The sequence below is a fragment of the Planctomicrobium stercoris genome (genome assembly GCF_051465655.1).
Lineage (GTDB): Bacteria > Planctomycetota > Planctomycetia > Planctomycetales > Planctomycetaceae > Planctomicrobium.
Window position 1 is genome coordinate 2,076,178 of sequence record NZ_CP195791.1, and the last position, 922,746, is coordinate 2,998,923.

741 protein-coding genes, 4 tRNA genes, 2 other RNA genes, 6 pseudogenes and 1 riboswitch (1 of these 754 only partly in view) are annotated in these 922,746 nt (G+C 57.3%); of the genes and pseudogenes, 373 read left to right on the forward strand and 380 right to left on the reverse strand.

Annotated elements, in window-relative coordinates:
• Positions 1 to 593: 593 nt before the first annotated feature.
• Both SH661x_RS08575 and SH661x_RS08580 read right to left on the reverse strand, forming a co-directional pair.
• On the reverse strand, positions 594 to 965 hold the full coding sequence (locus SH661x_RS08575; protein WP_437229970.1) for a hypothetical protein: 372 nt from the start codon (positions 963 to 965) through the stop codon (positions 594 to 596).
• 61 nt (positions 966 to 1,026) lie between these two features.
• Positions 1,027 to 2,217, reverse strand: a complete 1,191-nt coding sequence (locus SH661x_RS08580; protein WP_437229972.1) for a molybdopterin-binding protein — start codon at positions 2,215 to 2,217, stop codon at positions 1,027 to 1,029.
• 522 nt (positions 2,218 to 2,739) lie between these two features.
• On the opposite strand from SH661x_RS08580, the gene SH661x_RS08585 reads away from it, so the two are divergent.
• Both SH661x_RS08585 and SH661x_RS08590 read left to right on the forward strand, forming a co-directional pair.
• On the forward strand, positions 2,740 to 3,792 hold the full coding sequence (locus SH661x_RS08585) for an FAD-dependent oxidoreductase (protein WP_437229974.1): 1,053 nt from the start codon (positions 2,740 to 2,742) through the stop codon (positions 3,790 to 3,792).
• A gap of 258 nt (positions 3,793 to 4,050) precedes the next feature.
• Complete coding sequence (locus tag SH661x_RS08590) at positions 4,051 to 4,875, forward strand: inositol monophosphatase family protein (RefSeq protein ID WP_437229976.1); 825 nt, start codon at positions 4,051 to 4,053, stop codon at positions 4,873 to 4,875.
• 28 nt (positions 4,876 to 4,903) lie between these two features.
• On the opposite strand, the gene SH661x_RS08595 is transcribed toward SH661x_RS08590, so the two are convergent.
• A complete protein-coding gene (locus tag SH661x_RS08595; protein ID WP_437229978.1) occupies positions 4,904 to 5,311 on the reverse strand; it encodes an acyl-CoA thioesterase in 408 nt (135 codons plus the stop codon).
• A 122-nt stretch (positions 5,312 to 5,433) separates the two neighbouring features.
• Here SH661x_RS08595 and SH661x_RS08600 point away from each other — a divergent pair, with 122 nt between their 5' ends.
• From SH661x_RS08600 to hisB, 3 genes are all read left to right on the forward strand, one after another.
• Entirely contained in the window at positions 5,434 to 6,483 is a 1,050-nt protein-coding gene (locus SH661x_RS08600) for a leucine-rich repeat domain-containing protein (RefSeq protein ID WP_437229980.1), read from the forward strand.
• Positions 6,484 to 6,563: 80 nt separating this feature from the next.
• The gene (gene hisC / locus SH661x_RS08605) at positions 6,564 to 7,652 is read left to right on the forward strand and encodes a histidinol-phosphate transaminase (protein ID WP_437229982.1); all 1,089 of its coding nucleotides are present in this window, start codon (positions 6,564 to 6,566) and stop codon (positions 7,650 to 7,652) included.
• Between the two features lie 60 nt (positions 7,653 to 7,712).
• Positions 7,713 to 8,300: an imidazoleglycerol-phosphate dehydratase HisB gene (hisB, locus tag SH661x_RS08610; RefSeq protein WP_437229984.1), complete on the forward strand. Its 588-nt coding sequence runs from the start codon at positions 7,713 to 7,715 to the stop codon at positions 8,298 to 8,300.
• Between the two features lie 110 nt (positions 8,301 to 8,410).
• On the opposite strand, the gene SH661x_RS08615 is transcribed toward hisB, so the two are convergent.
• On the reverse strand, positions 8,411 to 9,343 hold the full coding sequence (locus SH661x_RS08615) for a DUF1559 family PulG-like putative transporter (protein ID WP_437229986.1): 933 nt from the start codon (positions 9,341 to 9,343) through the stop codon (positions 8,411 to 8,413).
• A 508-nt stretch (positions 9,344 to 9,851) separates the two neighbouring features.
• Here SH661x_RS08615 and dnaE point away from each other — a divergent pair.
• The 6 genes from dnaE (at position 9,852) to SH661x_RS08645 (ending at position 20,756) form a co-directional block, all read left to right on the forward strand.
• Positions 9,852 to 13,568: a DNA polymerase III subunit alpha gene (dnaE, locus tag SH661x_RS08620; protein WP_437229988.1), complete on the forward strand. Its 3,717-nt coding sequence runs from the start codon at positions 9,852 to 9,854 to the stop codon at positions 13,566 to 13,568.
• A 384-nt stretch (positions 13,569 to 13,952) separates the two neighbouring features.
• Positions 13,953 to 15,533 (forward strand): glucan biosynthesis protein G, encoded by a 1,581-nt coding sequence (locus SH661x_RS08625; RefSeq protein WP_437229990.1) that lies wholly within the window; start codon positions 13,953 to 13,955, stop codon positions 15,531 to 15,533.
• Entirely contained in the window at positions 15,530 to 16,093 is a 564-nt protein-coding gene (locus SH661x_RS08630) for a hypothetical protein (protein ID WP_437229992.1), read from the forward strand. Before SH661x_RS08625 ends, SH661x_RS08630 begins: the two co-directional genes overlap by 4 nt.
• 1 nt (position 16,094) lies before the next feature.
• Positions 16,095 to 18,155 (forward strand): glucans biosynthesis glucosyltransferase MdoH, encoded by a 2,061-nt coding sequence (gene mdoH, locus SH661x_RS08635; protein ID WP_437229994.1) that lies wholly within the window; start codon positions 16,095 to 16,097, stop codon positions 18,153 to 18,155.
• A 226-nt stretch (positions 18,156 to 18,381) separates the two neighbouring features.
• Positions 18,382 to 19,383: a sugar phosphate isomerase/epimerase family protein gene (locus SH661x_RS08640; RefSeq protein WP_437229996.1), complete on the forward strand. Its 1,002-nt coding sequence runs from the start codon at positions 18,382 to 18,384 to the stop codon at positions 19,381 to 19,383.
• 302 nt (positions 19,384 to 19,685) lie between these two features.
• Positions 19,686 to 20,756 (forward strand): alanine racemase, encoded by a 1,071-nt coding sequence (locus SH661x_RS08645; RefSeq protein WP_437229998.1) that lies wholly within the window; start codon positions 19,686 to 19,688, stop codon positions 20,754 to 20,756.
• Between the two features lie 76 nt (positions 20,757 to 20,832).
• Here SH661x_RS08645 and SH661x_RS08650 read toward each other — a convergent pair whose 3' ends face one another.
• The 8 genes from SH661x_RS08650 to SH661x_RS08685 form a co-directional block, all read right to left on the reverse strand.
• On the reverse strand, positions 20,833 to 22,134 hold the full coding sequence (locus tag SH661x_RS08650) for a hypothetical protein (protein ID WP_437230000.1): 1,302 nt from the start codon (positions 22,132 to 22,134) through the stop codon (positions 20,833 to 20,835).
• Between the two features lie 170 nt (positions 22,135 to 22,304).
• The gene (locus SH661x_RS08655; protein ID WP_437230002.1) at positions 22,305 to 24,896 is read right to left on the reverse strand and encodes a vWA domain-containing protein; all 2,592 of its coding nucleotides are present in this window, start codon (positions 24,894 to 24,896) and stop codon (positions 22,305 to 22,307) included.
• A gap of 352 nt (positions 24,897 to 25,248) precedes the next feature.
• Positions 25,249 to 25,788: a hypothetical protein gene (locus tag SH661x_RS08660; protein ID WP_437230004.1), complete on the reverse strand. Its 540-nt coding sequence runs from the start codon at positions 25,786 to 25,788 to the stop codon at positions 25,249 to 25,251.
• 18 nt (positions 25,789 to 25,806) lie between these two features.
• The gene (locus tag SH661x_RS08665) at positions 25,807 to 26,004 is read right to left on the reverse strand and encodes a hypothetical protein (RefSeq protein ID WP_437230006.1); all 198 of its coding nucleotides are present in this window, start codon (positions 26,002 to 26,004) and stop codon (positions 25,807 to 25,809) included.
• A 532-nt stretch (positions 26,005 to 26,536) separates the two neighbouring features.
• Positions 26,537 to 26,634: signal recognition particle sRNA small type (gene ffs / locus SH661x_RS08670), an RNA gene on the reverse strand.
• Between the two features lie 187 nt (positions 26,635 to 26,821).
• Entirely contained in the window at positions 26,822 to 27,571 is a 750-nt protein-coding gene (locus SH661x_RS08675; RefSeq protein ID WP_437230008.1) for a LysM peptidoglycan-binding domain-containing protein, read from the reverse strand.
• 262 nt (positions 27,572 to 27,833) lie between these two features.
• Positions 27,834 to 28,775, reverse strand: coding sequence for a cobalamin-binding protein (locus tag SH661x_RS08680; protein ID WP_437230010.1), 942 nt, complete (start codon positions 28,773 to 28,775; stop codon positions 27,834 to 27,836).
• A gap of 207 nt (positions 28,776 to 28,982) precedes the next feature.
• Positions 28,983 to 30,029: a Gfo/Idh/MocA family protein gene (locus SH661x_RS08685; RefSeq protein ID WP_437230012.1), complete on the reverse strand. Its 1,047-nt coding sequence runs from the start codon at positions 30,027 to 30,029 to the stop codon at positions 28,983 to 28,985.
• Between the two features lie 257 nt (positions 30,030 to 30,286).
• On the opposite strand from SH661x_RS08685, the gene SH661x_RS08690 reads away from it, so the two are divergent.
• The 3 genes from SH661x_RS08690 (at position 30,287) to SH661x_RS08700 (ending at position 34,043) form a co-directional block, all read left to right on the forward strand.
• A complete protein-coding gene (locus tag SH661x_RS08690) occupies positions 30,287 to 31,714 on the forward strand; it encodes a UTP--glucose-1-phosphate uridylyltransferase (RefSeq protein ID WP_437230014.1) in 1,428 nt (475 codons plus the stop codon).
• A gap of 829 nt (positions 31,715 to 32,543) precedes the next feature.
• A complete protein-coding gene (locus tag SH661x_RS08695; RefSeq protein ID WP_437230016.1) occupies positions 32,544 to 33,548 on the forward strand; it encodes a DUF1559 family PulG-like putative transporter in 1,005 nt (334 codons plus the stop codon).
• 54 nt (positions 33,549 to 33,602) lie between these two features.
• Entirely contained in the window at positions 33,603 to 34,043 is a 441-nt protein-coding gene (locus tag SH661x_RS08700) for a hypothetical protein (protein ID WP_437230018.1), read from the forward strand.
• Positions 34,044 to 34,747: 704 nt separating this feature from the next.
• Here the strand turns inward: SH661x_RS08700 and SH661x_RS08705 are convergent.
• Positions 34,748 to 37,192, reverse strand: coding sequence for a BatA domain-containing protein (locus SH661x_RS08705; protein WP_437230020.1), 2,445 nt, complete (start codon positions 37,190 to 37,192; stop codon positions 34,748 to 34,750).
• 171 nt (positions 37,193 to 37,363) lie between these two features.
• Positions 37,364 to 38,173 (reverse strand): tetratricopeptide repeat protein, encoded by an 810-nt coding sequence (locus tag SH661x_RS08710; protein ID WP_437230022.1) that lies wholly within the window; start codon positions 38,171 to 38,173, stop codon positions 37,364 to 37,366.
• 457 nt (positions 38,174 to 38,630) lie between these two features.
• Between SH661x_RS08710 and SH661x_RS08715 the strand changes: the two genes are divergently transcribed.
• The 6 genes and pseudogenes from SH661x_RS08715 (at position 38,631) to SH661x_RS08740 (ending at position 47,110) form a co-directional block, all read left to right on the forward strand.
• The gene (locus tag SH661x_RS08715; protein WP_437230024.1) at positions 38,631 to 41,744 is read left to right on the forward strand and encodes an insulinase family protein; all 3,114 of its coding nucleotides are present in this window, start codon (positions 38,631 to 38,633) and stop codon (positions 41,742 to 41,744) included.
• A 282-nt stretch (positions 41,745 to 42,026) separates the two neighbouring features.
• Positions 42,027 to 42,350: pseudogene (locus SH661x_RS08720) on the forward strand (FKBP-type peptidyl-prolyl cis-trans isomerase); the annotation flags it as partial.
• A gap of 161 nt (positions 42,351 to 42,511) precedes the next feature.
• Entirely contained in the window at positions 42,512 to 43,501 is a 990-nt protein-coding gene (locus SH661x_RS08725; RefSeq protein WP_437230026.1) for a GTPase, read from the forward strand.
• A gap of 167 nt (positions 43,502 to 43,668) precedes the next feature.
• Positions 43,669 to 44,493, forward strand: a complete 825-nt coding sequence (locus SH661x_RS08730; RefSeq protein ID WP_437230028.1) for a rhomboid family intramembrane serine protease — start codon at positions 43,669 to 43,671, stop codon at positions 44,491 to 44,493.
• Between the two features lie 330 nt (positions 44,494 to 44,823).
• Entirely contained in the window at positions 44,824 to 46,194 is a 1,371-nt protein-coding gene (locus SH661x_RS08735; protein WP_437230030.1) for a BBP7 family outer membrane beta-barrel protein, read from the forward strand.
• Positions 46,195 to 46,324: 130 nt separating this feature from the next.
• The gene (locus SH661x_RS08740; RefSeq protein WP_437230032.1) at positions 46,325 to 47,110 is read left to right on the forward strand and encodes a ferritin-like domain-containing protein; all 786 of its coding nucleotides are present in this window, start codon (positions 46,325 to 46,327) and stop codon (positions 47,108 to 47,110) included.
• A 220-nt stretch (positions 47,111 to 47,330) separates the two neighbouring features.
• On the opposite strand, the gene SH661x_RS08745 is transcribed toward SH661x_RS08740, so the two are convergent.
• Complete coding sequence (locus tag SH661x_RS08745; RefSeq protein ID WP_437230034.1) at positions 47,331 to 49,313, reverse strand: hypothetical protein; 1,983 nt, start codon at positions 49,311 to 49,313, stop codon at positions 47,331 to 47,333.
• Positions 49,310 to 50,236, reverse strand: a complete 927-nt coding sequence (gene fhcD / locus SH661x_RS08750; RefSeq protein ID WP_437230036.1) for a formylmethanofuran--tetrahydromethanopterin N-formyltransferase — start codon at positions 50,234 to 50,236, stop codon at positions 49,310 to 49,312. Before fhcD ends, SH661x_RS08745 begins: the two co-directional genes overlap by 4 nt.
• 506 nt (positions 50,237 to 50,742) lie before the next feature.
• On the opposite strand from fhcD, the gene SH661x_RS08755 reads away from it, so the two are divergent.
• Together SH661x_RS08755 and SH661x_RS08760 are read left to right on the forward strand one after the other, a co-directional pair.
• Positions 50,743 to 51,780 (forward strand): hypothetical protein, encoded by a 1,038-nt coding sequence (locus SH661x_RS08755; protein WP_437230038.1) that lies wholly within the window; start codon positions 50,743 to 50,745, stop codon positions 51,778 to 51,780.
• Positions 51,781 to 51,934: 154 nt separating this feature from the next.
• Positions 51,935 to 53,359: a hypothetical protein gene (locus tag SH661x_RS08760; RefSeq protein WP_437230040.1), complete on the forward strand. Its 1,425-nt coding sequence runs from the start codon at positions 51,935 to 51,937 to the stop codon at positions 53,357 to 53,359.
• A gap of 268 nt (positions 53,360 to 53,627) precedes the next feature.
• Here the strand turns inward: SH661x_RS08760 and SH661x_RS08765 are convergent, their stop codons facing one another.
• The gene (locus SH661x_RS08765) at positions 53,628 to 54,869 is read right to left on the reverse strand and encodes a homocitrate synthase/isopropylmalate synthase family protein (protein ID WP_437230042.1); all 1,242 of its coding nucleotides are present in this window, start codon (positions 54,867 to 54,869) and stop codon (positions 53,628 to 53,630) included.
• A gap of 180 nt (positions 54,870 to 55,049) precedes the next feature.
• Entirely contained in the window at positions 55,050 to 56,006 is a 957-nt protein-coding gene (locus SH661x_RS08770) for a tetratricopeptide repeat protein (RefSeq protein WP_437230044.1), read from the reverse strand.
• A gap of 234 nt (positions 56,007 to 56,240) precedes the next feature.
• Here SH661x_RS08770 and SH661x_RS08775 point away from each other — a divergent pair, with 234 nt between their 5' ends.
• Positions 56,241 to 57,098, forward strand: coding sequence for an alpha/beta hydrolase (locus SH661x_RS08775; protein ID WP_437230046.1), 858 nt, complete (start codon positions 56,241 to 56,243; stop codon positions 57,096 to 57,098).
• 96 nt (positions 57,099 to 57,194) lie between these two features.
• Here SH661x_RS08775 and rnc read toward each other — a convergent pair whose 3' ends face one another.
• The 3 genes from rnc to SH661x_RS08790 form a co-directional block, all read right to left on the reverse strand.
• Positions 57,195 to 58,055 carry a ribonuclease III gene (rnc, locus tag SH661x_RS08780; RefSeq protein WP_437230048.1) on the reverse strand — a complete coding sequence of 287 codons (861 nt, stop codon included), beginning with the start codon at positions 58,053 to 58,055 and terminating at the stop codon, positions 57,195 to 57,197.
• A 4-nt stretch (positions 58,056 to 58,059) separates the two neighbouring features.
• Positions 58,060 to 58,506, reverse strand: a complete 447-nt coding sequence (locus SH661x_RS08785) for a response regulator (protein ID WP_437230050.1) — start codon at positions 58,504 to 58,506, stop codon at positions 58,060 to 58,062.
• 80 nt (positions 58,507 to 58,586) lie between these two features.
• Entirely contained in the window at positions 58,587 to 59,840 is a 1,254-nt protein-coding gene (locus SH661x_RS08790; RefSeq protein WP_437230052.1) for a DEAD/DEAH box helicase, read from the reverse strand.
• A gap of 358 nt (positions 59,841 to 60,198) precedes the next feature.
• On the opposite strand from SH661x_RS08790, the gene SH661x_RS08795 reads away from it, so the two are divergent.
• Complete coding sequence (locus SH661x_RS08795; RefSeq protein WP_437230054.1) at positions 60,199 to 61,614, forward strand: hypothetical protein; 1,416 nt, start codon at positions 60,199 to 60,201, stop codon at positions 61,612 to 61,614.
• Positions 61,615 to 61,780: 166 nt separating this feature from the next.
• Here the strand turns inward: SH661x_RS08795 and SH661x_RS08800 are convergent, their stop codons facing one another.
• Positions 61,781 to 67,387: a beta strand repeat-containing protein gene (locus SH661x_RS08800; protein ID WP_437230056.1), complete on the reverse strand. Its 5,607-nt coding sequence runs from the start codon at positions 67,385 to 67,387 to the stop codon at positions 61,781 to 61,783.
• A gap of 449 nt (positions 67,388 to 67,836) precedes the next feature.
• On the opposite strand from SH661x_RS08800, the gene SH661x_RS08805 reads away from it, so the two are divergent.
• Positions 67,837 to 68,058, forward strand: a complete 222-nt coding sequence (locus SH661x_RS08805; protein WP_437230058.1) for a hypothetical protein — start codon at positions 67,837 to 67,839, stop codon at positions 68,056 to 68,058.
• Positions 68,059 to 68,210: 152 nt separating this feature from the next.
• Here the strand turns inward: SH661x_RS08805 and SH661x_RS08810 are convergent, their stop codons facing one another.
• The 6 genes from SH661x_RS08810 to polA form a co-directional block, all read right to left on the reverse strand.
• Positions 68,211 to 69,593, reverse strand: coding sequence for a lactate utilization protein B (locus SH661x_RS08810; RefSeq protein ID WP_437230060.1), 1,383 nt, complete (start codon positions 69,591 to 69,593; stop codon positions 68,211 to 68,213).
• Positions 69,594 to 69,704: 111 nt separating this feature from the next.
• Positions 69,705 to 70,382, reverse strand: a complete 678-nt coding sequence (locus tag SH661x_RS08815; protein WP_437230062.1) for a peptidylprolyl isomerase — start codon at positions 70,380 to 70,382, stop codon at positions 69,705 to 69,707.
• 136 nt (positions 70,383 to 70,518) lie between these two features.
• Positions 70,519 to 70,821, reverse strand: a complete 303-nt coding sequence (locus SH661x_RS08820) for a metal-sulfur cluster assembly factor (RefSeq protein ID WP_437230064.1) — start codon at positions 70,819 to 70,821, stop codon at positions 70,519 to 70,521.
• 203 nt (positions 70,822 to 71,024) lie between these two features.
• The gene (locus tag SH661x_RS08825) at positions 71,025 to 72,617 is read right to left on the reverse strand and encodes a serine/threonine protein kinase (protein ID WP_437230066.1); all 1,593 of its coding nucleotides are present in this window, start codon (positions 72,615 to 72,617) and stop codon (positions 71,025 to 71,027) included.
• Positions 72,589 to 73,161 (reverse strand): RNA polymerase sigma factor, encoded by a 573-nt coding sequence (locus SH661x_RS08830; RefSeq protein WP_437230068.1) that lies wholly within the window; start codon positions 73,159 to 73,161, stop codon positions 72,589 to 72,591. The genes SH661x_RS08825 and SH661x_RS08830 overlap by 29 nt, the downstream gene beginning before the upstream one ends.
• Positions 73,162 to 73,481: 320 nt before the next feature.
• Entirely contained in the window at positions 73,482 to 76,190 is a 2,709-nt protein-coding gene (polA, locus tag SH661x_RS08835; protein WP_437230070.1) for a DNA polymerase I, read from the reverse strand.
• A gap of 421 nt (positions 76,191 to 76,611) precedes the next feature.
• Here polA and SH661x_RS08840 point away from each other — a divergent pair, with 421 nt between their 5' ends.
• Positions 76,612 to 77,991, forward strand: coding sequence for a phage portal protein (locus SH661x_RS08840; protein ID WP_437230072.1), 1,380 nt, complete (start codon positions 76,612 to 76,614; stop codon positions 77,989 to 77,991).
• A 126-nt stretch (positions 77,992 to 78,117) separates the two neighbouring features.
• Here SH661x_RS08840 and SH661x_RS08845 read toward each other — a convergent pair whose 3' ends face one another.
• The 3 genes from SH661x_RS08845 to SH661x_RS08855 all read right to left on the reverse strand — a co-directional run bounded on the left by SH661x_RS08845 (position 78,118) and on the right by SH661x_RS08855 (position 81,107).
• Positions 78,118 to 79,095, reverse strand: coding sequence for a GNAT family N-acetyltransferase (locus SH661x_RS08845; RefSeq protein WP_437230074.1), 978 nt, complete (start codon positions 79,093 to 79,095; stop codon positions 78,118 to 78,120).
• Positions 79,096 to 79,200: 105 nt separating this feature from the next.
• Entirely contained in the window at positions 79,201 to 80,166 is a 966-nt protein-coding gene (locus SH661x_RS08850; RefSeq protein WP_437230076.1) for a transketolase family protein, read from the reverse strand.
• 110 nt (positions 80,167 to 80,276) lie between these two features.
• On the reverse strand, positions 80,277 to 81,107 hold the full coding sequence (locus SH661x_RS08855) for a transketolase (protein ID WP_437230078.1): 831 nt from the start codon (positions 81,105 to 81,107) through the stop codon (positions 80,277 to 80,279).
• Between the two features lie 282 nt (positions 81,108 to 81,389).
• Between SH661x_RS08855 and SH661x_RS08860 the strand changes: the two genes are divergently transcribed.
• The 3 genes from SH661x_RS08860 (at position 81,390) to SH661x_RS08870 (ending at position 83,961) form a co-directional block, all read left to right on the forward strand.
• Positions 81,390 to 81,809 (forward strand): hypothetical protein, encoded by a 420-nt coding sequence (locus SH661x_RS08860; RefSeq protein WP_437230080.1) that lies wholly within the window; start codon positions 81,390 to 81,392, stop codon positions 81,807 to 81,809.
• Positions 81,810 to 81,878: 69 nt separating this feature from the next.
• Positions 81,879 to 82,463: an anthranilate synthase component II gene (locus tag SH661x_RS08865; protein ID WP_437230082.1), complete on the forward strand. Its 585-nt coding sequence runs from the start codon at positions 81,879 to 81,881 to the stop codon at positions 82,461 to 82,463.
• A gap of 178 nt (positions 82,464 to 82,641) precedes the next feature.
• Positions 82,642 to 83,961, forward strand: coding sequence for an HD domain-containing protein (locus SH661x_RS08870; protein ID WP_437230084.1), 1,320 nt, complete (start codon positions 82,642 to 82,644; stop codon positions 83,959 to 83,961).
• Positions 83,962 to 84,223: 262 nt separating this feature from the next.
• Here SH661x_RS08870 and SH661x_RS08875 read toward each other — a convergent pair whose 3' ends face one another.
• Positions 84,224 to 84,820, reverse strand: a complete 597-nt coding sequence (locus SH661x_RS08875) for an NfeD family protein (RefSeq protein WP_437230086.1) — start codon at positions 84,818 to 84,820, stop codon at positions 84,224 to 84,226.
• A 214-nt stretch (positions 84,821 to 85,034) separates the two neighbouring features.
• Here SH661x_RS08875 and SH661x_RS08880 point away from each other — a divergent pair.
• Positions 85,035 to 85,187, forward strand: a pseudogene (locus SH661x_RS08880) (addiction module toxin RelE); the annotation flags it as partial.
• Between the two features lie 314 nt (positions 85,188 to 85,501).
• Here the strand turns inward: SH661x_RS08880 and SH661x_RS08885 are convergent.
• From SH661x_RS08885 to SH661x_RS08900, 4 genes are all read right to left on the reverse strand, one after another.
• Complete coding sequence (locus SH661x_RS08885) at positions 85,502 to 86,929, reverse strand: phytoene desaturase family protein (RefSeq protein WP_437230088.1); 1,428 nt, start codon at positions 86,927 to 86,929, stop codon at positions 85,502 to 85,504.
• A 147-nt stretch (positions 86,930 to 87,076) separates the two neighbouring features.
• Complete coding sequence (locus SH661x_RS08890; protein WP_437230090.1) at positions 87,077 to 87,454, reverse strand: hypothetical protein; 378 nt, start codon at positions 87,452 to 87,454, stop codon at positions 87,077 to 87,079.
• 181 nt (positions 87,455 to 87,635) lie between these two features.
• The gene (locus SH661x_RS08895) at positions 87,636 to 88,490 is read right to left on the reverse strand and encodes a 3-hydroxyacyl-CoA dehydrogenase family protein (protein WP_437230092.1); all 855 of its coding nucleotides are present in this window, start codon (positions 88,488 to 88,490) and stop codon (positions 87,636 to 87,638) included.
• Between the two features lie 29 nt (positions 88,491 to 88,519).
• Positions 88,520 to 89,080, reverse strand: a complete 561-nt coding sequence (locus SH661x_RS08900) for a helix-turn-helix domain-containing protein (RefSeq protein WP_437230094.1) — start codon at positions 89,078 to 89,080, stop codon at positions 88,520 to 88,522.
• A gap of 173 nt (positions 89,081 to 89,253) precedes the next feature.
• Between SH661x_RS08900 and SH661x_RS08905 the strand changes: the two genes are divergently transcribed.
• The 3 genes from SH661x_RS08905 to SH661x_RS08915 all read left to right on the forward strand — a co-directional run bounded on the left by SH661x_RS08905 (position 89,254) and on the right by SH661x_RS08915 (position 93,074).
• Positions 89,254 to 90,381 carry a thiolase family protein gene (locus SH661x_RS08905; RefSeq protein ID WP_437230096.1) on the forward strand — a complete coding sequence of 376 codons (1,128 nt, stop codon included), beginning with the start codon at positions 89,254 to 89,256 and terminating at the stop codon, positions 90,379 to 90,381.
• A 66-nt stretch (positions 90,382 to 90,447) separates the two neighbouring features.
• Positions 90,448 to 92,304: an AMP-binding protein gene (locus SH661x_RS08910; RefSeq protein ID WP_437230098.1), complete on the forward strand. Its 1,857-nt coding sequence runs from the start codon at positions 90,448 to 90,450 to the stop codon at positions 92,302 to 92,304.
• On the forward strand, positions 92,301 to 93,074 hold the full coding sequence (locus tag SH661x_RS08915; RefSeq protein WP_437230100.1) for a 3-hydroxybutyrate dehydrogenase: 774 nt from the start codon (positions 92,301 to 92,303) through the stop codon (positions 93,072 to 93,074). The genes SH661x_RS08910 and SH661x_RS08915 overlap by 4 nt, the downstream gene beginning before the upstream one ends.
• A 78-nt stretch (positions 93,075 to 93,152) precedes the next feature.
• On the opposite strand, the gene SH661x_RS08920 is transcribed toward SH661x_RS08915, so the two are convergent.
• From SH661x_RS08920 to SH661x_RS09040, 25 genes are all read right to left on the reverse strand, one after another.
• Positions 93,153 to 94,226 carry a metallophosphoesterase gene (locus tag SH661x_RS08920; protein WP_437230102.1) on the reverse strand — a complete coding sequence of 358 codons (1,074 nt, stop codon included), beginning with the start codon at positions 94,224 to 94,226 and terminating at the stop codon, positions 93,153 to 93,155.
• A gap of 506 nt (positions 94,227 to 94,732) precedes the next feature.
• Positions 94,733 to 95,140 (reverse strand): hypothetical protein, encoded by a 408-nt coding sequence (locus SH661x_RS08925; protein ID WP_437230104.1) that lies wholly within the window; start codon positions 95,138 to 95,140, stop codon positions 94,733 to 94,735.
• Between the two features lie 12 nt (positions 95,141 to 95,152).
• Positions 95,153 to 96,322, reverse strand: coding sequence for a DNA polymerase Y family protein (locus SH661x_RS08930; protein ID WP_437230106.1), 1,170 nt, complete (start codon positions 96,320 to 96,322; stop codon positions 95,153 to 95,155).
• Between the two features lie 74 nt (positions 96,323 to 96,396).
• Positions 96,397 to 96,999 carry a Fic family protein gene (locus SH661x_RS08935; protein ID WP_437230108.1) on the reverse strand — a complete coding sequence of 201 codons (603 nt, stop codon included), beginning with the start codon at positions 96,997 to 96,999 and terminating at the stop codon, positions 96,397 to 96,399.
• A complete protein-coding gene (locus tag SH661x_RS08940) occupies positions 96,996 to 97,223 on the reverse strand; it encodes a hypothetical protein (protein ID WP_437230110.1) in 228 nt (75 codons plus the stop codon). The genes SH661x_RS08935 and SH661x_RS08940 overlap by 4 nt, the downstream gene beginning before the upstream one ends.
• 386 nt (positions 97,224 to 97,609) lie before the next feature.
• Entirely contained in the window at positions 97,610 to 97,780 is a 171-nt protein-coding gene (locus SH661x_RS08945) for a hypothetical protein (protein WP_437230112.1), read from the reverse strand.
• Positions 97,777 to 97,938, reverse strand: a complete 162-nt coding sequence (locus SH661x_RS08950) for a hypothetical protein (protein ID WP_437230114.1) — start codon at positions 97,936 to 97,938, stop codon at positions 97,777 to 97,779. Before SH661x_RS08950 ends, SH661x_RS08945 begins: the two co-directional genes overlap by 4 nt.
• Positions 97,939 to 97,941: 3 nt before the next feature.
• A protein-coding gene (locus tag SH661x_RS08955) for an IS5 family transposase (protein ID WP_437230116.1) occupies positions 97,942 to 98,741 on the reverse strand; the annotation gives its coding sequence in 2 pieces (ribosomal slippage) (positions 97,942 to 98,402 and positions 98,402 to 98,741; 801 coding nt in all).
• A gap of 190 nt (positions 98,742 to 98,931) precedes the next feature.
• Positions 98,932 to 99,216, reverse strand: coding sequence for a hypothetical protein (locus tag SH661x_RS08960; protein WP_437230118.1), 285 nt, complete (start codon positions 99,214 to 99,216; stop codon positions 98,932 to 98,934).
• Positions 99,213 to 99,443 carry a hypothetical protein gene (locus SH661x_RS08965; RefSeq protein ID WP_437230120.1) on the reverse strand — a complete coding sequence of 77 codons (231 nt, stop codon included), beginning with the start codon at positions 99,441 to 99,443 and terminating at the stop codon, positions 99,213 to 99,215. The genes SH661x_RS08960 and SH661x_RS08965 overlap by 4 nt, the downstream gene beginning before the upstream one ends.
• Positions 99,434 to 99,790: a hypothetical protein gene (locus tag SH661x_RS08970; protein ID WP_437230122.1), complete on the reverse strand. Its 357-nt coding sequence runs from the start codon at positions 99,788 to 99,790 to the stop codon at positions 99,434 to 99,436. Before SH661x_RS08970 ends, SH661x_RS08965 begins: the two co-directional genes overlap by 10 nt.
• Positions 99,791 to 99,888: 98 nt before the next feature.
• Positions 99,889 to 100,158 carry a helix-turn-helix domain-containing protein gene (locus SH661x_RS08975; protein WP_437230124.1) on the reverse strand — a complete coding sequence of 90 codons (270 nt, stop codon included), beginning with the start codon at positions 100,156 to 100,158 and terminating at the stop codon, positions 99,889 to 99,891.
• 484 nt (positions 100,159 to 100,642) lie between these two features.
• On the reverse strand, positions 100,643 to 101,224 hold the full coding sequence (locus SH661x_RS08980) for a hypothetical protein (RefSeq protein WP_437230126.1): 582 nt from the start codon (positions 101,222 to 101,224) through the stop codon (positions 100,643 to 100,645).
• The gene (locus tag SH661x_RS08985; RefSeq protein WP_437230128.1) at positions 101,221 to 101,403 is read right to left on the reverse strand and encodes an FmdB family zinc ribbon protein; all 183 of its coding nucleotides are present in this window, start codon (positions 101,401 to 101,403) and stop codon (positions 101,221 to 101,223) included. The genes SH661x_RS08980 and SH661x_RS08985 overlap by 4 nt, the downstream gene beginning before the upstream one ends.
• Positions 101,404 to 101,416: 13 nt before the next feature.
• Positions 101,417 to 101,620, reverse strand: coding sequence for a hypothetical protein (locus SH661x_RS08990; protein ID WP_437230130.1), 204 nt, complete (start codon positions 101,618 to 101,620; stop codon positions 101,417 to 101,419).
• Positions 101,607 to 101,819 carry a hypothetical protein gene (locus tag SH661x_RS08995; protein WP_437230132.1) on the reverse strand — a complete coding sequence of 71 codons (213 nt, stop codon included), beginning with the start codon at positions 101,817 to 101,819 and terminating at the stop codon, positions 101,607 to 101,609. Before SH661x_RS08995 ends, SH661x_RS08990 begins: the two co-directional genes overlap by 14 nt.
• Before the next feature lie 43 nt (positions 101,820 to 101,862).
• Positions 101,863 to 102,552, reverse strand: a complete 690-nt coding sequence (locus SH661x_RS09000; protein ID WP_437230134.1) for a site-specific DNA-methyltransferase — start codon at positions 102,550 to 102,552, stop codon at positions 101,863 to 101,865.
• A gap of 124 nt (positions 102,553 to 102,676) precedes the next feature.
• Positions 102,677 to 103,033 carry an HNH endonuclease signature motif containing protein gene (locus SH661x_RS09005; protein ID WP_437230136.1) on the reverse strand — a complete coding sequence of 119 codons (357 nt, stop codon included), beginning with the start codon at positions 103,031 to 103,033 and terminating at the stop codon, positions 102,677 to 102,679.
• A 125-nt stretch (positions 103,034 to 103,158) separates the two neighbouring features.
• Positions 103,159 to 103,545 (reverse strand): hypothetical protein, encoded by a 387-nt coding sequence (locus tag SH661x_RS09010; protein WP_437230138.1) that lies wholly within the window; start codon positions 103,543 to 103,545, stop codon positions 103,159 to 103,161.
• Positions 103,524 to 103,982: a GNAT family N-acetyltransferase gene (locus tag SH661x_RS09015; RefSeq protein ID WP_437230140.1), complete on the reverse strand. Its 459-nt coding sequence runs from the start codon at positions 103,980 to 103,982 to the stop codon at positions 103,524 to 103,526. Before SH661x_RS09015 ends, SH661x_RS09010 begins: the two co-directional genes overlap by 22 nt.
• A 1-nt stretch (position 103,983) precedes the next feature.
• Positions 103,984 to 104,970: a hypothetical protein gene (locus SH661x_RS09020; protein ID WP_437230142.1), complete on the reverse strand. Its 987-nt coding sequence runs from the start codon at positions 104,968 to 104,970 to the stop codon at positions 103,984 to 103,986.
• 275 nt (positions 104,971 to 105,245) lie between these two features.
• Positions 105,246 to 105,848, reverse strand: a complete 603-nt coding sequence (locus tag SH661x_RS09025; RefSeq protein WP_437230144.1) for a metallophosphoesterase family protein — start codon at positions 105,846 to 105,848, stop codon at positions 105,246 to 105,248.
• Between the two features lie 166 nt (positions 105,849 to 106,014).
• On the reverse strand, positions 106,015 to 106,902 hold the full coding sequence (locus SH661x_RS09030; protein ID WP_437230146.1) for a hypothetical protein: 888 nt from the start codon (positions 106,900 to 106,902) through the stop codon (positions 106,015 to 106,017).
• Positions 106,903 to 107,491: 589 nt separating this feature from the next.
• Positions 107,492 to 107,785, reverse strand: a complete 294-nt coding sequence (locus SH661x_RS09035) for a hypothetical protein (protein WP_437230148.1) — start codon at positions 107,783 to 107,785, stop codon at positions 107,492 to 107,494.
• Complete coding sequence (locus SH661x_RS09040) at positions 107,766 to 108,452, reverse strand: recombinase family protein (RefSeq protein WP_437230150.1); 687 nt, start codon at positions 108,450 to 108,452, stop codon at positions 107,766 to 107,768. The genes SH661x_RS09035 and SH661x_RS09040 overlap by 20 nt, the downstream gene beginning before the upstream one ends.
• Before the next feature lie 107 nt (positions 108,453 to 108,559).
• On the opposite strand from SH661x_RS09040, the gene SH661x_RS09045 reads away from it, so the two are divergent.
• Entirely contained in the window at positions 108,560 to 108,952 is a 393-nt protein-coding gene (locus SH661x_RS09045) for a hypothetical protein (protein WP_437230152.1), read from the forward strand.
• A 48-nt stretch (positions 108,953 to 109,000) separates the two neighbouring features.
• On the opposite strand, the gene SH661x_RS09050 is transcribed toward SH661x_RS09045, so the two are convergent.
• The 15 genes from SH661x_RS09050 to SH661x_RS09120 form a co-directional block, all read right to left on the reverse strand.
• Positions 109,001 to 109,162, reverse strand: coding sequence for a hypothetical protein (locus SH661x_RS09050; protein ID WP_437230154.1), 162 nt, complete (start codon positions 109,160 to 109,162; stop codon positions 109,001 to 109,003).
• A 1,261-nt stretch (positions 109,163 to 110,423) separates the two neighbouring features.
• Positions 110,424 to 110,693: a hypothetical protein gene (locus SH661x_RS09055; protein WP_437230156.1), complete on the reverse strand. Its 270-nt coding sequence runs from the start codon at positions 110,691 to 110,693 to the stop codon at positions 110,424 to 110,426.
• Positions 110,694 to 110,701: 8 nt separating this feature from the next.
• The gene (locus SH661x_RS09060; RefSeq protein ID WP_437230158.1) at positions 110,702 to 111,073 is read right to left on the reverse strand and encodes a hypothetical protein; all 372 of its coding nucleotides are present in this window, start codon (positions 111,071 to 111,073) and stop codon (positions 110,702 to 110,704) included.
• A gap of 273 nt (positions 111,074 to 111,346) precedes the next feature.
• Complete coding sequence (locus SH661x_RS09065) at positions 111,347 to 111,559, reverse strand: hypothetical protein (protein WP_437230160.1); 213 nt, start codon at positions 111,557 to 111,559, stop codon at positions 111,347 to 111,349.
• Between the two features lie 192 nt (positions 111,560 to 111,751).
• On the reverse strand, positions 111,752 to 112,264 hold the full coding sequence (locus SH661x_RS09070) for a hypothetical protein (RefSeq protein ID WP_437230162.1): 513 nt from the start codon (positions 112,262 to 112,264) through the stop codon (positions 111,752 to 111,754).
• Positions 112,265 to 112,324: 60 nt separating this feature from the next.
• Entirely contained in the window at positions 112,325 to 112,516 is a 192-nt protein-coding gene (locus tag SH661x_RS09075) for a hypothetical protein (protein WP_437230164.1), read from the reverse strand.
• Positions 112,517 to 112,532: 16 nt separating this feature from the next.
• Positions 112,533 to 112,796, reverse strand: a complete 264-nt coding sequence (locus tag SH661x_RS09080; protein WP_437230166.1) for a hypothetical protein — start codon at positions 112,794 to 112,796, stop codon at positions 112,533 to 112,535.
• A gap of 10 nt (positions 112,797 to 112,806) precedes the next feature.
• Entirely contained in the window at positions 112,807 to 113,319 is a 513-nt protein-coding gene (locus SH661x_RS09085; RefSeq protein WP_437230168.1) for a hypothetical protein, read from the reverse strand.
• Positions 113,320 to 113,548: 229 nt separating this feature from the next.
• Positions 113,549 to 113,935 (reverse strand): hypothetical protein, encoded by a 387-nt coding sequence (locus SH661x_RS09090; RefSeq protein ID WP_437230170.1) that lies wholly within the window; start codon positions 113,933 to 113,935, stop codon positions 113,549 to 113,551.
• The gene (locus SH661x_RS09095; protein WP_437230172.1) at positions 113,925 to 114,083 is read right to left on the reverse strand and encodes a hypothetical protein; all 159 of its coding nucleotides are present in this window, start codon (positions 114,081 to 114,083) and stop codon (positions 113,925 to 113,927) included. Before SH661x_RS09095 ends, SH661x_RS09090 begins: the two co-directional genes overlap by 11 nt.
• A 9-nt stretch (positions 114,084 to 114,092) precedes the next feature.
• Entirely contained in the window at positions 114,093 to 114,329 is a 237-nt protein-coding gene (locus tag SH661x_RS09100; protein ID WP_437230174.1) for a hypothetical protein, read from the reverse strand.
• Positions 114,330 to 114,340: 11 nt separating this feature from the next.
• Entirely contained in the window at positions 114,341 to 114,496 is a 156-nt protein-coding gene (locus SH661x_RS09105; protein WP_437230176.1) for a hypothetical protein, read from the reverse strand.
• Positions 114,497 to 114,527: 31 nt separating this feature from the next.
• Positions 114,528 to 114,719 (reverse strand): hypothetical protein, encoded by a 192-nt coding sequence (locus tag SH661x_RS09110; protein WP_437230178.1) that lies wholly within the window; start codon positions 114,717 to 114,719, stop codon positions 114,528 to 114,530.
• An 11-nt stretch (positions 114,720 to 114,730) separates the two neighbouring features.
• The gene (locus tag SH661x_RS09115; RefSeq protein ID WP_437230180.1) at positions 114,731 to 115,585 is read right to left on the reverse strand and encodes a hypothetical protein; all 855 of its coding nucleotides are present in this window, start codon (positions 115,583 to 115,585) and stop codon (positions 114,731 to 114,733) included.
• A 49-nt stretch (positions 115,586 to 115,634) separates the two neighbouring features.
• Positions 115,635 to 117,293, reverse strand: a complete 1,659-nt coding sequence (locus tag SH661x_RS09120) for a hypothetical protein (RefSeq protein WP_437230182.1) — start codon at positions 117,291 to 117,293, stop codon at positions 115,635 to 115,637.
• 1,113 nt (positions 117,294 to 118,406) lie between these two features.
• On the opposite strand from SH661x_RS09120, the gene SH661x_RS09125 reads away from it, so the two are divergent.
• On the forward strand, positions 118,407 to 118,643 hold the full coding sequence (locus tag SH661x_RS09125) for a hypothetical protein (protein ID WP_437230184.1): 237 nt from the start codon (positions 118,407 to 118,409) through the stop codon (positions 118,641 to 118,643).
• Positions 118,630 to 118,992: a hypothetical protein gene (locus SH661x_RS09130; protein WP_437230186.1), complete on the forward strand. Its 363-nt coding sequence runs from the start codon at positions 118,630 to 118,632 to the stop codon at positions 118,990 to 118,992. Before SH661x_RS09125 ends, SH661x_RS09130 begins: the two co-directional genes overlap by 14 nt.
• Positions 118,993 to 119,038: 46 nt before the next feature.
• Here SH661x_RS09130 and SH661x_RS09135 read toward each other — a convergent pair whose 3' ends face one another.
• The 4 genes and pseudogenes from SH661x_RS09135 to SH661x_RS09150 form a co-directional block, all read right to left on the reverse strand.
• Entirely contained in the window at positions 119,039 to 120,517 is a 1,479-nt protein-coding gene (locus tag SH661x_RS09135; RefSeq protein WP_437231181.1) for a Mov34/MPN/PAD-1 family protein, read from the reverse strand.
• 318 nt (positions 120,518 to 120,835) lie between these two features.
• Positions 120,836 to 121,408, reverse strand: a pseudogene (locus SH661x_RS09140) (hypothetical protein); the annotation flags it as partial.
• On the reverse strand, positions 121,296 to 122,432 hold the full coding sequence (locus tag SH661x_RS09145) for a hypothetical protein (protein ID WP_437230188.1): 1,137 nt from the start codon (positions 122,430 to 122,432) through the stop codon (positions 121,296 to 121,298). The gene SH661x_RS09145 and the pseudogene SH661x_RS09140, both read right to left, overlap by 113 nt.
• Positions 122,433 to 122,459: 27 nt before the next feature.
• Positions 122,460 to 123,233, reverse strand: a complete 774-nt coding sequence (locus tag SH661x_RS09150) for a hypothetical protein (RefSeq protein WP_437230190.1) — start codon at positions 123,231 to 123,233, stop codon at positions 122,460 to 122,462.
• A 161-nt stretch (positions 123,234 to 123,394) separates the two neighbouring features.
• Between SH661x_RS09150 and SH661x_RS09155 the strand changes: the two genes are divergently transcribed.
• The 7 genes from SH661x_RS09155 (at position 123,395) to SH661x_RS09185 (ending at position 135,263) form a co-directional block, all read left to right on the forward strand.
• Positions 123,395 to 123,808: a helix-turn-helix domain-containing protein gene (locus SH661x_RS09155; protein WP_437230192.1), complete on the forward strand. Its 414-nt coding sequence runs from the start codon at positions 123,395 to 123,397 to the stop codon at positions 123,806 to 123,808.
• On the forward strand, positions 123,805 to 124,821 hold the full coding sequence (locus SH661x_RS09160) for an ImmA/IrrE family metallo-endopeptidase (protein WP_437230194.1): 1,017 nt from the start codon (positions 123,805 to 123,807) through the stop codon (positions 124,819 to 124,821). Before SH661x_RS09155 ends, SH661x_RS09160 begins: the two co-directional genes overlap by 4 nt.
• 53 nt (positions 124,822 to 124,874) lie before the next feature.
• The gene (locus SH661x_RS09165) at positions 124,875 to 127,220 is read left to right on the forward strand and encodes a type I restriction-modification system subunit M (protein ID WP_437230196.1); all 2,346 of its coding nucleotides are present in this window, start codon (positions 124,875 to 124,877) and stop codon (positions 127,218 to 127,220) included.
• Positions 127,217 to 128,608 carry a restriction endonuclease subunit S gene (locus SH661x_RS09170; protein ID WP_437230198.1) on the forward strand — a complete coding sequence of 464 codons (1,392 nt, stop codon included), beginning with the start codon at positions 127,217 to 127,219 and terminating at the stop codon, positions 128,606 to 128,608. The genes SH661x_RS09165 and SH661x_RS09170 overlap by 4 nt, the downstream gene beginning before the upstream one ends.
• On the forward strand, positions 128,605 to 131,565 hold the full coding sequence (locus SH661x_RS09175; RefSeq protein ID WP_437230200.1) for a type I restriction endonuclease subunit R: 2,961 nt from the start codon (positions 128,605 to 128,607) through the stop codon (positions 131,563 to 131,565). The genes SH661x_RS09170 and SH661x_RS09175 overlap by 4 nt, the downstream gene beginning before the upstream one ends.
• A gap of 277 nt (positions 131,566 to 131,842) precedes the next feature.
• Positions 131,843 to 132,760 carry an AAA family ATPase gene (locus SH661x_RS09180; protein WP_437230202.1) on the forward strand — a complete coding sequence of 306 codons (918 nt, stop codon included), beginning with the start codon at positions 131,843 to 131,845 and terminating at the stop codon, positions 132,758 to 132,760.
• Between the two features lies 1 nt (position 132,761).
• On the forward strand, positions 132,762 to 135,263 hold the full coding sequence (locus SH661x_RS09185; RefSeq protein ID WP_437230204.1) for a S8 family peptidase: 2,502 nt from the start codon (positions 132,762 to 132,764) through the stop codon (positions 135,261 to 135,263).
• Between the two features lie 39 nt (positions 135,264 to 135,302).
• On the opposite strand, the gene SH661x_RS09190 is transcribed toward SH661x_RS09185, so the two are convergent.
• On the reverse strand, positions 135,303 to 136,505 hold the full coding sequence (locus SH661x_RS09190) for a tetratricopeptide repeat protein (protein WP_437230206.1): 1,203 nt from the start codon (positions 136,503 to 136,505) through the stop codon (positions 135,303 to 135,305).
• 85 nt (positions 136,506 to 136,590) lie between these two features.
• Here SH661x_RS09190 and SH661x_RS09195 point away from each other — a divergent pair, with 85 nt between their 5' ends.
• Positions 136,591 to 136,890: a hypothetical protein gene (locus SH661x_RS09195; protein ID WP_437230208.1), complete on the forward strand. Its 300-nt coding sequence runs from the start codon at positions 136,591 to 136,593 to the stop codon at positions 136,888 to 136,890.
• 193 nt (positions 136,891 to 137,083) lie between these two features.
• Here SH661x_RS09195 and SH661x_RS09200 read toward each other — a convergent pair whose 3' ends face one another.
• Together SH661x_RS09200 and SH661x_RS09205 are read right to left on the reverse strand one after the other, a co-directional pair.
• Entirely contained in the window at positions 137,084 to 137,476 is a 393-nt protein-coding gene (locus SH661x_RS09200) for a nucleoside-diphosphate kinase (RefSeq protein WP_437230210.1), read from the reverse strand.
• A 54-nt stretch (positions 137,477 to 137,530) separates the two neighbouring features.
• The gene (locus SH661x_RS09205; protein ID WP_437230212.1) at positions 137,531 to 138,025 is read right to left on the reverse strand and encodes a hypothetical protein; all 495 of its coding nucleotides are present in this window, start codon (positions 138,023 to 138,025) and stop codon (positions 137,531 to 137,533) included.
• Positions 138,026 to 139,094: 1,069 nt separating this feature from the next.
• Between SH661x_RS09205 and SH661x_RS09210 the strand changes: the two genes are divergently transcribed.
• Entirely contained in the window at positions 139,095 to 139,595 is a 501-nt protein-coding gene (locus SH661x_RS09210) for an RNA polymerase sigma factor (RefSeq protein ID WP_437230214.1), read from the forward strand.
• A 35-nt stretch (positions 139,596 to 139,630) separates the two neighbouring features.
• Here SH661x_RS09210 and SH661x_RS09215 read toward each other — a convergent pair whose 3' ends face one another.
• From SH661x_RS09215 to SH661x_RS09225, 3 genes are read right to left on the reverse strand one after another with little or no spacing between them, the layout of a single operon-like run.
• Entirely contained in the window at positions 139,631 to 139,987 is a 357-nt protein-coding gene (locus SH661x_RS09215) for a DUF4120 family protein (protein ID WP_437230216.1), read from the reverse strand.
• Positions 139,984 to 140,979, reverse strand: a complete 996-nt coding sequence (locus tag SH661x_RS09220) for a tyrosine-type recombinase/integrase (RefSeq protein ID WP_437230218.1) — start codon at positions 140,977 to 140,979, stop codon at positions 139,984 to 139,986. Before SH661x_RS09220 ends, SH661x_RS09215 begins: the two co-directional genes overlap by 4 nt.
• Entirely contained in the window at positions 140,979 to 141,248 is a 270-nt protein-coding gene (locus SH661x_RS09225; protein WP_437230220.1) for a hypothetical protein, read from the reverse strand. The genes SH661x_RS09220 and SH661x_RS09225 overlap by 1 nt, the downstream gene beginning before the upstream one ends.
• 136 nt (positions 141,249 to 141,384) lie before the next feature.
• Between SH661x_RS09225 and SH661x_RS09230 the strand changes: the two genes are divergently transcribed.
• Positions 141,385 to 141,457, forward strand: a tRNA-Gly gene (locus SH661x_RS09230).
• Between the two features lie 358 nt (positions 141,458 to 141,815).
• Positions 141,816 to 142,103 (forward strand): helix-turn-helix domain-containing protein, encoded by a 288-nt coding sequence (locus tag SH661x_RS09235; protein WP_437230222.1) that lies wholly within the window; start codon positions 141,816 to 141,818, stop codon positions 142,101 to 142,103.
• Between the two features lie 13 nt (positions 142,104 to 142,116).
• On the opposite strand, the gene SH661x_RS09240 is transcribed toward SH661x_RS09235, so the two are convergent.
• Entirely contained in the window at positions 142,117 to 142,599 is a 483-nt protein-coding gene (locus SH661x_RS09240) for a thermonuclease family protein (protein WP_437230224.1), read from the reverse strand.
• Positions 142,600 to 142,628: 29 nt separating this feature from the next.
• On the opposite strand from SH661x_RS09240, the gene SH661x_RS09245 reads away from it, so the two are divergent.
• Together SH661x_RS09245 and SH661x_RS09250 are read left to right on the forward strand one after the other, a co-directional pair.
• Positions 142,629 to 143,090 (forward strand): hypothetical protein, encoded by a 462-nt coding sequence (locus SH661x_RS09245; protein WP_437230226.1) that lies wholly within the window; start codon positions 142,629 to 142,631, stop codon positions 143,088 to 143,090.
• A gap of 181 nt (positions 143,091 to 143,271) precedes the next feature.
• Entirely contained in the window at positions 143,272 to 143,475 is a 204-nt protein-coding gene (locus SH661x_RS09250; RefSeq protein ID WP_437230228.1) for a hypothetical protein, read from the forward strand.
• A 31-nt stretch (positions 143,476 to 143,506) separates the two neighbouring features.
• Here SH661x_RS09250 and SH661x_RS09255 read toward each other — a convergent pair whose 3' ends face one another.
• Complete coding sequence (locus SH661x_RS09255) at positions 143,507 to 143,956, reverse strand: hypothetical protein (protein ID WP_437230230.1); 450 nt, start codon at positions 143,954 to 143,956, stop codon at positions 143,507 to 143,509.
• A gap of 691 nt (positions 143,957 to 144,647) precedes the next feature.
• On the opposite strand from SH661x_RS09255, the gene trhA reads away from it, so the two are divergent.
• The gene (gene trhA, locus SH661x_RS09260) at positions 144,648 to 145,301 is read left to right on the forward strand and encodes a PAQR family membrane homeostasis protein TrhA (protein ID WP_437230232.1); all 654 of its coding nucleotides are present in this window, start codon (positions 144,648 to 144,650) and stop codon (positions 145,299 to 145,301) included.
• A 288-nt stretch (positions 145,302 to 145,589) separates the two neighbouring features.
• Positions 145,590 to 146,000 carry a response regulator gene (locus SH661x_RS09265; RefSeq protein WP_437230234.1) on the forward strand — a complete coding sequence of 137 codons (411 nt, stop codon included), beginning with the start codon at positions 145,590 to 145,592 and terminating at the stop codon, positions 145,998 to 146,000.
• Between the two features lie 76 nt (positions 146,001 to 146,076).
• On the opposite strand, the gene trpA is transcribed toward SH661x_RS09265, so the two are convergent.
• On the reverse strand, positions 146,077 to 146,901 hold the full coding sequence (gene trpA / locus SH661x_RS09270; RefSeq protein ID WP_437230236.1) for a tryptophan synthase subunit alpha: 825 nt from the start codon (positions 146,899 to 146,901) through the stop codon (positions 146,077 to 146,079).
• A 159-nt stretch (positions 146,902 to 147,060) separates the two neighbouring features.
• Positions 147,061 to 148,266 carry a tryptophan synthase subunit beta gene (trpB, locus tag SH661x_RS09275; protein ID WP_437230238.1) on the reverse strand — a complete coding sequence of 402 codons (1,206 nt, stop codon included), beginning with the start codon at positions 148,264 to 148,266 and terminating at the stop codon, positions 147,061 to 147,063.
• A gap of 396 nt (positions 148,267 to 148,662) precedes the next feature.
• Here trpB and SH661x_RS09280 point away from each other — a divergent pair, with 396 nt between their 5' ends.
• Positions 148,663 to 149,856: a Gfo/Idh/MocA family protein gene (locus SH661x_RS09280; RefSeq protein WP_437230240.1), complete on the forward strand. Its 1,194-nt coding sequence runs from the start codon at positions 148,663 to 148,665 to the stop codon at positions 149,854 to 149,856.
• 651 nt (positions 149,857 to 150,507) lie between these two features.
• Here SH661x_RS09280 and SH661x_RS09285 read toward each other — a convergent pair.
• Complete coding sequence (locus SH661x_RS09285) at positions 150,508 to 151,722, reverse strand: ISL3 family transposase (protein ID WP_437221971.1); 1,215 nt, start codon at positions 151,720 to 151,722, stop codon at positions 150,508 to 150,510.
• Between the two features lie 632 nt (positions 151,723 to 152,354).
• Here SH661x_RS09285 and SH661x_RS09290 point away from each other — a divergent pair.
• Both SH661x_RS09290 and SH661x_RS09295 read left to right on the forward strand, forming a co-directional pair.
• Complete coding sequence (locus tag SH661x_RS09290; protein WP_437230242.1) at positions 152,355 to 152,924, forward strand: cysteine hydrolase family protein; 570 nt, start codon at positions 152,355 to 152,357, stop codon at positions 152,922 to 152,924.
• Between the two features lie 248 nt (positions 152,925 to 153,172).
• Positions 153,173 to 153,697, forward strand: coding sequence for a hypothetical protein (locus tag SH661x_RS09295; RefSeq protein WP_437230244.1), 525 nt, complete (start codon positions 153,173 to 153,175; stop codon positions 153,695 to 153,697).
• 41 nt (positions 153,698 to 153,738) lie between these two features.
• Here the strand turns inward: SH661x_RS09295 and SH661x_RS09300 are convergent, their stop codons facing one another.
• Both SH661x_RS09300 and SH661x_RS09305 read right to left on the reverse strand, forming a co-directional pair.
• A complete protein-coding gene (locus SH661x_RS09300) occupies positions 153,739 to 157,683 on the reverse strand; it encodes a PAS domain S-box protein (protein ID WP_437230246.1) in 3,945 nt (1,314 codons plus the stop codon).
• A gap of 159 nt (positions 157,684 to 157,842) precedes the next feature.
• Positions 157,843 to 158,256: a response regulator gene (locus SH661x_RS09305; protein WP_437230248.1), complete on the reverse strand. Its 414-nt coding sequence runs from the start codon at positions 158,254 to 158,256 to the stop codon at positions 157,843 to 157,845.
• A gap of 215 nt (positions 158,257 to 158,471) precedes the next feature.
• Here SH661x_RS09305 and SH661x_RS09310 point away from each other — a divergent pair, with 215 nt between their 5' ends.
• The 4 genes from SH661x_RS09310 to SH661x_RS09325 all read left to right on the forward strand — a co-directional run bounded on the left by SH661x_RS09310 (position 158,472) and on the right by SH661x_RS09325 (position 161,905).
• Positions 158,472 to 158,987 carry a ferritin-like domain-containing protein gene (locus SH661x_RS09310; RefSeq protein WP_437230250.1) on the forward strand — a complete coding sequence of 172 codons (516 nt, stop codon included), beginning with the start codon at positions 158,472 to 158,474 and terminating at the stop codon, positions 158,985 to 158,987.
• 167 nt (positions 158,988 to 159,154) lie between these two features.
• Positions 159,155 to 159,826, forward strand: coding sequence for a DUF3467 domain-containing protein (locus SH661x_RS09315; RefSeq protein ID WP_437230252.1), 672 nt, complete (start codon positions 159,155 to 159,157; stop codon positions 159,824 to 159,826).
• Positions 159,827 to 159,887: 61 nt separating this feature from the next.
• A complete protein-coding gene (gene mog / locus SH661x_RS09320) occupies positions 159,888 to 160,448 on the forward strand; it encodes a molybdopterin adenylyltransferase (RefSeq protein ID WP_437230254.1) in 561 nt (186 codons plus the stop codon).
• Positions 160,449 to 160,852: 404 nt separating this feature from the next.
• Positions 160,853 to 161,905: a peptidase MA family metallohydrolase gene (locus tag SH661x_RS09325; protein ID WP_437230256.1), complete on the forward strand. Its 1,053-nt coding sequence runs from the start codon at positions 160,853 to 160,855 to the stop codon at positions 161,903 to 161,905.
• Between the two features lie 64 nt (positions 161,906 to 161,969).
• Here SH661x_RS09325 and SH661x_RS09330 read toward each other — a convergent pair whose 3' ends face one another.
• Complete coding sequence (locus tag SH661x_RS09330) at positions 161,970 to 162,974, reverse strand: ribose-phosphate diphosphokinase (protein ID WP_437230258.1); 1,005 nt, start codon at positions 162,972 to 162,974, stop codon at positions 161,970 to 161,972.
• Between the two features lie 550 nt (positions 162,975 to 163,524).
• Between SH661x_RS09330 and SH661x_RS09335 the strand changes: the two genes are divergently transcribed.
• Entirely contained in the window at positions 163,525 to 163,923 is a 399-nt protein-coding gene (locus SH661x_RS09335; protein WP_437230260.1) for a hypothetical protein, read from the forward strand.
• Positions 163,924 to 164,131: 208 nt separating this feature from the next.
• Here the strand turns inward: SH661x_RS09335 and SH661x_RS09340 are convergent, their stop codons facing one another.
• The 4 genes from SH661x_RS09340 to rpsO all read right to left on the reverse strand — a co-directional run bounded on the left by SH661x_RS09340 (position 164,132) and on the right by rpsO (position 171,008).
• A complete protein-coding gene (locus SH661x_RS09340; RefSeq protein WP_437230262.1) occupies positions 164,132 to 166,972 on the reverse strand; it encodes a DUF1559 family PulG-like putative transporter in 2,841 nt (946 codons plus the stop codon).
• Between the two features lie 163 nt (positions 166,973 to 167,135).
• Positions 167,136 to 167,873, reverse strand: a complete 738-nt coding sequence (locus SH661x_RS09345) for a sensor histidine kinase (RefSeq protein WP_437230264.1) — start codon at positions 167,871 to 167,873, stop codon at positions 167,136 to 167,138.
• Positions 167,874 to 168,255: 382 nt separating this feature from the next.
• Entirely contained in the window at positions 168,256 to 170,412 is a 2,157-nt protein-coding gene (gene pnp, locus SH661x_RS09350) for a polyribonucleotide nucleotidyltransferase (protein ID WP_437230266.1), read from the reverse strand.
• Positions 170,413 to 170,738: 326 nt separating this feature from the next.
• Positions 170,739 to 171,008: a 30S ribosomal protein S15 gene (gene rpsO / locus SH661x_RS09355; RefSeq protein WP_437230268.1), complete on the reverse strand. Its 270-nt coding sequence runs from the start codon at positions 171,006 to 171,008 to the stop codon at positions 170,739 to 170,741.
• A gap of 386 nt (positions 171,009 to 171,394) precedes the next feature.
• On the opposite strand from rpsO, the gene SH661x_RS09360 reads away from it, so the two are divergent.
• The 3 genes from SH661x_RS09360 (at position 171,395) to SH661x_RS09370 (ending at position 176,438) form a co-directional block, all read left to right on the forward strand.
• The gene (locus SH661x_RS09360) at positions 171,395 to 173,272 is read left to right on the forward strand and encodes a vWA domain-containing protein (protein ID WP_437230270.1); all 1,878 of its coding nucleotides are present in this window, start codon (positions 171,395 to 171,397) and stop codon (positions 173,270 to 173,272) included.
• A gap of 99 nt (positions 173,273 to 173,371) precedes the next feature.
• Positions 173,372 to 175,258: a vWA domain-containing protein gene (locus tag SH661x_RS09365; RefSeq protein ID WP_437230272.1), complete on the forward strand. Its 1,887-nt coding sequence runs from the start codon at positions 173,372 to 173,374 to the stop codon at positions 175,256 to 175,258.
• Between the two features lie 175 nt (positions 175,259 to 175,433).
• Positions 175,434 to 176,438: an aldose epimerase family protein gene (locus tag SH661x_RS09370; protein ID WP_437230274.1), complete on the forward strand. Its 1,005-nt coding sequence runs from the start codon at positions 175,434 to 175,436 to the stop codon at positions 176,436 to 176,438.
• Between the two features lie 214 nt (positions 176,439 to 176,652).
• Here SH661x_RS09370 and SH661x_RS09375 read toward each other — a convergent pair whose 3' ends face one another.
• A complete protein-coding gene (locus tag SH661x_RS09375) occupies positions 176,653 to 177,123 on the reverse strand; it encodes a TIGR03067 domain-containing protein (RefSeq protein WP_437230276.1) in 471 nt (156 codons plus the stop codon).
• A gap of 171 nt (positions 177,124 to 177,294) precedes the next feature.
• A complete protein-coding gene (locus SH661x_RS09380) occupies positions 177,295 to 178,224 on the reverse strand; it encodes a sugar nucleotide-binding protein (protein ID WP_437230278.1) in 930 nt (309 codons plus the stop codon).
• Between the two features lie 525 nt (positions 178,225 to 178,749).
• Here SH661x_RS09380 and SH661x_RS09385 point away from each other — a divergent pair.
• Both SH661x_RS09385 and SH661x_RS09390 read left to right on the forward strand, forming a co-directional pair.
• Positions 178,750 to 180,054: an SWIM zinc finger family protein gene (locus SH661x_RS09385; protein WP_437230280.1), complete on the forward strand. Its 1,305-nt coding sequence runs from the start codon at positions 178,750 to 178,752 to the stop codon at positions 180,052 to 180,054.
• Between the two features lie 45 nt (positions 180,055 to 180,099).
• Entirely contained in the window at positions 180,100 to 181,692 is a 1,593-nt protein-coding gene (locus SH661x_RS09390; RefSeq protein ID WP_437230282.1) for a DUF5691 domain-containing protein, read from the forward strand.
• Positions 181,693 to 181,706: 14 nt separating this feature from the next.
• Here SH661x_RS09390 and SH661x_RS09395 read toward each other — a convergent pair whose 3' ends face one another.
• Positions 181,707 to 182,426: a glycosyltransferase family 2 protein gene (locus SH661x_RS09395; RefSeq protein ID WP_437231182.1), complete on the reverse strand. Its 720-nt coding sequence runs from the start codon at positions 182,424 to 182,426 to the stop codon at positions 181,707 to 181,709.
• Positions 182,427 to 182,879: 453 nt separating this feature from the next.
• Between SH661x_RS09395 and miaA the strand changes: the two genes are divergently transcribed.
• The 5 genes from miaA to epsC all read left to right on the forward strand — a co-directional run bounded on the left by miaA (position 182,880) and on the right by epsC (position 189,740).
• Complete coding sequence (gene miaA / locus SH661x_RS09400; protein ID WP_437230284.1) at positions 182,880 to 183,830, forward strand: tRNA (adenosine(37)-N6)-dimethylallyltransferase MiaA; 951 nt, start codon at positions 182,880 to 182,882, stop codon at positions 183,828 to 183,830.
• Between the two features lie 483 nt (positions 183,831 to 184,313).
• Positions 184,314 to 186,650, forward strand: coding sequence for a tetratricopeptide repeat protein (locus SH661x_RS09405; RefSeq protein WP_437230286.1), 2,337 nt, complete (start codon positions 184,314 to 184,316; stop codon positions 186,648 to 186,650).
• A 79-nt stretch (positions 186,651 to 186,729) separates the two neighbouring features.
• On the forward strand, positions 186,730 to 187,653 hold the full coding sequence (locus SH661x_RS09410; protein WP_437230288.1) for a hypothetical protein: 924 nt from the start codon (positions 186,730 to 186,732) through the stop codon (positions 187,651 to 187,653).
• 438 nt (positions 187,654 to 188,091) lie between these two features.
• Positions 188,092 to 188,520, forward strand: a complete 429-nt coding sequence (locus tag SH661x_RS09415; RefSeq protein WP_437230290.1) for an ArsR/SmtB family transcription factor — start codon at positions 188,092 to 188,094, stop codon at positions 188,518 to 188,520.
• Between the two features lie 266 nt (positions 188,521 to 188,786).
• Positions 188,787 to 189,740 (forward strand): serine O-acetyltransferase EpsC, encoded by a 954-nt coding sequence (gene epsC / locus SH661x_RS09420; RefSeq protein ID WP_437230292.1) that lies wholly within the window; start codon positions 188,787 to 188,789, stop codon positions 189,738 to 189,740.
• Between the two features lie 157 nt (positions 189,741 to 189,897).
• On the opposite strand, the gene SH661x_RS09425 is transcribed toward epsC, so the two are convergent.
• The 5 genes from SH661x_RS09425 to SH661x_RS09445 form a co-directional block, all read right to left on the reverse strand.
• On the reverse strand, positions 189,898 to 191,616 hold the full coding sequence (locus SH661x_RS09425) for a hypothetical protein (RefSeq protein WP_437230294.1): 1,719 nt from the start codon (positions 191,614 to 191,616) through the stop codon (positions 189,898 to 189,900).
• 196 nt (positions 191,617 to 191,812) lie between these two features.
• Positions 191,813 to 192,088 (reverse strand): hypothetical protein, encoded by a 276-nt coding sequence (locus SH661x_RS09430; protein WP_437230296.1) that lies wholly within the window; start codon positions 192,086 to 192,088, stop codon positions 191,813 to 191,815.
• Between the two features lie 226 nt (positions 192,089 to 192,314).
• Entirely contained in the window at positions 192,315 to 193,460 is a 1,146-nt protein-coding gene (locus SH661x_RS09435) for a formylglycine-generating enzyme family protein (RefSeq protein WP_437230298.1), read from the reverse strand.
• A 48-nt stretch (positions 193,461 to 193,508) separates the two neighbouring features.
• Complete coding sequence (locus SH661x_RS09440; RefSeq protein ID WP_437230300.1) at positions 193,509 to 194,690, reverse strand: GTPase family protein; 1,182 nt, start codon at positions 194,688 to 194,690, stop codon at positions 193,509 to 193,511.
• A 282-nt stretch (positions 194,691 to 194,972) separates the two neighbouring features.
• Positions 194,973 to 196,946, reverse strand: a complete 1,974-nt coding sequence (locus tag SH661x_RS09445) for a YjhG/YagF family D-xylonate dehydratase (protein ID WP_437230302.1) — start codon at positions 196,944 to 196,946, stop codon at positions 194,973 to 194,975.
• 248 nt (positions 196,947 to 197,194) lie between these two features.
• On the opposite strand from SH661x_RS09445, the gene sigJ reads away from it, so the two are divergent.
• The 4 genes from sigJ to ftsH all read left to right on the forward strand — a co-directional run bounded on the left by sigJ (position 197,195) and on the right by ftsH (position 201,747).
• The gene (gene sigJ, locus SH661x_RS09450; RefSeq protein ID WP_437230304.1) at positions 197,195 to 198,100 is read left to right on the forward strand and encodes an RNA polymerase sigma factor SigJ; all 906 of its coding nucleotides are present in this window, start codon (positions 197,195 to 197,197) and stop codon (positions 198,098 to 198,100) included.
• A 19-nt stretch (positions 198,101 to 198,119) separates the two neighbouring features.
• Positions 198,120 to 198,581: a carboxymuconolactone decarboxylase family protein gene (locus SH661x_RS09455; RefSeq protein ID WP_437230306.1), complete on the forward strand. Its 462-nt coding sequence runs from the start codon at positions 198,120 to 198,122 to the stop codon at positions 198,579 to 198,581.
• Positions 198,582 to 199,016: 435 nt separating this feature from the next.
• Positions 199,017 to 199,370, forward strand: coding sequence for a 50S ribosomal protein L21 (gene rplU, locus SH661x_RS09460; RefSeq protein WP_437230308.1), 354 nt, complete (start codon positions 199,017 to 199,019; stop codon positions 199,368 to 199,370).
• A gap of 307 nt (positions 199,371 to 199,677) precedes the next feature.
• Complete coding sequence (ftsH, locus tag SH661x_RS09465; protein WP_437230310.1) at positions 199,678 to 201,747, forward strand: ATP-dependent zinc metalloprotease FtsH; 2,070 nt, start codon at positions 199,678 to 199,680, stop codon at positions 201,745 to 201,747.
• 28 nt (positions 201,748 to 201,775) lie between these two features.
• On the opposite strand, the gene SH661x_RS09470 is transcribed toward ftsH, so the two are convergent.
• The 3 genes from SH661x_RS09470 to SH661x_RS09480 are packed head-to-tail and all read right to left on the reverse strand — an operon-like array spanning position 201,776 to position 209,372.
• Positions 201,776 to 204,868, reverse strand: coding sequence for a multidrug efflux RND transporter permease subunit (locus SH661x_RS09470; RefSeq protein WP_437230312.1), 3,093 nt, complete (start codon positions 204,866 to 204,868; stop codon positions 201,776 to 201,778).
• Positions 204,865 to 208,023 carry a multidrug efflux RND transporter permease subunit gene (locus SH661x_RS09475; RefSeq protein WP_437230314.1) on the reverse strand — a complete coding sequence of 1,053 codons (3,159 nt, stop codon included), beginning with the start codon at positions 208,021 to 208,023 and terminating at the stop codon, positions 204,865 to 204,867. The genes SH661x_RS09470 and SH661x_RS09475 overlap by 4 nt, the downstream gene beginning before the upstream one ends.
• Entirely contained in the window at positions 208,020 to 209,372 is a 1,353-nt protein-coding gene (locus tag SH661x_RS09480; protein ID WP_437230316.1) for an MdtA/MuxA family multidrug efflux RND transporter periplasmic adaptor subunit, read from the reverse strand. The genes SH661x_RS09475 and SH661x_RS09480 overlap by 4 nt, the downstream gene beginning before the upstream one ends.
• A 425-nt stretch (positions 209,373 to 209,797) precedes the next feature.
• On the opposite strand from SH661x_RS09480, the gene SH661x_RS09485 reads away from it, so the two are divergent.
• The 6 genes from SH661x_RS09485 (at position 209,798) to SH661x_RS09510 (ending at position 217,171) form a co-directional block, all read left to right on the forward strand.
• Complete coding sequence (locus SH661x_RS09485) at positions 209,798 to 212,917, forward strand: sensor histidine kinase (RefSeq protein ID WP_437230318.1); 3,120 nt, start codon at positions 209,798 to 209,800, stop codon at positions 212,915 to 212,917.
• Between the two features lie 8 nt (positions 212,918 to 212,925).
• The gene (locus SH661x_RS09490; protein WP_437230320.1) at positions 212,926 to 213,552 is read left to right on the forward strand and encodes a response regulator; all 627 of its coding nucleotides are present in this window, start codon (positions 212,926 to 212,928) and stop codon (positions 213,550 to 213,552) included.
• 142 nt (positions 213,553 to 213,694) lie between these two features.
• Positions 213,695 to 214,600, forward strand: coding sequence for a DUF1559 family PulG-like putative transporter (locus SH661x_RS09495; RefSeq protein ID WP_437230322.1), 906 nt, complete (start codon positions 213,695 to 213,697; stop codon positions 214,598 to 214,600).
• Positions 214,601 to 214,806: 206 nt separating this feature from the next.
• Positions 214,807 to 215,178 (forward strand): BlaI/MecI/CopY family transcriptional regulator, encoded by a 372-nt coding sequence (locus SH661x_RS09500; RefSeq protein WP_437230324.1) that lies wholly within the window; start codon positions 214,807 to 214,809, stop codon positions 215,176 to 215,178.
• The gene (locus SH661x_RS09505; RefSeq protein ID WP_437230326.1) at positions 215,175 to 216,275 is read left to right on the forward strand and encodes a M56 family metallopeptidase; all 1,101 of its coding nucleotides are present in this window, start codon (positions 215,175 to 215,177) and stop codon (positions 216,273 to 216,275) included. The genes SH661x_RS09500 and SH661x_RS09505 overlap by 4 nt, the downstream gene beginning before the upstream one ends.
• Before the next feature lie 170 nt (positions 216,276 to 216,445).
• Entirely contained in the window at positions 216,446 to 217,171 is a 726-nt protein-coding gene (locus tag SH661x_RS09510; RefSeq protein ID WP_437230328.1) for a methyltransferase family protein, read from the forward strand.
• 194 nt (positions 217,172 to 217,365) lie between these two features.
• Here the strand turns inward: SH661x_RS09510 and SH661x_RS09515 are convergent, their stop codons facing one another.
• A complete protein-coding gene (locus SH661x_RS09515) occupies positions 217,366 to 218,139 on the reverse strand; it encodes an undecaprenyl-diphosphate phosphatase (RefSeq protein WP_437230330.1) in 774 nt (257 codons plus the stop codon).
• A 120-nt stretch (positions 218,140 to 218,259) separates the two neighbouring features.
• Positions 218,260 to 218,462, forward strand: a riboswitch (cobalamin riboswitch).
• A gap of 324 nt (positions 218,463 to 218,786) precedes the next feature.
• Here SH661x_RS09515 and SH661x_RS09520 point away from each other — a divergent pair.
• Genes SH661x_RS09520 through SH661x_RS09530 form a run of 3 tightly spaced genes read left to right on the forward strand, consistent with a single transcriptional unit; the run spans position 218,787 to position 220,437 of the window.
• Positions 218,787 to 219,779, forward strand: coding sequence for a DUF1559 domain-containing protein (locus tag SH661x_RS09520; protein WP_437231183.1), 993 nt, complete (start codon positions 218,787 to 218,789; stop codon positions 219,777 to 219,779).
• A 5-nt stretch (positions 219,780 to 219,784) separates the two neighbouring features.
• On the forward strand, positions 219,785 to 220,084 hold the full coding sequence (locus tag SH661x_RS09525) for a hypothetical protein (RefSeq protein WP_437230332.1): 300 nt from the start codon (positions 219,785 to 219,787) through the stop codon (positions 220,082 to 220,084).
• On the forward strand, positions 220,084 to 220,437 hold the full coding sequence (locus SH661x_RS09530) for a hypothetical protein (RefSeq protein ID WP_437230334.1): 354 nt from the start codon (positions 220,084 to 220,086) through the stop codon (positions 220,435 to 220,437). Before SH661x_RS09525 ends, SH661x_RS09530 begins: the two co-directional genes overlap by 1 nt.
• Positions 220,438 to 220,478: 41 nt before the next feature.
• Here SH661x_RS09530 and SH661x_RS09535 read toward each other — a convergent pair whose 3' ends face one another.
• From SH661x_RS09535 to SH661x_RS09550, 4 genes are all read right to left on the reverse strand, one after another.
• The gene (locus SH661x_RS09535) at positions 220,479 to 221,747 is read right to left on the reverse strand and encodes a class I SAM-dependent rRNA methyltransferase (RefSeq protein WP_437230336.1); all 1,269 of its coding nucleotides are present in this window, start codon (positions 221,745 to 221,747) and stop codon (positions 220,479 to 220,481) included.
• A gap of 97 nt (positions 221,748 to 221,844) precedes the next feature.
• A complete protein-coding gene (gene pgsA, locus SH661x_RS09540; RefSeq protein ID WP_437230338.1) occupies positions 221,845 to 222,504 on the reverse strand; it encodes a CDP-diacylglycerol--glycerol-3-phosphate 3-phosphatidyltransferase in 660 nt (219 codons plus the stop codon).
• A 274-nt stretch (positions 222,505 to 222,778) separates the two neighbouring features.
• On the reverse strand, positions 222,779 to 224,188 hold the full coding sequence (gene rimO / locus SH661x_RS09545; RefSeq protein ID WP_437230340.1) for a 30S ribosomal protein S12 methylthiotransferase RimO: 1,410 nt from the start codon (positions 224,186 to 224,188) through the stop codon (positions 222,779 to 222,781).
• Between the two features lie 252 nt (positions 224,189 to 224,440).
• The gene (locus SH661x_RS09550) at positions 224,441 to 225,376 is read right to left on the reverse strand and encodes a hypothetical protein (protein ID WP_437230342.1); all 936 of its coding nucleotides are present in this window, start codon (positions 225,374 to 225,376) and stop codon (positions 224,441 to 224,443) included.
• Positions 225,377 to 225,711: 335 nt separating this feature from the next.
• Between SH661x_RS09550 and SH661x_RS09555 the strand changes: the two genes are divergently transcribed.
• Both SH661x_RS09555 and SH661x_RS09560 read left to right on the forward strand, forming a co-directional pair.
• On the forward strand, positions 225,712 to 226,575 hold the full coding sequence (locus SH661x_RS09555) for a thiazole synthase (protein WP_437230344.1): 864 nt from the start codon (positions 225,712 to 225,714) through the stop codon (positions 226,573 to 226,575).
• Between the two features lie 647 nt (positions 226,576 to 227,222).
• On the forward strand, positions 227,223 to 228,620 hold the full coding sequence (locus tag SH661x_RS09560) for a sigma-54-dependent transcriptional regulator (protein ID WP_437230346.1): 1,398 nt from the start codon (positions 227,223 to 227,225) through the stop codon (positions 228,618 to 228,620).
• A gap of 98 nt (positions 228,621 to 228,718) precedes the next feature.
• Here the strand turns inward: SH661x_RS09560 and SH661x_RS09565 are convergent, their stop codons facing one another.
• Both SH661x_RS09565 and SH661x_RS09570 read right to left on the reverse strand, forming a co-directional pair.
• Positions 228,719 to 230,743, reverse strand: a complete 2,025-nt coding sequence (locus tag SH661x_RS09565) for an EF-hand domain-containing protein (protein ID WP_437230348.1) — start codon at positions 230,741 to 230,743, stop codon at positions 228,719 to 228,721.
• Between the two features lie 40 nt (positions 230,744 to 230,783).
• On the reverse strand, positions 230,784 to 231,803 hold the full coding sequence (locus tag SH661x_RS09570) for an AAA family ATPase (RefSeq protein WP_437230350.1): 1,020 nt from the start codon (positions 231,801 to 231,803) through the stop codon (positions 230,784 to 230,786).
• A 363-nt stretch (positions 231,804 to 232,166) separates the two neighbouring features.
• Here SH661x_RS09570 and SH661x_RS09575 point away from each other — a divergent pair.
• From SH661x_RS09575 to SH661x_RS09685, 23 genes are all read left to right on the forward strand, one after another.
• Positions 232,167 to 232,240: transfer RNA gene (locus SH661x_RS09575), tRNA-His, on the forward strand.
• 179 nt (positions 232,241 to 232,419) lie between these two features.
• Positions 232,420 to 233,307, forward strand: a complete 888-nt coding sequence (locus SH661x_RS09580; RefSeq protein ID WP_437230352.1) for a hypothetical protein — start codon at positions 232,420 to 232,422, stop codon at positions 233,305 to 233,307.
• A 624-nt stretch (positions 233,308 to 233,931) separates the two neighbouring features.
• A complete protein-coding gene (locus tag SH661x_RS09585; protein ID WP_437230354.1) occupies positions 233,932 to 235,137 on the forward strand; it encodes a tyrosine-type recombinase/integrase in 1,206 nt (401 codons plus the stop codon).
• Between the two features lie 481 nt (positions 235,138 to 235,618).
• The gene (locus SH661x_RS09590; RefSeq protein WP_437230356.1) at positions 235,619 to 235,975 is read left to right on the forward strand and encodes a hypothetical protein; all 357 of its coding nucleotides are present in this window, start codon (positions 235,619 to 235,621) and stop codon (positions 235,973 to 235,975) included.
• Entirely contained in the window at positions 235,972 to 236,124 is a 153-nt protein-coding gene (locus SH661x_RS09595; RefSeq protein ID WP_437230358.1) for a hypothetical protein, read from the forward strand. Before SH661x_RS09590 ends, SH661x_RS09595 begins: the two co-directional genes overlap by 4 nt.
• A 170-nt stretch (positions 236,125 to 236,294) precedes the next feature.
• A complete protein-coding gene (locus SH661x_RS09600) occupies positions 236,295 to 236,498 on the forward strand; it encodes a hypothetical protein (RefSeq protein ID WP_437230360.1) in 204 nt (67 codons plus the stop codon).
• Entirely contained in the window at positions 236,495 to 237,169 is a 675-nt protein-coding gene (locus SH661x_RS09605; RefSeq protein ID WP_437230362.1) for a hypothetical protein, read from the forward strand. The genes SH661x_RS09600 and SH661x_RS09605 overlap by 4 nt, the downstream gene beginning before the upstream one ends.
• A 31-nt stretch (positions 237,170 to 237,200) precedes the next feature.
• Positions 237,201 to 237,455 carry a hypothetical protein gene (locus SH661x_RS09610; RefSeq protein ID WP_437230364.1) on the forward strand — a complete coding sequence of 85 codons (255 nt, stop codon included), beginning with the start codon at positions 237,201 to 237,203 and terminating at the stop codon, positions 237,453 to 237,455.
• A gap of 50 nt (positions 237,456 to 237,505) precedes the next feature.
• The gene (locus tag SH661x_RS09615) at positions 237,506 to 237,709 is read left to right on the forward strand and encodes a carbon storage regulator (RefSeq protein WP_437230366.1); all 204 of its coding nucleotides are present in this window, start codon (positions 237,506 to 237,508) and stop codon (positions 237,707 to 237,709) included.
• A gap of 13 nt (positions 237,710 to 237,722) precedes the next feature.
• Complete coding sequence (locus tag SH661x_RS09620; protein ID WP_437230367.1) at positions 237,723 to 238,715, forward strand: hypothetical protein; 993 nt, start codon at positions 237,723 to 237,725, stop codon at positions 238,713 to 238,715.
• Between the two features lie 521 nt (positions 238,716 to 239,236).
• Positions 239,237 to 239,671, forward strand: coding sequence for a hypothetical protein (locus SH661x_RS09625; protein WP_437230369.1), 435 nt, complete (start codon positions 239,237 to 239,239; stop codon positions 239,669 to 239,671).
• 47 nt (positions 239,672 to 239,718) lie between these two features.
• Positions 239,719 to 242,139: a ParB/RepB/Spo0J family partition protein gene (locus SH661x_RS09630; RefSeq protein ID WP_437230371.1), complete on the forward strand. Its 2,421-nt coding sequence runs from the start codon at positions 239,719 to 239,721 to the stop codon at positions 242,137 to 242,139.
• A 44-nt stretch (positions 242,140 to 242,183) separates the two neighbouring features.
• Positions 242,184 to 242,591 carry a hypothetical protein gene (locus SH661x_RS09635; RefSeq protein WP_437224950.1) on the forward strand — a complete coding sequence of 136 codons (408 nt, stop codon included), beginning with the start codon at positions 242,184 to 242,186 and terminating at the stop codon, positions 242,589 to 242,591.
• Positions 242,592 to 242,653: 62 nt separating this feature from the next.
• Positions 242,654 to 243,406, forward strand: coding sequence for a hypothetical protein (locus tag SH661x_RS09640; RefSeq protein ID WP_437224953.1), 753 nt, complete (start codon positions 242,654 to 242,656; stop codon positions 243,404 to 243,406).
• A gap of 50 nt (positions 243,407 to 243,456) precedes the next feature.
• Positions 243,457 to 243,753 (forward strand): hypothetical protein, encoded by a 297-nt coding sequence (locus SH661x_RS09645; RefSeq protein WP_437224955.1) that lies wholly within the window; start codon positions 243,457 to 243,459, stop codon positions 243,751 to 243,753.
• Positions 243,750 to 244,160, forward strand: a complete 411-nt coding sequence (locus SH661x_RS09650; RefSeq protein WP_437224958.1) for an ASCH domain-containing protein — start codon at positions 243,750 to 243,752, stop codon at positions 244,158 to 244,160. Before SH661x_RS09645 ends, SH661x_RS09650 begins: the two co-directional genes overlap by 4 nt.
• A gap of 649 nt (positions 244,161 to 244,809) precedes the next feature.
• Positions 244,810 to 244,968 (forward strand): hypothetical protein, encoded by a 159-nt coding sequence (locus SH661x_RS09655; RefSeq protein WP_437230373.1) that lies wholly within the window; start codon positions 244,810 to 244,812, stop codon positions 244,966 to 244,968.
• Positions 244,969 to 245,154: 186 nt separating this feature from the next.
• Complete coding sequence (locus SH661x_RS09660) at positions 245,155 to 245,556, forward strand: hypothetical protein (RefSeq protein WP_437224962.1); 402 nt, start codon at positions 245,155 to 245,157, stop codon at positions 245,554 to 245,556.
• Positions 245,557 to 245,590: 34 nt separating this feature from the next.
• Entirely contained in the window at positions 245,591 to 245,875 is a 285-nt protein-coding gene (locus tag SH661x_RS09665; RefSeq protein ID WP_437224965.1) for a hypothetical protein, read from the forward strand.
• Positions 245,875 to 246,036 (forward strand): hypothetical protein, encoded by a 162-nt coding sequence (locus SH661x_RS09670; protein ID WP_437224967.1) that lies wholly within the window; start codon positions 245,875 to 245,877, stop codon positions 246,034 to 246,036. Before SH661x_RS09665 ends, SH661x_RS09670 begins: the two co-directional genes overlap by 1 nt.
• Before the next feature lie 106 nt (positions 246,037 to 246,142).
• Positions 246,143 to 247,477: a hypothetical protein gene (locus tag SH661x_RS09675; protein ID WP_437230375.1), complete on the forward strand. Its 1,335-nt coding sequence runs from the start codon at positions 246,143 to 246,145 to the stop codon at positions 247,475 to 247,477.
• Between the two features lie 7 nt (positions 247,478 to 247,484).
• Complete coding sequence (locus SH661x_RS09680) at positions 247,485 to 247,709, forward strand: hypothetical protein (RefSeq protein WP_437230377.1); 225 nt, start codon at positions 247,485 to 247,487, stop codon at positions 247,707 to 247,709.
• A complete protein-coding gene (locus SH661x_RS09685; protein WP_437230379.1) occupies positions 247,706 to 248,446 on the forward strand; it encodes a hypothetical protein in 741 nt (246 codons plus the stop codon). The genes SH661x_RS09680 and SH661x_RS09685 overlap by 4 nt, the downstream gene beginning before the upstream one ends.
• A 416-nt stretch (positions 248,447 to 248,862) precedes the next feature.
• Here the strand turns inward: SH661x_RS09685 and SH661x_RS09690 are convergent, their stop codons facing one another.
• The 31 genes from SH661x_RS09690 to SH661x_RS09840 form a co-directional block, all read right to left on the reverse strand.
• Entirely contained in the window at positions 248,863 to 250,239 is a 1,377-nt protein-coding gene (locus SH661x_RS09690; protein WP_437230381.1) for a hypothetical protein, read from the reverse strand.
• Positions 250,236 to 250,919 carry a hypothetical protein gene (locus SH661x_RS09695; RefSeq protein ID WP_437230383.1) on the reverse strand — a complete coding sequence of 228 codons (684 nt, stop codon included), beginning with the start codon at positions 250,917 to 250,919 and terminating at the stop codon, positions 250,236 to 250,238. Before SH661x_RS09695 ends, SH661x_RS09690 begins: the two co-directional genes overlap by 4 nt.
• Positions 250,920 to 251,798 carry a hypothetical protein gene (locus tag SH661x_RS09700; RefSeq protein ID WP_437230385.1) on the reverse strand — a complete coding sequence of 293 codons (879 nt, stop codon included), beginning with the start codon at positions 251,796 to 251,798 and terminating at the stop codon, positions 250,920 to 250,922.
• Positions 251,798 to 252,544, reverse strand: a complete 747-nt coding sequence (locus tag SH661x_RS09705) for a hypothetical protein (RefSeq protein ID WP_437230387.1) — start codon at positions 252,542 to 252,544, stop codon at positions 251,798 to 251,800. Before SH661x_RS09705 ends, SH661x_RS09700 begins: the two co-directional genes overlap by 1 nt.
• Positions 252,544 to 253,344 (reverse strand): hypothetical protein, encoded by an 801-nt coding sequence (locus tag SH661x_RS09710; RefSeq protein ID WP_437230389.1) that lies wholly within the window; start codon positions 253,342 to 253,344, stop codon positions 252,544 to 252,546. The genes SH661x_RS09705 and SH661x_RS09710 overlap by 1 nt, the downstream gene beginning before the upstream one ends.
• Positions 253,344 to 255,263 (reverse strand): hypothetical protein, encoded by a 1,920-nt coding sequence (locus SH661x_RS09715; RefSeq protein ID WP_437230391.1) that lies wholly within the window; start codon positions 255,261 to 255,263, stop codon positions 253,344 to 253,346. The genes SH661x_RS09710 and SH661x_RS09715 overlap by 1 nt, the downstream gene beginning before the upstream one ends.
• Before the next feature lie 28 nt (positions 255,264 to 255,291).
• Positions 255,292 to 255,429: a hypothetical protein gene (locus tag SH661x_RS09720; protein WP_437230393.1), complete on the reverse strand. Its 138-nt coding sequence runs from the start codon at positions 255,427 to 255,429 to the stop codon at positions 255,292 to 255,294.
• A gap of 35 nt (positions 255,430 to 255,464) precedes the next feature.
• On the reverse strand, positions 255,465 to 256,019 hold the full coding sequence (locus SH661x_RS09725) for a hypothetical protein (RefSeq protein WP_437230395.1): 555 nt from the start codon (positions 256,017 to 256,019) through the stop codon (positions 255,465 to 255,467).
• A complete protein-coding gene (locus SH661x_RS09730) occupies positions 255,997 to 256,791 on the reverse strand; it encodes a glycosyltransferase (RefSeq protein WP_437230397.1) in 795 nt (264 codons plus the stop codon). The genes SH661x_RS09725 and SH661x_RS09730 overlap by 23 nt, the downstream gene beginning before the upstream one ends.
• Positions 256,792 to 256,800: 9 nt before the next feature.
• Complete coding sequence (locus tag SH661x_RS09735) at positions 256,801 to 257,049, reverse strand: hypothetical protein (RefSeq protein WP_437230399.1); 249 nt, start codon at positions 257,047 to 257,049, stop codon at positions 256,801 to 256,803.
• Positions 257,050 to 257,130: 81 nt separating this feature from the next.
• On the reverse strand, positions 257,131 to 257,616 hold the full coding sequence (locus SH661x_RS09740) for a hypothetical protein (protein ID WP_437230401.1): 486 nt from the start codon (positions 257,614 to 257,616) through the stop codon (positions 257,131 to 257,133).
• Positions 257,617 to 257,640: 24 nt separating this feature from the next.
• Positions 257,641 to 258,162, reverse strand: coding sequence for a hypothetical protein (locus tag SH661x_RS09745; protein WP_437230403.1), 522 nt, complete (start codon positions 258,160 to 258,162; stop codon positions 257,641 to 257,643).
• Positions 258,162 to 258,677 carry a hypothetical protein gene (locus SH661x_RS09750; protein WP_437230405.1) on the reverse strand — a complete coding sequence of 172 codons (516 nt, stop codon included), beginning with the start codon at positions 258,675 to 258,677 and terminating at the stop codon, positions 258,162 to 258,164. The genes SH661x_RS09745 and SH661x_RS09750 overlap by 1 nt, the downstream gene beginning before the upstream one ends.
• 18 nt (positions 258,678 to 258,695) lie before the next feature.
• Complete coding sequence (locus tag SH661x_RS09755; protein ID WP_437230407.1) at positions 258,696 to 258,851, reverse strand: hypothetical protein; 156 nt, start codon at positions 258,849 to 258,851, stop codon at positions 258,696 to 258,698.
• The gene (locus SH661x_RS09760; RefSeq protein ID WP_437230408.1) at positions 258,851 to 259,219 is read right to left on the reverse strand and encodes a hypothetical protein; all 369 of its coding nucleotides are present in this window, start codon (positions 259,217 to 259,219) and stop codon (positions 258,851 to 258,853) included. The genes SH661x_RS09755 and SH661x_RS09760 overlap by 1 nt, the downstream gene beginning before the upstream one ends.
• 71 nt (positions 259,220 to 259,290) lie before the next feature.
• A complete protein-coding gene (locus SH661x_RS09765; RefSeq protein ID WP_437230409.1) occupies positions 259,291 to 260,229 on the reverse strand; it encodes a capsid cement protein in 939 nt (312 codons plus the stop codon).
• 73 nt (positions 260,230 to 260,302) lie between these two features.
• Positions 260,303 to 260,731 (reverse strand): helix-hairpin-helix domain-containing protein, encoded by a 429-nt coding sequence (locus SH661x_RS09770; RefSeq protein WP_437230410.1) that lies wholly within the window; start codon positions 260,729 to 260,731, stop codon positions 260,303 to 260,305.
• Between the two features lie 75 nt (positions 260,732 to 260,806).
• Positions 260,807 to 263,137 (reverse strand): phage major capsid protein, encoded by a 2,331-nt coding sequence (locus SH661x_RS09775; protein WP_437230412.1) that lies wholly within the window; start codon positions 263,135 to 263,137, stop codon positions 260,807 to 260,809.
• Complete coding sequence (locus SH661x_RS09780; RefSeq protein ID WP_437230413.1) at positions 263,130 to 264,659, reverse strand: phage portal protein; 1,530 nt, start codon at positions 264,657 to 264,659, stop codon at positions 263,130 to 263,132. The genes SH661x_RS09775 and SH661x_RS09780 overlap by 8 nt, the downstream gene beginning before the upstream one ends.
• A gap of 3 nt (positions 264,660 to 264,662) precedes the next feature.
• On the reverse strand, positions 264,663 to 264,854 hold the full coding sequence (locus SH661x_RS09785) for a hypothetical protein (RefSeq protein WP_437230415.1): 192 nt from the start codon (positions 264,852 to 264,854) through the stop codon (positions 264,663 to 264,665).
• A 143-nt stretch (positions 264,855 to 264,997) separates the two neighbouring features.
• Complete coding sequence (locus SH661x_RS09790) at positions 264,998 to 265,216, reverse strand: NrdR family transcriptional regulator (RefSeq protein WP_437230417.1); 219 nt, start codon at positions 265,214 to 265,216, stop codon at positions 264,998 to 265,000.
• Entirely contained in the window at positions 265,203 to 267,602 is a 2,400-nt protein-coding gene (locus SH661x_RS09795; RefSeq protein ID WP_437230419.1) for a terminase gpA endonuclease subunit, read from the reverse strand. The genes SH661x_RS09790 and SH661x_RS09795 overlap by 14 nt, the downstream gene beginning before the upstream one ends.
• Entirely contained in the window at positions 267,529 to 267,918 is a 390-nt protein-coding gene (locus SH661x_RS09800) for a phage terminase small subunit P27 family (RefSeq protein WP_437230421.1), read from the reverse strand. The genes SH661x_RS09795 and SH661x_RS09800 overlap by 74 nt, the downstream gene beginning before the upstream one ends.
• Positions 267,915 to 268,124 carry a hypothetical protein gene (locus tag SH661x_RS09805; RefSeq protein WP_437230423.1) on the reverse strand — a complete coding sequence of 70 codons (210 nt, stop codon included), beginning with the start codon at positions 268,122 to 268,124 and terminating at the stop codon, positions 267,915 to 267,917. Before SH661x_RS09805 ends, SH661x_RS09800 begins: the two co-directional genes overlap by 4 nt.
• Before the next feature lie 18 nt (positions 268,125 to 268,142).
• On the reverse strand, positions 268,143 to 268,742 hold the full coding sequence (locus tag SH661x_RS09810) for a host-nuclease inhibitor Gam family protein (protein WP_437230425.1): 600 nt from the start codon (positions 268,740 to 268,742) through the stop codon (positions 268,143 to 268,145).
• Positions 268,743 to 268,791: 49 nt separating this feature from the next.
• Positions 268,792 to 269,271, reverse strand: a complete 480-nt coding sequence (locus tag SH661x_RS09815) for a thermonuclease family protein (RefSeq protein WP_437230427.1) — start codon at positions 269,269 to 269,271, stop codon at positions 268,792 to 268,794.
• A gap of 57 nt (positions 269,272 to 269,328) precedes the next feature.
• Positions 269,329 to 269,580: a hypothetical protein gene (locus SH661x_RS09820; RefSeq protein WP_437230429.1), complete on the reverse strand. Its 252-nt coding sequence runs from the start codon at positions 269,578 to 269,580 to the stop codon at positions 269,329 to 269,331.
• Positions 269,581 to 269,583: 3 nt separating this feature from the next.
• Positions 269,584 to 269,853, reverse strand: a complete 270-nt coding sequence (locus SH661x_RS09825; protein ID WP_437230431.1) for a hypothetical protein — start codon at positions 269,851 to 269,853, stop codon at positions 269,584 to 269,586.
• Positions 269,854 to 269,944: 91 nt separating this feature from the next.
• On the reverse strand, positions 269,945 to 270,745 hold the full coding sequence (locus SH661x_RS09830) for a hypothetical protein (protein WP_437230433.1): 801 nt from the start codon (positions 270,743 to 270,745) through the stop codon (positions 269,945 to 269,947).
• Positions 270,742 to 272,058, reverse strand: coding sequence for a hypothetical protein (locus SH661x_RS09835; protein ID WP_437230435.1), 1,317 nt, complete (start codon positions 272,056 to 272,058; stop codon positions 270,742 to 270,744). The genes SH661x_RS09830 and SH661x_RS09835 overlap by 4 nt, the downstream gene beginning before the upstream one ends.
• Positions 272,055 to 272,690 carry a hypothetical protein gene (locus tag SH661x_RS09840; protein ID WP_437230437.1) on the reverse strand — a complete coding sequence of 212 codons (636 nt, stop codon included), beginning with the start codon at positions 272,688 to 272,690 and terminating at the stop codon, positions 272,055 to 272,057. The genes SH661x_RS09835 and SH661x_RS09840 overlap by 4 nt, the downstream gene beginning before the upstream one ends.
• A gap of 187 nt (positions 272,691 to 272,877) precedes the next feature.
• On the opposite strand from SH661x_RS09840, the gene SH661x_RS09845 reads away from it, so the two are divergent.
• Positions 272,878 to 273,078, forward strand: a complete 201-nt coding sequence (locus SH661x_RS09845) for a hypothetical protein (protein ID WP_437230439.1) — start codon at positions 272,878 to 272,880, stop codon at positions 273,076 to 273,078.
• Between the two features lie 571 nt (positions 273,079 to 273,649).
• On the opposite strand, the gene SH661x_RS09850 is transcribed toward SH661x_RS09845, so the two are convergent.
• On the reverse strand, positions 273,650 to 273,898 hold the full coding sequence (locus SH661x_RS09850; RefSeq protein ID WP_437230441.1) for a hypothetical protein: 249 nt from the start codon (positions 273,896 to 273,898) through the stop codon (positions 273,650 to 273,652).
• Between the two features lie 286 nt (positions 273,899 to 274,184).
• Between SH661x_RS09850 and SH661x_RS09855 the strand changes: the two genes are divergently transcribed.
• The 5 genes from SH661x_RS09855 to SH661x_RS09875 all read left to right on the forward strand — a co-directional run bounded on the left by SH661x_RS09855 (position 274,185) and on the right by SH661x_RS09875 (position 280,947).
• A complete protein-coding gene (locus tag SH661x_RS09855) occupies positions 274,185 to 274,985 on the forward strand; it encodes a DNA-methyltransferase (RefSeq protein WP_437230443.1) in 801 nt (266 codons plus the stop codon).
• 344 nt (positions 274,986 to 275,329) lie between these two features.
• Complete coding sequence (locus SH661x_RS09860; protein ID WP_437230445.1) at positions 275,330 to 278,182, forward strand: hypothetical protein; 2,853 nt, start codon at positions 275,330 to 275,332, stop codon at positions 278,180 to 278,182.
• Positions 278,183 to 278,365: 183 nt separating this feature from the next.
• Positions 278,366 to 279,106, forward strand: a complete 741-nt coding sequence (locus SH661x_RS09865) for an IclR family transcriptional regulator (RefSeq protein WP_437230447.1) — start codon at positions 278,366 to 278,368, stop codon at positions 279,104 to 279,106.
• A 107-nt stretch (positions 279,107 to 279,213) separates the two neighbouring features.
• Positions 279,214 to 280,008 carry a hypothetical protein gene (locus SH661x_RS09870; RefSeq protein ID WP_437230449.1) on the forward strand — a complete coding sequence of 265 codons (795 nt, stop codon included), beginning with the start codon at positions 279,214 to 279,216 and terminating at the stop codon, positions 280,006 to 280,008.
• A 51-nt stretch (positions 280,009 to 280,059) separates the two neighbouring features.
• Positions 280,060 to 280,947, forward strand: coding sequence for a fructose bisphosphate aldolase (locus SH661x_RS09875; RefSeq protein WP_437231184.1), 888 nt, complete (start codon positions 280,060 to 280,062; stop codon positions 280,945 to 280,947).
• Between the two features lie 256 nt (positions 280,948 to 281,203).
• Here the strand turns inward: SH661x_RS09875 and SH661x_RS09880 are convergent, their stop codons facing one another.
• The 3 genes from SH661x_RS09880 to SH661x_RS09890 form a co-directional block, all read right to left on the reverse strand.
• Positions 281,204 to 281,545, reverse strand: a complete 342-nt coding sequence (locus SH661x_RS09880; RefSeq protein WP_437230451.1) for a hypothetical protein — start codon at positions 281,543 to 281,545, stop codon at positions 281,204 to 281,206.
• Positions 281,546 to 281,716: 171 nt separating this feature from the next.
• A complete protein-coding gene (locus SH661x_RS09885) occupies positions 281,717 to 283,141 on the reverse strand; it encodes a tetratricopeptide repeat protein (RefSeq protein WP_437230453.1) in 1,425 nt (474 codons plus the stop codon).
• Between the two features lie 153 nt (positions 283,142 to 283,294).
• Positions 283,295 to 284,107, reverse strand: coding sequence for a segregation and condensation protein A (locus SH661x_RS09890; RefSeq protein WP_437230455.1), 813 nt, complete (start codon positions 284,105 to 284,107; stop codon positions 283,295 to 283,297).
• 276 nt (positions 284,108 to 284,383) lie between these two features.
• Here SH661x_RS09890 and SH661x_RS09895 point away from each other — a divergent pair, with 276 nt between their 5' ends.
• Both SH661x_RS09895 and SH661x_RS09900 read left to right on the forward strand, forming a co-directional pair.
• Positions 284,384 to 285,799 (forward strand): cytochrome B6, encoded by a 1,416-nt coding sequence (locus SH661x_RS09895; protein ID WP_437230457.1) that lies wholly within the window; start codon positions 284,384 to 284,386, stop codon positions 285,797 to 285,799.
• 335 nt (positions 285,800 to 286,134) lie between these two features.
• Positions 286,135 to 287,376 carry an MFS transporter gene (locus SH661x_RS09900; protein ID WP_437230460.1) on the forward strand — a complete coding sequence of 414 codons (1,242 nt, stop codon included), beginning with the start codon at positions 286,135 to 286,137 and terminating at the stop codon, positions 287,374 to 287,376.
• A gap of 324 nt (positions 287,377 to 287,700) precedes the next feature.
• Here SH661x_RS09900 and SH661x_RS09905 read toward each other — a convergent pair whose 3' ends face one another.
• The 3 genes from SH661x_RS09905 to SH661x_RS09915 all read right to left on the reverse strand — a co-directional run bounded on the left by SH661x_RS09905 (position 287,701) and on the right by SH661x_RS09915 (position 291,480).
• On the reverse strand, positions 287,701 to 288,786 hold the full coding sequence (locus tag SH661x_RS09905; RefSeq protein WP_437230462.1) for a GTPase: 1,086 nt from the start codon (positions 288,784 to 288,786) through the stop codon (positions 287,701 to 287,703).
• Complete coding sequence (locus tag SH661x_RS09910) at positions 288,783 to 289,589, reverse strand: type III pantothenate kinase (RefSeq protein WP_437230464.1); 807 nt, start codon at positions 289,587 to 289,589, stop codon at positions 288,783 to 288,785. Before SH661x_RS09910 ends, SH661x_RS09905 begins: the two co-directional genes overlap by 4 nt.
• Positions 289,590 to 289,794: 205 nt before the next feature.
• Positions 289,795 to 291,480 (reverse strand): flotillin family protein, encoded by a 1,686-nt coding sequence (locus SH661x_RS09915; protein WP_437230467.1) that lies wholly within the window; start codon positions 291,478 to 291,480, stop codon positions 289,795 to 289,797.
• A gap of 495 nt (positions 291,481 to 291,975) precedes the next feature.
• Here SH661x_RS09915 and SH661x_RS09920 point away from each other — a divergent pair, with 495 nt between their 5' ends.
• Positions 291,976 to 293,661 (forward strand): hypothetical protein, encoded by a 1,686-nt coding sequence (locus SH661x_RS09920; RefSeq protein WP_437230469.1) that lies wholly within the window; start codon positions 291,976 to 291,978, stop codon positions 293,659 to 293,661.
• An 87-nt stretch (positions 293,662 to 293,748) separates the two neighbouring features.
• Here SH661x_RS09920 and SH661x_RS09925 read toward each other — a convergent pair whose 3' ends face one another.
• Positions 293,749 to 295,173: an AAA family ATPase gene (locus tag SH661x_RS09925; protein ID WP_437230471.1), complete on the reverse strand. Its 1,425-nt coding sequence runs from the start codon at positions 295,171 to 295,173 to the stop codon at positions 293,749 to 293,751.
• Between the two features lie 179 nt (positions 295,174 to 295,352).
• On the opposite strand from SH661x_RS09925, the gene SH661x_RS09930 reads away from it, so the two are divergent.
• The 4 genes from SH661x_RS09930 (at position 295,353) to lepB (SH661x_RS09945) (ending at position 299,523) form a co-directional block, all read left to right on the forward strand.
• The gene (locus SH661x_RS09930; protein ID WP_437222747.1) at positions 295,353 to 296,501 is read left to right on the forward strand and encodes an IS5 family transposase; all 1,149 of its coding nucleotides are present in this window, start codon (positions 295,353 to 295,355) and stop codon (positions 296,499 to 296,501) included.
• Between the two features lie 312 nt (positions 296,502 to 296,813).
• Positions 296,814 to 297,197: a DUF2237 family protein gene (locus SH661x_RS09935; RefSeq protein WP_437230473.1), complete on the forward strand. Its 384-nt coding sequence runs from the start codon at positions 296,814 to 296,816 to the stop codon at positions 297,195 to 297,197.
• A gap of 21 nt (positions 297,198 to 297,218) precedes the next feature.
• On the forward strand, positions 297,219 to 297,758 hold the full coding sequence (locus tag SH661x_RS09940) for a GNAT family N-acetyltransferase (RefSeq protein WP_437230475.1): 540 nt from the start codon (positions 297,219 to 297,221) through the stop codon (positions 297,756 to 297,758).
• Positions 297,759 to 297,867: 109 nt separating this feature from the next.
• Positions 297,868 to 299,523 (forward strand): signal peptidase I, encoded by a 1,656-nt coding sequence (lepB, locus tag SH661x_RS09945; RefSeq protein ID WP_437230477.1) that lies wholly within the window; start codon positions 297,868 to 297,870, stop codon positions 299,521 to 299,523.
• Between the two features lie 12 nt (positions 299,524 to 299,535).
• On the opposite strand, the gene SH661x_RS09950 is transcribed toward lepB (SH661x_RS09945), so the two are convergent.
• Positions 299,536 to 300,393 carry an SDR family oxidoreductase gene (locus SH661x_RS09950; RefSeq protein WP_437230479.1) on the reverse strand — a complete coding sequence of 286 codons (858 nt, stop codon included), beginning with the start codon at positions 300,391 to 300,393 and terminating at the stop codon, positions 299,536 to 299,538.
• 404 nt (positions 300,394 to 300,797) lie between these two features.
• Here SH661x_RS09950 and SH661x_RS09955 point away from each other — a divergent pair, with 404 nt between their 5' ends.
• The 5 genes from SH661x_RS09955 to SH661x_RS09975 all read left to right on the forward strand — a co-directional run bounded on the left by SH661x_RS09955 (position 300,798) and on the right by SH661x_RS09975 (position 308,885).
• Positions 300,798 to 302,054, forward strand: a complete 1,257-nt coding sequence (locus tag SH661x_RS09955) for an HD domain-containing phosphohydrolase (protein WP_437230482.1) — start codon at positions 300,798 to 300,800, stop codon at positions 302,052 to 302,054.
• On the forward strand, positions 302,051 to 302,662 hold the full coding sequence (locus SH661x_RS09960; protein WP_437230484.1) for a hypothetical protein: 612 nt from the start codon (positions 302,051 to 302,053) through the stop codon (positions 302,660 to 302,662). Before SH661x_RS09955 ends, SH661x_RS09960 begins: the two co-directional genes overlap by 4 nt.
• Positions 302,659 to 305,256 carry an ATP-binding protein gene (locus SH661x_RS09965; protein ID WP_437230486.1) on the forward strand — a complete coding sequence of 866 codons (2,598 nt, stop codon included), beginning with the start codon at positions 302,659 to 302,661 and terminating at the stop codon, positions 305,254 to 305,256. Before SH661x_RS09960 ends, SH661x_RS09965 begins: the two co-directional genes overlap by 4 nt.
• A gap of 413 nt (positions 305,257 to 305,669) precedes the next feature.
• Positions 305,670 to 307,799, forward strand: coding sequence for a terpene cyclase/mutase family protein (locus tag SH661x_RS09970; RefSeq protein ID WP_437230488.1), 2,130 nt, complete (start codon positions 305,670 to 305,672; stop codon positions 307,797 to 307,799).
• Between the two features lie 54 nt (positions 307,800 to 307,853).
• Positions 307,854 to 308,885 carry a DnaA/Hda family protein gene (locus SH661x_RS09975; protein ID WP_437230490.1) on the forward strand — a complete coding sequence of 344 codons (1,032 nt, stop codon included), beginning with the start codon at positions 307,854 to 307,856 and terminating at the stop codon, positions 308,883 to 308,885.
• Positions 308,886 to 308,943: 58 nt separating this feature from the next.
• Here SH661x_RS09975 and SH661x_RS09980 read toward each other — a convergent pair whose 3' ends face one another.
• From SH661x_RS09980 to SH661x_RS09990, 3 genes are all read right to left on the reverse strand, one after another.
• Entirely contained in the window at positions 308,944 to 309,858 is a 915-nt protein-coding gene (locus SH661x_RS09980; protein WP_437230492.1) for a hydroxypyruvate isomerase family protein, read from the reverse strand.
• 103 nt (positions 309,859 to 309,961) lie between these two features.
• On the reverse strand, positions 309,962 to 311,764 hold the full coding sequence (locus tag SH661x_RS09985) for an ATP-binding cassette domain-containing protein (protein WP_437230495.1): 1,803 nt from the start codon (positions 311,762 to 311,764) through the stop codon (positions 309,962 to 309,964).
• 218 nt (positions 311,765 to 311,982) lie between these two features.
• Positions 311,983 to 312,195 (reverse strand): hypothetical protein, encoded by a 213-nt coding sequence (locus tag SH661x_RS09990; RefSeq protein ID WP_437230497.1) that lies wholly within the window; start codon positions 312,193 to 312,195, stop codon positions 311,983 to 311,985.
• Positions 312,196 to 312,682: 487 nt separating this feature from the next.
• Here SH661x_RS09990 and SH661x_RS09995 point away from each other — a divergent pair, with 487 nt between their 5' ends.
• Entirely contained in the window at positions 312,683 to 313,135 is a 453-nt protein-coding gene (locus SH661x_RS09995) for a hypothetical protein (RefSeq protein WP_437230499.1), read from the forward strand.
• 184 nt (positions 313,136 to 313,319) lie between these two features.
• On the opposite strand, the gene SH661x_RS10000 is transcribed toward SH661x_RS09995, so the two are convergent.
• The 5 genes from SH661x_RS10000 to SH661x_RS10020 all read right to left on the reverse strand — a co-directional run bounded on the left by SH661x_RS10000 (position 313,320) and on the right by SH661x_RS10020 (position 316,910).
• Entirely contained in the window at positions 313,320 to 313,805 is a 486-nt protein-coding gene (locus tag SH661x_RS10000) for an ATP-binding protein (protein ID WP_437230501.1), read from the reverse strand.
• A gap of 151 nt (positions 313,806 to 313,956) precedes the next feature.
• Positions 313,957 to 314,142, reverse strand: coding sequence for a DUF2292 domain-containing protein (locus tag SH661x_RS10005; RefSeq protein ID WP_437230503.1), 186 nt, complete (start codon positions 314,140 to 314,142; stop codon positions 313,957 to 313,959).
• 288 nt (positions 314,143 to 314,430) lie between these two features.
• Positions 314,431 to 315,606, reverse strand: a complete 1,176-nt coding sequence (locus SH661x_RS10010) for a DUF1559 family PulG-like putative transporter (protein ID WP_437230505.1) — start codon at positions 315,604 to 315,606, stop codon at positions 314,431 to 314,433.
• Between the two features lie 107 nt (positions 315,607 to 315,713).
• Complete coding sequence (locus tag SH661x_RS10015; protein ID WP_437230507.1) at positions 315,714 to 316,172, reverse strand: hypothetical protein; 459 nt, start codon at positions 316,170 to 316,172, stop codon at positions 315,714 to 315,716.
• A 273-nt stretch (positions 316,173 to 316,445) separates the two neighbouring features.
• Entirely contained in the window at positions 316,446 to 316,910 is a 465-nt protein-coding gene (locus SH661x_RS10020; RefSeq protein ID WP_437230509.1) for a BON domain-containing protein, read from the reverse strand.
• Between the two features lie 418 nt (positions 316,911 to 317,328).
• Here SH661x_RS10020 and SH661x_RS10025 point away from each other — a divergent pair, with 418 nt between their 5' ends.
• The 3 genes from SH661x_RS10025 to SH661x_RS10035 are packed head-to-tail and all read left to right on the forward strand — an operon-like array spanning position 317,329 to position 319,326.
• Positions 317,329 to 318,354, forward strand: coding sequence for a hypothetical protein (locus SH661x_RS10025; RefSeq protein ID WP_437230511.1), 1,026 nt, complete (start codon positions 317,329 to 317,331; stop codon positions 318,352 to 318,354).
• Positions 318,355 to 318,361: 7 nt separating this feature from the next.
• Positions 318,362 to 318,586 (forward strand): hypothetical protein, encoded by a 225-nt coding sequence (locus tag SH661x_RS10030; RefSeq protein ID WP_437230513.1) that lies wholly within the window; start codon positions 318,362 to 318,364, stop codon positions 318,584 to 318,586.
• Positions 318,583 to 319,326, forward strand: coding sequence for a hypothetical protein (locus tag SH661x_RS10035; RefSeq protein WP_437230515.1), 744 nt, complete (start codon positions 318,583 to 318,585; stop codon positions 319,324 to 319,326). The genes SH661x_RS10030 and SH661x_RS10035 overlap by 4 nt, the downstream gene beginning before the upstream one ends.
• Positions 319,327 to 319,346: 20 nt before the next feature.
• On the opposite strand, the gene SH661x_RS10040 is transcribed toward SH661x_RS10035, so the two are convergent.
• Positions 319,347 to 319,910: a hypothetical protein gene (locus SH661x_RS10040; protein ID WP_437230517.1), complete on the reverse strand. Its 564-nt coding sequence runs from the start codon at positions 319,908 to 319,910 to the stop codon at positions 319,347 to 319,349.
• A gap of 167 nt (positions 319,911 to 320,077) precedes the next feature.
• On the opposite strand from SH661x_RS10040, the gene SH661x_RS10045 reads away from it, so the two are divergent.
• Positions 320,078 to 321,541 (forward strand): FAD-binding oxidoreductase, encoded by a 1,464-nt coding sequence (locus SH661x_RS10045; RefSeq protein WP_437230519.1) that lies wholly within the window; start codon positions 320,078 to 320,080, stop codon positions 321,539 to 321,541.
• Between the two features lie 98 nt (positions 321,542 to 321,639).
• Here SH661x_RS10045 and SH661x_RS10050 read toward each other — a convergent pair whose 3' ends face one another.
• Positions 321,640 to 323,073 carry a hypothetical protein gene (locus tag SH661x_RS10050; protein WP_437230521.1) on the reverse strand — a complete coding sequence of 478 codons (1,434 nt, stop codon included), beginning with the start codon at positions 323,071 to 323,073 and terminating at the stop codon, positions 321,640 to 321,642.
• Between the two features lie 628 nt (positions 323,074 to 323,701).
• Here SH661x_RS10050 and SH661x_RS10055 point away from each other — a divergent pair.
• The gene (locus tag SH661x_RS10055; RefSeq protein WP_437230524.1) at positions 323,702 to 325,126 is read left to right on the forward strand and encodes a class II fumarate hydratase; all 1,425 of its coding nucleotides are present in this window, start codon (positions 323,702 to 323,704) and stop codon (positions 325,124 to 325,126) included.
• 208 nt (positions 325,127 to 325,334) lie between these two features.
• On the opposite strand, the gene SH661x_RS10060 is transcribed toward SH661x_RS10055, so the two are convergent.
• From SH661x_RS10060 to SH661x_RS10070, 3 genes are all read right to left on the reverse strand, one after another.
• Positions 325,335 to 327,695: an alpha/beta hydrolase-fold protein gene (locus SH661x_RS10060; protein WP_437230526.1), complete on the reverse strand. Its 2,361-nt coding sequence runs from the start codon at positions 327,693 to 327,695 to the stop codon at positions 325,335 to 325,337.
• A gap of 65 nt (positions 327,696 to 327,760) precedes the next feature.
• Complete coding sequence (locus tag SH661x_RS10065; protein WP_437230528.1) at positions 327,761 to 328,012, reverse strand: hypothetical protein; 252 nt, start codon at positions 328,010 to 328,012, stop codon at positions 327,761 to 327,763.
• 109 nt (positions 328,013 to 328,121) lie between these two features.
• Positions 328,122 to 329,147 carry a ThuA domain-containing protein gene (locus tag SH661x_RS10070; RefSeq protein WP_437230530.1) on the reverse strand — a complete coding sequence of 342 codons (1,026 nt, stop codon included), beginning with the start codon at positions 329,145 to 329,147 and terminating at the stop codon, positions 328,122 to 328,124.
• A 428-nt stretch (positions 329,148 to 329,575) separates the two neighbouring features.
• Here SH661x_RS10070 and SH661x_RS10075 point away from each other — a divergent pair, with 428 nt between their 5' ends.
• The 3 genes from SH661x_RS10075 (at position 329,576) to SH661x_RS10085 (ending at position 332,258) form a co-directional block, all read left to right on the forward strand.
• Positions 329,576 to 330,304, forward strand: coding sequence for a hypothetical protein (locus SH661x_RS10075; RefSeq protein WP_437230532.1), 729 nt, complete (start codon positions 329,576 to 329,578; stop codon positions 330,302 to 330,304).
• Between the two features lie 8 nt (positions 330,305 to 330,312).
• On the forward strand, positions 330,313 to 331,074 hold the full coding sequence (gene surE, locus SH661x_RS10080) for a 5'/3'-nucleotidase SurE (RefSeq protein ID WP_437230535.1): 762 nt from the start codon (positions 330,313 to 330,315) through the stop codon (positions 331,072 to 331,074).
• Positions 331,075 to 331,148: 74 nt separating this feature from the next.
• Positions 331,149 to 332,258 (forward strand): hypothetical protein, encoded by a 1,110-nt coding sequence (locus SH661x_RS10085; RefSeq protein ID WP_437230537.1) that lies wholly within the window; start codon positions 331,149 to 331,151, stop codon positions 332,256 to 332,258.
• A gap of 150 nt (positions 332,259 to 332,408) precedes the next feature.
• Here SH661x_RS10085 and SH661x_RS10090 read toward each other — a convergent pair whose 3' ends face one another.
• The 4 genes from SH661x_RS10090 to glnD form a co-directional block, all read right to left on the reverse strand.
• A complete protein-coding gene (locus SH661x_RS10090; RefSeq protein ID WP_437230539.1) occupies positions 332,409 to 333,482 on the reverse strand; it encodes a phosphatidate phosphatase App1 family protein in 1,074 nt (357 codons plus the stop codon).
• A 3-nt stretch (positions 333,483 to 333,485) separates the two neighbouring features.
• The gene (arfB, locus tag SH661x_RS10095) at positions 333,486 to 333,932 is read right to left on the reverse strand and encodes an alternative ribosome rescue aminoacyl-tRNA hydrolase ArfB (RefSeq protein ID WP_437230541.1); all 447 of its coding nucleotides are present in this window, start codon (positions 333,930 to 333,932) and stop codon (positions 333,486 to 333,488) included.
• A gap of 217 nt (positions 333,933 to 334,149) precedes the next feature.
• On the reverse strand, positions 334,150 to 335,280 hold the full coding sequence (locus SH661x_RS10100) for a glycosyltransferase family 4 protein (RefSeq protein WP_437230543.1): 1,131 nt from the start codon (positions 335,278 to 335,280) through the stop codon (positions 334,150 to 334,152).
• Positions 335,277 to 337,967, reverse strand: coding sequence for a [protein-PII] uridylyltransferase (glnD, locus tag SH661x_RS10105; RefSeq protein WP_437230545.1), 2,691 nt, complete (start codon positions 337,965 to 337,967; stop codon positions 335,277 to 335,279). The genes SH661x_RS10100 and glnD overlap by 4 nt, the downstream gene beginning before the upstream one ends.
• 235 nt (positions 337,968 to 338,202) lie before the next feature.
• Here glnD and SH661x_RS10110 point away from each other — a divergent pair, with 235 nt between their 5' ends.
• From SH661x_RS10110 to SH661x_RS10120, 3 genes are all read left to right on the forward strand, one after another.
• Entirely contained in the window at positions 338,203 to 339,471 is a 1,269-nt protein-coding gene (locus tag SH661x_RS10110; protein ID WP_437230547.1) for a lactate racemase domain-containing protein, read from the forward strand.
• A gap of 395 nt (positions 339,472 to 339,866) precedes the next feature.
• Entirely contained in the window at positions 339,867 to 340,985 is a 1,119-nt protein-coding gene (locus SH661x_RS10115; protein WP_437230549.1) for a glycosyltransferase family 4 protein, read from the forward strand.
• Positions 340,986 to 341,192: 207 nt separating this feature from the next.
• Positions 341,193 to 343,211, forward strand: coding sequence for a glycosyltransferase family 39 protein (locus SH661x_RS10120; protein ID WP_437230551.1), 2,019 nt, complete (start codon positions 341,193 to 341,195; stop codon positions 343,209 to 343,211).
• Positions 343,212 to 343,366: 155 nt separating this feature from the next.
• On the opposite strand, the gene SH661x_RS10125 is transcribed toward SH661x_RS10120, so the two are convergent.
• Positions 343,367 to 343,711 carry an STAS domain-containing protein gene (locus SH661x_RS10125; RefSeq protein WP_437230553.1) on the reverse strand — a complete coding sequence of 115 codons (345 nt, stop codon included), beginning with the start codon at positions 343,709 to 343,711 and terminating at the stop codon, positions 343,367 to 343,369.
• A gap of 523 nt (positions 343,712 to 344,234) precedes the next feature.
• On the reverse strand, positions 344,235 to 345,071 hold the full coding sequence (locus SH661x_RS10130) for a ThuA domain-containing protein (RefSeq protein ID WP_437230555.1): 837 nt from the start codon (positions 345,069 to 345,071) through the stop codon (positions 344,235 to 344,237).
• A gap of 240 nt (positions 345,072 to 345,311) precedes the next feature.
• On the opposite strand from SH661x_RS10130, the gene mreD reads away from it, so the two are divergent.
• The 7 genes from mreD to gnd all read left to right on the forward strand — a co-directional run bounded on the left by mreD (position 345,312) and on the right by gnd (position 353,855).
• The gene (mreD, locus tag SH661x_RS10135; protein ID WP_437230557.1) at positions 345,312 to 345,827 is read left to right on the forward strand and encodes a rod shape-determining protein MreD; all 516 of its coding nucleotides are present in this window, start codon (positions 345,312 to 345,314) and stop codon (positions 345,825 to 345,827) included.
• Positions 345,828 to 345,943: 116 nt separating this feature from the next.
• Positions 345,944 to 348,073, forward strand: a complete 2,130-nt coding sequence (locus SH661x_RS10140) for a peptidoglycan D,D-transpeptidase FtsI family protein (RefSeq protein WP_437230559.1) — start codon at positions 345,944 to 345,946, stop codon at positions 348,071 to 348,073.
• A gap of 489 nt (positions 348,074 to 348,562) precedes the next feature.
• A complete protein-coding gene (fae, locus tag SH661x_RS10145; protein ID WP_437230561.1) occupies positions 348,563 to 349,063 on the forward strand; it encodes a formaldehyde-activating enzyme in 501 nt (166 codons plus the stop codon).
• Between the two features lie 187 nt (positions 349,064 to 349,250).
• Entirely contained in the window at positions 349,251 to 350,108 is an 858-nt protein-coding gene (locus SH661x_RS10150; RefSeq protein ID WP_437230563.1) for an NADP-dependent methylenetetrahydromethanopterin/methylenetetrahydrofolate dehydrogenase, read from the forward strand.
• A 46-nt stretch (positions 350,109 to 350,154) separates the two neighbouring features.
• A complete protein-coding gene (locus SH661x_RS10155; protein WP_437230565.1) occupies positions 350,155 to 351,348 on the forward strand; it encodes a pyridoxal-phosphate-dependent aminotransferase family protein in 1,194 nt (397 codons plus the stop codon).
• Between the two features lie 397 nt (positions 351,349 to 351,745).
• Positions 351,746 to 351,922, forward strand: a complete 177-nt coding sequence (locus SH661x_RS10160) for a hypothetical protein (protein ID WP_437230567.1) — start codon at positions 351,746 to 351,748, stop codon at positions 351,920 to 351,922.
• A 469-nt stretch (positions 351,923 to 352,391) separates the two neighbouring features.
• Positions 352,392 to 353,855: a decarboxylating NADP(+)-dependent phosphogluconate dehydrogenase gene (gnd, locus tag SH661x_RS10165; protein WP_437230569.1), complete on the forward strand. Its 1,464-nt coding sequence runs from the start codon at positions 352,392 to 352,394 to the stop codon at positions 353,853 to 353,855.
• An 83-nt stretch (positions 353,856 to 353,938) separates the two neighbouring features.
• Here gnd and SH661x_RS10170 read toward each other — a convergent pair whose 3' ends face one another.
• The 4 genes from SH661x_RS10170 to SH661x_RS10185 form a co-directional block, all read right to left on the reverse strand.
• Positions 353,939 to 354,976: a type II secretion system F family protein gene (locus SH661x_RS10170; RefSeq protein ID WP_437230572.1), complete on the reverse strand. Its 1,038-nt coding sequence runs from the start codon at positions 354,974 to 354,976 to the stop codon at positions 353,939 to 353,941.
• 250 nt (positions 354,977 to 355,226) lie between these two features.
• Positions 355,227 to 356,084 carry a Spy/CpxP family protein refolding chaperone gene (locus SH661x_RS10175; RefSeq protein ID WP_437230575.1) on the reverse strand — a complete coding sequence of 286 codons (858 nt, stop codon included), beginning with the start codon at positions 356,082 to 356,084 and terminating at the stop codon, positions 355,227 to 355,229.
• 297 nt (positions 356,085 to 356,381) lie between these two features.
• Entirely contained in the window at positions 356,382 to 357,005 is a 624-nt protein-coding gene (locus SH661x_RS10180) for an RNA polymerase sigma factor (RefSeq protein ID WP_437230577.1), read from the reverse strand.
• Between the two features lie 190 nt (positions 357,006 to 357,195).
• Positions 357,196 to 357,693, reverse strand: a complete 498-nt coding sequence (locus SH661x_RS10185) for a 6-pyruvoyl trahydropterin synthase family protein (protein ID WP_437230579.1) — start codon at positions 357,691 to 357,693, stop codon at positions 357,196 to 357,198.
• 293 nt (positions 357,694 to 357,986) lie between these two features.
• Here SH661x_RS10185 and infA point away from each other — a divergent pair, with 293 nt between their 5' ends.
• Together infA and rnhA are read left to right on the forward strand one after the other, a co-directional pair.
• On the forward strand, positions 357,987 to 358,205 hold the full coding sequence (infA, locus tag SH661x_RS10190) for a translation initiation factor IF-1 (RefSeq protein ID WP_437186223.1): 219 nt from the start codon (positions 357,987 to 357,989) through the stop codon (positions 358,203 to 358,205).
• Between the two features lie 131 nt (positions 358,206 to 358,336).
• Positions 358,337 to 358,858 (forward strand): ribonuclease HI, encoded by a 522-nt coding sequence (gene rnhA, locus SH661x_RS10195; protein WP_437230581.1) that lies wholly within the window; start codon positions 358,337 to 358,339, stop codon positions 358,856 to 358,858.
• 67 nt (positions 358,859 to 358,925) lie between these two features.
• Here the strand turns inward: rnhA and SH661x_RS10200 are convergent, their stop codons facing one another.
• Positions 358,926 to 360,398, reverse strand: a complete 1,473-nt coding sequence (locus SH661x_RS10200; RefSeq protein ID WP_437230583.1) for a DUF1501 domain-containing protein — start codon at positions 360,396 to 360,398, stop codon at positions 358,926 to 358,928.
• A 52-nt stretch (positions 360,399 to 360,450) separates the two neighbouring features.
• Positions 360,451 to 364,101, reverse strand: coding sequence for a DUF1553 domain-containing protein (locus tag SH661x_RS10205; RefSeq protein WP_437230585.1), 3,651 nt, complete (start codon positions 364,099 to 364,101; stop codon positions 360,451 to 360,453).
• 481 nt (positions 364,102 to 364,582) lie between these two features.
• On the opposite strand from SH661x_RS10205, the gene SH661x_RS10210 reads away from it, so the two are divergent.
• Positions 364,583 to 365,074 (forward strand): hypothetical protein, encoded by a 492-nt coding sequence (locus SH661x_RS10210; RefSeq protein ID WP_437230587.1) that lies wholly within the window; start codon positions 364,583 to 364,585, stop codon positions 365,072 to 365,074.
• A gap of 5 nt (positions 365,075 to 365,079) precedes the next feature.
• On the opposite strand, the gene SH661x_RS10215 is transcribed toward SH661x_RS10210, so the two are convergent.
• From SH661x_RS10215 to SH661x_RS10225, 3 genes are all read right to left on the reverse strand, one after another.
• Positions 365,080 to 366,897, reverse strand: a complete 1,818-nt coding sequence (locus tag SH661x_RS10215; protein ID WP_437230589.1) for a dynamin family protein — start codon at positions 366,895 to 366,897, stop codon at positions 365,080 to 365,082.
• A 97-nt stretch (positions 366,898 to 366,994) separates the two neighbouring features.
• The gene (locus tag SH661x_RS10220; RefSeq protein ID WP_437230591.1) at positions 366,995 to 368,155 is read right to left on the reverse strand and encodes a Gfo/Idh/MocA family protein; all 1,161 of its coding nucleotides are present in this window, start codon (positions 368,153 to 368,155) and stop codon (positions 366,995 to 366,997) included.
• Positions 368,156 to 368,244: 89 nt separating this feature from the next.
• Positions 368,245 to 370,197, reverse strand: a complete 1,953-nt coding sequence (locus tag SH661x_RS10225; protein ID WP_437230593.1) for an ATP-dependent helicase — start codon at positions 370,195 to 370,197, stop codon at positions 368,245 to 368,247.
• Positions 370,198 to 370,622: 425 nt separating this feature from the next.
• Between SH661x_RS10225 and SH661x_RS10230 the strand changes: the two genes are divergently transcribed.
• Entirely contained in the window at positions 370,623 to 371,648 is a 1,026-nt protein-coding gene (locus tag SH661x_RS10230) for a hypothetical protein (protein WP_437230595.1), read from the forward strand.
• A gap of 89 nt (positions 371,649 to 371,737) precedes the next feature.
• On the opposite strand, the gene SH661x_RS10235 is transcribed toward SH661x_RS10230, so the two are convergent.
• Both SH661x_RS10235 and dnaK read right to left on the reverse strand, forming a co-directional pair.
• Positions 371,738 to 372,802, reverse strand: a complete 1,065-nt coding sequence (locus SH661x_RS10235; protein ID WP_437230597.1) for a zinc-binding metallopeptidase family protein — start codon at positions 372,800 to 372,802, stop codon at positions 371,738 to 371,740.
• 276 nt (positions 372,803 to 373,078) lie between these two features.
• On the reverse strand, positions 373,079 to 374,971 hold the full coding sequence (gene dnaK, locus SH661x_RS10240) for a molecular chaperone DnaK (RefSeq protein WP_437230599.1): 1,893 nt from the start codon (positions 374,969 to 374,971) through the stop codon (positions 373,079 to 373,081).
• A gap of 554 nt (positions 374,972 to 375,525) precedes the next feature.
• Between dnaK and SH661x_RS10245 the strand changes: the two genes are divergently transcribed.
• A complete protein-coding gene (locus tag SH661x_RS10245) occupies positions 375,526 to 375,720 on the forward strand; it encodes a carbon storage regulator (protein WP_437230601.1) in 195 nt (64 codons plus the stop codon).
• A gap of 57 nt (positions 375,721 to 375,777) precedes the next feature.
• On the opposite strand, the gene lpdA is transcribed toward SH661x_RS10245, so the two are convergent.
• A complete protein-coding gene (gene lpdA / locus SH661x_RS10250) occupies positions 375,778 to 377,202 on the reverse strand; it encodes a dihydrolipoyl dehydrogenase (RefSeq protein ID WP_437230603.1) in 1,425 nt (474 codons plus the stop codon).
• A gap of 218 nt (positions 377,203 to 377,420) precedes the next feature.
• Here lpdA and glpK point away from each other — a divergent pair, with 218 nt between their 5' ends.
• Both glpK and SH661x_RS10260 read left to right on the forward strand, forming a co-directional pair.
• Entirely contained in the window at positions 377,421 to 378,905 is a 1,485-nt protein-coding gene (glpK, locus tag SH661x_RS10255) for a glycerol kinase GlpK (protein WP_437230605.1), read from the forward strand.
• A 94-nt stretch (positions 378,906 to 378,999) separates the two neighbouring features.
• Complete coding sequence (locus tag SH661x_RS10260; protein ID WP_437230607.1) at positions 379,000 to 379,221, forward strand: hypothetical protein; 222 nt, start codon at positions 379,000 to 379,002, stop codon at positions 379,219 to 379,221.
• Here the strand turns inward: SH661x_RS10260 and SH661x_RS10265 are convergent.
• Complete coding sequence (locus tag SH661x_RS10265) at positions 379,218 to 379,472, reverse strand: hypothetical protein (protein ID WP_437230609.1); 255 nt, start codon at positions 379,470 to 379,472, stop codon at positions 379,218 to 379,220. The genes SH661x_RS10260 and SH661x_RS10265 overlap by 4 nt on opposite strands.
• 120 nt (positions 379,473 to 379,592) lie before the next feature.
• A complete protein-coding gene (thiC, locus tag SH661x_RS10270; RefSeq protein ID WP_437230611.1) occupies positions 379,593 to 381,425 on the reverse strand; it encodes a phosphomethylpyrimidine synthase ThiC in 1,833 nt (610 codons plus the stop codon).
• A gap of 265 nt (positions 381,426 to 381,690) precedes the next feature.
• Between thiC and guaA the strand changes: the two genes are divergently transcribed.
• The 3 genes from guaA (at position 381,691) to SH661x_RS10285 (ending at position 385,802) form a co-directional block, all read left to right on the forward strand.
• The gene (gene guaA / locus SH661x_RS10275; RefSeq protein WP_437231185.1) at positions 381,691 to 383,265 is read left to right on the forward strand and encodes a glutamine-hydrolyzing GMP synthase; all 1,575 of its coding nucleotides are present in this window, start codon (positions 381,691 to 381,693) and stop codon (positions 383,263 to 383,265) included.
• A gap of 252 nt (positions 383,266 to 383,517) precedes the next feature.
• Positions 383,518 to 385,047, forward strand: a complete 1,530-nt coding sequence (locus SH661x_RS10280; protein ID WP_437230613.1) for a sugar ABC transporter ATP-binding protein — start codon at positions 383,518 to 383,520, stop codon at positions 385,045 to 385,047.
• 44 nt (positions 385,048 to 385,091) lie between these two features.
• Entirely contained in the window at positions 385,092 to 385,802 is a 711-nt protein-coding gene (locus tag SH661x_RS10285; RefSeq protein WP_437230615.1) for a polyprenol monophosphomannose synthase, read from the forward strand.
• A gap of 248 nt (positions 385,803 to 386,050) precedes the next feature.
• Here the strand turns inward: SH661x_RS10285 and SH661x_RS10290 are convergent, their stop codons facing one another.
• The 5 genes from SH661x_RS10290 to SH661x_RS10310 all read right to left on the reverse strand — a co-directional run bounded on the left by SH661x_RS10290 (position 386,051) and on the right by SH661x_RS10310 (position 394,961).
• Complete coding sequence (locus SH661x_RS10290) at positions 386,051 to 388,027, reverse strand: acyl-CoA dehydrogenase family protein (protein WP_437230617.1); 1,977 nt, start codon at positions 388,025 to 388,027, stop codon at positions 386,051 to 386,053.
• Positions 388,028 to 388,075: 48 nt separating this feature from the next.
• Positions 388,076 to 390,238 carry a 3-hydroxyacyl-CoA dehydrogenase NAD-binding domain-containing protein gene (locus SH661x_RS10295; RefSeq protein WP_437230619.1) on the reverse strand — a complete coding sequence of 721 codons (2,163 nt, stop codon included), beginning with the start codon at positions 390,236 to 390,238 and terminating at the stop codon, positions 388,076 to 388,078.
• A 181-nt stretch (positions 390,239 to 390,419) separates the two neighbouring features.
• Entirely contained in the window at positions 390,420 to 391,712 is a 1,293-nt protein-coding gene (locus SH661x_RS10300) for a thiolase family protein (RefSeq protein WP_437230621.1), read from the reverse strand.
• 69 nt (positions 391,713 to 391,781) lie between these two features.
• Positions 391,782 to 393,494: an AMP-binding protein gene (locus SH661x_RS10305; RefSeq protein WP_437230623.1), complete on the reverse strand. Its 1,713-nt coding sequence runs from the start codon at positions 393,492 to 393,494 to the stop codon at positions 391,782 to 391,784.
• Between the two features lie 600 nt (positions 393,495 to 394,094).
• Positions 394,095 to 394,961 (reverse strand): alpha/beta hydrolase, encoded by an 867-nt coding sequence (locus SH661x_RS10310; protein ID WP_437230625.1) that lies wholly within the window; start codon positions 394,959 to 394,961, stop codon positions 394,095 to 394,097.
• A 272-nt stretch (positions 394,962 to 395,233) separates the two neighbouring features.
• On the opposite strand from SH661x_RS10310, the gene SH661x_RS10315 reads away from it, so the two are divergent.
• The gene (locus tag SH661x_RS10315; protein ID WP_437230627.1) at positions 395,234 to 396,217 is read left to right on the forward strand and encodes an adenosine kinase; all 984 of its coding nucleotides are present in this window, start codon (positions 395,234 to 395,236) and stop codon (positions 396,215 to 396,217) included.
• A 75-nt stretch (positions 396,218 to 396,292) separates the two neighbouring features.
• Here the strand turns inward: SH661x_RS10315 and SH661x_RS10320 are convergent, their stop codons facing one another.
• From SH661x_RS10320 to SH661x_RS10345, 6 genes are all read right to left on the reverse strand, one after another.
• Positions 396,293 to 397,315: a WD40 repeat domain-containing protein gene (locus SH661x_RS10320; protein WP_437230629.1), complete on the reverse strand. Its 1,023-nt coding sequence runs from the start codon at positions 397,313 to 397,315 to the stop codon at positions 396,293 to 396,295.
• 69 nt (positions 397,316 to 397,384) lie between these two features.
• Positions 397,385 to 398,668, reverse strand: coding sequence for a DUF1501 domain-containing protein (locus SH661x_RS10325; protein WP_437230631.1), 1,284 nt, complete (start codon positions 398,666 to 398,668; stop codon positions 397,385 to 397,387).
• A gap of 72 nt (positions 398,669 to 398,740) precedes the next feature.
• On the reverse strand, positions 398,741 to 401,536 hold the full coding sequence (locus SH661x_RS10330; RefSeq protein ID WP_437230633.1) for a DUF1549 domain-containing protein: 2,796 nt from the start codon (positions 401,534 to 401,536) through the stop codon (positions 398,741 to 398,743).
• A 457-nt stretch (positions 401,537 to 401,993) separates the two neighbouring features.
• Complete coding sequence (locus SH661x_RS10335; protein ID WP_437230635.1) at positions 401,994 to 406,277, reverse strand: PAS domain S-box protein; 4,284 nt, start codon at positions 406,275 to 406,277, stop codon at positions 401,994 to 401,996.
• A gap of 697 nt (positions 406,278 to 406,974) precedes the next feature.
• The gene (locus SH661x_RS10340) at positions 406,975 to 407,703 is read right to left on the reverse strand and encodes a class I SAM-dependent methyltransferase (protein ID WP_437230637.1); all 729 of its coding nucleotides are present in this window, start codon (positions 407,701 to 407,703) and stop codon (positions 406,975 to 406,977) included.
• A gap of 71 nt (positions 407,704 to 407,774) precedes the next feature.
• Positions 407,775 to 408,971, reverse strand: coding sequence for a DUF3419 family protein (locus SH661x_RS10345; protein ID WP_437230639.1), 1,197 nt, complete (start codon positions 408,969 to 408,971; stop codon positions 407,775 to 407,777).
• Positions 408,972 to 409,781: 810 nt separating this feature from the next.
• Between SH661x_RS10345 and SH661x_RS10350 the strand changes: the two genes are divergently transcribed.
• On the forward strand, positions 409,782 to 410,822 hold the full coding sequence (locus SH661x_RS10350) for a hypothetical protein (RefSeq protein WP_437230640.1): 1,041 nt from the start codon (positions 409,782 to 409,784) through the stop codon (positions 410,820 to 410,822).
• Positions 410,823 to 410,873: 51 nt separating this feature from the next.
• Here the strand turns inward: SH661x_RS10350 and SH661x_RS10355 are convergent, their stop codons facing one another.
• From SH661x_RS10355 to SH661x_RS10365, 3 genes are all read right to left on the reverse strand, one after another.
• Entirely contained in the window at positions 410,874 to 416,267 is a 5,394-nt protein-coding gene (locus tag SH661x_RS10355; protein ID WP_437230642.1) for a PVC-type heme-binding CxxCH protein, read from the reverse strand.
• A gap of 218 nt (positions 416,268 to 416,485) precedes the next feature.
• Complete coding sequence (locus SH661x_RS10360) at positions 416,486 to 417,325, reverse strand: hypothetical protein (RefSeq protein ID WP_437230644.1); 840 nt, start codon at positions 417,323 to 417,325, stop codon at positions 416,486 to 416,488.
• 177 nt (positions 417,326 to 417,502) lie between these two features.
• Positions 417,503 to 417,919, reverse strand: coding sequence for a hypothetical protein (locus tag SH661x_RS10365; RefSeq protein ID WP_437230646.1), 417 nt, complete (start codon positions 417,917 to 417,919; stop codon positions 417,503 to 417,505).
• Positions 417,920 to 418,815: 896 nt separating this feature from the next.
• Between SH661x_RS10365 and SH661x_RS10370 the strand changes: the two genes are divergently transcribed.
• From SH661x_RS10370 to SH661x_RS10415, 10 genes are all read left to right on the forward strand, one after another.
• Positions 418,816 to 419,643: an HpcH/HpaI aldolase family protein gene (locus SH661x_RS10370; RefSeq protein WP_437230648.1), complete on the forward strand. Its 828-nt coding sequence runs from the start codon at positions 418,816 to 418,818 to the stop codon at positions 419,641 to 419,643.
• Positions 419,640 to 420,755 carry an alanine racemase gene (locus tag SH661x_RS10375; RefSeq protein WP_437230650.1) on the forward strand — a complete coding sequence of 372 codons (1,116 nt, stop codon included), beginning with the start codon at positions 419,640 to 419,642 and terminating at the stop codon, positions 420,753 to 420,755. The genes SH661x_RS10370 and SH661x_RS10375 overlap by 4 nt, the downstream gene beginning before the upstream one ends.
• 157 nt (positions 420,756 to 420,912) lie before the next feature.
• Positions 420,913 to 421,851 (forward strand): dihydrodipicolinate synthase family protein, encoded by a 939-nt coding sequence (locus SH661x_RS10380; RefSeq protein WP_437230652.1) that lies wholly within the window; start codon positions 420,913 to 420,915, stop codon positions 421,849 to 421,851.
• The gene (locus tag SH661x_RS10385) at positions 421,848 to 422,693 is read left to right on the forward strand and encodes an amidohydrolase family protein (protein ID WP_437230654.1); all 846 of its coding nucleotides are present in this window, start codon (positions 421,848 to 421,850) and stop codon (positions 422,691 to 422,693) included. Before SH661x_RS10380 ends, SH661x_RS10385 begins: the two co-directional genes overlap by 4 nt.
• A gap of 104 nt (positions 422,694 to 422,797) precedes the next feature.
• Entirely contained in the window at positions 422,798 to 423,763 is a 966-nt protein-coding gene (locus SH661x_RS10390; RefSeq protein WP_437230656.1) for a 3-hydroxyacyl-CoA dehydrogenase family protein, read from the forward strand.
• Between the two features lie 42 nt (positions 423,764 to 423,805).
• Entirely contained in the window at positions 423,806 to 424,888 is a 1,083-nt protein-coding gene (locus SH661x_RS10395; protein ID WP_437230658.1) for a dipeptidase, read from the forward strand.
• Positions 424,889 to 424,891: 3 nt separating this feature from the next.
• Entirely contained in the window at positions 424,892 to 425,362 is a 471-nt protein-coding gene (locus tag SH661x_RS10400) for a RidA family protein (RefSeq protein WP_437230660.1), read from the forward strand.
• Positions 425,363 to 425,552: 190 nt separating this feature from the next.
• Positions 425,553 to 426,815 (forward strand): metallophosphoesterase, encoded by a 1,263-nt coding sequence (locus SH661x_RS10405; protein WP_437230662.1) that lies wholly within the window; start codon positions 425,553 to 425,555, stop codon positions 426,813 to 426,815.
• Between the two features lie 266 nt (positions 426,816 to 427,081).
• Entirely contained in the window at positions 427,082 to 428,386 is a 1,305-nt protein-coding gene (gene aroA / locus SH661x_RS10410) for a 3-phosphoshikimate 1-carboxyvinyltransferase (RefSeq protein ID WP_437230664.1), read from the forward strand.
• Positions 428,368 to 429,867 (forward strand): transcription antitermination factor NusB, encoded by a 1,500-nt coding sequence (locus SH661x_RS10415; protein ID WP_437230666.1) that lies wholly within the window; start codon positions 428,368 to 428,370, stop codon positions 429,865 to 429,867. Before aroA ends, SH661x_RS10415 begins: the two co-directional genes overlap by 19 nt.
• 179 nt (positions 429,868 to 430,046) lie before the next feature.
• Here SH661x_RS10415 and SH661x_RS10420 read toward each other — a convergent pair whose 3' ends face one another.
• From SH661x_RS10420 to SH661x_RS10445, 6 genes are all read right to left on the reverse strand, one after another.
• Positions 430,047 to 430,520, reverse strand: a complete 474-nt coding sequence (locus tag SH661x_RS10420) for a VOC family protein (RefSeq protein WP_437230668.1) — start codon at positions 430,518 to 430,520, stop codon at positions 430,047 to 430,049.
• Positions 430,521 to 430,696: 176 nt separating this feature from the next.
• Entirely contained in the window at positions 430,697 to 433,522 is a 2,826-nt protein-coding gene (locus SH661x_RS10425) for a hypothetical protein (RefSeq protein WP_437230670.1), read from the reverse strand.
• A gap of 321 nt (positions 433,523 to 433,843) precedes the next feature.
• Complete coding sequence (locus SH661x_RS10430; protein WP_437230672.1) at positions 433,844 to 434,749, reverse strand: ABC transporter ATP-binding protein; 906 nt, start codon at positions 434,747 to 434,749, stop codon at positions 433,844 to 433,846.
• A complete protein-coding gene (locus SH661x_RS10435) occupies positions 434,746 to 435,147 on the reverse strand; it encodes a GntR family transcriptional regulator (protein WP_437230674.1) in 402 nt (133 codons plus the stop codon). The genes SH661x_RS10430 and SH661x_RS10435 overlap by 4 nt, the downstream gene beginning before the upstream one ends.
• Positions 435,148 to 435,512: 365 nt before the next feature.
• The gene (locus SH661x_RS10440) at positions 435,513 to 436,457 is read right to left on the reverse strand and encodes a DUF1559 family PulG-like putative transporter (protein WP_437230676.1); all 945 of its coding nucleotides are present in this window, start codon (positions 436,455 to 436,457) and stop codon (positions 435,513 to 435,515) included.
• A 493-nt stretch (positions 436,458 to 436,950) separates the two neighbouring features.
• Positions 436,951 to 438,459 (reverse strand): AAA family ATPase, encoded by a 1,509-nt coding sequence (locus tag SH661x_RS10445; protein WP_437230678.1) that lies wholly within the window; start codon positions 438,457 to 438,459, stop codon positions 436,951 to 436,953.
• Between the two features lie 411 nt (positions 438,460 to 438,870).
• Here SH661x_RS10445 and SH661x_RS10450 point away from each other — a divergent pair, with 411 nt between their 5' ends.
• From SH661x_RS10450 to SH661x_RS10470, 5 genes are all read left to right on the forward strand, one after another.
• Positions 438,871 to 440,082, forward strand: coding sequence for an MFS transporter (locus SH661x_RS10450; RefSeq protein ID WP_437230680.1), 1,212 nt, complete (start codon positions 438,871 to 438,873; stop codon positions 440,080 to 440,082).
• Between the two features lie 326 nt (positions 440,083 to 440,408).
• Positions 440,409 to 442,442: an asparagine synthase (glutamine-hydrolyzing) gene (gene asnB, locus SH661x_RS10455; RefSeq protein ID WP_437230682.1), complete on the forward strand. Its 2,034-nt coding sequence runs from the start codon at positions 440,409 to 440,411 to the stop codon at positions 442,440 to 442,442.
• Positions 442,443 to 442,968: 526 nt separating this feature from the next.
• Complete coding sequence (locus SH661x_RS10460) at positions 442,969 to 443,913, forward strand: YybH family protein (protein ID WP_437230684.1); 945 nt, start codon at positions 442,969 to 442,971, stop codon at positions 443,911 to 443,913.
• Positions 443,914 to 443,998: 85 nt separating this feature from the next.
• Positions 443,999 to 445,486 carry a hypothetical protein gene (locus SH661x_RS10465; RefSeq protein ID WP_437230686.1) on the forward strand — a complete coding sequence of 496 codons (1,488 nt, stop codon included), beginning with the start codon at positions 443,999 to 444,001 and terminating at the stop codon, positions 445,484 to 445,486.
• Positions 445,487 to 445,964: 478 nt separating this feature from the next.
• Positions 445,965 to 446,885 (forward strand): DUF1559 family PulG-like putative transporter, encoded by a 921-nt coding sequence (locus SH661x_RS10470; RefSeq protein ID WP_437230688.1) that lies wholly within the window; start codon positions 445,965 to 445,967, stop codon positions 446,883 to 446,885.
• Positions 446,886 to 447,410: 525 nt separating this feature from the next.
• On the opposite strand, the gene SH661x_RS10475 is transcribed toward SH661x_RS10470, so the two are convergent.
• Positions 447,411 to 447,782, reverse strand: coding sequence for a hypothetical protein (locus tag SH661x_RS10475; RefSeq protein ID WP_437230690.1), 372 nt, complete (start codon positions 447,780 to 447,782; stop codon positions 447,411 to 447,413).
• A gap of 786 nt (positions 447,783 to 448,568) precedes the next feature.
• Here SH661x_RS10475 and SH661x_RS10480 point away from each other — a divergent pair.
• Positions 448,569 to 450,113 carry an OprO/OprP family phosphate-selective porin gene (locus SH661x_RS10480; protein ID WP_437230692.1) on the forward strand — a complete coding sequence of 515 codons (1,545 nt, stop codon included), beginning with the start codon at positions 448,569 to 448,571 and terminating at the stop codon, positions 450,111 to 450,113.
• Between the two features lie 91 nt (positions 450,114 to 450,204).
• Positions 450,205 to 450,627: a hypothetical protein gene (locus SH661x_RS10485; RefSeq protein ID WP_437230694.1), complete on the forward strand. Its 423-nt coding sequence runs from the start codon at positions 450,205 to 450,207 to the stop codon at positions 450,625 to 450,627.
• Between the two features lie 134 nt (positions 450,628 to 450,761).
• Here the strand turns inward: SH661x_RS10485 and SH661x_RS10490 are convergent, their stop codons facing one another.
• Positions 450,762 to 450,893, reverse strand: a complete 132-nt coding sequence (locus tag SH661x_RS10490) for a hypothetical protein (RefSeq protein WP_437230696.1) — start codon at positions 450,891 to 450,893, stop codon at positions 450,762 to 450,764.
• Positions 450,894 to 451,260: 367 nt separating this feature from the next.
• Here SH661x_RS10490 and pheS point away from each other — a divergent pair, with 367 nt between their 5' ends.
• Entirely contained in the window at positions 451,261 to 452,793 is a 1,533-nt protein-coding gene (pheS, locus tag SH661x_RS10495; RefSeq protein WP_437230698.1) for a phenylalanine--tRNA ligase subunit alpha, read from the forward strand.
• A 92-nt stretch (positions 452,794 to 452,885) separates the two neighbouring features.
• On the opposite strand, the gene SH661x_RS10500 is transcribed toward pheS, so the two are convergent.
• A complete protein-coding gene (locus SH661x_RS10500; RefSeq protein WP_437230700.1) occupies positions 452,886 to 453,218 on the reverse strand; it encodes a hypothetical protein in 333 nt (110 codons plus the stop codon).
• 155 nt (positions 453,219 to 453,373) lie between these two features.
• On the reverse strand, positions 453,374 to 454,408 hold the full coding sequence (locus SH661x_RS10505) for a prenyltransferase/squalene oxidase repeat-containing protein (RefSeq protein ID WP_437230702.1): 1,035 nt from the start codon (positions 454,406 to 454,408) through the stop codon (positions 453,374 to 453,376).
• Between the two features lie 310 nt (positions 454,409 to 454,718).
• On the opposite strand from SH661x_RS10505, the gene SH661x_RS10510 reads away from it, so the two are divergent.
• Both SH661x_RS10510 and ruvC read left to right on the forward strand, forming a co-directional pair.
• Complete coding sequence (locus SH661x_RS10510) at positions 454,719 to 454,958, forward strand: RNA polymerase subunit sigma (RefSeq protein WP_437230704.1); 240 nt, start codon at positions 454,719 to 454,721, stop codon at positions 454,956 to 454,958.
• Between the two features lie 355 nt (positions 454,959 to 455,313).
• Positions 455,314 to 455,934: a crossover junction endodeoxyribonuclease RuvC gene (gene ruvC / locus SH661x_RS10515; protein WP_437230706.1), complete on the forward strand. Its 621-nt coding sequence runs from the start codon at positions 455,314 to 455,316 to the stop codon at positions 455,932 to 455,934.
• Between the two features lie 72 nt (positions 455,935 to 456,006).
• On the opposite strand, the gene SH661x_RS10520 is transcribed toward ruvC, so the two are convergent.
• The 3 genes from SH661x_RS10520 to SH661x_RS10530 all read right to left on the reverse strand — a co-directional run bounded on the left by SH661x_RS10520 (position 456,007) and on the right by SH661x_RS10530 (position 458,961).
• Positions 456,007 to 457,482 carry a glycerol-3-phosphate dehydrogenase/oxidase gene (locus SH661x_RS10520; RefSeq protein WP_437230708.1) on the reverse strand — a complete coding sequence of 492 codons (1,476 nt, stop codon included), beginning with the start codon at positions 457,480 to 457,482 and terminating at the stop codon, positions 456,007 to 456,009.
• 70 nt (positions 457,483 to 457,552) lie between these two features.
• Positions 457,553 to 458,182 (reverse strand): pyridoxamine 5'-phosphate oxidase family protein, encoded by a 630-nt coding sequence (locus SH661x_RS10525; RefSeq protein ID WP_437230710.1) that lies wholly within the window; start codon positions 458,180 to 458,182, stop codon positions 457,553 to 457,555.
• A 29-nt stretch (positions 458,183 to 458,211) separates the two neighbouring features.
• Positions 458,212 to 458,961: an NTP transferase domain-containing protein gene (locus tag SH661x_RS10530; RefSeq protein WP_437230712.1), complete on the reverse strand. Its 750-nt coding sequence runs from the start codon at positions 458,959 to 458,961 to the stop codon at positions 458,212 to 458,214.
• 213 nt (positions 458,962 to 459,174) lie between these two features.
• On the opposite strand from SH661x_RS10530, the gene SH661x_RS10535 reads away from it, so the two are divergent.
• From SH661x_RS10535 to cydB, 9 genes are all read left to right on the forward strand, one after another.
• Positions 459,175 to 459,609 (forward strand): SET domain-containing protein, encoded by a 435-nt coding sequence (locus SH661x_RS10535; RefSeq protein WP_437230714.1) that lies wholly within the window; start codon positions 459,175 to 459,177, stop codon positions 459,607 to 459,609.
• A gap of 439 nt (positions 459,610 to 460,048) precedes the next feature.
• Entirely contained in the window at positions 460,049 to 461,020 is a 972-nt protein-coding gene (locus SH661x_RS10540; RefSeq protein ID WP_437230716.1) for a hypothetical protein, read from the forward strand.
• Between the two features lie 336 nt (positions 461,021 to 461,356).
• Positions 461,357 to 462,697 (forward strand): aminomethyl-transferring glycine dehydrogenase subunit GcvPA, encoded by a 1,341-nt coding sequence (gene gcvPA, locus SH661x_RS10545; protein ID WP_437230718.1) that lies wholly within the window; start codon positions 461,357 to 461,359, stop codon positions 462,695 to 462,697.
• Between the two features lie 67 nt (positions 462,698 to 462,764).
• Positions 462,765 to 464,228: an aminomethyl-transferring glycine dehydrogenase subunit GcvPB gene (gcvPB, locus tag SH661x_RS10550; RefSeq protein WP_437230720.1), complete on the forward strand. Its 1,464-nt coding sequence runs from the start codon at positions 462,765 to 462,767 to the stop codon at positions 464,226 to 464,228.
• A 158-nt stretch (positions 464,229 to 464,386) separates the two neighbouring features.
• Positions 464,387 to 465,061, forward strand: a complete 675-nt coding sequence (locus SH661x_RS10555) for an MIP/aquaporin family protein (RefSeq protein WP_437230722.1) — start codon at positions 464,387 to 464,389, stop codon at positions 465,059 to 465,061.
• Positions 465,062 to 465,189: 128 nt separating this feature from the next.
• Positions 465,190 to 465,807: a Yip1 family protein gene (locus tag SH661x_RS10560; RefSeq protein WP_437230724.1), complete on the forward strand. Its 618-nt coding sequence runs from the start codon at positions 465,190 to 465,192 to the stop codon at positions 465,805 to 465,807.
• 426 nt (positions 465,808 to 466,233) lie between these two features.
• Positions 466,234 to 467,400 carry a cupin domain-containing protein gene (locus SH661x_RS10565; protein ID WP_437230726.1) on the forward strand — a complete coding sequence of 389 codons (1,167 nt, stop codon included), beginning with the start codon at positions 466,234 to 466,236 and terminating at the stop codon, positions 467,398 to 467,400.
• Positions 467,401 to 467,480: 80 nt separating this feature from the next.
• Positions 467,481 to 468,809: a cytochrome ubiquinol oxidase subunit I gene (locus tag SH661x_RS10570; protein ID WP_437230728.1), complete on the forward strand. Its 1,329-nt coding sequence runs from the start codon at positions 467,481 to 467,483 to the stop codon at positions 468,807 to 468,809.
• A gap of 9 nt (positions 468,810 to 468,818) precedes the next feature.
• Positions 468,819 to 469,892: a cytochrome d ubiquinol oxidase subunit II gene (gene cydB, locus SH661x_RS10575; RefSeq protein ID WP_437230730.1), complete on the forward strand. Its 1,074-nt coding sequence runs from the start codon at positions 468,819 to 468,821 to the stop codon at positions 469,890 to 469,892.
• 25 nt (positions 469,893 to 469,917) lie between these two features.
• Here cydB and SH661x_RS10580 read toward each other — a convergent pair whose 3' ends face one another.
• The 3 genes from SH661x_RS10580 to SH661x_RS10590 form a co-directional block, all read right to left on the reverse strand.
• Positions 469,918 to 471,444 (reverse strand): DUF4080 domain-containing protein, encoded by a 1,527-nt coding sequence (locus tag SH661x_RS10580; protein ID WP_437230732.1) that lies wholly within the window; start codon positions 471,442 to 471,444, stop codon positions 469,918 to 469,920.
• A gap of 338 nt (positions 471,445 to 471,782) precedes the next feature.
• Positions 471,783 to 473,330: a FecR domain-containing protein gene (locus SH661x_RS10585; RefSeq protein ID WP_437230734.1), complete on the reverse strand. Its 1,548-nt coding sequence runs from the start codon at positions 473,328 to 473,330 to the stop codon at positions 471,783 to 471,785.
• Entirely contained in the window at positions 473,327 to 473,863 is a 537-nt protein-coding gene (locus SH661x_RS10590) for a sigma-70 family RNA polymerase sigma factor (RefSeq protein ID WP_437230736.1), read from the reverse strand. Before SH661x_RS10590 ends, SH661x_RS10585 begins: the two co-directional genes overlap by 4 nt.
• Positions 473,864 to 474,224: 361 nt before the next feature.
• Between SH661x_RS10590 and SH661x_RS10595 the strand changes: the two genes are divergently transcribed.
• Both SH661x_RS10595 and SH661x_RS10600 read left to right on the forward strand, forming a co-directional pair.
• Positions 474,225 to 475,133: a DUF1559 family PulG-like putative transporter gene (locus SH661x_RS10595; RefSeq protein ID WP_437230738.1), complete on the forward strand. Its 909-nt coding sequence runs from the start codon at positions 474,225 to 474,227 to the stop codon at positions 475,131 to 475,133.
• 66 nt (positions 475,134 to 475,199) lie between these two features.
• Positions 475,200 to 475,607: a hypothetical protein gene (locus tag SH661x_RS10600; protein ID WP_437230740.1), complete on the forward strand. Its 408-nt coding sequence runs from the start codon at positions 475,200 to 475,202 to the stop codon at positions 475,605 to 475,607.
• 13 nt (positions 475,608 to 475,620) lie between these two features.
• Here the strand turns inward: SH661x_RS10600 and SH661x_RS10605 are convergent, their stop codons facing one another.
• From SH661x_RS10605 to glmS (SH661x_RS10635), 7 genes are all read right to left on the reverse strand, one after another.
• Positions 475,621 to 477,147 (reverse strand): FAD-dependent oxidoreductase, encoded by a 1,527-nt coding sequence (locus SH661x_RS10605; RefSeq protein WP_437230742.1) that lies wholly within the window; start codon positions 477,145 to 477,147, stop codon positions 475,621 to 475,623.
• A gap of 23 nt (positions 477,148 to 477,170) precedes the next feature.
• On the reverse strand, positions 477,171 to 478,046 hold the full coding sequence (locus SH661x_RS10610; RefSeq protein ID WP_437230744.1) for an SDR family oxidoreductase: 876 nt from the start codon (positions 478,044 to 478,046) through the stop codon (positions 477,171 to 477,173).
• 531 nt (positions 478,047 to 478,577) lie between these two features.
• Positions 478,578 to 480,404, reverse strand: a complete 1,827-nt coding sequence (gene lepB / locus SH661x_RS10615; protein WP_437230746.1) for a signal peptidase I — start codon at positions 480,402 to 480,404, stop codon at positions 478,578 to 478,580.
• A gap of 120 nt (positions 480,405 to 480,524) precedes the next feature.
• Positions 480,525 to 481,766: an MFS transporter gene (locus SH661x_RS10620; RefSeq protein WP_437230748.1), complete on the reverse strand. Its 1,242-nt coding sequence runs from the start codon at positions 481,764 to 481,766 to the stop codon at positions 480,525 to 480,527.
• Positions 481,767 to 482,023: 257 nt separating this feature from the next.
• A complete protein-coding gene (locus tag SH661x_RS10625; RefSeq protein WP_437230750.1) occupies positions 482,024 to 484,864 on the reverse strand; it encodes an ABC transporter substrate-binding protein in 2,841 nt (946 codons plus the stop codon).
• 95 nt (positions 484,865 to 484,959) lie between these two features.
• On the reverse strand, positions 484,960 to 485,772 hold the full coding sequence (locus SH661x_RS10630; RefSeq protein WP_437231186.1) for an ABC transporter ATP-binding protein: 813 nt from the start codon (positions 485,770 to 485,772) through the stop codon (positions 484,960 to 484,962).
• Positions 485,773 to 486,013: 241 nt separating this feature from the next.
• Positions 486,014 to 487,876, reverse strand: coding sequence for a glutamine--fructose-6-phosphate transaminase (isomerizing) (gene glmS, locus SH661x_RS10635; RefSeq protein WP_437230752.1), 1,863 nt, complete (start codon positions 487,874 to 487,876; stop codon positions 486,014 to 486,016).
• A gap of 542 nt (positions 487,877 to 488,418) precedes the next feature.
• Between glmS (SH661x_RS10635) and SH661x_RS10640 the strand changes: the two genes are divergently transcribed.
• From SH661x_RS10640 to SH661x_RS10650, 3 genes are all read left to right on the forward strand, one after another.
• Positions 488,419 to 490,203 carry a hypothetical protein gene (locus SH661x_RS10640; protein ID WP_437230754.1) on the forward strand — a complete coding sequence of 595 codons (1,785 nt, stop codon included), beginning with the start codon at positions 488,419 to 488,421 and terminating at the stop codon, positions 490,201 to 490,203.
• Positions 490,204 to 490,479: 276 nt separating this feature from the next.
• The gene (locus tag SH661x_RS10645) at positions 490,480 to 491,709 is read left to right on the forward strand and encodes a Glu/Leu/Phe/Val family dehydrogenase (RefSeq protein WP_437230756.1); all 1,230 of its coding nucleotides are present in this window, start codon (positions 490,480 to 490,482) and stop codon (positions 491,707 to 491,709) included.
• Between the two features lie 306 nt (positions 491,710 to 492,015).
• Complete coding sequence (locus tag SH661x_RS10650; RefSeq protein ID WP_437230758.1) at positions 492,016 to 492,564, forward strand: Crp/Fnr family transcriptional regulator; 549 nt, start codon at positions 492,016 to 492,018, stop codon at positions 492,562 to 492,564.
• A gap of 171 nt (positions 492,565 to 492,735) precedes the next feature.
• Here SH661x_RS10650 and SH661x_RS10655 read toward each other — a convergent pair whose 3' ends face one another.
• The 6 genes from SH661x_RS10655 to SH661x_RS10680 all read right to left on the reverse strand — a co-directional run bounded on the left by SH661x_RS10655 (position 492,736) and on the right by SH661x_RS10680 (position 504,630).
• Positions 492,736 to 493,533: an SDR family NAD(P)-dependent oxidoreductase gene (locus SH661x_RS10655; RefSeq protein ID WP_437230760.1), complete on the reverse strand. Its 798-nt coding sequence runs from the start codon at positions 493,531 to 493,533 to the stop codon at positions 492,736 to 492,738.
• A 57-nt stretch (positions 493,534 to 493,590) separates the two neighbouring features.
• Positions 493,591 to 495,021: a DUF1501 domain-containing protein gene (locus SH661x_RS10660; protein WP_437230762.1), complete on the reverse strand. Its 1,431-nt coding sequence runs from the start codon at positions 495,019 to 495,021 to the stop codon at positions 493,591 to 493,593.
• A gap of 68 nt (positions 495,022 to 495,089) precedes the next feature.
• A complete protein-coding gene (locus SH661x_RS10665) occupies positions 495,090 to 498,188 on the reverse strand; it encodes a PSD1 and planctomycete cytochrome C domain-containing protein (protein ID WP_437230764.1) in 3,099 nt (1,032 codons plus the stop codon).
• A gap of 180 nt (positions 498,189 to 498,368) precedes the next feature.
• Positions 498,369 to 499,673, reverse strand: coding sequence for a DUF1552 domain-containing protein (locus tag SH661x_RS10670; RefSeq protein WP_437230766.1), 1,305 nt, complete (start codon positions 499,671 to 499,673; stop codon positions 498,369 to 498,371).
• Positions 499,674 to 499,699: 26 nt separating this feature from the next.
• Positions 499,700 to 503,947, reverse strand: a complete 4,248-nt coding sequence (locus SH661x_RS10675; protein ID WP_437230768.1) for a DUF1592 domain-containing protein — start codon at positions 503,945 to 503,947, stop codon at positions 499,700 to 499,702.
• Entirely contained in the window at positions 503,944 to 504,630 is a 687-nt protein-coding gene (locus SH661x_RS10680) for a FadR/GntR family transcriptional regulator (RefSeq protein WP_437230770.1), read from the reverse strand. Before SH661x_RS10680 ends, SH661x_RS10675 begins: the two co-directional genes overlap by 4 nt.
• Positions 504,631 to 505,274: 644 nt before the next feature.
• Between SH661x_RS10680 and SH661x_RS10685 the strand changes: the two genes are divergently transcribed.
• Both SH661x_RS10685 and SH661x_RS10690 read left to right on the forward strand, forming a co-directional pair.
• The gene (locus tag SH661x_RS10685) at positions 505,275 to 506,246 is read left to right on the forward strand and encodes a DUF1559 family PulG-like putative transporter (RefSeq protein WP_437230772.1); all 972 of its coding nucleotides are present in this window, start codon (positions 505,275 to 505,277) and stop codon (positions 506,244 to 506,246) included.
• Positions 506,247 to 506,631: 385 nt separating this feature from the next.
• A complete protein-coding gene (locus SH661x_RS10690; protein ID WP_437230774.1) occupies positions 506,632 to 507,066 on the forward strand; it encodes a carboxypeptidase-like regulatory domain-containing protein in 435 nt (144 codons plus the stop codon).
• 145 nt (positions 507,067 to 507,211) lie between these two features.
• On the opposite strand, the gene SH661x_RS10695 is transcribed toward SH661x_RS10690, so the two are convergent.
• On the reverse strand, positions 507,212 to 508,231 hold the full coding sequence (locus tag SH661x_RS10695; protein WP_437230776.1) for an AAA family ATPase: 1,020 nt from the start codon (positions 508,229 to 508,231) through the stop codon (positions 507,212 to 507,214).
• Between the two features lie 135 nt (positions 508,232 to 508,366).
• Complete coding sequence (gene argC / locus SH661x_RS10700; RefSeq protein ID WP_437230778.1) at positions 508,367 to 509,374, reverse strand: N-acetyl-gamma-glutamyl-phosphate reductase; 1,008 nt, start codon at positions 509,372 to 509,374, stop codon at positions 508,367 to 508,369.
• Positions 509,375 to 510,034: 660 nt separating this feature from the next.
• Between argC and SH661x_RS10705 the strand changes: the two genes are divergently transcribed.
• Complete coding sequence (locus tag SH661x_RS10705; RefSeq protein ID WP_437230780.1) at positions 510,035 to 510,520, forward strand: MarR family winged helix-turn-helix transcriptional regulator; 486 nt, start codon at positions 510,035 to 510,037, stop codon at positions 510,518 to 510,520.
• Between the two features lie 56 nt (positions 510,521 to 510,576).
• On the opposite strand, the gene SH661x_RS10710 is transcribed toward SH661x_RS10705, so the two are convergent.
• Positions 510,577 to 511,347, reverse strand: a complete 771-nt coding sequence (locus tag SH661x_RS10710) for a 3-ketoacyl-ACP reductase (protein WP_437230782.1) — start codon at positions 511,345 to 511,347, stop codon at positions 510,577 to 510,579.
• A 342-nt stretch (positions 511,348 to 511,689) separates the two neighbouring features.
• Between SH661x_RS10710 and SH661x_RS10715 the strand changes: the two genes are divergently transcribed.
• The 4 genes from SH661x_RS10715 to SH661x_RS10730 all read left to right on the forward strand — a co-directional run bounded on the left by SH661x_RS10715 (position 511,690) and on the right by SH661x_RS10730 (position 515,330).
• Entirely contained in the window at positions 511,690 to 512,979 is a 1,290-nt protein-coding gene (locus SH661x_RS10715; RefSeq protein WP_437230784.1) for a leucine-rich repeat domain-containing protein, read from the forward strand.
• Positions 512,980 to 513,371: 392 nt separating this feature from the next.
• Complete coding sequence (locus SH661x_RS10720) at positions 513,372 to 513,737, forward strand: STAS domain-containing protein (protein ID WP_437230786.1); 366 nt, start codon at positions 513,372 to 513,374, stop codon at positions 513,735 to 513,737.
• 116 nt (positions 513,738 to 513,853) lie between these two features.
• Entirely contained in the window at positions 513,854 to 514,570 is a 717-nt protein-coding gene (tmk, locus tag SH661x_RS10725; RefSeq protein ID WP_437230788.1) for a dTMP kinase, read from the forward strand.
• Between the two features lie 43 nt (positions 514,571 to 514,613).
• Entirely contained in the window at positions 514,614 to 515,330 is a 717-nt protein-coding gene (locus SH661x_RS10730; protein WP_437230790.1) for a lipoate--protein ligase family protein, read from the forward strand.
• A gap of 222 nt (positions 515,331 to 515,552) precedes the next feature.
• Here the strand turns inward: SH661x_RS10730 and SH661x_RS10735 are convergent, their stop codons facing one another.
• Positions 515,553 to 515,903, reverse strand: coding sequence for a Flp family type IVb pilin (locus SH661x_RS10735; RefSeq protein WP_437230792.1), 351 nt, complete (start codon positions 515,901 to 515,903; stop codon positions 515,553 to 515,555).
• A gap of 936 nt (positions 515,904 to 516,839) precedes the next feature.
• Between SH661x_RS10735 and SH661x_RS10740 the strand changes: the two genes are divergently transcribed.
• Entirely contained in the window at positions 516,840 to 518,306 is a 1,467-nt protein-coding gene (locus tag SH661x_RS10740) for a Gfo/Idh/MocA family protein (RefSeq protein WP_437230794.1), read from the forward strand.
• 397 nt (positions 518,307 to 518,703) lie between these two features.
• A complete protein-coding gene (locus SH661x_RS10745; RefSeq protein WP_437230796.1) occupies positions 518,704 to 519,414 on the forward strand; it encodes a restriction endonuclease in 711 nt (236 codons plus the stop codon).
• Positions 519,415 to 519,632: 218 nt separating this feature from the next.
• On the opposite strand, the gene SH661x_RS10750 is transcribed toward SH661x_RS10745, so the two are convergent.
• From SH661x_RS10750 to SH661x_RS10760, 3 genes are all read right to left on the reverse strand, one after another.
• On the reverse strand, positions 519,633 to 520,604 hold the full coding sequence (locus tag SH661x_RS10750; RefSeq protein ID WP_437230798.1) for a GHMP family kinase ATP-binding protein: 972 nt from the start codon (positions 520,602 to 520,604) through the stop codon (positions 519,633 to 519,635).
• Between the two features lie 97 nt (positions 520,605 to 520,701).
• Complete coding sequence (locus tag SH661x_RS10755; RefSeq protein ID WP_437230800.1) at positions 520,702 to 521,274, reverse strand: hydrolase; 573 nt, start codon at positions 521,272 to 521,274, stop codon at positions 520,702 to 520,704.
• 82 nt (positions 521,275 to 521,356) lie between these two features.
• The gene (locus tag SH661x_RS10760; protein ID WP_437230802.1) at positions 521,357 to 522,175 is read right to left on the reverse strand and encodes an enoyl-ACP reductase FabI; all 819 of its coding nucleotides are present in this window, start codon (positions 522,173 to 522,175) and stop codon (positions 521,357 to 521,359) included.
• Positions 522,176 to 522,508: 333 nt separating this feature from the next.
• On the opposite strand from SH661x_RS10760, the gene SH661x_RS10765 reads away from it, so the two are divergent.
• Positions 522,509 to 523,129 (forward strand): 4Fe-4S dicluster domain-containing protein, encoded by a 621-nt coding sequence (locus SH661x_RS10765; protein ID WP_437230804.1) that lies wholly within the window; start codon positions 522,509 to 522,511, stop codon positions 523,127 to 523,129.
• A gap of 171 nt (positions 523,130 to 523,300) precedes the next feature.
• On the forward strand, positions 523,301 to 524,278 hold the full coding sequence (locus SH661x_RS10770) for a cation diffusion facilitator family transporter (protein WP_437230806.1): 978 nt from the start codon (positions 523,301 to 523,303) through the stop codon (positions 524,276 to 524,278).
• Between the two features lie 267 nt (positions 524,279 to 524,545).
• Here the strand turns inward: SH661x_RS10770 and SH661x_RS10775 are convergent, their stop codons facing one another.
• Complete coding sequence (locus tag SH661x_RS10775; protein ID WP_437230808.1) at positions 524,546 to 525,394, reverse strand: sigma-70 family RNA polymerase sigma factor; 849 nt, start codon at positions 525,392 to 525,394, stop codon at positions 524,546 to 524,548.
• A gap of 542 nt (positions 525,395 to 525,936) precedes the next feature.
• On the opposite strand from SH661x_RS10775, the gene SH661x_RS10780 reads away from it, so the two are divergent.
• Complete coding sequence (locus tag SH661x_RS10780) at positions 525,937 to 526,701, forward strand: SDR family oxidoreductase (RefSeq protein ID WP_437230810.1); 765 nt, start codon at positions 525,937 to 525,939, stop codon at positions 526,699 to 526,701.
• A gap of 367 nt (positions 526,702 to 527,068) precedes the next feature.
• Here SH661x_RS10780 and SH661x_RS10785 read toward each other — a convergent pair whose 3' ends face one another.
• From SH661x_RS10785 to SH661x_RS10795, 3 genes are all read right to left on the reverse strand, one after another.
• Positions 527,069 to 527,674, reverse strand: coding sequence for an NfeD family protein (locus SH661x_RS10785; RefSeq protein WP_437230812.1), 606 nt, complete (start codon positions 527,672 to 527,674; stop codon positions 527,069 to 527,071).
• Between the two features lie 317 nt (positions 527,675 to 527,991).
• Positions 527,992 to 530,382 carry a polysaccharide biosynthesis tyrosine autokinase gene (locus tag SH661x_RS10790; RefSeq protein ID WP_437230814.1) on the reverse strand — a complete coding sequence of 797 codons (2,391 nt, stop codon included), beginning with the start codon at positions 530,380 to 530,382 and terminating at the stop codon, positions 527,992 to 527,994.
• Between the two features lie 69 nt (positions 530,383 to 530,451).
• A complete protein-coding gene (locus tag SH661x_RS10795; protein ID WP_437230816.1) occupies positions 530,452 to 531,441 on the reverse strand; it encodes an SDR family oxidoreductase in 990 nt (329 codons plus the stop codon).
• A gap of 585 nt (positions 531,442 to 532,026) precedes the next feature.
• On the opposite strand from SH661x_RS10795, the gene SH661x_RS10800 reads away from it, so the two are divergent.
• Positions 532,027 to 533,613, forward strand: a complete 1,587-nt coding sequence (locus SH661x_RS10800) for a 30S ribosomal protein S1 (RefSeq protein ID WP_437230818.1) — start codon at positions 532,027 to 532,029, stop codon at positions 533,611 to 533,613.
• A gap of 79 nt (positions 533,614 to 533,692) precedes the next feature.
• On the opposite strand, the gene SH661x_RS10805 is transcribed toward SH661x_RS10800, so the two are convergent.
• On the reverse strand, positions 533,693 to 534,091 hold the full coding sequence (locus SH661x_RS10805) for an Hsp20/alpha crystallin family protein (protein ID WP_437230820.1): 399 nt from the start codon (positions 534,089 to 534,091) through the stop codon (positions 533,693 to 533,695).
• A 2-nt stretch (positions 534,092 to 534,093) separates the two neighbouring features.
• Positions 534,094 to 534,567 (reverse strand): Hsp20/alpha crystallin family protein, encoded by a 474-nt coding sequence (locus SH661x_RS10810; RefSeq protein WP_437230822.1) that lies wholly within the window; start codon positions 534,565 to 534,567, stop codon positions 534,094 to 534,096.
• A gap of 326 nt (positions 534,568 to 534,893) precedes the next feature.
• On the opposite strand from SH661x_RS10810, the gene SH661x_RS10815 reads away from it, so the two are divergent.
• Positions 534,894 to 535,067: a Flp family type IVb pilin gene (locus SH661x_RS10815; protein WP_437230824.1), complete on the forward strand. Its 174-nt coding sequence runs from the start codon at positions 534,894 to 534,896 to the stop codon at positions 535,065 to 535,067.
• Positions 535,068 to 535,109: 42 nt separating this feature from the next.
• Here SH661x_RS10815 and SH661x_RS10820 read toward each other — a convergent pair whose 3' ends face one another.
• Positions 535,110 to 535,628, reverse strand: coding sequence for an FHA domain-containing protein (locus tag SH661x_RS10820; RefSeq protein WP_437230826.1), 519 nt, complete (start codon positions 535,626 to 535,628; stop codon positions 535,110 to 535,112).
• Between the two features lie 553 nt (positions 535,629 to 536,181).
• Here SH661x_RS10820 and SH661x_RS10825 point away from each other — a divergent pair.
• Together SH661x_RS10825 and SH661x_RS10830 are read left to right on the forward strand one after the other, a co-directional pair.
• Complete coding sequence (locus SH661x_RS10825) at positions 536,182 to 538,032, forward strand: chloride channel protein (RefSeq protein WP_437230828.1); 1,851 nt, start codon at positions 536,182 to 536,184, stop codon at positions 538,030 to 538,032.
• A 12-nt stretch (positions 538,033 to 538,044) separates the two neighbouring features.
• Positions 538,045 to 540,678, forward strand: a complete 2,634-nt coding sequence (locus tag SH661x_RS10830; RefSeq protein ID WP_437230830.1) for a hypothetical protein — start codon at positions 538,045 to 538,047, stop codon at positions 540,676 to 540,678.
• Positions 540,679 to 540,759: 81 nt separating this feature from the next.
• On the opposite strand, the gene rimI is transcribed toward SH661x_RS10830, so the two are convergent.
• From rimI to SH661x_RS10845, 3 genes are all read right to left on the reverse strand, one after another.
• On the reverse strand, positions 540,760 to 541,275 hold the full coding sequence (rimI, locus tag SH661x_RS10835; RefSeq protein WP_437231187.1) for a ribosomal protein S18-alanine N-acetyltransferase: 516 nt from the start codon (positions 541,273 to 541,275) through the stop codon (positions 540,760 to 540,762).
• A 253-nt stretch (positions 541,276 to 541,528) separates the two neighbouring features.
• Positions 541,529 to 543,172, reverse strand: coding sequence for a hypothetical protein (locus SH661x_RS10840; protein ID WP_437230832.1), 1,644 nt, complete (start codon positions 543,170 to 543,172; stop codon positions 541,529 to 541,531).
• A gap of 132 nt (positions 543,173 to 543,304) precedes the next feature.
• Entirely contained in the window at positions 543,305 to 544,042 is a 738-nt protein-coding gene (locus SH661x_RS10845) for a glycosyltransferase family 2 protein (RefSeq protein ID WP_437230834.1), read from the reverse strand.
• Between the two features lie 333 nt (positions 544,043 to 544,375).
• Between SH661x_RS10845 and SH661x_RS10850 the strand changes: the two genes are divergently transcribed.
• Entirely contained in the window at positions 544,376 to 546,202 is a 1,827-nt protein-coding gene (locus tag SH661x_RS10850) for a M3 family oligoendopeptidase (RefSeq protein ID WP_437230836.1), read from the forward strand.
• 86 nt (positions 546,203 to 546,288) lie between these two features.
• The gene (locus SH661x_RS10855) at positions 546,289 to 547,245 is read left to right on the forward strand and encodes a DnaJ C-terminal domain-containing protein (RefSeq protein WP_437230838.1); all 957 of its coding nucleotides are present in this window, start codon (positions 546,289 to 546,291) and stop codon (positions 547,243 to 547,245) included.
• A 140-nt stretch (positions 547,246 to 547,385) separates the two neighbouring features.
• Here the strand turns inward: SH661x_RS10855 and SH661x_RS10860 are convergent, their stop codons facing one another.
• The gene (locus SH661x_RS10860; RefSeq protein ID WP_437230840.1) at positions 547,386 to 548,390 is read right to left on the reverse strand and encodes an aspartate-semialdehyde dehydrogenase; all 1,005 of its coding nucleotides are present in this window, start codon (positions 548,388 to 548,390) and stop codon (positions 547,386 to 547,388) included.
• Between the two features lie 302 nt (positions 548,391 to 548,692).
• Here SH661x_RS10860 and SH661x_RS10865 point away from each other — a divergent pair, with 302 nt between their 5' ends.
• Together SH661x_RS10865 and SH661x_RS10870 are read left to right on the forward strand one after the other, a co-directional pair.
• Positions 548,693 to 549,736, forward strand: coding sequence for a YheT family hydrolase (locus SH661x_RS10865; RefSeq protein WP_437230842.1), 1,044 nt, complete (start codon positions 548,693 to 548,695; stop codon positions 549,734 to 549,736).
• A gap of 179 nt (positions 549,737 to 549,915) precedes the next feature.
• Positions 549,916 to 550,746 carry an alpha/beta fold hydrolase gene (locus SH661x_RS10870; RefSeq protein WP_437230844.1) on the forward strand — a complete coding sequence of 277 codons (831 nt, stop codon included), beginning with the start codon at positions 549,916 to 549,918 and terminating at the stop codon, positions 550,744 to 550,746.
• 35 nt (positions 550,747 to 550,781) lie between these two features.
• Here the strand turns inward: SH661x_RS10870 and SH661x_RS10875 are convergent, their stop codons facing one another.
• The gene (locus SH661x_RS10875) at positions 550,782 to 551,924 is read right to left on the reverse strand and encodes a DUF6268 family outer membrane beta-barrel protein (protein ID WP_437230846.1); all 1,143 of its coding nucleotides are present in this window, start codon (positions 551,922 to 551,924) and stop codon (positions 550,782 to 550,784) included.
• A gap of 390 nt (positions 551,925 to 552,314) precedes the next feature.
• On the opposite strand from SH661x_RS10875, the gene SH661x_RS10880 reads away from it, so the two are divergent.
• A complete protein-coding gene (locus tag SH661x_RS10880) occupies positions 552,315 to 552,947 on the forward strand; it encodes an alpha/beta fold hydrolase (RefSeq protein WP_437230848.1) in 633 nt (210 codons plus the stop codon).
• Between the two features lie 93 nt (positions 552,948 to 553,040).
• On the opposite strand, the gene SH661x_RS10885 is transcribed toward SH661x_RS10880, so the two are convergent.
• From SH661x_RS10885 to SH661x_RS10915, 7 genes are all read right to left on the reverse strand, one after another.
• On the reverse strand, positions 553,041 to 554,120 hold the full coding sequence (locus tag SH661x_RS10885; protein WP_437230850.1) for a hypothetical protein: 1,080 nt from the start codon (positions 554,118 to 554,120) through the stop codon (positions 553,041 to 553,043).
• 518 nt (positions 554,121 to 554,638) lie between these two features.
• Entirely contained in the window at positions 554,639 to 556,060 is a 1,422-nt protein-coding gene (locus tag SH661x_RS10890) for a DUF1501 domain-containing protein (RefSeq protein WP_437230852.1), read from the reverse strand.
• A gap of 107 nt (positions 556,061 to 556,167) precedes the next feature.
• Complete coding sequence (locus SH661x_RS10895; RefSeq protein WP_437230854.1) at positions 556,168 to 559,386, reverse strand: PSD1 and planctomycete cytochrome C domain-containing protein; 3,219 nt, start codon at positions 559,384 to 559,386, stop codon at positions 556,168 to 556,170.
• A 134-nt stretch (positions 559,387 to 559,520) separates the two neighbouring features.
• Complete coding sequence (locus SH661x_RS10900) at positions 559,521 to 559,958, reverse strand: carboxypeptidase regulatory-like domain-containing protein (RefSeq protein WP_437230856.1); 438 nt, start codon at positions 559,956 to 559,958, stop codon at positions 559,521 to 559,523.
• Between the two features lie 272 nt (positions 559,959 to 560,230).
• The gene (locus SH661x_RS10905) at positions 560,231 to 561,265 is read right to left on the reverse strand and encodes a DUF1559 family PulG-like putative transporter (RefSeq protein WP_437230858.1); all 1,035 of its coding nucleotides are present in this window, start codon (positions 561,263 to 561,265) and stop codon (positions 560,231 to 560,233) included.
• Positions 561,266 to 561,352: 87 nt separating this feature from the next.
• Complete coding sequence (locus tag SH661x_RS10910; RefSeq protein ID WP_437230860.1) at positions 561,353 to 563,008, reverse strand: FecR domain-containing protein; 1,656 nt, start codon at positions 563,006 to 563,008, stop codon at positions 561,353 to 561,355.
• A 13-nt stretch (positions 563,009 to 563,021) separates the two neighbouring features.
• Positions 563,022 to 563,552: a sigma-70 family RNA polymerase sigma factor gene (locus tag SH661x_RS10915; protein WP_437230862.1), complete on the reverse strand. Its 531-nt coding sequence runs from the start codon at positions 563,550 to 563,552 to the stop codon at positions 563,022 to 563,024.
• A gap of 355 nt (positions 563,553 to 563,907) precedes the next feature.
• On the opposite strand from SH661x_RS10915, the gene SH661x_RS10920 reads away from it, so the two are divergent.
• From SH661x_RS10920 to SH661x_RS10930, 3 genes are all read left to right on the forward strand, one after another.
• Positions 563,908 to 565,455, forward strand: a complete 1,548-nt coding sequence (locus SH661x_RS10920; RefSeq protein WP_437230864.1) for a ThuA domain-containing protein — start codon at positions 563,908 to 563,910, stop codon at positions 565,453 to 565,455.
• 533 nt (positions 565,456 to 565,988) lie between these two features.
• A complete protein-coding gene (gene glgA, locus SH661x_RS10925) occupies positions 565,989 to 567,461 on the forward strand; it encodes a glycogen synthase GlgA (protein ID WP_437230866.1) in 1,473 nt (490 codons plus the stop codon).
• Between the two features lie 262 nt (positions 567,462 to 567,723).
• Positions 567,724 to 569,910 carry an alpha-amylase/alpha-mannosidase gene (locus tag SH661x_RS10930; RefSeq protein ID WP_437230868.1) on the forward strand — a complete coding sequence of 729 codons (2,187 nt, stop codon included), beginning with the start codon at positions 567,724 to 567,726 and terminating at the stop codon, positions 569,908 to 569,910.
• A gap of 5 nt (positions 569,911 to 569,915) precedes the next feature.
• Here SH661x_RS10930 and SH661x_RS10935 read toward each other — a convergent pair whose 3' ends face one another.
• Positions 569,916 to 570,545: a hypothetical protein gene (locus tag SH661x_RS10935; protein ID WP_437230870.1), complete on the reverse strand. Its 630-nt coding sequence runs from the start codon at positions 570,543 to 570,545 to the stop codon at positions 569,916 to 569,918.
• A 524-nt stretch (positions 570,546 to 571,069) separates the two neighbouring features.
• Here SH661x_RS10935 and SH661x_RS10940 point away from each other — a divergent pair.
• A complete protein-coding gene (locus SH661x_RS10940) occupies positions 571,070 to 572,617 on the forward strand; it encodes a helix-turn-helix domain-containing protein (protein ID WP_437230872.1) in 1,548 nt (515 codons plus the stop codon).
• A gap of 95 nt (positions 572,618 to 572,712) precedes the next feature.
• On the opposite strand, the gene SH661x_RS10945 is transcribed toward SH661x_RS10940, so the two are convergent.
• From SH661x_RS10945 to SH661x_RS10960, 4 genes are all read right to left on the reverse strand, one after another.
• Positions 572,713 to 573,642 (reverse strand): ABC transporter permease, encoded by a 930-nt coding sequence (locus tag SH661x_RS10945; protein ID WP_437230874.1) that lies wholly within the window; start codon positions 573,640 to 573,642, stop codon positions 572,713 to 572,715.
• Positions 573,639 to 574,922 (reverse strand): STAS domain-containing protein, encoded by a 1,284-nt coding sequence (locus tag SH661x_RS10950; protein ID WP_437230876.1) that lies wholly within the window; start codon positions 574,920 to 574,922, stop codon positions 573,639 to 573,641. The genes SH661x_RS10945 and SH661x_RS10950 overlap by 4 nt, the downstream gene beginning before the upstream one ends.
• 108 nt (positions 574,923 to 575,030) lie before the next feature.
• A complete protein-coding gene (gene sppA / locus SH661x_RS10955; RefSeq protein ID WP_437230878.1) occupies positions 575,031 to 576,923 on the reverse strand; it encodes a signal peptide peptidase SppA in 1,893 nt (630 codons plus the stop codon).
• A gap of 94 nt (positions 576,924 to 577,017) precedes the next feature.
• Entirely contained in the window at positions 577,018 to 577,764 is a 747-nt protein-coding gene (locus SH661x_RS10960) for a hypothetical protein (RefSeq protein ID WP_437230880.1), read from the reverse strand.
• Positions 577,765 to 577,910: 146 nt separating this feature from the next.
• Between SH661x_RS10960 and SH661x_RS10965 the strand changes: the two genes are divergently transcribed.
• From SH661x_RS10965 to SH661x_RS10975, 3 genes are all read left to right on the forward strand, one after another.
• Positions 577,911 to 578,630 carry a methylated-DNA--[protein]-cysteine S-methyltransferase gene (locus SH661x_RS10965; RefSeq protein ID WP_437230882.1) on the forward strand — a complete coding sequence of 240 codons (720 nt, stop codon included), beginning with the start codon at positions 577,911 to 577,913 and terminating at the stop codon, positions 578,628 to 578,630.
• 411 nt (positions 578,631 to 579,041) lie between these two features.
• The gene (locus tag SH661x_RS10970) at positions 579,042 to 580,103 is read left to right on the forward strand and encodes a ComEC/Rec2 family competence protein (RefSeq protein WP_437230884.1); all 1,062 of its coding nucleotides are present in this window, start codon (positions 579,042 to 579,044) and stop codon (positions 580,101 to 580,103) included.
• A 248-nt stretch (positions 580,104 to 580,351) separates the two neighbouring features.
• Positions 580,352 to 580,981, forward strand: coding sequence for a histidine phosphatase family protein (locus tag SH661x_RS10975; RefSeq protein ID WP_437230886.1), 630 nt, complete (start codon positions 580,352 to 580,354; stop codon positions 580,979 to 580,981).
• A gap of 147 nt (positions 580,982 to 581,128) precedes the next feature.
• Here the strand turns inward: SH661x_RS10975 and SH661x_RS10980 are convergent, their stop codons facing one another.
• The 7 genes from SH661x_RS10980 to SH661x_RS11010 form a co-directional block, all read right to left on the reverse strand.
• Complete coding sequence (locus tag SH661x_RS10980) at positions 581,129 to 582,424, reverse strand: sensor histidine kinase (protein WP_437230888.1); 1,296 nt, start codon at positions 582,422 to 582,424, stop codon at positions 581,129 to 581,131.
• Positions 582,425 to 582,753: 329 nt separating this feature from the next.
• The gene (locus tag SH661x_RS10985; RefSeq protein ID WP_437230890.1) at positions 582,754 to 584,940 is read right to left on the reverse strand and encodes an alpha-amylase/4-alpha-glucanotransferase domain-containing protein; all 2,187 of its coding nucleotides are present in this window, start codon (positions 584,938 to 584,940) and stop codon (positions 582,754 to 582,756) included.
• 265 nt (positions 584,941 to 585,205) lie between these two features.
• A complete protein-coding gene (locus tag SH661x_RS10990) occupies positions 585,206 to 586,627 on the reverse strand; it encodes a DUF1598 domain-containing protein (RefSeq protein ID WP_437230892.1) in 1,422 nt (473 codons plus the stop codon).
• A 108-nt stretch (positions 586,628 to 586,735) separates the two neighbouring features.
• Complete coding sequence (locus SH661x_RS10995) at positions 586,736 to 588,103, reverse strand: tetratricopeptide repeat protein (protein ID WP_437230894.1); 1,368 nt, start codon at positions 588,101 to 588,103, stop codon at positions 586,736 to 586,738.
• Positions 588,104 to 588,219: 116 nt separating this feature from the next.
• Positions 588,220 to 589,332 carry a D-TA family PLP-dependent enzyme gene (locus tag SH661x_RS11000; RefSeq protein ID WP_437230896.1) on the reverse strand — a complete coding sequence of 371 codons (1,113 nt, stop codon included), beginning with the start codon at positions 589,330 to 589,332 and terminating at the stop codon, positions 588,220 to 588,222.
• A gap of 35 nt (positions 589,333 to 589,367) precedes the next feature.
• The gene (panB, locus tag SH661x_RS11005) at positions 589,368 to 590,144 is read right to left on the reverse strand and encodes a 3-methyl-2-oxobutanoate hydroxymethyltransferase (protein ID WP_437230898.1); all 777 of its coding nucleotides are present in this window, start codon (positions 590,142 to 590,144) and stop codon (positions 589,368 to 589,370) included.
• A gap of 152 nt (positions 590,145 to 590,296) precedes the next feature.
• Positions 590,297 to 591,298 carry an NADPH:quinone reductase gene (locus tag SH661x_RS11010; protein ID WP_437230900.1) on the reverse strand — a complete coding sequence of 334 codons (1,002 nt, stop codon included), beginning with the start codon at positions 591,296 to 591,298 and terminating at the stop codon, positions 590,297 to 590,299.
• A gap of 477 nt (positions 591,299 to 591,775) precedes the next feature.
• Between SH661x_RS11010 and SH661x_RS11015 the strand changes: the two genes are divergently transcribed.
• The 9 genes from SH661x_RS11015 (at position 591,776) to SH661x_RS11055 (ending at position 606,185) form a co-directional block, all read left to right on the forward strand.
• Positions 591,776 to 593,002 carry an outer membrane protein assembly factor BamB family protein gene (locus SH661x_RS11015; protein WP_437230902.1) on the forward strand — a complete coding sequence of 409 codons (1,227 nt, stop codon included), beginning with the start codon at positions 591,776 to 591,778 and terminating at the stop codon, positions 593,000 to 593,002.
• A 191-nt stretch (positions 593,003 to 593,193) separates the two neighbouring features.
• The gene (locus SH661x_RS11020) at positions 593,194 to 594,069 is read left to right on the forward strand and encodes a hypothetical protein (protein ID WP_437230904.1); all 876 of its coding nucleotides are present in this window, start codon (positions 593,194 to 593,196) and stop codon (positions 594,067 to 594,069) included.
• A 245-nt stretch (positions 594,070 to 594,314) separates the two neighbouring features.
• Positions 594,315 to 595,604, forward strand: a complete 1,290-nt coding sequence (locus SH661x_RS11025; protein ID WP_437230906.1) for a Gfo/Idh/MocA family oxidoreductase — start codon at positions 594,315 to 594,317, stop codon at positions 595,602 to 595,604.
• A gap of 17 nt (positions 595,605 to 595,621) precedes the next feature.
• A complete protein-coding gene (locus SH661x_RS11030) occupies positions 595,622 to 596,581 on the forward strand; it encodes a nucleoside hydrolase (RefSeq protein ID WP_437230908.1) in 960 nt (319 codons plus the stop codon).
• Positions 596,582 to 596,793: 212 nt separating this feature from the next.
• A tRNA-Leu gene (locus SH661x_RS11035) sits at positions 596,794 to 596,879 on the forward strand.
• 432 nt (positions 596,880 to 597,311) lie between these two features.
• Positions 597,312 to 600,488: a tetratricopeptide repeat protein gene (locus tag SH661x_RS11040; protein WP_437230910.1), complete on the forward strand. Its 3,177-nt coding sequence runs from the start codon at positions 597,312 to 597,314 to the stop codon at positions 600,486 to 600,488.
• A 78-nt stretch (positions 600,489 to 600,566) separates the two neighbouring features.
• A complete protein-coding gene (locus SH661x_RS11045; RefSeq protein WP_437230912.1) occupies positions 600,567 to 601,463 on the forward strand; it encodes a MotA/TolQ/ExbB proton channel family protein in 897 nt (298 codons plus the stop codon).
• A gap of 650 nt (positions 601,464 to 602,113) precedes the next feature.
• Positions 602,114 to 604,705 carry a PSD1 and planctomycete cytochrome C domain-containing protein gene (locus SH661x_RS11050; protein ID WP_437230914.1) on the forward strand — a complete coding sequence of 864 codons (2,592 nt, stop codon included), beginning with the start codon at positions 602,114 to 602,116 and terminating at the stop codon, positions 604,703 to 604,705.
• A 28-nt stretch (positions 604,706 to 604,733) separates the two neighbouring features.
• Positions 604,734 to 606,185 (forward strand): DUF1501 domain-containing protein, encoded by a 1,452-nt coding sequence (locus SH661x_RS11055; protein WP_437230916.1) that lies wholly within the window; start codon positions 604,734 to 604,736, stop codon positions 606,183 to 606,185.
• A 208-nt stretch (positions 606,186 to 606,393) separates the two neighbouring features.
• Here SH661x_RS11055 and SH661x_RS11060 read toward each other — a convergent pair whose 3' ends face one another.
• The 4 genes from SH661x_RS11060 to SH661x_RS11075 all read right to left on the reverse strand — a co-directional run bounded on the left by SH661x_RS11060 (position 606,394) and on the right by SH661x_RS11075 (position 613,320).
• On the reverse strand, positions 606,394 to 606,693 hold the full coding sequence (locus tag SH661x_RS11060; RefSeq protein WP_437230918.1) for a hypothetical protein: 300 nt from the start codon (positions 606,691 to 606,693) through the stop codon (positions 606,394 to 606,396).
• Positions 606,694 to 606,819: 126 nt separating this feature from the next.
• Positions 606,820 to 608,298: an aldehyde dehydrogenase family protein gene (locus tag SH661x_RS11065; protein ID WP_437230920.1), complete on the reverse strand. Its 1,479-nt coding sequence runs from the start codon at positions 608,296 to 608,298 to the stop codon at positions 606,820 to 606,822.
• A 364-nt stretch (positions 608,299 to 608,662) separates the two neighbouring features.
• Positions 608,663 to 610,111: a DUF1501 domain-containing protein gene (locus tag SH661x_RS11070; protein ID WP_437230922.1), complete on the reverse strand. Its 1,449-nt coding sequence runs from the start codon at positions 610,109 to 610,111 to the stop codon at positions 608,663 to 608,665.
• Positions 610,108 to 613,320, reverse strand: a complete 3,213-nt coding sequence (locus SH661x_RS11075) for a DUF1553 domain-containing protein (protein WP_437230924.1) — start codon at positions 613,318 to 613,320, stop codon at positions 610,108 to 610,110. Before SH661x_RS11075 ends, SH661x_RS11070 begins: the two co-directional genes overlap by 4 nt.
• A gap of 337 nt (positions 613,321 to 613,657) precedes the next feature.
• Between SH661x_RS11075 and SH661x_RS11080 the strand changes: the two genes are divergently transcribed.
• The 3 genes from SH661x_RS11080 to SH661x_RS11090 are packed head-to-tail and all read left to right on the forward strand — an operon-like array spanning position 613,658 to position 617,875.
• The gene (locus tag SH661x_RS11080) at positions 613,658 to 614,974 is read left to right on the forward strand and encodes an outer membrane protein assembly factor BamB family protein (RefSeq protein ID WP_437230926.1); all 1,317 of its coding nucleotides are present in this window, start codon (positions 613,658 to 613,660) and stop codon (positions 614,972 to 614,974) included.
• A gap of 14 nt (positions 614,975 to 614,988) precedes the next feature.
• On the forward strand, positions 614,989 to 616,548 hold the full coding sequence (locus tag SH661x_RS11085; RefSeq protein ID WP_437230928.1) for a DUF1549 and DUF1553 domain-containing protein: 1,560 nt from the start codon (positions 614,989 to 614,991) through the stop codon (positions 616,546 to 616,548).
• 31 nt (positions 616,549 to 616,579) lie between these two features.
• The gene (locus tag SH661x_RS11090; protein WP_437230930.1) at positions 616,580 to 617,875 is read left to right on the forward strand and encodes a DUF1501 domain-containing protein; all 1,296 of its coding nucleotides are present in this window, start codon (positions 616,580 to 616,582) and stop codon (positions 617,873 to 617,875) included.
• A gap of 54 nt (positions 617,876 to 617,929) precedes the next feature.
• Here the strand turns inward: SH661x_RS11090 and SH661x_RS11095 are convergent, their stop codons facing one another.
• The 9 genes from SH661x_RS11095 to SH661x_RS11135 form a co-directional block, all read right to left on the reverse strand.
• Positions 617,930 to 619,213, reverse strand: a complete 1,284-nt coding sequence (locus tag SH661x_RS11095) for a DUF1501 domain-containing protein (protein ID WP_437231188.1) — start codon at positions 619,211 to 619,213, stop codon at positions 617,930 to 617,932.
• A gap of 39 nt (positions 619,214 to 619,252) precedes the next feature.
• On the reverse strand, positions 619,253 to 622,963 hold the full coding sequence (locus SH661x_RS11100) for a DUF1553 domain-containing protein (RefSeq protein ID WP_437230932.1): 3,711 nt from the start codon (positions 622,961 to 622,963) through the stop codon (positions 619,253 to 619,255).
• A gap of 199 nt (positions 622,964 to 623,162) precedes the next feature.
• Positions 623,163 to 624,977, reverse strand: coding sequence for a hypothetical protein (locus SH661x_RS11105; RefSeq protein ID WP_437230934.1), 1,815 nt, complete (start codon positions 624,975 to 624,977; stop codon positions 623,163 to 623,165).
• Positions 624,974 to 625,495 carry an RNA polymerase sigma factor gene (locus tag SH661x_RS11110; RefSeq protein ID WP_437230936.1) on the reverse strand — a complete coding sequence of 174 codons (522 nt, stop codon included), beginning with the start codon at positions 625,493 to 625,495 and terminating at the stop codon, positions 624,974 to 624,976. Before SH661x_RS11110 ends, SH661x_RS11105 begins: the two co-directional genes overlap by 4 nt.
• A 186-nt stretch (positions 625,496 to 625,681) precedes the next feature.
• On the reverse strand, positions 625,682 to 626,110 hold the full coding sequence (locus SH661x_RS11115; RefSeq protein WP_437230938.1) for a hypothetical protein: 429 nt from the start codon (positions 626,108 to 626,110) through the stop codon (positions 625,682 to 625,684).
• Entirely contained in the window at positions 626,110 to 627,069 is a 960-nt protein-coding gene (locus SH661x_RS11120) for a DUF1559 family PulG-like putative transporter (protein WP_437230940.1), read from the reverse strand. Before SH661x_RS11120 ends, SH661x_RS11115 begins: the two co-directional genes overlap by 1 nt.
• 663 nt (positions 627,070 to 627,732) lie before the next feature.
• Entirely contained in the window at positions 627,733 to 629,175 is a 1,443-nt protein-coding gene (locus SH661x_RS11125; protein ID WP_437230942.1) for a DUF1501 domain-containing protein, read from the reverse strand.
• Positions 629,176 to 629,188: 13 nt separating this feature from the next.
• Positions 629,189 to 632,476, reverse strand: coding sequence for a PSD1 and planctomycete cytochrome C domain-containing protein (locus SH661x_RS11130; RefSeq protein WP_437230944.1), 3,288 nt, complete (start codon positions 632,474 to 632,476; stop codon positions 629,189 to 629,191).
• A 273-nt stretch (positions 632,477 to 632,749) separates the two neighbouring features.
• The gene (locus SH661x_RS11135) at positions 632,750 to 633,436 is read right to left on the reverse strand and encodes a FadR/GntR family transcriptional regulator (protein ID WP_437230946.1); all 687 of its coding nucleotides are present in this window, start codon (positions 633,434 to 633,436) and stop codon (positions 632,750 to 632,752) included.
• Between the two features lie 728 nt (positions 633,437 to 634,164).
• Between SH661x_RS11135 and SH661x_RS11140 the strand changes: the two genes are divergently transcribed.
• A complete protein-coding gene (locus SH661x_RS11140; RefSeq protein WP_437230948.1) occupies positions 634,165 to 640,419 on the forward strand; it encodes an autotransporter-associated beta strand repeat-containing protein in 6,255 nt (2,084 codons plus the stop codon).
• A gap of 161 nt (positions 640,420 to 640,580) precedes the next feature.
• Here the strand turns inward: SH661x_RS11140 and SH661x_RS11145 are convergent, their stop codons facing one another.
• From SH661x_RS11145 to ahcY, 8 genes are all read right to left on the reverse strand, one after another.
• On the reverse strand, positions 640,581 to 641,966 hold the full coding sequence (locus SH661x_RS11145; RefSeq protein ID WP_437230950.1) for a sigma-54-dependent transcriptional regulator: 1,386 nt from the start codon (positions 641,964 to 641,966) through the stop codon (positions 640,581 to 640,583).
• Between the two features lie 17 nt (positions 641,967 to 641,983).
• Positions 641,984 to 644,056, reverse strand: coding sequence for a two-component system sensor histidine kinase NtrB (locus SH661x_RS11150; protein ID WP_437230952.1), 2,073 nt, complete (start codon positions 644,054 to 644,056; stop codon positions 641,984 to 641,986).
• 8 nt (positions 644,057 to 644,064) lie between these two features.
• Positions 644,065 to 644,427 carry a hypothetical protein gene (locus SH661x_RS11155; protein WP_437230954.1) on the reverse strand — a complete coding sequence of 121 codons (363 nt, stop codon included), beginning with the start codon at positions 644,425 to 644,427 and terminating at the stop codon, positions 644,065 to 644,067.
• A 69-nt stretch (positions 644,428 to 644,496) separates the two neighbouring features.
• On the reverse strand, positions 644,497 to 645,174 hold the full coding sequence (locus tag SH661x_RS11160) for a PspA/IM30 family protein (protein WP_437230956.1): 678 nt from the start codon (positions 645,172 to 645,174) through the stop codon (positions 644,497 to 644,499).
• Between the two features lie 114 nt (positions 645,175 to 645,288).
• A complete protein-coding gene (locus SH661x_RS11165; protein ID WP_437230958.1) occupies positions 645,289 to 648,888 on the reverse strand; it encodes a hypothetical protein in 3,600 nt (1,199 codons plus the stop codon).
• A 253-nt stretch (positions 648,889 to 649,141) separates the two neighbouring features.
• On the reverse strand, positions 649,142 to 650,281 hold the full coding sequence (locus SH661x_RS11170) for a cysteine desulfurase family protein (RefSeq protein ID WP_437230960.1): 1,140 nt from the start codon (positions 650,279 to 650,281) through the stop codon (positions 649,142 to 649,144).
• A gap of 263 nt (positions 650,282 to 650,544) precedes the next feature.
• Positions 650,545 to 651,744, reverse strand: a complete 1,200-nt coding sequence (locus SH661x_RS11175) for a 3-dehydroquinate synthase (RefSeq protein ID WP_437230962.1) — start codon at positions 651,742 to 651,744, stop codon at positions 650,545 to 650,547.
• 469 nt (positions 651,745 to 652,213) lie between these two features.
• On the reverse strand, positions 652,214 to 653,542 hold the full coding sequence (gene ahcY, locus SH661x_RS11180; protein WP_437230964.1) for an adenosylhomocysteinase: 1,329 nt from the start codon (positions 653,540 to 653,542) through the stop codon (positions 652,214 to 652,216).
• Positions 653,543 to 653,914: 372 nt separating this feature from the next.
• Between ahcY and SH661x_RS11185 the strand changes: the two genes are divergently transcribed.
• Together SH661x_RS11185 and glmS (SH661x_RS11190) are read left to right on the forward strand one after the other, a co-directional pair.
• Entirely contained in the window at positions 653,915 to 654,853 is a 939-nt protein-coding gene (locus tag SH661x_RS11185) for a UDP-glucuronic acid decarboxylase family protein (protein ID WP_437230966.1), read from the forward strand.
• A gap of 126 nt (positions 654,854 to 654,979) precedes the next feature.
• A complete protein-coding gene (glmS, locus tag SH661x_RS11190) occupies positions 654,980 to 656,815 on the forward strand; it encodes a glutamine--fructose-6-phosphate transaminase (isomerizing) (RefSeq protein ID WP_437230968.1) in 1,836 nt (611 codons plus the stop codon).
• A 58-nt stretch (positions 656,816 to 656,873) separates the two neighbouring features.
• Here glmS (SH661x_RS11190) and SH661x_RS11195 read toward each other — a convergent pair whose 3' ends face one another.
• Together SH661x_RS11195 and metK are read right to left on the reverse strand one after the other, a co-directional pair.
• Positions 656,874 to 657,767, reverse strand: coding sequence for a sugar phosphate isomerase/epimerase family protein (locus tag SH661x_RS11195; protein ID WP_437230970.1), 894 nt, complete (start codon positions 657,765 to 657,767; stop codon positions 656,874 to 656,876).
• A gap of 166 nt (positions 657,768 to 657,933) precedes the next feature.
• On the reverse strand, positions 657,934 to 659,076 hold the full coding sequence (metK, locus tag SH661x_RS11200) for a methionine adenosyltransferase (protein WP_437230972.1): 1,143 nt from the start codon (positions 659,074 to 659,076) through the stop codon (positions 657,934 to 657,936).
• Positions 659,077 to 659,686: 610 nt separating this feature from the next.
• Here metK and SH661x_RS11205 point away from each other — a divergent pair.
• The 6 genes from SH661x_RS11205 (at position 659,687) to SH661x_RS11230 (ending at position 668,346) form a co-directional block, all read left to right on the forward strand.
• Positions 659,687 to 661,009, forward strand: coding sequence for a serine/threonine protein kinase (locus tag SH661x_RS11205; protein ID WP_437230974.1), 1,323 nt, complete (start codon positions 659,687 to 659,689; stop codon positions 661,007 to 661,009).
• 36 nt (positions 661,010 to 661,045) lie between these two features.
• Positions 661,046 to 663,817, forward strand: coding sequence for a hybrid sensor histidine kinase/response regulator (locus SH661x_RS11210; protein WP_437230976.1), 2,772 nt, complete (start codon positions 661,046 to 661,048; stop codon positions 663,815 to 663,817).
• 27 nt (positions 663,818 to 663,844) lie between these two features.
• Positions 663,845 to 664,282 (forward strand): response regulator, encoded by a 438-nt coding sequence (locus SH661x_RS11215; protein WP_437230978.1) that lies wholly within the window; start codon positions 663,845 to 663,847, stop codon positions 664,280 to 664,282.
• 4 nt (positions 664,283 to 664,286) lie between these two features.
• The gene (locus SH661x_RS11220; protein WP_437230980.1) at positions 664,287 to 664,760 is read left to right on the forward strand and encodes a chemotaxis protein CheW; all 474 of its coding nucleotides are present in this window, start codon (positions 664,287 to 664,289) and stop codon (positions 664,758 to 664,760) included.
• Entirely contained in the window at positions 664,760 to 667,117 is a 2,358-nt protein-coding gene (locus tag SH661x_RS11225; RefSeq protein WP_437230982.1) for a PDC sensor domain-containing protein, read from the forward strand. The genes SH661x_RS11220 and SH661x_RS11225 overlap by 1 nt, the downstream gene beginning before the upstream one ends.
• A 185-nt stretch (positions 667,118 to 667,302) precedes the next feature.
• Entirely contained in the window at positions 667,303 to 668,346 is a 1,044-nt protein-coding gene (locus SH661x_RS11230; protein ID WP_437230984.1) for a dienelactone hydrolase family protein, read from the forward strand.
• A gap of 66 nt (positions 668,347 to 668,412) precedes the next feature.
• Here SH661x_RS11230 and SH661x_RS11235 read toward each other — a convergent pair whose 3' ends face one another.
• Both SH661x_RS11235 and SH661x_RS11240 read right to left on the reverse strand, forming a co-directional pair.
• Entirely contained in the window at positions 668,413 to 669,489 is a 1,077-nt protein-coding gene (locus SH661x_RS11235) for an AAA family ATPase (protein ID WP_437230986.1), read from the reverse strand.
• A gap of 162 nt (positions 669,490 to 669,651) precedes the next feature.
• Positions 669,652 to 673,677 carry a hypothetical protein gene (locus SH661x_RS11240; RefSeq protein ID WP_437230988.1) on the reverse strand — a complete coding sequence of 1,342 codons (4,026 nt, stop codon included), beginning with the start codon at positions 673,675 to 673,677 and terminating at the stop codon, positions 669,652 to 669,654.
• Between the two features lie 437 nt (positions 673,678 to 674,114).
• Between SH661x_RS11240 and SH661x_RS11245 the strand changes: the two genes are divergently transcribed.
• Together SH661x_RS11245 and SH661x_RS11250 are read left to right on the forward strand one after the other, a co-directional pair.
• The gene (locus tag SH661x_RS11245) at positions 674,115 to 674,804 is read left to right on the forward strand and encodes a glycosyltransferase family 2 protein (RefSeq protein ID WP_437230990.1); all 690 of its coding nucleotides are present in this window, start codon (positions 674,115 to 674,117) and stop codon (positions 674,802 to 674,804) included.
• Positions 674,804 to 675,772, forward strand: a complete 969-nt coding sequence (locus SH661x_RS11250) for a glycosyltransferase family 4 protein (protein ID WP_437230992.1) — start codon at positions 674,804 to 674,806, stop codon at positions 675,770 to 675,772. The genes SH661x_RS11245 and SH661x_RS11250 overlap by 1 nt, the downstream gene beginning before the upstream one ends.
• An 8-nt stretch (positions 675,773 to 675,780) precedes the next feature.
• On the opposite strand, the gene SH661x_RS11255 is transcribed toward SH661x_RS11250, so the two are convergent.
• Both SH661x_RS11255 and SH661x_RS11260 read right to left on the reverse strand, forming a co-directional pair.
• A complete protein-coding gene (locus SH661x_RS11255) occupies positions 675,781 to 676,518 on the reverse strand; it encodes an alpha/beta hydrolase (RefSeq protein ID WP_437230994.1) in 738 nt (245 codons plus the stop codon).
• Between the two features lie 270 nt (positions 676,519 to 676,788).
• Positions 676,789 to 677,406: a hypothetical protein gene (locus SH661x_RS11260; RefSeq protein ID WP_437230996.1), complete on the reverse strand. Its 618-nt coding sequence runs from the start codon at positions 677,404 to 677,406 to the stop codon at positions 676,789 to 676,791.
• Between the two features lie 494 nt (positions 677,407 to 677,900).
• Here SH661x_RS11260 and SH661x_RS11265 point away from each other — a divergent pair, with 494 nt between their 5' ends.
• The 13 genes from SH661x_RS11265 to SH661x_RS11325 all read left to right on the forward strand — a co-directional run bounded on the left by SH661x_RS11265 (position 677,901) and on the right by SH661x_RS11325 (position 693,146).
• The gene (locus SH661x_RS11265) at positions 677,901 to 678,527 is read left to right on the forward strand and encodes a hypothetical protein (RefSeq protein WP_437230998.1); all 627 of its coding nucleotides are present in this window, start codon (positions 677,901 to 677,903) and stop codon (positions 678,525 to 678,527) included.
• Between the two features lie 206 nt (positions 678,528 to 678,733).
• Complete coding sequence (locus tag SH661x_RS11270) at positions 678,734 to 679,918, forward strand: LptF/LptG family permease (protein ID WP_437230999.1); 1,185 nt, start codon at positions 678,734 to 678,736, stop codon at positions 679,916 to 679,918.
• Between the two features lie 182 nt (positions 679,919 to 680,100).
• Positions 680,101 to 680,430 carry a thioredoxin gene (trxA, locus tag SH661x_RS11275; protein WP_437231001.1) on the forward strand — a complete coding sequence of 110 codons (330 nt, stop codon included), beginning with the start codon at positions 680,101 to 680,103 and terminating at the stop codon, positions 680,428 to 680,430.
• 122 nt (positions 680,431 to 680,552) lie between these two features.
• On the forward strand, positions 680,553 to 682,253 hold the full coding sequence (locus tag SH661x_RS11280) for a hypothetical protein (RefSeq protein WP_437231003.1): 1,701 nt from the start codon (positions 680,553 to 680,555) through the stop codon (positions 682,251 to 682,253).
• Positions 682,254 to 682,571: 318 nt separating this feature from the next.
• Positions 682,572 to 683,135 carry a sigma-70 family RNA polymerase sigma factor gene (locus SH661x_RS11285; RefSeq protein WP_437231005.1) on the forward strand — a complete coding sequence of 188 codons (564 nt, stop codon included), beginning with the start codon at positions 682,572 to 682,574 and terminating at the stop codon, positions 683,133 to 683,135.
• Between the two features lies 1 nt (position 683,136).
• Positions 683,137 to 684,468, forward strand: a complete 1,332-nt coding sequence (locus SH661x_RS11290; RefSeq protein WP_437231007.1) for a FecR family protein — start codon at positions 683,137 to 683,139, stop codon at positions 684,466 to 684,468.
• A 59-nt stretch (positions 684,469 to 684,527) separates the two neighbouring features.
• Positions 684,528 to 685,514: a DUF1559 family PulG-like putative transporter gene (locus tag SH661x_RS11295; RefSeq protein ID WP_437231009.1), complete on the forward strand. Its 987-nt coding sequence runs from the start codon at positions 684,528 to 684,530 to the stop codon at positions 685,512 to 685,514.
• A 363-nt stretch (positions 685,515 to 685,877) separates the two neighbouring features.
• Positions 685,878 to 687,923 (forward strand): alpha/beta hydrolase family protein, encoded by a 2,046-nt coding sequence (locus SH661x_RS11300; protein WP_437231011.1) that lies wholly within the window; start codon positions 685,878 to 685,880, stop codon positions 687,921 to 687,923.
• Positions 687,924 to 687,975: 52 nt separating this feature from the next.
• Positions 687,976 to 689,124, forward strand: a complete 1,149-nt coding sequence (locus SH661x_RS11305; protein WP_437231013.1) for an alpha/beta hydrolase family protein — start codon at positions 687,976 to 687,978, stop codon at positions 689,122 to 689,124.
• A 110-nt stretch (positions 689,125 to 689,234) separates the two neighbouring features.
• Positions 689,235 to 689,732, forward strand: coding sequence for a hypothetical protein (locus SH661x_RS11310; RefSeq protein ID WP_437231015.1), 498 nt, complete (start codon positions 689,235 to 689,237; stop codon positions 689,730 to 689,732).
• A 99-nt stretch (positions 689,733 to 689,831) separates the two neighbouring features.
• The gene (gene argH / locus SH661x_RS11315; protein ID WP_437231017.1) at positions 689,832 to 691,208 is read left to right on the forward strand and encodes an argininosuccinate lyase; all 1,377 of its coding nucleotides are present in this window, start codon (positions 689,832 to 689,834) and stop codon (positions 691,206 to 691,208) included.
• A 176-nt stretch (positions 691,209 to 691,384) separates the two neighbouring features.
• Entirely contained in the window at positions 691,385 to 692,047 is a 663-nt protein-coding gene (locus tag SH661x_RS11320; RefSeq protein ID WP_437231019.1) for an SGNH/GDSL hydrolase family protein, read from the forward strand.
• 97 nt (positions 692,048 to 692,144) lie between these two features.
• The gene (locus SH661x_RS11325; RefSeq protein WP_437231021.1) at positions 692,145 to 693,146 is read left to right on the forward strand and encodes a 2-dehydro-3-deoxygalactonokinase; all 1,002 of its coding nucleotides are present in this window, start codon (positions 692,145 to 692,147) and stop codon (positions 693,144 to 693,146) included.
• Between the two features lie 159 nt (positions 693,147 to 693,305).
• Here the strand turns inward: SH661x_RS11325 and SH661x_RS11330 are convergent, their stop codons facing one another.
• Positions 693,306 to 694,886, reverse strand: a complete 1,581-nt coding sequence (locus tag SH661x_RS11330) for a sialate O-acetylesterase (protein ID WP_437231023.1) — start codon at positions 694,884 to 694,886, stop codon at positions 693,306 to 693,308.
• 135 nt (positions 694,887 to 695,021) lie between these two features.
• Positions 695,022 to 696,077, reverse strand: coding sequence for a 3-deoxy-7-phosphoheptulonate synthase (gene aroF / locus SH661x_RS11335; protein ID WP_437231025.1), 1,056 nt, complete (start codon positions 696,075 to 696,077; stop codon positions 695,022 to 695,024).
• Positions 696,078 to 696,771: 694 nt separating this feature from the next.
• Between aroF and SH661x_RS11340 the strand changes: the two are divergent.
• From SH661x_RS11340 to SH661x_RS11390, 11 genes and pseudogenes are all read left to right on the forward strand, one after another.
• Positions 696,772 to 697,797: pseudogene (locus SH661x_RS11340) on the forward strand (DUF1559 family PulG-like putative transporter).
• A 357-nt stretch (positions 697,798 to 698,154) separates the two neighbouring features.
• Positions 698,155 to 698,607, forward strand: a complete 453-nt coding sequence (locus SH661x_RS11345; RefSeq protein WP_437231027.1) for a hypothetical protein — start codon at positions 698,155 to 698,157, stop codon at positions 698,605 to 698,607.
• A gap of 203 nt (positions 698,608 to 698,810) precedes the next feature.
• Positions 698,811 to 700,055: a hypothetical protein gene (locus SH661x_RS11350; RefSeq protein WP_437231028.1), complete on the forward strand. Its 1,245-nt coding sequence runs from the start codon at positions 698,811 to 698,813 to the stop codon at positions 700,053 to 700,055.
• Between the two features lie 123 nt (positions 700,056 to 700,178).
• Positions 700,179 to 700,730, forward strand: a complete 552-nt coding sequence (locus SH661x_RS11355) for a sigma-70 family RNA polymerase sigma factor (RefSeq protein WP_437231029.1) — start codon at positions 700,179 to 700,181, stop codon at positions 700,728 to 700,730.
• Positions 700,727 to 702,205, forward strand: coding sequence for a LamG-like jellyroll fold domain-containing protein (locus SH661x_RS11360; protein ID WP_437231030.1), 1,479 nt, complete (start codon positions 700,727 to 700,729; stop codon positions 702,203 to 702,205). The genes SH661x_RS11355 and SH661x_RS11360 overlap by 4 nt, the downstream gene beginning before the upstream one ends.
• A 228-nt stretch (positions 702,206 to 702,433) precedes the next feature.
• Positions 702,434 to 705,220: a PSD1 and planctomycete cytochrome C domain-containing protein gene (locus tag SH661x_RS11365; protein ID WP_437231031.1), complete on the forward strand. Its 2,787-nt coding sequence runs from the start codon at positions 702,434 to 702,436 to the stop codon at positions 705,218 to 705,220.
• Positions 705,221 to 705,285: 65 nt separating this feature from the next.
• Positions 705,286 to 706,773, forward strand: coding sequence for a DUF1501 domain-containing protein (locus SH661x_RS11370; protein WP_437231032.1), 1,488 nt, complete (start codon positions 705,286 to 705,288; stop codon positions 706,771 to 706,773).
• A 353-nt stretch (positions 706,774 to 707,126) separates the two neighbouring features.
• Complete coding sequence (gene tatC, locus SH661x_RS11375) at positions 707,127 to 708,281, forward strand: twin-arginine translocase subunit TatC (RefSeq protein ID WP_437231033.1); 1,155 nt, start codon at positions 707,127 to 707,129, stop codon at positions 708,279 to 708,281.
• Positions 708,282 to 708,387: 106 nt separating this feature from the next.
• Positions 708,388 to 708,729 (forward strand): rhodanese-like domain-containing protein, encoded by a 342-nt coding sequence (locus tag SH661x_RS11380; protein ID WP_437231034.1) that lies wholly within the window; start codon positions 708,388 to 708,390, stop codon positions 708,727 to 708,729.
• A gap of 382 nt (positions 708,730 to 709,111) precedes the next feature.
• Positions 709,112 to 712,144, forward strand: a complete 3,033-nt coding sequence (locus SH661x_RS11385) for a PSD1 and planctomycete cytochrome C domain-containing protein (RefSeq protein WP_437231035.1) — start codon at positions 709,112 to 709,114, stop codon at positions 712,142 to 712,144.
• A 54-nt stretch (positions 712,145 to 712,198) separates the two neighbouring features.
• On the forward strand, positions 712,199 to 713,626 hold the full coding sequence (locus tag SH661x_RS11390; protein ID WP_437231036.1) for a DUF1501 domain-containing protein: 1,428 nt from the start codon (positions 712,199 to 712,201) through the stop codon (positions 713,624 to 713,626).
• A gap of 69 nt (positions 713,627 to 713,695) precedes the next feature.
• On the opposite strand, the gene SH661x_RS11395 is transcribed toward SH661x_RS11390, so the two are convergent.
• Both SH661x_RS11395 and SH661x_RS11400 read right to left on the reverse strand, forming a co-directional pair.
• Positions 713,696 to 714,037, reverse strand: a complete 342-nt coding sequence (locus SH661x_RS11395) for a hypothetical protein (RefSeq protein WP_437231037.1) — start codon at positions 714,035 to 714,037, stop codon at positions 713,696 to 713,698.
• Positions 714,038 to 714,215: 178 nt separating this feature from the next.
• Positions 714,216 to 715,874, reverse strand: a complete 1,659-nt coding sequence (locus tag SH661x_RS11400) for a formylmethanofuran dehydrogenase subunit A (protein WP_437231038.1) — start codon at positions 715,872 to 715,874, stop codon at positions 714,216 to 714,218.
• 830 nt (positions 715,875 to 716,704) lie between these two features.
• On the opposite strand from SH661x_RS11400, the gene SH661x_RS11405 reads away from it, so the two are divergent.
• The 3 genes from SH661x_RS11405 (at position 716,705) to SH661x_RS11415 (ending at position 721,692) form a co-directional block, all read left to right on the forward strand.
• Positions 716,705 to 719,737, forward strand: coding sequence for a vitamin B12-dependent ribonucleotide reductase (locus SH661x_RS11405; RefSeq protein WP_437231039.1), 3,033 nt, complete (start codon positions 716,705 to 716,707; stop codon positions 719,735 to 719,737).
• Positions 719,738 to 719,777: 40 nt separating this feature from the next.
• Positions 719,778 to 719,969 (forward strand): YjzC family protein, encoded by a 192-nt coding sequence (locus SH661x_RS11410; RefSeq protein WP_437231040.1) that lies wholly within the window; start codon positions 719,778 to 719,780, stop codon positions 719,967 to 719,969.
• 923 nt (positions 719,970 to 720,892) lie between these two features.
• Positions 720,893 to 721,692, forward strand: a protein-coding gene (locus SH661x_RS11415) for an IS5 family transposase (RefSeq protein WP_437221910.1) whose coding sequence is annotated in 2 segments (ribosomal slippage) — positions 720,893 to 721,232 and positions 721,232 to 721,692 — 801 coding nt in all. Because the reading frame shifts where the segments join, the coding sequence is not laid out codon by codon here.
• Between the two features lie 85 nt (positions 721,693 to 721,777).
• Here SH661x_RS11415 and scpB read toward each other — a convergent pair.
• A complete protein-coding gene (gene scpB, locus SH661x_RS11420; protein WP_437231041.1) occupies positions 721,778 to 722,551 on the reverse strand; it encodes a methylmalonyl-CoA decarboxylase in 774 nt (257 codons plus the stop codon).
• A 29-nt stretch (positions 722,552 to 722,580) separates the two neighbouring features.
• A complete protein-coding gene (locus SH661x_RS11425) occupies positions 722,581 to 723,735 on the reverse strand; it encodes a CaiB/BaiF CoA transferase family protein (protein WP_437231042.1) in 1,155 nt (384 codons plus the stop codon).
• A gap of 1,357 nt (positions 723,736 to 725,092) precedes the next feature.
• On the opposite strand from SH661x_RS11425, the gene SH661x_RS11430 reads away from it, so the two are divergent.
• Positions 725,093 to 725,166: transfer RNA gene (locus SH661x_RS11430), tRNA-Pro, on the forward strand.
• Between the two features lie 91 nt (positions 725,167 to 725,257).
• Here SH661x_RS11430 and SH661x_RS11435 read toward each other — a convergent pair.
• Positions 725,258 to 726,286 (reverse strand): tyrosine-type recombinase/integrase, encoded by a 1,029-nt coding sequence (locus tag SH661x_RS11435; RefSeq protein WP_437231043.1) that lies wholly within the window; start codon positions 726,284 to 726,286, stop codon positions 725,258 to 725,260.
• A gap of 40 nt (positions 726,287 to 726,326) precedes the next feature.
• Positions 726,327 to 726,623 carry a hypothetical protein gene (locus tag SH661x_RS11440; RefSeq protein ID WP_437231044.1) on the reverse strand — a complete coding sequence of 99 codons (297 nt, stop codon included), beginning with the start codon at positions 726,621 to 726,623 and terminating at the stop codon, positions 726,327 to 726,329.
• Positions 726,624 to 727,303: 680 nt separating this feature from the next.
• On the opposite strand from SH661x_RS11440, the gene SH661x_RS11445 reads away from it, so the two are divergent.
• Positions 727,304 to 727,618 carry a hypothetical protein gene (locus SH661x_RS11445; RefSeq protein ID WP_437231045.1) on the forward strand — a complete coding sequence of 105 codons (315 nt, stop codon included), beginning with the start codon at positions 727,304 to 727,306 and terminating at the stop codon, positions 727,616 to 727,618.
• A gap of 1 nt (position 727,619) precedes the next feature.
• Here the strand turns inward: SH661x_RS11445 and SH661x_RS11450 are convergent, their stop codons facing one another.
• The 8 genes from SH661x_RS11450 to SH661x_RS11485 all read right to left on the reverse strand — a co-directional run bounded on the left by SH661x_RS11450 (position 727,620) and on the right by SH661x_RS11485 (position 732,251).
• Positions 727,620 to 727,769 (reverse strand): hypothetical protein, encoded by a 150-nt coding sequence (locus SH661x_RS11450; RefSeq protein WP_437231046.1) that lies wholly within the window; start codon positions 727,767 to 727,769, stop codon positions 727,620 to 727,622.
• Positions 727,770 to 727,802: 33 nt separating this feature from the next.
• Positions 727,803 to 728,048 (reverse strand): carbon storage regulator, encoded by a 246-nt coding sequence (locus SH661x_RS11455; RefSeq protein ID WP_437231047.1) that lies wholly within the window; start codon positions 728,046 to 728,048, stop codon positions 727,803 to 727,805.
• Between the two features lie 474 nt (positions 728,049 to 728,522).
• On the reverse strand, positions 728,523 to 728,888 hold the full coding sequence (locus tag SH661x_RS11460) for a hypothetical protein (protein WP_437231048.1): 366 nt from the start codon (positions 728,886 to 728,888) through the stop codon (positions 728,523 to 728,525).
• A gap of 246 nt (positions 728,889 to 729,134) precedes the next feature.
• Complete coding sequence (locus tag SH661x_RS11465) at positions 729,135 to 729,542, reverse strand: DUF1064 domain-containing protein (protein ID WP_437231049.1); 408 nt, start codon at positions 729,540 to 729,542, stop codon at positions 729,135 to 729,137.
• Positions 729,539 to 730,336: a bifunctional DNA primase/polymerase gene (locus SH661x_RS11470; protein ID WP_437231050.1), complete on the reverse strand. Its 798-nt coding sequence runs from the start codon at positions 730,334 to 730,336 to the stop codon at positions 729,539 to 729,541. Before SH661x_RS11470 ends, SH661x_RS11465 begins: the two co-directional genes overlap by 4 nt.
• Positions 730,337 to 730,600: 264 nt before the next feature.
• Positions 730,601 to 730,942 carry a hypothetical protein gene (locus tag SH661x_RS11475; protein WP_437231051.1) on the reverse strand — a complete coding sequence of 114 codons (342 nt, stop codon included), beginning with the start codon at positions 730,940 to 730,942 and terminating at the stop codon, positions 730,601 to 730,603.
• 218 nt (positions 730,943 to 731,160) lie between these two features.
• Positions 731,161 to 731,487, reverse strand: coding sequence for a hypothetical protein (locus SH661x_RS11480; protein ID WP_437231052.1), 327 nt, complete (start codon positions 731,485 to 731,487; stop codon positions 731,161 to 731,163).
• Positions 731,487 to 732,251, reverse strand: coding sequence for a putative quorum-sensing-regulated virulence factor (locus SH661x_RS11485; protein WP_437231053.1), 765 nt, complete (start codon positions 732,249 to 732,251; stop codon positions 731,487 to 731,489). Before SH661x_RS11485 ends, SH661x_RS11480 begins: the two co-directional genes overlap by 1 nt.
• 604 nt (positions 732,252 to 732,855) lie before the next feature.
• On the opposite strand from SH661x_RS11485, the gene SH661x_RS11490 reads away from it, so the two are divergent.
• From SH661x_RS11490 to SH661x_RS11620, 27 genes are all read left to right on the forward strand, one after another.
• Positions 732,856 to 733,923, forward strand: a complete 1,068-nt coding sequence (locus SH661x_RS11490) for a tyrosine-type recombinase/integrase (protein ID WP_437231054.1) — start codon at positions 732,856 to 732,858, stop codon at positions 733,921 to 733,923.
• Positions 733,924 to 734,229: 306 nt separating this feature from the next.
• Complete coding sequence (locus SH661x_RS11495) at positions 734,230 to 734,856, forward strand: hypothetical protein (protein WP_437231055.1); 627 nt, start codon at positions 734,230 to 734,232, stop codon at positions 734,854 to 734,856.
• A gap of 318 nt (positions 734,857 to 735,174) precedes the next feature.
• A complete protein-coding gene (locus tag SH661x_RS11500) occupies positions 735,175 to 735,462 on the forward strand; it encodes a DUF1580 domain-containing protein (protein WP_437231056.1) in 288 nt (95 codons plus the stop codon).
• A 90-nt stretch (positions 735,463 to 735,552) separates the two neighbouring features.
• Complete coding sequence (locus SH661x_RS11505) at positions 735,553 to 736,089, forward strand: DUF3102 domain-containing protein (protein ID WP_437231057.1); 537 nt, start codon at positions 735,553 to 735,555, stop codon at positions 736,087 to 736,089.
• A gap of 898 nt (positions 736,090 to 736,987) precedes the next feature.
• A complete protein-coding gene (locus SH661x_RS11510) occupies positions 736,988 to 737,257 on the forward strand; it encodes a hypothetical protein (RefSeq protein WP_437231058.1) in 270 nt (89 codons plus the stop codon).
• Positions 737,247 to 737,615, forward strand: coding sequence for an HNH endonuclease signature motif containing protein (locus tag SH661x_RS11515; protein WP_437231059.1), 369 nt, complete (start codon positions 737,247 to 737,249; stop codon positions 737,613 to 737,615). Before SH661x_RS11510 ends, SH661x_RS11515 begins: the two co-directional genes overlap by 11 nt.
• A complete protein-coding gene (locus SH661x_RS11520) occupies positions 737,612 to 738,157 on the forward strand; it encodes a hypothetical protein (RefSeq protein ID WP_437231060.1) in 546 nt (181 codons plus the stop codon). Before SH661x_RS11515 ends, SH661x_RS11520 begins: the two co-directional genes overlap by 4 nt.
• A gap of 113 nt (positions 738,158 to 738,270) precedes the next feature.
• Positions 738,271 to 738,762 carry a phage terminase small subunit P27 family gene (locus SH661x_RS11525; protein WP_437231061.1) on the forward strand — a complete coding sequence of 164 codons (492 nt, stop codon included), beginning with the start codon at positions 738,271 to 738,273 and terminating at the stop codon, positions 738,760 to 738,762.
• 2 nt (positions 738,763 to 738,764) lie between these two features.
• Entirely contained in the window at positions 738,765 to 740,456 is a 1,692-nt protein-coding gene (locus SH661x_RS11530) for a terminase large subunit (protein ID WP_437231062.1), read from the forward strand.
• A complete protein-coding gene (locus SH661x_RS11535; RefSeq protein WP_437231063.1) occupies positions 740,453 to 741,784 on the forward strand; it encodes a phage portal protein in 1,332 nt (443 codons plus the stop codon). Before SH661x_RS11530 ends, SH661x_RS11535 begins: the two co-directional genes overlap by 4 nt.
• On the forward strand, positions 741,759 to 742,718 hold the full coding sequence (locus SH661x_RS11540; protein ID WP_437231064.1) for a head maturation protease, ClpP-related: 960 nt from the start codon (positions 741,759 to 741,761) through the stop codon (positions 742,716 to 742,718). The genes SH661x_RS11535 and SH661x_RS11540 overlap by 26 nt, the downstream gene beginning before the upstream one ends.
• A gap of 160 nt (positions 742,719 to 742,878) precedes the next feature.
• Positions 742,879 to 744,210, forward strand: coding sequence for a phage major capsid protein (locus SH661x_RS11545; protein ID WP_437231065.1), 1,332 nt, complete (start codon positions 742,879 to 742,881; stop codon positions 744,208 to 744,210).
• A gap of 79 nt (positions 744,211 to 744,289) precedes the next feature.
• Positions 744,290 to 744,568: a hypothetical protein gene (locus SH661x_RS11550; RefSeq protein WP_437231066.1), complete on the forward strand. Its 279-nt coding sequence runs from the start codon at positions 744,290 to 744,292 to the stop codon at positions 744,566 to 744,568.
• Entirely contained in the window at positions 744,565 to 745,008 is a 444-nt protein-coding gene (locus SH661x_RS11555) for a hypothetical protein (protein WP_437231067.1), read from the forward strand. The genes SH661x_RS11550 and SH661x_RS11555 overlap by 4 nt, the downstream gene beginning before the upstream one ends.
• Before the next feature lie 26 nt (positions 745,009 to 745,034).
• Complete coding sequence (locus SH661x_RS11560) at positions 745,035 to 745,616, forward strand: hypothetical protein (protein WP_437231068.1); 582 nt, start codon at positions 745,035 to 745,037, stop codon at positions 745,614 to 745,616.
• A 323-nt stretch (positions 745,617 to 745,939) separates the two neighbouring features.
• Positions 745,940 to 746,296, forward strand: coding sequence for a hypothetical protein (locus tag SH661x_RS11565; protein WP_437231069.1), 357 nt, complete (start codon positions 745,940 to 745,942; stop codon positions 746,294 to 746,296).
• The gene (locus SH661x_RS11570; protein ID WP_437231070.1) at positions 746,296 to 746,766 is read left to right on the forward strand and encodes a hypothetical protein; all 471 of its coding nucleotides are present in this window, start codon (positions 746,296 to 746,298) and stop codon (positions 746,764 to 746,766) included. Before SH661x_RS11565 ends, SH661x_RS11570 begins: the two co-directional genes overlap by 1 nt.
• The gene (locus SH661x_RS11575) at positions 746,763 to 747,200 is read left to right on the forward strand and encodes a hypothetical protein (RefSeq protein WP_437231071.1); all 438 of its coding nucleotides are present in this window, start codon (positions 746,763 to 746,765) and stop codon (positions 747,198 to 747,200) included. The genes SH661x_RS11570 and SH661x_RS11575 overlap by 4 nt, the downstream gene beginning before the upstream one ends.
• Position 747,201: 1 nt before the next feature.
• On the forward strand, positions 747,202 to 747,630 hold the full coding sequence (locus SH661x_RS11580) for a hypothetical protein (RefSeq protein WP_437231072.1): 429 nt from the start codon (positions 747,202 to 747,204) through the stop codon (positions 747,628 to 747,630).
• 60 nt (positions 747,631 to 747,690) lie between these two features.
• On the forward strand, positions 747,691 to 748,023 hold the full coding sequence (locus tag SH661x_RS11585; RefSeq protein WP_437231073.1) for a hypothetical protein: 333 nt from the start codon (positions 747,691 to 747,693) through the stop codon (positions 748,021 to 748,023).
• 50 nt (positions 748,024 to 748,073) lie between these two features.
• Positions 748,074 to 748,448 carry a hypothetical protein gene (locus SH661x_RS11590; protein ID WP_437228763.1) on the forward strand — a complete coding sequence of 125 codons (375 nt, stop codon included), beginning with the start codon at positions 748,074 to 748,076 and terminating at the stop codon, positions 748,446 to 748,448.
• 26 nt (positions 748,449 to 748,474) lie between these two features.
• A complete protein-coding gene (locus tag SH661x_RS11595; protein WP_437228761.1) occupies positions 748,475 to 748,816 on the forward strand; it encodes a phage tail assembly protein T in 342 nt (113 codons plus the stop codon).
• A 9-nt stretch (positions 748,817 to 748,825) separates the two neighbouring features.
• Positions 748,826 to 749,053: a hypothetical protein gene (locus tag SH661x_RS11600; RefSeq protein WP_437228759.1), complete on the forward strand. Its 228-nt coding sequence runs from the start codon at positions 748,826 to 748,828 to the stop codon at positions 749,051 to 749,053.
• On the forward strand, positions 749,050 to 750,588 hold the full coding sequence (locus SH661x_RS11605) for a hypothetical protein (RefSeq protein WP_437228757.1): 1,539 nt from the start codon (positions 749,050 to 749,052) through the stop codon (positions 750,586 to 750,588). The genes SH661x_RS11600 and SH661x_RS11605 overlap by 4 nt, the downstream gene beginning before the upstream one ends.
• Entirely contained in the window at positions 750,588 to 751,529 is a 942-nt protein-coding gene (locus SH661x_RS11610) for a hypothetical protein (RefSeq protein WP_437228755.1), read from the forward strand. Before SH661x_RS11605 ends, SH661x_RS11610 begins: the two co-directional genes overlap by 1 nt.
• Positions 751,530 to 751,541: 12 nt before the next feature.
• On the forward strand, positions 751,542 to 752,018 hold the full coding sequence (locus SH661x_RS11615; protein WP_437228753.1) for a hypothetical protein: 477 nt from the start codon (positions 751,542 to 751,544) through the stop codon (positions 752,016 to 752,018).
• Positions 751,976 to 753,448 (forward strand): hypothetical protein, encoded by a 1,473-nt coding sequence (locus tag SH661x_RS11620; RefSeq protein WP_437231074.1) that lies wholly within the window; start codon positions 751,976 to 751,978, stop codon positions 753,446 to 753,448. Before SH661x_RS11615 ends, SH661x_RS11620 begins: the two co-directional genes overlap by 43 nt.
• A gap of 871 nt (positions 753,449 to 754,319) precedes the next feature.
• Here the strand turns inward: SH661x_RS11620 and SH661x_RS11625 are convergent.
• The 3 genes and pseudogenes from SH661x_RS11625 to istA all read right to left on the reverse strand — a co-directional run bounded on the left by SH661x_RS11625 (position 754,320) and on the right by istA (position 757,291).
• Positions 754,320 to 755,111, reverse strand: a complete 792-nt coding sequence (locus SH661x_RS11625) for an ISL3 family transposase (RefSeq protein WP_437231189.1) — start codon at positions 755,109 to 755,111, stop codon at positions 754,320 to 754,322.
• Positions 755,094 to 755,786: pseudogene (gene istB, locus SH661x_RS11630) on the reverse strand (IS21-like element helper ATPase IstB); the annotation flags it as partial. The gene SH661x_RS11625 and the pseudogene istB, both read right to left, overlap by 18 nt.
• Positions 755,783 to 757,291 (reverse strand): IS21 family transposase, encoded by a 1,509-nt coding sequence (gene istA, locus SH661x_RS11635; protein ID WP_437231075.1) that lies wholly within the window; start codon positions 757,289 to 757,291, stop codon positions 755,783 to 755,785. The pseudogene istB and the gene istA, both read right to left, overlap by 4 nt.
• Before the next feature lie 137 nt (positions 757,292 to 757,428).
• Here istA and SH661x_RS11640 point away from each other — a divergent pair, with 137 nt between their 5' ends.
• Complete coding sequence (locus SH661x_RS11640) at positions 757,429 to 758,154, forward strand: transposase (protein ID WP_437231076.1); 726 nt, start codon at positions 757,429 to 757,431, stop codon at positions 758,152 to 758,154.
• Between the two features lie 297 nt (positions 758,155 to 758,451).
• On the opposite strand, the gene SH661x_RS11645 is transcribed toward SH661x_RS11640, so the two are convergent.
• From SH661x_RS11645 to SH661x_RS11665, 5 genes are all read right to left on the reverse strand, one after another.
• Positions 758,452 to 758,958 (reverse strand): integrase core domain-containing protein, encoded by a 507-nt coding sequence (locus SH661x_RS11645; protein WP_437231077.1) that lies wholly within the window; start codon positions 758,956 to 758,958, stop codon positions 758,452 to 758,454.
• An 88-nt stretch (positions 758,959 to 759,046) separates the two neighbouring features.
• Positions 759,047 to 759,301, reverse strand: a complete 255-nt coding sequence (locus SH661x_RS11650; RefSeq protein WP_437231078.1) for a hypothetical protein — start codon at positions 759,299 to 759,301, stop codon at positions 759,047 to 759,049.
• Between the two features lie 333 nt (positions 759,302 to 759,634).
• Positions 759,635 to 761,146, reverse strand: coding sequence for a serpin family protein (locus tag SH661x_RS11655; RefSeq protein WP_437231079.1), 1,512 nt, complete (start codon positions 761,144 to 761,146; stop codon positions 759,635 to 759,637).
• A 23-nt stretch (positions 761,147 to 761,169) separates the two neighbouring features.
• On the reverse strand, positions 761,170 to 762,261 hold the full coding sequence (locus tag SH661x_RS11660) for a hypothetical protein (RefSeq protein ID WP_437231080.1): 1,092 nt from the start codon (positions 762,259 to 762,261) through the stop codon (positions 761,170 to 761,172).
• 6 nt (positions 762,262 to 762,267) lie between these two features.
• Positions 762,268 to 763,953 (reverse strand): PDZ domain-containing protein, encoded by a 1,686-nt coding sequence (locus tag SH661x_RS11665; RefSeq protein ID WP_437231081.1) that lies wholly within the window; start codon positions 763,951 to 763,953, stop codon positions 762,268 to 762,270.
• Here SH661x_RS11665 and SH661x_RS11670 point away from each other — a divergent pair.
• Positions 763,952 to 764,080, forward strand: coding sequence for a hypothetical protein (locus tag SH661x_RS11670; RefSeq protein ID WP_437231082.1), 129 nt, complete (start codon positions 763,952 to 763,954; stop codon positions 764,078 to 764,080). The genes SH661x_RS11665 and SH661x_RS11670 overlap by 2 nt on opposite strands.
• Here the strand turns inward: SH661x_RS11670 and SH661x_RS11675 are convergent.
• From SH661x_RS11675 to SH661x_RS11685, 3 genes are all read right to left on the reverse strand, one after another.
• A complete protein-coding gene (locus tag SH661x_RS11675) occupies positions 764,077 to 764,553 on the reverse strand; it encodes a hypothetical protein (protein WP_437231083.1) in 477 nt (158 codons plus the stop codon). The genes SH661x_RS11670 and SH661x_RS11675 overlap by 4 nt on opposite strands.
• Positions 764,554 to 765,265: 712 nt before the next feature.
• Positions 765,266 to 765,652 carry a hypothetical protein gene (locus SH661x_RS11680; protein ID WP_437231084.1) on the reverse strand — a complete coding sequence of 129 codons (387 nt, stop codon included), beginning with the start codon at positions 765,650 to 765,652 and terminating at the stop codon, positions 765,266 to 765,268.
• Positions 765,653 to 765,887: 235 nt separating this feature from the next.
• Positions 765,888 to 766,406, reverse strand: coding sequence for a caspase family protein (locus SH661x_RS11685; RefSeq protein ID WP_437231085.1), 519 nt, complete (start codon positions 766,404 to 766,406; stop codon positions 765,888 to 765,890).
• Between the two features lie 219 nt (positions 766,407 to 766,625).
• On the opposite strand from SH661x_RS11685, the gene SH661x_RS11690 reads away from it, so the two are divergent.
• Positions 766,626 to 768,407, forward strand: a complete 1,782-nt coding sequence (locus SH661x_RS11690; RefSeq protein WP_437231086.1) for a c-type cytochrome domain-containing protein — start codon at positions 766,626 to 766,628, stop codon at positions 768,405 to 768,407.
• Between the two features lie 68 nt (positions 768,408 to 768,475).
• On the forward strand, positions 768,476 to 768,667 hold the full coding sequence (locus tag SH661x_RS11695) for a hypothetical protein (RefSeq protein WP_437231087.1): 192 nt from the start codon (positions 768,476 to 768,478) through the stop codon (positions 768,665 to 768,667).
• Positions 768,668 to 768,865: 198 nt separating this feature from the next.
• Here SH661x_RS11695 and SH661x_RS11700 read toward each other — a convergent pair whose 3' ends face one another.
• The 5 genes from SH661x_RS11700 to SH661x_RS11720 form a co-directional block, all read right to left on the reverse strand.
• Positions 768,866 to 769,372, reverse strand: a complete 507-nt coding sequence (locus tag SH661x_RS11700; RefSeq protein ID WP_437231088.1) for an integrase core domain-containing protein — start codon at positions 769,370 to 769,372, stop codon at positions 768,866 to 768,868.
• Positions 769,373 to 769,460: 88 nt separating this feature from the next.
• Positions 769,461 to 769,715 (reverse strand): hypothetical protein, encoded by a 255-nt coding sequence (locus SH661x_RS11705; protein WP_437231089.1) that lies wholly within the window; start codon positions 769,713 to 769,715, stop codon positions 769,461 to 769,463.
• Between the two features lie 291 nt (positions 769,716 to 770,006).
• Positions 770,007 to 770,252, reverse strand: a complete 246-nt coding sequence (locus SH661x_RS11710; protein WP_437231090.1) for an H-X9-DG-CTERM domain-containing protein — start codon at positions 770,250 to 770,252, stop codon at positions 770,007 to 770,009.
• Between the two features lie 37 nt (positions 770,253 to 770,289).
• A complete protein-coding gene (locus SH661x_RS11715; protein ID WP_437231091.1) occupies positions 770,290 to 771,147 on the reverse strand; it encodes an IS630 family transposase in 858 nt (285 codons plus the stop codon).
• A complete protein-coding gene (locus SH661x_RS11720) occupies positions 771,144 to 771,566 on the reverse strand; it encodes a hypothetical protein (RefSeq protein ID WP_437231092.1) in 423 nt (140 codons plus the stop codon). Before SH661x_RS11720 ends, SH661x_RS11715 begins: the two co-directional genes overlap by 4 nt.
• An 87-nt stretch (positions 771,567 to 771,653) precedes the next feature.
• Here SH661x_RS11720 and SH661x_RS11725 point away from each other — a divergent pair, with 87 nt between their 5' ends.
• Positions 771,654 to 773,090 carry a transposase gene (locus SH661x_RS11725; RefSeq protein ID WP_437231093.1) on the forward strand — a complete coding sequence of 479 codons (1,437 nt, stop codon included), beginning with the start codon at positions 771,654 to 771,656 and terminating at the stop codon, positions 773,088 to 773,090.
• A gap of 414 nt (positions 773,091 to 773,504) precedes the next feature.
• On the opposite strand, the gene SH661x_RS11730 is transcribed toward SH661x_RS11725, so the two are convergent.
• The 3 genes from SH661x_RS11730 to SH661x_RS11740 form a co-directional block, all read right to left on the reverse strand.
• Positions 773,505 to 774,122, reverse strand: a complete 618-nt coding sequence (locus tag SH661x_RS11730; protein WP_437231094.1) for a hypothetical protein — start codon at positions 774,120 to 774,122, stop codon at positions 773,505 to 773,507.
• Between the two features lie 105 nt (positions 774,123 to 774,227).
• Positions 774,228 to 774,443 carry a hypothetical protein gene (locus SH661x_RS11735; RefSeq protein ID WP_437231095.1) on the reverse strand — a complete coding sequence of 72 codons (216 nt, stop codon included), beginning with the start codon at positions 774,441 to 774,443 and terminating at the stop codon, positions 774,228 to 774,230.
• A 235-nt stretch (positions 774,444 to 774,678) separates the two neighbouring features.
• Positions 774,679 to 775,575, reverse strand: a complete 897-nt coding sequence (locus tag SH661x_RS11740; RefSeq protein WP_437231096.1) for a bestrophin family protein — start codon at positions 775,573 to 775,575, stop codon at positions 774,679 to 774,681.
• 272 nt (positions 775,576 to 775,847) lie between these two features.
• Here SH661x_RS11740 and SH661x_RS11745 point away from each other — a divergent pair, with 272 nt between their 5' ends.
• Positions 775,848 to 776,279, forward strand: coding sequence for a helix-turn-helix domain-containing protein (locus tag SH661x_RS11745; RefSeq protein WP_437231097.1), 432 nt, complete (start codon positions 775,848 to 775,850; stop codon positions 776,277 to 776,279).
• 443 nt (positions 776,280 to 776,722) lie between these two features.
• Positions 776,723 to 779,863 (forward strand): DUF6797 domain-containing protein, encoded by a 3,141-nt coding sequence (locus SH661x_RS11750; protein ID WP_437231098.1) that lies wholly within the window; start codon positions 776,723 to 776,725, stop codon positions 779,861 to 779,863.
• A gap of 492 nt (positions 779,864 to 780,355) precedes the next feature.
• On the opposite strand, the gene SH661x_RS11755 is transcribed toward SH661x_RS11750, so the two are convergent.
• From SH661x_RS11755 to SH661x_RS11790, 8 genes are all read right to left on the reverse strand, one after another.
• Positions 780,356 to 783,070 (reverse strand): hypothetical protein, encoded by a 2,715-nt coding sequence (locus SH661x_RS11755; protein ID WP_437231099.1) that lies wholly within the window; start codon positions 783,068 to 783,070, stop codon positions 780,356 to 780,358.
• A 217-nt stretch (positions 783,071 to 783,287) separates the two neighbouring features.
• Positions 783,288 to 784,526 (reverse strand): ISL3 family transposase, encoded by a 1,239-nt coding sequence (locus SH661x_RS11760; RefSeq protein WP_437222029.1) that lies wholly within the window; start codon positions 784,524 to 784,526, stop codon positions 783,288 to 783,290.
• Positions 784,527 to 784,668: 142 nt separating this feature from the next.
• On the reverse strand, positions 784,669 to 785,157 hold the full coding sequence (locus SH661x_RS11765) for a hypothetical protein (protein ID WP_437231100.1): 489 nt from the start codon (positions 785,155 to 785,157) through the stop codon (positions 784,669 to 784,671).
• Positions 785,158 to 785,333: 176 nt separating this feature from the next.
• A complete protein-coding gene (locus SH661x_RS11770) occupies positions 785,334 to 786,404 on the reverse strand; it encodes a DUF1559 family PulG-like putative transporter (protein WP_437231101.1) in 1,071 nt (356 codons plus the stop codon).
• Between the two features lie 401 nt (positions 786,405 to 786,805).
• Complete coding sequence (locus SH661x_RS11775) at positions 786,806 to 788,314, reverse strand: hypothetical protein (protein ID WP_437231102.1); 1,509 nt, start codon at positions 788,312 to 788,314, stop codon at positions 786,806 to 786,808.
• Between the two features lie 94 nt (positions 788,315 to 788,408).
• Complete coding sequence (locus SH661x_RS11780; RefSeq protein ID WP_437231103.1) at positions 788,409 to 792,179, reverse strand: PVC-type heme-binding CxxCH protein; 3,771 nt, start codon at positions 792,177 to 792,179, stop codon at positions 788,409 to 788,411.
• A 158-nt stretch (positions 792,180 to 792,337) separates the two neighbouring features.
• Positions 792,338 to 793,015 (reverse strand): GntR family transcriptional regulator, encoded by a 678-nt coding sequence (locus SH661x_RS11785; RefSeq protein WP_437231104.1) that lies wholly within the window; start codon positions 793,013 to 793,015, stop codon positions 792,338 to 792,340.
• Positions 793,016 to 793,733: 718 nt separating this feature from the next.
• Complete coding sequence (locus SH661x_RS11790) at positions 793,734 to 794,429, reverse strand: GntR family transcriptional regulator (protein ID WP_437231105.1); 696 nt, start codon at positions 794,427 to 794,429, stop codon at positions 793,734 to 793,736.
• Between the two features lie 318 nt (positions 794,430 to 794,747).
• Here SH661x_RS11790 and SH661x_RS11795 point away from each other — a divergent pair, with 318 nt between their 5' ends.
• Both SH661x_RS11795 and SH661x_RS11800 read left to right on the forward strand, forming a co-directional pair.
• Positions 794,748 to 795,068, forward strand: coding sequence for a sialidase family protein (locus tag SH661x_RS11795; protein ID WP_437231106.1), 321 nt, complete (start codon positions 794,748 to 794,750; stop codon positions 795,066 to 795,068).
• A gap of 171 nt (positions 795,069 to 795,239) precedes the next feature.
• A pseudogene (locus SH661x_RS11800) lies at positions 795,240 to 795,524 on the forward strand (type II secretion system protein); the annotation flags it as partial.
• 94 nt (positions 795,525 to 795,618) lie between these two features.
• Here the strand turns inward: SH661x_RS11800 and SH661x_RS11805 are convergent.
• The 6 genes from SH661x_RS11805 to SH661x_RS11830 form a co-directional block, all read right to left on the reverse strand.
• Positions 795,619 to 796,038 (reverse strand): carboxypeptidase regulatory-like domain-containing protein, encoded by a 420-nt coding sequence (locus SH661x_RS11805; RefSeq protein ID WP_437231107.1) that lies wholly within the window; start codon positions 796,036 to 796,038, stop codon positions 795,619 to 795,621.
• 134 nt (positions 796,039 to 796,172) lie between these two features.
• Entirely contained in the window at positions 796,173 to 797,225 is a 1,053-nt protein-coding gene (locus SH661x_RS11810; protein WP_437231108.1) for a DUF1559 family PulG-like putative transporter, read from the reverse strand.
• A gap of 75 nt (positions 797,226 to 797,300) precedes the next feature.
• Positions 797,301 to 798,782, reverse strand: coding sequence for a FecR domain-containing protein (locus SH661x_RS11815; RefSeq protein ID WP_437231109.1), 1,482 nt, complete (start codon positions 798,780 to 798,782; stop codon positions 797,301 to 797,303).
• Positions 798,766 to 799,338 (reverse strand): sigma-70 family RNA polymerase sigma factor, encoded by a 573-nt coding sequence (locus SH661x_RS11820; RefSeq protein ID WP_437231110.1) that lies wholly within the window; start codon positions 799,336 to 799,338, stop codon positions 798,766 to 798,768. Before SH661x_RS11820 ends, SH661x_RS11815 begins: the two co-directional genes overlap by 17 nt.
• 494 nt (positions 799,339 to 799,832) lie before the next feature.
• Positions 799,833 to 801,362, reverse strand: a complete 1,530-nt coding sequence (locus tag SH661x_RS11825; RefSeq protein WP_437231111.1) for a sodium:solute symporter family transporter — start codon at positions 801,360 to 801,362, stop codon at positions 799,833 to 799,835.
• A gap of 886 nt (positions 801,363 to 802,248) precedes the next feature.
• Positions 802,249 to 803,616: a hypothetical protein gene (locus SH661x_RS11830; RefSeq protein WP_437231112.1), complete on the reverse strand. Its 1,368-nt coding sequence runs from the start codon at positions 803,614 to 803,616 to the stop codon at positions 802,249 to 802,251.
• Here SH661x_RS11830 and SH661x_RS11835 point away from each other — a divergent pair.
• The 10 genes from SH661x_RS11835 (at position 803,605) to SH661x_RS11880 (ending at position 814,007) form a co-directional block, all read left to right on the forward strand.
• Entirely contained in the window at positions 803,605 to 804,465 is an 861-nt protein-coding gene (locus tag SH661x_RS11835; protein ID WP_437231113.1) for a cytochrome-c peroxidase, read from the forward strand. The genes SH661x_RS11830 and SH661x_RS11835 overlap by 12 nt on opposite strands.
• A gap of 102 nt (positions 804,466 to 804,567) precedes the next feature.
• Positions 804,568 to 806,217 carry a GspE/PulE family protein gene (locus SH661x_RS11840; protein ID WP_437231114.1) on the forward strand — a complete coding sequence of 550 codons (1,650 nt, stop codon included), beginning with the start codon at positions 804,568 to 804,570 and terminating at the stop codon, positions 806,215 to 806,217.
• A gap of 93 nt (positions 806,218 to 806,310) precedes the next feature.
• The gene (locus SH661x_RS11845; RefSeq protein ID WP_437231115.1) at positions 806,311 to 807,510 is read left to right on the forward strand and encodes a type II secretion system F family protein; all 1,200 of its coding nucleotides are present in this window, start codon (positions 806,311 to 806,313) and stop codon (positions 807,508 to 807,510) included.
• A gap of 221 nt (positions 807,511 to 807,731) precedes the next feature.
• On the forward strand, positions 807,732 to 808,175 hold the full coding sequence (gspG, locus tag SH661x_RS11850; RefSeq protein WP_437231116.1) for a type II secretion system major pseudopilin GspG: 444 nt from the start codon (positions 807,732 to 807,734) through the stop codon (positions 808,173 to 808,175).
• 18 nt (positions 808,176 to 808,193) lie between these two features.
• Positions 808,194 to 808,697 carry a pilus assembly FimT family protein gene (locus SH661x_RS11855; protein WP_437231117.1) on the forward strand — a complete coding sequence of 168 codons (504 nt, stop codon included), beginning with the start codon at positions 808,194 to 808,196 and terminating at the stop codon, positions 808,695 to 808,697.
• Entirely contained in the window at positions 808,687 to 809,202 is a 516-nt protein-coding gene (locus SH661x_RS11860) for a type IV pilus modification PilV family protein (protein ID WP_437231118.1), read from the forward strand. Before SH661x_RS11855 ends, SH661x_RS11860 begins: the two co-directional genes overlap by 11 nt.
• 17 nt (positions 809,203 to 809,219) lie before the next feature.
• Positions 809,220 to 810,005 (forward strand): prepilin-type N-terminal cleavage/methylation domain-containing protein, encoded by a 786-nt coding sequence (locus SH661x_RS11865; protein ID WP_437231190.1) that lies wholly within the window; start codon positions 809,220 to 809,222, stop codon positions 810,003 to 810,005.
• Positions 810,002 to 811,552 carry a hypothetical protein gene (locus tag SH661x_RS11870; protein WP_437231119.1) on the forward strand — a complete coding sequence of 517 codons (1,551 nt, stop codon included), beginning with the start codon at positions 810,002 to 810,004 and terminating at the stop codon, positions 811,550 to 811,552. The genes SH661x_RS11865 and SH661x_RS11870 overlap by 4 nt, the downstream gene beginning before the upstream one ends.
• Positions 811,549 to 813,060 (forward strand): hypothetical protein, encoded by a 1,512-nt coding sequence (locus SH661x_RS11875; RefSeq protein ID WP_437231120.1) that lies wholly within the window; start codon positions 811,549 to 811,551, stop codon positions 813,058 to 813,060. The genes SH661x_RS11870 and SH661x_RS11875 overlap by 4 nt, the downstream gene beginning before the upstream one ends.
• Positions 813,057 to 814,007: a hypothetical protein gene (locus SH661x_RS11880; protein WP_437231121.1), complete on the forward strand. Its 951-nt coding sequence runs from the start codon at positions 813,057 to 813,059 to the stop codon at positions 814,005 to 814,007. Before SH661x_RS11875 ends, SH661x_RS11880 begins: the two co-directional genes overlap by 4 nt.
• Before the next feature lie 183 nt (positions 814,008 to 814,190).
• Here the strand turns inward: SH661x_RS11880 and SH661x_RS11885 are convergent, their stop codons facing one another.
• Together SH661x_RS11885 and SH661x_RS11890 are read right to left on the reverse strand one after the other, a co-directional pair.
• Positions 814,191 to 814,997: an SDR family NAD(P)-dependent oxidoreductase gene (locus tag SH661x_RS11885; protein WP_437231122.1), complete on the reverse strand. Its 807-nt coding sequence runs from the start codon at positions 814,995 to 814,997 to the stop codon at positions 814,191 to 814,193.
• Between the two features lie 75 nt (positions 814,998 to 815,072).
• Entirely contained in the window at positions 815,073 to 817,850 is a 2,778-nt protein-coding gene (locus SH661x_RS11890) for a PAS domain S-box protein (RefSeq protein ID WP_437231123.1), read from the reverse strand.
• Positions 817,851 to 818,040: 190 nt separating this feature from the next.
• Between SH661x_RS11890 and SH661x_RS11895 the strand changes: the two genes are divergently transcribed.
• From SH661x_RS11895 to SH661x_RS11920, 6 genes are all read left to right on the forward strand, one after another.
• Positions 818,041 to 819,489, forward strand: a complete 1,449-nt coding sequence (locus SH661x_RS11895) for a sigma-54-dependent transcriptional regulator (protein WP_437231124.1) — start codon at positions 818,041 to 818,043, stop codon at positions 819,487 to 819,489.
• Between the two features lie 181 nt (positions 819,490 to 819,670).
• Positions 819,671 to 820,525, forward strand: a complete 855-nt coding sequence (locus SH661x_RS11900) for an alpha/beta hydrolase (RefSeq protein ID WP_437231125.1) — start codon at positions 819,671 to 819,673, stop codon at positions 820,523 to 820,525.
• Positions 820,526 to 820,812: 287 nt separating this feature from the next.
• Positions 820,813 to 822,471, forward strand: a complete 1,659-nt coding sequence (locus SH661x_RS11905; RefSeq protein ID WP_437231126.1) for an efflux RND transporter periplasmic adaptor subunit — start codon at positions 820,813 to 820,815, stop codon at positions 822,469 to 822,471.
• A 74-nt stretch (positions 822,472 to 822,545) separates the two neighbouring features.
• The gene (locus SH661x_RS11910) at positions 822,546 to 824,156 is read left to right on the forward strand and encodes a DHA2 family efflux MFS transporter permease subunit (protein ID WP_437231127.1); all 1,611 of its coding nucleotides are present in this window, start codon (positions 822,546 to 822,548) and stop codon (positions 824,154 to 824,156) included.
• Positions 824,157 to 824,340: 184 nt separating this feature from the next.
• Positions 824,341 to 825,897 carry a N,N-dimethylformamidase beta subunit family domain-containing protein gene (locus SH661x_RS11915; protein WP_437231128.1) on the forward strand — a complete coding sequence of 519 codons (1,557 nt, stop codon included), beginning with the start codon at positions 824,341 to 824,343 and terminating at the stop codon, positions 825,895 to 825,897.
• 38 nt (positions 825,898 to 825,935) lie between these two features.
• Positions 825,936 to 828,284: a DUF7133 domain-containing protein gene (locus SH661x_RS11920; protein ID WP_437231129.1), complete on the forward strand. Its 2,349-nt coding sequence runs from the start codon at positions 825,936 to 825,938 to the stop codon at positions 828,282 to 828,284.
• 75 nt (positions 828,285 to 828,359) lie between these two features.
• Here the strand turns inward: SH661x_RS11920 and SH661x_RS11925 are convergent, their stop codons facing one another.
• Positions 828,360 to 828,563, reverse strand: coding sequence for a hypothetical protein (locus SH661x_RS11925; RefSeq protein WP_437231130.1), 204 nt, complete (start codon positions 828,561 to 828,563; stop codon positions 828,360 to 828,362).
• A 303-nt stretch (positions 828,564 to 828,866) separates the two neighbouring features.
• Here SH661x_RS11925 and SH661x_RS11930 point away from each other — a divergent pair, with 303 nt between their 5' ends.
• The 4 genes from SH661x_RS11930 (at position 828,867) to SH661x_RS11945 (ending at position 831,444) form a co-directional block, all read left to right on the forward strand.
• Positions 828,867 to 829,319, forward strand: coding sequence for a hypothetical protein (locus SH661x_RS11930; RefSeq protein WP_437231131.1), 453 nt, complete (start codon positions 828,867 to 828,869; stop codon positions 829,317 to 829,319).
• Between the two features lie 632 nt (positions 829,320 to 829,951).
• Entirely contained in the window at positions 829,952 to 830,257 is a 306-nt protein-coding gene (locus SH661x_RS11935) for a hypothetical protein (protein ID WP_437231132.1), read from the forward strand.
• A gap of 280 nt (positions 830,258 to 830,537) precedes the next feature.
• On the forward strand, positions 830,538 to 831,194 hold the full coding sequence (gene hisH, locus SH661x_RS11940; RefSeq protein WP_437231133.1) for an imidazole glycerol phosphate synthase subunit HisH: 657 nt from the start codon (positions 830,538 to 830,540) through the stop codon (positions 831,192 to 831,194).
• 16 nt (positions 831,195 to 831,210) lie between these two features.
• Positions 831,211 to 831,444, forward strand: a complete 234-nt coding sequence (locus SH661x_RS11945) for a hypothetical protein (protein ID WP_437231134.1) — start codon at positions 831,211 to 831,213, stop codon at positions 831,442 to 831,444.
• Positions 831,445 to 831,457: 13 nt separating this feature from the next.
• Here the strand turns inward: SH661x_RS11945 and SH661x_RS11950 are convergent, their stop codons facing one another.
• Positions 831,458 to 831,910, reverse strand: a complete 453-nt coding sequence (locus SH661x_RS11950) for a hypothetical protein (protein WP_437231135.1) — start codon at positions 831,908 to 831,910, stop codon at positions 831,458 to 831,460.
• Between the two features lie 167 nt (positions 831,911 to 832,077).
• Here SH661x_RS11950 and SH661x_RS11955 point away from each other — a divergent pair, with 167 nt between their 5' ends.
• The 5 genes from SH661x_RS11955 to SH661x_RS11975 all read left to right on the forward strand — a co-directional run bounded on the left by SH661x_RS11955 (position 832,078) and on the right by SH661x_RS11975 (position 836,512).
• Positions 832,078 to 832,536, forward strand: a complete 459-nt coding sequence (locus SH661x_RS11955) for a ComEA family DNA-binding protein (RefSeq protein WP_437231136.1) — start codon at positions 832,078 to 832,080, stop codon at positions 832,534 to 832,536.
• Between the two features lie 177 nt (positions 832,537 to 832,713).
• Positions 832,714 to 833,826, forward strand: coding sequence for a formylglycine-generating enzyme family protein (locus SH661x_RS11960; protein ID WP_437231137.1), 1,113 nt, complete (start codon positions 832,714 to 832,716; stop codon positions 833,824 to 833,826).
• Positions 833,827 to 833,884: 58 nt separating this feature from the next.
• Complete coding sequence (locus SH661x_RS11965; protein ID WP_437231138.1) at positions 833,885 to 834,481, forward strand: class I SAM-dependent methyltransferase; 597 nt, start codon at positions 833,885 to 833,887, stop codon at positions 834,479 to 834,481.
• A 46-nt stretch (positions 834,482 to 834,527) separates the two neighbouring features.
• Positions 834,528 to 835,712 carry a DNA polymerase IV gene (gene dinB / locus SH661x_RS11970; RefSeq protein WP_437231139.1) on the forward strand — a complete coding sequence of 395 codons (1,185 nt, stop codon included), beginning with the start codon at positions 834,528 to 834,530 and terminating at the stop codon, positions 835,710 to 835,712.
• A 38-nt stretch (positions 835,713 to 835,750) separates the two neighbouring features.
• Positions 835,751 to 836,512 (forward strand): class I SAM-dependent methyltransferase, encoded by a 762-nt coding sequence (locus SH661x_RS11975; RefSeq protein ID WP_437231140.1) that lies wholly within the window; start codon positions 835,751 to 835,753, stop codon positions 836,510 to 836,512.
• A 26-nt stretch (positions 836,513 to 836,538) separates the two neighbouring features.
• Here the strand turns inward: SH661x_RS11975 and SH661x_RS11980 are convergent, their stop codons facing one another.
• The 5 genes from SH661x_RS11980 to SH661x_RS12000 form a co-directional block, all read right to left on the reverse strand.
• Positions 836,539 to 837,147, reverse strand: a complete 609-nt coding sequence (locus SH661x_RS11980) for a thermonuclease family protein (protein WP_437231141.1) — start codon at positions 837,145 to 837,147, stop codon at positions 836,539 to 836,541.
• 117 nt (positions 837,148 to 837,264) lie between these two features.
• Entirely contained in the window at positions 837,265 to 837,531 is a 267-nt protein-coding gene (locus SH661x_RS11985; RefSeq protein ID WP_437231142.1) for a hypothetical protein, read from the reverse strand.
• A 340-nt stretch (positions 837,532 to 837,871) separates the two neighbouring features.
• Positions 837,872 to 839,653, reverse strand: a complete 1,782-nt coding sequence (locus SH661x_RS11990; RefSeq protein WP_437231143.1) for an adenylate/guanylate cyclase domain-containing protein — start codon at positions 839,651 to 839,653, stop codon at positions 837,872 to 837,874.
• A gap of 111 nt (positions 839,654 to 839,764) precedes the next feature.
• A complete protein-coding gene (murD, locus tag SH661x_RS11995) occupies positions 839,765 to 841,195 on the reverse strand; it encodes a UDP-N-acetylmuramoyl-L-alanine--D-glutamate ligase (protein WP_437231144.1) in 1,431 nt (476 codons plus the stop codon).
• Between the two features lie 57 nt (positions 841,196 to 841,252).
• Positions 841,253 to 842,302, reverse strand: a complete 1,050-nt coding sequence (locus tag SH661x_RS12000; RefSeq protein ID WP_437231145.1) for a Gfo/Idh/MocA family protein — start codon at positions 842,300 to 842,302, stop codon at positions 841,253 to 841,255.
• A 513-nt stretch (positions 842,303 to 842,815) separates the two neighbouring features.
• On the opposite strand from SH661x_RS12000, the gene SH661x_RS12005 reads away from it, so the two are divergent.
• A complete protein-coding gene (locus tag SH661x_RS12005; RefSeq protein WP_437231146.1) occupies positions 842,816 to 844,093 on the forward strand; it encodes an ankyrin repeat domain-containing protein in 1,278 nt (425 codons plus the stop codon).
• A 42-nt stretch (positions 844,094 to 844,135) separates the two neighbouring features.
• On the opposite strand, the gene argJ is transcribed toward SH661x_RS12005, so the two are convergent.
• On the reverse strand, positions 844,136 to 845,329 hold the full coding sequence (argJ, locus tag SH661x_RS12010; RefSeq protein ID WP_437231147.1) for a bifunctional glutamate N-acetyltransferase/amino-acid acetyltransferase ArgJ: 1,194 nt from the start codon (positions 845,327 to 845,329) through the stop codon (positions 844,136 to 844,138).
• A gap of 322 nt (positions 845,330 to 845,651) precedes the next feature.
• On the opposite strand from argJ, the gene SH661x_RS12015 reads away from it, so the two are divergent.
• Both SH661x_RS12015 and xerC read left to right on the forward strand, forming a co-directional pair.
• Complete coding sequence (locus SH661x_RS12015) at positions 845,652 to 845,879, forward strand: hypothetical protein (protein WP_437231148.1); 228 nt, start codon at positions 845,652 to 845,654, stop codon at positions 845,877 to 845,879.
• 48 nt (positions 845,880 to 845,927) lie between these two features.
• A complete protein-coding gene (gene xerC, locus SH661x_RS12020; protein WP_437231149.1) occupies positions 845,928 to 846,836 on the forward strand; it encodes a tyrosine recombinase XerC in 909 nt (302 codons plus the stop codon).
• A 31-nt stretch (positions 846,837 to 846,867) separates the two neighbouring features.
• On the opposite strand, the gene SH661x_RS12025 is transcribed toward xerC, so the two are convergent.
• Both SH661x_RS12025 and SH661x_RS12030 read right to left on the reverse strand, forming a co-directional pair.
• Positions 846,868 to 847,953, reverse strand: coding sequence for an NADH:flavin oxidoreductase/NADH oxidase (locus SH661x_RS12025; protein WP_437231150.1), 1,086 nt, complete (start codon positions 847,951 to 847,953; stop codon positions 846,868 to 846,870).
• 187 nt (positions 847,954 to 848,140) lie between these two features.
• On the reverse strand, positions 848,141 to 849,784 hold the full coding sequence (locus SH661x_RS12030; RefSeq protein WP_437231151.1) for a glucan biosynthesis protein: 1,644 nt from the start codon (positions 849,782 to 849,784) through the stop codon (positions 848,141 to 848,143).
• 217 nt (positions 849,785 to 850,001) lie between these two features.
• On the opposite strand from SH661x_RS12030, the gene SH661x_RS12035 reads away from it, so the two are divergent.
• The gene (locus SH661x_RS12035) at positions 850,002 to 850,844 is read left to right on the forward strand and encodes an amidohydrolase family protein (protein ID WP_437231152.1); all 843 of its coding nucleotides are present in this window, start codon (positions 850,002 to 850,004) and stop codon (positions 850,842 to 850,844) included.
• A gap of 92 nt (positions 850,845 to 850,936) precedes the next feature.
• Positions 850,937 to 851,296: a transfer-messenger RNA gene (gene ssrA, locus SH661x_RS12040) on the forward strand.
• Positions 851,297 to 851,482: 186 nt separating this feature from the next.
• Here the strand turns inward: ssrA and SH661x_RS12045 are convergent.
• The 5 genes from SH661x_RS12045 to SH661x_RS12065 all read right to left on the reverse strand — a co-directional run bounded on the left by SH661x_RS12045 (position 851,483) and on the right by SH661x_RS12065 (position 859,017).
• Positions 851,483 to 852,808 carry a hypothetical protein gene (locus SH661x_RS12045; RefSeq protein ID WP_437231153.1) on the reverse strand — a complete coding sequence of 442 codons (1,326 nt, stop codon included), beginning with the start codon at positions 852,806 to 852,808 and terminating at the stop codon, positions 851,483 to 851,485.
• Between the two features lie 77 nt (positions 852,809 to 852,885).
• Positions 852,886 to 854,262 (reverse strand): DUF1552 domain-containing protein, encoded by a 1,377-nt coding sequence (locus tag SH661x_RS12050; RefSeq protein ID WP_437231154.1) that lies wholly within the window; start codon positions 854,260 to 854,262, stop codon positions 852,886 to 852,888.
• 40 nt (positions 854,263 to 854,302) lie between these two features.
• Complete coding sequence (locus SH661x_RS12055; RefSeq protein WP_437221643.1) at positions 854,303 to 856,744, reverse strand: DUF1592 domain-containing protein; 2,442 nt, start codon at positions 856,742 to 856,744, stop codon at positions 854,303 to 854,305.
• Complete coding sequence (locus SH661x_RS12060) at positions 856,731 to 858,446, reverse strand: hypothetical protein (protein ID WP_437221645.1); 1,716 nt, start codon at positions 858,444 to 858,446, stop codon at positions 856,731 to 856,733. Before SH661x_RS12060 ends, SH661x_RS12055 begins: the two co-directional genes overlap by 14 nt.
• 13 nt (positions 858,447 to 858,459) lie before the next feature.
• Positions 858,460 to 859,017 (reverse strand): sigma-70 family RNA polymerase sigma factor, encoded by a 558-nt coding sequence (locus SH661x_RS12065; RefSeq protein ID WP_437221647.1) that lies wholly within the window; start codon positions 859,015 to 859,017, stop codon positions 858,460 to 858,462.
• A gap of 458 nt (positions 859,018 to 859,475) precedes the next feature.
• On the opposite strand from SH661x_RS12065, the gene SH661x_RS12070 reads away from it, so the two are divergent.
• On the forward strand, positions 859,476 to 860,459 hold the full coding sequence (locus tag SH661x_RS12070) for a DUF1559 family PulG-like putative transporter (protein WP_437221649.1): 984 nt from the start codon (positions 859,476 to 859,478) through the stop codon (positions 860,457 to 860,459).
• A gap of 178 nt (positions 860,460 to 860,637) precedes the next feature.
• Here SH661x_RS12070 and SH661x_RS12075 read toward each other — a convergent pair whose 3' ends face one another.
• From SH661x_RS12075 to SH661x_RS12095, 5 genes are all read right to left on the reverse strand, one after another.
• Positions 860,638 to 861,048 (reverse strand): hypothetical protein, encoded by a 411-nt coding sequence (locus SH661x_RS12075; protein ID WP_437221651.1) that lies wholly within the window; start codon positions 861,046 to 861,048, stop codon positions 860,638 to 860,640.
• 297 nt (positions 861,049 to 861,345) lie between these two features.
• Complete coding sequence (locus tag SH661x_RS12080) at positions 861,346 to 861,609, reverse strand: hypothetical protein (protein WP_437221653.1); 264 nt, start codon at positions 861,607 to 861,609, stop codon at positions 861,346 to 861,348.
• Positions 861,610 to 862,009: 400 nt separating this feature from the next.
• Positions 862,010 to 862,903 carry a DUF1559 family PulG-like putative transporter gene (locus tag SH661x_RS12085; RefSeq protein WP_437221655.1) on the reverse strand — a complete coding sequence of 298 codons (894 nt, stop codon included), beginning with the start codon at positions 862,901 to 862,903 and terminating at the stop codon, positions 862,010 to 862,012.
• A gap of 65 nt (positions 862,904 to 862,968) precedes the next feature.
• A complete protein-coding gene (locus SH661x_RS12090) occupies positions 862,969 to 864,270 on the reverse strand; it encodes an amidohydrolase family protein (RefSeq protein ID WP_437221658.1) in 1,302 nt (433 codons plus the stop codon).
• On the reverse strand, positions 864,267 to 865,181 hold the full coding sequence (locus SH661x_RS12095) for an alpha/beta fold hydrolase (RefSeq protein WP_437221660.1): 915 nt from the start codon (positions 865,179 to 865,181) through the stop codon (positions 864,267 to 864,269). Before SH661x_RS12095 ends, SH661x_RS12090 begins: the two co-directional genes overlap by 4 nt.
• 194 nt (positions 865,182 to 865,375) lie before the next feature.
• Between SH661x_RS12095 and SH661x_RS12100 the strand changes: the two genes are divergently transcribed.
• Both SH661x_RS12100 and SH661x_RS12105 read left to right on the forward strand, forming a co-directional pair.
• On the forward strand, positions 865,376 to 866,062 hold the full coding sequence (locus tag SH661x_RS12100; protein WP_437221662.1) for a GntR family transcriptional regulator: 687 nt from the start codon (positions 865,376 to 865,378) through the stop codon (positions 866,060 to 866,062).
• Between the two features lie 107 nt (positions 866,063 to 866,169).
• The gene (locus tag SH661x_RS12105; protein WP_437221665.1) at positions 866,170 to 872,646 is read left to right on the forward strand and encodes a ThuA domain-containing protein; all 6,477 of its coding nucleotides are present in this window, start codon (positions 866,170 to 866,172) and stop codon (positions 872,644 to 872,646) included.
• 65 nt (positions 872,647 to 872,711) lie between these two features.
• On the opposite strand, the gene SH661x_RS12110 is transcribed toward SH661x_RS12105, so the two are convergent.
• Positions 872,712 to 873,569 carry a carbon-nitrogen hydrolase family protein gene (locus SH661x_RS12110; RefSeq protein ID WP_437221668.1) on the reverse strand — a complete coding sequence of 286 codons (858 nt, stop codon included), beginning with the start codon at positions 873,567 to 873,569 and terminating at the stop codon, positions 872,712 to 872,714.
• A gap of 133 nt (positions 873,570 to 873,702) precedes the next feature.
• Here SH661x_RS12110 and SH661x_RS12115 point away from each other — a divergent pair, with 133 nt between their 5' ends.
• From SH661x_RS12115 to acpS, 5 genes are all read left to right on the forward strand, one after another.
• Positions 873,703 to 875,010 (forward strand): hypothetical protein, encoded by a 1,308-nt coding sequence (locus SH661x_RS12115; RefSeq protein WP_437221671.1) that lies wholly within the window; start codon positions 873,703 to 873,705, stop codon positions 875,008 to 875,010.
• Positions 875,011 to 875,276: 266 nt separating this feature from the next.
• On the forward strand, positions 875,277 to 876,722 hold the full coding sequence (locus tag SH661x_RS12120) for a pilus assembly protein TadG-related protein (protein ID WP_437221674.1): 1,446 nt from the start codon (positions 875,277 to 875,279) through the stop codon (positions 876,720 to 876,722).
• Between the two features lie 119 nt (positions 876,723 to 876,841).
• Positions 876,842 to 877,531: a 3-keto-disaccharide hydrolase gene (locus SH661x_RS12125; RefSeq protein ID WP_437221676.1), complete on the forward strand. Its 690-nt coding sequence runs from the start codon at positions 876,842 to 876,844 to the stop codon at positions 877,529 to 877,531.
• Positions 877,532 to 877,639: 108 nt separating this feature from the next.
• Positions 877,640 to 878,206 (forward strand): hypothetical protein, encoded by a 567-nt coding sequence (locus SH661x_RS12130; protein ID WP_437221679.1) that lies wholly within the window; start codon positions 877,640 to 877,642, stop codon positions 878,204 to 878,206.
• Between the two features lie 73 nt (positions 878,207 to 878,279).
• Positions 878,280 to 878,684 carry a holo-ACP synthase gene (gene acpS, locus SH661x_RS12135; RefSeq protein WP_437221681.1) on the forward strand — a complete coding sequence of 135 codons (405 nt, stop codon included), beginning with the start codon at positions 878,280 to 878,282 and terminating at the stop codon, positions 878,682 to 878,684.
• A 14-nt stretch (positions 878,685 to 878,698) separates the two neighbouring features.
• On the opposite strand, the gene SH661x_RS12140 is transcribed toward acpS, so the two are convergent.
• Entirely contained in the window at positions 878,699 to 879,760 is a 1,062-nt protein-coding gene (locus tag SH661x_RS12140; RefSeq protein WP_437221683.1) for an acyl-CoA dehydrogenase family protein, read from the reverse strand.
• Positions 879,761 to 879,992: 232 nt separating this feature from the next.
• On the reverse strand, positions 879,993 to 880,202 hold the full coding sequence (locus SH661x_RS12145; RefSeq protein WP_437221685.1) for a hypothetical protein: 210 nt from the start codon (positions 880,200 to 880,202) through the stop codon (positions 879,993 to 879,995).
• A gap of 176 nt (positions 880,203 to 880,378) precedes the next feature.
• On the opposite strand from SH661x_RS12145, the gene SH661x_RS12150 reads away from it, so the two are divergent.
• From SH661x_RS12150 to SH661x_RS12175, 6 genes are all read left to right on the forward strand, one after another.
• Entirely contained in the window at positions 880,379 to 880,915 is a 537-nt protein-coding gene (locus SH661x_RS12150; protein ID WP_437221687.1) for a hypothetical protein, read from the forward strand.
• Positions 880,916 to 881,316: 401 nt separating this feature from the next.
• Positions 881,317 to 882,687 (forward strand): Gfo/Idh/MocA family protein, encoded by a 1,371-nt coding sequence (locus SH661x_RS12155; RefSeq protein ID WP_437221689.1) that lies wholly within the window; start codon positions 881,317 to 881,319, stop codon positions 882,685 to 882,687.
• Positions 882,688 to 882,795: 108 nt separating this feature from the next.
• Entirely contained in the window at positions 882,796 to 883,476 is a 681-nt protein-coding gene (locus tag SH661x_RS12160) for an HAD family hydrolase (RefSeq protein ID WP_437221690.1), read from the forward strand.
• A 314-nt stretch (positions 883,477 to 883,790) separates the two neighbouring features.
• Positions 883,791 to 885,272 carry an endo-1,4-beta-xylanase gene (locus SH661x_RS12165; protein WP_437221692.1) on the forward strand — a complete coding sequence of 494 codons (1,482 nt, stop codon included), beginning with the start codon at positions 883,791 to 883,793 and terminating at the stop codon, positions 885,270 to 885,272.
• Positions 885,273 to 885,406: 134 nt separating this feature from the next.
• Positions 885,407 to 886,201, forward strand: a complete 795-nt coding sequence (locus SH661x_RS12170) for an HpcH/HpaI aldolase family protein (protein ID WP_437221695.1) — start codon at positions 885,407 to 885,409, stop codon at positions 886,199 to 886,201.
• 485 nt (positions 886,202 to 886,686) lie between these two features.
• The gene (locus SH661x_RS12175; RefSeq protein ID WP_437221697.1) at positions 886,687 to 887,679 is read left to right on the forward strand and encodes a hypothetical protein; all 993 of its coding nucleotides are present in this window, start codon (positions 886,687 to 886,689) and stop codon (positions 887,677 to 887,679) included.
• A 115-nt stretch (positions 887,680 to 887,794) separates the two neighbouring features.
• Here the strand turns inward: SH661x_RS12175 and SH661x_RS12180 are convergent, their stop codons facing one another.
• A complete protein-coding gene (locus SH661x_RS12180) occupies positions 887,795 to 889,198 on the reverse strand; it encodes a proline dehydrogenase family protein (RefSeq protein WP_437221699.1) in 1,404 nt (467 codons plus the stop codon).
• A 320-nt stretch (positions 889,199 to 889,518) separates the two neighbouring features.
• On the opposite strand from SH661x_RS12180, the gene SH661x_RS12185 reads away from it, so the two are divergent.
• The 9 genes from SH661x_RS12185 (at position 889,519) to SH661x_RS12225 (ending at position 900,084) form a co-directional block, all read left to right on the forward strand.
• Positions 889,519 to 890,229, forward strand: coding sequence for an MgtC/SapB family protein (locus SH661x_RS12185; protein ID WP_437221701.1), 711 nt, complete (start codon positions 889,519 to 889,521; stop codon positions 890,227 to 890,229).
• Between the two features lie 172 nt (positions 890,230 to 890,401).
• Positions 890,402 to 891,757, forward strand: coding sequence for a hemolysin family protein (locus SH661x_RS12190; RefSeq protein WP_437221704.1), 1,356 nt, complete (start codon positions 890,402 to 890,404; stop codon positions 891,755 to 891,757).
• Between the two features lie 83 nt (positions 891,758 to 891,840).
• On the forward strand, positions 891,841 to 892,590 hold the full coding sequence (locus SH661x_RS12195; RefSeq protein WP_437221706.1) for a hypothetical protein: 750 nt from the start codon (positions 891,841 to 891,843) through the stop codon (positions 892,588 to 892,590).
• A 231-nt stretch (positions 892,591 to 892,821) separates the two neighbouring features.
• Complete coding sequence (locus SH661x_RS12200; RefSeq protein WP_437221709.1) at positions 892,822 to 893,832, forward strand: tetratricopeptide repeat protein; 1,011 nt, start codon at positions 892,822 to 892,824, stop codon at positions 893,830 to 893,832.
• 199 nt (positions 893,833 to 894,031) lie between these two features.
• Positions 894,032 to 895,033, forward strand: coding sequence for an RluA family pseudouridine synthase (locus tag SH661x_RS12205; protein ID WP_437221712.1), 1,002 nt, complete (start codon positions 894,032 to 894,034; stop codon positions 895,031 to 895,033).
• Positions 895,033 to 895,896 carry a fumarylacetoacetate hydrolase family protein gene (locus tag SH661x_RS12210; RefSeq protein ID WP_437221714.1) on the forward strand — a complete coding sequence of 288 codons (864 nt, stop codon included), beginning with the start codon at positions 895,033 to 895,035 and terminating at the stop codon, positions 895,894 to 895,896. The genes SH661x_RS12205 and SH661x_RS12210 overlap by 1 nt, the downstream gene beginning before the upstream one ends.
• A 180-nt stretch (positions 895,897 to 896,076) precedes the next feature.
• A complete protein-coding gene (gene lepA / locus SH661x_RS12215; protein ID WP_437231191.1) occupies positions 896,077 to 897,882 on the forward strand; it encodes a translation elongation factor 4 in 1,806 nt (601 codons plus the stop codon).
• Between the two features lie 233 nt (positions 897,883 to 898,115).
• Positions 898,116 to 898,931: a class I SAM-dependent methyltransferase gene (locus SH661x_RS12220; protein ID WP_437221717.1), complete on the forward strand. Its 816-nt coding sequence runs from the start codon at positions 898,116 to 898,118 to the stop codon at positions 898,929 to 898,931.
• Positions 898,932 to 899,067: 136 nt separating this feature from the next.
• Positions 899,068 to 900,084 carry a Gfo/Idh/MocA family protein gene (locus SH661x_RS12225; protein ID WP_437221719.1) on the forward strand — a complete coding sequence of 339 codons (1,017 nt, stop codon included), beginning with the start codon at positions 899,068 to 899,070 and terminating at the stop codon, positions 900,082 to 900,084.
• Between the two features lie 3 nt (positions 900,085 to 900,087).
• On the opposite strand, the gene hpt is transcribed toward SH661x_RS12225, so the two are convergent.
• Positions 900,088 to 900,609 carry a hypoxanthine phosphoribosyltransferase gene (gene hpt, locus SH661x_RS12230; RefSeq protein ID WP_437221721.1) on the reverse strand — a complete coding sequence of 174 codons (522 nt, stop codon included), beginning with the start codon at positions 900,607 to 900,609 and terminating at the stop codon, positions 900,088 to 900,090.
• A gap of 448 nt (positions 900,610 to 901,057) precedes the next feature.
• On the opposite strand from hpt, the gene SH661x_RS12235 reads away from it, so the two are divergent.
• From SH661x_RS12235 to SH661x_RS12255, 5 genes are all read left to right on the forward strand, one after another.
• Entirely contained in the window at positions 901,058 to 901,192 is a 135-nt protein-coding gene (locus SH661x_RS12235) for a hypothetical protein (protein WP_437221723.1), read from the forward strand.
• Between the two features lie 28 nt (positions 901,193 to 901,220).
• Entirely contained in the window at positions 901,221 to 902,354 is a 1,134-nt protein-coding gene (locus SH661x_RS12240) for a LysM peptidoglycan-binding domain-containing protein (RefSeq protein ID WP_437221725.1), read from the forward strand.
• A 38-nt stretch (positions 902,355 to 902,392) separates the two neighbouring features.
• Positions 902,393 to 903,028 (forward strand): 2OG-Fe(II) oxygenase, encoded by a 636-nt coding sequence (locus tag SH661x_RS12245; protein ID WP_437221727.1) that lies wholly within the window; start codon positions 902,393 to 902,395, stop codon positions 903,026 to 903,028.
• Between the two features lie 609 nt (positions 903,029 to 903,637).
• Positions 903,638 to 904,585, forward strand: coding sequence for a DUF1559 family PulG-like putative transporter (locus SH661x_RS12250; RefSeq protein WP_437221729.1), 948 nt, complete (start codon positions 903,638 to 903,640; stop codon positions 904,583 to 904,585).
• A 199-nt stretch (positions 904,586 to 904,784) separates the two neighbouring features.
• Positions 904,785 to 905,183, forward strand: coding sequence for a hypothetical protein (locus tag SH661x_RS12255; protein ID WP_437221731.1), 399 nt, complete (start codon positions 904,785 to 904,787; stop codon positions 905,181 to 905,183).
• A gap of 66 nt (positions 905,184 to 905,249) precedes the next feature.
• Here the strand turns inward: SH661x_RS12255 and ubiE are convergent, their stop codons facing one another.
• From ubiE to SH661x_RS12280, 5 genes are all read right to left on the reverse strand, one after another.
• Entirely contained in the window at positions 905,250 to 905,999 is a 750-nt protein-coding gene (ubiE, locus tag SH661x_RS12260; protein ID WP_437221733.1) for a bifunctional demethylmenaquinone methyltransferase/2-methoxy-6-polyprenyl-1,4-benzoquinol methylase UbiE, read from the reverse strand.
• 82 nt (positions 906,000 to 906,081) lie between these two features.
• Positions 906,082 to 907,560 carry a UbiD family decarboxylase domain-containing protein gene (locus tag SH661x_RS12265; RefSeq protein WP_437221735.1) on the reverse strand — a complete coding sequence of 493 codons (1,479 nt, stop codon included), beginning with the start codon at positions 907,558 to 907,560 and terminating at the stop codon, positions 906,082 to 906,084.
• A 249-nt stretch (positions 907,561 to 907,809) separates the two neighbouring features.
• A complete protein-coding gene (gene gcvH, locus SH661x_RS12270) occupies positions 907,810 to 908,190 on the reverse strand; it encodes a glycine cleavage system protein GcvH (protein ID WP_437221737.1) in 381 nt (126 codons plus the stop codon).
• Positions 908,191 to 908,336: 146 nt separating this feature from the next.
• A complete protein-coding gene (gene rpiB / locus SH661x_RS12275) occupies positions 908,337 to 908,858 on the reverse strand; it encodes a ribose 5-phosphate isomerase B (protein WP_437221739.1) in 522 nt (173 codons plus the stop codon).
• Entirely contained in the window at positions 908,855 to 910,051 is a 1,197-nt protein-coding gene (locus SH661x_RS12280; RefSeq protein ID WP_437221742.1) for a Sua5/YciO/YrdC/YwlC family protein, read from the reverse strand. Before SH661x_RS12280 ends, rpiB begins: the two co-directional genes overlap by 4 nt.
• A gap of 473 nt (positions 910,052 to 910,524) precedes the next feature.
• Between SH661x_RS12280 and SH661x_RS12285 the strand changes: the two genes are divergently transcribed.
• From SH661x_RS12285 to SH661x_RS12300, 4 genes are all read left to right on the forward strand, one after another.
• Positions 910,525 to 910,674, forward strand: a complete 150-nt coding sequence (locus tag SH661x_RS12285) for a hypothetical protein (protein WP_437221744.1) — start codon at positions 910,525 to 910,527, stop codon at positions 910,672 to 910,674.
• Positions 910,675 to 910,796: 122 nt separating this feature from the next.
• Positions 910,797 to 912,083 (forward strand): beta-ketoacyl-[acyl-carrier-protein] synthase family protein, encoded by a 1,287-nt coding sequence (locus SH661x_RS12290; protein ID WP_437221746.1) that lies wholly within the window; start codon positions 910,797 to 910,799, stop codon positions 912,081 to 912,083.
• A 471-nt stretch (positions 912,084 to 912,554) separates the two neighbouring features.
• Positions 912,555 to 913,079, forward strand: a complete 525-nt coding sequence (locus SH661x_RS12295; protein WP_437221748.1) for a sigma-70 family RNA polymerase sigma factor — start codon at positions 912,555 to 912,557, stop codon at positions 913,077 to 913,079.
• Positions 913,076 to 914,638, forward strand: coding sequence for a FecR domain-containing protein (locus SH661x_RS12300; RefSeq protein WP_437221750.1), 1,563 nt, complete (start codon positions 913,076 to 913,078; stop codon positions 914,636 to 914,638). Before SH661x_RS12295 ends, SH661x_RS12300 begins: the two co-directional genes overlap by 4 nt.
• A 67-nt stretch (positions 914,639 to 914,705) precedes the next feature.
• On the opposite strand, the gene SH661x_RS12305 is transcribed toward SH661x_RS12300, so the two are convergent.
• Entirely contained in the window at positions 914,706 to 915,554 is an 849-nt protein-coding gene (locus SH661x_RS12305; RefSeq protein ID WP_437221753.1) for a hypothetical protein, read from the reverse strand.
• A gap of 257 nt (positions 915,555 to 915,811) precedes the next feature.
• Positions 915,812 to 916,426, reverse strand: coding sequence for a nicotinate-nucleotide adenylyltransferase (gene nadD, locus SH661x_RS12310; protein WP_437221756.1), 615 nt, complete (start codon positions 916,424 to 916,426; stop codon positions 915,812 to 915,814).
• Between the two features lie 335 nt (positions 916,427 to 916,761).
• On the opposite strand from nadD, the gene SH661x_RS12315 reads away from it, so the two are divergent.
• The 5 genes from SH661x_RS12315 to SH661x_RS12335 all read left to right on the forward strand — a co-directional run.
• Complete coding sequence (locus SH661x_RS12315; RefSeq protein WP_437221758.1) at positions 916,762 to 918,780, forward strand: hypothetical protein; 2,019 nt, start codon at positions 916,762 to 916,764, stop codon at positions 918,778 to 918,780.
• A 5-nt stretch (positions 918,781 to 918,785) separates the two neighbouring features.
• Positions 918,786 to 919,814 carry a bile acid:sodium symporter gene (locus tag SH661x_RS12320; protein WP_437221761.1) on the forward strand — a complete coding sequence of 343 codons (1,029 nt, stop codon included), beginning with the start codon at positions 918,786 to 918,788 and terminating at the stop codon, positions 919,812 to 919,814.
• Between the two features lie 335 nt (positions 919,815 to 920,149).
• Positions 920,150 to 920,416 carry a hypothetical protein gene (locus SH661x_RS12325; protein ID WP_437221762.1) on the forward strand — a complete coding sequence of 89 codons (267 nt, stop codon included), beginning with the start codon at positions 920,150 to 920,152 and terminating at the stop codon, positions 920,414 to 920,416.
• A gap of 133 nt (positions 920,417 to 920,549) precedes the next feature.
• Complete coding sequence (locus tag SH661x_RS12330; protein WP_437221764.1) at positions 920,550 to 921,524, forward strand: DUF1559 family PulG-like putative transporter; 975 nt, start codon at positions 920,550 to 920,552, stop codon at positions 921,522 to 921,524.
• A 494-nt stretch (positions 921,525 to 922,018) separates the two neighbouring features.
• Positions 922,019 to 922,746, forward strand: the 5' portion of a protein-coding gene (locus SH661x_RS12335) for a Kelch repeat-containing protein (RefSeq protein WP_437221767.1). The gene runs 934 nt beyond the window's last position; the window shows 728 of its 1,662 coding nt (coding positions 1-728); the start codon lies at positions 922,019 to 922,021; its stop codon lies off the right edge, out of view.

Sequence of the window (922,746 nt, forward strand, 5' to 3'; positions counted from 1 at the left end):
AAACGCGGGGCTCGAAGAGATTTTCCAGAAGCCGCCTGTTGGTCGCGACAACCCCAGCGTCGCGACCGGCGGCCGGTAAGCCGCCGGGAGTTGGTCCAGACATGTCGGCCAGAAGGCTCATGACATTCGTCCTGCCAAAACTCGATCTGCCTGCATTCGTCAGAATGAGTCCCTGTCCTGACTCTCGCATATCCGTGAGCAAGAGTCCAGCAGGAAGTGAGGGAAAAGCTTTTACCACTGAGACACGGAGAAACGGAGAAACGCTCAACTGCGAATCTTGCGAATGAGGCGAATTTGATTACCTCGAAGAAGATGAACCACGGAAGACACGGAACTCACGGAAAAAAACTGTGGTCAACCGCACTCTCCGGGTGAGCGGTACAATGTATGTCGCACTCTCCGAGTGCGACAACCAGTTCGCTTTCGCACGTGAGATGTGCGCCCCCTTGTCGCTGCAACGATGAAGAAAAGTTTCCGTGAGTTCCGTGTCTTCCGTGGTTCTTTTTTAACCATTGAACACGGTCGACATTCGCGATTCCCACTCTTTCTTCGCATCAGTTACTCTTCGGAAGCTTTCATTTGGTTCAATTCGCTCAGCTTCGGGGAAAACGGTTCTCCGCATCCTCAATTGCGCGCATCAGTTCTTCGCACGATTTGTAGTCCGATATAACGAGGTCATAAGTGTACCCTTCGTCGATAAGGCGCAATGACTTGCCGTAGCCTTTTTGGATATCCCAAATTCCTAAAAAACTGCTTAAGCTCATTCCATCGACCGCAATTGCTTTGAGATCATTGTGAACACGGAATGTCGTGAAATCTTTCGGAAGACGATAAGTGCATTCGATGACGTGGATGCCCGTCCCGTTCTGGATGTTTTCCCAATTCGGCGATCCCTCAAAAATCTGCACGAGTCGTTCCAGATCAAGGACTTCGTACTCACAGCCTAAGATCATGAGAAACGGCATATGTGGCTCCGATTAGACCTGTTCGTTTTCTCCGTGCCTCAGTGCCTCCGTGGTGAACCTCTCAACCGCTCTCGCCGAGCAGTTCCAGTCGCAGCAGGTCGAGAGCCGTTTTCATGGCCCGGACTTTCGTGAAGGCGGGATTACCGCTCCATTTTAACGTCATTTCCCGGGGTTCTTTCCCGCGGCTCAGCAGGCCGATCTGGATCGTTGAAACCAGATGTTCATCCGCGTCGGTCGAGAAGGTTTCCGGTCCCGTCAGCAGAACGAAGTCCGCGTCGGTCTGTGTCTGCAGCGGTTCAGCGAGTGCGAATGGAGAGTCCGTCATGGCAGGGAGCACCGTACCGCCCCGGTAACAGGCAGCTGCCCCGTCGACATGGGCAATGTGTTCTGCCAGCAGACCGCACGTGCCGCATTCGACGCTGGCGAAGGTGAGATTGCGAGCGTTGAGTTCCCGCACCACGATGTGTTCCAGTTCTTCGTCTTCAATTCCGAAGACATAGTTCCCCAGCTTCTCACGGATCTGCTGGGAAGCGTGTTCGATCTTCTTCAGGCATTCCGCTTCACTGTTCCCCTGTGCGACGATTCGCAGCGTGATCGTCGCATCGTGTGCGGTGATTCCGATGTCCGGGTCATGCCCGCGTGCAGTGAGGTCGCCGAGCAGTTCTTCCGTGTTGGATTCTCCAAGGCCAAAGCAGTTGATTCGTGCCCGTCGGATCACGTTCTGGCCCTGTTTCAGGCGGGGCCGGACCTGTTCGAAAAACATCTTCTTCATTTCCGTGGGAACCCCGGGCATGGCTGCGAGAAAACAGGGTTCGCGGCCGGCACGCGGCACGGACATCCAGATGCCGGGTGCAGTTCCAATCGGATTCGTCAGGGGAGTTGCTCCGACAGGAAACATCGCCTGAATCCTGTTTCGTACGGGCATCTCCCGCCCGCGACTGCGAAAGAAACTTTCGACAGCCGCCAATGAAACCGGATCGAGTTCCAGTCCGACTCTGGCAGCCGCTGCCATCGCTTCACGGGTGAGGTCGTCCAAAGTGGGTCCGAGTCCACCTGTGATCAGCACGAGGTCGACTCGATCGCTGGCGGTCCTGAGCACCTGAACGTTCGCATCGAGTTCGTCCGCCACGGTGGTGTGATAAAGAGTGGTGATGCCCAGATCCGCCAGCTGCAGGCTGAGCCATTGGCTGTTGGTGTCGAGTTTCGCTCCGGAGGTGATTTCCGTGCCGATGGAGATGATTTCAGCATGCATTCAGGAGGACTTTCCGAAGTGTCCAGGGAGTTTCGGCTCCGGTCTTGCAGGGAACTGCCTGGCTTTGAGCAGGTGTCATTCAGAGTGGGTGAGGCAAAAGGATTGCGGGATTCCAGAAGCAGAGATTTTCTTAAGCAATCTCGCGCAGAGACGCAGGGGCGCAGAGCAGGAAGGAGGATTCGAATGAACATCCAATGCATTCCTTTCCCGATTCCTCTGCGTCCCAGCGTCTCTGCGCGACTTTATTCTCTGTTTCCAATCTCCAATGCATTGAAAGTTTGAAATTTGAATCAGAGCAAAACCTCTTGTCTTGATTCGCCTGAGTTTATGCATCATTTCGATGAACGCCAGCAGGTCAATCGGAGTGGTGCCGCAATTCGACTTTGTGGGGCGGCTCGCGTGTTCTGGTCGGCGTGGGCAATTCCGTCATAATTCTCCCGGCTCCGTTTGTCAGGGGGGAACGGCTTCGATATTGTGGCTCGACATTTTGCGACGTTTTCAGAATTTGAGGAGCAGACGAACATGGCGGAACGTGTCATCATCATCGGATCTGGACCGGCTGGATGGGCCGCCGCCATTTACGCAGCTCGCGCGAGTCTGGAACCGCTGGTCATTGAAGGGGAAATGACCCAGGAGAACTGGGATCTGGGACGCCCGCCGCTGGGGCAGCTTGCCATCACCACGGAAGTGGAGAACTATCCCGGCTTCCCACACGGAAACATGGAGCATTATCTCGACGACGCCCTGCCGAAAGACCGGCGGGGGATGATGGCTCCGCATAAGAAGGAAGGGGTCAGCGGCCCTGAGCTGATGGAACTGATGCGGCAGCAGGCGATCAATTTCGGCACCCGCACGCTGATGGAAGATGTCGTTGAAGTCGATTTTTCCGGCCGACCCTTCAAGATGAAAACGAGCGGCGGGGGAGAGTACGTCGCTCATTCCGTAATCATCGCGACGGGAGCCCGCGCCAACTATCTGGGGCTGGAATCCGAAAAGCGATTCAAGAACATGGGGGTTTCGGCCTGTGCTGTGTGCGACGGTGCCCTGCCCCGCTTCCGGGATCAGCCGCTGGTCGTCATCGGGGGTGGAGACACCGCCATGGAAGAGTCGGATTACCTGTCGAAGTTCGGCTCGAAGGTGTACATCGTTCATCGCCGGAATGAATTCCGGGCCAGCAAGGTCATGGCCGAGCGCGCTCTAAACAATCCGAAGATCGAAGTGAAATGGAACTCTGTCATTGATGAAGTGCTCGGGACTGATGAACAGGGAGTGACCGGCGTTCGCATCCGCAGTTCAGAAGATCCTGCGAAGTCCGAAGAACTGCAGGTCACCGGTTATTTCGCCGCCATCGGACACACCCCGAATACTGAGTTCCTCAAGGGACAGCTGGAGATGAACTCCAAGGGGTACATCAAGTGGACGGTTCCGTTCCGTACCAACACCAGCGTTGAAGGGGTGTTCGCTGCCGGGGACGTGGCAGACGACAACTACCGTCAGGCGATCACCGCAGCTGGGTCGGGCTGTATGGCTGCACTGGACTGCGAACGCTGGCTGTCGCTGCAGAAGATCCACTAAAAAGATTCAGCACGCAGCTGCGTCTGAAGAAACGAAGCACGAAATTCGAAATCCGAAACAAATTCTAGATTGAGAATTGGAATTTGTTTCGGATTCGCTGCTTCGGATTTTCAACGTTCTCACGGTGTTCGACACCTCTAGACCAGTTTGGTCTATCATGTGCAGGCGATTCAGGGTTTTCACCGCATGAAAGTCCATATGATCGCCTGCGGAACGTAATAGATTATTTGCAAAACCGCTCTAACACGATGTCTCTGTATGGCACTGGAAAACTACAGTCCGGAATTGAATCTTGCCCGGGAAGCTGCGCGGGATGCTGGTGCGCTGTTGATGGATTACCTGAATCGGGGCGTCACCGTCCGCGAAAAAGGGATCAGCGATCTGGTTTCGGAAGCAGATGTTTCGGCGGAGAAGCTGATTCTTGACCGGATCCGGAATGCCTTTCCAGACCACGCGATTCTTGCAGAGGAATCGCAGACAGAGCTGGCGGGCGCGGATGTTCCCGAACACCTGTGGATTGTTGATCCACTCGACGGAACCACCAACTTCCTGCATGGCATCCCGCATTTTGCCGTCTCCATCGCCTATTACCGGGCGGGGGTCGCGGAGTGTGGTGTCGTCTTCAACCCCGCGCGAGACGACTGGTATGTCTGTGCTCGGGGAGCTGGTGCATGGTTTCAGGACGAGCGACTGCAGGTGGGGTCGCAGGAATCGCTGTCGGACTGCCTGGTCGGTCTCGGTTTCTATTACGATCGGGGGGCGATGATGGAAGCCACGCTGGCGACCATTCATCAGCTCTTCAAAACCGGGATCCACGGTGTCCGACGCTTCGGGACAGCTTCGCTGGACCTGGCGCAAGTCGCCCGTGGTTTCTACGGAGCGTTCTTCGAGTATCAGCTTTCCCCCTGGGATTTTGCTGCGGGTCGATTGCTGGTGGAAGAAGCGGGAGGTCGGGTCACCACCGCTCAGGGGCATGACCTGCCGATGAAAAAGGGGAGCGTCCTGGCGTCGAATGGGCTGCTGCATGAAACAATGCTGGGGATCATCGACAAAACCGCCAGCAATCTGTTTCAGCAGTCGTGAAGCTGAGTACTGAGCAGATCCGGCTGACCTACTCCGCCGGAATTTCGAACGCTGCGGACACCTCTTGCGGGATGGCCATCAGCTTTCCCTGCCGGATGTCGACGAACGCCCAGTTGGTCTCGGCCCGGGCGATGAGGGCCTGATCGCGATACATCTCGAACTTCCGGAGTGAGGTGAAACGAGTCATGTCGGCAACCCAGGTTTTGATTCGAATCAGCTCCCCGACCAGTGCCGGCCGTCGATATTCGATGTGGTGTGTCCGAACCAGCCAGGCCCAGCCGCGGTCTTCATAGGCCTGCGTCGACCAGCCCTGCAGCGTGGAATGCGCGATCGCGGCCTCCTGCATCCAGCTGAAGTAGGAGACGTTGTTGGCGTGCCCAAGTCCGTCAATTTCTTCTGAGCGGACCTGGTGTTCGTATTCAAAAAAGAGGGCCATAACAGCTCGTCGCAGGGAATACAGACGGGGGTGAAGTCGATAGAATTGCAGCCGCCGCCTTGGTTTGCTAACCCCGGCGGAAACTTTTTTTCGTAATTTTTTTGAGAAACTGGAGTCGTCGAATGAACTCACGTCGTGCGTTTTCGCAAGCGCTCCTGGGAGCCGTGCTCACGGTTTTTGCTGTCGGCTGTGAACCGAAGCCGGAGCCACCTCCGCCGCCTCCCCCTCCCGCGCCGGTGGTCGTCACTCCTCCTCCGCAGATGACGGAGCCGGAACCCCCTCCTCCGCCGGAAAAAACGGCAGATGAAGTGATCGATGATTTCCTCGCTGTGCCGTCGTATCAGCGAACCGATGAGATGCTACTGAAACTCGCGGAGCTGAAGGAAGGTCTCACCCGCATCACGGAACTGGACCTGTCAAAAGCACCTGTGACGGAAGCGGGACTGGTCGCCCTGGCCTCCTTCCCCCGGCTGCGTCAGCTGAACCTGTCGGACTGCCGTATCAACAACAATGCCCTCAAGGTTCTTCCGGAATGTGAACATCTGGAAGTGCTGCTCCTCAGTAACACATCGACCGACAGCGGCGCGATGATTTATGTCAGTCAGCTGCCGAAGCTGCAGACCTTGTCGCTCTCGGGGACCGCGTTGTCTGATGCGGGTTTTGTTACGCTGAAAGATCTCAACGGGCTCGAGGTGCTGTCTGTTGCCAACAACCCGAACCTGTACGGACGGGAGTTTGGTCGTCTGGTAGACGAAGGGGCGTTCAATCAGTTGAAAGAGTTGGATGTCAACGGGACCCATCTCGCCACATACGGAGCGGATTCGCTTCACAAGCTATCCAATCTCGAAGTCTTTCGCGGTCAGGGGGCCGGCGTCACCGATCCCGTGATGGCCAGCCTGGGCAAATGCGAGAAACTCCGCATCCTGGACATCTCCAATAACCCGGTCACTTCCATCGGAATCAAGAAACTCGGGAAGCTCGACCAGCTGGAAGAATTGAACCTGCGTGAGTGTCGGGCCATTGCTGACATCGCGTTTAACACGCTCCGGTTCAACAAGAGCCTGAGAAGTCTGGACGTGACCGACACAGCCTGCACCGTGCAGGCGGTCCAGTTGCTGGCGGACAAGTTCCTGCCGGGAGCGGAGATCACGTTCAATAACAACGTCTACTGAAGAGTTGACAACGTTCAGGTTCGGGCCGCATGCGTGCGTGTGCGGCTCGGCCTTTCAGAAAGAGCAGACAGTTTTCGATCATGTCCTTGTTTCGTCCGAATATCGATCAGCTGCATGGCTATGTCCCCGGGGAACAGCCGCAGACGTCCGGCTGGGTTAAACTCAACACCAACGAGAACCCTTACCCCCCTTCCCCCCGCGTCATTGAAGCGATCCAGCGGACCGCGCAGGACCGGCTGCATGTGTACCCCGATCCATTGGGCCGGGCGTTCTGTCGTGCCGCTGCGGAAGTCCTGAATGTCGATCCGGAGTGGATTTTTCCGGCCAATGGCAGCGATGAAAACCTGACCATCCTTGTCCGTTCCTTCGCGGACAAGAACGATCTGATCGCGTATCCCTATCCCAGCTACATCCTGTATGAAACACTGGCTGAGATTCAGGGGACCCGACACGCCCGTTTGCAGCTGAACCCAGACTGGTCGTGGGACATCCCTCGCAATCGTCCTCTGCTCGATCAGACCAAGCTGCTGTTCGTTCCGAATCCGAATTCTCCATCAGGCAATCGCTGGAGTGATGAGACGCTGCGGGGACTGGTCCCGCGTAACGGCGTTCTCGTCCTCGACGAAGCGTACGGAGACTTTGCGGACGAGCCGGATCAACTGGATCTCCTCCGGTCCGATCTCGGCAAGCAGATTGTCGTGACCCGCACCTTCAGCAAGTCTTACAGCCTCGCAGGTCTGCGATTCGGCTTTGCCATCGCCCACCCGGACACGGTTGCTGGGATGCGGAAAGTGAAAGACAGCTACAATTGCGACGCTCTTTCACTGGCAGCCGCGGAAGCGGCCATTCGCGATCAGGACTGGATGTTGTCCAATCGGGCCAAGATCATTGCCACCCGGAGCCGACTGCAGACAGAACTCAGCCAGCTTGGCTTTGATGTCGTTCCCAGTCAGGCCAATTTCGTCTGGGCCACGCATGCCCAGCGGAGCCATGCCGAACTGTATGAAGCCCTGAAAGCCCGTCAGATCCTCGTCAGATACATGCGGTTCCCGCAGGCAGTCTCGCCCAGCGAGAAGCATCCCGATGGTCTGCTCGACGGCCTGCGGGTGACGGTCGGAACCGATCCGCAAATTGACTTCTTCCTGAGTGCACTCCGGGAAATTCTCTGAGCCAATAATTTTCAGACTTTGAGTCCCTCGACCCTGGTCCCTAGCCCCTCGACCTTTTCCATGCCCCGAACAGCAACCATCGACCGTACCACCGGCGAAACGAAAATCTCCCTGAGCCTGAATCTCGACGGGACCGGCAATGCCCAGATCGACACGGGCGTCGGTTTCTTCAACCACATGCTCACCCTCTTTGCAAAGCATGGCCTGTTTGACCTGACGATCGATGCCAAAGGGGATCTGGATGTCGATCAGCACCACACGGTCGAGGACACCGGCATCTGCCTGGGACAGGCGATCCGTCAGGCGATCGGAGATAAAGCGGGCATCAACCGGTACGGAAGCATGACGCTTCCGATGGAAGACACGCTGGTCACGTCGGCACTGGATCTGAGCGGCCGGTACTGGTTCGTGGATGCATTCAAGATTCCTACCGAAAAGATCGGGGAGTTCGACTCGCAGCTGGTGGAAGTCTTCTGGCAGGCGGTCGCTGCCAATGCGCTGATGAATCTGCACGTCGTCCTGCACCACGGGCACAACAGTCACCACATCGCGGAAGGGATTTTCAAAGCCACCGCCCGGGCACTTCGAACGGCGGTCACGGTCGATCCCCGTCAACCCGGCGTCCCGTCTTCCAAGGGTGTCCTCTGATTGTTGTCTGTCAGAATGATGAGGATGTGATTTTGCAGGGTCCGCTGTGCGGACCATTCCCGACCATACTGTGGTCCGCACAGCGGACCCTACATCAAATTCCAATAGAGTTAGAACGACACAATCTGCCCGTCGGATTTGCTACCGAGAAAATTGTACGTGGCGAAGTCGATCGTGTCGCTGATGAATCTCACGCTGCCGTCCGCCAACAGTACATGAACTCCCCCATCATGGGCGCTGAAGAGACCGTGATTCAGGTTCAGGGCGTCCTGGTAGCTGACTGCCGGGATCATGCTGGTTGCGGGCCGTTTGCTTCTCTGGCTGTTGGGTTTCATGCTTGTGATGAAGCCATAGGCCTGCGCACTCCAGAGTCCGTGAAAGAGATTCAGCTGCGGCAGGACTTCTCCCATCAGGATCGTCTGGCTGGTGCCGTCGGTGACTTCGCTGATGCGTGAGGAGATGGCTGTTCCCGTCATTGCCAGGGAGAAGATTCCCGACGTGCGGGTCACCTGGGGGCCGAAACAGTAACTCGGCTGGCCGACGGCCTTGCAGTCGGACGTCGTGTCCGCCCCGAGAGGATATCGATACGGCCCGGCACAGGTCTGGTACGCAGCCCCCTGAGCCCAGAGTCCGTCATATCCGCCAATCGCCGCCCCTGCAGGATTACTCGGGCAGGTCTGCACCGGAAGAGAGAGCTTGAGAAGGACATCTGCGTTGGTTGCTGAGAGGTTGTTCAGCGAAAAGTTGAGTTGATGGAAAACAGCGGACTGATCGAGAAACGGCAGCAGCATTTCGTTGATGTTATGAATGTTCCCGAGAAGGCTTCCCGGGGGGAATGCTGCATGGGTGTCATGATAGTTGTGCAGCGCCAGCCCCAGCTGCTTAAGATGATTTCGGCACTGGATCCGTCGCGCCGCTTCACGGGCCTGCTGGACGGCCGGGAGCAGCATTGAGGACATGATGGAGATCACGCCCAGGACCACCATCAACTCGATCAATGTCATTCCGCGACGTGATTTCGAAACATTCTGAGATGGATTCATCCCTGTTCAACTCCTTGATCAAGAGTGCGATCAGGCCCGGATTGGGCCCAGCGTGATGTGGATTTACTGAAGGAACCGGTGGCGAGGAAATGAGAGAACTCGCGGGAACAGCGAGTGGATGCCTGACCTCGAAAACTGTGTGAAAATCGACGCTAAAGTCAGGCGTGAACCAGGGTCAACGTGGATCCGCACGCGCTTGCCAGAATTTCGGGAAGCCTGACAGATTGAGCGTCTCGTAACTTCCACGCAGCCTGTGTGAGAAAAACGGAGCATTTCGGCGGTGAGGATTTCTTCGACCGGGTGTCGGATCTCATCGCACTGCGGAAACAGGCGGGAAAACTCGTGGAGAGAATCCACCCCCGAAGAGGCTGACGGCCATTGCTGTGGAAAGCGCGGTCCTTGGATGATCTACAGCGTCCGCGATGGTAGAATGCCGAATTCCCCTGCAGTCGCCTGTCGACTGCACCTCTGAGATCCCTGCGAAACATTTTTGCCGCTACGGAGAGCCATGAGCACCGTCGAATCCGCCCCTGCCATTTCGCGCCCATTTGCTCATCTGCACTGCCATACCCATTATTCGCTCCTGGATGGGGCCAACCGTGTGCCTGATCTGGTCAAGCAGGTGAAGAATCTGGGGATGAACTCCTGCGCGATCACGGACCACGGGAATTTATACGGAGCACTGGAGTTCTATCAGACCTGCCGCAACAACGGCGTGAACCCCATTCTGGGGTACGAAGCGTACATGGCACCCGGTCACCGCTCCGACCGCAGTGCAACCCGCATGAAGGAAGCGGCCTTTCATCTCACGCTGCTGGCGATGAACCGGACCGGGTTTCAGAATCTGGTCAAAATGGCGAGCCACGCCTATCTCGAAGGGTTCTACTACAAACCGCGTATCGACAAGGAACTGCTCAAGGATCACAGCGAAGGCATCATCTGCCTCTCCGGCTGTGCTTCAAGCGAGCTCTCCCGGCTCCTGCTGGCTGACAACAACGACAAAGCCAAAGAGCTGGTGCATTGGTACTCCGACCTGTTCGGAGACCGGTTCTATCTGGAAATCCAGGACGCCGGTGTGGAGATTCAGCAATCGTGCGCGGAAGCGACAATTGTCCTCGCCAATCAGATGGGGCTTCCGCTGGTCGCCACGAACGATGCGCATTATCTGTGTCAGTCCGATGCTGCGATGCATGACGTGCTGCTGTGCGTGAACACGAAATCGTTTCGCAGTGACGAAAAGCGAATGCGGATCGGCACCGACCAGCTGTTCCTGCGTTCCCCCGAGCAGATGTATTCGGCGTTTCCGAATCTCGCTGATGCAGTGGCCCGGTCGCAGGAAATTGCGGATCGTTGTGACATTCAGCTCGATTTGAAGACCCGTCACTTCCCGGTCTTCACTCCCCCGGGCAAGAAGACCGACGTGGAGTATCTGCGCGAAGTGGCCGAACAGGGGCTGCGCGAACGATATGGAGATGAACCTGCGGAGGTCTATCAGAACCGGCTCAATTTCGAACTGGGCGTGATTGAGCGGATGGGCTTTGCCAGTTACTTCCTGATCGTCTGGGATTTTGCGCGCTTTGCCAGAAGTCAGGGGATTCCCTGCACCGCTCGTGGATCCGCGTGCGGTGCAATCGTGTCGTATGTTCTGGGGATCTCGGACGTCTGCCCCATCAAGTATGACCTGCTCTTTGAACGGTTCCTCGACCCCAGTCGATCGGAAGCTCCCGATATCGATATGGACTTCTGTCGCGACCGCCGCGAAATGGTCTTGAACTATGTGAAGGAGAAGTATGGCCATGCCAACGTGGCTCAGATCGGAACCTTCGGCACGCTGAAAGCCAAGGCTGCCATCCGCGACGTGGCCCGCGCCCTGTCCATTCCCCTGAAGCGGGCGGACGAAATCGCCAAGATGGTTCCGGAAACCTTGAATATCAAACTCAAGGATGCTCTCAAGGAGAGTGCGGAACTGAAGGAACAGTACGACTCCGATCCGCAGGTGAAGGAACTCATCACCTTCGCAATTGCTCTGGAAGGACTGGCGAAGTCGGCCGGAACGCATGCTGCCGGGGTGGTGATCGCGGACCGCCCTCTGCAGGAATACGTTCCGTTGCAGCGAATTTCCGGCAAGGAAGACGTGCTCACGCAGTGGACCGAAGTGGAGAAAGCCGGTCTGCTAAAGATGGACTTCCTCGGGCTGCGAAACCTGTCGATCCTCGATAAAGCAGTCAAGAATGTCCGCAAGCATCGCGGTGTGGAGATTATTCCCAAGGATCTGCCGCTGGATGATGCCGAGACCTTTGCCCTGCTGCAGCGGGGGGAGACCAAAGGGATCTTCCAGCTGGAATCGGGCGGGATGCGTGACCTGCTCACCAAGATGAAGCCGGACCAGTTTGCCGACATCATCGCGACCAGTGCGTTGTATCGCCCGGGCCCCCTGGAAGGGGGAATGGTGATGACGTACGTGAACGTGAAGAACGGACGCGAGCCGACCCCTCTGGTTCACCCGATCGTCGACGAGGTGCTCGCCGAAACGTACGGCGTGATGGTGTATCAGGAACAGGTGATGCGGATTCTCAATCGCCTGGGGGGCATCGAGCTGGCCAGCTCGTACAAGTGCATTAAAGCGATCTCGAAGAAGAATCACGAGATCATGAAGGGCTATCACGAGAAGTTCATCGAGGGGGCTCAGACTCAGAACATGCCCAAAGAGCAGGCCCAGGACATCTGGGACCTGATCGAAAAATTTGCCGGTTACGGATTCAATAAATCGCACAGTACGGCGTACGGTGCCATCGCCTATCAGACCGCCTATCTGAAGGCTCACTATCCCGAAGAGTTCATGGCCGCCCTGCTCTCCTGCGGGATGGAGTCGAGCGATCGAATCTTTGAACATACCGACGATTGCCGCCGGATGAAGATTGAAGTTCTTCCGCCGGATGTGAACCGCAGTGAGGTCGAATTCGGCGTCATCGTGATGGAAGAGCCGATCGAGGAAGCGCCTGAAGCGGCCAAGGGAGCGAACGGAAAGTCCTCGAAAGGAGGACGTGGAAAAGCGAAGAACGCTCCGTCCGATTCGAATGGAGAAGCCGTCGCCACGAAGACGGTTCGGAAACTCTCCTTCGGGCTGGGAGCCATCAAGGGAGTGGGATCGACAGCCATGCAGGCGATCGTCGACGAGCGCCTTGCGAACGGCCCGTTCAAGAACATCTTCGACCTCTGCGAACGGGTCGATCCAAAACATCTCACCAAAGCGGTTCTGGAAACCCTGTTGAAGGCGGGAGCCCTGGATAGCTTCGGCCCCAATCGAGCACAGCACCTCCTGGTGATCGATCGGGCGGTGCAAGGGGCAGCTGCCCGACAGCGTGACAAGGCACGCGGACAGAAATCGCTGTTCGGAGAAGCAGAGTCCAGTGGCGGGGATGACGCTGCTGTCGACTTCGCAATGCCCCCCGCCGATGACTGGACTCACGGGCAGAAGCTCGCGTTTGAGAAAGAAGTCTTCGGGTTCTATCTCACCTCCCATCCGTTAACCGAACACGCGGATCAGGTGCAGAGCTTCACACAGCACCGCGTGAAAGATCTCCGCGACCTGGAAGACGGTAAAGACGTTCTGCTGGGAGGAATGATCTCCGCGATCAAGAAAGCGACGACTAAGAACCCGTCCCGCAACGGGAATAGCAAGTACGTCAACTTCGATCTGGAAGACGCCACCGGTGTGGTCCGCTGCATCCTCTGGCCGGACGACTTCGCCAATGAAGGTGAGAAAGTCCAGCAGGACGGGATCGTGATTGTGCGTGGCCGCATCGATTCCCGGGGACGTGAACCGAACATCATCGTCAATAAGCTGCTCACGCTGGCGGATGCGGAAAAGGAATTCACCAAGCAGATCGTTCTGTTTCTGAAGCGGGGATATCACTCGGAAGACGAGATGAAACGTGCACGGGAAACCCTGAGCCGATTCCCCGGGAAGACGCCGGTCGTGGTTGTCGTCGACACCGTTGATTCCAGTCCGTCGTCATCCGGAGTCGCTGCTGGGGATGAGAGTTCGGAAGCAGCAGAGTTGGCCGAGCCGATTGTAAAAACCAGTCGCCTGCGAGCGATTTTGTCGACCTCGGTTCAGGTCGCTGCTCGCCCGGAATTGAAGCAGGAACTGCAGTCGATCCTGGGGCCGGACGCCTGTCGCTTTCAGGCGGCAATGCCTTCTGGCGGGGGATCTTCCAACTGACTTTCAGGCGGAATGGATCAACATCGGTGATTGCTTTTTTCCATCCGACAGGGGGGTGGGAGATCGCTGTGTCATCTGGCAGTTGAACTGCCCGTCTTTGCGCACGCTTTCAAACAAATCCGTGTGAAGGCGGTTAACAAATGCTTGACGACGAGACCGTTGTGAGTACTTTATAAGGGCATGTGTAAGCGAGCAGAGCAATGGGTCTTCTGCACGGCTTCGCTGATCTTTAAAAGTGGCATGAAAGCTGCCTGCGTATCATGACGAACCCCGGTTTGGATGCCGTGGATGCTTGCGTCAATCAAATTCGATGCGTTTGAAAGCGGTCTAATCGCCCTGTCTTCTATGCAAATCCAGAACGCTCTGTGCTCAAATTTCGCTCACATGCTGCGAGCGGTCGCCTGCGGAATCTCTGTCTGCACTGCGGTAGCACCAACATTTTCTGACCTGCACGCGGAAGACCTTGTCACTCCTCCGGTGATGAAGTTTAAAGATCTGGATCAGGTGGCTCGCGATCTGGCAGCCAAACCTTATCAGCCGCAGCCGGATATTCCCGAGGAGTTGAAGAACCTCGATTATGATCAATTTCGGTGGATTGGTTTCCGGGACGGTCACGAAGTCTGGGGTGAAACGATCCTCCCTTACCGGATCGGCTTTTATCATAAAGGGTACGTGCACGCGGATGACGTTTCGATCAACACGATCGAAGAGGGACAGGTCCGACCGATCCCTTTCTCGAAGGATTATTTCCATTACTTGAACGCCGCCAAGGATCTGGCGATTCCTGATGACCTTGGTTTTGCCGGCTTTCGGGTGAAGGGGGCCTTCCCCGGACAGTCTGACCTGTCCGAGATTTTCAGCTTTGTCGGTGCCAGTTATTTTCGGGCCCGCTCCGCCAATACCATCCTAGGAACATCCACCCGGGGACTGGCGATCAATTGCGGACTTCCGCTGCCGGAAGAGTTTCCGGTGTTCCGTGAATACTGGATCGTGAAGCCGCAACCGGGCGACAAAGCCCTCAAGGTGTTCGCGCTGCTGGACAGCCCCAGCGTCAGTGGAGCGTTTGAATTCTTGCTGACTCCCGGAATTGAAAAAACCGACATCGATATCCATCAATCCTTGTACTTTCGACAAGTGCCGGAGAAGATCGGAATCGCCCCGATGAGCAGCATGTGGCTGTGGGGAGATGCACTTCCCGGCCCGCAGGGGGATCATCGTCCGGAAGTCCACGACGCCGATGGGCTCCTTGTTCAGGGTGCCGACGGCAAATGGCTCTGGCGCGCGTTGGGACAACAGAACTATCCGTCAATCATCCAGTTGAAATACGACGGCTTAAAGGGATTTGGTTTACTTCAGAGGGACACTCATCCGAATCATTATCTCGACGATGAAGCTCGGTATGATGCTCGCCCGAGCGTGTGGATTCAGCCGCAGTCCGAATGGGGCTCCGGCAAAATTGAACTTCTGGAGATACCTGCGCCCCACGAAGGGATAGATAACATCGCAGCCTGGTGGGTCCCTGATGAACAGGTGACACCCGGAACTCCATTCGAAGTCAGCTACCGCATCTCCTACTTTGCCGGAGATTGTCCGGAACACGGCCTGGCCAAAGCGATTGCACATCGCGTCCAGCGTGAAGAATCCGGAAAGATTCAGGTGGAAGTGGACTTCGATGGTCCGGCACTTGCAAGTCTGGATTCCGGAATGCCCCCCACCGTCGAAGTCAGCTCGATTCGCGGTGAAATCCTTTCCAAGGCGTGCGACAAACGAGTTTCCGGCAGTTGGACAGTCAGGCTGAACGTTCAGCCGACAAATGAAGGTCCGGTCGAACTGCGAGTTTCCTTAAAAGATACAAATCGAGAACTGACAGAAACATGGGCCTATCTGTGTCCACTCACCCCTCCGAAAGTTTCGTTGCCGCCTTGGAAGGTGAAAGATCACGAAGTGAAGGAGCGAGCGCAATGATTGACACTGTTCAGATCAAAAGAACTTCTCTCCCCGAGCCGAAACCGGAGCACAATCCCCGATTGGATCAGGCCCGTTTCCTCGTGGCCGAATACCTGCACGACTGGGGGCTGCGAGATCCTGAAGTCGTGGCCCAGGAAAGCCGGCGCATCGTCGAGCAGGCCGAACTTCGAATCGCGGAATCCGCGAAAGTCGGCATGGACCTATGCACCGTCGCCATTGAGATCACGCAGGATGAAGTGGAATCGAGCATTGCCCGCATGGCAGCCTCGACTCCCCCGATGGCCCGCAAACGGTCGGCAACAAATAACTCGATCGTCCCCCGCATGGGACGGGTGCTGCTGCAGTTTCCCGACGCGATCCGGCACCGCGACCGTCCTCCCGCTCGACTTCTCCAGGTGCTGGAGATTTCCGTCAATCCGATTATCCCCTGCCCGACCCGTTGCGACATGTTGCCGCAGCCTCGGACTCGGCTGTGGAAATGGCTTCGCAAAGCGTACTGGGTACGCGTCCAGCGTCGACTGAAAAAGTGGACCGGCCGCTGCGTAGGACTCTGGTAACATGTCAAAAGAAGCATCTGAGGTCGCGGAGTTTCCGGTCGACAATCAGCGGCATCACTCCATCCGCTGGCTCTTGCTGGTCCTGACGGTACTGAGCACGGCCGGAGCGTTCTGGTTGTTCGCCACGGTTCTCTCGTCGAACGGGTTGAATCTGGCCGAGTACATTTTGCTGCCGCTCTTCACCGTGCTCTTTTCCTGGATCGCGTTCTCCTTCTGGACCGCGACCTATGGCATGCTGCTCGTGCTGCAGCAGCCTCCGCGATCGGCGAGCGAGCATCACCTCGCTCGTGAAGCGAGAACACCGGGTCAGCCCCGTTCTCAGACCGCGGTCCTGATGCCCATCTACAACGAGTCTCCGACGAGCGTCTTCGCGGGCGTGCAGGCCATGCTCCGCTCCTTGCTCGCCACCGGACAGGAAGACGATTTCGACTTCTTTGTCCTCAGCGATACCACTGACCCCGATATCTGGCTCGAAGAAGAGCGGACCTGGGCGCGCCTGGTAGCCGAGCACGGTTCACAGCCACGAGTCTTCTACCGCCGGCGCCCCCGGAATGTCAGCCGCAAGGCAGGCAACATCGCCGACTTCTGCACCCGCTGGGGATCTGAATACGAATACATGATCGTTCTGGACGCCGACAGCGTTATGGAAGGGGCCACGCTCGTCGAAATGGTCCGACGCATGGATGCTGATCGCCAGCTGGGGATCCTGCAGGTTCCCCCCACACCGGTCAATCGACTCTCCATGTTTGCCCGTCTGCAGCAGTTCGCCTCCCGACTCTACAGCGACATCTTCATTCAAGGCTTCTGCAGCTGGGCCAACTTCGACAGCAACTACTGGGGACATAACGCAATCATCCGCGTGCAGCCCTTTATCAAACACTGCGGACTGCCCACTCTCCCGGGGAAAGCACCGCTCGGAGGAGAAATCCTCAGTCACGACTTCGTGGAAGCTGCGCTGATGGCACGGGCCGGGTGGAAGGTCGCCCTCGCTCATGATCTCGGAGGAAGCTACGAAGAGTGCCCGACCACGCTGCTGGACTTCGCCAAACGCGATCAACGGTGGTGTCAGGGGAACATGCAGCACATTCGCCTGATCTTCAGCGAAGGGTTCCGGCCCATCAGTCGACTGCATTTGACGATGGGGGCGATGGCCTATCTGTCCGCGCCACTCTGGCTGACCTTCATGGTGTTGAGTGTCATGGCGATGTGGATGGACGGTCCCGCACAGCCCGGTGAAACCACCTGGGTGGGGGGAGCATCCATCGTCTTTGGGATTACCATGGCCATGCTGCTGCTTCCGAAACTCTGGAGCGCACTGGCCCTCACCAAGCAGCCGGACCGACTCCGGGACTTCGGCGGATGGGACAACGTCATCGGCAGCGTGGTGCTTGAGACACTGGTCTCCATCCTTGTCTCACCGATCATGATGTTCTTCCATACCCGATTTGTGCTGACAACCCTGGCTGGTCAGAAAGTTCAGTGGAACGCGCAAAATCGAGGCGAGGGTGATATCGGCTTGGGCGAGGCGATCTTCGTGTATGGCCCGCATACCGTTGCGGGCATTCTGACGGCTCTGGCGATCGGTTACTTCACCCCTTCTCTTCTGTTCTGGTTTCTGCCCGTGGTGATCGGACTGATCTTCTCGGTTCCCCTTGCGATGACGCTCGGCAGTGTCAAGCTGGGACAGCGGCTGGCCCAGCAAGGACTGCTGCTGATTCCCGAAGAAATCACCACTCCGGAAATTCTCCGGTTGCAGCAGCAGGCACTGGCTCAGGCGGAACGCAGTCAGAGTCAACTCAACCGCGATCAGCTCTTCGACACGGTCCTCATTGATCCCTCGTTCCACGCCCTGCACCGCAACATTCTGTTTGCGACCGATTCGAATGTCCCCGCGAGCAGCGCCGAAGTTCAGGCGATCTCCGAGCTGATCCAGCGCGAAGGTCCCTCCGCTGTTCCACGCGACGCCAGACGCGTCATCCTTTCGGATGCCGATGCCCTGCGTCAGCTGCACGTTCAGGTCCGCAGCCAGCTGCGACTCAACCGTTCCGCGCTGAGTTCGTAGGGACGCTGCAGGTTGATGAGAGTTCCCGCACTCGGAGAGTGCGGGGTGCAATGATCAACCGCACTCTCCGAGTGAGCGGTACAATGTATGTCGCACTCTCCGAGTGCGACAACCAGTCGCTCGAATTGCGCAATCGCCCCCTCGTTGAATTCTCCAGCGACGTTCTGTAGTTTGATCAACATCTGTTGAAACATCGAAGTACTTCCGTCGATCAAGGAGCTTGGCAATGGGGCGTCCCGTTACGTTGTTCACCGGCCAGTGGGCTGATTTACCGCTTGAAACCCTTTGCAAGAAGGCCAAAGACTTTGGGTACGACGGACTTGAACTCGCCTGCTGGGGAGATCACTTCGAAGTCGACAAAGCCCTTTCCGACGATACCTATTGTGCACGCAAACGTGACTTGCTCGAGCGGCATGACCTGAAGCTGTTCGCCATCTCCAACCATCTCGTCGGGCAGGCGATCTGCGACAACATCGACCAGCGGCACAAGTCGATTCTTCCCGAGTACGTCTGGAAAGACGGCGATCCGGTCGGCGTGATGCAGCGAGCCACCGAAGAAATGAAGAACACCGCCCGGGCAGCCCAGAAACTGGGGGTCGGCGTGGTGAACGGCTTTACCGGGTCGAGCATCTGGCACCTGATTTACGACTTCCCCCCGACTCCGAAGTCGATGATCGCGGACGGTTACAAGCAGTTTGCCGACCGCTGGAATCCCATCCTCGACGTGTTTCAGGATTGCGGAATCCGTTTCGCTCTCGAAGTTCATCCGACCGAAATCGCCTTTGACATTTACTCGGCTCAGAAGGCTCTGGAAGCAATCGGTCACCGCGAAGAATTCGGATTCAATTTCGACCCCAGCCACCTGATCTGGCAGGGGGTGGATCCCGTCGAATTCATCCGTGAGTTCCCGGACCGCATCTATCACGTCCACATGAAAGATGCTGCCACGACTTTGAACGGTCGATCCGGAATTCTGGCCAGCCACCTCTCCTTCGGCGATCCACGACGCGGCTGGGATTTCCGCAGCGTTGGCCGCGGTGGTGTCCGCTTCGAAGAGATCATCCGCGCTCTGAATGCAGCTGGCTATCCCAGCGATGCTCCACTCTCGGTCGAATGGGAAGACTCCGGGATGGACCGTGAAATGGGGGCCGCAGAAGCCGCTGACTTCGTTCGGAATATCGACTTCCGACCGAGCGGTCGCGCCTTCGACGCTGCGTTCGCGGACTAGTCCCGTCTGGCGAAAGACCGCATTCGTAATAGCGCTGTGAGAAATTCATTCAGCCACACACATGTGCTGTGTGTGGCTGAATTTCCAAATGAGATCACGAATTCCTGCTGAACCACATGCACATCGCGGGGTCAACTCCTTGAGGACGCAATGTCAGGCGAACCTGCACCGAAGAAACCTGTCACTGTCGAATGCGTCTGCCCGCAATGCGGGGCGGCTCTTCGAGACATCAAACAGAAACTGATTTGTCCCCGCTGCGGCATCGTGGAAGGCTGCTGTGAAGGGGGCCGGCAGTAAATTTGATGATTGGTCGCCCCCACAAAGAGGTCGAGACCCCAGCTCTGTGCATCGATCTGGATGAGCTGGATCGGAGAATTGCTCGAATTGCAGCCCTGCTCCGCGAACACCAGGTCGCATGGCGGCCGGACGCCAGCTTGCACCAGCTTCCGGAAATTACTGCCCGACTGATCGCAGCGGGGGCGGCAGGAGTCACACTGGAATCAGTGGATCAGGCTCGCCGATTTCTGGGACTGATCCCTTTAAACGTGACTCTGTCCCGGCCCCCTGTCAGTTCATCCCAGCAGACGGTGCTGGCTGATCTGAATCTGAAAAGCGAGGTCGTCACCGTCTGCGATCACTATGTTCAGGCGGAAGAGATCTCGAAGTGGGCCTGCAGTCATGGTTGCCGGGTCCCTGTCCTGATTGAAGTTCACACAGGTCAGACAGGGTTTGGCGTGCGGCCCGGCTTGGATGCTCGCGATCTGGCGTCGGGAATCCGGTCGCTGCGGGGGGTGGAAGTCGTCGGGCTCTCCGTGAACCTGGGATCACTCGAACGCAATTCTGAAGAATGTCACAGGCGACTCCAATCTGCTTCAGGCATTCTTCAGGACATCAAAGCGACCCTGATTCGGGAGAAGATTCGCTGTGATGTGATTTCTGCAGCCGCTGAGGGCGATTTCGAGCTATTGCTGGAATCCCGATTGTTGACAGAAATCCGGACGGGAAATCTTTTCGACTGGCAAGACGATCTGAAGAGTCCGAACCCGCTGCTGACGGTGATCGCTTCCGTGTTTAGCCGATCAAAGCTCGAGCGCGCAGTGCTGGACGTCGGGCGATCCCGCTTGCCGGTTGTCTCGAATCTGAATGCCGAGCCTCGGATCCTGCGTACAGCCCATCATCGACCCCTGCCGGATGTGCAGGTGCTCGGAATGGATTGGAGTTCAATGACGCTGGAACTGGGACCGCTCTCACGCGATCTGGTCATTGGGGACAAAGTGGAAGTGATCCCGGCGTCCGGTTCAGCGGCGCTACGCCAGTTTCGACAGGTTCACGCTGTTCGAAAGGGGATCGTCGAAGAGGTGTGGGAATGCTGATTCCCTCACTCGGAGAGTGGCACAAAGTATGTCGCACTCTCCGAGTGCGACACTCTGAGTGACACTCTTGCAATGACTATCGATTTCCACCGTTCAAATAAGTGAACGTGAACACATCGGTGATCTCGGTCACGGCCGGCTGAATTCCCAGTCGCACGTAACGCCGGTCCGGGGAGACCACCCCTTGTGCCGACATTGTTGTCCCCTGCGGGATGACCTGCACGACAGGAGCATAGCCGACAGCACCGGCCCGTCCGGGCGGCTGCATGCGGTCGCGACTCTCCCGAAATTGCTGCATCACTTCGGACTTTCGCGGGTCACGTGAAGCGGCGGGATCGTTATTCTGGTTCTGAACAACCGCTTCCAGTTGCAGCAGGGCTTCGGCCGGCAGGGTTGTGATGATGCGCGGCTGGGTTCGTCGCCCCTGTGGGAGTTCGATGGTGACGCTGACTTCATCCCCGTCCAGGATCAGCGTGCGAACCACGCGTGACTGGTCCGGCATCCCTTCCCGCAGTGTCGCAGTGAGAGTGGCCCGGTTCCCGACGAGCGTTCCGTCCGAATTCCGGATGCGCACCCGATACGGACCAGCCGCCCCGCGCGGGCAGACATACAGCTCATAAGAGTTGGCAGCATTAGGGCCGACGCCATCGTTCAGAAACAGCCCCCCGCCCTGCGTTTCTTTCACATCGCAGGAGCAGACTGTTCCGGTCGGTTCTTCCACCTGCATATCGAGGTCTGCGTTTCCGTTCCACTCGAGACGGATTGTCAGGTCCCTGCTCCGGGCTTCGCGGAGTGATGCCTGCAGACGCTCGGCGAGTGGAGTGTTCTGGCTCCGATTCGCAATCTGGATCTGATCCAGCAAGGCGGTCTCGGCAGACTTGTGCAGTTTCGCGAAGTCGGGCTTCCAGTAGTTGAGCAGAATTCCGGTCGCAGCCCATTCCACGTCGTCGGGCGACCCCACGTCCTTCGCGAGTTTCAAACCCAGGACATACGGTTCAGAACGTTCGGGAAGCAGACGTGCGGCCTGCCGGTACATTGTGAGTGCGGCGTTCTTGCGACCAAAGCGTGTCAGGTAAGCGCCGGAATACATCATCGACCCGAAGTCGACATCCCCGAAATCGGTGAGGGAGAGCACAACGCGTTCGACCGCCTCTTTGGGATAGTTTTCAATCTCCATGTTCAGGGCCAAGACTTCGTACATCCAGGGCTGAGCCTGTCCGTTGACGAGTGCCGCCTGCAGGCAGGCGATCACCTGGGGGTATTGCTTTTCCTGATGCAGTTTCGACACCCATTCGCTGACCAGGCGCGGGGCTGGGCGATGTTCCGCGAAGAATTTTCCCCAGACTTCAGCGGGTGTGCCCGACTTCAGATCGGGCATGGCGACGTTGCGTTCTGTATTGAACAGCCGTGCTGGATCATCAGTTTCCGAGGCACCGGGGAGCGGAGCTGTTTTGCCTTCTGTCGAAACAGAAGGAGCAGACCCCGTCCCTTTGACTGGAGTCTGCTCCTGAGCTTTTTCGCTAGCTTCTGCAGCCTGCTTAGCCTGCGCTACAGGGCCGGTTTTTTTTTGAGCAGATCGACTTGAGCAGCCGGCTGCACGTCAGCATTGGCAGCGGGGACCTGCATAAAGCCCCCCATTCCGCCCATGCCCATGCCGCCCATACCACCCATGCCGCCGCCCATGCCCCCCATACCACCGCCCATACCACCCATCATTCCACCACCCATGCCGCCCATCATTCCCATGCCTCCGCCGCCCAGAGGAGCGACTGGAATCACGAGGTCGGCAACCGGGTAAACGCGGGTCTGCATCTTCTCATCGGCAGCTGCCTGAGAAGTGATCTTCATGATTTCGTCTTCGATAATGTAGGTCAGAGAGACTCCGCCCACGTTCTCGAGCATCAGCTTCAGAGCGCTCTTGAGTTTGATGCCGGAGAGGACCAGGGAGATTTCTTCTTCCCCGGTGAGGGATTCATCCTCCAGGGCTTTCATGTCGAGCCGGATGGGGATGCCATGCTGTTCTGACAGATACTGGATTGCGTCCTTCAGTGGTGTTGACGGGAATTCAACACTCGTAATCTGATCCAGTGCTGTGTAGATCTTCTCTTCGTTCTTGCTGTTGATCTTCAGGTCCACGGACTTCCACTTCTGCCGCATCTTGGTGAGTGCCCACCACACTTCTGCGGGGGGGTAGACGATCGGCGGTTCATCCGGAAACGGAACGTGTGAAAGTTCGACCTGATAGAGTGTTTCCAGCAGGCGGTCTGCACGCAGAGCGCGGAGCCGGGCGGCCTTGTCGACCTGTCCAGCTGCTTCGGTGAGTGTCACCGTCGCACTGCCGATGGCACTGCCGGGATAATCGCTGAGGACGACACGGGCCTGTGTTTCGGCCTGTTCGAAGGCATCCGGATTTCCTCGGAATGCATCCACCATCAACGCGCGGATGCGGTCAACCATCTGCTGCAGCTGCAGATCGCGTTCAGCAGCAAAGTCGATCAGCCGGGTTGTCACTTCGAGTTCTGCCTGCCGCCGCTGCAGTTCCTGTGTTCTGGCGTCATACATTGCCCGGCGGGACTTCACATCCTGCAGAATCGAATTGACGCGACGCAGCAGGTTGTTGGCCAGATCCGGCGGAACATCGGTGGCAGACTTGATGGTGGCGCGAGTCCGGTTCAGAACTTCTTCCGCCTGAGCACCCAGAGAATTTTCAACGAGGTTGTAAGCCCGGTCGACCTGAACCTGGACTTCGCGCTCCAGCTTCTGTCCCTTGGCCTGCACCAGTGCTTCGTAGTTGGTGATGTTGTCCGAAGGAACCGGCAGTTCCCGTTCGATCAGATGGGGTGGGACGGCTGTTCCTGGAGCGGGAATCGATGGAACCTGATCATCGGGATCCGATCCGGGGGCCCCGCCGATATCCGGAAGCTGTGCCACCAGCATTGAACCAGCGCGGGCCTTGTTGACCAGTTGATCGCCGCGAGTGTTGTGCGGATCGACTTTCTGCAGGAAGGTGCCAATCTGCTCCGCCTGCTGAAGCGAGCCTGCTTCCAGAGCCTTCTGACCTTCTGCCGAGATCAGGGTGATCTGGTCTTCGAAAGTCTGATGGGCGAGATTGACCATCCAGTCCCCCGCCATTCCGATGGCGACACCGTCAGTCGCCTTGGCATCGGCCCAGTATTGATTGAGGAACGTGTTCCCGTTGTTTCGGGACACTTCGGGAACGCTGTATGTCAGATCGGTCTTCTGGCCATTCAGCTGGCCGGTTACGGAGATCTCGGTCTTGCCGTCGATGGGACCGCTCAGCAGGTAGACAGTTTCACGATCGGCTCGCATTGGCAGGGCGCGAGACGGAGAGAGTTCCACCTGATTATTGCTGACAGAAATCTGGCTGGGATAGAACACCTGCTGGTGCGTCGCATCGGCCAGCAGCTTGCCGACTTTCTCAGCCGGGAGCGATGACTTGGACCATTCATCCTGCATCACGTATCCGCCTGTTTCCTCGCCGAGGATCCCCAGCAGACGGACGTCTGTCTTCGAACCCAGTGCGAAGGAATGGATGGGAATTTCGCGATCGCGGAAGCTGGCGGTCAGTCCCTTGAGTTCTTCCGGCTGAAACAGGTGAGCGGTGCTCATGCCGTCGCCGATGACCAGCACTGAGCCGCTGGCTGAGGACTGCAGCAGGTCCCGGGCCGCCAGCAGAGCGGAACTCAGGTTGGAGGAGCCAGCGGGAAATCGGTCCTGAAGATTCTTCGAAACTTCGACTTCCGCAACGCCCGGAGCCGTCCAGTCGGAAGTCAACGGAGCGACCTGCACGTCGTAGGCCAGCACGTTGACACGATCTTCCGAAGGGAGAGATCGCAGGAAATTGGCCAGGACGGCGGTCGCCATCTGGCGATGTTCACCAATCTGGCTGGCAGACGTATCGAGAAGAATGACGTGGTTGACGTTTTGGCGCTTTCCAGCTTCGACATTCAGCGGCAGCGAGGCCGAGCCGATCTGACGCCCTTCCGGGGTCTCGTAAGTCCGGACAATGACATCGCCTGCGAGGCTGTATGATCCGCCCCACCCTGCCCCAGCCAGTGCGACTCCCGCGACCGCAACTGGAAACCATTCGCGAACCGACAGCCAAGTGCGTTTTGTCATAGTCTTCTCCAGGCCTCAGCGACCACTCCGGAATGGGAGCTATTTCAATTCAGGCAGTCTCAACTTCAGGACCCCTGCCGAATGAGTGTCTGTTTCTCGACACAGTCGCAGGAATCCGCTGGACGCCGGGAAGAGCGTCCGTTGAGACCGATTTTCTGTTGATTGCTACTGTCAATGGGACGAATTCGTCGTTCTGTCAAAACCACAAATCCAAGCCTGGATTTTACGAATTTGGGAGAGCGACTGTCATTAAAATCCGGCAAAACTTACGCAAACTTCGACAAGTTGTGATTTTACCCCCCTTACCATCGGCACAGCAGATATTTGTGGCCGGGGCCGGAGGCGTTCGAGATCACATTCCCAGTTCCACAATCTGTAAACGCTGGGCAAACAACTTCTGCAACCGGGATTTTGGGTACATCCGGACAACTTCGTTGTTGTACGTGATCTGTCCCTGGTCATTGACGCTCAGCAGCGTCTGGATTTCGGGGAGTGCTCGACCGGCGTAAAGTCCTGCGAACGTTTCCGGATCGACTCCCCTGCCCGACTCAAGGTCCTCCCGGGCATTTCCCCCGCCGGTGAAGACGAGGAAGGAGTTGATTCCGTCGGTGATTGCTTCGTATTTTCCGTCCGCTTCAAGCGCTTCCTTGGCCTCCTGCAGACGCCGATGGGCATCCCGGATCTTGTTTCCCGTCTGTTCCGAAAGACCGGCTGCTTCATCCTGGGCGGTGACCATGTTCAGGGCCACGCCGCTGACGCCGAAGGTGTAACCGATTCCCAGCAGCAAAGCGGCAAAAACGGTACTACGAACGCGGTGCATAGACTTCCCCTGCATGGCTGTGAAGACTCCGAAGACAATTTCACCATAACGCGCTGGCTGAACTTCGGACAACAGCCCCCTTGATAAAATTTACGCGGCGCGACGGTTCGATTTCTGTCCGTCGACTCCGATTTCCTGTCGTTTTTGAACCGAGGTCCCCGTCGCCTGCCGGTTGGCTGGATTGCCGTGATAGCTGATCGTCAGCAATAGGAACGAAGCCCCGATCGCACCGATACAGGCCAGAATCGCGGTCTGATTATCACTGAGCGAATGGAAGAATTCGAACATCGTCGTACTCCTGCAGCTGCGGAAGACCTGGAGAAAACCACTCCCAGTTCATCCAGGCGCGGAGTTTCCTGTTTCTCAATTTCGGACGAATTTTCTGAACTCTCGAATGAGAGTCGAGTTCCGGGACCGGGTTGATCCAACCTGCGTTGCGCGGATGGTTCAAGGAACTACTGCCGATCGACGCGAATAGTCCAGTCATCCGGACTGTGTCGATTGAAGCGCATGGAACCCGGGGATATTCACCACGGAGTCACGGTGGCACGGAGAAAGAGGAGAAGAAACCGCGAATCGGACAAATCATGCGAATGTGGAAAAGTGCGTCACGGCGAAGCACAGGGGAGAATGTATTTTGTGTAGGGTCCGCTGTGCGGACCGAAGCAGAGTCAGGCATGGTTCGCACAGCGGACCCTACAAAATCGACATCCAAAGCAGCGGCCGATTGAACGCAGTCGCAGTGAAATCAACGGCAGAGGAAGCAGGACCAAACGGACCGGCTCGCGTTGTGAGCGAAGAGAAATCACTCCGAGATCCAGCAGGCTACCTCCCGACACACCTGAGAACACGTTGCTTAAGGCTGCTCGGTTTCCCGCCTGACCTGGTTCACACGGCCCCACCGTGCGGGAGATAGCCTGCTGCCCCCCGGGAAAGGACAGGGTAACAATCCTTTGTGTCGAATCAAAGCGAGCAGCACGGATCAATTTTGACTGAGGACCGGTGCGGCGGAAATTCTGCGGCGGAACGGATTGTTCTCGCACTCGGAGAGTGCGAAGGACATTGTATGCCGCACTCTCCGAGTGCGGCCTTCAGCTCTCCAATTTCACTGGCGCTCCTGGGGGCGGTCTGCAACCCACGGAGCTGCCGGTGGTTGCTGAACCCCTCGCCCCCCGGGTGCGTTCCCCGGGCGGAACTGTTTCGAAGGGCCCAGCGGTAACCCGTTCCAGGGCTCCTGTTCGCCCGTTTTCGATTTCGCTGCGAGGTCGCTGGCGGGCACTTTATTCCCATTCAACGGCGGGATTTTCAGCTCCATCCCGATCTTCAGGTCGTTCGGGGAAGAGAGAACATCCTGATTCGCCTCGAACAGCTCCTGATAGCGAGCACTGCTCCCCAGGCACCGACTGGCGATTCCGGATAACGTGTCGCCCGGCTTGACCCGATAGGACTCGGATTCCGGGGAAGACTGCCGGGTCGATTTTGCGATGGAATCTGCGGGTGAAGGTGAGTCTGAATCGGCCGGACTGGCGTCGACCGCGGGGGGAATGAGGATCGGTACGATCGGAGTCGGGGGAGCCGCGGACGCCGGGAGGCCAGCGATTGTCAACTCTGGAAGAGGGCTCGCTGAGGCGGTACTGGACTCAGCGGAGGTCGTGGCGGGTGCCGGAGCGGCGTCCGCGGGAGTGGGTTGATAAGCTCGGATCGGCAGAAAATTCAGCGTCGAGTCGGCAATCGGCGCCGGGATTTCCGGTTTCTCATACGCCATCTGCATCGGCTGACGTGGAAAACAGAACGCGATGGCAAAGCCAATCACGAGCATTCCCAAAGCCAGGCCGAGTTTCGCATCGTGCCGCATGAGAGTGGAATTTTTACTGTCAGCAGTGAAAGAAAATCGTCTGTCCCTTCACCACATCTGATCTTGAGTTCAGTCAATCACTGTACCCCGCGGAGCGCTGCGCTCAGCAAAGAAACGTCACACACTATTCATCGGCAATTCCTGCCGGGAACATGCAGCAATGGCGGGAATTGCCGATCAGTTGCGGAACGCCAGTCCGCAGAACGCGGTCAGGTTGAGTTTGTGGATTGCGACGCTGAGTGCGCGTCACCCCGCGCAGTGCTCACATCGTCTCAGCAAGTGAAATCCATCCGGAGCCGCGGTGCTGAAACGTGGCTTTGTCCGGTGAGGTCATGGCTGTGAAGATCTCCGCGAGGATCTGGGCGGATTCCACAACCCGTGGTCCGGGACGATTGAAGTACTGGTTGCCATCGGTGAGATAGACGTGGCCGTTGCGTACCGCACGGAGTTGGTTCCACGCCGGGTGAGACTCAATTCTCTTCAGTTCCGCGACGGTCCGGGAAATGTCGAACCCGCAGGGCATGACTACGATCACGTCGGGATCCGCTGTGAGGACATCGTGCCAGTCCAGGTACGGGGAATGTTTCCCTGCCTCGCAGAGTAACGGGACTCCGCCGGCGATCTCGACCAGTTCCGGAACCCAGTTTCCGGCCGACATCAGCGGGTCGATCCATTCCAGACAGAACACCCGCGGTGCTGGCTTGTCTCGGGAAACAGAGGTGCGGATCGAGTCCAGTCGCAGCTGCAAAGCGATGACCAGTTCATCGCCTCGTTCAGGGGCTCCCAAGGCGGTGGCTGTTCGCCGGATGTCATTCCACAGGTCGCTGAGGTTCATTGGGGAGAGCGAGATGATCTGCGGATGTGAGTCGACCAGTTCGCAGACCGCCTCCTGCACCTCTTTGAGGCTGACCGCACAGACTTCGCATTGAGACTGCGTCACGATGTGGGTCGGCGCGAGTCTTCCCAGTTCTTCGGTGAAGATCTCATAAATGGAGAGTGCATTCGCCAGCGAAGCCCGCACCTGCCTGTCGATTTCCAGGCTGTCAGCGTGGAGATCGATTCGGGGTTTCGAGCAGACTGTCAGCGCCTGCACGGCTGGCGGAAAGTCGCATTCATGTGACCGCCCCACCAACTGGTCGGCAAATCCCAAGGCAGAAACAATTTCGGTCCCGCTGGGAATGAGCGAAACGATGCGGTGCGACATGGGTGCTCAGCGGGAAAATACGAAATACGAAACTCGAAATCCCAAACAAACTTCGAGTCCGAAAAATTCTAATAAATTTTGAAACGCAGAGAACGCAGAGTTCGCGGAGAAAAAAAGGAGGATCTCTATTGCTTCTCGGCGGCCTCTGCGATCTCCGCGTTTCAAATCCTCTCCTCGGATTTCGGATTTGATGTTTCGAATTTTCCTCTACAGCGGCAGGCTGATGCGTTTGCCGGTCTTCGAGGATTCATAGATCGCGAGGATCAGTTCCACGCTCTTACGGCCTTCAGAACCGTCGATCAGCGGCTTGCGGCGCTCGTGAATGGCGGCGATGAAATCTTCGAACTGACGCTGATGGCCGATAAACGAAATCGCTTTGGGGTCGGCTGCCCCTCCGGTGACTTCATTCCCCTTGCCGTATTTCTCCAGCAACTCCGCATCGCCCGGATCTGGAGTCTGGAAGTTCCACATGAGAATCGAGTCCTGCTCCACGCAGGCAGAACCGGTGGTGCCGTGGATTTCGGTCTTCTTCAGCAGGCCCGGATAGACGCTGGTACTGGCTTCAAGTGTGCCAAGTGCCCCGTTCTTGAAGCGGACGATCGCTGTCCCGACGTCTTCGACTTCGATACGTTCGTGCGCCAGCGTGCTGGTCAGCCCGCAAACTTCCTGAACATCTCCCATCAGCCAGGACAGCAGGTCCACATTATGAATCGCCTGATTCATATAGGCTCCGCCGCCGTCGAGGGCCCAGGTCCCCCGCCAGCCCCCGTCATCATAGTACGCCTGTGTCCGCCACCACTTCACATATGTGTCCCCGAGTGTCAGCCGGCCGAAACGCCCTGCTTCGATCGCTTTTTTCAGGGCCACATTCGCTGGACTGAATCGAGAAGGAAGGATCGCTCCCAGCAAGGTTCCTGCTTCTTCACATGCGGCAATAATCGCGTCGCATCTCTCCAGAGTGATTTCCAGAGGTTTTTCCACGAGCAGATGTTTTCCAGCCCGGGCGGCCGCCAGAGCGGGTTCCAGATGGGCTCCGCTGGGGGTACAGATGGTCACTACATCCACTTCGGGGTTGGCGAGCAGGTCCTCGAGCTTTGAATAGGCCCGGCACCCGAATTCTTCCGCAAACTTCGTGGCCCGGTCGAGATTGTGGTTGAAACAGCCGATGAGAGTGGCGTTTGGAATAGCAGCGATTGCCTGAGCGTGATAACGGGCGATCATCCCCGTTCCGATAATTGCGAAACCTGTGGCCATAAGGTGTGTTTTACCGTTGGGGTCATGGGACTGGATGTGGACGAAAATTAGCACACTCACTTTGAATCTCTCAACGCACAGGAACTTTCCGTGCTTTCGTCCGTCAGAAATTGAGAGAAGTTGAGAGTCTGGAGACGAGAGTCCAGAGCAGGAAATTCGCAATTCACTGACTCTCGACTCTCTGCCCTGCAGTCTCTTTTCCGTCCCCCTATTCCACTCCCGGCAGCTTGTGGTAGGCTCCTCAGCAGGAGGAAATCATGGCGATGCAAACATCCGTACAAGTTCCCCGCGACATTCTGCTCCCGTTACAGCAGGCTGGTCAGGAACATCTCGTCCAGTTCTGGGATGAACTGAATCCCAGCCAGCAGCAGACCCTCGCTGAGCAGATTCAGGAAATTGATTTTCCTCTGATGCAGCGACTGATTGCTCAGGCAAAGTCACCCCATTCAGCAGGCGAGTCGGTGGCGGACAAGGCGGCCCGGGCCACATCCCCGCAGCAGCTGGTTCGCATTCCGCGTTCGCAGGCTGATCGCGAACAACAGAAAAAAGCGGGCGAGATCGGGAAGGAGCTGCTCAGCTCAGGCAAAGTCGGAGCGATTCTCGTTGCCGGTGGTCAGGGGTCGCGCCTGGGGTTTGACGAACCCAAGGGGATGTTCCCGATCGGACCTGTCAGCGATCGCACGCTGTTTCAGATTCATTGCGAACAGATTCTCGCAAGGTCACTTCAGGTGGGGGCACAGATCCCCTACTTCATCATGACCAGCGAAGCGACTCATCGGCCGACCGTCAAGTTTTTCGAACAGAACCGGTACTTCGGGCTGAGCGAAGACAATGTCTTTTTCTTCCAGCAGTCGTCGCTGCCCGCTGTGGATGCGGAAACCGGTAAGATGCTGATGGAGCGGAAAGACCGCATTGGCACGAGCCCGGATGGTCATGGAGGCATGCTGCGGGCGCTGGAACGCAGCGGCATGCTGGGCGTGATGCGCGACCGGGAGATCGAGCACCTGTACTACCATCAGGTGGACAACCCGACTGCCATCGTCTGCGATCCTGTGCTGCTGGGACATCATCTGCTCAGCCATTCCGACCTGACGACCAAGGTGGTGGCCAAGGTCAGCCCCGAGGAAAAGATGGGGGTGCTGGCGTCCGTGGACGGCAAGACCGAGATCATCGAGTACAGCGACCTGCCCGTCGAACAGTCCAAGCGCAAACAGGCGGACGGCACACTCGTCTTCTGGGCGGGGAATACTGCGATACACGTCTTCAAGCGAAGATTCATTGAGAAGCTGCTGGGAGACGAACTGTCTCTGCCGTTTCACGTCGCCCATAAGAAGGTGGCCTGCCTCGATGAATCCGGGAATCCGGTTTCCCCCAGCGAGCCGAACGCTTTCAAATTCGAACAGTTCATCTTCGATGCCCTGCCCCATGCGAAGGTAGCTCTGGTTGTGGAAGGAAGCCGGAAACGCGAATTCAACCCGGTGAAGAATGCAGAGGGGAGCGACTCCCCCGCAACCAGTCGCGCTGCGTTGCTGAGCATGGCGCGGGAATGGATCGAAGCGGCCGGCGGGATTGTCGAGAAGGACGTCCCGATCGAAATCAGCCCGCTGTTCGCCCTGGACGCCCACGAGCTGCAGACCAGGCTGGACCCCGGCCAGATCTTCAAAAAGCCAACGGTTCTGGAGTAGGTGAAATTTGAGGAGTGACTTGCGCCGAGATGTGGATGTGGCTGGGGCGCGGTACCGATGCTGCTGCGAGTCTGAACGCACATGGCCCCAGATTCATGGGATCAGCTAGCTTCAATACTGCCATTCAAGTGGTCTGGTCTGGGGCTGTCACCTTTTGCTTTGTACTAAAATCCCTTCTGCGTGGCTGCTCAAACGATATTTTGACGTCTGCCAGCGTGCCCCAGCCACCCCGCCGTCTTCATGACTTGGCCTTTCGTCTCACTTCCCTGCGAGACATTCGAGGTTCAGGAATATTTCCTACACAAGCCATCGGTAGAATCCAATAACTTTCCATTGAAAGAGTGCTGCGTTTTAGAGCGGTTTGTCTGGTCGATGCAGACAGATCGATGCGTTCGTTGAGACCGGGAAATCCCTTATATCCCGCAATCTTGGCGGGTGCAGCAAATCCGCAGGCTGTCACAGCAAGTTGGAATTGGCGAGTGATTCCACGCTCAGGTGGCCTATGACAGAAGTAGGCATGCAGAAGGTGGTTTATCGCCTCCCCCACAAGTGTTCGCGGCACCCCTTCGCGCGCTCAGACTGAGATGCCCGGCTGCGTTCAAATCCTGAAACCCATTCAGCATTGAAACTCATATCAATAATATTGTATATTTTCGCCTGAAGTTGGAGTCGGGGAAGTTCACGACAACCCCTCTTTCTTCTTTGAGCTACCGCTTCTGCATTTTCAAGCAACGACTTTAGACGCATTGCCACCGTTAAAAACGGCAGCTGACTCTCTATTTCCCACCAGCGCATGCCTCTATGACCCAGTAAAACGAGGATGGCCTACATGCTCACAAAGGTCCGAAGAAGTGCTTTTACGTTAGTCGAACTCCTGGTCGTGATCGCGATCATTGCCATTCTGGTTGCCTTACTTCTGCCTGCCATCCAGCAAGCGAGAGAGTCGGCCCGGCGATCGCAGTGCAAAAACAACCTGAAGCAATTGGCGCTGGGGCTTCACAACTACCACGACACTCACCAGACATTTCCGCCGGGATGGGTTGAGCTGGGCAAATCCGCTCACCCGAGCAATAACTGCTACTACGCCTACGGCGATACGACCAGCGGGGCGCCATATTCCGGAGCGTCGGCCCTGGCTCGGGAAAGAGCGACCTGGACCATCCACATCCTCCCGTATATCGATGAAGCTGCGCGTTATGCGAAATTCAACTTTAACGCAAGATTCCAGATAATGTACCCCAACAATTACAACGTCAGCTTTGATTCGACGTCGAACCATTCGTCGAACCATTATCAACAGTTTCAGCGAAACACGAAATTCGAGTGCCCCAGTGATCCCAACTCAAATGCGAGATGGGCAAACATCAACTACTTTGGGTCACAAGGAGGAGCTGTTCCGAATGCTCCCAGATGCGATTTGTGCTGTGCCCCCTCCAGACCGATGTTCTTTAACGGCATTTTCCACGCGCAAAGCCGGATCCGAATGCGAGATGTCACTGACGGTGCTTCGAACGTCGCGATGTTGTTTGAAAGCCGATATGCTCAGCTAGGCACCGACAGCAGCTTCTATAGTGCCAGCTGGGGTGCTTCCCCGGACCGCAACATGCCTTTTCCGCTCGTGGGTGCGGACCACCCGATCAATGGCAGCGACCTCGATCCTGCCGTGTCCAACACCCACGGTTACGTGTCCAGAACGATGGGCAGCCGACATTCCGGTGGCTGCCACGTGGCACTGGTCGATGGTTCCGTGCATTTCCTCAGCCAGAACATCGATTCAGCCACGTTTAAGCGGCTCGGAGCACGTGACGATGGAGAAGTGCTTGGACGCTGGTGAACGAACTCTGTCGAACGATTTCTTCTTCGAGGGCCACGAGACGAGAGGAAACGATTGAAGACATTCGTCACCACAAGCCAGTTGATTCTGGCTCACTTGAAATTCACAGCTGTCATTTTGGCGATCTGTCACGCCGGTTGCCAAAGAGAGGGTGGAGTCCGCCGCTTTACTGTCAGCGGCACGATCACGCTCGACGGGCAACCTGTTCCCGCTGGCGAAATCCTCTTCGAACCGGACACGGAAAAGGGAGGCAGCGGACCGGCCGGAATCGCGGAGATCAAGCAGGGAAAATTCAGGACTCGCAAGCAATTCGGAATCTCTGGCGGGCCGCAGGTCGCCACTATCACGGCCAACACAGGGGAAGAACTCTCGACCGATGGCATCACTTCTCAGAGTTATATGCTGCTGAGCAAACATCGCATTCCCATCGATTTTTCCGATGGACCGCTCCAGCGGTCGATCGAGATCTCTTCGGCCGACCTGAAAAGGAAATAATCGGCAGGGTGGCTGGGGCGCGGTACCGATGATGCGGTGTGTTTGGACGTGCATGGCCCCAGATTATTTTTGTCATCTCGCTTCCAGAAGCCATTCTGGTGGAATGGGGTCAGGAATCAAAGGTGACTGGGAATTCGCATCGACAAACCAGCTGGCGCTGGACCATTTCCACTCACAGTCAAGTAGGCTGGGTTGAGCGATTTAGCGAAACCCAGCTTGGTTTGGCGTTCTTAAGGTATGTTGTTTGCAAGATCTGAATGCGTGAGTTTGGAAGTGGCGTGCTTTGGAATTCACCAGCAATTTCGGCGGTTGACGCCCGGTTCAGCTGGGTTTCGCTTCGCTCAACCCAGCCTACATCACTTTATACGGCTTACCGCCTTTCAAACTCTGCGACTTCTTTTTCGCCATTCTGGTATGGACTCGGTAATTGACCCGGCTTCTAAACTACTCTAGGTGAGTATACATCAACCTTCGCACGAAGTCTTCTGGTCTACGCTGAGCTGCAATCGATTCTGGGTCGGGTCGCATGTTTAAAAACGGCCTGTGGCGGTTGCGTTCCAACTTTTGCCGACATCTCTTCTGGGTGGGTCTGCTCGCTCGATCTTTGTCGGACTCCCGTGCACCCCAGCCACCCACGCCACAGATTTGGTTGAAAAAGCACACGACAGAATGCACTTGCTGACGCGGCGTGCTCTGATAATTCCTTATTCCAGCGTATTCTCATAAAACCGGTTTGCCACCAGGTGTTCCCCGCAGAAGAAGACGACGACCAGTACCAGCAGCAGCGGGAAGATCTCCTGGCCCAGGTCGGCTGCGTTGATGTCGTCTTTGAGTTGTTCCAGGCTGTCGGCGATTTTGTAGCGGTCTTTCCCCAGCCGGTCGTTGAGGTCGGAAGCGGTCAGCCGGGTCAGGTCGCTTTCTTCCGCAGCGACGTTAATGCTGAAAGCGCCGACAGCATCGCGTGATGTCGCATCTGTCAACTCGTAATGTCCCGGAGTGCTGATCTCTTTAAAGACGAGTCTTGCCTCATTCGCTGGGAGGAGATGCCGTGATTGCTTCAGGTCCGGCGTCTTCAATAGAAAGGTTCGTTCGGTCGACGATGGATTGACTCGGACGACGGGCGACTGGCCGGAGAGGAACTGGTGCTGGTCATCGCTGAATCGGGAGACGTGGCTGGTCAGCTGTTCGACGAACGCCATGAACAGCCACGGTTCGACAAGTGGGCTGGGAAGGTTGTTCCAGCGGTTGTTGGGGTTGTCCGGCAGCGAGGCATCGGTGGTCAGCATCACCGTGCGGCCCTTGCCGTGATTCCGTTCCAGGATCGCCGGCCAGTGTTCCGCGTCGGTGTAGGTCACCAGAACATTGGCTCCCTGGGCCGGTGTGACTTTCCAGAAGCGAGTCACGTAGATCAGGTTTTCGAACATTGAGAACGAACCGAAGTTTTCCAGCCTGCGGTAGATGGCAAATAGCGGATGGTTCCGGGCATCGACGTGAAAACTCCACTCCCCCAGCGGATGCCAGGCATCCAGCTGTCCGGGGAGAAATGTCTGGGCTGGGGCTCGGTTGTAGCTGACCGATTCGATCTTGGTACTTCCGAGAATGACGATCAGTCCCCCTCCGTCCTCGACATATTTTCCGAGTTGATACCAGCCGTCGTCGGAGAGTCGCGGGCAGTTGATCAACGTGACGGTGGGGTACTTCGAAAGGGTGAGTTCTTTCAGGCGGTCAATCCGTTCGAAGTGGGGTTTGAATTTGTTGAGCGAAGTACTCTGGCGATCATGCGGAGCCAGGGCGGTCATCCAGGCGGTCGCCATCGATTCCTCCGGCGCCAGCACGAGAACCTCAGGGGGCTCGCTCACTTCCACGGTGAAGTATCGCGTGTTGTCGAAGGCGAGCGGATCGGTGCCGATCAGGCGGGTTTCGCCTCGCAGCCAGCGCTGGTTGAATCCGCTGAGCATGGGGAATTGCGCTTCAGTGGGGAGATTGGCATCGAGCTTGACGCTGGTCTGCCCCTGCTTGAGAGTCTCACCCGACTTACTTTCGATGAGCAGCTCAATCCCCTGCTCTGCGACATCCTTACCCTGTGACTGTGCCGTGGCGGAGACAACGAGTTCCCCACCGATTGGAATGCGTTCCCCGGAAAGCGTGACAGCAGTGATCGCCTGGTCGTAACCGTCGGTTCGCCCGACATCGATCAAATACAGGTTCACGTGTTTGAGCTTTTCAAGTTCACTTTTGAGCAGCGTGCTCCCGGCAGTTCTCCACGCCGATTTTGCCATATCGGTGAAGAGATAAATGCGACGGATATATCGGTCTTTGCGGTCCTGCTCCGGTTGATCAGACTGATCGGACAGGGTCCTTCGCCGGTCGTCTTCATGTGTCTTTAAGGCTTCCCGCAGCCGGTCATCGAGCGGTAACGTCGCGGGGACCGTCGTGAGTCCGTCAATTCTTGAGACTGACGAATTGATTGTCGACTGAAACGGAATGGGGCGGTCACTGCCGATGTCTCCGATGGCAATGCGGCTCCCTGCGGGCAGCGACTGCAGGTGAGCTTTGGCAATCGCCTGGGCCTTGTTGAGCGAATCCTCACCTGCCTGCAGGTAAGACATACTGAGGCTGTTGTCGAAGAGCATGACCCCGGAAACGGGCAGGTTCAGTTCCGTGGAGGGACGGGGGTCCACGATTTCGGCGGAGATCCGTCGCTGATAGGGCCAGCCAACGAGCAGCAGGATTGCGATCAGCGTTCCGACTGTAATGCGATTACGAAGTGAACTCGACTGCTGTTGAAACTGAAACTGATTGGGGGTTCGATGCTGCAGCCTTCTCCTCCCCCAGGCATATGTGCCGAAGCCCAGGAGGGTCAGGGCTGCAAGGGTTCCCAGTTCCCACCAGTTCAGGCTGTAGTTGGCGGGGGGGACGGAGGGGCGGGCCAGGGCCAGAACGATGAGGGCCAGCGCCAGCATCCGCAGCAGCATCAGAATGAAATGCCGCATCCTCAACCGGCGAACACTTTGCCGCTGGACCTGCTGCAGTAGCCGCAAAGCGGGAAACAGCAGCTTTTTCGGCTTCTGCTTGAGCAGGAAATGCAGAATGACCGGGATGGCAACCAGTCCCAGGCCAAACAGCAGTGCCGAGTTGAGAAAGGTCATTGCGGCGAGGGTTGAGGGTTGAGGGTTGAGGCGAATCGACGATCGTCAGGCATTCACTATAAACCTTCAACCTTCAACCTTAAACCCCTTTCGTTTCGGACTCTCCAGAGGCCAGAGACGTGTTGCTCTGGACTCTCGTCTCTCGACCCTCGTCTTCTCTCCATGTCCGTTTTAATCGTCTTTCAACAGCTGCAGCTGCAGACGCCCCACATGCCACATGTAGTTGGGGCCGTAGCCGGCTCGCTGCGGCCAGGGATTTTCGACGGCCGCCCGCAGGTGCTGCTTCGCGGAATCCGGACGGTTCTCGAGGACGTCATTCAACCCGATGTAGAGTTCGGCATAGAACATTCGCTTCTGTCGTTCGATCGCAGGGATTTCGTCGGTTCCGATCTGTTTGAGAATCTGTTGCGAAGTCCGGTCTCCACTGAAGAGTCGATATAAATCTCCGAACGGTTCACGGTCGTCCTTCTCGTATTTCAGCAGTTGCTTACGGGCAGCGTCTTTGCCGTGAGCCTTGTGGTGAGAGAAGTACCGCCAGATACCGTTTTCGCGATCGATCTGATCGAATGTGTGATAGCGGTCAAACTGAGCTGCCGCCTGCTCTGCTTTGCCGTCGTAAAAAAGAGCGATCCCCAGTCGCCAGTGACTCGCATCCTGAGCTGGGTCGAGCTTGATCATCTCCTGATAATCGGCCACCGCCTCTGAGAACCGTCCCAGAAACATCAGCACATCCCCGCGTGCGGACAGTTGCTGCAACGAGGCTCCGTGCTCGGTTATCCACCGGTTCAGGACCTGCAACTCGTTTTCAAGAACGGTCTGCAACGTCTGCGGCTCGTCGGATTTTGACTCGGGGTCAACCGGGAATGCGACCTCGGTTGAGAGCCCAAAGGCGAATGCAAGGATGCTTGCGACGAACTTCAGTGGGAGAACCGTTCGGCAGATTTTCGAAACACTGAGAAGCCGGGGTTGGAAGATCGTCATTCGCATGGAAATTCCTGCTCCGGGTGCAATTGAAACGGAGTCATGAAACGGGTCGACCATAACTCTGCGCGGGCCGCAGAACAAATGCAATCTTCCGGTGATTGAATCCCCAGCGAGCACAGTGAGCTTGTTGGGTGTTTCAGGGTTCTGGTCAAAAATCTGCAGCGATTTCCTGCTCTGGACTCTCGTCTCTTGGCCCTCTTCGCTGTGAAATGCAACTGCCACGTCAACAGAGTCCCTGCAACCGTTTTCAAACCGTTGCAGCACTGTTACCATCGTCTCAGCGTGATCGCGATCCCCGGTGCAGGCAGCTGCGGGAGGTGTTCATGCTGGAGTCGGAACGAAGCCACTTCGACTCGCGAACCAGTTCGTCAGGTTGCCCCTGAATCCCATGGAGCACGGGGCACTCGTCGAATGCGCGTCGCGAGCGCCATTTAAATGGAGTAAGGAAACACGCATGGTTCGCCGAGTCGCTTTTCTTTTTACCGCAGGGATGCTGATGATGACTGCTGCAGCCGAGAGTGCCGAACCCACGCCGGTGACCAAGGTGGAAGGCATTTCCGAATACCGCCTGGACAACGGCGTGAAGATTCTGCTCTTCCCGGACCCGTCCAAGCCGCAGGTGACGGTTAACATGACCGTCTTTGTCGGTTCGCGTCATGAAGGCTACGGCGAAGCGGGGATGGCTCACCTGCTCGAGCACATGCTCTTCAAGGGAACCCCCACCAATCCCAATATTCCCAAGTCTTTGAAGGATCACGGAGCCGATTTCAACGGGACGACCTGGCTGGACCGGACGAACTACTACGAAACACTTCCCGCCAGCCCGGAGAATCTGGAGTTTGCGATTGCTCTGGAAGCGGATCGCCTGATCAACAGCTATGTGAAGCAGGAAGATCTCGATTCCGAGATGAGCGTGGTCCGCAACGAGTTCGAACGGGGTGAGAATTCCCCCTCGTCGATCCTCGGACAGCGGATCATGTCGGCGGCGTTCGAATGGCATAACTACGGGAAATCGACGATCGGCAATCGGGCCGACATCGAGAAGGTTCCCGCCACGACACTCAAGCGGTTCTACAAGAACTACTATCAGCCTGACAACATCATGGTTGTGATCGCGGGTGCGTTCGATCCCGATCAGGCCCTGTCGCTGGTGAACAAGTATTTCGGATCCATTCCCCGCCCGGAACGCGTGCTTGAAAACACCTACACGGAAGAGCCCGCTCAGGATGGGGAACGTCTTGTGACGCTGCGGCGCGTGGGAGATGTTGGGCTGGCGGGAGTGATGTATCACATTCCGTCCGGGGCTCACGAAGACTACGTCTCCATCGATGTGCTTGAGCACATCCTCACTTCGTCACCCTCAGGGCGGCTGTACAAAGCTCTGGTCGAAACGAAGCTGGCAGCCAGTATTTCCGGGGCAGCCTATTCGCTGCACGACCCGGGGGTTTTGCGGTTCATGGCCGAGTGCGCTCCGGGAGTCGATCCGAAAGACGTTCTGGCAAAGATGCTGGAAGTCCTCGAAAATGTCGGTGAAGAAGGTGTCACCGAGGAAGAAGTCGAACGTGCCAAGCTGTACTGGATGAAGGTCTGGGAAATGGCCCTGGCCGACAGCAGCCGGATGGCGATTCAGCTCAGCGAATGGGCCTCGCAAGGGGACTGGCGACTGATGTTCCTGTATCGCGATCGTCTGGAAGCGGTGACCCCCGCCAGCGTGGACGCTGTCGCCAAGAAATATCTGAAGCAGAACAACCGCACTGCCGGTCTCTTCATTCCGACCCAGCAGCCGGAACGTATCGACATTCCGCAGACTCCCAACCTCGCAGAGATGATCGGTGAGTACGAAGGGCGGGAGTCGGTCGCGATGGGAGAAGCCTTTGACGTTTCTCCGCAGAATATCGAGAAGCGGACCACCCGCGTCACCCTCCCCTCGGGAATTAAGGCAGCCTTCCTTCCGAAGAAGAATCGTGGCGAGTCTGTCGTCGTGCGTCTGAATCTGCGATATGGAACGGCGGAATCTCTGACGGGAATGAAGACCGCCAGCGAAGTGCTGCCGGCATTGATGCTGCGGGGGACGAAGAACCTGACTCGCCAGCAGATTCAGGATCGACTCGACAAGAACAAGGCTCACCTCTCCCCGGAAGGAAGCCCCGGCGAAGCAACGTTCGAACTGGAAACCCGCAAGGAGCATCTGGCCGATTCGCTGGAACTGCTGCGTGAGATCCTGCGTGAGGCAACTCTCCCTGCTGATGAACTGGAGATCATCCGGAACAAGAAACTGTCCGACTGTGAACAGAATCTGACCGACCCGACGGAACTTGCTCGCATTGCAGTGTCGAAGGCGATCGGCGGAGATTATCCCCCGGCCGACGTACGATATGTCTCGACTGTCAAAGAGCAGATTCAGGCTTGGAAAGATGTCCAGCAGGCTCAGGTCAGCACGCTGTATGAAAAGTTCCTGAACGGCAACGTGGGTGAAGTCGCGATCGTCGGTGATTTCGAAATCGAGGATGTCCGGCCGATTCTGGAGAAGACCTTCGCCGACTGGAAAGTCTCGGAGCCGTTTGCACACATCCCTCGCAGCGGAGATGTGAAAATCGCTCCGTTGCATCAGGTCATCGAAACTCCGGACAAGGAAAACGCCACCTATCTGGGCGGAACTGTCTTCCCGATGAACGATATGAATCCGGACTATCCCGGACTGTTGATCGGAAACTTCGTCCTGGGGAGCAGCGGCCTTTCTTCCCGCCTGGGGGACCGTGTTCGTCAGAAGGAAGGGCTGTCCTACGGGGTCGGTTCGTTTATCCGCCCTTCATCGCTGGATGAACGGACGACCTTCCTGACTTACGCCATCACTAATCCGCAGAATGTGGAGAAAGTGGAAGTCGCCATCCGGGAAGAGATCCAGAAACTTCTGGATGATGGCCTGACCCAGGAAGAACTGGAATCCGCCAAGAAGGGATATCTCGAAAGTCAGATCGTCGGCCGGTCCGAGGACAAGCAGGTTGCGGCGATGCTCGTGGCCACTGCCTATCTGGGCCGAACCATGGAGTTCTATGAGAAGCGGGAGCAGGAGATCAAAGATCTTGACCTCGCCAAAGTCAGTGCGGCCCTGAAGAAGTGGATTCACCCGGACCGCATCGCTGTGGTCGTCGCGGGAGACTTCGCCAAGGCAGCCAAATCCAAACCAGCCCAGAAAGAGGAAGTCTCGATGCCCGCAGCGGATGCCAACAAGAACGAATTCCAGCAGACCAAGTCCGGTCTGAAGTACAAGATCATCAAGCCGGGCGAAGGGAAACAGCCGACCGGCACCAGTACCGTCGTCTGCCATTACCGTGGCTGGCTCGATAACGGCAAGGAATTCGACAGCTCCAAAGGGGGCGATCCGATCACCTTCCCGCTCAACGGAGTGATCGCCGGCTGGACCGAAGGTCTGCAGCTCATCAAAGAAGGGGGCAAGATCGAGCTGGAGATCCCGTCGAATCTGGGCTACGGCAAACGCGGCTATCCACCGGTGATTCCCGGCGATGCCACGCTTCATTTTGAAGTCGAGCTCATCAATGTGAAGTAAGTCGGTTTGGTTTTACTGCAGTCCCGGCGACGTGGTCGCCGGGATTTTCTTCTTAACTTCAACCTTCGGTTTCCGCTCTCCATGAAAACGATCCTCTCGTCCTCTTTGATCTGCCTGCTTTGTCTGGGTTGCGTGACCGGTCCTGAAGAAGTTGCCGCTGAAAAAGAGAAGATGAAGTCTGCGGAGATTCCCGTCGCACAGGCGGATGAACCGGAGAGCGAACCGGCCGACAGTGTCGTCACCGCGAGCGGAACCGAAGCCGAAGAAGGGGATTTCAAGAAAACCAACAACGGACTCCGCTACCGCATCATCGAAGAAGGGACCGGCAAACGACCCACCGCCAAGTCCACGGTGGTCTGTCACTACCGCGGCTGGCTCGACAGCGGCAAAGAGTTTGACAGCTCGCACAAGCGTGGCGAGCCGACTGAATTCCCGCTGCAAGGCGTGATTCCCGGCTGGACCGAAGGGATTCCCCTCATCAAAGAAGGGGGCAAGATCGAACTTGATATCCCCAGCCGACTCGGCTATGGAGCCGCCGGAATCCCGGGCGTCATTCCCCCCAACTCTCGACTGCACTTCGAAGTCGAACTGATCAAGGTGAAGTAGTTCGTGCATCTCAGCTGCACGGCGTACTTGGGATTGCGTTAAAAAAGGTGGAATCAGAAGGCGAGCCGGTGGTGTCAGCCTCCGGATTCCTGGCGATGTCACAGGCTCGCATTGAGTCGCGGAACCGATGCCCCGCACAATTCAGGTGCGGAGAATGTCTGATGCCTGCCAATCTGACTCCTCAATTTCGTCGGGCGGAAGAACAGTATCGTCAGGCGCAGACTCCGCTCGCCAAGATTCAGAGTCTGGAGCTGATGCTGCAGCTGATCCCCAAACATAAGGGGACAGACCGGCTGCAGGGAGATCTTCGGGCCCGGCTGAAAGAAGCTCGTTCCGAACTGCAGGCGGATCAGTCTTCAGGCAAGTCCGGGAGGAGCTACCGGATTCCGCGTCAGGGGGCCGGGACCGTGGTGATCATCGGCGCTCCCAACGCCGGGAAAAGCCGCCTTCTTCACGAACTCACCAGTGCGCAGCCTGAAGTCGCTCCTTATCCCTTCACCACCCGGGAACCTCAGGCAGGAATGATGACCTGGGAAGATCTGCAGATCCAGCTGATCGACACCCCACCCATCACCCGCAATTTTCTGGAAGCCTACCTTATCAGCTTCATCCGTTCGGCGGATCTGGTGCTGCTGTGCATCAACGGCAGTGACGATGATGCCGTCACAGGAACGCTCGATCTGCTGCAGGAAACCGACTCCCGCAAGACGCGTCTCTCCAGTCACAGCGGGTTCGATGAAGTTGATCGCTCTATTGTTCATGTGAAGACGATCTGTGTGATCACTCATGCCGATGCCGCCGATCTGGAGGAACGGCTGGAGCTGCTGCAGCAGATGCGCCCCATGGATGTGCCTTCGCTGCGGGTCCGGCTCGATGATGCAGACGATGTGGAAGAACTGCGGACGGCCATCGCCCGGTCGCTGCCGATTCTTCGGATTTACACCCGTCGCCCGGGGAGTGACATAGCGGATCCGGCCCCGACCGTGCTCCCGCCGGGAGCCACCGTCGAAGAACTGGCCCGGAAGATTCATGACGACCTGGCAGCGCAGCTGAAGTTCGCCAAAGTCTGGAACGTCGGGAACACGGCCGGTCGCACCGTTCAGCGTGATCATCCGCTGGAGGATCTGGACACGGTGGAACTCTTCACCTGAGTTTTGCTGTGAAAGATTTCGTTTTTGAGAGGAGCGGAATTTGAGGAACTGCATGCCCAAAATTCCCCCTCGCGGCTGAATTCCCCTACAATGCCGCATGAACGTATTCGGACTTCATGGCAGCGCTGCGACAAGGGCACGCTGCCTTCCCAGAGAACAGCAGATTCATGCGCAAAATCGGCTCGATTGCATCAGGTTCCCAGGCGGAGCGTTTTCATCATTACCTGACTTCGCGGGGGATTCAGAACCGTGTCGATGCCGTCGGCGGGAGCTGGGAAGTCTGGATCTATGATGAGGAGAAACTGCCTGTCGGCCGGGAAGAGCTGACTGCTTTCACAGCAGATCCCGAGGCGAAGAAGTATCAAGTCAAGGCTCCCCCTCCTCCTGTGCAGAAGCAGCCTGTACGTCGCGCGGCACGGTCCCAGGGTTCGGAACGACTGCAGGTGACGGTCACCGTTGCAGCCCTCGCAGTGGCCATCACGCTGGCGACGGACTTCGGCAAACAGCGAGAACTGACAAACGACCTGCTGCTGGCTCCTTCGTCAGGGAATCTGACGTCCATTCTGCACGGAGAAGTCTGGCGGCTGTTCACTCCCATGTTCATGCATGGGAACTGGCTGCATCTGGGCTTTGGCGTCTACATGTTCTGGATTCTCGCGGGAGCCATCGAGCGGGTGAAGGGAACTCGCGCCCTGCTCTTGCTCATCTTGTTGATCGCCCCAGCTTCCCATCTGACCCAGTATTTCTGGGCAGGTCCCAACTTTTTTGGGATCTCCGGGGTCGATTACGGGCTGTTCGGGTACTTGTGGATGCGTTCTGTCCTGCTGCCGGAGGACGGCTTCTATATGCCCGAGTCGGTCGTCGTCCAGATGGCCATCTGGACGATGCTGGGGATCTTTGGTGTGATCGGCGGCATTGCCAATGGTGCCCATATCGGCGGGCTGGTTGCGGGAATGGCCTTGGGAGCCGCTCCCCGGTTGTGGCGCCGCTGAAATGTGTGAAAGAACCGCGAATCAAACGAATTGAGCGAATGGCTCGCTGAAGCCCGCTCATCAATTGCCTCGACGACGACCTCGCACCGTCGGCGAACATCCATTCATTCGCTGCATTCGCCTGATTCGCGGTTCAACCTCCCCTCTTCCGCGACTTCCTCGGTTCAGGCCTCTTCGCTGGCGGCAGGCGTTCCCGGCAAAATCATCAACTTCGGAAAAGTTTCCCTAAGTTGACGGACCGGAACCGCCGATCTAACCGATACAGAGCATCCGCACGCGGAGGGTCTGGAGTGTTGTGCCTGTGCACAACTGCATTTTTGCGAACAGCGAATGTGGTTGTTAAGTGACATCAGGACAACCGGTTACGGAAAACGCTCGACCAGGATCGGCGACATGAAGTTATGGACAACCGGCATCGTCTTGGCGTGGGGAGCCCTGCTTCCGGCGCTCAGCTTCGCGCAAGAACCTTGGATTGCGCCCGGCCCTGGCTACGGTCCGCCGGCTGGCTATGGTCCTCCCGCAGGCTACGGTCCGCCCGCTGGCGTCGCACCTGCTGGCTACGAATATTGCCCTCCGGGGAATGACCTGTACCAGCAGCTCGTGCCTGAATCCCGCCTGCGCTATAACGACGATTCCCGATGTGATCTGAACATCGGCGAAGCCTTTTCCCGCAGCTACATCCGGCTCGACTACCTGAACTGGCGGATCACCGGCGGTCAGGGAACCTTGCTGGGCGCTCCGAGTTCCAGCGGTGCCGACCTGTCGGGGGATGATCCCGACAACATGCTTCTGGCTGCCGATGCGAACGGTCCTCGTAACGCACCGACCTATGCGATCGTTCCGAGTCTGCCGGATCAGCGGTCGACCCTGAACGGCCTGCGAGGCGTGTGGGGAATCCCGACCCGGGTGGGGACGCTGGAATCAGAAGTCTTTTACTTCGAACAGCTCAACAACGGCGTGAGCGTCGTTCCTCACCTGAGCACCAACTCCATCGGCTTCACCGCTCCTGTGATCGGAGCAACCACGCTGTACAACAACGGAGCCGTTTCCTCCGACACGATGATCCTCTACAGCGAAAGCTACTACGCCCAGGAGAAGGCTTCCTTCTTCGGAGCCGAGTCCAACTGGATCTTCGAACCGTACACGCCGAATGTGCCCGTCACGGTTTCTCCGATTCTCGGATTCCGGTACGTGAGCTTCTCGGACAAGCTGAATATCAGCGGGACCGACCTGCCGGATGCAAACGATCCCACGACACAGATGGACCACTACATCGGCTCTATCGCCCGTAACAACATTTTCGGCCCTCAGGTCGGACTGCGATTCGCCACCACAGCGGGCCGGTTCGATTTTGGTCTGGAACCGAAGTTCGTCGCGGGGATCAACCGGCTGACGCAGGGGGTCTACACCCGTCAGATCTATTCGCCCACGGAAGCCAATCGTTCGGACACCGACCAGAGAACGGTCTTCTCTCCGCTGTTCGATCTCTCGGTTTCGACCAAGTTCCACTTCAGTGATCGTTTCGCCATCTACATTGCGTACGACCTGCTGCTCGGGGCCAACTTCGGCCGGTCCTATGACAACATCTATTACAACGCCCCTGCTCTGACGACCGATCCACCCGAGATCGGGCTGCGGCAGAACCTGGGCGAGTTCTTCGCACAGGGGATCGCGATCGGCGGCGAACTCACATTCCGCTAGCCGTCGGCTGAAATTCACAAAAACGTGATTTTCCACCGGTCAGTCCAAAGTTGATCACTCAATTGCACGGGCGGGTCATTCACTTCACACTGCAACATTGAAGTGAACATGTGTGATTTGAGTGACTCTCATGGAAATTCGTGAATACGCCGAGCAGATTCTCCTCTCTGCGGATCTGGAGGCGAAACTCGTCCCCCCCGCAGGCAGGCTGACCGATGAAACTCCGGGGCCAGCGGTTCGACTGAAGGAACCAGCCCGGTCTGAATCGCTGCAATTCGCACCCCGCCGGGCCGCTCCGAAGATGCCTGCTCTGGGCGCCCTGCAGAACGAAGACAAACGAGGTCTGGCCCACCACATCATGGCCAATCATGAGCTGCAGGCATTGGAGGTGATGGCCTGGGTTCTGCTCGCCTTCCCTGAAGCCCCAGCTGAGTACCGCATGGGGATGACCGATGTCATGCGGGATGAGCAGCGACATACCCGGATGCATGTGGAGCGGGCGGCGCGGCTGGGCTGTCCGTTCGGAAGTCGCAAGGTGAATTGCTACATCTGGAAGAAGGCGATGGCCTTCACGAGTGTTCTGGATTACCTCGCTGGCCTGCCACTGGTGCTTGAGGCGGCCAACCTGGACCACTCACTGGAACTGGCGAGCACGTTTGAAAACTTCGGCGATCTCCGCAGTGCTGCCCTGATGCGACAGATTCATCGGGACGAAATTGAACACGTCCGGTTCGGACTGACCTGGCTGCGGAGGCTGAAGCCGTCCCACCTCGACGATTTCGAAGCGTTTGAACAGCACCTGCACTGGCCATTGCGAGCCGCCAAGGCTCGCGGGAACGAATTTCAAAGAGCCGCCCGCGCAGAAGCAGGAATGGATGACTCGTTTCTCGATCGCCTGGAAGCGGCAGTGGAGTGAGGGTTGAGGGTTGAGGGTTGAGGGTTGAGGGTTGAGAGTTGAGAGTTGAGAGTCGAGAGTCGAGAGTCGAGAGTCGAGCAAAACGCTGCGGCGTTTTGCTAACTCCTAACTCCTAACTCCTAACTCCTAACTCCTAACTCCTAACTCCTAACTCCTAACTCCTAACTCCTAACTCCTAACTCCTAACTCCTAACTCCTAACTCCTACCCACTACGCCCAATCAAAACGGCGGAGCGGCTTGGCGCTCAAGAAACTCGCCCGTTTCATCCGCCTGCCAGACCTGGCGAGAGATCACCTGCTTGTCTGAAACAAGTTCCACCCGGTCTTCCCATTTCAGCACGCCAAAGGGAACCTCTTCGCTGTACCAGACGTCGCGCACGACTCGGCGATCTGTGCCGTTCACTCCCTTGACGGTGGCGTTCGTGTAGCCCACCTGGCAGCGGATCGCATCTTTCCGCAGACGGGTCTTTTCATGGCGGATGCGCGAACTCAGGTACCGCATCGTGCGAGGCATGCCGCGGAAGAAGTCCAGGTCCTCATCCGTGATAGAACTGCCGTCCTGCCGCTGGACAAGAAACTCTTCCACCGGCCGCCCCAGATTGAACTTGCTCACGTCTACGAGATAGCCAGCAACCTGCGTTTCGGGTTGCCGGTCGGAAATCCGACTGATGAGCAGCAGGCGTCTGCCTCCTTCCGCCGGACCGCCGTCCTGCAATCGCAGCTTCTCCCGGCTGCCATCGGCAATCACTGTCTGGAAGACAATCCAGTAGTTCGGCTGCAGATCTCCCGAGGGGAGACTTCCGATCCACGTGTAATGAGCCTTGGAGAACTTGGGGGGCGGATCGGAATAATCGATCCACTTGGCGGCGGTCATCCACTGATAAATCCAGTTCTGTGTCCAGGGTGTGTTCGTGGGATACCACGCGGAAAACACGGAGATGCTCAGGAGCACAATCGCAGTGCTGCGGAACCATTTCTTCCGGCCAAGCAGGCTGAGGATCGGCAGCATGGAGAGCAGCCAGAACGGGGTCAGCCACATCATCCACCGCAAGGAGACGCTGACGCCGCCATAGTTGTAATTCTGGGTTTTTGTGAGATAGAAGCCCAGGGTGGCACAGGTCAGGCCCAGCCCCAGCAGATGGAACATCCGCAATCGCGATTGCCAGTACAACGGTGGGAAGAGCCAGGTCCCGAGCGTCAGTAGAAACATCGGACTGAGAGAAAAAATGCCGTGATGACCCACGGTGCAGTGCAACAGGTATTTCCCCAGGGAGTCTCGCGGTTTATCGATTCCTTTGGGATCCTTCCAGTAGCTGGGGACTCCTTCATATTCAAATTCGTAAGTTTCGGTGCCGTATTTGGTGTAGAACGGCTGCAGGCTTCCGGTGGCCTGATAGTTGGTCCAGAAGAAGGCAGCGAAGACGAGAATCGCACCGGGAGAGAAGTCGATCAGCGTCTTCTTCGCATCATGATGCAGAAGCATGAAGAAGAGGCACAGACCGAACAAGGCTGCGGGAAGTTCGTTACAGACTCCAAACGCCACCAGCACCCCGCACAGGAAATACCGGATCGCGGACGTCCGTTCTTCCACGAGAATTTTCACAGCCTGCGGCAAGGCCAGGAAGAAACAGCTGGCTGCCACCGTGTGATTGTTGAAGACCGTGAGGAAGGGGAGCAGCATCATCCCCCAGCACGCACACGCCATGATGAACAGATGGATCCACAGATCGCGTGAATACCGCTCCACCAGACCTGAGAACTCATACAGCGCCAGTCCCATCGGTACGACGTTCAGCAGGAACAGCAGGATGCGGGTGATCTCGGCGGTATGGTCCGTCAAAGTCCATCCGGTGACCGCTTTCACAGCTCGGTACATTTCCGCCACGATCCGCGGCAACAGCGGCGGCTTGGATGAATAGAAGTGATCTTTATGGCGGACAAGATCAATGGTGTCCCAGCCCGGCTGCTGACGGATTTCATCGATCTGATAGCTGTTTCTCTCCACGATCGACCAGACGGTACACCAGCGGGACCGGTCATTGGCACTTCGCAGGACCGGGGCATCCGCCAGCCGGGCGGTAATGACTGCCATGGAAGCGACAATCATCAGAATGCTGATGCGTCGACCGGAATCGGAAATCAGGCCCGCTCCACTCTCCGGTGCCGTCAACGGAACCTGCCTGGTGTCGAGACGCGAATTCACAGCAATTCCTTCAGATAAAAATGAAACTTGCCGAGCTTGCCTCCGTAGTTCCCGGCTGTGATCTGGAGAAGACCTGGGACCGTCGCTGCGGCCTGCAGACCTGCTCTCATGGCAGACTGAATCGCATCACTGGTCAGTCCGTCGATCACAATTTCGTAGACCGCGTTGCAACCGTCGGGAATATCCGTCTTCGTCAACGGACGGCTGGTGGGACAGTAAGCATCGTTCGTGCTCGCCCGCAGCTTCTTGTACCGCGAACCGACTTTACTTCCCGATCGCACGATCCCTCCCGGAAACGGAAGAATCACGTCGGCACATGTGCGCATGGCTGCTGCGGAGACCTCGGCAGCCTGCAGAGCAGACTCCTGATCGATGGCGCAGAAGATGAGATTCCCCCCGCCGACGCCGGTGGTGGTGTGGAACCTGTCTTCACACAGAAACTCCCCGTCCATGACAGGAATCCGCCAGTAACGCCTGCCCTGAATCTGCTTGGAAGTCTGGCGGCCGTCGCCGAAGAACCGGAGAGCCCCGCCGATCTGAATCCGTTTGTCCTTTTCCCCGTCGGGAAGCCCGTTGTAGCAGGCTGTCGTGGGACAGGTGAGGACGCACTGCCCTACCCGATTTTGTAATGCTTTCTCAAGCCCGTCGCGGCTGAAGGCGAAGACCAGAACAGCAACGCCGGGTCGACCGTCCGGAGTCTCATCCGGCGACAGGAGGCGCTCGACCGCTGCTTCGGCGTCACACGCGATGACGCTGGTGGCATTGCCGCAGAGTTCCGTGGCGGCTGTCATGGCCCAGCGTTCGCTCACAGCTGTGAGGATCAGCCGGGTGGCCTTCATCGGAAACGCTTCCGCAAACGTATCGACGATCTTCACGCCGTGCAGCGAGAACATCTCGTTAGTTGCAGTCGTTTCGGATGCCATAGTCCCGTCCATTGCTAGTGATTGAACGCAGTGTAAGGGGGGTGGCGATGAACGGAAAGGAATCGGGGGGAGTCCAGAGCCCAGAGCCCAGAGCCCAGAGCCCAGAGTCCAGAGTCCAGAGTCCAGAGCCCAGAGCCCAGAGCCCAGAGCCCAGAGCCCAGAGCCCAGAGCCAGCAAAACGCTCCCGCGTTTTGCAATCCCCAATCCCCAATCCCCAATCCCCAATCCCCTTTCCCCTCCAATATTCGAATTGACCTGACTTGTCCGGCTCGGATAAAACTCTGGCCTCCCCCTCAAGAATTCCTTTCCCCCCGCCTTGTCGGTTCAGTCCGCGTTTCGTCTGAAGCAAGTCGAAGGAAATCCCTCGCAGAAAGTTGAGAGCCACGAAAAGGTTTGGCTTCCGGCCCAGGGTTCGACCTGCCGGCAGTGAACTCTTTTGAAACTCTGAACAGCGACGCCCCATTCCATTGTGACACTTCGTATCAGGACCAAGCACTCCTTACGTCATGCGCATCTGCACCTGGATTGCCGTGATTTCCCTGCTGCCTGGGGTGGCATTCGCTGACAGTCTTGAGTTACTGCCAAAATCGAATCGAAGCGTTCGCCCGCGAATCATTCAGGATCTGGAACCGACATTCGAGGAACTTGCTCCTCGAGGCGAGAAGATCGATGTTTCGACGGTCATCGAACCCGAAGTCGGAGTGATCGATCTGCGGCCCCCTTCCATTCCCCTGGGTGACTTTGGAACGCCGGAAGAGCCCAGCTGGCTGGACGGTTTGATTGATGATCATCTGCTCATCTGGCATGAAGTTCCGATTGGGACTCAGGTGCTACCCCGCGCAGGAACCGCCTTTGGGATGACTTCGCTGGGAGTGAAATTCGACGTTGTCGGGAAAGGCCCGATGTGGGTGAGCGGCAATTTCGGCTGGAACTTCTTGAGCGGACCCGACACGGCCGCCGTCGGTCCCCAGACGTACGACCTGGGGCTGGAACTGAACTACGCGAAAAAGTTCAATGACGTCTGGGGTGTGCATCTGAACGTTTCGCCACTGCTGGCCACCGATTTTGTGAACAACACCAGCGACGCCTTTCGCATGTTGGCGGGCGGACTGGTCTCTTACCAGGCGGATGATGTGACCAGACTGGTCGCTGGCATCAGTTACCTGGATCGCCCCGATTTGAATTTCCTGCCCATCGCCGGGTTAAAGTGGTCGGTGACCGAGAATCTGCAGGTGGACATGCTCGTCCCACGCCCCCGGATTGCGTGGCGGTTCAACAAGGAAGAAGTTCAGGAGTCGTGGCTGTTCCTGGCGGGGGAAGTCGGAGGGGGCTCGTGGGCGATCGAACGAGATCCCAAACTCGCGGACCGGATGGGCTATCGCGATCTGCGCTGTGTTGGAGGGATCGAGTACAAGCAGCAGAGCGGCGGCCGGAGCGTGTTTGAAGCCGGGTACGTATTTAACCGCCATATCCAGTTTCAAAGCGGCCCAGGAGACGTCAATCCCGGGACGACGTTTGTGATCCGCTGGGGGCAGTTTTACTGAGAATGGGACTCTCGGAGCGGGAAATCGAGAACTTCGCTTTCCCGCGATCCGGTCTGGTGATGAATTCTGGTTTCGTCCTACAATCTTCTCATCCAGCTTTGCGTTCAGAAATTGGACCTGAGCAGCAGACGCTGGAGATTCATGGAGGATTGAGATGTTTCATCACGGGGACCGCTCTTCGTATCAGCCTGCGCGATCTGGCGTGCTGGCAATTCTGATCGGCCTGATGGCAGCGACTGCTTCCGCGTTCGCTGACGCTCCGATCAAGATCGCTGAGTCGCCGCTTGAACAGCGGACTTACCAGACTCAATCCCAGATCACGACGACAGGGAAGGTGCAAGCTGCCACTGGAGGAGGAAAGAAAGAGGATCTTGAACTTTCCGCCAGCGTCACCTTCGATTTCCTCAGCCGCAGGCTCCCGTCCGGCGGGCGTGACGCTCTCGCGTTGAGAGAAGCCCGCGAGTTCAACCAGGCTTCTTTGACAACGTCTGTTTCCGGGTATCAGACCAAGACCGATCTGCCCGCGGACCGTCAGCTGATTGTCTCCAACGGCAACCGTGAAGGAATCATCAGCTACAGCCCGCTGGGAACGTTGACACGGGAGTCGCTCGATCTGCTCGAGATTCCCGGCGACCCGCTTGCACTGCTGGCGTTGCTTCCTCCGACGGAAGTTCGTCCTGCGGAAGAGTGGGTTCCTCCCGACTGGGTGATGCAGATGCTGACGGGAGTGGAGGCTGTCGAAACGACGGAACTGAAATGCCGGCTGGAACAGGCCACTCCATCCACTGCGAAAGTGACGTTTCAGGGAAAGATCAAAGGGCAGCGGCTCGGGACGAACACCACTGTAGGTGTCGTCGGGGCGATGCTGTTCAACCTCGAGCAGAATTACCTTTCTCAAGCGAAGACGGTTTACACCATTACTTCGGATGTCGGAACGGTGAATCCCGGACTGGACATGCAGGTGACGACGGTGCTGGCCCGTAAGCCTGTCGAGAATGTGGGGAGACTGACCGATCAGTTCATTGCGGCAGTTCCGCTGGAAGCGCCGGAAGAATCGCTGGGGCTGCAGTACCTCGCCGATCCCTGGGGAATGTCATTGGAACATGGCCGCGACTGGCATCTGTTCCAGGCCGTTTATGACGCCGCCGCGCCGGTTGCGATTCTCCGATTGGTAGAACTCGGGAGTCTGGTTGCCCAGTGCAATCTTTCCCCGGCCCCTCCCGCGCCGGGCGGACAGACAACCCCGCTGGAGAAGTTCGAAGCGGATATTCAGCAGTCGCTGGGAGAACGTTTTGGAGATGTGGTTTCGCGTGAGAAGCTGCCGACGAATGATGGCCGGCAGATCTACCGCGTGGAAGTCAGCGGAAATGTGGTGATCAAGAGCACGAAAGGGCGCGCCGATATCCCGATGCTGTGGATCTATTATCTCGTCGCTGACCCCAATGGTCGGCAGGCTTCCTTCGTTTTCTCTGTCGAGCCCCATTTAATGGAACAGCTCAGAGGACGGGACAAGGATCTGGTGAACAGCCTGAAGTTCGTCACCCCGCTTCAGAACGCCAGCCGCGCAGCCGGCCAGTGATCAGTCAGCGGCCCCGTGGGGGTGGGAATTTTACCACGGAGGCGCGGAGACACGGAGAAGAACAACCGCGAATGTTGCGAATCCGGCGAATCGTTTTGGTAGTCGTGTTCCTGATTCAGTAACACGATTTTGAACACGTCAGTCTCAAACATCAGGCGTGCGGAACGAGGCAGTTTTACGAAAAGATTCGCTCAATTCGCCCCATTCGCGGTCCCTCTCCCCCCTCCGTGTCCCCGTGTCTCCGTGGTGAACTCACCTCCCGCCGGACTCAATCCGGCAGGGCGATTACGCGCTCGGCGATTTCGCTGAGGAGACCATTTGTGATGACTGCTCCTTTGGGCAACAGCTTGATGTGATCCAGCACGTGGACCACATCGCTTTCTTTGACCTGGAATCCCAGCTCTTCAAGTCGATGCCGCACGGCTCTGCGTCCGCTGTGCCGCCCGAGGACCAGCTGAATCTCTCCTGCTCCGACCCGTTCAGGACGAAATGGCAGGTAGGTGTCAGGATGTTTGAGCAGGCCGTCCTGATGAATTCCCGCTTCCGTCGCAAAGATGTTGTCCCCCGCCACCGGCTGATTGACTGGGATCGGGATCCCCGAGAGTTCCGCCACGAGTTTGCAAAGCGGAGCCAGCTGCGTCAGGTCAATTCGTTCCGGCTCCCCATATTCATCAGGATGCAGCGACATGGTCAAGGCAACCTGCTCAAGGGCTGTGTTCCCTGCCCGTTCGCCAATGCCATTCATCGTCCCCTGAACGACATTCACCCCTTCCTGAATCGCCGCCAGAGTGTTGGCGACCGCCAGTCCCAGGTCGTTGTGAAAGTGGACGGCCAGCAGAGCGCGGTCCAGGTTAGAGACTTCATCCTGAATGCGGCGAATCGCATCCCGTGATTTCTCCGGCGTCAGAATTCCGACCGTATCGGGAAACCCGACTGTCGTCGCCCCGGCATCGATGGCCGCTTCGTAGATCTCTTTGAGAAAATCGGGCTCGGTCCGGCTGGCATCTTCCGGACTGAACGCAATGATCTCGAAACGTTCCGCAGCGAATGCGATGGCGTTGCAGACCAGTTTCAGAATCTCCGTCCGTGACTTCTGTAGCTTGTGCTCCCGATGCAGCGGACTAGTCCCGCAGAACAAACTGACTCCCCGTTTGTGCTGGGGGCGTCCAGCGAGTGCCTCATCCGCCTGTTGAATGTCGTCGGGCAATGTGCGGCATAATGCGGTGAGGACCGGGCGTTTGATCACCGGGACCATCATTTTGATGGCCTCGACATCTGCTGTGGAGGAAGCCGGAAATCCGGCATCCAGCGAGTGAACCCCCAGAGCTTCGAGTGCCTGGGCGATCCTCAGTTTCTCATGGGGTTCCAGAGTTGCCCCCGGCATCTGCTCGCCGTCGCGCAGGGTCGTATCACTGAACAGCAGTGTTCCGCTGCGGCGGTGATGTCGAATGATCTCGCGTTTGATTCGGTTCTTGGCGGCGCGGGAAAGTCTGGCGAAAAAACCGGGCATCTTGAAAAAACCGTTCTAAACCATACTGGTTTATCAAGTTCAGGCGTTTCAGGGCTTCTCATGCGTGAAAGCCTAGATGATCGCGTGCGGAACGTGAGGATTTTTTTGCGAAAGCGTTCGAAAATTCCGCTGTCAGGTGAACGAAAATGCCTGTTTCACCGCGCTGTGGTGGTTCTGAAATCAGTCCAGGGACTCCATCTTCCGAATGGTCTCCTCATGAGACTGCAGTTCGCCCAGCTTGACTGCGATAATCCCCGTCATTTTCTGGAAGCGTTCCGTCGCGGCCTGCAGAACTTCGAAGCCGTGTCCCCACGAATTCGGATCCTGATCGTTGATGAGTCGGCTCATTGCAAGAATCGCGGGTGAAAGCTCGTTCTTGAGCTGGTTCAGGTAGATCCCCGCACACTGCTCCATCTCGCGTGCGAGGCGGTGCACTTCCACGCGGTCTTTCAGCCGCTGTTCTGCCGAGAGGACCTGCACTTTATGGTCCGTGGCATTCTGCCGGGCGACCTCCTCCATGTCGACCAGACGGCCGAAGGGGCTGATGGCCGTTTTGGCTTCATCGATCCGGTTTCTCGCAGCGATGAGCCCCTCACGGGCACGCACCGATTCCGGCCGCAGCTGGAGTGCCCGTTCGAAGTTGAGCGCTGCCTGCGACGGGTTTTTCATCTCCAGAAGGATCTGCCCCAGATTGATGTACGCTTCCCACATCCCGGGTTCCAGCCGGATCGATTCTTTGAACGCGGAGACTGCAAGGCTGAGCTGATGGGCATTCCGCTGGGCGAACCCCAGATTGTAGTAGGCCGTGGCACAATGACGATCTCGTGAAACCGCCAGTCGGAGCGTTTTGATTGCTTCCGCGTAATTCCCTTTACGGTTATAGGCAGCCCCCAGATTCACTAACGGTTCGATTCGTTTTGGATCAAGTTTGACGACCCGCTTGAACAGCTCGACAGCGCGATCATGTTCTTTACGGGCAAAGCAGATAGCTGCGAGCCCTTCATGCGCCGCAATGTGATCCGGATTTTTGCGGATCGCCGTTTCGTACAGCTCGACCGCAGCATCGACATCCCGCTCGGAAATGCACTTACGGGCCTGACTGCAGAGTTCGTCGACCGATGGTTCCGCAGTCGTCATGTCAGTACTTTCCTGCAACGCGACCAATTTACGATAAGACCGCCTGACGTTCCGGGCGGTGAGGGATCACTTTCGCTTTCCCTTCGGAAACCCGCAGACAGGCTCAGGCAGCACTATAACGCAAGCAGATGTCCCTAAGCAAAGTCAGCCTGCAGGCTCGTCGCACGAGAATGGAGGGGATAGAATTTCGGCCAGTGTTCAGAATCCGCAAGTTGACCCTGAAGGTCCCCGTTGATGTGCTTCTCTTCGAAAATGGTTCGGTCTGCGCTGCTCCCAATCATCGTGCTGACGGCAATCGTCTGCATGCAGGACGGGAACTCCCGGGCCTATGCCGAATCACCGGCGGGTCAATTGCCGACGACCGGCGTGTCCTATCGCACCGATGACGGCTCTCTGGATGACTATGCGAAATCACAATGCCGGATGGATCTTTTCATTCCGGAAGGGAAGAAGGATTTTCCGACTGTGATCTGGTTTCACGGGGGCGGGTTGACCGCAGGTGAAAAATCGATTCCGGATGCATTGAAGAATCGGGGGATCGCCGTCGTCGCTGTGGGGTATCGACTCAGCCCCAAAGTCCCGGTCACCACGTGCGTGGATGACGCCGCGGCGGCGACCGCCTGGACCCTGCGCAAGATCAAGGAGTACGGCGGTTCGCCCGACAAAGTTGTCATCAGTGGAGCGTCCGCCGGTGGCTACCTGGCGTTGATGGTTGGCCTCGATCCGAAATGGCTCGCCAAGTACGGATGCCAGCCCAATCAGCTGGCGGGTCTTGCTCCATTCACAGGACACACCATCACCCACTTCACAGCACGGAGCGAACGCGGGATTCCCAATACCCGACCGGTGGTTGACGAAATGGCTCCCCTTTATCACGTCCGGGCGGATGCTCCGCCGATCCTGTTGATGACGGGTGACCGGGAGCTGGAGATGCTGGGACGCTATGAAGAGAACGCCTATCTCTACCGCATGCTCAAAGTGGTCGGACATCGGGACGTCACGCTGATGGAGTTTCCGGGGACCGACCACGGAGGAATGGTCGTCCCGGCCTATCCGCACCTGTTGGAGTTTGTTGAACGGGTCACGAAGTAAGTGTCCCCGGCCGGGGCTGCAGCGTATGCGCGTACCCCCCGGGGCTTCCTTCGCTTTGCTCGGTCCATTCTCGGGGACCCATCCGTGCGAGAGGGTCTAAACCAGCTCACTGCTGGGGAGCGGGTCTCCGTCCAGTTCGCACAGCGCGTTATGAGCGGCTCGCTGTTCGGCGATTTTTTTGCTCGAGCCCCAGGCTGGCGAATAGACTTTTGTTCCGACAACCGCGGTGACCAGAAAGCATTTGGAGTGGTCGGGGCCCCGTTCATCAAGCACCTGATAGATGGGGGTCTCTCCGAAGAGTCGCTGCGTCCGCTGCTGAAACAGGCTTTTATAATTGACGCCGATCGCTGATTCGGCAGCCCCATAGACATCATCTGCAATCACCCAGCGAACGTATTCCCTAGCTGCTGCGTATCCCCCGTCCAGATAGATCCCGCCGATGATGGCTTCGAACGCGGTGGCCAGAATCGACGTTGGAATGTGGACGTTCGTAGAGATCCCTTTGCCGAGGATCAGATATTCCTGCAGCTGCAGGTCACAGGTGATACGGGCACATGTTGTGCGGCTGACGACGACCGACTTGATGCGGGTCAGCTCTCCTTCGGAACTTTCCGGGAAGAGTTCGAAGAGCATTTCGCACACCACCGCCCCCAGGATGGCATCCCCCAGGAACTCCAGGCGTTCATTCGATTCCAGTCGAGTACGGGCGGCTGATGCATGAGTCAGACAGGTCAGCAGAAGTGACTGGTCCCGGAAGTGATACCGCAGAATGGCTTCCGCCGCAGCCAGTGGTTCCGGGGAGACGGCAAGTCCACACTCCTGCGGCGGCTCTGCATCGCCGTGGAAATTCGAATCAGTCAGCTCCTCCAGGGGCTGATACTGAAGCTCGTCGTCAGGAAAGTGGCTGTTCGTCATATGCTTAAAATCTGAGTTCGCAGACTGCGAAGAGCTGCTCATTCGCTCAACTCTTCTTCACGATCATGTCTGCTTTCCAGTAACTCTTCAGGGTTTCGACCATCCCCAGAAACTTGTCGAGATCAATCGGTTTGACCAGGAATCCTTGGACGTCCAGCTTCTGAAACTCGGCTGCATCCTGATCGCCGGCGGTCCCCGTCATGATGACGATGGGAACCCGTTTCAGTCGCGGGCACTCCCGAATCTCCCGCAGCAGAGTGCGTCCGTCCACTTCCGGAAGATGCAGATCCAGGAGGATCAGGTCCGGGCAGGGAGCCCGGGCATACTTCCCTTGCTGCATCAGGAACAGGCGGGCTTCCTGGCCGTCATTCATCCAGGAGAGCCGATGATCGATGCCGCTGCGGGCCAGCGCGCCCATGCTCAATCGCGCTGCCATCAGACTGTCTTCGACCAGCAGGATTTCCATTGGTCTCCCAATGGGATCATGAGACATCACGGCACCTCATTCTGCCTGAGAAGGATGTCGGTTCCTCCAATGAACTTCCGACTCCAGGTTGATCTTGCTGGGCTCGTTTACAGCTCAGCGAAGATCTCGTCCCACTCGGAATCTTCCACCCGCTTCGTTTCGAACACAGGTGTCAGATCTTCAACGACTTTCCGCTCACGCTGCACGAAGGCTGTAAAGCGATCGACGCTGTATTCCTGCAGCAACACGTTGATACGCATTTCAATGCGTGTCAGTTCTTCACCCTGTTCTGGAGTGACGAATGTAAATGCGCGACCGTCCGAGTTGGAGGAGAGCCGTCCGGTTCGACCCACACGGTGAATGTAGTCGTCGGAGCTCTGCGGGATATCGTAGTTGATGATGTGCGAGATGCCGCTGATGTCGATTCCGCGCCCCACGATGTCGGTCGCCAGCACCAGACGGGCTTTGCCTTCGCGGAGCCGTTTGATGACTTTGTCCCGCTGCCGCTGCTGCAGGTCACCGTGAATGGCAGTGACTTCCGGCAGGCGCTGCGAAAGCTTTTCGAACAGTTGCTGGGCACGGCGTTTGGTACGGCAGAAGACAAGCGCCTGAGCCGGCCGTTCATTCAGCAGCACATGCACCAGCAGCCCGAACTTCTTGTGTTCTTCAACAGTGCAGTAGTACTGTTCGATGGTCTCGACCACGACCGAGTTTTCTGACAGGTCGATCCGCTGCGGGCTTCGCATGAACCGCTGGGCCAGCTTTTCCACCGGCTCTTCCAGCGTCGCCGAAAGCAACATCGTCTGACGTTCCGGATTGCTTCCGCTGAGGATGCGTTCGATATCTTTTCGGAATCCGATATCCAGCATCCGGTCCGCTTCATCGAGCACCACGAAGCGAACTTCTTTCAGGCTGAGTGCCTTTCGCTGCAGCAGATCGATCACCCGCCCGGGAGTCCCGACGACGATCTGGGCACATTGCTGCAAGGCTCGAATCTGCGGTCCCAGCGGCCGTCCTCCGACCACCAGCACGGAATCGATATTCGATCCCTGTGCCACCCGCTTGAGTTCTTCATCCACCTGCTCACTGAGTTCCCGTGTCGGACACAGGATAATGGCCTGCACGCTGGTGGCGTGGGGATCAATGCGCTGCAGAATGGGGAGGACGAAGGAGGCTGTCTTACCGGTGCCGGTCCGTGCCTGGCCAATGCAGTCGGCTCCGGTGAGTGCGACCGGGATCAAGCTGGCCTGGATCGGCGTGGGATACTTGTAACCAATTCGATCGAGGACGCTGAGGATTTGAGAGTTCAGACCTAAATCGGCGAATGTCTTGGTGTCTTCGCTATTTTCCATGTAATCCATTGTTTTCCGAATGTGCAAGACAGTCGGTGGAAGCAGTCGTACCGCGTCTGAAAACGTAGATGCCCTCCTGGTGCTTCACCACACGGCAAGCAGCAAGTCAGGGAAGTGAGCAGTAGCGAGTGGGTCGTAGACAGGAAATTCGAGCACGTTCCTATCGACGACCTACTATCCACTGCCCACCTCGACCGCGAGATCCACTCTGTCCTAACGTTGAAAGAATATATCTGTGCTCAAGTTACAGCGAAATAGGGCTTGCGGTCAAGAAACTTCCGGCTTTCTGTCAAAGATGAGCTAGGTTCTGCAAGGAAGAACTCCAGTTTTTTGCGTTTTTTCTCGCGAGTCCCGGCAGTTTTCATTCATGACGACTCAAGTCGATGCTGATCCATCTCCGCCGACGTTGCCCGAGGAGGCGTCGTCGCGGCTGATGCGCATGCTGGAGTCGGTCAGGCTGGAAAAAGCGGAAACACCGAATAACGAACCTGCTGCCCAGACGAACCTTTGTCCGCAGTGTGGCTCCGAAGAACCCTGGGGCAACTCCTCGTGGTGTCCGGAGTGCGGCTACTACCCCAAGCTCGGCCGGGCCATGACGCCGGTCGAGATCGATCCCAATTTTGGTCAGTTTCAGCCTCGTTCGCTGATCTGGATGGTGTGGGCCGGGGCCGGAGTCTTCGTCCTCACGGCACTCTGCGTTGTGCTCTGTTTTCTCCTCCCTGACCCTGATGATCGCATCCCCATCGGACGGGTGCAGTTTGCCGCTGGGGTCACCTTGATGATGGTGGCGCAGATCTGGGCGTACATCGTCGCTTCACATAATGCTGATGCCATCCCCTTCAGCGCCATCTTTGTCGAGCCCGTGCAGCTCTGGATGACCGTATTCCGCAAAATGCCGGAAAGTCGACGGGTCGTCTATTGCGCCATTTGGAGTCTGGCAATCGTTATCCTCGCGGTCGCCGTCACCGGAGTGGATGTCGAAGGGATTTTTGGCAAAACGAAAAAGAAGAAGAAAGCGAACCTCATGAAGTCGATGGTCAAAGCCATCTCGGCTGCTGAGGGGGCTTCCGCCTTCGGGAACACGAATGGCGGCGATGGCGAAGAGGAAGAGGAAGAACCCGAACCGGAATCGGGTCTGGGTGGTGGTCTACGGAAGGGGGGACCTCCCGCCAACGGAGATATCGCTAGTGCGATGCAGGATTTCGCGGGAAGCGCAGGGGCCGATGGGTACGCAGCCCAGGCCGGTGCCGCAGCGGGCGGAGGCAATCTTTCTGGCACCAGCAGCAGTGGCAGCAACGGGTCAGGAATGAACAGTCTGAACGCCCTCAGCGGGGATCAGATCACGAAGTCCATTGAGGAATTGGCGAAAGCCAGTCCCGAAGAGATGCTGAAGAAAGTTCCCCCCTCCCCCTCCGGGCAGCCCCGCAATCAGCACGGCCGGTATGTCGTCTTCGGATATCTGACCAATCCTGCCGGCGAGATCAAGTCGCTGCTGCTCGCGGAAGTTGCTTCAAACCGGGCCCGGTTTGCCGGGAAAATGACGCTGGACGAACTCGACAGCTCGGCGCGTGAGGAACTGCAGGGGACGCTGGACCGGATCCGGTCTTCGCGTTCGGTCTTGAAGACGCCATATCAGGCCCGCTGGGTCCGCCCGATGGTGCATGTGGATGTCGCCCACGGCGGCCGCACTCCCGAAGGCCACCTGCGCGACGGCTTCCTGATGAACGTGGACGACTCTCTCCTGAACAAGTCGCCGCAAGAAGGGCCGGCCGAACGTCCGTGATTCCCGCACTCGGAGAGTGCGGGGTACATCCAGTATGTCGCACTCTCCAAGTGCGACAAAACCCGCCCTCCCCTTCGTCAACACGTCTTTAATCTCCCCGCCAAATAAAAAACCGGAGGCAAATCTGCCTCCGGTTCCGCTGATCGCTCAGCCTAAGACCACTGGGTTAGGGAAGTGCTCCCCATCCGAATGGCAGTTCTCCGAAGATTGTTGTTCCGAAGTTGATGCCGTTGGCTGTGGGCCACGTGGTGTATCCCGGGTTACCGTCAAGAAGATCTCCGTCGAACGCGAAGAAGCTCTGATAGGCATCTGTCACCGTGTTTGTGAAGTTCACGTCTGAGTTCACACGGAAGGTGCTTGCACCCATCCCCGCATACAGGAACTGATCGGAGGCAGGATTTGTCGGCGAGCCTGGAACGTTGGGTGGGAGCTGTGTTCCTGGTTCGGGGAGAGCCACATCACGAGCACCGAGACGCTGTGCGTTTCTGCGACGAGTCGCTCCTCCTAGATTCGCGTTGAAGGGTCCACCGCCAAATGTCGGTCCCAGCGGGCCACCTCCATTGGCCAAGTCGGTGCGGGACTTGAATTGACCTTCGTCGTTATCGTAGTACGCACCCAGTGTCGTGGCGTTGAGCTGTTCCATGGTATTGCCTGTGAAGATCAAGTCCATGCGGGCCAGTGCGTCTGCTTGATAATTGATGATCTCGAACTCGTCTTCCGCCGGGTCGCGAGGATCAGCGTTGTGATATGTCCATGTTCCATTTGTGGGTGCTGGAGGACCTGTCGAGACGAACGATTCGAAGTACACATCGTTTCCGAAGTTGCCTCCCAGGACGTTGTCCCGGATTTCAGCGATGATTCCCCCGTAGGTTGATGAGGCAAAGCCTCCGTCCTGATTCCAGGAGTACTCTTGCCCGCCGCCCGTCGTCCCGACGCGAACCACCAGGCCTGTTGAGTTGAAGCCGGACGCAAATCCGTTGTCAAAGATTTCGTTGCTTTCGATAATCAGGTTCATGAATGGGTTCGCAAAGAGGGCACCGCCTGTTTCCATGGCTTCTGTGGACGCAACATCGGTGTTCTGGTCAGCATCGGACGTGTTGACCACATAAACCCCTTCTTCGTCGTTTCGTCGGATGCTGTTGTTCGCGATCACAGCGCTCATTGTCGCGCCGTCCCCTCGGTTGAAGATGGCCACGCCGCGAGCAGCGTTATCTTCGATCACGTTATCATTGATGATGGCATCAAAGGTTCCATTGGTCGTCGTCATTACCTCTACACCATCGCCTCCGTTGAAGGTGATTGTGTTGCCTTGCACCAGTGCAGAAGACGGCAGGCTGCCAACCACATTCAGCTGGACTCCATCATCGCCCGTGTTCTGGGTAATGATGTTGTTTCGAATATTGATCGAGTTTTGGGTTGCAAGATTGAAGACAATCCCTCCTCCCTCGTTGTCGGCAATCAGGTTATTGTCGATGTTGGTCTGCGTACCTCCAGAGATCCCGCCAATACCATGACTTCCGTTGTTTGTAATTCGATTGTCCGGGAAGGTGTTGGCGGTACTTCCGATTCGCACCAGATCATGAACACCGCTGAGCTGGATTCCTTCCAGTCCATTGCTGTCGATGATGTTGTTATACGCGTCGAAGTCCACAGAAACGCTGTCCAGAGGAGTGTTCGTTCGGCTGGTGGTCAGGATTCCGCGTGCGACGTTGTTTGTGATGTAGTTGTTCTGGACGAGGGCGTGGATGTCCGCGTCCGCTTCGGCCCGCATGTGGATCCCGTTTCGGCCGTTCGGATCGATCGCTGTTCCAGCTCCGTTGTTGTTGATGAGGTTTCCTTCGATGATGTAGGTGTCTTCCGAGTTCGTGTTACGGGCCTGCAGGAAGATTCCGTTATCCCCGTTCCCCTGGATCAGGTTGCTGAGAGGATTCGGGATCATCGGGTTGAAGTTTCCTTGGCCGACGCGGAAGTTGCTGATCACACCGGCACCCACACGCAGCGTGTGAATCCCGTCTCCGACGTTATTGGTGATGTCGTTGCCGACAATCGTGGTGTTGGCGAACTGCACAGGGCCGTTCAGCCGTACGTCGATCCCGTGCAGGCCGTTGTCGTTGATAATGGTGTTCTGAATGCGGGTCTGCTGGACGGTTGCGTTCTCCGTGATCGACGTTCCGGACAGGTTGAACGAGATCCCGGAAGATGCATTTCCTTCCACCAGTACGTTATGGACGGTCGGATCACCGATCGTCACGTCCGTCAGGATCGCGTCCTCACGCATCCGGACAGCAATCCCCTGGCCGTCGAAGAACGGGTCGACGCCGTTCACCGTGTTGACCACCTGGGTATTGACAATCTCCAGAGAGCCAATCGAACTTCCAGTGACGTCCAGTGCGATTCCAGCGTCGCCGTTGCCGTCGAAGATGTTCGTCACTTCCCCGGTTTCTCCCAGCACGATTTCATAGGTCGCGTTGTCGTCAGCCGTCAGCAGGAAGCCGAAACCGTCATTGCTGAGCACATTGGCACCGATCAGGGCAATGTCCAGATCGCCGTTGCCCAGCAGATCCGAGCGGATTCCCGCGAGAGTGTTGTCCTGCAGCAGGTCGCCCATGGAAACGAATTCCACTTGAGCATTGTCGTTCACCTCGAGATGAATTCCGTTGCCGCCGTTCAGGGTGATCTCATTCTCGACGGACACAGACTCGATGACGCTGGTGTCGTTGGCTGAAACCAGAATTCCGTCCAGGCCGTTGGTGTTCACGACATTCTCCTGGAAGAGAAGAATCTCGTCGTCCAGTGCTCCACCGATGGTGGCAGCCCCTTCAGTTGTGACACTGATGCCGTTCAGGGTGTTGCCGGTCACTGTGTTGGCAAAGAAGATCTGCTGTTCCACTGTGGTGGCTGCCCCGGATCCATCGACCAGCATCTGGATTCCGTTGCCCAGGTTTCCGGTCACAGTGTTGTTCATGACCGGGGTATTGAGCGTTCCGCCATCGATCGCTGCCAGGTTGATCCCTGCATAGAACGTGGTCGGAGTGGTTTCGCTGGCGTTGTTGCTGAAGGTGTTCCCGGCTGTCTCGCTACCGATTGCCATGAGCACGACGCTGTCAGCTCCGATGGCCTGTGCGGACAGACCGTTCATCCCGTTGCCGGTGAACGACTGGTTGACCATCGGGTTGAGGATGTAAGGTGTGGCGGGGACACCAGTCAGCACTCCCAGTAGGAACCGACCGGAATTCTCAGCATCGATCGACAGGCCATCTTCGTCGTTGTCGGAGAAGACGTTGCGATTTGCCACCGTCTGGTCGCCGATTCCCTGAATCACAATGTCGCCGTTGTCCGCATTCACGTACATCCCGCTTTCCCCGTTGCCGGAGAAGGTGTTCCGCAGCATTGGCGGGACGAAGATGTCATTAGGATCGTTCGGGTCATAAGTCGGATCGCCGACCAGCAGAGATGCGTCGTTTGTCGCAGCCAGCAAAGCCCCGTTTCCAGCGTTGTTGCTGATGACGTTGTCATTGAACGTGATCAGATTCATGAAGCTGTTAGCTCCATTGGCAGTCGCGATGAGACCGTCGCCGTCAGGAATCGCGGACAGGTCCGTTCCTCCGGTGATGGAGTTGTTGTTGACTCGGGTTCGGAAAACAGCACCGTTGTCGGCAGCGATGTTGATCCCCGATCCGGTGGCGGTGATGGTATTCCGGAGAATTCCCAGTTCTGGACGCCCGGCTGTGGTGGCCCCGTTATTAATGGATGCTCCAGCTCCATCGGCCAGGACGACGATTCCGGTCGGATCCAGTCCACCCTGGAATCTGTCGATCGTGTTATCCGAAATCAACAGGTCCAGATTGCCGTCGGTGTGATTGATGACGATCGCTCGTTCGGAGGCGGCCTGTGGGAGAGTTGTGGTGGTGTTGATCCCGCTGAAGTTGTTGTCGACGATGCGACCCCAGTCGTTGTAGGTCAGCCCGCCCAGTGGTGGCAGAACTGCGGTGTCACTGTCGATGACGATCCCGTTCACGACGTTCTGGAAGTTGTTGCCGTGGATGTAGAATCCGTTGGTGGTGGTCCCGGCGGCAGTTGCGATTCCGTCGATGGCGGCGGTTGCGTTCGCGGCACTGGTCGCACCGTTGATGGTCAGTCCGAAGATTTCATGTCCATTTCCGGTGATGGTGACAACTTCTGTTGCCCCGCCGGTGAAGTTGCTCAGGACAGGGGCGTCTCCGGTCCCGCCGGTCGTTTCAGACGGCAGCTGGAAGACGGACTCCACTCCATCGTAGAACACCTGGTAGAACGGCAGGTTGGCTGGTGACAGGTCGACGTCTCCGATCAGCTTCTGGCCGTAGTAGGGAATGCTTCCGGGCGGGTTGTTCGCCGGTCCCAGCGTTCCTGCGTTCGGATCGTATTCGACCAGCGTAATCCCGCTGTTCAGGTTGGCAGCCTCCTGGGCGTCGGTTCCGCGTCGAACAAAGATGAACTGGTACTGTTCACGATCGCTGGCGGCATATTCGTCTGTGCTCAGGAACGGGTTTTCGATCGTTCCCCGAGCGAAGGAGAGATCTCGGGTAGCAGCCGGATCCGGATCGATATACGCAATGGTAATGGCGTTCCCGTTGGCGTCCCGACCACGAATGTTGGCGGTCGAGTACGATTCTCCGGCAGCCACGCGATAACGACGCTGAACAGACTGAGTCAGATAGGTCGAGACGGGCGGACGGCGGAACCAGCGACGTGGCTTGCCGGTCGGCACGGTGTATTCAAAGTTCAGAGAGAACAGCGATTCGAACACCCGGTCATAGGTGTAGATCCCGTTCATCCAGAAGTTTTCTGTGACTTGCCCCTGGATTCGGGCACTCACCCCGCCGGCATCCCGGGCGGTCTGACCGTTCAGGTAGTAAGCTCCAATTCCGAAATCGAAGCCGTAAGCCCCCAGCACAGGCATCGGGAAGGCAAATTCCCAGTCGTAGGTCTGGTAGGCATTCTGATTGGTATACGTCCGCACGACAGAGACGAAATTCTCGGTGAAGTCCGGAGCTCCATCGGTGAACCCAGCCACGGCAGTCCGGTCGCCGACCGGGATCGAGATGTTACCGCGATAGCTGTAGTACTGGCCGATGTTTTCGATGCTCAGACCGAGCTGATTGAAGGCGGTCGCATGACCATCATCATAGTCGTACCAGAACGAAGCCCCGTAAACACGGTCCCGGGACGGGCTGTAACGACGGTGACCGGCACCGATGTTCGCCACGGCAAAGCCGTAGTCGGTGACGCTGATGCGGGGGTTCACGAAGGTCACCGCATTGCCGCCGTCGGAGAAGAGCGGAGCAAAGGCGTTGAAGTTCGTGTAGCCCCCTTCGTAGCCGTACTGGTCGCCGTTGATGCGGCCCAGACGCCAGAGGACTTCGTTGACCCGCTGGGTCTGTGCGAAGCCGACGCTGTCGTCAAACGGAGCCGTGAAGACCGGCTGCGTGGGACGCGCGACCTGGGACTGCGCCAGCGGGCTGAGCTCCGGCTGCGGCGGGACGTACTGGGCCTGTTCGACCCTTCCCGCGGACAGACTGGCCGACGCGCTCTTGCCCATGCGGACCGACCCGGTGGCATCGGAAATCGAAATCGATGCCTCAGGTTCCGCACGAAGGGAGACGGAGGCCTCCGAGTCGTCAGCCACGAGTGCTGGGACATCGTCCGGGAAAATGATCGGATCTGCCCAGGTCGGCGAGGCGAACCCGAGACAAACGGCCACTGCACCGATCCAACGCTGACTTGCGTATTTCATCGATTGCTCCAGCTTCATGCTGTCAATCTCTTTCCTTGGAACCCAAATGCCGAAGTCCGCGCACTCGTCGGCGCAGCTCCCCTGCTTTCCTCCGACGGTGGCCCATAGGTGATCCAACGGCGGCAGGTGCAGTTATCTTGATGAATCGGCGAACGGAGGTTGCCGAATTCAACGGAAATACGGTTTAGGCAAGATTTAGCGGTTGTTTGGGTTGTAGCGGGGATTTGGCGGTCGCTCCGGGCTTCCCAGGTTTCCTATCTTTTGCGTTAAGAACGGTCGAATCAGGCCCCGGGGAGCGGATTCAGCTTTTTTGGAGAAATTTGAATCGGTTTGTAAATTTCGGGAATAAGGGGGGCGGGAGGGGGATCAAAAGTGGTGCAGGCAGGGCTGCGGACGGAGCTTTCTGTTCCACGCTCCCTCCGTAGACACCCCCAATGAGGAGAATACTGATGAAGAATCTGAGCACCCTGTTGGCCGCTCTGGGCTTGGTTTGTGCAGTTGGTTGTGCTCCGGAAGCTCCGGCACCAGCCCCCGCTCCGGCTCCGACCCACGAAGAAAAGAAGGCTGACGAGCACGCTGAGCACAAAGAAGAAGCTCCCGCTGCTGCTCCGGCCGAAACTCCAGCCGAAGCTCCGGCTGCCACCCCAGAAGCTGGCAGCGCTGGCAAGTAATCCAGCTGACAGAACACTGGTTCTGAATCCCGGTCACAGACGTGGCCGGGATTTTTTTTGGGTAGGGGGTAGTGGGCAGTGGATAGGAGTTAGTTGGTAGGAGTTAGGAGAATGCGACTTTTCGCTGTCCCCTCCTCTCCGTTCCCTTTTCCCTACCCTCTTTTCTCCCGCTTCCGGTAGCTTTCCCGGAAACTCTGCGAGGGGGCCTTGGGGAGTTCTCGCTGGCGGCCCCACGGATTCAGCGGGCTGTAAACGACGAATCGAGGCAGAATGCGCAGTGCGGTCCGTCCGCACTTCCCTGCCAGCTGGTACAGCCACGTCCGCCCCAGAACGATGCTCGCCATCTTCATGCTCCAACGCTTACTCGGGGCGAGCAGCTTCTTGACGGCCAGACGCTCCCGGAACGTGTAAAGCTGTTCATGCAGGTTGATTCGCACCGGGCAGACATCCGAACACGATCCGCACAGCGAGCAGGCGAACGGCAACGTCGAATGCTTCTCCGGATTCATGGCGGGACCCAGAATTGAACCAATCGGCCCGGGAACCGTGGCGCTGTAGCTGTAGCCTCCGCTGCGGCGATAGACCGGGCAGGTGTTCATGCACGCCCCGCAGCGGATGCAATTGAGCGAGTTTCGGAAATCATCGCTTCCCAGAATCTCGCTGCGACCGTTGTCCACCAGCACGATATGCATTTCCGAGTTCGCGTCCCTCGGGCCGTGGAAGTGGGTGGAATACGCGGTAATGGGCTGGCCTGTGGCGGAACGGGCCAGAAGCCGGAGAAAGACTCCCAGATCCTTGCAGCGGGGGATCAGCTTTTCGATCCCCATGCAGGCAATATGAAGTTTTGGAAGCGCAGTTCCCAGGTCGGCATTTCCTTCGTTGGTACAGACAACCACTCCCCCGGTATCGGCGAGGGCAAAATTGACACCGGTAATTCCGGCATCGGCACCGAGGAATTTCTGACGCAATGCGTGTCGGGCCGCTTCGACCAGATAAGCGGGATCGGTGGCTCCTTTTTCGGTGCCGATCTTCTCGTGGAAGAGCTCGCCGATCTCCTCCCGTTTGATGTGCACGGCCGGCATGACGATGTGGCTGGGAGGTTCGTCCCGGAGCTGAACGATCCATTCCCCCAGGTCGGTATCGACGACTTCGATCCCGTGGGCCTGAAGGTGGGGGTTCAGGTGACACTCTTCCGTGAGCATCGATTTGCTTTTGACGACCTTCCGGACGCCGTGTTTCTGTAGAATATCGAGGACGATGCGGTTGTGCTCTTCCCCGTTACGGGCCCAGTGAACGTGAATCCCGCGTTTTTTCGCGTTGGCTTCGAACTGCTCGAGCAGATCGGCCAGATGCGTCATCGTATGACGTTTGATGGCTGAGGCGCGTTCTCGAAGCTGTTCCCACTCCGGGAGCGTCGCTGCCGCCTTGTCCCGCTTGGCCCGCATGAACCACAGCGACTGATCGTGCCAATGGGCGCGCGGTTGATTGGCAACGAACTTCTCAGCAAGTTTGGGATGCGAGGTCGCGGAAGCCATGGGAAGGGAGGGGATCGAGGACAGGGGATAGGGAAATTCAGTGCAGTTGAAATCATCAATCTGTGTTCCGGAAACCGAAGTCTCCGGAACACAGGGATTGATCGACTCAGACTATTCCACAATGGTGGCTTTGGTGATGCCGTCCAGGTTGGGGAAGGTCTTGTTCAGATAGGCGTTCCCCTGGGACTGAATCCGTCCCTGATCGGGCTTTTCGCCATATTCGCTGTTGATGGCTTCGACGATGTCCATTCCCTGGACAACCTGCCCGAACGGAGCAAATCCCTGGGAGTCGAGGAATTTGTTGTCGCCGTAGTTGATGAAGACCTGCGAAGTCCGGGAGTTCGGACCCGAGGTTGCGAAGGTGATGTACCCCTTGGTGTTCGACTTGGTGACTTTGTCGTCTTTGATGCGGTTGTCACGCCATTTGGCGGCCAGAGCCGGATCTGCCGGGATTCCGAACTGCACCATGAACCCGGGGACAACGCGGAAGAACTTGGCGTCGTCGTAGACTCCGGCTTCTACAGCTTTCTTGAACTGGGCGGCTCCCAGCGGTGCCCACTCCGGGTGGACTTCGATAATGACGTCCCCCTTGGAGGTTTCAAACTTCACTTTATACACGTCCAGCTTCTCCGTTGATGGGTTTGAGTCTGCCTGGAAAGCCACTTCCTCGGTTTGAGATTCCGACACTGGAATCACCGGTTCGCTTGCGCTCTGTGGATCCGAGCTGTCCGCAACGCAGGCGGAAGCTGTGAACAACAATGCCAGGCAGGCGAAATTGAGCATCTTCATGGGTGGGATTTTCCTGTTGAAGTCCGTTTACAAGGTGGGTGGTTGAGGGGTTGAAGGTTCAGGGGTTGAAGGTTGAATACGCCCGCTCACTGCCAACCTTGAACCTCGCAACCATCAACCGGCGTTCGCAACGCTCTTAAAAAATTCCAAGCTGATCTCGTGCCTCTTCGGTCATCCGTTCGGGCGACCAGGGTGGAGACATCACCAGCTTGATTTCCGCAGTTTCAACGTCAGCCAGTCCTTCCAGGGCCATTTTCGACTGCTGAATGATCTGGGGGCCGGCTGGACAGGCGGGACTGGTCAGCGTCATCTCGACTTTGACTTTGCCCCCTTCTTCCTGAGTGACTTCGTAAACCAGCCCCAAGTCTACGATATTGACCATCAGCTCGGGGTCAATGACTTGTTTCAGCGCATCAATCAATTCGACTTCACTGGCCATGCCAGACTCCTCTTCGCATTCCTCCACTCAGGGGAAACGCGTCTCCATATTCGAAAAACTCGCTGAGCGGGCAGTGGCCCCGCAAATTGCTCCTCGGTCTCCGCGCAGCGACTTGAGTGTTTGTTGAGCGATCAACAGACTGTCCTGGAATTGTAGACGTCCCGTGCATCGGGCGAAAGGAATCGGAAGCTGCACTTCCCGATTCAAGGGGACAGAGTCGGTTGAAGTCCCTCGCCCGCGTCTGTCGGACGAGTGAAATCAAACTCTTCGGAGATTCGCCAGATTGACTGCGATCGATGTGGGACAGTTGCGATCAGGCAGCTGCAGGGGGAGTTCAGCTGCTGCAGTATTTTCTGAAGGTCTGTCAGCTGCTCTCGCAGTTCCCCATCGTTGACGTCAAGTGAACGGTCGGAGGTGACTCGAACGGTCTCTCCGGGAGCGATTCGTTTCAAATTTTGGACGCACCCGACAGCGGGAGTGATCTGGGAAACGGAAATCGCCCGATCATTTTCATTCGAGATCATCAGCAGGCAGATGTTCTCGTCCGGCAGATGAGCTCTGATTTCTCCATCCCGCGATCGGGGACTCCAGATCCGCGACCCAGCGAATTCGCGTTCTCGCAGTCCGCGGATTTCCTGAATTCCCCAACTCGGAGACCAGACAAAAACCTGCGGACGTGCAGACATGTCGGTGCGAATCTCGAATCGAAGCTTCAATTCCTGAGAAAGCGGAGTGGCAATAGAGGAGGCTGCCGTCTGTTCTTTCCGCTGCCGTGCGGGTGGCGTCGACAGTGCTGAGTGTAGTCCGTGCAGAAACATCCAGATCCCCGCGACCACGAACAGAAGTCCTGCGACCCGCCTGTTTCGAATGCGATCAGCACGTAAAGCACGACAAAAGCTTTTTACGCTTTCAAATCGTTCGCGTGGATCAGGATGAAGCGCCTTCCAGCAGACTCGATGGAGATGCTGCCGGGATTTTTGGAGAAGCTGCTCTCGGCAGATCTGCAACTGTTCTCGATGTGTTTGCAGATCTGGGGGCCACTCAGCCAGCGGGGGCTTTCTCATCAGCAGTTCATGCAGAATCGCCCCCAGCCCGAAAACGTCGGTCGCTTCTGTCCATTGCCTATGGTCACCGCTCGCCTGTTCCGGTGCCAGGTAAGGTGACGTGCCGGCCATAAACCCGCATGGCAGGTCGTCACGTCGGCCCCATTCCCAGGCCAGGCCGAAGTCGATCAACTTGCAGTGACCGTCCGGTGTCACCATCACATTTTCCGGCTTCAGATCGAGGTGCAGGACCCCAGCACGGTGCGCCGCGGAGACGGCTTCGGAAATCTCCCGCATGAAACGGAGAATCTGTCTGCGGCCGGGAGTGTGCCGAGAGGTGTATTCCTGAAGATTCAGACCGGGGATGTATTCAAAGACGACATACGGCCGGCCCGCTGCGTGTCCACTCTCATAAACGGTCGGAAGACGAGGGTGATTGATGCGGACAATCCAGCGGGATTCATGCTGGATATTCGCGGAGAACATGGAACTGTCCGCGGATCTGGGATGCCCCAGTTTGATGGCAACGTCCCGCTGCAACTGATGATCCCATGCCCGGTAGACTGCCCCCTGCCCTCCCCGGTTCAGGCATTCTTTGATTTCAAGTCTGTCCGGGAAACAGCTCGAAAATTCGAATCTGGAACTGCTTTGCTGAAGAGGAACAACCCCGCTGAACTCTCGTTCAGAGTTCAGGGTAACGGGAACCAGTCTCTGAACGTCTGCGTCATTGTGCGAGCGAAAGAGTGTTATCATGCTCGAAGAACTCCCCGTGGAACGCACAGAATTCCCGCAGGCGCGCCAGCACGCGAGATGTGTTGATGAAGACAGCATTCTCCGTCAGGTTCAATTCCAATGCGGCCTGAGCTGCCGACCGTTCGCCGAATGTTCGAAGCAGAAAGCACTCCCAGGTCTTGGGACGAAATTCCGGACGAATCGTTTTCAATGCCGCTTGAAGAAGCTCCTGCCGGAACTCCTTCTCGAACATTCCATCCTCAACCTGCGGCTGCACCGGCTCGTCGAACTCGGGAATCCAGACGATCGGGAAACGCTGCTTTCGGCGAAGATCGATGGCGTGATTCATCGCGACGCGACGCAACCAGCTGCGAAAAAATCCCCGTTCCTTCTGATACGAAAACGCGGGGAGGACCTTCACCAATTGCAGCAGGACCGCTTGCGTCACATCCTCGATATCCTGCGAAGGAACTCCGGCACGGCGTATGGCGCTGATGATCAAGGGGCGATAGATTTCGACGAAATCCAGCCAGTCTGCCTGGCTGCCTCCGTTACGAAGACTCATTAGAAGAGAAACTCTCGTTTCGACCATGCTCATTGATGATTCGAGGTGCTGGGTAAAAATCCCCGCAGCTAGCACGGGGAATCCACTGCCTCGTCAACAATGATTACCCGGGACTTCGGGTTGCAATCAGTTTCCTTCAATTGTGAGTGAATCGCCCGTGCGTCGACTCACAGGAAGCGTTTAAATGCCATCAACGTCATGAAGCTGATGACCTGAAGATCATTTAAGTTCAGCAAATGCGGAACAGGTGCAAACTGAGCCGGGAACATCTCACTTTTTCCCGGCTCAGCGTGAAATTTCTGGCAGGTTCCCGACGTCCATCACGGCGCCGCGTCGAGCCAGTTGTCCCCAACCTTCGAATCGACGACGATCGGGACATTCAGTTCCAGAGCACTGGACATCTCTTCACGCGCCAGTGCAATCAGCGACTCAACCGCCTCCGCTGGGGCTTCGAACACGAGTTCGTCATGGATCTGCAGCAACATCCGCGCGGGATGCTGTTCGTGCTTCAGGCGGGCAAAGACGTTGATCATCGCCTGTTTGATTAAGTCCGCTGCCGATCCCTGAATGACAGCATTGACTGCCGTCCGTTCCGGGAGATTCAGGTTGCCGAAGATCCGGGGACGAATCCCGCTGATCTCCCGCCGTCGTCCCAGAATGGTCTTGGCGTAACCGGTGCGGCGGCATTCCATCAGCGTGTCATTGATGAACCTGTCGACCGAAGCATATTTCGTGAAGTAGTCATCGATGAACTTCGCCGCTTCATCCTGACTGATCCCCAGCGTGGCAGCGAGTCCATATGCGGACTGTCCATAGATGACCCCGAAGTTGACCGCTTTGGCGACCCGTCTTTGTGAAGAAGTGACTTCCGACAGAGCCACGCCATAGACCTGCGCGGCAACAGCTGTATGGATGTCTTCCCCGTTGCGGAAAGACTCCTGCAATGCAGTGTCCTGACAGAAGTGGGCCAGCATCCTCAGTTCAATCTGCGAATAATCCAGACAGACGAGCTTCCAGCCGGGTCGCGAAGGGACAAACGCACTCCGAATCAGGCGGCCCTCTTCCGTCCGCACGGGAATGTTCTGAAGATTCGGGTCGCTGGAGCTGAGCCGTCCTGTCGCGGCTGTCACCTGACTGAAGGACGTATGCACGTTGCCGGTTTTCGGATGGACCAGCTCGGGGAGTGTGTCCAGATACGTCCCCTTCAGCTTGGACAGCATCCGATGTTCGATAAGCAGCTTCGGGAGCGGGTGCAGCTCGGCTAACTTTTCCAGAACCTCCTGATCCGTGCTGGGGCCGGTCTTAGTCCGTTTCTGCACCGGGAGCTTCAGGTCTTCAAAGAGAACCTTGGCCAGCTGCTTGGGGGAATCGATATTGAATTCCGATTGAGCGAGTGCATGGATTTCCATGACCAGCAGCTTCAATCGCGCATGGACATTCTGGCTTTGCCGTTTGAGTTCCTCGACGTCGACACGGATGCCGTTCCATTCCATCTCGACGAGCACTCGGATGAGCGGCCGTTCGAGGTTCCAATACAGATCATAAAGCCCTTCTTCACGGAGCTTGCCTTCAATGATCCCTGCCAGCTGCAGGGCGATATCGGCATCTTCACTGGCGTATTCCGCTGCCCGATCGACTTCTACTTCGAACATCTTCAACTGCTGCTTCCCCTTCCCGATCAGATCACTGATCGGAATCATCTCGCGGAAGAGGTATCGTCGTGCCAGTTCATCGAGTCCATGGCTGCGGGCCCCGGCGTCCAGCAGATAATCGCCGATCATCGGGTCCATGCCCGGGTGAGCGATTTCCACTCCGGCCCGCCGCAGCACCAGCCAGTCGTACTTGATGTTCTGATTGACGATCGTGCGGTTGCTGTCTTCGAGAATCGGCTTGAGGGCGTTGAGCACATCCGCCGGTTTCAGCACCTGCGATCCCTGCGGACCATCGACCGGAATGTAATAGGCCTCGCCCGGCTTCCAGGAGATCGCCCAGCCGACGATGTCGGCACGCAACGGGTCTTTGCTCGTCGTCTCGAGATCAACGCAGATGACCGGTTGACTCTGCAGCTGCAGCAGGAAACCTTCAAATTCAGCGGGCGATTGAACCGTCGTCCAGCCCCGCGGCTTCTCACTCTCACCTTCGACATTCTGGACCGGCGGGGCCGATTGCATCAGGCTCGATTGCATGTCGGCAGCGTATCGGCGAAATCCGAAGTCGGTATACAGGTCGTAGAGCTTCTGGCAGTCGGGGGGGCAGATGCGGGCCGCTTCCCAGTCGATGAGCAGCGGAAGGTCGGTTCGCAGCCGGACCAGTTCGCGACTCATCAACGCCTGGTCTTTGTATGTCTTCAGGTTTTCAATCAGCTTCTTTCCGGGAGCCTGATCGGGGTTCGCCAAAACTCCTTCCAGTGAGCCGAATTTTTCCAGCAGCGTCCGTGCGGTCTTCGGACCAATCCCCGGCACACCCGGAACGTTGTCGACGCTGTCGCCGACCAGTGACTGGAAGTCGATCACCTGGTTGGGGGCGATTCCCCATTCTTCGAGCAGATGCTGCTCATCCATGAACTGCTTTTTGCGAATGTGGTAGATCTTGATCCGTGGGCCGATCAGCTGGCGAAGATCCTTGTCATTACTGACGATCCGGACATCCATGCCTGCTTCAGCCGCTTTGACGGCCAGCGTGGCGATGACGTCATCCGCTTCCCATCCGGCGTGGGAAATCACCGGGATGCGATACCCGTCGAGTACGTCCATGATCAGCGGAATCTGAGGACGCAGGTCATCCGGCATCGCGCTGCGGTTCGCTTTGTACTCAGTGTAGATCGCCAGCCGTTCCCCCGGTTCGGGCGATTCCATGGCGCAGATCAGGTGGGAAGGATGCTTGTCCTTGATGAGATGCTCGATGTCTCCGACGAAGCCGAAGATCGCATTGGTCGGCTGCCCGCGTGTTCCGGTCATCGGCTGCCGGATGGCGTGGTAGACCTGAAAAACAAGCGAAAACGTATCGACGATGTACAGCGTGTCAGACATGCGATGGAAATGAGTTTCTATGGAATCGATGAGAGCGGAGGCGGAATTCGGCCGAAATGTCATCTGCGGTGACGACGAGCCTGTCAGGAAATCAATTTTAGTCGACTGACGCGGGTATTGGCATGGTACTGGCGGAACTCGTTTTCAGGAGGGGATAGGGGATAGGGGATAGGGGATAGGGGATAGGGGATAGGGGATAGGGGATAGGGGATTGGGGATTGGGGATTGGGGATAGGGGATAGGGGATAGGGGATTGGGGATTGGGGATTGGGCGACTTGTATGGGTAGCCAGCACTCAGCACTCAGCACTCAGCACTCAGCACTCAACTCTCAACTCTCAACTCCCGCGCAACCTGTCTGGAATCGATTGAAGCAGTACAGGGAGACCGCTGCTGATTCTGACCCTGACCGGAGTTGCGTGATGTTCAGCTTTCTGCGAGACCAGTTCGCCACCCTGCAGCTGCGAGCCCGGTATCAGCGGGTCCTGCAGGAACGCCTGCTCGAATTGACGGAATCGGAGGGACCCCACGCAGTGGCGGATGACCCCGGTGAATGGCAGCTGCTGGGACAATCCAAAGGATTTCCCGGGGAACAGTCACGGACTTCGATCCTCGAACGAGCCCGCAAGGCGTCGCGGGAGAATCCCTATGCAGTGAACATTCTCCGACTGCTGGAGGCCTACGTCGCTGGCCCGGGATTGAAGCTGAGTCATCAGCCCGATGAAGATGAAGTCGAGAACCCAGTTATCAAAGACCTGGTGCGCCTGTCGGACAACCTGTGGGAAGAGTTTCTGATCGGCAATTGCCGGCATTACTCCTTCCGTGAACATGCTCGGCGAACGTGGCGGGATGGTGAAGCCTTTTTGAGAAAGTTCCCAGGGGAGTCGTGGCCGCCAGCGGTCCGATTCGTCGATCCTGAGTGCATCGCTGCCGATGCCGATCATCCCGGCTCGCAGGGAATTCTGACACTGCCGGAGGATGTCGAGCACCCGGTCGCCTATCTCAAGTTTCATCGCTCCGGAGATGAACGAACTCTCGAACGGGTTCCTGCAGAAGAGATGCTGCAGACCCGCATCGGAGTCGACTCCAATGAGAAACGCGGGGTGTCGGTGCTCGCATCGTTGCTGGACGCTCTGGACAGCTACACCCGTTGGATGGATACGGAGATGATGGCGAGGAAACTGCAGTCCTCCATCGTTCTCTGGCGGAAGGTGCAAGGCTCTCCCCAGATGGCCGAAGGAGCGGCAGATCAGGCTGGGTATTACAGCGGAGTACACAGGGACTCCCGCCGCGAACGCTTCAGCCCCGGCACGATCCTGACGACCAATCACGGGACCGACATCCAGTTCCTTCAGCCCAACACGAACTTTGGAGATGCTGTCCCGCTGGGACGGATGCTGCTCTTGAGTGTGGCGGCCGGTGCAGGTCTTCCGGAATTCATGCTGACCGCCGATGCTTCGAATGCCAACTTCGCTTCCACGATGGTCGCAGAGGGCCCGGCGGTGAAGTACTTCCAGAGTGAACAGGAATTCTTCGCACGGGAGTTCACCCGGCTGTGGCGATGGGTGATGGACGATGCAGTCGCGATGGGACTGCTGCCGGAAGACTTCTTCGACTTAATTGATGTCCGCTGGACGTTTCCGCAGCTGATCAACCGGGACCGCTCGAAGGAACGCTTGGCTGACGTGCGACTGATCGATTCCGGAGTCCTGTCCCGCTCCGAAGTGGCCCGCCGCGATGGAGTCGACCCCAGCGTGATGCGCGCGGAGCGGAAGTTTGAAGAGTTGAGAGTTGACAGTTGAGAGTCGAGAGCGGGATACCCATACAAGTCGCCCGCTCAATCCTCAATCCTCAATCCTCAATCCTCAATCCTCAATCCTCTGGACTCTGGACTCTGGACTCAACGCTCTGGACTCAACGCTCTGGACTCAACGCTCTGGACTCTCCTCCGGGCGTGCGTAGATGATTCCCGCATCCACCTGAGTGAATCCGGATGCCAGAATCGCCCCGACAGCGTCCTGAAAATCTTCCGGAATGTGGATCTCGGCGCGGGTGATCATTTCCGTGCGGAGTCGGCGGATTGCTTCCACGATGAGAGTCTGTCCGAATCCCTGGGCACGAAACGGCTCTTCCACCAGCACATCCACCAGTCCGATGGCCCGCTCGTTCCAGGACTGGATGTAGTGGTCCAGCCCGACGACGGTCACCGTTGCGATCGACGCTCCGGTTTTCTTCTCCACCAGCTGAAACCGCATCGATTCGATGTTTCCAAATCGGCAGTACCACCACCAGCTGGGCTTCTCCGGCTGGTCGGAGACAATCAATTCCGTCTGACGGCGTAATGCCATCAGGCGGAAGTTCATCGGGTCTTTGCGATCGGTCAGGTCCCGCTGGAAGACGGGGACTCGTTGAATCGGCACGTATCCGAGTGCTTTAAAGAACGGATCAGCAGACTTGTCTGATTCCATGAACCCGCTCGGGCGGGCTCCGCCGTAGATTCCGAAATAGAACGGATCGCGGAACCGGGACTGGCCCGCCTGAATGTGCTTGGCTCCCGCTGCTTTCAGGTATTCTTCGGCCCGCAGCACCAGCTCCTTGCCGACCCCCTTCTGCTGAATTTCCGGCCGTACGAGAACACAGCAGATGACCCCCTGGTCGTAGTTCAGCTGGGAGAGATCGTCGCTGAAGCCGAATCCCGCGTGGATGAAGCCGACCATCTGGTCGCCGTCCTCAGCGATGATGAGTCCGCGAGGATCGAAATACGGGAGACAGAAGACCGACATTTCCAGCGCATGGCTGGAATCCGGGTATGCGAAGGCGCGGCCCGGGCGCGTCTGCCGAAACAGCTGTAACAGCTTCGGAGGATCGCTGTTCCGGAAAGATCGGAAGCGGATCAATTGCGCCAACTCTGTGCAAATCCACCGGTCACTTGTTGGTCACCGGTGGATTCGCAGGGATCGAGGTTATCAGGAGATGGGAACAATACAAAATGTCATCAGCGACGAATCGCCTTAGGACTTGCGTGCCACTGCCTTCGTCACGGCAGCAGCCACAGCGTCGGCGGTCAGACCGTACTTGTCCAGCAGGCCCTGGGGGTCGCCGCTTTCTGCGTACTGATCACCGACGTCAACAAATTCCATGGGGACGGGATGCGACTGGCAGACCGCCTGTGCGACCACGGACCCGAGTCCGCCGTGATGAAGATGTTCTTCAGCGACGACGATGGCTCCGGTTTCCTTGGCGGCTTTGGCAATTGCTTCGACATCCAGCGGCTTGATCGTGTGCATATCGAGCACGCGAACCTTCAATCCCTTTTCACCGAGTTTCTTGGCGGCATCCAGGGCACCTGCGACCATCAGGCCGTTGGCGATGATTGTCGCGTCGGTTCCGGCATGCACTTCAATGGCCTTACCGATCTGGAAATCGATTCCATCTTTGTAAATCGTGGCGACTTTGCCCCGACCGACCCGCAGGTAGGCTGGGCCTTCGTGTGCGAGGATGGCGTTGGTCGCTGCGGTGGTGCAGGCGGCGTCCGAGGGGACGACGACGATCAGGCCGGGGAGGCAGCAGGCCAGGGCAACGTCTTCAATTCCCATCTGGGACGGGCCGTCTTCGCCGATCGAAATCCCTGCGTGGGTTCCGACGAGTTTGACGTTCGTGTGCGGGAACGCGACCGACATACGGATCTGGTCGAACGCATTGTCCATCAGGAAGCAGGCAAAGCTCGCGACCACGGGAATCTTCCCCGAAGCAGCCAGACCGCCTGCCACGCCGACCAGATTGCTCTCGGCGATTCCCACGTTGAAGGCACGATCCGGGTGAGCCAGGGCGAACACTTCGGTGCGGGTGGAGTTCCCCACGTCCCCGTCGACGGTGACGACAGCTTCATTCTTCGCGCCGAAGTCTTTGAGGGCTTCTCCGAATGCATCCCGAGTGGCCGGGCCCATTTTCAAACCAGAGTATTCACCGAGATACATTGTTGGTTCCTGTTTTCAGCGGATGGAAAGCGTGCGGCCGACCGTCGCGTTGTGTGTCTTGAGTCTCAAACCCGAAATGCAACTACCGAAAGAATCCTGATGCCGGAGCACTAGCTCAGCAGGGCCAGTGCCTTCTCTTCCAGTGCTTTGGGAATGGGTTTGCCGTGGTAGTTCATGTCTCCCTCTTCCTTCAGCAGGGGCAGAATTCCGAAGCCCTTCTGAGTCTGCGAGACGATGCACTTGGGACGATCGGTGATGGAGGCTGCCAGCTTCAGGGCTGGAACAACTTCCGCCATGTCGTTGCCGTTAATCGTTTGAACGTGCCAGCCGAAGGCTTCCAGCTTGGGCTGGAATTCCCGCAGGTTCAGCACTTCCTTGGTGGCTCCGGTCTGCTGAAACCCGTTCTGGTCGATGATGGCAGTCAGATTGCCCAGACGATACTTCTCGGCGGTGGCAATCGCTTCCCAGACCTGACCTTCGCCCATTTCGCCGTCGCCCATCATGACGAAGACGTTGAAATCCCGTTTGTCGACGCGGGCAGCCAGTGCGTGACCGATCCCCAGCGACAGCCCCTGACCCAGCGAACCGGTGCTCGCTTCGATCCCTTTGAGGCGGCGAACGTTCGGGTGACCTTCATAAGGACTTCCCAGCTTTCGCAGGGTCATGGTCTCTTCGATCGGGAAATATCCCGCGTGTGCCATGGCGGCGTACAGCACCGGGCAGGCGTGCCCTTTGCTGAGGATGAAGCGGTCCCGGTTGGGATCCTTCGGGTTTTTCGGGTCGAATTTCATGAACCCGCCGAAGTACAGAGCTGTCACCACATCGGCGGCGGACAGGCTGCTGGTGGGATGTCCGCTGGCTGCGGCGGTGGTCATCTTGATGATGTCACGACGAATGGTCAGAGCCTTCGCCTTGAGTTCGTCGATGTTCAATTCGGCCACGTTCGATCCCTTTGAGAGTAGAATTTCTGCGATTGATTCTGTCACCGACGGTCGCTTCGGTAGGTCCGCACCTTCATCGGATGTCGAAATTCCATCGGCGGGAGTATGCTACAGAGCGAAACCAGACGTCGCAACCAATTCCCCGGCTGCCCGTTCTGTTTTCACCTGAATCAAACCGAAGAATGTCCTGAGCGATCAGTTCCGTGTCGGGGCCGGGAGAACGACGAAATTTCCGGCTCGGGCTCTTGTTTGTTGGCTCTTTTCATTGCCTGGAACACTGCCTTGAACCCGGACAAGCACCCGACGGATTCCGAACTGCTCGCCTACCTGGACGAGACGTTGTCCGTTCAGCAGTCGGCTCATATCGAAAAGCTTTTGCGCGAACAGCCGGACCTTCGCGCCCATACTGCCCTGCTCTCGCGGCAGCGGGATCATGGCGGGCACACCGTCGGGGAAATCTGGCGACGCGGACGGCTCAGCTGCCTGTCCCGGTCTCAGCTGGAAAGTTACTTATTAAAAAACTCCCCGGAAGAGCTGGCGGACTACATCGAGTTTCACCTGCAGACCATTCAATGTCGATACTGTCTGGCGAACATCGAGGATCTGCAGCGTTCCCAGCAGACCGGAAATTCTGAACAACGGCTGCAGAAGCGGTATTTTGACTCCTCGGCAGGGTTGCTTCGCTCGCGGGGGCGGAAATAATCAGAGGTCAGAGGTCAGAGGTCAGAGGTCAGAGGTCGGCCGGAAGTTATCTGTCAAAGTTGTCCATCCATGCTGTTCGTTCTCGATAACTACGATTCCTTCACGTACAACCTCGTACAGCGATTCGGAGAAATCGATCCTGACCTGGAAATCGTCGTCCATCGGAACGATCAGACATCGATCGAGGAAATTGAATCGCTGCGCCCGGAGCGGATCATCATTTCTCCGGGTCCCTGCTCTCCTTCGGAAGCGGGTCTGTCGAAGGCGGTGATCGCTCATTTCGGTCCCAAGCTCCCATTACTGGGGGTCTGCCTGGGGCATCAGGCAATTGGAGAGGTGTATGGCGGAAAGGTCGTTCGCGCGAAACGACTCATGCACGGCAAGACCTCGGAGATTCATCACGATGGCCAGGGGGTCTTCGCGAATCTCCCCAGCCCGACAGTCTTCACCCGTTATCACAGCCTGGTGGTGCCTGAAGAGTCGTTGACGCCAGAGCTGATTCCCTGTGCCTGGACCCGCGATGCGGATCATCCTCCCGAGCTGATGGGAGTCCGCCACCGTGACTATCCAGTGCATGGCGTGCAGTTTCACCCGGAAAGTTTTCTGTCGGAAGCGGGGACTGATCTCCTTCGGAATTTCTTGAAAGTGGGTTGAGGGGCGAGGGGCGAGCGACTAGGGTCTAGAGACAGAGAGCCTGTTCACTAGTTCAGTCTGGTCTCTTGTGTCCAGGCGAGTCAGGATTTTCGCCGTATGAAAGTCATGATCGCCTTCAGATCGCTGAACGTAATTTCGAAATGCCCTAGACACTCATCCCTAGACCCCAGTCCGTTCTGTGTACGATTCCATTCCCGAGCTATCCGATCTCCAGAGCGGACGTTCTCTGATTCGCGTCCCGTCGGAATTGAACGTTCCGTTCACAGCCCGGGTCCGGGCTCTCGTCGATACAGAGGAGTTTCAACGCCTCTCGCACATCAGTCAGCTGGGTTTGGTGTCGAAAGTTTATCCCGGCGCTCAGCATACCCGCTTCGAACATGCACTGGGGGTGTATCACAACGCCCTGCGATACCTGCAGCAGCTGATCAAAGATGCGCGGTTTCGCGAGCAGGTTGATCCGCAGTCTGTCGAGCTGTTGATCGTGGCGTCGCTATTGCATGACCTGGGGCACTGGCCCTTCTGTCATCCGATTGAAGATCTCGGACTGAAGGATCTGCCGCCGCACGAAGCGTATGCCGCCCGTTATCTGGCGGACGGAACCGAGATGGCTGCGGTCCTTCGAGAACAATGGAAGCTGGAACCGAAAGATGTCCTTGATGTTCTGGTTCCGAAGACCCGAACTCCCCGCATGAAGCTGTTGCGGTCGATCCTCTCCGGCCCGATCGACGTCGACAAGATGGACTATCTGGACCGGGACAGCCTGCACTGCGGTGTTCCCTACGGAAGAAACTTCGACCGGCAACGACTGATCCAGTCGCTGGTGCTCAACGAAGCGGGTGACGGCCTGGCGATCACCGTCAAAGGGAAAACGGCTGCGGAACTGATGGTCTTTGCCCGTTATGTCATGTTCAGCGAAGTCTACTGGCATCATGCTGTGAGGGCCTCCACCAGCATGTTCGCCCGCGGTTTTTATGAACTGCATGAACAGCTGGACCTGCAGGCCCTGTTCAGTTTCACCGATGCGGAGATGGTGGCCCAGCTGCGGGCTGTCGCAGAAGGAACTTCGTGTCAGCAGTTGCTGGACGGGGTGTTCGGGTTGAAACGCAACCTGTACAAGCAGATGGCGGAATACAGCCACGATCAGTCGCAGGACATCTATCAGCGGATCGCCGGCCGACCGTACGCTGACGTGGTCCAGATTTCGAATCGTCTGGTCTCTCTGCTGAATGCGGAGTACAGACTGCAGTTGAGCCAAACGGATCTGCTGATCGATGCTCCTCCTCCGCACCGGGAAGTCGAGTTCGCCATCGACGTTTATTTCCCCAAGCAGAATCTCTACCGCCCGCTGCGCTCGGTCTCACCCGTGGTTGAGGCGCTCGCGACGACGCAGTTCGATGACTGGGTCAAGCGGGTCCGCGTGTTCCTCTCCCCGGCACAGGTGGAGAAGACCTCGCATGTGGACTGGGACAGCATGCTGCGAGCCGCCGCGCGTGACTGAGACGCTCATTCTTTTGAGCGGACTGAGAAGTTCACCACGGAGTCGCGGAGGCACGGAGAGAAAAAGGAACCGCGAATCACGCGGATCAGGCGAATGCGCTGAGTGAGTCATCTGTGAGTCAGACACGGCATTGAACTGACACAGGGGGAACCGGCCCAAAGATCGGTTCAAGTTTCGATGACCCAGGCCCAAATTTTCATTCGCATCATTCGCCCTATTCGCGATTGAAAAACTCCGTGACTCCGTGGTCAATTCAGCAGCATCACGCGTCGCGGTCGTCGTCTGACAGCCACGGGTCCAGCGGGTCCGCTTTGCCGGAGGCTTCCCGCTCGGGCGGTTCGAGATCTGTATCGCGTTCCTCAGCCACCTGCCGCACGACAACCCGTGTTCCCCGGACAGCGACGACTTCGATCGGGCTGTTGGCTTCGATCATGAGTCCGTCCCCGGTGGCGTGCAGACGTTCTCCGTTCACGAGAACCATTCCGCCCGGGGTCATCAGGTTCAGTGCTCTTCCCCGCTGGCCGATCAGACTTTCAAGATGAGCTTGTTCGGCCTGATACGGGGTGACTTCTTCAAGTGTGGGGGCCTCCATCAGGACTCGGTTCCCCAGCGGGGTTCGCGTGAGAAGCTGAAACGCGCCGATGATGGTCGCTGGAATGATGATGACGACAGCTCCGATGTACAGCCACCAGTAAACCGGGTAGTTCACGTACCACGCCTGATAGGCGTAATAACCGGAGATGAGGAAGCAGCAGGCACACATCACAGCGATGACTCCGCCGGACGGAACAAAGAGCTCCGCCACGATGAGCGCCATGCCTGCCAGCAGGAAGATCAGTACGAGGAGCTGCGGATCCATGAATGGCTTAGTCTGGGGGATACGGGACTTCACCGGGGTCAATGAGGAATTGCCCCGGAGCCAAAATTCTACCTCTTCATCAAACTGTCACAATCCACTCAGGGCCGACATTCGAAATGTGACCCGGAAAATCGCGGCGCTGGCCCCTGATTTGCTCGATACAACAACCGGCGGGAGGAATGTTTCGAGACTCAGAAGATGCAGGGAGATTCCAATGCCTAAAGCATGGAGCGACAAAGACGAGCGTCAGTACGAACACGTCAAGAAGAGCGAGACCGATCAGGGCCGATCTAAAGATCGGGCTGAGGAAATCGCAGCCCGGACGGTCAACAAGCAGCGGAAAAGCGAAGGTCGAACGAAGAAGAAAGACTGAGCGGCTTTGATCCGTCTGTGTGGAGTTGGGATTCACCACGGAGACACGGTGACACGGAGGGATTGAAGAGAGGATTTGTTGGTGTCCTTGCCCCCGTCAGCTAGAGCAGTTTTGACAATAATCTATTACGTTCCGCAGGCGATAATATGGACTTTCATGCGGTGAAAATCCTGAATCGTCTGCACATGATAGACCAAACTGATCTAGACGCCAGAATCAATGTGTCAGAGATCTTAAGGAGCTCGTCGCGTTGACTCCGTGTCTCAGTGGCTCCGTGGTGAGTCACCACGTTTCAACCGGAATCCTGCTCAGATCACAGCTGTTTTCGCTGTCAGGTACTTGTCCATCTCATTCGCGACAATCACCCCGTAATTCACCGCTCCCAGCCAGCCGGACATGATGATTCCGACGGATCCTGCGTGGAACAGGCCCGGGATATGTTCGGGCATTTCCTGCGAGACTTTGAGCCCTTCGAACTTCGTCCCGAAGCTGGCTCCTTGAAGATGCTTGGTGTAGTGCTGGAATGTCCGGGGTGTGGAGGCTTCCAGCCAGTCGATCTTCTCTCGAATATCCGGGATGTACTTCTCCAGGCAGTCGATGGTCGAATCGCAGAGTTTCTGCTTTTCGAGTTCGTACTGTTCCTGAGAGAGTTCAGCCCAGTCTTTGTAGTTGGCATTCGTGGAAGAGACGATCAACCAGCGATTGGATCCGGGACGGGTCTCCGGGTAGTAGAAGGAGAACGTGCGACTGCTGACGTTCATCGAGAGCATCGCTTCGATATCAAAGCCTTCATGCTCGGAGTGGAACAGAAGATCGCCGCAGTCCGGGAAGCCTTCGCCCGGTTTGAGTCCGATATAGACCTGACAGCTGGAATTGTTCAGACGTACGGCCCGGGCTTCTTCGACATAGTCTGGATCCAGATGTTCTTCACCCACCAGATTCAGAAGAGTCGACTTGATATTGGAGTTCGAAAGAACAGCCCGGCAGGAGATTCTTCGTCCATTGACATGGACGGCCCGTGCCTGACGCTGATGGTCGACTTCGATCTTGTCGACGAGTGTTCGGATGCGCACGTCCACACCGTTGCGGTCCAGTTCTTCTTTCATCTTCTTGATGAGCAGGTCGGTCCCACCCTGGAAGGTGTAAACCCCTTTGCTCATAAAGTTGCTGAAGACGATCCCGTAAGTGATGGCTGGATCTTCGAGGGTGGAACCGTTGGCGTAGGTGATGGGCTCCATCAGCAGCCGGACCACGTCGCTGCGGCCGGGGAAAAACCGCTCGAACAGTTGCCGGGTGGTGATCTGCTGATCATCGAAGAAATTCATCTGCCGGGCGGTGGTGAAGAACTCATCGACCGTGGCGTGCGGGATCTGGAATTTCTCGGTGATGATGCGGGTGAAATCTTCCCGCGTGAAAGAGGTCCGCAGAGAGAACTGGGGGTTCTCAAACCGAACCCCTTTGAGCTGAACGATGCTTTCCGCGATCTCCGCTGTCCAGTACTTCCGACAGCTCTTGATCATCCCGACGGGAAACCCGTGCAGGGAGATGTCAAAGATGTGTCCACCTTTACGCTTGAACCAGGTGGCCATTCCTCCCAGCTGGTAATGGTGTTCCAGCAGGAGAACGGAATAGCCCTGTTTGGCAAGAACGTTCGCCCCTGTCAGACCGGCCAGACCCGAGCCGATGACAATGACGTCGTAGTGATCCTTGACTCCCTGCAGAAAATCCTTCGCCATCGAACCTGATCATCCCGTTGGGCATTACTGAAGCTTGTTCATCACGCGAACTGCATGATTGACGAAAACGTCAGTGACATCCAGTCTTCAGGCGTTCGCAGCGAGAAATTTTCTGCGATGGGCCGATGGTCGAAGTCTGCAAGCGGATTATTCTTCCTCGGAAACGGCAGCGAGAGCCGGCTTGGCGGCTGCGGGTGCGTCTTCCCAGATCATGACGCGGGCTTCGTCGATCAGGACGCTCATCCGTCCGTCTTCGGAATCCGGTGACAGCGTGGCGCCCCACTGGGCGAGTTCGCGAGACTGCTCGCTGTTCGATTGAACGGTGCCGTCGTCACGGATGGCCCGCCAGGCCTGCAGGTGCGGCCATTCCTTTTGAATTGTTGTCAGGCAGGTGACCATGGCGCGACCATTGGCACCGGCGCTGAAACCTGCCCGCTCCGCGATCGCACTGTATTTTGCGACCTTGTCGAATCGTTTCAGTTCCCACAGAATTTCCGCCACGGCCGGTGCACGTGTTGACGCCATCTCATACTCCTTAACGTTTCAGGCAATTGCCAGACCAACCATCTACCCTATCACTCTTTCAGTCAGATCTCAAGGGGAAGTTGGTGAAGGTGTGGGTCGAGAGACAAGAGTCCAGAGCAAATCCAAATTTGCCGACTCCGTGTTTCTCGGCGTCCACGAATTCCTGAAATCAAAACCACGACTATTCCGAAGAATGTGAATAAAATCCGTTTCCAGTTTTCCGTCCCAGGTGTCCGGAGTTGACCAGTTCCCGCAGCGTCGCTGGCGGGGCAAACACCTGATCGGTGTTACCGACCTGCATGATGTCGCACATGTGCATGACGACATCCAGACCTGCCAGATCCGCAGTCTCCAGCGGCCCCATCTTCCATCCGCATCCCAGTCGCATCGCCTTATCGATATCGACAGCACTGGCCTGTCCCGCTTCAAGGATCCGGATTGCTTCCATCATGGCTGCACCAAGAATGCGGTTCACGATGAAGCCAGCCTGATCTCCTTGAACCAGAACCGGCTGTTTGCCGATCTGTTCCGCGAACTGCATGACCTGTGCGATGGTCTCGTCACTGGTCTTCGAGCCCCGGACGACTTCCACCAGTGACATCATTGGAACAGGATTGAAGAAGTGCAGTCCGCAGAATCGCTCGGGCCGACTGGTGGCTGATGCCAGCGCCGAGATCGGAATGGCTGATGTGTTCGAGGTGAACGGAACATGCTGGGGAATGATCTGATCCAGCTGCGAGAACAATTCCCGTTTGAGTGATTCTTTTTCCGGGGCAGCTTCAATCACCAGGTCTGATCCCTGAGCCGAGTCCAGCGTCGTGGTCAAGGTGATGCGTGATGTGATGACTTCAGGGATTTCTGTGATGCGGCCTTTGACGTGCAGCTTCTCGACCGACCACTTCACCCGTTCGAGGGCAGCCTGCAGTGCGGATTGGGTGACGTCGAAGAGGGTGACCTTCAGTCCCGCGCAGGCGATGACTTGGGCAATCCCCTGCCCCATCTGTCCGGCCCCGGCAATAAACACGGTTTCACTCATTTTTGATTCTTCTCTGGGAGAAAGTCTGTTCAAGGGGTGTTTGCCTGGGCGAAGATCGCCAGAAAACGAGCGGGCACGTTTCCAATCACTTTTACCTGGTGATCCTGCATCGGATCGAACAACAGGGAATCGCCCGGCCGCAGCGTCAACACGTCCTCACCGACGGTGAATTCGATTTTGCCGCTGAGCATATAGATGAACTCCTGACCGGGATGCCGGAATGTGGGGCCGTCATCGCCGGGGTGAACCGTGAGGAGAAACGGCTCGAACTGTTTGCGGCTGATCTCCAGTCCAAGCGCTTCGTAGGCATACCCGAACTTCGAGCCGTCGCGGGTGATCACCTTCCCCTTCCCTTTGCGGGTGAGCACATAGGGCGGGTCGGACTTGGATTCAACGAAGATGTCGGTCAGCCGGACTCCCAGTGCATCGGAAATGCGGATGAACGTGGAGATCGGGGCGGAGACCTGACCAGTCTCGATTTTCGAGAGCGTCGATTTCGTCAAATCCGCTTTCTGAGCCAGAGCCGTGAGGGTGATTCCGGCTGCGGTACGCAATTGACGAATGTTGATTCCAATGATATGTTCGTTCACAGGAAACAGTGTATCTTCACAGGAAACACGGGTCAATTCGGACGAATGCGGCGCGAACGTCGTTCGTGACGAACTTTCGCCCAGTCGCGCGATGGAGACCGCCGCGACATTCGCCTTGATGGCTGCCCTTCAGACCGGGCAGTCCTTTCTCTTGTCCACTCGTTCGGATCATCATGTCAAAACCTATCTGGATTGTCGGGGCCAAGCGGACCCCGCAAGGGAAATTTCTGGGAGCCCTGTCTCGTCGCACCGCGGTTGAACTGGCGGTCGCTGCCGGACGTGGGGCGCTGGGGAACGTTGATCCCGCACTCGTGGACAGCGTGATCGTCGGGAACGTGCTTGGGGCCGGGCTGGGGATGAATATCTCCCGGCAGATCGGACTGCACCTCGGGCTTCCGATCACGACCCCTGCCTTCACGGTGAACATGATGTGCCTTTCCGGGCTGCAGGCGGTGATGCTCGGCGCGCAGGCGATTCAGACAGGCACATCCCGTCTGGTCCTGTGTGGCGGAACCGAGTCCATGTCACGGGCTCCTTATCTTGTGAACCGGATTCGCACCGGCCTGAAGTTCGGAAATGCAGAACTTGTGGACTCCCTGATCTCCGATGGCCTCACCGACCCCACCGGGCAGGAGCACATGGCTCTCACTGCAGAACGGGTTGCCGAGCGGTATCAGATCTCCCGGGAAGCTCAGGATCAGTTTGCCCTCGCCAGCCAGCAGCGATATGCAGCCGCACTGCAGGCGGGACATTTTGAGAACGAAATTGTTCCCGTTGACGGCATCACGACCGATGAACAGCCTCGGCCTGATTCTACTCTGGAAGGTCTCGCGAAGCTGAAACCCTCCTTCAGTCCGACAGGGACCGTCACCGCCGGAAATGCATCGGGACTCAATGACGGGGCAGCCATGCTGCTGCTCTGCGATGCAGAGACAGGCGAGAAGTTGAAACTGGAACCGATGATGATCATTCGTGAGACGGCCCTTGTCGGTTGTGATCCGGCAGTCATGGGACTGGGACCGGTGCATGCAGTTCGAAAGATTGGCAGACCGGTTGACGATTACGACGTCATTGAACTGAACGAAGCGTTCGCCGCGCAGTCGCTGGGATGCGTGCGTGAGCTCCATCTGGATGAAGCGAAGGTCAATCCGCACGGCGGTGCGATTTCGCTCGGACATCCGCTCGGAGCCAGCGGTGCCCGGCTCCTCGTGCATCTGGCGAATCATCGACCACAACGGGGTCTGGCGACGCTGTGTGCCGGAGGAGGGATGGGGGGCGCGGTGGTGGTGGAACGCCCGTAAATTCCTCGGGTCGGACGTTGTCACCCACTTCTTTCAACTTGCTGACGAGTTCCGGGAGAGTTCCCTGTGCGCACTTCGTTAAACGAATTTCCGACCTTTCAGACGCCGGACTGGACTCCTCGTCCTGAGCAGATCCAGGCATCCAACATCGGCTGGCTAATGCAGCATCTGGGCACTCAGTCTTACGCGGAGGTCCATGCCTGGACTGTCGAGCACCGTGAGGACTACTGGAAACTGGTGCTGGAGCGAATCGGAGTTCGGTTCCGGCAACCCTTTCAACAGCTGCTTGATCTCAGTCGTGGAAGTGAACATCCGAACTGGCTCGCCGGAGCGAAACTGAACATCGCGGAGAGCTGTTTCAATGCTCCTCCGGAAACCATCGCCATCATTCATCAGGTTCAAGGGGGAGCGATTCAGAAGATGACTTACGGGGAGCTGGATCAGCTTTCCGGTCTGGTGGCGTCGAATCTGAAACGCTGCGGTTTTCAGGCGGGGGATGCACTGGCCATTCTCATGCCGATGACGGCCGAAGCTGTGGCCATCTATCTGGGGATCATCAAGGTCGGGTGCGTTGTCGTCGGGATTGCGGACAGCTTCCGCGTTCCGGAGATCGCGACGCGGTTGCGAATCTCCAGCGCAAAGGCGGTTTTCACGCAGGATGTACTGTTGCGAGGTGCGAAGACGTTCCCGCTGTATGTCAATGCCGTGGAAGCGGGTGCTCCGGTTGCCATCGTCCTGCCGGCGCAGCAGCAACTGACTGTGGAACTTCGGGAGCAGGATCTCTCATGGTCCGATTTTCTTCGACCGGCCGAGCCGTTTGACCCAGTCGCCACCGCCCCCAACGTCGCGACAAACATCCTCTTCTCCTCCGGGACGACGGGCGAACCGAAGGCGATTCCCTGGAACCAGACAACCCCCATCAAGTGCGCGGCTGACGCTCACTTTCATCAGGACGTTCAGCCAGGCGACATTGTCGTCTGGCCGACGAATCTGGGCTGGATGATGGGCCCGTGGCTGATCTTCGCCAGCCTGATGAACCGGGCGACCATGGGCATCTACTCCGGAGCCCCGACCGGGCGGGAATTTGGCGAGTTCGTTCAGAATGCCAAGGCAACTGTGCTGGGAGTGATTCCCAGTATCGTCAAGACGTGGCGAAACACCGAGTGCATGACGGGACTCGACTGGAGTTCGATCAAGCTCTTCAGCTCGACGGGCGAGTGCTCCAATGCCGACGACATGCGGTGGCTGATGAAGTTTGCCGGTGGGAAGCCGGTGATTGAATACTGCGGCGGCACGGAGATCGGCGGCAGCTACCTGGGGCAGACGATCGCCCGCCCGATCATTGCATCGACGTTCAATACTCCCATTCTCGGCTGGGACTTTGTGATCCTCGATGAGAATGGGAAGCCTGCCGAGCAAGGGGAGCTGTTCCTGATTCCCCCCTCCATCGGGAATTCGATTACGCTGCTGAACGCAGATCACCATCAGATCTATTTCGCCGAGACCCCTCCAGGTCCGGGCGGGACGCTTCTCCGGCGGCATGGGGATCAGGTACAGGAGCTGGCCGGCGGTTACTGGCAGGCTCAAGGCCGCGCTGACGACACGATGAATCTCGGCGGAATTAAAGTCAGCTCCGCTGAGATTGAACGGGTCCTCCAGACGGTTCCCGGAGTGCTGGAAACGGCCGCCATTGCCATCGCCGATCAGGGAGGCCCCAGCCTGCTGGTTATCTACGCTGTGGTGAACCCTTCTGGTTCCAGAGATCCCGCAGAACTGCAAACGGCCATGCAGAAGGCGATTTCCCAGGACCTCAATCCTCTGTTCAAGATTCATGAAGTGATCGTCGTGACTGCACTGCCGCGAACGGCATCCAACAAGGTCATGCGCCGTGAACTTCGCAAACAATATCGAGCTTCGAAATGATCAATACTCCACGTTCGATTCTCATTACAGGAGCAGGGAGCGGCGTCGGACGAGGGTTGTCACAGTATCTCGCTGCCCAGGGACACCGCATCATCGCCACCGATCTGCGAAGTGAAGCTGCGGAGGAAACGGTCCGTCTCATCCAGACTGCCGGAGGAGTGGCGAACTCCTTTCAGCTGGATGTGACCTCCGAGGACTCCGTAAAGAATTGTCTCTCTCAGATTGGAGATCTGCCGGTCGACGTGCTGATCAATAACGCCGGCTTGCAGCATGTCTCCCGCATCGATGAATTTGCCACGGAAAAGTGGGACCTCCTCTGCGACGTCATGATCAAAGGGGCGTTTCTGATGTCGCAGGCTGTCCTTCCGAAAATGCAGCAGGGAGGATACGGCCGCCTGATTCATATCGGATCCATTCACAGCCTGGTGGCGTCACCGTTCAAGTCGGCTTATACCGCGTCCAAACATGCGTTGCTGGGGCTTTCGAAAGTTCTCGCACTGGAGACTGCCGCCAGTGACATCACCAGCAACGTGATCTGTCCTGCCTATGTGCGGACTCCGCTGGTCGAAGCTCAAATTGCAGATCAGGCGCGAACCCGCGGAATGCCGGTCGAGGAGGTGATCGAGAAAATCATGCTCGCGCCGATGCCCAAGAAATCGTTCATCACCGTCGAGGAAGTCGCAGGCGCTGTCGAATACCTGATGAGTCCGTTAGCGCGAAACGTGACCGGACAGACCATCACGATCGACGGCGGATGGACGGCTCAATAAGGTGCGAGCGAAACCGGGACAGGAGTTGCCTGCGCACGTTCGCAGCAACTCCCCTGCCCCTGGCTGTCATTGCACAGACTACGAAACCTTCACCGGCGAAAGTTTGAGTTCAAACTGGTTCTGAGGGGATTCGTTCCGCTTCTTCAGAACGGGAGAGTAGTCATACGTCTGGACGATGCTGCCGTCCTTGCGGAATTCGAGCAGCCGCAGCCAACCGTCTCCGCCATTAGGACGCATCTGGTAGTTCACCAGAATCTGATGGACATCCCGCCCTCCCGGAGTCTGGCTGGTCATTCGTCCGAGACCATCGCCGAGAACATGTCCGTTGAGCGTGAGAATAAAGTTCTCATGGCGGCTGAGCAGCTGATTCCAGAGCTCTGTGCCATCCATCACATCGTCCCCCGACTTCGCCAGCGGGTAGGAATGCGGATTCCAGTGCTGGGCGGGACCGTACTGTTTCCAATCGTAGCGGGTGTCGTCGTAATACATGTAGGCATGAGTGATCAGAATCACTTCGTGGTCTGGATGTTTCCCCACGACGTCATTCGCCCAGCGGACGACGTCCTTTCTTGGACCGAATTCCAGTGCCAGGACGAGCAGCTTGCGATCGCCGATCGTCACCACGTGATACGAATTCTCCATGCGGTCTGGTTCAGCATCGTACGTTCCGCCGAAGGTCGGAAGCTTTTCGAAAGCGGCGCGAGGAAAGTACTCGTTGAGCAGCGTCGTGCGGTCGGTCGTCAGGCCTCCTTCGCTGTAGTCATGATTCCCAGGCACCATGAAGTATGGGACATGACCATCGAGTTGCTGCATCGCCTGCCGGGCGACCTCCCATTCCTTCCGGGAACTTCTGTTGGTGATGTCTCCCAGATGAAGGACGCAGGCAATGTTTCGACGCTCCTTCTGATCGACAATCCACTGAGTCTGCGCGAGATAGGACTTGGGGAAGTGCTCGCTGTAATTCTGGGTATCGGGAAGCACAGCAATCGTGAATGAACCCTCTTCCGGCAACGGCGGCTCGCCATCGACCAGAATCGCGTCGGCATAAGGCCCGGAAGCCTCTTGAGCGGACAACGTTCGGAGTGAAACGAATCCTGGGAGGACAATCGCTCCGGTACCAAGCTTGAGGACGTCACGACGAGTCAGGTGCATAGCGATTCCTTAAGACAATCAGTTGGATCAGTGTTTGTGGATGCGAAGTTGCATGGGCATTGTGCAGATTGAGACCATTTCGTCCACCCAGACACGGCCTAAAATGTCCCCTGAAATGCTCAGACTCCGATTTCCTTTGCGGTTCGCGTGGGGATTCACCAGCGGAATGACTACTCAGAAATTCTCAGTTGAGCTATGATCTTGCTCACACTTGGGATTTTCTTGTACTCTTCGATCGCAAGACAATCCGTTTTCGGGAAGTCCGTACTTAAAGTGCTTCTTAGAAACAATTTGCGGGTGTAGCTCAGTTGGCAGAGCGTTAGCTTCCCAATCAATACCACGGACCCGTTGAGCCAATTGAAAACCTAGTGTTTTCCATGCACTGCCAAATATACCTTGGCTGAATATGACGGTCAAGAACCAAAGAACCAAAAAAGAATGGTGTCAAACAGTGTCAGTGACACCAAACGAAAAGACCCAGGCAAATCGCCTGGGTCTTTTCGTTGTCAGATCGTCTCGCCCACGAACAGCGGCATCCGAGGTTGTCGGGTCATGACCTCGTAGTAGTGGGTCGAGGGCTGCCGAATCGGGTACACCGCCCTGGCTACGACAGCGCAGCGAATGCCACGCATCGTGTACCACACGCCGGCGTCAAAGCCGAACGTGGCGGGTATCTCTGCTTCATGGCCGCCCCATTCGCCTGCTTGAAGAGTCTCGATTTCGCGCCATCCTTTCCACGGCAAAACCAGCAACTGGCCATCCATCCAGACTGGAAGCAACCGGGGACGAGCCACGTCCATGAAGACAATCTCTTCCTCCGCCTCTGCGTGACGGCGGGTAATGCGGTTCCCGAGTTGGTGACGCTGAATGAGCGCATCGGGGAACTCCCTGCGGGCAATTGAGACTCCAAACATGATAGGGCCGGGTTAGAAACACGTCTTTCCGTATACGTCGCATATGTCATGGTTGTGAGCATCGTCCGTGTAGATTTCAGTGAGAGGCAACGTCTCCGCGCTGCGAACTTTGAATCGTCCAAGTTTCTCATTCACCATTCGCTTGATGGCATCGAGGCGCGGCTGCGACGTGAAGAGAGATTTCTGATGCTGGCCGACGAACTGGAGTTCGTCGGCGATCACATGAATGTGCGAAATGATTCCCGGTGGGCAGAGCGCGAACAGGTGCTTGGCAGCCGGCAGCAAAATCTCGAAGGCGTTCGTGCATTCCGGCAAGCGGGTCTGCCGGGATAGCCCGCCGATCTTGTGGGCCACGGTCACAGTCAGCCGGTTGCAAGCGTACCGATGCCAGAACATGGCTTCGATGAGCCGTTCGACGTTCCGCACCAACCATGCGTTATGGATTGTGGGATCGTCCGTGGACTCGCCAATGCTCCCGCCCCTGGCAATGGCTTTGTGCATTGGTCTGCGGGTGGCGATCTTTGTCAGCGGCCGCCCGTGGAGTTCCCAGTAAAGGGCTTCCCCTGTTTTGGTCAACAGCCGGTTGATGAGCTTGGCGTCAGCGCGGCGAAAGTCTCCCACGGTTTTGATCCCGTACTGGGCGAGCTTCGCGGCAGAGCGGCTGGCGATCCCCGTTACCTCTTGGATATCGATGGACTCGACATAGCTGGCGATATCTTCGGGATCGATCAGGACACGGCAGCCGAACGGCTTCCCCGCATCCGATGCGAGCTTGGCGAGTGTTCGGGACCGCGAAATGCCAATTGTGACTGGCACCCCCACCGCTTGGAGGATGTGGTTCTGAAGGGCGTGCGGATCGATCCGGTCAGCGTCAAAGAAAAATTCGTCGATCGAGTAGTATTCGACCGTGGGACTCTGAGCCTGGACGGCTTCCAGCATGAGCCGAGAAAGAGTCTCGTACCACTGGAAATCCCGCTTAATGAATACTCCATCGGGACAGAGCTTTCTTGCCTCCCAGATGGGTTGTCCAGTCTTGATGCCACGAGCCTTCATCTCGTAGCTCTTGGCAATGACTGCCGCGCCTTGATTTCCCAGCACACCAACGGCGAGACGGTGCAGCGCGGGGCGACGAACTCGCTCCGCTGAAACGTAGAAGCAGTCTGCATCAAGGTGGCCGATCATGGCCATAGAAGTACAGTGAACGGGCGTTCACTGTCAAGGCATGATGCACTCGATTGAATTGTTCCGGGCGTTGTTCACCGACGAGGAAACTTCGGTGGCCTCGAAATCTGGCCACTCCCTCGGTGCCAGCATCTCGTCTGGCTCTGCGTCGGGGTCGAGCCAATGTCTGACGTTGTACCGACCGCACATGATGCCTCTGCCTGTCGCCAATGTTCGAGGCTTTGGTAGTACCACTCGTGAAGGAAGCTGCGATCAATAGACCAGCCTCTTTGAACCATTGCCCAAGTCCACAGTAATCTCCCGACACGACCATTTCCATCCAGGAAAGGATGCAGCCACTCGAAGGCTTGATGCAGGACAAAGGGATGCAGGTCGAGAGCCTGCTTGCAGAGTTCCTTCAGGTCGGCTTCAATCCCCGGGCCGCCGCGCGGGGGAAGATGGTTGCCGACCCGTACATCCATTCCATAGAACGTCCTCAGCCGCCCATACCCATTGGTGAAGTCATAGGCCGCCTGCTCCAGGGCTCCGACGGTCACTATCTCACGGCCTATCCATTCCTGCTGATAACGGGCAATGGGGCGCGCGGAAGCATCCGTCAGATGGATGTTCTCGATCCGCCAAGACTCGGTCACCAGATCGACCATGTGGGAGAGTGTGGGCGCTTGTAGATGGTTCACGACACCCCCGGATTTCGTCTGGGGCCAGCCATGTCGAGGGCCAAGTCGGCCTTCTGGATTGTCGGATGTTCTGCATCAAAGCTTTCGGCTGCTTTCCGCAGATCGATCAAGGCATCCTGCAATGCAGACGCAGCGGCGAAGAGTCGGGCGTCTTCTGGGTCTTCGACAACCGCGAGCACTTTGCCGTTGACACCGCGAAGGATGGTGGCTGTTTCCGTGTTCATAATTTCTCCAAAGACCTCCTTAGAGATCAATGAAACCCTCGATCATCTGATCGAGGGTTTCGTCGGCGTCGTGTCCGTGAACTATGGATTCTTTCGCGTGGGATCGGTTGGCATATGTCACCTCGTTTTACGGGCTGCGAATCGTACCTGTCGCCGGTGTTCAATTTGAATGTCCATGCCTGTACTCACAGGGCCGCCCCGATGCGGCCTTTGGAGCTAAGCAAACCCTGATGGCCATCCGAAGACGGGCCTGTGCGCTGCGAGGAATGGCGCGGGCTGGTACTTTTGTGCAGTGGTTGATGGGACTGGCCCCAATCTGGTGATCGGGCACTTCAGTAGGGCCAACAGAATCGCTATCACGATCAGTAGGAGCGGCTCGTGGATATTCAGCATTCGGCTTCCAGTTCCTCCAGCCGCATGTTCAGGCCAAAGCGAATCGTGCCGATGGCATCCAGCACGGCATCACAGTAATCTCGCTCGGAGACATCCATGATGCCCGGTGTGGCATCAATGGCTTTGCGGATGTTCTTCTCCAGGCGGTCAATCAGGTCATTCATTTTGCTTTGGCTTTCAGGTTGGCCAGTTCATGGCACTTGCCACGAATCTCTTCACGGAGTTCATCGATTCGCTCCGAGAGCGTCGATGTCTCCACCACGTCGTCATAGCAGCAACCTCGCGGGCATGGTTGCTGGTATTCCTTAGAGCCTTCGGACAAAACCTATTCAGCTGTGAGGAATCTCCAAGTGATCAGTGAACTGGCGATGTCATGGAATGCTTGATAAACCTCTGCCAGTCGATCCCAGCGAATCCGCAACCTGCGGAACTGCTTCAGCCAGCTGATCGTTCTTTCGATCGGCCAGCGAGTGGCTCCCAGCGGCGAGTCCTGCAGGTCGCCTCGCTTGGGGATGAATGCTTCTACGCCAGCCAGCCCCAGAAGATCACGTGTCGTTTGACAGTCGTAGCCTTTGTCGGCAGTCACGCTTCGGGGTCGGTCCAGAGGACGCCCCCGCTTCCCGCCGATCTTGGGAAACTTCAGAAACACCAGCGGCAGCAGTTGTCTCAGGTCATGGACATTGGCGGCCGTCAGGATGTTCGCCAGCGGAATTCCATTGCGAGTGGTCATCACGTGAGACTTGCTGCCGCAGCGACCACGATCTGTCGGATTCGGGCCGGTTTTTGTCCTCCCAGCGGGGCCTTGATCAATCCGGCATCGATGAGCACGTCGGCGAGCTCCAGGCGACCGGCTGCGTTCAGTTGCGTCAGGAGGTGGCGATGAACGTCCTGAAAGACTCCCGAGTCCATCCACTGCTTGAGACGTCGATAGCAGGTCTTGTAGGAACACCCCAACTCCAGTGGCAAGTCTTCCCAGGCAATGCCGGTCTTGAGCACGAACAGGATGCAGGTGAAGACGGTGCGGCTCTCCGCAGGCGGACGGCCCCCTCTGGGAGAGAACTCATACGTGGGGAAGAATGGTTCAATCTCGTTCCACAGGTCGTCACTCAGCAATCGGGAAGCCATCTCGATTCCTCCTTGAAGAACAGGAAAAATCAAACCTTCTCAGAATCCGCAAACCATGCCAATATCGGTTTTGTCCGGATGCTCTTAATGTGATACCAGCCCGGTCCCTGCCAGTTGCTGCGATCGCATCGGCATCCACGGAACCGTTCGTGGAACTCTCGCTCATCTTGGAAATAATGATCCCACTCGGTCATTTCACCTTCCTCACCTTAAAAGGAATGAAGACGGTATCGCCGGTCTTGTACCTGGGCCCGCTGACATACAGCGTGTGGGTCGTTCCGTTCTTCACATCCATCGCCGTGGCGTAGATGCGTGTCCTGTTCGCTTCCAACTGCAACAACCGAAAAGTGGAGAATGGGCCGAGGTGGTGCTTCCCGCCAAAGAGTGGCCCGCTCCCCTGTGTTGTTCGGAATTGATCCCCAGGTCGCAGCGCGACCCGTGGGGAGAGTTGCAAGTGTTCAACGGGTTTCATCATTGGAGGGCTCTCAGCAGGTTGCCTTCGGTGTCTCCGACCAGCTTCACGCGGGTCGCTCGACACTGGCACGTTTGCAGATACATTTTGACGCCGGGATGTGGACTCGGTTGTTCATAGGTGTCCTTGAACTCGTGGTCACAATTCAGCATCGGATCAACCTCATCAACGCTGCGGCCGAGGTACAGAGGCGTCGTGTAGGCGATGTTCCCTTCGCGGGTCATTTGCATTTCGTCAGCCTCCGCTCCAGTTCCTTCTGCCAGTCCTGGGCGAACTCATCCTCGTCGCCGTATGTGTCCAGGACGTACTCAATCGCTTCCCGCTCAGTGCGGAACCCTGACCAGTCTGTCGAGTCGAGGTAGCCCGGTTCCTGCATCCGGACACACCAGCCGAAACGCTTGGTGATGGAATAACAGGTCGTGTTCTCGCAGAACGGTTGGAGAGCGTCCGGTACTGGTTGCTTTTCTTTGTCGAACGTTTCCGGGAATGTCCCTTCGACCTGACCAATGGGAACGATGTCGCAGCCGGAAGGGCCTTCGACCTCGAAATATGTGCCACGCAGGAATTCAGGTTGCATAGGTTTGCCTTTCGCTCACACTATTATCCCTTGCGGTGATAGCACGGTCAAGAAGAGCCTGTCGGGAATTTGAATCAGGACACCTGGGTAGGATCGGGTTATGAGGATTGACGCAAGTATTCGTCAAGATGGTTCGACTGAATGCGGCGGGTGTTCCCCACTTTGACGCTTTGAAGCGTTCCCGAGCGACACAGAGTCCGCACAGTCTCAGAGCAGACGCCCAGTCGCTTGGCTGCTTGTTTCGTCGTCAGCATCTCAACGGTGGGCTCCCCTCGCGTGACGGCAGCCAACACCATCGTAGCGGCAGCAGATGGGCAACGTGTCAATTCCAGGTATTCGTGGTATAAGTCAGCGAGCCGAGCACTCATCCAAGAATTCCAATTCGTCAATACTAAGGTCCAACGCCCCATCTGAAGCGGATTCCGCCGCCAGGATCAGCCTCCGGCAGCGATACTTCTGGTACGAGAAGTTGAATAGCGGATCATTCAGGGGCGAGTAGGGATCGTCTTTCCAATTTGTCAGGATTTCGGCACGGCTGATCGGTTGCATCCCGAACCATCCTCTCCACCAGTTGGCGACCCGGACCCTGGCATCCAGCGATCGCTCGAATTGAACCTTGAGCCTATTTTCAAGCTCGGCCAGCTTATGCAGAGCCGGTCTCTGATTTCATCGGCCTTCACTTTCACGGTGATCATGATTCACACCATTCCCGATTCTGTTGGCATCTCACGCATCGGCCCCTGCACGCCATCGTGTAGGTTCTCTTGCCCTTCAGATAAACCACCCGAGTGCAGCGTTGCACACGAGGGACGATGTGCCCGATCAGAAAGCAAATGAGTCTTTGGACCATGTTCAATTCCAGGTGTGTTGTTTCCAGCGATTCAGGTATTCCCGCAGAATCCAAGCGTCAGGGAATTTCTCGGCAGCCGCTACCAGCACCGGGATTCCGGGAACCGCTTCGCCAAAGACCCAGTCGGATCGTTTGATCTCGACAACAGCCCCATCTTCGGTGACCACTTGCATAAATTCCCCGTTGTCTTCGAGGACAATGAAGGTCTCTCGAAGATTTGAGGGGCCAACTGTGACGACCGACTGTTTGGTAAAGCGTCGTCCTTCGCGATGGGTGCGATCGAAAGCGACCTTGAGCAAGTCGATGGTTCGATAGCACTGCTTTCGGAACGCAGGTGTGGCTTCAAGGACTTGCTCAAATGTCAGTGCTGCCGCGAGATCGAACATGACCCGCCGCACGCACATTGGTGCATCAACGGCGGCTACGACCCGCGATTCATCACACTCAACGGGCATGAATGCGGCATACATTCCGCGAGTCTTGACTAACAGGAGCTTGCCTGGGATGTGGTCGGCAACACAGATGAACTCTTCAGCCCCTGCCTCACCGCAATCGACAACCAATGTTTTTCCGAGAAAACTCATCCTCGACCGCGACCTTTCCGTGGGTGCATGGGGGAATATCTGTCGTGATAGACAGGCAATTGTTTGAACACGACCTGCAACGTTTTATGGTGGCAGGAGGGGCAGGTGCGTTTGATGCGCGCGCTGAGTTCTTCACACTCGTGGCCGCACTCTTCGCACCGGTAATCACGGTTGGGCATACGGACTCCGAGATCAGACGAGGATGCAGTTCTGTGTATTCTTCACGCGAATACGGCGACCAGCGGGTGAATAGCCGACCAGAACGGGCTCATCGCCGGTCTCATCGATCTGCTGGACCTTCAAACTGTTTAACCACATTGCGCTTCCCCGGCGGACCGGGTACACGACGGTGCTGCCGACGGCAATCGGCCTTTTCAGGAAATCAAGCGGTCCCATTCAATTCCTTCACAAACTGGCGGGTCATGGCCACAAGACATTCCCGCACGAACCGGTGATACTTCCTTGACAGGAAGTACGCTCGTAAATTCTGAGGAATGCCATTCGGCCGATTGAAGTACCGGACCAACGCGGACCGGTCACTATGCGGGATGTGATGATGATCGAAGATCGGCGTGAGCGAAGCAGCGAAGTTCATGTGTTGTCCTCCCCGTGTACTACAGGTCGGACTCACTGGAATCTCACGCGATTTTAGAAATTTCGAGATCGTGCTCTTTTGCAATCTCGGAGCAGTACATGGCGTCGTATTCGATCAACGTGCAGGATCGAGACAGACGCTGACAGACGCGCAGCGTTGTGCCGGTGCCTCCGAATGAGTCAACAACACTTCCACCTTCAGGTGTACAGAGTTTTACGCACCGTTCTATGACCCCCTCGTGTAACTGATTGTTGTGCCACTTGCGTTTCTGCTTGGAGTTCCCTGTTATGCGGGGGAAATCAAAGACGTCTCCGGGCACTGCGCCGCGTGGATCGGCCCGTTTATCTCCATTCAGCAGCCGCCAGGATGGTTCTCGGGCTTGGTCGGGGTAGAGTGGGGTGCCCGGTCGCATGAATCGCCAGAGCGGTCGGTGGCAGTTTTTCAAGTCATGCTGCATTTGTGTGCCGAACGTGAAAACCTGGGTACAGGGCTTCACCTCAATGCCAGACTCCCGCACGATGGCAGCCGTTATCTCCCCCATTTGAATGGTCCACCTCGCATTGAAACTGACCCAAACGATCTTTGAACACAGTAGTAGTCGGCGAATGACACCATCCAAGAACTCAAGATACTTCTCAACAGGGAGATTGTCATCGTATTCGTTGTATGCACGCCCGATATTATCGGGCACATCTGAAAAGGCCATGTCAAAGAAGCCAAGACGTGGTAACACTTCCCGGCAGTCCCCATGGTATAGTCTATGCACCATTCCAACTTTGCCCTTTCTTTATTCTTGCTACTTGGGATTTGCTGATTGAGTACAGAAGACTTAACTGACGGTAAGATTGCGGGGAGTTCTAAATGGCGATAACGTGCTCATGGGTGAGCTTGCACTGACCATTATATTCGCCACTGGGAGGTCTTCGCCGTCCTTTGGCATCACGGTCTCTAACATTATCCATGTGAGACCCAATCCATAGATGATTGGGATTTACACAACTGGGATTATCGCAGAAGTGGCAGATACACGACTGAATAGGTATATCACCATATGTAATCCGCCAAGCCGCACGATGTGCGAGAATGATTGTCTTTGAGGCCCATGCGAATTGTCCGTATCCTTTCGGATTACGATACGCGGTCCACAGCCAGCAAGCATCTTTCCCACCCGAGCGGTCCACTTTTGACCAAAAGCGTTCTTCAACTGTCCTCATGTATCTCAACACCTGTCGCGTATCGCAGTCCTATGGTGATAGTGGGAACCAAGTCCCCGGGCTGGGCACCCGGCAACTCGTAGTCGAGACTCACAATCGGGGCCGCCCCGGTGATTCGGTGCATCTCAAGCAGTTCTTGACACAGGTTCACCAACGTCTGCGTCGTCACTGTTGCCCCCTGCAATTTCTCCAGTGACTGCGGATTGATTCTGGTATTGCTCATAGAGTTCCTTGATACGGTCGTGAATGAATTTCTTCCGGGGTTCCCGGCCGGTCTTTCGGATGATGGTGCCTTTCGGAACACTCCCGAGGGCAGACTTGATTTTTGCGCGAACTTCCGACTTCGTGTTCGCGATATCGATGCAGTTGAAGCAGGTTCCAGGGGTGTCCGGAATGACGATTCGCCATTCGTACTTCGCCGGAAGCTCAGACGGGTCGGGGATCACTGCTTTGCGAACTTCCCGTCTCATTCTGGCGACATGCTGGCTGATCAGTTGGCGCTTTGATGGCATGGCCATTTCTCCTGTACAAAACACACGCCGTCTTCACCGGCAAAGCAGTCTCGAACGACGGACCGTGCTAGAAATCGTTGGTGACTGAAGAACCGTGCCAACTTGCAGTCGTCCGCATAGACCCAGGACTCAGGGACTGTGCAGGTCACATCCTTGAGGTGATTGACCGCTTCAAGATGTTGGATCATCGTGCCGGCCAAGCCGGCGTGTCGGTGATTCGGCTTGACCGCGAACCTGATGATGCTCGCCTCAATCGAATTGAAGCGGGCAACCAGAAAACCGACCGGGGCTCCCCAGTAGGTGGCAACCAGAATCCAACTGGTCCGCAGCGCTTGCTCCCAGTGCTCGATCAGCCACGGTCGCTGGAACGATCTCTTGTCGATATCCGTGAGGTAGTCGAGGTCGTTCCGACAAGTTGCTCGTCGGAGTCGATACATCTCAATACCTCGTTTCCGAACGAGTGATCTGAGTGAACCAGTCGTCTTCACTCATCGCCGAGGCAGCGGCATCCAGAATCTGGCATCGCTCATCGTTCTCCTCGCGGCTCATGTCCCTGAAGACGTAGCCGCTCTCAATGGCGTCCCAGCACGCTCGATAGCGGTCCATCAAATCCCGCTGGTATCGACCGTTGACTCGATTACGGTGGTGAGCAACCCGTAGCAGCGGTTGCTGGAACTCGCCAGCGTATTTGCAGACGATCTCTTCCATCATGAATGCCACGTTCTCGTCGCCGACGGGCTCGTCGAGCAACCACGCATACAGAGCCATCTGGTCCGCATAGGTTGTGCTTCCTTCGGAGAGGCACAGGTTGCTGATCTCAAAACCGTGGTGATCCATTGGGACGTAGCCCTTATGTGCCGCCCCATTGCTCTTGGTAGGTTTACCTGCCGCCTGACCGTCCCGGCAAAGTCGGTAGTTCTTGGTCGGAGATTGCGAATACTTGCTGCAATAGCCGCGAACCTTCCAGTCGCCGACGACGACGCAGACGGGCAGCCGGAAACGCAGATCGGGCTTGCCCAGCAGCGGCACCCCGTTAATCGTCTTTTCGACCGTGAACTCAAAGCGAGGCTCTTCCGTTGACTGCTGCATCAAGGCCAGCAGGTCGGCATAGGCCCCTGAGTATTGGTAGCAATCAAAGACATGTTGACCTGCCTTCCGGCCAAAGTCCCGATTTTGCTCTTCCACTTGGGACTCAAAGATCGCGTCCAACTCGAACTGAGGATCATTGAATCCCAGGTCGTGGTGCAGGGCGGATTTGACGTAGGCGTCAAACGCCGCCCCCACGCACATGGCGTCGGTCTGCGGAATTCGCGGCGTTCGGGTGCCGGCGAGGTATTTGAGGAACCATTCCTCGCGGTTCTTCTCGAACATGCCGAGGGCTGTGTGAGAAAGGGCTTTCGGCTTACGCTGGGGAGTCCAAGACATTTTTGCCTTTTCGGAATAGGTGCTATGGTGAGATTCAAAGGGATGGGTCTGGGGTGTCTGGCAACACCCCTTCGCCGGTGCCAGCCGACCGAGCCGCTGCCCGCCCATCCAAACAAGCCCCTTACGGGGAACATCAACTCGCCCAGCCTCGGTACACCCCATAGGTAGGGCAACACATCGGGTTGAGCCGTGCCTTGCGGCGTTCGAGCTTTGCCTTACGCTTCTTCATAAACTGACGGGCTTTTGAGGGCCGCTTGGATGACCAGTCAGCCTGCTCAACTCCCGGGACTTTGCACATCATTGGTCCTTTCATAGACACCGAAGTTCGTCCGATAGAACTCGGGATCGTCGTGCCCAGGGCGTTTCAGGAACTCACAGTAAACTTCCTGATCACTGATAGGCCGGAATGATCCAAACCGTGCGATCAGTGCATCGACTCCCACGTCCATGCTTCGCCGCCCCGGGAACAACTGATCCAAGGTTGCCTCACGCTGGTTGTGGGTGTGCCCATACAGATGACCCGCACCGTAGTGAGACCGAGGCCAATAGGCGTTTGGATAGTGAGACAGGAAGACATGGAACCCGTCCCAAAGCTTGATCACCTTCTGATCCCAAGCTTGACTGAAGCACTGTCCCCAGGATTGCCGGTCATGGTTTCCGAAGATCAAGTTCACTTCTCGACAATTGATCTGGGTGCGCCACTTCTGTGGGCCCTTCGAGCAGAAGTCACCGAGAATGAACAATCGATCCTTCCGTTGAACGTGCTCATTGATCGCATCTAAGACCGTTGCATCGTGCTCCTCGGCAGACACGAAACCGCGATGCTTTGCGATCGTTGGCCACTGAAAGTGGGTGTCTCCTACGAACCAGATAGACATGAAGTTCGGTCTTTACTCTTTAGCTTGTGGACGTACTGAAACGAGATTCCGAACTTCTTGGCTATTGCCCGGAGTGTCAGTGGGGAGGTTTGAATCTGTTTGATTTGCGATGCGGTCAGTTTGGTCTGTGGCAGCATTCGCCCGATTGCACGCCGTCCCTTGGCAGTCATATCTTTAAGATTGTCGGTACGGGTTGCTTCAAGTGCGGACCAGCAGCCCGGAGGTCTCGCTGCTCCGTATAAAACGGGAAATTGCTTTTGAGCGCGTACCAGACATCGCTGGAGGTGAGGTTGAGCAAGGCAATCTGGTGGCGGCAGACGGGTCGAATCAGGCTGTCCCCGATGTCCAGCAGAACGAACGGAATGCGAGTCAGATTCAAAGTTCGTTCGGGCTCCAGGTCTTGATCGCTATCATTGATCATGCGGACATGGACCAGTCCGTCACGATCGTCAATCCATACCAGTCGCTTTCTCTCAGTCTCCTCAACCGGTAATCGAGTCATGTCGTCGTACTTCAGCAGACAATCTCGAAGAAGTATCGACTTGAACTCTGAGGGGTTGTCCTGATCCGCGAGTTCCCAATTCAGGATGTCTTCGCGTTTGTAGCAGTACAGGTAAGGCTGCGTGTTTCGAGATCCAACCAGTGTCGGTCCAGCGAGAGCCGAATTGTCGATGTACACTCCGACCTGACCCATCACAAGCAACTCGGCGATGATCTTTTGACCTATGAAGGCGTTCATCGAACAGCCGCGCCGATCAATTCCCAAACCCTCGCCCGCTACGGCTTTCTGGTAGCCTTCACTGCCACCGGATCGCAACACATCCGCAAGACGCTGGAAAATGGCGTTTTTGATGTCGTTGATCGCGGAGGCGGCGAAGCTGGGAATCGGCGTCACAGCCGAACGGCTGACAAAATCTTCCACATCCTCTCGTTGACTGAACTTCCGCAGGTATTTCTGAAGAAAATACTCATCAGCCGCATAGCACGCCCGCCAGAGTTCAAAATTCGGCCACACCTGACTGAACAGCGGGTGCCGACTGAGTGCAATGCTCATAGGAGTGCCACGATGTCTCTATTGGTCTGCCGTGCGACAGCCAAAGGCAGCGCGATTTCGGCATAATTGTCAGCATGAACGAAGTGATCCGGACCAGTGTTCACAAAATCCAGTCGAGGATTTCCGTCATCGCCACGGACATAGGTCGCCACCACGTTTTCCAAATGACTGCGATATTCTTCGCTCACGTCTCGGGGAAGACTGGTGGGCGAAGATCGAAAACGACCGGTTTCGCCGACAATTCCACAATGGGCAGAATCCCTGGAGAACGTGGAAGCCTTACGAGACCGAACGGAGCCGCGACCAAGCGATGGCATCACTCCAGACCAAAGAACAAAGATTCTTTGAATATCGGGCTATTGAAGCCGAAAACGGACGCGCATGATCATCCGACTCTCCGATTTCACTGATCCTCGCTCCGAGTCCCGACCATTTCTCATTCTATACCGGTGGAACGAAGTTCATCGGAAACTCCGAGATGGCCGTTGGGCGGTTTGGAAGCGATTTCCCAGTGCCGCTGATCGAGATGCCTTTCTTGCGACTCTGCTCAGGCATACTCAATACGAGTTCCGTGCTCAAGACGACTGAATCAGCGTTTTGTCTTTCTCTTCGCTGCTGGCTTTGGCTTCTCAGCTTTGGACTCCTGCTTCAACTCGAAACTGAGTTCCTTTGCCTCATCCAACAGGGCTCGTAGGGCATTCATCCAGATGGCGGCGTCTGAGGTCGTGATGAAGCCTCCCGCATCGACCGGCGTGCCGTCAAAACGGATTGAAATGCCAAAATTCTGATGCCGGAGAACGCGGGCCTCGATTCTCATGCCGTTGTTTAGCGGCTCGGAGATTAAGTCCACACTCCGATCGGTATCAATCCTTCGAGTCATCATGGGCTTTCATGATTCGATGAACAGCGGATGCGGTGAACGGCTTGCCCGCCGTGGTCAGGTAGCCATCCTCATTGAGCCACTTCGCCACGTCATTGAAGCTTGTGCCTTCCTGGGCCTTCCACCGCTTCATTAAGGGAATCAGCGGGCCGTAGGCGGCCCTGGCCCGGTCCTGTCTGGCCTTGACGGATGCCTTGGTTGCTTTCTTGATGGCCTTGTCGAAGAGGTCTTTGTTGTTCTTGTTGCGATGTCCGGGACGCGCTGCCCCGCAAACCACGCCTTTCATGCGTTCACGGACCTTGGCGGATTGTTCTGCGGCCCAAGTACGAGCAATGTCGATAATTACCGGTAGCGTTGGCGTGCTGATGCTCTCGTCATCAGCCACTACGAAGTTCACGTCGCGAAGCATCGACAGGAACTTCATGTTGACCTTCATCCGGTAGCTCGATGCCACCAGCAAGGTTGCCCCGATCTTGTTACACTGCTCAATGGCAGCTTTCAACTGCGGACGGTCGATCGCTTCGCCATCCTCGATCTCAGTGTATTCGGCCAAGCTGCGGCCATCATGCTCGGCCAAATACTGATCGACAGCCGCTCGCTGAGCGTCCAGGTCGAGGCCATAATTGCGCCGACCCCTCTTGCGTCTTCGGTAGTAGGTGATATGGTCCATGCAATCGTCACAACCAGAAGGTCTTCACACGAGGGATTGTACAAAATTTTCAGCGGCTAGATATTTTCCTGCACTTTCCCCATCTCCACTACTCCAATGGAGTCGTCATGAATACCTTGCCCTGGAAAGATACTACGGTGCGAACCGTTTCATTGCAACAACTTCGTAATCGAGTGGACCAAGAGCGCCCCGATCTGCAATTTCTCCACAGGGACGGAATCGTCTTCGCCTTTCCAAATGGCGATCACTGGCTTTGCACTGACTTCGGAATCGGTGATGGTGATCGGCACGCAACACGCCGATTCGCCAGATTTCTGGAGCAGATTCACGACTTTCCGAGCAACACGCTGGAACCCCATTTAAGCGGAATGGACCTGGAAATCGGGATGGAAATCATTCTTCCCGAGCGGGCTGCCGCTGGTCCTGGCATCGATCCGACGACCGACTTCTGCGAGCACGGTGAACTGCCCGGTTGCTGTGACCAGTGCCCGGACCACTAGCTCCACGTCGTTACGCCGCGTTTGACCCGCCCCTGTGGGCGGGTCGCTTTATTTTCGAGGTGGGAGTGGCGGATACTGAGGAGCCCAGTCAGCCCCGTTCAGCGGAGCCGGGTCCAGCAGGATCGGTGCGAGGGCCACGATCATCAAGACGGCTGCGGCCGGCACGAAATAGGCCAAAACCGAAGCGGCGATCAGCGGGAGGTATCGCATCACGAATATCCTTTGCGTTGACATGAATTCAATTCTGCCCGACACCTGGGGCATTGTCAAAGGGAACTCGTGTGATGTTCCCCATGAAGGCAGGCCAGGGCCAGGTCTACAGCGGACGCTGCTCACGCAGGCGGTCGCAGTGTCGTGAAACGGGGCTGCTCGCCTCTGGTCCCTGGAGTGTTCGCCGCGTCGGACCTTATTTTGCCGCCACGCGCAGCGAGAATACGGCTCTGCGGAAGCCTCAACCCCTCCGACCAGTACAACCCTCAAATTTGACCCCACCCGGACCACCCTCGTATTCGGAATAACCCGCACAATCGGTTCATTCCTCGCAATCGATCCAGGTCTAGGTCATCCGTTGCCGGTCGTTCCTCGCTGTCCAGGGCCGCCGATCCGGGCCGCCCGCCGTCCCCTCGCTGTCCAAGTGAACCGGAAGCGGCCGCCGGGCCGGGAATGGTGTCAATTCCGTGTCAATCCATGTCCGCCATCGTGTGCAATCCACTACACGGTATGCGGTTATGTCAATCCGTCAGCTAGCTTGACTAGCAAACGTAGGCCGTCCAGGATGCCGGAAGTATCGATTATGGTGAGAGTTATGGGCTTCTGGCTTGTTCGGACGATAGCGATTGTGCAGTTCTGAACGTCCGTATCGGTTCTGCGGATTCAACAGGCAATGCCGGTCGTGCGGACAACTGCCATTTTGGCAGTACGCGCACAGCAACCGCGCGAGCATCCGGCGCTGATTGCTATTCGTAAATCATTTGCATCAAATATGTTGCATTAAAATAGTGAACAACTGACAACATGATTGACCGTTTCCAGGTCAGCACCGATAGCACCGATGGGACAGGTTTTCACATATCTTTCCGTAGCGCGAGAGAATTCTTCGAGAGAAGAAACACACAATAATAGGAACGATATGGAAAAACCCGTCTGATCGGTGCTATCGGTGCTGTTGAACATGCCAATTTAACTGCAACGTCTATTAGTATAACACTTTACGTCAAAGAACCGATCAGAACCGATAAAATCGATCGGTGCTGCCCGCTGCGTCAGCCGTCCAGGTAAGCGGGCAAAAGCTTCCGCCGGTAAATACCCTCCCTGAACGCCATCGCCCTCCCGCCGTACAGAATCACAGAATCATCACGGACGTAGTGAATGATCCCTATTCGGTCGAATCCGTGTACTGTCCGCCGGAAAACGGTATTCCCCCGCTGGCAATCAGCCGCATGGGAAATCCGTGTCATTGTCAATTTGCGTTTCACAGTCCCGCCCGCTCCCGCTCCCTGATTTCCCGAACGTCCGCCCGGTATTCGCGGGCCGCCCGCTCCAAAGATTGTTTCGCGTCCCGCTCCCGGTCCATCCGCTCGAATTCTTCCCGCTGCTGTTCCGCCAGCCGCGCGGAATCCCGCTGCATTGTCTCGACAACGGCAGACCGGCGGACCGTGTCCCGTTGGAATTGCAGTTCGTGTTGCCGCAAGAATCCGACAATCCCCAGCGCGCCAATTGATGCCAGAATGAGATATCGCATACTCAAACCTACGCCATCGGAAAACGGTCGCAAACTCGCATTGCGGGCCGATAGGTGATAACACGGACGAATGGCAAATCATCAGTTGCAACGTGTCCGCCGATCAAAAGCAATTCGGCCGCCCGCTGCCGGATGCGTTCCCGGTCATCCCCTTGAACGGTCAATCGGACCGGCGGAAACGTGTCCCCGTTCCGTTCGTCGAATGTCCAGACCGTGAGCGGATGCGGGCCGCCCCGGAGATAGTCCAGGGCGAACGTGTAGAAACCCGTTTCCCCGTGTTCAGCCGCAAGGTAGGCCGCCCGATTGTCGCAATGCGCTTGCGACCAATGCGGGACCATCCCCGCCAGATTGCGAACGATTTCCCGCCGATGTTCTCGCATGATGTTCCCCTTACGTTACTGTGATATTCCCCTAGTTCAGAAATTGCCCGTGTCCCGCCGTCAGCAGAACAAACGCGCGGGATGCGTCCGTACAAATGAATGTTGCGTTCGCGTCCGTTTCAACGTATGACGTGAATCCGGCCCGCCGAAGCGCAATGCAAAGCCGATCGACCGTTGATACAAATTTCGGATTGACCGTGAATTTGTTCATCGTGTTCCCCTCGCTGAAGATGCGGACCGGGGACCATTCCCCGGCCCGCTGTCCAGGTCCGTTTACCGCATTCCCCGCCATGCCCGGACGGGCGAGCCGCGCCGGATCATTTCGCTATCGAATGCGTCCGCCAGTTCGGCCCGCCGGACATTCCGGGATTCGTTCCGCTTGCCGGGGAGCGGGGACAGCGTAGGCGAGTAGCTTGACCGTTCCGCCGTATCGCAGAATTCCGCGAACGAATAAAATGCCGTATAGTTCCGGGTGAGAGTGTCCATTGCGTTTCCCTTGCTGTTGAACGGTTGAAGCTGCTCCACTATGCCTTGCGTTCGTGGCACGCGCAGGGATAATCCGCCCGATTTCCGAAAATAGTTGGAATCACGCCAGACGCTACAGGATGCCCGCTAACGCATCGGCCCGCCGGGACGTGTCTGAACACTCCCAAACGGGCCGGACGGCGGGAGCGGGCGTCAGAGAATCCCTAGGAACGCATCCGCCAGTTTCACAGCATCCGCGCCATCATCGCAATCCGGGTAGTATTTTGCTGCCTTGCGGAAGCGGTCCGCCGCTGCCAGTAAATCCCCGTCCAGGTCAATTGCGTTCGCGCGGCCGATTCGGACTCCCGCCGGACCGCCGATCCCCGCTCCGTTGATTGCGTCCACAATTTCAGCATCGGACAACGGGCATCCCGCCGGAACATCAGCACGGAACACGAACGGGATGGACCGCGCGGGCGCTCCCGGTCCGCCGGGGACGTTTGCCAGTTCCCCGGACCGGTTGCAATCATCGTCCGTCAACGTGTAGGCCGGTTGCATTTCGTTCCCGAATTCATCGAAAACGAATAGGCGAACGCCATTTTCCGGCCAGTAATCCAGGACGATCGATTCCCGTTTCCCGGCAACATCAATCGTCAATCCGTGCGCGTCCCGCCGGACGGTCATTGCCGGTATCGTGTCCAGCGCCGCCCGTGTCTCGTCTGCCATGTTCATCGTGTTCCCCTCGCTGTTGCTGTCTAGGTGAGCGGGGACGGTCCCCGCCGTGTCTCAAATCTCCCCGTCAATCCACAAATTCCAGATTTCCCGGGGAGAGTATTCCGTTCCGAATTCCGCATTGATGCGGGCCGCCGTTTCCGTAGGTCCGATGCCGTCCGCAATCAGTTCCCCGACACGGGCGACTATGTCCCCGGCCCGTTCCGTGTCGTGTTCCGTATCCCGTTCGATTGTTTGCCAGTTCATGGTATGCCTTGCGTCGTTAGAATCCCTCGCTGCCATCTTCGATTTCCAGAGCGGTTGCGAGCGCCAGCGCGGACCGCAGCATGAATGCGCCGTAGCGTTCCGCCAACATGCACAGCGCGGCCGCCCCGTCCGCTGTCCATTCACAATCGGATTCCAGTTCGCGGGCGATTGCTTCCCAGTTCGGTTCTCCGGACTCCCGCCCATCGTGGACGGACACCAGATTTTCGTATTCGTCTACCATCGCACCGATTTTCAAATTCGGATCTTTTCTGTAATCCATTTCGTTCCCCTTACAGGTCCGCAAAAGCTTCCCTCATCGTGGCCAGGTCCGCCCCGAACATTGCCCGCAATTTCAATCCGATCCGAACGCATTCCCGGTAGGTCCGTTCCGCCGATCGGCTATCCACGCTGTAGCCGAATTCCCGGGCGAATTCTTCAAAATCCGCAACGTCCAGAACCGCGAACGCATCCGAAACAAGAGAAGCGAGAACATCCAGGACCGTAGGAATCCTCGCGCCTCGCCCGCTTTCCAACATTTGCCGCAAACGATTCCCGGACTCCCATTTGTCAATCTTGCCGCTAGGGAATCGGACTGTTGGGAATTTCGTAACGTGGGCGGTTCCCGTCCGGTAGTTCGTTGCAATCGCCCGCCCGTTGAACGTGATGCGGGCGCGCCAGTTGAAACATTCCCAGCGCTTCCCGTCCGCTCCCGGTTGCGGTTCCGCTTGCGAGTAGGGGACAAAACGGATTGCGAATTCCATCCCCCGTTTCGTCAAATCGTCGATGATGGTTTGTGGTTCCATGATGCTCCCTTCCCCCATTTCGCCCGCTCCCGCCGGAAGATGCCGGGCCGGGAGTTATTCGCCAAAGAATCGTTTCGCGAAGCGGGCCGCCCGATGCCGGGCATAGTATTCCCGCTTCGCTGAATTGTCTGAAAACCGTCTTTTCCGTTTCCCGTCCGGCATCGTGTTCCCCTCGCTGTTGAAGATGTTTAAATATGCCTTGCGTTCGTCAGACGGTCAAATGAAATTGTCAGATATCCGCAAACTCGCATTCAATCCCGTCCAGGTCCGCCCGCTCCAATTCGCGGACGGTCCGCCGTTCGATGCGGAATGAATAGTCCGCAAGGTAGAGCGTCAATCGGCCCGCTTCCCACGAAGCCCGCTGCCGGTCCGTAGGTGCTTCCCCGTCTGCCGTTTCCAGACGGTTGTATTCGATGCGTCCAGGTCCGGCGGAAACGTAATCGATGGACAATCCGAAATAATCCCCGATCCGTTGAATCAATGCGGGGAGCGTACCCGCCGTGATGTTCTCCCGCTGGGAGAGGACGTATCGCCCGCTCTCCGGGTCGCATCCCGTTTCGTAATGGTCAATCTCCGCTCGCTTCTCAGCATGGACGCAAGCGAATTCATTCCGCATCGTGTTCATCGTGTTTCCCCTCGCTGTGAACGCATCCGCAACAGTGGCGCGGCCACCAGCGGAAAATCCCCGCTGCGATGATGCCCGCCAGTCCATAAACGGCAAGAGCGCTCAATTCCAGGATTCCCCCGCAGATACAAGCAATCATCGTTTCCCCTTATCGATTGATTTCCGGATTCCCCGCATAGTCCAGACGGATCGGCCGCGCGGCCGGTCCGTATGCCCGTTTCGCTACCGCCGTCCAGAATTCCCGGCCCGCCGGATCATCCCCCGCCAATTCCGCACAACGGGCCGGAGACGGTATCGGAAATTCCGCAATGGTCCGCATTACGGAAATACGGATGCGGTTCCCGTCCAGTTGAAAGAATCCCCCGTTGATGGTTGCAGCAACCATTTTCATATCCCTTACGTTGTCAGCCGGGAATGAGAAATGAACATCAGGAACAATGCCAGCGGGAGCGTTAGCGGATGCAAGCCGGGGACGATGATTCCCGTTGCCAGCAATCCCGCACCAATGATTTCCGCTCGCAACAAACCAGCAATTGTTCGGATGATGTCCATGCTCTGAATATGCCTTGCGTCCGCGACATGGTCAACCATTATTTCCCGTTTTTGTTCCCATTATCACGAACAACGGCGGGAGCGCGAGCCATCCCGCAAGGTAGGCGAGCGGGCCGGTTCCGCAAGCCGCAAACACAATCAATCCGGCGGAGATGAGATAGGCCAGCCGGGCGAACGTGTCCCGTCTGATGAATAGAAGCGCGGCAATCAGGGCCGCCAGCATCGGGAATCCTGTCAATAATCCTCGCTTTCCAGAATTTCGTAGAACGTCCGATCATCGTAGGCGGACCATCCGCCAAGCTTTTCCAGGTCATCGTAGGACCGTCCGCAATCCTCGCAATACGGGTCCATCAGCCACATAACCTGCCCGCAGACGCATTCCCATGTTTCCAGGGAGAATTCTGATTCCGTGCGGGCCGGGCCGCCCCAGTCCAGGTATCCCCGGACCGTTTCGACCGGCGGGGGAATATGTTCCCCGTGATGCTCCCGCCAGAATTCCGCAAGCTTGACCGCATTCCCGAACGTGTCGGAAAGCCGGGCATAACATCGGCGGGAATGTTCGTGATGGTATCCCGTCCCGATGTTCCATCCGCTGCAATCCAGGTCCAGGTAGCAAATATCGGAGAAGCTTCCCCGCCCGATTGTGAAGCCGTGATGTTCCAATCGATTGCGGTTTTCATCGGAATCGTAATGGTAGAGAACGGCATCCGTCCCCCGCCGGTCAAACTGGAATATCCAGTTGTATTGCTTCCCGGCCCGGAAATGCTGCGCCGTGCTGCGCCCGATTTCCTCGCTGTCCGTCAGCAAGATATCGGAATGGATTCCCAGTGTGGGCAACAGGTCCAGAATGGTCCATGCGCCTAGCCGGTCGTCCAATTGCGGGCAACGGATGGTTTCTCCGCTCCGCGAAATGCGCGGCCGGGTCCAATCGACAAAATCCAGGTGAGCAACAGCGAGCGTATCCCCGCCCCGGTCGATGAACGTCAATTGTCCATCTTCCGTATCAATCGTGTCCCCCATTGTACGGAATGCGTCAATCGGCATTCGGCAGCGCAGTTCAATCGCGGTCAAAAGTTTTCGGTTCAACATGGGATTTCCCCCTTCAAAATGTTTAGATGAGCGGTCCGTTTTATATCCCTTACGTTGCCAGAACGCTATCCCCGCAACAAAGCCGGAACAAAGCGGGTTCCGCCGGGAGCAATTCCCCGCAATCCTCGCATTCCCGGTAGTTCTCTTGGCAATGTTCGCAGACGGAATGCCCGTTCGCGGTCTCATCAACGGATGCGGCAAGCTTCCCGCAATCCGTGCAATGGTCCATTGAGCGGGCGCAGCGCTCGCATACCGCCCGATTGTTGATATCGTCCGCTGTTTCGCTGGCGAGTAGGCTGCATTCCTCGCATTCCGTGTACTCGCTGGCACAGTCCCGGCAGACGTGTTCCCCGTCCGTCCGCTGGCATGTTTCGCCCGCCAGCGTATCGCAATCACAGCACAAGGAATAATCGTCCGCACACGATTCACAGATCGAATGCCCGCCGTCCGTTTCGGTCAAGCCGGTCCGCCATTCATCGCAATCGTGGCATTGCCCGAATCCGGCCCGGTCGGCGCAATGCTCGCAATAATAGTCCCCGTCGCAATCGTAGACGTCTTCATGCTGGAACGTATCCCCACATCGGGAACACGATGAATAGTTGTCCGAATAACACGATTCGCAGACCGTGTTTCCGTTCGGGTCCGAATAGGAATAGTCCGGGTCCGTGTTGCATCCGCAGTCCGCGCACGGCGTCCCATCGTCGATATCTTCCCATTGGAAATCGACGGACGGCTTTTCGTCCAGGTCCGCGATAACGTCCGCCGGACCGATGCAAATTCCCTTCCCATTGTTGATATACAATAGGCCGCCGGACTCCCCGTGATTGTCCAGGTCACAAGAGTGGTAGGACCATCCCCATTGATGGGAGAGAATCCGGGCAAACTGGAACAGGTCAAGTTTGCCGTAGGCGTTGAACAGCACGAAATAGCCGTTATGGGGAGCAATCCAGCAACGGGCGCGCGGTCGCCCGTCTTCCCACATGCGGATGGCATACCCGCCGTGTTCTTCCAGCATATACCGTGCGCCCGAATTGCTCCCCCACCAGCACGAACCACCATTGCAGTAGGCGGAATCCGTCCCGTCCAGGTAGTCCCGGTCAAATGTCAAAACGTATTCGGACGAACGGGCAACAGCCGCCCCGCCGATGTTTCCGATGGTTTCAATCTGCCCGGCCCGCAATCGCAATCCGTGTTCCCTCGCAAGGTATTTCGCCAGCCGTTTCGGATAGGTTCCGACATACGTTGCATTCCCGGTAACGGTCCATTCATGCCCCAGCGATTCCAGATTGTGGAGATAGACGGACATTCCCGCTGTCACGCGCGGGCATCGGTCTGTGAACCATCGCAGACACTGTTTCAGCGCGGCCGTTGCATTCTTTTCCCTCGCTTCCCGATGCGGTCCGGACGTGTAGGCGTCCGGTTGCAAGCGGAATGCAAGACACGACGATTCCGAAATGTCCAGGTGAGCGGACAGATAGCGGTAGAATTCATCCCGAATCGGGAAGATTCCCCCATTGTCCAGGAAATCAGCGTATTCCGGCCCGTCCAGGACAACGGCGGAAACGTCCGCCAGTGTAGGCGGTTCGATTCCATCCCAGCCGTTTTGAATATCGGCCAGATATCCGAAGATTCCTTCGATGGTTTGTTTCGGCATGGTTCCCGCCGGTAACGTGTATTCCCGTTCTTCCCGATGAAACCGTTCGCTCATTTTATGACCCCTTACGTTGACGACACGTTAGCGGCGGGATGCTGTTGACAATCGTTTCCGCCGTCCCGTATAACTATGCCTTGCGTCCCCAACATGGTCAATCGGAAATCGGCAAGATTCTGGATTTCCATTCGGGCCGCCGGTCCTGTCCAGGTGAGCGGCCCGTAGGTCAGATTGTGCCGATTCTGACGATTGCAACGGTCATAGGGGTTGTGGGCCGGCCGGAGAAACCGCCAGCGCCCGGCACTCAACCGCGAGGCGCGCCCTCAACCGTGATGAAAACCGTGGGTGAAAATCTCAACCGAGGACAACCGGTTGGGAAAATCAGTCGATCGATGCGTCTCACCGGCGGGTCCATGAAATCGCTTCCGAGCCCCACACGAATGACCGAGGGCTCGAAGTGCCTCGCAAGGTGGAGGATTCATCCCGGGGCATGAGCACGCGAATGGAGGATTGAGTATGGTCGTGAGCAGCGGAACTCACGCCGCCCGTCCATGCCTGGCTACGCCAAAAGCCGACTCGGCGGACTCAGGGGACTCGCCAAAGCTCGCATTAGGCCAATCGCATGTCGCCTCCTGTACAAGGCACGCCGCAAGTGCCCATTTCGGGGTGTGGGCATCATCAGGACTCCGGGAAGAGGCGATTGCACGCTCGGTACGGCGTATCAATTCCCCGAGTGATTCCTGGCGCACTAGGCGACTTTCTGCATTCGCGTGCAACGTGGGACGGCGCTCCCCGGTTCGAGCGGACTCAAACTCCGGCCGAGGCTCTGTCTATATCTGCATTACCGTTGCTCAGGCAAGAAGCTCGCCGGAAAGTCGCAAGCGCGCTCTGCCGGCACCTCAAGCGCAAAGCGCCGGCACCCGGCAGGTCTTATCTTAAGCGCCAACTGTCGGCATCTTGAGTCGTCGCAAGCGCGAAGGACAGGTGTTTTGAAAATAACCGTCGCCTCGGGGAACGATTTCCTGATCACGCCAGATTTGACTTTCGGAATTGTAGTGGAGTCTACTTTTCCATAGAACTCTATGGATTCAACGTCTCTCGCCGCCACAATCCCGACGAAGCACCTCTAGCCAAGCGCTGGTCAAATTCCGTTGGAGTCAGAAATGGTAGTTGCTGCGATTGCCTTCGCATGATTTGAGCCAGTCGAGTGACTGCGATCGCGTGACCGAACTGGCGGACGGGCTTCGACACTGGTTGTCACAGGGCGGCTATCCGCCCAAGACGATCGGCCCGTGGAAACTCGGTCAAATCTGGCACGTCGCGATGACGCATGCGATCGTCAAACACGCCCGAGCGCACGTCAAAGTGATCGCGAAGCAGAAGGAGGAGGCCGATGCTGCACCATAATCGAAGCTGGTGCGTCAGCCCGGCGGAATCGGCCGAGGACTTGGCCAGGCAGCTTACCGAAACGACATGGTGTTGCTGCACCGGCTTCGAAATCGGCGGTTACTGGTTCCTCAACGATTCGACTGGTCCGGACGGTGCCCAGGAATTCGCCGTCATCAAGAAAGACGGCGGTAAGGGCAAACCCGCCCAGATCGAGTCGATCACGTTCGGCTGGTGTGACCAAGCGAAGGCTCTCGATCACATCCGGGCTACGCTCGCCGGACAGTATGACCGTAGCGACTTCGCCCATGAGGTCGCCGCGACCATCGAGACTCCCGAGCAGCACGGACGCTGCCACCACTGTGCCTGATCCGCTCAGGCTTCCCCACATTCGCGAGAATGCGGGGTTTTCTTGGCTATGGTGCAGTCCAGCCCAAATCTGCTGCCATCGTGCCCAAGAACCAAGCCGAATGGTTCCCCTGACAAACAATTGCGATCAACGCGGGATAGCCCGCCGCCGTCATTCGATCCGTTATGCTGGCGAACAGATTCAAATCATCGTTACTTGGGGCGCAACTGCATCCGTCAGGATGCGAATGCCACTCACCGATGTACTCCAATTCTCCCGCCGTCTCAGCGCTGATGGCGGCAACCCGTTCTTCGAGTCCCTCGCAGCCGCGAATGTACAACGTAGGCTTCTCTTTGCTGTCAGCAGGTGAATGGATCGTGTCGACGACATACACGGTCTTTCGCGGTAGGTCGTACATGCCGATGAGAACGCCACCAGTTTCGTTCGGTAGCCGTTCGGAGCGAAGTTGCTGCAAATGATCGATGAGCCATTGATCAATGACGACTGTCCATCCGCCGAGCTGCGCCCGGTGTGATGTGAAGAGTGGCACATCTATTATTGCGACCGCGCATGTCGCAGGATCGGCTTGCCAAATGCGGACAGAGGCACCATCCGAAGAAATGCTCGTGCGAATGGCCTGCACTGCAATCGCACTGTGCATGCTCACCAAGTGAGTCGGAATCGAAAAACTCACGTCCCTGCATGAACGGGCGTATCGAGTGCGGGCTTCATTCATGGCCAAGTGACCGCTGAGTGCCGGATCGCGAATCACTGCCCGATAATACTGGGCTTCCAGTCCATCGAGGGGCATCGCTCGCTTCGCGTCTTCGCGAATGCAGACGAGATCCGAACCGCGAGGATTCAAGAACAACGATTCACGACGTGCGTCACTTCGCACGTCTCTCGCAAGATGCCGCGACACGGGAACTGACGCCGAGAAATCCAGAATCAATTCTGATTCTGCAAACGCCGCGTCCATCTTTTCTTTCGCTTCGCCCGGTCGCAAGACATTTGCGGAAATCGCATTGGCCGGCGGTTCGTCCTCAAAAAGCGAACTGATCGTTGCGGCGAGGACGATGGCCTTCGGCCAGCCGATTCCGTCAGAGAGCAGAGCGTGTCGGGCCAAGTTGTGCGGTAGCAGTTCATCATTGTCGATGACCGTCCAGTGACCGAACCCTCCCCGGACGAGATTGAGCACGATCTGTGAACCGATCGCACCGACTCCCACGGCGACCGTCTTTGCGTCTACCGCATCGACACCGTTTGCTCGTGCGGCAGCCGACCGGGAGAAGCTGAAATGCGGGCGGAGAACTTCGAGAGTGACGTCCGCTCCCTTTAAAGCTTCAATGGGCGCGATAAACGCACCTACTTTTCCATCGCTCTTGTCCCATACGCCGATTCGCTTCCCGACTTCAAATACGGTCTCCGTTGTTAGGAACGACCAAATATCGGTCACTTCGATCGTAGAAACGTCGCCCCTTTTCAGCGGAAATGCGATGACGATGATGAGTGATACTTCGAGGCACCCGTCATCTTTCCATCCCATGACCCGCTTGCGAAGTTCGGTGAGGAGATCGAATTCATCCGTGCGAACAAAATCGCATAGTTCTTCGAGTGTCCGTGGGGCACGGCGGATCACACCATGCTGGCGTGACCCAGCGAAGAACAAGGACGCTGTGAATTGCAGTTTCTTCGCTCGCACTTTCGCACTTAGCGGAATTGCGATCAACGTCCCCCGGTGTTCGTCCGAAGGGATGAGCACAACGTCCAGTCGTGTAGCCGCTTCGTCGGTGGATTTGATTGCCGACCACGGGATTACGAGGCTGTATCCCGACCCCATAAGTACCTGCTCCAGCGGCTGATCTTCACGGTGGAGCGAGCCGACTGCCGTATCGGCGAGCCAGCCGCGAATGCGCTCAACAAAGGCCGGAGCCGTCCACCTCGCCTTTACTTCGTCCCAACTCTGGTCGTAAAGACAAAGGCTTCGAGTGTTTTCGTCCCTGGTGATGTTGAGGTGCGGAACAACCGGGAAGCCTTTTCGGATCGCAAGCACTTCCGGGTACGTTTCGTCGTTCGCCGTGAGCACCACTGCCAGTCGCTCAACACGTCGAATGGGATTCACCACCACCTGCGGACGCTCGACATCGACCTCGATTATCAGAATCTCTATGGTTCCATCGGCGAACTTGCAGCACTCCACGAGCCGCACGAAATCGAGTCGCCCGCCCGCAATAGCCGAGGCGATGTTGATTGCGCGTGGGATCACGAGAGCGTCGGCATCCACTGAGTCGCCCGGCAAATCGACGTATTCGACAGTCATTGCATCAGCCTGCGCGTGGTGCGGAAACGGGAGTGAGTGCTGCCGCACCGATCGATTGCGATCGCTTGACTTTGGCTTTGCGCCAGTCGACTTCGATAACCAGAGGACGAGGGGCATTCTCGCGAGGATGTTCCATCGTCACGATGTACTCGCCGTCCCTTTCCCGGACAATTCGCTTGTAGTATGCGGCGGCTTGCCGGTGCGGCGGTTGCGGGCTCTTGTCGTCTTCACTGCCTTTGATCGGAATAGGCTTGCTCGATGAGATGATGATCCCACCCCGCTGCAATTGGTCCTCGAAAAGCCAAGCGACGTCTTCAACCGGTTCAGTTTCGTCGTCGCCACGATCCGGTCCCAGGGAGAGGTAACTCGAATGGTGCGGGAGCTTCCACATGTCCGCTTCCAAACGGTCCTCATTGTTGTGTGACTTTGAGATCTGCACGATGGCCGACAACGCCTCATGATCGACGTCTGATCCGAGAATCGCCTTGGTCTTCACTCCATCAACTTGCAGCGTCAGTTGCATCACAAGTGAATCGCCATTGCGGTCGATTACCGTGTTCTCATCCTGACGCCAAGCAAAGGGAGAGTGTGCGAAAAACTCCGCGCCGTCGACCGCGAGCGTGAAGTCCGGAGCAACCTGTCCTGCATCAGTGATGAATTGCGATCGTGACTCGATTGTCAGCCCACGATCTTCCAACCACTTCTTCAGTTTTTGCGGCCGCGAAAAGACCTGGATGCCATAGCCCTTCTCCAATCGGTGTCTCGCTTCGGCTTGAATGGCCTGAGCACCAGCCTCCAGGTTATTTCGTCTTTCGGTGATGACGTTCGCCGGAACCCACAATTCCCGGATCTTGATCCGACCTTCCCCTTGGTATTTCTTTGCGTTGTCGAGGTAGAAGAATTCGTCAGCCTTGCACGTGTGATCGTCATCAAGATGGGTAATGGCGAGAAGATCATAGTAATCACGCTTGACGGCGTTCAGATCGTCCCGAAGGGCCTTCGGGAGGTCGATCCGCTTGTCGTCCGAATTGTTCGGATCGCGCTCGTCAGAATAGTCGAACAGCAGTTTCTTGCCGTTCGCAAGATCGATCAGGCAGGTATCGGCGTTACCGAGAGGGTAGAAAGTCAGCTTTGGCATCATGGGTCTCCGAAGGGAAACGGGTAAAGGTTATTGGCGGTCGGTGGACTCTGATTTCGGCTTTCCACCGTCAGTCACCGCCGGTGGATCGGGCAGCATGGCAGCAGCAAAAAGCGATTCGGCATAGCGATCCGCACAACGGCGGACGTAGTTTGGAAGTTCAAAGGCGATCAATAAGGAGGCGGTGAGGACCGTGAGGGATATGGCGAATGCCGCGTGCGGCTTCATTCCGTACAACATGGCAACTCCGCTTGCGGCAACGCAGAGAACCGAGAGCATTACCCACAGCCACCGAACCCCTAAAAGATTTCGTGCGAAGCCGTAATCCTCGTTATGGGACTGCACGATGGCCGCGTGCGGTTTTCCTCGAACCGCGTAGCGCAGTTGGCGCGTCGCCTCCTGGATCGATTGGTCGATGCTCGTCGCATCTGCACCTTCCGGGATGGAAGCCGGGATCGTCATGCCCGTGAGTCGTCTAATCGCGCCTCGCCACTTCGATTTTTGTTGATCGGAGCAGGTCGAATCGGTTGGCCTGAGCCAACGAGTTGTCGGCGGCCCACCCCAAGTGGCCCAAAGTGGCTCTTCGATTGCCCTCCCCCTCGCTCGGGCATAGTGCCCAAACACGATGGCGGCAAGAAACTCCAAGCCGACCGCAGCGCCGGCTGCGGTATACCACTGAGCAACCTCTTGCAAAATTGCTCCCGCCGTCAACGCCGGACCAACAGCAAGAAGAAGTCCAGGCAGCAGCCGGGCCTTCCGCTCGTAGCGGTCGCTGAGGGCGAAAAACTGAAGAAACAATCGCATTAGGTGTACCGATCGTGACGAATGTGCCGTATGGCTATAATGAACATACCCGTTCGCTGATGGGTCGTCAACTATAACGAACGAGGAATCTTGCTGCGGCTGACATTTTTGGTAGAATGGGTCGCATGCAAGGTTCATCGCAACAACCCGAGCTACGTCCCATGTCACTGGCTGAGAATCTGCGTAAGTTCAGAGAAGAAAAGAAGTTATCGCTTGATGATGTTGCATCGAGGGCGGGAATTTCTAAGGCGTATCTGTGGGAATTGGAACGTGACACGGAAGGGACAAAGAAGCCATCCGCCGCCGTTCTGATGCGGATTGCCAGCGCATTGTCTCGGACGCTTGCAGAGCTTCTCGACCTGCCGAGAGTGCAAGCCCCCGATGGGCCAATCGAGCTACCGCAATCCCTTCAGGCATTCCGTGATCGCTTGCAAAAGGATGGTCAGGCTCTTTCTGAGCAGGATTTGCATGAGCTGGCATCCATGCGTTTTCGAGGTGCTCAGCCGCAATCCCCGGATGAATGGCATCAGCTTTACTTGTTGATGATGAATACCGTTCGGAGGAAATCGGAATGACTCCTCCACCCCGAACGACGCAGGCACTCATCGACGAACTTGTACGCTCCAGCGGCGAAGCCGACGCACCATCTGCGATTCGCGCGAAAGCCCGTGCGGTGTTTGCGCTATATGAGTCGCAATTCGGACCGCCTGACATACCGATCGACGTCGATATGCTCGCGAGCCTTTTGGGTATCGAGAAAAGTGATGAAGCCCCGGTTCTCAGCCCCGACGCGGAATTGGTCCCAGATGGTCAAGGTCGAATGACGATGCGCGTCAATCCCGATCGTCCGGAAACACGCAAGAGATTCAGCATCGCCCACGAAATCAGTCACACGTTCTTTCCGGAGTACGCCGGCAAGGAATGGTGCCGCACCGATGCCCGTTATCGCAATCGCGATAATCCGGACGACTTTCTGGAAATGCTTTGTGACATTGGAGCGGCGGAACTTCTGCTGCCGGAACCGTGGTTCTCCAAAGACGCGGCGGAAGTCGATGACGCTGCCGGTCTACTGCGTCTGGCGAACACATACCACGCGTCACGCGAAGCGGTGCTGCGCAGGTTTGCAGAGACATCTTCGAAAACAATTGCAGCCGTTTTTTTTCAGTGGAAACTCAAGCCCACTCAAAAGGGACGTATCGGTAACAAAGACCAAGGCAACTTGTTCGGCTTCAGTCCCGAAGAAGAGGTGAGAGATTCAATTCGATTGCGAATCGACTACACCATTCCAAGCACGAGCTTCCGCGCTGAAGGGCACTTTCTTCCTGGAGACAAATCAGTCGAAAGCGAAGGCCCACTTTACGAAGCAGCATCCACAGGAAAGCCGGTCGAAGGTGAGTTCGACCTCGACTTAGGTCAGGCAACCGGTCGTTATCGTATTCTTGCGATTCCGCTCTGGACGCCGAACGAACAGCTTGGAGCACAAGGCGAGAACGCCGTCGCGGCGTTACTGACCCCGCTGAGTGTCCGACGCCCGTCGAGTAAACGACGAGATCCTCACCAAGGACCAACATTGTTTTCGGACACCTGACGACAATGTATATAACTCGCCAAAACGCTTACACTTAGGCACAATCAAGTCGCATGAACAATTCGCAGCACAACAGCATCGTCAACTTCATCTGGGGCATCGCCGACGATGTTCTGCGGGACGTGTACGTCCGTGGAAAGTACCGTGACGTCATCCTGCCGATGACCGTCATTAGGCGGCTCGACTGCCTCCTGGAGCCGACGCATGATGCAGTTCTCGCGATGAAGGAAAAACTCGACAAGGCCAAGATTGCCAATCAAGGACCGGCACTCGCCCAAGCAGCGAAACAGCCGTTTTTCAATACGTCGCAATTCACGCTGCGACGGTTGCTCGATCAACCGAAACAGCTCAAGGCCAATTTTGCCGACTATTTGAACGGCTTCTCGCCGAACGTCTTGGAGATTCTCTCCAAGTTCAAGTTCCATCAGCAGCTTGATACGCTCGACGATGCCGATGCCCTTGGGCACCTGATCGAGAAGTTCATCTCACCGACGATCAATCTCAGCCCGAACCCGGTCCTCGACGGCCAGGGCGACGAGAAGCTACCGGGCCTCACGAACCACAACATGGGCTATGTGTTCGAAGAACTGATCCGCCGGTTTAACGAAGAAAACAACGAGGAAGCGGGAGAGCACTTTACGCCTCGTGAAGTCGTTGAATTAATGGCCTTGCTGCTGTTTCTTCCTATCGCTGACAAACTCGTGTCAGGAACGTATCTACTGTACGACGGAGCATGCGGAACAGGGGGTATGTTGACCGTCGGTGAAGAAACATTGCGAAAAATTGCCAAACAGCATGGCAAGAAAGTCTCCATTCATCTTCATGGGCAGGAGATTAATGCAGAAACGTATGCCATCTGCAAAGCTGACTTGCTGTTAAAGGGAGAGGGCGATGAGGCCGAAAACATCAAGTTCGGATCAACGTTGTCATCCGACGCGTTTCCGTCGCTCGAATTTGACTTTTCGATGAGCAATCCCCCGTATGGAAAAAGCTGGAAAACAGACCTCGACCGCATTTGTGGCGGCAACAAGAAGGATATGTCTGATCCTCGATTCGTGGTCGATCACAAGAGCCAGTACGGTGACGAGCCGGAACTGAACCTTGTTACCCGGACCAGTGACGGCCAGTTGATGTTTTTGATCAACAAGCTCGCCAAGATGAAGCAGAAGTCCAAGCTGGGAAGCCGCATCGCCGAGGTACACAACGGCAGCAGCCTCTTCACCGGTGACGCCGGTCAGGGCGAGAGCAATATCCGTCGTTGGATCATCGAGAATGACTGGCTCGAAGCGATCGTCGCGCTTCCTATGAACCTGTTCTACAACACGGGTATCGCGACCTACATCTGGATACTAACAAACCAGAAACCCGCGCATCGTAAAGGCAAAGTACAACTAATCGACGCGACCCAGTGGTTTCGACCTTTGCGGAAAAACTTAGGAAAGAAAAACTGCGAACTTGCCCCGGACGACATTCATCGGCTTTGTGATGCTTACGTTGAGTTCAAGGAAACTCCGCAGTCCAAAATCTTCCCCAACGCCGCCTTTGGTTATTGGAAGGTCATTGTCGAGCGACCGTTGCGGTTGCATAGCCAGCTTTCGCCGAAGGCCATCGCATCGCTCCGTTGCGCGTCGGGCGATGAGGATTTGCGAACCGTGCTCTTCGACGAGTTTGGCGAGCGACTCGCAGGTGACTTCTCTGGCATCGTCAAAGCCTTGGAGAAACGGCTCGACGAATGGGGCAGCGACGAGGACGAGGACGAATCGGAAGAAGGCGGAACGACCAAGAAGGGTCTGCCGGAAAAGAAGAAGAAAAAACTGCTCGATGCGAAAACATGGCAGCGTGATGCGTCATTGGTGAAGACCGCTCATGCGTTGCGTGAGGCGCTTGGTGGGGAACTGTTTGAGGACCACAACGTCTTCCGTGACCGAGTGGACGACACCCTGAAAGCGCGGAATATCAAACTCTCCGCCGCAGATCTCAAAGTCATCCTGCGAGCGGTAAGTTGGCGCGTCGAGACCGCTCCGCCGGTCATCGCGAAAGTCCACAAACCGAACAAGACGGCGGCTGATCCGTTACATGGCTTGTATGAAGCGACGGTCAACGGCAAGCCTGCCATCGTCGAATATGAACCGGATGCTGATCTGCGCGATACCGAGCAAGTGCCGTTGATTGAAGATGGAGGCATCGAAGCGTTTATCCGTCGCGAAGTGTTGCCTTACACACCTGATGCATGGATCAAGGAGGATGCGACGAAGGTGGGCTATGAGATCAGCTTCACCCGCCACTTCTACAAACCGCAGCCCTTGCGCACGCTGGCCGAGATTCGAGCTGACATTCTCGCCGCCGAGCAAGAAGCCGAGGGACTGCTGGATGATCTTCTCAAAGGTGACCCATCATGATCGCCAACTTGCAGCCGTATCGGCAATACAAGGATTCGGGACTACCGTGGCTTCCGCAGGTGCCGAGTCATTGGAAAGTCGTTCGCAACGGAAGTCTGTTCGGACAGCGAAAGGATGCAGCGGACACAACATTGCCGATCTTAGAAGTTTCCTTGAAGACCGGCGTTCGTGTGCGTGAGTTTGGTGGCTCGAACCGCAAGCAGGTCATGTCGGATATTCGCAAGTACAAGCGTGCGGAGAAGTCCGACGTTGCCTATAACATGATGCGTATGTGGCAAGGGGCGGTCGGCGTCGTGCCGGTTGATGGACTGGTAAGTCCCGCCTACGTCGTTGCACGGCCATTCCGGGATGTTGAGTCACCGTATTATGTGACACTATTTCGAACCGGCGACTACATGTCGGAAATCGATAATTACTCGCGTGGTATCGTTAAAGACCGCAACCGCCTGTACTGGGATCAATTCAAGCAGATGCCTTCTCCTTTTCCGCCGCTGGAGGAGCAGGTGGGGATTATGCGGTTCTTGGACTACGCGAATGGCCGGTTGGAGCGGGCAATTCGAGCGAAGCGGAAGGTAATCTCGCTGCTCCAGGAGCAAAAGCAGGCCATTATCCATCGCGCCGTTACACGCGGCCTTGACGGCAGCGTCCCCTTCAAGCCATCCGGCATCCCGTGGCTCGGTGATATTCCACAGCATTGGGATGCTCGCCGACTACGTTTTTGCATTAACGGCAAACTTTCTTACGGTGCAAACGAAGCTGCTTCATTCGACAATCGTGACTGGCCCCGATATCTCAGAATCACCGACTTTCGCAGCGATGGCACATTGAAGGCCGACACGTTTCGGTCGTTACCTCCTCATATCGCCAAGGATTATCCGGTTCAGAACGGAGATATTCTATTTGCAAGAAGTGGGGCAACAGTCGGGAAGGCTTTTCTGGTTCGTACCGAAACAGAACACGCTTGCTACGCCGGGTATCTGATTCGTGCTCGACCAAGAAAGGAAGTTCTCGACTCAGAGTTTCTCTTCGCTTACACGCAGTCTTTCGCATTCGCACGATGGAAGGATGAGATTTTTAGCAAGGCGACGATTCAAAACATTGGCGCAGACAAATATGCCAATTTGGTCATTCCACTTCCTGGCATTGACGAGCAAAAGGCCATTCTTGCAAGCATCGGAATTGAAAGCCAGCCGCTCAATAATGTTATTGCCCAGACGTTGCGAGAAATATCGCTGCTTCGGGAATTTCAGACGCGATTGGTGACGGATGTGGTAACTGGCAGGTTCGATATTAGAGACGTGGCTCGGAGTCTGCCCGTTGAGTCCATCGACGTCGAGATGGAACTAGAGCTGGATGACTCTACTGACTCCGAGGAAACTGACCTATGAGCCACACAGATACTTCCGAAGCCGGCCTCGAAGCAATCATCACCAAGTCATTGGTGAATGAGGCGAAGTATGTGCTCGGTAATCCGCATGACTTCGACCGCGAGCATAGCGTTGATCTTCAACAGCTACTCCGATTTCTCGCAGCGACCCAGCCGAAGGTGCTGGAGCAACTCGGCATTTCCGAGGATGGACCGTCACGCACGCAGTTCCTGCATCGGCTTCAGGGCGAGATCGGCAAACGCGGCGTGATCGATGTCCTGCGAAAAGGGATCAAGCACGGCCCGGCCACCGTCGAGTTGTTCTTCGGCACGCCCACCCCAGGCAACAAGACCGCCGAAGAAAACTACAAGGCCAACGTCTTCAGCGTTACTCGGCAACTGCGTTACAGTAAAGTCGAGTCGGCAAATGCGCTCGACATGGCCATCTTCATCAACGGCCTGCCTGTCATCACGTTCGAACTCAAGAACCAACTCACAAAGCAGACGGTCGAAGATGCCGTCCAGCAGTACAAGAAAGACCGCGACGCCAAAGAGCCGCTGTTCCACTTCGGTCGTTGCATGGTCCACTTCGCCGTGGACGATGTTCGCGTGAAGATGTGTACACACCTGAAAAACGGGGCGAGCTGGTTCCTGCCTTTCGACAAAGGTTGGAACGACGGAGCGGGAAACCCACCAAACCCCAACGGCATCGAGACGGATTATCTCTGGAAAGAGGTTCTGACCCGCGACAGCCTGACGAACATCATCGAGAACTTTGCCCAGGTCGTTGAAGAGAAGGACGAGAAGACGGGCCGGAAGAAGCGGAAGCAGGTTTTCCCCCGATATCACCAACTTCGCGTCGTGCGAGGATTGCTGAAGGAAGCTGCGAAAGGTCCGGGCGGTCGCTATCTGATTCAGCATTCGGCCGGATCGGGAAAGAGCAACTCGATTACCTGGCTGGCCCATCAGCTCGTTGAGGTTCAGAAGGACGGCAAGCCGGTGTTTGATTCGGTCATCGTCGTGACCGACCGGCGTGTGCTCGACAAACAGATTCGCGACAACATCAAGCAGTTCGCACAGGTCGCAGCCATCGTCGGCGCGGTGACACAGGGATCGGGACAACTGCGGTCGTTCTTGCGCGAGGGCAAGAAGATCATCATCACGACCGTCCAGAAATTTCCTTTCATCCTGGACGAGATCGGCGACGAACATCGTGGGCACAAGTTCGCCATCGTGATCGACGAGGCCCACAGTTCCCAAGGCAGCCGCACGTCGGCCAAGATGAACATCGCACTGTCGGAGCAGTCGGCAGAAGATGACGAGACGGTTGAAGACGAGATCAACCGCATCATTGAGTCGCGGAAGATGCTCCCCAATGCCAGCTACTTTGCGTTCACAGCAACGCCGAAGAACAAGACGCTCGAAGTTTTCGGCATCAAGCAGCCGGACGGCACCTTCCGCCCGTTTCACAGTTACACGATGAAGCAGGCCATTCAGGAAGGCTTCATTGAGGACGTGCTCGCCAACTACACGCCCGTCGACAGCTACTACCGGCTTGCGAAAACCATCGAGGACGACCCGGAATTCGACGCCAAGAAGGCGCAGCGGAAACTCCGCAAGTATGTCGAATCGCATGATCACGCTATCCGCACCAAGGCGGAAATCATGATCGACCACTTTCATGAGTCAGTTGCCGGTGCCAAAAAGATCGGCGGCCGCGCACGGGCGATGATCGTGTGCAGCACCATCGAACGGGCGATGCAGTACAAGACGGCATTCGACGCGTACCTCGAAGAACGCAAAAGCCCATTCAAGTCGATTGTCGCCTTCTCCGGTTCGCACGAATACCAGGGCAAGAAGGACGTTACCGAAGCCACTATGAACGGCTTCCCGAGCACGAAGATTGTCGATTACTTTGACGCCGAAGAGATCAAAGGCATTCAGGCGAGAGATCCCTACCGGTTCCTCATCGTCGCCGACAAATATCAGACCGGATTCGATCAGCCGCTCTTGCACACGATGTACGTCGACAAAGTGCTGTCCGGCGTGAAGGCGGTGCAAACGCTTTCACGGTTGAACCGTGCCCACCCGCAGAAAAAGGACACGTTCGTCCTGGACTTCATGAACGACACGGAGTCGATTCAGAAGTCATTCGAGCCGTACTACCGGACAACTGTTCTCAGCGAAGCCACCGATCCGAACAAGCTGCACGACCTGAAAGCGGACCTCGACGGCCACCAGGTCTATTCGCAGGAGGACGTCGAAACGATCGTCGAACGCTTCTTGAGCGGAGCCAGCCGCGAAACCCTCGATCCGATCCTCGATGTGTGCGTCGCGACCTACATCGAGAACCTTGACGAAGGCGCCCAGGTCGACTTCAAGGGCAAAGCAAAGACGTTCGTCCGGACGTACAACTTCCTCGCGGGCGTGCTCGAATTCGCGAACCCGACGTGGGAGAAGCTGTCGATCTTCCTAAATTTCTTGATTCCCAAGCTCCCGGCCCCAGTGGAAGAAGACCTGTCGAAAGGCGTTCTCGAAACCATCGACATGGACAGCTACCGCGCGGAAGTGAAAGCGAAGACGTCGATTAAGCTGGTCGATGACGAAGGGGAAATCGATCCTGTCCCGACCGGCGGCGGAGGCGGACGCCCCGAGCCAGAAATCGAACGGCTCAGCGTCATCGTCAAGCAGTTCAACGAGCAATGGGGCAACATTCCCTGGGAGGACAAGGACCGGATCATCAGAGTCATCACCGAGGAACTGCCCGAGAAAGTCAACGCCGACGAAGCATACAGCAACGCAAAGGCCAACAGCGACAAGCAGAACGCCCGCATCGAGCACGACAAAGCCCTCGGCCGGGCGATCTTGGAGTTGATGACCGATCACACGGAACTGTTCAAGCAGTTCACCGACAACCCCGGCTTCAAGAAGTCCCTATCCGATGCGATCTTCGCGTTGACGTACAAGGAGGGTGCATGACGATGCCCGAAATCCGCAGTGACCGCCTGAACGTCCCTTGCTACAATGACTTACCGTCGATTGTGATTACTGTATTTCTTCTGAAACCTGTACTGTGAAACGTCACCTGTCGCAACCCATGATAAGCCAAGGTTCCGAGACCGTTCGAAAGCTGCTGCTCGCCCATTTTCAAGGCGACGATGCTGGCTTTCGGTCTGCGGCTTGGGAGGTGGTCAAGCAGGAGCGACAACTCAATCATACAGTGCTCGCAAACGATCTTGAACGGATTCTAAATGAAGTGAATGAATCACCGAAGGCTGCGAAGACGTTCTTCACTACCCTGAGCGGCGGCAACGGGAACCTGCCGAAAGATAAGGACAAAGGGGCATCGCTGATCGAGCTTTCCGAGCCGGAACGCGAACTTGATGGCCTTGTTCTCGCATCACCGCTACGGCAAAGCATTGATCGAGTGATCCGCGAGCGCCGAAGCAGCGAACTGCTGAGATCGCACGGAGTCAATCCGGTTCAAAAACTTCTGTTTTGCGGACCACCAGGGTGTGGGAAGACGGCAGCCGCAGAAGCACTCGCTCACGCCCTGTATTTACCGCTGGCGACGGTGCGGTTCGATGCCGTTGTGTCGTCGTATCTCGGAGAGACTGCGGGCAATCTGCGCAAAGTTTTTGACTTTGCACGACTCCGCCCAGTTCTACTCTTTTTTGACGAATTCGATGCGATCGGAAAGCATCGAACGGCCATCGATGAGCACGGCGAACTGAAGCGAGTGGTCAACTCGTTCCTCCAATTGCTTGATGGATTTCATAGTGAAACTCTCACTGTCGCTGCGACGAATCACCAGGGATTGCTCGACCCGGCTTTGTGGCGACGCTTCGACGACATCTTGATGTTTCCGGTTCCGACCGTTGAAGAAATCGAAACGCTGCTGTGTCGACAGTTTCACCAAATCACAGTTTCAAATTCCGTCCGTCTTCGCACAGTCTCAAAGTCGCTATTAGGGTTCTCGCACGCCGATGTGGAACGTGTCGCTCATGAGGCAATCAAGGAAACGATACTCGGGGAGAGGGAGCAGATCACGCCTGCGATGCTGAAAGCAGCCGTGGAGCGGCAACACGACAGGCGTGCAATCACAACGTACGATGAAGTTGCCGACGTGTCAGTGAAGCGTCAGCCCCGAACGTCCCGTAAGACGCAAGCATAAGATGCCACACCATCCCGACGATGATCGCTATGTTCACTTGCCGTTGGTACGAGAAGAGCCAACGCCTGATCGCCGTCGTCGTCCAGCGCCTCCAACACCGCCGCCGGGTAGAGGCGGCCGCTCGCGTTTTGCAGAGGAGATTCGAGACCGGATCGATGATATGGAGTCTGCGGTCTCCGAAAGGCCAGCTTCGCCGGCTGGGATCGAACCGCACCTCGTCTTTCGCGTGCCCCTCGCAGCGACCGCTTCTGCGCAAGCTATTGCCGAACTTCTTGAACGAGTGGGAATCACTGTCGTTTCAATCGAGAGTGACAACGCGATTATTGCGTTTCAGAACGATTCAGACTTGTCTCAGTTCAGACAAGCTGTTTCCGCATATGAACAAGGCCCTCAGAGCGGCATCAATCCGCAGACTGGCCAACCCTATGCCTCGACGCAATGGGATGTCCTCGAATACATCGAAGCCGCCGAAATGCGTCTCTGGGGACGTTCGGACCGAATCGGCGGCCGCCTGATTCATGAGATAGGAGACGAGGCTCAGGCCATTCACGACGATCGACTTTACGTTGTCGATGTGGAGCTGTGGCATAGAGGCACTGACGAGCTTGGTCGCGCCGCCATTCGAGAGCTTCGGCAGTTGATTGATTCCGAGACGGGCAACGGCGAGCGTCTGTGTGATTCGTTCGTTGGGCAATTGCTTTGTTTGGCTCGGGTTGCCGTGCGAGGGCAGAAACTAGCCGCACTGCTGGATTTGGATATTGTCGCTGAAGTTGATTTGCCCGCTCAGCCCGTTTTCGATCATCGTCAGGCACTGAAAGTGACGAGTCGAGAATTTCAAGCACCGCCAGTTCCGCCGCCCGGTGGGCCATCTGTATGTGTTGTCGACAGCGGAATTGTCTCCAATCACCCATTACTCGCATCGAATGTCGGACACGCTGCATCCGTAATGGCTTCAACAGATTCCGCTGCTGACGAAAATGGTCACGGCACAATGGTGAGTGGAATCGCTGTGTTTGGCAGCGTGCGTGCGTGCTATGAGACGGGCGCTTTTGCGTCGCCGGTTACACTTTTCTCTGCTCGAGTTCTCAACGCCGAAAACCATTTTGATGATGAGAGGCTCATCATCCATCAGATGCGACAGGCTATTGAGGCCTTCATCGCTCCACCGTATGAGTGCCGCGTCTTCAACCTCTCGCTTGGTGACTCCTCTGCTTGGTTGCAACACAATCCGAGACAGAGCCTGTGGGCAGAATCTCTCGACATTCTGGCTCGTGAGTTCAATGTTGTGCTGGTCGTTTCGGCCGGAAATCATGATCTTGGTTGGACCAATAATGCACAGGAAGCCGAGGAGATTCTGGCGTCCTATCCAGACTTTCTTTTCGACCCATCGTGTGGTCTCTGTGAGCCGGCAACTGCGGCGATTCCTATAACCGTAGGAGGAATCGCAGATCAAGAAGCTCCAGCGATTCCATCACCGAGTCAGCCTGACGATATCGTCCGGACCGTCGCGTCCATTCTTGAGCCGACCGCGACGTCACGAATTGGTCCGGGTATCAATGGCGCTATCAAACCTGAATTCGTAGCTCCAGGCGGAAATGTCGCATTTCGGGGGTTCTCAAGCATTCGACGCATCGATGATGACCAAGGACTCGCGGTGATGTCTCTTTCGCATGAGCCGACGAGTCAACTGTTCAATTTCGATATCGGAACCAGTTTGGCAGCACCTCAGGTTTCGAGATCGGCGGCCGTACTGTTGGCGAGTCTCAAGGAATACCTTGAAGAAGAGCCGGACGCAAACCTCGTACGTGCAATCCTCGCGGCGGCCGCAGAACTTCCGCAACCAGCGAACGACAGAATTCAACAGCTTCATGGGACCGACGGCTTGCGGCGTGTCTACGGATACGGCCACATCGACGACGACGTTCTTTACGAGTCGGCGGACCGTCGCGTGACAATGATTGCCCAAGCGACCATCCCGCTCGACAGGTTCGCAATTTACGAAGTGCCGAGTCCTTCTGAGTTTCGTACAGCGAGCGGAAAGAAGAGAGTAATTGTCACGCTTGCCTTTGACCCTCCTGTTCGCCGTCGCCGCGCGGATTATCTTGGTGTAAAGATGGACTATGCCCTGATTCGCGGCAAGACAGTAGATGAAATCGTTGAAGCTTATCGACAGCTTTCGGCTGATGAGCAGAAGCACTTTCGCGATTCAGGAGTGAAGCCACAGGGAGCATTTCAGGGAGCCTTTCGGTGTGACTTGAAGCCTGGACCACTGAGTTTGCAGTCAAGCACCCTGCAACGTTCCGAGTGGACATTCTCGCGAGACGACTATGGGGACTCGTGGTATCTCGTAATCCGTGCCCAACGCACATGGGCACCTGAATCATTTACGGAGCAGAGATTTGCCGCGACGGTCACGCTTCAGGCGGATGAACCGGAACTCTACAACCTTCTCCAAAATCGAATCCGGATACGGCAACAACAACGCGCTCGCGCACGCCGGTAACAATAATCTCACTGGATCGCGCAACTCGCCAGCAGCCGATCAGGGTACGGCCCAAGCATCAACTCGACATAAGCAGAGCAGCACTTCGGCGGTAAACACTGCGGCTGCGCGATCCGAGAAGATGACCATCCCGGTATCGACGTGGTGTTGCACCTGATTCCGAGTCACCCCAGCGAGACACGCAGCGGCAGCAATTCTGCGGGGTTGTGTCTCGTGAGGGTCAAGAATAATCGTGCGGAGGGCTGGAAAGTGGATGTTGAAATCAGCAGTGTTTTTAACCACATGTCCATTACTGATGGACGTAATTGCTGGCTTAAACCCAGCGACCGGACTGTTGTTGACCCCACTGACGATCTTTGACCACAACCCATTCCCAATGACATGCCGCTCGGTCAATTCGGTCTCAAGTAATCTGACGAGGTCGGCGATCAGATTCCAATAAGAGAGACTGAAGCTTTCGCTGGTCGGCATATGGGGATGAGGCCCCAGTCGCCGGTAGCTAATCCGTTCGGCATTGAGCACGATGTACAGTAGTTTGGAATGATCTGAGAGTGCGGTCCAATCGTGCCTCGACGAGGCAGTTCCGAATGGCGTTCCCCAAAACTCGCTATAAAGGGGCATGGGCTGTTCAGCTTCGTATAGGTCAAGCAGGTTCCAGTAGTTTGCGACGAATAGCCCGGAATCGTAAACACCCCAGCCATGATCCCCAGTTGTTTCTTGCGTCTCCTCCTGCGCAAGCTGAAAGTAATGCATCGCTGCGCTGAAGTCGTTTGCCCGCAAATACGCAATCGCGACGTTAAATGTCGGCGCTCCTTTATGAACCTCGCAGTGGTTGTCGTCCTCGAACTCACGGACGGCTTCAAAACACTCGCTGAACATCTCAATCGCGAAACCGTAATCGCGCCTGCCAAGTGCAGTAATTGTAGCATCGCGCAACGGCACGAAGATGGTGTTGTCTGCGGCCTGATTTCTTCCGCCCGTCCCCCGCTTCTCTAGCCGCGATTGCACTTCCTGCAACACCTTCGTCCGAATGATGTTCTGTGTGCCATACATCACTTCCCAATTACTCGGTGCCGCAGGATGTTGACCACGTCGAGCGATCAGTTCGCCGGCAGCTTGCCAGAAATCACCAACAGCAGCCTCCGGATCATATGGACCATTCGGACCGCCTCCACGAGCTAGGCACTTTTCGAAAGCGATCTGCTGCGCCAAGGGCTGCTCTTCAGGGATCAAGTCTGGCACCGATTTCCGCCCTCCACAAGAATCCTCGAAATGGACAGGGTTCAGTATAACCGTTGACTGGAATGACCGAAATCTTCGATATCTGATGCTTGAGTTCTCCTTGGATGCGATTCGCCAGTTTCTTACGCATCACGAACGCCTGGAAGCGGCTGCGTCACGAATGCCGCCCGGCTCAGACATCTCAGACTTTCGGCGTCCTCCCGACATTCGCCAAGACTACTTTGAAGCCCTTGAACTTCTGAGAGGCCATCTTGGGCAATGCGTCCATCAGATTGCCATCATTGCCAGTGTCGAACTTCCGAAGGTGCCTGACAACCTGCGAGATGGATGGCGACTTTCCAGCTATGTGATGCCTCAGTCACAGGCGGCTCAGGGGGAGCCATGAAACTGTTCTGCAATGGAGAACTTCGCTCAGTTCTGGAATCTGAACGTCAGAAGCTCCGCAACGAGGTCGAATCGCAGAATACAACTATCTGCTGACGACGACAGAAGATGTTTCTCCAACGTTTGAGCAGACCTACTGTTCAGTGCGCATATCGAATGGCTCGCAATTGCCAATCCAGCTCAGGAAGGAATTTTCACTCCGTTCCTGGAAAGAACAATTGAAGCTCGCGAACGGCCGCCGACACGCTGTCGGAAGCGTGGATGAGATTGCGGGCGGGATTGGTTTCCTGCGGGTCGCGGAGTTGCAATCTCGCTTCAAGAGCAATCTCGCGAGCCCTGCTCACGCAGGCATCAACGCGGCCGACAGGTACAAGCAGACAGGGGCCGACGAGCATGGTCCCCCGCAGCCGTGGCATGAAGTCTTTCTCGATGTACTGGCAGTACAGCGAACTGACTTCGCCCAACGTGAGATATCGTTTGGTGATGTTCCCAAACTCGAATCCCTGCTGCTCGAAGCGACTCAACAGGTTGCTGACCAGTCGCCGTTCGATTGCGTCCGGTTTCAAGATGACAAGGCTTTGATTCATTGGTTGATCCATGAGGTCGATGTGACGATGAAGGACGAATATGAGATGTGGCAACTACACCCGAACACGTTTCTTTCGCTTCGGGCTAGTCGCCTTCTCCCACTCGATATCAGTGATTCGCTCGCAGCCAGTCCCTTTGGACCCTTCTGACAGTGCGAGGTAGACTCCGTTCTTTTGAATCGAGATTCCCGGTGAGTAAACTCTGCCATCGCTTTGGAACATTTCCATTCCGACCAGCTTGGCGATGTCGCCTACTGCCGTGCTGTTGAGTTCCCGCATTCGGTTGTCGATTTCGGTACGGGCGCGAGGCCGCCAGCAGCCGGGATGGGATTTCAACTTGCAAAACAACTGCGGATCAGGGTCTTGGGCGAATCGAAATCCGGCGACCCACCAGCGTCCCCAGCATTCGCCGATGATGATTTCTTTGGGATCGGCCCCAATCTCTTTTGCCAAAGCGTGCCCACGTTTCTTGATGTCCGCGAGCCCCTTCATCATCTCTTTGATCTTGACTTCCGTCTCGGCATTTGCCTTGAAGTAACAGGTTTTCATTTCGCCTTTCCACATTTACAGGAGTTCCAAGACCAAATCTCGCCGCACCTGGGACATCGAATCGTCATGTCTTCCCTTACTCTGGTATGAAGCTGGCGAATGACCCGCCGGCCGCCTTGTGTGCTCGCAGTTTTGCTGCGAGTCCTCGTCCACGATCGCTGAGCTTCAATTTCTTCCCGGGCTCCACCCCGGCTGGACCACATGTGAGCAGATCAGCCTGCGCGAAATCCTGAATACAGTTCCAATCATCGTGGCCAGGAACGAATCGACCGTCTCGTAAAATCGAACCTGCCCCTGACTCCATCGCGATCCCGACAGAACCCCTCCGTCCCTTGCGGGGCATGATGCGAAAGTGTCGCCGGCTCTGTCGCATTCGTGGGTCGAAAACGACGTCGAATGTCGTGTTCTCCACCTCGACGCTCTCAAAGTACGCGAGGGTGGACCAATGGTCCTTACCCCAATCTTCCATCGGGATGTAATACCCCCTGAGTTCCTCGGCTGCTGTTCTCTCAGTCATTCATACCCTTCAAGTACGAGAAGAATTGATCTCACCACCCACTCCGCATATGGCCAGCAATGAACCAGCAGGAACCAGACCAGAAGGATTCCGGCAATTGCCCGAAATGTGGTCATACACGTGCCCAGATAATCTCGCTTGCGAGCGCTTTATCCGCATTCACGCCGATTGAGCCGTCACAAGTGAAATAACCGTTAGTTCGATTTCCACTAATCAGTTCAGCAGGCAGAAAAACAGTTCCCACCACTTACACAAAATGGCACTATCCCTTACGTCCGCGATATTTCTTGTGCGGTCGTGTCACTCGACGCATGTACTACAGGCCAACTCGGTCGAAATCTCAGATAAACGCGCACATTTTGGGATTTGGGCAATCCCCACAACCGGTGTGATCGCCACTGCCAGAATACAGAGCCCTGTCAACATTTCAGGTTTGGCTCAACTTTCCTGAGATTTCAAGAAAAACGACCTGTAGTATTCGTGGGCGTGCAGCAATGCACATGATGAGTCCTCCAAGATGGAGAGCATCTAAGAAAGACAGACGAACTGCTCATGGAAGCTCTTGCCACTGACGGCAGTCACTCGACATTCGCTACCATCTTCAAGCGACACTTCCCTCGGGTAACACGCTACATGAAACGATATGCGTGCGGCGCATACTCCCACCTTTATGAGGATATGACGCAAGAGGTGTTCATCAGGCTTATGGAAAAACGGGCGACGTATAAGGTGGGGGAGAAGTTTCTTCCCTGGTTTTATACATTGATGTCGTCCGTCGCACTGAATTGCATTGATGGAGAGAGGCGATTTCAGTCCGGTCGTGAGAGCGATGATTCCTTGTTGGCCTGTGCGGGCGAAATGCCTGAATTGTCTGAGGACTTGAAAGAGGGACTTCGCAAGCTCGATCCTCAAACACGGACCCTTGTCGAACGCGCCTTTTATGACCGCGTCCCGCTGATTGAGCTAGCTGCGGAGGCTGGAGTGAACTACAAGACGTTCCACCGAAAGTTCTCGGCCGTTCTCGTTGGTCTGCGAGAAAAGATCAGCGCATAAAAGCGCCCAAGGTAACCCTTGGGCTGGTAGAACGATCAGGTGTGAATCTGCCACCCCTGCTTGTGGACCAGGGAGACTGAGTACGTCGGGGCCTGCCCAGTGCCGAATCCGTCGTGCGGTCCATGATAGATCAGGCCACCTACGAACCATTGTTTCCAGTCTTCGCAGGCTCTTCGGCAATCGATCACAAATCCAAAGGACAGCGGGGCGAAATCTGGATAGAGTCGGCAGCGTGTGTCGTCGCCGTTTTCTCGGTCATAGAGGCATCCTGGCCGATTGGCGTAGGTCTCCAGGTAATCGAGGTTGCGAAGCAGATCGTCGAGCAATCCGGCCCGGTTTGCAAACTCATGAACCTCCCTCCAACGTTCTTCACAGTGGGAATAGTCGATCATGCCTGCTTCCTTTCCGCAGCCTGTATGGCGGCTTTCTTCATGTGATCCTGACGCATCCTGATCTTGTTGTAGACCTCCTGGATCATCTTTAGTGACGTGTGGCCCATCAGGCTTGCGACGGTGATGGGATCAACCCCATTGATGAGGGCATCAGTGCAATACGCATGGCGGAAGAAATAAGAGGAGACCGGGAACCCCAGCTTCTCGGAAAGCCGGCTGAAGCGGTTGTTGAGCGCATCTTTGGTCCACTTTCTCCCAGCAAGGTTCCGGAAGATTGGTCCGGTCGGATTCTTCAACACCAACCTTTGCACAATCGCCAGCGCTGTTGGCGTCAGGACGATCACCCGAGCGTGCCTCTTCCCCTTCGACTCTTCCCGGGGGAAGACGATCGTCTGGCCAAGCCGGTCGAAGTGTCGCGCTTCGATGTTCCTGCCTTCCTGTGGCCGACACCCCGTTTCGCGAAGGATGGACACGAAATCCTTGAACTGATGATCGGATATCGCCCCCATGATCTTCTCGAACTGTTCAGGGGTAATGTAGCACTCCCTGGCGGTGGCCGCCGGTCGTTCAACTCGCTCAAGTGGATTGACCCTGATGACTCCCAGTTTCTTTGCCCAATTGAACGGGCGAACGGCTGCCCGCACGGCACCATTCCCAGTGCTGCCGGTCCAGCCGTGCTTGTCCAGCCAGCGGGCAACGTGGTAGGGCTTCAGGTCTCGGAGGCTGAGCCCCTTGACGTGGCTGGAGAACGACTTCAGCCAGTACGAGTAGTTCTTAAACGTCGAGGCAGCTTGATGAGCCTCGGACCAATCGAGGTATTGGTCGATGATTTCGGTCGCCTTGACGTCATCAGCCGCCTCGATCTGCCCGGCCATTCGCTGGTGGTATTTTTTGAAGGCCGCCTCCCGATCAGAACCCAGCTTGATCTGGCTGCCAGAGTCGTCCTTGACGTACCATGCCTTGCGGGCTTTCCAGTAGAACGGTTTTTTCATCAGTAGTCCTCCGGAAGCAGTACAGTGGTGGCGGATCGGTCGGCTTCCGTGATGACCCAGATTTTCGTACCATCGGCGGTGTGGTAGACGCTGAAGATTCGGTCGCCGTCCAAGACGGCGGCGTCGTTGGCAGCGGCGTCTTCCAGGCAGCAATCGCCCCAGTCTCCCCGAGCGTGTCGGGCGAGGAATGGGATCGCTGTCTGCTTCGACGCCTCAAGGGCTTTGAGGGCTGCCGGCGTAGCGAGCGTTTGACCAAGCGGAAATTTCATTCAGTGTCTCCCATGCGTACTACAGGTCGAGAAGCCGCGAATCTCACGGAACTTCTCAAAACGGTGTCAGAAACGGTGTCAAATCGGACCGTTTCGCATGGACGACACTAAGCAAGTCGTTTAGAATTCAGCACTTGCGGGTGTAGCTCAGTTGGCAGAGCGTCAGCTTCCCAAGCTGAAGGCCGTGGGTTCGAATCCCATCACCCGCTTTAAAGATGTAACACCAACCTAAAAAACAACTTACGTTCGAATAAAAACAGAAAACACGGGGTTTTCGATGAGCAATCTCGACTCTGAAGCCACTGGTTTCTTCGTCAAGCCCTCTTTCGTCTTCAATGTCGGAGACGAAATCGAGCGAATCAAACACACCAAAACTCTGACGACAGTCGGGAAAGGTGACTCCCGTGTTCGCCCTGAACCGCTCCTTCAGGCCCCGAAGAGACTGCGAAGGAAAACAACGTGAGTCACGCTGGGTCCGAGTTCTGAATGACAGACAATTACTAGATCGAATAAATCCTGTCAAGCAGGCAATTGACAAATCTATCAGATCAAGTAAAGAATTAGGGGATGATCGAAATGACTGATGTCGACGCACGGCACCACATCTCTACAAACATTGCACGCTTGCTTGCTGCAAGGTCGATGAAGCCGCTTCATCTCGCAGAGGCGGTGAAGGAAAGCTCTACGCAGAATACGATCTACCGGATCGTTCGTGGCGACACCTGCGGGACCGTTCCGATTCTTGCTGCCATTGCTGAGGAGCTGGGGGTCACGATTGACTACCTGATTACGGATCCCGAGGAGCACGCGAAGAAGCACCGGACTGTCCGAAAGCACGTCGCGCATTCTGCGTGACACAATTTCATTATCACTTCCGCTTCCGGTACTCCCAAGGCGGAACCGCTGCGGGATCGGCCCACAAGCCCCGCCCCGCTTCCTTCGCTTCCGCCTGGGCGACTGCAAACGCTTCTTCGGCATTGAACTGCGTGTAGTGCCACGCCATGCCATCCCTGATCATCTGCAGGTTGACGTCAGTTTCGCCGACAAAGATCTTGCCGATCGTTCTGCCGTAGCGGTCCGTGCCTGTCACTCGCAACTCGATCTCCTTGTCAAAGATCAAATCTGACAGGTGCTGCTTCGCCTTCGTCCCGAACGCCTGCTTCGACTCCGGCGCATCGATACCCTCAAGGCGGACTTTGACCTCTTCAGTGCCGATCAGGATCCGCACGGTGTCGCCGTCCGTAACCCCAACGACTTTCCCGGTCTCAACCCGCTGGACGACTGGCACTCTGCCCGCGTGACAGAGGCTCACAATGGACAGCGTAAAAGCGACCAGATACGCTTTTTGCATTGGTTTTCCAACTCCAGAAAGGGCCAGCAATGTCACAGGTTGCATTTGCATGTTCGTGCGGAAAGCAGGTCAAAGGCAAGCCTGGGGATATTGTGACGTGCCCGTATTGCTTTGAAAACGTCGGTGTACCTGACGTGCAGGCTCAAAAGCAAATCGAGAAAGAGGCGGCACGTCTCAAGAACTTGCAGGAGATTCGTGAAGCTCAGATGGCAGCGTACGAGGCGATGCCGCCCGGCCCGCCAATTGTTCCACCGAGTCTAGCGCCACGTTTTAGGCGACTCTGGATTGTCGCGAATGCCGCTCAAATATTGACAGCGATCTCTTCGGTATTGCTGGTGGCGTCCTCGCTGGTGGCGTCCGTCGACGAAGGCGCCGCAAAAGGGCTCAGTGCGTATTTATTCACTTCAGCTGCTGCCTGCCTGCCCACGTTTGTAGCCTTCGGCGTCGCCAAGGCGATCGCAGAAATCGCGAACAGCGCTGCGAAAGACTGAGTTTATTATTTTTAGTAAATTTCAGCCTCAGTCGTATTGACGAGACTTATTTGTTCTAATAAATTCCCCTCATCGGTTCGCGTGTGCGACTGATGAGGGGTTGCCCGAACCCGACCTCTTGCAAATCTTACCAAGAGTCACCGGGCACCCCCTTTCCTTCTCTTCTGGGAAAGGGCTTTCGATGCTGGATCTCGCCTCACCTGCACTGGTCCGAAGTGACCTTGCCTCATGGCTTCTCGACGCTGCCTGGGAGATCAAGGACGCGTTTTCCGTCGAAGAGTTCTTTCCTGTCGGCGGAGCCGGAGAATGGGAAATGCACCTCTGCACACCCAAGGGAGCCGTCAAGCTGCTCCTGCTCGCAACGACGAGATTGGCGAAGGCGTAGACGAGTTGCCAGCGTCTTGGCTGGTGCAGGCTCAACAGCAGATGGCAGTCTGCGAGCTGTCTGCCGTCGTGTTTGCAGTGATCATCCTTCCGGATGCTGTTCGCACCTGGATTACCGCTGGTTTCGGCAGCGCGTGCAGCATGTTTACCATCTCGTTCGAGAGGCGAAACACCTGATCCTCTTTGTCCTTTTGGATCGTGTGCGGAACAATCAACACGTGTCCGTGAAGGTCTGACCTCTTCAGCTGCAGGACTGCCGATATCCGAAGGCCCGTCAAGTAAATCAGCATAATGAGCGACTGCCAGCACGCAGGCGAGAAGTCCGGGCAGGTGGAGTTCTTCGCGGTCTCCAACATCACCCCGATTTCCTTTGTGGACCAGGCAATGGGTTGGTGAACAGACTTCCGGACCTTCTGGATTTCCGCTTCGTAAAACTTGTGGCGAGTGAGTCGCTTCCGGAATGCGAGTTTCCAGATAGACATGAAGTGGACTTTTCGCCGGTGCCTCGTGTCTCCCGATCTCCCTTGATCCTTTAGCCACCGTAGATGCGAGTTGATCAAATCCTCGCTCATCTCTGACACGAGGACCGGGCGCCCGAGTTGCTTCTCGACCTGACGGACCGCACTCACCACCTGCCCAAGCGACTTTAGACCGCACTCTGGGTGATGCGCGGAATACACCTGCTTTACAAAATCTGTCAGCGTCACGAACGGCCCCCCTGCCATTAACAGCAGTGAAGTCTGTCACAAAAAAACGATTTCGCGTGTCCGTCGCTGCCATTTCGCACCATTGGCGTGTTGAGTCCGGGGCCAAATTTCCGGCAATCAATTCAATCCGTCAAGGTGTCACAATCGACATAAAGCATTCTGTGAACGGGGTTTACAAACGCGGCCGTTAGCTTCCCAAGCTGAAGGCCGTGGGTTCGAATCCCATCACCCGCTCTGGAGTCCGGGCGTTTCACGCGAACGTCCGGACTTTTTTCTTGTCCCCTTCCCGTTGTGGGTTTTGCTGCGACAATGCAATGAGCACCGAAATCGTAACCAGCGACGTGTCAACGGATTATTTTTGTACGGATACGCGATGTCATCCCCCCGGACAACGGAACTGTCTTCACCCCTGAGGGACAGGCACTCGGTCAGGACTGCCCGGCTTCAGTCGGCGTTGGATCGTGCGGTGCGTCCCCGGGACGAAGTGGCAAATTTTGTGACCCACCTGCTGGGGTTTCTTCTGAGTCTGGCGGGCGCCTTCGTTTTGATGGAACTGACGTGGCGAACGGGAGACCGCTGGGCACTGCTGGGGTGCGGTGCGTACTCACTCTCGCTCGTCTGTCTTTACGGTGCTTCGGCTCTGTCCCATGCGTTCTACGATCTGCATCGGCGTCTGTTTTACCGCAAGGTCGACCAGGTGTGCATTTTCTACCTCATTGCCGGGTCATACACCCCGTTTGGAACGATCTACCTGCGGCATAGCGGGTGGCCGATTTTGACGATTTCGATGTGGGTGCTGGCGACGATTGGTGCTGCCATCGTCTGGTATCGGGGGTTCCTCTCTCCGGGGGCTCAGAAGATCTATCTGCTGTTGGGCTGGCTGCCGGCGATCTCGCTGGTTTCTATTGTCAACGTGGCTCCTCCGGAGGTGGTGTTCTGGATCGTGCTGGGGGGCTTGTTCTATACCGTAGGGACGCTGTTCCTGTGGTATGACAATCGGGTGATTTACTTCCATGCCTTGTGGCATACGTTTGTGATTGCCGGAAGTACATGTCAGTTCATCTCGATTCTGCTGCTGGTGTCGACGCAGTTTCCAGCGGCAGCAGCAAGCATCAACTAACTTGAATCTGTCGTGTCTTTTCAGGCGATTTCCACCCGCATTTTCAGGCGGGATGACTTCATGTTTCTGTCTGAAGAAGTCTGTTGTAACTCTTTTGTAAGGAATATCTTAAAAATAATTCCTCGACTTCATCTTTACAAAAACAGGTCGCGCGGGAGAATGACCCAAACACACTGAGTTGATGACCGTCCTGGATCATCCTGCCAGCAGGATTCTCTCCTGTCTCAGGCATTTCACCACTCAATCCCAGATTTTGCGGGTCGATCGAAACACTCGAAGGAACGGATCATGGAGTTGACCCGACTGGATGGGCTCAATGTTCTCTTTGTGGATGACCGAAGGGATGCACGCTTTGTTGTCGATCACATCCTTCGAGACGCAGGCGCCGAGGTCACCCTTCTTGAAAACGGGCAGGAAGCGGTGGAACTGGTCAACTGCCCGCCGCAACTTGTCAGCTCGTTCGATGTCATGGTGATCGACGTCAATATGCCGGTCCTGGACGGACTTTCTGCCACACGCTGCATTCGCAGGCAGGGGCACCGCATGCCCATCATCGCCCTGACAGCGGGAGCGATGGAAGAAGATCGACGTGAGTGTCTGGCGGCCGGCTGTGACGAGTATCTCAGCAAGCCGATCGATGGTGAGCGACTGGTGGAAATGGTTCATCAGCTCGTGCACGCGGAACGGACTGCGAACTAAAATCAGCCTCGTGTCGGAACGAACACACGCCCCTCTCGAAACGATCCCCCTCAGCAACGAAGCCGTGAGATCGCGATCAGGCAGGCGAACCGCTGCGGGTGGCGGCCACCATCTGGCCGGCGAATGTCGAAAGGTCGTTCAGAGGACTTGCTGATCCCGGCTCCTGCGTCGCCAGCTTTTCGAGGTAGCGCACCACAGCGGAACCGACGATGACACCTTGAGCCAGACCTCGCAGCGGCTCGACGTGCTCTGGCTTGCTGATCCCGAATCCGACCGCCAGCGGCAGATCAGTTTCCTGTCGCAGCCATTCCAGCTGGGTGAGCAATGCGTCGGAAACGTTCGCCCGTTCCCCGGTGGTCCCGGCCACTGCCACGATATAGACGAAGCCGGAGCAGACGCTGAGGATCTGTTTGACGCGTTCGCGCGGCGTGGTCGGAGCGATCAGCTGAATGAGGTCGAGTCCGGCTTTGCTGGTCGCTTCAAAGAGTTCACGGGCCTCAGCACCCGGCAGATCCGGGACGATCAGTCCGCTGATACCCGCTTCGACGCAGCGCTGCAGGAATTTTTCGACACCCGTACGGAAGATGATGGCGTAGGAGACCATCGCGACCAGCGGAGGACCGTTCTCGGACTTCAGTTCACCCAGTGCAGTAAAGATCTGACTGACGGTGACATGCTTGTTCAATGCCCGCGAGTAGCTGGCCTGGATGACCGGGCCGTCAGCAATGGGATCGCTGTAGGGGAACCCGATTTCAATCAGATCGACCCCTGCTTTCCCCAGATCACGAATGACCTGTTGCGTCGTCGACAGGTCGGGGTCGCCGGCAGTCAGGAACGGCATGAACGCCATATTTCCCTGAGACTGCAGCTGAGCAAATGTTTGCGCGATACGGGATGACACTGATACTTCTCCAAATTGGCTCAACGACGACACGTCGACGGATTGCGGCCCGTGGTAATCGGTTTCATCTAAATATGTAGTGAAATGGCGAGCCCGAGGTGTCAGCCTCCGGATTCTCGACGAAACAGGACTGACATCCCCCTGCTCGCCAACAGGACTTCAGATTTCCAGTCCCAGAATGCGTGCCACCTCGTTCACGTCCTTGTCGCCTCGTCCCGACAGGCAGACCACGACGACTTCATCCTTTGAACGAGCGCGGGCGGACTTCACCCCTTGAGCGATGGCATGGGAACTTTCCACCGCCGGAAGAATTCCTTCCAGTCTCGCGACCTTCTGGAAGATCTCCAGGGCCTCTTCATCACCGGCGGTGACGTAATTGACCCGGCCGGAATCTTTCCAGTAGCTGTGCTCGGGACCGACTCCCGGGTAGTCCAGACCTGCCGAGATGGAATGCACATCCATCGTCTGGCCGTCTTCATCCTGCAGGACATAGCTGTAGCTGCCGTGCAGCACCCCTTTGACGCCGTAGGTGAGAGAGCTGGCGTGCTGGCCGGGGGCTGAACCTCGTCCGCCAGCTTCGACACCGGTCAATGCGACGTTGTAGTCCTCGACGAATGGATAGAACATTCCGGCTGCGTTGGAGCCTCCTCCGACGCAGGCGACCACTTCATCCGGGAGCCGTCCGAGTGTGGCCAGAGACTGTGCCCGGGTTTCCCGGCCGATCACCGACTGGAAGTCTCGCACGATCATCGGAAACGGATGAGGACCGACGACGGACCCGAGGATGTAATGCGTGTTCTCGACGCTCGCCATCCAGTCCCGCATCGCTTCATTAATCGCATCGCGGAGGGTTCTGGATCCGGATGTGACGGAGCGGACTTCGGCCCCCATGCTCCGCATCAGAAACACGTTCAGCCGCTGGCGACGGATATCCTCTTCACCCATGTAGACGACACAGTCGAGTCCGAAACGGGCACACGCTGTCGCGGTGGCAACCCCGTGCTGACCTGCCCCGGTCTCCGCGATCACACGTTTCTTTCCCATCCGCAGCGTGAGCAGCGCCTGTCCGATGGTGTTGTTGATCTTGTGGGCGCCGGTGTGATTGAGATCTTCGCGTTTGAAATAGATCTTCGCTCCGCCGCAGTGCTCGGTCAGTCGTTCCGCGAAGTACAGCGGGCTGGGGCGACCCACGTAGGTCTGCAGAAGATGTTCAAGCTGGGAGGAAAAATCGGGATCGAGACGGGCGCGGGCGTATTCCGCCGACAGCTCATCCAGTGCCTGCATCAGTGTTTCCGGCACGTAACGACGACCAAACTCGCCGAATCGCCCTGCTGCGTCCGGAACACTCTTGTTTGCGACTGACATGCCTGAACACCTTCGATCAATGCGAATTCCAAGGAAGCTTCGAGAGTATTCGTGTGGCGCTCAGGCGTCAATAAACTCTGCGGATTGAGGATGGTTTTTGCGTTTCAGGGGGGGGCGAGCGAGGAGTCTGGAGACGAGAGTCCAGAGCTGCAAGGTTGACGACCGGAGAGGAGGGGTGACTTTGGAACTGGAAGGTTGGGGGGATGCCCACACTCGGAGAGTGCGGGCTACGTACCTCGCACTCTCCGAGTGCGAGAATTCGCATCCCGTCGCAGTCACGCTTTCCGATCCGTTGCGGGCGAATATCCCGGCGACTATTCTCCAAGGTCGCTGAAAAGTCGAGTCGCAGCAACCTGGCCTCACTCTCCCTGGATCTTGAAGAGGAAGCGAATTCAAATGGATCACGTCAACGGCAAGCTCAATCGCAAGTTGAAGATGGGACTGGTGGGAGGCGGACAGGGCTCGTTTATCGGCCGTGTTCATAACATTGCTGCGATCCTGGATAACCGGGCTGAGCTGGTCGCCGGTGCCCTTTCGTCGACCCCAGAGAGATCCAAGGCGTCCGCTCCGTTTTACGACATCAAGCCGGAGCGGGCTTACGGTTCCTACGAAGAGATGCTGACTCAGGAACTCCAGCGGCCAGAAGGGGATCGCATCGACTTCATCACGGTGGCGACCCCCAATCACATGCACTTCCCCGTCGCCAAGGCAGCGATCGAGAAAGGGATTAACGTCATGTGCGATAAGCCGGTGACGTTCAATCTTCAGGAAGCTGAAGAACTTGCGAAGCTGATTGAAAAACACAAAGTCGTCTTTGCCGTCACACACAACTACACCGGATATCCGCTGGTGCGTCAGGCTCGTGAGATGATCCTCTCGGGTGAGCTTGGCGAAATTCAGGCGATCCGCAGCAGCTACATTCAGGGATGGCTGCGGTCACGTCTGGAGAATGAAGATCAGAAACAGGCCGGCTGGCGTACGGATCCATCCAAGTCCGGAGCTGCGGGAGCCTTTGGAGACATCGCGACCCACGCCTATAACCTCGGACGTTACATGACCGGGCTCTTGCCGGCGGAAGTCTCCTGCACGCTGAAGATCTTCGAACCGGGCCGCCGTCTCGACGACTACGGCCATGCCGTCATCAAGTATGACAACGGGGGACTCGGCACGGTGACCGCCAGCCAGATTTCACACGGTCGCGAAAACGATCTTTCGATTGAAATCGACGGGACGAAGGCGGCCATCTCCTGGAGACAGGAAGAGCCCAATCACATGTACGTCCGTCGCAACGGCGCCCCCTGGCAGGTGTACACGCGGAATTCGGCGGGTGTCAGTCCGCTGGCAGCTGCATCATCGAGACTTCCTCCCGGACATCCGGAAGCGTTCTTCGAGGCGTTCGCCAACGTCTACCGCTTTGCGTATGACGACATGATCAAGCGGGCCAACGGCGAAAGCTTCGAAATGCGGGATACCATTTATCCCAACATTTACGACGGGGTGGATGGAATGAACTTCATCCAGCAGTGCGTTGCCAGCAGCCGCGAGAATGGAAGCTGGCTGCCGATGTCTCACGAAGCCTGCCGTCGCTGAGGGACCACAGACCCGGTGAGTTATCAGGATCAAAAAAGAGGGTGCCACGGCTCTGTGAGCCGTGTGAGCGTCGTCGGACGCGTGCGTATTTCCCCCATTAACGCCACTGGGTGGCTGGGGCGAGTACAGATCCGCCAATTGAGAGGCGAGTCTCGATGAAGTCGAAATCTATGTAAAGGGCAAGCGAAACGGCTCCAGCTCCTTCGAGTGGCTATCAGGCACAGGCGAAGTTCTGGGGCTGTCGAGTCTTCTCCGATGGAAGAGTTGTACCGCGCCCCAGCCACCCTGCCGCTTCACTTAATCCCGCCTATAGCGACAGCAAATTATATCACCTCATCACTTAGGCGTTCGATTAGATCTGAATCACAAAATAGACCTTCGTAAGAATGCGACATCAGCTGGCGAATCTCCACCGGAAGATCGCTCAGCACCAATGGGCGACATGGAGATGCCACGCGAAAATAACCCGTGGGGCGATAAGAGGCTGTAAATGAATTAAATGAATATAATCCCCTCGTAGACATAAGCATGTAGTCTCGTAAGTATAACAATTTCTGAGATTCGCTTTTAAACTTCACGTAACGTTCTATGCCTGGCGACAAGACACTTTCACAGTAAATGTGGTTCATCCGGGAGATAGGGGTGTTGTCGTTAACCGACGATCTCGAAGCGGGTGGTATGCAGGGACAGGATGCGGAGCTGGAACAGTTCCAGGTTGCGGTAGCCATAGGCTCGCCGCTGCAGCAGCTTGATCTTGTTGTTCACCCCTTCCAGCGGACCGGTCGAAATCGGGTGATGATACCAGGCCAACAGCCCACTGCGGTGTCCCTGTAACGTCCGGGCGAACTGCTGCAGGATGCGAATGCCCGAGGTCTGGGCTCGCCTGCACCAGTCTTCCAGGAACTCCATTGCATCACCCCAGGTCTCCTGCTCCCAGAACATCCGCAGCTCATCCTTCAAGTAGTAGGCAATCGCCAGCGGTTGGTTGAGCTGCAAGGCTTCCTTCAGCCGAAGGTGCTCTCCTTTTGAATGATCCAGGCTCTCCGGGTTCTTCAAGAGCAGCCAGCGGGTCCCTTTGAGCACCTGTCTTCCCAATGGGCCTTCCGCTTCATGAAACAGCTCCCGACGCAGTTGCGTCAGCTTCTCATTCAGCAGCTTCATGATGTGAAATCGATCAAACACCAAAGACGCATCTGGCAGGTTCTCCAGCACCGCACTGATGTACGCGGGCGACATGTCGGTGGCCACCGCCTGCACCTGGGCACGAGAGGATGTCAGCCGTTTCCAGAATGGCTTGAGAGCATCAGCTCCTTTTCCCTTGCCGACGAAAACCACCGCTCCACTCTCCAGGTCCAGCACCAGCGTGATGAAGCGGTGCTTCTTTCCGACATGGATTTCATCAATGGCAATTCGCTTGAGGTGCTTGAGCCTCGGTTTGGAGAAGTGCTTTCGTAGTCGCTGCTTTTGAATGTCGTTGGCCAGGTCCCAGGAGATCCCCAGATGTCGACCAACATCCTGCGGCGTCATGAACGTGAGCAGTTCCATGACGTATCGCTGAAAGCTTCGGGTGTGACGCCGCTTGACCTGAGCGAACGTGACTTCCACCCGTCGTCTGAGCGAACAGCGTTGGCACTGCACCTTGGGAACATCCATTTCAATGAAGACCGGCCTCAGACCGATGGAGACGGTCCTCCACATGCGCGGAAACCGCTCGATGACGTGGACACGCCCGTGCCCGCAGGCCGGGCATCGCAGCTTCTCCCGGGGGAGTTCGATGCTCACGATCATCTCCCCCTGCTCAAACCGTGTGGACAAATATCGATAGCCCCGCACGCCGAGTGCGTGGTACAACAGACAACTGGACATGCTGAGTTCTTCCTTCAGGAATTGCGTAAGACACAACCCCTGATCAGACCAGCATGTCCAACTTTTTCAACCAAACACCCCTATCTGCCGGATGAACCGTAAATGTGATCCCGTGATCTAAAGTACGAATTAATACGCCCCTGCTTCACAATAGAAATTGTCGCCGGTATAAACCCCCTTGCTCCCGATGTAAAATGTGCCATCTGGCCGCTGTTGTCAAATGCGAACCAGTCGACATCATTGCACTGCACATAATCATCAATGTCTTCCGGCTCTTGGTTGGATTTGATGTTCATTCTGATTCAATCTCAGTTGGTTGGAATTATTTTGGAAAAAATTCCCCTACAGTTGTTGCAATTGTCCACTTTCTGACAGGTTCGTGGTAGGACTGGATCAGTAAATCGACTGGGTGGCTGGGGCGAGTACAGATCCGCCAATTGAGAGGCGAGTCTCGACGAAGTCAAAATCTATGCAAAAGGTCAGCGAAACGGCTCCAGCTCCTTCGAGTGGTTATCAGGCACAGGCGAAGTTCTGGGGCTGTCGAGTCTTCTCCGATGGAAGAGTTGTACCGCGCCCCAGCCACCCTGTCGTCTGGCAGAACGAGGGGATTTTTGTGTTAAGGTTGATGTGCCATGCCGGAGAAAGAATCGCACCACACCGCCCTGTTGATCATCGATGTCATCAACGATCTGGATTTTCCGGAAGGGCCGGAGCTGCTGAAGTTCGCGCGGCCGATGGCGGACCGGATTCTTGAGCTGAAGAAGCGTGCGAAGCAGGCCGGGATTCCCGTGATCTACGTCAACGACAACTTTGGCCGTTGGCGGTCTGACTTCCGTGCGCAGATCGAGCATTGCCTGAAACCTCAGAGCCGGGGCCGGGAGATCGTCGAGTTACTCACCCCGGAAGAAGATGATTATTTCGTTCTCAAGCCTCGTCATTCCGGCTTCTATTCAACGACGCTCGAACCGCTGCTGCACGATCTGAAATGCCAGAAGCTGATCATGACCGGCGTGGCGACCAACATGTGCGTCTTCTTCACTGCCAACGACGCCTATATGCGGGACTTTACCGTGGTCGTCCCCTCAGACTGCTCGGCGGCCAACACTCTGGCGGATCATGAGTATGCCCTGCAGCAGATGGAGTTCGCGCTCAAGGCGGATATCCGGCCTGCGGAACAGCTGGAACTGGAGTCCAGAAGCTGAGACGCGTCCCCCCCGCCCAGTCTGATCGGTCCGCCACCATCCCATTCGTTTTCGAACGTCTTCGGACAAATTTCTCGAAAAAATGGAATCAACTGAACTGGGGCTGTCACCGCAGATTAGAGTCCGCGACGGCGGATGATGACCGGGAAAATGCCAGCACGATCAGGAGTCGGCACAGTCCTCGCAGAAGACATTTTCGAAGATCGAACATCTGGTTCGATGGAAATCTGTTTAATTGGAGGTCAAACATGGCGACTCGTCGTGAAGTGCGTAAGAACGAAACTCCTGCCGAAGCAGCGAACGCGGATCCCATTACGAATGAGCCGGGTGCTCACCCGGTCAGTGTCGGCGTGGGAACAGCCCTGGGTGGCGCCGCTGCCGGTGCTCTGGGAGGGGCCGTAGCAGGACCAGTGGGCGCTGTCGTCGGTGCCGTGGCTGGCGGGATCGCAGGCGGATTGGGTGGCAAGGCTGCCGGGGAACAGATTGATCCGACGGTGGAAACCAACTACTGGAAGACCCAGTATCCGACCCGAGACTATTACAACGAGAAGATTGACTATCAGGCGGTGGAACCGGCCTACCGTTACGGCTGGGAATCCCGCTCAGCCTACGAGGGCAAAACGTTTGAGCAGGCGGAGAAGGATCTGGAAGCCCACTGGCAGGAGCGACGTGGCGGTTCGAAACTGGTCTGGTCACAGGCTCGGCCAGCGACCCGCGATGCCTGGCAGCGGATTGATAACGCGTTCGGCAAGTCCCCCAGCCCGCTGGGGTAACCGCAGCAAAACAAGAATTGCGACTCGAGAATTCCACGTCTTCATGGCGTGGAATTTTTTTGTTTCGAATGATCAGCGGAGTCCGGATTCCCATTCGAATTGAGGGAATGATTCGCACGCCCGAGTTTCGCCTGGTACGTCGCCAGTAACTGAATCAATGAGGCGAGCTCAATGGGTTTGACGAAGTGATCATTAAAGCCCGCCTCTCGCGTGCGGCGCTTGTCATCCTCCTGTCCCCACCCGGTCAGCGCAACGAGAATCACTTCTTTGCCGAAATCAGACTCTCTGAGCTTCCTCGCCGCTTCGTATCCGTTCATACGAGGCATCCCGAGGTCCATAAAGATGACCTGCGGTCGAAATTCGTCAGCCGTCTGCAGGGCCGCCAGACCATCTTCGGCCGTTCGGGTGTCGTGTCCCATCCTTTGGATCGACAGGCTCAGCAACCTTGCTGCGTCCAGATTGTCATCGACGACGAGGACCCGCAAGGGGGGAAGGAGATGATTCGCCGGTTCGATCGACCCATCATCAGTCGGCGCAGCTGGTTCGATTGTCGGAAGTCGCACAACGAATTCACTCCCCTGCCCCAGACCGTCGCTATGGGCGGTGACGGTGCCGCCGTGCATTTCAACCAGTCGTTTTACCAGGGTCAGACCGATTCCCAGGCCGTTGTAGGAACGGTCCAGCGACCTTTCAGCCTGCGTGAACATTTCGAAGATCTTGCTGAGCATCTCCGGGGCGATCCCGATTCCGGTGTCCTTCACCGAGATGATCGCCTCTTCCCCCACTTTGCGGCATGTTAAGTGGATCGAACCCCCGTTCTCGGTATACCGGGCGGCGTTGGTGAGGAGGTTGGAGAGGACCTGAGCCAGTCTGGTGGCATCTGCATCGAGCCAGATCGGCTCGGGCGGCATCTCCACTGTCAATTCATGTCCAAACTCCTGAAAGAGAGCCCGCGTGGCATGCTGGGCGCTCTGGACGCTTTTCGCGAGATCCATCTGCTTTTTGCGAAGCGTCACTTTTCCGCTGGTGATCCGGGAAATGTCGAGCAGGTCATCGACGAGACGGACAAGTTGATGCGTCTGCTCCTCCATCGTCCCGATCACTTCATCGATCAGTTCCGGTTCATTGGCAGACATGCGAAGGAGATCGATTCCGGTACGAATGGGGGCCAGTGGGTTCCGCAGTTCATGGGCCAGCAGTGCGATGAATTCATCCTTGCGGCGATCGCTTTCACGCAGCTCCTGCTCCATTGCCTGACGGTCGGTGACATCCCGTGTGACTCCCGTCACTGCTTCAACTTCGCCGTCAGCTCCAAAGACGGGGGCGAAAATGTAATCGTAGACGCGGCGACCGTAGGTCCCGTTGAAAGGAACTTCGCCCCGGATCGGACGGCGGGTGGCTCGGACTTCGTCGATCTCCCGCTCATGCATTTCCGCATGCCAGGGTTCGTAACCCAGTTCCAGAAAGGTGCGGCCGATCGCTTCTTCCGCAGTCTTTCCGTACATCCTCAGCAGGGCTTCGTTGGCATAGGTAAAGCGGTGTTCCAGATCGAAGACGTACACAAAGTCCGGAGTATTGGAGAGGGCTGTTTCATACAGTCGGCGAAGTCGTTCGGACTCGGCGGTCAGCTGAATCAGACTTGCTTCGGCCCGTTTCCGCCTCGTCAGGTCGATCCCCTGCACGAGGATTCCAGAAACGCTGCCGTCCCCTTCAAAAATCGGCTGGTAAACAAACTCCAGGGTCCGTTCATCAACCGTTCCCGGCTTGGTCCCTTGCAGTTGAACGTTCACATCGATGCCGACATAAGGCTTGCCGGTTTGATAGACCTCATTGAGCAGGTCGAGATAACCCTGTGACGCGACTTCCGGGATCGCATCGCGAAGTTTCAGACCGATCAGGTCGCGGCTCCCGACGAGTTCCTGATACCGCTCGTTCACCCTCTCAAAGACATGGTCCGGACCCCGCAACACAGCCATGAAGGAGGGAGCCAGCCGGAAGACTTCTTCAAGCCGTCCTCGCTCGGCTGCGATTTTTGCGTGCAGTCTCCGTTCTTCCTGAATCCCCCGGACCCGGACCAAGGCTTCCCAGCACCGTGCGACCACGGTCGTCACCAAGTCCACTTCCTCGGCGGTCCATTTCCGGGGAGTCGACTGATGGACAGCCATCGCGGCTGTCAATCGGCCGTCCTTGTGCAGCGGAACTCCAATGACCGCCTGAGTGGAAAGGGATTCGTAAGCAGACCGGTATTCCGCAGGGATACGGGGATCATTCGAAACGTCATCGACGATGAACGGGCGATTCTCAAACACCGATTTGGCCAGTTCCGGGCCAAATGCCACGATGGGCCAGCGTCCCGCGATCCCGGGGCCGCCTGTCGAATAATCACCTGTGATGTTGAAGTCGGTTTCGTTTTCCACTTCCGCATACGCACAGCGGTCCGCGTGCAGATGTTCCGCAAGGAGTTGTGCGCTGATTTCCATGACTCGTTCGGCGTCAGCAAGCGACTGGGTCGCATTCGCGAGTTTCGCCAGGAATTGATTGCGTTCGGAGCTTTTGAGCAGTTTTTCTTCCGACTCCTTGCGGGCGGTGACGTCCTGCACGATCCCCAGCATGCGGATCATTTTTCCCGCGTCGTCATAGACGCCCCGTCCGCGCACAGCGACCCACAGCTCCCCGCCGTCTGGTCTAGCGATTCTGTACTCGACGTTGTAATCGCATTTGTCTTCGACCGCCTGACGAGCATGGATTCTCGCCCGCTCGCGGTCTTCGGGATGAATCAGACTTCGCAGCGATTCACGCTTGTAGGTCTTTGATGAATCAATTCCATAGATCTTCCCGGCGCGGGAGGAAATTTTCATCTGGTCGGTTGCCGGATCCCAGTCCCAAGCCCCCAGATCTGCGGAATCGAGTGCGAGTCTTAAGGACTCGGCCAGATGCTGCAGTTCCGCTTCGTTCCGCTTCCGTTCGCTCATGTCCCGGAAGACGAGAACCGCTCCGGTAATTTTCCCCTGTTCGTTGCGAATGGGAGCGGCGGAATCGTCAATCGGACGCTCCGTGCCGTCACGCGCGATGAGAATCGTATGATTCGCCAGGCCGACGATGACTCCTTCGTTTAATGCCCGCACGGCCGGATTTTCAACGGGCTTTCTGGTCGACTCATTGACAATATGAAAGACGTCCAGCAGCGGGTGATTTTGGGCAGCCGCCGTGGTCCAGCCGGTGAGCTGTTCCGCAATCGGGTTGAGAAACGTGGCATTCCCGTCGGTGTCGGTCACAATGACGGCATCGCCAATGCTGTTGAGCGTTGTCCGGAACCATTCATGCTGCAGTGAAACGGCTTCTGCCGCCTGGGCCTGTGCCCGCGAACTTCGATAGAGAAGCAGCAGGAACAGGACAATTGCCGCCAGACAGCAGGCGGCGACGGTCCATCCGAAGAAGATGGCTGTCGAATACGCCTGTGCGGTGTCGGCCCGCTTCTGGATCAGCAGTTCGCGCTCCACCGTCTGCATTTCTTCCAGTTCGTGGTGGATCTCCTCCAGCAATCTGCGACTTCCTCCGTTGATGATCAACCGGGTTGCTGATTCGACCCCCTGGGTCTGCCGCACCTGCACAACACGGGTCATCTCTCGAATAGCATTTTCCTGGGACTGGTGAATTTTCGTGATGCGTTGCTGCTGTGCCGGATTGTCAGCGGTGAGAGTCCGGATCGCCTCGATCTGAGAGTGCAGGCCGGAATGCAGTCTGTCGATCGCCTTCGGCAGTTCTTCATCACCGGAGATGACGAACAGATGCTGTTGCGCCTCCAGCTTGTGAAGGTCCGCACGGATCGCGTCCAGCCGGGCGATGACGTCCTGCGTGTGCGAGATGGAACTGGAATCGCGATAAACAGAACGGGCGTTGAGAAAGGAGATCGTCGCGTTGGCGATGACGAGCGCCACGAGCAGTCCGACACCGATCAGCACGCCACGGTCAAACTCCCTGCTCATAGATGATACTCGCACCACGAAGGAGCGCCGCTCTGAGAGTGCGCGGTCCGGCAGGAATTCACGTCATTAAAACAGGACGAACTGCAGTCTCGGAATGCTTCGATCCTGACAGATCCTATCCTAGTCTACAGCAGGCCCCGAAGGCTGCAATCGCAGTCGTCAGACTTCCGGGGCGACAGCTCGCAGCTTTGGATGGGAAAAAATGGCTCGCAGCTGATCGATCGACGGCGGTTTCACCAGATGCATGTCGAATCCCGCCTGCAGCGACCGCTCCTGATCTTCCGCGGATCCATAACCGGTGAGGGCGACCAGCAGCAGGGAATCGGCATGGGGCCGCTTCCGCAGCTCTTCGGCCACCTGATAGCCGTTCATCACCGGCAGTCCGATATCCAGGAGAACGATTTCCGGTTGCCACTCTTCTGCAAGCTGCAACGCGGATTGACCGTCATGGGCTGCTTTGACTTCATGGCCCCCCATCTTGACGAGAAGCATCGTCTGAATCCGCGTGGCGCCGACATTGTCGTCGACGAGCAGAATGCGACGGGGAGTCACCTCTGCGTGTGCGCTCTGCATGAAATGGATTCTCCTGAAACAGTGGATGGTCCGCAACTTGTCTGCTCATCGCGCAGTGACAGATGTTTCAGCGGACAATCCCAACGTGAGTGGCGGGTTTTATCGCAGTTTTCACTGCTCGTCCAACCTATGGCATAAAAAATGCCAATCTTCAACTTCGAAGCGGGTTTTCTGATTGGTTCTGCACGTCAGCCGACAAAACAGGAGTGGGAAAAATGCCTTTGAATACACTTGAAGATGCTTTTGTGGACGAACTTCGCGACGTTCTCAGCGCGGAAAAACAACTGGTGAAGGCTCTCCCTAAGATGGTGAAGGGGGCGACGAGCGACCAGCTGCGCGATGCCCTGGAATCCCATCTGGAAGAAACAAAAACACACGTGGAACGGGTCGAAGCAGCTTTCGAGTCGATCGACCTGAAGCCGCGGTCAAAGAAGTGCGAAGCAATGGAGGGCTTGCTCGAAGAAGGTTCGTCTCTCCTCGAAGAAGACGCGTCTCCCGAGGTCATGGATGCATTGATCATTGCTGCCGCTCAGAAAGTGGAGCACTACGAGATCGCCACCTACGGAACGCTGTGTACATGGGCTGAAGAACTCGGTTTCGACGCCGCGTTGAAGCTGCTGAAACAGAACATGGCGGACGAAGAGGCAGCCGATGAAAAGCTGACCCAGATCTCCCAGACGGTCAACCGCGCTGCCGTAGAACCGGCGACTGAAGACGTGGAAGCCGAGTAATCAGACCGTTGTCCGTCGGCAATCTTTGGGGCATGACGTCTGGGTCTCTCCAGCGTGAATTGCAAAAAGCAGGGAGCGAACAATTTTTTCGCTTCCCTGCTTTTTGTTCTCAGGGGAGACTAAAATCCGCGGTTCGTCCCCACAAAGAACCCACGAGTCAAAACGTCATGTCTCATTCGACGCCCGATGATGAACCGTTTGATGCTGAGGAAGACCACACCGTTCAGGGGCAGGTCCGGCATCACCAGTTGAGTGCGCGGGTCCCCGACGAGATTGGAAACGGAGTCTTCAGTAACGGCGTCATGATTCTGACCGGTCCGTTTGAACTGGTCCTCGACTTTGTTCTCAGGATGGGCGAACAGCAGCGGATCGCTGCCCGAGTTGTTCTGCCCCATATCGTCGGCCAGCAGTTCATCAATGCTCTCCACGACAATCTGCAGAACTACGAACGTCGCTTTGGGCCGATCGCCCAGATCCCGCGCATGCTGCCGGAAGAGAAAACCGAATCTCAGCCCCCTTCCGGAATTGATCCCGGAAACTCGGGCGAGATTCCCGCGTTCCATCCGGAGAACCTCCCTGCCCCGGATCAGCCCCCGCACATCGAAGACATCTACAATGAACTCAAACTGCCTGACAGCATGTTGAGCGGGCGATACGCCAACGGAGTTCTGATCCGTCATTCTCCCACGGAGTTCTGTTTCGACTTCATCACGAACGTCTATCCACGTTCGGCGGTCTCGGCCCGGGTGTTTCTGGCTGCTCCGCATGTCGTCCCGTTTCTGAAGTCGCTGACTCGAGCACTCCATCCTCCCGCGGACCTCGGCCCTCCTGCCGAGTGATGTCTGTCCTTTGTTGCTTCGCGGTCCAGATCTTTTTTTACAACACTCTATATATTTCGTCATGAGCAGCACGCGCCCGGATTCGAAGACTCAAGTGGCCCGGATCGGGATTGTGACGGTTTCTGACCGCGCCAGCCGAGGCGAATACGAGGATCTGGGGGGGCCTGCCATCGCCAGCTACTTCAGTGACGTTTTGACTTCCCCTTGGGAAGCAGTCCCGGTGGTCATTCCCGATGACCGCCCCGTCATTGAATCGACCCTGATCGACCTCTGTGACACCCAGAACTGTTGCCTGGTGGTCACCACAGGAGGGACCGGACCAGCTGCCCGAGATGTGACTCCAGAGGCGACCGAAGCGGTCTGCGACAAACTGATGCCAGGGTTCGGAGAGCTGATGCGGAAGGTTTCCCTGGAGAAGGTTCCTACTGCCATCCTCTCGCGTCAGACTGCCGGAATTCGAGGCGGGAGTCTGATTGTGAATCTGCCCGGCCAGCCGAAAGCGATCCGGGAGTGCCTCGCCGCAGTGATGCCCGCAATTCCATATTGCGTGGACCTGCTCGAGGGGCCGTTTCTGGAGACTGATCCGGCGCGCGTGGCGGCATTTCGGCCCGTCCGGAAGTAGCTTGCCTGCAAAATGTGCAAAGCCTCGCCCGCATTCGCTGCATTGGGTTGAAGAATTTACAACGGCAGATTAGGCTGGTTTGCGAATTCAGGAGTTTCTTTCCGGCAATAACTGCCGATTGATGCTGAGTTTAAGGGGAAAGCGGGCGTGTTTCCCCGTCGAGACGGTTCCGTTTGGTCCGTCGCTTGCAAACGGTTTTGCTACGGACGAGTAGGCAGGGATTTGCCCAAAGTTCTTTTCGACCCATTTTTTCCCCCGCAACAGTCGAGTGCATGGACGCAATCCTTAAGAGATTCGGGGCGCTCTGCGCCTTTTGTCTGGTCACCACTGCAGCTGCGCACGGTGCGACGTTCAAAACGACGAATTTCGTCGTGACGGCGTCTACTGATGACATTGCTCGTCGAGTGGCGAATTGCGCTGAATACTGGCGTCGCGATCTGGCGATTCAGTGGTTTGGAAAGCCGCTTCCCAACTGGTACCAGCCCTGCCCCATCAGCGTTCAGTCAGGCCAGATGGGTGCCGGCGGGCAGACCACATTCACGTTCGAAAATGGCGAGGTTTACGGCTGGAAAATGCAGGTCCAGGGGACCGTCGAACGCATTCTCGATTCCGTCGTCCCTCACGAAGTCAACCACACCATTTTTGCGTCCCATTTTCGCCGCCCCCTCCCCCGCTGGGCCGACGAAGGAGCTGCCACACTCTTCGAACACGAATCCGAACAGGCTCGCCAGATGCAGCTTCTCAACCGGGTGCTCAACACCAACAAACGCATTCCGCTGCAGGATCTGCTCGCGATTCGTGAGTATCCCGCCGACATGCAGGATGTCCTCACGCTTTACGCTGAAGGTTATTCACTCGCTGGTTTTCTGGTCGGAAGCAAGGGAGAAGATGGTCGACGGGTCTACATCCAGTTCCTGACCGATGCCCATCAGATGGGCTGGGAAAAAGCGATTCAGAAACACTACGGATTCGACAGCGTCGCACTGCTTGAACAACAATGGACCAACTGGATTGTGGCAGGATCTCCGCCGCTGCAGCCGGCTGGACAGTCGCTGGCCCAGGCTGAAGAGACTCCGGAAGCACCCGTGATGCTGGCCTCTGCTGAACAGGTGGAACAGGAAGTTGTGATCCGGTCGCAGAGTCCTGCTGAAGTGGAATCCATCCCAGCGATGGCAGGAATCGATCGGGCCCCGGCGGCTCTGCCGGCGACGACGCGTCCGCTGCGGGTTGTCCGCCCTCAGGAGGGTGATGTGACGTCTGCCGAGTCCGGCGAGCGTCCCGCCCGTACCGCAGCAGTGGGTGCTGCGAATGTCCGTTCGGAAGATTTTCAGGTGCGAGCTCTGAGGAACTCCGGTGAGGGGACGATGCCCCGGAAGTCCACACTGTCTCCAACCGCCGGCGGAATCGAGATCGACCCTAACGCGAAGAATTATCAGTTTCCAGAAGCCCGCAAATAGGGGAAATGCACTCGCTCACGCTTCGTGCTCTGAGTGACAGATCGTGCTCTGAGTGACGAGCGTTCTAACACTCCGGGCCATCGGGAAACAGCTGTGACACGCTGGTCCGGTCGTGAATCGACTGGATCGCTTCTGCAAACAGTCTCGCCACGGAGACGACCGAGATGTTATGTGGCAGCGGGTCGTTCTGCGGTTCGATGGTGTCGGTGATGAACAGCTGCTTGATCTGGCTGGCAGCGATCCGCGGGGCAACCCCCTTCGACAACGCTCCGTGGGAAACGGCAGCATAGATGTCGTTCGCGCCGCGCTCCTTGAGCACGTCCGCCATGGCGATCAGTGTCCCGCCCGAGATCGTGAAGTCATCCACGATCAGCACGTTCTTGTTTCGCACATCGCCGATCAGCTCCAGCACGTGCGCCTGCTCGGTGTGATCCCGTCGCACCTTGTTTCCGATCACGACCGGGACGCCCAGATAGTTGGCATACGCGGAAGCGTTCTTCGCAAAGCCGATGTCCGGGCTGCAGACGACCAGATCAGGAATATTCAGGGTGCGGATGTGGTCGCAGACCACGTAGCGGGCGTAGAGGTGATCGACGGGAATGTGGAAGAAGCCCTGAATCTGCGGAGTGTGCAGGTCCATCATCAGGCAACGGTCTGCCCCTGCAGCCTCAATGGCGTCTGCACAGACACGGGCCCGGATGGAAACCCGGGGTTCGTCCTTTTTGTCCCCTTTGGCGTAGCTGAAGAATGGGACAACGGCCGTCACCTGCTGGGCACTGGCACGCTTGAGGGCGTCGACCCAGAACATCAACTCCATGAAGTTGTCGTTGACCGGGTGATGCGTCCCCTGAATGATGAAGCAGTCCCGGCCGCGCACATTCTCCAGAATGCGGACGAAGACGTTTCCTTCGCTGAAATAATGGGCTTCACAGGGCGTCAGTCGCACCCCCAGCTCATCCGCGATGCGCTGGGCCAGGAGCTTGTTCGCCGATCCGGCCAGCAGGGCCAGTTCCCCCTGCGGGGGTTGAAACGCATGCGGTCGAGGACCGTGATTGGGACGGTGCTGCATTCGGGGACGCTTTGAGTGGATTCGATGGATGCGAAATCAATCGCGGATCGGAGAATTCGTCCGATACTGGCATCTTACAGAGACGCCCCTCAGAGACAAGCCGCACGGGGTCGGGGCCCTCGCCTTTACGAAATTGGGAAAAGTCGAGGGGCTGGAGACAAGAGCCCAGAGACGAGAATCCAGGGCAGATACCTCGCGATTTTCAGGCCTTTGCACCTGGTTTCTCCGCTGGGGGACCCTCTGACTGCGTTGAGGCCAGGCGCGGCACAGGGGGCAGGACTCTTTCCCTGCTCGAGCCCCTTTATGCGGGGAATGTGGCGGCAATCAGGGGGAATTTTGGCTCAAAGAAATTCGAGTTTGAGCAGGAGAGCAGTCCGCTCATCTCCCGCACGCAATCGCCCGGTTCTGCACTCAATTTCCGGAAATGTCAATTTATTCCGGCAATTGCCCGCTGAGTGCCGAATTCATCCCTGCGGACGGCAGTTCCCCTGTCCGTTTCCGGGGGAGTTTACCGAATGATCTGGGGATGCCTTTTGAAAGGACTCTTCGGATGCAATCTCGACTGACAGCTGCACTTCTATGCTTCGTCGCCGGAATGGCGGGTTTCTCCCCTCTCCGGGCCGGTGGAAAAGTTCAGACCGACTACCGGGGCTACCCGATCAAATCGCAAAGCAAATGCGTTCTCCCCTACGACGACCAGACCAAAGCCATTATCTGCACGAACAGGTCCATTCCCCCCAACTGGGTGATTGTGGGGGTCCGGCACACGCCTGGCTGTAATGGACTGGCGAACAACTCCTGGGTGATTCAGCGTCTGCCCAATTACCCCGGAGCGGATCTGGTCATCTGTGCCTGCCAGCCGATTCCGCCAGGCTGGGCCGTTGTAGAAGAAGTCAAGGACTGCTACTGCGGCAAGGGGATCCACGGAGTCCGCATCCGGAAGATGTAGGTGCGGGACAACGATATGAATGAATTTTTGAAACGCAAAGATCGCGGAGTACGCGGAGAAGAAAATAAGAGTCGCTGATTGACATCCTTCCATCACTTGCAGATGGAAAGTGAAATGGCGTCAATTTCATTCCCCTCTTCTTTTTTCCTCAGCGTACTCTGCGCTCTCTGCGTTTCAAATCCATCTTCCTCCTGATCAACCGCTGCCGTTATTTGCGTGCAGGCTGCCCGTCTGAAGGCTGAACCAGTCCTTTGAACTCGGCGGCTTCAATCTCCGTGGGAATTGTCTGGACGCTCCAGTCGAGCATCACGACCTGATATTCACTCTGGTCGGCGTCAGGCTGTCCCAGGCATTTGAGGGGGTTTTTCGCATCGAACGGCAGGCCTCCGGGCTTCGTCCAGAAGTCTGCTTTTTCCGATCCCGCTTCGATGAGGACCACGGTCTGTTCCGGGACATCGCGGACAGCGTCCAGGTCCGGGGCCTTGCCGGATTTGAAGAGGGTCTCGTTCCCGACGAGCATGTGGATGCGGGTCTTCCCCTCAGGATCGTCGCCGAAGACAGCGGGCATCTCCTTCAGAAGCGTCCGATTGTGAGGACTGTCCCAGCGTTCGGCGAGGTTGAATCGATCGTAGAGTTCCTGCTGACCCAGCATCGGAAGCAGATGGACCCGCCAGCTCAGTCCTTTATTCTTTGCGATGGCAGCAGCCATCTTCTCGTCGATCAACGAAGCCGTCCCCCCTTTCAAGGCCTCTTTTGTCTTGGGGTCGATCGTGTTGGGATCAATGTTTTTCAGGTCGATCTCCTTCCCCTCGATTTTCGAGAGATCAATCTTTGACGGATCGATCTTGGAGGGATCGATTCTGGATGGATCGATCTTCCCCTTGGGAAGTTTCGGGGAGGCTGGTGTTGCCTCCGCAGGGGGCTCTGCAAACAGATCATTTCCCTGCCCTTGCCCCTGCATCTGTCCCCGTCCACGGCGAGCGCTCATGGGCTTGGCCTCCTCCGTCCCTGGCCCGCTGGCTGCCGGCAAATGTCCATTGGCTTCAAGGTACTCTTCCATGGCGATGGCGATCTGCTCCATGGGGGGGAGGTCTTCCTTGGGAATGGCGGGCGTCTGTGCTGCTGCGAGCTGATTCTGGAACAGGCTGGGCATCTCACTCAGATGGTCCAGGTGCTTCAGAGTCAATGAGACGGATGACCCTTCACTTGAAATGAGAACCCCTTTGATGAGTTCATTGATGAGGTCTGATTTGGCTTGTTTGCCCGGATCATCGTCTGACAGCTGGGCGACGTACATTTCTCCCTGCTTCTTCCCCTGAGCAATCAATCCCTGAAGGACTGTCGAAAGGCTCTGCGACAGCTGTGAATGAGGAAATCCCAGCGAGAGCTTCAGCATCTCCGGTGCTTCCAGATCCAGTGCGAACCGAATTGCATTCGTCTCTGCCAGCTGCGGAGCGAACAATGCCGCCGGTCCGGCAGCCTGCAACGCGGTCTGCATGAATTCCAGCTTTTGACCTTCTGGTGCGTTGATGGCGAGGGCCACCATTGGGTTCCCTTGAGCCTTCAGTGCCTGCGCGATCTTCGAGTTTGCGGCAGTCCCCGGAGCGGCAGCCAGCATCTTCGGCAGATTCTCATTGGAGGCGACGATCATTTCCTTCTCGGAGAGGAAGGCGATGGAATCCGGTCGCCCTTTGAAGCGGACATGAGGGATTTCGGAAACGATTTCCACTGTCACTTCGTCCGCTCCTTTCGCGGAGGTCCGGACGATCTCTTCAATCGGAAGTGAGACGGCACTGCGGACGTACAGTCCCGGGACTGCCGCGGGGAGCTGATTGGGGGTCAATGACTCCACTGCTCCCGGCGAAGCGGACGGTTCCAGGAGGACGCGAATTTCTTCAACAGCAGCGAAGGGGAAGGATCCCTTGGCCATTGGCGGAGTGAGCCGCGCGAGTGCCTCTTCCGTCGTCTCCCCTTCTAATGCCTGTTGCTTGATCCAGCCTTGAACAAGTTGACTTTCGAAGATTCTCCGGGGGGAGATGATCAGGGCTGCGCTGGCGTCTGATGGAAGGTATTTGGAATCAAACTCCGAAGCAGCCGGGGCGAGGGGTGGCAGTTTCGAAGAAGCGGACTCTGAGCTTGGGTTGCTGACGTCACGTCGGATCAGGTCAAGATCTTCACTGGGAATCACGGCGCCGTCCCGATGCTGGATGAGACGTGCCAATGAGGGGAGGTTGACCGGAACCTGGACCACAGATCCGTCTAGCATGGCGGCCACGAATTGCTCATCGACATCGCCAAAGGTTTCGGCTGCATTTGTCGGATTGAATTGCAGTCCGGTCGGTTTCGTCCAGGTCTCAGCTTTGTTGGGCCCCGCTTCGACAAGGGCCAACGTGTTCGACGTACCGTCGGTGACGTCACGGATGGTTGGACCGAGTCCCGGCTGGAAAGGAGTTCCCGGGCCGGTGACGACTTGAATCCGCGTCTTCCCTTCAGGATCGTCTCCGAAGACTGCCGGCATCTTGCTGGCGAGTGCTTTGTTGTGCTCACTGTCCCAAGGCTCATCGAGATGAAATTCCTGGTAGAGGTCCACTTCCCCCAGAGATGGAAGCAGATGGACGCGCCAGCTGAGGCCGGTTGGTGAATCAGCGGCTCCGCTTCCGTCCACGGCTGGCAGGTGTCCGTTGGAATCAGAGTACACGTGCATTGCCAGCACAATATTCTTGAGCGCGCTGCGTGCATCAAACTTTTTCGCATCGGCAGCGGCCTGACGAACGCGCCGCACCAGCGGCGTCTCCATCACCGTGGGAGCCTTGGAATCGCCTGCGGCCGGAGCAGTTGTTGCATTCGGAGCAGCGCTGCTGGCTGCCGGACTTGCTGCAGCTGGGGCTGGCATCGCTGCGGAGTCTGGTTTTGGCGGTTCCGCAGCGGGCGTGGCCGCAGGGGGTGTCGATTCGACTGCAGCTGGCGGCGGGGATTCCGTCTTGCTGCCGCATCCGGAGAGCATGATCACGGTTAACAGCAGGCACTTCACGCGGCAGTTCGAAATCATGTCACACCCATATGCTGGTCGACATCTCGAGACATCTTTTGCAAAGAGCTGTTGAGATGAGGAGTTGTTGTTTGAAATGATTTGCAGACGGGATTTCACAATCCCGGATTCAGAGGAGCCTCAGCATGTTTGACAATAGAAGAGCGGGACAGAAGAGTCAAAGTCACCCGCCTGTTTCCACGGGAAACGTCAATGTCATCTTCGTGCCTCGACCCGGTTCACTTTCGCAGTGAATGGTTCCGCCATGTGTCTCGACGATCTTACGCACGGTGGGGAGTCCCAGTCCATTCCCCGCCGGCTTGGTCGAGAAGAAGACATTGAACATCTTCTCCACTGCCGCAGCTGGCACTCCGCAACCGGTATCAATGATCTCGATCACCACATCCCCGCCGCGCCGAAAGGACTGAATTTCGATGATCCCCCCTTCCGGCATCGCCTGCTGTGCATTACGGACCAGATTACTGAGGACCTGGCGAATCAATCGCACGTCAAGTTGCAGCGTCGGCAGGTCCGCTGCCAGATGAGGACGGATATCAATGTGGTGCTGAGCCGCTTCGGGCTGATAAAACTCGAGGAAGTTGCGAATGAGGTCGGCGACGTTACACGGCTCAAGTGACAGCTCTCCCGCCCGGGCAAACTGCAGGAACGCTTCAAGAATCTCATCCAGATGCTCGCACTCTTTCTGGATCGTCGAGACTTTGCGGAGCATTCGCTGGGCAGCAGGAGTCTGCAGCGTCTGGAGATCTTCGAAGAGCAGATCGAGATTCAGACTGATCGTCGAGAGCGGATTACGGATCTCGTGGGCGAGTCCACCTGCGAGAGCTGCGATCTCGTTGTACTGCCGTTCCAGTCGATCACGATCGATCCGGACTTCCTGCGGTGTTTCCGATTGTTCACTCACTGCACTGTCCACTCAGTTGAGACCCAACTGCCACATTGATCAATTTTGAGAGTGTTTGGGCATACACCAGAAACCACTCTGTCCAGAGACCTGTGTATGCTTTTCTCAGTAGAGTTTTCATTCTGATAACGTTCTGAGACGAAAAAGTTATCGCGCAGAGCCGCAGAGTAATAAAGAAGTTTCCAATGGGCATTCTTGCTCCCTGCTCTTCCTTTCTCCGCGGCATAGCGTCTCTGCGCGAGACCCATTTTTGATTCGGGCAGACGCACTTTCGCGATTTCTCGACATTATGCGCGCTCATCCACCTGGTGCAATTGCTGTGGATGCGGCATAAAAAAACCGGGAGACGGGCTCCCGGTTCGATCAGCTTTTCCTACTGGACTTATTCGAGTTCGTCGTCCAGGTCGTCATCGCCATCTTCATCATCATCCGTTTCGGCTGCGACCGGGGCTTTCTCGGCCAGCAGAGCCTTGCGGGAAAGTTTGACGCGGTTCTGGTCATCCACAGCGATGACCTTCACTTCGATCAGGTCACCGACTTTGACGACTTCAGCGACCGACTTGACGTAGCCGTCAGAGAGTTCGCTGATGTGCAGCAGGCCGTCTTTGCCTGGTGCGATTTCGACGAAGGCGCCAAAGTCCTTGATCGAGTTCACCTTTCCGCTGTAGACGCGACCGACCTTGATTTCTTCGGTCAGTGCTTCGATGCGGGCGAGGGCCAGCGAGCATGCGTCCTTGTTCGGGCCGGCGATCGTCACGGTGCCGTCGTCGTTGATGTCGACCTGGGTTCCGGATTCTTCCTGAATCGCACGGATCATCTTTCCGCTTGGCCCGATGACCAGACCGATCTTCTCCGGATGAACCTTGGTACTGACGATTCGTGGAGCACTTTCCGGAAGTTCCGGACGCGGACGACGAATGGTGGTCAGCATCTGGCGAAGGAGTTCACGGCGGGCGTTGCGAGCCTGATCCAGCGTCTTGCGGATAATCTCTTCGTTAATGCCGTCGATCTTCAGGTCGAGCTGAATTCCGGTAATCCCCTTCTGGGAACCGGCGACCTTGAAGTCCATATCGCCGAAGTGGTCTTCATCGCCCATGATGTCGGTCAGGGTCACATACTGCTTCCCTTCCTTGATCAGGCCGATGGAAATTCCGGCGACCGGCTGCGTGATGGGGACACCGGCTGCCATCAGTGCGAGTGTGGCACTGCAGACCGAAGCCATCGAGCTGCTGCCGTTCGATTCCAGAATGTCGGAGATCACGCGGACGGTATATGGGAAGTCGGCGGTCGCCGGCATCACCGGTTCAACCGACCGCTGAGCCAGAGCACCGTGTCCGATTTCGCGACGGCCGGGGCCGCGGATCGGTCGCACTTCGCCCACGGAGAACGAAGGGAAGTTGTAGTGCAGGTAGAACTGCTCGGATGATTCTTCGATCAGGCTGTCAACACGCTGAGCGTCACGGACACTTCCCAGAGCGACGGTCGCCAGCGACTGGGTTTCACCGCGGGTGAACAGCGAGGAGCCGTGGACACGTGGAATGACGTCGACCTGGCAATCGATGTGGCGGAGATCGGTCAGACCGCGGCCATCGAGCCGTTTGCCGGCCAGGGTCAGTTCGCGGCAGATCTGGTTGTCGACTTCGTGGAAAGCTTCCTTGAGCTGGGCGCGGCTGCGTCCATCTTCCAGGACTTCCACCTTGTTCGGGAAGTATTTTTCGAGCAGTTCGTCACGGACCACTGCTGTGGCGGCTGACCGCTCGGACTTCTTCGTGTTCTGGCGGGAATTCCGGATCTTGTCACCGGCTTCTTCTCGCACGATCTTGAGGAACGGGTTTTCGGGGGGCGGAACAAACTCAACCGGAGTTTTGTTCAGCTTCTTCGTCAGTTCAACCTGCAGGTCGCAGAGTTCGACGATGGCCCGATGTCCGAACATCAGGGCGTCGGCCATCTGGTCTTCCGGAATCTGCTTGCCGAAGCCTTCGATCATGAGGATCGAGTCGTGGCTGCCGGCAACGATCAGGTCGAGATCGCTTTCCTTGACCTGGGCGATGGTCGGCATGAGCACGAACTCACCGTCGATCAGGCCAACGCGGACAGCTCCGATCGGTCCCTGGAACGGGAGGGGAGCGACGCTCAGAGCGGCACTGGCTGCGGTGATGGACAGGACGTCCGGATCATTTTCGCCGTCGAAGGACATGACGTTGGCCATGACCTGAACTTCGTCGATGTAGCCGGCGGGGAAGAGAGGACGAATCGGACGGTCGGTCAGACGGGAGGTCAGCGTTTCGCGCGTCGTCGGGCGCCCTTCCCGTTTGAGGAATCCGCCGGGAAACTTTCCAGCTGCAGCGAACCGTTCGCGGTAGTCGCAGGTCAGAGGAAAGAAATCAGTCCCGGGACGGGATGGTCCGGACTGAACCGCGACAAAAATGGATGTTTCCCCGTACTGGAGAAGAATAGAGCCACTGGCCTGCTTGGCGAGTTCTCCGGTGGTGAGTGTGAGTGTACGACCTGCGAATTCACGACTGACTTGAATCTTCACGTGATTTTCCTACCTGCAACAACGACAACTGGCTTTCACAACAACTGCACGACAAATAACTTACGAATGCCGACACAACAGCCGGGCCGGTAAAGCCAAAAGCACCGGTCCCCCCTCCCTCGAAAGCAAGAAGGCCCTGCCCGCCTGTCTTTTTGAAGACGGGCGAGAGGGCCTGGATTCAGATTCTGAAGTGCAGCGGCTTTGAGAAAATTGCTGTAACTTTCGTTTCGTACAGTCTGTTTTCACAGGCTGCTTCAGATGAAACCAATGCTTTTCTGGTCACAGCTCTGGCCGCGACCATCCACGACGACTTCAGCTCGCCAGTGTTACTTACGGATTCCCAAGCGGGTAATCAGATCAACGTAGCGAGGAGCATCTTCACTCTTCACATAGTCCAGCAGGCTGCGACGACGGCTGACCATCATCAGAAGTCCGCGACGGCCAGCGTGATCCTTGGTGTGGTCCCGCAGGTGTTCCGTCAGCGAATTGATCCGTTCCGTCAGGACGGCAATCTGCACATCGGGCGATCCGGTGTCTTCTGCGGATCGCTGGAAATCGTTGATAAGTTTAGTTTTACGTTCTTTAGTGACTGACATTCAAAGGGCTCCCTCGCCGCGTCGCCGGTCTCTTCCGACGAATTTCAACTCTTTTACCACGTTGCGGTTCAAGCGGGAAACTCTAATGGGATTCTCGTCCCAATTCAACGGATGTCGCATGCCAGTTGAATGCGATTTTGAAAGTTTCCTGCATGTCTTCCATTTTTTAAACTCCGGGCGAAGTTTTTCCACCTTCTGCAGGTTAATCAAAGAGAGACTCCACCGTTTTTTCGCAGATGGGGTTGCCGGGCGGAAATCTCGAGTCTGGCAAAGCGTTGAGGGCGGGGGGGGACCGATTCATGTTGGCTGATGCCAGAATTGATTTAGCGACGACAAAGCCTTAGAATCAAATGCCTTAAAGCAATCTCAGAGTTGAGGAGTGCGGAATGGAGAAGTTTACGAAAGATTTGCCCGCCTGGGGGATCAGCCTCATCGTCAATCTTTCGGTTTTGGCCTCCTTGCATTTCGTTGTCATGCAGCAGGCGCAGACGACCGAAATGAGCACCATCATCAGCGATCTGGCTGACCTGCCCGATCAGGAGCAGCTCACATTTTCGGATCGGTCTTCAGGTGACCAGGTCGGTTCTCAAGCCGGCGGCGGCATAGGATTGGCCTCCGGTTCCATGCAGGTGACCGCGCCAGGTCGCGACGTTCCGCTGAAGGAAAAGCTGGAAACGATTCTGAACCCGGAAATTCCTTCCATTTCTGAAGGTCCAGGGCTGGCGATGGAGGGGGTCAGTGTTGCTGCGATCATGCAGGGGCAGAAAGGGAACAGTGACGATGCCCCGGGCGGTGTGACCGGCGCGATGGACCGGATTGCCTTTGAAATTCAGCAGTCTTTGAAAGACCGTCGCACGCTGGTGATCTGGCTCTTCGACGCCTCGGGATCGCTGGAATCCCGACGGGAAGCGATCGCGGACCGCTTCGACAATATCTACAAGCAGCTGGGAGCTCAGGGAAAGACCGATGGTCTTTATTCGGTGGTGGCCAGCTACGGAGAAAAGCCAGCGATCCATACTTCTGAACCGATTCAGGATGTGGCCAAGCTCAGCAATATTGTCCGAAACGACATCAAGAAGGATGAGTCGGGCAAAGAATATGTCTTTGGAACTCTCAAGCTCGTGCTGGAGAAGTACAAAAACTGGGAACGCAATCGCGGTCATTGGAACCGACTGGTGTTCATCGTTACCGATGAACGTGGTGACGATGCCGAGCAGTACCTGGAAGACGTGATCACTCTTGCGAAGCGGACGCAGACCAAGGTTTACACAATCGGAAACGCCGCCATCTTCGGGCGTGAAAAAGGCTATGTCCGATACACCGCGCCGGATGGATTTGTCGCGGATATTCCTGTCGATCAGGGACCGGAATCGGCGTTTCCGGACGGCGTTCAGCTGCCGTTCATCGGAAGCCCCGCGGACTGGAAGCTGAACCAGATGTCCGCCAGTTACGGCCCCTATGCGTTGACACGCCTGTGTGCTGAGACCAACGGCCTGTATCTGATCACGGAAGACAGCAAGGGGTATGCTTTCGATCGGTCCATCATGCGTCGATATGCTCCGGACTATCGGCCTGTGCGGATTCAGGAACAGGAGATCTCCAAGAATATCGCGAAGTCCGCGCTGGTGAACGTGGCGCGGATGACGTACCTGGATTCCCTCCCCTCTCCGGCGCTGGAGTTCCGGGCTTACAACGACAACATCCTTCGCACCGATCTGGGAGAAGCCCAGAAGCCGGTCGCTGAAGTCGACGTCCCGCTCAGACGCCTGTACGAAGGTCTCAAGATCGGTGAACAGGGTCGGGATAAACTGACTGAAGAACGCTGGCGAGCGGCATTCGATCTCGCCATGGGAAGAATTCTTGCCATGCGTGTCCGGTACGCGGGGTACAATCTGATGCTGGCGAACATGAAAGTTTCGCCGAAGGCATTCACGACTGACAAAGGCAACATGTGGCGACTGGTCCCCTCAGACAAGATTGAAAGCGGACCTGAAATGCGGAAGGCGGCTGAGCAGGCAAAAGTTTATCTCCGTCGTGTAGTGGATGAGCATCCCGGGACTCCCTGGGCAATGCTTGCCGAACGCGAATTGAGCACGGAAATGGGCTGGTCCTGGGAAGAATTCAGCCAACCGATTCCAGGAAGTGATCAGCTGCGGGGGTCCGATGAAGAGGTGGCCCGCCTGCTGCTCGCTGATGAAGAAAATCGCAGGGAGGAAGCCAAGAAACGACCTGTCGCCCCGAAACGGGAACTTCCGAAACTCTGAATCCATTCAACAGCTGCTTCTCGGGCAGCTGTTGTCATATCCTGATCTCAATTTCTTCGTTCTCACTTCCATTTTGCAATCGGGCATATCATGGGAAACATGTGGACTTTTGTGCGGAACCAGGGGGGACCGTCGCTGGCGATCTCCGCCCTGATCCATTCCGTGGCGCTGGCGGCACTGGCGTTTTATAAGTTCAGTACTTATGTCGCCCCGGAATCTGTTGCGGTCGAAACGGTCATTGCTGACGAACGTTCACAGCAGCAGTTCGATCAGGACCTGAGTATCGACACCCGCGTCTCGACAAGCCTGTCGACTCAGTCCGGCGGAATGGTCACCACCTCGATCGGTTCTGCCGCGACGCAGGCAGTCGGGCAGGCCAAGATCGCTTCCTCCGAAGTGATGAAGGGTCCGGCACTGAGTGTCGCCACGATTGGAGACATCTCCATCCCCGGGGTCGGCGAATTGGGAATGGACCTGGGCGAAGGAGAAGTCAAAGGCGAGACCGGTGCTCGCGTCGAAGGCTATGGGGCCGCCATGGGACGCATGACCCAGGAACTCTTCCGCGTCATGCGGAAAGAACCCGTGACGGTGGTGTGGCTGTTCGATGCTTCCATCAGCCTGCGTGACGACCGCAAAGAAATCAGTGCGAACTTCAACAAGATTTATGAAGAACTGAGAATTGCGCAGACCGAAGCGAAGTCGCGAAACATGAAGGTTTCGCCGCTCGATACCATGATCTGCAGCTTCGGGGCCGACGTCAAAAAGCTGCTGCCCGGTCCAACAGGGGATATCGCAGCAATTCAAAAGGCAATCGCCTCGGTGAGCGATGATGAGTCCGGCAAGGAAAATACCTACGCCGCGATTATCAAGACTCTGGATGAATACGGTCCGGGAACCAGCCGTGAGAAGCGGAAGCTGATTCTCATTGTTGTAACCGATGAAACGGGTGATGACGACAACCTGCTGGAAGATGCGGTTGCGAAGTCGGAGAAGTTCAAATCTCCTGTGTACTTCATGGGGCGTGAGGCGATCTTCGGCTATCCATACGCGCACGTACTCTGGGTCGATCCCGCGACCGGCCTGCCCCACTGGCCGCGCGTCGACCGAGGTCCGGAGACCGAATTCCCGGAATGCCTGCAATACGATGGACTGGGGGGACGTTGGGATTCAGCATCCAGTGGCTTTGGGCCTTATGGCCAGGTGCGGCTGGCCAAGGAATCCGGGGGCATCTTCTTCATGCTCTCTGGTGAGGAAAAAGATCTCGTCGGCCGGGATGCGCAGGGGAATCGCAAGTATGACGACCTTGCCATGAAGGAATACGAACCCCTGCTGGTCTCGCGTCGACAATACGAGACCCAGCGGGGGAAAAGTGAATTTCGGAAGACGATCTGGCAGGTCATTGTCGCTCTGAATCCGCATCTCGATGGCGAGCTGAATTTGCGGCGCGATCACTGGTCCATGGACAAGGCGGAGTTTCTCAAGCAGAAGCAGACGAACTTCAGCCGTTGTCTTCGGGCACTGGCGAAGCTTAATGAAGGGATTCGAATTCTCGAGAAAGTCGAACCGTTGCGTGCCAAGGAGACGGAACCACGCTGGCGGGCGGCGTACGACCTCGCGTACGCGCAGCTGCTCTGTTACCGCGTTCGCCAGTTCCAGTATCTGCTGACCCTGAATCTTCACGAGCGGGAAAATCCAAATCCATCGAACCCGAAGTCGAACGTGTGGAACCTGCACAACGTTCAGGAGATGCTGGCTCCATCGGAAGAGGAAGTGAAAGCCTCTAAAGTGGACATGGCGGAACTGGAAAAGCAGAAGGCCAAAGCGCTGGAACTTTACGACGAGGTGATCAAGAATCATCCCGGCACCCCCTGGGCCCGTCGGGCGGAGCAGGAAAAAGGCTGGGGATTCGGCTTCAGACTGGCAGATCATTTCCATGACCCGCGCTACTACGACGGGACCGCGAAGGTCGAAGTCCCGAAGTTCTAATGCGAACATCACGACAGTGTGGCGTTCTGGCGGCGATCAACACAGCTTTCGAACGACAAATCTCGCTGAATCGCCGCTACATTCCCCTGAGACAGGGGCTAATGAGAGGACTTCATACTGTTCGGTGGAACAGGCATTTCTCCCGATTCAAAATAGACGAACGGAAAGTGATCGTATGTCGGTTCAGGAAACTGTCTGGGGCCGTACGGAGACCGGTGAAGATCTTCGACTCTTCACGCTTCAAAATGATTCCATTGTGATGAAGGTCTCCGATCTGGGGGCCACTCTGGTTTCCTTATCCGTTCCGGATCGCGATGGAAAGCTGGGAAACGTTGTCGTCGGAGGTGAGTCGTTTGAAACCTATCGCACCAATTCCAGTTATCTCGGAGCCACCGTCGGTCGATTCGCCAACCGGATTGGCCAGGGGCGGTTTGAACTTCTGGGGAAACCTTACGAGCTGGCGACGAACCTCGGCCCCAATCACCTGCATGGAGGCCTGCGCGGACTGACGTATCGGCAATGGGAAGCTCAGGCTGGTGACGATGCAGTCACGTTTACCACCTTCAGCCCGGACGGCGAAGACGGCTACCCCGGGAACCTGCAGGTCAGCATGACCTACCGGCTGACTGGATCGACGTTGACTCTGGAATACGCTGCCACGTGTGATGCCACGACGATCGTCAATCTGACCAATCACGCCTACTGGAATCTGGTAACACAGGGTCCCGTGCTTGACCACGAGCTGCAGCTGAACGCGGATCAATTTCTGGAGGTGGACGAGAACATGCTCCCCACCGGCAAGATCGTCGACGTCGCAGGGACGCCGTTTGATTTCCGGTCATCCCACCCAATCGGACAGGATCTGAGCAAGACCAACGGCGGTTACGACAATTGCCTCGTCGTTCGAGACTGGGACAAGTCACTTCGACTGGCAGCGACTGTGAAAGACCCCTCTTCCGGCCGCATTATGGAAGTGCTCACCACCGAACCCGGGGTCCAGCTCTACACCGCCAACCACTTCGACGGCTCAATTTCGACAGGGGGAGCCCGTCAGTTCGAAGCCTTCTGTCTGGAATGCCAGTACTTTCCGGATTCCCCTAACCAGCCGTCGTTCCCCTCGACGATCCTGCAGCCAGGTGAAACCTACCGCCAGGTGACGCAGCATCGCTTCTCCGTGTGATACACCTCGTCATACGTTCGGGGAGAAGATATGGAACCACGGAAGGCACGGAAAACACGGAAGAAGATTGAGAACCGAGAATGAAGCGAATACAGCGAATTCTTTATTTTATGATTCGCTGAATTCGCGAGATTCGCGGTTTAAAACTTTTGGAATTTCCTTCCGTGGTTCAAATCCTTTCTCCGATCAGAATCAACTCCGGATCGAGTCTGGATTACTGGTCGGATTCGCCGGTGTCGTCGCTGGTTTTTCGCATGATGAACATGTGCTGTTTCTCTTTGGTCTTGAACTCGGTCGGCTGCTCTCCGTCCGGAAGTGCGTAGATCAGATACACCTTGTCGCCCTCCAGCTTGATCAGGCCAGAGGCGGAGACTCCCCCCTGCTTGGGTGGGCGGATGCTCTTCATCGAGAGATGGCAGGCATCTTTGTCGGGGGTCAGTGAGTAGCTGGCGACGTAGATTTCGTTCTCGCCTTTGTCGTAGGTGAGGATCGAGTCCTTTCGGATGATGGCTTTCACCTGCTGCAGACGGTCCTCGGGAAGTTTCGCACCGTCCTTTTCTCCGGAAATGATCTGATAGGTTCCGAGGAACTGCTGTGGTTCGCACTTCTTTTCTTTGTCGTCCGCGTGGGCGACGTGAAACGGAATCAGAGTCAGTGCTATCAGGCAGGCCAGTCGCGAAAACATGTGGAAACTCCCAGTCGTCTTCATCAGTCTGTGGCGGAAATATGGGTTCATTTCAGGTCATCATAAGACAGGATTGCAGCCCGTCGAGAACGTTCGTTCGAAGTGGACAATGAGAAAGGCCCGCCACGCATCGTGGCGGGCCTGCCTGACCCAATCTCGGTATGTCGGACTTCACGCTGCGCGACGCGCCTGAGACTTCTGTGTCTGCGGGCGGAGCTTCTCGCGATATCCATTTCGCGACTGCTCGTGCAGTCGCTTGAGTCCTTCGGAGAGCAGCGGCATCGCCACGCACAGGTCCTTGCGGATTTGTTTGGTCTGCAGCGAGCATTCCCCTTCGCTGAACCCTTGTGGGGCTTCCGTGAGAGAAGATTCTCGTCGAACGGCCAGCCAGGGGAGTTCGAACTGATCAGCCAGCCGCTGGGTGAATGAGAGCGGGCTGACCCGTTCCGCGCCGGCAGCGTGATAGATTCCCGTGAGTCCTTCCTGGCAGGCACGACGAACGATTTCCGCAAGGTCGGTGGCCAGAATCGGGGTGGCGTGACGGATGTGATCCTGCTGGACAAAGCGTTTGGTTTCCACGCTCTTGAGCAGAGATTCGACCCAGCCGGACCCTTCGCCGGCGGACCAGCCGAAGGTGTTGGTGCGGATGATCAAGGCTTCCGGGCAGTTTTCCAGGACCTGCAGTTCCGCAGCGCGAATCGCCTGCGACTGGTAGCTGGGGCAGATGCCATGGCTGTTTTCATCATGAAACATCCACGGGCCGCAGAATACAGCATCCGAGGAGATCATGGTTAACCGGACGTTCGCCTTTTTGGCGGCAGCGGACCAGATCTCGGCCTGGCTGACCATGTCGTCGTTGGTCAGGGCTTTTGTTTCTGGTTCCCAGGCAGACCGGGCAGCGGCGCCGCAGTAGATCAGACAGGTTGGCTGTGCGGCAGCAATGACCTGCGGAGGGGCCAGAGCGGCGTCGATCGCCTCGCAGTGTGCAATTTCGTAACCTGCAGCAGATGCCCAGGTTGAAACATGATGATGTTCGGCAAAGGAAGCAGCCAGGTTAGCACCAGCGACCGTATCCACTCCAACAATAAGAAATCTCTCCACGCTGTGCCTCCATGCCTGGCGTGCCGAAAAAAGGACCGCAACCATCGCGGACCAGCCTGTTTGGTGCGTTGAACTGACGTCCAAGGCGGGGGGGAGTATACGGCTGGTCTGAAAAATCCGCCAAGATCAATCGGCAAGAATTACCGGTCGGCGTTTCTGCGGTTGTACAACTTGCAAAGTGAATCTGGGAAACCTCTCCCGGTGTCTGTAGGGGGCCTGAAGCGACGTTTCAAGAAATGGTGAATTGCGTACGGAACCGTGCATTCATAGCTGACTCACTTTCAGGGACAGCGACCGCATTTTTCAAAATCGGGGGAGTCCAGAGCTGAGAGACGAGAGTCCAGAGCAAATGAGTTGCTGGAATTTCTGGCTCTCGACTCTGGACTCTTCGCTCTGGACATTCTCCAGATCGAATCAAGCGGTCGCCGTCCCTTTTCTGGGCAGGATATTGCGAAATGCACCGCTTCCGTGACAATGGTCATGCTTCCTGTCTCTCCCGTTTGAAAGCTGTTCCAGAGGTTTCCGTTGCAACTCTCGTTTGAGCAGATTGCTCAGCTGGCTCAAGATGAAAAGTCGCTGGTGGCGGCACGACAGTCGATGTCGCCGCGGCTGTGGAGCGGGCTGGGGATGAGTGCGGAAGCCCTGTGGGGTCGCTGTCAGGGGAGCGCCACCTACGACGTGTCGGTGGATCTTCACGAGTTCGCGCATCGCTGCAATTGTCCGAGCCGCAAACGCCCTTGTCGTCATGTTCTGGCTTTGCTGCTGCTGGCTTCAACACAACTGGAATCGATCCCCCGGGAAGATGCCCCTGAAAGGGTGGCCGACTGGCTGTCGAAGCGACGATTGCGAAGTCAGCAGAAGAAGTCCCCTCCCCTTCCCTCCTCGACTCCTGTGGATGAAGAGGGGCAGCGCAGGCGGGCGGCCCGGCGGGAAGACCGGATCGATCAGGGAATCGCCCAGCTGGAGGTCTGGATGTGTGACCTCGTGCGAAACGGATTGGCCGGACTGGAGGCGGAGGGAACATCGCCCTGGGAGATGCAGGCCCGGCGACTCGTCGATGCACAGGCGGGGGGGCTGGCGAATCGTATCCGGTCGCTCGGGGAAATTCCCGCTTCGTCCCGGGACTGGCCCAAGCGGCTGCTGCACGGGATGGGGAGACTGGAGCTGCTGTTAGAGGCGTATCGCAGAATTGATGAACTCCCTGCAGGGCTGAAGGCGGACGTGCGACAGCTGATCGGCTGGAACGTCAGTCAGCAGGAACTGGAATCGTCCGGTGAGAGAGTTTCCGACCGCTGGGTGGTGATCGGTCAACAGGAGGAAGACGACGATCGACTGCGTGTGCAACGCACCTGGATGATGGGCCTGCAATCCCGGCAGATTGGATTGATCCTCCAGTTCGCACCCGGTTCACAGCCGTTCAGTGAGAGCTACTTCACCGGCACGATGCATACCGGGGAACTGTTGTTTTACCCGGGAGCTGTCAGACGCCGGGCCCGCTGCCTGGACCGCAATGACGTGGTCCCCTTTCGGGGTGAACTGCCGGGGCAAACTTCACTGGCGTCCGTTCTGGAAGACTTCGCGGAACAGTTGAATCAGCAGCCGTGGCTGGCTGGCGGGATTTACGTGTTGAAGGAAGCGACGATTTCACTCAGCGGGGACCAATGGTTTCTGCGTGACAGTTCCGGGGAAGGAGTTCCGCTGGTTCACCCGGAACCTTGGCGGTTGCTGGCGGAGACTGGGGGTGTTCCCGTCGATATGGCCTTCGAGTGGACCGGGACCCGGGCGATCCTTGTTTCCATCGTTCTTGAAGGGACTCTCACTTCCGTCTGAGTTCACTTCAGCACGGCATTACCATCTCGAGACAGACACGCAGACATGAACGACCTTTTGAAAGCAGCGTTGATCGGCACAGGCAGGCAGATGCCTCCTCCGTGTGCCAGTGACGATCCGACGGATCGTCTGCTGCTGCAACGGGGACAGGACAACCCGGAGCAGCACCTCCTGCTGCGGGCGGGGGCTCAGGCCGTTTATGAACTCGCCGGGACCCGAACTCGTCAGGTACCGCTACTGGACCAGGCCCCCGCCGATGACGGGCAAGTTCCCAGTCCTCGCGTCGCGCAGCTTCTGGCCTCGGTGCTCACCGCGCAGTCGATTCCCCTTCTTCCCGAATTCCTTGAGGTGTTGAAGTCTCACGGAGTTTCGTTTCCGCCCCGGCTCCTGCCGATTGCATTGAACACTCAGGACCCTGCCAGACGGGAGAACCTGCGAACTTCGCTGGGGAATCGTGCCCGCTGGCTCGCTCAGTTCAATCCGGAATGGCGTTGGATCGATGAGGACGGTCCGCGGGTGTCGACGGCTGAGTTGCGGGGGGCGTTTGAAACGGGGAGCTTGAACGAACGTGCTGCAGCAGTCCGCGCGTTGAGGACCTTCGATCCCTCTGCCGGACGGGAATTGCTGGAGGAGAACCTCTCGGCTGAGAAAGGGGATTCACGGCGTCGGCTATTGGAACAGATGCGATTCGGTCTGAACGCGGACGACGAACCGTTTCTGGAATCGCTGATGCGGGATCGATCCAGCAAAGTCCGCGAAATTGTCTGTGAGCTGTTGAACCTGATCCCGACGTCTCAGCTGACACAAAGAATGTCAGCTCGCGCAGCCACTCTGTTTCATCAGGTGGAGACGTCCCGGGGAATCCAGGAAATGCGATGCGAACTCCCGGTGGAACTGCCCGAGGACTGGGAGCGGGATGGCATTCCGTCTCAGCCTCCCCCGGGGTGGGGACAGCGGAGCTGGTGGGGACGAAGCCTGCTGGAACGAGTGCCACTCTCGTTCTGGGTGGATCATTTTCAAAGCACGCCACAGGAACTCATCACGCAGATTCAGCGCGATGACTCGCTCGAAATGTTGCTTTCCGGTTGGACCGCAGCAGCCGTCCGATTTCAACAGGTGGACTCTCGCGGCGTTGCATGGCACGGCCCGCTGTGGGAGGCGAACCTGAAGGCGGCGCTGGCTTCGAATCAGGTCGGGTCCATTGGAGTGGAATCACTGACTGCACTGGCGGAAGTGATGTCCGCGAGTGACCTGGACGCCGGGCTGATCAGCTTTCTGAAGCGGACGTCAGATGTCACTCCGTTTCCCTTTGATCTCTGGTCGGGCCATTTGCCGGCTCCCTGGTCGAACGCTTTGTCGGAGAGTTATCTCAAAGTGACGCGGCGGATCTTCCAGACACGATCAGACGCGGGTGCAGCGCGTTGGTGTCAGACGTTGCTGCGCGGGGCCATTGGGATTTGTCCCGACCTGTTTCAGGCTGCACTCGAGCCGTGGAGCGTCAGCTCAGATCGGAGTGGAGTCTGGCGAAGCGCCCAGCTTGAGCCCCTGCTCCAGCGGTTTGGCGAAGTGATCCGCGCACGTCACGAGTTTCGACAGGAAGTCGCTCGCTGTGCTGAAGCCGCCGGGACAGGACATTGAGCTGCCGGCTCGGATCAGATCTTCGGAGCGAACAGGATCGAACGTTTCATCCCTGCCCGATGCAGATGGAAATCGGCAAGCACCTTCAGCGTGGCACAGCCGTAAGTCACGCTGCGGCGGAAGTTGATGCTGCTGGCTTCATCGAAGTAGCGGACCGGAACGGGAATGTCGCCGATTCGAAATCCGAAGTGGACCGCCTGAGCGAGAAACTGGCTGTCGAAGACGAAGTCGTTCGAGTTTCTTTGAAAGGGGACCGTGGTGAGGACTTCACGCGTGTAGGCGCGGAATCCGCTGTGAAAGTCACCCACATTCTGTCCGAGGGCGATGTTTTCAATGGTGGTCAGGATACGATTGAAGATGTATTTGTAGGCGGGCATACCGCCATCGAGCGCTTCCCGACGGGTCCGGATCCGGGAACCCAGGACGACGTCGCAGATGCCCAGTCGAAGAAACTCCAGTGCTGCTCCGACGACCCGGCTGTCATACTGGTAGTCGGGATGAATCATGACGACCAGCTCGGCTCCGCGATCCAGAGCATGCTGGTAGCAGGTCTTCTGGTTCGCTCCGTAGCCGCCGTTCTTCTCATGACGGATGACGGTCAGGCCGAGGCTGCGGGCCACTTCGGCAGTGTCATCGCTGCTGCAGTCGTCCACGACGATGATCTCATCGATCGTCCCTTCCGGGATGTCCGCGATGGTTCTCTGGAGTGTCTGCGAGGCATTGTAGGCCGGCATGACAGCGATCGTCCGCTTGCGGGCGTAATTTTTTCGAACCTGTTTGAGCACTCCTTCAAGTCGGTAGGAAGGAGCCTGAGAAGTGGGGAGAGGTGCGAGGAGGGTTGCCACGAAAAACATCCGCTGATCGAAACACAAAAGTGGGGAAACTGGTCCGGCAACTCTAACTTCAGAAATGGGGTGCAACTGGCAAATCTGCGGAAGTTGCGCTCAGGGATTGCCTGCTGACCAGATATCCTGTGTCGAGTGTTTCCTGTACGAAGAAAGGGAAAAGTGGCGGCGGATTGTCGACACTTTGCAAATATCCGCCAGAATTCCTGCTCGTTCAAAAACGTCGTGGGAGATGTTCTTAGAAGACAGATCGGGGAAGTCCCGGTGAGCGTATGCCTAGGAATCGCGTTGCAGCGAATATAAGTTTCGAATGACCTTCCCTCAAAAGTTGCCTTCCGCCCCATGAAATTCCCCCCTGAGTTACTGCAACGTTGCTGGTTTCTGGCAGGACCGACTGCGGTCGGTAAGTCCGCGCTCTCGCTGCTGCTGGCCGAGCGGCTGGGAGGAGAAATTGTGTCGATGGACTCGATGGCCATCTACCGGCACATGGACATCGGGACGGCGAAACCGGCGCCGGCTGAGCTCGCCCTGATCCCACACCATCTGATCGACATCGTCGAGCCTCATCAGGAGTACTCGACCGCCGAGTTTCTGAATGCATCGATTCAAGCCTGTGAACAGATTGTCCAGCGGGGGCACGTCCCGATTTTCGTGGGAGGAACCGGGCTGTATCTCCGGTCGCTGTTGCGAGGGGTCTTTGAAGGTCCTTCAGCGGACTGGGGCTTTCGCGAGGAACTGCTGGCGTCGGCAGCAAAAGAATCTCCCGACTGGCTTCATCGACGTCTTCAACAGGTCGATCCGGTCACCGCTGCCCGGCTGCATCCCAATGATGAACGTCGACTCGTCCGCGCACTGGAGATTCATGCGTTGACCGGCGCTCCCCCTTCGGAGCTGCATCAGGAACGACCGTTGCCGCTGGAAGAACGGCCTCAGCATGTGTACTGGCTGCATCCCCCTCGGGACTGGCTGTACGAAAGGATCAACCGTCGGGTCAGCGCCATGATGGATCGGGGTCTCGAGGAGGAAGTCCAACAGCTGATGGTGTTGGAACATCCCCCGGGGAAGACTGCCCGGCAGGCTCTGGGATATCGCGAAGTGATCGATTTCCAGTCGGGGTTGATCTCATCCCGGGAAGAGATGATCGACCTGATCCAGACTCGGACCCGTCAATTCGCAAAACGTCAGCACACTTGGTTTCGGAACCTCGAAGAATGCCGGGAGGTGACGATTCAGGGGACGGAAAGCCCGGAGGAGCTTTTGAAGAAACTGGGGGCAAGCGGTCTACCTTCGTAAGTGCTGCGCTGAATGAGAGAGAAGGAGAGAACCACCAAGCCACGGCGACACGGAGAGGGAAAAGAGCCGCGGATGCAGCAAATTGTGCGAACGCCACTGTGCAACTCGCAGATCATCCTGCCCCGGCTTTTCCGCACGTCAGGGCTCTGAAAGAAATTCGCCTGATCCGTGCGATTCGCGGGTTAAAAATTCTCTGTGTCACCGAGACTCCGTGGTGAATCACAATCCTTCATCTCCTTGGTCCCCAGTGGGTTCGCAGTTGTTCCCCCAGAGGAGTCGACCAGTTCTGCCGGACGGTCCGCTGACATTTCCCCATTGGTTCTCTCGAAAGTGATCGATTATACTTCTGCGGAGACAGGTTTCGCATTTGATCCGCTCTCGATGCAGAGCGGACTGACGTGCAAAAGACGTCTTCATGGACCGGCAGCGATGTCCATGAATGATCAGGTTTCCTGACGGGAATTCCGGACACTGGAGGTTCAGTTGACGATTCAGCAGCGGCCCACGACTCTCGGGTGGAGCGGTTACACCTTCTTCACGCTTTCACTGATGGCATCGGCCAGCGTGCCGCTCCAGGCCTTCGACGGAAACAGTCCGGAGAAACCTGCTGCCGTCAAGCCGAGTCGTCTGGAAGGACTCGAGTTCCAGCCGGGCGATGAGCCGCTGAAGACATTTCAGCCGGAACGTCCCGCCGGTGCCGACGTCAAACTGAGGGGGGAAGCTCTGGCCCGCTTCATGACCGGTCGCATTCAGCAGGAAAAAGGAGAATTCTCCGCAGCCCTCGCGTCCTATCTGGCAGCCATCGAAAAAGATCCGACTGCCATCGAGCCCTATCAGTCCGCACTGCCAATTCTCCTGCAGCGACAGGAGAACGAACAGGCCCGCAAGCTGGCTTTGACCGCTGCGGAGAAGAACCCGCTCGGTTATGAGCTCGTGCTGGCAATGGCTGCGATCTTCGCCCGGCAGGATCGCGTGAGCGAAGGGGTGAGCCTGATTCAGGAAGCGATGAAACTGGCCGGAAGCCAGAAGAACTCGCTGCGGGAACTTTCACTGCATCGGGACCTTGGTCTGTATTCCCGTCTGCAGGGGAATTTCAAAGAAGCGGCTGCCGAATACGAAATTGTCTTTCAGGCTGTGACCGGCGACCAGCTGGATGAAGAGACCCGCAAAAAAGTTCTGGTCGATCCGGGACAGATGTTTGATGAATTCGGCGACGTCTTTCTGAAAGCGGAAAACCCGGAACTCGCCCTGAAGGCGTTCGATGAAGCTTCGAAGCATCGGGAATCCCGTCCGGGACTCAACAGCTACAACCTCGCAACCGTCTTTCAACAGACCGGGAATTCGCAGAAGGCTCTGGATGAATTGCAGGGCTATTTCGATGCCCAGCTGCAGACCCGGGGCCGGGCTGCCTATGACCTGCTGAAATCGCTGTTGGCGGATCTGAAGCGGGAAAATGAACTGATTCCCAAGCTCGAAGCGATGCTCAAGCAGGATGAACACAACGATTCACTGCGTTACTTCCTGGCGGACGAACTTCTGTCTTCGGGAAATCTGGCGGGAGCGGAAACGCTCTATCTCAACGGGCGTAAAGAGGTGACGGACCCCCGCGGTCTCGTGGGGATGTTCTCGATCTACCGTCAGAACAAAAACTCCGAGAAGCTGCTGGGAATCCTTGGGAAGACGTTCTCAAGTGTTCCGCGTGCAGAAGATCAGGCCACGCTGCAGCAGATGGCTCCCGACGTGCAGGCGCTCGCGAACCGCTTTGAAGCAGAGATCACCGCGCTGGAGGAAGACAAGGAAGCATTTGGCGAGCTGACGAAGTTCGCCCGCACCCAGGAGACCGACGAAGATGCGAAAGTCGACTTCCTGACCGCCTACCTGCTGGGCAAACTGGCAGCCGAAGGAGACTACACGGAGGATGCCTCGCACTTTTACAGGCTGGCCATCTCCATGCGGAATGATCCCCCTGCCGCACTGTACCGCGAACTGGCGATTCATCTGCTGGACGCGGAACGTGCTGAAGAAGCGATCGCTCTGCTGAATGAAGCCAAGTCGCACACATCCTCCACTCTTCAGCGGGATCGATGGAACTTTCTCTACCTGCTGAGCTACGCCTATGCGATTCATGGCGAGACCGATCAGGCGATTGCAGCCATTCGTGAAGCTCAGGCGGTGCAGCCCAATCAGCCCCTGCTCCACTATCAGGAGGCCTGGGTTCTGTATCACGCGCGTCGCTGGGATGAAGCGCTTGCTCGATTCGACCAGTTCATCAAGAACTTTCCGAACGACAAAGATCACGTGATGAAGTGTCGGTTCCACATCTCCAACATCTATGTGGAACAGGGGGACATGGCCCGGGGTGAGAAGATCCTTGAAGATGTCCTCGCCAGCGATCCGGAAAATCCGCAGGCGAACAATGACCTGGGCTACCTTTACGCGGATCAGGGAAAGAACCTCGAGCGGGCCGAAGCGATGATCCGGAAAGCTCTGGCGAAAGAGCCGGATAACCACGCTTATCAGGACAGTCTGGGCTGGGTTCTCTACCGTCTCGGAAAGTATCCCGAAGCGGTCGCGGAGATGGAGAAAGCGACTGCGGATGAGAAAATCCGTGATGCCACGCTCATGGATCATCTGGGGGACTGCCTGGAGAAGGTGGGACGTCACGAAGAGGCAGTCGCAGCCTGGAAGAAAGGGCTGGAATCCGAGCAGGCGAAGAAGGTTCCGAATGAAAAAATTCTGAAGTCCCTGAAGAGCAAGCTCAACATTGAGGATGCTCAGGAACCGAGTGAAAAGCCAGAGAACCCTGGCGAGAAATCCTGAACCCCGGTCCGTTTTGCGACACACTTCAAGTGTGTGACGAAGCAACCAAGCAGATGAGTTAGAACGCTGGCAGAGACTCGTGCCGATCGAATTTGCATGTCCGGAATGCGACAGTTTTCTGCGGACCGCTGATGAGAAAGCGGGCCTGCGGATTCGCTGCCCGGTCTGTCAGGAGCCGGCCTGGGTGCCTGACCGGAGTGAGCAAGGATCGTTCACGGCGCCTGAGACCGAGGGGGACTCTGGCGAACCGTCCGCCTGGCCGACTCTTCAGGAGCAACATCCGTTTGGTGCCCCCTCACCTGAAGTTGACTTCCCTGCCCCGGGCGCAGTCTCGGTGGCGGCCATCCTGCGGCACACATGGGAAGTTTACACCCGGAACTTCTCGCGTTGCCTGATGGCCGCTGCGGTGGACCTGCTCGCCACTGCCGGCGCGTTCCTGGCAGCACTGGTGATGGGCGGGATCACATTTGTCGTGATGGAATCCCATCACGAGTTGGCGTTGTTGGCCGCCATGGTGGTCTTCCTGATCGGAATGACGGTCACCTACTCCGCGATCACCGTGGGGAACTTTCGGTACTATCTGGCGATGGCTCGCGACAACCCATTGTCGGCCCACGGTCTGGTTTTGAAACATGGGGCCATCGGACGTTTGATTGTGGCGTGGATCCTGTTCTGGACGCTCGCGTTCCTGGGACTCTTGATGTTCGTCCTGCCGGGCCTGATCGCGATGATTCTGCTGTGGCCGTTCGCCGCGATCATCGTGGACCGAAACACTCCGGCAGCAAGGGCGCTTCAGGACGCGTTTTGGATGACGACCCGAAACCCGGGAGTTGCGGCCAGCGTGTGCCTGCTCCATCTGGTGTTGCTGGTGATCGCGGGGACACTTCCGGTGGTCGGGCAGATTGTCGCACTCCCGCTGGCTGCGTTACTGCATTCCGTCTCGTACCTGCACCTGTCCGGGCAGGTCCCCTCTGGCGTGGATCCGAGCCCTGTCGCGGGGTAAATTGGGCCCTCGACGATTCGCAAAAATTTGTCGACAGGGGCAAATCGACTTCCAGGTGATTCTATAGAACTGTTTCAAGGTCCATCGCCTGCAGGCCGGTTATACGAATAATAGCGATCGTGCGAGCCAGCGACCGCAGAAAATGCAGTGTTTTTGTGGTTTTCGACTCGGGAGATGTGCCTGAAACGGAGTTGCGGGAGTGGGAGTTTCCCCGAGAGAAAGCAGTACCGTTTTCAGGAATTCATAACATATTCATGATTTTCCATCTTTACCTGACCGTTCTTGATCTACGACAATATGTCCGGATTTCCGATGACCCTGTTGATTAGAAAAGGGTTGGGTTTGAACAACGATCAAGGTGACCCTTCGCAACGCTCGCAAGGGGTGCCCCCGGACCAATCCGGAAGTTCCCAGATACCAAAACCCCAGGAAGAAGAAATGATCACGCAATTGACCGAACCGGTTGCTCGACATGTGGAACGCCCTGCGTTGCCCACAGGCGAAACTCGCGTTCCGGAACTGTCCCATAAGCTGGAGAAGGACCTCGTACAGGTCTTCAAGCTCCTCGCTGACGAAACTCGGCTCAAGATCCTGTTCTTTCTCGGACGGGAAAAAGAGCTGCACGTTTCCGCTCTGTGTGAGCGACTGGGACAAAGTCAGCCCGCCGTCAGCCATCACCTCGCACTGCTGCGAGTGGCCGGCCTGATTGAGCCTCGCCGCGACGGCAAGCACAACTTCTATTCGATTCAACAGAATCGCTTCCACGAGCTCATGGGCGAACTGTTCCAGAGCTTCACCGAAGAGAACAACACCTCGGAATGGCGCTTCGAAAACTTCATTTTCAAGCAGAATCCGACTGCCGAATAGTTGTTCTGATTGAACACGCTCAATGATTGCAGCCGCCGGGATTCAATGTTCCCGGCGGCTGTCTTTTTGTGGTGAAGCCCCCTTCTGAAAGTTGTCCGCACGACGTTGAATTCGAACTCATGCGAGAATTTTTCAGCGACTTGCGTTATAAAATCGGGTGACTGCTTCCGGCAGTTCATTCGTCGAAGCTGACCAGACCATGGAGGCCAGACCGTCCCGTTCGGGCGTGCTGGCTTTTTTCGTACACTTGTGCTTGGAGTCATCGATTGAGCCAGTCCACTGTGAAACCGGATTTGCGTCCTCTCAGCGATGAAAAATGGAATGTGGATGGGATTGTTGCCGAGCTGCGGGCGTTGCGGGAGCAGTCGCTGCAGGCCCGGCATCGCGGCGGGCGGAAAGAGCGACTCCCTTCCAAGAAACGTCTGGCGGTCATCATCGACCGGCTCAGCACCGCGATCTTCCCCAATCGTCTGAGTGAACGGGAATCCGCACACGGCAACATCGATTATTTCGTCGGTCACACACTGGACGTCACGTTGTCGGAACTGGCCGAAGAAGTGCTGCTGGAGCTGGACTTTTTCGACGACCAGTCGACCGAAGCAGGCGTGCATCGCGAGGAGGCGGTACAGATCGTCAGAAACTTTGCAGCCAGACTTCCGGCGGTGCGTGCCCTGCTGGAGAGTGACATTGAAGCTGCGTTCAAAGGTGATCCGGCTGCCCGCAGCTCGGATGAAGTGCTGGTCTGCTATCCGGGAATTGCCGCAATCATGCACTTCCGCATGGCACACGAACTGTTTCTTCAGGGGGCCACTCTCGTTGCCCGCATGATTTCGGAGATTGCTCATTCTCTGACAGGGATCGATATCCACCCGGGGGCATCGATTCAAGGCAGTTTCTTCATCGATCACGGAACGGGTGTTGTCATCGGAGAGACGGCAGTGATCGGTTCCAACGTCCGCATTTATCAGGCGGTCACGCTCGGGGCGAAGCGGTTTCCGACCGATGAAAACGGCGTGCTGCTGAAAGGAAATGCCCGGCATCCGATTGTCGAAGACGGCGTTGTCATTTACGCCGGAGCGACGATTCTGGGACGCGTGACCATTGGTCAGGGGTCGGTGATCGGTGGAAACGTCTGGCTGACAACCAGCGTTCCTCCTCACAGCAACATCACGCAGGCCAAGGTTCGCAGCGAGATCTTCGACTCCGGTTCAGGGATCTGAACGACAGAAGCGATTGCGTGCCACTGCTCTGTGAGCAGTGAGACAGCGTCATCGCGGGACATCTGCCACACTGTGACGTTGCTTCTGCGGATTCACTGTGCTGACGTCCTGCACGGTTCGCAGAACCGTGGCACCTCAGGGGTGATTTCAAAAATCCCTACAGCTGGGTGCTGTCGTACAGCTGCGCGAGGAGTGCCCCCACGAGATGGATGAAACCTTCATCGAACCGCAGTGACAGGCGTGCGCCGGTTTCCGTCGGGACCACTTCGATTCGCAGCGAGTCGTTGTCCGGCCCGAGCGACTCCTGGACCACCTGCCCCTGCGGAGAGTTCAGGTCGTCCTCGTCGACGTATTTCAGCCACGCTGACGCATGCAGAATGGCCTGAAACGGAGCTGTGGTGGCTGTCTCGGCACGAGGCGGAGCTGTCGTGGCCACATCGATTGACTCGTCCAGAACCTTGAGAGTGTCATCTCCGCCGAATCCAAACCAGAGCACTCCCGGACCCGTTCCCAGCAGGAGATCCGGAGCCCGCCCGTAGATCTCGATCATCTTGGGGTCCTGACGCCGTACCTGGATCTTGCTGAGCGAAACTCCCTGGAACTGATGCATATCCAGTTCGATGTTGTGCCCGTCTTCACGCTCCTTGATGATCGCCAGGATGTCTCTGAACGACTGGCCGACCGATTCGCTGCCGACCACTTTCACGCCGCCGACCAGAACGAGGTGATTCCCGGGCCGCTTCAGGAACTGAATGACCGCATCAATGTGGTGCTGTTTGACGGTCGCTTCGAGTGCATCAACCAGACCGTCGACGGTCGCTTCAGACGTCTCTGACAGTTCCCGTTTGAGGAACAGTCGAAAGGCCTTCAGATACCCCAGTGCCGCTTCGGTTTCGCGTTTGTCCATCATCCAGGAGACCGAGAACTGCAAGGGATGCGCGGTATTCAGTAACGGCGTGAAGTAGGATTGCCTGCCGGCGATTCCGGTCAGGTACTTGGCGAACTCGCTGTCCGGCTTGGCATCGGTCGTGATTTCCACGACGGCGCGGCGGCCACTTTCTGTGGCGTCGACACCGACTGTGATTTCTTCACCGTCGCGAATGAGCTGCTGCAGGTACTGCATGGAGCTCATGCCCTGAGCGCGTCTGGCTTCGAAGGCTTCGCTGCGTTCGTTATCACGCTGCTGCATCTGTGCGGAAAACTGCTGGGTGATGAACGTTGAGAAGACTTCACGAATCAGCGGAGGAATGCCGCGCAGACGGATGGAGATCGACAGGTCATACCGTGAGGCCAGTGGTCCGGCGACCTTTTCCGGATCAGGAAATTCTTCATCCTTGAGGAAGCCTTCGCCCGCCGGCAGCATGAATGCGTAATCGCCCCGGACGATCAACGGGGTCTTGCCACGCCGTCCACGGTTCTCGATCTCGTAGGTGTGTTCGCCCACTTCGGTAATGGGAGCCGGGCCCAGTCGCAGCGTGTTGATCAGTTCCGTTTCATCCGCAACCGGCAGGTAGACCACCATACGGGGACGGGGAGGAAGAGTCGGCTCCAGGAACAGCATGTACCCGACGGGTCGGGACCGGTCGAGACCCTTCAGGTCGCCCGCCTTGCTTCCCAGAAATCCTTCGATCACCTCGATCATGTCCGGTCGTCCAGCGACCTGAAACATGTTGGAGATGTCGTTCAGGCTGCGTTCCGTGCTGGCAATGTTGAAGACCAGAACGGGCACGAGTTTGGGGGGCGGCTGGTCCGTCTCCGACTGGGCGAAGGTCAGCTTCGGAGTGACCGACGTCCAGAACAGGGAAAGTAAGAGAGCCGACCGCAGGAACGCGGCAGGGGCACTCCGGCCTCGCAACAGGGACGTCGAGAGCATCATCGATCACTCCAGGTGGAGAGTCAGGGAACAGGTTGGGCGTCCGGGAGTGGACTTGAACGTGGCTGGAAAATGAGCGTCGTCCCCACGCACTGTGGCTGAAGCTGCGGGCGGGATTCGTCAATCTTCCACGAGGACTACCCGCAGCAGGCTGTGCGGGTGTCAGATTCGTGGTGAGTTCGCGAAGAGTTTCGGAAAATCAGCTGACGACCTGTACTTCGCTGGCGGGCAGGCAGGCCATGGTGTGCAGCAATCCCTGGGAATCACAGTGAGACCGGTAGCTTTCGGGGATCAGGGCGGCAGTGGCGTCATCCCATTCCAGAATGACCTTCATCTTCGCACCAGACCCGGAGGTTTCCAGCACTGTCCCCTTCCAGCCTCCGATCGGCAGGTCGTCAAACTCCGGCATATTCACACCGGCGTGCACTTGAACAGTTTGTCCGGCAGCCGGTTTGGGATTTTTTCCCGGGGGCATTCGAAAATCCAGTCGCGGTGAAACGGTGAGCAAGTCGAGATGTTACAGACACTTTCTCTGTGCAGGCAGGGTAACGGACGGTTAAAGGTTCCGTCAATTGGGGGACGGGGTGGGTCAGGGGTTTCGCCTGATTCAAGCTGGAGAAAGTCGAGAGCTGAGAGTCCAGAGTCGAGAGCCAGAGAATTCCTGAATTTTCTGCTCTGGACTCTCGTCTCTTGACTCTCAACTACTCCCCATTTCGTGCCTGCTTCTTCAAATATTCCGGCAGCATCTTGGAATCGACGACGCAGCGAAACCCGTTGTGGTAGCTGCTGCTGGCGATGTCCGCTCTCCCGCGGGCTCGCGTGCGGTAGCCGGTGCAGTTATTCACATTGCACAGGAACGAGCCTCCTCGCTGGACGCGGAGCACAACTCCGGGCTGAAGCGGATCGAAGCTGACGCTGGGGCCCTGCGGATTGCGGCGCGGGGAACTGGCGTAGTAGTCCGGGGAGTAAAAATCGGAACACCACTCCCAGACATTGCCCGCCAGATCATACAGGCCCAGCGAATTGGGCGGATAGGATTTCACCGGAGAGGTGACGAGAAACCCGTCTTCATTCTTTCTTTCGGTCGGGAACTCTCCCTGCCAGAAGTTGGCCATGTACTTTCCATCCGGCAGAAACTCGTCTCCCCAGGGGTATTTCCAGTCTTTTCCGCCGCTGCGCGAGGCGTATTCGAATTCTGCTTCCGTGGGGAGACGTGTTCCGGCCCAGTCGCAATAGGCCTGAGCATCTTCCCAGGCAATATGCACGACCGGATGATCCATGCGATCCTCGATGTTGGACTCGGGACCGTCCGGGTGGCGCCAGTCTGCCCCATCCACGATCTTCCAGACCTGCATTTCCCACTGTGGAACACCCACGACAAGCTGACGCCGGTCGAAGGCTGGATTGAAGCACATTGAGCCGGGATTGATCACTCCGGAGGGGAACGCAGAGGTATCGGTCCCCCGGGCAGCGAAGTCTTCTTTGGTCAACTTGCGTTCGGCGAATGTGACGTAACCGGTCTCGTCGACGAATCGGGCGAACTGCCGATTCGTCACCGGCGTGATGTCTATATAGAAGCCATCAAGCTCGACCTCATGAGCTGGAGATTCATCGCGTTTCAGGCGGTCGGGGTTTTCGTCAGTGGGAGAAAGGACGGTATCGCTCCCCATTAGAAACGTTCCCCCGGGGACCCAGACCATTCCGTCGGGAGGGGGCGCGGGAGCTTTGACAACAAGGTCTGATGTCGTGCTGAAGGAACCTTCCAGCGGGACAAAGAGTGCTGCCATCAGCAAGCTGCCGACCAGTCCCGTTCCTGCCAGAATCAACGTGAGTTTTTTAATATTCATCTGATTCAAAGTGTCCGGCTGACTGGAGTTTCCTGACAGCCTCGAACGTTATTCCGAGTGCGAGCGGGTGGTTTTCCATAGCTGTGTGGCACGCTGCAGCTGGCTGTGAAAGACGTTTCGCAGCTCTGCTTCCGTGGGGACATGCCCGGACCGGATTTCGGTGAAGTACCAGTTCCAGACCATTCCGCCTGCAAAAGTATAGGCGAATGCTGCAGCGGCGTTGGCGGCCATTCCGACCCAGGGAATGAATTTTAGTCCTTCGCGGATCGCCATGCGAACAGCGACCCGCCCCCCCAGTCCCCCTGTCACCTGCGCGATGGTCCGGGCGTCCAGCTTCTGGCGGTGAATCTTCGCGAGCTTGTACGCCAGATGGGTCTGAATCCCCATGACGACAGGAATATCGACCCACGGTAACGGAATGGCAGCCGCGGTGGCGGCCAGGGTGCTGGTTCCCAGGATGATCGGCATCGCCTGTTTCCAGGTGTAGTCCTTCAGCGGAGCGACCACCTCGTCCAGCTGCAGCAGTGTCTGTCGATAGGCAGCGGGCAACGATTCAATGATGGCGGTCTTGAGCCGCTCGCCGCCAAAGGTGGGGTCGTCGAACCCTTCTTCGATCGGCGTCAGGTCGATGGGCACCGCCCTGTCGAAGAGTCCCTTGAAACGTTCGTATTGCAGTTCGATGGAACGTCGCAGGTCGTTGTGGATTGTTTCGGGCAGGGGGAACGGTCCCTGACCAAAGGGATCGGTTTCGGGATGCTGTTGTCCGGGGTAGGCATCATGGAGGGCTGTCAGCGCGAGGATGACCGGTCGCCGCGGCGCTTCGTGTCGAATCTTGCGCAGCGATTTCACGATCTCGTCGACCGCATGGTCCATTGCGCGGACAACGACGATCATCAGCTGAGACTCTGCTCCGAACTTCTGCAGATCTTCATCGGGATCATACTCCACTTCCCCCAGCCCGCGGGTGTCGAGGAAGCGCAGGAGTGGTTCGGTTTCCGTGGGGAAGTCGTACTTCACCGAGAAGCGAGTCTGCGGCTGGTACCCGGTTCCGATCTCGACCGCATCAACTCCAGTCAGGTAGCGGATGATCGAGGACTTTCCGCTGCCGGTTTTTCCAAAGAGCCAGATGACCGGAAGCGGTGTTCGCTGCACCAGTTCCTGCGTCTTCTGGATGTATTCCTCCTGCTCCAGTGTGCGCTGTCCGAGGATCTTTGAAAACGGGTTCCACATGAGTTGTCCGGCAGACTAGAACGCATTCACTTCGCGTTTGCTTTTCTGAGTGAGTTGAGACGGGTTTTTACCACGGAGACGCGGAGACACCGAGGAGTTCTCTGGGAGTGAATTTCAGTTTGGTTCACGCATCCCGTGGCATCGAGGGAAAGGATCGAGAGGTCATCAATGTCTGTCTCTCTTCTCATTCAATTGAGTTGGACTTTTATGGAAATTCTCCGTGTCACTGTGACTCCGTGGTTGATCTCCTTATTTTCACCGCGAACAGTCTGGCAGACCAGTTCAGTTTTGTGCTTTCTTTAAAGCGTTTTCGAGAGCTGTCGCGTCGTAGACGCAGCCGCCCCAGGTGCCGCCGCTGAGTTGTTGCAGGAGTGCCCACATCCGGGTGTCGTTGGGGAGGTCGGGATCGGGAGTGAGCGGAATGGCCGGTTCACGTGCTGCCAGAACGGCTGCCCCTTCTTCGGGTGTCAGCGGCTGTTCGGGAGTGCCCACGAAATTCAGGCTGCCGGTGAGGTTTCGTGTATCGATTTCAATCTCGATCAGATCCCCGTCCCGCAGCTTGCCGATCGGCCCGCCGGCAAGTGCTTCAGGGCCGACGTGTCCAATGCAGGCCCCGGTGGAAACTCCGGAAAACCGGGCATCGGTGATGACGGCCACCTGCTTGCCCCACTTCAGGAACTTCAACGCGGAGGTGATCTGATAGATCTCTTCCATCCCGGTTCCCAGCGGACCGCGACACATCAGAACCAGGATGTCGCCCGGCTGGACCTGATGTGCCCCGCCCCGCCCTTTCACCGCAGCGACAGCTGCTTTTTCGGTGGTGAAGACACGGGCCGGACCCCGCTTGCGGTAGACGCCATCAGGATCGACGACAGAAGGGTCGATGGCAGTGCTCTTGATGACAGAGCCTTCCGGGGCAATGTTGCCGATCGGAAAAGTAACTGTGCTGGTAAGTCCTTTTTCCTTCGCGCGAGGGGGTGGGAGAATGACTTCATCCGGAGAGACTCCGTCCTTCTCACGCAGCAGCTCGCGGAATCGGACTCGCCGTTCGGAATGTTCCCACTCCTCCAGCACGTCGCCCAGCGGACGCCCTTCTCCGGTCAGTGCATCGAGCTTGAGGAGATTGAGGGCCCGCATGTGCAGCATGACTTCGGGAACTCCCCCGGCCAGATACGCACGCACCGTTGGATGTCCGATCGGGCCGTTCGGAAGCACGTCGACGATCCGCGGCGTCTGCCGGTTGATGCGGTTCCAGTCATCGACGGTGGGGCGTCGCAGTCCCGCTTCAAACGCAACGGCCGGGATATGCAGCAGGAGATTGGTGGAGCCTCCAAAAGCGGCATGCACCACCATGGCGTTATGCAGCGCATCCGGAGTGAGAATGTCCCGGATCGTGAGTTTGTTTTTCATCATCCGTTCGACTGCCCGGGCGGAGCGGACAGCCCCTTCCGTCCAGACCGGTTGACCCGACGGCGCCAGAGCTGTGTGGGGCAAGGAGAGTCCGAATGCTTCCGAAACCACTTGAGAGGTCGCTGCGGTCCCCAGAAACTGACAGCCTCCCCCTGCTGAGCCGCACGATCGGCAGCCCATCTCCGCAGCGTAAAGCAGATCGATATCTCCATGGGCGAAACGGGCCCCGATCGTCTGAACCTTGCCCGTGTCTTCACCGAACTCCGGGGGCAACGTCACTCCCCCAGGCACAACGATACAAGGGAGATTGTGCTGTGAGGCGACAGCGATCATCATCGCCGGGAGACCCTTATCGCACGTTGCCACCCCCACGACTCCTTTCCGCATGGGAAGCGAACGGATCAGGCGTTTCATCACCACGGCGGCGTCGTTGCGGTAGGCCAGACTTTCCATCATGGCGGTTGTTCCCTGCGAACGACCGTCACAGGGATCGGAGACGTACGCGGCGAACGGCAGGCATTCGAGGCGGTTGAGTTCCTCGGCGGCTGCCTGCATCAGCAGACCGACTTCCCAGTGTCCGGTGTGGTAACCCAGAGCGATGGGATGCCCGTCTTCCGCCCGGATGCCTCCCATGGTGCTGAGAATCAGGACCTGATCGCGAAGCAGCTGCTGAGGGTCCCATCCCATGCCTGCGGACTGTGTCATCCCGAAGATGTCTCCGCTGGGACTGTCCAGCAGCATCTCTTCAGTCAGCGGCAGTGCTCCCTGTGGACCGGGGCCCTGTGTCTGGATTTCGTAGATGTCGTCCAAAACGGGGAGAAATGCATTGGGAGCGGAAGTGGCCATCAGCCGGGCTTTGTCCTGAATGATGAAAATGAAACGAGACTCATCCAGATTTCATCATAACGGTTTCATGGAAGAGAAGCACTCTGTGGAAGTGCAGCATCTGACACGGGTTTGGATGAACGACACGCATCCGGCCCGGGGTTTATTACAAATTTCGGCCTGCGATGTCACAAAACTCGGGCGCCGTTCGTCCGTGTGTTTGAACGCCAGGACTTTTAGAATGACGTTCAACCATGTGGGGGCTGAACATGAACGAGACAAGCAGAAATTCCCCTGAGGGTGCCAGCGGATTCCGTCCGAAGCTGCTGGCGATTGCCTATCGCATGCTCGGCAGTGCTGCGGATGCCGAAGATGCCGTTCAGGATGCCTATCTGAGGCTGCAACGTCACAGCGACATTGACAACCCGGAAGCGTGGCTGGTCAAGGTGACCACGACCATCTGCATTGACCGATTGCGGCGGTTGAAGAAGCGGCAGTCCTATCACGGTCCTTGGCTGCCAGAGCCGGTCTCTTCTGAGTGGCCCGGGATTGGAGAAGACCGGGCGGAGCTCGCGGATTCGCTTTCCATGGCCTTTCTCCTGATGCTGGAGACTCTTTCGCCAGCGGAACGCGCGGCTTACCTGCTGCGAGAGGCATTCGACTACGAATTCGATGATATCGCTGCCCTGCTCGACAAGTCGTCGAGCAATGTCCGACAGCTGGTGACGCGAGCCCGTGGACGTCTTGCCCGGCAGGAGAGAAAGTTTCACCCTGCCCGCGAAGAAGCAGAGAAACTGGCTGAAGAGTTTTACTCAGCGTGCCTGTCGGGAGACCTCTCGAAGATTGAATGTCTCCTCACCGACGATGCGATTCTCTACAGCGACGGCGGCGGAGTCGTTCATGCAGCGCCCCGTCCCGTCGAAGGACGACAGCGGGTGGCGAAGTTGCTGTCGGTCGTCTTCCGGAAATTTCTGTCGAAAAGTCACGTTTCGATGGTGAACGTCAACGGCCAGCCGGGAATTGTGTCGGAAGCAGGGGGAAAGACAGTCAAAGTTCTGACTTTCGCTGCAGACGCAGGACGTGTCCGAGATGTGTATCTCGTGATGAATCCGCAAAAACTGGAGCGCTGGGAATTGAGCCAGGGAAGCGATCCCAGCCCCAGTATCAAACCTTGAGGAACGAGGAGAAGCAGAAATGGAAATGCGCATCAACGCAGGACAGGTGTCCGCCGAACCGCAACGGCTGATGTACTCGATCGAAAAATATCTCAGAGGATGCGGACTTCCCCATTCCCTGCTGGAGCTGGTGAAAACCCGGGCCTCGCAGTTGAACCACTGTGCCTTCTGCATCGACATGCATACAAAAGACGCCCGGGCAGCGGGGGAAACGGAACAGCGACTGTATGCTCTGAATGCCTGGCAGGAAGCTCCGTTCTATTCCGAGCAGGAGCGAGCCGCGCTCGCCTGGTGCGAGGCGGTGACTCAAGTCTCTGAAGGGGTTCCCGATGAACTTTATGAAGAGGTTCGCCAGCACTTCTCTGAGAAAGAGATCGTGGACCTGACCTGGGCAGTCGGGGCGATCAATTTATGGAATCGAATGGCGATCAGCTTTCGGGCTGTCCCCGGGAGCTACCAGCCGCCGCGACTGGGGTCTTGACCACTCGTTGAAAATCACAACAACGGAGGTTTAGCTGCACACTTAAAGTGTGCAGCTAAACATGATGAGGAACCGCGAATCAGGCGAATGACGCGAATTCCAATTCGCTCGATTCGTGAGATTCGCGGTTCTTTTCTCTCCTCGATCTGAAATTGATGGGCGAATGGTGGGTTGTTTCGGATGCAAGTGATTTATTAGTAGTGCGTTACGTGAGTTTTGCGGGGTGGAGTGAAGATTTTCTTTCGGGGATGGCTCGCAAGTTGATTCTGTTTCTGCAGATTCCGAAAAAATCGCGTGTTCGTGGTCTCGCAATTTGCTCTTGCAGGCGATATTCTTTTCGATTCGCCAATGGACCGGCGAGAAACGAGGTGTGACATTCGCCTCGTAAGTCGTGATACGATGTGAAGTTGAGTCAGAAAAAAGAGTGGTAGAACCATGTTCGCAATCATCGAAGACAGCGGCCATCAGCTTCGGGTGGAAGAAGGCCAGATGCTGACTGTGGATTTCCGCGAGGATGCAGAAGTCGGCCAGACGCTGACTTTCGATAAGGTGCTGCTGGCCAATGGCGGCGGTGCCAGCGTGATCGGTGCTCCGGTGATTGAAGGAGCTCTCGTGGAAGCCCAGGTAGTGGATGCCACAGTCAAAGGGCCGAAACTGGAAATCCAGAAGTTCCGCCGCCGCAAGCACTCTCGCCGTCACACCGGACATCGCCAGAAATACACCGGAGTGAAAATCACTTCGATCAAGGTGCCGAAGCTCGAGATCGTCGCAAAGACCGACGACAAGTAATTCGCACCCCGCTCTGAGATTCAAGGCCGCTCGTTTTCGGGCGGCCTTGTGCATGCGCTGTCGACAAACTTCACAGTCGGTTCTGGTTATCTCAAACGGCGCGGCCGAACACTCTTCGGGTGATTCGCAGCTGTGAAGTGGGAGTCTTCTGATAGAAGATCGGTGAATAGGCTGCGCGCGGTGAACAGACTGATCGAATTCGCTGATCCTGTCGTCGACGCCGATCCCCCTCATTGACGGCCTGAGAGACCCTGTCTAGAGTGGAATTGATAACTCATCCCATCCTCAGACAGGGACGGCCTTCTCCATGGCTCCGGGTAAATCTTCGGGCGAGCGACCTTCTCAGGAATCCGGTTCCGGGTCGAAGAAGAACGACAAAAGCGGCGGCGCCACATTCTGGTACCTGCTTGTCGGACTGATTGTCGTGGTCCTCGGTTTGACCTGGTTGCGGGAACAGACCATCGCCAAGGAAATGAAATTTGGCGAGTTCGTTCAGAAGCTCGAGTCGGGTGAGCTCAACAAATCGAATCTCTTTGAACTGCAGTTCAGCAACGAATTCATCCAGTTTCAGGATCGGCCCAGAGTCGACCTGACCAAACCCAAGTCGCACTCCGAACAAGAGACGGCAGCGGATACGAATCCTGGCGCTTCGAATCCGAAGATGGAGCGTTACCGGATTCCCATCGGCGGAATCCCGGCGCCCAAGCTCGCGAATCTCATGGATCTGCTGGGCGAAAAGCAGATTGATTACAACGGCTCTTCACCTCCTCCCGAGTGGGGCGCGGTCCTCTCCATCCTGCTGATGGCCACCGTTGTGCTGGTCTTCATTTTCTTCCTCCGCAAGATCGGCGGACCCGGTCAGGCGATGTCGTTCGGGCGCAGCCGCGGCAAGCTCTATGCTGAAGACGACGTGAAGATTACGTTTGATGATGTGGCGGGGATCAACGAGGCTGTCGATGAGCTGCGGGAAGTGGTCGAGTTCCTGCGGACGCCCGGGAAGTATCAGGCGCTGGGGGGGCGAATTCCCCGCGGCGTGCTGCTGGTCGGTCCTCCGGGGACAGGCAAGACCCTGCTGGCAAAAGCTGTCGCAGGGGAAGCGGGTGTGCCGTTCTTCAGTCTCTCCGGTTCCGACTTCGTGGAAATGTTCGTCGGGGTCGGTGCAGCGCGGGTCCGGGACATGTTCTCTCAGGCGGCCCAGAAGTCGCCCAGTATCATCTTCATCGACGAACTCGATGCGCTGGGGAAAGTACGTGGCAGCGGGATGCCCGGCGGGCACGATGAACGTGAACAGACTCTCAATGCCCTGCTTGTCGAGATGGACGGATTCTCGTCCGATCAAAGCGTCATTGTGATGGGGGCGACGAACCGTCCTGAAACGCTCGATCCCGCATTGATGCGACCGGGGCGATTCGACCGGCATGTGCTGGTGGACCGACCCGACTACAAAGGACGGGAAGCGATCCTCAAAGTCCATGCGAAAAAAATCAAAATGGCGGACGACGTCAACCTTGCGAGAATCGCGAAGCTGACGCCGGGATTCGTCGGGGCGGACCTGGCCAATCTGGTCAACGAAGCGGCCTTGCTGGCGGCCCGGAACGACAAAGTGTCCGTGTCGATGTTCGAATTCGAAGAGGCGATCGAACGTGTTGTCGCCGGTCTGGAAAAGGCTTCCAAGATCATCCAGGAAGACGAAAAGCAGCGTGTCGCGTATCACGAATGCGGACACGCGTTGGTCGCCAGCAGTCTGCCGCTCACCGATCCCGTTCACAAAATTTCGATCATCCCTCGCGGCTTCGGCGCACTGGGGTACATGCTGCAGCGTCCGGAAGAGGATCGGCATCTGGTCACTCAGACCGAAATCCGGAACCGCATCTGCGTCATGCTCGGTGGAATCGCTGCGGAAGACACCGTCTACGAAGAGACATCAACCGGAGCCCAGAACGATCTGGAGCGGGCGACCGATCTGGCGGGGCGGATGGTGATGGAATTCGGCATGAGCCCCAAACTGGGCCGTGTGAATTACCGCGAAGCAAAGCGTTCACCGTTTCTGAACGGTGCCCCGACTGGCGGAAGTGACTACGTTCACAGCGAGCATACGCTGCGCGAGATCGATCTGGAAATTCGCCGGATCATCGATGAGTGCATGGAGATCGCGCGTGAGATTCTCCGCAGCCAGCGCGCGGTGCTCGAGCAGATGACTTCGGAGCTGATTGAACGCGAAGTGATGAACGGCGAGCAGCTGAAAGTCATCCTCGACGCTCATAAAACCGGCCCGCAGCTGAAGCCGGGGACGTCTGTCCCCCGCTCCGCCAATTCCACTGAAGAGGCCGACAGTAATGCGGCCCGCCCCGGGTTTAAGCAAGGGACGGATGGTTGAGCAGAGGTCAGAGGTCAGGGGTCAGAGGTCAGAGGTCAGGGGTCACGTGATTGGGGCTGCGGGACCACCAAGTCGAGAGTCTGTCCAGATAGAGATAGACCACCGGCGTGGTGTACAGCGTCAGCATCTGGCTGAAAATCAAACCCCCGACGATGGCGATTCCGAGTGGGCGTCGCAGTTCCGATCCTTCTCCTGCTCCGAGTGCAAGCGGCAGCCCCCCGAGCAACGCTGCCAGAGTGGTCATGGTGATAGGCCGAAACCGCAGCAGACAGGCCTGAAAGATGGCGTCGCGCGGAGAGAGGTTCTGGGAACGCTCCGCCTCGATGGCAAAGTCGATCATCATGATCGCATTCTTCTTCACAATGCCGATCAGCAGCAGGATCCCGATCATCGCCATCACGTTCAATTCGACTTTGCAGAAAAGCAGCGCCAGCAGCGCTCCCACGCCTGCTGAGGGCAGCGTCGACAGAATTGTCAGGGGATGGATGTAACTCTCGTACAGGATTCCGAGCACGATATACACAGCGACGATCGCTGCGAGGATGAGATAAAGCTGATTGCTCAGAGAAGACTGGAAGGCCTGCGCGGTCCCCTGAAATCGGCCCTGAATGCTCTTGGGAAGGCCGATCTTCCGCACAATTTCTTCCACCTTGGGGACAATGTCTCCCAGCGAAGTTCCCGGCTGCAGATTGAATGAAATGGTCACCGAGGGGAACTGACCGGAGTGCGATACCGACAGCGACGTGTTCCGGGTCTGAACCTGATAAAGGTCGCTGAGGGGGACTTGAGCATTTTGCGGAGTGCGGACATAGATGTGTCGCAGGCTGTCTGGACTGTTCCCGAATGTCTCATCGAGTTCCATGATGACCCGGTACTGATCCAGATCTTTGTACATGGTGGAGACGGGTCTCTGCCCGAATGCGTCATACAGCGTGTTGTCGATGGTGAAGAAGGAGATCCCCAGCCGGGCAGCGGTGTCGCGGTTCACTTCCAGCCGGGTCTGCAGCCCTTTGTTCTGCTGGTCGGTGTTAACGTCGGTCACGCCGGGGATCTGCCGCATTTCCTTGAGCAGCTTGGGAGACCATTCATTCAGTTCGCTCAGACTGCTTCCCTTGAGCGTGTATTGATACTGCGAACTGCTGGCCCGGCCCCCGATCCGCAAATCCTGCACCGCCTGCATGAACAGACTCGCTCCGGGAATGCGGGCGGTCTTGGCCCGAATGCGGGCGATCACATCATCCGCCTTGAGTTTGCGTTCACGCTGCGGCTTAAGCGCGACGAACATTCTGGCGGAGTTGGAAGCACCACCCCCTCCCCCGCCGGTGAAGGCGAGCACGTTTTCAACTGCAGGGTCCTTACCGACTTCCGCAGCGAACTGCTGAATGAGGCGGGACATGGTTTGAAACGAGGTGTCCTGATCGGCGATCAGATTGCCGGTCAGTCGTCCGGTATCCTGCTGCGGGAAGAACCCCTTTGGAACGATGATGTAGAGATAGACGGTGAATGCCACAGTTCCCAGCGTGATCAGCAGGGTGACCCACTGATGTCGCAGGACCGCGGCGAGAGTCCATTCATACCAGCTGAGAATCCAGTCGAAGAGACGTTCGCTGGCGTTGTACCAGCGGCCATGATGGGTCTCCTCTCGCGACTTGAGCATCACGGCGCAGAGCATGGGTGTGGTCGTGAGTGACACGACCAGTGAAATTCCGATGGCGACGGAAAGTGTAACCGCGAATTCGCGGAAGAGTCGACCGATGATACCGCCCATCAGAAGAATCGGGATGAACACCGCAACCAGGGAAATGCTGATCGAGAGGACCGTGAAGCCAATCTCCTGAGCCCCCTGATAGGCCGCCTTCCCGGGAGACATACCCTCCTCCAGATGACGGCTGATGTTTTCAATCACGACAATGGCGTCATCGACCACAAAGCCGGTGGCGATCGTCAGTGCCATCAAAGAAAGATTGTCGAGGCTGTAACCGCACAGATACATCACTCCGAAGGTGGCGATCAGCGAGACCGGGACCGCCACGCTGGGGATGAAAGTTGCCCGCAGGTCCCGGAGAAAGAGAAACACCACCAGGATCACGAGGGCCACGGAGATACATAACGTGAACTGCACTTCATGCAGCGACCCACGAATGGTCGCGGTCCGGTCCATCGCGACTTCCAGGTCCATGTCTGCTGGGATCTGGGCATCCAGCTGCGGGAGGAGAGCCCGGATCCGTTCCACCGTCGAGATGATGTTCGCCCCGGGTTGACGGAAGATCACCAGTGAAATGGAGGGGCGTCCGTCGGACATACCGAACGTGCGGATGTCTTCCACCGAATCTTCCACGGTGGCGACGTCCCGCAGGTGAACGGGGGTTCCGTTGCGGTAGACTACGAGCAGGTTTTCGTACTCTTCTGCGGTGAACAGCTGGTCGCTGGCACTGATGGACCAGATCGTGTGTTCGTTGGAGACCTGGCCTTTCGGGCGATTCGCATTGGCGTTTCCGATGACAGCCCGCACATCTTCGAGGCTGATTCCGAGATGATTGAGAATCGTCGGATTGAGTTTCACCCGCACCGCCGGCTTGGAACTTCCTCCGACCTGCACCTGCCCGACCCCGGGGACTTGTGCGAGCTTCTGCTGCAGGATGGTGCTGGCCGCGTCGTACATGCGCGGCTTGGTGTAGGTGCCGGAAGTCAGAGTGAGAATCATGATCGGCGCATCGGCCGGGTTCACCTTGCGATACGAGGGGTTGTTCGGCAGGTTGGCCGGAAGCTGACCCCGGGCGGCGTTGATGGCGGCCTGCACGTCTCGGGCTGCGGCGTCGACGTTTCGATCCAGTTCGAACTGCAGCGTGATCGAACAACTGCCCAGGCTGCTGGAGGAGGTCATCTCGGCGACGCCGGCGATGCGGCCGAACTGTCTTTCCAGCGGCGTGGCGACGGCCGATGCCATGGTCTCGGGGCTGGCCCCCGGGAGCGAGGCACTCACCATGATCGTCGGAAAATCGATCTGCGGCAGCGGAGAGACCGGGAGCAGGCCGTACGAAAGGGCTCCTGCCAGCGTGATGGCGAGAGTCAGCAGCGTCGTCGCGACGGGTCTGCGGATAAAGGGGGCAGAAAGGTTCATTGCCCCTCCTGCGCATACCGACTTTCGTTCTCGTCGTCGTAGGGAAGTTGTTCTTCCGACTCGTCTTCAGTTTGCGAAACTGAGGAGAAGCCCAGTCTCGCGGCGAGTCTGTCAAACCACAGATAGATGACGGGAGTGGTGTAGAGCGTGAGCAGCTGGCTGAAGATCAGTCCGCCGATAATCGTGATTCCCAGTGGACGTCGGAGTTCGGAACCGACGCCTCCCCCCATGGCCAGCGGAACCGCCCCCAGCAAGGCAGCCATCGTGGTCATCATGATCGGGCGGAACCGGAGCAGGCAGGCTTCGTAGATCGCTTCTTCGGGAGTTCGTCCGTCGTTTCGCTGGGCATCGAGTGCGAAGTCGATCATCATGATGGCGTTCTTCTTGACGATCCCGATCAGCAGAATGATCCCGATGAGGCCGATGACGCTCAGGTCTTCGTGACACAGAAGCAGCGCCGCGAGTGCTCCGACTCCGGCGGAAGGGAGCGTTGAAAGAATCGTAATGGGATGAACGTAGCTCTCGTACAGAACTCCCAGCACGATATAGACGGTGACGAGAGCTGCGAGAATCAGCATCGGGGTGTTCGTGAGCGAGGCCTGAAAGGCAGCTGCGGTTCCCTGAAACTGGGTGACGATACTGTTTGGCATTTCGAGTTCTTCGCGGGCGCGGTCGATCGCTTCGACAGCCTGTCCGAGTGCATACCCCGGAGCCAGGTTGAAGGAAACCGTCACCACGGGAAACTGCCCCTGATGGTTGATGGACAGCGGCGTCGTCCGCTCAATGACCCGGGTCATCGCACTCAGAGGAGTCATCCCTCCCGTCGACGATTTCACATACACGTTGGAGAGATCCTGAGGGCTCTGTCGGAACTCCGGTTTCACTTCCAACACAACGCGGTACTGGTTGAGCTGCGTGAACATGATGGAGACCTGCCGCTGTCCGAAGGCGTCGTACAGGGCATCGTCGATCATCTGGGGGGTGACTCCCAGCCGGGAAGCGGTGTCGCGATCAATCTCGACATAGGCCTCGAGCCCGGAGACCAGCTGGTCGCTGGCCACGTCCCGCAGTGCCGGGAGTGACTGCAGTGCGCGGACAAACCTGGGGGCCCACTCGTTCAGCTCTTTTGCGTCGGGATCTTCGAGACTGAACTGGTACTGCGTGCGACTCACCCGGGTTTCCACAGTCAGGTCCTGCACCGGCTGCATGTACAGGGTGATGCCGGAGACTTCAGCCAGCTTGGGCTGCAGACGCCGGATGACATCCATGGCGGTGGTGTGTTTACGTTCCTCCAGCGGCACGAGGTTGATCTGGATACGCCCGCTGTTGAGGGTGGTATTCGTGCCGTCGATGCCGATAAAGCTGGACAGGCTCTCGACAGCGGGGTCGGTCAGGATGAGACGGTTGAGCTCCAGCTGGCGACTCGCCATCAATTCGAACGAGCTGTCCTGCGAGGCCTCGGAGATCCCCAGGATGACCCCTGTGTCCTGCACCGGGAAGAAACCTTTGGGCGTGATGACATACAGATACACCGTGGCAATCAGCGTGGCGACCGCGACCGTCATAGTGGCTGTCTGGTAACGCAGCACGACATCAAGAGTGCGGGCGTATGCCCAGATGACCGATTCGAAGCACCATTCCGAGGCCCGGTATAATGCTCCATGCTCTTCGGGATCTTGGTGTTTGAGCAGCCGGGCACACATCATCGGGGTCAGTGTGAGTGAAACGACTGCCGAGACAAGAATCGTCACACTGAGTGTGACTGCGAATTCTCTGAAGAGTCGACCGACGATATCTCCCATGAACAGGAGCGGAATGAGCACGGCAATCAGCGAGACGCTCAGCGAGATGATCGTGAACCCGATTTCATCGGCCCCCTTGAGGGCAGCAGCCATCGGGCGTTCGCCGTTCTCCAGATGCCGCATGATGTTTTCGATCATCACAATGGCGTCGTCGACCACGAACCCGGTGGAGATCGTCAGCGCCATCAGCGTCAGGTTGTTCAGGCTGTAGTCGAGCATGTACATCACGCCGAACGTCCCGACCAGCGACAACGGGACAGCAACGCTGGGGATGATCGTGGCACGGACATTCCGCAGGAAGACGAAGATGACCGCCACCACCAGCACGATGGTCAGCAGTAATTCGATCTGCACGTCATGAACGGAGGCGCGGATCGTCGTTGTGCGGTCGGTCAGAATCGAGACTTTGACAGATGCGGGAAGTGATTCTTCCAGCTGCGGCAGCAGTTCCTTAACGCGATCGACCACGGAGATGATGTTGGCACCGGGTTGACGCTGGATGTTGACGACGACCGCTGGCGTGGTGTCCATCCAGGCGGCCTGCCGGGAATTTTCAACGTCGTCGATGACCAGAGCGACTTCAGAGAGTTTCACCGGCGCATTGTTGCGGTAGGCAACGATGAGATCTCGATACTGCTCGGTCGTGAACAGCTGATCGTTGGCACCAATTGTGATTGCCTGACGAGGCCCGTCGAAACTCCCCTTCGCCTGATTGACGTTCGCCTGGGCGAGTGCCGTTCGCAGATCCTCCAGATTCAGTCCGAGTGCGAACAGGGCTGTGGGGTTTGCCTGAACACGGATGGCAGGCTTCTGGCCTCCACTGATACTGACCATGCCCACTCCCGCCAGCTGCGAGATCTTCTGTGCCATACGGGTGTCTGCCAGGTCTTCGACCTCCGCGAGCGGGAGTGTCTTGGAGGAGAGTGCAAGCGTGAGGATGGGGGAATCGGCCGGGTTTGTCTTGGTGTAGATGGGAGGATTCGGCAGATCATTGGGAAGGAAGCTGTTGGCGACGTTGATCGCTGCCTGCACCTGCTGGGCAGCCACATCGATGTCCAGTTCAAGGACGAAACGGAGTGTAATGACCGAGCATCCAGTGGAGCTGCTGGATGTCATCTGCGTCAGTCCGGGGATCTGGCCGAACTGCCGTTCCAGCGGTGCAGTCACTGAGGATGTCATGACGTCCGGGGCGGCACCGGGGTAGAACGTCAGAATCTGGATGGTCGGGTAATCGACCTGCGGAAGTGCGGAGACCGGCAGCTCGCGGTATGCGACGATTCCCGAAAGGAGAATCGCGACCATGAACAGGACGGTGGCGACCGGCCGCAGGATGAAATGTCGCGAAACGTTCATGACGTCTTCTTTGAAGATTCAGGAGACGTTCCGTCAGGCTTGTCGACCTTCCTGCCAGATTCGGGAGCGGAAGAACCGTTCTCCCGGAATGAGACCTTTGAACCGGGCTGAAGCTTGTCCAGACCGTCAGTCACGACAATCTCGCCAGCCTCCAGGCCCGAATCGATACAGGTGCGGTTCCCTTCACTGATTCCCACGGTGACAGTTCGAAGTTCCACCGTGTGGTCGGGCTTCACGACATAGACGAAGCGGTTTTCCGGTCCGCGCTGCACTGCCACCGACGGCACGACGACCGCGTCCGGAATGGAGTCGACCAGCAGTCTGGCATTGACGAACTGGTTAGGAAACAGCACATGGTCCTTGTTCTCGAACATCGCTTTCAGACGCAGCGTGCCCGTTGCGGCATCAACCTGATTGTCGATCGCGGCCAGCGTGCCTGTCGCGAGTTTTGTCTTGAAGTCGCGGTCATAGGCTTCGACCGTCAATGTCGACTCCTCACGCATGCGCCGTTGCACGCGAGGGATTTCGTCCTGCGGAATCGTGAACAGCAGTGCGATCGGCTCCAGCTGGGTGATGACCATCAGTCCATTCGGGTCATTGGCGCGGACGATGTTACCGCGGTCGACCAGTCTGAGGCCGATGCGTCCGCTGATCGGAGCGGTAATGCGACAATACTCCAGCTGCAGCAGTGCATTCTGGTAAATGGCCGTATCGATCTGCAGCAGAGCTTCCGCCTGATTGACAACCGCGACCTGCTGGTCCACCAGCTGTGGAGTGGTGGCGTTCTGGCGCATCAGTTCATTCTGTCGGTCCAGCGTGACCTGCGCCAGCTTCAATGCCGCCTGATCCTGAACCATCTTCGCGGCTGCCTGGTCCCGCTGCCTTTCAAACGGACGCGGATCAATCTCAGCGAGCAGATCCCCCTGCTTGACCATCTGGCCTTCAGTGAAGGCGACCTTGATCAACTCGCCGTCCACCCGGCTCTTGACCGTGACGGTGTTATAGGCAGTGACGGTGCCCAGCCCGTTCAAGTAGACATCGACACGCTCTTTCTGGGCGGTGGCGATGAGGACCGGCACAGGCCGCGCGGGGGGTTTGGCCGGTGCTGCGGGAGCGTGAACCAGATACCCCTTCACGTGGGGCCACCATTGCGGATAGAAGTAATAGGCCGCGATGGAGACAGAGATCAGCAGCACCCATTTGACGATCGTGCCCAGCTGTCCGCGGGCAACAGGGGGAGCGAGTTTGGGAGCGGGAGCTTCCAACTTCTCGGCGAGCGGAGATTGAAGGGGGCGGGAAATGATTCTCTCCGGGGTAGGCACTCTGGTGGGGGGCTTGTATTGTTGCATCTCGAGCTGAAAATTTCCCTGTCAAATGCCGCAATTGAGGCTGAAATTTGAGTCACTTCTCTGAACCGTTTTCTCAGCGGTTGAGGGAACAAGCGTTTCGCTGAGCGGCGTCGGTTTTCTGCAATTTCAGGCTCTCAATTCCATTATGGATCTCGTTGAGACCGGTTGAAAGTGTTGCCCGGCACAGAGGGCCGTATGCTGGACGGCATATCGATTCGGAACCGAGAAAGTGGAATTCGGTCTCGTTGCGATAAAATCAGATCGGTTCAGGTGAACGGGGTTCCGGTTCACAGGGGAGAGAGACTATTGTGAATCGGTTCCCGAAGCAGATTCTGGAACAGTCGTTTCATGCCACCCTGGCTGGGCTCGTCCTTACACAGACGGGTGAAAGGATGTCCGGGGTGTTCGAGATGGAAGAAGATGGAATGCGAAATTTGCCGGGCATGCGAATCTTCGCCGTACGCACTTTCGCAGAGCAGCATTTCCGGACGATCCTGTCCGTTCTGCTGCTCGGTGCTTTGCTGCTCATTCCGGTTCGGCCCGCGCATGCCATTGATCCTGAACGAACTCTCAGTCAGGTCTTGATCCGCAAATGGCTTTACGCACAGGGACTCCCGCAGCCTCGCGTCCTCGCGATCCGGCAGACAATCGACGGTCGTCTCTGGCTGGGGACGCAATCGGGCCTTTTTCAGTTTGACGGTGTGCGATTTACGGCAGTCGAGTCGAAACACGGTGCGTCTCTGGCGAACATCTGGGTGCAGCAACTCCTTGAAGATGCTGAACATCAACTCTGGATTGCCACCATGGGGGATGGACTGCTGTGCCTGAATGACGGCGCCTGTGTCCGGTATGGTCTGCAGTCCGGATTACCATCGTTGAATGTGCAATGCCTGCTGCTGGATCATCGCGGGACTCTGTGGGTGGGAACAGATCAGGGAGCAGCACGTCTGATTGAGGGGAAGTTTGAGACCTTCGCGCCACAAAAAGAACTGACAGTGCGAAACGTCCGTGCTCTGTGTGAGTCCCGCCAGGGAACTGTTTTTCTGGGAGGGGACCGGGCTCAATTGAACCTGTGGCGGGATGGTCAGTTCCTGACTAGGGAACTTTCCACGGTGCCTGATGATTCCGTAGTGCGGGCTCTGCTCTCCACACCCGAGGGAGATCTGCTGGTCGGCACGACCACCGGTCTCGTGCGGCTGGATGCGAATGGAGAATCCCGAATCGGCAGGGCTGAAGGGCTGGCGGATGATTTTGTGGAGACACTCGCATGGTCGAGTACCGGTCAGGTCTGGGTCGGGACCCGCGACGGATTGAGTCGGCTGCGTGACCATGAGATTGAAACGCTGCGAACCCGGGACGGCCTTTCACAAAGCACTGTCTGTGCGATCTTCGAAGATCATGAAAAAAGCATGTGGATCGGAACGAAGAACGGACTGAATCAGTTCGTCGATCGTCGGACCGTGCCGATCACCATGAGTGAAGGACTCCCTTCCAATGAGACAGGGGCTCTTCTTCAGGATCCATCGGGCAAGATCTGGATCGGGACGCTCGACGCTGGACTGGCGACCTTTTTGGGACGTCGCTGTGAGGCTTTTGCCAACCGGGAGACCGGACTGCCGTCCGATCGGATTGCCGCACTGGCTGCCGGGGCCGACAGCCAGCTCTGGGTGGGAACGGACTCCGGCTTGTGCCGCATGAAGGGGGCAGAAGTTGTTGAGAAGTTCACCACTCGGGAGGGGCTTCCGGCGGATGCGATTCAGGTGTTGCTTCCTGACTCCAGTGGCGCCCTGTGGATTGGCACGTCGCGGGGGCTCGCGCGTTGGGATGGGCAGAAGATCGCTGCGGTGGCCCCGGAATCCGAATTGTCGAAGTGGCCGGTGCGTGTGCTTCTGGAGTCTGCTGATCAGGATCTGATTGTCGCCACGGATGGAGGCGGTCTTTATCGCTGCCGTGATGATCAAGTTCTTCCCTGGATGGCAGGTGTCCCGGAAGTTCGCAGTCTCACCGCGCTTCAGCACGGCCCGGCGGGGAGCTACTGGGCCGCCACGCGCGGCGACGGGTTGCTGCTGCTTCAGGATGAGAAGGTGATTCGAATTTCCGTCCAGCAAGGCCTCTTTGATGATGAAATTTTCGGGCTCCTGGATGATGGAGAAGGACGGCTGTGGATGGCGTGCAGCCGCGGCATTTTCTTTGTGAATCAGGAAGAGCTGCTGGAACTGGTCGCGGGGGGACGTCAGTCGGTCACATGCACGCAGTTCAGTCCGGTGGAGTCGCAGCGGACCATCGAATGTCAGCAGGGAGTTCAGCCATCGGTCTGGAAGATGAAGGACGGCCGCATCTGGTTCTCGACAATCTACGGCGTGATCATCATGGATCCCGCAGCACTTTACCGCAAGCTCCCTCCTCCGACTGTGAGCCTGGAAGAAATGCAGGTGAACGGTCAGGCAGTGACGTCGAAGGAAAAATTAAAGCTCCCAGCGGGGCCGACGAATCTCATGTTCCGCTACACAGCATGGAGCTTCGCATCGGCATCGCGGATTCGATTTCGTTACAAACTCGAAGGCTTTGATCACGACTGGGTTGAAGCGAATCAGCGGCGGGAGGCGTACTACACGAACGTTCCCCCCGGCCGGTACCGATTTCTGGTGAGTGCCGCCAACCCGAATAACGAGTGGTCGACGATCACTGTTCCCGCCGAGTTCACCGTCAGGCCTTATTTCTTCAAGACGCTGTGGTTCTACGGCCTTACATTGCTGATGCTGGGGCTGGCGGTCTGGGGAATCCTGCGGCTGCGAGTGCTGCAGGTGAAGACGCGTCTGAATGCGGCACTGGCGGAGCGGATGCGAATTGCACGCGACCTGCATGACACGCTGATTCAAGGGTTTTCCGGGGTGACGATGCAGATGCAGGCCTTCGCCACGCGATTGAAGAACCCGGAAGAACGGGCGACGTTGCAGGACGTGATTGATGACGCGGGCCGCTGCCTGCGTGAAGCGAGACAAACGGTCACCGGGCTGCGTCATGCGCCTGGGAGCTCGACGAGTCTGGTGGACGCCATTTCGCAGACTGCCAGACACCTCACCGAGACGCATGATCTTCATCTGGAATTGAAGATGCCCTCGGCGATTCCTCCATTGTCGGCGGATGTTGAATACAATCTGCTGCGGATTGCTCAGGAAGCGATCGTGAATGTAGTGAAGCATGCAGGAGCCAGCACGGTTGAAGTGACCCTTTCCCGTTCGGTTCAGAATCGGGGACCCGGGGCCGACTCCGGACGTGCGACTCCATCGGGCCCGCTGGTGCTGTCCGTCGTGGATGACGGGTGCGGCTTTGACTGCGACGACTTCCGCCAGTTGCCGGGGCACTACGGGTTGATTGGGATGCGGGAGCGCGCCCTGCAGATTCACGCCACCCTCAATATTCACAGTCGTACGGGACGAGGCACCTCCGTGGAGGTCATTCTGCCTCACCTCCCGTCTCACGAAACGGCCGGTGCTGCTCCTCTCACGCGGGAGGTTCCGCTGGCGAAGGATCCGATTTCATGACTCCAACAATGTCAGATACAACGATTCGAATTCTCTGCATCGACGATCATCCTCTCGTCAGAAAAGGGATCGCTGCGATTCTCGAGAACGAGCTGGACATGCAGATGGTGGGGGAAGGTGAAAACGGCGAAGAGGCTGTCGAGCTGTATCGTCGATATCAACCCGACGTCATGCTGATGGATCTGCGGATGCCCGGTCTGGACGGCATTGGCGCGGTTCATCAGATTCGCAGCGAATTCCCGGAAGCCCGCATTATCGCGTTGACCAGCTACGATGGGGATCAGGATATTTACCGGGCGCTGGAAGCGGGAGTGCGCGGTTATCTGTTGAAAGAGACCGTGCATGCGGAGATCGTCACTGCCATTCGCACCGTCCACGCCGGCAAAAAACTGGTTTCACAGGATGCAGCTCAGCGACTGGCGGAGTATTTTCCTCAGGCTGCTCTCACTCCGCGAGAAGTTGAAGTGCTCGAGTGCGTGGCGAAGGGAATGAGCAATAAAGATATCGCCCAGGTCCTGGGGACTGCGGACGGCACCATCAAAATGCACGTGCAGAATATTCTGGCCAAGCTGGAAGCTTCCGACCGGACACACGCTGTGACGACGGCACTCAAACGTGGGATCATTCATCTGTAAAGGATGCTCTCTTTGGGGGAAGGCGCTGGTTCGAAGACTTTCAAAGTCCGGGTTGATCGAGGGTTTCCCTTGACGGTCGGTCGGAAGACGTTTTAAAACGTCTTGCAGATCCAGGGCGGATTTCGTCAGGAGGGCGAACGCGGTGCAGGAGAATTCATTCAACGGCAGACAGCCCCCTCGTGTTTGTCGGGGTGAACTGCGAGGCCGTCTTGCAAAGCGAAGCGGTTTCACAATCCTGGAACTGCTCACCTGTATCGGGATCATTTCCGTCCTGATCTCGATCCTGCTCCCTGCTCTGGGAGCGACACGGGAATCGGCCCGTCGGCTGCAGTGCCATAATCATCTCAAGCAACTTGGGATCGCATTACACAGCTATCACGAAGTGAACCAGTGTCTCCCCCCGGCCTGGCGATGGGATCTGGCCCGGCAGACCGCGTACGGATGGTTGCCTCCCCTGCTCCCTTATCTGGAACAGCCTGCACTCTCGCAACTGATCGATTTTGAATCCGCTGTGGACAGTGCGAAAAATCAGACCGCGCGGACTTCGACACTTCCCTTGTTTCTGTGCCCGTCCGATCTCTCCGAACGGACGTTCATGTTGTACTCGGAGTCGGAAACTGAAGGGACCCCCGGCGATATTCCGTTGTTCCGTCTTCCCGCTGCGAATTACGTAGGCGTGTTCGGGGTGCTCGAACCGGATGACGTCTGGAAATCAAAGTCCGGGGTGGGAGCGTTTGCAGGCGTGCGACCTGTGAGATTCGAAGAATTTACCCGGGGATTGAGCAACGTACTTCTGGTGGGAGAGCGACGGGCGTCGACCATTCCCTCCACGTGGCTGGGGGTCGATGAACGAGGTGAAGATGCTGCCTGCCGGATTCTGGGGAACGCCAATCTGGGCCCGAACATCCAGAATGCGGACGAATGCGAATTCACCAGCAGGCACCGAGGAGTGACCAATTTTTTGTGGGGCGATGGCCACGTTCACGGGATCGCGGACAGTATCGATCCGCGACTTTACCGCGAGATGGCAGCCCGAGGCGAGTTTTGAGATTGACAGAAAAGTGGAATTGCCCGAGAAACTGGCGTGGTCGATTGTGCCTCTTCGTGAGTCTCCGTCGCAATTTCCCGAATACGTAATGGGCGTTTGGCAAACGCTCATCAATGACCTTCCGCCCGAAATCACGATTTTCGGGCGCCGACCGGCCGTTAGGGCGATCCCTGGCGATCGATAGAATGGAACAGGAATTGACGGACATGACGTATCGATTGACGAAGTGTGAACTGGAAGTCATGAACGTTGTCTGGCAGCGTGGCGCCTGCACGGTTCAGGAAGTCTGCGACGGCCTTGAACGGCCTCTTGCCTATTCAACGGTGATGACCACTCTTCGAATCCTCGAAACCAAGCGAAAGGCGCTCGCCCGTCGCAAAGAAGGCCGGGCGTTTGTCTACGAACCGATTATCACCCGCTCCGAAGTTTCAGAGACCTTGCTGGGAGATCTGCGGGCACATCTGTTCGGCGGTTCCATGACCTCGCTGGTTCTCAGCCTGCTGGGTGGAAGTGAAGTTTCCAAAGACGATATTCAGGAGCTCAAAGCTGCGCTCGAACGTCTGGAGGGAGATGAATGACAGCCGCTCAGTTCCTGGAGATCTTCGTCTCCGTCAGCGTGCAGGCGACTTTGTATGTCGCACTCTGCTGCCTGCTGGCAAGATGGACTTCCAGTGACAGTACCCGCAGCCAGTTGTGGACCTATTGCCAGTTCGGCCTGATCGTGCTGGCAGGGATCGCCTGTTCGTTGCCTCATTTGCGGCTCATTCAGGGAAGTGAAGTTTCCGACCCCCATGAGATTCTCGCCACAGCGAGCCTTCAGACCCGCCTGGGACTGACCTGTTTTCTGGTCTGGTTTGCAGGATTTCTGTGCTCTTTGTTCTGGATGTTCTTTTCCGCGATTCAGATGCTGCGATTTCTGCGTCGTCTGACCCCCGTGGAGATGAGCCTGCTGCCGTTGGCCGACATTGGTGCAGGCAGTCCCGTTCTTCCGGAGATCAAAGTCTTCGTTTGCGACGCCCTGTCGAGCCCGTTCTGCTGGCAGTTTCAAAAGCCCGTAATGGTTCTCCCGACATCGTTCCTCAACCTGGATCGGCGTGAACTGGAACTTGTTTTGAAACATGAACTGGCACATCTGGAGGCCAATCATCCGCTGCATCTGTTCGTTCAACGGCTTGTGCAGAGTGTGTACTGGTATCACCCGGCGGTCTTCTGGTGCGGCCGTCAGGCAGATCTCGCCCGCGAGATGATGTGCGATGCAGCAGCTGCCGATGGGCGGGATGAGATCGCCGACTATCTGCGGGTGCTTTTGAAGGTCTCGGAACAGGTCCCTGCCCGACAACCCGGAGCCCTGGGCTTGGCGCTGCTGTTCGGAGATCGGCTGAGTTCTCTGGCCCGGCGTGCGCGGCGTCTGTCCGAACGGGCCCGGCACCAGACCTCGACGGCCCCAGTTCGCGCGTGGCTCCCGGGGCTGGCACTGGTGCTTGTGACGGTCGTCACAACGGCCTGGCTTCCGGTGAATGTTCTGAGTTCGCATCGTTCCCGCTGGTCGGCCTGTCCTCACTGGACTGCGGAAATCCTGCATGACTTTGGGGTCAGTGCGCGGGATTACGAAGTCTACGACGGCCGTCTGCAGATCTTCGACCGCTTGCAGGATCATCCGGGACATCCGGATTAACAGCTGAGTGACATCCTCGAGGGACGTCCACAACAACCATGTCAAAATGAGACCCAACTCCACCCGAAACTACTAAAAATTTAGCGGCTGCTGGCTTGCTTTTTTGCAGGGCCATCAGCCAATCCGACACAGAGTGAATTGCCAGAACTTCAAGCAGGAGAGATGCAGATATGGAATCAATCAGTGGCCTGACACCGCCTGTGACGTCACTCCCGCTGGGGAATCTGGAAAGTAACCTTGCAAGCATCGTCTCTTTGCCGGAAGCACCTGCGGAGACACCTATGCGAGTCAAGCAGTTCCGGTCCTATCAGATGCGGCTGCCCGTCACAGCAGCGTGCCTGCTCTCTGGACTGACGCTGACATTGCTCTCCATGCCGCTGGTGAAACCGGGAAGTGCGCTGAATCTTTCGCTGCTGGCGGCGGGTTACTGCCTGATCGTTCTGGGAATCGCCATCCGCATCTGGTCGATTGCTTACATCAACTCGCGGAAATCAGTCTCGGTCGTGACGACGGGACCATACGCACTGTGTCGAAACCCCCTCTATCTGGGGACGTTTCTCATCGTGGTCGCGTATCTGCTGATGGTTCAGAGCCTCACACTGGCCGCCTTTACGATCCCCGTGATTCTGCTGTACCTGTGGGGTGTGATCCCCGCGGAAGAGACCGTGCTGCGAAGCCGTCATCCGCGTGAATACGATGCTTACTGTGCCGCCGTTCCACGATGGCTGCCAAAGTTCAAACGTGCAGCTTTTGAGCGTTCAAAGCTGGTCTGGTGCCCAGCTGTCCGCCGGGAAGTTGAGTGTGCAGGCTGGTGGATCGGAATTGCACTGGCGGTGCATATCGTCTGTTCGTATCGCCTGGCCGGTTGGTGGATTCACCCGCTCAACTGGCCATAACGGTGATGGCTGACGCGATTTGTCATTGGGGATTGAGGAATTGTCATTTGACATGAGATCTTCCAGTCCCAAATGACAAATCCTCAATCCTCAATCCTCAATCCTCAATCCTCAATGACAAATGACAAATGACAAATCCCGCGCGCCTATCTCACGAACACACTTCCTGACGCTGCCTGCTCTGACAGGAAGCCTCAGATCACATCGTAGTAGCACCCGATAAACGTCAGCACCGCGACGCCGAGCACGTACCACGCGAACCAGTACAGCTTGCGGGCAGCGACGATTCTGAGCAGGCTTTTAAGGGCAATGATTCCCACGATCATGGCGACGGCTGCGCCGATTAACGTGGGGCCCAGTGGGGTCGATGTTCCTCCCTGATCGATCACGTCCTTGAGCTTGACGATGGTCGCACCCAGCAGAGCCGGAACTGCGATGTAGAATGAGAAGTTCGCAGCGGCTTCCCGTTTCACTCCCATAAAGAGTGCGCCCACAATTGTCGATCCGGAACGGGATACTCCAGGCAATGGAGCCAGCGTCTGCATCAGCCCGATCACCAAGGCATCGCGGTAACGGATGTCCTTCAGTTCTCGCTGTCCCATGTCGATCCGGGGAGTGATAAAGAGCAGCAGTGATGTGAACAGAAGTCCGAAGCCAGCAATGAGCGGCTGCTCCGAGGCCTGTTCAAAAAGATCCTTACAACTGAGTCCAACGACGACCACTGGCAGCGTCGCGAGAATGATCGCCATAACCAGCCGCGGCTGCTTCAGCACCGGAATGATCTGGTGCCGGTAGACGAACAGAATGGAAATGAGCGTCCCGAAATGCAGTGCGACGTTCAGTTCGAGATTCTCCGTCGTATGCCCCAGCAGTGCTTCGACGAGCACCAGATGTCCATCGGAACTGATCGGCAGGAACTCGGAAATCCCCTGAACAATTCCGAGTAAGATGAATTCCCAGAGAGACATTGTCAGGTCTGCTTTCTGCAATTTGAGGCCATGGATCATCGCACCGTACCGTATTTGATGATTGAGGACTATGCGAGAAATACCGGCGCGTGATTGACATCGTCCCGAAGTTTCGTAGCATGCTCCTGACGACTTAGGTGCCAGCGGACGTGTGTTCCGCTGGAGAATAGGGAAGACGGTGTAATTCCGTCGCGGTCCCGCCGCTGTAACCGGGGACAAAAGCCGCAATCGCCACTGAGAACGCCAGAGATGGCGGAATCGGGAAGGCGCGGTGAGTCGAATGATCCGGAAGCCAGAAGACCTGCCTAGATGTCGTAGAACTGATGCGTCTGTCCTTCGTGGAAAAAGGTCGCTGTAAGACGATTGGCCCCCTCATCAGGTGAGTGGGTCTCTTTCGATTCGGTCCTCATTGATCACTGGTGCTGCTAGGGAAATTGTGTTCCGCAGGCAGCTTCAGAGTTGTCAGTGCCCCGATTTCTTGCGCACTCTCCGAAGGTGGACGCGGCTGCAGCCATGCGCTTGAGCATGTCCTGCGGCAACGACAACGGGAGATTGTCTTGAGAAAGTTGAGAGCTGAGAGTCGAGCGTCCAGAGTCCCGGTGAGCGGGAGACGTCAGTCTCCCGATGGATCGCGATTCGAGCGTTCCATCAATCGAGTATCTGCTGCGAGTCGTGGTTTCACGCTGATCGAACTGCTGGTGGCGATCGCCATTATTGCCGTTCTGGTCTCGCTGCTTTTACCTGCTGTTCAGCAGGCCCGCGAGTCGGCACGTCGAACGCAGTGCAAGAACAACCTGAAGCAAATCGGGCTGGCACTGCACAACTACCATGACACGTTCAGAGTCTTCCACAGAGGGGGAGCAACTGTCGCGCCCACAACCTATGCAGCCTACAACAATGCAGCCAATTCCGTGCTGAAGTCGACAAGCTGGTGTCTGGCTTTCATTCCCTATGTGGAACAATCATCGCTGTACAACAGTTATGACCACACGAAGTGGTTCTGGGAAGACGATAATCTCGCACTGTCCAGTCAGGCGATTCCTTTATTCGTCTGTCCCTCCAATCCGGAAGCCTCTGCGAAAAAATCAATCATCGATATCAGTACCTCTCCGGTTTCATTTGGACGAAACGACTACGTCGGGATCTTCCATATGGGGATATCTCCGGCCGCGGATGGAATCCCCTCGCAGTTCCCTTCAACCACAAATCCTCCGTCCGGGGTGATGCAGGGTCTGTTATCATCCGCCTTTCCAACGAAGAATGTTTCCATCCGGGACATCGTGGACGGATTATCGAACACCCTCATTATCGGCGAAGCGCCGCAGTCGACCTACGGGATCTGGGCAGGCACAAAGAACTTCGGAGCAGTGGCGGCGCCGATTAATCGTCGGATCTCACCGGGGTGGGGACAGCCGGGTTACGATACAACCTACAATGCCTGCGGATACTGGGCGCCTCTCACCCCTCCAGTTGGAGCAGTGGGATGTAATAACGGGCAGTCTTTGCACAGCTTCCACACAGGAGGGGCACAGTCGCTTTTGGGGGACGGAGCAGTGAGATTCCTGTCAGAGAGCACCAGCCTTCTGATTCTGAAAGCACTCTGTACTTACAATGGCTCCGAAACCGTCGGGGAATTCTAAAGAACATGAAATATTTGTTCATATTAGTCACGGTCTTATTTCTGGGAGGATGTGCCAAAGAAGAGCACCAGCCTACAGAAACGGACTATCAGCAACTGGGGACGACAAAAGAAGAGTCCGACCAGCTCAGGAACCAGTTGCAATCAACCACGGTCGAGGAAGTCCTGGCGGGTCTGAAGCAGATAGAGAAAAAACCGCAACTGATCTACATCCACCGTGATCAGGTCATGAGTCTGAATCAGACTTCGCAAGATCCGAAAGTTCAGAAACTCACCGAAGACATTTTAGCAAGATCGAGGCTTTAATGATGAAGCATCTCCTGGCCCTGTCTATTGTTCTCGCCGCTCACGCCATCGTCGTTGCGGAAGATACGAAAGGCCATACCGAATACACGATCGTGATTGACGAGGTAACTCGTTACATCTTCAAGGCGAAGCCAGACATTCAGGTTCCGGCTGTGAATCCCCGCACGGGAAAGGCGACGATCACACGCGCCGTCTACTGTGAACAGTGCCCGGGGTGCGACAGGTGGAAGTCTGTGGTCCTCACAGAAGGGAAGACTCACTTCTGCCCTGTTCACAAGACGGAGATGACTCTCGACGGGAAGATTCCCGATAACCTTCAGTATCTCGAAAACGTCAAGCCCAGGAAAAAGTGAAATCGCTACTGTCGGCGGCGGGTGAGGCTGACGCGAACCCTTCAGTCCATCCGCAGCCACAGGCACTTCAGGTATTCCGATTCCAGACTGCTCAGTGCGACCGGGTGGTCGGGAGCAGCGCCGCTGCGCATGAGGAGTTGTGGTCGGCGGTCGCCGCAGGCGGCTCGGACCGTTCGGGTCAGTTCGTCCATCGAAAACAGACCTGAGCAGCTGCAGGTTAAAAGGAGTCCTCCGGAGGCCACCAGCGGGGCAGCGAGTTTATTCAGATCGAAGTATTTGGACTGTCCCTCGGCCGCCTCTTCCCGGCTGTGAATCAGCTTGGGGGGATCGAGGATGATCACGTCATAAGTTTTCCCGTTTCGCTGCATGTCACGCAGATAGGAAAATGCGTCGGCATGCACGAACTTGATTGAAGACTTGTTGAGCTGCGCGTTGCGGCGCGCCTGACGAATCGCCTCTTCATCGAGATCGACCGCCGTCACTTCTTTCGCTCCTGCGAAAGCGGCATTGATCGCGAACCCGCCCGTGTACGAGCAGAGATCGAGAACCGTTTTCCCTTTGCAGAACTCCCGAAGCCGGAGTCGATTGTCTCGCTGATCACAGAAGAAGCCGGTCTTGTGCCCTTCGGTCGGATTGATCTCGAAAGCGACGCCGTGTTCGCGGATCTGAACCTTACTTCTTGCTCCCGGAGAGGAAAAACCTTCTGCGGTGAAGCCTTCCTGTTCGAGCGTCGCTGGACCCGGACGAACGACCCAGTGCGGAATCTGCATCCGCTTTGCCAGCGACTGGGCGATCGCTTCGGCCCGCTGATACATGCCGAGCGAAAAGACTTCCAGAGAAAGCAGATCGCCATAGCGGTCGACAACGATCCCCGGCAGGCTGTCCCCTTCCGCATTGATCACCCGGTAAGCTCCGGTAACTTCGTCCAGCTGGAGAGAGTCCCGCCGCAGCGAAACGGCAGCATCCAGGCGCGGACCCCACCAGTCAGCTGAAGTTGGAACATTGTCCCAGCTGAGAATCCGGACGGTCGCTTCGGCACGTGGATTCCACAGGCCATATCCGACCAGCTCCTGCTCCGTGGTCTTCACCTGGACCAGGTCACCATGCTTCATCTTCGGATCGACTTCGGCGATCCGCTTCCGGAAGACAGTCGGGTTCTTTGTCGGAGATTTCAGTTTGACGATCGGCAGCGTTCCCCCGGTGCCGTCATCCAGAGAACGCTGAACCAGATGCGATGGATCGAGCGGGAAACGGGTTTCGCGCCGATGAGGATTGGCAGGTCGAGTATGACGTACGGGGGGTTTGTTCATGGAATTCACGTATTGATCATCGGCAACGTGTGATCAGGGACGTTGCGGACGAGAAAGAGGCATCGCACAGACAGAAATGTCTGTGCCACCAGATCCCTCAACTTATCGTTTTTCCTTTCATCATCCACCAGCCCCGGACAATGTATTCGGCTCCGGAGTAAAGCGTGATGATGACCATGGCCCACAGCAGCACCGTGCGTACGACCAGGAAGGTGTTCAAAGACGATCCGAGCCAGCTTTGGAAGCTCGGGCTGAGGGACAGGATGCAAAAGGGAATGACGATCGACTGCAGCAGCATCTTCAGCTTGCCGCTGAACTTCGCGGAGAAATCGACCCCATGCCCTTCCAATACCGAACGCAGTCCGGTGATAAACATTTCACGGGCAATGACCACAAACGTCATCCAGGCTGTGATGCCGCTGGCGGGGAGAGCGACCAGAAAGATCATGGTCCCGCCGATAATCATCTTGTCGACGAAGGGGTCCATGATGCGGCCCAGCGGCGTAATCTGATTCCATTTGCGGGCCAGATACCCATCCACAAAGTCTGTCGCCACGGCAAAGATGAAGATGCCAGTTGTGGCGATCCAGTAACGCTCCAGCCAGATCAGAATCAAAACCACGAACGTCAGCACCAGCCGCGCGAACGTGATCATGTTGGGAATGTTCATCGAACGCGGGGAAGTCAGCTCGGGAGCGACCCCTGCGGGGGCAATCTCGACGACAACATCTTTTCGTCCGGGAGGAGGCGACGTCATTTTGCCAAGCTCCTCTGCCAGGGCGACATCGTTTTGGTGTGATGGGTTGTCTTCGGGGGGAATTCACCACGGAGACACGGAGACACGGAGATTTGTGAATACGAGAGTTGGGAAGGCATGTCGTTCAGCGTGATGTGAAAGTCGTTCGTCATGGAACCAGTTCAAGTCTGGGAGCGCCTGTGACCAGAAAGGTTGTGAAAGACCAGAGACGAGCTTGTCACCAAGTTGAAAACCTCTGTGTCTCCGTGCCTCCGTGGTGAACCCCAACTTCCCATCACTCCTCTTCAGACACAACCGCCACCAGATCGTATTCATCAGCTTCGACGATGGTGACCGGGACCATCTGGCCGGGTTCGAGGTTTTCGCCCTGGACGAGGACAGTGCCGTCGATCTCGGGGGCATCTGCGAATGTTCTGCCGATCCAGACGCCCGGTTCATCGGAGGCTTCATCGATGATGCAGTCAAGTTCGTAATCGACCATGTTCTGGCCCCAGTCGAAGGCGATCTGCTGCTGGATCTCCATCAACGCATCGCGGCGTTCGATCTTCACGTCTTCCGGAAGATGTCCATCGAGTTTGACTGCTGGAGTTCCCGGTTCAAGCGAGTACGGGAACACGCCCATCCGTTCAAAGCGGGTTTCCTGAACGAAGTCGCACAGTTCTTCGAACTGCTCATCGGTTTCCCCCGGGAATCCGACAATGAACGTCGTTCGCAGCACGAGATTCGGAATCCGCTCACGCAGCTTGCCAACCAGCTCGACGGTCTTCTCGCGGTTGACCCGTCGCTGCATGCGCTTGAGGACCTGGGAATTGATGTGCTGCAGCGGCATGTCGAGATACGGGAGAATTTTTCCCGACCCGGCAATGGTGTCGATCACTTCATCGGTGAAGTTGACGGGATACAGATACATCAGCCGGATCCAGTCGACGTTGTCGACCTTCTCAAGTTGTCGCAGAAGTTCGGCCAATCGAACTTCGCCGTAGTAATCCATGCCGTAATAGGTGGTGTCCTGAGCGACGAGGATCAGTTCGCGCACGCCGTCTCTGGTCAGTTCCTGAGCCTCTTCCACAACCATTTCGATCGGCTTGGTGACGTGCTTGCCGCGCATCTTCGGGATCGAGCAGAACGTGCAGGTCCGGTCGCAGCCTTCAGAAATTTTCAGGTAGGCATAGTGGCTGGGGGTGATACGCAGGCGGGCCCTGTCATCCATCGCACGAACGGCAGCGGGGCGGAAGAGTTCCCGCTGCTCCCGATGCCCGCCGACCAGCCGTTCTGCCACTTTGGTGATTTCATCCCGCCCGAAGACCCCGACGATATGGTCGATCTCCGGCATCTCCTCGAGCAGTGAACCGCCGACCCGTTCCGGGAGACAGCCGGCGACAATCACCCCGCGGGTCTTTCCTTCCTTCTTCAGGTCGAGCATCTCCTGAATGACCGCCTTGGACTCCTTACGGGATTCATCAATGAACCCGCAGGTGTTGACGATCACAAAATCCGCCTCTTCCGGCTGGGAGACGAGCGTGTAGCCGTCGAGAGCGAGGCTTCCCAGCATCTTTTCGCTGTCGACCAGATTCTTCGGGCAGCCCAGGCTGATGAAGGCGTAGGTCCCCTTGCCCGTCCCGCTCCCTTTGAGAACCTGAAGCTGTGAAGCGGGGGAATCGTCGAGAATGGGAAGTTGCAGCATGGGGGGGAAGCTTCGGAAATCAGTTTTCAGTGATCAGATGTCCCGCAGCCGTGAGGAACCTGGTTCCTGAAACAGGCCACGAAAAACCAAATCGACATGATACCCGCTGCTCCACCGAAATTCGAGACGATTGCAGGAAGATCGTCAGATTCTGGAGTTGGAGTGCAATTCATGACCGGATGGACGTTTAGCTGCACACTTTAAGTGTGCAGCTAAACGACGGGATGTGTGCTCGAACCGCGATACTCCAACTCAGTTGCGGGAGAAGGCGCTTTGGGCCTGCCAGACGGTGGCTGCGGTGGGGAATGGGGCCCGGCGAGCGGGGGCCGTTGGAGCGGAAACCTGTCGGACGGGCACTTCATAGGCCTGCAGCTCGACTTTGGGGTCCTCAGCCTGTCGGGTCGGAACTTTGCTCCATGTGCCCGACGAGGCTTCCGGCTGGGCGGCAGCTGTCGAAGGAGCGACCGGAGGAGTCTGGACCAGATCTGGGTGGTCGTGGGCGATCGGGGCGGGCGAGTACGGGTCCGGAGTCGAAGCGATGGAAGCTGTCGCGTCGCTGGCAATCGGTTCATAAGACAGGGAGGGTGTTCCCATCGCGACGACGGATGGTGTCAGACTGACAATCCCGTGGTTGTGCCCCAGATGCCCGTTGTCGAACGCCAGTGTCGATCGCTGAACGTACGTGGTCACCTGTTGAGGGACAACTCGGGTCTGAACGACCGGAACCTGCTGGACGACCTGATAGGGGACCTCCTGGTATCGGACCTGCTTCTGGATGCTGGTCTCGCTCACCATTTTCGTCGTCAGGCGAGGGACCCAGACTGTCTGGTAAGTCCCTTCATCCACTGTGACTTGTTTACAGGTGGTGACGGGGACATCAACCACCTGAGCCTGCTGGCGAATCTCGGTCCGGGTGACCGGCTGCATGGTCGTGAACTGTTCCTGTCGGTAGATCGTGGTTGTCTGCGGGACAATTTCGGTCTGCATCGCCGGCTGACAGCCGCAGCTGGCAGGGGTCATTTGACACATGCCGCAGAATGGCTGGGCGCATCCGCACGCGTTGAACGGCCTTGCGCAGCGGCCGCAATGCCCGGCCCGTCGGTGACACATTCCGGCTCGGGCTGCCAACGGGACAATGGCGACCAGCAGTGTCAAAACGATCCAGCCGATGCGGGCTTTTGTGAACATTGTGCGATCCTTCGAACGTTCTTCAGACGGAAAAACGGGGTGAAGCCTGCCCGCTTCCCCTGCCCGGTCCTGTAGCGACAATTCCATTCCGGGCTGTCGTCACAGACAGGAGCAGCCTTCGTTTTGATCGGAACGGCGGGAAATGCTCCGTGAATCTGAATCGGGCATCGGACTCCTGTTCGCGGCGAGCATCTGGAACGACCGGCAAAATCGCTCCGGCCGGAAAAACGGGTGTGATTGTCATTCCCGGAAAGGTAGGCCGATTCATTTCGAGATGGGCTGCCGAGCATTACAATCCTGGATTCCCTCCACACAGAAAGATCCGAACTCCGCCCATGGATGCTTCACAAATTCCACAGAATCAATCTCCGCAGAATCTGGCCGTTTCTCCTGACCAGCCGCTCCAGCTGGGAAGCCATACCTTCCAGTCCCGCTTGATCGTCGGAACGGGGAAATATACCACTTACGACCTGATGCGGGACTGCCTGCAGATCAGTCATGCGGAAGTGATCACAGTGGCGGTTCGGCGTGAGCGGCTGATTGATTCCGATGGCCGCAACATCCTCGATTTCATCGACCTGCAGCGATACACAATTCTGCCAAACACCGCAGGTTGCTTTGATGCGGATGAAGCGGTGCGGGTGGCTCGACTCGGTCGGGAGATTCTCAGCGGGTTGGAAAATCCGGGGGCTGACTGGGTGAAACTGGAAGTTCTCGGTGACAAAAAGACGTTGCTGCCGGACCCGATTGCCACGCTGGCTGCGACGGAAAAGCTGGTGGCGGAAGGATTTCAGGTGCTCTGCTACACCACCGACGACCCGATGACGGCCCGGCGACTCAAGGAAGCGGGAGCGACATCCGTGATGCCTGCGGGCAGCCCGATCGGCAGCGGACAGGGGATTTTGAATCCCAACAATATCCGGATCTGCCTGGAGTACCTCAAAGAAAACGATCCGGATTACCCGGTGATTGTTGATGCCGGTGTGGGAACCGCCAGCGATGTGGCTGTCGCGATGGAACTGGGTTGCGATGGCGTGCTGTTGAATACGGGAATCGCGAGCGCCCGGGACCCGCTGATGATGGCCCAGGCGATGCGAGATGCGTGCCGGGCCGGTCGAGCTGCCTGGCGTGCCGGCCGCATCCCGAAGAAGTTGTACGCAACCGCTTCGAGTCCGGAACTTGGAATCATCGGCCGGTAATTCGCGTCGCCTGTTTAGCCACACACTAGACGTGTGTGGCTAAACGAACGGGATGGACTTGATCCATCGTCCTTCCTCCCTAGACGCTCGTCTCTCGACCCTCGTCCCACCGACGATTCTTTCTCGCCACATTCTGCGTGAAAACTTGTTGCGTCGCGGCATCTGTGACGTAGTTTTCTGTACCCTCATATCAACATGGTTCCCGGCAACACCTTTGTTTGTCTGGTCGTCGCACAGGGATTGTGTGGCTCCAGCCGGCAGAAGTGGCTTCCTCTGGATGAGGAAGTTGTTTGAGAACGGAGCATGTCTGGCCTGAATTTCCGGGCGATTGATTGAAATCGTCCTGGCGGGTTCGATGGTCATTCTGCGCGGCCCCCCCCGCACTCCGGTGAAGTGACTGAGACCACGTGACTGTTCTGCTGTTCGTCTGGAGAACTCCAGTTCGGGCGGCGCGGTCGTGTCGGCCTGAGTCAGGGTTGAGCCTGTGCAGTCATGCATATGACTGGCGATCAGGCAGCTGTTGGAATTCCACCGTTACGAGTGCCTTCCACGGAACAGGGTTAAGCGAACTTCATTCGCAATGCAGAGGGCCCCTTGCTGTTAAGCAACGTGGGCGCAGAATTCGCACGTACACAGAAAGAGATGCCATGACGAACCAGGGTTCGTTACTTGTTGTCGACGATGACCGCCATATCTGCGAATCGATGGCCGATTACCTGCGCAGCCTTGGCCATCGGACTGAAACCGCCACCACATGCCGCGAAGCCATGGAGCGGATGAAGGATGTCACGTTTCAGGTCGTCATCTGCGACGTCAACCTGCCCGATCAGGACGGGTTTCAGCTGCTCGAATGGGCGGTCAACCATTGCCCGGACACGGCGATCATTCTGCTGACCGGATACGGAACCATCGAAAGCGCGGTTGAAGCGATTCAGCTGGGAGCCTTCGATTACCTCACCAAGCCGGTGATCGATGATGAACTCAACTTCTCGATTCAGCGGGCCCTGGGCCAGCGGAAGATCGTTGAAGAAAACAAATCACTGAAAAAACAGCTGAACGAAAAGTTCGGCATCTCGAACATCATCGGCCGCGACTACAAGATGTCGAAGATGTTCGATCTGATCGAGAGCGTCGCCGACACCCGGACCACGGTTCTGATTCTCGGCGAGAACGGGACCGGAAAAACGATCACCGCCCGGGCGATTCATCAGCTGAGCTCACGCCGCGACAAGCCGTTTATCGAAGTGGCCTGCGGCGCGCTGCCGGATTCACTGCTGGAAAGCGAACTGTTCGGACACGTCAAAGGCTCGTTCACAGGGGCAACTCAGGACAAGCCTGGCAAGTTCCTGCAGGCCAATGGCGGGACCCTGTTCCTCGATGAAATCGGAACCGCATCACAGAGCCTGCAGGTCAAACTGCTGCGGGTGCTGCAGGATCGCGAGTTCGAACCGGTCGGCGGAACGACCACTCACAAAGTGGACGTCCGTCTGATCCTCGCGACCAACGAAGACCTCGAAGCCCGTGTTCGCTCGGGCGAATTCCGGCAGGACCTGTTCTACCGGATCAACGTGATTTCGGTAACTCAGCCTCCGCTGCGGGAACGTCTGGGGGACATTCCGCTGCTGGTCGAGCATTATCTCGAAGAATTCAACAGCCAGACCGGCAAACACGTTCGTGGGCTGGACGATCAGGCCTTGCAGGCCTTGCAGCGATACAGCTGGCCGGGCAACGTCCGTGAGCTGGTCAACGTCATTGAACGTGCTGTTGTGCTTTCGAAATCGGACATCATCACATCCATGGATCTGCCGGAACATCTCCGACGTGAAGAACTGGATTCGGTGTATGCCTACAACCGGTTGCTCGGCAATACCGGGCTGAAGTCGGCATTGGCCGACCCGGAACGACAGATCATCATCGATGCCCTGGAACAGCATGGCTGGAACCGACAGGAAACGGCCCGGATCCTCGGGATCAACCGGACAACTCTGTATAAGAAGATGAAGAAATACGACATCTCTTATGAGAAGCAGGTCCAGATGTATTAGAACACGTCGATTAGCCCCACACTTGAAGTGTGGGGCTAAACCGCTTGTTAGATACGAAGCAGATTGAGCCCCGGCGGATTCGCACGGGGCTTTGTTGTTTACTCGCGGGAGCTGAAGATGAATCCTTTGCCGCCCGGGATCAGACAGACGCCGTGAACCGGTTTCGTCTCGGGAATCCCAGGGACGATCGTTCCCGTTTTCTCCGGAGTCGTGACCTGTAATCGGTAACCGGATAACGGCGGGGCAGGTCCGGTGAAGTAGATCCTGTCCCCTTCCGGACTCCAGGCGATGTCGTTGTCGATGGCCTTGCGGTCGCTGTAGTGGACCTGCAGGTCAGGGGCATCTTCGGTCATGGCAATGCTGGCAATGTGCGAGCCTTTCTTGTCGGTGGCGTGAAATGCCAGGCGGCTGCTGTCCGGGGACCAGCACATGTTGTAGAAGATCATCTGGTACTCGTGATCTTTCCGCACGAGAACATCTCGAATCTCTCCTGACGCAACATCGTATGCGGAGACCCCGCCGTCGCGAGTGAATGCGATCGTCTTGCCGTCGGGTGACCACTGTGCCCCCCAGCCTTTGGCGATCATTTTCGATTCCGAGCCATCGGCGTTCATGATCCAGACGGTGTTCCCGTCAGCGTACCGTGAGCAGGTGAATTTGGTACGGTCGGGCGACCATGTTGGCATCAGTCCGTGGCACAGGTCACGGACACCGGTCCCATCGATCTTCATCTGAAAAACCCGGGAGTCTCCGTAACTTTGGCCCCCTTTCCACGTGTCGAAGAGGATCAGTTCTCCATCGGCCGAAACCGCAGGCGAACCACAGTGGGGATATTCAGGGTTCGTGTAGAAGCGTCGATATTCCTTCCCGTCTGCGGAGAGGAAATAAAAGCCCTCGGCAGGTTTCAACTTGTACGGGAATTCATCCAGCGTGAGATGACCATCCTGATTTCGGTCCAGCCTGTGGAAGTAATAGCGATGGAGCAGGTGACATGTTGTTCCCGGGAAATTGAACTCGACGAAATCGAGTTTTCCATCCTGGGATTCGTCCGTCAGCTGTTTTTGCAGGTCGGTCCCCGCGTTTCCGAGCGGAGAAAGACGATACTCCGTCAGCGAGAGACTTCCATTCATGTTCTGATCAAAGGCCGGAACAAAGAACTTGACAAGTTCCCGCTGGTCCTCCGGCGTGACGGCGAGCAGCTCCTCGACATCACATTCACCGTCGAGGTTACGATCTGCCTGCAGGAAGCGGACGATGGGGTCGTCATGGCCTGACCAGCTCTCTGTGAAGAACTCTGCCAGTGAGATCTTTCCGTCCCGATCTTTGTCGGCCTCCTGGAACAACTCTTCCTGGTTCACTCCGCCCCACTTGGCGAAGAACTCAGCGTGATCGACGATCTGATCGTTGTTCGTGTCTGCATTCTGGAATTTGGCAAACTTTGCGACCCGCCCGTTTGAGAATCTGATCTGGTGGTCACTGGGAGTCTGCAGTCCCAGCTGGATCTTCAGGAATCTGTCCGCATCGCTGCGGGACGTCTGCTGATCCTTGTTCGAATCGGCCTGAGCTGCCAACTGTTGCAGGATTCGATTCTCTGGAGGCCGTCCGAGGGAGATGACATAGTTCTGGCAGAACGTCAGCGCAGGGACGAGGAAATGAGGCCGCTCATTCCACCGGTAGGATTCATCCATGCCATCGATCGCATGGAGATGCAGGTCTTCGAACGGATCCGGAAGGTTTCCGCGGCGGTGTGCCGGCACATCACTGGGGATGGCGAGAAACTCTTCACGACTCAGGGTTTGACTGCTGTCGAAGTCGAAGACCCGGAAGTCACGCGTCTGAACAGCCGGGTCACCTGGAATCTTCTGATACTCAGCGAGTGTCAGGTAGCGGTCATGATTGGTATCGGCCGCTTCAAAGACAGCATTCCTGTCACCTCCCAGGGGATCCGCCCCTAGGATCTCATGGCCCCCCAGTAGCAAGATCAGGGTGGCTGCCATGCAGAACTGATGACGCGTCGCTCGTCTCATGTTGCTCATCTCCTGCAGGATCGTGTTGAGGATTCGGAGAATCGCCGTCGCTGGACTTGCCGGCTTCCACGGATCTCGCTGGGGCAATGAATACATCAGCGACCGCGTGAGGTGGTCGAACGATTGCGAATCGGCTCTACCGATCCCCCAGCAGTGTTTCCTCAACCAGCCGTTCGACAATTTTTCGAGAGTCGATCCCTTCGCTTTGCGCAGCGAACGTCGTGATCAGTCGATGTGTCAACACCGGAGAGGCCACCGCCTGCAGGTCTTCGAGCCGGACCATGAACTGTCCCTGCAGTGCTGCACGTGTCTTCGCACCCAGAATCAGGTATTGGACAGCGCGCGGGCCGGCTCCCCAGGAGACCAGTGGCTTAAGCCACGCAGGGGCGGCATCTTCCTGCGGGCGGGTCTTCCGGACCAGCTTCACCGCCGACTGATAGATATGGTCCGGAACCGGAATGCGCCGGACCAGCTGCTGCAGCGGCAGAATATCTTCCGCATGCAGAATGTGTTCCAGCACCGGGAGACTTTCCCCGGTCGTGGTCCGGGCGATTTCCAGCTCTTCTGCTTCAGAGGGATAATCGACCTGAATGAGGAACATAAACCGGTCGAGCTGAGCCTCGGGGAGCGGATAGGTTCCTTCCTGCTCGACAGGATTCTGCGTGGCGAGGACGAGGAATGGGGGTTCCAGGGGAAACGAATTTCCCAGGACGGTCACCTTGTGTTCCTGCATGGCCTCGAGCATCGCAGCCTGAGTCTTCGGAGGGGCACGATTGATTTCGTCCGCCAGCACGATGTTCGCGAAGATCGGGCCATGCACGAACTGGAACGTGCGGCGGCCCGATTCGTTCTCCTGCAGAATGTCCGTTCCGGTGATGTCCATGGGCATCAGGTCCGGAGTGAACTGGATGCGGCTGAACTTCAGGGACATGGTCTCTGAAAGTTTGCTGACGAGGAGCGTTTTGGCGAGTCCCGGGACCCCCATCAGCAAGGCGTGGCCGCGGGAAAAGAGGCAGATCGCCAGCTGATCGATCACCCGCTGCTGGCCGACAATGACCTTGGCGAGTTCTTTTTTCAGGCGGGAATAAGAGTCTTTCAGATTTTCGATTTTTTGAACGTCGTCGGAAGACAACGCTGGCCCGTTGGGTTCGTTCATAAGGATTTCTTCGATTGAAGAGGCACGTCGAACGAGAAATGACACGGTCTAGACCAGTTTGGTCTATCATGTGCAGGCGATTCAGGATTTTCACCGCATGAAAGTCCATATTATCGCCTGCGGAACGTAATAGATTATTGGCAAAACCGCTCTAGGTTACCGACGAAGTTGCTCTGTCGGCAATTTTCGGAAAAGAAAATTTGTATAGAATTGGGAGATTGGTGAAAAAATGCTATGAAGTGGGCTGTTTCGCGGGGTGAAATCCACGAGAATTTGATCGTTTCAAGTTGAGTTGCCGCGATCCTTTGCCTCCGTTATTCTGTCCGTTTCCGGGGCAGCATGCGAATGCCGTCGCGGATGATGGTGGGTATAGCTCAGTTGGTTAGAGCACCAGATTGTGGATCTGGGGGTCGCGGGTTCAAGTCCCGTTACTCACCCTGTTTTTCGAAACATCGAGGGTTTTGGGAGCGAGCCTGCGTGCTGTAGAGGTACGCAGAGGGACAAACAAGCAGGCGAAAGCCTCTGCCGTTGCTAGCCCTGGTACCTCCTTCCAAAGCCCTCGGTTATTTTCACCGCGGGCAACAAAAGGCTGCAATTTCACGAACTGGGGCCTCCGATGGTTCGTCTTTTCTCAGCTGCGCTGTTGATTGCCGTCTCTTTCCAATGCCACGCTGGTGATTTCACAACCGGCACTGAAGACGATCCGTTTCTCGGCATTAACACCATCTTCCTCGCCAAAGAAGACGCGAAGGAGTACTTCCGGAAGAACGGAATGCCGCCACCTCCCAAAGGAGGCCTGGTCGTCACGCACTCTTTCCGCAAAGGCCCCGGTGAAGCTCTGGCGCCGCTCGACATCATTTGGAAGGTTGGTCCGAAGCCGATTCGAACGCTGTCGGAAGCGCAAGACGTCTTGAAAGCACTCCGAGTTGGGAAGCCGTGCAAACTGGCTTTTCTCAGGCCGACACTCCTTCCAAAGGGAGTTCGTTGGCCTGAAAAAGACGTTGAAGTAACACCGGTCACAAAACGGGATTATGCTCTCGGAGGACTCATCTCGGAACGAGATGATTTACTCGAGGTGACGTATGTCGGGCATTGCGAAGCCCCCAAAAACGAAACGCAAGAATCTGGCCTCGTCCTATATCAAGCCAGAGGCGATGACAACACAACGTCGACATTTCTTCGTGTGCATCGTGCGGGCACTGAGTCGCTGTTCACCTCCTCTCTTTCCATCAAAACCGATGGTCAACTGTTTCGATTCACCTCGCTGGACCTGCCGACTGTTCACAGAGGCATCAAGTTCCGTGACGACGGTTCGTCGATCCAGTGGGAGTATGTCGATCTGCGAGTCGATTCGAGCAATGCGGAGATGATCGAGTCGATCGCGAAAAGCGGGGAGACGACGGTGAGATTCGAGAGCGGTTCATCGAAGCTTGACGTCGAGATTCCCTCGATCCAGATCGATCGGATTGGGCTCGTCCAGATGGCGATCCGGAACACTCCGTAGTGAGGACCAGATCTAGAATCTGGTCCTCACCTCTCAGAGCACGGAAAAAATGTCCCGGGTTCACGCAGGACGATGCCGAAAGATTCTGCTGTCGACTCGCTTGACTTTTCGTGTTGATCGCGCATGATGCCCTTACCAAACGTAAGCAACGGCATCAAAGTCTTCTTCCTGCTGAGAGCACTCTTGCTTTGTGCTTGATCAGGGTGGATCTCTCTTGATGCCACCCAGTCAACCCGTGGAGTTCAGAGCGATCAGCGCGCGCCGTTAGCGTGTTTGGTCTCCCTGATCGAGTCAAAGCGAGTTCTTCGATGTTCGCCCCTGCCCCTTGCATTGCGACATCATCATTCGGGTAACCAGAGGGCCGGCTCACTTGCTGGCCCTCTGGTTCCCACCTCGTTTCCGCTCGGCAACTCCGCGACAGAATCCGGAGAACCAACGTGCTGGATCGCATCGCGATCGCCGCTGCGCTGAAAATTGCCGTCCTGTTCGGCAGCACACTGCATGATTTTGCAGGTGCGGACCAATCCCAGGATCGATATGCCAAGCTGTCTACATGGAGGCAGGAAGTTGGCGGGACTCGCTTGAGTCACGCTGGACGCGCGGAAATTGCAGGAGCAGTCCTGAATGTCAAAGTCACTTCCCGGTCAACTCAATTTCAAGGATCCACTCGAACTCACTCTGAGGGAAGCCTACGAAAAGTACCATCGGCAACCGAGCCACAAGCCCAGCTATGTGAAAGCGGCTCATACCGCTCTCGCTCACTGGGAGCGCTGCACTCTCAATCCGACAGTCGGCGAATGCGACGACGGAACGATGCAGGACTTTTCGCGAACGTTCCTCCGGACCCCGCTTCCGAGCAAAGTCGCCACCCTGCTCCGTCGAGCACGGCGGAAGAATCCCCAATCGCTCGAAGTTCTGCGCACTGTCGGCGTCACTTGGATGCAGCTGCAGGCTCTGAGCGACGAGGACGTCTATCGTTTGCTGTCGCACAGTCCGCTGGTTCCGGAAATGCTCCTGCCGACGAACGTCACCTCGAACGCGCAGCTGCGGACGCTGGAAGCCATCTTCTCGACTCTCGGCCCGAAGCATCGCGGCAATCCCTACGCTCGCGGATTTCTGACTTCGGTTCCGTGTTGCCGACCGGAGTCCGTCGAAGATCCGGAAGTCGTCTTTGCGAGCGAGGAGGATCTCAGCGCGATTTATTCCTCCTGCGATGTGGCGACCTGGCCCCATCGCGAAAAGACCGGGGTTCATCCTCCGGACTTGTGGAGAGCGTTCGTGGTCTATCTCTACAACCTCGCCTCGCGAAGGGGAGACTTTCTGAAGCTGGAGAAAACCCGCGTCAAACTCAAGGATGGGGTGATCCTGACCAAACAGGGGAAGAGCGGGAAAACGCGGGCGGTCCCGATCAACGTGACCGTGGTCAACCACATTCGAGCAATCTGGTTTTCGAAGGGGGATCTGTTGTTCCCCTTCCCCCGCAACAAACGCAGCCTGTACGAGACGTGGTATCAGATCCAGCGAGCGGCGGGGATCAGTGTCACGCGTCTGGGATCACGGGTGCGCGAGCCGTACTACGGCTTCCACGAAATCCGCAAGACCTCGCTCGGGGAGTACTACGCTCTCAACGAACACGCTGCCCAGGAGATGGGAGCGCATTCGGCACTGGCGACGACGCTCAAGCATTACGTGCCGGCGGTGAAGCGGGAGGGCAAACTCCGGAAAGCAGTCGAGTCATTGCCGCAACCGCAGGCCTTCAGTGGTCTCGATCCAGAACCGACACCGACGCCGCCACCGGGTACGTTCCCGCGGCTGCGAATTGTGGGGTGAATTCACCCGTTCACCAGGCCCGTTGGGCGGGTGACCTTGAGGGGGAGCAGTCGGCGGCGTTGGCCCGCTCTGTCGGCTGCTCCCTTCTCTTTTTGAAATCTCTTCAGCCCGGTGTGTTGCCGGGTCAACGACGCATTGGAGCTGGCGCGATTGCAGTCTCGCGTCAGTTCCAATGCCGATTCATATCGGTTCGATGTGGGGAGTGTTGAGCGGGGCGGGGTCACATGACCTTGAGCAACTGGAGTGTGTTCCCTGCCCCGCTCTTGACAAGGAGTGATGATGATCCAAGTGACTTGTTATCGACAGAAACTCGTTCGCGAACTCATCAAGGCCCGTGAGATCGCCCTGCAAAACCGCCGCAAATTGCGCACGGAGCGGACGCTTGAACAGGTCCGCCACTGCCATGAACTGCTTCGCCGCTTTCGCGGGTGAACCCAAAGGCTGACCACGCAAGAAATCGGCACCTGCAGGAGATGGTGAATTGCCTGGAAAACTCAAAACGTTGATGCAGTTGCGTGAGGCCCTGCGAAGCCTCATCGATGAACGCGAGGATGTCAGCGCCTCCGCCAAAACATACGTGGTCACGCAGCAGGAACAGAACTGCCGATCCAAATCGGTTTTTCACTCCGGCACGATCAACTGGCGATTGCCGGCTCAGCGCGGGGGATTTCTCAGCGTGACCGAAGTCGGTGACACATTCAGCGAAGTGTACGACCGCTGCCGCGTTGCACTGCGGCGCGAGCTGGAGGAACGTGGCCGCGCGCGACGGATCGCCTCTGCTCCCACCGCACGCGTGTTGCCGGCACCTGCCCCGCGCCGACTGGAGTATCAGCCATGACATGGATTGATGGAGTGCTGTGCTTTGTCGTCGTCGGACTGGTGATCGATCGGATCTGTCTCGAGGGTCGACTCGCGTGGAAGCATCTGGATCCAGATGACCACTACGGTCGGTGGGGGCACAAGCCGGAGTCTCCGGACGATGAATGAACTCGATGAGCTGCTGTTCAAGGTGATGTTGGCGGGGATCGTCATCGGCATGGGGATCACGCTGGGAATGATGTGGGGGACCTCAAGCGAGGATCTTGATGATGAGTGAGAGGGACATTCAGCAGATCTTGTCGGAGTGGTGTACCGAGTCTCCGCAAGAGCCTCTTGTTATGGCGTTCGATCGCCCGACGTTGTTTATGACGATGTCGGCACTCCAGCTGGCGCGGCGGCATCCCGCCTTCCCGGGAAATGTTTCCGGGGTGATCGACTCCGTGATCGAAGGGATGCAGGGCCTGATGCGGGACGACATCGCGCAAATTGCCGCCATGGGGCAGGATCCTTCCTACGACATTCCGGTGGAGGAGCTGCCGTGACGGTCGCGGATCATCGCCAGTTTCTGGAGTCGCGGGGGTTCATCGTGGCCCGGGACCCGTTCCCGGGAACAAGCGGACCGCTGTGGTTTGCCCAGGAACCGGCGATCGATCCTCGCATTAAACGGGAGAAATTTGGACCACACAATCTGTTCATCGACCTGGCAACGGGATCGTGGCAGCATTGGGGGGAACAGACTTGGCACAGGTTCGACGTTGGACCATGGAATGAGTTGATCGAAGAGGAGTCTCCGGACCTCTCAACTCTCAACTCTCAACATTCAACGTCCACGGGGGAGAGGGAGGCGGACTCCGCTGATCGATCGGAAGCCCCGCCTCCTCTCCCGCCGGAGCTGCATTGTTTTTTTGCTCAGTGTCTCGCTGCCGGGTTCGCGTGGGACGATCGCCTGAATCGGGAGTGCAACCACGTCGTCTCCGGCTGGGAGACCGGCAATCGGTGGATGCTTCGCGACGATGTTTCGTGGCTGGTCTCCTCGCGGACTCAGACCATCAACGGTCGGGTCAACGGCATTATCGAGGCGTTGCCTTTAAGTCACTTCACGGGTTCAGCCCGCAGTGTTTCGACGCCGGCCCCGCTCCCGCGCCGGGAGCTGTCGGCCGTCGGCGTGGTAGTCCAGAGCAGCGGACGATCGCTGCAGAAAGGGTTCTTTTGAAATGTGTGTGATCTGCGAAATCACTAAAGAGATGCTTTCGCGACTGATGGAGAGCATCGGTTTCGAAGTCACTATGGCGATGACCTACAGCGACCAGCTCCACGGCAGGACGGATGTTGATGCGCGAAGACAGCGCGTCAATGAGCTGCTCCACAGATGGCTCAACGAAATCAAAAGCGAGGACATCACGACGCCGCAACAGATTGCACTTCGCCTGCTGCAGAAGTCTTCCGTCTGGACATCGAAGGAGTTGGCAGGAGTCAACTTGTCCCCGCAACACAACTAACGCACCGGCGTTGCCGGTGAATCATCACCCCCAGGAGAAGGAGAGCATTGATGCTCGTGTTATCTCGCCACCGAGATGAATCGATTTACATGGAACTGGAGGACGGACGGCTGATCAAGTTGATGCCGGTGGACATTCGCGGTGACAAGGTCCGCCTTGGGATCGAGGCGCCTGACACCATCAAGATCCACCGCGAAGAGATCTGGGAGCAGATCGTCGAGGAACGGACCGCATCAGCTTCGCCCGCAGCCTGAAGGAGCAGGCACGATGCCTCCAAAATCACAACAGCAGCCCGAGTTACCTTGGGCGACGAAACGCGGGCAGGAGCTGAAGGCTCTGCGCCTGATCGACCTGAGCGACCCTCAGGCCAAGCTGCTCCTGCTCTCCTGCGATCTGGTCGTCAGTCAGGAAACCGGCTTCTACGACCTCGAGCTGGATGAGCTGCGACGGATCGCGAACATGAGCCGGACCACGTTTTACGATCGACTCAAGAAGCTGCAGAGGCTCGGACTGATCAGTTACAGCCCCCTGCATAATTCCCCCAAGCAACGGGTCTGGGTCCATCGAGGCGCAATCGCGCAGATGGCGGACAATCGAACAGCAATCGCTGTTCGCCAGCCGAACCCGGTCCGAAGGGCGAACGCTGCACTCCCAATACGGGACTCATCAGTTCGCCAGTGGGACGAGCCAGTCCCATATGCGGACGAATCCGTTCGCCGGTGGGACTGCACTACTACGGAACCAACGGAACCAACGGAACCTCCGGCACCTCCGGAGAACGTCGGGGAGGCGGCGGAGGCGACGTGGGAGCTGGTGCGGGATCTGCTGATCGACCTGGGGGTGCTGAAATGGGACGCCGCAATCGCGTCGCTCCAGCAGCACGTCACGCCGGGGCACGCAATCGCGTTGTGTCGGCACTATCAGCGACTCGGAACGCAGTCGGGGTGGACCCCGGTCACCCTGTTTTTTCGTTGTCAGCGTGCCCGCCAATCGGTGGCGACTGACGCAAACTGGCCGCCTCCTGAGGCTCCGAGATCGAGGCGACCGGCGCAATCGCTCGCCGATCTGGAATCCCAGTTCGGCGAGGTCCTCGACGCGATGTCGGTCGATGAGCTCGGCAGTCTGGTGCGTCGAGGAGATCTCACGGTGCAGTGTCTGTTTCGGCAATCGACGCCGCGTCAGGCACGGGCAGCGGGAGCATTGCGAGAGCACCTGCTGAGACTGGTGTCCCGCACGGAAATGCAGGATGTAGCGAGATGAAACTTCGATCCGGCTGGTGTGAGCATTGCGATTGTTTACGGACGTTCCACGAGGTCGAAGTGATTCGGTTTGGCGTGGCCTATCCGTTCCTGGAATGCCGGACGTGTGCGAGGAAGCGGCGGGACCGAAAGCGAAAGCCGTTTCTCAAACTCATCCAGCGGAGTTTGTTTGAGGCCCTGAAATGATCATCGACGGTGACGGTGTGGTGGAGCTGGATGATCGCGAGTTCGAGAGCTGGCAGCCGGACCAGATCGAGTTGCTGGAGTACTGGAACCGCTCGCTGAGCGGGAGTGAGGGACGGACCGAGTCGCGGATCGACCTGTGCGTGGCGGCTGCCGAGCTGGTCGGTGACCGCTATTCGGATCCGGATCGAGACTGGGGGCGAGCGTACGGAGATCTCCAGCGTTTGTCCTGGGCCATCATCAATCAGGATGGCTCCGAAAGAGGTCAGGCAGTTTTCAGTGAACGATTCCGAGCTGCAGTGGCTCGGTGGGACAGGTCAATTGAAGAGGAAAGTGACGATGGGGAAGGCGATCGATTCGACGTTGGTGGAAGGCAGCAAGGCCTGCAACAAGTGTGGGAAGGCGAAACCGCTCGAAGCCTTTCCCATCAATCGGCGATCGAGGGACGGCAGGAACGTCTGGTGCAAGGCCTGCATGCGGGTCAACCAGGCTCAGTACCGCCAGACCCCGGCCTACCGGGAAGCGATCACGAAATACCTGGCTCGACCGGAAGTGAAGGAGAGACGCAAAGAGTACCAGCTACGGAGAGAACAAACTCCGCGGCGACAGGCCTGGAAGGCAGCGTACACCCAGACCACGAGATGCAAGCTGCAGCACTCTCGTGTCGAGGCTCGGCAGAGACTCAAACGAGCAACGACCGACAAGCGTCGTCAGGAGCTGCTCGCACTGATCGCGAGCTACGACCGCGAACTGGATCGGATCAAGAACCAATGAAATCCCCTGGTGCCACACTCATCATCAACCCCACAGCGAGGCAAGGCATGGCCACAGCAACAGCAAAGCGAACACCTGAGAAATCGGCGGCTCCGACCGCACCGAAGCCTATCCAGTTGCGGATCGAAAAGCGGCTGAAATGGTCGGGATTCGTCACGATCAGTCACGATCCGCAGCAGTCGGCCCCGTGGTCCTTCTCGCTGGACCTGCTCGATCTCAAGCTGGTGGCCAGAAAGGAAGGATCCCATTACGCCAGATACGCCTCGGAGCCAGCGGCGATCGCCGCCGCGTTTCGAGAGGCCATCCACTGGATGTGGCAGACGACCATCAGCAAGAAAGCAGGGTTTGAGCTGAACTCTCGCGGGACCGACATCGCCGAGCAACTCGGCAACCAGGCTCAGCAGATCCTGGGTTCCGCTGCGGACCAGTTTGGAGACTGGTCTGTCGCGACTGTCGGAAGGATTCCCGAGACCCAGGCTGAGGCCGCAGCGAAGGAAGCAGAGTTTGACGAGCATCATCGCCCGTTCCCGTTGATAGCACTCGAAGAACTGATCCAGAGCCGCAGCGCCATGGAGCTGACGCAAGACAAGATCCGCAAACCTGTCTCCGCAGAAGATCGACTGTGGATCGCAGTTGGTAGTGTCAGCTCTGGTCGCGATGGAATGATCTCAGTCGACTACTATGAGGTTGTTCCCGCCTCGACCTGGCAGGAAGAAACGGTGACTTATGCCGACATCTGTGATGATGCTGATCGTCGTCGAGAAAGCCCGGAAGGTTTTTATCACGGCCAGGCTGTCACCTGCGGAACCGGAAAAAAGCTGGTCCAGTATGTTCTGAAGGGACCTGAATACACGACACCTGGCTATGGTTTCGGCAAGATCGATGACGAGACGGCCGTCGATGCACTGCCTCCAAAGCAGATATTGCCAGACGCCCCGGAGAAAAAGAGCAAAGCGAAATCAAAGCAGGCAGCTCCCACGAGTGGGGAGGCCCGCCATATTGAAACTTTGCAGGTCGAGCTTTACCGCCTGGTGGCTCATCCGCTCAACCCTCGCAGCGGCGATGTCGATCTCGATGACCTGGTCAAGTCGCTCCAGAACCAGGGACAGCTGATCGAGGCGATCGGCCGCCCTCATCCGACGCAGCCAGGCATGATCGAATTGCTGGCCGGCCATCGTCGCCGCGCGGCTGCTCTCAAAGCCGGCTGGGAGACACTCCGCGTCCGGATCGTCGAGGCCACTGATCAGCAGGCGATCGAGATCCTCGGCCGCGATAACGAGGACCGGAAGAACTTCACGGCACTGGAGCGGGCACGATGGTATCAGTCCATGCTCGACACGCTCGGATGCTCACAGCGGGACCTGGCAAAGCGACTGGGGGAGGGGCACAGCCAGGGAAGCATCGCGAATCATCTCGTGCTGATCAAGCTGCCGGACGAGCTGCAGGAGCTCGTGACCACGCACGTGATCAGTGCGACGCATGCCCGCTGTCTGGCGACGTGGCTCGACCGGCCTGCTGTCATCGCTCAAGTTCAGAAGGACCTGCAGGCGGATGTGAAGAACCGAGAAGGGAATGGATGGGAACCGATCAGTGTTCCGAAGTTCGAAGCCCTGGTCAACGAGTCCGTGAGACGGGTCAGTCGGCCAACGGCACAGGGGCAGTATCATGACAATTGCCCGTTTCGGGTGACTGATAAAAACCGGGACGCTCTGGACATTCTGGAAGTTCCCCGCAGCTGGGGCGGGACCGAGAAACGAGCCTTTAATCTGACGCTCTACAGTCAGCTCTCGAAAGAGGCGAAAGCCAAAGCGAAGCAGAAACAGAAAGCGGCCTCTCCATCCGCTCCAGCGGAGAACGAGAAGCCGGCAGCCGCGACGTACGATGAACATGCGGTTGCTCAGGCGAAAGAAAAATGGCTTTGCCTGCAGTTGGCTGAGGCCGTCGCGAAGCTGCCGAAGAAAGACCGGCTCACGCCGCTGAAGCTGTTTGTCACCCTGAGCGGAACAGAGGCGATGTACGACGTCATCAGCAATCGAACGCTGATGTCAACGGTCCTCGGCATCGAGCTGGAGGAGAGCCCCAACCGCTTTTTGAAGACGGATCAGCTCTGGCAGTACCTCGAGAAACATGAAGCTGCTGATCTGGATCGGGTGATCCGTAACATCCTGACGCAGCTCTTCGGAAAACATCCGGATTCGGGCTGCACGGATCTCTTTGACGATGTCTTCACACTGCTCCAGCTCTGCTCGATGTTGGGGATCGATTACGCCACCGACTGGCGACCTGATGCGGAGGTGCTGGCGATCTACCCGCTCTCACTTCTCAAGGATCTGCCGGCGTCTAAGCGGATCGAGTGCGACGATATCGCGAACTTCAAAGAGCTGTCAGCGAGCAAGGAGATGTTGATTCCCGCGCTGCTCGCAGAGTGGATGCCTGGGGAGTTCCCGCCGGGACTCGAACCAGTTTAGTTAAGAGTGAACTGAAACACCGGATTATCGCGCTGGGAGTGAACATGATGGAAACGCAACTTCAGAATCCTGAAGTGGATTCTCTGCTGGCTCAGGCGGTGAATGATCGCCTGGCAGAGTTGAGAATGGATCTGGCGAACAAGCGATATTGGATCCGCAACGGACGGCGGGTTCACTGGGGTCCATGGCCGGGAGCGGAGCGAGAACGCCGCCAGGTGCTCGCGGAACGTCGCACTGAAGTGCAGTTGGCTGAGCGAGAATTGAAGGAATTCATAGCTCGCTATCGGCCGCTCATGGGGCCGGATTGGATCGGCAATGATCATGGTCGTCTGTGCTGGAATTTCTTTCGCGGAGGACTCCCGATCGGGCGTCATTTCTGTCAACTGGAGGAAGGCCACGAAGGCCATCACTGTGATGAAGAAGGTGGATGGATCGAAGGAAGTCGGTTCTAAAACAAAGCGTTAACGCGCTGGGGGAGTGCAGCATGTCGAGGGAGTCCTACGAGTCGATTGCAATGAACAGCAGAGCTGAGTGCCATCATGACGAAACGCCTGTACCGCTGAACGCTGATCAAACGGTAGTCGTTGAGGCGGGATACAGAGGGGCCGTGCAGGCTGTTGCGTTTGTGGCTGAGATGGCCAAGAAGGGAAGTTTAACGGTTTCAATCCGAGCGAACGGGTTGGGGGTGGCATTCGCAGCACTGGATCGTGTTGCGGCAGCGGTCGGATTTGAGTCGGATCGCGAAGCCGATCATAAGTCGACCCAGAAAGTTCTCCGGGCAGCGAATGAACGCATTCGCGAACTGGAGAAGCAACTGGCGGGCTCAGTAACAGGCGAGGCTCTCGCCCAGGCAGTGAAAAAGGCCGTCGATTCCATCTACCCAACTTGGAAAAAGGCCGGATTTAATTACGCCTCTGACATCAGTGCGGGGCCGAGGTATCTCTCCGCAAAGCTGCATTGTGACGCCTTGCACGGGATTTATTCTTATAGCGACACCCCCGACTCTGATGAAAAGTCCGCCGACGAACTCAGGGCTAACTTGGAGGGCGCTGGCATTGTTTTCAGCGGAGAGGGACGAAGATCCGAAGATCGGCATGCTCTCGACACGGATGCCAACAAAGCGGCGATCATCGCTGTGATTCGCGGCATTTGGCCGGAAGCCCGCATCACAAACTGGACTTCGCACTATTCCAAATTCGGGAGCGATGAGGACTTCACGATTCGGTACGTCGAAGTGCTGATACCGATTGAATCGCTGGTTTCCTGAATCGACCTGAACCGAGAACCCAAAGTTATAGCACCAGGAGAATTTTTCAGATGCGATCTAAAGATGGATGGAAAACTCGCAGCGGATTCAGCCGAAAAAATCGTGGCTTGAAGTCGGAAGCACAGCTGCAGCAAATCGTCGACCGTTTCAATCGCGACTATCCGGTCGGTACGAAACTCCAGCTGCGAAAGGACACCGGCTGGATCGAAACAACGGTACGAGACCCTGCTGAGGTGATGAGCGGACACTCAGCAGTTGCTTGGTTCGAAGGTGTCTCCGGTGCTTATTCGATTGAGGATGACCGGATTCGACCGGCCGAAATGGACTGCAGGGATTATCCGCAATGAAAGCCCTCACGATTTCCCAGCCATTCGCTTCCCTGATCGCGGACGGGACCAAGTTCGTCGAGAACCGGAAGTGGGAGTGCCTGTATCGCGGTAAGCTGGCCATCCATGCAGGCAAAGGCACGCAGTACCTCACTGCGAAGGAGCTTCAGGAGCATCCCCACAGCTGCATTCTCGCAGTCTGCACGCTGTGGGACTGCTTGCACGTCGACCAGATCCGGAAGTTGTATGAGAAGGGAGAGGGAACCAGGCGGATCACCCCGGCCACGATGGCCAAGATTGCAGAACACGAACACACCGAGGGGCCGTTTTGCTGGATCTTGCGAGACGTGCAGAAGCTGGAAACTCCGATCCCCTGCTCCGGAGCCCAGGGCCTCTGGGATGCGAGCAGGTACTTTTCGAACCGTTAATACCAAACTTATCGAGCCAGGGAGAATTCAGTGAACACAACAGAGATGGTAGAGCGGTTTCAATGCCCTGGCTGCGTCTGCGGAATCGATCGTAACTGTGGGCGATTCAATTATTCGGAAGAGGAACAGCGATGCACGGGGCATGTGCTGGGAACTATGGTCGGTCTCGGCAATACGATTGCCCTAGGGCTTCCGAGAGGCTTCTGCAAACCGGGTGCAGACTTCTCTGTGACACCAGCGCGAGCTCGTAACACAATCGATGTTCGACTTTGGTTAAGCGGGAAACGGCCCGACTGGAACCGTTTGAATATTCCAGTCTGGGCAATGGAGAAGGACGGTTTTCTTTTCGTCAGGACTTTCGCTCCCCGCGTGAATCTATCGTGGGTCGACGTCATCGAAGGGGGCAGCTTGGAGCTGGTTCCCGGGGCGACCAATGTCTCAGAATTTATTGATCAGATCGACTGAACCGATAACCAAAGATTCTCGCGCTGAGGAGATGATTTTGAACACGAACGCTGTGATGTTTCCGAGGGTTTTCAATCTTAATTCAGAGTCGGCAGTTTGGGTTGCGGCAAACTCCCTGGAGCAAGCAATCCTGTGCTATCTGGGGCGTATTGGATACTCCCGCGAGGAGGCGATTGCGGAGGAAATGATCGCCGAACCGGAAGAGGTCCCTTTCGAGAAGTGGAAAGATTTCACCTATTTCAAGGACGACGGAACTACGCACTCTTTCGAGAACCAGATGTGGGACCTGTTGATGATTGAGGAACTGGAAGTCCCCTTCATTTTCGCCTGTGAAGATTTCTGAACCGAGAAACCCTGATTTTCGCACAGGTGGGTGCCAGCGTTGGAGCTGGGGGATCGCTGCAAGTCGGACGCGATACTGCAACGGCGGAAAATGTCGGACCGACGTACTCGGAATGGCAAGGAGGTTCGAACCCTCCCGCTCACGTTTTTTTGACCGAGAACCCTGATTTATCGAGAGGATTTTGTGATGACACACGGAAAATGGACTGCTTCAACTGACGAAGAGAACTGGGATGGCGAAGGGGAGTGGGACTCAGAAGCGGACGCGATCGCTGGCGGCCCGGAAAGTCTCGAACTCAGTCCGGGCGACACCTACTATGTGGGGCAAACAAGAGCTCCGACAATCAGTGTGCCTGACGCTGATGACATCCTGGAACACATCACCTGTCAGGATGATTTCAGTCTCGACTGCGCAGAAGGGGCGTTCTCCTGCTCGAAAGAAGTTGCTGCAGAGCTGACGGACGCGATCCAAAAGACGTTCGATGACTGGATGGCTCGTCACAAATTAGAGCCGACGTTCTACCTGATCGACAACTATTCCAAGCACGTCGCACCCGGAATTCCAGAATCGGTATCAGTCGAAGACTGAGCGCGATAACAGTGACTTTTAGGATGAGGGCATCATGACATTCAGCGTGTTCTTGTGGGTGTTTCTGGCCGGTTGGGTCATTCGCGGATTTGTCGATCGTCGCATCGAATCGGCCGCGCATGTCGAATCGCTCGAACGACTCCGCCAGCTGACGGAAGATCTCGAATCGGGCCGGCTGGGCGGTTATCGGATCACCACGCTGAAACGTGAGGCGGACGGCAGCACGACCCGTAAGGTCTTCGATCCGCAGCTCGGCGAGCTGGACACGGAGGACTGGGGCAAAGACTGGACTCCGGAAAACGATCCGGATTTTGACTGATGGACGGATCCGCTTCTGGCCAGACGCTGTGGTCAGACGCCACGGCGGCTGAAATGCAGGAAGAGACAAAGTTCGGAATCAATTGCGAAGATTTCGAAGTGATCAATAACGATGGAGAGCAGCTTGACTGGCTGTCGGAAATCGCCGATCCGACCGAGTGAGCGCGAGAACCGGGAATTACCGGTCGCTTGAACACTTGAGAAATCAGTCTGTGAGCCGGCGGGGGGCGGGTTATAATCCCCCTCCCTGTCAGTCAAAGGAGTGAGGATGGACGGTTACGCTCGCACGTGGTTTCAGCGGTCGAAGGTCGAGATCGCCACCCTCGGGGACGGTCGGTTTCTGCGATGGAATGCAGCGACTGAAGAGCACGAGTACTCAGAGGTCGAGATCGACGGAATCTCCGGGCTGACGGAAGCCCTGGAGTCACGGGCTCCTCTCGCTGGCTGGGATGACTCGCGGGTCATGGTGTCTGACGCGGAAGGCAGGATCTCCGCCAGCTCGATCACCACGACGCTGCTGGGCTATCTGGCCGGCCTGACGGGAGCCATTCAGGGGCAGCTTGATGCCAAGGCGAGCTCGACACACTCTCACGCACAAAGCGATGTGACCGGTCTGGCGACGGCTTTGGCCGGCAAGGCGGATTTGGTCGATGGTGTCCTGGCGACGTCGCAAATCCCGGCCGTGGCAATAAGTGAGTTTCTCGGACCGGCGGCTGACGAAGAGGAGATGCTGGGGCTCGAAGGAGAGCGAGGGGATTACTGTTACCGGACCGACATCGAAGCAGCGTTCTGGCTCACGGCTGACGATCCCAGTGAGCCAGAGAACTGGCTGCAGGTCGCCATCCCGACTGTGAGCGTCCAGAGCGTCAACAGTCAAACCGGCATTGTCGTTCTTGGCTTTGCGGACGTCGGCGCGGCAGCGGCCAGCCATTCTCACGAGCAAAGTGATGTCACCGGCCTGGCATCTGCCCTGGCTGGCAAAAGCGACACGGGACACACGCACACGAAGTCGGGGATCACCGATCTGGAGACGATCACCGTCACCCCGACAAACGGGGCTGTACCGAAAGGTGACGGCTCTGGAAAGATTGCGGACGGGTGGCTGTCGAGCAACGTCCCGCTGAAAAACGCAGCGAACACATTCACGAACACACTTACGGCAGCCCAACTTTGGGCGGGGCGAACAGAATATCAAGCTATCGTAAACTGCATAACGACTACGGGCCGGGCGGAAATCGTGTTTGCGGAAAGCAGCACGGCTAAAGTCTCTCTAGGGTACAGGGCTTCAGCGAATGGAACGAACCCGAATGAATTCTGGTTCAATGCCTCGTCGGCAACGGGGGCTCCAATCAAATTCTTCGTGTCGTGGTCTGGGACACCAGCGTTAATGATCGACGCGGCCACTGGCAACGTTGCAATCAAGTCGTCCTCAGCAACGGCCCCTCTCGACATCAATGGTGACACGATCCGCCTTCGTACTGCCAAGACTCCTGAAAGTGCATCAGCGACTGGAAATGCGGGGGAGATCTGCTGGGACTCCTCATACTTGTACATCTGCACAGCCACAAACACGTGGCGGCGAATCGCACACAGCACATGGTGATCATCCCATGAAAATCCAGTTCAAACCATTCATCGCGATCCAGTTTCAGCAGGTCGACCAAGACGGCAAGGCGACTGATCTCCCCCCGCTGACGCTGGAGCTGCCTCCCAACTGGGAGCAGGTTCTCGGGCCGCAGCTGACGCAGACCGTCACGCAGGTTCAGGCTCAGCTGCAGGCGGATCTGGATCGCAAGCGGAGTCTCTGGTCACGTCTTTTCAGGAAATCAACATGAGCTGCACGGTCGTGTTCTACCATGATGTCTCTGGCGAAACGCTCTCTCTGCGGCTGCTCGATGCGGCCGGAGAGATGGTCAATGGAGAGGCCCCGGACTCGCTGACCGAGCCGGACTCCGATGCGAAGCCGTTCCGATACGAGGCGAGCGTTGCTGAGGACCTTTCCGGCTGGTTCACCGCCCAGATTTTTGATGAGGATGAGGATCTGCTCTACACCGGCCGGGTGAAGGTGGCGGACGATGAGGGGAGTTACCTCATCGATGATCCCTCGCGAAGCGACGCCAGCCAGAGCGAGCTCGCTGTGGGATCCCTTTCTACAACCGCTCTGCAGCAGCTGGCGGGGACCAGGGCGATTCACATTGCGGTCCCTGCCCTGCTGGGGCGAACGTTGACGGACCCGCTGATTCAGGGGGACACGTACTCGGCGGAACTGGATTCCGCGATCGAGTTCAGCCGCAGTGACTTCCCCGACATCGCTGAAGAGTCCACCTGTCGGCTGATCGCCCGGAAGCAGGACTGCAGCGACGTGGTGACATTCACGATCAGCGGCGAGCAGGCGTCCATCCCGGTTCGCACAGGAGCGAAAGTCTGCCGGTTCGAACCGACTGCCGAGCAGACCCGCGAGTGGGAACCGGGGAAGTACGAGTTCAACGTCGACGTCATCTGGCCGGACGGAAAAACCCGGACGTTCGTGGGTCCGAATGTGTTCCTCCGGGTGATCGGCGACGTGCAGTGATCAGCAGGATTTTGGATTTGTCGCATCACCACACGTTCCACACCTCACGACCTGCGTCTCCAGATCCGGATCGCTAAACTTCCTGCCGCTTGTGGTGCAGCGTTTGTGCAGGGCGCATTCGTAGATGGGGAGTGTAGACTTGTTGCCACAGCCGCACGGCTCGTGATGCTTCAGCTCGCCACGGTGGATGCACGGCTCTGCTTCTGGCGGCTTCTGGGCCGTTTTCGCTGCCGGCCGCTTTACCTGCGATGCTGTGCGTTTGGGTGCCGGGTCGAGCCGGAACGGGCAGCCGTCGCATTTTGTCAGCGGGACTTTCCAGCGGTCGTGAGGCGCGACGACTTTTGGATGCCGACACCAGCAGTGCGTGCTGTCAGTGCGTCCTCGATGTTCGCAGCTGGGGGGGTGTTCGTCGGACATTACAATGTCAATCCCGGCGGTGGAGAGGGGATGTACAGCGGGATGCGACACTTCGGAAACTTCCCGGGCGGATGCACGAATCCGGAGCCGTCGATTCCAAGGACGTCAAGTTCGAACAGGTTCCAGCAGTCATACCGGATCTTTTCGATGTTGCGATACAGGACGTCCCAGCGGCAGGCGGTTCGAAAGCCGGGGTCTGTCATCGTGGTGACTGTGTCGTACGCGCAGTGCAGGTATCCAGTCGAGGTGAACCGGCTGTCGGAACTCGGCGCATAGGTCGAGTAAAGCTGCCAGTGCTCCGTGGAGGGAGTGCCGTTGTTGGTGAGGGGGATTGTGGGGGTGATGGTGAGGTCGGAGTTGTCTGGAATCAACTCCAATGCAAGGATGTCTGGAAACATTCCGGGAGATGCGTCGAAGAAGTCGAATCCACCAACGACAAACTCATCGGCAGTCTTGCTTGACATCATCAATGGAGACCATGTTCCAGTTCCGGAAACGCTGGCATAGCTGCAGTCAATCTGCCGCCCCTCATAGGCGATTCTGGCACCACCACTGCCTCCACTCTCCGCGACTTCGATGATCACACCATCGAAGATTGCGGAGACAAAGTACGAACCGCCAGAGGATTGAAGCGGCAACACAAGATTCTGTGTCTTCAGATAGTTGACTGCGTAAATCATTGCGTCTCTATCGGTCGACGAGACGCCAGACGGAATATTGTCGAGATTGATAGATTCAACAAATTCCCTCAGGTTCACCCCCGGCTTCCTCGGTGCCGTGATGGACAGCTTCAGCTCCTTCCGCATCCTGTTTTCCGGAGGCAGCGTGCTCGGGTCCGCCGATGGGTCGCCGCACATGTCCGAGTAAGGCGATTCATACGGTGATTCGCCGATGTCGAACACCAGTTCCGCACTGACCGACGCATCGTTTTCCGTCGCCGACCCAGTGCCATCTGTGATTGCGCACGGCCACAAACTGTCCGGGCAGATGATTGCTGTCGAGCCTTCGCCGGAAAAGTGCCCGCTGATCAGGCTGTCAATTGCCTGTGCCACCGCGTCCGAAATTGCCTGCTGCACGTCGTCCGGATCCTCCCACAGATCGCGGCCAGCATTCGTCAAAAGGACCGTGAACGAGTCGTCCAGCATCGTGTAGACATCGCAGGTCACATAGGTCGGATCGATATCAACGGTCCGCATCCGCAACCACGATTGCCATCTGTCGGGGTTGCTCAAGTCTGCCGTAAACTCTCGCTCAACAGCCATCTGTGTCTCTGCCTCTACGTTGGGACGTGATACCTGTTCGGGGACAGGCGACGTTGTATAGACCCACAACAAAACGAACAGAACCAGCAGCAATAACGCGGTACGAACAATCATCGTCTCACCACAATTCGAGGCCCCGGAAGTGTGCTATGTCGCGACGATGCGACCTGCAAAGCATCACCACTGGTGCCAGTCGGCTTGATCTCCACCAGCAGCGACACTGAGCTTAGCGTCGATTCAGGTGCAACGGAAAGTAATTCCGCGCGGATCAAACTCGTTACATCAATTTGCCACCACCCCGCCGAATTGCTGACTGCGGTAAAACTTGATTCGCTCGCGACGGGTGCGGTTGTCGGGAGCGTTTCCACTGCACTGACATAGATCTCCGCGGACATGCCCGCTGTGATGGCCCTGAACTCCAACGTGGCCTTGCGGAACGTGGTGCCGTGAGCCAGAGCGGTCGAAGTCGCGGACGGTTCGAGGGTCATGCACCAGAACCATCGTTCCATGTTGTCGTTGTCGAACTGCAAATAATCTTCCGTGTCGTCGAACTCCTCCTCAGCCAGCGCGAACCCGTCGTTGCTCGCCTCATAAACGTCTGACGGCCAAAGGTCGACATACGGTGGCAGGCAGATATCTGTAGTGTTGGTGTACGTTGTGTCGCGCCAGTACCGGTTGCAGCCCATCGGGTAGACGTGGTGGCAGATGTAGTCCACATCCAAACACGGATCGCAGGAAAAGTTGAGCGTGCCAACCAGTCCGGAGTGCGTCAGCGTGTGGGTGATGGGGGGCATTTATGCGACCGGATGAATCGTGACTGTTTCGGGGAATGCCGTGAAAAAAAAGTCGTTCCCGTCTTCTTGCGCCGAACCCAACGACTGACCGGTCCACGGCAATGTCAGTGGCTTGTCGAAGCGGCAGTCATCAAGCCCCAGGCTTTCGTGGGATGCCGAGTACACCAGATACGCACTCCTGTTGTACGGGTCTGCGAGTTCTCCGTCGCTCCCAACCAGCCGCCAATACAGAATGCAGTACACCATTGCCGGACCCGGCGGTTCAGGCGACGACTCGTATTCGTCGTGCTGACAGATCATCACCTCACTTCGAAAGTAAGGTTTGATTGTTCGTTCGCTCTCCTCTCCCTCGTCGAAGACGGCTTCTTCGCCGTTGGTCAGGTATTCGATATTCGATCCCGGATAAAAAAACTTCGTGCCGCGAGTCCTGAATTCACTTCGCAAGCTGGGAGCGCCGTAGTCTTCCCCCCAAATGCTCACATTTCTAAGTTCGTGCATGTAATCGAGCTTGGTCTCGACGATGGCACGCGACAAGGTGGAGTCGGTCGCCCCAAAGCGAACGCCGGAGAATTGCGAGAGAAACCCCCACTTCCGATGCGGTGCATTCTCGGTTAGATCTCTATCCAAGCAGCACAGATCCGGAAACAACTGCGGACCCACACACAGGCACCGCAGCGGATACCCCGCCCCCAACCCAGGCGGGACCACATCCTCCGATCGCACAACCCTCTGGTACCGCGTCTTCGTGTGCGGCTTCTTCGACTCCACGTTCTCGTACAGCAGATTGCAGCAGTCGCTGACAACGGACAGGTTCCATCTGCCCGGAGCCATCGACGGCGGGTCGTCAAGCGGGTACAGGTTGTAAGCGAGACCTGCCATTACTCCTCCGGTGGCGGTTCGTCTTCAGGGCAGTCGAGCGTGTAACCGTCAGAGTCGTACTCCGCGTCTGTGCCGGTGTGGGAAATGAGGATCGACGCCTCAAGCCCCAGCGGATCGTCAAAACTCCAGTTCGCCGGAAGCAGGATGTCCCCGAACTCGATCGCACCGACTTCCGAGCTGATGCTGCAGTCACAGCCGCCGGTGGAATCGCCGCCGCCCGAGGAGCCGGAGGAGGAGCCGCCGCCGATGCGGACCAATGCAATCCGCTCTTCATCGTCCGGACCCGGGTCGTACAGGATCACGCACGGGCCGCTGTCGGACGCTTCCAGCGTGGATTGATCCTCTTTCGTGGTTGCAGACGTTTTGTCCGCCGGCCCTGTCAGCCGGGCCCACGTGACGCCGGAGACCACTCCGAAGGGGTCGACGTCCCCATCGGCAAGACGGAGCTGCGTGATTGCAATCCGCTGTTCATCATCCGCCCCGATCGCGGTGCCATTGAACGCCATCAGGGAGCGGTAGCGATCTTCATCGGTCGCCGGATCGATCACCGGAGACGTGCACTGCACCACGGAGTACTGCGGGAGCGGATCGCCGGTCTGGTTCCGGATCATCGCCAGATCGGGATTGCGAGCCGCGGGGAGCGGAGCGTCTCCGCCATTCAGTCGGGAGGCTGCATCGGCCGCCCTGTCCCAGCTGTTGAGCTGTCGCGTTGTTGGCACCCAGCGACCGCCGCGTGTGTGTTTCATCAGCCGATCCCCAGCGCGTCAAAATCACCCTGAAAATAGACCGGAGCCACCCCGACGTGAGTGACCACCCGGCGCATGATCTCGCTCCCCTGAATGGCACTGATCGGCCACAGATAGTCCCAGCCGTTTTTGTTGATCCCGGTGACGCCGCCGACTGTGAGACCCGTCTGGTTCGGCCGGACCGCCCACTCGAACGAGAGCTGCCAGTCACCCAGGCCACTCCGGCTGCCACTCACGCCCAGCAGTAACGCTTCTCCGGCGGAGTGTCCCTTCCATGTGTCGTTGTTGGTCTTACCGACCAGGGCTTTCGCAGCCGCCTTGATCGCATCAATGGCCCCGGCCCCGCGCCAGTGGGTTTCGCTTTCGCGATAGGTTGGGATCGAGATCTCGCAGCCCTCGGCGTCGCGACCGTCGCAGCGATCGCCGATCAGACTGAGCGAGAGAGCGGGAGCGCTCCCGAGCTTGTACACGGAGATGTTGCCGGCCGGGACCAGCACCCGCGTGTTTTCCACGGCGATTTCAAAGCTGAACTGCGTTTCGCCGCTGGGGCTGGAGTACCGCTTCCAGCTCGCGGCACACCGCCAGACGTTCTTGGCTTCCTCTTTGGCACTGATGTCCCACCAGGAGAGGTCATCATAGTCCGGCGGATCCGCGCCGATGTCGGTGCAGAGCTTCGCGTAGACGGCATCCAAGGCAGCGCTCTCGGTGGCGCAGTTGCCGACGACGATGATCCGCGTGGCAGTCTTGGTGCCGTCGCGAACGAGCGTGGCCTCGCGGCCCATATTTTCAAATGTTGCCATCAGAGTTTGACCTCATTGACCGATTCAACACCCTTCCGGATCTTCTCGGTTTCCCCGAGGATGCGCTCCCCGAGACGCTGCATCGGATTGCCGCCGGGAACTCCCGGATACATGCGGGAGGCTGCCTGAGAAAACGTTCCCGACTTGTCCGTCCCCTGCATCTGAAACATTCCGGAAGCGATTCCAGGCAGCTGGAGCTGGGGAGTCCCGGGCTGGGGGCCCAGCGCCTTGGCTTCACCGACAGCTTTTTCCCAGGCGGTGCGGGCTTCGTCCATCGCGTGCTTGGAGGCCGCGACCTGACTTTGATACTGCTCGTTATTGGCTTCGAGCATCCCCTCCTGATCGGATTGGATCTGCTCGAGCCTCTTGCGTCGGGCTTCATCGCGGTTTGCGAGGTTCGCTTCGAGCTCACGGTCGATTGCCTGCTTTTTCTCCCCCTGAATCATGTTGTTGTCCCGCTTCTCGACCGCCTTCTCTTCAGCGGTCATATACGGGTTCATGTCGATCAGGAGATTGCCGAGCCAGGTCGATGCATCAATCCAGCTCTTCCGGAAACTCGCAATGAACTTCGACCAGGCATTTGAAAGAAAACTGATCGTCTCCACCCATGCGGTCGAAAGCGCCGTGGACAGGCCGATCATGATGTCGACGGCCCCCTTCTTAAACTTGTACCAGTACGAGAGCAGGTACCCGGTTCCCGCCACCCAGGCGAGTTTGAGAGTCGACCACAGCACGTCGGCGGCCTTGCCCCAGTCGCCGGCAGTCAGAGCACTCTTGATCGCATCGAACGTCGCGACCGCGACCTGATAGAGGGGGCCGAACACGCTGCGGAGCCAGTCCATCGCCGCTCCACTGCGAATGGCCCAGGCCGCCAGAACCGACAGGCCGATCGCGGCGGCCGTCAGGAACAGGCCGAACGGACTCCCCACCAGCGCCATGATCACACCGGAGACAATCCCCAAGGCAGCTCCGATCGCCTGCACGGCGGCCATCATCGCGCCAATGATCGAGCCGGCGACAGCGAACGCGACTCCCAGGGCGAACACGACGGCGGTGGCCGCAGCGACTCCGGCAATGACGCCGGCAATGATCTGGACCAGACCACGATTTTTGTCGACCCATTTGACCACGACCGCGATGCCTGAAGACACGACGGTGAACAGCTTCGTGAGCATGGGGGCCAGGGCTGCGGAGATCTTGGCTCCAACGGTCCCCATCGTCGACCACAGGCGGGTCCACGCGCTGAGCTGCTCGGCCGCTGCCGAGGCGTCCGCCTGGCTCATGACGAGGCCGAGCGTCTCGGCCTCCTTCTGCATCTCCCGGATCCCCTTGGCGCCATTGGCGATCATGGGGAGCAATGCCTCTCCGGAGCTGCCGAAGATCCTGTTGGCGGCCGCTGCGCGAAGTGTGCCGGCCCGCACGCTCGAGAGGGCCTGCGCGGCGTAGAGGAACTGCTGTTCGGGGTTCATGCGCGCGAGGGCTCCGATCGAGATTCCGAGCTGCGCAAACGAGATCCGGGCCTCATCGTTCCCCTGCATCGCGGAGAAGAGCTGATCCTGCAGGTTTCCGGTGGCGCTGGTGACGTCGGTCATGCTCGCCCCGGCCTGCGTCGCGGCATACCCCAGGGAGGTCAGCTGCTCGGCGGTCATGCCCGTCCGCTTCGACGTCTTGTCGATCTGGTCCCCGAACTGCTGAAAGTTGCGGGCCGCCGCTCCCAGACCGGCGAGGATCCCCGCCGGAGCCAGGGCTGCAAACATCCCGGAGACTTCGCCGGCGATCCCGAAACTCATTTTCTGCGTGAACACCCGGAACGCGCCGAACTGCTGCCGGACGATCGCCAGGCCGCGCTTCAGCTGCGTGCTGTCGGCAAAGAGCTCGACGAACGCGCGACCGGCCCGGATCGCTCCTCCGCTCGCCATGTGTGCCTCCTGCTGATTTCTTGAGTGTTCAGTCCGTCAGTCCGAACAGGTCCGCCAGAGAGACCGGCGGGGGCTCGTACATCGGGTTGAGTTCGTGTGGCTTGACCGGCTTGGTTCGTCCCATCTGGCTGTTGCAGATGGCCGCGAGTACATGACTGGTGAGCATCCAGTCATGCTTCAGGCGGCCCCGGTAACGATGGTTCAACTGTCGGAGTGTGTAATGTCCGGGGTCGGGGATCCCGAGGACACCACACCACTCGTCAACGAGCTCCCAAAGATCTCCGCCAGGTGAGTGTCGAACTCCTGATCCATCTTCCGGAGGGCCGCCTGCTCGATCTGCGGATACCTCTCCTCCGCCCGATCGGACATATGTCGCAGGGTCGTCTGGGTCAAAGTCTGGGTCTTCGTCCAGAGCGTCTTCAGAGCCCGAGCTTTCTCGGGCGGGGAAAAAGCCTGAATGGCCTCCATCAGCGCTGCCACGGCATCCAGCACCGGCTGACAACAACCGTCCTTGACCAGACCGTCCGCGAACGTCTCGGCCGTCAGTCCGGCCGTCTTAATGTCCTCCGTCAGGAGGATCGAAATCACGTCGACCAGAAAGAACGGATCCTGCTCGAGCTGCTCGAGAACTTCAGGCGTCTTGTGGAGATTGAGCAGATCCACACCCTTCTCGGTCTTCAGCAGCTGCAGGCGTGCGAAGTTGAGAGCGAGGTTCCAGCTCCGGTTGGCATAATCAACGAACGTCGTTTTCGACATGGTCCCTCCTTGGAATGATGGATTGGTAGGTCGCCCACCAGAGATCCCAGAATGGGCGCTGCCATTCAAACTCTGGCGGATGCAGCCAGGGCTTCGCTGCGTGCGCGAAGTGCAACAAACGGACCGGATTCGTCCGGAACAGCTCCGGCTGCCGGACGGCGGCCCAGGTGCTCATATTGAACCCCAGACCTGCGTACTTCACCCGCTCCGGTTCGTGACGGTTGAAGTAATCATTGAGAATGACCTGATCACCGTACCGGACCGGAGAGCTGTACGAGCGAGCCTGAGTCATCAGGTTCTCGAGGGTCCGATCACAAGGGCGAAAGCAGAACACGCCGGCGTTCCACACGGGGCGACCGCTCGGGAGGTAGTCGGGGTCTGAGTCGACAGGCCGACCCAGCGAGCTCTGCTTCTGCACAACGGTCAGATCATCCCATTCGAGCAGCTCCGTGAGGGGCAGCAGACACAGGATGTCGGTGTCGAGATAGAGCAGCGGCTCGCGGTAGGGGAGGCGCCAGATCAGGGGCTTCTGAAAGTTCCAGCGCATCCGCGCTGTGCGAGTGGCGGGCTCGGGGAACCGGCCGAGGGACTCGACCGGGATCCACTCCAGCGGGATGCCGAGCGAGTCCGCAAACTCCCTGTCGGCCGGCGGGATCCGATCGTAAGTGACAACTGTCATCTCGATCGGAATGCCGGCGTTTGCGCGGAGGGAGGCCAGCAGAGCGTGGAGCGCTGGTGCATAGTCCGCAGTCAGGGTCGTCACGAATCGCATCGGGCCGGCTTACTCCTCAATTCCCGACTTTGATTTTTTGACCATCGTCGCGCGGACGTTGATCTTCTTTTCCACGCCGGACTTCAGCCGGACCGTGTGCTGCAGGATCGTGCCCTGTTTGGGAGCGACGGTTTCCGCAGGCCGCTGGACCGGAACGAACTCGGCCGGAACGCCGGCGGGATTCGCGGGAACGATCGGAGTGTTTTCCGGAACATTGTCGACCGGAACGGAGTCGGTCGGCTTGGTGGTTTTCGCCATGATGACACCTCGTTTGAGGGAAAAGGGACTCTGGGAACTGACCTCTGACGGCTGACCTCTGACGGCTGACCTCTCTCTCGATCAGCTGCCTCCTTCTTCGATCACGACCGCCATCGGAGCTGTCGTGTAGTTGGCGCTCGGCCGCAGGGTCACAGACAAGGACGTCGAGTCATGTGCCTGGTCGTCATCCAGCTGGGTCACGACAAACTCTGCCATGTAGCCGTCGACTCCTGCAGTCGTGATCGGACCGTTCATCAGGGCGAGGACCACGATTTCATCGCCAGACCCGTCTTCAGCCTCGGCCGCGGCGAGAATCAGATCGTAGAACGTATCTCCGGGACGACGGGTCAAGGTCATCGACACCTCGCGCGTCATGTGACCGCGAAGGACCGTGGTCTCGTTGAGATCCCGCTCCTTGACTTCCGCGACGTCACGGCCCTGCGTTTTACTCAGGCCCTGAATCTTCCCTCCGTGAACCCAGGTGGGAGCTGCCAGAGGGGCGAGCGAGTAATACGCTCGGCAGTTTTTCCCGAGCTGCGGTGCGCCTGCTCCTAATGCGAGACTCATGATCGATGCCTTTCGTGGTTGGGGTCAGAGACCTCGAATAAAGATCCCTGCCTGATAAAGTTTCGCCGCCTGCCTCTGCAGCTGCCGATCAAACGCCGGCTGCATGTACGGCCTCGGCATGATCCGCACGCCGCGGCCTCCGTTGGGATGGACGATCCCCCCCTCTTCGAGGATCTGCGGGACCGGCTTACCGGTCTTGCTCGCTCCATTGAGTTTCACGGGACCGATGATCACGCTCCGGCGCATGCGGTCGAAGTAGAAGAAGATCATCCGGAGATTGAAGCCGGCCCCGGCATCGGCTCCGTGAGAGGTCCAGATCGAGGGACCCTGCCCTGGCTTGCTGGCGGACTTGCGTTTGCGCAGCCGTTGCCGCGCATCGCGCATCGTGAAATATCCGAAGCGGCTGAGGGCGGAGACCGTCTTTTTGTCCATCATCGTCAGGATGGCATCGCGGTCGAAAAAGTCCTTCCCCAGCGACTTCCGGATTGATCCGGGTCGACTGACTCCCCCTCGTGGGATCGTGCGATCAAAGCCGATGGCAGGCATCAACGCAGCTCCCGAAACTGGACCCGGAACGCGGAGATGAACACGCCTGAATACTTGATGCCGGTCTTGCCTCGAACCCGACTGAGCTGCGACGGATCGAAGCGGGCCAGGTACTGGAACTTCATTGACGCGAAAATGCTGCTCCCCACCTGAAACCGCTGCGGGCAGAGAAACCGCCGAAACGCTTCGACGAGGTCCGCCAGTGCATCGAACTGTTCAAGTGACTGGTCCGTGAGGCGTTGACAGACCGTCAGATCGATCGGCCAGACGCTCCACATTCCGGACTGTTCATCCTCCGACTCGTCGTCATCGCTCGGAGCGTCACCCCGCTCGGTGAACTCACCTGAGGGTTCGACCCACGGGTTGACGCTGACCTGCAGCGTGTCGAGCTCGCCTCCTTTGAGAGTCCATTCCGGCAGCCAGGTCCGTTCCGCCACGAACGGCAACGCCCACTGACGAGTGTTCAGCTCGTGAACAATGTCATTGCAGAGCAGGATGTCGGATGAAGCGGGCATGGGAGCAGGGGTGAGAGGTCAGGGGTCAGGGGTTTCGAGTTCGATTTCAGTTCCGCAGCGGGGACAAAAGTCAGCCGCTCCTCCGCCGGCGTCGTAGCTGTAGATCACGACATATCGCAGCCCGCACTCTTCGCAGATCAGGTCCGGGACTTCGCCATCGGGATCGCATGCCATCAGCGAGCCTTTCCGATTTGGCGTGTGTGGATCCGGTAGTGGGTTTCGCCGCGATCGGACCACTCCCAGCAGTCGACGGCATCGCCGAGCTGCACCACCTCGTACCGCTGTCCCTGATCGATGATGAGATCGCCACAGGTCGGCAGTCGACACTCATCGCCGGGAAACCGATACAGATCGGCGGCGATGATGTAATCGCGCTCCCGCACCAGAATCCGGGCCGACTCCGAGATCGCCGTCAGTGCCCGCGTGGCCGCCGGCACCGCCGTGATTTCCTGCGTGATCGCATCCCGCTGAATGCGGACTGTGCGTCCACATTCAGCGGTGATGTCGGTCATGGCTTCGGAGATCTCATCATCAAAGGACATGGCGGGCCGACGTCAGAATGGACAAAGAGGTCAGGGAACGGATCGCCCCTGACCTCTGAAAGCACGGGCGATTACTGGAGCATCGTGCGGACGCGCGGTCCGTCGACGTGGAACTCTCCAGGGCTGTCATTGGAGGTCTTCTCGGAATGCGCGAGCAGGTAGAGCAGCGTGGCTGCATCCACCCGGAACGTGCTCTCCTCGAGGACCCGCACGCCGTCGATGTAGACCGCGACGTCAGCGGGGTTCCGGCAATCCAGCCAGACCTCGAATCGCGTGGCGAGGACGGCATCAACCGTGGTGTCGGTCGAGGCGACCGTGGTCGTGCCGTCCTTGCTCTGCACATTCAGGTTCAGGCTGGCGCCGTCCATATGCAGGAACAGATACTTGGCGATGGAGTCCGCGTCGGTCGAATGCGTTCCACTCGCCAGTCCGACATTGAAGTCCGTCGCGGCATCGTCGCCATTGGTAACGACCTCGACACCAAACTCGACAATCGGATTCGAGGAGATGTCGATCCCCGCTTTGCTGAGGAGGTCGACCTTCTGGGCTTCGGCAGCCGTCGTGAACTTCAGAGCGTGACAGCCCCCCAGGCGGACTAGTGATCCGTTGGCCACATTGGTGTTGTAGAACGGATCGCGCAGCACGTCGATCGTGTAAACTGGCTGCACGTTGATGTTCACCAGCATCGTAGTGTCGTCTTCAGCGGCATCGCCGACAGCGGTTCCGAGGAAGAAATCGCGATCGTTGGCGGTCTTGAAATGAGCCTTGGACGCGGAGTTGTCCCAGCAGACCTTGCCGCCGTCGAGGATCGCAATTCCGGTTGTCTTCGCGACACGGAAGACACCTGTGGTCACGAACGCCGCGGGCACACCGGCCGCAAGCGCTGCGGCATTGAGGCCCTGGATTACCCCGGCCCGGCCGTCCGGCATCTGCGCCACCTGGCCGGCGTGGCCAGCGACTTCGAGCGTAAGAACCCGCTCATGGCGGACATCTTTGAAATAGGTTGTCATGACTGGTTACCTCGTGAGTTCGGAAACAAAGGAAGCCTTCCCGGGCCGTCCTGTTGATCCGGAGGTTGCGGGCTTACGTCCCGTCTGCCTCGCTTGTGGGAGCTTTGTTCGACGTCCCAGAAGACTCAGAGGCGTCGAGAAAATCGTTGAACGCTGTTTCGATCTCTTTCGCGGCGGCGTCGCCGATTCCCTTGATCTTCACCAGATCGGGAACAGGGATCTTTTCGAGATCCTCGAGCGTCCGGATGCTGGCATCGAGCAAGGCCTTGGTGACCTGCTTTCGCAGCCCCAGGACCTCGATGGACGGTGTCTGATCACCAGACGGGCCGACCTGCGGTGGTGCGGATCCAGACGGCGCCGTCGGCTCCATGGAGCCTGCGACGGCCTGACCGAGGCGGAGCATGGAGGAGAGTTGACCGGGACGGATTGACTCATCCAGCAGATCGCCGGCCTGAAAGAGCCGATTGCCGACCTTGATGCGGCGGGTTGCAAAGTAGGGCATGGTCATGTCTCTGAGAGGAGTGAAGAAAAAAGTCCTGGGCGTCTCAAAATTCGTCAGCGCATCCGCGAGCGAGGATCATCCCTCGTTGCGCTGAATCGACTGGGTCCGGATCGCTTTGGCTCCGACGTCCAGTTTGATGTCCCAGCCCATGCCGTACGCACCCTGCTCGAGCTGGAAGCTGCGGACCGTTGGCAGGCCGCCGGTCCCGCGCAGGTAGCCGACCTCGATCGGCGGATACATCGAGTCGACGAGGAACCAGTCATCGGCGGAGCCGGCGATCAGCTCGCCGCTGTCCGGATCGAGCACGCCGTTGTCCAGACGTGCGTCGGAAATGCGAGCCCGGATCTTCCCGCGCAGGGTGTTGATGGTCGGACCACCGGTCGCGGCCGGATACATCGTTTCCGCGCTGGTGAGCAGGCCATCGGCGGTGAACTCAAGGGCAGCGGGACAAATCAGATGGGTCGGAGTGAGGTTGATGGTCACGCCGTTTTCGGTGATCGTCCTGAAATCGGTGATCGACGTCTTGAGGTTGGGTTCACTCAAGCCGCGGCCAGTGTTCCGGTTTTTGCGATCGGTGTGAAACAGGGCCTTTCCGTCACCCATCAGCGGATTGCTGAGCAGGATTGCGTACACAAGGGACGGTGTCAGTTCAGCGGCGGCATTCGCCAGCTGAACTGGACGATCCTTCAGCAGGTCGAACCGGTCGTCGATTATATCCTGTTCGTCGATCGTGATCTTTTTGGCGTACCGGAAGATCTTGTACTGCTCCCCTTTGTCCGACATCGTGCCGTGCTTGGCCGTTTTGCCGCGCGGGAGCTTCTCCATTCCGCCGTCGATCTCCATGCCGATCAGTTCCTGGGGCATGAAGTTCGGCACATCGGTATTACGCCGGGTCCAGGCGGCCGTGGTATCGTCGATCTGCTTGAACGTTTCCAGGACGACGGCACTGATGTTCGTTGTGAAGATCTTGTTCAGCGTTCCGCCCGACATCGCGGCCTGAATCACTTCGGACCGCCCGTATCCGGTATACCGGCCTTCGATCCGATTGACCTCGCGGCAGAGGTCGATCATCCCCATGTCGCGGAACTGATGAGCCGCTTCCATGGTCCGCTGCCGCGCGTCGGTGTTGAGTCCGGCCCGCAACCAGCTGGGGAGGTTCATCACGAGGCCTGCAGGACCTGCGAACGCCTTATTGTCGAGAGAGACTCCGGCCTTGAGGAGCAACGCGCCGGAGAGAGATTCGAGAGTGCAGCTCCCTTCGTGAGAGTGTGCGTGCCCCGAGGGAGCGGACGGGCGCGCCTCCCGACGGGCTTCCAGCTCTGTCCGCTGCAGGTCCCAGCCTTCACTGATCGCGTGCGCCCGCAGATCGACGTCCTGGCCGTTGACCTTGAATTTCGGATTCTGGAACTGCGCGCAGATGCGAGTGACTCCATCGATGCGGACCTGTTCGGCGCGGATCGCTTCCACTGCACTGCTGCGCACCTGCCCCTGCATCGCCTGCAGGTCCAACGTTCCCTGAGCAGAGGCCGCTGCGGAGCGACGTCCGCGTGGGGTTCCGTTGCTGGCTGTGGCGTTCAGGGCGGCGGCGCCGGAGCGTGCGTTGGCCGCGCGGGCGTCCACGTTTTCATCGTCTTCGTCATCGGTTCCATCGGCGGCTTCAACGCTGCCGACTTCTGTATCGTAGGCAGTCCGCAGAACAGCGAGCTGCTCTGGGCTGAGGTCGGCCATGGTGAAACCGTTTTTCGCGAGCCATGCTTCGAAATCCATTGAATCGACTCCATTCGGGTTGAGTTGGCCAGACACGCTGGCACTGGTGTTGGGATCGCCGCCAAAGACGACGAAACTGATTTCGCGGATCACCGACTGATGAGCCACGTAACAGGGGCCAGGAAACGTCTGACCGTTGACTTCAACTTGCACGCCGGCGGCGATGAACTCCAGTTGCTGGGGAGGGATGAGCCATCCGCAGCTCGCCTGCCAGGGGAACTGATTGAGGCCTGTGCCGACGACCTCTTGTGCGGCATCACTCACGCCGGAAATGGTCCCGGCTGCCAGCACCTGAATCCCCTGAATCTGGACACTTTCGGAGTGACCGACGATCAGCTTGTGATCGTGATCCCGCAAAATGGGATTGACCTGTTTGGGGATCGACATGCCCTGAATGTCTGCCACCACGGGATAGTCGTATCCCAGAGGCATCATCAGTCCGCCGGTATAGGCGACCATACTGAAGCGCGGAAGTTTGGTTCCGGTCTCATCTCCGGCGGCCGCTTCAATTTTGGCGACCTGTCCGCTGGCGCACTGAAACCGCATCGGAGGACCGGCCGGTCGAACCGGTTGACGACGTGCCTGCAGCTGCTGGCGTTGACGTTTGGCGCGACGGGAGGCCGCTTTCGATCTAGACACCGATCAGGTCCTCCTCTTCATCACGTTCCAGAGTTTGTTCCTCGTCCTGCTCCTGCTTCTCCTCCTGCTGATCGGCGGGCGGAGATCCGGAACTGAACGTCGCCTTGAACAGCGACTGACGGTACTCCTCGACGCTGACACCGAAGCTGCGGGCGGCCCGTTCATCCTCCGTGTCGACGTCGTATCCTTCCGCCGCATATTCGAGTGCGCGGTGACTGACACCGGTTTTGATGCGGATCTGGACGCCGGCCGCTTCTTTCTGGGGATCAACGTGACCGCGAGAATCCCAGAACCAGCAATGAGGGATGATCTCCACGGGTCCCAGCGGGGGCAGGTAGCCAGGAATCAACAGAGCCTCATCCAGCCACTCGAAAAAGATTTTGTCGAGGCAGTCGAGCTCCCAGTCTCCGCGCTCGACATCGATCGAATGAAAGTAGGCCTGATGATCGAGCCGACCGCTCGAATAGTTGTAGCGCGAGCTGTCGGCGGCGGTGATTCCGTACGGCATCAGGATGCAGCGGCCGATCTCGATCGTCAGCACGCGCATGAACATTTCGAAGGTCGCCATCGGATGCGCGGCGACAAACTGCTTGAGCTGCCATCCTGCCGGCAGACTGGTGAGCATGTCATAGTCGATGTCGACCATGTCGAACGGCTCGACCGAGCTGTCGTACTCCTCATCCCCACTGACTGGCGCCTTGGTTTCGAGGACCCCGGTGAACTTGGCGGCGCTGCGTGCGTTGTGCAGGACTGCCAGCACATAATCCCGACGCAGGGCGCACAGGGGCAATGCCGGAGTGATCTCCGGAATGCCACGATGCTGCTCCGGACGGTCCTGCCGGAACAGATGGATGACGTGCTCGGCAGGCAGCTGTTCGACTTCAAACGCACCCGGGAAGAGTCCACCCGGGTGATACTTCAGGCGCTCGAAAATCTCCGGATTGCCGAAGTCGTCGAACTGGATCCCGTCGACGGCGCGGGGATTGGAGAGATAGCGTCCATGCGGAGACGCACACCGATCGGCCTCCCAGAGGATGAGATCCAGCTTCACGGCACAACGCAGTCGCGGATTCGTCGCCATCTGCGCGAAGGCCTCGCCATCCACCAGCTTGGCGATCCGCATCGTTCGGAGCTTGCGGGCCAGCTTCGTCTGGCGGGCCCATTCGGCGAACTTCGTTTCCACCGCGCGGTTGAACATCGCGTTGTGGGTCTGCATCTGCAGACGCGGACCCGTTCCGATCACGTCGTTGGCCAGCGTGTGCACGACTCCCTTCAGAATGGAGTCCGATTCGTGACACTCGTACCGGGCCCGGCTGCGGAGCGTGGCCCGGACTTCCGGAGAGTTCGCGGCATCCGCGGACATGCGGTCGGCATTGCGCCAGTACTTTTTGTTCAGCTCATTCGTGATCGCCGCATCATACCGGGCCTCGAGGCGGTTCCGTCGCATCTGGCGCAGCGTGCCATTCGACCGCGTCATGGCGGCGAAGTAGTTCATGGCTGCGCGGTTGGCCGAAGCGCTCATCGATTAGGTGGTTCCCCGGTTGCGGAGCTGAGAGAACTTGATCCCGGGGCCTTTCTTTTTGGCCGCTGCCTTTTCGGCGAGGTGGAGGTCCGCCTGGATCAGTTCCGGAATCGACTGCCTCTGGACCGACTGTCCGTCGACCGTGACACTCTTGGCTTTGCTCGCGGCCGACTCGATCTGCTCATCCAGACTCATGGTGACTCCAATAAGTCAGAGACGCCGGTACCGAAGGGAATCAGAGACCGGCGTCTCTGACGACGCCCAGGAAGGAGCCGGCATTACGCGATGGCCCAGCGCGAAAAAGCAAGATGAACACGCAGGAAAACACCAACGGAATCTCAGGTGGGGGGCAGATCTGCCCCTGACGGGACCGGTGCCGATCCCGGAATGACCTCTTCCCGCGTGGAGAACCGTGAGCCGCAATGGTCGCACTCGTGACGACGGATCCGCCGTGTGACCGGTTTCCCCTGCCAGCTGAACGAGACTTTTCGTGTCTTCAGGACATGTGAATCAGGACATCCGCACTGCGGGCACCAGGCATGTTCAGTCGCTTTCATTCTGCACCTTCCTGTTCTGTCGACGTTTCTCGGCACGACGCTCCGCCAGACTCCTGGCTTTGGCCGTCGCTGTCTTGGGGACCTGATGCGAGGCCGCCACGCGGGCACCGCACATCGACCCCAGCACGCAGTTGCCGGTGTACGCGTCGAGCTGATGCACTTCCGTTCCGGGACGGTCGTTCCAGACCTGCACCGCCCGGATTCCATCCATGACGACGGTCCTCACCGCTCCGTCGAGCTGCTCTGCCAGAAAATCATGGTTGGCCCGTCGTCGGGGCATTTTTCCGGACTTCGGCTCATATCCAAAGATCGTCACGCAGCCGGCGTTGCCGACCTCCGTGGACAGTCGCCGATGACCGAACGTCTTCCACTCCCCGACGTCGAACATGACATTCCGCATGCGGCCCCCTTTGGTCCGTCGCAAAATCCAGTTGTCTCCCAGCAGCTCACCGGGGCGCTGTCTGTACTCCGCGATCGTGATCGATCCGGGAGCAAACGATTTTCCGAAGGACGGGTACATGGTGTTCAGCCACTTCTGTTCGCGAATGACCCGCTGGACCACGCCCTTCTGATAACCCTGGTCGATCAGCCCTTTCGCGATCTGCATTTCCGCGCCATCCTCGCGCCGATACTTACGGGTCAGCAACTCCGTTCCCAGGACCTTCAGCCCCTGATACAGGGCCCCTTCATCCCCGGACTTCGGAAACTTCATGGCGAGTGTCGGCTTGAACGTCTGCATCCGCCAGCGGTCCCGAGGCGATTCCGGAAATGTTCCGTAGTCGATGATGTAGCCGGTGAAGTTCCATTCCCAGCCCATGACCATCCAGACCAGAGCCCGCTTGTGGCAGTCGATAAAGAGCGTCAGCCACTCCACTCCCAGCGGGACTTCGCCGCGCGCGTAGTTGTTCGTCTTGCGAGCGATCTCCGAGGCCTTCAGGAACTCCTCATCCGAGTTGGGATCTTTCGGATCATTCTGGTATTCGCTGAAGAAGGCTTCCGGATTCCGGAAGTACAGATGCATCGCCGACTGCAGCGCGGAGAGTTCATCGGGCCGCTTGCGGGCTTCCCAGGCGACCTTACCACCCTGGTCCATCTCCTTGCGGTGGCGCTTGTAAAAGCGGGTCGCCTCGATCGGAACAAACAGATCATCCTTTGACTTGAGGAGCTTCTCGAGGTCCGCTCCCGCCTCCTGCTGAGCCTTCAGCGCCCGGCGGAAGATGTCCCAGTACTCCTCCCAGATGTCCATGCGATCGGGGAACGAAATGAGCATCTTGGTCCGGAGCGGTCGAAACTCGGGATGCTTGTCGGGATCGAGAATCGTGTCCGCCATGTCACCTCGCGCGACGACCGTGAACGTTCCCAGCAGGGAGATCTTTTTTCCAGGACCCGCCAGCCCCAGAACGTCGGACGTCAGAATGCGGAGCCGCGTGGCGTTCTGCGGAGGCGACTCGGCACTCTCTCGCGTCTGCACGTCGTCGGGGCACACCAGATCCGGCCGCACCAGCTCGTTCCCGATGCGATGGACCGCACCGCGGATGGAGGAGAGAATTCCTCCCCCTTTGATGAGGGCGCCTGTGCCGGGCATGTCGGCGATCGTTGGCAGGCAGAGAATCTTTTTGCCGAACTTGATGCGGGTCCGCTGTCCGTTCTGCAGCTGACCTTTCGATCGATTGTGGATCCCCTCGAGCTTCCAGAGCGGATAGCAGATCTCCGGGAAGTCGGCCAGTAATCGGACGTTCGACTCGTAATCATACGTGATGATATCGAGCGACTCTTCCGCTTTCTCATCCGTCGCTCCGATCAGGTAGGCGAAGCGGGAATACCGGTTGTTGATCGCCCACTGGACGGCCGCCCGGATCGTCGTGGACTTTCCTTCACCGCGCGGCATCGCGACCGCGAACAGCGCACCCGCGAGGATCGCCAGCTGGGCCCGCGCGATCAGGATCAGATGGTTTTCGCTCCAGTCCAGCGGGAAGTCGTCCGGCCAATACGTCTTGAGCGAGAGTTTCAGATCCTTGCTGCACGCTTCCCTGCGTTCCGGATCCTCGATCGGGGGGAGCGGCCCGATATCCCGCCCCAGAGCGGAGTTCTTCGCCTGACGGAGACGCGTGCGTTCCTTGTGGCGTTCGTACGCCGAGAGTCCGCCGGGGCCGGCGTCAAGGTGATAGCCTTTGGCCCGGATCCTCTCGACCATCTTGCCGAGCGTTGTAATCTCATCGAGCGAGGTTACGAACGCCCCGAGCTGGTCGATCGACCGCAGTGGCCGGCCGGAGGCATCGGCCCGCTTCGAGAGCAGCTCGAGCAGATCCGTATCAGTTCGGTTGCTGCAGGCCCGCGCGAGCGCGGTCCAGCCAATCGGACAGCCCAGCAAGGGCGGTTTGATCATCTTCACTGAGGGGCTCATTCAGACCCAGCTCCTTGATCAACCGCTCTGCCAGTTTGATGCGATCGACCTGAATGCGGTTTGCCGGATGCGCCTTCAGCGCCTTGTATCCGCCGGTTTCCGTCGTGTGATCTTCCTCGACCGTCAGCCCTTCCTTGATGAGCTGCTCGGTCGCCAGGCGATACTCCGCGAGGCACTCGCAGAACATGATCACCTGACTCTCATGGATCAGGAGCATGCGGCCGCGCCGCTCCAGCTCCTCGATCACCGCCGGCCACAGCTCCTGAGCGTATTGGTGAATCCACTTCGGGCAGTTCACGAGGGGAAGACTCCGCGGAGGAAATAGCCGAGCAACGTGCCGGCGGCTCCGGCGATGGCGCCGTAGCTGTACCAGAGGATGAGGACCCGTGTGCGGATGCCGACGCGGTCCCGCGAGTCGTAATAATCCCCCTTGAGTGCTTTCACATCCTGCTCGACCTGACGGCAGGAGGTCTCCAGGCGGGTCAGTCGTTCCACCGCTTCCATGATTCAGCAGCCCTTTGATCAGAGAATGACGGTCACTTTTTCGGGATCGGACTTGATCGTGATCCCGTACTCTTCGAGCTGGCTCACCTCCAGCTGCTTGGCCTGCCAGGCCTCGAGGATCGACTGGCGATCGAGGGCAAAATTCAGCTTCAGGAACTGGAACAGGTCCGGAAACTCCTCCTTGAGCCTGTCGATCTCCGGCTGGAAGTCGAACTCCTTCAGCAGGCGTTCGACGAGGTCCTTGTCCTTGGTCCCTTCCGGCAGATGCACCTTCTCCGGCTGAGCGGTGCTGCGGATCGACCCCAGCGGGGTCTTGAAGGTCTTGCCCGCGGCGTACAGGCGATCGTATTCCGCCTGCGAATATTTGGTAATGGCCGACTCCAGCAACGTACGGTAGTCCGGAGCGGTCGTCCTCTCCCGGCCGATGCGGATGGCCAGGTCTTCCGATTTCTGCACAGCGGCGAGCTGTTCCGCCCGCTCGTAAGTCGCCTCCGCCTGTTTTTCAACGGCGGTGAGAAAGCGGTACCACTGCAGGGCGAGCTGCAGCTGTGCATCCGAGGTGATCGTCGGCTCGGCCCCGAGGTGTTTGGCCGGGCGGGTGATTTCTTGAGTGTTCATCTGCGGCATCCTTTCCGATGAAGGACTGCCGTTGCCGATTCTGTGCCGTTCAGCGGCCCAGCAGCTTCTCCAGCTCCGCTTTGGTCGGCTTCGCATGACCCTTTTTGACCATCCATTCGCTGAGCGTCTGTTTGTCTCCGGAAAGCTGCACATGTGCGAGCAGGCGACCGAACGTAAAGAGGTCATCGAGCCGGCCGGCGTCCCCGATCGGGATCATCAGCACGCCGCTCTGGCCGACCGCATGCGCCTTCAGGGTTTCGGCGGCGGCGAGGCCCGCCTGTTTTTCCCGCAAATCTTTCGTGTGCAGTTCGGCCGCCCAGCAGTCGAGCAGACGGATCCGCAGATCGAGCGTCACTCTCACCGTGAGGGTGTCGCCGTCGTAAACGTCGGTCACTTCACAGGGGAGCACCACCTGTGGCATCGGCGGATCGCCGGCCCGAGCATGATCAAAACACCAGAGTAAAAAGGCCGCAGCGGCAAAAATCACAATCAGGGAGAGAGCAGCAGTCATGCGGTCATACGATTTCATCACAGGCATCCTTTCGTGCAGGATTTGCAAGGGTGATTTGTAAAGTCGGGATCCCGATCAACAGCCGAGCTCCGCGCGATCGAATCCCGGATCCGGAGACTCAAGCAGCCAGGACAGAACACGATCACGATCCCTGGGAAAGCTGCCGTCGATCGATTCCCGCGCGTCGTAGCCGATGTCATTGCGGAGGTTGTAGTAGGTCTTGAGGCTCAGGCCGATCGCTGCGGCCGCTTCACGCTTGTGCGGGAAACGGGACGCCGCTTCCATGACCAGCATGCGCTTCACGACCTTGATGAGCGGTTCAGGCACAAATCAGACCTCAAAGCGACCGGCGGCATGCAGGCGGCCCGAGCGGTCGCCTGGACAGGAGAGATACTCGTTGCAGATCCGCCGTCGCTTTTGAGCGAGGATCACCAGTGGAGTCCGCATCGCCATGCGACGGCGCTTCGTCGATCGCGTGGCTCTCTGACTGGGAACCACACAGGCCGGCTTCGTGGGAGCTGCGGGAATCGCACCGGCGGGAACGATCGCCATCGCGGCAGCAGCGCCAAGGCCCAGAAACGAACGCAGGGAACGGAGCATCGACAGACCAGCTTTCTTGCCAGAGAAACCCCAGGCCGGAGGCCCGCGACCGGCCTGGGGAAGAACAGACGGACCCGCTCAATCAACCCGTTCAGATGCCGGGAGCAGGAATGAACGAGGTGTTGCTGGAGGCCGGGGTCGGCTGGCCTCCGGAGCTTGAGCTGCCGGCCGGAATCGATCCGGGGAACCGTCCCAGCGTCGGCAGATGCGACACGAGGATGCCGTTGGTGAGAGGCTGGAGATCATCTTCGGTCGGCCAGTTGTTGAGGTCCGGGACCGTGTCGATCATCTCCGTTGGCGTGAACCAGTCGGCCGGGTTGTAGGCCCCCAGCTGCGCCTCACTCAGGGTGAAATCGGCAGCGCTCGCTTCGGACAGGGGGACGTTGAACAGGTCCACCGCCATCGTGCGGTAGACCCGCTGGATGTACTGGCTGACCTGACCGGCGAATGCCTCGCTCACTTCCAGCACCTTGGCGTTCTCGCTGTGCTGCATCGCTTCCGTGAGCGAGAGCAACACGAGTCCGCAGTACTCCTTCATCCACTGGTTGCGGACGTTGAAGTACGGCACTGGATAAACCCGGAACTGCTCCGGAGCCGGGATCGCGTGCTGCGACTCCATGTTCGGAGTTCCGGAGGGGACAGCGCGTCCGGCGAAGAGCGTGCGAGCCCGAATGCAGAGCTTGTGGATCCGCCGAAGTGTGTTGATCGATGGGGGAGTCGCGAGCCGCGCATCCGTGTGGAACATGATGTTCTGCAGGTTGCGACCGATGGTGTCGGTAAACAGCCGGATCGTGCTGTTCTGGCTCTGGATGTCGTCCCCATAATTGGGGACCGCGAGACCATAATTGGCCCAGTCGCCGACGTTGTAGTGCAGAAACGCATCGTTCTTCATGACTTACCTTTGCCTTTGCTGGAGAGATACTGCGAGATGAACTCCTTGAGCGTCTCAAGAGTGTTCACCGCGCCGGGGAACCTTTCGACGAGCGCACGCGAGGCCCATTCATACGCCTCACGGAAAGAATCACATTCATAAGGCGCGAACACCGGGGATGCCGGCAGGGCCGCGTTCTTGGCAGCGAGCTGAGCAGTCAGCTGTTTGATTTCCTTGGTCAGTCGATCGACCTCATTGACGAGCTGGTACCGCTCCTTCTGCAGCTGAGCACAGCGGGGGCTGTCCTCGGCTCCTGTTGCTGCTGCGTCCCAGCTCTCGAGAAGCCCTTGGTATCGCTTCTCCCAGCTCTGGCTGATCCCTTCCCACATCTTGCAACGTGGGCAATCACCCTTTGCTAACTGAGTCGGCATTTCGTCAGTCCCTCCGAGCGGATCTTTCCACTGGCGACGACGTCCGACTTTGCGGAGCAGCCACACTGCAACGCCAGCGATCCCGAATGAACTACCGCCAACTCCCAGGAACGCGGCCAGTTCAGCAACGGTGAAGCTGGCGGAAAGAACCCGCACCGAACGGGACCAGATCGACGACGAAGGGGGGGAGCTGGCGTCGGATCGGTCCTGCACGTTCGGTGCGGTGATCGGAGTGACGGTGGGGGTAAGCGGTTCGACCTGCGGGACCGGCGCGGTGTCCCGCCGGCGAAGCTGTTGCACGATCTCGCCATAAAACGACTCGAGCCGCTCGAGCTGCTGGGGGAGCTGATCAACGTCCTTGAGCTTCGCGTTGACATCCTGCAGGCGTTCGATCATCTCCGCCTGGTCAGCAGCGCGGGCCGTGTCCCGCTCCTGCTGCAGCTGTTGCTTGAGCTGCTCCAGATCCTGCAGGAGCGCGGCCGCCAGATCGCTGCGGATCTGCTCGGGAGTGAGCTGCTGGGGAGCCGGCGGCGGTGCTTGAGGTCCGGCAGCCGGAGCCGGTGATCGTCGCCGCAGGCACAGCTCCGCAAGGAGCACATCGGCGCCGCGAAAGCCGCGAATGAGGGGGAGTCCCTGACGGGCAAAGCTGGGACCGCAGTTGATCCCTCGCGTGAACGCGAACACCGGTTGCTGTTCAATGAAAAACCAGCGGACCTGATACGAGGCCTCGATCGCGTCCCGCAGGCCGGCATCCTGCTGGTACGTGCGGACGAAAGCGAGCTGGTTCGGAAAACGATGATCTTCCGCGACCGAGCCGGCCAGCCAGATGTCGAGGATCGGCTTGTCTCCGGCGCTTGCCGAAGAGCAGAGCAGCAACAGCACCCACAGCAGCAGCACTCTCATGCAGCCTCCTCACGGATGATCCGCAGCGGCGCGATGTCGCGCATGTGGAGCCGGTATCGATCGAGCCTGACGATCTCCCTCAGCAGCCGGCCGGGGGAGTACAGCGCCGGATCATCCTGATTGAGGATCCCCAGTCGCATGAGGACGGCGGCGAGCAGCTCGGAGCAGAAGACTTGATCAAGGTTCGCCTGATAAAGACGCCGCATCACATGACGCAGACGCAGGCCCGAGCCGACTGCTCCGCGCATGTCGTACTGTGCGCCGTAGCGGAGAAAATGAGAGATCAGCCAATGCTGCAGGTCGAGCTGTTCGTGACCTTCGAGTTTGAAGATGCCCTGCAGTCGGTACAGATCGGTCCGCCCACCGCTGAGCATGTAATCGGAGACGCGATCCCAGGGCTCATGGATCTGCACGCCGGAGACACGTTCACCACGCACCAGACAATTGCGGGGACATTTGGTGGTCGACTCGACCAGGACGAGCCGGCCCTCGAATTCGCAGATCATCGCCACGTGTGAGGGTGGGGACCAGCAGCTCCACGGATCGACCGGCCAGGTCGTGCCCCAGCGGATCACGCGCGAAGTCAGATCGCTGCCGTAGCAGGCGAGGATATCTCCCGGCTCCCAGTCCATTGGGCTGTTTTCCCCCGCATCCGAGCGGTAGCATCTTGATGGATCTGCTCGCGGTGGCATCATGCACTGCCGCGAGCAAAGCTGGAAATCCCCGGACCGTCACATCCATGCGTGGTTGATCGGAGAGGCTCGCATTACGCGATGGCCCAGATCGAAAATGCAAGATCAAAACCGAAGGGATTTCGAAATGGTCGGCGACCAATGGATTAAGTACCGAACCAATCTGGCAGGCAAAGCGGCACTGCGGCGCTACTGCAACAGGACAGGCCTTTCGCAGCAGGAGGTGGCCAGGCGCCTCTGGGAGCCGCTTCTCCGATCGATCCAGCAGGGCTGCTTCCCTGAGTTGCCGACCGTGTCGGAGCAGGACGATCAGCAGCAGGCCGCGTGAGTCTGCGCCATATGGCAGGCTCCCACACAGGGCTCATATGGCGGGCTCCCACACAGGGCTCATATGGCGGGCTCCCATATGAGCGTCGCCCCGACCGGCCCCCCCGGTCTTGGGTCCTTCCGGATCGCCCCGGAAGCCGCCGACCCAGGCGGAAGCCGTCGAACGACCTCACACACTTTCTTTCGCGCGATTTTTTATTCGGAGGAGCAAAGATGATCGAGAAAACTCAGGTGACCTGCGTCTATTGCGGTCAACCAACGGATGAAAAAGTAGACACGGAAATTGGTGGACCGCAGTGATCACGGCACAACGTGGCGAAGAGCCAGAATGAGCAAATGAATTTTAAGAGAATTACGAGCGTGACAGGAAGTCGCTGTACGCTTCAGCGCAAGCCTCACACCCACATTCGCCGTGGCACGGATCCTCACATGTATCCTGGCAAGTGCACGGAAGGCCTGTGTAAGTGCCCGACGGTGGCCATCGCCTCATGCCCTCAGAGGAGGGCGTGGATTCCGATTCCTGCCGCATTTCAATTCTTTCGAATGAAGTCTGGAAACTGCTGGTTAACGCTCTACCAGAAGCGATGTTCCAGGCGATGCAAAATCGGCGTTTCACCGCGAGGCCCGATGACCAGAAACGTACCGTCAGGAAGTTTCTTTGCTGGTTGGCCCATTGCAGTCTGATACTTTACCTCAGTAACGACTGTTGTCGTTCGTCCTGCTACGTCGGTGTCATCTTTTGTTGTGGTGATTTCATGGATCTCCATCGCAAATCCGAGATCATGAATAACATCAATTTTGTCTGTAACAGACTGGCCCATTGTTTCATCTCCGTTCGAGGTTGGGGAAGGTGTTCGCCTTCAATGCTGATTGAAGGCGTTTGGATTTTCCAGTCCGGGAACTCGGATTTCTCGCCTCCTCGGCTCCTGATTTCTTGAGTGTTCATCGCGGCACGGAAGCTGCAAGCAGTGCAGACAGAAAGCGGGGCTCCCAGCTGCGGGAACAGACTGGAAGCCCCTGACACGGACGTCGGATCGAGCAAGCCGATCGCAACATCCGCATGTGCGGATAGAGGGCGGTTGAGAAGTGAAGTCAGCAAAACATGGAGTGAGTCGAGGAAGCGAGTCGGGAAAACCATCGGAGGTTTTCGAGCAAGGAGGTCTGCAGCTGCGGAGGGGAGATGTTCTTCAGCTTTTGCCGGGTCTGCAGGCTGAATCGGTTGATGCGGTCATCACCGATCCTCCCTACTGCAGCGGAGGCACGACCGCCACAGCCCGCAAAGGTGATCCCGCAGAGAAGTACTGCCACAGCGGCAACACGCTCGGCCGGCCCAGCTTTGTCGGCGACACCCGCGATCAGAGATCGTTCGCCTACTGGTGCACGACCTGGTTGACATTAGCCCGCCAGGTGAGCAAGCCGGAGGCTTACTGCCTGGTCTTTATTGACTGGCGCCAGTTGCCGGCGATGACCGACGCCCTGCAGGCCGCGGGGTGGACGTGGCGAGGGGTCGCAGCTTGGAACAAGGGTCGAGGAGCTCGGGCGCCTCACAAGGGTTACATGCGGCACCAGTGCGAGTACATCGTGTGGGGCACCAACGGAGCGATCCCGATCCTGCAGGACCGGGGCCCGTTCGATGGGTGCTTTGATGTGCCCGTGAAACAAAGCGACAAATTCCACATGACCGGCAAGCCGACGCAGCTGCTCCGCGAACTGGTGCAGGTGGCTCCGGTCGGCGGGACCGTACTCGATCCATTTTCAGGCAGCGCCACGACTGGTGTGGCGGCCGCTCTCGAGGGCCGCAAGTTCATCGGGTTCGAAGCCACGTCGGAGTACTTCGAGATCGGTCGCGAGAGACTGCAGGCCGCGAGCGAAGGAAACCAGCTGAGTCGTGCTCCTCGCTGCCGATAGAAAGGCTTGAAGACTTCGCCGGTTTGTGTGGTCGCGGCACTTGCTACCTATCGCAATGGCTGGGACAATTCTCAAGTCATTTACATCACGTTTGTGGCCTTGGTTTTTGTCCCAGTTTGTTGAGGTACCTGCCGGCGCGAGTCTCAGATTGTGGATCTGGGGGTCGCGGGTTCAAGTCCCGTTACTCACCCTTCACTGGTTTTGGAAGTGAGTCTTGCCGGTTCCCCTCCGGGTGCGGATGGTCGGAATGTCCGGTGCTGAAATCGCCGTGAACATGCGTTCCGGGCGGTCGAATCGGACCTGTTCGAGAATTTCTCGGACCTCTCTGGCTGGGCGGAGACCGAATGGGCCACGCAACCCTTCGTGTCGCCCGTATGAAATACAAACAGCTGATCGTCCTGATCCCCTCTCATGGACTGGAGGATCTGCCGACCGATCTGGCCGAAAAGCCAGCTGCCAGTCTGATCAACGGATTCGCCTGCCTGTGGCATCCCGCCCTCATCGCTTCCGGCGAAGTGATTCCTCAATGGCAGCGAGCCGACTCGCCCCAGGGAGACCTGGCCTCCCGGCTGACTCTCATCCCCATTCCCAGTCAGGACGTTCTTCCCGTGGGCTGGGTCGAACAGGCCCGCTCTGTCGGCGGAGTGGTCATTTCCGGGGAGCATGATCGGGAGAAGATTCTCACTCAGGCTCTCGCGCCGCTGGGACCCTTGCCGGAACTCGATCCGGAACTGGTTGCCGACTTCATCGCTTTCGGAACGACGTATCTGCTGCTGGAGCTGTTGACCCGGCGGATGCGAAACTTCAACCACATTGATGAAGGTTATCTGCACCGTGAAATGGTGGCGGCAGCGACCGCTGCGGTGAATGCGGATCCCGCTGCGGCTCGTAAGCATCTGACAACCTGTTATGAGATGCTGCTGGAGTCGCGTGAACGGTTTTATCCCGTCGAATGTTTTCTGCTCGACTTGTGCCTGATCACTCCCGAGACCGCCAACGAGTCGTTTGAACGCCTGTTGCAGTCCCCTGCCCCTTTTAACGTGCATGCTCCTGCACAGGTCTGGCAGACGATTGTGGAGAGCGATCCCCGCTGGTCCGACCGCGTTCAAGCCGCACTGGAACGCAAAACGCTGGAACTGGTCGGCGGAGATGATGAAGAGGTTGGCAGTGCTTTGATGTCGCTCGATTCGACGATCTGGCATCTGCAGACCGGACGAGCGATTTATCAGAAATTGTTCGGACGAATGCCAGTCACCTGGGGACGTAAGCGGTTTGGAATCGGGCCGCATCTGCCGCAGATTCTGGGGCGCTTCGGATATCAGGGGGCGATGCATCTGGTCCTCGATGACGGGATTTATCCGGATCAGGAACAGTCTCAGGTTCGTTGGGACGGAAACGACGGCGGCTTCATCAACGCCATCAGTCGAATTCCGCTCCCCGCCGACGGGGCCAGCGGAATCTTCCGGTTCGCCGAACGGATGTCCGAGTCGATGGACATGGACCATGTGGCAGCCGTCATGTTCGCCCGCTGGCCGGATATGCGAACTCCTTTTCTGGATGATCTCCGGCGAGCTCAGGCCTACGCCCCGGTTCTCGGAAAGTTTGTCTGCTTCGAAGAGTATTTTTCCCGGGCTAGCGGTCCAGCGCGTCGATTGAGTCACCAACCGGACGAATACCTGTCCCCTTCGCTCGTGCATGCTGTCGCAGCGCGCGAAGCTGATCCGGTCGGACGGCACATCCGCTACTGGGAGCGCCAACGCGCCTTCGATCAGGCGGACTGGACCCGGCAGGTGGCCCGGGTGCTGATGAGTGAATTCGGCCCGGATGAATCTGCTTCGCAGTTGCAGGCTGCGGTGGAAGCGGCCCACCCGGAAGCGCCTCAGGAAATTCAGGCAGCTGCGGATCAGGCGATCACAAAAGAGTTTTCCAGATCCGTGCCGCGACTGCAGTCGATTGTGACCGGAGGCGGCGAAGCGGGACCCGGTGTTCTGATCTTCAATCCTTTGTCGTTTCCACGCAAGACGCTCATTGAATGGCCATCCGGCAGCGTTCCCCCGCAGGACCGCAACGTGCTGGGGGTGCAGGTTGACAGTGATCGCACACTTGCTTTGGTGAATCTTCCCCCCTGTGGATTTCTCTGGCTGGCGGGAGGACCGGCGCGGGCGAATACTCCCCCCGGGAAGATTCCGCTGGCGGAGGAGCTTTTGCTCCGGAACGATCTGTTTGAAGTGCGTTTCAGCGAAGCGACTGGAGGGATCGCCGGCATCCAGACATACCGTCGCAGCCCCAATCGCCTGAGTCAGCAGGTTGCTCTGCGTTTCCCTCACGAAAAACTGGTCAGCGTGGGTGAAGGAGAAGAACGGGAATCGATCAAGACGTTTTACACCAGCATGCAGATGCGAGAATCCCGCATTCTGAGCGAAGGTCCGCTGGTGGGTGAGATTGAAACGCTCGGGGATCTGGTCGACGAAAACGCCGGGGAAGTTGTCGCCACCTATCGCCAGCGGTCACGCGTGGTGCGGGGACGGCCGGTGGTGGAAGTGGAGTTGGAGGTTTGCCCTGCCCGGATGCTCGAAGGGGATCCCTGGTCGAACTACATCGGCTGTCGTTTTGCCTGGCGGCATATCGATGTCGCACTCACAGCATCAATGCAGCAGGGAGCCCATGCCGCCCGGAAACAACGGATTGAAGCTCCGCACTTCCTCGAGATTGCTGACGACGATTTCCGCACGACGATTCTCACTCCAGGCCTGTCGTTCCATCGCAAGACCGGCGAACGGATGCTCGACACTCTCCTGATGACCGAGGGGGAGACGACCCGTCAGTACCGCTTTGCCATCGCGATTGATACGAAATATCCGATGCAAGAGTGTCTGGATGAATACTCGCCGCCGATCGTCGTTCCGACGCAGACCCGTCCGCCGGAAGGGAGTCGCGTTGGCTGGTTCTTCGGTCTGAGTGCTGCCAATGTTCAGCTGACCCGCATTCTCCCTTCCTCGACTCCCAACAGCGTGATCGTTCGTCTTCTTGAGACGGAAGGCCGCGGCCGCGTGCTGGGGCTGCAGTGTTTCCGGACTCCCACCTCGGCCCGTCAGGTCAACTTTCGAGGAGAGACCGTGATGACATTGCGAATCGACGATGCTGTCAATGTGGAGATTTCTCCGTACGAGATCTGCGATATCGAGCTCACGTTCTAAGTCATGATTGGACATCCTGTCGGACAGACTGCTTCGATCTTCCCGCTGATTGCCGGAATCCCCGCATCCAATTACAATTCGACGCCAAACTTGAAGTGACCCAGCGGCGGCAGATCGCTCGGACACGGTCGCTGTTCAACTTGTCTGAGATGTCGTGCTGAATCAGGAGAACGTGATTCGAACATGGATACTTCCTCGCTGGGAAAAGCGTTCCATGTTCTTGAGGTCCTGGCCGCTGCCGACGGCGCCCTGCCGCTGGCGACCATCGCTTCGGAATTAGGACTTCACAAGCCGACCGTGCATCGCCTGCTGCAGGAGCTGGGACAGCTCGGTTACGTCAGCCGCATCGACAAAGGGAAGTATCAGATCACCGCGAAGCTCCGGCGACTCTCGTCAGGGAAGCTGGATGATTCCCTCGTGGAGACCGCAGACCCGTTTCTCCGGTCGCTGCATGATCGGACGGGCGAGACGATCAATCTGGGAGTGCTGCGGGGAACACACGTCCGCTATCTGCGGATCCTGGAAAGTCGACATCCCTTTCGCCGGGTCGTCGAACAGAACAGCACCGATCCTTTCTACTCCACCGCGCTGGGACGTGCCGTGACCTCCGGTCTGAGCGAGGAAGACTGGAGTGACCTGCTCAGGCGGACCAAACTGATCGTGCGGACACCGCTCACGGTTGTTGACCCAGCGGAGCTGACGAAGATTCATCAGCGTGCACAAAAAGAGGGTTACGCGGTTGAGCAGGATCAGAATGACGTCGGCATCACCTGCATTGGTGCTCCCTTGCGGGCCGGTCAGGAAGTTGTGGCAGCGATCAGCCTGAGCATCCCCACAGCCCGTGTGACGCCGGACGCAATGCCTGAGCTGATTGATAGTGTCGTTCAATCGGCACGGCAGATTTCGGAACAGCTGTCTGTGTAATGCCGCTATGACCCGATCCGGTTCTGGGAGTATCTCGGAGAGAACTTCTCGGGTACACTGGTCGACGAGCTTCGTTGCTGCGGAATCACTCTGCTGAGAAGGGGCCAATGATGCGCATGCTCAAACGGTGGATGACCGGAGTTGCACTGCTTTGCGGATTCCATTTTTGTCAGCCGGTCGTCTCCGCAGCCGAAACGTTGATGGAGAAATGGACAGCCGGAGTCGAGGAATACAAGGAAACCCGCGAGAAACTGACGGCCGGGCTTGAGAAGCTGTTTGATGTCGCCGAGGCGAAGGCTAAGGGGTCCGCAAACACCCCTTTACAGAGTCAAGTACAGCGGGAGCGGACCGACTTCAGTACCCAGCGGATTCTTCCCCGGCACGTCAATTCGAGTGCGTATACGCGTGGCATGACTCAAGCCGCATTCAAGCTGCGCCAGCTGGCAACGAAAACGAAAGCAGCACTTCAGAAGGAAGGTCTCACTGCTGATGCTGCCAAGGTGGATCTCGAGCTGGAACAGGCGCTGGGGCCTCTTCCTCCCCGCACTCCCGCTGTCGTTTCGAATGATCCCCGCACATTCTGGGCTTCAGAAGGGGAACTGGCTCATTTCCGCCTGCTGACCGACGGGACCTGGCATGAGTGCGGTCCGGGGGGCGATGGTGGGCAGATCTGGGTGGAGATCGGCCGAAGCGCCACTGCGATCGATCTGATGGATGAAAATCGGCACTTTGCCATGCGGCTTCAGAAAGACAAGGCCTCGGTGGATTACGAGTACTCCGGAAAATCACAGCCACGGCTCGCGATCTGGAAGCGTGGCCGGTGGCTGTCCACCGCGGAGGCCAATGCCATTATCGATGAAGAGGCGGCCAGGCTCGGTGTCGGGACGCCGGTCGTGAAGTAGGATTCTTGACGTTTGCGTTGTTGAATTCCCCTTTGATGAGTGAGGTCTGTGTTGAACGACGAACAGCTCCAGAAGATGAAGTCCAGTCCCGGGTTTATCGCAGCCCTCGATCAAAGCGGCGGCAGCACCCCCAAGGCCCTTGAAGCGTATGGAATTCATTCCGATGCCTGGTCGTCGGATGAAGAAATGTTCTCCATCGTCCATCAGATGCGGTCCCGCATCATGACCAGCCCCAGCTTCACCGGCGAGCGGATCCTCGGGGCCATTCTGTTTGAAGACACGATGGACCGTCAGGTGGAAGGGCTGCCGACAGCGGACTATCTCTGGCAGGTCAAACGGGTCGTTCCGTTTTTGAAAGTCGACAAGGGACTGGCTACTGTGCAGGATGGCGTTCAACTGATGAAGCCGATTCCCGGACTGGACTCGCTGCTGAAGAAGGCGTGCCAGAAGAACATCTTTGGAACCAAGATGCGTTCGGTGATTCAGCAGGCGAATGCTGCTGGGATCAAGGCCATTGTCGATCAGCAATTCGACCTGGCCGCTCAGATCATCGCCGCAGGACTGATCCCGATTGTTGAACCGGAAGTGGATATTCACTGTCCGGAGAAAGCGAAGGCCGAAGAGCTCTTGAAGGCTGAAATCCTCAACAGACTCAAGACGCTCCCTGCCGGCCAGATGGTGATGCTCAAGCTGACGCTCCCCACGCAGGACAACTTCTACTCCGATTTGGTGAGCCATCCTCGCGTATTGAGAGTCGTGGCACTCTCTGGCGGGTATTCGCAGTCAGAAGCGAATGCCCTGCTCCGCCGGAATCACGGAGTGATTGCGAGCTTCTCGCGGGCTCTCGCTGAAAAACTGACCGCCCAGCAAAGCGATGCCGAGTTCAACGAAGTCCTCGATACTTCAATTCAGGCGATCTACGAAGCGTCGGTCACGTGAGATGGAGATACGGGAGCCCATTCAGTAGGGTCCGCTGTGCGGACCGTCCCGAGGTGATGTTGTTGCAATGGTCCGCACAGCGGACCCTACTGAGGATGATCAATTCCCGTAGAGCGTCGGTCGAGTGAAGGGGGAGATGATCGCTGGCAGGAACAGGCAGATCATGAGTACGCAGACCCGTAGGGTCCGCTATGCGGACCGTGTCCCGAGGTGATGTTGTTGCAATGGTCCGCACAGCGGACCCTACTGAGGGTGATCAATTCCCGTAGAGCATCGGTCGAGTGAAGGGGGAGATGATCGCTGGCAGGAACAGGCAGATCATGAGCATGCAGATCGCCACCCCGATGATGAGCCAGACGTCTTGCCCGAAATACATGAGACGCCGGTTTTCAACGACAGGTGAGATCAGCACCCAGCTGACAGGGAGGAGCAGCAGTGCCATCCCATACTGGCGCAGAAAGATTGCCAGCGGATTCCAGCGAGCGAAAGCAATCTCCTGGGGATAGCCAATGACCTTCATCACCGCTCCCAGACAGAAGTAGCCGAGAATCACCAGAGCTGACTGAACCAGCGCGAGGATCGCCACCCTTTTTGACATCTGCTTTCCCCTTCAGAATGCAGTCCTGCCTGAGGTGTCGAAGAGCTTTCTGGTTGAACTACGTTGTGACGCAAAAGAAAGCTGACCGCCGGAAATCGGTGGTCAGCTTTCGATCACAAGGTTGGGTAAAAATGGTCCGCGTAGCGGACCCTGCTGTTTTGGTCAGAGCTTCTACTGAGCTGGAGCGGTCGTGTTCTGAAGGGCGTAGACCGATCCGCGATAGGCGGAGAGCTTGGGCAGTTTCTTCTGCGTCGCCTGCTTGAAGTATGCCACTGCATCCCCGTCGCGTCCTCGACGCTGCAGTTCCATTCCGATGAAATAGTACGCTTCGCACAACTGCGACGCGCGGGCCGCTTCATCGTTGGCGCTTGTTGATTTCAGAAGATTGGCTGCGTCGGTCTGCCCCAGCTGGAACAGGACCACCTGGTCGAACCAGTCGCGTGTTTCAGCTGGCTTGCCGGTAATGTCCGCATAGGCAGATGCATCGACCTGGTTGAGTCGCATCTTGCAGGCGAGCTCCCAGGGGAGCAGAAACCGCAGCTTCGGATCGAGCTTAAGGGCAGTCCGGAAGGAAGTGAGTGCTCCCTGAAAATCCTTGGTGAAGAACTGCGCAAATCCCAGGTCGGCATGTGCCATCGGATTCTGGGCGGCCACTTGGGCAACCTTCCTGTAGTCTTCCAGTGCAGGCGCGGCTTTATTCTGGTCCAGGCGTGCGGTGGCTCTGAGGCTGATCGCACCCAGCTGCGAAGGATCGACGGTCAGGGCCTGGGTGAGGGCTGCTTCAGCCCCGGCGGGGTCACCTGCTTCCAGCAGTGTAAATCCCCGATTGATGTACGAAGGGATCAGCTTCGGGTCCAGCTGAATCGCCTTATCGAAATCGGCGAGTGCTTCCTTTGTTCGACCCTGAGACTGCAGATACATGCCGCGGTTATTGTAGACCAGCGGATTGGTCGGGAACGCGTTCACCACATTGGTGTAAGCGTTGACGGCATCTGCGGGCGTTTTTGACTTCGCAGCGACTTCGGCTGTGAGCATGTAAGCAGCCAGATGCTGGGGGGCGAGCTTGATGGCTTCCTGCAGATCGGTCTCGGCAGAAGGAAAATCTTTCAGCTGCAGGTCCGCCTGGGCTCTCTGGTAGTACAGGTTCGCACGCTGCTCGGGAGTGATGTCGTCGCGATCGAGGACGGAGTCGGCAACAGTGCGGGCGGTCGTGGCGTGGACCGGCTTGCCTTCAAAGGCGGAAAGATGGCTCATCCCGTAGATATACGGAAGGTAGTAATCCGCTTTGCCTTTCCCTTCATGTCGAATGGCTTCACGGGCGTCCGCGATGCCGGTGCGGATCAATTCCACGTTGCCGGAGAAGATTCCCATTTCGATCCGGCTGCTGCCGCGAAGGTACAAAGCCACATGGTCTTCCGGTGCGATCGCCAGGGCCTGATCGCACAGCTGCATGGCTTTGGGGAAATCCCGCTCCCGGTAGGCGGTATCCGCCTGGTCCTTGATCTTGTCGAGTTCCGAGGGAGCCTGCGCCAAGACCGGCATTGCCAAGAAAACCAGACACAGGCCAAGCAGCATCCCGCTACGCTCGCGATACATTCCCAACTCCTTCGGGGGTCAAAGCATTCCAATTGTGAACGCGTGGTATCTGAAACCGCATTCTACATCAAGATCGGTTCGGGTGGCGACGTGATTACCGGGAACTGGGGGTTTTGGCGAGTTTGCAATACTTCGCCTGTTTCACCCCTCAAATCACTCTTGCGGTGCTTCTGCCTGCGATTCCGCAGGGGGGGCTGCTGCCTCCCCTTCTGGTGGAGTCTCAATTTCCACAGGTGGCAACAGCATGATTTCTGCGAAGTCTGCTTCCTGCTCGCATCGGAAGTTGTGATGTCGAATCAACTCCAGGACCGCCAGAAACATACCGATGATCTTGCTGCGGATCGTCTGCTGGTCGAACAGCGACGTGAACGGAACCCCGCCGGTCGCCCGGACATGGGCGCCGATCTGTTCCACGTATGTCTGCAGCGGGGTTTCGTCGTAGCGGACCGTCGATTGCGCATCGACGTCATTCCGCTTGAGGACTCGCCCCAGGGCACTGACGAGGTCCCAGAGCTCCACTTCCTTGATGCGGTCGGCCGCCGGATTCTTGCCGGCTGCAGGGCGTTCATCCGCGAGTCTGGGATATCGCTCCTGCCATTGCAGGGCCTGTTCTTCCAGAGCGGTGGCAGCTTCCTTGAACTGTTTGTATTCGAGCAGCTGGCGGATGAGGTCTGACCGGGGGTCGCCGTTGGCTCCGGTGATCAGCTGTTCTTCCGGTTCTTCATTCTGGTTGGGAAGCACGCTGCGACTTTTGATTTCAACCAGCGTACTGGCCATGACCACAAAATCGCCGACGAGATCCAGGTCCAGTTGCTGCAGCACGTCCAGAAACTCGTGAAACTGCTGTGTGATGCGAGCGATCGGCAGGTCGACGATATCCACTTCATCCCGTCGGACGAGGTAGAGCAGCAGGTCCAGCGGGCCTGTAAAGAGATCGAGTTCGACGCGATACACAGGTGAATTCATAACTCTCGCGTCATCCATTCCCGGCGAGGGGGCATGAAGTTGATGGCTTCAGCAGCAAAATTGATACGTATTTGGTTCAAGGGGCGTCTGGACAGGATTCACCACCATACGTCAGTTCGCACAGCGGGTCCATCGCGGATTTGGGTCGCTGCCCGGGACCATGGTTTTCGTGGCCCGTCGTTTCCGAAAATTTTTCCTTGCTGGACTGCGAATTGCTAGGTGAAGATAGCTGTCGTGTCTGAGATTCCATTCTGTGCTCGTGCGGGAGATTTTGTGATGTCTGTGGTCCACTCCAGAGCGGTCCTAGGTGTTTGTTTGTCCATTGCGGTCGCTTATGGCGCACTGCGGGCGGCAGATCCTCTGCCAGATTCCCAGAAGAGGCCGAAGCCGGAAACGTACATGCCAGTCGTGCCCGCGAAGCCATTTGTGGAAGTCATGGAGCAAGATATCCGTGATAAACCGGCGGCTCAGAAGGCATTTGAAGATCTCTTTAAGCAGCGGTACGACCTGCGTGACCAGGCGAGTGAGACCATGATGTCGGGCGGCCGGAAAGCGGTGCAGCGTGGTGTCCGCGTCAGGCCCTATCAGAACGCGAACTGGGACCAGCTGGCTGAGATGACGCCGGAAGAGATCAAAGAGAAAAACGTTTTCCCCGCAGGATTTCGCCCCCTTCCTCACATCAAGCACCTGGTTGGCGGGATGGTGTTCGCCCCCGAGCAAATTCAGGCCATCAAAGAACTTGAAGCCCGTGATCTGCAGCGGTTTGACGTCGATTTCAATATTCCGGCTCATCTGACACCCGAATTTCCCCCTCCGATCTTTCTGACCACTCATCCCGAGCTGGGAGACGTTTCTCAGGGGAAAGTTCTCTCGATCAAAAACTACTTTGAAATCTTTGAAGGGAAACTGACGCCCGTGCAGATGGAAGGACTGCGACTTCTGCTGACCCCCTTCCCTCAACAGCAGTTCAATCAGACGGGGGACCGCAAATCCAAAGGAGCAGAACTGGGGGTCGCCTGTTTTGACTGTCATACGAATGGGCATACGAACGCCACGTTCCATCTGAATCCGGATACGCGGCCGCAGGATGATCGGATGCGTCTGGACACGGTCAGTCTGCGTGGAATGTTCAACCAGCAGATTCACGGTTCGAAGCGTTCACTGCGATCCATCGAGGATTTCACCGAGTTCGAACAGAGGACCGCCTACTTCGACGGCGATCATGTGATCGCTGCCAAGAAAGGGGTGAACCTTCCGGATCGGGCCTCTCAGGTGGCGATGATGGCCCAGCTCCAGAACATGCTCGACTTCCCCCCTGCCCCGAAACTGGACGTTCTGGGACATCTGATCCCCGAGAAGTCGAGTGCTCAGGAATTGCGGGGTGAAAAACTCTTCCACGGAAAGGCACGCTGTGCAGAATGCCACGCTGCTCCGTTCTTCCTCGATGACAAGATGCACGACCTTCACCTGGAAAGATTTTATTCACCCGAGGTGATTCTTGATCAGCACAACATTGCGGACGGCCCGATCAAGACCTTCACGCTGCGGGGAATCAAAGATTCGCCTCCGTACCTGCATGACGGACGTCTGCTGACGCTCGATGACACCGTGGAATTCTTCAACCTTGTGTTGGGGACCAAGCTGACAGCGGAGGAGAAGGCGGATCTCGTGGCGTTTCTACACTGTCTGTAGAGCAGTTTGCTCGACCGTGTGCAGGCGAATCAGGATCGAAATGCGATAGAACAAATCGCTTACTGATCTTTTGCGGGGAACGGGAGTCAAGACTTCCGTTCCCTGTTCTATTACAGTGAGATGAAATTTCCGTCTGAAAGGATTGCCGCACTCGGAGAGTGCGGCAATCGTATCTCGCATTCCGCGAGTGCGAGAAATTGCCGCTCCTTCTCGTGACTCGATGCAGACTCGTCACGCCGAAGTCTTCCTGCAAGAATTGAAAGTGAACTTTCTCGCTCCGGACGGGGTCCTGTGAACACTATCGCCGCGCCCGCTCTTTTCTTGATCTCGCTGATATGTCTTCATCTCAACCGACCGTGTCCATTCCCGCTCCGGCCGCTGTGGCTGAACGGACGACCATGGGCATTCTTCTGGCCATCAGTGCCTCGCACCTGCTCAACGATACCCTGCAGTCGGTGCTGGTCGCGATCTATCCGGTGCTGAAGGAAGCGTACCAGCTGTCGTTTGCCGATATCGGCCTGATCGGGCTGACCTCACAATTGACAGCATCCATGCTGCAACCGGTCGTCGGCTTCTATACGGATCGGCGTCCGAAACCGTATTCGCTCGCCCTCGGCATGGGATCCACTCTCTGCGGTCTCATCCTGCTTTCTCTGGCGAACACTTTAGGTTTGATCATGTTTGCAGCGGGGATGGTGGGGCTCGGTTCTTCCATCTTTCATCCTGAAGCCTCGAGAATTGCCCGCCTTGCTTCTGGGGGGCGGCATGGATTCGCGCAGGCCCTGTTTCAGGTGGGGGGAAACTTCGGGAGTTCACTGGGGCCGCTGCTGGCTGCGTGGATCATCGTTCCGCAAGGTCAGAGGGCCATTGCCTGGTTCGCGCTGCTGGCGGTTCTGGCAATCGGAATTCTGGTCCGGATCGGTCACTGGTATCAGGATCGTCTGGTGACCATGCATCGGGAAAAGAAAGCGGGCCTGGTTGCGGAAGCGATCTCCCTGCCTCGCGGGAAGGTTCTGTTCGCGATCGGGATTCTGGTGGTTTTGGTGATCTCGAAGTACTTTTATCTGGTCAGCCTGACCAGTTATTACACTTTCTATCTGATGCACCGATTTCATGTCTCCGTGCAGACGTCGCAGCTGTGTCTGTTTGTCTTTTTGTTTTCCGTGGCTGCTGGAACGATTGCCGGGGGGCCGCTGGGGGATCGCTTCGGTCGAAAATTGGTGATCTGGTTTTCGATTCTGGGGGTCGCTCCCTTTTCTCTCATCCTGCCATATGTCGACTTCACGTGGACGGTGATTCTCTCCAGCATCATTGGTGTGATTCTGGCGTCGGCGTTCTCAGCGATCCTCGTGTTCGCTCAGGACCTGATGCCCGGCAAAGTGGGACTCGTCGCAGGGATGTTCTTCGGATTTGCCTTTGGGGTGAGCGGAATTGCCGCTGCCCTTCTGGGCGACCTCGCCGATCATACGAGCATCGAATACGTGTTCTCTCTGTGCAGTTTTCTGCCGCTGGCGGGACTGGTCACAGGCTTCCTGCCCAATATTCAGCACCCCGCCCGGGCGGGTGACGGTGGCTGAGCCGGCCCAGGAATGAAATCGCTGGCGGTTGGAGAACGTGAAGAGGGAACCACGGAAGGCACGGAACTCACGGAAAGAGGAGTAGGGATTCAAACCGCGAATAGGGCGAATCTGGCGAATGAGTTGAGGGATTGATCTGTCAGAGCACGAAGCGTCAGCGAGTGCATTCTTGAAACGATGCGACTCGATGCAATTGCTCACGCGGCGACTTGCAGCCATGGACTCATTCGCGCTATTCGCACGATTCGCGGTTCGCCCTCCCCGTCTTCTTCCGTGAGTTCCGTGCCTTCCGTGGTTCAAAAATCCGCTTTCCGGTGACTCTCTTCAGGTCGAAGCGTGCCACTGTTCGAGATGGCGACGCTGAGTCTCGGTCACGGGGTAGGTCGCGGTCAGTGGTGGTTCCGCGGGGACGAGGCGTTGGCTGATTGTCTGGATCAGTTTCTCGATTCCGGTCTGTTTGAATGCGGAGACGGTGATCGCTTCCGTGCTGAGGGAATCCGCATGTGTCGGCGGGACCAGGTCACACTTGTTGAAGACAGGAATGGCATCAGGAAATGTTTTGCGAAGTTCCTGATCCTCTTCGGTAACACCCGTGGCAGCGTCCATGATGATGAGGAGTAGGTCCGCTTCCCGCATGCGTTCTCGCGCTAGCGAGATTCCCGCGGCCTCGAGTTCACCCGTCGTTTCCCGCAGCCCCGCCGTGTCCGAGAGTTCGACCGGCCAGCCGTCAAAAGCGGTCTCGACGGCAACAACGTCCCGGGTAGTTCCCGGCTGGTCGAAGACGACGGAACGCGTGTATCCGACCAGAGCGTTAATCAGGCTCGATTTACCCACATTCGGTCGACCACAGAGGACCACTTTCCAGGGTGTGGTCAGATGCTCGCCGAAGTTGCTCCAGCGAAGAAGTGCTTCAATCTGCTCCCGTCTCGCTTCAGGCGGAAGAGTTTGCAGGTGCTTGACCGCTGCTGGAAACAGGGACACCTGTCGCAAAAGATGATGAGCCGTTTTGAGTGTCGTCGCTTTCATGAGTGCGATTTGGCACTCTGCCTCAACGGGACTGTGTTCCCTTTTCATCCAGGAGCTGAGGTCCGCGACTGATCCTCCGATTGCAGTCACATCCTGGAGAATGCGTTCGACCGCAGCCTGACCTCCGTGGCAGTGCAGTTCTGCAGCATCGTCTGCAATTTTCGTCAGCACGACTTCTTCGGACGATTCGCTTCCCCAGTGGCCGAAGTTGACCCTGTTCAGCGAAAGTTGACTCAGCTCTTTCTGGCTGGCAGCACGAAAGAGTCCATCGAGCAAAGACAGGTCACCTCGAAAGCCGATGGTCGCGACTGCCCCGCGACCCACCGGTGTGAGCAGACAGGCTGTCAGTTTGACTGAAGAGGAAGAGAAACCCGGGATGCTCACGACTTCTCACTCGAGCTGTTTTTCAAATGGTGAGCGACGATCGCCAGTCCTTGCAGTGAGAGGTCAGGAACCTGTCGGGCCTGTGCGAGATAGGGAGCAAGGATCACCGAGGCTCCTCCTGTCAGCAGCAACAGCGGCTGAGTCTGGTCTGTCGTCAGTACGTCGCCGTAGCGTTGCACGAGTTCTTTGACGGCGCCGAGATGACCCCAGTAAAGTCCGCTGGCGATGGCTGCTTCGGTGTTTTTTCCCAGGACGGCAGGCTCTCGTTTCAGAAGTTCCCAGACGTCGACGTGGGGGAGTGTTGTGGTCTCTTCATGAAGTGATTTCGCACCGAGCAGAATGCCGGGGAGAATCGCTCCACCCTGAAAGGTCCCTGCCCGGTCGACGACATCCACGGTGATGGCTGTCCCGGTGTCAACGATGATGACAGGCTGGTCCGGCTGCCGGAGAACATTCGCAGCAACGCTGTTGAGCAAACGGTCCATTCCGACTTTTTCCGGAAAGTCGACCTCGACCCGCAGAGGGATCCGTCGTTTATCGGTGAGCAGCGTGGGAGCTGGTAGCGACGAAGGCCAGACATCGACCAGTTCGCGGGCGCGGAGAGCGTTTGTTCCGGTGACGATCACAGCGTCCGGCGGAGCGGCTTCAAACCAGCTTTCGACCGTGGCCCAGTCGACAGGCGTTCCATAGATCGCTGCCAGAGACTGCCGGGCTTCAGGCAGCTGGAATTCGTTTTCCTGAACGCATTTTGCCAGCTTGACCCGTGTGTGGCCGGCGTCCACGACGAGACTGATGGCGTTCAAGGAAGGTGCGTTCCTGCTGGACATGATTCAAGGCGAAAGTCTGAAAAAGAAAAATGCTTCTGGCTGGACGAAGTCTATCAAAGAGCCGAGAGAGTACCAGCAGCAATGCCAACTCCGTGGTGAGCGTTCGCATGGAGTTGAAACGAGTTTAGCCGCACACTTGAAATGTGCAGCTAAACGGTCGCATCAACAACCGGGAGCACTGTCAACTGCCGGCCACGACGGTGGCAGCGCCGTTCTTCTCCCCGTTCCGGTGTGCGGTATCGTCCGGCGAGTTGGACGGTTCAGCGAAGCGAATCAGCGATTCCGGAAGTTCGACCCCTCCAATGTCCTTCATGACCTGCATCATCGGGGGGAGGCTGCGGGCCATTCCCTGGATAAAGTCGGCGGTGTTGCTGCGGCCATCCTTTCCGCCGTTCTCCCAGACGACGATCTTGTCGAACTTGATGTTCGAGATCGCGCGGGCGGAAGCGTCAGCCAGGTTGTCGAGATGTTCGAGCATCATCATCTGGAATGCGGCATTGGAACCGCCGCACGCTTCGACGATCTGCTTGAGACCTTCTCCTTTCTTAGCGAGAATTTCGTAGTGACCACGAGCTTCCGCCTCGAGCTTGGCATAGATGGCATCGGCGTCGGCCCGGGCCTGAATGCGAATCCGCTCGGCTTCAGCCTCGGCATCGACCATGACTTTGGACTTCTGGGCTTTCGCGGGAGCTTCCAGCTTGGCTCGCTGTTCGGCTTCGACCCGCTCCGCCTCGGCGAGAGCGGCCTTGGCCAGTGCCCGGTTTTGAATCTCCAGCACCGCAGCTTCGGCCTCCCGCTTTCTCCCCTCCCCGATCTGATACGCTTCCGCTTTCTTCACGGCCAGTTCGGCCTGCGAAGCGACGATCTTGGCCTGAGATGCGTTTTCTCCCTGAATCGCCTGGGCGTCGGCTTCGGCGACTCTCACGCGCCGGGCCCGTTCGGCATCTTTTTCGCCGGCTACCGCAGCAGCATCCGCCTCAGCGACCCGCACCCGTTTTGCACGCTCAGCGTCCTTCACCAGGGATTCGCGTTCGAACGCTGCGGACTGCTCGCCGATCGTCTGCTCTTTTTCGAGTTCGGCGACACGCACTGCCTGATCTCGGACCGCCTCACGCGTCCCGATGGACTGATCTCGGGTCGCGCTGGCAACCTGAATGGCTTTGTCCTTCTCCGCTCCGGCGACACGGATTTCACCCATCCGGACGTTCTCTGCCACATCCCCGCGGGCTTTCTGGATTGCTTCAGATGCGGCCTTCTGCCCGATGGCATCGATGTAGCCGGACTCGTCGGTAATGTCGGTGATGTTCACGTTGATCAGCTGCAGGCCGATCTTGTTCAGCTCCGATTCCAGGTGCATTTGAATGTGCTGGAGGAACTTGTCGCGGTCCCGGTTGATTTCTTCGATTCCCATCCCGGCGATAACCTGCCGCAGAATTCCGAAGATGATTTCTTCGGCCTGCTTGCGAATCTGGTCGACGGTGAGGTCGAGCAAACGTATGGCTGCCTGCTGCATGACAGCCGGTTCGGTGCTGATGGCGACTGTGAAGACGCTGGGGACGTTGACTCGAATGTTTTCGATGGAGAGGGCTCCCCGCAGCGGGATCTCAATCTGGATGGGAGCCAGACTCAGGTACTTGTAGTCCTGAATCAGCGGAATGACGAATGCCGCTCCGCCGTGAACGGTCGTTGACGCCTTCCCTTTTCCGGTTCGACCGTAGATGACCAGCACTTTATTGCTGGGGCAGCGTTTGAACTGTCGTGCGAGCAGCACGATAAACATGAACGCCATCACAGCCAGAGCAACAACGATCGCTCCAGCCCAGAACAGGGGCTCACTCGTCGGAACTTTTTCTGCAAACGGAGGCATGGAACGACCCTTTCTTGAGACGGAGTTAACCCTGCTCGATCCAGACTCGAGAAGAGAACGAATGGCAGAACTGCCCGGATGTGACGGCCTGGACTGACAGGCAAACGCTGGTGAAAAGGCAAATGCTCAAAATTTCTTTGTATGTTTTGCCCGAATCTCGCATGTTGCCTTCTACGAACGGGTGCTGAGCGAAGTCTTGTTGAAAAGGATGTTCGCACGCAGACGAATGATTTCAGAAGAATTTGCGAATTTGCAGGAAACTCTTCTCCTGTTCCGCAGGTAATTGATAACGTCTCCTTGCCAGATGAACTTTTGCAGGGTACACCAATGCCAGACAGGCTGTTCGAACGCACTCGTCGACTTCCTGTTGTGAAAACCCAATGATTCCGGCAGGTCAGGGATGAAATCTGTGGTGGGAATTTTCTCCGGGGGTGTTTCACCCGCCATGAACGTGCCAACTTGATAAAGGACGCTATGAAGATGAGGTTCAATCGGATGACTCGTGTCTTTGCGACAACGCTGGCCCTGGCCGGGATGTTCGTCGCCTCATCTTTCTCCGCGTTTGCGGACGATGAGATCACCGCAGATCAACGTCTGCCCGAAGGCGTGCTGATGTATATCAGTATTCCGGACGTGCTGGCGGCGCATGAAAGCTTCCAGAAGACCGGCATGAGTGAGTTGATTCACGACCCGGCGCTGGATGACTTCCGCAAACAACTGATCGAAAAGTTCGAAGAAGGAAAGCAGAAGGCTGAAGAAGAGCTGGGCGTGACCCTGTCGGACCTGGCTTCGCTGTTCGCTGGCGAGCTGACCCTGGCTGTCGTGCGTCCTGTCGGACAGACGCTGGGCGGGGTGTTCTTCATGGACATCGGTGAGAACGAAGAAGTTCTCAACAAACTGATCGCCAAAGCTCTGGAAGCGGATGAAGACGAGAAGGTCGAACAGTCCACGGAAACGATCGAAGACCAGGAAATCAACGTCTTCACAATCACCGTGAACGATGATGAAGATGCTGATCCCGTGACGGTGGCCTACTTCATCAAAGATGAAAAGCTCGTGGTGGCCAGCAGCATTTCCATTCTCGAATCGGTCCTGGAAAACTGGGCTGGTGATTCTGAAGAGTCGTTCGCGACCAACGAGATCTACACGGAAATTATTGACAAATGTTCCGATGAAGATTCGAACCCGGCTTTGCTGTACTACTTCGATCCGGTGGGCCTGCTGGCCACGGGACTCGGAATGAACCCGGATACTCAGCTGTTTGCAGGGATGGTTTACTCACCTGCATTCGGTCTGACAGGCTTCAAGGGCCTGGGCGGAACAGTCGAACTGGCAACGGAAGAATACGACTCCATCAGCCGGGCGATGTACTATGTCGACGGTCCTGCGTCCGGAATTCTCAAGATCTTTGAATTCCGTCCGACGATTTCGGCTCCCCCCGCATGGGTCCCGGCCGAGGCTGGACAGTTCATCGCTCTCGACTGGAACATCAAAGGTGCTTACGAAGCGATCGAATCGATTTACGATTCCTTCACCGGTCCTGGCAAGTTTGACCAGGTGATCACCGGTCTTTCGCAGCAGGGAGCAGCAAACCTCCACATCAAGAACGACATTGTTGACGTCCTCTCCGGGCAGATTCAGTGGTACCTGATTCCCAGTGAAAAACCGGAAGATATGCTGGGAACTGTGGCGATTGGCGTGAACGACGCAGCCAAAGGTCAGCGCCTGATCGACGGCATCATGAAGTTGAACGGCGAAGTCGAAACGTCAGAATTCAAGGGCGTTCAGTTGTCGGCTCCGGCAGGCGAAGACAAAACCGGAGTGGCTGCCATCAAGGACAACATGATCCTGATTGCGAAGGATACCGAGCAGCTGAAACTGACGCTGTCGGGTCCGGCAAAGACTCCGCTGGTCAAGTCCGAGGAATACAAGCAGATGGCGAAAATCATTCCTGAGAAGGTGAGCCTGCTCGCCTTCCAGGATCCCGCCGATTCCCTCGCGGCACCCTACGAGAAAGCCCGCGCCGGGGACTTCGACAGCGTCACTGAAGGTCAGCTGGACTTGTCCGTGCTCCCTCCATTCGAAGTGCTGCGAAAGTACCTCACGCCGTCCGCATCGTACTTCGTTCCGGATGAACACGGGACGCTGGGCGTTCAGTTCTCGCTGAAGCGAAAGAAATAATGGAGTATCCGTAAGGACGAAGACCATCAACCAGCGGGTGGCTGCGGCTGCCCGCTGGTTTTTTGTTGGACTCTCCGTTCACTGCCGCTATTCGCCGAACACAACGCTTCCCAGCGAGAGTTTGCGATTCAACCGGTTATGGGCGTACAGGCTGTGAAGCACCAGTTCCAGCAGACTCGCCTGCAGGTCCTCTGACTGTGAGGACCGAGCGAGCTCCGGCTCCATTTCGCCCGCCACGATCTTGAGCAGATCACGCAGACCTCGAATCGGTTCGGCCGCCTGCAGCAACTCCTGCGAAGTGGCATCCGCACTGATCTTCAGCTTGTTTCCGCTGTTGAAGTACTCGACGACTGCCTGAAACCGTTTGGGCGAAAGCGTCTGGTCGAAAACATTCTTGATGGCCTCTTCCACCAGTCGCTGCAGGAGCAGGTCTTCGTCACCGGAGTCTTCGGAAAGAGCGAGTTCCACTTTGCCTCTTGAACTGGCGGCCAGCGAGAACAGGTCACCGGTTCGGGCGACCGTCTGCGATTTCCCCTCTCGCAGGGCACGACGCTCTGCGTTGGAGACAAGCGTTTCCATGTTGGCGATCGACATGCGGACGCTGACGCCGGAGGACTGGTTGACATGGGGGCTTGTCCTTGCGAGTCGGCTGATCTCTTCGACGATCTCTTTCAGATACATCGGGACAGCGACGGAAACCTCTTCCCGGTCGATCCAGGCCTGTTCTTCGAGAATCCGGATTCCCAGCTGACGTGTGAGCGGATAATGCGTGCGCACCACGGTTCCAATGCGGTCTTTCAGGGGAGTGACAATTCGACCACGGTTGGTATAGTCCTCCGGGTTTGCTGAAAAGACCAGACACAGGTCCAGCGGCATGCGAACAGTGAAACCCCGGATCTGAATATCCCGTTCTTCCAGAACGTTGAAGAGTCCCACCTGGATTTTAGGCGACAGATCGGGGAGTTCATTCATACAGAAGATTCCGCGATGGCTGCGGGGGATCAACCCGAAGTGCATGACGTCTTCGTCGGAGAGATGCCGTCCTTCCGCATGCTTGATGAGGTCGACTTCGCCGATCAGGTCGGCAATCGTGACATCGGGGGTGGCGAGCTTTTCATGGTAGCGTTCATCGCGGCCAATCCAGTCAATCGGTGTGGCATCTCCCTGCGAAGCCAGCAGATCGCGGGCGTATCTGGACAATGGTGACGCTGGATCGTCGTGGATCTCGGAGCCGGCAACGACCGGTATGGCGTCATCCAGAAACTGCGTCAACATGCGAAGCATGCGGGTTTTCGCCTGCCCTCGCAGTCCCAGAAACAGCATGTCATGTTGAGCGAGAATTCCGTTGACGATCTGCGGGACGACGGTCTCTTCGTAACCGAGCACTCCGGGGAAGAGCGGCACGCCCTGTTTGAGCATCCTGACGAGATTCCGCCGCATCTCCTGCTTCACCGGCACAGGGCGATATCCGCTTTGTTTCAGTTCGCCCCAGGTTTTCGGTCGACCAGTCATTTCAAACGTCTTTCATCACGAGGCACTGTAAATTGCCAGTAGCAGCAAAGATGATTGCACGCTGCGAATGCAGCGGAATTCATCAGCCAGTTCATTCTAGCAGGTTGCTGCAAAAGTCTGATTGTGAATTATGGAAAGTGCGCTAAACTCCTCGTTCCCAGTGAATGAGGAGTTTTTTCATGCGTGGTCGTCCGGGTGATCAGGATCTTTTGTTTTATACGATCAATGTCGAATCCCGAATTCGCCACGATCACCCGCTCCGCAGCCTGAAGCGGACGATTGATGCCATTCTCACTGAGATGAGTCCCCTCTTTGCTTCCGCCTACAGTCAGACAGGTCGCCCCAGCGTTCCACCTGAGCGAGTCTTGAAGGCCTTGCTGCTGCTGGCGCTGTATTCGATTCGCAGTGAGAGGCAACTGGTCGAGCGGATTGATACGGATCTGCTGTTTCGCTGGTTTCTGGACATGTCGCCGGAAGATCAGGTCTTTGATGCCACGGTATTCACTCACAACCGTCCCCGGCTGGACGAACATGGCCTGACGGCTGCCTTTTTCGATGCCGTGCTGGTCAAAGCACTGCAGGCAGGTCTGTGCAGCGACGAGCATTTCAGCGTGGATGGATCGCTGATCGAGAGTTATGCATCAATCAAAAGCTTTCGGCCCAAGGAGGAGAAAGATCAGCAGGATGACGATTCCAATTCGTTCAAGCCTCGCAACTCAGAAGTGGACTTTCATGGGCAGAAAAGAACCAACGAGACACACGTCAGCCGGACAGATCCTGAAGCCAGGCTGTACCGTAAAGGGAGTGGCAAAGAAGCCCGATTGTCGCACATGGGGCACGCTCTGACCGAGAACCGCCATGGTCTGGTGATGGGTGTCATCGCTACGCCAGCCACAGGGAAAGCAGAGTGCGAAGCGGCACTGTCTCTGCTGGATCGTCTCCAGGCACGCCATGCTCGTTCACCGAAAACGCTGGGGACGGACAAGGGATACGACAGCGGCCCGTTTTACTTCGAACTGGAACAGCGCGGTATCGAACCTCACTGTGCCATGATCCGGCAGCCCGCCCCCAATCCACAGCATGTCCGTCCATTCCGGAAGGACGAAGTCGCAGCGAGGAGTCGTATGAGAGGGCGTCTGGAACGTCTGGGGTATCAGCTCAGTCAGCGCTGCCGCAAGAAGGTGGAAGAATACTTTGGCTGGATGAAGACGATTGCGGGCCTGTCCCGCAGTCGTTGGGTCGGACGCTGGAAGCTTCAACAACAACTGGAACTGACCGCAGCGGCCTACAACCTTGTCAGGCTGCGAAAACTGTTGGCGTCCTCATAAAGAACCGGGCCCTTCCGCAGATCAGCGTGCTCGGGAAGAGCAAACAGACCTGCGGAAGGGAGTCGAAATGGCCATGAAACCCTCTGCCAACAACATGGCGACGCACAAAATACAGCTTGCTCGAAGAAAAGCGAGACTTTTGCAGCAACCTGCTAGACCGGTTCTGCAAAAGATCTATCGCCTTCCCCGCGTGATCGTCAGGGACGTTGTTCTGACGGGGTGTTCTCTGGTTGCTGGAAAGCGGAACCGGTAAACTGAAGTCACGACGTGATTGCTGACGTCAGACTCACCTCAGCCAGATGGAAGATGCCGATGCCCGGGGCAAAAAACGTTCTTGGAAAACCGCTGCAGCCCTGCTCCTTCGATCCCATGACAGGATGGTTTCGGAATGGTTGCTGCGATACCGGTCCGGGCGATTTCGGGATGCACATCATCTGTGTGCAGGTGACCGATGAATTCCTCGCGTATTCGAAGAGCGTGGGGAATGACCTTTCGACGCCGATGCCGGAACACGATTTCGCGGGGCTGAAGCATGGGGACCGGTGGTGTCTGTGCGCCAGTCGCTGGAAACAGGCCTACGACGCGGGGGTCGCTCCGCATGTGATCCTGGCCTCCACCCACATGTCCGCAATTGAGTTTGCGACGCTGGAAGAGATGCGGGAATACGCGCTGGACGCGAACGAAATTGAAGATTGAACACACGTTTTCCGACCAGACATGCCTGCACCCGCTCCAATTCTCTCCACTCCCCGTTTGACCCTGCGGGAGCTGACGGCAGACGATCTGGATTATGTCGCCCAGCTCCGGGGCGACCCGGAAGTCATGCGTTTCTACCCCAAGGTCCTGGACCGGGCGGAGTCGCTGGCTCTGATCGAACGGATGCAGAAGCGATATGCCGAAGACGGTTTCGGTCTCTGGCTGGTGTCGGATCGGGAAACGCAGGAGCCTCGCGGTCTGGTCGGAGTGGTCCGGCAGCACGTCGAGGGAGCGGACGTCATTGAAGTCGGCTATATGATTGACCGTCATTACTGGCGACAGGGATTGGCGAGCGAGGCAGCATCCGCCTGCTTTGACTGGGCGTTTCAAAATCTGGAGGTCGACTCCGTTTGTTCGTTGATCCGGCCGGTGAATCTTCCCTCTCAGGGGGTGGCCCGCAAGCTGGGACTGACCCCGCTGCCAGATCTGGTTCAGCACTTCGACCTGCCGCATCACGTTTTCCGCATCTCCCGCAGCGACTGGCAGTGCCGGCAGAAATAAGCGGGTCTTCAAATCGGTCGGGGACCCGGTTTTCGGGGTGGAACGCAGCCGAGTCATCTCGACAGAATCCACAGAATCGCTATGATCGGTCTGTTGCGCAGAACCGAGAATGACGTTTTCATCCATGTGGAACACGCCCCAGACCCGCCCCGTTCTGCCCCGCAATGGTGTTTGCGGCCCATTGCGTCAGATTACGGAATCTCTTGCGCTGCTGGCGGTTGCGGTCACAGTCTTTCGCGGTTTTGCCGTCGAAGGGTACATGATTTCCACCGGATCGATGGCCCCGACCTTGCTGGGGTATCACCATTCGATCACCTGCCCCGAGTGTGAATTTCAGTTCGCCCACGGCACGATCGGTGAAGAAACCGTTGAACATGTGGAGACCGCGTGGGCCAAATACGACATCGGTCAGCCGCTGCTGCCGGTCGCCCGCTGTCCGAACTGCGGATTTCACGGAATTTCCACGGAGAAGCTGGCTCGAACTGAAGGGGATCAGCTGCTGGTTCACAAACACGCCTACGCTTTCCGTGACCCGCGACGCTGGGAAGTGATCGTCTTCCGCAATCCGGGCGATCCCCGTCAGGCGTACGTGAAACGGGTGGTCGGGCTCCCGGGGGAGTCGATTGAAATCAGTCGCGGGGAAGTTCTGGTGAATGGAGAGTTGGCGCGGAAGCCGTACCCGGTGCAGCAGTCGATCCGCATTCCGGTTTCCGAGTACGCCAGTCAGGTCTCCTCAGAAGATCCGGATGCACAACCGGTCTGGGTAAAACTCGATCCCTCGGCGTCATGGACGTTGAATTCGGATTCACTGCGCAGCGAAAACCCGTCCAAAGAAATCTCGTGGATCGGATACCGACACTGGATCCTCGGGGGCGGGACACACCGGACCAGCGTCAAACTGAACCGATGGCCTGCGGGATTGCAGGCTCTGGACCCGGAAGCGGGACCGATGTCGTTCCGGGATGGAATGCTGCATCAGACCGGCGTGATGACGGAATTCGATCGCAAGAACTGGATGGCGCGCAGCGATGATCCAGCGTTCCATGCGGCACTGCAGGAACTCTGCCTGCAATCCCATATCGCACCGATCACGGATGATTACGGCTACAACTCCGCCGATTCTCACGGGCCGAATCACGTGCGTGATTTTTCAGTCTCCATGACGCTGAAGGACGTCAGCGGGCAAGGTCGATTTGAAATCGAACTGACCGACGGGAATCACATCTTTTCCGCGGTCTTCAAGTTCGCTGCAAACTCGGTTGAGGTGTTACGGGACAGTCACCCTGTTCCGGTCCGGGATGCGAAGCTTGCTTCGAATCTGGTGGAGGAACCGCTGACGATCGATTTCTCTCTGATCGATCGACAGGTGGTTCTCGCGCTGAATGGCGAGGAAGTGATCGAGCCGTTTTCGTACGAGGCCGCTTCCGACGTCTCCCCGATGCGGCGTCCTGTCCGCTTTGGAACAGCAGAATTGAACTGCACCGTCACGAATCTGAAACTGTATCGCGACGTGTATTACACTTCCCGACCGGACAAGGAACACTCGAGGTTCATTCTGAGCGAATCAGAGTTCTTCGTACTGGGGGATAACAGTCCGGTTTCGGTCGACAGCCGTGTCTGGACGGAACCGGGAGTGCCCAGGGGGTCTCTGATTGGAAAGCCGCTGGTCGTGCACCTGCCTTCACGCTCAAGTCGCGTGAAATGGGGGGGCAAGACTCAGGATGTTCGCGTGCCCGATTTCTCCCGCGTTCGCTGGATCCGGTAGGAGTCTGCGGACTCAAGACTCATCCGCGAGAAGTTCTTCGAGGGCTTCCAGAGCACTCGGATACTGCAGCTTCAGCGACAACACTTCACGCACGCGGCTGCTGTCGCAGCGTTTGTTCCACGACTGATGTTCCCCTGCCTCAAATACGGGAGGGGGAGCGCCGATCCGCTGCGCCATGGCCGAATAGAATTCGCTGCGTTTGAGGGGAGTCTGGTCGCTCAAAAGAAACAGCGACTCGGGAAACGGTCGATTCGCGAGTTTCCAGATGGTCTGAACAGCGTCATCGACGTGAATGAGGTTCAGCCATGCCTCGGGGTTGCCCGACACCGGTTGTTGGTTGAGAAGCTGCTCTTTGCGGGCAATCAACCTTCCCGGACCGTAGATTCCGGACAGTCTGAGAATCACGGCTCGGCGGTCGTCTGTGGTCGACGTGCCGAATTCCCGAATAAGATTCTCGGCGTCCAGACAGATCTGTCCTCCCTCCGTGATGGGAACGCAAGGTGAGCCTTCGTTGACGAGTTCACCGGCGTCCTGTCCGTAAACACTGGTGCTCGAGATGTAGATGACTCGAGCGACCTTATCCCGGATTTCCGTCAGGACATTACGGAGCCCGTTGACGTAGACGTCCCTTTTTCCCGCGGGCGCGGAGCGATCATAACCGACCGCATACAGGCAGAGGTCAGCCGGGGGGAGTGCTTTCAGTGACGCGGGATCCAGAACATCCCCGAGGACACTCTGGATTCCTTCGTTCTGCCATGCGTCACCCCGCTGGGGATCGCGTGTGAGTGCGGTGACTGTGTGACCTGCTGCCAGACCGGCACGGGCGACGCGCATTCCCAGATAACCACAGCCAATGATGAGCAGGTGCATAGGAAAGTTGTTCGACAGAAGGAAGGCGGTTCAGGAATCCAGTGACTGATGCATCTTATCGCCAGAGCGACGTTGCGTCAGGAATGACTTCGTTTTCGGGAGGCCGGGGGGCGGTTTCTGCAGCGAAAACGGGAGAGCGTAGATCGTAGGGAAGTCGAGACGCTCTGGCAGGAAATCACTCATGTTGAGCCGGTTTGAGTTGGTTCTGTGAGGGATTTGCCTGATTTGCTGGCGAACATTCCCTGAAAGTTACGGAAATCCCGGTGAAGTTTTCCGCATGATGCAAAACGGCAACCTAGCCTCAAAAGAGGAACGTGCGAATCGAGGATTATTCGCGCTCGGGATTTCCACGGAAGAAACGTCAGGGATCATGCCCACTCAATTTCGTGGACGCGAATTCAAATATGCGGACCCAGACTCTTTATCAGGAACACCAGCGGACGCAACGTGCGGATCTGTTGTCGATGGCGGCAGCGATCACCGGAATTGACGTGATGCAAAATTCGGGAATGCAGGACGACTCGGATCCTTTTGCGGTCGACAGAAAGACCGCTCGACTGCTGGTGGTCGACGATGAACCGATCAATGTCGACGTGGTCTGCGCCTATCTGGAGGACGAAGGTTACTCCAATATTCTGACCTACACCGATTCCGTGGCGGCCCTGATCGCCCTGGAGCATGAACAGTTCGACGTCGCGCTGCTGGATATCATGATGCCACGCATCAGCGGTCTGGACCTGCTCCAGCAGATGCGGGACTCCCGACACCTGCGGCACATTCCCTGTATCGTCATGACCGCTTCGACCGACCGTTCGACCAAGCGGAGCGCCATCGAACTGGGAGCGGCCGACTTTCTCAACAAACCGTTCGACCCCGAAGAACTCCTCTCCCGGACACAGAACGCGCTCATCCGCAAAGCCCATTACGACCAGATGCAGGTGCACGCCCGGGATCTCGAGCGGCAGGTCACCCAGCGGACAGCAGAACTCGTCAGTTCACAGATTCAACTCATCCACTGTCTGGGCCGGGCAGCGGAATATCGGGACAACGATACCGGTCGCCATGTCCTCCGGGTCGGACGTTTCAGCGGCATCATCGCAGATCAGCTGGGGCTCGACAAAGTGGCGGTTCAGCAGATTGAACTGGCTGCGTCGCTGCACGATATCGGTAAGCTGGGAGTGCCTGACTCGATTCTGCAGAAGCCCGGACGGCTCGATCCGAATGAAATGGTCATCATGCAGCAGCACGCTGCCCTGGGCCATGCGATTATTGCTCCTCATACTTCCTCGCCGTTCAGTATTCATGACGACAACGGCGCCGGTGACGATCTTGTCGATTCCTTTGAATCGCCTTTGCTGAAGCTGGCGGCGACGATCGCTGCGACCCATCACGAACGCTGGGACGGCTCCGGATATCCGTACAACATGAAGGGGGAAGACATCCCGTTGCCGGGCCGCATTGTGGCTGTGGCGGATGTCTTCGATGCACTCTCGACGCGACGGCCGTACAAGAATGCGTTTCCGTTCGACGAATGCGTGAACATGATTCGACAGGGAAGCGGGTCCCATTTCGATCCCGCTGTCGTCGAAGCGTTCCTGCAGCGTCTGCCTGAGATCAAGCTGGTTTACTTGCGCTATCAGGACCAGGAGACATCCCTATGAAACGGCGAATCCTGCTGGCCGTGGTGCTCTCGCTGTGGGGGATCGGGCTGGCCTGCGGTGCTTATTACATCAACAACTACACGAACACTCCCGATCCGGTGGGGGTCGCTCCGCCGGTGTGGCCATCGGAGAGCACGTTACCCCGGAAGCCGGACCAGGCCACCCTGGTGATGTTTCTGCATCCCGGATGTCCCTGCTCGCGTGCCAGCCTGTGGGAACTCGAAGAACTAAAAACGCAGCTTCCGCCCGATGTCGGGATCGATCTGGTGATGGTCGCGGATCCGGATCATGCCGAAGACTGGCGACAGACGCCGCTTCAGAAACAGGCTGCAGAGATTCCGGACGCACAGATCGTTCAGGATGTGGGAGGGCTTCAGTCGAATCTGTTTCATGCAGCCACTTCCGGCGAAACATTTCTTTATTCAGCAACGGGCGAACTGCTCTTTCATGGTGGAATCACCGCAGCGCGAGGCCACATGGGTGATGCTCCCGGGCAGGATGCCATTCTCGAAGTGCTGAAAAATCCCCGTCACAAAACCATTGGATGTTCTGTCTTCGGCTGTCAGCTGGCGAATCACTCCACATCGTCTTCGGAATCCCGTCCATGATTGCTGCTCTCGCTCCGGCAACTCAGACATCTCTGCAGGCCCGCAGCGCGGAAATTTTCCGCGAACGGTATCAGGCCATGGCCCGCCAGACGGACCGCATGTTCGCCTGCCTGATGTTCGCACAATGGCTTGTGCTGATCGTCTGGGCCGTTCAGGGAAGTCCCTTCTCGTGGGCCGGTACTCAGCGATACCTCCATCCGCATGTCTGGCTGGCAGTGTTCGGCGGCGGACTGACGGCACTGACTCCCATTGTGATGGTCTGGCTGATGCCGGGCCGCGAAGTGACGCGTCAGGTGGTGGCGATCGCGCAACTGATTTTTTCGACTCTGTTCGTGCACATCAGCGGTGGGCGGATCGAGACCCACTTCCATGTGTTCGTGTCTCTGGGATTTCTGGCCGCCTATCGGGACTGGAAAGTTCTGCTGACAGCGACGCTGGTTGTCGCGGTTGATCATCTGGTGCGGGGAACATTCTGGCCGGAAAGTGTCTTCGGCGTGACGCATTCGAACCTGTGGCGGCCCATTGAGCATGCCGGCTGGGTGCTGTTCGCGGACGCTGTGCTGCTGGTGACCATCGATCGCAGCCTGAAAGATCTGAAATCGGGAGCGGAACAGACAGCCGAACTGCAGGTCAAGCATGCGGAGATCCAGGCGACTTCGAAATCCCTGGAGACATCCGCCCTGCGGACAAAAGCAATCATCGAGGGAGCCCTGGATGGAGTGATTCAGCTCAATGAGTCGCTCGAGATTACCGGGTGGAATCGCCGCGCGGAGGAGATCTTCGACTGGACCTCCTCCGAAGCGATGGGGCGAAACGTCCTTCAGCTGGTCATCCCTGCCGCAGAACGTGATTCGATTCTCGAGACGTTGAAGGCCAATTCCTCCAGGAACGGAGCCTGCTTCAACGAGCGTCTGGAGATTGTCGGAGTCAATCGAAAGGGAGACCTGTTCCCCATCGAGCTGTCTATTGTCGGACTGGCGGCTCAGAACGACTGCGTCTTCTGCCTGTTCGTCCGTGACATTACTGCCCGGCGCCGCGCGGAAGAGATGCTGTGTCAGGCCCGTGATCATGCGGAAGCGGCCAGCCTGGCCAAAAGTCAGTTCCTCGCGAACGTCAGCCATGAAATCCGCACGCCAATTAACGGGATCATCGGGTTCACGGATCTGATTCTTCGAAAAACCGCCTCTGGAAAAGAGATGGCTGTCGAACATCTGAAGACGATCCGGCAGTGTGGCGAACACCTGCTCTCGCTGATCAACGATATCCTCGACATTTCCAAGATCGAAGCGGGACATCTGGAAGTCACGCCGGTGGCCTGCTCGCCGTTTGAAATTGTGGCGACGGTCATGTCCGTGTTGCGAGTGAAGGCTCAGGACAAGGGAATCTCGCTCGAATATCACTGGAACAGCGATATTCCGGAATCGGTGTTGGTCGACCCGGGCCGCCTGCGACAGCTGCTGATCAATCTCGTGAACAACGCCATCAAGTTCACGATGAAGGGGGGCGTCTGGGTCGAAGCGAGTTACGACTCCAAGAATTCCATGCTCTCCCTTGCCGTTCGTGATTCAGGAATTGGAATCCCCGCTGACAAGCACGACCGGATCTTTGAACCGTTCGTTCAGGTGGACAATTCCATTACCCGCAACTTCGAAGGGACCGGACTCGGCCTTTCGATCTGCCGGCGAATTGCACGTGCCCTCGGCGGCAGCATCACTCTCGAAAGCACACCTGGACAGGGAAGCACGTTTACTGCGGTCGTCAATGCACCGGCCATCAAGGGGACTGTCTGGCATAGCGGCTCCGCATCGGACCTCGTCCGGAACCGGACCAAGCCGGCTCAGGCTGATCTCTCGGGGCTGAAGGGACTCAATGTCCTGATCGTCGAAGATGGTGAGACCAACCGGCGACTGGTGGCTGCCATTCTGGAAGATGCCGAAGTTTCCGTCTCGATGGCGGAAAACGGACTCGTCGGACTGCAGATGGCAACTCAGCTGAACTTCGACGCCATTCTGATCGATATGCAGATGCCGGTGATGGATGGGTACACCGCCGTCTCGAAGATGCGGGACGCTGGACTCAAGATGCCGATCATCGCCTTGACCGCACATGCGATGCAGGGGGATGCCGAGAAGTGTTTCGCTGCCGGCTGCTCCGACTTCCTGTCCAAGCCGATTCGCGAAGCGGAACTGCTGCAGAAAATGGCTCAGGCACTGGGAGCTGCTCCTTCTGCCGTCGCCGACACAGCCCCGCCGCTGACGGTGTGCCACAAAGCGACCATTCAGTCCACACTGCCCATGGACCGGCCTCGTTTCCGGGCGATTGTCCGTCAGTTCGGGGAGAAGCTCGAAGACGAGATCGAAACCATGGAATCAGCACTTCAGTCGGAAGATTTCGAATTGCTCGCGCAGCGGGCCCACTGGCTGCGAGGGACTGGCGGGACCGCCGGGTTCGACGCGTTCACCCGTCCGGCCCAATCGCTGGAAATGCACGCACAGCAGAAGCAGGCTGACCAAGCCATGCTGATGCTGGAGAAGATCCGCGAGATCTCCAGCCTGATTGAACTTCCCAGCGAGGAACAGGTCGTCGCCAACTGAGTGGCGACGGATCACCCCTCAAGACCTTCTCAGGTGAGTCTGCAACGTCCGTATTGCCGGTGACGAAGCCGGGGTTGGAGCGTACCCGCGAAACCCCGGAGACTTCCCTAGGACCTTCTTCAGCCAAAAGTTTCCTAAAGTACGGGGCTTTCCTCTTTTCTCGCGGTCAAGCCCCGATCACCCTCCCTCGGCGGCATTCCGGGCGGTGATTGCCCTTGCCGTGGACGCCAATTGCGTTCTAAGATCCCAACTCGATGTTCCGGAAGGAGTTAGAACAGCAACTGCGAAACGTGACGCAAGCGGTCCGTTTCTTCACTCTGGTCTCCCCTCTTCGGACTTCGAATCAGGCATTAAGCCAGAGGCCGACAGGCGGCGTGGCAAGGCAGCTGCGACATTGAGACAAGGAACCTGGAATGACTTCAGGTGATATGCGTTACGGAAATCTTCAGACCGCTCCCCGGTTCTCTCAGGAGGCTCAGCAGCCTTCAAAACCCGCGGCGGAATCTTCAATCAGCCCCACGATCGAACGTGCTGCCGACTGGTTGCTCGCGCGTCAGCACCCGGAAGGTTACTGGGTTGGCGAACTCGAAGGGGATACGATCCTCGAGTCCGAGTATGTCCTGCTGCTGGTGTGGCTGGGACGCGGAAAAGATCCCATCGTTCAGCAATGTGCGGAATACATCCGTCGCCAGCAGATTCCCACGGGAGGGTGGAGCCTGTTCCCGGGCGGTCCGCTGGAGATCAGCGCCTCCGTCAAGGCTTACTGGACGTTGAAGATTGCTGGTGACGATCCGAACGCGGAGCACATGGTGCTGGCCCGCGAAGCGATCCTCGCCGCCGGGGGAGTCGAACGGGTCAACAGCTTCACCCGATACTACCTCGCGCTGCTGGGAATCATCTCGTTTCGCCAGTGCCCGGCAGTTCCGCCAGAATTGATGCTGCTGCCGCGATGGTGCCCTTTCAATATCTATGAGATGTCGGCCTGGTCGCGGACGATCGTCGTTCCGCTGAGTCTGGTCTGGGCGTTTCAGCCACGGCGTTCGCTCCCGCCGGAACATCATATCGATGAACTGTTCCTGCGATCGGCAGCGGAACTTCCCGTGGTCATGGAGAATTCCGGTCAGCTCGACGGCATGAAGCAGCAGACCTGGATCCCCTGGGACAAAGTCTTCCGCACGGTCGATCAGGTGTGGAAATTTTTCGAGCGGATGCATCTGAAACCGTTCCGGGAATATTCACGTCGCCGGGCGGCCAAGTGGGTGCTGCGTCGACTCGAGAAGAGTGACGGCCTCGGCGCGATCTTCCCGCCGATCGTGTGGACGATCATTGCCCTGCGGTGTCTGGGTTATGCAGAAGACTCTCCTGAAGTTCAGGGACAACTGCATGAACTGGAAAAACTCACCATCCGTGAAGGGGATACCGCGCGGCTCGAGCCATGCCGGTCGCCTGTCTGGGATACTGCGATTTCCGTGAACGCACTGCGTGAGGCAGGCATTCCCGCCCAGCATCCGAAGATCGCGCGGGCAGTGAACTGGCTGCTCTCTAAGGAAGTCCGCTCTCCCGGGGACTGGACGGTCAATCACCGGGGGCTTGAACCGGGAGGCTGGTACTTCGAATTCAATAATGAGTTCTATCCCGACGTTGATGACACGATCATGGTGACGATGGCGTTGTCGCGCTGCCTGACCGGGTCGAATCAGTCGAACTGGTCGGCCACCCTGCTGGGACATCAGAAATCGACGCGTCATCCGGACGCAGATCTCTCGGTCGTGGTGGCCAGTGCGACGGATGCCCCCGAACGCGTGATCGCGGATATGGACCGCATGCAACCGACCATTTCGGCTATTCGGCGGGCTGTCAAATGGACAGCTGCGATGCAAAGCCGCAACGGCGGCTGGGGTGCGTTCGATGCCGATAACGATCGCGAAGTTTTGACGCGAGTTCCGTTCGCCGATCACAATGCGATGATCGATCCACCGACTGCCGATATCACGGCCCGTGTGCTGGAAATGTACGGTCGATTGGGCGTCCGAGGCGGCGATCCAATGTTTGAACGGGCCCTGCGGTTCGTCTGGGATGAACAGGAAACCGATCATTGCTGGCAGGGACGCTGGGGCGTCAATTACATCTACGGCACCTGGCAGGTGCTGGTGGGCCTGACGGAGTTCGGCGTGAATCCGGAAGACTCGCGTCTTCAGGCGGCCGCCCGCTGGCTGAAAGAAAAGCAACAGGCTGATGGCGGCTGGGGAGAAACGCCACAGTCCTATGATGAGCCGGCACTGCGAGGGATCGGCAACACGACTCCTTCACAGACCGCCTGGGCTCTGCTGGGTCTGATGGCAGTGGGTGAACACAACAGCCCCGCTGTGCAACGCGGAATCGAGTACCTGAAACGCAAACAGACCGTCGACGGCACCTGGGATGAGCCGGAATTCACCGGAACGGGATTCCCGCGAGTCTTCTACCTGCGGTACCATTACTATCGACACTACTTCCCGCTCATGGCCCTCGGGAAGTACGCCAATCTGATGAAGGACAGTTAGCCCCTGTGAATCGCCTTCAGCCATCGTTGATTCTGGACTCGAACCTGTGACACCGTGAGCCAGCTGATCCGGCAGTCTGACCAACGCGCCTTTCTCGTATTACCCGAGAACGAGCTTGCCGTTGCTGCCGTGAAGAAGCTGGCCCCGGGGATCAAACGCCGCCGGGTCTGGATGGTGACGCTCGTCGGGCCGTCCGGAACCGGGAAGTCGCACCTTGCCAGAGAACTGGTCCGCAGCTGGGAGTCGGAACGACCTGACGGCAAACTGCTCCTCTTCACCGCGTCACAGTTTGCAGCACAGCTGGCAGACGCCTCTGCAGCGGGGACGTTGCAGCAGTTTCAGGCGAAGCATCGGAACGACGTCCATCTGCTCATCTGCGAAGACGTGCATGTGCTTGGGCCGAGAAAGGAGTCGCAACTCCAGCTGCTCGCGGCGATCGATGACGTGATCGCCTCGGGAGGAGTGGTACTTCTGACGTCGACAAAGATGCCAGGTGCGATCAAAGACCTGAGCCGACGACTGGTCAATCGCATGCACGGCGGACTGTGCGTCGAGATCGGTCTCCCTGGACCTGCCAGCCGCAGGGAGCTTGTCGATCAGTATCTGAGTGTCGAATCACTGCCGTTGTCGGAACAGGAGATTGCCGCCATCGTCGCTCAGCCGGAAACCAGTCCGCGTGAGTTGATTGGACTGCTCAGCCAGTTGCAGTCGGAGTCGAAGCTGCGGGTGGGGAAGCAGCGAGCCACCCGGTTGAACGTCAAAGCCGCCATCGCAGAGCGGCAACGTCAGCTCGACTTGAGTCTGCCGGAGATCACCCGGGCGACCGCCGAAAAATTTGGCGTGAAGGTCTCGGAGTTGAAAGGCGCGAGCCGCGTGCAGTCACTCTCGCTCGCACGCCAGACAGCCATGTATCTGGCCCGGGACCTTGCTCAGCTGCACTATGTCCAGATTGGCGAATTCTTTCAGCGTGGGAATCACAGCACCGTCATTCATGCCTGTCAGAAAATCGCGAAGCAGCTGACGGCGGATCCGATCCTCGTTCAGAAAGTGCAGTCCATCCGGGAACAACTGCTGGGGCGAGGCTGAGAAGGAACCCCGGAACGATGATTGACGTTCGTCCCGGCGATGGGGCCTTCAACAGTCGTCACACGTCGCAGGTTTGCACGGCCTGCTTCAGTCCCTCCCAGGGGTCGCGGGTCGGGATGAATTCCTGTCCGACATAGCCGGCGTATCCGACATCCAGCAGTGCTTTCATCACGCCGGGATAATGAATCTCCTGCGTGTCGTCGAGTTCGCCCCGGCCGGGATTGCCGGCAGTATGAATGTGCCCCAGGTAGTCCTTGTGCTCATGAATCCGGCGGATCACGTCCCCATCCATGATCTGCACATGATAGATATCGAAGAGCAGCTTCAGATGAGATGAGCCGACCCGCTTCAGGATGTCGATGCAGTAGTCGCAGTGATCTCCCTGATAACCCGGATGACCCTTCATGGGGTGGCTGGCATCACGGGTGTTCAGCATCTCCAGGCAGAGTGTGACGTCGTGCTTTTCAGCATCACCGACAATCTTTTTCAGACCGGCCACGCAGTTGTCCGCCCCCTCTTCCTTCGAGATCCCGTTCGCCATGCCGGTGAAGGTGATCACCCGCTTCACGCCAAAATCAGCACATTGCGCGATGCGGGTTCTCAGGATCTCGAGGCAGCGTTCCCATTCACCCGGATTGTTGAAGCCGGTCGGGAAGCCGTGGCTGCTGGAAATGGCGCAGGTCAGTCCATGTTTCTTGAGCGTCGGCCAATGCTGGGGATCGATCAGTTCGATGCTGGGGACTCCCAGCCGCACAGCCACCTGACACATCTGGTCCACATCCGGCCAGGCAGGGCTGTAGCACCAGTGCACGAGCGACTGCTGAATGCGTTTGTTCTTCGCAACAGGACCTTCGTCTTGATCTTCGGCCTTCAGGTGAGAACCCGCTGTCAGTGAGATGGCTCCCAATCCCGCAGCGGAAGATTGAATCCATGCCCGCCGGGTCAAGGACGTTGCGTTTTGAAGCTCGGACATGAAGAGTTCCTCCGGGGTCAGTATGTCAACTTTTGTGTCGATCCGAAGGCAGAGATGTTGCCCTGAATCGATCACCAGAAAGTTTAACAGACCGGGAGCGAATCTACTCCCGTCCCGCGAGGTCTTCCCAGCGGGCATAGGACTCCGCCAGAGTCTTGCCGATGACATCCAGCCGTTCCGTGGCTGCTGCAATCTCTTTGGCCTGCTGTTTGAAAAATGCGGGGTCGGCCATCTTCTGATGCAGTTCCGACTGCTCTGTTTCGAGAGCTTCAATCTTCTCCGGCAGCTTCTCCAGTTCCTTCTGTTCTTTATAGGACAGTTTGACTTTGGCAGCCGGCGGTGCGGGACTCGCGGCTTTCGCGGGAGCAGCGGCCGGCTTGTCCGTCGTGATCGCTTTGGGGGCGACTTCCCGTTGCCGCAGATAGTCATCATATCCGCCGTCATACTCGCGGACATTGCCACTGCCGTCGAGGACCAGCGTGCTCGTCACGACATTGTTCAGGAACGCACGGTCATGGCTGACGAGAAGAACGGTGCCCGGGTAGTTGTCGACCAGCTCTTCCAGAAGTTCGAGAGTCTCCTGATCGAGGTCGTTTGTCGGTTCGTCCAGAACCATGATGTTCGAAGCCCGATGAAAAATGCGGGCCAGCAGCATGCGGTTCCGCTCTCCCCCGGACAGGTAGCGGGCTGCCCGACGAGCACGATCGGGAGTGAAGAGAAAGTCCTGCAGATAACCGATGATATGCTTTCGCTGCCCGTTGACTTCGATTGTCTCCAGACCGTCGCCGACATTTTCGACGACCGTCTTTTCTTCGTCGATCTGTTCCCGCAGCTGGTCGAAGTAGATCACCTGCTGGTTCGTTCCCTGGCGGATCGATCCTGATGTGGGTTGAAGTTCACCGAGAATCAACTTCAGCAGCGTACTCTTCCCTGCCCCGTTGGGCCCGATGATGCCAACCTTGTCCCCGCGTGTGATCAGCGTGGAGAAGTTCTGAATGATGGGACGTTCCGCGTAGGAGAACGAAACGTCTTTCGCTTCGAGGACGAGATGTCCGGAACGCTCGGCGTTGCCCGCCTGCATTTTGACGTTCCCCACCCGTTCTCTGCGCTGAGCCCGTTCCTCCCGCAGTTTCTTCAGCGCTCTGACCCGGCCTTCATTCCGCGTTCTTCGGGCTTTGATTCCCTGCCGAATCCAGACTTCTTCAATCGCCAGTTTCTTGTCGAAGAGTGCGTTCTGCTTTTCTTCCGCTTCGAGCAATTGCTGTTTGCGGAAGAGGAACGTGGCATAGTCGCACGTCCAGTCAAAGAGTTTGCCCCGGTCCACTTCAAGAATGCGGGTGGCAAGAGCCTGAAGAAAGACACGGTCGTGAGTGATGAAGATGAGTGTCCCGCTGTAGTTCTTCAGAAACCCTTCCAGCCAGTTGATGGAATCGATGTCGAGATGGTTGGTCGGTTCATCAAGCAGCAGGATGTCCGGTTCCTGCACGATGGCCTGAGCCAGCAGGGCACGGCGTTTCATCCCTGAAGAGAGCGTGGAAAACTGCTGGTCTCCCTGCAGTCCCATGCGTTCCAGAACCTGTTCGACAGCATGGTCCGCTTCCCAGTCGTGTGCGGGGTCGGGGTCACGCTGGTAACCCGCGAGAACAAGTTCGGTCAGCGTCAGATCGGCGGTGCCGGCGGGGACTTCCTGGATCAGTCGGCCGATCCGGATGCGGGCGGCCGGCTTGATCTCTCCGTCATCCGGAGCGAGTTCGCCGGCGAGAATCTTCATCAGCGTCGATTTGCCGGCTCCGTTTCGTCCCAGCAGTCCGATGCGTTCTCCCCGCTCGATTTCCAGCGTCACGTTCTCCAGCAGCGCCGGGCCGCTCCAGGTGAAAGAGACATCTCGAAGGCTTAAGAGTGACATAGTCTGTCCGCGTTGGAAGATGGCGTGATTCCCGCGGCTGTCGCAGCATCAAGCGGGATGGTCTCTCGCCGCTCGCATTTCTTCCGCACCGGTGAACCGCGGAGGCAAGAGTGCCACCGCGGCGACAGTCTATCGAGAGAATCAGCACCCGCAAAGCAAAACAGTGGCATGGACTGCCTTCCCCCCCGGGAAATGTTCTGCCCGACGCTGTTCGACTGTCAATTCACAAGAGAATTCATAATTGCCTGAAACTTTCGCTCTGCCTCCTGCAATGCCGCCGCAAGTGCCTGTTGATGCAGCTGCTGTGTCATCGACAAAGCGGACTGCGGCACCGTCCCGACAGGAATCATGATGAAACCTTCCGGGACAATGGGAAGAACTGTCTGAGACTGAGCATTCGTGAAGTATTGGGAGATTCGATTTTTCGCCATGATGCCGATTTCCCCTGCCGACAATCGTGAGAGAGCACGAATCCCCGAATTCACTCTGGTCCAGAAACAAAAACACCCGGGTTGGTGCCCGGGCGCTTGATCAGTCGGTTTGTTCGCTGTTGACGTGAAGGTCAACTGACGATCTTCCCGGCTTCAAGCGCCGCGATACAGTGACGACAACAACAGGTGTGATTGAATGAAGGAACCATGTTCAACTAGATCGGCCCGACTCGCGTGCGGAGGTTCTCTTTTTCAGGCTTTTGGCGTGATTTCTCAATCAGATATTGTGATCGTCCTGTGTGATCGTTACATTTATTCTGATCACTAAGCCCTGTTTTGGGCTGATTCTGCACGCGACATATCCCATCCTGAGCCACAGGAGGGTTTCTCAGATCCGTGATTGTGCTCACTGGAGGTGCCAGAGGCCTTCGCAAAGCGTCGCGGCCCCGGTTTTCTCACCCGGCCGAACAATGAATGGAGTCTTGTGATGGCAACATCGATTCTGGTGGAACGCTCAACCTTTGCATCTGCTCAAACGGGTTCTGCCCCCGCACCAGCGACTGCCCCAGCGACGAACTGGTGTGCAGTGCCCCGCTGCGAACTGCGTGTTGAGAAGTGCAAAGACGGAGTCAAACTGCACTGCAGCTGCGAAGAAGAAATCGCCTGTGCGACTCTACAGAACCTGTGTCGATCCTTGGCGGGCGGACAATGCTCAGTGACCTGCCAGTGGAACGGGATTACCGTTTTCGACTGCAAACTGGTCTGCGGCAACTGCAAGATTGAATGCACCGAAGAAGGCTGCTGCATCTCCTGCTGCAGTGGCGATCAGGCCTGCTGTGAAATCACTCAGGCTTGCTGTGAAGCCCTCGCCTGCTGCCTGAAGAACGGCTGCTGCTGCTTCGTCTGCATCAGCGGCACTCCGATTTGCTGCTGCTGTTAGTTCGCAGACCGATGTTTCGACTTTTCATTTCCTCCAAAAAAACAGGCCGCTTTCACGATTGAAAACGGCCTGTTTTTTTTCAGAGGTCAGAGGTCAGAGGTCAGAGGTCAGAGGTCAGAGGTCACGCAATCAATCCTGACCTCTTTTCCCTGTCCCCTTTTTCCATCCGCTGTCCCCTGCCCCCTCAGATCTGAAAGTCGTAGCCGATGGGGGGGCCGGAGACCGCTGAGCCTTGCCCTCGTGCTCGATACAGAATGACCTGCCGACCCTGCCTGCGGAACTCGACTGAGGTCATGTACGTTCGCATCAGCTGCAGGCCCGAATCCGCGATCGATCCGAAGCGCTCGGAGATTGCAGCGGGCTGCGACGATCCGCTGGACGCAGTTTCGATCTGGATTCGCACGTACCGCGAAGTGACATGGGTCCGGACGCGGATATCGCCTTTGGGGTCATCACGCTGCACATGCTCCAGGAACTGCGTGAGGCCTTCCGTGGCAGCAAGCTGGACCGCAAAGCCGTCGGTGGGAGCGAACGGGAATTTCCCCATGGCGGACATGATCGAGGCAACCGCGAATCCGATGTCCGCATGACAACAGACGGTCTGTTCCATCGCCACAGGCAATGAACTGGCCGCGGGCTGCGATGCGGAAATGGATTCGTGGGCAATCATGTGAAGGCTCCTGGGGTGTTTGGATTCATGGGAGGGTTGAGGGTTGAGGGTTGAGGGTTGAGGGTTGAGGGTTGAGGGTTGAGGGTTGAGGGTTGCTGAGAGCTGAGAGCTGAGAGCTGAGAGCTGAGAGCTGACTGCTGACTGCTGACTGCTACACAATGCGTTTCTTTTCGATTCGTTCGACCTGGACGACGACGCCGTCCTGGACAATGGCGATGACCTGCCCGAACTTGAGCCCCTGCAGGGACTGACGGATCTGGTCGAGTGCGACATCAATGTTCTGTTCCCGGACACGGGGACGTGGCTGCGGGTTCGCGACGGGGATCTGTTCTGACATGTTGGTCTCCAATATCAGTTCTCAGAGTTCAGGATTCAGTTTTCAATGAACTTCGTGGTGACGAGTTCTTCGGAAAACTGAGTACTGAACGCTGATGACAATCTGAAAAAAAGGCCGGCCCTGTTCCATTTCAGGGACCGGCCCAGGTGGACTCACACACCGCAAGAAAGGGGCCGACCCATTCAAACGCTGATGAGATCCGGAAAAGCCTTGAATCCATCTGCAACCTGCCGCCCCTTGTTCCGGAATGACGTCCCGGAACAAGGGAGCTTTTCGCAGATCGACAGATTAGAACTCACCCACGATTTCGCCGCCGGACACTGTTGCCAGCGAGATAAAGGTCGCGAAGCTGATGTTCTCGTTGATGAAGCGGACGGAACCATCACCCAAGGTGAAGTGTGCCCCGCCAGTGTGGAAGGAGAATGGCGAACCGGTCCCGTGAGTACCAATCTTTGCTCCATTCAGCACTTCGTCGATTCCACCGTTCTGACCAGTCGCGTACGTTTTGCCGACGATGTTGTGCCCGTTCGTGGCGTTGATTGCGATTGTTCCACCCAATACACCCGTGGCGGACGAAGTTTCTCCGTAGATGATGATATCGCTCGCGGGGCGCGCCCAGCCTCCCGAGTTAAGCCGATCCGCAGTGGCATCAGCTCCAAACGGGTCGCCGACCTGCTTCGGTCCCTTGACATAAACGTAAGGACGTCCGGAAGACTCTGCGATTGCGAGGGTGTTCGACAGACCGTCGGTGACATCTCGGAACTTCCGACCTGATGCTGTGTTTTTGTTCGTCGATGGATTCAACGTAGCGTTCTTCGGGAAGAAGCCCGGGACGTAGCTATACGGGCTTGTAGCCGTCAGTGATCCTTGAGCAATCTGGTAAATCTCATCTGGATCCTTGTACAGCCCCGGAACTGCGACACCCAGGCTGGTAAAGACGTCCGGAGCGATTCCATAAATTGGAGAGTAATCTGATGACGCGGCCACATTCTTCGTCCATCCCGAACCTGGAGGAGCCATATCGAGTACTCCCGCTACCGGATCAGAAGGGCACATGTAGGTCGGAATCTTGGTTTGGACCAAGGTACGGTTGTCAACCGTAAATCCAGAGTCAACAGTGGTGTCACTCCAGTTTCTGCCCTGATTGTATTTGTTGTAGATCTGAGCTTGGTCAACGTAGGGGAGCAACTGGGTGAGAACTGCGAATCGAGGCGTGTCCGTTGCTGCGGGCCGCAGACTTGTCGGAAGTTGCTGGTAGCTGTTTTCGAAGTTGTGGAAGGCCAGACCGATCTGCTTCAGATTGTTTTTGCACTGTGACCGTCTCGCCGCTTCCCGGGCCTGCTGGACAGCGGGCAGAAGCAGGGCGATCAACACTGCGATAATGGCGATCACCACCAGCAATTCAATGAGCGTGAACCCTGTCCGCTGGGGGGCAGACAAATTCTTTCGAAACGAGCGTTGCATGTTTTTCCTTTGACTAAATTAACGGGATCTCTGATGCCTTTTGGCGTTTATTTGAAAATTCTGTTTCAGCAAAATACTTCAGCGGATTGTGATGGGCCTTTCTTCGATTACTTCAGGTCGAAGGGAGGCAACTCCGTTTTCCCTTCCGCAACTTCCACGACCAGATCGGTTGTCACCGGACTTGCATATTTCTTAGGAAGGTCATTTGGGTTCGCGATGACGTCTCCCTTGTCGGTGCGGGTAATGGGGTAATGCACAATCACAACCTTGTAGCTGCCGGAGGGAGCCCCATCACCTTTTTCATACGTCCACAACTGAAACGTGCCGTCCTCAGCTGACTTTGCTTGAGGCCGAACAGTCTCGGGAGCATTGGCGTCTTGAGGAATTAATGTGATTGCAGCTTCAGCGACTGGCTTTCCCTTGTAAGTCACAATTCCTTTGGCCGGATGCACGACTTTCCAGGGGTCGGATTTTCCACAGCCGCTCAGCGTTGCCAGCAGGGCCAGTCCGCACAGGGCAGCGGCCTTTCCAGACATGCGGTGGTTCTTGATGAGTCCGGATAACACTTTCAAATCTCCTCAACTCGGGGGTCAATTTGGAAGACGCCAGCGGCGGTCGTCTCTCAGAAGGAGATCTGGTCTTCAAGCCCTGGCACCACATGGTGCCTGATCGTTAACGGGATTCATGAAGTCTGCGGTTGGCCCACAGCGACCAGATCTCAACGCGTTCAAAGCAGCGGATTCAGGGTCAACAACAACAGCACTTCATGTCACAGGCTCCATCAGGCAGGGTGTTTACTCGGGGCGGGTCAAATTGGAGGTCAAAAAGGGAGGTAATGTTCATGGAGTCAGCTGCCAATCTCGCAGCCACAACATCAGTCCTGCTGCAGCAGCCACACTGAGTGCAATTCCCGTCCATCGGGATCGCAGTGACTTCATCACACCGAAGCGGCCACGTTCGGCAAGATCGTTCCCGGGGACAGTGTTTCCAATGACCAGGTAGTCGTGGACCGCACGCACTGGGCTGAGGTTTTTGACTAACAGCAGGATGGTTTGATGTTCATAGGCGGTCAGGACGCTCCCTCGAAGTGAGACTTCACCGTCCTGTGTCTCCACATGCACACGGACTGCGAATTCCCGGCCCAGGTCAGCGAGTCGGTCGATAACGAGTCGCTGGAGCGCTGAGTCCGAGACTTGCAGCATGCCCGGGCGCGGGAATTGGCGAATCACGTCGGGTGGTGCTTTTTCCGTCACGCTTTGAAATCCGGCCTGCGTTCGCCTCCGTGATGATGTTGAGGTAGCCATCGTGGCGTCCTAAATAATCATGATCTGTGTGGTAGTTTTTTGAATCTAAAAGTTGTTTTTGTGCAGGCTGTGCTTATTATCGGCAGGAAACATGGCTGACTACCATTTAAGTCGTGTTTATATTCAATCCGATGGAATTGTCAAGCTGTCGATTAAATTTTTTTGGATTTCCATCGGATCTCCTCGAAAAGCCTGAAGTTTTCCCGGTTTGTCTCACCATCCCGCAACTGAAATTTTGGAGTCTTGGCGTATCACCCGATTTTTGACAATTCGCCTGGAAGAGTCCCCTACTGAAAGGGGCACAGGGAAAGTCCAAAGCAGCAGCGCACCAGCAGAGGGGGGAATTGGAGAGGCTCGATCATCGCCCATTGACGCTTTGTCGAGTCTCGAACTGGAGCCTGCACGAAAGGGATTTGCCGTGGGATATGCTCGATCAGATCTCGAACAGCTGGGAGTCGATTTTTCAACCTTGGCCGATGCCTGCTTTCTTCGCTGGGACGAGTCCGCAGGCCAGCATGTCTATCAGCACGTTTCCGTCACTTCCCTTGGAGCCGCCGCAGCAACCCACGCTCACGGGCAGTCTGACATCACCGGTCTAACGGCAGCACTGGCGGCGAAGTCTGACACAGGGCATACCCACACCATGTCGGGTATTACCGACCTGCCAACGATCACCGTTACGCCGACGAATGGAGCGGTGCCCAAGGCTGACGGCTCTGGCAAAATTGCCGTAGGTTGGTTGCCGACTGGATCGGGAAACGGACTCGACGCGGACACGCTCGACGGGGTGCATGCTGCCGCTCTCGCAGCTCTTTCTGGAGCGACGTTCTCCGGTGCAGTCAAAGTCGCGAATACAGCGACCAACGGCATTGAGGTTTACAATACCAGCGACCAGACGACGAACTACGAGAAGCTGTTTATTCGATGGATTTCCAGTCAGCTCATGATTGGAACTGTCTTCGGCGGTACTGGCGTTGATGGGCGAGCATTAGTTCTAGGTGCATCGCACGTTGTTGGCGGTAGCGATCCGTCACTAACGTCCTTAACGATCAATCCAACGACGTCATCGTTAGGTTTCTTTCGTTTTACCAGATCAAGCAGTGTCACGTCGATGCCCTTCATCTCCTTAGGTGGGTGCAACGGAGGTGCATCATCAGGTGTGCAGACATTCTTTGCTGTCAATCCACGTATCGGTCAGTCTGGCACTGCTGGATGGACTGCACACTTAATCAATCCGTCTGCCGTCACCGAAGGCAGCGGCCCGAAGCTCTTGTTGGATTGCCAGGTGAATGACGTCCGTAAGTGCAGCATCAATTATCAGGGTGCCTTCGCACCCGCCTCGATCGCCGATTCGGCTGCTCCAAGCAACTCGTTTTATTACAGCTCCACGCAGTCGAAGCTGGTGTTCAAGGACAGCGGCGGGACTGCTCACCCTCTTTATTGATCACCCAATGAAAATCCAGTTCAAACCCTTCATTGCGATCCAGTTTCAGCAGGTCGACCGGCAAGGAAAAGCGACCGATCTTCCACCGCTGACGCTGGAACTGCCTGCCAACTGGGAGCAGGTTCTCGGGCCGCAGCTGACGCAGACTGTCACACAGGTGCAGTCGCAACTGCAGGCGGATCTGGATCGCAAGCGGAGTCTCTGGTCACGTCTTTTCAGGAAATCAACATGAGCTGCACGGTCGTGTTCTACCATGATGTCTCTGGCGAAACGCTCTCTCTGCGGCTGCTTGATGCGGCCGGAGAGATGGTCAATGGAGAGGCCCCGGACTCGCTGAGCGAGCCCGATTCCGAAGCGAAGCCGTTCCGGTATGAGGCGAGCGTTGCTGAGGACCTTTCCGGCTGGTTCACCGCCCAGATTTTTGATGCGGAGGGGGAACTGCTCTATACGGGCCGGGTGAAGGTGGCCAGTGATGACGGGAGTTCCCTCATCGATGATCCCTCACGAGGTGACGCCAGCCAGAGCGAGATCGCTGTGGCATCCCTTTCTTCAACCGCTCTGCAGCAGCTGGCTGGAACCAGAGCGATTCACATTGCGGTCCCTGCCCTGCTGGGACGAACGCTGACGGACCCGCTGATTCAGGGGGACACGTACTCGGCGGAACTGGATTCCGCGATCGAGTTCAGCCGCAGTGACTTCCCCGACATCGCTGAAGAGTCCACCTGTCGGCTGATCGCCCGGAAGCAGGACTGCAGCGATGTGGTGACATTCACGATCAGCGGCGAGCAGGCGTCCATCCCGGTTCGCACAGGAGCGAAAGTCTGCCGGTTCGAACCGACTGCCGAGCAGACCCGCGAGTGGGAACCGGGGAAGTACGAGTTCAACGTCGACGTCACCTGGCCGGACGGAAAAACCCGGACGTTCGTAGGGCCGAATGTGTTCCTCCGGGTTCTGGCGGATCTGTCGGAGTAGTCTACCCTGCTTCGCTGCAGCTATTCTCGTGATCGATGTTCATTGACGAGGTGTCGTAACATTTCTTCCTGCGAGATAAACACGAGCAGGAGTTCCGAGAATGCGAGCATGGGGATGGCGGCCCCACCGATCAGCAGTGCCAATCCCACGGTGATGACAGCCACCTGCGGCGTCAGGGGTGTCTTTAAAGCGGTGAACAGCAGGATCACCAGGATCAGGCAACCTGCAATCACCTGAATGGCTGCCATGACTTTCAGCAGGCCCGAGAGCATCCGCAGTGTCGGCCGTCCTTCGATCCGCACCTTCTTCGCGGGGGCTTCCCGTCGGGGTGAGGGCTGCGGAAAGGGAAGCGACGGCGGAACCCCGGGAACCGAGGCGGGAGGCGGGGGAACGCTCTCGAGGGCTTTGGGCTCGTTGATGGGAGCAGGTGATGCCGGCGGAGGAGCGGTCACCGTGAACGACTCCTCATCGGGCAGCAGGAATTCCGCATGACAGGCAGGACAGTTTCCGGGCTGTCCGAGCAGATCCTCTGTCACCAGCAGGTTCGCATCACAATGGGGGCAGGCGACTCGGTATTTCTGCATGATCGGACAGCTCTTCGGGTCTTCGCAAAACTCGGGATCTGCGAGTGTAACACACGGGATTTCTCAACGCACAGCGGAGTTATGGGCCGAGGTCACGCTGCGGACTGTGAATGTCAGTCGCATTGAATATGATGTTCGCATCCGAATCCGATTCCTGCGAGCAACACATGACCGCCTTTTCCGTGCATGCCAGTCCGACCACTCAGCTTATCGAGCGTTTCACACAGCTGCTGGGGGCGACGAGCGTGCTTTCCACGCAGGATGAAATGCTGGTCTACGAGTGCGATGGTTATATCGTCGAAAAGAAGGTGCCGGATCTGGTTGTCTTTCCCCGCACGACGGAAGAGGTCTCGCAGATCGTCCGGCTCTGCAATGAGTACGATGTTCCGTTCGTACCGCGGGGGGCCGGGACCAGTCTGGCGGGGGGAACTCTGCCGGTCGGCGGCGGGGTGATGATCTGCACGTCCCGCATGCAGCAGATTCTCGAAGTGAATCTGCGTGACCGGTATGCCGTGGTGCAGCCGGGAACCGTCAATATTCATCTGACGCAGAAGCTGAAAGGAACCGGCTTTCATTACGCTCCGGATCCCTCGTCCCAAGGGGCGTGCACGATCGGCGGCAACGTGGCCACCAACTCCGGGGGCCCGCACACCCTGAAGTATGGTGTCACTGTGAACCATGTGCTGGGGATTGAAGTGGTCCTCCCCAGCGGAGAAGTGGTGACCTTCGGCGGTCCCTGTCAGGAATATCCGGGTTATGACCTGACCGGGTTGTTTGTGGGCAGTGAAGGAACCTTCGGCATCTGCACGAAAGTGTGGGTGAAGCTGACTCGGGATACCTCCGCGGTCCGGACGATGCTGGGAATCTTTGAAACGGTCACTCAGGCCACGGAAGCGATCAGCGGGATCATTGCTGCGGGGATTGTTCCGGCGGCATTGGAGATGATGGATCAGGGAATTATTGGAGCGGTCGAAGCGGCCTTTCATTTTGGCTTTCCGCTGGATGCCGGCGCTGTGCTGTTGATTGAAGTCGACGGTCTGGAGGTGGGAGTCGATGCCGAGGCGCAGTCGATTGTCAGCATCTGCGAAAAGTTTGGAGCACGCGAGGTGCGGAAGGCGAATACCCCTGCTGAGCGGCTTCTGCTCTGGAAGTGCCGCAAGCAGGCCTTCGGCGCGATTGGACGTCTTTCGCCCAGCTTCTGCACACAGGACGGGGTTGTTCCGCGAACCAAGTTGCCGGACATTCTCAGCTTCATCCAGGAGATGGAGCGCAAGTACGGACTCAGGATCGTGAACGTCTTTCACGCTGGCGACGGCAATATTCATCCCATCCTGCTGTTCGATGAACGGGATCCGGAGCAGACCCGCCGCGTGATTCAGGCGGGAGACGAGATCCTCCACAAGTGTATTCAGCTGGGAGGCAGCGTCACCGGTGAGCACGGTATCGGGGTCGAGAAAATCAGCCTGATGGACACGCTGTTCACTCATGCCGATCTCGCGGTCATGGAAGATGTCCGGAAGGTCTTCAATCCCGATGGTCGATGCAGCCCGAGAAAACTCCTGCCGACCGCAGGCGGGTGCGGCATGGAGCACATCGAACGGAAGTCTCCCGGCCGACGAGCCGCGATGTAGAAAAAAAAGAGCCGCGTCCCGAAGGATGCGGCTCTTTCTCTTTGTTCAGCATTGTCTGTCCGAGCACGAAGCGTCAGCGAGTGCATTCTTCAACGAACTTACGGCTGCAGCTGGACCGGAACGATCTTCTGAGCGCGAATCACGTCGGCTCCATAACTTTCTTCACGGCTGCGGCGTCCGATCACTCCCATCGGCTTTCCGACCCATTGCTCCAGCGAGACCCCTTCTCCCGGTTCGACATAGGCCAGCATTCTGCCGTCAGGGGAAGTCAGGATGAACTTCGGAAATCCGGGCGGAGCCTGAATGGGCTGCAGGATTCCTGCACCGTTGAGTTGTGGCGACACCCCTTCTGGAGTCGGAACCGGCTGGGTCGGCATGTTCGAAGCGGTCGCGTCGGTGGGGATCGCATCCGTCCCGAAAAGTTGCACCGACGACCCATTGGGGTCCATGGCGACCTGAACCGGCTGCTGAAAAGCCATGGGGGCCTGAAGTTTGTCGATGGGGAATTCACTTCTCTGGGCGAGCAACTGAGCATCCCGCTGTGACGTTTCCGCCGAGATTCGGGCGAATTTCTGATAGTGCTCGGCGATTTCCTTACGCCGAGTGACCGCTTCCATTCGCTGCGAGACCAGATAGGAGACATACGGCGTTGCCGATTTCTGCAGGTCTTCATAGGACTTGGCAATGCCTGACAGGTCCCATTCCACCGGATCGCGTGCCATCATGGCGGCATAGGCTTTATCAATCTCGTCCAGCTTTGCAAACTCCTGCTGATTGCGGTTCGCCGGCGGTGGAGAGACCAGTGAGGGTCCGGCGTTCACAGCCGTCGTGTCAATCGATGCCGTTTTCATCTCCGGTTGAGGAGCCGGCAATTCAGGCTTTGTTTCGACGATCTGCAGTGCGGGAGGAGAATTTTCAACGGGAAGCAGCATCGCCTGTCGCTGCCGATGCTCCGCCGGAACCTGGTAAGGATCGCCCGCAATCTGCTGCTGAATCTGTCGGCTCATGGGGACGAGATACTCCCCTTTCACCCAGCGGAATTCCTGGGCGGGGGGAACGATCTTCAGCATCCGTTTTCCGCCGGAGGGGCCAGCGAGAACCTTTTCGCCGAGGATGGTCACTTCATCTCCGTTGGAGAGTTCGCGTCCGAAGAAGGAATGGTCGTCGCTGAGCTGGCTGCCGATTCTGACAATGGCTCGAAGTGACTGACCGCCGCCCGGACTGACGTTGATCAGGCCCCGATTGGACCCGATCGGATTCACGAGCGAGGCATCGATCCAGCTGAAACTCCCCGGGGGTGGGGAGATCATGTACCACCCGCCATGGTCGTGACGATGGACCGTGACCTGATCATTCGCCTTGGCATGGCTGGTGACGTAAAACTGGGCGCCCGGTCCACATCGGACGTCCACCTGCTCGCCCACGACGATGGCCTGATACGGGAACTGCTCGGCAGCGTGCGCGGGGCCGGAGAAGTTCAACACTGCCAGTGACGGCAGCAGGGACAGGGCGAATATCAAACGTCGGACCATGGCCGCCCGCTCCTTCAAGGATCGTCTAGGGGGTGATGAGAGTGAACTGGGGAGTTGAGCTGATTTTCGCGGTCTTTTGAGGTAAATCCGGAAAATAGACTCAAGTTTTGGACGTGAATTCAGGCAGGAAGCGGGGGTGATACCCCATTTGCCCGGATTTCCGCAAGAGGATGTTGGAACGGAATTGCGGAATCCGACCGCTTCGGAACGCCGCAGAAGTTGTGGTTTACCACGGAGACTCGGAGGCACGGAGACACAGGGAGATTGAAAACCGCGAATAAGACGAATAGAGCGAATTGTTTTCTTTGGTTCTGCTTCGCTCATGATTCCACGATTGAGTGATCAAGACATTGAAACCTCTGAAATCACGAGACCATCGGAAGATGGACTCTGTTCGCTGGCGGCTGAAAAAGCTGATTCATTCGCGTCATTCGCCTGATTCGCAGTCCTTTCCCTCTCCGTGCCTCCGTGTCACCGTGGTGAACCATCCCGCGCCCTTCCCGCCAATGGGATTCAAAACGGCCCGGCAGGTTTCACACGGGCGGGAAATTGCTATCCTCCAGTTTCAGTTGACCCGGGGAAATTCCCCACTTCGAACCGAGTGCTCCTACGCTGTAAAGAAACTGCCATGTCTGAATTCCGCATCGAAAAAGACTCCATGGGCGACGTCAAAGTCCCAGCCAAGGCTTACTTCGGGGCCCAGACCCAGCGGGCAGTGGAAAACTTTCCGGTCTCCGGCTGGACGCTGCACCCGAACCTGATTCACGCGATGGGGCTGGTGAAGTATGCCTGCGGCGTCGCCAACCGCGATCTCGACAAGTTGACCGGGACCGGCAAGCAGCCGCTCAACCACGATCAGGTGGCTGCGATGCTCAGTGCCGCTCAGGAAGTGGCCGACGGGAAGTTCGACGATCAGTTTCCGATCGACGTCTTTCAGACCGGGTCCGGCACCAGCAGTAACATGAATTGCAATGAAGTGATTTCGAACCGGGCCATCGAACTCATGGGTGGCGATCGTTTCGAAGCCAAAAAGCCGATCCATCCCAACGACCACGTCAACATGGGACAAAGCACCAACGACACTTTCCCCACAGCCATTCACGTGGCGGTGGCGATGGCGATCAACAATCAGCTCATCCCTGCACTGACGAAGTTTCAGAAAGTGCTGGCCAAGAAAGCTCAGGAATGGGATCAGGTGATCAAGATCGGTCGCACCCATCTGGCCGATGCGACGCCGCTGCGGCTGGGGCAGGAATTTGGCGGATTCGCCCGCCAGCTGGAACTGTCGATTGAACGGGCCGCCACTGCCCTCAATGCTGTCTGTGAACTCCCTGTAGGAGGAACAGCGGTCGGTTCGGGGATCAATACGCATCCGGAATTTGGTTGCCGCGTGGCTGAGGTGCTCGCTGAGAATACGAACATCTCCTTCGTTGAAGCGGAAAATCACTTCGAAGCGAACGCTCAGCGTGACGGTCTGGTCGAATGCCATGGCCAGTTGAAGACCATCGCGACGACGCTGCTGAACGTCGCCAACAACATCCGCTGGCTGGGATCGGGTCCCCGCTGCGGGTTCTATGAAGTGATGATTCCGGACCTGCAGCCGGGAAGCTCCATCATGCCCGGAAAGGTGAACCCGGTGATGTGCGAAAGCCTGATGCAGGTGGCGGCTCGTGTGATCGGCAACGACGCCTGCATCACCATGAGCGGTGCCGTCGGCGGGAACTTCCAGCTGAACATCATGATGCCGGTCATGGGGCAGACGACTCTTGAATCGATTGCCCTGCTCTCGAACGGCACCAACGCCTTTGTGAACTTCTGTGCTGAGGGACTCGAAGCGAATGCAGAAGCGTGCGAAGCGGGCGTGGAGAAAAGCCTGTCGATGGTCACCAGCCTGAATCCACACATCGGGTACGAAATGGCTGCCCAGCTGGCAAAAGAGGCCTTCAAGACCGGCAAGACGATTCGGGAACTCTGCCTGGAGAAGAAGATCCTCCCCGTGGAAACGCTCAACGCCGCTCTCGACCCGATGAGCATGACCGAACCACACGCGTGAAAATCTAAGAGTGTAAAAGCAAACGGCAATGCGCGGGCCGCCTAGACAAAGTCTGGGCGGCCTGCCGCAAGAGGCCTCCCGTGAAGCGTGCCCGAACGTGATAGCTTCGTGATCAAAGACTCCCGAAGTGTCGGTTGCCCGGCAGTTTGTAAGATCTTCGACAAGCCTCTTGTTCCTGCGGAACCCAGACTTTGTCTGGGGCACCGGGTTATTCTTCTTCCGGGACCGGGGCGGGAACGGGTCTGTTGCGGGCTTCGAAGCCGATGTTGAGTTTGCGGTCGTCCGTCGCCTGCAGCGAATCGAGTTGCAGGACCTTCGTTCCCAGTCGGCTGACGGTCAGCGGGATCTTCTGTTCGCCATGGGCCTGACCCCAGGTGGTCCAGGCGTCCGCGAACGTCTTTTCGAATTCTTCAGCGTGAACCTGCGGCTGCGGGCTTCCCTGCAGCGATTCTCCTCGCAGGAATTCGACGTGGCAGTCGGAAGTCCAGCGCAGCTGCAATGCGGCTTCGGGGTCATCGCGGTCTGCCGGAAATTCGATTGAGATGGGCTGCGAGAGTGAAAACACGATTCGCCCCGCTGGGACGGTCGGAGACTGGGGATCCGCACGGCGGTAAACATCGATCGCAGCTGCGGACGCTTCAATCAGAAGAGTTGTCGAGCCGGGGTTGGTCACATTGGCAGCTTTGGAGACTACCATCGGTTCAAGCAGACGCAGAACAGAGCTGAGGTGCTCGTCCTCCGACGCGTTCAGCTCCGGGAGGATGCGGTTTATGACCTGCGGATCGGCCAGCTGAGCGAATTTCTCGTCCGAAATGTCCAGCACATTGACGTGTGCAAAGTTCTGCTCGACGTTCAGCTGCGAGATGGACGTCACTGCATCCATCGCGACGGCGACGGAGAGTTGATCGCTGCGGGGAACATCTGTCAGCTGCAGCGTGCGGCCCGGATTGAGAGTTCCCGGCTTCCCGCGGACACTCACGTTCAGGTCGCAGAGGACGGAGACCCCCTGCCCGTCCGTGCGGACCTGCGAGGGAGAGACTTTCAGTTCGGGAACCAGAACCGGGAGTGGAGAGAGCAACCGGGCGAGTCCGGGAGCTTCACGCATCTGCAGTTCTGCTTCTGCTTTCTTGATCAGATCGGGGACGACATTGAGGACCTGATCGATCAGCTCCTGACGGCTGTCGTACAGGCTGCCGATGATGCCCGTGACCAATTGGTCCGGTGTGAACTGATCACTCCGGGCTTGAACTTCGGTTGGCGGGGTGATGTACCAGTTCCCCTGATCAAACATAAACTTGCTGCGGAGCAGCTTCAGGTGCAGCTTGCCGTCGGAGATGACCGGCTGAACTTCGAGTTTGAGCTGCGCGGGTTTGTGAACGCCGATCTGAATCTGGATCGGGCCGGTGCGGGCCTGATGTTTGAGTGAATCGAGCGATGTCTTTCCGATGGAAAGTGCCAGCGGCTGAAAGCTGACGTCGAGTCCGAGTCGGCCGCCAGAAATGGCGTGCATCCAGATGCGGGTCACTTCGCAGCGGTAGCTGAGCTCCATCAACTTGACGTCAATCTTACTGGTGCCGCTTCCCACGCTCCGCTCAATGTCGGGGAGTGTTCCTGCGATCGGGGCGGTGAGCAGCAGCTCTGGCAGTTCGTTCGCCAGTTCTGCGAACGGCCTGTTCCCGAGTCTGACAGCAAACGAATTCGGAATGACACGAGTCTCGACCAGAGCTTCGTTATAGAAGCGGGTCCGGGCCGGGAGCGGTGTGACTTTCTTCAGATCGATCGAAGCCGGGTCGATCGAGCCGGGATTCTGAAGCCATTCGAAAGTCTGCGGTGAGGCAAATACGGTTCGGCAGACGTCATGATCATCGCTGTCGAGAAGCGTGAAGGTTCCGCGTCCTCCGAGCTGATTGAGTTGCTGGATCAGCTTTTCAGAGCGTTCGAAGGAGATCAGCGGATCCCCTTTGGCACTCACGGCCCAGACAGGCGTCTTCCGCTCCGCGAGACCTGCCAGGGGCAGTTCATCGCGAATCGCTCCGCCCGCCAGAATGAGGACAGAAGACCATTTTTCAGGATGGGCAGCCGCCTGACTCCATGCCCCGTAGCCCCCCATGGACCAGCCGATGAGCATGCGGTGATCAGGATCGACGGAGAACTCGCGTTCAACAGCGTCCAGGATTTTCATGGCTCGCTGGCCATCGGAAGAATCGGCGAGCCAGCCTGTCAAAGCACGGCTGGTCTGGTCTTCGCATTGCGGAAAGACTGCGATGAACGGCGTCTCGGGAGACTTCTCCAGCGCCACTGCCAGTAATCCGGCCAGTGGCAGTTTTCCGTCCGTTCCCTTCTCGCCGGCGCCGTGCAGAAACAAGGCGACGGGCCATTTGCGCGATGCGTCATACTGTTTCGGAACGAAGACCGTATAGCGATGTGTGCCGGTGGCATCTTCGAAGTTTCGAAGTTGAAAACCGGGAGGAAGCTGCGGACGGTCAGTCGATTCCGCACGGACATTGTTGGTGCCGCCCCATGAGAACAGGAACGTCAGGAGAACGGCGATCCGCCAGAAGGATTGCATCAGACCTCAATTGACCCGCACGTTAAAAGGAGTTCCCGAATGGCTACGGTGATCAGACAGTGATTTCAGTTTCCGCCCGCAGGAGCATGGTCGTACAGCCGTCCGATGTCCGCTTCGGAAACAGTAATGTGACGAATGAACCCGGTATGGGTTCGCTCATACGAAATTTGAGTGGCCAGCTGCGGGTGGCGATGAATGGCCCGGGCGATCACGACCTTATCTTCATCAGCAAGCCCCTGAGTCTCGGGAGCCCACTCGGTGCGGGTCTCGACAACCAGTGATTCCAGCCGGGGATCAAATGCATCGTAGCCAGCCATAATTCTCACTTAAAAAGGGACTTGTGAAGTGAAAGGTTGAGTCTAACAGCGGGTCATCGAACTGTCGATCAGTGCTGACGTCGCGGTCCAGCTGGGTGATACCCTCGCATTACTTCGTCGGCTTTTCGGGGTTCATGATGGGGGTGTCCCAGCCGGCCATGTCCAGCGGCTTCACACCGCGTCGATGTCCATCGAAGGAGAACGTGGCTGGATGATAGGGCCCTACGAATTCGATGTTCAGGTCGGGAGTGATCTGCTGCTCCAGTCCTGCGGCCCACAGGCAGGCGTTGATCAGCATTCGCCGGTAGTCTTCATTAAGAATGTCTTCAGAGGCTCCATAGGTGGTGGTAAAGACGCGGCCGGACTGACCTGAGGGGCTCTTGTAGGTTCTGACCCATGCTCCCGGGCAGGGTTTCTTTCCTTCAGCGGGTGGGGAGTCTTCTGTCATTCCTTCCAGCGGTTGAGCCAGGGCAAGAATGGTGCTGTCTGGTTCGGGATCCGTCCAGTATCCGCCCGCTTGCACCCAGGGACGTTCGACCCCCTTCAGAACCGGGTGTCCCGCTTCGGCCGGAACGATCTCCAGACGGGTACTCATTCGATGGTTGTCGCCGTAATGGCCTGCCCAGGTCTCCCCGAGGATCTGACGCCCGAAGCCTTTCTTGAAGTCGTCCCCCTCGTAGTCGAAGGAGAATCGTGAGAATTCCTTGCCCGGAGGAATGTTGAAAGCATGCGTGGAAGTTCTCAGTCCGACCACAGGTCCGCCCCGTTTCAGATAGTCTGCGATCGGCTGCATCTGTTCAACCGGCAAATCCTGAAACCGCGTGAAGATCACCATCAGGTCGGCATCTTTCAACGCCTCGGTTCCGGGGAGATTGTTGTTGCCTGGAACGATCTCGCCCGATTTTGGATCGACGTTGAACAGCACGGTGCACTTGAATCCATGATGCTTCGCCAGAATGCGGGCCAGTGCGGGGAGCGTCTCCTCCGAGCGGTATTCGTGATCGCCAGCCAGAAACACGATGTGCTTCCCGACCCCCGGGCCCTTCTCTCCGACAAATTGCAGCGGCTCAGCGAAGGCAGTCTGGCTGCAGAGTCCAAGGAGCAGCGCGCAGGACAAAAGAGCGTGATTTCTCATGTTTCCAGTCAACGTTGTGTGGGGAAAGTCCGGGAGTCCGCGAGCATCTCGGTGAAACGGATACGGGTCGGTTCGCCAAACACTTGAAGTGTGTGGAGGATCGCGCGGATCACAGTTCACCGGCTCATTTTCAGTTCTCGGTTGTACCATGCGTGCGGTCGACCGGGCTACCCATCAACGCGTGCTGAAGCGGTTTCCTGAGACGGCGACCGCATTTTTCAAAATGGGGGAGTCCAGAGCGGAGAGACGAGAGTCCAGGGCAAATCCGTTGCTGACATTTCTGGCTCTCGACTCCGGATTCTTCGCTCTGGGCATTCTCCAGATCGAATCAAGCGGTCGCCGTCGTTTCCTGAGGGTGTGGCCTCGCGGGGATCGCCACGACCTTCTAGACTTGAGGGGCGGAGCTTTTCCCGTTTCTGGAGTCACGGATGAAAATGAGAAATTGTCTGCTTCTGGCTGCGATGACAGCCTTCGTCGGTCTGCAGTCTGTGTCTGCTCAGGAGGAATCTGAACCGGCCCGTGCTGCAATCGGGCCTCGTCAGCAGTTCCCTGCCCGTCCACCTTTTCCCAATACGACTCTACCGCGGGGACGCGTGACGACGGGCAACATCGTTCTGGGATCGCGCGATGAACGCCGGTCCGGTCAGGAACGGGTGGATCATCTCCGCATGGCGGCCGAGAACCTGACTCTGGCCGGTTTTGAGCAGGAAGCTGATCAACTCCGCGAGCGGGCCGCTGTCCTCGAAAAGGATCTGGCCAGAGCCCAGTCACTCCAGACGCATCCCGAGCGACTGGCGATGGAACTGCGGGAATTACGCGAAAGCGTGGACCTCCTGCGACAGGAAGTCCGTGAACTTCGGGGGCTCCTGCGAAGCGAATTCGACAGCGACCGGGAATCTGTGGGGATCACCCGTGCTCCTCATGAAGGACGCATCCGCCTGCAGGATCGCAGCCAGCGGATTCCCGATGAAGCACTCGATGCAGCATCCGGGCGGGAAACCTATGAACGTCCAGCTTCCTCCCGGCAGCCTGTCCGTAATCAACGTTCCGAACCGACTGAAGAACCTGAATTCGAGCTGGTGCCCGTCCCGCTGGAATCGACCCCTCCTGAACCCATGCCGACCCCTGTCCCGACCCCCGCTGTTCCGAAAGAATAATTTCTCTGATGAAGATTCTGCTGGTGAATGATGACGGCATCCACGCACCGGGCCTGCGCGCGATGCATGCTGCCTTGAAAGAACTGGGCGATGTCCATGTCGTGGCTCCGCTGGTGGAGCAAAGCGGTGTGAGCCATCGGATCACCTATCTGCATCCCATCCTGATCAAGGAAATTCAGCACGAGGGGGAACACTACGGCTGGGCCGTGGACGGCAGCCCGGCGGACTGTGTGAAGATGGGAGTCCTCGAACTGTGTCATGGCGAACCGGACCTGATCGTCAGCGGTATCAACTCCGGCGCGAACGTGGGGATCAACGTTCTTTACTCCGGGACCGTGGCGGCTGCGATTGAAGGAGCCTTCTTCGGCATCACGTCCATTGCTGTTTCACTCGCGCAGGGGACCCCTCCCGATTATCAGGCAACCGCCATTCGCGCGCTGCATCTCATTCGACAATTGCTGAAGAATCAGCCGAAGAAGGGGATGCTGTGGAATGTCAATTTTCCGAATACCACGCCTGAAGGTCCCCGCGGCGTGAAACTGGTGTCGATGGAAGTGAATCGCCATGCGGACACCATTGAAAAAAGGATCGATCCCCGCGGCCGACCTTACTACTGGAGCGGACTGGATCCGATGAAGAATCACAAGCTCGCATCCGGGTACGATGTCAACGAACTGCATGAAGGGTTCGCCACGGTGACTCCTCTGCACTTCGACCTGACAGAGAGCAGCGTCCTGAAAGAACTGGCGCCGGTGAACTGGACGTTGTAACGAAGAGATTGACCGGACAGGTTGAGTGATTGAAAATGGATTTTCTTCTGAATCCTCCTGCCAGGAATCCTCTCATGCATACTTCCCTCTTCCGGGTTGTTCTCACGGCGTTCATCGCGATCGGGATGTTCTCGGCAACGGCACTGGCACAGAAGCCGGACAACCCCGCGGACAAAACGCTGCTGGAAATTGAAATCCTGATGCCGGGGGTGGGGGGCGACCCGCTGCTGGCACAGAAATGGCGCGGAGTGTTTGAAGAACTGGGAGAGGCGGTGCGGATCCGGCAGCCGCTTCCCAGCGATGCCCCCAAAATCGAAGAGGTTCCGCGTGGACCATTCCGACTGGTACGACTGGTTGGAGAGATCGATCGGGACGGAAACCTGTCGTTCCCGGGGAAGTCATTCAAGCAGAACCAGTCAGCACTGCTGAAGGAATATCTCGGGGAGTTGAAGACGTATGGTGCACAGGGCTCCCCAACCGGCAAAGCACTGTGGGGATTGACGAAGGCCCAGTTCGAGGCGGTGTTCGATCAACTTCGCGCTCCGGTCGAGAAGCCGGTCAAGGGGCTGACCATCAACGAAGCACTCAAAGTGATCTCACCGGCCCGGATCCTGCCGCTCGCCTATCATTCTTCGACAGAGTCGGTCCGCAAGACCTGGGATGCTGACAAGTTTCAAGGGGAAGTCCAGGGACTCTCCGCCGGGACCGCCGTTGCCTATGTGCTCTCCCAGCAGGGACTCGGATTCCGGCCGTTGAGAACTCCTTCCGGCGAGATCCAGCTGATGATTCATCCGCTGGAACAGGCACCCGATGCCTGGCCGGTCGGTTGGCCGCTCACGGAAACTGTGCCGCGCGATCAGTCGATTCCCGGGCTGTTCAAGAAGGTGGAGACGGGCGTCAACGAGTCCCCGCTGGCTGCTGTCTATGACGCCATTGAAGCTCAGTCCGGGGTGCGGATTCTCGTGGACCGGCTGGCCTGTCTTGCGAAAGAACTTGATCCCGAAACGATTCTCGTCTCGTATCCCCGCAAGAAGACAGCCTGGGCGCTGATCTTGAATTCCGTCACCGTCAATTCCCATATGACGATGAATTACCGTCAGGATGAAGCGGGAACAGGCTTTATTTTCGTGACGCCGTTTGCCCACTACGAGCCGAAGAACCCGACCCAGTTTGAGAAGAAGTAGTCTTCAGTTTTTGAAGTATTCTTCACCGCAAAGGCGCGAGAAATCCCAATACAAAAATGGTTTTTGCGCTCGAATCTTTGGGGCCTTCGCGTCTTCGCGGTGAAACCATCAACCTGAACGGGACCCGACTTTCAGGAGGACCGGTCTTGGTCACTCAAACTTCAGTTCGGCCAGTTCGGCAGGATCTTTGAAGAGCGTCCATCGATCGCTGGGCAGATGCGATAACCGACTGGCAACTTGAGCCGGCGAGATTGAGTGGCCGTCTGCCGAGCAGTCCCGGATCGCCACAAAAGAGATCTGCGGGCCAAAGTCACGGGTCACTTCGCCGTAGAGTTCCGCATCCCTTTCCCCGGAGTCGCCGCACAGGATGAATCTGCGTTGAGGGTACTGTCGGAGAAGGGTCTGGATCGAAGCCAGCTTCGTGCGGAACGAGGTCTCTTTTTTTCGATCGGTCGGCAGGTCCCGCAGCCGCATGTGTCGCAGATGCATGGTTCCGACAGGGAAGCCGTCCTGATCAAGCCAGTCGACCAGCGGGCTGTACAGCGGCCATGGACTGGCGGAAACATAATGAAAGCTGATTCCCCGGGCGGCCCATTGCTGGTACAGGTTCGACATTCCCTGCACGGACCGGAATTCCCGGGTGAAGGTATTAGCCAAAAGTTCTTTCCGGTTTCCGACGTTGGTGACCTTAATGGTGTCGTCGACGTCCGAGATGACCGAAATGCCATCGGGAGAGATGAGTTCAATTTCTCCGGCGAAGAGACGCTGGTCGTCTTCCGGAAGATGCGCACAGAACTGGACGAAGCGGCGTCCATGCACATCCTGCTGGATTGTCGATTCCAGTTCTTTGGCCTGAACGGTGATGGTGGTTTCGAAATGTCCGTTCGGAAGCGTTTCCGGCAGGACGAATGCTCTTTCTGCAATTGCGATGGGAACCGATTTCCCTTTTCGCGTGTCCTGCAGGAACAGGTGGGCGCGATCGAGGAATCTCTGGCGGGTCTCGACAGCCTTTTCGGGCTTCACAACACGTTTGAACAGGTGCAGGAGTGCGCGTTTACGAAAGCGGCCGTTGGACGAGGAGAAGATGCTCCCGCGAATCTGCAGATGCCAGCAGTGCCCGGCCGGGCTGTAATGAGCACAGCCGCGGTAGAACAGGACCATCTCACGCGGCTGGACGGCGCGTGGTGAATCGACTTTCTTTTCCGGGGTAGGGTTTTTGGGCATGGGCTAATCGTCCAGGCGGGGGCGACGCCGGGAATCTTTCACTCCCGAGCGTTGCTGTTTAGATCGCAATCGTCGTTCGACCGCGCCACGGGGAATCCGGGATTTGCGACGCTTTTTTGGCGGACTCGCGACATCCAGGACCATATTCCGCACCTTCTCCAGACAATCCTCCCGATTCTTTTCGCGATCTCGATATCGCTGGCAATCCATTCGCAAGACCCCGGTTTTGGTCATTCGGCCCTTCTCCGACTCCCGCAACCGCGCGAGCACGTCTTCCGGTAACGACTGGCACTCATTCAAGTTCCAGGCCAGCTGCACCTGAGAATTCACTTTGTTGACGTTCTGTCCTCCCGGACCCGAGCTGCGGACGTACGAAAAATGGAACTCCGACATCGGGATGCTCAGGGAATCGGAGACGATCAGATGTGTGGGCCTTTCGTGCGTCATCATTGTTCTTACTCTCGCGGTCTCAATCATCGCCGATTCGCGGAAGTCCTTCAATCCAGTGCCACACCGGAAAAAGGAGACCTTGCCGGAATTTCACACATCGGGCGGCGAACTTCGGCGGGATGAAGCAGGACCGATCCCCGGGCCGACGAGGAGGTTCACAGGTTTCGATCCTGACGGAAGCAGATTTGCCAACGTCAGTCGACCGAACCCTCAAACTTCAAGTGGCTTCCTGATTCAGTGCACCACGCCAGAAGTTGAGGAGTGCGGTCGCCGCGGACTCGATGGAGAACCGCTGGAGAACATCCCTTCTCGCAGCGGCTCCCAGTGCCCGGGCAAGATCGAGTTCGCTCAGCAGTGTCTCCACCCCCGATGCGATGGCATCCGGTCGGGCCGGCGGGACCAGCCAGGCAGATTCACCGTGCTTCAGAATTTCAGGAGTCCCCCCGACATTCGTTGCGACAATGGGAACGCCGCAGGCAGCGGCCTCCAGCAGGACTCGCCCCAGCGGTTCCTGACGTGCCGGGTGAATCAGCAGGTCGATTTCGGTCAACAGAGTGGAGATGTCGTTGCGGAAGCCGAGCCGATGCAGACGGTGCTCCATTCCTGCCTCGCGGAAGGTTTCGGTTAAAGCAGCGTCGAACTCGAGACTCTCGGCCTTGGTCGAATGACGTTCGCCGACCAGTAGAAAATGAAGGTCAGGACAGGTCTCTCGCAGCAGGACTGCCGCAGCTGCCAGATCGTTCTGCCCTTTTCGCAGACAGATCTGGCCGATCGTGGCAGCCAGTCGTATCTGTGGCGGAAGATTGAATTCACGGTGCAGCCAGCCCGTGCGGGCGGCGGGGCGAAACCGGGAACCGTCCACGCCATTGTAAAGGGTGATTAATCTTTCCGGCTGAATCCCCTGCTCGACGTGAGCTGTCCGGGTTGCATGCGAGACCGCTGCGAGGAATCGATGCTGGTTCAGGGCCTGGACAGCTCCGCGAGAGAGTTTCATGATGTCGCGGATGTGGGCCGACGTCGGACGGTTGAGATGCGGGGCGGCCTCCCCCAGCTGCCTGGCCATCGAGAGACTGTTGGCATGCAGCAGTTCGAGGTGGAACGATGCGATGGCATCGTTGCACCAGTTCGCGAATGCGTCGCGGGTTGGTAACTCAGGTGCCAGCTGTGTGCGGATTCCTCTTCTGCCAAGTTCCGTGACCAGCGGGCCCGGCTTCAGGCACAAGGCGACCGGATCGACATATGTGGGGACAAGTTGATCCAGGGCAGCGAGCATGGAAAACTCGCCCCCGTTCAGAGAACCATATTCGAAAATCAGGCCAATTCGCAGAGGAGCAACGGTCTGGTTCACGCTTTCCCGCTCACGAATTCCTTGTGGTCCTGTTCCTCAAAATCCTTCAGCACCTGTTCCAGCCGTTCCTTCACCTCGCGCAGGCGTTCGGGGGTCTGGATTTTGTTCTGGTCCGCTTCCATGACATAGAAGACGTCCAGGACCTGATCGAAGTGAGTGGCGATCTTCGCCATGTCGATTGACAGGTTCAGCTCGTAAAGTGTCCTTGAAACCGTGTACAGCAGACCGGTCCGGTCATGGGCGAAGACGTCGATAATCGTGCGGTTCTCCGAGGAATCGTTATCGATCTTCACACGCTGAGGGAGATTGGACACGGTTTTGTTCTGGCGGTCGCTGCCGAATCGACGCTTCTTCTTGAACAGCGATTCCACCTGCACTTTGGACTGCAGGACATCGCGGAAGGTTTCGGCAATTTCGCGGAATCGGCTTTCAGGAGGCCGGTCGCTGAAATCGGGATCGACGACCCAGTAGCTGTCGACGACCACACCTTCGGCGGTGGTGTTAATGTCGGCCGAAAGAATCTCCATGTGATGAGCCGCCAGGACGCCGCACATCTTGTGAAAGCAACCGGTCGTCGCCAGCGGATTCTTGGTGATGATCCGGTATTCGGTTGTCTGGGTCTCCTCCGACCAGCTGGGGAGGACTTCGATGGCCGTTGGTGAAAGCTGGTCGATCACGCGCAGGTCGTCCGCGATCCGCTGGGCCGGAGTCGTGGTCAGATAGTACGCTGAGAATCCCTGCAGCTGGCTTTCGACCCAGGTTCGGGTTTCCGCACTGGGTATCGAGTCCTGAAGAATATCAGCGACGGAATCTTTCACCGCCCGGATCCGCTCCGCTTCGTGGAACGAATAACGCTTGCCGCTGAGCATCACCAGACAGCGGTCGAACAGCTCGGCGAGCAGACCCGCTTTCCACTGTGTCCACGTCCCCGGTCCGACGGCAGTCACGTCGGCGGCGGTCAGCACATACAGCATCCGCAGTGTTTCGGGCGATCCGATTTCCCTGCTGAAGCTGAGGATCAGGGCGGCATCGGTGATGTCGCGACGCCAGGCGAGGTCGGCCATCTCGAGGTGTTTGCGGATCAGCAGCGCCAGTTGCTCCGTCTGGTATTCCGGCAGGAATAATCTCGTCCCAATCCGGAGGGCAATCTCTTCGCCTACCAGACAGTGATCCCGTTTGAACCCCTTCCCCAGATCGTGCATCAGAACAGCCAGATGCAGCAGTTCCTTGTGTCGAACAGTGCGGTACGCAGCCCCCACGGGACCGTCATCGTGCTCGAAGGAGACAACAGTCTCCACCGCCCGCAACGAATGTTCGTCGACGGTGAAGTGATGGTATTGATTGAACTGCAGCAGATTTCTGACGTGCGTGACATCGGGAATCACGATGTCGAGGACGCCGGTGTTAAACATGCTCCGCAGGATGGGCGGCAGTGTCCGCGTGCAGCGGAAGATGTCCATGAAAAGTCGGGCCGACTCCTGGGAGACCGTCTTTTCCAGCTTCGGGACAGCTTCCTTGATCGCTTCGGTGACTTTCGGTGCCAGTGGAACTCCATACAGAGCTGCCGACTTGAACATCTTCAGCATCGATTCCAGATTCTGGCAGACCTGCGGCAGATGACGGTCCGCGACGGTGATCTGATCCGTCCCGACATACAGAATTCCTTCCGCACGATGCCCGACCACGATGTCTCGTGCCCGCTCCAGCATCGACCGGGGACGCTGTAACGAAGCGAACCGATGAGTGATGGTCGCCAGTGCGGAGCTGTGCTGAAAATAGTCCTGCATGAACCGTTCGACGGGCCGCTGCTCGGCGGTTTCGACGTACCCCCGTTCAGCTGCGATGCGCAGTTGCTCATCCCGCGTCAAACGGTCCTGAGCCTTCCCGGCCGAGAAATGCAGGTCGATGCGGAGTCGTGTGAGAAACTCCCAGGTATCTTTCAACTGGCTGGCATCTGTTTTATTCAACGCCCCCTGCAGCCGAAGTGAATCGATGTCTTTGATGCCGTATCGGGCGTAGCCGATCCAGCGAATGAGATGCAGATCGCGCAGCCCGCCGGAGCTCGACTTCACATCCGGTTCGAGCTCCTGAGCCGGTGGACCATCGACCGACCAGCCTTCGGCACGGGCCTTCATGCAGTCTTCGATGAACTGCCGACGCCGGGCATTGATCACTTTGGACCGGAACTGCTGCACCAGACGTTCGCAGAGTTTTTCGTTTCCCCAGAGAAATCTCGCTTCGACCAGTGCGGTGGCAATCTGAGGGTCTTTGCGGGCGAGCGAAATGCACGTGGGGATGTCCCGGATCGAGTGCCCCAGTTGAATTCCCGAATCCCAGCAGATCTGCACAAACTTCTGCGCAAACTCGTCGAAGTCGTGAGCCTGATCGGTCTGGTGTAGAAACAGCAGGTCGATGTCGGAATAGGGAGCCAGTTCCCCCCGACCGGTCCCGCCAACGGCGACAATCGTTCCCTGGCTCCGAACCGCCTCGCGTCGATCTCCAAACCCATCCAGTGTTTCTTCCACCAGCGTGAGCAGAACCTGATCGGTACCGTCGCAGATGGCCGAAGCGATCTGAATGCCCGGGGTGCCCGATTGAAACAGGACCTGAGCACGCTGCCGCACAGCGGCCAGCAGGGCTTTGCGGCGGGTGATGTCTTGCAGTGGAGTCGGTTTTGTCGCAGTCATGGGGCGCAAAAAGGATTTCGTTCAAATGAAAGCAAGGCACTCGAGTTTATCGGGTCAGGTCCCCGTTGGCGAAGTGGGAATCCCGATTTCTCGGCTGATTGCAGTCATTTCAGCGGCTCGATACATCGGACCGGTCGGCTGCACCGCAGCGTGGACTATCAAGAGAGCGGGATTTCAGGGAGAATCCACGTTGAGAAAACATTGCACTTCCGTGAACACATGGATTTCTTCAGGGATGTTGGGGATGCCGCTGCCGCTGATGTATCGAATTCGCCAGACGTTCGGAGGACCGACCCTCACAAACGTCGAGGAAGCCACTCGAAATGCACTGGCCAGTCTTCCTCTCCAGGGGCGGGTGGCTCCCGGGGAGTCGGTCGCAATTACTGTCGGCAGCCGGGGAATCGCGAACATCCCGCAGATCACGCGGGAAGTCGTTTCCCATCTCCGATCGCTGGGGGCGAAACCATTTATCGTGACCTCCATGGGGAGTCACGGAGGAGCGACCGCGGAAGGACAGGTGGACGTCCTGCGCAGGCTGGGGGTCACCGAAGAGTCGGTCGGCGCGGAAATCAGATCGACCATGGAGACGGTCGTGGTCGCCCAGACGCCGCAGGGAATTCCGGTGCACTTCGACCGGATCGCGTTCGAAGCGGATCATGTGATCGTCATGGGGCGGGTGAAGCCGCATACGATCTTCTCCGGAGAAATCGAATCCGGTCTCCACAAGATGATGCTGATCGGACTGGGGAATCACACCGGAGCGACAATTTACCATCAGGCGATTGCCAATCACTCCTTCGGAACGATCGTGCAATCGGTCGCCAAAGAGGTCCTTGCCAAATGCCGTGTGCTCGCGGGAGTGGGGATCGTCGAAAATGCGTATGACGAGACAGCCTACATCGAAGCTGTCCTGCCAGACGACTTCTACACGCGCGAAGTGGAAATGCTGAAACTTGCCCAGGGGTGGATGCCCCGATTGCCGTTCTCGCACTGCGACCTGTTGATCGTCGACCGCATGGGAAAAAACATCAGCGGTTCAGGCATGGATACCAATGTCATCGGCCGGAAGTACAACGATCACGCTTCAACTCCCGGGGAGTGGGCAAACTGCAAGCGGATCTTCGTTCGCAGCCTGACGCCGGAGACTTATGGAAATGCACTGGGAATCGGGCTCGCGGAATTCACTACGCAGAGAGCTGTCGATCAGATCGACCGGGAATATACCCGGATCAACTGTGTCACCTCCTCGCACGTCACTGCCGGGATGATTCCCCTGGTCTACCCCGATGATCGCTCAGCGATTCAGGATGCCTTGAAGACTGTGGGGCTGACGCCACCTGAAAACGCCCGGGTGATCCAGATTTCCGACACCCTCCATCTTGCCGAGGCCGTGGTGAGCGACGCCTACATGCAGAGTGGAGAAATCGCTGCCCATGAAGTGCTCTCCGGCCCAGCCCCAATGGAATTCGATGCGGCCGGAATGCTGACCGACGTGGCCGGGTGAACACCGGTTTGTCTCGGGTTCGGAGGATTCACCACGTAGACGCGGAGGCACGGAGGGGGTTTGAAGAGCCGAGAACTGGACGGTCTGGGCGGATGGAATTCACGTTATAGCCGTGTGATATCCAGTTCCCGTCGATTTGATGATTTTCATCTCAAGCCCAGACAGCTTTGAGAATGAAGCAGCAAACGGCATTCGTTTAATTCGCCAGATTCGCGGTTGAAAAAAACTCTCCGTGGTGAATTTCACTTCTCTCTGCAGGTCACCGCCCCTCGCCGAACGCGCAGCGGGAACAACACATTGACCTGTTTGCAGATTTTGCACTATACCCCCCGGCGATTCCGGCACTTCCGCCGAAATGGTGTTGTTGCAAAAATCCTCCTATCCGTGTCCACAGCATGCCTAAACAACGATTGACCGTTGTGCAGATGATTCCCAACCTCGAGTCGGGGGGGGTCGAGCGCGGCACGGTGGAATTGAATGAAGAACTGGTCCGGCAGGGGCACCGCTCCATCGTCATTTCGGGCGGCGGCAGGCTGGTTGAAGAGATCACGCGAGCCGGCGGCGAGCATATTCAGTGGAAAATCGGCGTCAAATCGCCTTCAGTTCTGAAATACATCTGGCCATTGCAGTCGCTGCTCAAGCGGGAAAAGGTCGATGTTCTGCACCTGGCATCCCGAATTCCCGCGTGGGTCGGTTGGCTGGCGTGGAAAGGAATGTGGGGTCGGAACCGGCCTCGACTGGTGACCAGCGCGCATGCTCTGTATCGCGTGAACCGGTTCAGCGCCATCATGGCGTCCGGGGAACGGGTGATCGCCATCTCCGAGACGGTCGGAAACTATCTGAGACAGAATTATCCCAGGCTCGATCACGATGTGATCCGCATTGTGCCACGGGGAATCGATCCGGAGGAATTTCCTCGCGGCTATCAACCTTCGAGTGAATGGCTCGATGCGTGGTACAGCAGCTATCCGCATCTCATGGGCAAGCCCGTGATCTCGCTCGTCGGACGCATGACCCGCCTGAAGGGGCATCACGATCTGGTCGAGATTGTCGAAAAACTGAAGCCGAGTGTTCCGGACATACAGGCCCTGATCGTGGGAGGAGTCGACCCACGACGTGAAGAATATGCCGCCGAATTGCGAGAACTGGTGCGGGTCAAAGGACTTGAGGGGAATGTCACGTTCACCGGACATCGTCGCGACATTCGCGAGATTTATGCCGTTTCAAATGTGATTCTCTCCCTCACCTCGGACCCGCCTGAAGGCTTCGGACGGACCACCGTGGAAGCATTGAACATGGGGACCCCCGTCGTGGGATACGACCACGGCGGAACCGGTGAAATCCTGCACAAGGTCTTTCCCCCAGGAGTTGTTCCTCCCGGAAACACGACAGCAGCTGCGGAGGCGATTCATCAGATTCTGACCCGCGGAGCACAGATCCCTGAGGATCACCCCTATATGAAAGAGCGGATGCTCGCGCAGACACTGGATGTGTATCGCGAAGTGGCTGCGTAAGGATCAACTTGTCTGGCTGCACGCTACGGGGTGCGGTCAAACAATCCGAAGACAATTGATAACGGACTGCTAAGACATTTTTCGAACTTGAGTTCAGTGATCTGCAGGCGATGACGTGGAGTTTCATGCGGAAATACGCCTGAATCGCCTGCATTCGGTCGAGCGAACTGCTCGAGGCCCGGTCGGATCATTCAGGAGTACAGGCAGATGAGTTGGGAAGGAACCCTGCAGCGTCGACACGTTTTCATGCCAATGCCTTTTGGCAATCTCGTGAAGATCAGCCGCCAAGATCCAACGATCGGTTTTTTCTGGTGCCTGATCGGCCTGCACGTGGTGCTGTGGACGATGCTCGTCAGCGCCACACAGCCCAACCTTCCGGCTGAAACCCTGGAGATGCTCTCTTCCGGGCGGAACTTTGCGTGGGGCTATGCCACCCAGCCTCCGCTGGGAGTCTGGATCGCGTCGACGGTCAGCAGCCTCTCGGGGACCTCGAACTGGCCGGTGTACATGCTGGCCCAGATTTGCGGTGCGGTCAGCGTCTGGTCCGCATGGAAACTGGGACGGAAGTTCCTGCACCCCTGGACCGCGTTATGTGCGGCATTTGTCCTGCTGGGCGGCTACTCGTGTACGATCGCTGCCTCGGCTTTCTCCGGGGATCAGCTGGCGGGAGCTTTCTGGTCGCTGAGCATTTACGCGTTTCACTGCGCTCTGACTCACGAACGCCGTCGGTACTGGGCGTTGACGGGACTCTGCCTGGCGCTGGGCTTCCTCAGCAGCTATGGGACCCTGATTCTGCTACTGACCATGTTCGTCTTCACGCTGGTGGATGACCGGGCCCGGCGCTGCTGGGATTCCTCATGGCCGTTCCTGGCGGGGATGGCGATGCTGGCGTTTTTGATGCCGCACTTTCTGTGGCTCACTCGGCATCAGTTCCTCACCGTGCAGGCAGGCATCGAACGTCCGGTCTCTTTCGCCCATCACCTCGTGCAGCCGCTCTCGTATCTGGGGACGCAGCTGCTGTGTGTGATTCCCGTCGTCATTCTGCTGACTCCTCTGGTGGCGTGGTTCAGTTTCGAAGAACCGGCCAAGAGTGAGGAAGATGACCGTGAATTTGCCCGTCGATATCTGCTGTGGATGACCTGTCTTCCTCCGGCAATCATCTTCTGTCTCTCGCTGATGGCGGGGCCCAGCTCAGCTTTGTTCGCCGGGGTGACGAACTGGAGTTACCTGGGGGTTGTCGTCCTGATGTGGGGACACCTGAGCGAGACCCGCCTCTCCTGGCGACGCTCGATCATCAGGATTGGTGCTGCCGTCGGACTGTTTGCGACTGCCCTGATTGCCTTGAACATCATGCTGCCGCAGATCCAGCGTCAGGGAGCGACGACACAGTTCCCCGGAGCGGAACTGTCCCGGCAGATCGAAACGTTGTGGGCGCAGTTTGGATACAAAGGGAAATCACCGGTGGTTGCTGGCCCAGCTCAACTGGTGCGGAATGCAGCCTGGTACAGCCATGATCCCGCGACCAAGAGTTACGCCGACCTGGATCCTGCAAAGAACCCTGAAGTCAACGACCAGACCCTCATTCGCGATGGCGGGGTGATTGTCTGGAATCTGGATGGAGATAATGTTCCGACCTCCGCGGACCTCCAATCCCGGTTCGGACAGGTGAGCGTCGTCAACCCGGTCGATCTGAAGTGGAAGACGGATGCGAATCTCCCTGCGGTCCGTGTCGGCATGGCGGTCGTTCACCCGGCCTCGGCCCAGGTTCCCAGCACGATCCCTGGTGCAACACCCGCTTCGACCATCCCGACCCCAGCCCCCTTCGTGACTCCGGACGGAACTGTCCTGCAGCCGAATCCTGCTCCCACGGGCATCAGCACAACCGTTCCCGCAGAGTCTCCATCGGTCATGACATTTCCCGCACGGTCCTCGACGTCATCGAACGTTCCGAGCACGACGTCGGCACCGGTCAGCACCATTCAGGAACCGCAACCGACAAACAGCACGCTCCCACCAAACTACCCGGCAGCGAACTTCTCCATGCCCTCCCCTCAGCCGACACCGACGTCCGCCTCTCCGCGGACTGATCTGGGAACAGCGCTGGAAGCGTGGGCGCTCCCGGGGAACGGGAAGCCGTCCAATGTTGCAACCCCCGTCCCGGCCGCGACTCCATTCCCTGCGGTTGATCCTCAGCCGACGCCACGTTCTGAGTTCACCGAGCAGTAGGAAAGGTTCAGAACCGATCCTGTCTGTGGAACAGGCATTTCTGCCTGTTCGAATTGAAGGTGATCGCTCAAGTTTCGGCAGACAGGAATTTCTGCTTCATCCGTCTGTGCAGATTCGACGATCCAGCAGGGACCGGTGAGGGGGAGAAATTTCCCTCACGCCCCGGCCTTAGGGACTTCGATCTCGTGGACTTCCATCAGTTTGTCGAGCCCTGTGATCGAAAGCACCTCGCGGACGTCCGACGAGGGATTATAGAGATGGACGGACACGGAGTTGTTGCGAAGTGACGCCAGCAGGCCGAGCAGGCCGCTGGGGAGCAGCCGCACCCCGGTGAGGTCGAACGCGACGACGCTGCAGTTTTCGCGACGGATCAATTCGACGAGTTCATCCCGGCAGGCAGCGACGTTGACATCCATCAGGACGTCACGCCCTCCGAATCCGACCACCGTTGTGGGACCTGTCTGATAGACTTCCAGGATCGGCTCAAGGTCTGCTGCCATCGCACGTGCTTTCAGATTCCGGAATCAGGCCAACGGCTCGCGGTGACGTCACCATCGATTGCCTTCTCGCCATCTGCTTGGCAGCCCCACTTATATCCGGCGAAAAGTGTGATGGGAAGAGAGACAACTTGAATGCGGTGGCTGGGATGGAGATTCCTGGCCGGGGTTGTGCCATTGGGGGAAATCTCGCACTCGGAGCCGAATCTCGCACTCGGAGAGTGCGAGGTACTGTACGCCGCACTCTCCGAGTGCGGCAAATGTTTGGCGGTGCTCGTGCACGCCAACGCCCGATGTGAGTTTTGATTCAACTGATCGAGTTCGGCAGCGTGCTTCCTGCGTGGAGTGAATCTTGATTTACTTGATTCAGAAAGATTTGGGGGGGCAATGAAGACGGGGGAAATCTCGCACTCGGAGAGTGCGAGATACATTGGAGAGTGCGGCAAAAATGAAGCGTGTTTAACTGCCCACTTCAAGTAGGCAGCTAAACACGCCAACGATTTTTCTGATCTTTGCTTCTTCCGAGTCACTTCGACTCGGGAGTCTTCAGGTACTTCGGTTCCAGTTTTCCGCAGCTCCACAGCAGGCCGCGGGTAACCAGATCGAGATACCGCGGATCGCCGACGGTCTGGTTGTTGTGACCCAGCGTCGTGGCGAACACTTTGGTGCCGTCGTTGTAATTGTTGGTCCAGATGACCGTGCAGGTCACATCCGAAGTTTCACCATCATTGCCCTTGATTTCCTGTGTCCCGCCAGCGAGGGCCTTGGCAGTATCCAGCAGTTTGCCGGCGCTGTTGTTATAGAGTTCTTCATTGACCGTCACCCAGTTCTCCATGCCAGCGGTGATCGGGTTGCCTTCGTCGGTGAACTCGATGGCGATGGGAACCTGGGGGCCGTGGCCGGTTGTCTGGAGCCCGGTAAATTCGAACCACGGAGTGATGTCCGGATGACCCGCACTCCGGTACGAGTGCATTCCGCAGTGCAGCACCACTCCGGGGAGCCCCTGACGGTGCGGTTCAAGAATGCGGTCGATCAATTCCAGATCGGTCACGTCTGAAGTGCATTCATCGTGAATGATCACATCGTAGCCTTCCGCCCAGTTTGGCTTTTCATAGATCGGGTTCAACTGCTTCGTGGTGGAATCCGGGTTGTAGGAAATGTCGACTTCCACATGTGCTCGAGCGGAGATTCCCTTGGAAAGCAGGTCCTTCTGTGTCGCATAGTCGTGGCAGCAGCCTCCCAGCACCAGCAACGCGCGGATCGGTTTGACTTCAGGATCAGCGGCAAATGCAGCGTTCGATCCAGACAGGAGGAATGCGGACAGAACGAGAAGATGCAGGTTTCTCACGGCGGGCACGAACATACGGGGATCCTTCTCTCTTATTCCATTTCACAAGCTGCGGAACCGGTCCGGAGCAATCCTCCGGAGGAGGGCTTTTCTCAACCTCAAGCAGCTTAACACGTTTCAAGAAGGTGCGTCCACGCTTCGGGGCCTTTCCTGATCGTCCGAGTTTTTCAGGCTTTCGCAAAAGGGGATTGCCTGGTTTTGAATTTTCCCGGTATTCTTTTCGAGGAAATTTCCCCTCAATTTTGCATCGTCATCATGCTGCGACGACAGATCGTTTGCGGACTTCTGCTCTCTCTGACGGCAACCCTCGACCTTGGGCTGCCGACATGGATCAATACGCCTGTGGTTCCAAGTTGTCTGCTGCTGTTGTTTGTGTCTCTCTGTCAAACACTGAGGGGCGGCGAACTTGTTTTTTGGAGCGGAATGATCGGGCTGGTTCAGGATTTCGTTCTGGGTGAAGCCCCGGGCGTCGGCATCATGACTCTGTCGACGCTCGCCCTGATTGTCGCGTGCCGACAGCGGGCGCATTCTGCTGATACTTCGCTGGTGGATCGGCTCCTCAGCGGGCTGGGGCTGCTCATTGCGTTGGCACTGGTGAGGGGAATACGGGTCGGTCTTGCCCATCCCGGGCAGCCGTTCAACGTCATTGCGTCCGCACTGGTCATCCGCGCAGCAGCGACCTACCTGCTCTTTGTGGCAATCACTCTGTTGGTGACTGGAGTCCGCTGTCTGGGCCGCAGGAGTTACCGACTCGAAAGTTCCTGTGTCTGAAGCAGATTTGCTTGCCCGTCTGTCGACGACTGAGACGCGACGTCGCAGGAAAGTCCCTATGATCGCCTGCGGATTGCGGAAGACAAACTGGAAAGAGGCCCTCAGGCGGGACGGTTGTGCGTAATCAGCCATTCTCACAAATCGACACAGACGACAGCGACTCGAGCGGGGTTCAGGATGATCCCCGTCGGCGGCCGTGGATTCTGGCAGGGATGCTGGCTGGAGTCCTCTGCCTAATCGGAGCGCGGGTTGCCTATGTGCAGACGGCCATCTCGAATCGCTATATCGCCCCCTGGGAGCAGCTGACGGCCGAAGAAGAAGAGATCCCCAGTCGTGACGGACGCATCGTTTCCCGGGATGGCGTTGTTCTCGCCCAGGATGAGAGTCGATACGACATCACCATCGATTACCGCTGGCTGCAGACCCCTCCACACCCGCGATGGTTAAGGCAACAGGTGTCACAGCAACTCGATTCAAAACAGCGTCGAGACCCGGCTCTGCGGGCGGAGATGGAAGAGAAGATTCTTCAGCAGCGGAAAGACCTGATGGAGAGTCTGGCCCTGGTCACGCATGTCGATGAAGCCCTGCTGACCGATCGTATGGCCGCGATCCAGAAGCGGATTGAGACCATGCTGGCGGCAGTCGAACGGAAGCGGGTCACCCGTAAAGCCGAGCGGCAGCAGAACAACATTGACTGGTCGGATGGCATGACCGGGATCTGGAAAGTGCTGGTGCGCGAACTGACGATGTCGCCGGAGCGGTATGAAGACGATCCGATTATTCTGAAGGAAGAACTGCAGGATCACCTCATTCTCAAGGATGTCCCCCTGGAAGTGGCCGCTGCCATTCAGTCGCAGCCAGTCCGCTTTCCCGGGGTTCATGTGCGATCGACCTCGACCCGTGCCTATCCGTTTGGCGATCTGGCAGCACATCTGATCGGGGTTCGAAAGTCCAAGTCTTCGGAGACAGCTTCCAAGGCTGTGGAGAACCGCGTGGGAGAGAGCGGGGTCGAGCGATTTCACACCGGGCGCCTGGAAGGGACTTCGGGCCTCATTGAGCATCAGAAGAATGTGCAGGGAGAGCGGGTCGAGTCTCATGAAGTTCGAGCCCCGCGTGACGGAGAGGACGTCACTCTGACGATCGATTCCCGTTTGCAGCGCATCGCGGAAGAGTTGCTGGACACTGCTTTGACGGTGGAGAACTCGGACGAGCGTGGCTGGGACGCCATTCCCGAGGGGGCGGCACTGGTTGCCATGGACCTGTGGACGGGAGACCTGCTGACGCTCGCCTGCAGCCCCCGCCCTTCCCTGACGGTCCTCGCACGTCCGACCGCCAGCGAATGGGAGGAATTGCAGAAGGACCCCCGTCATCCACTCTTCCCCCGCACGACGCAGATGGCGCTCCCCCCCGGAAAACTCTTTCAGGTGGTGGTGGCTGCCGCCGCACTCGAAGAAGGGGTGACGACGCCCGATCAGGCACTGGACTGCCGGGGCTATCTCGACCGTCCGGAAGAATATCGATGCACGATTTATCGGCATCATGGCATCGGTCATGGAGCGGTTCAGGTCGGCGATGCCTTCTGTCAGTCCTGTGACGTTTACTTTTATGAAATGGCCCGCAGGCTGGGGCGTGACCCGATTTGTGATTGGGCTGGGCGATTCGGGCTCGGAAAGGTGACAGGCCTGGACCTTCCGGGAGAGAAGCCGGGAACGATTCCCCATGCCGGAACCGACGACCGCAAATGGTCCCCCGCTGCCACTCTGCAGCTGGCAACCGGTCAGGGGACGGTGCTGGTCACTCCGCTGCAGATGGCGCGGATGATGGCGGCGATTGCGAATGGGGGGTATCTAGTCACTCCGCGTGTGACGATGCCTGAAGTGGAAGAGTCTTCGCAGCAGGTTGCCGGGGTGCAGAAAATTCCCGGTCTGAGCGAACCGACCCTGCGGGAGATTCGCCGGAGTCTGGAGCGGGTCGTGGAAGACTCACGTGGGCCGGGGAGGTCGGCCCGGATTGAGATGATGACGCTGGCAGGCCACTCCGCGACTGCCGATGCTGGAGTGAAACCACCCCATTCATGGTTCGCTGGGTACGCTCCTGCGGATCATCCGAAGGTGGCGTTTGCTGTGGTGCTGGAACACGGAGGGGCGGAAAGCGATGCCGGTCCGATCGTTCAGGAGTTTGTCACTGAACTGCTGGGCTATGGCTATCTCCGTCCGTCGTTCTCTGATGCCGTCCCCGCGGAATGACTGACGCTTGCGTGGGTTTAGATCCCGGCGAAGATCAAATTTCAATTCCTGCTGACGATGGACCGTGTCGACTTGAGGTGGTTTCACAACCGGGAGGGCGAGGCTCCTGCCGAGCCGCTATGGATTTGACGGGTGATCTTTGATGCGGCTGCGCAGGAGCGTCGCCCTCCCGAAGCCATTGACTGATCAGTGACGAAACCACTTCTTGTCAGCTGCGTGGGGATGCCGCACTCGGAGAGTGCGGCGTACATTGTTGGCGCTCGGAGAGTGGAGCGTACGTAACTTGCCCTCTCCGGGGGCACCCAATGTCCCTGTCACTCTCCGAGGGCGAGACCCCACTTCCGGCACGACCAGAACAGAAATTCACTCCTGCCTTAAAAGTGATCAAGTTATTGCGTGAGACTGGCATTCATTTGCCTGCATTGTTATCAATCCGGTTCGGGAACACCCCACTTACAGACTTTGTTGGACGTCTAAGAGGAGAAGGCAATGTCGTTTCATGTTGGAGAAGCGTTGGTTGGCGAAGGAAATGAAGTCGCGCACATCGATCTGCTGATCGGCGATAAGAGCGGCCCGGTGGGAATCGCCTTCGCAAACGCGCTGGCAACCCAGTCCGCCGGTCACAGCAATCTCCTCGCAGTCCTCGAGCCGAATCTGGCAGTCAAGCCCGCCACCGTGATGATCACCAAAGTGACCATTAAAGGTGCCAAGCAGGCCGTTCAGATGTTCGGCCCAGCTCAGAAAGCTGTCGCCGACGCTGTGGGTGACTGCCTCGAAGCAGGGACCATTCCCAAGGATCAGGCAGACAAGCTGTGCATCGTCTGCGGCGTCTTCATTCACTGGGAAGCTGCTGACGACAAGAAGATTTACCAGTACAACTACGAAGCGACCAAGCTGTCGATCGAACGTGCCATGAAGGACGAGCCCAGCGGCGCCGAAGTCCTCGCGAAGAAGGGGGCTTCCCAGCACCCGTTCTTCAACAAGGGCTGATCCCGTCTTCGAACGTCTTTGAAATCCGGGAGGGCGAGGTTTCTGTCAGGCCGCATCTGACTTGTGTGACATTTCTTGCGGCTTTACAGGAACACCGCCCTCCCGTTTTCGATAAGTCGTTGATAAAGTCAGAAGATGTAGCGAGTAATGACTTAATCTCTTTGACCGGGCGGGTCGAGGCGAAGGTATGAAGCGGATCCTGATTCAGCTGGATACGGATGCACTGGCATCCACATTCGATCGCGTTGTCGCCATTGATGCCGGAGTGGAGGAACTCTTCAGCTATGGCGGAGTGACCCCCGAAAACGTTGTCCCGCTCGTGCATGGTGCAATCTTCACCCGGGGACCGAAGGATCTGGCGAACACAGCGATCTTCGTCGGCGGCAGCGACGTTCAGGCTGCCGAAAAAGTCTTCGAAAAGATCAAGCACACATTCTTTGGTCCGATGCGGGTTTCGGTCATGCTGGACGCCAGTGGATCGGACACGACCGCCGCTGCCGCTGTGCGAAGCGCGTCGCATCACATGACTTTGAAAGGGGCGGAAGCTCTCGTCCTGGGTGGGACCGGCCCCGTCGGTCAGCGGACGTCTGAGATACTGGCCTCGCAGGGGGCTATCGTCCGTCTCGCATCACGCACGCTGCAACGAGCCGAAGCCGCTTCCGCAGCCATCCGCTCGCGGGTCGAAGGGGCCAAGATCACCCCCTGTGACTGTTCGGATGACGGCCTCGCCGCTGCGGTGGATGGAGTCTCTCTGATCATCTCCGCAGGAGCTGCCGGAGTGCAGTTCCTCAAAGCGGATGAATGGCAGGGAATCGACACACTCAAAGTGGCCATCGACCTGAATGCGGTTCCTCCGCTGGGGCTGGAAGGAATTGAAGTCAATGACAAAGGGGTCGATCACAGCGGAATCATCTGCTACGGAGCCCTGGGCGTGGGGGGATTGAAGATGAAGATTCATCGCGCAGCAATTTCAAAACTCTTTGCTACCAATGATCAGGTCTTCGATACCAAAGCCATCTACGCCATGAGCCAGGAATCCGAGTAAGCAGACATCGTTCCTCACTCCGTACTGAAACGCCGGTTGAATCGCCATGTCCGAACTGAACTTCGCGCCTGTCTGTCCCCCGTTACGCACTCTCATGGGGCCCGGACCCAGTGATGTCTCTCCGCAGGTGCTTGCGGCTCTGGGAGCTGCCACGGTCGGCCATCTGGATCCGTACTTCCTGCGGATCATGGACGAAACGCAGCAGATGCTGCGGGAAGTCTTTTCTACGAAAAACAAGCTGACGCTGGCGATCAGCGGGACCGGAAGCGCCGGGATGGAAACCTGCGTGGTCAATCTCATCGAGCCGGGTGACCGGATGCTGGTCGGTGTGAACGGCGTCTTCGGCGGGCGGATGGCCGATGTCGCAGGTCGCGCCGGAGCCGAGGTTCGGAAGCTCGAACGGCCATTCGGAGAAGTCTTTTCTCCGGCAGAAGTCGCAGCCGCAGTCAAAGAGTTTCGTCCGAAGGTCGTGGGAATTGTCCATGCCGAGACCTCGACCGGTGCCCTGCAGCCGCTCGAAGAAATTTCACGGATTGTCCATGACGCCGGAGCACTGCTGCTGGTGGACTGTGTGACGTCACTGGGGGGAGTCCCTGTCGAAATCGACAAATGGGAAATCGACGCTGCTTATTCCGGGACGCAGAAGTGCCTGAGCTGTCCTCCAGGGCTCTCGCCGGTCACGTTCAGCGACCGCGCGGTTCAAGCCATGGATGCCCGTAAGACCAAGGTGGCCAGCTGGTACCTGGATGTGTCGATGGTCCGCAACTACTGGAGCAACCAGTCACGGGCTTATCACCACACTGCTCCCATCAACATGAATTACGCGCTGCATCAGGCGCTTCGGGAGATTCTCGCTGAGGGGCTGGAAAACCGCTTCCAGCGGCATCGCCGAAACCATCTTGCCTTGCGAGCAGGAGTGGAAGCACTGGGACTGAAGTACGCCGTGGAGGAGTCCATCCGTCTGCCGATGCTCAATGCGATCGTGATTCCGGAAGGGGTCGATGATAAGTCGGTGCGCGGGCAATTGCTGAACGATTTTGGCATTGAGATCGGCGGAGGCCTCGGCCCCATGGCAGGCAAGACCTGGCGGGTGGGACTGATGGGGGTCGCCAGCAATCCCCGGAACGTGCTCCTGTTTCTGGGAGCCCTCGAAGCGTGCCTTGCGAAACAGGGATACACCTTCACCCCCGGCAGCGGCGTCGCAGCGGCCAACGCTGAATACGCATCCGCGTCGCGGTAGAGTCAGTCGTCCGTGGATAATCACAACGGACGTTTAGCTGCACACTTCAAGTGTGCAGCTAAACGTGATTCGCAGTATTTCTCAGAATCTGAACGTGCCATAACACGTCATCCCGGACATGGATCCGTCTGCGGGTGCCGTTCGGTCCTGTTGCGCCGCGTTTACCGCCTGGGAGAGCTGTTTCACCTGTCGTTCTCGTCAGGGAAAAAACAAATCCTTGCATCGTCACAGATTCCCCCGGAAGATCGTCCCTGTTCGGATTGTGGACGACTCGAGGGAATGCGTTGACGTTTCCCCGGGGCCGTGGACTCTTCATCCGGATCGAAGCTTGTCCAGTCGAATCTTCCGGTGTGCGGGCGCTCACCTGTTTCTCGAATACGGCACAAGGAGCTGAAATATGGCTGCGGTTCTCATTATCGCGTTGATGGCGCAAAGAAATTCCGGGAACACCCCCCAGTATTCATCCCGCCCGGGGATCACCCAGAACGCCAACGGTCGGAGCGTCAACTCCCGCCGGTTCTTCCGCGTTCGCAACGCCAACCGTGGATTCGGCAGCCGTTTCCGTCGGTATTAAGATCGCGAAGATCCCGCTTGTTCTGTTGTTATAGTTCACCACGGAGTCACCGAGGCACGGAGAATCAGGGATTTCGAAGGAGGCCAATGTCGTTCCGTGGACAGGAGACATCACTTTGGCTTTGGCCTGATTGTCCGGGGCCTCCGAAAGGGGCAAAACGCTCTCAAGGTCTCGAAGGACAAAACCGAAATTCGCCGGATTCGCGTCATTCGCGGTTCAAAATCCTCCGTGTCTCCGTGCCACCGTGTTGAAATCCACTTCTTTCGAATCGTGACCTGCGGGCCGTTCGCAGAATTGCTGCAAAAATGCCCGTGAGACAGGGGAAGCCGGCGGTTTCCCGATGTGACTCGATTCTGGGCGGGCGAGGAATTACGATTCACGCTTCCGCGACGGCGGGAGTGCATCCCGAACCGGGCGCTCCGTTCGCGGCACGTGATATCGACAACCGAACATTGAAGATTTAATCCACATGCAAAACGACATCGGACTGATCGGCCTGGCGGTGATGGGCCAGAACCTTGTTTTAAACATGGCCAACCATGGGTACAGCGTCGCGGTGTTCAACCGGACGACTTCAGTCATGGACGACTTTGTCGGTGGGCTGAAGAATGAGCCGGAAGACAAGGTCTGGAAAGGGACCGCGGACCGCATTCACGGCTTCGCCGAACTGAAAGATTTTGTTGCTTCGCTCAAGCGTCCCCGCCGGGTCATGATCATGGTCAAGGCAGGTAAGCCTGTGGACATGGTCATCGAAGAACTCAAGCCGTTCCTCGAACCTGGCGACATCATCATCGACGGCGGAAACAGCGACTTCCGCGACACAAATCGCCGCTCGAAAGAACTCCCGGCCGCTGGCCTGCTCTTCATTGGAACCGGAGTCTCCGGGGGAGAAGAAGGGGCTCTCAAGGGTCCGTCGATCATGCCTGGCGGAAACAAGGAAGCCTGGCCGGCTGTTAAAGAGATTCTGCAGTCGATCTCGGCCAAAGTCGGCCCGAAAGAAGACATTCCCTGCTGTGAGTGGGTCGGCGAAGATGGTGCCGGCCATTATGTCAAGATGGTGCACAACGGGATCGAATACGGCGATATGCAGCTGATCTGCGAAGCCTATTTCATCCTCAAGCACGCACTGGGGCTCTCCAACGAAGAAATGTACCAGGTCTTCAAGTCCTGGAACGAAAGTGAACTCGCCAGCTACCTGATCGAGATCACCCGCGACATCTTCACGGTGAAGGATCCGCAGACCGGCAAGTATCTGGTCGACGAGATTCTCGACACCGCCCAGCAGAAGGGGACCGGCAAGTGGATGAGCCAGCACGCACTGGATCTGGGCGTGCCGACCACTCTGATCACCGAAGCGGTCTATGCCCGCTGCCTGTCGGCTCAAAAGGACGCACGCGTCCGTGCTTCGAAAGTCCTCGCGGGACCGACTGAAAAGTTCTCTGGCGACAAGCAGCAGTTCATTGATGACGTGAAATGGGCTCTGTATGCCAGCAAGCTCGTCAGCTACGCCCAGGGCTATGTGCAGCTGAATGCGGCTGCTCAGGAATTCGGCTGGAAGCTGAACAACGGCGACATCGCCCTGCTCTGGCGCGGCGGCTGCATCATTCGTTCGGTGTTCCTGGGGGACATCAAGAACGCCTTCGACAAGAATCCGTCGCTGGAAAACCTGCTGTTGGACGACTTCTTCAAGCAGGCCATCGACAAGGCCCAGCCGGCCTGGCGCCGCGTGGTCTCCGCTGCCGTGACGCACGGAATCCCGGTCCCCGCCTTCACGGCAGCCTTGTCCTACTACGACGGGTACCGCTGCGATCGGCTTCCCGCCAACCTGCTGCAGGCGCAGCGAGACTACTTCGGGGCTCATACCTATGAGCGCATCGACAAGCCTCGCGGCGAGATGTTCCACACCGACTGGATTCACGAGCGGACCGTCTGAACATCCCTGTGAATTGTGCTGTTGCGAGCCCTTCGATCTGAGATCGGAGGGCTCGTTCGTTTGCGGAAGCCTGTCGGTCCGCTTCAGATCCCCTGCATCGCGGCATCGATCATGCCGGCGTACCACAGGGCGATGGTAAAGATGATGAAAATGATAAAGCACGCGACCGCCGCCCAGACCGCCCAGCTGAGCGCGGCCGCCAGAGACTGCAGGCTGCGACGCGCGTCCTCTTCGAATTGAGGGCTCAGGCGGTCCAGCGCTTCGGGGACCGTTCCAGACTGCTCTGCGACCATCACGTATTCAATGAACTCGATCGGGAACAGGTCACTTTCCTGAAATGCTTCGGTCAGGGTCTCACCGGCATTCAGGCTGGAGATCATCTGTGGGCCGGCCGCGATGAATGCTCCGTTGGACGTGGCTCGCAGACTGGAGTCGATACTGTCGTCGATTGGCATCCCGGAGTTTTGAGTCAGGTGAAAGGCCCACGAGAAGCGGGCGATGGCAAACGAACGCATGCAGTGCCCGATCACCGGCAGCGACAACAGAAAGCGGTGAACGGCCTGCTGGCCAGAGAGCGTCGAGGCAGCAAACTTGTAGCCGATGACAGCACTGACGATCAGCAGGACCCAGCCCCCCAGCCAGATCAGTGCTCCTGATGTCCCCATCAGTCCCCAGCCCAGAACATCGAACGTCTTCCCCGTGCTTTGCCCGATCCAGCCCAGCAGGCAGATGAGCCCCGCGATAATGAAAATGGCTGCGACAAACTGCACGACCGGCATCGTAATCTGGCTGATGAACTCTTTCCGCAGCCGCAGATGATTTTCGTAATGCTCGCCGATTGCTTTGAGCACCTCGGGCAGCGAACCGGTCGATTCGCCCACCTGAACCATGCCGATGAACAGCTCCGGGAAGAAGCTGCCGTGAGAAACGAGCGCGGAGGTAACGTCGCTGCCGGATTTCAAGTCCCGGACGATGTCTTCCATCACAGCATGCATGGGACCGGAGGTCTTCCGTCCCGCCAGTTCAAATGCTTTGACGATGCTGATCCCTGAATGCAGGGAGACCCCCAGATTGCGGGCAACCCTCGACAGCTCCCGCATGGAGGCTTGCTGCTGGAACATGAAACCACCTTCAACAGCTCAGGGATTGAAGCATTCCGGAACCGGTCCGTCCAAAGTTCATAGTATCGGCTGCCGGACACAGGGACAAATCGGACGAATGCCGGGATTGAATTCGGTTCGAACTGGCGTGACGGAGTCAGGTTTTCACGGCAGACACTCATTCGGGTCGACTCAAAAAAAGAACCCCCGGGGTGTGCCGGGGGTTCTTCGGATCAACTCAACTGAGTGTTGACTGTCCGCAGTTCAGGGGTTAGTTCCCCTGCCCTGGGCGGTTTCCACCCGGGCCGCGACGTCCGGGGCCGCGATCTCCGCCTGGGCCGCCGGGACCACCTTGGCCGCGGAGCTTGGAAACGTCGAACTCGGCACCGAGCAGATTCGCGAATTCGGTCTTCTGAGCGTCGGTCAGCACAGCTTTGGCGTCAGCGTTCAGCTTCTCAGCGCGTGCCTGAAATTCTGCACGACGAGCTTCGCGATCCTGCTCGCTGGGAGGATTCGCTCCGGGACCGCCGTTCCCGCCTCGGCCGCCGCCGAAGCCTGGTCCGCGATTTTCAGTCAGCACGGCAGCAATCTTCTCTTTCTGCTCCTGGCTCAATCCGAGGGCTGTTGCCAGTTCCGGATCGTTCAGAGCACGAATTCCCTGGCTCTGCCAGGAAATCTGCTGGAGCCGTTCACGCTGCACTTCGTCGAGCACTTCGGCGAACTTGGGTTTGAATTCTGCGTTGACCTTGGCGTTTCGCTCTTCGAATTCCTTGGCCATGGCGGCAAACCGCTCACGACGCTGTTCTTCGGAGAGGTTGCGGAAGTTTTCCCGATTCCCTTCGCCGGGACCATTCCCCCGTTGGGCTTCCCGCATCGATTCCAGCAACGCGGTGGCCTTGGTCTTTTGTTCGTCTGTCAAAGACAGCTCTTCCTGGACGGCTGGGTTGGCCAGCAGTCGATACGGAGACCCACCTCCGCCGAAGCCTCCGCCAAATCCGCCCCCACCGGGGCCGCCACCGAATCCGCGACCACCCCGGCCCGGGCCGCCCCCTGGACCTTGTGCGAATGCCGGCATAGCGGCCAGCAGCATCAGAGCAACGACGCCAGCATTCTTCAAACGCAGCAACATAGATCTCTCCCCTGTTCTTCCTGGAAAATTGCGTCAACCGGATGTGATCGGATTCGCAAGACGACTTGGACGTGATTCAAAAATTCAACGGACGTTTCGAAGCTCAGGTCTCCGGGGACAGTTCTCCCCGGCCTGCCGGCCGAACCGCCTGCATGTCTGATTCAACACCGAAGGGGAACGGGTGTTTCGGAGATTTCCACAACTCTTCAATTTTCGGGAAGATTCATGAAACCGGACCTCGGACAGTGAACGGGGATCTGTCAAAAAATAACGATCAGGAATTCTGGAAAAGACTTGCTACCGTTCAAACTCGGGTGAGACGGGGGCATCCGGCGCAGCGAGCTTTAATCGCGAGACGACGAACTGTTTGTGATTGGCGACATCCTGTTCATCGATCCCCAGCCTGGCTGCGGTCTCCTTGTTCGTCAGGCCTTGGACAAACAGCAACTCCGCACACTTCAGACGGGCAAACTCCCCTTTGACGAACCATTGCTGGATGAGCGTTCGCAGACAGGCGGTGACTGTTTCGGCCTGCTGGTCCCGCAGTTCACGGCTTCTGGCGAGGCTGGAGGCCATCCGGCCCCGAGCGGGAAGGTCTGCGTGGTCGCCATTTGAGTCCGGAATATTCAGCGAAAGTGCGGGCCGCCGCCCCTGTCTGCGAAGAACATCCGTGATTTTGTGTGACGCGATCGCGAACAGGAACGTTTCCAGCGGAGTCGCTTCATCGAAGTTGGGGAGAGCGGTCAGAAATCCCAGGAAGGTTTCCTGAACGACATCATCGGCTGTGGTCGGGTCTCCGAGCCGGCTGAGTGCGAACGCACGGAGTCTGCCCGAGTATTCCTGAATGCATGTCTGCCACGCACCCTCATCCCGGGCGCGAATGCGCCTGACAAGTTCCTGCTCCTGTGTCAGGGGAGCCATGGAGACTGTCCTGTCGGAAGGATGCCAAAGTGGCTGAAATGCTGAGAAAAACGACGTTTCCGTGAGTGTACCACACGGTGTCCGCGTGTCCATTTTCAAAGTACGAAGCACGAACGAGTGCGTTCTTCACGTGACAACAACGACATGCACTTGCCGACGCAGCGTGTTCTGACAATCTCGAACTGTGAAACTATGTGAGGTCGAATTTACAGCCGGCCCATTGCCCGAAATTCTCCTCGACCTTAACCGTCAGCGATGTCAGGTTGGATGTTTCCAGGTGTTTGAGCAGCTGTTCCCCCAGCCACTGGGCGATCAGCTCGACGGTGGTCTGTTCGATCGGCAGGAGGGCGCACTCTTCCTTGGGGAAGATCCAGCGGCGATTCTCGTACCGGACCTCGATTTCGTCATCCTGCACCGCCAGCAGGATCGTCGGGTGACGCGTCGGGAGCAGCATCCGGTGGTCGAGTGCTTCGCAATGCTTCTGCAGCGTGTCACGAAGGGCGATAAAGTCGAAAACGAAACCGTTTTCGTCCAGCGTCCCCTCAACTTGTGCCGCGACGCGGAAATTATGACCATGAATCCGCTCGCAGAAATCCCCGATCGTAATGAAGTGTCCGGCGGAGAAGACCAGATGGTCCTTCGTCACATCGACCGTGAAAGTACGCTGGGGCCGCCGGGAATCCGCCATGGCATCTCGAATGGAAGAGGGACCGAAGAATTTCGCAGGCCCCATTGAAACGAGATGATTTCCGGATTTCAATTGCGGGCGGGGGAAGTCTCGATGCGGAATTCACTTCCGTCAGCGCGGGTTGTCGCGGTGCTGCGGTTGCGATTTCTGATAGCGGGGACCGGCTTACAGACCCGTCGTCATCGAATCAACCGGCAGCCGTTTGCTCTTTCCTGCTCCCGCAGCTAAACTCTTCGATTCCTGATTTTTCGTAACAAGCGTGTGATGACGCTCCGTGGAAAGGTTGCTGGTTTATGGCCAAAGAAGGGGCCATTGAAATGGAAGGCCAGGTGCTCGAAGCCCTGGCGAATACGCAATTTCGCGTGCAGCTGGACAATGGTCACATTGTTCTGGCCCACGTTTCTGGAAAGATGCGCAAAAACTTCATCAGAATCGTGCCGGGAGACCGCGTAAAAGTGGAAGTCTCTCCCTACGATCTGACACGTGGCCGCATTACGTACCGTGCCAAGTAAACCAGTCGACCCTGGTGCCTGATTCCACGGTCGTCAGAAATTCTCGGGCGTGATGCTCACTGCTCGCCCGTTATGGACCGGACTCGCACTCGGGGACGGCTCCCTGTTCGCCTACGAAAGTCCTGGCGCGAATGACCCAGCAGGATGCCAGTTCAAGGTCCAAGCCACTCCCCTTCGTGAGGCTTTTCACGGATGGAGCGTGCAGCGGTAACCCCGGCCCGGGAGGCTGGGCGTATATCCTCCGGCACCCCGCCAGCGGAAAAGAACTCGAAGGGTCCGGCGGCGCTCCCCTCACCACGAACAACCAGATGGAGCTGTCTGCCGTCATTCAGGGGCTGGAAGCGCTGCGATCCCGCAGCGACGTCGAAATCATCACCGACAGCACTTATGTCGCCAAAGGGGCCAAGGAATGGATGCCCGGCTGGAAGAAAAACGGCTGGCGGAGAAAAGAGAAGAACAGCTGGAAGCCCGTCAAAAACGTGGAACTCTGGCAGCAGCTGGATGGCCTGATGATCCGGCACCAGGTGCGATACACCATCATTAAAGGTCACAGCGGACATCCGGAGAACGAACGCTGCGATCAGCTGGCGGTTGCAGCCGCAGCGACGTTCAAGTCGGTACAGCCGTCCTCGCCCGACGCCGATGTCGAGTGACTGGCAGTAGGGGTCAGAGGTCAGAGGTCAGGTTTGGTGAGCGCGTGTGTGGCTCGACACCAGTTCCTCAAGCGATCACGCCGTGGATCGGTTCTGCTTCGACGACGCCGGTCAGTTTCTGCTCCAGTCCGCCGTAGAAGTAGTGCAGCTTGTTGTGGTCCAGTCCCATCAGGTGCAGGATCGTGGCATGCAGGTCCCGGATGTGATGACGGTTCTCGACCGCTTCCATTCCCAGGTCGTCGGTGTTTCCGTAGCTGATCCCCTTTTTGACTCCCCCACCCGCCATCCAGTAGGTGAAGCCCTTGGGATTGTGATCGCGTCCGTGCTCATTCCCCTGAGAGACCGGCTGGCGGCCAAACTCGCCCCCCCAGATCACGAGGGTTTCATCGAGGAGACCTCGTTGTTTCAAGTCTGTCAGCAGCCCGGCAATCGGTCGGTCTGCCTCGGGAGCGTGAATCTTCAGGTTCTCTTCCATTCCGAAATGGGCATCCCAGCTCGTCTGCTGATTTCCGCCGCCGCTGTAAATCTGCACGAAGCGGACCCCCCGCTCCACCAGCCGGCGGGCGATGAGACACTGACGGCCAAAGTGTTCCGGACCGACCGCCAACGGATGGTCCGGTTTCGGGTCGTAAATGCCGTACATTCTTTGTGTCGCTTCGGTTTCCTGAGTCAGATCGAGTGACTCTGGAGCTGTCCGCTGAAGTTGAAAGGCGAGTTCGTAACTGGCGATTCGCGCCTGAAGTTCGGAGTATCCGGGATGCTGGGCCAGATGCCGGGCGTTCAACTCATTCAGAGTGTCGATCTGCTCACGCTGCATGCGCGAGGTGATTCCATTTGTTGCCGACAGGTTCAGTATCGGCTGACCGCTGGAACGAAAGACAGTCCCCTGATAGGCCGCGGGCATGAAGCCGCTGGACCAGTTGACTGCCCCGCTGATCGGGCCCCCGCGCGGGTCGAGCATCACCACGTAACCGGGGAGATTCTGGTTTTCACTCCCCAGTCCATACGCCAGCCACGCCCCCATCGAGGGGTATCCCTGAAGGATGCGGCCGCTGTTCATCTGCAGCATGGCGGAACCATGAGCGAATGAATCGGAATACAGGCTTTTGATGACCGCCATTTCGTCCATGTGCTGCGACATGTGCGGGAAGGCGTCAGAGCACCATAAACCGCTTTCCCCGTGCTGGGCGAATTTCCTGCGGCTGGCAAGCAGTTTTGTGGACTGGACGCTGCGGCGGCGAATCTCGGTCTGGACTTCTTCACCGTCCCGCTTCTGCAGTTCCGGTTTGTAGTCGAAGGTGTCCATCTGGGACGGCCCTCCGTACATGAACAGGAAGATCACCGACTTGGCCTTCGTCGGGAAATGCTGCGGACGTGGGGCCAGCAGACGAGCGTCGCCTGTCACCGACTCATTGGCCTTTGCCGACTTGAAGAATCCATCCGACTGCAGCATCCCCGACAGGGCAACACCGGTAAAACCAGCTCCCATGTCCCACAGGAACTCGCGACGTGATGAATTGAGGTGAGGCATTCCATGCATGGCTGTTTCTCGGCAGGCTGTTGGTTGTCCCGTTCAGACGATCCAACCGTCTTCATTCAACGTAAATCATCTCGTTCAGGTTCAAAATCAGCAGGCACAGTGCTTCGAGTGCCCGCTGGGAGGAGTCATCCGGCTTTGTCCCGGTCACAGAAATTTCCGCGAGAGAACCAGTCGGGAGCGTCGCGGGATCCATTTTGTGCGTCACATTCTGGGTGACGACGGTGACATCCCGGAACTCCACCGGACACTGGAACGTTCTCAACCCGATCTTCCCTGCCGGCAGCGGCTGCGGATCCGTGAAATCAATCAGCGGAACAGCGGCGTGGTCGACGAAGATTCGAACACGAGGACCTTCGAAGTCGGCCCGGACATGGCTCCATCTGTCGGCAGGAAGTTCGTGGGGAACGAACACCAGCTGTTCCCAGTTGTCCTGATGCTTCCCGAGTCGCAGGTGCGTCTGCGTGAGGTTGATGTTGTAACAAGTGACGGCATCGATCCCCGGATGCGGATTCGTCACCCGGGCAAGAATTCCTCCATCGCCCCCGCCGTTGATCTGCACATCAGCCTCGATCACGCCGTCGGTGAAGTCGACTGAATTCCAGATCAGTTTTCCACCTGCATTGGGAACGGTGGGCTTGATAGTCCCTGCGGGGGTGGCGACCCAGTCAGACTCGAACTCTGTCCAGGCCGATGCGGGCTGCGGCTGGGTTCGTGGTCCCACCTGAGCAGTGGCGATATCCAGCGGGGAATTGCCCACCGTCAGCGTCGGATGGTCCAGCGTCACCGACGCTCCGAGCGTGCGGACGCCGAGCTGTCCCGGCGTCGTCAACGGTTGAGGGTCGACGGCTTCAATCACGACGTCCGATTCCGGAAGTTCGACGTGGGCTGAGATCAGGTTCCCGTGAATTTCGGCTGCGAAATGCAGTGGCACTTCAGTCGGAATCGTGGCAGGGATCTGCTTGAGGGTCTGGGGTTCGGTTCCGTGTCTGACGATCGAAATGAGAGAGTTCAGCGGGTCGAGCACGATCTCATAGCCGCTGACAAAGTTCCCTGCTTCGACCGCTCGCAGGAACACACCCGCGAGCTCTGAGGCGTTCCCCAGTGTCAGCGTCGATGTGAATTTCGCATCTTCAAAGGTTGCACCATTCCACAGCGAGACCGGTCCTCGTCGCGGATCCAGAGTCCGGTCACCGACCCAGATTCCCCGCAGCGGTTTCCAGCCATCGGACGGCCCGTCGACAAATTCCTCTGCTGATAGCAGCTTGTAAAACCCGGGATCAAGTGTCGCGGGGACGATCGGTCGAAAGATCACACGTGATCGAAGCGGGGCGAAGGCCTCTTGCTGCGTGATGAGGAAATTCTGAAGGATCTGAAGTTCCTGCGGATCAGGACGACGATTCAATGCAAGCTGGAATGCGCGCGAGATCTGTGCGGCGGGATCATCGCCCGCTTCCCGGCGGATTCTTTCCGAAAACGCTTTCGCCTGATCCTGCATAAACGAATCATTGAGCAGCGTGAGAGCCTGGGGGGCCACGGTCGTTGTAGGGCGCTCGGTTAATGGCAGCGAGGTGTTGGCATAGTCGAACGCGTCCAGCTGCGGGGAGATCAACGAGCGTTTGATGAATGTATACAGACTTCTGCGATGTCGCTGCGCGGTGCTCGAGGTTTCCCAGCCGACTCCCGGGACGGTTCCCCCTGCGAGAACTTCCACTCCGACAGCCGGGAAATAGCCGCGTCCACCCATCTCGGGATTGAGTGTCCCGCTGACTGCGAGAATCGAATCGCGTATCGCTTCCGCTTCCAGTCGATGCAGGTTCTGCCGCCACAGGAGAGCGTTGCCGGGATCAGTCTGATTGGCCATTTCATTGCGGTGATCCGAAGACCGCTGATAGGCCTGGGAGGTCATGATCCGACGATGCAGCTGTTTGATGGACCAGCCGGTCGATCGGAATTCGTTCGCCAGCCAGTCGAGCAGTTCAGGATGTGAGGGAGGGGAGCCGACCTTTCCGAAGTCGCTGGTGGTCTGCACGATCCCCCGGCCGAAGTGGTAATGCCAGACCCGGTTCACCATGACCCGCGCGGTGAGAGGCTGATCCGGGCTGACCATCCAGCGGGCCAGTGCCAGTCGACGGCCGCTTGTTTGGAAAATCGGATGCCGTTCAGGCGGAATGATCTCCGGCTGCCCTCCCCCGAGGACCTGTGGAATGGCAGGGCTGACTTCATCACCGGGAGTCTGGGAGTTCCCGCGGATCAGGACATGCGATTTCTCAACCCACTGCCCATGTTCCCGGACGGCAAGTGCCCATTCCAGTCCGCCGACATTGGCATTTCCCCGCTCTTTCTCGAGCTTCTCGCGTTCCTTGCGATGCTCTTCCGCATGCGCCGTGTCGACCCGTTCCAGTTCTTTCATGGCAGCGATTCTGAGATCCAGATCAGCCCATCGCTGCTGACGTTCCGCCAGCGCACGATCGATGACTTCGGGGTCGCTGATCGGCAGGAGACCAGGATTTTCGGGAGTGCTGTCGGGATAGTTGTAGCGGCGGATGTTCTGGAAATACCCGAGCAGTGCGTAATAGTCCTGATGCAGAATCGGGTCGAACTTGTGGTCATGACAGCGTGCGCAGCCCATCGTCAGTCCCAGAAACGCAGCTGAGGAGGTAACCATGATGTCGTCGAGGTCGTCGTACTGAGCCTGCTTCGCATCATCCGGTTCAAAGTCCCACAGCCCGAGACGATAGAATCCGGTCGCGATACGGGAATCACGGTCCGCATCAGGAAGTTCATCTCCCGCCAGTTGCTCGAGGACGAACCGGTCATAGGGTTTGTCGGAGTTCAGGGCTTGAACCACATAATCGCGGTATCTCCACGCGTAGTCCTTTTCCTTATCGAATTCGTAGCCGTTCGTCTGGGCGAAGCGGACAACATCCAGCCAGTGACGTGCCCAGCGTTCGCCGTACTGCGGACGTGCGAGCAGATCATCAATGAGGGTGGCCCAAGCGGATTGGTCAATCCCCTCCCCGCTGGTCAGACGGAGACTCCACTGGTCCATTTCTTCCGGAGTGGGAGGGAGTCCGATGAGATCGAAGAACGCTCTCCGGATCAAAGTCCGCGGGGGGGCAATGGAATTGGGAGCGAGGTTGTTTTTCTCTAACGTCGCCAGGACGAAGGCATCGATCGGATTTTCAGGCTGATAGCCGTTCGGCAGTGTGGGGACCGGCGGAGAGTTGATGGGCTGAAACGCCCACCAGGCGCGATCTTCATCGGTGATGACTCCCCCCTTGCGGACGGGGGTGACTTGTTCCCCGTCGCTGCCTGGCCAGGGGGCTCCCATTTCGACCCAGCGTGTCAGGTCCGCGATTTTTTCCGCGGACATCTTCTGGCCGGGAGGCATCTCGTACCCGTCGTAATTGATCGCCTGAATCAGCAGACTTTCCGCAGGGTTTCCCGGAACAATAGCCGGCCCGGAATCTCCCCCGGCGAGCAGATGAGCGCGACCGTCGACCTGCAGATTCCCTTTATGCTTCCCGTCTCCATGACATTTGAAGCACTGCTCGACGAGCACCGGACGAACCTTGGTCTCGAAGAAGACCATCTGCTCCGGGGTGATGGCTGCAGCGGGTTCGGTGTCGGGAGAGGCATCATCCGCGAAAAGACCGCCAGCGACGGACAGGCAAAGGAGTGTTGGGAGAAGTGTCTGTCGCATGATCGTTCCAGAAACCACACTTCAAGGAGGGATGCTGGGGGGGCGGGCGGGTCTCCGCGCGGAGCGGGGCCTTAGGTCAATTATCGAGGATTCTGGATGCGAATGCCAGCCTTTTTGAAAAGACTCTTAAAAAAGTCTCAAAATTGCTTCAGCCGATCATCCACACCCATGGCACGATAAGCGTCGGGAACCGCCCCGTCATCATACGCGGAAACCCGTACTTTGAGTTACGAAATCGGCTGGCGTGATAGGGGTTTTCGTGGATTGGATCGATCGTGGCCTGACCACGACTCGGGCGGCTTTGAGATTTTGTCTCAGCGGGGTGCGCAGCCCCCTGTTCATCTTTCGGAAAGATTTTTCACACGAACGGCCAGTGATTTGCTGACCCCCTCGCTGAAGTTCCACGAGATCGGAAGCGATCAGCGTTGAATGAGTCGGCGGTTGATCGACTTCCTGAACCTTCAGACAAGGAGAATCAGGGATGATCAGATTCAACAATCACTTTGTCCGTGTCTCGTTACGTCGGGAAGATTTCCGGGTCGCCATCAGCAAGCCGATGACGCTCAATGCGGGGTTTCTCTTCCTCTTCACCGAAGTCCTGCTGATCTATCCGGCTGAACTGACGTCGATCGCTCAGACTCTTTATGTGCCATGTGCCCTGCTCGTTCTTTGCGCGTCGCTGCTGCTTCTGCTCTCAACGCGCTACCACTTTCAGGTCGGTCCGGATGGGGTTGACTACTACGGGATCTGGCCCCGCGTCCGTCACCTGAACTGGGGTGAAGTGACCCGCGCCCGGTTATGCCGGATTTTCGGTTTGGAATGCCTGATCCTGCAGACCGAGAAGAGATGGCGATCGTTGCGGCTCCCGTTGTGTGTCGATCGATCGGATCTGTGTCTGAAGATGATCAGCACGTACTCCGAGACCGGTCTGGAGTTCGATGAAGAGACGACGGACGAGCACGTCCCGGCGTGAATCGTTCAGCGGCGAGCCTCTGCTCCCACCGGCCGGTGCTTTCCTCCCAGCGTTCCGATTCTCGCCACGTCATGTCGCAGAAGTTCGGTCTGCTTGAGCAGCTGATGCACCTTCATCTGTTGGCCTTCCACTTCCCGCACTGAAGCTTCCAGGGTCGGGAAGAGTCCGACGGAGAGTTTGGTTTCGACGAGTTTCGAAACCAGATCGCGGATGCTGCGGGTGAGCCCCCGTTGCAGTCGACGGGTGAACATGAGCACCAGAAGTCCGCAGCACAGGAGCAGAAACAGCCCGGCAGCGAGGTAGAAGTCGGTGGTCAGCAGCGGTTTGTCGAGCACCAGCGAATCATAGAAGAAGTTCTTGCCCACCCGCGCGAGGACGAACGTCAGGTACGCGGTCAGAATGACCTCGTACCAGATCCGGATCCACCAGCGGGAATTCGCCACGGACAATTCTTCGATGATGCGGTCGATACGTCGGCTGGCGTCCCCGACGAACTGTTCCTCCACAGCGGCCGCCTGATTCCGGATCTCCGACAAAGACTGATTTCGCAGCAGGTCATGGCTGAAGCCCGCAGCCTGCACGTGACCGCTGATGACAATCTCCGACTCCCGCAGCATGGCGTCATCCAGCCCGAACTGGCTGACCCGCTGCAGAGATGTCTCGGCAGCCTGTTCCTTTCTTCGCCCTTCCAGCCAGCGGACGCCCTGCACTCCTCCGAGCAATGCGAGCTGCGCAGTGCTGCGGGCACGGAATAGAGCTGTCGAAGCCAGAATGCTCCCGAGTCCGTAATAGATGCGCAGCACGCCGGCAAAGGGGCTCATTCCCCACTGGTCGATCACCGCGGAAATCAGACGGCGTTCCCACAGGCGGTGGCTGCCGAGCAGTTCGGACTGCAGCCGCAGCGCCATCTTTTCACTCATGGACTGTCGCTGGGCCAGCAGAGCCTGATTCAGTTCGCCCAGCTCCGGAGTCTTCTCGGCAAGAATTTCCTGACACCGGCTCAGACCAGCGGAGAGCAGTTCCAGAAAATTCACCCTGCGGATCCGCACCCGTTCGGAAGCTCCCAGCTTGTTCAGGAGCAGATTCATCAGCTGCCCGAATTCCCCTGTCGGGGCGATCCCCTGCTGCTGTTCCTTCAATGCTCGACTGGAATCGACGAAGTACAGCTCCGGGATTTCGTAGTCCTGGATGAGCGTCTTCTTCCAGTCCTCGCGGATGTCTTCATCCAGGTCGGCATGAGTCTGCACGAAGATGATCCGGCAACCGCCGCTGGCAGCCTTCAGTTCGTCCGTGACCCTCGCGGACCGGTATTTCTGCTGGGTCGAGACATACAGCAGGACATCGCAGTATGGCAGCAGATTGCGAAGCCGGTCGACATTGCTCCCCGGGACATCTTCTTCGTTCGTATCGGGGTCCGGGCAGTCGAGCAGCACCACGTCCCGCAGCAGGTCCGCGTCTCGCTGAACAAGCTCGACCTCTTCGAGTGGGATTTTCAGCAGCGAGAGATCTGTCCGGGGATGGGCGATCAGCACCGGGCGGTGAGTCGTCGGACGCTCCCGACCGGAACGGCTGACTTCTTCCCCGACCAGTGCATTGATCAGTGAACTTTTCCCGGTGCCGGTTCCGCCAAAGGTGGCGACCACCAGCGGGGCCTCCATCCGCACCCGCAAGGTCTCCACCCGGTCCAGCACCCGTTTCAGTAACGACTGGCTGCGACGGACCGGCTCCCACTCACTCGGCTCCTCAATCCATTCGTCCACCTGCCGCCGCAGGTCGTCGATGGAAGAGAGGAGCTCGAGTTGACGGACTTCGGAGTTCAGCATGGAGGGCTTTCAGCGGACAGCCGCCAGCATTGTTCAAGGGGAACAACGTAATCCACTCGTTCACGCAGCGGGCAGTGCCATCGTTTGCACTCCCCCGCTATTCCACATCCAGATTCAGTTTCACCCACCGCATGGATTCGTTGGATTCCAGAACCGCATCCGCCACTGCCTGGGCCTGCGCCCCGTGATCGAACCCCGGCACGGCCGGACGATCCTCGACAATCGCGGAGACGAGTTCATAGATGAGATCATAACGGAAAACGGTGCTGGGAACCCCTTCATGCGGATTGCGGGGGCTTCCGGGAATCACCAGAAACTCTTCGGGAACCGGCATCGGCTTCATCGTCTCGCCCGACTTGCCGACCATGATCACGTTCGGTTCCTGCAGGCGATACACGGCGGATGCTTCCGTCCCGTTCACTTCAGCCCACTCGTGACCCACACCGTTGTGATGGTAACCCTTCATCACGGTGCTCCCTTCCCAGACCCCGACTGCTCCGTTCTCGAAGCGACCGATCAGGGACGACCAGTCGTCGACCTCGGATGGAGGACACGGTTTGCCGTCGGCCGTTTTATCGCGAGGACAGAATTGAGCGACCGCGCCGCAGATGGCTGTCAGCGGACCGATGAGGTCCATTGCCAGGTCGATGCGGTGAATCGTCATGTCGAACAGGTCACCCGCCCCTGCCCGCTTTTTATATTGCCGCCAGCCCCAGCTGGTTTCTGGCCAGTCGAGAAACCGCTGGCTGCGGAAGTGCCGGGGTTCGCCGAGCATCCCGGATTTCACAAGGTGACGCAGATACCGCATCGAGGGGGCGAACCGGTACGTGAACGCGGTCAGGTGTTTGACATTCCGGTCGCGAGCCGCCTGATACATCCGGCGGGCTTCGTCGAAATTCACCCCCAGAGGTTTTTCACACATGATGTGCTTTCCCCCTTCGATACAGGCCAGTGCGATATCGCAATGGGTATCGTTGGGGGTCGCGATGATCACAGCGTCGACGTTGGGATCCTGAGCCAGCTTTTCGTAATCGGTATAGAGTTTGTCGATGCCCCAGTCGCTGCGCCGCTTTTCGAGCAGTTCCGCGTTGGGGTCGCAGACCGCGACCAGCTCCGCTCGGGGGTCGACTCGAATCCCGGGGACGTGATGGAAATCTGAAACGGCCCCTGCGCCGATAATCCCGAACCGAACCTTCTGCATGCGATGCTCGCGATAAATGTGAGTGATGGGCGATGAATCAATTTCTGAAGACATCATTCGAGACACCGGATCGGCGGTGGTCAAGTCCGGCGAATACGATTGTCTTCATGACGGGTTTGCGTCGAAACTGTTTTTGCAAGGAAACGTCAGTCTGACGCTTCCCCTTTGATCTCTTTGCGCATTTCGAAAAGGAACCGCGACGGGGCGGAGGGCCGCAGCTTTCCCCATTTGCGACGATTGGCCGCACGGGTGAGCGTCAGCGATTCCTGGGCTCGGGTCACACCCACATAGGCCAGACGACGTTCTTCCGCGATCTCGGATTCCGTCCCTTCGATCGTCCGTTTGTGAGGCAGAAGTCCCTCTTCCATTCCCACCATGTAGACGCGTGGAAACTCCAGACCCTTCGCGCTGTGCAGAGTCATCAGCTTCACAGCGTCGGATTGAGCCATCGCTTCCTTGTCCGGTTCTTCGTCCCGGCGTTCCAGCGCGATGCTCGACAGATAATCGTGAAGACTCGGTTTGCTGCTCTTCTCTGCGTATTCCGCGAGGGAGTTCACATATTCCTCGAGGACCGCTTTCCGCTGGGCGCGTTGCAACTCGTCCTTGTACTGACGTTCGATTTCCCGGTCGTAACCGATTTCGTCAATCAGGGCGTGGACCAGCTGTGACATCTGCTGCGGCTGTTCTTCGAATTGAGTCCGCCAGCGTGCGAACTGTGCGTGCAGAGACTTGAGCGCCTCGAGCGCCTTGGGAGTGATCTCCTTGTCCGCAGCCGCTTCCTCCGCGACGTGCCAGATCGGCACACCGGTCCGGACCGCCCGCGCCAGCAGCTTCTCACAGGCAGCATCGCTGATCCCCCGGGCAGGGGTATTGATGATTCTCAGTAATGACTGTTCATCATCCTTCCGGGAGATCACCTTCAGATAGCTCAGCAGGTCCTTGATCTCCTTGCGGTCATAAAAGGACTGACTCCCCATCAGGACATAGGGAATCTGCTGCCGCCGCAGTTCCGATTCAAACAGTCGCGGCTGTTCATTGGTCCTGAACAGGATGGCGAATTCGATCAGCGGGACGAATTTCTTCTGATGGAGAAAGCGGATCTCCGCCACGACTTTTTCCGCTTCCAGCTGTTCATCAGGAAACTCGATGAACCGCACTTCTTCACGGGCCGGCTTGTTGGCCCGCAGCACCTTCTTGTGTCGGTCGCGATTATGACTCACCAGCTGATTGGCCAGAGTGATAATGCGATCCGTACAGCGGTAGTTCTCTTCCAGGCGGATGGTTTTCGTTCCGGGAAACTGCTGGGCGAATCCCAGAATGTGTTTCACTTCCGCCCCGCGCCAGCCGTAGATCGACTGGTCATCGTCACCCACGACGCACAGATTGTGATGCGGGCGAACGAGTGATTCGATGATGCGAAACTGCAGGGCGTTCGTGTCCTGATACTCGTCGATCTGCACATGGGAGAACCGTTGCTGGTGCTTTTCGAGCACCTCGGGATGCTTGCGAAACAGTTCTTCGGTCAGCAGGAGGAGATCATCGAAATCGACGGAGCCGGACGATTTGAGCGCCTGCTGATACCGGCGGTATCCCATGCTTCCCAGCGACTCCTTATCGTCTTCGGCAATCTTCCCTGCGCGTTCGGGGGAAAGTCCTGCCGACTTCCAGCGACTGATGAGGCTCAGCAGGTCGCCCGGTTTCAAGGATTTTTCAGTGACGCGAATGTCCCGAAGCACCTTGCGCGCCATCGACTCCTGGTCGCCGCGATCGAGGATCGTGAACTGGCTCGGGTAGCCCAGATGCTTGATGTCTTCGCGGAGGAGATTCACACACAGCGCATGGAATGTTGAAATCCACGGGCGTTTCTTTGAAGAACTCCCCAGAATGGCGAACGTTCGTTCGGCCATTTCCTTGGCGGCCTTGTTGGTGAACGTCACCGACAGAATACGTTCGGGGGAGACGCCGGACTTCAGCAGCCGCGCCATCCGGTAGGTGATGACTCGCGTCTTCCCGGTTCCGGCTCCAGCCAGCACGAGGACCGGACCTTTCAAGGTTTCCACAGCCTCCCGCTGGGCAGGGTTCAATTTCGAAAGATCCATCTTCTTCTGGGCCTGATCCTGTTCTGAGAGGGGGGGAAGGGGGCAGTTTGCCGGGAACGTCTTCGAATTACAAATGCGAAGGTCGACTTCCCCGAGCGAGCGGCCGATCCCGTTTTTCGATCTTGCCCAGCTTTGTTCGAGTTTGCGGGTTGTAACGGCTGATCGGCCTGTGCGGGGGGAAGAGTCTAGCTTGTCGGCACAATCGTTACAAACGGCACATCAGTCGACGTAAGTCATTTGCACGAAAAGATTGACTGACAGGTTCAAGCGTTTCGAGCCTCATCGTCGATAGCTCAGTTACAGGCGTCACGACCGGCAAATTGACGGTCCTTCAATGCCGTGACGCACCCGCGTCGACAGGCTCCGCCAATCTCTCCGTACCTTCCTGAATCGCAGTGTGCCATCACTTCGGCGAGGAGCGTTTCATGTTTAACTCTGCAAAGTTCTCACTGGCGATTATCGCCCTTTGGACCCTGCAGGTCAGCGCGCAGGCTGGCCTGTTCTGCCGACCCAGCAACTGCGACGCCTCCAAAGGCTGCGACTGTGCTCCGAACTTCCAGCCGCAGACCTGCCGTCCGAAAATCATTCGCCCGACCTGCTTCCACTATCCCATCAAAAAGGGATGCACAAAGCCGGACTGCTGTTATGACACAAACTGCACCAGCGAAGGATGCTGCCCCGTCGTGACTTCCTGTGCTCCGGGCTGCACGTCGACAGGATGCGACGATGGCTGCTGCTCTTCGACACCGTGTGAACTGGCCGAGCTGATCCGCAAGAGCCAGACGGCCTGTCATAGCTGGGAACGTCGCGATGCGGTTCACAAGTTGAGCGACAAGTACAGCTGCAAGTGCCATCCGGAAGTGATGAATGCCCTGCTCTTCTCTTTGAACGATGTGGATGAACGGGTTCGCTCCAAGGCGGCGGATGAAATCGGTGATCAGCTGCGGGAGAACCCGGGCTGCTGTTCATGCACCGTGCTGGCGGCCCTCAAGTTCGCCCTGGCTGATTGCGACCGGTTCGTGCGTCGACAGACGGAAGAAGCGCTGCGAGCCGCAGGGTATGATGTGGTCGACGGCTGTGGAGATGAATGTTGTGTCGGGTGCGACGCCAGCTGCACCACGCTCACACATGTTCCATCGATCGTTCCTCCGGCGGTCGATGGACCGGTGACACCCGCAGTCGAGCCCGCTGCTGCGATTGTCCCTGCGACTGTTCCCGTCAATGATCGAGCCCCGACAATCGTGCCGCAGGACAACTTCGTCGCCCCTCCTCCCGGAGAACGACCGCAACCCAGCTCATCAGCTCCGGAAGGTGACAACTATTCACCCAAGCCGGACGCTCTGATGCCGCAAACACCGGGAGCTTCTGCAGCGGAACCGATTTTCACCCAGAAGACGAAGAGTCAATCGATCCGTCAGAGTTTGAGTAGCTTGTTCGGACAGACGAAGTAGTCGCGATCGAGTGAACCACAATTCGGTCTGTTGAAATGAACATGGCCCTCTGCAATTCGCGAGGGCCATGTTTATTGACATTGGCCGGTTCAGGCAGCGTTCATCACTTCTTTCCCTGAGCATGCTCCCGCATTCCCAGCCAGGCGATGAACGAAGCAGATCTTCCGGGCGACATCCGCTCCGAACACTTCCGGAACCAGATCCTTCAGACCCATCTCGCGATTGAGCTCGTTTGCCAGAATGCCGACCTGCTGGTAGTCGTACAGCATCTGCGTGCATTCCTGAGCCCGCAGCTGATTTCCCGTCATGTTCTTCGCGGTATCCAGAATGCAGAGCATGTCGAGGTACGTCCCGAACGTCTCGGCGAAGTCTTCCCAGGGGTGCATGGTGGCGTACGCGGAAATGTAGCTCCCCTGCCAGTCCGGCTTCGGTCCTGTCTGGTAATAGTTGTTCAGGGCTGTGGCGTAGTCGGGACTGCGTTCATCGCCGAAAAGTGCACGGAACTCGTCTTCACATTTTCCTGCGACCAGGACATCCCAGTAGTAGTGACCCAGTTCATGTCGGAAGTGTCCGACGAGAGTCCGCTGAGGCTCATGAAAGCTGACGCGTGCCTTCTCCCGCTCGACATCGTCCGCCTCGCGGATGTTGATAGTGATTTTCCCCTGGTCGTGTCCCGTCAGAACCGGCACGTCGGTATCCGCCTGAAAATCGAACTTCAATTCAGGCCGCACGTTGTTCTCCGGACGACCGATGGGAAGATCAATCAGTTCCACGGTGAATAAAACACGTCGCTTTGCGTCTTCCAGCCTCGCCCAGAGTTCGCGGTTGCCGGGAACATTCAGGTCCGGAATGACCCCCGTCAAGCGACAGTGTTGGCAAAGCGTCGGCGTAGCGGAGACACCGTCTGGTCCGGGAACTGCCAGCTCGTCGGTGCGGATGCAGCCATTGCAGACGTTCTCCACCGCGAAGTTATGGCACTTCCGCAACGCGGCCCCACATTCGGGATTGCCGCAGGAAAACTGGTCCCCCTCGCCCGGGATGAGTGCCACCACTCGGCGGCATGCTGGACAGAACCCAGCTTCCTTTCCGCACTTAAGGCATGAAGTGTTCCCGAAAAACAGGCGGTTGTCGCAAGTACATAGAAAGGTTTTCATCACGGCGCCCGTTACTGAGTGATCCACAGGTGATTCAATTCCCGGGCAACAGGCCGCGGGTGATGCCAAGAAACTTCTCCGCACAGCAAAGGTTATACCCGATACGCTTGCCTTCCACTCTTCTGGTGATGATGAAGTGGATGGCCTCGGACTTTCGACTCGGCCGATCGACCTCCCGCAGGGCAGCTCTCACCAATGCGTGGTGTGCCAAAATGAGAAGGCCCGGGATTCAATCTCCCGGGCCTTCGACACCTATTTACTCAACACTCGCGACGATTACGACTTGGTTTCGAATTCCGCGTCGATCACATCGTCATCCCCCGACTTGCCGCCGGCGGCTGCATCCGGAGCTGCACTGGCCTGAGCCTGATTGGCGGCTTCGTAGATGTGCTTGCTCAGAGCGTGTGTGGCCTGCTCGAGGTTTTCGAGGGCGGACTTCAGGGCGGGCAGATCGTCCCCCTTCTCCGCATCGCGAACCTTCTGCATGGCCGACTCGATGGCTGCCTTGGAGGCATCATCCAGCTTGTCAGCATGCTCTTTGAGTGTCTTCTCAGTCTGATAGACGAAGTTGCCGGCCTTGTTGCGGACTTCCGCCAGTTCCCGACGCTTCTTGTCTTCTTCAGCGTGCGACTCGGCGTCCTTCCGCATCTTTTCGATTTCGCTTTCGGAAAGACCGCTGGACTGCTGAATCGTTACCTTGTGCTGCTTACCCGACGACTTGTCCTTTGCCGAGACGCTCAGAATTCCGTTCACGTCGATATCGAAAGCGACTTCGATCTGAGGAATTCCTCGCGGTGCCGGCGGCAGCCCTTCCAGATTGAACTGGTCGAGCAGACGGTTGTCGCTGGCCATCGGACGTTCGCCCTGGAAGACGCGGACCGTCACAGCTGTCTGGTTGTCGGCAGCTGTGGAGAAGGTCTCGGCCTTGGTCACAGGAATTGTCGTGTTGCGCTCGATGAGGGTCGTCATCACGCCCCCTTCGGTTTCGATCCCCAGGGAGAGCGGTGTCACGTCGAGCAGCACCACGTCTTTGACGTCCCCGGCGATAATCGCACCCTGGATCGCAGCACCGACAGAAACCACTTCGTCCGGGTTGACTCCCTTGTGAGGCTCTTTCCCGTTGAAGAGTTTCTTCACCAGTTCCTGCACCAGCGGAACGCGGGTCGATCCCCCGACCAGCACCACTTCGTCAATGTCTTTCGTCGACAGTTTCGCATCCTTGAGAGCCTGCTCCACAGGCTTGCGGCAACGTTCGACCAGTGGGTCGATCAGTCGTTCGAACTGGGACCGGCTGATGGTCAGCTGCAGGTGCTTGGCTTCGTAGATGAACGGCAGATTGATCTCCGTGCTTTGCAGCGAGGAGAGTTCTTTCTTGGCCTTTTCGCAGGCTTCGCGCAGACGCTGCAGAGCCATCGGCTGCTTGCGCAGGTCGATTTTCTGCTCTTTCTCGAATTCGTCAGCCACGAAGTTGATCAGCTTCTCATCGAAGTCGTCTCCACCCAGGTGAGTATCCCCGTTGGTCGAGAGCACTTCGACGGATCCGGTTTCGACTTCCAGCACGGAAACGTCGAACGTTCCTCCCCCGAGGTCGAAGACGACGATCTTTTCGTCTTTCTTCTTCTCAAGGCCGTATGCAAGAGCTGCGGCCGTCGGTTCGTTGATGATCCGGGCGACGTCGAGGCCGGCAATCTGCCCGGCATCTTTGGTGGCCTGTCGCTGAGCGTCGTTGAAGTACGCCGGGACCGTGATCACTGCTTTATTGACGCGGTGACCCAGGTAGCTTTCCGCAGCGTCCTTGAGCTTGGTCAGAACGTGGGCGGAGATTTCGGGAGGCGTATACTGCTTCCCTTTGACGTCCACTTTCACGTAATCGGTTTTACCGCCGACCACCTTGTACGGGACGATCTTCTCTTCGGCGACCACTTCGTCGTGGCGACGTCCCATGAACCGCTTGATGGAGTAAATCGTGTTCTCGGGGTTGGTCACAGCCTGTCGTTTCGCAGGCTCCCCGACAAGAACATCTCCCTTATCGTTGAAGGCGACAACGCTGGGGGTGGTTCGTGCCCCTTCCTGGTTGGCAATCACCTTCACTTCGCCACCTTCCATGACGGAGACGACAGAGTTCGTCGTTCCGAGGTCGATGCCGATAATTTTTTCAGAAACAGCCATATGTTGCTCCCCCGCCAGTCACTTTCATATTGTCTTAAAGACGCATCCGAATGATGCCTCTCACGCGTATGGCAAACCGTGCGCCAAAAGTCCAAGAACCGAGATCAGCCGAAAAACACCGCGTTTTCTCAGTTGCCTACGACTTCGAGCGGGAGTGACGCCGCCAAAGTGGCACTCAGGGTCCCGTCTCACCTGCCCCTTCGGGCTGTCAAAATTGCAGTTGATCTCTGGCGCCGTTTTTGGCAGGCCCTGTCGAGTGCTTTCCGAGGGGCTACTCGGGTTGCTTTCACTACCAAAGACCGGGTGAGGTGGGTTGTTGCATTTTGCAACATATTTCCACCCGCTGACAGCAAATCACGCAGTCTGAGTGCTGTTTGAACGACAAGTCCTGACTAGTCTGCCTTCCCTATGCTACGAAATCCTTGCGACTTGAATGAATTTCAAGATTTTTTCAAAAAAGGCGCAAATCCTGCTAATTGCAGGCCTAGTATTGAGAGTAGGTGTTTACCCGGGTCCGAGGTTTGGACCGCAAGATCTTTTCAAGGAGGAAAAAAATGCTTGTTCTGACACGCAAAAAAGGGGAAAGCATCCTGATTGGCGACGGCATCCGCATCACCGTATCTACGGTCTCCGGAAGCCGAGTCAAGATCTGCGTCGATGCTCCCCGCGAGTGCCCCGTGCGGCGCGAAGAAATTACCGATCCACAGCGAGTGGAACGGTTTGCGCCGACACCAGCATGTGCCAGATAGTCCAGAATGTGTTGTGACATCCGGCGGAATGACCACCGGATGTCAGCGTGGACGTGGCTACTTTCGCTTCGGAGCATATTTGTGAGTCGCCTGTCCGAAAACGGATTCGGCGGACTCCATCACAGTCTCCGACAGCGTCGGGTGAGCGTGGATGCTTTCTGCCAGATCGCGTGCGACCATGGCCGTTTCGACAGCCAGCACACCTTCAGCGATCAGCTCACCGGCTCCCGGGCCGACAATGCCCACTCCGAGCACGCGCTCGGTGTCCGGATCGATAATCAGTTTTGTGAGGCCTTCGGTACGAGCGATCGTCTGGGCACGGCCGGACGCTGCCCAGGGGAATTTCACGACCTGAACCTTCTGCCCACGCTCCTTGGCCTGGGTCTCGGTCAGGCCGCACCAGGCCACTTCGGGATCGGTGAAGACGACAGCGGGAATCGCCACGTTGTCGAACTCGGCGGGCTCTCCCATCAGCACTTCGACAGCCACTTTGGCTTCGCGAGTCGCCTTGTGGGCGAGCATCGGTTCGCCGGCGACGTCGCCGATCGCCATGATCTTCGGATCGGCGGTCCGCATCGAGCGGTCGACTTCAATGAACCCTCGCTCGGACACTTTGACCTTGGTGTTTTCGAGGCCAATTCCCAGGCCGTTCGGAATCCGACCGACGGAAATGAGAACGCGGCTGAAGGTCTGAGGGGATGTGACTCCCTCCCCTTCGAGCTCGGCGATAATCCCTTCGGGTGACGATTTCAGGGATTTCACCTTGGTGTTGGTGAAGATCGCCTTGAATTGGCTTTGAAGCCGCTTCTTCAGCGGGTTTGCCAGATCGCGGTCTGCCCCCATCAGAATGTCCGGAAGCATTTCCACAACGGTCACCTGGGAGCCTAGTGCGGCATACACAGAGCCCATCTCCAGCCCGATATATCCACCGCCGATGACCAGCAGACTTTCCGGGATCTCCGGAAGATTGAGGGCTCCGGTCGAGTCCATAATCCGGTCGTCGCCCAGGTCAAACATCTTCGGAAACGCCGGGCGGGAACCGACTGCCACGATACAGGTATCGAAGGTCAGCTTGCTGGTCGTGCCGTCGGCATGTTCCAGGTTCAGCGTGGAAGAGTTTTCGAACTTCCCCCGTGCCTGAATGAGCTTCACGCCGCGAGCTTCGCACAGCTGGCGAATTCCCCCGGTCAATTTCCCCACAACCGAGGACTTAAAGTCGCGAACCTTGTCCAGGTTGATTTCGGGCTCGCTGAAGGTGACCCCCCAGTCTTTGGATTCGTGTGCTTCGTGAATCAGCTTGGCAATGTGCAGCAATGCCTTCGAGGGGATGCAGCCGCGGTTGAGGCAGACGCCGCCCGGTTGCGGGTCCTGATCGATCAAAACCACCTTTTTTCCGTGGTCTGCTGCATCGAAGGCTGCCGGATACCCGCCGGGCCCGCCCCCGAGAACCACCACTTCCGCATGTGTCACATCATTTGCCATGTTCGAGCTTCCTGAATGAATTGTCTGATGTTTCAAACAATAGGGAATCGCGTCACCTTGCGGAAGCATTGAGGGCTTATGACCGCTTTTTGGCGATATTTCCCTGGGTTCGGCGTCAAAACATGCCGACTTCAACTGCGGACGTCTTGCGAATCAACCGGTCAGTGCGCAGGATGCATCCTGACATTCCGATTTTGTTTCCATCAGACAGCGCCGATATGCCTTCCATTCTCGCTTTCGATCAGGGGACGACTTCCAGCCGGTCCATTCTTTTCAGCAGTGACGGGCTCCCGGTTCAGGTCGCCCAGCAGGAATTCGACCAGATTTACCCTCACCCCGGACATGTGGAGCACAATCCGGAATCGATTTGGAAAACGCAGCTCGAAACGGCTCAGCAGGTTTTCCAACGGGCAGGCGATCCAGCGGACGTAAAAGCCATTGGCATCACCAACCAGCGGGAGACGGTTGTCCTCTGGGAGAAATCAACAGGCCGACCGGTTGCCAATGCGATCGTCTGGCAAAGCCGGGTGACTGCGCCCCGCTGTGAAAAACTGAAATCGGACGGCTGCGCGGATCTCATCCAGCAGAAAACGGGACTGGTGATCGATCCGTATTTCTCGGCATCGAAGATCGAGTATCTGCTTGACCGGACCCCGGGCCTGCGGGACAGGGCCATGAAAGGCGAGATCCAGTGCGGCACGATTGATACATTTCTCATCTCCCGCCTCACGGGTGGGCGGGTACACGCCACCGATGTGAGCAACGCCAGCCGGACGCAGCTGCTGAATATTCATACGCTCCAGTGGGATGATGAACTTCTCAAACTCTTCAATGTGCCCAGAGAAATTCTGCCGGAGATCGTTCCGTCCAGTGGTGTGATTGGCGAGACGGAATCAGAGTTCTTCGGACGTTCGATTCCCATCGCCAGCGCGATCGGTGACCAGCAGGCAGCGACATTCGGTCAGGCCTGCTATCAGCCGGGAGATGCGAAAAATACCTACGGCACCGGCTGTTTTATGCTGATGAACATCGGTGAAAAGCCGCGACTTTCACAACACGGGCTCCTGACCACCATCGGCTGGAAGATTGGAGAGAAGACCACTTACTGCCTGGAGGGGTCGGTCTTCATTGCGGGGGCAGCCGTGCAATGGCTGCGAGATGGGCTGAAGATCATTCAGCGATCCGACGAGATCGAGACACTTCAGCTCTCTGTGGAAGACACAGGGGGAGTCTTCTTTGTTCCGGCATTTGTCGGGCTTGGAACTCCCTATTGGGACTCGAGTGCTCGCGGCACGATCGTCGGGATCACGCGCGGAACGACGCAGGCCCACATCGCCCGGGCTGCAGTGGAGTCGATGGCATACCAGTCGATGGATGTGCTGGAGACGATGCAGCAGGACTCCGGCATTCCCCTGCATGCACTGAAGGTGGATGGAGGAGCGAGCGTTAACAACTCCATGCTGCAGTTCCAGGCGGATCTGTTGAATGTGTCGGTGCAGAGGCCGCGAGTGCAGGAGACAACCGCGCTGGGGGCCGCCTATCTGGCGGGGCTGGCCACCGGAGTCTGGAAAGACCAGCAGGAACTCTCCAGCCACTGGGCTCTGGACCGGGAATTCACACCGCAGATGAAGAGTGAAGAACGCGAAAAGCTTTCACGGGACTGGAAACGCGCGGTGGAACGCTCACGCGGCTGGGTTGAGTGAGCCCCGGCTCGGTTTGCGAGACAAATGGACGTCGTCAAGGTTTTGACGGAGGTCTCCAGACGGCTGCCCCATCGGCTTTATGCCGCAAAATGTAATGAAAGACGTTCAGTTGGTGTGCGCGATCTTTGATCCGTCGCACATGCTTTCCGGATGCCCAAACCTTCCCGTGCCAGCCCTGACCTTTGAGACTGAAGGTCACATGCCTTTTCACCGTCTCAATATGTATGTCAATCAAATTGCTGAAATCTTTGAGCAGCAGATGAGCATGTTGCCCTGCAACGGCAATTGCAGCGGGGATGACGTCAACGCTCACTAAACGTTCATGAAGAAGACGGCAGACGTTGTCCGATCAGCACGGGAGAATACGGTTGGGGTAGACTTCAGTAGTCGCTCGGACGCTCGATGCAATCCCTCATATTTTCCTGCGGGAGGGGGATCGCGATAGTCCCCTTCGACGTGCTCTCGATGATGCCGGGTCCGGAAGCCACGGGGATCGCCCGGCAACCATGCCCCGTATGTGGTTAACGTGACATGAAACCAGACAAGTTCGTTTGGATTCGCACTCATGATTTAAGCGGAATCTAAAGTTTCCCGGCGATGCGATCGCCGGGCTTCTCACGGAACAAAATAAAACTTCACCGAAGCCCGGCCACTGCGTGGCCGGGAACTCCTTCGCGACTCAAAGTCTCATCGCGTCTGTAATTCGACGAGTGTGACGTCTTTCTGCAAGGTCTTTGCCGTGTCGGCGTCCACGTAGTCGCTGTGGCAGTTGGCTTTGCCGGCGTCGGCTCCGACGGCCTTCTTGGTTTTGCTGGCGAGCTTGTGAATCTCTTCCGGGGAAAGCACGCCCCGTTTTTCGAGGATTTCTTTCTGTTCTGCTGTCAGAGCGGAAGAGACTTTCGCCTTGTCCCATTTGAATTCGGCATCTTTGCCGGATGCGAACTCGACGATTTCCTTGCTGATGCGGACGCTGCACCAATCGTGTCCGCACATGGCGCAGAAGTCGGTGTCGACGTCCAGATCTTCATCGTGATAGGCGCGGGCGAGATCGGGATCGAAGCTCAGGTCGAAGTGCTTCTGCCAGTTCAGGGCAGCGCGGGCTTTGGTCAGTTCATCGTCACGGTCGCGTGATCCCGGAATTCCCAAAGCGACGTCAGCAGCGTGGGCCGCGATCTTGTAGGCCACGCATCCCTGCTTCACGTCGTCTTTCTTCGGCAGTCCGAGATGCTCCTTCGGTGTCACGTAGCAGAGCATGCTCGCCCCGTGATATCCCGCAGCGGTGGCGCCGATGCAGCTGGTGATATGGTCATAGCCGGGGAACATGTCGGTCACCAGCGGTCCGAGCACGTAGAACGGTGCTCCGTGACAGAGCTTCCGCTGAAGCTTCATGTTGTATTCGATCTGATCGAACGGGACGTGTCCCGGTCCTTCGATCATGACCTGCACCCCTTTTCGCCAGGCACGTTCTGTCAGTTCGCCCAGCGTACTGAGTTCGGCCAGCTGAGCGCGGTCCGTCGCATCGGCCAGTCCGCCTGGTCGCAGCCCGTCGCCAATGGAGAACGTGACGTCAAATTCCCGCATGATGTCGCAGATGTCTTCCCACAACGTGTACATCGGGTTCTGCTCGCCGTGATCGATCATCCACTTGGCCAGCAGAGAACCGCCTCGCGAAACGATTCCGATCAGGCGATTCTTGACGTCGGCCAGATGTTCTTTGAGCACCCCGGCGTGAATGGTGAAGTAGTCGACCCCCTGCTCCGCCTGCGCTCGCAGGGAATTGAGAATCACTTCGGCGTTCAGGTCATACAGCTTGCGGCCGATGATCATGGAATAGATAGGGACCGTTCCGATGGGGACCGTGCTGTTCTGAACAATCGCAGCCCGACATTCATTGATGTTGCCGCCGGTGGACAGGTCCATGACGGTGTCCGCGCCCCAGCGTTCTGCCCACTTCAGCTTGACCACTTCTTCATCGGTCCCGGACGAAACGGGAGACGCCCCCATGTTGGCGTTGATCTTCGTCTTCGATGCCCGGCCGATGGCCATGGGGTCGAGCTGGTAGCTCAAGTGGACCTTGTTGGCCGGGATGACCATTCGCCCTGCAGCGACTTCATCGCGAACCTGTTCGGGGGTGAGATGCCCTTCCCGCTCGGCCACCCGGCTCATTTGCGGGGTAATTGTCCCCAGTCGAGCGTACTCCAACTGGGTGCTCGGTTCGAAGCCGGCGGGGTAAAACACGGTCCGCTGCACGCCGTTGGACTGCGTGAAGGTCGTTGAGTGTTGAGTGCCAAGGGGCGCGGCTGCGCCTTCAGTTCCCTCGAATGTCGCCCATCCTTCGGGGAGAAAATCCCAGGCGGTTTTATCGGAGGGCTCGGGCATTCCCGGGGTGTCGGGAGAGGCGAACGTCCAGCGTCCCTCGACACCGGGAGCGATTTGTGGTTTTTTGGCGAAGCTGCCGGGGCTGGTGCCCGCTGCGGTCGAGGACGGGTTCTGGCCGAGTTCAGGCAATTCGTAATTCATGCTGCAGAAATCCCTTCCGCTGGAAAGGCGGTGTGATTTTGGAGTGCGTTGAAAATGGAATGTTTTATCGTATCGCCCCTGTCGAAGAGCGTCTATCCCCCACAGGCCCTGAGTGGCAAAAGCGGAGGACATCTTCCCGTGGGCCGGCTTGGGGATCTGGGGAAAGTCTGCCGGTTGACCGGGGGACATGGCTGGACCCGTTGCGTGTTGTCGAGACGCAGTTACAATGCCCCGTTCCCCATTTTTCGAGCATCTGGTTAATTCTATGACGTCCGTGGCCACCCCCCCTTCTGCTGACGTTCAGCAGGAGACGATCCTCGTTCTCGATTTTGGTTCCCAGACCGCGCAGCTCATCGCACGCAGAGTCCGGGATCAACAGGTCTTCTGCCAGCTGGTGCGACACGACCTGAGTGCGGAGCGAATCCGTGAGATCAACCCCAAAGGGCTCATTCTCTCGGGGGGCCCCGCCAGCTGCTACGCTCCCGGTGCCCCGCAGTTGGACCCGGAGATCTTCAGCCTCGGAATTCCGGTGCTGGGAATCTGCTACGGGATGCAGGTGACCTGTCGAGCTCTGGGGTGCGAAGTCAAGCCGGGCAAGTCGCGTGAGTTCGGCCATACCGAAATGCACAGCGAAACCGACAACGCCCTGTTCAAAGGGTTGCCCAAGACGTTCACCACCTGGATGAGTCACGGGGACCGCGTCGAAAATCTGGATGATCAGTTTGTGGTCATCGCGAAGACGAAGGACTGTCCGAACGCGGCGATCCGACACCGGACAAAGCCGATTTTCGGACTGCAGTTTCACCCGGAAGTTTCCCATACGCAGCATGGCGAGCATCTGCTCGGGAACTTCATTCGCAACATCTGCGGCTGCACCGGAACCTGGAAAATCTCATCCTTCATCGAACAGCAGGCGGAAGAGATCCGGGAACGGGTCGGCAAAAGCCGCGTGATCTGCGGGCTCTCGGGCGGTGTCGATTCCTCGGTTGCGGCCGCACTGCTCTATAAGGCGATCGGTTCGCAGCTGACCTGCATCTTTGTCGACAACGGCATGCTCCGCAAAGGGGAGCGTGAGCAGGTTCAATACGAATTCAGCGAGCACTTCAAGACCGACCTGCGTGTCGTCGATGCGGAGAAGCTGTTTCTGGATGCACTGGCCGGGGTGACGGAACCTCAGACCAAACGCAAGATCATCGGCAAGACGTTCATTGACGTTTTCAAGGACGAATCACGCTCGATTGAAGATGCACGCTTCCTGGCGCAGGGAACTCTGTATCCGGACGTCATCGAGTCGGGGGCCAATCCGGACGGTCCGGCTGCCACGATCAAATATCACCACAACGTCGGCGGACTGCCGGAAGAATTGGGATTCGAACTGATCGAACCCCTGCGGATGCTCTTCAAAGATGAAGTGCGACGCATGGGGCAGGAACTGGGGCTTCCCGATGCCATCGTCTGGCGGCATCCGTTTCCCGGACCGGGACTCGCCGTGCGCTGCCTGGGTGAGATCACCAAAACCCGACTGGAAACGCTGCGGGAAGCCGATGCCGTCTTCACCGAAGAACTTCACGAATCGGGAACGTACCGCAAGGTGCAGCAGGCCTTCGCGGTGCTGCTGCCGCTGCAGACCGTGGGTGTCATGGGAGATGCCCGGACCTATGAAGACGTGATCGCCCTGCGTTCGGTGGACACAGACAACTTCATGACCGCCGACTGGTCGAAACTCCCGTATGACTTGCTGCAGCGGGTGTCGACAAAGATCATCAATACTGTCCGGGGGGTGAACCGCGTCGTTTACGACATCAGCTCCAAGCCGCCCAGCACGATTGAATGGGAATGACGATCAGTCGAGAGTTGAGAGTCCTGTGTCCAGAGCCAGAAACTGAGGCAGCAAACGCGATCTGAAATCCATTGTCAGTCTCTCTAGACCAGTTTGGTCTATCATGGCAGGCGATTCAGGGTTTTCACCGCATGAAAGTCCATATTATCGCCTGCGGAACGTAATAGATTATTTGCAAAACCGCTCTAACCTGAATGCTCAGGACTCTTGTCTCTCGACTCTGGGCTCCTCAGCTTCTAGACGGGATGTGCCATGACTCCCATCATCGACATCAGGCAGGTTTCGAAGCGTTTTGCCGGCGTGGCTGCTCTGCAGGACGTGTCGTTCGATGTCCGGCCCGGAGAGTTTCATTCCATTTGCGGGGAGAACGGTGCCGGCAAAAGCACGTTGATGAAGATCCTTTCCGGGGTTCTGCCGGAGTACGAAGGGGAGATTTACGTCAATGGGGAGCGTGCCAGGTTTCAGGGGACGAAGGAGGCTGAGGCTGCCGGGATCAGCATCATCCATCAGGAACTGAATCTGGTCGAGGAATTGAGCGTCGCTGCGAATATCTTCCTCGGTCGAGAAGTGCACTCCGGCCCGTTTCTCAACGAACGTGCCATGCATGCTGCTGCGGAAGAACTCTTTAAGCAGCTCGGCTGTCCGATTCACCCCGCCACCCGGGTGAAGGAGCTGCGAGTGGGCGATCAGCAGCTGGTCGAGATCGCCAAGGCGCTGTCGCTGAAGTCGAGCATCCTCATCATGGATGAGCCGACCAGTGCCCTGACCGAAGCCGAAGTGGAACGCCTGTTCCGGGTGATTGAGACGCTTCGGGCGCGCGGAGCGACCATCCTGTATATCTCTCACAAGATGGAAGAGGTGTTTCGGCTGTCCGACCGGATCACGGTGCTCCGCGATGGGAAGCATGTCAAAACGGTGGACCGTGCCCAGACAAGTCCACAGCAGATCACGCATCTGATGGTCGGCCGTGAGATCGAAAACACCCATCTGGGGGCAGGACGAGAGCCAGGTCCAGTGCTGCTGGACGTTCGCAATCTCAGTCTGCGGTGGCCCGGTCATGCCCGTCAATGGCGGCTCGAGAACATCTCTTTCGAACTTCGGCGTGGGGAAGTGATTGGTTTTGCTGGACTGATGGGGGCGGGCAGAACCGAGCTGCTCGAATGTCTGTTCGGTGCGACCACAGAGCCTGTTGAAGGTGAGATTCGTCTCGACGGAGAGGCTGTCTCCTTTCAGCATCCCGCCGATGCCAAGACGGCTGGGTTTGCCATGGTCTCCGAGGATCGGAAGCGACTGGGGCTGATCTCACAGATGTCGGTCCGGGAAAACATCACGCTGTGTACCCTTGAGAAAGCGGTGTCCGGCGTTGTTGTCAGCGCCGCGAAGGAACGGTCGCAGGCGGAAGACGCTGTGGCGGAACTGGGCGTGAAGACGGCCAATGTGGAGTCTTCCATTCTCAGCCTGTCAGGCGGCAATCAGCAGAAATGCATCATCGCCCGCTGGCTGAAAACGAATCCGAAGGTACTTCTTCTCGACGATCCAACCCGGGGGATCGACGTGGGAGCCAAGGCTGAACTGTATCAGCTGATCGATCGACTCTGCCGCTCGGGACTGTCGATCATCGTCACCTCCAGCGAGCTTCCGGAGCTGATCACCCTGTGCGATCGGATTCTGGTGCTGTGCGAAGGACGGCTCACCGGAGAACTGAAACGTGGTGAGTTTTCCGAAGAACGGATCATGGAACTGGCCACTCAGACCTCCACGATGGCCCTGCAGCAAGCGTAGACTTTCCGAACCTTCCCCGCCGATCCACCCAACGACCCACCCGCATGCAAGACCAGCCCCGAATTCTCATCACAATCTGCACGTACAACGAACGGGAGAACCTGGAGACGCTGCTGCCGGAAATTCAAAAGCAGGTCCCGCATTGCGAGATTCTGGTGATTGACGACAACTCCCCGGACGGCACCGGGGCGTATGTGGATGAGCTCTCCTCGCAAGATCCGTCTATCCATGTTCTGCATCGGCCCCGCAAAATGGGACTGGGAACCGCCACCGTGGCTGCCTTCCGTTATGGAATCGAACAGGGATTCGATTATCTGGTCAATCTCGATGCGGACTGGTCACATCCACCCCGGTTCATTCCTGACCTGCTGGCACAGGCTCCCGGGTTCGATGTGGTGATCGGATCACGATATGTCTCCGGCGGAACGGTGAACGACTGGGGATTGACGCGGCAGCTGATGAGCCTGAGTCTGAACGTCTACGCCCGGACGATGCTCGGGCTGAGAACTCGTGACAACAGCGGCAGCTTCCGTTGTTATCGCGTCAGTAAGCTCAAGGAAGTCGACTGGTCCAAAACACGCGCAAGCGGCTACGCGATCGAAGAAGAGATCCTGTTCCGCCTGAAACAGAAGCAGGCGACGATGGTCGAAGTTCCCATTTCGTTTGAAGATCGCAAATTCGGTGAGACCAAGCTGCACTGGAAGGAAGCGGTCTCGGCCGGCTGGGTGCTCCTGCAGCTTCGTCTGCGTGGGTAAGTTCTGCAGAGATGACTGGTTCACCACGGAGACACAGAGGCACGGAGAAGAGTTGAGAATCAATCGAATCGAACGAATGAAGCCGAAAACATTCGCTCCATTCATTCGATTCGCGGTTTCAGAACTGAGAACATGTTGGTGGGAGGACGAGGCTCCTGCCGAGCCGCGGACGTCAGATCGCGTGAACATTTCTGCGGCTCCGCAGGAGCGTCGCCCTCCCGAATCTGAATTCCGTGCCTTTCCGTGGTTCAACCCTTCTTGTACGGCATCAGGATCTCTGCTTCGGGGATGCCGGCGATCTGTTCGAATCCCCCTTCGGCGATCTTGGCTCCCAGACTGGTGAGGGTTCGAATTTCGCCGTCCGAGTACCGTCTTCCGTCCAGCTGATGCCGCAGTCGTGTGCAGGCCACGTCCGCAGCTGCGCGGGTGAGTGCGTTGGTCTGCCGTGCACCGTACAGAGACGTACACAGCATGACGACCGCTGCCTGCACGCGGGCTGAGAGTTCCGCCATCCGGCACTGACGATCCGGCAGCTTCAACTGATAAGTCCGCATCACCTGTGAAATTTCCAGCCGGGAATTCCGCAGGAACCTGGCTGCATAGTGGAAGTGCCCCTTCAGGTGATCCACGACCCGCGAATCATCGTTATCGATCCCTCGGACGTTCCGTAGGACGGAGTCATCCGTGGAGGCGAACTTCAGTCCGATCGATTCACCGATGAGCCACTTGCTGTAGTTCATCAGCGGGGCTCGCAGTGCCCAGGCATGTGCAGGGTTCATCAGGTTGGGATTCTTGATCCCTTTGTCATGCAGCGTCTGGCCGATCGCTTCGAAATACTTTCGCCCGTGCTCCTTGATCAGGGATTTGAAGAAGGCCATGCCGAGCATCTCCCCTTCTCCCTCGTAAATACAGGGGGCGAGCAGGTCGTGCACGTTGTCGCCGAACCAGTGGCCGTGAAGGAACGATCGACCTCCGTGAGTTTTCATGGAGAGTTCTATCGTGGCTTCCTTCTGCGATTCGCTTCCGAAGATCTTGGCGATGATGCATTCCATCTCACCGCGATACCCCAGGTCGAGCAGACCGGCAGTCCACTGCGTGAGGGCGTCACACGCGACGATGAGTCCAGCGAGCACACCAACTCTGCGTCGGACCAGCTCCCGTTTCACGATCGCTTCGCCGTAGGTTTCGCGGAACCGGGCCCAGGGGAGAATGTTGGCGAGCATCATCCGCATGGTGCCGGAAGCATTCGCACACAGCGCGACCCGCCCTCGGTTCAGTCCGTGGTAGGCAATGGTCAGGCCATCACCCCGACCGGCGTCCAGCAGGTTTTCTTTCGGGACGCGCAGTCCGTTGAAAATGATCCCCTGGTTATACGCGTGCTTCAGTGCGTAAAGTCCGTACTTCTTCAACTGAAACTGTTCGTTCTCTTCCGCGGGCAGGTCGACAATCAGAACCGCAGGTTTGTTCTGGATCAGACAGACCACGCCGGCCGTTCGACCGGGGCGAATGTTGGTGATGAAGAGCTTTTCGCCGTAGAGGACGAAATCGTCCCCATCCGCTTCAGCCCGGGTGCGCAAAGCGGTCAGGTCGGAACCGGCACACGGTTCAGTCAATGCGAATGCTGACAGAGCTTCGCCGGATGCCAGACGGGGGAGGAACCGCCGCTTCTGTTCTTCATTTCCGAACGCCTGAACCGGATCAACCGCCCCAATGCAGGCGTGGACCGATGCCAGACCTGCGATCGTCGGGTCGACGGTGGCAATGCGTGTCAGGAACGGAGCGAACTGAGAAAACGAAGCCCCGCACCCGCCATACTTCTCGTCGACGAGGAGACCCCAGTAGCCGGCACCCGCCAGTTCCTGCAGAACATTGTCGGGGATTTTTCCGTTGGATTTCTCAATCATCGTCCCCTGCATCACATGCTTGCGGACGATTTCATACGAGCGGTCCATCACCTGGGCTGCTCTGGTTGAAGCGGGCTGCGGAGGAGTTTCGAATCCGAACAGGTCAGCGGGGAGCGTGTCCCACACCGCACGATGGACCGGGCTGGCAGCGGTCTGGTAACGGGGATCGAACATCTCTTCGACCCGTTCATCCGCCGCATCGACCGCCCCCATTCGCCGGGCTTCGTCTTCGGATTTTCCCCCCAGTCGCATCGCCGTTTCTGCAAAAGACGGTGCGGCGCCGTGGTGAGTCACTTTGGTTTCCTCTGGACGAGTAGTCATGGACATGTTGCAACTCCTCCCGCTTGAAACGTTGCTTGAATGGACTCTTCAGATCATGAGTTTTTCGGAGTCCCGATTGGCTTCACCCTTTGACTCGATATCCGGTTCAAATCGTTCCCCGTAGGTCTGCTGCAGCAGCTTCAACCGATTGATCACCTCATCTTCGCCCCAGCGCTGGATGCACTGCATCGGGCCGCCGCGGAATGGTGAGAATCCGGTTCCGAGAACCATCCCCAGATCGACCATCCAGGCTTCGCGGACCACCTGCTCAGCCAGGCACTTCCGGGCCTCGTTGATCATGGAAAGCATGAGGCGCTGCTGCAGATGGTCGAACGTTTCTCCTCCAATCACCCAGTCAGCGACGGGCTGGGGGCGTGTTGCATTTGGAACCTGCGGCTGTTCCGCGGGTTCGCCCCGCTTTCCATCCGTCCAGATGTAGAACCCCTGCCCGGTCTTCTGCCCTTTGTGTCCCGCCTGTGACAGTTTCTCGAACAGCTCGGGGCTGGGAGTCGCCTGCATGGCCAGCGGAGAAAGGGTCTTTGAAACATCCAGAGCCACATCGATCCCCACGACATCGAGCAGTTCGATCGGCCCCATCGGCATTCCGAATTTCTTGGCGGCCTTGTCGATTTCTTTGGCGGAATAGCCTTCCACTGCCAGTCGGGCCGCTTCATCCAGATAAGGAAAGAGAATCCGGTTGACCAGAAAGCCGGGCGACTGTCTGACGACGATAGGGACCTTCCCGAGTTTCTTCGAAACGGCGACCAGCGTCGCAATGGTTTCATCGCTCGTTCCGGGAGCGCGGACCACTTCGACCAGCGGCATCTTGTGAACCGGATTGAAGAAGTGCAGGCCGGCAACGTGTTCGGGACGGCTGGTGAACTTTGCCATCTCATTGACCGGCAATGCCGATGTATTCGAAGCCAGTACGGCTCGCGCGGGGAGACGTTCATCCGCTTCCTTGAACAGGGTTTCCTTGACGTCCAGGCGCTCGATAATCGCCTCGACCATCAGGTCAACGTCGTCGCTCGGTCCCCAGTTCACACGCGGCTGCAGGCGGGCCAGCGACTCATCCGCATCGGACTGCGACATCGCTTTCTTCTCGACCGCTTTGGAGAACAGACCCCGGATGGTGTCCATCCCGCGATTCACGAACTCTTCTTTGATGTCCTGCAGGATCACATCGTAGCCACGTGACGCGGCCAACTGTGCGATCCCGGCCCCCATGGTGCCAGCCCCGATGACCGCAATCTTCTTGACCGGCAGTGGTTCCACGTCCCGTGTCCAGGTCGACCCCTTCTTAGCCTTCTCCTGATCCATGAAAATGTTGATCAGATTCGGTGCAACAGGTCCCAGCAGCAGTTTGGTGAAGGCCTCCCGTTCAGCCTGAAGTCCGGCAGCAGTCACTTCGGGCGAATCCAGTCCGACTTCCGTCACGTCGATGATTTTCTTCAAAGCGGGGTACTGCAGCGAGAGTTTGGCGGTCGACTGACGGGCCTTCCGAATCACGATGCGCCGTCCAAATGCCGTCCCTTCCAGGATCCACTGTGTCCAGGTTCGCGACTTTCGTGTCAGTGGTCTGCCGGCCAGACGGTCTTCGATGAACCGATTCACTGCTTCATCGACTCGGTGGGCAGGGATCGTTGCATCGACCAGTCCGATGCGGGCGGCCTTCTCAGCGGGGACGAGTTTTCCCTCGAGCATCATCGGCAGTGCCTGCATGAGCCCTGCTTTCTTCGGGAGTCGCTGCGTTCCTCCCCAGGCGGGGATCAGTCCGAGTTTGACTTCCGGCAGTCCCAGTTTGGTCGAAGGATCGTTCACCGCGAGCCGATACCTGCATGACATGACGAACTCGAGTCCCCCTCCCACGCAGGCTCCGTGGATGACGGCGAGTGTCGGGATGGAGAGTTCTTCAAGGCTGTTGAAGAGGTCCTGCCCCTGACGCAGAATCCATTCGGCTTCTTCTTCGTTGCGGATGTTCTGCAGGCGGTGAATGTCGGCACCGGCGAGAAATCCGGCCGGCTTCCCACTACGGAAGACCAGCATCTCGACACCGGAATGTGCGTTGTCTCGGGCGTAGACGACAATCTGATACAGATCTTTGAGGACGCTGTCGTCGAAAACGTTGACGGGGCGTCCCGGGACATCAAGAGTGGCTGTCAGGACTTTTCGTTCATCCACGGAGACTTTGAAATTCTGCAAATTGAGCATGATGTTCACTCCGTCTGACTGAATTCGACTCTGTGTTGATGTTCCATTGATCGGGAGACTGACGTCTCCGCTCGCCGTGCTAGACCAGTTTGGTCTATCATGTGCAGGCGATTCAGGTTTTCACCGCATGAAAGTCCATATTATCGCCTGCGGAACGTAATAGATTATTTGCAAAACCGCTCTAGTGTCGCTCGACCCAGAAGGCCATCCCCTGTCCCCCGCCAATGCAGAGAGCAGCCAGACCGTGCCTGAGCCCTTTCTCTTTCAGAGCCCGAAGGAGGGTCAGAATCAGCCGGTTGCCGGTCGCTCCCAGCGGATGGCCCAGGGCGATGGCACCCCCGTTGACGTTCAGTTTATCGCGAGGGATCTGCCCGATGGCCTGTTCGCGGCCCAGATGCTGGCTGCAGAATTGCGATGAGGACATCGCTTCCAGGCAGGCCAGAACCTGTGCCGCAAAGGCTTCGTTGATTTCAAACAGGTCAAAGTCGCTGAGGGTGCGACCAGTCTGCTGAAGGAGCTTGTGAATGGCGTACACCGGGCCGAGCCCCATCCGTTTGGGGTCCAGACCCGCGACCGAATACGCGTGGATCGTGCCGATCGGTTCAATCCCCAGCCGGACCGCTTCGGATTCCGATGCGACTAACAGGGCGCTGGCCCCGTCGGTCAGCTGAGAGCTGTTGCCGGCAGTGACGCTTCCATCCTTCTTGAAAGCGGGTCGCAGTTTCGCCAGTGCTGCCATCGACTGCTGGGCTCGATACCCGTTGTCACGATCGAGCGTCTTGCCGTTCACGGTGACCGGGACGGTCTCTCCTTTCATGAACGACCGATCCCAGGCGGCCGCGACGCGCAGATGACTCTCCAGTGCGAACTGATCCTGTGCTTCACGCGAGATCTTGAACTCTTCCGCCAGAATCTCGGCAGTCTCCCCCATGTTCAGGCCGCACGTCGGGTCGGTCAGACCGACCTGCAGCGCGATCACCGGCTTGAGCATGCTCGGGCGAAAACTTGTGAGATGCGTGAACTGGGCGAAACCTTTCTGCTTCTTCCAATTCAGCATCCATTCCTGGAATTCCTTGCTGTACTGAAACGGGATGTTGGACATCGATTCGACGCCGCCGGCAGCGACGACTCCGGCCCGGCCTTCATCAATGGCGTGCCAGGCCCCGACAATCGCTTCCATGCCGGAAGCACAGTTGCGACTGACGGTATGGGCGGGCCGATTCTCCGGCACCCCGCTCTCGATGGCGATTACCCGCGAGATATTCGCAGCGTGGACCGGCGTGGCCACGTTTCCGAACACGACTTCATCGACCTTGTCCGGGGTCAATTGGACTGAAGCGAGTGCTCCAGAGAGGGCGACTTTCCCCAGTGCGTCGGCGTTCAATGAGTCATACACTCCGAACGCTTTCGCAAACGGGGTTCGCACTCCTCCCAGGACTTTCAACGGAACGAGCGTCCGACGATTGGTCTTCATGACAATTGCTCCCGCACTTGAATTCCACTGATCGATTCACCACACACATCACGTGAGTGGCGAAACCGCTCATGCACTCGGACCGGCCTCCCGAAGTTCCCGTCGAAGGACTTTGCCGAGAAAGTTTCGCGGCAGATCCTGTTTGCTTTCCTCAATCATACGCGGCCGTTTGTGAGCGGCGAGGTGCTTCCGGCTGAACGTATCGAAGTCGTGATGATTGAACGTCTTGCCGGACTGCATGACGATAATTGCCTTGACGATCTCCCCTTTTTCATCGTCCGGAACTCCCACGACCGCGACGTCTTTGATCCCCGGGTAGGTTCGCAGAACTTCTTCCACGTCCCCCGGGTAAACGTTGAATCCCGAAGTAATGATCAGATCTTTTTTCCGGTCGACGATGCGGAAGAATCCTTTCTCGTCGCAGGTTCCAAGGTCTCCGGTATGCAGCCATCCGTCGCGGATTGTGTCGGCGGTGACGTCGGGGCGATTCCAGTAACCCATCATGACCTGCGGACCGCGGACGACGACTTCACCCACTTCACCATGAGGAAGTTCTTCCGTCCCGGTGGCAGCGTCAACGATCTTCGCATCCGTGTCAGGCAGCGGCAGACCGATTGTGCCTGGGATCGCTGAGCCGTCGAGTGGGCCAGCGTGTGTGACGGGACTGGCTTCCGAGAGTCCATATCCTTCCACGACAGCGGCACCGCTGAGATTGGCGAACCGCTCTGCAACGGTCTTAGGCAAAGCAGCTCCGCCGGAGATAACCGCTTTCATCTCCTTCAGGGCTGGGAGCGGATTCTTCTCCAGAACAGGGTTGAGCGCTGCAAGCATTGCTGGGACTGTCGGAAAGACGGTCGGACGATGTTTCTCAATCAGCCGCACCACTGAATTGGTCCGGAAGCGATGATGCAGGACGAGCGTTGCCCCCAGGGCCGCACCGTTCGTCAGGCAGGTGGAGAGCCCGTAGCTGTGGAAGAACGGGAGAATCGACAGGAGAGTTTCGACTCCGCCATGATTCCCCGCCCAGTGGCACAGCTGCCAGGCATTGGCCATGAGGTTCGCGTGAGAAAGTGAAACGGCCTTCGGCTCGGAAGTTGTTCCGCCAGTGGGAAGGATGTAAGCCCGGTCCGAGGGGAGAACCTTCGGCGGCTCGAAGCCATCTTCCTTGAGTTTTCCGGCCTTTGTGACGTCGATCAGGGAGATGCTCTTCCCTTTCGGGTTGATCCCCTTGAAGCCAAGTCGCATCAGGCGGACCCAGGCGTATCCCAGTCCTTCAAGGCGACTCAGACGGTTTCCCAGTGAGGTATAAATGACGGTCTTGGGCTGATCATCCCCATGGCAGACCAGCGGAGTGAGCACGTCCAGTGTGATGACAATCTTGCACTGTGTCGCTTTGACGAACGCGGCAGCCTCTTCCGGAACGAACAGTGGACTCAGGGCCACTGCGGTTCCCCCTGCCAGCCAGATCCCGTTCAATGCAAAGATGTAATCGGGGCAGTTGGGAAGGAGGATTCCGACCCGGTCGCCGGGCTGAAGTCCGTTTTCCACAAGCCACATGGCGATTCGCCGGGCTCGTGAGAGGAGTTTCGTGTACGACAGCGAGTCCTCGTAGTAGACGCACCCTGCCCGGTTAGGCCATTTCGTCGCGGCCCGTTCGAGCAGCCAGTGCATCGGTTCCGCCGGGTACTGCAGCGTGGGCGGGACCGTCACAGGATACTGTTTCAGCCACGGACGCGGATCGCGTTCTTCGACTTCAACCGGAATGGAATTTAACTGTGACATGGATGCCTCCCCGGGATTGGAAACGAGGAAGGCCTGCGGGGATTCTCCCGCATGTTCAGGATTGGCTTGGACAGCTGTTTCGTTTGGACCGCTGAGTGGATTGTTGAAACAATCGGTTCGGGTGAATCCCCCAGGACAACGTTCAGGCCATTCGAAACGGGTTTCAATTGTTCAGCGAAGCGAAACAACTGTTGGTGTGCCAATTCTTCGGCTCCTCGACATCGTGGTCAAACGGAATAACGTTCGTTTCGTCCAAAGTTTTCAAGTTCCCATGGATGAAAATTGATTGGTGAGGATTGCACTCAAAAGTGGTGAAGCAACGCGCATGCCGGAGACCGTGGCCGCAACACCGCTGCCGGCCTCATCTTTCCGTCAGGCATCGTGACGAAACACGCGTCCGCAGCCTGTTCCGCTGCAGCGGGGATCAGGCCAGCGTGCTTCGAAAATGAGAATTTCAGCGTGAGAAACGCTCATCAGAACGCGCAGAAGCAGCGTGTCGGAATGTCCGGAAGTGCTTGTTCAGCGGCCAGTTTCTGGTCAGCAGCGGCACACGGGAAGCCACCTGGAGCGTTTTTCAGGCCAGCCAGAAGGCCAGGAGATTTATTCGGCCTTCTTCAGATATTTGTCGAACCAGTCCAGCATGGCGTTCTGACAACGGATCTGATCCTGACCCTGAAAACCGTGAGCCGCCCCGGGAATGACGATCAATTCTGTCGGAACTTCGGCTTTGTGAAATTCCGCTGCAATCCGCTCGCTGTTGCTGAGCGGAACGAGATCGTCCTTGTCTCCGTGGACCAGCAACGTCGGGGCGTCATCGCGGCTGACGTGCAATAGCGGAGAGACTTCTGCCGCCTGGTGCTCGGGGAAAGCGAGTGCGGGGAATTGATCTTTCAGTTTGAAGAACTCGTCGATTTTCGTGGGGGGAAAAATCGCCACGACCGCCTGAACGCGATCGCTCGCGTGTTCGACCGGGTCATTCGACTCGGGCAAGCCATCGTCCGCTGCGGTGCCGAGCATCAGGGAAAGGTGACCGCCGGCGCTGGCTCCGAAGACGCCAAGTCGATTCGGGTCAATCCCGTAATCGGCCGCGTGCATCCGGATAAAACGGACGGCCCGACGGACGTCTGCCACTGCGTCAGGGACCTTGAAATAGGGGCTGCTTCCGTGCCGGACCACGAACACGGTGTACCCGCGGTCGACCAGCAAATTGAATGGACTGGGATTCTGGCCGGCGTTGCCGACAAGATGCTCCGGCGGAAACCAGGTGGAAACCCAGCCTCCGCTGACCATGAAGAGAATTCCCGCCCCGTTCGGCTTTTCCGGACGGATGACATCATAGGTGAGCGCCATCCCTGCTTTATGACCGTAGACGACATCGGGCGTGATGACGGGCCCTTCAGCACGAGCCGCCTGTGCGAGAAGGGAAATCCATAACAATGCTCCGACCACGATAAGGTCTTTTCGCATTTTCAAATTCCCCTTTTCTGCAGGTTCGATTCATCGACATTGATCCGACCGGATTATGTCGGCGAAATTTCTGAAGAGCAATGGCCCCGGATTCTCGCACTCGGAGAGTGCGAGGTACAGTCCCCCGCACCCTCCGGGTGCGGAATCCGCATCAACGTTCAAGGGATTCCCTGGGACGACGAACGCTGCTCTCGGTTCCGCTCCCGTGCTGATTCGATACACTGGTCCGCATCACATTTTCGCAATTGGACTTTGAGATCCGGAAATCTTTCATGCAGTACGATGTCTACGGAATTGGAAACGCGCTGGTCGATATTCAGGCGCACGTCTCGGATGAAACGCTGGAGGCGCTCCATTTCGCCAAAGGGATCATGACGCTGGTCGAGGACGGCGCGCAGCAGCAGGTGCTCTCACATCTGCACGGACATCAGGTCACCCGCTGTGCCGGAGGTTCGGCTGCCAATACGATCATGGGGATTGCGGAATTCGGCGGCAAAGTGGCTTATGCAGGGAAAGTGGCGCAGGACCCGATCGGCGAATTCTTCCTCTCCGACATGCGGAACCGCGGAGTGCGAATCGAAATCGCTCCCGGAGAGGGGCAGTCCGGAAGCTGCGTGATCCTCATCACCGATGACGCCCAGCGGACCATGCTGACGAACCTCGCGGTCTCCTCGACGCTGCAGCCCGAAGACATCAACGAAGAACTGATCCGCCAGTCGAAGTATGTTTACGTCGAAGGGTATCTCTTCACCGGCGAGCCGAATCATTCCTCCGCTCTGCGGGCGATTGAACTGGCCAAGAAGAACAACGTGAAGGTTGCCTTTACGGTCTCTGACCCGTTCCTGATTCAATATCACAAGGACGAATTCTGGAAGCTGATTGAAGGGCCGGTCGATCTGCTCTTCTGCAATCTGGATGAAGCCCGTGCATTGACCGGTCAGCATGACGCTGTGGAATGTGCCCGGGAGATTCATCGTCATGCCGAGAACGTGGCACTGACGCTGGGAGCCGAGGGATCGCTGTTGATGCACAAGAATGAAGCGATCTTCGTTCCCGGGGTTCCGGTCAAGGCGGTTGATACCACCGGCGCGGGGGACATGTACGCAGCGGGGATCCTGTACGGGATCACCAACGGCCTGACCTGGGAGCAGTCGGGTCGACTGGCGTCTCACGCAGCCTCACGCATCGTCGGGCAGCTGGGAGCACGATTGCAGAATCCGTTCACCGCCGAAGAGATCAAAAAGATCATCGGCTGATGCGAAGCGAACTGCCTGACGCCTTGGGATGAGACATCGCGAGGCGTCAGGCCAGGTGTCATCGTGACGCGGAAATTATGTCGAGGGCTCGGGGGGTGGTGCTGCCAGCCGGGTGATTCGCAGGTGTCGATCGTAATGAGCGGTCGCCACCCGGAGCCCATCAGGAGCGAGATCCATATCACGCGCCGTATGGGGCAGTTTGATTTTGTGGATGTCCTTTTCTTCATTGGGATTCCAGAACACCAGGAAGCCGCCGGTGGCTCCTCCACTCACCCCCATCAGCGTCCCGTCGGCAAGCCAGACAAGCCGTTCGATCGCGCCCTGGGCAAGATTCTCAGCGACGTGCTTCCGCTCGATCTTCTGAGTTGCCCAGTCAAAGAGCAGCACGAGTGGCTCATTCACCCCCGCTAAGGGGTTCGTGGCCTTGAACAGCCCTCCTGCAGCCAGCCATTTTCCATCCGGACTGACAGCGAGAGCCCGAATCCCTCCGTAGAAGATTCCCTGCCCTGCGTTGTATGAGGAGAGTTCACTGCCGTCGAATGTTCTGATTTCGTTTCCGGTCGCGACATCCCATTGCTTGATCACTCCTTTCAGGTCACCGCTGAGAAGAAGATTCTCGACAGGATGAAAGGTGACGCTGTAAATGTGATCGGGATGGGCGTTGACCTCGCGGATGAGTGTCCCGTCAACGGGATTCCAGAAGCGGAGGAAGCCGTCGTTCCCGCCGCTCACGATGGTGTTGCCGTCCGGGCTGGTCGCGAGGCATCGGATCCAGCCCTGATGCGCGCTGATGGACCGGATCGGCGTCGGCGCTTCGGCTGCGGTTTCCCACCATGTCAGCTTTCCTTCGCATCCACCCGTGATGGTGTAGACCCCGTCCTTTGTGAACGTGACCGCCATGATCCAGGTCTGATGTCCTCCCGTCATCAGTGTCCGGGTCCCGCCGGCGAGTAGAAAACGTTCGGCCACCGCGTCCTCGGACCCGGTCACCACGTATCTGCCGGTCGGGTCAATGCGACAGGCGATCAGGGGACGATCATACTCCCAGGCGGAAATGACGCTCGCCTGTCTGAAATCGAAGCCTTCGGGAAGAGTCATGATTCGCTCAGTTTTTACGAGTACGCATGCCTTACTGGAATAAAGGCAGTGCCGCAGAGCCCCATGGATTTATGTCAACAACTCGCGGATGGGGTGGCCTGCGGGATCGGCCAGCGGAACATCGCGGCCGTCAATCTCCAGCGAACCACTCGAGTCGATGCCGACTGCTTGCAGGCATGTGTGGAAGAAGTTGGGAGCGTCCACCTTCCCTTCGACGACTTCCGAGCCTTCTGCATTCGTCTTGCCGTAGGCGACCCCCCGGGGAATTCGCGCGCCCCCGAGCACTGTCGACCACGCGTTGGAGAAATGATCTCTCCCGACCATATGATTGATGCCGGGCGTTCGTCCGAATTCCGAGACCACAGCGATGAGAGTGCTGTCCAGCATGCCACGCTGAGCGATGTCTTCGACGAAGCAGGCAAACGCACGATCAAACTCGGCCATCTGCTCCAGGTGGAAATTGAAGTTGTCGTTGTGCGTATCGTAGTTGGAGTGGTGGACCTGAACGAAGGTCACGCCGTTTTCCAGCAGTCGGCGAGCCAGCAGCGCGTGCCGTCCCAGGTCGTGCTTGCCGTATCGCTCCCGATCGGCTGCCGATTCCTTGGTCACGTCAAACATATCCTTCTGAGACATCAGACGCTGGGCGCGTTCGTAGGAATAGGTATAGGCCTGAGTCATGGCGCTTCGGCGGCGGCTTAAAAACTTCTGACTGAAATCCTCCCGAAGCTGCTGGCGTGTCTGATCGGAATCCGTGGTAACGTTGTCCGGGAGCGAGATGTACTGGGGCGGTTTCCCGTCGCCCAGATGCAAGCTGGAATAGGCCGGTCCCAGGTACGCGGAATCGTTTCCGCGCGAACCCCCATCTCCGCCGACGATGGTGATATTCCCGGGGACGCTTGCGTCTTCGCCTGAAAGCATTCTGGCTGTCACGGCTCCCATGTAGGGGTAGGTGGCAGCAGGCTCCTGACGGCGTCCCGTCATCATGTAGTACATGGCCAGGGAGTGTTCGTCTTCAGCCGTCGACATCCCGCGCACAATGCAGAGATGATGCATCTGCTTCGCGGTTAACGGGAGCAATTCGCTCACATGGACTCCCGGGACACTGGTGGGAATCGAAAGGAATGGGCCCCCGGTGTTCGCTCCCGGTTTCGGATCCCAGCTCTCGAACTGGCTCAATCCGCCCAGCATATTGAAAATGACGACCCGCTTTTGGTCCTGTTGGAGCTGTCTCGCCAGCGAGGGGCGTGAGACGACACCAAGTCCCCCTGTGATCGCACCGGCGGCCATGGTCCCCAGGAACCGTCGACGACTGATTCCATGCTCGGGAGAGCGGCAGGCATAGTTCGCGAACATGATGTTTTCCTTTTCAATGTGCAGCGGGGATGCTGCTGCAGTCTCACTTCAAGAATTCGAGTGCTATGCTCGTCAATGGTTGAATCGAAATTCCGGCGATGTCAGCAGACTCCAGATCATCTCCTTCACCGCAACCGCTCTGTCCGCTGACCGGGACGACAGGTGGGAAACGACAAGTTCGGATTCTTCTGGAGTCGGCATGCGACTGAGTGTGGCGAGATAGATCTCTTCCGCAGCCAGCGGTGATTCCGCATTGGCCAGGGCGCGGTTCGCTGCATTCCCTTCCCGAGGACCCACCCAGTTGTTCAGGTCGACTTGATTGCTCACAAACAGCGCCTGGTCGACGGTGGCAAAGAAGTCTCCCTGAGGTTGACCGGCGGCCGCACCAAAGTAGGCGTTGTACGAAGAAAGGTGCCCCTTGAGTCTGTCGTACGTCCGCTGCTCAATTTGAAACTGACGGTTCCGGACCTGAACGGGATCCTGCTTTTGTTCCTCCGTGAGCGGGGACTCGGCGTCGAGGGCGTTCGACTCCATTAACCAGTACTGCTGATAGATCCCGGTCGCCTGGAAGATGGACCAGCACATCTGCTCGGGAGTCAGTGGCTTCAGCGGAGCGAGGCGACGGGCTTTGCACAGACGTTCTGTGACCGCCTCTGTTTTCGTTTCGAGTGCCTTTTCGGAATTCGCGATCTGCAACTGAACCTTTTCCAGTTCCCCCCGGATGGCAGCGACTTCGGCTTCGAGACGCCCCAGTTCTGCCTGCCGGTCCTTTAAATTCTTTTCAGCGGCGGCCAGCTGCATCTGTGCCTGATTCAACTTCAGGGTGGCAGCTTCGACCGCTTTCACAGGCTCTGCGAGTCCTGCCTCGAGCACCCTCAGTTTCTCTTTCAGTTGGTTCGCCGCATCGACCAGGGCTGGATCCTCGGGCGAGTTTGCTTTGGCGTTCTCGGCGTCCTGAAGTGCGAGTTTCACCGCGTCGATCTGCTCGCGAGCCTTGGTCAGTGATTCATTGGCCGCGTTCATCTCATCGGCTGCGGTCTTCTGTCTGGCGGCGACTGCTTCCACTTCCAGGGCCATCGTTCCCATCTGCGTGGAGTAGTCCGTCATCCGTTGCTGAGAAGTTGCCAGTGCGACCGACTTTTCCGAGACAGTTTGCCGGGCCGCTGCTGCGCTCGCAGCTTCCGAGTCGAGTTCGAGCAGTTTCTTCGCCGACGCCAGTTGCCGGGAGACCGATCCGAGTTTGGTCGCTTCGGTGATCATCTGAGTGCGGGCAGCGAGCACCTGACGCTCTTTCTCCATCCAGGCCAGACGCAGTTCCTCGGCCCCACTCTTTGAAGTCTCGAGGTTTTTCTTTGATGTTTCGAACGTCTCCTGAAGCGTAGAGAACTTGGTGCTGTTCTCCTCGACGACTTTCAGGAGGTTTCCAATTTCAGTAGTAAGCTGTTCGTTCCGCTCGAGGAATTTCTTCGCAGCGGCTGCCAGTTCCTGATCTTCGGGGGTTAGCGCGACCGCCTGTGTGGCAGCCTCCATGGCGGCTTTCATGGCCGGCTGGATCGTCTGCTTGGAGGAGAGTTGTGTCGTGGCGTTGGAGATGACGGTCTCCACTTCCTTCATCTGCTTGTGGGCATCCGCACAGCCGGTGTAGGCCGCATCCAGCGCGGTGATGGCCGGGAGCATCTGCTTCTCGGATTCGTGCCAGAGACTGTCCGTCTGTGCAAACGCCTCTTCCGCCGTCGCGAGGGCCTGTTCGAGTGTCTCTTTCTGTGACTGCAGCTGTTCGAGCACGGCCCGAGCCGTTGTGATCTCCGAGGTGAAGTCCGCAGGAGGGTCGTAAGGACGCTGATAAGCCTGCGTGAGTGCGATCTCTCGCAGGAGCGAACGCATATCGAACTGCATGGCGACAAACCGGTCGGAGAGCAGCGCCAGCAATTCGGGATGAAGAGGCGGATTGTCCGGCTGGTTCATGTCGACCGGGTGAAACATCCCTTCCCCGAACATCATCGCCCACAGCCGGTTCACGATGTTTTCATTAAAGAGCCGGTTCCGGCCGCTGGTGGCCTGCTCCGCCAGATAGGCCCGGCGGCTGAACTTCGGCACCGCCTTGACACCTTCTGCAACGGCGACGACGTACTCTTCGCCGGGGAGGAAAAACGGTTCGTCCAGTGCGGGTTCGCCCGGCACGCGGGGAGCGGATCGGTGCGGGACCCCTTTGATGAATACGGATTCGAACTGGACATCTTTGCCCATCCGTTCTCCGTAGACGGTGACCTTCTTGTCCCCTTTCTGAACCTCAACCGCATAACCTGGCGCGATCAGGGCGGAGAGTCCGTGATAATCCGATTGCAGAAAATCACTGACCAGTGGGTGATTGTGACACTGAGCACACTGGATGTCGCGTCCAAAGAAGATGCGGCTGATGTCGCGGGTCAGGAGATTGGGGTCCGCATCACGGTCCAGCGAGAAGCGAACGGCAGCCCGCAATTCCGGTTGATCCCCGTCGGCGGTCAGGATCTCTTTGGCCAGAACGTTCCAGGGTTTGTTTTCACGGACGGACTGGTACAGCCAGGCCATCCATTCATCCTGACTGACGTGCTTGTGACCGCGGCGCTCCATCAGCGTGACATCCAGGAACGTGGCCAGGTGCCGCACGTACTGAGGAGATGCGAGCAGCTGGTCAATCCAGCGCTCACGTTTGTTCTCGGAGGAATCCGCCAGAAATTCGCGGGCGGCTTCAACACTGGGGGGAAGACCCGTCAGGTCGATCGAAGAGCGTCGGAGGAATTCTGCATCAGAGCAGATCGAGCTCGCATCTTCCCCGAGGATCGCGTCGATCTGATCATGTAAAGCCGGGTCCTGGGCTAGGGCCACGGAATGCCACATCCAGATCACGGAAAATATGAGGCAGGCTCGAATCAAAACCAACTCCTTGGTTTCTGGATTCTCGGCGGGGAGGAAAGGCAGGCTTTACAGGTGGGTTAGGAGGCCCTCCAATCATACCCCCGCGGAAACAGGGTTGGCAAGCTCAGGGGCCTGCGGGACCCGACTCGGAAGCGGGGCAGACGGTCATCTGCGGGAGAGTCCGGGACGTCCAACTTTCGCGAGATTCGCTTTCTTCCTCCAGTTCGACTGCTTGCAAAGCTCAATGAATGATCTGTCCGGGCACGAAGCGTGAGTGAGCGCATTCTTGAAATGATGCGACTCAATGCACTTGCTTGCGCGGCGTGCTCTGAAAAAATCAATCTGGAGTATTCGCCCGGTTATTCCGAAGACAGCTGTTGTGACGGTTAGTCTTGAAGCTGATCCGGACATCCGCCTGCTGTGCGACTCACGTCGACTCCCTGAGTCGGTCGGCCTGCAGCCGTGCCAGAATCGCCTGCAGTTCCTTCACGTCGACCGGTTTGACCATGTGGTGGTCGAACCCGGCCTGACGCGTTCGCTCGCGGTCTTCCTCCTGCCCCCAGCCGGTCTGAGCGATGATGATGATCTCTTTTCCCCAGGGGTATTGACGGATGCGGCGGCACACTTCGTGTCCGTTGAGTTTCGGAAGGCCGATATCCAGCAGGATCACCTGAGGACGAAAACTCTGCGCCGTCCTGATCGCTTCTTCACCATCATGCGCACTGCGGGTCTCGTGCCCCATGATGTTGAACATGATGGACAGCGTCTTGGCGCTGTCACGGTTGTCGTCGACGACGAGAACGCGAAGTGAACGGCTGGCGTTCTCCTGTGACACTCCGTGTGCTGATGACGATGTCCCTGACGACTCCTGCATCAGCGGCAGACGCACGATGAATTCACTTCCACGGCCGATCCCTTCGCTGCGGGCCACGACACTGCCGTGATGCAGTTCGACCAGCCTGCGCACCAGCGTCAGTCCGATCCCCAGGCCCCCTTGTGCCTTTTCCAGCGAGTGGTCGATCTGCGAGAACATTTCAAAAATGCGATGCAGCTGATCCGGGGCGATTCCGATTCCGGTGTCTTTCACCGAGACGACAACTTCCCGGTCCTCCTGCACGGCAGTCAGATGAATGTGTCCGCGTGGGTTGCTGTATTTGGCGGCGTTGTTCAGCAGGTTGAGGAACACCTGAGCCAGACGGGTCAGGTCGGCATCGATGAACACCGGATGATCCGGGAGCGTGACTGTCAGCTCGTGCCCCATCTGTTCGATAATCGGGCGACTGGTCTCAATGGCACTTTGAATGACCGTGGCGAGTTCGACTTGCTGCAGCTTGAGTTCGAGTTTTCCTCGGCTGATCCGGCTGACATCCATGAGGTCATCGACGAGGCGGACCATCTGCTCGAGCTGTCGCTCCATCATGCCGCGACATTCGTTGATCATCTCAAGGTCGCCCTCGGCTAGCTTCATCACCTCCAGCCCGTTTCGCAACGGGGCCAGCGGGTTTCGTAACTCATGGGCGAGCGTGGCCAGGAATTCGTCCTTGCGATGGTCGACTTCAGAGAGTCGCGCGGCCAGGTCACGCAGTTCGTCAGCGGTCTGTCGCTGTTCGTGGATGTCCGTGCTGGCCCCCACCCACATGACCACCTGCTGGTGTTCGTCCTTGAGTGCAGTTGCTCGGCTGACGTGCCAGCGGTCCTCGCCGTCGGTTCGTCGGAACCGGTGCTCGACCTGAAACGGTTCGCCGGTGGCAATGGCACTGTTCCAGGCCTCGAGGCTCTCCGCGAGATCGTCGGGATGAATCACGGCGTCCCACCCGCGCTCTTTGATTTCTTCGTACGAGAGTCCGGTGTACTGCATCCACACCGGATTGAAGTAATCAACCACCCCCTCGGGTGTGGCGGTCAAGACCTTCTGCGGCATGGAGTCGAGGATGAAGCGGAGGCGATGTTCGCTTTCGCGGATGAGGTCTTCAGATCGCTTCCGCTCCGTGATGTCGGCGACAGTGCCGTCGAAGCTGGTTGGGCGATCCCCTTCGAAGTTCGTGCGGCCTTTGGCGAAGACCCAGTGCACCGATCCATCGGGGTGGACGACGCGATATTCCTGCGAGTACGGAACAGGATTTCCGGGTCTGGTGGCAGCGTCGACGGCTTCACGGATGCGTGGCCGGTCTTCCGGGTGAATGAACTCGAACACCTCTTCAAAGCTGAGGGGACGGGGTGCACCGGCGATGATCGTCTGAAAACGTGCATCGGAGATCATCGAGTTCGTGGCGGGATCGATGTTCCAGGCGCCGAGTTCCGCGGAATCGAGGGCAATGCGTCGCCGCTCTTCGCTGGCCCGCAGCTCGGCTTCCACCAACCGCTGACGGGTGATGTCGACCACGACTCCCGGCAGACGAATCGCATTTCCACTCGAGTCCCGTTCCACACGGCCGCGGGCGACGACCCAGCGAATCTGGCCATCCGCCCCGATCACGCGGTATTCCGATTCCAGCTGGTTGTCGTGTTCGAGCGCACGCTCAATCGCACAGAGGACTCGGTCCCGGTCGCTGGGATGAATTGCTCTCTGGAAAACTTCAATCGCCCCGCCGTTGGCTTCTTCCGGGGTGACGCCGAACATGCGGGCGAGATTCTGGTCGGCTCGAACAGCATTCCTGACGACATCGAAATCCCAGGTGCCAATCTCCCCTGCCACGAGAGTCGACTCCAGTCGAGAGCGGGCCTCCTGAATCTTCTCTTCCGCCTGTTTGCGTTCGGTAATGTCCCGGAAGACCAGCACACAGCCGACGATCTCTCCCGTGCTGTTGTGAATCGGGGCGGCACTGTCGTCGATCGGCCGTTCGGTTCCGTCTCTGGCGATGAGCAGGGTATGGTTCGCGAGCCCGACAATCACCCCTTCCCGCAGTGCTTTCGCTGCAGGATTCTGGACCGGCGCTCTGGTCGATTCATTGATGATCTTGAAGACACTCTCCAAGGGAGCCCCGCGCGCCTCCTGATGACTCCAGCCGGTCAGGACTTCCGCGACGGTATTCAGCTGCGTCACGCGACCTTCGACATCGGTGGTGATGACCGCATCGCCAATGCTGATCAAGGTGACACGATGAAGTTCCGCCTGACGCCGGAAAGCTTCCTCGGCATATCTGCGGTCGACGAACTGGGCGATACTGTCAATCAATCCAGAGAGTTCTGCCAGTTCCATCTCTGTCATCGGGGTCCGGGCGAACACCGCCATCACCCCCCGCACACGGTTCTCCACGATGAGCGGATACCCGGCGAAGAACTTGATCCCCTCCTTTTCGACCCATGCCTGATCGAAGTCCTCAGGTTGGCTGAGATCTGTTGTGAGGTACGGCTTGCCGGTCTGGGCGATCTTCTGAAGTCGAGAATCCCGGACAGGCGCGAAGGCCGTTCCATCATCGTCCTCGGTCCCGTTCCCCTGCGCGGCCTGCAGTTCCAGCTCACTGGTCTCCTGTTCCAGAGTCCAGACCCATGCTGACCAGTTTTGCCTCCTTTGGACGATTGTCTCACAGCAATCCCGCAGGGTTTTTGCAGCCGACTGAGCAAGCGAGAGCGTGATGCTGATGTCCGCTCTCAGGGCGGTCAGCTCGGTACGCTCGGCCTGAATCTGCTCCTCGCGTTTCCTTTGTGTGATGTCGCGGACGATTTTGGCGGCGCCGATGATTTCACCGGAGTCGTCCAGCACCGGAGAAATCGAAAGGGAAACGTGAATCGACTGGCCGTCTTTTCTGACGCGGACGGTGTCGAAATGCTCGATCCGCTTTCCGGCCTTCAGCTGGCCGAGAATGTGATCTTCTTCATGGACCCGGTCTTTGGGAATGACCATCAGGATCGAACGACCGATCGCCTCTTCTGCGGTGTATCCAAAGAGTCTTTCCGCCGAGGCGTTCCAGCTTTGAATCACCCCTTGCAGGGACTTGCTGATAATCGCATCGTCCGAAGAATGGACGATGGATGCCAGCATTCCTGCCTGCCGCTGCAGCTTTCGCTGATCTCCAATATCCCGAAAGATGAGAATGCAGCCGATGACCTCCCCCTCACGGGTGCGAATGGGGGCGGCGCTGTCGTCGATGGCGTGCTCGGTTCCGTCTTTGGCGATCAGCACCGTGTGATTGGCCAATCCGACGGTCACGTTCTCACGAAGGACTCGGACAGCCGGGTTTGCGACCGGTTTACGGGTGGTTTCATTGACGATATGAAACACCGCTTCCAGCGGTTCTCCGGTCGCTTCCGAGTTCTTCCATCCGGTCAGGGCTTCGGCCACCGCGTTGAGTTTTGTCACTCGTCCGGAAACGTCGGTGATGATGACCGCATCACCAATGCTGGCCAGCGTGGTTCGCAGGCGTTCGGCGTGTTCAGCGAGGCGGGCGTGCGACTTTCGCACCGACTCTCCGAAGAACGCAAAAAACAGACAGACGACCAGATACATGGCCAGTCCCACCAGATGCGGGCCGCCGGAGGTTTGTGACAATGTGCCCGACGGCATGAAGAACGCCAGCACCATCATAAGGCCCAGGCCTGTTGCCAGCAGGGCCGGGCGCAAGCCTCCCAGCCAGGCGGCTGCTGCCACCGCGACGAAGAACGTTGGATAGGGAATGTGATCGCCCAGGATCGGATCGATCAGCCAACGTAATAAGCCTGCCAGCAAAACGGCAGCAATCGTCAATCCGTACACAATCATTGGCGTTCGCAAACTGACGAATCCCGGTCACTCGATGTTTTTGTTCCTGAGGTCATCCGTATTGAATTCCCCTTGTCCCTATCGAAGCATTGATCAACCGCTTTTCAACGAAAACCCGATCTTCCCTCCGGGCTTTTGAGAAGCTTTCCCGGATCTCTTTCCGTCTGTGTCCGTATTTGGCCCGGATGAGCCTTGCCGCAGAGGACGGACGCGCATTCAGCGTTCGACTTCTCAACGCCGCGATCCGACACTCTCCGGAGCCATAGAACCAGACTCGCGGCCCATCCACAGCGTTGTGTGGGGCCAATGCAACTAATGGGAGAACGCCGTTGAGAGATTGTCGTCAGGATTCGGCAGCCCATGCTCCACCCGGTCTCGATGTGTCTCTCCTGCTCCGTCCCAAACAACTCCTGCAGCAACCGTTTCGAGAAATCAAGTGTAGAGCGGTTCGGCGGCGCAAACAACCTGGAAGCGAAACTTTGAAGGCGGCCTGCAGTATCAGGCGGATGCTTTTCCCCCGCGCCCCCGCCTGAGTTCAGCGGACAGGTCGACCTCCCAGTCCTGCTCACTGACGCCGAGAGATCCGTATCCCAGCGTTGCGGAATCGTTCCGAAATTCTTATGGCATCATCGAGTGACCCGCGTGGTCGGGCCACGTGCGGAGCTGAGAATCCGTGACGGGACTCAGACTGAACCAGTCCTGCCGACCTTCAGCGTTTGCGTCCGATGAAGACGTAATGGGGCGCCCGGATGAGAGGAAGATACGGAATCTTGCCTGTCCGCTCTTCGAGTCGAACGACTTCGAATTTGTTCTGCAGGTACGGGATGTGATCGGGGCTTAAAAAGACGTTGTCGGTCCCAAACCAGGTTGGCCAGAAGGTTCTCGTCGACCACGCATGCTGTTTCCGCTCGGTCTGCGGATACTTGCGTGAGACGTAGAAGTCGACAACCCCCAGCGTTCCTCCCGGCTTGAGCAGTGAGTACGCATGGTCGATGGCGCGGAACCAGTCCGGGATCATCGTGAGCGAATAGGAAAATGTGACCACATCGGCCCCCCCCTCTTCCGGGACAAACGTCGTGGCGTCGTGACAGACGGGGGTCACATTCTTCCAGCCGCGGGCATCCACACGCGCCTGAGCCTGTTTGAGCAACGATGTCGACAGATCGACCAGATACATCCGGGAGAGTTTGGAAATTGCCGGACCGATATGCTCTGCGTTTTCGCCGGTCCCGGCACCCAGGTCGACCCACACTCCCCCTTCGGGAACGGGAATGGACTGAATCATTTCCTGCCGGCTGTGGAGCATGCGACGGCGAAAATCATCGTAGCCATTCGCCTGACCGGAATAAAAGCTTTCGAGTCGCTCCTGATGAGTCGCCCCGCGCGCCCGCCGAGCCACCAGATGCCAGAGTGTTTTCAGATCGTTGACGACAGCCACGTTGAGATCCAATGCCGATTTGAAACAGGAAGCGAGTCACGCAGAGCGAAGCGTACACCGACCAGAAGCGGTCACACTTTCAGGTCCGCGATGTAGAAGCTGCCGTAGGTGTTGACCCGGTCAATCGGATGCAGTTCCGCAGCCAGCTCCGGCTTATAGTGCAGCAGCTCACTCATCTTTTTCGTCTGACCGTTCACCGAGACTTCGATGGGATCCACGAAGTCGACCGAGAGTCCTGCACTGCGCCAGATGATCTTGGTCTCCGGTGCCGCCCGGTCGACAATCCCCTGCCATTCCGCAGCCAGCACGTCCCGGTAGTTGCTGTAGAGCCAGTCCATGTGATCCAGCAGCACGAACCGCGAAATCTTTCCGGGATGCTCTTCGAGGAAGCCCAGCGCGGAATTGGTATGTGTGGTCACCTTGTCGGCGACACCATTTCTGAGGGCGTCGAAGTTCTCCCGCTTGAGATACTCCGGACAACACTCCTCAGTGTATTCGCCGGTCAGGTAGACGCGCCAGAAATAGTTGTCCGCCAGCGGGAGGCGGGTGAAGACGGTTTCAATGCGGTCGACGATGAACTGGGCGATCCCACCCGGGTAGTCGCGATCCAGCTGCTGTCGCTGGCTGCGGGGAACCCCGAGCAGAGCCATGGTAGTGTCACGGCGGAGCAGCCACTGCACCATCGGGCGGAAGAGTGATTCGTGCAGCCGGGCCTTCTTGAAGATCTCCCGCTGTTCTTCAACGGACTTCGCGTTGAGGATCTCGTTGATTGAGTGGCGAATCTTGGCCACGCGATTGATGTAGCCGTTCACCATCCATGCAAACAGCCCGGAAGTGCCACGGAAGTAGAAGCTGTTGCGTCGTCCGACTCCCTTGAAGAACTTTCCGTTCTTGTCCCAGAACTGCTGGGCATCCGGGGAGAGGTGCGGCCGCAATTTGCTGGGATAGACAGTCGCCCAGTTTTCGAGCCGACCTTTTCCGAACAGCGTGAAGAACGTGTCGTAATCGAGGTTGGCAATGGCTGCCTTCTTGAGTTCCAGCAACGCGTTCTGGCGGAAGTTCATGTCGACCGCGTAAACGTGGTTCACCCCTGCCAGTGCGTAATCGAGCGCGTTACACCCGGCGGACGTGATCACCAGCACGTCGTCCTTAGGGCTCAATTCCAATGCGACCCGATCCAGGCGGGGATCTTCCCAGCACTGGTTATAAACGAGATTCTTCCCGTGAATCAGTTTGAAACAGGCGCGGCTGATGCTCTCCAGCGGCATACGTCATTCTCCAGACCATCCCGATGAAGTCATTCAGGACCTCGCAGATGGATCAGGGCAAGAGTCTCAAAATTGAAAGGAATTGATCGTATCCAAACGTTTAGGGAACCGGTAGCCACTGCTGATCGGATCTGACGCCCCGGCTGTTACTGGCGTCGCCCCCAGAAGAATGGCAACGTCTGCGCGGAGTTTTCCGGACCCCGTCTCTGCCTTGCTGATCGCCCTGGCGTGGCTTCGCTGAAGCCCTGCCATCGTTGCCTTTCGAAGGGGCATGTTCAGCTGAAAACGCGCGCGAGACAGGCTCGCAAAACTTGATCAGTCCGTGGGTTCTGAAAAGGTTTCGATTTTAACGAATGCAGTTGTGTTCATTTGATAGCACCTGGCATCGGGTGTGTTGATTTTATTGTAAGTGGTTTTTGAGTTTCTCTTTACGGAAAATGGGCACTTGTGAAGTGACGTCATTCGTCGCTGAAAAGTGTCAAAAAAAATTCCCACATTTTGCTGGATTTCTGGCAGACGGGATCTTCACCGGAAATTTTCGAACGTGCTCGAACAATTTTGGCCGGGAAGTTGCATACTCCTCAAAACACCTGTGGAATTTCCAGTTCAGTCAACGTTGATGCGACAGAGCTGTGAAGATTCCCATCAGCTTTAGCTCACCTTGAGCAGCTGAACCCCTGAACGACTCACCGGAGTCACCCACTACACCTGACAGAATGACCGCAGCTCCGTCGTTCTGCTCGCCAAGATCACTCGCCTCGCGGTTTTTCCCAGGCGCAGCCTTTTTGTGTCCATCCAGAGTCACGCCATATGTTGAATCGCCACCTGGCAACTCTCGCCGTCCTCCTGCTGTTCCCGCTGGGAGCAGTGTCCAGCGTCACTGCGGATGAGTTTTCTGTCGAACATTGTCCCGAAGAATTCTCAACGGCGATGGAGCAGATCGCCAACTGGCGAGATTCCCTCGACAGTCTCAGCGTGGTTTACGAATGGGATGATCCTCAGGCCGCCGGACAGGGAACAGGTTTTCGGAGTTCTTCCAGTTCGGAGAAACGTCGGACAGTCTTGAACTGGCAGGACTGGTGGATCGGAGCCGATTGTCAGAGCTGGAAGGCCACCACGACCGTTCTGGAACCACGCAGGCTGGGTCGCCGAATCGTGACCGGGAGAACGTTGAATGTTCAGTACTTCGCTGAGTTCAGCCCACAGTCCGATACGCCGCATCTGTTGACCGCTGCGGATCTGGGGTCGAAGAAGACGCTGCAGATGTCAGAACAGATGCCGCTCTTCCCGATTTACTTCGCGACTTCCGGATGGTTTTCAGGCGCCTTTGAAAAGTTCCCAGTCAAATATGCCGGCTCCAGAGTGATTGACGGCTGCCGATGCGCAGGCGTGCTGCTGGAAGGGGATTCCCGTCCGATGATGTGGCTTGACCTGGAACATGATGGACTCCCCCGGCTGATCGAACCGGTGAACACTGCCACCCGCTGGACCTGGAAGTGCGACGAGTTCGTTCTCATGAGGACCGGTCGCTGGTTCCCGAAAAGTGGATCGTTCGGATTCGTGGATCAACAGTTGTCGAAATTCCATGTGGAATCCGCGGAAATGAATCTGCCGATTGCCGCCGAGGCATTCCGGATGCCGGAGATCAGCAAGTCGACGTTCGTTCGTGACATGACCTGCAAAGGGATCCCAGTGGAACTCACTTCGAGTCGATCGATCCCCCGCCACACGGCTGCCAGTGCCTTCTCCTGGTGGCAATGGCCCTGCACCTTCGGGATGGTGGTCACCAGCGCCGGATGGTTCCGGTGGCGACGTCAGTCCACGTCCTCTCCCCGGGAGAATGTTGGATAGCGTTCCCCTGCCAGCAGACCTGCCATCCGATTGGTCTGGCGCTTCTGATGCCTACGGAACCGAATCAATCTGCTCCATCAGGAACGTTCCCTTTTTGTTGCTGGTGACGATATCCAGCAGGCCATCACCGTTGATGTCGGCGACTTCAAACTGGGTTCCGACACCGCTCTCTTCGTCCGCGATGTGCCGCGTCCATTTCGGACCATCAGGAGTTCTCTGAAATTCATACCACGCGATGATGGAGGGCTGGTCTTCTCCGGGATCGTTGCCGTTATGAGCCCAGTAGCGGCGTCCCGTCACCAGGTCCGGAAGGCCATCTGCATTCAGGTCTGCCAGCACCGCTGCATGAGTCTGTGTCAGCGATTCATCGATCAGGTGCTGTTTCCAGTTTGATTCCAGTGCCTGATTCTCTGGCAACTGCTGTTCGTGCCACCAGATTCCCGCAGCATGAGCCGACGCAGTAATGACGTCGGCATCCCCATCGCCGTCGACGTCATAGGTCAACATCTGGGAACAGGGCTGACCCAGCTGGGCCGGGTGAAAGCTCCATATCTGCCCCTTTCGTTCCGCAGGCTGTTCCCACCATCCTGCGGTGGTGATGACGTCCGCACGGCCATCTCCATTGATGTCGCCGACTCCGAGTCCGTGCGAGAACCTGTCGGTCCCGGGGGCGCCGCTCTCTGAGATCGAACCAATCTTCCAAGCAGCCTGCGGGAACCTGTTCCGACTTGAGAAGGCCATGATTCGGTTCTGAACGCCGGAAAGGAGTTCGCGTGTTCCATCAGCATCAATGTCGAGATAAGTGGGACTCTCATTATTCGTTTCCGGGATGATGACATGACGTTCCCATGGCGTTCCCGAAGCTTTCCCCGGGTTGGCATACCAGACAGTTTCTTTCCCCGGGAACCCGACCACGATCAGGTCCATTCGCCCGTCGCCATTCAGGTCGTCGGCGAAATTCATAAACGAATCGCTGTAGCCGTTCGGATTGAATTCCGCAGGGGCCTCCAGAATGGAATGTTGTTTCCAGATGCCGTCACTGCCGACATCGGGATGCTCATACCACGCCGACCCGGCAGCGATATCGAGGTCGCCGTCGTTATCAAAGTCGGCGACGCAGCACCCTTCCGAGCGGAAAACGTGGTCCAGAGTTGTCTTCTTCCATTTCAATGAAGTGGCCCCCGGCTGTCTCGTGGAGACAGGCCACTTGTCCGCAGGCGAACCCTGACGGGAGTAATCCGGCAAGGGATTCAGGATCTCGACTTTCAGATTGCGGAAACGAACTTCCATCGGATCGCCGGAATGAAGTTGAAACGCGATCAAGCCTTTCAGTGCCCCTTGTGGATCTGACAGCTCCGCAGCGAGCTGTCCGTTGATGAACGTTCTGACGTGATCTCCGACAGCCACGATTTCATAGCTGTTCCAGTCGCCCGGTTTCACCAAGTGTTCCACATTGTTGTCGACGAGCAAACCCCGGCCACGTTCTTCATAGATCTTCCCCCACCAGCCGGGGCCGATATCCGCCTGGTCACCGCGGACTTCTCCATCGTCCAGCGGCTGGCTCCGGAATTGGATTCCGCTGTTGCCGACGTTGTCGACGAGCTTCACATCACAGCTGAACCGGAAATCGTCGAGGCAGAGTTCGCTGAGAAGAAAGGCATTGTGCTTCAGGCCGGGCGAGCGGCCGACCAGCTCTCCCCCTTCAACGCTCCATAAGGAGGCGTCGTCTTCGCGGGTCGGTCTCCAGCCGGTGAGGTCAGTGCCATTGAAGAACCGCGAGACCGTCTCGGGGATCGCACGCATCGGGACTTGCGCGGGGCCGGAGAGATACGAGACGAGAGAGCGGATTTCATGGGAGGAGAGATTCTTCAGAAGTCCATCCGGCATCATCGATTTCGCGCTTTCCTTGCGGTCATCGATTTCACCTTTCGGGATCGTGATCAGTTCATTGGTCGTCTGCAGGACGAGGATGTTGTCGTTCTCCTCCTTCAGGATTCCGGTGATGACGCGACCGTCCTCCAGGGCGACGACCGTGGGGCGGTATTCCTTGGCCATCACCGCACTGGGATCGACGATGTTTGACAGCAGGTAGTTCAGGTTCGCGCGGTTGGAGCCGGTGATGTCCGGACCAATCTTTGCCCCCGTGCCGAACAGCGTATGGCACTGCTGGCAGGTCTTCGCGAAGAGTGCTCGTCCCAGTTCGGGATCACCGGCAGACAGATTCTGGTTTTCAATCAGCTCTGTGAGCGAGGCCAGCTGAAACTGGACATCTTCGCTGCTGTCACGCACCACTCCCCAGACCTTCTCCAGCAGTGGATTGATCTCCGGGTTGTTCAGGTTGCGAAGCTGACGAACCACATCCGCCGACAGGTCCGATTTCGAAATGCGATTGCTGTCGATCGCCTGCAGCAGCGGAAGAGCATAACTGGGACGGCTGGCGAGCGTGTTTCTTGCATCCGCCTGTTCCACAGCGTTCAGGGATTTATAGGTGTTGATGATCGCAGCTGCCAGCTCCGGTTGATCCTGCGCGGCGACAGCTCTGATCGCTTCGGGGCGAAGAGAAGTCCCTTTCAGCAATTGAGGAATGATTGCCGGGAGTCGCGGGCTTCGATCTTCCACCAGGAACGCCAATGCGACCCGACGTTCGACCTGCGGACCGGCTTCATCGAGGATGATCTTCTGCAGAACATCGACCGCTTTTTCATCTCCGAAACGGGCGCCGAGTCCCAGTGCATACAGGAACACATCGAAGTTCCGGGAATTGGGGCCCGAGGAGGTGAGGACCTGATAGACCTCGGCCCATTCTTCCGGAGGAGTCACATTGCGGACTCCTGCCAGGGCGCCACGCATCCCTTTCAGGAACGTCAGCCGGCTTTCATCATCCGGTGCCGCCGCCAGCCCGGCCGTCAGCAGCTTCAGTGACTCTTCCGGCTTGCCGCTTCCCAGACGCTGGATCATCAGGTCCCTTAAAAGGGGAATCGAATCCGCTGATCCCATCCCCAAAGCCAGAGCCCGCTGCGGAGAACTCTCAGCCAGTGGCTCCATTGCATACCACAGCATCAGAGGAATGTTGTGGTCGTTGGCATCTTCGCGATGTGCGATCAGACGCTCCAGCAGTGTCCAGCGATCCTCGAGTGGCAGGTCGCAACAGATCGATGCCAGTTCCAGACGGACGATCGGAGAAGGATCGTCGGTCGCCATTCTGACGAATCGCTGCAGAATCGCGGGGGGAAATTTTTGATGAGGTGCATTCTGAGCGAGGAGCCGGGCGGACCAGGCGCGGACATGAGCCTGCGGGTGAGCGAGTGTGGCTGCGACTTGGGAATCCGGAGTCTTGTCGAGTTGAAACAGGCCGAGACTGTTCTCGAGCCAGATCCTGCGTAACGCCCCGACAGTATCCGAAGATTTCGGACGGGCGCTTTCGATCGCGCTGGTGACGCTCGCCCAGTCGATCTGGTTGCGGGCGACCCGTTCCTGAAGGATCCTGCGGGCATGGCGGGCGTACCACTCGTTGGTGTCGGTCAGTGCGTGATGAACGAGTTGAGTGTCGGTCTTCTTTTGAAGGTCGACGGAGACTGGTTTGGCGTTTTGATAAGCAACGCGGTAGATCCGGCCGTTTCCACGATCAATGACATCGACTTCACGACGATGGCACTGTTCCTGATCGTACCAGTCGATCATCCAGACCTGACCGTCCGGACCGTATTGCAGGTTGATCATCTGGGACCATTTGTCACCGGTCAGGAGGAAATCGGGATAACGGTCGCCAGCGTACCCGGACCCTTCCGGGATCAACTGGTCGATGTTGACCCGATTCCCGTGAATGTTGTGCATGAAGATTTTGCCGTGAAACTCTTCCGGCCACGCCCCTCCCTGATAGATCATTGCACCCGCGTGGGCATGACCTCCACCAAGGCTGTCGGAGGATGTGCGGTCCATCTGATTCCACTGGTTCCCGGCATAATGCAGATGCCGGGCAATGGTCTGGATGTCGCGGTAGGTATGTGGATTGAAGTGATTCCCCGCCTGCCGTTGGTAACGTCCATGGGGAATCAGGTAGTAGAGATGGGGGATCACGCACGCGGTGCAGAAGGCGTCCCCGTATTGGTTGAAGTCGACACCCCAGGGGTTGCTGGTCCCTTCGCTGAAGACTTCAAACACATGCCGCACGGGATGATACCGCCAGATCCCGGCGTTCAATCCGATACGTTGATCCGCTGCAACGCCGGGCTTGCCGACCTTGGAATGCGTGAACACGCCGTGGCAGCCGTACAGCCATCCATCGGGCCCCCAGGTGAACGCATTTAGCGTTTCATGCGTGTCTTCCCAGCCCCAGCCATCCAGCAAGACGGTAGCCCCCATCGGCACATCCTTGGGGAATTGCAGACTGGTCGGCACCGGGCGAGCGCTTGCTCCCGCTTCAAGGTCATCCGGGATGTCATTTCCATTGCGATCCTCGATGAACAGCAGATACGGCGCCGCTCCGACATAGACGCCACCAAACCCGATCTCCAGGCCGCTCACCAGATTCAGACCCTCGATGAAGACCGTCCGCTTGTCGAGCGTGCCGTCCAAATCAGTATCTTCGAAGATGAGGATGCGGTCTTTCCCCTGCCCCTCCTCTGCCCGTACCGGGTAGGCGTACGCTTCGGCCACCCAGATTCGGCCACGATCGTCAATGGCCATGGCAATCGGCTGGCGGATCTCCGGTTCCTGTGCAGCACACTGCACTTCGAACCCGGGTGGGACCGTCATCACCTTCGCAGCTTCGGTTCCCGACAGATTGTGATATGGATAGATCTCTGCCTCGAAAACCCGGGCCAGCGGGACCGGTAACTCTTTGAACTCCGGTTTTACGTCGTAGAAGCGGAAGTCGTCGAAGTTGACATGTCCCCACCCGCCGGAAGCTTCATCCACAAGACGGATGAAGATTTTCTTGCCGTTGTGGGCTTCGAGGTTCACGACAACCGGGTGCATCTCCTCTTCATCGTATCCCAACGCAGTCGCGATCACTTCGCCTTGATCAGCGAGGACAAGCTCTGTTCGTGTGCCACGACCACTCCCCCCGCCCACGAGAAAGCTGCACCAGGGGGCGTCGACGACGAACGGGACTGAAGTCAATGTTCCCTGCGGGCCGTCGCCGACCACTTCATATCCGCCGATCCAGTAATCCCCGGTGTGCAGGCTCTTCTTGTTCGCAGCGAGCGGTCGATTGGGATCGATCCCCCCTTTGTCGGGCTGACCTTTCCACGCCTCACCTTCTGCAGTCCAGTCCCGCAGGTCGCCCGTCTCGAAGTTCAGGTTCAGGGAGCGGCCGGCCTCATCCTTTGGCAATCGCCCGGGACTGTTGGTCGGCTGATTGACGGGAGAGGCTGACACCAGACTCTCAGGAAGAAGTCCGCAGACGGCCAGGACTGCCAGCCAACAACAAACTGTGCGGTGCATCTGATTCCCTTTTTTGCCAGTGCTGGGCGGGACATCTCCTGCAGCAGACTCGATTCAGCGAGTCCTCACCAACGGCATAAAAGCTGATGTCCGGGAACAGATTTTCGTTGATGCGTTTCGCACACTCAACCAGAAAGCTGAGGTTTTGAGCAATCAAAAAAGAGAGTTCCGGTGAAAAAACTCAAGTCGTAGGCAGCTGGACCGGAAGAACGTCTGTCTCAGGCCGCTCGCCGGTTCGCCTGTGGTGAGACGGCGATCAACGTCACCTGAGCTGCTGCGGGTTCGGAGAGATTGCCGCGACGACGGAGGATCACCCTCGCGCCATACATGTGGATCGAATCCAGAACAGCTTCGATTTCTTCATCCCCTTCGCTCTCACATTCGCAATATCCTGTGGGCAGAGTGCGAAAGAACGGGACGAAGGGGACGTGTGCGTATGCCTGCTTCTGACCGGCGGGAACTTCCACCAGCAAGGTTCCCTCAAGGCGATCTTCCTCCGGGCTGTGGACCCGCGACCAGTGTTGCACCGTCCGATCGTTCAGCGTCTCCGACTCAAACTCGGATTCGAGCTCTTCACCCTCTTCGAATTCGTCGTCGACGAATTCCTGCAGCGGAAACGGAAGGCATTCTGGGACCGGCACGGCAATCTGCAAGATCTCTTCCGGGACGGAGGGACTGCTGTCCTGAGGCGTCACAAGCTTCAAGGAAGTCTGTGGAGAAGCTGCAGGCTGCGGCAGGACTGCTGCCAGTCCTAATGTTGCTCCGCAGACGAGAATCGCCCAGCAGAAAGCGCTTCCCAGTCCGAGCGGACCGGAAGACGATGATGACGCCACCAGCCAGGCGACTGCGAGCATACCAGGGAAAGCGCTCCAGAGAGTGCGGCTGAGTCCCTGTTTTCGGAAGGCGAGATGACAGGCCAGGACCGCCAGTGCCGCTGCTGCGGCCAGTCCCGCCTGGGGGCCGCTGGTTTCAAAGCCGAGCTGAAGCAATGCACCGACCAGACCGCCCGCGAGTGCGATCAAAATCAGTGTCGGAGTCCATTCACGATCAGCTGCCACGGTTCGTCTTCCCTGAGTCTCGGGCGGGCGAACTATGTCAGAATCCGCCAGATGCGACAAGGTTTTTTTGAGGCGGGTCCGAATTGAGGTGTATCGCAAGGAACGGTACCAATCGAAAAAAACCGGCTCAGCATCGTGCTGGCCGGATTTCGAATTTTCAGATTGTCGAACTGCGGGTTATGGGGCACACAGGGCGCCGCCGGAGCAGACCCCAGCTCCACAGCTGCTATAGCCACATCCGCTGTAACCGCAGGATCCACCACCGCAATAGCCCCCTTCGGCATAAGCGCCGTCGCAGGAGATGTTGCAGCCAGCCCAGTCACAGGCATCGGCCAGGTCATAGAAGGCAGAGCCGAAGGTGCGGGACTTGGTCCAGCCGAACCATTTTCGTGCGTGGAATCCGGTGTAGTAGTAAGACTGATTGGCAGTCCCGATGGCATGGGCGACGTCGTTCATTTCGGAGACGACGGCATTCTGAACCTGACTCATTCCGACCAGCATGCCCAGGACCAGCACGGTGGCGATCAGGACAAGTTCGGCGGAGACGATGAACCCGGATTCATCGTGGATGAACGCGTTGAATGTGAGACTCATGGCATGTTTTCCTTGTGATGTGTTGGTCTGACCGCGGCGTCATGGTCGTCGACAACAGGCACCTCTGAGACGTGAGGGGCCGGTAGCAACCACCCAGCAGGAGAGCGGCTGCGGTCAAAATGCCGTCTCCTGGAACACCACACCCGGCTCGACTGCGCGATGAGTCCGGCTGCTTTTCTGGTGAATTCAAAAGAAGGGTCCGACCGACCGGTGTTGCGCATCCGGTCGGTCGGCCCATTCCCCCATCACAGGGAATACGGAACAGCGACATCGCTTGGGATCAGCAAGCAGGAGTGAAGTTTGCCGAGGCGGAACTGCTCCACAGGAGCGGTTCCTGGTGCCTCGCAGCGAACTTCGTCGCATCCCGAACTTTATAGTTTGAAGGCCGTTACAGGCGTCAATGTTGACTGAATCGTTGTGTTTGTTGTGATTGAAACAATTTGCACGACCCGTGCCACTGAATTAATCGCTGAAATCAGAATAACCGGATCTTTGCTGCAACATGTGACTTGTGAAGGGGATACGTGCTTCATGCGCTTTAGATGATGTTCTTGTTGTGCGGGTTATGTCGGTTTTGCTGATTCAATCGATCAACAGGGTGGTAACCATTGTGTTGAATTTTCTGAACAGCGAGACACTGCCGGCTGTGGCGGTCGTGAGGATTTCAGTGGCTGGGTGATGCCAGTCTGGGTGGTCGATCTGGGTGGTCAATCTGGGTGGTCAATCGAGCAGGCAACCGCGGTCGCGGTCGCCCAGAAACTGTTCCGGGAAGGGAATTGACGATGGTGCACGAGACAGGTATCGTTAGGTACGAACCTTTTTTGTGTTTTCGTCAAAGGCTTTCATGGGTCGCGTCACCTGGACGCGGGTTTCAGCTGGTAGAGATTGGGGCAGTCATGGTCCGGTGCAGTCGTGTCCTCGCGAATCTGAAGCAGGGTCTTCCGACCCTGTCTGTCGTCGTCCATGGGACCGACCCAGCGATCTTCGAAATGGTCAGCCTGATGGGGTTCGCCGCCATCTGGCTCGATCTGGAGCATCACGCCCATTCGGTCGATTCCGCTGCGAATCTCATTCGGGCAGCCAGAGTCGGAAACTGCGACGTCATTGCCCGGCCGGGCAAAGGGGAGTTCATGCGGATGAGCCGCCTGCTGGAAGCGGGCGCGTCGGGGATCATGTACCCTCGCTGCGAATCAGCGAAGGAAGCTGCGGAAGTCGTTCGCTGGGCGAAGTTCGCACCGCTGGGACAGCGGGGGTTCGACGGAAGCGGCCCGGACGTTCCCTACCTGCTCACTCCGATGGCCGACTATCTTCAGCATGCCAACCAGAACACATTCATCATTATCCAGATCGAAGATCCGCAATCTCTGAACCAGATTGACGAGATCCTGGCAGTCCCCGGAATCGACATGGTGATGCTCGGTCCGGCCGACTTCTCGGTGTTGACCGGAATTCCCGGACAGTTTGGCGACTCCTCCATTCGGGATGCCATCGAAAGGGTTTCCGTCTCCGCCAAGAAAGCGGGCAAAAACTGGGCAGCGACCTGCGGTACGCTCGCTCAAGCTCAGGCGTACATTGAAATGGGAGCCCGGCTGGTGTTTCACGGGTGTGATATCGTCTATCTTCATCAGGGATTCGACGCGCTCAGGAAGAATGCTGCGGAAATCCTGGGAATGCGTATCGCGAATTCCCCGATCGGCGGCGGCAGCTATCTGGAGAAAGCATGACCTCGACGTTTCTGCCGGCACGCGAATCGGTCGAGTCGACGCCGGCACTGGTCATTGATCTGGGGGTTGCAAAGAAGAACTCCCGTCGGCTGCGCGAGTATGCTCAATCGCACCGGTTCAATGTGCGTCCCCATACGAAGACTCACAAGTCGCGCGACATGGCTCGGCTGCAGCTGGCAGACGGGGCGTACGGATTGACGGCTGCAAAGGTTGGCGAAGCTGAAGTGCTCGCGGACGACTGTTCCGATCTGCTGATCGCCTACCCGGCCATCGACCGGGCTCGCACCAGTCGCATCGCCCAGCTGGCGGAAAAAGTGACGGTGCGAGTCGCAATCGACTCGGAAGAGGGGATTAATTCGCTCGGGGAAGCCGCACGTTCGCGCGGGACCACCATTGGCATCCTCATTGATGTCGATGCGGGCTTTCATCGCACGGGCGTTCAATCTCCTCAGGCGGCATTGACGCTCGCCCAGCGGGTCATGCAATGGCAGCCGTCCCTGAGGCTCGATGGCCTGTTCTTTTATCCCGGTCACATCTGGTCGGCAGCTTCCGAGCAGAATGAAGAACTGGCAGCTGTCGAAGCGATTCTGTCTGAGAACATTCGAGTTTTAAAAGCCGCTGGCCTGCCGGTCGAGATTGTCTCAGGGGGATCCACTCCGGCGCTGTATCAGTCTCATCTGATCCCCAGTCAAACCGAACTGCGTCCGGGAACCTATCTCTATAATGATATGAATACCATGCGGGCCGGCTTCTGCGGTGCCGACGACCTTGCTGCCGCGATCATCTGTACGGTGGTCAGCACGACGGTGCCGGGGAAAGCGATTCTCGACGGCGGAACCAAAACATTCACCAGTGACCGGAACGTGAAGTTTCCTGATTCCGGACACGGTCTGGTCCTGGAATACCCGGATGCGAAACTCGCTCGGCTGAGCGAAGAGCATGGGGAACTCGACCTGTCCGGTTCCTCCCGATCGCCTCGCGTGGGGGAACGTGTCACGGTGATCCCCAATCACATCTGCCCCTGCGTCAATCTGCAGGATCAGGCGTGGTTGCAGCTGGAAAATCAAAACCTCGAACCATTGCAGATCGATTCCCGGGGACGGCTCTCCTAGACCAGTTTGATCTATCATGTGCAGGCGATTCAGGATTTTCACCGCATGAAGTCCGTATTATCGCCTACGGAACATAATAGATTATTTGCAAAACCGCTCTAATAGACTTCTTCCATGAGATTGTGTCCTTGTGGCCTGCGAACCCAGTGAGAACTTCATGATGAATCGTTCTTCCAAAATTGCTTCCCTCTCCCGATTGACCGGGGTGCTGCCAGTCTTTCAGACCCCCTACCACGAAGATGGCACGATCGACACTGCCACTCTGGAGCGGGAAATCGACTGGCTGTTCGAACAGGGCTCGGACGGGATCGTCATGGCGATGGTCTCGGAGATCCTTCGCCTGGATGAAGGGGAACGCCGAAGCCTGGCAGAGCTGGCGTGTCGACGGGCACAGGGGCGAGGAACTGTTGTCATCAGCGTCGGGGCCGAAAGTACTGCCATTGCGGTCAAGCTGACCCGGCATGCGACGGAGGCGGGAGCGACCGCATTGATGGCCATTCCACCCGTCAGCGTGGCACCGCTCGAAGACGAACTGCTTCACTATTATGAAGCGATCGTTCAGGCGACTCCCCTGCCCGTGGTTGTTCAGGACGCCAGCGGCTACGTCGGACGGCCCATGTCGATTGCCTTCCAGGCGAAGCTGCTGGAGCTCTTCGGCAAGGAGAGAATTCTCTTCAAGCCGGAAGCGACTCCCATCGGTCCGCGGCTTTCGCAACTGCGGGACGCGACTTCGCAGCAGGGAGACATTTTTGAGGGGACCGGCGGCATCGCCCTGGTGGACAGCTATCGCCGTGGGATCGTCGGGACCATGCCGGGAGCCGATCTGATTGGAGGAATCGTGGCACTCTGGCGGGCGCTGCAGGCGGGCGACGATCGGCGGGCATATCAGCTGTCCCTTCCGATCTCGGCCATTGTGGCGTTGCAGAATTCGCTGGATGCCTTCCTCGCCATCGAGAAATATCTGCTCGTCAAACAGGGAGTCTTTCGCAATACCTACGTTCGCGGTCCGCGAGCTTACATCCTCGACCGCGAGACCCAGAACGAAGTGGATCGTCTGTTCAACCTGATGATTGGTCAGCTGGGGGAAAGCCGATGATCATTGATGTGCACAGCCATGTCTGGGAATACCCTCTGCACTTCGGCGACGACTTCGTCCAGCAGGCCAAGCGAGCCCGGGCCGGACAGGATGTCGACCTGACGGTCACGTACGAGGCCTATCGCGCCACCTGTCCTCCTGAGACAAGAACAATTGTCTTCGGAGGCAAGGCCCGCTTGAGCAGCTGCTGGGTGGATGACGCCTACGTGGCGAATTACGTCCGTCAGCATCCGGACACCCTCCTGGGATTTATGGCCCTCGACCCAACACAACCGGGCTGGGAGCGGGAGATGCAACAGGGGTATCAGGAACTTGGCCTCAGAGGGATCAAGCTGATGCCGATGTACGCCGGGTTTCGACCGGATGACCGGATGCTGGATCCGCTGTGGAGTTATGCCAGTCGACACGGTTTACCGGTCCTGCTCCATACGGGGACAACGTTTATTTCACAGGCTCCGATCGAATGTACGCTCCCGCGTCATCTGGATCCTGTCGCGACCCGATTTCCGGAAGTGCGAATGATCCTCGCGCATCTCGGGCATCCCTATGAAGGGGAATGTGTCGCAGTCATCCGCAAGCACCCGCACCTCTACGCCGACATTTCGGCCCTGCACTATCGCCCTTTTCAGCTGTATCACTCGCTGATGCTCGTTCAGGAATATGGCGTGTGGGGGAAGGTTCTCTTCGGGACTGACTTCCCTTTTACGAACGTCAATGAATCGATTCGGGGAATCCGGGGGCTCAATCAGATGCTCGAGGGAACAAACCTGCCCCGGCTCAATGAGAAAGAAATCGACGCCATGATTCACCGCGACAGTCTGCCACTGCTGGGTTTGGAGTAGCAATTCTTCAGTCAGCGATCGGTTCAATGTCACAATAACGGTGGTTTAGCAGCACACTTGAAGTGTGCTGCTAAACGTGGTTCTACAGAATTCTCGGGATTTCAATGGCCATTCAGACTGTCGGGATTGTGGGGCTGGGGTTACTGGGACGCGGGATTGCCACATGTCTTCTTTCGCGAGGACTGAACGTCGTAGCGTTTGACCGCGACGCTGCAGTCGTGGAATCGGCACGCGAGCACATCGAATCATCGCTTCAGGATATGGCTGCTCGAGGGGCCGTTCCGAAACAGATGCTTTCCGAATGGCCGGGTCGGATCACGCTGGCCGATTCCCTTCAAGACTTCGCAGGTTGTGATTTCGTCATCGAGAGTGTTTTCGAAAACCTCGACCTGAAACGAGAGATCTTCCGGGAGCTGGAGGACATCATCGGCGCCGCCGTTCCCCTCGGGAGTAACACATCCGCATTGCCGATTCATCTTCTCCAGCATGGAATGAAACATCCCGAGCGGGTCGTTGGGATGCACTGGGCCGAACCATGCCACATGACCCGGTTCCTTGAAGTGATTCGAGGGGAACAGACCAATGACGCTACAGCCGATGCTGCCGTCGAACTCGGTCGACTCGCGGGGAAAGACCCTGCCCTGCTCAACAAGGATATCGCGGGATTCATTGTGAATCGGCTGGCGTATGCCATGTATCGCGAGGCCTTTCATCTGCTTGAACAGGGGGTGGCCGATGTGGAAACGATCGACAAATCGTTCAGCAGTGCCATGTCCGTCTGGACGAACCTGATGGGGCCATTTCGTTGGATGGATTTAACGGGACTGCCTGCCTATGCTTCCGTCATGCAGCGGCTCTTCCCGGAGCTGAGCCGTTCCGTAGAAGTTCCAGCGGCGATGCAAAAGTTGATGGATTCGGGGGCCAAAGGAATTGCGAACGGAAGCGGCTTTTACGAATATGCCCCTGAAGACAAGGCCCGCTGGGAACGTCTGCTGACAGAAAATGTCTGGCAGGTGAATCAGATGCTTAAAGCTCTTTCCGTTGATGGCGAGCCTTCGTCCCTGTCCTGATTGAACACTTCTGATCCTGCCCTGTTTTTTCCTTCCGATCCTATGCAACCCATATTTGATGCCCACCTCGATCTGGCCTGGAGCAGCCTGTTCTGGAATCGAGATTTGACGCTTTCGGTGGAGGATGTTCGTCGCCTGGAACGTCATATGACGGATCATCGCGCCCGGGGACGGAACACGGTCACGTTTCCGGAACTGCGAAAGGCGAAAGTCCGCGTCTGCCTGGGAACCGTGCTGGTCCGCTCCAAACCGGAAGTCGCTCCGGTGGCGGGCGAGTCCCGTCGCGACCTGGATTTTCGAAATCAGACGATTGCCGCCTCCATCGGTGCTGCCCATGTGCAGTATTACCGCGAGCTGGAGCGGGCCGGAGAAATCCGGTTCATCCGCACGCAGGCAGACCTGAAACGACATTGGGAATCCGATCCCAATGCGAAAGAAATCGGCCTGATCCTGGCGATGGAGGGAGCCGACCCGATCACCTCTCCGGACCGGGCTCAGGAGTGGTGGGATCTGGGACTGCGTTCCGTCGGACTGTCCCATTACGGGCAAGGTCCATACGGCATGGGGACCGGCTTTCAGGGACCCATTACGCCCGCTGGACGCGAGTTGCTCAAGGAGTTTCAGCGGCTGGGAATGATCGTCGACCTGACGCATTCTGCGGAACCGGGCTTCTTCGAGATTCTCGAACAGTTTTCCGGACGCGTTCTCGCCAGCCACAACATGTGCCGTCGACTGGTTCCATCCGACCGGCAGTTCTCGGATGAACAGATTCGCGCACTGATCGAACGGGATGCCGTTATCGGAATGGCGTTCGATGCCTGGATGCTCTATCCGGGATGGCAGATTCATCATACCGACCCCAGCGTGGTGGGGATCGACGCTGCTGCTGACCATATCGACCACATCTGTCAGCTGGCCGGGAATACCCGTCATGTGGGAATCGGCAGCGATCTGGACGGCGGGTTCGGCAACGAACAGTGTCCACGCGATTTGAACACCATTACAGACCTGCACCTGCTCGAAGAAATTCTTGCCGGCCGAGGTTATTCACAAGCCGACATTGCCGGAATTTTCTACGGCAACTGGCTGCGATTCTTCTCTGAAGCACTTCCTCAGGAGTCATAAGAAATGTCAATTGGACAACGTGACGCGAAACTGGCCGAACTCGGATTTCCTCTGGATCGCGTGCCCGGGGAAGGGGCACTTGTTGACGCCCTGTCGGTCGTCGGCGACATCGTGTACGTCTCCGGTCAGGTTCCGTTTGACGGCGACCAGCTCGTCAGCGTGGGGAAAGTCCCGACCGACGTTCCCGAAGAGGAAGCCGGCCGCATTGCAGCCCTGTGTGCAGCGAATGTGCTGCGGGCCGTTCGCAGAAAGTTCGGATCGCTGGACGCGATTGAACGTGTCGTCCGCATCACCGGATATGTGAACTCCACTCCGGATTACACGCGTCAGCACATCGTCATCAACGGGGCTTCCCAGCTGGTGCGTGATGTGTTCGGGGAGCAGGGGCGCCATGCCCGCACCGCCCTGGGAGTGGCTCAGCTCCCGTTGGGTTCCAGCGTGGAAGTCGAAATGATTCTTCAGCTCAAACGTTGAAGAAGAATCAACCGCTCCGCGCAATCAGAACTTTGGTCGGAACCCGCCTTGCCTCCGATCGGAATTTCCCGCCATACTTGCCGGTCTGCAAATAGAATCAACATCCATTGTACGCAATGATTTGGCGTTCAATAGATGTTGCTGAATGCAGGTGACGCAAGCCTTTGGATTTCGATTCAGGGAGATGGATATGCAGAATTGGCGTCGGAGAGAATTCCTGGGAGCATCTTTGGCGGGGCTCACAGCCTCTTCAGGATTGATCAATGCTTCCTGGGCAGCTTCCAAGGAGGAGCCCGCCAAAGCGGAAGTCGATCTGACGAGAGCGCCTGATACGCTTCTGCTCACCTGGCAGAGTGATCCGACGACAACCATCACTGTCCAGTGGCTCGACCTGAATACCCCTGCTCGCGGGAAGATCTATATTGCGGAACTGGGAGGCTCGGAGTGGACCCATTATCTCACGCAGGTCAGGCCGTTTCAGAAGACCGAATGGAATCTGCATCGCTGCGAGGTGACGGGCCTCAAACCTGACACGGAATACCAGCTGCGGGTGAGCGGCACCCGGCAGGTCTGCCGCTTTCGAACGATGCCCGTCAAGGCGACCGACACCATCCAGTTCGTCTCCGGGGGTGACTGCGGCACGGGGAAAGCCGCACAGCTGGTGAACCGGGTTGCGGCCAGTCAGGACCCCAGATTCGCTCTGGTGGGAGGTGACCTTGCCTATGACAATGGAAAATCGCCGGAAATCTTTGTTGCGTTCCTGAGGAACTGGCGTGCTCAGATGGTCGATTCGCAGGGACGAATCGTACCAATGCTCTCCTGCATCGGGAACCATGAAGTCGATGGACACACAACCGATCGGGCACAGGCACCGCAATATCTGAGCATCTTTGACGGCTTCTATCCGGAGAAGACCTACGGCGTCGTGGACATCGGTGACTATCTGAGCCTGGTCCTACTCGACACCGACCATCTTTGCCCCATTGAAGGGGAACAGACCGACTGGCTGGAGAAAACGCTGGCGGAGCGGGAAGATCGCCCGCACGTGATCGTCGCTTATCACGTCCCTGCCTATCCGTCCTACCGTAACTTTGGCGGAGCGGACTCCGGCACTGGGTACGCACAGCGGAAGCACTGGTGCCCGCTGTTTGAGCGTTACAAAGTTGACCTGGTTCTCGAACATCACGACCATACGTTCAAGCGTTCGATTCCCCTGACGAACGGTCTGTACGACAAGAACGGCGTGACCTATCTGGGCGATGGCTCCTGGGGACAGATCCGTCCCCTGAATGAACCCTCCCTTCGCCCATATCTGGCCAAAATCAGCAGCACAAATCACCTGACGACCCATCGGATCGAGGGTGAAGACCGCTTCCATGTCGCGCTGACGGAGACCGGAAAAGTCACCGACGTCTGCCATACCGTGAGCAAACGTCCCTCCCGCCGCGGCTAGCCCCAGAATCTGTCAGAGCACGAAGCGTGCGCGAGTGCATCCGTGAGTTGATGCGACTCAATGCACTTGCCCGCGCGGCGTGCTCTGAAAAGATCAAACCGGGCCGGGCTGATCGCTTAAAAAGCCCGGTTCCATCCTGCTTTTGACTTCGCGCGTCTGGTCGCTTGTCGAAATGCGCTCTGCATTTCACAATCACCTTTTGGCCTCGCCGACGGCGATGGCAGCACATTCGAGGTTCCTCCTTCCTCTCGGCCGGAAGCTGCCGAGTGGGTCAACAGTTCATCCCCTGCATGCATGCCATTGAAATCTCGCCCGTTCGTGGACCGGTTCGTGGACGTATTCGGCCTCCCGGTTCCAAAAGCCTGACGAATCGGGCATTGATGATCGCTGCACAGGCCGAGGGGACCACCCTGCTCGACGGCGTGCTGGAGAGCGTTGATACGCAGGTCATGATTCAAAGTCTTGAGCGGCTGGGGATCAGGGTCACAGCAGACCCGGCAGCTCACCGCTTCGAGGTCACCGGCTCACCTGGCGGAATCGAGAATTCTTCCGTCGAACTCTGGTGCGAGAACAGCGGCACCAGCATTCGCTTCCTCACCGCACTTTGTGCGACTGGACGTGGACGTTTCCGACTTGATGGAAATCCGCGCATGCGGGAGCGCCCGATTGCTCCGCTCATCGAGGCTCTGCAGGCGGCGGGAGTGGATGCCCGCTGCGAATTCGAAAATGGATGTCCCCCCGTCCTCATTGCCAGTCACGGATTGCCGGGCGGAACCATTCCCGTGGCGGGGGATCTTTCGAGTCAGTATCTCAGCGGTCTGCTGATGGCGGGTCCCGCAGCCCAGTCCGATGTGACTGTTGAAGTGCAAGGGCCACTCGTCTCCCGCCCGTATGTCGATATGACGCTCGCGATGATGCGGGATTTTGGAGCAGAAATCTCCGAACCCGTCCCCAACTGCTTCTCCATCAAGGCGAAGCCGTATCGTGCCCGGCAGTACGACATCGAGCCCGATGCATCCGCAGCGAGTTACTTTTTTGCAGTGGCGGCTGTCACCGGCGGTGAAGTGACCGTTGAAGGTCTGCACCGCAATGCCCTGCAGGGGGACGTGCAATTCGTGGACGCGCTCGTCAGGATGGGATGCGAAGCGGACTGGCACGAAAACTCGATTACTCTGCGAGGAGGCGAACTTCGCGGAATCGATATCGACATGAACGAGATCAGCGACACAGCCCAGACGCTGGCGTGTGTCGCCCCCTTCGCAACCGGACCGACACGCATTCGCAATGTCGCCCACATGCGTCTGAAGGAGACGGACCGGGTTTCGGCTGTGGTGACGGAACTGCAGCGAGCCGGCCTGAAAGTGGAAGAACATCCCGATGGGATGACGATTCAGCCCGGGCCTGTGCAGCCTGCTCTGATTCAAACCTATGATGATCACCGCATGGCGATGAGCTTCGCCCTGCTGGGACTGCGTGCCCCGGGGATTTCCATTGCCGATCCCGGCTGCACATCAAAAACCTACCCGAACTTTTTTGAAGATCTGGAGCAGCTGTGCCGGACCGCCCGCTAAACCCCTGGCACGGTAAGAAGGTCGCCTCGGCTGCCAAAACGAACCCCACGCTGGGAACGAATTCCCGCTGGCTGGCGTTCCGTGCCTTGTACGCATTCCGTCAGAACGGCGTCTTCGTCGGGAAGACACTGGACGAACTGTTTTCCGAACATCGAACTCCTCCTCGCGATCGTCGACTGGCAACGGAGCTGGCCTCGGAAACGGTGCGGCGAGGCTATTCGCTCGACGCGGTCCTGTCACAGTATGTCGTGCGTCCGCGGGAGTCTGTCGAGGACGATCTGTGGCTGCTGCTGCAGCTGGGAGCCTGTCAGCTGCTTTGTCTGCAGCACATTCCCCCGCACGCTGCGGTGCATGAAACGGTCGCTCTTTGTGAGGAACTTGGCAAGCCTCGCGCCAAAGGCTTTGTGAACGGAACTCTCCGCAGCCTCGAACGCGAGATCATTCGTAACGATTCGACAAATCCGGATGAACAGTCTTCAACAGCAGTCGTAACGTATCCGACTCTGGATCAGTTGAACTCGCATTGCTGGCCGATTCTCGTGCCGCGCGGATCCCGACACGAAGTTTGGAAAGTCGAACTCGCGCGAAGCGTATTTGCTTCCCCTCAGAACGATCCACTCGAATTCATCGCGCAGGTGACGAGCCTTCCCACATGGCTGCTGCAGCGATGGGAACAGCAAGGACTTTCACAGCAGCAGATTCTCGAACTCGGCCTGTGGTTTACCACTCCGGGCAGAATGTCTTTGCGGGTCAATCTTCTAAGGTCCTCCCGTGAGGATGTCCTGTCGATGCTGCAGGCCGAGGGAGTCACCGCCGCTGCTGGACGACTGCCTGAGTCGATTGTCATTGAAGGGTCGACGCCGGTTGCCGAGATGCCGCAATTCCAATCCGGTCACTTCAGCGTGCAGGATGAATCTGCAATGGGGGTCGCGGAACTGCTGAACCCGCAGCCGGGGGAGTCGATTCTCGATCTGTGTGCTGCTCCTGGCGGCAAGACGTGCCATATCGCCGAGAGACTGTCCGGCACCGGACGCGTGGATGCGTGCGATGTGGCGGAAGAACGCCTGCGGACGATTGATCACAACGTGAATCGTCTGAGACTCACGAACGTGCAGACGTTTGCCATTACTCCGCAGGGAGAATATCTCCCCCCGGGACCGTTCGACGCCGTTGTCGCCGACGTTCCCTGTTCGAATTCCGGCGTGCTTGGCAAGCGTCCCGAGGCCCGCTGGCGGCTGACTCCCGCTTCCTTTGCCGAACTCATTCCGCTGCAGAAGCGATTGCTCAAGACCGCACTGCAGCAGGTCAGGCCCGGAGGACGGGTGGTCTACTCCACATGTTCGATCGACCGCGAGGAGAACGAAGAAGTCGTGCGTGCAGTGCTGGCAGAATTCCCGCATGCGCGAGTCAAAACCGAATCGCATCACCTCCCGGGCCATCCAGCCGACGGCGGCTACCAGGCGCTGATCGTGCTGGAGTGACGCCGGCCCGACCGGGACGGAACTCATTGTCACCTGCACGAAATGGATAGAAACGCAGAGATCGCAAAGGCCGGAGAGAACGAGGAAGAGACATCGGGAGGTCCGTGGATTGCGAAGTCTCTGTTAGCTTCTCGCTGTTCTTCTCAGCGAACTCGGCGCTCTCTGCGTTTCAAAATCTCCTACGCCTGCTCGAAGCAGGCCTTCGACGCAGCCAGCATTTCTTCCGGCGTCATGTCCTTCTGGTGGGTGGCGAAGGACCAGACGTGGCCAGCGGGATCTTTCACCTGCCCGTAGCGGTCGCCCCAGAACATGTCGGTCGCGGGCATGATCACAGTCGCCCCCGCCTTCTGTGCCTGAGCAATCGTCTGATCGCAGTCCTTGACGTATCGGTGCAGGCCAACCGGGGTTCCCTGCAGCGACAAAGGAGTTTCGGACTTGCCGTTGCAGTACTCGGGGAAGTCGTCGGCCAGAAACACCATCTGCCCGCCGATTGTCATGGCAGCGTGCATGATCTTTTGGCCGTCCGGAGCTGGCAGGCGGCAGACTTCTTCAGCACCGAACGCCTGCTTGTAAAACTCGATGATGTCGGCGCAGTTGGCGCACTTCAGATGCGGAATAATGCTTTCACATCCGGGGGGAATAGGCTGAACCACTGTAAACTCCGATTGCTGGGTGAGTTAGAGAATGCGGGAGCAGCAGCGTTGTCATGCGACTGACATCCCTGACTTCGGGCTTCTGAAGAATGGTCGAACCGGGTCATCACGATTCGACAGCATTCGGGAACGATTTTGAAATTTGATCATCGCGCAGTTGCCACCGGCCCTGTTGGCTAAGGACTGTCCTCGGTTTGATCGTCCTCCACCTCGGGGCCCTCCTCACCGAAGTAGACGAACTTAATGCGGTCCGTTTTTTCTGGGATGTGCTGTAGAGCGTGGATGACTTCCGGAAACGCCCCATGCCGTCCTGTGCCGATGACTCGTTGTGGCCAGAGAAATTCCCCCGAATCGATTTGTCGAAGAATCGCAGTTCCCTCTGGAGTCTGTGAAAGGTGCTGACGTTCGGATTCGGTCAGCAGGTCCGTGGGAGGGATCGAATTGATCTGGGCGATTTTGAACCAGACGGGTTGTCCGGCAGGGATGATATAGTTGTCCGACACAACAAGGGGTTTGGGCAGGCCGTTTGGTTCGTAGATATATTCTGGTGCTGAAATGCTGTAGGCGGAACGGTGCGACTCATCGTTAATCTCGGAAAGTCGGTCGGGATAGTTGCCAGATTGAAGGCGGTATTTTTCGAGCCGTGCGATGGTGCTCGTTATGTGACTGGCCTCCAGGCTTGTTCGAAAAGCAGGGCCGATCCCCTGGTTATCTGACGGGAATGCCACATAGAATGGGGTCGTGGAGATCCAATCTTTTTCTTCGTGTCGGGCCCACAAGGACATCGGAATCGTCGCCAGGCCGCTGTTCCAGTTCAAAAGTCGGACCAGCCTTAAACGTTCCTGCGGCGTCACCCAAGACCATGGGGCGTTATAGAGAAAATGATCCACTGATCTATCTCGATGTTTCAGCCACAACCGTCCCCACGGCCCTCCTTCGCATGCTTGTCGCAACACGACATATCGCGATGAATAATCGAAAAACGCAAACTTTTTATGAAAGTGAATCAGCTTGTCGAGAAGTTCGGGGGTCTGCCTAGGATCTTGAGCCCATTCCCGCAGCCGCTCGTTCCACTGAACAAAGTCGTATGCTGCTCCGCTGTAATAAGTATTGAGATCCAAAGACTGTTCAGTCAGATAGATCATGCATGTCAGCCGAGCGTGTAGATCTTTCCACTGCTCTTCAAGGTTTTCTTCATCCGATGAGAATGCTTGGTCGCGATACTCTCGTGAGATCACGTGATCCAATGCCCTAAATTCTTGATCCAAACGAAATTCCGGATCAAGCCCAGGCGGCCCTGCTGTGATTCGTTCAGCCAGATGCCGTAGCTGTTCACGAAACTCCGGTTGGTAACGGTATCTCACGTTGCCATCGCTCTCAGTCGGCACCTGGAAGGACAGCTTGTGGAGTCGCTCCCATTCCTCTGTCCATTCCGGATCAAAATCTGCCATCTTTCGTTCCTGGGCTCGCCAGTCGAATCCGGGGTCCACCAGCGGGATTTCGATGATCCGCCATGTGAATGTCCCCGCCAGAGCCAGCACCAGCGGACAGCAGATCCACGCTGCCTGACCTGCCAGCGTTCGCCACGTCCGCGTTCCCTTCATCCAGTTTTCAAGAGTGAAGTAGGACGCTGCCAGAAAGCCAATCACCAAGGGACCGGTCGAGAACCAGAAGGGGATTTCGAAACGGAAGATGAGGTACTCGCCGATCATGATCAGCCAACAGGCCACCAATCCAATCCCCGCTGCCAGTAAGACCCGAGTAAACCACAAGCTGAGCAACTGCACGGTGGCATAGATCAACAGCTGCAGCGAGATGAGGTAGACGATCTTTTGCGAGAATGTAGGAGTCCAGATTATTCCCGATGGGTGCTCGTCCGTCATCTGCGGCATGACCATCTTGTATGTCATGAATGTGCAGAAAGAACCCAGAATCACGAAGGTCATCTGCCAGACCAGTTGCTTGGATGACCAGACCGACCAGGGGGAGACGCCCCGTTCGCTGTAGTACCGCATGAGCTGACGACGATTGTCGCCAGCAAAGACCAGCAGTCCTGAGATGCAGACGACAAACCAGGAAGCGAAAAACGAAATCACAACAAGACCTTTCAGCCAACCTTTCCCTCGTTCCCAGTCCTGATCCGGCATCAAGAAAACCGGGATCACACCCAGGTTGGCGATCAATCCGATGAGCAGGAATGGCAACGCGGAGCGAAGTTCCTTCCAGACCATCACTCCAAAGGTTCGTGCGCCTAAGTTGGCACGCAGGCTGGACCAGCTGAGAAAGGCCTGCAAGGGAGAGAACCGTTCGAGTCGGAACGGCATCCGATCGACAGTTGCCGCAATTTGCGACCAGTCCGGGCCCCCTCTGAGCCAGACGGGGACCAGCCACCAGCTGACAATCAGAAACGTCAAAGAGCCGATCGCAGTGAGCATGCCGTGGCCGCTCTGGAAGGTACTCCCGGTCACTCCGGAAAATAGCAGCAGCAACAGGACCGAACTGATCAACGCAGCCAGGACTCGTTTGAACAAGAGAGAGCACAATAACGCTGCTGCGAAGCCGGTGAATATCCCGATGATGTAGGCCGGCAGTTTGATCCCCGGATCGCGGGAAGAACCAATGGTGACAGTCCCGTAGCAGAACTCCATGACTCCGGCAGCAGCTGCAAACGCCAGCAACATGAACAGCATCAGGCTCGGAAGCGCGAACGAGAGTTTGGCTGCGAAGAGTTGCCCGGGTTGTACCGCGATCGCCTGCAGCATCCGGTCTGTCTCCTCTTCACGTTCTCCAGCAAACAGCACCGATCCGCAGGCCATCGCGTAACAGATGCTGAGCACCGTTGCCATCGAGTACGGATACAACTCCATCGTGCGGTGCATCCATTCGGTGAATCCCAGAAACGCAAACTCCAGCAGAAGCATGCCAGCCACCAGCGCAATCCACAGATTTCGCTGGGCCCGGTATTCTTTCCACACCAGTCGCGTGTAGCTGCGGGAGAACATGGTTGGAGGCTCCGCAAAGAGGTCAGGGGTCAGGGGAGTGCATCGTGGCTCGAAAAGGATTTTGAAACGCAGAGAGCGCAGAGTCCGCGGAGAAGAAATACAGAGAGTGATGAAGGGATATTTCGCGGTTCACCAGCATGTTGATGTCTCTCCTCCGTGTTTTCTCTGCGTCCTCGGCGATCTCTGCGTTTCAAATCTTTCCGCCACCTTTCTGGTTCATGGGCCCGCACCCTCGGGGACTGCGAGCCGGAGGTGTTAGCCTCCGGATTCTTTGTGTATCAGGGGACTCACGTCCCCCGCTCTCCAGTTACGGGGCAGACGCTACGGCTCCGCGGTCTGGTTTCTGCGTTCCCGCAGCAGCCCTAACAAAATGTCTTCCAGGCTGGGGCGGCGGATTTCGATGGCGAGGCCACTTTCTCTGATCTCTGCGAGTTTCTGTTCATCGAGGTCGCGAATGATGAGGCTGTGCTCGTGTCCGAACGGGACGTGTGAAAGCGTGGTTCCCGGCAGATCGGGAATGCTCGCATGCGCGTCTGGAAGTGTGATGATCACTTCGCGTGTCTGATGTTTCAGCTCGTCCAGCTTCTCGAAGCAGACAAGCTTGCCGTTGACGAGAATCACAACCAGATCTGCGACCCGTTCGACTTCGCTGACCTGATGGCTGCAGAGGAGAACAGTGCGGCCTTCGCTGGCGACATCGACCATGCTCTGAAGAAACTCGCGTCGAACCAGCGGATCGAGCCCGGATGTCGGTTCATCGAGAATGAGCAGTTCGGGCTTGTGCGAGAGGGCGAGTGACAAGGCCACCTTGGCCCGCGTCCCTTTTGAGAGCTCCGAGATTTTCTGAGACGGATTCAGATCGAACTGCCTGCAGTACTGGTCAAACGCCGGCCGGTATCCGGGAGGATAGAATCCGGCAGCGAACCAGCTGGTTTCTTCAATCGTCATCCAATCGTAGAGGGCAGGTTTTTCAGCCACGTAACCGACGCGGGATCGGATCTCCCGGCTGTATTTCTGACTTTCCATTCTCAGGACTTTGCTGGTGCCGGAGTCTGGACGTTCCAGTCCCAAGAGCGTGCGAATGGTGGTCGACTTGCCGGCGCCGTTGGCACCGAGCAATGCACACACGGTTCCAGGCGGGACTTCGAAAGACACATCATCGAGTGCCTGCGTCGTGCGAAATCGCTTCGACACATTCTGCATGGAGACGACAGCTTTGTTACTCATGGCCCTGCTCCGGGTTTGCGGGGGGACAACCGTTTCATTTCCAGTTCGACCAGCTTTCGAATCTCATCCCATTCAATCTGGTTTTGCGCAGCTTCCTCCAGGACGGATCGCAGCCGTTCGCGGATCAACTCGAGGCGAAGCTTGCGGCAGAGTTGAGGGGCCTGCGGAGTGATGGCCAGACCCGTCCCGCGGATGGCAATTAAAATTCCTTCGTTCTGCAAGTCGCGATAGGCCCGGGCGACCGTGTTCGGATTGACGGCTGCCAGTCCAGCCATGTCACGGACGGAGGGGACATGCTCGCCCACCTGCAGCGACCCGTTGGCGACGGCAAATTTCACCTGACGAACGATCTGTTCGTAGATGGGGATGCCGTTGGTGGGATCGATGTGTGGGAGCATTGGATCTACTGTGCTATGATGGTAGTACAGTAACCCGCGAAAGGCTTGGAGTCAATCCAGAAGCAGAGAGAGGGGGCGCTCGCGGTCAAATGAGGATCTGATGCTGAGCGAGTGAAGAATCAGAACCGCGAATGAGACGAACTGGGCGAATGGGTGTTATTCAGGCGGGACGGTGAAATTCGAAGCGTGATGAGAAGAGGCAAAATCAGGTTCACGAATTGAATCTGATGAAATCAATTCGCACCATTCGCTTCATTCTCGGTTTCTTTTCTTACCGTAACAACGAAGTGATCTGCCGACAAAAAAAGGACGTCGGCAGGTGGGAGTGCCGACGTCCGTTGAGACTGCGTCAGATGACGAGGCTGTCAGTATTCGCCAATCGTTTTGCCATCGAGCATCCAGACCAGATTTTGGAAGGTTGTGAGATTGATGTTGTCACTCAGGAAGCGGACTGATCCATCTGCGAGTAAGGCGTGGACACCCCCGACGTGACGACTGCGCGGGACTGCAAAATTGTTCGCCCCGCCACCTGTTGCGTCCGGCGTGCAGGGAAGATTCATCAGAGGTAAGTTCGCGCCATTTGTTGCTGAGCATCCCGCAGGGTAATCGAGGATACTGTCGCCGACGCTACTATTGGGAGTGTTGGTTGGTGTGAAGAACTTGGACGCTGCGCGGGCGGTGTAAGGCCATCCTCTCCACTCATTTGGCAGTCCGGTCAGGTATTCGCTCATGACGAGTGTATTGGATGCCCCATCCAGAATGTCGCGGATCCTCGCTCCGCGATTGGGACCAAACACCGCACGTGTCGTGATCGCGTCGGTATAACAACCCGTGTCGTTCAATCCGGAAAAGAATCCGATGTAGTTGGTCGCCGGGAGCATGACGGTGGAATCGCTTTTCTTCAGTGAATTCGCACCGTCAGATGGACATTGCCAGGCTGTGATCGGCTGACGCAGTTCGTTTGGCCAGTTTGTGGTGTCTCCGTTGATCCAGGGGTTTGCACGACTCCAGTTCGAGGCCAGGATGTTGTACATCGGAGCCTGATCAAGATAGGGAAGCAGGTAATGCAGGAAGTAGGTGTACTCGTGCGTGGACTCGTATCCGATCGGAAACATTCCGAGCGTGTCGTGATAGTTGTGCAGAGCCAGGCCCATCTGCTTGAGATTGTTCTTGCATTGAGATCGGCGTGCGGCTTCACGCGCCTGTTGTACCGCCGGCAGCAGCAGCGCGATCAACACCGCAATGATGGCGATCACCACCAGGAGCTCGATCAGCGTAAAACCTTTTGGTCGATCACGATGTACATGCATGGCGTTTCCCTCGTTGATGAGTTGATGTGAGAGAGCTGAGGAAAAAACTTTTCCAGCTCAAGAAACTGGCGACGTGCAAACAGACAATTGAATGATGTGATTATCTGATGATATGTGTCGTCGTTGAATTGTCAATGCGACATTCGCGAGCGATCCGTTTTAGGCGAGCATTTCGAGCAGCATACCACCGTGGCTCTGCGAGAAGATCGCAGCCATCTCCAAGGAAAGCTCTTCGTCAGAATCGCTGATATTTCGAGTGATAAAGCGTTCTTGGGACGGTTACCCCAAGCGACGAGCGATCACGGATTCTTCGACGCAAAACGAGTCGCTGACCCGTTGGGACTATTCGCAAACGGCTGCAGTTGCCGCAGAAATGGAATCAGCCGGGGAGGAATCGCGGCTGCTGAAGATTTCCAGAGTGCTGACCCCAGAACGCACGGCTCACGTCCGTGGAACAGCGAACGAGGGGCGACGAACAGAAGCCCACGGCCCTTCACATGATCGAGAAGTAGTTATTCACCGCTTCGTCGATAGCCTCCCGGTTCAACACGCGCTCCATCTGGTGGAGAGAGCACCGGTTTTCCATCTGCCGCAGCAGATCGCGCGGATGGCAGAATCGCAAACTCCGGTTGGCCTGACGGTAGTGAGTCTCGATGAGGTAGTCGATGACGGTTTCGTCGTGGTTGAATTCGAGTTTGGCAGTCAGCGACCGGAACAGTTTACGGAACTGAGGCTCGGTCGGGTTTTCGACTTCGATCTTGTAGGGGATCCGACGCAGGAACGCTTCGTCGACCAGGTCCTTCGGCTCCAGGTTGCTGGAGAAGATGATCAGCTGGTCAAACGGGACCTGAATGCTTCTTCCGCTTTCGAGATGAAGATAATCGTATCGCTGTTCGAGCGGCACGATCCAGCGATTGAGCAGTTCGTCAGTGCTCATCCGCTGTCGTCCGAAGTCGTCAATCAGGAGCGTGCCGCAGTTGGCTTTCATCTGCAACGGCGCTTCACCCACTCCGGTTCGTCGAATGTAGGTGATTTCCAGGCTCTCCATGCGGAGTTCACCCCCCGCGACAATTGTCGGACGTTCGATCTGAATCCAGCGGCCGTCCAGTAGCTCAGGATCGCAGCCTGAAGGGGGCGCCGGTTTGTGCCGGGTGGGGTCATACAGACGGATGATCTCTCCGCCAGCCACAATAGAGCGCGGGATCCAGATGAAGTCTCCGAACGAGCGGGTGATCCGCTCAGCCATACAGGTTTTTCCGTTCCCTGCCGGCCCGAAGAGGAACATTCCCCGCCCGCAGTGAATGGCCTGGCCGATGCTCGAGATGATCTTGTCGGAGATTTCCAGTTCGTCGAATGCCTGACGAATCGCAGTCAGTGTCGGCTTGCGCCCTTCCAGAGATTGCGCTTTGACGCTGGCGACGTATTGATCGAGTGGAACCGGAGCTGTTCCCTGATAGGAACACTGTTCTGTGAGCATCCGCGCCAGTTCGCGTCCGCTGTCGGTCAATTCGTAGGTGTAGTCTCCTCCAGCGGAGGAGTTCTTGTAAGAGACGAGCCGCTCGACTTTGAGCTGGCGAAGGACCCCCTCGACCAGCGGGAACTTCAACCCGGTCTGGCGGGCGATATTGAAACCGGTTTCAATCCCCCGCAGCGCGAGATACTTCAGAATGAGATCGCTGACTTCCGTCGTCTGCAGACCGGCCTCCAGCAGTGTTTCCGGAGCGATCGGAAAGAATTTGCCCGACTCCTGCAGCATCCGCAGCGGCCCTGTCTCGTGTCGTTTGACGAACGAAATCACTGGGGGAGCCGAAGTCTCACTCGCGGGTGTTCGTGGAAAGGAGTTCTCAGGCAACGCCTCGTCGACTGCGACCTCCACGGAGTTCGATTCCACTTCCGAGGGGGGTCGCTGCGGAGTCGGCGAACGGAGCGGGCTGACAGTCGACCCGGTCATGAAGCCCAGACTTTGAAGCAGCTGATCAATCTCCGCTGAAGTCGATTGCATGGAGTCGCGAGTCCGAAAACTGACAGAACGTAGAGATGAAACTGCAGGAACAGGGGGTTACCTCGAATGTGCGTCAAAAATGCGATCCATTGAGTGCAACGTTACAAAGTTGCGTAATACTACTTCAAAATTCGCGTAGTTTAGTCACTGCAATCTGCACGACCGGTCGACTAATTCCTGTTTTACAGTTCTGTTGGAATCGATTATCCGAATTAAATGAGTTATGGTGAATATGTCAGCGCGGCTAGAAGTATCGCGCACGAATTGTCCCCGGACGTGAACTCGATATCATTTTTACTCGAATTTCTAAATTTCCCAATTTTGCATGCTTCGTCGAATTGATATCTAACGTTGTCTTCTTCCCGTACGGATTTGATCGTTCGGCCTGTCATGTTCAGCCAGATGCTGTTCATGGCTGGGAACTCTTTGACCGTCGGCGGTTTTTTCAATTACTTCGTCGTGCAGTTTCACCCTTCGTCATTTTTGATGGCTGCTGCGATGATCGCTCCCGAGACGTCGCAATCCTTCAGTGTGATCGGAAGGTGGGTGGCACTGCGGTCCCGGAATCGAAAGCTCAACTGGATTGTCTTCCTGATTGCTGCCCGTCTTGCCGGGATGATGTTACCGCTGGCGCTGCTCTGGCCTGTCGGTTCCGGCATGTCGCAGGAACCGATTTTCTTCATCCTCTCTGTGACGTTTGCATGGTACCTGCTGCAGGGAATCGCCTACGTCAATTACATTTCCTGGCTGAGTGATCTGGTTCCGGAAGTGCACTGGGGGAAGCTGCTCTCGCGGCGGCAGCTGGCGGGCCTGGTGGTGTCGCTGGGAATGCCGCTGGCGACAGTCTGGCTGCGGCAACATCTCTTGAAAGGCCTGCCGCTCGATGCGGAACGGTGGAGCTACAGCGTCCTGTTCATTGTCGGCGGAGTCTTGACCCTCAGTTCGATTCTGCCGCTGATGTCATTCGAAGAGGTTCCCTGGCAATCTGTGGATCGCCAAACTGTGACCGGCAATGTCCCATTCAGAGTCAGTCGGTCTTTCTGTTTTCTGCTCGCCTCCCGCTGGTGGCTGGCGTTCTTTCAGGGGCTGACTCAGGCTGTCTTCTTCAAATATGCAGTCGACCAGCTGCAGATTTCCCTGCCGACATACACGCTGCTGACGAGCATGATGATCCTCTCGCAGATGCCGATGGCTTACTGGGCGGGACACCTGTGCGATCGGTTTCAAGAGAAGCGGGGATTGATCGGGAGTATGCTCTGGCTGAGCTTTGCCCTCCCATTATGGATCTTCGCCACGTCGGATACCTGGTACCTGCTGTGCATCGCCTACCTCATCTGGGGAGGATTCGGAATGTTGAACGTCTGTGGTCAAAGCCTGTGTCTGAAGCTGGCTCCTCCCAGCGACAACGCAGGACACTTCGCACTCTTCGATCAGGTGTCGGGGCTGATTGCCGGGTTGGCGGGCCTCCTGGGAGGCTTCTGGCTGGACCGATTGCTGCGCGACCCGTCCAACGATTTCGGAGCGAACCTGTCCCCTTTCGCAGTCCTGTTTGTGGTCTCCTGGTTTGGGAGGCTGACCGCACCGCTGTGGTTGATCGGAGTCGGGAGGCGAACGGCGGGGTGAGGAGCGAGGATTTGTCATTTGTCATTTGTCATTTGTCATTTGTCATTTGTCATTGGGGATTGGGGATTGGGGATTGGGGATTGGGGATTGGGGATTGGGGATTGGGGATTGGGGATTGGGGATTGGGGATTGGGGATTGGGGATTGCAAAACGCAACAGCGTTTTGCTGACTCTCGACTCTCGACTCTCGACTCTCGACTCTCGACTCTCGACTCTCGACTCTCAGCTCTCAACTCTCAACTCTCGTCCCTCGACGGCATCGTTCTTCTCGCGTACGCTTCTCATCAGACGTTTCTTGAACTTATCCCCAGCCCCCTGATCGCTGCATGTGTGGAATTGCCGGTGCTGTCTGGAATCGATCATCTGGTGCTGTCGATCGCAGCACGCTGGGACAGATGATCGCCGCGATCCAGCATCGCGGCCCGGACGATTACGGGATGCTCTTTTCACAGGAGTTGCCCGGCGGGAACGAATCAGCGGTGCAATGTGCGCTGGGGCACCGCCGGCTGTCGATCATTGACCTCGGAGGTGGCCATCAGCCGCTCTCGAATGAAGACGGCACCGTCTGGACGGTCTTCAACGGAGAAATCTACAACTATCGCGAACTGCGCGAGGAGTTACTGCAGCGGGGGCACCGGTTTCAGACCTCCACGGATACGGAAGTCATCGTCCACCTTTATGAAGAGCTGGGGGCCCGGTGTGTGGAACGGATGCGAGGGATGTTCGCCTTTGCAGTCTGGGACCAGAAGCATCGCCGGCTGCTGCTGGCGCGGGATCGAATGGGACAGAAGCCGTTGTACTATCGGCATGACAACGGTCAGTTGCTGTTCGCCAGCGAGATGAAGGCGATCCTGCAGGTGCCCGGAGTCTCACGCGAGATCGATCCGAAAGCCGTCGACCTGTTTCTCACGTATCAGTATGTGCCCCATCCGGACAGTATCCTGAAGGGGATGAGGAAACTTCCACCCGGGCACGTGGCGGTCCTTGAAAATGATCACCTTTCTCTCCAGCGATACTGGACTGCTCCCTACGCGGAGACGACCGAGGTACAGAACGAACGCTCGATGTGGTCCGTCAAGAAATGGCAGTCGGAACTCCGTGAAACTTTAACGGAGGCGGTGAGGCTGCGGATGCGATCGGATGTTCCGATTGGTGCCTTCCTGTCCGGTGGAGTCGATTCCACGATCATTTCTGGTCTGATGCAGTCACTTTCGCCGCATCCGATCCATACGTTTTCAATGGGTTTTCCTCAGGCTGAATACGACGAGCGGAGTTTTGCCCGCCTCGCAGCTGCCCATCTCAAGACGGATCACCATGAGTTCATGGTCGAGCCGAGCGCGCTGGCCAGCCTGCCCAGCCTGATCTGGCACTTCGACGAGCCGTTCGGGGACAGCTCCGCGATCCCGACGATGGCACTTTCGGAAGCGACCCGACAGATCGTGAAGGTCGCCTTGTCGGGCGATGGCGGAGATGAACTCTTCGCTGGATACATGCGTTATCAGGCGGTGGGGCTAGCAGGGCGGACCGATCGATTTCCCGGCTGGATGAAATCCATCCTCGGCTGGAACTGCTGGCAGCGGATCCCCACGTCGACGCGGCAGCGGGCGCCCGGCCGCAGGATCAAGAGATTTCTTCAGGCGATCTCCCAGACGCCGGAAAGACGATATCTCCGCTGGATCGGCATCTTTGATGACGAGTCGCGCCAGGACCTGTACCCTGCCCCGTTCCGTCAGGAGCTGGGTGACTTTGACAGCAGCCGCTTTGTCGTAGACGCCTATCAGGCCTGCCCTGATCGGGACTTCGTTACCCGCACCACATGTGTCGACACACTGACGTATCTTCCCTGCGATATCCTGACCAAAGTTGATATTGCCAGCATGGCGTATGCGCTGGAAGCGCGGAGTCCATTTCTTGATCACCGGGTCGTCGAACTGGCAGCCCGCATGCCGATCGAACTGAAGTTCGCCCCCGGGCGTGGTAAGAAGATTCTTATCGAGACCTTCGCCGATCTGATCCCGCCCGCGATTCAGAACCGGAAGAAAATGGGGTTTGGCGTTCCGATCGACCACTGGTTCCGAAAAGAACTGACGGGAATGCTGCGGCAGGTTCTCCTGTCGGATCGTTGCCTCTCACGCGGACTGATGCGGCGTGAGTTTCTCGAAGGGCTGATTCGCGAGCATGTCAGCGGACATTGGGACCACGCGTACCGGCTTTGGAATCTCCTCTGCCTGGAATGCTGGTGCCGTGTTTATGTGGACGGCCCGCCGCCCCTCTCTCCCCCGTCGCTTTCTGACCTGGGAATCATCGAAGCAACGGGATCAAACACACTGAAACGTGCTGTCGCCACTTCCGGGAGTTGAAGTGGGGTACCTGACAGCATCGAGTCGTCGAAAGCTGATCGTGCAACTGCGATGAGACCTCATCCTCGCGATCGTGGAACTCTTTGTCACTTGATCAGTGATCCCGTGCTTTTTCGTGGTTTCCGTCTCTTCCGTGGTTGAAATCCTTACGCGAGAGTTTCCTGATTGGCAGGATCGGAGATCCCATGTCATTCATTCGGTTTGATGTTGATTCGCCGCAACAGATGCGGATTCTCAACGGCATTCTGTCAAAGTTTGACGACCGAAACAGCTGGCGGTCGTCCTCTATCGAAATTCTTTTCCAAGTCGATTTTCCGGGAAATTTGATCCACTTCGCGGTTTGAAATGTTGTACGCTCGACCAGAAGCCGCGACATCGAAGTCACGCTTGGCTCTCGTTCTTGAGGCTTCTTTCCATTCACAACGACCGTACTCACAGCTGGAAAAATCGGCTGGCGGATGGCATTTCAATTCAGGGCCGTGCGGCGAGTTATTCACACGTCCACTCGGAAAAAGGATTAGCGTCGATGCAGAAATTGAAGCTTTTTGCTTGTGTCGGGATACTGGGAATCGGGTCGACAGTGCTCGCCCAGACCCCTGCTGTCAGAACTGCTCAGCCGGTCGCGGAATCCCCGGAAGAGAAATCGGCGCATGCCCTGGGGGATGTCTTCGCCAAAGCATTCAACGCTCACGACGCTGCGGCTCTGGCAGCGCTTTGGAAGCCTGATGCCGAATACGTTTCGGCAGGTTCACAGACACCCGTCATGGGGCGACCGGCAATTGAGGCCGCCTATACGAAGCTTTTTAAGGACGATCCCAAGTGTACGGTTTCCGTGCGGGCACAATCCGCGACCAAATCCGAGGACGGTTCCCAGGTCACGCTGGCAGGCATCCTGGATGAAATCCATACCGACGGCAGCCGCAGCAGTTCTCATTTCGTCGCTCACCTGGTCGCTGTCAAAGGGGGCAAATGGCTGATCTCCAAAGTGGAAGAGACGGAACTCCCGGTCATTCAGGCACCGGCGATTCACCTGAAAAAACTGGACTGGCTGCTGGGGACATGGATCGATGACGAACAGGACCAAAAGATCGTAACCACGTTCAGCGTTGCTCCCGGGGGGAACTTCTACACCCGGGAATACCGCCGCGTGATGAAAAATCAGGTTGTTCAGAAAGGGATCCAGACGATCGGCTGGGATCAGGATCTGGGCTGCTTCAGGACCTGGCTGTTCGATGAAGACGGCAGCTTCGGCCAGGGCTTCTGGTCGCAAGACGGAGAAACCCAGTGGAGCGTGAAAATCGCCATTCAAACACCGGATGGTCGACGTGGAGCTCTCACTCAGATTCTCCGATCTGATGCCGACGGCAACATTGAAATTCAAAACGTCGATCAACAGTTCGACGGAGCCTCTCTCCCCAACAGTCTTGTTTCGAAACTCGTGAAGCAGGCTGCTCCCGAGCCACCGAAGTAATTCGACCACCATTGAACACGAAGTGTGCCTGGCACGATTTTGTCATAGAAACAAGCGTCATACCGGAATTCATGGGAATCCTTATATGAAAATTCTCTCGAGAACATTGCTGGCTTGTGCGGTCAGTGTGGTCGCTGGAAATGAGTCGACCTATGGAATGGGCTTCCACGGCGGGGGCGGCGGAGGAGGTTTCGGTGGAGGCATGCACGCTGGGGGATTCGGCGGCGGCAGCTTCGGCGGCTCACATGGGAGTTTCGGAGGAGGGGGCGGCAGCTTCGGAGGGTATCGCGGGGGTGACTTCGGAGGCGGCCGCGGCGGGGATTTTGGCGGGGGTGGTGACTTCGGCAATCGAGGCTTCGGGGGTGGCGGTGATTTCGGCAGCCACGACTTCGGCGGCGGTGGAAACTTCGGCGGAGACGGCGGGTTCGGGAGCCATGGTGGCGTCCCTTCCTTCGGCGGTGCCGGATCACGACCTGAGGGCGGTTTTGGAAGCGGCGGCTTCGGGGATCGCGGTGCGGGGGGAGAAGGTTTCAATAACCATGTCAGCAACGACCAGCTGCAGAACTTTCTGGGGCTGAGCAGTCGACCGGGACAAGGGGGAAGCGGAACCCGGGTCGACAATCAGAATTTCAACCGCAATTCCAATAACACCATCAACTCAAACAACAAATTCAACAACGACAATATCAACGTCAATAACACCCAGATCGGAAATCAGAACCGCCTCGGCCAGGGTGGAGCGGGTGAGCGGAACGAATGGGCTGCCAACCATCCCGAGCAGGCCCAGAAGGTCTCCGATTGGGGCAATCAGGTTCGAGACAACTGGAACAACAACGGACACGACTGGTGGCACTCGTATCATCCCAACGTGAACAGCTGGTACTATCATGGGTGGGGCTACCACCCGTGGAACTACTGGTGGCGAGGTGCCGGCTGGGGGGCAGTCGGCGGGTTCATGCTCGGAGCCGCCTTCGATACTCCCATCTACTACAGCTACGGCACCGGCGGGAATGTTGTCTACCAGAACGACAGCGTGTACGTGAACGGCCAGGACATGGGGTCCTCCGACGCCTACTACCAGTCGGTGGCCAATCTGGCGACTGTCCCGCAGGATGAGATTCCTCAGAACTCTTCCGGGACGGATAACGCAGACGCCAACAGTGGGAATGCCCAGGGCTCAGGTGATGACTGGCTCCCGCTGGGAACGTTCTCATTGTCGACCAGCAAGGAGGACAAGAACCCGGTTCGCACGATTCAGCTGGCGGTGAACAAGGATGGGGTCATCAGCGGGACCATGTATAATAGTTCGACCAACCAGTCATGGCCCGTTCAGGGACGCGTCGACAAGAAAACGCAGCAGGTCGCCTTCACGATCGGCAAGCAGGCGGGAGTTGTGCTGGAAACCGGCATCTACAATCTGACACAGCCGCAGACGGAAGTGCTCGTTCACTACGGCAGCAAGCAGACGCAGACGGACCTGCTGGTTCGTCTCGATCCACCGAAAGACAGCAGCGGAGATTCAGGCGGCAGCGACGACAATGGTCCCCTGCCGGACTCGCCCCCTGGCCAGTGAACTCATGATGTGAAAGATGCGAGAGCCGCGTGAACCGTCACGCGGCTTTTTTTGTCGTGCGGGACTTGTTGTTTTGTATTAAATTTCAGTGGAAATGAGATTGCTTGGCTGCATTAACGGCGCCGGAGCCTCACGTAGGGACCCTGGTTTTAGTGAATGGGGTGTCTGGTTCAACTACGTAAATTTTCAAACAACTGCTTTCTCCAGATTGTCCATTTATCTGGAGGAATTCGTGGCAAAGCTGATCGACTCGGCCGAAATCCCTTCGACCTGGCCTTCATTTTGTTCTAAGATGAAACAGGTTCTACTGAGTTCAGGGAATCCCCTAGGCAAAAAACCGAATTAGTGCGGTGGGCGGGCCTGTCACCTGGGGAAAGTTCAAACGTGCGGAGGGAGGTTCCGCTTGTATCAGGTGGGATTTCGAAGTCATGCGGTGTGTGCAGGATCTCGAGATCAGAGTGGATTTTGAGGGGACAGCATGCATCGCCGCCCGCGTGAATATTCACGCTCCCAACGAGTTCGAGGCTTCACGCTGATCGAACTGCTGGTGGTGATTGCAGTGATCGGGATGCTTCTGGCCTTGCTGCTCCCGGCAGTGCAGTCGGCCCGGGAAGCGGCCCGCCGAACGCAGTGCAAAAACAATCTCAAGCAACTCGCCCTTGCGGTCCATAACTTCCACGACGTGGAACGGGCCGTGCCGGCAAGAGATCTGGGCACAAACTGGGCGACATGGGCCGTATTGTTGCTGCCCTATTTAGACCAGCAAAATCTGTATGATGCGTGGGATCTGAAGAAAGCTTACTTTTTCCAGGACTCATCCGCAGGGCGCGATTTGCCGGTCTTTCATTGCCCTTCCCAAGTTCGATCGGGCGGAAATGCGATTCGGCCGGAAGGAGATCCTGGACTTATACCTCCCGCGACCCTTCTGCCTAAAGGGCCACCCGGTTGGGGTGACTTCGTCGCAGTTGGAGGAACAAATCCCACCTTGGAAGATGGAGCATTTCGAGCAGCCCAGATCTTTCCCGAATCGCCCACGTCAATACCTCCAACTTCATTGATTGAATCTTGGAAATATCGGGTTTCTTTTTCGGACCTGAACATAGATGGGCTGACTGCGACACTTTTAATTGGAGAAAAGCATCTCACTTCCTCCGATACCTCTGTTTATAACGGAGGATCCCGAAACGGATATGTTCGCTTTGGAGGTAATGGCAGACGTATTGTGCTTCCCAAGGAAACGTCGGCGACAGCGGGCGAGAGGTTTGGAAGCCCGCACGTTGGACTAAGCCATTTTGCATTCGCTGACGGGCGTGTCTCGTCTTTGTCGGTCCATCTCGATGAATTAATTCTTCATCGGCTGGCTAAGGTCGGCGATGGCGAGCCTGTACCGGAGTTTTAGGGAGTTCCAGTAGATCCGGTGATCGATGGGCAATTTCCGCTGCTACGAGAGTGATGACAGAATTGACGTCCACGCTTGATCCAACATGGGCACCTTGTTGGCGGTGTTCGAGATAACTTGCGGCCTGACATTCGAAAGTCGTCTGACGTAGGCGGATGCATCGCCTCAACATCGCACGCAATGCACCGGCCGTTGAGTCTTGATCAGTTTCTTCCATGATCAGCCGAATTCTGCCAAAAGACGAAAGAGTAAGTCCAAAAGGGAGGAGCACACAAGTTTGTGCACTCCTCCGCAATTCTCACAATTGCAACATAATGAAGTCAAATTCAGCGCTCTTCCGCGTTACCGCTAACGTGCTTGTTGATGGAGTAAGTAAGATCGTCTTGGCGATCGAATATCTCTGTCCAGTAAGCGGTCCCGTGAATTGATCTCCCCTGAATGGACTGACTTTTCATGATTCGCAACATCTATTTGGAATAAGCGTAGATGCTTGTGTAAGTTTGTGAGTGGTTTACAGCGGTCTTTTTAAAAGAAGACCCAAGTACCAGCCGGTTGCGAGACCTGGAAAATGTGATCGACTGCAATTGCGTCGACATTTCCCATCGTTCCGTCAGGCAATTCGATGACCAAGTAGAAAAAGCCATCATAATCTACTGACGTGTAGCAGTTGTCCAATAATCCGCTGAACGCCACGATACAGCCGTACGGGATCTCATCCGCTACGTAACCATAGAATACAAAGTAATTCCCCATCGGGTTATACCAACTGAAGTAGGTAATATGCGGTGGGAGGTCAATTTCGTCGTCGGCGCGGGCTGTGTTTGCAGACATCGAAGAGATGCATGCAGCAGCTGCCACCAAGAGCCAGGAACAGTACGTGCGGATTGAGAATTTCATCGTAGGGATCCACCCAAAGAGAGAGAGAACTGGTGCGGTGCAAATAGTGAGAGAGCTATCCCCGCGGACAAAGCAACCAAAATTCAGAGTCGCCTGAAAAGGTCCGAATCTGCCAATTATGCCGAAAGTTTTTCCCCCGTTCTGTCCGAGTCGCTGACTTTCCCTCTTCCCATCCAGCCGGGAGTCCGCCGACTGCCGGGATGCCTCACCCTTCTTCCGGAAAATTTTGAAACTGGAAATGAGATCGGAAGCTGGCCAATGAATTGAAATGGGCCGGGTTCTGTTCAATCCGTCCGTATTACCGAGAACTCCTGGGGCACTCGATCAGTCCATCGCCCTGAAGGTTCCCGGGAGACCGTTTGCCGACTCACTTGCCTCTGCCGGCGGACAGCAACGTTTTCTCCGCTGTTTTCGCCAGTTTGACGGCGACTCACCTTCGCTGAGAATGTTTCTCGCGAGCCCCGCTGTCGCCGCTATTCGAGGATTAACCTGCTTAATCTGTTCGTCAGCTGCGAAATGCGTGTGCAGAGTTTTCCTGATCACCGGTACAGACCGCACAACCGGAAATCTTCTGGGCCGGCCTGACGGCGGGATCTGCCGACTTAATTGGATTCATGCCGACTCGTCCAAAATGTCGATAGTTTTGTGTCCTTCGCCGTCAAAGTCTGACTAATCGTTACAGGCGGAGCCGTATGACGGAGATCCGGTGGTTCAGTTCCGCTTTTTCTCAAGTTGGAAAAGTGGTTCTCGTGCAGAAACGAGCCGACGTTGGTTCGCAGAATTCCGATGAGTGTCGTCATTCGACGAACCGCCTGGCTCGCGGTCTCGTTATTTGCGTTTTGCACTGCATCTGCAAACGACGCATTGGTGGATGAAATCTTTTCGGACACTGCCAGTCCGGCCGGTCGGATCCAGTTGGCTGACGCTGGGGACGACATGCCGGACCCTGACCCGGAAACAGCCGACCCGAACGATTACCCCAATCTGGAATTTGACCTGGAAGAACTCAAAGCCAGGCTGGATGCGTTGGAAAAAGGGCACAAGAAGGCGACAGCTGCCAGTTCGGACAAGAAAGAGTTTCCCACTTTCCGGTTCACCGGCTTTACCCAGCTTGATACTGCCATCTACGACCAGGACCCACTGAACAAGGCGACCGTGGGGAATGCTCAGAACGGGACCGGTTTCCGTCGAGCCCGTCTGGCGATTCTGGGTAAGGTGGCGGAGTTCACGTCTTATCAGTTGGAAATGGATTTCGCGACTGCCGGCCGTCCCAGCTTCTTCGACACCTATGTCGAGCAAAGCAACATGCGTTTTCTGGGAACGATGCGGGTCGGACAATACTGTCAGCCGTTCAGCATCGACGCCTTGACAGGATTCCGTCACCTGACGTTTCTGGAACGCTCGCTCCCCTTCCTGGCGTTTGTGCCATTTCGCCGGATCGGGGCGCAGTCCTCCTATCTTTCAGAAGACGAAATGAGTTCGTGGGCGGTGAGCGTCTTTCGGACCGGGGGATTTCAGAATGCCCCTTTGGGTGATAACCGTTTCGGGACCGACTTCGGAGACCTGGGGGGATTCTCTGTTTCGACCCGTGCGACGCATCTGGTGCGGTACGATCATCATGCCGATGACCGTTATCTCTGGGCCATCGGGGGGAGCTATAACTACAGCGTCCTGGGGGCCAACACCGCCGACGGGAGTACCAACAAGGTCCCTTTCTATCAGACTCGCGTCCTCCCGGAGTTTGGCCCGCTGGGGAACTCGGAACTTTCGCAGCCGTTTGGATTCGCCAATAACGGGACGCCCGCGTTCATCGACTCCGGACGGTATCCCGCGAACTACTTCAATCTGGCCGGACTGGAGACGGTTTATCAAAACGGTCCCTGGGGCTTTCAATCTGAATATATGGTCACGGTGGTTGAGAGTGACGTCGGACCGATCTTCTACAACGGGGCCTATGCTCAGCTTGCATATCGCCTGACCGGGGAACACCGGGCGTACAACAAAAAGAACGGAACCTTGGAACGACTCGTCCCATTTGCCGACTTCATCCCTCTCAAGAAGGACGGAGTACGGGGCTGGGGGGCCTGGGAAATCGCCGGACGCTGGTCGTTCGTCGATATTCGAAATCCCGAAGCATTGAACGGCCACTATCTGAACGGAACCAGCAACGCGGGGAACGGAACTCTGCACGATACGACGCTGGGGTTCACGTGGTTTCTGAATACCCATACCAAGCTGCAGGGGAACTGGATTCACTGCATGCTGAACAACGAAGTGACCGGCCACAGCACTGCCAACCTGTTCGTGTCACGGGTTCAGGTCGATTTTTAAAACGTCCGGAAGATCTGTCCCGAACCAGAAGACAAAGGTCAGTGATCCTGGTGTCTGAAAATGGAAACACCATGAGAAATCGAAAATGCTCATGAACCGAGTGAAACTCTTTGCCGGATTGATGTCGCTGCTGTGGGCCTCGTGCTGCGCGGTGAATCGGCACGACTCATGTCCGCAGTGCGGCTGCGAGCGGGTCACCAAGCGCTGCCGCGTGAGCTGTGAGACCGAGCAGGTGCCGAAGACGACATACTCCGTTGAGTATGAAGACGTGTGTCTGCCTGAGCGTCGCCCCTGCACCGGAGCCCATGAAGCGGAAGGCTGCATCGGCGACGAGTTCGATCAAGGTGCACGCTGTGCGAAGATCTACACGCGTACAAAACTCGTGAAGAAGACGACGGAAGAAACGAAGACGAAGTATCGCTGGTCGGTCGTCACTGATTGTCCGCACTGCGAAGCTGCGAGGGCAGGCTGTGCGACGCTCCCACCAGAACCGACCGCCTCAGACGCACACTGAATCGAACCTGGCCAGCGACCTCTCTGGGGCAGACTGAATGTGAGGTGGAGTCGACCTCAACCGCTTATGAAAGGGGATTTCGACAAGTCCGTTCAAGCGATGCAGTTTTCAGGACGTCGACGCCTGCACATTGGCTAAAGGGGGATGCCAAAATTCGCAATGTAGATGGCTGCGATCAGGCAGAGCAGGACGGTCCGCGCGATCAACCTGCGCCAGGGGAGTGCCGCGTGGGGCGAATTCATTTCGCGAAGCGAGAGAGACGACATGCCGACATTCCGAATATGACGATTGCAACGATTTTTCCGCGATAAGCAGAACTGATTTGCTGGGTGACGTCAACTCAAGTCTGTCTGGTCCGGAGGTGCGCAGGGCGGGAAGATCGCCGAGATTTGGGGGGGTGGAATCTCGCACTCGGAGAGTGCGAGGTACGTACTCCGCACTCTCCGAGTGCGGAAGCGGCGTCGCCACCGGGCCCACCGTGGTTTCCCCTCCAGCTCTGGACTCTGGACTCCCGCTCTCGACCTCTTTCTGGCTGAATCGGCCGCCTTCTCCCCTGCTCGGTTCCCCCTGTCGCCTTCCGGCTGCTAGGATGCCGCAACTTGATGTTTCCAAAGGACAACAACGGTTTCACTCATGGCTGCTTCTCTCCAACTCGACGATCCGGCATACGCACTCTGGCAGGCGCTGGCAGGGACCTCCGGTGTCTCCGTGGCTGACCTGTCGCAGGAGCTGAAACTCGATCAGTCCAAAATCATGGCTGCCTCCAACGAGGCGTCCGCTGCCGGCTGGATGGAAATCGAGGAAATAACCAGCGATGAACTGGTTCCGCTGGAAAATGCTTCCGACCTGATCCGGGCAGGTCTTCCCGAACGCAAAGCACTGCGGCTGTTGATTGACGCTGGCGGGCAGATCGCGACCGGAGATTTCGCGAAAGCCGCCGGGCAGGCGGGGATTGCCGTCAATGAAGTTTTCAAGTGGGGCGTCGCTCGAGGCTGGATTGAGCGCGATAAGCAGGGAGTCAAGATCACCGAGGCCGGACGAACAGCCGACGCTGTCAAAACCTACGACGTCGATGAAACGGCACTGATCGAAGCGAATGGCAAGCCGATCGAAGTCGATTCAACATCCAATCCGGAGCGCGTCCGTCTCCTGCTCGGGAAACGGACGGAACTCGCCAAGCTCAAGCCTCGCACCCGAAGAACGTTGAAACTCACACCGGCCGGACTGGAACTGTTCAACTCCGGGGCCGTCCAGCTGAAGAAGGAAAAGAATCTCCTCACCCCCGAAGACCTGCGCAGCGGTCTATGGAGTGAAGTGACCCTTCGGCCCTACGACGTCACACTCAAGGCGGAAACGGTACACCCCGCAAAGATCCATCCGCTGCGGAAGATCATCGAGCAGACCCGGCGAGCCTATCTGGAGATGGGGTTCACGGAAGTGGTTTCGCCGATGGTGGAATCCTCGTTCTGGAACTTCGACGCCCTGTTTCAGCCTCAGGATCATCCTGCGCGGGACATGCAGGATACGTTCTATATGGATGAACCGAATACGACCGCTTTGCCGAAGGACGAGGCGCTGGTCGACCGTGTTCGACGTGCGCATGAAGACGGAGGGGACACCGGTTCGGAAGGCTGGGGATACAAGTGGTCTCCGGAACGAGCCCGGCAGGTGGTGCTGCGGACACATACGACAGCGTCCACGATCCGAGCGCTGGCTCGACATCCCGAGCCGCCGCTCAAGGCATTCTGCGTGGGCTGGGTCTGCCGGAACGAGACGATCAGCTACAAGCACCTGCCGGTGTTTCATCAGGTGGACGGGATCGTCATCGACAAGAACGCCTCGCTTGCCTCCCTGCTGGGAACGCTGGAAACGTTCTACAAGAAGATGGGATTCACGAAGGTGAAGTTCAAGCCGGCATTCTATCCGTACACCGAGCCAAGCGTGGACGTGGTGGTCTATCTGGAAAGCCGGAAGAAGTGGATCGAGATGGGGGGATCGGGAATCTTCCGTCCGGAAGTGACCGAGCCGCTGGGCTGCAAGCATCCGGTGCTGGCCTGGGGGCTGGGGATGGAACGTCTGGCCATGATCCGCTACGGCCTCTCCGACATCCGCGAGCTGTATCAGGGGCGAGTGGAAGACCTGCAGGGAATGGCACTTGCACAGTGACGTTCTTCCTCGATGATTGACGTCTTCGGGTCTGGACCCAGGGCGCAAGCGGTGTGTGCTGTGTGTGCCGTTGATGGTCCGCACAGCGGACCCTACTGGCTTTCATGGCGAGCCGGAGGTGTCAGCCTCCGGATTCTCGCTTGTCGATGCCGCTTACAGCGTGAGCAGAAATTGCCGAAGGCTGAAATCTCTTTCCGGAGCAGGTTCGGGTTGTAGCGTTCCTGCCGGCTAACGTGCTTCTGCTTGATTCCCCCGAAAGGCAGGTCGATATCAGCCAGCCGGGCGAGATGTGGTCCCGGAGACGGAATTTGCAGAGGATCCCCCAGCATGAGGCTTTCGGGGCAGCATTCATGGATCGAAATACGACGCTTCTTCCGGAAGATGCGGCTGACCTCCTCACGGAAGTGCTGGGGCGAGTGCGTCATTCCCAACTGGCGCACTGCGTCGCGTCAGCTGCATCGGACCTGATGGAAACAGCCCTCGCTCAGCATTGTCCTCCCAAGCGTCCAGCTGCCTTTCCGGCCCGCCCGTCGGTCGGCGGAGTAAAGACATCAGTCGCGAATGCTTGAGCTGAAAGCCCCTATCGCTGATAGATCGGCAGATACCGATACTCAACGGTCAGCGCGAGCACGGTGAGGCTCGTGGTGTAGATGCGGCCCGCCTGCTTTTCGCTGCCGTGCTGAGGCTCCCAGCTGCCGTCCCCCTGCTGGATCGGCAACAGGATGTCGACCAGATGCTGATAGTTGCTCGCTGCTGATTCTCCACCGAGCTTGAATACCCCCACCCCGGTGTAGTAGACGCCGTAATAAAAATAGGCCGAGCGTTCGACCAGCGGGTGCTTCTTCAGCCAGTCCGCCCCGTTCAGCGACTCGGGTGAATTGTGATCGCCACAGACTTCCAGGCAGGTGATCCCCGTGCCGGTCAACGTGGGAGTGGATGTGTTGCCCGGCTGGTAACCGAATCCCTGCTGTTTTTCATTCCAGCACATTTTGACATAGTCCACCGCGCGGTCGATCGCTTCGACAGGGACGTCGCAGCCGATGTCCTTTGCGGCCCGCAGGGCCATGACCTGCCATCCAGTCACGCTCAGGTCGCTGTCCCGGCTGTCCACCTGGTATCGCCATCCCCCCTGATGCCGGTCGAACTTTTCGACAGCCTGTGCTTCCAGGATCAGAAGCACCGCCTTTTCGAGGGCGCGGCGCACAAGCAACGCGTCCGCCCCATCAAGCATTCCGAAGACTTCCGCCAGCATCAGCGTGCAGATCCCGTGATCGTACATCGGCCCGTGGCTTTGGGCTTTTCGGATCAGCATGCCGTTGGGCTGCTGCTGAGAGACGACCCAGCGGACCCCTTTACTGATCTGCTCTCCATAGGGACCTTCACCGGGAACATGACCTGCAGCCAGGAACGCCATGACTGCCAGAGCCGTGATCGCAGTGGAGTCTCCCCAGGCTTCCGTGGTCCAGGAGCCTTCGGGACTCTGACGGGCAGCAATGTACTGAAGTGCCCGGGAAACGCTGTCGTCAACGGCTCGCTGTTGAGCTTCAGTCGATTGAGCAGTCACCGTTCGGGGACGCGGATAGGGCGAGGTCACAAGGCAAACTGCCAGGACCATCCGCAATCCAAACTGCATCCAGAACGGTTTCAACTTCACCCTCGCAAGTACGTCGCTTTGAAAATTGTACGTCGTTTCGTTCCGCTTTCTCAATCAACCTCCTGGTGATCCTCTTCAGGCCGATTGACCTTTGAATCGAATCCCAGGGTCGCTTCGGGTTCGGGTTGCTGTGAAATCATTCTTGACATTCCTTCAACGGAAGAGGAAAACTCGCATTCGCTGCCCGAGGCAGTCACGACGACTGCCCGAAGAACTCAGCACATGCGGTTGCCACAATCGGCAACCCACAGGCATCAGGAAAGAAGTGAACATGAGCGGACCCATCGTACGTACCGGAGCAACCCCCGAGTTCTGGAACAACTGGGATCAGGTCTTTGGTAAAAAGTCAAAGGCCGCGGCCAAGGTCGAACCGAAGCCGGAAGCTCAGGAGAAAAGCGACAAGCCCGCAGCGAAAAAGAAAACCGTCGTCGCCAAGCCTGCAGCAGCCAAGTCCACCGCCAAGAAAGCAGCCGCTCCCAAGGCAGCGAAGAAGGCTTCCAAGAAGAAATAGTTCCCGCCTGGGCGAAGGGGACCGGCCTGGATCGAAAACAGATTTTCTACCACGGAGACACCGAGGCACGGAGTTTCAAAAGAGTTTTGAAACTCGACGTATGGCGGGTTCCCACATTCTCCGTGGCTCGGTGTCTCCGTGGTGAGATCTGTCCTCTCCGCCTCACGATTCTGAGTCAGATTTGCCTCATTTGGCTGGTGGATTGAAGTCCTTCGCTGGTCGGAGCCCGCCTGGTTCGCTTGAGAATTTGTCCGGATTTTCCGCTCGGTCCGGGCTGGTTTTCTGTTATTCTCCCCTCATCGCGACTTTGAGCAAAGTTCGTCGTCCGGGAAACGCGAAACAAGGAGGGAGAGCCGTGTCGAATCGACGAGCGGCATTACGAGACGATCCCAGCGGAAGGGTGACTCCCGTGGGGATGGCCACTGGAAACGCGTTTGTCGGCGAATATGGATCGGTTTACCTGGGGATCGACCCGGGTTTGAACCGAACCGGCTATGCACTGCTGCGACGCACCCCCTCCCGTCCGATCCTCCTCGAAGGAGGAATCGTCAGCTCCCAGCGTCAGACCAGTCTCGCAGATCGAGTGCTTGAGATCGGCTCAGGCATTCTGGAACTGATTGAAGAGTTTCGTCCTGATGCTGTCGCTATCGAACAAATCTTCTCGATGGCTCGCAGCCCGAAATCGGCCTTGCTGATGGCACATGCCCGCGGGGCAATTCTCTATTCCATCGCCACCGCCAAGCTGCCGGTTGTGCATTACACCCCCAGGCAGGTCAAGAAACTCCTGACCGGGACCGGGACAGCCAGCAAAGAACAGGTGCAGATGGCCATTCAGCGGGAACTGGGCATGACCAACGTGCTCGAACCCAACGACGTCGCCGACGCCTGTGCCATCGCCCTGTGCCATTACTACAGCCTGCGTGTGGAGAGCGGAGTGATGGCGGGCGTGCGGAAGCCGAGCGCGGTCCGTATTTGAGAGTTGAGAGTTGAGAGACGGGCGTGACCGTCTGTTTCTGTCCCCTGTCCTCTCTTCCCTTTTCCCTCCCGCTCACACCGTCTGATACCCCTCTGCCACCTGCTGAAACTCTGCCAGCTGTGTGGCGATCCAGTGCTCGTCGAAGTGCAGCTCTTGCGCCATTACGGTTGCCACATGCGGGGCATGTTGCAGTGCTTCCTGTACATTCACGAACAGCATTCGGCTGCGGCGGGCGAGAATGTCCTCAACGGTCCGCGCCATGGTGTCACGGACACACTCGCGGATGAATTCATCATTGATCACCGGAAGATGGTCGAGGTTGAATCGATCCGCTGTGTCCTCCAGCGAAAAACGCAGCGACTCTGTCCGGGACGGTTGCTGCGGCAGCCCGGCCGCTTTGATGGCGGCTTCTACCGCATCGGCTCCCATCTTGCGGAAGGTGGTCCACTTCCCTCCCGCGATACTGACCAGTCCGCTCTCTCCGACATGCACGACGTGATCGCGGGAGAGCTTTGACGTCGTGGACTGATGATCGCTTCGCACCAGGGGGCGCAGACCAGCGAAGCTGCTGCGGATGTCCGACCGCTCGACCTTTGCGGAGAGATACCGATTCGAATGTTCGAGAAGGAAGTTGATTTCATCCCGCATGGGGCGAGGCTCGAGACTGGCGTTCTCGACGGGGGTGTCGGTCGTGCCGATGACCGTAGCGCCGTGCCAGGGAATGAGAAACAGGACCCGTCCGTCGTCAGTACGCGGGACGATGATGGCAGAGCTCGCCGGAAGGAATTTTCGATCGACGACGATGTGGGCTCCCTGACTCAGACTCAGGGTCGGCTTGGCGGCAGCATCATCCAGTCGGCGGACTTCGTCGCTGAAAATCCCGGTGGCATTCACGATGGACTTGGCGGAAATCCGGTATCGATCGCCGGTCTCCCCGTCTTCCGCTTCGACTCCGCGGACTCGTCCGTTTTCCTTGAGAAGTGCATGCACCCGCACGTAGTTCAGGGCCACTCCCCCTTGATTCATTAACGTCTGTGCCAGCGAAACCGCCAATCGGGCGTCGTCGAACTGGGCGTCGAAATAGGAGACCCCGCCGGAGAACTCTTCCCGCTTGAGGGTGGGGATGCGTCGCTGCATCTCTTCGCGGCTGAGCATGCGGGAACCTGCCATCCCCAGTCGACCTGCCAGCAGGTCATAGGCTTTCAGTCCGGTCGCGTAATAGATTCGTTCTACCCATGAATGAGCAGGGATAATGAATTCGACCGGTCGGACCAGCTGGGGGGCGTTGCGGAGAAGCAATCCTCTCTCGTGCAGCGACTCCCGCACCAGATGGACGTTCCCTTGCTGCAGATAGCGGACGCCGCCGTGAATCAGCTTCGTGCTTCGACTGGAGGTCGCCTTTGCAAAGTCGGCCTGCTCGAGCAGCAGAGTGCTGAACCCGCGCGAGGCTGCGTCGACCGCTGTTCCCAGCCCGGTCGCTCCCCCTCCGATCACGACGACGTCCCAGGTCTCTTCACTCAATCGAGCCAGTGCAGCTTCACGGTTCATGGTGTTTCACACTTTCGCAGTCAGTCCGCCACTCTTGCCTGGAAGGTTCCCTGAATCAGTCCTCAGAAATCTACGGCTCCAGCCATGTCCTGATCCAATGGTCGCCGTTGCGTGTGAACTGGGCCCGCAGATTCCCGGATCGTCGAATGAACAGCAGATCGAATGTCTCCACGGTACTGACGATCACAGCGAAGTTTTCTCGACCTGCTGCTGATTCCTCCGGCGTTGGAATCCGGTTGCGGATGTTCTCAGGCACGTTGACCGACGGCGAATCCGCAGGCGTCCCGGGGGCCTTTTCAGCCAGAAACGCAATCCGGTTGGTCAGGCTGCTCCCCGCCCATTGTTCTTGAGCAAAGTCATCATCCGTATGCAGCGTGACTGCCCCTTGAACGGTGAGTTGCACACGGCTTTCCGGGTCATAAAACAGCCAGCTGACCCGCGGGTTCTCTCGCAGCTGCAGGAACTTGGGAGATCGCAGGTCGGTATGAACGACGAACTCCGCCGACTCCTCAAGGACGTGACGCAACACGACAATCCGTTGTCGGACAGTTTGCTGAAAGACGTTCGCCAGTACGGGCAGTCGCCAGCCGTGCTGCATGTTTTCGCAGGCGAATGCCAGTTCCCGCCAGACGGCAGCCTGCAGCTCGGGGAGCGCACAGGCTGCAGGGTCGAAATCGGGATCGCGAAAGCCAGGCCACATGTCGGAACTGTCGTTGTTGTTGCGTGTGATCAGTGGGACTTGATCCGCTGCTGCATGACCGCTTCCACTTCGGCAAGTTGCTCCTGCGTGTTCACTCCAAGAGCCTCCTGAATATCGAGAGTGCAGGCGGCCAGCACCTTCTTTCCTTCTCGACTGAGAATCTCCGGGCAGTCGGTCAGGTAGTATTCGCCCTGGGCGTTCTCGGGTCGAACCTGATCCAGGGCGTGAAAGAGATCCGGCCCGTGGAAGGCGAAGCATCCGGTGTTGATCTCAGTGATCTGAAGTTCCTCAGGGGTGGCATCCCGTTGTTCGACGATTCTGAGGAACTCGCCATTTGCTCCCCGGACAATTCGCCCGAGTCCTGCGTTGTTTTCTGTTTTTGCCGTGCCGACAACACAGGCAGCCTGCTGCTCTTCACGCTCGTTCAGGAGCTTTGCGAGAGAAGTGCCCCGCAGCAGCGGAGTGTCGCCGGCGAGAATCAGTACCTGGCCGGTGAAATCTTTCAATTGATTTCGACAGGACATGACCGCATGCCCTGTTCCCAGCTGTTCGGTCTGCAATGCGAACTCGACGTCGGAATGATGTTGCAGAGCCTGTTTGACGAGGTCGGCCTTGTGACCGACCACCAGGATCAGTCGTGACGCTCCCGCCTGACGGGCCGCGTCCAGAACGTATTCCACCATGGGGCGTCCGCAGGCCTGATGCAGGACCTTGGGGGTTTCGGACTGCATCCGTTTACTCTTCCCGGCAGCCAGGATAATGGCGGCGGTTTCCGACATGGGGCGCTCCGTATCAATTGTCGATTGCAGAAATCGTTTCCAGATCCACGGAAACGTTCCCGATGGTATTCGAGAAGCAAGATGGGGAGAAGTCGAGAGCGGGGAGTCCAGAGTCGAGAGCCGGAGAAGCGGCAGTTCCTGGCAACCACCTTCGAAGGCTGCTGTTCCGCGATCCACAAAAATCCGGGAGTTCTCAGTTGAAAGTCAGGGCGAATGCGGGAAGATGCTCCGCACGTGGAATTTGATCCTCCTCCGGAACACTCACAGATGGCCCATTCGCAATCGGATTTACTGGAAGTTCGCTACACCAAAGGCAAAGGCCGCGGGGTCTTCGCCCGCAAGCCCATCGCCAAAGGGACCGTGTTTGAGCGGGTCCCGCTGATCATTGTCACCTGGGACAAGATCATGGATTCAGAACTGGGGCATTACGCATACTGCTGGACCGAAACCAAAGCGGCTCTCGCGATGGGATACGGTTCGCTTTACAACCACAGCTTCAAGCCGAACGCCTACTACGAAGACACTGGCCGTCAGACCAAGATCTTCACCGCGTATCGAGACATCGAAGCGGGCGAAGAAGTGACGATCAATTACAACGGCGATCCGGAAGACCGCACCAACGAACTCGGTTTCGAAGTGCTGGACTGAGCTGATTGCCCGGTTTTAGGAGGAACCACGGAAAGCACGGAAGTCACGGAAAGGGAAGAAAAGAGTTTGAACCGCGAAGTGGGCGAATGAAGCGAATGAATGCCAGCCTAAGGGGCATCAAAACGTTGGTAGAATCGCGATCGGGGACTGGGATCCCGACAGGATTTATTCGTTAGATTCGCAAGATTCGCGGTTCAAATTCTTTCCGTGACTTCCGTGCTTTCCGTGGTTCAAAATCCTCCGGTTTCCCCCCGGAGCCCCGCTGACCCGGGGAGAGCGTTTTCGGCGTTTCTCCTGCCGTTTCTGCCGACGCAGCACCCGACCGGCCACTGGCAGGCGGGTTGCTCTTGCTGCCCTGTCGTCCGCGATGTAGCAATCCATCGCGGTTGCAGATCCTCTTCTGCAGCCACTTCGCTGACCGGCAGTCAAAGGTAGTGTCATGGGCGCTTCCGCTCGTTCCAAAAAAGCTCTTCAGGGTGGAGCGCATCGTTATGTCGACATGTGGGCCTTCCCGGGTGTGCATCCGACCAATATAGAGTTTCTTCAGCGACTGAAGATGGCGGACGACCGTCAGTTCACCGCGAATACCGATGTCTGCGGGACGGTGATGGAGAAGGACATCCAGACCGGTCGCTGGCTCCCGACGCATCTTGTCACCATCCGCACCGATGCCTGGAAACCGCAACCGGAGACTCAGCAGAAGAAGCTGGAACTGCTGCAGCAGGACCGGATGGAATTTCTGCGTCGGCAGATCAAGCAGAATGGAGCACTCAGCACCGCACAGACGGAACGTCTGCACAAGCAGATGATGGCGGATCCGGTAATGAAACTTCGTCCTGACCAGCTGGAAGGCCGACGACTGGTCATGAAGTTGTTCCGGTCCAACGAGAGAGTTCGCTGGGTCGGCAGCCTGGAGGAAATGACCACCCGTGAAGTGCACAACTCACTGGCGAGTAACCGGCCACTGCTGTCGATGTCTGCCTCTCTCGAAGGCCACAAATACCTGACCGATCTCGAAGAGAACTACCGGACGTTTCGCATTCCATCGATCTTTTCGTTTTCGTATTTTCATCTGAAAAAAGAGAGGATGTGGTATGTGAACATCAAGCGGAAATGGATTTCTGTCGGTGCGGACTTTGTGATTGAAGCGGAAGGCCGCAAGATCGGTGACATCGATGGAGCTCTGTTCGGGCTGGGCTACAACGCCCACGTCTACGTGTACGAGCCGGAACTGGCCAAAGAGACGCAGTTCCTCGACCTGCTGACGATGTTTACCACCTCGGTCAGCTACCATGCCTCCATGCGGCGTGCGGTACGCCGGCGCCTGGTCGCCAGCCGCAAAGGCCTGACCGCCGGGCAGATCGTCGAGGCAGAAGAATTCTCGCTGTTGAAGAATCCACGAGCGGCTTGAAACCCACTGTTTCCAAATCGATCAAGAAGGATTTCAAAACCGCGAATTGGACGAATTCAGCGAATTCTCATTGACCCATTCGCGGAATTCGCCTGATTCGCGGTTTCCTTCTTTCTCTTTCTCGCAGAGAGTCTGGGCTTCTCACGTGCGGGACGGAAGAGAAAGTGCCCAGATCGTATTTGCTAAGATTGATGTTTCTCCGGCGTATTGGAAATTTCGGACCGGAGCATTCGTTTTTTTGTGGGAGAGAGCTTAATCTTGCGGTTCCCAGCTTCCGCGGGCGAATGGTTCATCCGTCGCCCGGAGTGGAAGGTGTTTTCACAGGAGAAACGCAAGTTGGCTTATTTGTACAGTACGTCCGCCCAGCAGCGGGAAATGTTGGATGCCATCGGGGTCGAATCGATGGAGACGCTGCTGCGACAGGTTCCCGATGAGCTCCGTTTGAATCGTGATCTCGACCTGCCCCCCGCGTTGACTGAGCTGGAACTGGAGCAGCACGTCCGTCAGCTTGCAGGACGGAATGTGGCCGACCGCGTCTGCTTCATGGGGGGCGGAGCCTACGATCACTTCATCCCTGCTGTCGTGGATGAAATCACGAGCCGTGGTGAGTTCTATACCGCCTATACTCCTTATCAGCCGGAAGCCAGCCAGGGGTCGCTGCAGGCGTTCTTCGAATACCAGTCGTTGATCTGTCAGCTGACCGGGCTCGATGTTTCCAACGCCAGTCTGTACGAAGGGGGAACCGCCGTCAGCGAAGCCGCGTTCATGGCGATGCGGGTGCATAACCGCAATGCGAAAATCGCGATCTCCGAAACGGTGCATCCGGAATACCGTCAGGTGCTGGAGACTTATACACGGGATCTCCCGACAGAGATTGTCACGATTCCCATGAGGAATGGCCGGACTGACCTGGATCGGGCAGCTGAACTTGTTGATGAGGAAACAGCCTGCCTGATCTTCCAGCATCCCAACTTCTTCGGGTGTCTGGAAGACACGGAAGCTCTGTGCACATTGACGAAACGCAAGGGGGCCCTCGCCGTCGTCTCCTTTGATCCGCTGAGCCTGGGAGTTCTGAAACGGCCGGGGGACTATGGAGTCGATATTGCGGTGTCGGAAGGGCAGTCGATGGGCGTCCCGCTGCAGTACGGCGGCCCCTACCTGGGGGTGCTGGCGTGCCGCGAAGAGTATGTCCGTAAGATGCCGGGGCGACTGATCACCCGCACGGTCGACCGCGATGGCAGAGAGTGCTACGCCCTGGGGCTGCAGACCCGCGAACAGCACATCCGTCGCGACAAAGCGACCAGCAACATCTGTACGAATCAGGGACTGCTCGCATTGCGGGCCACGGTCTACCTTTCGCTCCTGGGGCCGGAAGGTCTGAAAGAAGCGTCGGAGCTGTGCTGCCAGAAAGCCCATTACGCAGCTGAACAGCTCTCGACCGTACCGGGGATCGAGCTGATGTTCGATGCTCCGTTCTTCAAAGAGTTCACAATCAAGGTGACCGGAAAATCGGTGGAAGAGGTCCTCGCGAAAGCTGCTCAGGCAGGGTTCGATATTGGTCCGGAATTGAAGTTGTTCCCTTCACTCTCGTCGCAGTTCGGGACGGGAATTCAGGTGGCGGTGACAGAGGCGCGGACGAAGGCTCAGATCGACAGCCTTGTCCAGTCGCTGAAATAACATTTTCAATCCAGGTTTCCTCCGTAGTCCAGCAGCCCGCATCCGGAATCGACAGAAGTTCATCGCCATGCGAAATACCCTTGCCTCTCGGTCTCTCTTTGAAATGTCCGTCTCTGGACGTCGCGCAGCTGTTTTTCCGCCGTGCGATGTCCCGACCCGCCCGCTGGATAAACTGATCCCGGAAGCCGCGCAGGCAACTTCACCGCCGCCGCTGCCTGAACTTTCCGAAGGGGACGTCGTTCGGCACTTCGTCAACCTGTCGACGAAGAACATGTGCGTCGATACGCACTTCTATCCGCTCGGTAGCTGTACGATGAAGTACAACCCCAAGCGGCACGAACGGCTGGCCCGTCTGCACGGGATCGGCGATCTGCATCCGTATCACCGGCCTGAAGATTCGCAGGGGATGCTGCAGATTCTGTTCGAGATGCAGCAGATGCTGGGCGAAATCGCCGGACTTCCTTCTGTATCTCTGCAGCCGGCAGCGGGGGCACAAGGAGAATTTGCTGCACTGCTGGTCGCTGCCGCGTATTTCCGTGACCGTGGTGAGAAACGCACCAAAGTCATCTTCCCAGCGAGTGCTCACGGCACCAACCCCGCGAGTGCAGCCCTGGCCGGGTTCGATTGCGTGCAGATGAGCCCGACCAAAACCGGGTTTGTCGACCTGGAAGAACTCAAGGCCAAGGTCGACGAATCCACCGCCGTGTTCATGGTGACGAATCCGAACACGCTGGGACTGTTCGAAAAGGACATCGCCAAGATCAGCCAGATCCTGCATGACGTCGGCGGTCTGGTCTACATCGACGGCGCGAACATGAACGCCATTCTCGGGATCACGCGTCCCGGTGATTTCGGCGGCGACATGATGCACTACAACGTGCACAAGACCTTCACGGGCCCGCACGGCGCCGGGGGGCCGGGATCCGGTCCGATTGCGGTCCGTCCGTTCCTTGCCGATTACCTTCCGGGACCGGTTGTGACGAAGGATGATCAGGGGCAGTATCACCTGACGACCCCGGCCAAGTCGGTGGGCCGCGTCCGTTCGTTCTTTGGAAACGTCGGCATCCTGATGCGGGGTTATTTCTATCTGCGAACGCTGGGAGCCAAGGGGCTGCGAGACGTTTCAGAACACGCACTCCTTAATGCCAACTACCTGCGGGCGAAGTTGCGGGACGTCTTGCCGGTTCCCAATGGCGAATACTGCATGCATGAGTTCGTCGCTTCCGCCAAGAAGCTCAAGGATGAAAAAGGGATCAGCGCCATGGAGATCGCCAAGCGTCTGCTCGATTACGGGTATCACGCTCCGACGGTCTACTTCCCGCTGGTGGTTCCGGAAGCTCTGATGATCGAGCCGACCGAAACGGAATCGCGCGAGACGATGGACGCCTTCGTTGAGACGATCAAGAAGATCGTCGCGGAAGATCCGGCGATGCTCCGCGAAGCTCCTCACAACACCCCGGTCCGTCGTCCGGATGAAGTCAGCGCAGCCAGAAATCCAGTGTTGAAGTGGACGGCGTGCGTGAAGGATTAAAATCCCGGCAAGGCACAGCCACAATGAATAAATGTGAACCACGGAAGTGACGGAACCCACGGAAGATCAGTTCAGAGGATTGAATCCGTGATCAGCCCCAGACTTGTCGGTGATTGTTCTTTGTTCAGATTGGATGTGTGATTGCCCAGGAGAACGGGATGTCATCCGATGCTTCAGCGACTCGCCATAAATTCATCGCAGAGGTGATCGGAACATACATTCTGGTGTTCGCTGGGACCGGGGCTGTGGTCGCCAATCAGGTCTCCGGCGGGGAGATCACACATGTGGGGATCGCCCTGACGTTCGGGTTCGTCGTGATGACTCTGATCTATACGATCGGAGATATCTCCGGGGCTCACATCAACCCCGCGGTGACGATCGGTTTCTGGGTTGCCAAACGCTTTCCCGGAAAGCTCGTTCTTCCATACGTGCTCAGCCAGTGTCTGGGGGCGATTCTTGCCAGTGCCACGTTGCGGTTGCTGTTTTTCGAGAACCCCGGACTCGGGGGCACGCACCCTGCCGGACCGTGGTGGCAATCCTTTATTCTGGAGCTGCTCCTCACTGCCATTCTGATGTTTGTCGTCCTGAACGTGACCACCGGCAGTCAGGAGAAAGGGTTGATGGCGGGAACAGCCATCGGTTCGTTGATTGCCCTGGAAGCGATGTTCGCCGGCCCGATCAGCGGGGCCTCGATGAACCCGGCACGATCTCTGGGCCCTGCCCTCGTCAGCGGACAACTCTCTTCAATTCTGATCTATTTAACCGCACCCGTCCTCGGAGCTGCCCTGGGAGTATTGGCCTTTCACAGCGTACGGCCTTCAGTCCCCCGGTAGGGTCCGCTGTGCGGACCGGTCAAATTCAGTTGATTGTCACGATGATATCACTCCTCGTGTTCAATCGCGGCGAGTCAACTTTCAACGTCGCGGGACTAGTTTTTCGGAAGCAGAAAAGGGGCCGCATCTTGTCTGAAAATCCATTGCTGTCGATCTGGACACGTCCCCGAGCGACCATTCGGAAGATCATCGAGAATCGACCGGGGCATGAAGTCCTGATCCTCGCGGGCATCGCAGGAATTGGTGAAACGCTGAACCGGGTTGCGAAACGGGGGGCCGGTGACCACCGTTCGCTGGAGACGATCCTGCTGGTCTCGCTCATCCTCGGTCCCTTCGGCGGGATGTTCAGCTTATGGTTCTATTCTCATTTCGTCCACTGGACCGGAAAGTGGATTGGCGGAAAAGCACCGCGTGAATCGCTATCGGCAGCCATTGCCTGGGGTGGAGTCCCGTACATTGCAAGTGTCTTTCTGTGGATCCCCATGTTGCTCATCTTCGGATCTGAGCTTTTCAAGTCAGAAGCTCCAAGGATCGAAGCAGACCCCACACTGAAGTCATTGTTGTTTGCAATCACACTGCTGCAGCTGGCTTTGTCCTTCTGGACTTACATTTCCGTTTCCAAAACCGTGGCTGAAGTTCAAGGTTTTGTCTCTGCCTGGCGCGGGTTTGCGAATCTGCTTCTCGCGTTCCTGGTCGTCGTCGCAATCATCATTCTGGTTGTGGGGATCCTGTTGTTGCTTCTCTGATCGATCATGAATTTGAGAAACTTACGATCAATGTGGATTTCAACGGAGCACGAGTCTCGCAATTGAGAGTGAACGTTTTTAGACGCATCAATGCCAAAAACACTTGGGGTTATCAATGGATCCTCAATCCTTGCAGGCGATTGTGCGGTTTTAGTGCTGAAGATGACATTTAGCGCTCGCGATGCAAAATTTCCTGCCGATGAAACTTCGCGTTTTTCCAACGTTGGAGTGTGTGACGGCGGGGACTCCAGATGTTAAAACGTCGTACTGAAACAGTGTGAACGGAAGAGTCGCTTCTGGTCGTCGTGGAAAAGCTGTTGTCCCGGGAGCGTCGCTTCGTATGCAGTTTTAACAGTCCCGGACACAGGCCGATGCGTTTGCGTACCGTCAAGATGCCTGTGTTGAATGCAACGTCAGGCTGAATTCATGGACCACTTGGATCGACGAGAATTTGTGACGGGAGCAACGCTTCTGGCAGCAGTGACCACCGCAGGACTACTCTCACGAAATCAAACCCTGGCCGGAGATCCGAGTTTCATGAACAACGTGCCTGATCCCGTCGCATCTGGAAAAGAACTCCCCACTTTCAAATTCGAACTCGAAAAGTCCGAAGGGAAAGTGGTGGGCAACAGCTTCGGCAAGGAAGCGACTATCGAACAGCTCCCGATTTCAAAAGGGATTGCCGGTGTCTCGATGCGGCTGGAACCGGGCGTGATGCGGGAGCTGCACTGGCATGCCACTGCCGCTGAATGGGCGCTTGTGCTCAACGGCCGGGTGAGGACGACGGTGATTTCTCCGGACGGATCAGCGGAGATTAACGACTTCGACCCGGGCGACGTCTGGTATTTTCCACGCGGGCATGGACACGTCCTCGAGTGCCTGGGGAATGAGCCGTGCCACTTCATCCTCATTTTCGACAACGGATATTTCTCCGAGTTCGGCACGTTCAGCATCTCGGACTGGATCGGTCACGCCCCTCCGGAGCTGCTGGCCAAGAATTTTGGAGTTCCCGCTGAGACGTTCAAAACGTTTCCGAAGGAAGAGGTCTATTTCGCCAAGGGGGCGATTCCTCCCGAGAAACCTCAGCCCACCCTTCACGGCCTGCAGCCGCCGGCGCTCACTCACAAGTATCAGTTTCTGTCCCAGCCTCCACACGGAACGTTCAAAGGGGGGCGGGAATGGCGGGTCGATTCTTCCAGCTTTCCCATTTCGACGACAATTACTGGAGTCGTCCTGGATCTGGAGCCGGGGGCGTTGCGTGAGCTGCACTGGCATCCGACCGCGGATGAATGGCAATACGTCATTTCAGGCGAGCTGAGCGTCACGATGTTCGGTTCGCACGGTCGATTCCGTACAGAGACGCTGCACGCGGGGGATGTCGGGTACATCCCGCAGGGATATGGACACTCCATCGAAAATGTCGGCAAGACGACAAGCCGGATCCTGATCGCCCTGAACACGGGAACGTATGAGAAGATCGACCTCTCGCAATGGATCGCTGGCAACCCCGTTGATGTGCTCGCAACGAACTTCAATCAGCCGGCAGCGGTCTTCGAGAAGTTCCCGAAGTCCGATGTGTTTATTTCACGATAGACCGGTTTGGACGGAAGCATGTTGATGAAGCGTCTTCATCGATTGAACACCTTTGAGCTTCGTTGAAGCAGGCAGGCATCATGGATCATGGACTGACGTGGCACCGAATTCAGTTCGCGTTCTCCGTGACGTACCACTATCTGTTTCCACAGCTGACGATGGGGCTCGCCCTGTTGATCGTGGTGATGAAGCTGCTGGCTGTTCGCAGGAACGATGAACACTTCAACCAGATCGCCAGGTTCTGGGCACGCATCTTCGGCCTGAATTTCGTGATGGGAGTGGTGACCGGGATCCCGCTGGAGTTTCAGTTCGGCACCAACTGGTCCCGTTTCTCCGCTTATGCCGGGGAAGTTGTCGGGCAGACGCTGGCGATCGAAGGGGTGTTCGCGTTCTTTCTGGAGTCGACGTTTTTAGGGCTGTTTCTGTTCGGTGAAAAGCAGCTCGGCCCCAAACGCCATCTGGCGGTCGCCATCGCACTGATGACCGGGGCCTGGATGTCGGGGTACTTCATCATCGTCGCCAATGCCTTCATGCAGCATCCGGTCGGGCATCGTGTGGGCGAAGATGGGGTGCTGCATCTGGAGAGTCTGTCGGCGTTTCTTCTGAACCCGTGGGCCATCTGGCAGTACATCCATAACATGCTCGCTTCGGTGGTCACGGCTTCGTTCGTCGTCACAGCGGCGGGGGCCTACTGGACGCTGATGAACATGTTCAAGGATCAGGCTGCTTTGTGCCTGCGGATTGGAGTCATTTCCGGCCTGCTTTCATCGGTACTCGTCGCGTTTCCAGCAGGTGATGTCCATGGAAAGATGGTCGCCACACATCAGCCAGTCACGCTCGCTGCTATGGAAGGAATTTTTGAAGGTGGGCCGTACGCGGAACTGGCGATCATCGGACAGCCGAACCTGGCCAAGGAGCGGCTCGAGAATCCGATTGTCGTTCCCGGAATGCTCAGCTTTCTGGCGTATGGAACTTTCGGAAGCACCGTGCATGGACTGAACGATTTTCCGAAGGAGGAATGGCCGGACAATGTCGAACTGCTCTATTACTGCTATCACATTATGGTCGGTCTGGGGACCATGTTCATTCTCGTGATGGGGCTCTCCGCGTACCTGCTGTGGCGAGGGAAGTTGATGCAGTCGCGGCTGATGATGTGGATCCTCATGCTCGCATTTCCATTCCCCTACATCGCGACGACAGCGGGCTGGTGGACCGCGGAACTGGGGCGTCAGCCCTGGGTCATCTACGGTCTGATGCGAACGGCCGATGCCGACTCCCAGCACGTCAACCCGGGTGACGTCATCTTTACGACACTGGGATTTGCAGGACTTTACCTGTTGCTGGGTGGTCTGTTTGTGGTGAATGTCCTGAAAGAACTCAATCGCGGTCCCGCACCAGCTCACCACTGAAAGAACAACATGGAAACGACCTGGTTTGTCATCGTCTGGGGCATGCTGGCGATTTATGCGGTGCTCGATGGTTTCGATTTCGGCGTCGGCATTCTGCATTTCTTCGTCGCGAAATCCGATGCGGAACGACGGACGGTGCTCTCTTCGATCGGTCCCATCTGGGACGGCAATGAAGTCTGGCTCGTCGCTGCGGGTGGGGTGCTATTCGCGACCTTTCCTCGCATGTATGCCGTGACCTTCAGCGGCTTCTACATGGCGCTCATGATCGTTCTGTGGCTCCTGATTCTCAGGGGAGTGGCGATTGAATTTCGGGTTCATCAGGAAAATCTTCTCTGGAGACAGTTCTGGGACGGGATCTTTACGGTCGCTTCCGCGCTGCTGGCGCTGGTGATTGGGACGACGCTGGGGAATCTGGTGCGTGGAGTTCCGCTGAATGAAAAGGGACTCTCGGGAATGCCGCTCTTCACCAACTTTCTTCCTGATGGCAATGTCGGCGTCTTTGACTGGTACACGCTGCTGGTCGGCCTGTTCACGCTCATGGCACTGGCTGCACACGGGGCACTCTTTCTCATCTGGAGAACGACGGGCCCGGTGCAGTCCCGGAGCCGCACCTGTGCGTATCAGTGCTGGCGTGGAACGCTGGTTCTGTGGATTGCCGTCACTGCAGCGACCGCCTGGCTGCGCCCTGAGGTCTTCGGCAACCTGATCGCTCGACCGTGGTCACTCATCCTTGTTGTGCTGGCGCTGGGAGGCTTCGGCGCCATTCGTTACGCATTGAACCATCACAAGGAACTGCCCGCGTTTGCAGCTTCGTGCGTGTTCCTGCTCAGTCTGCTTTCCACAATCGTCGTCGCGACCTATCCAGTCTGGTTGAGATCGACCGTCGATTCCGCGTTTCATCTCACCATCTCGAACACTTCTGCAAGCGAATTCGGTTTGAAGACCGCGATTGGCTGGTGGATGCTCGGAATCAGTCTGGCCATTGGGTACTTCGTCTTCCTGTTCTATTCGATCCGGAGGAAAGTCGAATCCGAAGATTACGGAAGCCTGCCATCTTCCGAGGCTCCCGGGCAGCTCCAGTAAGAGACGCTGCGTGATGGGCATTCGCTCACATCTGCACGTGGCGGGCCTGCCGCGTGGGCAATGACCCCGGCCGCTTCTCGCGGGGTCGGGCGGGAGGCAGGTCAAACCGTCTGAGGAAAACCGGCATGTCCTCGCGTCCCCCCTGCGTGTAGTCCTGCCAGATCGTCTGCGCGACAAGTTCCTCTGCGACGCCCTTCTCCTTCGTGAGGAAGTCGAAAAGGAGCTCAGCGAGTCTCGGCAGCGGGATGCCGTGCGTCTTCCGTTCAGTCTGATACAGCCATTCCGCGAGTTGCCGGAACGACCAGAATGGAGAGGCTCCGTTACTCCAGATTAACGGACGGGTGCGGATGAAATTCCCGCTGTTGGCGATCAGATCCCAGTATCTCGCAAACCTGCGCATCTGATGAATTTCATCGAAGGTCAAGCTGCCGGTCGAGAGAATCTCATAGGGAGGCGACGGGCTGTAGATCATGTGGAACGGTTCATCGTGACGCACGATGGGAGTTCCGCGAAGTCGCTTGAGCAGCCCGACCTGAATTTCCTGCGGTTCGAGCGACACCAGACGATCGAATCCCCGGGCGAAGCTTTCCAAATCTTCGCCCGGCAGCCCGACAATCAGATCGGCGTGAATATGCACGCCGGTTTCTGTTCGCAGGAATCGAAAATTCTCCTCCAACCGGTCGTTGTCCTGCCTGCGACTGATGAGAACTCCCACGTCATCGTTGAACGTCTGCACCCCGATTTCAAACTGCAGCGACCCCGCCGGGAACTTCTGAATCAGTTCGCGTAATGATGCAGGGAGTCGATCCGGAATCATTTCGAAATGCAGAAACAGGTCCGGCTGATAGCGGTCCAGGAAGAACTGCAGAATCGCCTGGCTGAACCGCAGGTTGAGGTTGAACGTGCGGTCAACGAACTTGAACTGCCGGGCACCACGGTCCAGCAGGAGTTGCATCTGTGCGAGAAACGTCTCCAGCGGGAACGTCCGCACCGGGATCTCCAGAGCGGACAGACAGAATTCACACGTAAACGGGCAGCCCCGGGAGGCTTCCACGTAAATCACGCGATGCGCAATGTCTTCTTCCGAGTACAGTTCGTAAGGAAGAGTGATCTGATCCAGCGGGGGGATTCCTGCTGAATGAAATTTCTCCGACGGCGCACATCTCTGAAGGATCTTCTGACACAGTTCTGTGAATGCGTGATCCGCTTCCCCGCTGATGACGTAGTCCGCCAGTTCGACGATCTGCTGTCCGGCAGCTTCGTAGCTGACTTCAGGCCCTCCCAGAACGATCGTGATTTCCGGGCAGAGCCGCCGGAGATCGGCAACCAGCCGCGTCAACGGTTCGACGTTCCAGATATAGACTCCCAGGCCGATGATGCGAGGACGTTCAGCCAGCAGCTGCGCGAGGACGTCGACGCTGTTGTCATTGATCCCGAATTCCATCAGCCGGGTCTGTTCCCGCAACGGCCCCATGTTCGCCAGAAGATAGCGCAGCCCGAACGCTGTGTGGCAGTAACGGGCGTTCAAGGTGGCCAGGACGATCTCAGACATCAGTGCGACTTCAGGGAATGTGTTGCCTGAGTCGACTTTAGCTGGTTCCCATGGAAAGAAACACCCAGACCGTGGTGTGCGTGTTGCCTGGTGTTAGTTCAAGTCGTGATGGCGCTGGGAAGAATTGTCATTGGTCATTTCTCAATTGTCATTTGGCCAGTGAAGTATCCCAGCAGGAGTTGCCCCAATTCCCAATTCCCAATTCCCAATTCCCAATTCCCAATTCCCAATTCCCAATTCCCAATTCCCAATGACAAATGACAAATGACAAATGACAAATGACAAATCCTTTCCTCAGACAATATTCATTCCCCACCAATCCCGGCGTGATCTCGCTCCTACAGCCGGTTCGACTGTTGTTCCACGCACCATTGAATCGCTGCGTCGATGAACTGCAGCACAATGGAATCCTCCTCGATCTCCTGCGGGCTAATGAAAAAGCCGACTCTGCGTTCCGGCGCCGTGCGGTCGAACATCGCTTCACCGCGATCAAACCCGAACAGGACCCACTGGTTTTCACTCCCCTGTATGCGAGCGATCTGATGTGCATCTCCTGCGGGGCGAGCCCAGCCCATGTGGCGTTTCATCTTCGGCGGAAAAAGGCCTAGCGTCTGGTTGTCCAGGCCAGCTGCGAGGGGATGGCCGGGCTGCACGAGATCGAGATTGGCGGCGGTGGGGACATAAGAAAAATCGGTTCCGAGTTTGTGACCAGTCATTCCCATCACCCGAAATCCAGCGGGTTCCAGACAGATGACCGGGATCTTCAAGTCGGCGATTCCGGAATCCCGGAACCGCTGCTCATCATCTCCATATTCAAAAACGGAAATGATGATGACGGCACAGTCTTCCATGTCCTCGGGACTCAACTCTGGAAGCGTCCTGATCTTCACGGATAACGCCGATTGCCACAGTCGGTTGTCAATCAATCGGTCCCCGACCAGTCGATTGAATTTGTTCCAGCTGACGTACTCCTTGGTAGAAACGACAAGAAGGGCTGTCCCATAGCGGCTGGGGTTTCTCAGGAAGCTGTCCTGTGCGACGGTGGAACAATATCCTTCCGCGACATCCAGCATGGCCCCATCGCTTCGTCGCAATACACTGACTGCTCCTTCCGCGACGCGGACGTGAGTGAGCTCAGGCCGTGTCCCGATCGCAAATCGAGATGTGCGGATTTCAGTATCCGAATTGGGAGTCCGCAGGCTCCAGGACAGGTCACGTGGATTTTGTGTCGCGTCGACTTCGGCGAATCCGGAGAGGAGTTCGGGGCGTCCCTCATGCTTGAATGCGAGTTCAGAACGAGGTCCCAGTTGGATCCTGGCGGAGTTCGGCAGCCGAATCAGGGCTTCTCCGCCCGAAGGAACACGCAAGGCGTCGTTGGCAACAATGTCCATCCCGGCTGATGCGGGAAATGACAATCCGTTTCGCTCCACAAGCACACGTGACGTGATTCCGGTGAGGGTCGCCACGACTGCGCCGGGCGCTTCTCCCCCGGCAGGGGCGGGTGTTGCTGGTGAATGGGACGCGGCCGGTTCCCGCAATTCGCCATTCCTGGTTGGCAGGACCCAAAGGGCCAGCGTGACGGCCATGGGGACCACCAGCGCAACGATGGCCAGCGGGAGCCATTTGCTGAGGGTATTGCGAGCGGGGACTGCTGGAAGCAATTCAGAGATCAGATCAGGCTGGGGGAATGCCCCTCGTCGCACTTCCCACTTCAGCCCTGAGTGAATTGTCAGGCAGGTGAGAAAGTATGCACGGGCCGAATCATCAGTCGCGATGGACTGCTGCAGTTCAGCCATTTCGGCGTCATCAAGCAGTCCTTCGCAGTAACGTTCGACCAGCTCACGCAGACGTGTGGATTCCTGAAACGGGGCGGGGATCGATGTCATGTTGCACGCCATTCCGCGACGCGGCGGGTGATGCAGTGGTAAAGGAGTGCTCGTGTTTTACGGAGCAGTTTGTAAAGAACGTTAAGCGTTTTTCCCTCGAGTTCCGCAGCCTCCCGAGGGGTTGTCTGGCCGTCGTAACACCGCAGGATGATCCGCCGATTTTCCGCAGGGAGGCGCTGAACGCATTCCCGAAGTGCCTGATGCAACTCTTCGAGCTGGGAGTGATTTTCGATATGAGACAAGGCAAGTTGTTCCAGGACCGATTCTTCAAACAGGACCTGATGGTTCTGCTTTTTGCGGACGTGATTTCGCAGATGTCCGATGGCGATTCCGCAGGCCCATTGAACGAAATCGCCATCGGGGCGAAACTGGTCCCAGCGTTCCCACAATGTCAGGCAGGTTTGCTGAAAAATCTCTTCAGTCTCCACCCACTGGGGGACGGCCGACGCGACAAAGCGATAGATCCTGTGCTGATTCGACAGAAACAGGTCGACGAATTGCCGCTGCTCCACCGGGGCTTCTGGAGAGTTCACGGGTGAAAACGAAGAAGTTGAGATGGATGAAATGAAGGTCTCCGCCTGCGAAACACCATGACGCCGAGGAGCTGAAGGCTTTGGTCTTTGATTCTTCATCTGGGTATTGTCAGTCTGATTGCAAACTGGCCAACAAAATCGAAACCTGACTCAGAAAACGGAAGAACAAAGAAATTTGAAGATTTTTGGCAACTTTTGAGCCTGACACACAATACCTGACAGCATTCAAATTCTCGCCCCTTGGGATCATCGCCGGATCTGCAGAAATGAACCAGGCGCAAGTGTTTGCGATTTTTGAGACCTCAACGGCCCTTTCATTGCACGTCCCTAAAAATTTCTTTCTTATGTGGAGTCGAAGTTCATGAAACATGGTCTCGACCGCAGGGCCTTCACCCTGATTGAGCTACTCGTGGTGATCGCAATCATCGCGGTGTTGATTGCCCTGCTGCTCCCCGCCGTCCAGCAGGCGCGGGAGGCGGCGCGACGGAGTCAGTGTAAAAACAACCTTAAGCAGATTGGCCTGGGACTACACAATTATCACGACACCCATAGCGTGTTTCCTCCTGGATTTGTCTACGAGTCCATGACCTGGCCGTCGATCCCGACGACGAAGACAAACTGCTGGGGCTGGGGAGTCTTCCTGTTGCCGTTCATCGACCAGGCACCGCTGTATGTGTCGTTGAATCCCCAGGGAGGGAACTTGCCGGCAGCCAACACGACGACCCGGACCTTCCTGCCGGTTTACAACTGTCCGTCCGATGTGGGTGAGAAGATCAATCCGAATTTCCTGAGTCACGGTAAGTCGAACTACCCGATCTCTGTTCGCATCTCACACCAGAATACAAATCGGCGAATCCGGGACATCACTGACGGAACCAGTGCGACGATTCTGGCCGGAGAACGAGCTCGCGTTTATGCTGACGGGGGCCGGAAGAGCCTGGGAGGAATCTGGCTCGGAATGCACTACGACACGTCGACGGGTTATTCAGGCCAGGCCAGACACCCCATCAATACGAACTGGGTCGGAACTGCCGCTAATTTCAGTTCCACCTCTGCGACAAGTTCCTGGTCAGGCGACGGAAATAATACGCGCGATGCCTGGACCAGCCTGCATGTTGGTGGAGCCCATTTCCTTCTGTGTGACGGCTCGGTCCGATTCCTCAGTGAGAACATCCAGACTGACCCCACAGCAGCATCTACAGCAACCGGCAATTATCTTTATCAGAATCTCTACAATTATTCCGACGGCAATCCGGTCGGCGACTTCTGATCGCCATCATCAGGTGAAGGTTACTCCTGAAAGCTTTTCGGTCTCGAATCAACGTCTGGCGGAAAAATGAAGATACGACGAGCAGGACTGCTGGGGATGATGTCGATGTTATGCGTTGTCCTGGAACTGAATGGCTGCAGTTCTGAGAGCGGTCCGCAGCGATATCGTCTCAGTGGAAACGTGACCTATGACGGAAAGCCGGTTCCATCGGGAAGGATCGCATTGAGTCCGGATGGGAGCTCCGTGGGAGCCGGGTATGCCCCAATTACTGAAGGTCGATACGACACGCAGATCGATGGCAGAGGCCATCTTGGCGGTCCGCATACCATCACCATCACAGGCAGCGATCTTGAATTGATCGACCCCAAGGTCCCTGATCTGGGAACCCGCCCCCTGTTCCCCAACTACGAAATCAAATTGGACCTGCATCACGGAGCAGAGAAACGTGACTTCGAAGTCCCGGTGACCAAGTAGCCCCAATCTGTCGTTATTCGGTGCTCAGTGGAGACTCCGCGGGTCCCGCAATGACCTCGCCGTCGGTGTTAAATCGGGATCCGTGGCAAGGGCAGTCCCAGGTCTTTTCGGGGCCGTTCCATCTCACAACGCAGCCCATATGGGTGCAGATGGCTGAACAGCTTGAGAGAGTTCCATCCGGGTGTCGGTATACGGCGCGACGCTTTCCGTCAACTTTCAGCACGCAGCCTTCGCCCGGGGGAATCTGATCCAGGTCCGTTCCTCGAACTCCTTTCAAGTACCCTTTGAGCAGGTAATAAGGATAGTCTGCATTCTCAGTGAGATACCTCCAGGTTCCTCCCCGGATCTTTTTGCGTCCCACATGCAAAAGGTCGGACCAGGGATTGTCTCGTCCCAGAACCCAGTCGCACGCCATGATCCCGGCGAGTGTCCCGAATGTCATTCCGTTGCCGGCATACCCGGTCGCTGCGAACTGGTGATCGTTTTCGGGGCCGATAAAGGGGAGGTCGTCGTTGGTCTCGATGACCTGACCCGACCATCGATGATCCACGTGTGCACCGGGAATCAGCTGCTCGAGGAGAGTCTCGAGCCGTTGATAGCGGATGGCGATCTCCTCTTCACTGGCTTGTCCGGTCTTATGATCTTCTCCCCCCAGAATTGCGTAAGCCTGACCCTCGTGCGATTGCACTCGGAGATAGTAATACGGGTCTGAGGTGTCGTTATAGCTTCCGGCGGGGAGTGACCCGGGCGGGATCACCGCGCCGACGGCGTAGGTGGAATATGCTGCCAGTTTGGTTTGAAGCATCGCTGCCGAAACCACTCCCGCAACACCCGCCAACGGGACGTGCGTCGCGATCACCAGTCGCTCGCAACTGACCTCGAATCCATTGACCGTGATGGTGAGCGGATCGTTCCTGGCTTCCGTCATCTCGCTGTGACAGTAAACTTCGCTACCCCCTCCATGAACGGCAGCAGCAAGTCCGGAAAGGTATTTGATCGGATGGAAGAGAGCCTGATCGGAATAGCGGACCGCAGGGAGTTCCCGCAAGGGGATCGCGTCCTGATAGGTCGCTTCAAAGCCCAGCTCCTGAGCGAGTCTGGCTTCCTCCTCGAGCTGTGACGAATCGAATTCTTCGCCGGTGAACGGCGCGCTCAGGAACCCGGGGACTCTTTGAAACTGGCATTCGATCCCCTGCTCCAGGCTGATCTGCTCAATCGTGTCGATGGCCAACCTGCCAGCCAGCCAGACAAGTCTCGCCTCATCTTTTCCGAACTTCTTCGTGAGTTCTTTCAGCCGCGCATCGGTGACGTAAACCAGATGGGCCGTCGTATGACCGGTTTCGTGATCTCCGATCGACCCTTTCTCAAACACTGCGACAGTTTTTCCTGCCTGTTTGAGCAGATACGCTGCCGTCAGTCCCGTGATGCCGCCGCCGATCACCGCAACATCGAAGCGGGCATTTTGATTTAACGAGCGGAACTCGGGCCGAGGCTTATCAAGCCAGACAGATTCACTCTGAAGTTCTGCGAGATTCATCATTCACCTCATCTTTCAAACAGTGATCAGCCTGCCCGGGTCTCACCACCGAGGACCGTCATGATTTCTCCGCTGATGTAGCTCGAATCCGCTTCGGAGGCGAAGAAGACGAAGGCTGGAGCAACTTCTTCCGGTTGGCCGGGGCGCTTCATCGGAGTGTCTGCTCCGTGCTCGGCAACCTCTTCCGCAGGTTTGGAGACAGGTTGCAACGGAGTCCAGATCGGTCCGGGTGCGACACAGTTTACGCGGATTTCCCGCTCGGCAAGGTTCTGGGCCAGCGACTTCGTAAAGGCGTGAATTGCCCCTTTTGTCGAGGCGTAATCGATCAGCGTTTTATTCCCTTCGAGTCCGGTAATGGAACCGGTGTTGATGATGGTTGACCCTTTTTTCAGATGAGGCAGCGCGGCTTTCACCATGTAAAAGTAACCGAAGATATTCGTGCGGAACGTCAGGTCCCATTCTTCATCGGTGATCTCTTCTGGCGACTCATGTGTTTCCTGATAGGCTGCGTTGTTGACGAGGACGTCAAGTTGTCCGAACTCCTTGACGGTTTTCTCGACAGCTTCGCGGCAGAACTGCGGATCGGTGACATCTCCGGGAATCAGCAGTGCCTTCTGTCCTTCTTCCTCGATGGCCTTCTGCGTTGCTTCGGCGTCGGACTGTTCTGCTTTCAGGTAGACGATCGCGACATTGGCTCCTTCTCTCGCGTACAGGACCGCGACCGATTTTCCGATTCCCGAATCGCCCCCGGTAATGAGTGCGACTTTCCCCTCGAGTTTTCCCGATCCACGATAGAGTGGAGCTCGAAAGCGGGGCACCGGACTCATGGCCGAATCCAGTCCCGGCTTCTTCTGTATCTGGGGCGGGAGAGGTGACTTCGGTTCCTTTTGTCGGGTCGCCATGACAAGTGTCCTTTCGATGTCGTTCGCACGGATGTGCGTGAGCGGAGAAACCGGCCCAGGGACGGTCCGCGAGCGCGAGCGGGCTTGCATCTTTGATGCTTGATGCACTGACTCCGGAGGATTCAGCGAAGCATTTCCTGTTCCTCGTCGCTGGGACCTCAGACCCTGAGCCCCGGGATTCGACAGAAACTGGCCTGCAAAGGAGGATCGCAGAATCGAGAAGACAAAAAGGAGAATCCCGGAGAGAATGGACGTGGTCCATCAGCAGTCAGGGAGCGCGCCTGCCGACCAGCGCGCACGCTCAACTTCATCATGCGGGATTGTTCTCTTCGAGACGGACTCATCACACTTTTTTGAAGTGTGTCGCAGTCTGAGGCTGAGAGCAAATCTCCCTGAATCGCCGCCACACTCTCCTGAGACCGGGGGGCCTAGAGCGGTTTTGCAAATAATCTATTACGTTCCGCAGGCGATAATATGGACTTTCATGCGGTAAAAACCCGGAATCGCCTGCACATGATAGACCAAACTGGTCTAGCGGATGCGCTGCATGCGATCGAACTGCGGATAAAACGGCAGGGTGTAGCGTGGATAGTCTTCCACCTTGACCGGCCTTCCCTGTTGCTGGGGATGACGTCGAGGATCAGGCTGTTCGTAGTGATAAGTGACCGGAAATCCGCGGCCCCCATTCAGGAATGGAATCCCGTGCGGCCAGTAGATCCAGAACGCCTTTCCGACGAGATACTTTCTCGGAACCGCTTCGTTGCCGAGGCTCCACATGCGGCTGTCGTTGCTCTGCGGGCTGTTGTCCCCGAACGCCAGAAAATGTTCGGGACCGATTTCCATGGTCCTCTCCGCGACCTGATCGGAATGCCGGGAATAGATCTGGCCCCACGCTTCCGGGTCATCCATGTTGCGGGTCAGCTCATGTTCGAGATATTCGTAGCTGCGGCCGGGGAATCCGACGCGGTAATACATATCCCGTTCCAGGAACAGCTGGGAGACGGTGGCTGAGAGGCCCCGTGCGGCGATCCCGACCGGGGTGAGGTCACGGTCGGTCGGAAGCGTGTTTCCGGTGGCACCCGACTCGTTCAGGAGTGCCCCTTTCTTGAAATCGATCAGGGAGTTGTTGACCCACAGACAGAGCCGCTCATCAACGTTGGCGAATGAAATGTCGTACGTCCCACCGACGCGGACGGGGGTGGGGGCGCGGGCGAGTTCCACAGTGCGTTCATTCATCTGGGAATTGACTTCTTCCAGCACCGCCTCTCCGCTGGTGACGGCGATCCGGCATCGATACCACGATGTCCCCTCGCACAGTTCAAGCAGCAGCTCGCCGTTTTCATCGGCAGCTTTGATCTGGACCTCGAAGTTCAACGTCAGATCCGGGACCCAGTACGGCCCGAAGTCCACTTCATCGGCCACGCGGGCATCGGCAGCGTGATCACCGATGGTGGCGTTATATCCGCAGAAGTCACCCACCAGTCGGGCGTGCGGCTGAAGTGGAATCTCCTGGCGGAAGGAACGCCAGTCCTCGGGCATGGCAAAGAAATGCCGGTACCGCAACCATGCAGTTTCCCGGCTCTGCTCCTGAGTGATCGTGTAGGTCCGGTTCTTGCGGTCGGCCTGCCATCCCTCTTTGGTCTCTTCCCAGCCGGGGACCAGTCCGACTTTCCCCGCGGTCACTGCTGCCCAGCGTTCCGGCCAGCCAGCCTCGACCAGCTTGGCGGGATAGTCCTGATCGTCGTAAACCGGAATCTGGAGAATGCGCTGCTTCTCGGGAGTCTTTCGCAGAATCTTTTCATCACCGTCTTCCACGCGGTAGAGGTTCCCGTTGCGGATGCGGAGCGTTTCATTCGGAAGGCCGACAAGCCGTTTGATGTAGTTGGTCTGCGGTTCCGAGGGATACTTGAAGACGAACACGTCCCAGCGGTGCGGTTCCCCGAACTCATACGGGAACTTGTTCACCAGGATTCGGTCCCCGTTGAACGCGAGGGCGTCAAACAGCTGATCGTTCTGAAATCCGCAGTTGGGACAGATGGCCGCCCGCAGCCGTGAATCCGGTGCGAGGTATCCGATCTCAGCAATCACTTCATGGCTCGCTCCGACGACAATGTGGTGACCACACGCCGAGCAGTTGGTTTCCTTATGTCTCCCGTACAGAGTGGGAGCCATGGAACCGGTCGGGATGACGAACGCTTCCGCTTCGAAGGTGCGGAACAGGAAGGCCAGCACGAAGGCAAACAGGATCGATTCGACAGTGTCCCGCGTGCTCTCCCTGGGCTTCGGGGGCGCGGCAGCTGGCTCTGCAGCTTTGGCGGCCTTGGGAGCCTCCACGGGCTTCTCTTCGATTTTCGACATCGATCCTGCTCTCACACCAGTTGAACTTCATCCCGGTTCATCCAGATTGAAGTATAGATGCTGGCTGTGAAAACCAAAACCGGTAGGCCGAAAGTTGTTCCGCAGAGCAGTTGGGTCGTGTCAGTGAACAGATTCTTCCGGCCGACGCCATTTCAATGGGGCCACTTCCCCAATCATGAATGGATAGGTCAGCACGCCAGCGACCAGGATGAGGGAGGCGGCTGCAAATGCCGAGGAATAGGTGCCGCTTTCCCGGACGAGCCAGCCGGTCAATGCCGGTGAAATCGCCCCTCCGATGTTCCCGATCGCGTTCTGAATTCCTGTCCATTGCCCCGCTGCTTTAGGGCCTGCCAGCGTCTGGGTCAGTGCCCAGGCGTTCGAGGTGTACAGTCCCAGTGAAGCACACGCCAGGCAAAGCAAAACAATGCAGACCCTCGAATCGGGCGAGGCCATCGCGGCATACATGAAGATCGCACACAGCAGGAAGCCGCCGATCAGAAATCCCTTTCGAATGCGAGTGGGACTTGCCCCTCGCCGGATCCAGGAGTCGGACAGCCAGCCTCCGAAAATGGCAGTGGCTGCCATCGCAGTGAACGGCATCGCTCCGAAGATCGCCATCGATTCCTTGGAAAAGCCTCTCGCTTTTTCCAGGTACGACGGGAGCCATGACAACAGAAACGCCCAGGTGTATCCCAGGCTGAAAAACCCCAGGGACGTTCCCCAGACTTCTTTGCGAGCCAGCAGCTGAGACCATCCGACCGTGCCCAGCTTCTCCGAGCGGACGACTGCTCCTTCTGATTGAGAGGGAGCAAACCAGAACCATAGCGGCAGCCAGAACAGGCTTCCCAGGCCGATGACGTAGAAGAGAGCCCGCCAGCCGTAGTTCGCGACGACCAGCCCGCCGAAGAGAATGCTGAGCGCGGGTCCAAGCTTCGTGGCTGCATCGATCAGTGAGTTCGCCAGACCGCGCCGACCTTCATCGAAGTGCATCACAATAAACCGCGATGTTGCCGGATACGCCACGCTTTCACCGAATCCCAGAACGAGCCGAAGGATCAGCAGCATTGTGAAGTTCGAAGAGAAGCCCATCAGGATGGTCGCCACGGACCAGATCAGAAAGCCGGCAGCGTAGACCCACTTCACTTTGAACCGGTCAACGATCCAGCCGGTGGCGATCTGGGACAGCGCGTAGCTCCAGAAGAATGCTGAAAACAGCAGTCCCATCTGAGCGTCGTCCAGTTGGAACTCCGCAGCCACATCGGTCTTCACGATCGACAGGCTGCCGCGATCGACATAGTTAATGCCGATTGCCAGAACAAGCAGCAGGAGAAGCACTGTCGATGGGGAGAGCTTGAATTTCATCGGGACTCGCGGAGGGGGAATCAGTGGTGCGAAACGTATTCGTCACGAAGAATGGCGACCTGAGTGGAGTCCTCCCTTTGAGTCCGGGTGCTGTGAATTGACCCTTTCACAAGATGCGGTGAAGTGGTCATGAATTCAGCGTGCCCGCGGAATTTCGGCGCATGGTATCCGGTGGTCGATTTAATATCAGCCTGCATGACACCGAATACTTTGCAATGCCCGCTAAGACAAAATGCAATAAGTAAACCGCGACGACTTTAATCCGCTGTGACTGGCCGGACCGAACGGACCTTCTCTGAGGAAATTGTTTCGACCGGAACCCCTGCCAGGATCTGAGCTGCCAGAGCTGCGGATTGTTTGCCCCAGTCGCTGTAGTCGATTCCAATGGCGGCGGCTGCTCCCTTCTTCACCAGATCGGGCTCTGTGCAGTAGACCGGAATCTTCTGCGACTGCGTCACCGAGATGATGGCAGGAAACCCGGAGCTGGTCACGTTGTCGGCGGAGACCACGAGGATATCGATCCCGGTCAGGCAGATCGCGCTGGTGACATCCCGTAACTCATTCGCGGCAGCTGCATGGCGTTCGACAAGTTGAATCCCCTGCTCTTTACAGGCGGCCCGCAGACGTTTGACGGAGATCTCCGAGTTCGGTTCAGCTGGGTTCCAGATGGTTCCGACAGTTTTGATCGATCCCTCGCGGCGCTCTGCGAGTTTCAGCAGGTCTGCAATCGGAGGATCGTCATAGACCCCGACGAGGTTGGGTTGCTGCTCGCCCACGGGATAGACACCCACATCCGGCGGATTGCTGGCCACGGTGAAGACAATGGGCGTTGTCTTTGTTGCACGGGCAGCGGCGATCATCGCAGGGGTGGTCGACGTGATGATCAGGTCAGGTGAAGTCCCATCGATTGTCTGAAAGATCTGCGGCAGCTGGGTGAGATCTCCCTGCGCGTTGTACTTCTGAAAGGTGATGTCCTGATCAAGCACCAGTCCTGCTTCCTTCAGACCTGTCTGGACACCAGCGGCAGCCGCTTCCAGCGACGGTCCTTCCACGAGTTCAACAAAGGCGACACGCAATGGCCGATCCAGCCGTGATCGCGCGCCGTGAAACATGCTGCAGTCACGCAGAAAGTCTGGCTGGAACTCCCGGTCCAGTTTTTTGGCGGTGTCCAGATTGGCCGCGATGCTGACTTGAGCCACCTCTTCGAATGGGAGGTTGCTCGGACTCTCTCCCAGCAGGACCCGTGCTGCCAGCTCTCCAGCGGCATATCCGCTGTCGAAGAACCGGATTCCCACTCCCACCAGAGATCCGCGTGCTGCAGCTTCGGCGTCACTGTTCACAACAGGAATACGTGCATCGAGTCCTGCTTTGATCAGTGCTTCCAGTCCCTGAGTGACGGTGTTGTCCCCCAGCTCCCAGAGCACATCCACATTCTTCTGGGCCAGCACCTGTGCCGCCTGAAGGATTTCGCTGGAGTTGGTCACAGTCGATTCTTCGAGCGTGAGACCTTTTTCCGCTGCAAGCTTGCGGGCGACGTCAATCGCTTTGCGGGAATTCGCCTCACCGCTGTTGTACACCACGCCGACCGTTTTCAGGTTCGGGATGATCCGCTGCATGGTATCGAACATCTTTTCGATGGGAGGGAACGAGCCGACTCCGGTCACGTGCGGGACGTGCTCGGTGGCTGACGTTCCGGCTCCTGCTGCCAGCGGATCGTACACTTCAGTGAAGACGACCGGCTTGCTTTTGACCATGGTGCAGGCTGCGGTGAGACAGGGAGTCGTCAGGCTGACAATCAGGTCTGTGTCTGACTGATCCAGTTTCTGCATGAGCGCGGGGATCAGCGCCATGTCTCCCTGTGCATGTTCGACCTGATATTCAACGTTCTTTCCTTTGACGAATCCCAGCTCGCCAAGCTTTTGCTGAAGCCCTGCAATCGCGGACTCACTGGCGGCATTGGGAGCGAAATACGCGATGGAGACGCGATAGGTCCGATTCGGAGCAGGTTGGGAGACTGCCGCTTTGGGGGTTTCACGAGCGGCCTCATGCACGCCAGAAGCGTCGATCCGCAGTTTGGCCCGCTGTTTCCACTCCGCAGGCATGGTCCATCCGGGAGTCCCTTCCCAGACAACTTCATTCAGGCCGAGTTTCTCCGGGACGTAATTCTTCACCGGGAAATCCGAGGGGGACTTCCCTTTGAGCAGCTGTGCCGCCAGTTGACCTGATGTGAATCCGACTTCGAAGTAGTCGGCTCCCAGTGCGAACATCACCCCCTTCTTGACGTCTCCGGGCATGTTCGTGAAGACGGGGAGATGGGCTTCCCGCGCTGTTGCGACAATCCCATCCATCCCCGCTGAGACGGTGGTGTCTCCGCCCGCCCAGATCGCCTCGACACCTCTGCTCACCAACGCGCGAGCGGCATCCAGCACCGCTGATGAGGAATCGACCGTCACTTCAACAAGCTCGATCCCCAGTTCCTGACAGATCGCACGGGCCGCTTTGGTTGATGCTTCAGAATTGGATTCGGCCGGATTCCACGCCACTCCCACTTTCTTCAGATGGGGGTTGGCAATGCGGGCGAGTTTGAAGAGTGCAGTCACAGGCTGCATCGTGCCGTACCCGGTCATGTACGCCGGTTGCGGGACGTCCTTGTCATGGCTGAGTCCAACCCCTGCTGCCCAGGGATCAGTGCACAGGGTAAACAGGTGCGGCCGCTTCGTCTCCCGATTCGCTCCCGCGACCGCCTGCAGCGTGGGAGTTGAGATCGTCGTGATGAGATCATAGTCCTGTCCGACCACTTCCTTCGCGATGAGGATGGCGGTGGGTCGGTCCCCTTCCGCATTGAATTTCTTCAGGACAACATTCTGCCCGTCGACATACCCGTCGGCAGCCAGTCCCGCAATGAAACCCGCCTCCCCTTCTTCGAGGACGTTGATGGAGGTGTAATTGACGATCGCCACTTTCGGTCGCCGGGTGGCCTGTGTCTGAGTCGGTGCCCGATGCCGTTTCGGATCGGTAAAGAGCAGGATGGCCGCTGCGATCAGGATCAGTGCGATGCCGACTCCCAGATGCCGGACCAGCAGCATGAAGTATTTCATTCGTCAGATTTCCTTTTCAGGTCTTCTACGTCAGGGGCAGGAAGCGACCGTCGGGTCGTGTACGGGGAACGATGCGGAGTGAAGATTCCGCACGTTCAGACATATTGACGGCGGAGCATCGCTGCGGTCGATTCGTCCAGCTGGTTCGATCGTCGAACGTCTTCGAACCGGGCCAGTAACTCTTCGGGACGAAGCCGCTGCTTCTCCGACCCACTGATGTCATAGATGATCTGTCCCCGGTCCATCATGATCAACCGGTCCCCCAGCGTGGCGGCCTGCTGCATGGAGTGTGTGACCATCAGCGTGGTCAGTTTGTCTTTGGAGATCATCTCCTGCGTCAGACGGATCACCTGATCGGCACTCTTGGGATCCAGAGCGGCAGTGTGTTCATCCAGAAGCAGCAGTGCCGGGCGAAGGAGTCCCGCCATCAGCAAGGTGAGGGACTGACGCTGTCCGCCGGATAACGTGCCGATCGGGTTGTTCAGTCGATTTTCCAGGTTCAGGCCCATGGCAGCGACCCGGTCCCGGAGTTCTGATTTTCTGCGGCCATTCAGCGCGAGGCCCAGTCCGCGAAACCGACCGCGCCTTGCGGCGAGTGCCAGATTCTCAGCAATCGTCATGTTGGGTGCGGTTCCGCTGAAGGGATCCTGGAAGACCCGGCCGATCAGCTTTGCACGGCGATGTTCCGGGAGGTTCGTGATCTCTTTCCCGTCGAGTCGGATTGATCCCTGATCGAGTAGAAACGTTCCCGCCACGGCATTCAGCAGCGTCGATTTCCCGGAACCATTGGTTCCGATCACGACGACGAACGAGCCCTGTTGAATCGTCAGGTCGACTCCCTGCAGGGCGCGAACTTCATTGGGCGTTCCCGCAAAGAACGTTTTCCTCATTCCCCGCATTTCAAGCATCATCAGGACCCTGAGAGGCAGTCGTGATGGAGAAGCAGTCAGGGACTCACGTGGACGACGATCGACGTTGCCCGGACCCGCTCTCCGGTTCAAGTCCGAAGATGATAGAGTTTCCGCGCCCGCTTGTCATGAACTGAGCCGGCCAGATCCGCTTTGCCGAATTGCAGCCACCGAATCCGGTCGGAGAACCGTCATTTTTGACAGGACGCCGCAGGCAAATCAGGGGCGATTCTCTGTTTGGTTATTCGACAGTGACGCTCTTGGCCAGATTCCGCGGCCGGTCGACGTTGCATCCCCGCATCAACGCAATGTGATAGGCGAGCAGCTGCAGCGGAATGCTGGTGACCAGCGGCGTCAGGCATTCATCCGTTTCGGGGATGTAGATGACGTCGTCTGCCAGCTCGGCGACCCGCTTGTCTCCTTCACACGCAATCGCGATGACGGGACCTTTGCGAGCTTTGACCTCTTCCAGATTACTGAGCACCTTTGGATAGATCCCCCCTTTGGGCACGATAAAGACGCTGGGGGTATTTTCATCGACCAGGGCGATCGGCCCGTGTTTCATTTCAGCAGCAGGATAACCTTCAGCGTGAATGTAGCTGATCTCTTTGAGCTTCAGGGCCCCTTCGAGAGCGACCGGGAAGTTGTAGAGCCGGCCCATGTACAGGAAGTTCGAGTTGTTGTAGTACTTGGCCGCAATCTCCTGAACAGCGTCGTTGCAGGTGAGAGCGTTTTCGACATGTTCCGGCATTGAGCGCAATGCCCGGATGATGTTCTTCCCCGCCTGATACGACATGTGCCGCATGCGACCGAAGTAGAGAGCCAGCATCGTCAGCACGGTCACCTGCGACGTGAAGGCTTTCGTCGAAGCCACTCCGATTTCTGATCCGGCGTGCAGGTAAACTCCCCCATCCGCTTCGCGGGCGATCGTCGAACCGACGACATTACAGATGGCGAGTGTCGGATGTCCTTTGCGTTTGCATTCACGCATGGCTGCCAGGGTGTCCGCGGTCTCACCACTCTGGGTGATCGCAAAGACCATGGTGCGGTCGGAGAGTGGCGGGTTGCGGTAGCGCAGTTCGCTGGCGTATTCAACTTCGACAGGAATTCGTGCGAACTCTTCAATCAGATATTCGCCGACCAGTCCAGCGTGCCAGCTGGTGCCGCACGCGGTCAACACGATGCGGTCAATGTGGCGGAGTTGATTAGAGGTCAGGTTCAAACCCCCGAATCGGGCAGTCGCTTCGTCATCGTCAAGGCGGCCGCGCAGAGCGTTCTCGATGGTGTGCGGCTGCTCGAAGATCTCCTTGAGCATGTAATGAGGGAAGTCCCCCAGTTCGATGTCCGTCGAAACCTGATTCAGCGTTTTGATGGATGGAGACTGCCGACCGGTATCGCGATGCAGAAGTTCCATGCCATCGGGCGTAAGGATCGCGAGTTCATGATCGGCGAGGTAAACCACTTGATCCGTGTATCCGACCAGCGGGGTGCCGTCGCTGGCAAGAAAGTATTCATTTTCACCGATTCCAACCACCAGCGGGCTGCCGTTACGGGCGGCAATCAGCAGGTTCGGGCAGTCGCGGAACATGACCGCCAGCCCGTAGGTTCCCTTCAGCTTGCGAAGGGTGATTTCCAGGGCCTGCAGGCAAGTGGCAGAATCTGCCGAATTCCCTCCGAGTTTGACCTGCTCTTCGAGATGATGGGCCAGCAGATGGGCCACCACTTCGGTATCTGTGTCTGTGTGAAAGACGAATCCCAACCCTTGCAACTGGCCTCGCAGAGACGCGTAATTCTCGATGACACCGTTGTGAACCAGCACCACTTCGCCTGAACCGCCGATGTGCGGGTGGGAGTTCTTATCACACGGGGCTCCGTGGGTCGCCCAGCGGGTATGTCCGATTCCGGATGTCCCTTTGACAGGAAGTTCGTCCACCAGCGACGCAAGTTCCTGCACGCGACCGGTTTTCTTCCGGATCACAATTCCGTTCTTTTCAGCGACCGCGATCCCGGCGCTGTCATACCCGCGATATTCCAGGCGATGCAGGCCTTCCAGCAGGAAGTTGCTGACGTCCCGATGTCCAACGTAACCGACGATGCCACACATTGTGTCTCAATCCTTGAATATTGTGTCGTGATCGGGTCCGACCGGCTGAGACTGCCCGGAGGATCATGGTCGGGAAAATCGGGAATCTGTGGAGGGCCGCAGACGTTACTGAGAACGGGAAAAACAGGTCAAGGTCAGACTTGGTTGACGGGCCGGGCCGAATGCCCTCACGAAGCAGTGGCGCCATGCCGATCACAGAATATGGTCATCCTTGAGCCGAGGACTTTCGGACTTGAGATTAGGTCCCCTTCCGGTCGATTTTCATTCTCACAAAATGTCGCGGAACGAATAACCGGACTTCGTGAAAAACGATCGTCCTTCGACCTTCAGAATCCGATCTTCAAGTTGTGCTCAGATTCACTGCAGGGAATGCTCACTGTAATTACCCAAGGACTGGGGCAATCTCCAATTGTCCTGTTTGGCGGAAACGCCAGAATTTGCCCCCCTTTGGCTTCATTATGCACTCCATTCAATTTGCACAACGCCGACTCGCTTCTGCCTGCGCGCTCTTCGAAGCATTTTCTCCTAAGAGATTGAAGTCGATGCGAAGTTTCCGCGCTGCACTCTGCGCTCTGGCAATTTCTGCCGTTGCGGCCCCGGTCATCGCGGATCCCATCAAGGCTCCTGGTGCTCCGGTTTCTGCAGATCCCCTGATTCCTCTGGTTGACCAGGCGATCGCAATCACCCGTCAGCGGAACCTCGATTTTCAGGTTCACACCCCTTGGCAGATTCTTCACGGTCTGCTGGCTCTGCGAAACAATTACACCCTGAAGAACGGGGATGAATTCGTCAACGCGATCGACTTCATCACCGCCGGCGCCAAGTTCAAAGGTGAGGGATGGTTCGAACGGACTCCCGCCGGGGCCAAAGCTCATCCTTACAACGGGACCCCGTATGACTTTGAAGGGCACGTCAACCAGACGCTCGCCATCATCGCCATGTGCGATCTCCCGCTGACGCATCAGTTCACTCTCAACGACGGCACCAAGGCCACCATGGCCGAAATGGTTCGTCACGCCCAGTGGTCTGTCACCACCAAGGAAGAAACGACCTGGACGCTGTGGTTCCTGACACATTACCTGGATCAGGATACCCAGTGGACCAACTTTGAAGGTGAACAGTGGAGCATGGAGCGGCTCGTCCGCATCCAGACGGCCTCTTCTCCCTACAATGCTCCCTGCGGCGGTTGCCACAGCCTGTTTGCTCTCGCCTATGCTCGCAATGCTTACCTGCAGAAACACGGGAAACTGCAGGGAGCCTGGCTGGAAGCAGATCAGAAGCTGCAGCAATATATCAACGCTTCCCAGGCGATGATGAATCGGGACGGGTCGTTTGCCACTCAGTTCTTCAAGGCCCGGGGGTTCAGCAACGACTTCAACGAACGCATCAAGTCCTCGGGACACATGATCGAGTGGCTGATGGTCGCGCTTCCTCGTAAGCGGCTGGATGAACAGTGGGTTCGATCGGGAGTCCAGACTCTCGCCAACGACCTGATCCGGAATGCTGCTCAGCCTGCCGACTGCGGACCGCTGTACCACTCGCTGCACGCCCTCGTCTTGTTCCGTCAGCGCATGGAGCCGACTTCCACCCCGACGGCTCAGCCGGAAATTGCTCAGAAGTCTTCTGCTCCGGCAGGGGCTCTGACCCTCTCAACTCCGGATGGGGAGTCGATGCCGACTCAGCCTCAGAAGCTGGAAGCGAGCTCCAATCCCGGAAACATCAAAGTCAAGCCCGCTGCCACAGCCACGGCAGAACCGAAGACCGTCACCCCTGGGACACCTGTCGACCAGAACGGTGCCCCGAAGGAAGAAACGAAGACTCCGGTCCAGGTGGCAGAAGAACCTCGTCCGGTCTCTGCAAACATGGAAAGCGGCAAAGCTCTGAAGCCTGCGGCCCTCGCCCAGACACCAGCTCTGGTGACGCCTCCTGCTCTGATCGCTCCGTCTCTCAAGCCGGCTCAAGTGGCCGAGCAGCAGGATGTGCTCAAGAAGCTCTCTGCAGGGGTGGACGAAGCAGAGAAGAAAGCTGAGCAGGCCGCCGGAGTTCAGATCGAAGAGCTCTCAGACGCCCAGATCGCCCGGATGTCCCCGGTGGCGGGGGGGATGCCGATCCTGAAGAAGCCGGATCCTGCCTTGGAAGTCGAAGAAGCCAAGCCTGCCGCTGAGAAGAAGGAAGAGGCAGCTGGGAAGCCCGCTGCTCCCGAGACCTCTGCGAAAACGGAAGGTGAACCCAAAGCGATCACGCCACCAGCTGACGCGAAGCAGGTAGAGGCGAAGGTGAAGGATGCAGCCGCCGCTGCCCAGGAAGTTGCCCGGAAGGCAAAGTAACTCACCCCGGCAGATCCTTTCCTCTCTCGAGACCAGACCCGCAGTCGATGCGGGTCTTTTTCATTGATAACGGCTTGATGTCGCGACAGGGCTGCGTCTGGATCATCATGAGAAATGCCATCGCCAGAACACGGTCTGGACCCTAAGATTCCTGCAGAGGACAAGGAGTGTTCCGCCGGTCACCATCCGGCATGAACTGACCATCCGGGAGAAGAATTCCGCAGCGGCAACCGAAGAGGACCGCTGCCCAGACATCTTTTGGGAATGGGGATCACGATGACGGCCAATCAGACGGCAGAACGCTATTTCTCGCAGGCTGCGGATGTGATGGGGCTTTCGCAGAACATGCGAACGTTATTAAGCACGCCGCTGCGGGAAGTGAAAGTCCAGATTGCCCTGGAGATGGATGATGGGCAGATCGCAACCTTCATCGGTTTCCGGATTCAACATGATGCGGCGCGCGGACCCATGAAAGGGGGCCTGCGATATCACCCCGAGGTCGATGAGGACGAAGTGCTCGCTCTGGCGTCGCTGATGACCTGGAAAACCGCGGTCGTCAACATTCCCTACGGCGGGGCGAAAGGTGGGATTGCCATCGATCCTTCCAAGGTCAGTCAGCGTGAGATCGAACGCATCACCCGCAAGTTCATCGATCAGATTCACGATGTCATCGGTCCTGATAAAGACATCCCCGCGCCGGACATGGGAACTAACGCCCAGACCATGGCGTGGATCATGAATCAGTATGAGAAGTATCATGGGTTCAACCCGGCCTGCGTCACGGGGAAACCGGTGGAACTGCATGGGGCGGATGGTCGTGAAGAGGCAACCGGCCGCGGCGTAGCGGTCATCACGCAGGCAACGCTCGAACGGTCGAACCGATCCATTGCCGGGGCAACCATCGCGATTCAAGGCTTCGGAAACGTCGGAAGTTACGCCGCAAGGATCCTGCATGAAATGGGGGCGAAGATCATCGCTGTCTCGGACCAGCATGGCGGAATCTACAACGCCGACGGAATCGACATCCCCGAACTTCTCACGCATGCCGCCCAGACCGGCGCGGTGAAAGAGTTTTCGGGTGCCCAGAACATCAGCAACGAGGAGCTGCTCGCAGCCGATGTCGATGTGCTGATTCCCGCTGCCCTGGGTGGCGTGCTCACCGGCGAGAACGCCAATGACGTGCGGGCGCGATTCATTATCGAAGCAGCCAACAACCCGACCGCCCCGGAAGCGGATGCGATTTTCGAAAAGAAGCAGATCCTCGTCGTGCCGGACATTCTCGCGAATGCCGGGGGCGTGACTGTCAGCTACTTCGAATGGGTTCAAAACCGTCAGCACTTCAAATGGGAGCTGGCGGAAGTTCGCAAACGCCTGGAAAGGATCATGGTCGAAAGCTTCGATCGCGTCTGGAAGATCGGCACAGAGAAGAAGATCCCGCTGCGGACAGCGGCCTACGTTCTGGGAATTGGACGGGTGGGCCGCGCCACTGTCCTGGCGGGGATTTGAGAAGTAAAAATTTCTGCACCCGGAGAGTATCTCGCACTCTCCGAGTGCGAGAATCCAGCAACAGAGACCGGGCCACTGGATCGCAACTCATGAGAGTGTGGCGTTCCGGCGGCGATAAACCTAGTGTTTGAACTTCATTGTGTCAGGATTCGCTGCCACACCCCCTGAGACAGGGGCTAGAGCGGTTTTGCCAATAATCTATTACGTTCCGCAGGCGATAATATGGACTTCATGCGGTGAAGATCCTGATTCGCCTGCACACGATAGCCCAAACTGGTCACATCTCTCACCGAAAGAGACTTCCCCATGCAGGATCGTGATCCCGTCGAAACGATTGAAAAGTTCCAGGGAGTTCTGGAACGTTGCTCACTGCTCAGCGGTTTGACCACTGAGGAAATGCATGCATTTCTCAGACGCGTGAAGTTTGAAGGCTTCAGCCCTGGTGACGAGATCCTGACCGAGGGGAACCAGTACCACGGCGTCTGGATCGTGCTGCGGGGAACCTGCGAGGTCGTCAAGCATGGTCACCGGAAGGACAGCCGGCTGGCGATTCTCGAACCGGGAAACATCTTCGGAGAGATGTCTTTCCTGCATCCCGTCGCGCACTCGGCTTCGGTCCGTTCTGTCGATCAGGTGGAGACGATGCGGCTGATGCGCGAAGACTACGACGATCTGTGCCGACAGTCCCCGTCCGCAGGTCAGAAGATCGCTGTAAACATCGTCCGGGTCCTCTCGGACCGGCTGCGGCGGATGGATGAATGGACTTGCGAGCTTGTCGAGAAAGATTCCGACGGACAACGCCACAAAGAGTGGCAGGAGTTCCGTTCGAAACTGTACACGAATCTCTTCGAGTAATACGGTCGAAGAACCGCAAGCCGGGTGCCACTGCTCTGCGAGCAGTTCCGAACATGCAGCCAACTCTGCCAGTTCGGACTGTCCACACGGCTCACAGAGCCGTGGCACGCAAACACACATCTTGTGTCGGATTCGAGTCAACCTAAATTTGCGTCATTCCAGCCGAAGGCTTCACGCGGGATTCTTGCCGATGGTTCCGCCAGCGTTCATCGCGAGGTTGCCGCCGTCCATGGGAATGAGCGTGCCGGTGATCCAGTCGGAGGCATCCGAAGCGAGCAGCACGACCAGTCCCTGAATATCCGTCGAGCGTCCAAGTCGACCACGAGGAATCCCGCTGAGCCACTGATCGCACAGAGTGGGGTCGTTGGCAATCCGCTTTTCGAGACTCGGATTCATCACCTGAGCAGGGAGAATCGCATTGACGCGAATTCCCCGCCCGGCCCATTCCGTGCTGAGTTCACGGGTCATCTGAACGACAGCTCCCATCGCCATGCTATAGGCGATATGTCCGCGTCCCAGTGCTGTCGTACTCGCCAGCGAGCCGATGTTCAGAATGCTCCCTCGCCCGGCCGCGAGCATTCTTTTTCCGGCATGCTGACACATATGAAAGCGGCCGATCACGAGATTCTGAAACACCCGCTGGATCTGTTCGAGTGTGATCGACTCGGGGGAAGCCATGATCGGTTCGCCGGCGATGTTCCCCAGGAAATCGATGCGCCCAAACGTCTCGTCCAGCTTCTGAAAGAGTGCATCAATCTGGACTGGGTCTGAAACATTGCAGACCACGGGGACCGCACGTCGGCCGCGGGATTCGACTTCTGCGGTGATCTCCTTCAGGCCAGGTTCGTTGATGTCGGCCAGCAGCAGGTCGGCTCCGTGTTCTGCCAGCGCGATCGCGGAGGCCCGCCCCAGACCGCTGGCTGCACCAGAAATCACAGCCACCCGGCCGGAAAGATCAAACAAAGACATGACTGAGCACTTTCAGATGTTTTTCGGTTCGTCAGAGCAAGTGGAAAAAGAAATGTGTCAGGCCAGAATCTTCTGGACGACTTTCCCGTGCACATCGGTCAGTCGATAGTCACGACCAGCGTGGCGGAATGTCAATTGTTCGTGATTGAGCCCGAGCAGGTGCAGCAAGGTGGCGTGGAAATCGTGTACATGAACTTTGTCCTCAGCCACTGCAATTCCGAATTCGTCGGACGTTCCGTACGTGATCCCCCCCTGCACTCCTCCTCCCGCCAGCCACGAGGAGAAGACCTGGTGATGATGCTCACGGCCAGCGTGATTGGGCTGATTGTTGTACGGGGTGCGGCCGAATTCCGTGGTCCAGACCACCAGTGTTTCATCCAGCATGCCGCGCTGTTTCAGGTCCGTGAGTAAAGCGGCGACTGCCTGATCGACGTTCTTTGCCAGTGGAGCGTGCGTCGTCATATCTCCATGGGCGTCCCAGTTTCCAGAGGCTCCAACGTCGATCAGTTCGATAAAGCGGACACCGCGCTCTGCCAGTCTGCGGGCAACCAGACACTGCCAGCCGAACCCGGATGTCTGCCCCGGTTGCAGCCCGTACATCGCCAGAGTCTCAGCGGTTTCGCCGGAGAGATCCATGGCTTCAGGAGCGTCATGCTGCATACCGAATGCGGTTTCGAAAGAACGGATTCGTGCCTGCAATGCCTCTTCCGCAGGATTCTGCTGCAGGTGCCGCTGATTCGCCCGGTGAAGAAGTTCCAGCTCAAGCGACTGCAGTTCAGTCGTGGCCACCTGCGGACGAATATTCGGAATCGGATTGCTTCCCGGGGTGATGTGAGTCCCCTGGTGAGTACCGGGGAGGAAGTCGCTTCCCCATGTCTGGTTACCGGCGTAAGGCGGCTGTGGAGCAATGACCATGAACGAGGGGAGGTTTTTGTTTTCTGTTCCCAGGCCGTAGCTCACCCAGGCACCGATGCTCGGGCGGGCGAACGTCCACGAGCCGCAGTGCATTCCCAGCGTGCTTTCGTAGTGATTCGTGTGGTCCGTCGACATCGAGCGGATGACGCACATCTCGTCTGCCATCGTCCGCATGTGCGGAAACAGATCGCTGACCTCGGTACCGCACTTGCCGCCGGGCTGGAAGTTCCAGATTGGTCGCTTCAGGTACATGGTGAACTCACCAAGCTTCCCCTGAAAGTTGTCGACGGTGATCGTCTTGTTCTGGCTGGCAGCCAGTTGCGGTTTCGGGTCGAACGATTCGACGTGCGAAACTCCTCCGGTCATGAACAGGAAGATGACCCGTTTGGCTTTCGCGGGAAGATGCGGCTGCTTGGCTGCCAGCGGATCGGCTGACGCTTTGGCCTCTTCCGAAAGCATTGCATTGAGTGCCAGTGCCCCGCAGCCTCCGATGGCTCGCTGAAGGAACTGGCGACGCGAATCCAACGAGACGCTGGCGATTTCCGGGTTCAGATTTGTTTGCGGACGAGACATGTGCTCACCACTTCCAGTTCAGGACTTCCAAGCAGGTTCAACGTGATGCAGATGTGTCAGCACCTGCTCTAATTCACAAACAGAAACTCGTTGCGGATCAGCAAGGTTCTCATCAGTGCCGCCCAGCTGCTTGCCAGCGCCTGATCCGCTGGTGCAGTTGCCATGGCCGACTGATATCGGGCGAGAAACTCCAGCGATTCCTGAATCTCGTTCGCTTCGGCCGGACGACCGAATGCGGAGAGAAACGCGTTGTTGATGCGGACTTCGTCACTGTCGGATGATTGCATGAACCGTTGGGCCATCAGCCGGGAGCTGTTGTGAATGAACTCGTTGTTCATCAGGTACAGCGCCTGCGTGGGAACCGTCGTCAACTGTCGATGCGGTGTACTGGCATTTGTGTCAGCCCCGTCAAACAGCCCCAGGAAGGGATGCTGTTTCATCCGCTGCTGCATCAGGTAAATGCTGCGATGCGAGCTGGGATACGCGGCATAAAACGGACCGTGTTGCGAATAGTTCCAGGTCTCCGGCTCCGGGAAAGGATGAGGGCCGTCCATTGCGGGGTCGAGTTCCCCGCTGACGAACATCATGGAGTCGCGAATCTCCTCAGCACTCAGTCGACGCGGACTGAATCGCCAGAGCAGCCGGTTGTCGGGATCAAGCTCGGCAGCGGCGGGATCGGCATCACTCCCTTGCTGGTACGCAGCGGAAGCCATGATCAGTCGGTGCATGGCTTTGAGTGACCAGCCGGATTCCTTGAATCGGACGGTCAGCCAGTCGAGAAGTTCTGGATGCGATGGTCGTTCGCCTCGGAACCCGAAATCGTTTTCGGTTCCGACCAGGCCATTTCCGAAATGCCGCTGCCAGATGCGATTGGCCATCACTCGCGCGGTGAGTGGATTCTCCGGTCGGGTCAGCCATTCAGCCAGTTGCAGCCGACCGCTGCCTGCACCTTCCGCGACCTTTTCATTGCTGAGGACGGTCAGGTCTTTGCGGGGAACGACCGGGCCGGGCTTGAGTGGTTCGCCGCGCAGCTGGATCGGAGAATCATGCGGTGATGCGGTTTCTCGTGCCCCGTAAATCCGGTCAAACGGTCCTGCCTTCTTCTGCCTGGCCCTCTCTTTTTCGAGGGCGAGCATTTGAACCTTCCAGTCCTGAATCTGCTTGTTGATCTGCTTCTGCTCTTCTTCGCTGACCTGCTCCCGCACAAACGGAACCATCGAGACCGCAAGGTTGTCAATGTCGTGAGCGGGGGGAATCCCCTGAAGAGGACCATATGCATCGACGAATGTCGTGTCGATTGTCCCGTCCCAACCGGGGCTGAAGGCGATGTTGGAGAATTCCGCAACCCCCGTGGAACTGCGTACCGTCCCGGAGTACGTTCTGGTCTCGAGATTGACCACCAGCTGGAGATTGTACCACTCGTCTGCCAGCAGCTGATGGATCGGCTGATAGTGCTCGCCGTTGCGGACAAAGAGTTCCGTTGCTCCGACACCGAGTTCCACTGCGGCAGACGCTCCCGGACCGCGGCCCAGATACAGTCGATAGCCGCGCGAGCCCCCCGCGGGGGCGGTATGGTTGCGGAAGTCGAGGTTGTAGTACAGCACCGGTGCTGTCTGAGCGGTGTGTGCTGGTTCCAGCTTTCGCAGGAACGCATTGTTCTCCCCGTTGGACGGGAATGCGAATCCCCGCGTGCCAGGAACAAAGACGTTGTCGAATGGACTCTGTGCCGACTCAGTCACTGTCACCTGCCCCAGCGGCTGGTATTGTCCGTTCGGTGACTCATTCAGAGGCTGCTCTTCAAAACCATCAAACCCGGCAGCGATCCAGGCATTGCTGGAGGCGGAGATCTGTTCTCGGAGTTGCAGGATTTCCTGGTCCAGCCGAGCCATGTTGGCGTCGTATTCTTCGATGGTCGTAGTCACCAAAGAATCCGGGAGGCTGGGAAACAGGTCGGCAGGCCGTTTCTTTTCTTCCGAGCCCGGGAAGGAATAGAGAGTGCTGTCGAAGATGCCGTACCAGGCGTAATAGTCGTCCGTGTTGACCGGATCGAATTTATGGTCATGACAGCGGGCACAGCCCAGCGTAAGGCCCAGCACGGACTGGCCGATCGTGTCGATGGTATCCTGAATGGTCAGGTACTGATAATTCTGGCTGTCGAACCCGAAGCGGCGCGAGATCGCAATGAACCCGGTCGCTGTCATCATGTCGCGATAGCGCTGCAGGGTCCGGGCATCCAGTGATCCATGAGCTTCTTCGAGCAGTTTCTGGCCGAGGATGTCTCCCGCAATCTGTTCACGGAGAAACTCGTCATAAGGCTGGTCGGCGTTGACGGCATTGATGACCCAGTTGCGATACTGGAACGCCAGCGGCGCGGGGTAGTCTGCCGTTTCACCGGCCGTATCGGCGTATCGGACAACATCCAGCCAGTGGCGTCCCCAGCGCTCGCCGTAGGCGGGCGATGCCAGTAACCGTTCGACCACTGTTTCAAACGCGCGGGGTGAATCGTCCGCAAGAAACGCATCCATTTCTTCCGGGGATGGAGGAAGTCCAGTCAGGTCGTAAGTCGCGCGGCGTAACAGCGTCCGCTTGTCGGCAGGCGGACGGGTGGTGAGCCCTTTCTCCTGCAGCGCTTTAAGAATGAACTGATCGATTGCGTTGTGAGATGCAGCTGTCGTTTCCACCTGTGGGGGAGTCGAGTCAACGGCCGGCTGAAACGACCAGAAGGCTCTGTCTTCATCGGTGACCGGGCCGCTTCGCAGAGCTGGACCTTCGCCAGCCAGCTTCATCCCGTCCGGCCAGTGCGATCCGGCGTTAATCCAACGTGTCACCGCCGAGATCTGGTGGTCGTTCAACTTCCCTTCCGGAGGCATTTCGAGACCGTCTTCATGACGAATCGCCTTGAGAATCAGGCTCTCGTCCGGATGACCCGGGACGATGGCGGGGCCGGAATCGCCTCCTTTCATCACCCGTTCAAACTGATCCAGCCGCAGCCCCGACTCCGACTTCTTCGGCCCGTGACACTGAATGCAGTGTTCAACCAGCAGCGGACGAATTTCGTTCTCAAAGAACGCTGCAGACGCATCCGGATTGTCTTCCGCATGCGCGCGGAAGGAGAGTCCACCGAGGACGACGCAGGCGATTCCCAATGTTCGAACGGGGTGGAACATAATGATGACCCAGTTGTGACCAACGACATCTGGCAGGGACCCAGAGACTCAGGGGGTGAGACTCGACTTCGCGGATGGCGACAAAACGACCTCTACGTAGCTGCGGATACGGCTGGCCCGATCAGGACCAGCTCGCACCGCACCAGCGTCGCAAACATTTCAAATCCCAGGTCTGACGGATCAGACTTCCGGCAAGGGGCTGGTGGCGTCGCCAAACTGCTTCACATGCACCCCCATCTTGCTCATTAAGGACATATGCAAACGGCAGAACTGACGTTCCGGATTGTCGCGGTAATCGAGCACGCGGCCGGTCTGGATCTGGCCTCCACCTCGTCCGACAAGCACCACCGGCAGCTGAGTCGCGTCGTGTGCCCCGGACATCATGCTCGAGCAGAACAGCAGCATGGAATTGTCCAACGCCGTTCTTTCCCCTTCCTGAATCGCATCCAGCCGGCGTGCGATGTACGCCAGTTGCTCGACGAAGAACTGATTCACCTTCAGCCAGTCTTCGGAATCCGAGTGCGACAGCAGGTGATGAATCATGTAGTCCACGTTCAGGTGCGGGAATCGCAGCGAAGAGTGGTCATTGTTCAGCTTCAGTGTGGAGACACGGGTCGTGTCGGTCTGGAAGCCCAGCACGAGGATGTCGCACATCAGCCGCATATGATCGGCGATGTTCTGCGGAATTCCATCGGGCGGACGTTTCATGTTCGGCTGCAGCAGCGTGGGCCGCCAACCCTGAAGTTCGCCTACTTTTCCTGCCTGCTCGATGCGCATTTCCACATCGCGGACCGAATCCAGGTATTCATCGAGCTTCCGCTGATCGCTTGTGCTGATCTGCCTGCGCAGGTCAACCGCATCAGCCAGAACGGCATCCAGAACGCTGCGATCCCCCTTCTGGGCCCCTTCTTTAAAGAGACGGTCAAATGCCAGTGCGGGATAGAGCTCCAATGGAGTTGGAGTCGTTGGCGAGGTCCAGGAAATATGCGAGCTGTAAAGCATCGAATAGTTCTTGTGGACCGATGGGTTTGACTTTTCACATCCCAGAACAAGACTTGAGACCTTGTTCGATCGGCCATAGGTCTGGGCCAGGAACTGGTCGACGCTGGTTCCGGAGCGGATGTCCCCACCCGATGCCAGAGGGGCTCCTGAGAGCAGGTTCCCCGTCTGCGAGCTGTGGATATTTCCCTTCAGCGCTTCCGCGTTGTAGAGACCCCGGATGAAGAGCATCTTCTCGCGAAATTCGTGCAGTGGAGAGAGGACGCGCCCCAGCTCCATGTTGGCCCCTTCCCCTTTCGCCCACCATTCCCCGGCATGAAAACCGTTGCCGCAGAAGAGGACTGCCAGACGGACGGGAGCTTCGCTGCCCGGTTCTTTGCCCTGGGGTTCATCGCCCCAGACCGGGAGCGATTCCAGCCACGGCAGCGCCATGCTGACCCCGATGCCGCGCAGGAAGTTTCGGCGAGAAAAGTGATGCAGATTCATCGAACCGGTCCCTCTCAAACAGATAACTAGTGTGCGTCTTCGTTCACGACATCACGGCCGCGAATTTCTCGAAACTGTGGGCTCAGCAGAATGTCACGCAGGGCGACATCCACCTGATAGTTGTTTGTCTCCAGATCGGATCGGATCTGAGCCAGGAGTGTTTCATCGGAAAGCTCCACCGAACGGCACAGGGCATATCCCAGCAGCTTCTTGGAGAACTGCCGCAGGAACGCCTCTTTGCGAACCGTCAGCAGATATTCCCGCAGTCCTTCCAGCCCCGTAAACGAGACCCCTTCCATGGTCGTCACCGCGACGTTCAGCGGCTGATCCCCTTCTTCACGAATCCGATGTCGTCCGATCCCGTCAAAGGCTTCCAGTGAAAATCCCATCGGGTCGATGCGCTGATGGCAGACGGCACACTTGGCGTCGCTGCTGTGCTTTTCCACGATCTGACGCATGGTCAGTCCCGCGAACGCAGACGGGTCGTCCGGCAGCGGAGGAATTCCGGGCGGAGGGCGAGGCAGACGTTCCCCGAGCAGGGATTCGCTGATCCAGTTTCCACGCAGAATCGGACTGGTCCGTGAAGCGCCGGACTGTTTCGACAGCGTGGTCGCATGGGCCAGAATTCCCCCACGGTTGAACGCTTTCACGTTCTCCACTTTTCTCCATTCTTCGCCCGTCACCCCGGGAATTCCATAATGATTCGCGAGCCGCTCGTTCAAAAATGTGTAATCGGCGTCCAGAATGTCGAGAACAGATCCGTTATTGGCGAACAGGTCCTGGAAGAACAGGATCGTTTCTTCGTACATGTCATGACGCATCTCCGCGAAGGTGGGGAAGTACGCTTCGCTCTTCTCGTCATGCTCGTCGAATCCGTGAACGTGCAGCCAGGCACAAGCGAATTCGGTCGCCAGTCGGCGGGCACGTTCATCCTTGAGCATCCGGTGCGCCTGCGCCAGAAGAACGTCCGGCTGGCTCAGCTTCCCTTCACGGGCGAGTTGCAGCAGCTCTTCATCGGGAGTGGATGACCACAGGAAGTAGCTCAGGCGACTCGCCAGCTCCCAGTCGTTGACCGGCTTCGCGGCCGTTCCGGCGGGCGGGATTTCCACGTGGTACAGGAAGTCCGGCGACACCAGGATTTTCGCAAGCGTCAGCCTGAAGGAATCCTCATGCGAAAGTTCTTCTTTTCGCAGCAAGGCGTACAACTGCGAGATTTCGTCGATTTCCGATTGCTTCAAAGGACGTCGGAACGCCTTCTCGGCAAACTTCATCAGATGGGCGAGATGACTGGGCTCGCTCGCAATCAGCTGCTTGCGGAAGGCTTCCGCGTTCTCGTAAATCGGCTGACGGAGATGCTCAAACAGGCTGGGATCGGCATCCTGCGACAGATATTCCATCAGCTGCAGATAGACGTCCACCTCGGCAATCGCATCCTGACTGATGTAGTGCAGCTCGTCCCAGAGTCTGTTGAGCTCCGCTGTTTCAGCTTCGTCCAGCATCAGTCTGCGAAGCTGGTCGTCCTCGCGATAGAACAGTTTCAATGTCACCACTTCATCGACCGGGACGATTTTCGTGTAACACAGAGCAGCGGGGAACAGCGAACGGAAATTCTCAAACGCCTGTTCGAATTTCTCACGAGTTTTTCCCTGTTCCCGGACGAGGATCGGTCGTGTGGAATCAATACGCGGAGTCAGAGTCTTCTGCGCCGAAGCAGAAAGTGGTCCCGCGTGAGAGACAATTCCCAGTCCGGCAGCGGGATCACCCAGTGCGAGTTCGACCTGAACCGCCCCTTCGGAACCCGCCGGGTCCAGCTGCGCTCCGACAACCAGTTCGTACTTGTCCGCCAGATCCGGAGGAAGCTGGAACTGGACGATCGCTGGAGCGTGAACTCGCAAGCTCGCGGGATCGATTGTCACGCCGTTCACCGTGCCGCCGAACAAGGAGGGATCAAGTCCCCAGGCTTCGGTATTTTTCTGCTCATCGTTGTTCGAGGCCAGATGCTCTTTGGTGCTGAAGAGCGGACCGTCGAAGGAATTCAATTGTTGATAGAGCGCCAGGTCTGGACCATCGGCCGGCCGGGGACCTGTCAGAAGTTTCTCGACTTGCTCAGCCAGTGCCTTCTTTTCCTGTGGGTCTGTTGCAGATTCCCACTTCGCCAGCAGCGAGCCCGCGGGAACCGGAAGACGGGTCGGATCCTTCTGCTGTGCTTCGACAAAGAATGCCCAGACATCCGGATTGCCGTGTGAATCCTGATGAGGATTTCCCTGGAGCACATTTCCAGCAACGTCCGTGGACAACTTCCAGGAGCGGGACGAATCACTTGCCGACTGCAGCGAAAGATCAATCGTTGTCAGATCGCACGCATGATCGCCATCCCGGGGGCCAATCAGCAACACCACCAGTTCGCCTTTGTGAACGGAGACGTTGTCAAAGGGGCCGACTGCGATTGGGGCTGCACCGTCGGATGTGCCGGCAGCGAGTTGTTGACGAATCTTTCCGCGTCGAACTTCCAGAGCCCAGGAAACTCCGTTGCCGCATTCCGGGTGGGCGTCTTGAACATGGGCGTCAATTCGGAAATGACCGGTGACCGGACTTCTCCAGGCGACGCCGGCTGCAAGCTCCGGGTTCGGATGGACCATCACGCTGTGCGGGAATGCGTTGCCCGGGATCCGCACATGCTGGTCCGAGGAATTGGTGAGCAGCAGCGGGGTCGGTTCCGATCCCCAGCCCTGAATGAAATCATAGTCGCCCGTTTTGGTGAGGCGTCCCGTGAACAGCCCCTTCAGCTCAGGAGGAGTCTCTCCCAGGCCCAGAAAGGCGAGCCATGATCGAAGAACCTGTTCGTCAATCTTCCGCTCGCGAGCCACATCGGCGATGTGGGAGGCGTCCTGTGCGACAACTTCAACAGCGTCCAGGCACTCGGCAGTGCTTCCAAAAATCCGGGCCCGTCGTTCGGCGAGACCCTGCGTCAACTGTCTGATATCACGCAGAAGAATGTCGGGGCGTCCGGGAGAAACGAGTCGAGGCTTTTCCCAGATCACGACATCCTGTTCGGTGTTCCCGTCGACATCGCGGGCAATCATCGCCAGCGTGACGGCCTTGCCATCCAGGGAGGTCGGAACGGTCAGCTTCAGATCCTGATGTGTCGCCAACGGGGAGATCGGCTCGAGCCACGCTTTCGGGCCGCCAATCTTTCCGATGTGTGCGACCGTCGAAAACTTCCAGACTGCGCGCTGCCAGGCAGCAATCTCGGCAACAAGAGTGGAACTGTCCTTCAGATCTGCCGCTTTCCACTGCGATTGAATCTGAGAAAGCAGCAGTGACTGCTGCGGTTCATTGAGAGCCTTCCACAGCAGGTCCATGTACTTGGGACTCAGGCTTCGCTGCCTGGCAACCTCGGCGGTAGTCTTTGTCCCTGCGGTCAGCGACTGTCGTTCTTCGACCAACGCGACCAGATAGAGGTCAAGGGGGAGACCTCCCCCGTCGTTTGTGTTGAAGATAATTCCCTGCAGGTTGACCTTTTCTCCAACCCGGTTGTCGCAGTACCGCGAGTAGAAATTACGAATCTGTTCGAGTCGTTCCTGCGTCTGGTCCGTGGGCGTCGGCGATTCTCCGAACGTAAAACCGTCGGGGAGAAGGACAGCGTGGGCTGCAACAGACTTCGCAGCGTCGAGGTATTTTGTCAGCAGTCCCGGCGACATCACGAGTGCCCCGCCGGTGTTCGTGAACCCTTCACCGGCAGCACCGTCGACTGGGAACTCCGCAGCGGGCTCCAGCGACTTCAGCCCGGTCAGGTCGCGGATGGTGTTTGTGTATTCAACATTATTGAGGCGGCGGAGGATCACCAGACCGGGATCGCCGGCGTGGGCTCGCGCTTCGTACGTCAGGAACTCTTCGACCCATCCCAGGAGGGCGGTCTGATCATCGGCAGTCAGCTGCGGAGCATCCTTCGGTGGCATCTGCCCGCTTTTGAGCATCTCCCGGACTCGCTGCCAGACGCGGGGATGCCGACGAACCTCGGCGATCTTGGAAAAATGATCGAAGTTGAGATCGGCCTCGGCGAGACTCTCGGAATGACAGTCGGCGCAATATTTTGCGATCAGCGGAAGCACTTTTGCTGGATAGGCTTGCTCCAGAGCAACAGATCCCTGATCGGACTCGGATGCCTGAACTGCTCCAGAAACCAGCGCGAACAAGGCCAGGATTCCAAGCTGCCAGATTCCGACAGGCTTTGTTCGAGTTTCTGAAGCTGCAAGTTGAGCGCAAACCATCATTCCAAAGCTTCCGTTCGACCTTTGTGACATTCCACATGCGCCTTCAGCGTTTCCACTGCGTCCGCGACGTTTCCGTCCCGCAGGGAGTCAATGATCCGCTGATGGCTGGAAACCCCTTGCGACCATTCCTTTTTCTGCACACTTTCCCGGAATCTCCGGAAGAAGACCGCCAGCACGTCCGTGAAGGGCATGAGCGGAGTCAGGCCGCTGGCCTGCACCAGTTCCCGGTGAAAACGGATGTCCAGTTCCACCCATCGCTGCAAAGTTCGCGTTTCGCGTAACTCGGTATTGATGGCGTTCAGTGATTCGTAAATGGCGGGATCCTGTTTCATCGCCTCACAGGTGTAAGGCAGAACCCCGGTTTCCAGTGCGATTCGGGTTCCGATCAGGACGTCGGGTGCCGCGCCCAGGAGGGCCGGGTGGAACCCGATGCATTCCGTGACACGGTCCATGTTGAGACTGCCGACCGACAGTCCCCGCCCTGGTTTCGATTCAACAATTCCAAGGTATTCGAGTGATTTGGTGGCTTCGCGCAGGCTGAGCCGACTGACGCCAAAGGAAACTGCGAGTTCGACTTCGGTCGGGAGCCGGTCACCTGGCTTAAGATCTCCATCCAGGATGAAGCGTTTGAGCTGATTGGCGACGACGTCACGGAGCTTGGTTTTACCGATGGGCTTGAGCATGAACTCCCTTTACGTGAGTTGCGACAGTAAAAGTCCAGCTACGTCCCATTAGATTATCTGACAATCAGCTCAGTGTCAACTCAGAGAAGAATGCACTGATGCGAATTCGAGAGACTTCGTCCCTCGGCTGAATTGGCAGATTTCTGCGGTTTTCGGACGTACTGGCGTAAGAAGGCCCGACTTGGCCCCGTCGGATTGTAACGCCTGTGCCGCAGATTCTCCAAAACCTAAGTCAGTCTGGTTGGAGAAAGATTGTCAGCCGGGACTGGCAGTTCGGGCGAAAAAGGGAGCCAATTCCGGGGGCTGCCCAGTCTTGGCAGGAAGCATCCTGGATTTGTGCGTCTTGGAAGGTGTCGGCCTGGCATACAATGAGGATCGTCGTCGTTCCTGCCTTGACATCCACTATTGCTGATGAGATATCATCAGATCATCGAATAGATTGATATCTGTCGTTTCCTGCTCACTCGAGCAACTGTTCGCGAATCCGCTCCCTTTCGCAGGCCATTCGACAGGCGATCCACTCGCGAGTTCCGTCTGCGACGCCTTGAACACCAGTTCAATTGTGAGGCCCGTGAAAGAGGGAGATGCAATGCCCGTACTTCCGTTCTCGTTCTTGATCACTTTCGCTTGAGGAGTTCTGCATCATGAAAATTCGAAGTCGTGGATTCACTCTTATTGAGCTTCTGGTCGTGATCGCGATCATTGCTGTGCTGATCGCATTGCTGCTGCCAGCCGTTCAGCAGGCCCGCGAAGCTGCCCGCCGCAGCCAGTGCAAAAACAACCTCAAGCAGATGGGACTGGCACTCCACAATTACCACGATGCCCACAACATGTTTCCCTTCGGGGTCAGAATGGGAGGAGCGGGTGGTTTCGGGCCTTCCTTCAATGCCATGATCCTTCCGTATATTGACCAGGCGCCGCTCTATAACAAGCTGGTCTGGACCGGGGTGAATGACGGCTTCGCGCCCGTTCACGACACAAATAAGCTGTATGCGTTGAACGCCATCATCCCTGCTTTTCAGTGTGCGTCTTCGCCACTCAATCTCCGCGGGCCCGACCTTTATGGGACCGGTCCAACTTACGAACCGCATAGTTGCTATCCGGGAATCTCTGGAGGAGTCTCCGGCAACGGTTTTACGGACGCACGGGAAATCGGAACCGGCGCTGGAATCCTTGCAAAGAATGGAATCCTTGGATACCTGAGCACGGTCGGGTTTCGCTCGATCAATGACGGGGCCTCCAATACCATGATCATTGGTGAAGCGTCCAATTTTTATAAAGACGCTGCAGGAAATCTCACTGAATCCGGCGCTGCTGGCACGGAGCACGGATGGATGATGGGCACACAGGCGACCGGGGATCTTGCGTCGCACCCCGATCCTCGCATGTTCAACGTGACTTCCGTGCGCTACCCGCCCAACGCTGTCTTCAACACAGCAGCGAATGGAATGATTGCAAACTACGGGACCAACAATCCCATGAACTCGCCTCATGCGGGCGGAGTTCAGGTTACCCTGGCAGATGGCTCGGTTCGCTTCATCTCTGAGAACATCAACATGCTGACTCTCCGCATCCTCTGTTCCCGGGATGACGGTCAGGTGCTGGGCGAGTTCTAGCCCCTGTCTCAGGGGAGTGTGGCGGCGATTCTGGTTGATTCATTGCTCGAAAGCTGTGTTTATCGCCGCCGGAACGCAACTGCTTCGTGAGATTCGCTCCAGGAGGCCGGTTCGACTTCTTAAAAAGCTCAAAAGATGATCTGTCAGAGCACGAAGCGTGAGCGAGTGCATTCGGAACAAGATGCGGCTTGATGCACCTGCTCCCGAGCGTACTCTGAAAAAATCAAACAGCAGTGTTGCTGTCAGTTCTGGCCTCGGCATGAAGAAATCCAGCACGCAGCCCCGGGCGATGAGTGACCCCCGGGGTTGTGTGAACTGGCTTGACATGAAGTTTGGTACGGCGTGACGCATCTCTATTTCCGTTCCTTTTGAAAGGACAATCATTGTGCGAACTGTGCTGGCACTCTCGTGCCTGATCCTCATTTCGGGATGTGGTCGAAGTTCGGGAAGAGCTCACAGCGAAACAGCACCCGTCTCGGGCAAGCTGACGCTCGCGGGAGCTCCCCTGCAGAAAGGAACACAGGTCGTCATCAGTAATGAGGACGATGGATTTGTGTTCTCAGGAACGACGGACGAGGCGGGCGCTTTCAAAATCATCTCGCAGTTTCCAGAGAACGGCGTCCCCATTGGTCACTATGTGGTGACAATCGCCCCTCCGGCGGCTCCGCAGGTGAATTCGATGGAACTCGCGCTCAACCCGAAAGCCAATCAGGTGAAGATCGACTTCCCCAAGAGTTACATGCAGACCAAAACCAGCGGACTCGATTTTGAAGTTCAACTCAAGGACAACGTCCTGGATCTTGACCTCAAGAAAAAGTGACCGGAGCAGAGGCTCCCAGAGCGAATCTCACGAAAGTGTGGCGTTCCGGCGGCGATAAACGCAGCTTTCGAGCAATGAATCGCCCAGAATCGCCGCCACACTCCCCCGAGACAGGGGCTAACGTCTCCGAACATCCTCTGCCCGGTCAGCGGGCAGCGGGGACTTTCACTGTGTCGACCAGTTTTGTCACCAGGGAATCCACTGCCAGGCCTTCTGCCTCCGCTTTGTAGTTCAGCAGGATTCGGTGTCGCAGGACCGGTGCAGCGCTCACCCGGATATCCTCCACCGTGACATGTGAACGACCCTGCAGAATGGCCCGGGCTTTCGCAGCCAGGACCAGATACTGGGACGCCCGTGTCCCCGCCCCCCAGCTCACATATCTGTTCACCAAGTCCTGTGTCCCGACCTGACCGGGACGACTGGCTGCAACGATCTGCACAGCGTACTGAAGCAGCTCTCTGGCAACCGGGACACTGCGGACAATCCGCTGAAAGTCCAGGACATCGTCGCTGGTGAACAGTGGGTGGATCGGCTCCTGTGCGCCCGCTGTCGTCCGCTCCACGACGGTCACTTCATCGTCCTCTGGAAGATAGTTCATGACCACGTTAAGCATGAACCGGTCGAGCTGTGCTTCGGGGAGCGGGTAGGTCCCTTCCATTTCGATTGGATTCTGCGTGGCGAGAACAAAAAACGGCTCATCCAGCGGGTAACGCTTGCCCGCTGCGGTCACTTGGTGCTCCTGCATCGCCTCGAGCAGCGCCGCCTGGGTCTTGGGGGGAGTGCGATTGATTTCGTCGGCCAGCAGGACATTTGCGAAGATCGGTCCGGGGACAAACGTCATTGACCTGCGACCGTCCTGATTCTCCTCCAGAATTTCCGTCCCGGTGATGTCTGCGGGCATCAGGTCGGGAGTGAACTGGATCCGTTGAAACTGCAGGTGAAAAATCTGTGCGATCGATTTCACAAGCAGAGTCTTGGCCAGACCCGGGGCGCCCGTGATAAGGCAGTGTCCGCCGGCGAAGAGAGTCGTCAGCACCTGCTCGATGACGTCCTGCTGTCCGACGATGGCTTTACTGAGTTCGTCGCGGATCCGCTGGCGGCTGTCGCGCAGTTTCAGGACGGCTTCTTTTTCCCGGTCATAATCCGCACTTGTGGAGAATGGCATTTCTCAGTTCCCTGCGAATGGGCGTTCCGATCCGGACCCTCATCAGGAGTATCCCGGCTTCGCGGAGAAATGTCGAACCTGTTGACCGGGCAACCTGACAAGCAGTGCTAAAGGCCAAGTCGCGGGCCGCTGTGGTTACTTCAGTCCGAGCGTCTCGTCAAAGTGACACATCAGGTTGAAGTTCTGGATCGCCACACCGCTGGCACCTTTGATCAGGTTATCCAGTACGGAGAAGATCATCACCTTCCCCTTCACCACGCGGGCTGTGATCTGGCAATAGTTGGTGCCGGCGACGTCTTTGGTTCTGGGCAAGTGGTCAACGACATGCACAAATGGTTTTCCTGCATAGAAAGCTCGCAGCACCTGCAGCAGTTCGGCCTGTGAGACTTCCTTCACCGGGCTGGCGTAGATGGTGGCGAGAATTCCCCGGTCCATGGGGATCAGATGAGGAGTGAAAATGAGATCGACCGTCTGGCCGGCCACCTGAGTGAGAATCTGTTCAATCTCCGGTGTATGTCGATGATTGCCGACGCCATATGCCGAAAGGCTTTCGTTGCATTCGCTGAAGAGCGTTTCCACCTTGGGGGTTCGCCCTGCTCCGGAAACTCCGCTCTTGGCGTCAATGATGATTCCCTGCGGCTGGATCAGTCCCGCTGCCAGCAACGGAGCCAGTGCAAGAATGGACGCACTCGTGTAGCAGCCGGGGTTGGCGATCAGCGACTGCTGCGGAATTTCCGGTCCGAAGAGTTCGGGCAGACCATATACGGTGGCTCCCAGCCGGGTGGGGTCAATATGAACGTGCCCGTACCACTTCTCGTAAACTGCGGGGTCAGCAAGTCGGTAATCGGCCGAGAGGTCGATCACCTTCATCCCGGCGGAGAGCAGTCCCGGGATGGCCTCCATGCTGGCGCGGTGAGGGAGGCAGCAGAAGCAGACGTCGGCGATCTGCGCCAGTTCTTCTGGGCCCGGGTTGGTAAAGTGAAGATCCAGCCGCCCTGCCAGCGAGGGGTGGACGCTGCTGACCGGACCGGATTCTGAACGACTCGTGACGGCCGTAATCTCGGCGTGGGGATGCCGTAACAGGATGCGGATCAGCTCGAGTGCGGTGTAACCAGTCCCCCCTTGAATCGCAACTCGGATCACGGCACGTCCAGCTTGAAGATGTAGAACAAAGTGTCGGAATTTTGAAAAACGGCGTTCATCTCGTTCGGTTCGTCGAGGCGAAACCGTCCCTCACTACGAAGCTTATTCACCGTCTGGGATTCATCAACCCAGATTCCGCCTTGGCTGGAGCTGCCAGGGGGTGAAAATTGTTCAAGGAATTTGTCACGGACATTGCGACGGGTTTCGGCCAAATTGTCAGTGCGAAAGATCTAGCAAATCGTAGAGCTGCAACCTCTTACAGTTCGCACCGGGCGTTTGAGTTGACTGGAATATACGAGTCGGATCGAAAAAATAAAATTATTTCCCGTTTAATGACCGTTTTTCCTGTGTAAATTTGCTTCTATCATACGGGACACAATCTTGATCAACTAGGTTCGATGCATCAGAATGGTGTGTCGTAACAATGCATTTGTCAGATATTGTGCAGGATTTCTCGAATTTTGCCAAAATCGACTTCTGCAAAAAGATACAGAAAAGTTGACAAAGCTCTGGGAATCGGGTGGATCAGCAGGTAGGATCGATCGTCTATTACGCGGACAGGTATCGCGCAATACGTTTGACTCCAAGTCTTTGGGCCTCTTGAGGAGTTCATTTGTGTTGGAATATGATTTCGATGACAGTCCCGGATATTGGGTGTGCATGACGTCACACCTGATCCGGAAGTTGCTCAGTACCAGTTTGGCACCGGCCAAGATGACACTTCGTCAGTTCGAAGTTCTGGCAACCTTGGCGAAGCTGCCGGGATGCGGGTCACAGACCGAGATTGCGGACGCTCTCGGCATTGAGCCGCACACGCTGGCTGGAGTTCTGAAGCGGATGGAGCGCGATGGACTGCTCGAGCGGACCTGCTGCGATCAGGATCGTCGTAAAAACCGCGTGCAGCCCACGGCCAAAGCGGAAGAAATGTGGCAGCGAGCCACTGCGATATCACATGCAATTCGTCGCGACATTATTCAGGGACTGACTGGTGAAGACCTGGCGATGTTGAAAAGCATCTGTCAAAGGTTGCAGACGAACATTCTGGCAGCGGAAGCCGAACTGGAAATGCAGCCTGCCGTGCATCACTCGCCCCCTCATGCACCCGCACACCTTGCGGTTCCATTTTCGCCAATGATTCATCCTTGAACGTCTGGCCGGCGTTCGGACGGTGCCGCGCGGGAGATCGCTCTTGCCCTTGACGATCACATTGTCCGAATCGACATCCCACCGTCGATCTTCAGGACTTGGCCGGTGGCATAGGGAAGATCTCCGGAAACCAGGGTTCGGACTGCCCGGCCGATGTCGGAGGATTCTCCCCACCGACGTTCCAGGGTCAGGCCGTCTGCGATCATGCGATCGTATTTGCCGGTCACGGCTGACGTCATGTCGCTGCGAATAATCCCCGGACGAATTTCGTAGACATTGATCTTCTCCTCTGCCAGCCTCGCTGCCCAGAGTTTTGTCGCCATTCCCAGTCCCGCTTTGGAAAGGCAATAGTCTCCGCGATCCACCGAGACAACCTCCGCTGAAATGGAACTGATGAAGATCACTGTCCCGCGAAAGTTCGCGTAGTCACGACGGTGTGAAATCATTTGCCGGGCGACCAGCTGCGTCAGGAAATGGGGACCCTTCAGATTGATTCCAATGACTTTGTCGAATGCATCTTCTCCGGCTTCCAGAAGATCCTTGCGGCCCGGTGATGTAATGCCTGCATTATTGATCAGGGCGTCAATTCTTCCGAAGCGGTGCAGCGTGTTCTCGACCAGCCGGACCCTGTCGGCGTGCACGCTGATGTCTCCGGGACAGTAGTCAATCTCCCGGTGGATTTCTCGCAGTTGATCCAGTGTGTCTTTCACGCCTTCGACGGGGCGAACGCCGTTGAGCATCAACTTCCATCCGGCAGCTGCCAGCTCCCGGGCGATTCCCAGCCCGATTCCTCGTGCGCCTCCGGTGATCAGTGCGATCGATGACATATCTGGAAACCATCAAGTGAAGCGGGATCCGGGAGTGACCTGCAAACGCGGCTTGCAGCGAGGATTGTATCGAGTCTTCATAAGAACAATAGTCGCACCCTAGCGAGGATGCAGATGAATTTCGCCGTGTGATTCTAACGAACAGGCTGTATCAGAATTCTCTTGTCTTTACCGCTGATTCTTTCTTCCGTGCGTTCCACCCCCTAAACTCAAAGACCACCCTGCCGCTGGCGGAACGTCCTGGAGTGCACCAGCTGCCTCACTGAATTTCCAGATCCGCCGGCTGGACTGATCGGATTCCTGCCGAATAATCAACGTTGGACACTGACTCGGATGATGAACATGAACGCCCCCACTCGACTGCTGACGGCACTTCCTTTAGCGGCACTGCTGATGGCTGGTTGCCCCCCTCAGGCTGAGAAGGCAGAACCGAAACCTGCAGCTGAGTCGACTCCCGCGAACGAGACGCCCGCGGCTGCTGAATCCAAAGCCTCGGCCGAACCAGCTCCTGTTGCCAGTCAACCTGATGATCCGGAAGCGGTTAAAGCTCTGAAGGATGCCGGGGTCTATCTCAAATTCGACAGCGCTGGGCAGGTGATCGGCGCCGATTGCAAACATGCGTCCATTACCGATGAGCAACTGGTCCTCTTCAAAGGTCTGCCCAAGCTCAAAGTTCTCAGCCTCGAAAACTCTCAGGTGACGAACCAAGGGCTGAATATTCTGGAATTCCTTCCGCAGCTGGAAGAACTCGGACTGCGACGCTGTTCGCAGGTGGACGACGCCGGACTGGTGGCACTGAAGTACGTGCCGAAACTGCAGCGGCTCTATCTTCTGTTCACCCGGACGACAAATGCCGGACTGGAACATCTCAAAGACCTGAAGGATCTGAAGGTTCTTGACCTGCGTGCCTGTGCTCAGATCGGTGATGCCGGACTGGTGCACATCGAAGGGCTGCAGAATCTCGTCGATCTGAAGCTGCGTTCGTATCCGGTGACCGATGCCGGGATGAAGTCGCTCGGAAAATTGAAGAAGCTTCGCGTGCTCTCGCTGGAAGATTGTGGAGTGGGAAGCGCGGGTATGGTCGATCTGGCCGATCTGTCGGAACTGAAGTCGCTCAACCTGATGCGCACCACTGTGGGTGACAAAGGGCTCGCGAATTTCGGAAACATGAAGTTCGTGGATCTTTCGCTGCGTGACACTGCTGTGAGCGGAGCGGGACTGGATGCACTGGTGGCTGCCCGCCCGACGCTGGTCGACCTGGACCTGAGCGAGAACCGCATCGATAACTACGGACTCGAGCATCTCGCCCCGTTCACCCAGCTCAGGATTCTGAATCTGTGGAACGGCAGTTTTGATGACGAAGGTCTGAAGGCACTGAGCGGGCTGACGGAACTCAAAGAGCTGAACCTCGAAGCCTGTCGCGGAATCACTTCCGCCAGCGCTGCGCAGATCGCGTCATATCCGAAACTCGAAAAGCTGAATCTGGTTGAGACGTCGTTTGACAACGCAGGTCTCGAAGAGCTCTCCGGAATGAAGAGCCTGAAGGAAATTGACCTGTCCCGATCTGGAGTGACCGCTGAAGCTGCCAAGAAGTTTCAGGATGAGCATCCTGAGTGTAAGGTGAAAATCTAAGGGGCCAGTAAAGGTCCCGGTCACGGCGGTTTCGCTAGATGCTTCAGGTGTGCAGCGAAACGTGATTCGACAGATTCCTGGGACTTTCGACTGTGACGACAGTCCCCGTAAGTCTTCAACGGGCTGCTCGTCCCTTCCTCGTTAAGGGACGAGGGGAGTCGCCTGAGTCGGGAAAGCTGGGCAAAGTTTCCGGATCCGGAGATCGCGAGCGTTTGGCCGCATTCTCCGCGAGTTTGGAAGGGGGCTGCGTTCAGGAAAAACCGAGCCTCGTGCCACACTGTCGTCCGGTTTCCCGGATCGGTTGTGGCGGCCCGCGGGCGGAACCGGTATGCTAACCAGGCTGTTTCGGCGAATCGCGAATCACCAGGTGAGCTGCGTCGGGTTGGGCAAAGATGACAATCAAATCGAGCTTTTTCGAAATCCAGAGCCTGGAGGCGAATGACGGGACACTGCTCGTCATGAGTAAGAACCGGCTTACCGAGGATGAGAACCTGGAGCAGCTGGATCGCGATTTCATGACCCTGACCGACACATTCCATGTGCGACGGATCATTCTGGACCTGACCTCAGTGACGTACATGACCAGCGCCGCGATCGGCAAGTTGATCTCGCTGCATCGGCGTCTGACTCGCAATGAAGGGCGACTGGTCCTGTGTTCGCTCCAGCCTGAAGTTCAGTCCACCCTCAAAACCAGCCACCTGTTAACGTATTTCAGAGTTGCCGACTCCTCCTCGGCCGCGTCTGAGTTGTTCGCCTGACCGGCGACGGACCGCTCGCTGCCGGGCCTCCTACCAGCACTGCGGGTTCCAGTGTCGAATAGCCGTCTCCCGCAGCGGTGACTGCGTCAAAATTCAATTGTGCCTTGAGTAGAGAAATGACGATGCAGGCTGATGTCGGTGCGCCACTGGTTGTTCTGGAAGGAATTGACGGATCTGGCAAAGGAACTCAGGCGGCGTTGTTGCACAGCCGGTTCAAGGAGTCTGGCCGCCCTGCCCAACTTCTAAGCTTTCCTCGCTACCAGTCGACATTCTTCGGCCATCGGATCGGAGAGTTTCTCAACGGAGATTTCGGGACGCTCGATCAACTCGATCCGTTCCTGGTTTCTCTACTCTACGCCGGTGACCGGTTCGAATCTCGAGACACTCTGCACCAGGCGCGGCAGGGCCAGGACGTCGTGGTCCTTGATCGATACGTCCCTTCGAACATCGCTCACCAGTCCGCCAAGAAGTCGGGCGAAGCGAGAGTTCAACTGCAGCAGTGGATCGAGCAGATCGAGTACGGCATTTACCAGATGCCCCGGCCTGATCTGGTGGTGCTTCTGGACCTTCCCGTCGAAGTCTCCCAGCAATTGATTCTGATGAAGCAGCGACGTTCCTACACCGAACAGGCGACCGACCTGCAGGAAGCGGATGTTGACTATCTGGACCACGTGCGAAACGTGTATCTGCACCTCGCACGATCTTCCCCAGGATGGAAGATCGTTTCCGTGACCGATGGAGACCGGATTCGAACGATCGAGGAGATCTCCGAGGAAATCTGGGGGATCGTCCAGGAGAGATTCGATTTCACCAACCCAACGTCCATCACCTGAAACGAGATCCCATTCCATTTCAGCCCCCTTCACCACTGCCGCGATGCCCCCTCATCCTGTCTGCCGCGTTCTCGTCGATCCCCCTTTAGCGGGCGATTTGAATATGGCGATCGATGAAGAGTTGCTGAACTCGGGCCTGTCCGGCGTGGCGACGCTGCGCTTCTATCAGTGGGCCTCTCCGACGGTCTCGCTCGGACACTTCCAGGCGCGCCAGACGCTGGAGGTCCCTGCCCGGTTTCAGGAACTCCCGGCGGTTCGACGTCTCTCCGGCGGCGGGGCGATCCTGCATGATCAGGAGTTGACCTATTCCTGCGTTCTCCCCTCGGGAAACCCTCTGTGTCAGGAACCCGGTCAGATTTATGACCTCGTTCACGCTGCGATTATCAGTGTGCTGGAACGGCTGGGAGTCCAGTGCCGAATGCGGGGAGACGACGCGTTTTCCGATCAGTCCTTTCTTTGCTTCTCGCGCGGCGATGCCCGCGACATCGTGATCGGCAGTGCGAAGATTGTCGGAAGTGCCCAGCGCAGGCGGCAGGGTACGGTTCTTCAGCACGGGAGCATCCTGCTGCGGACATCCCCATGGGCCGAAGAGTTTCCCGGGATCCGCGAATTGACCGGGGTCGATCTTTCCGCCGAAACCCTGACATCTCAACTGATGCCCGAAATTCTGCAGCGTCTTGGCCTGCAGGGTGTCGAGGGAGAACTGACCGCGGAAGAAAAGGGGCGAATCGACGCGGCGTTAGAATCCGGGAGTCGATAGCCGGTCCCGCTGCATCAAGAGTGCGACTGTGCAAATGCAAAAACCCGCCGGACAGATGTCAGGCGGGTCTCTCTCTCAACTCGGGCTCTCCCGCAGGTGACTCGCCTGCGGTTCTCTCAACTCTCAAGAGTCTCAAACAATTCCTGGTCGCGCCTCAAGTGAACTCTTCTTCTTGACACCAGGCTCAACGTGCCAGTTTCACGAGCAATGAGGCGGGAGGCATTATTTATGTCCGCCGTGGCCGTGCTTCGGTCCTTCTGCGACGGGGGCATCGCAGGCAATCTGGCACTGGTTGTTATCGCAGCTGTCCAGGACGTCACGGAAGGCGGAGCCGGCCACGCTGGATTTGATTCGTCCGTCTGGTTTACAGGCCGAGAAGCCGCTGAAGTAGTAGCTCTGGTTCAGGGAACCGATGGCATCGGCCACGTCGTTGAGTTCTTCAGCGACAGCATATTGCACTTCGCTGAGGCCGACGATCAGACCGATCACCAGCAAGGTGGCAATCAGGACCAGTTCGGCGGAAACAATAAAACCAGCTTCATCATTCAGCAGTGCATTCAAAACGTTCTTCATGTCCTCGTCCTCGTGTGTGATCCCTGTGAATTGAGAGCGCAGAACGATCGGCAGTCCCATGAGAAGGGGGCATGCAGTTCGCTCTTACAAACTCATGGCTGGACCGTGTGAGAGCGGTAGACAGGTCATGAGGAGACGTCCGGAGACAATCTCAGATGGCTCTGATGGAAGTGTTCTTCCACTGGTTTATGCAAAGGCAGATGCAGTGCCAGACAGAGCATGAACAGATCACGGAGGGCACTTAACGAAAGAACGTGCCGCAGTTTAAGAAAATTCGCGTGACCTGCTGGCCAACTCAGAAAACACTGCAGGCGCAAAGAGGTTGAACCATTGTCGCTGACAAAGCGCTTCTGGTTTGATACAGCACTGCGAATTCGGTGACGTAACCGTTGCGTGCCGAGCCAGGTGTAAGGGATCGGCTGCAAGGCTGGAGGACCTCCGGGCTCTCACCTCCGAAGACAGCCTTGCAGCACAGCAAAACGTCAATGCAGACAGGATGCCTGTTTCCGGAAAGCAACGTGATGATGCCCGTGTTGCTTTTGGGGTTCACTCTGTAACTTCATGTTGCAGAATTGTTTGCGTATTTGGAGAATGTTGCTCGCGGCTAGTGTTGCTGTTCAGCGATCGCTGATGTTGCGTTTCGACATCTTTACGAAAGTGAAACGTCCGCTTCGAAGCCTGAACATTCTGATGTTCGCGCCCTCACAGAAGTGGCCGAGTCGGAGATCGACCGTCCCTTGGTCGCTGCGAAGTATGGAGATGGAAGTTTTTTGTGAATGAGTGGGAAATCTCGATCCAGACTCCGATTTCTTGCACTGAATCCCCTGCCCGGCTGGTTGAACCTGAAGTCTTCACTTCAGTATGGTCCATGGAATCATCAATACCCGGCAGTGCTTGAGACTTCACTGCCTGTTCGCATCTCAAAGGAAATCCGTGATGACTGATTCCGTCGACCGACGCAGCTTTCTCAAGGCCAGTACCGTCGCTGCCGGTGCTGCTGCGATGTTCCCCACTGCCTCCCTGAAAGCCAAAGGGAAAAACGAAACGCTCCGCATCGGAATGATCGGGCCGGGGGGACGGGGCTTCAGCGCGCATGTCAAAACGCTCACCAAGCTGAAGAACGAAGGGGCGAATATTGAGATCGTCGCTGTTGCCGAAGTGTGGTCGGTCCAGCGGGACATGGTCGCGGACTACATCAAGGCGGAAAACGGCAACGATCCCGCCCGGTATGTCGACTACCTGGAAATGATCGAGAAAGAAAACCTCGATGCGGTCTCCATCGCGACGCCGGACCACTGGCATCACAAGCAGATCGTCGACTCGCTGAACGCCGGGCTGCACGTGTACTGCGAAAAGCCGATGACCAAGAAGGTCGAAGAGGCGATGGATGTCCTCAAGGTCTGGAAGAAGTCCGGCAAGGTCATGCAGGTGGGAGCACAGGGCTCCAGCGAGCCGACCTGGAATCTCGCCCGGCAGATGATCGATGCGGGTAAGCTCGGGAAGGTCTTGATGTTCCAGACGGAGTACTTCCGCAATTCGGATATCGGCCAGTGGCGGTATTACGCACTGACCAAGGACATGACCCCGCAGACGATCGACTGGCAGCGTTGGCTGGGGACCAAAGAAGGTCTCTCGGAAGACCGGCCGTTCGACCGCGAAGTCTACAAGCAGTGGCGACGCTTCTGGCCCTACGGATCAGGGATGTTTACCGACCTGTTCGTTCACCGGGTGACCGCGATGCTCAAGGCGACCGGCCTGCGTGATCCGGGTCGCGTCACTGGAGCGGGCGGGATCTATCTGGAATACGATGGTCGGGATGTCCCGGATGTGGCGACGGTCGTTGCCGATTACTCCGCCGGCGTTCAGGGACTCGTTTCTTCGACGATGTGTGCTGAGGAATCCCGGTTGCAGCAATGCATTCGCGGTCACTTCGGTTCGTTCACGTTCTCGGGGAACAAGATTCACTTCACCCCGGAACGGCCTCAGGTGACCCACAACAGCAAACTCGTGGCGGAGACCATTGAGACCGAAGCTGTGGCCGATCTGGACAAGGCACATTTCCAGAACTGGCTGGACGCGATCGCTGCGGGCGATCCGATGCTCTGCAACAACGACCCGATCCTGGGGGCAGCCGCCGTGACGACGGTGATTCTCGGTGCCCAGAGCTATCGTGACGGCATCGTTTACTACTTCGATCCGGAAACCGGCCCGGTGAACGCCTACGAAGCCCATCAGAAGGGGCAGAGCTGGGCGAAACAGTGGGAAAAAATGTCCGCAGAGCGATCCCCTGCCCGACACGTTCCAGGCTGGACCGCCGGGACCTACGGCAGCACTCTCGAAGAGCCTGCTTACATGTCGCTGGCAGGCCCGTGGATTGATGGACAGCCACCGAAGAAGTCGTAAGACGGTTTAGAGTTTACTGTTCAAGTACGGCAGTCTGATTCAGGCTGCCGTACTTTTTTTGTAGAGGGCAGAGGGCAGAGGGCAGAGAGGGGTAGGCGTGGTTGAGCGCAGCGAAACCCAGCTTGAACGGGCTTTGCGAATTGAACGTGACGGCGTGACACGTTCGAGGCTGAAGTGCGCCGACCGTCAGTAGGGACGTGGATTCATGTTCGTCCAGGGGGTGCGATGTGACTATCGCATCCACCCTACGCCAATTTACGACAAGTCTAAATCTCAAGCAGAACCTTGGATGGCGTTACATGGACCCGTTGTGATGGTTAAATTGTCTTGTTGCCACTCTCGCATTTGATACAATCTTTCGAGAACATCTCGGTGATCGAAATGGTGTCGGAAGATCATGCAGCATCGGTGGCGTAAGCGTCCATTTAAACCTGACGATAGGGATCCAAATGTCCTGTGGATGGAGTTTGGCGATGGATACGTTATCCCTCATGAAGGACGGTATTTAGCTGTTTCATCAGGTATATCTGTCTTGCGGGACGCTGACATTTTGATGCAGACAGAGCTCATCAGACTCGGTACAAGCGTTCCTCGCGGTCAAGTCATTACTGGAACGACGCGTGCATGGGACGTGCTGCGTCAGGAATTGCTGAAGCATTCTGAGCTTTTTGATTATTTCCCTCGATGGCATCGCAAATTCGAGGAATTTGTAGGTGGAGCGTACCATGAATCACAATGGAGCAACGTCATCCTCTCTCCTCGTTCGGGAGACGGTGGGTTCGATATTGCTGCTTTTAAAGGCGGGCAACAAATTCTCGATGAAATAAAGGCGTATCGGTCAGGGCGGCTTGTCACGCACCAAATCGTTCGTGCAATATTAGGATTGTTGGTCCTTCATGACGATTTGAATCAAGTAAGAGTGACGACAAGTTCGGGGTTCTCCCCGAATGTTATCGCCGACTTTGCCAAAGTTATACCGGACAAACTCCAGTTAACTGATCGTGGTCAATTGATTGGGTGGTTAAACCAGATGGGAACAGCTGAGGCTGAGTCTTCAGGTCTTCCATTGGCAACGGTTAACTCGAGACCATGGAAAGTCTTCTTCTAGTCTGGCGAGGTGCCATGCTCATGTCGCGTCAGCAGCATGGACATGCCGACGGTCAGTGGGGACGCGGATTCATGTTCGCCCGGCGGGCGAGATGGAAGCATGGCACGCGGCAATTGCAGTCGTCGTGGCGAGGAATCCAAACCGATCACGTTTAGCTGCACACTTCAAGTGTGCAGCTAAACCGCCGTTGTTGAGGTTTTCGACCGACAGCGACTCGCTCAGGTCGATGGTGACGTCGTCAGCTGGCGGCCCGCGTTTCGCGCGCGGGTGATCTCGATTGGGCAGTCCGCTCCCGGAATGATGGACCAGATGCGTCGGCGAAGTTCGGCCGCCTCTGTTTCACTTTCCGCGAACATGGCGATCGTCGGCCCCCAGGAGGACTGTGCCATTCCCGTGCGTTCAATCTCCGGCAGCCGCTTCAAGAGCGTGCGCATCATTGGAGAAGCGAAGACTCCTCCCTGCGTGGCTGCGAAGAACTCTCCCACCAGTTGGCCATATTCCAGCAACGCTGCTGCAAATCCTGCAAAGTTGTGATTGGTCAGAGCGGGGAGAATTTCGGTCAGGGTGAGCCTGCAAAGTCGGCCGCTCACTGATTCCGACATCGACCCGAGTTTTTGAAACGCCTGCATTTCCACGGACCCATGCAGTCCTTTGGCATCGAGGGGATGAAGCAGAAGGACTCGCCACGCATCGGGAAAATCAACACGGCAGGCGAGTTCCCCAAACGCAGCACCGGCGGCATGTCCCCCGTCGACAAGAAATCCTCCGAGCCGATAGCCGTGCAGCCCGATGGCCGAGCGGTCCCCTCGGCCGCACTTCTCAGCAAGTTCAATGGGAGAAGCGGTTCTCCCTTCCATCAGAAGCAGTGCTTCCATCATCGCCAGAGACAGCTGTGTCCCCGATCCGAGTCCGGAATGGGCAGGAATCTCGGCTGCCAGATCGATCTGGACGGACGCCTGCAGATCGGGATTGCGGGACTTCAACGACTGCAGAGTCGATTCGGCTCGGGGGGAAAGAATCCCGAACCGTCTGCCAGTTGCGGGGCTGGTCGCGGTCAGTTCGACTCCCGGTCGCTCGAGCATCATCCCGATGCCGCCGAAGTGACGTCCGGTCTCCGGTTGATACGAGAGCGGTCCGAAATGCAGACGGGCACCGGTTCGGATCGTGATCGAGGCAGGGAGCGGAGGCATGTTTCCAGTGAATTCAGTCGCAGCGGTCGGGCGAGGTTCTATACGAATTCTGCCGTTCGTATGAAAAGAACGCAAACGATGACTCGGAACTTCGCGTTCAGCGACCTGTCACAAGCCGGCTGATCTGCTTGAACTGTTCAGATCCGGCGACTTCGCACCATTCGAACATGGCCATTTCGCTGGTGATGATGCGGACCCCGGCATCGGACATGCGCCGTAGAGCGATTTCACGGTCTTCAGCCTGGCGGCTGCGGGTGGCATCCGCTGCGATGAACACTTCAAAGCCGGCACTGACCAGATCGAGTGCGGTCTGCAGCATGCAGATATGAGTTTCAATTCCCGCGAGGACAATCTGCCGTCGTCCATCTTCCAGACCGGACTGCAGGGCCCAGTCCAGGGCCTCCGCACAGCTGAACCGGACCTTTTCCGGTCGGTGGGGAAGCAGTTCTGCAATGGCGGGGACAGTTGTTCCCAGACCGCGCGGATACTGCTCGGTCGCACTGACAGGGACATTCAGAATCCGGGCTGCCTGAATGAGTTTCACGCAGCCTGAGAGCACCAGATCGAAGTCCGGAATGATAGGCGCAAACTTCTCTTGCATGTCGACGATGACCAGACGACTGGTGGCTGCACTGAGCAGTTCGGGAGAGCGCGTGTAACGATTCGTCATGCGGGTTATCCGACTCATCCGATTTTGTATGTTTAGCTGCACACGTGAAGTGTGCAGCTAAACAACACGTCCATTCACTTCACTACTCGGCTTTGCCGCCGAATGCGTCCAGTGGAGGGCCGCCCATGATGTGATATCCGCAGTCGACATGCAGAGTCTCACCAGTGATGGCGGACGCGTAATCGCTCAGCAGGAACATGGCAGCCTTGCCGACTTCTTCTTCCGAGATGTTTCGGCGAAGCGGAGAGAACGTCTCGTACAGCTTGAGCATCTTGTTGAAATCGCCCACGCCGCTGGCGCTGACGGTCTTCACCGGTCCGGCACTCAGGGCATTGACGCGGACGCCGTCGGCTCCCAGCTCGCTGGAAATGTACTCGACAGCACTTTCCAGGGCGGATTTGCACAGACCCATCAGGTTGTACCCGGGGATGACTCGTTCGCCCCCCAGGTAGGTCAGGGTCAGGATGGAGGCACCGGGGTTCAGCAGCGGTTTGGCGCGTCCGGCCATGGCAATCAGGCTGTAGACGCTGATGTCCATGGCGGTTTTGAAGCCTTCCCGGCTGCTGGCGTAGACCGGACCGGTCAGGTCAGCGGGGGGAGCAAACGCTACGCTGTGCAGAACGAAATCGATCTTTCCGAAAGTTTCAGCGACTTTGTCGTACGCGGCCTGAATGTCTTCATCCTTCTGCACATCACAGGGGACGACGAACTTGGCGCCGATCGGATCGACGAGCTTGCGAACTTTGTTTTCATTCTTGGGCCGAGCGGGATCCTTATCCGGCAGATGCGTGAAACCGATCTCTGCCCCCTCAGCGTGAAGCGCCTGCGTGATCGCCCAGGCGATCGACCGCTCGTTGGCGATCCCGAAGACAATTCCTTTTTTCCCCGTAAACAATCCCATGGTCCGTCCTTTTTCTCACTCCATATGCCTGTCTGACTGGAATCCCGCAACGATATCGGAAGAAGAGGTTTCCGGCAATCGGCCCGATGCTGCGAGTCGATGATTCACTCGGAAGAGGTCCAGAGCGAGGAGTCGAGAGTCCAGAGCCTGGAAACGGGAAGCACTTGGCGTCTCGTGCATTACGCACGGAAGGGGGGAGAGCGGCATCGACGAACGTCGAAACTTTTCTCCAACTTGAGATCGATCCTAAGAGCATAGCCACAGGGACGTTCCGCCGCTATGATCTGTCGAGTCCGCATTTCCATCGTGACCCGCACGCCCCGGTGACTTCCGATGACTATTTCCGTTGATGAATACTTTCATACACGCACGGACGACCGCAAGAAGGAAGTGCGGTACATCAATGTGATCAACAAGGACTCATGCACCAGCTGCCAGTCCTGTGCCACCGTTTGTCCGGTGGATTGCATTTACGAAGTCCCCAGTCGGATTCCGGGACAAAGCTATCATCAGATCGACACCTCGCGCTGCATCGGCTGCCAGATGTGCTACCGATCACCCAATGACAGTACGGAACATTATCAGCTGACGATCTGCCCGTGGAATGCGATCGACATGCTGCACAATCCGAATATGAAACCGGATGCGGTTTCGATTCTCGAACCGTATTGGAAAGGGGCGGAAACCGGACTCCCCTACCCCAAGCTCGAGGAATACGGGTATCAGCTGTTTCTGGACGGTCAGGTCTTCCTGCCGACGAAACGCCCGGATCTGATCGAGATTCTCAACTGGTTCACAAAACCGGACTGGCTGTACTCGGAAGATGGACAGACAATCGCCATCGCCACGATGGAACAGCACGACGACGAGAAAGTCTGCTTCTACGCCACGCCGATCGCCCGTGACCTGCTCGACTGCATGTTCGATGGATGGCAGCGGATCTGGATGGACTGAACAGTCCAGAGACAAGAGTCGAGAGTCCACAGCAGATTTCTCCAGATCTTTTTGAATTGTGGTCACACACAATTCTCTGCTGGGTGATATGCTCGAAGTGGTTCAAGACTTCCATGTGTTTTCGGCTTCAGGCACCCTGCTCTGGATCCCGGACTCTCTCGGAGTGATTTCATGGGATCAGGCTGCCAGCACCATGGCCCGCATGGTCACGACTCGCATTCCCACTCCGCGCAGGGGCAGTTTCGTCGGCTGACGATCACGCTGGTTCTGGTGGCGGTTTACTGCGTGGCGGAGATCGTCGGCGGCTTCTGGACGGGGTCACTCGCCCTGCTCGCGGATGCCGGGCACATGGTCTCCGACATGGCGTCGCTGGCCATCAGCCTGTTTGCGATCTGGATGACCCGTCGTCGTCCGACTCAGCAGCAGACGTTCGGGTTTTATCGTGCTGAAATCCTGGCGGCACTCGTAAATGGGTCCCTGCTCTTTCTCGTCGCCGGCGGCATCCTTCATGAAGCCTGGGAACGCCTGCAGCATCCCGAACCGATTCAGGCTGGACCCATGCTGTGGATTGCACTGGGCGGCCTGTTGGTCAACTTCATCAGCCTGGGAGTGCTACATGGCGGCCGGGATGAAAATCTGAATCTGCGTGGGGCGTGGCTGCATGTGGTGGGAGATACGCTGGGAAGCGTGACTGTCATTCTCGCAGCCTTCCTGATCTGGCAGTTCGGCTGGATCTGGGCCGATCCAGTGGCCTCGGTGCTTGCATGCCTGCTGATTCTGTATTCCGCCTGGCATCTGGTGAGTGATGCTGTCGAGATTCTGATGGAACACGCCCCGCGGGATGTGGATGTCGACAAGGTTCGGCAGCAGATCATGAGTGTTCCCGGGGTGAGAGACGTCCACTGTCTGCATGTCTGGACGATCGCCAGCGGACTGCGGGCGGTCTCGGCTCATGTTGTCTTTCAGAAAGACGACCCGAAGCGTGATGAACTGCAGGAGCTGCAGAGCCTGCTGCGAAAGAGCTTCGACCTCAAGCACATCACGCTGCAGCTGGAAGATGTGACGATGGCCGCCTGTGAAAATCAGGAAAACGGAGCCTGCCTGCTGTCAGCCCCTGGCCAGACCCATTCGCATTCTCATTCACACTGAATCACTAGCCGGGTGCCCCAGACATAGTCTGGGCGGCGCAGCCGCAAGAGGTTTTTCGTTTCGCGATCCTCTCAAGGAACTTTTTCACTACAGATTCAATAAAGGATCAAGTTCGAAGCCATGTCGATGAGTAGCTTGTGAGCGTTTCGACCGGCGTCTTGTTGCTTCGCAACCCGGACTGAGTCTGGATCGCCCGGGATGAAACGAGAGAAGCCCGTCCATCCTGGCCGGGCTTTCGCTCACTTCCACACACTCTTGTTCAAGGCATCATTCGCCCAGAAGCCCTTTGTTCAGCTTCTTCAGGGCTTCACATTCGATCTGGCGAACCCGTTCGCGGGTCAGGCCCAGCTCTTCGCCGATTTCCTTCAACGTGCGAGGTTCACCGGTGTCGAGTCCGAAGCGGAGTTTCAGAATGGTCGCTTCACGCTCATCCATGTCCTTGAGCATCCGCTCGACATGCACCAGGTTGTCGCTGTTGATGAGATCGTCTTCCGGGCCGAGCAGACGTTCATCGGCAATCATATCCCCCATCGAGACGTTCTCGTTGTCTTCCGTCTGCGGGGTGGTGTTGTAAAGCTGAATCGCTTTTTTCACGATCTTCAGCTTCTTTGAGGGGAGTTCCAGCTCCCGGGCGATTTCATCGGCGGTGGGGATCCGGCCGAGTTCATCGTGCAGCTTGGCGTTCGCCCGACGCCACTTGGAAAGCAGCTCCACCATATACGCGGGGACGCGGATGGTCTTGGCGGAGTTGATGAGGGCCCGCTTGATGGACTGTTTGATCCAGTAGCTGGCGTAGGTACTGAACCGGGTGTTCATGTCCGGGTCGAAGCCTTCGACCGCGCGGAGCAGACCGAGATTCCCTTCTTCGATCAGATCCTGCAGCGGCAGCCCTTTGCCGGTGTAACCACGGGCAATATTCACCACGAGTCGCAGGTTCGCGCGAACCATACGATCACGGGCGTGCATGTCCCCGGCGGAGATCCGATTCGAGAGGGTCTTCTCATCGTCGGCTGTCAGAAGGGCGGTTTCATTGATTTCTCGCAGATAAGTTTCGAGCGGGTTTTGGACTGAAGCTGATCGACGTGGGGTCGTTTTTTGCATGGATCTTCTTTGCATGGAGATCGACTGAATTTACTCGAGAGAAAACCTGCGGATTCTTTCCGTCTCTCGCTGTCCGTCGCGTCCCTGGTGATTCTGAGAAGAAGTATCGGACCGGCAAGATCTGCCGCTTAAGTGGAAGGTGGCGTAATTCGCTCAAGCGGGGAAAGGCCGGCAGATAGTAGGGGTCGTAACGGGTGTGCGGATCATGCTGGTTCTCCTGAGTCCGAGACGGCGGTTTCACACAGTGAGGGGGCTCCCCCTCCGCGTGGCTCCTCCGTGATGAAGCGCGGAATTCTTCGCGATCGTGGTTTGGAAATCAATTTCTGTCTTTTCAAGTTTTGCCAGACAATTTTGATAAAGATTCAGGGAGGAGAGATGATCGGACCAGCCCTCCCAGTCTTCGGATCCAGTCGCGGTTTCCAATCCTTTCGCTCACATGAATCCCATCCAAACTGACGGATTTTTGAAAAATGTGAGGCTGCTGTCACAGGGGGCGGGGCAAGAGCGTCCTTGATTCAGAAAGTTCGCGTTTTGACCATCATGAACTGGAGGGAATCATGAAAATTGTCGTCGTCGGAGGTTATGGTCTGATCGGGAGTCAAGTTGTCGCAAACCTGCGTGAAGTGGGACACGATGTGGTCGCTGCTTCCCCGCGGTCCGGTGTGAACACGCTCACGGGGGAAGGTCTGGAAGCAGCGCTCGCTGGCGCGCAAATGGTGCTGGATGTTTCGAACTCCCCTTCGTTTGAAGATGAAGCGGTCCTGAAGTTCTTCCAGATCTCCACACGAAACCTTCTGTCCGCCGAGGCTGCTGCCGGCGTCGGTCATCACATTGCTCTGTCGATCGTGGGGGCAGACCGCATTCCGGACAGCGGTTACATGCGGGCGAAGGTCGTTCAGGAGAACCTGATCAAGCAAAGCGGCGTTCCGTATACGATTCTGCGGGCTACCCAGTTCTTTGAATTCATCGAGGGGATTGCGGCGTCGTGCATGGTGGGGGAGACAGTCCATGCTCCTGATGCACTCATTCAGCCTGTGGCGGCCGAGGATGTCGCGCATACGTTATCGGTGATTGCTCAGGAGAGCCCTGTGAATGGAACTCTGGAGCTGGCGGGACCGGATGCGGTGACATTCGAAATCCTGATCAGAACCTGGCAGCGCGTTCAAGGGAAAACTGGCCGAGTCATCACCGATCAGGATGCCTGCTACTTCGGTGCGAAGCTGGCTCGTCGTGCCCTGATTCCTGCGGATGAGGGTTCGCTTCTCGGGACGGTCAGCTTCGAGCAGTGGCTCGGACAGCATGCCGTGGCGACGATGTGGTGAAGAACCCTTTCGCCACAGCGACAATCGTCGCCAATCAGAGCACGAAACGTGAGTGAGTGCATCGTCCGGGGCGAGTTTTTGACCGCGAATCGGGCGAATGAGGCGAATGGTCATGTGCCTATCGTGAGTCGATTGTGCAACGATCTTCGCTCCAGCAATTCTCCGCGTGAGTCAATGCAACCACTCAAACTGAGATGAGGGTGCAAAGAAATTCGCCGGATTCGCTCAATTCGCGGTTGTTCTCCGTGAGCGTCTCTTCACGCACAATGCAGATCGTTCGAATCAGAGTACGAAGCGTGAGCGAGTGCATCGTCTCATCAAACGTCGAAGTGCACTTCCTCACGCAGCGTGCTCCGACAACGGACGATTAGATCGTCTGCAGAGTCCTGCTCGCTTCGACTTCCAGAACGTTCCCACGCAGCCCGACGACGTTCACTCGCGATCCGGCAGCCAGGGGTTCGTTTCTCGTGGTCAGCGCTGGAAGTTCCTCGAGGCGACCCTGTATTTCGATCTGGACCTTACCATACCCCGACTGATTGGCCGGGATGGAAACATTGACGGTTCCCGCCTTGCCGATCGCGTTCGAAGTCCGCAGCGTGCCGCTCTGGTTCAACCGGTGAAACGACTTCATCAGCGAGTGAACTCCGAACATGGCGGCCAATCCACTGGCAATGGCGACGAACAACTGGTCCGGGAGATCTGCACCGATTCGGCTCATGAACATCCCGGTCATGCCAAAGAACGTCGCAGCAGCGACGAGGGTGCGAAAGGAGATGATCCCGAACAGCCACGAGGATTGATGGCCGTCGTCGCCTGATGTTTCCGAGCTGGCTGGGGAATCGGCATCCGGCAGATCGTCTGCGAATTCGATATCGCCTGCTTCGCTGCTCATGCCCAGCAGCGTCATGGCGAGCTGACAGATCAAGAACGTTCCGCCGATGAGGGCTGAGAAGAAAAAGAGTGTTTCCATCATTCCTCCTTCGGGCCACCCTGTGAAATGCCGCACTCGGACCTTCTTCTTCAAAATCAAACCCACACCTGATCCGTGGCCCTGCATGAAGTCCAGAGCCGGAGAACGGTGGGTTTCCGGCTCTGGACTCTCGTCACTCAGCGTGCTCTTTCCAATGAAAGGAGAGCGACAACCTGGGCCCATGACGATGACGGATCAACGCGGAAACGAGAGAAACGGATCACGCCAAGTGGGAAGAAACCAAAAAAAGAACGCTTCCCGGTCCGTGTGAATGGGAAGCGTTCTGAATTGAGTTCGCAGGCGAATCTCTAAAGGGCAGATTACGGGGAGCCGGCCATGTTGATGGGGGGCCGGGGTGTTGTTGCTGCTGGTTTCGATTTGGAAGGCTGTTGATCTGGCGAGGTGTAGTACGAACCGTAGGCGTCGTAGTCGTAGCCAGCCTCGGCGGCGTTCGCTGAGTTGAAGTCGTTGGCGATGATGCCGAAGACGTTGACGCCATGCGAGGCCAGTGTTTCCTGCAGTCGTTCCGCAGCGGCGCGCTTGGTCTTCTTCATTCTCAGCACCACCAGCATTCCATCTGTATGTGGAGAGAGGATGCAGGGATCACTCACTGCCAGAACCGGAGGAGAATCGAGGATGATGATATCGTAGTCTTCGCGAGCCTGTTTCAGGAATTTCGGCAGACTGGCCGTCGAAAGGAGTTCTGCCGGGTTCTCAGGACAGAGGCCGGCAGTGATGATCGAAAGTCCTTCCACGGGAGTCGGTCTTACGGCATTCTGCCATTCGATTTCCTTCATCAGGACATCCGTCAGGCCGACTTCCTGCTCCGTCTTGAACAGAAGATGCTGTGTCGGTCGACGCAGGTCACAGTCGACCAGCAGCACGTTCTTCCCGGATTGGGCGAGTGCAATCGCCAGGTTGGCTGCGGTCGTGCTCTTGCCGTCACCCGGCTCGGGACTGCTGACCTGGATGACTTTCTGCCCGGGCTGCATCGAAACGAACAGCGTTGTCCGGATCGAACGGAAGGCTTCCGCCTCACGCGATCCGGGGCGATGGTAATAACACAACGACGCTGCGAGTCCGCGTTGTTCAGCCAGTCGGTTGGCATCAGGGCTGGAGGTGAAGGCCGGGACGGCTCCCATGAGATGGGCGCCGGTGAATTCACGAACTTCATCCAGGGTCTTGAGTGTTGTGTCGTACCATTCGCGGAAATAGGCGAGGCAGAAGACGATCGCCATCCCGAGGAATCCGCACGATCCGACGAGTTTGATCACCTGTTTCAAGGATCGCTCCAGACGAACCTGAGAGATCTGCTGCAGCCGATAGCCTTCCTGTTCGCGGGAGATATCGTATTCGGCGATCTGATCGAAGAGACGTTCCCGCTGGGTTTTCTTCTGGGCGATGTCATCCTTGCGGCGCTGATCTTCCACTTCGAACATCTCAGCCTGTTTGGCTTTCTTCTGTGCGTCCTGGTGCAGCAGCTTCAGGTTTTCGTTGTCGACTTCCAGTTCTTTCAGCTGTCCCTCGAGTGTTTCCCGGTAGACGGTCACGATATCCATTCCCAGCGACGCGGATCTCGGGGACAGTGGATTCTGCGCATTCTGTTCGAGGTCCGGCGCGCGAAGTCCCTGACGGGTGTAGAAGTCGAGAAGTGTGCTGATCTGCCGGCGAACATTTCGCACCTGCGTATGATCTTCACCCAGCGTGTGCAGGAGTCTCTGCTCGAGCAGGCGGGCGGTAAGCAGCTGCTGGTCGAGACTGGCTTTTTCAGGCGGTCCAGCGATGGCGACACCGCCCCCTGCTCCGGTTCCCCCTCCGCTGCCGGACGTTCCGGTGGAGAGTGAGTGTATTACCCAGAACTCCAGAACTTCGCGAGACGCATTCTCTTTGATTTTGCGATCCAGAGTCGCCAGACGGGCCTGGATGCTGGAACGCTTCCGGAGGTTTTCGTTCTGAGCGGTTTCGATCGAAGCCAGTTCGACTTCGTACTGATTCTGAGCCGGTGCGGGCATGCCGTTGATGGAGACGACCGGGGATGCTTTCAGAAAGACCGGAGCGTCATTCCGAAACTTCTGATAGTCCGCTTCTTCCTGTTTGATGGTTTCATCCAGGGCCTTCTGGCGTTCGATCAGGGATCTGTAGAGCTGTCGGGCGTTTTCGTCCCGGGTGTCTTCGAGGTAGTCGCGGTAGGCTTCCACCATCGCCTGAACGACGGCGCGTGCGATACGCTTGTCCGGGTGGGTGTACGTGATCGCCAGGACGTTGTCGAAGGAGCTTTCCTGACCGGCGCTGCGGCTGACGGAAAGCCCTTCGGTCACTTCCTTGAGTGGATCGTAGGCCTTCGCCAGTTCCGGGATCTCGTTCAGGCCATGATCTTTGAAGGCCCGTTCGACGATGAGGTCCGTCTTGATGAGTTGCACATGGTCGCCGCGGTCTCCATAGCGGTTGGCTTCAGTATTCCCCGCGGGGACGGTGGCCTTCTTGGAGACCAGCACCTGCGTGGTTGCAGAGTACACCGGCCCCATCATCAGATAGACCCCGACGCCCAGCAGCAGGCCGAAGCACAGCCCCATGGCCAGCGGCTTCCATACCGACATCAGGAAGCGGGCAATATCAATGGACCGGCCCGAATTGTTTTTATGAAAGCCGAACGGGGCGAAATCGAATTCCGCTTCCGAGCTTCGGTGATTGCTGTGATCGTTGGGTGTCACTTCAGGGGCTCCCGAGCTGTCGGCTCGTGGTCGGCGGTAATCAGTTCATCCATTCAAAACAGGCAGTCATCAGGAATTCTGACAGGCTGCCGGAGCGGCTTTGCGACTGCTGTTTGAGATCTTCCGGTAATAGTCGAGAGTCTCTTTGAGGCCCTCTTCCAGCGAGACCTGAGGTTCATAACCCAGGTCGTTGCGAATGGCAGAGATGTCTGCCCAGGAATGCAGGATGTCGCCGTTTCGCGGAGGATGAAATTCCGGGCGGAACGGGACGTCGAGCCCCTCGCAGATCAGTTTCAACAGTTCCAGCACGCTGATGGAACTTCCACCAGCAACGTTATAAACCCGTCCCGACACTCCCGGGACGGTGGCGGCCAGCAGGTTGGCGTGGACGACACTGGCGATGTTCACAAAGTCGCGTGACTGTTCTCCCGTTCCGAAGATCCTCGCAGCACGCCCTTCCAGCAATGCCGTCGCAAACAGGGGAATGACCGCTGAATACGGGCTCTTGGGATCCTGTCGCGGACCGAAGACGTTGAAGTATCGCAGTCGGACCACTTCGAGATCGTACGAAGCGCCGAATGACTGACAGTAATACTCCCCTGCGAGCTTGGCGGCGGCGTAGGGAGAAAGAACTTCCGGAACCTGATCTTCCCGCTTGGGCATGACGGGGGAATCGCCGTAGGCACTGCTTGAACCGGCGTACACGACCCGCCGAACGCCATTCAGTCGGGCTGCGTTGAGGACATTGACCGTTCCGGTCACACAGACGTCATGCGTGGCCAGTGGATTTTCAATGCTGAGTGGAACCGAGGCCAATGCTGCCTGATGGAAAACGATTTCGACGCCGTCCACCGCTTTTGAGACGGTTGCTGCGTCGCGGATGTCCCCTTCGATGAAGTCGATCTGGTCGGCGACGTGGGACAGATTCTCCTTCGATCCCGTGAGGAGGTTGTCCAGGACCCGGACGCGGATTCCATCCTGCACCAGACGGGTGACAAGATGCGATCCAATAAATCCGGCGCCACCGGTGACTAGGCAGCTTGAAAATGATGTCGACACGGGGACCTGCTTTTTGAAGGACAGGGAATTTCGTTCTGAAAATCAGTTCGGCGGACCGTCCATTCTGGATCCTGATCCATCGAACGGTCCGGAAATGGGACTTCCAACAGTCGAAACCTAGCTTGCGATTGGCATCATGTAGGAAAGTTGCCACGGCTGTGCCGCATTTTCGCAACAAGTTGTTCGGATTAGGCAACTGGTAAGTCCTGACCCGCCCGCATTTCGGGAATCTTCCGCGACTTGGGTTTGATCGAAAGAATCCTCCCGATTGTACCCCGCTGGGACAGGTCACACGAAATCGAAGTGTGATCCGGGGAGCGTTTTCCGGTGACTCTCCATGAAATTCATGGACGAAAGTCCCCTTGATCGCTTGCGTTTATGGCTGCTGTTCTCAGAGAATCCGGCGAGACGGCGCAGGTCGGACACTTGGCCCCGCTGTCGCAGAGGTTTGGCATTGTTCGTTGACACGCGTTCCATTTGGTCGCGGCTCGGCGGGCTCTGATTATTCATCAGTAGTTTCCATCGCTCGATCGCCGTCCCCGCAGGACGCCGCTCAGCACAGACGATGTTGCAGGTCCACGCGGCATGAGTACTGAAAACCAACCGGTTCAGGATCAGAATCCTCTTCCTTCCACCCCCGAAACTCCGTCGGCTCCCGCCGTTCAGGAACCAGCAGCGGAGGGGGCAGCCCTCCCCGAATCGCCTGCGATTCCCGCGACTGAGGTGCCCGTTTCCGAGGGAATCGAGGAGCCGAAGAAGAAGTTGCAACTCAACCCGATCGCTCTGAGCGATGAAGTGAAGGCGGTCCCTTCGCTGGGCGAATCCACTGCTCCTCCCGCTGCTGCGGAGGTTCCGGCAACCCCTGTTGAGCCTTCCCGGCCGGCCCCGCCCCCTCCTCCGCGCGAAGCAGTTCCGCTTCCGCAAGTGGAAGCGATTGACGATGCGCTGGCTGCGGACATTGAAGCCGCCATGGCAGGTGCAGGGGATGCGACCATTCCCGTCCCCTCCAGCTCCGCGGAAGCACTGAATATTGAGACACTGCAGGCCGGGCACAAGCTCAAAGGGGTTGTGCAGGGCGTTCACGGTGACAGCGTCTTCGTCGACGTGAATCTCCGCATGACCGCAGCCGTCCCGTTCCGTCAGTTCGACGTGAAGAAACCGCCTCAAATCGGCGATGAAATTGAAATTGCTTTCGACAAAGTCGATGAAGCAGAAGGCCTGATCCTCGCGAATCTGCCTCGCGGAACGACCGTGGTCAAAGGGGGCGACTGGTCCGCCGTCTCTGTCGATCAGGTTGTCGAATGTGTGGTCACCAAGACCAACAAAGGGGGCCTCGAAGCTACCGTCGGGACCCTTCGCGGATTCATCCCCGCCAGCCAGGTGGATCTGGGGTACATCGCCGACCTGCAGCAGTTCGTCGGCCAGAAACTCCGCGTGCGGATTACAGAAGTCAATCCCGCCAAGAAGAAGCTCGTCTTCAGCCGACGCGTTCTGCTTCAGGAAGAACGCGAAGTGGCCAAGGGGCAGCTGCTGGAAGAGATCAAACCGGATCAGACTCGCACCGGTCGCGTGAAATCCATCAAAGAATACGGTGCGTTCGTCGACCTGGGGGGCATGGACGGCTTCCTGCCGATCGGACAGCTCAGCTGGGTCCGGATCGAGCATCCGTCTGAAGTTCTGCAGGAAGGTCAGGAGATCGAAGTCAAGGTCCTGTCGGTTGACCGGGAGAAGAACCGGATCAGCTTGGGGATGCGTCAGCTGGCTCCCAACCCCTGGCGATCGGCAGAGTCCAAGTACGCCAAGGGAACGACAGCGACCGGCCGGGTCACCCGCGTGGAAGCGTTCGGTGCATTCATCGAACTCGAGCCCGGAGTTGAAGGTCTGGTTCACATCAGCGAACTCGAACACCGTCGCGTGAAGCGGGTGGAAGAAGTGCTGAACGTGGGTGACATGGCTGAAGTCCAGATTCTGGAAGTCGACCCGAAGAAGAAGCGGATCAGCCTGTCGGCGAAAGCTCTGAAAGAAGCCCCCGCACCTGTCGTGAAGCCGACCGATGAAGACCTCGCTCCTGGAAAGGGAGAAGCGTATCAGCGGAAACGCAAAGACGGGTTGAAGGGCGGAACCGGCTCCGGAAAGTCGGGTGGTCTGTTCGGCAACCCGACCGACTTCTGAAGCCAGGTCAACACCCCAGAAACACAAAGAGCCGCTCACCATTGTGGGCGGCTCTTTTTTGTGATTCGAATCCGAAAACCTACTGCACTTTGACGGAGATTCGACGAGGTTCCGATCGGGGAGTCCGCGGGAGCAGGACTTCCAGCACTCCCTGCGTCAGCTTCGCCGAGATTCGTTCGTGATCGACGTCGTCGCTGAGGATGAACGATCGCAGGAAATCACCCACGTGGTATTCCTGATGAATCAGCCGGGCCCCTTCGGGAGCAGGTGCGGTCACGCGTCCCAGCAGAGTCAGGCGATTGTCCTGAACCTGAAGTTCCAGTCCTTCTGCCGTTACTCCGGGAAGGTCGGCCCGTAACACCAGTCCCTCGTCCGTCTCGAAAATATCGATAGGAGGAGTGCGGACCCAGCGGGCAGGCGCTTCTTCCTGCAGACGCGGTTCGGACTCATCGGGAAGTTGAGGATGTTCAGCGGACATGATCAGGCCGGATTGGTGTCGTTGGCGGAGACTTGATTCAAATCTGTGATCTTGATCTGACGGGGAGTCGTCGCGGGAAGTTTCGGCAGATGCAATTTCAGCAAGCCGTTGGTGAACTCGGCCCGGATGTGCTGTTCGTCGATACGTTCCGGCAGCGAAACCGTCCGTTCCCAGGGGCCGCTCGGGCGTTCGCTGCGGCGGAAACGTTCCTCAGGAATCGACCCCTGCACAGATCGGGTTCCCCGTAACGTCAGATTGCCGTTGGCCACGTGAATGTCCAGGGCGTCTGGTTCGCAGCCGGGCAGCTCGGCGGTAATCAGGTACGCCGTTTCGGTCGCAAAGACATTTAACGCAGGAAACGGTCGCCCCAGGCGCAGGCCCTCGAAGGCGAGGTCAACGCTCTTCATCCAGCGATCCATCTCTCTTTCGAGATCCGGAAAAGCGTGCAGCGGGTTTCCCCAGCGGAAGATCGGCATCTGGAAGATCCCAGTACGGGACGAGAAATCGGCAACGAGGTGGAAACGGAGTTGCAACTCTCGCGCCCCATTGACGAAAACAGACTGTTTCGGTTGTAAACTATTCTGGGAAAGAGGTTTGCGGAGTTGTTTCGATTGCCGCGAGGTTTTTTCTCCACTGAAAATCTCTGCCAGAGTGGCAGCGGGAGGAGTTCGAAAATTCACGCGAAGTCGCGTAACTTGGTCTCTTCGTAGCGGTTTAGGCGAGAATTCAATTGACGACCGGCAGCGATGTACTAGCGTTTCGCGTCCGCTTCGCAATTCTCGCATCCCTTCAGAGATCCAGCATGCAACCGCTGAAGCAGTTCTGCAACGAGGAAACAGGGGCCACGGCTGTTGAATATGCCGTGATGCTCGCCTTGATTTTGATGGCACTCATTGTGGGAGTGAAGTCGGTGGGCAACAGTACCAGCGGCATCTGGGCCGATAACGAGGCCAAACTCGAGGACGTCGGGTTTTAGGACTGCGGACCCTGCTGCCCAGACGTACACAGTGTGCAGGGGTCAGTCAGCGTCGTCTTCAATCACGTCGCTGTCTGCCAGGGAGATAATCTCTTCTTGAGGGATGATTGCCGGATTTCGACCGGTCAGGTCCCCTTTCCTCTCCCCCGCTGATTCGGAGAGTGCGACAGGAATATCCTGGCTGAGGTAACGAGCGTTGAAGCTGGGCTTGGAGGGCTTTTTCGGCGGCAGTGGGACCCGCTTGGAGATTCCCGAAGATTTCAGGGCGGAATGGCCAGCAGGCTCGAGTCGGAATCCAAGGTCCCCGACCCAGAGGACGTCTCCCACGGTCAGTTCGCCTTCGTCTTTCACCAGAGCGTCATTGACCCGGATGCCGTTCATGCTTCCCAGATCACGAATCACAATCCGGTTGTCGATCTGAGCGACGCAGCAGTGCTTACGTGAGACTTTCCGGCTGTCCGTCAGGACCACATCGCATTCCGAGCCGCGCCCGAAGAAGACAATCGCTTTATCGAGCGGAATTGCCGGGCCCCCGTGCAGGGGGATCAGAACCATGTTCATCTCTGCTGTCCTTCAACCGAAATCGACCACAATCGTCGTGTTCGAGACCGCTTTGAATATGACTGACCTGGGGAATGTGGAAGAGGCTTTCGCGACGGTCCGATACGGCTCAGGCAGAATCCGAAGTTTGAAGGCGAAAAAACTTCAAGACTCAAAAATGAACTTTCCATCGTCAGTTTCGAATCTGGGAGCAAGGGATCTGCTCCAAAATCCGGACTTCGGTCTCCTGATTTTTCCAGTTTCCTTTACCGACCTGCTCCACTTTTCCCAGTCATTAAATTGTAATCGCCGGATCGCTTCCCGGTGAGGGTCTGCTGCGCAGAATTGTGAGGAAGTGGAAAAAATGGATTTTCACTACACTGTGATCGCTCGATCTCGCAAAATCTTAATCTGATGCCGTTTGCAATCGGTCTCAATCGGTGAATTCAGGCATCACGGGACTTGCTCTCTCGAAAATGCCTCTAAACAATGCGAATGTTGATGTCGTCCGCCTGAAAAGGACTGAATCGCCGCCCGGTCAATTTCAAAGTGCGAGTCGCCTGAATTGAAAACCTTGTCTCAGTGGATCGTCTCGCACGACTGGCGAACTTCGGGAAAGTGGACCGTGCTTTCCGTTCTGGTCGGGGTGATCGCCGGATTGGGGGGAATTGTCTTTCAGTTCCTGTCTCAGGTGGCGATGCACTTCTCGCTGGGGTATTTCGCCGGGTTTGCACCGCTCGAAGCAGCCGGGGAGCACAACGTCTGGGATCACAGTCATCTCACAACGTTCGAACCCTGGGTGATCGTCGTGATCATGACCGTAGGGGGGCTCATCTCCGGGTGGATCGTGTACACGTTTGCCCCGGAGGCGGAAGGCCACGGGACCGATGCTGCGATCGATGCTTTTCATAACAAACGGGGACGAATTCGCGCTCGCATTCCATTCGTGAAGATTGCCGCCTCGGCAATCACCCTGGGGACTGGGGGCTCGGGCGGTCGCGAAGGTCCCATCGCCCAGATCGGCGCTGCCTTTGGGGCCTATCTGGGACAGGTCCTGAACCTGTCCTCGCGGGACCGTCGGATTCTGCTGGCAGCGGGGGTGGGCGCAGGGATTGGTTCCATCTTCAGGGCGCCCATGGCTGGGGCTATTTTCGCTGCGGAGATTCTCTACAGCGGAGCCGACCTCGAAACAGATGTCATTATCCCGGCAGCGACCGCGAGCATTGTCGGGTACACCGTTTACACCATGTGGCTGCCAGAATCGGTTCGTCATCTGCCGCTCTTCGGGGATGGGATGAAGAACTACGTCTGGAACAGTCCGCTGGAACTGATTGCGTATGCCGCTTTGGCGATTGTACTGGTGATCTTTGCTGCCACGTATGTGAACGTCTTCTACGGGACTCAGAGGCTGTTTGCGAAGTTGCCGTTTACCAAGAAGCTGCGACCGGCACTCGGGGCGGCTCTGGCGGGCATTCTGGCGGTCACGGTCTACGAGATTTTCCAACGTGACCGAAGTGCGCTGGGAGTGCTGTCGACGGGCTACGGGACTTTGCAAGAGGCACTATCCGATGCCAAGTCTGTCGGCATTCCATTGCTGCTCACCGTAGCTGTGGCGAAAATCGTTGCGACGTCACTGACAATCTCCTCCGGTGGTTCGGGCGGCGTCTTCGGGCCGTCGATCGTCATCGGAGGCTGCGTCGGTTCAGCAGTGGGACTGGCGTTTCAGAAGATCTGGCCGGGAGTGATTCATCATCCGGAATCGTTCGGACTGGTCGGGATGGCCGGTTTTTTCGCCGGCTGTGCCCATGCCCCGTTTTCGACGATCATCATGATCTCGGAAATCACAGGCGGCTACGGGTTGCTGCTGCCGACGATGTGGGTTTCAACTCTGACATTCGTCCTCTGTCAGCCATGGAAACTGTACTCCAAGCAGGTTCCCAGCCGGATGGACTCCCCTGCCCATCGCGGCGACTTCATGGTCGACGTGCTCGAAGGGATGCGGGTGGGTGATGTGTATGAAAAGAACCGGGATCTGCTGCTGGTCCCGGAAGCGACGACGCTGGATGAGATTGTTCATCTACTGGCCGGGACGTCACAGCACTACTTCCCGGTCATCGACGCTCAACAGAAGATCATCGGAATCTTTTCAAGCGATGATGTAAGGACGTACCTGTATGATGAAACTCTCTGGAAACTGGCGAACGCCCGGGATGTCATGAATTCCCGCTTCGTCAGTGTGACTCCGGATGATGACCTGAATGCAGCGATGCGCTGCTTCACGACCATCGCCCAGGATGAACTGCCGGTGGTGGACGCTCAAGATCGCGGAAAATTGCTGGGGACGCTCAGACACAAAACGGCCATTGCAGCCTACAATCGTCGACTGATGGAATTTCAGCAGGCTGCTGCCGATCACGCCCAATAACGCATCTTCGTCATGAATCTCCCTCGGTGGATCGCTGGTTCAGTACTGGTCTTCCTGGCGGTTGCCTGGTTGCTGACGGTGCTGATTTCGGGAGTCGGTTCATCGCTCTTTAATGAGTGGAGTCTTGTCTTTCAGCGGGGTGAAACAACACTCAACTTCATCGGGCTGCTTCTCCTTGCGGCTGCGTGCGTCGCGGCGATGGCTGCGTTGTTCCGCTATGAACAGCAGTTGATCAGTCCAAAACTGGGGATCGTGCTCCTGTCGCTGCGCATGGGGCTGGTGCTCATTATCTTCCTGACCTTGCTGCAGCCGGTCTGGACATGGACGTACGATCGAACAACTTCGAAACGTCTCCTTCTGGCGCTCGACGTTTCTGAAAGCATGGACACCATCGATCGGCAGGCATCCCAGGCGGAGAAGATCCGCTGGGCGGAGGCGATCGGCATTCTGGGAAGTCCGGAGGCCCGGGCACGCGCGAAAAGCTGGATCTCTTCTCTGCAATCCGGTCACGAACCGGAATGGGTTTCACCCAAAGAGGAAGCGAGCTTCGAGAAGAGGAAGCAGCTGATTCAGGTTCGCCAGGAGAACCTGCAGTCTCAATTGAAAGAACTGGAGCAGCTTTCCCGGCTGGAAATTCTCAGACGCGCCTGCGCACTTCACCCTGATTCTCCGCTGGATGAACTGCAGAAGTTGACCACGCTGCAGCTGTCGGCGTTCGCCCGCAGTACCGTTCCGATTCAGGCGGATGAACTGAAAAGCACCGAAGATCTGACGAACCTTGACGTTGGCCGGTCTCATTCCAATCTCGCGGAAGCGACAGTCGCTGCCCGCGAGGGAAACGCCACCGCTCCTTTGGCGGGAGTGATTCTGCTCAGCGACGGTCATGACACGGATTCGCCCGCAGCGGCGCAGCTGGTCAGCAGGCTGCAGGGATTGAATGTTCCCGTCCATACCGTACTGGTCGGTTCGGAGCATCGCCCTCGGGATCTGTCGGTCATCCATATCGATCATCCGGAGTCGGTCTTCCTGAAGGATCAGCCGCTGGTAAAAACGATCCTGCAGACCGCCGGGTTTGAAGGGGAATCCGTGAACGTGTTGCTGGATGATCTGGATCATCCGGATCGAGCACCGTTGAAGAAGACAATCACGCCGCAGTCGCCCACTTCGGAAGTCAGCTTTTCACTGGCCGACCTGCCTGTCGGTCGACACCGCTTCCGGGTCCGAGCGGAAATCGCCCCGAATGAGACCCGCGAGGACAACAACAGTGAAGACTTCTCCATCAGTGTCGTGGATGACCGCGCCCGGATCCTGCTGATTGAAGGGGAAAGCCGGTGGGAGTTCCGGTTCCTGGATGCTGCTCTGAACCGGGATGAACAGATCTCCGTGGACCATGTCGTCTTCGAACAGCCGTTCCTCCGAGTGCTGCAGCAACCGTTCTTCCCAAGTTCGCTCGAGGAACTGGAAACGGCTCGCGACGGCGAGACCCCGTTTGCCGCCTATGACCTGGTGCTCATCGGAGATGTGTCCCCGCAGAATCTGACCGCGCAGCGGTGGCAGCAGCTGGAACGATATGTCCGCGACGAAGGGGGAACGCTGGTGCTGACTGCCGGAAAAAGATTCTTCCCGATGGCGTACCGGGGGACGCTGGCGGAGTCGCTTCTTCCAATTCAGGATTTGCGAGAGGTTCGCCTTGAGGACGCTTCTCAGACTGGACCGCCGGCGACGCGCGGGTTTCGACTCTCGATCAGCCCGGATGGGGAACAGGTCCCCATGTTTCAGCTCGACTCCGACCCCGCGAAAGCCCGCAAAATCTGGTCGGGTCTCCCCGGGCATCTCTGGGGGATTGTCGGGACAGCTCGAGGGGGGGCCACCGTCTGGGCTTCCGCACTGAAGCCAGGCGAGCGGGCTTCACTGGAGAACGAACGACTGAACGCTCTGATCGTGCAACAGCATCTCGGAAGTGGACAGGTCATCTGGATCGGACTGGAAAGCACCTGGCGCTGGCGGTATCTGGTCGGCGATCTCTATCACCATCGATTCTGGGGGCAGTTGATCCGCTGGGCAGTTTCTTTCAAGGCTGCTGCCGGGAATGATGCCGTGAAGGTCGGCCTGCGTGAGCCGGTCATTCGCACGGGACAACCTGCGGTCATTCAGGCTCGCTGGGACCCTCGTTTCCTCGCACGGCATTCCGATCCCGATGCAGAAGCGATCTTCGAACGGAGGGGAGACGGTCCCCCCGTGACGCAGACCATCCCGCTGACACCTCGTCCGGGGAATTCACTTCTCTACGAAGGTCAGGCTCTCAATCTGCCTGCGGGCGAGTACACTGTGCGGTTGAAGTCGAAGGCTGCAGAACCGGGCCTGGAGCTGCCGGAAGTTGTGCTGATCGTGAATGCAGAACTGACTCCCGAACTTCAGGATGTCAGTGCGAACCGGGCGCTGCTGGAGCAGATCGCCACTTCCACCGGGGGGAAGTTTCTCTATGTGAACGAGCTTGACCAGCTTCCCCCGTTTTTCAAGTCTGCGAATGAAACGGAGCGGGTTCGTGAAGAGATCCCGCTATACGGGCACTGGGTGATTCTCGTGCTCTTCAGCGGGATCGCGATGACCGAATGGGTGCTGCGAAAGGTCAACGGGCTGCCGTAAAATGCGATCGGGAGACGTGAGTCTCCCGATCAGTTGCGAGAATTCATCGGGAGACTCACGTCTCCCGCTCGCCGATGTATTTCAGGCAGCGTCGATGTCGCTGATTTCGCTGATGCGGTTGTGCGGTGCGAACTGGGTTGCTTCGTCTTCACCGGCATGCAGTTTGAACTGCATGATGTAACCATCTTCTTCAGTGTCGTCGAAGTGCCGCCGCAGCACGCAGACAGCCTTGAAGTTCTGCTTCTTGAAGAAGAGCTGGGCGTCGAGATTGCTTTCCCGGACTTCCAGAATGATTTCGTTGCGACGCTGCTGGGAGAGCTTATCGACCAGCCGCATGATCATCTGCGATCCGACACCCTGCTTGCGCGTTTCCGGCGCGACAGCAAAGTTGAGGATGTGCAGGCGTGATTTGTGGAGTTCATAAATCATGAACCCGAGAATCTGATGATTGTGCTCAGCGACCATGCCAATGCAGTTTCGCTGGCGCAGACAGCAGAGAAAATCCTCGTCGCTCCAGGGGCTGCCGAAGCTGGACTGTTCGATACGCAGCACCTCGGGCATATCGCGACGGATCAACCAGCGAATCTGGACCTCCATGTGTTCTTCCGGTTTTGAACCCGTTTTCACGTTGGCCTCCATGCCGCGCTTTGCCATGACCTGATCCTTCAATGACGGCACGTCCGCTTCCAGCATTCATGTCCGTTGTGCAGACACCTTAGCACAGGACTTCCGGATTGGTGAAGTCGGAATTGAGAGAAACTTCGTGCTTTAAAAATCATCTGCGATTTCTGCCGCTGAGCCTTGAAACTTCACTCAGCAATCTGCGAAAGTGCCGCCGAAAATCAGGCTCTCAGGCCCGGCCGCAAATCTGTCGTCGCAGGTCTTCGACCAGTCCGCGAACCGTTGCTTCCGGGAACAAAGCCGCTGCGAATTCACGGCTTTTCAGCACGCTGTCGGCTCGGAACTTCTCCTGCGCCTGGGACAGTTCCAGTTCCTTCTGAGCGATCATCGGAGCTGCAATTTCCTGCAGTTCTTTGCGGATTCTGGCGAGTTCCAGATGCCGTCGCCGCCGTTCTCCCCGTCGGGCTCGACGCACGCTGCGGGGATGCCCTGCAACACGGTCTTCCTGTGCAGCATGAATCAGTTCTCCGCGCCGGATTCGCAATGAACTGGAACGATCATCCAGTTCACTCTGAGCACCGTCGTAGTGTAAATGCCGCAACTGCTCTTTCAGTTCTGCAACACTTTGTGAAGCTGGGGAAGCTTGTTTGATTGGGAGATGTAGCGTCGCGGTGAGAGTCACAAAGGCTGGGGCTGAGATCTGGAAAAACGACCGGATGATCTGGTCTGTAATTTCATCATAGCGCGCTCCCCCGATGCCATGAATGAACAGGTCACTCAGGCAAATTCGAGCGAAGAGTGTGGTGGTCAATGCCCGGGTCCGCAGCCGGCCGGTCTGCTGGACTGCGGAGATCTGAGAAAAGTCATTTGAGTCGGCAGGGACCAGCGTGAGGACCTGATCCCCCGCTGAGAGTTCAATCCCCTGCTCCGTGCGTCGTGCGAACACCCTGCGGCGGTCGTGCTCGCCCGGGTTCCAGTACCAGAACGGGAGTTCGAATCGATCTTCCTGCTGTTCGAGATCCGGGACGGGGTGGCGATGGTTGCGGACGCGATAGGTGCGTCGATAGTCATGCACTGCCTGATTGTAATCCGCGAACAGTCTTTCGAAGTTTCGACACAGGTGAGCGACAAAGGCTGCAAACGCGTCCGTTCTACACAACTCGCTGACCGGCAGTTCCAGATTGTGAATGTGCCATTGCCGCTCCTGCCAGATCCGGGCGGATGAGAGCAGCGTGGCGAGCCGATCGGATCGATCGAGAGTTTCCAGCGCTGCCGACCACGCCGGGCCAAGCATGGGGTGAATCCCCCAGGGCCGCATCTGGTCTTCCACGCGGCTGGCGAACGTTTGGAGCAGTTCCGGGTTCCGGACTGATAGCTCTTCCCAGGGCTGTGCGGTTTGGAGGTCGTCGAACGGGATCTCGGTGAAGACCGGTTCTTCTGGAGTGCCCCCCGGAGTCCGCAGTACCGGCGGACCTGCCAGATCGTTGTCGACGATCAGGTTCAGCGACTGTCCGCCGCAGCACTCCGCCAGACGCCCGACAGCTACGTTCTTCATCCAGACGCCAGCATGATTCAGCTGCGGCTGATGACCGGTCACGAAGAGAAGTCGATCGGGCCGGGCAACGGCTTCGATGTTCAATTGCCCGGACATCCATTGGACGGCAGCTGCCAGACAGTTTTCGCGAGCCCATTTGCGAAACTCTGACAGGGGCCTTCCTGCGATGAGAGTTACGTTCTGATCGAGGGCGAGCTTGTTGTCGCGCGCCAGTTGAACCCCCTGCGTGAGCGGCGGACGGCTGAGGACAGCGCCGTCTTCGCGCGGGGCACGCAGTCGATCAGAGGCGGTGGCTGGCGTAACTGGCCGTGACGTCATGCTGGTTCGATATTTTCAGAGCACGCCGGGTGAGCAAGTGCATTGAGTCGCATCGTGTCAAGAATGCACTCGCTCACGCTTGGTGCTCCGACACATCATTCATTGAGCTTTTCAAGAAGTCGAACTGTCGTATTAGTCCCGCCAGCTGCCGCATTCCACATCCTGCACAGCCATCTCGCGCTGGAGCACTTCCCGATAATATCGCAATCGGCGTTCGGAGTCGTCCAGTGCTCCGCCGAAAGAACGGGCCTCGTCCAGATAAATCAGCGGCACTGCGAACTCTTTGATTCGCAGTCGATGACGTACAGCCTGCACCCACAGCTGCAGCGGCATGGCATAGCCCAGTTCCGTGATGTCGAAGACCTTCAATGCATCGACCCGATATGCTTTGAACCCGCAGAAGGAGTCTGTCAGCTTCAGGCCGAAGCACTGGTACAGCTGCCGGGTGATTTCGACGTTCACTTTCCGGCGTTCTTCCGGGGGAATCGAATTGTCGTCGAAGATCTCCAGGTAACGGCTCCCCGAGATGATGTCCCAGGGTTGATCTTCATCGGAGTAGATTTCGGCAGCCAGTTCGGGAATCAATCTGGGCTGATGCTGCCCGTCGCAGTCGATCGTGACCAGAACGTCGTACTTGTTCTCGAGGGCATAATTGAATGCACTGCGAAGCCCGGCACCGTAACCCTGGTTCTTTGGATGCCGGATGACGGCGATTCCCTCGCATTCCTGCAACAGCAGCGGCGTCCGGTCACTGGAACCGTCATCAACGACCAGAATGTCGTTGCTGTACTGCCGGACCTGCTCCAGCACTTCGAGCAGATGTTTCTCTTCGTTGTAAACCGGAAGTGCGGTGAGGACACGAGGTTGCATGCATGTCTCCTGATGCGGAAAGGAAGAGCCGGCGCGAGCGGCCGACCCCTGTCTGTCATTCCGCAATGACTGTTGGGCAGATTCTAGAACAGCCCCGGAGGATCGCCTAGTAGTGAAATCCTGAAAAACTCCTGTCTGAGGAAGCGTAACACCTTTGGCCGAAAGAATTTGCCGAAGCGGAATAATCGACGTAGAAAATTGGGTGGACTTCTGAAAATCCTTCTTCAATTTTGCCGCGGGGCAGGTCGAAATTGAGTTGTTGGCCGAATGGTTCCCCGCCAGCTAAAGTCCATTGCAGGAAACCGACGCAACGTCCTCTGGAAGATCTCTCGCATGACCGCTCCTTCGTCCTCCACCAATGCTTCAAAATACAGCCTGATCTGGGATCTGGACTCCCTGTATCCCCGTCCGGATTCGGTGGAGTTCAAGGGTCTGCTCGACGATTTCAAGAAGGATCTGGAAACGCTGGCGGACCAGTCCGAGCAGCTGCCGGCCCCCAGCCCCTCCACCGCCAAAGCCTGGGGAGACTTTCTCGAGAAGGTTGAAAAGGTCTTCGCATACTCCGGGGATCTGGGAGCGTTTGTCGGTTGTCACACCGCAGCGGACGCGGAAAACAAGGCATATGCTCAGGTCGAAGCCATGCTGGGAGCCACCGGCCCGCAGCGGAATCAGGTCTTCACCAATCTCGAACTGGCGTTGCGGGATATCTCGGACGACCAGTTACAGGAATTCGCAGATGCCGATCCACGGTTGAAGGACATCCGCTTCTTCCTGGAAGACTCCCGTGCGAATGCTCAGTTCCGGCTTCCCAAAGAACTGGAAATGCTGGCTGCAGAACTGGGTGTGGACGGCATTCATGCCTGGGGACGTCTCTATGATCGCATTTCTGGCGAACTCCGCGTGGAGTTGATGGAGAAAGGGGAGATTGTCCGAAAGTCTCCCGGTCAGGTGCGGCTGGACGTGCTTGACCGATCTGTCCGTCAGAACAATTTCTACGCCATCGAAAAAGCCTGGAAGAAGGTTGCGGACACCTGTGCCGATTCCCTGAATCACATCGCAGGGACCCGGCTGGCCCGATACAAGCGATTGGGGACGCAGGACCACCTCGATGCTCCGCTGCGATTCAACCGCATGGAACGCCAGACTCTGGAGACCATGTGGGATGTCATCTCGAAGAGGAAGCAGGTCCTGCTGAAGTTCTTTGAACGGAAGGCTCAACTGCTCGGGATCGAGAAGATGGCCTGGTATGATCAGCTCGCCCCGCTGCCGCAGGCATCGACCTCCGGCGACACTCTCAGCTGGGACGTCGCCTGCGATACCATTATCGATTCGTTTTCGGAGTTCAGCGACGATCTCGGGGAATTCGCCCGGACGGCCCTGCAGGATCGGTGGGTCGAAGCGGAAGACCGCAGCGGGAAGCGTCAGGGAGGTTTCTGCACCGGACTGCCGGTCAGCAAGCAGTCCCGCATCTTCATGACGTTCACCGGCAGTGCCGACAGTATGTCTACGCTGGCCCATGAACTGGGACATGCCTACCACTCGCACGTCCTGCGCAAGCAGCCGTATCTGCTGCAGGACTATCCGATGAATCTGGCGGAAACCGCATCGACGTTCGCAGAAGCGATTCTGGGTGGAAAGCGGCTGACCGCTGCGAAGTCGGCCGGGGAGAAGCTGGGGATCCTCAACAACATGCTCGCCGATTCCATGGCGTTCCTCATGAACATCCATGCCCGGTTCATCTTTGAAAACAGGTTCCACCAGGAACGTCCCGCAGTAGAGCTGACTTCGGACCGACTCACGGAAATCATGCTCGAGGCTCAGAAAGAAGCCTACTGTGATGCCTTCACGGAATGGTCCAGTGTCTTCTGGATTTCGAAGCTGCACTTCTACATCTCCGGCCTTCCCTTCTACAACTTCCCGTACACGTTCGGATATCTGCTCTCGCTGGGTCTGTACTCCACAGCGGGAGACTTCGGCAAAGACTTCCCGGCGAAGTATCGGGAGCTGCTGATTGCCACCGGAAACAGGAATGCGGAAGAGGCTGTGAAATCGACTCTCGGTTTCGATCTGACGCAGCCGGAGTTCTGGAATCGCAGCCTGGATGTCATCGACACCCGGGTCAACGAGTTCCTGGCTGTCAGTGAAGAATTCGTCCGGTAGGGCCAGTGCATCGCACCCCTGCTGCTGCTCTAAAAAGTCCCGGGGGCAAGTCTCCCCATCAGGTCACGAACTGCTAGAATTCCGCCATGGCGAACAAGGACTATTACCAGATACTCGGCGTGGCGCGTGATGCGTCACAGGAACAGATTCGCAAAGCGTTTAAGAAACTCGCGCGCGAAAATCATCCGGATGCAAAGAAGGATGACCCGGCAGCAGCCGAGCGGTTCAAGGAAGCTGCCGAGGCCTACGATGTTCTGGGGGACGAGGAGAAACGCAAGAAGTACGACCAGTTCGGATCGAACTGGAAACACTTCAAGGATGGGCAGAATCCGTTCGGCGGCGGGGGGGGAGGCAATCCCTTCCGCAGCGGCGGTCCTGTCGATATCGACCTGAAGGACATCTTCGGAGGTCAGGGTGCGGTCGATCTGGAACAGCTCTTCGGCGGGATGTTCGGCGGCGGAGGGGGTGCCCGCGGCGGACGTTCACGGAGACCTGCACGTGGAGAAGACCTTTCAACATCCGTGCTGGTTCCGTTCGACACCGCTGCCATCGGCGGAAAGTACGATCTCTCGCTTCAGCGAAACGGCAAGCATGAGGAACTGAGCGTCAAGATTCCGGCGGGGATCGAAGACGGGCAATCGATCCGTCTTGCGGGCCTGGGAGAACCGGGACTGCAGGGAGGACCGGCGGGAGACCTGCTGGTCACCATCCACATTGCTCCGCACCCGTACTTCCGGCGCGAGGGTCGGAATCTGCTGGTGGATGTGCCGGTCACGATCACCGAAGCCGGGCTGGGAGCCAAGATTGATGTTCCCACACTGAGCGACGGAACCGTCACGATGACCCTGCCTCCGGGGACTTCTTCCGGAGCGAAGCTGCGACTGAAGGGGAAAGGACTGGAAAACCCCAAGACGCATGTCAAAGGGGATCAGTTCGTCATCATCAAGATTGTCGTTCCGAAAGACCTCAATGAACGGTCACGGGAACTGCTGGAAGAGTTCGCAAAGCTCAATCCGATGTCACCCCGGGATGCTCTGAGGTAGTTCGTACTGATCATTGCCATTGGGTGAAAAGCTCAGCGAGGAAATCAAATCGAGCCGGCGTTTTCGCATGGAAAACGCCGGCTCGTTTCTTGTCTGAAGTCTGCCGATCCACCTGTCGGTGGATGCTTTCGAAGTTCGTGTTACAGATTCTTCGACAGCAGCTCGGCGATCTGAACTGCGTTGGTCGCAGCCCCTTTTCGCAGGTTGTCACTCACGCACCAGAACGAGAGTCCGTTCGGGTGAGAGATGTCCTTGCGGATGCGGCCGATGAAGACCAGATCCGACCCATCACATTCATTGGGGAGCGGATACTTCCCGTTCTTCAGGTCGTCGACCACCTTCAGGCCGGGGAACGATTCGAACAGCTCACGGGCCTCTTCCGGGGAGACCGGTCGTTCAGTTTCCACGGTGATCGTTTCGCTGTGACAGTTGGCGACGGGCACGCGGATGCAGGTCGGGTTGACCATGATGCTGTCGTCTTCAAGCATCTTGCGGGTCTCGTACACCATCTTCAGTTCTTCGCTGGTGTAGCCGTCCTCTTTTTCGCTTCCGATCTGCGGAATGCAGTTGAAGGCGATCGGATGTTTGAAGGTCGTGTACTGATAATCCTTCCCGGCGAGATAGGCTTTGGTGCCGTCGATGAGGTCGGCGGTCCCCTGCACTCCCGCGCCGCTGGTGGCCTGATACGTACTGACAACCACGCGCTTCACTTTGGCGGCATCGTGCAGCGGCTTGAGTGCCATAACCATCTGTGTGGTCGAGCAGTTCGGGCTGGCGATGATTCCCTTGGCATTGAGGGCTGCGTGCGGATTCACTTCCGGGATGACCAAGGCCACGCCGTCGCGCATCCGCCAGTAACCCGATTCATCAATGACGCGGCAACCGGCATCCACAGCGGCCGGAAGGTACTCGGCAGCGACATCGTCGGGAGTCGACGCGATCACCAGATCCGAACCGGCGAAGCAGTCTTTGGTCAGTTCTTCCACTGTGTACGTCTGACCCTGAAACGTCAGTTCGGTCCCGGCGGAACGGGCCGATGCGATAAAGCGAAACTTTTTCGCTGGGAACTTCCGTTCTTCCAACAACTGACGCATGATCCGTCCGACAGCCCCTGTGGCTCCAATGACGGCGACATTCTGAAACACGGTCGACTCCAAAGTTTGAACAGGACACAGTTTGCGAAAAACGCCTGCTTCCGGCCCCAGGCGGGGACCAGAGCGAATCCAAGATTCTACCGATTGCGCTCCACTTACTGCAATTCCTGACACCCGGACTCCCGCGAGGGTGCACGCGGAATGCTGAATATCGATTTCAAAATCGGTTGGGAAGGACGCCCGGGTTACCGCCCTGCCATTGGTTCGATCCGCGGGAGCTGCACTCTGCCACTCCCGTTCCGGATCCTGTAAAACCAGTCTTCGCCTTCGCTTCGCCCGCAAGTCGCCAGCTTATGGACCAACCCACCATCAATTGCTCCGCCGAATCAGCCGGGGGCGGTGAACTGTTTTCACCGCCGTGGATCTACCGGAACGGTCATGTTCAGACGCTGGCGGGGATGTACCTGTATTCTGATCGCGCACGTGGGAGAGGCTCGGAAGGGGGCATCTCAACGACCGGCCAAGTGCAGCTGCCGGACGGGGATCGGCTCGTCTTCCAGGATGACGCCCCTGCAGGCTGGAGGACCGGGGATCGTAGTGCTCTGCTCCTGCATGGGCTGTGCGGAAGCCATGCCAGCCCTTACATGATTCGCATCGCGAGACGACTGCGCAGCCAGAACGTCCGGACGTTTCGACTGGACTGGCGCGGATGCGGGGCGGGTGCCGGGCTCGCGCGATTCCCCTATCACAGCGGACGCTCCGAGGACGTCGTCGCCATGGTGCGAGAGATCGAGTCCCGTTGTCCGGATTCGCCCGTTTCATTGATCGGGTTTTCGCTCGGCGGGAATGTCGCGCTCAAGCTGCTGGGCGAGAATCGGGAGTCGACTCCGCCGGTGTCCATGATCGATCGGGCCGTGGCGGTCTCCCCTCCGATTGATCTCCGCTTCAGCGTTCTCGCCATGCAGACAGGATGGGCGAAAGTCTATGACCGGTACTTCTGCCGGACGTGTCTGCGCGATGTCGGACTTCGTCGAAAGCAGCGGCCCGATGCCCTGCTCCCTTCCGACTGGAACTCGCGTCGACCGCGCACGCTCTATGAATTTGATGACGCCTATACCGCTCCGGTCTGCGGCTTCTCCTCGGCTGATGACTATTACTCACAATCGAATTCGAAGCAGTTTCTGCACAACATTGGCGTACCGACCCTGATCATCGCTGCCCATGATGATCCGCTGATTCCGTTCAAACAGTTTCGCGATGCGGACTACTCGTCGTCCACACATCTTGTAGCGCCGCGACATGGGGGGCATCTGGGATTCTGTACGTTTCGCGGTCAGCACTGGCTGGACCGGCAGGTGACCGCCTGGGCTGTGGGGCCGGGGAATTCGCAGCGCTGACCGCGTCCCGATTCGGTGATGACTCTTCTTCTCGGACGATGAGGCAGTTGGCCGAGAGTTCTGAAAGTGTCGAGAACTTGACTTCGCACCGCGGAAATTCGTGGTACAAACTCATGTGCTGAGATGTATCGAGACCAGGACAGTGAAAAATTCATCACTCCTCACTAAGGGCCGAACTGATGGCGACGTTCACGACCAAAGACGGGACTGAGATCTACTACAAGGACTGGGGCAGCGGGAAACCTGTCCTGTTCAGCCACGGCTGGCCTTTGTCGAGTGACGCCTGGGAAGACCAGATGTTCTTCCTTGCGGGACATGGTTATCGGGTGATTGCTCACGACCGCCGTGGTCATGGACGATCCGCCCAGCCCTGGGGAGGACAGACGCTCGACACCTTTGCTGACGATGTCGCGGAACTGGTCAACAGGCTCGGTCTGGAGGATGTCACCCTCGTCGGCCATTCCACCGGTGGCGGAGAAGTCGCCCGCTATATCGCCCGTCATGGGACAAGTCGTGTGGCTGCTGCGGTGCTTGTTGGTGCGATTCCCCCACTGATGCTGAAGACTCCGGAGAATCCGAAGGGGCTGCCGATCAAAGTCTTCGATGACCTGCGAGCACAGGTTCATGCTGACCGCTCACAGTTCTTCAAAGATCTGAGCGAGCCGTTTTTCGGTGCGAACCGGCCCGGATCCAAGGTCTCTCAGGGGCTGCGTGACTGGTTCTGGCTGCACGGGATGCAGGCGAGTATGAATGCGGCCTACGATTGCATCAAAGCGTTCTCGGAGACCGATCAGACCGAAGATCTCAAGGCGTTTGATGTCCCGACACTGATCATCCACGGGGATGACGACCAGATCGTTCCGATCGTCGCGGCCGGTGAAGTTTCTTCGAAACTTGTGAAAGACTCAGTCTTCAAGGTCTATCCGGGCGCCCCGCACGGACTGGCATCGACGCACAAGGACCAGCTGAATGCGGATCTGCTCGCGTTTTTGAAGGGTGTTGAGGGTTGAGGGTTGAGTGCTGGCGAGGCCCGATCATTTCAGCGTCAGTACCGGAATCCGACGCGGCCGATGAAGCCGGAGTCGACATTGAAGTTCTGGCCGATCGACTTGTACTCCACCTTGCGGTCAAAGATGTAACCCGCCTCGACGAAGCTCGTCATCCTGCCATGTTCCCAGCGTAGACCACCCATGGCACGCCAGTCTGCCATCTGGACGCGTGTGCTCTTGTCAAAGTAGCCCGGCTTGATTTCGTAGGCTTCCACATGGTACTCGATGCTGCCGTAAAGCCATGTCGGAACGCCCAGCGGGGTTCCCAGGAAGGCACTGATTTTCGGTTTGGGGAAGACCAGCTGGAATTCCCAGATGTCGTTGGGATTCCAGATGATCCCCGCGTAAGGGAGAATGATGTTGTCGACGCGGTCCCAGTACAAGGCTCCCAGGGCGAGCGTAAACTTCGGCGTCCACTGCCAGAATGCGACGACGTGACCGTCGAGCAGGAACGCATCTGTATTGATCGAGCTGTTGAAGTCGGTGGCCAGAGACGGATCGAAGCCGAGCTCCAGCGTCCAGTTGTTCACGGTCGGCGTGCGGAGCAAGAGATCGAGACCCAGCCGATAGACTCCGCCGGGCATATCTGATGCCGGATCGCTTGGTCCCTGCAGCGAGCGATAGCCAAGCTGCGGGCCGAACCCGAAGGTCCAGTTCCCCATGATCGGTTTGAAGTGCATCATCTGTGCATCCACACCGAAGACGTCAAAGTTTCCGACATTCGGACTGGATGTTCCCGACGAGGGGATGAAGGTGTTTTCGATTCTGGTCCGCCAGCCATACTGTTGCGGCTGCGGTCCATTGATTCCCTGTGTGTAATAGTTCCCCTGCATGCCGGGCGCCATGTACGGCTGCACCATGCCGCCCCCCGCAAACGGGTCCTGCAGCGGGGCGGGATAACCCGGAGTGACCGGATTTCCAAACTGGTCGGTTCCGCCGTACGGAGCGGCATAGCCACCCTGGTAGTACGTTGTCACCTCCTGAGGCGATCCGACGAGTGCTCCTGAACTTGCAGGGCTTTGTGCACGGACAACCCAGGCGGATTGATCCGTCAGTGCCTGCTCGAACGGGGATCCATTGTCCAGGCCAGCGGAACTTGGCAAGCTCGCAGCCAGCAGGATCAGGAAGGAAGTGTTCACAGGGACAACCTTAAATTTCGGAAGGAGTACTTCGACGGGATGATCGACACGCCGCATCGGGCGCGAGGGATTTTCAAGAATTCCGAGTTTTCGTCAAGATGGACTCAAGTCGTCAGCCTGAAATGCCGACGCAACCGGCCGGTTCTCGCCGCAGTTGGTTTTGTAAGTGTCGATTGTTGCCGGGATTATGGTGAGCATGAGAATTTTGATTTTGATCGCTGAACCTCTCTGAAATGAGGCCATTCGTACCGGATTTCAGCGGCGTGACACGGGATTTTTCTTCCGCTGGACCTGAATCAGCAGTGCTTTCCGCCCGATCGGTTCACCAGAACCCTTGAACTTCCCCGTCAGTCTGTAGCGAAAAGGGGAGCCCGACACTAGAACGTGTGCATGACCACTCCGCAGCTTCACATTGATGGCCCCAAGAAAGCAAAAACCTGTCTGGTGCTGGCGCACGGGGCGGGCGAAAGCTCCAGCTCAAAATTCCTGAGCGGCTTTGCCGAGCACTTTGCGGAGCAGCGTCACCGCGTGGTCCGGTTCGACTTTCCTTACATGGCGGCCCGTTCGATCGATGGTCGGCGACGGCCCCCGGATAAGGAGTCGGTCCTGCGGGAAACGTGGAAGGCTGTGGTCGAGAGTCTTCCCTATGACCGGCTGATCATTGGCGGAAAGTCGATGGGGGGCCGGATTGCCACGCTGGTTGCTGATGAACTGCAGGTGGCGGGCGTTGTCTGCCTGGGATATCCGTTTCATCCCGCAGGTCGCCCGGAGCAATTGCGAGTCGAGCACCTGGAAACCATCCAGACTCCCACGTTGATCGTGCAGGGAGAGATCGACCCGTTCGGATCACGGGAAGAAGTCGAAAGCTTTCAGCTCTCCGACAAAGTTCAGGTTCACTGGGTTCCTGAAGGGGATCACAGCTACAACGTCAAGCGTGGCAGTGATCGCTCACTCGAGCAGAATCTGAAGAACGCGACCCGGTCGGTCGAGCAGTTCCTCTTTGAGATCTGGTCTGCATCGTGAGAGACGATTGCAACCCAAAAACGGTTTAGCCACACATTTTGAAGTGTGTGGCTAAACGCAGTCATCTCATCATTGCGTACGGCTGACCCGAAATTACCAGGTCAACCCGGTTCCGACCGCCAGACCGAAGAGTCCCATGTCCATGGCTCCGCTGCGTGCGACTGCACCCACGGTGGTCAGAGGAATTCCGGGAGTCGTGGCGATGGCTTCCTGGCTGGAGTCCATGTTCCAGTACTGGTATTCCAGGGCGATGCGGAAGAAGAAGTCGGAGTTCAGGCAGGTGATCCGGCGTTGCCACTGGGTCCCCAGCTGAACTTCGGCGATGTAGAGCATTGCATCGTTGTTCTGGTAGCTGTCGAAGTCGGCGACGGTCGATCCCAGCACCAGTGCCGAAGCGGCAGCGGAAGACAGGGCGCGTCCTGATTCTTCACCCCACAGCCACGAAAACCGGGTTCCCCCGAACAGGCTCCAGCCGGAGTTTCCGAGTTTCTTCGTGCTTTGCAGCGAGAATGTCAGACCAGTTCCGTCAAACGCGGACTGTCCGAATGCAGTTGCGTTCGATCCGCTCAGCAGAGCACCTTGAGCCAGGTTGACCTGATTGGACTGATCCCAGTTCGCGTAACGACCCCCGAAGGTGAACTTCCCGTCGACGTCGATTGCGTCGAGATGGAAGACACGTCCCCCTTCAAAGTCAAAGGTGGTTGCACCCAGTGTTGAAGATGCCTGACCTGCGAAAGTCGGTCCGAACAGAGAAGCGGTCGAGTCGGCGGTCAGGTCCCAGTATTGCAGTTGTGCGAAGTAGGGGGAATCGCCAATTCCGGCGCCCAGCCAGATTCGAGGAGCGCCGTAGAAGTCGTCGGTGTTGTTGGCGTTCATCGTCGTGCCGCCGAGCACTTCCGCGGTGGATGTTCCTCCGTTCTGGAACGGTCGCAGGTAAGTTGCTTCAACTCCCATGAACAGATTCAGACCCCCGCCAGTGACGAGCGATGCCCCTGGGTTGGTGCTGCAGTGTTCTTCGTGGAACGACTCATGAGAGATCGGCTGCACGAGCGGGTTTTCGATGTCCGCGAACACAGCATCAGCATTGACAGTTTCTTCCGAGGCCATGAGGGGCGATGAGAAAACCAAACTCAAGACTCCTGCAGTCCAGAACTTTCCATGTCGTCGTGACATACACTTCTCTCCTGATTCGAGCGCTGAATTGCTGCCTGATGGCGCAGGCCATGATTTTGAGCTTTCCACAATTTGCCTTGGCTGATCACATGCAGTGACCGGCAGTATTTGCGGTCAGTCCTGCAAGGGATCGATGAGCAAGACATCCAGCTCGTCGCCAAAATTTGCTATCGAAAGAGAACAACATCTCTCTGCATCCAATCACTTCTGTCGTGAAACTGAACAGTCGAGGGATGTCAGTCCTGCGGGTATGCGAAGTTGTGACGCCTGTGCAGCCGTGAATCGCTGCAAAATGCGAGATTTCCCTGTAGAAGTGCAGGAGGAAACACCCACAGAATGTGCAGTGAAATTTTGAGAAATTCAGATTTCACTGAATCTGAGTGGAGAATCGCAGTCAGCGACTGGATTGTATAGAAGGCGTTTGGGGGGCGTGTAATCAGTGTGCGTCCTCAATCGCATACTCAACAGCAGGATGCTGGCTCGCCATTGGAATCTTTCGTGATGCCAGTTTACTGTCGTCAGCCTGTGACAAGCCGTTTCAGAAAGGCTCCTTCATTCACCGTCGGGCGTTCAGGTCGACCCTTGTAGTGATAGGTGAGGTCCATGTTGTCGAGTCCGAGAAGGTGCAGGATGCTGGCATGCAGATCATGCACGTGCATCCGCTCTTCGACCGCGCGCAGGCCGAGCTCATCGGTCGTCCCGATCGTCTGACCCCCTTTGACTCCGCCGCCGGCCATCCACATTGTGAAACCGGTCGGATTGTGGTCACGTCCATTCCCCTGCTCCGACATCGGGGTACGACCGAACTCGCCTCCCCAGATGACGAGTGTCTGATCGAGCAGACCTCGTTGCTTCAGATCCTTGAGCAGTCCCGCAACAGGCTGATCCATCGCCTTGCAAAGTTCCGTGTGATTGGATTCGATGTTGTTATGTGCATCCCAGCGGCTCCCTGCTCCATGGTAGAGCTGGATGAAGCGAACACCCCGTTCCACAAGTCTGCGAGCCAGCAGGCACAATCGCCCGTACGAAGCGGTTTCTGCCTGATTCATGCCGTAGAGCTCTTTTGTGGCTTCCGTTTCCTGGGCAAGATCAATCGCTTCCGGGGCTGCAGCCTGCATCTGAAAAGCAAGCTCGTAGCTGCGGATGCGGGCTTCCAGTTCGGTCTGCTGCGGGTACGTTGATGCAAACGATTCGTTGATCGATTCGAGAAGCTGCAGCTTCCCCTGCTGGACCGCAGGCGTGATTCCTTCGGGGGTATAAAGATTGGGGATGGGCTGATCACCTTCGGAGAGGCGAACCCCCTGATAGTTGGCGGGCATGAAACCGGCGCTCCAGTTGCGGGGGCCGTTCACCACGGAGTTTCGATTGTCCTGCATGACAATAAACGCGGGCAGGTTCTGATTCTCGCTTCCGAGTCCGTACGTAACCCAGCTTCCCAGCGACGGTCGACCACCGAGCATGGAGCAGGTATTCATCTGGCAGACGCCCGCGGAATGGCTGTTACCATCTGTCCAGCACGAGCGAATGACAGCCAGATCATCAACGCACTGAGCTGTCTGTGGAAGCCAGTCGGAGACCCACATTCCGCTCTCGCCATACTGCCGCCATTTCCGCTTCGATTCCAGCAGCGGGGCATGGAATTCCCCCATCGCGGTCAACACGGTGCCGAAGCTCTCAGGCAGATGCTGCCCGGCCAGACGGTTCAGTTCGGGCTTTGGGTCGAACGTGTCGAGATGGCTGGGACCACCTTCCATGAACAGGAAGATGACGCTTTTTGCGGTCGCTGGGAATTTCGGAAGCGGTCCAGTTGCCTGTTGAGCCGTCCCCGCCATTCCGAGTGAATCGGCAAGGAGTCCAGACAGGGCAACCGACCCGAACCCGGCCCCCAGTTGATGCAGAAATTCACGTCGTGAGGTGGGAAATGAAAGATGAGTCTTCATGTTGCAATGGCTTTCAATTCACCCGGGGATCCCCGGCATCTCTGCCGTGGCGGGCATGTCCTGAAGAGGATTGCGGGGCGGGAGTCTGAGGACGGTGCAGTAGTGCATCAGTCGACATAGAGGAATTCACTCGAGTTCAGTAACACGTGGCACAGGTCCACAAATGCCGCGTCGGCGGGGGTGGCCTGATCGTGCGGACTTCCTGTTTGAAGGGCGATCCCCTCCGGGAGACTGTTCTGCAGCAGACCGGGGTTCGGTTCGAATCGCCAGTAACCGATCGTGGACGGAGTTGTCCCTTCTGAGGCGATCAGAAGTTCATCCTTTTCAAGTGCCTCGTTGGAGAGTCGAATGTCGTCGATCAGCCCATCGAATCTCCAGGTTCGCAGCGACTGCGATCCGAACGTGAGCGGGACGTCATTCTGTGCGAGCGATGTGAGGGTGAGAGGGACCGTCACAGAAGTGAGCGGTTCATCGTCGTTGGAAAGATCCTTGAGGAAGAACGTCACCGTGCCCGGAGATTCGCGGGTCGCCAAATGGATGCTGGCAGCGGCGAAGTACGGCTTGTTCAATTCCAGATCATGATCCGAAAACAGCACGACTTCTTTGACCTTGCCGTCCCCTTCCTTGCCGAAGAGCTGCAGCACCAGCGTCTGCGGCTTTCTGCGGGACGCCTTGCCGGTAATTCCGATCAGCCAGCCTGAGTTGGGTTGCTGCGGAGATGTCTTCGCAGCCAGAGTCCGGACTTCCCCTGACTGGTAAATCGATCGCAATTGAAAATGAATCTCGACTGTGAAATCCTGAAGATTCAGGCGTTCGTTCGAGGGGACCATCAGCTGTTCGTATCCCTGCTGGTCCTGGAACAGCACCGCCTGCCCTTCCCGGTAAGGGACTTTTCCGGTCGGCACTGTGACGGACGTCGTTGTTTCGGAAAGTTGATTGACCCGCTGTGATTCCTGGTCCTTCAGAAACTCCTGGGCCAGTTTCATTTCTTCCAGCGACGGTCGTCGCCCGAACATGAGCCACCACAGGCGCTCGATCTTTTCGTACGGCTCATTACTCGTGGGAGAATCGGCTGAGCTGGCACGCCGCGCCAGGTGGCCAGCGTGGCCGAGCATCGACTGGCTGTTGATCAACAGGAGAGATTGAATCGGTGACGTTGTTGTGTCCCGGTTCGAGTTGCTGGACATGAAAAACGGCAGATCGAACGCTTCCAGCAGCGGTTCACGGCTGTTGCGAAGCACACGGGTGTAGATCGATCGAACCGGTCGATCATTCGCCTGGCTGGGACCGCCGGATGACTTTTTCAATTGACCCGTCACAGCCAGCAGGGAGTCGCGAATCTGTTCGGCCGAAAGCCTGCGAACGTCCCCCCGCCAGTACCAGCGGTTCGTCGGATCGAGCTGTTGGTAGTCCGCGAGCAATGGATGATCGGCCCGCTGCCGGTAAGTCGCCGACGTGACAATCATCCGGTGCAGACCTTTCAGTTTCCATCTCCCTTCCAGGAATCGGCTGGTGAGCCAGTCGAGGAGCTCAGGATGGCTGGGAGGATCGCCGAGCCTGCCGAAGTCGCTGCTGTTGGGGGCCAGTCCCCTTCCAAAGTGATACTGCCAGACGCGATTGACAATGACTCGCGTCGAAAGTGGATTCCTGGGATCGGTGAGCCACAGGCTGAGTGCGGACCGACGGCCTGTCGTTTCAGAAAGACCTGCTGGCGGTGTCACGTTTGCCGGCTCGGGATCGAGGATGGTGGGGAATCCCGGGAGGACCTCCAGATTCCGTTTGGGAATGATGGTCGGTGGAGCGATCGGTCCGACATCCCTGATCGTCATGGCGCGCGGCAGCGGAGCCGGCTTCAGAGAATCAAACTCGGCGAGTTCCCGTCGCAGCGCCAGCACCTGCTCCTTCTCTTCCGCGGTCAGGTGACTGTCGACCCGGTCCTGCTCGTATTTTACAAGCCGCATGACGAACTGCATGAATTGCTTTTCCTGCGGCGTTCGTTCCTCTGAAGGCTTGCGGATGATTTCCTGGATGTCATCGGGATAACGCTTTGTCGTGGAGAGAAAGGTCCGCTCCATCGCCTTCGCGAGTGCCGAATCCAGCCGGTCACGGACGGACTTCGTCTTCTCCTGATAGACCTCCAGCTGTGCCCGATACTGAAGCTGTTGTTCTGAAGTCGCAGCCGGAATGTCATCGTGGGGGAGAATTGGTTCGAAGAAGGCCCGCAGCCGGAAGTAGTCCTTCTGCAGAATCGGATCGAACTTATGGTCATGACAACGGGCGCACTGGAATCCGAGTCCCAGAAAGACGTCCCCGGTCACGTCGGTCACTTCATTCAGGATGTTGTCGCACTGCACTCTGACGTCGGGGACGTTGTACTCAAACATGCCGTGACGCAGGAAGCCGGTGGCGATCAGCGCATCGGGATCGTTGGGGAAGAGTTCATCCCCCGCAAGCTGTTCCTGCACAAACCGGTCATACGGCTTGTCCTGATTCAATGAGCGGATGACATAGTCGCGGTATCGCCATGCTTCAGGGCGAAAGATGTCGGCGCGATACCCATCAGACTCTGCGAACCGGACCAGATCGAGCCAGTGCTGTGCCCACCGCTCGCCGTATTCCGCCCGGGCGAGAAGATCGTCGACCAGTTTTTCGTACGCGGAGGGATCGGTATCGCTCTCGAATGCCCGGATTTCATCGGGAGTCGGGGGGAGTCCAATGAGATCATAGTAGAGGCGGCGAATGAGTGTCGCTTTTTCCGCTTCAGGAGCCGGTGTGAGCCGCTGTCGTTCACGCGATGCAGCGATGAACTGGTCAATCGGATTGCGGCACCATTCAGGTTGTTGCGGCAATGGAGGGAGCGGATCACTCACCGGCTGAAAGGCCCACCAGTTGCGATCCTCCGGTGTGAACTCCCCTTCTTTGACTCGTTTCGCCACCTGACCATCGTCTCCCGGCCAGGGAGCCCCCATCTCAATCCATCGGGAGAGAATAGCGATCTGCTCATCCTTGAGTTTGCCCGAGGGAGGCATCTCGAAAGACTCGTAGCGGATCGCTTGCATCAAGAGACTTTCGCCCGGTTTGCCCGGTTCGATCGCAGGGCCGGATTCCCCGCCAAGCAGAAGCTGCCCGCGGGAATCGACTCGCAGATCCCCTTTCGCGGTCTTGCCGGAGTGGCATTTGTAACAGTGTTCGGCCAGAAGCGGACGAACCTGCTTCTCGAAGAACTGCAGCTGGTCTGCCGAGGGGGAATCATTGGCAATGACGCCGTTCCCAAGGCCCAATCCTGTGAACATGCAGACGAGAAGAAGGAATCGGACGAAAGTCATTCGAATGGTCTCATGATCCTTGTTCTGAAGCTTCCAACTGAACAAGAAAGGGAGCTTCCACGGTAACGGTCTCGAACAGGCATGGACTGCCATTCGAGTCGCTCAATATTTCTGCGACGAAGCACGCGAGATGCTCATTTCGAGACGAGATCGAAATTGATCTCGTTCTTCGAATTCTTCACCAGCGCGGTCAATTCAGAGTCTGTGTGGTATTTGGCTGGGAGAATCTCTGCGCGAGCGGGCTCGACGACTTTATCCGTCGTGAGATCGACAACACCACTGGTCGCACTGGTAATCTTCACCTGATGATCGCCGATCACAGCTCCTGCTTTGCCTGCTGAATACATCAACTGATAATGACCGTTCGAATCCGTTTCTCCAGTCGAACTACGACCACCAGATGCAGGAATGAAAAGCAACTGTGCATCAGCAAGAGGCTGGCCGTCCAACTTCACAATTCCATAAACTTTCCCCAGCGCCGGACCACTTTGCCTGCAAGCCGGGAGCAGGCAGAGAGTGGCGGTCAGCAACACGGACAACTTGAGAAACCTGCTCATCTTAGCGCCAAACATTTCTGTTTGCTCCAGGGATTGTGCCAACACCATTTTCGACTCGAAATGATCAACCATATCTAAACACTGTCGATATCAATTTGCCGTGACATAAAAAAGACAAAGATTTCAGACACAGAACCAAAGTTGATGGCCTGTTGAATACGCTGCCAGCGGCGATTTTCGGAGATTGATTCACCGCTGGCGCACGAGCCGCCAGCCGCGACTCGTATTCAGCGTACAGGCAACAGGCAGCAGTCGGATGGATAGCTTTTTTCCTGACCGCTGTCCTCCTAAAATTCTCCAATCGGTGCACCGTCCCGAATCGCGACGAGTCGTTCAGCGACGCTATCAGTAGCGGGTGCAGTGTCGTATCGGTTTTCGATATTTTCACTTACAAATCGGACGCTTCCGTCTCCCAGGAGGAAATGAGCTCCTCCGGTATGCAGACTGCTGTAAGAAGCATTTTTTGAGACGTCGGATATCCGCGCCGGGTTGATCCCATGTTGCATGTGCCCCGCGATCGAAACGAGCCCCTGAATATATTGAACGCTGGGACAGTTTCGACAGGCTGGCCCCGTTCCATCAATATCCCGGACAGCGAACAGAACTGCGGCCAGCATGACGTTTCCAGAAATACTATACGCCCGCTCCCCGGTAAGGATTGTGTTGCTGGTTCCATCCGTGATGTCTCTCAGTCTCGTGCCAGCGTCGTTGCGAAAAACCCCAAGTGCCCCGGTTGTGCCGTCATTATCATTTGTCGGACGGTTAATACGGATCAGGTTTGTGTTATTGGATGCGATATAGTTAGTAATTGAGAGAGGTAAGGATTCTTCCCTCGCTCCGCCTGGAGAAAGCAGGTCAATGGTGTAACCCCGCCCATCCGAACCGTCGTCCAATGTTGCCGGATGCAATGCGGGGCCGGCATCTGATGGGCAGCGAAAGATCGAATATTTTGCCTGGAACGCGGCCTTACCGACAATCCCAAACGCCTGGCTGGCGGTGTTGGAACCAACATTCATCCTGTTGTACAGGGCGGCTTGTTCCACATAAGGAAGAATCATCGCCGACCATGCCCAATGGCCTTCATTGTCTTTCACATTGGGATCGCGGATATACGCGGCAGGAAAACAGCCATAAACGTCCACATAATTGTGCATCGCCAATCCAATCTGCTTCAGATTGTTCTTGCACTGGCTCCTGCGAGCCGCTTCGCGCGCCTGTTGAACCGCCGGAAGCAGTAATGCGATCAGAACCGCAATGATCGCGATGACCACCAGGAGTTCGATTAATGTGAAGCCTGCTTTCGCGGTGTTTGACTGTCTCATGCGGGATCCCCTCAGATCATTCAAGAAAAGAAATGAACACATTGTTTGACATGACATCAGATTCGATGGCGAAGGCAGCCCCTCAGCTCACTCAGGCAGGCCGCCAATGAACACCGGGTCGACCACGATATGGTCTTCGTCCTCGGCATCTTCAATAAACAGCCCGCTGACGGACGCTCCCTCCGGGTAACCCAGGTCTGAGAAGTCAATCCCCACAGCCAGTGCATAAAACGGAAGCGACAACGGATTGACCCGGGAAACGTTCACTCTTGCAAAGTCTTCGACCGAACGGATGGGAGTCTCGAACACGATGGAGTTCAGCGGGGCCACCTTCTTCGCATTCGTGGTATTCAGGGCGATGTCAAAGCGTTCGATCAGGTGAGTTTTCAGTCCGGGTTGATCTTCGGTCGGACTGACATAGAACCGGTCGCCTCCCGCTGGATATGCTGCCGACTGCACTTCAAACAGAACCGCGTCCGGTCCCGGTCCATTCACGACAGGCTGGCGAAACTGAATGGCCATTCCGTGTCGATTGCGGAACTCCGAAAAGGATTCCATCGGAACATACGGCCCCGGTGCCCGGCTGAAGTTCATCACTCCTGAAGTGAGCGCGACGTCGTCGGTCAGGAGCGAAAGGATGTTTTCAGGGATCGGTCCCAGGCAGGCAGCATTGGAAGCATGCCGATCCGATGAAAAATGGGTGACATCGATTCCAGTCAGTTCCTCGACCTGATACTTCCGGATCTGGCCTCCTCGCTGAACGGTCACACTGACCAGATCGTGGACCCCCTCTCCGGGAACGGGTTCCGTTGCTTCGTAGGAGATGACCCGGTCTGGAAACTGATCATGGTATTGTCGGCGATCAAACGGGATCGGCTGCGGATCGGGTGAGGCACTGACCAGACGGACAGCTTCCCCCTCCAGCAGCATGGATCGAATCCCCTGACTTTCCGGAGGGTGAACTTCGATCGCCCCTTCGACGACTTGCACGTCGGAAACGCCCGACTCGCTGGCGACCACGGAAAACCGCGTTCCAAGGTCAACGATCCGGCTCTGAGGGGTAATTACCTCGAAGCCTTTGGCTTGTTCCGGCGCATGAACCGAGCAGTTTCCAACCTTCATTTCCATCCGCGTCGCGGACTGCACGGTGAAGACCGATGGAGACTTCAGAGTGACGGTGGCTCCGTTCTGAAACGTCAGTTCCATCAGTCCTTTGAGCAGGTAATACTCGTGATTGATCTTCAGCGGGGCCCCGACAGAGGGGACATACTCGAGGAGCAGTTCGGCATCGGCAGCCTGCGTTAAAGTGACCAGCGGGGCTGGCGCTTCAGACGGACTGACGGTCGCTGCAGTCTCTTCTGCAGGAATGACGGTCGGCCCGGCGAGTTGTCCAGGGGCTGGCTCGGGAGCATCCCTGCCAGCGCGGTTCAGGGTGAAAGCAAGCAGTGCTGCACCGGCGATGCCGCAGAGTCCGACAAGTCCCCAGGTCCATGCCCGTCGTCGGCGAGGCTGCGCCGGTTTTTGAATTTCGGGCAGGCAGCAGGCTGCGGAATAAAGCTCATCACCAACCTGCTCTTCCAGATCCATCATTCCAAGGTGGATGTCAACATAGGAGAAATACTCCCGTCGCGCCTCCTCGCTTTCACGAAGGATTTCCTGCAGACGGGCACGCTGCTCGCTGGACAGTGAGTCGTGGAAAAGCAGATCCAGCAGGCTGTGCAGCTCGGACTGAAGAAATGCCATGGGAATCATCTCCTCACTCGGCGGCCAGCTTCTGGCGGACGCAGGTTTGCAATTGACGGCGAATCCGTCCCAGACTGTTGTAAAGCGTCTGCGGAGCCGAATTGACGGACTCCGCGAATTCCTTCAGCGTGAGGTTTTTTCCGTAGGCGACCCGCACCAGTTCGCGGTCTCGACGAGAGAGTTTTTTCAGGCACGTCGAGAGCAGTCCGAGGATCTCCGTCGACTGGTCGAGCTGATTCACTCTGGCATCGGAAATGACACTCAGAAGGTCGGAGTCGAACAGCAGGTGTTTGCGGTCTCCGGTACGCAGGAAATAACGCACTTCGTTGAACGCGATCCCGCAGGCCCAAGGGAGGAACGGGCGTCCCGGATCGAACTCCGAAAACTTCTCCCACAGCACCAGACTGCACCGCTGGAACACGTCTTCCGCATCAGCGTAGTTGGGGATGAGAGAAAAGATGTACCGGAACAATTTGTTCCGGTCGCGGGCAAATTCGCTGAGGAATTCTTTGTACCGTTCGGGGGCTGGTTGTTGCAGCGGCATAGCGCTTTCCGCAATGAACACTCGTTCGCCGAGCAAACTTCGGCCATGACATATATCGATGCGTTGACGGGTTTTTTACCTGACGCAGTGCTGCATTATTTTCGCAGTTGCTTCATAACTTCTGACAAGGAAAATAGATGCGGATTGAATTCTTTCTGATATTTTTTCGGGCTGTTGAATCTGATTCGGGTTTTGAGGGGGGAACGTCGCCCCGGTGCACGCTTGACGTCCTTAAGATCAACATCCTTTAATGGACGAGCCGAAAGGGGCCTGGCTTCGGTTTTTGCAAAGGATTCGGAAAGTCCAGTGTCCCCAGGCTGCCACCCGACATATGCAATCTTCTGGGAGACCGCAGATGCGATTCAGACTGGCGCTCCGGCTCTGGTGTTCTCTGGTATTCGCCCCGACTCTGATTTTCGCGTCGGATGATCTCACGTTGCATCTCCGGTCGCGGGAGCGGGTCGCAGAAGGGGCTAATCGGTTTCACACAGTGACGAAAACGGCCACGTGGGATCCGAAAGAGACTGCCATCATTGTCTGCGATATGTGGGACACGCATACCTGCCCCAACGCCGCTGCTCGTGTTGCTGAAATGGCTCCCAGGATGAACGAAGTCCTGAAGGCGGCTCGAGCCAAAGGGATGCTGATCATCCACGCGCCCAGCGACACCATGAAGTTCTATCAGGACCATCCGGCACGCCTGCGGGCACGTTCCGCACCGGTGGTGGAGTCTCCTCAACCACTGGAGTCATGGCGGTATCTTGATGTGGAGCTTGAAGCTCCTCTGCCGATCGACGATACGGACGGTGGATGCGACTGCGAGCGAACCTGGAAACCGGGTGATCCTGCTCCCTGGACCCGGCAGATTGAGACGCTCGACATTGAGGATGAAGACGCCATCACCGACTCCGCGGAGGCGTATTACCTTCTTCGGCAAACGGGGATCAAAAATGTGATCGAAATGGGCGTTCACACCAACATGTGTGTCCTGGGGCGTCCGTTCTCCATCCGGCAGCTCGTCGCTCAGGGGATCAACGTGGCCCTCGTGCGGGATCTGACGGACTCCATGTACAACCCCGAAAGAGCTCCCTTCGTCAGTCACTTCACCGGCACGGATCTGGTGATCGAGCACATTGAAACGTACTGGTGCCCGACGTTGCTGAGCACCGATCTGATCGGCGGTGAGGAGTTTCGTTTCGCGGGAGACCGCCGTCCCCATCTGGTGATTGTGCAGGGAGAAAAGGAATACCAGACCGCAGAAACGCTCCCCACGTTTGCAATCACCAAGCTCGGGAAAGACTACCGGGTTTCGTTCGTCTGGCTGGACGAAAAATCAAACGCGACCTTCCCCGGCATCAACGCTGTTGACGATGCGGACCTGCTGCTGATCAGTGCCCGTCGCCGCCCGCTCCCTGCGGAAGAGTTGGCGGTCCTGAAGAAGTTTGTTGCAGCGGGGAAACCTGTGCTGGGAATCCGGACTGCGAGCCATGCGTTCCATCTGCGCGATCAGCCTGCCCCGAAAGGTCTGGCGGACTGGCCGGATCTCGATGCAACGGTGTTTGGCGGTCACTACACCAATCACTATGAACACGGGAAGCCTCCGTTCATCCAACCGGTTCCAGAGGCGGTCGGTCATCCGATCCTGGACGGCATCTCAGCTGCGGGGGTCCAGGGACACGGCGGGCTGTACCAGACCTCCCCCTTGCAGCCGGGAGCGACCCCCTTGCTGACGGGCCGGATTTCAGGAATCGAGAAATCAGAACCGGTGGCGTGGATCTTTCAGCGAGCCGATGGAGGGAAGTCCTTCTATACATCCATGGGACATCGTGAGGACTTTAACGATCCGGCATTCGTTCTGTTGTTGAAGAACGCCATTGACTGGATGGCGAAAAGAAGTCCCTGATCGATTGTCGGTCCGCTGGAGTTGGATTGCTAAAACTCGGCTGGAGCGCCGTCGTCCGCCTGCAGGAGCTGCTTGAGGACGTCCCCTGACGTTTCGTTGCTCAGAAATCGAACAGAGCCTTCTGCGAGCAAACTGGTTGCCCCGTTTAAGATGTCCTGTTGGAGTTCGTCTGGCGAGGCATCAGGACTCATGCTGCCGGAGTAAAAAGGATTTTGAAACGCAGAGAGCGCCGAGTTCGCCGAGAAAACAAGAGAGAAGCAAAAGGAGTGCGGAACTGTACGATCGACAATCCCACTTCTCGGTATTCCTCAGCGATCTCTGCGTACTCTGCGTTTCAAATCTCTTCCCCGCTTGTCGCAGACGCTTCAATCACGGCTTTGCTCACTACACAAACGCGAATTTTGGCAATCTTTCTTCACGAATTGTCACAGATCAGGTAGGGTGACGCCAATTCCGTTCGGAATGTCCGAAGGAAAGGCTTCATCAGGACTTCCTGCTGTCGGGCAGCGGGAATCGGTGCGATAAAACGATCTATGCGAATTTTGCTGGCGACTTCCGAGGCTGTCCCTTATGCCAAGACCGGCGGGCTGGCGGATGTGGCAACCGGGCTTTCCAAGGCGCTCGCGGATGCCGGACACGACGTCACGCTGGTCTTGCCGCTCTACCGGCGGATCATTCCGGAGTCCCGCCGCGGGGAACCGGTCGCCATCATCGGTGTCGATCTGCGGCATTCCACCGTGAAAGCGACCGTTCGGCGGGCGATTCTCCCCGGCACGAACGTCGAAGTGCTGCTGGTCGATCAACCGACCTTTTTCGACCGCAAGAGCTTGTACACCGAAAACGGGACTGACTACCCGGACAACGCTGAACGCTTCATCTTCTTCAGCCGGGCGGTCGTGGAGATTGCGCAGACGCTGACCCGTTCGAACATCATCCATGTCAATGACTGGCAGACGGCTCTCATCCCCGGGTTGATCAAGTATGAAAGGACTCAAGGGGGCCGGTTCATCAATACCGGAACCGTTCTGACCATTCACAACATGGCGTTTCACGGGCAGTTCCCCGGCTGGCAAATGGAGCTGACCGGGCTGCCGCAGGAGTATTTCAACTGGCAGCAGCTGGAGTACTACGGGCACCTGAACCTTCTGAAGGCCGGAATTTCGATGGCGGACATGGTCACGACCGTCAGTCCGACCTACGCCCGGGAGATCTGTCAGCCAGAGTACGGTTATGGTCTCGATCCCCTGTTGCTGCAGCGGGGCGATTCTCTGGTCGGCATCCTGAACGGAGTCGACACGAAGGAATGGAACCCCCAGGTCGATGAGCATCTCCCTGCCCGGTTTTCCGCGGAGACGTTTCCGGTCGGAAAGGCGAAGTGCAAAGCGACGCTTCAAGCCGATATGGGGCTGGAAGTGCGTCCGGACGCGATGCTCTTCGGGATGGTCTCGCGGTTAACGGATCAGAAGGGGCTGGATCTGATCACCAGCAAGGCAGATGAAATACTGGCTGCCGACGTGCAGATGGTGTTTCTGGGGACCGGGGACAGGTGGTTCGAAGACTTTCTGCGTTCGCTGCAGGAGCGTTATCCGGGCAAGGTGGCGGTGCAGATCGGGTTCAATGAACGACTGGCCCATCGGATTGAAGCGGGGGCCGATGCTTATTTGATGCCAAGTCGTTTTGAGCCCTGCGGGCTGAATCAGCAATACAGCCTGATTTACGGGACAGTTCCGATCGTTCATGCCATAGGCGGACTGGCTGATTCCGTCACCGATGCCACCCCTGAGAATCTGGGACAAAAGAGGGGGACAGGATTTGTCTTTTACGACTACAATCCCGACGCGTTCATCAGCACGGTCTGGCGGGCAGTCGGGATGTACCAGCATCACAAGGAAGACTGGGAAAACATTGTGCGTGCCGGCATGACCAAAGATCTCTCCTGGGATCAGAGTGCACAAGCGTATGTCAAGGTCTACGAACGCGCGTTGGAAGCAGCGTTGCGGGAGTAATCTCGAAATGACAAAAACGAAATCCGAAACAAATTTCAAATTCAAACTTTTGAAACCGCCCTTTTGAATTTCTGATTTTGGATTTGTTTGGGATTTCGAGTTTCGGTTTTGAAATTTGAATGTGAAGCGTCATCGAGGGGGATGTCACGCTTCAATTCGATGTGACGTCCGTGAAACTCAAGGAGTGTGGCCAGGAACTGATTGAATGATCGCTCGTCTTCAATGCCCCTGAACTCAGTCCTCCAACCCCCTGTTTTTTCTTATGCAGCCTGTCTCTCTCGCATTGTTCTGGCATCAGCATCAACCCTACTACCCGGACGATGTGACCGGTGAGACGCTGATGCCCTGGGTCCGGCTTCACTCCACCAAAGACTATGTGGGGATGGCCCTGCATATTCAGGAAGTTCCCGAGTTTCGCTGCTCCATCAATCTCGTTCCCAGCTTGCTGCTGCAGATTCAGCGGTATGGCAAAGGGGGCAGCGACAAGCATCTGGATATCTCCCGACTCCCCGCGGACTCCCTGAGCGAGGAGGATGCGTATTACCTGCTGGATCACTTCTTCATGGCCAATGAATGGACCATGATCCGGCCCTACCCCCGCTACCATGAGCTGCAGCAGAAGCGGGGAATGGGACGCGACGGCGCGGAACAGGCCCTGCCCCGCTTCAATGTTCAGGACATGAGGGATCTGCAGGTCTGGAACAACCTCACGTGGATCCACGAACTCGTCTTCGAGCGGGACAGCGAACTGCGTGCCTTCCGCGAAAAGGGGAAGGATTACACGGAAAAGGAAAAGGACTGGCTGCTGAAGAAGCAGATGGATCTGGTCGCGGAAGTGGTCCCGTTGCACAGAAAGCTCTCGGAAGGGGGACAGGTCGAACTGACAACCACTCCGTTCTATCACCCGATTCTTCCGCTGCTGTGGGACAAAAAGTGTGCCCGCGAAGCGATGCCCGGCTGCCCGCTCCCCAAATACACGCAGAGTTACAAAGAAGATGCGATTCGCCATATTCAGAAGGCGGTTGCCTATCACACCGAGTTGTTCGGCACCCCACCCCGAGGGATGTGGCCATCTGAAGGATCGGTCTCACAGGACATCATCTCAGCTATCGCGGAAACCGGGATCGAGTGGATTGCAACCGACGAGCAGATCCTCACTCATTCGACCGAAGGGTTCGTGCATCGCGACGGCAATGGTCTCGTCAACCGACCGGAAATGCTCTATCGACCGTGGCGACTGGAGCAGGAAGGCAAGGGGCTCGCGGTCATCTTCCGTGATCACGGACTCAGCGACCTGATCGGTTTTCACTATCAGCGAAATGACCCCCGCTGGGCTGCCGGAGATATGCTTGGGAAGGTGAAAGAGATTGGCAGGTCGATCTCATCACACTCCGAGCAACCTGCCTTCGTTCCGGTGATTCTGGACGGTGAGAACTGCTGGGAATACTACCCCGACGGCGGTGTCGCCTTCCTGCGAAACCTGTATCGCGGCGCGGTGCAGGACAAAGAAATTCATCCATGTCGCGTGAGCGAGCATCTCGCGAAGCATCCCCCTTCTCACAAGATCGGGCGGCTGTTTGCCGGAAGCTGGATCAATCACGACTTCTACATCTGGATCGGCCATCAGGACGACCGGGATGCCTGGGACCTCGTGCACATCACCCGCGAGTTCCTGCTGAAGGCGGAAAAGAACAAGAAGCTGCCTGGGGACCTGATCAAACGGGCCTGGGATGAACTGATGATCGCTGAAGGGAGCGACTGGTTCTGGTGGTATGGTGATGACCACAACTCCGCGCAGGACGCCCTGTTCGACGAACTGTTTCGCCGTCACCTGCGAAACGTCTATCAGCTGCTGGGCGAGGCACCTCCGTCGGCACTGCTCAAGCCAGTCGCCCGCGCCGAACGACGGCACATTCACACGAATCCTCGATCATTCCTGCAGGTCAAGGTCGACGGCCGGATGAGCTACTTTGAATGGCTCAACGCTGGTCATTACGAATCCGGCAGCGAGCGCGGCACGATGACGATGGTCAGTGACAGCGTCGTCCGCGATATCTATTTCGGGTTCGATAACCAGAATCTGCTGATGCGTCTGGACACCGCTTCCAAAGCGTCGCTGGACTTGCAGGACTTCGATGAGATCCGCTTCAAGTTCATTGAACCGTACGGAACGGAAGTGCGTGCGAAGTGCAACGGCTCGAAGACGGTTCAGCCTGAGATCATCATCGACGACAAGCCGGTGAAGTCGAGCCACGGGCGTTATGCCCTCGACCGCGTCTTCGAGATGTCGGTCCCGTGGAAGGATCTGGGCGTTGCTGTCGGACAGCGACTGCACGTCGCCGCGGAACTTCTCCGGAACGGCGAGGTGATCGAGCGGACCCCCAGCGAGGGGACGATCGACATGCAGGTCCCCTCAGCCGACTTCGAAATGCACATGTGGCAGGCGTGAGTTCATCACGGGGCGTACAGAGTCTGCTGAACAGGAGCAGGGCTGTAGGTGTTGAACGGTTGAATCTGCGGCGGAGGCGAATAGTACTGGCCCATTTGGGGCTGATACGGCTGCTGGTAAGGCTGATAGTAGGTCGTCGAATTCGGTGCCGGCGCCGGCGACGGTGTGGGATTCGGCGTCGGGATCGAGAGTGTCGGCTCAGACGGCATGGGAGTCGGCACGCTCATCGGCGAGTGATTCATGTGAGTCGGATCGGAGTGATAGTGCTCCATTCCGGGCTGGACCATCATCGGCTGGCCCATGGACGGGGCGCCCATCTGCATTTGCATCTGGTTCTGCTGGCAGGTGGGGCAACTGCTTCCCTGCATCATCATGCCGGACTGCATGCCGGGGAGAACGCTGTTGAACCCGGGATTTCCATAATCCATTCCGGCGAACTCGCTATTGCAGGTGTTGCAGCCAGTGCAGCCAGCCACACCACAGGAGCCTTTCATCGCCCGACGCATCTGGCGTCGCTGGGCACAGGCACTTTGAGGTTTGCCGAAGGCGTTGGTCTCGACGCATCCACAGTAAGGCGTATCCCAGGGCATTGTCGGTCCACAGGCCATGCTGGATCCGCATGGATCGCACGACATGCAGCCTGCAGCGGACAAGATCAATGACCCGAGCAGACAGGTCTTCCAAATCGCGAAATGCATGAGATCCCTCGTTCCATGGATCGCTGAAAACGACAGCGCAATTCCTCTGAACGAAGATCGACTGACAGGCTAGGAAGACTTTACCGATTTTGCTGATTGTGCCGAGCGCCGTGAATTCGCGCCCATCTGGCGGATCTGCTGTATTCGAAACCCTCCTGACCTCAAATTCGCCAGTTCGCCCGATCGGCAAATTCTGCCTGTTGCATGTGCTCCGGGGGACCGTAGAATGGATGTATCTCGTGATTCCGATCGGATTTCCAATTCGCCGGTACATTCGGCACAGGCGTGTCGAATCTGAAGAACAGTCAAGTTCCGACATTCTTGACAATTTCTGAGCAACCCGGCGGTCGGGAGACGATGGAGACGTGAATGGGATTCCCTGTCGGGAGTCCGACACGGATCGTCGCGAGAACAGGGTCTTTTCAACTTCCCATCAGTGGCTGCGACCGGAGCCGGGCGAAATGTCCAAAAAATATTTGAGTCTTGATGAAGCGGCCAGCATGCTCGGACTGGCACCGGAGGAGCTCGTCCGCCTCCGTGAAAAAGGAGAAGTCCGGGGTTTTGCCGACCGCGGAACCTGGAAATTCAAACACGAAGATATCGAGTCGCTGCAGCGGCGACGCCAGGCCGATTCGAATCCGGAAGTCCCGCTGATGGACCTTCCGGCCCCCTCCGCAAAGAACCGCCCGGATCTGGGGGAACAGCCGACGGTCATCCGCAAAGACCGGCCAATCGAACACGACGACAATCTTCTGGCTGGCGACACCGGTCTGAATCGTTCCGACAGTGACAGCGACGTGCGACTCGTCGGCGGTCCGGATCTCGACCTCGATTTCGACGTGGAAGGGGACAGCGACGTCAAACTGGTCGGACTGCGGGGATCGATTCCGAATAATGCAGGAACCGACCCGGAAATCGTCATCAAAAAGCCAGGCAGCGACAGCGACGTCCGACTGGTCCGCTCCGACAGCGACAGCGATGTCACCCTCGCCGGGGACAACAGCGACAGTGACGTTCAACTCGTCGGCGGCGCCACCGAACTCGAACTGTCCCTGAAGGACATCGATGAGGGTGGAACGGATCATGATCTCACCCAGAAGAAACCTCAGGATCTCTACAAGAGTGACAGCGATGTGAAGCTCGTCGCTGGTGATTCCCCGCAGTCGATTGGTGACGTCACGCTGATGGACGACGATGACGATGCGATCGCCATCGACTTCAATCCTGATCGCAGCCGCAATGCCTCGGTTCTGGATGACGAATCCGGAATCTCTCTGGGACGCGACAGCTCACTGCTGCTTGGCGAAAGCGGAATTTCGCTCGCCGGCCCCAGCGACAGCGGGATCGCACTGGAACTCAATTCCGATGACGACGGCCTGACGCTCGCCCTGGACGAAGACAGCGGAATCACGCTGGACGCGGGTGAGAGTGGAATTTCCCTCGAAGCCGCCGACAGCGGGATCTCCCTGGAACCGACCGAAAGCGGAATTTCACTCGCGGACGATTCCCACGGTGGAACCGTCCCGATGATGGATATTTTCGCGGACGATGAAGACGGGGGAGAAACGCAGTTCGAAGTGCCGTCTCTGTCCGATGACAGCGACTATGACGCAACCGGCGTGATGGACGTTGTCGACGGTTCAGCCAGCGATGCCGTTTTCGATCTGGATGAAGATCAGGAAGCCGCTGACGGCGAATACGCTGAAGACGACATGGACCTCGAAGCGAGCGGCTTCGAAGACGAGGAAGACCTGGATGTCTTCGACGCCGATGAAGGAGCCTTTGCTGCTTCAGGAGCCGAAGGATATGCCGCGCCCGCTTCCGGGCGGATGCGTGCTGCTGAAACCGAATGGGACACCGCGACGTTCGTTGGTCTTTCGATCGGCAGCCTGCTTCTGATCGTCTGCGGGCTCGTCATGATCGACCTCGTGAAGAACACCGCGACCGCGGAAACTCCCAATCCCGTTTCCGGTCAGGTGATTGAAATCCTCGGCGGCCTTTACAAGTAAAGCGGTCCTCGAAATTCCAATTCCAGGCCGGCACTCGAAGACGAGTGCCGGCTTTTTTGTTGATGAAATGCATCTCCTGCAACATCACGGCAGGATCATTTGGCCCGCAGGAGAACGGAGCTGCGGGTGATGAGCTTCGGCAGAACCAGAGCTGCAAAGACGAAGACTGCGGTGATCAGTTTCAGGTCGTTCGGGTTCAGCCCCCAACGCAGTGCGATGGCGACCAGCAGCCGAAACAGCACGGAACCCATGACAGCACCGGTGATCAGGAACCCAATCTTCCGAGTGCCGACGAGCGATTCTCCGAGAATCACGCTCGCCACACCCCAGACCAGCATTCCGATCCCCATCTGCACGTCAGCAAACCCCTGATATTGCGCCAGCAGGGCCCCTGACAGGGCGATCAATCCGTTTCCGATGAACAGTCCCAGCGTGGTCATCCCTTCCACGCTGATTCCCAGGGCACGGACCATGCGGCTGTTGTCCCCGACCGCCTGCATCGCCAGACCGAAATCGGTTCTGAAAAACGCAAACAGGATCGCGCCGACCGCCACTGCGATCGACAGCACCAGCAGCAGGCAGCAGATGTCACGGGCTGAAGTCTCCCAGAGACCCACCTGCAACATCGTCCGGTCCGCGAACAACGCTCGACCGAGTCCATCGGCATAGTCCAGCACCGTCTTCTGGGAGAGCAACGGAATATTGCTTTTCCCCATGACCCGCAGGTTGACTGAGTACAGCCCGGTCATCACCAGAATTCCGGAGAGAAGCCTGTTGATGCCAAACCGCGTATGCAGCGTCGCTGTGACTGCCCCCGCTGTGGCTCCCGCGAGGCTTCCAACGAGTGTCGCCAGGACGGGATGAGTTCCGGAGATGATCAAGGCAGCGGCGCAGGCTCCCCCCAGCGTCAGAGAACCGTCCACCGTCAGGTCTTCAAAGGCGACGACACGAAAGCTGATCAGAATCCCGAACGCCAGCAGCGAGAGGATGAGTCCAATCGTCAATGAACCGATGAGCAGGCTCAATCCTGTTTCTCCCGCAGTGAGTTTGCATTCAATGGCGCGACCCAGCAACCGCCGGTCACGAATTCCGATTCCCCGGCCCCGATTCCGTCGCGATCATCGTTCAGCAGGTGCAGCACATCCTGGATCGTGCTGCCGCTGAACAGATCGGTGACGAGCGTATCAAGGTTCAACGTCCTCTTCTTCAGCGGACGATACGGAAACACGGCAGCATGGAAATGTCCCACTAAACTGCCCGCGGCATCCATGGGCCGCAGCATGTCACGAAATGCTGAAGAACCGGACTTCTCGTCCGCATGCTGGGCGATTCCCACGACGAGCACGAGACTGCGACGATGAATCTGCTCGGCACAGTAGGAAAGCCAGTTGCGGACTTCCGGAAACTCAAAACGTCCTTCCCCGACCGCAACCGGTTCCGCGGGCGATTTCCGCAGTCGAGTCCCCACCAGCCCCGCACATTCCGCGACAATGACCATGCCCGCAGAACGTGCTTCGGAGAGCTGCAATGCCTGGCTCGCCAGTCCCGACAGCTTCAGCGGCTGAGAGTGCTGAATCGATTCGAAGCGGATAAGCTGCGAGAAATCTCCGGTAAACTTCAGCCCATAGAGCATCTGCACATCGGGCACAAACTCTTCTTCGCTCATCAGGAAGTCGGGAAGACCGTGGGATGAGAGTGAAGTCTGCGTGACGGTGCCGGACACAGCGAGAAACTCACCGAAGCGGTTCCGGGACATCCCGAAGTCGGCCCCCAGCGCCCCCAGGCCAATTCCGAACGACGAGCGTTCAAAGGGGACTCGCTGGGTCTCGTCCTGACTGAAGGCATGGCTGCCGATGCCGTCAGGCCGGCCGATCGTTTCCACAACGCACGGACGACCGGGAGACTGATCGTAGATCTCATACCCGGCCACGCCGTCGCTGAAGATCCGCATGTCCGACTGCCAGGTCATACTCGCCCGGGCGGTGGAAACACTGATCGATTGAGGGTCTTTCAGCAGCAGGGCCAGAATCTTCGTCTGACGCAATGCCTGTTCAACAGGAGGAGTCGGGTTGTAGATCCCGAACAGACCGTGCAGGGCATCCAGCTGTTTTCGCGAGGCGAGTAACGCCCCCATGCCCGCCGAGCTGAGATAGGAGACCTCCGCCAGGTCAATCAGAATACGATGCCATCCTTCGCGGATCGATTCATCGATCGTTTCACGAAAGTGGATCGACGATTCGTTGTCAAGAAAGCCATCAACCTTCAGCGTCAGCAGATCTCCCTGCTTCTCTCGCACAATCTGCATACGGACCCGCTCCGAATGATGACTCACTTCAAGTTCGATTCGCCTTGAGCGAAACCGGTGTGCCGTTTCCGCTCACTTTCCCACTGGATTCGCATCCCCTGTTCCGACTCAGTGACTGAGCAGAAAGATGGGTGCGGTCAGCATGACACGTTCCTGCTGAATGCAGTCCAGTTGCAGCAGGGCCGACTGGATCATCGAGACACGCTGGGGATCGATCCCTTTCAGGACAGGCTCCACGACGGACCAGATGCCGGTGGAAAGACGTTTGTCGTCCTGCTTCTTGTCGGCAATTTCACTCATCAACTGCTCAAGAAAATTCTTCTGTTCGGGGAAAGTCCGAATTTCATAATCCTCGAGCTTCACTTCTTTGGCAGCGTAGGCAATCGCATCATTCAGAGATCCGATTTCATCGATGAGTCCCAGTTCCAGTGCCTGAGCACCGGTGTAGACCCGCCCTCCTGCGATGTCATCGATCGGCTTGGTCAGCTTGCCTTCGCGACCTTCGACCACATGACTCTTGAAGACTCCGTAGATCTCATCCATCCACCCTTGAAGTTCATTTTTTTCAGCCTCCGTCCAGGCTTTGGACGACTGCATGAGACCAGCATTCTTGCCTCGCTGAACCGCAGTGAAGTTGACACCGATCCGCTGCCACATCTGATCGGTTGCCAGTTTTCCAGCCACCACACCGATGGATCCGGTGATCGTCGTGGCATCGGCGAAGATGCGACTGGCGCGGCTGGAGACATAGTACCCCCCGCTCGCGGCGACGTTTCCCATGGAGACAATCACCGGCTTCTGCGTCTGCACGTTCCGAACCGCCTTGAGAATGATTTCGCTGGCGACCGCCGATCCACCGGGGGAGTTCACTCGCAGCACAACCGCCCGGATCCGGGGCTCATCGGCCACCTTATCGAGTGCCTTGCGAATGGTCTCGCTGAACGCTCCCTCGGAACTGCTCAGCAGAGATGACTGCTGACGCCCCAGCATGATCGGACCGTCCACGTGGACGATCGCCACGGCATTCTTCGTCGACTTCGTCGGCTTGGTATCGTTCAAAAGCTGAGCCCACAGCTGCAGCATGGCGAAAGGGTTTTCCAGATCGATATTCGGAGCCGTTTTTTTGCCATAGTTCTTGTCGAGTTTGACAGTCGCTCCGTGGGTCTTCTTCAGAAACGTCAGCAGTTCTTCGCGGCTTTCGACGACGTCAATGAGTTTCGCCTGCTGGGCCGCTTCCGCCGAGTAAATCCCGCGATCCATCCACCCTTCGACGACGTCCGGCGTCACGTCGCGACTTTCGGAGATCATCGTCACGATGCTCTTGTACAGACTGTCAATGAGCCAGTTGTTCATCTCACTGGCTTCAGGACTGGAGTCCTTGCGCATGAACATTTCGGCGGCGCTCTTGTACTTCCCGCAGGTGAGGAAGTCTGGCTGAACCCCGATCATGTCGAGCAGCCCGCGCACATACAGCCCTTCCATGTACAGCCCGGTGATCCACGCATCTCCGGTTGGAGCCATGGCAACACGGCTGCCACAGGAGATCAATGCGTAAGATCCCGTCTTTACGGAATCGGCATGCGTGTAGATCGGCTTCTTCGCCTTCACAACCTTGAGGACCTGCCGCAGTTCTTCAATCTGGGCCGGCTGAAGGGAGACTTCATTCAGCAGAATCAGGACCGCAGCGATCTTGTCGTCGTCGCCCGCCTTCTTCAGACGTGTCAGCAGCGACTGCAGTGACTGGGCGTGAATGTTTCCAAACAGCGGATCTTCCACGGGGGGCTGATCGGTGATGTTCCCGTGGAGATCGAAGACCGCCACCGTGGCAGGGACCGGCTTTTCATCCGCAGCATCAAGCGTTCTCCATGAGACCGCTGTCAAACCGATGGTCAGGCATGCCAGAAGCGCGCGAGTTGAGACTTTTCCTCGAGAGAACATGCCGAAAACTCCCTGATTCGTACCTGAAAACTGACGCTCGCCGACCGTTCGTTCCAGTGACACGGTCGGCCCCTCCAGCGTACCCGCTGACATTCACTCTGGCTACGCTTGAGCACCAAATCCGGAATGTCGCCCGCAACTTTTCACAGCGAGACTCCTACGACTTCCCTGCGATCGCCTGAGCCAACGGCTTCAGAATCTGATCGACAACGTGGCGATGGAGAAGATCCTCTCCCTGGGTCCGCAACTCATGCAGCGTTTCCTGAAACGATCCTTCGACCATCAGATTCCGGTATTGCCGCATCGTGAAGTACACGCTGATGACATCCTCCGGGAAATCGTTTCTGCGGATCTGCGAGGCATGCGTGCGGGTTTCCACCATCACCCGGCACTGCCTACGGCAATCGTCCGTCAACAGCATTGTCAGGCTCGGCTCAACATTGAGCGCACGAGCCCCATCGATCGACAGCAAGGATTCAAACGCCGGGCCCAGTCCCAGGGCTTCCGCGACAATCTCGTCCTGATTCCCTCGATACTCGAAATCGAATCCGAACATCAGGTCAAGAGCTTCGCAGTCCAGCGGACTCACCGACAGCATGTAAGGGGCAAGTTCGAGAATCAGCCGATGCTGTTCCATCGCATCGTCCACGCTGCGCGGATTGACAACTCCGCCTCCGACGCGCTTCGGCTCCAGACTCACCCAGCGATAGCTGTCCTGCTCCTTGTCTTCTTCCAGAATGAACTCAGACCCCTCACGACTCTGAAAATTCTGAAGGGTGGGATAAGCCTTCTGCAGCCGACCAAAGAAATCCAGCACAGTCTCCCGTTGCGAGGGGAGGGGGAGCTCCGTATTGAGCGCCATATTGATGAAAAAGTCGTCGGCAAGCGACTCATAAACATTCATTCCAGAAAACTTTCCGTCTTCGCCCTAAGTCTTTGGCTCCTGAAGTTTCGCAGCGGCCGCTTTCAAAGAATTTGTTGCAGCATCGCGGATCGAGCCTAGCATGGGTATTCTATCGGGGCCGTCTCATCCGGTCAAAAGGAGTGATTATGCAGCGCTCAGGCAAGGGAAACGTTCGAACCCGCAACACGCAACCGGGTTCATCTCGACGTCAGGCAGGGTCAAAGCTTCCACCGGAAAACCGGCTTGGAAGTGAACGGAACTCCCCGGACGAGCTGACTTCAACACAGCTTCCCTTTCTCGCGCGACCGTGTGTCTTTGAGACCTCGCTGGGGTGGATGGGTTTTGTCGGGACGGAACGGGGCATGACCGCGTTGACGTTCGGGCACGATTCCCCCGACGACGTTTACGAACGTTTGAGCTTCGAATCGCTGTGGAACTTCCTGCCGTCGCCTGATGAAGACGGACTCGAAAGCGGTCTGGGACGCAAGTGCTCAGCCGCTCCGTCGTGGATGCAACAGGCTGAAGAGTTGCTCACCGCCTATGCTGCCGGCGAGCCCGTTGAACTCTCTTCGATTCCTTGTGACCTCCCTGCGGGGACCCGCTTTGAACAGCGGGTCCGCGAGCAACTTGCGAAGATCGGCTACGGCCAGACGATCACCTACGGGCAACTCGCTGAAGCTGCGGGAGCACCGCGAGCCGCAAGGGCTGTCGGAAGTGTCATGGCCCGCAACTCGATTCCGCTGGTCATCGCCTGCCATCGGGTCGTCGGGGCGTCCGGAAAGCTGTGCGGCTATTCCGCTTCAGAAGGTCTTTCGATGAAAGAACGACTGCTGCAGATGGAACAGTCCGGCGTGCCTGTCAGATAGCGGATCACTTTCGTTCTGGTTGAAATCACCGATCCGCGGAAATTCGGTTCACCACCGAGTCACGGAGACACAGAGAAATGTGTCACCGCGAATGAAGCGAATCTGGCGAATCTTTTGGGAATGCGAATTTCTTTCGAACGCACTTTCAGAGATTCGCTCTGGATCTTCTGTAACTCTGTCACTGCGTGATCGAACTGTACTTTCGGTGGACGCTGCAGATGTGCCGCACTCGGAGAGTGCGGCGTACGTGGCTCGCACTCGGAGAGTGCGGGAATTCGCAAGACGTCGGTTCAGACTCGAAACGTGTTCCACATCACCCCGTGACGTCGGCTTTCCGGCGGGTTGTCGCGGGGTGTCGCATTTGTCCATAATGCTCCTCGGTCGTCAATCATCCCCCGGGAGTTCAGGAACATGCGCAGGTTGGTCGTTACCGCAGTGCTGATGCTGTCAGTCGTTATGGGAGGAACTGTTCATGTTCGCGCCGATGGCGTCGACGGTCGGCTCGATATCTACTTCATTGATGTCGAAGGGGGAGCGGCGACTCTCATGGTGACTCCAGCCGGTGAGTCCATCCTGATCGACTCGGGCTATCCGGACCTGATGGATCGCGACCGGGACCGCATTCTGAAAGTGGCCAAAGATGTCGCCAAGCTTTCCGAGATCAGCCACGCTGTCGTGACACACTGGCACATGGACCATTACGGGAACCATGCTTCCGTCGCTGCCGTGCTCCCCATTCGTGACTTCTGGGATCGCGGTATTCCTGACGCTCTGAAGGAAGATCCGGAGTTTCAGGATCGAATCGCCCTGTATCGTGCTGCCACGCAGAATCGTTCTCACGCCCTGCAGGCGGGGAACCGATTTGACATCCCCTCGGATGCCACGCCACTGAGCGTCACGATTCTGACCGCCAGCCGGGAGATGATCGAAAACACCGGCGAGCCGAATCCATTCGCAGCTCAACACGAGCCGATGGAAGACGATGATTCGGACAACGCTGCCAGCATCAGCCTGTTGTTTCAGTATGGTCCTTTCAAGTTCCTCTGCTGCGGCGACCTCACCTGGAATATGGAAAAAGAGCTGGTCACTCCCAACAATCCGATCGGCCAGGTCGATCTGTTCATGGCCACGCACCACGGACTGGGGGTCAGCAATAACCCGGTCTTTGTGAAGGCGATTGATCCCGTGACCTGCGTCATGTGTAACGGTCCAGATAAAGGAGGAGACCCGAAAGTGATCTCCACCATCCGCAGCTGCCCGTCGCTGAAAGCTCTCTACCAGCTGCATCGCAATGTCTCGCTGAGCGCGGCGGATCAGACTCCTGAGGAGTTCATTGCGAACCTGGGAACAACAACGGACTGCAAAGGGAACTGGGTCAAAGCCAGTGTTGCCCGGGATGGAAAGAGCTACACCATTCAGATCGGCGCGGACGGGAAGCCGACGACGTATGCCACGCGTGGCACCGGAAAGTAAGCCGTTCGGGTTGAGCTGTACACTTGAAGTGTGCAGCTCAACCGTCTTCACAAAGTTTCAACGTACTGACAGTACTTCCAAGTTCTCCGAGCAATCATCGTGAGAGGTCAGAGGTCGGGGAACAGAGGTCAGAAAATCGCTTGTTTTTCAGTGTTTTTCTGACCTCCGACTTCTGTGCCCTGACCTCTTGTTTCAATTCGATCAGACTTGGCACTACTGACTGATCTCATTTTTTACATTTGCTTGCAATGACAGAAGAACACGTCACAGACTCCGCTCCCCTGCCCCAGATCGTTCTGGTCCGTCATGGCGAAACGGCTTGGTCAACCCCCGGCAAACATACCGGTCTTTCGGATCTTCCGCTGAATGAAGCGGGTGAAAAGGAGGCTGCCCGGCTTTCATTGCGGCTGAGCAAGTTCACGCCGGATCACGTTTTCACCAGCTCGTTGCTGCGGGCGCGGCAGACCGCTGAACTGGCGGGGTTCGCGCACGCGAGTGTCGATCCTGATCTCGTCGAATGGAATTATGGGGCTTACGAGGGACTCACCTCGGTGGAGATCCGCCAGCAGTTCCCCGGCTGGGTCGTCTTCCGGGACGGCAGTCCCCGGGGCGAAAGCGTGCTGCAGGCGACGCAGCGGGCTGACCGGGTTGTGGCGAAACTTCGCACTCTGACCGGGAATGTTCTGATCTTCTCACACGGTCATTTTTCCCGAGTCATCGCAGCCCGCTGGTGCGGACTGGAACTCGATATCTGTCCGTATCTGCTCTTCAATACCACCGCACTGAGCGTTCTGGGGTACGACCGCGATCTGGATCATCCCGTGATTCGGCTTTGGAACGTGCGTGAATCGTTTGTGAAGTCGATGGAGCTAGCCTGACCCGGGGAAGGGGGACATTTGTCATTTGTCATTGAGTCTAGGGTCTAGGGTCTAGGGCTGAGAGCTGGCAAAGTGTCTTGGCGTTTTACAATCCCCAATCCCCAATCCCCAATGACAAATGACAAATGACAAATTCCCCACCCCGCTTCACTGCGTCGGCAGCGTCACCGTAAACACCGTCTCCCCCGGCACGGATCGAACAAGTCGGATCCCCCCGCGTGAGGATTCCACGATGTTCCGGCAGATGAACAGCCCCAGACCGGTGCCGGTCGACTTCGTTGTGAAATAGGGCTCGAAGAGTTTGATCTGGTCGGTGGGGGCGATCCCTGCTCCGTTGTCCTTCACTGCTCCCTGAATCGCGTTGCCCAGTCGTTCAGTCGAGATTTCGATCACGCCCCCTTCTTCCGTCGCGTCCATGGCGTTCAGAATCAGGTTCAAGAAAACCTGCAAGACCTGGTCGCGGACGGCAGTAATCGGGGGGAGCTGATCGGCAAACTTCGTGACAATCGTCTTCCCTTTCTTCCGCTTGTAATACTTCGCGATGTTCAGGGCATTGTTGATGACGTCATGCAGGTCGAACTGGCTTGTCGTCGCCAAGCGTGGCCGTGAGAACTCCACAAGTTCCCGGAGAGTCCGCTGGATGCGCAGCAGCTGTTCATCGATCAGGCCCAGCCGCTCATGCATTTCCGGCTCGAGCTTCTTCCGGTTCATCAGCTGAACCAGCGAACTGATCGCTGCCAGGGGATTTCCGACTTCATGGGCGATTCCCGCTGCGAGGAGACCGAAGGCGGCCTGCTTTTCCTGCTGAACCAGCAGAGCCTGCGATTGCTGCAGTTCGCGGGTTCTGCGTTCGATTCGCTGTTCGAGTTCCTGGTTGAGCAACGAGAGTTTGTCTCCGGTCTCCCGCAGGAGTTTCGTCAGTGACGTGCTGGCCCAGGTGGCCCAGCCCATAAAGACGATCATCAGCACCAGTGTTCCCACCTGATCGGCGGATGCCTTGGTCATCGTGAAGGCCAGCAATGAATAGCTGGCAGCGTGCAGGGCAAAGGTCGAATACGTTACCAAAGCCGAATAGCGGATGGCGCAGACCAGCAGCGACAGGAAGTAGTAATAGCGGAACGAACTTTCCAGCCCGCGGTCGAAGAGACAAAGCAGGCCGATGAAGATCGCTTCCATCAGCGACGTGAACAAAGGAACTTTGGAGAGAAAGACCTCACCTCGCCAGTGCCAGTACAGGTCGCACATGGCATAGACCGCTCCCAGGGCCAGAATCCCGTTGAGTGTGGGACGATGCTCCGGGGGGCCGAGTGTATTGACGATCAGGCAACCGACAATCAGACCGAACCAGCGGATGCGCAGGACAATCCACTCGACGGAAAGCTGCCAGTCGGCATCAGGGCGGGTTCCAGTGAAAGCAGAATCAGAGGGGACGGTTGCGAACATGTCTCTCGCGGTCTTCAAAACGGACAGCCATAGCGAGTCCATTTCACTGATGCAGCAGCGGATGTTCAAGTCACAGACCCGCTTCAGCTCCCGGTGCCGCGAAGGATGGGATGTGCCGTGAGCAGGATCTGTGATTGAAGTCGCTTCTATTTCGAAGCGTAGGAAGAGACGCGAAGGATTCTGGGCGGGGGGAATTTGTCATTAGTCAATTGTCATTTCTCATTTGTCATTGAAACAGCTGTGCAGCCACAAGTCCCATCAATGACAAATGACAAATGACAATTGAGAAATGACCAATGACAAATCCCCCCTGACCAATGACGGGTCTTCTACCCCCGAATCGCTGCCATCTCGGCGAGCTTCCGGGCCTGGGCGATCGAGGTGTCCGCCGTCAACTGAATCCGCACCTGCCAGCGGCCTGCGTGGTCGCCGGTGAAACGCCAGTGCGGGACGATGGTGCTGCTTTGATGGACAAGCTCAAAGCCCCCTTCACTTTGACTGACCGTCTGGATTGGGAACGTCCAGAACTCTGCCGGCTGCGTCAGTTCCAGAGAAGCGTCAATCCCCAGCCATTCATCCACCAGGCCGATCCGCATTCCTGCCGGGAGCGCCTGCACGGTTTCCAGCGGCCCGAGCTGTTCCCCGTGGGCGTTGTAGTAATAGCGATCGTCGAGTCCTGCGGGCATGGCTGCGAAGTTGAATTCGACAGCGAAGTGCACCGGGACGCCCGGGGGCAGCTGGCTGAGTTCGTAAGTGATTTCCAGCTGGCTGCCGTTGCCGGTGTCCAGGGCGATGGTCTTGTCCACGCGGATCCAGTGGTCCCCCATGCGACCTTCGCGGGACATGACGGTTTCCACGCGGTCGTCGGACCGTCGGATCTTCGTCTCGTACACGCCGACGACAAAATCCCCAATCCCGCCGTTGCCCAGCCGGAATTCTTCGAGATCAGTTTCCGGTCGAAGGAAATGGTCGACGAGCGACTTGCGCGGCCAGCGATCATAGGCAATCTTCTGATCGAGATTGGCCTGTTTGAATCGCACCCCCTCGTGCTTCAGGAAGGCGATGTCATCGACTTCCTCTGCCTTGGCAGCGGCTTCCAGCACGGTCTGGTGATACGGCTCCGGGCGACGATTGAGCGTGGCCAGCAGATTGACCTTGGTGCTGCGCAGGTCCAGTTCGTACAGGTGCCCGCCACGAGCGGGAGCGATGTAGGCGATCAGGCGGTCCCCAGACATCCGGACTTCCTTCCGGGCATCCAGATTGAAATCTTCCGCAGAGATATCGACCCAGCGGATTGGCCGGCCGTGAAGTTGTTCGACCGCCGTATCGGCTGCGATGAGGTGATGGTAAATCGCGTTTCGCAGGTGCGGCAGATAAAGCCCGCCGAAGGCTCCGTGCCAGTAAGGACAGTTGCACTGCCCGCGGTACAGATCCATGCGGGCCCTGTGGAACAGTTCCGGCCGTTCCCGCGCCGCTGCGGAGGTGCTCAATGCCTGAATGCGTTCGCTCACTTCGCGGGAGCGGCAGTACATCTCGTTGCTTTCGGGGTACTTGACGAGAAAGTTCCGCCAGAACCCCGCTCGAAAGAACGGCTTGATCTCTTTCCACTCCGGCTCTTCGGACAGTTCGGATGTGATTTTCTTGTAGTCCAGCTGTTGATCCGTGGGGAGCGCCCACTCGGTCATTTCGCGGTAGCTGGCGTTGGGGAGATAGATTTTTCCCTGGGGAGGAACTTCGTCGACCGCCTGCGCCATCGTGACGACCTTCAGCCAGTCGGCGTTGTCACGCAGTGCCTGGAACATCTCCCGCAGCCAGCCTTTGCCGTAAACATGCTCCTGGGTCCCGGGCCAGGACCCGAATTTTTCGCCGTCGTCGCCGAATGAGACTACGGTGTCAGGATGGCGTTCAGCGATCTTTCGCAGGTAGGCAATCGTCTCTTCCGGCTTGGACCACGGAATGGAATACCGCAGCGGTTCATCATCCGGGAAGATCTTGAGCAGACGCCCTTCGTTCTCCGTGATGTAGTACCCGTGCAGCTTGTCTTCGTTGAGTCCTGCCCATCGGAAATGCGAATCGTCCAGAATCGTGTATTCGATCCCGGCATCCACGATGTCGCTGGCGAAATTCGGTTCCCAGACCCGTTCAGGAACCCACATCCCGCGAATGTTCGTCTCGAACAGACTGGCCAGATGCTGCGTGTAGGCCTTGATCTGACCGACGCGGTCGCGCGCGGGAATCGAGGCGAGGATCGGCTCGAAGTACGGGCCTCCCAGAAGTTCCAGCCGTCCCTGGGCGATCAGATTCCGGATGCGGTCGATATATTCGGGGCGATGGACTTCCAGCCATTCCAGCAGGCTGCCGGAGAAATGCGCGGTGATCGGGAGTTCCGGGAAATCATCGAGAACGTCGAAGAACGGCTCGTACGAATCCCGGTACGCCTGCTCGAAGACGCCGTCGAAGTTTCCGACAGGCTGATGATTGTGAATCGCGAAAATCAAACGGATCCGCGGCGGCATATTGCAATCCAAAAAGTGAGATGTCCCCGTCGTGAGGAATCTCGCAGTCCACATCAGAGAAACGATGAAAGCGGTTCATAACAGTTTTCTCAGCCGCTTTGAACATCTGTTCTCACATAGACTCAAGAAGTTGCAAGGTTGAGAGTGCCCGCGCGACAGGAGTTTCCAACCGGCCGAGCGTGGCGGAGACCATCTGGGTAGACTGAGTGGAATGGGAAGTTTTTTGGCATGGTGGCCGCACTCGGAGAGTGCGGCGTACTTTGGGCTATTTTGCGGGTGCGTCGCCGAACAGGGACTCTGTGCTGATGGCTGAGCGGAAGCTGTCCATGTTGAAGCCTTCGGTGACCTTGGGCTGTCGGATTACGGGTTCGATGTTCATGGTCACCCCACCGACCAGTCCCAGCATCGTCCCTGCACCGGCGGAACGGAATGTCGACGCGGAAGGGATCGACTCCGGCGATGCATATTGCGGAAGTGGAAGTTTGTCCGCGGAATACAAAATCGAAAACGGCGCCTGTCGCAGATGCTTCCGCCCTTCCAGTTTGATCAATGCCCCCACGACCGCCAGATCGTAGAGATTCTGCAACTGGGCGAAGGGGACGGATTTATCAGCCAGTTCCTGAAAATGCTCGGTGAACAGCTGGGCGAATTTTTCGGTGCTTTGCCGCGTTGATGAGGCATCGACACGTCGTCCACTGGCGTCCGAAATTTCTTCCTGTGCAAGCAGTTTCGCCCGCTGGCCTTTGAGCTTGAAGACGGTCCGTTCCTGATTGGTTTCGAGCGGTTCATACATCGGGACGAACCACCATCGCTGCAGGCTGTTTCCCTGCGGTTTGAGCATCGAAAGGTGGCTGCGGATGCCGGGGATGCCTGCCGGGTCAAGCCCCAGGGCGATGCGCTTCATGCGAACGTCCGCTTCGACCAGAGCAACCGCAAAGTGAGAATCCTTCGGCACCCCCCAGACGGTGATCTCCTGATTCCCCAGCACATTGGCCATGGCGCGGAATCTCTGTTGGACCTGGGGCGCGGTGGCTGGGGTCGAGTTCTGACGCAGGAACTGTTGCAGCGACTGCATGTTTTCGGGAGTCGGATCGATCGAACAACCGATCGATGCATCGGGGGAATCGGTCGCCCTCAGCGCGGTGATGAGATCTTCGAGCAGCAGCACAGGGCGCCCGCTTGTGGTTCCGATCATCCGACCGAACTGGTCAGGGCCAAACGCCTCGGCGGGGCCGGAGAGGTAGACGTCCTGCTTTTGCGGATCGAAAACGACAGCATCAATTCGTTGCAGTCCTGCCAGACAGGCCACTTCGAGGGGAAGATCCGTTTTCTTTTCGAGATGCTGGGCGAGCAGCGTTTCCAGATTTCTCAGCGAGACCACCCGCTCGGTCGACTCCACAACGACATTCGCGGGCAGTTGTGATTCTGCAAACCGTGCCAGTTGCTTTTTCAGAGCGGCCGCCGGAAGAGGACGGTCATTGCGCAGCTGGACGATCCCGTCGGCATCGATGAGGATCCCGGCAGCGTTTCCGAGCCCGCCGTTGTTTCCGTTTCCTCCAATGCCACCGATGCCCCCAATTCCGCCAATCCCTCCGATTCCCCCAATCTGGGCGGATGCGGGACTCGGAGTGAAGAACAACACGAGGACGAGCAGCAGGCTGCTCATCGGGCGCGGAAACGTGGTCATGGAAGATCTCTCCCTATGAGCCCGCAGCATCGAACGATGACTCAGTCCAAATTTTGATCTTCTAAAAAGAATCCGGAGGCTGACACCTCCGGCTCGCCATGGAGAACTTCATCCGCCTGCCTGCAGTTTCTCCAGACGCTCTCTGGCGTCTTTGTAGTCGTAATCGATCACCAGCACTTCGCCGTAGTGAGTTTCGGCAGCAGGCTTGTCTCCGAGTTCTTCGCAGACCCGTCCGAGCAGGTAATGGCATTCCTTGAACGTCTCAGGTTCGACGTCGACATTCAGGTCCGGGATGGCACGTTCGAACTGTCCGCGGGCGAGCGGGAGTTTCTTGTCATAGACAAAGCACTTGCCCAGTGAGACGAACGCCTTGGCCTTTAAACGGGGATCCTGGCTTGCCTTCTGCAGCAGTGGGATCGACTGTGTCCACTTCTGCAGCTGCATGAGCAGCATGGCCAGTTCGTATTTCAGAGACAGATTCGAGGGATAACGTTCCACCCGCGCGGTGAGCACTTCAATCCGGCGATCACGCATGGCAATCGAGAGTTCGGCGGCCTTTTTACGGATCGCTTCATCGCCGGTTTTCTGGGCCTGCTGTTTGACGTCTTCCAGTGAAAACTTCATCAGCAGGAGTTCGGCATCTTCGAGCTGTTCGCGGACACCGGGGTCGTTCTTGGAAACTTCGACGGCACTGACGAGGATGTCGTGGGATTCCTGGAACTTCTTCACACTCTTGTAGTAGGAGGCGAGTTTCAGATACGGCTCGACTGCGCCGGGATCTTTGCGGATGGCGTGTTTGAGGTCGGCTTCCTGCGATTCCCCGGGGGCCACTGACGACTTTCCAGCGACAGCGGCCGCTTTGTTGGCCATCACGTCGCGAGTCTTTTCGGCGTCTTCGTAGCCGCCGCGATGGGTCGTCTTCTCGGTCTGCAGTTCCGTGATTCGCCGCATGGCGGTCAGGTCCTGCGGGTCCAGTTTGGAGACCTGTTCCCAGGCTTTGATGGCATCATCGTATTCGCCCCGCTCGCGCAGGAGAGTGGCGAGTGCGACGTAGTGGGACTTGTTCTTGGGGTCGGACCGGATCGCCTCCATGTAGGCAAACTTGGCGATTTCTCCCCGATCCAGCATCAGTGAGACTTCCGCCAGTTCGACATTGAGCTGGGTGTCCCAGGGGTTGATGTACAGACCCTCTTCGATCGCTTTGGAAGCTTCTTCCCAGTTTTCGGCAGTGCGGGCCTTTTTGATCCGGCTGCGGATTCCCATCAGCTTCGTCTTGCCGAAAGTGCCTGCCCCTTTGCCGTTGTCGCCGTATTTCTTCTTGGTGCTGTTGCGAAGGAACTGACGGTACAGAAGATTGCCCGGCTTGAATTTCACGCAGGAACTGAACATCTCGACAGCGAGATCCCAGTTCTCCTTCTGCATGGCATCGTTGCCTCTGCGATAGCAATCCCCTGCCCACTTGTCTTCATCCGCCACGTGTCCACTCCCACACTGAATACGCTTCGCAAATTGATTCCATGGCCCCGGCCCCGTTTTCTATTGTACGCAAGACGATAACAAACGGGCGAGAGCAGGCGAAATCCACAGGACCATCAGATTCGCAACCGTCGGTCGCGGGCGGTCACTTTCCATTCATCCACGATTTCTCCCCCTTCGATCACGGTGGCGTGCGAATACAGGGCCGACGTCGGGCAGATGTGTCGTGGAAGAACCAGGGTCCAGTCCCCGGGGCGAAAACGGTCCGCCTGTTCGGTTTCGATCACCAGATGTTCTTCATTGTGCACGACCTGAACGGCGTCCGGAATGTCTGCGAACCGGACCCGCTCACCCATCGGCGGATCGGAAGCGACCGACTTTGTCCCGGCATCAAACGTCACTCTTCTAGATGTTGGTCGACTCACCACTCGGGTGAGCACATACGCTGCCGGGAGGAAAGCCTCGAGATCGGCGTAACGTTCGCCATATCCCGCATCGTGAAAGACGCAGGTTCCCGGGGAGAGCTCGATGGCAGCATCGTTCAGCTCGGCATAGATCGGGAACGTTGGTGTTCCGCCGCACGAAATTCGAGGCACCTGAAGTCCGCCCGCTTCCAGTTCATCGCGAAACCGGGCCGCCTTACGCCATTCAGACAGCACCGCAGCCTGACGCTCTTCGCGATTCGGGTGAATCTGATGGCCGTCGTAAAAGTGAAACCCGGCAGGCTCGAGGCCGGGGGTCTGAGAGATCTTCCGATAGAACGCTGCAGCCAGGTCGCCGGGGGGAAGTCCCGTTCGATCCCGACCCGGATTCACGTCCAGCATAACTCCAATGGTGGTTCCCGCTGCGGTCATGGCGGCCCCCAGTTGCTCAATCGCTTCTGGATCATCGGCAGTCACGGCGAATTTCACGTCGGGATAGATCTTCCGGAACTGAACCGCACGGGCGATGTTCGGACCGACCAGAGGATATCCCAGAACGATATCCGGCACTCCGCTGTGTGCCAGCATCTCCGCTTCCGCGAATGTGGACGCCTTGTGGCGGGTGATTCCCATCGCTAGCTGCAGCTTGGTGACAGCCGCCATCTTATGGGTCTTGCAGTGCGGGCGGAGTCGCAGGGGATCACCGGCGATCCGAATCATGGTCTCCAGATTGTGTCGGACTCGATCCCGGAACACGATCAGGCCGGGGCTGAAAATTTCATCTGGAGTGCGAATGTGGGGAAGCATGGGCCAACTGCATGGGAGACAAGGAATGTGTGGAATCAGTGACTGTGCTGCGAAGTCGGGAAGCTGCCGTTTCGGACTTCGTCGACGTATTGTCGAGTCGCATCCACGATCTGGCTTTTCAGTTCTGCATACTGTTTCATGAACTTCGGTTTGAAGCCTGTCATACCGAACATATCGGGGGTCACCAGGACCTGCCCGTCGCAGTGCGGTCCCGCGCCGATTCCGATCGTGGGGATCGACAGTGTTTCGGTAATCTTGCGGGCGACATCGGCGGACATCAGCTCCAGCACAATGCCAAACGCTCCTGCCTGTTCCGCAGCCACAGCATCCGCGAGCAGCTGTTTTTCATCACGCTGAATTGCGGACATTTTTCCGAGCTTGCGGACCGACTGAGGTCGCATGCCCACATGTGCCATCACCGGAAGATCGCACGCAGCCAGCCGCTCGATGGTGCGGGCCTGATGAACTCCCCCTTCGAGCTTGACCGCGCCAGCTCCTGTCTCTTTCAGGATCTTGCCCGCATTTTTCACAGCCTGACGACTGCTGACCTGATAGGTCATGAACGGCAGATCGACGATCACCAGGGCCTGCTTCACGCTGCGAGCGACAATTTCACCGTGATAAATCACCTGCTCCAGCGTGACGGGCAACGTGCTGGTGTGTCCCTGAAAGACCATCCCCAGCGAATCCCCAACGAGGATCGCGTCGATACCCGCCTCATCCAGCATGGTGGCCCACAGGCAGTCGTAGGCGGTCAGAACGGAGAGCTTTCTCCCCTGGGACTTGGCTTTCAGAAATTCAGGAACGGTCATGGCGAGATCAGGGGGCAGAGGTCGGGGGACAGGGGACAGGTCAGGGGGCTAGAGCGGTTTTGCCAATAATCTATTACGTTCCGCAGGCGATCATATGGACTTTCATGCGGTGAAAATCCTGAATCGCCTGCACATGATAGACCCAAACTGGTCTAGTCGATGCGGACGACGATTTTGCCGGTGAGCGATCCGTGGCCGCGGAGTGTGTTTTCTTCCATGACCTGATGCGCCTTCGCGGCATCGCGAAGCGAAAACTGCTCGCCGATCACTGGCTTCCATTTGCCCGCTTCGAACCACTCATTCATGCGTTCGGCGCAGACCCGCTGCTCATAGGGAGTCGCATTGAAAATTGCGAATCCGCACAGTTTCAGATCGTTCGTGTAAAAAGGACCGAGCTTGAACTGCAACTGAGCTTCCCGACCCGCCATCACGACCAGCCGGCCTCGTTTCTTCATGAAACCGATCGCACGGGTCAGGTCGGGCTCACGCTGGGTTTCCCACCAGAGATCGAGTCCACCATTGGCTGCAGCCGCTTCCTTGATGAGTTCGTCGATTTGTGGGGACCGATAGTCGAAGGCGTCTTTGGCTCCCAGCTCCTTGCAGAGCGCCCGCTTTTCCTCGGTTCCAGCCGTGGTGATGACCTGTCCTCCGGCCGCTTTGACGAACTGCACGACCATGGACCCCACTCCGCCGGTCCCGCCATTCACGAAGACATATTCTCCCGTCTTGAGCTGGGCGTGCTGAAAGAGTCCCAGCTGAGCGGTGATTCCAGTCAGAGCCCCTGCGGCCGCCTGTTCATCAGTCATTTTGGCGGGGGTGGGATAAAGCCAGTCCGCATCGACGGCGGCATACTCCGCGAACGTCCCCTGCCGTTTGAAGAGCCCCTGATTGCTCCCCCAGACGCGATCCCCGACCCGAAACCGCGTGACGGCACTTCCGACTTCTTCGACTGTTCCCGCCAGGTCGCAACCCGGGATGTATGGAAATTCGACCGGCATGGGAATGCTGCCGGCGCGGATGTAGGTGTCAATCGGGTTGATCGATGCCGCTGCGACTTTGACCAGAACCTGCGAGGGCTGAATCTTCGGGGTTGGCAACTCGCCGTAGATCAGTTGATCCGGAGGGCCAGGCTGGTTGACGTACGCGCATTTCATCTTCTGTTCTCCCATGATCGGTCAGGTCGCTTCCGATTTTAGAAAGGCCGATACGGTGGTGCCACCCGGTCCGGGAAGAGCGAAAGTCCAGATCGTGGAATTTAACAGTGAATCACACCGTGAAGCGAATTCTTCTGAGCTCTCCAGCTTCCAGAGATGTGGGAAGCGGGGAAGACTGCAGCTGCCGCATTCCTCCGATTCGGATGATTTGCGATTCTGAAATCCCTCCGTGTCACCGTGTCTCCGTGGTGAAGTCCAGCTTCTCTCTCACGAAGACATTGTGGATTACAACGGTTTTACCGGCCCCGGACACGTTCGCAGGTCGGTTTGTAAGTTGTGCAGGCAACGAAGATGCAGACTCCGGCTGGAGAGAGTGGAGGGACGTGGTTGCCAAGGGTCGTCCGCGACGATCTGATATACTGTCCACGTTCTCCCCCTCGGTCTTTTTTTTCGATACGTCACGTCCAGGATTCCATCATGCCGTTGTCGATTCGACTCCTCTCGGCCGTCGCAGCTCTGTCGATCTGCCTCCAGTCCGCTTCGGCACAGGGGACCTTCCTGCCCGATGAGGGGGAATTGAATCGGCTCGGACTGACGATGAGCTGGTGGGGACAGGCGGGAGTCAATGCCTCCCGGGATAACGTCGAGTTCTTCACAGCGGACGAGCAAAACGTCTTCGTCCAGTCGTCGACGGGGATGCTGAGCAGCTTTCATGGTGAACTGGGGCGGAAGCTCTGGACCCGGCTGGTGGGAACCCCCGACCAGCAATCCTATCCGGTCACAACCAGCGATCAGGAAGTCCTGGTCACCATTGGTCTGCACCTGTATTCGCTTGATAAAAGAACTGGGAAGACGCAGTGGGAACTGATTGTCAGCGAGTATCCCTCGACCTCTCCGGAAATGGACGAAAAGCAGATTTTCGTCGGGACGCTGGACGGAAGTGTGCTGGCCTATGACCTCCCGAAAGTTCGCAGTCTGTACCAGCGGGGAATGCTGCCGCAGTGGACTGTCCGCGCCCGGATGTGGAATTTCCAGACGCCTGACCTGATCATCTCCCCCCCGATTCCTGCTGGGGACGACGTTGTTTTCGCCTCAAAACGTGGCATCGTCTATTCGTTGAAGGCACAGAGCAAGGAGCTGAAGTATCAGCTCGAGGCAGGGAACCTGATTCTGACCCCGCTGGGATATTCCAAGGACAAACTGTTTGTCGCTGATCGCAACGCCCGGATGCTTTGCATGAATACCGCCACCGGGAGCGTCATCTGGACATTCGCGGGAGGGACGCCCATCGCCCAGCAGCCACGGGCTGTCGACCGTTTCGTCTATGTGGTTCCGCACCGTGAAGGGCTGACGTCTCTAGCCACCGCCAGCGGGGTTCAGCAATGGCAGCAACCGGTGGCAACTTCGTTCGTCGCAGCCAGTGAAACCCGGGTCTATGCGCGGGACGAAAGCAAGAATCTGCTGGTCCTGGACCGCGCGACCGGCAAGCTGATCGGTTCGATGAACATGCGGAATTACCCCATCCACGCTGCGAATGACAGAACCGATCGCATCTACCTGAGCAGCCCCGGCGGAACCGTGATCGCCCTGCGGGAAATCGGATCCGACTATCCGGTCTACCACCTGCATCCGGAACGTCGCCCGATTCTTCCGGAACTCGCTCCTGAAGAGGAAACCCAGCAGTTCGATCAGGAATCAAACTGATTTTGCCCGGTCCTTTGCTCGAAGTGACTGCAGAGCTTTTTGTGAAAAAATCCCGGAGTTTGAAAATCTCCGGTTGATGATTCCTGTCTTTCGCCCGTTTTGATCATGGTCGAGACGTGGCGTACAGGGCCGGGCAATTGAAATGGCTCTTGAGCGCCGACCCTTCGTGGCTGCTATCCGGGAGTCTGGCGATGATCATTTCTCGCAATTGGACGCTGGCTGTTGCTTTGCTGACGGGACTCGAACTGATCGCCGGAGCATCACTGCAGGCGGGGGGAGACCGGCCGCTGAAGAGCAGTCCGTATGACCCGGAAGCGAAAGCTGTCGGGCTGTTTTCCGGTCTCGAGGAAGGTGTGATTTCCGTCAAAGTGGTCGCGAAAGGAGCCGAAGGGGGAGCCCTGTTCCTGACCAACAAGACAACCGAACCGCTGACCGTGAAGATGCCGTCAGGATTCGTCGGCGTCCCTGTGAAACCCCAGTTCGGAGCTGGTGCGGGGGGAATTCCCTTTGGTCAGAATCAGGGAATGGGGACAGGCGCGGGGAACGCAATCACCGCAGCGACCGGAACACAGGCCATCGGAGGGGGAACGGTCGGGAACACTTCGGCCAATCAGAACGGTCCTGGCGCGAGCGGGAATGCTTTCCCCCAGGGCTTCTTTTCGATCCCCGCTGAAAAGACGCTGCGGGTCCCCTATACGTCGGTCTGCCTGAATCACGGGCTCAACGAGCCGACCTCACGCACACATGTGCAGCTGGTTCCGGTTGAAGAATATACTGCTGATCCCGTCCTGCAGGCGCTCATCAATGACGTCGGCAGCGGTGAACATGATCGGCGTTCTCTGCAGGCCGCCGTCTGGCATATTGCCAACGGGATGAGCTGGCAGCAGCTGGCCGAAAAAGGGACCAGCCCGGTCCGCATTCCCGGCGACAACTTCTTCTCCGCGTCCCAGATGAAGGCTGCGAAAACTCTCGTCAAAGAAGTTCAGGAGCAGGTCGGCTCAGCCAGCAACACTGCGGTCGCAACAACAACTGGCTCTTCGGTCCGCCCCAAACTGACGGGCAAGTAAGCCCGGGGCCAGATCCTCTTCCCTCTTCCCCGCCCCCGCGCGCCGTTCTGGTTATGCCTCGAGCTTCCCGCTGACTCCCGGCCAGACGCACGCTCTCCCGCAATGCGGTCTTGCGATCGCCCCTTTCTCCTGAGAAACTTGAGGCGACAAGAAATTTCCCCCCAGCACCCGGAAAAAGGTGTGCTTCCGCTCCCCGCGTGTTAAAATTTCGTTTGATTCCCGCCTCTTTTGATTTGCAGCCTTCCATGAAGACCGATCAACCCGCGTCCGGATTCAATCGCCGCGAATTTCTGGGAAACAGCGCGCGCAATGCTGCCGGTGTCGCTGCAGGGATGTTCAGCCTGGGGCTGGCCGCCGCCCGCGAACAGAGTCCCAACGAGGTGATCCGGGTCGGAATCATCGGGCTCGGGCAGCAGGGGCGCGAGCTGGCGGGAGAATTGAATCAGGTTCCCGGAGCGAGTGTCACTGCCATTTGCGATGTTGACGTCCATGCCATGGCGGCAGCACAGCATGAGATTTTCGATCAAACCGGCCAGCGCCCGCTCATCATTCCGCATCACGAAACACTGCTGGGCCGGCACGACATCGACGCCGTCGTGATTGCCACGCCGGATCACTGGCACGCCCGCATCGCCATGGATGCCTGCGACGCCGGAAAAGATATCTACCTCGAACAGCCTGTCGCACACACCTTTGATGAAGGTCAGGCCCTGCTGCAGAAGGTGAAACAGACCCATCGAGTTGTTCAGACGGGGTTGCCTCAACGCAGCGGAGCACACTTCCAGTCTGCAGTCGAACTTCTCCGTGCGGGGACGATCGGACGAGTTCACCTGGCGAAAGCCTGGGCCATTCATCGTCGCCGGTCCATCGGGAAGGCGGCGAACTGTCCTCCTCCGGCAGGTGTCGACTACACCCGGTGGCTGGGACCTGCGGCATCGCGGGCCTTTCAGCCCAACCGGTTTCATCAGAACTGGACCTGGTTCTGGGATTACGGTTCTGGAGAACTGGGGCTGTGGGGAGTTCAACTGCTGGACGTCGTCCGCTGGGGGTTGAATCTCGATCTTCCGCAGCGCATCGCTTCCACAGGGGGGCAGCGTGCCTTCAATGATGATCGCGAAACGCCTGACACGCTGACCGTTCAGTATGAGTTCCCCGAAGTGGATGTCGTCTGGGAACATCGACAGTGGAGCAGTCGCGGAATTGAAGGCCGCACCGCTGCTGCTGCTTTCTACGGGGAACATGGAACACTGATCGTCGATCGCAGTGGGTGGAAAGTCTACGACGGCCGTGAAGGTCTCTATGCCAATACCAGCGAGATCCGACAGAGTCATGTGAGAAACTGGATCGACTGCATCCGCACACGGCAGTCCCCGACCGCTTCGCTGGCGATCGGGGAGCGGAGCATGCTGCTCTGCCATCTGGGGAACATCTCTTACCGGCTCGGACGTGAAGTCCGGTTCGATTCGCAGTCCCTTTCGTTCGGTGCGGATGTGGAAGCAAATGATTTGCTGCGAGGCACTCCTCAACGTGCCTGACCAGTCTGGGAGCGAGAATGCCTGCCGAAAAGTTGATCATTGACGCCGACCCCGGAGTGGGCGACGCCATCGCGATTGCCCTGGCGCTGTCCGATCCGGAACTTGAAGTGATCGCTGTCACCTCGACAGCCGGAATGGTCTCCGGAGAACAGGCATTCAGAAATCTGCAGACGCTGGTCTCGATGCTCGACCCGCCCCGCTGGCCTCGCATGGGCTGGAGTTCGGCGCCTCGCACAAATACCGCTGGAAGTCACGAACTGACCGGACTGTTTCTGCGAGACAGCATGCACGGGCTCGCGGATTGCGAAATCATTGAAGCAATTCCACATGCCCCGACCGACTCCGCCAAGCTGCTTTCCGATCTCGTCCGGGAATGGCCGGGCGAACTGACGCTGCTGACACTCGGCCCGCTGACCAACCTGCAGCTGGCGGTGGATCGACATCCCGATTTCCTCGAGCAACTCAAAGGGCTGTACTGCCTGGGAGGCTCGATGACCGCGCGGGGAAACATCACTCCAGCCAGCGAATTCAATATCTTCGCCGATCCGGAATCTGCCCGGAACGTTCTGACCTGGCCGGCCACAAAGACCTTGATTCCCCTGGAAACGTCGGAGCAGTTCGGCCTGACCTTCGACCAGTTCGATGCCCTGAAGATTGATGAGTTTTCCCGACTCGGGAGATTCCTTTCAAAAACTCTGCCGTACATTCTGCGAGAAAGCCGGATCCAGCTGGGCCGCGAGGGAGCCCTGTTGCCGGAACTGGTCGCGCTTGCTGCGATTTCCCGACCGCGTCTGTTTGAGCGAAGGTCGATGCGGATTGACGTGGAAGTGGCTGGAGAGCTGACCCGCGGGATGACCGTTTTCGACCGTCGCGGAGCGGAATTCCGCCAACCGAATATCGATGTGCTGACGGAAGTCGACACCGTGGGAGTGCGGGATTACCTCACGCAGCTCATTCGTGCTGCCGACACCGAATGACCGTTTCCCGGCGTCCGAGTGTGCCGGATTTTCGGGCTTGGGCCAGCGTTGGTGGGGGCGGTTGCATTCGCAGTCCGGAATTGGGGAAACCGGCGTGCGCGTTGTGTTGCTGTCCGGTCGGGCGATCTACTATGATCCGCCCGCCGATGACCTTCACCCACGCAGACGCGAAACATGTCGCCCTGATGAGATGGAAGTCGCCGAATTGAAAGGCCGAAGTGGCGGAATCGGCAGACGCGCTGGATTCAAAATCCAGTGAGGCTCAAACCTCGTGTGGGTTCGACCCCCACCTTCGGCACCTTGCCCCGTAACGACTTGCGTTGTTACGGGGTTTTTCTTTGGGGTGCTGGATCCCGAGAGCGTCTCGTCACGGGGTGATGGGCATTTGCCTGCTGAACGGGACTCGAGGTCTGTTGAAATCGTTCTGTTGTCCACAGCGTTCTGCTTCCGTGTTGATGACAGAGCATGTCCCTTACAGACTCGCAAGTCGTTTCGATGTGACCCGACAGCATGGGCATCTTCTCTCAACTTGCCCAGCTTCTCCGACTGGCAACACCGGACTGATTTCACGCGGCACTCGCTCAAAGTTCGTTGGTTCCCTGATGAAAGACTGTACAATTTGGCAGGCACCGGAAGGTGGGATGCGCTCGTCGCCACTGTCCATGGGGCCAGTCCTAATGCTGAGTCGGTCGATCCGCCTGACAGATTTGAGCCACGAGGAAACTAGCGCGTGAAGACGTTGCGACTGACTGTACCTGCCTGGATGTCGGAACGAAGTCTCACCCGACAGCTCAGTCTATTCTGCTGCCTGTGGGTGACCTGCCTGCTGGGAGACGTCTCCCCTGCCCAGGCCGATCCTGTGACGGACTACAACGTCGCGGTCGAATTCTACAAGCAGCAGCGATGGGATCTGGCTGCCGATTCCTGTGAAGACTTTCTCAAGAAGAACCCGAACAACGATCGTGCCCTCACGATGCGGCTGTACTGGGCGCAGTCGCTCTTGCATCTGCGGAAGTTTCAGGAGGCTCGCGAGCAGTTTCGACTTTTCGTGCAGCAGGCCCCGCAGCACGCCGACCGGCCGCTCGCCATGTATCGAATCGGTGAATGCAGCTACTTCCTGAACGACTTCGCAGCTGCCGAAGCGGAGCTGCAGCTCTTCCTGAAAACCTATCCCAATCATGAGCTGACTGAATGGGGATGGGTGTATCTGGGGGAATCGCAACTGCGACTGAAAAAATTCGATGAGGCCGCTCAGAGTTTTCAGGCCTCAATCACGCGATTCCCGCAGGGGAAGTTGCTGGTTGATGCCGAATTCGGTCTGGCTGCGGCGCTGGAAGGGGCCGGTCAGAAAGATCGTGCTTTGGAAGTCTACGAGAGAATCGCAGCGAGGCCGAATTCTCCGCGGGCTCCGGAAGCGGTCTTCAACATCGCTGCCCGTCTTTTCGACGAGCAGAAGTTCGATCAGTCGGCGGCGCGATTTCAGCAGATGGCCAACACATTTCCCGAGCATCGACTGACAGGAGCGGCCCGCCTGAATGCCGGGTACGCCCTGTACTATCTTTCAAAATTTCCAGAAGCACTTGCGGAATTCGAAAGGGCGGCGAACGATCCAGCTCAGCGCGAAACCGCGAACTACTGGATCGGGCTGAGTCAGAAATCGATGGGGCAGTTCGCTCAGGCGGCAGCGACTTTCTCTGCGTCGCTGACGGCGGCTCCGCAACAGCCACTCGCTGAGAAGCTCACCTTTCAGTGGGCGGATGCGGAGTACCGCGAGAAGCATTATCCCAAAGCGATCGAATTGTTTGTCAGCGTGGTTCAGAAATGGCCGACCGGGGAACTGGCGGACGATGCACTGCATTCGGCCTGTGAAGCCGCATTGCAGGCGGGAGAATTGCAGCGGGCTCTGGAGTTGAATCAGGAATTCCAGAAGAGCTATCCCGAGAGTGGACTGGCTCAGGTTCAGGAACTTCTTTCCGGACGAATCTTCATAGCACAGGGAGATGCAGCTGGGGTCTCGACGGACGCGGGCAAAGCTGCGTTCACCCAGGCGGCGACGCTCCTCAGGCATGTTGTTGAGACCTCCAGCGTGGCGTCCACCCAGAACTTTGCCCGGTTTCAGCTCGCGCGAATTGCGGAACGTCAGGGACGGGATGCGGACGCTATCGCGGAACTCAAACCGATTGTGGATTCGATTTCCAACGAGGTCTCGCCCGAGCAGCTGGATGCGGTCCTGTTGAGTGCGAATTCGCGTCTGCGACTGAAAGATGCTTCCGGTGCCATTGCGGACTATCAGCGATTCATTCAGCTCTCTCGGAATGCGGAAGAGAAGTTCGCCGGATACGCAGGACTTTTGAAAGCTCTGGTCGAGCTGCAGAAATGGGACTCGCTGGAAACAACGCTCACCGAGTTTCGACAGGCCGATCCGGAGAATCATCGATTCGGATCCGCCGCTCTGGCTGCGGGAGATGCAGCATTCGATCAAAGGCAGTGGGCACCGGCAGCCGTCTGCTTTCAAAGTGTCATCGCACTGGGACCGGAGTCTCCGCAGACTCTCCCCGCGCTGTCCGGATTAGGACATGCCGAATTTGAACGGAAGAACTTCACCGCTGCTGCCCAGGCGTTCGGTCAACTTGCGGATACGGCGAAAGATCCTGTCCTGGCCTCACATGCCGCATACATGCAGGGATTGTCTCTTCAGCAGGCCGGCGATCTCAAAGGTGCCATGAGCCGATATCAGCAGGCGGGGGAGAAGTTCAGTCAGAATGGAAAATCTCTGCCGCTGGAGCCGGATGCCGCGGAGACTGGGAAGAATGCTTATCGCAGCAACAAAGGAGCTGCGCGAGTTGCCAGAGAACTCAATGAGATCGCTGTGGCAGATCAACTGTATGACGCCGCTTACAAAGAATTGAAAACCCAGCCGGCGGACGATCAGGTGGAGATGGACCTGCTGATCAACGAATGGGCCGACCTCAGCTACAACGCCAAGAACTACGATCGCTCGGATGAACTCTACCGATTGCTGATTCAGGAACGGCCCGACAGTCCGCTGGCGGATGATGCCGGTCTGATCCTCGCGGAGAGTCTTCGGTTCGGAGGGAAGAAAGAAGAAGCGATCGAAGCCTTCCGTCGACTCGCCGACAATCCCAAGTCGGATGAATTTGTGCAGCAGCGGTCCCTGACGCATCTACTCGATCTCTACGCTGAAGCCAGAAAGTGGCCGGAGGTTGTTGAAGTTGCCGGGCAATTCGAATCCCGATTCCCCGGCAGCCCACAGGCACTCTATGCCGGGTATCGCAGTGGCGAGGGGCAACTTCATTTGCAGAAGTACGGTGAAGCGGTTGCCATGCTGCAGCGGGTGCGGGAGGCACTGTCGAAGAACCTGCCGGCAGCTCCGCCGTGGTGGCCGGAAGCATGGCTGATGCTGGCCGAGGCCCAGTTCTGGCAGAAAGACTACGCCAAGATGGAAGAGACGATTGCCGATCTGCAGGCGAAAAGTCCGAATTCTCCGCTGTTTTACCGGGCGGACGCCATTCGTGGTCGGGCTCTGGAAAATCAGGCCCGCTTCCCGGAAGCCCGGGCAGCCTATGTTCGCGTTGTCGATTCCGAAGGAGGACGCGGGACGGAGACGGCAGCCGAAGCACAATTTCGTATTGCTGAATCCTACCTGAAAGAGAACAATCTGCCCGTGGCCCTGCGGGAATACTACAAGGTTTACGCCGGGTACGACGCTCCGAAATACGAATCGGCTGCATTGTATCAGGCGGGCGCCTGCGACATTTCGATGAAGCACTTCCCGCAGGCTGCGGAAACGTTCCGGAAACTCATCGCCGAGTTTCCGGACAGCGAATTCGTGGAGCGAGCCCAGGCTCGACTCAAGGAAATTGAAGCTGCGACTGGAAAGCAGTGACAACAGGATTTCAAAACGACGTTTTGCCCGATTGAGTGAAGTCGATTCAAACCCGGGACATGCCGGCGGAAGTCAAATATGGAAGTGTGTCGAGTCCGGTCCCTGATTCTCGCCCTCGCGATGCTGTTACTCAGCCCGCCTATGGTATGGGCACAGGGGGTGAATCTGGGGCAGCCTTCTTCAACTCCCGTCGAACCGACGCCTGTCGGCTCCATCCCTGACGGAAGCACCATTGCCCCGACTGAGAACGCTCCAGGAGGCAGTTCGCTTTCCAACGGATCATTCGCGACCCGTACGCTCGAACTTGTTCAGTCCCTGAGCTATTTCGCCATTCCATTCGCGATCGCGTCGCTGCTGGCCATCTGGTTCACGGTGGAGCGAGTTGTCGTGCTGCGGCGCGGCCGGGTGATTCCCAAGCCGTTCGTCCAGCGATTCCTCAAGCTGATCGAGGAAGGTGAATTGAACAAGGACGAGGCCCTGCAGGTCTGCGACGAGAACGGAAGCCCGATCGCCATGGTGTTTGCCCACGGCGTTCGGAAATGGGGCAAGTCCAGCGTGGAAGTGGAACAGGCGATGATCGACGGCGGTGAACGTCAGGTCGCTGCCCTGCGAAAACATCTGCGAGTGATCAACGGCGTGGCGACGATTACGCCGCTGCTGGGGCTGCTGGGAACGGTCTGGGGGATGCTGGAGTCGTTCAGCAAAATTGCGTCCGCCGGTGCGATGGGGCGCACGGATGAACTCGCCTCGGGAATCGCGCTGGCTTTGGTCACGACCGCAGCAGGGTTGCTCATCGCCATTCCCTGTCTGGTCGTTTACATGTACCTGTCCGGAAAAGTCGATTCACTGGTGATGGAGATGGACGACCTCGCGATGCAGGTGGTCCAGAACATCTCTGCCGAAGGAATCGCGGAGCGAAACAGCCGCCCCAAGCGAACTAAGGACAGCGGCGATTCCGGTCAGAAGAAGGCCTGATTCGACGGATCGACTCGCCAAAAATCTCGATGAATAGCGTCAGAGCACCAAGCGTGGGCGAGTGCATTTTTTGACGCGAAACGACGAAGTCCTCCTGCTCATGCAGCGTGCGCTGAGAAGAACTCCGCGCAGAGTGTTCGTCCGTGGGCAGCGTGAATTGTCGATCATTGTCTGCTGCGGTGCGGAATGACGAACGAGGACAATTCCTGGACGGCGTCTTCTGATCGAGACCATCCTCCGGCAGCGGATGTTTCATTGCGACAAAAATAAGCTGTCAGCATGGTGGCAAGTTTCTGCTGACTCTGTGCAAAGGCGTGACGTGTTCTCAGATGCAAGCTCCTGTTTCGCTCATCTGTTGATCCGAGTTAAGCATTTTTTTTCATCGTGATCACACTCAGAGCTGAGAACACAGGTCATCGGCCAGAATCGCAATTGATCCGAAAAATCCTATCTGTTGCAGTGTTGTTGTCGATATGAGGCATGGTTTGTGTAGACCCTCGCTGAGGCCTATGATTTTAATGTGACGATTCTGCATTGAATGAGCATCGACCATGGTCGATTCACATGGGATCGGAATGCGATTGAATATCGTCTGACAGATGTGCAGACATTCAATCCATGAAGCCCTGGCGTTGAAGACAAGGGAAGCCATGCACGGTCGATTGACGCGAACACTCAAGATGGCCGGATTCGCCATGTCGATCTTTGCGTCGTCACACAGGGAATCTGCTGCACGCGAGATTGACTTCAACCGGGATATCCGGCCGATTCTCTCGAACAATTGCTTCCAGTGTCATGGCCCGGATGCTGAAGATCGCAAGGGGGGGACCGATGGCCTGCGGCTGGATACCTTTGAGGGAGCGACTGCTGACCTGGGGGGATATCAGGTGGTCGTTCCCGGGCATCCGGAGAAGAGCGATCTTCTGGAGCGACTGACGACCACCGATGCCGATCTACAAATGCCGCCCCCTGCTTCTGGAAAGAAAGTCAGTGCGGAAGAGATCGAACTCTTGCGCGGGTGGATTCAACTGGGGTCACCCTATGCAGCGCACTGGAGCTTCGTAAAGCCGGTTCGTCCTGCAAGTCCCGAAGTCAAATTCAATGGCTGGGCCAGGAACGACATCGACCAGTTCATTCTCACGAAACTGGAACGGTCCGGTCATGTTCCCAGCCCGGAAGCGGATCGGCGGACGATCGCCCGCCGTGTCTCTCTCGATCTCGTGGGACTCCCTCCCGATCCCGATGAGTTTCAGGAGTTCCTGAATGACTCGTCTCACGATGCCTACGAGCGCTATGTCGACAGGTTGCTCGCGAAACCCTCATTTGGTGAACACTGGGCTCGCATGTGGCTGGATCTGGCGCGCTACGCAGATTCCGCCGGCTACGCCGATGACCCGGAGCGAACGATCTGGCTTTACCGTGACTATGTCATCCGGGCGTTCAACGAAAACAAACCGTTCGATCAATTCACGATTGAACAGCTGGCTGGGGACTTGCTCCCTGATCCAACGGCCGATCAGCGAATCGCGACGGCGTTTCATCGGAATACCCTGACCAACAATGAAGGGGGAACGAATGACGAAGAGTTCCGAAATGTGGCTGTCGTCGATCGCGTCAACACGACGTTGTCTGTCTGGATGGGATTGACGATGGCCTGCGCCCAGTGCCACACGCACAAGTTCGATCCGATCACGCAGGAGGAATATTTCAGGGTCTTCGCCATTTTCAATAACACTGCGGACGCCGATCGCAAAGATGAATCTCCCCTCTTCAATCTGTTCACAGCTGAGCAGATCCGCGAACGCGAGAAGTTGCAGAGAGCAGTTGAAGATGCCGAAAACAGCCTGAAAACCATGACTCCGGAGCTTCAGGTGGCGATGGAGATGTGGGAGCTGCACTATTTGAATGAGCAGGAGAAAAACCTGTCGGCCCCTGCTCCAGTCAGCGATACGAAGGAGGCCGCCGCTTCAACAGAAAAAGAGCAAAGCGAGTTCCCCGCTCCGATCGTGGAGATTCTGAATGTTCCGATCGCCAACCGCACACCGGAACAAATGCAGTTGCTGGTGACGCACTTCCAGAAGGTCACTCCCTTGCTGGCAGATGCGAGGCAGGAACTTGAAACTCTCCGTACGCAACTGGAGAAGATACGACCGATGACCGTGCCCGTCTGCGAAGAGCTGCCCGATGGGAATCGACGGGTCACCCGCATCCAGCTGCGGGGAAATTACCTCAACCTGGGGGATGAAGTCAGCCCCGGAACGCCCGCAGCCTTCCCTCCCATTCCAAATGGATTACAGGCAAACCGGCTGGGACTGGCACATTGGCTGGTCGATGAACAAAACCCATTGACGCCAAGAGTCATCGCCAATCGCTACTGGGAGCAGATCTTCGGCATTGGCCTGGTCTCCACAAGCGAAGACTTCGGCTCGCAGGGAGAACTGCCCAGCCACCCGGAACTCCTGGACTGGCTGGCCACCGAGATGATCCGGCTGGAATGGGATACGAAAGCGTTTCTCAAGTTGCTGGTGACCTCAGCTGCATATCGGCAGTCTTCGCGAGTGACGCCGGAGATGATGCAGGAAGACCCGGACAACCGATTGCTCGCCCGCGGTCCCCGGTTTCGAATGTCGGCTGAGATGATTCGTGATCAGGCCCTGGCATTGTCGGGTTTGCTGGGTGAGAAAATGTACGGTCCTCCCGTAAAACCTCCACAGCCTGCCAGCGGACTCACCGCAGCGTTCGGGTCCGGAGTGGACTGGGTGACGAGCGAAGGAGTCGACCGCTATCGGCGGGGAATCTACACCTCCTTCCGTCGGTCGAATCCGTATCCGAGTATGGCGACGTTTGATGCCCCCAATAGAGAAGTCTGCACCATTCGGCGAGTGCGCACAAACACCCCCTTGCAGGCTCTGGTGACGTTGAATGATCCGGTGTTTCTCGAGGCGGCTCAAGGATTGGCCCGGCGGGTGCTGCAGGCGGGACGCGTCGATCCGGCACAGCAGATCAAGTCGCTGTTTCAGCTCTGCCTGGGGCGAGAACCGCAGCCAGAGGAACTGAAGCGATTATTGTTGCTGCATGAGGACGCACGACAGGTTTTCGAAAGTCAGCCTGAAAAGGCGATGGAGTTGGCGACTCAACCGCTGGGGCCTGTTCCGTCCGGGATGGAGACGACGGAACTGGCGACAACGACTCTCGTTGCCAACGTCGTTCTCAATCTCGATGAACTACTGATGAAGCCGTAATTCACTGGCTGGAAAACAAGGGGCTCACATGCATCCTGTGACTGAATCACTGTTGCTCAATACCCGTCGCAACTTTTTGAAATCTTCTTCATTAAGCATCGGGGCCGCTGCGTTTTCCGCTCTTCTGGCCCGGGACAGCGTGGCTGCTCCGTCGGCGATTGAGAATCCACTGGCGCCCCGTCAGCCTCCCTTACTTGCACGAGCCCGGCGTGTGATCTACCTGCATCTGACCGGGTCCCCTCCCCATCTGGATCTGTATGATTACAAGCCGGAACTGGTGAAACTCAACGGACAGGACTGTCCGGATTCGGTCCTCAGAGGAAAGAAATTCGCCTTCACAACCGGCGTCCCCAAGCTCATGGGAACGCCGCGTCAATTTCGACAATACGGTTCCGGAGGGCTGTGGCTTTCAGACGCGATACCCCATCTGCATCAGGTCGCCGATGAAATCTGCATGATCAAGTCGATGCATACCGAAGAGTTCAATCACGCTCCCGCGGAACTTCTGACGTTAACCGGATCCGCGCGGCAAGGGCGTCCCTCGTTAGGCTCCTGGGTCACGTACGGGCTGGGCTCGGAGAATGAAAACCTGCCGGGATTCGTCGTGCTGATCTCCAGCGGGGTGCAGCCCAACGGCGGCAAAAATTCGTTCGGAAGCGGATTTCTTCCATCTGTTTACCAGGGGGTGCAATGTCGCTCGAAAGGTGACCCCGTTCTGTATGCGAGCGATCCCCCCGGGATGAGCCGCCCTCTTCGCCGACAGACATTAGACGCACTGAAGGATCTGAACGAACTTCAGGCCAGAGAGCTGGGACATCCGGAGACCCTCACTCGAATTGCTCAGTATGAACTGGCATTTCGAATGCAGACGGCGGTTCCCGAAGTGATGGACATCACCCAGGAACCTCAACACATTCTGGACGCCTATGGAGCCCGGCCCGGTGAAGCCTCGTTCGCCAATAATTGCCTGCTGGCCAGACGACTGGCTGAACAGGGAGTACGCTTCATTCAACTGTTCGACTGGGGCTGGGATTTTCATGGCACCAATCCCAATGAAGACATTCGCGACGGTCTCACGAAAAAATGTGCGACGATGGATCAGCCGATCGCTGCGCTGATTCAGGACCTGCGACAACGGGGACTGCTGGACGAGACGTTGATCATTTGCGCCGGAGAGTTTGGGCGGACCCCCTTTCGAGAGGGCCGGACCTCGTCTGGAAGCATCATGGGACGCGACCACTACCCCGACTGCTATTCACTCTGGATGGCGGGAGGCGGGGTCAAAGGAGGCTTTTCTTACGGGGAATCGGATGAACTCGGCTTCTCCGTGGCGGACAACAAAGTGCATGTGCACGATCTCCAGGCCACGATCCTGCACCTGCTGGGATTCGACCACACCCGCCTGACCTACAGGTTCCAGGGACGCGACTTCCGTCTGACCGACGTCTTTGGCGAGGTCGTTCACGATCTTCTGGCATAGCCATTGTCGCAGGGGATCTTGCGGCGATTCGGGGGGAACTTTCGCTTCTCCCAGATGCGTCTCGCAACGATTTGAAATCCATACGGCTGAAGACCGCATCGGTCGCGCGGTGATATGACGGAAATCAACGTTCCGGTTCATCTGTTCGTCGGTGCATCGACGATCGACTGGGCTGCGTCGAGATAAATGGTGAAACGTTCCGGCTCGGTCATCGCATCAGCACTTCGCCAGTCTTCTCATCCCGAAACGGTTTGAAGTCGTAACTCTTCCAGTAAGCTCCGTGCGTGAACGGTGAGACGTGCCGTTCGATCAGCCGGGTGTTGTTGGAAACTCCGGAACCGTTGAAGCCGGCCCGGATCGCCTGATCGTTGGCCAGATTGTGGGCGACGTCAATCTGCAGTCTCTGACGTTCGAGTTCCCGTTCCGTCAGAAGCAAAGCGAGAATTTCGGAACGTTTCGGAATCGAATTGCTGTGAGCGAGGGGATTAAAGTGCTGCAGGCGATCCACAGGACTTTCAAGTGATGAAAATCCAGGATCGCCTGCGCATGAATGTCAAACGGATCGGATGGACGACCTGAACTTCGGAAGTTTCCCAGTCCGCTCCGTCTCATGACTGCCGCTTCCGGGGAGGCCTTAAAGAGGTCTGACGACGGAGAGTCCCCGGGTATAATCCAGATACGCTTCTACGGACAGAACCCCTCCCCCCATGCCGCTCTTGTTGATTCCCCCATAAGGAATGCCGTGAGCGAAGACGTTATGTGCGTTAATCCAGCTGTTGCCGGCGATCATCTTCTCGGCAACGCGTCGGGCGCGGTCCAGGTCCGTCGACCAGACGCTGTTGGCAAGGCCGTAGTCGGTGCTATTGGCCATGGCGATGGCCTGCTCTTCGGTGTCGAACGATGCCAGATATGCGACCGGCCCGAAGATCTCTTCACGGGCTGCGACATTGTCGAGGCTGCCTGCCAGCAGAGCCGGTTTGACGTAGTAACCGTCCCGGCCCGGCACGTCGGCGCGGCCCCCTGCCAGCAGCAGTTTCGCCCCTTCAGCCTGCCCCTTATCGAGATAGCCGAGGACCCGTTCCCGCTGTTTTGCGTTCACCACGGGGCCCATCTGGGTCCCGTCATCGAGCTGATAACCGACGCGAACTTCTTTCAGCCGATCGACGCACGCGGAAACGAAACGATCGTAGACCGAACGATGCACCAGCCAGCGCGTGGCGTCGCAGCAGACCTGTCCGGAGTGGAACGTAATGGCATTGGCCAGCTTTTCCGTGGTGAGATCGACATCGACATCATCAAACACGACGGCGGCTCCCTTGCCCCCCAGTTCGAGTTTGACGGGCGTCAGATTTCTGCCGCAGGCTTCGCCGACCAGTCGACCCACTTCTGGAGAGCCGGTGAACGACATCCGCTTCAGACCGGGGTGGTTCGACAGAGCGGCACCCACCGTTTCCCCATAGCCGGTCACCACGTTGATCACGCCGTCGGGAATGCCGACCTGCTGTGCCAGTTTGCCCAGACACAATGCCGAAAGCGAAGTGTCTTCAGCGGGCTTGATCACGACAGTGTTGCCGGCGACGAGGGCCGGAGAGATTCCCCAGCCGATCAGCAGAAACGGGAAGTTCCACGGGAAGATAAATCCGCACGGACCCCAGGGAAGTCGAACGGTCGCCGCTTCGTGACCTCGCACTGCCAGCGGAGTCCGATGCTGAATGTGCAAAGACATCTCGATGAAATAGCGCAGCGTGTCGACAAAGTTCTGAACATCCCCTTCTGCCTGGGCAAGGATCTTGCCTGCATCGGCAGCTTCCACGCGTGCGATCTCGGACTTGTTCCGTTCGACTGCGTCTGCCAGGCGGTGAAGAAGGACTCCGCGTTCGGCTGCCGACATCTCTGCCCAGCCGGAATTTCGAAAGGCGTCCGTAGCTGCCGTCACGGCGCGGTCGACATCCTGTTTGGTCATCGCTGGCACTTTCGCCAGCGGAGCCGAGGAACCGGGATCGCAGGTCGTCAGCGTGGCGCGGTCTTCCGCTTCCACCCACTGACCTCCAATCAGGGCCGTCAACGTGGAGTTGTTCAGATAGTCCGATGCGGAGAGAGATGTGGCAGGCATAGCGCTTCCGTTGTCAGAGAGGTTTCGGGATGAGTATGAGCCGTCTGCTCTGCATCTGAAGGATTAGGGAGTTCGACGGTCGGGATCGATCAGTTGATTCAGGCCGATTGACCAGCACAGGAGTTCAAACATCTTGGTGTGGACGACCCCAGCGGGGCCCACCATGTGATGATGGGTTCCTGACCATTATCTCCAAACAACGGAATTGTCCAGCCGCTGGGGAGTGGATCCGTCAAAGAATTCTCCAGTCAATTCAATCGTCACAGGCCCTTGATATCATGCTCCAATTCAAAGATTCGATCCCCTTCTCGATTCTGAAGTTTGATCGAAGCATTTCCTCCCAATTGGATTGTTGAAAGACGACTCACGAGAAGGCGGACAGCAGTAGGCGCACGACGTGACCTTCCACATCGGTCAGCCGGAAGTCGCGACCCTGTGAGCGGTATGTGAGCCGCTCATGGTCGAAACCCAGGCAATGCAGGATCGTTGCATTCAGGTCGTGAACGTGCACCGGGTCCCGTACGATGTTGTAGCCGAAGTCGTCCGTTTCCCCATGAACCAGACCGGGTTTGATTCCTCCCCCTGCCAGCCACATGGAGAAGCAGCGACCGTGATGGTCTCGTCCGTAGTCGTCCTGCAGACCTCCCTGGCCGTAGACGGTTCGGCCAAATTCGCCTCCCCAGACAATCAGAGTGTCTTCAAGGAGTCCCCGTTGTTTCAGGTCGGAGATAAGAGCCGCCTGCGGCTGGTCGATATCGTGAGCTTGCCGCGGGATGTTGGTGGGGAGCGACCCATGCTGATCCCAGCCTCGATGGTAAAGCTGAATGAAACGGACGCCGCGTTCCGCGAGTCTTCGGGCCAGCAGGCAATTCGCAGCGAACGTTCCCGGCTGTCGGGCTTCGGGGCCATACAGGTCAAATGTCGCTGCGGTCTCCGAAGACAGGTCGGTCAGCTCGGGAACAGACCCCTGCATGCGGAACGACATTTCGTATTGCTTGATGCGGGTGGCGATTTCGGGATCGCCTGATCGGGCCAGTTCCTGCTCGTTCAGTTTTGCAATGCCATCCAGCATCTTCTTGCGAAGCTTACGGTCGATACCGGGGGGATCAGAGAGGTACAGGACGGGATCACCGCTCCCTCGCAGCTTGACCCCCTGATGACTTGAGGGGAGAAAGCCGCTTCCCCACAATCGGTCAAGAAGGCCCTGATTGGCGTCTTTGCCCGAACCATGCGAGATCAGCACGATGAAGGCGGGCAGGTCTTCCGCTTCGCTTCCCAGTCCATAACTGGCCCATGCTCCCAGAGACGGCCGGCCGGGCTGCTGGGATCCGGTCTGGAGGAAGGTAATGGCCGGATCGTGATTGATCGCCTCGGTGTGCATGGACCGAACAAGGCACAGATCATCGATCACGCTGCCCGTATGCGGAAGGAGATCGCTGATCCAGGTGCCGGCCTCCCCTGCCTGTCTGAAACCGAATTTCGGGGCGATGACCGGAAAGCTGGACTGCCCCGAGGTCATGCCGGTCAGACGCTGTCCCTGACGGATCGAATCCGGCAGCTCGGTCCCGTGCAGATCCTTCAGCTTGGGTTTGTAGTCCAGAAGTTCCAGATGCGAGGGACCACCCGACTGAAACAGGTAGATCACCCGCTTGGCGGTCGGCGCGAAATGCGAAGCCAGCGCGCCGGGACCCTCGTTCGCATGTCCGGACTTGATCAGCAACGATGCCAGCGCAGCGGTCGAGACTCCCCGGGCGGCTCCTTGCAGGAAGCAGCGGCGGTTTTGAAGCATCTGTCGTTCAAGGATTGGATTCATCGTTTTGAAATCGTTTCATCCAGGTTGAGAATCATGCTGCAGACGACGGTCCATGCAGCCAGATCGGCGGGGGCCAGTTCGGAGTTTCTGGGGGATTGACCGATCGCGAGCAATTGTTCGGCTCCCTGTGGATCGGCGGTGAATTGCTGGCGGCAGTCCTCGATCATTTCCAGCAGCATCTCCTGTTCGGATGCTTCGGGAGATCGGGAAAGTGCGAGTTGAAAGGCAGAATCAAGTCGCGAAGAATCCTTTGAGGACTGTCCCATCGCACGCTCGGCGAATTTACGTGAAGCTTCTACGTAAGTGGGATCGTTCAACAGCACCAGTGCCTGCAATGGCGTATTGGTTCTGGCCCGCCGGACGAGACAGGTCTCACGATCCGGGGCGTCGAAGACGGTCATGGACGGTGGGGGACAGGTCCGTTTCCAGAACGTGTACATGCTGCGACGGTAAAGTCCTTCGCCGGTGTCCGGTGTGTATTTGTCACGACGTTCGACAGAAACTTCTTCCCACAGCCCGGCGGGTTGATAAGGCATGACGCTGGGACCACCGACCCGGTCGGACAGCAGTCCGCTGATGGCCAGTGCATTGTCCCGGACCACTTCGACCGGGAGTCGGTAGCGAGAGCCGCGGGCGAGCAAACGGTTGTGGGGATCCCGTTCAAGCAGCGCCGGTGTGACATCGGATGATTGCCGGTACGTCGCGGAGAGGACGATCAGTTTCAGAATCTCCCGGTAATTCCAATCCTGCTCGATCAACTCCAGCGCGAGCCAGTCGAGAAGTTCCGGGTGGCTGGGCAGCATCCCCTGAACGCCGAAGTCCTCCGACGTTTCTACCAGACCGGTGCCGAACGTCATCTCCCACCAGCGATTGACAGCCACTCGTGCCGTGAGCGGGTGCGAAGGATCGGTCAACCATTTCGCCAGGGCCATGCGGTCTGAGACTTCAACGGACTTCCCGCCGCTGAGTACTGCAGGGACCCCGGCGGAAACGACTTCTCCCGGTTGATCATATTGACCGCGGTTGAGCAGATGCGTGACGCGACGGGGAGTCATCTCTTCCATGACCATGACTGCGGGGATGGCCTTGTCGAGCTTATCGAGTTCGCCCTGATTGAGTTCCTGCTCCTCTTTCCATTGACGCATCAACGGGTCGACTTGATCGAGATAATACTGTCGCAGCCGGGCAACTTGCTGCGGGGTGCGGTCTTCGGCGGGGGCCATTAAGACATCGGCCAGCCGCGTGAGTGACGTTTCCGCCGCCAGCTCTTTCACCTCATCCGCAGTCAGGGCGACCGAGAAAGCCTGAACTTCGTCAATCTTCCCGCGAAACGGTGCGGAAGAGAATCTGCGTCCAATGTGAAACGGCTTGTCCGTGACCAACGTTCCGTCCAGCGGACGATCGGTCGTGATCTGAACAGGGACAGACACCCCGTCGACATAGATTCGGACCCCTTTTGCTTCCCGGGAGCCGTCGTAGGTCACCACGATATGGTGCCATTCCGAGAGTGACACCGGTTGTTCAGAGATGACTTTAAATCCACGGTCCGGCCAGTGGTGAATGAGATGCGTGGCCACCTTTCCTTCTTCGAGGATGACGTCGTAGCCCCGGAAGCTGTTCGCTTCATCCATGCGTGACATGACAGTGCTTGGATCCGTGGAGGTCGGGAAGACCCAGGCAGCCAATGAAAACTTTTCATCCCCTTCAAACTTTCCGATGTCCCCGGCATCAATCCAGGTACTGCCGTCGAACTCCACCGAGTTCCCCACGCGGCCGGGAGCCCGGGAGAGCTGGCCTTTGATAATTCCAGACTGTCCGGAATTGATGGAGTCGTGTGCGACCTCTCCATCCGGCTCATCCAGAAGGAAGTACGCAACCAGTCCCGCAGTTCCGGCATTCGACCGTTCAAAGGGCGTCAGCGACTTTTCCCAGTTCGCGATATCAGCGTCGACATGTTCTGCGCGCTGGCTGATCAACGAGGTGAGTTCGTCGCGTCGGGCAGTCAGCCTGTACTGTTCCAGCTGCTGTTCGCGTGAGGGGACTTTCAGCAACGGCTCTGCCAGCTTCCCCTGACTGTAATTGACATGATTGTCCGGAACGTTATTCAACAGGGCAGCGAACTGGTAGTACTCTCGCTGGGTGAGAGGATCGAACTTGTGGTCGTGACATCGTGCACACTGCAGCGAGAGTCCCAGAAAGACCGTGGCTGTCGTATGGATACGGTCGGCCACGTATTCAACGCGGTATTCTTCGGGGATGATGCCCCCTTCTGTGGTGATCACATGGTTGCGGTTGAACCCGGTCGCCACTTTCTGCGCGTGGGTGGCCTGCGGGATCATGTCACCGGCCAGCTGTTCGGTGAGGAACTGGTCGTACGGCATTCCCTGTGCGAATGCGTCAATCAACCAGTCCCGCCAGGGCCACATGGTCCGGACTTCATCGTTGTTATAACCGTTGGTGTCGGCATAGCGGGCCGCATCGAGCCACTGCATAGCCATTCGCTCCGCATGCCGGGAGGAGGACAACAGCCGGTCGACAACCTTCTCTTCAGCTTCCGGCGAGTTGTCCGTGAGAAACGCAGCGAGTTCATCAGGCGTCGGTGAAACGCCGGTCAGATCGAGTGTGACTCGCCGGAGCCATGTGGCGCGATCCGCGGCAGGAGACGGAGCGAGTCCCGTATCTTCGAGCGTCTTCAGAACAAAATGGTCGATGGGATTTCGAGGCCACGCTGTAGCGGCCACCTTGGGCAGGTCCGGTCGTCGGGGAGATTGAAACGCCCAGTGTTCCGAATACCGGGCCCCTTCAGCAATCCAGCGTTTTAATAGGTCGATCTGCGTCGGAGAGAGCGACTTCTGCGTGGATGCCGGCGGCATCCGCAGATTGTCATCAGTAGTTTCAACCCGCTTGATCAGTTCACTGAGTTCCGGATGACCCGGCACAACTGCGGTTTCGTCGCTGTCAAGTTTGGCTGTAGCTGATTCTCGCAGGTCGAGCCGCAAGCCGGCCTCGCGGGATCCTCCATCCGGACCGTGACAGTTCCAGCAATGGTTCGACAGGATTGGCTTGATGTCCCGGGCGAAATCGAGCGGCTTCACCTGATCATCAGCTCGCGACAGAGTCGCCAGTCCGAGCACGCAGGACACCACCAGTCCGGCGGCCGCGACCGCCCGGGAAAACCTGCGAGAAACAGTGAAACCGCGACAGCTCATGATGCACGAACTTTCTTCCGAGGAGGAGATTGGATTCTATCAAATTCGATTGCATGGCCCAAGTCTGATGTGTGTGAACTTCAGGACTCGGACCGAACTCAACTCCTGATGAAAGCACTGTCACGTTGTCCCCCTTCAGCTCGTTCCATCCGCAATGAGGAATGGTCCGACTTGGCAGACATTCCGTGGGGTTCCCGGTAGGATGGGTGCGAGTCATTCCTCACGACGTGCAGGCTGGGAGAATCATCTGCACACTGAACAGCGGCAATGACATCAAGCGACCAGAAGAGTCGATCACGAAGCGGCTCTCCAGACACTGCGGCTCCAAGGACATCTCATGTCGGAAGTAACAGGATGCTTTCCCTTCCCCAGGCAGACGCGTTCAACTGGATGGGCGGTGCTGTTGATCGCGACGTTGACTGCTTCTCTCGAGGCGGGTGACTGGCCGCAATGGCTGGGGCCGACACGCAACGGCGTGACCGATGAGACGCTGGAACCGTGGACCGGGGAACCCCAGGTTGTCTGGAAGCACGAAATTGGCGATGGATTCAGCGTCCCGGTCGTGGCAGACGGAGTTCTCTACGCTCATGCTGCGGTGAAAGGAGAAGACGCTGAAGAGGTCGTCGCGCTGAACATCGAAACAGGCGAAGTCCTCTGGCGCGACAAGTACCCGCGCAGCCGTTACGAAAGCCAGCTCGGAAACGGGCCACGTGCCACGCCGACGGTCTCAGCGGGCCGGCTCTACACGATCGGCATCACTGGCGTCCTCTCCTGCTATGACTGCTCGACGGGGAAGCGTCTGTGGCAGACCAATCCCTATGTCGACCTCAAAGCGAATCAACCGGGGTTTGGCGTCTGCAGCTCTCCTCTGATTGTCGGAGAACGAATCATCCTTCCGGTGGGGGGCGATGGGAGCGGTGTCGTTGCTTACGACACCCAGACCGGTCAGATCGCCTGGAAGGGGTTCGATGAGCCTGCTGCAGCAGCGTCACCCGTTCTGCTCTCGAGAAAAGTCGGCGACAGACAAATTGGTGAAGTGGTCGTGCAGACGACATTGCGACTGGCGGGGATTGATCCCGTGGACGGCACTCTTCGCTGGGAACACCCGCTGATTTTTGAACCTTCCGGAGTTTCGCCGACGCCCCTTGTGCAGGGAAATCTCCTGATCTGTTCGACTCAGGATAACGGGACTTTGGCTTTGGAACTCCCCGGCGATGAGGGTGGCCAGCCGGTACTTAAATGGTGGAATCAGGAGATGGCCAGCTATTTCTCAACGGGCACCATCGGGAAGGATGACCGTGTGTTCGTTGTGACGAATTCCGTATCGCCTCTTCCCAAAGCAGACATCCGCTGCCTGAATGTTCAGACGGGGGAAGAACACTGGAAGCGGGGAGGTCTGGGATACTTTCATGTGGGAGTGATCTCGCTGCAGGATGGGAAGTTGCTGATTCTGGACGATGCCGGGAATCTGAAGCTGGCGGAGACCGGCGGCGGCAAGTACAAGGAACTTTGCAAGTCTCAGGTGTGTGGCGGAACGTTCGTCGTTCCAGTCCTGTCCAACGGTCGAGTGTTCGTGCGTGACCGGACCCACATCACCTGTGTCGATCCCCGCAATGGTCAGGCTGTTCCCGAGAGTTCTGAATCAGCAAAATGACTTTGAACTTCACAATGCGCTGCGCATCCATGGCGACTGTCCTGCTGCTGGCCGCTTCGGGAGACGGACTCGGTGCCGATCCGCAGGAGCTGGCCCGTTCGATCGACAGTCACCTCAGCACGCGACTGGCATCCGGGAAAATCGAGCCCGCTGCCCGTGTTGACGATTCCCTCTTTCTGCGACGCGTCAGCCTGGATCTGATTGGCCGGATTCCGACTCCTGAAGAAGTGACCGCGTTTGTTGCGGAACAGAATGAAGCAAAACGGGCCGCGGTCGTGGATCGGCTTTTGGCCAGCCGGGAACATGCGTCCCATTTCGCCCGGACCTGGCGGCAACTGCTCGTCCCGGAATCCGAAACCGACCGCCAGCTCCGGTACTACATTCCGGGGTTTGAGTCCTGGTTGATCGAGCGGCGTCAGGCTCAGGTCGGGTTCGACGAGATCGTGAATGAACTTCTGAGCGTTCCCATCAACGGGACGAAAGAACGGCCGCAGCTGGTTCTGACAGACCTGAAAGCTGCGAATCCGGTCGCGTACATCGCAGCCAAGAACGCGGATGCTGCCGCATTGGCCTCTTCCACGACGAGGCTGTTCCTCGGGATCCGACTGGAGTGTGCGCAGTGTCACGATCATCCCTTTGATCAGTGGACACAGCATCAATTCTGGAATCAGGCAGCATTCTTCTCAGGAATCGAACGTAAAGGAAAAGGGGCTTTCGCACCGATTCTCGAACAGCGTGACCGCCGCTCCATTTCGGTGATGTCCACCGATGTTCTGGTCCCGGCCCTGTATCTGGACGGTGTCGATCCGGATTTCAGCGAAGACCTTCCCCCGCGCGTGGCACTGGCCAACTGGATCACCGCTCCCGACAACCCGTTCTTTGCGCGAGCCATTGCGAACCGCCTGTGGGGTGAGCTTCTGGGGCGAGGCCTCGTGGATCCGGTCGATGACATGCATGCTTCGAATCCCCCTTCCCATCCAGAACTGCTCGATCTGCTCGCCATGAGTTTCAAAGACTCCGGATTCGATCTGGGAGATCTGTATCGAGCGATCTGCCTGAGCGACGCCTACCAGCGCGAAAGCCGGCTGACCGCCCCCGGCCAAAGTGATTCAGCCCTGTTTGCCCGCCGCGAAATCAAGCCGATGACCGGGGACCAGTTCTATGACAGTCTCTCGATCGCTATCGGAGTTGAAAGCCGCGCGGGGGAACGTGCCCGGGGAGAGGATGCCATGCGGCGACGGATTGTCGAACTGTTCGACTCCCACGGTTCGACCCGCGATCCGGAAACCTCGGTCGTGCAGGCCCTGACACTGATGAACGGCGGGTTGGTCGCTCGAGAGGTCTCCCCCGATTCCAGCAACAGGCTGAAACAACTACTCGCGAATCGCGAACTGACCGGGAACGGTCGGATCGACCAGCTGTTTCTGGCGACGTTCAGCCGTTATCCGACGTCATCGGAACGGGATCAGATGCTCACCTTTCTGCAGACCGGTCCCGAGGAGGAAAGCTCTCGCCGGTTGGGGGATCTGTTGTGGGTCCTGTTGAATTCCCCCGAGTTCCGCTGGAATCATTGATTACTGCCGTTCAAGTCTGTTTGAGGTTTCGATGACATCACTCTTCACCACGTACACGCGTCGCGGCTGGCTGACTCAATCTGCCGGTCTGTTGATGACGGGTGCCATGTCGAACTGGCTGGGTCGTCTGGCGCTCGCCAACGAAGGGGAAAGCCGTCCCAAACGCTCCTGCCTGCTGCTGTGGATGGATGGCGGTCCGAGTCAGACCGACACATTCGACATGAAATGCGGTCACGCCAACGGTGGTCCGTTTCAACAGATCGGCACGAGCGCCGCGGGTGTGGGGATTTCGGAACATCTTCCGGGTGTCGCCAAGTGGATGGACCGACTCTCGATCGTCCGGTCGATGAGCACCCGCGAAGGGGATCACGGCAGGGCGCGTGACAATCTTCGGACGGGATACACGCCGCAAGGGGCAATTCAGTTTCCGGTGCTCGGTTCACTCGTCTCGAACGAATGGGGACCACAGCCTGTTGACCTTCCCAACTATGTCAGCATTCTTCCACGCGGCCTCTTTCGTGCGGGGAGTCCAGCGAGTGGATATCTGGGAGCCGATCATGCACCGCTCCTGGTCGGCGGGGACCCGTCAGCAGCCAAACTGAACGTCGAGAACCGCTCGCTGCCGCGCGGTGTTTCCTCAGAACAGGCTTCTGCGAGGATGGAACTTCTGCAGCGGATGCAGGCCGATTTTCTCAAGGACCGCCCTGGGCACGCAGCCGACGGGCACCGTGAGGCCTATGCCCGCAGCCTGAAGCTGATGAGTCCTTCCGCAGCGGAAGTCTTCGAACTGGATAGCGAATCTCCTGCCACTCACGAACGGTATGGGACATCGGCGTTCGGTCAGGGATGCCTGTTGGCCCGGCGACTGATCGAACGGCAGGTTCCTTTTGTGGAAGTCACGCTCGGAGGATGGGACACCCATAACGACAACTTCGCAGCGGTGAAGAATCTGAGTGATGTGCTGGATCGAGGCTGGAGCAGCCTGCTACAGGATCTGGAGGAGCGCGGCTTACTGGAGAGTACCGTAGTGGTCTGGATGGGTGAGTTCGGTCGCACCCCGGTGATCAACCCGCAGGTCGGCCGCGATCACTATCCGCGGGCATGGTCGGTCGTCCTGGGAGGGGGAGGAATTCAGGGGGGCGGAGTGATCGGAAAGACGGGCGAAGACGGTCTGGACGTCGAAGACCGACCGGTTTCGACCCCGGACCTTCTCGCAACAATCTGCCTGGCACTGGGACTGGATCCCGCGAATCAGAACATGTCCAACGTCAGTCGTCCGATTCGACTGGTCGACCCCGCTGCCAAGCCGATTGTCGAACTGCTGTAGTGTGCTTCAAGAAGCCTGCCTGCAGTCATTCCTCGACCCACCGGACGTCTGCATTCAAGCCCTGCTCTCGAACAGGGCTGCGATCGGCTGTCCCTGGTCGGTGACCGGCACAGGACGGTCGCCATCGTAAAGTGATTTCGTGTAGTCGATCCCCATTGCAGCATGAATCGTCGCAAAAAAATCGGCGACGCTGACGGGATGCTCGACGATCTGCTTCCCCAGTTCATCCGTCAGCCCGTAGGCTCCGCAATGTTTGAGCCCGCCTCCCGCCAGCACGCAGGTAAAGGCACTCCCCTGATGGCCGCGTCCGCCCCCGCCATCGAACTCAGGGGGGCGACCAAACTCGGTCGTGACGACGATCAGGGTTTTGTCGAGTAAGTTTCGCTTCTCCAGATCGAGCAGCAGTGCGCTCATGGCTGTGTCGAGTTCCTGGATGAGGGCATGTTGCTGTTCAATGCCGCCATTGTGGACATCCCATCCCGCCCCGTTCAGGAAATTCAGGTTGTGTGAGACCTCTATGAATCTCACTCCGCGCTCGATCAACCGGCGAGCCAGCAGGCAGCGCTGGCCAAATTCTCCTCCGTACCCCGCCCTGAGATCCGCCGGCTCCTCATCGAGTCGGAAACAGCTGGTGAAGCCCGGCCCGCTCAATCGCAGGCTCTGGTCGATCGCCTCTTCGTAATCCTGAACAAGGCGATCCGAGGGAACATGCCCTGCTTCCCGCAGCCCTGCCAGAAAAGCCTCACGACGATTCTGCCGACCGAGAGTGATCCCTTCCGGTCGGGACAGGCCAGCGGGACCCTGACTGGTATCGGTCAGGTACAGATAGCTGTGCCGGGCTCCCAGAAAGCCCGGGCCGCGAGTCACGTTGGGGTATCCGATCAGGACATACGCCGGGGCGTCTTCACTGGCGGAACCCCGTTCATGTGCGATCAAGGAACCCAGGGACGGGTAGACCACCGTTCCACTGACCGGACGGCCCGTATGCATGAAGTTCGTCGCCGCTGCGTGTTCGTCGATCACGTTATGGTGCACCGTCCGCACAGCAGTCACGCGATCCATCAGCGGCGCGAGCTTTCGAAGATGCTCGCACACCTGCACCCCCGGGACAGCAGTGTCGATCGATGGATAGTACGCGCCCGGCAGCTTTTTTCCGGGGTCCCCCTGACGTTTGGGGTCGAACGTGTCGATCGCTCCCATCCCGCCGCCCAGCCAGATGGAAATGACGTGCTCGGCTTTGCCCTGCAGCAGCGGTTCATGTGAGGCGTGCACATACTGAGGCAGTGCAGCAGTCGCGGTCGCGGCTGCTGTGAGAGATAAAAACTCGCGTCGTTGCATCATGGTTGTCTCCTGATCATCTGAGTTGGCTCACGGAGGTCATGGGACCCAGACGAACTCACCGAGATTCATCACACTCCAGACCACATCTTCATAGGTTTCCCGCCACTCGGTTCGCAGACGCGGATCCGCTGGAAGCCCCGCCCGTGCCCGCGATTCCAGTTCCAGAACAATGGTGTTGGATTCGGGACGCAGGTGATTCGACCAGGTCACCACCGGTAACGGCTCCCACACCGGAGGAGCAGACCGTTCGTTTTCCGGGAGCACCCGCCGTTCAAAATCAACCGCAAGATCCGCCACCAGCGGGCCTTTCTCAGCAGCACTCGGCCGCCGACTGAGAAAACGAAGGAAGATCGCTTCGACGAGCTCATCAGGCGATGAAGCAGCAACGGCTTGCGTGGCCAGCCCGCTATTGAGAGAGGCGCGGGTCATGATGACTGACAGCGTACTGTTTTCGAGCACCCCTGGCTGAAGGACGCTGGCTGCCGTTTCACGATCCGTACGGGGACTCTGCCGGGCCCCGCTCCATCCAAAGGCTTCCATCACATCGGTCACTGTGCGTGCCCGGGGAAGGTTCAAACTGGGGCGATCCCGTTCATTGGCGAGGTTGGCGAACATCCACGCCCGTTTTGGAATTCCCAGCGTCAGTCGACCGCTCGAAGCACGGCGTCCGTCCGGATCGAAGGTCAGCTCCTCGGACTGAAGCGGCTGACCCCCGGCAACGGACAGAGAATCAACGACCTGTTCCGCCGTCATCCGACGACGGTCAGGCGAGTTGAAGAATCGAAGTTCAGGGAGAGTCGCCTGATGACTGCCGCTCGCTTCCCGCTGATAGAGTTCCGAGGTGAGAATCAGTCGAGCGACATGCTTGAGATCATAGTCATGCGTGATGAATTCCCGGGCCAGCCATTCCAGCAGGTCCGGATGACTCGCAGCATGGCCTTCCCAGTCCGCAGGAGGTTCCACGATCCCTGCCCCGATCAGCTTCCGCCAGATGCGATTGACGATCACCTGCGGGAACCGGGCGTTGGCTGGGGCGGTCATCAGAGCTGCCAGACGTTCACGCGTGTCTTGCGGATTCTGCATCAGTGCATTGAGAGAATCGTCGTCAGCACAGCCGGTTTCAGCGGCGAAAGGCCAGGCGGGCGGAACGGGCTGGTCCGGCTTGAGGGTCACCTGAATCAGCGATTCGCGTTGTTTCTTCTCAAAGAAGGCTGAAGGAACCCGACTGCTGGCAGGCACCGTCAACTGCTTTTTCTCGAACATCGCAGCGAGAGCATACAGGTCCTGCTGCGTGGTGCTGTGATACGGCGAATCGTGGCAGCGGGCACACTGGAGTTCGATTCCCAGAAATGCGCTGGCGACAATCTGTCCTTTGGCGGCCATGGGAGCATCGTTGTTTCCAGCGATGGCGAACCCGGCGCTCCCTCCCTCGTGGGGACTGCCTCGCAGCAGGATCAACTCTGTAACAAGCCGATCGAATGCCTTGTTGTCCCGCAGAGAATCGTACAGGAACCAGCGAAACGGACCGGTGGTGTTCAAGCTGGTGTTGATCAGAGTCGGGTTTTCCGCGAGCACATCCTGCCAGTACCCCATCCAGTGATCGGCCCAGCGAGGATCGGCCAGCAACCGGTCGACAGCATTTCGCCGCTTGTCAGGACTGGAGTCCAACAGAAATGCCTGCAGCTCCTCGATGCTCGGAATGACTCCGACCGTGTCGAGCGAGAGTCGTCGCAGAAAGGCCTCATCGCTGAGAACGGCTGTGGGAGCAACCTCCTCTGGCTTGACCGGAAAAGGAGGCCATTCCGCGCCGTTTCGAATCCATTCTTCCAGCAAAGCGATCTTTTCCGTTGCCAGTCCCACGCCACCCGGCGGCATCCGCTCATCAGGATCTTGCGAATGGATGCGGGAAACGATTTCACTTTTCTTCAGATCACCCGGGGTGATGGCGGGCAGGCCAGTGTCTCCACCCTGGCGTGCAGCGGACAGGGAATCGAGCATCAAGCCACCCTTCCCTTTATCCCCATGACATCGTAAGCAGTTGTCACGCAGAATCGGCAGGATTTCCGTGTGAAACTTCAGGGCAGACTCGGCATTCGTTGTTGAACTGACAGCGAGTGCTGTCTGGATTTTTGCTTGAAGAAAGGCATCGATGGGATGTTCGCTGGAGGAAGTTGATGGAACGCTTGGAGCTGGATGCTGCCGGGCCCAATCTTTTGCGACATTGTGACGTTGGTTCCAGAACGGATCCTGACTGGCAGCAGCCTTCCGCCGCCGTTCATCATTGAAAACCTGCAATTCCTCATGTTGCCGCTGCAGAGCTTCGCTCACCGCAGCGTCGGTCAGTGGCAACGCCTGTTCCATCCGGGGACGAAGCAGGACGAACGATGTCCTGTCATCCGTTTCGACAGCGACGCAGGTTTCTCCGGGATCGGTTCGAAAGTTCTTTCCCCCCACCAGCGTCTCGAGGATCACCCGGCAATTTCCATCGGAGCCGATCGTGGCTTCCGCGATGACCTCCTGCTGACGGTGTTCGGCCCTCCGCAGATGGGGGTGTGGCGGAGTGGCCAAGGGGGTGACAGGTTCCTCTCCGCTGGGGGACCCCTGGACGGGCTGGCTGCGGGCGATGACTTGCCCGTTGACCCAGAGTCGACTCAGCCCGCGGGTGCGCATGAGAAATCGATGCGGACCGGGCGAGAGCTTGAACTCCGTCGCCATCGTCATGAGCACGGGGGCCTGCCAGTTTTCCCGGATCCCCCAGTCGTCGTATCGCTGAGGCAACTGATCGATCAGGAAGGTCTCCGTCTCCCAGCGCAGACTCTCTCCTGGCAACTTCTCGTGTTGTTCCAGCCACCGGTCGTGAGCCGGCATTCCTTCGCGAAACGTCAGCAAGACGTTGTCGCCTGGAAGCGCTCCAAGTTCCGGAGACACTTCGGGTGCAAGTTGATTCGAGGGTTCTTCGCCGCTGCGACGATACCTCGCCTTCAGGACATCATCCGAAAGAAGTTCCCGATAAACTGCGATTGCATCCAGCGATCCGCGCAGGCTGCTGGCGGGATAGCCTTGCATGGAAGAACCGATCCAGATGCTGTCGTTATCGACGACCGGAGGATCGCGGGTTTCGCCCCCCAGGTCCCAGCGGCCCTTCCGCAGCTGACCGTCGATCCACCCCCGAATGCTCGAAGGGTCTCCGAACCGGTAACTGATAGCGACATGATGCCACGCGGGCCCAGGCAGGAATCCACTTTCCGAGGTCCAGCGGTGCCAGTGGTGACCACCTTTTTCCTTGTTCTGGGACTCTGTCGCGAACAGAAAACTGACACTCGCTTTGCCGTTCTGCTCGCGGACTCGCAATGCCCAGTTCTGGTTGTCGGGATTGAAGTTCGGGGCGCCAGTCCGTCCTTTTCCAATCAGGTAAACGTTTTCTCCTGAATGGAGTTCGGTCAGCTGCACCCACGCTTCCAGGGTGATTTCATCCCCATTGGTGAAGTCGAACCTGCTGCCGGTTCCCGGATCGTCAAAGGAGAGATAGGCGCCATCCCCATCCAGTTTGACCGCAGTATTATCGGGGCCGAAGTCGGGGTATGTCGGCGGACGCGGACCGGGCTGATCACGATGGACTCCCCCATGCGACTGCAAGGGGGTGGGTTCCTCTTCACCGAAATCCCAATGCGCGACCGGCACCGGATCCGCCCCGTGTGCAATGCTGAAGGTCGCCACGAACACGAACATGATCACGAACCTGGACACTCGCGAGCAGAGCCTTCTCCATAACAGGAGTATGGAGGCGAGACGCGATTTCTGCGTGCTGATTCGGTCGGACATGGGAATGCTCAGGTGAATCTTTCAAACCCTCGATCGGCGGGATGGCGGGGAGGAGAGTCGGCACTGGGCCACTCTTTCGGAATGATTCTGAACGGTCACGCGTCAGGAACAGTTGTGGCCCGGTTCATGGAGAGAGAACTTTCAGTTCCGATGACGTTTCGCCCTGTGATTCAGGTGCGGAAGAGTCATTTGTCTCTGGAATCGGAGTCGGGAACCCTGCGATGAAAACGGGGTCGACATAGCTGGTGTCGTCGTCGGCATCCTGAATGAACAGTTCGTCGACCGCTTCATTCTCGGCGAAGCCAAGGTCTGTCAGGTCAATCCCGACAGCGAGTGCGCGAAATCCGGTCTGGGTCCGGGCGCGATTGCAATCATTCGAATTCAGCTCAGCCATTGAAGCGACCGGTTCCGGAAACTGGTAAAGCTGGAAGCTGGCCAGTTGATAGACTTCCGGAGAGGCCATCGTCAGATCATACATGCGGATCGTGTGTGAACGGCGTTGTCCTTCAAAGTGCATCGGACTGATGTGGAAGGCGTCGCCATCCGGAGGGTTCGAGAACGATTGAAGTTCGAAAAACACGATGTCCGGTCCGGGGCCGTTGACGACCGGTGTCTGGAAGCGGACCGCTAATCCTTGCGTGTTGGGCTTCAACGGATCTTCCGGGAACTGAATCACCGGGTCCGAGTCCAGTGGTTCTTTGTGGCCGCCCGGGTTGAGCACGCCGGTGTTCAATGTCCGGTCGGAAAGCCAGTCGCTGCGCCGTTCCGGAAAGTTCTCTCTTCCGGCGAGGTGTCCGCTGCGGTCAGCGACTTCACGAGACTTGAATGCAATCAACTCGACGGGGATCAGCTCTTCCACCGGAAACGTGATCGTGTTTCCGCCCCGCTGCACCGTGACACTGACCAGATTCTCAGCGTGCCCCGCTGGATTCGTTGTCACTTCGTAACTGATGATACGATCGGGGAGTCCGCGTCGATACTGTTTAGGTTCAAACTTCACCGGGATTGCCGCTGCCGTTTCGACTCCGGAAAATCGCTGCGCCTCCCGATGTTCCAGACGCGTCTGCAATGGCAAGGCATGCGTCCCGTCCCCTGCTCCTGGAGTGTCATGCGAAGCGGAAGTTCTTAGATCAGCTTTCCAGTAGATGTCAGCGATCCCCTCAACCACCTGAACTTCCGTGTCGATTCCTTCGCTGACCTTGACGGTGAATCTCGTTCCACGGTCCACAACGCGCGTCACCGGAGTTTCCAGCCGAAAGCCTTCAGCACCATCCGGGGCGTGTACGGAACATCGTCCGGTATCAACCGCCAGACAGTCGTCAGCGAGGATCCTGAACAGGGCGGGAGCCTCGATGATGGCAGTGGCTCCTGCTGGGAATTCCAGTTCGACCATGCCATGCGTCAGCACATAGTCGTGACGTGCCGAGAGCATCGACCGCAAGGGGGGAAGAAGCTCGCCAAAAAGCTTCGCCTGCGAGGACCCCGAAAAACGAACTTGCGGTTCCAGCGGCAATACCGCCACAGTTCCACGCGGATCTGCCTGAGGTTCGAATTCAACAACCTCGCCCGCCGCCGGCCCGACGGCAACCGGCGCCGGCATCCAGATGTCTCTGGTGAAGATCACTCCCGCCAGGCCCAAGGCTGTGGCCAGCCCAAACGTCCTCAGCAGGATGGATCGCCAGGATCGCTTTGTACTGGACGCATGACTGCTCGAAATCTCAAAAGCTTCGTGACGCATCACTCCATGGATCGCGGCAGACTGAAGCTGCAGGTCCGCAAAGGTCTGGAGTTTTTTTGAATCCGTCAGCAGTTCTTTCTCGAATTTTGAAAACTCTTCGAGCGACAGCGATCCATCCTGGTACCGCACCACCCGTTGCAGGAATGGCAAGTCGCCAGCCGCGGGCGAATCAGTGTTGGAGTGATTTCGATCTGCGTTCATGCTTCACCCTCGACCAGCATCCTCTTGCGTACGCACTCGCCGAGCGACTTATGAATTCGCGCCAAGGCCTGGTACACCGTCTCCAGCTTGCGATTGAGAAACCGGGCGACATCACCGCCCGACCGGCCCTCGAAGTAGCGAAGTCGCAGGATTTCGCGATTGTTCTGAGTCAGTTGTTCCATACACAGCTGCAGAGCTTCCTGTTTCTCCCGAAGACTGGCCGCCCGGTCTTTGGGCCAGATCTGTGACAGGGCATCGAGCACATCTGAGCTCAGTCCGAGATACTTCCCGTCGCGCGCCCGCATCAGATCAATCGCTCGATTCCGGCCAACCATGTGCGCCCAGTTCACCAGATGATCCAGTGATTCAAACTCTTCCTCGCGACCGATCGCCTTGACACAGACATCCTGAAACACATCTTCAGCCATGTGATAATTGCGGGTCATCGTGGCAATAAACGCGGTCATCGCCAGACGCTCGCTGAGCAGCTTGGCAGCCACTTCTTCATTCGAGAGCATGAAACGCCTTCCCGATATTCAATACGAAGCTCGCGGCCGGACATCGACATTCAGATTTCAGTCTCACGGAAACTGAAGCTGGAAGATTTACTTCTGAATGCTGCACATCCCGTCCCAAAACCGCAACACAGCCCTTTCCTGCATCGGGGTGGCATAGAAAAACGCGGCGTCCAGCTCCGGGCACGACTATCGACGTCCCGCTTCCCTGGGGACGAGCACATCAAGGACGAATTTCTCTTTGGGGATGTCCTGCTTCAGGCTGAAATCTTTGAACAAAAGTCCCGGATCCTCCCCTTCCAGAACATTCTGGTTTTTCATTCCGGTGACCGTAATCAACATCGGTCCCCCCACAACACCAGTGCCCCGGTGAAGTGCGGTACTGTACGAGCCGTTGATGATCTCCGCAGATCCTTGCGGGCCGCTGTTTCCTGCTTGAACATCGGGATCGAAGATGATGCTGCCATGCGGCACAGGCTGGCCGTCGAAGGTGACCTGCCCGCTCACCTGATATCGAACAGGTCCCTCAGCTACCTTGGCACATCCCGAGAGCAGAAGGAGCAATCCCGCTGCTCCGAGAACATTGATGAATTCACATCGCATTTTCAGGGATGACATTACATTGCACCTGTCACTTCCCCGCTCGAGCGAGTGCTCAACGAACGATAGACGGTCATGTCGATGTTGTCGCTGAGAAACGAAACGGCCCCATCCGCCATTCCGACCTGAATTCCTCCGGTATGTCCGCTGTTGAACATCATATGGTTGAACGTGGGGCTGGAGATGACCGGCGTGGCTGCGTTGGGAGCGTAACGGATGCTCCTTGCTCCAGTGATGCAAGGTCGCGAGTTATCATCGGTTGTTCCTCTCATCCAGGTCCGGAAGCAGCAACTTTGCATATCCAGTGAGTTACTTGAACTCTCCGCAAGCAGCAAGGTGTTGCTCGACCCGTCCGTGACGTCCCGCATCGACTTTGATTCTCCCCAGACAAGAATCCCTTCGGAGCTGTATCCGCCATAATTCGCCTCAGCGGTGTATGGGTAAACACTCCCTGTGACGGGATTCACCGGAGTTCCACTTCCGCCGTAAGGACCAAGAACACCCAGATAGTGCGTTGTTGAAAGTTTCGACGATGCACTGCTGAGTTCTGACGGATGATTCGAGTAGCGAACGGAGCCGGACGGGCACAGGAAGACAGAAATGGGAGTGACCGCCAGATCTCTGTTGGTGTCCCAGGCGATGGCATTGAAGTTAAACTTGGAATACAGCGGGGCCTGATCGATGTAAGGCAGCAGCGACGCGTGAAAGCTGAGGCCTGTCCCGCGGGAAGGAGCGGTGGTCGAACCGATTTTGAACGAGCCGGGAGGAAAGACCCGGTACGTGTCGTGGTAGTTGTGGAGTCCGAGTACCAGTTGCTTCAGATTGTTTTTGCACTGCGAACGCCGTGCTGCTTCGCGGGCCTGCTGAACCGCCGGCAGCAGCAGGGCAATCAGCACCGCGATGATGGCAATCACCACAAGGAGTTCGATGAGCGTAAATCCCTGCCGGCGGGCACGAACTCGACATGAATTTATCAAGGGAACCTCGCACTAGACTGAGTGAATGAGATGTCAAAGATGGCAACTACGAAAACACTTCGGTTCGGAGAATTGGCCGCGAATTTTCCGATGGGCGTCACTCTGACCGCGCGAATTTTCCAAGGTGGGCAACAACGCATCAAAGTTCGCCATGGCTACTACGAACACATCGACAAAACTCGACATGAGAAACCTGATAGGAAAATGAAATTTTTGACACAGCTGTCGCTGGCGGTGCGGTCGACAGTGTAAGTAACGTTCGGGCAGGATGTTGCGGTGAGAGGTGTATGCCCCGATCATGTCACCAGTTGGTTTCGAACGGCCGCCTGTCCGACATGTGGCAGCCAGTCCTGCAGATTGGAATCGCCGGAGCCGACAAAGCAGGTCGGGGTGCCGGGCTTTCATCCTGGTCGTCATTTCAATCTGGCGGGCGACACTGACAGGCGGATCTTCCGGAGGAAGGTACCCATCAGAATGCAGAAGCGAGTGCCGATCGTTCCCTGGCCGCGAACCAATGGACGCGCCAGCGGAGCATCCGGGCCGGGTTCGAGGGCTTTATCAAATGCGAGTGAAATCCCGAGTCGATCGAGATGTTCACGAAACAAAGACGCGTTCTTCAGCGTGGCGATGCGAGGAAACTCAAGAGAATGCCGACTCCTCGCTTCACGTCAGGATGTCATGAATGACGTGGCCGTGCACATCGGTCAGTCGCATCTCCCGGGAGCTGAAGCGGAACGTCGTCCGGGTGTGGTCAAGTCCCAGCAGGTGCAGCATTGTGGCATGCAGGTCATGAATCTCGAGCTTGTTTTCGATGGCTTTGTAGCCCCAGTCATCGGTGCTGCCGTAGCTGAGCCCTCCTTTGACCCCACCTCCAGCCATCCACATCGAAAAACCAAACGGATTGTGGTCGCGGCCATCGGACCCTTGCGCGAAGGGGGTTCTGCCAAACTCACCCATCCAGACAAGGAGAGTTTCGTCGAAGAGCCCACGCTGCTTGAGATCGGCGATTAAAGCGGCGATCGGCTGGTCGATCGTCACGGCGTTCTTTTCGTGTCCATCCTTGAGGCTGGAGTGCTGGTCCCAGCGATCTCCGTTGCCGCCCGGACAGGTCAGTTCGACGAATCGAACTCCGCGTTCGACCATGCGCCTGGCCAGCAGGCATTGCCGGGCAAAGGTCTTTGTTCCGTCCCAGGGGGCGTTCATGCCGTACATCTCCTGTGTCGCAGCGGATTCGCTGGAGACGTCGACAAGTTCCGGGACAGCGGTCTGCATACGGAATGCCAGCTCCTGATTGGCAATCGCAGATTCCATCTGATCCGAAACTCCGAATCTGGCGAGAGTCTGATCGTCGAGCTGTCGGAGGAAATTCAGCTTCTGACGCTGGAGTTTTGGGGTTGCCTCCAGAGGCTGAATGTTGGCGATCGGGTTCGTTCCCGGCTTAATGACTGATCCCTGAAAACTCGCGGGCAGGAATCCGGAATTGAAGTTGTCGAGGCCGCCGGGGGGGATCAGGCCACCATTGATCACCACAAAGCCCGGAAGATTCTCGGACAGACTCCCCAGCCCGTAACCGATCCACGCCCCCATGCTCGGGCGTCCCTGCAGGCCGGAGCCGGTATGAAGGAAGTAGTTCGCGGAGGTGTGTTCCGGAAACCGGGACGTCATCGACTTGATGATGCACAGATCGTCGACATGCCGGCACAGATGCGGAAACAGGCTGCTGATCCAGTGTCCGCTCTCGCCGTACCTCGCAAAGGACCACGGGGACTTCAGGACCTTGCCGACGTTGTTGAACTGAGTCGGCTCCAGCTTGCCAATGGCAGTGCGGGGATCTTCGCCATCGTGTTTCGCCAGCAACGGCTTGTAGTCAAAGGTGTCGACCTGCGAGGGGCCGCCGTCCATATACAGGAAGATCACGCTTTTCACGCGAGGCGAAAAATGAGTTGCCTTCGGCGCCAGCTGACCCTTGGTCGCGCCCACTCCCGTTTTCGTCATCAACGCAGTGGCGGCGACCGCCCCGAAGCCGGCAGCACAGCGGGCGAGTGCGGCACGACGGGAGATCAGCGGGCTTGTGAATCCATGATTCGGATCAGATTGTGGAGACACCGGCGACCACCCTTTATTGAATGAACAGGAACTCTTTGCGGTTGAGCAGGAGATGGCACAAGTCGGTCCAGACCTGTTCCTCGTTCGGCGGATCTCCTGGGGCTGCGGCCTGCTGCTTCAAAAACTCATGAACCGTCTTCAGTTCTGCGGAGTCGGGAGGATGTCCATACGCCTGCAGGAAGAGTCTCTGAATTCGCGAATCGGCATCGGATTCCTCAGCGATGCTTTGACGGGCCCACAATCGGGCCTGTTCGACCACAAAGGGATCGTTCATGAAGATGAGCGATTGCGAGGGGACATTCGAAACGGCTCGCCGACCCATACAGCTGAACGGACTGGGCATGTCGAACGCGAGCAGGAATGGTGCCAGGAAATTCCGTCGGACTTCCTGATAGACACTGCGACGGCCGTTCCCATCAAGAGGACCACTTGACCCGGGCTGCCCGCGACCCTGCATGAACGGCGTCAAATGAACCGGCACGCTGGGACCCGACATCGTCGCATCCAGTCGCCCCGACACCGCGAGGATCGAATCCCGCAACGATTCCGCAGGGAGTCGACGCAGAGGCATGCGGTGCAGCCAGACATTGTCGGGATCTTTCTCCTCCGCTGCAGCGTCGGTTGGACGACTCGACATCCGGTATGTCTGGGAGAGGACAATCTCACGAATCGTGTGTTTGAGCGATCGTCCATGCCGATCGAAATCAAGAGCGAGCCAGTCCAGCAGTTCAGGATGCGATGGAGGAGTTCCCATCACCCCGAAATCGTCAACCGTGGGGACGATTCCGCGGCCGAAGAGATGATGCCACAAGCGATTAACGATGACTCGCGACAGGAAGGGGTTCTGGGGATCCGTGATCCGCTCAGCCAGTTCCTTGCGGCCGCTCCCTTGCTTGATCGGCGACTGCTCTTCCCCGGAGATGGCAAGCAGGAACCGCCGCGCGACCTCGGGGCCAAAATTCGAATCGCTGCCGCGAATATGAACGGGTTCATCCAGCCCGTCCCCTTCTGAAATTGATAGTACGCCGATGGGGCTGGGGACTTCATCTGCGCGGGTCAGCAAGGCTGCTCGGGCCGTCCTCAGGCGTGAGCCGGTTTCCAGCAACCGGTGCCGAAGCATCCAGTTCAATAACTGCGTGGAGTGACTATCGACTCGTCCTTCCGCAGCGTCGTGAAGGGCCTGCCGCCATGTCTGCTCGCAGCTGGCCGCCAGACTTTCCCGACTTGTGATCTGTTCATCTCTCGCAATCTCCAGCGAGATTTTCGAAGGGGGATCGACCGGCGGAGCCCCATCAGACATCCAGATTTCGTCGACGGCAGCGTACCCATCCCCTTCATCCAGGATTTCGAGATGTGCACGACGACCCAGGTAGTCCTTCAGGTCTCCCGACTGCGTGATCCATCCGAACCGGCCTTTGGTGTCGACGTTCTTTCGAATGGCATCGCCGAACAGCAGTGGTTGAAACTCATCCATGAAGTAGTTTTCGATAATCACTCGCAGCGTAGCGTTCTTCGCATTGAGGCGAGTATGCACATGCGGATGAGTCAGGATGAACGTGGGGGAACGCACCGCCCCACGCAATCTGGGTGAGACGGTTCCGCTATGTGCGGTGCCGGGCATCAGGATCGAGATCTCATCCCCTTGAGGATCCAACGCGAGCGAACCGGTCTGGAAACGAAACGCCGGACCGCTCGACATCCAGCCTGTCCACTTCGACTCGGGCGATCCGTTCAGCTGGACAGCGGTGGCCCGACTTTCACGTGCTTGAAGCTGCGTGCGGTCGAGCTGTTCTCGCAGCTGATTGCGGGCGGCAGCGAACCCGGATTCGGGGATGTCATTCAATTGTCGCCACACGTGGACGGGGTGCTGCTGATTCTCGAGTTCTGTGTCCTCGAGGGCCGTCACCCAGCGCAGGAGGAGTTCGTGGTCGAGCTGAAGTTGTTTCGCCAGCCGCTCGGAATCAGCACGAGAAGAGTTGGGGCTGGCTCGCAGACTCCCGGCAGCATTGAGGTAGCGGGAGATGACCCCTGGCTCATTCAGGGAATCATCAGCCAGAGATTCCCGGAGGGCACCATGAACCAGCTCTCGTGATTTCTCCAGTTCCTGCACGGCTGCTTCAATCTCCCCCTGCGAATCCAGCCAGGAAATCTGACGGCGGGAGCTGTTGAGGATGCCATAAAGTGCGTAGTAATCCTCTTTGGAGATGGCATCGAACTTATGGTCATGGCAGCGGGCACAGGCGACGGACAGTCCCAGAAATGCCCGGCTGAAAACATCGATCTGATTCTCGATCCGGGTGGACAGATCTGCTCGGACATCCGTCGGAGCATGGACCGCTTCGCCGAGAAACCAGAACCCGGTTCCGATGACCGATTCATTCGTGCCGTCCACGGGATGGAGTCGGGGAGATGAGACCAGATCCCCGGCAACGTGCTCCCGGATCAGTTGGTCATAAGGGACATCCGCATTGAACGCTCTGATCAGATAATCCCGGTAACGGGCAGCATGGTGAATTGGAAAGTCGAATTCATGCCCGTGCGTTTCGGCATAGCGGACCAGATCCATCCAGTGCCGGGCCCACTTCTCGCCGAACTGTGGTGAAGCGAGCAAAGCGTCGACGACCTTCGCTTCCGGATCGGGGCCGGTGTCCGAGAGATAAGCGGAGATCTCTTCCGGCGTGGGGGGCAAACCGATCAGGTCAAATGACACGCGTCGCAGCCAGGTTGCCTTTTCACTGGCGGGTGCGGGTGTCAGTTCATGCTCGCGAAGTCTCGAAAGAATGAACTGGTCGATCGGACCTCGTGGCCACGCAGATCCTTCGACTGTCGGAGGAATACGATTCTGAAGCGGCTGCCAGGACCAGTGTTCATCGCGTCGCTGCTTCCAGTCGAACGTGCCGGCGAGAGGCATTGGTGCAGCCTCTTCGGGCCAGACTGCCCCCGCTTTGACCCAGTCGACGAGAATCGCAATCTCCTGATCGGAGAGCTTTCCCCGAGGCGGCATTTCGTAGTTGCCGTAATTCACCGCATCGATCAGCAAGCTTTCGTCCGGGGCCCCCGGGACGATTGCAGCTCCCGAATCACCTCCACGGAGATGCCCCGCGCGGCTGTCTAGAAAAAGTCCTCCCTCAAGTCGCTTCGCTTGCTGGCTATGACACTCGTAGCAGTGTCGAATCAGAAGGGGACGGACGTGCTTTTCAAAGTTCGTCAGAGAAGCTGGATCATCACTCAGGGCGATTGCTGGGAGTGTCAGACTGCAAGCGAAGCTCAAGCAGCGCAGCAGGCTTGAACGATTCAGCATTTGGGACACCAGTGGTGAGGCAGGCGGAGGGACGGAAGGAGGGTGAGGCAGCCTGTCTGAGACGCCCGACGGCATTTTCCGCGATGTTCACACCTCAGGTCAATCCATCAAAGACCACTGGTCGGATTTTCTGTGTGTTTCTGACAGCGCGTTCAGCTGGAAAATCACCGCCGTTTCCACCGATGTTCCGTGCAGAACGAACATCACGAAGGGGTGTCAGTCTCGAGGTGTCCTGCCCTGCCCGGTCCGGTCCGGTCCGGTCCGGTCGCACGGTCAGGACTCGATCCCGAGTCGGGCTTTGTGGCTTCCGATATGAATTCGCATCTCAGTGATGGCATCGTCGACGCGCTGGTCTCGCAGTGCATCGATAATGAGCTGATGCGATGCAATCCCGGCTCCCCATTCGGCATGGACGACGCTTTCGCGGAACCTTTGAAAGAAGACCGCCAGAATGTCGGTAAACGGGAGCAGCGGCGAGAATCCGCTGGCCAGCACCAGCTCTCGATGAAACTCGATATCGAGGGTAATGAACTGCTGCAGGTCCCGTCCATCCCGGAGTCTTGCGTTGATTCCGTTCAGACGTTCGTAAATCGCGGGATCCCGCTGCATCTCGGCACTCACGTAATGGAGCACCCCTGTTTCAATGACCGACCGACTCCCGATCAACTCGCTGAGCGAGACCGCCTGGAGTGCCGGATGAAATCCGATGCACTCCGTTACGTGCTCCCAGTTCACACTCCCGACCGTCAGCCCCAGTCCGGGCTTGGCCTGGACAATTCCCAGGTACCCGAGGGACTTCGTTGCTTCGCGGAGGCTCAGGCGACTCACTCCGAAGATGTTGGCGAGCTCTGTTTCCGTCGGTAGTCGATCCCCCGGTTTGAGATCTGAGTCGCGGATGTAGTTCTTCAGTTGATTCGCAACGACATCCCTGAGTTTGGTGCGTCCGACAGCCTTGAGCATTGATGTTTCTCCCCTGGACGACTGAGCAGCCCCGACTCTCGCATCTAGATTATCAGATAAGTTAACTTGGTCAACTGGCACTTGCCTTTCCGCCTTTCTCCCTCGAGACCGAGATTTCACCATTCTCGAAAAACAGTCACGCTCTGCACAGTTTCCCTGAAGAGGTGGAGAACTCCCCAGTTCAGAGACTAGGTGATCCGGAAGGGAAGTACTGCTCCGAGGCTCTGCACCAAAATGCATCCCATGGGAAGCAGCTTCTGATGCCATTCGCCGCACTCGCCCGGAAGGGTGAGTCTCATGCAGGCCACGCCATCTATCCACTTCAAATTTCGCGACTTACGGCATCTGAGGCGCATGCTGCAATTTCTGCTTGTAGGGGCGGGAGCTGGTTTTCCGGTTGTGTGCTTAACGCTTTTCTTGCAGAGAAATTCTCTTCGCCCGGATTTGCGGACAAGGTGTAGCGGTTATGGGGGTTACTGTGAGTTTCAGACCGGGGAATTTCCCACTGAGGACTGATTCATTCTGCGTCGATTGTAAGGACACGCCCTGATGGCTGCATCAATTCTATGCAGCTAAGTCAAAACGGAATTCTGATCCAGTGCGGGGGCATGCTGGGTCTGAAAGGGACTTCAATGAAGCGGGTAACAGGGAGGAAACTAGGTCACTGGTTGTTCCTCTGCATCTATCGTCGAACACCATGGTTGCTGCGGTTCGTTAAGTCCCCCGCGATGGGCACCGCAATTCTCCTGGGCGGTGTGGTCGTGGCTCGGGCTGGTCTGCCCGATGTCAATACGATCTATGTGACAAGCACAGCGGATACCAACGAAGAGGGAACCCTCCGTTGGGCCATCAATCAGGCCAATGCGTCGACCGGTGTCAACGACCGGATCGTCTTTGATCTGCCCCACGGACAATCGAAGATTACGTTGTCCGGAAATCTGCCCGTCATCACTCAGGATGAGGGATATCAGCTCACGATTGCAGGTCGTGGGCAGACAATTGATGGACAGAGCGAACATCAAGTCTTCTTCGTTGAAGAAGGAAACGTGGTCCTCGAAGGGATGACGGTGAAGGCCGGAAACGCCGTCGGAGGATCGGGAGGAAATGGCGGTTCTGCCGGGGGAGGAGGCCTGGGAGCCGGGGGTGGCCTGTTCGTGAATTCAGGCGCGGATGTCACCGTGAAGAGTGTGACATTCGTCAAGAATGAGGCCACCGGAGGAGCGGGCGGAAACGCCACCCTGGACGTGTCGGGGGGCGGTGGTGCCGGGATGCATGGGGATGGCGGAAATGCCCTCGCCGGCGGAGCGGGAGGAGGGGGAGGTTTTGAAGGGGACGGAGGCCTGGGAGCAGGTTCCGGCGGGGGCGGAGGTGGACAATACGGGGAGGGCGGTACGGGCGTCGTCGCGGCCGGCGGTGGTGCCGGAGGTAAGCAAGGTGACGGGGGGAATGGATACCTCGGAGGGGCCGGAGGAGGCGGTGGAGCCACCAGCAGCAATAATGGCGGCAACGGAAAGGTGATCGCTGGGGGCGACGGCTCAGGAGGAGGCGGAAAAGGGGGCGGCGCATTCGGTGGCTCCTCCGGGAAGAACGGATCCGCTAACGGCGGGGGCGGCGGCGGATACGCGACTGGCCGCGGAGGAAACGGCGGGATCTACGGTGGGGGCGGCGGTGGTGGTACTGGAGGATCGGGGGGTAATGCCGGAGACTTCGGTGGAGGTGGTGGAGGAACTGGAATCGGTGGAACCGGTGGAGCCGGGGGTGACTTCGGAGGAGGGGGCGGAAGTGCTCTCTCGACCGGGGGTGCGGGTGGATTCGGTGCCGGGGGGGGAGGAGGAACTCTCGGCGGCGGAGAAGGTGGCTTCGGCGGCGGTGACGGTGCTGGCGGACTTGGACAAGGGGGTGATGGCGGGGATGCTCTGGGAGGAGCAATTTTCGTTCGCGAAGGGGGGAAACTCACCTTCTCCAACAGCAACCTGTCCGGAAGCTCCACAACAGCCGGAACTGGGGGAGACAACCTGCTCTTCGGCTCCGGCGAAGACGGTTCGACTGCCGGAAGCGGTATGTACATCATGGGCGGCAAGGACACAGAGATCAATCTGAATGTCGACCGCAAGAAGTACAGTTCCATCAAGGATGACATCCACACAGACTCTCAACTCACCAAGACCGGAAAGGGAACTCTGAAGATTTCCGGTGACATTTCCGGGGACGGAAGTGTCAAAGTTCAAGACAAGGGAACCCTGATCCTGACCGGCGACAACTCCTACGAGGGAGGAACCGAAGTCAGCGAAGGGACCCTCGTCATCTCGAGCGATCGGAACCTCGGATCTCGGAAGGGGGATCTGGAACTCAATAAAGGCGGAACGCTCCAGGCTGCCGATGACCTGTGGATCAAACGGGACATCGAACTCGGAAAAGGGGGCGGAGAGATCGACACCCAGCGGAACGACGTCCTCATCACCGGGGAAATCGACGGCAAGGGTGGTCTCACCAAGACCGGTAAGGGAACCCTCACCCTCACGAACCGCGACAACGATTACAAAGGTGATACGACCGTCAATGAGGGAACACTGGCGATCTACAGTGACAAAGCCCTGGGCGATCGTCACAGCGACCTGAACCTGAATAACGGTGCGACGCTCCAGGCCAAGGATGACCTGTGGATCAAACGGGACATCGAACTGGGCAAAGGGGGCGGGACGATCGATACCCAGCGGAACGATGTTCTTATCTCCGGGGAAATCGACGGCAAAGGTGGACTCACCAAGACCGGTAAGGGAACTCTCACCCTCACCAACCGTGACAACGATTACAAAGGCGATACGACAGTCAATCAGGGAACGCTCGCCATCTACAGCGACAAGGCCCTGGGGGATCGTCACAGTGACCTGAACCTGAATAACGGTTCAACACTGCAGGCCAACGATGACCTGTGGATCAAACGGGATATTGAGCTTGGTCGTGGGGGTGGGAAGATCGACACCCAGCGGAACGACGTCCTCATCAGCGGGGAAATCGACGGCAAGGGTGGACTCACCAAGACCGGTAAGGGAACTCTCACCCTCACCAATCGCGACAACGACTACCACGGTGATACCGTTGTCGAACAGGGCACGCTCGCCATCTACAGCGATAAAGCCCTGGGCGATCGTCACAGCGATCTGGTCCTCAAGAACGGATCGACACTCCAGGCGAACGACGATCTGTGGATCAAGCGTGATGTTGAACTGGGCCGTGGGGGCGGGGAGATCGACACCCAGAAGAACGACGTTCTCATCTCCGGTGAAATCGACGGTAAGGGTGGACTCACCAAGACCGGCAAGGGAACGCTCACCCTCACCAACAATAAGAACGACTACCACGGCGATACGACCGTCAACCAGGGAACTCTGGCCATCTCCAGCGACAAGCAGCTGGGCGATCGTCACGGCGACTTGATCCTCAATAATGGTTCGACACTCCAGGCGAACGATGACCTGTGGATCAAGCGGGATGTCGAGCTGGGCAAAAAAGGCGGGGAGATCGATACCCAGCGAAATGACGTGGTCATCAGCGGGGAAATCGACGGTAAGGGGGGGCTTACCAAGACCGGTAAGGGAACTCTCACCCTCACGAACCGTGACAACGATTACAAAGGCGATACCGTCGTCAATCAAGGGACGCTGGCCATCTACAGCGACAAGGCCCTGGGCGATCGTCACAGCGACCTGATCCTCAATAATGGTTCGACACTCCAGGCGAACGACGATCTGTGGATCAAGCGGGATATTGAGCTGGGCAAAAAAGGTGGAGTGATCGATACCCAGCGCAATGACGTTGTCATCAGCGGTGAAATCGACGGCAAAGGTGGACTCACCAAGACCGGTAAGGGAACTCTCACCCTCACCAACCGTGACAACGATTACAAAGGCGATACGACAGTCAATCAGGGAACGCTCGCCATCTACAGCGACAAGGCCCTGGGGGATCGTCACAGTGACCTGAACCTGAATAACGGTTCAACACTGCAGGCCAACGATGACCTGTGGATCAAACGGGACATCGAGCTTGGCCGTGGGGGTGGGAAGATCGATACCCAGCGGAACGACGTCCTCATCAGCGGCGAAATCGACGGCAAGGGTGGACTCACCAAGACCGGTAAGGGGACTCTCACCCTCACGAACAACAAGAACGATTATCACGGCGACACCGTTGTCGAACAGGGGACACTGGCGATCTCCAGCGACAAGCAGCTGGGCGATCGTCATAGCGACCTGGTCCTCAAGAACGGTTCGACACTCCAGGCGAACGACGATCTGTGGATCAAGCGTGATGTTGAACTGGGACGTGGGGGCGGGGAAATCGATACCCAGCGCAATGACGTCCTCATCAGCGGTGAAATCGACGGACGCGGCGGACTCACCAAGACCGGCAAGGGAACTCTGACACTCACCAACCGCGACAACGATTATCACGGTGATACCGTTGTCGAACAGGGCACGCTCGCCATCTACAGCGATAAAGCCCTGGGTGATCGTCACAGTGATCTGGTTCTCAAGAATGGTTCGACACTCCAGGCCAACGATGACCTGTGGATCAAACGGGATGTCGAGCTGGGACGTAAAGGCGGGGAGATCGATACTCAGCGCAATGACGTTGTCATCAGCGGGGAAATCGACGGCCGCGGTGGTCTTACCAAGACCGGTAAGGGAACTCTCACCCTCACTAATCGCGACAACGATTACCACGGCGATACCGTTGTCAATCAGGGCACGCTGGCCATTTACAGCGACAAGGCCCTGGGTGATCGTCACAGCGACCTGATCCTCAACAATGGTTCGACACTCCAGGCGAACGATGACCTGTGGATCAAGCGGGATATTGAGCTGGGCAAAAAAGGTGGAGTGATCGATACCCAGCGCAATGACGTTGTCATCAGCGGTGAAATCGACGGTAAAGGAGGCCTGACGAAGACCGGTAAGGGAACGCTCATTCTGACGAATGACGACAACAGCTATCGCGGCGACACCACGATCAAGCAGGGAACACTCGGTGTCTTTGAAGATGAGGCCCTCGGGCATCACTCGAGCGATATCAACTTCGCTGGCGGAACTCTCAAACTGTTCGATGAGTTTGATTCGTCGCGTGACTTTGATTTCGCCCGCCGCACCAAATCGGGAATTGATACCAACGGCTTCGACACCGTCTTCTCGGGAGACTTCAGCGGCTCCGGCGATTTCCGCAAGCTCGGCGAAGGGATGCTGGAACTGACGGGTGACGGCTCGAAGTACAAGGGCGACATCGACGTCAAGGAAGGTGAGTTGAAGCTGAACACCTATACCAAAGCGTCGGTCACGGTCGAGCAAGGTGCCTCGATGAGTGGCCGGGGTACGGTGCAGAACCTGACCGTCGAAGGGGTCTTGCGACCCGGAAATTCGATCGCAGGGATGCAGGTGATCGACTCCTATCAACAGAAGAAGATCAAGGAATCGAATCCGACTGGCGGTGTGCTCGAGATCGAGATCAGCAAGGATCCTGAAGAGCCGACCGATACTGTGAGCGTTGGGGGTGTCGCCGACCTGGGAGGCACCTTGTCGATCGTCGCAGGTCACAAGAAGACCCTGTTCAACAATGGTCAGGAATTCACTGTTCTGACAGCGGGACAAGGCTTCAACGGGAGCCAGTTCGAGCAGGTGATCGACAACCTGGACTACTACGATGTGGTGGTCGGATACGGAGATGGACCGGACTGTTCTCAGTTCAGCTTCATCACCCTGAACCAGACCTCGGCCGACTTCATCAAGTATGCGAAGACCTACAACGAACAGCAGGTCGGCAAATACCTGGATGAACACTTCATCGGATCGACGGGAGACCTGCAGGATCTGTATCAGGAACTGGTCCTGATGAGCGATGAAGAACTCACTCAGGTCATGAATGAGATGGCCGGTCAGATCTACGGCACAACCGCCCAGCTGGCTGTGCAGAACATGGTGCAGACACAATTGATGCTTCGCCAGAACATCATTGGGTCGATGACCAACACCGGAAATCAGGGCTATACAAGCCTGACACCGCAGTCGGCCAATGAAGGAGCTGGGGATTTCATCCAGCTCGCCAGCTACCAGGATGTGGAAGACACCACCTACTTCGACTTCCGCGAGCGATATAACCCGGGAACCGAGCTGCGAGGCTGGGCCACCGGTTACGGGCTCGGCGGTCATACCGAGGGAGACGGCAATGCCAACTCCGCCCGGTATGGAATCGGCGGTACGGTGTTTGGGGTCGACCTCAGCCGTGATCAGCAGTCCCGAGTCGGTCTGTATGGCTCATACGCGAACATGAACATCCGCGTACGAGGGGTGAACCAGAACCTCGAGTCCAATGCAGCTCAGTTCGGTACTTACCTGTATCACGACGGCGACCTGTTCTACTCTCTGTTCACAGGCGGTATCGGCTTCAATGACTACAAGTCCAGCCGCAGCGTCATGGGGCAGATTGCAAGTGCCGACTACAACGGATGGCAGGCCAACACCTGGCTCGAAGAAGGGATGAAGTTCACGAACGGGTATGCAACCTTCAAACCGTTCGTTGCACTCCAGTACATCTTCGTCGGGCAGGATCCGTTCCAGGAAACTGGAGCAGGAATTCTCAACCTGAACGTCGACCGCATCAACACCAACGCCCTGCGTGGGGTTCTTGGATCGGCTCTGGCCACCGACTACTACACGCAGTCGGGACGGCGGATCACTCCGGAAGTCCGGGCACTGTGGCTGCACGAGTTCCTGGAACCGGAAACTTCGCTCAACTCGAATATGGTCGGGATTGGCGGTCCGAGTTTCTCGACACGCGGTGTCAACTACGGTCGCGACTGGGCGGTGCTCGGAACCGGGTTCAACTACGAAGTCTCCAGCCGGGTGTCGATGTACGCCAACTACGACTTGCAGTTCAACGACCGGCAGGTCTTCAACATGGGAAGCGGTGGTTTCCTGGTTGTCTGGTAATGAAGCAGATGCTGTCAGCAGGCGTCACCTGATGCCCTGCTGACAGTCAGGCTTCAATGTCAATGGTCTCAGATCGTCGAACACTCCTGCTGGATTGTTCGACGATCTTTTTTTATGGAACGAACGAGACAGCGGATGACATCGCGACACGCACGAGGGGATCACGACCTCGTCAACTTCAACTGGGTCATCTTTTGCTGAAGGCTCTGGCGATGCATCCCGAGCTTGCGGGCAGCGGCACTGACATTCCCGTCGTTCTGATCGAGCGCAAGCTGAATCATCGTCTTCTCGAATTCTTCGATCAGCTGTTGTTTGGCTTCGGTGAGCGGGAGATCGACGAATCTGGAGTAATCGAACGTGGTCCCCTGCGGCTCTGGCCGCGCCAGGCCCAGGTCTCGGGAAGTGATTCGATTGTCCTCCCGGAAAGCCAATGCCCCCACGACCGCATGTTCCAGCTCGCGGACGTTTCCCGGCCACGGATGGGAAAGCATGGCGTCCACGGCATCCGAGGTGAACTCCGGCAATTCGTCCGGCAGCGAGTGCTGGCTGTTCCGTTCAAGGAAGTAATTCGCCAGGAGAAGGATATCTTCCCGTCGGCTGCGGAGTGGAGGCACCTGCAGTTCGATGCCCCGGATCCGGTAGTACAGGTCTTGTCGAAATCCGCCGCTGGCCACGGAGTCTTCGAGATTCTGATGGGTGGCGCTGATCACCCGGACATCGACGGGGATCGACTTCGAACTGCCGACGGGCTGGACAAGACGTTCCTGCAGCACCCGCAGGATTTTGACCTGAGCAGCCATCGGCATGTCACCGATCTCGTCCAGAAACAGCGTCCCTCCATGTGCCTGTTCGAAGACTCCCACACGATCCGCATCGGCACCGGTGAAGGCTCCTTTGCGATGTCCGAAGAACTCGCTCTCGGTGAGTGATTCCGGGATCGCTGCCGCATTCACGGCGATGAACGGACCGTCGGGACGCGGGCCGAGCCGATGAACTTCTCGGGCAATCAGCTCCTTCCCTGCCCCGCTCTCCCCACGAATCAGGAGATTGGCAGGCGAAGGAGCAATGCGTTTCAGCTTCTCCGCAAGCAACTGCATCTGCCGACTGATTCCGAGTATCGCCCCGCTGGCGAAGCGTTCTCCCAGCTGATGTTGAAGCTGGTTCACCTTGCTTTGCAGTAGAATGCGATGTGACACGCGACGGGCGATGGCCCGGATCTGTTCCACTTCGAACGGCTTGGCGATGAAGTCGCTGGCACCCAGTCGGATGCATTGCACAGCGTCATTCACGGAACTGTTGGCTGTGACGATGATGATTTCGGAGTGACGTTCTTCCGGTCCGAGTTCGCGCAGCAGGTTTTGCCCATTCAGCTCCGGCATCTGCAAGTCGAGGAAGACAAGATCCGGCCGCTGGTTTCGTATCACCTCGAGTGCTTCACGCCCATTCTCTGCCTCGAGGATCTGGTAGTCCCCCTGCGCGAGGGCCCGTTTCATCCCGAAGCGGGCGGGCGCTTCGTCATCGGCAATCAGAATGCACATCGCGGACATGCCGAAATCTCTTTTCTTCAAACGACAGGGAGATGAATGGTGAACGTTGTTCCGACACCGGGCTCGCTGCGACACGAGATGCGCCCCCCACATTCCTGAATGCGGCGGGAAACCACATAAAGTCCCAGCCCTGTGCCGGAGTCTTTCGTCGTCACCAGCGGCTCGAAGAGATGCTTCTGCACATGCTCATGCAGCCCGGGCCCGTTGTCCGCAACCTCGACTTGAATCCCGCCATCGACCGACCGGCAACGAACGTGCACCCGTCCGCCCTGTCCAGATGCTTCGACGGCGTTCATCATCAGGTTAAAGAAGATTTCTCGAAGGGTCGCGTCGTCCACAGGAACTGCAGGGAGACCGGGCTCAGTGACCACGTGAATCTCGGCCTGCTGTTGACGGGCCAGATGATTCAGGAGTTGCTGTGTGCGTTCAACGGCCAGACGGAGGTCACCTCCCCCTGAACGAGTCATCGGTGTTCGCCCAATCTCAAGCAGTTGATTGGTCGTCTGTGCGAGCCGATCAATCTCTCCGATGATCAACCGGAGATCCTCCGAGTGTCGGCTGTCGGGGCCAAGTTCTTCTGCCATCACGGTGGCAATCGACTTCATCGACGACAACGGATTCTTGACTTCATGGGCAATCGAGCCCGCCATGAGTCCCAGGGCAGACAGCTTTTCATGCTGAGTTGCACGCCGTTCTGCGATTGTGCGTTCTGACTGCAATTGCCGGTTCTGCAACGTTGCGGCAAGTTGTTCCACCAGCAGAGCAAGCGCACTGAGTTCCTCACTTTGAAGTGCCTGATGAAAACCGCGTGCTCCAATCAGCAGCAGTCCCGTACGGGGAGGCGACTCGAACTTCAGGATCGCAACGACATCTTCTGACTGCAGGAACTCCAGTACTTTGAGATTCGGGGCGTCATAGCGGGTACAACAGGTCATGTGCCAGTGCTGCATCTCTTCAACCAGCCAGAACTGCGGTTCGCCAGGATCCTGCTCTGGGGCAGAACAACCGCCAAACAGACTTCCGTCGGCATTGAAAAGTTGTCCGCGGATGAACGCAATTCGAAAGTTCTTCCGGGCTGACTGAACGAACCATTGGAAGATCTCCGTCACGTTTTCGCTCGGATGAGCTGCCAGTTGAACCGAGAGCCGCCGATGCTGGTCCCGCTCGAAGACGCGCGAATTGATGAGAGACTGTGCCGCTTCGGAAACTCGCTGTCGCAGCGGCTGATAGAGGAGAATCAGCCCGAAGGCGAACACTCCTTCCACCAGACCGAAGTTCACCCGGAACTGATCCTGTACGGTGTTTGCCAGATCATGGGTCAAAACCTGATGCAGCAACATCACGCACGCGACAATCGCCCCGTAGGTCAACGTTCGTTCCACCATCAGCGGCAGGATGCGGAACCTCAAGACAAAGTATCCGAACACGATCGTCGGGATCACCGGCGACATGGCCACGCACGTTTGAATCCAGCGGGACGCCTCCGGCATCGCCCTCACTCCCCAGACCATGCAGAGAATGTTGAACAGCGTGATCCCCACGAGTGTCCACGTCAGAGCCTGAAAAAACTGACGGACGCGCGGGTATTCCATCCGGGATCGCAGCCACCACAATCCCCCCGCGACAATCAGATTCACCAGGCTGGACCACGCGAGATACGGACCCGCGTAATCTTTCATCAATTGCAGGAAGGGTAATGTCAGGTCGGTTCCAAGCTGTCGACTGATGGGAAAGATCAGCACGACCGGCAGATAATAAAGACAGCAAAACGGATTGGAGCGGGCTGGCGGTTTGATCCCGCATTCGATGTATCGATGCAGCCCGTGCAGCATGGCTGAAGGCATAACCAGCAGACCCAGACACATGATTGTCATGCAGACCCACTGCGCCTGCAGCGCGAGCGGCCCGACCCCATTCGCCAGTAACACATAGACAAACAAGCCTGCGTGCCACAGACAGACACCAGTGGTCAGAGCCAGCATCCAGACGCGGATGTGAGGCCAGTTCGGCCGCTCGAGCATGCTGAGCAGGAGCACCAGATCGAGTATAGCGGCTGTGCCATAGGCATAGAGCTGCACATTCTCGATCATCGAAATCCTCATGGCGCCAAAGAACGTTCATCGGCCATTGTTTCAACTCCCTTCCAGATTTGCACGTCCGCGATGAACAGTCGTTCCACCTGACGATTCACGCTCCAGAGAAGAAGAACGTCGCGCTGCGTGCGATCGCAGCGGATCGTCAGTCGGGCCTGAGCGGATCCCGACTGGCAGATCAGAATCTTCTCCGAATCGCCATCCACCTGAACCCGTTGCTGAATGACGGTCCAGTCGCATTCCTCAATCGTAATGACATCCCCAGGGGCAAGCTTCCAGATCTCCCGGATCGTTGGGGAGATTCGAACCCGGTCCGAATTCCACCAGCTGCCGACCAGATCCCACAGCGATCGATTTAATGACAACATCGTTTGCATATTGATTCCGTTCTTTTCTTCAGTGGAATGAATCTCGACATCACCACCCGCAGATTGGATTCAGGCATCCTGAATCCGGTTTTTGAGCGCCTGAAGTTCCTGTTCAAGTTTCTCTGTTCGTCTGTCAGCATCGAACTTTCTGGCCAGCTCCTCCGCATCAGGATCACGACCATCCAGCCGTTCGAATGCTTCGGCCATCGCTTCTGAGCGTTCCACTTTCGCTTCCAGCTTGTTGAACTGAGCAAATGCGGAATTGCCGGTCGCCCGGTCGAGGGCGGCGGAAACCCGCTGGGCACTTTCCGCCCGCACCATGCGTGCGCTCAACAGGGACTGCTTCTGGCGAGCCTGCCGGATCTTATCCTCCAGATCCGTGACGGCCCGTCGCAGTTTGTCGGTCTGCTCCAGTTGCCGGGCATGTTCCTGTTCAAGCCGCTCTGCCCGTTCTTCGGCGAGTCCTTTCTGATCCAGGGCCGCCTTCGCACTGGCGTCATCCTGCTTGAGCAATGCCTGACGGGCACGCTCCAGCCATGCGTCAGCGTCCATGCGCGACTGTGCCACCCGCTTCTTCAGCAGAATTTCATCCGCCATCGCACCGGCGACGCTCTTGCGAACCGTCTCAAGTTCTTCCTCCATGTCGATCACCAACTGGTGCAACACGCGTTCAGGGTTCTCGATCGAATCCTTCAGACAGGTGATGTTCGATCGCATGATCAAGGTAAACTGCTTCATCCAGCTCATGATGAGGGCCTTTTGAAAAGGGGTCAGGGAAAAGGGGTCAGGGGACGTTTAGCTGCACACTTCATGTGTGCAGTTCAACGGGATTCGACGGATTCGTCGCGATTTTTCTGGCTTTCAGCGCCAGCTTTGGAGTTCTCCTGCGAGCAGTCGGATCCGGCTCAGGAGTGCTTCACGGTGATGTTCGCAATACGCGGCCAGCCCGATGACTGCCGCGCCAAGTCCAATTCCGACGATCCACAGCAGGTGCGGGTTGTCGTAACTTCCGCGGACGATGAGGGCGATCAGATCGACGATGAGAAACGCTGTTCCCGTATAGACCAGTGAACGGACCCGCACCCCGATGGCCAGCAGGATGATTCCAACCGAGCTGATCATGAGTGTCAGCAGGTGAATCCAGCTTCCCTGAAGAATCTGGAACGTCGGGGAAACAAGGATCGTCAATGCACCGATGTACCGCAGGGGATCGTGAAAACCGACAGGCAGTTCTCGATCCAGAAGTTCTGCGAGCAGCAGAATGGACATGCCGATCGGAAGCAGGAACAGGAGCGGCTCGGTCCACCGCAGGTCATTCCAGAACAGCGCCAGTGTCAGGTTCAGGATCGCCAGCGACAGCACCCACCACCAGCGATTCTGAACTCGCAGACCATGCCCGAAGTAGAATCCCGCTGCCAGCAGCATTGCCAGCTTGCTCAATCCGACGATTGATGAATGAGACACAGCAGTGTGTTCAAAAATTCCAATCGCGACGGAGATCAACGGAAGCACCAGTGCGATTCTCTCGAACGGTTGTCTGATCAGAGAGTAGCCGACATGTCTGCTGCCGATCGCTGCGACTCCTCGATAAACGGCAGCCAGGCCGAGAAGTGCGAACATGGCCAGAACACCGTTCACAATCAGAATGCCATCCACAAACAGCACCGCCAGCAGTACGAGCAGCAGTCCCTGCCCGGCCCAGATCAGTTCCACGATCCGTGCCCGGCAACCCCACAAGGTTGCGAACGCAGCCAGCATGGAGAACACCGCAATCGTTCTGACGGCGTCAATTCCGTGTCCATGGACCAGAGTTTCAGCCAGCGAAAATGGGAGTGCTCCTGCGACCAGGCACAGCAGAGTGCCAACGTGGAGGTGCAGCACGTACTCGTTTTTGCTCGCGATGAATCTGCGAATGACCTCCACCGCCAGCAGACTCGCTGCGGAAAACAGAGCATACGGCATGAGATCAGATTGCTGGAGAATGGCTCCTTGCGGAACGAAGACGAGTCGCAGCAGTTGCCAATTGGCGATGCAGGCCAGCAAGGTGCCATTGAACAGATGCCCGGGGCTCCGCAGGTCAACGGCCAGGATGATTAACGCGAGAACTCCAGCGAGTTGGCACAGCCGATCTGTCATCGGCAGCGTGATGATGGCGAACACCAGCAACAGCGAAGGCAGAAGGGAATCGAGCACGCGGAATGGTGAACTGGCCAATGCTGCAGTGTTGTCGCTGGCATCCGTGGAGATGGAACGTCGACGGTGCTGGAGCAGGCGGTGTCCGAACAGCATCAGTCCGGATGTCATAACCCAGGAGATGGGAATTCGGTTTAAACAATAATGGCTGTCAGTCCACTGGACGAAGACGCAGGACACCAGCAGATTCGTCAGCAGAACGCCGGGAACAACCGGGATGGACGTTCGTTTCTCCATCGCTGCCAGCCAGCACCAGACCGCGAGCCCTGCTGCCGTCCAGATGATGTGAGGCGACGACAATTCAGTCAGCTGCATGATTCCAAGCACCGGAATGACCGGAACGCAGATCAATCCAAGCAGAATCACTCCACTGACAAGATGCAACGGTTTCTCGAAGGCACGACTGAGCCGCAGGTCCGGCTTCAAGGAGAGCAGTGATCCCGCGAGCCAGAGAATTCCCTGCGAAACGCAGACGGTTCTCAGAATGGTCTCGAACGTGAAGCCGGGACCAAAAAGGGATTCGTAAAAATGGGCGAGCAAGGTTGCATTCAGATAGAGACCCGTGCACAGCCCCAGCGGGAAGCTCAACCAGATCATCGAGTGAATGACCAGCAGACCCAGGCACGGGAGAGTGACATCCAGACCAATTGGCCACTCAGACGGAGTGAGCATGCTCCAGATGCTCCACACAGCGATCATCAGCGTGGTCACAAGGCTGGACGTCTGGCAGATTGCAACCGAACCGAGACTACCTGTCGCTCCAGGTTGAATTCGTTGGACAATACGATCGATCGTTCGCCCGGGGAGAAGCTGCAGCAGAGCAGCGATCATCAGGCAGTGTTCGGGAGCCAGGCCGGTGCTGACTGCTGGGAGCAACGTAGCTTGAAACACAGGGAATCCGTACGCTGCTCCCAGCAGTGCGGCGTTGGCAATCAGCAGCAGAGATTTCTTTTGATAGACGACAATCTGCAGGGCGAGAAGAACCAGCGATGTGATGCAGACTGGAAAGAGAGCTTTGGGGTGCCCGGTCGCTGCGATGAGCAGAAGGGATGTGATCCCGATGGAGGCCTGTTGCAGCGGGATGGAAAAGACCGGCATTCCCTTTCGCTTCAACCATCCGGACAGGCCGACAAAGCACAGCAGGATCGGTGAGTAGGTCAGGCCGTAAAAGGCATACGGAAGTTTCTGTTCGCGGACAGCTGCAGCGCCGGTCGCCACCACTTGCCGGGCGAATTCCAGAAAGAAGACCGGAGAGAACTGATAGGCGATCAGAGCACAAAGGATTGCCAGCCAGGTGAACGCCTGCAGCCCTGTCCTGCGCGCAATGCACACCATCAGGCCGGTGCAGATGGCTGCGGTCGGGACCAGGGCATACGGGGGAAAACGTGTCGTTGCCAGACTGAGCCCTGCGACGCACAGAAGCAGTCCGACAACCAGTGGCATCCCGATGCTCACAGGCACGCGTGTGATCGTCCCGCCAGTCCGCTCCTGAAAGACATTCCATAATGTGTCCGTGGTCAACAGCACGGGGACGGCGACCAGCGCACATCCAAGTCCCCACCACGGCATCTGTATCGACTCAGAGAATTGAACGGCAAAGAGTCCCAGAAACAGCCCGCCCAGCAAGGCGATCGGAAAGAAGCCGAAGATTCTGGGAAGCCGTTCCTCTTCGGTTAGCCAGAAGACATGGCGATTCACCTTCAGCGTTCCCGCTGTGAAGATTCCCCAGAGAAGCAGTGCACTGAAAGGGTCGGTCGAACGGGGGAGTGCGGGCAGAATGGCCCCTGCAAGACACAACGTGACGTAGGCCAGTTCGAAGGTCCGTTGTGGCTGTCGCAAGAAATGTCGAAGGAGCCGACTCGATGCGTACTGAGTCATGACGAGATTGACGACAAGCAACGTCAGCAACCCTGCCTGCGAACCCATGTTGACGAGCGACGTTGAGAACGACGGCTGAATCCAGTGGACAGCATGAAACGTCAGGGGGATCAGGGTGACCGTCAGGGCCATCAAAGCGGTCCCGGTCCGTCGAAGTCCCATCCGTAAGTACGTCACCTGACTCGCGACGTACACGATGGAGGTGTAGGCCATCAGGATCGCGTACTTTGCGACGGCTGCGTAATTCTCCCAATGCAGCGAAACCAGTCGCATCGACGATCCGAGCAGGAGGATCATTCCGATCCCAAGCATCCATTTGATATTTCGCTCCTGCAGAAAGCTGTCGAGGAAGCGGAGCAAGGGGGAACCGGATTCGGTGCTGGAAGACATCGTGTGATCCCTGACCTGAAGTGACGCGATGAATGGCGAAGCCGCCTTCACTCGTCCCCATTAACAAAAGGGATGCCACATTCGGGCTGCACCCCGATGAAGAGTCGCAACTTCAAGCGGAGTCACAGATAACGAGTTGCAAGAGGAAACTCGTTGAGTGGTTCCAAGCAAGATTGCAGCTCCGCACCTGCAGCCTTCATGCAGGTCGAAGACTGCGGTCGCTTGAGCAGAAAGAAGGGAAGTGCGACTCAGTTCAAGTCGTCGATTTCCATGTGCGCAGTCTGCGGACGGCTGCGGCGATCTTTGACACGGCCTCATCGATCTCCGCAGGGGTGTTCCAGACGCTGATGCTCAGACGCAGCGAAGAGAGCGCGACTTCTTTGGAGAGTCCCATTCCCAGCAGCACTGGTGAGGGTTCGGTCGACCCGCTGGCACAGGCACTCCCCAGCGAGCAGCAGATGCCTGCCAGATCCAGGGCAATCAACAGTGCATCGCCGTCACAACCCGGAAATGACATGTGCAGCGTGTTCGGCAGTCGGGAACCTTGATCACCGTTCACGATCGCGGGTGAGCACGCTGCAAGAAGCCCCGCCTGCAGGCGGTCCCGTAGGTTCGTGAGCGTCGCAGTGCGAGCCTCTCGATCCCGATGCCATTTCCGCAGGGCGAAACTCATTCCGGCAGCGAGGACCACTGGTTCCGTCCCCGGTCGCATTCCCTGTTCCTGGTACCCCCCGAGTAACACCGGCCGTAGCCGGGCTCCCTTTCTCACCAGCAGAACGCCGATTCCGCGGGGTCCATGAAATTTATGCGCAGCTGCACTGAGCGTGGTTGCCGGAAGATCGCGGAAACTGACGTCGATCTTCCCGACCGCCTGAACCGCATCCACATGCAGCGGGATCCTGTGCTCCAGACATCGCAGCGCAAGCGGCTTCAAGTCCTGAATCACACCCGTCTCGTTATGCGCCAGCAGCGAGGTCGCCAGAGAGACTCCCTCGAGTGAAAGATTCTGAAGTCCGAGCGGGTCGAGACGGCCGGAAACATCGATGGGCAGAACTTTCCGTTTCCATCCGGAGTTGATCAATCGCCGAACCGGTTCTTCCGTCGCGGGATGCTCCCCGGGCGGAAGGAGAATGGTCCCCTGCTCCGCCACCGCGAGTCCGGAAATAGCAAGGTTGGACGATTCCGTTCCGCCGGAGGTGAAGATCACTTCGTCCGGAGCGGCCTGCAGAATCTGGGCAATCGCTTCCCGGGAATCTTCAAGGACCTGTCGTGCCTTTCGACCTGCCAGATGTCTGCTGCCCGGGTTTCCCCAGGCCACCTGCGCGACGCGGTTCATCTCATCCAGCACTTCCGGGTCGAGAGGAGTGGTCGCGTTGTTATCGAGGTAAATCACCCCTGGGTCTCGCTGGTGTAAGAACGTGTTTGAAAAGTGGGAGGGCGAGGCTCCTGCCGAGCCGCGGACGTAAGATCGCGTCAGCTTTCTTGCGGCTCCGCAGGAGCGTCGCCCTCCCGAATCTGGATTGCGTTGAGATTTCAAAACACGCTCTAAGCAATCTGGAAGCGGTCGTATAAGAATCTTTTACCGCAAAGTCGCGAGGAACGCCAAGGGCCAGGGGGCCGTCGACTTCTCGATGCGTGTCGAACCAGGAGTCGCCGCTATGTCGCGGAGATCCCCGAGGCGGGCGAGCTTGCGGCGTGACGACGTCCGAAATCCATGACGTGGTCAATCGCTGTCTGCATCTGACCTTTGTCGATCTCATGAACGTTGATCGGCTGGCCGATCTTCTGCAGCATCGTCACGGTGAGCCGTCCCCCCAGATGCTGCCGGAATTCTTCCAGCCCCTGAAACAGTCTGGTCGAGTCTTTGAGTGCCGGGTGATGAAGGTTCAATCCCAGTTCCTTCAGGCAGTGCAGAACCCGCTGGGCATCTTCAGCCGGGAAACCGTGCACGAGTGACGAATACACTGTGTCGATCGCGACGCCGATGGCGACTGCTTCGCCATGTCGCAGTTCAAACTTCGTCATCGGCTCCAGCTTGTGGGCGGACCAGTGTCCATAGTCGAGCGGTCGAGCTTCCAGGACTTCGAACGGATCCCCCCCCTGGGTGATGTGCTGCAGGTGCAGCTGAGCGGCGCGACGCAGCACCGGCTGGACAGCTTCGGGGTTCCGCCGCCGAATCTGCCCCGCACATTGTTCGATGCGGTTGAACTCCTCCGGATCCTTAAGCAGTGCGACCTTGACCGCTTCCGAAAACCCGCAGAGAAAATCGCGGTCCGGGAGCGTCGAGAGCAGGGATTGATCATTGATCACTGCCCAGGGAACGGCAAATGTTCCGACCCAGTTCTTTTTCTCGAACAGATTCACGCTGTTCTTCACACCGACGCCCGAATCACCCTGTGCCAGCGTTGTGGTCGGCAGACGAATCAGGCGGATGCCCCGATGAGAAATCGCTGCGGCGAACCCCACGGCATCCAGCACCGCCCCTCCGCCAATCACGATCACGTAGCTGCGACGATCCAGATCAGCAGCATGGATGCACTTGAGCATCCGTTCGATGAGATGAATGTCGTTCTTGACCGCCTCTCCTCCGGGGCAGATCTGAATCTTTCCCGGCATTTGGAGCCGATCACGATTCGATTGAACGAACGCACGAATGCGAGCGGTCAGCTGCGGCTGCGCGCTCACAACATGCTCATCGATCCAGAACTGCACGCGGGGAGGAGTTTCGCCCGAAGCTTCAATCAGCTGCAGCAGGACATCCTGATCGTGTTGAAAGACGTCCTGAGTGAATCGCAGGCGATGAAGGCAAGGCACGGAAAACGTGACATCGCCATCGAAATGATCGTGAGCGTTCATGCGAATGGGATCGAGAAGGCAGGAATGCGGGCGGGGACAACGATGTTTCTGGAGAACGCTTCAGTCGCACCCGGGGGCTTCTTCAGACGTTCCACTTCGTGGGATCCATCAACTTAAGTTTGTTTATTCCCCTGAGCTGATGCAACCCTGCGGGACGAATGCTTATCAAGAATTCGACGGTCACTGCCGCGCCGGCCGGCTGGATCCGCTTCCCTCAGAACAGTTGGATCGATCCGGGGCGGTGTGCATTCAGCATCGTTCCAGATTCTCCGGATGGTGACGATTACAAGGAGGTGCGCCACGGGCCCTGCGGTCATAATGCGACAGACCAAAAAAAACAGCCGCACAGGACAACTGTGCGGCTGTTTCGCTCAATTCAAAAACGCCCAAAGGCATTTGGAGCCGGGGGGACAAAACCTCCTTGATGTGCGGCATTCAATCGCCGCACACCGCTTTTGTCCTTTGACTCTTAGTAACGGTAGTACTCAGGCTTGTACGGGCCTTCGACGGGGACGCCGAGGTAGTCTGCCTGAGCCTGAGTCAGCTTGGTCAGCTTGACCCCCAGCTGCTCCAGGTGAAGCCGGGCGACTTCTTCGTCCAGTTCCTTCGGCAGCACATGCACGCCGATTTCGTACTTCTCCGGGTTGTTCCACAGTTCGAGCTGTCCGAGCACCTGATTGGTGAAGCTGTTGGACATCACGAATGAAGGATGGCCGGTGGCACAGCCGAGGTTGACCAGACGGCCTTCGGCCAGGACGAGGATCGCCTTGCCGTTGGGGAAGACGTATTTATCGACCGGACCGCCGACATCGGAATCCTTCTTGATCTGGATCCGCTCGATATCCTTGCGGTTCTTCAGATAAGCAATGTTGATTTCCGAATCGAAGTGACCAATGTTGCAGACGATGGCGTTGTGCTTCATCTTTTCGAGGTGAGCCCCGGTGATGACGTCGATGCAGCCGGTGGTGGTCACGAAGATGTCGCCGAATGTAGCGGCTTCTTCCATGGTGGTGACCTGATACCCTTCCATCGCTGCCTGCAGTGCGCAGATCGGGTCGATTTCGGTGACGATGACGCGGGCACCGAAGCCGTCCATTGCGTCGGCACAACCCTTGCCCACATCGCCGTAGCCGCAGACAACAACCACTTTGCCTGCAACCATGACGTCGGTGGCGCGCTTGATCCCGTCAGCCAGGGATTCACGGCAACCATACAGGTTGTCGAACTTGCTCTTGGTGACCGAGTCGTTGACGTTAATCGCCGGCAGCCCGAGTTTCCCGGCAGCGTGCATCTGCACGAGGCGATGAACTCCGGTCGTGGTTTCTTCGGTCAGGCCTTTGATCCCCTGCATCAGCTCGGGGTATTTTTCGTGAACCATCAGGGTGAGGTCACCACCGTCGTCCAGGATCATGTTCAGTGGCTGTCCATCCGGCCAGAACAGAGTCTGTTCGATGCACCAGTTGAATTCTTCTTCCGTTTCGCCCTTCCAGGCGAATGTGGGGATCCCGGCCTCGGCCATGGCTGCGGCGGCCTGATCCTGCGTGGAGAAGATGTTGCAGCTGGACCAGCGAACTTCAGCACCCAGTTCGACAAGAGTTTCCATCAGAACGGCCGTCTGGATGGTCATGTGCAGGCAGCCTGCGATTCGTGCTCCCTTCAGCGGCTTGCTGGCCCCGTACTTCTTTCGCAGCGCCATCAGACCGGGCATTTCGTATTCTGCCAACTCGATCTCTTTGCGCCCCAGCCCAGCCAGTGCGAGATTCTTGACCTTGTAGGGAAGAGCTTCAACAACCGCCATAAGTCCATTCTCCGAATAAAGTTTTGATGTCTGAAAGCTGCCGGGGTATCCCGACACGGACACCGCGATTCCAGACCATGGTCGAGAGGTGACAGCCCGACTCCATCTTCGAACTCAGGAAAGACCTCGATCCTGACACGTCTCGCATGAGCACAATACTGAACGCGTATTCCGGAGTATAGGACAATCGGCAAATTTTCCGTAGTCGTTATCAATGGAACCGTGAGATCGGCCCCGGAAGACTCCGGCATTTCAAGTTCAGGCCCGCTGCACAGATGCAAAGAATTTCAAAACTCGGTAACAATGTGAGTGGGAGCAGGCCTGCCTCTCTGAAAGAGGTTCCCTCAGCAACAACCTAAAAAGGAAGCATTCATGGCGGCAGTGGTGGTGACCGGCGGAGCAGGATTTCTGGGAAGCCATCTGTGCGAACGGCTGCTCCGGGACGGACACGACGTGATCTGCGTGGACAACTTCTTCTCCGGACGAAAAGACAATATTCGCCACCTGATGGGAAATTCCCACTTCGAAGTGGTCCGGCACGACATTGTGCATCCGCTCGTGATTGAGGCGGATCTCATTTACAACCTCGCCTGCCCCGCATCTCCGGTCGCCTATCAGTACAACCCCATCAAGACCATCAAGACTTCTACCGTCGGCATGGTCAATATGCTGGGGATGGCCAAACGCTGCAAAGCACGCATCCTCCACACCTCGACTTCAGAAGTGTACGGCGACCCGGAAGTCCATCCGCAGCGGGAGGACTACTGGGGCCACGTGAATCCTTTGGGGCCGCGCAGCTGTTATGACGAAGGGAAGCGGGTCGCCGAGTCTTTGTGTGTCAACTACCACCTGGCCCATGGCGTCGACGTCCGCATCGTTCGGATCTTCAATACCTACGGTCCCCGGATGGATCCCAACGATGGCCGGGTCGTTTCCAACTTCCTCATGCAGGCCATTCGGGGTGAAGATCTGACGATCTACGGCGATGGCAGCCAGACCAGATCGTTCTGCTACGTGGACGATCTGATTGAAGGCTTCATCCGGATGATGGAACAGGATGACGAAATCGGGCCGGTCAACCTGGGCAACCCTGTTGAGAACACAATGCTGGAACTGGCCGATGCCGTGCTGAAGGTCGTCGGTTCGAAGTCGAAGCTGAAGCAGGTCCCACTTCCGCAGGACGACCCGAAACGCCGCTGTCCGGACATCACCAAGGCGCGTACACTTCTGAAATGGGAGCCGCAAGTCTCTCTGGCAGAGGGCCTCAAGCGGACTGCGGAATACTATCTGGAAGAAGCGAAGAAGAAGTAGAGCCCTTCACTTCAATTCGATTCGATCAGAACCGTTTTGCTCCATACTGAATGTGTGGGGCAAAACAGTTCCAGTTCATCCGCTGCCCCTGCTCCGAATGAAATTGCACTCAAAGGAAACAGGCGTATGTGCGGAATCGTCGGTTATCTGGGATCGTCACCGGCCGTTCCACACCTGATGGCTGGACTGAAGCATCTGGAATATCGCGGGTACGACTCTGCGGGCCTCGCGACCTGGCACGATGGGAAACTGGAGGTCCGTCGCAGTGTCGGTCCGGTCTCTGCTCTGGAAGCCGAAGTGGCGAAGAACCCGCCGCAGGGATCACTGGGGATCGCCCACACCCGCTGGGCCACCCACGGCAAGCCATCTATCGAGAACGCTCACCCCCAGCGGGACGCCAGCGGTAAAATTGCAATTGTCCATAACGGAGTGATTGAAAATCAGGCTGCGATCAGAAAACTCCTGCTGGAACAGGGAATTGAGTTTCACAGCCAGACCGACACCGAAGTGCTCGCACAACTGATCGGGATGTACTACCGGCAGTGCGGGCAGTTCGAGTGCAGTGTCCGTGAAGCCTTGCAGATGGTTGAAGGAACCTTCGGGCTGGCGGTTCTCTGTGCGGACGAACCTCGCACGATGATCGTCGCGAGAAACGGCAGTTCTCTCATTGTGGGGATGATCCGCGAAGGGGAATATCTCGTTGCTTCGGATCCAGCGGTGCTGGCGGGGCATGCTTCACACGCAGCTTTTCTGAAAGATGGTGAACTGGGTATCGTCACGGAAGCGGGGTTTGAGCTCTCGACCATCGATTCGAAACCGGTCAGCGTCACGCTGGAGTCGATCGACGACAAGCTGGAGAAGATTGAACTCGGCGAGTTCCCGCACTACATGCTCAAGGAGATTCACGAACAACCGGAGAGTTTGCGGACCGCCCTGCAAGGCCGCATCGACTCCCAGAAAGCAACAGTCACTCTTGGTGGACTGGCAAACCTTGAACGACAACTCAGCCATGTGAAGCGGGTGCTGCTGTTCGGATGTGGAAGCGCGTGGCACGCCGGTTTAATCGGTGAATATCTCATTGAAGAACTTGCCGGGCTGCCAACCGAGGTCCAGTATTCCAGCGAGTTGAGATACCGTAATCCACTGATCGAAGAAGGGACTCTGGCGATCGCCATTTCCCAGTCCGGTGAAACCGCTGATACCCTGGCCGCGCTGCAGGAAGTCCGAACGCGCGGGGCGACGGTCCTGGGGATCGTCAACAACGTCGGTTCGTCCATCGCGCGTGAAACGGATGCCGGTGTCTACCTGCATGTCGGACCGGAAATTGGGGTTGCCAGTACAAAAGCGTTTCTGGGACAGGTCGCGGTATTGTCGATGATCGCTGCCTACCTGGGGCGTCGTAAGCACCTCTCCCGGGATGCACTGGCGGCCTTCCTTGCAGAACTCGATTCCATTCCCGAGGCGATCTCAAAAGTCCTTGAAGGGGAAGATCGCATCCGGGCCATCGCGGCCAGGTATGCCGGCCGGCAGAATTGGCTGTACCTCGGTCGAGGCATCAACTACCCGACCGCTCTGGAAGGGGCCCTTAAGCTGAAGGAAGTCAGTTACATCCACGCGGAGGGTCTCCCCGCAGCGGAAATGAAGCATGGCCCGATTGCAATGATCGATGAAGGGATGCCCGTCGTTGTCATCGCGACAAAGGACGTCACCTATCAGAAGATTCTCTCGAACATCGAGGAAGTCCGCAGCCGTGGCGGTGAGGTGATCGCAATTGTGAACCAGTGCGATCCCCAGATGGCACAGTTGGCAGCGGAAGTGATCGAGGTTCCTTCCACGATGCCGTTACTGTCGCCACTGCTGGCGAGCATCCCGCTACAACTGCTCGCGTATCATGCCGCGCTGATTCGGGGGTTGAATGTGGACAAACCCCGGAATCTGGCAAAAAGTGTCACGGTGGAGTGAGACGTGAAGTCACGTTTAGCCACACACTTCAAGTGTGTGGCTAAACGCTGAAAACTCATCAAAGATCGAGCAGTTCGTTCATGAGCTGCGCGGTGTCTTCCAGTGACTTGTCCGGTCCCTCGCGGGTGGCCCAGCCGGTGTACTCGATCTGCTTCAGAGCAGCGCGCACTGCCGGCCAGTCAACGTCCCCTTCGCCCAGGCGGCAGAAGCCGTTCTTCTCACCCCAGTCCTTCACGTCCAGCTTGCCGATGCGCGGCCCGAGCATGACGATCCATTCTTCCGGCTTCCCGAACTTCCGGACGTTTCCGATGTCAAAATAGACCCCGCACCAGGGGCTGTTGATCTCATCGATGTAATCTCGCAGCAGTTCCGGCTTCTCACAGAAGCCGTTCCAGACGTTCTCGATGAGAATCTTGATCTGTGCTTCTTCCGCGACCGGAAGTGCCTTGCGGATCTCAACGATCGACCGCTTCCAGACGTCGTCATGGGTTTCGTCCGGTCCGGTCACTTTGCCCGGAACGAGCAGAACCGCGGAACCGCCGATGGCCTTGGTGTCGTGAATCGCCTGAATGAGTGCCTTCAAGCCGACTTCACGCACCGCGGGATCGGGAGAGGAGAGCCGCTCGTTCCAGTGCACGCTGTCCACGACACCGTGAATTGGGAAGTTCGTCTTGGCGACTGCCTGCTTGGCCAGCTCAACGTCGATTCCGGGGCTGTCGGCTTCAATCCCGTCGAATCCAAGGCGACGATATTCCTCCATCGTCTTGATCATCTCTTCGAGATTCGAACCGATCCTTCCGCCCTTATTGGACTTGAAGATCTTCCCTTTGTTCGCGTGCGTCCGGGGCGCGGACTCAGCTGCAAAGAGCGTTGAGGACAGGGGGAGTGCAGCTCCGGCGAGTGCAAGGGAGGAGGCCTTGAGAAACTCTCGGCGATCGGCGTTGAAGCGCATTGTGAAATCCTTCGTCAACATCAGGAAAGCCCGTGGAACACTTTCAGCATATCAACGAAAAACCCCGACTGTCAGCCAGCCGGGGTTCGTTCGAAGAGCAAATTTTCACATTGACTTGCGCTCTGTTGCCTCGATTGACGCCAGAGCAGCAATTATGTGCGCGAAATCAGCTGACAGCCTTTTTCAGGGCGTCTGCCTTGTCGGTGTGCTCCCAGGTGAATTCTGCTTCATCGCGACCAAAGTGCCCGCCGCTGGCGGTCTTGCGGAAGATCGGACGACGCAGCTGCAGGTGCTTGATGATTCCCTGCGGAGTCAGCGGGAACAGCTCTCGCACGGCTGATTCGATCTTGGTCTCAGCGACTTTCGCCGTGCCATGGGCATCGACATTGATGCTGACCGGCTCAGCGACGCCGATGGCGTAGGCCAGCTGAACTTCGCAGTCGTCGGCCAGTCCGGCAGCGACGATGTTCTTCGCAACGTAACGGGCCATGTAGGCAGCCGAGCGGTCCACCTTCGTGGAGTCTTTTCCGCTGAAGGCACCCCCCCCGTGGCGGCCCCAGCCGCCGTAGGTGTCGACGATGATCTTACGTCCGGTGAGGCCGGAGTCCCCGTGCGGTCCGCCGATGATGAACTGGCCGGTCGGGTTGACGTGGTACTTGGTTTCCTTCGTCAGCAGTTCGGCAGGAACCGTGGCGGGGATGATCTTCGTACGGACGTACTCTTCGATTTCCTTCTGCTTCACTTTGTCGGAATGCTGAGTCGACAGAACGATGGCGGTGATTCCGACCGGCTTTCCGTCAACATACTTGATGGAAACCTGGCTCTTGCTGTCCGGGCGGAGCCAGTCGACGTCGTTTTCCTGGCGGAGCTTGGTGAGCAGATTGAGGATCCGGTGTGACAGAGCGATCGGAAGGGGCATCAGTTCCGGGGTCTGATTGCAGGCGAATCCGAACATCAGTCCCTGGTCGCCGGCCCCGTCGGCATCCACGCCCATGGCGATGTCGGCACTCTGCTGGTGCAGACGATTGACGTACTCGAAAGTGTCGGCGTTGAAGCCGATGTCATCGCTGGTGTAGCCGATTTCGCGAACAGCGTTTCGGACCACCTTCTCCATGTCGATCTTGGCGTCCGTCCGAATTTCTCCGGCGGTCACGAGGAAGTCGGTTGTGCAGAGCGTTTCGCACGCACAACGGGACGTCGGGTCCTGTTCCAGCATGGCGTCCAGCACGGCGTCCGAAACCTGATCGGAGACCTTATCGGGATGGCCCATGCTGACTGATTCACTGGTGAAGATAAAAGACCGAGACATTCCGTTTCCTTAGCTCCATAAGTACTGAAATTGGCGACTACTCCAGTGCAGGAAGAGTCGAACTGGACAGAAATTAGCTGATTCGCCGGGAGAATTCCCGTCAAGTCACTGAAATGACGAGCATTTTAGTGGGATGAATATGGAATCTCTACCCTGATGGAGGCCAGTTTGTGACCAAAAGGCTCCCGGTCGGCATCGGCGAGCGGGGCGTTGCCGGATAGGAAACTCCCGTCCGCCCCCCCCTTCTTTTGTGACGTGAACTGGATCTGGCGTTCTCCTGACCCGCACCGGTCTGACACGGGAAATTCGGACTTCAAGTGCTGTGGAGCGAGTTTTCAGGTCCTAGACACTCCGAACCGATGGGTTCTTGTTCGGCGGGGGCGGAAATCCCAAAAAAGTTACCGCTTCCGCCCAGATTATGACCTAACTCTCCTTAGGCCCCCTTTGTTTGTGGCTTTTTTGCCACATGCACGGGCGGTCGATCAGGGGTTCCCCGGCAGCGCTCCAACGGGCCCCCCCCCAGAGAGTTTGAGATTACGCCTGAATTCAAGTGCTCCGCTGAACAGAACGCAGTGGAGGCGGCATTGGCCGCATGTAAGGACCGTGCACCATGGGTCAGTCTGTGCATCAACCCGACGGAACATGGCTGGAAGGGAATTCCAGCGACAACTGTCAGTCCCTGGCAAAGACAGTCAAGCTGTCCATGTCTCCAGAGACGGAGCGCGCCCAGTTTGCGCCCGGCACGATGATCGGGAAATACAGCATTTCTCAATTCCTCGGACGCGGAGGAATGGGTGAAGTCTATCTGGCGATCGACTCTCTTGTCGAACGTGAAATTGCCCTGAAAGTCCTGCCTGCACATCTGTTAAACAAAAAGTCCTCCCTTCCTCGATTCCTCGCGGAGGCACGTGCGGTCGGGAAGCTGATGAATCAGCACACCGTCACTCTGTTTGAAATTGGCGAGCACGAAGGGGGATACTTCCTGGCGATGGAATTCGTCGGCGGGGGATCCATCGCAGACCTCGTGGCCGGACGAAAGCCGGTTGCCTGGGGCCGAGCCACCCGTTTCGCCTGGGAAGTCACCAAAGGACTCGCCTCCGCACACGCAGCCGGCCTCATTCACCGGGACATCAAGCCGGAGAATCTGCTGCGGACCAACGACGATCACATCAAGATTACAGATTTCGGACTCGCCAAATCCGTCGATCCCCTTTCGGAGTCGACGCTGAACCTGACGTGCCCCGGGGATCTGCTGGGGACCCCGTACTACATGAGCCCTGAACAGTTCATGGGAGAACCGACAGATGCCCGGACGGACATCTATTCTCTGGGGGCAACGTACTACCAGATGCTCACGGGATGTGCTCCCTACGATCATTTGTCGAACCTGATTCAACTGGCACAGGCACACTGTCACCGGCCTCCGTGTGACCCCCGGGGAATCGTTCTGGAGATCCCGCAGGCGTGTGCCGACATCGTCACGAAGTCGATGGCCAAGGATCCGGCAGATCGCTTTCAATCCGCACACGAAATGGGGGAAGCACTTCGCAGCGTTCTGGTGAATGCTCCTCCATCCATCTGGCTGGTCGAGCCCTCGTTGCTGCAGGCTCGTGCGACCGAAAGACAGCTGCGCCAGATGGGGGTCAACGATATCCGGATCTGGCCGACCATCAGCGCCACTGTCAATGCACTCCGCACGGAGCTTCCCGGTGCGATCCTGTCTGCAATGCACTTTGACGACGGAGTCGCTGAGGACTTGCTGCTCTATCTGCGGCATCAACCGGGAACCTCCCGCATTCCCTGCTTCCTGATTTCCAGTGCAGCCTCCGCTGAATCAATCGCCCAAAGTCTTCCCGGACGTCCTCCTGTTCTTCCCAAGCCGTTGACCCGGGAATCTCTTTCACAGGTTCTGCGCCACATTGCCAACCCTTGATCTTCCACTCGAACATCTCTGAAGAGTGCCGCACCCGTGGACCCCTCCCTCCTCCAGGAATTTGTTCTCGAAGCCAGTCACAGCCTCGAAACGGTCGAGCAGGAACTGCTGACCCTGGCGAAGACTTCGGATCCGAACGTCATTCAGCGCATCTTTCGCGCGCTGCACAGCATCAAGGGGTCGAGCACATTTCTGGAATTGCGATCCATCGAACGCGTGGCCCATCAGGCCGAATCGTTGCTGGATCCACTGCGTCTGAAACAACGGGAAGTCACACCGGAAGTCGTCGATACGCTCCTGCAGTGCATTGACGACCTGCAGAAGATGCTGCGTGATGTTGATCAGGGGGAAAGTGACGTCAGCACCGCCGAATCAGAATCGCAGTCGGCCAACACTCAGTCGTGGAATCCTCAGGCGATCGGGCAGCAGACTCCCGCTTCGGCAAATGGCGAATCTCTGGCGACCACGATGATGATTTCCCGTCAGGAAATCGCGCCGGCGGCGCTCGGTGGCCTGCTCCCCTCTCCCGGCGTTGCGAAGAACATCGATGCACGACCTTCAATCTCCTCTCCGGCGAACGACTCAACCTCGCCTCCTCCGGCATTGGGCCGCACCTTCTCCACAACGGCATCTTCTGAAGATGCCATCGCTCTGAAGTCACTGAGCAAGAAGCCCGCCCGTGCAGGAGGCGACTCCGGTGAGAAGGAAGGAGACAAGGGAAGCGAAGAACGCTACATGCGGGTGAAGGTCGGATTTCTGGATGAACTGTTGCAGCTGACCGGCAACATGGTCATGGCCAGAAACCAGCTGCTCACGAAATACGATTTCCCGGACGATCCATCGTTCCTCACGCTCTCGCAGTGCGTGACAAAGGTCCACAAGTCGATCGTCCAGACCCGCATGCAGACGATCGGGACGTTGTTCGATCGTTGCGAACGCCTGGTTCATGACCTGTGCCGACAGCTTGGCAAAGAAGCAACGCTGTTTGTTCACGGGCGGGACCTGGAGCTGGATCGCAGCGTGCTGGAATCGTTCGCCGATCCGCTCATGCACCTGATCCGGAATGCTGTGGATCACGGGCTCGAATCTCCGGCTGACCGACAGGCAGCGGATAAGCCGCGTGCGGGGACCCTGAAACTTTCCGCACGTCAACAGGGCTCGGAAATCGTCCTCATCCTCGAAGATGACGGTAAGGGAATTAATCCACAGGAAATCAAACAGAAGGCTGTCTCCCGCAACCTGATCTCTCAGGAAGAAGCGGACGCCATGCCCTACCGGCAGATTGTCGACCTCATCTTCCGTTCGGGATTCTCGACCCGGGAAGAAGTCAGTACCGTCTCCGGTCGCGGAGTCGGACTGGATGTTGTCCGGAACAATCTTGAAGCGATGGGCGGGGTCGTTGAAGTCCAGAGCACCATCGGGAAAGGGACCGTCTTCGTCGCCCGGGTTCCGCTGGCGCATGCGTTGATATCTTCGTCATTGATCTCCGCACTCATCATTGCACAGGACGATGAACGATTCGCCATCCCGCAGACGTCGATTGATGAAATCATCAAGGTCGATCGTTCCATCGAGAACTCTCAACTGAAGATTCTCAATGGCCGGATGGTGTATCAGCTGCGGGAAATGCTGTTGCCGGTCATTCCGCTAGACCTTGTCCTGCACGAAGAGCAGGTCGAGCCACGCATCGAAGATCAGCTCGGACGCGTGCTGGTGGTGATGCAGTACCGCCAGAAAATGTTCGGTCTGATTGTCGATTCCATTGTCGGTGTCGAAGAGATTGTTGTCCGGCCATTGCCGGAACTGGTCAAGGGGAGCAAAGTCTTCTCCGCACACACCGTCCGCGGCGACGGACAGGTTGCTTTGATTCTCGACAGTGCCGGGATCATCGAATCGGAAAGCTTCCATTTTGCCGAAACCGGGGGCGCCCTCGCCCCTGCTCTGCGGAACTTTGACGAACCGGTCAATGTCAGCCAGCGGCTCGTGGTCTTCAGCTACGCGGACCATGAACACTATGCCGTTCCCCTGGAGATGATCTCTCTGATCGAGAAGGTCAATCTCAAGCAGCTGCGCCGCGTCGGCGGTCAGGAATATCTGCAGATCATGCAGCGGACGCTGCCGGTGATGCGACTGGATCAGGTCATGGGAGTCGACCCCTTGGCGGATCTGGAAGACGCTTACGTGCTGATCCCCGCCCGGGTCAGTTTCCCGATCGCCATCCTCGCAGGCCGGCATGTCTCCGTTGTCGATGCTGTCGAACAGTATGAATCACGTCTCAGCGACGGTCAGGGAATGCTGGGGACGTTCATGGATCAGGATCGGCTGGTCATGCTGCTGGACTTGTACCGGCTGTTCGAACGGCATTCCCCGGAGCGGTTCCGTCAGACTCCGATCGAACAGAAGCCTGCACATATTCTTGTTGCCGAAGACAGTTCGTTCTTCCAGAACCTGCTTCGAAGTTACCTCGAGAACCCTCCCCGCAAGCTCACAATCGCATCGGACGGACAGCAGGCGCTGGAAATTCTGCAGTCTCGCCCGCACGAATTCGATCTGGTCATCTCCGATATCGAAATGCCCCGCATGGACGGATTCGAACTCGTCCAGAAGATTCGCATGGATCCCCGGCTGAGAAACCTGCCGGTTCTTGCGATGACCTCACTCGCCTCTCCAGAGCACATGGAACGCGGACTGCGGGAAGGATTCGATTCCTACATGATCAAGATCGACAAGGAACAGCTCCTCACCACGCTGGATCGGTTTCTGCTGTTGAGAGATCAGAAGCGGTTGCAGGCACTGGCCAAGAATTGACAGCAAGCGAGTCCCGGAATTTCCTTCATGAGCGTTTCTGACGAAACACGTTCCCGACCCCGAATTCTGATCGCCGAAGACACTCCGATGTTCCAGACCGTCATGCGACGATGCCTGGAGCAGCTGGGCTGTGAAATCGTCGTGAAAGGGGATGGCCGGCAGGCACTCGACCTGTTGCTGGAAGACCCTGTGACATTTCAGCTGCTGGTGTCCGATCTGGAAATGCCGGAACTGGACGGGTTCTCGCTGGTCCGGGAAATCCGTGCTCATCCGGTCCTCGGCAGCCTGCCTGTCATCGCGTGCAGCTCGCGTACGGAACCGGAATATGAAGCCCAGGCACTCGCGGCCGGCTTCGATGCGTATCTCGTGAAACTGAATGAAGAACAATTGAAGAAAACGGCCGCGTTGTGGCTTGTGCGAGGCATACGACGACAACCGGTCCGGGATCTGCAGGAACAAGGTTAAGCAGATGCAAATCGTCACGTTCACATCAGCCGGTGGGGTCTACGGGATCCCGGTGCTGGCTGTCGAAGAATTCTTTCGGCCCGTGGGAATGACCCGTGTTCCACGGTCGGATCGTCGCGTCGCCGGGCTGATGAATCATCGTGGAAAGAGTGCCACGGTGCTCAATCTGCAGCAATGCTTTCATCGCTCAAAGGAAGTGGCTCCCGCGCATCCCAAGATGATCCTTCTGGAAACCGCAGGACGACTCACCCGCGAAGCCATCTCTGCGGGCGTTCGTGCACCCGAAGAACCGACAGTTCTGCTGGTCGACCGCATTCTCGACATAATCAGTATTGGTCATGCAGATCTCCACGAACGTCCTGCACATATCTCAGAAAAATTTATTGCCGGGATTCTCCGTCAGGGCAGTGACTATGTTTCACTGATCGACCTCGTTTCTCTCGTCGACGAAATTCACCAGCATTCGAGTAAGAACTGATGTCCACAGCTACCTTACCAGCTCCGAAATCCTCAACCGCCACCCATGGTGACGGCAAGTTCAGTATCTTCAGTCCGGTCATCACGGTCGAACACCGCGAGTTCTACGAACGGATCGTCTCGCAACTCAACGGGATTTTCCCCATCTGCACCCAGGGAAAGTGCACCGCTGTTGAAGTGAGTGAAGATGCCACCGAGCAGGAGCAGGTCACAGATCTGATGAAGCGGGTCGAAAGCTTCTCCGGTGAGTTGCTGGACGTCACCAAACAGCTGTTCGACCAGTTTTATCAGGCGAAAGAACACTTCTGCCGGATGCTGCATGGAACGACAGCTTACGTCAAAATCAATCTGATGGACCGGAACCTGCTCGAGCGGACCTGCGACGTCCGCTGGTGGGCTCTGGAAACCGCCTTCGGCGACTGTATTTCCTTGACGCATCAGGTCGAAGCCCGTCTGGATGCGCTGCAGGCTGTAATCGAAACAACGCCCGCTGGAAAAACCTTGCGGAAATGCCGCGAGCAGAACGAACTCTGGCAGGTCCACGCCAACGCCAATGCCGGGCTCTCCAGCTGTCTGAGCTCACTTGCCGAGAAGGCTGCGGACGATCAGCAGGCAGAGATGAACGCTCTGGCCAAAGATGTGACCACTGTCTACCAGAAGGCTCAGTTTGCCTGCGACCGTCTGGAAGACATCAACAGCTCCTACACGCTGTATCGCGATCTGGTGATCGTCAGCAAACGGGGAATGGTCATTGCCAACTCGAACAAAGCGACCCGTTCACGCGTGCTGGGTCTGAATGTTTCTGAGGAGAACTGGTTCCAGAAAGCCCTCGCCACCAAAGACGGGACGCAGTACCACGTCGAGGACCTAACGGAATCGAGCGTCGAAGAACATCAGAGCCTCGTTTACTCCGCAGCGATTCGCGAAAACAGCGACAACTACGGCAAGATCATCGGTGCCATGGGGATCTTCTTCGATTTCCAGGGCGAAGCCGAAATGATCCTGAAGGATCATATGCCTGTTGCTCACGAGGGGGACTACGTCGAAGACGGCTGGTATTCGTTCTTCACCAACTCCGAAGGGACGGTCATTGCCTCCAGCGACTCCGCCCTGATTGAACCCGGCAAAACAGCCCACATCGCCCGGGCCCATCGGTTCCCGGCTGTCGGCCAACTCCCGATGTCCTACTCCGTGATGGAAGGACGGGACTGCGCCCTGTTCTCGGCACGCACTGACGGATACCTGGACTACCCCGGACTGGGCTGGTCTTCGCACTTCATTGTGCCGAAGGATCAGATCTTCCGAAGCGCATCGAGCATCTCGGAACTCGGGATCAGTATTGATGAACTGATGCAGTCACGGCTCGTGCCGGAGATCAACAAGCAGACCTTCGCGAAGGTGCAGGACGACAAGGAGTCGATTCAGCTGATTTCGCTCAACGGGATCGTCTTCGCGTCCAAGCTCGGCAAGCGCGGAGGTGCTCTGGGACCGATCTTCGACCAGATCAAGCAGACTGGCGAAATCACCACCAGCAAGATGGAAGACCTGCTGAAGGAAATGGCCATCGGCGAGTTGCAGTTGAACTTCCAGGCACTGGAAAACTTCTCCAAGCAGGCCATTGATCTGCTCGACCGCAATCTGTTCGAGCGAGCTGCCGACGTCCGCTGGTGGGCGACCGATCAGTTTTTCTGGACGGCACTTCAGGATCCGACCCCGGAAAACTTCCAGCGTGCAGCGCATCGCATGGAAGTCATCAACGGGTCGTACACCATGTATCGGAATCTCGTTCTGGCGAATCGCAACGGAGAGATCGTCGCCAGCGCCCGGAACGAAGACCGCCATCGCCTTCGGACAGTGAGCGTTTCGGACGACCCCTGGTTCCTCATGGCGATGCGACAGGCCAACTCCAGCGAGTACGCTGTTCAGGATGTGCAGAAGTCGAAGCTCGAATCCTATAAGGAACGTTCGCTGATCTACTCCGGAGGAGTGCGACTCAACGGGGCCCGGGAAGGAGATCCAATCGGTGTCGTCGGAATCCTCTTCGACTGGGACACGGAAGGGAAAAAGATTCTCACCACCTGCCTGCCGAAGACACGGGGAGGAGAGCTGATCGACGGTTGTGCTGCGTTCTATACCAACTCCAATCGCGAGATCATCGAGACCACGGATCCGGAACATTTCCCGGTGGGGGCGATCATCGATCTCCCGGCCGCTCATACGAAAACCAAAGCGGGACAATCGGCTTCAGGGTTGTTTGTCCGCAACGGTCAGCGTTACATCCTGGGCTCTTCGCGGACCAAGGGGTATCGTGAATATGCGGGGCTGGGCTGGTCTGCACACGTCGTTCGCCCCATCTAATCGTTGCTGCCCGGGGACGTCATTCACGATCCACATGCCGCTTCATCGCATTCTCCTCAAGAGAGTCTCATCAGACTTTCTGTGTGGAGAACGCGATGCACACGCTGTTGCTGAACAATGTGTGATTCCACTAGAACTCAGGTGCAGGACCATGCACTGAGAGACTCACTCCTGGCGGAAATCCCATGCAGCACACGAACCGGCGGACCTTCCTGACATCCATGGCGACATCGTCTGTGGTGGCTTCTGCATTACCGTCACTGGCGGCCGACCCGGAGAATTCAAACGCCCCCGGAGAGAGGATGGCGATTCGAGAGCAACTCCTGAACTGCCTGGGTGGGGAATGGCCGGAACCGTGTGAACTGCAATCGCGCACGCTGAAGACCGAACAGAAAGAGGGTTACCGACTGGAATGGGTCGACTATCTGACGGAGCCAGAAGACCGCGTCCCGGCCATTCTTCTGATTCCCGATGGAGTCACTGCCGAGTCCCCGGCTCCCGGCATCTGTGTCTGGCATCAGCATGCCGGCCAATGGCATCTGGGGAAGTCCGAACCCGCGGGACTGGCGGGTGATCCAATGCACCATACGGGCGTTGCCCTCGCCCGACTGGGGTATGTCGTGCTGTGTCCGGACGCACTCTGCTTTGAGGAACGACAGGACCCAACAGGCAAGTTGAAGGACGGCAACTTCGAGCGGTTTGAATTCCTGCGCTACGTCGTCGCTGGGAAATGCATGGCCTGGAAAAACATTCTCGACATGCGCCGGGCAGTCGATTTCATTTCGGCTCGGCCGGAAGTTCGATCCGACAAGCTCGGGTGCTATGGCCACTCGATGGGATCGACCCACGCGTGGATGGTCGGCACCTGGGAGCCGCGATTGAAGTGCGTGGTCGGCAACTGCTGCCTTCCGACGTACGAGGGGATTCACCGGGAGAAACTGCTGCACTGTTTCCCGAATTTCGTCCCCGGTTTCTTTGAGTATGGAGACACTCCCGAGATTGCAGCACTGACCGCGCCCCGCGCTCTGCATCTGAATCTCGGCGGGAAAGACGCCGGAAGTCCGCTCCCGGAAGCAGAGGCAGGTTTGAAGCGGATTGCGGCAGCATACGACCGGGAGAACGCGTCGGGGAACTTCAGCAGTTTCATTCAGCCCGAAGCGGGGCACGTCCTTTCCCCGGAGATGTGGGAACAGGTTCAGAACGTCTTTGCCCGTCACCTGAAGAGTTGATGAACTCGATCTGATCCGGCATTACCTTCCGCGAAGGTTCGCACCGACTTCGAGCGGTCGCGTTTTTCAGCCATCCGCCCGAGGCTTCTTCCCCTTCTCCGGGATTGCAGACGGAACGATCTGGATCAACTTCTCGATCACCTGATCCGGAGTGATGTTATCGCTATCCGCCTGGAAGGTGGTGAGAATGCGATGACGCAGAACAGGCAGCGCGACCGACCGGATATCGTCGGTAGTGACGTGGAAACGGCCTTCTAGAATGGCGCGCGCTTTGGCTCCGAGAATCAGATACTGCCCTGCTCGAGGACCCGCTCCCCACGACAGATATTTTTTGATGTACGGCGGGGCGTCGGGTTCATCCGGGCGCGTGGCACGGACCAGATCACGGGCATAAACAAACGCGTGCTCGGCCACCGGAACTTTCCGCACCACTTCCTGCAGCGCCAGGATCTGGGCACCAGTCAGAGCCGGTTTCAGGTCCGGTTCCTGACTTCCGGTCGTCTGTTTGAGAATGCGGAGCTCCTCAGCGGCCGTCGGATACTTCACCACCGTGTTGAACATGAAACGGTCCAGCTGCGCTTCCGGCAGTGGGTAGGTCCCTTCCTGTTCAATCGGGTTCTGAGTCGCCAGAACGAAGAACGGGCTGGGAAGCCGGTACGTGTTCGAGCCAACCGTCACATGCCGTTCCTGCATCGCTTCCAGCAGTGCTGCCTGCGTCTTCGGCGGAGTCCGGTTGATTTCGTCCGCGAGCAGAACGTGAGTGAACAGCGGTCCCTGCATGAACTGGAAGACGCGCCGGCCTGTTTCGGGGTCATCCTGAAGGACGTCCGTTCCGGTAATGTCCGAGGGCATCAGGTCCGGCGTGAACTGAATGCGACGGAAGGAGAGCTGCAGGATTCGCGAGATCGTGCTCACCAGCAGGGTCTTCGCCAGCCCCGGCACTCCCACCAGCAAACAGTGGCCGCGGCTGAAGAGAGCGATCAGGATCTGATCGACAACTTCATCCTGACCAATGATCACCTTGCCAATCTCGGCCCGCATCCGGGAGTACGCCACCGCGAGTCCCTGGATCGCCTGAGCTTCCACGTCAGCAGCGTCTTTTGCCATTGGTTCGTTCACGCTGCCGTTGTCTCCTGTGGTCATCGAAGTTCAGCTGGATGGAATTGCGATGCTGCCGAATAATCTTAACAGGTCCGAAAAAATCGGGCGAGCACCTTCATTGAAACGGACGATGTCGCTGCAAAACTGGAAGTTGCTGCGAATGGCCATCAGGATCGACGCCGCAGCGGTCTTCTGTGACCCTCGCTAGCTTTCGATCTCGTCGTTATCCCCTTCCAGATCGTCTCCGGATTCATCGCCCGCCCCTTTTTTCGTTGAACGCTCGTCTCCGACGATGCTGTCGCGCCACGTTCGGGCCTGCCGCTGAAACTCTTCCCGCGAGACCTGCAGCGGCTTCACATCGAGTTCCGCTTCCATGCTGGGGCGGCCCCCTTCGTCTGGATGGGCGGCCGCGAATACTTCCCGTTCCAGTGATCGCAGCCAGTCCGGAACGTCGATCCCCGAACCCCAGCTGTCCTGAAGATATTCATCGACCTCTTCCCGCAGAACCTGGAACGAGGACGACTCCTGCTGTTTTCCCGCACGGGCGTCGGCCACTGCCTGTGAAACCAGTGAGACGATCCGGTTGACCGCCAGCGGCTTCACGAATCGTTCTTTCAGATGGTCCGCGATGGTCGGCATCCGCATGCCGTATCGACGCTGGAGTCGCTGAAGATCTGCCAGATGGTGATCCGCGAGTTCCGAGGTCTGAATCTCAAAGGCGGCTTCGCGCAGCTCCGCTGCTTCCATGAGACCTTCACGGACCAGAACCTCGTGAACGATCACCTGAGGTGTCAGGTTCCAGGCATCCCGGTCGTAAAGAGCCTCCAGCCGCAGGAAGTCGAGCAGGCTGAAGATCATTTCGCCGTAATCGGACTGTGTGGTTGTGGTGTTGTATTCGAGGAAGCGGTCAAAGCGGTCCACGATGATCGAATAGATCGTTTCGAGGCTCCATTCCGCGTCATCGCGGTCAATCGCACCGGAATCGAGATCCTCCAGCAGACGAATCGGCTTGAGTGGATCCTGCTCCTCTTCCATATAGTCGAGGAACCAGTCGACGCCGTTATGCAGGATCGCCCGCACGTTCCCCAGCGTGAGCTGGCTGGCGTGAAAGAGATCGTTGCCGTACCGCTTGATGAAGTCGCTGATCTCATCCCACTCGGCGGTCTTCCGGACCCCGTCCACAGCGGAGATCCGCATGGTGCGACTGTGTTCCAGCCACAGCCATTGATAGGGATCGATCACCTGTCCCAGGGCTTCAATCAGCTCTTCGGTATCCAGTTCCTGATCGGACCAGCCGCGCGCACTGTGAATCAGCGATTCCAGTGTACTTCGCAGCGCGATGGCAAAGAGCCTGTCGAATTCGGTGATCGCCTGACCTTTGGGGCGATACTTGCGTTCCATGCGAAATGCGGTGAAGAGCGTGTGCCACGTTTCACGGAACATCCCCAGACGGGGAAGTTCGCGAAGCAGGAAGCGAATGACCGACTGCAGAGCCTGAGTACGGAGGATCTGCCCCGGTTCGCCCCCATTTTCGAGCGGCACATACAGCAGCGGGTTTCGGGCCAGTCGACTCAGCAGGCTGGGAAGCAGTTCCCGGACCATGCTGACGTCCCGCTGAACAACGCCTCGATAGAGCCGCGCCAGTTGCCGGTCCTGATCAGTCCCTCGTGGGGCATCGACCCCTTCGGGAATCGTGCCGTTCAGCAGGCGCTCGGCGTTTCGCAGACAGATCAGCGTGCTGATGATCTGGTGCAGCAGGAACCATTTCACCTGCAGTTGAATATCGTATTCGACGTTCGCATCATGATCGCCAGTCGACTCCGAGATTTCGAAATCCCAGACGTTCTCCATCAACTCCGCCAGGTCGATCTGCCACCGCTGCGCCTGACGATGCCAGTTGACGATGGATTCAACCGCACGGCTGTCGCTGGTCCAGTTCGGGCTGCCGCGATGCAGTTCCGCAGCGAAGCGGGCAGAGGCCATCTGCCACATCTGGCCGACGGCATTCAGGAATTTCAGACGGGGTTCCAGTTCGCGATTAATCGCTTCGAACTCGGTATTACGGAACCCGTTATCGCCGTCGGCGGTGTCTCCCCAGTTGCCATCCTCGGCGCTGTCCCGGAAGACCATGTCATCGTAGGCCGCTCCGAAGATGTCTTCTTCGTCGCTGGATTCTTCGGGACCTTCCGCCCCCGGCCCGAACTCCAGGCCGTCGGTCATTGCGGTCGGTGAAGAGTCTTCAGGAGCGCCCAGTCGCGGAACGGTCCACCACTCTTCGGCGTTCGCTTCGAGGAAGTCGAACATGCGTCGGAACGCGACCAGCGAATCACCCGAAGAGACGTCGGCAGCGACCAGTTTGATCCAGCGGATCAGGAGCGAGAAAATGGAATGCTGGGGACATTCAATTCCCACTTCTTCCAGCTGGCTGAGCCAGTGCATCAGCAGCCCCATCGCGGCGACGTGATCCCCCTTCTGCAACAGGGCATCGACAACCAGTGCGTAGGACTGTGCCGACTGGAACTTCTCGACGTGGTCACGCCAGAAGGTGATGTCGCCCGCTGCCTCGCCTGCACCCCGCCATTCCGCGAGCACACTGGAAACGTGAGTCGCTGCTTCCCAGCTGTCCTGTCCGGAGACGTCAGGCAGATCTTCAATGACGTCGCTACCGTAGCGGTCCCACCATTCCGCCAGAGCCTGATGCTTGAGCGAAATTTCTTCCCGCAAGGAATTGAGTCCCTGTGCGGCGGCTTCGCTCAGGCAGAGTGCGAAAGCGTTGAAGATGTCTTCCATCAAAGCCATCAGAGTTTCGACGCGGTTATCCGGAATGGCATCTTCACGAGAGGAGAAGAGCGGGAACTGTCCCTGAAAGCCGAGGATGTTCCACGGGTCGACCAGTGCCCCGCAGTTGACTCCTCTGCGGAGCAGATCAGGAACCCGCTTCAGCTCTGCGAATGCAGCAGGGACATCGCCCAGGTTCAGGCGTTGCCGTGCGGTGGAGACAATGCATTCGATCTCGGTCTCCATGCGGATGCTGGCAGCAGGAATGGCGAGTGCCTGCTCCCGGCTTGCTTCCGGATAGCCCATCACTGCGTACAAGTGAGCGAGTTCGCGATGCTGCACCTGCCGGGCGCCATAGCCAGCCAGTCGCATGTTGAGATATTGACGAACGTGTCCGAACGGCTGCTGCGTTTTCTTTTCTTCTTTGATCAGCCGTTCCAGTCGGTCTCCTGTGGCGTTCTGCATGACGCGGGCATAAAAGTCATCCCGTCTGCGGGCCACAATTGGCAGCAGTGACGTCAGCGAAATGGTCGAATCATGTGTCGACGGCCCTGCCCCGCTGACGGAACTGGCCATGAGCATTGTTCCGCACAATGCCGCAGCGGCGTCAAAGAGTCTTTCCGCACGGGACGTTCGACTCTTCTTGTCATCAATCCAGTCCTGCAGAGAGTCGAGGATGATCTGCCGGATGATGAAGCGTCGGTAATAGCCCCGGTTATCGATGCGATGCGGATCCCATTCGCCGAAGAGATAGTTTGTCCGCTTGTTGACGGGGTGCAGGTGATCGTACGAACGCTGATCGATCGCCAGTTCTTCGAGCCGGTCGAGTTCGAAATAGGCGTCGTGGAGAATGTCCTGCGGAGCCATCTTGAAGAAGGCAAACGTCTGTTCAATGAGGTCGTGATATCGCCCCGCAGCCACGCCCGCGCCGGAATGATAGATCGGGATCGGCCGCAGCTTCTCGTGGGGGTAGACCTCCATGCGGCGACCATTCTCCAGCACCGCGACCGGTCGATATCCGACATAGTCGTTCAGGTGCTGCAAGGCTCCGCCGATGATCAGTTCCGGTTCATCCCAGGTGCTTCCCTGGCCGAGAATTGCCTCCAGCAGGACGGCATAAAAATAGGGATGGTCGAAATCCTCGTCCTTCAGATGAAAGAGGAGATCGGAGTGATAGTCGCGGTAGGCGTGATAGAGTCGATCGAGACCCAGATCGATGACGGTTCGTGCCTGCTGGCAGTCGTTGAATGCCGGTTGCGTCGCGCTGAGTTCATCCAGAGAAGTCTGCAGGGCCTGCCGGAGCAGTTCGCGCCGGTTCTCCGACTGAGGAAGGATCGCCCAGATCGAGCTCAGGTTCTTGAGAAAGACGGGCTCGGAATTGCCGCTTGAGAAATTGAGATATCCCAGGACTTCGCGCATCGCATCCGCATGCGTCGGAGGCAGTGACCACACGGATTTCGTTTTCTTCCTCGGAGGCATGCTCTCTCATTTCGCTGAACAGATTGCAGTCTCTCAATCTGTTCCAGACTTCACAGGGTAACACTTTTCGAAGCCGGAGTCACAGGGACTGCCCTGCATGTTTCCGTGTGTCACAAGCTTCGATCTTGCAGTTATTTCCGGAGAAAGTCCAACTGTTCTTCCGGCCGCTCCGGCGTATTGTGGCGGAAACAGCTTTCTCCCGCAAAGCAACCCTCACTCCATTGGATATCAGGTTTCCAAACCCTGTCTATGGATCGACTTGCATTCTCTGGAAATAAAATTTCCCGGCCATCTTGCATCCGCGGGAAGAATCTCTCTCACTGCCGACTCCGGACCGGCGCAACTGAATGATCTGAAGTATCGCGGGTGTGCGAACCTCTCCTCTCCCTGATTCAGTCTGCGAGCCCTCTGTGACCGAGCTCTCGGTGATCATTCCCCAGCATGGTCAAAGCGAATGCACCGTCGCCGCCGTCCGCACACTTCAACAGGTCCATCCCTTTCCGATCGAAATTCTGATCGTTGATGACGGCAGCCCTGCCCCGCACCGGACTCGTGTCCGCGAGCACCTTGCCGGAAATGTGACGCTCCTGAGACTTCCCAGGCGAAAAGGGATTACGGCCGCATGGAACGCAGGCGCAAAACTCGCGTCCGGACGGATTCTCGTCTTTCTGAATAACGATACCCTTTCACATCGCGCCTGGCTCAGGCAACTTGTGCAGCCACTGTCCTGCAGCCCTTGCCTGATGACAGGCTGCCAATGGCGCGTCGAGCGATGGCTGGCCGATCGACGGCAGAAGTTGCTCGCCGGTTGGTGTCTGGCGATCCGAAGAGCGGATTTCTTTGCTGCCGGTGAATTTGATGAACGCTTCCGGCTCTACTTTTCAGACACCGATCTGCAGCTCCGCCTGCTGCAGCGATGTCGAGGTTCGCTGACAGTTGTTGAGGATCTTCCTGTTGAGCACCTGAAGCACCGCTCAACCCGGCGGTTGACTTCCAGATCCTTTGAATGGCGGCGTGACTGCGATCGATTCCGTCAGAAGTGGAATCTCGACATTGCCGGTCCGTCTTCCGGTTCTTCGACCACTCGCGGAGACAACTGATGCGGCTGGTTCAGATTTGTAACGTCGGAAACATCTGCGGCGGGACCGCTGCCTGCGCCTGGTCGATCACGCGGGCGCTCCGGCAGTATGAGCACGTCGTTCTTTTTCTGGGCCGCCCAACTCCCGAAACCATCGAACGGTTTGCCCCGGTCGAGGTCTCGCAGATTCGCCAGGTGGACGATGTGCAGTTGGACCGATTCCGTCCTGACCTGGTCATCTTACACAACACCTCAGCGTCTCACGCGGGCAAGATTCGAAGTTGCCTGACGTTGCAATACCTGCATTCCGCTTGTTTCCCTGCAGAGGCTGACAGGACTGTCGCCTGTTCCCGGTGGCTTGCGAGTCGCTACACGACGCAGTTTCCGGTCCTGCGGCAGCCAGTCCCGTACCCCCCTTTGCTTGAGGAACACCATGCTGCTGAGACGCGGCATTTCGATGATGTCCTCACCATCGGTCGCCTCTGTACCCCACGTCGACAGAAATGGCCGACAGCGTGCGTCCCGTTTTACTCAGAGCTCGCCGACCGGTTTCCGCAGGTCAACTGGGAGTTCGTCGGATGTCCGGCTGACATGCAGGGGGCTCTGATGAAAGCCTGTCATGGCAAGGCTCGATTTTTCCCGGCAGGCTGGGATGCCCGACGTCATTTGCGCCAGTGGCACGCGCTACTTTACCATCACCCTACGCTGACTGAATCGTTCGGAAGAACCGTGGCCGAAGCGATGCGCGCTGAGTGCATTCCGATCGTGGATCACCGGGGCGGATTCTGCGAACAGATTGTCGCCGGAGAAACAGGCTTCCTCTGTGAATCGATCGAACAGTTTGCGGCGGCCATCGAATCGCTGCAGGATCCGGCACGTCGCTGGTCGATGGCACTTGCCGCCCGGCGGCAAGCGGAAGAACGCTTTTCGTTTCGCGCTTTTGAAACCACGTTCCGCCGGTTGTTAATCGAGTGGACGCGGACCGGGTAGCCGGGAAATTACTCGATGATCCCGAGCAGTCGCTCCAGAAGTTGGCCGGTGGCGTTAACGGCTTCTCGCGGAATGGTGTGCGGGCCTCGAAATCCAAAGAAGTCCAGCTTGGCTGCTCCGGTGAGGAACAGATCTCTCAACCAGATGGCGGCTTCGTAGGGGAGAATGGGGTCTTCGCGTCCATGACTCTGAATGACCGGAACATCCTTCAACTGATGATTCCGTGCGTTCCAGTCTTCTTCACTGAGCAGTGAGCCCGACCAGACGATCAAACCGGCTGGAGGGGTAGGAAGGCGGAGGGCGACATCAGTGCTGATCATCGCCCCCTGCGAAAACCCTCCCAGCACGACGCGGTTGGTCTCCAGACCGGTCTCTTCGCACACCTCATTCACCAGTGCCAGAAGTTTGTCACGTGCGGCAGGGAGTTCGGGTGGCACGTGTTTTCTGAATGCATGGAAGTCGCGTTCCTGAACCGTCCGCGTCAGGCGGTCCATGTCGAGCGGCCACCACGCCCGCCCTCCGGGAATTCCTAGGGGGTCCAGCGAAATCGGGCCTGATGGGAAGATGAACTGCACCTTGTCCAGGAGATCCGGAAACTCCTGCAGCAACTGCGCGCCGATCGGAACCAGGTCGTCTCCCGGAGCTCCAAAACCGTGGCAGAGAATCACATTCAGGAGCGGTGTCGACTCACTTGTGATCAGATGGCAGTCAAGTTCCGCAATCCGACGCACTTCCAGGTTTGCCATGGTAGCGCCACAAATCTTTCCGCTCGGAACACTTGGCTGCATCAGCCAAAATCAAGGATGAACTCTTCAATGTGGCCCGTACTTCAATGTCGTCCTCGGGGACTTCGCGATGATTGTGAAACCGGGGACGGCTGTCGAGATTGAATCTGAGAAATCCGTACAGGCTTCGGCAATCGTTCGCACCTTCAACGTCGGCGACGCATGCAGTCTCATTGTTCACACGGAGGAGTTCCACCCAGTGACTCTGTGGCTGCGGCAGTCGACAGCTTCCTAAAAGGGGGCGTACAGCGGGGTGGCGCTCCCCGGTATCACACCGTCCCAGGAAGTGGCTTGTGCTGGAAGGATGGCAGAAGGAATTCGTTGCGGCGGCGCGTACGACGTGCCGTTTTCGAGTCCCCCCACCGGTCCTCCAGGCTGTGGCATCGGTTCCGCCGGTTCCGGAGGCATGTACGTCCCCGGGCGGAGCGGCTTGGGATAGTGATCCCACTCCTTCGGGGGCGGAACATACGGAGCAACAGGCGAATGATCTCCGCGTGAGAGATCTGTCATTTTCTCATAGCGATGCCAGAACTGCTGAGAGTAAGGCATCGTGGCCGGCATTCCCCAGCCGGCCGACGTCTGGGCCTGACTGAAGACATGGTGGTAATTGTACGGGCGGAAGGAGTGAAATCCCTCGTAGTACGGCATGTTCTGAATCCAGCCGTGCTTCCACCGTTCCTGATCGTCATAGCGGAACAGAGGTTCGCTGTGCCCGACGGACCCCGGACCGTTGTAGGCTCCGCCGTATCCCACATCCTGTGTGGCCTGAGGAATGTAGGCGGCATCCTGTGCCTGCACGCTTCCTGTCAAGACACCGAGCCCCAGGATCGCCCAAAGTCGATTCTTCATCACGTCGATTCCTTGATCCGGTCTCTGCGGAACTCACCGATCCGTGAAATGCCAGAACCTCACCCCACAGCTGACAGTGGCGCAGCGGCATTTTTCCAAGTCTTACATCGGCAGGATACGAAAAGGTTCTCCTCAGATTGGATCGATCTTCAGCCATTTGACGATTTTTCCGTCGAGAAATGTCCACCTGATTGAAATTTCGCTACAGCCACCCCGGGCGGCCTCTTCTTTCTTCCTTTTTCTGAAATTGATTCAAGCTGTTCTGCTCAACGGTCTGCCGGGATCAATACCGTCGGAAACGTGGAGCGAATTCGCCCGGGGCCACCGCCAGCAGACAAGATTGCAGCGGTCCCAGCTCGCCGGAACAGTGGAATCACCCCGCCCGGATGCTTCCCGGCAAATTCCCTCCTCAGGATCGGGTCGTCGTCACGCAGAGAGATGCGTCGTCCGGGAACCCTTTCATTCAAGACATTCACGCGACAAGGAGTTTGCCAATGCTGTCCCGTTACGCTTCCGTGGGAGTTCTGATGCTGGCCGGTGCCGAGATGCTGCACGCTGCCGACCCGCTGATTCCGCCCGCTCCGAGCACCGATGGAAACAGCGTTGTTCCCGATCCCAATCCGCTCCCGGTTCCTCCCCTTCCCCCAGCCCCCGGGCTGAAGAGCCAGCCGCTGCTCCCGGTTCCGGAAGTCAATTCCCCTGCTCCGGCAGTTGAGTCGATTCCGCAGTCGGTTCCGAGTGCTCCGGCGCCACAGATGCCCGTTCCCCAGCCGGTGGCGACTCCTTCGGTTGTCCCGAGTCATGGCACTTCACCCGGCCAGTATGTCCCTGTTCCAAGTCAGGGAAATGCCGTCGCTCCGAACACATCCTTCAGCAGCCCGCCCTATCCGTCTCAGGGAGCGACCTACTACTACGACAACTCAGGGGCGCTTGTCCCTTTCAATCCGAACGCTCCTTACGGATTTCCTCAGTACAACAGCTTTTCGACCGGACCGTCCTACCCGGTCCGGATGGACACCGGTCCCGCTGGCGGCGAGCACGCCCGGTTTCCGTACTACAGCTACCGCCGTCCGTGGTACACGCCCGGCCCAGTCAGCCGGAACGTGAACATCATCTGGTAACGCAACGGGATTGATTTGCCTGGGGGTGTTCCTTTGGGTTCACGGATTCTGCTCTGGACGGAACGGACTTCCGTCCAGCGAGCCGGCATCGTCACTTGACCGAAGGAACACGTATTGACGAGTTTCGGAAGATTTCCCATAACGCCGGTCTGAAACCGGAACCCGTACCGAAACTCCCCCGAATCAGCTGACCGCAGGCCTGCCCGATGTGGCTGAAACTCCCACTTCTGCAACGCTACATCTTTGCCGAAGTGTTTCGGGTGTTTACGTTTGTGCTGTTCTGTATCACGGTGCTGCTGGTCTTCGTGGGGGTCTTTCAGCAGGCGACCCAGAGTGGGCTCGGTGCCGGACAGGCCCTGACGATCATTCCGTATATCGTCCCGAGCATGCTTCCGTTCACCATTCCGGCAGCGTTGCTGCTGACAGTCAGTGCTGTCTACGGCCGGCTCACGGGGGATCAGGAAGTGATCGCCGCCAAAGCAGCCGGGATTCATCCGCTTTCGCTGATGTGGCCTTCCTTCGCCCTCGGTGCAGTCCTGAGCCTGGGGGCACTGTTTCTGACAGATCAGGTGATTCCCTGGTCCATGCTCAAGATCGAGCAGCACATCATTTCGTTCATGGAAGACATTTTCCTTGAGCGTCTGCGGACGGAGCATCACTTCAGCGATCCCAAGCACGGGCTGCTGGTGACGGTGGAAAGTGTCAATGGAAACGTCCTGACCCGCCCGACCTTCCGGTACACCAAAGGGCAGCGAATCTGCACTCTGCAGGCTGAAGAGGCTCAAATTGAACTGGATACGAAGGCTCAGACCCTGGCGATCCGGGCCAAGAATGCCTGGATCGACATTCCCGGTCAGGCTCGCGGACGGTTCACCGAGCGGACAGAACTCATCCGCTGGGACAACGTGAAAGAGCGGCAGAATCCCCGGGATATGCCGGTCGCTGTCATTCAGGAAGAACTCAAGAAGATTGAAACCGAGCGTGAGCGGCAAAAGCAGTTGACCGCGCTGGAAGCGTGCTTCGCACTGACGGTCGCAGACTTCTCGAGTCTGGCGAAAAAGTGTGGGAGCCGCATGGTCGATATGGGGCGCGAACGCAAACGCTCCTTCCGCTTGAACACCGAGATTCACAATCGCTACTCCATGGCCTGCAGCTGCTTCTTCTTCGTCCTGCTGGGAGCCCCGTTCTCGATGCGGTTCGGAAAAAGTCAGTATCTGACGAGTTTTCTCCTCTGCTTTGTTCCGATCGTGTGCGGGTATTACCCGTTACTCCTGGGGATCACGACTCAGGCCAAAAAGGGTCTGGTGCCTCCGGAATTCGCTATGTGGATCGCAAACGCGCTGCTTGGCATTGCAGCCTGGCTGGTGATTCGCCGGGTCGTACGCTATTGAAACCTCGAAAAGAAAAGTGTCCACGCCAGCGGCAGGTTTAGGCAACATGTTGTGAAGAAAACACTTGCGGCTTCAAGTCGACAGCCAAAGCCGTTGACACCCTGAAGTCGATCTTATAATTTCGCACTTCCCGACGATGTGCGTTGGTGAGATTGATTTCAAGGAAAAACGAGGAAACTGCGATGGCTGGGAATCTTCAGGAGTTCAGTGACGCCACTTTTCAAGACGATGTGCTCAGCAGCGATCAGCCTGTGCTGGTTGACTTCTGGGCTCCCTGGTGCGGTCCCTGCAAAATGCTGACCCCGACCATCGAAGCGCTGGCTGAGAAGTACGTTGGCAAGGTCAAAGTGGGTAAGCTGAACACCGATGACAACCGTCAGGCTGCCATCAACTATCAGATCAACAGCATCCCGACGCTGATTGTGTTCAAAGGGGGTAAGCCGGTCGACCGCATTCTGGGGCTGCAGCCGCAGGATCGCATCGCTGCTCTGCTCGACAAGCACATCGGCTAAGAAATCGCGATTTGTCATTGGTCAGTAGTCATTTGTCATTTGGAGAGCGCCGCCTACTCATGACAAATGACGAATGACCATTGAGAAATGACAATTCTCTCCTCCAGGGAAAAGGATTTCCCATGCAGGCTCAGCTGGCTTCCCGAGGATCGGAGTCCGATCAGGAACTGGACCGTCTCTCACAGGCGGCGCGGTTTGTCACGCATCTGCAACTGCAGCTGGCCGAGCTCGATCGCCGTGAGCAACAGCTCAACGCACAGGCGAACGCCCTGCATGAACAGCAGCTGATTGCCAAGCGTGGCCTGAAGGCGGCGCAGGACCAAGTCGCACTCAGTCGCTGCGAACTGCAGTTGCAGGCCGAGCAGATTGCTGAAGGCGAAGAGACGCTGCGGCAGCGCGTCCTGATTCTCCGGCAGCAGGAAGAAGACTTCGAGCGTCGCTTCCAGTCGCTGCAGACCGAACGGGATCTCTTTCGGCAGCAGCAGCTCGAAGAGAAAGCGGCGGCCCAGCGCGAACTCGAAAGTCGGCAGAACGAACTTCTCAAAGAACAGCAGACCTGGCACGAAGAGCGTGAGAGCTTCCGCCAGAAGCTTCAGGAAGAACAGGCTCAGGCTCAGCGGCAGCTGGAAGAAGCCCGCACCGCGTTTCAGGCCGAGCAGGCCCAGCTGCGGCAGGTCATCGAAGCAGAACGAGCCGGGGCCTGGGATGAAGTCGAACAGCTGCGAACAGACTTCTCTCGAGAGATGGAGCAGGAACGTGCTGCTCTGGAATCTCTCAAGATTTCAATGCAGGAAGCACACGCTGCGGAGCGGGCAGGCTGGCTCGCCGACCGTGATGTGGAACTGGCGCGGATCGAATCTCTCAAAGCCGATCTGCAGCAGCAGCGGGCCGAGCAGGAACGGGTCAACCGCCAGTGGACGGAGCATCGTAAAGAAGAAAAGCGGCAGCACCTCGAGGCACTCGAAGAAATCAGCCGGGAACGGCTCTCCAGCCTGGACCTGCGTGAACGGGAGATCCAGCAGCGTGAGATCGATCTCCAGAAGCGGTTCCGACTGCACGAAGACCACCTCGACCGCACGCGGCGCGATCTATCGGCTCAACGCGCCGAGATGGAGTGGCAGGAACAACAGCAGCGAATCTGGATCGAACAGGTGGAAACCTCGATTCGACTGCGACTCTCGCAGATGCGCAAGTTCCGCGAATTGCTGACCCAACGTGAACGTTGCCTGGCTGACGAACAGCAGGTCTTTCAGCAGCAACGCCAGCAGACCGAAGAGCAGTTGCGTCAGCAGCGGGAAAATCTCCTGCTGGAGCGGACCAGAACCGCGGAGATTCGTCAAGAAGAAGTACAGACACAGCTCAGCTGGCAGTCGCGGGTCGAACAGGAACTGGAGCGGCTCGCCGATCAGCGTGCTGAAGTGACCCGCGTACTCCAAGAAGTGAACGAGTTGCTGCGACAGCTTCCCGGTTCAATCGAGGCAGGCACTCCGGAAACCCATCTGCAACAGGTGGTGAATATTCTCTCCACGCAGATCGTCGAGGTCGAAGAGAGTCGACGGTTGCTGACGGAACAGCAACAACAGCAGCGTTCGGAAATCGTGCGACTCTCAAGCTGGATCGAGTCGCGTGAGGCCTGGGTGCAGGAACGTGAAGCGATGTTCAGCCAGCAGCTGGAAGAACTCTCGCGACGTGAGTCTGCGTGTCAGGCGGAACGCGAAAGCTGGCAGGCGGAGAGGATTCAGGTGGAACGCCTGATCCGCGATCTCGTTCAGCAGCTGGAGACCACCTCAACCGATCACCAATCTCTCCCGCTGGCAGGCTGATCAGTGTGCTGATGGCCTTACGTTGTCCGGGGCGTGAACTGCCGCACTCATCGGAACATTCCGCCTCCCTTAGTCGGGGGATGGTTGCGGCGCCGGCTGCGTGATTCTCGCTTTCGAAAAAAATGACGTAATTGCAACTCTTTATGTGATGGTTTCTTGTGACGTCGCCCGCTGCCTCTCTCAGTTTGTTCTGAAAATTTCTTGGACGGAAGTGCCACGTGCGGGACATAACTGTCTGAGAACGTGATCTTGCGCCGCTGATTCGACTTCCGGGCCGAAGCCGTCGGGGCTGTATCAGCCGATGCAGTGTTGGGGGCAATGGAAACGAACGATTCATCATCGTCGAGCGTGGAAGATGCGGAGGATGACCCTGCCCGGCAGGCGGAGTTTCTTCGTTATCTCGCTGGAGCCTATTCAGAAGCCTATGCCTCTGCTCTGGTGATTGTGGGCAATCGAACTGACGCGGACGACGTCATTCAGGAAGTCTGCGTCTTGCTCTGGAAGCAGTTCGATGAATTCGAGCCGGGGACCAATTTCCGGAAGTGGGCCTGCTCGATTGCATTTCTTGTCGCTAAGAATTTTGTTCGCAAACAGCGCCGCCGCACCAGTGGACTGAGCGACTATGCGATGTTGCGGATTGAACATGTTCGATCCGCAGCTGCCGAGTTGATGGAGCTGCGCCGGGAACTGCTCTATGAGTGTGTGGCCAAGCTCAGCGAGCGGGATCGAAAGTTTCTGGACGACTGTTACTGCAGCTCGGTCCCCATTGCCGCAATCGCCCGTGCGCAGCGGGATAACGTCGAAACCGTTTACACCCGTCTGAAGCGGCTACGGAAACGACTGACAGACTGTATCGAACGCACTCTCGGGAAGGGTTATTAACGTGAGCGGCGAGCAACGGTCAAACATTGATGAGGTCCGACAACTGGCGGATGCCGTTTTCGATCGGCACGTCAGCGCGCACACCATGCAGCGGATCGAAAGCCTGATCACAGGCGATCTGGGCTGCCTGCAGGCCTACGTGGAGCGAATCGGCTTTCATGCAGACTTGATGAACCAGTCGGTAGAACGTTCGTCGGCCCGGCAGGCGGAGTTCGCCATGGACCGCATTCTCGTCTCCCAGGCGCATGCGGAAGGCCGTCGTCGATGGCTGAATATGTCATTGATGGCAACGGGATTGCTTCTCGCGGTTGGATTCGGAGCCTGGATCGCAATTTCTCCGGCAAAGCTTTCTCCGCAGGTCGGCACCGTGGCACATCTGACGAGCGATGCCCGGTTGGACGCTGCTGCATCCATCGAACTCGGACAGATCGTCCGCGAAAACGAGTGGTATACGGTCAATCATGGGATTGTCAGTCTGGAATTGCCGCATGTGGCAGTCGACTTGATTGCTCCGGTAACAATTCGACTCCAGGCCAATCAGACGCTGGAACTCAAGCGAGGTTCTGTGCATGTGCTGGTGGCCCCGGGAGGTGAAGGCTTTACGGTTGCCACGCCGAACAGTCAGGTGATTGACTACGGGACTGAGTTCTCGGTCGAGTACCAGCCTGCCAAAGGAACGGAAGTTCACGTTCTGCAGGGGAAAGTTCAGGCCAGCCTGTTGAGTCCCCTCGGCAATGTTCTTCGGGTTCTGGATCTGACTGCAAAGCGGTCCGCGCAGATTCCCGAGCGCCAACCTCAGATCCGTGAAATCAACTTTGCTTCCGGAACGTTCGAACGCGTCGAGAAGGCTCGGGGAAAGATTCAGAAGATTGATGGAGCTCTGCGCACTGTGGCGGAACTTCCTCCTTCACTTCAGGGACAAGCGGTCACGACGACCAACCACATGCTCGTCGTTCCGGAACGCCAGCACGTCATCATTGAGAAGGAAATCTCTGTCGAGGGCTTGTCTGGCCCCGTCCGAATCCCGGCAGGAACGTCCGTGAGCAGCTATCTCGTGCATTACGATCCGGATGAGTGGACGACCTTTGCTCCCCGTGGCGCGGTGACGTTCGACTCGCCCATTGCTGCGGTTCTTGTGGGGGCGGAATCACTGAACTCCACGGATTCTCTGTTTGGTCTGGCCGCAACGGCCTATGAGACCGAAGCCTTCCGCGAGCTGGAACTGGATGAAGACGAAGTCCGGTTGTCCGATGATCGCAAAACTGTTTCGTTCTACTTCGGCGTGTCCGGGGAAAAGTCGCTGGACCAGGCCCGCATCCTTCTTTTTCGCTGAAAGATCTGGTTTCTCGCTCACTTTCACCATTTCCATTTCATCAGTTCAGGAGCGTCTTTGTGAATACTTCCTCTCAGGCTCGAGCTGTCCAAGTTCGGGGCTTCACATTGATTGAGTTGCTGGTCGTGATCGCCATCATCGCCGTATTGATCGCGTTGTTGCTTCCGGCAGTGCAGCAAGCACGTGAAGCGGCTCGCCGCAGTCAATGCAAGAATAATCTCAAACAGCTTGGACTGGCGTTTCATAATTACGTTGATGTTCACCGCATCCTCCCACCGGGCGGAATCGGGACAACACTCCAGACGAACATCAGTTCGTTCTGGCTGAATCTCCTTCCCTTTATCGAGCAGACAATCATCTTCAGCAAATATCAGTTTATCGCCACCGCTCAGGACAGTGCGACGAATCAGAATCTGATGGCCAGCCTTCGTTCCGAGCTCTTTTTTTGCCCCTCAACCCCCTGTCCCCGCTTTTCCAAAGCTCCTGCACAGCTCGCGAATGCTCCTCAACCGACCTATGCAGGAATTGCAGGTGTGGTGGATTCCCGAGCCATTTCGGTGGAACGTGGACTGGTCAATGGAAATGGAGTGCTCCCACCGAATAAAGCGGTCAAGCTAGCCGAGATCACCGACGGGACCAGCAACACCATTATGATGGGTGAGCAGTCTGATTTTGGTTACGACAGCAATAAGACTCCATCGGAGATGCGTTCGGGAGGTGTTTTCAGCATTGTGGCCAGCTGCAACGGCAATGGAACACCCGGGGAAGCCACCACCTGGGCGGGCAATCAGACGTATAACATGACCACCATTCGCTACCCACTGAATCACAAAATTTATACGACCGATCGCGCGCTGGGGATCGGCAATACGACACCGGATTCGGCCGGCGGTGAAACCAACAAGCCGATTCAATCCATTCATGCCGGGGGGGCACACGTGCTTGTCTGTGACGGCTCCGTTCGATTCGCCAGCCAAAGCATCGATTTCGATCTCTTTAAGATTCTTGCCCAGCGCGCTTCCAACCAGGTCCCTGGTGAATGGTAAATGGTGAGACGGGACTGATACCGCTGCTCATGGCAATCGCGGGCTGCGCCGACTGCACGGCTTCCCCCTGCTGACGGTCCGTCACCTTCGCCACGAGAACTCATTCGCGGATACAAGGACGTTCAAAGGTCGACTTCAACGGGAAAAGGCAACTGATGAAGTGCATCGCAAAGATCTGGCTGTTATTTTGTGTCTCACTCGAGATATCATTGGCGATAAGTCAGTTCGGCTGTGGTCCAAAGGATCCTCCCCCGGGGCCCGTCGTCCCCCCCGGCCAGGAGGGGAAGAAGTTCCAGACTGAAATCGACCAGATCCCACCGATGAGGCTGATCCGCCCCTCCTGCCTGATTTTATGGAGTTCGAATGCGCCGCATCTTCCTGGCACTGCTGATTCATCTAGCGGCCGTGCTCTCTCCTGAGTGCAATGCTGCAGATTCGAAGCCGTCGTCTGCTGCCAGTGGCTCATCGGCGAAGCTGATGGAGGAATGGCTGCTGAAGCAGGCCGGTCAGTGCTTTCAAAACTGGGATGAGAAATACAAGACCCTGAAGACACCGGAACAGATCGAAGCCTATCAGAAGCGGTTGCGAGATCAATTTGTCGAGAAGCTGGGCGGGTTTCCGGAGCGTACGCAGCTGAATGCGAAAGTGACCGGCATTGTCCCCCGTGACGGTTACCGGGTGGAGAAGGTCATTTTTGAAAGTCAGCCGGGACACTTTGTCACCGGACTTTGCTTCGTTCCACAATCGAGTCAGTTTCAGGCTCCGTACCCCGGTGTTCTGATCGTTTGCGGCCATTCCGCCAACGGCAAAGGGATGGACGCTTATCAGTCCGGCGCGGCACTGGCGGCGCTGAATGGCTTGGTTGCATTTCTTGTCGATCCTGTTTGTCAGGGGGAGCGCTACGAGCATCTCACTCCCGAAGGCGTCCCAGCCTGGACCGACACCACCAGCGGGCATTCCATGCTGGGACTGGGGGCGATCCTGCTGGGGCAGAACACCGCCCGCAACGAGATCTGGGACGGCATGCGAGCCATTGATTACCTGCAGGAGCGGGACGATGTCATTCCCGAGAAAATCGGCTGTATGGGAAACAGTGGCGGTGGAACACAGACTGCTTATCTGATGTCGCTGGATAATCGGATTCAGGCAGCAGCGCCTGCCTGTTACATCACCTCGTTCCAGAAGCTGCTCACGACCATCGGACCGCAGGATGCGGAGCAGAACATTTTCGGACAGCTGGAATGGGGAATGGATCATGCGGACTACCTGATCATGCGGGCCCCCAGCCCTGTCCTGATCTGTGCCGCCACGCAGGATTTCTTTTCCATTGACGGAGCCAAGGACTCCTTCCGCAAAGCCAGAGAGATCTTTACGCGTCTGGGGGCACCGGATCACGTGGAACTCTTTGAAGCAGAAGGGAAACATGGTTGGCAGCAGGCGTTCCGTGAAGCGTCTGTCGCCTGGATGTGCCGCTGGCTGGCTGGTCGGGAAGTTGAAGTTCACGAGCCGAAGCTGCAGTTGCTGACGGAAAAGGAATTCCAGGTCACCGACCAGGGACAGGTGCTGCTCCTGGCAGGTGCGAAATCGGCATTTCAGCTCAACGTCGAAGAATTCGAAAAGACTCAGGCTGCGAGAGATCAGCTCTGGGCTAATCCCGAACATGGCATTCAGAAAGTTCGCCAGCTTGCAGGCATTCGCTCGCTGGAGAGTCTTCCCGCACTCGAAGCCAGTCAGGTGAGTGAAACAAAGGAAGGCACGATCACGATCGAACGCTGGAATCTGACCTGTGCCGACGGGCTGACATTACCTGCACTTTTATACCGCCCCGAGAAGCCGACGAAGGGTCCCCTGCTCTGCACGCTCCCCGGCGGAAACGAATCGAAATGGAAGGTTGCGGATCAGGAGTCGACAGCGCTGAGTCAGGCACAGGCGGGACATCTGGTCCTTTCGGTCGATCTGTGCGGAATTGGAAAGTCCATACCGAAGGACGCGGCGTGGTACCGGCCTGATTTCGGTCCGGACGCCCGGTATACCGTCACTGCGTATCTGCTCGGCAGGAACTTCATCGGACTGCGGGGTGAGGAAATTCTGCAGGTCTCCCGTTGGTTCCTCCAGCATGAATCACTTCCGACCGACGAACGCAAGCTGAGTCTGCTAGCGGACGGTCGACTGTCGCTGGCGGCCCTCCATGCAGCTGCCGTTGAGCCTGATCTGTTCGGCCATGTGACGCTCTTGCATGCCATCCCCAGCTGGCGGACGATCATCGAAGCCAAGCTGTCCAGGGACCAGATCGTCAATTGTGTCCACGGCGCAGCCCGTGCCTACGACCTCCCGCACCTCGTTCAATTGCTGGGAGACCGCTGCGAAATTCTGGAACCGGTGAACGCTCGGGGAGAACCGATTCCGTAGCCGAGGACCACAGACTTCCTGCTCACCTCGAACCGATAAAGGGACATGGCAGATGAAATCACGATCAGCGATTTTCAAGTTCAAAGCGACTTTGTCCACGATGAGGCGAGGGGCGTTCCGTGCGGCCGTCTGCATGATGCTGCAGAGCCTCACACTTCTTTCAGTGAACGCCGAAGATGTTCCCTGGTTGGATGCAGTCACGCAGGTTCCAGATGGGATCCCGTCCCCGTCCCGTCCGCTTCGCAATGTGCTCGAATTGGCCAATGGAACTCCACTCACCACTCCGGAGGAGTGGGAAAAAGCCAGAGGCGAAATCCGAACGGCTTGGGAAAAGTTTCTCGGTCCCCGTCCTGCACGGTCGGATTCGCTCGGGGTGAAATCACTGAAACTGGAGACCTTGGATGGCACCACGCGCGAGTTGATCGAATATCAGGTCGAACCGGGCAGGAACGTGCGGGCGTATCTTTTGCGTCCTCATCCGCTGCCGGAAGGCAAACTCCCGGGGCTGGTTGTTTTTCATTCGACTCTCGATCACACGATTGAATCCGAGGCTGGACTCGGGGGTCCCCAGGATCCGAACACAGGAATCGAACTCGCTGCCAGAGGGTTCGTGGTGATTTGCCCGGAAAACTTCCTGTGGGAGGAATCCAACCGGAATGAAGCGGTTCAGGCTGCTCGAAGAAGAAACCCCGACAGCCTGGGGATGATGACGATGCTGTCTGACGGACAACGGGCTCTGGATCTCCTTGAGAGTCTCCCCGAGGTCGATACCCAGCGACTCGGGGCAAGCGGTCATTCGCTGGGGGCTAAAGAGACCCTGTACCTGATGGCCTTTGATGAGCGAGTCTGTGCCGGTGTTTTCAGCGAAGGGGGCATCGCGCTGGACTCAACCAATTGGCACGCACCGTGGTACCTGGGGAGCCGGGTCACCGAGCCTGACTTTCCCCTCGATCATCAGGAGCTGATTGCCCTGATTGCCCCGCGTCCGTTTCTGGTTCTGGGGGGTGAAACTCTCCCTGAAAGTTCTGACGGAAATCGCTCCTGGCCCTATATCAAAGTGGGTCAGGATGTCTCGCGATTCCTGGGAGTGCCCGTTCGACAAGGGATGTTGAATCATGGCGAAGGACATGAAATTTCACGAGCTTCCAAGGAAAAAGTCTACGAGTGGCTGGAGTGCTATGTCGCGCGCAAATCCCCATAGATCTATTCTCGCGGGGGCCAGCCAGGCAGAGAAAATCTGGTCTTTCGAAAAACGGCGATCTTCGGTATTCCACTGCCGCTGGGCGAACCCAACCGGAGTGTATTTCGTCGATGCTGTTCTCGCGCCGCTGCTGGATTCTGGCTGGATGTCAAGTTGTAATCTCTTCTGCGTTAAGCGGTTGCGGCACTCTGCTGTACCCGGAACGACGCGGTCAGGCGGCCGGTCGGCTGGACTGGAAGGTGGTCGCACTCGACGGCATCGGGCTGCTCTTTTTCTTCATTCCCGGGGTGATTGCGTTTGCGGTCGACTTCCTGAACGGCACAATTTACCTGCCGGCGGAAACGACTCCGTGTGAGCCTCCCTGTCTGCCGACCCCCACCAGCGGCAAGTCACGGGGCAAAACCAGTCAACTTCAGCCGATCAAAGTTCCTCGCAGCCAGCTGACTCCCGGCGGAATCGAAAAGATCATCGCCCAGCGGGCCGGCAAGACGATTTCTCTGGAAGATGGCAAGTACGTCACCCGTCCGATGAACACCATCGACGAGTTCTGGAAAACTCGGGACGAGCTGGATACACATTCTCTCGGTCGCGGGGCCGGAATTTCCTGATCAGGATTTCCGGGGTGTTCGCGTGCGTCGTCCGGCCTGTTTGCGATACCATCCGCATTCAGATGGACGTGTGTCTTTAGTCAGGTCAGAGGAGCAGCAGTGGCAGACAAAGCATGGGGTGGACGATTCACTGAACCGACGGATGCTCAGGTGGAATTGTTCACTGAATCCATTTCCTTCGATTCCCGTCTGGCCACGGTGGATGTGGAAGGCTCCCAGGCCCATGCACGCATGCTGGCACATGTCGGCCTGATCACTTCCGACGAATGCGAGCAGATCTGCACCGCCCTGACCGAAATCCTTGGCGAAATCCGCCGGGGGGAGATGGAGTACAAGTCTTCTCTGGAAGACATCCATATGCACATTGAGTCCGCCCTCATCAAGCGGCTGGGAGATGTCGGACGCAAGCTGCATACCGGCCGCTCACGGAACGATCAAGTCTCCACCGACATCAAGCTGTATATCCGCAACGCCATTGATGAACTGGATGAGCAGCTCAAGCAACTGCAGGTTGCCTTCGTCAGTCGCGGTGAACGCGACATCGACATGGTGCTCCCCGGTTACACGCATCTGCAGCGGGCCCAGCCGGTGAATGCCGTTCATTACTGGCTGGCGTATTGCGAGAAGTTTCAGCGGGATCGGGATCGGCTCGCCGACTGTCGAAAGCGGGTGAATGTCTGCCCGCTGGGAGCGGCTGCACTGGCGGGGTCCACACTGCCCATCGATCGCGAATTCACCGCTCAGGCCCTGAATTTTTCAGGCCCTGCTGCCAACAGCCTGGACATCTCCAGTGACCGCGACTATCTGGCCGAGTTCACTTCGGCTCTGGCGCTAATTGCGGTTCATCTGAGCGGCTGGGCGGAAGAGTGGATCCTGTGGTGCACGACGGAATTTGGGTTTCTCAAGCTTCCGGATGCCTACACGACCGGCTCTTCAATCATGCCGCAGAAGAAAAATCCGGACGTGCTGGAACTGATTCGCGGCAAGTCGGCCCGGATCATTGCTGCAGCTCAGCAGCTGTTCGTGCTGATGAAAGGCCTGCCGATGGCGTACAACCGCGATCTGCAGGAAGACAAGCTGGCAGCTTTCGTGGCGCTGGATACCGTCAGCAGCTGCCTGACTGTTGCACCGTCGATTGTTGCAAATGCGGAGCTCAACCGTGAGCGGATCAAGAGCCGGATTGATGAAGGGTTCCTCGACGCGACCGCGCTGATGGAGTACCTGATCAAGCAGGGAACTCCCATGCGGACCGGTCATGAAATCGTCGGTAAGCTGGTGGCGGAGTGCGAACGCCGCAAGTGCCGCCTCGCCGATCTTTCACTGGCCGAACTTCAGCAGGTCGCCCCGAAAGTCGAAGAGAGCATTTATCAAATTCTGGGGGCTGAGAACGCCGCAGCTGCACTGGTGAGCTATGGCAGCGGCGGTCATGACCGGGTCCGCGAGCAACTGGCTGCCTGGCAGCAGCGACTTGAGTAGCGCGGCCTGTGATGCCGACGCTCAATGTGCCTGGGTGTCGGCCCAGCAGCGGTTGCTCTCCGGTCCGCGAGACTGGATACTCCACAGGCTTTCAGAAGGTCTCCGTCGCCTTGTGGCCCGGGGACAGGGTGTGTCCGACATCTGTGAGATTTTTTCACCTACCGGGATCGCTCCTCATGAAATACGGCATCATCGCCTCTTTGTTGTTGATCACATCCGCATTTCTGCTCGCTGGTGAACCGGCCCGGGAACGCATTGAATGGATCGATATCTGGATCACCGATGCAGACAAAGAGGAGCTGCCGCGCGTGCTTCTGGTGGGAGATTCCATTACGCGAGGATATTTCGGCGGGGTGGAAAACCAGCTCGCCGGGAAGGCCTACTGCGCACGTCTGACGACGTCCAAATGCGTCTCGGATCCGACCTTCAATGATGACCTGCTGGTGCTGCTCAAGCAGTACAAGTTTGCAGCGATTCACTTCAACAACGGACTTCACGGCTGGGGCTTCACAGAAGACCAGTATCGGGACGGGCTGAAAGAGACGCTGACGCTCCTCAAGGAGAACTCGCAAGGGGCGAAAATCATCTGGACGACCACCACTCCCATGCGTGACACCGCGGATCTCAGCAAGATGCAGGAAATGACCGCCCGGGTGATCGAGCGGAATCGACTCGCTGATGAACTCACCAAGGGCCAGGAGATTGTCACCGATGATCTGTTCGAGCTGGTCAAAGATCATCCCGAGTGGCAATCGCCGGATGGCGTGCATTTCAACGGCCAGGGAAATGAAGCAATGGCCCGGCAGGTGGCGGACAGCGTGCTGAAGGTTCTACCGTAGCAACCCGTTGAAGAACTCAAGAAACGCGAAAATCGACAACCGCACACTTCACGTGTGCAGCTCAACTGCTTGATTCAGGCAAGGTTCTACTTTCAATATGATGCGCTATTTTTTCAGCTGCGACTGGGGAACCACTCATTTCCGGCTGCGGTTGATTGATGCTCTGGACCTGACGATTCTGGCTGAAGAGCGGAGCGAAGAAGGGATCGCCGGTCTGTCATCACAGGTCGCCAAGTGCGGCGAATCGATTTTTCGGGACGTCCTTGACCGGCATGTGAACTCTCTCGTCACAAAGATTGATCAGGATCTCAACGGGGTGCCGGTCGTGATTTCCGGGATGGCCAGTTCCTCGATCGGCTGGCGCGAACTTCCGTATGCTCCGCTGCCATTTGCTCTCGATGGCAGCAGCATGAATTTTGTTCGCCTCGACGAAGAGACGTCACGACACTCACGCCCCATCCTGCTGTTCTCAGGCTGCAGCAGCGAGCGCGACGTGATGAGAGGGGAAGAGACCGAACTGATTGGACTCAGGGCACTGGCCCCAGAGGTGTTTGCCCAGTCCGAAGAGGTCTGGGTGTTGCTCCCCGGAACGCATTCCAAGCATGTGCGGGTCCGGCAGGAAACGATTGTCGACTTTCAGACCTACCTGACTGGAGAACTGTTTCAACTGATCTGCCGTCACAGCTCGCTACGGAATCCACACGGCGAAATGAAGTTCACCGGTCTGGAGTCGCCCGTTGATGCATCCCGGTGGCAGGAACCGTTTCTGACTGGAGTGGATCTGGCCCAGCAGGGCGAGTTGATCGGCAGCCTGTTTCAGGTGCGGACCGGCCAGTTGCTTCGCAAAGAAAACGCGATGCAGTCCGCAGCGTTCCTGAGCGGCATGCTGATCGGCAGTGAACTGAAGAGTCTTGCTCTGAATCGAGTTCAATACGGAGCGATCCTGCTGGCCGTGTCATCCGGTCTGGACGACCCGTATCGGATTGCCTTTGATCATCTCGGCCTTTCGGCGCAGACCACCATCGTTCCTGCTGCCGAAGTCGCAAAACTTTCCGCCTTGGGACAACTGCGGGCCCTGCAATGCCTGCTTCCGGAGTGATCGAAAGCCGGACATCGGCAATAACAGTTCCGCTGGCAGAATTGCGAAGAGGCACGTGGAGAAACGAGAAAAAGCCTGCAAAACTGCAGGCTTTTTCGATCTGGTCTCGTCTGTGACACGAACACGAATGCCCGGTGTCACAGCGACGTGCGGACTCAACTATTCAGCACGGACATTCTTGACGGTCACGCCGTCCCAGCTGTCGGAACGGAACGGGTAGGCCGGCAGATACGCCTCGCTGTACAGAGTTCCCTTCGGGTTATCCGCCCAGTTGTAGCGCACCGAGGCGGGCTTCTCGATCCCGGCTGCGACGATTTCGACAGTGTCCGGGCCAGTGATCTTCGCTTCGCCCCAGACAAAGTTTTTGTCTTCGCCTGCCAGCGCGAAACCTTTGAGGGGTTCGCCGTAGTAGCTGATCAGCTTGCTGCCGTGAGTGTCGAATTTCACGATGGCCTTATTGCCATCGAACTGGACGCTTTCGAAGGTGGGGCCCTGTCGGATGATTCCGGGGACCTGATACACATCCACCAGCGCGAGCCGGGCCAGTCGCTTTCCGACAACCTGCTTGTCCTTGGGATGAATGTCCTTGGCGGCTCCGGCGTCGATGATGCAGGCAGCGTCGACATTCGGAAGCGCCTTGGCAGCCATGTGCTGAGCTTCACGAAGTTCGGCCCAGGCACTTTCGGCAGGCTGGTCCTTGCTCTCAAAAAAGTTGGCGAGCTGCACCTGATAGAACGGGAAGTCTCCCTGTCCCCAGGCGTCCCGCCAGCTCTGAATCATGGCCGGCATCAGTTCGCGATACTGGTACGCCCGTCCGGCGTTGGATTCTCCCTGATACCAGATTGCTCCGCGAATGGCGTATGGTGCCAGCGGGGCCACCATGGCATTATACAGAGTGCTGGGATGATGTTCGGACCAGCGAGTGTTCTGGGGATGTCCGGGGCGCCCTGGTGCGGGTTCGCCCTTGATGCGCGCAGCCTTCCAGTCTTCCTGCCACTTCTTCCACTTCGGTTCATACTCAGCGGTGGCAGCGGCGTTTGCGGGGGCCGCCAATCGCTCGTTCCAGCTTTCCTGAATCGGAGCGAGGTTGGCACTCTTGGCCATCATTTCCGGGCTGGTCCATGCTTCCGCGCGGGTTCCGCCCCAGGCGGTCTGAATGATTCCGACCGGCACATGCAGGGTTTCGTAGAGCTGACGACCGAAGTAGTAACCGACCGCCGTGAAGTTGCCGAGTGTCTGTGGATTGCATGGCTGCCAGCTGGCGATGACATCTTCCTGAGGCGTGTCGGCCGTGGTCAGCGGAACGGCGAACAGGCGAATCTGCGGATGATTGGCTGCTGCTTTTTCCAGATCGGGATCGAGGCTGGAATTCACACTCCACTGCATGTTCGACTGACCGCTGCAGATCCAGACTTCACCGACGAGTACGTCTTTGAAGGTGAGCGTGTTCTGGCCTTTGACCGTCAGGTCGGCCGGTTCCCCGACGGAGAGCGGCGCGAGTTTGACAATCCACTTGCCGTCCGCATCTGTTTTCGTGGACTGGCTCTGGTCGCGGAACGTCACGGTGACCTCCTCACCGGGTTCGCCCCATCCCCAGACGGGAACTGGCATGTCTCGCTGCAGCACCATCCCGGATCCGAAGACTGCCGGCGTGCGGACTGCCGCATTCGCCACCGTCAGTGATGTCATCACAACAGCCAGCCAGCCTGCGGCCAGCCACTTCAAACTCAGACTCTTCATGGGTTCCCCCTGCTTGGCATTGATGAAAAGTTCTTGTTGATCAGGATCGATGCCGCGTGACCTCTGCTGAGTGGTCCGTTGATGGACGATGGTGCCCGTCAACGTCGTCGCCAATTCACAGCGGCACCGGATGCATCAGGCGGTCGCTGCAGCCGCTCGCGCCGGTTTGGTCACAGGAATTTCTTTCCCCATCACCTTGGCCAGGGCCCGCATCTGTTCGAACAGTTCCGCATACTGGTTGGGCAGGAGCGCCTGAGGACCATCGCTCATCGCTTTCTCCGGACAGCTGTGAACCTCAATATGGACACCATCCGCTCCAGCAGCCACCGCCGCCAGCGCCATACTTGGAATCAGGTCCGGTCGACCGGTCGCGTGGCTGGGGTCGACAATGATCGGCAGATGTGACAGGCCGTGCACGTTCGGAACGCAGGCCATGTCCAGCAGGTTCCGCGTGGAGGAGTCGAAGCTGCGGACTCCGCGTTCACAAAGAATCACTTCCTTGTTGCCGTTGGCCAGAATGTATTCTGCCGACATCAGCAGGTCCTGAACGCTGGCGCTCATCCCGCGTTTGAGCAGCACGGGATGCTTGGTCTGTCCGAGTTCCGCCAGCAGGTTGAAGTTCTGCATGTTCCGGGCACCGATCTGGAACATGTCGGTATAACGGTCAATCAGTTCGACCTGACGGGGATCCATCACTTCGGTCACGACCGGCATGTTGAGTTCGTCGCCGACCGCCCGCAGCATGCGGAGCCCTTCTTCTCCCAGACCTTGAAAGCTGTAGGGGCTGGTGCGGGGCTTGAACGCACCCCCGCGGAGGACGTTCGCCCCGGCCGCTTTGACCGACTTGGCGATTTCCATGAGGATCTCTTCCCCTTCAATCGCACAGGGTCCGGCGATCATGATCAGGTTGCCACCCCCGACTTTGACGCCAAACCCCAGATCGAAGACGGAATCCTCTTCCTGAAATTCCCGGCTGGCCAGTTTGAATGGCTTGAGAACCGACATGACGTCTTCCACTCCAGCGATCGCCCGCAGTGGAGCGTTCCGCAGCTGATCCTCTTCGCCAATCACGCCAATCAAGGTCCGCTTGACTCCCCGGCTCAACTCATGCCGGAACCCCATGCCCTCCAGTTGCTCGAAGATGTGCTGCAGCTGCTCTTCGGTGTAGTTGGGCTTCAAAACGATAATCACGATGAAAAACCTCTCCGGAAACTGATGACGAACGCGCGCAATGTCAGCGGATTCCAGGAAGTCTGGACCGGCCGGACCGTTCGAAAGGGAGATTGTAGCTGGCGACCCCGTCCGCTTCGACTGTTCGCAACGGAAATGTTTGATCGGACTTCAGGCGAAGGAAAACGCTGTAGAGAAAGACAGCCGACGAGTTCGTTTCGCCGGCGATCAATTGGGGGAGAAGAGGAACCACGGAAGAGACGGAAGGCACGGAAAAAGGAGTTTAACCGCGAATCAGACGAATACGGCGAATCTCAATGCAGGGCGTTTTTCAGAGATGTTTCCGCAGGCGAGGTCCTTTCAAGGGGGGGAAATCTGGTCTTCGATTCGCGACATTCGCTTGATTCGCGGTTGAGTTCCCTACTTCTAGTTTTCCGTGCTTTCCGTCAATTCCGTGGTTCAAGAAAATTTTTCACGAATTTTCGTTAAACGCGGATGGCTCGAGGAAATTTCTCCTAAAGGAGCATATCAGCAGACACTGTTCTGTCTGTGGCGACACCGATTCCACCGCATCTTTCGGAAGTCCGGTTGACCCTTCGCTTCTGAGTTCGATTCGCACCTGAATGACAGAGGGCATAACGCCAGAAGTTCTCAGGTCGCGAAATTTCTATTCGGCTTCAATTTCATTTTCTCAACTCTCTCGGTGGAGTCCTTCATGCTGCGCACACTGAAACGCACTCATCGTGCGGCGTTTACCCTGATTGAGCTACTGGTGGTGATTGCGATCATCGCGGTGTTGATCGCCCTGCTGTTGCCAGCGGTGCAGCAGGCTCGAGAAGCGGCTCGCCGATCCCAGTGCAGAAACAACCTGAAGCAAGTCGGATTGGCACTGCATAACTACCATGACGTGTATTCGACGTTTCCGATTGGAGCGAGATTTGGCGAAGCTGGATCATTCGGCCCGTCATGGATCGCTGGGCTGCTTCCGTACCTCGAACAAGCCTCCTTGTATAATCAACTGGACCTAAACACTCCTCACAGTGGATACTATGTGAACTGGCCGGTCATGAATGGAAAGGTTATTCCGTCGCTTGTCTGTCCGTCTTTCGCTGGCGAGGCCAAAGGATCACAAGCATCTCCGCAAGACTCCAAATCGACCTATACAGGCATTGCTGGCGCTGTGTTGGCGACAGCGGCATTTACAGAAACACGACTCGACCCATGTTGCGACTGCTGTCCAGATACTGGTGCTCCTGAGGGTGCGGGATTCGTTTCTTCGGGCGGCATGTTGGTTCCAAACACTTCGATTTCTTTCAGAAGTGCAACAGATGGGCTTAGTAATGTGATCGTTGTTGGCGAACTGGGATCGACCATGTTCACGACGAACACTTCATATACCTCTCCTGCGATCAAAGGGACGCAAGTCCCGATGAGTGCCGGTGGGGGATATCATGGATGATTGATGGGGACAAATGACGGAAGTCGCATTCCCACTGGAGGACTGCACTCCCGCTTCTGGAACCTCACAACGATTCGTTACGCACCCAACACCAAGAATTACGACCGTGATGGCATCAGTGCCAACCAAGGCGCGAACAACCCGCTGATCTCCGATCACACCGGCGGGGTGATGGTGCTGGCAGGGGACGGACACGTCGCCTTCATTTCCAATAACATCAATCTGGACACGCTCAAGCAGCTGGCCATTCGCGATGACGGAACTGTCGTCGGCGAGTACTAACAGGTCAGAATCGCTTCTGAATCAGAAGTATCCGTCAGAGCACGAAGCGTGAGCGAGTACATTCTCCACGCCGTTTGTGAACGCAGATGATTCGGGTGAGGGGGCCATCCACGAAAGGCTTGATCACTGGCAATGGTCGCCCCCTCATCCGGCTTGTACCTCATGGGGCACGCGCGGGAAGTTTACCGCGAAGACGCGAAGGGCGCAAAGGATTAAAGAGACTTGAGAGATCTGATTCATCATTCCTCTGCTGTTGAGGCGCGATGAATCGAAAGCTCAGCTCTTTGCGAACTTCGCGGCGAAGAAACTCAATCCACATTAGACACATTGACTCGATTGATGACAGGATGATTTTCCATGCAACATCTGCGTTGTCTCAACTGGCTGGGTGTCTGCGGCGTCCTGCTGGCTGGATGCGGGGAGTCAGCTCAGCCGAGCATCAGCGGAGTTTCGGGAACAGTGTTGATCGATTCCCAGAACGCCACTCCCGGTACGACGATCAGCTTCTTCAGTCGATCGGATGAATCCAATACTTTTACGACGGTCGTCGGCGAGGGGGGGCGTTATGAATACAAGCCTTCCGCCGTCTCACAGGTTGCTCCCGGAGAGTTCGTGGCGGTTGTCCGTCCCGTTTCAAGCAAAACCGTGCAGGACGCTCATGGAATGACAATGAGTGTGCCGATTCCCGGCGCTCCAAAATCCTACGGGAAGTACTCGGATGTCAAAAAGAGCGACCTGACCGTCAATTTAACTCCCGGTAAGACCGAGAAGTTCGACATTGCGATCCAGACCCATGGCAACTCCAAATGAGCTGACTTTCCATTTCAGAATTCATTTTCATTTGTATGACAATAAGATAAACTTCAGGAGTGTAGTGACCTTGTTTCAGACTGACCTCTGAGACCGAGTCTCCCCTGCCCCTTCGATTCAGAATGCTTGCCGGAACTGAAGTCTTCTCCGGCCCCGCGACCCACTTCTGAAATCGATTTCACTCCGAGGAGTCATTGTTCGGCATGCCTACTCCCATCAAAACCAACCGCAAACTCCTGTCGCACGTCTTCGCGCTGCTCAGCCTGTCGAGTGGCTGGCTCGTCCAGCAGGCCGGTGCTGGCTCACCCGATCCTGCCGCTGCCGACTACTCCGGACGCGTCGGACAGACGATCTATGTCTCCAGGCTGGGTGACGGGACTGACGGGAAAACCTGGAAGACCGCATTCAAAACGATTCAGGCTGGCATGAACGCCGTGCCGGATGATCAGGGAGGCCACAAGGTCATTGTGCGTCCGGATCATTACGCAGAAGCGAATCTGGCTCCCATGCAGAAAGGGGCTGCAGGGGCCTACAACGCGCTGATCTGTGATTACGATGGCTCACTGGGCTCCGGAGCACAGGGCTGGGCGGTTCTGGATGGGGGGGATCCGCAAGCCGGGTTCAAAAGCTGGGACTGGTGGAGCACGATCCGCGCTTCTGACAAACACTGGCCGGTCGGCAACAATCAGGAAACATTTTCCAGCATCGTCTGGGATCGCTGGTCGCTGCATCGGCTGTATGCCTGCGGGACCGATGCCGGTTTCTTCTGGGATCTGACGGATCACAGCGGCGAAGGCTTTACCGTACTTGTGGAAGACTGTGTCGGAACCGGGCGTGCTTTCGGCGGCGGGATCGTTTACCCGAAAGTGCGGCCGGAAGAACCGAGCGTGTTCCGTCGGTGCTATTTCCTGGCGCTGGATTTCGTCGGCGACACTGCTGCCGTCCTGGTGGGGGGATCGGAGAAGGATGCCATGCCCGAACACCCGCACGCCGTCTTTGACGACTGCACGCTGGTGCATCCGGACAACGCTCTGGCCCTCTCCTATGCGGGGAGTCAGACGCACGTCAAGATGATGAATTGCAAACTGATCGTGCTGAACTTCACCCAGCCTGAAATGGGTGGAAGGTCCACCGGGATTCTCTGCACTGAAAATCATGCTCCCGCTGGACGTCTGCTGGTCGAACTGACGGACTGTCAGCTGGCAGGCTACAGCATTTTCACTCCCGGACCGCATGGGGAAGCTGCCAGCATCAAACTGTCTGGGAAGAACACCGCGTACCTGCAGTTCAAGCAACCATTGCCCGAAGGGTTCGAACGCATCGGAGCCTGGCCGGCAGACCTTTACGCCAGCATCGCTCCTCCTCCGGTGGACGAGGCTCCTGCTTCCCGTCCCATGACGAAGAACGACGCACAGCCTGAAAGTCTGGGCCTCGAGGTGAGTCAATGACGAGGGGCCCATGCTTCTGATTTCGACCACTTCAAAGGGATCTGCCGCACCGACCGAAAAACCTTTCGTCAGTCACCGGGCCACAGCACTGACACTTTCCGAATTTGGAGATTGTTAATCGCAATGCGGTCCACACCGGAGAGCCGCGAGCAGAACAGCTCGCGAAACGAATTATTCCTGCGGCAGTTCACCACGAACGAGCCGGCGATCCGAGCATATGTGAGGCGGCTGGTTCCGTCGCAGTCGGATGCGGATGACATTCTGCAGGAAGTGGCGATCGTCCTTTGGAACCGGTTCGATGACTTTCGACTGGATGGAGACTTTCGAACCTGGGCCTATGGAATCGCCAAATTTAAAGTTCTCTCGTGGATGCGCGATCAGAAGCGCGATAAACTGATGCTTGCGAATGATGTGATGGAGCTGGTTGCAGAAGATGCTGAGCGGGTTGATCCGCAACTCCAGCGGCAGCGGGAACTGCTCGAACACTGCTTCCAGAAGGTGGCCATCAGCGACCGGGAACTCCTGGCCCGCGCCTATCAGCCGGATGCGGTCATTCAGGAAGTCGCCCTCTCCAGCGGGCGAACTGTTCCGGGGTTTTATCAATGGCTCTACCGGATGCGGCAGCTGCTTCTCAATTGCATCCAACGCGAACTGGCGCGTGAGGCACTCTCATGAATCACCCCTTTGAATTTCGTGAAATCGTTCAGGCTTATGTGGAAGGCCGTATCTCACCTGCGCAGATGGACCATTTGAATTCCCTGCTGCGGGATGATCCGCATCGGCGGGCAGAATTCATTGAGATGATGAATCTGAATTCGGGACTCACGGCAATCGTCGCGGGCTCGGAGATTTCCCGGAAGCCATCCGTTCGCAGGCTCGCATTCGGCAGGCGTTCTTCGGCTCGGAACTGGATTATCGTGGCCACCCTTTGCTGCGTGCTGGTGTCGGGCGCAATACTTTCTCTTACTCTGGAACCGCAGGCATTTGCAACGGTCAAAAGTTCGACCGGCGTGGAATCGATGGACCATGTCTCCGAGTTGAGGCAAGGCTGGCAGGAAATCGACACCGGTGTCCTAGAACTCGTAACTTCACGCGGGGCGCATCTGGTGATTGAGGCCCCTGCCCGGTTTCGTTTCGAGTCTGCTCAGCGTCTGCATCTGGAGCGAGGTCGTATCGCCGCGGATGTTCCCCCTTCCGCAAAGCGTTTCACCGTGGTGACTCCCACGGGGGAAGCAGTCGACCTCGGGACGAAGTTCGGTGTCGATGTGCCGGTCAGTGGGGAGTCCGAGGTGCATGTCTTTCAAGGTGAAGTCATCGCGCAGTCGTCCGCGGGAGGAAAGCGGAAGAACCTGTATGATGGAGATGCATTCCGCCTGCAGGCAGGAGCCGGGGCTCCACGGGATCTCAGATCAGCGGCATTTATTCGTCCGGATGAAGTGGCTGCTTTGCACGCAGCCATCAAGGCAGGACAGCCGGTGCAGTCCAGCTCTGCCCTGGAAAAATTGCGGTCGGACCCCAGCCTGATTGCTCTGCTGGACTTCGAGGGAACGTTTGATCTGCCCGGGCAGTTTAACATGGTCCAGGGACGCTGGCCCGGTTCTCGTGCGCCAGAGTTCATGAACATCGGCGATCATATCAAGCTGCACGTCGGTGAAGGCCAGCACTGGCCACAGCTCACGCTGGCGGCGTGGGTGCGACTCGACCGGTTCGGAGAACCGTATCAATCGCTGCTCCATACCGACGGCTGGTATGAAACGACGAATTTCGGGCAGGTTCACTGGATGGTCACCCGGCTTCGCACCATGCGACTGGCATTAGCGGGGAACACCCTGCCCCAGGGAAGCCCCAGCAAGGAATTTTATCCAGATTCTGTGACGCCTGTTCCCAGCAGCGATGGTCGCTGGGTTCATCTGGCCACTGTTTACGATTCCGACAAAAGAACGGTCCGCTTCTTTCTGGACGGAAAGTTCGACACTGAAGTACTGCAGCTGGATTGCTACCCCGCCGTACTTGGGCCGGCTCAGATCGGAAACTGGAACAACGTCGATCGGCGCTTGAGCGGCAGAATCGATGAGCTGGTCTTACTGGGACGAGCGATGTCCGATGCGGAGATCCAGTCCCTCTTTGATGCCGGTAACCCGTATCGCTGATCTTGCCGGAAAAAGTCGAGCCGTTTTTATATCAAGGCAACTCGCTTCTTCGTTGCTTCGGATGAAATGTCGCTGCAGTCGGCATCGTTTTGCAGCAGTGTCTTCTTGAATCGACGCGATTCGGAAAATTCAGGGTCAAAAGTCAGACATTTCCCGTGAATTAGCCGCTCAAAGCGGAAATTCAAAGAGAGACGCATCAACACTTGCTGACGAAGCCCGGATGCTGGAATGCTGAACGCTGCGAGAACTTTCCTCCTGACTGTCGGAACATTCGCCAGCCTGCAATCACTCGCGCAGGCTGTCGATTTTGTTCATGATGTTCGCCCGATCCTGCAGAAGCATTGCTATGCCTGCCATGGGCCCGAGAAGCAGAAGAGCAGTCTCCGACTGGATATCAAATCCGAAGCATTCAAGGGAGGCGACGCCTACGGTCCGGGAATCGTTCCTGGCAACGCTCAGGAAAGCGTCTTTATCCAGTTCGTTTCGGATCCCGATGCCGACTTGCAGATGCCCCCCGAGGGACGACTCTCCGAAGCAGAAATTCGCACTCTCACGGAATGGGTGAACGACGGGGCGGTCTGGCCCGACGGAGTCGATACCGCAACGCTCGTTGACAAGCTCGATCACTGGTCCTTTCGCAAGCCCGAGGTTTCTCCTCCTCCGCATGTCCGGAATGAATCGTGGTGCCGAAACGACATTGATCGATTCATTCTGGCGAAGCTTGAAGAGTCGGAATTTCAGCCCGCTGATGAAGCGTCCTCCCGGATCTGGTTGCGACGCGTGACGTTTGATCTCACCGGCCTCCCGCCCACTCCGGAAGAATCTCTCAACTTTCAGCGGGAATTGCAGGATCCGAACACCGCAGACAAAGCGTACGAGAACGTTGTTGAACGGCTTCTGCAATCTCCACGATACGGCGAACGCTGGGCGCAGCACTGGCTGGATGTCGTCCGATATGCGGACACTCATGGCTTCGAAGTCAACACCGAACGGCCTAATGCCTGGCCCTATCGCGACTATGTCATTGAATCATTCAACAACGATACGCCATATGATCAGTTTGTGCGTGAACAGATTGTGGGAGATGCCTTCGGCAAGGATGCTGCAACGGGATTTCTGATCACAGCCTCGGTACTGCTGCCCGGACAGATTGGCGCGGATGAACCCTCGAAGCGGCTGGCCCGACAGGATTCCATCAATGAGATTGTCACCAACATCGGACAGACGTTTCTGGGGCTGAGCATCGGCTGCGCGCGGTGTCACGATCACAAGTTCGATCCAATTTCGCATCACGATTACTATTCGATGCAGGCGTTTGTCGCTGGTGTGGAATACGCCGACCGCGAGATTGGAGCTTCCGTCTCAGCAGAGGTCACTCAGGAAGTTGCCGGCCTGCGAACCCGTCTTCTGGAACTGGAGCGTCAGCTCACGGCATTCATTCCGCTCGCATCGGCAGACCAGCACCGTCCTGCAGTGAATGCCCGCATCAACACGGATCGATTTGCACCGGTTTCTACGAAACGACTGCGTTTCGAAATTCTGTCGACCAACACCCTGGAACCGTGTCTCGATGAACTGGAAGTGATCAACACTGAAGGCATGAACGTGGCCCTGGCTGAGTTCGGGACGCAGGTGAAGTCTTCGGGGGACACCACCGTTGTCGGCGTCCATGAACTCAGACATGTCAACGATGGTCAGGTCGGAAACACTCACAGCTGGATGTCGAATGAACCAGGTAAAGGCTGGATCGAGCTGGAGTTTCCTCAGGAACAGGTGATCGAGAGGGTCAACTGGGGTCGGGACAGGACGTCTCAATACAAAGACCGGCTGGCAACGACATACCGAATTCAGGTGGCCGACGCCCAGGGGAACTGGATCACGGTGTCCGATGAAACAGATCGATCTCCCTATACTGCCGACCAGGATCCAGCGCTCTCGCCCTATGGGGCGGAACTGGAGGCAGATGCCCGTTTCAAAGAGGTCCTCGATCAGCAGATCCAACTGACTGACAAGATCGCTCGATTGCAGGCTAGACAACTCGCGTTCTGTGGCACTTTCCGCAATCCCGACGAGATTCGACTTCTCACCCGAGGCGATCCCGAACAGCCCAAAGATGTCACTCCCCCCGCCATCCTGAGTGCGTTCAGTTCAGTGAAACTTCCGATGGAGACCGCTGAACAGGAACGACGCAGGATTCTGGCCGACTGGATCGCGAGTCCCGATAACCTGTTCACTGCTCGCGTCATGGCCAATCGAATCTGGCAGGGGCACTTCGGAACCGGACTCGTGGAAACGGCCAGCGATTTCGGAAGATCGGGCATGGCCCCGTCCCATCCGGAACTGCTCAACTGGCTGGGAGCCAGATTCGTCCAGGACGGATGGTCTGTGAAGCAGATGCACCGGCTGATCGTGCTTTCCGCAACCTATCGGCAGTCTTCGAAGTTCAATCCGGAAGCTGCCGCTGAGGACGCGAGTGTCCGGTTGCTGTGGCGGTATCCGTTGCGGCGGCATGATGCGGAAACGATTCGGGATTCCATTCTCGCCTGCAGCGGGCGATTGAATCTGAAGATGGGGGGGCCCGGTTTCGATCTGTTCAATCTTCGAGGAGGACTGAGCGGATTCATCCCGGTGGAGCGGTTTGATCAGGAAGGACATCGCCGCATGATCTACGCCCACAATGTGCGCCGTGAACGGGACCCTGTCTTCGGTGCGTTTGATCGTCCTGATGGAGGCCAGAGTATGGCCCGACGTTCAGAATCGACCACTCCACTGCAGGCACTCAATCTCTTCAACAGCCAGTTCGTGCTGGATGAATCGAATGCCCTGGCAGAGCGTGTCCGTCAGGAGGCGGGGGGCGACGCCGAGCAGCAGATCATCCGCATCTGGCAACTGATTCTGGGTCGCAATCCGACAGAAGAGGAACTCGCGGATGCCCGGGTCATCGCGAGTGAACATGGAATGGCGATGAACTGTCGCGTTCTGTTCAACAGCAACGAATTTCTGTTTATGCCCTGAAGCTTCCGTTTTACTTTTCAGAACTCACAGCGCGAGCGCGTGCATTCGCTTCGTCCGCATTAAAGATGCACTCACTCGTGCTTCGTGCTCTGGTGACCGACTTCATTGTCGCAAAGGTTCAAGTCATGCTTCACCGACGTGATTTTCTTGCCCATGCCGGGTCTGCACTTGGTTCGATCGCTCTTCTGGATCTGTTGAATCAGAAGGGGCTGCTCGCCTCCCAACAACCGGTCATCGACCCGGCAAAACCCTATGCGCCCCGGTCGACTCATCATCCGGCGAAGGCGAAGAATGTCATCGTGGTCTTCTGTGCGGGAGCTGTCAGTCAGCTGGAAACCTGGGACTACAAACCAGAGCTGATTCGCATGGACGGTCTACCGCTGGAAGGGGGGCCTGCGGTCACCTTTCAGGGCCCAGCCGGGAATCTGGCTCGACCGCAGTATGAATTCCGCCCGCATGGCGAAACCGGGAAGATGATCTCGGATCTCGTCCCTCATCTGGCTCAGTTAACCGACGACATTGCCTTCATCCACTCGCTCACCAGTTCGAGTAACACGCACGGACCCGCTGAGAACTTTCTTTCCACCGGATTCGTTCTGGACGGCTTTCCGAGTATCGGAGCCTGGGTCAGCTATGCCCTGGGGAGCGAAAATCAGAACCTGCCTGCCTTCATTTCCATTCTCGATCCTCGTGGTGTTCCGCAAAACGGGTCCAACAACTGGGGGCCGGGATTTCTGCCTGCAGCATTTCAGGGAACAGTGCTCGGTGCCAAGGACCCGGTGAAGAACCTTCTGCCCCCGGGGGTTTCGCCTGGCTCGGATCTTGCTGTCCGGGCAGCTCTCCAGCGCATGAACCAGCGGCACGCACAGCAGCATCCCGGAGATGATCAGTTTCTGGCTCGGATCGCCAGTTATGAGCTAGCGGCCCGGATGCAGTTGAGCGTGCCGGACGTCATTGATTTCACAAAAGAGCCAGAACATATTCTCCGACTTTATGGGGCCGACGATACGACCAATCCGCTGAAAGCGGCGTTCGCCAAGAACTGTATTCTCGCCCGGAAGCTGATTGAAGAAGGGGTGCGGTTTGTTCAGCTGTTCAATGGGGCCTATGCCAGCGGGGGTGAACTGAACTGGGATGGCCATGGTCAGATCAAACAGCAGTATGACCGGCATGCGATGATCATGGATCAGCCAGTCGCCGGTCTGATTCGGGACTTGAAGCAGCGTGGCCTGCTAGAAGAGACACTGGTGGTCTGGTGTACGGAATTCGGCCGCATGCCGATGTTCCAGAAAGGGGCCTTTGGACGAGACCATAACCCGGACGGCTTTACATGCTGGATGACGGGGGCGGGAGTCAAGCCGGGGGTCAGTCACGGTCGCACGGATGATCTCGGCAAGAAAGCGGTCGAAGACGTCCATCCCCTGTACGACCTCAACGCCACAATCCTGCATCTGCTGGGGCTCAATCACGAACAGCTGACCTACGAGCACAACGGGATTCAGCGCAGGCTGACCAACGTGGAAGGTCACGTGATCCGGGAAATCCTGGCGTAAAAGACTCCGGGGCTCATTGCCTCCGCGACTTTCATGAGGCGGTTTCATCACTGGGAGGGCGAGGCTCCTGCCGAGCCTCAAACCGGTGAACGCGTGGTCTTTTATGCGGCTCAGCAGGAGCTTCGCCCTCCCGAATCGCGATCACAAAGGGTTATGAAGCCAGCTCATGACTCAGATTGGGGTCCCCGGCGGGTTGTCTTCTCTCGTTGCAACTCCTCCGGGGGCGTTCTATGATAGTTCGCTGAGCTGCTCACACCGCCTGCCGCTGCGGGCGAATCGGGTGGATACCGTTGCTGCCGGTGGCATAGGAGCCGGCAGCGTTCGCAATTTTCAGGTATCCGCGGATTTTCTTGATGAAGAAGCCGACAAAAGACTTGTTTGACGACTCCACGATGTCCTTCGGGGAGCATCTCGAAGCACTGCGTGTGCATCTCATCCGGGCCATCTTCGGGCTGGTGATCGCTGCGGTGATCTGCCTGTACCAGGGCGAAAAGATCGTCAATTTCATCCGCCGCCCGATTGACCGGGCGCTTCAGCGGCACGCGGAAATTGACGTTCAGGACGATACCAAGGAGATGAAACAGGGCTGGGACAAGTTTCGCGAAGACATGGGCATCAATACGTTCATTGAACTCTTCACCGGGACCAAAGCTGAGCAGAAAGCGGCCGAAAAGCAGCTGAAGCAGGATCTGGCACGTGAAACCGATGTTGCGGCCGGGGTCGAACCGCACAAGTCTCATCCTGATTCGATCGTGGTGCGGGTGGGAGTGGACGAACTCGCGCAGGCACTGCACACCAGCGATCCGGAGAGATTTCCTGCACCACAGAAAAATCCAGAGGCAAAAGCCAAGGCGTCCGCACCTCGAATGGTCAACCTGACTCTGCATGCCCCCGAGTTTGCACAGTTTCAGGCGACGGTCGAACTGACACGGCAGGCCGTGACGCTCAACGTGCAGGAAGCCTTCATGACCTACTTGAAAGTCTCCCTCGTGGCAGCGGTGATCCTTTCCAGCCCGTGGATCTTCTATCAGATCTGGCAGTTTGTCGCTGCGGGACTTTACCACCATGAGCGGAAGTACGTGTACGTCTACGGATCGATGAGTCTGGTCCTCTTCCTGACAGGAGCCCTGTTCTGCTACTACGCGGTGTTTCCGTTCGTGCTGAACTTCCTCCTCGGGTTCAACTCCGCCCTGAAGATTACTCCGCAGATCCGGCTGTCCGAATGGATCAGCTTTGCGGTGGTCCTGCCGCTGATGTTCGGGATCAGTTTTCAACTGCCGCTGGCGATGCTGTTTCTGGAGCGGATCAACATTTTTCAGGCCAGCGTTTACCGTGAACAGCGCCGCATGGCGATTCTGGTGATCGCAATCCTTTCAAGTATCCTGACACCGGCCGACCCGATGAGCATGCTGCTGATGATGATTCCACTCATCTTTCTGTATGAACTGGGGATCAAGCTGTGCCTGTGGATGCCAAAGAGCAGTCCGTTTGATGTGGAACCCGCTTAATCCGTTTGTGTGTGTCATCGAATTCCGGCAGCTGGTCGTTCTGATGCCGTGTTGATTGCCCCCGGAACCGTATCCGTCCTAGAAATCCCCTGAGATCAGGTTCATCATGACTACTTCAGATCTTCCCATTGAAGTCGACTGCGAAACTGTCCGCAGTCTGCAGGCGGACGGCGAGCAATTCCTGTTTCTGGACTGCCGGGAACAGGATGAATATGACGTTGCCAGGATTGAAGGTGCGGTGCTTCTGCCGATGAGCGAGATGCAGAGCCGGGTCGATGAGCTGGAATCTTCCCGCGATGCCCGGATCGTCGTGCACTGCCATCACGGCGGTCGCAGCCTGCGGGTGGCGAACTGGCTTCGCAATCAGGGGTTTTCGAAAACGCAAAGCATGGCGGGAGGGATTGACGCGTGGTCTCTGCGGATTGATCCCGAGGTTCCCCGATACTGATCGACGAAGATGAGCAGCGGTCAAGAATCGTCTTCAACGGCGATTCCGTCCAGTAGGCCAAACGTTTGCAGTGATGCAGCGTTTTGTCTCTCGGCACTTCACGTCCCCTTTAACGTTGCGCGACACCACAATCGTGGGACGACGGTCAATGACTGCGAATGATCGTCGATAAGTAGCCCTGGTCTCGATATATTGCAGTGCAGGTATGTTGACTGGAGTGGCATCAGATACGGACAATCTCAGGTCGAATCGGATGAGTTTCGCACTCGGGCTCAGTCTGGTTCAGTAGCCCAGTCGTTCCATGAATGAATGTTAGACTCCTGAAAAGTCTCACGCAGCGTGGAAATGTCGACGTAATTTGCGATGAAGAGATTCGATCAAGATGACGAACCGTGCTTCAAAGAACTGGATTCTGATTCTCGTCACCGTCCTGCTGACACAGTCGCTGGTCAAAGCGGATGACGGCCCAGTCAGTTTCAGTCGCGATGTCCGGCCGATCCTCTCCGGGCGGTGCTTCAAGTGTCATGGCTTCGACCCCGGGACCCGGGAAGCGGGGCTGCGGCTCGACACCCGGGAAGGACTCTTCTCGGAACACAATGGAGAGCATCCCTTCGTCGCGAAACATCCGGAACAAAGTGCTGCGCTGCGTAGAGTTCTCAGCGACGATGACGATGAACGGATGCCACCCCCATCGGCGAAGAAGGACCTCACTCCGCGCGAGAAAGAGATCCTGCGGAAATGGGTTGAGCAGGGAGCGCCCTGGGAACCGCACTGGGCCTATATCCCACCCCAGCGTCCGGACGTCCCGTCTCCGCAAGGGGATGACTGGTCTCCGCATCCCATTGACCGTTTCATCAGGCAGCGGCAGGTGGAAGTCGGCCTGACTCCGTCACCGGAAGCGGACCGATACACCTTGATCCGCCGTGTTTCTCTGGATCTGACCGGACTTCCTCCCACTCCGGAAGAAGCGGATGCGTTCATCCAGGACACCGACCCGGCCGCTTATGAAAAGCTGGTCGACCGTCTGCTGGAGAGCCCCGCCTACGGAGAGCGCTGGGCAAGGAAGTGGCTTGATCTGGCCCGCTATGCGGACACGAACGGGTACGAGAAAGACCGTGCGCGGACGATCTGGCCCTATCGAGACTGGGTCGTGCAGGCACTCAACGCAAATATGCCGTTCGATCAGTTTACGATTCGGCAGATCGCGGGAGACCTGCTGCCGGAGGCGACTCAGGCAGACCGCATCGCCACCGGGTTTCATCGAAATACGATGCTCAACGAGGAAGGGGGCATCGACCCGCTGGAGTATCGGTATTACGCAATGGCCGACCGTGTGGCAACCACCGGCATCACGTGGCTGGGACTCACGACAGGATGTGCCCAGTGCCATGACCATAAATACGACCCGATTTCCCACCGGGAGTACTTCGGGATGATGGCATTGCTTAACAATGCGGACGAAGTCGAACTTCCTCTTCCGGAAAAAGCTCAACACGATGACTCAGTTGAACGGGCGGCGCGTGCCCAGGAGCTTCTGAAGGGACTGCCGGATCAGTGGCCCGTGAAGACTGCCGAAGCAGCTGAAGCAGCACCGTCCCCACGTGAGGCTGCCGAAGCAGCCTTTCAGGAGTGGTACGCCCGGGAGAAAGCCCGCGCCGCCACGTGGACCACATTGCAGCCAGTCAAGTTGACGTCGAACCTGCCACTCCTGACCGATGAAGGAGATGGCGTCATCTTTGTCACGGGCGATATCACCAAGCAGGATCAGTATGTCATCAATGCCCAATGCGGAGTGAAAGGGGTCACAGCCATCCGGCTCGAAGCACTCCCGGACGTCCGTCTGCCCGGCGGCGGGCCCGGGATGACTTACTACGAAGGGAACAAGGGAGATTTCTTTCTCACGGAGATTCGCCTTCAGCAGCAAGGGATGAACATTCCCTTCAAGGGAGCCTCCTTCAGCTACGGCGGAAACCAGTTCGGACCGAACTCCGCTGGCATGCCGACAGCGATTGATGGTGACCTTCAGACGGGATGGAGTGTCGACGGGCGCCAGGGAACATCGTTGACCGCCATCTTCACTCTCCCTTCCCCAACGGATCTGGACGACATTTCCATCGAACTGAATTTTGGCCGGCATTTCGCAGCATCGCTGGGGAAATTCAGACTCTCCGTGACGACGTCTCCCGATCCGGTCGCTCTCGATCTCACTCCCGAAGCGACTCAGCTTCTGGCTCAGGAAGTCCTCTCCGAGGAAGAGATGTCGAAATTGCGGCAGGCGTTCTTCCTTCAGGCTCAGGAACTTTCGAAGTCGGCTGGGGAAATTCGTCGCCTGATGGCACCCTCGCCGATGCTGACAACTCTGGTCTTTCAGGAAAGGCCCGCTGGAAACCCCCGCCCCACCTACCTGCATCACCGCGGAGAGTATCTGCAGCCCAAGGAACAGGTCCCGCCAGTCACCCTGGCGTTTCTGAATTCCGTTCCCGAGGGGACTCCTTTAAACCGTCTCACGTTCGCAAAGTGGCTGGTCGCCCGAGACAATCCATTGACAGCCCGTGTGGTCGTGAATCGGCAATGGGCCGCGTTGTTCGGACGGGGGCTTGTCTCGACGGTGCAGGACTTCGGGTTTCAGGGAGAACCTCCGACCCACCCGGAACTGCTCGACTGGCTGGCCGTCGAGTTCATGGAGAGCGGTTGGAACATGAAACAGCTGCACAGATTGATTGTCACCAGCCGCACCTATCGGCAATCCTCCGTCGTGACTCCGGAATCCCGCGAGCGTGACGCTGCGAATCTGTGGTTGTCTCGCGGTCCCCGCTTCCGACTTGAGGCAGAAATGATCCGGGACACCGCATTGAGTGCGAGCGGCCTGTTGTCGCTTCGGGTGGGTGGTCCGCCGGTGAAGCCTCCGCAGCCGGAAGGAATCTCTGAAGCAACCTACGGCAGGCCGAAGTGGGAGGCCAGCACCGGTGAAGACCGCTATCGACGGAGCCTGTATACGTTCCTCAAACGAACTGCTCCGTTTGCCATGTATTCCACTTTTGATGCTCCCAGTGGCGAGGCATGCCTGGCTCAGCGGGATGTTTCGAATACGGCACTTCAGGGCCTGACGTTATTAAATGACCTGATGTTCATTGAAGCGAGCCGGGCGCTGGCTCAGAAGGCTGTGAAGTTGACTGGTGATGATCGTGCAAAAGCCGAACGGCTGTTTCGACTGGTGATGACTCGTCCTGCGGAACCGGCCGAACTGGATGATCTGGTCTCGTTCGTGGCTCAGCAGCGTACCGAGTTCGCCGATCATCAAGCCGAGGCAGAAACCTTTTCGGGCTCAGCCGGAGAAGACGCCCCCCAGCTCGCAGCCTGGGTCGCATTGGCTCGTGCCCTTCTCAGCCTGGATGAAGCTGTGACACGGAACTGATCCCCTCCCCCGCCCCTTCCCGCCGAACCGGTTCACCTTTCACGGAACTCCACTATGCCTGCCCCCACGAACATCGCCCGTCGGTATTTCCTTCAGGACTGCGGAATTGGTCTAGGGAAGATGGCGTTGGCGGGATTGCTGGCGAATGCGACGCCCTTGTCGGCCCGTGCAGAAACGAGCGAAGGCCCGCTCGCGGTTCGACCGTCTCATTTTCCCGGGAAGGCCAAGGCGGCAATCCAACTCTTCATGGCGGGAGCCCCCAGTCAATTGGAGCTGTTCACCCCGAAACCGGAGCTGTCACGGCTGGAAGGGAAACCGCTCCCCCCATCGATCATCGGCAATCAGCGTTATGCTTTTATTCGTCCGGATGCGGCAGTGATGGGGGGCCGATTCCCGTTCGCTACACATGGAGAGTCGGGAGCAGAACTCTCTTCCGCCCTGCCCCATCTGGCTGGAGTTGTCGATGACATCTGCCTGATCCGCAGTGTGACAACGGACCAGTTCAATCACGCTCCCGCACAGATCTTCTTCAACACCGGGTTCTCACAGCCCGGCCGCCCGACCATCGGTGCCTGGACACTCTATGGCCTCGGGGCCGAAACGCAGAATCTCCCGGCGTACATCGTGATGAGTACAGGGTCCGGTCTCTCCGGAGGGAGTGCCCTGTGGTCCAGCGGGTTTCTGCCGACGATCTATACCGGCACACGGTTCCGCAGTTCCGGACCGCCGATTCTGAACGTGGCCAGTCCCCCGGGTGTCTCCGACGAGCTGCAGCGGGAGACCTTTGATTTCATTAACAGGATGAACTCACGCCGACTGGCTGCGGTCGGCGATGCGGAAATCTCGACGCGAATTGCCTCGTTTGAAATGGCGTCGCAGCTGCAGACGAGCGCTCCAGAGCTGACAGACCTTTCATCGGAATCGAAGGAAACGCTGGAGATGTATGGCTGCGATCCGGCAGTACCGTCGTTCGCCCGCTCGTGCCTGCTCGCAAGACGCATGGTGGAACGGGGAGTGCGATTCGTTTCGCTGTTCCACGAAGGTTGGGACGCTCACAGCGATGTGGAAGGTTCGACGAAGTCGAATTGCGCGGCCACCGATCAGGCATCAGCGGCGCTGGTCAAGGACCTGAAACAGCGCGGCCTGCTCGACGAAACACTGGTCATCTGGGGAGGCGAGTTCGGCCGCACCCCGATGGTGGAAACCAACCCTTCGCTGGGAAGATCACAGGGGCGCGACCACCATCCTCAGGCCTACACGATGTGGCTGGCGGGAGGCGGAATCAAACCTGGGATCCAGTACGGCCAGACGGACGATTTCGGGTTTCACATCACGGAAAATCCCGTCCACGTGCACGATCTCCAGGCGACGATCCTGCACTGCCTGGGCCTCGACCATGAACGGCTGACCTACCGCTACGCAGGCCGCGATTTCCGCCTGACGGACGTGCATGGAAAAGTTGTCACGGATGTCCTGGCATAACTCGGGAGTGCGCCCGCAGACCCATACGGCGGCAAGCCTCGCGGGACGTTCGTGCGGAAGAACTGACGATTACGAAAACAGGTCGTTCAACGTTCCCTGTGGGATCAGCTGGCCAATGGTCCAGCGTCCGACCTGATGAACTTCCTGCCGGGCGACTTTTCCTTTCTGAATCGTTTCCGTTTCTTCCAGAATGCAATCCGCGTCCCGGGGCAGTTTTCGGATGCCATGCACATCCTTCTCAGGGTCCGGGAACAGCAGCTTGCGTGCGATTTCCTCTTTGGTCCCTGTCGGATCGGGGTCTGCGGTCAATCCCTGCAGATGTCCGGGAATTCTCAGCGAATACATGCGACCTCCTGTGAGCTGGTCTGTCTGGATTGCCGACGGGAGTCCATCGAAGATGGTCGTCAGCAAGGCAGGATTTCTCTCTCATTTCCGTGAGAGCACATCAATGCGGATTGTGCTGAGCCGCACGCGTGAAATGTGCGGCGAATCACGTGTGATGTGCTCGAGATTCTGAAGCTGATCTCTTCACGAGCAACTTTCAAACACATTGAAACTCAACTCAGGTACTATAGCAAGATCATTCGGTTCAGGGCGTCGTACAGGCCACTTGCACGGCAGATCCAAGAAATTCTTCTTCGATCGGATAGTTAGAAAACCGCAAAGAATAATGGTCGTTGAACCAATCCTCGACATGCGGGAGGCATCCGGCATCGAAATCGGGGCTGACATGCAGGACGTTTCCGATGCTGGAGCTGCGCAGCTCTCCAAGATCGACGACCACTTCCCCGTCACGGATCAGATAGCGGGGAAGTTCGAACATGCGTTGAACATCAATATCCGGCTGATACAAGGTCACGTCGCCGTCGGCCCCGGGACCGAGATGCCCCTTCTGCCGCAGCCCCAGAATCCGCGCGGGAGCAGCCCGGGTAATGATGGCGATTTCGTAAAGGGAATACTGCCGGGTGATCTCGCTGAGCGTGCAGAAGTTTTTCACCGCGGGAGGAAGTTTCTGCAGCATCTCATCACGGAGATTCCGGTCCATCAGCAAGGCGATGATCTGTGGATACGCCAGAAAAGCACCGCCGTTGGGGTGATCGGTGCTCATCGCAATCCGCCAGGGATCCGCCGCCAGCAGGTACCACTCCAGGCCAATCGCCCACTGCAGGGCATGCACCAGCGACTTGTTCTTGTAGACGATGGGGGAAACGCCGCAGCCGGCCTCCATTTCGACATCCGCGCTGTACCACTTCGCCCCCAGAACCTTGTGCAGGAAGTATCCCAGCGGGCCGTCGCCGGTCATGGACGTCGTCTGTCCAAACATGACCTGACCAACGTCAACGGTCAGATTGGAGTGGGAATTCACGTAGTCGACCAGTTCCGGGACTTTGGAGCAGAACGTCGACTGATCGTCGGCGTCCCCGCCGTAGCTGTGAAACTGAATGTGCGTCAGGTGTCCGCGATGACCTTCCAGTGCCCGCATGGTTTCCAGCGTCGTGGTCCAGTTTCCCGGCATTCCGAGGTTATTGCAGTGCACGTGCACCGCATGCGGAAGTCCAAGAGAGTCGACCGTGCGTGAGATTCCCTGCAGGATCTGTCGAGGTGACACATTGAAATGAGGAACCGTGTCATCGAGTGAATGAACCGTTCCCCCAGACTGTTTCCAGACTTCGACACCACCCGGGTTGACGATCTTCACCCCGTACGCCTTGGCGGCGCCGATGACCCAGCCGATGTAGCTGCGGACTCGCTCCTCTTCTCCCAGTGCCAGTTGCTGCATCACATACTGGTTATTCCCCAGCATGACGTAAAAACCTTTGTCGATAATGGGGGTGTCCTGCAGCTCCTCGTGAACGTGCCGGGCCGAAAGAGGAGGAATCGCCGCATCGAAGGCCGCCGTGTACCCAAGCCCGGCATAGAGATAGCCGGTCGCAAAGGTGCTGGGGACGCTCCCGACGGTTCCGGAGCGGAAATTGCCATGTTTCTTGAGCGGAGCAGAGGTTCGTTTCTCCTCAGGCCGCATCTTGCGGGCGGCATTCACTTTGGAGCCGGCGATATGGCAGTGCATATCGACTCCTCCCGGCATCACCACCAGGCCCGTGGCGTCGATGATTCGATCCGGCTTCAAGCTGTCGGTCGGGGGGGCTTGGATGACCTTCCCATCCTGAATCCACAGGTCCCGCACTTCCCCGTTGATTCCATGTGCCGGGTCATACAATGTGCCGTTGGAGATCTTCAGAAGCGACATAGGAAGCGATCGTCACGAGACCATTTTTGATTTTACATTCAGTGATCGGCAGGCGATTGTATAGACTTTTGTGCAGTTCTACGCCTGAATCCCGCACACAATTGTGCAGGCTCCTCCGGTGTGAGAAACGGGCTCCGTTTCGCATTGAAGCGGGTGGATTCAGACGTGTTCAGCGTCCTGTCACGAGGGGAGCGTAACAGACTCGAATGGCGGCTAGAAGACCAGCGGCGGGACTCGAAGTGTTGTTGAAGATGTGCCTCATCAAAAAAGGATCAGGCGGAAAAATCTACTCATTCTGCGCAATTCAACAGCGGATCAAATATAAAGCATCTTTCGGTGGTGACAGACTTTACGGTGACGGTCCCTTTCGTGTAACGACCTGAATGGAGGCAGGTGCCGGGGGCTCTTGAGCTGCTGATTTCTCGCATCAACAATTCTCAAAAATCGTTAACCACTGAGAGTCTTTGTCTTTCGCCAAATCCGTCTCGAATTTCGAAGATGACTCTCTGAAAACCGATTGACATTAGGACCGGTTCGTTTATATTCGCCGAACCAAATCTTCACAACATCTTGCGTTTCTTACGATGGCCTGCACAATGAATTGTGCAGATAGAGGGGAATCTCTCCCGATTCGGCTGGCTTTCGGCTCTTTTTCATCCGATACTAGTATCGTCTACAGGCGTTCAGTGCACATGTGTATCTGCGTTGGGTGCTGCGCGCGTCGGCAAATCGGCATGTTGTTCAGGGTTTGAGTGTTGAGTGATGCCGCGGCGTTGCGGCTGGAGTTTGTGGGAACTCTGTTCAAATGAACTTGTAAGGAGCCGTGCACGATGCACACTTCAAAGGGAATTGCTTTGAATCAAACTGCTTCGAGTGCGACCGCCAAGTCGCCATTGTCAATCGATCCTTATTTCTGCCCGGTGGGAGTCGATCCGTTCGACACGGTGGAGTGGGATCTGCGCACGGCGCATATTAAAGATGAAAACGGAAAGATCCTCTTCGAGCAGACTGACTGCGAAATTCCCGCAGAGTGGTCGCCGCTCGCAACCAACGTCGTCGTGTCGAAATACTTCTACGGCGAACCCAACACCGATGAGCGCGAGCACAGCGTCCGTCAGGTGATTTACCGTGTTGCCCGGACGATTGCGGACTGGGGAACTCAGGATGGGTACTTCAAATCCGCAGAAGACGGCGAAAACTTCTATCGCGAGCTGGCCTGGCTGTGCCTGCATCAGCACGGGGCGTTCAATTCCCCGGTGTGGTTCAACGTCGGCCTGTACCATCAATACGGAGTCAAAGGTTCCCAGGGGAACTACCACTTCAATCCCAAGACGAAGGTGATTGAACGGCCGGAAACTCCTTACGAATACCCGCAGGCCAGTGCATGCTTCATTCAGTCCGTGGATGACACCATGGAAGGGATCATGCGGCTGGCGACCTCCGAAGCAATGCTCTTCAAGTTCGGATCCGGAACCGGGACCGACCTGTCGACCATCCGCAGCTCGAAAGAAAAGCTGTCCGGCGGCGGAACACCGTCTGGCCCGCTCTCCTTCATGCGTGTCTACGACCAGATTGCCGCTGTGGTCAAGTCCGGTGGAAAGACCCGCCGTGCTGCCAAAATGCAGTCGATCAAAGACTGGCATCCCGACGTCATGGACTTCATCCAGTGCAAGACGAAGGAAGAAAAGAAGGCTCACACCCTGATCGCCAGCGGCGAGTACGACTCCAACTTCAACGGAGAAGCGTATTCGTCCATCATGTTCCAGAACGCCAACCTGTCGGTACGGCTCTCTGACGAATTCATGCAGGCTCTGGAGAATGACGGCGACTGGACCACCCGCTGGGTGACCGATCCGACCAAGTCCGGACCGACCTACAAGGCCAAGGAAGTCATGGCCGCCATGGCTCAGGGAACCTGGCAGTGCGGGGATCCCGGCGTTCAGTACGACACAACGATCAATACCTGGCACACCTGCAAGAACAGCGGACCGATCAACGCCAGCAATCCGTGTTCGGAATACATGTTCCTGGACGACACCGCCTGCAATCTGTCCAGCATCAATCTGAAGAAGTGCCTGAAAGAAGACGGAACGTTCGACGTGCAGCGGTTCCGCCGCGCCTGTGCGATCTTCCTGACCGCTCAGGAAATTCTGGTCGATCACGCCAGCTATCCGACTCCAGCCATCGCAGAGAATTCTCATCTCTTCCGTCCGCTGGGTCTGGGCTACGCCAACCTCGGCAGCCTGTTGATGACCATGGGAATTCCTTACGACAGCGATGCTGGCCGTGGAATTGCCGGAGCGTTGACCGCACTGCTGAACGGACAGGGTTACCTGACCAGCAGCCAGATCGCAGCCAACATGGGACCGTTCGCCGGTTACCGTGAAAACGAGCAGTGCATGCTGGACGTGATGCAGATGCATCGCGATGCCGTCGAGAAGATCAGTCCGGCCTGCCCGCCGTATCTTCGAGACGCCGCCCGACAGGTCTGGAACGAGTGCCTGCAGTCGGGACGTCGTCACGGATACCGCAATGCCCAGGCCACGGTGCTCGCTCCGACTGGAACGATCGCCTTCATGATGGACTGCGACACCACCGGGATCGAGCCGGATATCGCCCTCATCAAGTACAAGCAGCTGGCCGGCGGGGGGATGCTCAAAATCATCAACCGCACCGTCCCGCACTCGCTCAAGACGCTGGGGTATGACGAGCCGCAGATCAAGGGGATCCTCGATTATCTCGAATCTCACGAGACGATCGAAGGGGCTCCTGAGCTGAAGCCGGAACACCTTCCGGTCTTCGACTGTGCGTTCAAGCCGGCCAACGGAACCCGCACGATTCATTGGAAAGCTCACGTCGGAATGATGGCAGCGGCTCAGCCGTTCCTGTCCGGTGCGATTTCCAAAACCGTCAACATGCCTTCCGACTCCACGGTCGAAGACATCGAAAAAGCCTACGTCGAAGGCTGGAAGCTCGGACTGAAGGCTCTCGCGATCTATCGTGACGGCTCGAAGCAGAGCCAGCCGCTGGCAACCAAGAAAGAAGGAGATCGCAAGGCTGGAACTTCCGCCGCCGGCGACGCTCCGACACTGGTTCGACGCCGCCTGCCGGACACCCGCCACTCGCTCACCCACAAGTTCTCCGTGGGTGGACATGAGGGTTACCTCACGGTCGGCCTGTTCGAAGACGGCAGCCCGGGCGAACTGTTCATCACCATGGCGAAGGAAGGTTCGACCATCGGTGGACTGATGGACGTCATCGGAACGGAAACGTCACTGGCCCTCCAGTACGGCGTGCCGCTGGATGCGATGGTGAAGAAGTTCAGCCATGCCCGGTTCGAGCCCAGCGGATGGACCACCAACCCGGATATTCCGGTCGCCAAGAGCGTGGTGGACTACATCTTCCGCTGGCTGGGGATTCAGTTCATCAACGGATTCCGTGAAGCGAATACTCCCAAACGGGATGATTCGGACTCCGGAGGCCACGAAAATTTTAACGCTCCCTCTTCGCATGATGCGAAGGGGGTGACCAGCACGCAGGCTGCGAAACCTCAAGCGGCAGAAAGTGCAAAATCCCCATCCACAGCGGTGAACCGGATTGCCGGCGAGCCGAAGAAGAACGGCGAGAACGGCCATTCCAACGGGAACGGTCACAAGAACGGAAACGGGCATAAGTCCGTCGAAGTGCAGCCGTCTGCCTTCATCGATTCGTCAACGCTCAGCACCCAGCATTCCTCCAGAAGCGAGCAGTTTGCCCACTTCCAGTCGGACGCCCCCGCATGCGACAGCTGCGGAGCGATCACGGTGCGAAACGGGAACTGCTACCTGTGCCACAACTGTGGTCAGAGCATGGGATGCTCGTAGAGTTTTTTAATTCCGTTTGTATGTTCTTTGGGAGTTTTGTATGCCGAAGCACAATGGATTAAAGCCAGGTCAATCCGCTCCAGCCTCTGGTCAGTATCAAGAACGAGGACCTCGAGGAGGGAAGGGAAGAGAAGTTACTGTTCCCCGGGGCCACAACCTGCCCCCAACAACTCAATCAGGTTCGACATACAACCTGGTAGACCGGACAAAAAACGAGGCGGGTAAAAAGTAATTCAAAAATTGCAGCCCTCGAGAACAAGTTTGTTCTCGAGGGCCTTTTTTATTTTTTTACTGGGAAAAGAATTATGACAAGTTATAGAAACTTAGGGGGTGATTCTGGAATCACCGATTACGAATTCCATGATGACGGTATTACCGTTCGCTTTAGAGATGGGTGGCACTATCACTACAGCAATCAGAGTGCAGGAGTGCATGACATTGCTCGTATGAAGTCGCTGGCTGTTGCAGGAAGCGGATTAAATAGCTTTATCAGTCGCGAAGTCAGAAAGGGATACTCGAGAAAATGGAGGTAGTTGTGAGCGTGAGGTTCGAAGATGCCCTATCAACAACTCGCTCCTAATCTCAAATCCCGACTCGCAACGTAGCTCCAAAATCGGCTCGATGAGACAGGTCTTTGTGACGCTGCGTTACCCCAGAATCACTGGTGTTTGGAGGGTGTGGTGAAGGTCGCGACGAATTCGGTCGTTCGTGGGAGAGATTGTCCCGGTGACAGCTCGCCTCCGTTGTCATCAAGCGACCGCAGACCCACCGGGCGAAGATCACGTCGCCCGGGTTGGCGGGTCGGCGGTCGACGTTTTCTGCAATTCGAACCTGGATTCCTGGCACAGTCCATTCTCCCTTTGTCGACCTTGACACCACCCCACGGTCACTCTGCAGAGACCGTCTCTTGCTCGACCGTCGGTCGCAGGCTGTCACCAAATAGCATTTTCTCACGTTTATCGAAATCGCCATCTCCCTTGCACGCAAATCACTTGCTTACGCTTCGTGCTCTGATGTTCTGCCACCAATACTGAATCTTGATCAACAAAAGTTCGCGTTGATGCCGTGTCCTTAGAGGTTCCGGACAAAACTAATGTTGGCATGGTTTGAAAATTTTGGGAAGGTCTGGTTTTTCCCGTTCACGGAGGAACTGATATGGCCACCCGATTGCTGAGTGATGACTTGTGGGACGAGATCGAGCCGTTCTTTCCGACTTACGAGTTCTCTGTCAAAGGCGGCCGACCGCCAGCGGAGAACAGGACCGTCTTCACCTGCATTCTGTTCGTGCTCAAGACCGGCATCGCCTGGGAGGACCTGCCCTTGGAACTGGGGTGTTCCTACAAGACCTGCTATCGACGTCTCAAGCTGTGGATCGACCTGGGAGTCTTTCAGGACATTCATCGCCACCTCCTCACCGTGCTGAACGCAGCCGGGCGTCTGGAACTGGCGGACGTGCTCGTCGATGCCGGATTGATCAAGGCCCCGTTGGGAGGACAAAAACCGGACCGAATCCGACGGATCGTGGTCGCTGCGGCAGCAAGTCTCACCTGATGACCACTCACAATGGGATTCCGCTGGCGAACATCCTGACGGCCGCCAATGTTCATGATCTGAAACAACTTCTGCCACTGGTGTTTCTGAGGTACCCGAAGATTGGTGGCAAGCGGGGACGCCCCCTGGATTGCCCACGGAGTGTGACCGCCGACAAAGGCTACGACTGCCAGGCAACTCGGGACCTGCTGGGACTGGCTGGCATTGAGACCTTCATTCCCAAACGAGGTCAGCGGCAGGACTCGTCTCTGGGTGCGACCCGCTGGCCGATTGAACGGACCATCAGCTGGCTCAAACAATTCCGCAGGTTGCGGATTCGCTGGGACAGGCTGGAGGAAGTGCACCAAGCGTTCCATGACATCGCCAACTCGCTCATCACCTGGAGATATCTCATCGCTGAATAGGTTTTGTCCGGACGCCCTTAATCCACGGTAGGACGATGTACTGCGTTCACTTGGTTTGAACCGGTCTCCGCTTCGACTACCGAGTCTATTGCCCTTCGAACTTCGGTTCCCGTTTTTCATGGAAGGCACGAATCCCTTCCTGATAGTCCTGGCTTTGATAGACGGTCTGTCGGAGTTCCTGAACTCGCTCGAACGTCTCCGGGGTGAGCGGTGTCGCCAGGGCCAGCAGTCGCAGCTGTTCCTTCACCGCCGAGAGCACAAGCGGAGCTTTCTGAGCCATCAAGGTGGCCATGTCGTAGGTGAACTGTTCCAGCTGGGCGGCTGGAACGAGGTGATTCAATATCGCCCACTGCGCAGCCTGTTCGGCATGAACCGGAGCTGCGGTGAAGAACATCTCCTTGACGATGTTCAGCGGCAATCGCTGCATGAAGTGCAGGAGACCTGCCGTGTTGTAGGCCAGTCCCAGGTTGGCCGGCGTGATGGCAAACGAACTTGTTTCATCGCCGATCACGACATCGCAGCTGATGACCAGATCGGTCGCGCCGCCCCAGACCGACCCGTGCACCATCGCCAGGACCGGTGCTGGAAACGTGGTGATCTCCCGCAACAGACGCTCCAGAGGATCTGAATACTGCAGCGGATCTTCCCCTTGCGGGAGTTCGTTAATGTCGTGTCCGGCCGACCAGACTTTGGCGTCGGCAGCGGCACGCAGGACGACCGCCCGCACGCCCGCTTTTCGAAATTCGTCAAGGGCACCGATTAACTCCTCGATGAGGGCATGGCTGAGCGCGTTGCGTTTCGCGGGTGAATTCAGGGTGATCGTGCCGATCGAATTGTTGATCTGGCTGAGAACGTACATGGGAAGCTCCGCAGGAGATGCCGAAGGAATTACTTCAAAAAATCGAGGATTGCCTGCCGGTTGCCGTCGACTTCTGGCGGCGGAGTGTGAGTCTGCCGTTCCTCAACACCTGAGAGCTTGATGGGATTCCCCACGACCTGAAGGTCTCCGATGACCGGGTCCGGGATCGATACGATCATCTTCCGGGCTGCCACCTGCGGGTCGCGGGCGACTTCAGCCACGGAATTCACAGGTCCGCATGGAACTCCGGCCGCGTTCAGAATCTCCAGCCAGTCGCTGGTGGTCCGTTTACGGAGCGTCTTTTCCAGATCCGCTTCCAGCTGATCGACATGCGAATGGCGGAGTGCATTCGTCTTGTAATCAGGATTCTCGAGGAGATCAGGACGGCCCAGTGCCTGAGCCAGCAACGCAAAGAGATGATCATTCCCCGCAGCGATCACCAGGTAGCTGTCATGCGTGGTATACACCTGAAACGGAGCGATCTCCGGATGCCGTGAACCTTGCGGCTGTGCAATTTCTCCCAGGCGAAGATACGCCGTGAGTGCAGACTCCATGAGCGGCAACTGACAATCCAGCATGGCGACATCCACTTTGACGGCCCCTCCCCCGGCCTTGCGTTTGTACAGGGCGCTCAGGAGACCGATGGTCAGGTACAACCCGGCCGAGAGATCGCCGATGGAGACTCCGACTCGGGTGGGTGGTCCGTCCGGCTGGCCAGTCATACTCATAACACCGCCCATTCCCTGCACGACCATGTCGTAAGCAGCCCGATGGGAGTCTGGCCCCGTATCTCCGAATCCCGAGGCGGCCCCATAAATCAAATCGGGAAATCGGGCGTGCAGAACATCCCAGCCGTACCCGAGCTTCTCCATCGTGCCGGGGCGAAAGTTCTCCACGAGAACGTCAGCTTTCGCGGCTAGACCCTCGAAGATAAGGCGATCAGCCGGATCCTTGAGATTTAAAGCAATGCTTTCCTTGTCATAATTGATCGACGCGAAATACAGCGACTTACCATTGGCGAAAGGTCCGAAGGCACGTGAGTCATCACCGGTTCCGGGGATTTCGACTTTGATCACCCTCGCGCCCAGCTGAGCGAGAATCATGGTGCTGAAGGGACCCGCCAGCACACGGGACAGGTCGAGAATCGTAACGCCGTCCAACGGAAGTGAAGCTGCAGTCTGCATCGCTATCCCTCTCAATCCTGTTAAAGCCCCGCTCTCATGAGTTGCTCCGCGCCAGCAAACCTCATCAGCACGTCACCGGAGTGCGTGGGGCGGTTTCCCCGTCGCAGAATGTAAACGTTGCTGAGGAAACGAGAAAGCCAGCAGCTCCAAAACATGCGGTTGGCTGCGTTTTGAGGCTTTGGTCGGGAGGGCTGCCCTGCCCTTACTGATAAAACTCGAGAGTTCCGAATTCATTCTTAAGACAGTTTAGTGCCGCGAATGTACTGATTCCCTCGAGACCTATTCAGAAACGATGTGACGTAAACATCATCTGACTGGGAGCCAGGGCAACGTTGTCCGCTTCTTCGTGCAATCGCTTTTATGAGCTGGTTTCATAACCCTTTGTGATCGCGATTCGGGAGGGCGAAGCTCCTGCTGAGCCGCATAAAAGGCCACGCGTTCACTGGCTTGAGGCTCGGCGGGAGCCTCGCCCTCCCAGTTATGAAACCGCCTCATGTATTCGCATTGAGGAGGGGCTGAACTGGACACGGACGGATCACGGTTCCGTCGCTGGCTGCCGTATGCGATCTGGCAACCTTAGCGCCGGGGGACAAGACTCGGTGGAGGCTCGATATTCGAGAGTCGTCACACGGTTTTGTCCTTTGAACCTGAGTCGCTGATGTACTCCTGGTCCCGCAGAAGCGATCATCACTGGAAAGAGATTCAACCAAACCGAGTTGTTTCTGAAGTCCTGTCGACCTGTGCCAAATCACTTGGATGGTCTCTGACAGAGACTGTTTTTCTGACTGTTCAGACTTTCGTCTCCGAGTGCTCCGGGATGGCATCTCCTTCCGGGAGATCCTTCCCGCGGTGTGACGGGGTTCAATGAGTTACGCCCCTTCATACCGCGGCTTCCCAATTCCGACCGAATACATCTCATCCTGTCTCAACTGACATGCAGAGAAACGCAATTGACCCTTTTGAAGTCAGAATCAAATCGTGCCTCCCGGATGGAGAAAGCTCGCCCGGCATCCTGTCGCAGCGATTCGATTCCCGCTCCCGCCCTCGCAGCCGGTTCCGGAAAAGCAGCCTCTTCCTGAGAACATCGAAGTGCACAATTCTGCCGCTTTGAACCTCAGTTCCTGAAGCTCAGCCCTTTCCCTTGACGATAGGCCACCTGATCGACCATAGTGCCGCAGGCAATTCGACTTGAATTGAAGCACCAACCCTTTCCGAGACCACTTGGAGAGAGTGGAAGTTCAATCACGTCGAAGGTTTTGGAAAAACTGAATCCGGATCGTAAGAAGCCCCCGTTCGGCGGCCCTCCCCCACTTACACCGTTCCGCTTCAAAAATCTTCCAAAATCCATCCAATCCATCGGGACGTAGCGCAGCCTGGTAGCGCGCTTGACTGGGGGTCAAGAGGTCGCGTGTTCAAATCACGTCGTCCCGACTAGCGTAAGAGCCGCAAGCGCAATCGTTTGCGGCTCTTTTTGCTTCTGGTTGAATCTCCAGATAGTGGTAAGTGTCACTAAAAGTGTCACTTACTCGAAATTCCGCCATAGTTCATCGGCGATGTCGTCCGCTTCATGGGAAACGTAGAACTCCATTGTCGTCTTAATGTCAGCGTGTCGCATCAGTTTTTGCAGGACTGCCGGCCGAACCTTCAGACTCCAGCGTGTTCCGAACGACCGCCGAAGATCGTGAGCCGTCGCATGCTTCTTCCCGCCCACCTTGACGTTGGCCTTCGCCCCGATCGCTGAGACAACCCGCATGACCTTGTCCTGCTGGTAGCCACCAGGCTTAAAGACGACACCATAGCGATCCTCTGGCGGGGTCTGAAGAAGCCAGGTCGCAAAGTCCGGAGTCATCGGCAGCAGCTCGTCACGCTTCGCCTTCTGGCCTTCCGACTGGATTTTGAATCGCGGACGCCTGCCGTAGAGATCGACAGAGAAATCAGAGTCGTCATCCCAGGACAGAATCAGGGATTCACTCAGCCTCAACCCAGAGAGCCACAGGCCAGTCAGGTACCGCTGCCAGTCCTGAAAATCGTCAGGGCGTACGGACTCGGCTGTCGAGAGCATTCGCTTGAACTCTTCATTAGAGATCGGGCGACCCTTCATTCGGCTCTTTGTTCTGGCGTGCTTGGGGAGCTGTATTTTCGGGGCAGCTCTGATCAGGTCGATTTCCGCAGCCCATGCCAATGCTGCCTTGAAGTGCTTCAGGTAGGTGCGGATCGTTGACTCTTTGATGCCGTTCGCTCGCAGGCTGGACTGAAACCGGCTGACTACTTCAGGGGTGATTCGGCTTATCAAAATTTCCTTGCCGATGATCGACTCAAAATGCTCAAAGACTGAATGCATGGTCGCGGCATACCCTGCCGACAGGCCAGTCAGTTTTTCGTTCTCCAGCCTCTCCCGAAACTGTTCAACCGTCAGTCGGGAAGGGGCCTTCCATGTTCCTTCGTTGAGTTCCTTTTCCCACTTGCCGGCCTCTCGCTCCGCGTCCCTCAGGACAACCTTTCCTGTCGATCTCGCGTGTTCAGTCCCGGTCTCCGGGTCAATGTACCTCATGTACAAAAACCTGCGACCTTTCTTCCGGACGACGTGAACTTTAATACTCTGGCTCATCTGATAGGGTGTGGTCTGTGATGGACCGCCCGTTTCCTACCGTCACGGTCTTCATGATTTTAAACCTCCGGATCGCCTCAATGACAACCGGATACTTCCTCAGCGATGTGTGGTCGCTCAATCCCATCGCTTTTGCAACGTTGCGTTGCGTGGGGTTTTTGAGCCGAAGAACAAGCAGCATGCCGCGTTCTTCTTCCGTGATGGAAGGTGCATTTTGCCCACTCGATATTTCCCGAAGTGCATCCACCAGTTGGGGGAGTGCCCGGAGTGATTCTGCCATTTCACGTAGGACCCCTATTGACTCACTGTGCGCACCTTCACTAGAATCGACGACGTCGACCATGATTCACCTGGCAAGGTTTTTGTGGTTTGATTGACCCCGGCCCGGTGTTACTAGCACCTGGCCGGGATTTTTTTTGCGCCACCCAATATTAGTTGTTGCGTGACCAGAAAGAGTCAAGAGGCGCAACGAAACTATTCTTGGATGGAGAAACAAAAACACCCCTACAGCAGACCGGCAGATCCGCGTGTAGAGGTGCAACGCTCGGGACTTCTCCCGCACATCGAATTGTGATTTGGCAAGCCCTGCCGGAAGCCGCCATGCTTCGCTTCATACTGGAATTCACTAATGGGACCATTCTGTACCACGATGGGTCCATCTTGTCAACACTGTTTGCCCATGACACAATCGCGAACATATGAGCGAAGAGAAGCCAGAGACGTTCAAGGGAACATGCACTGTTGAACAGAAACGACTGTTCGAGAGGGCTGCGAAGCTTGATGGGCGATCGCTTGCAGACTGGATGCGCCGGGCACTCGTAATGGCGGCAGAGTCTCAACTGAAGGGCCGAAAGAATGAGCGAGACGATTAGCTTTGTTTGCAATGGGTGCGGGTCTAAACTGAAAGCGAAGGTGTCGAAGTCGGGTAACCAGTTCCCGTGCCCGAAGTGTTCAACTGCTGTGCGTGTTCCTGCAGTCGTTCCCACTCTCGCGAATCCTGCCATAGCTTCAACTCCAATCCCTCAGGTCACCACGGTGTATGTTCAGCAGAACACGCCAACCCAAAGTCAGGCGGTTCCGGCCCTGATCAACCTTTTCTTTCCTTCATTTGGGTATCTGCTCCAAGGACGACTTGGAAGCTTTTTTGTTTACTGGTTCGCGATCGCTCTCTTTCTCGTGATCGGGTTGGCAACAGCAGGGATCGGCCTCATCGTCCTGCCTCTCATCTGGATTCTGTCAATCGTGGACGCAGCCGGCTACAAGCCCAAGCGGTGACTCAGGTGTCAACGGTTGACACCTGAATTGTTCCGACGATGGGCGATCCAATCATCTCCGGCAGGTATCCTCTCCGGTCTTCCCTGGCGAACAGGACGGCCACCATCAGGAACAGGCATTCAGGCGACTTGGCAATCAATAAGAGGAACATCGTCGGGCTTTCTGGGTGAGTGATTGAGTCGAATCAGAGGCCGCATTCCTCGTCATCTCTGACGACCTTGAACCGGAACGCTCGATCTTTCGGCAGTCGCAAAACGCTTCTTCGCGACTGCTCTTCCCGAAGGTCGGTCATCCCACATCGAATGACTGGGACGCTCTTCGGAGCGCGAACACCGATTGAGACTTTGCCATTGGCCAGCCTCAGAATCGTGACACTGATTTCATCGGTGACATGGATCACTTCGCGGGGTTTGTGATTGATCTGGATCATTGCTCTTGCTCCTGTGAATTGATGAACTGGCAAAAACGACTGGGAAAATTCCCAGTTGACAGCGCGCACCGGCTGCCCAGTTCGTTTTCATGTGAAAGTCTCCAGGAACGAACGCATCTTCAGCGCCGTTGCCTGTGAGTCTCGGGATCAGCCAGCTCGCGTGAGACTGGCAAAGAAATCAGGCTGAGACACTTCAACCTGATGAGGGGTTACCGAACTTTCCAGATCGATGAGAAAATGCCGCCACCGTTGGCAGAGAAAAGCGATTCTGCCCGGGAGCATTGTCCGTTAAAAAGATTCTGGAGAGCCATCTTTGCCCGCCTCGCGTGGTGCGTTACATCGTCCGCACTTCCATGTTTTCCTGCGACTTCCGATTCGCGAACTGTAAACTGAACTGGTGTTCACTGTCAAGAAAACTTGGATGGAATTTTCCGGCCGCTAACCAGCAGTTCCCGGCGCGAGAAATCCGAGTGATCACCCCATGATCGGGGCGTCCACGCCAAGCTTGATCTTGAACATGGTCTCGTTCGGCGGATCGATATTGTAGGGGTCGTACCAAACTGGACCGAGCGGGTACCAGTGCTTGCGATCATTAAGAGTTGTGGGAGCAACATCGTCGGAATCCGAGATCGGCGGATCGGTCGAAATGAATCGCAGGATGAACGCTGCTTCACCTCCTGTCTCGGGGTCGGCGATCCCACTTGTGTTCCCAAAAAAGTCCATGATCGGTTCAAGCGGAATTGTGACGTCCTGTCCACGTGGAGTCGCGAAGTCGCGTATGTAGCTGGTCCCACTCTTGACCCATGGTGAAGGCCAGTCACCTGCACCAGTGAGCGCCATTGCGTCTCCGGCGACTCTGTACGAATCGCCGAGTGGGATGAACGGCCCGCGATAGTTTAGACGAGGGTACTGTGAGTGAGGAGGAGGTGGCCAACCGTTGGCAGTGCCACAACGGCAACAGCGGCGATCGAAAGCCATTCCCAGAATGCCATGGTCCACCGAATGAAGGCAGGGAGTTTCAACCTGCATACTTCGTTGGACTGGACCCGCGAACTAAAGTGGCATTTTCAGAAATACCGGAACGAGTCAAACTTCGTGACGTTCCCACCCGCCGCCATTCTTCTTTGGCAGCTTGTAAACAGTCCTGAAGATCCAGAGCGGGTACAGTTCTGCAGCTGTTTTAATGCGAACGATGGACGCCTTGTCGTCGAACCCCTTCGACGCTTTCACGTCGTCGACATAGGTTGTTCCATCGGTCATCAAAACAAGGAAGTCCGGCGTGTACCTGGCCGGCTGGCCTTCCGTGGGATGCGAGAGCGTCAGTGAGAACGGCTCGAACCACCATGTGGCAACATTTTCGTTTGCGTTCAGGAGAGCCGCGTATTGAGCTTCCACGGAATTCATCTCCCCGCGTTTGCGGCGAAGTCCCTTCGAGAGGATCGAAAAGCGGGTTCGCTTCGGCGTCGGCTGGGGTTTCTTGGTTCGCGCTGTCATTTGTAAACCCCCTTGACCTTGTGAAGCAGCTCCGCAGTTGTCCATGGTGGATCGCAGTTCGTTTGGTTCCACTCAATCAGTGTTGCCAGGGCATCGGCTTCGCCCATCCCAGACTCTTTGAGATAACAGACGGCCTTGTAGGTCGCCGAATGCCCACCTTGTCCGCTGGTCGCACGGAACCGCCGAATGTACGCGGCCCCATTCCGGATCGTCTTCTGTTCATTCGGCTGGGGTCCGCTGCTCTTGTTCGCGCCGGGCGGGTATCGCCATTCCATCTGAAACTTTGGCAGGGCCAGGGCGTCTTTCATGCCATGGCCTTCGACGAATTTGTACTGCTTTCCGTTGACGATGGAAGGAGGAGCGACCACGTACCCGCCATCTCCACGCACGTCGTAGCGGCCTTCCAGTCGCTGGGCATTCGGCACATGCTGGCCGGGCGTCTGGAAATAGAAATGGAATCCGCGGGGAGTCTGCACGATCGTCGTCGACTGTCCGCGAGTCGTGAAGAACCATTTAGCATCTTCCCGGCTTTCACAGTCGACAACGATGATCCCAGACGCCGCGCCGGTCACCAGTCCGAGATTCTCGCAGTTCCATGCGGAAGCCTCTTCATGCGTCGGCCGGCGATCCTGAAACTCTTCCCATGAGCGATCCGGACGTTTGCCGGCATCGATCTTTTCCTTCTCGGTCATTCCCGGCTTGATGGGTCGCCCGAGCGGGATCACTGTCACGTTGAAGTCGTTCAGGTACTTCCGTGCTGCTGCTGCGATCTGTGCTTTGTGGCTCGCGTACATCCTTGCTCTCTTGCTGGGAAACAAAAGCCCCCCACCCGCTCCGCAGATATTGCCCTGCAACGCTGCGGCTGTGGCCACAGTCCTCGGCTCTCGGGTGGTATGATCGTAGAACTCTGGGATCACACTCCAGAATTTCGACTGACAGGTTTCGGCTCGATCGTGGTTCTCGCCACTCGCCACGGTACTGGCAGCCTTCGCACCGCTCGCCCTCCAGGTGGGCCTATACGCCAACTGGGAAAATTCCCAGTTGGCTCAGGCTCGCGACTATCCACCGTACTTCTTTACCACGCGCGACACCTCCCTAATCACTTCCGGCGTGGGACCGTTCAAGCGGATCAGGTTCATTGCTCTTCGAACGTCTTCACTGCGTGACTCACATTCTTTGCGGCTCGCTCGGTCATAAGCTAAACGAGCCTTTGTTGCCGCTGCCTGAAGCCTGCGTAGTGGCTGACATTTTGAAGTGAAGTCGTTCAGTTTCTCCTGCGCGGCAGAGCTGGCGGACTCAAGTTTCTGGAGTCGAGCTGACATCGGCCCGTCTCCGAAACGGTGATGAATGGAACTTAACGCTGCCGTCAGATCCTTGCTTGAAACGGATTTCTTCGACATCTCTGATCCTCTTGGAGTTTCTGAAACAGAACAATCATTGAAACAACAATCGCCACACCACTCGGACGCCTGGCCAGCCAAGTCGTCTTCCCATGCCTCAGCGGGCGTCATGCCAGCGTGGTAATACTCCTTCCACTTCTGTTCGCCAGCATCCGCCGTACCTCGTCCCAGCAGCCTGCCAATGCAGATCACATCACGAAACCACGCTTCGAATGACGTCAGAATGGCACTTCTCCTTCCGAAGCTTCCTCGACAGGCTGTCCTCTGGCTTTGTTGCAAAACGCACAGAGCAGGATCAGCAAACCTTTGTCCCACTCCTCTTCATAGAGCCGCTGTCGGCTCCACCGGCTCTTGTCGCGACAGACCCATGTTCGTGGTGATGTGTGATGGAACTCCAGCTTGTTCCGGGGAGTCCCTTCGCAACCGCAGTCCTCGCACTGACCGCCCATCGCTTTGACGAGGATCTTCCGGCGAATGGCAATCCCCTGCAGCTTCCGCTTGTGCATCGGGCATTTACTGCGTGGGGGTTTCTTCTGTTTTGGCATCACATCGCCTCCCCTGCATGCTGCCGATCGATTTCCATCTGCCTGATGTGACCTGCAAGGAATTCCCCGCCGATCCGTTTCCGCTTGATCCACTCGATGTAGGACGCTGGAACATCCGCCAGGCGTTTCCCTTCATGCTGACCGAATGTCATGCGATATTCCGCCCCCACCTGCTTCGCCTTCAGTGAGTCGATCACCGCCCCTGCCTGGCGGAATGTGTACGCCGTCGCAACGTCTGGCTTCACCCCCAGCTTGAGCAGGAAGTTCACCTGCTTCTGCGTGGCACCATCAGGAGCTGGCTTGTAATCGATGAACGGATCGAACTTGCGGCCTTCGAACAGGTCCACATCAACCGCGTTGACCTGTCGGCGGCGTACGCGGCCCACTGTTTTGACAACTCGTCTTGCCCGGTCTGTCCCGACATTGGCCGCTTCCCACTTGCGTCGATCTTCCGTCATCCTCAGGAGCGAATTCAGTCTCTCAGGGTGATTCCGTCGCCAGTGCCGAATGGACTTTTCCCGCAACGCAGCTGGGTCGAAGTCGCACACTTCACAGCACTCTTGAAACGACACCTTGCGTTTATCAGAGTGCCCGAGAATCCAGAGCACAGCGTCCGTCGCACGCAGCAACATGCCTGGCGTGTTCTCGCTGGAGTCGCGAGCCAGGAACCGGTTAATCCGACCGATCGTGCTGGTGATCAGAGCGCTGGCGAGTTGAACGTGTGCCGCTCTGGCTGCGTTTGGAAGTGGAACTGTCTGAATCATGTTTCTCCCCTGTTGGTTGGTTTTGAGAGAGGAGAAACGATTCCCAGTCCGCTCCACGGATGTAGCGGGACTTGCCAAACGAGAGAACCTTCAGCCCCTTCCTGCGAGCCACCTTGAATGTTGCTGCAGTTAGTCCGGCTGCTTTAATAAAATCTTCGTAGCGATATGTTGCGATGTTGCTCGCTGCCATTTTGTTACTCCTCGACCTACCCCTGATTGGGGAGGAATTCGGGAGAAACTTTTTTCAAGATTGTCTTCACCCACCGGGAAAGCAGCGGCGAGAATTTTTCTGACGTTCAGACTTGGGTAAACAGTGGGTAAAATTCCCCACAACAGGTGTCACTGAAAGTGTCACCTGTCCCCAGCCGCGATGGGCAATTCACGATGCGAGACCTTTCGCTCAGCCACTGAAAAAGCCTGCAACGGATCGCCCTGCAGTCCGCCACCAGCCAAAAAGAACGGACTGGGGGTCAAGAGGTCGCGTGTTCAAATCACGTCGTCCCGACTTTACATAACCAGGGTTGAGGCAAGAGTTTACGCCTACCCGCACTTCGCGTGCGGTGCAACTTTCTACCGAATTTCTACCGAAATCGGAGGTTGCATCATGCGAAGAATCCGCACGCCGAAATATTCTTTCCACAAGGCCACCGGCCAGGCCCGCGTCTACATTGACGGGCAGGACCACTACCTGGGGCCTTACGATTCCCCTGAGTCCAAACGGAAGTACCGTCAGCTTGTCGATCGATGGCTCCGACGCCAGCAGGCGCGGCAGTTTCCCGAAATGACGCTGTCGAGTCTCTCACTGCTCTACAACGATCACTGCACGACCTACTACGTCAAAGGCGGGAAGCCGACTACCGAAATTACCAGCGTTCGGGCTGCTCTGAAGCCACTCCTGAAGCTTTTCCGCTCCCACATGGTGGGCGATTTCACCCCGTCGAAGCTTCGCACTGTTCGTGACCAGATGGTGAAATCGGGAATCACCCGGTACACGGTGAACAAGCACGTGGGACGGATGGTCAGGATGATCCGGTGGGCTGTCTCCATGGAATATTGCGGTGCCGACGTGCTGGCCGCTCTTCAGACTGTCGACGGCTTGAAAGCGGGCCGGTCCGCGGCTCCGGATCGCGTCCCGGTCAAGCCAGCCAGCCTGTCGGATGTCGTCGCCATCGAAAAGGAGGTTTCCTCCTCAGTCTGGGGCGCGATTCAGTTCCAGCTTTACACGGCAGCCCGGCCAGGGGAAGCCCTGATGATTCGCGGGATGGATATTGACCGCACCGGAGATGTCTGGATCTACCGGCCGGATTCTCACAAGACCGAACACCATGGCAAAGAACGGACAATCCTGATCGGACCAAAGGGTCAAGCCGCGCTCATGCCGTTCCTGCAGGCCGACACGGGGCTCTACCTGTTCCCGGTGCGGGGCTCCAAGGGGAAACGCCCATACCAGAGGCATAGCTACACAATCGCCATCCGGCGGGCGTGCAAACGGGCGGGCGTTCCGGTGTGGCGCCCGAACCAATTGAGGCATACCGCAGCAACTGCGATCCGACAGGCAGCGGACGTTGAAACCGCAAAGACCGTTCTCGGGCATTCGGAACTACGAATCACCGAGATCTACGCCGAACGGGACATGCAGGCCGCACGGGCGGTTGTGGCACGAATTGGCTAACGGTCCAGCTATAGCAATACCCGGCGTATAGAGAGAGGTGGGGACGAAATTCACTTTTAACCAGAGGGAGACGCCATGATGTTCGGTGATTATCGCGACGTGTACACAGAGGTCAGAAAGCATGACCGGAAATTGAAAAATTGGAGGGTGAAGGAATTTTTTCGCCGATTTTTTGAAGCGACTTCTCAGGCCGAAATTAATCAGCAGTTGATGAACCGGGACGAGATCAATCTCCTGCGATGTCAATATTTTTGGTGGCAACAGGAGCGGCCGTATTTCAACGTCTGGCTTCCTGTAATTCGCCCCATGGCAGGATTTCGAATCGAGGAGGTGCCGGCATCGTCGATCATGGATCCCGGTTACCCTTACTTCGAGATCCGTTTTCCCCAAGGAGCCATTGACGGTGTAACTGCGGCGTTGGTCTCAGCGTCTGAAAGCGTTGCGGCCGGACAAACGGAAATCCTGATTGCGATCGAGATCCAGGGCCCCCATTCGGCACATTCATTTTTCATGCGAGTCAATGACGAAACGTCCCAGGAGCCTCTGAAAACTCTGCTTCCTCTGCGGGAACTCGAACACGAATCACCGGGATTGATGCAAGCCTTTCGGGTCTGTATTGCCGCGATCCTCCTTCAGCAGAATCCGGAGATGGTTGAGCCGGATGTCTTCGCCGACGATCGAGAGAAATACGACGGTGGCGATGAAGCCACAAAAACGCACCTTCGTGAAAAGGCAAGGCGTCGGCGAGGCCGGATTGGATTCCAGCTGGGGAGAAAGTGTGAAGTGTCTCCCCACTGGCGAATGCCCCACCTTCACACTGTGCTATTCGGTCCGGGTAAGGTGCGTCGGAGACTGACGATGTACCCCGGCGTGCTCGTGCGACGTGAAAAGTTAACTGAAGTCCCGACCGAATTTCGTGGCACCGGAGAATAGACGCTGCCCCGTTTGGGACCTCAACCAGAAGCCTGCGAGGATTCGTTTCTTGCAGGCTTCTGCGTTTCGGTAGGGGCAGTGTGAGCGGCTTAAATCGATGGTTTCTGACTGCGGTTTTCGACGAAAAAATCTTTCATGGAGCTCGCAAAAATCGAAAATCGTCACCGGCAGTCTACATGTATACCCCAACCTGAAAAAGCTGTGAAATTCATTGCCTTTCCGTCTCTGACACGGATGCCGTTCTCTTGTAGATATTGAATGCCGTTTTACGCATTCCAATTTCAGACGGAGACTTTAGCGTTGAAAAGCACTTCAATTATGTCAACTGCCTTGCCGGACATTCTGCAAAATGATCTCCAGCCTGTCGCGACGATAGCAAAGCAAATCACCGGCCATCGCCCGTCCCCACCGACAGTGACCCGCTGGATCCGTCTCGGCGTTGGAGGCGGCATCAAACTCCCAGCCATTTATCACTGCGGAAAGTGGATGACCACGCCGGAGGCATTCACGCAATTCCTGACTCAGCAGACTGCTGCCCGCATGGCGACTTCAGAGACAGCTGACGATGCGACAGACGCAGATTTGATAGCAGCAGGGCTGCTTTGACAGCCAATAAAAAAGCCCCTGAGCGGAATCAGGGGCTTTCACAGTTATGCAGCCCATCTGGCAACGACTCCTTCAGGACCAAAAGCAATCATGCAACGCTCGGTTCAAACAATCAAGTCCACAAATATGATTTCGGGCGATAATCAGGATGCCCAGCGAGGCATCATTTGCCCTGTGGCGGAAATCAGTCGACTGCACCACGAAATCTCTAATCACTTGGAATCCGCAGTCGCAAAGGGAAGGCGAATCGGCGAGCTCCTGATCGCCCAGAAAGCTACTCTCAAGCACGGGCAGTTCGGCGTCTGGCTCAAAGAGAACTGTCCCTTTTCGTCTCGTACCGCACAGCGATACATCTCTCTGCAAAGGAACGTTCCAAAGGCCAAATGCGACACGGTGTCGCATTTGACAGGTTCCGGACCTGCACAGTCGGAGGTGCTTGACCTGTCAATTTTAACTGAACAACTCGAATCGCACTCTAAACAGCTCGCTGAACTAAGTGTTGCTGCTCATGCGGCTAGCGACGAAGACGATCTGATTCAGATTGCAAGAAGGGCCGTAACGATCGAAAGAGAGATACGAGAATCTCGCCTCAGCTCCGGAAGGACTCAGGGAGAGCGGTTCATCTAAGACACCTAAAAAGCATTTGATAGGCCACCGGTTCGGCCAGCCTGGCTCTGAAGATCATCGGCCAGTCCCTGCGGGGAAAACGATGCTCGCAAGATGTCCCGTGCTCTGTTGAGGTGCCACCGACGAACGGACAGAGCCACGACGCGAACTGTCGTGAGGGCGGTGTGACGGGGTCACCTGTGCAACACCGAAAACAAAACCAGCACAGGCGGAAGAGCGACCAGCCGAAACGGCGGAGACGACGACCATTCTTCCGAGATCCGATCCCTCGTACGGGGTCGGTCTGCTCCCACCTCACAACAGAGAACTTACGAACTGTCAGTAAACCACCGTCACCGCTCATGGTCGAACGGCCATTAATGCGGCTCCCGAGTTTACATTCCGCTCCTGCTGTATCTGAACCTTGGTAACGCCATGCACGACCTGACCTCACCTGAACACACCATGCACGAGCCCTGCAGGGAATCGTTAGCACGAACTCAAGATTCGCCAGCCAAACGGCCTGAGACCGACAGCCGCGGACGGTTCGCCGCAAGGCATAACGTCGACCCGCTCAAGACGTTCATCCTCCGGCTTAACAGGTCTCAGCATCGGAAACTCTGGGAAAAGGCCACTCGCGAAAATCGCCCGATGGCTGAAATTCTCCGGGAGTGGATTCGCCAGGGACTTTCGCAAGACCAGACGGAATCGACTTGACGGGTTCCGCGCGATATCGCGCACGATTGGGAAATGATGCCAACTCGAACATTGGAAACATCGCTGCCAACGCCCGCGGAGATCGCGACCATGTGTCTCGAAATTCAGTCGACATGGTCACCGCAGGAGCGAAGACGGCGACTGGTTGGCCGTCGCATTCCCGGTCAACAGACCGACCGCCAAGAGTCCTCGGAGGACCAAAATGAACCGTCGTGAAGCAATCGCCAGTCTGTCAACTGCTGTCGCATCGTCATTCACGGGAGCGACCGTTGAAGCGAAGGAAGCAGACCGCCCGCTCCTGCTGGTCATCAGGACGCCACTTCCATTGCGAGTGGTGCAGTTGCAAGCTCTGCGGGACAGTACGACGAACCTTCTGAAGGGAACGTCGCTGGAGAACATTCCCGTGTTCGTCTGTCCTCACGGGTTTGATCTGGAACTGGTCGAGGACCCGCGAGCCGCCAATGCCCACTAAAGCCGAACGCATGACCTCCCGGGGAATGGCAGCCACTCGAGCTCGCCAGATCCATCCGTCCAGGACCGAAAAGGCTGGACGGTCCTGGTACCAGTCAGCGACATGGAAACAGTTGCGACGGGAACACCTGGGCGAGCATCCCCACTGCGTCGAATGCCTGAAGTCGGGACGCCCTGCCAGCCAGTCACCCGGGAACGTTGTCGACCACATCAAACCACATCGGGGAAACTGGGAACTGTTCAGCAGCCCTCAGAACTTGCAAACGCTTTGTTCCCGTCATCACAGCCAGAAGACCTGCCGGGAAGACGGCGGATTCGGGCACGAACGAAAATCATCAACACACCGGAAACCATCATGACTCGTCAACAGGTCAGCGACTTTCTGCAGGCCTCGGACAGGCTTCAATTTTGGCTCGGAAACTGGCGGCTTTTTTCGGAGGGTCGCATCGAGCAATTGAACTCACACCAAGATCACGGGCTCGAAACGAACGAGACTTTTCTACGGCACCTGCTCGAACATCATCGGCAGACGGATGAAGCGGTCTGGGCAGTCGCGGACCAGATTATCATCGCCGATGGTGACGCGTCGCGAATTGCAAGAGTGGAGCTCTATCAGGCCACCGCATTCGAACCGGCGTTCTCAATCTGCGGTGCGTCTGCCCATGAAGCCGCATGCACGGTCCTCGTGAACTTGCTTTGTGCCGTCTACATCGCCCAAGAGCAGGGAATTCTCGACGCCGATGGTATCCAGCGGTGGATCGGACACAGCTGCCCGGTCAACTCTGCGGCTGTCGAGGATCTTGCCATGCGGCTGCGACGCGAACGCGCCCTCTTCGCAGGCCGCTACGGGACGGGAGCGGAGAAACCCTCCGAATCCTTCGCCGTGCACCACTGCAACTGACGGCATCGAGCAGCGCCCCATAGGGGGTCAATTTTTAACAGGTCCAAAACGCTGGAAACCACACCGCCATGTGCCAGCTTCTTCAGCGAAATCGATAGGGTGGGGGTTAAATCATGACACGAGCCGGGAGACCGAAGAAAGCTGCCGGGATTAGCACGCGTCGTCCGCGGGTCAGTCAATCTGTCCCCGCAGGCGTTCGCTCTCCTTCCGGTCGCCCCGAATGTCCCGCTTCCGTCGCCGCGGATCAGACTGCCCTGCAGATGTGGGACTGGTTGGTTTCAAATTTGGAGGCGATGGGAATTCTGACGCTGTCTGACCGGTTGGCCCTGGAGATGATCGCGAATGACTACGCGGAATTGCAGTCCGCAAATGCGATCGTCAAACGGGATGGCATGATCCTGAAGGGTGAGAAAGGCGGGAAGTATTCGCACCCGGCGTTGAATGTGGCGAACAGTGCCCGAAAGCGGATCCATTCCGCCTTGTCCGACCTGGGTTTAACTCCCCGTGCCCGGGAACAGCTCAATCTCCAACTGGCCGAAGTCCGTAAGTCTGCTCTGGCTGAATTCCGGAATGCGAAGCCTGCCAAACGGGGGAAAACGAAATAATCATGAAGTCCCCGCAACTTCCCAATCTGCTCAAGAAAGCCAAACGCCAAGGCTGGGCAAAGTGGATCCGCAGCGAAGCTGATGAACGGGCGATGCTCTCGGGCTGTTACTTCGATGTCGCAGCTGCGGAGCAGGTCGTTGACTTCTTCCCCCGGTTCCTGCGACACAGCAAAGGTCAATGGGCTGGCCAGGCTTTCGAGCTGCTGGACTGGCAGCGTGATGACGTGGTGATGCCGATCTTCGGCTGGATGAAAGCGGATGGTTTCCGCCGGTACAATTTCGCCTGGATCGAGATTCCCAAGAAAAACGGCAAGTCCACTCTGGGGGCGGGGCTCGGGCTGTACCTGCTGGCAGGCGATGGGGAGCCGGGAGCGGAGGTCTATTCGGTCGCCAATGACCGGAAGCAGGCGGGAATCGTCCACGGTGAAGCCATCATGATGACCAAGGCTTCCCCGGATCTGATGCAGGAACTTCGCATCAACCACACCACCAACACGATTTCCTATCCGGATCAGCAGAGCTGGTACCGGGCATTGAGTGGCGATGCCGATTCCAACGAAGGTCTGAACATCCACGGCTGTATCGCAGACGAAATCCATAGCTGGCACGGCCGCAAGTTCTGGGATGCACTCCGCTACGGGATGGCCGCGCGCTCTCAGCCGTTGTTTGCGATCATCACCACGGCGGGAAGTAATCCGCAGAGTGTGGCGAAGGAGCAGCACGACTACGCCAAGGGTGTGCTGGCGGGAACGCAGATCGATCAGCGGTTTTTTGCCTACATCCGGGCGGCTGATCCTGCTGATGACCCGCTGGATGAAGAGACATGGAAGAAGGCGAATCCCTCCTACGGTCTCACGATCAATGCAGAAACGTTTGCAGCCGACGCTCATGAAGCAGCAGCCAAGCCGTCCAGCTTCGCGTCGTTCAAACGCTACCGGCTGAACATCTGGAACACCGGAGAATGCCCGGCCGTCGATATGGAGAAGTGGGGCAGCAACCGCCGGAACTATACCGCAGAGGACCTGCGCGGCCGTGCCTGTTTCGCCGGTCTGGATCTGGCGAAAGTGTCCGACACGACCAGCTTGCAGCTGCTGTTTCCGGAGGATGATGGAACGTTCAAGACGCTTTCGTACTTCTGGCTGCCGGAAGCACGGGCTCATGAACAGAAAGATCTGGTGTCGTGGCTCGCGTGGGAAGAGGAAGGCTATCTCTTCCTGACTCCGGGCGAGGTCTGCGATTACTCATTCATCAAGAAATTCATCTGTGGGCTGTACGACCCCGCCGGCAACCTGCTGGAAGAGGGTCTGATTCACCAGTTCGAGTTTCAGGGAGTCGCTTACGACCCCTACAACGCCGAACAGCTGACGCAGCAACTGGAGGAGGAAGGGGGCATTTCCCGCCATCTGTTCCCGCAGACGATGAAGCAGTTCGCAGAACCGACCGGAGAATTCGAACGGCTGCTCATCTCCGGGAAGCTGCACCATCAAGGCCATCCGGTCATGGACTGGCAGATCGGCAATCTCCAGTTCAAGCACGACGCCAGCGGGAACAAACGGCCAGTGAAGCCGGCACCTCATGACTTCCGGAAAGTGGACGGCCCGGTGGCTCTGATCATGTCGATCGGCCTGCACACTTCGGGCGGGTATCAGGAAACGGCCTACGACAATCCCGGAGAGGGAGAGATCTGGTTATGAATCACACGGAATTTGCACATCGGGTCGGCGGGGGAATGGTCGCGCCGGGAATCCAGAACGCAGTGGACATGAACGCTGGCACGTGGGGCAGTCCCAGCGTCGAATTCCTGGATGGAATTGGTGGTCGGGAAGCAACGTCTGGAGTCCGGGTCAACAGCCGGACCTCACTCGGATATCCCGCGTTCTTCCGGGGGGTGAAACTCATCGCCGATACGGTGGCCAAGCTGCCGTTGACCGTGCATCGCCTGGAAGACGACGGCGGGATGCCCAAAGCCAAGGACCATCCCGCTTACCGGCTGCTCAAGCGGAAGCCAAATCGGTTTATCACATCCAAAACATTCCGCCGGACGCTGACGCTCCATGCCCAGATGCACGGGAATGGTTACGCGTTCATCCAGCGTGACGGCCGCAGCAACCCGCTGGACCTGACGATTCTGGATCCCGTTTGCACGTTCCCCATCAAGTGGATTCCGGCAGATACGAACATCCCGGAAGTTCATTACAGCACGGTCGTCGATGGCGAAGTGATGACCGTTCCGGAATCGGACATCCTGCACATCCGCAATCTCTGTCTGGACGGCCTGATCGGAATCCCGGTGCTGGATGTCATGCGTGAAGCGATCGGGATGGGAATTGCCGTTCGCCAGTTCGGGGCGCATTTTTTCGGGCAGGGAGCCAATATTTCCGGCGTGCTGATGGTTCCGCAGAACATCCGACCGGATGCCCAGAAGAACCTGCTCGAGTATTGGAAGAAGACGACAGCCGGTATGGCGAATTCTCACAAAGTCGCCCTGGTTTCGAACGGGGCCACGTTCACAAAGATGTCGTTCAGTCCGGATGAGGCTCAATTTCTGGAGACAAAGCGATTCGAGATCATCGAGATTGCGAACATCGTCGGCGTTCCCCCGCACAAGCTCGGGGACAACTCCCGCCAAGCCTACAACAGCATCGAAGCGGAGAACCGCAGTGCTCTGGATGAGTCCTACGATCCATGGCTGGGGACCTGGGAAGATGAATGCGAAGCCAAACTCCTGACGGAAGAACAGCAGGAAGAGGAATCGCATGTCATCCGGTTCGATCGCTCCAAAATGCTCCTGCCGACCCTCAATGAACGGGCGTCCGCGAATCGCGTCTTCTGCGAAATCGGCGTGAACACCATCAACGATGTGTTGCGTTCTGAAGGCCGGGAAACCATCGGTCCGGAAGGGGATGTTCGGTACCGTCCCGCGAACTGGATGGCGCTGGGAAGCGATACCGCAACCAGCAATGAAATGCTCAACCTGTTAAGGAGAATTGAAAGCCATGTCACTTCTGAAAAACGCGCCTAAGGCAGGCAAGGAAACCCCCGAACTCCACATTCTGGACGACATCGGCCCCAGCTGGGCCGGGATGATGGGGGCCAAATGGCTGGCCGGTGAGCTGAAAGCGATCGGCAACGATGCGCCGACGATTTCCGTGCGAATGAACTCCTACGGTGGTGAAGTCTTTGAGGGGTTGACGATGTACAACCTCCTGAAAGATCACCCGGCGTCCATCCACATGCACATCGACGGCGTGGCTGCCAGTATCGCATCCATCATCGCGATGGCGGGTGATACGATCAGCATGGCGGCGGGCTCCTACCTGATGATCCACAACCCCTGGACGGTGGCGGTCGGTGAATCTGGAGACCTGCGACACTCCGCCGACCTGCTGGACTCCCTCACGGACACTCTGGCGGAGGTTTACGCGTCTCGCTCCGGAAAAACCAAAGGGGAATTCCTGGACCTGATGGCCAAAGAGACGTGGATCGATGCGGACAAGGCGGTCTCGTTGGGACTGGCGACGGAAATCACCAGCAACAAGCAGGCGATTGTGAATTCACTCTCTCCGAAGCTGTATTCCCTCGAGAACGTGCCCGACGGTCTGCGGAAATGTGCCACGCTGGCCGCGAAACTCAATGCCCGGATCGACTCGATCGACCGGGACACGATGGATTCCCGGACGCGCGGTCATCTGGTGGCCAAGTTGCTGCAGTCTGCACAGGGAACCGGCGCGGAAGGGGTCCGAATTCCTGAGATTCTGGCCGGAAAAGCAGACTGCCAGACGGATGCTGCTCTGGAACTGTTCTCAAGCGTGCTGGAAATCCCGCTGGATGACCTGAAAGCAGCACACGCGGAGGATGGTTGCCGCTGTCAGAGCGATTCCATCATCACCCCGAAGATCGATCACCGGGCCCAGATCGCAGCCTGGAAGGCGGTCGGACAGAGAATCGGAAAGTGAGCAGTTGATCCTGACTCCCGGCAACTGCGCCCCCGTCGTGCTCGTGCATTGCGGGGGTTTTTCTTTGAGATTCTTCCGAAAAGCCATTGACTGAATCCGCGCGATATCGCGCGTACTGATCGCAGAAGCTGTTTTCGGGAGCAACACGAAGGATTAGGCGATGCCAACGATTAAAGAACTGCGGGAACGTCGGGGGAGTCTGGAAGCACGGTTCAAGGAAATCGTGAATCAGGCGGAGACTGAGGACCGGGCGCTGACGCAGGAAGAAGAAACCACGCTCGCGGCCATCAACAAGGACGACCTGGAACTGAAATCCCGGATCGAACGGCAGGAACAGCTGGCGAATCTGGGACGTGAACTGAACGAACCCAACGACCGGCGGATTGCCGGACGGGGCTCGGCTGCCGGAGATGACATTCGGCACGGGCGAGGTGACGCGGAATACGATGATGAGCAGCAGGCTCTCGCCTTCCAGGCATGGGCACTCTATCAGATGGGCGAAGAGCCGTCAGAACGCCAGATGGACGCTGCTCAGGCGGTCGGCCTGAACGTCCGGAAACAGAATCTGGAACTGAACCTGACTTCCAATTGGAATGTGGCCAGAGCGAACTATTTCAACTCACTGACCACCACGGTTCCCAGCCGGGGGGGGATGCTCACCCGGCCGGGATTGGTCGGGTCTCTGGAAATGGCGATGCTCCATAGCGGCCCGATGATCCAGGCGTGTGACCTGCTGGATACGGACACTGGCGTGGACCTGCCCTATCCGACGATCAATGACACCGCCAATGAGGGCGAGATTATCACGGATGATCAGGAATCTACGGAGGGCGACCCCTCGATCGGCGGCGTGGTTTTTGGGGCGTACACCGGGTCCTCAAAAGCCATCGTCATTCCGCAGGCGCTGCTGGATGATACGGGATTTGACATGCCCTCGAAGGTGGGCGAGATGTTCGGCGTCCGGCTCGGTCGGCTGATCAACAAACGCTGCACCACCGGTAAGGGTTCGAATGAGCCCTGGGGAATCGTCAACCGGGCGACTCTCGGAAAAACCACGGCTTCCGCCACGGCAATCACCGGCGATGAAGTCCTGGATCTGATCTGGAGTGTGGATGCCGCGTATCGCGCTGATCCATCGTTCGGGATCATGGCAGCCGACACGGTCTGGGTGACTCTGAAGAAACTGAAATCGACGGACGGTGTGTATCTCTGGCAGCGATCGCTGGCGGAGGGGACTCCCGACACGTTCGACGGGAAACCGATCTTCAGCAATCCGCACATGGACGATGCCATCACGGCCAACAAGAAAACCGTGCTGGCTGGTGCGTTTGGCAAATACAAGATCCGTCGCGTCCGCAGCATCATGATTCGACGCATGGTCGAAAAATATGCCTTGCAGAACGCGGACGGATTCGTGGCGTTCCTGCGGTTTGACGGGGATCTGGTCGATGCGGGAACGCATCCGGTCAAGTACCTGCAGCAGCACTCGTAACAAGCGGGGAAGGTGGTTACAGCACCTTCCCTCAATCTGGCAGCCCTGCCCCATCAACTTCAGTCATCGGGTCATCAGAATGTCTACCACCAGAATCAAGCTGCTCGTGGCTCGCGCCGGTCAAGGCTTTAGCCAGTCTCCCGGCGAGGAAATCGAGGTCGATTATGAGGAGGCTTTGAGGATGGTTGAAGCGGGGCAGGCTGTCGTTCTTTCTGCTCCGGTCCTGACTCCTGATTCTCCCTCGGAGGCTCCTGGAGAAGACGCTACCGAAGCTCCTGATTCAAAACCCAATGGCCGCAAGAAAACCGCTGGAGTGACAGCAACTCCCGCAGATCCATCAACCAAGGAACCATCATGATTCTTTCAGAACAAATCAAAATCACTCGCGTTCTCAACGGCGTTGCTGCCGGGACGACGTCCCAGAACGGGACCGGACTTTCCATGGAGGGATTCCGGGGCATCATGTTCGTGGCAGCTGTCGGCGCCCTGACATCCACGCAGGTGACCAGCCTGAAGGCTCAGCAGTCCTCAGACGACGCCAGTGCCGACGATTACACCGACATTGAAGGCTCTGCCACGGATGCTCTGGCCGATGCTGACGGAAACAAACTGCTGGTGATCGACATCTGGCAGCCGTCCAAGAACTACGTCCGGCCCGTTGTCGTGCGTGGAACTGCGAATGCGGTGATCGATGGGGTGTTTGCGATCCAGTATAACGCTCGCTCCCTCCCCACATCCATGAGCACCAGTGTCAAAGAACTGGTGAAGCTGGTCGGGACCGCCGAAGGGACTGCCTGATTCGAAGCCATTATTCGGGGGCTATTATGGCCGTCGTCATCACGACACAGGATCGAGGCAATTTTCCATTCGCCGCAGCGTGCAATTATCTTGGACTTGATCCAGCTGCTTTCGATCAGGTTGACGTTGTAACGCACTTGTACAACGCGGCTGTCGATCTTGTTCAAGAAACATGTTCCATTCAGCTGATCGATGCTGAAGGGGTTTTGAAACTTGATCAATTTCCCCGCGGCAATTTGGAAATCCAGATCCCGCGGCCACCCGTTCGGGAAATCCTGGAATTCACGTATCTGGACAGAGATGGAAGTCCGGTCACGCTGTCACCATCGGAATATCAGTTCGATGGTGACAGCAAGCCGGGACGTTTGTTGCCGGCACCAGGGAAGGTCTGGCCATCAACACTCAGAGATGCAATTCATACGGTTGTTGTTCGATTCAAATGTGGACCGGAAATCCTCGAAGGGCAGGAGTGGCCAACGCCCCCTTCCGCACAGCGTCTCGTCTTTTACTTGATGGGATACTGGTACGAGAACCGGCTGCAAGCTGGGAACGCGCCAAACGGCGACCCCTTCTATGAACAGCAACTCAGCCTTCTGAGGTGGATCTGAATTGAAAATTAAACGTTCCACCCGGGAAATACTGGTGAGTTTTCGACGGATCAAACTTGCAGCTTTCAAAGATGCAAACGGACGATCTGATCGACGGATACGGTCGAACTGGAGGCCGATGGGGGCGCGCCATTGCACTCTCGAGAAGCTCTCCGATTCGCATTGCTCAGTTTCCTGCCGGTTCGATGAATTGGTGGCAAGTATTGAATGCGAAGACCGCTTGGTGTTCATGGAGCGTCGACAGGAAGTAGATCTGGACATCACCCGAATCGACGTGATTGGAAGTCCTCCGAAATTGATCACGTTTCAAGGGGAAAGAATTAATGGCCGCCAATCCTCGACTCACCAAACTAATTGTCTTCACGCGAATCAAGCCAAATGCCTCGCGCGATGAGGGGGGACAGATTGATGAGTCTGATCCGAACAACTGGATCAATTTTGGAAGCCGTCGCGGTGATAGTCATCAGATTCTCTCGAGTGAGGGATACAACCAGAACCAGCAGCAACCAAATTCCGGCTGGTTGGTTGTCTGCCGCGGAGATGAACTGACGCGCGGCCTCACGCAACAAGACCGAATGTCATTTACAGACCACGGGCGGGAAGTCTGCCTGAACATCACATCCATCAAGACCACGCAGGATGTGCCGCACTACCTCGAGATTCAGGGATCGGAGATCTGATGGCTGCCGTTCGATTCAATTCCAACATGGCTCTGGGGGGCCGGATGGAACTCGACAAGCGACTGATGAAGCTGGCGGACAAAGACGCTCGCCGGATCAGCCGCAATTCCGTCCGAGCAGGTCTGCGAGTCGGGGCCAAGGATCTGCGGCAAGCGGTTCCCGTGGGTGAATCCAAGAAGATCAAAAAGGCCGTCGGAATCTCGCTGAAGAAGGACCGGAACAACAAGGCTGGACTGGATGTCGGCAAGTGGGGCGTGAACGTGGGGAAGAAACGGGACCAGATGGCGAAGCATGGTTTCGCGGTCATGGCCGGGACAACGGAACGGACCCAGAAGACCACCGGTCGGAGTACGGGTCAGATCAAGATCACCCGCCGAATCACGTTTGAAACGGCTCTGAAATCCCGTGCTGCGGTTGTCGCGAAGATTGCCGAGACCACGGAAAAAGGACTGGCCAAGCTGAAGAAATGATCGAAACCGGACTCCGCACATGGCTGCTCGCCAACGCTCCCATTCACTCGCTCACAGGGAGCGGAACGGAACCGGTGTTTATTGATGATGCCCCTCCCAACAGTCGCGAATACTTCCTGATCAGCCTGATTGATGGGGACTACGCCAACACGGTCGATGCCAACGACGCGACACATCGGGATCTGGTGGATGAGGAAGTCGACCTGGACGTGAAGGCAGAGACCATCGGTCGCGCCAAGACTGCAGGCAAGGACATTCTGGACACGTTGTTCCCGGAAGAGGGGAACAATTTCACCGGAGTAATGGGAGACCGGCAAGTGGATGCCATCTACCTGGAAGGGGTCAAGGCCGGCTACGAACAGCCTCTGAACGGTGAGACCAAAGGGCGACACGTCTATCAAATCACATTGAGAATCCATAGCAGGAGCGCATGAAATGGGAAAAGTGACATCCAAGGGAACCACCCTGAAGGTCAAGATCGCCAGCGTGTACGTCCCCGTGGCACAGCTGATCAGCCTGGGGGGACCGGAAGATGAAGTGCAGGACACCGAAACTCCAACCCTCGATCAGGTGGGGAACGAAATCGCCCATGATGTGACCGGCTGGGTGGAACCGGGTACGGTCGATTTCGAAATCTATTGGGACCCTGTTCTGGAAGTGCATCAGACGCTGATGGCCTTCAAGGCGACCCCGCAGGTGGCCGACTGGCAGAACCTGTACCCGGTCGGAACTCCGATGAGCTATTCGGCCATTCTGAAGAAACTCAGCCCGGCTGCTGGTGTCGGCGAAATGCTCAAGGCGAGCGGTTCCATGCAGCTGACCGGATTGGCCACCTACCCGGAGACTGAGGAAGAAGAAGACTAATCCTCATGATGCGGTCCCGGTTCTTTGATCCATTCATTCTCACACACAGGTTGATTCCCTATGAAAGCCATTCTCATTCGTGACCACGACGGTGACAACCCGGAGTATGACGCAGCTGTCCATGCGGCCTGCATTGAAGCAGGAAAGCCCTATCGGGTGTCCAAGACCAGAAAAGTTCCGGCCGGAACGGAAATCGACGCCCCGGAAGCCTGGAAGCTGGTGCGTCTGGGGGCCGCTGTCCCCGGCGATGAAGAGTGCCGGGAAGCGTCCGGCATCAGCGAGACGAAGCTGGATAAGGCGATCGCGGCGGCGGACAAGCTCGCCAAAGGGATGGGGTACGACATCCCGGCATTGCGACGCAAGAAGGCGAAAGCCGAGCAACCGGCCAGCTGATCCGGTATTCCTGCTCACTTTCCAACGACCAACAATGAGGATTTTCACTGATGGCCATTTCACGAGACCTGCTCCTGAAAAAATCTCCCCGGGTCGTTCGGGACTACAAGTTCCCGGAGGACTTCCCGGAAGGGTTTGCCGGACAGACGTTTCACGTCATGCGGATGACGGCCAAGGAGCGCGGCCAGTTTGAAAGCCAGTTCGCAACCAAAGCGGGAAAGCCTCTGGCGACCCGTCAGCGGGAAGTCCGGCAACGCCTGGTCATCGAGACGTTTTGTGATGAAACAGCGACGCGGCTGCTGACAGAGAACGATCTGGAAGGACTCGGGGAGCAGGACGGCGTCATCGTCGAATTCATCGCGGCTGCGGCCACGGAAACCAATCGCATCAGCGAGACCGATCTGGAATCTCTCGCAAAAAACTGACTGCCGATCCCCGCGCGTTGTTTGCCATGAAGCTGGCAGCGGGGGTCGGGAGGACTGCGGATGTCGATGGGATGCTGGATTCCATCGATGAGGAGACGTTCCGGAAGTGGCAGGCGTTCGATGCGTTCACCTGTCCGATCGGTCCGGATCGCTGGGATGGACCAGTGGCCGCGTTCATGGCGGTGGTCGTGAGATATCTGGGGGGACTGGCTGGTGAAAAACCGGAAGTCCTGCAGGAGATCACACCGCAGACGTTCTGTTCGTGGTTGGACGACCCGCCGGAAGCGGAACCGGATGAACTCATGGAAGCGGAAGCGATGCGGGCGAACATGGAATCGGCAGTGCTGCTGGCTCGGGCGCGGACTTGAGGTGATGACGTGATTTACACCCTGGAGAACACCACACGCATCGGCCAGCCGGTCATCGTGAAGGATGCCACCGGAACGGTCGTTCCGAAGTGCCTGGAGTGCGACACGGAATCGGGGTTCGTGAAGCGGTTCGCTTTGCAGCCTGACGGTCGTCCGTTCATCTTCCATCGGAAACCGGTGTTCATCTCCGAACATCGCCCCGCGCCGTTGTCTGTCACACGGAAGGAGCAGCCATGACCATCGGTGATATGGTTGTGAACCTGGGACTGAACAGAGTTCCCTTTTCCAGCGGGCTCAATGCGGCTCGCTCGGAACTGGCAGGATTCGGCCAGTCGACGATCAAATCAATGGCGGGGATTGCCACGGGGATCGTGGCCGGGTTCGCGGCTGTCTCCGGAATCAGCGCGTTCAAGGATCTGACACTCTCAGCCATGCAGTCTGTCGATGAGACGGGCGAGCTGGCCGATACGATCGGGACCACGACAGAACAGTTGATCGGCCTGCAGCATGCAGCCTCACTCGGGGGAAGCTCTGCAGAAGGGCTGACCAAAGGCATGCAGAAGATGCTGGCCAACGTCGGAGCGGCCCGGCAGGGGATCGGAAGTGCCAAGGGTGTTCTGGATCAGTTCGGACTCTCCGCAAATGAACTGGCCGCGCAGGACCCGTCCCAGACGTTCATCCAACTGGCCGAGAAAATCTCCCAGCTGCCGAGTGCGTCGGACCGGGCCGCTGCAGCGATCAAGATTTTCGGGAAGTCCGGACAGGAGATGTTGCCGATGCTCTCCGGTGGGGCTGCCGGGATCCAGGCCATGATGGACGAAGCCGACAAGCTCGGAATGACGTTCAGCAACGTGGACTCGCAGAAAGTGGCGGAAGCCAACGACGCGATTGACCGGATGAAAGGAGCGGTCATGGGGGTGGCCCAGCAGGCCGCGATCTTGCTTGCTCCGGCGATTACGCAGGTGGCTGATGGTTTCACGATGCTGGTTCCCATTGCCGGACAGGTTTTCGGATTCATCAGCGATTCCCTTTTGACCGCGTTCGACATCGCCGGATGGGCGATCGCCAATTGGCAGACCATTGCAGAAATGGCGTTTGTCGGTGCTCAGCTGGGAGTGGTGACGTTCGGGGCGGAGATGGTGCATTTCTTTGCGTCGACGTTGCCGGAAATGCTGACCTGGTTCGGTGACAACTGGGGGAACATCTGGCGAACGGCTCTGGATCTGTCCCTCACGATGCTGATCAACCTGGGGGAGAACATCCGGTCCATCTTTTCATCCATCTGGGAATTCATCTCCAGTGGCGGGACGAAGTCGCTGCAACTGACATGGAAGCCGCTGACAGAGGGGTTCGTGAACGCCATTCAGTCGCTTCCGCAGATCCCCAAACGTGAGATGGGGCCTCTGGAACGCCAGCTGAATCAGGACTTCGCCCGCCTGGGGAACGCTGCCGGTCAAAGCCTGCAGGACCATCTGGACCAGCAGCAGAAAACACGGGAAGGAGTGCAGGCGCCCGCATCCAAAGCGGTCGAAGCGCTGCCCGACATTCAGTCCGGCAAGGACAAGGGCGAATCCAAGGCATCGGGACCGGTCGCAGCCCGCGTGAATACGGTGGAAGCCTACAAGCTGATTCAGTCATCCGGTGCGGCTCAAGCGAACGCGCGGGACCAGTACCTGAAGAAGCAACTGAAAGCGACGGAAAGCCAAACCGGTCTGCTCCGGCAGATTGCCGCGAACACCGGTGATGACACTACAGAAGAACTGGATTACTGATGTCCGTCGAATCATGCAAACGTAACCCCGGTGATCAGAGTGGAGGTGAAGACACCTGCACTGAAGGCTGGATTGTCACGGTCAACAATAAGAACGATCACCCGCTGTCGTTCGTGGGGGGACTGCAGGCGAGCGGAGCCCTGCCCTATCGCGGCGCAGGCCATCCCATCAATCCGTTCTTCCGGGCGACCGGCTTGAAGTACCAACGCTGGAACGGGAACAGCCTGCGTCAGTGGCACATCACCTGCGAATACAAAATGGTCTTCAGCGAGAAGGATGAAGACGCTGCGGAACGGGAATCGACTCCGAACCCGCTGGAACGACGGCCCAAGGTCACCAAGAGCTACGACCGGGCGGAAATCCCCTGTTTCGAGGACCGCGATGGAAACGCCATCCTGAACGCGGCCGGTGATGCGTTCCTGGATCCCGTCGTCCGTCCGAAGTCCTGCCCGGTCTGGAACGTTCAGATAAACGTGGCCGCGTCCCCGGGATGGATGGACTCTCTGGCGGACAAGACGAACTCTGACACCTTTGAAATCCGTGGTCGTTCGTATCCAGCCGGAACGCTGCTGTTTGAACCGGGAGACGAATCGGACATCCAGACCGAGAACGGCGTGGAATTCATCACGGTCAGTTTCAAGCTGCTGGTGGATATGGAAGGCTGGAAGGACAAGCGTATCGAGAACGGGCTGAATGAGATGGTCGACATCGGCGGCGGGGACAAGATCAAACGCAAGATCAAGCTCCCGCTGAAGGATGAGGAAGGGAACGAACTGGAATACGACGATGCACTGCGGGACTTTGTTTCCGACCCCCAGATGCTGGACGAGGATGGTTACCTGATCGAGAACCCGACCCACACCACGGCGGTTTTCAAAGAAACGGAAATCTATGAAGAGGAGTCGTTCAGTTCGGCGTTGCCGGATCTGTCCGGATCTTAGGAGAACGGTTCCATGCCTGGATTGACACTGCGAGCAGCCAGAAAGACAGCCAAGACCGTCCGTCGGTACGCGCGGACCAAGCGCATCCTGCACCAGCCACGCAAGCAAACATACCCACCCGGCGGAAAGCCATCCGGTCCCTGCTCCGAAGTCGACTGTTTGAACTGTTTCGGACCGGTCTCCGGGGGAAGTGTCACGCTTCCGTACACGATCGACGGGACCACGGAAGACATCGAGATTCAGTGGAATGATGACAAGGAGGCCGTTCAGACTGCCTACGAGGGTCATTCCAAGATCGGCGAAGGCAACGTGAAGGTAGTCGGCGGTCCATGGCCTGCGGTCGCACTGCACGTCATTTTTCAAGGTGACCTGAAAGGCCAGACCATCGAATTTCCGGACGGTGATGATATCTCCGACGACCTGACCGGCGGTGGAGTGTTCCGGATGTGGAAAGCTTCTTCAGCCAACTGGAAGGGGTACGATTCCTGATGTGCAGCTGCTGCCCACGCATACATCAGCCAAAGCCGGTCGCCACGCTGTTCAAGCTGACGCTGGACGGCGGTCTGGTCTGGCATGCCCGTAAAACGGGATACCCTGCCCTGGAACACTCCCATCTTCAGCCTTCCCGGGCAGTCCTCACCGGGGCCGACGACTGGTGTGCTGACTGCGGCGGGTGGATTTCATCAACAGATCCGGTCACGCAGTTTTCCACTTACACCGACAACGGCGGTTCGTTCGATCTGGAGTCGGATTCAACAACTCCGACCACATCACCCCGACAGTTGGAGTATCGCCACTGGTGTCTCAGTAAAGACGTTTCAACCGGCAATCGATACATCTGGGCCTTGCCGATGGGGCAATCGACGCTGGCCTATCCTGCGGTTCTTCCAGCGGGTTCTACGCGAGACCTGTATCTCTGCCGGTTCAAGGTCAGCGACGGGGAGTGTGACAAGACGCAGTATATCAATTATGCGACAAACTCAGAATCTCCCGGTGGTAGCCGAATCAATGGCATCGTTGCTGACGGCGTCCTCACCTCCAGAAGATCGATTTCGGGCAACTCCTACGGAGGATGCACCTACGCCAGCTGGGGGTCCATGAGCACCTATGCGAATGTCACGGACGTACAGAGATCCTGCTCTATTCGATGTCACAATTCTGCCGGAACCCTTCTCACGGGACGATTCTGCTATTACCCGCTCCCGTGGCTGGGCATTCCGTTCGTGAGGCACGGGTCGGGGGAAGTTGCGTTCCTGAAGCTGGGAGCCAGTAACGGGACTGGCGACTCTCAATTCGGCTACGTCTCGATTGAAATTGCCGCCAACGGTCCGGCCACGACGCGAGCAGTGCGGGCACTCTCGACGGTGGCCACTGGCACAGCAAGCAGCGGCTCTCCCGGACTCTACCGGGCGGACACGATCGATTCGAACGGGACAACGCTCGCCACAAGAATGCCCGCTCAAAGAAAGCTGTTTCTGCTCGACAATAACCTGAATATTACCTGGAGCTACGTTGACCCATCGACGACATACTGGAGTGTCCATCATCTGATCGTGGCGGGAACGTCGGCGGTCTACCAGTTCGCAGAAATCAGCGGAGTCTGGCACGCGGTCAAATACACCAGTTCCGGCGTGGCCTGGGCGACTCCCTTCTCCAGCGTGGGCGAATGGGGATCGAACTACATCTACGAAGCTCGCGAGCACGACGGGAGGCTGTACATCTCCGGAGACCTCCCCTCACTCACGGACGGCCTGCGAATGCACATGACCGCCATGGACGTGTCGACAGGCAACGTCCTCTGGCAACGGCAACTGATCGACCCGCTGAGTACCGCAGCCACCACATTCGGAGCGGCTGAATTCGAAATCGTCGACGATCACCTGCTGGTGGCGTGCAACGGGAAGGTGAAGTTCGGGTGAAGGTTCCTGAACAAGAAAGGGACTGTCGAGTGCGGGCCGGCATCGACAGCCCCTTTGCAACGACGCTTGGCCGAAGCGCCGTTCATCATCCTGCAGAATCTTCGCCCTGCAAGAGGAAAACCAGCGACTTCAATTTTTGATGGCGGGACGTCGACGAGACCATCGGGACACAGTTATTCGTCGATTCGCGAGGTCAACGACTTTCCCGCTCGATTTGAACTGAACCGTTCAAAGTGGACCGATCAGGTCGACGCGGCGATTGAGCGGTATCGGAGGCATCTAAGTGATGAAAAACTCGTCATAAGTCACTTTTTAGAGCCGAATTGGGGGATTCCGGAGCAATAGAATTTCAGACATGCAATTTAGTTGACTCAACCGCCGGATCAAATGGGAGTGGTGAATGGCGTCGCTCAAATCAAAAGCGACGTCGATAGGATGCCACAACATCCCGCTTGCCATAGACTTGTCGATGTTGATACTGTTTTCCACAGTTTCTCGCAAGATCATTGCGATCGATGAATTTCTGGTGGGCCAAATCAAATGAACCATTCTCTGCGAGTTGCGGTTGAAAAATGTAGTCAGTGCGATGCGATTTTCGGACCGGATGATTGCGATTGCCCTGCATGTGGAAAACAACTTGTCGCGCCAAACGTACGTCATGCATTAGATCCCCAGAACACAACAGCACTCGCTTGCAGGTTTCAAGATGCCAAGAATCACTGCAAATCCGGTCCCCGGAAAACGAATTTCTCCCGAATGGAGAAAACCGTATCGAAATCCTCCAAAGTGGTAATTGCTGTCCCTGCTGTATTTGCAAAAGAATTCTTCAGAGATGTAAAGAAGGTTCATCCGGGAGATAGGGGTGTTGTCGTTAACCGACGATCTCGAAGCGGGTGGTATGCAGGGACAGGATGCGGAGCTGGAACAGTTCCAGGTCGCGGTAGCCATATGCTCGCCGCTGCAGCAGCTTGACCTTGTTGTTCACACCTTCCAGCGGACCGGTCGAAATCGGGTGATGATACCAGGCCAACAGCCCACTGCGGTGTCCCTGTAACGTCCGGGCGAACTGCTGCAGGATGCGAATGCCCGAGGTCTGGGCTCGCCTGCACCAGTCTTCCAGGAACTCCATTGCATCACCCCAGGTCTCCTGCTCCCAGAACATCCGCAGCTCATCCTTCAAGTAGTAGGCAATCGCCAGCGGTTGGTTGAGCTGCAAGGCTTCCTTCAGCCGAAGGTGCTCTCCTTTTGAATGATCCAGGCTCTCCGGGTTCTTCAAGAGCAGCCAGCGGGTCCCTTTGAGCACCTGTCTTCCCAATGGGCCTTCCGCTTCATGAAACAGCTCCCGACGCAGTTGCGTCAGCTTCTCATTCAGCAGCTTCATGATGTGAAATCGATCAAACACCAAAGACGCATCTGGCAGGTTCTCCAGCACCGCACTGATGTACGCGGGCGACATGTCGGTGGCCACCGCCTGCACCTGGGCACGAGAGGATGTCAGCCGTTTCCAGAATGGCTTGAGAGCATCAGCTCCTTTTCCCTTGCCGACGAAAACCACCGCTCCACTCTCCAGGTCCAGCACCAGCGTGATGAAGCGGTGCTTCTTTCCGACATGGATTTCATCAATGGCAATTCGCTTGTGACACCGGTGCGTCAGCCGGTCCAGGGCGGCTCCGGTGAGTCGCTCGCTCCCCAGCACCTCCGTCCAGTTCTCGAACGGCAGGTTCGTCGTCACGATCAGGCTCAGACGTTCGTACGCGGTGCTGATCACATCGAACAGCAGTTCCGCTCCGATCTTGCTGGCGGGGACATAGCCCAGTTCATCCAGGATCAGCAGGTCCAGTCGGGAGAGCTGTTTCTTCAGCTTCAGCAGCGTTCGTTCTTCACGGGCTTCCAGTAACTCCGTGATCAACTCTGTGACCCGATAAAACCGCACCTTCTTTCCCTGCGAACACGCGGCGATCCCCAATGCTGTGGCGATATGCGTCTTCCCCGTCCCACTGTTCCCCACCAGTAGAATATTCTCTCGCTTGAGGAGATATTCACATCGGAGCAGCTCTGTCACCAGGAGCTTGTTCAGCGATGGTTGTGAGACGAACTCAAACGACTCCAGTGTCCTGTGGTGCGGGAACTGCGCGGCCTTCAGTCTTCTCTCCGACGATTTGCGTTCCCGATCAATGAGTTCCAGGTCGCACAGCTGCAGCAGGTAACCCAGGTGATCGACGTTCTCACTGGCACAACGGCCAGCGACCTTTTCACATTCGCTGTGCATCGTCGGCAGTTTCAAGGCTTTGAGATGATGATGCAGCAGCACGGTGCTCTTCGTTTCGATCTTCTTCATGAGACGACTCCATTGAAAGACAACAGGGACTGGTACGCCAGCACACTCGTCTGGCGGATCTGGACAGACTTCAGGTGCGGTCGACCCTCCAGGCAGAACAGGTCGACCGGTTGTTCTTCCCGGTACTCAAGGATCAATCGCACCGCATCCGCGCTGGTCGCTCCGATCTCCAGAGCGTGCTGCACAGCATCTTTCAAAGCAGACAGCGAATGGCTCTCCAGGAGCCGCAGCACCTTGATGAACTCACGGGTTCCACGGCCAGCAAACTCCGCTTCGAACCGTCGTCGCAGGATCCCGAAGCTCACCGGCAGATCCCAGTTCTCCAGCGGCCTGGCATGATCAAACCCACCGGGCTTGCGTTCCAGCAGGGCCAGGTAATGCACGGGATCGTAGAACGTCTGCTCCTTGTCCCAGCAGCGGGGATGGGTGGCCACCAGTTCTCCTTCACAGATCAGGTGGACCTGATCGATCGTGGCTTTGACCGTGATGAGTTGATACGCATACTTCGTGGGGACCGAATAGCTATTCCTGTCGAAGCGCACCAGTGAGAGTGCATCGGCTTGAACAGACTCGATGCGGAACGAAGAGAACTCTTCTTTCGGAATCGGACGCAGATGATCACGCCGTTCTTCATCCAGCAGCACCTGCTTGGAAGCGGGTTTGCCACGGAGGGTTCTGGCCAGGTCTTTCTCACACAGAGATGCGAGCTGAGCATTCAGCTCCTCCAGCGACCGCACCTGCGGGACCGGCACCAGGAACGTCTTCCGGGCGTAGTCCAGCAGACGTTCAACATGTCCTTTCTCATTGGGCCTGCGGACCAGACAGAAGTGCTCTGCATACAGAAAGTGGCTCTGGAGCCGCAGGAACTCCGTGGTGAGCTTCCGTTCCCGGTGGCTGATGATCTTCGACACTGCCACCTTGCTGTTGTCGTAGCTGATGCGAGTGGGGACACCGCCAAAGAACGCGAAGGCCCGGACGTGCCCTTCCTGGAATGACTCGGTGCATTCTCTGGGAAACGCTTGCATGAAGATGGCGTCCGAGTACGGCAGCGTCATCACGAAGAGCGCCACTTTGGTGAGCTGGCCGTTCAGGTGAACATCGGCAAAGCCGAAGTCGACCTGAGCTTCCCCTGGTGGATGCGAGAGCGGCAGGAACACTTCCCGGGACTTCTGTTTCAGATCCCGCACCGCCATGGATACCATTGTCAGGCCACCGGTATAGCCGTGTTCCTCACGCAGTCGCTCGAAGATCTTCTTCGCGGTATGCCGCTGCTTGCGATGGGACGACTTGTCTGCCTTGAGGATCTGCTGGATCACCGGGAGAAACGGGTCCAGCTTGGACGTGCGGGATTTGCTGCGTCGATACCCCGGCGGCTCGGCGTGAGCGAGCATCTTCTCCAGCGTCTGCCAATGAATGCCATACTCTTTGCAGGCGGCCCGCTTGCTGACCTGACCCGTCAGGACTTTGCGTCGAATCTCTGCCCATTGCTCCATGTCGGTATACACCCCGTCCCCCGCTGCCGGTTGCCAGATCCTGGAAGTTCAAAACTCCAGAGTCTGAACAAACGACAACAAGTGAACATCTGGGCGCTACACTCTTCCCTGAAATTCCCCTCACCGACAGGCGCTACGTTTTTGGACTGATGTCTACATATCACAAGAACGAGACGATCACGCAGGCCACGCAGCTGGGACTGCGAACGTACATCCCGGAGCCGAACTCACAACACCATCGCAAGTGGATCGACAAGCCGGAGGAGGTCCAACAGGCAGTGCTCAACAACCGCCAGCGCATGAGTCGATCCAAGGGAAAGGACCTGCAGCGTCAACGCAGCGAGAAGGTGGAACGCAGCTTCGCCCATGTGTGTGAAACCGGCGGAGCAAGGCGAACGTGGCTGCGAGGATTGGAGAAGATCAACAAGCGTTACCTGATCGTGGCTGCAGCAAGGAACGTGGGTTTGCTGATGCTCAAGGCGTTCGGCATCGGCAAACCCAGAGGTCTGCAAGGCGGAATCCGGGCCATTCTGGCACTCTGGGGAACCTGCACGCTGCTCTGGGCCGCCCTGAGAAACCGCCTGCGATCGCTCCAGGCAAGGACAGCTCAACTGCGTGGAAGAAGAGTCAACCAACCTGGGCAAGAACATTGTCGTCACAGCTACGTCGATTACCAACTCCTCCATGCAGCGTTCCTTATTGGCGGGAGGCTTTTTGATGTATGGCAGTGCGAGGTGCGGTACGTTTGTGGGAGTGACATTTGTGCGAGACAGCCGCCCGCGCCACTTAAAGATTTCGTCAGACTGACTCATTCGTTGAATTGCCGCCAGACTCGCAACTTCGAGAGATTGACTCAAGTGATTGAAAAGCACTGAAGGCGATTGGCAAGTTTCGTGTCGAAACCTGGACGAATGTCATCCAGAGGCAGCCCAGATGGACGAATGGTGGGATGACGCGCTGTCCAATTGAAGTCATCGACCAAAGAGCGTGGACGGCCAAGAGGTTTCGACGAGAGTTCGGTGCGGGGAACCGAGCGAGTCGAAATTCCGTTGACCCACTGCGTCGAATGAAAGCTGGTCGATCACTCAGATTTTCTGTGAGTCGAACGAAAGTTCAGCCTCTGGTGCGAGTTGCAATTCGCACCAGTTGAATGCGAGGAGAACCTGTTAACGTCAACCCGCCTTACGCTCAAAACCCTTTACTAACCCACCGACAAATGACCTCACCTCAATGTCATCCAGCCTGAGTTTTTCGACATCCTCTGGCTCTTCTCGCACCGGTGGCAAATGACCGCGGCACATGTGGCTGCGGTGCCGGTTGTAATAGTCGCTGAACTCCGTGATGAGGTGGTCCAGATGCCGCTTACCAAAGATGATGAATTTCGACAGGCACTCCGATTTGATTGTGCCGATGAACTTCTCGCAGCGTCCGTTCAAATTGAGCGAAGTCTTCGGCAATCTGTTTGTCCTGAGAACATTAGCCTTGAGGGTGTCCGTGAATTCGCGGCTGAACTTGGTGTCACGGTCATGCATCACAATGTCTGGTTTGTGCGCCCGTCCGGCGGTGTCCTCAATGAACTTTCGGGTCTGCTCGCAGACCCAGGCTGACGTCGGATGTTCCGTGGATTCCGAGACAATCACTTCCCGAGTGGAAACGCACAGCCAAACCAGCACATACATATCCCTGAGGCCTCGTCTGGTGACGGTCTTCACGCTGAAGAGGTCGGTTGCACAGAGTGGAGGTCGGTGATGCCAGGCAGACTTACGTTCAACTCCCTTCAGTCACTCGGCGACAAGTGACTTTACCCCTGCTGCAGATGGTCACCTGCCGCAGCCCTCGCACGGGTTTGCCTTCGAGAAACCGATCCCGGTTGACCCAGAGCAGCTCACTGAGAGCTGCGGCATCCCGTCGATCGGTCTTGCAGCGTTTGCGTTCCTCCGGCTGAATGAGGATCACGTTGTGACAACGATAGTCCCGCAGCATGCGAATCAGCCAGTCATTGAATCCGCAGACTTCGACCACAGCGATGAACGGTTCTTCGCTCTGAGCACATCTTCTCGTCAGCTGGTCGAAGAACTCCAGGACCTTCTCAGGCTACGTGGAAACCTGACGAGCCAGCAGGACGTCACCCCTCTGGTCGCGAAATGAAGCAGTCAGCTGACGGCCATGTTGATCGATTCGAGAAAGAGCATGGCGAGGTTCTCCTGTGAGAAAAGAGTTGGGAATATCCCACACCGGGAAATTCCGCTCCCAATCGCAAATGCTCTTTCATCGATATCAAAGGTGTGCGGGCACAAGCCAGGGAAAATTGCTCTCACTGGAAAGCATTTTACAGTTATCTATTCTTGATGCAGTTTAGTGTTCGTCCGGATTGACGATGTATCCGGCAAAGAAAACCGTCCCGTTTCGATCGCGGATCAAATAAAGGAATGGCAGATCAAACGTGATCTGGCGGACTTCCGGAGCGATCCCTTTTGCGATCCCGACCGCTGTTACGACCGACTTTACCTTCGTCCCTTCGTTATCAAACTGCAATTGAACTTGGTCTTTATATTCGCCCAGTCTCAGTTCATCCGAAGAAAGAACTCCTGAGAAATCTGCTTCCTGACTAAATGCAGCTTGAATGCCCAGCTTCGACAAAAGTGGCTTCAATGAGCCTTCGAACCGAACCTGAAATCGCGGGAGGACCAGCTTCACCATTTCCAGTGATTCGGGCACATCTTTATTCCAGGTCAGAATCTCATGTAATCCTTGAGGTGTGGAAAGGATCTGTGAAAGATTTTCCAATTTCGATGGACGAACCAGACGCATGGAAAGCGAACTTCCACGATAAGGGAGATCGATAATCTCATAATCATCTGTTCGAAATGTAGCAAAACGATCAGTCCGCTGTATCCCTGGCGTTTTGATAATTCCTTGTGGTGTCTGAAATGCAATTGCATCAGTTGTGTCGGTAAATCGTCGCTCCCAGCGAGCTTCCAGAATCGCTGCCGTCACAAGGAGAAGGATCGTTCTTGATTGTGAAACTTCCGGGAGCAAGACGGGGATGGAATCTGATTGTACTTGTTCTTGCAACGATTGACGAACATGAGCTTCGACAGCATCGACACTCATGTTGTCGATCGGTTGAATCTTGATTCCCATTTTCTGCATCGTTGCTGCAAATTCCGGTACGATTTCCTCTACCTTGGATTTCGCACAAAGAATCGTTCCGAAACGGAGTGGAGCTGGTGAAGAACCGGCGACCGGTTTGGTTCGTCGTGGCGTCAGCGGAAACGTCTCGTTCAGAAACTGGGTTCCGTCGTGAAACTGGTATCCTGAAATCCGGATTCTTCCCGTTGATCGACGGATTTCATCCTGAAAATCTTCGACCGTCCTGACTGGTTGATCGTTGACTGTAAAAATCAGATCTCCCGTGCGACGAACAGCCTGAGTGTCGTCGGCCGCGAATTTGAGCGAGCCCAGCTTCACGCCGTATGTTGCGTTTTCTTGAATCTGGAACGGGAACGACAATGTGACGGGGTAACCGCACGTCCGGAATTGATCAACGGTCTCCGCCAGGCGAACGGATCCTTCGGGAAGATGCAGGACTTGTCGCAGCTCCTTCTCCGTTTGTCCGCGGGAGCCGCTATGTAGAATTGACAGTGACTCGAAGAGTTGATAAGTCGATATTACGGTGTTGTGAGTCAAGCCTTCTGTTTGGTTTAAACATGAAAGTGCAGAGCTAGTAAATCGCTGCTCTGCTTCGATCAATCTGGGGAAATCCTGTTCGGGTTCCGCCGCGGGACAAAATGTGCAACACAAGAAGACGGAAAGCAACGAAATCGATCTCCGCCAGCCGAGTTGGCTTAAAACAGGCTGCCCCATACCTGGAAATCCTTGTTGACTGCTTATGGTTTGAAATAGCGCACAGGAACGTTTGCGATCGGCTTCCCCAATTTTCGGTCGACAATTTGAATTTTGTTCTCGACTAAGGAACCCTCACCGACTCCGATTGATTTTGATTCTGCCTGCAGTTCATTCGATGGAATCTCTTCATGAGGCCCATAGGCACGAAAAAAAGTAGCCGAAATCACACCAAGATCTCCAACGATTCCAGCTTTGGCAGCAACCGAGTCTTCGAACGGGGTAATCTTGAATTGACTTGCGGTGTGTCCATCTTTCTGCCAGCCCGGAACGACAATCGATCCCCGGGGGGAAACCAGCCAGTAACTCTTTTTTCCGCTGAACCAGAAACTATCGACGCCGTCAAGCGATAATGCCACTGCGACTTCAAAATTGCTGTCGTTGACTAATCTCACGGAAAAGGCGTCGGTCTCCTTCAGGGGTACGAACGCTTCACCACTGTCGAGCGATACAACACATGGAGTTTTGTCGATAAGGATTTCGATTGCAAATGGGCTACCTCTGGTGGCTCGAATGACGGAATGACTTGTTCCTTCTGCGTTTTGCGACGGCGTATTCAGACCCCTGGAGACGAACCCGGGACCGGCATCCGCAGAGCGATCGAATGGAATTCCAAGAACCTGGCCCACATCTCCAGCATCATTCAGGATGACATCCTGGCTTTGAAATTCCTGAAGCACTTCTCCATTGGAATCGATTAACTGAGTTTTGAGACGAACTGTCACTGCAGTCTTTGAGTCTTTGGGAATTAAGCGGGTGCTGACAGCAATCGGTGCCCGGGTGACTTTCGTGTCCACGCCAAGCTTTTTCAATTCTGCCCCCAGTAATTCGCGAACCATGGATGGTCCGCTGCTGGCACGAGTGGGGGGGCCTTCAACTTGAATTCTTGCGCTGGTATGCCCGAGTGCTTCCAAGGTCTTGGCAATCGATGCTGCCAGAGTGCGGACTCCTCCATCCAAGGTTTCCCCGCGAACATTTCCCTGCCAGAAAAAGATGGTCACTAATCCGATCAGCGACCAAGTGCGGAATCGATCTCTCGATGTTTTCATTGATTCGATCTTTCTGCTTTCTCTCATGGCATGTCAGTACAACAGGACCGCTGTACACTGATAAAGCCTGTTGTCGCGAGAATTCCGAATGGTGAAGCTCATCGACTGAGCAGAGCTGGCGATCAACTCGCGGTAATGTGTTTCGTTCTGGACGGCTTCACCATTTACAGAAACGATCACATCACCTTTTTCCAGGTACGAAACCTGCCCATTGGGCATTCGAATCTTCCCTGCTGGTGTATTTGCCATCACTCCGGTGACGACAACTCCGCCTCCTGCTGAAGCGGAAACATAAGCACCAAATCGCGTTCCGACAGCAGGAGTTTCACCAGGCTCAGAAAGGAGCTTTGCAATACATTGGTAGATCCGGTTGTCACGTGAATTGCGGATCGTAAATCGCATTTCGACGGGAGATTTCAAAATTTCATCACGATAATGCGCTTCATCCCGAATACTGACTCCATTGATGCCGACAATCACGTCGCCCGGCTCCAGATAAGTCGGTTGTCCGCTGGTGAAATGAAAATGTGCAGCTGGCGTATTGGGTGCAACACCAGTCACCTTCACTCCACCTCCTGAAGCCGACTCAACATATGCTCCGAAACGTGTTCCACCTGAAGATGTGCCAGAACTCGAAAGGGTCGTTGTGCACTGATAGATCCGACCGTCCCGCGTATTCCTGATTGTGAAGTTCATCTGCGACGCAGAGCTGGCGACGGCATTATTGAAATCGTCGAAAACATTCATTGCCTGACCATTGATTGTCAGGATGATATCTCCGATTTCCAGACGGGATGGACTTCCATTGGAAAAGCGAAACCGAGTCGCGGGAGAGCCCGGTGTAACCGCGACAACCTGTGCACCTCCATTTCGCATTTCAACACGAACTCCGAAGCGGTCCGATGACTCTGGCAGGTCGGGGCCCTGAATTTCTTCGACATCGAATTGCAAGCGGGCTGGCGTCTGTGAAGTTTGAGGCTCGTCGCTCCCGCCCGGGACGGGATACTCATCTGAAAAGACTTGCCGAAAACTTGCCTTTGTCTGAGATGCGGTTTGGCGAAGGACATCATCCCAACCAATCGATCCGTTCCTGGACTGCTGATTGAGCGTTAGTGTGAATGCATCCGTGAAGATGGATCCCTTGGTGGAGTTTTGAAAAGTGTAGGCACATTCTCCCTGACTGCAGGAATTGATATCCACCACTCCGCGGGAGCGAAAGAACAAATGTCGGAAGAGCGGAGAAGTCACTCCAGGAGCGGGAGCAGCAAACGAGGGTGGATCAATTCTTAAATCGCGGCGAACGAAACAGGCGTCCGTCATGGCCACCATCAGTCGTGCATTCTTGTTTCGAAGTTCGTCGATTATTTCACTTCTAATCAATGACATTGCTTGCTTCGTCGTAGGATTCGTCAAGACAATGTAATGCCCTTTCGCGGCATCAAAAGCACCATGACCACTGAAATAGAAGAAGATCGCATCGTCAGACCCCACGGGGACCTTGCGGATCGTGGCGAGCAGTGAATGGGGAGTGATCCCTTTGGGGATTACGACGAAATTGACATCTGCATCGGCCAGCTGCGTCGCAAAAGCGACTTGAATGTGTCCCACATCGGCTGTCGCAAAACGACCGAGCGTGGGATCTGCCTCATCAGCCACAGCAATCAAATGCACCTTACCTGCGTACAGGAAAGACGGAATTGCAAAGAAGAAAGCTGCCATGCAGCAGATTGCTGTCGGATACAATCGAGAAAACATTATGGCCCTCGCAAATATCGGGAAGGAAAAGGTTGAAGGTCTCCAGGACGACATCGATCTCGAGACCTTCAACAATAATCGGGAGATCTAGCTCGCGGCGGGAAGAGTTACCGTGGACTCGACTCCCGGAGGGAGATCATCCGGGGGCAGATCCAGCGTCAGGCCATCCTCTGTATCCTGCAGTGCGGGTGCGGGTGCTGCCGGTGGAAATGCGGACTCGGGGATTTCATTCAGATCGGACTTCCGGTACTGCTCCGGCAGCATCGAATACAGGTTCTGGCCGTTCCGGTTCAATTCACAACGTCCCCAGTATGCTTTCTTATATGGATTGTAGAAATAGACATACTTCGGCCTGGACGGGTAGTAGACGACATAGTGGTGTTTGTATCCAGAGTAACCAGGGGTCGGTTTATAATAGAGCGGTCGATAGCTGTAGGAGTGCTGGGGGTGTTTCTGCCAGCTGCCATAGTACTGGCGAGGTCCGGCAGCCGAAGCAGTTTCCTGCAGGCTGCCCAATGCCACGCAGCAGGTGACAACCATCAACGCGATTCGTAACGGGTTCATTTCAGATCTCCAAACTCTGTGATACGACTGGAAGTCTCGCCATTGCCAGACTCATCTGATCTCTTTAACGCAGATCGGTATTAATTCTTCCCGAATTTTTGGAAGGAGTTTTCAATATGTAGTATTGAAACTGACCTTCCCGCTCTCTAAAGGTGCTGCACCAGTTTCGAGTTGCGCAGCGAAATTCCTCACTCAAAAAAATTGCCGTTCGCCCGGACAATTCGAAATCTCGAAGTTTGCACGCACTGATCCCCGGCGAAACTTTTGCCGCCTTCATCTCCCTCGTACAGACGAGAGAGAACCCACATGGGACCTGAATAAACATTTCAGCACCGTAATGCAAGTCATAATACCCCTGCGAATCCTTGTTTCCAAGCCGAACGGGAGTTGACTTGGTCGCCGACAGCAATTGAGGCTTTGTTTACTCTTCCAACTTTGGACGATCTCGTCCGTCACCCCCAGTGGTGCCCCCTGGTCGATTCTGGAATATTCGCCGTGGTTCGGCAGCCGGTATCGATAATCATCCGTGCTTGAGGAATTCAGACATCGGAAGAATTGCTGAATGTCATAGAAAGTCAGCGATTGCACTTGGTAACTCTCTGGACTCTGGACTCCAATTTGATTGCAGACAGGGACGTCTAAAAATTCTCTTTCAAAGTCACGCTGTTCGTTCAGACTCTTGAGCAGATATTCGACGTTCACAGTGGTGACTTCAAAATGCTCCCGATAGAAATCTATATGGTCCGGAATGATTGCTTTGAATTGTGCCGGCTTTCCGCCGCTCAAGGACCGTCTGGTAACCTGTGACAGTTGTGAACTTGCGATACTGTCCAATCGTCACCTTTGTGTCCGAGGCCTCAAACGCTCGGACTTCTTGATAGAATCTTCGGGCGGGCGGCATGCCATACCGCGGAAGCTCGATGGAGTTCCTGCCGAACGGGGGCCGCGCCAGCGGCAGAGTGGTTTCAATCTCTCCCTTAATGTCCGGGGACTGCTTCACTCCTTGATACTTCTCAAACACATAGGCATAAGCGCTGTTGGAGACAAAGCTCGTCAATTCGGCCAGCGTCACAATACCGTCCGCCGGTTTTCCCAACACCTGTTGATCCTCCTTGCCAGACAACCCCTCCATCAGAAAATGAGTGAAAACCCCTTGGCCTAAATTGGGGTCTTCCACCGCTCGTTGAGTCGCTTTGCACCTGAAAAACGCAGCCATCCCGCCAGGCGGGGGAGGAAGTTTCGGCAGGCATCCACGATCAGCAACTTGGTTGCCGCCGAACATTTTCCGAGTGAGGTGTACAACTCTTCCAGCGGGAGGAGATGATTGGCCTTTTTCAGTTCGTTGGCCGTCTGCGAGCCTGTGACCATGGCACCCGCCGGACAGAAGTAGAATCGGGCCGTTCGGCTGTCAGCATCATCAACCTCATCGAACTGACCCCATGTCCGTGCAGCGAGATCAAGACGGCATCGTCCTCACCCAGGTTGGGATACTCCAGGACGCCACTGATCTGATCGCGAATGTAATCCAGATTCGGTGCCAGGAACGCCTTTCCTGGCTGTCCGGCCATCTCGTGCGTCATTTCGAAGACGGTAAATCCCGCCTGCCGGAGCACGGTGTTCAACTTGGTCGCGTCAGCGACGGAGTGGTTGAGTTTCGGAAGATTGGAGTTGGCGCGATAAGCATTAATCCCCACCACGACGGCGAGCTTTCGCCAGGTCGGAGCGGCCGGCTCCTGAGCCCGGGTCGGAATCACAAGAGCAAGATGGCATATGATCCCCCAGAGAATGGTCTTATGCGAAGAAAACCTCGTGGCCCTGTCTGTCTTGCAATCGAGAATTACCTCCATGATCATGATGCTACCGTTCCCTACGGAAATTCCAAGAGTTTTCCATCATCGACATCAGCAGATTCGTAACGCAGCATTCCCTCATTTCTTCCCGAATTGTCTTTCAGGCGGGTGAATTCGAAGCCTTCGGCAGGAAATTTCCGGAAATCCCGGGAAGAACGAGGCGCAAGCTGTGTTCTCCATTCGAGCAGATCAAGTTAAAGACTTCTGTGACAAAGGGCTTTCATGCAAACTTTCAAGCTACTGGCGATCATCCTCTGTCTTCCTTCCGCGGTCGCAGCGGCAGCGGATGCGATTCCCGATCAGAAGCTGGCGGAACAAGCCTATCAGATCCTGAAAGAGCGTTGTTCGCGTTGTCATGGCGGGTCGGCTCGGCAGGCAGGACTGGATGTGCTCAACCGCGATATTCTCGTTCAGAAACGAGGTGATCCTGGGTCGGAGGTGACATTTATCAGTCCGGGAAGTGTTGAACGCTCGTTGCTGGCCGATTCCATCGAAGGCGGAGAAGATTCATACATGCCACTTTCCGGCTCCCCTGAAGCCGAGACAATGACAACGGAAGAGAAGAAAACGCTGCGGCAATGGATTGCTGCCGGCGCGCCTTTTCCCGAGCGCGCCGTGCGGGAGTTTCTTTCGGAAAAACAGATTTATCAGGCAATGTCCGATTATCTCTCCCGGCTCAGATCCGAAGAGCGGCGGGAAACACGTTTTTATTCGCTGGCAAACCTGTCAAATAACCCCTCCGTGACAGAACTCGATTTACGGCTCTACCGGGCAGCCCTCTCCAAGGCGATCAACAGCCTGTCTCTGGAGAGGGAAATCGTTCTGCCCAAGGCATTGCCAAACACCGGGGATGCCATCTACGCGATTAATCTGCATCAGCTGGGGTGGGATCAGGGGGAACTGTGGAATGAAATCATTAAGTATTATCCATACGGGTTGAAATATGGCTTCGTGAAGGATGAAGAATTGAGGCAGCTTGCCATCAATGTCATGGAACTGTGCGGTGCAGATCTTCCTTACCTTCGTGCTGACTGGTTCATCGTGTCGGCAACACAGCCTCCGCTGTATCACACGATGCTCGATATTCCCGACACGCTGGAAGGACTGGAAACACAACTTCGGCTGAATCTGAAACAAAATTTTCTGAATGATCGTGTCAAACGATCAGGCTATGCCAAGAGCGGAGTTTCTCATCAGAATCGCCTTCTGGAACGCCATACCTCCCCGGGAACTCCTTACTTCTGGATCAGCTATGACTTCCTGCCCCGGCAACCCAAAGCGGATCTGGTTCGGTTTCCCCTGGGACCACAATTTTCAGGACATCCCTTTCCCGATCAGGCCTTTCAGCACGACGGCGGGGAAATCATCTGGAGCCTGCCGAATGGCATGCAGGGTTATATGCTGGTGAATGGGACCGGGAAACGCATTGACGCCGGTCCGGTGGAAGTCGTGTTCGATCGGGCCGCGATTTTGGGGACACCCGCCATCGTGAATGGGATCTCCTGTATGTACTGTCATCGAAAAGGGATGATCAGCGAGTTTCGCGATGAAATCCGGGATGGGGATGCCGTGGGCGGGAATCCCTATCGGAAGGTCCAGGAGATTTATCCACCTCACGAGGAGATGCAGAAGCTGGTCCGCCAGGATGAACAGCTGTTTGTCCGCTCACTTGAGCAGGTCATGGGGCCTTTCCTGCTGGTGGGAGACGATGCCGGGAAATCCGTGGCGGATTTCCCGGAGCCGATCGGCAAGGTTGCGGAACTGTATTCCCGAGATCTCACTCCCCGCGAGGTCGCCCTCGAACTGGGACTGGAGAGAGTCGAAGATTTGACTGCGGTCATTCGAACCAACAGAGAACTCTTGCGATACGGGTTGGGGCCCTTGGCTCAAGATCCCCCAGGAACGTTGAAACGTGAAAAATGGGAAACTCGCGATGGAGCCTCGCTCATGCAGTTTGTCGCCATGCAACTGCGATTGGGAATGATCTTCACGCAGTCCCAATGAGCCTGTGTCGTCGCGTTCATGGAAACGATTACTGATCATCTCAAATCAAACACTTTCGTGAGGATTTTATGCGTCACTTCGTTCTGGCAATGTGCCTCGTTTATCTGGTCTCCTCCTGGCCGACGCGGATGTGTCACGCCGATGATGCCCTTCAGTCGGAACTCGGCTGGCCGGCATCGGATTTTGCCAAAATTATCGACAAATTCGGAGGCGCCTCCGTGGCCGTTGGAGAGTTCTCGCGCGCTGTCCAATTGATGTAAGCGATGCAATAGTGTTGGCGACAAAGGGGTTTCAACAGAAAGTCGGCGCGGAAGACTGAGCGAGTCGGATTCAGTTGAGCCTCTGCGTCCATTCAGATCTGGTCGATCACGCAGATTTTCTGCGAGCGGTCCGAAACTCGAGGCCCTTAATCGCCTCCCAATTCGCGGTGGTTAAAGGCGACAAGAACTCCGCCGACGTCAACCCGCCTTGCGCTCAAACCCCTTCACTAACCCGCCGGCAAATGACTTCACCTCGATCTCATCCAGTCTGAGCTTTTCGACATCCTCCGGTTCTTCCCGGACGGGGGGCAAATGCCCTCGGCACATGTGGCTTCGGTGCCGGTTGTAATAGTCGCTGAACTCCGTGATGAGGTGGTCCAGATGCCGCTTACCAAAGATGATAAATTTTGACAGGCACTCCGATTTGATTGTGCCAACAAACTTCTCGCAGCGTCCGTTCAAATTGAGCGAAGTCTTCGGCAATCTGTTTGTCCTGAGAACATTAGCCTTGAGGGTGTCCGTGAATTCGCGGCTGAACTTGGTGTCACGGTCATGCATCACGATGTCTGGTTTGTGCGCCCGTCCGGCGGTGTCATCAACGAACTTCCGGGTCTGCTCGCAGACCCAGGCTGACGTCGGATGTTCTGTGAATTCAGAAACGATCACTTCGCGAGTCGAAACGCACAGCCAGACGAAGACGTACATCTCTCGGAGGCCTCGTCTGGTGAGGGTCCTCACGCTGAAGAGGTCGGTTGCACAGAGCGGAGGTCGGTGATGCCAGGCAGACTTACGTTCAATTCCCTTCAGTCACTCGGCGACAAGTGACTTTACCCCTGCTGCAGATGGTCACCTGCCGCAGCCCTCGCACGGGTTTGCCCTCCAAGAAGCGATCCCGGTTCACCCAGAGCAGCTCACTGAGAGCTGCGGCATCCCGTCGATCGGTCTTGCAGCGTTTGCGTTCCTCCGGCTGAATGAGGATCACGTTGTGACAACGATAGTCCCGCAGCATGCGAATCAGCCAGTCATTGAATCCGCAGACTTCGACCACAGCGATGAACGGTTCTTCGCTCTGAGCACATCTTCTCGTCAGCTGGTCGAAGAACTCCAGGACCTTCTCAGGCTACGTGGAAACCTGACGAGCCAGCAGGACATCACCCCTCTGGTCGCGAAATGAAACAGTCAGCTGACGGGCATGTTGATCGATACCAAGAAAGAGCATGGCGAGGTTCTCCTGTGAGAAGAGGGATGGGACACTCCCACACTGGAAAATTCCGCTCCCACTTGAAACTGCTCTTTCATCGATATCAAAGGCTCCACTCCGATTTCGATACGGAACTAATTAGAAATCGCCGATTGGCTGTCCGTCTCGTAGGGCGATTAATAGTTCGAACGGGCTGTTTGTTTCGATGCCCGAGCTCAACACGTGAGCAATGTTTTGTGAAACAAATCGAACACTTCCGTCTCCCAGCAGAAACTGAGCGCCCCCAGAGTGGGGACTGCTGAATCCGTTGTAACCGTCATAAGGCGGGACAGATTCATTGATGCGATTATAGCCGCTGCCCAGTGCGCCGCTCAGGGAGTACAAAGTCCCTAAATAAGACCTCCACCTTACCGGAGTGCGTTCATGCTGCTTTGGCGAAGGAGTGTCGCATGTCGAGGTAATGGTTGTTGTTCACTTCGAACCATTCATACGCTTGGTCAATCAGTTCTTCCAAGGTCTGGCAGCGGTGGTTTCGGGTGATCGTCTCGTGCAGGTGCCACCAGACCCGTTCGATGGGATTTGTCTGCGGGGCGTACTTGGGCAGAAAGTGAATTTCAATCCGATGTCTCCATTTCTGCAGGTACGCTTTCACCGCTTGGGAGTCATGGAATTTGGCGTTGTCGCAGATCACATGGATCTTTCGGTAACCCCGCAATCGGAAACGCAGATCGTCCAGGTGAGCCAGGAACTGAACCGTGTTTCGCTGCCAGCGGGGAGGGCTCACCAGCAGCGTCCCTGTGCTCCAGACCAGCGAGCCAGCCACATGGCACTTGCGGTTGTTTCCCGGAGTGACCACCTCCGCCTGTTGGCCTTTCTTCATCCACATGCTGCCGATCTTCGGGTTGAGGTTCAAATCGACTTCATCCTGAAAGACCGCCACCTCGTGGGGAGAAAGATTCTCCAAAAGCTGCTGAATTCCCCGGAATTTCTCAATGTGGTCCGGATCAACCGGACCAACGACCGGTCGAGGTCGACGCCAGGCAAAGCCCAGACGATGCAGTCCCCGGCGAATCATTTCCCCGCTCAGTCGCAGTCCGGTTTCAAAGGCCAGCAGGTGAGCGAGTGTTTCACACGACCAGCGGGAGCGGAAATATCCAAAATCCCGGGGAGTGTGCTCGCTCACCCATCGCAGGACCGTCATCATCCAGGCCGGAACCGGACGCCGGGAAGCCTGCTGCTCCAAAACGGCAGCGACTCTCCCTTCTGCGAACAATTTCAACGTGGTCCTAATCTTCTCAGCGAGTCCTCATCAAACAGCAGCCAATACTGTTCTTCCGGCCCGTCCAAGAGATTGTGGCTCAATGCTGCTGCCACTGCTTCTTCTCGACTATGGAATTCACCGAGGTCACGCAAAGCTGGGTCATCTGGCTCGTCTAGCCAACGATGAGCATACCACAACCTATACGTGCCTTCAGATGGCGTGAGGAAGTAACTTCTCCCACGGCCAGTGAGATTCACTTCGTCTTTATGCAGCAAGTCTGTAACTTGATCGTAGCCCGCCCAAGCCGACTTGATCGGATCATGGTCGGTGCAATCGCAGGCAATTCGCTGCTGCTTGCAGGCAGAGCAGCGTTCAATGTTGCATTCATTTTTGTGGACCTGGCCAATGGCAGCTCTACAGGCTGGGTAAGTAGTCATAGCAGCCCGTTGAATTTCCTTTCTTCGCTTGACAGGTCTGGTAGATTGCCGGTGGTTCGGATTTCAGGCATTCAGGGAGGGTGACCGATGGCGTTGGGGAAGCGGGAGGAGTCGCAGCAGCAGGAGTTCTGGACTCCGACAGCGAGTCTCTCCAGAGGACCGGGGCATGTCTTTTATGACAAGCTTAATCAGGTGCTGGCCAAGGCGGGATTCGACAAGGTTCTCGAGGACCTCTGCTCCCCGTATTATGCCAGCACAGGTCGCATGTCGATCCCTCCGGGCGTCTATTTCCGCATGCTGTTGGTCGGGTACTTTGAAGGGATCGACTCCCAAAGAGGCATCGCCTGGAGATGTGAAGATTCGTTGTCACTGCGAAGGTTCCTGGGCATTCCGCTGGGGAAAGAGACCCCGGACCACAGCAGCCTGACACGCATTCGTGATCGACTCCCGCTGGAGATTCACCAGCAGGTGTTCCAGCAGGTGCTCAGCATCATCGATGAGCACGGTCTCCTGAAGCTGAAATCAACCGGTGTGGACTCCACGTTGCTGGAGGCCAACGCCGCCATGAAAACAATCGTGAGAAAGGACTCGGGCGAAGACTGGAAGGAGTTCCTCAAACGCCTGATGCAGGAGGAAGGGCTGATCGAAGAAGACGATGATCCCAGCGACGATGACCTGCGGAAGTTCGATAAAACCCGTCATCAGCAGGGGAAGAAGAAGGTCTCTAATGCCGACTGGGAATCGCCGTCAGACCCCGATTCCCGCATCGTGAAAATGAAAGATGGCCGCACTCATCTGGGCTATAAAGCGGAACATGTGATCGACCTGGAGAATGAGTTCATCCTCTCCGCCACGGTGTGTCATGGGACGAACAGTGATGCCGGCACGCTCATCGAAAGCGTGGTGAATGCCCAGCAGAACGTGATTCTCGCTGGGAGTCCGGAAGAGATTGAAGAGGTTGCTGCCGACAAGGGGTATCACAAGAACGAGACGATCACGCAGGCCACGCAGCTGGGACTGCGAACGTACATCCCGGAGCCGAACTCACAACACCATCGCAAGTGGATCGACAAGCCGGAGGAGGTCCAACAGGCAGTGCTCAACAACCGCCAGCGGATGAGTCGATCCAAGGGAAAGGACCTGCAGCGTCAACGCAGCGAGAAGGTCGAACGCAGCTTCGCCCATGTGTGTGAAACCGGCGGAGCAAGGCGAACGTGGCTGCGAGGATTGGAGAAGATCAACAAGCGTTACCTGCTCGTGACGGCAGCGAGGAACCTGGGCCTCCTCATGCTCAAAGCATTCGGCATCGGCAAACCCAGAGGATTGCAAAGCGGACAGAGGGCACTGCTGGCACTCTGGGGAACCTGCACGCTGCTCTGGGCCGCCCTGAGAAACCGCCTGCGATCGCTCCAGGCAAGGACAGCTCATCCGATGGCGTTCCGAGACATCAACTGGCAATTGACCCCACAGCGACCACGTACACCCCGGAAACTCAAAATCATGCCAACTTCAACGGGCTGCTAACTTTGTGTAATGGCTTTGTAAATTGTTTGGTGGATGGACTTCTCGGAAATGTTCCGGGAGGAAGCGCAAAAGGCTTAGAGCTAACGCATCAAGTTCTTCCGAAATTAAAACAATTTTGGACATGGCTAAATTGCGGCGGGAAGTATGTCCGATGGGGATCATATATCGGTGGTACAATTGGTACTGCGTATTCAGGGTGGGCGTTGTGTCGTTGGCTTGCTGATGAGGCCTGCGGTCCGGCTGCGCCTCCAGTTGCTCCACCAATGGCCTGCTGTCCTGATAAAACTCCTCCCGATGACATATTCAATACATAGTCGGGGCTTGGTGACTTTTGTGTCTCCGGTGAAATTATGAAATTGAACAGTGCATTGCTGGCGTTTATCGTTGGGCAGACATTATTTGCTGCCTTGTTGGTCATATTTGGTAAAGTGCCACTTTCGCTTTCGTATTTTTTGTACTGCATTGTAGTGATAATGTCTTTGTCTGCCGCTGCGTGGATTGTCTATCGATAGTGATGTAGTAGTGATGTAGTGATGTAGTGATGTAGTGATGTAGTGATGTAGGCTGGATTGAGTGAAGCGAAACCCAGCCTGCTTGGCGTGCCTTTGGCAATTTGGAATGAAGCTCTTTCTTGGAAATGCAACCGCTCACCCCTTTGCGCGAGGACACTCGCTCAAGCTTCGTGCTCTGATGACTTGCGACCATGCTGGATATTTTATGGAGAAGAGTTCGTGTTGGAACCGCAATCTTCAGTCGCGACAGGAGCTCTGGAATTTCGCCTCCAAATTTTGCAGCGATCAAAAAGGCATAACCGTGACCGAGAATATGATTGGGGTCGGAAGTTCGACCGCGGTTTCCATCGGTGATGGAGTCTCCCTGAAAGAGAACGCGGCTATTGGGAGTAAAGATGGCCGGTACAGCAGATCTGGGGGGAGTCTCGGCCCATAATGTCATTGACAGCATGACGATCAGGACAGGACCGGAGAAGTGTGTGCGATTCATGATGTTGGTCTCTCGGGGTTCTGTGTTCATGGGCCGATAGCCCCCTCATCGGGAAGTGCATTTGCCTGACGGCCTGTCATAGGTCTGTCGGCCTGAAGTCCTCTACTTCAGGCTGAGCAGGAAAGTGATCAGATCTCAGAGCCCGCGTCGCCCCAGGCCCCAGACAGTTTCGGCCCGGAGTCGCTCAGGCTGGCTCTTGTCATTCGCAAGTTTCTTCAGCACCTCATCGATCGACTCGCCGGGGACATCGATCAACCTCCGCACTGCTTCCATCCTCAAGGACGCATCTCCAGATAAGGTGATCTCGATCAGCCGTGGGGCCAGTCTCTGCCGCTGTGACGTGCTCAGCATGAGCTGGTTTCATAACCCTTTGTGATCACGATTGGGGAGGGCGAAGCTCCTGCTGAGCCGCATAAAAGGCACGCGTTCACTGGCTTGAGGCTCGGCCGGAGCCTCGCCCTCCCAGTTATGAAACCGCCTCATGGCTGCGGCCAGTTGGTTCAGTACTCCAACGCTGAAACGGGCACATGTCGGTTTTTTCGGTCGGTCGGGCCCCGGGATCTGGCTCCAACCTGAACCACCGACGTTACTGTTCACTGATGGAGCGCATTGAGCGGGTGGCCAGCTGGCCGGTATCGCGAGCAATCGTCAGGCAGTAGGACTGCATATCCAGACAGTTGTCATCGGTCCCGAATGGATCTTCGATTTCCACGCTGGCCTCTTCCATTCCGAACTGGCCCAGGGAAATCACGATCATCAGAAGTGGTGACCACCATCCACAGCGTTCGCACAACACCAGCGGGAGCGTGATCAGGTAGACGAGAATCAGTTGCTTCACCATGACGACGTAGGCGAACGGCAACGGCGTTTTCTGAATTTTCTCGCAGGCCCCCTGTGCATCGACCAGTTTTGATAACTGTTCTTCCATTTGTCGAACTGTCATTGCGTCGATCGTTCCAGCCCGAAACTGTCGACCGATCCAGGCCGAGATCGCTGCAGCGACTCCGGTCGGGGGATTGCCGAACGCAGCGACGGATCGCCGCACAGGTTCCGGCAGATAGTATTCCGTGTCCTCCGTATCGCGATGCCCCTGCAAAGCCCGCCGCAGACAGATCGCGAAACCGGTGACCAGCCCCGCCAGATCCCCGCCTTCTGTCGCATATTCGCTCCCCAGCCGAACCAGATTGCGACTGGCATTGATGATCTGTCCCCAGCTCGATCGTCCCTCCCAATAGCGGGCGTTTGACGAGTTCATGCGGAACACGATCAGGAAACCGAGTAACGACCCGAGAACAGAGTGCGCCACCGGATCGATTCCGAAATACTTTTCATAAAGCCCGGTGCTCAAACCGGCTTGATATGCAAACTGGACCAACGCTGCGTAACTGGTAAAGAGGAGAACTCGTCCCGCCACGCGCGAGAGAGGTGTCCCCTTCCAGCTGAAAGTCGTCTTCCACCAACTGTACCGATTGTATTCGATCATTTGATCTCGTTGCGCATCCTGTCTGAATTCAGCTTCCGCGAGTCGAAAGATCGTAGCGGTGCCGTTCGTTGAATGCCATCTGCAGTCTGTTCAGGACATCTCTCGTGCTCAACGTGTCCCGGATGTTGCGATTCTGATTGAAACCTCCCGTTTTTACGAACGTGGCCTGCTGCGCGGGGTCTGTCGATATCTTTCGACGCACGCAAAGTGGTCGGTGTTCGTTGAGAGCAGGGCCCTGGAATCAAAAGTCCCGCCCTGGCTGAAAAACTGGAATGGGGATGGCAGGTGGGGCTGCCCCCTCGGAGCCGATTCTGGTTCCACCTCTGGGGATCGAGACACGGCAGTCTTCAGACATCATTGCCATCGATGATCCGGAACTGGCCTCGGCCTTGCGGTTCATTCGGCAACATGCCTGTGAGGAGATCAGTGTGGCAGACGTCTCACGAGCGGTCGCCCTTTCCCGCAGCACGCTGGATCGAAGAATGCAGGAAGCGATCGGCCGCTCACCTCATTCGGAGATTCTTCGACTGAAGCTGGAGCAGGTGAAAAAACGACTCCACGAGACGGACCTCTCATTGGAAACAATCGCCAAGCGAAGCGGGTTTCGCCACTCTCAGTCGTTATGTGAGCGCTTCCGTGAAAAGTTGGGTTTGACCCCGGGGCAGTACCGACTCAAAATTCGTGGTGACGAAAAAGGCGAATAATTTTACGACCGCCTGAGTAGCGAAGTTTCTTCGCGGATTTCTACTATTGAAACATCGCGACTGGCAGGCCATCTGCAGTTTTTTTGAGTTTTGGCACGAGGGCTGGTCGAGATCATGAATATCGTGGAAGCGGATCGACTTTGATCATGTTTTTCCTCTCAGTTGTCCAGTGTGCGGTAGGACCTGACGGGTTGCAAAACAATTGATGGCGTCCTGAAATCGTTGTTTCAATACATCGAATTTGAGACTAAACAACAGCCAGACGAGATACTCCCGTCTGGTTCAGACTTCCTGCAGCTTCAAGAGAGAGTAGCCGTCTGCTTCCAGTTGAACATTGTAGAAATGCTGAAATCGGTGCCGAATCTGTGATGGTCTGCCCCCACCCTGCCCTTCCCGCTTCACTCCGAAATCCGTTCATCCCTCGCCCGGACAATTCACTCAGCATGACTCCGCTTCGCCCCATCCTGTTGTCGGTCGTACTCCTGATCTGCTCCCCGGCGATGATGCAGGGAGAAGAACCTTCTCCGTCGTCACAGCAGAAGGCCCCCGCTGCGACACCTGAGTACTCACCAATGTTCGTCGAGGACATGGTGGCAGCCGCCCGGGATGGAGACCCCCAGCGAGGGGCTCTTGTCTTCGCGTCGCCCAAGTTCGCCTGCATTGCCTGCCATAAGGTGGGGGAGCATGGTGGTCGTGTCGGTCCGGACCTGTCCAAAACCGCACCAACCCGACCCCAGCAGCATCTGGTCGAATCGGTTTACTGGCCTCGCCGCCATGTTGAGAAGGAGTTCATGACCCACACTGTGGTGACTGAGGACGGAAAGATTCTCAAAGGCTACCTGAAGGAGGAAACCGACCTTCAGCTGACTCTCCTGGATCCCGCAAACGATCAGACGACCGCAATCGCGCTGGACGATATCGATGAACGAAAAGCTGGAGAGACGTTGATGCCCGAGGGCCTCACAGCCCAGATGAGCCGCCTGCAGCAACAGGACCTGCTCTGCTTTCTGCTGAGCCTGGAGAGAGACGGCGGGATCTCTGCCGAGAATGTCGCTGGGATCTTCAAACATGCCGCATTGCATGCACACGGACCCGCAAAATTCACATATGACTTTGCCCCACAAGTCCCCCAGCACTGGTCGCATCATGTTGAGGCGATCAACGCCCATCGCCTCTACGATTTCTACGACAAGCAGGCGGATTATTTTCGTCTGCAGTCGCCGGTCCCTCCCCTCCTATCCGAATACCCCGGGCTGGAGGGAGAAGGGGGAACAGATGAGTTCCGCAAGGTCGCCAAGGAAGTCGATCCCCGGTGGAATGAAACTGACATCCGTCCGGTTCTCTCAGGAATTTTTCGAGCAGACGGAATTGAAGTTCCTCGCGGTGTCTGTGTCAGGCTGGGCGAGAATGGTGACTTCGGGGCCTGCTTCAACCCGGAAACGCTGTGCTATGACGCTGTCTGGCAAGGAAAGTTTCTGGACTTCCCCGGCGCACGTCGCGGATTCATGGATGGCCTCAAGCCGGGCGGTCAACTGCTCGAAAAGCCGGACTGCAACAAGTTGGGTGAAGACTTCAAGTACCATGGGTTTTACCGCAACGGGAATCGGGTGATCTTCGCGTATCGGATCGGGAACGTGGAATATCTCGACGCTCCCTGGGCCGAAGATGGAAAGTTTCAGCGAACGGTTGCCCCGGCGGAGCACGATCCTTTACGTCACCTCATTCATGGAGGGCCAGCTTACTGGCCGGAAGAAATTGTCTGTCCGGTGGAAATCGGAAACGGCCAGCCTTACGCGGTCGACACCATCCACCTGCCGTTCGACAACCCCCGGAACGACTTGCTGTTCTGTGGCGGAGTGGCGTTCCTGCCGGAGGGGGCTGCTCTCATCTGCACGATGCAGGGAGATGTCTGGCGGGCGGAAGGGTATGCGTTTCCCTCACGCGAAGTCCGCTGGCGAAAGGTGGCTGGCGGTCTGCATCAGGCTCAGGGGATTGTCGTTGGCGATGATGGTGTCTTCGTTCTCGGCCGAGACCAGATCACCAGACTCCATGATTTGAATGGAGACGGCGAATACGACTTCCATGAGTGCTTCTGCAACAGCTATGACATCTCGACGTTTGGCCATGACTATACGCTGGGACTGGATCGCGATGCGGACGGGAATTTCTACACGGCGTCGACCAAGCAAGGACTGCTCAAGATCTCCCGCGACGGGAAAAACGTCACCGTTCTGGCCACCGGCTTCCGGAATCCGGATGGCATCGGGGTGATGGCAGATGGGACGGTCACGATTCCATGTTCGCAGGGAAACTGGACTCCTGCTTCCATGATTTGTGCTGTTCGCCAGACTGAAGTGCCAGCTGGTCAGACTCCATTCTTCGGATTTGGAGGGCCTCGGAACGGCTTGCCTCCGCAACTGCCGCTGGTCTATCTGCCTCGGGGGCAGGACAACTCCAGCGGCGGACAGATCCGCATTTCCAGCGACCGCTGGGGGCCACTCAAGGACTTGATGCTGCACTTCTCCTATGGAATGGCACGGCATTATCTGGTCTTAACCGATGAAGTGGGAGGACAAATTCAGGGGGCGATTGTTCCTATGGTGGGCGACTTCCGCTCCGGGATCCACCGCGGACAGTTCAGCCCGCATGACGGCCAGCTGTACGTCGCCGGGCAAGGAGGCTGGGGAGCCTTTGCGATGGACGACGGATGTTTCGAACGTGTTCGATACACGGGAGATGCTGTTCAACTCCCGATCGGCTTTCATCTTCATGAAAGCGGAATTCGCGTCGATTTTTCAGAACCGCTTGATCAGAAGATTGCATCTCAAGTGGCGAACCAGTTCGCCCAGTGCTGGAACTACCGGTACAGTGCTGCCTATGGGTCTCCGGAGTTTTCTCCTTCACACCCGGGAACCCCTGGACACGACACGCTGGTCATTCAGTCGGCGCACGTCCTTGAAAACGGACGTTCGCTGTTCCTGGAAATTCCTGAGATCCAACCCGTAAACCAGATTCATCTCCGATTGCGGATCGATGATCGCCAGCCGCAGACGCTCTTCATCACGGCCCATCAGCTCGACCAGCCATTCTCGCGGTTCCCTGGGTACAAGAAAGTCGACAAGGTGATTCAGCCTCATCCGATCATTCAGGATCTGGCATTCCAGACAAAACGCGTACCCAATCCGTGGCGACACAAGCTGGAGAATGCACGCAAACTCACGCTGCGCACTGCAGGGAATCTGCAGTTTGATCAGCGAGAGATTGTTGCGAAACCGGGAGAGGTTCTCGAACTCACCTTTGAGAACGCCGACGTCGTCCCCCACAACTGGGCTCTCATCAAACCGGGAAAGCTCGAGGCGATCGGTCAGCTTTCCAACCAGCTGGTTTCGGACCCGGACGCTTACCCGAGACAGTACATTCCAGAGTCGGACGACGTTCTGGCGTATGTCGATATCGTCGATCCCGGAAAAAATTCGACCATCTTCTTTCAACTTCCCCAGGAACCCGGCAGATATCCATTCGTCTGCACATTCCCCGGTCACTGGTCGGTCATGAACGGCGTCCTGTCGGTGACTGCGGAATAGCCCCTGTCTCAGGGGTGTGTGGCGTCGATTCGGGGAGATTTGTCGTTCGGAAGCTGTGTTTATCGCCGCCGGAACGCCCCACTGTCGTAAGATTCGCTCTAGACCAGTTTGGTCTATCATGTGCAGGCGATTCAGCGTTTTCACCGCATGAAAGTTCATATTATCGCCTGCGGAACGTAATAGATTATTGGCAAAACCGCTCTAATGCATGTGTTTCCGTAGAAACCGACAGAGGATGAAGGCTCAACGCGCGTGTGATGCGTCGCCTGATTCGTGGGCTCAGCTTGCAGCATCACTCTTGGTCTGGCGAGTCTCATTTCTCGAGTGGGACGCGCGAAATCGCGTGGTCGGAATTCCAGGGCACGAAGTGTCCGCGAGAACTGCAGTCCGCAGCAAATCCCCTCGTTCCCGTACATCTCTCGAACTGCAATGTCACCCGTCCTGTCTGCTGGGGTTTCTTTGTCTTCTGGCCAGGTGCTCATCTACTCAGCTTCACTTCTTGGTGAGGACCTTCACGACGTCTGCACGCGACAGGGGAAGACTGGTGAGCTTCAGATTTTCCTGTGATTGCTGATAGCGGATGGAAAGTGGAGTCAGTTCGTGCAGATTACTGTCCGTCGCTCCGTGGATCGTCAGGGGAAGCGGATACGCTAATGCGGAAAGACCGCCGACTCCGCCATATTTCAGTGCACCGGGAAGCATCTCGGCTGATGTATTGGTTTTCAGGCCCCCGAATGAGAAGCCGTTCAGGTCAGCCAGCACCAGATCGATCTGCGTGTTCGATGACTGTGCCCGGGAGAGCAAAGCCCAGACGCCGGCGTCTCCGGTTCCAACGAGCGTGACTGTCGAAAATCCAAGCGATTGCAACGACTTCTCGACAGCCTGAATATCTCGAATGCGTTCGGCGAGCAACGTATGGTTGTATCCATAAAGAAATCCCGTGTACTCCACGTCGACCGGATCGGACTCGTGGCTGGGGCTGGGCGTACGCATGCGAACTTCGTAGCGATCTTTGCAGCCAGCGTAATTGCCGGTCAAAAAGAGATCGGCCGAGCAGACGTAGAACCCTGCGCTCAACAGTTGCAGAACCTCTGGCGTAAATTTTCCATCGGCCCCTCGCAGATGGGCTCGTCCTGCCCCGTCCAGCCAGAGTACGACCCGGCCATTGGCCAGGGACGGTTGTGGAGACGCCAGGGTGACCGGCACGCGGGCATTCCCACTGAGTGCAACGAAGTTCCGGACTGAACCCCCAGCCACTTCCGGATGGGTTTCTGTAAAGGGTTCGATGGTGATCAGGCCGTCATTTGGAGGAAGCATCACACGGCAGGCTGTGCCGATGACCTCCTGATATCGTTCGCTGGGGCCAGCGAGAATGTCTTCGAATGTCTTTCGATCCCGCGCTCGGAGCGAGGCCCGCAGGTCCTTTTCATTCAGCGAATCTGCCGGGCGAGGGTGCTCGCCATTGAAGACCGTCATTTCATCCCGCGTCAGGAGAGTGAAATCAGTCTGACGGACCGGCGTGGGCAGGCCCAGATCCAGATGCTTGTTGAACCAGTCGTACATGACCTCTCGAGACACCTGATTGAAATTGTGTCCAAACTGAGGGAACGTTTTCGCATAGACCAGATCTTCGGCTCCGTACAGCGAATAGATCTTACGGAGTTCCGGATATCCCAGCGTTTCGATATTCACGGTCCAGTCTTTAGCTCCGCTCATTGCCATCGGCTTGGGGGCAAAGAGGCCGGCCAGAGCAATATTATTGACCCCCACTCGCAGATAGTCCGCGTTTTCGCAGATGCAGCCACCCTGCATCGCAGTAGAGACCATGACTGCTGGAAAGGCCGCTGTCACTCGAGGATCAACAGCCGTTAGCAGGAATGTCTGGGTGCCGCCGCCGCTGGCACCGGTGATCCCGATTCGATTGGGATCGACATCCGGCAGGCTGGTCACAAAGTCCAGAGCGCGGATCGAGTTCCAGTTCTGCAGCCCCAGATGATTGTGCAGCCACAAAGACGCATCTGTGTCTGAGAGACCGCCGCGATGCGGGAGTGGGCCGTTGTCTGCCACGCCGATCGTATCGTAGTGGAACACCACGCAGCCCATCCGGGTCAGCTGCACCATCCGCGCCTGCAGGTGCGAGGTTGCTCCTGCTTCGAACTGCTCTGCACCGAGTTTGATCAGGTGCTGCACCATATCTGAGTTGTTCTCCATAAATCGTCCGTTGCTCCAGTGCCCGTGAGGATTGAGCACTGCCGGCAGCTTGCCGGGCTTTCCTTTGGGGCGATACAGACTGCCTGTCACATAGAAACCCGGGAGGCTGGCGAAATACACGCGTTCCACTGTGTAGTCACCACGATCCACGAGGCCATGGATGACCGGCTTGAGTTCCTCTTTGGCAGGCATCGGCCAGAGACCGCAGGCGACGAGAACCTGCTCGCGGAGACGCTGAGAGACTTGCTTCCATTCTTCGAGAGTCTCAGGGGGAGTCCACGGATGATAAGCGTCACCGATACTTCGAAACCGGACGGCCCGCTGGTCGGGAACCAGATGGGGACGCAGCAGACTTGCCCAAAGCGCATACCCTTCTGGACTGAGGTACTGTCCATTTGCATCGAACAATTCCTCTCGCGGCGCCCCTTGAGCATTCCGTGTCGGAGCGTCCAAATCCAGAAACGTTTGCAACGGGTCAGTCTCGCAGATGGCTTTGATCTGCGAATTGGTTTCGAGAATCAAAGCTGCCTGTTGGGGACTCTTCGAGTGCGGTGAAATGCCGATGCAGACCAGTGGCGTCGTCGGGAGCGCCTCGTGCAAGCGGGTCACCAGATTCTTAAAATCATCGACGTTTTGCTGCGGAGTTGATTCGTCCCCGATCCCGAACTGGATCACCACTTGCCGGGGGTGATACGGCGCGATGATGCGATCAAAGTTCGCCGCCAGATCTTCAATTGAGAGTTCACTGAACCCATGCTTCAGCAGATCCAGGCCAGGGAATGCGGCCTGGGTGTCCCATGAGCGAATCTTTGTGCCGCCGAGAAGAAGGATTTGTCCCGGAGTCGGCAGATGTGACTGATCAGCGAGCTCAAACGCGGCGACTTCTTCGTCGAAGCTTGCTGGGGCAACTTCCGCTGCGGACAGCAGACGTCTCTCTCCCATTTCAAGGAGCACTCCACTCAACAGGATCAGCAGCAGCATCTTCTTGCGAACCATTTGAAAGTCTCTGTGAAAGAAAAGGGCTCTGTTGTCGAATGTTATTAAAACTCTTTCATGCAGAGCTTCAACGTGCTCTCATGCCTCGAGGCAACGATCAGCGCGAGGGGACTTTTTGCGAGACCGTCCGTGACGTGTGAAAATCGCGGACACGATGGGCAACCCCATGGATTGAGCGATGACTGGAGTACTTCTCGATGTGGGTTCTTCCCACAATTTAATGGCTTGCTGATTCTGGGAGCAGCTTGAGTTTGCCGCAGAAGAACAGGATTCTTGTTCGGTAGTTGGCGAAGTTCCTGAATCCTCGGGCGGCGGATTTCAGGGACTGAATGATGCTGTTGAACCCTTCCGCTGCGGCGTTGCTGATCTGGTGGCGGAACCAGCTCAGGATGTTGTCGATCCGCTTTTTGATCATCTTCGCCACACGCTTGATCGGCTTGAGTCGGCAACGGATGGCCCAGCTGAACCAGGTCTGGAAGAACTCGTCCGCTTCCTCCGCACTCCGGCAGTCCCAGAACCAGCGGAACTGTTCTCGAATGGCCCACGCCCGAGCCGTCTTCAGCTGAGCACCTTTGATCTGCTCGAACTCCGCTCGCTTCTGCTCACTGAGGTTCTCCAGGTTGTAAAGCCACAACGAGCGTGTCCCCTTGAGCGTCTCGTCCTGCTCTTTCATCAGAGACTTGTGCTCGGCTCGCCGGACCTGATCGACAGCCTCGTTCAGATGCTTGGCGATGTGGAACCGGTCATGCACGACTTCTGCATCAGGAGCATGAGCATCCACGCTGTTCTGATACGCCTGCCACATGTCCATCGCCACCGCTTCGATCTGTTCCTTCTGCTCCCAGGAGAAGGTGTTCCACAGCGTGTCGGCTGCGGTTTCGTCACGTCCGGGGGAGACTTCCAGGACTCGGCTGCCATCGATGTCGGTCATGATAGACACGTAGTCCTGCCCCTTCAGAAAACTCTTCTCATCCAGGCCGACATGCCTGATGTCTGTCAGGTCTCGAGTGATCAATCCCCGTTCGACCGCTCGGTCCATAATCCGTTGCACGCTCATCCAGCTCAGCCGCAGATGAAGCCGGGCCTTCTCGATGCTGCTGGCCACCTGCAGCAGACGAACGGCAAAGGCTTCGAACACCAATGTGAACCGTCCGTGCGGCTCGGCCCAGGGGACTTCAATCGTCTTCACTCCGCAGTCGGGACACTCGGTGCGAGGGATGCGAGCGGTGAGAAGGGTCTCGAACTGCATGGTGTCCAGATGCCGCCAGGACCGCTGCGGAGCATGATCCTTCAGCGGCCGCACCGCCGAACATTCCGGACAACAGACTGCTGCTCCCGGCACATGCTCAATCTGAATCTGAACCCGCTTCTCCTCCAGCGAGAGATCGACATCCACCACCCGCCAGGACCGGTCCAGCCCCAGCAACAACCCGTAATGCTCAGAAAGTGTGTTCATGAACAACAGCTTCCAAAACTGACCACACTCCCGCCAGATTCAAACAACCTCACCCACAAAATTCCGGGAAGACCCCTCGATGTGAGGCCCCAGCGAGCTCCGCGACCTTGCAGAGGACGGCACCGGTGCTGCAAAGTGCACCCTACAGTTTCAAGTCAAAATGATATCGTGCCGGTTGATCTGAACTCACTTCAATCTCCATTCCACTCGTCGCTTCATCACGATACTTCCTGGGGATGACAACCGTCTGCTTCTTCTGAGCAACAGTCGGCGGATTGCGGGTCTCGATGGAACTCTCCCGGTTCGGATCAATCGGGGGAAATACGGTGACGCTGTAACGTCCGTATGGGACATACTTAAAATGAGCCTCTCCCTGCTCGTTGAGGTAAGCTCCTCCTCCATCCGCCGAGAGATCCACCTGCCCTTCATGCAGTGGGGCTCCCTGGTGTGAAAACGTAATGGTGATCGCCTTCCCCGGTTTGCTGGGCCGTCGTGCACAACCGTTTGCCGGTATCGTGGCCATCAGTAGAAGCGGTACCGCACGCGCCAGAATCGCGACGTGCACTCGCAAAGCTGTGCATGCAGTCATCGGCTGTGCCAGTCTGAACTTCGGACTTGATTGCCCTCGCATCGAAGAATGAATCCTCTCTTGTCACACCTGCCGAGTTCGATCCACAACGGATGCTGAAAGCCACCCGCAAATCACATTGTGTTCACCCATCGAGGTCGGGTCCTGACGAAGCGGACGACAAAATTGTCCAACTCAGGGCCACTGTGGACACACATTGAAAGTGCACTGACTTGATGTTAATAGTCCGCAACCACATTGCCGTCGTCCCGGGCACTGAGCCGCAGCAACGTGACCATGCTGACGAAATCGGACACAAACCGCACCGAACCATCGGCCAGAAGAGTATGAACTCCCCCGACGTGAAATGAGTTCAAGACGGTATTGGGGCTCGCTGGCGAACCTGCACTTGAGTGTGGCATTGTCATGGAGAAGGCATTCGGAGTATGTCGAACAGTCGTCAGTGAACTCGGAAAGGCATTGCTGTTTTCATAGCTGTTCACTTTGGAATCCGGAGTAAACAGATTGGAGTTATTGAAGACCCAGCCATGCCAGGCTCCGCGGGAGTTCGAGCTGATCTCTTTATTGTTCACGCTCCCCGACTGCTCCGCGATGATCATGACATTCGATGCTCCATCTGTAGAATCGCGCAAACTGGTCCCGCGATAGGTTGTCATGATGCCGTTATCGCACATCGCGCCATCGTAAAGAGCGCTGTTGTAGCTTGAGCAGACGTTGCTTCGGCCTGCGGGGTCGGGATACGCTCCGAGAATTCCGACATAGTCTGCAACTTGACTCGCGTAAATGTTCGCCCCCGTGGTACGTACGGAACTTGGCAGATCGGTCGCGTTCGTCAGTCCAAAAGCGCTGGATGGACAGTGATAGGTCATCACGCGCAGGGTTCTCAGTACAGGAAGAAGCGTCCCGTTCTGGGCCTGAAAAATCCCTGTGCTGAAGTCGATCTGCTGATAGGCGTTCGCATGATCCAGATAGGGGAGCAACGAAACTCGCCAGTTGGCAGCACGGGAATCAAGCGTCAAATTCCCGAAACAACCCGGCGGGAATCTGTTGTAGGTCTCGTGATAGTTATGAAGAGCCAGTCCGGTCTGCTTCAGGTTATTCTTGCACTGGGACCTGCGGGCAACTTCCCGAGCCTGCTGGACGGCGGGCAAAAGCAGAGCGACCAGCACAGCAATAATGGCGATGACAACCAGAAGTTCAATGAGTGTGAACGCGCGAGAACGGTGATTTAACTGCGGGCGTATCGAGAATTCAGGGCTGGCTGGTTGCGTAAGACTGCAAGAGAACATGTGCAAAACCCCTCTTACAAAGATGACAGAAACGACTTCCACGAGACATCAGAAACCGCCTGAAAGAGATTGCACTTTCAATGCCAAAGTCGAGGCAAGTTCGATCCTTGATTTTCATCACCGAAATTGGCGACCTGTGAAATTGCTGGTTCTCGAACTTTTCAAACACTGCACGTTTAAAGTGCAGTCAATGAGAAAACTGCCGGATTTTCTCGCCGTTTCATGCACATCACGGCAAAATGCTAAATCATAATTGTTCGATCAATCACTGTACCAACAGTGACGGATCTTGACATCAGAAGACATTACTGTCAACAGATCATTCGTGATCCTCATGACACGACTGTCCAACTCAACGCGATGAGATGAAGCCGCCTGGAGGCTGACATCTTCTTCCGCTTTTATTTTGCCGGCGGTGGAGTCTGCTTCCAGATCTGATCCAGCAAAGCAATGGTTTCATTCACCAGCACCTGCCCTCCTTCAGGGCCGATGGGAGTGCTTTGCGGAATGGCGCTGTAACCTCCGCCAGACATCGCGCGTTCTGTCGGTAAGTATGTTCCCCCGCCACAAAGCTGGATCACGAAGGTCTGAAGCGCCGGGCTGCGTGCCTTCATCTGCACGCCATAATCTGTAAACAGTTCAAAAACATTCGTGACGACTGCGACATCACCGATCCGAACCGCATGCAGTTCCATTTCGAACGGTGCTGACTCGCTTCGTTGCTGCTGTTCGAATCGCGTGACGACATCCAGGTGCCAGTCGTGTGCCCAGGTACGAGGGGTGTCCTGGATCCGTTCATAGGCCGCCTTTGCAGCTTTCGCTTCCAGCTGCGTGATGTTTCGGTAGGGAAGCTGGATTGTCTTGATCTGATGGCAGAACTCAATGTCATCGTGCCGTTCGGTCTGAACGAGCTGATAAACGTCTTCCCAGACAGCTACGATCCGATTCGCGAGGTCCTGCAACGAGTCGATTCCCCTGAGTCGTTGCATCCGGGCTTCTGCGTCCTTGCGAAACATCAGGTGAGGCGACTGGTCACCGCCCGCTCCTGTCCATGCCAGAACGTGCAGCTGCTGTCCATGTTTTTCTCGCAAGCTTTCGCGGACGGGATGCCAGAAATCCGCGTTGACGGTACTTCGGCGTTCGACCTCCTGTGAGGGGCAGGCCACATTGATCACTGTGGCGATCACCTCGTTCGCGGAATTCCAGAAGTACATCAGTTCGATTCCGTGGTCTTCCGTTCCTTCGGTCCCCCTGAAGCTGGGGTCGTTCGTTTTTCCATACATCGACGCTGTGCCGTTGTCATATACCGCTCGGCGGTTGTGCGCGATCACCGCATGCCCAAGCCCCCAGGCGACCCGTGCGGGAGTACGAGCTTCCCATGCCTGTACGATGACGTCAGCCAGCTGCTGCATCAGGAAGTCGCGATATTCTGTCGGACTCATCACACCCGATTCCGGCACCTGATAGAGCCCTTCTTCTGCGACCGGACCAGTATGCGTATGCGTGGCGTTCAACACTATTTTCGGCAGCAGGTGCTCCGGCAGCCGCCCATTCAAGGCACTTCGCACCTCGTCATAGAACTGCGTTCCTCCACGCAGGACGACCAGATCACACGACACGAAGATAGCCTGATCAATGGACTGGTCATCCTGTTTGCGGGTTTCGATCGCGACTGCCGTGGCGATGCACGGTGAGTCGACCTTCTCGGAGATTCGGGTTCCGAATTGACCATCCAGGGCAACTCGTTCGTCGGGAGTAATGCTGATACTGGCTGCGCCGACCGACAACTTTCCGGCCTCGCACGGGCCGGGGCGAGAGCAGATCGCACAGGCGAGCATGGCTGTCAGCCCATGACGCCAGGTCCAGTTTGTGACAAGGACTCTGACACACCTTAAGAGACCCAAAGACATGGTGTTCTTTCTATTGAAATTCCTGGTTCACTCGACAAAGGCAGGAACTGAAGCGTCTCCTGAGCGTGATGAAAAATCAGCCTCGCCCGGGAAGTTACTCGTTGAGCTGAAGGAACTGAATCAGATCTGCCAGTTCCTGTGGATTGATCGTCTTGATGAAGCCCTCAGGCATCAGGCTTTTGTTTGTTGAACGCAGCTCGTCAATTTCGGTTCGCAACACAGGGGTTCGCTCCGCTTTCGCTTTCAGCAACGTCAGACTGCTTTCCGTATCAGCCTCAATGATCCCGGAGAGGATGCGTCCATCGTTCAATGCCACCGTGTAGTTGAGGTAACGGGGTTCGACTGCCTTGTTCGGACTGAGAATCGCATCCACGAGGGTCTCCAGAGTTCGACCGGTCAAAGAACTCAAGTTCGGTCCGACAGCCTGTCCTTCTTCTCGGAACTGATGGCAGTCTGCACAGTGTTTCTGGAAGATGATTTTACCGCGCGTGGCTTCTCCGTTGTGCTGCTTGATGTTATTTACAATCTCTTGCAGCGACTCGGTCGACGAACCGTTTAACTGAAATCGCTGCTCAAGTTCATTGGCAATGTTCGCGGTGCTGTTTAACAGGAACTGCTGCTGCAGTGCGAGCGAGACTTCTCCGGGAGCGATTTCTTTCTGGTCGATGGCCTTTAAAAACCGGAGGTACCATCCCGGCTGCGATGCCCATGTCTCCAGTGCCAGGCTCCGCACACTCGGCGCGTATCCTGACCACCCACTCAGTAACAATTCGGCATAACCGGAGTCGGGCTGCGAACCGAGATGCCTGAACAGTGCCTGTGCCAGTATCGCCGAAGGGTTTTGGCTGAGCAGCTGGCGAGTTAAAGTCCGGTCCTCCTCGATCGTCTGGGAACGACGAAAGAGCGACAGCGTGCAGGCTGCGCGAATTGCCTCAGGCTGATCCGCCTGAGAAAGCAATAACGTTGCTGACTGGCACAACCGTGAAACGGTCGCAGAATCCAATAACGATCTGGCAGCCGAGGCCGCCGGCTCCCGTTCGATGATGTCCATCAGGAGAATAGCCCGGGCCACTTCTTCGGGAGTCTGCCGGTCAGGCCGCAGAGCGGCTTTGACCGGTTCGAGGTGTCCAAACGCGAGTGATTGGCGAATGAGCAGGCTGTAACGTGCCTGATCCGCCGGGGATTTCAGGCTCATCCCGTCTGCTGCTGCCATGACCGTTGCGATATTCTCTCGATTCAGTGAGCTGAGCAATGCTCCCTGAAGGAATGAATCGTCCAGTTCAGTTGTCGTCCACAAGCGGGCCAGCGCGTCATGAATGACGGGATTGTTCCACTCGCCAAGTGAACACGCCACCTGCAGTCGAACGATGGCGTTCTGGTCTGAGGCAAGTTCGGAGATTCGCTGCAGCAATTCCGGACTCGGCGAGTCGATCGTCTCGGCCAGGATCAGTCCGTGACGCCGGACATCCTCGGATGGGTTCCTGAGCATGGTGATCACATCTTCTGAGTCAAGCACCTCCAGTGAATTCAACACATAAGCTGCGTGAAGCGTTGTCGGGACGCTTTTCGAATCCAGGAGTAGCTTCTGAAGAGCCGGAATCGTTGACTTTTCGTGCAGATCGACGAGCCGACGATGTGCCGAATCCCGGACCCAGCTGTTGGTGCCAGTCAGCAGTTCCACGAGTTCTGCAGGAGACGCATGGAGAATGTCGGGGACCGATCGGGCCGGTCCTTCGCTGGGGAGCAGACGGAAAATTCGCCCACGTCCATCCCCCAGCCTGAGATGCTGCATCATTTCTTCTTTCGCATCTCCGGTGACCCATTCCGGATGCTCGATGATGTAGCGATACATGTCGACAATCCACAGGGCACCGTCCGGGCCGGTTCGAACCATCACCGGTCGGCACCACGGATCGGCCGATGCCAGAAAATCAAGTTCGTCCCCCGTTGCATCACGGTTCATCAGGAACGTCGATCCGGAGCGGGTGAGCAGATTGTGCTGCACCAGATGATGCACCGGATCGCAGGTGAATGCGTGAGTAACGCCCTCCCCCAGCGGAAGCAGATTGTCGCGGTAAATCATGCCTGAACAGGCTGACGTAAACCGTCCCACATGGGCCTGTGACGTCGGTCCGGAACCATTGACTGCAACCGGGTAAAGACGGGGATTCGCTTTGCTGAGGAGCTGACGGGCCTCAGGGGTTGGAACGTGGGGGTTTCTTCGCAAGTAGCGATCTTCGAGAACATAGTGCCACAGCGGGAAACTGTTTTGAACTCCAAACCAGTTGCCGACATCATCACTGTTGCGACCGAATTGAGAAGGACCTGGGAGAGGCTCGATCTCACCGGTCGCGGGCCGAAATCGAAAGTCGCGGCTTCCAATCACCAACTCTTCACCAGTCATGTGAGAACGGATGCGGCTGACCTTTCCATAATTGGCATCGTGGCTTCCACTGGCGCAGTGCAGCCAGCCATCCAGCCCCCACCGGAGTCCATTCATTCGCAGCTGCTGGTTTCCTTCCTGAAACCCACTAAAGAGAACCTTTCGAACGTCACACCGGCCATCGCCGTCGACATCTTCCGCGTAGAAAATTTCGGGGGCGGCCGTCACGATCACGCCGTTCCCCCAGGCCACGATTCCTGTCGGGAAATTCACTCCATCCAGGAACGGCGTTGAAGCGTCATAATGGCCGTCACCATCGAGGTCGCGGAGAAAGCAGATGCGGCCACCCCGTCTGCCGTGACCATCCAGTCCGAGTGGATAGTCGGCCATCTCGGCGACCCATAGTTTACCATCCAGTCCCCAGTCGATCGCCACTGGATCCCTCACCAGCGGCTCGTTTGCAGCGACTTCGATACGGTAGCCAGGTCGAACGGACCATGCATTCCGACTCATTTCCGGACTGAGCGCTGGCACCGGCGCGGTCGACTCATCCGCAGCCGAAGAGCTGGACAACTCTGAATCGGTGACTGCTTCCGGAAGTGGCATCAATTCGATGTTGCGGTAGCACAGCTCTGCCCCTTCACATTGCAATGCGAGTCGTCCGGCATCGAGCGGCTTGAACTCTTCATTCGGTCCAATTGGCGCGCTCATATTCACGACGTAGTTGCAGACTTCCCCGTTGACGAGATAAACAGCGGAAGTCCCTCGAACAATGACTTCGACCGTATTCCAGCCATCGTGTTCCAATGTCTTGTTTTTGATAATGCGAGAGCCCCGGCGCGGCCGGTAGAAACGGGTCAAAGTGGAAACCTGAGGAGCGAATGTCGTCTCTTGATTGGACAGATCAATCGGTACGTCACCCGCTGTAAAGACGAGATAATTGTCCCCCACGTCTCCTTCCTGAACCTGGCATTCCACACTCATTGGCCAGATGGCTTCCGGCCCGATGACATGGAACAACAGTCCGGCATCACGGATCTGATCTGCGCGAGGGGCGAATTTCTTTTCGCCCCACTTGAAGTCGAATCGAAACCGGTAGTGTGAATAAGAGCCGTCGCTGAGGAGCACACCAAAGGGCATCTTCTTGCCTGCCGGAGTATCCTTGTAAACGTGGATGACGCCATCGACAGCCTGAAAGATCGATTCCGGATCTTCCCCCGGTGCGGCATTCTGCAGGACGACCTTCCAGCCATCGAGATTCTGCCCGTTGAAGAGCGGCTTCCACACCTGCCCCGCAGAATCTCTGACTGCCTGAGAGTAAAACGCCTCGCTTGATGGAACACAGACATCATGGACGAGTTCAGCGGCTTTAATCGGAGAGAGGAAGGACGTGACCTGTGAGACCGCGACTGCTGCCGAGAACACAATAGCCCGGGAATACAGCGTGACATCAATGGGGAAGACCAGACGAGACTTGATCATGGACGTTCTTCCGAATGGTGTTTTTGTGTGACGCGCCGGGAAGGGTTCAGGTCATCCACCCTGCTGGTGCCTGCGAAAACTCTGTCAGAGCCAGGGGCGAAAACTCTTCGCGGGACCATGCGCTGTTGTTGCCAGATCGACTGACCCCAAAGCCGAAGTCAGAAATACAAAACCGCAAGCGACAAATTCATGGAATGCTCAAGGTGCTGCCGCATGACATTGCTGGCAACAACCGGATCTCTTGATTGCAAACCCTCGTAAACTTCAATGTGCTTCTGACCGGGAATCTCAGCGCTTCTGGCTTCGGTCTGATCCAGCGAAACAAGTCTGTCGAGCAGCGGCAGTAAAGTCTCGCGGATTTGCGGCACCCCTGCACATTCAGCAAGAGCCAGATGAAATTGAATATCCGCCGCGCGGCACAACTCCAGGCGATCACCTTCCGCAAAAAGACTATCAACTTTCACTGCGAGGCTCTCCAGCACCGAAAGCTGAATATCGTCCGCACGCACCGCACACTGCCGGGCCACTTCACATTCCAGAGCGATTCGCAATGTGAAATCCCCCCAGACCCGCTTCAGATTTCGCGGAATGACCCGGGCCCCAGCTTTTCCTTCCAACTCGACGAGCCCTTCCGCAGCTAACGCTTTAATGGCCTCGGAAACGGCATTGATTCCAGTTCCGAACTGCGACGCCAACGGACGAAGCGTCAGCCTCGAATCGGCCGGCAGATGCCCACTGAGTATTTTGGAACGTAAGTCGAGGAAGACTCGTTGCGCCTTGACCGCCTGAGGGGCAATCTTTCCCAGGATCTGTTTGGAAGGGGAACGCTTTGCCATTGAACTAGCCGTTCGTAGGAGGCTGGTCTTCGGGGGTGGTCGAGGGACGCCCCAGCACGCTTGTGCACGGACAGTGTACCAACACTGATTGCAACATGCAATTGATGTTCTGTCATGGGCAGGTCTTCACGACAGCGACTCGTTCAACCTGGCTGCGCCCGCCGGGGCGATACGCTTATCTGGCGGAACTGCAGTGGCTCGTCCTGTGAGGCACTGCCCGCGTCGATACGGGGCGGACAGGCTTTCAGGCAGATGTTGAGCCGACCGTGGAGGAGAGCCGTTTTTGGCTGTCTTTGCACGCGCTCACGAGTCTGGAGACATGGGCATTCGGCCCGGGGGTCGCTCTTCCCGAGTCATTGAGAAGGCCAGGCTGGAATTTCGAATGCGGCTTCCGTGTGATCCTCCTCCAGGGATCACCTCATCGCCGATTTCAAAGAAGAGCAGCAACGCCATGAGGCGGTTTCATAACTGGGAGGGCGAGGCTCCCGCCGAGCCTCAAACCAGTGAACGTGTGGTCTTTTATGCGGCTCAGCAGGAGCTTCGCCCTCCCGAATCGCGATCGCAAAGGGTTATGAAACCAGCTCATGGAGCTTCGTCAGCTCCAGGGCTGAGAAGCATTGCGAATTTGAATTGAACATTGTGCTGGCGAATCACGAGACGACCGCCGCTTCGCTCGCTCACTTCATCTGGAGTCAGTGAGCAAGTTGAGCCGCTTTGTTTATGCCGGGAGCACCGGGATCCGGTCGAACGTTTCCAGCGCATCGCGGAGGCTGTTTTCAATGTGCTCCTCCATTTGCCGTCGGGCCTGTTCGACATCCTGCTGCTGAAGAGCGCGAAGGATCCCAGCATGTGAGTGCAGCACGGTATTCAGATGTCGTTCATCCCGTCGGTGGCTTTGGTCCCCGAAAGCCCGATTGCGCATCTGGACATCATTGTAAATCTTGATCGCGGTCTGATTGTCGGCTGCGTGGAAGATCACCAGGTGAAAATCGAGGTCGGCCGACAGGAAGCGGTGGAGTTCTTCCCCTTCCAGTGTCGGAGCGCCGTCTGCCCGGAACCGGGCGACATGGTCGTGCATCTGCTGGTACAATTCAGAAAGACGGGCGAGATGTTCATGGTTCAATCGCGGCACGGCCTTGGAAATTGCCTGAATCTCCAGCGCCATTCGGACATCGTAGATCTCGGCGATCTCCCGTCGCCCGGGCTTTGAGACGTAGGTCCCGCTCTGGGGAACCTGATAGAGCAGCCCTTCATTCTGCAGCTGGCGGATCGCTTCCCTGACAGGTGTCCGGCTGACTCCCAGCTCCTTGGCGAGTCTGGTTTCAGAGATTTTCATTCCAGCGGAAATCCGCTGGTCGTAGACCATCTCCCGAATGCGATCATAGGCGATCTGGCTAAGAGCAATGGTGGACATGAGCGTTCTGTTCCGACCGGGACTTGAATCAGGATGATGTGGGGCGATGTGCGGAGCGGTCTCCCACACAGGTATACCAGTTTCCAGAATGTGTGTCTTCCGTTGTTCTGAAAATGGGGGGATCGCTGGGAGCGCTTTCGCGTGGTTTTAGCAGTTTTATCCCGATTCATTGGGGACTCCAGGTGAAGGACTCTTGCATTGCTGTTGATTTATGTGTAGAAGGTCTGGTATACTAGTTTTTGTCGTGAAAAATTGCTGCTCCCCCACCCGAACGCCCGCTTTCACGTCCGGCGACTGGCTTCCGGGCGAATACTTCTCGTGAAGCACGGAGATGAAATTGACTCGCACCAGGGGTGGGTGAAACTCAGCGCGTGGCTATCCGACGATGATGGGATCACCTGGACCGGCGGCCTCATTCTGGATGAACGTACCGGCGTCAGCTATCCGGATGGTTTCCAGTCGCCCGACGGCACTATCTACATTTCCTACGACCGCAATCGTGATAAAGATGGCGAGATTCTTCTTGCCCGCTTCACCGAAGAAGACATTCTTGCCAGGAAACTTGTCAGTCCCCAGGGGCGATTAAAGCAATTGATCAGTCGGCCCCTCGCGCCTCGGAATCAGGCGAAAGCCAAATAGGTCATTGCTAGTCCATTTCTTGTGAATTTCACGAACCCTGCATCTCTCAGCAAGTTGCTCGCACTTCCAACGGGTCATTCTTTTATTTTAACCAAGGACAGTTTCATGCCTCGCGAACCTCGCTGTATCTCGTTTCGTGACACTCCCGATTCAGGCGGAAGTCAGAGCCCGGTGGTTCGCTGGCGGGGATTCACTCTGATTGAACTGCTGGTGGTGATTGCGATCATCGCCGTTCTCATCGCTTTGCTGCTCCCTGCAGTGCAGCAGGCCCGTGAAGCGGCGCGCCGCAGTCAGTGCAAAAACAATCTGAAGCAGATTGGCCTGGCAATGCACAATTACCTTGATGTGCATCGAGTTTTCCCAGCTGGTGCGTTTCCAATCACAAAAGTGAATGCCTGGCCGATGTTATTGCCCTTTGTCGACAAAGTGAACGTGTGGAATCAATGGACTTTTAACATGGCAGACAGTGGCAATGATACGAATGCCACCAATTCCGCTGCAAAAAAGAGCGATTATTCCCGTTTTTGTCTGCACGACGAATCCCGGTCCCTTACCTCGAAACGAGTTCAAAATTGAAGACGTTGCTGTTGGGTTTCACTTCGACCTCCATTTCGCTTTCGGAGTGAAACCGGTCCGGCAGCGGTAACGTCATGCTCGGTGTCGTCTCCTCATTTTCCCCGCGAGATTGAACGGCGGGATTCCGAATCGTCACGGTGTGGGGCCCGAGAACGGCGCCCGGAACTTTGACCGCATATTGCATCTCATAGGCGCCGTCGGGCCGCGTGACCGAAACAGATGGGCGTCCCGCCTCAGGCTGAAACTCCACAATCGCACCGGAAACGGGCTTTCCATCCAGTGTGACCACCCCGCGGACAGGGGCGATCGATGGCCCGCTTGCGGAGCCGCAACCGGATAGCAACGGCAGGACCGCGAGAAGGTGCCAGGTCGCGCAATTGAGAGTGACCTTCATCGAATTCCCTTATGTCGATCTCTGGAAACGAAAGGCAGTTGACTTCCCCTCCCTGCCGCGGGCTGAGAAGCCTCACGTGATCGCACCGCATAGCAACGATCGAAGCGGGCCAAGACGCCACTGGACTGCTGGACTCAGAACTCTCCAATGGTTCGTCCATCGGCGATTCCGATGAGCGCTTCAAGTGTGCTGTCGATGGAGTTGCTGTTGTTCACCTGAATGTTCTGGGTGATGAACCGCACAGCCCCATCACCCAGAAGAAAGTGTGCCCCTCCGACATGGCGACTGCTGTAATTGCACTGCGTCATGGTGTCGACCCAGACCGGGTTGATGGTTTTCAGGCTGCTTCCGAACCCGGCAATCATTCCCCAGAGCCCGTCCGCCTCTCTGGGGCCGGGTCCGCCTGCATCGCCTGACCGACTTCCCCGGAGGGCATACAGGGTCCCCGCCTGCATCCCGACATCAGTTCCGGCGACCGAATTGTAATGCCGCTCCCCCACCAGGATCGTGTTGCTCAGTCCGTCGGTGATCCCGCTGAAATTCAGATTACTGTCTCGCCAGAAAGCTCCAGTCGCCCCACCGCTGCCGTTGGTCGCATCCGTTGCCCGGTTCTGCCAAATATCGCGAGTTGAATTGGATGCAACATAGTTTGACATGGCCAGTGGAATGCCGGTTCCCGCAGCATTGGTGTCATTCGTGGAAATCGCATGGCCGACAGTGGGATTCTGAACGGGTCCGGTATCCGAGGGGCAACGGAAGACAGGGTGACGAGACTGCATCGCCGCGCGGCACTGAGTGTCCGAAACCGCTTGAGCAGTTGTGCGATTGCCAACTTGAAGTAACTGATACAAGGAAGAGTACTCCAGTTGCGGAAGGATCATGGCAGACCAGGCCCAGTGCCCCACCCGGTTTGAATCTGAAGCAGGAATTGTGCGCGATCCACGTTCGTCGACGTACCCCGGAGGGAGCCTGCTGAACACGTCGTGATAGTTATGCATCGCAAGTCCAATCTGCTTGAGATTGTTCTTACATTGAGAGCGACGCGCCGCCTCCCGTGCCTGTTGAACTGCAGGCAGAAGGAGCGCGATCAGGACCGCAATAATCGCGATGACGACCAGCAGTTCGATCAGAGTAAATGCGGCAGATGCGTGAAGATTCCGGAACGATCTGTGGTTGGGAGTGAGCATGTGCAACATCCTGAACTGGTAATACCATTAGTCAATGAATGGAATTTCGGACAATCGGTTGTGAACAGAATTGAATTACGGAGCCTCTGTCAGAATTCGGAGTTGATCGATGTAATTATCAATGGCCTGCATATTCACCGTGACGGTGTGTCTGTCTTCGTGAATCTTCACGCTGTCGAATCGCTCGATTTTCCCGTCATGGGTGACCACCGAGCCGCGCGACATCCCTTTCTCCAAGACGTCTGCAGCGGAGGGGTATTCCACTCCGGAGAGACCAAAGATGCTGTCCGACTCTGCCAGGTCCCGGGTATCGAAAGTCACTCCGACAATCGGCCTGTCAAAACGGACAGTCCCTTCCAGGACTGCTCTCCCCGTCCGTAAATCACAATGCAGAAAATAGGAGGTGCACTGTGTGCCTGCGGGCAATTCGATGTCCCTCAAGTCTTCAGGGGCTGCATAAGTTGCGGGATCAGGTGGGACGACCCGAAGTGGTTTTGTCAGCGTGATCCGTTCGTGCTCACGGAATATCCGGATGCTCTGATCACTCGACAGCTTTCCTGGCATGACGGAGGCCGGTGCCTCCGGAAGATACTCCAGCTGTCCGGTCAGTTCCCGGATGCCGTACAGTCGGCTCACACACTGAAAGCAGGAAGGAGCATCACTCTCCTGGAGAACCTGCAGCACCTGTCGAGTGACCTGAGCCTGATTCTGATGAGGCTCCAACGGCACTTGAAGTTCCCTGACGTCGACCCGCACAGACTCTCCGGCCTGCACCTGGACCGGGGAGGTGCCGAGATTCGGGTTCATTGGGGAAATCGAAATCAGGCCTCGAAAGACGTGCGATTCGAAATGTCCGTCCTGAGACATCGAAACGCCAAACGTCGTCCCCAGGTCGACGACTCTCAGGTCTGATGTTACAACCGTGAATCCGACCGCTTGCTCCGGGACGGTGGCGACAATTGTTCCGTAATCAAGTTTCAGTTCGGAGAGGGAGTTGAACGTGAATCGGGCCGGTCCCTGGAGACTGCAGCGGACTCCGTTCCTCAGGCGGATTTCCCGGATCTCCTGACCGAAAGCGAGTGGGACTCCGCACTCAATGTGAAGAGACTCGCGCGTCCAGATCGACTGAGCTGTCCCTTCAGATTCGTCCTGACGCGTGTCTAGGAGCATCCGCCCGAGGATTTGGCGCGAGCGAACCGCGTCGCCCGCAATCGGGAGGGCGTTTGGGGCCGGCGCCTCGTGAAAAGCTGAAAACACTCCCAGAACCAGAATGCAGGCGGCCAGCGTCAGCCAGAAGACCCAGTGCCAGCTCACGGGGTGTTCCGATCTATCCAGAAAAGTCCCCGATTTCAGCGAGCGCACGGCTCCTTGCTGATTCCCCAGCTGGGCGTGCACCTGAAGGTGTTCCAGGTAGACCAATCGCGCCGCAGGGTCTTCCAGAAGGAGAGTTTCAAAATGCTCGAACTCTTCGCGCTCCATCTCCCCCAGAAGCATGCGTTCTGTCATATGACGGATGGACTGCCGGGAAGGAAAGTCGATCTCAGTGGGAGCCATCATCGACTCCCATTCTCTGATCGATGCATCGGGAAAGCTTCAACCGGATACGACTGATGGCCTTATGCAGCGAGTTCGGGGTCTTGCCGGAATGTTGGGCGGCGGCAGTGAGTGAGGAACCCTCCTGATAGAACGAGTTGACCAGATCGAGCTCGGATCCGCTCAATTTCTTGAGACATTGCTGCAATGCAGTCCGTCGGACGTCGAAGAGTTCTTCTGCAACGCAATGTGTCTCAAACAATTTGTCGATCAGCTGCGGGCTGAAAACGTACCTGCGGTGAGCAAACGACCGCCGATGATTTCGATACACGTTCCGGACGACGACACGTCCCCAGTGCACGAAGTTGCTTCCAGACTCATACCGGTCAAACTGCTGCCAGAGCACCAGGCTGGACTCCTGCATGATGTCATCAGCGACAGTCAGATCCGCTCCCAGCGAGACCGCATACGAGTACAACGCCCTGTAGTTCTGCGCGAGTAAAGAGACAAACTCAGCCTGACGATCAACGTTCCGTCGCGTTTGTTCGACCTCGTCCAGATCTTCAGAGACGTCTTTCATGACGAATCATTCGAATACGATACGGAATCGGGACTGAAATTCTCGGCCCTCTTTCAGTCACGCCCATTCTCAGCAGCCCACGCTATAGAATGTATGACGATCCTGGAACCTGACGTAAAATTTCATAAATTTACTCAGAACGCGTTCGGCCAAGACAATCGGCCACATAACCGATTGAAGCTACACGGGTTGTGATCCGGGCTAGGTGAAGCGTCTTGGGGAGGGGAATCAGCCGCCGCCGCAGTTCAACCAGTGCCAGAAAATCCGGACCGTCGTCGGCTGCATCGCGGTTCATCGCGAATTTCGATACGGAGATGTTGCGCAGCTTGTCCTGACCCGGGGGATGTCCAGGATCACAGGAGAACGTCTGAGTGACGTCCTCCCTCATGTACAGAAGATTGTCGCGGGAAAAGCAACTACGGGGTCGGCAACGAGGCAGAAGCGGCCATTCCGCGTCCGTTGCCAGCCTCAGCTTTGGCAGGGATTTCTGCCTGTCATCCGGTCGGAAGATCTGGCTCCGGGAATTCCATTTCCGGTATCTCATCGGAGATTCGGATTTTTCCCGGGCAGCATTTATCGAAGATGAAGCTGACAAGCGTTCCGACTGTCACCCCCACGAACAACGACACCGGCATCATCCACATAAAACTTACCCCCAGATTCAGTCCGAGCTCCGGGGAGTACGCAATTGCCACCGCGGCAGCAATGCTTGCGATCAACCCCAGCCACGCTCCTGCAGCATTCGCAAATGGAATGAACAAGGCCAGGAAGAACAGTACGAAAATCGGTGCAGTCAACAGGTTGACAATCTTAAAGCAGCGTTCAATCAGATTTCCTTGAACCATGGTGCTTAACAGACTCAATCCCACTGCAATGACTCCAATGACCCATGACAGCCGCTTCATCCGCGAGACGGAGGCGTCGGCCGCTTCCAAGCCGGAAAGAAAGTCCCGATCAAGCACCGCACATGTCGAATTGATTCCTGAAGACAAGCTCGACATGGCAGCAGAGAGAATCGCAGCGAGAACCACTCCGGAGAGTCCACTGGGCATCTCTGTCATAATGAACTTCGAGAATAAGACATCTCCGGCACTCACAACCGTCTTGCCGGCAGGGATCAGTTGTGGATGAGCGAGATAAAAACTCAGCAAGGCCACACCGGTCAATGCGAGCAACGCACCGACGATCGCTCCTGTGATGAGTGAAACCGAGAGGGTCTTCCTCGCAGCGGCAGCGTCCCGCGTCGACAAAAAACGTTGAATCACCATCTGATCGGATCCGTTGGTACAGACGTACCAGATCAACGTCGAGAACACGACGGTGCCAAATGACAGTCGGGAGGAAGGATCAAATCCCCAATTGGGTGTTGGCCAGTTTTCAGGCCAGTGGCTTGGCCACCAGGCAAGGATTCCCCCCATTTTGACGGAAATCACCCCCAGGGTCACGATGGCACCGAAAAGCATCGTGATGGATTGCACGGCATCGGTCATCACGACCGCCCGGATTCCCCCCTCCGAAGAGTAGATCACCGTCAAGATCCCCAGAATGATGCACAGCAAGGGGGTCCAACTATGCGAGAGGCTCAGCATGGGCACCAGCACCAGAGAGCTGGTGGCATAGAGAATTGTGGCCATCCACCCTAAACGAAGCAATAAGAACGCACCTGCCCCTGCTTTTCGGATTCCGATTCCGAGTCGTTTTTCTAAAATCTCATAAGCACTCGTGACGGGCTGACGCATGATCAGCGGAATTAACGCGTATCCGGCAATCAGAAACACGAGCGGATAAGCGACGAACTCGGAGAGCAACATCGGACCATTGGCGATAATTTCCCCAGGCCACGCCAGATATGTCAGGGTACTGACTAAAGTTGAAAACAGTGAGAGCCCGACCAGGACGGGGGACATCTTCCGCCCACCGACAAAGTAGTCCTCCGCGGACTGATTCTGACGCGAATAATACCACCCAATCCCGAGCATCAGCCCGGCATACATCGCCAGCACAACCCAGTCAACCCATGTCATAAGTGTCGTCTACCGTTGAATGTGTCGAAGTGTTCCCGCAACGTTAAGAGTGCGCCCGCCATCATCGGACCGGCAGAGTCGGGTCGTCGAATTGACATCGTGCTTCTGGGCTCCACACTGAAACAAGGCGATCAGCCTCCCCGACGAAAGGCGCCGCACGCTGGTGAAAGCATTCACGCTTTCGTGCGGAGCACGGTCGGTCGTATCGAAGACCAGTCCTCGTTCTTCAACGATCATTGTTCTGTGAATTACTGCGTGATGTCATTCGAGCGTTGTTTCGCGACGCACATGGGTACGACGTGCCCGTGCCTGACTTCATGGCGTTGCACGTCGTTACGGCGATCGCCCGAAAAATGCCTCAACCACAGTCGAGTTCAGCGGCGAAGCAGAAACTGCTGCCCATTCCGATTCTCCGATGACCAGTCAACCGCGACAGCCCTGCTATTTCTTCGTCCGGAAATAAAATCACATTTTATGGTGAGGTCGAATCATAGAAAAGGGAAAATGGACCACAAAATCTTCAAAAATGCCACTTAATGCGAGCGCAGCTCGAGGATGGCCTTTGAGACGACTTCGCAAAAGAGAGAAGTTGAGCGAGATGACCTGATCCGATGGTGCAAACTTCTCGTGCGAATTTCGATGCGAATTCGGCTCCGGACGTGCTGGCGAGCTCGATGTCAAAGCCTGGGAAGCACGTTTCAGCTGAGTCGACTTATTTAGACCAGTTTGGTCTATCATGTGCAGGCGATTCAGGATTTTCACCGCATGAAAGTCCATATTATCGCCTGCGGAACGTAATAGATTATTGGCAAAACCGCTCTAGAGACGAAGAACGAACTGTCTTGCTGAGGCTCGAGTGTTTCAGCGGATCTTTTTAGCGGTGTGTCTACGATCGTGACTGTCGTTGAGGGAGTCGCGACCAGGATTTCCAGATTCTCTTCTTGTTCTCGGGCTCTGTTTTCTGTTCAGGAACCGCAGCGGGTGTTCGAGGATCGACAGCGGGCCTGCCTGGGACCGGCGCTGTCAAAGGCCGTCTCGCCCCGGCATAAGGATGTTGCGAAGTCGTGTTGCGATGTTCTGAAGCAGGTTGTTCGAATGCAGCCCGCTGGATGGGGGACTGTTGCGGGGGGGCGGTCGCATTCGAGGGGGTAAGAGGCTGCTGTCCGAGCGGCTCCAGTTGGCCCGGAACCTGTGGGGGCGGAATCGTCTCGGGGGGTGGGACGTATCCGGGGTACGGAAGGCCATCATCCAGGATCGGACCGTGCATCTGATAGGCGGGCTCCCAGGGCATGTCGATTTTCTCTGCTTCAATCTGTTTGATGCGGGATTCATCCGCTTCATCCAGAAGGACGTGAGGCGTCAGAAAGATCAAAAGCTCTTTGCGGACGAGTTTCGAGCTGTCGTAGCGGAACGCCATTCCGACGACAGGAATATCGCCGAGCCAGGGGACCCGTCTGGAAACAGTCGTCTGATCACGGGTGATCATCCCTCCCAGAATGATGGTCTGCCCGTCACGGGCACTCACGACCGTCTCAGCGCTGGTGACGTCCTTCACCGGAGCCTCGATCACATTTCCGTTTGTCGCGTCTGTGAAGATCGGCACACCCGTCCCCGCTGCAAGTTGAAACGCACTCTTCTCTGCATTGACGTTCATCTGCACTAATCCATCCTGACCGATTCTCGGAAGGACCCGCAGAATGATCCCTGCCTGATCCTGGCGGATCACCGGATTGGCACTCCCGACTGCCGTCACAGCCACGCCATCGACAACGGGAACCTGCTGACCGATCTGAATCACCGCTTCGTGGTTATCCAGCGTCCGGATCTGCGGTCGGCTGAGGATGTCGATCTGATGATGCGCCGACAGAGCCCGTAACAGGACGCTGACCGATTCAGAACTCGCGGAGAGCACGAGGCCGCCGTAGCCAAGGTCCCCATTCACTCGCCCTACCCCGAGGTTGGAGAGTCCCTGGGTCCCGACGGTGGAAGGGCTGACCGTGGTGTTGTTGCCGAGAGGTTGATTGTTGAAATGAAAGCCCGGGATCGATGTTTGAGAAACAACATTCTGGTTTGTTGTCTGCGTGCCGTTCGGGCTGGTGACAGTCTGCGTTAACGTCACCAGATTATTCACTACGCTGCGATTGAAGAGGACCGAATCCTGCACGCCCACTTCCACACCAAACTCGTCGGTGTTCCCCAGCTGAACTTCCACGAGGAGAGCCTGAATGAAAACCTGCGGAGGATGACGTCCCAAGGTTATACGTTGATGGAAGCCAACTTCTCGCTGTTCTGGGGGCTGGCCCTGCAGTCCTATCAGGCCACTCTGGTTTCCGACGATACGCCGTTCGATCGGTACGCGAAGGGGAACAAGAAAGCTCTGAGTGAACAGCAGCTTCGAGGTTTGAACCTGTTCATGAATGAAGGACGCTGCATCAACTGTCACACCGGATCTGAATTCGCCGGTGGGACTGTCTCAGAAGCACGAAATGAACCGATTGAGAACATGCCGATGCAGGTCGGGACCGCGTTCTACGATAACGGTTACTACAACATCGGAGTCCGGCCGACAGGTGAAGACGTCGGCGTAGGTGGTTCGGATCCCAAGTTCGGTCCATGGGCACTTGCCCGACGGGTCCAGCAAGGTCAGAAGCCGAAGGACCTGCAGTTCTCGACTAGGATCAGTGCGAAAGACCGCATCGCTGTGGATGGAGCGTTCAAGACGCCGACACTTCGGAACGTCGAGTTGACCGGCCCGTACTTCCACAACGGCGGTCAGCGAACCCTGAAGGAAGTGGTGATGTTCTACGTTCGCCGCGGAGACTTCTTCAAAGAGAACATCGACAATCTCGATCCGGACGTCGACGGCATTCCTGATCTGCGGGGCGACGAGGATCAGATTGAAGATCTCGTGGCCTTCCTGAAAGGTTTGACTGATGAACGTGTCCGCATCCAGGCGGCACCGTTTGACCATCCGGAACTGACCATCCCCAACGGGGCGGTCGTTGACAGCGATGGCCGCTCGGTCGACAACCTTCTCACCATTCCCGAGACCGGCAAATCGGGGGGAACTCCGTTTGTCTCGTTCGAGGAACTGCTGAACTGATCGTCAACTGACCTCGGTGTTCAGGATCTTCAGGGGGAGTGCTTGACTCTCCCTGAAGATCACAACACCCGCTGAACCTCTGAGAAAGCAGCCGATTCCGAAATGCCCCTGCAGGATCACACTCTCAGTTCTCGCGATGCTCTCACCGAAGCAGGGATGGTCCCCTGCACTGTTTCCGAGAAGCTCGATGAGATTGCCGGGATCGCTGCCCGGCTGGGACTGAAGCATATCGATCTGGATGCGTTTATTGTCCAGCCGGAGCTGCTGGCAAAGTTTCCAGTACGGATGCTCTTTGAGCGTGGCCTGCTCCCGCTGACGCTCAGCGGTCGACGGGTCACGATGGCTGCATCGAATCCCTATGATCTCGAAACACCCGAACACTTAACGGCTCTCACCGGTTTCTTCATCGATATTGTTCTGGCACCTGCGGCCCAGATCGCCCGGCACCTGCGTGACTCGCTGGGAGTTGGAGGTGGAACCGTAGGCGATCTGCTCGCGGAGTCTCATGACTTCGTCGAAACATCTGACGACCAGCTGGGCGAAGACGACGCTGCGGGCTCGTCCGCTGTCATTCGTCTGGTCAATGACCTGCTCAACGACGCTGTTGAACAACGTGCGAGTGATATTCATCTGGAACCTGCTGACGACAAACTGTCCGTCCGGTTTCGAGTCGACGGGATTCTCCGTCCGCAGACGGTTCCTCCGGAAATACACCGCTTTCGCGCTTCGATCATCAGCCGCCTGAAGATCATGGGGCGGATGAACATCGCGGAACGAAGGCTTCCTCAGGATGGACGCATCAAGCTCCAGCTGCAGAACCGCGAGATCGACGTGCGTGTGTCCGTGATCCCGATGCTCGATGGCGAAGGGGTGGTCATGCGGCTTCTCGACAAATCACGCAGCCTGGTTCCGCTGGAACAGATTGAATTCCCTGCGGAGATTGCTTCGGCCTGGAACCGCCTGATCCGTCGGCCTCATGGACTTCTCCTGGTGACCGGACCGACCGGAAGCGGGAAGACGACCACGCTGTACAGCTCCCTCACCGCTATTCGTGGCCCGGCAACCAAGATTATTACCGTCGAAGATCCCGTCGAATATAACATCGCGGGGATCAATCAGATTCAGGTGCAGAGCAAGATCGACCTGACGTTTGCTGCTGGACTTCGCAGCATCCTTCGCCATGACCCCGATGTCGTCCTGATCGGCGAAATCCGGGATCGAGAAACAGCAGCCAGTGCCATTCAGGCTTCCATGACCGGTCATCTGGTCTTCAGCACGCTCCACACGAATGACTCGGTCTCTGCGTTGTCGCGACTGATCGAACTGGGTGCGGAACCGTATCTCGTCGCCAGCACCGTGGAAGGGGTCCTGGCGCAGCGACTCGTCAGAAGCCTCTGCAAGACCTGTCAGGAGCAGTATGTCTGTGACGAAGAGGAGCTCTCAGCCGACCTGATGCAGCTTCGAGGTCAGCTCATCTCGCGTGCTGTCGGGTGCCGAGACTGCTACGGCGCGGGCTATCACGGACGGATCGCGATCTTCGAACTGATGCAGATGAATCCGGTTCTACGGCAGCTGTGCATGAAACAGGCGAGCAGTCAGGAAATTCTGCAGGCCGCGTGCAGCACCGGGCTGACCACGCTTCGACAATGCGGAATCCAGCGGGTCCTCAATCGGCAGACCAGTCTCGAAGAAGTGATGCGAGTCTGTGCAGCGGATGAGAACTGGGGTGAGACCGACCCCGGCACCCCCTGACTTCCTGGCCGGTGCTTCGAAGGAAATGCAGATCAATAGACCAAATGAAAAGATTGAGACGCAGCGAAAGCTGTCTCACCCAAAAAAAATATCATGCCGCAGTATCTTTACCAGGCCATCGGATCGAACGGCGAGACCCGTGCAGGGGCAGTGACCTCCGACTCACGGAGTGACGCGTTCTCGCAACTTCAGTCGATGGGCTTTTATCCAACTCGCCTGGATGAGCAAGCAGTTGCAGGTTCGCGCAGCCGCAAAGTTCCGGCTGCGGTTCTCTCGTCGGGGTTCACGTCGCTTGCGGATCTGATGGACTCCGGGGTTCCCCTGTTGCGAGCGATCGAAGTTCTGCAGGATCAGTGTCCGCACGCCGAGTTCAAATCCATCCTGTCTCAGGTGCGACATCATGTCCGCGACGGGCGAGGACTGACATTTTCCCTGCAGCAGTATCCCCATCTCTTCGGGCCGCTGCCCATCAGCGTCATTCGCGCAGGGGAAGAAGGAGGGTTCCTCGAAGACTCATTAAGACGAGTCGCGGTGTTCACACAGCGGCAGGAGGAGCTGAAGGGAAAAGTGCTGGGGGCCATCGCTTACCCCGCGTTCTTGGCAGTGGTCGGAACAATTGTGGTTGTGGGCATGATTGTCTTCTTCGTTCCACGCTTTGAGCCGCTCTTCGCACGGCTTGAAGAGAAAGGTCAGCTGCCGTGGATGACGACCGTTCTGCTCACCACCAGTTCACTCCTGAGCAACTATGGACTCTGGATCATCGCAGGGGTGATGGGGGTCACTCTGACGGTGAAGCGATTTTGCAAAGGCCCTGTGCTGCGCCGCACGTTCGACGCTCTGTTACTGCGAATTCCCACTGCAGGTCCGATCATTCGAGGCTTTGCCATCTCACGCTTCTGCAGGGTGCTGGGAACTCTGCTCAGTCACGGTGTCCCGATGCTTCAATCTCTGGAAATCTCGCGAAATGCCACGGGGAATGTCCTGCTCAGCGAAGCCATCGCACAGGCAGCTCAGAACGTCTCCGCGGGGCATTCCCTTTCGGCGCCATTGTCTGCCAGCGGAGAGTTTCCTTCCGAAGTGGTCGAGATGATCCGGGTCGCAGAATCTTCGAATCGACTTGAATCCGTGCTGACCTCCATTGCCGAGCGACTGGAGACGCAGTTTCAGAATCGCCTGGATCTGTGGGTCAAGATGCTTGAACCAGCCATGATGCTTGTCATGGCTGCTGTGATTGGGTTTCTGGTCATTGCTCTGCTGCTTCCGGTGTTCTCCGGGAGTCAGGGGATGGTTTAACTGCTCACTTCAAGCGGCTAAACGTGATTCGACAATGTTTCTCGAGATGCCACCTCTCGAGCATTGTTAGTAACGAAACTGCGTGTTTACCCACCAGTGAATTGGAATTGAAGAAATTCCGTTCGAGCCGAAAAGGCTGCGTAGTAGAGTCACGTTGGGCTCACAATGCTCAAGCCTACAGATGCTTTCATTGCCTGGTCTGATCACCAAGAGAATTCAATATGCAGAATCGACAACAGCACCTTCGTCCCTTTCGGACTGGTTTTACCTTGATGGAGGTTCTCCTCGTGCTGGCGATCATGGGAATCATCATGTCCATGACCGTTCCGCAGCTACTGGGACGGCAGCAGCATGCCAATGTTGATGCCACGCAGATCAGCATCCGAGGGGTCGAGCAGGCCTTGAAACTGTATTCGCTGGACCACAGCGGGAGATTTCCGACGACCGAACAGGGGCTCAAGGTTCTCTACGAAACAGATCCTCGAGACCGACAATGGCGCGGCCCTTATCTGGAAGTCGAACCGCTGGATGCCTGGGGAAAGCCATTCCAGTATTCGTTCCCGGGAACGCGGAATCCTCGCGGAGCCGACATTTCATCAGCCGGCCCGGACATGACTCCTCAAACGAACGACGATATCGGCAACTGGCCGCTCGAACCCCGGTGATCCACGGGAGATGGCCTGATGAATGCACTTCGCCCAAGTCGGGAGCGGTTTGTTTTCGCTGTGAATCGGCAGGACCGCCGAGCGTTCACTCTCTTTGAACTGGTTCTCGTGCTCGGACTCATCGTCACGTTGACCGGTCTGGTTCTCCCTTCGACGAGCCTGTGGTCCAAGGATCTTGCGACGAATCAAGGGGTGGACGATCTGCGAATGGCTCTGCTTCGTCTACGCGGACAGGCGATCCGCTCCGGACGGCAGCAGGAGTTCCGATATTACGCCGGCACGAGTCGGTACCAGTTGAGTGCTTGGGTCGACGGGATGACCGTTCTCGAGGATCGCACGATCCCCGGTGGCGTTCAGTTCGAAGCATCAAGGGCTCAGAACCGACGCGCGGGCTCCGTGCTGTTCACTCCGGACGGGACAGCAACGGAAACCACCATCGCACTCACTTCCCCCAGCGGACGGTTGGTGCTGTTGACGGTCGATCGTCTGACGGCGGACGTGGAGGTGGTTGATGCGGAATAACTGGAGACACGAAGAGCGTCGATCGGCGCTTGCGAACCACCGGTCAGGCATGTCACTGCTGGAGGTTCTGCTGGCGGGGGCCATTCTGATCGTCTCGCTGGCGGCACTCGCTCATCCGGCCGCGGTCGCCGTTAAGGCGTCACTGCGGGCGGAGCAAACTGCAATCGCTTCGATGCTCGCAGTCGAATGCCTGAACGGGATTCTCTCAGGAAGCCTGGATTCCAGTTCAAATCCACAGCCGTCGAAAAGCTTTCCGGACTATTCATGGCAATCCACGATTCAACCGGCCGAGCAGGAAAATTGCGTTCGCCTCACTGTGATGATCCACGCAGCAAACCAACACGACGCCGCCCCCGTCTTCCAACTGTCTCAGGTTGTGCGGGCATCGCGGGATAATTTCTTTATGAATGGGACGAGTCAATTTTCAGAGAAAAAGAGCTCGGCATCGATGTTCACTGATGAGTCCTGGCGGCTCATGTCTCGAGGAGAAGGGACACAGCGATGACTCGTCTGTCGGTTCACATGAGACGCGGGCGGAGTGGAATGACTCTCATTGAAGTCATTCTTGCTTCTGCGTTGGGAGCTGTGGTGATGGCGGGGCTCTTTCAGGCGATTCACCTGAACTGGAAGTATCGTATTTCGAGTGAACGATCGAACTCCGAATCCCGGAAAGCCCTGTCCCTCATTGAAGATCTCACACTCGATCTTCGTGCGACGTTACCCCCGGCCACGCAGGAGTCCGCATCAGGAACAACGGCTTCCGCAGCATTGCCTCAGACGGATTTCTCAGAACGATTTCTGGCTGTGGAGATGTCGGCACCTGTTGAGTATCTGAACTTCGTCGGCAACTCCGAAGCGATGCTCCTGCTGCGAACCGCGAGTAATCCGCGCTTCAATGAGGCCGATGGTGAGTATTCTGTTCTGGAGCAGGTCGCCTGGTGGGTTCCCGGCCATCGTGCGCCGCGACTCCCTTACGCAACAAGTGGAACACAACTCCGCCACCGTCAGTTTCAAGCACCACAGAACGTCGCTGGCCTCTGCCGAGCATCCTATTCACTCCAGCATTTCTCCAAAGGAGGATCTGGTCAGGAACGTGAGACCCTCAGCGTCGCACTCCGATCGATCTCGCAGATTCAGTTTCGCTATTTCGATGGAAAGAAATGGATCGACCACTGGAACAGTGAAAAGATGGGCCGCATTCCCGTCGCGGTCAAATTCACCGCAAGAGATGTCGACTCTGCCTGTCCAGTAACGAAAAGCGTTGTCTTTCTTCCTCAGTCGTTCGATCGAGGTGGAGTCGAAGAATGAAGCGGCAGCGTCAATTCTCCCCGGATCATTCGAAATCGCGGCAAGGCAGCTTGCTGATTGTCGTCCTGGTTGTGATTGTTGCATTGGGGTTCTCCGTTTATTCATTCTCGGAGCAGTCGCTGCTGCACCTGGACGCCTCACATTCCATCTCCCGGCAACTTCAGCTGAGGTGTGCTGCAAGTTCTGGAATTGAACTGGCACTCTCGGCATTGGAACAGGGCCATCCGGTTCCAACATCAGGCACGTTGAACCGTTCCTCGGATTCGCCGGCGAGATTCGTCCTCCTGCATGCCGAGAACACTCCGGAAGCGAACTGGGTTCAAGGGCTGGAAGACGAATCTTCGTTGCTCAACATTAACTCGCTTCCGTTGCTCCCCTCGAAGCGACAAGAGTCCATTGACCGCCTGTCACAACTGACCGGGATGACGACCACGATCGCTTCTTACATCATCGAATGGATGGCGGATGTGAGTCCGACGGAAGAGCTCACGCCGGACATGTTTCACGAGCCGCCGCGCCGCCGTTTTCAGCGACTCGACCAGTTGCTGCTGGTCCCTGGTATCACTCCGGAGAAACTGTATGGAGAGGACCGCAACGGGAATGGAATCCGCGATATGGACGAACCTGATGTCAACGGAGACGGAAAATTTCAGCGAGGACTCTCAGCAGAGATATCCGTCCGTGCACACGAAACGACCTGTCAGAAAAATGGGGACCGGAAGGTTTTCATCAACGGGCAGAAGCTGGGAGAGATTTACGACCAGGTGTCGGCATTGTTAGGGAAGGATGTTGCCCTCTTCATTGTCGCAGCTCGGATCTCACAGATCGAGTACCCGGATCAGGATCAGAAGAACCGGCCATCAAACCCTGAAGACGAGCGACTCAAGCGGCTCGACACAGCGCGACAACGCCTGCTCAATCAGCTCACCGACAGACAGAATTCCGAGTCTGACAGCGAGTCGATTGAAGTCCGGGCAGGGCTGACGCTCCCTGCGATTCCGCCGCTGAGAATCAACTCCTTATTTGAACTTGCCGGCGGGGTCATTTCTGTCACGATTCACGGCGAAGATCAGATTCTGAAAAGTCCCTGGCCCGCAAATGCTGATGGATTCAATGAGATTCTCAATCGGCTTGAGCCCCTTCTGACGACGGCCCGGACAGAACGCCATGAGGGACGAATCGCAATTCGAACGGCTCCACTGGCGGTTCTGAAAACGATCCCCGGCATCAGCGAGCAGGCGGCCCATGCCATCCGTTCCCAGCAGTCTCGCTGGTCAGAAAGCGATTCTCCACTGATCTGGATCGTGCGTGAAGGACTGATCTCGCCCGCGGAGTTCCGCAAAGCAAGTCCATGGATCACCGACAGGGGAGATCTGTTCCGCGGGGTGTGTGTCAGTTCGACACCTTTATTGAACAGCGCCACTGCCATCGCATTCAGTATCGAGCGTCGAGGAAACAGGGCAGAGCTTCTGCAGGCAACAGACCTGCCTTATCAGCCGGTTGAAACCTTCGCAGAGTTCTTGAACGCAGGGAGTGTTCAGCAATGAAAGCATTCTCACATCGAATGTTTGAGAAATTCCGCAGCCGCAGCACCTCACGGAATCTGGAATCACCCGCCACGCTGCCGAAGTCACCTTTCCTGGCTGTCGACTGGTCCGAGACCTGCATTACGGTTCTTCAGGTCCAACTCGTCAAGAATGAATTCCAGATTGGAGGACGGGCGTTTCTCCCCTGGCCGCAGGAAATCCTTCCGTCATCTGACGCGAGTGCGGCAGGGAACTGGCTTAAGGGGGAACTTCAGAAGAATGGAATCCCTGTTCTTCCTGTCGTCGCCTGTGCCCCCCGGCCCAGAGGAATGCTGAAGCTGCTGCAGATCCCCGATGCCGATTCCGCCTCGATGATCAAAGTGATTCATCATCAGATCGAGTTTCGTGCCGGCGCGCAGCCTGGAGAGGTTGTCTCTGATTTTCTCGTGCTTCCAAAGAGTGAAGAGTTGTCCGAGGGGCTTCGCAATGTTGTTGCAGTGTTGCTCCCGACAAAAGTGCTGCAGCAAATCCGCGAGACCCTGACGGCAGCTGGCGCGGAGCTTCTCTCCTGCGGTTTTGGGGAACTGGCCCTTCCGACTTTCTCAGGTGATTCTGCGGGTTGTCGGATCGATGTCCTCTGTAATCACGCGAAGATGGAATTCGTGTTGAGCTGCGATGGCGATCCGGTCGCATCACTCGGACAGCAGGCCATCTATGACGCCAGTTCTGTCACGTCGTGGCTGGCCTGCATTGAGCGAATTCAGCTCGCCGTCGCTCAGCAACTCGGCCGTCGCTCCATCGATCAGATCCTCTTCTGGGGCCCGATGGCTGAGGAGGCTATCCGGTTCTGCAGACCGCACTGGAAAGCAGTTCCACCGTCGTTGGGAAAGGTGACCGATGTTGATGCCCGAATGCTGGCGTATTTGAATTCACTGCTGAGGAAGCGGGCTGTCATTGACTTTGCACAGCCTCGACGGGCTCCCGATCCGAGAAAGGAACAGCGGCGGCGTCTTCGGCAGGCGGGCCTGGTTGCTGGAGCAATCTGTCTCCCCTTCGTTATCGGGACCCTTCAGGAGCGAAGCAGACTCGACCGCGAAGTTTCAAAGCTTCGACTGCTGGAAAAGGAACTTCAACAGTTCATCGAGCGCGGTCAACCGATTCTTTCTCAAGCGGCCTTTGTCGATCGGTTCAGGTCCGAGAGGATGGACTGGGGAAATGAGCTGACCAACATCCTTCCGCTGCTTCCCGAATCAGATCGAGCCTATCTCAACCAGCTTACGCTCAGCCAGCGGGAGGGAACACCGGCGGCTGTCTCGCTGAGCGGTCTTGCGCACTCAGCGGAGGATGTCTCACGGCTGAATCGCAACCTTCTGGACCAGGTAAAAAACTGCGAACTTCGTTCCGGAGGAATCGAACCCAATGTGATGGACCGGGAATTCAACAGCAGATTCTCACTTGAGCTTCGATTCAAATCGAAGGAGGAGCTGGACGCAGCAGCAAGCGGTTCGAGCCGGGGAGGTGCGACGTGATCAAACTCAAGACGCCGCGCGAACGAAGAATGGCGCTCATCCTGCTGTGCTGTGGCCCCCTCATGCTTGCGTGGAGGTGTGCAGACAGATGGGTTGGCACGCCACTGCGTCAGAAGCAGTCGACGATCACCGCGCTGAACCGCAGGCTTCAGGAATTGAGTTCTCAGCAGAACGAGATCCTGCATTCTCAACGATCGATGACCGAAGTCGCGGAAGCAGGGCTCGCGCGGGATCCGATGGTCGCATTACTCGATTACCAGCACTGGCTCGTGGACTCGACCCGGAAGGCCTCGTTGCAGGATGTTCTGGTCTCTCTCGGGCGACCGGTTCAAGAGGAGGACGTGGGAAGCCGCATCCCGTTCACGATCAACTGTCACGGAACGTTTCTATCCGTTGTACAGTGGTTGCAACTGTTCAACAGTGCGTCCGCGTTACATCGCATCGCACAGTTGTCGCTCTCGCCCAACGGAAATCCCGACAGCGACCAGTTGAATATCTCCATTCAGCTTGAAGCAATCAGCCTGAACAACGGGCCTGAGAAATCTTTGCTCACCGCCACGACGCACGCGGCAGGTGTCCAGTATTCAAAACTGAAACTGTTTGCCTCTTCTCGAGAACCCTTTCGAAGGAAGACGAACGCTCCTGAGCCGATCGCGCGGTCGATTCGTGAAGAGATCGCAAAAGAGCCTGATTCTGAACCGGTTGAACCCGAGACCGAAAGACTCTCTCTGATCGCTTGTGGAACCCGGGAGACCGGACGGGAAGCGTGGCTGCACCGCTCCGGACAGGACGAGCCGACTCGCGTTTCCAAGGACCAGCGTTTTCAGGTCGGCGATCAGTGGATGACAGTGCGCGCCATCGGCTCGGACTATATTCGCGTTCAAAGCGATCACGAAGAAATCGTGGTCCAGCTGGGGGAGCACATTTCCGCCACTGAAACGAATTGAGCCGCGGGATACCAAGGTCAGCAGCGGATCGTCGGAAACGATTGACTGCGAGACTGATTCGGAATCATATCAGCCAGCCTGTCGACGCATTTCGCAATGACGTTTGCCACGGCCGCCAGAGGTGTTGCTGCACCGCGTGATGGTCAGAAGATGATTTGCTGGAGTTACCGATCCAGATCGTCATCACCAATGCATGACAAATCCGCCGTCGACATTGATCGTCTGGCCGGTCACTTCACCCGCTCGATCTGACGAGAGGAACACGATCATTGACGCAATGTCTTCACTCGTCTGCCACCTCCCCAGCGGCACGGCGTTCTTGATCTTTCGCTCGGCCCAGACTTCATAACTCAACCGCTCGGCTTCGGGCGTGCGGTCGTGCCAGCTCTGCCAGACAGAACGATTGAGTGGCGTTTTCACCATGCCAGGACAAACCGTGTTCACCCGGATGTTGTGGGGAGCGAGATCCTTGGCCATGCACTGTGCAAAGTTGATATTCGCTGCCTTGCTGGCACTGTAAGGCGGATCCGTCTGCGAGCCGATCTGACCCGCGATCGATGCCAGGAAGACGAACGTTCCATGTCCCTGATTGATCATTGACGGGGTCAGCACATGGGCGAGATGGACCATGCCCAGGATGTTGACATCGAGTGTGCGCTTCCAGTCCGCGGGCGCAAGCTCGGTGAAAGGGAAACCGAATTTTCCTGAACCGATGGCAGCACAGTGAACCACATGCTGGATGCCGATTCCGCTTCGAAGCGAGATGTCGATCGCCTGCTGTGTCTGCTCGTAGTCAACCAGATCGACAATCTGCTCATCGACTCGAACGCCGAAGGTCCGCAGCTCATCAGCAGCACGATGCACTTCCGGCGAGATATCCCATAACAGCAGTGAACAACCTTCTTCGGCGAACATCTTCGCGGTGGCAAAGCCGATTCCGCTGGCCGAACCGGTGACCAACACTGTGTGATTCTTCAGCTTCAAATCCATGATTGGATCGTTCCGACAGTTGTGTACTTTTTTTCAGGGAATGTGGCAATGTGTGTGCAGCGACAGGGTCAGAATTCAACCCGTCAACATCTCTCCTGCAGCGGGAGTTTGCAGACGTTCCACCGAAATCTCTTCGATCTGCGGCCACAACCGTGAGCAGCATGCGCTCAGTTGTCCAACGCGATCCTGGCACTCCGCAGGAGAGTGTGCGAGGGCTGCAGATTCGAGTTCCTGTGCCAGTTTGCCAGCCTTGGATGAGAAGCTGCGGAGCGCGCTGGAGATCTTATGAGCCGCTTCACGCAAGGCCGAGAGATCACCGGCGGCGGCTGCGGTTTCAACGTCCTTCAGCTGCGCAGGGACGTTCTCAAGAAATGATCGTTTCAGAATCTGCAGCACCTCTTCACTCCCTCCGCAGACTGACATCACCATGGCGTTGTCGATCAGGTTTTCAGGTTCCATTTGGATCAGGGCCTTTCGAGCGAGATGACGGTCAATGACTTCGAAAAGCTCGTCGGGACGCATCGGCTTCCCGATCAGATCATCCATGCCTGCAGCCAGACATTGATCGCGGATTTGCGGGGTCGATCTGGCTGTCAGCGCGATGATCGGTATGCGTCGTCCACCTGGATGCTGCGATTCCTCAGCTCGGATTTCACGCGCCACTTCGAATCCATCCTTTACCGGCATGTGAATATCGAGAAGCAGCAGATCGAACTGTTCAGCGTGAAAGAACGCGAGAGCCTGTCCTCCGTCGGTGGCCAGTTCAAAGGAACACTGCCGTTGATTCAGAATGGCCTTGATGAGCTGAGCGTTAAAATCATTGTCTTCAGCGATCAGGATCCGAGCACCGGAAGTCTGCAGGAATGGTGGTGTCCCCGCCAGGGGGCGTTTCGGACTTTGAACTTCGCGGGTCGAATCAATTTGCTGGCCAGGGTTCTCGCACAGAGGAAACGAGACCGTGAACGAGAACGTGCTCCCCATTCCCGGGGCGCTTGTCAATTCAATCTTGCTCCCCATGGCCCGCACGAGATCCGCAGCGATCGTCAGTCCCAGTCCGGTCCCGCCGTATTTCCGCGTGGTCGATGTATCTTCCTGTTCGAAGGCTGCGAACACGGATTGCTGCTTCTCCACCGGGATCCCGATGCCGGTGTCACGAACGGAGAACTTGATATCGACCGTGTTGTCGGATGATTGTTGACGCTGCAGCGTCAGGACGACTTCTCCTTCAGGCGTGAACTTGATTGCGTTCATCACGAGATTCAGCAGGACCTGTCGAAGCCGCCCCGCATCCCCAAGGACCTGCTGTGACAGTTCATCGTCGATCTTTCCGGAGAGGAGAATTGACTGCGACTTGGCCCGAATCGCCAGCATGCTGAGAACCTCCCGGGCCACCTGAGCCGGCGAGAACGGGAGACCTTCCAGTTCGAGCTTTCCAGCCTCGATTTTCGAAAAGTCCAGCAGATCATTGATGATCCCGAGCAGGTTGTCTCCGGCTGCTTTCACGGTCTTCAGCAGCTCACGTTGAGGAGGCTCCAGCGGAGATTCGAGCACGAGTTCTGTCATCCCCAGTATCGCATTCATCGGGGTGCGGATTTCATGGCTTACGTTGGCGAGAAATTCGTCCTTCGCGCGATTGGCCGATTCCGCATGCTCTTTCGCCTGGAGCAGTTCCCGTTCGCCCTGCTTCAACTCGGTGATGTCAGTACAGGAGCCCAGCCAGCGGATGACAGTTCCTCCCCCATCTCGAATCGGGACAGCCCGAACTTTGAACCACCGGCGAACCCCATCGGCACGAATGATCCGGTGTTCGTTGTCGAGTGGCTGTTGCGTCGTGACAGCCTTCATCCACTGTTCAACGACACCCGGCAGATCTTCAGTGGGGATGCAGGATTTCCATCCCTCTTGGATCAATTCCTCAGGCGATTTGCCGGTGAACTGGATGAACTGAGGGCTGTAGTACTCTCCTGCTCCCGAGGGGGCAGATGTCCAGATGAGCTGAGGCATCGTCTGAGTGAGACTTCGCCAGCGCTGTTCGCTTTCCCGGATCGTCAGCTCGGACTCTTTTCGATCCGTGATATCCCGGTAGTTGGCAATCAGCACCATGACGCCCGGTTCATTCATGAAGACTTGGCCGATTGCTTCGATGTCTCGCCAACTGCCGTCGGCGTGCTGCAGGCGGAACTCCGCTTTGATCGGCGACCCGGGCCGTTCCGCAATCGCGGAGAAGAACGCCTGATGGGCACCGCGATCGTCAGGATGAACCAGCAGATGGCCCAACACGTTCTGTCCGATACTGCGCTCGGGCGGATAGCCCAGGATTCTTTCGACCGAAGGGGTCTGATAAAGAATGACTCCCTCGGGTGAAATGATGCTGATGATGTCCGACGAGTGCCTCATCAGGTGCGTGAACCGCTCTTCAGTCTGTTTCAGGGTTCTCTCAGCCTGCCGGCGCTGTTCCAGACTGAGCTGGCGCTGCTGGCTGCGGAGAAGAGATTCGCTGAGCAGGCTGATCACAATCCCCGTCCCCACGAACAATCCCATCGCAACGGAATCCGCAGCCGCTTTGTCATCCAGATCGAGAAGATGGTCTGCCAGAACGATGTTAGTCAGCAGGCAGCTGATCAGCGTGACGGACAGACCTGGCCAGACCCCTCCCAGATGTGCAGCTAAAATCACTGCCGGGAGAAACGTGCTATAGAGCGCTCGCTCGCCCAGTGCATCCGCGAACCGCCATCGAATCAGAAAAGCGAGGGCGACCACGGGCAACGAAACGGCAAATGCCCGCAGGGGGGATTGGTGACTCCCGAACTCTCTCGGCTCAGCAGGAGTTTCGAACGTTCGTTGGATCGGCATCAGTTTTCTTCTGAGAGAGTTAACGACACAGCCGAAAAGGAGTGTTCATCAGATCTGGAGATGCGATGAGTGCGCCAAACTCCCGTTGATTTACTATCTTAATCTTTTCGGAAATAAAAGCGCTCAGGCCGACGAGCGGGCATCTTCCGGATGCTTCGCTCGATACACATCTCCCGGAAGTTCGAACACCATGCCGCACGTTCTGCTGATTGACGATGACGAGGCTATTCTTCCGCATCAGTTGCGAGCAATTTTTCCGGAACCCGATCACACCGTGGAAGTCGCTTCCACCGGGGCTGAGGGGCTCGCGAAGATGGGTCGGCGGACGCCGGATGTCGTGCTGCTGGACCTGCGACTGCCCGATCAAACCGGACTGGAAGTGTATGAACAGCTTCGGGCACTCGATCGACGGGTTCCCGTTGTTTTTGTGACGATGTCACAAGACGCCGATGCGGCCATCGAAGCAATGAAGTCCGGGGCGTTCGATTATCTCTTCAAACCGCTGGATCTGAATCAGTTACGCCAGATTGTGAACGAAGCATTTGTCGTCTCCTCCCGCATGCGTCAACCCGTCGTGATTGCCGAGGGAAACACAGAGATTCCTGCCGAGGGCACTCTGGTTGGAAACTGCCCGGCCATGAGAGAAGTCTACAAGGCGATCGGACGAGTCAGCGCTCAGAATGTCCCCGTCCTCATCACCGGTGAAAGCGGGACTGGCAAAGAATTGGTCGCGCGGGCCATTTATCAGCACAGCGACCGCCGTGATGCCCCATTTCTGGTCCTCAACTGTGCCGCGATTCCGGAACAACTGCTTGAGAGCGAGTTATTTGGACATGAGAAGGGGGCGTTCACCGGGGCAGATCGGCGAAGAATCGGGAAATTCGAGCAAGTGAATGGGGGAACGCTGTTCCTCGACGAAATCGGTGACATGCCGCTGGGGCTGCAAGCCAAAATGCTGCGGGTGATCCAGCAACAGGAATTTGAACGTGTCGGGGGAAACGAAACTATCCGCACGGATGTCCGCCTGATTGCCGCGACGCATCGTGACCTGAAACTCTGGAGCAACGAGGGGAAGTTCCGCGCGGATCTCTATTTCCGCTTAGGAGTTTTCACAATTCAACTGCCGCCGTTGCGGGACCGGCTGCATGATCTCGACCAGTTGATCCATCACTTTCTGCGTCGCATGAACCAGGAACTGGGGCGGGAGATCAAGAAAGTGGATCCCCAGACACTGGCCCGGCTCAAGCAATACCCGTGGCCCGGAAACATCCGCGAATTGCAGAGCATCCTGAAGCAATCACTTCTGCACGCCTCGGGGGAAGTTCTCCTCCCCTCCTTTCTTCCTTCGCTGGATCAGGAGCAGGTTGCGGTCTCTACGGTTCCTTCGGATGGCCAGCAACCCGATTTCGTCCAGTTCCTGGCGGAACGATTGACCCCCGATGCAACCCACCTGTACGAAGAGGTTCATCGCTATTTGGACTCTTACTTTCTCACAAAAGTTCTCGAGTTCACGGGCGGTAACCAGAATCAGGCAGCCAAGGTTCTCGGCATTTCCCGGCAGACGCTGCGAATGCGGCTGCGTGAACTGGGAATTTCCGTTTCGCATTCGGTCGAACAGAGCGGAACTCCCGGAAAATAACCGGATTGGACTGAAAGCGAGCCGGCGATGCGAACGCGCTCGCCCGACGGGTCGACACCGGAGTTCATCACACTGGCATGCAAATTGCCTCTTGTGATCCGGCAGCGGGTTGAAGGTCGTTGGGAAGCAGGTTGTCCTCCCCGGCGGCCGTTCCCAATCTTCGACCTATGATCGCACTCCAATGTCTCTGGCCCGTCCTCTCGATTCTGCTGTTCAGAAATGGCTCACTCCGGGCTCTCCCTCGAAGAATGGAGGCGAGCGGCTCGCTGCAGAGACATCGAGTCGTCCACGTGTGCCCCCTTTGCCGGCCGAGTTGAAATCTCTCATCGAGGATGAGGAACGCATCATCCCGGGGGGCCCCGCAGGGCACACCCGCATGCAGCTGTTCCGGCCGTCAGGGGTGACTCAGCGACTCCCGGTGATTCTCTACATTCCCGGGCCCGGGCCCGGGCTGGGCACCGGGAACTCACAGGTTCGACGACAATTCATCGGGGAACTCTCCACACAGTCGCACGCAGCGGTCGTTGTGATCAATTCGCAACTCCCCTCCGATGCGAGCGTTTCAACGAGAATGGAAGAGAGTGAGATCGCACTCAAGTGGATTGCCCAGAACGGTCGGCAACATGGCCTCGATCCAGCGCGACTGACGGTCGCGGGTGACGGCTGTGGCGCGAATCTGGCCGCTGCTCTGACGCTTCAGACCAGGCAGCGTTCCGGCCCTGACATTCACCGTCAGATACTCTTCTTCCCGGCAACTGAAGTCGCCACTCAGACGCAACCCTCCCCGGAATTCCCGCCGGTCCCTGCCCTGATTATCACCGCGGAGGCGGATCATTCGCCGAATGAAGCTGCGGCGCTTGTAGTATCGCGCGGGATGACTGGCGCTCCGATCACTCACATCCGCTTTGCCGGCACTCTTCAGCAGTTCATGGCCGGGAACGCCCCCTCTCAGACGCCTGCTGCCCGTGAAGGATTGAATCTGGCTCTGGCCTGGCTTCGACAGGAATTCCCGTCGTCCGCTCCCGGTTCTCGCTGAGTGCCATACTTTCCACGATCGCACTCTTCTTCAATCCTCAATCCTCAATGACGCGTCCACTCGTCTCGGTGAGGCTCTTCTCCCTTCCCCCATCCCACATGCAACAGATCTGGCCCGGGTGATCAGGAATCACCCCGGGCCTTGTTCAATTTCATCGGGAGATCATGGCAATCGCGATTTTTTCTAGGAGTTTTCGTGATTTTTTCTGAAAGAGGTGGACGGCACACCCTTTGCGTTTCCCGGAAAACGTGCTCCTTCCACCCCCTCTGAAACACAGTGAGATTGACATGGATACTCCAGCATTCAAACGCTCGTCACGACTCAAGAGCCAGACTGGGAAGCCGACAGCATTCGACAAACAGAACAGCCCTGCAACTCGAGTCTCGCCGACCCCGGAAGCTTCAAACGAGCAGGTCAATGCGAGTGGATCGAAGGGGGAACCACCGGAAGCTGTCGCAGAAGTCAAAACCACAGCCCCCTCTTCCTCGAAGCGCTGGCAGAAGCGACTGGTCGGAGGGATCAGTTGTGTCGCAGTGGTGGTCGCCGTTGTCTGGAACTGGCCGATGCTGGTCCGGGCCTGGAACACGGTCTCGACCGATGATGCTTACGTGAACGGGCATGTGACCTTTGTCGCCCCTCGGGTGTCCGGACAGATCGTCAAGGTGTACGTCGATGACAACAACCGGGTGAAGAAGGGAGACCTGCTGGCCCAGATCGACCCAGTCCCCTATCGGATCAAAGTGGAAACCCAGAAAGCTGCGGTTGCTGTCGCCAAGGCGGATCTGGTCGAAGCCGACGCTCGAGTTCGGGCATTGGTCGCCCAGATCCGTGCAAATCGATTCAGCCTGGAATACACGATGGAACAGGTGAATGACCGGATCGCCAAGCTGCAGTCGAGTGTTGCAACGCTGAACAGTCGCATCGCACAAAGAGAGCTTGCCAAGCAGAATTTTCGAAGAGCCGAAGATCTTACTCCGCTGGGCGCCATGACAAAGGAAAGCTTCGACACGCGTCTGCAGACACTGCATGTGGACGATGCACAGGTCGAAGAGGCACTGCAGGAAGTCTATGCCAACCGCGTCAGCCTCGGCCTGAGCCGGGTTCCCGAAGAGGGTCATGAACTCGCAGAAGTGCCGACGAATCTGGATCAGAATTTCTCGTCGGTCCGTGAAGCGCTGGCTGTCCTGATTCAGAGTGCTGCCGAAATCGGGTACGTCCCCGCTTCTTATGATCAGTCGCCCGCGCAGGCCATCGCCGACTTCGCAAAACAGGATCGCGACGGTAACCTCGAACGCATCTGGAAGCAGATGATTGCAACCGCACCTCAAATCAAGCAGGCCCAGTCGAGACTTGAGCAGGCACAGAGGAATCTCGAACAGGCAGAACTGGACCTGTTCTATTGCGATATCGTCAGTGAGATTGATGGAGTCGTCACCCGACGGAATGTAAACCCAGGAAACAACGTGCAGGCCGGTCAAAGTCTGCTCGCAGTTCGTTCGCTTACCGAAATCTGGATTGATGCCAATTTCAAAGAGACACAGCTGAGCCGGTTGAGGATCGGACAGCGTGTCGTCTGCGATGTCGATATGTATGGTCGAAAACAGGAGTTCGAAGGACGAATCACAGGATTCACCATGGGAACAGGTCAGTCCCTGTCGTTGCTGCCCCCGCAGAATGCAACCGGAAACTTTGTGAAGATCGTGCAGCGACTGCCGGTCCGTATCGAACTGACCAACTACAACCCGGATGAAATCCCGCTGTTCGTCGGCCTGTCGGTGGAACCCCACGTTTACTTCAAAGAACCTGCAACAGGTCCACACGCTGGAGCATTCTTACAAGAGACGATGACCCTTCCTCAACACGCCAGCAATCCAACCCCGTCTCCAAGCGATATGGCGACTGAAACTCAGGAGCCGACGGCCAACACACAGTCAACCCGCAGTTGAGTTCAGTCTCGAGCAGGTCAGCTTCGTTTCCTCTGTCACTCTCTCCACTGCCAGCATGACTCCAAGGGCCGATCATGAACACCGCATCACTGGCTTCAGGCAATCGCAAACCGCACACTTTTAATCCTTGGCTCATCGCGGCTGCCGTGGTCGTGCCGACCTTCATGGAAGTCCTCGACACGACGATTGCCAATGTCGCACTGAGATATATCGCGGGTGGCCTTTCCGTCGCGGAGACCGATAGTGAATGGGTCATCACCAGCTATCTTGCTGCCAATGCCGTGGTGCTTCTGATCAGCGGATGGCTTTCCGCTCGCCTGGGTCGCCGCAATTACTTTCTGATGTCGATCGCCGTCTTTACGATCGCTTCGGGACTGTGCGGCATGGCCACGAGCCTGACGCAGATCATTCTCTTCCGCGTTCTACAGGGACTGGCCGGAGGAGGACTGCAGCCTTCGAGTCAGGGAGTGCTGATCGACAGCTTCCCCCCCGAGAAACAAGGGACCGCGATGACCGTTTTCGGAATCGCAGCGTTGATCGGACCCATCGTCGGTCCGACACTCGGAGGCTGGCTGGTCGTCAACTATGACTGGCGATGGATCTTCTATATCAATGTCCCTGTCGGGATCGTTGCATTCCTCGCCAGTTACGTGCTGGTGCAGGATCCGCCCTACATGCAGGAAGAACGGGCGAAGCTGAAAAAGCAGCCGCTGAACTTTGATTTCATCGGCCTGGGTCTGCTGGCTCTGACGGTTTCCTGCTGGGAAATTCTGCTGAGCAAAGGACAGGAATGGGACTGGCTGTCCGACCCGTTCTGGAGAATCCAGACGCTGGTCACTCTGTTCGTGTTTGGGATGATCCTCTTCATCGTCCGGGAGCTGCGATCAAAGAATGCCCTGGTCGACCTGCGGGTGCTGCGGGAACGCAATCTCGCCCTGTCCTGCCTGATCCTCTTTTGTTCTTTCATGGTTCTGTACTCAGCGAGCATCGCTGTCCCCGCGATGCTGCAGGCGTTGTTCGGATACGATGCTCTGGCTGCCGGACTGATCCTCTCGCCAGGAGGCTTCTCCTCCATCACCGCACTCGTCATTGCCGGCTTTCTGCTGGGACGTGGGCTTGATGCGCGGTGGCTGATTGTGGCGGGACTGCTGGTGCTGGGAACTTCCAACCTGTGGATGGCGTACCTGAATATCGATATCAGTCCTTTACAGGTGATCTGGCCGCGAATGGTCCTCACCGGAGGGCTGGGCCTGATCTTCGCGCCCATCAATGTGGCAGCCTACCTGTACACGCCGCGACATCTTCGCGGTTCCGCAATCGCTCTGGTCAGTCTGCTGCGAAATGAAGGAGGAAGCGTCGGGACCTCCATGGTTCAGACGATCACCCAAAGGCGGGATCAGTTTCATCTCTCCCGGCTCGATGATTCCCTTGATGCACTCAATCCGCAACTCAACAGCTTTCTGGACCAGACGAGCCAGTTTTATCTGCAGAACACCGGAGACGCCGCAGCGGCCCATCAGATGGCGCTGCAGCAGTTCGACAATCTGCGTCAACAGCAGGCACTTTCGCTGTCGTATTTCGACGTCTTCTGGCTGGCAGCCGTTGTCGCCTTCATGCTTGTCCCACTGGTGCTGTTCATGAAACGATCTGTCGCGGAGAAAGGTCAGCACATTTCTGCAGAGTAACCGCTGTCGCAATGCAGACCGTGCGGTAGAAGTTTCAAAGACCGCAGAGCTGAAGGGACCTCGAAATCGAAACACTGGCCTTCTCGTGCGGGAGGGAAAGTTGTCGTCGGAATGGACGGCTGACCCCCGTCATCGGGTATGCTGACGACTTGATTCCTTCAATCCCGTAGGCAAGGTAGGTGCAATGCCTGAGACGCCGAACAGTTCATTCCCAAGGCGGGAGTTTCTCAAGTCCGCAGTGGCTGCAGGTCCCCTCAGCTCGGTCGTGGGGACAGTGGCTCAAGCAGCGGACTCGCAGAGTGATCCGCTACAAACTTCTTCTGCGGCCAATCCGATTGTTGTTGAGAATCAGAAGGAAGGATCGCACAACTGGCAGCTGACCCGAGTCCGGGTCGACGGCTCCGGCTTTCGCTGTCCGTGGATTGAAGGGTACTGCTCCCGGCAGAGCGTGCAGGCGGGCGATGAGCTCGACATCTTTGTGTCGACGGATCCAGCTCGCCGGTTCCACCTCGAGATCTTCCGCATGGGTTATTACGGCGGTCGCGGAGCGCGGCTGATGCAGACGTTTGGACCGCTGCAGGGAACCGTTCAGCCGACCCCGTCCCCCGGAGAAAAGAATCTGCACGAATGCAAATGGGAACCGTCTCTTCGACTCACCATACCCAACGACTGGGTGAGCGGTGTGTACCTGGGGCGTCTGACGACGATTCCCGAAGGACAGGAGTCCTACTGGCAAAGCTACGTTGTGTTCGTCGTCCGCGATGATCGCCCTGCGGAAATTCTGTTTCAGTGTTCGGACAATACCTGGCAGGCGTACAACGTCTGGCCCAGCAACTATTCGGTCTACACACATCCGCGCGGCGGTCAGGGGCCCTGGGCTGATGTCAGTTTCGATCGTCCGTATGCTCGCGAAGCTCAGCATCAGGGTGTCGTCAACGATCCCCTAACCGTCGGCTCGGGCGAGTTCCTGCCGTTTGAATTTCCACTCGCTTTCTGGCTCGAACAGCACGGCTACGATGTCGCTTACTGTTCCAACAGCGACATGCTCACCCCCGACCGTGGACTCAAATGCAAGGCCTTTATCAGTGTCGGGCATGATGAATACTGGGACCTCCAGCAGTTCCAGAGCGTCGTGAAGATGCGTGATGCGGGGGTCAATCTTCTCTTCCTTTCAGCGAACTCGATCTGCTGGGTCACTCCTTTCCGCGCCGGAAGTCAGGGAACTCCCAACCGCATCATCTATCGCGGCGGCCCCTATGGAGGCGAGAACGCCTACGCTGTCCAGAGGAATCAGGAGCATGGTCCCTTTGAACATCGAGGTCCCGATGAAGGGTTGCTCATGGGGGCGAGGAATGTTGAACCCGTGAACGGCGGCGGTGACTGGATCATCACCCAACCTGACCACTGGATTTTCGAGAAGACAGGAGTGCGTGCCGGGGACAACATCCCCGGACTGGTCGGCTGGGAGTATCATGGAGACCCCGCGCAGATTCCCGGTCTGGAAGTGGTCGCTGCCGGAACGGCTTGGCAAGGCGGAGTGAATCCCCAACAATGGACCGCGACCATCTACCCGGGCCCCAGGGGAAATTATGTGTTCAACGCAGCGACGATCTTCTGGGCTCAGGCACTCAGTTCCCCCCCAGGCCATGTGCTCCCCTGGTCTCACTGGAGCCGCCCCCACGGACCCGATCAGCGGGTTCAGCAGATGATGGTGAACTTGTTGAATCGGGCTCTTCGATAAACCTTCCCTGCCCTCCCTCCTTGTGAACGCGCCCCGCCATGAAGATCCCAGCCAAACGGTTCCACGCCGACTGCCTGTCGCTGTTCGTTGTCCTGAGTCTGAATCTGCCACTCATGGCGGATGAGCCCTCGACACTTCCCTTGAAGGTGCCGGAGGGATTCGGTGTCGAAGTCGCGGCACCACCCAGCATGGTGGCACATCCACTCATGGCAGACTTCGATGATCGGGGCAGACTGTACGTTGCTGCCAGCGCAGGTGAGAATCTGCAGCGGGCCGATCTGGAAAGTCGACTTCCGAACTTCATTCAGCGACTGGAAGATCTCGATGGCGATGGTGTTTTCGATAAGGCGACGGTCTTCGCCGACAGGATGACCTTCCCGCAAGGATGCCTGTGGCTGAACGGTTCTTTGTACGTCGCATCGAGCGGAGCCATCTGGAAACTGACCGACGCCGATGATGATGGAGTCGCGGAAGAGCGGATCAAACTCGTCGGAGATTTCGGGTATACGGGGAACGCTGCGGATATCCATGGTCCGTTCGAGGGCCCCGACGGCCGAATTTACTGGTGTGACGGCCGTCACGGGCACGACATCAAAGACGCAGCCGGAAACCCGATCAGTCGCGGAAAGGCCGCCAGCATCTTCAGCTGCAATCCCGATGGTTCTGATGTGCAGATCTTCTGCACCGGCGGCATGGACAACCCGGTCGAAGTCCTGTTCCTGCCACGAGGCGAAATGCTCGGCACCGTCAACCTGATGTACTCACGTCCGCGTGGGGATTGTCTTGTTCACTGGCAATACGGCGGCGTTTATCCCCGTGAAGACTTCGTCGAAAGTCTGGATGGGGAGTTCGTACGGACGGGACCGTTGCTGCCTGAAGTTCATAACTTCGGACACGTCGCTGTCTCTGGACTCTGCCGTCTGCAGCCCACAGAGGGAAGCGATTCCGCCCGGGAGACGATTCTCGTGACGGAGTTCAACACCAACCGCCTCGCGCAGCTCTCGTTGAGAAAACAGGGGTCGAGGCTTGTGACTGAGGAAGTCAAAGACTTTGCGGTCTCGGAGAGCACTGATTTCCATCCGACGGATGTGCTGCAGGATGCCGACGGCTCTTTGCTGTTGATCGATACAGGAGGCTGGTTCCGGATCGGCTGCCCTCAGTCGCAGGTCGAAAAATCGCACCTGCATGGAGCTATCTATCGCATCCGTCCAGCTGCCGGGAAGACCATCGCCAATCCGCGGGGAAATGAACTCAGCTGGAACAAGCTTTCAGAAAGTGACTGGCTCTGCAGACTCGGAGATGCAAGACCCGCCGTCCGCCAGCGGGCCATCGAAGTGATCTCCTCGCAGTTGTCCAGCGACTGGAACGGATCGGCCGCTAACTCCTTTTCGAAATCCATCGCCGGGAAGTCGGCTCAGCTGAAGCAGGCATGGATCGGTGTGCTGATTCGAGTCGGGAATGCTGATGCACTCAAACTGCTGACCGCATACACGGGAGATGAGGACCCGGACGTCCGTCAAACGGCAATCCGCAGCCTGCTCTACGTCAGCCCCAGGCTGGTTGAAGAGAACGAAACGTTGTTCCATTCTTTGCTGGCTGAGATTCAAAACGGATCTCCTGCCAGCAGTTATGCTGCTCTCGCCACAGCGGGTCGGCTGTTCAGCAGCCGACCAGGATTTGTCACAGAACTTGTAAAAGCGGTCAAAATCAATCCCGGTGATGTGCAGTGGAGACACGCCCTCGTCTTCGCGTTGATTGCCAGCAATGACCGTGAGGCCCTCAACACGGCTCTGTTCAGTGCCGATGAGACCATCAGGCTTGGGGCGGCCGACGCCATGAGCGAGCTGCGTCGGCCCCGTCCGGATCGATCCACTCAAGTCTGGCTCGAAGTCCCAGCCGCGGGAACCGGACAGCCGCTGGATGAAGCTGCGCGTGAGCGACTGCAGCAGCTTGCTACTTCTCTGCAGGAGGGAAATGCATCGGCCGGCAAGGTGATCTTTGCTTCCGAGAAAACGAATTGCGTGAAATGCCACCGGATCGGCCAGGAGGGTGGAATGATCGGGCCGGACCTGTCGACCATCGGCAAGAGCCGTTCGCACCTCGATCTTCTGGAAGCGGTCCTGTATCCCAGTTCCAGCTTTGCACGCGGCTTTGCTCCCTATGTCGTGGCGGATACGGAGGGCCGTGTGGTCTCTGGAATCATCCTCTCGGAGTCCAGCACTCATCTTCGAATGGGATTAAGCATCGAACAGTCAGTCTCAATCCCCATCGCTGAGATCGATGAGATCAAGGCAGCGGACACGTCCATCATGCCCAGCGACGTCGCCAGACAATTGTCACCGCAAGAGCTGGCCGATCTGATCGCGTATCTGAAAACGTTGAAGTGACCCGCCGCCGTCACACTGTCCGTTGAACATCACAACGACGCTGTTCGACAGGATGCACCGGGATTCTGACCCGGGTCAGTTCAGCTGCTTATGGGTGATCCACCAGTAGGTCGCGAAAGCTGCCCCGGACATCGCGATGACAGTGTAGAGAAAGAACAGCGAGAGCATCTTGCCGATCGCCCGCCCCGCTTCCGCATCGTCCGAATCGAACTGCTTCAGATCGGAAGGGCTGAATGGGATGGATTCGGACTCGGGGGTCGTTGTTGCGTGCTCAGACATAACGGCCATCAAGTTTCTGAGGAGTGCGGACGATTTTCCGGATTCTGACCGGAAATCCCGAACTTGTCGAGCGTTCCAGACGGATCAACGAAGACAAATCCGATTCTTCTGAAGCAGGCGGCATGACGGGTCTAGACTGCTGTTGAAGTCCCGATTGTTCAAAAGGTTGAACAAAACGGAAGCTTTTCTAGACGTCGCATGTTGACAGATGTGCCGATTGCTCCTAATTTAACGGTTCTCAGGTCTGCCACTCAATTGAATCCGGGGCTTTGCAGCAGCCCCCTGGCAATTGAGGAGAGTACGATGAATCTTTGGAAAGCACTCTGGATTGATGAGTCCGGGATGATCGTTTCCGCTGAGGCCGCTCTGCTGGGAACAGTGGGCGTTGTCGCTGCGACGGTCGGGCTGACCGCAGCTGGGCGGTCGATCAACGACGAACTCAAGGACGTCGCGTTTTCGATTCGCAGCCTGGACCAGAGTTATTCTTTCGAAGGTCACCGCAGCCCGCACGCATGGACTGCGGGTTCCAGTTTCACCCAGGCGCCCGTTGAGGAGTCTCTGAAGCAGCTTCAGCAGCAGATCGACGAGCAGGAACGTCAGCTTCAGAAGCAGACTGACGAGGGTGAGCAAGAACAGGAGGCTCCCGAGCCCGAAGAAGAACGCGGAAAGAAGCGGAAGCGTCGCGGGCAGGAAGCTGAGCATCAGCCGTTTGACCCCTCCTGGAAGATGGATGGCGTTGCTGCGTCCGACATCTGAGCGGCGTTGCGGATCACAGCTCTTCGTCGAGCGACAATGACGAAACGAGATTGTGGATTCTGATTCCCTTTTCGAGCGGCTGATGGCCTCGATTCGGTTGTTTTGGCTGTCAAGTGCGGTTGAAAAATTTCGTTGTCATTTTCGGTGGCTTGTCGGGTCTTTGCCGGTTCCGGCGAAGGACTTGAGGCAAAGGCTCCCGACTTCGAAAAATCGAAGGGAGAAGCGTCAATTTTGTTCGTGTCGGCTTGCTGTTGGGCCGAAAAATCATCTGCGGACATTGCTCTCGACGTTGAGAGGTGATCGTTCCAAATCAGGAATTCGTTGGCGAAAATGGCTTTTTTTGTTGACTTATTCCCACCTCCAGTCAAGAATCATCGGTACGTCATCAGTCTATTTGCCGCCAGAAACCTGCTGCCCAGGGCGCTGTGTCACGATGCTTTTTGAAGCGCCCGTGTTTCACGTGACCGTGGAAACTGTTGGAATCGGGGGACGAAAGTCCCGATTCGTCAAGGACGATGGGGTATCGCAGAAACTGGGGACTTGTTGACGTCATGGGGCGCGCCCTCGATGACATCTGCGGATGTGAATCTAATTTTGTCGGACTTTAAACAGATTAGAGGGGAGACTGACGAATGGAGTTTTCCTTCGAGGTAAATCCTGACCTCGATATTGCCATTGGGACCGAACTGTCCTACGACGAAACACAGGAAGATCTTGATTACATCGAAGAAGATTTCGATTTTTCAAGCGTCGATCCACTGAACCCGACCGGCGCCAAGCCGGGCTCGGAAGACAAAGTGAGAATGCTGGCTGCCCGATACGCTGCCGGCGTCCCGCTCTGGCACGATGAAGACTGCTACGATCACGGTCCTTCCGACCCGCTGCAGAGCTTCGTTTCAGACAACAGCAGCAGCTACGAACTCGACGATGAGTTCTAGGCGGATGCCTGAGTCAGCTGTCGTCGAGAGAGTGCCGATGTGAAGTCGTCCCCATCTCGACTGACAAGGCTGGTTCAAGATCGTTTTTAAAAACCGGATTCCGGGATGTTCCCTTGGAGTCCGGTTTTTTTGTTTCCTGAATTCCGCCTGAACTTCTCCTGCCACTTCAAGTGTCCCCTTTCAGGCAAGTTCAAAGCTTCTCCGCTGGAAGAAACCTCCCCTCCTGGAATAAAGTCTTCGGTGGCAGAACCTTTCCGACCAGCGACAGCGAGTTCTTATTGTGATCGGTATCATTGATTACGGCATGGGCAATCTGAGGAGCGTCCAGAAAGCCCTCGAACGCCTGGGTCACTCGGCGGAAATCGTCTCGCAGTCGCAGCGGCTCTCTGAATTCACCGGGCTGATCCTCCCGGGCGTCGGAGCGTTCCGGGATGCGATCGCCGAACTGCAGCGGCAGGATTTTGTGAATCCGATTCATGACTACATCGCTTCCGGGCAGCCATTGCTGGGAATCTGCCTGGGAATGCAGCTGCTCTTTGACCGAAGCTACGAGGACGGGGACTATCAGGGGCTCGGCGTCATTCCGGGAGAGGTCGTCCGGTTTCAACCGGAACCGGGTCTCAAGATTCCGCACATGGGCTGGAACTCGCTCGAGTTCGACCGCGAGAATCCTCTGCTGAGGGGAGTTCGTCCGGGCGATTACGTGTACTTCGTCCACAGCTATCACGTCTGCCCACAGGATGCAGATGTTGTGACGGCGAGGACGCGTCACGGGAGCCAGACGTTTGTGTCAATCGTGAATCAGCGGAACGTGTATGCGACGCAGTTTCACCCGGAGAAAAGTCAGCAGGTCGGGCTTCAGATTCTGAAGAATTTCGTCAATCTGATCCCGAACGTCTCAGAGGTCGATTCGAAATCGGCGGCAGTTCACCACTGACAGGAGTTGCAACCTGATGTTTTCTCCGGCCGTTGTTCACACCTTTCCGCTGGCACACCCCGGGCACGGAACGGTCCCCGCAAGCTCGCCAATGCACTACGTGGTCGAACCGATCCATGCCTTCTGGATCGTAGTCATCGCAGCGGCCCTGGGAGGAGCGGTGTTGTACTTCCGTCGTCAGCTGCTCCGACGACGAACCTCGAGAGTGGCTGTGCAGGAGATGCCGCGCCGACAGTCTCGCAGCCGTTGAGTGGATCTGGGAGCTATTCGATTTCGATGAGTTCGTCGTTATCGACTTTCAAGCTGTCTGAGATTTCCTCGAAGAGACTTTCGTATTCGCTGCGTTCATGATCGGTGACCTGCGACATGACGAACAGTGTCCGCCCGCCCACCTCCACCGCACGCAGGAAGACGCAGTTGATGAGCTCCATCGAGACGAACTCGAGATTCCGGGCCTGAGCCTCCATCCCGTTGATGACTGCAGTCGCCGGATAATCGTCGACGTCTTCGTATTCCTGCTCAAAGGCCTCAGTGGCTTCGTCAAGCACCTGCTGCGCCCGGGGCCGCCGGGAGAGGATCGTCACGGACCAGTAGGAACCCACATCGGTGACACTGACGGTGAAGGCATCATCACGGGGTTCTTCGGTCAATTCCCAGCCTTTGGGGTAACGAAAACTGATCCCTTGTGCGTGATACTCCTCCGACAGGATGCTCATTTCGTTTCTTTCTCGGCTGCATAGATTCGTGAGGAATACTCTGAGGGGTGACGAGATTATAACGGACATTGGCTTCACTTCGAGTCGCCGATCCACTGAAATAATAATGAAGAGTCGAGGCCCCCGTCCGTACTCTGTCCATGTCTTGCTTCTGGAGCTGAAGACCGGTGAGCACTTCAACGAATGATGCACCTGTTGATGATGCACCCGCTCCGGTGAGCGAAACCGCTGCCTCTTCTCCGGCGGTCCCGACGCCCAGTCGCCCCGAACGCAATCCTGATCCCGCAGCGATCGGTCTGCGTTCTTCTGACCGCAAGTTCGTGATTGCCCTCAGCGGAGCAATCATTATTTTGATCTTGATTCACCTCGCTCGTATGTCGCTGAAAGGACGGCCGATGGTCGAAATCGACCGGCTGACAAACCGCGAAGCGGTGTTTCAAATCGACATTAACAAGGCCACGTGGGTCGAATGGACGCAGCTGCCGGGAATTGGAGAAACGACCGCCCGGAATATCGTCGCAGAACGTGAAAAGACTGGCCCGTTCCAGTCGATTGAAGACATCGACCGCATCCCGGGAATTGGAACAGTGACCATGAACAAGATTCGCCCGTTCCTGAAACTCTAGACCAGTTTGGTCTATCATGTGCAGGCGATCCAGGATTTTCACCGCATGAAAGTCCATATTATCGCCTGCGGAACGTAATGGATTATTTGCAAAACCGCTCTAGAACGCTTGCACCGGGGCCGGAGCGGTGTCGGCGAAATTGTCTGTCGTGTTCCTGTTGTAAGAACAATCGGGCCAATGATCAAATTCTTGCAGATCGCAAAGCATCGGCCTTTCAGGCGAGCCTTCCTGTGTCTCGGGCTCTTCAGTGGGCACAGCGTACTATCTGCGGACGGGCCAACTCCCCAGAATCCTCCTCTCGGTGAATCGGCCAGTGACGCGACAAACGAAGCGGAAACGAAACCGTACACTCAGCGATTTCGGGATTGCGACGTCCAGTTCGACATGGTGCCGATTCCCGGAGGAGTCTTCCTTTGGGGCAGCGACCGTCAGGAATGGGGACACAAACTGGACGAAAGTCCGCAGCGGTATGTGGAAGTCTCGCCCTTCTGGATGGGAAAAACTGAAGTCACGTGGAATGAATACGAGCTGTGGAGCATGAAGGCCGACCTCACTCATCGCAAGATGAAAAATCGTTTGAGCGATGAAGTGGACAACCGGTCGGATGCCGTGACTCGGCCTACGATGATTTATATGGCGATGGACTTTGGAATGGGGCGGGATGGTTTTCCTGCGGTCAACATGACCCAGTACGCTGCGAAGACCTATTGTGAATGGCTCACCGCCAAAACAGGACACTACTACCGACTGCCGACCGAAGCGGAATGGGAATACGCCTGCCGGGCCGGAAGCATTTCAGCATACTCATTCGGTGACGATTCGGATCAGCTCGACCAGTACGCGTGGAGCGATCGGAATTCCGAAGAAACCTATCACAAGGTCGGTACGAAGAAACCGAATCGCTGGGGACTGCATGATATGCACGGCAACGTGTCGGAATGGGTCCTCGACCGCTACGACGAAGATTTCTATCCCACACTGCCCGCCGGCGCCGTCACGAAATTTCCCTACTGCCTTCCGTATGGCAAAGAATACCCACGCGTCATTCGGGGTGGCTCCTGGATGGATCAGCCAAACGAACTGCGGAGCGCCGCCAGATCCGCCTCCTCCCCGGATTTGAAGAGGCAGGATCCCGACGTTCCACAAAGCATCTGGTATCTGACTGATGGCCAGATGCTCGGTTTTCGTGTGATTCGCCCCCTGACCCCGCCGACAGAAGACGAAATCAAAAAGTGGAAATTCGCGCCGGATCTCGACGAGACTGTCAAGAAATATCTCCGGTTGGATTAAGATGAAGTGATTCAGCTCAGAGATTTTCCAACGGCAGTCGTTATCAGGATTCCTATTCATGACCGCACCGAGTGACTGGAACGATCGCTATCGTGATGGAGACCTTCCCTGGGATACAGGTCGACCTTCCACAGAGCTGCAGAACCTTTTCAATCGGTCACCAGTCGCACCCTGCCGGGCGCTGGATATCGGTTGTGGAACGGGGACCAACAGTGTCTGGCTGGCTGAACGCGGTTTCGATATCACCGGTGTCGATCTCGCTTCACTGGCTGTCGAGCGAGCGGAACAGCGGGCAGCGTCTGCTGGAGTTCAGGCCCGCTTCGTCGCCGGAGATTTACTGCAGCTGAGTGATCTGGGGGAACCGTTTCAATTCTTCTTTGACCGGGGCTGTTACCACGTAATTCGTCGCGACGTCCCCGGTGCGTATGCCCCGGCGGTCGCCCGGCATCTCGCAGACGGCGCTCGCGGATTGATCCTCGCCGGGAATGCCCGCGAACCCCATGATCCAGGCCCGCCGGTCGTGACGGAAGAACAGATCCGCGAAGACCTCGGAACGGAATTCAAGATCCTCGACCTGCACGAGTTTCGATTCGATGAGGCCCCCGGCGTGCCGGTTCGATTCCTGGGCTGGTCCTGTTTTGTTGAGAAACGCTGATGAAACTGATTGACCCGACTGTTCCGCTGGACGCAAAGTCACTCCCATGATTCTGCATGTCGACATGGATGCGTTTTATGCCTCCGTGGAAGAGCGCGACCGGCCGGAACTGGTGGGACAGCCGTTGATCGTGGGGGGGACTCCGGACCGGCGCGGTGTCGTGGCTGCTGCGAATTACGTTGTCCGTCGTTTCGGCGTGCATAGCGCGATGACGACGAGTACCGCGCTCAAACTCTGCCCGCAGGCGATCGTCCTCCCTGTCCGGATGAGTTACTACGCAGGGATCTCGGAACAGATCCGCGAGATCTTTTTTCGGTACACCCCGCTGGTCGAACCGCTTTCTCTGGATGAAGCGTTTCTCGATGTGAGTGGATCAGTCCAGCTCTTTGGAAACGCTCAGGAGATCGCCCGGAGAATCAAGCAGGAGATCTGGAACGAAACGCAACTGGTCGCGTCGGTCGGCGTCGCTCCCAACAAGTTTCTCGCGAAGATTGCCAGTGACCTGAAGAAGCCGGATGCACTCGTCGTCGTCGAACCCGATCAGGTTCAGGCGTTTCTCGATCCGCTTCCAATCAGCCGTCTCTGGGGAGTTGGTGAAGCGACGCTCAAAGAGTTTCAGCGAATCGGAGTTCAAACCATTGGCGACATCCGTCGTCTCAATCGGGAACAGCTGACCCAGCAATTCGGCCAGCCCGGAGACCGCTTCTGGAATCTGGCTCATGGGCGGGACGATCGAAAGGTGGTCCCCGACCGTGAAGCCAAGTCGATTTCGCACGAAACGACATTCCCCACGAATCTCCACGATCCAGAAATCCTTCTCTCCTGGCTGCAGGATCTGACAGCACAGGTGGCCCGGCGTCTGCGTCGCTCCGGACTGAAAGGAAAAACGGTTCAGCTCAAGCTCCGTTTCGCAGACTTTCATACGATCACCCGTTCGCAGACACTCGCTCAAACCACCGACAACACGGACGACCTCTGGCTGTCCGCCTCCGCGTTACTTCGACAGAGTCTTCCCGAGACGCACCGCGGAATTCGACTGCTGGGAATGGGGGTCAGCAGTCTTGAAGCTCGACAGCAGCTGCGGCAGCTGGACCTGTTCGAAGACGAAGAGCATCAAAAGAAGGAACGACTGGATGTGGTCACCGATCAGCTGCAGGACAAGTTCGGGGCCGGGATCCTGATGCGGGGGAGCGGACTTCTTCGCCGAGCCAGTGAGAAGCCGGAACAATAAAGCAGCCAGACTGAGAAACGGAAAGTCGGAGTGTGTCGATGACGACGAAGGATTTTGGTCCGATTGAAAGCGATTACGCATTCTTTATGAGTCATGCCACGGAGGCTGAAAGTGATGTTGCTGAATACGTGCGCCAGCTGCGCGGGTTCACGTCCGGAAGAGAAGCAATCCACATGCTCGATTTCGGCTGCGGGACCGGGAACTTCACCCAGCAATTCCTGAACGCAATGAACTGGCCGGTCGACTCGCTGCATCTCACACTTGTCGAACCGGTGCGGCATCAACAGGAGCAGGCCGCCAGGAACTTGTCCCCGTACAGCCGCTTTCCGATCGAAATCCCGGCAGGACTTTCGTCGGTCCAGCCGTCCCTGTTCGACGTTGTGCTTGTGAATCACGTCCTTTATTACGTCGATGATCTGGAATCAACGGTCCCTCAACTCGCCAGGTTACTGAAGCCCGAGGGAAAGCTGCTGATCACCATCGCCGGCTGGGACAACTCGTTGAATCAATTCTGGAAGATCGGGTTTGAACTGCTGGGCAGACCGATTCCCTATTACGTCTCTGAGGACGTCGAGGCAATTCTGAATCGGCTGGGACTCCCCTTTCGAAAATCGAAGGCCGCCTACCGACTCACCTTTCCCGACACCATCGACAACCGCATGAAGATCCTGCGGTTCCTGTTCGGCGAACACTTGCACGAGATCTCACCGCAACTCCTGCTGGGCGGATTCGATCGCTATGTGCAGGGAGAGGAGATTCTGATCGAAACGGACAGCGATCATTATCTCATCGAACGTTGATCGCGTTGTGACTCCGACCGGAAACGTTATTCGTATCGTAACGTCGAGTCGACCGGCTCGCGGGGCATAGGCGCGGGGCTGGACCGGTCGGCTTGCGGGGCGGTCGCGGGAAGTTCAAGCGACCATAAGCCGACTCGTCGGGAGATCGCTTCCGCTTCCGCCGCCTTCAAACGACGCTTCATGTCGTTGCGGAAGGGATACTGAAGATGTGCTTTGCTCAGCCCGTTGCGGATGAGCTCTTCATTCAGGCAGGTTTCTCCCAGATAAACGAACGCCAGTGTTCGCTGGTATCTATCGAATCGCTCCTGATCGAAGACTAATGTGACCCATTTCCCTTCGCAGAACTGCCGGGTGAAATCGCTGGCCTCTGGGCCAAACGGCTCGATGGGAGAATTCGGCTTCTTTGTTTCCGGGGTGTTCACACCCAACAGCCGGACCCGCTCTCCGCCATCGAGCAGCAGTGTGTCGCCGTCCACGACGCGGAGCACCCGCACCTGAGCCGTTTCCGGATGGTCGTTCGTCGAAGTGGACGAAGGACTCCAGCGACCCGGAGGGATGCCGTTGCTGCTGGTCGTCAACTGGCGAACGACGACCAGCAGGATGATGACAAGAAGAAACTGAAGTGCCCGGCCCATGTCTCTTCCCGGCCTGTGCCGATCGCGCCTGCCGCCTCAGGGTGTCGGTTCATTCCCCGTGAGAGTTGGCGCAAAACAGACTATGCGAAATGCCCGGCCTTGTCTGTTCTCCACGATTCAGTTCTGGCTGTACTTCAGTCGGGCACCTGGGCGTGCCGGTCCCAGCGGGGCTTTCAGATACTGATGGGCACAGTTCACGCACAACTCATATTTGAACTGTCGTGGCTCGGATTCACTGAGTTCATCATCCCCGGTGCTGCCGGTTGCTGCGATCAGGTCTGCAATCTGTTCGAGGTGATCCATGTCGAGATCATCGTCTGTCAGTTCGTCCGGATCGTATGCCGGTGCCACCTCGATTTTTGCGACAAAGTGGTGTTGTCCCATTGCCCGTCCACAAAGATCACACGTGTAGTGGATCATCTTTGCCGAAACCTTTCGAATATGAAACAGCCGGGAAACCCGGTGAAAGCCATGCGAGTCAGGAAACTGCTGCTGTTGCGAATAAAACGGGCCGGAAGTCATCTCCGGAACAGTGAATTGAATTCGAATCGTTTTACCAGCGGTGCAAACTGCCTCGCCGCAAATTCAAGACGAGAAAACGTCATGGAGTGGGTGCATCTGCTTGAAGTTGTCTGGATCGATTTAACCAAAAACTGACGAGACACGGAAGCGAGAAATGAACGAATTTTGACGGTTGAGAAACACCGTTTTCTGACTTGATTTTTTACTTGCCAGACAGCTCAACAATCCCTCTCCATCCCTGTGGGGCTGAGCGGTTGTGCTGGGTGATCAGGGCCAGAAGGAAATCCTGCGCCTGGTCGCTTGAGGAGACTTCATGCAGGGATCGGTACGCCTCTTCCCATCGCCCCGCAGTGAACTGCTTCACTCCCTCTTCGAACTTTCTCACGTGGGCATCGCTCAGGTCTGAGAACTCTCCTTCGGGGGGAAGCAGCTCGCTGACCGTCAGTGGCGTCTCCATCCCATACGGCCGGACGGTGGCCAGTTGACGGAGTCGCCCTTCCTGCGAGCTGAGCCCTTCCCGCGCCAGCTGCGCGGTCGCTTCATCGAGAATGATCGGGACATGCAGTCGCTTCGTCATGCCTTCCAGCCGGCTGGCGAGATTCACCACGGGACCGAAGACCGTCACTGAAACCCGTCCTCCCGTCCCGATCTTCCCAGCGACAGCCTGTCCGTGTGCCACGCCGATTCCGACGCGGAAGTCCGACAGGGCGTGATCGCGATTCCGCTGAATCTTGAGGAACTCTCTTCGAATCTCCAGTGCGGCCCGACAGGCTTTCAATGGAGCGTCTTCCGAAGGAAAAGGCCAGCCCCAGAAGCCCAGAACGGCATCCCCCAGGAAGTCGCCCGTCACGCCGCCGTGATTCAGAATGCCGGTCGTCATGATCTCCAGTGCCCCGTTCACGCGGGCCAGCAGTCCCTGCAGATCATTCATCATCTCTTCAGCATGCTGGCTGAAGCCACGCAGATCGCAGAACAGTACCGTGACTGAACAGACCCGCGGCTGCAGGAGTGCAGCATTCAGTTCACCGTTCCGGCCGGTCTCTTCCAGAGCTTTCAGAATCGGCGGAGAGAGGAACTGGCGAAGGATCGAGAGCTGCCCTTCCATCCGGTTGGTTCGTTCCGATGATCCAATCACCTCTCCGATCAGCTGGGCGAAACGCACATCCGATTGCAGGTTCCGCCGCATTGGGTGAGTCTCATGCAGCGGCTGGTCCAGCTGACCCGCAACATAGACTCCCCATTGCTCCTGACCGCGACGCGCGACTGGCGTGCAGAACGACCAGTCGAATTCGGATTGAACAGTGTATTCGGAATTCTCACCCGCGTTCTTTTCCCAGACATGCAGTACGGAATGTCCGCCGTGCATCGCATCGCGGACCAGGCCGACGCTCGGTCGGAACGAGCCGTGAGTTTCGGTTCTGCGCTCCCACGCGAGGACATGCACCGCATCTTTGGCATCGAGGCTGACGATGGCGACCGCCTCAGCGTGACGAATCCCAGCCAGAATGAGCGATGCCAGGTGCGAATGCTGCTCCTCTTGATTCAAGCCCATCGCAATGACCCCCGGCAGACGGGCCAAGGCCTCCATGCGGCGGTCAGCGTCTTCGAACACGACTTGCTGAAGTTCCGCATGCGAGAACGAAATCTCCTGCACCGGGTGTTCCGGCAACGGAGACATCGGCTGAAGTTCGCGAAGCAGAAAACTCGTCTCCCCAATAACGAACCGTTGTCCGGCAGCCAGCGTGAAAGACTCGGAGGGATTCCCGTCGAAGTAAATGGGATTGGACGTCTTCTTCAGCCGGGAGACTTTGATGCCGTCGGAAGTCGCTTCAAGTTTCACGTGCTGACGAGACAGCCAGATGTCCCAGGCGATGGGAATGTCACAGTCGGCGGAACGGCCCAGCACGTATGTTTTGCTCGGTTCGAGACGCTGTTTGGCCCGCTGTTGAGGATCTTTGCCTTCGACGAGAAGTTGCCACGTCATGTTTGAAGTCTCTGATGCCGGGAGACCTGAAAAGAGGTCTTGTTGTCGTAACAGATTCTAGAGCGGTGTTGCCAAAGTTCTATAGCGTTCCACAGGCGATCTCGTGATCAATCAAACAGATTTCATGCGGCCGAAACGTCCATTGAGTCTGTCGACGCACTCGACAAACCGCTCGCCGCGCCGCTCGTAGTTCGCGAACTCGGAATGGCTGGCACAGGCGGGTGAGAACAGGATCGTTCCCCCTGCGACCGACCTTTCCCAGGCCCATTCAACCGCCGCCTCCAGGGATTCGCAAACGGTCACGGCATCGGACGTCAAAGAGGAATTCGGGGCGACACTCAACAGGTCGCGAATCGCTGTTGCGGTATCGCCGATCAACGCCACTCCGTGAACACGCGTTGCCACCTCGCCCACCAGTGGAGCAAGATCGACCCCTTTATCTTTCCCCCCTGCAATGAGAATGACAGGGCCAGTGAGGCAACGCAGGGCGGCGATCGTGGCTTCCGGCGTGGTCGCCTTGGAATCGTTGATGAACGTTCGACCGTCGATCTCAGCGACGAGCTCCAGCCGGTGCGGAAGCGTCCGAAAGTTTTGAAGCACAGTCGCAATGTTGTGAATCGGAATCTCCAGTCCGACCACAACGGTCGCCAGCGCCGCTGCCACGTTGCAAAGGCCATGAGGAGTCTGCAGACTGGGGGCCAGATCCGCAGCTTCAACCAGCCAGCCTCCAGTTGTAGTTCGCACGGCAATCCCGGCATTGCTCAGATGCACGCCGGGACGATCTCTCCAGACCTCGTGGCCGAACCAGATCACTTTTGCATCCGTCGGCCACAGAGAAGAGTCTGCATCGTCTGCGTTCAGGACCGCGAGATTCTCGGCCGTCTGCCAGCTGAGTGCTGCCTGCTTTGCTTCTCGATACCGGTCCAGCGACCCGTGCCAGTCGACGTGATTCGCGAAGAAATTGGTGACGACGGCAACATCCGGTTTTGGCTGAAGTCGATCGAGATCCGCCAGCTGGAAGCTGCTGAGTTCCAGAACGACGAATTCGTCTTCACCAATGTCGTCGACCTCCGGCAGCAGGCTGCGACCGATATTTCCCCCCAGCCGAGATTTCACCCCCGCAGCCTGCAGGCTCTGATGAATCAACGTCGCGGTCGTCGACTTCCCTGTGCTTCCGGTCACTACGATCTTCCTGCCGCGACACAGCTGCCAGAAGAGATTGATTTCGCTGGTGACCTCGATTCCGGCCGCACGAGCCAGTTCGAGAAATCGATTCCCTTCCCGCTTCACAGCGGGATTCACAACGATCATGTCCGAGTCGGTGAAGTCCCTGTCACGATGTTCACCCAGGACCAGCTGGTCGAGTTTCGAAACGTCGAACTTCTGCAGACTCGATTCGAGTTGCTGCTCTGACTGCAGATCCGTGAGCGTGACTCGCGCGCCCCGGTCGAGCAGAAACTGCACCGCCCCCAGCCCGCCTCCAAACTGACCCAGGCCCATCACTGTGACCCGTTTACCGGAGAGGTCTGCGAACGAGGACATGGATCACTCTCTGCCTGTCACCCAGACTGCATCGGCCAGTCGAAGGAAGGAACGGGGCTATTCGAGGGGAAGGTCCACAGGGACATTTTCAGCGGCACTGCGGGTCACCGCTTCGAGGAATTCCACGTATTTGATGGCGGTTGAGAAGTCGTTGAGAGCGACCTTCTTTCCACCACGGATGGCCCCGATGAATTCCTCTTCGACCCGCCATGCGCCGGTCTCTTCCGCCGGGATTTCCAGACGTGACAGTTCCTTGTCCTCCGCGCGTCCGATGAAGACCTGCTCTTCCCCATCCACGAAATGGACCTTGACCGTCCCGCGGCTGCCGTACAGATGAATCTGTGTTCCCGGCCCGAAGAGGATCACTCCGCTGAAGTGATACATCGCGCGGGCTCCCCCTTGCAGTTCAGCGAGCACCTGCACGCTGTCAGGGACGGTGGCGCTGGCGAAGCGGCTTTCTTCCGGAAGCGGCCGGGTCGGTTCGAACAGCTCCGTCAATGCGAAGACCTGCGAGGCCTGCGGCACCCATCGAAGCAGTGTTTCCTGAACGATTCCCAGGGTCAGCAGATTGTTGCCGGAGATCTCCGCATCCTGTCGCCAGTGCAGCGGCTTGCTGTAGTCCCAGAACTGATCATTGGCCCCCAGGACAACCACTTCCCGCAGGTCGCCCAGGAAATGGTTCTTGATCAGATGTTCGACAGCCGGTCCGCAGGTGAGTCCCAAGGGACTGGGGACCACCTGAGTCACCAGTTCGGGATGCTCTTTCGAGACCGCCAGCATGGCGCGGGCTTCCGCCAGATTCCGGGCCATGCGTGCCTGCGTGAGCACATGCTTTCCTGCCCGCAGAGCGGCACAGGTGATTTCAGCATGCGTATTCGGCCAGGTCCCGACGACTACGGCGTCAATCTCCGGGTCCGCGATCAGCGACTGCCATGACGAAAAAACTTTGGGAATAGAGAATTCTGATGCGACGCTCTGGCTGGAGGCTTCGGTCCGGTTGGCCACGCCGACGATTTCCACTCCATCAATTGCTCGCAAGCCGGGAATGTGCCTGAGCCTGGTGATCTGCCCAGCGCCAATCAACCCGATCCGAACTGCCTTCGCCATGCCAACTCAGCCTTCAAAGAATACGTTTGAATTCAAACTCAAGGGAATCCCCAGCGACCTCACGTCCGAGGAAACCGTGCAGAATATCGAAGTCTAAACGAAATCGGGAGTGTGCCAGCAAAAACTCCGCCAGCCGAACGCCCTACTCGCCCCCCGGACGACGGTGCCATCAACGCCGGTGAATTCCCTCTCAATGGCCCTTTTGGTCGCATCGTCCAACTCTGCAAGTCAGGACGCAAAGATCGTGAAATGTCAGGGAGCAAACAGGAGAATTGCCTCGAGTTCGACTTCCACTCCGCGTCTCGAAGTCCATATTTGTCACAAACGAGTTAGACAATTCGCCCTGTTGCGATCAAAAATGAGATCACTTCGACATTCGTCGGAATTTGATTGCAGAGGAAGCTTACATTGGCGAACCCATCTTCCATTTTCAATGTCAGCTCCCGGGTGATGCTGGCGATTGTCTCGATCGGCTTCGCGGGGTGCTCAGATCGTCCCGACTCGAAATCTCCAATGACGAATCCTCATTCTCCTATCGATCCCGCTGTCCTAGAACTTCATGAGCTCATTGAATCCGGGAGTGTTGTCGACATCCGCGTTGCGCTCGCGAACTCTGCTTTGATCAATGCTCCGGGGCATGTTGGACGGACCGCATTGATCGAAGCGATTTCCACAAAAGACATTGAGAAGGTCAGGCTTTTGATCGAACTGGGGGCAGATGTTGAAATTACTGATGATTTCAACAGCACACCCTTAAGTCACGCAGTTCAGGACGATTTTCCTGCAGCAGTCGAACTTCTTTTGAGCCACCATGTCGATCGTGGGTATCACCCCAAGTATCCGCTGAAGAAAATTGAACCTCCAAAACAGATTTTCCAGCCGGAGTTGCCTGAAGAGTTGAAACAAGTTTTTACTGAAGAACAATGGCGTCAACAGCTGGACAAGACGCAAGAACTCCTGAGGGAACATTGGGAAAACCCAAAGGTTCGGCCGGTCATCTCGGATGTCGATAGCGTTGAAGTCCTCAAGCTATTGCTGGCTGCGGGAGACGATGTGAATCTTGCTCCCAACGAGGTCAAACGAGCATGGGTGGGATTAAAGCCTGAAACAGAATTCCGATCCAACAAGAGCGACTATCAACAGCACAAAAATCCCAGTTACGGCAAATCGAACCCGGAACTGATGAATTTTGCCTTTTGGCAAGACATGATTAGAAGGGGCGGAAATTCATACGCCGCCCGTACACATTTCGGTGATGAGAGTCCCTTTTCAGTTCCCGGAGCAGTCTGGTGCTTCGACCGATTTGGATCGGCATTGGTTCCTCTCCCGGACGGCAGGTTTGTCCAGATCGCTGGAGAACACGAAGACCACTATGACCCCGACTTTTTCATCTACAACGACGTTGTTGTGCATGATGGAAAGGGAGAATTTCAGATCTACGGATATCCCAAAGACATTTTCCCGCCGACCGATTTTCATTCCGCGACACTTTGCCCGGACGGGATCTATATCATTGGATGTCTTGGGTACATGGACCAGCGACAACAGGGTTTCACGCCCGTCTACCGACTCTCCCTGGATACATGGAAGATCGAGAAAGTCGAGACCTTTGGTGAGATGCCGGGATGGATTCACCGGCATCAGGCCACCTATGACGCCGGTCGAAACAGGGTCACCATCGCACGAGGCGAAATTGACGCTGCGACAGCGGACGGAACGACCGATCTGATTCCGAATCCGGATCGATTTGAGCTGAATCTGGCTGACTTCACGTGGAAGAAGCTGGACTGAAGGAGCAACGGGAGATGAAGCCGCCGCACGCTGCGGCCGCACCTACGTGGTGTAATCTGCGTTCAAATGGATGTATTCCGCTGTCAGGTCGCAGGTCCAGTAGCTGACCTGGGACTTTCCGAGTCGGAACTGCAGGTCGATGGTCACTTCGCCGGACTTCATCGAGTTCGAGAGAACCGCCTCATCGTAGGAGAGCGGCCGGCCTGCTTCGTAGATGATCACGCCGTTGAGGATCAGGGACAGGTCCTGCTCCTGGAACGCGACACCGGCGTATCCTGCTGCCGAGACGATGCGGCCCCAGTTCGGGTCGTTTCCCGTCACAGCTGTTTTGACGAGCGGACTGTCACACACAGCCTTGGCGATCAGCCGGGCGTCTGCTTCCGTGGGCAACCCCTGCACGTTCACGGTAACGAAGTGCCCGGCTCCTTCGGCATCCCGGATGATCTTCTTTGCCAGTTCCATGCAGACTTCATTCAGGGTCGACTGGAATGTTTCCAGGCTGTGATCCGAACCGCAGCTGACCCCGGCGGTTCCATTCGCCAGCAGCAACACCGTATCGCTGGTGCTGGTATGTCCTTCCACGGAGATATTGTTGAAGCTCCGGTTGACCGCTGTACGCAACATTTCGGTGAGTGAACCGTGTGGGAGCAAGGCATCGGTCATGACGAGGGCCAGCATGGTGGCCATGTTCGGAGCAATCATAGCTGCCCCTTTGCAGACACCTGTAATCGTCACCGTGATCCCCTCGATCACGCATGTCCGGGTCACGATCTTTTCGACCGTGTCGGTCGTCATAATCGCCTGGGCGGCGGACTGCAGATGCGTTGAATCTTTACCGAGCGTCAGGACCGCTTCACGGATGCCGTTCTCGATCTTGTCCAGCGGCAGAAACTTGCCGATCACTCCGGTCGAGCAGACCAGCACATCCTCTTCCCCGGCCCCGATCAGTTCAGCAACAAGTGCCGTCATCTGTTTGGCGTCGCTGATCCCCCGTTCTCCGGTGCAGGCATTCGAGTTTCCGGAATTGATGATGACGCCACGCACTGTGGCGGAAGGAACCCGTTCGCGAGAAACGATCACCGGCGCACCGACAACACGGTTACGGGTGAAGACTCCGGCAGCAGTGGCTGGTTTGTTGGAAACGAACAGCGCCAGGTCCGATTTGCCAGACGCCTTGATTCCGCAGGTCACGCCGGTGGCCTGAAAGCCTCGCGGGAGTTTCTCTTCGATCGACATTACTGGGTCCTTGCAGTCAGTGGTCTTCCTCTGCCGCCCCGAAAAGGCAGCGGAGAAATTGCGACGCTCAGTGTAGTTCCCCAGCGAAAGTTGAAAAGCGGATCCTTCGGATTCCCATTTCGGGTGAGAATCATTGGCCTGCGAGAGTTCGACGTTTCTCGCTCCCGTGACGTGTGAGTCGTCCGGTCGTGACAGATCCGACAGCGACGGTTTTGGATTTCACAAAATCTGCAGCGACAAGATGAATTCTTTCGCAAGACACCATCCCAGCCGACGATAACCCGATGGAGCCGCCCCCTGGTTGCCTGCAAGGTGTATTCGGATGGACCGCAATGTCAACGTAATTGCTCTGGTCAAAGATGGCGAGCGCTATGTCTTCCTGTATGACGACAAAAGCGTTCCTCAACTTCTTCAGACTCTGGGACGTTACGCCGCCGATCCGGAATTGAACTTCACCTGGTATGACGCTGCCGTCCTCAGCCAGAAAGTGCGTCGACTGCAGACCGATTCTGCAAAACCTGCCGAGAAACCCTTCCGCCGCACGGCGTGATCCGTTCCGGCAGATTACGCCATTGTTCCTGCTGCGGTGACATCCTGAATGAACAGTGCCGTCCAACAGTTTCTGCGACACCTCAAGCTTGAGCGGAACGCCTCGGAACTGACAGTGAAATCGTACGGCGACGATTTCGCAAGTTTTGCCGATTACCTCGAAGATCGCGTCGGCGAAATCAGTGATCCACAGCAGGTGACGATTCCAATTCTGCGTGGATACATTTCGTATCTGCACGAATGTCAATATGCCCGAACGACAATTGCGCGTCGTCTGGCATCCTTGCGCAGCTTCTTTCGATACACCACACGGGAAGGAATCACATCTTCCAATCCCGCCCAGGCTCTGAGAACGCCCCGGACAGGTCGCAAGCTGCCGCACTTCCTGACCACAGAACAGATCGCACTGTTGCTGGAGGCTCCCCCGGCGAATGAGCCGATGGGGCTGCGCGACCGCGCGATTCTCGAGACGCTGTACTCCGCCGGACTGCGTGTTGCGGAACTCGTCGGCCTCAATATCGGAGACTGGGACCGGGGCGCGAACATTCTGCGAGTGTTCGGTAAAGGGAAGAAGGAACGGATCGCCCCCATCGGAAGTTACGCTGCCAAGGCACTGGACCAATGGCTTTCCGTGCGGTCGGTCGACCCGCAGGCGCCAGCGGACGAGCTGGATGCACTCTTTCTCAACCGCTTCGGACGTCGACTCACGACCCGCAGTATCGGCCGGATGCTGGAGAAGCATCTCCAGGACACCGGCCTGGATCAGCTCACTTCACCGCATACCTTGCGACACAGCTTCGCGACCCATCTTCTGGATGGGGGTGCGGACCTGCGCAGCGTGCAGGAACTCCTGGGGCACAAGAGTCTGACCACCACTCAGATCTACACGCACGTGAGCACGCGTCGTATGCGGGAGACGTACGAGCACGCGCATCCGCATTCACACAGAGATTCCTGAACAGCGCTCCCACTTGGGAAGTGGTGCAGCTTTAACGCCGTGCGGCCGCACGAGCGTACTGCACCGGCAGGATCTGGTACGGTTCATTCTCGCCCAGAGCCTCAGCAGCGTGATACGGCCAGTACGGATCTCGCAGCAGTTCTCTGGCAAGCATGACCAGATCGGTATCGCCATTGCGGATGGCCTGATCCGCCTGCTGCGGCTCGGTGATCTGCCAGCTGACAGCTGTTGCAATACCTGTCGCTTCGCGAATCCGGCGGGTGTTCGGCAGCAGGAAGCCCGGTCCCCAGGGGATCTGCGAAATGTCGGGGATGACCATGCCGTGACTGACGTCGAGGAGATCCAGCCCATTCTTCTTCAGCCGGTTCACCAGCTCGATCGATTCTTCGACAGTCACTCCCCCGTCATTCCAGTCCGTGACGGAAAGGCGAATGGTGAGTGGATAACGTTCCGGCCAGACTTCCCGCACCGCGTCAAAGGACTCGGTGAGAAACCGGATGCGGTTCTCGTAGCTGCCGCCGTATTCATCCGTTCGCTGATTCGAGAACGGGGAATAAAACTCGTGGGCCAGATAACCGTGGGCATAGTGCAGTTCAAGCCATTCGAATCCGGCCTCGAGTGATCGCTTCGCTGCCGCGACGAAATCGGACTGAACCCGACGGATGTCCTGCGTGCTCATCTCAACGGGAACTTTGTCGAGTTCCCCCCCAAAGGGGATTGCCGAAGGGGCGATTGTCTGCCATCCCCCCAGCTCTTCACCAATGTGGGCGTTCCCTTCCCAGGGCTTGCTCGCACTCCCCTTACGCCCGGCGTGCGCCAACTGGATTCCGGGAACCGCCCCGTGCTCCTTCATGAAGCGGCAGATTCGCGCAAAGGGTTCAACGTGATCGTCGAGATAGATGCCGCTGTCAGCGGGGGAGATCCGGCCCTCCGGAGAAACGGCCGTTGCTTCGACAACAATCAGTCCAGCCCCGCCGATCGCGCGCGACCCGAGATGAACCAGATGCCAGTCATTCGGAAAACCGTTCTCTGAAGAGTACTGACACATCGGGGAGACCACGATGCGATTCTTCAGCGTGACATCCTTCAGCTGAAACGTATCAAACAACTTCGGCATCGTGGCAACTCCATCAAAATCCGGGCTTTAACAATTCTAAGCGTGTGATTCGATGAGCATAGGAACCACATTTCAAGGTTCGAAAAACTTTTCACCGCAAAGTCGCAAAGGGCGCCAGGTGGTTTCCGAAGCGACTTAGGGTTCAAACCCCTCACTCAAACACAGCACCGCTCATCTGCAATGCGAATCACGTTCCACTTTGGCTGACTGCCGGATCTTTCTTGGGCCGCTCAGGGGGCGTCCACTGATACATCCATGTTTCTGTGAGAGGCTGGCCGCCGGAGCGGAGATAGAGGCGAATATTGATTGGCTCGGTGCTGTCGTCGGTCGGCTTCAGGTCGAACATCGCCCGCCATCCGCTGACCGGTTCGCCGTTCACCTGCCAGAGTGGCCGTGCTGAAGTGATCTCCACTTCACCGCGCGAGGCTTCAATCACCGGCTCCACCTTCGGATTCTCACCGAGTTTGGAGAAGATCTCGCCAGCGAAGTCGACGGCGAACCGCCACGAGAAATACTTGCGAGGCTGGCCGACGATGCCTCCCAGCCCGGTACGGGTCGCGCGAACCGTCGCCAGCGGAGAAGAGACCGGTGGCTTCGATCCCCAGTACAGCTTGTATCCCAGCGACGCTTCTTTTCCTGGCTCCAGCTTCTGTTCCGGATTCCAGAAGGCGACGATGTTATCGAACGTTTCATCAGGTGTCGGGATCTCAACGAGCATCACCGATCCCGGGCCCCAGCCCTGACCATCAGGACCGGGCTTGGGTTCAACCCAGACGCAGGGACGACGCTCGTAGAAAACGCCGTCGTCCTGATAGTGGTCAAAATCGCGGTCCCGCTGCAGGAGTCCGAACCCTTTCGGATTGTTGTCGAAATACGAGTTCACCCGCACGCCGGGCGGATTCACCAGTGGTCGCCAGATCCATTCCCCGCTGCCGTTCCACATCTGCAGTCCGTCGGTGTCGTGGATTTCCGGACGCCAGTCGTTGTCCATCCGCTGATCGTTTTCCCCGTACTGGAACATGCTGGTGAGAGGAGCAATGCCCAGTCGTTCGACTCCCTTTCGAGGGTAGAGAGCCGCGTCAATATCCATGACGAACGTGTCACCCGGCGTCATGAGGAAACGATACGCCCCAGCGACGCTCGGCGAATCCAGGAGTCCATAAACCGTGACAGTTTCGGACTCCTTTGCAGGCCGCTCGAGGTAGTAGGCGACGAAGTTCGGAAACTCTTCCGGCTCGGGCATCCCGCAGTTGATCGCCAGTCCGCGGGCCGATTGACCGTATTGCTTCTCGCCGCCGACCGCACGGAAGTAACTCGCCCCCTGAAAGGCAGCGACGTCACGCTCCATGTCCGGATGAAAATTCAGGCGAAATCCGGCAAAGCCGAGGTTCGTCGGGAGTTCTCCCGGGTGAACACCGCTCTTGCCGTAATCGAACATATCGGAATCGTAGGCGAGTTCCTGGGCCTTGCCGTCAGTGATTTCGAACATGCGGACCGGAGTCTTGATCGTGAACCCCAGATGAAAGAACTTCGCCTCGAAGCTCAGATCGTCCCCATGCCACAGCGACTGTTCCGGTTTAAAGCGAATCGATTGCCAGGAATCCCAGTCGAGTTCCGCGATCGGTGCGGGCAACGTGCTGGGAGGAGCCACATACTCCTTGCCAGCAAGTTCACGAGCTTTCGCCTTAAGAACGTCAAAACTGAACGGCTGCGGATCGCCTAACGGCTTCAGGCCCGCAGCTGCGGATCGATCTCCCAGAAGCAGTGAAATCGGGAAAGAGGATGTGGCCAGCAGCGTAGCTGCACTTTTGAGCAAATCGCGTCGATGCATAATAACAGTGCGGCCTATCGGCAGATTTTGAGTGAGTTCAGCACCAGTTCAGGACGTTCGAGAAGCCTGAAGCTGGCGGTGAAATGCTAGAATATTCGCAGTTGAGTTGAAAGCGATGAATCACGGCTGCTGGTTCTGGTCCGGGAGGGCCCTTCGTGATCGCTCGCCGTTTCTGTAGACTGCACGCTGCATCCGCAGACCAGTGACGGGACCTCGCATGAATCGCATCGACGCTCATCAGCACTTCTGGCAGCTCAGCCAGCCGTTCGACACCAGCTGGCTTCGAACGCCTGCCCACGAGCCGATCTGTCGTGACTTTCTTCCCGAAGATCTGAAACCGCACCTGGATCGTTGCGGAATCGCCAAAAGCATTTTTGTCCAGACGCAGCATCGACTCGAAGAGAATCGCTGGGCTCTGGGGCTCGCGGATCGGCATGATTTTCTGGCAGGTGTCGTCGGATGGGTCGATTTGGCGAGTCCCGATTGTGAGCGCCAGCTGGAAGAGTTTCGTCAGCACCCCAAATTTGTCGGGGTCCGTCATGTCACTCAGGACGAACCCGATGACGATTTCATCATCCGGCCGGATGTCGTTCGCGGGCTGAAAATCCTCGAAAAACATCGTGTGCCGTTTGACCTGCTCTTCTATGTCAAACACCTGAAACACGCTGCCACCCTGGCCCGGCTCCTTCCTGAACTGCCGATGGTGATTGACCACCTTTCGAAGCCGAACATCAAAGCTCAATCCATCAGCGACTGGCTGCCGCACCTGACCGCTGCTGCGCAGTTTCCGAATGTCTACTGCAAAATCTCGGGGATGGTGACCGAGGCGGACTGGAAGAACTGGCGACCGGACGACCTCAAGCCGTACGTGGACCATGTCCTTGAGCAGTTCGGCCCTGAACGCTGTATGTTCGGTTCCGACTGGCCGGTCTGCGAACTGGCGGGCGATTACGAGACCGTCTTCGCTGCGACGGAACGCTGCCTGTCGGGTCTCAGCCAGGCAGACACCGAGAACATTTTCGGCCGAACGGCCCAGCGTTTCTACAACCTGCCTGGATAAGCAGTCAGCTCTCAGTAGTCAGTAGTCAGCAGTCAGCTCTCAGGTTTGACCAAACGGGTTCAGGTGCTACGATTGGGGATGTGCCAAGCACCGGGGGCGATCGGATTCGACTGGTTTTCCGCGGGGTGCTGGTCGCGTGTCGTGGTTGATCGGCTGGCCACGTAAAAAGCTGATCAAAACAATAACTGCCAACAAGCAGTTTGCAATGGTTGCCTAATTAGGCTGCCCTGAACAAGAAATCCCCGTCTGAGGAGTTCGAAGTTCAGTTACAAAATCAGACTGGCTTCAGGTCAACGGCCGCTACGCCTGAAGCGAGATTCGTGGTGGCCTGTCTGCCCGAGGATTCGTACTTTGTTCCAACGGCAGCGAGGACTGTAAACAAGGAACTACACACGTAGAAGCCACATTCCAGGGCTCACAGGACGGGGGTTCAATTCCCCCCGCCTCCAATTTTGAAACAACAAAGCCCTTCGGCAGAGATGTCGAAGGGCTTTGTTGTTTCATGGGTGGCACCCGCACTGATTGGCTCAAATCATCCCTCTGGCCCCATGTTTTGGCGTCGCGATGGGGTGATGCAGGTCTGTTCCGCCCGGGACTCTCCGAGATGGAATCTGTTGGTGAGAGGACTGGGCATCGGGTTACGGGGAAACGCGCCCTTTCGGCAGTTCGCTCTCTCCGCCTGGCAATGCCTCATCAAAAGCTGTCCGGTTCACGGTGCCGCTGGGGCCGAACTGGAACGCGCGCACGTCGACGGGCCAAAGTCTCTCTTCCCGCGGACGCCCCGGCGACTTCCAATCATCAGCCATCAGTCGGACGATCCGGCCGCGTCGAAAGCCTTCCAGCATCTCCGAAAAATGAAGCTTCAGCTGAATTCCGCTGCTGCCCAGTGGAGGATGTTCGTCGATCGTCAAGTCCCTGATTCCAGCTCCTTTTCCGTGTTCGTCGTAGGACCGGAGATTCGGCTCCACGGGCATAACAGAGCAACCGGACATCGGCCTGAACGGGGCGTACAGTTCAGGATCTGAGCCTGCCAGCAGAGTGACCGTCGCTTCCCCGCTGGAGCTGTTCGCTTCGACGTTTGTGGTCGAAGTGATGAGCGCGGGGATCCCACGGAATCGCCGGGAAGCGAGATGCACCTGCCGCTGATGTTCCGTCGCAAGATCCCGACTCTGGGGATCGATCCAGATCTCCGTGCAAAGGCCATCATCCGGGGTCTCGGTGACGCTCTTACGATAAGACGTTCCAAGAATCGTCACCCGCGTCAGGTTCAACTGAGCCACCTGCCCTGCTGTCAGGTCTTCCAGTCGGCCAATGCGATCGCCCAGCCAGACGCGGGTCGCCCGATTCAACAGGAACTGGTGCCGCCCGGACAGACCATTCGTTTCACCCACAGCATCTTCAACTTCGCCGCTCTTCAAACTCACTCGCTCGGCTGTCAGGCGATTGTCCGGGACATCGACGCTGATGATCTTCCAGCCGGATCCCTGTCGTTGATAGAAACTGAAGTCATCTTCAAGAAGAACCGCGTACTTCCACGGGGCGAGGAAATAGATCCTGGGGCTGTCGGGAAACTCCGGCGGCTGGATCTCTGTTTTGCCCGGAGCAGCGAGAAAGAAGGTCCCGTGCAGATGCGTTCCGATTGGGATGTCCCGCAGCTCGGCATAGGCCCCGTGATACCGGATCGTGGCATACGGCAGCATTTCGAAGGTGTGAGGCAGATCCCAGAAGTCGCTCGGAATGTCCGTGTGCTGGTCGGGCCGAAGAATGCCCGTTCCGTTCACGTGTTCAACGTGGGTCAGCTCCCCGGGGATGTACCGCCCGGCGTCTCTGTCCGGGAAGGCATCCAGTCGTGCGACGCGGGGATCCTCCTCTGCGCCCGACAGCGTGGCGATTGCAAAAAGTTGAAGCAGGACCACCAGGCTCTTGGCAGCACTGGAAATGCTTCGAGAATTCGGTTTGATCATGGGGCAGCGTTCTTGTGTCAACATTCTCGTGAAAGCAATTCAGAGCGGGCACTGCGATGAGGGCAGTCCACTGGCCTTCAGGATTTGATCTCCGAAACCTCGCGGGTGCTGTCGGCGAAGGAATCAATTTCGACGTTCATGCTCTGCGCGAGTGTCAGCAGTAAATTGCTCAGTCTGGCTTTCTCGTTTGCTGGTCGGGAGCAGACGCCGTAATGGGACGTCTTCAGATTTCCTCGTTCATCGACGTCGTATCCGTCGAAATGCCCGTCGTTGAAGTCGACATGAAGACCATGTTTGAAGCCTGCATTTTTCCCGCCAGCGACGATTGTCGGCAGGTTGGCGTTGCCATGACTGTGGCCATACGCCATGCCGCTTCCAAAGAGCACAACGGTGCTGTCGAGCAACGGTCCGTGGCTGTCTTTGGTTTCCTGAAGTCGACCGAGGAAGTACGCAAACTGCTCGATGTTGAAGATGTCGCTTTGCGTGAGACGTTTCAGCTGTTCCGGATCGCCGTTGTGGTGCGACAGGGCATGCCGGGTCTGGGCAATTTTCAATTCGGGAATCGGGAGTCCAAGCCCTTCATCCCCCGTCCCGAACGTGGCGACCCGGGTCATATCGGTTTCGAACGCCAGCAGCATCAGGTCATACATGGTGCGGTAATACTCGCCCGGCGTCTCGTTCTGTGAAATGTGCCGCGTGATCCGCTGCCGGTCTGCATCACGGACGTCCGGTCTGGGGACGTCGAGCCAGTCGTTGGCCCGTTGAGTTCGAATTTCGATCTCCCGCACGGAAGTCAGATACTGATCCATTCTCAGCCTGTCATCATACCCGATGCGGTGCCGAAACGACTGTGCTTCGTCGAGCACAGCATCAAGAATGCTGGTCCGTCTGGCGAGTCCGCGACGCTCGGCAGCCACTCCCCCTTCGGGAACTTCAAAGAGCCGCTTGAAGACCTCGGCGGGATTGATCATCGCCGGCAGATTGATTCCGTCATGGTTATTGGAGATGGACTTTCCGGTCTGACTGAGTTCCAGAGAGGGGAAACGGGTTTGCGAAGCGGTGACTTCCGCGATCAGCTGATCCACTGTCACGCTGTTACGTTCGGTCGGTCCGATTTTCGCACCACTCAGCCAGATGGACTGGCAGTTGTGATGATGTCCCAGCCCGTTCGGATGATGCAGTCCGCTGATCGGTGTGAGCACATCCCGAAAGCGTTCCAGCGGTTTGAGAATCTTGCTGAACGTGTAATCGGCACCGGACTGGAGAATCTGGTAGTCGAGCGTGTTGACGCCATTGGGCAGATAAATGAAGACGCTGCGTTTGGGGACGGTGACGACGTTTCCCGATGCGGAGATCGGCCGCATGCAGTCCAGAAACGGCAGTGCAATGGCAGCGCCGAGACCTTTGAGGACATGTCGTCTGTTGACGAGCCAGTTCTGACGCACGAACGGCATTCCAGATCTCCCACCTGAGCTGTAGAACAAAACAGAGATATCAACGCATCTGAAACAGATCCGACAGAACCAGACACTCAATCACATCCTGCAAGCGGGCCCCTCGCTCCTGTGCCTGCCGGGCGATCGTGCGTATCTGTTCCTGGTCGTCCACTGTCATGACGCGTCGAAGACTGTAGACCGCGAGCTTCTCCACAAACGCCTCGACGAAACGCTCGGAGTTGGAGAGCACCAGTTGTTTGAAATCGTCGGCATTCTGAAACGGACGTCCATCGGCGAGAGTCCCGGAAGCATCAATGGGAGGACTCTCCCCCGTGCCGGAGGCAGTGACTTCATGCGTCTGCCAGCGACCGATGGCGTCATAATTATTGAAGGCAAATCCCAAGGGATCGATCTTCCGATGGCAGGCTGCGCAGCTGGCATGGGAAACATGTGCCTCCAGCTTCTGACGAATGGTCGCTTTAGGGGACTCAGCTGGGGTCGGCTCGATCGGTTCGATATTGGGAGGGGGCGGACTCGGTGTTTCGCCCCAGATCGTTTCCGACAGCCAGACTCCGCGATGCACTGGTCGATGCCGGGTTCCATCAGAGGTGAGAGAGAGGACCGACGCATGCGTGAGAATCCCTCCCCGACGGTCTTCCGGCCGAAACTGTACTCGCTGAAACTCGGTACTCGACAACTGCGGAAGGTGGTAGTGCAGCGTCAGTCGGGGATTCACCATGCTCCAGTTGGAGTCGAGAAATTCCAGAATGGGAAGGTTCTGTTGAAAGACCTCATCGAAATAGGCCGTTGTCTCCAGCGTCATGCTGGTTTCCAGCCAGGGATCGTAATCGGGATAAAGTTTCTCATCCGGTGGGAACATCCCCACTTTGGCAAGCTGCAGCCACTGGAAGGGGAAGGACTTCGTGAATCGTGCGATCCGGGCATCCGCGAACATCCGTTTGAGCTGGGAGCGAAGTACCTCGGGTTCGTGCAACGTTCCATCTCGGGCAGTCTGCAGCAACTCGTCGTCCGGCAGTGAACTCCAGAGAAAATAAGAGAGTCGTGAAGCCAGTTCCCAGTCCGTCAGCGTCGTTCGTTTCTCCTCCGGGCTTCCTTCCGTGAGGTAGTAGAAGTTCTGTGAAACCAGGATGGCCTGAAGCGAGGATTTCATGGCTTGCCGGAACGTCGTTCCCGCTTCCATTTCTTCACGGACGATGGCGACGTAACGGTCGGTTTCGACTTGCTGGACAGGTCGTCGCCACGCGCGCTCGGCAAAAGCCTGCAGACAGCCCCGGACCTGATCGAAGTTCCCCTCATCCACCGGAAAGTAGGGCTTGCGTTTGAGGAGCTCTGCATCGGTCGTCAGAGGACCTTCCCATTCAAGCCAGTCGAAGATGAGCAGCGGGTAAAGTGGATTGCCGTCATCGTCGGTCACTTTCCGCTGCCAGGGGGCGCGGGACTTTGGATCATCGAGCGTCGTGAAAATGAAATTCGCAGGCTGCCCGCACCGTCCCAGATTCGACGGCCCGGGGACTTCGTTATTGATGGTGATGTCTGTTCTGCCTGCCGGGAGGTAAGCCTCGAACTCGAGGATCACCGGTTCCCCTTCCGGAGCCAGGACATCTGCTTCGAAGATCATCCGCTCGAGGGTTTTCAAATAAATTGCCACATGTGGAGCGCGGCCGTTCTTGGGGGCCAGTCCGCTGATCTTCAGACGCCCACGATAAATTCCGGCATCCTGAAGCTGATAAACAGGATTCAGGTTCCCCAGCCGGTGTCCCGGCCACAGCAGAGTCCGGGCACGCTTCGCCAACCCAGAGGCCTCAAGCTCCCCCCTCTTCTTCTCATTCAGCCAGTCGATATCAAGGGCATCGCGGCGGACCTGGATTCGCTTCGCATCCTGATCTGGATACGCATCATTGATGATCCGTTCCGCCGCAGCGAGATACTTTTCGACATGCGCGGGCGAGAGCGTCAGCTGAGATCCGATTCGCTCAAACCCCTGCCATTGGGGATCCGGAGTGAAAGCCCCGGGAGCTTTTGGATCGAAATGCACTCCTAAGAGATCGTAGATCGTGAAGGCATATTCCTCGCGGCTGAGCCGATAGTGATCGACTGGCCCACGACGGGCCATTCTGGCTTTCCTCCCCTCGCTGATCCGCGCTCCCAGCCAACCGGTGACGGCTTCCAGTTCAGATGAATCGGGTTGAGGTTCGTCCGGAGGAGGCATTTCGCCGGCGTTCATGCGTTCCAGCACGGCTCCCCACCGCTGGGCATTCAACTCCGTCTCGAAGTTGGGGGAAAGCGTATCAATGCGAAATTCCCCTTGCTGGTCAGCGGGGCCGTGACAGCGCAGACAATGCTTGTTTAAAAACGGGAACGCTGCCTGGTCAAAGTCCGACGGACCAGCGAACGTCCGCGAGTCCACCGACCATTGGGTCAGCACGGCAACCATGCAGTGAAAAAGGAGAAATCTGAGATTGGACTTAATGGTCGGCACCGGCACTCTCATCAACTTTCGAGGAGTTCTCAGACTTCTTCTGGTAAATCGCCCGCCCCCAGGTTGCTGCCCGGTTGTAGTTCCAGCCTTTGGCTTTCGGATTGACGATGTCGATCAGTTGCCCCTTCCAATTGTGTCCTTCCGGGCCTGACCAATGCGTCAGCCAGGTCATCCCCAGGGTATCACCGCCGCGTGGAGGATCGTTTGCCGCATGCAGAAGTTCCCAGGGGATGGCATATTCGACCGTGTAGCCCATGCCGTCAGAATGTTTGCGGAACGCTCCCCGGTAGCCGGGTGGATTCACACGCCGTCCGTGTTCATCCATTCCGTACTTCACGTGCAGGCAGGGAAGCTGTTCCGGTTCGTAATACCAGAGAACCAGGAAGCACAGCTGGTCGTTCAGATCTTCGGTCAACAGCTTGCGGTAACCGTCCTCTTCATTGATCGACTGCCCTCGGACCGGCCAGCCCATGTTCCGGTCGGTCGAGACCCGCAATGCGAGGCAGCCTCCATGGCCATAAAGATTCTGCTGAATATGAGGGGAGACCGTACTCCGCATCGGGAAGGGATCTCCCACAACCGCGCCGATGTACAGATACTTGTCGTCGAACATGGCCGCCCCGCGCATGTGGTAGTACGTATCGAACGGCGGTTCGCATCGGCTTTCGAACTGACCGCTCAAGTCCCAGTCATTCAGCTCTCCGTCAATGACTATGTCACGAGGCGCCGGCGGGATATGCAGTTCTTCATGCCGCGACTTGTTGTAGATCCCCGTGTCGAGTTTTTCAGGATCATTCTTGTCTTGAGGATCGGGAAGAAAGCGGACAAACCGATTGGGCCGGAAATCCAGTTCGCGCGGAACTGCATTGGAACCTTGATGAATTCGCACAGCCTGTCCGCTGCGAACGCGGACGCTACGGCTTGAGGTATCGAGGTTGGAAGTCGCGTTAGCGATGACTTCCCCGACATAGACCTGCACTGCGGTCCCTGACTGGTCCCCTGTCGAGATCCCGAACTCGGTACCGAGGTCGATCACGCTTGCTTCCTGTGTTTCACAGACAAAGCCGATGGCCGCCTGCGGGACGTTGAACACCGCATTCCCCCGCACAAGTCGGGCGTGCATGACATCGGTGAGTATCAACTCAGCCGGCCCCTGCAGCACCACCTTGATGCCGTTGATCATCTGAATCTCGGCGGTCCCCTCCGGCAGATTCCAGACCCCTGCCCCCAGCTTTCGGCCAACTCCCCAGTCTTTTTTGAGCGAGGAATCGATGCCATAGACTCGCGTCACAGCGGCGAGAAATGAACCGGAAGACGACTCCGCGGGATGGGGTCGTAGCGGAAGCACCTGCGCTGAAAGCACCAGCAGCCCCGCCAGGACGACCAGACAGCCCAGGGACAGAAGGATCCAGACGCGTCTACTCGAACGCTTCTGGAGTTTCTTTTGAGAGTCGGTGGGGGGCGTTGATGACAGCAGATCGACGGTGTCAACGATCGATCCTTCAGCGAGAAGGTCAGTGAGTCCCACTTCCAGCAGCATCTGTTCGATATAAGCCATTCTGGCATCAGCACTGCCAGTCAGGATTTCTTCGAGCCGAGAAAAGCTGTCGCGGTCCAATTCCCCATCGATCCCGCACGAGATCTGCTCGTCCAATGTCATCTCGGTCGATGGTGGAGGTTCTGGCCGATGTTCCGATTTCATCTTCAGCGGCCCTTCATGATTGAGCAGGAATTTCCATGGAGGGATCGCCCAGACGATGCGCGATGCACTTCAGCAATGCTCCGCGAATGCGATACAGGGTCTGGCGGATCGAGCCCTTGGGGCGGCTGAGCTTGCCAGCGATCTGATCCAGCGTGAAGTTGTTACCGTAGCGAATTTCGAGCAGCTGCCGCTGAGGCGACGGGAGACGGTGCAGACAGTGTTCGAGCGCTTCACGCCGATGGTCGACCGTCTCGGCCAGTCCGTTGACATCGGCTGCAATCAGATCGATGAGATCCGGCTTGAACGCCAGACGATCCCGTCCTTTCTTTTTGCAGTGTGTCAGCACCTGATACCTCGCGACTGTACTGGCCCACGCCCAGAAGTTGGACCCGTTTTGAAACTCTCCTGACTTTCTCAGCAGCAGAACGTTGGTGTCCTGCCAGACATCCTCCACATCGCGGACGTCGAACAGCAGACACCGGATCAGTGCCCGTAAACGGTTCTGATGACGCGTCAGTTCGCGGAGGAACTCTTCCAGCTCTTCAGGGGGACCTGACGGGTTCGATTGCATCCGCGAGTTTGTCCTTCTCCACGACTGCAGAATGACTGCTGCTGTCTGATGGCGCGATCCGTCATCAGGATCAACACCGATTTGCTGAAACTGATCTTCGAATGTCGAATTCCATCATTTTTGTGTTGATTGCAGTCCACTCGAGCGCCATGAAATGATGGACAAACTTGGCGACGTTGATCTGAATCACGGATCGACAAAAGCGGAGACGCCGTTGATTCGACACAATTGCCTTCCAGCATGCCACTTGCAAAATTGGAAGTCAATCTCCGCCCAACCGAAGGAACAACCGGACCAACGACGATTTCCATGCCCTTCAAACGACTGAGATCGCTGGGGAGATGAGCCCCGGGTTGAGGGGATGCCCCCAGACAACTTTGTTGAGAACTGTTTCCCGGCTCTCAAAATAGTGAATCAGCTTCGTAGCGTTTTCATGACCGTTTACTGGAGGTCCATTCATGATCAACCGACACCGAATGTCGGGGTTCACCCTGATCGAACTGCTGGTGGTGATTGCCATCATTGGCGTGCTGATTGCCTTGCTTCTTCCAGCTGTTCAACAGGCACGTGAGGCGGCGCGACGGTCTCAGTGCAAGAACAACCTCAAGCAGATGGGGTTGGCAGTGCACAACTATCATGAGACGCACGGCGTGTTCCCCCCGTCCGTCATCATCGTCGACTCCGCGACGGGACAAGGCGACTGGAGTGCCCCGCAAGGGGACAGCGGGCTTGGCTGGGGAACTTTTATTCTTCCGTTTGTCGATCAGGGAGCACTGGCGAATGCCATTGCGGGACGACTCCCGTTGCTGGGAGGGAAGAGCTGGGAGCAGGATAACTCCGGTGCAGGGAATCTCGTTGAACTTGCAAAGACCGGATTGTCGATCTACCGCTGCCCTTCGGATCCGATGGGGCCGCAAAACAAGGAAATGCGAGCCTGGGCGGCGACGATGACCGGAGGTTTCTTCACCGTAGGAACCTCCACCTATGTCGCCTGTGCCGGAAGCGGGTATGCCAGCGAGCCCAAGTACACCAACGGCATCTTTCAACTCAACGGCAAGTTCAGCGTCAGAGACGTCACTGACGGAACGAGCAACACTTTTCTGATTGGCGAACGGGGCACGACAGGCAAGAAGAAACACGATCGCCTGGGGGCAATCTGGATCGGCAAGCGTGAAGGGAATATCCAGTACGGACATCACGAAGTTTCCAGCATCATCTGCTATCGCTGCGATCCCAGCCAGTACATCGTGTATCCTCAGACTGTCCTGAACAGCAATCTGGACGACTGGAATAACGCAGCGTTCCGCAGCTCCCACACCGGGGGAGTTCAGTTTGTGCTGGCAGATGGTTCCGTCCGCTTCGTCAGCGAGAATGCTGATCACCTCGAACTGCTGCCTCACCTCGCGGGAATGAATGACGGTCGAGTGATCGGAAATTTCTGAAGATGTCTGATGAGGCGGTTTCATAACTGGGAGGGCGAGGCTCCCGCCGAGCCTCAAACCAGTGAACGGGTGATCTTTTATGCGGCTCAGCAGGAGCTTCGCCCTCCCGAATCGCGATCGCAAAGGGTTATGAAACCAGCTCATATCACTCCCGCTGAAATCTCCGGCGGGAGTGATGTCAGTTTCCGTATTTGATTTCCAGATCGCTGACAGGCTTCAGAATTTCGATGGTCTGTTTTTCCTGAAGGTAAGGGGTCATCAACTTCTTCGACTTCTCCAGATGCGGGTTACTCGGATCGGTGTTCAAAAGAACGGCCACGGAGTGAGTGGCGACGACCGCTCCATCGCCGTCACCGTAAGTGGAAAGCTGAAACTTCCCGTTCTCATCGGTGTAGCCGGCTCCCGACTTGCCCGGGACATTGGCCTCACGCCCCGAGCCAGGCTGCGGGGTGAAGACCACATAAACCCCAGGGACGGGTTCACCGTTACTGGTGACGCGTCCACTCACAGGAACTGTGCGGAACGGGTCCTTCGCACACCCGCTCGCAATGACCAACGCCAGCAGGCTTACGGTGACTGTCAGTTTCATGGATCTTGCTCCCGACGGACTTCCAGGTTCAATCGGACATCCCGGCAGTCTACCGAACGAACCAAGCGTGTCGGAGAGTCCGCGAGTGTCTTCCTGAAGGAAATGTCGGGCGGGGAGCGAAGGTCAACATCGTTTTCTTCAGAAAGCCCGTTTCAGCAGGGAAGCGCCATGATGCTCGCTCGAAACCCGGCCTCGAGTTGGGAGCGCAATCAATTTGCGAGATCACCATTAACGGCCTGCGAATCCGACATAGGCGTCATCTGACCGACACGGTCCTTTGCCGCTGAGAGGATCGACCTATTTCAGGTCAATCTTGTAGTCGCGGATCGAAGGATCCAATTTCACCGACACGCCAGAGGTCTCGACACGCGAGAACTTTTCCGGAACGACGACAGGTTTAAACGTCAGTTCAGCCACCTTGGGAGCGACGGGATCTTTAGGGTCGTTCCGAGGCGGTGAGGATGCCGGTGGTAATGAGACAACGACTGCAATTCGGGCCAGCCCCGGCTTGAGATCATTCACCGCAAATGTTCCATCCTTGCGAATCAACGAAGACGCCACGGAAGCACCTTCATCAACGTTAAAATAGATTCGCCCATAGTTCAGTAGTTGTCCCTGATAATAGACGACGCCAGTATACTCTGACGAAGATTTTGCCGGACATCCGACTGCAGTGAGTGCAATGGTGCACAAAAGCGATATATTGCGAGACATTTTCGGCGACCCCTCCGACTGCAAATGAACCGTGACTGCCATTCCCTTAACCCTGACACATCTTGAAGTTCGACACCTGTTTCGTTTCGGCAATAATCGAACATTCGACCACTAAGGCTGCTTAGATTCACGGTTTAAAGCGTAAACCAAAACAGCCGTATGGACATTCAAAACTTTGAATCCAAGAATCTAAGACATCACTCATTCCGAGTTGTTATCCCGCCATGCGACGTGCTTTGGAGGATTCTTACCATTCCCCTTGAGTCTCCGCACCGTCACGTGTGCAGGCAGCCCAGAAAGCGGCCCCACTGACTGAACTGCTGACGAAACGAACGCTACCATCTCCCATAGCAACCTGAACTCCTCCCGAATGCTGCGATGCAACGGAGTTGGCAGGATCGCATTCGTCCGGCTTCGAGGTTTTTTGCGGGACAAGACTATCGCCGGTAATCAGGTTAATGCCATGCCCTCCACCGCCGAAAATGGCAGTAAACCGAATGTCATCCTGGCGGAATGCATGGGCCCATAAGGTTCCATAGTCGTAAGCACCGTCAGCATTCCCGCACTTCTGCAGGGTCTCTGCAAACAGGATTGTATTCGAAAGGCCGTCCGTGACATCTCGCATCTTCTGTGGCTTGTCTTCGCCTCTGAAGACCTGGTAGTTGTACTCGTAGCTCGTCAATGCCCATTCGGAGTTGTAGACCCCTCCGACTGCACTCGAATCTGAAGGGCAAAGGTATGTGGGAATCACATAACGGGCTGCATAAACTCCATTAATTTGCGTGTAGGTTACATGTTTTGATTGATCGAATAGGGATTTCTGTTCAATGTAAGGAAGCAGATAGAAGAAGAGGGATCCTTTTTCAGTACAATCCCACCAGCTTACACAATCCAGGCGAGCCCCCCATGGAAAGTGCTGATAGGTGTCATGAAAGTTGTGCGTGCCCATTGCAATCTGCTTCATGTTGTTCTTGCACTGACTTCTCCGAGCAGCTTCTCTTGCCTGTTGGACAGCGGGCAGAAGTAGTGCTATCAGGACAGCAATAATTGCGATCACGACCAGCAACTCGATCAGGGTAAAACCAGCGTTCAACGTTCGACTCTTTGACGATAACTTGAATAAATTCACATTCTTTTGCATTTCCGGTTTCCCCCTGTTCATAAAGAGCATGTCGAATTAACAAAATACTTCATCAAAACGCAAGTCTAACCCTGCTTGTCCAATTCCAACTTTTTCAGACTTGAGAGGGCGAGCGTGCCCGCTTTCACCACGCCACCCTGAACGACCGCCAGCAGTCTGGTGCGGTCTTCCAGAATCGAAATGTCCTCAATCACATCACCATCGACGACCAGAACATCTGCAAGTTTCCCAGCCTGCAGCGTGCCGAGTTCATCAGCTCGGCCCAGAATCTCGGCTCCTGTCTGCGTCGCACACTTCAGTGTTTCCAGGGGAGTGAAGCCGACGTGCTTCACAAAGAATGTGAGCTCGCGGGCATAGTCTCCATGCGGGTTCCAGCCGAAACCGTAATCGCCCCCCATTCCGATCCGTCCGCCAGCCCGAAGAATACGGAGGGCCGATTCACTGCCTCCGTCCAGGGTTTCCTGATGACCGTCGATCACCCGCTGGGATAAGCCGAATTCTGGCCCGCGCACGATGCTGGCATATTCAAAATAAAGGGCCGGCACGCAGGGAACGTCCCGTTCGAGCAGCAGGTCCATCGCTTCGTCGTCCATGAACGTGCCATGTTCAATGGCGTCGTATCCTGCACGCAGAGCGTTTTTGATTCCTTCTGTCGCGCGACAATGCCCCGTGACTTTCAGCCCGTGATTGTGAGCGGTCTGCACGACTGCATGCATTTCGTCAAAGGTCATACAGAGCGTGTGATGATCGTTGGTGTCCGGAGCAGCGGCATCACCGGTCGGGTAGGTCTTCACCCACTCCACCCCATCCTTCACCAGCTTGCGGACAGCAGCTCGAGCTTCATCCGGACCGTTTACCAGCAGGACCAGACCGTCCATGCCGATTTTGCGGTAATCAGGGTTCCAGTCCATCAGTCCCCCGACTCCACAAATCTCCCGCCCGCTGGCAGCCAGACGGGGACCGGGAATCAGGTCATTTTCAATCGCTTTTTTCAGCCAGACATCCACATTGAAGAGGCTTCCGCCACTGCGCGCGGAGGTGTACCCGCATTCCAGCGCCAGCTTCGAGTTGCACGCGGCCAGCAACGTGACGTATTCAACCGGGTACTTAATGTCGAGATCTTCAAGTGCAGCCACGTTGAAGTACGTCGGATGAAAATGGGCTTCGACCAGCCCTGGAAGTATCGTTCCGCCACGGGCATCGATCGTCTGGACCGCCTCGTTCACCGGCGGTGCGGAAGCAGCGGCTCCGGCGTAAACGATCCGGCCATCGCGGGCGATCAGCACGCCCTCAGGAATGGGTGGAGCCCCGGTGCCGTCCACCAGTTGCCCATTGCGAATCACCAGAGTTCCCTGCGCCGATTTCATACCTGCAGTTCCTTTCGTACGCCGGTCCGTGGCGCAGGTGAACGAGCTGTCTCCAGCGAAGCAATGAAGGCGTGGCACAGATTCAGGACTTCCTGAGTCCGGGCCCAGTGCAGGAGGTGAGGAGCCCCCTTCAGCGGGACCAGAGTGCAGTCCTCAATTGACGTTTGTAACTGAGCAGCATCGGAATCTGTCAACATTCCTCCCGCGGAGAGATCCGCCTGCAGCACCAGAACCGGACAGCGAATGTTCTGAAAAATCCGGTCACGGTGGTATCCCGCCAGCCAATCTGCAGCGATGACCGGCGAGAGCACTTCCGGATCCAGCGCTTTCAGGCACTGAGCAGTGAACCGGATGCTGACAGGATCTCGCACCTCTCCAAGCACTGAGCCTTGCTGAGTCTTTGGATCGATCCATGGGAGCAGAGCAAGTTCGGCAGCGAGATCCTTCAATGAGATCTTCGCTCCTGCCAGTTCCCGAAGTCGCTGAAAGTAGAGCTGCAGAGGAGTTTCACCGATCCGACTCCCCATGGTGTCAAAGGGGGGATCTTCGAGAATCAGACCGCGGACAAGTTCAGGAGATTCCGCTGCGGCTGCGGCCGCCACCATGGCTCCCAGCGAATGTCCGTAAAGAACCGTCGGCCCGTCGGTTTTTCTCAACAGTTCCAGTGCATCGGGGACGTAATCCACCGCTCGGTAGCCGTCGACCGAGCGATCAGACTTGCCGTGCCCGCGGAAGTCGATTGCATGGATTTGATGCTCAAGCGAGAGAGCAGAAAACAGCGGCTTGAACGTCTGCCAGTTACGAGTGACGCCGTGAAGGAAGGCGATCGGCTTGCCGGATGTTTGCGTGTGCACCCGAAGCAGACGTAAGTCGTTCAGGGGAATCCATTCTTCGCGGAAGAAAGACGGCATGGCGAGAATCGTCCCAACTCACTTATGCGAAAGTGGTTTCGATCGAAATATATCTTGATCGCACTTGTTTCCCGCCGAATGGGCGGCTAAGATGCACGCAGGATTCTGTATGCAGAATTCAGATTAGCAGGAGTTGATAGGGTCGTCAACTCTTTGCCCATAAGTTTCATCGCCGCCGTTTCCGAGAGGCTGTTATGCTTCCTGATGCACTTCGTTCACCCGTCACTCGCTCCACGCTGTCAGACTCTGTCTACGAGACACTGCTGGAGGCGATCGTGGCCGGTCGTTTGTCTGCCGATACGGTCCTCACATCGGTCCAGCTGGCCGAACAACTGCGGGTCAGTCGAACCCCGGTTCAGGAAGCGTTACGAAAGCTGGCAGCAGACGGCCTTGTGGTCTGCACCGCCGGACATCGGGCGCGGGTTGTCCGATTCTCTCGGGAAGATGCGCTGGAGATTTATGACCTCCGCATTCTTCTGGAAGGAGAATCGGCAGCCAGGGCAGCTCTCCGCGCGACCCCTGAAGAGGTCGCCGAGATGCGTCGACGGCTGGAAGAACTCCTCAACCTGCAGACGGATGTGGATTGGTGCGTCCGCGCTCTTGAGTGTGACCTGTGGTTTCATGAACAACTGGCCCGCGCCGCCCAGAGTTCACGGCTGCAGGCGGAGATCGATCGATATCGGCTGCTGGTGCGAAGCTTCTGTCGGATCGTCGGAAGCACACAAAACCTGCTCGACGCGGTTCAGGAACACCTCAACATCGTTTCGGCACTTGAAAAGCGTGACCCCGAGGCTGCTCGGGCCGCCATGGCTTCGCACATTGAGGCTCGTCTTCAAGTCGTCCTGCACGAGATCTTCGATTCGCCATCGACAACAGAATGACGAAGTCGACTGCCTCCCGTGCGATCGCTCCTCCAGGGATGAATTCCCTATCCAGTCTCCCCTCGTTTGCCTCCCTCATGATGACTTCTTTCACAAGTGGATTCGAAATGCCCGGCAGCGGAATCGAGACCTTCGGCGTTCGTCAAACCCGAATTGCCTTTCAGAAGTTCGTTTCTCAAATCCTGCTGTCCGTCCTGTTCTGTTGCCTGATTGTCAAATGCAGCTTTTCCGCCGAGCCGCCCAGAAAGATCGTGCTGATCGCTGGCCCCAAGAGTCACGGGCCGGTCGGCAACGGCATTCACGACTATCCATGGTCAGTCAAGCTTCTGAAAGTGATGCTCGACAACTCGAACATCAGCAAGGATGTGAAGGTCGAGTACCACCTCGATGGCTGGCCTGAAGATCCACGGACGCTGGACGACGCTGCAACGATCATGGTTGTTTCAGACGGCCGGGATGGGGATCTGTTTGCTGAAGCGCCACACTTCAGCAGTCAGGAGCATCGTGATCAGATCGCCAGACAGATTCAGCGTGGGTGCGGATTTGTCACGTTTCACTTTTCGACGTTCGCTCCTGACTCTCGGGCTGACGATATCCTGGACTGGTCGGGGGCCTACTTCGACTGGGAAACCGACGGCAAGCGTGACTGGTACTCCGCGATCCAGACAGCCGACACCGACATCCTGCTTCCATCGCCTGATCATCCGGTGGCCCGCGGAGTTCAGCCATTCCGCATGCAGGAAGAGTTCTATTTCAATCTTCGCTTCCGTGAAGGAGAGATGGCCACTCAGCCGGTTCTTGAAGTTCCAGCTCTTCCCGGACGTGAAGAGCAAGGGAAAGTGGTTGCCTGGGCGCGTCAACGGCCCAACGGAGGACGAGGCTTCGGAACCACCTGCGGACACTTCTATTCCAACTGGAAACAACTCGAGTTCCGCAAGTTGATCCTCAATGCACTGGCGTGGACGGCTCAGCTGGAAGTGCCCGCACAGGGAGTCGAATCACGTTACTTCACACATGAGGAGGTCACTTCCGCGCTCGCCGGAATGGATGAAACCGGACGCGCGATTGTTGAAGATCACGACAAGCCAATTCGCGTGCTGGTGCTTTCCGGGGCACATCACCCCGGCCATCTGTGGAAGCAGACCAGTCCGCAGCTCAAAGAGTTGCTGGAGCAGGATCCGAGAATTCAGGTCGACATTTCTGATAACATTGAAGACCTCGCGACCCCGCAGCTGCGCGACTATGACGTTTTAATTCAGAACTACTGCAACTGGATGCAGCCCGGACTTTCCGAGCAGGCGAAGACCGGCTTCCTCCAGTACCTTCAGGAAGGGGGCGGACTCGTCATCGTCCATTTTGCGAACGGTGCGTTTCACTTCTCGCTGCCCGAGGTTGGAGACTCGGACTGGCCTGAATATCGAAACATCTGCAGACGCGTCTGGGACCACACCGCCGGCCGCAGCGGGCACGATGCGTTTGGAAAATTCATGGTCGAGATCGACGATCACGATCATCCCATCACACAGGGGATGGAAGCGTTCGAAACGATCGACGAGCTTTACTTCCGCCAGCAGGGAGAACTGCCAATCCATGTGTTGGCTTCAGCAAAATCCGAGGTAACCGGCCAACTGGAACCCATGGCATTCGTGTATGACTATGGACAGGCGCGAATCTTTCAAACGGTCCTCGGACATGCAGTGGAATCACTGCGCACGGAAGGGACAGCCACTCTCCTGCGCCGTGCGACAGCTTGGGCGGCGCACCGAAAGCCTCAAGACCCAGCAGCAGTCAATCAGAAGAACGAATCCGGCGTCCCTCTGACGAAGGGGAGATTCGGAGAGGGTCTTGATGCCAGTCAGGATGGCGTTCTCGTTCCGGAACGCGATGAGTATGCCAGGCCCCCTCTGACCGTCGAATTCTGGACGAAACTCACAAATGCCGATTCCTACAACATTCTGATCGCGAACGAGGACAAGACTTCCGCAACGCACTGGGAGTTGTTTACGGTCCCGGGCACCGGATTACTCTGTGCCTATCTTCCGGGCCAGGATCCCGCCCATGTGAACTCCCAGTTCAACCTGTGCGATGGACAATGGCATCAGCTGGGAATGATTTACGAGCCGCAGCGGGTTCGCCTGTACGTGGATACTCAACTTGTTGCCGACCAGGCGATCCGGTTCCAGAACGGAACCGCCCGTCCCGGGCCGCTGGGCATTGGAACGCTTGTCGATCGTCAGTTGAGATGCGCGGGAACCATTGATTCAGTGAGAATTTCGCAAGGCGTGCGGGAGATCACTCCAATGGACCGGGAGTATCCACGCGATGACGCGACCATCGATCTCTGGCAGTTCAATGCGGGAGATCGTTTTGAAACCGTAAGATTGGACACTCCCGCGGAGAAAAAAGACCACTGGGGGAAGGAGGCTGTCGGATTCGACTGGAAGGAAGGAGACTCCGTCGACAGTCGCTGGAACCAGATGCAGGTCGGCCCTTTTCTGGCGTCCACTCTCTTTCTTCCAGGACAACCCCCGGTTGCGAAAGGACTCTCCATTCGCATTGGAGACGAGCAGCAGGCTGCGGTCTGCTTTGATACGGATCGCGCGGAGTTCCGTGGAGTGTGGACCGGACCGTTTTTGAACTTCAACCCCACGCGATTCGGATTGACCGACTCTCCCGAGGTGGCTGGAGAGCTCCTTTTCACCAGCGAGCCCATTGCAGATTCTGAACTGAAGAAGTCACAATTTCGAGGGCTTCGTCGACATGGATCGCGGGTGGTCCTCGAATACACACTCGGCGAGACGACCGTGGCGGAGACCCCATGGTGGGAGCATCTGGGTTCCCGTGACGTGCTCACGCGGACGCTGGAACTTTCTCCTTCACATGAAAGCACGCTCGTCCCGGTTCTCTCCGGACATCATCTCTCACAGGTGAAACTGCAGGACGAGTTCACTTGTGCGGTCATTCACACTCCCTCGCGGTGCCTGGCTGTGGCGGTTCGCGGGGCCGGCAAACCGCAGTTGAAGCTGGTCAGCAACAACAGTCTCATTCTCGATGCTCCTGCCGGGAATCAGCCTCGCCAGCTCCAGCTGATCTATTGGTCTGGTCCCGAAGGTGAAGTGCAGGACTTTCTGAAATCGCTGAAGAGTCTTCCGGAACCCGAATCGCTCAGTCAGCTCCAAACCCCGGGACCGTCGCAATGGAATGCGGAAATCGAGACAACCGGAACGCTCAGCTCCGATGCCGGTCCCTACGTGCTCGACACACTCACTCTTCCCTTCGAGAACCCTTATCGCGCCCTGCTGTTTCTCAGCGGACACGACTTTTTTAGCAATGGCGATATTGCAGTCAGCACGGTTCATGGCGATGTCTGGCGCGTCAGCGGGGTGGACGAGACTCTTCAGAAATTGAAATGGAAACGATACGCCACCGGCCTGTTTCAGCCTCTGGGTTTAAAAATTGTCGACGATCAGGTGTATGTTCTCGGACGCGATCAGATCACGCGGCTGCACGACGACAACAATGATCAGGAAGCGGATCGCTACGAATGCTTCTACAACGGTTATTTGACGTCACCAAACGGTCATGACTACGTTGCCTGTCTCGAAACCGATTCCAAAGGCAACTTCTATGTCGCTCACGCAAACGAAGGAGTGATTCGGGTCCATCACGATGGCAGCGGTCATGAGGTCGTCGCAACCGGCCTGAGAAATCCGAATGGACTTTCGGTCGGACCTGGTGACGTCATCACGACTGCCCCTCAGGAGGGAAACTGGACTCCCGCCTCAGCGATCTTCGAAGTTCGCCCCGGAAATTACTTCGGATACGGCGGGCCACGCGAGTCCCCTGAACGTCCGCTCGGCTACGATCCCCCGCTCTGCTGGATCCCCAGACTCGTCGACAACTCCACGGGAGGTCAGGCGTGGGTGACAAGCGATCGCTGGGGGCCGCTGCAGGGCCAGTTGCTGAGTTTCTCGTTCGGGAAATGCCGCATGATGCTGGTGCTGCGAGAGCTGATCAATGGCGGAACGCAGGGAGGGACCGTCAACTTTCCTTTCGACTTCGATTCCGGCGTGATGCGTGGCCGATTCAGTCCTTCCGATGGTCAGTTGTATGTCAGCGGACTCCGTGGCTGGGTCTCCGCAGCGGTTCTCGATGGATGCCTGCAGCGGGTCCGTTACACCGGGACTCCGGTCGACTTGCCGGTCGCGGTGAAAACCTACAGGAACGGACTGGCAGTCACCTACAGCCAGCAGCTGGACCGTTCTTCCATTCACCCGGATCGAGTTCAGGTGCAACAGTGGAACTATCGCTACGCTGTGGATTATGGATCCCCTGAGTACAGGGTGAAAGGGACTCTGGAAGAGGGACGCGATGAAGTTCCCGTCTCGTCTGTCACGTTGCTGGACGATGGCCGTACGTTGTTCCTGGAGATGGATTCATTGCAACCGGTGATGCAGATGAATCTGCAACTTTCTCTCGTGGCTGCGGATGGAACTCCGATCAAGTCGGACATTTCCTATACGCTTAACAGCATTGGCGAAGAAGCGATGGATTCTTCGCTGCTGGCAGGTCCCGGCAGCAGCGCACGCGTTCATTCAGAACTGGAAGCCCATCTGCAACCGGGGCTCGAAGTAAAGTATTCACAGTCCGGACGCGAGGTCGTCAGGACTCTGCGACTCGCAGCACTGCATGTGGACAAGGAAGAAGTCTGTGCGGGCGGGCTTCAACCCGGACCGTTCGCAGCCACAATGCGTGGCATCTTGACCGTTCCCTCGACAGGCAATTACAGCTTCCGGATTGCCGGAGCAGGAACAGCGGTTCTCAGCATCGACGAAGCTGCGGTAGCAAGTCTCCCTTCCGCGAGCGATGCTGCGTCCATGGAGCTCGAACTGCTGCGTGGATCACATCGCATTCAAGTCCAGTATGAATCTCCGCCAGAAGGGGCCGCGACGCTGCAGGTGCTCTGGTCCGGAACTGACTTCGCCGAAGAACCAATCCCGCCGGTTCTGCTACGGCATGATGGTCGCAACCCAAAACTTCTCGAAGCTCAACAACGACTACTTGGACAAAGTCTCGTCGAATCCCACCGTTGCCTGAAGTGTCACGAGGTTACTCCGAGCAGTTTCGCCAAGTTGCACGCGAGCAGGTTGCCGGACACCCCGGACCTGAAAAATCTCGGGAATCGAGTGCGGGCGGACTGGATCGCAAATTGGCTGATGAATCCTCAGCAACTTCGAAATCAGGCAGCGATGCCGGTGTTGTTTCATGGTGACTCAAGTTCGGATCGACAGGCCGCAGCTGACCTCGCTGTGTGGCTGACAGGAACATCGAACGCGTTCGTGTCCACCACCCCGACCGATTCCATCACTTCGGCCGGTCAGGGTGAAGAACTCTATGCCACGCTGGGATGTTATGCCTGTCACCGCATGACTCCCCCACAGGCCGAAGATGACTTCAACCGCATCTCCCTGCACTTCGTTGCACAGAAGTTTGCCCCGGGGAAGCTGGCGGAGTTCCTCAGACAGCCGCAGGCGCACTTTCGTTCCATCCCCATGCCGGACTTCCATCTCAGTGAATCGGAAGCCCAGGCACTGGCCAGTTACCTGAAATCCGCAGCTCCCGGAGAGCTTCTACCGTTCCCGGAGCTCGCTAGTGCCGATGCGGAACGAGGGAACCAGGCATGGAAAACGCGAGGCTGCATGAACTGTCATGCACAAGATGACAATCCTAAAACCACACAGCCGAAGCTCCCTCTGACTTTGCGAGCGCCCGGCTGTCTGAGTGAGTCGACTCTGCCGAACGACAGGCATCCAAGGTACTCTCTATCAGAAAGCGAGCGGAGCGCGGTGAAGAGTTACCTGACCGCTGCACTCACGGGGGAGCACAGCGAATCGAAAGTGGAAGCTTCCAGTAGACTCTTTACCAGTCTCCGCTGTAATGCGTGTCACTCCCGTGACTCTTCGAACAGCCCCCGGGCCGCCATCTTCGTGGAAGAGTTTGACACCGGCTTTCTGCCGGAAACGATTCCCTCACTGACATGGGCCGGTGATAAGTTGTACGCGGACTGGACGGCAGCCTTTCTGAGTGGGAGTGTTTCATCCAAACCGCGTCCCACTCTCAAGGCCCGGATGCCTTCGTTTCCCGCGTTCGCACAGGTCCTCGCGACGGGCTTTGCTGCCGAACATGGCCTCAGTGAGGAAGCCTCCAGTCATTCATACGATCCGAAGCTGGTGGCGATCGGGAACGAGCTGACACGTAAAAGTTCTGGTCTGGACTGCCGTCAATGTCACGGAGTCGGATCCGAGCAGGCCGTGGGCGACGGCCAGACACAGCTGGCTCTGGGGATCAATTTCGTCGACGTCCGTGAGCGGATCCGCCCTGAGTTCTATCGCCGGTTTGTGCTTGATCCCCCGCGTTTCGATGTCAGCACAAAAATGCCCAGGCTGGCGGCGGATGGTCTCACCACGAAAATTCGAACTCACTACGACGGCGATGCTCAGAAACAGTTCGAGGCGATCTGGAACTTCATTCAAAGTCTGCCCGCCGAACCCGCATCGGAGTCACCGGTCTCAGCAACTCGATGAACTCCGTAATGATTTACATTTATGCGCACACTTGAAGCGCGCAGCTAAACGGTCATTTCACGCGACTACCGTTGCTTTTCACGGCCCGGACGAGGAAGCGAATGCGGTTGTGTGATCAGTCCGTACATCTCCGGGCGGCGGTCAGCGATCCGGTCGATCGAGTGTTTTCCGGGAACCCGCACAACGTGTTTCTGGCGAGCGAATGCTGGATCGATCTCCGCATAAAGAATTTCGGGAGAGTCGGGGTTGGCATGCGCCAGCCAGAACCCGGTGGGATCCGCAATCTGGCTCTGCCCGATGAATCGAAAGCCCCGCTCATCACCGATGCGGTTGCAGGCGGCGAAGTAGATGTTGTTCTCCATCGCGCGGGTGCGAATCGCGAACTCCACCATCGAAGCAGCACCGCTGGGGAAATTCGTCGGTAATGCGATCAGGTCTGCCCCCTGCAGCGCCATCACCCGGGCCGACTCCGGAAACGCGGAGTCATAACAGATCCCCAGTCCGATACGGATGTCTTCCAGATCATAAACAGCGAACGGCTCATCGCCATAAGTGACAAAAGCATCGACTCCAAGGCACGGGAGATGAATCTTCCGATACTTCCCGATGACTCCCTCGGGTCCCATCAGCACAGCCACGTTATAAATTCCGTGCTCGGTCTCTTCGAGCATCCCGAAAACGGCATAGCTTCCCAGCTGATTTAGCTCTGCCTGAAAGCGCTCTGTCGCAGGTCCGGGGACAGGCTGGGCGAACGTCCGTGCTTCCTCAAGACTTTCAAAGCAATAACCCGTTAAAGCACATTCCGGAAAGATTGCTAATCGTGCACCGTTGGCGTTCGTCAGCCTGACGTGGTCGAGCATCGTATTCAGATTTCGCTCGACGTTTCCCAGGTGAACATCCATCTGAACGACAGCAATTTTCATTATGGATTCATTCCGTTGTGATAAAGTCATTGAAGTTGCCGAGACCGACTCACTTGCGAAACCGCTTCAAGATCCGGAAGATTTCGCAAACCCAGACCTTGTGATGGAGTCACTTCGCATGAGAAGAGTTTCCGTGTCTCTCTCGATTGTCCTGAGCTTCCTGTGCTTGGCAAGTCTGTCCTGTCATGAATTTCTTCATGCCGCCGATGCCCGTCCTGCGAGCGTCGCTGAGGCTGCCAAAGCCATCGACCTGACTCAGTTGCCCACGTTCACCGGCGCGGACCCCTCCGCTGATAAGCGAATCTCTTCGTTGACCTATCACGTCGGAGGGGATGTTAAAGCGGTTTATGAGTTTCATCGTAAGCAGCTGACGACGCAGGGCTGGAAAGAGCTGCCGCAGGCATCCGTGACAGATCAATACGCATCCGGTTCTTTCGGACGGAACGGATTCACGCTTTCACTCACGGTGATTCCCAGCGGCGAAGCCGGGAAAGTGAACGTTTCCCTGTTCAATCATGGCAACGTCGACCTTGGCAAACTTCCGTTACCGGCTGGAACAAAACCACTGTATGCCGGCCCCGCCAATGCCATGTTTGTCACCACGACCCCTGTCGCAGAAGCGGACAAGTTTCTCAAGACCGCTTTGGAGAAGCAGGGTTGGCAACCTTACGGAGATGCGGGTGATCAACATTTCTTTCGACAGAACGCAGTTCGCCTGAGCGTCAATGTGGCGAGTGCTCCGGCGCAGGCGGGGCAAACCATGATCACCTATTCAGCCGAACAGCTTTCCGCCGAACTTCCGGCTCCGGCAGACGCCATTGGCTTGCAGTATTCGGATTCGACTCATCAGGTGCTGTTCGACACAGACAAAAGTGAAGCGGACGTGATCAAGTTTTATCAGTCGGCTCTCGCGGGAGCGAAATGGAAATCGACTCTCGATAAGACGATCAAGATCGACTTCCACGACGTCATGATCTTCCGCAATCCCGCCATGGACCTGATCGAGCTGCACATGTACCCCGTCGAGGGAAAACTGCGAGTCGAAGCGACCTGGAAATCGGCAGCTCAGGTGGCGGAAGAAGAACGACTGGCCAAGGCCGCGATCGACGCCAAGAAAATGAAGAAGGGCGCCCCCTCTGGCAGCATCTCGATTGTCCTTCCTGCTTCTGCCGAGGAGGTCGACGCATCAGGGAAAAAGATCGAGTTCAAACTGGCGACAGGCACTGCCCGGAAACAGATCACGAAGTTTCAGGAAGAGATGAAAAAGGGGGGCTGGAAGGTCGACGACAGAGTCATGGAGCTTCAGGATCAGGTCGGAACATTCATGTTGGTGAATGGAGATCAGCAGATCTCTGTGACCTATGTCGACCCCGGCTTCATTCCCGCTCAGGTGACGCTGATGTCGCTGGGCGAAGATCTGAAAGTGGACAAACCCAAGTAGTGCTGAAGACGGACCGACGGTTCCGGCAACGCGAGTCCTTCCCGAGAATCTACTGGGGATGGACTCGCTTTCATTTTCACCCGGTTCAATAAGAAATCTGCCGGATTTCGCTCGAAGACGCAGTAAAGCGCTCGCCACTTGTTGTGCGTAAAACCCGCGAGTGAGCGATTCTCAACTGGAAGAAGAATCAGTTCAGCATGGCCAGCGAACGGGCACTCGAAAAGGACTTAGGGTTCATTGAACCCGAATCCCGGTCGAGGTCCGCCATGAAACATCGTCTTCCTGTCCAGCCTCGGAATCGACGAGGTGTGGTCCTTCTATTGGCTGCGGTTTGTCTGGCCGTAATGCTGGTGTTTGCTGCTCTCTGCATCGATCTTGGTTTTATCTGCAAGGCGAGGTCAGAGGTTCAGAACTGTGCGGACGCGGCAGCTCTGGCAGCGGCCGGAGAACTCTATCCCACTCCCCGGCCCCAGACGGCGGTCAAACTTCCGCTGGCCCTGCCCATCTACCAGCCGATCCGCCCCACCCCCAACGTGGCTCCAGCTTACTCTCAAGGAAAAATCGCCGGAGCAGCGAATCGCTGCGCGGAGAATCACAGTCTCACACTGCTGGATTCCGATTTCTCATTCGGCATTTACAACAACGGGGTCTCAGTCGGCCCTCCTCCGACGCTGCCCGTGGTCGATGGTCTGCTCGCGATGTTGAATCTCCGGACCGGGGACCAGACATTCGTGAACTCGTGCGAAGTCGTCGTCCGCCGGGACGCCCTTGCCAATCGTCCACTGAATCTCTTCTTCGCTCCGGCATTGGGAAGAAACTTTCAGACGGTGCACTGTTCCGCCAAAGCTGCAATCGATCGAGGGTACGGTCTGGGGCCCGGAGACAAAATGCTTCCGTTCGCAATGGACATCACGATCTGGAATGCTCTGCGATTCACGAACAGCGAAGTGAGCGCCGTCACGTTAAAGCCGCTCGGGGTCGACCTGGACACCACCACGCTTTCCGGACTGCTGGGCTCGACCGGATTACTCAACGTCTTGAACAGCGTCCTTCCCCTCTCCCTGATGGGGTCACCCATTCATGTTCTGGATGGCCATACCTACAAACGGGGCATGAGCACCGTGACGCCCGGTGCAGACGGCATCGATGAAGTTGTCCTTCTCGCGGATCAGCTGCAGGTGGTCAACAAGCTCGGGTTACTGGGGATCATCCTCTCGAGCGTACAGCGAATCCCCAGCTTGGTCGTCTCGCTGGAAACCGGAGCGGCGGGGTCGGCTCCGGATGCCGCCCGCATGAACGCTGTGCTGCGAAACGGGTTGACCGCCACCGACCTGCAGACCTTGACCGGATCGTCCTCAGGTGAAATGTGGCTGCCGTTCACTGCCAAGGGTTACTTCGAAATCCCCGACGCCTGTGAAGCCGATCTGATTGCCATCATCGGCCAGCCCCGGATCCTCCCGCTGTACGCGACTCTCCCCGGAACGGTCAACAAGGTGACCGACGTGCTCGGAGCCTCGCACTCCTTTCAACTGGTCGGCTGGGGAGGCGTGGTCATCACCAAGGTGAATCTCCATGGTCCGGTCCGTTATATCAACCTCCAGCCGGCAATCTATGCCAGGCATTCCATCAGAGCTGCGACCGGAAGCAAATCCAGCCTCCCTTCTTCGTACATGAGCGACGGTGTCTTTACCTCCCCACGGCTTGTGAAATGATGCCAGTGACGCGATCGTCGCCTTCGTCAAGGATGTTCCCCTCTTTCATCCGTTGAATTGCCGGGGAGTGTTTTTCTCAACTATGCTTGAGGTTCACAATTCCTCACCGGAGATTCCAGATGAAATTTCGAGACACACTCGCAGTCTGCCTGATCTGCACCGCAGCCACTTCGGCATACGCAGCGGACGGTTGGAAAGATCTCTTCGACGGAAAAACAATTGACGGGTGGAAGGTCCTCGGAGGAACTGCCACCTACCGTGTTGAAGACGGCATGATCATCGGCAAGACAACGGAAGGCAGTCCCAACACATTCCTCTGCAAGGGACCTTTCAGCGATTTCGAGCTGGAGCTGGATGTTCTGTGCGACAAGGAGTTGAATTCCGGAATTCAGATTCGCAGCCAGATTCAGCCGGAAGATGTCTCGACTCTGCCCGAAAAAGATCGTGGTCGAAAGCCAGGGACCGTGTACGGATATCAGTGCGAGATCGCGACTGCTGATTCACATGTCTCCGGAAACTTCTGGGACGAATCGCGAGCCGGGAAGTGGTGGGATGACTTCAAGGATCGCCCTGAAGCACAGACTGCGTTCAAGGATGACCAGTGGAATCACTATCGAATCGTTGCTCAGGGGGATCGCCTCCGGTCCTGGATCAACGGCATTCCTTGTGCCGACTTTCGTGATGACACGGACGCCAGCGGCATCATCGGCCTGCAGGTCCATGGCATCAAATCCGGGACGGGCCCATATCAGGTTCGCTGGAAGAATGTCCGCATCCGTGAGCTGAAGCCGGGTGAAGTTGTTGAGTAAACGTTGATGACCGGAACCGTTCCGGCTCAAGCGGAGCCGGAACATTCTTTTTTCGAACTGTGCATCAGCGCCCAGATTTCCATGCAGTCGTCCCCACAAGCCTCTGACGTGCGCTCTCCTGTTCTGAAGCAGAATCTGCTTTGGCTCGGCGCGAGCGTTCTGGCAGTCGGGGTGCTCTCGGTGACCGCCTCTTACGTTCCAACAGAAATGAAGCGGCTGTTTCTGTTCCATGCCATTTACGGCATTGCCTGCGGCCTGGTCCTGCTCTGGCTCAGAGGTGAAATCCGGCCCACGTGGCAGCGTTCTCTCCCAGCGTGGGGAGCAGTGCTCTGCCTGCTCGGGGCCGTCAACATGGGATGGCTTTCTTATCGACATTTCCAGCACGCCCGTGCGGAGTATGCAGCCGCCCACCCGCGCGATGCCGCGTTGCAGTCGATGCTGGAACAAATCAGCGTCAATGATCCCGAGATCAAAGCTCGTTATGAAGAAGAGCAGCGGCGGCTCCATCCGCGGTTTGTCGATTTCCTCGTTCACCGGACCAGCGGACTGGGAGAATGGAAATCACCCTGGCCGGTCGTGATGTGGGTGGGTGAAGTTCTTCTGGCGGGCATCTGTTGCGGGGCGACCATGTGGCTGAAGCGGGATCAGCTGCGTCCCCAGACGGAATCGGGCTGAACCCCGAAGGCATCACACGGATTCCCGCAAAGCACCGTATTTCCTTTTAGATTGACATTGGATTCAGCGAGTCATGGGCATGATTATTGGCCTGGGAACAGACATTATCGAGATTGTGCGAATCGGCACGATGATCGAACGTCATGGAGAACTGTTCCTGCAGCGTGTGTATACTGAAGACGAGATCAAATACTGCCAGCGTCACAAAGAAGCGCTGCAGCATTACGCGGGACGCTGGGCCGCGAAAGAAGCGGTGATGAAGACTCTGGGAACGGGGTTCACCAAGGGGGTCGGCTGGAAGGACATCCAGGTCGGAAAGACCAAGGCCGGCCGACCGCTCATCGAACTCTCCGGCGGGGCCGGTCGAGTGGCTCAGGGATTGGGGATCGACGAAATTCTAATCACCATTTCACACTGCCGTGCCTATGCGACCGCAACGGCCATTGCGGTTCAGCATACACCTCGCAGCGAGCGTTGATCGCAGCTCAGCATTCACGAACTGCAAGCCAGTTCCTGAAGCAGCCCTTGAGCCACAGGCTGAGGACAGGACCACACGAGAAAGAACATCGCTTCACGCACAGCCAGCTCTGCCGGATGTCCCTGTACGAATCCCATTCCCTTACTGATGGTGATGGCAGCCTGGGTGATTCTCAACACAAGCGAGTTGGCCCGCTGTCGAATCTCCGCAGCCGTGGGGCATGACAGAGCTGTGTTGGGATTCGCCGTCACCGAGCGGAACAGGTCTTCACGCAGCTCATTCAGTTCCGTCCCGAACTGTGCTGCGAACTCCGCCAGATCCGGTCGGAGCTTCTCCTGTTCCTGAATGAGTTTCAAAGACCGACTTGAGAGACCCACCGCCAGAACAGACGTCACCTGCGAACCGGTCCCGCCGCCGAGCCCCTGTTTCATCACTTCATGGACCGGACCGGCGAGGAGATGTTCTTTCGAAAGAATCACATCTTTCAGCTCGACCGTCGCGGTGTGTGACGCCGTCAGCGACATCAGCTTCGCGTGTGGCTGAATCGAAATCCCCGGCAGGTCGGTCGGCAGGGCGATCAGCACTTGCTGACCGTCAGGACAGGTGCCCCCGGTGACGATCAGATCGGCGTGGCTGGCTCCGGTCACCCACGGAATGCTGCCGTTGAGTCTTAATGACTCACCAGTGATGTCGACAGCCACCGCAGGAGTGCGCAGATGCTGCCGGGAGGTTGTCAGATGCGAGATCCCGACGGTCGCAAACAGTTCTCCCTTCGCCAGTGAAGGAAGCAGCCGTTCCTTGAGACTCGAATTCTGGCAGCCCGCAATGCGCTGGCAGGCCCCATTGCGCTGGGTCAGAATGAACGCCGTGGTCAGGCACGCTGTCGAGAGTTGTTCATATCCGCTGAGCAGATCAGCCTGTGAAATGTCACTGCCACCGAATTCGGCGGGGATGACCCAGCCCAGGACACCCGCGCGGGCCAGCCACTCGAACTGTTCGGCCGGCCATGCTCCCGACTGATCCAGTTCAATGGTGTGCTGGTGCAGGTCGGAGAGAAGGTCCGGGGCGACGAACATGGGCGAAGCGATCGTGAACGGAAAGGATGCAGCCAGAATCAGGGTCTGACTGTAAAGCTACCCAATTCGTCATCCTGAATCGACACAACGGTTCGGCCGATTCGCTTCATCACCAGCATTGAAGGACTGGCACTGCACGTTCCCTTGCAGAATCGGGACGCCTGAAATGAACTGAAGCAGAGCGTCCGGGGACACCCTGCTTCAGATTTCCATCAATCAGCAACGTCGGAAATTATTCTTCTTCCGAGTCGGCAGAGCTGCTGCGGCTCACGAGAGTGCTGCGGCTGCTCAAGCGTTCTTCGATCTGCTTGACGCGGGAATTGGCACGTCGCCAGTCCGGGTTCTTCTTGGGGGTCTGCTCGCCCAGTCCGGCTTCAACGCGGCTGAGTGCTGCTTTGGCCAGTTCCAACTGGTTCTGCAGTGCGGTTTCCTTCAATGGCATGATTCTCTCTCAACTCTGACAGCCTGCGGGATGACATCAAGCCCGCCATTCTTGCAGGTGGCTGCCCTTGGATCAATCCCGGAACCCCCCTTTGGATTCCAGTCGCGAAGTTCCGCAGCGTACTCTAGACTGGGCGGGTGACGTGCTTGTTCGTTTCGCAACCGGATGGCTGACCCGTGAATCCGCAAGATGAGCTGACGAAACTGGTGACGATGTTCTCCAACCCCGGCGAACTGCTGGAGCGTGCGGAACATATTCCCGCTTCCACAACCCCCGAGCCGTACCGGCAGTTACTGGTTCATGACCACCATATGACGGTCACGATGGAGGAATTCCACCAGACCCCGGTGAACGTGCAAGTTGTTCAGACGGCACAGGAAGGGGAAATTTACTGCCGCAAGATCGTACTGACCCGCGCAGATAACGGCCGCCCCGTGCAGTTCGGTCTGGTCCGCTTCAACTTCGATTACGTCACCCGACTGGTCCGCGAAGAGATTCTCGCTGGCCAGACCCCTCTGGGGCGGGTGTTAATCAATCACAATGTGCTGCGGCATATCGACTTGGGGGCCATACTGGAAGTCTCTGCAGGACCGGAACTTGCGCAGCTTTTGTGGATGCCCGAGCATGGGGTGACCTACGGCCGGATGGCGACGATTTTCTGCAATCGGGCGCCCGCCGTCGACCTTCTGGAGATCTCCGCGCCCCTCAATTAGAGCGACTCTCGCGACAGTGTGGCGTTCCGGCGGCGATAAACACAGCTTTCGAGCGAGAAATACACCCGAATCGCCGCCACACTCCCCTGAGACAGGGGTTAATTGCCCGCGTCAGGTGTCTTGCGGGAATTCCGGGAAAAGTGGCCTCTGGCCTGTTGATCAAATCTCGACAGCCGCCATTCGTTCAACGTATTCGTCGACTTCCATGAATCTGCGGCCGCGCTGGTTTCCGGAACGAACGGATTACGCTAATTTGAGATTTTCCCACCGAGGACACGCTGCCTGCGGCAACTTCCTTCCAACGGAAGGATGGTTGACGCCGACCGCCGTGAAATATTGACGGACGCAGGTCCCCCCTGTGTTGCCTTCCCTGACACTTTCCGAACGAACGGTTTTAAGCTATGCAGAATCTGCCGCGAACAACACGACGTCGATTTCTTCAAGGGGTTGCCGCAGTCGGAGCCTCCGGCTTCCTGCGCCCCGCTGCCCAACGGGCGTTCGGATACGAGTCCGCAAATGACCGGCCGGTTTTTGCGACGATCGGCCTGAGAAATCAGGGCTGGAGTATCACCAGCAAATCGTTCAGGTTTGCCGATTTTGCGGCTCTGGCAGATGTGGATGCCAATGTTCTGCAGGAGAACGTTAACCGGGTCGAGAAAGATCAGGGAAAGAAGCCGGACGGCTACAAGGACTACCGAAAGGTTCTCGATCGCAAAGAGATCGATGCGGTCATGATCGCAACTCCGGACCACTGGCATACGAAGATTGCAGTCGAAGCGATGCTGGCAGGCAAGGACGTTTACTGCGAAAAGCCCCTCACCTTGACCATCGATGAAGGAAAGCTCATCGAGAAGATCGTCAAGCAGACGGGACGTGTCTTTCAGGTCGGGACGATGCAGCGGACCGAATCCGATCAGCGATTCCTGCTGGCGGTCGCCCTCATCCGGGCCGGCCGCATCGGCAAAGTGACGAAAGTGACCTGCGGAATCAACGGGATGGAAGCGTCTCCCGTGATTCCTGAAGCACCTGTCCCAGAACAGATTGACTACGATTTCTGGCTGGGGCCTGCCCCGGCTGTCGCCTATCGGGCCCTGCCCGAAATGCGTGAAGGGTACGGAGGCGGAGTTCCCCTCTACAGCAACTGTCACTATTCGTTCCGCAACTGGCACGAGTACTCCGGCGGAAAGCTGACCGACTGGGGAGCCCATCACGTCGATATTGCCTGCTGGGCCCTGGGAGCCACGGACACCGGACCCAGCAAGATCAACCCGGTCAAGTATTCCCTGCCGGTGGAGTACAAGGACGGCTGGCCGACCGTCAACGACCAGTACAACGCCGCCACCAGTTTCACAATTCAGGTGGCCATGCCTGACGACGTGGAAATGATCATCACCAGCGAGGGGGACAACGGCATTCTCTTCGAAGGAACCGAAGGCCGCTTCTTCGTGAACCGCGGCAAGATCACCGGCAAGCCGGTCGACGACCTCAAGGACAAACCTCTTCCGGAAGGGGCGATTGAAGAAGTTTACGGCGGCAAGGTCAGCGAAAACCATACGGCCAACTTCACCGATGCGATGAAGAGCCGCAAGCAGCCGATCTCCGACGTCTGGTCTCACAACCGCATGCTCGAGATCTGTCATTTGTCCAATATCGCCATGCGTCTGGGACGCGAATTGAGCTGGGACCCCGTGAAACGGGAAATCGTCGGCGATCCGCAGGCCAACTCGTTCCTCGCTCGTGAGAATCGCAAGGGATACGAAATCAACATGTAAACGTTGAAGATCGTCCTTCTCGAAACTGCGGACGGCACCATAAACTGCCGGCCGCAGTTTCGTTTTCCAGTCCTGTTTCTGTCATTGAATTTTACGACAATCCCTTCCATGAAAACCGTTTGCCTCTTTGATATCGATGGAACGCTGCTCGACTCCGGCGGGGCGGGACAACACGCCATGGAGCAGGCCCTGCTGGAGGCCTTTTCGGTCGGCGGTCCATACACCGAAATTCCGGCAGCCGGCCGCACCGACAAGGCGATCACCACCGACCTGTTCAATTTCCATTCACTGCCTGTTGACGACATCAACTGGTCCCGGTTTCTGGAAGCCTATCTGAAACATCTTCCGCTCTCGCTGGCGACAAAGAACGGCAGCATCCTTCCCGGGGTGGTGTCGCTGCTGCAGGAATTGAGTGCTCGTGACGACGTCGCACTCGGTCTGCTGACCGGAAATCTGGAAGTCGGAGCCCGGCTGAAGTTGAAGCATTACCAGATTGATCACCACTTCAGCTTCGGCGGTTACGGGGACCACCATTTCGATCGCGATGACGTCGCCCGGCTGGCCCATAACTCCGCATTGGAGTATCTGAGGCACGAAATTCACCCGGATCGGCTCTGGGTCATCGGCGATACTCCTGCAGACGTGAAATGCGGTCGCGCCATCGGAGCCAAAGTGCTGGCGGTCGGAACCGGAATCTACACCCTGGAAGAGCTGGCCCCCTGCCAGCCCGACCTGCTCTGCGAGTCTCTGCAGGATGTGGATGCGGTCATGCGGACACTCGTCGGCTAGACCGGTTCTCGGGTTTCGATAGGGAAGCGGCGTCAAATTCGACAGGGCGCCGCACTTGAGGAAGATTCTCGGGTGATCGCAAAATTCTGTCTGCGAACGGGGATCACGGGTTCAGATTCGACACAATTACTCGAGGAATTGCCGTTGGAGAACGGAATTGCTTGCTGCCGTCCGACGCCAAAACTAAACTGAAAGTACAGTCTGTCCCTCCGTTGTGCATCGAATTTCTCGGGCCGGCAAGAGTCGACTTCTCTGATTTACACACTCAAAACTGGTTGCTTTCACAACACGGGAGATGGATTGCCATGGGCGTGATGCGGTTCCTCGTCCATCCGCCCCCGTCATCGAGCGGCCTTCCCGACTTCACTGACGCTTATCTCAGTGGAATGGATGGACGGATCTTCCCCTCTCGCATCGAGATGGAAGGACCGGTTCTGATCTGCCGCCGTCCCAGCTCCGAAAGCGCCAAACTCAATCTGCCCTGGCCTGTTCCGGGCATCGGTCGACCGGTTTTGACCACAACGTCGCTGCGCGAACGGGATGATCCCTATCTCCTCCCTGTCGAACTGGCGCGCGGTAAGCTTTCCGAAGTCCGTGAAAGCTGGGCATCGTGGGAACAGTCCGGGATGGCCATTCCCGACGCGTTCAGAAAGCTGCAGCGGGAGGCATTTCAATTCTTTGCAAAAGCGGGCGTCGCTGCGGGAGATCTTGATTCTGCTTGCCAGCTGGCAGCGTCCGCCATCGAACGTGCCTGCGCTGCCTCCGCACTGCTGATCGATGCCTACACCGTGCAGCGCCTGACCAGCATTCGACGCTCCACCCACCACGCTCCGGGACTCGTCGGAAGCGTCCTGGACAGCACCGTGCTCACCCCTTCGGGTCAGGAGATTTTCCACCACGCCTTCAACACAGCATCGATCCCCATTCATTGGAAGGACATCGAACCGGTCGAAGGAACCTACCACTGGGATGCTGTCGATCAACTGGTCGAGTTCTGCTCCGCTCATCGGACGATTCTCCGGGGCGGACCACTCATCGATCTGAGCCCGGGGGGGCTGCATGAATGGCTGACTCCCTGGAAGAATGACTTTCTGAACCTGCCGATCTTCATCTGCGACTACATTGAAACGACCATCTCCCGGTATCAGGGACTGATCCGTTTGTGGGAAGTCGCTGCCTACGGAAATACCGGCGGTGCCCTGGGCCTTGGCGAAGACCATTGCCTCGCCCTCGTCGCGCGCACGCTGGAAGCGGCCAAGCGGACCGATTCCGACGCCCAGTTCTTTATCCGGGTCGACTGCCCCTGGGGTGAATACCAGCGGGACGGCCGGCATCGTCTGTCTCCCTTCCAGTTCGTCGACGCTCTGGTGCGGTCGAACCTGGGACTGGCCGGGGTCACGCTCGAAATCAATTCGGGGTACGGGTCAAAAGCCTGCTATGCCCGCGACATGCTGTCGATTTCGAAACTGATTGACATGTGGAGCCAGCTGCAGCTGCAGATTCACGTCAACATCGCTTGCCCGTCTTCGGCCACTCCCGATCCCCTTGCCGATCCCAGATATCCTGTCCAGGATGGCGTCTGGCGGGACCGGTGGAGCGAAGAGACGCAGGCCGACTGGCTGGAGCATCTGGTTCCGCTGCTGCTGGCGAAATCCTCCGTCAACGGAGTCTTTCTGAGTCAGTTTGGCGACGGGGTACCTCACCGTTTTCCACACGCCGGTCTGGTGACCGCCGACGGCAAGTTGAAGAAAATGTTCGAGCCGCTTCGGCATCAGCTTCACCACGAACTGAGCTGAACGTGATCATCCGGGAATGAGCCGACGAGGCGAACGTCTCCGGAAGCCTGAATTTTACTGTCCGACAGTCACGACCACGCCCTGAAAAGTGTGTCGACGCAGAATTCTCAGCCAACTTCAGGAGTCTCCCCCCGATGAGTCAGTATCCTTCGCCCCCTCCGTCCATCAAAAGTCGACTCGCACAAGGCGAGCGACTGAACGTCTTCGCGATCAGCCGTTCCTTCCAACCCAATCAGATCGAGATGTATGGTCTGCAGGGGGGATTCGACGGGTTCTGGATCGATCACGAACATTCAGGATTCACCATCGAACAGATTGAAGCCGCAGCCCGTGCTGGTCGCTCGAGCGGACTGGACTGCTTCGTTCGACTCGCACCGACCGACTACGCCCTGGTCACCCGCTGCCTGGAATCGGGAGCAGGCGGAGTCATGGCTGCCCAGATCTCCACCCCCGAGCAGGCTGAAGAGTTTGTGAAATGGGCGAAGTTCGCCCCGCGCGGCAACCGGGGCCTGAACAACTGGGGCTATGACGGAAAGTTCAGCCTGAAGGCGATTCCCGATTTCTGCCGGGAAGCCAACGAAAAGTCCTTCGTCGCGATTCAGATTGAAACGGTGGCTGCTGTCGAATGCTGTGAAGAAATTGCTTCGATCGACGGCGTCGACCACCTCTTCATCGGCCCCGCAGATCTCAGTCAGGCCTATGGGGTGACTGGCCAGATGATGCATCCGCTGCTGCTCAGCGCGGTCAGCCGCATCGCCAAAGCATGCGCGGCACATGGAAAAACATTCGGAGCGGTTTCGTTTGCTCCTGAACAGGCCGAACTGTTCCTGAAGGAAGGTTGCAAGCTGGTCTCACTGACCTCCGACGTGCACACCTTCCAGCAGGGAATCGTCGGCGTGAAAGATCGCTTCCGCGTCCTGTTCCAGTAATGGAGCGCCGGTGCCGGACAACAGCCGGTCGAAAATCACGACAACACACGTTCAGCGGCACACGTTCAACTGTGCAGTTGAACGTCGTTGGAAACCGATTCAAATTTGCTTCTTCATCGTCGCGACACCGAACATTCGCACCCCGCAAGTCTGCGCGGACAGCAAAACTCCCTGTGAGTGATCACTTCCGAAGTCCGATCGCTGCGTTCATTTCTTCAGTAATTTTCCGACACACTTGCTGCGAATCCCCTGTTTTCTGGTGCGGTCATTCCACCGGGGATGGCTGTTCCGGTTTGACAGCGGCCCGAGGAGTGGTAAAACAGGCAATGTGGAGTCGGAGTTTTACGGATACTCCTGTCAGGACGGCATTGGCACATGTGGTGAAACGTCTTCGAATCCGGTCTGGACCAACTGGTCTGGATCCATCGAATGAGACATCGTCACCACTGAATTGACATCGTTGAGAGAAAAGACCGGGAGTGACCATGCGTCTGACGGACTGTCGAAATCTGTTTTTGATCGCTGTGATGGCGTTGGGAGGGGGGATGACCTCTTCCGCGGATGCAGGGATCATTCCCTGGACCTACAACGCTGTCTTTGGAACAACGCCTATGTACGGCGGCTATGCGTACGGCGCGCCCGCCTACGGATACAGTGCCGCCTACGCCCCTGCATTCACCACCACTTCCTATTACTCGCCACGCTGGACGACGTATACCGCCGGGTATGTCCCGGCCTTCAGCTACAGCTCCTACGGTGCCGGTTTCGCGAACTACGGCTACGCAGCCCCATGTGCTCCCTGCGGATGCAATCCGTGTAGCTGTGCGTCGGGCAGCTGCGGCGACTGCGTTTCCGGGAACTGCGCCAGTGGCAATTGTGCGAGCGGAAATTGCGCCAGCGGCAACTGCGGTGCTGGCTATGCTCCGGATATCAACAACGGTCCCACGCCAGAACCGACTCGCGCCGCACCGTCGAATCCTCCGGCTGCGAATCCGCCCCCAGCGACCACAACGCCACCGGAACGAAACAACCCGCCGGCGGATGACTTCCGACCAGTCCCTCCCCGGACGAACGACACCACGATTCCGTCAATCCCGAACACCGGGACTTCGATTCCCCCATCCTCGTTCCCGAACTCGAATAATTCGGGATCTTCAGGGCTCAACTCGACGATCCCCAATCCGGCCCCGAACTCGAATTCCACAGCCCCACTGTTTGAGAGTGGCGACGGTTTCCGGATCCCGTCGACAACTCCCAATCCCGCTCCCGTCGAGCCAGCGATTCCGGACTCGAATGAAGTGCTCCCGCTGGGAACGGAAGTGCTGCCGGCTCCACTGGACCTTGACTCCGTTCCGGTCGCCAGCGTGACGGTCAATCGACAGCGGATCGTCACTCAGACCACTTACCAGAATCGGGCGATGACCCGGATGGAAGTCGCCCCCGGGTTCGCCCCGGACATCGAACTCGCCCGCAAATAAGCTGCGTAAACAGTTTGAAAACCAGACTCATGCGTGCAGTCACCACAATGTGGCTGCACGCATCTTCTTTTTGCGGAAGATGGAAGCGGAACTGACGCAGAGGCGAACCGCTGCCTCACGCCTTGGTTGCACCGGGAGCACGCATCAGCTGGCTGATTTCCGTCCCCTGATGGTACGCGTTTCTCAGGAACGATTCGTTCGATGTGTTTTCCAGAAGTCGTCGCACCAGATAAGACATCCCCGGAAGCATCTCTCCGAAAGGCGTATAGATCCGGACTCGATATCCACGCTCACTGAGCAGCCCCTGCATCTCTTCGGCCATTCCATGCAGCATCTGGATTTCCCAGGCGGACTGCGGAACCTTCAGCTCTTCTGCGATGGCCATGGCGAATGACAGGCTCCGCAGGTTGTGCGAGGCAATGGCTGGTCGCAGCCAGGCACGGTTTTCGAAGAGATATCGGGTCTGCTGTTCGAAGTTCTGGTCCGACTGCCATTTCTCCCGAAAGACGGGACAAGGCCATCCGCGATAGTCCGCTGTGATCGTTTCGTGGTCCCAGTAGGCACCTTTCACAAGCCGGACCCACACGGGCGTTCCCCGGCGTTCGGCCCAGTCTCTCAGCAGTTTCAGGTCTTTCTCCGCATCCAGCAGATAGGCCTGAATCACGATTCCGACATTCCCCCAGTCGCGGAATTCCTCTTCGTCACAGATCTCCTGGAAGATCTGGATGATCAGATCCTTATACGCATAATGCTCCATGTCGACATTGATGAAGGCGTCCAGCTTGCGGGCCACTCGGAACAGCGGCCGCAGTCGCTTTCGCACCCGTTCCGAGGTCCCGGTCGGATCCATCGGGTTGAAGTGGCTGGTCAACGCCGACAGCTTGATCGACACGTTACAGCGGGGAATGTAACCATGCTCATCCCGGTCCAGGACCGCGTCGTCGATCCAGCTCTCGGTTCGCGGGGCCAGATCTTCGATCAGGGTTTTGTACGCCGACTGATAGGCGACCGCTTCGGGTTCGCTGATCACCAGTTCGCCCAGCAGATCGAGCGTGAACGCCAGGCCGCTCTTCCGCAACTTCGAGACAGATTTAAAGACCTCTTCCGGCCGAGTGCCGGCAATGAACCGTTCTGCCATCTTGCGGGCATTGGTCCGGGCGTTGAGTGCCAGAGCCTTTCCCAGCAGCGAATCGGGCTGGGCGACATCCAGTCCCAGACGCACCGCGTACGGCAGGTGGCTGCGGACTTCGTCAAAGTATTCCTGCAGGTGATGTGTGACTGAGCTGCTGGATTTCAGCGTCGGCAGCACGTCGACAAAGCGAAACATCTGAATCTTCACCGATTCATCATGCATCGCCCATTCAAGAATATGGTCGAGCCACCAGCGGCGTTCGAACACCGAGGGGGAACGTCGTTTCAACTGGGCCCACAGTTCATGGCCGATTTTCTGGGTCCGCTGTTCCAGTGCATCTGAATTTTCAGGCTGATCTGATGCATCCGTGCGCGTGCGTTTGGCCATAATGTCCGTCGTTCTCTTCCATCAAGTGCGAAAGCCGGAACTCGCAGTCAGGTCGGTTCCAGTTCGCCGCAATTCAGCGACTTTGAACCGGTCTTCTGCTCGTCCATCCCGAGAGGATACCGATCTGGCTGCGATTCGCGAAGTCTTCCGGAAACTCCACAGACGTGCATCATCGGGACCGTCGAAATTCCTGCGAAAACAGGAGTTACGAAATGCGAATTGCCCGCAAACTTTGGGCTTGTCGAGCGGGATGCACCACTAAAATTGAACAACTCATGGACTGTGACAATCTACGATGACCTTGAACTGAGTGTGATGCTGTGAGTCTGACACTGGAATGGCCGGAAGTCGCTTTGCGACTGGTATTAACCGTGATTGCCGGGGGGCTGATCGGTCATGACCGGGGAGAACGGGGGCACGCTGCGGGGCTGCGGACCACGATTCTGGTCTGTCTGGCGGCTGCGGTCTCGATGATTCAGGTGAACCTGATGCTCTCCATGGCCGGCAGCGCTCCGAATTCTTTCATCAAGCTCGACCTCATGCGTTTACCGCTGGGGGTGCTCTCCGGGATGGGGTTCATCGGGGGCGGGGCGATCCTCCGTCGCGAGAAACTGGTCACCGGAGTGACCACGGCAGCCACGTTGTGGTACGTGACGATCATGGGACTTTGCCTGGGGGCCGGTGAATATGGACTGGGGCTGGCAATGCTGGGGATCGGTCTTCTGGTCCTGAAGTCGTTCCGTTCGATCGAAAAATTCATGACGCAGGAACAGCGAGCCACCCTCCTGCTGGTCCTTGGACAGGAAGGACCGACTGAAGAAGAGATCACCCGTTCGCTGAGGGACGAACATTTCAAAATCGTCTCGGTGTCTGTCGCCGACCATCACTCCGAACTGCACCGTCGTCGCAAGCTGCGGTACTACCTCAAGCATCACGTGCGCCGGGACGATATCAGGATTCCGCCTATTATCCAGAATCTCTCCCAGCTCCCCGGGCTGGTCCGGTTCGAGTGGTCTCCCGAGCCGAAGTGAAGGGGATTGCCCGATTCCGACCTGATCCCAAAGCCTTGAGGAGGGTCTTTCGGTGACCTGCGGACTGGTGAGACATCGCTTGCCCTCAATTTGAGCAGAAACTGGTGATGAATCTTCAGGCACGCGTCACTAGAATCCCCAGTCTCAAGACCTGATCACCGGGATTTCGTAAATGTGGGGTATTCAATTCGGCATCATGCTTTGCATGATCGTTCTCAATGGCATCATGGCCGCTTTTGAGATCGCCCTCGCCTCCATTACCCTCCCTCGCGTGAAATCCCTGGCCGATTCCGGACGCCGGGGGGCCAAAGCTGCTCTGAAGATGAAGCAGAGCATGGAAGGCAGTCTCGCGGTGGTCCAGCTGGGGATCACCTTCGTCGGGTCCATTGCGGGAGCGACCGCCGGAGTCGGAGCCGAAGAACAGCTGGCTCCATTCTTCCAGAGCCAGCTTCGAATCTCCGAGACTGCCTCTGAAATTATGGCGATCATCTTCGTCGTGCTCCCGCTGACGGCGTTCATGATCGTCTTTGGGGAACTGATTCCCAAGGTCTTCGCTCTGCGGAATCCGGAACTGGTGGTCCTGCGGCTTTCTCCACCAATGAAGGTCTTTTCGTATGTTGTGTGGCCGCTGGTCTGGTTGCTCGAAGGTTCAGTCCAGCAGCTGCTGAAGTGGATTGAACTCCTGAGATCATCGAAATCAAAAGCCTCTGAAGTTGCGGAATCCACGGAACTGCAGGAGTTGCGGGCCAGTGTGGCGATCGCACGAACGTCACGGCTGATCGGGTCTCAGCAGGAAAAGATCATTCTGGGAGCTGCCGAACTGTCGCAGCGACCGGTGCGGGAGATCATGCTCCCGACAGAATTCATCAGCTTCATCGATGCCGATCTTTCTGCGGGCGACGCGTTAATCGCGGCGCATCTGGACATGCACACACGCTTTCCGGTCACGGAGCGTCCGGGAGATCCACAGGGGATCATCGGCTATGTGATGTTCAAGGACATCGTCGCCCATCTGCGGTTTTCTCCCGAAGAAGACACGATTCGAAACATCGTGAGAAAGATCAACCGCTATTCGGCTGACCTTCCGATTGCACAGGTGCTCGAACGGCTGATTCATCATCGGGCCCATATTGCACTGGTCACCGATTCCGCGGGGCAGATCGTCGGGATGGTGACGATGGAAGACATGATCGAAGAGCTGATCGGCGAAATGGAAGATGAGTATGACCGCCTCCCCTTTCAGGCGGTGGCGACCGGTCGCGGGTGGATTGTCGGCGGAGGTCTGTCGCTCTCGGCACTGGAACGGCAGACCGGGATCGCTTTACCTCCGACGGAATCGGATGAGGAAATCCGGAATCTCAATGACTGGATTACGGCCCGCATCGATGGTCCCATCCGGGGATCCGAGACCATCGAGACTTCGGACCTGCGGATCCTTGTTCGCAAGACCCGGCGTCATAAAGTCATGGAAGCTTATCTCTCTCCGAAAGGAGAGTCTCCTGAACGCCGGCCCTCCGACGCTCAGTGACGGGTGACGGTCCCTTCATGGGACCGCCTTCCTGAAGTCGTTTCTACCTGACTTTCTTCGTCGCTTCGCGTATCCTGTATGATGTGAATTACCTCGCCCATGGCATCCGGTATCTTGACCGGCCGTACTTTCTCATTGGCTCCGCCATCCCCGACATGCTCAGCGTCGTGGACCGGAAATCGCGAGTTCGTCGGAAAACGATCGAACTGCGACTTCCCGCACTGACCGAAGAGGACCACGAGCTCGCATTGGGGATGCTGCAGCATCTTTTCGACGACCAGTGGTTTCACGGCACCGCCGGATTTTATGCCGTCACGGGAACTTTGGGGCGTCATTTTCGCGAGACTCTCGGCCCCGACGACGACTGGAACTGCGGTTTCCTTGGGCACATTGTGACCGAACTCCTTATGGACGCCGTTCTGAGCGAAGACGATCCCGCGGCGTTGGACGCGTATTATCAGGCCTGCAGCCAGGTCGATCCGCAGCGCATTGAGCACACCGTTTCCGCCATCGCGACGCAGCCTCCCCGGGACCTGTCACGGTTTATCGAACTCTTTATCACCGAACGATTTCTCGTCGATTACACCGATGATGAGAGGTTACTGTTCCGCTTGAATCAGGTAATGCGCCGCGTTCAGTCCCGGCCGCTGCCGCGCAGCGTGCTGCAGGTGCTGGTGCAGGGACGCCGTCTGGTCCGGGAACATATGACCGACCTGCTGCCGGAAGAACACTTCGCGTTCGATACGAAATCCCTTCGTCCAGCCGGGGGAACACGTGTTGAAGGAGAGGAGATCGGGAAACCTTGTTGCGAGCAACTTGACCGTTTTTCCTAAACGCATCTATACTGCCGCGCTGGACTTGAGGGTGAGCACCGCAACATTTTGCGGTTCTGCGAAGGGAATTGACCGTTCCCTGCACAGAACTCATCTTCAGGCATCACGCACGGACGTGGTGACAGGAAGAAGATCCCTATCCTGTCTGCAACCGGACGCTGGTCCTTTCGCCAGTCGGATTGCGTTGCACGACAATCAAGAGCCTGACAAGGCAGTAGGCTGAAACCGGCAATGGCAGGAACGACCCCCGAGACGAGCAGTCACGAGCATTTTCAACACGCCCCCGATCAGTCCGTGCTGGAACGTGAGTTGAACAAGGGTTTGACGAAAGTCGAACCTTATACCAACCAGATTCTGGTCGGTGTCTTCGTCGTGGCGATCGCCCTTGTCGCAGGGATTGTCTGGTTCCGCACCGCAGGAACCCGTGACGCTGCCGCCTGGAATGCATTTGCAGACTGTCGCGCTCCGGAAGATTACCTGGCGCTCGCCGACAAATTCCCGAATTCACCCGTAGGTGACTGGTCCCGGCTTGAAGCTGGCAAGCTTTACGTTTCCGAAGGACTCCCACAGGCCTTGACCAATCGTGCTGCCAGTGATGTTGCCCTGAACAACGCCAAGGAAGCCTACGAAACGCTGCTGAAGAAGAAGTCGACTCCGCCTGAAATTCGACAGGAAGCCCTGTACGGTCTGGCCACCTGCCTGGAAGCCCTGTCCGATGGCGATACCAAACCCGCCATTGCAGCTTACGAAGAACTGCTCAAAGAGTATCCGAAAACTCCGCATAAGAACTGGGCTGAGTCCCGAGTCAACGAACTCAAGACCGGCAACGCGCAGGAGTTTTATGCCTGGTTCCGCAAGCAGGATCCCAAGCCGGCAGATCGCCCTGGTCCCAAGGACATCCCTTCGGTCCAGAACCTGAAATCCGAACTCTCCATCGACGACGCAGCCGATCTGCTCAAGTCACTTGAGGAAGGTCAGGAGCCCGGAGTTCCTGAAGGCATCGAAATGCCTGCCAAACCGGCCGATCCCGCAACGGAAACGCCAGCCAAACCTGTTCCCGAGGAAGCTGCTGAAAGCAAACCAGAGTCGAAGCCGGAAGAGAAGCCGGCCGACACTCCCGCCCCAGCACCCGAGGGGGAACCGAAGCAAGAGACTCCGTCCGAGCCCGCTGCTGAAAGCAAATCAGAGGAACCGGCTCCAGCACCCGCTGAAGAGGCTCCGGCTGAACCCGCAGCGAACTAGTACTACAGTTTGATTTTTCAGAGCACGCCGCGTGAGCAAGTGCATTAAGTCGCGTCATTTAAAAAGTGCACTCGCTCACGCTTCGTGCTCTGGCAGATCATTCATAGAACTTTTCAAGAAGTCGAACTGTCTTACTTGAGCGGATCTCACGAAAGGGTGGCGTTCCGGCTGAGCGACCCGCCACAATGGATTTATTCCGATGAGCGGCGAGCCTGATTCCGAACCGGACCTGCAGAATATCACCGTCGAGTCCCGCGCCCATGGTTGGCGTGTGGATCATTATCTGTCACGGATTTTTCCCAATCACAGCCGGGTTCTGTTTCAGAAGGCGATTGAAAACCAGTCGGTGCTGGTAAATGGACTTCCGGTCAAAGCGTCGCGTCGCCTCCGCGTGAATGATCGCATTGCGGTCACGCTTCCCGAGACTCCCGACAGCAGTCTGGCTCCGGAAAATCTGCCGATCGAAGTGCTTTACGAAGATGACGCCATCGCGGTCATCAACAAGCCGGCCGATATGGTCACCCACCCTGGGAAGGCCAATTACACCGGGACGCTGGCCGCGGCGGTGCAGTACCACTTCAATCAGCTCAGTGATGTCGCTGGTCAGCTCCGTCCCGGGATCGTGCATCGCCTCGACCGCGACACCACCGGCGTGATCATCATTGCCAAAGACAATCAGGTGCATAACCGGCTGAGCCGACAGTTCGAACAGCGTGAAGTCGAGAAGGAATACCGCGCCATCGTGCGCGGGAAGCTCGAACGGGATGAAGACATCATCCGCACACACATGAAAGTTCATCCCAAGGCTCATGAGAAAATGATCATCTGCCAGCCGGATGAAAAGTCACGAGAAGCGATTACACACTATCGCGTCCTCCAGCGGTTTCGCGGATACGCCGAAGTTCAGCTGCTCCCTCACACCGGTCGAACACATCAGCTGCGCGTGCATCTTCAGTCTCTCAAGGCCCCCTGCGTTGCGGACCGACTTTACGCAGGGCATGACAAGCTTTTCCTCTCGGAACTGGCGGGAAAGTCGGTTGAACCGGGCGAAGAGCCGTTGATCGCCCGTCAGGGGCTGCACGCCTTCCGCCTGAAAATTCGTCATCCGGTGACCGAAGAGTGGATGGAATTCAAAGCACCGATCCCGGAAGATATGCAGCGGACTTTGCAGGCACTCGAAACTTTTAGAAAGCTCGACTGATGAAACTGGCCAAGGTTGAAACCGCCGATCACGTCCTCGCAGTCGCCGTCATCGAAGAAGCCGAAGCGAAGATTCTGCCGCTGAACAAAGCCCCCGGGATTCTGTCGCTGGCGGATCTGCTCCACGCATCGAACCCTGCCCAGACAGCCTCCATGCTGCTGGCCGATGCCACGTCTGTCCCGCTCGAGAGCCTGAAATTTCTCGCCCCGATCGACCAGCAGGAAGTCTGGGCGGCCGGCGTGACGTACAAGCGAAGCCAGGTGGCCCGCATGGAGGAATCGGAATCGGGAGCGTCCCACTACGATAAGGTTTACTCCGCCGATCGCCCCGAACTGTTCTTCAAAGCGACTCCCTCGCGAGTGGCACATCCGGGGACGCCTGTCCGGGTTCGCAAAGACAGCCAGTGGAGCGTCCCGGAACCGGAACTGACTCTGGTTCTGAATCCGAGTATGGAGATTGTCGGTTACACCATCGGCAATGACATGTCGGCCCGGGACATCGAGGGGGAAAATCCGCTCTATCTGCCACAGGCGAAAGTGTACCGGCAGTGCTGTGCCCTGGGTCCGGTCATTCTGCTGGCGGATCAGCCGCTGCCGCTTGCGGAGACGAAGGTCAAGCTGCTCATCGAACGAAACGGCCAGGAAATGTTCCGGGGCGAAACCGACCTGGCACAACTGCATCGGAAGCTCCCGGATCTGGCGGGATGGCTGGGTCGGGAAGACCGTTTCCCGGAAGGGGCTTTCCTGCTGACAGGAACGGGGATTGTCCCGCAGGACAACTTTTCGCTGGAAGATGGCGATGAGATTTCAATTGAAATTACCGGGATCGGCGTCCTGAGAAACCCGGTCGTCAAGGATTCGTAGCGGACCGGTGGCCGGAAGAACGCAATTTCCTGTTCCGGCCCCTGTATCCGAATCCTGAAAAATCGACTATGATGCAGTTTCTCCGCTGGACGGAACCTGCGCATCGGGCACGGGATTTGTCCAGCTGGCCCCCCTGCACGCATCAAAAAACGCAGCTTGCCCCAGTCTAATACTGCTCCTATGAAGCCGGAACTGATTCGCAATTTTTCGATCATCGCCCACATCGACCACGGCAAAAGCACGCTGGCCGATCAGTTGCTGCTGAAGAGCGGAGCGATTCAGGAACGGGAATTCCAGGCTCAGATTCTGGACGATCTGGACGTGGAACGGGAACGCGGCATCACCGTCAAAGCCCGCGCGGTCGCCATCGACTATCCCTACCAGGGCAAGACGTATCAGCTGAACTTCATCGACACCCCTGGACACGTCGACTTCCACTATGAAGTCTCCCGAAGTCTGGCAGCGTGCGAAGGAGCCCTGCTGGTGGTCGATGCTTTTCAAGGGGTTCAGGCGCAGACGGTGGCCAATGCCTATGCTGCCATCGAATCGAATCTGGAAATCATTCCGGTCATCAACAAGATCGACCTGCCGGTCACCCGTATCGAAGAAGTCTGCGACGAAATTGAAAGTGTCGTCGGACTGGATGCGTCGAACGCCCTGCATGTCAGTGCGAAGGCCGGGATCGGGATCGAAGCCTGCATTGAAGCGATTATCGAACGTATCCCCCATCCCAAAGGGGATCCGAATGCCCCGTTACGGGCACTGGTCTTCGACAGCAAGTACGACGACTACCGGGGCGTGGTGACCTATATCCGTGTGTTCGACGGCACGTTACGGAAACGGGACCGTATTCGATTCATGAAGGCTGCCACCGTTCATGAAGTGCTGGAAATTGGACAGTTCCGACCGTTCATGGTCGAGACCGAAGAACTCGGCCCGGGACAGGCCGGTTACATGATCGCCGGGATCAAGGTCCTGGGGAATGTCCACGTCGGGGATACCGTCACGCTGCAGGGGAATCAGGCTCCCGAGCCTCTTCCCGGATACAAACAGCCCAAGCAGATGGTCTTCTGCGGGATGTATCCGATCGATGCGACCGACTTCGAGAAGCTGCGATTCGAACTCGACAAGATGGCGCTGAACGACGCCAGCTTCTCCTTCACTCCCGAAACGAGCGATGCACTGGGGTTCGGCTTCCGTTGCGGATTCCTGGGCATGCTGCATATGGAGATCATCCAGCAGCGGCTCGAGCAGGAAGCCGATGTCGATCTCATTCAGACAGCCCCCAACGTCACCTACCATATTCTCAATCGCAACAACGAACTGATCGTCATCGACAACCCGGCCGATGTGCCGGACTCCGGTCAGATTGAGGAATTCCGCGAGCCGATCGCCAAGGTCAGCTTCATTCTCCCCAGTTCGAACATCGGTTCGATCATGCAGCTCTGCTCCGAACGCCGGGGCGAATACAAGAGCACCGAATATCTGGGGCCCGAACGCGCACAGCTGGTCTACGAGCTGCCGCTGGCGGAAATCATCTACGACATGTACGACAAGCTGAAGTCCATCACCCGTGGTTACGGGACCATGGACTACGAAGTCATCGGGTTCCGCGCGGCCGATCTCGTCAAGCTGGACATTCTCGTGAAGGGGACACTGGTCGAAGCGTTGGCGACCATTGTTCACCGGACGACTGCCGAACGACGTGGCCGGGCTCTGGTGAAGAAGCTCAAGGAAGAAATTCCCAAGCACCAGTTCGAAGTTGCGATTCAGGCCGCCATCGGCAGCCGAGTCATCGCGCGTGAAACCATTTCTGCCCTCCGCAAGAATGTGACAGCCAAGTGCTACGGGGGAGATATCACCCGCAAGCGGAAGCTGCTGCAGAAGCAGAAAGAGGGGAAGAAGCGGATGAAGCAGTTCGGCATGGTCGAGATTCCACAGAAAGCGTTTCTGTCCGTTCTGGAAGCTGGCAAGGACGAAGGCTGAACGGAATCAACCGACGAAGACGGACCAAAGTTTCAACAAACCGAAGAACTCAGCCGCGTGCCACTGCTCTGTGAGCAGTGGGGAACATCCAGGTCGACCTACATCTTTAAAACGGCTATTTGAAAAATCAGGCAAGCGTTACATGTCCGCACGGCTCGTAGAGCCGTGGCACCCGAAGTTCTGGCGCAGACAATGTACGTTCCGTTCCGTTTTCGTACCCGGTTCTTCTTCCCATGAGCGCCACCGAAGAAATTCAACGGGGGAAACGCTTCACATTCGGGCGAAACTGGGCGTCGTTCTTAAAGACGCTGGATGATTCCCGAATCCAGATCGCCATGCAGTCGCTGCGGGAACTGCTGGTGGTCGAGGATCTGTCAGGGAAAACGTTTCTGGATGTCGGAAGCGGGAGCGGACTGTTTTCTCTGGCTGCGAGAAAACTCGGGGCCACGGTTCATTCATTCGACTTTGACCCGATGTCCGTGAAGTGCGCCCAAGAGCTGCGCGAGCGTTTTGATTCGGACTCCCGTCAGTGGACGATCGAGCAGGGGTCGGCCTTGGATGCGGAATTCCTGTCTTCACTGGGGAAATTCGACGTCGTTTACAGCTGGGGGGTCCTCCACCATACCGGGCAGATGTGGCAGGCGCTGGAGAATGTCTCGCAGCTGGTGCATCCCGGCGGGAAGCTGGCGATCGCCATCTATAACGATCAGGGTTTACGGTCGAAGCTCTGGCATCTAGTCAAACGCGTCTACTGCGCGAATGCCGTCGGGAGAATGTTGATGCTGGCAATCTTCATTCCCTGGTTCTTCGTGCGGACGATCCTGGTCAGCCTCATCCGCGGACGGAACGAATTCGCTGCCTATCGCCGCAATCGCGGAATGTCGATCGTACATGACTGGATCGACTGGCTCGGCGGATATCCCTTTGAAGTGGCCACGTTCGAAGAGATCGAACGCTTCTTCGGGGCACGAGGATTCAGACTCATCTCCAGCAAGCGGACCCGCCGCCTGGGGTGCAATGAATTCTGCTTTCAGCAAACTCAGCGTTAGTTGCTGTTTCAGGGCCCTGTGACGACGACGCTTTCCAGTTTTCCGGAGGCGCGCGTTGACTGATCTCTCAGAACACGTACCATGTTGTACGAACCTGTGTTGAGTTCTGAGCCTGCGAATCGGGAGGGAGCAAAGAGTGTCGAGACTGCTGCATCACGTTCTGGTCATCGGCACGGGCTCCATCGGCGAGCGACATCTGCGCTGTTTCCTGTCGACAGAACGGGCCAACGTCGGATTCGTGGAGCTTCGCGAAGACCAGCGGAACGTCATCGCAGAACGCTATCCCGCTGCGCGTCCCTATGCGTCACTCGAATCTGCATTCGCCGACCGCTTTGGTGCGGCGGTCATTGCGACTCCCGCTCCGCTGCATATCCCTCAGGCGATTCAATGTCTCACGCAGGGGCTGCATGTCCTGATCGAAAAACCCCTCAGCGTGCAGCTGACCGGGATTGATGAACTGAAAGCGGCCGTTGAGCAGTCCGGGAAAGTCGCTGCGGTGGCGTACGTCTACCGCGCGAACCCGGTTCTCGCTGAGTTTCGCGAGGTTCTGCGCTCGGGGAAATATGGGCCTCCTCGAGAGCTCGTGGCTGTTGCCGGGCAGAATTTTCCGACATACCGACCTGCCTATGCGCAGACCTACTACGCCAGTCATGCACAGGGGGGAGGTGCGGTTCAGGATGCCCTTACGCACGTGATCAATGCCGGCCAGTGGCTGATCGGCGATATTGATCGCCTTGTTGCAGACTTCAGCCATCAGCAGCTTCCTCATGTCACTGTCGAAGACACCGTCCATGTTCTGGCCCGGCAGGCAGGTGTCCTGTCGAGCTATTCGTTGAATCAGCATCAATTCGCAAATGAAATTGTCATCACGGTCGCGTGCGCAGGCGGGACGTTGCGATATGAAAATCACCTGAACCGGTGGCGGGTCATGGAAAAACCGGACGGACCGTGGATCGATTCGGTCCAAAGAACGCTCCAGCGGGACGATCTGTTTATCCGGCAGGCGGCCGCGTTTCTGGATGCGCTTGAAGGGAAGCAGGAGCCGCTGTGTACGCTTGCGGAGGGGCTCGCCACGCTGCAGGTCAACCGGGCCATCATTCGCAGCGTCGAAACCGGCAGCTGGCGTGTTCCCTCGCAGGAACCCGCTGAGTGAGCATCAGCTCTCTTCAATGACGCCGATATACGGCAGATGGCGGTACTGATTGTTGAAGTCGAGTCCGTACCCGACGACGAATTCGTCAGGAATCTCGAAGCAGTAATAGTCCGGGGCCCCCTGCACCGCCGTTCGGACTTTTTTCCAGAGCAGCACGGCCGATTGAATGCTCCGGGGGTTCAGCTTCTGAAGTCGCTCGGCGATGCCGGTCAGAGTTCGTCCGGTGTCAAAGATGTCGTCGACGAGCAGCACATCGCGTCCGCTAATGTCGGGAAGGAAATCGAGGTTGATTCGTAATTCCCCGGGCGAGGTGGCGGTCCCTCGGTAGCTGCTGGCCTGCACCAGTCCCAGTTCATGGGGGAAGTCAATTTTGCGCATCAGATCGGTGACGAGGACGATACTTCCGGTCAGCACCCCCAGAATTGTCAGGTTGCGATCCTGAAAATCCTTCGTGATCTTCTCGCCCAGGCCAGCAACTGCAGTCTCAATTTGCGATTGACTGACCAGGGTACGGATGGATGTCATGGAAACGAGTCCCGATAAAAACAGAGGCTGCTGATCCCCTGCCAGCGCAGTTCAAACCGGTGAATGCGGGGCAGTTGCACGAAGATATCGGCGTAGCGCTCCCTCTGTCGACGGATCCGGAACAAGGTCGGAACTGTGCGTGCTGGCTGCCGCGATCACGTCTGCAGGTGTGTACAGAATTTCATCGATTCAGCACTGAAGGCAGCGGTCCAACTTCCCCGGCTGGTGGCTCTGATCATTGAGAAGCTGGTGTTTCGGCAAAGAACTGACAGTGGAACGATCGCCGGAACGCGGGGCACGGGATTGATGTTGATGCGACATCAGCGTTCCACTAGGTTTCGAGTCCCATCCCGCGTCTTCCCCAGATGCATTTGTTTTCGGAAGGATTCCGATGCACCGCCTGTTCGCCCTTTTCCTGATGATTTGCGGATTGTCCAGTGGCTGTCAAATGTTTCAGTGGGCGGCTCCCCATCAGTTGTGGAAGCTGAATCGTCAACCAGCGATGGGGGGCGAGGATGGATATTTCAGCATTCCCGCGGATCCCGTGGGGACCGAAATGTCCCATCCTGAAGCCTCCCGCTAACGCACGTCGATTCACGGAAGAAGCCGACATGTTTGAGAACAGCCACCGCCGACATCCGGTACAGACGTTCCAGTTCTGGTTCGTTGTACTGACATCGTTCGTGGTGGTCACTGCGTGGAAGCTGGACTTTTTCTCATTTCCCCGCGCCCCGTTGCCAGTCATTGTCGACGAGCCGATGCCACCGCCGCCGCAGGAAGAGCTGGCGACGACCGACCCTGCTCCCGTCCAGCGTGAAGCAGAAATCGCAAGTGAAATTCCCGCGCTGGAAGCGGTTCCCAGAGAGCTGGCTGCCGCACCCGAGTCTGCGCCCGTGCAGGCTGAAAGTCCCTCATGCGAATCCGCTCCAGCGGTCGTGCGGACAGCGGGAATGGTCAGCTCAGAGACAACCTCGGCAGTCGTTCAGGCCTCCGCTGAAAGTCACGATCTTCAGGACCGACCGGCCTTGCTGCGGAAGCCGATCGAGGAGATCAACCTGGATGCCGTCGATCAGCTGATTCACTCCGGAGACGACGTCGCTGCCCTGCGAATGCTCTCCGGTTGGTACTGGAAGGTGCCCGCTGCCCGATCCCGGTGCATTGATCGCCTGAATCTGCTCTCCCGGCGGATCTTCTTTCAGCCCGACACCCACTACATGCAGCCGCATTCAGTTCAGTTCGGCGACACCCCCGGAAGCGTGGCGGCCAGATACGGGCTCACTGAAGAATACCTGATGAAGCTGAATCGGCTGACGAGTCCGACCTTGAAAGTCGGGCAGGTTCTGAAAGTGATTCAGGGCCCGTTTTCGGTGATCGTCGACGTCAGCGACTGCGAAATGACGATTCACTCCCAGGGGTACTTCATTGCCCGCTTCAAAGTGGGCTTCGGAGCGGATGCGTCGATCCCGGAAGGGACATTTCAGGTCACGGAAAAACGGACTGATCCGCAGTACCCGGGGCCGGCTGGATTGATCCCCAGCCACGATCCGGCGAATCCCATCGGGCCCCGCCTGCTTGTTATCAATGATGTCCAGAAATCGCTGCCGATGTTCGGCGTCCACGGGACCTCCGAGCCCGGTTTGATTGGTCAGGTCGCTGGCAGCGGGTGGATCCGGTTGAATCAGCGGGAAGCCGACGCCATCTATGACCTATTGACCATCGGCTCGGAATTGATTATCCAGCCGTAGCGGACTCCTGAAATACACAGCCACGGAAGGCTATTGCGATGAAAATCCTCGATCTTGATCGGCTTCGTCAGACGGAAGTTGTTGCCAAGCCGTTCGAATATCTGATCGTTCCGGAATTTGTTCTTCCGGAGGCCCGCACTGCAATTCTGCATGACTACCCGGAAATTCTCGATGGCGGCAGCTTTCCCCTCCCCACGCTCAAGTACGGCGAGGACTTTGGGAAGTTCTGCGATGCCCTCCGCACTCCGGAAGTGGCCCGCATCTTCTCCGATAAGTTCAACATCGATCTGACCGACCTGCCGACGACGATGACCGTGCGGGGTCGGTGCCGGAAGAAAGATGGCGTGGTTCATACAGACAGCCGTTCCAAGGTGATCACAGTTCTGATCTACCTGAATGACGGCTGGGCTGAAGGGGGAGGTCGCCTGCGACTTCTGAATTCCGAAAACATCAACGACGTCGTCACTGAAGTTCCGCCCGATGGCGGCTTGCTGGTGGCGTTCCTGAATCGCGAAAACGCCTGGCATGGGCATCTCCCGTTTGAAGGAGAACGTCGTGTGATCCAGCTGAACTGGGTGGTGAACGAGGCAGCGGCCCGATCCAGTGCATGGCGGCACAGCATCTCTGCGTTCTTCAAACGGGGATTGCGAAAGACCGCCCGGCCGACTATGTAGACGCCAGTCCGCTGACAGTGAACCTTGCAGGTCGACGCCGGAAGCTGGACTTCGAACGGTCCGCTTCTGGCGAGATGCTGCGTTCTCTCCATCTCTGACAGATCGTCGGTCCGCGCTCTGGGTGCTGGGCTGACGTCTCCGTGCGGGCGATCGATTCGCTCCTTGGGGAAATTAGTGAGAGCCCGTCGGCGTGGCGCCCGTTGCCATCTCCCCGTGAGCCCCTTCTTTTGACGGTCGCCTGGGAAGCCCGTGCTGACATGCGATTTCAGCGACGGATTTTAAAGCCGATGCCGACGGGGCTGACCTTGATCCGGGTACCGCATCGGTTCGCAACGTGGCTCAGGCGCCCAATCTTTCACTATTCGGACTGCTGCTGGGTTGACTTGAAAGGCGCTGCGAAGGCGACTGACCGCCCTTTAATGCCGACGGTGGAGTGCTTTCCGGCGATTCAGTTTCGATGAAGGTAATCCATCAAAACTTACAGTTGATTCAATTGTATGATAATGTTATAAGTAAACGAATCCCGGTCGCGAACGTCATGTCCACGACCCAGAAAGGTCTCCCAGGGAAGTTCTCCCATCTTCTTTTATTTCACATGTGAGGGATGCCATGGTCGTCAGGTCACGTCAAAAGCACGGTTTTACGCTGATTGAATTGCTGGTTGTCATCGCCATCATCGCTGTCCTGATCGCACTGCTCCTTCCGGCAGTTCAGCAGGCCCGTGAAGCAGCCCGGCGATCGACATGCAAAAACCAGATGAAGCAACTCGCTCTGGCCATGCACAACTACCATGACACGCACAATGTCTTTCCGCCAGGGTTCGTCAGCAACGCCTCGGGAATCTGCCTGGACGGTTCGACAATCACGTGGTTTGGTGCCCCCTGGTCGGTCATGATTCTTCCGTACATCGACCAGTCTCCACGGTACAACACCTTTAACATGGTCAGCGGTCAATTCGCCGGAGTTTTCACGACGGAATCATCTCGAAGCGAATCTGCGAGACAGCTTCTCCGCAATACCGCATTTGAATGTCCTTCCGATCCGAATGCCTCCGAAGCCAATGCCCTGACCAATTACATGGGGGTCTCGGGAGGATGTGCAAGTGATGCCGATGTCGGCTGCTGCTCGACGACCAGTCGCAGCCAGTCCAGCAACGGCATGTTCTACAACAACTCTGCGACCAGAATGCGGGACATCCAGGATGGCACGACGAACGTCTTCATGCTCGGTGAAACCCGGTATGTCACCCTGAAAACCAATCTTCCTGATTACTACGTCACCTGGGCCAGCGGTTACTACGCCCGGCCCGGGGACTTCAATGCCAACACGGTGGCTGTTCTGGCGAAGTCGATCAACAGTTCCCAACTGAATCCCGCAATTCCCGGCTCCCCCGTCTATGACGTTCACCCCAATACCCTGGGAAGCCATCATGTCGGCGGAGCCCATCTGACGCTGGCTGACGGTTCCACCCGATTCGTCAGCGAGAACATGGACCTGACGACTTACCGTCAGATGGGGAAACGGGCGGACGGCCTCCCTGTCGGCGGACTGCAGTAGTCTGATTTTGGCCAGTCCATTTCGTGAGGAAAGTATGATCTTGAACCGGGCGGGGCCGCACCTGCTTCCCGCCCGTTCAAGAGTCTTCATCGCGATCACAACGTCGCTTCCTGATGTTCATTTCAGGCAAATGTCCGGAGAAGGAATGCTGCGGGCCTTCTGCGTTCTTCCTCGGGATTAACAGAATCGAGCCGAAGTCATGTGGAAACGTTGTCTGCTCCTGATCGTGTGTGCTGTGACGCTGGCAGGCTGTGGAAGCGGAGACAGCCGGGGCCCAAAGCGTTTTGAGGTGAAGGGAACAGTGACGTACCAAGGAAAACCTGTTCCTTACGGGCAGATCATGTTCGAGCCGGATGCCTCTCAGGGGAATCAGGGACCGGGATCTGGCGGCACCATCGAGAATGGCAGTTACCTCGTCAAAAGCGATCAGGGGGTGATTTCCGGGCCGCTCAAAGTGGTGATCTCCGGGTATGACGGAGTCGCTCCTCCCGGCGGCGGGCTGAACATGCATGGGAAGCGGCTTTTCCCGGACTTCTCAGCGAAGGTCACGCAGCCCGCTGCAGCTGCCACTCACGATTTCGACATCGCTGGGAAATGAATCGACACTGGCGGCGTGTGTGAACGGGGTGCTGTGTGATTCAGGCAATGTCACATCAGTCTTCAGTCACTTCACGCCGACGTACAAGGCTGCGATGCCGAACGTCAGAGGCGTGTAGGTCACTTCCTTCAAACCGCACTCCGACATGATCTCGACCAGGGCGGTCCCGCACGGGAATTCGGAGACGGACGCCGGCAGGTAGTTGTAGGCATCCTCCCGGTTTTTGGCGAAGAGCTGCCCGATACGCGGAAGAACATTTTTGAAGTACCAGCGATAAAACCCCGCCAGTCCCGGCAACGTTGGCTGGGCGAACTCCAGAACAGCGACCCGGCCTCCGGGCTGGCAGACTCGAATCATCTCTCGCAGTCCCGCCCGGGTGTCGCTGACGTTCCGCAACCCGAACGCGACCGAGACAATCTGAAAATGATCGTCCGGGTAAGGCAGGTGCTGTGTGTCCGCTTCGGTGAAGGTCACTCCCGCAGCGTCTTTGTCGCGGGCGGAAACCTTTTCGAACTTCGTTCTCGCGATCGCCAGCATCTCGGGAGTGAAATCGGTTCCGAACACCGGAATCTTCCGCTTTCCCGCGTTCCAGTACGCCAGGGCCAGATCCCCGGTTCCCGTGCAGACGTCCAGCAGCGGAGCTGTTCCGATCGGCGGCACCTGACGAACGGTGTACGATCGCCAGTAAATATCCACTCCCCCCGAGAGGAGATGATTCATCAGGTCGTAACGCTGTGAGATCTCTCCGAACATCTTGCGAACGCGATCACCTGACTTGTCAACTCGCGGTGTCGCGGCGGTGGAGGGATGTGACATGGGACTTACAAATCAATCTTCAGGAGGGAAGGAATTCAGAACGGTCGGCTGCCGCGTTCTTCAGGCAGAGATTCCGCAGGAATCAGCCTGTCGCATGGTCTTCGAACGCACTCGAAGGTTCAACTGCCGAGAACTCCTGAACCGCGGTTTCTCGATCTTCACCACCGGAATTCCCGAATCGTCGAGCAAGAACCGCCAGAATTTCCGCTGACGGCTGGCACCGGAGCTGCAACATGGATTCCCGGGAGGCGGGAGTGGCATCCAGCAGCAGAGTTTTGTCATCGCCTGTGACCGGACGGGCTTCCGCGGGGGACGTCTGGCGAGTCAGGCTCACTTCGCGCCACACCGCATCCGTATCCCGCAGATCCACATCGGGGCCGACGATTACCACGATCCCTGCTGTGCTCACCAGCGGCAGGCTGCGCAGGGAAAAATAAAGTTGCTGGATCAGTGCCGGCGTCGCTGCACTGGTGCTCACGAACACCACGTCCCGATGACCGCCGCAGGCTGGAAGGTGCAGATCGACGACTGTATCGTTGCTCAGGCGAAGAACGCTCAGCAGGATCAGTTCGGTTAGTTGGCTGCAGACAAGATCTTCTCCGACCTCCAGCGACTGGATTCTTGCCGGGAAGACGGGGTTGGCCCGATGCGTGATCGCGGAGAGATTGAGGCTCGGAAGGCCTGTCGATGTCTGCTGAACTCCGGTCGGGCCGGCGGAGACTCCAGTTCCCAGTCGAGCTGCCGGAGCCAGATATCCCTCGAGAACGATTTCCGCATCAGCAGGGACATTCAGTTCGACCGATCGCCCTCGCACCAGATTAAAGCCCTCGTTTCGCAGCAGACCCGCGAAGAACCAGGGATCAATCCAGCCGGGCAGCGGCAACGCTGCGACATACGACAAAAGCGGATCGCCCCCCAGCGAGATCGCCACAGGGCAGGGACGCTGCTCGGACTGTCGCTCCTGCCAGTGGCGGTGAGTCGGCCCGGAGACACTCCAGTGCAGTTGCACTGTTTGAGAAGAGAGAATTTCAATGGGTATCTGTTCGATGGCGGTGCGGCCGTCGACGGACTCGGTAATGACCTGCCCTGCTGTGATGATCGGTCCCGATTCCCCCGCCCAGTTTCGCAGAACGGGAAACTCCCGCAGGTTCATCTCTTTGCCGAGTTTGACAACCTGCTGGGACGAGCCGCGACGAAGATTCCTGGGGGACACCCGGCCCCGATCTCCGCCGGTGGCCAGCCCGAATCCGAATTTGGTGTCGCGGGTCTGCTGGATCGGATTGAGTCCGACCCGAAGACGCTCGATGACATCCTCGAAGCGGTCCACGCCGAGTGCCCTGAGAAATCTCGCACGATTTCCGAGCAGATTGGTGACGACCGGCATCGTCCCCTCAGCGGGATGCTCAAAGAGAATCACGGGACTCTGGTCCCGGAATTCGCGGCAGATCTGATGCGTCAGCGCAGCGATTTCCTGATCGGGCTGAAGGGGAACCGAGATTCGCTCGAGTTCACCAGCGTCCGACGCGGCCTGCAGGAATCGGGTCAAATCGTCGAACGGCATGACGGATTAACCTGCGTTGTTCGTAGTGGGCATGAAGCACGAAGCCCACCGGGATCGATGGGGCATTTCAGAACTCCGCATCTTCAGTACGGAGTTTGACCATCATGAACGATCTTCCTGAGAAAAGCACTGCATCCGCTGCGGTTCAGGAATCTCGCACCCGGAAAGTGCGAGCAACGTATGCCGCACTCTCCGAGTGCGGCATCTCCATCAGCTGCGGATCACTGAAGGTGCATTTTGAAAAATGCTTCAGTGGGATTCGCATTCCTGCTGGTAAGCGTCGTAGGAGAGAAGCTTCTCGACTTCAGCTGGATTCTTGACTCGCAGTTTTACCATCCAGCCAGCGCCGTATGGATCGTCGGACAGCTTGGAGAGATCGTCCGGGAGAGCGGAGTTGACTTCGACGATTTCGCCGCTCAGAGGAGAATACAGATCGGAAACCGCCTTCACACTTTCGATCTCGCCCATCTCCTGTCCAGCGGAGACCGACTTCCCGGCTGCGGGAAGTTCCATGTGGACGACGTCGGTCAGTTCCTTGACCGCGAAATCGCTGATGCCGATCGTGGCGATATCGCCTTCCAGCGAAACCCATTCGTGTGTCTTGGCAAATTTCAGGTTTTCAGGACTCATGATGAAAGCACATTTCCGTCGGGGTACGAAATCAATCCAACTTCGACAAAGTTCTAGCGTGAAATTGCCGCAGATGCACGGGTACAAAGATTCCCCATCCGGACTGGCGCTGGGGAATCGTCATTCTGCCGGCAAAGTCGTACGGTTCAACGGGTGGCGACGGGAGAACTTTGCGGAGCGCCGTTAAGGCAGACTTCCGTCGCTTCGTGAGCTGCACGGGCACAGCCGTTCGTCCGCTCGAACTCTTCGATTTTTTCGAGGCGACGCTGATGGCGTCCCCCTTCGAACTCCGTCCGCAGCCAGATTTCGACGATGCGGCCGAGCAGGCGGTCGCCGAGCATGTCGGCGGAAAGGCACATGACGTTGGCGTTATTGTGCCGCCGGCTGTATTCGGCGGTCACGTCGTCATGACAGGTGACAGCCCGCACGCCGCAGAATTTGTTGGCGGCGATGCACATTCCCATACCGGTGCCGCAGACCAGAATGCCTCGGTCGACCAGACCTGTCGAGACCGCCTCCGCCACTTTCGAAGCGTAGTCCGGATAGTCGACACTTTTGGTCTCCTGCGGACCGTAATCGACAGCAGTGTGACCCAGTTCTTCGATCTGGACCAGGATCTGCCCGCGAACGCGCACGCCGCGGTGATCGCTGGCTAAGGCAACTTTCATGCTCCGTTTCCTTCCATGCCCTTGGCTTCAATTTCCGCCAACAGATGTTGCAGACACTTCGTGATCATTTCCCGGCATCGCCGATATTCTTCAATTCCCGCTCCAATCGGATCGGGAACGTCTTCCGAACGCGGCGACAGCAAACGCACCTGCCCCGACAGTTCGGGATAACTGGAAAGGACCGCGTCACGATGGCTGCGCGTCATCGTCAGGATGTGGTCACAGTGGAACAGGAGTTCCTCGGTGACCGGCTGGCTTTCATGTGCGGACAAATCGATCCCGTCAGGATACAGCAGTTCGACCGATTCCGGCGCGGCTGGTGCCCCTTTGTAGGCTGCCAGACCCGCCGAGATCACAACGAACCCATGATCCATCAACTCATCTTCGCGACAATGTAAATGATCTGCCAGCATTTTTCGAAAGATTGCTTCGGCCATTGGGCTGCGGCAAGTGTTTCCGGTGCAGACAAACAGATAGACCTCGCCCGCGAGTCGCCTCAACATTCTTTCGCTGACCACTCCTGAACGCTCCAGCGTGAATTTCGACTGGTCCACCGCGACAATCGTCGGCGGAACCTGAAATCGTGAAATCGAAGAATGAACGATCAGGCTCGGATCCGGCAATCCCGGCTGAGCAATCGTTTCACCAGTCGCCCCCAGCAGGCTCACCGCGGGGGATGAAACCGCCCGGAGAACTTCCTGCGAAAAGGAATCGGCAGGGCAGTAAAACGCCCGTCCCTGTGGGGTCACTCCCCAGGCCTGGGCCGGTGCAGACCACTGCGCGACCAGGCCATTGCCTCCCTGCTTTCCGTCGGGAGTCCGCAAGACGACCGGACCGGGCCAGCAGCGGGCTGTCAGTTTCTGGAACAGTCGTGATGGAGACGTCACAAGATCTGCAACGACAGAGGGATGCGCAATGGAGACTGCTTGTCGATGACGGTGATTTTCTTTCCCGGCAGCGAACGCCTGAAGTGCGGAGTCCCTGGTTGTCAGCCCTAGCAGATTCCAGCCGCACTCATCCGGAAGGCAGACAACCTGCCCCGCTTCCAGTTCCGCGACAACGGCCTGAACTGCTTCATGCGCGTTCGCCAGTTGGTCAAGGAAAATTTCACGTGCCATGAGCGGGAGATGATCGAGGATGGCGGACGGATGGTTGAAGCGGATCGACCATGGCCTGAAACCACGGATAGACATTCAGACATCGTATCCCGTTCCTGGGGGAGCATCAACTCGCTTGAGGAATTCGTAAAGGTAAGCACTGATGCATGAGCCGTTTGGCACACCGGAGAACTCCCTTTCAGACAGGTGTCTGAGCCGATGAGCCCAGCAATCACAACGGGCAAATCGCATTCTCGAAGTGTGTCTGGGGAGCGGGAAAATTCGTTGCTGGACATGCTCGGAAAACTTGCAACATATGTATCGTTAGTGGGTTACGGTGTTTCGAAAACGTTTTTCAAAGATGAAAATCACCCGGAAATTCGTTGACTTTTTCGATCCGGAAACGTTATCCTACCTTGCCATCGTCACTTTGAGGGTCAGGCTCAGATGTAGTGATGTGACGATTGTGCTGTGCTTCGAGGGGTCGAAGGACAGCAAGTAGTAAAAAGCTCGTGGTATCTAAAACAAGTTGGCTGGACAGGCTTGGAGAGAGATCTTTCAGGTTCGAAGTGAAAAGTTCGCAGGGGTCTCTGGATCGCAGCGTACTTTCCAAAGTCGATCAGAAGATTTCCCGCCGGGCCGATGCCTCGCCGGGTGTGATTGCAAAGGGACTGGCATTGGTCGGTTCACGCAAGCGATTCCGCCTGGTGGCAATCTGATTGCGATTCGGTCCTGAAGTTCAGGCTTTCTGACGTTGTAAGTTGAGTTTACGGCGTCGAGGGTCCGATATCAGAGAAGGTCGCAAGCGTGGATTGCGGAATCAGAAATGTGAAGGTTCTCCATGGTGGCTGAAAAAAATGCTCCCGGTGTGGTGGTCACCGGTCTGGGTGTGATTTCGCCGGTCGGAATTGGCAAGGACGCCTTCTGGACCAACATGGCTGCCGGCAAGTCCGGAATCGGACCGCTGAAGTCTTACGCCAGCCAGAATCTGCCGTGTAAGCTCGCTGCTGAAATTCACGATTTCGATCCTCACCAGTACATCTACCAGAAGAAATTCCTGAAAGTCATGTCCCGTGACATTCAGCTGGGGGTCTCGGCCGCCAGCATGGCCATGCGGGATGCCGGGCTCTCTGCCGGCGATGTCGACCCGGAACGACTCGGTGTCGAGTTCGGAGCCGGACACATCGCCTTCTCCCCGGATGAACTTTCGGAAGCAGCACGGGATTTCGAGAATCCCGAAAACCAGAACGGGTATCCCCGCTGGGGCGAAGACTCCCTGGGGAAAATCGCTCCGCTGTGGCTGCTGCGACAACTCCCGAACATGCCGGCCTGCCATGTGGCGATCGAACACGACGCCCGTGGGCCGAATAACACCATCACCAGTGCCGATGCTTCCGCCCTGCTCGCCTTGCAGGAAGCAATGCGGTGCATCAAACGCGGTCAGGCAGATGTCATGATCGTCGGAGCCTGCAGCTCCAACATCAACCCGGTTGACATTGCCCGCATCAGCCTCATCGACAGCCTGTCCCGCCAGAACGATCCCGAACAGGGCTGTCGCCCGTTCGACCGTGACCGTGACGGCACGATTGTCGGCGAAGGTTCGGCAGTGTTCGTTCTGGAAAGTTACGAACATGCCCGCGCCCGCGGCGCGGAAATTTACTGTGACGTCCTGGCTGTCGGAGCCGGGTGCGACGGGCGTGGTCAGGAGAACGTCACGCGCGGTCGAGGCCTGGCCTGTGCCATGAACTCCGCGATGCGGCTGGCAGGGATTTCGCCTCGCGACATCGGTCACATCAACGCACACGGCAAGAGCACGCGTCGCGATGACTGGGTCGAGTCCCGGGCTTACCACGAAGCCCTGGGCGGTGATGTCGGACGCATTCCCGTGGCTGCTCTCAAGAGCTACTTCGGAAACTTCGACGCCGGCTCCGGAGCTGTGGAACTGGCCGGAAGTATTCTCGCGCTCAAGCACGGTGAGCTTCCCGCCACTCTGAACTATAAGCATCCAGACCCGCTGTGCCGGTTGAATGTCACCCGCGAACCGTTGCGATTGCGGTCCGGAGTCGCCATGAGTGTCAACCGCACCGCCATGGGACAGAGCGCTGCAGCCATTATTCGGGCGATCTGAAGCAGGGCCTTCGAGAGTCCTTCCAGGTGATGTCTGAAGGCGCGGACGGAACGTTCGGGCCACTGCGTCGATGGGGCGTCGCAATCCTTGTTCAGCAGGACTGTGATGATGTTGCGGGCCACACGTCGACAGAAAGTCCTGGCAGGCGCCATTGCACTTCTTTCGGCTTCGACGTTTTCCGTCTGGTGAATCTGGACCAGCCTTGTATGTCCCGACTTCGCCGAGATTCTGGTCCCTGATCCATCGCTCCCTTCCGCCGGAACGCCGCACTGTCGTGAGATTCGCTGCAGGGGGGATTTTGCCCGTTTCTTAGGCGAATTTTGAAATCTGGTCCCAGAAGTCAGGCCAAAACTCTGTTCTCATGACTATTCATGTGGGGCGGCATTTTATGGGACTCCAGGACTCCTTGCTTCCATCAAGAGCTGCCCCCTTTGTGGGAATGTGGGATGATGTGGCGATTGGAAAATGACAATGCCGTTACCTAAAGAACAGCAGTTTCTTGATCTGTTCCTGGCCAATCAGCATCGTATCTATCGATTTATCGTCTCGGCTGCGCCACGTTGGATCGATGCGGAGGAAATCTTCCAGCAGACGTGCCTGACGCTCTGGGAGCGCTGGGATCAGTATGACGCCGAAGGCGAATTCGTGAGCTGGGCCTGCAGCATCGCAATAGGACACCTGAGAAACCACATCCGCAAGAAGCAGAACCATCAGGTCTTATTTCAGAACCAGGTCCTGGAGCAGCTGGCCACCGTCCATTCAGAGCAGCAGGTCTTTCTGGAGAGCGTACACGACACGCTACGTGCATGCCTGAATAAACTCCCTGCCGATGCGCAGCGTATCCTGGTGCACTACTACGACGGACAAACAGGGCCGAAAGTGGTCGCTGAGAGAGAAGGGAAATCGCTGAATGTCGTCTATAAACTGGTTCGCAAAATTCGTGGCCGGCTCTACGACTGCATGACACGGAACATGGCTGGAGGAGCTGCATCATGAACGCTCTTCCTGCACGATCCCGCATCGACGACCGACTGGTGGATCTCGTCGAGAGATATACCGAAAGCGGTCTTTCCGAATTGGAAATGAAAGAGCTCGAAGACCGGATTCTCCGAGATCCGGATGCACAGGCATACTTTGTCGGTCACCTGACAATTCTCTCGAGTCTGCAGTGGGAAATGCGCCGGGGTGTCATGGACGCGGCGCCGGTGGAATCACTTCTGTCAGGGACTCGCCATGGGAAGCGTTCTACGTTTTTCACAAAAACGAAACTTGCAGCTCTTGCCGCAATCACCTTGTTCATGGTGACGGTTGCAACATTGACACTGCGCCGCCCGGCACCTGTCGAACGGCCAGTCGCGATCCCCACGGAAGAAGCTCCGCAGCAGGAACCGTTGATTCGGTCCCGAGAAATTGTGGTGGCAAAACTCGCGGACGTCGGCGATCAGGTTGTGATTGGTCGCAATGGGCTGAAACATCCCGCAGTGGCCGGAATGAAACTTCTGGCCCGTGATTCGCTTCAGGTTCCCTATGGAGGGACCGCGCTGTTGACGTTGTCGAATGAGGCCAGCATTCAGCTGGGGCCTCAGTCCATCCTGACATTCGAGCACGAAGGGCGTCCCGAACTTCGGGAAGGGTATGCGGAAGTGAATTCCTCCAGCGAATTCGATTCGCTTTCCTGGAGTATTCGAACGTCGACTGCCGACACGGAAATTCGTTCCGGGCATATTGCCTTAGGGGCCAGCGCAACTCAGACTCGCGTGCGGGTCGCGTCGGGCACTGTGCAAGTCATGCGTCGGCGTGATGGGGCGATGGCAGATGTGAGTGAAGGATACTGCTCGACGATCGACACTGGCGATAGCATCAATCCCATTCCGAGCCGATACGGAACCGCATTACTGATTGTTTCAAAAAGCCAGCACGAGCTCCCCGGATGGGCAGCGTTCAATAACCTGGTCAGCAACCGCCTTATCGGCGAACAGCTCTGGCGATCAGCTCTTTCTGTTAAAGTGCGCACGTATGAGGAAGTGACCCCGGAAGACGTTCAGGAATGTGTCGTCGCTGTCGTTTCTCTGTTTCCCTTTGAGGTGAACGCCGAAGAGCATCTGCGTCGTTGCGGGCTTCCCGATGCCGCTGTGCCGGTCATCTGTCTGGAAGTGGGGGGATTTCCGGTTTTTGGCATGACCGGGAACGAACACGGTAAGGATTATGAATTCGTGAATGGAGAATTTGGAATCGACATTGCGCGCCCTGGGCACCCGTTGGCAGCAGGGTTTCATGGTCAGAATCTGGGGGTCTTTACGGAAAATAATACGCTCGTTCTCGGATGGGCGAACCCGGTCAACACCGCCAGGGGAATTGCACATCTCTCCGGACTTTCCGACAAGTGGGTCCTGTTCGGATTCGAGAAGGGGGACAAGATGCTCAACGGGGTCGCTCCGGAACGGAGAGTCGGGCTCATTATCAGCCCCGATGGGATCAGAGAGGGATCGCCCGTGCTGAAATTCATCGACGCTGCCGTTCAATGGTGTGTCGAAACTGCACCACGCACTCTGTAGCATCCCGTTGCCGGTGACCAGAAACACGAAACCGGCTAATGCAGATCCTGAGAGATCACGGACGTGATTACTTCAATTTCTGACGTTGCAGAAGTCCGAACGCGGCAGCGGCCCGGACATCGAGATCCTGGTCACCTGCAAGTTGTTCGAGAATCTGCCTGGAGTGTGCATCCGTTCTGTCGGCCAGCTCCAACACGAGAAAGTACCGGCCCACAGGAACGCCCGCTTCCTGCGTCAGATCCCAGGCCATTTCATGCCCGCAGGCGAGGGCAAAGACGAGTCGCGTCAACGCGGGGAACGCTGGCTCGGTGACTCCTTCTCTGAGTTTGAGCAGCGTTTGTTGGGGGAAATCTTTCAGGTGCCACAGGACATAAGCGCCACGTAATCTGCAGAGATCGTCTCCTGAACTCAGGCAGTCGGTCAGCCCGGAAATGGCTGCGACCCTGCTTTCTGTCTGTGCCAGACGCCATAGGGCAAGCGGGGCGGCAGCATCCGTGGGTGAATGTGCAGAGGACTCGACGAGCGGCAGCTCTTCGGGAAGGATCGGCGCTTGCAGCTTCGCCAGTGATTCCATGGCATGAGGCCGAAACGCGGACGTTTCCTCAAGCAGCGTTCGCCGAATCTTCGCGATGGCTTCTTCGCGGGCCGCAGCGGAAATTTCCGCACGCGCTAACACTCTCCACACGGCCACCTGATAGGCCGAGGCTGGACCGTCTCGCTCAGACTGAAACCGGGCCAGCACGTCGTCGCGGTCTCCAAGAAGAAGGAGCGACTCCGCTGCATGCACGCTGATCATGCCGGCAGGCTGATGGAGAGCCTCCTGCAACGTTGCCCGCAATTGAGAGTCGCTGATCCTGGGGAATTCCGTCTGCATCTCAGTTTTCTCCGCCACTGCCTGCAGGGCTGTTTTCCACATCGAACTCTTGCGCTTCCCGACGACGAGGACTCGCCAGATCGCTCCGGGCACTGCGATGATAGATCTTGAATAGATTCGTACCACACAATACCACTTCTGGTGATGCGTTCAAGCGGCTGCCGCGATCGAGCTTTCTGTACGTGGGGCGATGACGGGAAAATGTTGCGAAGGCCCCATCGTTCGGCGCGCAGCTTCCACTCCTGTCAGAGCGGATGCCGCCTGCGATTCTTCGTCAGATGGAGAGATTCAAGCACCGCTCAAGGTGTGCTTGCGGTCTCGAGGTAGAGCTTGTGCTGCAGGATGTACTGTTCGACCGCGCGCGGGGTCTGAAAGCGGATACTGCGATGGGCCGCACTCCGCTGGCGAATTTCCGTCGAGGAGATTTCGATGCCGGGCATCTCCACCACCTGAAAGCAGGCCGCGGCATCTTCCCCCAGTTCATCGACAATGATGTTCAGGGGGACCGGACCTCGGGCTCGATTCACAGCGATCACGCCGGCCAGTTCGAGAATGCCGGTCGGATCTTTCCAACGCGGAAAATCCGCCACCGAGTCTGCTCCCATGATGAGAAACAGCTCTGCATCGGGATGTTTGTTCGAAATCTCGGTCAGCGTTTCAACGGTGTAGCTGACCCCTTTACGTTTGATTTCCAGGTCGGAGAGGACGAACGCGGGATACCCGGCCAGGGCCAGTCGCAGCATTTCCACCCGTTGTTTGGCAGTGGCGTGCGGTGCGGTCTCTTTCAGCGGGGAATGGGCGGCTGGAATGAACCAGACTTGATCGAGTCCACACGCTTCGCGGGCGGATTCCGCCAGCAGGAGATGTCCCAGGTGGATCGGATCGAATGATCCCCCGTAAATGCCAATTTTCATGACGAGCTGCGTTTCCTTGAGAAGTCAGTCGGTGCCGGATGAGCAACGATTCTGACGATTCGGAACGCAGAACGCAAAAAGCAAAGCCACCGAGATCCGACTGAGGGGCGCACCAGTCGGAAATCGGCGGCTTTAGAGCGCTTCCAGACCATTTCCGGACTGATCCGGAAATGAATATATGCAGGCACATGAATAAGCATACTTGAATGGATGGCAGCTGTCAAAACAGACAGGATGTTTGAATTCTGGGAAATTTCCTCAAGGTGGATCGATTCCGTTTTGCATCAAAAAGGTGCATGATCTGATCTGAACGAAAGTTGCTGGAACTTCGATTCGTGATACTCAGAGAATTTCTCTGCTCGCATCAGGACTGCGAGCGGGATGTCGGCAGCTTACTGAACATGATGGTGTTGAAGATGTTGAAGCGAAATCATCCTCGTGCTGGTGGTCTTGCAGTCCGCATTCTGGGGAGCCTGGCTGTGCTGATCGCCCTGGGAGCGATTATGTATTTCGCTCTCCCGCGCGAATCTGGCCCTCGCGTTTCGCCAAACAAGCCGAATGATCCGGTGGACAACGAAGCCCGACGCTGCGAAGACCAGCTTGCCGATCTCATGGAAGGTCTGAACCCCGGCCGGCTGGGGATCTCTTCCGACCGGGGCCAGATCATGGATCGCCTCAACAACTGGAAGTCGGAATGCAGTTCGCAGATTCGGCAGACCCAGCCCAGCAGCGACAAAGCCCTGATCGAAAAACTGCTTGCCGGGGAGCAACTCAACAGAACCTTGAGCGAGCGTTACCTCGCTGAAGATGCCAACCACATCCGCATGTGTCTGCTCGCACGGGATATCGTCACGCATGTGGTCGAAGGAAACACATCCAACGTCGACCGTGCCGTCTCCCTGTTTGATTTCATCAGTCGGAACGTTCTGCTCATCAACGATGAGATTCGGGACAAACTTCCCCTGACACCCTATGAGTCGCTGCTGTTTGGCCTGGGGACAGCCCAGGATCGCGCGTGGATCTTTGCCGAACTGCTCCGTCAGATCCGGACCGATGTCGTGATTCTGACACCGCGGGATGAGGCCAAGGCCGAGCACTGGCTGGTGGGAGTCATTGAACCGACTCAGGGAATTCTGCTGTTCGATCCTCGTCTGGGGTTACCGGTCCCCGCCGCCGGAAGTTCCATGGAGACACTCTACCCCAAGGTTCCAGCGACTCTCCAGGAAGTGCGAGACTCCGACGCAGCACTTCGACAACTCGACCTGCCGAACGATCCGTATCCTCTTCAGTCCGAGGACCTGAAAGACCTGAACGTCGCAATCATCGGCACCAGCAGCGGCTGGGCTCCGCGGATGGCCTTGCTGCAATACCTGCTTCCGGAAGGGACCAGTGTTGACCTCTACGACGGCCTGGGAGCCAACGAACTGCGGTCGCCCGGCATGGAACAGCGAGTCGTCGATGCCGGCAAGAACGATTTGTGGTCTGCAGACCATGTCAGCATCTGGCCTTATCCCGCCCAGGCGGAACAGGCCTTTGAAGCCACCCGCGGAGAAGGAGAAGAAAACAGTCAGCTGGCGATTCTGAATGTCATCTTCAAGGGGCCGTATGTCCCTCGCCCGACCGGGGAAGATGGGAAGACGATCACGCCAACCCCGATCGAAAAGTCGCTGCACTTCGTCCGCATTGAGCAACTCAGAGGGAAGTACAATAACGCCATCCGGGACTATCTGCCGGTTCGCACCACCTGCAAAACCTTCCCCAATCCTGCGAACGATGCCGCTGCGGAGTTCGGGACCTTCTGGGTGGGGGTCTGCCAGTACAACACGCAGAAGATTCGAACAGCGCTGGGAACGCTCGATCGCTATGCAGCGACTCAGGCCGAGAGCGTCGGTCGTCGGCGATCGGCCGGCGAATACATTGCCGACTGCCTGCTGGCACAGAAGAACTACGAAACGGCAGTGATGGTGATGCTCAATCTCCCCCCGGGATTCGCTCCCCGGCGTGACGAGTATCTGGTGCATCGCTGGTGCAAGATTGGCAATCTCAATCTGGAAGAGGTCAAAGAGAAACGACTCAAGCTGATCACTCCGGAAAACGCCCCTGCGGAGGCGAAACCGGAACCGGAATCGACTCCGGCTCCTGATGAAGCCAAGGGGGAAATGAAACCGGAAATGAAGCCGGAGATGAAAGCAGAGGGGGCTGGTGAAACACCGGCCGCTCCCACGGATGAACCAAAGCCGGAGGGTGAAGCAGCGACTGACAAGCCAGCCGAAGCTGCTGGAGAAACAAAGCCGCAGCCACCTCCGGTTGAGCTTCCGGTCCCCATCGAAACACCTGTAGAAGAAACCAAGTAGGCGACATGCTCAGCTTTTTGCGTCGCCGCTGGTTCATGGTCGCGATCCTCCTGCTGATCCCGTTGGGGATCTGGCTGGGGTTGAGGGCGCAGCCTCGTGAAGTTTCACAATTCCCCAAATGGATTGTGCAGATTGTCAGCGGGGTGATGACCGCCCTCATTCTCTTCCTGATGTCGGTCACCTTGGAAAATCGGCGACTGTGGCAGTCGCTCCGCGCTCCGGCCCCGGTCATCTGGGGAGCGACGGTCTGCTATCTCATCATTCCCTTGATGGCACTGGCCCTTCTCCCCCTGCAGCAACTGGGAGACTTCGCGGTCGGATTGATGGTCGTTGCAAGCGTTCCCAGCACTCTGGCCGCTGCGAGCGTCTGGACCCGGAAGGCGGGGGGCAACGACGCAATTTCTCTGCTGGTGACGGTGCTGACGAACGGCACCTGTTTTCTGGTGACCCCTCTCTGGCTGCAGTTCGGGCTGGGGGACGCAGTGAACCTGAATGCCCGTGAGCTGATCCTTCAACTCTTCCTGACGGCGCTTCTTCCGATCCTGGTCGGTCAAAGTTTTCGGCTGTGGCCCTGGTTTCGGAACTTCGCGGATAACGCCAAAAACGGGTTCAATGCCGTTGCGCAGGTCTGCATTCTGGCCATCGTGTTCTGGGCGTCCGTCCAAAGCGGAGTGAAGGTCAACGCAGGGGAATCTGCTGCAGGCGGGCTCCGGGTGCTTCCGGCCTTGGTTGCGTGGGGAAGCTGTATCGTCCTGCATTTCGCCGGGCTGGTTCTGGCGATCTGGGGAGGAATTCTCTGGCGATTCTCCCGCGAGGACACCGTCGGGACCGCATTTGCCGGGAGCCAGAAAACGCTGCCGATCGGGTTGTTTGTGGCTGCCAGTGTGGCGGGAGACGCCCCTTTCGCCCTGTTGCCGGTGTTGATGTTCCATGCCTCTCAACTGGTGCTCGACACGCTTCTGCTCGATCGCCTGCAACGCTGGGTGAGTGGTGGTGCGGAGGAAACGTCCGCTGAAGTCTCTGGCGACGCCTAAACCGGACAGACCGCCACGCGATGGATTTCCCGGGCTCTTGCTGAGCCGCCAAAGCTTTCTGGTGTGACAGACGTTTTTGTCCATCATCTTTGGCATCAATGTGTTGCGTCCATTTGAGGCGATGTAAAAGAATTTTTCAGGAAAGTGGATCGAGGAGAGTTGAATCATTCAGCAGTCGCCGATAATCTTCCTGTGATGAGATTGAGTCTCAATCTCGTGTCAAGACTCAGCCAGCAAAGTCCTTTCGGATGCCAGCGACGTTGCGACGAAAGCCGCCCAGGCATGTGCCCCGGGCCGCCCTTTTCGACCGCCGTTACTATCACTGGAGGTTTTTGATGCTGATCTCGCATCCTGATTTTGCTTCCGGCCGGTTCACCGAGCCGCGCATTCCAGCACTCCTCGCCACAGACTCCTTCGAGTCGCTGGCCGAGTTGAGTTCTGCTTCAAGAACGCTTCCCTGGACGGAAATGGCCGCGCCGGTGAAAGCACCTGTGGGTGCTGCCAGCGGGTGCCCCGGTCGATGCGCCCTGACGTGCCGCCGCACCTGCGAAGCTCATCGATCAGATGACAAGCAGTCGGCACCGGCCGCTCGGTCCGCATAGAGAAATTCTCGGCTGATGCAGCACATGGTTGCTGCATTTCTCCCTCGCCGCGATCGCCACAGCTTACACCGCTGCAGGCGTCCTCGCCCGGGAGTCCGTTCAACTCCAAATCAACTTCAGGAACTTTACTCACATGCAAAAACTGACTCGTCCCCACTCTCCGCGCAGCGTCGGATTCACGCTGATTGAACTTCTGGTGGTGATCGCGATCATCGCCGTCCTCATTGCCCTGCTGCTCCCCGCCGTCCAGCAGGCCCGCGAAGCCGCTCGCCGATCACAGTGCAAGAATAATCTCAAGCAGATCGGCCTGGCGATGTACAACTACGAAAGTACCCACAGCGTCTTTCCGGCGGGTGCGATTGAAGACTCCAATCCTGGGAGTTCGGGGATTGGAGCTAGCGGATTTACCCTGATGCTTCCGTTTCTGGATCAATCGAACTCTTATAACCGGTACAATTTCAATGAGCATTATTCCTCAACGTATAATCAAGGGGTGCTGAATCAGCGGGTGACAACCTTTTTGTGTCCCACGATGACTATTCCCCGTAATGCTCCCGAGGTTCAATGTATCGTCTCAGGGCTCCCGGAGACAGGAGCTCCTTCCAGCTACCTGCTCAGCGAAGGGACATCCAGCTATGCGGGGTCGACGATGATGGGAAGTACACAGGGAGCGGACGGAATGTTCCCAATCGTGTCTCCGTTGATGTTCCAGACCCCATGGAATCGCTGCACTCGCGTTGCCGATGTGACTGACGGTTTGAGTAATACCCTGGCAGCGGGAGAAAGCACTTGGAACTTCGGCAACTACAAATGGGGTGCGTCCGCGTGCGGAACTTCGGGTCTCAGTGGAACTCAACGATGGGGAACTGCTCGCTGGGGTGTGGGATACCCAAACTCTGCGGTGGGTAATACCGGCGGCGGATTGAACAATTTTGCAGCATCACCTGCTGGTTATTCCAGCCAACATGTCGGTTCTCTGAACTTTCTGCTGGGAGATGGTTCGGTGAGATCGATCAGTCAGAACGTCAGCATCGGTACTGTTTCCGCTCCAGGGGTACTTTACTCCCTGACGACAAAAGCGGGTGGGGAGGTTGTCGGTGAATTCTAAAACCCCCTATTACATGGCGATGAGTCTGCTTCTCCTGTGCTGTAGTCAAGGATGCCAACGTTCGAATGCACCGGGCCGTGTCCCGGTGACCGGGAAAGTCACTCTGAACGGAAAGCCTGTGAATCAGGCAACTGTCCAGTTGGAGCCGATCTCCCCTAAATCCGGGCATCATGCATCGACGAACGTCATCGAAGGTGAATTCGAATTCGCAAGACACCAAGGGCCCTCCCCGGGCACTTACTATGTCATTGTGAATCCAATTGAGCCTGAACCTGAAACTGTTCTGGAGCAACGCCAGAAATCGAAATCAGATCTCCTCAAGGATCATCGAGACCTCGTCAGTGCAATCAAGCGACAAGGGGCGATCACAGTCGAATTTCAACCCGGCAAAGACAATCTTGTCAACGTGGAATTAAAATCCAGGTAAACGGACTGCTCTGCCAGTCTCGCTGGAATCCAACCAGCGCCAATCCTTAGAGAAAAGGACAATCAACATGCGTCTTCCACGCATCGTGCTGCAGACATTCCTGACGCTGTCCCTGATGACAGGTGCAGCGCAGGCTCACTTTATCTGGGTCGTTGCGGAACCAGCCGAGCAACCCAATGTCGCCAAGGTGTATCTCAGCGAAGAGGCGGGGCCGGATGATCCCGAGCTGCTTCCCAATATTGCCGCAGCCAAGACCTGGCTGGTCGCAGGTCGGGGCGAGCCCAAGGAAGTGACGCTGAAGATCGACGGTGACGCGCTGGTCGGCGAGATCCCGGAGAAATGGGCGGAACGAACTGTTGTCGTGAATCATAACTACGGCGTGATGTCGCGAGGCGGTGCCCCGTTCCTTCTGAAGTATTACGGCAAGACCTATCCGTCACAGCTCGCCGGGACCTGGAAGCCGGTTGGAAACGCAGACATTCTGCCGCTGGAAATCAACCCGCAACTGAGCGGCAAGACGCTGACTCTTTCGGTGACCTGGGAAGGTCAGCCTGCGGCCGGTTGTCAGGTGACCGTCGAAGGTCCTGGAATCAAGGAGAAGGTCCAGGGGGACACCGATGAGCAGGGACACTTCACCGCACAGGTTTCGGAGCCCGGACTCTATTCCATCCGCGCCCGGAAGGAAGAAACGGCTGCAGGTGAACTGGACGGGAAGAAGTATGAGCAGATCAAGCATTACTCGACCCTGTCGCTGCGACTGGCACCCACGAGCCTGACCCCGATTGATGACCACTT

Bases quoted from the DNA above. Each gene is read 5' to 3' on its own strand.
- SH661x_RS08575 (WP_437229970.1), bottom strand. From the start codon at position 965: ATGCCGTTTCTCATGATCTTAGGCTGTGAGTACGAAGTCCTTGATCTG.
- SH661x_RS08580 (WP_437229972.1), bottom strand. From the start codon at position 2,217: ATGCATGCTGAAATCATCTCCATCGGCACGGAAATCACCTCCGGAGCG.
- SH661x_RS08585 (WP_437229974.1), top strand. From the start codon at position 2,740: ATGGCGGAACGTGTCATCATCATCGGATCTGGACCGGCTGGATGGGCC.
- SH661x_RS08590 (WP_437229976.1), top strand. From the start codon at position 4,051: ATGGCACTGGAAAACTACAGTCCGGAATTGAATCTTGCCCGGGAAGCT.
- SH661x_RS08595 (WP_437229978.1), bottom strand. From the start codon at position 5,311: ATGGCCCTCTTTTTTGAATACGAACACCAGGTCCGCTCAGAAGAAATT.
- SH661x_RS08600 (WP_437229980.1), top strand. From the start codon at position 5,434: ATGAACTCACGTCGTGCGTTTTCGCAAGCGCTCCTGGGAGCCGTGCTC.
- hisC (WP_437229982.1), top strand. From the start codon at position 6,564: ATGTCCTTGTTTCGTCCGAATATCGATCAGCTGCATGGCTATGTCCCC.
- hisB (WP_437229984.1), top strand. From the start codon at position 7,713: ATGCCCCGAACAGCAACCATCGACCGTACCACCGGCGAAACGAAAATC.
- SH661x_RS08615 (WP_437229986.1), bottom strand. From the start codon at position 9,343: ATGAATCCATCTCAGAATGTTTCGAAATCACGTCGCGGAATGACATTG.
- dnaE (WP_437229988.1), top strand. From the start codon at position 9,852: ATGAGCACCGTCGAATCCGCCCCTGCCATTTCGCGCCCATTTGCTCAT.
- SH661x_RS08625 (WP_437229990.1), top strand. From the start codon at position 13,953: ATGCTGCGAGCGGTCGCCTGCGGAATCTCTGTCTGCACTGCGGTAGCA.
- SH661x_RS08630 (WP_437229992.1), top strand. From the start codon at position 15,530: ATGATTGACACTGTTCAGATCAAAAGAACTTCTCTCCCCGAGCCGAAA.
- mdoH (WP_437229994.1), top strand. From the start codon at position 16,095: ATGTCAAAAGAAGCATCTGAGGTCGCGGAGTTTCCGGTCGACAATCAG.
- SH661x_RS08640 (WP_437229996.1), top strand. From the start codon at position 18,382: ATGGGGCGTCCCGTTACGTTGTTCACCGGCCAGTGGGCTGATTTACCG.
- SH661x_RS08645 (WP_437229998.1), top strand. From the start codon at position 19,686: ATGATTGGTCGCCCCCACAAAGAGGTCGAGACCCCAGCTCTGTGCATC.
- SH661x_RS08650 (WP_437230000.1), bottom strand. From the start codon at position 22,134: ATGCCCGATCTGAAGTCGGGCACACCCGCTGAAGTCTGGGGAAAATTC.
- SH661x_RS08655 (WP_437230002.1), bottom strand. From the start codon at position 24,896: ATGACAAAACGCACTTGGCTGTCGGTTCGCGAATGGTTTCCAGTTGCG.
- SH661x_RS08665 (WP_437230006.1), bottom strand. From the start codon at position 26,004: ATGTTCGAATTCTTCCATTCGCTCAGTGATAATCAGACCGCGATTCTG.
- SH661x_RS08675 (WP_437230008.1), bottom strand. From the start codon at position 27,571: ATGCGGCACGATGCGAAACTCGGCCTGGCTTTGGGAATGCTCGTGATT.
- SH661x_RS08680 (WP_437230010.1), bottom strand. From the start codon at position 28,775: ATGTCGCACCGCATCGTTTCGCTCATTCCCAGCGGGACCGAAATTGTT.
- SH661x_RS08685 (WP_437230012.1), bottom strand. From the start codon at position 30,029: ATGGCCACAGGTTTCGCAATTATCGGAACGGGGATGATCGCCCGTTAT.
- SH661x_RS08690 (WP_437230014.1), top strand. From the start codon at position 30,287: ATGGCGATGCAAACATCCGTACAAGTTCCCCGCGACATTCTGCTCCCG.
- SH661x_RS08695 (WP_437230016.1), top strand. From the start codon at position 32,544: ATGCTCACAAAGGTCCGAAGAAGTGCTTTTACGTTAGTCGAACTCCTG.
- SH661x_RS08705 (WP_437230020.1), bottom strand. From the start codon at position 37,192: ATGACCTTTCTCAACTCGGCACTGCTGTTTGGCCTGGGACTGGTTGCC.
- SH661x_RS08710 (WP_437230022.1), bottom strand. From the start codon at position 38,173: ATGACGATCTTCCAACCCCGGCTTCTCAGTGTTTCGAAAATCTGCCGA.
- SH661x_RS08715 (WP_437230024.1), top strand. From the start codon at position 38,631: ATGGTTCGCCGAGTCGCTTTTCTTTTTACCGCAGGGATGCTGATGATG.
- SH661x_RS08725 (WP_437230026.1), top strand. From the start codon at position 42,512: ATGCCTGCCAATCTGACTCCTCAATTTCGTCGGGCGGAAGAACAGTAT.
- SH661x_RS08730 (WP_437230028.1), top strand. From the start codon at position 43,669: ATGCGCAAAATCGGCTCGATTGCATCAGGTTCCCAGGCGGAGCGTTTT.
- SH661x_RS08735 (WP_437230030.1), top strand. From the start codon at position 44,824: ATGTGGTTGTTAAGTGACATCAGGACAACCGGTTACGGAAAACGCTCG.
- SH661x_RS08740 (WP_437230032.1), top strand. From the start codon at position 46,325: ATGGAAATTCGTGAATACGCCGAGCAGATTCTCCTCTCTGCGGATCTG.
- fhcD (WP_437230036.1), bottom strand. From the start codon at position 50,236: ATGGCATCCGAAACGACTGCAACTAACGAGATGTTCTCGCTGCACGGC.
- SH661x_RS08755 (WP_437230038.1), top strand. From the start codon at position 50,743: ATGCGCATCTGCACCTGGATTGCCGTGATTTCCCTGCTGCCTGGGGTG.
- SH661x_RS08760 (WP_437230040.1), top strand. From the start codon at position 51,935: ATGTTTCATCACGGGGACCGCTCTTCGTATCAGCCTGCGCGATCTGGC.
- SH661x_RS08765 (WP_437230042.1), bottom strand. From the start codon at position 54,869: ATGCCCGGTTTTTTCGCCAGACTTTCCCGCGCCGCCAAGAACCGAATC.
- SH661x_RS08770 (WP_437230044.1), bottom strand. From the start codon at position 56,006: ATGACGACTGCGGAACCATCGGTCGACGAACTCTGCAGTCAGGCCCGT.
- SH661x_RS08775 (WP_437230046.1), top strand. From the start codon at position 56,241: ATGTGCTTCTCTTCGAAAATGGTTCGGTCTGCGCTGCTCCCAATCATC.
- rnc (WP_437230048.1), bottom strand. From the start codon at position 58,055: ATGAGCAGCTCTTCGCAGTCTGCGAACTCAGATTTTAAGCATATGACG.
- SH661x_RS08785 (WP_437230050.1), bottom strand. From the start codon at position 58,506: ATGTCTCATGATCCCATTGGGAGACCAATGGAAATCCTGCTGGTCGAA.
- SH661x_RS08790 (WP_437230052.1), bottom strand. From the start codon at position 59,840: ATGGATTACATGGAAAATAGCGAAGACACCAAGACATTCGCCGATTTA.
- SH661x_RS08795 (WP_437230054.1), top strand. From the start codon at position 60,199: ATGACGACTCAAGTCGATGCTGATCCATCTCCGCCGACGTTGCCCGAG.
- SH661x_RS08800 (WP_437230056.1), bottom strand. From the start codon at position 67,387: ATGAAATACGCAAGTCAGCGTTGGATCGGTGCAGTGGCCGTTTGTCTC.
- SH661x_RS08805 (WP_437230058.1), top strand. From the start codon at position 67,837: ATGAAGAATCTGAGCACCCTGTTGGCCGCTCTGGGCTTGGTTTGTGCA.
- SH661x_RS08810 (WP_437230060.1), bottom strand. From the start codon at position 69,593: ATGGCTTCCGCGACCTCGCATCCCAAACTTGCTGAGAAGTTCGTTGCC.
- SH661x_RS08815 (WP_437230062.1), bottom strand. From the start codon at position 70,382: ATGAAGATGCTCAATTTCGCCTGCCTGGCATTGTTGTTCACAGCTTCC.
- SH661x_RS08820 (WP_437230064.1), bottom strand. From the start codon at position 70,821: ATGGCCAGTGAAGTCGAATTGATTGATGCGCTGAAACAAGTCATTGAC.
- SH661x_RS08825 (WP_437230066.1), bottom strand. From the start codon at position 72,617: ATGATAACACTCTTTCGCTCGCACAATGACGCAGACGTTCAGAGACTG.
- SH661x_RS08830 (WP_437230068.1), bottom strand. From the start codon at position 73,161: ATGAGTCTTCGTAACGGAGGCAGCCAGGCAGACTGGCTGGATTTCGTC.
- polA (WP_437230070.1), bottom strand. From the start codon at position 76,190: ATGTCTGACACGCTGTACATCGTCGATACGTTTTCGCTTGTTTTTCAG.
- SH661x_RS08840 (WP_437230072.1), top strand. From the start codon at position 76,612: ATGTTCAGCTTTCTGCGAGACCAGTTCGCCACCCTGCAGCTGCGAGCC.
- SH661x_RS08850 (WP_437230076.1), bottom strand. From the start codon at position 80,166: ATGTATCTCGGTGAATACTCTGGTTTGAAAATGGGCCCGGCCACTCGG.
- SH661x_RS08865 (WP_437230082.1), top strand. From the start codon at position 81,879: ATGCTGTTCGTTCTCGATAACTACGATTCCTTCACGTACAACCTCGTA.
- SH661x_RS08875 (WP_437230086.1), bottom strand. From the start codon at position 84,820: ATGGATCCGCAGCTCCTCGTACTGATCTTCCTGCTGGCAGGCATGGCG.
- SH661x_RS08885 (WP_437230088.1), bottom strand. From the start codon at position 86,929: ATGGCGAAGGATTTTCTGCAGGGAGTCAAGGATCACTACGACGTCATT.
- SH661x_RS08890 (WP_437230090.1), bottom strand. From the start codon at position 87,454: ATGGCGTCAACACGTGCACCGGCCGTGGCGGAAATTCTGTGGGAACTG.
- SH661x_RS08895 (WP_437230092.1), bottom strand. From the start codon at position 88,490: ATGAGTGAAACCGTGTTTATTGCCGGGGCCGGACAGATGGGGCAGGGG.
- SH661x_RS08905 (WP_437230096.1), top strand. From the start codon at position 89,254: ATGTCAAAACCTATCTGGATTGTCGGGGCCAAGCGGACCCCGCAAGGG.
- SH661x_RS08915 (WP_437230100.1), top strand. From the start codon at position 92,301: ATGATCAATACTCCACGTTCGATTCTCATTACAGGAGCAGGGAGCGGC.
- SH661x_RS08920 (WP_437230102.1), bottom strand. From the start codon at position 94,226: ATGCACCTGACTCGTCGTGACGTCCTCAAGCTTGGTACCGGAGCGATT.
- SH661x_RS08925 (WP_437230104.1), bottom strand. From the start codon at position 95,140: ATGTTTGGAGTCTCAATTGCCCGCAGGGAGTTCCCCGATGCGCTCATT.
- SH661x_RS08930 (WP_437230106.1), bottom strand. From the start codon at position 96,322: ATGATCGGCCACCTTGATGCAGACTGCTTCTACGTTTCAGCGGAGCGA.
- SH661x_RS08940 (WP_437230110.1), bottom strand. From the start codon at position 97,223: ATGAACACGGAAACAGCCACCATCCTTCGCGGTGTCAACGGCAAAGTG.
- SH661x_RS08945 (WP_437230112.1), bottom strand. From the start codon at position 97,780: ATGAATGACCTGATTGACCGCCTGGAGAAGAACATCCGCAAAGCCATT.
- SH661x_RS08960 (WP_437230118.1), bottom strand. From the start codon at position 99,216: ATGATGAAACCCGTTGAACACTTGCAACTCTCCCCACGGGTCGCGCTG.
- SH661x_RS08965 (WP_437230120.1), bottom strand. From the start codon at position 99,443: ATGCAAATGACCCGCGAAGGGAACATCGCCTACACGACGCCTCTGTAC.
- SH661x_RS08970 (WP_437230122.1), bottom strand. From the start codon at position 99,790: ATGCAACCTGAATTCCTGCGTGGCACATATTTCGAGGTCGAAGGCCCT.
- SH661x_RS08975 (WP_437230124.1), bottom strand. From the start codon at position 100,158: ATGAGTGCTCGGCTCGCTGACTTATACCACGAATACCTGGAATTGACA.
- SH661x_RS08980 (WP_437230126.1), bottom strand. From the start codon at position 101,224: ATGAGTTTTCTCGGAAAAACATTGGTTGTCGATTGCGGTGAGGCAGGG.
- SH661x_RS08985 (WP_437230128.1), bottom strand. From the start codon at position 101,403: ATGCCCAACCGTGATTACCGGTGCGAAGAGTGCGGCCACGAGTGTGAA.
- SH661x_RS08990 (WP_437230130.1), bottom strand. From the start codon at position 101,620: ATGGGACCGCTTGATTTCCTGAAAAGGCCGATTGCCGTCGGCAGCACC.
- SH661x_RS08995 (WP_437230132.1), bottom strand. From the start codon at position 101,819: ATGAACTTCGCTGCTTCGCTCACGCCGATCTTCGATCATCATCACATC.
- SH661x_RS09005 (WP_437230136.1), bottom strand. From the start codon at position 103,033: ATGAGGACAGTTGAAGAACGCTTTTGGTCAAAAGTGGACCGCTCGGGT.
- SH661x_RS09010 (WP_437230138.1), bottom strand. From the start codon at position 103,545: ATGCCATCAAAGCGCCAACTGATCAGCCAGCATGTCGCCAGAATGAGA.
- SH661x_RS09015 (WP_437230140.1), bottom strand. From the start codon at position 103,982: ATGTATCGACTCCGACGAGCAACTTGTCGGAACGACCTCGACTACCTC.
- SH661x_RS09020 (WP_437230142.1), bottom strand. From the start codon at position 104,970: ATGTCTTGGACTCCCCAGCGTAAGCCGAAAGCCCTTTCTCACACAGCC.
- SH661x_RS09025 (WP_437230144.1), bottom strand. From the start codon at position 105,848: ATGTCTATCTGGTTCGTAGGAGACACCCACTTTCAGTGGCCAACGATC.
- SH661x_RS09030 (WP_437230146.1), bottom strand. From the start codon at position 106,902: ATGAGCATTGCACTCAGTCGGCACCCGCTGTTCAGTCAGGTGTGGCCG.
- SH661x_RS09035 (WP_437230148.1), bottom strand. From the start codon at position 107,785: ATGATGACTCGAAGGATTGATACCGATCGGAGTGTGGACTTAATCTCC.
- SH661x_RS09040 (WP_437230150.1), bottom strand. From the start codon at position 108,452: ATGGACCATATCACCTACTACCGAAGACGCAAGAGGGGTCGGCGCAAT.
- SH661x_RS09045 (WP_437230152.1), top strand. From the start codon at position 108,560: ATGAATACCTTGCCCTGGAAAGATACTACGGTGCGAACCGTTTCATTG.
- SH661x_RS09050 (WP_437230154.1), bottom strand. From the start codon at position 109,162: ATGCGATACCTCCCGCTGATCGCCGCTTCGGTTTTGGCCTATTTCGTG.
- SH661x_RS09055 (WP_437230156.1), bottom strand. From the start codon at position 110,693: ATGCGATATCTCATTCTGGCATCAATTGGCGCGCTGGGGATTGTCGGA.
- SH661x_RS09060 (WP_437230158.1), bottom strand. From the start codon at position 111,073: ATGCGAGAACATCGGCGGGAAATCGTTCGCAATCTGGCGGGGATGGTC.
- SH661x_RS09065 (WP_437230160.1), bottom strand. From the start codon at position 111,559: ATGGACACTCTCACCCGGAACTATACGGCATTTTATTCGTTCGCGGAA.
- SH661x_RS09070 (WP_437230162.1), bottom strand. From the start codon at position 112,264: ATGGCAGACGAGACACGGGCGGCGCTGGACACGATACCGGCAATGACC.
- SH661x_RS09075 (WP_437230164.1), bottom strand. From the start codon at position 112,516: ATGAACTGGCAAACAATCGAACGGGATACGGAACACGACACGGAACGG.
- SH661x_RS09080 (WP_437230166.1), bottom strand. From the start codon at position 112,796: ATGGATTACAGAAAAGATCCGAATTTGAAAATCGGTGCGATGGTAGAC.
- SH661x_RS09085 (WP_437230168.1), bottom strand. From the start codon at position 113,319: ATGGAACCACAAACCATCATCGACGATTTGACGAAACGGGGGATGGAA.
- SH661x_RS09090 (WP_437230170.1), bottom strand. From the start codon at position 113,935: ATGCGGAATGAATTCGCTTGCGTCCATGCTGAGAAGCGAGCGGAGATT.
- SH661x_RS09095 (WP_437230172.1), bottom strand. From the start codon at position 114,083: ATGATTGCTTGTATCTGCGGGGGAATCCTGGAATTGAGCGCTCTTGCC.
- SH661x_RS09100 (WP_437230174.1), bottom strand. From the start codon at position 114,329: ATGGTTGCTGCAACCATCAACGGGGGATTCTTTCAACTGGACGGGAAC.
- SH661x_RS09105 (WP_437230176.1), bottom strand. From the start codon at position 114,496: ATGGACATCATCCGAACAATTGCTGGTTTGTTGCGAGCGGAAATCATT.
- SH661x_RS09110 (WP_437230178.1), bottom strand. From the start codon at position 114,719: ATGCTGGCGGCCCTGATTGCCGCGCTTCTATTCATCAGACGGGACACG.
- SH661x_RS09115 (WP_437230180.1), bottom strand. From the start codon at position 115,585: ATGTTGAACCGAAAACTTTTGACCGCGATTGAACTGCGCTGCCGAATG.
- SH661x_RS09120 (WP_437230182.1), bottom strand. From the start codon at position 117,293: ATGAGCGAACGGTTTCATCGGGAAGAACGGGAATACACGTTACCGGCG.
- SH661x_RS09130 (WP_437230186.1), top strand. From the start codon at position 118,630: ATGCTGCACCATAATCGAAGCTGGTGCGTCAGCCCGGCGGAATCGGCC.
- SH661x_RS09135 (WP_437231181.1), bottom strand. From the start codon at position 120,517: ATGGGATGGAAAGATGACGGGTGCCTCGAAGTATCACTCATCATCGTC.
- SH661x_RS09145 (WP_437230188.1), bottom strand. From the start codon at position 122,432: ATGATGCCAAAGCTGACTTTCTACCCTCTCGGTAACGCCGATACCTGC.
- SH661x_RS09150 (WP_437230190.1), bottom strand. From the start codon at position 123,233: ATGCGATTGTTTCTTCAGTTTTTCGCCCTCAGCGACCGCTACGAGCGG.
- SH661x_RS09155 (WP_437230192.1), top strand. From the start codon at position 123,395: ATGTCACTGGCTGAGAATCTGCGTAAGTTCAGAGAAGAAAAGAAGTTA.
- SH661x_RS09160 (WP_437230194.1), top strand. From the start codon at position 123,805: ATGACTCCTCCACCCCGAACGACGCAGGCACTCATCGACGAACTTGTA.
- SH661x_RS09165 (WP_437230196.1), top strand. From the start codon at position 124,875: ATGAACAATTCGCAGCACAACAGCATCGTCAACTTCATCTGGGGCATC.
- SH661x_RS09170 (WP_437230198.1), top strand. From the start codon at position 127,217: ATGATCGCCAACTTGCAGCCGTATCGGCAATACAAGGATTCGGGACTA.
- SH661x_RS09175 (WP_437230200.1), top strand. From the start codon at position 128,605: ATGAGCCACACAGATACTTCCGAAGCCGGCCTCGAAGCAATCATCACC.
- SH661x_RS09185 (WP_437230204.1), top strand. From the start codon at position 132,762: ATGCCACACCATCCCGACGATGATCGCTATGTTCACTTGCCGTTGGTA.
- SH661x_RS09195 (WP_437230208.1), top strand. From the start codon at position 136,591: ATGCTTGAGTTCTCCTTGGATGCGATTCGCCAGTTTCTTACGCATCAC.
- SH661x_RS09200 (WP_437230210.1), bottom strand. From the start codon at position 137,476: ATGAATCAAAGCCTTGTCATCTTGAAACCGGACGCAATCGAACGGCGA.
- SH661x_RS09205 (WP_437230212.1), bottom strand. From the start codon at position 138,025: ATGAAAACCTGTTACTTCAAGGCAAATGCCGAGACGGAAGTCAAGATC.
- SH661x_RS09210 (WP_437230214.1), top strand. From the start codon at position 139,095: ATGGAAGCTCTTGCCACTGACGGCAGTCACTCGACATTCGCTACCATC.
- SH661x_RS09215 (WP_437230216.1), bottom strand. From the start codon at position 139,987: ATGATCGACTATTCCCACTGTGAAGAACGTTGGAGGGAGGTTCATGAG.
- SH661x_RS09220 (WP_437230218.1), bottom strand. From the start codon at position 140,979: ATGAAAAAACCGTTCTACTGGAAAGCCCGCAAGGCATGGTACGTCAAG.
- SH661x_RS09225 (WP_437230220.1), bottom strand. From the start codon at position 141,248: ATGAAATTTCCGCTTGGTCAAACGCTCGCTACGCCGGCAGCCCTCAAA.
- SH661x_RS09235 (WP_437230222.1), top strand. From the start codon at position 141,816: ATGATCGAAATGACTGATGTCGACGCACGGCACCACATCTCTACAAAC.
- SH661x_RS09240 (WP_437230224.1), bottom strand. From the start codon at position 142,599: ATGCAAAAAGCGTATCTGGTCGCTTTTACGCTGTCCATTGTGAGCCTC.
- SH661x_RS09245 (WP_437230226.1), top strand. From the start codon at position 142,629: ATGTCACAGGTTGCATTTGCATGTTCGTGCGGAAAGCAGGTCAAAGGC.
- SH661x_RS09250 (WP_437230228.1), top strand. From the start codon at position 143,272: ATGCTGGATCTCGCCTCACCTGCACTGGTCCGAAGTGACCTTGCCTCA.
- SH661x_RS09255 (WP_437230230.1), bottom strand. From the start codon at position 143,956: ATGTCTATCTGGAAACTCGCATTCCGGAAGCGACTCACTCGCCACAAG.
- SH661x_RS09265 (WP_437230234.1), top strand. From the start codon at position 145,590: ATGGAGTTGACCCGACTGGATGGGCTCAATGTTCTCTTTGTGGATGAC.
- trpB (WP_437230238.1), bottom strand. From the start codon at position 148,266: ATGTCAGTCGCAAACAAGAGTGTTCCGGACGCAGCAGGGCGATTCGGC.
- SH661x_RS09280 (WP_437230240.1), top strand. From the start codon at position 148,663: ATGGATCACGTCAACGGCAAGCTCAATCGCAAGTTGAAGATGGGACTG.
- SH661x_RS09285 (WP_437221971.1), bottom strand. From the start codon at position 151,722: ATGTCCAGTTGTCTGTTGTACCACGCACTCGGCGTGCGGGGCTATCGA.
- SH661x_RS09290 (WP_437230242.1), top strand. From the start codon at position 152,355: ATGCCGGAGAAAGAATCGCACCACACCGCCCTGTTGATCATCGATGTC.
- SH661x_RS09295 (WP_437230244.1), top strand. From the start codon at position 153,173: ATGGCGACTCGTCGTGAAGTGCGTAAGAACGAAACTCCTGCCGAAGCA.
- SH661x_RS09300 (WP_437230246.1), bottom strand. From the start codon at position 157,683: ATGAGCAGGGAGTTTGACCGTGGCGTGCTGATCGGTGTCGGACTGCTC.
- SH661x_RS09305 (WP_437230248.1), bottom strand. From the start codon at position 158,256: ATGCAGAGCGCACACGCAGAGGTGACTCCCCGTCGCATTCTGCTCGTC.
- SH661x_RS09310 (WP_437230250.1), top strand. From the start codon at position 158,472: ATGCCTTTGAATACACTTGAAGATGCTTTTGTGGACGAACTTCGCGAC.
- SH661x_RS09315 (WP_437230252.1), top strand. From the start codon at position 159,155: ATGTCTCATTCGACGCCCGATGATGAACCGTTTGATGCTGAGGAAGAC.
- mog (WP_437230254.1), top strand. From the start codon at position 159,888: ATGAGCAGCACGCGCCCGGATTCGAAGACTCAAGTGGCCCGGATCGGG.
- SH661x_RS09330 (WP_437230258.1), bottom strand. From the start codon at position 162,974: ATGCAGCACCGTCCCAATCACGGTCCTCGACCGCATGCGTTTCAACCC.
- SH661x_RS09335 (WP_437230260.1), top strand. From the start codon at position 163,525: ATGCAATCTCGACTGACAGCTGCACTTCTATGCTTCGTCGCCGGAATG.
- SH661x_RS09340 (WP_437230262.1), bottom strand. From the start codon at position 166,972: ATGATTTCGAACTGCCGCGTGAAGTGCCTGCTGTTAACCGTGATCATG.
- rpsO (WP_437230268.1), bottom strand. From the start codon at position 171,008: ATGTCAGTCACTAAAGAACGTAAAACTAAACTTATCAACGATTTCCAG.
- SH661x_RS09360 (WP_437230270.1), top strand. From the start codon at position 171,395: ATGGAGAAGTTTACGAAAGATTTGCCCGCCTGGGGGATCAGCCTCATC.
- SH661x_RS09365 (WP_437230272.1), top strand. From the start codon at position 173,372: ATGTGGACTTTTGTGCGGAACCAGGGGGGACCGTCGCTGGCGATCTCC.
- SH661x_RS09370 (WP_437230274.1), top strand. From the start codon at position 175,434: ATGTCGGTTCAGGAAACTGTCTGGGGCCGTACGGAGACCGGTGAAGAT.
- SH661x_RS09375 (WP_437230276.1), bottom strand. From the start codon at position 177,123: ATGTTTTCGCGACTGGCCTGCCTGATAGCACTGACTCTGATTCCGTTT.
- SH661x_RS09390 (WP_437230282.1), top strand. From the start codon at position 180,100: ATGAACGACCTTTTGAAAGCAGCGTTGATCGGCACAGGCAGGCAGATG.
- SH661x_RS09395 (WP_437231182.1), bottom strand. From the start codon at position 182,426: ATGCCGGCCTACAATGCCTCGCAGACACTCCAGAGAACCATCGCGGAC.
- miaA (WP_437230284.1), top strand. From the start codon at position 182,880: ATGAAATTCCCCCCTGAGTTACTGCAACGTTGCTGGTTTCTGGCAGGA.
- SH661x_RS09415 (WP_437230290.1), top strand. From the start codon at position 188,092: ATGATCACGCAATTGACCGAACCGGTTGCTCGACATGTGGAACGCCCT.
- SH661x_RS09425 (WP_437230294.1), bottom strand. From the start codon at position 191,616: ATGATGCTCTCGACGTCCCTGTTGCGAGGCCGGAGTGCCCCTGCCGCG.
- SH661x_RS09430 (WP_437230296.1), bottom strand. From the start codon at position 192,088: ATGCCCCCGGGAAAAAATCCCAAACCGGCTGCCGGACAAACTGTTCAA.
- SH661x_RS09435 (WP_437230298.1), bottom strand. From the start codon at position 193,460: ATGAATATTAAAAAACTCACGTTGATTCTGGCAGGAACGGGACTGGTC.
- SH661x_RS09440 (WP_437230300.1), bottom strand. From the start codon at position 194,690: ATGTGGAACCCGTTTTCAAAGATCCTCGGACAGCGCACACTGGAGCAG.
- SH661x_RS09445 (WP_437230302.1), bottom strand. From the start codon at position 196,946: ATGGCCACTTCCGCTCCCAATGCATTTCTCCCCGTTTTGGACGACATC.
- sigJ (WP_437230304.1), top strand. From the start codon at position 197,195: ATGAACGAGACAAGCAGAAATTCCCCTGAGGGTGCCAGCGGATTCCGT.
- SH661x_RS09455 (WP_437230306.1), top strand. From the start codon at position 198,120: ATGGAAATGCGCATCAACGCAGGACAGGTGTCCGCCGAACCGCAACGG.
- rplU (WP_437230308.1), top strand. From the start codon at position 199,017: ATGTTCGCAATCATCGAAGACAGCGGCCATCAGCTTCGGGTGGAAGAA.
- ftsH (WP_437230310.1), top strand. From the start codon at position 199,678: ATGGCTCCGGGTAAATCTTCGGGCGAGCGACCTTCTCAGGAATCCGGT.
- SH661x_RS09470 (WP_437230312.1), bottom strand. From the start codon at position 204,868: ATGAACCTTTCTGCCCCCTTTATCCGCAGACCCGTCGCGACGACGCTG.
- SH661x_RS09475 (WP_437230314.1), bottom strand. From the start codon at position 208,023: ATGAACGTTTCGCGACATTTCATCCTGCGGCCGGTCGCCACCGTCCTG.
- SH661x_RS09480 (WP_437230316.1), bottom strand. From the start codon at position 209,372: ATGCAACAATACAAGCCCCCCACCAGAGTGCCTACCCCGGAGAGAATC.
- SH661x_RS09485 (WP_437230318.1), top strand. From the start codon at position 209,798: ATGCGAAATTTGCCGGGCATGCGAATCTTCGCCGTACGCACTTTCGCA.
- SH661x_RS09490 (WP_437230320.1), top strand. From the start codon at position 212,926: ATGTCAGATACAACGATTCGAATTCTCTGCATCGACGATCATCCTCTC.
- SH661x_RS09500 (WP_437230324.1), top strand. From the start codon at position 214,807: ATGACGTATCGATTGACGAAGTGTGAACTGGAAGTCATGAACGTTGTC.
- SH661x_RS09505 (WP_437230326.1), top strand. From the start codon at position 215,175: ATGACAGCCGCTCAGTTCCTGGAGATCTTCGTCTCCGTCAGCGTGCAG.
- SH661x_RS09510 (WP_437230328.1), top strand. From the start codon at position 216,446: ATGGAATCAATCAGTGGCCTGACACCGCCTGTGACGTCACTCCCGCTG.
- SH661x_RS09515 (WP_437230330.1), bottom strand. From the start codon at position 218,139: ATGTCTCTCTGGGAATTCATCTTACTCGGAATTGTTCAGGGGATTTCC.
- SH661x_RS09525 (WP_437230332.1), top strand. From the start codon at position 219,785: ATGAAATATTTGTTCATATTAGTCACGGTCTTATTTCTGGGAGGATGT.
- SH661x_RS09530 (WP_437230334.1), top strand. From the start codon at position 220,084: ATGATGAAGCATCTCCTGGCCCTGTCTATTGTTCTCGCCGCTCACGCC.
- SH661x_RS09535 (WP_437230336.1), bottom strand. From the start codon at position 221,747: ATGAACAAACCCCCCGTACGTCATACTCGACCTGCCAATCCTCATCGG.
- pgsA (WP_437230338.1), bottom strand. From the start codon at position 222,504: ATGACGTCGCCTCCTCCCGGACGAAAAGATGTTGTCGTCGAGATTGCC.
- rimO (WP_437230340.1), bottom strand. From the start codon at position 224,188: ATGCTGCAACTTCCCATTCTCGACGATTCCCCCGCTTCACAGCTTCAG.
- SH661x_RS09550 (WP_437230342.1), bottom strand. From the start codon at position 225,376: ATGTTCACAAAAGCCCGCATCGGCTGGATCGTTTTGACACTGCTGGTC.
- SH661x_RS09555 (WP_437230344.1), top strand. From the start codon at position 225,712: ATGGATGCTTCACAAATTCCACAGAATCAATCTCCGCAGAATCTGGCC.
- SH661x_RS09560 (WP_437230346.1), top strand. From the start codon at position 227,223: ATGACGAACCAGGGTTCGTTACTTGTTGTCGACGATGACCGCCATATC.
- SH661x_RS09565 (WP_437230348.1), bottom strand. From the start codon at position 230,743: ATGTATTCATTGCCCCAGCGAGATCCGTGGAAGCCGGCAAGTCCAGCG.
- SH661x_RS09570 (WP_437230350.1), bottom strand. From the start codon at position 231,803: ATGAACGAACCCAACGGGCCAGCGTTGTCTTCCGACGACGTTCAAAAA.
- SH661x_RS09580 (WP_437230352.1), top strand. From the start codon at position 232,420: ATGGTTCGTCTTTTCTCAGCTGCGCTGTTGATTGCCGTCTCTTTCCAA.
- SH661x_RS09585 (WP_437230354.1), top strand. From the start codon at position 233,932: ATGTCAAAGTCACTTCCCGGTCAACTCAATTTCAAGGATCCACTCGAA.
- SH661x_RS09595 (WP_437230358.1), top strand. From the start codon at position 235,972: ATGACATGGATTGATGGAGTGCTGTGCTTTGTCGTCGTCGGACTGGTG.
- SH661x_RS09600 (WP_437230360.1), top strand. From the start codon at position 236,295: ATGGCGTTCGATCGCCCGACGTTGTTTATGACGATGTCGGCACTCCAG.
- SH661x_RS09610 (WP_437230364.1), top strand. From the start codon at position 237,201: ATGCTTTCGCGACTGATGGAGAGCATCGGTTTCGAAGTCACTATGGCG.
- SH661x_RS09615 (WP_437230366.1), top strand. From the start codon at position 237,506: ATGCTCGTGTTATCTCGCCACCGAGATGAATCGATTTACATGGAACTG.
- SH661x_RS09620 (WP_437230367.1), top strand. From the start codon at position 237,723: ATGCCTCCAAAATCACAACAGCAGCCCGAGTTACCTTGGGCGACGAAA.
- SH661x_RS09625 (WP_437230369.1), top strand. From the start codon at position 239,237: ATGGGGAAGGCGATCGATTCGACGTTGGTGGAAGGCAGCAAGGCCTGC.
- SH661x_RS09630 (WP_437230371.1), top strand. From the start codon at position 239,719: ATGGCCACAGCAACAGCAAAGCGAACACCTGAGAAATCGGCGGCTCCG.
- SH661x_RS09635 (WP_437224950.1), top strand. From the start codon at position 242,184: ATGATGGAAACGCAACTTCAGAATCCTGAAGTGGATTCTCTGCTGGCT.
- SH661x_RS09640 (WP_437224953.1), top strand. From the start codon at position 242,654: ATGAACAGCAGAGCTGAGTGCCATCATGACGAAACGCCTGTACCGCTG.
- SH661x_RS09645 (WP_437224955.1), top strand. From the start codon at position 243,457: ATGCGATCTAAAGATGGATGGAAAACTCGCAGCGGATTCAGCCGAAAA.
- SH661x_RS09650 (WP_437224958.1), top strand. From the start codon at position 243,750: ATGAAAGCCCTCACGATTTCCCAGCCATTCGCTTCCCTGATCGCGGAC.
- SH661x_RS09655 (WP_437230373.1), top strand. From the start codon at position 244,810: ATGATCGCCGAACCGGAAGAGGTCCCTTTCGAGAAGTGGAAAGATTTC.
- SH661x_RS09660 (WP_437224962.1), top strand. From the start codon at position 245,155: ATGACACACGGAAAATGGACTGCTTCAACTGACGAAGAGAACTGGGAT.
- SH661x_RS09665 (WP_437224965.1), top strand. From the start codon at position 245,591: ATGACATTCAGCGTGTTCTTGTGGGTGTTTCTGGCCGGTTGGGTCATT.
- SH661x_RS09670 (WP_437224967.1), top strand. From the start codon at position 245,875: ATGGACGGATCCGCTTCTGGCCAGACGCTGTGGTCAGACGCCACGGCG.
- SH661x_RS09675 (WP_437230375.1), top strand. From the start codon at position 246,143: ATGGACGGTTACGCTCGCACGTGGTTTCAGCGGTCGAAGGTCGAGATC.
- SH661x_RS09680 (WP_437230377.1), top strand. From the start codon at position 247,485: ATGAAAATCCAGTTCAAACCATTCATCGCGATCCAGTTTCAGCAGGTC.
- SH661x_RS09685 (WP_437230379.1), top strand. From the start codon at position 247,706: ATGAGCTGCACGGTCGTGTTCTACCATGATGTCTCTGGCGAAACGCTC.
- SH661x_RS09690 (WP_437230381.1), bottom strand. From the start codon at position 250,239: ATGATTGTTCGTACCGCGTTATTGCTGCTGGTTCTGTTCGTTTTGTTG.
- SH661x_RS09695 (WP_437230383.1), bottom strand. From the start codon at position 250,919: ATGCCCCCCATCACCCACACGCTGACGCACTCCGGACTGGTTGGCACG.
- SH661x_RS09700 (WP_437230385.1), bottom strand. From the start codon at position 251,798: ATGGCAGGTCTCGCTTACAACCTGTACCCGCTTGACGACCCGCCGTCG.
- SH661x_RS09705 (WP_437230387.1), bottom strand. From the start codon at position 252,544: ATGAAACACACACGCGGCGGTCGCTGGGTGCCAACAACGCGACAGCTC.
- SH661x_RS09710 (WP_437230389.1), bottom strand. From the start codon at position 253,344: ATGGCAACATTTGAAAATATGGGCCGCGAGGCCACGCTCGTTCGCGAC.
- SH661x_RS09715 (WP_437230391.1), bottom strand. From the start codon at position 255,263: ATGGCGAGCGGAGGAGCGATCCGGGCCGGTCGCGCGTTCGTCGAGCTC.
- SH661x_RS09720 (WP_437230393.1), bottom strand. From the start codon at position 255,429: ATGCTCACCAGTCATGTACTCGCGGCCATCTGCAACAGCCAGATGGGA.
- SH661x_RS09725 (WP_437230395.1), bottom strand. From the start codon at position 256,019: ATGTCGAAAACGACGTTCGTTGATTATGCCAACCGGAGCTGGAACCTC.
- SH661x_RS09730 (WP_437230397.1), bottom strand. From the start codon at position 256,791: ATGCGATTCGTGACGACCCTGACTGCGGACTATGCACCAGCGCTCCAC.
- SH661x_RS09735 (WP_437230399.1), bottom strand. From the start codon at position 257,049: ATGGCGAAAACCACCAAGCCGACCGACTCCGTTCCGGTCGACAATGTT.
- SH661x_RS09740 (WP_437230401.1), bottom strand. From the start codon at position 257,616: ATGAGTCTCGCATTAGGAGCAGGCGCACCGCAGCTCGGGAAAAACTGC.
- SH661x_RS09745 (WP_437230403.1), bottom strand. From the start codon at position 258,162: ATGCCTGCCATCGGCTTTGATCGCACGATCCCACGAGGGGGAGTCAGT.
- SH661x_RS09750 (WP_437230405.1), bottom strand. From the start codon at position 258,677: ATGCCCGCTTCATCCGACATCCTGCTCTGCAATGACATTGTTCACGAG.
- SH661x_RS09755 (WP_437230407.1), bottom strand. From the start codon at position 258,851: ATGGCATGCGATCCCGATGGCGAAGTCCCGGACCTGATCTGCGAAGAG.
- SH661x_RS09760 (WP_437230408.1), bottom strand. From the start codon at position 259,219: ATGTCCTTTGATGATGAGATCTCCGAAGCCATGACCGACATCACCGCT.
- SH661x_RS09765 (WP_437230409.1), bottom strand. From the start codon at position 260,229: ATGACAACCTATTTCAAAGATGTCCGCCATGAGCGGGTTCTTACGCTC.
- SH661x_RS09770 (WP_437230410.1), bottom strand. From the start codon at position 260,731: ATGCCCTACTTTGCAACCCGCCGCATCAAGGTCGGCAATCGGCTCTTT.
- SH661x_RS09780 (WP_437230413.1), bottom strand. From the start codon at position 264,659: ATGAGCGCTTCGGCCAACCGCGCAGCCATGAACTACTTCGCCGCCATG.
- SH661x_RS09785 (WP_437230415.1), bottom strand. From the start codon at position 264,854: ATGAGTCTGGATGAGCAGATCGAGTCGGCCGCGAGCAAAGCCAAGAGT.
- SH661x_RS09790 (WP_437230417.1), bottom strand. From the start codon at position 265,216: ATGAAAGCGACTGAACATGCCTGGTGCCCGCAGTGCGGATGTCCTGAT.
- SH661x_RS09795 (WP_437230419.1), bottom strand. From the start codon at position 267,602: ATGATCAAACCGCCCTTGCTGGGCTGTCCGATTGGCTGGACCGCGCTC.
- SH661x_RS09805 (WP_437230423.1), bottom strand. From the start codon at position 268,124: ATGGAAGCGGTGGAACGACTGACCCGCCTGGAGACCTCCTGCCGTCAG.
- SH661x_RS09810 (WP_437230425.1), bottom strand. From the start codon at position 268,742: ATGAACACTCAAGAAATCACCCGCCCGGCCAAACACCTCGGGGCCGAG.
- SH661x_RS09815 (WP_437230427.1), bottom strand. From the start codon at position 269,271: ATGAAATCGTATGACCGCATGACTGCTGCTCTCTCCCTGATTGTGATT.
- SH661x_RS09825 (WP_437230431.1), bottom strand. From the start codon at position 269,853: ATGCTCCGTTCCCTGCGTTCGTTTCTGGGCCTTGGCGCTGCTGCCGCG.
- SH661x_RS09830 (WP_437230433.1), bottom strand. From the start codon at position 270,745: ATGAAGAACGATGCGTTTCTGCACTACAACGTCGGCGACTGGGCCAAT.
- SH661x_RS09835 (WP_437230435.1), bottom strand. From the start codon at position 272,058: ATGAGAGTGCTGCTGCTGTGGGTGCTGTTGCTGCTCTGCTCTTCGGCA.
- SH661x_RS09840 (WP_437230437.1), bottom strand. From the start codon at position 272,690: ATGGACTGGGAGCCGGGAGATATCCTCGCCTGCTACGGCAGCGATCTG.
- SH661x_RS09845 (WP_437230439.1), top strand. From the start codon at position 272,878: ATGGTCGGCGACCAATGGATTAAGTACCGAACCAATCTGGCAGGCAAA.
- SH661x_RS09850 (WP_437230441.1), bottom strand. From the start codon at position 273,898: ATGGGCCAGTCTGTTACAGACAAAATTGATGTTATTCATGATCTCGGA.
- SH661x_RS09860 (WP_437230445.1), top strand. From the start codon at position 275,330: ATGGGCCACGCAACCCTTCGTGTCGCCCGTATGAAATACAAACAGCTG.
- SH661x_RS09865 (WP_437230447.1), top strand. From the start codon at position 278,366: ATGGATACTTCCTCGCTGGGAAAAGCGTTCCATGTTCTTGAGGTCCTG.
- SH661x_RS09870 (WP_437230449.1), top strand. From the start codon at position 279,214: ATGATGCGCATGCTCAAACGGTGGATGACCGGAGTTGCACTGCTTTGC.
- SH661x_RS09880 (WP_437230451.1), bottom strand. From the start codon at position 281,545: ATGTCAAAAAGGGTGGCGATCCTCGCGCTGGTTCAGTCAGCTCTGGTG.
- SH661x_RS09885 (WP_437230453.1), bottom strand. From the start codon at position 283,141: ATGTATCGCGAGCGTAGCGGGATGCTGCTTGGCCTGTGTCTGGTTTTC.
- SH661x_RS09890 (WP_437230455.1), bottom strand. From the start codon at position 284,107: ATGAATTCACCTGTGTATCGCGTCGAACTCGATCTCTTTACAGGCCCG.
- SH661x_RS09895 (WP_437230457.1), top strand. From the start codon at position 284,384: ATGTCTGTGGTCCACTCCAGAGCGGTCCTAGGTGTTTGTTTGTCCATT.
- SH661x_RS09900 (WP_437230460.1), top strand. From the start codon at position 286,135: ATGTCTTCATCTCAACCGACCGTGTCCATTCCCGCTCCGGCCGCTGTG.
- SH661x_RS09915 (WP_437230467.1), bottom strand. From the start codon at position 291,480: ATGCCTCCGTTTGCAGAAAAAGTTCCGACGAGTGAGCCCCTGTTCTGG.
- SH661x_RS09920 (WP_437230469.1), top strand. From the start codon at position 291,976: ATGACTCGTGTCTTTGCGACAACGCTGGCCCTGGCCGGGATGTTCGTC.
- SH661x_RS09925 (WP_437230471.1), bottom strand. From the start codon at position 295,173: ATGACTGGTCGACCGAAAACCTGGGGCGAACTGAAACAAAGCGGATAT.
- SH661x_RS09930 (WP_437222747.1), top strand. From the start codon at position 295,353: ATGCGTGGTCGTCCGGGTGATCAGGATCTTTTGTTTTATACGATCAAT.
- SH661x_RS09935 (WP_437230473.1), top strand. From the start codon at position 296,814: ATGCCCGGGGCAAAAAACGTTCTTGGAAAACCGCTGCAGCCCTGCTCC.
- SH661x_RS09940 (WP_437230475.1), top strand. From the start codon at position 297,219: ATGCCTGCACCCGCTCCAATTCTCTCCACTCCCCGTTTGACCCTGCGG.
- lepB (WP_437230477.1), top strand. From the start codon at position 297,868: ATGACGTTTTCATCCATGTGGAACACGCCCCAGACCCGCCCCGTTCTG.
- SH661x_RS09950 (WP_437230479.1), bottom strand. From the start codon at position 300,393: ATGCACCTGCTCATCATTGGCTGTGGTTATCTGGGAATGCGCGTCGCC.
- SH661x_RS09955 (WP_437230482.1), top strand. From the start codon at position 300,798: ATGCGGACCCAGACTCTTTATCAGGAACACCAGCGGACGCAACGTGCG.
- SH661x_RS09960 (WP_437230484.1), top strand. From the start codon at position 302,051: ATGAAACGGCGAATCCTGCTGGCCGTGGTGCTCTCGCTGTGGGGGATC.
- SH661x_RS09965 (WP_437230486.1), top strand. From the start codon at position 302,659: ATGATTGCTGCTCTCGCTCCGGCAACTCAGACATCTCTGCAGGCCCGC.
- SH661x_RS09970 (WP_437230488.1), top strand. From the start codon at position 305,670: ATGACTTCAGGTGATATGCGTTACGGAAATCTTCAGACCGCTCCCCGG.
- SH661x_RS09980 (WP_437230492.1), bottom strand. From the start codon at position 309,858: ATGTCCGAGCTTCAAAACGCAACGTCCTTGACCCGGCGGGCATGGATT.
- SH661x_RS09985 (WP_437230495.1), bottom strand. From the start codon at position 311,764: ATGTCACTCTTAAGCCTTCGAGATGTCTCTTTCACCTGGAGCGGCCCG.
- SH661x_RS09990 (WP_437230497.1), bottom strand. From the start codon at position 312,195: ATGGCGAAAAATCGAATCTCCCAATACTTCACGAATGCTCAGTCTCAG.
- SH661x_RS09995 (WP_437230499.1), top strand. From the start codon at position 312,683: ATGGCAACATCGATTCTGGTGGAACGCTCAACCTTTGCATCTGCTCAA.
- SH661x_RS10000 (WP_437230501.1), bottom strand. From the start codon at position 313,805: ATGATTGCCCACGAATCCATTTCCGCATCGCAGCCCGCGGCCAGTTCA.
- SH661x_RS10005 (WP_437230503.1), bottom strand. From the start codon at position 314,142: ATGTCAGAACAGATCCCCGTCGCGAACCCGCAGCCACGTCCCCGTGTC.
- SH661x_RS10010 (WP_437230505.1), bottom strand. From the start codon at position 315,606: ATGCAACGCTCGTTTCGAAAGAATTTGTCTGCCCCCCAGCGGACAGGG.
- SH661x_RS10020 (WP_437230509.1), bottom strand. From the start codon at position 316,910: ATGGCTACCTCAACATCATCACGGAGGCGAACGCAGGCCGGATTTCAA.
- SH661x_RS10030 (WP_437230513.1), top strand. From the start codon at position 318,362: ATGAAAATCCAGTTCAAACCCTTCATTGCGATCCAGTTTCAGCAGGTC.
- SH661x_RS10035 (WP_437230515.1), top strand. From the start codon at position 318,583: ATGAGCTGCACGGTCGTGTTCTACCATGATGTCTCTGGCGAAACGCTC.
- SH661x_RS10040 (WP_437230517.1), bottom strand. From the start codon at position 319,910: ATGCAGAAATACCGAGTCGCCTGCCCCCATTGTGATGCGAACCTGCTG.
- SH661x_RS10045 (WP_437230519.1), top strand. From the start codon at position 320,078: ATGACCGCCTTTTCCGTGCATGCCAGTCCGACCACTCAGCTTATCGAG.
- SH661x_RS10050 (WP_437230521.1), bottom strand. From the start codon at position 323,073: ATGGTCCGACGTTTGATATTCGCCCTGTCCCTGCTGCCGTCACTGGCA.
- SH661x_RS10055 (WP_437230524.1), top strand. From the start codon at position 323,702: ATGTCTGAATTCCGCATCGAAAAAGACTCCATGGGCGACGTCAAAGTC.
- SH661x_RS10060 (WP_437230526.1), bottom strand. From the start codon at position 327,695: ATGCAATCCTTCTGGCGGATCGCCGTTCTCCTGACGTTCCTGTTCTCA.
- SH661x_RS10065 (WP_437230528.1), bottom strand. From the start codon at position 328,012: ATGGCTGGCTACGATGCATTTGATCCCCGGCTGGAATCACTGGTTGTC.
- SH661x_RS10070 (WP_437230530.1), bottom strand. From the start codon at position 329,147: ATGAGAAATCACGCTCTTTTGTCCTGCGCGCTGCTCCTTGGACTCTGC.
- SH661x_RS10075 (WP_437230532.1), top strand. From the start codon at position 329,576: ATGAAAATGAGAAATTGTCTGCTTCTGGCTGCGATGACAGCCTTCGTC.
- surE (WP_437230535.1), top strand. From the start codon at position 330,313: ATGAAGATTCTGCTGGTGAATGATGACGGCATCCACGCACCGGGCCTG.
- SH661x_RS10085 (WP_437230537.1), top strand. From the start codon at position 331,149: ATGCATACTTCCCTCTTCCGGGTTGTTCTCACGGCGTTCATCGCGATC.
- SH661x_RS10090 (WP_437230539.1), bottom strand. From the start codon at position 333,482: ATGCCCAAAAACCCTACCCCGGAAAAGAAAGTCGATTCACCACGCGCC.
- arfB (WP_437230541.1), bottom strand. From the start codon at position 333,932: ATGATGACGCACGAAAGGCCCACACATCTGATCGTCTCCGATTCCCTG.
- glnD (WP_437230545.1), bottom strand. From the start codon at position 337,967: ATGACTGCGACAAAACCGACTCCACTGCAAGACATCACCCGCCGCAAA.
- SH661x_RS10110 (WP_437230547.1), top strand. From the start codon at position 338,203: ATGTTGGGGATGCCGCTGCCGCTGATGTATCGAATTCGCCAGACGTTC.
- SH661x_RS10115 (WP_437230549.1), top strand. From the start codon at position 339,867: ATGCCTAAACAACGATTGACCGTTGTGCAGATGATTCCCAACCTCGAG.
- SH661x_RS10120 (WP_437230551.1), top strand. From the start codon at position 341,193: ATGAGTTGGGAAGGAACCCTGCAGCGTCGACACGTTTTCATGCCAATG.
- SH661x_RS10125 (WP_437230553.1), bottom strand. From the start codon at position 343,711: ATGGCAGCAGACCTTGAGCCGATCCTGGAAGTCTATCAGACAGGTCCC.
- SH661x_RS10130 (WP_437230555.1), bottom strand. From the start codon at position 345,071: ATGTTCGTGCCCGCCGTGAGAAACCTGCATCTTCTCGTTCTGTCCGCA.
- mreD (WP_437230557.1), top strand. From the start codon at position 345,312: ATGCTGCGACGACAGATCGTTTGCGGACTTCTGCTCTCTCTGACGGCA.
- fae (WP_437230561.1), top strand. From the start codon at position 348,563: ATGTCGTTTCATGTTGGAGAAGCGTTGGTTGGCGAAGGAAATGAAGTC.
- SH661x_RS10150 (WP_437230563.1), top strand. From the start codon at position 349,251: ATGAAGCGGATCCTGATTCAGCTGGATACGGATGCACTGGCATCCACA.
- SH661x_RS10155 (WP_437230565.1), top strand. From the start codon at position 350,155: ATGTCCGAACTGAACTTCGCGCCTGTCTGTCCCCCGTTACGCACTCTC.
- SH661x_RS10160 (WP_437230567.1), top strand. From the start codon at position 351,746: ATGGCTGCGGTTCTCATTATCGCGTTGATGGCGCAAAGAAATTCCGGG.
- gnd (WP_437230569.1), top strand. From the start codon at position 352,392: ATGCAAAACGACATCGGACTGATCGGCCTGGCGGTGATGGGCCAGAAC.
- SH661x_RS10170 (WP_437230572.1), bottom strand. From the start codon at position 354,976: ATGTTCCAGCAGCAAGCCTCCATGCGGGAGCTGTCGAGGGTTGCCCGC.
- SH661x_RS10175 (WP_437230575.1), bottom strand. From the start codon at position 356,084: ATGTTGCTGCGTTTGAAGAATGCTGGCGTCGTTGCTCTGATGCTGCTG.
- SH661x_RS10180 (WP_437230577.1), bottom strand. From the start codon at position 357,005: ATGGCTCCCCTGACACAGGAGCAGGAACTTGTCAGGCGCATTCGCGCC.
- SH661x_RS10185 (WP_437230579.1), bottom strand. From the start codon at position 357,693: ATGGCGGATTCCCGGCGGCCCCAGCGTACTTTCACGGTCGATGTGACG.
- infA (WP_437186223.1), top strand. From the start codon at position 357,987: ATGGCCAAAGAAGGGGCCATTGAAATGGAAGGCCAGGTGCTCGAAGCC.
- rnhA (WP_437230581.1), top strand. From the start codon at position 358,337: ATGACCCAGCAGGATGCCAGTTCAAGGTCCAAGCCACTCCCCTTCGTG.
- SH661x_RS10200 (WP_437230583.1), bottom strand. From the start codon at position 360,398: ATGCATGGAATGCCTCACCTCAATTCATCACGTCGCGAGTTCCTGTGG.
- SH661x_RS10205 (WP_437230585.1), bottom strand. From the start codon at position 364,101: ATGCGACAGACACTTCTCCCAACACTCCTTTGCCTGTCCGTCGCTGGC.
- SH661x_RS10210 (WP_437230587.1), top strand. From the start codon at position 364,583: ATGATCAGATTCAACAATCACTTTGTCCGTGTCTCGTTACGTCGGGAA.
- SH661x_RS10215 (WP_437230589.1), bottom strand. From the start codon at position 366,897: ATGCTGAACTCCGAAGTCCGTCAACTCGAGCTCCTCTCTTCCATCGAC.
- SH661x_RS10220 (WP_437230591.1), bottom strand. From the start codon at position 368,155: ATGATGTCTTCAGAAATTGATTCATCGCCCATCACTCACATTTATCGC.
- SH661x_RS10225 (WP_437230593.1), bottom strand. From the start codon at position 370,197: ATGGATCTTTCGAAATTGAACCCTGCCCAGCGGGAGGCTGTGGAAACC.
- SH661x_RS10230 (WP_437230595.1), top strand. From the start codon at position 370,623: ATGTTTAACTCTGCAAAGTTCTCACTGGCGATTATCGCCCTTTGGACC.
- SH661x_RS10235 (WP_437230597.1), bottom strand. From the start codon at position 372,802: ATGAAAACCTTTCTATGTACTTGCGACAACCGCCTGTTTTTCGGGAAC.
- dnaK (WP_437230599.1), bottom strand. From the start codon at position 374,971: ATGGCTGTTTCTGAAAAAATTATCGGCATCGACCTCGGAACGACGAAC.
- SH661x_RS10245 (WP_437230601.1), top strand. From the start codon at position 375,526: ATGCTTGTTCTGACACGCAAAAAAGGGGAAAGCATCCTGATTGGCGAC.
- lpdA (WP_437230603.1), bottom strand. From the start codon at position 377,202: ATGGCAAATGATGTGACACATGCGGAAGTGGTGGTTCTCGGGGGCGGG.
- glpK (WP_437230605.1), top strand. From the start codon at position 377,421: ATGCCTTCCATTCTCGCTTTCGATCAGGGGACGACTTCCAGCCGGTCC.
- SH661x_RS10260 (WP_437230607.1), top strand. From the start codon at position 379,000: ATGAAAGACGTTCAGTTGGTGTGCGCGATCTTTGATCCGTCGCACATG.
- SH661x_RS10265 (WP_437230609.1), bottom strand. From the start codon at position 379,472: ATGAGTGCGAATCCAAACGAACTTGTCTGGTTTCATGTCACGTTAACC.
- thiC (WP_437230611.1), bottom strand. From the start codon at position 381,425: ATGAATTACGAATTGCCTGAACTCGGCCAGAACCCGTCCTCGACCGCA.
- guaA (WP_437231185.1), top strand. From the start codon at position 381,691: ATGACGTCCGTGGCCACCCCCCCTTCTGCTGACGTTCAGCAGGAGACG.
- SH661x_RS10280 (WP_437230613.1), top strand. From the start codon at position 383,518: ATGACTCCCATCATCGACATCAGGCAGGTTTCGAAGCGTTTTGCCGGC.
- SH661x_RS10285 (WP_437230615.1), top strand. From the start codon at position 385,092: ATGCAAGACCAGCCCCGAATTCTCATCACAATCTGCACGTACAACGAA.
- SH661x_RS10290 (WP_437230617.1), bottom strand. From the start codon at position 388,027: ATGACTACTCGTCCAGAGGAAACCAAAGTGACTCACCACGGCGCCGCA.
- SH661x_RS10295 (WP_437230619.1), bottom strand. From the start codon at position 390,238: ATGCTCAATTTGCAGAATTTCAAAGTCTCCGTGGATGAACGAAAAGTC.
- SH661x_RS10300 (WP_437230621.1), bottom strand. From the start codon at position 391,712: ATGAAGACCAATCGTCGGACGCTCGTTCCGTTGAAAGTCCTGGGAGGA.
- SH661x_RS10305 (WP_437230623.1), bottom strand. From the start codon at position 393,494: ATGTCACAGTTAAATTCCATTCCGGTTGAAGTCGAAGAACGCGATCCG.
- SH661x_RS10310 (WP_437230625.1), bottom strand. From the start codon at position 394,961: ATGCGAAAAGACCTTATCGTGGTCGGAGCATTGTTATGGATTTCCCTT.
- SH661x_RS10315 (WP_437230627.1), top strand. From the start codon at position 395,234: ATGCAGTACGATGTCTACGGAATTGGAAACGCGCTGGTCGATATTCAG.
- SH661x_RS10320 (WP_437230629.1), bottom strand. From the start codon at position 397,315: ATGACTCTTCCCGAAGGCTTCGATTTCAGACAGGCGAGCGTCATTTCC.
- SH661x_RS10325 (WP_437230631.1), bottom strand. From the start codon at position 398,668: ATGTTCGCGAACTATGCCTGCCGCTCTCCCGAGCATGGAATCAGTCGT.
- SH661x_RS10345 (WP_437230639.1), bottom strand. From the start codon at position 408,971: ATGCCGCTGGAGAGCATCAGCCGCGCCTGTTTCAAACTGATTCACGGG.
- SH661x_RS10350 (WP_437230640.1), top strand. From the start codon at position 409,782: ATGTTGAATCGCCACCTGGCAACTCTCGCCGTCCTCCTGCTGTTCCCG.
- SH661x_RS10355 (WP_437230642.1), bottom strand. From the start codon at position 416,267: ATGCACCGCACAGTTTGTTGTTGGCTGGCAGTCCTGGCCGTCTGCGGA.
- SH661x_RS10365 (WP_437230646.1), bottom strand. From the start codon at position 417,919: ATGAGTCTCACATTCAACGCGTTCATCCACGATGAATCCGGGTTCATC.
- SH661x_RS10370 (WP_437230648.1), top strand. From the start codon at position 418,816: ATGGTCCGGTGCAGTCGTGTCCTCGCGAATCTGAAGCAGGGTCTTCCG.
- SH661x_RS10375 (WP_437230650.1), top strand. From the start codon at position 419,640: ATGACCTCGACGTTTCTGCCGGCACGCGAATCGGTCGAGTCGACGCCG.
- SH661x_RS10380 (WP_437230652.1), top strand. From the start codon at position 420,913: ATGATGAATCGTTCTTCCAAAATTGCTTCCCTCTCCCGATTGACCGGG.
- SH661x_RS10385 (WP_437230654.1), top strand. From the start codon at position 421,848: ATGATCATTGATGTGCACAGCCATGTCTGGGAATACCCTCTGCACTTC.
- SH661x_RS10390 (WP_437230656.1), top strand. From the start codon at position 422,798: ATGGCCATTCAGACTGTCGGGATTGTGGGGCTGGGGTTACTGGGACGC.
- SH661x_RS10395 (WP_437230658.1), top strand. From the start codon at position 423,806: ATGCAACCCATATTTGATGCCCACCTCGATCTGGCCTGGAGCAGCCTG.
- SH661x_RS10400 (WP_437230660.1), top strand. From the start codon at position 424,892: ATGTCAATTGGACAACGTGACGCGAAACTGGCCGAACTCGGATTTCCT.
- SH661x_RS10405 (WP_437230662.1), top strand. From the start codon at position 425,553: ATGCAGAATTGGCGTCGGAGAGAATTCCTGGGAGCATCTTTGGCGGGG.
- SH661x_RS10425 (WP_437230670.1), bottom strand. From the start codon at position 433,522: ATGTTCTCCCGCAGCTACACGCGACTGGTGTGGAAAGAATACCGGGCC.
- SH661x_RS10430 (WP_437230672.1), bottom strand. From the start codon at position 434,749: ATGAGTAACAAAGCTGTCGTCTCCATGCAGAATGTGTCGAAGCGATTT.
- SH661x_RS10435 (WP_437230674.1), bottom strand. From the start codon at position 435,147: ATGCTCCCACACATCGATCCCACCAACGGCATCCCCATCTACGAACAG.
- SH661x_RS10440 (WP_437230676.1), bottom strand. From the start codon at position 436,457: ATGCATGTACATCGTGATCGACCAAAAGGTTTTACGCTGATCGAGCTC.
- SH661x_RS10445 (WP_437230678.1), bottom strand. From the start codon at position 438,459: ATGCAATCGACTTCAGCGGAGATTGATCAGCTGCTTCAAAGTCTGGGC.
- SH661x_RS10450 (WP_437230680.1), top strand. From the start codon at position 438,871: ATGGCTGGGAACTCTTTGACCGTCGGCGGTTTTTTCAATTACTTCGTC.
- asnB (WP_437230682.1), top strand. From the start codon at position 440,409: ATGTGTGGAATTGCCGGTGCTGTCTGGAATCGATCATCTGGTGCTGTC.
- SH661x_RS10460 (WP_437230684.1), top strand. From the start codon at position 442,969: ATGCAGAAATTGAAGCTTTTTGCTTGTGTCGGGATACTGGGAATCGGG.
- SH661x_RS10465 (WP_437230686.1), top strand. From the start codon at position 443,999: ATGAAAATTCTCTCGAGAACATTGCTGGCTTGTGCGGTCAGTGTGGTC.
- SH661x_RS10470 (WP_437230688.1), top strand. From the start codon at position 445,965: ATGCATCGCCGCCCGCGTGAATATTCACGCTCCCAACGAGTTCGAGGC.
- SH661x_RS10475 (WP_437230690.1), bottom strand. From the start codon at position 447,782: ATGAAATTCTCAATCCGCACGTACTGTTCCTGGCTCTTGGTGGCAGCT.
- SH661x_RS10480 (WP_437230692.1), top strand. From the start codon at position 448,569: ATGAGTGTCGTCATTCGACGAACCGCCTGGCTCGCGGTCTCGTTATTT.
- SH661x_RS10485 (WP_437230694.1), top strand. From the start codon at position 450,205: ATGAACCGAGTGAAACTCTTTGCCGGATTGATGTCGCTGCTGTGGGCC.
- SH661x_RS10490 (WP_437230696.1), bottom strand. From the start codon at position 450,893: ATGTCGTCTCTCTCGCTTCGCGAAATGAATTCGCCCCACGCGGCACTC.
- pheS (WP_437230698.1), top strand. From the start codon at position 451,261: ATGGCTGCTTCTCTCCAACTCGACGATCCGGCATACGCACTCTGGCAG.
- SH661x_RS10500 (WP_437230700.1), bottom strand. From the start codon at position 453,218: ATGACGCACTCGCCCCAGCACTTCCGTGAGGAGGTCAGCCGCATCTTC.
- SH661x_RS10505 (WP_437230702.1), bottom strand. From the start codon at position 454,408: ATGGTCCTGGCAGTTTGCCTTGTGACCTCGCCCTATCCGCGTCCCCGA.
- SH661x_RS10510 (WP_437230704.1), top strand. From the start codon at position 454,719: ATGAGCGGACCCATCGTACGTACCGGAGCAACCCCCGAGTTCTGGAAC.
- SH661x_RS10520 (WP_437230708.1), bottom strand. From the start codon at position 457,482: ATGAACCGTGAAGCTGCACTGGCTCGATTGAGTGAAGAGACCTGGGAC.
- SH661x_RS10525 (WP_437230710.1), bottom strand. From the start codon at position 458,182: ATGTGGCCTGGCTTTCGCGATCCCGATTTCGACCCTGCAGCCTGTGCG.
- SH661x_RS10530 (WP_437230712.1), bottom strand. From the start codon at position 458,961: ATGTCGGAAACCGCCGCCATTATCCTGGCTGCCGGGAAGAGTAAACGG.
- SH661x_RS10535 (WP_437230714.1), top strand. From the start codon at position 459,175: ATGCGGGAAGATGCTCCGCACGTGGAATTTGATCCTCCTCCGGAACAC.
- SH661x_RS10540 (WP_437230716.1), top strand. From the start codon at position 460,049: ATGGGCGCTTCCGCTCGTTCCAAAAAAGCTCTTCAGGGTGGAGCGCAT.
- gcvPB (WP_437230720.1), top strand. From the start codon at position 462,765: ATGCGAAATACCCTTGCCTCTCGGTCTCTCTTTGAAATGTCCGTCTCT.
- SH661x_RS10555 (WP_437230722.1), top strand. From the start codon at position 464,387: ATGTCATCCGATGCTTCAGCGACTCGCCATAAATTCATCGCAGAGGTG.
- SH661x_RS10565 (WP_437230726.1), top strand. From the start codon at position 466,234: ATGGACCACTTGGATCGACGAGAATTTGTGACGGGAGCAACGCTTCTG.
- SH661x_RS10570 (WP_437230728.1), top strand. From the start codon at position 467,481: ATGGATCATGGACTGACGTGGCACCGAATTCAGTTCGCGTTCTCCGTG.
- cydB (WP_437230730.1), top strand. From the start codon at position 468,819: ATGGAAACGACCTGGTTTGTCATCGTCTGGGGCATGCTGGCGATTTAT.
- SH661x_RS10580 (WP_437230732.1), bottom strand. From the start codon at position 471,444: ATGTCTGAGATCGTCCTGGCCACCTTGAACGCCCGTTACTGCCACACA.
- SH661x_RS10585 (WP_437230734.1), bottom strand. From the start codon at position 473,330: ATGACATCGATCCCCGCCCCGTTTCAGGAATCCACACGTCTGCGTGAG.
- SH661x_RS10595 (WP_437230738.1), top strand. From the start codon at position 474,225: ATGAAACATGGTCTCGACCGCAGGGCCTTCACCCTGATTGAGCTACTC.
- SH661x_RS10600 (WP_437230740.1), top strand. From the start codon at position 475,200: ATGAAGATACGACGAGCAGGACTGCTGGGGATGATGTCGATGTTATGC.
- SH661x_RS10605 (WP_437230742.1), bottom strand. From the start codon at position 477,147: ATGATGAATCTCGCAGAACTTCAGAGTGAATCTGTCTGGCTTGATAAG.
- SH661x_RS10610 (WP_437230744.1), bottom strand. From the start codon at position 478,046: ATGGCGACCCGACAAAAGGAACCGAAGTCACCTCTCCCGCCCCAGATA.
- lepB (WP_437230746.1), bottom strand. From the start codon at position 480,404: ATGTCGAAAATCGAAGAGAAGCCCGTGGAGGCTCCCAAGGCCGCCAAA.
- SH661x_RS10620 (WP_437230748.1), bottom strand. From the start codon at position 481,766: ATGAAATTCAAGCTCTCCCCATCGACAGTGCTTCTCCTGCTGCTTGTT.
- SH661x_RS10625 (WP_437230750.1), bottom strand. From the start codon at position 484,864: ATGAAATACTTCATGCTGCTGGTCCGGCATCTGGGAGTCGGCATCGCA.
- SH661x_RS10630 (WP_437231186.1), bottom strand. From the start codon at position 485,772: ATGCTTGAAATGCGGGGAATGAGGAAAACGTTCTTTGCGGGAACGCCC.
- glmS (WP_437230752.1), bottom strand. From the start codon at position 487,876: ATGTGTGGCATCGTCGGTTACGTTGGACATCGGGACGTCAGCAACTTC.
- SH661x_RS10640 (WP_437230754.1), top strand. From the start codon at position 488,419: ATGCGAAGTTTCCGCGCTGCACTCTGCGCTCTGGCAATTTCTGCCGTT.
- SH661x_RS10645 (WP_437230756.1), top strand. From the start codon at position 490,480: ATGACGGCCAATCAGACGGCAGAACGCTATTTCTCGCAGGCTGCGGAT.
- SH661x_RS10650 (WP_437230758.1), top strand. From the start codon at position 492,016: ATGCAGGATCGTGATCCCGTCGAAACGATTGAAAAGTTCCAGGGAGTT.
- SH661x_RS10655 (WP_437230760.1), bottom strand. From the start codon at position 493,533: ATGTCTTTGTTTGATCTTTCCGGCCGGGTGGCTGTGATTTCTGGTGCA.
- SH661x_RS10660 (WP_437230762.1), bottom strand. From the start codon at position 495,021: ATGTCTCGTCCGCAAACAAATCTGAACCCGGAAATCGCCAGCGTCTCG.
- SH661x_RS10665 (WP_437230764.1), bottom strand. From the start codon at position 498,188: ATGTTCCACCCCGTTCGAACATTGGGAATCGCCTGCGTCGTCCTCGGT.
- SH661x_RS10670 (WP_437230766.1), bottom strand. From the start codon at position 499,673: ATGAATCTGCATCACTTTTCTCGCCGAAACTTCCTGCGCGGCATCGGG.
- SH661x_RS10675 (WP_437230768.1), bottom strand. From the start codon at position 503,947: ATGATGGTTTGCGCTCAACTTGCAGCTTCAGAAACTCGAACAAAGCCT.
- SH661x_RS10680 (WP_437230770.1), bottom strand. From the start codon at position 504,630: ATGCTCAAGCCCATCGGTAAAACCAAGCTCCGTGACGTCGTCGCCAAT.
- SH661x_RS10685 (WP_437230772.1), top strand. From the start codon at position 505,275: ATGAAAATTCGAAGTCGTGGATTCACTCTTATTGAGCTTCTGGTCGTG.
- SH661x_RS10695 (WP_437230776.1), bottom strand. From the start codon at position 508,231: ATGCCATTCTCCACAAGTGCGGATTATGACCGGGAAAAAGAAGCCGTC.
- SH661x_RS10705 (WP_437230780.1), top strand. From the start codon at position 510,035: ATGACGTCACACCTGATCCGGAAGTTGCTCAGTACCAGTTTGGCACCG.
- SH661x_RS10710 (WP_437230782.1), bottom strand. From the start codon at position 511,347: ATGTCATCGATCGCACTGATCACCGGAGGCGCACGAGGAATCGGGCTG.
- SH661x_RS10715 (WP_437230784.1), top strand. From the start codon at position 511,690: ATGAACGCCCCCACTCGACTGCTGACGGCACTTCCTTTAGCGGCACTG.
- SH661x_RS10720 (WP_437230786.1), top strand. From the start codon at position 513,372: ATGACAATCAAATCGAGCTTTTTCGAAATCCAGAGCCTGGAGGCGAAT.
- tmk (WP_437230788.1), top strand. From the start codon at position 513,854: ATGACGATGCAGGCTGATGTCGGTGCGCCACTGGTTGTTCTGGAAGGA.
- SH661x_RS10730 (WP_437230790.1), top strand. From the start codon at position 514,614: ATGCCCCCTCATCCTGTCTGCCGCGTTCTCGTCGATCCCCCTTTAGCG.
- SH661x_RS10735 (WP_437230792.1), bottom strand. From the start codon at position 515,903: ATGAAGAACGTTTTGAATGCACTGCTGAATGATGAAGCTGGTTTTATT.
- SH661x_RS10740 (WP_437230794.1), top strand. From the start codon at position 516,840: ATGACTGATTCCGTCGACCGACGCAGCTTTCTCAAGGCCAGTACCGTC.
- SH661x_RS10745 (WP_437230796.1), top strand. From the start codon at position 518,704: ATGCAGCATCGGTGGCGTAAGCGTCCATTTAAACCTGACGATAGGGAT.
- SH661x_RS10750 (WP_437230798.1), bottom strand. From the start codon at position 520,604: ATGCCTCCGCTCCCTGCCTCGATCACGATCCGAACCGGTGCCCGTCTG.
- SH661x_RS10755 (WP_437230800.1), bottom strand. From the start codon at position 521,274: ATGACGAATCGTTACACGCGCTCTCCCGAACTGCTCAGTGCAGCCACC.
- SH661x_RS10760 (WP_437230802.1), bottom strand. From the start codon at position 522,175: ATGGGATTGTTTACGGGGAAAAAAGGAATTGTCTTCGGGATCGCCAAC.
- SH661x_RS10765 (WP_437230804.1), top strand. From the start codon at position 522,509: ATGACTATTTCCGTTGATGAATACTTTCATACACGCACGGACGACCGC.
- SH661x_RS10770 (WP_437230806.1), top strand. From the start codon at position 523,301: ATGGGATCAGGCTGCCAGCACCATGGCCCGCATGGTCACGACTCGCAT.
- SH661x_RS10775 (WP_437230808.1), bottom strand. From the start codon at position 525,394: ATGCAAAGAAGATCCATGCAAAAAACGACCCCACGTCGATCAGCTTCA.
- SH661x_RS10780 (WP_437230810.1), top strand. From the start codon at position 525,937: ATGAAAATTGTCGTCGTCGGAGGTTATGGTCTGATCGGGAGTCAAGTT.
- SH661x_RS10785 (WP_437230812.1), bottom strand. From the start codon at position 527,674: ATGATGGAAACACTCTTTTTCTTCTCAGCCCTCATCGGCGGAACGTTC.
- SH661x_RS10800 (WP_437230818.1), top strand. From the start codon at position 532,027: ATGAGTACTGAAAACCAACCGGTTCAGGATCAGAATCCTCTTCCTTCC.
- SH661x_RS10805 (WP_437230820.1), bottom strand. From the start codon at position 534,091: ATGTCCGCTGAACATCCTCAACTTCCCGATGAGTCCGAACCGCGTCTG.
- SH661x_RS10810 (WP_437230822.1), bottom strand. From the start codon at position 534,567: ATGCCGATCTTCCGCTGGGGAAACCCGCTGCACGCTTTTCCGGATCTC.
- SH661x_RS10815 (WP_437230824.1), top strand. From the start codon at position 534,894: ATGCAACCGCTGAAGCAGTTCTGCAACGAGGAAACAGGGGCCACGGCT.
- SH661x_RS10820 (WP_437230826.1), bottom strand. From the start codon at position 535,628: ATGAACATGGTTCTGATCCCCCTGCACGGGGGCCCGGCAATTCCGCTC.
- SH661x_RS10830 (WP_437230830.1), top strand. From the start codon at position 538,045: ATGAATCTCCCTCGGTGGATCGCTGGTTCAGTACTGGTCTTCCTGGCG.
- rimI (WP_437231187.1), bottom strand. From the start codon at position 541,275: ATGGAGGTCCAGATTCGCTGGTTGATCCGTCGCGATATGCCCGAGGTG.
- SH661x_RS10840 (WP_437230832.1), bottom strand. From the start codon at position 543,172: ATGACGTCACGGCCAGTTACGCCAGCCACCGCCTCTGATCGACTGCGT.
- SH661x_RS10845 (WP_437230834.1), bottom strand. From the start codon at position 544,042: ATGCAACCTCGTGTCCTCACCGCACTTCCGGTTTACAACGAAGAGAAA.
- SH661x_RS10850 (WP_437230836.1), top strand. From the start codon at position 544,376: ATGACCGCTCCTTCGTCCTCCACCAATGCTTCAAAATACAGCCTGATC.
- SH661x_RS10855 (WP_437230838.1), top strand. From the start codon at position 546,289: ATGGCGAACAAGGACTATTACCAGATACTCGGCGTGGCGCGTGATGCG.
- SH661x_RS10865 (WP_437230842.1), top strand. From the start codon at position 548,693: ATGGACCAACCCACCATCAATTGCTCCGCCGAATCAGCCGGGGGCGGT.
- SH661x_RS10870 (WP_437230844.1), top strand. From the start codon at position 549,916: ATGGCGACGTTCACGACCAAAGACGGGACTGAGATCTACTACAAGGAC.
- SH661x_RS10880 (WP_437230848.1), top strand. From the start codon at position 552,315: ATGACCACTCCGCAGCTTCACATTGATGGCCCCAAGAAAGCAAAAACC.
- SH661x_RS10885 (WP_437230850.1), bottom strand. From the start codon at position 554,120: ATGTCACGACGACATGGAAAGTTCTGGACTGCAGGAGTCTTGAGTTTG.
- SH661x_RS10890 (WP_437230852.1), bottom strand. From the start codon at position 556,060: ATGAAGACTCATCTTTCATTTCCCACCTCACGACGTGAATTTCTGCAT.
- SH661x_RS10895 (WP_437230854.1), bottom strand. From the start codon at position 559,386: ATGACTTTCGTCCGATTCCTTCTTCTCGTCTGCATGTTCACAGGATTG.
- SH661x_RS10900 (WP_437230856.1), bottom strand. From the start codon at position 559,958: ATGTTTGGCGCTAAGATGAGCAGGTTTCTCAAGTTGTCCGTGTTGCTG.
- SH661x_RS10905 (WP_437230858.1), bottom strand. From the start codon at position 561,265: ATGAGACAGTCAAACACCGCGAAAGCAGGCTTCACATTAATCGAACTC.
- SH661x_RS10910 (WP_437230860.1), bottom strand. From the start codon at position 563,008: ATGGCATTTCTTCAGTCCGAGCTGCACAGCCTGCTGGATCTGCTTTTC.
- SH661x_RS10915 (WP_437230862.1), bottom strand. From the start codon at position 563,552: ATGCCGCTGCAACAACCAGCCCCCGAACGGTACAAAGAATTCCTCAGC.
- SH661x_RS10920 (WP_437230864.1), top strand. From the start codon at position 563,908: ATGCGATTCAGACTGGCGCTCCGGCTCTGGTGTTCTCTGGTATTCGCC.
- glgA (WP_437230866.1), top strand. From the start codon at position 565,989: ATGCGAATTTTGCTGGCGACTTCCGAGGCTGTCCCTTATGCCAAGACC.
- SH661x_RS10930 (WP_437230868.1), top strand. From the start codon at position 567,724: ATGCAGCCTGTCTCTCTCGCATTGTTCTGGCATCAGCATCAACCCTAC.
- SH661x_RS10935 (WP_437230870.1), bottom strand. From the start codon at position 570,545: ATGTCGTGCGATCCATGCGGATCCAGCATGGCCTGTGGACCGACAATG.
- SH661x_RS10940 (WP_437230872.1), top strand. From the start codon at position 571,070: ATGTCCAAAAAATATTTGAGTCTTGATGAAGCGGCCAGCATGCTCGGA.
- SH661x_RS10950 (WP_437230876.1), bottom strand. From the start codon at position 574,922: ATGCAGATTGTGCGAGAGAAGCAGGGAGATCTGCTGACGCTGAAGGTT.
- SH661x_RS10960 (WP_437230880.1), bottom strand. From the start codon at position 577,764: ATGAATGTTTATGAGTCGCTTGCCGACGACTTTTTCATCAATATGGCG.
- SH661x_RS10965 (WP_437230882.1), top strand. From the start codon at position 577,911: ATGCAGCGCTCAGGCAAGGGAAACGTTCGAACCCGCAACACGCAACCG.
- SH661x_RS10970 (WP_437230884.1), top strand. From the start codon at position 579,042: ATGCGCAGGTTGGTCGTTACCGCAGTGCTGATGCTGTCAGTCGTTATG.
- SH661x_RS10975 (WP_437230886.1), top strand. From the start codon at position 580,352: ATGACAGAAGAACACGTCACAGACTCCGCTCCCCTGCCCCAGATCGTT.
- SH661x_RS10980 (WP_437230888.1), bottom strand. From the start codon at position 582,424: ATGTTCGCAACCGTCCCCTCTGATTCTGCTTTCACTGGAACCCGCCCT.
- SH661x_RS10985 (WP_437230890.1), bottom strand. From the start codon at position 584,940: ATGCCGCCGCGGATCCGTTTGATTTTCGCGATTCACAATCATCAGCCT.
- SH661x_RS10990 (WP_437230892.1), bottom strand. From the start codon at position 586,627: ATGACCACGTTTCCGCGCCCGATGAGCAGCCTGCTGCTCGTCCTCGTG.
- SH661x_RS11000 (WP_437230896.1), bottom strand. From the start codon at position 589,332: ATGCTTCCCCACATTCGCACTCCAGATGAAATTTTCAGCCCCGGCCTG.
- panB (WP_437230898.1), bottom strand. From the start codon at position 590,144: ATGACCGTTCCTGAATTTCTGAAAGCCAAGTCCCAGGGGAGAAAGCTC.
- SH661x_RS11010 (WP_437230900.1), bottom strand. From the start codon at position 591,298: ATGAAATGCGCGTACGTCAACCAGCCTGGCCCTCCGGATCAACTGATC.
- SH661x_RS11015 (WP_437230902.1), top strand. From the start codon at position 591,776: ATGCCGTTGTCGATTCGACTCCTCTCGGCCGTCGCAGCTCTGTCGATC.
- SH661x_RS11020 (WP_437230904.1), top strand. From the start codon at position 593,194: ATGATCATTTCTCGCAATTGGACGCTGGCTGTTGCTTTGCTGACGGGA.
- SH661x_RS11025 (WP_437230906.1), top strand. From the start codon at position 594,315: ATGAAGACCGATCAACCCGCGTCCGGATTCAATCGCCGCGAATTTCTG.
- SH661x_RS11030 (WP_437230908.1), top strand. From the start codon at position 595,622: ATGCCTGCCGAAAAGTTGATCATTGACGCCGACCCCGGAGTGGGCGAC.
- SH661x_RS11045 (WP_437230912.1), top strand. From the start codon at position 600,567: ATGGAAGTGTGTCGAGTCCGGTCCCTGATTCTCGCCCTCGCGATGCTG.
- SH661x_RS11050 (WP_437230914.1), top strand. From the start codon at position 602,114: ATGCACGGTCGATTGACGCGAACACTCAAGATGGCCGGATTCGCCATG.
- SH661x_RS11055 (WP_437230916.1), top strand. From the start codon at position 604,734: ATGCATCCTGTGACTGAATCACTGTTGCTCAATACCCGTCGCAACTTT.
- SH661x_RS11065 (WP_437230920.1), bottom strand. From the start codon at position 608,298: ATGCCTGCCACATCTCTCTCCGCATCGGACTATCTGAACAACTCCACG.
- SH661x_RS11070 (WP_437230922.1), bottom strand. From the start codon at position 610,111: ATGAATCCAATCCTTGAACGACAGATGCTTCAAAACCGCCGCTGCTTC.
- SH661x_RS11075 (WP_437230924.1), bottom strand. From the start codon at position 613,320: ATGAGCTGTCGCGGTTTCACTGTTTCTCGCAGGTTTTCCCGGGCGGTC.
- SH661x_RS11080 (WP_437230926.1), top strand. From the start codon at position 613,658: ATGTCGGAAGTAACAGGATGCTTTCCCTTCCCCAGGCAGACGCGTTCA.
- SH661x_RS11085 (WP_437230928.1), top strand. From the start codon at position 614,989: ATGCGCTGCGCATCCATGGCGACTGTCCTGCTGCTGGCCGCTTCGGGA.
- SH661x_RS11090 (WP_437230930.1), top strand. From the start codon at position 616,580: ATGACATCACTCTTCACCACGTACACGCGTCGCGGCTGGCTGACTCAA.
- SH661x_RS11095 (WP_437231188.1), bottom strand. From the start codon at position 619,213: ATGCAACGACGCGAGTTTTTATCTCTCACAGCAGCCGCGACCGCGACT.
- SH661x_RS11105 (WP_437230934.1), bottom strand. From the start codon at position 624,977: ATGAACGCAGATCGAAATCACTCCAACACTGATTCGCCCGCGGCTGGC.
- SH661x_RS11110 (WP_437230936.1), bottom strand. From the start codon at position 625,495: ATGCTCTCGAATGAAGAAGTGGCTGCCAAGCTGCTCAGCGAGCGTCTG.
- SH661x_RS11115 (WP_437230938.1), bottom strand. From the start codon at position 626,110: ATGTCATCCCTGAAAATGCGATGTGAATTCATCAATGTTCTCGGAGCA.
- SH661x_RS11130 (WP_437230944.1), bottom strand. From the start codon at position 632,476: ATGCTGAATCGTTCAAGCCTGCTGCGCTGCTTGAGCTTCGCTTGCAGT.
- SH661x_RS11135 (WP_437230946.1), bottom strand. From the start codon at position 633,436: ATGCTCAAGGCTGTCGGACGCACCAAACTCAGGGATGTCGTTGCGAAT.
- SH661x_RS11140 (WP_437230948.1), top strand. From the start codon at position 634,165: ATGGGCACCGCAATTCTCCTGGGCGGTGTGGTCGTGGCTCGGGCTGGT.
- SH661x_RS11145 (WP_437230950.1), bottom strand. From the start codon at position 641,966: ATGTCCGCGATGTGCATTCTGATTGCCGATGACGAAGCGCCCGCCCGC.
- SH661x_RS11150 (WP_437230952.1), bottom strand. From the start codon at position 644,056: ATGATCGAGAATGTGCAGCTCTATGCCTATGGCACAGCCGCTATACTC.
- SH661x_RS11155 (WP_437230954.1), bottom strand. From the start codon at position 644,427: ATGTTGTCATTAAATCGATCGCTGTGGGATCTGGTCGGCAGCTGGTGG.
- SH661x_RS11160 (WP_437230956.1), bottom strand. From the start codon at position 645,174: ATGAGCTGGATGAAGCAGTTTACCTTGATCATGCGATCGAACATCACC.
- SH661x_RS11165 (WP_437230958.1), bottom strand. From the start codon at position 648,888: ATGTCTTCCAGCACCGAATCCGGTTCCCCCTTGCTCCGCTTCCTCGAC.
- SH661x_RS11175 (WP_437230962.1), bottom strand. From the start codon at position 651,744: ATGAACGCTCACGATCATTTCGATGGCGATGTCACGTTTTCCGTGCCT.
- ahcY (WP_437230964.1), bottom strand. From the start codon at position 653,542: ATGGCGGTTGTTGAAGCTCTTCCCTACAAGGTCAAGAATCTCGCACTG.
- SH661x_RS11185 (WP_437230966.1), top strand. From the start codon at position 653,915: ATGGCGGCAGTGGTGGTGACCGGCGGAGCAGGATTTCTGGGAAGCCAT.
- glmS (WP_437230968.1), top strand. From the start codon at position 654,980: ATGTGCGGAATCGTCGGTTATCTGGGATCGTCACCGGCCGTTCCACAC.
- SH661x_RS11195 (WP_437230970.1), bottom strand. From the start codon at position 657,767: ATGCGCTTCAACGCCGATCGCCGAGAGTTTCTCAAGGCCTCCTCCCTT.
- metK (WP_437230972.1), bottom strand. From the start codon at position 659,076: ATGTCTCGGTCTTTTATCTTCACCAGTGAATCAGTCAGCATGGGCCAT.
- SH661x_RS11205 (WP_437230974.1), top strand. From the start codon at position 659,687: ATGGGTCAGTCTGTGCATCAACCCGACGGAACATGGCTGGAAGGGAAT.
- SH661x_RS11215 (WP_437230978.1), top strand. From the start codon at position 663,845: ATGAGCGTTTCTGACGAAACACGTTCCCGACCCCGAATTCTGATCGCC.
- SH661x_RS11220 (WP_437230980.1), top strand. From the start codon at position 664,287: ATGCAAATCGTCACGTTCACATCAGCCGGTGGGGTCTACGGGATCCCG.
- SH661x_RS11225 (WP_437230982.1), top strand. From the start codon at position 664,760: ATGTCCACAGCTACCTTACCAGCTCCGAAATCCTCAACCGCCACCCAT.
- SH661x_RS11230 (WP_437230984.1), top strand. From the start codon at position 667,303: ATGCAGCACACGAACCGGCGGACCTTCCTGACATCCATGGCGACATCG.
- SH661x_RS11235 (WP_437230986.1), bottom strand. From the start codon at position 669,489: ATGACCACAGGAGACAACGGCAGCGTGAACGAACCAATGGCAAAAGAC.
- SH661x_RS11250 (WP_437230992.1), top strand. From the start codon at position 674,804: ATGCGGCTGGTTCAGATTTGTAACGTCGGAAACATCTGCGGCGGGACC.
- SH661x_RS11255 (WP_437230994.1), bottom strand. From the start codon at position 676,518: ATGGCAAACCTGGAAGTGCGTCGGATTGCGGAACTTGACTGCCATCTG.
- SH661x_RS11260 (WP_437230996.1), bottom strand. From the start codon at position 677,406: ATGAAGAATCGACTTTGGGCGATCCTGGGGCTCGGTGTCTTGACAGGA.
- SH661x_RS11265 (WP_437230998.1), top strand. From the start codon at position 677,901: ATGCTGTCCCGTTACGCTTCCGTGGGAGTTCTGATGCTGGCCGGTGCC.
- SH661x_RS11270 (WP_437230999.1), top strand. From the start codon at position 678,734: ATGTGGCTGAAACTCCCACTTCTGCAACGCTACATCTTTGCCGAAGTG.
- trxA (WP_437231001.1), top strand. From the start codon at position 680,101: ATGGCTGGGAATCTTCAGGAGTTCAGTGACGCCACTTTTCAAGACGAT.
- SH661x_RS11280 (WP_437231003.1), top strand. From the start codon at position 680,553: ATGCAGGCTCAGCTGGCTTCCCGAGGATCGGAGTCCGATCAGGAACTG.
- SH661x_RS11285 (WP_437231005.1), top strand. From the start codon at position 682,572: ATGGAAACGAACGATTCATCATCGTCGAGCGTGGAAGATGCGGAGGAT.
- SH661x_RS11300 (WP_437231011.1), top strand. From the start codon at position 685,878: ATGCGCCGCATCTTCCTGGCACTGCTGATTCATCTAGCGGCCGTGCTC.
- SH661x_RS11305 (WP_437231013.1), top strand. From the start codon at position 687,976: ATGAAATCACGATCAGCGATTTTCAAGTTCAAAGCGACTTTGTCCACG.
- SH661x_RS11310 (WP_437231015.1), top strand. From the start codon at position 689,235: ATGCTGTTCTCGCGCCGCTGCTGGATTCTGGCTGGATGTCAAGTTGTA.
- SH661x_RS11320 (WP_437231019.1), top strand. From the start codon at position 691,385: ATGAAATACGGCATCATCGCCTCTTTGTTGTTGATCACATCCGCATTT.
- SH661x_RS11325 (WP_437231021.1), top strand. From the start codon at position 692,145: ATGATGCGCTATTTTTTCAGCTGCGACTGGGGAACCACTCATTTCCGG.
- SH661x_RS11330 (WP_437231023.1), bottom strand. From the start codon at position 694,886: ATGAAGAGTCTGAGTTTGAAGTGGCTGGCCGCAGGCTGGCTGGCTGTT.
- SH661x_RS11345 (WP_437231027.1), top strand. From the start codon at position 698,155: ATGCAACATCTGCGTTGTCTCAACTGGCTGGGTGTCTGCGGCGTCCTG.
- SH661x_RS11350 (WP_437231028.1), top strand. From the start codon at position 698,811: ATGCCTACTCCCATCAAAACCAACCGCAAACTCCTGTCGCACGTCTTC.
- SH661x_RS11355 (WP_437231029.1), top strand. From the start codon at position 700,179: ATGCGGTCCACACCGGAGAGCCGCGAGCAGAACAGCTCGCGAAACGAA.
- SH661x_RS11360 (WP_437231030.1), top strand. From the start codon at position 700,727: ATGAATCACCCCTTTGAATTTCGTGAAATCGTTCAGGCTTATGTGGAA.
- SH661x_RS11365 (WP_437231031.1), top strand. From the start codon at position 702,434: ATGCTGAACGCTGCGAGAACTTTCCTCCTGACTGTCGGAACATTCGCC.
- SH661x_RS11370 (WP_437231032.1), top strand. From the start codon at position 705,286: ATGCACTCACTCGTGCTTCGTGCTCTGGTGACCGACTTCATTGTCGCA.
- tatC (WP_437231033.1), top strand. From the start codon at position 707,127: ATGAAGAAGCCGACAAAAGACTTGTTTGACGACTCCACGATGTCCTTC.
- SH661x_RS11380 (WP_437231034.1), top strand. From the start codon at position 708,388: ATGACTACTTCAGATCTTCCCATTGAAGTCGACTGCGAAACTGTCCGC.
- SH661x_RS11385 (WP_437231035.1), top strand. From the start codon at position 709,112: ATGACGAACCGTGCTTCAAAGAACTGGATTCTGATTCTCGTCACCGTC.
- SH661x_RS11390 (WP_437231036.1), top strand. From the start codon at position 712,199: ATGCCTGCCCCCACGAACATCGCCCGTCGGTATTTCCTTCAGGACTGC.
- SH661x_RS11400 (WP_437231038.1), bottom strand. From the start codon at position 715,874: ATGTCGCTTCTGAAGATCTCCAACGGCACATTGTATGACCCGGCACAT.
- SH661x_RS11405 (WP_437231039.1), top strand. From the start codon at position 716,705: ATGCACACTTCAAAGGGAATTGCTTTGAATCAAACTGCTTCGAGTGCG.
- SH661x_RS11410 (WP_437231040.1), top strand. From the start codon at position 719,778: ATGCCGAAGCACAATGGATTAAAGCCAGGTCAATCCGCTCCAGCCTCT.
- scpB (WP_437231041.1), bottom strand. From the start codon at position 722,551: ATGTACGTTCTCAGCCAGATCAACAATTCGATCGGCACGATCACCCTG.
- SH661x_RS11425 (WP_437231042.1), bottom strand. From the start codon at position 723,735: ATGCAGACTGCAGCTTCACTTCCGTTGGACGGCGTTACGATTCTCGAC.
- SH661x_RS11435 (WP_437231043.1), bottom strand. From the start codon at position 726,286: ATGAGGTACATTGACCCGGAGACCGGGACTGAACACGCGAGATCGACA.
- SH661x_RS11440 (WP_437231044.1), bottom strand. From the start codon at position 726,623: ATGGCAGAATCACTCCGGGCACTCCCCCAACTGGTGGATGCACTTCGG.
- SH661x_RS11450 (WP_437231046.1), bottom strand. From the start codon at position 727,769: ATGTTCCTCTTATTGATTGCCAAGTCGCCTGAATGCCTGTTCCTGATG.
- SH661x_RS11455 (WP_437231047.1), bottom strand. From the start codon at position 728,048: ATGATCCAGATCAATCACAAACCCCGCGAAGTGATCCATGTCACCGAT.
- SH661x_RS11460 (WP_437231048.1), bottom strand. From the start codon at position 728,888: ATGGCGCTCACTGGTGCAGGTGACTGGCCTTCACCATGGGTCAAGAGT.
- SH661x_RS11465 (WP_437231049.1), bottom strand. From the start codon at position 729,542: ATGACAGCGCGAACCAAGAAACCCCAGCCGACGCCGAAGCGAACCCGC.
- SH661x_RS11470 (WP_437231050.1), bottom strand. From the start codon at position 730,336: ATGTACGCGAGCCACAAAGCACAGATCGCAGCAGCAGCACGGAAGTAC.
- SH661x_RS11475 (WP_437231051.1), bottom strand. From the start codon at position 730,942: ATGTCGAAGAAATCCGTTTCAAGCAAGGATCTGACGGCAGCGTTAAGT.
- SH661x_RS11480 (WP_437231052.1), bottom strand. From the start codon at position 731,487: ATGCCAAAACAGAAGAAACCCCCACGCAGTAAATGCCCGATGCACAAG.
- SH661x_RS11485 (WP_437231053.1), bottom strand. From the start codon at position 732,251: ATGATTCAGACAGTTCCACTTCCAAACGCAGCCAGAGCGGCACACGTT.
- SH661x_RS11490 (WP_437231054.1), top strand. From the start codon at position 732,856: ATGCGAAGAATCCGCACGCCGAAATATTCTTTCCACAAGGCCACCGGC.
- SH661x_RS11495 (WP_437231055.1), top strand. From the start codon at position 734,230: ATGGCAGGATTTCGAATCGAGGAGGTGCCGGCATCGTCGATCATGGAT.
- SH661x_RS11500 (WP_437231056.1), top strand. From the start codon at position 735,175: ATGTCAACTGCCTTGCCGGACATTCTGCAAAATGATCTCCAGCCTGTC.
- SH661x_RS11505 (WP_437231057.1), top strand. From the start codon at position 735,553: ATGCAACGCTCGGTTCAAACAATCAAGTCCACAAATATGATTTCGGGC.
- SH661x_RS11510 (WP_437231058.1), top strand. From the start codon at position 736,988: ATGAACCGTCGTGAAGCAATCGCCAGTCTGTCAACTGCTGTCGCATCG.
- SH661x_RS11515 (WP_437231059.1), top strand. From the start codon at position 737,247: ATGCCCACTAAAGCCGAACGCATGACCTCCCGGGGAATGGCAGCCACT.
- SH661x_RS11520 (WP_437231060.1), top strand. From the start codon at position 737,612: ATGACTCGTCAACAGGTCAGCGACTTTCTGCAGGCCTCGGACAGGCTT.
- SH661x_RS11525 (WP_437231061.1), top strand. From the start codon at position 738,271: ATGACACGAGCCGGGAGACCGAAGAAAGCTGCCGGGATTAGCACGCGT.
- SH661x_RS11530 (WP_437231062.1), top strand. From the start codon at position 738,765: ATGAAGTCCCCGCAACTTCCCAATCTGCTCAAGAAAGCCAAACGCCAA.
- SH661x_RS11535 (WP_437231063.1), top strand. From the start codon at position 740,453: ATGAATCACACGGAATTTGCACATCGGGTCGGCGGGGGAATGGTCGCG.
- SH661x_RS11540 (WP_437231064.1), top strand. From the start codon at position 741,759: ATGTCACTTCTGAAAAACGCGCCTAAGGCAGGCAAGGAAACCCCCGAA.
- SH661x_RS11545 (WP_437231065.1), top strand. From the start codon at position 742,879: ATGCCAACGATTAAAGAACTGCGGGAACGTCGGGGGAGTCTGGAAGCA.
- SH661x_RS11550 (WP_437231066.1), top strand. From the start codon at position 744,290: ATGTCTACCACCAGAATCAAGCTGCTCGTGGCTCGCGCCGGTCAAGGC.
- SH661x_RS11555 (WP_437231067.1), top strand. From the start codon at position 744,565: ATGATTCTTTCAGAACAAATCAAAATCACTCGCGTTCTCAACGGCGTT.
- SH661x_RS11560 (WP_437231068.1), top strand. From the start codon at position 745,035: ATGGCCGTCGTCATCACGACACAGGATCGAGGCAATTTTCCATTCGCC.
- SH661x_RS11565 (WP_437231069.1), top strand. From the start codon at position 745,940: ATGGCCGCCAATCCTCGACTCACCAAACTAATTGTCTTCACGCGAATC.
- SH661x_RS11570 (WP_437231070.1), top strand. From the start codon at position 746,296: ATGGCTGCCGTTCGATTCAATTCCAACATGGCTCTGGGGGGCCGGATG.
- SH661x_RS11575 (WP_437231071.1), top strand. From the start codon at position 746,763: ATGATCGAAACCGGACTCCGCACATGGCTGCTCGCCAACGCTCCCATT.
- SH661x_RS11580 (WP_437231072.1), top strand. From the start codon at position 747,202: ATGGGAAAAGTGACATCCAAGGGAACCACCCTGAAGGTCAAGATCGCC.
- SH661x_RS11585 (WP_437231073.1), top strand. From the start codon at position 747,691: ATGAAAGCCATTCTCATTCGTGACCACGACGGTGACAACCCGGAGTAT.
- SH661x_RS11590 (WP_437228763.1), top strand. From the start codon at position 748,074: ATGGCCATTTCACGAGACCTGCTCCTGAAAAAATCTCCCCGGGTCGTT.
- SH661x_RS11595 (WP_437228761.1), top strand. From the start codon at position 748,475: ATGAAGCTGGCAGCGGGGGTCGGGAGGACTGCGGATGTCGATGGGATG.
- SH661x_RS11605 (WP_437228757.1), top strand. From the start codon at position 749,050: ATGACCATCGGTGATATGGTTGTGAACCTGGGACTGAACAGAGTTCCC.
- SH661x_RS11610 (WP_437228755.1), top strand. From the start codon at position 750,588: ATGTCCGTCGAATCATGCAAACGTAACCCCGGTGATCAGAGTGGAGGT.
- SH661x_RS11615 (WP_437228753.1), top strand. From the start codon at position 751,542: ATGCCTGGATTGACACTGCGAGCAGCCAGAAAGACAGCCAAGACCGTC.
- SH661x_RS11640 (WP_437231076.1), top strand. From the start codon at position 757,429: ATGTCTACATATCACAAGAACGAGACGATCACGCAGGCCACGCAGCTG.
- SH661x_RS11645 (WP_437231077.1), bottom strand. From the start codon at position 758,958: ATGTATGTGCTGGTTTGGCTGTGCGTTTCCACTCGGGAAGTGATTGTC.
- SH661x_RS11655 (WP_437231079.1), bottom strand. From the start codon at position 761,146: ATGGGGCAGCCTGTTTTAAGCCAACTCGGCTGGCGGAGATCGATTTCG.
- SH661x_RS11660 (WP_437231080.1), bottom strand. From the start codon at position 762,261: ATGAGAGAAAGCAGAAAGATCGAATCAATGAAAACATCGAGAGATCGA.
- SH661x_RS11670 (WP_437231082.1), top strand. From the start codon at position 763,952: ATGCAGCAGATTGCTGTCGGATACAATCGAGAAAACATTATGGCCCTC.
- SH661x_RS11665 (WP_437231081.1), bottom strand. From the start codon at position 763,953: ATGGCAGCTTTCTTCTTTGCAATTCCGTCTTTCCTGTACGCAGGTAAG.
- SH661x_RS11675 (WP_437231083.1), bottom strand. From the start codon at position 764,553: ATGAACCCGTTACGAATCGCGTTGATGGTTGTCACCTGCTGCGTGGCA.
- SH661x_RS11685 (WP_437231085.1), bottom strand. From the start codon at position 766,406: ATGATCATGGAGGTAATTCTCGATTGCAAGACAGACAGGGCCACGAGG.
- SH661x_RS11690 (WP_437231086.1), top strand. From the start codon at position 766,626: ATGCAAACTTTCAAGCTACTGGCGATCATCCTCTGTCTTCCTTCCGCG.
- SH661x_RS11695 (WP_437231087.1), top strand. From the start codon at position 768,476: ATGCGTCACTTCGTTCTGGCAATGTGCCTCGTTTATCTGGTCTCCTCC.
- SH661x_RS11700 (WP_437231088.1), bottom strand. From the start codon at position 769,372: ATGTACGTCTTCGTCTGGCTGTGCGTTTCGACTCGCGAAGTGATCGTT.
- SH661x_RS11720 (WP_437231092.1), bottom strand. From the start codon at position 771,566: ATGACTACTTACCCAGCCTGTAGAGCTGCCATTGGCCAGGTCCACAAA.
- SH661x_RS11725 (WP_437231093.1), top strand. From the start codon at position 771,654: ATGGCGTTGGGGAAGCGGGAGGAGTCGCAGCAGCAGGAGTTCTGGACT.
- SH661x_RS11730 (WP_437231094.1), bottom strand. From the start codon at position 774,122: ATGAACACAGAACCCCGAGAGACCAACATCATGAATCGCACACACTTC.
- SH661x_RS11735 (WP_437231095.1), bottom strand. From the start codon at position 774,443: ATGCTGAGCACGTCACAGCGGCAGAGACTGGCCCCACGGCTGATCGAG.
- SH661x_RS11740 (WP_437231096.1), bottom strand. From the start codon at position 775,575: ATGATCGAATACAATCGGTACAGTTGGTGGAAGACGACTTTCAGCTGG.
- SH661x_RS11745 (WP_437231097.1), top strand. From the start codon at position 775,848: ATGGGGATGGCAGGTGGGGCTGCCCCCTCGGAGCCGATTCTGGTTCCA.
- SH661x_RS11750 (WP_437231098.1), top strand. From the start codon at position 776,723: ATGACTCCGCTTCGCCCCATCCTGTTGTCGGTCGTACTCCTGATCTGC.
- SH661x_RS11755 (WP_437231099.1), bottom strand. From the start codon at position 783,070: ATGGTTCGCAAGAAGATGCTGCTGCTGATCCTGTTGAGTGGAGTGCTC.
- SH661x_RS11760 (WP_437222029.1), bottom strand. From the start codon at position 784,526: ATGAACACACTTTCTGAGCATTACGGGTTGTTGCTGGGGCTGGACCGG.
- SH661x_RS11765 (WP_437231100.1), bottom strand. From the start codon at position 785,157: ATGCGAGGGCAATCAAGTCCGAAGTTCAGACTGGCACAGCCGATGACT.
- SH661x_RS11770 (WP_437231101.1), bottom strand. From the start codon at position 786,404: ATGTTCTCTTGCAGTCTTACGCAACCAGCCAGCCCTGAATTCTCGATA.
- SH661x_RS11775 (WP_437231102.1), bottom strand. From the start codon at position 788,314: ATGTCTTTGGGTCTCTTAAGGTGTGTCAGAGTCCTTGTCACAAACTGG.
- SH661x_RS11780 (WP_437231103.1), bottom strand. From the start codon at position 792,179: ATGATCAAGTCTCGTCTGGTCTTCCCCATTGATGTCACGCTGTATTCC.
- SH661x_RS11785 (WP_437231104.1), bottom strand. From the start codon at position 793,015: ATGGCAAAGCGTTCCCCTTCCAAACAGATCCTGGGAAAGATTGCCCCT.
- SH661x_RS11790 (WP_437231105.1), bottom strand. From the start codon at position 794,429: ATGTCCACCATTGCTCTTAGCCAGATCGCCTATGATCGCATTCGGGAG.
- SH661x_RS11805 (WP_437231107.1), bottom strand. From the start codon at position 796,038: ATGAAGGTCACTCTCAATTGCGCGACCTGGCACCTTCTCGCGGTCCTG.
- SH661x_RS11810 (WP_437231108.1), bottom strand. From the start codon at position 797,225: ATGCTCACTCCCAACCACAGATCGTTCCGGAATCTTCACGCATCTGCC.
- SH661x_RS11815 (WP_437231109.1), bottom strand. From the start codon at position 798,782: ATGATGGCTCCCACTGAGATCGACTTTCCTTCCCGGCAGTCCATCCGT.
- SH661x_RS11820 (WP_437231110.1), bottom strand. From the start codon at position 799,338: ATGAAAGACGTCTCTGAAGATCTGGACGAGGTCGAACAAACGCGACGG.
- SH661x_RS11825 (WP_437231111.1), bottom strand. From the start codon at position 801,362: ATGACATGGGTTGACTGGGTTGTGCTGGCGATGTATGCCGGGCTGATG.
- SH661x_RS11835 (WP_437231113.1), top strand. From the start codon at position 803,605: ATGACGTCCCAAGGTTATACGTTGATGGAAGCCAACTTCTCGCTGTTC.
- SH661x_RS11840 (WP_437231114.1), top strand. From the start codon at position 804,568: ATGCCCCTGCAGGATCACACTCTCAGTTCTCGCGATGCTCTCACCGAA.
- SH661x_RS11845 (WP_437231115.1), top strand. From the start codon at position 806,311: ATGCCGCAGTATCTTTACCAGGCCATCGGATCGAACGGCGAGACCCGT.
- gspG (WP_437231116.1), top strand. From the start codon at position 807,732: ATGCAGAATCGACAACAGCACCTTCGTCCCTTTCGGACTGGTTTTACC.
- SH661x_RS11855 (WP_437231117.1), top strand. From the start codon at position 808,194: ATGAATGCACTTCGCCCAAGTCGGGAGCGGTTTGTTTTCGCTGTGAAT.
- SH661x_RS11860 (WP_437231118.1), top strand. From the start codon at position 808,687: ATGCGGAATAACTGGAGACACGAAGAGCGTCGATCGGCGCTTGCGAAC.
- SH661x_RS11865 (WP_437231190.1), top strand. From the start codon at position 809,220: ATGAGACGCGGGCGGAGTGGAATGACTCTCATTGAAGTCATTCTTGCT.
- SH661x_RS11870 (WP_437231119.1), top strand. From the start codon at position 810,002: ATGAAGCGGCAGCGTCAATTCTCCCCGGATCATTCGAAATCGCGGCAA.
- SH661x_RS11875 (WP_437231120.1), top strand. From the start codon at position 811,549: ATGAAAGCATTCTCACATCGAATGTTTGAGAAATTCCGCAGCCGCAGC.
- SH661x_RS11885 (WP_437231122.1), bottom strand. From the start codon at position 814,997: ATGGATTTGAAGCTGAAGAATCACACAGTGTTGGTCACCGGTTCGGCC.
- SH661x_RS11890 (WP_437231123.1), bottom strand. From the start codon at position 817,850: ATGCCGATCCAACGAACGTTCGAAACTCCTGCTGAGCCGAGAGAGTTC.
- SH661x_RS11895 (WP_437231124.1), top strand. From the start codon at position 818,041: ATGCCGCACGTTCTGCTGATTGACGATGACGAGGCTATTCTTCCGCAT.
- SH661x_RS11900 (WP_437231125.1), top strand. From the start codon at position 819,671: ATGTCTCTGGCCCGTCCTCTCGATTCTGCTGTTCAGAAATGGCTCACT.
- SH661x_RS11905 (WP_437231126.1), top strand. From the start codon at position 820,813: ATGGATACTCCAGCATTCAAACGCTCGTCACGACTCAAGAGCCAGACT.
- SH661x_RS11910 (WP_437231127.1), top strand. From the start codon at position 822,546: ATGAACACCGCATCACTGGCTTCAGGCAATCGCAAACCGCACACTTTT.
- SH661x_RS11915 (WP_437231128.1), top strand. From the start codon at position 824,341: ATGCCTGAGACGCCGAACAGTTCATTCCCAAGGCGGGAGTTTCTCAAG.
- SH661x_RS11920 (WP_437231129.1), top strand. From the start codon at position 825,936: ATGAAGATCCCAGCCAAACGGTTCCACGCCGACTGCCTGTCGCTGTTC.
- SH661x_RS11925 (WP_437231130.1), bottom strand. From the start codon at position 828,563: ATGTCTGAGCACGCAACAACGACCCCCGAGTCCGAATCCATCCCATTC.
- SH661x_RS11930 (WP_437231131.1), top strand. From the start codon at position 828,867: ATGAATCTTTGGAAAGCACTCTGGATTGATGAGTCCGGGATGATCGTT.
- SH661x_RS11935 (WP_437231132.1), top strand. From the start codon at position 829,952: ATGGAGTTTTCCTTCGAGGTAAATCCTGACCTCGATATTGCCATTGGG.
- SH661x_RS11945 (WP_437231134.1), top strand. From the start codon at position 831,211: ATGTTTTCTCCGGCCGTTGTTCACACCTTTCCGCTGGCACACCCCGGG.
- SH661x_RS11950 (WP_437231135.1), bottom strand. From the start codon at position 831,910: ATGAGCATCCTGTCGGAGGAGTATCACGCACAAGGGATCAGTTTTCGT.
- SH661x_RS11960 (WP_437231137.1), top strand. From the start codon at position 832,714: ATGATCAAATTCTTGCAGATCGCAAAGCATCGGCCTTTCAGGCGAGCC.
- SH661x_RS11965 (WP_437231138.1), top strand. From the start codon at position 833,885: ATGACCGCACCGAGTGACTGGAACGATCGCTATCGTGATGGAGACCTT.
- dinB (WP_437231139.1), top strand. From the start codon at position 834,528: ATGATTCTGCATGTCGACATGGATGCGTTTTATGCCTCCGTGGAAGAG.
- SH661x_RS11975 (WP_437231140.1), top strand. From the start codon at position 835,751: ATGACGACGAAGGATTTTGGTCCGATTGAAAGCGATTACGCATTCTTT.
- SH661x_RS11980 (WP_437231141.1), bottom strand. From the start codon at position 837,147: ATGGGCCGGGCACTTCAGTTTCTTCTTGTCATCATCCTGCTGGTCGTC.
- SH661x_RS11985 (WP_437231142.1), bottom strand. From the start codon at position 837,531: ATGGGACAACACCACTTTGTCGCAAAAATCGAGGTGGCACCGGCATAC.
- SH661x_RS11990 (WP_437231143.1), bottom strand. From the start codon at position 839,653: ATGACGTGGCAACTTCTCGTCGAAGGCAAAGATCCTCAACAGCGGGCC.
- murD (WP_437231144.1), bottom strand. From the start codon at position 841,195: ATGTCCTCGTTCGCAGACCTCTCCGGTAAACGGGTCACAGTGATGGGC.
- SH661x_RS12000 (WP_437231145.1), bottom strand. From the start codon at position 842,302: ATGGCGAAGGCAGTTCGGATCGGGTTGATTGGCGCTGGGCAGATCACC.
- SH661x_RS12005 (WP_437231146.1), top strand. From the start codon at position 842,816: ATGACGAATCCTCATTCTCCTATCGATCCCGCTGTCCTAGAACTTCAT.
- argJ (WP_437231147.1), bottom strand. From the start codon at position 845,329: ATGTCGATCGAAGAGAAACTCCCGCGAGGCTTTCAGGCCACCGGCGTG.
- SH661x_RS12015 (WP_437231148.1), top strand. From the start codon at position 845,652: ATGGACCGCAATGTCAACGTAATTGCTCTGGTCAAAGATGGCGAGCGC.
- xerC (WP_437231149.1), top strand. From the start codon at position 845,928: ATGAACAGTGCCGTCCAACAGTTTCTGCGACACCTCAAGCTTGAGCGG.
- SH661x_RS12025 (WP_437231150.1), bottom strand. From the start codon at position 847,953: ATGCCGAAGTTGTTTGATACGTTTCAGCTGAAGGATGTCACGCTGAAG.
- SH661x_RS12030 (WP_437231151.1), bottom strand. From the start codon at position 849,784: ATGCATCGACGCGATTTGCTCAAAAGTGCAGCTACGCTGCTGGCCACA.
- SH661x_RS12035 (WP_437231152.1), top strand. From the start codon at position 850,002: ATGAATCGCATCGACGCTCATCAGCACTTCTGGCAGCTCAGCCAGCCG.
- SH661x_RS12045 (WP_437231153.1), bottom strand. From the start codon at position 852,808: ATGATCAAACCGAATTCTCGAAGCATTTCCAGTGCTGCCAAGAGCCTG.
- SH661x_RS12050 (WP_437231154.1), bottom strand. From the start codon at position 854,262: ATGCCGTTCGTGCGTCAGAACTGGCTCGTCAACAGACGACATGTCCTC.
- SH661x_RS12060 (WP_437221645.1), bottom strand. From the start codon at position 858,446: ATGAAATCGGAACATCGGCCAGAACCTCCACCATCGACCGAGATGACA.
- SH661x_RS12065 (WP_437221647.1), bottom strand. From the start codon at position 859,017: ATGCAATCGAACCCGTCAGGTCCCCCTGAAGAGCTGGAAGAGTTCCTC.
- SH661x_RS12070 (WP_437221649.1), top strand. From the start codon at position 859,476: ATGATCAACCGACACCGAATGTCGGGGTTCACCCTGATCGAACTGCTG.
- SH661x_RS12075 (WP_437221651.1), bottom strand. From the start codon at position 861,048: ATGAAACTGACAGTCACCGTAAGCCTGCTGGCGTTGGTCATTGCGAGC.
- SH661x_RS12085 (WP_437221655.1), bottom strand. From the start codon at position 862,903: ATGCAAAAGAATGTGAATTTATTCAAGTTATCGTCAAAGAGTCGAACG.
- SH661x_RS12090 (WP_437221658.1), bottom strand. From the start codon at position 864,270: ATGAAATCGGCGCAGGGAACTCTGGTGATTCGCAATGGGCAACTGGTG.
- SH661x_RS12095 (WP_437221660.1), bottom strand. From the start codon at position 865,181: ATGCCGTCTTTCTTCCGCGAAGAATGGATTCCCCTGAACGACTTACGT.
- SH661x_RS12100 (WP_437221662.1), top strand. From the start codon at position 865,376: ATGCTTCCTGATGCACTTCGTTCACCCGTCACTCGCTCCACGCTGTCA.
- SH661x_RS12105 (WP_437221665.1), top strand. From the start codon at position 866,170: ATGCCCGGCAGCGGAATCGAGACCTTCGGCGTTCGTCAAACCCGAATT.
- SH661x_RS12110 (WP_437221668.1), bottom strand. From the start codon at position 873,569: ATGAAAATTGCTGTCGTTCAGATGGATGTTCACCTGGGAAACGTCGAG.
- SH661x_RS12120 (WP_437221674.1), top strand. From the start codon at position 875,277: ATGAAACATCGTCTTCCTGTCCAGCCTCGGAATCGACGAGGTGTGGTC.
- SH661x_RS12125 (WP_437221676.1), top strand. From the start codon at position 876,842: ATGAAATTTCGAGACACACTCGCAGTCTGCCTGATCTGCACCGCAGCC.
- acpS (WP_437221681.1), top strand. From the start codon at position 878,280: ATGGGCATGATTATTGGCCTGGGAACAGACATTATCGAGATTGTGCGA.
- SH661x_RS12140 (WP_437221683.1), bottom strand. From the start codon at position 879,760: ATGTTCGTCGCCCCGGACCTTCTCTCCGACCTGCACCAGCACACCATT.
- SH661x_RS12145 (WP_437221685.1), bottom strand. From the start codon at position 880,202: ATGCCATTGAAGGAAACCGCACTGCAGAACCAGTTGGAACTGGCCAAA.
- SH661x_RS12155 (WP_437221689.1), top strand. From the start codon at position 881,317: ATGCAGAATCTGCCGCGAACAACACGACGTCGATTTCTTCAAGGGGTT.
- SH661x_RS12160 (WP_437221690.1), top strand. From the start codon at position 882,796: ATGAAAACCGTTTGCCTCTTTGATATCGATGGAACGCTGCTCGACTCC.
- SH661x_RS12165 (WP_437221692.1), top strand. From the start codon at position 883,791: ATGCGGTTCCTCGTCCATCCGCCCCCGTCATCGAGCGGCCTTCCCGAC.
- SH661x_RS12170 (WP_437221695.1), top strand. From the start codon at position 885,407: ATGAGTCAGTATCCTTCGCCCCCTCCGTCCATCAAAAGTCGACTCGCA.
- SH661x_RS12175 (WP_437221697.1), top strand. From the start codon at position 886,687: ATGCGTCTGACGGACTGTCGAAATCTGTTTTTGATCGCTGTGATGGCG.
- SH661x_RS12180 (WP_437221699.1), bottom strand. From the start codon at position 889,198: ATGGCCAAACGCACGCGCACGGATGCATCAGATCAGCCTGAAAATTCA.
- SH661x_RS12190 (WP_437221704.1), top strand. From the start codon at position 890,402: ATGTGGGGTATTCAATTCGGCATCATGCTTTGCATGATCGTTCTCAAT.
- SH661x_RS12200 (WP_437221709.1), top strand. From the start codon at position 892,822: ATGGCAGGAACGACCCCCGAGACGAGCAGTCACGAGCATTTTCAACAC.
- SH661x_RS12205 (WP_437221712.1), top strand. From the start codon at position 894,032: ATGAGCGGCGAGCCTGATTCCGAACCGGACCTGCAGAATATCACCGTC.
- SH661x_RS12210 (WP_437221714.1), top strand. From the start codon at position 895,033: ATGAAACTGGCCAAGGTTGAAACCGCCGATCACGTCCTCGCAGTCGCC.
- lepA (WP_437231191.1), top strand. From the start codon at position 896,077: ATGAAGCCGGAACTGATTCGCAATTTTTCGATCATCGCCCACATCGAC.
- SH661x_RS12220 (WP_437221717.1), top strand. From the start codon at position 898,116: ATGAGCGCCACCGAAGAAATTCAACGGGGGAAACGCTTCACATTCGGG.
- hpt (WP_437221721.1), bottom strand. From the start codon at position 900,609: ATGACATCCATCCGTACCCTGGTCAGTCAATCGCAAATTGAGACTGCA.
- SH661x_RS12235 (WP_437221723.1), top strand. From the start codon at position 901,058: ATGTTTCAGTGGGCGGCTCCCCATCAGTTGTGGAAGCTGAATCGTCAA.
- SH661x_RS12240 (WP_437221725.1), top strand. From the start codon at position 901,221: ATGTTTGAGAACAGCCACCGCCGACATCCGGTACAGACGTTCCAGTTC.
- SH661x_RS12245 (WP_437221727.1), top strand. From the start codon at position 902,393: ATGAAAATCCTCGATCTTGATCGGCTTCGTCAGACGGAAGTTGTTGCC.
- SH661x_RS12250 (WP_437221729.1), top strand. From the start codon at position 903,638: ATGGTCGTCAGGTCACGTCAAAAGCACGGTTTTACGCTGATTGAATTG.
- SH661x_RS12255 (WP_437221731.1), top strand. From the start codon at position 904,785: ATGTGGAAACGTTGTCTGCTCCTGATCGTGTGTGCTGTGACGCTGGCA.
- ubiE (WP_437221733.1), bottom strand. From the start codon at position 905,999: ATGTCACATCCCTCCACCGCCGCGACACCGCGAGTTGACAAGTCAGGT.
- SH661x_RS12265 (WP_437221735.1), bottom strand. From the start codon at position 907,560: ATGCCGTTCGACGATTTGACCCGATTCCTGCAGGCCGCGTCGGACGCT.
- gcvH (WP_437221737.1), bottom strand. From the start codon at position 908,190: ATGAGTCCTGAAAACCTGAAATTTGCCAAGACACACGAATGGGTTTCG.
- rpiB (WP_437221739.1), bottom strand. From the start codon at position 908,858: ATGAAAGTTGCCTTAGCCAGCGATCACCGCGGCGTGCGCGTTCGCGGG.
- SH661x_RS12280 (WP_437221742.1), bottom strand. From the start codon at position 910,051: ATGTCTATCCGTGGTTTCAGGCCATGGTCGATCCGCTTCAACCATCCG.
- SH661x_RS12290 (WP_437221746.1), top strand. From the start codon at position 910,797: ATGGTGGCTGAAAAAAATGCTCCCGGTGTGGTGGTCACCGGTCTGGGT.
- SH661x_RS12295 (WP_437221748.1), top strand. From the start codon at position 912,555: ATGCCGTTACCTAAAGAACAGCAGTTTCTTGATCTGTTCCTGGCCAAT.
- SH661x_RS12300 (WP_437221750.1), top strand. From the start codon at position 913,076: ATGAACGCTCTTCCTGCACGATCCCGCATCGACGACCGACTGGTGGAT.
- SH661x_RS12305 (WP_437221753.1), bottom strand. From the start codon at position 915,554: ATGTGGAAAACAGCCCTGCAGGCAGTGGCGGAGAAAACTGAGATGCAG.
- nadD (WP_437221756.1), bottom strand. From the start codon at position 916,426: ATGAAAATTGGCATTTACGGGGGATCATTCGATCCGATCCACCTGGGA.
- SH661x_RS12320 (WP_437221761.1), top strand. From the start codon at position 918,786: ATGCTCAGCTTTTTGCGTCGCCGCTGGTTCATGGTCGCGATCCTCCTG.
- SH661x_RS12325 (WP_437221762.1), top strand. From the start codon at position 920,150: ATGCTGATCTCGCATCCTGATTTTGCTTCCGGCCGGTTCACCGAGCCG.
- SH661x_RS12330 (WP_437221764.1), top strand. From the start codon at position 920,550: ATGCAAAAACTGACTCGTCCCCACTCTCCGCGCAGCGTCGGATTCACG.